This is a genomic window from Ruegeria sp. AN11 (assembly GCF_056536005.1).
In genome coordinates, this window is sequence record NZ_JBQFJD010000001.1 from 1,351,068 (window position 1) to 2,255,796 (window position 904,729).

At 58.1% G+C, this 904,729-nt stretch carries 879 protein-coding genes, 7 tRNA genes, 1 other RNA gene, 6 pseudogenes and 2 riboswitches (2 of these 895 only partly in view); of the genes and pseudogenes, 369 read left to right on the top strand and 524 right to left on the bottom strand.

Annotated elements, in window-relative coordinates; genetic code table 11:
* Positions 1-244, top strand: partial view of a TraR/DksA C4-type zinc finger protein gene (locus ACR3EQ_RS06645; RefSeq protein ID WP_170619146.1) — the 3' portion only. It extends 95 nt beyond the left edge of the window; 244 of the gene's 339 nt are visible here — the last part of the coding sequence; the start codon falls outside the window, past its left edge; the stop codon is at positions 242-244.
* Here ACR3EQ_RS06645 and ACR3EQ_RS06650 read toward each other — a convergent pair.
* The 3 genes and pseudogenes from ACR3EQ_RS06650 to ACR3EQ_RS06660 all read right to left on the bottom strand — a co-directional run bounded on the left by ACR3EQ_RS06650 (position 225) and on the right by ACR3EQ_RS06660 (position 3,088).
* Positions 225-521, bottom strand: coding sequence for a DUF7742 family protein (locus ACR3EQ_RS06650; protein WP_170619145.1), 297 nt, complete (start codon positions 519-521; stop codon positions 225-227). The genes ACR3EQ_RS06645 and ACR3EQ_RS06650 overlap by 20 nt on opposite strands.
* An 8-nt stretch (positions 522-529) precedes the next feature.
* A pseudogene (locus ACR3EQ_RS06655) lies at positions 530-2,137 on the bottom strand (phage tail protein).
* Between the two features lie 492 nt (positions 2,138-2,629).
* On the bottom strand, positions 2,630-3,088 hold the full coding sequence (locus ACR3EQ_RS06660) for an Lrp/AsnC family transcriptional regulator (RefSeq protein ID WP_170610932.1): 459 nt from the start codon (positions 3,086-3,088) through the stop codon (positions 2,630-2,632).
* Positions 3,089-3,203: 115 nt separating this feature from the next.
* On the opposite strand from ACR3EQ_RS06660, the gene phhA reads away from it, so the two are divergent.
* The 3 genes from phhA (at position 3,204) to ACR3EQ_RS06675 (ending at position 5,911) form a co-directional block, all read left to right on the top strand.
* Positions 3,204-4,004, top strand: coding sequence for a phenylalanine 4-monooxygenase (phhA, locus tag ACR3EQ_RS06665; RefSeq protein WP_170610269.1), 801 nt, complete (start codon positions 3,204-3,206; stop codon positions 4,002-4,004).
* 6 nt (positions 4,005-4,010) lie between these two features.
* The gene (locus tag ACR3EQ_RS06670) at positions 4,011-4,349 is read left to right on the top strand and encodes a 4a-hydroxytetrahydrobiopterin dehydratase (RefSeq protein ID WP_170610266.1); all 339 of its coding nucleotides are present in this window, start codon (positions 4,011-4,013) and stop codon (positions 4,347-4,349) included.
* Positions 4,350-4,648: 299 nt separating this feature from the next.
* Positions 4,649-5,911 (top strand): DEAD/DEAH box helicase, encoded by a 1,263-nt coding sequence (locus ACR3EQ_RS06675; protein ID WP_170610928.1) that lies wholly within the window; start codon positions 4,649-4,651, stop codon positions 5,909-5,911.
* Positions 5,912-5,973: 62 nt separating this feature from the next.
* On the opposite strand, the gene mltG is transcribed toward ACR3EQ_RS06675, so the two are convergent.
* From mltG to fabD, 7 genes are all read right to left on the bottom strand, one after another.
* Positions 5,974-7,128, bottom strand: a complete 1,155-nt coding sequence (mltG, locus tag ACR3EQ_RS06680) for an endolytic transglycosylase MltG (RefSeq protein WP_170610263.1) — start codon at positions 7,126-7,128, stop codon at positions 5,974-5,976.
* Positions 7,129-8,394 (bottom strand): beta-ketoacyl-ACP synthase II, encoded by a 1,266-nt coding sequence (gene fabF / locus ACR3EQ_RS06685; protein ID WP_170610261.1) that lies wholly within the window; start codon positions 8,392-8,394, stop codon positions 7,129-7,131.
* A 209-nt stretch (positions 8,395-8,603) separates the two neighbouring features.
* A complete protein-coding gene (locus tag ACR3EQ_RS06690) occupies positions 8,604-9,347 on the bottom strand; it encodes a 1-(5-phosphoribosyl)-5-[(5-phosphoribosylamino)methylideneamino] imidazole-4-carboxamide isomerase (protein ID WP_170610259.1) in 744 nt (247 codons plus the stop codon).
* A 122-nt stretch (positions 9,348-9,469) separates the two neighbouring features.
* Positions 9,470-10,009, bottom strand: coding sequence for a GNAT family N-acetyltransferase (locus tag ACR3EQ_RS06695; protein ID WP_170610257.1), 540 nt, complete (start codon positions 10,007-10,009; stop codon positions 9,470-9,472).
* A 138-nt stretch (positions 10,010-10,147) separates the two neighbouring features.
* Positions 10,148-10,381, bottom strand: a complete 234-nt coding sequence (locus ACR3EQ_RS06700) for an acyl carrier protein (RefSeq protein WP_008756330.1) — start codon at positions 10,379-10,381, stop codon at positions 10,148-10,150.
* A gap of 210 nt (positions 10,382-10,591) precedes the next feature.
* Complete coding sequence (gene fabG / locus ACR3EQ_RS06705; RefSeq protein ID WP_170610255.1) at positions 10,592-11,329, bottom strand: 3-oxoacyl-[acyl-carrier-protein] reductase; 738 nt, start codon at positions 11,327-11,329, stop codon at positions 10,592-10,594.
* Between the two features lie 42 nt (positions 11,330-11,371).
* Entirely contained in the window at positions 11,372-12,310 is a 939-nt protein-coding gene (gene fabD / locus ACR3EQ_RS06710; RefSeq protein ID WP_170610925.1) for an ACP S-malonyltransferase, read from the bottom strand.
* 174 nt (positions 12,311-12,484) lie between these two features.
* On the opposite strand from fabD, the gene ACR3EQ_RS06715 reads away from it, so the two are divergent.
* The gene (locus tag ACR3EQ_RS06715; RefSeq protein WP_170610253.1) at positions 12,485-13,711 is read left to right on the top strand and encodes a cytochrome b/b6 domain-containing protein; all 1,227 of its coding nucleotides are present in this window, start codon (positions 12,485-12,487) and stop codon (positions 13,709-13,711) included.
* 69 nt (positions 13,712-13,780) lie between these two features.
* On the opposite strand, the gene ACR3EQ_RS06720 is transcribed toward ACR3EQ_RS06715, so the two are convergent.
* Together ACR3EQ_RS06720 and ACR3EQ_RS06725 are read right to left on the bottom strand one after the other, a co-directional pair.
* Entirely contained in the window at positions 13,781-14,353 is a 573-nt protein-coding gene (locus ACR3EQ_RS06720) for a YceI family protein (protein ID WP_170610251.1), read from the bottom strand.
* Between the two features lie 126 nt (positions 14,354-14,479).
* Positions 14,480-14,998: a hypothetical protein gene (locus tag ACR3EQ_RS06725; RefSeq protein WP_170610250.1), complete on the bottom strand. Its 519-nt coding sequence runs from the start codon at positions 14,996-14,998 to the stop codon at positions 14,480-14,482.
* A 283-nt stretch (positions 14,999-15,281) separates the two neighbouring features.
* Between ACR3EQ_RS06725 and rpsF the strand changes: the two genes are divergently transcribed.
* The 6 genes from rpsF to ACR3EQ_RS06755 all read left to right on the top strand — a co-directional run bounded on the left by rpsF (position 15,282) and on the right by ACR3EQ_RS06755 (position 19,031).
* Positions 15,282-15,635, top strand: coding sequence for a 30S ribosomal protein S6 (gene rpsF, locus ACR3EQ_RS06730; protein WP_170610248.1), 354 nt, complete (start codon positions 15,282-15,284; stop codon positions 15,633-15,635).
* A gap of 27 nt (positions 15,636-15,662) precedes the next feature.
* Positions 15,663-15,890: a 30S ribosomal protein S18 gene (gene rpsR, locus ACR3EQ_RS06735; RefSeq protein WP_005608650.1), complete on the top strand. Its 228-nt coding sequence runs from the start codon at positions 15,663-15,665 to the stop codon at positions 15,888-15,890.
* Positions 15,891-15,902: 12 nt separating this feature from the next.
* Complete coding sequence (rplI, locus tag ACR3EQ_RS06740) at positions 15,903-16,520, top strand: 50S ribosomal protein L9 (protein ID WP_170610246.1); 618 nt, start codon at positions 15,903-15,905, stop codon at positions 16,518-16,520.
* A 145-nt stretch (positions 16,521-16,665) separates the two neighbouring features.
* Positions 16,666-17,142, top strand: coding sequence for a lytic transglycosylase domain-containing protein (locus tag ACR3EQ_RS06745; RefSeq protein ID WP_170610244.1), 477 nt, complete (start codon positions 16,666-16,668; stop codon positions 17,140-17,142).
* A 226-nt stretch (positions 17,143-17,368) separates the two neighbouring features.
* On the top strand, positions 17,369-18,070 hold the full coding sequence (locus ACR3EQ_RS06750) for a helix-turn-helix transcriptional regulator (protein WP_170610242.1): 702 nt from the start codon (positions 17,369-17,371) through the stop codon (positions 18,068-18,070).
* Positions 18,071-18,167: 97 nt separating this feature from the next.
* A complete protein-coding gene (locus ACR3EQ_RS06755; protein ID WP_480490157.1) occupies positions 18,168-19,031 on the top strand; it encodes an acyl-homoserine-lactone synthase in 864 nt (287 codons plus the stop codon).
* Between the two features lie 102 nt (positions 19,032-19,133).
* On the opposite strand, the gene tig is transcribed toward ACR3EQ_RS06755, so the two are convergent.
* The 3 genes from tig to ACR3EQ_RS06770 form a co-directional block, all read right to left on the bottom strand.
* A complete protein-coding gene (tig, locus tag ACR3EQ_RS06760) occupies positions 19,134-20,465 on the bottom strand; it encodes a trigger factor (protein ID WP_170610238.1) in 1,332 nt (443 codons plus the stop codon).
* 183 nt (positions 20,466-20,648) lie between these two features.
* Complete coding sequence (locus tag ACR3EQ_RS06765; RefSeq protein WP_170610237.1) at positions 20,649-21,773, bottom strand: porin; 1,125 nt, start codon at positions 21,771-21,773, stop codon at positions 20,649-20,651.
* 319 nt (positions 21,774-22,092) lie between these two features.
* The gene (locus ACR3EQ_RS06770; protein ID WP_480490160.1) at positions 22,093-23,628 is read right to left on the bottom strand and encodes an NAD(P)H-hydrate dehydratase; all 1,536 of its coding nucleotides are present in this window, start codon (positions 23,626-23,628) and stop codon (positions 22,093-22,095) included.
* Between the two features lie 167 nt (positions 23,629-23,795).
* Between ACR3EQ_RS06770 and ACR3EQ_RS06775 the strand changes: the two genes are divergently transcribed.
* From ACR3EQ_RS06775 to ACR3EQ_RS06795, 5 genes are all read left to right on the top strand, one after another.
* Entirely contained in the window at positions 23,796-24,134 is a 339-nt protein-coding gene (locus ACR3EQ_RS06775) for a P-II family nitrogen regulator (RefSeq protein WP_108800222.1), read from the top strand.
* Positions 24,135-24,177: 43 nt separating this feature from the next.
* Positions 24,178-25,584 (top strand): type I glutamate--ammonia ligase, encoded by a 1,407-nt coding sequence (gene glnA, locus ACR3EQ_RS06780; protein ID WP_170610233.1) that lies wholly within the window; start codon positions 24,178-24,180, stop codon positions 25,582-25,584.
* 132 nt (positions 25,585-25,716) lie between these two features.
* Positions 25,717-26,364: an MSMEG_1061 family FMN-dependent PPOX-type flavoprotein gene (locus tag ACR3EQ_RS06785; protein WP_170610231.1), complete on the top strand. Its 648-nt coding sequence runs from the start codon at positions 25,717-25,719 to the stop codon at positions 26,362-26,364.
* Positions 26,365-26,442: 78 nt separating this feature from the next.
* Positions 26,443-27,237 (top strand): lytic murein transglycosylase, encoded by a 795-nt coding sequence (locus ACR3EQ_RS06790; protein ID WP_170610229.1) that lies wholly within the window; start codon positions 26,443-26,445, stop codon positions 27,235-27,237.
* A gap of 199 nt (positions 27,238-27,436) precedes the next feature.
* The gene (locus ACR3EQ_RS06795; protein WP_480490162.1) at positions 27,437-28,351 is read left to right on the top strand and encodes a hypothetical protein; all 915 of its coding nucleotides are present in this window, start codon (positions 27,437-27,439) and stop codon (positions 28,349-28,351) included.
* A 36-nt stretch (positions 28,352-28,387) separates the two neighbouring features.
* Here the strand turns inward: ACR3EQ_RS06795 and ACR3EQ_RS06800 are convergent, their stop codons facing one another.
* Positions 28,388-29,131: a heme-dependent oxidative N-demethylase family protein gene (locus tag ACR3EQ_RS06800; protein ID WP_170610225.1), complete on the bottom strand. Its 744-nt coding sequence runs from the start codon at positions 29,129-29,131 to the stop codon at positions 28,388-28,390.
* Positions 29,132-29,254: 123 nt separating this feature from the next.
* Here ACR3EQ_RS06800 and dddP point away from each other — a divergent pair, with 123 nt between their 5' ends.
* Positions 29,255-30,598 (top strand): dimethylsulfonioproprionate lyase DddP, encoded by a 1,344-nt coding sequence (gene dddP / locus ACR3EQ_RS06805; RefSeq protein ID WP_170610223.1) that lies wholly within the window; start codon positions 29,255-29,257, stop codon positions 30,596-30,598.
* Between the two features lie 187 nt (positions 30,599-30,785).
* The gene (locus tag ACR3EQ_RS06810) at positions 30,786-32,003 is read left to right on the top strand and encodes a bifunctional alpha/beta hydrolase/OsmC family protein (protein ID WP_170610221.1); all 1,218 of its coding nucleotides are present in this window, start codon (positions 30,786-30,788) and stop codon (positions 32,001-32,003) included.
* 12 nt (positions 32,004-32,015) lie between these two features.
* Here the strand turns inward: ACR3EQ_RS06810 and ACR3EQ_RS06815 are convergent, their stop codons facing one another.
* From ACR3EQ_RS06815 to ACR3EQ_RS06825, 3 genes are all read right to left on the bottom strand, one after another.
* Positions 32,016-32,339 carry a hypothetical protein gene (locus tag ACR3EQ_RS06815; RefSeq protein WP_170610219.1) on the bottom strand — a complete coding sequence of 108 codons (324 nt, stop codon included), beginning with the start codon at positions 32,337-32,339 and terminating at the stop codon, positions 32,016-32,018.
* 10 nt (positions 32,340-32,349) lie between these two features.
* Entirely contained in the window at positions 32,350-32,910 is a 561-nt protein-coding gene (locus ACR3EQ_RS06820) for a hypothetical protein (protein ID WP_170610217.1), read from the bottom strand.
* A 144-nt stretch (positions 32,911-33,054) separates the two neighbouring features.
* Positions 33,055-33,387 (bottom strand): hypothetical protein, encoded by a 333-nt coding sequence (locus ACR3EQ_RS06825; RefSeq protein WP_170610215.1) that lies wholly within the window; start codon positions 33,385-33,387, stop codon positions 33,055-33,057.
* Positions 33,388-33,474: 87 nt separating this feature from the next.
* Here ACR3EQ_RS06825 and purB point away from each other — a divergent pair, with 87 nt between their 5' ends.
* The 5 genes and pseudogenes from purB to ACR3EQ_RS06850 all read left to right on the top strand — a co-directional run bounded on the left by purB (position 33,475) and on the right by ACR3EQ_RS06850 (position 37,874).
* Complete coding sequence (purB, locus tag ACR3EQ_RS06830; protein ID WP_480490164.1) at positions 33,475-34,779, top strand: adenylosuccinate lyase; 1,305 nt, start codon at positions 33,475-33,477, stop codon at positions 34,777-34,779.
* A 117-nt stretch (positions 34,780-34,896) separates the two neighbouring features.
* Positions 34,897-35,049: a chitin-binding domain-containing protein gene (locus ACR3EQ_RS06835; protein ID WP_170610212.1), complete on the top strand. Its 153-nt coding sequence runs from the start codon at positions 34,897-34,899 to the stop codon at positions 35,047-35,049.
* A gap of 102 nt (positions 35,050-35,151) precedes the next feature.
* The gene (locus ACR3EQ_RS06840; protein WP_170610210.1) at positions 35,152-35,694 is read left to right on the top strand and encodes a hypothetical protein; all 543 of its coding nucleotides are present in this window, start codon (positions 35,152-35,154) and stop codon (positions 35,692-35,694) included.
* Positions 35,695-35,762: 68 nt separating this feature from the next.
* A pseudogene (locus ACR3EQ_RS06845) lies at positions 35,763-36,837 on the top strand (flagellar motor switch protein FliG).
* A gap of 113 nt (positions 36,838-36,950) precedes the next feature.
* Positions 36,951-37,874, top strand: a complete 924-nt coding sequence (locus tag ACR3EQ_RS06850) for a lysophospholipid acyltransferase family protein (RefSeq protein WP_170610208.1) — start codon at positions 36,951-36,953, stop codon at positions 37,872-37,874.
* 1 nt (position 37,875) lies between these two features.
* On the opposite strand, the gene ACR3EQ_RS06855 is transcribed toward ACR3EQ_RS06850, so the two are convergent.
* The gene (locus ACR3EQ_RS06855) at positions 37,876-38,577 is read right to left on the bottom strand and encodes a DUF1223 domain-containing protein (RefSeq protein ID WP_170610207.1); all 702 of its coding nucleotides are present in this window, start codon (positions 38,575-38,577) and stop codon (positions 37,876-37,878) included.
* A 226-nt stretch (positions 38,578-38,803) separates the two neighbouring features.
* On the opposite strand from ACR3EQ_RS06855, the gene acnA reads away from it, so the two are divergent.
* Together acnA and ACR3EQ_RS06865 are read left to right on the top strand one after the other, a co-directional pair.
* Positions 38,804-41,494 carry an aconitate hydratase AcnA gene (gene acnA / locus ACR3EQ_RS06860; protein ID WP_480490166.1) on the top strand — a complete coding sequence of 897 codons (2,691 nt, stop codon included), beginning with the start codon at positions 38,804-38,806 and terminating at the stop codon, positions 41,492-41,494.
* A gap of 143 nt (positions 41,495-41,637) precedes the next feature.
* Positions 41,638-42,339 carry an SDR family NAD(P)-dependent oxidoreductase gene (locus tag ACR3EQ_RS06865; RefSeq protein ID WP_480490168.1) on the top strand — a complete coding sequence of 234 codons (702 nt, stop codon included), beginning with the start codon at positions 41,638-41,640 and terminating at the stop codon, positions 42,337-42,339.
* A gap of 25 nt (positions 42,340-42,364) precedes the next feature.
* Here the strand turns inward: ACR3EQ_RS06865 and ACR3EQ_RS06870 are convergent, their stop codons facing one another.
* The 10 genes from ACR3EQ_RS06870 to yajC all read right to left on the bottom strand — a co-directional run bounded on the left by ACR3EQ_RS06870 (position 42,365) and on the right by yajC (position 49,356).
* Entirely contained in the window at positions 42,365-42,904 is a 540-nt protein-coding gene (locus ACR3EQ_RS06870; protein ID WP_170610201.1) for a DsbE family thiol:disulfide interchange protein, read from the bottom strand.
* Entirely contained in the window at positions 42,897-43,055 is a 159-nt protein-coding gene (gene ccmD / locus ACR3EQ_RS06875; protein ID WP_170610199.1) for a heme exporter protein CcmD, read from the bottom strand. The genes ACR3EQ_RS06870 and ccmD overlap by 8 nt, the downstream gene beginning before the upstream one ends.
* On the bottom strand, positions 43,052-43,825 hold the full coding sequence (locus ACR3EQ_RS06880; protein WP_170610197.1) for a heme ABC transporter permease: 774 nt from the start codon (positions 43,823-43,825) through the stop codon (positions 43,052-43,054). Before ACR3EQ_RS06880 ends, ccmD begins: the two co-directional genes overlap by 4 nt.
* A gap of 61 nt (positions 43,826-43,886) precedes the next feature.
* Positions 43,887-44,543 carry a heme exporter protein CcmB gene (gene ccmB, locus ACR3EQ_RS06885; protein ID WP_170610195.1) on the bottom strand — a complete coding sequence of 219 codons (657 nt, stop codon included), beginning with the start codon at positions 44,541-44,543 and terminating at the stop codon, positions 43,887-43,889.
* Positions 44,540-45,154 (bottom strand): heme ABC exporter ATP-binding protein CcmA, encoded by a 615-nt coding sequence (ccmA, locus tag ACR3EQ_RS06890; protein ID WP_480490171.1) that lies wholly within the window; start codon positions 45,152-45,154, stop codon positions 44,540-44,542. The genes ccmB and ccmA overlap by 4 nt, the downstream gene beginning before the upstream one ends.
* A 147-nt stretch (positions 45,155-45,301) precedes the next feature.
* Complete coding sequence (locus ACR3EQ_RS06895; RefSeq protein ID WP_170610191.1) at positions 45,302-45,655, bottom strand: Mth938-like domain-containing protein; 354 nt, start codon at positions 45,653-45,655, stop codon at positions 45,302-45,304.
* Between the two features lie 9 nt (positions 45,656-45,664).
* The gene (locus tag ACR3EQ_RS06900) at positions 45,665-46,411 is read right to left on the bottom strand and encodes a sulfite exporter TauE/SafE family protein (protein ID WP_170610189.1); all 747 of its coding nucleotides are present in this window, start codon (positions 46,409-46,411) and stop codon (positions 45,665-45,667) included.
* Positions 46,404-47,372, bottom strand: coding sequence for a protein translocase subunit SecF (gene secF, locus ACR3EQ_RS06905; RefSeq protein WP_170610187.1), 969 nt, complete (start codon positions 47,370-47,372; stop codon positions 46,404-46,406). Before secF ends, ACR3EQ_RS06900 begins: the two co-directional genes overlap by 8 nt.
* A gap of 1 nt (position 47,373) precedes the next feature.
* The gene (secD, locus tag ACR3EQ_RS06910) at positions 47,374-49,035 is read right to left on the bottom strand and encodes a protein translocase subunit SecD (RefSeq protein ID WP_170619143.1); all 1,662 of its coding nucleotides are present in this window, start codon (positions 49,033-49,035) and stop codon (positions 47,374-47,376) included.
* 33 nt (positions 49,036-49,068) lie between these two features.
* On the bottom strand, positions 49,069-49,356 hold the full coding sequence (gene yajC / locus ACR3EQ_RS06915; protein WP_170610183.1) for a preprotein translocase subunit YajC: 288 nt from the start codon (positions 49,354-49,356) through the stop codon (positions 49,069-49,071).
* Between the two features lie 201 nt (positions 49,357-49,557).
* On the opposite strand from yajC, the gene ACR3EQ_RS06920 reads away from it, so the two are divergent.
* Both ACR3EQ_RS06920 and serS read left to right on the top strand, forming a co-directional pair.
* A complete protein-coding gene (locus tag ACR3EQ_RS06920) occupies positions 49,558-51,219 on the top strand; it encodes a mechanosensitive ion channel family protein (RefSeq protein WP_480490173.1) in 1,662 nt (553 codons plus the stop codon).
* An 85-nt stretch (positions 51,220-51,304) separates the two neighbouring features.
* Entirely contained in the window at positions 51,305-52,597 is a 1,293-nt protein-coding gene (gene serS, locus ACR3EQ_RS06925) for a serine--tRNA ligase (RefSeq protein ID WP_480490175.1), read from the top strand.
* A 64-nt stretch (positions 52,598-52,661) separates the two neighbouring features.
* Here serS and ACR3EQ_RS06930 read toward each other — a convergent pair whose 3' ends face one another.
* The 5 genes from ACR3EQ_RS06930 to ACR3EQ_RS06950 all read right to left on the bottom strand — a co-directional run bounded on the left by ACR3EQ_RS06930 (position 52,662) and on the right by ACR3EQ_RS06950 (position 58,310).
* Complete coding sequence (locus ACR3EQ_RS06930; RefSeq protein ID WP_170610178.1) at positions 52,662-53,246, bottom strand: helix-hairpin-helix domain-containing protein; 585 nt, start codon at positions 53,244-53,246, stop codon at positions 52,662-52,664.
* Positions 53,247-53,337: 91 nt separating this feature from the next.
* A complete protein-coding gene (locus ACR3EQ_RS06935; RefSeq protein WP_170816605.1) occupies positions 53,338-54,324 on the bottom strand; it encodes a fatty acid desaturase in 987 nt (328 codons plus the stop codon).
* A 433-nt stretch (positions 54,325-54,757) separates the two neighbouring features.
* Complete coding sequence (der, locus tag ACR3EQ_RS06940; protein WP_170610174.1) at positions 54,758-56,221, bottom strand: ribosome biogenesis GTPase Der; 1,464 nt, start codon at positions 56,219-56,221, stop codon at positions 54,758-54,760.
* Positions 56,222-56,270: 49 nt separating this feature from the next.
* The gene (locus tag ACR3EQ_RS06945) at positions 56,271-57,593 is read right to left on the bottom strand and encodes a PQQ-like beta-propeller repeat protein (protein WP_170610172.1); all 1,323 of its coding nucleotides are present in this window, start codon (positions 57,591-57,593) and stop codon (positions 56,271-56,273) included.
* 45 nt (positions 57,594-57,638) lie between these two features.
* Positions 57,639-58,310 carry a hypothetical protein gene (locus ACR3EQ_RS06950; RefSeq protein ID WP_170610170.1) on the bottom strand — a complete coding sequence of 224 codons (672 nt, stop codon included), beginning with the start codon at positions 58,308-58,310 and terminating at the stop codon, positions 57,639-57,641.
* A 226-nt stretch (positions 58,311-58,536) separates the two neighbouring features.
* On the opposite strand from ACR3EQ_RS06950, the gene ACR3EQ_RS06955 reads away from it, so the two are divergent.
* The gene (locus ACR3EQ_RS06955; protein WP_170610168.1) at positions 58,537-59,769 is read left to right on the top strand and encodes an efflux RND transporter periplasmic adaptor subunit; all 1,233 of its coding nucleotides are present in this window, start codon (positions 58,537-58,539) and stop codon (positions 59,767-59,769) included.
* Positions 59,766-63,563 carry an efflux RND transporter permease subunit gene (locus ACR3EQ_RS06960; RefSeq protein WP_170619141.1) on the top strand — a complete coding sequence of 1,266 codons (3,798 nt, stop codon included), beginning with the start codon at positions 59,766-59,768 and terminating at the stop codon, positions 63,561-63,563. Before ACR3EQ_RS06955 ends, ACR3EQ_RS06960 begins: the two co-directional genes overlap by 4 nt.
* 30 nt (positions 63,564-63,593) lie before the next feature.
* On the opposite strand, the gene ACR3EQ_RS06965 is transcribed toward ACR3EQ_RS06960, so the two are convergent.
* The 3 genes from ACR3EQ_RS06965 to ACR3EQ_RS06975 all read right to left on the bottom strand — a co-directional run bounded on the left by ACR3EQ_RS06965 (position 63,594) and on the right by ACR3EQ_RS06975 (position 67,429).
* Entirely contained in the window at positions 63,594-64,004 is a 411-nt protein-coding gene (locus tag ACR3EQ_RS06965) for a DUF2147 domain-containing protein (protein WP_170610164.1), read from the bottom strand.
* A 64-nt stretch (positions 64,005-64,068) separates the two neighbouring features.
* A complete protein-coding gene (locus tag ACR3EQ_RS06970; RefSeq protein WP_170610162.1) occupies positions 64,069-65,874 on the bottom strand; it encodes an ABCB family ABC transporter ATP-binding protein/permease in 1,806 nt (601 codons plus the stop codon).
* A gap of 79 nt (positions 65,875-65,953) precedes the next feature.
* Positions 65,954-67,429: a LysM peptidoglycan-binding domain-containing protein gene (locus tag ACR3EQ_RS06975; protein ID WP_480490178.1), complete on the bottom strand. Its 1,476-nt coding sequence runs from the start codon at positions 67,427-67,429 to the stop codon at positions 65,954-65,956.
* A 126-nt stretch (positions 67,430-67,555) separates the two neighbouring features.
* Here ACR3EQ_RS06975 and ACR3EQ_RS06980 point away from each other — a divergent pair, with 126 nt between their 5' ends.
* Positions 67,556-68,107 carry a TIGR00730 family Rossman fold protein gene (locus ACR3EQ_RS06980; protein WP_170610158.1) on the top strand — a complete coding sequence of 184 codons (552 nt, stop codon included), beginning with the start codon at positions 67,556-67,558 and terminating at the stop codon, positions 68,105-68,107.
* Positions 68,108-68,160: 53 nt separating this feature from the next.
* On the opposite strand, the gene ACR3EQ_RS06985 is transcribed toward ACR3EQ_RS06980, so the two are convergent.
* The 3 genes from ACR3EQ_RS06985 to ACR3EQ_RS06995 all read right to left on the bottom strand — a co-directional run bounded on the left by ACR3EQ_RS06985 (position 68,161) and on the right by ACR3EQ_RS06995 (position 70,325).
* A complete protein-coding gene (locus tag ACR3EQ_RS06985) occupies positions 68,161-68,619 on the bottom strand; it encodes a host attachment family protein (protein ID WP_170610156.1) in 459 nt (152 codons plus the stop codon).
* A gap of 221 nt (positions 68,620-68,840) precedes the next feature.
* A complete protein-coding gene (locus ACR3EQ_RS06990; RefSeq protein WP_170610154.1) occupies positions 68,841-69,722 on the bottom strand; it encodes a metallophosphoesterase in 882 nt (293 codons plus the stop codon).
* Between the two features lie 3 nt (positions 69,723-69,725).
* On the bottom strand, positions 69,726-70,325 hold the full coding sequence (locus ACR3EQ_RS06995) for a superoxide dismutase (protein ID WP_170325347.1): 600 nt from the start codon (positions 70,323-70,325) through the stop codon (positions 69,726-69,728).
* 101 nt (positions 70,326-70,426) lie between these two features.
* Here ACR3EQ_RS06995 and ACR3EQ_RS07000 point away from each other — a divergent pair, with 101 nt between their 5' ends.
* Together ACR3EQ_RS07000 and ACR3EQ_RS07005 are read left to right on the top strand one after the other, a co-directional pair.
* Positions 70,427-71,188 (top strand): FkbM family methyltransferase, encoded by a 762-nt coding sequence (locus tag ACR3EQ_RS07000; protein ID WP_170610152.1) that lies wholly within the window; start codon positions 70,427-70,429, stop codon positions 71,186-71,188.
* A gap of 102 nt (positions 71,189-71,290) precedes the next feature.
* Entirely contained in the window at positions 71,291-71,677 is a 387-nt protein-coding gene (locus ACR3EQ_RS07005) for a hypothetical protein (protein ID WP_170610151.1), read from the top strand.
* Positions 71,678-71,728: 51 nt separating this feature from the next.
* Here ACR3EQ_RS07005 and ACR3EQ_RS07010 read toward each other — a convergent pair whose 3' ends face one another.
* The 4 genes from ACR3EQ_RS07010 to ACR3EQ_RS07025 form a co-directional block, all read right to left on the bottom strand.
* A complete protein-coding gene (locus tag ACR3EQ_RS07010; RefSeq protein WP_170610149.1) occupies positions 71,729-72,295 on the bottom strand; it encodes a sarcosine oxidase subunit gamma in 567 nt (188 codons plus the stop codon).
* The gene (locus ACR3EQ_RS07015) at positions 72,288-75,302 is read right to left on the bottom strand and encodes a sarcosine oxidase subunit alpha family protein (RefSeq protein ID WP_480490181.1); all 3,015 of its coding nucleotides are present in this window, start codon (positions 75,300-75,302) and stop codon (positions 72,288-72,290) included. Before ACR3EQ_RS07015 ends, ACR3EQ_RS07010 begins: the two co-directional genes overlap by 8 nt.
* A gap of 67 nt (positions 75,303-75,369) precedes the next feature.
* Positions 75,370-75,699 carry a sarcosine oxidase subunit delta gene (locus ACR3EQ_RS07020; RefSeq protein ID WP_170610145.1) on the bottom strand — a complete coding sequence of 110 codons (330 nt, stop codon included), beginning with the start codon at positions 75,697-75,699 and terminating at the stop codon, positions 75,370-75,372.
* Positions 75,700-75,788: 89 nt separating this feature from the next.
* On the bottom strand, positions 75,789-77,033 hold the full coding sequence (locus ACR3EQ_RS07025) for a sarcosine oxidase subunit beta family protein (RefSeq protein ID WP_170610143.1): 1,245 nt from the start codon (positions 77,031-77,033) through the stop codon (positions 75,789-75,791).
* A gap of 176 nt (positions 77,034-77,209) precedes the next feature.
* Here ACR3EQ_RS07025 and ccmI point away from each other — a divergent pair, with 176 nt between their 5' ends.
* The 3 genes from ccmI to ACR3EQ_RS07040 are packed head-to-tail and all read left to right on the top strand — an operon-like array spanning position 77,210 to position 79,151.
* On the top strand, positions 77,210-78,439 hold the full coding sequence (gene ccmI / locus ACR3EQ_RS07030; RefSeq protein WP_480490183.1) for a c-type cytochrome biogenesis protein CcmI: 1,230 nt from the start codon (positions 77,210-77,212) through the stop codon (positions 78,437-78,439).
* Positions 78,436-78,900 carry a Holliday junction resolvase RuvX gene (ruvX, locus tag ACR3EQ_RS07035; protein ID WP_170610139.1) on the top strand — a complete coding sequence of 155 codons (465 nt, stop codon included), beginning with the start codon at positions 78,436-78,438 and terminating at the stop codon, positions 78,898-78,900. Before ccmI ends, ruvX begins: the two co-directional genes overlap by 4 nt.
* Positions 78,901-78,917: 17 nt before the next feature.
* Positions 78,918-79,151: a DUF1289 domain-containing protein gene (locus tag ACR3EQ_RS07040; protein ID WP_170610137.1), complete on the top strand. Its 234-nt coding sequence runs from the start codon at positions 78,918-78,920 to the stop codon at positions 79,149-79,151.
* 138 nt (positions 79,152-79,289) lie between these two features.
* On the opposite strand, the gene ACR3EQ_RS07045 is transcribed toward ACR3EQ_RS07040, so the two are convergent.
* The 7 genes from ACR3EQ_RS07045 to ACR3EQ_RS07075 all read right to left on the bottom strand — a co-directional run bounded on the left by ACR3EQ_RS07045 (position 79,290) and on the right by ACR3EQ_RS07075 (position 84,301).
* A complete protein-coding gene (locus ACR3EQ_RS07045) occupies positions 79,290-80,018 on the bottom strand; it encodes a SpoIIAA family protein (protein WP_480490184.1) in 729 nt (242 codons plus the stop codon).
* 36 nt (positions 80,019-80,054) lie between these two features.
* Positions 80,055-80,840 (bottom strand): hypothetical protein, encoded by a 786-nt coding sequence (locus tag ACR3EQ_RS07050; RefSeq protein ID WP_480490186.1) that lies wholly within the window; start codon positions 80,838-80,840, stop codon positions 80,055-80,057.
* Entirely contained in the window at positions 80,834-81,658 is an 825-nt protein-coding gene (locus ACR3EQ_RS07055) for a sulfite exporter TauE/SafE family protein (RefSeq protein ID WP_480490188.1), read from the bottom strand. The genes ACR3EQ_RS07050 and ACR3EQ_RS07055 overlap by 7 nt, the downstream gene beginning before the upstream one ends.
* Before the next feature lie 34 nt (positions 81,659-81,692).
* On the bottom strand, positions 81,693-82,688 hold the full coding sequence (gene dusA / locus ACR3EQ_RS07060; RefSeq protein ID WP_480490190.1) for a tRNA dihydrouridine(20/20a) synthase DusA: 996 nt from the start codon (positions 82,686-82,688) through the stop codon (positions 81,693-81,695).
* A 390-nt stretch (positions 82,689-83,078) separates the two neighbouring features.
* A complete protein-coding gene (locus tag ACR3EQ_RS07065) occupies positions 83,079-83,576 on the bottom strand; it encodes a winged helix DNA-binding protein (RefSeq protein ID WP_170805411.1) in 498 nt (165 codons plus the stop codon).
* A gap of 78 nt (positions 83,577-83,654) precedes the next feature.
* Complete coding sequence (locus ACR3EQ_RS07070; RefSeq protein ID WP_480490192.1) at positions 83,655-83,912, bottom strand: succinate dehydrogenase assembly factor 2; 258 nt, start codon at positions 83,910-83,912, stop codon at positions 83,655-83,657.
* Positions 83,909-84,301 carry a helix-turn-helix domain-containing protein gene (locus tag ACR3EQ_RS07075; RefSeq protein ID WP_170676314.1) on the bottom strand — a complete coding sequence of 131 codons (393 nt, stop codon included), beginning with the start codon at positions 84,299-84,301 and terminating at the stop codon, positions 83,909-83,911. The genes ACR3EQ_RS07070 and ACR3EQ_RS07075 overlap by 4 nt, the downstream gene beginning before the upstream one ends.
* A gap of 91 nt (positions 84,302-84,392) precedes the next feature.
* On the opposite strand from ACR3EQ_RS07075, the gene ACR3EQ_RS07080 reads away from it, so the two are divergent.
* Together ACR3EQ_RS07080 and ACR3EQ_RS07085 are read left to right on the top strand one after the other, a co-directional pair.
* Positions 84,393-85,595: a pyridoxal phosphate-dependent aminotransferase gene (locus ACR3EQ_RS07080; protein ID WP_480490194.1), complete on the top strand. Its 1,203-nt coding sequence runs from the start codon at positions 84,393-84,395 to the stop codon at positions 85,593-85,595.
* Between the two features lie 13 nt (positions 85,596-85,608).
* Positions 85,609-86,010 (top strand): hypothetical protein, encoded by a 402-nt coding sequence (locus ACR3EQ_RS07085; RefSeq protein WP_480490196.1) that lies wholly within the window; start codon positions 85,609-85,611, stop codon positions 86,008-86,010.
* Here ACR3EQ_RS07085 and ACR3EQ_RS07090 read toward each other — a convergent pair whose 3' ends face one another.
* The 4 genes from ACR3EQ_RS07090 to ACR3EQ_RS07105 form a co-directional block, all read right to left on the bottom strand.
* A complete protein-coding gene (locus tag ACR3EQ_RS07090; protein ID WP_480490198.1) occupies positions 86,011-87,375 on the bottom strand; it encodes an MATE family efflux transporter in 1,365 nt (454 codons plus the stop codon). It abuts the gene before it with no gap.
* Positions 87,376-87,479: 104 nt separating this feature from the next.
* The gene (gene ppk2, locus ACR3EQ_RS07095) at positions 87,480-88,406 is read right to left on the bottom strand and encodes a polyphosphate kinase 2 (RefSeq protein ID WP_480490199.1); all 927 of its coding nucleotides are present in this window, start codon (positions 88,404-88,406) and stop codon (positions 87,480-87,482) included.
* Between the two features lie 117 nt (positions 88,407-88,523).
* Positions 88,524-89,132: a carboxymuconolactone decarboxylase family protein gene (locus tag ACR3EQ_RS07100; RefSeq protein ID WP_480490201.1), complete on the bottom strand. Its 609-nt coding sequence runs from the start codon at positions 89,130-89,132 to the stop codon at positions 88,524-88,526.
* A gap of 128 nt (positions 89,133-89,260) precedes the next feature.
* On the bottom strand, positions 89,261-90,079 hold the full coding sequence (locus tag ACR3EQ_RS07105; protein ID WP_480490203.1) for a class I SAM-dependent methyltransferase: 819 nt from the start codon (positions 90,077-90,079) through the stop codon (positions 89,261-89,263).
* Between the two features lie 171 nt (positions 90,080-90,250).
* On the opposite strand from ACR3EQ_RS07105, the gene parE reads away from it, so the two are divergent.
* The gene (parE, locus tag ACR3EQ_RS07110; protein ID WP_480490204.1) at positions 90,251-92,209 is read left to right on the top strand and encodes a DNA topoisomerase IV subunit B; all 1,959 of its coding nucleotides are present in this window, start codon (positions 90,251-90,253) and stop codon (positions 92,207-92,209) included.
* Between the two features lie 2 nt (positions 92,210-92,211).
* On the opposite strand, the gene ACR3EQ_RS07115 is transcribed toward parE, so the two are convergent.
* Positions 92,212-93,366 carry a DUF3644 domain-containing protein gene (locus ACR3EQ_RS07115; RefSeq protein ID WP_480490206.1) on the bottom strand — a complete coding sequence of 385 codons (1,155 nt, stop codon included), beginning with the start codon at positions 93,364-93,366 and terminating at the stop codon, positions 92,212-92,214.
* 300 nt (positions 93,367-93,666) lie between these two features.
* Here ACR3EQ_RS07115 and ACR3EQ_RS07120 point away from each other — a divergent pair, with 300 nt between their 5' ends.
* Entirely contained in the window at positions 93,667-93,948 is a 282-nt protein-coding gene (locus ACR3EQ_RS07120; protein WP_170610108.1) for a hypothetical protein, read from the top strand.
* Between the two features lie 16 nt (positions 93,949-93,964).
* Here the strand turns inward: ACR3EQ_RS07120 and ACR3EQ_RS07125 are convergent, their stop codons facing one another.
* The 9 genes from ACR3EQ_RS07125 to ACR3EQ_RS07165 all read right to left on the bottom strand — a co-directional run bounded on the left by ACR3EQ_RS07125 (position 93,965) and on the right by ACR3EQ_RS07165 (position 103,589).
* Positions 93,965-94,735 carry an alpha/beta hydrolase gene (locus ACR3EQ_RS07125; RefSeq protein ID WP_480490208.1) on the bottom strand — a complete coding sequence of 257 codons (771 nt, stop codon included), beginning with the start codon at positions 94,733-94,735 and terminating at the stop codon, positions 93,965-93,967.
* Between the two features lie 73 nt (positions 94,736-94,808).
* Positions 94,809-95,648: an EamA family transporter gene (locus ACR3EQ_RS07130; protein WP_480490210.1), complete on the bottom strand. Its 840-nt coding sequence runs from the start codon at positions 95,646-95,648 to the stop codon at positions 94,809-94,811.
* Between the two features lie 72 nt (positions 95,649-95,720).
* Entirely contained in the window at positions 95,721-96,866 is a 1,146-nt protein-coding gene (locus ACR3EQ_RS07135) for an iron-containing alcohol dehydrogenase (protein WP_170676291.1), read from the bottom strand.
* A 65-nt stretch (positions 96,867-96,931) separates the two neighbouring features.
* Positions 96,932-98,314, bottom strand: a complete 1,383-nt coding sequence (locus ACR3EQ_RS07140; RefSeq protein ID WP_480490211.1) for an aldehyde dehydrogenase family protein — start codon at positions 98,312-98,314, stop codon at positions 96,932-96,934.
* Positions 98,315-98,413: 99 nt separating this feature from the next.
* Positions 98,414-99,775: a glutamine synthetase family protein gene (locus tag ACR3EQ_RS07145; protein WP_480490213.1), complete on the bottom strand. Its 1,362-nt coding sequence runs from the start codon at positions 99,773-99,775 to the stop codon at positions 98,414-98,416.
* Between the two features lie 57 nt (positions 99,776-99,832).
* Positions 99,833-100,870 (bottom strand): TRAP transporter substrate-binding protein, encoded by a 1,038-nt coding sequence (locus ACR3EQ_RS07150; protein WP_170610097.1) that lies wholly within the window; start codon positions 100,868-100,870, stop codon positions 99,833-99,835.
* 57 nt (positions 100,871-100,927) lie between these two features.
* Positions 100,928-102,253, bottom strand: a complete 1,326-nt coding sequence (locus tag ACR3EQ_RS07155) for a TRAP transporter large permease (protein WP_170610096.1) — start codon at positions 102,251-102,253, stop codon at positions 100,928-100,930.
* A complete protein-coding gene (locus tag ACR3EQ_RS07160) occupies positions 102,253-102,777 on the bottom strand; it encodes a TRAP transporter small permease subunit (RefSeq protein ID WP_480440450.1) in 525 nt (174 codons plus the stop codon). The genes ACR3EQ_RS07155 and ACR3EQ_RS07160 overlap by 1 nt, the downstream gene beginning before the upstream one ends.
* A 2-nt stretch (positions 102,778-102,779) precedes the next feature.
* Positions 102,780-103,589, bottom strand: coding sequence for an N-formylglutamate amidohydrolase (locus tag ACR3EQ_RS07165; protein ID WP_480490215.1), 810 nt, complete (start codon positions 103,587-103,589; stop codon positions 102,780-102,782).
* 107 nt (positions 103,590-103,696) lie between these two features.
* On the opposite strand from ACR3EQ_RS07165, the gene ACR3EQ_RS07170 reads away from it, so the two are divergent.
* A complete protein-coding gene (locus ACR3EQ_RS07170; protein WP_170816616.1) occupies positions 103,697-104,566 on the top strand; it encodes a MurR/RpiR family transcriptional regulator in 870 nt (289 codons plus the stop codon).
* 851 nt (positions 104,567-105,417) lie between these two features.
* On the opposite strand, the gene ACR3EQ_RS07175 is transcribed toward ACR3EQ_RS07170, so the two are convergent.
* Complete coding sequence (locus ACR3EQ_RS07175) at positions 105,418-106,092, bottom strand: TIGR04283 family arsenosugar biosynthesis glycosyltransferase (RefSeq protein WP_170816617.1); 675 nt, start codon at positions 106,090-106,092, stop codon at positions 105,418-105,420.
* Between the two features lie 73 nt (positions 106,093-106,165).
* On the opposite strand from ACR3EQ_RS07175, the gene ygfZ reads away from it, so the two are divergent.
* Positions 106,166-106,903, top strand: a complete 738-nt coding sequence (gene ygfZ / locus ACR3EQ_RS07180; protein ID WP_170816618.1) for a CAF17-like 4Fe-4S cluster assembly/insertion protein YgfZ — start codon at positions 106,166-106,168, stop codon at positions 106,901-106,903.
* 106 nt (positions 106,904-107,009) lie between these two features.
* On the top strand, positions 107,010-107,954 hold the full coding sequence (locus ACR3EQ_RS07185; RefSeq protein WP_170816619.1) for an ABC transporter transmembrane domain-containing protein: 945 nt from the start codon (positions 107,010-107,012) through the stop codon (positions 107,952-107,954).
* A gap of 56 nt (positions 107,955-108,010) precedes the next feature.
* Here the strand turns inward: ACR3EQ_RS07185 and efp are convergent, their stop codons facing one another.
* Positions 108,011-108,574: an elongation factor P gene (gene efp, locus ACR3EQ_RS07190; RefSeq protein WP_170610085.1), complete on the bottom strand. Its 564-nt coding sequence runs from the start codon at positions 108,572-108,574 to the stop codon at positions 108,011-108,013.
* Between the two features lie 219 nt (positions 108,575-108,793).
* On the opposite strand from efp, the gene ACR3EQ_RS07195 reads away from it, so the two are divergent.
* On the top strand, positions 108,794-109,114 hold the full coding sequence (locus ACR3EQ_RS07195) for a DUF6280 family protein (protein ID WP_037310273.1): 321 nt from the start codon (positions 108,794-108,796) through the stop codon (positions 109,112-109,114).
* Positions 109,115-109,178: 64 nt separating this feature from the next.
* Here ACR3EQ_RS07195 and ACR3EQ_RS07200 read toward each other — a convergent pair whose 3' ends face one another.
* Positions 109,179-109,748 carry a cobalamin biosynthesis protein CobQ gene (locus ACR3EQ_RS07200; RefSeq protein WP_170610083.1) on the bottom strand — a complete coding sequence of 190 codons (570 nt, stop codon included), beginning with the start codon at positions 109,746-109,748 and terminating at the stop codon, positions 109,179-109,181.
* 60 nt (positions 109,749-109,808) lie between these two features.
* On the opposite strand from ACR3EQ_RS07200, the gene ACR3EQ_RS07205 reads away from it, so the two are divergent.
* Positions 109,809-111,266, top strand: a complete 1,458-nt coding sequence (locus tag ACR3EQ_RS07205) for a cobyric acid synthase (protein ID WP_170619116.1) — start codon at positions 109,809-109,811, stop codon at positions 111,264-111,266.
* 4 nt (positions 111,267-111,270) lie between these two features.
* Here ACR3EQ_RS07205 and ACR3EQ_RS07210 read toward each other — a convergent pair whose 3' ends face one another.
* The 3 genes from ACR3EQ_RS07210 to ACR3EQ_RS07220 form a co-directional block, all read right to left on the bottom strand.
* Positions 111,271-112,035, bottom strand: a complete 765-nt coding sequence (locus tag ACR3EQ_RS07210) for a hypothetical protein (RefSeq protein ID WP_170610079.1) — start codon at positions 112,033-112,035, stop codon at positions 111,271-111,273.
* Between the two features lie 74 nt (positions 112,036-112,109).
* Positions 112,110-113,528 (bottom strand): TolC family outer membrane protein, encoded by a 1,419-nt coding sequence (locus tag ACR3EQ_RS07215; RefSeq protein WP_170610077.1) that lies wholly within the window; start codon positions 113,526-113,528, stop codon positions 112,110-112,112.
* A 95-nt stretch (positions 113,529-113,623) separates the two neighbouring features.
* Entirely contained in the window at positions 113,624-114,277 is a 654-nt protein-coding gene (locus ACR3EQ_RS07220) for a protein-L-isoaspartate O-methyltransferase family protein (protein WP_170610075.1), read from the bottom strand.
* A 225-nt stretch (positions 114,278-114,502) separates the two neighbouring features.
* On the opposite strand from ACR3EQ_RS07220, the gene ACR3EQ_RS07225 reads away from it, so the two are divergent.
* Positions 114,503-114,576: transfer RNA gene (locus ACR3EQ_RS07225), tRNA-Cys, on the top strand.
* Positions 114,577-114,657: 81 nt separating this feature from the next.
* Here ACR3EQ_RS07225 and ACR3EQ_RS07230 read toward each other — a convergent pair.
* The 5 genes from ACR3EQ_RS07230 to ACR3EQ_RS07250 all read right to left on the bottom strand — a co-directional run bounded on the left by ACR3EQ_RS07230 (position 114,658) and on the right by ACR3EQ_RS07250 (position 120,096).
* The gene (locus ACR3EQ_RS07230) at positions 114,658-115,179 is read right to left on the bottom strand and encodes a DUF2478 domain-containing protein (protein ID WP_170609989.1); all 522 of its coding nucleotides are present in this window, start codon (positions 115,177-115,179) and stop codon (positions 114,658-114,660) included.
* A gap of 72 nt (positions 115,180-115,251) precedes the next feature.
* On the bottom strand, positions 115,252-115,917 hold the full coding sequence (locus ACR3EQ_RS07235) for an NnrU family protein (RefSeq protein WP_170609987.1): 666 nt from the start codon (positions 115,915-115,917) through the stop codon (positions 115,252-115,254).
* 106 nt (positions 115,918-116,023) lie between these two features.
* Complete coding sequence (locus ACR3EQ_RS07240) at positions 116,024-118,087, bottom strand: ABC transporter permease subunit (protein ID WP_170609985.1); 2,064 nt, start codon at positions 118,085-118,087, stop codon at positions 116,024-116,026.
* Positions 118,084-119,136, bottom strand: a complete 1,053-nt coding sequence (locus tag ACR3EQ_RS07245; RefSeq protein ID WP_170609983.1) for a betaine/proline/choline family ABC transporter ATP-binding protein — start codon at positions 119,134-119,136, stop codon at positions 118,084-118,086. Before ACR3EQ_RS07245 ends, ACR3EQ_RS07240 begins: the two co-directional genes overlap by 4 nt.
* Before the next feature lie 9 nt (positions 119,137-119,145).
* Entirely contained in the window at positions 119,146-120,096 is a 951-nt protein-coding gene (locus ACR3EQ_RS07250) for an ABC transporter substrate-binding protein (protein ID WP_170609981.1), read from the bottom strand.
* Between the two features lie 414 nt (positions 120,097-120,510).
* Between ACR3EQ_RS07250 and ACR3EQ_RS07255 the strand changes: the two genes are divergently transcribed.
* Positions 120,511-121,173 carry a DNA-3-methyladenine glycosylase I gene (locus ACR3EQ_RS07255; protein ID WP_170610910.1) on the top strand — a complete coding sequence of 221 codons (663 nt, stop codon included), beginning with the start codon at positions 120,511-120,513 and terminating at the stop codon, positions 121,171-121,173.
* Between the two features lie 42 nt (positions 121,174-121,215).
* Positions 121,216-121,902, top strand: a complete 687-nt coding sequence (locus ACR3EQ_RS07260; RefSeq protein WP_170609979.1) for a hypothetical protein — start codon at positions 121,216-121,218, stop codon at positions 121,900-121,902.
* Between the two features lie 6 nt (positions 121,903-121,908).
* Here ACR3EQ_RS07260 and ACR3EQ_RS07265 read toward each other — a convergent pair whose 3' ends face one another.
* Positions 121,909-122,310, bottom strand: coding sequence for a c-type cytochrome (locus ACR3EQ_RS07265; protein WP_170609977.1), 402 nt, complete (start codon positions 122,308-122,310; stop codon positions 121,909-121,911).
* Positions 122,311-122,406: 96 nt separating this feature from the next.
* Between ACR3EQ_RS07265 and ACR3EQ_RS07270 the strand changes: the two genes are divergently transcribed.
* Positions 122,407-122,844: a DMT family transporter gene (locus ACR3EQ_RS07270; RefSeq protein ID WP_170609975.1), complete on the top strand. Its 438-nt coding sequence runs from the start codon at positions 122,407-122,409 to the stop codon at positions 122,842-122,844.
* Here ACR3EQ_RS07270 and ACR3EQ_RS07275 read toward each other — a convergent pair.
* From ACR3EQ_RS07275 to ACR3EQ_RS07285, 3 genes are all read right to left on the bottom strand, one after another.
* Positions 122,828-123,514, bottom strand: a complete 687-nt coding sequence (locus tag ACR3EQ_RS07275; RefSeq protein ID WP_170609973.1) for an ABC transporter ATP-binding protein — start codon at positions 123,512-123,514, stop codon at positions 122,828-122,830. The two genes, ACR3EQ_RS07270 and ACR3EQ_RS07275, sit on opposite strands and share 17 nt — an antisense overlap.
* A complete protein-coding gene (locus tag ACR3EQ_RS07280) occupies positions 123,507-124,802 on the bottom strand; it encodes a lipoprotein-releasing ABC transporter permease subunit (RefSeq protein ID WP_170609971.1) in 1,296 nt (431 codons plus the stop codon). The genes ACR3EQ_RS07275 and ACR3EQ_RS07280 overlap by 8 nt, the downstream gene beginning before the upstream one ends.
* Before the next feature lie 83 nt (positions 124,803-124,885).
* Positions 124,886-125,872 carry a DUF6492 family protein gene (locus tag ACR3EQ_RS07285; protein ID WP_170609969.1) on the bottom strand — a complete coding sequence of 329 codons (987 nt, stop codon included), beginning with the start codon at positions 125,870-125,872 and terminating at the stop codon, positions 124,886-124,888.
* A gap of 357 nt (positions 125,873-126,229) precedes the next feature.
* On the opposite strand from ACR3EQ_RS07285, the gene ACR3EQ_RS07290 reads away from it, so the two are divergent.
* Positions 126,230-126,565, top strand: a complete 336-nt coding sequence (locus ACR3EQ_RS07290; RefSeq protein ID WP_321252154.1) for a hypothetical protein — start codon at positions 126,230-126,232, stop codon at positions 126,563-126,565.
* Between the two features lie 9 nt (positions 126,566-126,574).
* Here the strand turns inward: ACR3EQ_RS07290 and ACR3EQ_RS07295 are convergent, their stop codons facing one another.
* Together ACR3EQ_RS07295 and proS are read right to left on the bottom strand one after the other, a co-directional pair.
* A complete protein-coding gene (locus ACR3EQ_RS07295; RefSeq protein WP_170816648.1) occupies positions 126,575-127,468 on the bottom strand; it encodes a glycosyltransferase family 2 protein in 894 nt (297 codons plus the stop codon).
* The gene (gene proS, locus ACR3EQ_RS07300; protein ID WP_170816649.1) at positions 127,452-128,792 is read right to left on the bottom strand and encodes a proline--tRNA ligase; all 1,341 of its coding nucleotides are present in this window, start codon (positions 128,790-128,792) and stop codon (positions 127,452-127,454) included. Before proS ends, ACR3EQ_RS07295 begins: the two co-directional genes overlap by 17 nt.
* Before the next feature lie 168 nt (positions 128,793-128,960).
* Between proS and ACR3EQ_RS07305 the strand changes: the two genes are divergently transcribed.
* The 5 genes from ACR3EQ_RS07305 to ACR3EQ_RS07325 all read left to right on the top strand — a co-directional run bounded on the left by ACR3EQ_RS07305 (position 128,961) and on the right by ACR3EQ_RS07325 (position 134,747).
* Positions 128,961-130,325 (top strand): FAD-dependent oxidoreductase, encoded by a 1,365-nt coding sequence (locus ACR3EQ_RS07305; RefSeq protein ID WP_480440466.1) that lies wholly within the window; start codon positions 128,961-128,963, stop codon positions 130,323-130,325.
* Positions 130,325-131,299 (top strand): isopenicillin N synthase family dioxygenase, encoded by a 975-nt coding sequence (locus tag ACR3EQ_RS07310; RefSeq protein WP_480490219.1) that lies wholly within the window; start codon positions 130,325-130,327, stop codon positions 131,297-131,299. Before ACR3EQ_RS07305 ends, ACR3EQ_RS07310 begins: the two co-directional genes overlap by 1 nt.
* Positions 131,300-131,389: 90 nt before the next feature.
* A complete protein-coding gene (locus ACR3EQ_RS07315; protein WP_170609960.1) occupies positions 131,390-132,463 on the top strand; it encodes an AI-2E family transporter in 1,074 nt (357 codons plus the stop codon).
* On the top strand, positions 132,464-133,144 hold the full coding sequence (locus ACR3EQ_RS07320) for a GTPase domain-containing protein (RefSeq protein ID WP_170609959.1): 681 nt from the start codon (positions 132,464-132,466) through the stop codon (positions 133,142-133,144). It begins immediately after the preceding gene.
* Positions 133,145-133,202: 58 nt separating this feature from the next.
* Positions 133,203-134,747 carry a Ppx/GppA family phosphatase gene (locus tag ACR3EQ_RS07325; RefSeq protein WP_170609957.1) on the top strand — a complete coding sequence of 515 codons (1,545 nt, stop codon included), beginning with the start codon at positions 133,203-133,205 and terminating at the stop codon, positions 134,745-134,747.
* 14 nt (positions 134,748-134,761) lie between these two features.
* On the opposite strand, the gene ACR3EQ_RS07330 is transcribed toward ACR3EQ_RS07325, so the two are convergent.
* From ACR3EQ_RS07330 to scpA, 6 genes are all read right to left on the bottom strand, one after another.
* Positions 134,762-135,136: a hypothetical protein gene (locus ACR3EQ_RS07330; RefSeq protein ID WP_170609955.1), complete on the bottom strand. Its 375-nt coding sequence runs from the start codon at positions 135,134-135,136 to the stop codon at positions 134,762-134,764.
* Between the two features lie 38 nt (positions 135,137-135,174).
* Positions 135,175-136,188 (bottom strand): endonuclease/exonuclease/phosphatase family protein, encoded by a 1,014-nt coding sequence (locus ACR3EQ_RS07335; RefSeq protein WP_170619111.1) that lies wholly within the window; start codon positions 136,186-136,188, stop codon positions 135,175-135,177.
* A 4-nt stretch (positions 136,189-136,192) separates the two neighbouring features.
* Positions 136,193-136,873 carry a molecular chaperone DjiA gene (locus ACR3EQ_RS07340; RefSeq protein WP_170609951.1) on the bottom strand — a complete coding sequence of 227 codons (681 nt, stop codon included), beginning with the start codon at positions 136,871-136,873 and terminating at the stop codon, positions 136,193-136,195.
* 45 nt (positions 136,874-136,918) lie between these two features.
* Positions 136,919-137,407 (bottom strand): GNAT family N-acetyltransferase, encoded by a 489-nt coding sequence (locus ACR3EQ_RS07345; protein WP_170681991.1) that lies wholly within the window; start codon positions 137,405-137,407, stop codon positions 136,919-136,921.
* Positions 137,404-138,000 (bottom strand): VOC family protein, encoded by a 597-nt coding sequence (locus ACR3EQ_RS07350; protein WP_480490221.1) that lies wholly within the window; start codon positions 137,998-138,000, stop codon positions 137,404-137,406. Before ACR3EQ_RS07350 ends, ACR3EQ_RS07345 begins: the two co-directional genes overlap by 4 nt.
* A 108-nt stretch (positions 138,001-138,108) precedes the next feature.
* Positions 138,109-140,235, bottom strand: coding sequence for a methylmalonyl-CoA mutase (gene scpA, locus ACR3EQ_RS07355; RefSeq protein WP_170609945.1), 2,127 nt, complete (start codon positions 140,233-140,235; stop codon positions 138,109-138,111).
* Positions 140,236-140,400: 165 nt separating this feature from the next.
* Between scpA and ACR3EQ_RS07360 the strand changes: the two genes are divergently transcribed.
* Positions 140,401-140,847, top strand: a complete 447-nt coding sequence (locus ACR3EQ_RS07360) for a DUF4174 domain-containing protein (RefSeq protein ID WP_170609943.1) — start codon at positions 140,401-140,403, stop codon at positions 140,845-140,847.
* A 76-nt stretch (positions 140,848-140,923) separates the two neighbouring features.
* Here ACR3EQ_RS07360 and ACR3EQ_RS07365 read toward each other — a convergent pair whose 3' ends face one another.
* Positions 140,924-142,969 (bottom strand): acetyl-CoA carboxylase biotin carboxylase subunit, encoded by a 2,046-nt coding sequence (locus tag ACR3EQ_RS07365; RefSeq protein WP_170609941.1) that lies wholly within the window; start codon positions 142,967-142,969, stop codon positions 140,924-140,926.
* 117 nt (positions 142,970-143,086) lie between these two features.
* Positions 143,087-143,290 carry a hypothetical protein gene (locus ACR3EQ_RS07370; protein ID WP_170609939.1) on the bottom strand — a complete coding sequence of 68 codons (204 nt, stop codon included), beginning with the start codon at positions 143,288-143,290 and terminating at the stop codon, positions 143,087-143,089.
* A 650-nt stretch (positions 143,291-143,940) separates the two neighbouring features.
* Here ACR3EQ_RS07370 and ACR3EQ_RS07375 point away from each other — a divergent pair.
* On the top strand, positions 143,941-145,092 hold the full coding sequence (locus tag ACR3EQ_RS07375) for a DcaP family trimeric outer membrane transporter (RefSeq protein WP_480490224.1): 1,152 nt from the start codon (positions 143,941-143,943) through the stop codon (positions 145,090-145,092).
* Positions 145,093-145,166: 74 nt separating this feature from the next.
* On the opposite strand, the gene ACR3EQ_RS07380 is transcribed toward ACR3EQ_RS07375, so the two are convergent.
* The 3 genes from ACR3EQ_RS07380 to ACR3EQ_RS07390 all read right to left on the bottom strand — a co-directional run bounded on the left by ACR3EQ_RS07380 (position 145,167) and on the right by ACR3EQ_RS07390 (position 147,779).
* Positions 145,167-145,520, bottom strand: coding sequence for a hypothetical protein (locus ACR3EQ_RS07380; RefSeq protein ID WP_170609935.1), 354 nt, complete (start codon positions 145,518-145,520; stop codon positions 145,167-145,169).
* Positions 145,521-145,656: 136 nt separating this feature from the next.
* The gene (locus ACR3EQ_RS07385; RefSeq protein ID WP_480490226.1) at positions 145,657-146,025 is read right to left on the bottom strand and encodes a DUF6497 family protein; all 369 of its coding nucleotides are present in this window, start codon (positions 146,023-146,025) and stop codon (positions 145,657-145,659) included.
* Between the two features lie 221 nt (positions 146,026-146,246).
* Positions 146,247-147,779: an acyl-CoA carboxylase subunit beta gene (locus tag ACR3EQ_RS07390; protein WP_170609933.1), complete on the bottom strand. Its 1,533-nt coding sequence runs from the start codon at positions 147,777-147,779 to the stop codon at positions 146,247-146,249.
* Between the two features lie 182 nt (positions 147,780-147,961).
* On the opposite strand from ACR3EQ_RS07390, the gene ACR3EQ_RS07395 reads away from it, so the two are divergent.
* Both ACR3EQ_RS07395 and ACR3EQ_RS07400 read left to right on the top strand, forming a co-directional pair.
* Complete coding sequence (locus tag ACR3EQ_RS07395; RefSeq protein ID WP_480490229.1) at positions 147,962-149,167, top strand: multidrug effflux MFS transporter; 1,206 nt, start codon at positions 147,962-147,964, stop codon at positions 149,165-149,167.
* 65 nt (positions 149,168-149,232) lie between these two features.
* On the top strand, positions 149,233-150,633 hold the full coding sequence (locus ACR3EQ_RS07400; RefSeq protein ID WP_170609929.1) for a helix-turn-helix domain-containing protein: 1,401 nt from the start codon (positions 149,233-149,235) through the stop codon (positions 150,631-150,633).
* Positions 150,634-150,717: 84 nt separating this feature from the next.
* On the opposite strand, the gene ACR3EQ_RS07405 is transcribed toward ACR3EQ_RS07400, so the two are convergent.
* From ACR3EQ_RS07405 to ACR3EQ_RS07435, 7 genes are all read right to left on the bottom strand, one after another.
* On the bottom strand, positions 150,718-150,957 hold the full coding sequence (locus tag ACR3EQ_RS07405) for a DUF465 domain-containing protein (RefSeq protein WP_170609927.1): 240 nt from the start codon (positions 150,955-150,957) through the stop codon (positions 150,718-150,720).
* 99 nt (positions 150,958-151,056) lie between these two features.
* Entirely contained in the window at positions 151,057-151,707 is a 651-nt protein-coding gene (locus ACR3EQ_RS07410; RefSeq protein ID WP_480490231.1) for a thermonuclease family protein, read from the bottom strand.
* 54 nt (positions 151,708-151,761) lie between these two features.
* Positions 151,762-153,420 carry a choline dehydrogenase gene (gene betA, locus ACR3EQ_RS07415; protein WP_170609923.1) on the bottom strand — a complete coding sequence of 553 codons (1,659 nt, stop codon included), beginning with the start codon at positions 153,418-153,420 and terminating at the stop codon, positions 151,762-151,764.
* 89 nt (positions 153,421-153,509) lie between these two features.
* Positions 153,510-155,018 (bottom strand): choline-sulfatase, encoded by a 1,509-nt coding sequence (gene betC / locus ACR3EQ_RS07420; RefSeq protein ID WP_170609921.1) that lies wholly within the window; start codon positions 155,016-155,018, stop codon positions 153,510-153,512.
* On the bottom strand, positions 155,015-155,587 hold the full coding sequence (gene betI, locus ACR3EQ_RS07425) for a choline-binding transcriptional repressor BetI (protein ID WP_170609919.1): 573 nt from the start codon (positions 155,585-155,587) through the stop codon (positions 155,015-155,017). Before betI ends, betC begins: the two co-directional genes overlap by 4 nt.
* Before the next feature lie 87 nt (positions 155,588-155,674).
* Entirely contained in the window at positions 155,675-156,583 is a 909-nt protein-coding gene (locus ACR3EQ_RS07430) for a DMT family transporter (RefSeq protein WP_480490234.1), read from the bottom strand.
* A gap of 40 nt (positions 156,584-156,623) precedes the next feature.
* A complete protein-coding gene (locus ACR3EQ_RS07435; RefSeq protein WP_170816658.1) occupies positions 156,624-157,223 on the bottom strand; it encodes a LysE/ArgO family amino acid transporter in 600 nt (199 codons plus the stop codon).
* Positions 157,224-157,308: 85 nt separating this feature from the next.
* Here ACR3EQ_RS07435 and ACR3EQ_RS07440 point away from each other — a divergent pair, with 85 nt between their 5' ends.
* Both ACR3EQ_RS07440 and ACR3EQ_RS07445 read left to right on the top strand, forming a co-directional pair.
* The gene (locus tag ACR3EQ_RS07440; RefSeq protein WP_170609913.1) at positions 157,309-158,193 is read left to right on the top strand and encodes a LysR family transcriptional regulator ArgP; all 885 of its coding nucleotides are present in this window, start codon (positions 157,309-157,311) and stop codon (positions 158,191-158,193) included.
* A 37-nt stretch (positions 158,194-158,230) separates the two neighbouring features.
* Positions 158,231-158,920 (top strand): nitroreductase family protein, encoded by a 690-nt coding sequence (locus ACR3EQ_RS07445; protein ID WP_170816659.1) that lies wholly within the window; start codon positions 158,231-158,233, stop codon positions 158,918-158,920.
* A 72-nt stretch (positions 158,921-158,992) separates the two neighbouring features.
* On the opposite strand, the gene ACR3EQ_RS07450 is transcribed toward ACR3EQ_RS07445, so the two are convergent.
* Positions 158,993-159,733: a YebC/PmpR family DNA-binding transcriptional regulator gene (locus ACR3EQ_RS07450; protein ID WP_170609910.1), complete on the bottom strand. Its 741-nt coding sequence runs from the start codon at positions 159,731-159,733 to the stop codon at positions 158,993-158,995.
* Positions 159,734-159,843: 110 nt separating this feature from the next.
* Between ACR3EQ_RS07450 and ACR3EQ_RS07455 the strand changes: the two genes are divergently transcribed.
* From ACR3EQ_RS07455 to ACR3EQ_RS07470, 4 genes are all read left to right on the top strand, one after another.
* Complete coding sequence (locus ACR3EQ_RS07455; RefSeq protein WP_170609908.1) at positions 159,844-161,616, top strand: SLC13 family permease; 1,773 nt, start codon at positions 159,844-159,846, stop codon at positions 161,614-161,616.
* A gap of 16 nt (positions 161,617-161,632) precedes the next feature.
* Complete coding sequence (locus ACR3EQ_RS07460; protein ID WP_170609906.1) at positions 161,633-162,367, top strand: glutamine amidotransferase; 735 nt, start codon at positions 161,633-161,635, stop codon at positions 162,365-162,367.
* A gap of 72 nt (positions 162,368-162,439) precedes the next feature.
* The gene (locus ACR3EQ_RS07465) at positions 162,440-163,297 is read left to right on the top strand and encodes a bile acid:sodium symporter family protein (protein WP_170609904.1); all 858 of its coding nucleotides are present in this window, start codon (positions 162,440-162,442) and stop codon (positions 163,295-163,297) included.
* Positions 163,298-163,308: 11 nt separating this feature from the next.
* Entirely contained in the window at positions 163,309-164,970 is a 1,662-nt protein-coding gene (locus ACR3EQ_RS07470; protein ID WP_480490237.1) for an FAD-binding dehydrogenase, read from the top strand.
* 4 nt (positions 164,971-164,974) lie between these two features.
* On the opposite strand, the gene ACR3EQ_RS07475 is transcribed toward ACR3EQ_RS07470, so the two are convergent.
* From ACR3EQ_RS07475 to ACR3EQ_RS07485, 3 genes are all read right to left on the bottom strand, one after another.
* A complete protein-coding gene (locus tag ACR3EQ_RS07475; protein ID WP_170609901.1) occupies positions 164,975-165,721 on the bottom strand; it encodes a YbaY family lipoprotein in 747 nt (248 codons plus the stop codon).
* A gap of 97 nt (positions 165,722-165,818) precedes the next feature.
* Entirely contained in the window at positions 165,819-167,597 is a 1,779-nt protein-coding gene (locus tag ACR3EQ_RS07480; protein WP_170609899.1) for an SLC13 family permease, read from the bottom strand.
* A gap of 82 nt (positions 167,598-167,679) precedes the next feature.
* On the bottom strand, positions 167,680-168,501 hold the full coding sequence (locus ACR3EQ_RS07485; RefSeq protein WP_170682012.1) for a TIGR00282 family metallophosphoesterase: 822 nt from the start codon (positions 168,499-168,501) through the stop codon (positions 167,680-167,682).
* An 89-nt stretch (positions 168,502-168,590) separates the two neighbouring features.
* On the opposite strand from ACR3EQ_RS07485, the gene ACR3EQ_RS07490 reads away from it, so the two are divergent.
* Positions 168,591-168,824: a DUF333 domain-containing protein gene (locus ACR3EQ_RS07490; RefSeq protein WP_170609895.1), complete on the top strand. Its 234-nt coding sequence runs from the start codon at positions 168,591-168,593 to the stop codon at positions 168,822-168,824.
* A gap of 3 nt (positions 168,825-168,827) precedes the next feature.
* Here ACR3EQ_RS07490 and ACR3EQ_RS07495 read toward each other — a convergent pair whose 3' ends face one another.
* Both ACR3EQ_RS07495 and mgtE read right to left on the bottom strand, forming a co-directional pair.
* On the bottom strand, positions 168,828-169,400 hold the full coding sequence (locus ACR3EQ_RS07495; protein WP_170609893.1) for a 5-formyltetrahydrofolate cyclo-ligase: 573 nt from the start codon (positions 169,398-169,400) through the stop codon (positions 168,828-168,830).
* Complete coding sequence (gene mgtE / locus ACR3EQ_RS07500) at positions 169,397-170,791, bottom strand: magnesium transporter (protein WP_170609891.1); 1,395 nt, start codon at positions 170,789-170,791, stop codon at positions 169,397-169,399. The genes ACR3EQ_RS07495 and mgtE overlap by 4 nt, the downstream gene beginning before the upstream one ends.
* 138 nt (positions 170,792-170,929) lie before the next feature.
* On the opposite strand from mgtE, the gene guaD reads away from it, so the two are divergent.
* Positions 170,930-172,219 carry a guanine deaminase gene (gene guaD / locus ACR3EQ_RS07505; RefSeq protein WP_480490240.1) on the top strand — a complete coding sequence of 430 codons (1,290 nt, stop codon included), beginning with the start codon at positions 170,930-170,932 and terminating at the stop codon, positions 172,217-172,219.
* Positions 172,220-172,284: 65 nt separating this feature from the next.
* Here the strand turns inward: guaD and ACR3EQ_RS07510 are convergent, their stop codons facing one another.
* From ACR3EQ_RS07510 to ACR3EQ_RS07520, 3 genes are all read right to left on the bottom strand, one after another.
* Positions 172,285-173,619, bottom strand: coding sequence for an 8-oxoguanine deaminase (locus tag ACR3EQ_RS07510; RefSeq protein ID WP_480490242.1), 1,335 nt, complete (start codon positions 173,617-173,619; stop codon positions 172,285-172,287).
* A 116-nt stretch (positions 173,620-173,735) separates the two neighbouring features.
* Positions 173,736-174,527: a histidinol-phosphatase gene (gene hisN, locus ACR3EQ_RS07515; RefSeq protein ID WP_480490243.1), complete on the bottom strand. Its 792-nt coding sequence runs from the start codon at positions 174,525-174,527 to the stop codon at positions 173,736-173,738.
* Positions 174,528-174,571: 44 nt separating this feature from the next.
* Positions 174,572-174,943: a helix-turn-helix domain-containing protein gene (locus ACR3EQ_RS07520; RefSeq protein WP_170609884.1), complete on the bottom strand. Its 372-nt coding sequence runs from the start codon at positions 174,941-174,943 to the stop codon at positions 174,572-174,574.
* Between the two features lie 344 nt (positions 174,944-175,287).
* On the opposite strand from ACR3EQ_RS07520, the gene ACR3EQ_RS07525 reads away from it, so the two are divergent.
* Positions 175,288-176,244, top strand: a complete 957-nt coding sequence (locus ACR3EQ_RS07525; protein ID WP_480490245.1) for an NADPH:quinone oxidoreductase family protein — start codon at positions 175,288-175,290, stop codon at positions 176,242-176,244.
* Positions 176,245-176,250: 6 nt separating this feature from the next.
* On the opposite strand, the gene ACR3EQ_RS07530 is transcribed toward ACR3EQ_RS07525, so the two are convergent.
* Entirely contained in the window at positions 176,251-177,132 is an 882-nt protein-coding gene (locus ACR3EQ_RS07530) for a LysR family transcriptional regulator (protein WP_170609881.1), read from the bottom strand.
* 126 nt (positions 177,133-177,258) lie between these two features.
* On the opposite strand from ACR3EQ_RS07530, the gene ACR3EQ_RS07535 reads away from it, so the two are divergent.
* The 3 genes from ACR3EQ_RS07535 (at position 177,259) to ACR3EQ_RS07545 (ending at position 178,980) form a co-directional block, all read left to right on the top strand.
* On the top strand, positions 177,259-177,477 hold the full coding sequence (locus ACR3EQ_RS07535; protein ID WP_170609879.1) for a DUF1127 domain-containing protein: 219 nt from the start codon (positions 177,259-177,261) through the stop codon (positions 177,475-177,477).
* Positions 177,478-177,649: 172 nt separating this feature from the next.
* Positions 177,650-178,426: a Bax inhibitor-1/YccA family protein gene (locus ACR3EQ_RS07540; protein WP_170609877.1), complete on the top strand. Its 777-nt coding sequence runs from the start codon at positions 177,650-177,652 to the stop codon at positions 178,424-178,426.
* Positions 178,427-178,497: 71 nt separating this feature from the next.
* Positions 178,498-178,980, top strand: coding sequence for a GNAT family N-acetyltransferase (locus tag ACR3EQ_RS07545; RefSeq protein ID WP_170609876.1), 483 nt, complete (start codon positions 178,498-178,500; stop codon positions 178,978-178,980).
* Positions 178,981-179,033: 53 nt separating this feature from the next.
* Here ACR3EQ_RS07545 and ACR3EQ_RS07550 read toward each other — a convergent pair whose 3' ends face one another.
* The 3 genes from ACR3EQ_RS07550 to ACR3EQ_RS07560 all read right to left on the bottom strand — a co-directional run bounded on the left by ACR3EQ_RS07550 (position 179,034) and on the right by ACR3EQ_RS07560 (position 180,755).
* A complete protein-coding gene (locus ACR3EQ_RS07550) occupies positions 179,034-179,540 on the bottom strand; it encodes a hypothetical protein (protein ID WP_170609874.1) in 507 nt (168 codons plus the stop codon).
* A 214-nt stretch (positions 179,541-179,754) separates the two neighbouring features.
* Entirely contained in the window at positions 179,755-179,922 is a 168-nt protein-coding gene (gene rpmG / locus ACR3EQ_RS07555; protein ID WP_010441901.1) for a 50S ribosomal protein L33, read from the bottom strand.
* 128 nt (positions 179,923-180,050) lie between these two features.
* On the bottom strand, positions 180,051-180,755 hold the full coding sequence (locus ACR3EQ_RS07560; RefSeq protein WP_170609872.1) for a DUF533 domain-containing protein: 705 nt from the start codon (positions 180,753-180,755) through the stop codon (positions 180,051-180,053).
* A 348-nt stretch (positions 180,756-181,103) separates the two neighbouring features.
* On the opposite strand from ACR3EQ_RS07560, the gene ACR3EQ_RS07565 reads away from it, so the two are divergent.
* From ACR3EQ_RS07565 to ACR3EQ_RS07575, 3 genes are all read left to right on the top strand, one after another.
* Positions 181,104-181,739 (top strand): DUF1326 domain-containing protein, encoded by a 636-nt coding sequence (locus ACR3EQ_RS07565; RefSeq protein ID WP_170609870.1) that lies wholly within the window; start codon positions 181,104-181,106, stop codon positions 181,737-181,739.
* A 12-nt stretch (positions 181,740-181,751) separates the two neighbouring features.
* Positions 181,752-182,594 (top strand): DUF2182 domain-containing protein, encoded by an 843-nt coding sequence (locus tag ACR3EQ_RS07570; RefSeq protein ID WP_480490248.1) that lies wholly within the window; start codon positions 181,752-181,754, stop codon positions 182,592-182,594.
* A gap of 65 nt (positions 182,595-182,659) precedes the next feature.
* Positions 182,660-182,992, top strand: a complete 333-nt coding sequence (locus ACR3EQ_RS07575; protein WP_170609866.1) for a GYD domain-containing protein — start codon at positions 182,660-182,662, stop codon at positions 182,990-182,992.
* Positions 182,993-182,998: 6 nt separating this feature from the next.
* Here ACR3EQ_RS07575 and rnpB read toward each other — a convergent pair.
* From rnpB to gatC, 5 genes are all read right to left on the bottom strand, one after another.
* Positions 182,999-183,390: RNase P RNA component class A (gene rnpB / locus ACR3EQ_RS07580), an RNA gene on the bottom strand.
* A 139-nt stretch (positions 183,391-183,529) separates the two neighbouring features.
* Positions 183,530-184,231 carry an N-acetylmuramoyl-L-alanine amidase gene (locus ACR3EQ_RS07585; protein ID WP_480490249.1) on the bottom strand — a complete coding sequence of 234 codons (702 nt, stop codon included), beginning with the start codon at positions 184,229-184,231 and terminating at the stop codon, positions 183,530-183,532.
* Complete coding sequence (locus ACR3EQ_RS07590) at positions 184,182-184,883, bottom strand: hypothetical protein (protein WP_480490251.1); 702 nt, start codon at positions 184,881-184,883, stop codon at positions 184,182-184,184. The genes ACR3EQ_RS07585 and ACR3EQ_RS07590 overlap by 50 nt, the downstream gene beginning before the upstream one ends.
* A 38-nt stretch (positions 184,884-184,921) precedes the next feature.
* A complete protein-coding gene (gene gatA, locus ACR3EQ_RS07595) occupies positions 184,922-186,409 on the bottom strand; it encodes an Asp-tRNA(Asn)/Glu-tRNA(Gln) amidotransferase subunit GatA (RefSeq protein ID WP_170609860.1) in 1,488 nt (495 codons plus the stop codon).
* A 3-nt stretch (positions 186,410-186,412) separates the two neighbouring features.
* Positions 186,413-186,700, bottom strand: a complete 288-nt coding sequence (gatC, locus tag ACR3EQ_RS07600; protein WP_170325838.1) for an Asp-tRNA(Asn)/Glu-tRNA(Gln) amidotransferase subunit GatC — start codon at positions 186,698-186,700, stop codon at positions 186,413-186,415.
* A gap of 233 nt (positions 186,701-186,933) precedes the next feature.
* Here gatC and ACR3EQ_RS07605 point away from each other — a divergent pair, with 233 nt between their 5' ends.
* Together ACR3EQ_RS07605 and ACR3EQ_RS07610 are read left to right on the top strand one after the other, a co-directional pair.
* Positions 186,934-187,092: a hypothetical protein gene (locus tag ACR3EQ_RS07605; RefSeq protein WP_170609858.1), complete on the top strand. Its 159-nt coding sequence runs from the start codon at positions 186,934-186,936 to the stop codon at positions 187,090-187,092.
* Between the two features lie 151 nt (positions 187,093-187,243).
* Entirely contained in the window at positions 187,244-187,816 is a 573-nt protein-coding gene (locus ACR3EQ_RS07610) for a DUF4202 domain-containing protein (RefSeq protein WP_170609856.1), read from the top strand.
* On the opposite strand, the gene ACR3EQ_RS07615 is transcribed toward ACR3EQ_RS07610, so the two are convergent.
* Positions 187,807-188,460, bottom strand: coding sequence for a ceramidase domain-containing protein (locus ACR3EQ_RS07615; protein WP_170609854.1), 654 nt, complete (start codon positions 188,458-188,460; stop codon positions 187,807-187,809). The two genes, ACR3EQ_RS07610 and ACR3EQ_RS07615, sit on opposite strands and share 10 nt — an antisense overlap.
* Before the next feature lie 57 nt (positions 188,461-188,517).
* Here ACR3EQ_RS07615 and ACR3EQ_RS07620 point away from each other — a divergent pair, with 57 nt between their 5' ends.
* Entirely contained in the window at positions 188,518-189,210 is a 693-nt protein-coding gene (locus ACR3EQ_RS07620; protein WP_170609852.1) for a metal-dependent hydrolase, read from the top strand.
* Between the two features lie 49 nt (positions 189,211-189,259).
* On the top strand, positions 189,260-190,189 hold the full coding sequence (locus ACR3EQ_RS07625) for an adenylate/guanylate cyclase domain-containing protein (RefSeq protein ID WP_480491746.1): 930 nt from the start codon (positions 189,260-189,262) through the stop codon (positions 190,187-190,189).
* Positions 190,190-190,216: 27 nt separating this feature from the next.
* Here the strand turns inward: ACR3EQ_RS07625 and ACR3EQ_RS07630 are convergent, their stop codons facing one another.
* Positions 190,217-190,675 (bottom strand): nucleoside deaminase, encoded by a 459-nt coding sequence (locus tag ACR3EQ_RS07630; RefSeq protein ID WP_170609848.1) that lies wholly within the window; start codon positions 190,673-190,675, stop codon positions 190,217-190,219.
* Between the two features lie 62 nt (positions 190,676-190,737).
* Between ACR3EQ_RS07630 and ACR3EQ_RS07635 the strand changes: the two genes are divergently transcribed.
* The 15 genes from ACR3EQ_RS07635 to ACR3EQ_RS07705 all read left to right on the top strand — a co-directional run bounded on the left by ACR3EQ_RS07635 (position 190,738) and on the right by ACR3EQ_RS07705 (position 206,309).
* Positions 190,738-191,553, top strand: a complete 816-nt coding sequence (locus tag ACR3EQ_RS07635) for a pseudouridine synthase (RefSeq protein WP_170609846.1) — start codon at positions 190,738-190,740, stop codon at positions 191,551-191,553.
* A gap of 177 nt (positions 191,554-191,730) precedes the next feature.
* The gene (locus tag ACR3EQ_RS07640) at positions 191,731-192,645 is read left to right on the top strand and encodes a 5-bromo-4-chloroindolyl phosphate hydrolysis family protein (RefSeq protein ID WP_480490254.1); all 915 of its coding nucleotides are present in this window, start codon (positions 191,731-191,733) and stop codon (positions 192,643-192,645) included.
* 30 nt (positions 192,646-192,675) lie between these two features.
* A complete protein-coding gene (locus ACR3EQ_RS07645; RefSeq protein ID WP_170609842.1) occupies positions 192,676-193,866 on the top strand; it encodes a toxic anion resistance protein in 1,191 nt (396 codons plus the stop codon).
* Positions 193,841-194,830, top strand: coding sequence for a DUF2927 domain-containing protein (locus tag ACR3EQ_RS07650; RefSeq protein WP_170609840.1), 990 nt, complete (start codon positions 193,841-193,843; stop codon positions 194,828-194,830). The genes ACR3EQ_RS07645 and ACR3EQ_RS07650 overlap by 26 nt, the downstream gene beginning before the upstream one ends.
* A gap of 28 nt (positions 194,831-194,858) precedes the next feature.
* On the top strand, positions 194,859-196,007 hold the full coding sequence (locus tag ACR3EQ_RS07655) for an SPFH domain-containing protein (protein ID WP_170609838.1): 1,149 nt from the start codon (positions 194,859-194,861) through the stop codon (positions 196,005-196,007).
* Positions 196,008-196,011: 4 nt separating this feature from the next.
* Positions 196,012-196,458 carry a hypothetical protein gene (locus tag ACR3EQ_RS07660; RefSeq protein ID WP_170609836.1) on the top strand — a complete coding sequence of 149 codons (447 nt, stop codon included), beginning with the start codon at positions 196,012-196,014 and terminating at the stop codon, positions 196,456-196,458.
* 35 nt (positions 196,459-196,493) lie between these two features.
* Positions 196,494-197,618 carry a TFIIB-type zinc finger domain-containing protein gene (locus tag ACR3EQ_RS07665; protein ID WP_480490256.1) on the top strand — a complete coding sequence of 375 codons (1,125 nt, stop codon included), beginning with the start codon at positions 196,494-196,496 and terminating at the stop codon, positions 197,616-197,618.
* An 82-nt stretch (positions 197,619-197,700) separates the two neighbouring features.
* The gene (locus ACR3EQ_RS07670; protein WP_170609832.1) at positions 197,701-198,369 is read left to right on the top strand and encodes a nitroreductase; all 669 of its coding nucleotides are present in this window, start codon (positions 197,701-197,703) and stop codon (positions 198,367-198,369) included.
* Between the two features lie 39 nt (positions 198,370-198,408).
* Positions 198,409-198,846 (top strand): D-aminoacyl-tRNA deacylase, encoded by a 438-nt coding sequence (dtd, locus tag ACR3EQ_RS07675; protein ID WP_170609830.1) that lies wholly within the window; start codon positions 198,409-198,411, stop codon positions 198,844-198,846.
* Entirely contained in the window at positions 198,846-199,949 is a 1,104-nt protein-coding gene (locus ACR3EQ_RS07680; RefSeq protein WP_480490258.1) for a glycerate kinase type-2 family protein, read from the top strand. The genes dtd and ACR3EQ_RS07680 overlap by 1 nt, the downstream gene beginning before the upstream one ends.
* 357 nt (positions 199,950-200,306) lie before the next feature.
* On the top strand, positions 200,307-201,893 hold the full coding sequence (locus tag ACR3EQ_RS07685; protein WP_170609826.1) for an ABC transporter substrate-binding protein: 1,587 nt from the start codon (positions 200,307-200,309) through the stop codon (positions 201,891-201,893).
* 15 nt (positions 201,894-201,908) lie between these two features.
* Positions 201,909-202,865, top strand: coding sequence for an ABC transporter permease (locus tag ACR3EQ_RS07690; protein WP_170609824.1), 957 nt, complete (start codon positions 201,909-201,911; stop codon positions 202,863-202,865).
* Complete coding sequence (locus tag ACR3EQ_RS07695; protein ID WP_170610901.1) at positions 202,865-203,680, top strand: ABC transporter permease; 816 nt, start codon at positions 202,865-202,867, stop codon at positions 203,678-203,680. Before ACR3EQ_RS07690 ends, ACR3EQ_RS07695 begins: the two co-directional genes overlap by 1 nt.
* On the top strand, positions 203,677-205,314 hold the full coding sequence (locus ACR3EQ_RS07700) for an ABC transporter ATP-binding protein (protein ID WP_170609822.1): 1,638 nt from the start codon (positions 203,677-203,679) through the stop codon (positions 205,312-205,314). Before ACR3EQ_RS07695 ends, ACR3EQ_RS07700 begins: the two co-directional genes overlap by 4 nt.
* A gap of 158 nt (positions 205,315-205,472) precedes the next feature.
* Positions 205,473-206,309, top strand: a complete 837-nt coding sequence (locus tag ACR3EQ_RS07705; RefSeq protein WP_170609820.1) for an alkaline phosphatase family protein — start codon at positions 205,473-205,475, stop codon at positions 206,307-206,309.
* A gap of 9 nt (positions 206,310-206,318) precedes the next feature.
* Here the strand turns inward: ACR3EQ_RS07705 and ACR3EQ_RS07710 are convergent, their stop codons facing one another.
* The 4 genes from ACR3EQ_RS07710 to ACR3EQ_RS07725 all read right to left on the bottom strand — a co-directional run bounded on the left by ACR3EQ_RS07710 (position 206,319) and on the right by ACR3EQ_RS07725 (position 211,463).
* Positions 206,319-207,242, bottom strand: a complete 924-nt coding sequence (locus ACR3EQ_RS07710; RefSeq protein ID WP_170609818.1) for an alpha/beta hydrolase — start codon at positions 207,240-207,242, stop codon at positions 206,319-206,321.
* Positions 207,243-207,255: 13 nt separating this feature from the next.
* Entirely contained in the window at positions 207,256-209,145 is a 1,890-nt protein-coding gene (locus ACR3EQ_RS07715) for an acyl-CoA synthetase (RefSeq protein ID WP_480490261.1), read from the bottom strand.
* A gap of 156 nt (positions 209,146-209,301) precedes the next feature.
* Complete coding sequence (locus ACR3EQ_RS07720) at positions 209,302-211,122, bottom strand: ABC transporter transmembrane domain-containing protein (protein ID WP_480490262.1); 1,821 nt, start codon at positions 211,120-211,122, stop codon at positions 209,302-209,304.
* Positions 211,123-211,388: 266 nt separating this feature from the next.
* A tRNA-Gly gene (locus ACR3EQ_RS07725) sits at positions 211,389-211,463 on the bottom strand.
* Positions 211,464-211,787: 324 nt separating this feature from the next.
* Here ACR3EQ_RS07725 and ACR3EQ_RS07730 point away from each other — a divergent pair.
* From ACR3EQ_RS07730 to ACR3EQ_RS07740, 3 genes are all read left to right on the top strand, one after another.
* Positions 211,788-212,318 (top strand): GNAT family N-acetyltransferase, encoded by a 531-nt coding sequence (locus ACR3EQ_RS07730; protein WP_170815974.1) that lies wholly within the window; start codon positions 211,788-211,790, stop codon positions 212,316-212,318.
* Between the two features lie 206 nt (positions 212,319-212,524).
* A complete protein-coding gene (locus ACR3EQ_RS07735; RefSeq protein WP_480490264.1) occupies positions 212,525-213,202 on the top strand; it encodes an ankyrin repeat domain-containing protein in 678 nt (225 codons plus the stop codon).
* Positions 213,203-213,339: 137 nt separating this feature from the next.
* On the top strand, positions 213,340-213,849 hold the full coding sequence (locus ACR3EQ_RS07740) for a nucleoside deaminase (RefSeq protein WP_480490266.1): 510 nt from the start codon (positions 213,340-213,342) through the stop codon (positions 213,847-213,849).
* 282 nt (positions 213,850-214,131) lie between these two features.
* On the opposite strand, the gene ACR3EQ_RS07745 is transcribed toward ACR3EQ_RS07740, so the two are convergent.
* Positions 214,132-214,629 carry a GNAT family N-acetyltransferase gene (locus tag ACR3EQ_RS07745; protein ID WP_170612178.1) on the bottom strand — a complete coding sequence of 166 codons (498 nt, stop codon included), beginning with the start codon at positions 214,627-214,629 and terminating at the stop codon, positions 214,132-214,134.
* A 339-nt stretch (positions 214,630-214,968) separates the two neighbouring features.
* On the opposite strand from ACR3EQ_RS07745, the gene ACR3EQ_RS07750 reads away from it, so the two are divergent.
* Positions 214,969-215,613 (top strand): HupE/UreJ family protein, encoded by a 645-nt coding sequence (locus ACR3EQ_RS07750; RefSeq protein ID WP_170612367.1) that lies wholly within the window; start codon positions 214,969-214,971, stop codon positions 215,611-215,613.
* A gap of 4 nt (positions 215,614-215,617) precedes the next feature.
* Complete coding sequence (locus ACR3EQ_RS07755; RefSeq protein ID WP_170612369.1) at positions 215,618-216,226, top strand: HupE/UreJ family protein; 609 nt, start codon at positions 215,618-215,620, stop codon at positions 216,224-216,226.
* A gap of 357 nt (positions 216,227-216,583) precedes the next feature.
* On the opposite strand, the gene ACR3EQ_RS07760 is transcribed toward ACR3EQ_RS07755, so the two are convergent.
* The 3 genes from ACR3EQ_RS07760 to ACR3EQ_RS07770 all read right to left on the bottom strand — a co-directional run bounded on the left by ACR3EQ_RS07760 (position 216,584) and on the right by ACR3EQ_RS07770 (position 218,908).
* Positions 216,584-217,528 carry an aldo/keto reductase gene (locus tag ACR3EQ_RS07760; RefSeq protein WP_170617431.1) on the bottom strand — a complete coding sequence of 315 codons (945 nt, stop codon included), beginning with the start codon at positions 217,526-217,528 and terminating at the stop codon, positions 216,584-216,586.
* A 167-nt stretch (positions 217,529-217,695) separates the two neighbouring features.
* Positions 217,696-218,319, bottom strand: a complete 624-nt coding sequence (locus tag ACR3EQ_RS07765) for a hypothetical protein (RefSeq protein WP_480490269.1) — start codon at positions 218,317-218,319, stop codon at positions 217,696-217,698.
* A gap of 73 nt (positions 218,320-218,392) precedes the next feature.
* Positions 218,393-218,908 (bottom strand): DUF805 domain-containing protein, encoded by a 516-nt coding sequence (locus tag ACR3EQ_RS07770; RefSeq protein WP_170617433.1) that lies wholly within the window; start codon positions 218,906-218,908, stop codon positions 218,393-218,395.
* A gap of 571 nt (positions 218,909-219,479) precedes the next feature.
* Between ACR3EQ_RS07770 and ACR3EQ_RS07775 the strand changes: the two genes are divergently transcribed.
* The gene (locus ACR3EQ_RS07775) at positions 219,480-219,779 is read left to right on the top strand and encodes a hypothetical protein (RefSeq protein ID WP_170617435.1); all 300 of its coding nucleotides are present in this window, start codon (positions 219,480-219,482) and stop codon (positions 219,777-219,779) included.
* A 220-nt stretch (positions 219,780-219,999) separates the two neighbouring features.
* Here the strand turns inward: ACR3EQ_RS07775 and ACR3EQ_RS07780 are convergent, their stop codons facing one another.
* Positions 220,000-220,863, bottom strand: a complete 864-nt coding sequence (locus ACR3EQ_RS07780) for an alpha/beta fold hydrolase (protein ID WP_170617437.1) — start codon at positions 220,861-220,863, stop codon at positions 220,000-220,002.
* Positions 220,864-221,071: 208 nt separating this feature from the next.
* On the opposite strand from ACR3EQ_RS07780, the gene ACR3EQ_RS07785 reads away from it, so the two are divergent.
* Entirely contained in the window at positions 221,072-222,031 is a 960-nt protein-coding gene (locus tag ACR3EQ_RS07785) for an alpha/beta fold hydrolase (RefSeq protein WP_170617439.1), read from the top strand.
* 227 nt (positions 222,032-222,258) lie between these two features.
* Here ACR3EQ_RS07785 and ACR3EQ_RS07790 read toward each other — a convergent pair whose 3' ends face one another.
* Positions 222,259-223,983, bottom strand: a complete 1,725-nt coding sequence (locus ACR3EQ_RS07790) for an adenylate/guanylate cyclase domain-containing protein (RefSeq protein ID WP_170617441.1) — start codon at positions 223,981-223,983, stop codon at positions 222,259-222,261.
* Positions 223,984-224,441: 458 nt separating this feature from the next.
* On the opposite strand from ACR3EQ_RS07790, the gene ACR3EQ_RS07795 reads away from it, so the two are divergent.
* The 3 genes from ACR3EQ_RS07795 (at position 224,442) to ACR3EQ_RS07805 (ending at position 226,746) form a co-directional block, all read left to right on the top strand.
* On the top strand, positions 224,442-225,269 hold the full coding sequence (locus ACR3EQ_RS07795; protein WP_170619947.1) for a sulfotransferase domain-containing protein: 828 nt from the start codon (positions 224,442-224,444) through the stop codon (positions 225,267-225,269).
* Between the two features lie 266 nt (positions 225,270-225,535).
* Complete coding sequence (locus ACR3EQ_RS07800; RefSeq protein ID WP_480490272.1) at positions 225,536-226,024, top strand: RidA family protein; 489 nt, start codon at positions 225,536-225,538, stop codon at positions 226,022-226,024.
* Positions 226,025-226,137: 113 nt separating this feature from the next.
* Positions 226,138-226,746, top strand: coding sequence for a Spy/CpxP family protein refolding chaperone (locus tag ACR3EQ_RS07805; protein WP_480490273.1), 609 nt, complete (start codon positions 226,138-226,140; stop codon positions 226,744-226,746).
* A gap of 72 nt (positions 226,747-226,818) precedes the next feature.
* On the opposite strand, the gene ACR3EQ_RS07810 is transcribed toward ACR3EQ_RS07805, so the two are convergent.
* Positions 226,819-227,145, bottom strand: coding sequence for a DUF411 domain-containing protein (locus ACR3EQ_RS07810; RefSeq protein WP_480490275.1), 327 nt, complete (start codon positions 227,143-227,145; stop codon positions 226,819-226,821).
* Between the two features lie 145 nt (positions 227,146-227,290).
* On the bottom strand, positions 227,291-228,304 hold the full coding sequence (locus tag ACR3EQ_RS07815) for a GlxA family transcriptional regulator (RefSeq protein WP_480490276.1): 1,014 nt from the start codon (positions 228,302-228,304) through the stop codon (positions 227,291-227,293).
* 642 nt (positions 228,305-228,946) lie between these two features.
* On the opposite strand from ACR3EQ_RS07815, the gene ACR3EQ_RS07820 reads away from it, so the two are divergent.
* The 6 genes from ACR3EQ_RS07820 to ACR3EQ_RS07845 all read left to right on the top strand — a co-directional run bounded on the left by ACR3EQ_RS07820 (position 228,947) and on the right by ACR3EQ_RS07845 (position 233,574).
* On the top strand, positions 228,947-229,618 hold the full coding sequence (locus ACR3EQ_RS07820) for a Crp/Fnr family transcriptional regulator (protein ID WP_170612194.1): 672 nt from the start codon (positions 228,947-228,949) through the stop codon (positions 229,616-229,618).
* A gap of 84 nt (positions 229,619-229,702) precedes the next feature.
* Positions 229,703-230,134 carry a YeeE/YedE family protein gene (locus ACR3EQ_RS07825; RefSeq protein WP_170514316.1) on the top strand — a complete coding sequence of 144 codons (432 nt, stop codon included), beginning with the start codon at positions 229,703-229,705 and terminating at the stop codon, positions 230,132-230,134.
* 4 nt (positions 230,135-230,138) lie between these two features.
* Positions 230,139-230,567, top strand: a complete 429-nt coding sequence (locus ACR3EQ_RS07830; protein ID WP_170612192.1) for a DUF6691 family protein — start codon at positions 230,139-230,141, stop codon at positions 230,565-230,567.
* A 36-nt stretch (positions 230,568-230,603) separates the two neighbouring features.
* On the top strand, positions 230,604-231,485 hold the full coding sequence (locus ACR3EQ_RS07835; RefSeq protein WP_171237114.1) for an MBL fold metallo-hydrolase: 882 nt from the start codon (positions 230,604-230,606) through the stop codon (positions 231,483-231,485).
* A 19-nt stretch (positions 231,486-231,504) separates the two neighbouring features.
* A complete protein-coding gene (locus ACR3EQ_RS07840; RefSeq protein ID WP_170612187.1) occupies positions 231,505-231,843 on the top strand; it encodes a protein tyrosine phosphatase family protein in 339 nt (112 codons plus the stop codon).
* 12 nt (positions 231,844-231,855) lie between these two features.
* Positions 231,856-233,574: a SulP family inorganic anion transporter gene (locus ACR3EQ_RS07845; protein WP_170612185.1), complete on the top strand. Its 1,719-nt coding sequence runs from the start codon at positions 231,856-231,858 to the stop codon at positions 233,572-233,574.
* A 222-nt stretch (positions 233,575-233,796) separates the two neighbouring features.
* Here the strand turns inward: ACR3EQ_RS07845 and ACR3EQ_RS07850 are convergent, their stop codons facing one another.
* Complete coding sequence (locus ACR3EQ_RS07850; protein ID WP_480490280.1) at positions 233,797-235,182, bottom strand: mechanosensitive ion channel family protein; 1,386 nt, start codon at positions 235,180-235,182, stop codon at positions 233,797-233,799.
* Positions 235,183-235,302: 120 nt separating this feature from the next.
* Complete coding sequence (locus ACR3EQ_RS07855; RefSeq protein WP_170619463.1) at positions 235,303-235,584, bottom strand: glycine zipper domain-containing protein; 282 nt, start codon at positions 235,582-235,584, stop codon at positions 235,303-235,305.
* Between the two features lie 301 nt (positions 235,585-235,885).
* Here ACR3EQ_RS07855 and ACR3EQ_RS07860 point away from each other — a divergent pair, with 301 nt between their 5' ends.
* Both ACR3EQ_RS07860 and ACR3EQ_RS07865 read left to right on the top strand, forming a co-directional pair.
* A complete protein-coding gene (locus ACR3EQ_RS07860) occupies positions 235,886-236,884 on the top strand; it encodes a lipoprotein N-acyltransferase Lnb domain-containing protein (RefSeq protein ID WP_170609791.1) in 999 nt (332 codons plus the stop codon).
* A gap of 60 nt (positions 236,885-236,944) precedes the next feature.
* The gene (locus ACR3EQ_RS07865; RefSeq protein ID WP_170609789.1) at positions 236,945-238,063 is read left to right on the top strand and encodes an alpha/beta hydrolase; all 1,119 of its coding nucleotides are present in this window, start codon (positions 236,945-236,947) and stop codon (positions 238,061-238,063) included.
* Between the two features lie 260 nt (positions 238,064-238,323).
* On the opposite strand, the gene ACR3EQ_RS07870 is transcribed toward ACR3EQ_RS07865, so the two are convergent.
* On the bottom strand, positions 238,324-238,683 hold the full coding sequence (locus ACR3EQ_RS07870; RefSeq protein ID WP_170609787.1) for a hypothetical protein: 360 nt from the start codon (positions 238,681-238,683) through the stop codon (positions 238,324-238,326).
* A gap of 223 nt (positions 238,684-238,906) precedes the next feature.
* On the opposite strand from ACR3EQ_RS07870, the gene ACR3EQ_RS07875 reads away from it, so the two are divergent.
* Entirely contained in the window at positions 238,907-239,986 is a 1,080-nt protein-coding gene (locus ACR3EQ_RS07875; RefSeq protein ID WP_170619466.1) for a DUF2652 domain-containing protein, read from the top strand.
* 214 nt (positions 239,987-240,200) lie between these two features.
* On the opposite strand, the gene ACR3EQ_RS07880 is transcribed toward ACR3EQ_RS07875, so the two are convergent.
* On the bottom strand, positions 240,201-240,563 hold the full coding sequence (locus ACR3EQ_RS07880) for a nuclear transport factor 2 family protein (RefSeq protein WP_170471409.1): 363 nt from the start codon (positions 240,561-240,563) through the stop codon (positions 240,201-240,203).
* Positions 240,564-240,952: 389 nt separating this feature from the next.
* Here ACR3EQ_RS07880 and ACR3EQ_RS07885 point away from each other — a divergent pair, with 389 nt between their 5' ends.
* Positions 240,953-242,305: a leishmanolysin-related zinc metalloendopeptidase gene (locus tag ACR3EQ_RS07885; protein WP_480490282.1), complete on the top strand. Its 1,353-nt coding sequence runs from the start codon at positions 240,953-240,955 to the stop codon at positions 242,303-242,305.
* A gap of 410 nt (positions 242,306-242,715) precedes the next feature.
* Here the strand turns inward: ACR3EQ_RS07885 and ACR3EQ_RS07890 are convergent, their stop codons facing one another.
* Entirely contained in the window at positions 242,716-244,476 is a 1,761-nt protein-coding gene (locus ACR3EQ_RS07890) for an adenylate/guanylate cyclase domain-containing protein (protein ID WP_170619468.1), read from the bottom strand.
* 302 nt (positions 244,477-244,778) lie between these two features.
* Here ACR3EQ_RS07890 and ACR3EQ_RS07895 point away from each other — a divergent pair, with 302 nt between their 5' ends.
* Positions 244,779-246,149 (top strand): FAD-binding oxidoreductase, encoded by a 1,371-nt coding sequence (locus ACR3EQ_RS07895; protein ID WP_170609777.1) that lies wholly within the window; start codon positions 244,779-244,781, stop codon positions 246,147-246,149.
* A 97-nt stretch (positions 246,150-246,246) separates the two neighbouring features.
* Complete coding sequence (locus tag ACR3EQ_RS07900) at positions 246,247-246,561, top strand: hypothetical protein (protein ID WP_170609775.1); 315 nt, start codon at positions 246,247-246,249, stop codon at positions 246,559-246,561.
* A 216-nt stretch (positions 246,562-246,777) separates the two neighbouring features.
* Here the strand turns inward: ACR3EQ_RS07900 and ACR3EQ_RS07905 are convergent, their stop codons facing one another.
* The 11 genes from ACR3EQ_RS07905 to ACR3EQ_RS07955 form a co-directional block, all read right to left on the bottom strand.
* Positions 246,778-247,926 carry a hypothetical protein gene (locus ACR3EQ_RS07905; RefSeq protein ID WP_170815583.1) on the bottom strand — a complete coding sequence of 383 codons (1,149 nt, stop codon included), beginning with the start codon at positions 247,924-247,926 and terminating at the stop codon, positions 246,778-246,780.
* 857 nt (positions 247,927-248,783) lie between these two features.
* Positions 248,784-248,993, bottom strand: coding sequence for a hypothetical protein (locus tag ACR3EQ_RS07910; protein ID WP_170609771.1), 210 nt, complete (start codon positions 248,991-248,993; stop codon positions 248,784-248,786).
* A gap of 43 nt (positions 248,994-249,036) precedes the next feature.
* Positions 249,037-249,867, bottom strand: a complete 831-nt coding sequence (locus tag ACR3EQ_RS07915; RefSeq protein ID WP_170609769.1) for a class I SAM-dependent methyltransferase — start codon at positions 249,865-249,867, stop codon at positions 249,037-249,039.
* A gap of 271 nt (positions 249,868-250,138) precedes the next feature.
* Complete coding sequence (locus ACR3EQ_RS07920) at positions 250,139-250,807, bottom strand: helix-turn-helix domain-containing protein (RefSeq protein ID WP_170619471.1); 669 nt, start codon at positions 250,805-250,807, stop codon at positions 250,139-250,141.
* Complete coding sequence (locus tag ACR3EQ_RS07925; RefSeq protein WP_170609766.1) at positions 250,807-251,010, bottom strand: helix-turn-helix domain-containing protein; 204 nt, start codon at positions 251,008-251,010, stop codon at positions 250,807-250,809. The genes ACR3EQ_RS07920 and ACR3EQ_RS07925 overlap by 1 nt, the downstream gene beginning before the upstream one ends.
* Before the next feature lie 84 nt (positions 251,011-251,094).
* Positions 251,095-251,823 carry a hypothetical protein gene (locus tag ACR3EQ_RS07930; protein ID WP_170619472.1) on the bottom strand — a complete coding sequence of 243 codons (729 nt, stop codon included), beginning with the start codon at positions 251,821-251,823 and terminating at the stop codon, positions 251,095-251,097.
* A complete protein-coding gene (locus tag ACR3EQ_RS07935; protein ID WP_480491748.1) occupies positions 251,816-252,940 on the bottom strand; it encodes a tyrosine-type recombinase/integrase in 1,125 nt (374 codons plus the stop codon). The genes ACR3EQ_RS07930 and ACR3EQ_RS07935 overlap by 8 nt, the downstream gene beginning before the upstream one ends.
* Positions 252,941-253,155: 215 nt before the next feature.
* Positions 253,156-254,298, bottom strand: a complete 1,143-nt coding sequence (nagA, locus tag ACR3EQ_RS07940) for an N-acetylglucosamine-6-phosphate deacetylase (protein ID WP_170815579.1) — start codon at positions 254,296-254,298, stop codon at positions 253,156-253,158.
* Complete coding sequence (locus ACR3EQ_RS07945) at positions 254,295-255,323, bottom strand: SIS domain-containing protein (RefSeq protein WP_170609759.1); 1,029 nt, start codon at positions 255,321-255,323, stop codon at positions 254,295-254,297. The genes nagA and ACR3EQ_RS07945 overlap by 4 nt, the downstream gene beginning before the upstream one ends.
* A gap of 21 nt (positions 255,324-255,344) precedes the next feature.
* Positions 255,345-256,094 carry a GntR family transcriptional regulator gene (locus tag ACR3EQ_RS07950; RefSeq protein ID WP_170609757.1) on the bottom strand — a complete coding sequence of 250 codons (750 nt, stop codon included), beginning with the start codon at positions 256,092-256,094 and terminating at the stop codon, positions 255,345-255,347.
* Positions 256,081-256,956: a glucosamine kinase nucleotide-binding domain-containing protein gene (locus ACR3EQ_RS07955; protein ID WP_480490285.1), complete on the bottom strand. Its 876-nt coding sequence runs from the start codon at positions 256,954-256,956 to the stop codon at positions 256,081-256,083. The genes ACR3EQ_RS07950 and ACR3EQ_RS07955 overlap by 14 nt, the downstream gene beginning before the upstream one ends.
* Positions 256,957-257,123: 167 nt before the next feature.
* Between ACR3EQ_RS07955 and ACR3EQ_RS07960 the strand changes: the two genes are divergently transcribed.
* The 6 genes from ACR3EQ_RS07960 to ACR3EQ_RS07985 all read left to right on the top strand — a co-directional run bounded on the left by ACR3EQ_RS07960 (position 257,124) and on the right by ACR3EQ_RS07985 (position 263,148).
* Positions 257,124-258,011: an N-acetylmuramic acid 6-phosphate etherase gene (locus ACR3EQ_RS07960; RefSeq protein ID WP_480490287.1), complete on the top strand. Its 888-nt coding sequence runs from the start codon at positions 257,124-257,126 to the stop codon at positions 258,009-258,011.
* Positions 258,012-258,035: 24 nt separating this feature from the next.
* On the top strand, positions 258,036-259,289 hold the full coding sequence (locus tag ACR3EQ_RS07965; RefSeq protein WP_480490289.1) for an ABC transporter substrate-binding protein: 1,254 nt from the start codon (positions 258,036-258,038) through the stop codon (positions 259,287-259,289).
* Between the two features lie 71 nt (positions 259,290-259,360).
* Positions 259,361-260,275, top strand: coding sequence for a carbohydrate ABC transporter permease (locus tag ACR3EQ_RS07970; protein WP_170609749.1), 915 nt, complete (start codon positions 259,361-259,363; stop codon positions 260,273-260,275).
* Between the two features lie 10 nt (positions 260,276-260,285).
* Positions 260,286-261,125, top strand: a complete 840-nt coding sequence (locus ACR3EQ_RS07975) for a carbohydrate ABC transporter permease (protein ID WP_170609747.1) — start codon at positions 260,286-260,288, stop codon at positions 261,123-261,125.
* Complete coding sequence (locus tag ACR3EQ_RS07980) at positions 261,122-262,156, top strand: Gfo/Idh/MocA family protein (RefSeq protein WP_170609745.1); 1,035 nt, start codon at positions 261,122-261,124, stop codon at positions 262,154-262,156. The genes ACR3EQ_RS07975 and ACR3EQ_RS07980 overlap by 4 nt, the downstream gene beginning before the upstream one ends.
* Positions 262,153-263,148: an ABC transporter ATP-binding protein gene (locus tag ACR3EQ_RS07985; RefSeq protein WP_170609743.1), complete on the top strand. Its 996-nt coding sequence runs from the start codon at positions 262,153-262,155 to the stop codon at positions 263,146-263,148. Before ACR3EQ_RS07980 ends, ACR3EQ_RS07985 begins: the two co-directional genes overlap by 4 nt.
* 146 nt (positions 263,149-263,294) lie before the next feature.
* On the opposite strand, the gene ACR3EQ_RS07990 is transcribed toward ACR3EQ_RS07985, so the two are convergent.
* Together ACR3EQ_RS07990 and ACR3EQ_RS07995 are read right to left on the bottom strand one after the other, a co-directional pair.
* On the bottom strand, positions 263,295-263,876 hold the full coding sequence (locus ACR3EQ_RS07990) for a tetratricopeptide repeat protein (protein WP_480490291.1): 582 nt from the start codon (positions 263,874-263,876) through the stop codon (positions 263,295-263,297).
* A gap of 12 nt (positions 263,877-263,888) precedes the next feature.
* Positions 263,889-264,377 (bottom strand): Lrp/AsnC family transcriptional regulator, encoded by a 489-nt coding sequence (locus tag ACR3EQ_RS07995; RefSeq protein WP_170609741.1) that lies wholly within the window; start codon positions 264,375-264,377, stop codon positions 263,889-263,891.
* A gap of 102 nt (positions 264,378-264,479) precedes the next feature.
* Between ACR3EQ_RS07995 and putA the strand changes: the two genes are divergently transcribed.
* The 3 genes from putA to ACR3EQ_RS08010 are packed head-to-tail and all read left to right on the top strand — an operon-like array spanning position 264,480 to position 269,035.
* On the top strand, positions 264,480-267,881 hold the full coding sequence (gene putA / locus ACR3EQ_RS08000) for a bifunctional proline dehydrogenase/L-glutamate gamma-semialdehyde dehydrogenase PutA (protein ID WP_170619475.1): 3,402 nt from the start codon (positions 264,480-264,482) through the stop codon (positions 267,879-267,881).
* Positions 267,882-267,923: 42 nt separating this feature from the next.
* Positions 267,924-268,667 carry a rhomboid family intramembrane serine protease gene (locus ACR3EQ_RS08005; RefSeq protein ID WP_170609737.1) on the top strand — a complete coding sequence of 248 codons (744 nt, stop codon included), beginning with the start codon at positions 267,924-267,926 and terminating at the stop codon, positions 268,665-268,667.
* Positions 268,664-269,035, top strand: a complete 372-nt coding sequence (locus ACR3EQ_RS08010) for a GFA family protein (RefSeq protein WP_170609735.1) — start codon at positions 268,664-268,666, stop codon at positions 269,033-269,035. Before ACR3EQ_RS08005 ends, ACR3EQ_RS08010 begins: the two co-directional genes overlap by 4 nt.
* Here the strand turns inward: ACR3EQ_RS08010 and ACR3EQ_RS08015 are convergent.
* Positions 269,011-269,850: an IclR family transcriptional regulator gene (locus ACR3EQ_RS08015; RefSeq protein ID WP_170609733.1), complete on the bottom strand. Its 840-nt coding sequence runs from the start codon at positions 269,848-269,850 to the stop codon at positions 269,011-269,013. The two genes, ACR3EQ_RS08010 and ACR3EQ_RS08015, sit on opposite strands and share 25 nt — an antisense overlap.
* Before the next feature lie 199 nt (positions 269,851-270,049).
* Between ACR3EQ_RS08015 and bhcA the strand changes: the two genes are divergently transcribed.
* The 4 genes from bhcA to bhcD all read left to right on the top strand — a co-directional run bounded on the left by bhcA (position 270,050) and on the right by bhcD (position 274,447).
* On the top strand, positions 270,050-271,240 hold the full coding sequence (bhcA, locus tag ACR3EQ_RS08020) for an L-aspartate--glyoxylate aminotransferase BhcA (RefSeq protein ID WP_480490294.1): 1,191 nt from the start codon (positions 270,050-270,052) through the stop codon (positions 271,238-271,240).
* Positions 271,241-271,249: 9 nt separating this feature from the next.
* On the top strand, positions 271,250-272,221 hold the full coding sequence (bhcB, locus tag ACR3EQ_RS08025) for a beta-hydroxyaspartate dehydratase BhcB (protein WP_170609729.1): 972 nt from the start codon (positions 271,250-271,252) through the stop codon (positions 272,219-272,221).
* A gap of 11 nt (positions 272,222-272,232) precedes the next feature.
* On the top strand, positions 272,233-273,396 hold the full coding sequence (bhcC, locus tag ACR3EQ_RS08030; RefSeq protein ID WP_170609719.1) for a 3-hydroxy-D-aspartate aldolase BhcC: 1,164 nt from the start codon (positions 272,233-272,235) through the stop codon (positions 273,394-273,396).
* An 85-nt stretch (positions 273,397-273,481) separates the two neighbouring features.
* Positions 273,482-274,447, top strand: a complete 966-nt coding sequence (gene bhcD / locus ACR3EQ_RS08035; RefSeq protein ID WP_170609717.1) for an iminosuccinate reductase BhcD — start codon at positions 273,482-273,484, stop codon at positions 274,445-274,447.
* A gap of 63 nt (positions 274,448-274,510) precedes the next feature.
* Here bhcD and ACR3EQ_RS08040 read toward each other — a convergent pair whose 3' ends face one another.
* Together ACR3EQ_RS08040 and ACR3EQ_RS08045 are read right to left on the bottom strand one after the other, a co-directional pair.
* Positions 274,511-275,296, bottom strand: coding sequence for an inositol monophosphatase family protein (locus ACR3EQ_RS08040; RefSeq protein WP_170609715.1), 786 nt, complete (start codon positions 275,294-275,296; stop codon positions 274,511-274,513).
* A gap of 108 nt (positions 275,297-275,404) precedes the next feature.
* On the bottom strand, positions 275,405-276,310 hold the full coding sequence (locus ACR3EQ_RS08045; protein WP_170609713.1) for a LysR family transcriptional regulator: 906 nt from the start codon (positions 276,308-276,310) through the stop codon (positions 275,405-275,407).
* A gap of 94 nt (positions 276,311-276,404) precedes the next feature.
* Here ACR3EQ_RS08045 and metF point away from each other — a divergent pair, with 94 nt between their 5' ends.
* The gene (metF, locus tag ACR3EQ_RS08050) at positions 276,405-277,271 is read left to right on the top strand and encodes a methylenetetrahydrofolate reductase [NAD(P)H] (protein WP_480490296.1); all 867 of its coding nucleotides are present in this window, start codon (positions 276,405-276,407) and stop codon (positions 277,269-277,271) included.
* Positions 277,272-277,485: 214 nt separating this feature from the next.
* Entirely contained in the window at positions 277,486-278,172 is a 687-nt protein-coding gene (locus ACR3EQ_RS08055; RefSeq protein ID WP_480441832.1) for a J domain-containing protein, read from the top strand.
* A gap of 69 nt (positions 278,173-278,241) precedes the next feature.
* Here ACR3EQ_RS08055 and ACR3EQ_RS08060 read toward each other — a convergent pair whose 3' ends face one another.
* A complete protein-coding gene (locus tag ACR3EQ_RS08060) occupies positions 278,242-278,760 on the bottom strand; it encodes a YHS domain-containing (seleno)protein (protein WP_170609709.1) in 519 nt (172 codons plus the stop codon).
* 251 nt (positions 278,761-279,011) lie between these two features.
* Here ACR3EQ_RS08060 and yghU point away from each other — a divergent pair, with 251 nt between their 5' ends.
* Positions 279,012-279,890, top strand: coding sequence for a glutathione-dependent disulfide-bond oxidoreductase (yghU, locus tag ACR3EQ_RS08065; RefSeq protein WP_480490298.1), 879 nt, complete (start codon positions 279,012-279,014; stop codon positions 279,888-279,890).
* 45 nt (positions 279,891-279,935) lie between these two features.
* Here the strand turns inward: yghU and ACR3EQ_RS08070 are convergent, their stop codons facing one another.
* Both ACR3EQ_RS08070 and ACR3EQ_RS08075 read right to left on the bottom strand, forming a co-directional pair.
* Positions 279,936-280,724 carry an SseB family protein gene (locus tag ACR3EQ_RS08070; protein WP_480490300.1) on the bottom strand — a complete coding sequence of 263 codons (789 nt, stop codon included), beginning with the start codon at positions 280,722-280,724 and terminating at the stop codon, positions 279,936-279,938.
* Positions 280,717-281,304: a uracil-DNA glycosylase family protein gene (locus ACR3EQ_RS08075; RefSeq protein ID WP_170609703.1), complete on the bottom strand. Its 588-nt coding sequence runs from the start codon at positions 281,302-281,304 to the stop codon at positions 280,717-280,719. Before ACR3EQ_RS08075 ends, ACR3EQ_RS08070 begins: the two co-directional genes overlap by 8 nt.
* A 225-nt stretch (positions 281,305-281,529) precedes the next feature.
* Between ACR3EQ_RS08075 and ACR3EQ_RS08080 the strand changes: the two genes are divergently transcribed.
* From ACR3EQ_RS08080 to ACR3EQ_RS08095, 4 genes are read left to right on the top strand one after another with little or no spacing between them, the layout of a single operon-like run.
* On the top strand, positions 281,530-282,189 hold the full coding sequence (locus ACR3EQ_RS08080; RefSeq protein WP_170609701.1) for an ABC transporter ATP-binding protein: 660 nt from the start codon (positions 281,530-281,532) through the stop codon (positions 282,187-282,189).
* Positions 282,167-283,750, top strand: a complete 1,584-nt coding sequence (locus ACR3EQ_RS08085) for a KpsE/RkpR family capsule polysaccharide export protein (RefSeq protein WP_480490302.1) — start codon at positions 282,167-282,169, stop codon at positions 283,748-283,750. Before ACR3EQ_RS08080 ends, ACR3EQ_RS08085 begins: the two co-directional genes overlap by 23 nt.
* 5 nt (positions 283,751-283,755) lie before the next feature.
* The gene (gene kdsA, locus ACR3EQ_RS08090) at positions 283,756-284,589 is read left to right on the top strand and encodes a 3-deoxy-8-phosphooctulonate synthase (protein ID WP_170619476.1); all 834 of its coding nucleotides are present in this window, start codon (positions 283,756-283,758) and stop codon (positions 284,587-284,589) included.
* 15 nt (positions 284,590-284,604) lie between these two features.
* Positions 284,605-286,101: a phosphomannomutase/phosphoglucomutase gene (locus ACR3EQ_RS08095; protein ID WP_480490304.1), complete on the top strand. Its 1,497-nt coding sequence runs from the start codon at positions 284,605-284,607 to the stop codon at positions 286,099-286,101.
* Between the two features lie 54 nt (positions 286,102-286,155).
* On the opposite strand, the gene ACR3EQ_RS08100 is transcribed toward ACR3EQ_RS08095, so the two are convergent.
* A complete protein-coding gene (locus ACR3EQ_RS08100) occupies positions 286,156-288,111 on the bottom strand; it encodes an AsmA family protein (protein WP_480490306.1) in 1,956 nt (651 codons plus the stop codon).
* 98 nt (positions 288,112-288,209) lie between these two features.
* Here ACR3EQ_RS08100 and rimO point away from each other — a divergent pair, with 98 nt between their 5' ends.
* On the top strand, positions 288,210-289,598 hold the full coding sequence (gene rimO, locus ACR3EQ_RS08105; protein WP_170816735.1) for a 30S ribosomal protein S12 methylthiotransferase RimO: 1,389 nt from the start codon (positions 288,210-288,212) through the stop codon (positions 289,596-289,598).
* Positions 289,599-289,695: 97 nt separating this feature from the next.
* Here the strand turns inward: rimO and ACR3EQ_RS08110 are convergent, their stop codons facing one another.
* On the bottom strand, positions 289,696-289,884 hold the full coding sequence (locus ACR3EQ_RS08110) for a hypothetical protein (protein ID WP_170609689.1): 189 nt from the start codon (positions 289,882-289,884) through the stop codon (positions 289,696-289,698).
* 228 nt (positions 289,885-290,112) lie between these two features.
* Between ACR3EQ_RS08110 and ACR3EQ_RS08115 the strand changes: the two genes are divergently transcribed.
* On the top strand, positions 290,113-290,355 hold the full coding sequence (locus ACR3EQ_RS08115) for a CDGSH iron-sulfur domain-containing protein (protein WP_170609687.1): 243 nt from the start codon (positions 290,113-290,115) through the stop codon (positions 290,353-290,355).
* Here ACR3EQ_RS08115 and ACR3EQ_RS08120 read toward each other — a convergent pair.
* The 5 genes from ACR3EQ_RS08120 to ACR3EQ_RS08140 all read right to left on the bottom strand — a co-directional run bounded on the left by ACR3EQ_RS08120 (position 290,338) and on the right by ACR3EQ_RS08140 (position 292,294).
* A complete protein-coding gene (locus tag ACR3EQ_RS08120) occupies positions 290,338-290,616 on the bottom strand; it encodes a DUF6455 family protein (RefSeq protein ID WP_170609685.1) in 279 nt (92 codons plus the stop codon). The genes ACR3EQ_RS08115 and ACR3EQ_RS08120 overlap by 18 nt on opposite strands.
* Positions 290,616-290,885, bottom strand: a complete 270-nt coding sequence (locus tag ACR3EQ_RS08125) for a DUF6455 family protein (protein ID WP_170609683.1) — start codon at positions 290,883-290,885, stop codon at positions 290,616-290,618. Before ACR3EQ_RS08125 ends, ACR3EQ_RS08120 begins: the two co-directional genes overlap by 1 nt.
* A 15-nt stretch (positions 290,886-290,900) precedes the next feature.
* Positions 290,901-291,152, bottom strand: a complete 252-nt coding sequence (locus ACR3EQ_RS08130) for a DUF6455 family protein (protein WP_170609681.1) — start codon at positions 291,150-291,152, stop codon at positions 290,901-290,903.
* A 69-nt stretch (positions 291,153-291,221) separates the two neighbouring features.
* Positions 291,222-291,590, bottom strand: coding sequence for a YigZ family protein (locus ACR3EQ_RS08135; protein ID WP_170609679.1), 369 nt, complete (start codon positions 291,588-291,590; stop codon positions 291,222-291,224).
* Positions 291,587-292,294 (bottom strand): M48 family metalloprotease, encoded by a 708-nt coding sequence (locus ACR3EQ_RS08140; RefSeq protein WP_170805241.1) that lies wholly within the window; start codon positions 292,292-292,294, stop codon positions 291,587-291,589. The genes ACR3EQ_RS08135 and ACR3EQ_RS08140 overlap by 4 nt, the downstream gene beginning before the upstream one ends.
* A 120-nt stretch (positions 292,295-292,414) precedes the next feature.
* Between ACR3EQ_RS08140 and ACR3EQ_RS08145 the strand changes: the two genes are divergently transcribed.
* Positions 292,415-292,663 carry a hypothetical protein gene (locus ACR3EQ_RS08145; RefSeq protein ID WP_170609675.1) on the top strand — a complete coding sequence of 83 codons (249 nt, stop codon included), beginning with the start codon at positions 292,415-292,417 and terminating at the stop codon, positions 292,661-292,663.
* Here ACR3EQ_RS08145 and ACR3EQ_RS08150 read toward each other — a convergent pair.
* A complete protein-coding gene (locus tag ACR3EQ_RS08150; protein WP_170609673.1) occupies positions 292,651-292,926 on the bottom strand; it encodes a DUF167 domain-containing protein in 276 nt (91 codons plus the stop codon). The genes ACR3EQ_RS08145 and ACR3EQ_RS08150 overlap by 13 nt on opposite strands.
* A gap of 134 nt (positions 292,927-293,060) precedes the next feature.
* Between ACR3EQ_RS08150 and ACR3EQ_RS08155 the strand changes: the two genes are divergently transcribed.
* Together ACR3EQ_RS08155 and ACR3EQ_RS08160 are read left to right on the top strand one after the other, a co-directional pair.
* The gene (locus tag ACR3EQ_RS08155; RefSeq protein ID WP_170609672.1) at positions 293,061-293,639 is read left to right on the top strand and encodes a nitroreductase family protein; all 579 of its coding nucleotides are present in this window, start codon (positions 293,061-293,063) and stop codon (positions 293,637-293,639) included.
* Positions 293,636-294,334: an EI24 domain-containing protein gene (locus tag ACR3EQ_RS08160; RefSeq protein WP_170609670.1), complete on the top strand. Its 699-nt coding sequence runs from the start codon at positions 293,636-293,638 to the stop codon at positions 294,332-294,334. Before ACR3EQ_RS08155 ends, ACR3EQ_RS08160 begins: the two co-directional genes overlap by 4 nt.
* Before the next feature lie 3 nt (positions 294,335-294,337).
* On the opposite strand, the gene ACR3EQ_RS08165 is transcribed toward ACR3EQ_RS08160, so the two are convergent.
* From ACR3EQ_RS08165 to ACR3EQ_RS08180, 4 genes are all read right to left on the bottom strand, one after another.
* Positions 294,338-294,613: a DUF1467 family protein gene (locus tag ACR3EQ_RS08165; RefSeq protein WP_170609668.1), complete on the bottom strand. Its 276-nt coding sequence runs from the start codon at positions 294,611-294,613 to the stop codon at positions 294,338-294,340.
* A gap of 22 nt (positions 294,614-294,635) precedes the next feature.
* A complete protein-coding gene (mce, locus tag ACR3EQ_RS08170; RefSeq protein ID WP_170609666.1) occupies positions 294,636-295,040 on the bottom strand; it encodes a methylmalonyl-CoA epimerase in 405 nt (134 codons plus the stop codon).
* Between the two features lie 96 nt (positions 295,041-295,136).
* Positions 295,137-296,063, bottom strand: a complete 927-nt coding sequence (gene argF, locus ACR3EQ_RS08175; protein WP_480490310.1) for an ornithine carbamoyltransferase — start codon at positions 296,061-296,063, stop codon at positions 295,137-295,139.
* 74 nt (positions 296,064-296,137) lie between these two features.
* Complete coding sequence (locus ACR3EQ_RS08180) at positions 296,138-297,325, bottom strand: aspartate aminotransferase family protein (RefSeq protein WP_170609662.1); 1,188 nt, start codon at positions 297,323-297,325, stop codon at positions 296,138-296,140.
* Between the two features lie 293 nt (positions 297,326-297,618).
* On the opposite strand from ACR3EQ_RS08180, the gene ACR3EQ_RS08185 reads away from it, so the two are divergent.
* Positions 297,619-298,497 (top strand): DMT family transporter, encoded by an 879-nt coding sequence (locus ACR3EQ_RS08185; RefSeq protein WP_170609660.1) that lies wholly within the window; start codon positions 297,619-297,621, stop codon positions 298,495-298,497.
* A gap of 122 nt (positions 298,498-298,619) precedes the next feature.
* Positions 298,620-299,855 (top strand): MFS transporter, encoded by a 1,236-nt coding sequence (locus ACR3EQ_RS08190; protein ID WP_170619478.1) that lies wholly within the window; start codon positions 298,620-298,622, stop codon positions 299,853-299,855.
* Here ACR3EQ_RS08190 and ACR3EQ_RS08195 read toward each other — a convergent pair.
* Positions 299,852-300,655: an ABC transporter permease gene (locus tag ACR3EQ_RS08195; RefSeq protein WP_480441854.1), complete on the bottom strand. Its 804-nt coding sequence runs from the start codon at positions 300,653-300,655 to the stop codon at positions 299,852-299,854. The two genes, ACR3EQ_RS08190 and ACR3EQ_RS08195, sit on opposite strands and share 4 nt — an antisense overlap.
* Before the next feature lie 126 nt (positions 300,656-300,781).
* On the opposite strand from ACR3EQ_RS08195, the gene ACR3EQ_RS08200 reads away from it, so the two are divergent.
* Positions 300,782-301,357, top strand: a complete 576-nt coding sequence (locus ACR3EQ_RS08200; RefSeq protein ID WP_170610884.1) for a GcrA family cell cycle regulator — start codon at positions 300,782-300,784, stop codon at positions 301,355-301,357.
* A gap of 5 nt (positions 301,358-301,362) precedes the next feature.
* Positions 301,363-302,007 carry an NUDIX hydrolase gene (locus ACR3EQ_RS08205; RefSeq protein WP_480490312.1) on the top strand — a complete coding sequence of 215 codons (645 nt, stop codon included), beginning with the start codon at positions 301,363-301,365 and terminating at the stop codon, positions 302,005-302,007.
* A gap of 19 nt (positions 302,008-302,026) precedes the next feature.
* On the opposite strand, the gene ACR3EQ_RS08210 is transcribed toward ACR3EQ_RS08205, so the two are convergent.
* From ACR3EQ_RS08210 to ACR3EQ_RS08240, 7 genes are all read right to left on the bottom strand, one after another.
* Complete coding sequence (locus ACR3EQ_RS08210; RefSeq protein ID WP_170609654.1) at positions 302,027-303,157, bottom strand: TonB family protein; 1,131 nt, start codon at positions 303,155-303,157, stop codon at positions 302,027-302,029.
* Positions 303,154-303,531, bottom strand: a complete 378-nt coding sequence (locus ACR3EQ_RS08215) for an ExbD/TolR family protein (protein WP_170609652.1) — start codon at positions 303,529-303,531, stop codon at positions 303,154-303,156. Before ACR3EQ_RS08215 ends, ACR3EQ_RS08210 begins: the two co-directional genes overlap by 4 nt.
* 4 nt (positions 303,532-303,535) lie before the next feature.
* The gene (locus tag ACR3EQ_RS08220) at positions 303,536-303,901 is read right to left on the bottom strand and encodes an ExbD/TolR family protein (RefSeq protein ID WP_480490314.1); all 366 of its coding nucleotides are present in this window, start codon (positions 303,899-303,901) and stop codon (positions 303,536-303,538) included.
* Positions 303,894-304,559 (bottom strand): MotA/TolQ/ExbB proton channel family protein, encoded by a 666-nt coding sequence (locus tag ACR3EQ_RS08225; RefSeq protein ID WP_170609650.1) that lies wholly within the window; start codon positions 304,557-304,559, stop codon positions 303,894-303,896. The genes ACR3EQ_RS08220 and ACR3EQ_RS08225 overlap by 8 nt, the downstream gene beginning before the upstream one ends.
* Complete coding sequence (locus ACR3EQ_RS08230) at positions 304,556-304,990, bottom strand: hypothetical protein (protein ID WP_170609648.1); 435 nt, start codon at positions 304,988-304,990, stop codon at positions 304,556-304,558. Before ACR3EQ_RS08230 ends, ACR3EQ_RS08225 begins: the two co-directional genes overlap by 4 nt.
* Positions 304,991-305,188: 198 nt before the next feature.
* Positions 305,189-305,767, bottom strand: coding sequence for a PA14 domain-containing protein (locus ACR3EQ_RS08235; RefSeq protein WP_170609646.1), 579 nt, complete (start codon positions 305,765-305,767; stop codon positions 305,189-305,191).
* Between the two features lie 116 nt (positions 305,768-305,883).
* The gene (locus ACR3EQ_RS08240; protein WP_170609644.1) at positions 305,884-306,336 is read right to left on the bottom strand and encodes an Lrp/AsnC family transcriptional regulator; all 453 of its coding nucleotides are present in this window, start codon (positions 306,334-306,336) and stop codon (positions 305,884-305,886) included.
* 73 nt (positions 306,337-306,409) lie between these two features.
* On the opposite strand from ACR3EQ_RS08240, the gene ACR3EQ_RS08245 reads away from it, so the two are divergent.
* Positions 306,410-307,006 carry a LysE family translocator gene (locus ACR3EQ_RS08245; protein ID WP_170609642.1) on the top strand — a complete coding sequence of 199 codons (597 nt, stop codon included), beginning with the start codon at positions 306,410-306,412 and terminating at the stop codon, positions 307,004-307,006.
* A 1-nt stretch (position 307,007) separates the two neighbouring features.
* On the opposite strand, the gene ACR3EQ_RS08250 is transcribed toward ACR3EQ_RS08245, so the two are convergent.
* Entirely contained in the window at positions 307,008-307,841 is an 834-nt protein-coding gene (locus ACR3EQ_RS08250; protein ID WP_170619479.1) for an AraC family transcriptional regulator, read from the bottom strand.
* Positions 307,842-308,446: 605 nt separating this feature from the next.
* On the opposite strand from ACR3EQ_RS08250, the gene ACR3EQ_RS08255 reads away from it, so the two are divergent.
* On the top strand, positions 308,447-309,409 hold the full coding sequence (locus ACR3EQ_RS08255) for an acetyl-CoA carboxylase carboxyltransferase subunit alpha (RefSeq protein WP_480490316.1): 963 nt from the start codon (positions 308,447-308,449) through the stop codon (positions 309,407-309,409).
* Between the two features lie 4 nt (positions 309,410-309,413).
* On the opposite strand, the gene ACR3EQ_RS08260 is transcribed toward ACR3EQ_RS08255, so the two are convergent.
* From ACR3EQ_RS08260 to ACR3EQ_RS08270, 3 genes are all read right to left on the bottom strand, one after another.
* Positions 309,414-310,544 carry a lytic murein transglycosylase gene (locus ACR3EQ_RS08260; RefSeq protein ID WP_170816733.1) on the bottom strand — a complete coding sequence of 377 codons (1,131 nt, stop codon included), beginning with the start codon at positions 310,542-310,544 and terminating at the stop codon, positions 309,414-309,416.
* Positions 310,545-310,668: 124 nt separating this feature from the next.
* Positions 310,669-311,316 (bottom strand): GntR family transcriptional regulator, encoded by a 648-nt coding sequence (locus ACR3EQ_RS08265; protein WP_170609635.1) that lies wholly within the window; start codon positions 311,314-311,316, stop codon positions 310,669-310,671.
* Between the two features lie 30 nt (positions 311,317-311,346).
* Positions 311,347-312,042, bottom strand: a complete 696-nt coding sequence (locus ACR3EQ_RS08270; RefSeq protein ID WP_170609633.1) for a YgjP family zinc-dependent metalloprotease — start codon at positions 312,040-312,042, stop codon at positions 311,347-311,349.
* Between the two features lie 100 nt (positions 312,043-312,142).
* Here ACR3EQ_RS08270 and ACR3EQ_RS08275 point away from each other — a divergent pair, with 100 nt between their 5' ends.
* Both ACR3EQ_RS08275 and ACR3EQ_RS08280 read left to right on the top strand, forming a co-directional pair.
* Positions 312,143-312,460 (top strand): TIGR02300 family protein, encoded by a 318-nt coding sequence (locus ACR3EQ_RS08275; RefSeq protein WP_170609631.1) that lies wholly within the window; start codon positions 312,143-312,145, stop codon positions 312,458-312,460.
* A 146-nt stretch (positions 312,461-312,606) separates the two neighbouring features.
* A tRNA-Ala gene (locus ACR3EQ_RS08280) sits at positions 312,607-312,682 on the top strand.
* Positions 312,683-312,824: 142 nt separating this feature from the next.
* On the opposite strand, the gene ACR3EQ_RS08285 is transcribed toward ACR3EQ_RS08280, so the two are convergent.
* The 4 genes from ACR3EQ_RS08285 to ACR3EQ_RS08300 all read right to left on the bottom strand — a co-directional run bounded on the left by ACR3EQ_RS08285 (position 312,825) and on the right by ACR3EQ_RS08300 (position 316,552).
* Positions 312,825-313,445: a thermonuclease family protein gene (locus ACR3EQ_RS08285; protein ID WP_170609629.1), complete on the bottom strand. Its 621-nt coding sequence runs from the start codon at positions 313,443-313,445 to the stop codon at positions 312,825-312,827.
* A gap of 486 nt (positions 313,446-313,931) precedes the next feature.
* On the bottom strand, positions 313,932-315,158 hold the full coding sequence (locus ACR3EQ_RS08290) for an HlyD family secretion protein (RefSeq protein ID WP_170808276.1): 1,227 nt from the start codon (positions 315,156-315,158) through the stop codon (positions 313,932-313,934).
* Entirely contained in the window at positions 315,151-315,489 is a 339-nt protein-coding gene (locus tag ACR3EQ_RS08295) for a hypothetical protein (RefSeq protein WP_170808275.1), read from the bottom strand. The genes ACR3EQ_RS08290 and ACR3EQ_RS08295 overlap by 8 nt, the downstream gene beginning before the upstream one ends.
* Before the next feature lie 163 nt (positions 315,490-315,652).
* Complete coding sequence (locus tag ACR3EQ_RS08300) at positions 315,653-316,552, bottom strand: LysR family transcriptional regulator (protein ID WP_480490319.1); 900 nt, start codon at positions 316,550-316,552, stop codon at positions 315,653-315,655.
* 244 nt (positions 316,553-316,796) lie between these two features.
* Between ACR3EQ_RS08300 and ACR3EQ_RS08305 the strand changes: the two genes are divergently transcribed.
* Positions 316,797-317,303, top strand: coding sequence for a YybH family protein (locus tag ACR3EQ_RS08305; protein WP_480490321.1), 507 nt, complete (start codon positions 316,797-316,799; stop codon positions 317,301-317,303).
* Positions 317,304-317,474: 171 nt separating this feature from the next.
* Here ACR3EQ_RS08305 and ACR3EQ_RS08310 read toward each other — a convergent pair whose 3' ends face one another.
* Positions 317,475-317,810 carry a hypothetical protein gene (locus ACR3EQ_RS08310; RefSeq protein ID WP_480490323.1) on the bottom strand — a complete coding sequence of 112 codons (336 nt, stop codon included), beginning with the start codon at positions 317,808-317,810 and terminating at the stop codon, positions 317,475-317,477.
* A 485-nt stretch (positions 317,811-318,295) separates the two neighbouring features.
* Positions 318,296-318,503, top strand: a riboswitch (cobalamin riboswitch).
* 94 nt (positions 318,504-318,597) lie between these two features.
* Between ACR3EQ_RS08310 and ACR3EQ_RS08315 the strand changes: the two genes are divergently transcribed.
* The 7 genes from ACR3EQ_RS08315 to cobJ are packed head-to-tail and all read left to right on the top strand — an operon-like array spanning position 318,598 to position 326,566.
* Positions 318,598-318,978 (top strand): DUF1636 domain-containing protein, encoded by a 381-nt coding sequence (locus ACR3EQ_RS08315; RefSeq protein WP_170609617.1) that lies wholly within the window; start codon positions 318,598-318,600, stop codon positions 318,976-318,978.
* On the top strand, positions 318,975-320,030 hold the full coding sequence (gene cobW / locus ACR3EQ_RS08320) for a cobalamin biosynthesis protein CobW (protein WP_170609615.1): 1,056 nt from the start codon (positions 318,975-318,977) through the stop codon (positions 320,028-320,030). Before ACR3EQ_RS08315 ends, cobW begins: the two co-directional genes overlap by 4 nt.
* 3 nt (positions 320,031-320,033) lie before the next feature.
* Positions 320,034-323,327 carry a cobaltochelatase subunit CobN gene (gene cobN, locus ACR3EQ_RS08325; protein WP_480490325.1) on the top strand — a complete coding sequence of 1,098 codons (3,294 nt, stop codon included), beginning with the start codon at positions 320,034-320,036 and terminating at the stop codon, positions 323,325-323,327.
* Entirely contained in the window at positions 323,324-324,451 is a 1,128-nt protein-coding gene (cobG, locus tag ACR3EQ_RS08330) for a precorrin-3B synthase (RefSeq protein ID WP_170816730.1), read from the top strand. Before cobN ends, cobG begins: the two co-directional genes overlap by 4 nt.
* On the top strand, positions 324,451-325,080 hold the full coding sequence (locus ACR3EQ_RS08335; RefSeq protein ID WP_170609609.1) for a precorrin-8X methylmutase: 630 nt from the start codon (positions 324,451-324,453) through the stop codon (positions 325,078-325,080). Before cobG ends, ACR3EQ_RS08335 begins: the two co-directional genes overlap by 1 nt.
* Entirely contained in the window at positions 325,077-325,805 is a 729-nt protein-coding gene (locus ACR3EQ_RS08340; protein ID WP_170808268.1) for a precorrin-2 C(20)-methyltransferase, read from the top strand. The genes ACR3EQ_RS08335 and ACR3EQ_RS08340 overlap by 4 nt, the downstream gene beginning before the upstream one ends.
* Positions 325,802-326,566, top strand: coding sequence for a precorrin-3B C(17)-methyltransferase (cobJ, locus tag ACR3EQ_RS08345; protein ID WP_480490327.1), 765 nt, complete (start codon positions 325,802-325,804; stop codon positions 326,564-326,566). Before ACR3EQ_RS08340 ends, cobJ begins: the two co-directional genes overlap by 4 nt.
* Here the strand turns inward: cobJ and ACR3EQ_RS08350 are convergent.
* Complete coding sequence (locus ACR3EQ_RS08350; protein WP_480490329.1) at positions 326,557-327,288, bottom strand: cobalt-precorrin-6A reductase; 732 nt, start codon at positions 327,286-327,288, stop codon at positions 326,557-326,559. The genes cobJ and ACR3EQ_RS08350 overlap by 10 nt on opposite strands.
* On the opposite strand from ACR3EQ_RS08350, the gene cbiE reads away from it, so the two are divergent.
* From cbiE to mdoH, 13 genes are all read left to right on the top strand, one after another.
* Positions 327,287-328,486 (top strand): precorrin-6y C5,15-methyltransferase (decarboxylating) subunit CbiE, encoded by a 1,200-nt coding sequence (gene cbiE / locus ACR3EQ_RS08355; protein WP_170816728.1) that lies wholly within the window; start codon positions 327,287-327,289, stop codon positions 328,484-328,486. The two genes, ACR3EQ_RS08350 and cbiE, sit on opposite strands and share 2 nt — an antisense overlap.
* Positions 328,483-328,851, top strand: coding sequence for a cobalamin biosynthesis protein (locus ACR3EQ_RS08360; protein WP_170808278.1), 369 nt, complete (start codon positions 328,483-328,485; stop codon positions 328,849-328,851). Before cbiE ends, ACR3EQ_RS08360 begins: the two co-directional genes overlap by 4 nt.
* The gene (cobM, locus tag ACR3EQ_RS08365; RefSeq protein ID WP_480490331.1) at positions 328,848-329,642 is read left to right on the top strand and encodes a precorrin-4 C(11)-methyltransferase; all 795 of its coding nucleotides are present in this window, start codon (positions 328,848-328,850) and stop codon (positions 329,640-329,642) included. Before ACR3EQ_RS08360 ends, cobM begins: the two co-directional genes overlap by 4 nt.
* On the top strand, positions 329,635-330,951 hold the full coding sequence (locus ACR3EQ_RS08370) for a cobyrinic acid a,c-diamide synthase CobB (protein ID WP_170808264.1): 1,317 nt from the start codon (positions 329,635-329,637) through the stop codon (positions 330,949-330,951). Before cobM ends, ACR3EQ_RS08370 begins: the two co-directional genes overlap by 8 nt.
* Entirely contained in the window at positions 330,948-331,676 is a 729-nt protein-coding gene (gene cobA / locus ACR3EQ_RS08375; protein WP_170816726.1) for a uroporphyrinogen-III C-methyltransferase, read from the top strand. The genes ACR3EQ_RS08370 and cobA overlap by 4 nt, the downstream gene beginning before the upstream one ends.
* Positions 331,669-332,412: a precorrin-6A synthase (deacetylating) gene (gene cobF / locus ACR3EQ_RS08380; protein WP_170609598.1), complete on the top strand. Its 744-nt coding sequence runs from the start codon at positions 331,669-331,671 to the stop codon at positions 332,410-332,412. Before cobA ends, cobF begins: the two co-directional genes overlap by 8 nt.
* A 186-nt stretch (positions 332,413-332,598) precedes the next feature.
* Positions 332,599-333,063, top strand: a complete 465-nt coding sequence (locus tag ACR3EQ_RS08385; protein WP_170609597.1) for a DUF302 domain-containing protein — start codon at positions 332,599-332,601, stop codon at positions 333,061-333,063.
* Between the two features lie 79 nt (positions 333,064-333,142).
* Entirely contained in the window at positions 333,143-334,762 is a 1,620-nt protein-coding gene (locus ACR3EQ_RS08390) for a thiamine pyrophosphate-binding protein (RefSeq protein ID WP_480490333.1), read from the top strand.
* The gene (locus tag ACR3EQ_RS08395; protein WP_170609594.1) at positions 334,749-335,933 is read left to right on the top strand and encodes a CoA transferase; all 1,185 of its coding nucleotides are present in this window, start codon (positions 334,749-334,751) and stop codon (positions 335,931-335,933) included. Before ACR3EQ_RS08390 ends, ACR3EQ_RS08395 begins: the two co-directional genes overlap by 14 nt.
* Positions 335,934-336,113: 180 nt before the next feature.
* Complete coding sequence (locus ACR3EQ_RS08400) at positions 336,114-337,484, top strand: tetratricopeptide repeat protein (RefSeq protein WP_170609592.1); 1,371 nt, start codon at positions 336,114-336,116, stop codon at positions 337,482-337,484.
* A gap of 31 nt (positions 337,485-337,515) precedes the next feature.
* On the top strand, positions 337,516-338,733 hold the full coding sequence (locus ACR3EQ_RS08405) for an OpgC family protein (protein WP_480490335.1): 1,218 nt from the start codon (positions 337,516-337,518) through the stop codon (positions 338,731-338,733).
* On the top strand, positions 338,730-340,229 hold the full coding sequence (locus ACR3EQ_RS08410) for a glucan biosynthesis protein G (RefSeq protein ID WP_170609588.1): 1,500 nt from the start codon (positions 338,730-338,732) through the stop codon (positions 340,227-340,229). Before ACR3EQ_RS08405 ends, ACR3EQ_RS08410 begins: the two co-directional genes overlap by 4 nt.
* A complete protein-coding gene (gene mdoH / locus ACR3EQ_RS08415) occupies positions 340,226-342,097 on the top strand; it encodes a glucans biosynthesis glucosyltransferase MdoH (protein WP_170682412.1) in 1,872 nt (623 codons plus the stop codon). Before ACR3EQ_RS08410 ends, mdoH begins: the two co-directional genes overlap by 4 nt.
* Here the strand turns inward: mdoH and ACR3EQ_RS08420 are convergent, their stop codons facing one another.
* Both ACR3EQ_RS08420 and ACR3EQ_RS08425 read right to left on the bottom strand, forming a co-directional pair.
* On the bottom strand, positions 342,098-342,913 hold the full coding sequence (locus tag ACR3EQ_RS08420) for an alpha/beta fold hydrolase (RefSeq protein WP_170609584.1): 816 nt from the start codon (positions 342,911-342,913) through the stop codon (positions 342,098-342,100).
* The gene (locus ACR3EQ_RS08425; protein WP_170609582.1) at positions 342,913-343,383 is read right to left on the bottom strand and encodes a rhodanese-like domain-containing protein; all 471 of its coding nucleotides are present in this window, start codon (positions 343,381-343,383) and stop codon (positions 342,913-342,915) included. Before ACR3EQ_RS08425 ends, ACR3EQ_RS08420 begins: the two co-directional genes overlap by 1 nt.
* Before the next feature lie 222 nt (positions 343,384-343,605).
* On the opposite strand from ACR3EQ_RS08425, the gene ACR3EQ_RS08430 reads away from it, so the two are divergent.
* Genes ACR3EQ_RS08430 through selD form a run of 7 tightly spaced genes read left to right on the top strand, consistent with a single transcriptional unit; the run spans position 343,606 to position 351,701 of the window.
* Positions 343,606-346,476, top strand: coding sequence for a monovalent cation/H+ antiporter subunit A (locus ACR3EQ_RS08430; protein WP_170609580.1), 2,871 nt, complete (start codon positions 343,606-343,608; stop codon positions 346,474-346,476).
* On the top strand, positions 346,476-346,835 hold the full coding sequence (locus ACR3EQ_RS08435) for a Na+/H+ antiporter subunit C (RefSeq protein WP_170609578.1): 360 nt from the start codon (positions 346,476-346,478) through the stop codon (positions 346,833-346,835). The genes ACR3EQ_RS08430 and ACR3EQ_RS08435 overlap by 1 nt, the downstream gene beginning before the upstream one ends.
* Positions 346,832-348,385 (top strand): monovalent cation/H+ antiporter subunit D, encoded by a 1,554-nt coding sequence (locus ACR3EQ_RS08440; RefSeq protein ID WP_170619489.1) that lies wholly within the window; start codon positions 346,832-346,834, stop codon positions 348,383-348,385. The genes ACR3EQ_RS08435 and ACR3EQ_RS08440 overlap by 4 nt, the downstream gene beginning before the upstream one ends.
* Positions 348,385-348,882, top strand: a complete 498-nt coding sequence (locus tag ACR3EQ_RS08445; RefSeq protein ID WP_170610870.1) for a Na+/H+ antiporter subunit E — start codon at positions 348,385-348,387, stop codon at positions 348,880-348,882. Before ACR3EQ_RS08440 ends, ACR3EQ_RS08445 begins: the two co-directional genes overlap by 1 nt.
* Positions 348,879-349,148: a K+/H+ antiporter subunit F gene (locus ACR3EQ_RS08450; protein ID WP_170609575.1), complete on the top strand. Its 270-nt coding sequence runs from the start codon at positions 348,879-348,881 to the stop codon at positions 349,146-349,148. The genes ACR3EQ_RS08445 and ACR3EQ_RS08450 overlap by 4 nt, the downstream gene beginning before the upstream one ends.
* Before the next feature lie 7 nt (positions 349,149-349,155).
* Positions 349,156-349,542 carry a Na+/H+ antiporter subunit G gene (locus tag ACR3EQ_RS08455; RefSeq protein ID WP_170609573.1) on the top strand — a complete coding sequence of 129 codons (387 nt, stop codon included), beginning with the start codon at positions 349,156-349,158 and terminating at the stop codon, positions 349,540-349,542.
* 5 nt (positions 349,543-349,547) lie between these two features.
* Entirely contained in the window at positions 349,548-351,701 is a 2,154-nt protein-coding gene (gene selD, locus ACR3EQ_RS08460) for a selenide, water dikinase SelD (protein ID WP_480490337.1), read from the top strand.
* On the opposite strand, the gene mnmH is transcribed toward selD, so the two are convergent.
* Together mnmH and ACR3EQ_RS08470 are read right to left on the bottom strand one after the other, a co-directional pair.
* Positions 351,698-352,750 (bottom strand): tRNA 2-selenouridine(34) synthase MnmH, encoded by a 1,053-nt coding sequence (gene mnmH, locus ACR3EQ_RS08465; RefSeq protein ID WP_480490339.1) that lies wholly within the window; start codon positions 352,748-352,750, stop codon positions 351,698-351,700. The genes selD and mnmH overlap by 4 nt on opposite strands.
* Positions 352,751-352,791: 41 nt before the next feature.
* A complete protein-coding gene (locus ACR3EQ_RS08470) occupies positions 352,792-353,457 on the bottom strand; it encodes an SOS response-associated peptidase (protein WP_480490341.1) in 666 nt (221 codons plus the stop codon).
* A 54-nt stretch (positions 353,458-353,511) separates the two neighbouring features.
* Here ACR3EQ_RS08470 and ACR3EQ_RS08475 point away from each other — a divergent pair, with 54 nt between their 5' ends.
* Positions 353,512-355,164: a tetratricopeptide repeat-containing sulfotransferase family protein gene (locus ACR3EQ_RS08475; protein WP_170609567.1), complete on the top strand. Its 1,653-nt coding sequence runs from the start codon at positions 353,512-353,514 to the stop codon at positions 355,162-355,164.
* A gap of 66 nt (positions 355,165-355,230) precedes the next feature.
* Here the strand turns inward: ACR3EQ_RS08475 and ACR3EQ_RS08480 are convergent, their stop codons facing one another.
* A complete protein-coding gene (locus tag ACR3EQ_RS08480) occupies positions 355,231-356,808 on the bottom strand; it encodes a bifunctional metallophosphatase/5'-nucleotidase (protein WP_170609566.1) in 1,578 nt (525 codons plus the stop codon).
* A 109-nt stretch (positions 356,809-356,917) separates the two neighbouring features.
* Between ACR3EQ_RS08480 and ACR3EQ_RS08485 the strand changes: the two genes are divergently transcribed.
* The 4 genes from ACR3EQ_RS08485 to arsC are packed head-to-tail and all read left to right on the top strand — an operon-like array spanning position 356,918 to position 359,077.
* Positions 356,918-357,256 (top strand): DUF952 domain-containing protein, encoded by a 339-nt coding sequence (locus tag ACR3EQ_RS08485; RefSeq protein WP_480490343.1) that lies wholly within the window; start codon positions 356,918-356,920, stop codon positions 357,254-357,256.
* Positions 357,253-357,684 carry a DUF1330 domain-containing protein gene (locus tag ACR3EQ_RS08490; RefSeq protein ID WP_170609564.1) on the top strand — a complete coding sequence of 144 codons (432 nt, stop codon included), beginning with the start codon at positions 357,253-357,255 and terminating at the stop codon, positions 357,682-357,684. The genes ACR3EQ_RS08485 and ACR3EQ_RS08490 overlap by 4 nt, the downstream gene beginning before the upstream one ends.
* A complete protein-coding gene (locus ACR3EQ_RS08495; protein WP_170609563.1) occupies positions 357,681-358,739 on the top strand; it encodes a quinone-dependent dihydroorotate dehydrogenase in 1,059 nt (352 codons plus the stop codon). Before ACR3EQ_RS08490 ends, ACR3EQ_RS08495 begins: the two co-directional genes overlap by 4 nt.
* Positions 358,736-359,077 (top strand): arsenate reductase (glutaredoxin), encoded by a 342-nt coding sequence (gene arsC, locus ACR3EQ_RS08500; RefSeq protein WP_170609562.1) that lies wholly within the window; start codon positions 358,736-358,738, stop codon positions 359,075-359,077. The genes ACR3EQ_RS08495 and arsC overlap by 4 nt, the downstream gene beginning before the upstream one ends.
* On the opposite strand, the gene ACR3EQ_RS08505 is transcribed toward arsC, so the two are convergent.
* The 3 genes from ACR3EQ_RS08505 to ACR3EQ_RS08515 are packed head-to-tail and all read right to left on the bottom strand — an operon-like array spanning position 359,074 to position 361,335.
* Positions 359,074-360,390 (bottom strand): MATE family efflux transporter, encoded by a 1,317-nt coding sequence (locus tag ACR3EQ_RS08505; protein ID WP_170609561.1) that lies wholly within the window; start codon positions 360,388-360,390, stop codon positions 359,074-359,076. The two genes, arsC and ACR3EQ_RS08505, sit on opposite strands and share 4 nt — an antisense overlap.
* A 6-nt stretch (positions 360,391-360,396) precedes the next feature.
* The gene (locus ACR3EQ_RS08510; RefSeq protein ID WP_170609560.1) at positions 360,397-360,915 is read right to left on the bottom strand and encodes a PaaI family thioesterase; all 519 of its coding nucleotides are present in this window, start codon (positions 360,913-360,915) and stop codon (positions 360,397-360,399) included.
* On the bottom strand, positions 360,916-361,335 hold the full coding sequence (locus ACR3EQ_RS08515; protein ID WP_170609559.1) for a PaaI family thioesterase: 420 nt from the start codon (positions 361,333-361,335) through the stop codon (positions 360,916-360,918).
* 112 nt (positions 361,336-361,447) lie between these two features.
* On the opposite strand from ACR3EQ_RS08515, the gene ACR3EQ_RS08520 reads away from it, so the two are divergent.
* The 8 genes from ACR3EQ_RS08520 to ACR3EQ_RS08555 all read left to right on the top strand — a co-directional run bounded on the left by ACR3EQ_RS08520 (position 361,448) and on the right by ACR3EQ_RS08555 (position 369,403).
* A complete protein-coding gene (locus ACR3EQ_RS08520) occupies positions 361,448-361,816 on the top strand; it encodes a MerR family transcriptional regulator (protein WP_170619491.1) in 369 nt (122 codons plus the stop codon).
* Positions 361,817-362,093: 277 nt separating this feature from the next.
* Complete coding sequence (locus ACR3EQ_RS08525) at positions 362,094-362,495, top strand: MerR family transcriptional regulator (protein WP_170609557.1); 402 nt, start codon at positions 362,094-362,096, stop codon at positions 362,493-362,495.
* Between the two features lie 40 nt (positions 362,496-362,535).
* Positions 362,536-364,317, top strand: a complete 1,782-nt coding sequence (locus ACR3EQ_RS08530; protein WP_170609556.1) for an acyl-CoA dehydrogenase C-terminal domain-containing protein — start codon at positions 362,536-362,538, stop codon at positions 364,315-364,317.
* 55 nt (positions 364,318-364,372) lie between these two features.
* Entirely contained in the window at positions 364,373-364,585 is a 213-nt protein-coding gene (locus tag ACR3EQ_RS08535; RefSeq protein WP_170609554.1) for a hypothetical protein, read from the top strand.
* A 276-nt stretch (positions 364,586-364,861) separates the two neighbouring features.
* The gene (locus ACR3EQ_RS08540; protein ID WP_170619492.1) at positions 364,862-365,500 is read left to right on the top strand and encodes a glutathione S-transferase; all 639 of its coding nucleotides are present in this window, start codon (positions 364,862-364,864) and stop codon (positions 365,498-365,500) included.
* A gap of 11 nt (positions 365,501-365,511) precedes the next feature.
* Positions 365,512-366,723, top strand: a complete 1,212-nt coding sequence (locus ACR3EQ_RS08545; RefSeq protein WP_480490346.1) for an acetyl-CoA C-acetyltransferase — start codon at positions 365,512-365,514, stop codon at positions 366,721-366,723.
* Positions 366,723-367,208, top strand: coding sequence for a cupin domain-containing protein (locus ACR3EQ_RS08550; RefSeq protein WP_170609548.1), 486 nt, complete (start codon positions 366,723-366,725; stop codon positions 367,206-367,208). The genes ACR3EQ_RS08545 and ACR3EQ_RS08550 overlap by 1 nt, the downstream gene beginning before the upstream one ends.
* Entirely contained in the window at positions 367,205-369,403 is a 2,199-nt protein-coding gene (locus ACR3EQ_RS08555) for a 3-hydroxyacyl-CoA dehydrogenase NAD-binding domain-containing protein (protein WP_480490348.1), read from the top strand. The genes ACR3EQ_RS08550 and ACR3EQ_RS08555 overlap by 4 nt, the downstream gene beginning before the upstream one ends.
* A 52-nt stretch (positions 369,404-369,455) precedes the next feature.
* Here the strand turns inward: ACR3EQ_RS08555 and ACR3EQ_RS08560 are convergent, their stop codons facing one another.
* The 3 genes from ACR3EQ_RS08560 to ACR3EQ_RS08570 form a co-directional block, all read right to left on the bottom strand.
* Positions 369,456-370,181: a Hint domain-containing protein gene (locus ACR3EQ_RS08560; protein WP_480490350.1), complete on the bottom strand. Its 726-nt coding sequence runs from the start codon at positions 370,179-370,181 to the stop codon at positions 369,456-369,458.
* A gap of 231 nt (positions 370,182-370,412) precedes the next feature.
* Positions 370,413-371,063, bottom strand: coding sequence for a sulfotransferase family 2 domain-containing protein (locus ACR3EQ_RS08565; RefSeq protein ID WP_170609543.1), 651 nt, complete (start codon positions 371,061-371,063; stop codon positions 370,413-370,415).
* Positions 371,060-371,995 (bottom strand): DMT family transporter, encoded by a 936-nt coding sequence (locus ACR3EQ_RS08570; RefSeq protein WP_170609541.1) that lies wholly within the window; start codon positions 371,993-371,995, stop codon positions 371,060-371,062. The genes ACR3EQ_RS08565 and ACR3EQ_RS08570 overlap by 4 nt, the downstream gene beginning before the upstream one ends.
* A gap of 151 nt (positions 371,996-372,146) precedes the next feature.
* Between ACR3EQ_RS08570 and ACR3EQ_RS08575 the strand changes: the two genes are divergently transcribed.
* Positions 372,147-373,160, top strand: a complete 1,014-nt coding sequence (locus tag ACR3EQ_RS08575) for a hypothetical protein (protein WP_170609539.1) — start codon at positions 372,147-372,149, stop codon at positions 373,158-373,160.
* Positions 373,161-373,267: 107 nt separating this feature from the next.
* Here ACR3EQ_RS08575 and upp read toward each other — a convergent pair whose 3' ends face one another.
* The 7 genes from upp to ACR3EQ_RS08610 form a co-directional block, all read right to left on the bottom strand.
* Entirely contained in the window at positions 373,268-373,900 is a 633-nt protein-coding gene (gene upp, locus ACR3EQ_RS08580) for a uracil phosphoribosyltransferase (protein WP_170609538.1), read from the bottom strand.
* Positions 373,897-374,883, bottom strand: a complete 987-nt coding sequence (locus ACR3EQ_RS08585) for an adenosine deaminase (RefSeq protein ID WP_170609536.1) — start codon at positions 374,881-374,883, stop codon at positions 373,897-373,899. The genes upp and ACR3EQ_RS08585 overlap by 4 nt, the downstream gene beginning before the upstream one ends.
* Positions 374,880-376,091, bottom strand: a complete 1,212-nt coding sequence (locus ACR3EQ_RS08590; RefSeq protein WP_480490353.1) for a phosphopentomutase — start codon at positions 376,089-376,091, stop codon at positions 374,880-374,882. The genes ACR3EQ_RS08585 and ACR3EQ_RS08590 overlap by 4 nt, the downstream gene beginning before the upstream one ends.
* Complete coding sequence (locus tag ACR3EQ_RS08595) at positions 376,088-377,395, bottom strand: thymidine phosphorylase (protein WP_480490354.1); 1,308 nt, start codon at positions 377,393-377,395, stop codon at positions 376,088-376,090. Before ACR3EQ_RS08595 ends, ACR3EQ_RS08590 begins: the two co-directional genes overlap by 4 nt.
* Before the next feature lie 4 nt (positions 377,396-377,399).
* On the bottom strand, positions 377,400-377,792 hold the full coding sequence (locus tag ACR3EQ_RS08600) for a cytidine deaminase (protein ID WP_480490356.1): 393 nt from the start codon (positions 377,790-377,792) through the stop codon (positions 377,400-377,402).
* Between the two features lie 103 nt (positions 377,793-377,895).
* Complete coding sequence (locus ACR3EQ_RS08605) at positions 377,896-378,993, bottom strand: cupin domain-containing protein (RefSeq protein WP_480490358.1); 1,098 nt, start codon at positions 378,991-378,993, stop codon at positions 377,896-377,898.
* Positions 378,962-379,660, bottom strand: coding sequence for a hypothetical protein (locus ACR3EQ_RS08610; RefSeq protein WP_170609526.1), 699 nt, complete (start codon positions 379,658-379,660; stop codon positions 378,962-378,964). The genes ACR3EQ_RS08605 and ACR3EQ_RS08610 overlap by 32 nt, the downstream gene beginning before the upstream one ends.
* 173 nt (positions 379,661-379,833) lie before the next feature.
* On the opposite strand from ACR3EQ_RS08610, the gene ACR3EQ_RS08615 reads away from it, so the two are divergent.
* The 4 genes from ACR3EQ_RS08615 to ACR3EQ_RS08630 all read left to right on the top strand — a co-directional run bounded on the left by ACR3EQ_RS08615 (position 379,834) and on the right by ACR3EQ_RS08630 (position 386,199).
* The gene (locus ACR3EQ_RS08615) at positions 379,834-382,107 is read left to right on the top strand and encodes an NADP-dependent malic enzyme (protein WP_170609524.1); all 2,274 of its coding nucleotides are present in this window, start codon (positions 379,834-379,836) and stop codon (positions 382,105-382,107) included.
* 44 nt (positions 382,108-382,151) lie between these two features.
* The gene (locus tag ACR3EQ_RS08620) at positions 382,152-382,541 is read left to right on the top strand and encodes a GFA family protein (RefSeq protein WP_480490360.1); all 390 of its coding nucleotides are present in this window, start codon (positions 382,152-382,154) and stop codon (positions 382,539-382,541) included.
* 231 nt (positions 382,542-382,772) lie between these two features.
* Positions 382,773-384,662 (top strand): propionate-CoA ligase PrpE, encoded by a 1,890-nt coding sequence (gene prpE, locus ACR3EQ_RS08625; protein ID WP_480491750.1) that lies wholly within the window; start codon positions 382,773-382,775, stop codon positions 384,660-384,662.
* A 94-nt stretch (positions 384,663-384,756) separates the two neighbouring features.
* On the top strand, positions 384,757-386,199 hold the full coding sequence (locus ACR3EQ_RS08630; protein WP_170609521.1) for an amidase family protein: 1,443 nt from the start codon (positions 384,757-384,759) through the stop codon (positions 386,197-386,199).
* 277 nt (positions 386,200-386,476) lie between these two features.
* On the opposite strand, the gene ACR3EQ_RS08635 is transcribed toward ACR3EQ_RS08630, so the two are convergent.
* Positions 386,477-387,238: an NAD kinase gene (locus ACR3EQ_RS08635; protein ID WP_170609519.1), complete on the bottom strand. Its 762-nt coding sequence runs from the start codon at positions 387,236-387,238 to the stop codon at positions 386,477-386,479.
* A gap of 167 nt (positions 387,239-387,405) precedes the next feature.
* Between ACR3EQ_RS08635 and glyA the strand changes: the two genes are divergently transcribed.
* The gene (glyA, locus tag ACR3EQ_RS08640; protein WP_480490362.1) at positions 387,406-388,701 is read left to right on the top strand and encodes a serine hydroxymethyltransferase; all 1,296 of its coding nucleotides are present in this window, start codon (positions 387,406-387,408) and stop codon (positions 388,699-388,701) included.
* A gap of 123 nt (positions 388,702-388,824) precedes the next feature.
* Here the strand turns inward: glyA and ACR3EQ_RS08645 are convergent, their stop codons facing one another.
* Positions 388,825-389,199: a hypothetical protein gene (locus ACR3EQ_RS08645; protein WP_480490364.1), complete on the bottom strand. Its 375-nt coding sequence runs from the start codon at positions 389,197-389,199 to the stop codon at positions 388,825-388,827.
* 47 nt (positions 389,200-389,246) lie between these two features.
* Here ACR3EQ_RS08645 and ACR3EQ_RS08650 point away from each other — a divergent pair, with 47 nt between their 5' ends.
* Entirely contained in the window at positions 389,247-390,047 is an 801-nt protein-coding gene (locus ACR3EQ_RS08650; protein ID WP_480442407.1) for an alpha/beta fold hydrolase, read from the top strand.
* Here ACR3EQ_RS08650 and ACR3EQ_RS08655 read toward each other — a convergent pair whose 3' ends face one another.
* Complete coding sequence (locus tag ACR3EQ_RS08655; RefSeq protein ID WP_170682516.1) at positions 390,048-390,236, bottom strand: hypothetical protein; 189 nt, start codon at positions 390,234-390,236, stop codon at positions 390,048-390,050.
* Between the two features lie 69 nt (positions 390,237-390,305).
* Positions 390,306-390,701, bottom strand: coding sequence for a rhodanese-like domain-containing protein (locus ACR3EQ_RS08660; protein ID WP_170617528.1), 396 nt, complete (start codon positions 390,699-390,701; stop codon positions 390,306-390,308).
* Positions 390,702-391,120: 419 nt separating this feature from the next.
* Between ACR3EQ_RS08660 and ACR3EQ_RS08665 the strand changes: the two genes are divergently transcribed.
* Positions 391,121-391,206: transfer RNA gene (locus tag ACR3EQ_RS08665), tRNA-Leu, on the top strand.
* Between the two features lie 673 nt (positions 391,207-391,879).
* On the opposite strand, the gene ACR3EQ_RS08670 is transcribed toward ACR3EQ_RS08665, so the two are convergent.
* The 11 genes from ACR3EQ_RS08670 to ACR3EQ_RS08720 all read right to left on the bottom strand — a co-directional run bounded on the left by ACR3EQ_RS08670 (position 391,880) and on the right by ACR3EQ_RS08720 (position 407,414).
* Positions 391,880-392,989 carry an SAVED domain-containing protein gene (locus tag ACR3EQ_RS08670; protein ID WP_480490366.1) on the bottom strand — a complete coding sequence of 370 codons (1,110 nt, stop codon included), beginning with the start codon at positions 392,987-392,989 and terminating at the stop codon, positions 391,880-391,882.
* A gap of 162 nt (positions 392,990-393,151) precedes the next feature.
* A complete protein-coding gene (locus tag ACR3EQ_RS08675; RefSeq protein ID WP_480490368.1) occupies positions 393,152-393,676 on the bottom strand; it encodes a Mov34/MPN/PAD-1 family protein in 525 nt (174 codons plus the stop codon).
* Complete coding sequence (locus ACR3EQ_RS08680) at positions 393,666-395,378, bottom strand: ThiF family adenylyltransferase (RefSeq protein ID WP_480490370.1); 1,713 nt, start codon at positions 395,376-395,378, stop codon at positions 393,666-393,668. Before ACR3EQ_RS08680 ends, ACR3EQ_RS08675 begins: the two co-directional genes overlap by 11 nt.
* A gap of 14 nt (positions 395,379-395,392) precedes the next feature.
* Positions 395,393-396,634 carry a nucleotidyltransferase domain-containing protein gene (locus ACR3EQ_RS08685; RefSeq protein ID WP_480490372.1) on the bottom strand — a complete coding sequence of 414 codons (1,242 nt, stop codon included), beginning with the start codon at positions 396,632-396,634 and terminating at the stop codon, positions 395,393-395,395.
* 459 nt (positions 396,635-397,093) lie between these two features.
* Positions 397,094-397,777, bottom strand: coding sequence for a hypothetical protein (locus ACR3EQ_RS08690; protein ID WP_480490373.1), 684 nt, complete (start codon positions 397,775-397,777; stop codon positions 397,094-397,096).
* Positions 397,778-398,244: 467 nt separating this feature from the next.
* On the bottom strand, positions 398,245-399,135 hold the full coding sequence (locus ACR3EQ_RS08695) for a DUF6339 family protein (RefSeq protein WP_480490374.1): 891 nt from the start codon (positions 399,133-399,135) through the stop codon (positions 398,245-398,247).
* 1 nt (position 399,136) lies between these two features.
* Complete coding sequence (locus ACR3EQ_RS08700) at positions 399,137-400,027, bottom strand: hypothetical protein (RefSeq protein ID WP_480490376.1); 891 nt, start codon at positions 400,025-400,027, stop codon at positions 399,137-399,139.
* Complete coding sequence (locus tag ACR3EQ_RS08705) at positions 400,024-401,895, bottom strand: hypothetical protein (RefSeq protein WP_480490378.1); 1,872 nt, start codon at positions 401,893-401,895, stop codon at positions 400,024-400,026. The genes ACR3EQ_RS08700 and ACR3EQ_RS08705 overlap by 4 nt, the downstream gene beginning before the upstream one ends.
* Positions 401,892-402,911 (bottom strand): PD-(D/E)XK motif protein, encoded by a 1,020-nt coding sequence (locus tag ACR3EQ_RS08710; protein ID WP_480490380.1) that lies wholly within the window; start codon positions 402,909-402,911, stop codon positions 401,892-401,894. Before ACR3EQ_RS08710 ends, ACR3EQ_RS08705 begins: the two co-directional genes overlap by 4 nt.
* A complete protein-coding gene (locus ACR3EQ_RS08715; RefSeq protein ID WP_480490382.1) occupies positions 402,901-405,552 on the bottom strand; it encodes a Z1 domain-containing protein in 2,652 nt (883 codons plus the stop codon). Before ACR3EQ_RS08715 ends, ACR3EQ_RS08710 begins: the two co-directional genes overlap by 11 nt.
* A gap of 305 nt (positions 405,553-405,857) precedes the next feature.
* A complete protein-coding gene (locus ACR3EQ_RS08720; RefSeq protein WP_480490384.1) occupies positions 405,858-407,414 on the bottom strand; it encodes a DNA cytosine methyltransferase in 1,557 nt (518 codons plus the stop codon).
* 113 nt (positions 407,415-407,527) lie between these two features.
* Between ACR3EQ_RS08720 and ACR3EQ_RS08725 the strand changes: the two genes are divergently transcribed.
* Positions 407,528-407,953 carry a very short patch repair endonuclease gene (locus tag ACR3EQ_RS08725; protein WP_480491752.1) on the top strand — a complete coding sequence of 142 codons (426 nt, stop codon included), beginning with the start codon at positions 407,528-407,530 and terminating at the stop codon, positions 407,951-407,953.
* A 367-nt stretch (positions 407,954-408,320) separates the two neighbouring features.
* Here ACR3EQ_RS08725 and ACR3EQ_RS08730 read toward each other — a convergent pair whose 3' ends face one another.
* Positions 408,321-408,974 carry a DNA primase family protein gene (locus ACR3EQ_RS08730; protein ID WP_480491754.1) on the bottom strand — a complete coding sequence of 218 codons (654 nt, stop codon included), beginning with the start codon at positions 408,972-408,974 and terminating at the stop codon, positions 408,321-408,323.
* A 65-nt stretch (positions 408,975-409,039) separates the two neighbouring features.
* On the opposite strand from ACR3EQ_RS08730, the gene ACR3EQ_RS08735 reads away from it, so the two are divergent.
* On the top strand, positions 409,040-409,327 hold the full coding sequence (locus ACR3EQ_RS08735; protein WP_170548140.1) for a transposase: 288 nt from the start codon (positions 409,040-409,042) through the stop codon (positions 409,325-409,327).
* A 23-nt stretch (positions 409,328-409,350) separates the two neighbouring features.
* A complete protein-coding gene (locus tag ACR3EQ_RS08740) occupies positions 409,351-410,181 on the top strand; it encodes an IS3 family transposase (RefSeq protein WP_170612379.1) in 831 nt (276 codons plus the stop codon).
* A gap of 501 nt (positions 410,182-410,682) precedes the next feature.
* On the opposite strand, the gene ACR3EQ_RS08745 is transcribed toward ACR3EQ_RS08740, so the two are convergent.
* Both ACR3EQ_RS08745 and ACR3EQ_RS08750 read right to left on the bottom strand, forming a co-directional pair.
* A complete protein-coding gene (locus ACR3EQ_RS08745) occupies positions 410,683-412,593 on the bottom strand; it encodes a mechanosensitive ion channel family protein (protein ID WP_480490386.1) in 1,911 nt (636 codons plus the stop codon).
* Positions 412,594-413,164: 571 nt separating this feature from the next.
* The gene (locus ACR3EQ_RS08750; RefSeq protein ID WP_480490388.1) at positions 413,165-413,704 is read right to left on the bottom strand and encodes a hypothetical protein; all 540 of its coding nucleotides are present in this window, start codon (positions 413,702-413,704) and stop codon (positions 413,165-413,167) included.
* Between the two features lie 414 nt (positions 413,705-414,118).
* Here ACR3EQ_RS08750 and ACR3EQ_RS08755 point away from each other — a divergent pair, with 414 nt between their 5' ends.
* A complete protein-coding gene (locus ACR3EQ_RS08755; RefSeq protein WP_170473712.1) occupies positions 414,119-415,099 on the top strand; it encodes a nuclear transport factor 2 family protein in 981 nt (326 codons plus the stop codon).
* Between the two features lie 143 nt (positions 415,100-415,242).
* Positions 415,243-416,196: an ornithine cyclodeaminase family protein gene (locus ACR3EQ_RS08760; protein WP_170619945.1), complete on the top strand. Its 954-nt coding sequence runs from the start codon at positions 415,243-415,245 to the stop codon at positions 416,194-416,196.
* Positions 416,197-416,302: 106 nt separating this feature from the next.
* On the opposite strand, the gene ACR3EQ_RS08765 is transcribed toward ACR3EQ_RS08760, so the two are convergent.
* The gene (locus tag ACR3EQ_RS08765; protein ID WP_170612355.1) at positions 416,303-418,228 is read right to left on the bottom strand and encodes a DUF3604 domain-containing protein; all 1,926 of its coding nucleotides are present in this window, start codon (positions 418,226-418,228) and stop codon (positions 416,303-416,305) included.
* Positions 418,229-418,688: 460 nt separating this feature from the next.
* On the opposite strand from ACR3EQ_RS08765, the gene ACR3EQ_RS08770 reads away from it, so the two are divergent.
* Positions 418,689-420,215, top strand: coding sequence for an alpha/beta hydrolase (locus ACR3EQ_RS08770; protein WP_480490389.1), 1,527 nt, complete (start codon positions 418,689-418,691; stop codon positions 420,213-420,215).
* A gap of 372 nt (positions 420,216-420,587) precedes the next feature.
* On the opposite strand, the gene ACR3EQ_RS08775 is transcribed toward ACR3EQ_RS08770, so the two are convergent.
* The 3 genes from ACR3EQ_RS08775 to ACR3EQ_RS08785 are packed head-to-tail and all read right to left on the bottom strand — an operon-like array spanning position 420,588 to position 424,890.
* Positions 420,588-421,808: a permuted SH3 domain-containing protein gene (locus ACR3EQ_RS08775; RefSeq protein WP_170613815.1), complete on the bottom strand. Its 1,221-nt coding sequence runs from the start codon at positions 421,806-421,808 to the stop codon at positions 420,588-420,590.
* A 5-nt stretch (positions 421,809-421,813) separates the two neighbouring features.
* The gene (locus ACR3EQ_RS08780; RefSeq protein WP_170613817.1) at positions 421,814-424,177 is read right to left on the bottom strand and encodes an FtsX-like permease family protein; all 2,364 of its coding nucleotides are present in this window, start codon (positions 424,175-424,177) and stop codon (positions 421,814-421,816) included.
* Positions 424,174-424,890 (bottom strand): ABC transporter ATP-binding protein, encoded by a 717-nt coding sequence (locus ACR3EQ_RS08785; protein ID WP_170613819.1) that lies wholly within the window; start codon positions 424,888-424,890, stop codon positions 424,174-424,176. Before ACR3EQ_RS08785 ends, ACR3EQ_RS08780 begins: the two co-directional genes overlap by 4 nt.
* 390 nt (positions 424,891-425,280) lie before the next feature.
* Here ACR3EQ_RS08785 and ACR3EQ_RS08790 point away from each other — a divergent pair, with 390 nt between their 5' ends.
* The 5 genes from ACR3EQ_RS08790 to ACR3EQ_RS08810 all read left to right on the top strand — a co-directional run bounded on the left by ACR3EQ_RS08790 (position 425,281) and on the right by ACR3EQ_RS08810 (position 431,178).
* On the top strand, positions 425,281-426,678 hold the full coding sequence (locus ACR3EQ_RS08790; RefSeq protein ID WP_480490391.1) for a phenylacetate--CoA ligase family protein: 1,398 nt from the start codon (positions 425,281-425,283) through the stop codon (positions 426,676-426,678).
* 911 nt (positions 426,679-427,589) lie between these two features.
* Positions 427,590-427,859 carry a potassium channel family protein gene (locus ACR3EQ_RS08795; protein WP_321250731.1) on the top strand — a complete coding sequence of 90 codons (270 nt, stop codon included), beginning with the start codon at positions 427,590-427,592 and terminating at the stop codon, positions 427,857-427,859.
* A 166-nt stretch (positions 427,860-428,025) separates the two neighbouring features.
* Positions 428,026-429,105, top strand: a complete 1,080-nt coding sequence (locus tag ACR3EQ_RS08800; protein ID WP_170612210.1) for an AI-2E family transporter — start codon at positions 428,026-428,028, stop codon at positions 429,103-429,105.
* The gene (locus tag ACR3EQ_RS08805; protein ID WP_170612212.1) at positions 429,102-430,166 is read left to right on the top strand and encodes an HlyD family secretion protein; all 1,065 of its coding nucleotides are present in this window, start codon (positions 429,102-429,104) and stop codon (positions 430,164-430,166) included. Before ACR3EQ_RS08800 ends, ACR3EQ_RS08805 begins: the two co-directional genes overlap by 4 nt.
* The gene (locus tag ACR3EQ_RS08810; protein WP_170612214.1) at positions 430,156-431,178 is read left to right on the top strand and encodes a DUF2955 domain-containing protein; all 1,023 of its coding nucleotides are present in this window, start codon (positions 430,156-430,158) and stop codon (positions 431,176-431,178) included. Before ACR3EQ_RS08805 ends, ACR3EQ_RS08810 begins: the two co-directional genes overlap by 11 nt.
* A gap of 272 nt (positions 431,179-431,450) precedes the next feature.
* On the opposite strand, the gene ACR3EQ_RS08815 is transcribed toward ACR3EQ_RS08810, so the two are convergent.
* Positions 431,451-432,935, bottom strand: coding sequence for a BCCT family transporter (locus ACR3EQ_RS08815; protein WP_170612216.1), 1,485 nt, complete (start codon positions 432,933-432,935; stop codon positions 431,451-431,453).
* A 304-nt stretch (positions 432,936-433,239) separates the two neighbouring features.
* On the opposite strand from ACR3EQ_RS08815, the gene ACR3EQ_RS08820 reads away from it, so the two are divergent.
* Positions 433,240-434,091 carry a Hint domain-containing protein gene (locus tag ACR3EQ_RS08820; protein WP_170612218.1) on the top strand — a complete coding sequence of 284 codons (852 nt, stop codon included), beginning with the start codon at positions 433,240-433,242 and terminating at the stop codon, positions 434,089-434,091.
* Positions 434,092-434,275: 184 nt separating this feature from the next.
* On the opposite strand, the gene ACR3EQ_RS08825 is transcribed toward ACR3EQ_RS08820, so the two are convergent.
* The 7 genes from ACR3EQ_RS08825 to ACR3EQ_RS08855 form a co-directional block, all read right to left on the bottom strand.
* Positions 434,276-435,265 (bottom strand): HupE/UreJ family protein, encoded by a 990-nt coding sequence (locus ACR3EQ_RS08825; protein WP_170612220.1) that lies wholly within the window; start codon positions 435,263-435,265, stop codon positions 434,276-434,278.
* The gene (locus ACR3EQ_RS08830; RefSeq protein ID WP_170817306.1) at positions 435,262-436,092 is read right to left on the bottom strand and encodes a peptidyl-prolyl cis-trans isomerase; all 831 of its coding nucleotides are present in this window, start codon (positions 436,090-436,092) and stop codon (positions 435,262-435,264) included. The genes ACR3EQ_RS08825 and ACR3EQ_RS08830 overlap by 4 nt, the downstream gene beginning before the upstream one ends.
* Positions 436,093-436,254: 162 nt before the next feature.
* Positions 436,255-438,177: a DUF3604 domain-containing protein gene (locus ACR3EQ_RS08835; protein WP_170612224.1), complete on the bottom strand. Its 1,923-nt coding sequence runs from the start codon at positions 438,175-438,177 to the stop codon at positions 436,255-436,257.
* A 228-nt stretch (positions 438,178-438,405) separates the two neighbouring features.
* On the bottom strand, positions 438,406-440,814 hold the full coding sequence (locus ACR3EQ_RS08840; RefSeq protein ID WP_480490394.1) for a GcvT family protein: 2,409 nt from the start codon (positions 440,812-440,814) through the stop codon (positions 438,406-438,408).
* Complete coding sequence (locus ACR3EQ_RS08845; protein WP_480490396.1) at positions 440,815-441,519, bottom strand: maleate cis-trans isomerase family protein; 705 nt, start codon at positions 441,517-441,519, stop codon at positions 440,815-440,817. It abuts the gene before it with no gap.
* The gene (locus ACR3EQ_RS08850; protein WP_170612230.1) at positions 441,512-441,955 is read right to left on the bottom strand and encodes an SRPBCC family protein; all 444 of its coding nucleotides are present in this window, start codon (positions 441,953-441,955) and stop codon (positions 441,512-441,514) included. The genes ACR3EQ_RS08845 and ACR3EQ_RS08850 overlap by 8 nt, the downstream gene beginning before the upstream one ends.
* Before the next feature lie 339 nt (positions 441,956-442,294).
* A complete protein-coding gene (locus ACR3EQ_RS08855) occupies positions 442,295-444,763 on the bottom strand; it encodes a CoA transferase (protein ID WP_480490398.1) in 2,469 nt (822 codons plus the stop codon).
* A gap of 117 nt (positions 444,764-444,880) precedes the next feature.
* On the opposite strand from ACR3EQ_RS08855, the gene ACR3EQ_RS08860 reads away from it, so the two are divergent.
* Positions 444,881-445,819, top strand: a complete 939-nt coding sequence (locus ACR3EQ_RS08860) for a GlxA family transcriptional regulator (protein WP_480490399.1) — start codon at positions 444,881-444,883, stop codon at positions 445,817-445,819.
* A 19-nt stretch (positions 445,820-445,838) separates the two neighbouring features.
* Here the strand turns inward: ACR3EQ_RS08860 and ACR3EQ_RS08865 are convergent, their stop codons facing one another.
* The 3 genes from ACR3EQ_RS08865 to ACR3EQ_RS08875 all read right to left on the bottom strand — a co-directional run bounded on the left by ACR3EQ_RS08865 (position 445,839) and on the right by ACR3EQ_RS08875 (position 447,959).
* Positions 445,839-447,140: an aspartate aminotransferase family protein gene (locus tag ACR3EQ_RS08865; protein ID WP_480490400.1), complete on the bottom strand. Its 1,302-nt coding sequence runs from the start codon at positions 447,138-447,140 to the stop codon at positions 445,839-445,841.
* A 16-nt stretch (positions 447,141-447,156) separates the two neighbouring features.
* The gene (locus ACR3EQ_RS08870; protein WP_170612238.1) at positions 447,157-447,309 is read right to left on the bottom strand and encodes a hypothetical protein; all 153 of its coding nucleotides are present in this window, start codon (positions 447,307-447,309) and stop codon (positions 447,157-447,159) included.
* A 194-nt stretch (positions 447,310-447,503) separates the two neighbouring features.
* Positions 447,504-447,959, bottom strand: coding sequence for an Lrp/AsnC family transcriptional regulator (locus ACR3EQ_RS08875; protein ID WP_170612240.1), 456 nt, complete (start codon positions 447,957-447,959; stop codon positions 447,504-447,506).
* Between the two features lie 116 nt (positions 447,960-448,075).
* Between ACR3EQ_RS08875 and ACR3EQ_RS08880 the strand changes: the two genes are divergently transcribed.
* Both ACR3EQ_RS08880 and ACR3EQ_RS08885 read left to right on the top strand, forming a co-directional pair.
* Positions 448,076-449,275, top strand: a complete 1,200-nt coding sequence (locus tag ACR3EQ_RS08880) for a methionine gamma-lyase (protein WP_170612242.1) — start codon at positions 448,076-448,078, stop codon at positions 449,273-449,275.
* Between the two features lie 14 nt (positions 449,276-449,289).
* Positions 449,290-451,683: a 1-deoxy-D-xylulose-5-phosphate synthase N-terminal domain-containing protein gene (locus ACR3EQ_RS08885; RefSeq protein ID WP_170612244.1), complete on the top strand. Its 2,394-nt coding sequence runs from the start codon at positions 449,290-449,292 to the stop codon at positions 451,681-451,683.
* Positions 451,684-451,923: 240 nt separating this feature from the next.
* Here the strand turns inward: ACR3EQ_RS08885 and ACR3EQ_RS08890 are convergent, their stop codons facing one another.
* The gene (locus tag ACR3EQ_RS08890; RefSeq protein ID WP_170612246.1) at positions 451,924-452,829 is read right to left on the bottom strand and encodes a LysR family transcriptional regulator; all 906 of its coding nucleotides are present in this window, start codon (positions 452,827-452,829) and stop codon (positions 451,924-451,926) included.
* A 101-nt stretch (positions 452,830-452,930) separates the two neighbouring features.
* On the opposite strand from ACR3EQ_RS08890, the gene ACR3EQ_RS08895 reads away from it, so the two are divergent.
* Positions 452,931-454,121, top strand: coding sequence for an NADH:flavin oxidoreductase/NADH oxidase family protein (locus tag ACR3EQ_RS08895; protein ID WP_480442095.1), 1,191 nt, complete (start codon positions 452,931-452,933; stop codon positions 454,119-454,121).
* Positions 454,122-454,323: 202 nt separating this feature from the next.
* Here ACR3EQ_RS08895 and ACR3EQ_RS08900 read toward each other — a convergent pair whose 3' ends face one another.
* From ACR3EQ_RS08900 to ACR3EQ_RS08920, 5 genes are all read right to left on the bottom strand, one after another.
* The gene (locus ACR3EQ_RS08900; protein ID WP_170612250.1) at positions 454,324-455,349 is read right to left on the bottom strand and encodes a response regulator; all 1,026 of its coding nucleotides are present in this window, start codon (positions 455,347-455,349) and stop codon (positions 454,324-454,326) included.
* The gene (locus ACR3EQ_RS08905) at positions 455,342-455,683 is read right to left on the bottom strand and encodes an Hpt domain-containing protein (RefSeq protein WP_170612252.1); all 342 of its coding nucleotides are present in this window, start codon (positions 455,681-455,683) and stop codon (positions 455,342-455,344) included. The genes ACR3EQ_RS08900 and ACR3EQ_RS08905 overlap by 8 nt, the downstream gene beginning before the upstream one ends.
* Before the next feature lie 3 nt (positions 455,684-455,686).
* On the bottom strand, positions 455,687-462,157 hold the full coding sequence (locus tag ACR3EQ_RS08910; protein ID WP_480490403.1) for a GAF domain-containing protein: 6,471 nt from the start codon (positions 462,155-462,157) through the stop codon (positions 455,687-455,689).
* Positions 462,158-462,537: 380 nt separating this feature from the next.
* Complete coding sequence (locus ACR3EQ_RS08915; RefSeq protein WP_480490405.1) at positions 462,538-462,939, bottom strand: VOC family protein; 402 nt, start codon at positions 462,937-462,939, stop codon at positions 462,538-462,540.
* A complete protein-coding gene (locus tag ACR3EQ_RS08920; protein ID WP_480442099.1) occupies positions 462,936-463,265 on the bottom strand; it encodes an ArsR/SmtB family transcription factor in 330 nt (109 codons plus the stop codon). The genes ACR3EQ_RS08915 and ACR3EQ_RS08920 overlap by 4 nt, the downstream gene beginning before the upstream one ends.
* Positions 463,266-463,553: 288 nt before the next feature.
* Here ACR3EQ_RS08920 and ACR3EQ_RS08925 point away from each other — a divergent pair, with 288 nt between their 5' ends.
* Positions 463,554-463,811 carry a YjhX family toxin gene (locus ACR3EQ_RS08925; protein ID WP_170612258.1) on the top strand — a complete coding sequence of 86 codons (258 nt, stop codon included), beginning with the start codon at positions 463,554-463,556 and terminating at the stop codon, positions 463,809-463,811.
* 448 nt (positions 463,812-464,259) lie between these two features.
* Entirely contained in the window at positions 464,260-464,820 is a 561-nt protein-coding gene (locus tag ACR3EQ_RS08930; RefSeq protein WP_480490407.1) for a CHAP domain-containing protein, read from the top strand.
* A 498-nt stretch (positions 464,821-465,318) separates the two neighbouring features.
* Here the strand turns inward: ACR3EQ_RS08930 and otnC are convergent, their stop codons facing one another.
* The 7 genes from otnC to ACR3EQ_RS08965 are packed head-to-tail and all read right to left on the bottom strand — an operon-like array spanning position 465,319 to position 471,642.
* Positions 465,319-465,960 carry a 3-oxo-tetronate 4-phosphate decarboxylase gene (gene otnC, locus ACR3EQ_RS08935; RefSeq protein ID WP_170612262.1) on the bottom strand — a complete coding sequence of 214 codons (642 nt, stop codon included), beginning with the start codon at positions 465,958-465,960 and terminating at the stop codon, positions 465,319-465,321.
* Positions 465,957-467,234 carry a 3-oxo-tetronate kinase gene (otnK, locus tag ACR3EQ_RS08940; RefSeq protein ID WP_170612264.1) on the bottom strand — a complete coding sequence of 426 codons (1,278 nt, stop codon included), beginning with the start codon at positions 467,232-467,234 and terminating at the stop codon, positions 465,957-465,959. The genes otnC and otnK overlap by 4 nt, the downstream gene beginning before the upstream one ends.
* On the bottom strand, positions 467,231-468,028 hold the full coding sequence (locus tag ACR3EQ_RS08945; protein ID WP_170612266.1) for an N-acyl homoserine lactonase family protein: 798 nt from the start codon (positions 468,026-468,028) through the stop codon (positions 467,231-467,233). Before ACR3EQ_RS08945 ends, otnK begins: the two co-directional genes overlap by 4 nt.
* A complete protein-coding gene (locus ACR3EQ_RS08950) occupies positions 468,025-468,312 on the bottom strand; it encodes a putative quinol monooxygenase (protein ID WP_170612268.1) in 288 nt (95 codons plus the stop codon). Before ACR3EQ_RS08950 ends, ACR3EQ_RS08945 begins: the two co-directional genes overlap by 4 nt.
* Complete coding sequence (locus ACR3EQ_RS08955; RefSeq protein WP_170612270.1) at positions 468,312-469,823, bottom strand: tripartite tricarboxylate transporter permease; 1,512 nt, start codon at positions 469,821-469,823, stop codon at positions 468,312-468,314. The genes ACR3EQ_RS08950 and ACR3EQ_RS08955 overlap by 1 nt, the downstream gene beginning before the upstream one ends.
* Positions 469,824-469,827: 4 nt before the next feature.
* Positions 469,828-470,577 (bottom strand): hypothetical protein, encoded by a 750-nt coding sequence (locus ACR3EQ_RS08960; RefSeq protein ID WP_170612272.1) that lies wholly within the window; start codon positions 470,575-470,577, stop codon positions 469,828-469,830.
* 57 nt (positions 470,578-470,634) lie between these two features.
* Complete coding sequence (locus ACR3EQ_RS08965; RefSeq protein ID WP_170612274.1) at positions 470,635-471,642, bottom strand: tripartite tricarboxylate transporter substrate binding protein; 1,008 nt, start codon at positions 471,640-471,642, stop codon at positions 470,635-470,637.
* Between the two features lie 135 nt (positions 471,643-471,777).
* On the opposite strand from ACR3EQ_RS08965, the gene ACR3EQ_RS08970 reads away from it, so the two are divergent.
* The 4 genes from ACR3EQ_RS08970 to ACR3EQ_RS08985 all read left to right on the top strand — a co-directional run bounded on the left by ACR3EQ_RS08970 (position 471,778) and on the right by ACR3EQ_RS08985 (position 475,420).
* A complete protein-coding gene (locus ACR3EQ_RS08970) occupies positions 471,778-472,866 on the top strand; it encodes an isocitrate/isopropylmalate dehydrogenase family protein (RefSeq protein WP_480490410.1) in 1,089 nt (362 codons plus the stop codon).
* Positions 472,863-473,894, top strand: a complete 1,032-nt coding sequence (locus tag ACR3EQ_RS08975; RefSeq protein ID WP_170612278.1) for a Gfo/Idh/MocA family protein — start codon at positions 472,863-472,865, stop codon at positions 473,892-473,894. Before ACR3EQ_RS08970 ends, ACR3EQ_RS08975 begins: the two co-directional genes overlap by 4 nt.
* Positions 473,891-474,568 carry a GntR family transcriptional regulator gene (locus tag ACR3EQ_RS08980; RefSeq protein WP_170612280.1) on the top strand — a complete coding sequence of 226 codons (678 nt, stop codon included), beginning with the start codon at positions 473,891-473,893 and terminating at the stop codon, positions 474,566-474,568. Before ACR3EQ_RS08975 ends, ACR3EQ_RS08980 begins: the two co-directional genes overlap by 4 nt.
* A gap of 402 nt (positions 474,569-474,970) precedes the next feature.
* Entirely contained in the window at positions 474,971-475,420 is a 450-nt protein-coding gene (locus tag ACR3EQ_RS08985) for a MarR family winged helix-turn-helix transcriptional regulator (RefSeq protein ID WP_480442107.1), read from the top strand.
* Between the two features lie 37 nt (positions 475,421-475,457).
* Here the strand turns inward: ACR3EQ_RS08985 and ACR3EQ_RS08990 are convergent, their stop codons facing one another.
* From ACR3EQ_RS08990 to ACR3EQ_RS09030, 9 genes are all read right to left on the bottom strand, one after another.
* Positions 475,458-476,225 (bottom strand): hypothetical protein, encoded by a 768-nt coding sequence (locus ACR3EQ_RS08990; RefSeq protein ID WP_480442109.1) that lies wholly within the window; start codon positions 476,223-476,225, stop codon positions 475,458-475,460.
* A gap of 92 nt (positions 476,226-476,317) precedes the next feature.
* Complete coding sequence (locus tag ACR3EQ_RS08995; protein WP_480490412.1) at positions 476,318-477,499, bottom strand: adenylate/guanylate cyclase domain-containing protein; 1,182 nt, start codon at positions 477,497-477,499, stop codon at positions 476,318-476,320.
* A 171-nt stretch (positions 477,500-477,670) separates the two neighbouring features.
* The gene (locus ACR3EQ_RS09000) at positions 477,671-478,171 is read right to left on the bottom strand and encodes a CIA30 family protein (protein ID WP_170815983.1); all 501 of its coding nucleotides are present in this window, start codon (positions 478,169-478,171) and stop codon (positions 477,671-477,673) included.
* Between the two features lie 65 nt (positions 478,172-478,236).
* Complete coding sequence (locus tag ACR3EQ_RS09005) at positions 478,237-478,689, bottom strand: TspO/MBR family protein (protein WP_480490413.1); 453 nt, start codon at positions 478,687-478,689, stop codon at positions 478,237-478,239.
* A 13-nt stretch (positions 478,690-478,702) separates the two neighbouring features.
* Positions 478,703-479,206 carry an aggregation factor core gene (locus ACR3EQ_RS09010; protein WP_170612288.1) on the bottom strand — a complete coding sequence of 168 codons (504 nt, stop codon included), beginning with the start codon at positions 479,204-479,206 and terminating at the stop codon, positions 478,703-478,705.
* A gap of 136 nt (positions 479,207-479,342) precedes the next feature.
* The gene (locus tag ACR3EQ_RS09015) at positions 479,343-479,726 is read right to left on the bottom strand and encodes a nuclear transport factor 2 family protein (RefSeq protein ID WP_170612290.1); all 384 of its coding nucleotides are present in this window, start codon (positions 479,724-479,726) and stop codon (positions 479,343-479,345) included.
* 144 nt (positions 479,727-479,870) lie between these two features.
* A complete protein-coding gene (locus ACR3EQ_RS09020; protein WP_170612292.1) occupies positions 479,871-480,251 on the bottom strand; it encodes a VOC family protein in 381 nt (126 codons plus the stop codon).
* Positions 480,252-481,265 carry a zinc-binding alcohol dehydrogenase family protein gene (locus ACR3EQ_RS09025; protein ID WP_480490415.1) on the bottom strand — a complete coding sequence of 338 codons (1,014 nt, stop codon included), beginning with the start codon at positions 481,263-481,265 and terminating at the stop codon, positions 480,252-480,254. It lies immediately after the preceding gene.
* Positions 481,266-481,291: 26 nt separating this feature from the next.
* The gene (locus tag ACR3EQ_RS09030) at positions 481,292-481,582 is read right to left on the bottom strand and encodes a putative quinol monooxygenase (protein ID WP_170612296.1); all 291 of its coding nucleotides are present in this window, start codon (positions 481,580-481,582) and stop codon (positions 481,292-481,294) included.
* Positions 481,583-481,686: 104 nt separating this feature from the next.
* Here ACR3EQ_RS09030 and ACR3EQ_RS09035 point away from each other — a divergent pair, with 104 nt between their 5' ends.
* Positions 481,687-482,574 (top strand): LysR family transcriptional regulator, encoded by an 888-nt coding sequence (locus ACR3EQ_RS09035; protein ID WP_170612298.1) that lies wholly within the window; start codon positions 481,687-481,689, stop codon positions 482,572-482,574.
* A 32-nt stretch (positions 482,575-482,606) separates the two neighbouring features.
* Here the strand turns inward: ACR3EQ_RS09035 and ACR3EQ_RS09040 are convergent, their stop codons facing one another.
* The 5 genes from ACR3EQ_RS09040 to ACR3EQ_RS09060 all read right to left on the bottom strand — a co-directional run bounded on the left by ACR3EQ_RS09040 (position 482,607) and on the right by ACR3EQ_RS09060 (position 489,135).
* On the bottom strand, positions 482,607-483,512 hold the full coding sequence (locus tag ACR3EQ_RS09040; RefSeq protein ID WP_170612300.1) for a haloalkane dehalogenase: 906 nt from the start codon (positions 483,510-483,512) through the stop codon (positions 482,607-482,609).
* Positions 483,513-483,765: 253 nt separating this feature from the next.
* The gene (locus tag ACR3EQ_RS09045) at positions 483,766-485,655 is read right to left on the bottom strand and encodes an SLC13 family permease (RefSeq protein ID WP_170612302.1); all 1,890 of its coding nucleotides are present in this window, start codon (positions 485,653-485,655) and stop codon (positions 483,766-483,768) included.
* 375 nt (positions 485,656-486,030) lie between these two features.
* On the bottom strand, positions 486,031-487,350 hold the full coding sequence (locus ACR3EQ_RS09050; protein WP_170612304.1) for an ABC1 kinase family protein: 1,320 nt from the start codon (positions 487,348-487,350) through the stop codon (positions 486,031-486,033).
* A 6-nt stretch (positions 487,351-487,356) separates the two neighbouring features.
* Complete coding sequence (locus ACR3EQ_RS09055; protein WP_108862075.1) at positions 487,357-487,830, bottom strand: DUF427 domain-containing protein; 474 nt, start codon at positions 487,828-487,830, stop codon at positions 487,357-487,359.
* Between the two features lie 186 nt (positions 487,831-488,016).
* Positions 488,017-489,135, bottom strand: a complete 1,119-nt coding sequence (locus ACR3EQ_RS09060; protein ID WP_170612305.1) for a pyridoxal phosphate-dependent aminotransferase — start codon at positions 489,133-489,135, stop codon at positions 488,017-488,019.
* 41 nt (positions 489,136-489,176) lie between these two features.
* Here ACR3EQ_RS09060 and ACR3EQ_RS09065 point away from each other — a divergent pair, with 41 nt between their 5' ends.
* Entirely contained in the window at positions 489,177-489,932 is a 756-nt protein-coding gene (locus ACR3EQ_RS09065) for an N-acyl homoserine lactonase family protein (protein WP_480490418.1), read from the top strand.
* 48 nt (positions 489,933-489,980) lie between these two features.
* On the opposite strand, the gene ACR3EQ_RS09070 is transcribed toward ACR3EQ_RS09065, so the two are convergent.
* The 8 genes from ACR3EQ_RS09070 to gntH all read right to left on the bottom strand — a co-directional run bounded on the left by ACR3EQ_RS09070 (position 489,981) and on the right by gntH (position 498,332).
* A complete protein-coding gene (locus tag ACR3EQ_RS09070; RefSeq protein ID WP_170612308.1) occupies positions 489,981-490,709 on the bottom strand; it encodes an SDR family oxidoreductase in 729 nt (242 codons plus the stop codon).
* Between the two features lie 462 nt (positions 490,710-491,171).
* Positions 491,172-491,351 carry a YdeI/OmpD-associated family protein gene (locus ACR3EQ_RS09075; protein WP_480442127.1) on the bottom strand — a complete coding sequence of 60 codons (180 nt, stop codon included), beginning with the start codon at positions 491,349-491,351 and terminating at the stop codon, positions 491,172-491,174.
* A 385-nt stretch (positions 491,352-491,736) separates the two neighbouring features.
* Positions 491,737-493,230, bottom strand: coding sequence for a cryptochrome/photolyase family protein (locus tag ACR3EQ_RS09080; protein WP_170619248.1), 1,494 nt, complete (start codon positions 493,228-493,230; stop codon positions 491,737-491,739).
* Between the two features lie 3 nt (positions 493,231-493,233).
* Positions 493,234-494,478, bottom strand: coding sequence for an FAD-binding domain-containing protein (locus ACR3EQ_RS09085; RefSeq protein ID WP_170612312.1), 1,245 nt, complete (start codon positions 494,476-494,478; stop codon positions 493,234-493,236).
* Positions 494,475-494,606 (bottom strand): DUF2256 domain-containing protein, encoded by a 132-nt coding sequence (locus ACR3EQ_RS09090; protein ID WP_480491756.1) that lies wholly within the window; start codon positions 494,604-494,606, stop codon positions 494,475-494,477. Before ACR3EQ_RS09090 ends, ACR3EQ_RS09085 begins: the two co-directional genes overlap by 4 nt.
* 2 nt (positions 494,607-494,608) lie before the next feature.
* Positions 494,609-495,550: an FAD-binding domain-containing protein gene (locus ACR3EQ_RS09095; protein ID WP_480490420.1), complete on the bottom strand. Its 942-nt coding sequence runs from the start codon at positions 495,548-495,550 to the stop codon at positions 494,609-494,611.
* Positions 495,538-496,122: a deoxyribodipyrimidine photo-lyase gene (locus ACR3EQ_RS09100; protein WP_480490421.1), complete on the bottom strand. Its 585-nt coding sequence runs from the start codon at positions 496,120-496,122 to the stop codon at positions 495,538-495,540. Before ACR3EQ_RS09100 ends, ACR3EQ_RS09095 begins: the two co-directional genes overlap by 13 nt.
* Before the next feature lie 950 nt (positions 496,123-497,072).
* Positions 497,073-498,332, bottom strand: coding sequence for a guanitoxin biosynthesis MBL fold metallo-hydrolase GntH (gene gntH, locus ACR3EQ_RS09105; RefSeq protein ID WP_170617328.1), 1,260 nt, complete (start codon positions 498,330-498,332; stop codon positions 497,073-497,075).
* Positions 498,333-498,734: 402 nt separating this feature from the next.
* On the opposite strand from gntH, the gene ACR3EQ_RS09110 reads away from it, so the two are divergent.
* Complete coding sequence (locus tag ACR3EQ_RS09110) at positions 498,735-499,577, top strand: cation efflux transmembrane domain-containing protein (RefSeq protein WP_480490423.1); 843 nt, start codon at positions 498,735-498,737, stop codon at positions 499,575-499,577.
* A 528-nt stretch (positions 499,578-500,105) separates the two neighbouring features.
* On the opposite strand, the gene ACR3EQ_RS09115 is transcribed toward ACR3EQ_RS09110, so the two are convergent.
* Both ACR3EQ_RS09115 and ACR3EQ_RS09120 read right to left on the bottom strand, forming a co-directional pair.
* Positions 500,106-500,366: a hypothetical protein gene (locus tag ACR3EQ_RS09115; protein ID WP_170615119.1), complete on the bottom strand. Its 261-nt coding sequence runs from the start codon at positions 500,364-500,366 to the stop codon at positions 500,106-500,108.
* 559 nt (positions 500,367-500,925) lie between these two features.
* Entirely contained in the window at positions 500,926-501,222 is a 297-nt protein-coding gene (locus tag ACR3EQ_RS09120; RefSeq protein WP_170615118.1) for a hypothetical protein, read from the bottom strand.
* A gap of 261 nt (positions 501,223-501,483) precedes the next feature.
* Here ACR3EQ_RS09120 and ACR3EQ_RS09125 point away from each other — a divergent pair, with 261 nt between their 5' ends.
* A complete protein-coding gene (locus ACR3EQ_RS09125; protein WP_170617576.1) occupies positions 501,484-501,900 on the top strand; it encodes an Hsp20/alpha crystallin family protein in 417 nt (138 codons plus the stop codon).
* Between the two features lie 116 nt (positions 501,901-502,016).
* On the opposite strand, the gene ACR3EQ_RS09130 is transcribed toward ACR3EQ_RS09125, so the two are convergent.
* The 3 genes from ACR3EQ_RS09130 to ACR3EQ_RS09140 form a co-directional block, all read right to left on the bottom strand.
* Positions 502,017-503,534, bottom strand: a complete 1,518-nt coding sequence (locus ACR3EQ_RS09130) for a bifunctional aminoglycoside phosphotransferase/ATP-binding protein (RefSeq protein ID WP_480490425.1) — start codon at positions 503,532-503,534, stop codon at positions 502,017-502,019.
* Positions 503,535-503,577: 43 nt separating this feature from the next.
* On the bottom strand, positions 503,578-504,159 hold the full coding sequence (locus ACR3EQ_RS09135; protein ID WP_480490427.1) for a c-type cytochrome: 582 nt from the start codon (positions 504,157-504,159) through the stop codon (positions 503,578-503,580).
* Positions 504,160-504,328: 169 nt separating this feature from the next.
* Positions 504,329-506,170: an AMP-dependent synthetase/ligase gene (locus ACR3EQ_RS09140; protein WP_480490428.1), complete on the bottom strand. Its 1,842-nt coding sequence runs from the start codon at positions 506,168-506,170 to the stop codon at positions 504,329-504,331.
* 76 nt (positions 506,171-506,246) lie between these two features.
* Between ACR3EQ_RS09140 and ACR3EQ_RS09145 the strand changes: the two genes are divergently transcribed.
* Positions 506,247-507,512, top strand: coding sequence for an aminotransferase class I/II-fold pyridoxal phosphate-dependent enzyme (locus tag ACR3EQ_RS09145; protein WP_480490430.1), 1,266 nt, complete (start codon positions 506,247-506,249; stop codon positions 507,510-507,512).
* Positions 507,513-507,524: 12 nt separating this feature from the next.
* Positions 507,525-508,307, top strand: coding sequence for an SDR family NAD(P)-dependent oxidoreductase (locus ACR3EQ_RS09150; protein WP_480490432.1), 783 nt, complete (start codon positions 507,525-507,527; stop codon positions 508,305-508,307).
* Between the two features lie 4 nt (positions 508,308-508,311).
* Here ACR3EQ_RS09150 and ACR3EQ_RS09155 read toward each other — a convergent pair whose 3' ends face one another.
* From ACR3EQ_RS09155 to ftsH (ACR3EQ_RS09165), 3 genes are all read right to left on the bottom strand, one after another.
* Entirely contained in the window at positions 508,312-509,370 is a 1,059-nt protein-coding gene (locus tag ACR3EQ_RS09155) for a hypothetical protein (RefSeq protein WP_480490434.1), read from the bottom strand.
* Positions 509,360-510,904, bottom strand: coding sequence for a GH3 family acyl-acid amido synthetase (locus ACR3EQ_RS09160; RefSeq protein ID WP_480490436.1), 1,545 nt, complete (start codon positions 510,902-510,904; stop codon positions 509,360-509,362). Before ACR3EQ_RS09160 ends, ACR3EQ_RS09155 begins: the two co-directional genes overlap by 11 nt.
* A gap of 408 nt (positions 510,905-511,312) precedes the next feature.
* The gene (gene ftsH, locus ACR3EQ_RS09165) at positions 511,313-513,226 is read right to left on the bottom strand and encodes an ATP-dependent zinc metalloprotease FtsH (RefSeq protein ID WP_480490438.1); all 1,914 of its coding nucleotides are present in this window, start codon (positions 513,224-513,226) and stop codon (positions 511,313-511,315) included.
* A gap of 345 nt (positions 513,227-513,571) precedes the next feature.
* Between ftsH (ACR3EQ_RS09165) and ACR3EQ_RS09170 the strand changes: the two genes are divergently transcribed.
* The 4 genes and pseudogenes from ACR3EQ_RS09170 to ACR3EQ_RS09185 all read left to right on the top strand — a co-directional run bounded on the left by ACR3EQ_RS09170 (position 513,572) and on the right by ACR3EQ_RS09185 (position 516,474).
* Positions 513,572-514,099, top strand: a complete 528-nt coding sequence (locus ACR3EQ_RS09170) for a universal stress protein (RefSeq protein WP_170680650.1) — start codon at positions 513,572-513,574, stop codon at positions 514,097-514,099.
* A 58-nt stretch (positions 514,100-514,157) separates the two neighbouring features.
* A complete protein-coding gene (locus ACR3EQ_RS09175) occupies positions 514,158-515,189 on the top strand; it encodes a zinc-dependent alcohol dehydrogenase family protein (protein ID WP_480490440.1) in 1,032 nt (343 codons plus the stop codon).
* A 565-nt stretch (positions 515,190-515,754) separates the two neighbouring features.
* Positions 515,755-515,982: pseudogene (locus ACR3EQ_RS09180) on the top strand (integrase core domain-containing protein); the annotation flags it as partial.
* Between the two features lie 84 nt (positions 515,983-516,066).
* Positions 516,067-516,474, top strand: a complete 408-nt coding sequence (locus ACR3EQ_RS09185) for a c-type cytochrome (protein ID WP_170617554.1) — start codon at positions 516,067-516,069, stop codon at positions 516,472-516,474.
* A 15-nt stretch (positions 516,475-516,489) separates the two neighbouring features.
* Here ACR3EQ_RS09185 and ACR3EQ_RS09190 read toward each other — a convergent pair whose 3' ends face one another.
* Positions 516,490-517,647 (bottom strand): cation:proton antiporter, encoded by a 1,158-nt coding sequence (locus ACR3EQ_RS09190; protein ID WP_170817049.1) that lies wholly within the window; start codon positions 517,645-517,647, stop codon positions 516,490-516,492.
* Positions 517,648-517,847: 200 nt separating this feature from the next.
* Between ACR3EQ_RS09190 and ACR3EQ_RS09195 the strand changes: the two genes are divergently transcribed.
* From ACR3EQ_RS09195 to ACR3EQ_RS09205, 3 genes are all read left to right on the top strand, one after another.
* On the top strand, positions 517,848-518,297 hold the full coding sequence (locus ACR3EQ_RS09195) for a phasin family protein (protein ID WP_480490442.1): 450 nt from the start codon (positions 517,848-517,850) through the stop codon (positions 518,295-518,297).
* Between the two features lie 58 nt (positions 518,298-518,355).
* Positions 518,356-518,763, top strand: a complete 408-nt coding sequence (locus tag ACR3EQ_RS09200) for a universal stress protein (protein ID WP_170617637.1) — start codon at positions 518,356-518,358, stop codon at positions 518,761-518,763.
* 848 nt (positions 518,764-519,611) lie between these two features.
* On the top strand, positions 519,612-519,815 hold the full coding sequence (locus ACR3EQ_RS09205) for an HGGxSTG domain-containing protein (RefSeq protein ID WP_480490444.1): 204 nt from the start codon (positions 519,612-519,614) through the stop codon (positions 519,813-519,815).
* A gap of 292 nt (positions 519,816-520,107) precedes the next feature.
* Here the strand turns inward: ACR3EQ_RS09205 and ACR3EQ_RS09210 are convergent.
* From ACR3EQ_RS09210 to ACR3EQ_RS09285, 16 genes are all read right to left on the bottom strand, one after another.
* Positions 520,108-520,182, bottom strand: a tRNA-Phe gene (locus ACR3EQ_RS09210).
* A gap of 79 nt (positions 520,183-520,261) precedes the next feature.
* Positions 520,262-520,444, bottom strand: a complete 183-nt coding sequence (locus ACR3EQ_RS09215; RefSeq protein WP_170612412.1) for a DNA gyrase inhibitor YacG — start codon at positions 520,442-520,444, stop codon at positions 520,262-520,264.
* Positions 520,441-521,463: a ribonuclease E/G gene (locus ACR3EQ_RS09220; protein WP_170612410.1), complete on the bottom strand. Its 1,023-nt coding sequence runs from the start codon at positions 521,461-521,463 to the stop codon at positions 520,441-520,443. Before ACR3EQ_RS09220 ends, ACR3EQ_RS09215 begins: the two co-directional genes overlap by 4 nt.
* On the bottom strand, positions 521,460-522,038 hold the full coding sequence (locus ACR3EQ_RS09225; RefSeq protein ID WP_170619885.1) for a Maf family protein: 579 nt from the start codon (positions 522,036-522,038) through the stop codon (positions 521,460-521,462). Before ACR3EQ_RS09225 ends, ACR3EQ_RS09220 begins: the two co-directional genes overlap by 4 nt.
* Positions 522,039-522,049: 11 nt before the next feature.
* A complete protein-coding gene (gene infA / locus ACR3EQ_RS09230; RefSeq protein WP_005978431.1) occupies positions 522,050-522,268 on the bottom strand; it encodes a translation initiation factor IF-1 in 219 nt (72 codons plus the stop codon).
* A gap of 91 nt (positions 522,269-522,359) precedes the next feature.
* On the bottom strand, positions 522,360-523,235 hold the full coding sequence (locus tag ACR3EQ_RS09235) for a carbon-nitrogen hydrolase family protein (RefSeq protein WP_170612406.1): 876 nt from the start codon (positions 523,233-523,235) through the stop codon (positions 522,360-522,362).
* 363 nt (positions 523,236-523,598) lie between these two features.
* Complete coding sequence (locus ACR3EQ_RS09240) at positions 523,599-524,192, bottom strand: GNAT family N-acetyltransferase (RefSeq protein ID WP_170612404.1); 594 nt, start codon at positions 524,190-524,192, stop codon at positions 523,599-523,601.
* Positions 524,185-524,583: a ketosteroid isomerase-related protein gene (locus ACR3EQ_RS09245; protein WP_170612402.1), complete on the bottom strand. Its 399-nt coding sequence runs from the start codon at positions 524,581-524,583 to the stop codon at positions 524,185-524,187. Before ACR3EQ_RS09245 ends, ACR3EQ_RS09240 begins: the two co-directional genes overlap by 8 nt.
* Positions 524,580-525,038 (bottom strand): arsenate-mycothiol transferase ArsC, encoded by a 459-nt coding sequence (locus tag ACR3EQ_RS09250; RefSeq protein WP_170619887.1) that lies wholly within the window; start codon positions 525,036-525,038, stop codon positions 524,580-524,582. Before ACR3EQ_RS09250 ends, ACR3EQ_RS09245 begins: the two co-directional genes overlap by 4 nt.
* Positions 525,039-525,041: 3 nt before the next feature.
* Positions 525,042-525,521 (bottom strand): UPF0262 family protein, encoded by a 480-nt coding sequence (locus ACR3EQ_RS09255; protein WP_170612399.1) that lies wholly within the window; start codon positions 525,519-525,521, stop codon positions 525,042-525,044.
* Between the two features lie 86 nt (positions 525,522-525,607).
* The gene (locus ACR3EQ_RS09260; RefSeq protein ID WP_170612397.1) at positions 525,608-526,405 is read right to left on the bottom strand and encodes a hypothetical protein; all 798 of its coding nucleotides are present in this window, start codon (positions 526,403-526,405) and stop codon (positions 525,608-525,610) included.
* A gap of 104 nt (positions 526,406-526,509) precedes the next feature.
* Positions 526,510-527,811, bottom strand: a complete 1,302-nt coding sequence (hisD, locus tag ACR3EQ_RS09265) for a histidinol dehydrogenase (protein WP_170612395.1) — start codon at positions 527,809-527,811, stop codon at positions 526,510-526,512.
* Between the two features lie 60 nt (positions 527,812-527,871).
* Positions 527,872-528,393, bottom strand: coding sequence for a GNAT family N-acetyltransferase (locus ACR3EQ_RS09270; RefSeq protein ID WP_170612393.1), 522 nt, complete (start codon positions 528,391-528,393; stop codon positions 527,872-527,874).
* Positions 528,394-528,870, bottom strand: a complete 477-nt coding sequence (locus ACR3EQ_RS09275) for a DUF2948 family protein (protein WP_170612391.1) — start codon at positions 528,868-528,870, stop codon at positions 528,394-528,396.
* Positions 528,867-530,135, bottom strand: coding sequence for a UDP-N-acetylglucosamine 1-carboxyvinyltransferase (gene murA, locus ACR3EQ_RS09280; protein WP_170612389.1), 1,269 nt, complete (start codon positions 530,133-530,135; stop codon positions 528,867-528,869). The genes ACR3EQ_RS09275 and murA overlap by 4 nt, the downstream gene beginning before the upstream one ends.
* A 6-nt stretch (positions 530,136-530,141) precedes the next feature.
* Positions 530,142-530,297: a hypothetical protein gene (locus tag ACR3EQ_RS09285; RefSeq protein ID WP_170612387.1), complete on the bottom strand. Its 156-nt coding sequence runs from the start codon at positions 530,295-530,297 to the stop codon at positions 530,142-530,144.
* Positions 530,298-530,380: 83 nt separating this feature from the next.
* On the opposite strand from ACR3EQ_RS09285, the gene ACR3EQ_RS09290 reads away from it, so the two are divergent.
* Positions 530,381-530,455, top strand: a tRNA-Thr gene (locus ACR3EQ_RS09290).
* Between the two features lie 479 nt (positions 530,456-530,934).
* On the opposite strand, the gene ACR3EQ_RS09295 is transcribed toward ACR3EQ_RS09290, so the two are convergent.
* The 4 genes from ACR3EQ_RS09295 to ACR3EQ_RS09310 form a co-directional block, all read right to left on the bottom strand.
* A complete protein-coding gene (locus tag ACR3EQ_RS09295; RefSeq protein ID WP_321251590.1) occupies positions 530,935-531,399 on the bottom strand; it encodes a phosphate-starvation-inducible PsiE family protein in 465 nt (154 codons plus the stop codon).
* A 367-nt stretch (positions 531,400-531,766) separates the two neighbouring features.
* On the bottom strand, positions 531,767-533,113 hold the full coding sequence (locus tag ACR3EQ_RS09300) for an amidohydrolase family protein (protein ID WP_170619409.1): 1,347 nt from the start codon (positions 533,111-533,113) through the stop codon (positions 531,767-531,769).
* Between the two features lie 155 nt (positions 533,114-533,268).
* The gene (locus tag ACR3EQ_RS09305) at positions 533,269-533,847 is read right to left on the bottom strand and encodes a hypothetical protein (RefSeq protein WP_170613173.1); all 579 of its coding nucleotides are present in this window, start codon (positions 533,845-533,847) and stop codon (positions 533,269-533,271) included.
* 208 nt (positions 533,848-534,055) lie between these two features.
* The gene (locus ACR3EQ_RS09310) at positions 534,056-534,802 is read right to left on the bottom strand and encodes an outer membrane beta-barrel protein (protein ID WP_480440756.1); all 747 of its coding nucleotides are present in this window, start codon (positions 534,800-534,802) and stop codon (positions 534,056-534,058) included.
* Between the two features lie 563 nt (positions 534,803-535,365).
* Here ACR3EQ_RS09310 and ACR3EQ_RS09315 point away from each other — a divergent pair.
* Both ACR3EQ_RS09315 and ACR3EQ_RS09320 read left to right on the top strand, forming a co-directional pair.
* Positions 535,366-535,533 carry a hypothetical protein gene (locus tag ACR3EQ_RS09315; protein WP_170613177.1) on the top strand — a complete coding sequence of 56 codons (168 nt, stop codon included), beginning with the start codon at positions 535,366-535,368 and terminating at the stop codon, positions 535,531-535,533.
* A 63-nt stretch (positions 535,534-535,596) separates the two neighbouring features.
* On the top strand, positions 535,597-536,277 hold the full coding sequence (locus ACR3EQ_RS09320) for a hypothetical protein (RefSeq protein WP_480490449.1): 681 nt from the start codon (positions 535,597-535,599) through the stop codon (positions 536,275-536,277).
* Between the two features lie 53 nt (positions 536,278-536,330).
* Here the strand turns inward: ACR3EQ_RS09320 and ACR3EQ_RS09325 are convergent, their stop codons facing one another.
* Positions 536,331-537,407 (bottom strand): T6SS phospholipase effector Tle1-like catalytic domain-containing protein, encoded by a 1,077-nt coding sequence (locus tag ACR3EQ_RS09325; RefSeq protein WP_170613181.1) that lies wholly within the window; start codon positions 537,405-537,407, stop codon positions 536,331-536,333.
* The gene (locus ACR3EQ_RS09330) at positions 537,385-539,676 is read right to left on the bottom strand and encodes a xanthine dehydrogenase family protein molybdopterin-binding subunit (RefSeq protein WP_170613183.1); all 2,292 of its coding nucleotides are present in this window, start codon (positions 539,674-539,676) and stop codon (positions 537,385-537,387) included. Before ACR3EQ_RS09330 ends, ACR3EQ_RS09325 begins: the two co-directional genes overlap by 23 nt.
* Positions 539,677-539,791: 115 nt before the next feature.
* On the opposite strand from ACR3EQ_RS09330, the gene ACR3EQ_RS09335 reads away from it, so the two are divergent.
* From ACR3EQ_RS09335 to ACR3EQ_RS09350, 4 genes are all read left to right on the top strand, one after another.
* On the top strand, positions 539,792-540,523 hold the full coding sequence (locus ACR3EQ_RS09335) for a dienelactone hydrolase family protein (RefSeq protein ID WP_170613185.1): 732 nt from the start codon (positions 539,792-539,794) through the stop codon (positions 540,521-540,523).
* Between the two features lie 78 nt (positions 540,524-540,601).
* Positions 540,602-543,763 (top strand): valine--tRNA ligase, encoded by a 3,162-nt coding sequence (locus ACR3EQ_RS09340; RefSeq protein ID WP_170613187.1) that lies wholly within the window; start codon positions 540,602-540,604, stop codon positions 543,761-543,763.
* 137 nt (positions 543,764-543,900) lie between these two features.
* Positions 543,901-545,061, top strand: coding sequence for a benzoate/H(+) symporter BenE family transporter (locus tag ACR3EQ_RS09345; protein ID WP_170613189.1), 1,161 nt, complete (start codon positions 543,901-543,903; stop codon positions 545,059-545,061).
* Positions 545,062-545,100: 39 nt separating this feature from the next.
* Entirely contained in the window at positions 545,101-545,433 is a 333-nt protein-coding gene (locus ACR3EQ_RS09350; protein ID WP_480490451.1) for a DnaJ family domain-containing protein, read from the top strand.
* Here ACR3EQ_RS09350 and ACR3EQ_RS09355 read toward each other — a convergent pair whose 3' ends face one another.
* Positions 545,434-546,216 (bottom strand): crotonase/enoyl-CoA hydratase family protein, encoded by a 783-nt coding sequence (locus ACR3EQ_RS09355; protein ID WP_170613193.1) that lies wholly within the window; start codon positions 546,214-546,216, stop codon positions 545,434-545,436. It abuts the gene before it with no gap.
* 127 nt (positions 546,217-546,343) lie between these two features.
* Here ACR3EQ_RS09355 and ACR3EQ_RS09360 point away from each other — a divergent pair, with 127 nt between their 5' ends.
* Complete coding sequence (locus ACR3EQ_RS09360) at positions 546,344-547,459, top strand: pyridoxal phosphate-dependent aminotransferase (RefSeq protein ID WP_480491758.1); 1,116 nt, start codon at positions 546,344-546,346, stop codon at positions 547,457-547,459.
* A gap of 70 nt (positions 547,460-547,529) precedes the next feature.
* Here the strand turns inward: ACR3EQ_RS09360 and ACR3EQ_RS09365 are convergent, their stop codons facing one another.
* The 6 genes from ACR3EQ_RS09365 to ACR3EQ_RS09390 form a co-directional block, all read right to left on the bottom strand.
* Positions 547,530-548,720 (bottom strand): aminotransferase class V-fold PLP-dependent enzyme, encoded by a 1,191-nt coding sequence (locus ACR3EQ_RS09365; protein WP_170613195.1) that lies wholly within the window; start codon positions 548,718-548,720, stop codon positions 547,530-547,532.
* A gap of 50 nt (positions 548,721-548,770) precedes the next feature.
* Positions 548,771-549,406, bottom strand: a complete 636-nt coding sequence (locus ACR3EQ_RS09370) for a bifunctional 4-hydroxy-2-oxoglutarate aldolase/2-dehydro-3-deoxy-phosphogluconate aldolase (protein ID WP_480490454.1) — start codon at positions 549,404-549,406, stop codon at positions 548,771-548,773.
* Positions 549,407-549,409: 3 nt separating this feature from the next.
* Positions 549,410-551,215, bottom strand: coding sequence for a phosphogluconate dehydratase (edd, locus tag ACR3EQ_RS09375; RefSeq protein WP_480490456.1), 1,806 nt, complete (start codon positions 551,213-551,215; stop codon positions 549,410-549,412).
* A 2-nt stretch (positions 551,216-551,217) separates the two neighbouring features.
* The gene (zwf, locus tag ACR3EQ_RS09380) at positions 551,218-552,663 is read right to left on the bottom strand and encodes a glucose-6-phosphate dehydrogenase (RefSeq protein WP_170613200.1); all 1,446 of its coding nucleotides are present in this window, start codon (positions 552,661-552,663) and stop codon (positions 551,218-551,220) included.
* Between the two features lie 119 nt (positions 552,664-552,782).
* Positions 552,783-555,026, bottom strand: a complete 2,244-nt coding sequence (gene ptsP, locus ACR3EQ_RS09385) for a phosphoenolpyruvate--protein phosphotransferase (protein WP_170613202.1) — start codon at positions 555,024-555,026, stop codon at positions 552,783-552,785.
* Between the two features lie 46 nt (positions 555,027-555,072).
* Complete coding sequence (locus ACR3EQ_RS09390) at positions 555,073-556,311, bottom strand: aspartate kinase (RefSeq protein ID WP_170613204.1); 1,239 nt, start codon at positions 556,309-556,311, stop codon at positions 555,073-555,075.
* 166 nt (positions 556,312-556,477) lie between these two features.
* Here ACR3EQ_RS09390 and ACR3EQ_RS09395 point away from each other — a divergent pair, with 166 nt between their 5' ends.
* A complete protein-coding gene (locus tag ACR3EQ_RS09395; RefSeq protein WP_170613206.1) occupies positions 556,478-556,834 on the top strand; it encodes a hypothetical protein in 357 nt (118 codons plus the stop codon).
* Here ACR3EQ_RS09395 and ACR3EQ_RS09400 read toward each other — a convergent pair.
* The 5 genes from ACR3EQ_RS09400 to ACR3EQ_RS09420 all read right to left on the bottom strand — a co-directional run bounded on the left by ACR3EQ_RS09400 (position 556,828) and on the right by ACR3EQ_RS09420 (position 559,885).
* The gene (locus tag ACR3EQ_RS09400) at positions 556,828-557,466 is read right to left on the bottom strand and encodes an SDR family oxidoreductase (protein ID WP_170613208.1); all 639 of its coding nucleotides are present in this window, start codon (positions 557,464-557,466) and stop codon (positions 556,828-556,830) included. The genes ACR3EQ_RS09395 and ACR3EQ_RS09400 overlap by 7 nt on opposite strands.
* Positions 557,467-557,469: 3 nt before the next feature.
* Positions 557,470-557,925: a DUF1178 family protein gene (locus tag ACR3EQ_RS09405; protein WP_480490458.1), complete on the bottom strand. Its 456-nt coding sequence runs from the start codon at positions 557,923-557,925 to the stop codon at positions 557,470-557,472.
* A gap of 51 nt (positions 557,926-557,976) precedes the next feature.
* Complete coding sequence (locus tag ACR3EQ_RS09410; protein ID WP_170816798.1) at positions 557,977-558,462, bottom strand: NUDIX hydrolase; 486 nt, start codon at positions 558,460-558,462, stop codon at positions 557,977-557,979.
* A 128-nt stretch (positions 558,463-558,590) separates the two neighbouring features.
* Positions 558,591-559,337, bottom strand: a complete 747-nt coding sequence (locus ACR3EQ_RS09415) for an EcsC family protein (RefSeq protein ID WP_170613214.1) — start codon at positions 559,335-559,337, stop codon at positions 558,591-558,593.
* Positions 559,338-559,390: 53 nt separating this feature from the next.
* On the bottom strand, positions 559,391-559,885 hold the full coding sequence (locus ACR3EQ_RS09420) for a GNAT family N-acetyltransferase (RefSeq protein WP_170613216.1): 495 nt from the start codon (positions 559,883-559,885) through the stop codon (positions 559,391-559,393).
* A gap of 73 nt (positions 559,886-559,958) precedes the next feature.
* Here ACR3EQ_RS09420 and ACR3EQ_RS09425 point away from each other — a divergent pair, with 73 nt between their 5' ends.
* Positions 559,959-560,564, top strand: coding sequence for a flavin reductase family protein (locus tag ACR3EQ_RS09425; RefSeq protein WP_170613218.1), 606 nt, complete (start codon positions 559,959-559,961; stop codon positions 560,562-560,564).
* A gap of 139 nt (positions 560,565-560,703) precedes the next feature.
* Here ACR3EQ_RS09425 and ACR3EQ_RS09430 read toward each other — a convergent pair whose 3' ends face one another.
* The gene (locus ACR3EQ_RS09430; RefSeq protein WP_480490460.1) at positions 560,704-562,338 is read right to left on the bottom strand and encodes a SulP family inorganic anion transporter; all 1,635 of its coding nucleotides are present in this window, start codon (positions 562,336-562,338) and stop codon (positions 560,704-560,706) included.
* 220 nt (positions 562,339-562,558) lie between these two features.
* On the opposite strand from ACR3EQ_RS09430, the gene ACR3EQ_RS09435 reads away from it, so the two are divergent.
* Positions 562,559-563,431: an S-methyl-5'-thioadenosine phosphorylase gene (locus tag ACR3EQ_RS09435; protein WP_480490462.1), complete on the top strand. Its 873-nt coding sequence runs from the start codon at positions 562,559-562,561 to the stop codon at positions 563,429-563,431.
* Positions 563,432-563,433: 2 nt separating this feature from the next.
* On the opposite strand, the gene ACR3EQ_RS09440 is transcribed toward ACR3EQ_RS09435, so the two are convergent.
* Positions 563,434-564,294, bottom strand: coding sequence for an alpha/beta hydrolase (locus ACR3EQ_RS09440; RefSeq protein ID WP_170613224.1), 861 nt, complete (start codon positions 564,292-564,294; stop codon positions 563,434-563,436).
* A 222-nt stretch (positions 564,295-564,516) separates the two neighbouring features.
* Here ACR3EQ_RS09440 and ACR3EQ_RS09445 point away from each other — a divergent pair, with 222 nt between their 5' ends.
* Both ACR3EQ_RS09445 and ACR3EQ_RS09450 read left to right on the top strand, forming a co-directional pair.
* On the top strand, positions 564,517-565,533 hold the full coding sequence (locus tag ACR3EQ_RS09445) for a DUF418 domain-containing protein (protein ID WP_170613226.1): 1,017 nt from the start codon (positions 564,517-564,519) through the stop codon (positions 565,531-565,533).
* Between the two features lie 50 nt (positions 565,534-565,583).
* Positions 565,584-566,213, top strand: coding sequence for a LysE family translocator (locus ACR3EQ_RS09450; protein ID WP_170613228.1), 630 nt, complete (start codon positions 565,584-565,586; stop codon positions 566,211-566,213).
* Positions 566,214-566,215: 2 nt separating this feature from the next.
* On the opposite strand, the gene ACR3EQ_RS09455 is transcribed toward ACR3EQ_RS09450, so the two are convergent.
* Positions 566,216-566,389, bottom strand: a complete 174-nt coding sequence (locus ACR3EQ_RS09455) for a hypothetical protein (protein ID WP_170613230.1) — start codon at positions 566,387-566,389, stop codon at positions 566,216-566,218.
* Positions 566,390-566,496: 107 nt separating this feature from the next.
* Here ACR3EQ_RS09455 and ACR3EQ_RS09460 point away from each other — a divergent pair, with 107 nt between their 5' ends.
* The 3 genes from ACR3EQ_RS09460 (at position 566,497) to ACR3EQ_RS09470 (ending at position 567,904) form a co-directional block, all read left to right on the top strand.
* Positions 566,497-566,631: a hypothetical protein gene (locus ACR3EQ_RS09460; RefSeq protein ID WP_480440744.1), complete on the top strand. Its 135-nt coding sequence runs from the start codon at positions 566,497-566,499 to the stop codon at positions 566,629-566,631.
* Between the two features lie 80 nt (positions 566,632-566,711).
* Positions 566,712-567,251, top strand: a complete 540-nt coding sequence (locus ACR3EQ_RS09465; RefSeq protein ID WP_170619414.1) for an adenine phosphoribosyltransferase — start codon at positions 566,712-566,714, stop codon at positions 567,249-567,251.
* A 170-nt stretch (positions 567,252-567,421) separates the two neighbouring features.
* On the top strand, positions 567,422-567,904 hold the full coding sequence (locus tag ACR3EQ_RS09470; protein ID WP_170613234.1) for a fasciclin domain-containing protein: 483 nt from the start codon (positions 567,422-567,424) through the stop codon (positions 567,902-567,904).
* Between the two features lie 34 nt (positions 567,905-567,938).
* Here ACR3EQ_RS09470 and ACR3EQ_RS09475 read toward each other — a convergent pair whose 3' ends face one another.
* The 11 genes from ACR3EQ_RS09475 to coxB all read right to left on the bottom strand — a co-directional run bounded on the left by ACR3EQ_RS09475 (position 567,939) and on the right by coxB (position 577,921).
* The gene (locus ACR3EQ_RS09475; RefSeq protein WP_170619415.1) at positions 567,939-569,354 is read right to left on the bottom strand and encodes an FAD-binding oxidoreductase; all 1,416 of its coding nucleotides are present in this window, start codon (positions 569,352-569,354) and stop codon (positions 567,939-567,941) included.
* Positions 569,355-569,392: 38 nt separating this feature from the next.
* A complete protein-coding gene (locus tag ACR3EQ_RS09480) occupies positions 569,393-570,211 on the bottom strand; it encodes an MBL fold metallo-hydrolase (protein ID WP_170815908.1) in 819 nt (272 codons plus the stop codon).
* A 124-nt stretch (positions 570,212-570,335) separates the two neighbouring features.
* On the bottom strand, positions 570,336-570,920 hold the full coding sequence (locus ACR3EQ_RS09485; protein ID WP_170613774.1) for a GNAT family N-acetyltransferase: 585 nt from the start codon (positions 570,918-570,920) through the stop codon (positions 570,336-570,338).
* Complete coding sequence (locus ACR3EQ_RS09490) at positions 570,920-572,182, bottom strand: M16 family metallopeptidase (protein ID WP_170613240.1); 1,263 nt, start codon at positions 572,180-572,182, stop codon at positions 570,920-570,922. The genes ACR3EQ_RS09485 and ACR3EQ_RS09490 overlap by 1 nt, the downstream gene beginning before the upstream one ends.
* Entirely contained in the window at positions 572,179-573,567 is a 1,389-nt protein-coding gene (thrC, locus tag ACR3EQ_RS09495; protein WP_170613242.1) for a threonine synthase, read from the bottom strand. Before thrC ends, ACR3EQ_RS09490 begins: the two co-directional genes overlap by 4 nt.
* Positions 573,564-574,241, bottom strand: coding sequence for an SURF1 family protein (locus tag ACR3EQ_RS09500; RefSeq protein ID WP_170613244.1), 678 nt, complete (start codon positions 574,239-574,241; stop codon positions 573,564-573,566). The genes thrC and ACR3EQ_RS09500 overlap by 4 nt, the downstream gene beginning before the upstream one ends.
* 156 nt (positions 574,242-574,397) lie before the next feature.
* Complete coding sequence (locus ACR3EQ_RS09505; RefSeq protein ID WP_170613246.1) at positions 574,398-575,213, bottom strand: cytochrome c oxidase subunit 3; 816 nt, start codon at positions 575,211-575,213, stop codon at positions 574,398-574,400.
* 22 nt (positions 575,214-575,235) lie between these two features.
* Positions 575,236-575,811 (bottom strand): cytochrome c oxidase assembly protein, encoded by a 576-nt coding sequence (locus tag ACR3EQ_RS09510; RefSeq protein ID WP_170619417.1) that lies wholly within the window; start codon positions 575,809-575,811, stop codon positions 575,236-575,238.
* On the bottom strand, positions 575,811-575,972 hold the full coding sequence (locus tag ACR3EQ_RS09515; protein ID WP_170613250.1) for a hypothetical protein: 162 nt from the start codon (positions 575,970-575,972) through the stop codon (positions 575,811-575,813). The genes ACR3EQ_RS09510 and ACR3EQ_RS09515 overlap by 1 nt, the downstream gene beginning before the upstream one ends.
* Positions 575,969-576,925 (bottom strand): heme o synthase, encoded by a 957-nt coding sequence (cyoE, locus tag ACR3EQ_RS09520; protein ID WP_170613252.1) that lies wholly within the window; start codon positions 576,923-576,925, stop codon positions 575,969-575,971. The genes ACR3EQ_RS09515 and cyoE overlap by 4 nt, the downstream gene beginning before the upstream one ends.
* An 84-nt stretch (positions 576,926-577,009) precedes the next feature.
* Positions 577,010-577,921 (bottom strand): cytochrome c oxidase subunit II, encoded by a 912-nt coding sequence (coxB, locus tag ACR3EQ_RS09525; RefSeq protein ID WP_170613254.1) that lies wholly within the window; start codon positions 577,919-577,921, stop codon positions 577,010-577,012.
* 176 nt (positions 577,922-578,097) lie between these two features.
* On the opposite strand from coxB, the gene tldD reads away from it, so the two are divergent.
* The 5 genes from tldD to ACR3EQ_RS09550 all read left to right on the top strand — a co-directional run bounded on the left by tldD (position 578,098) and on the right by ACR3EQ_RS09550 (position 585,129).
* Complete coding sequence (tldD, locus tag ACR3EQ_RS09530; RefSeq protein WP_480490466.1) at positions 578,098-579,519, top strand: metalloprotease TldD; 1,422 nt, start codon at positions 578,098-578,100, stop codon at positions 579,517-579,519.
* A 240-nt stretch (positions 579,520-579,759) separates the two neighbouring features.
* Positions 579,760-580,902: a DNA-processing protein DprA gene (dprA, locus tag ACR3EQ_RS09535; protein ID WP_170825134.1), complete on the top strand. Its 1,143-nt coding sequence runs from the start codon at positions 579,760-579,762 to the stop codon at positions 580,900-580,902.
* Positions 580,903-581,074: 172 nt separating this feature from the next.
* Positions 581,075-583,696: a type I DNA topoisomerase gene (topA, locus tag ACR3EQ_RS09540; protein WP_170613260.1), complete on the top strand. Its 2,622-nt coding sequence runs from the start codon at positions 581,075-581,077 to the stop codon at positions 583,694-583,696.
* A 102-nt stretch (positions 583,697-583,798) separates the two neighbouring features.
* Positions 583,799-584,503, top strand: coding sequence for a CoA transferase subunit A (locus ACR3EQ_RS09545; protein WP_480490467.1), 705 nt, complete (start codon positions 583,799-583,801; stop codon positions 584,501-584,503).
* A complete protein-coding gene (locus ACR3EQ_RS09550) occupies positions 584,503-585,129 on the top strand; it encodes a 3-oxoacid CoA-transferase subunit B (RefSeq protein ID WP_170613264.1) in 627 nt (208 codons plus the stop codon). The genes ACR3EQ_RS09545 and ACR3EQ_RS09550 overlap by 1 nt, the downstream gene beginning before the upstream one ends.
* 41 nt (positions 585,130-585,170) lie before the next feature.
* Here the strand turns inward: ACR3EQ_RS09550 and ACR3EQ_RS09555 are convergent, their stop codons facing one another.
* Positions 585,171-586,037 carry a lytic transglycosylase domain-containing protein gene (locus tag ACR3EQ_RS09555; protein WP_170613266.1) on the bottom strand — a complete coding sequence of 289 codons (867 nt, stop codon included), beginning with the start codon at positions 586,035-586,037 and terminating at the stop codon, positions 585,171-585,173.
* A 350-nt stretch (positions 586,038-586,387) separates the two neighbouring features.
* Here ACR3EQ_RS09555 and ACR3EQ_RS09560 point away from each other — a divergent pair, with 350 nt between their 5' ends.
* Positions 586,388-586,621 (top strand): Flp family type IVb pilin, encoded by a 234-nt coding sequence (locus tag ACR3EQ_RS09560; protein WP_480490470.1) that lies wholly within the window; start codon positions 586,388-586,390, stop codon positions 586,619-586,621.
* Positions 586,622-586,692: 71 nt separating this feature from the next.
* Here the strand turns inward: ACR3EQ_RS09560 and ACR3EQ_RS09565 are convergent, their stop codons facing one another.
* Positions 586,693-586,938 (bottom strand): hypothetical protein, encoded by a 246-nt coding sequence (locus tag ACR3EQ_RS09565; protein ID WP_480490471.1) that lies wholly within the window; start codon positions 586,936-586,938, stop codon positions 586,693-586,695.
* Between ACR3EQ_RS09565 and ACR3EQ_RS09570 the strand changes: the two genes are divergently transcribed.
* The 14 genes from ACR3EQ_RS09570 (at position 586,925) to pdeM (ending at position 602,011) form a co-directional block, all read left to right on the top strand.
* Entirely contained in the window at positions 586,925-587,164 is a 240-nt protein-coding gene (locus ACR3EQ_RS09570) for a hypothetical protein (protein ID WP_170678132.1), read from the top strand. The two genes, ACR3EQ_RS09565 and ACR3EQ_RS09570, sit on opposite strands and share 14 nt — an antisense overlap.
* Positions 587,165-587,414: 250 nt before the next feature.
* Positions 587,415-588,296 (top strand): Flp pilus assembly protein CpaB, encoded by an 882-nt coding sequence (gene cpaB, locus ACR3EQ_RS09575; protein ID WP_480490473.1) that lies wholly within the window; start codon positions 587,415-587,417, stop codon positions 588,294-588,296.
* Between the two features lie 192 nt (positions 588,297-588,488).
* Positions 588,489-589,895 carry a type II and III secretion system protein family protein gene (locus tag ACR3EQ_RS09580; RefSeq protein WP_480490474.1) on the top strand — a complete coding sequence of 469 codons (1,407 nt, stop codon included), beginning with the start codon at positions 588,489-588,491 and terminating at the stop codon, positions 589,893-589,895.
* Between the two features lie 17 nt (positions 589,896-589,912).
* Positions 589,913-590,542: an OmpA family protein gene (locus ACR3EQ_RS09585; protein WP_170678138.1), complete on the top strand. Its 630-nt coding sequence runs from the start codon at positions 589,913-589,915 to the stop codon at positions 590,540-590,542.
* A 197-nt stretch (positions 590,543-590,739) separates the two neighbouring features.
* Positions 590,740-591,975 carry a CpaE/TadZ family protein gene (locus ACR3EQ_RS09590; RefSeq protein ID WP_480490475.1) on the top strand — a complete coding sequence of 412 codons (1,236 nt, stop codon included), beginning with the start codon at positions 590,740-590,742 and terminating at the stop codon, positions 591,973-591,975.
* Between the two features lie 24 nt (positions 591,976-591,999).
* Positions 592,000-593,445: a TadA family conjugal transfer-associated ATPase gene (locus tag ACR3EQ_RS09595; RefSeq protein ID WP_170678142.1), complete on the top strand. Its 1,446-nt coding sequence runs from the start codon at positions 592,000-592,002 to the stop codon at positions 593,443-593,445.
* A gap of 12 nt (positions 593,446-593,457) precedes the next feature.
* On the top strand, positions 593,458-594,426 hold the full coding sequence (locus ACR3EQ_RS09600) for a type II secretion system F family protein (protein WP_170678144.1): 969 nt from the start codon (positions 593,458-593,460) through the stop codon (positions 594,424-594,426).
* A gap of 10 nt (positions 594,427-594,436) precedes the next feature.
* A complete protein-coding gene (locus tag ACR3EQ_RS09605; RefSeq protein WP_480490477.1) occupies positions 594,437-595,411 on the top strand; it encodes a type II secretion system F family protein in 975 nt (324 codons plus the stop codon).
* A 7-nt stretch (positions 595,412-595,418) separates the two neighbouring features.
* Positions 595,419-596,000 carry a tetratricopeptide repeat protein gene (locus tag ACR3EQ_RS09610; protein WP_170816791.1) on the top strand — a complete coding sequence of 194 codons (582 nt, stop codon included), beginning with the start codon at positions 595,419-595,421 and terminating at the stop codon, positions 595,998-596,000.
* Positions 596,001-596,030: 30 nt separating this feature from the next.
* Positions 596,031-596,882 carry a tetratricopeptide repeat protein gene (locus ACR3EQ_RS09615; protein ID WP_480490479.1) on the top strand — a complete coding sequence of 284 codons (852 nt, stop codon included), beginning with the start codon at positions 596,031-596,033 and terminating at the stop codon, positions 596,880-596,882.
* A 3-nt stretch (positions 596,883-596,885) separates the two neighbouring features.
* On the top strand, positions 596,886-597,431 hold the full coding sequence (locus tag ACR3EQ_RS09620) for a prepilin peptidase (protein ID WP_480491760.1): 546 nt from the start codon (positions 596,886-596,888) through the stop codon (positions 597,429-597,431).
* Positions 597,432-597,548: 117 nt separating this feature from the next.
* A complete protein-coding gene (locus ACR3EQ_RS09625) occupies positions 597,549-598,856 on the top strand; it encodes an ATPase (RefSeq protein ID WP_170613292.1) in 1,308 nt (435 codons plus the stop codon).
* Positions 598,857-598,896: 40 nt separating this feature from the next.
* Positions 598,897-601,308, top strand: a complete 2,412-nt coding sequence (locus ACR3EQ_RS09630; protein WP_170619419.1) for a ligase-associated DNA damage response DEXH box helicase — start codon at positions 598,897-598,899, stop codon at positions 601,306-601,308.
* A gap of 40 nt (positions 601,309-601,348) precedes the next feature.
* A complete protein-coding gene (pdeM, locus tag ACR3EQ_RS09635; protein ID WP_170613296.1) occupies positions 601,349-602,011 on the top strand; it encodes a ligase-associated DNA damage response endonuclease PdeM in 663 nt (220 codons plus the stop codon).
* Position 602,012: 1 nt separating this feature from the next.
* On the opposite strand, the gene ACR3EQ_RS09640 is transcribed toward pdeM, so the two are convergent.
* The 18 genes from ACR3EQ_RS09640 to ruvC form a co-directional block, all read right to left on the bottom strand.
* Positions 602,013-602,759 (bottom strand): LytTR family DNA-binding domain-containing protein, encoded by a 747-nt coding sequence (locus tag ACR3EQ_RS09640; RefSeq protein WP_170613298.1) that lies wholly within the window; start codon positions 602,757-602,759, stop codon positions 602,013-602,015.
* A 228-nt stretch (positions 602,760-602,987) separates the two neighbouring features.
* Positions 602,988-603,878, bottom strand: a complete 891-nt coding sequence (gene folD / locus ACR3EQ_RS09645) for a bifunctional methylenetetrahydrofolate dehydrogenase/methenyltetrahydrofolate cyclohydrolase FolD (RefSeq protein ID WP_170613300.1) — start codon at positions 603,876-603,878, stop codon at positions 602,988-602,990.
* 52 nt (positions 603,879-603,930) lie between these two features.
* Complete coding sequence (locus ACR3EQ_RS09650) at positions 603,931-604,236, bottom strand: chorismate mutase (RefSeq protein WP_170613302.1); 306 nt, start codon at positions 604,234-604,236, stop codon at positions 603,931-603,933.
* A 57-nt stretch (positions 604,237-604,293) separates the two neighbouring features.
* Entirely contained in the window at positions 604,294-605,970 is a 1,677-nt protein-coding gene (locus ACR3EQ_RS09655; RefSeq protein WP_480490481.1) for a formate--tetrahydrofolate ligase, read from the bottom strand.
* Positions 605,971-606,114: 144 nt separating this feature from the next.
* On the bottom strand, positions 606,115-606,711 hold the full coding sequence (locus ACR3EQ_RS09660; RefSeq protein WP_170613306.1) for an MOSC domain-containing protein: 597 nt from the start codon (positions 606,709-606,711) through the stop codon (positions 606,115-606,117).
* Between the two features lie 98 nt (positions 606,712-606,809).
* Positions 606,810-608,726, bottom strand: coding sequence for an ATP-dependent zinc metalloprotease FtsH (gene ftsH / locus ACR3EQ_RS09665; RefSeq protein ID WP_170613308.1), 1,917 nt, complete (start codon positions 608,724-608,726; stop codon positions 606,810-606,812).
* A gap of 75 nt (positions 608,727-608,801) precedes the next feature.
* The gene (gene tilS, locus ACR3EQ_RS09670; protein ID WP_170613310.1) at positions 608,802-610,055 is read right to left on the bottom strand and encodes a tRNA lysidine(34) synthetase TilS; all 1,254 of its coding nucleotides are present in this window, start codon (positions 610,053-610,055) and stop codon (positions 608,802-608,804) included.
* Complete coding sequence (ybgF, locus tag ACR3EQ_RS09675) at positions 610,052-610,876, bottom strand: tol-pal system protein YbgF (RefSeq protein ID WP_170613778.1); 825 nt, start codon at positions 610,874-610,876, stop codon at positions 610,052-610,054. Before ybgF ends, tilS begins: the two co-directional genes overlap by 4 nt.
* Positions 610,877-610,880: 4 nt before the next feature.
* Positions 610,881-611,384, bottom strand: a complete 504-nt coding sequence (gene pal, locus ACR3EQ_RS09680) for a peptidoglycan-associated lipoprotein Pal (protein ID WP_170613312.1) — start codon at positions 611,382-611,384, stop codon at positions 610,881-610,883.
* An 88-nt stretch (positions 611,385-611,472) separates the two neighbouring features.
* A complete protein-coding gene (gene tolB / locus ACR3EQ_RS09685) occupies positions 611,473-612,792 on the bottom strand; it encodes a Tol-Pal system beta propeller repeat protein TolB (RefSeq protein WP_170613314.1) in 1,320 nt (439 codons plus the stop codon).
* Positions 612,789-613,883 carry an energy transducer TonB family protein gene (locus ACR3EQ_RS09690; protein WP_170613316.1) on the bottom strand — a complete coding sequence of 365 codons (1,095 nt, stop codon included), beginning with the start codon at positions 613,881-613,883 and terminating at the stop codon, positions 612,789-612,791. The genes tolB and ACR3EQ_RS09690 overlap by 4 nt, the downstream gene beginning before the upstream one ends.
* A 9-nt stretch (positions 613,884-613,892) precedes the next feature.
* Entirely contained in the window at positions 613,893-614,369 is a 477-nt protein-coding gene (gene tolR / locus ACR3EQ_RS09695; RefSeq protein ID WP_170613318.1) for a protein TolR, read from the bottom strand.
* A 1-nt stretch (position 614,370) separates the two neighbouring features.
* Positions 614,371-615,066, bottom strand: coding sequence for a protein TolQ (gene tolQ / locus ACR3EQ_RS09700; protein ID WP_170613320.1), 696 nt, complete (start codon positions 615,064-615,066; stop codon positions 614,371-614,373).
* Positions 615,067-615,171: 105 nt separating this feature from the next.
* Positions 615,172-615,555: a tol-pal system-associated acyl-CoA thioesterase gene (ybgC, locus tag ACR3EQ_RS09705; RefSeq protein ID WP_170613322.1), complete on the bottom strand. Its 384-nt coding sequence runs from the start codon at positions 615,553-615,555 to the stop codon at positions 615,172-615,174.
* Complete coding sequence (locus ACR3EQ_RS09710) at positions 615,552-616,175, bottom strand: RNA methyltransferase (protein WP_170613324.1); 624 nt, start codon at positions 616,173-616,175, stop codon at positions 615,552-615,554. Before ACR3EQ_RS09710 ends, ybgC begins: the two co-directional genes overlap by 4 nt.
* Before the next feature lie 63 nt (positions 616,176-616,238).
* Positions 616,239-617,258 (bottom strand): Holliday junction branch migration DNA helicase RuvB, encoded by a 1,020-nt coding sequence (gene ruvB / locus ACR3EQ_RS09715; RefSeq protein WP_480490484.1) that lies wholly within the window; start codon positions 617,256-617,258, stop codon positions 616,239-616,241.
* Between the two features lie 4 nt (positions 617,259-617,262).
* On the bottom strand, positions 617,263-617,940 hold the full coding sequence (gene ruvA, locus ACR3EQ_RS09720; RefSeq protein WP_170613328.1) for a Holliday junction branch migration protein RuvA: 678 nt from the start codon (positions 617,938-617,940) through the stop codon (positions 617,263-617,265).
* Positions 617,937-618,434, bottom strand: coding sequence for a crossover junction endodeoxyribonuclease RuvC (gene ruvC / locus ACR3EQ_RS09725; RefSeq protein ID WP_170613330.1), 498 nt, complete (start codon positions 618,432-618,434; stop codon positions 617,937-617,939). The genes ruvA and ruvC overlap by 4 nt, the downstream gene beginning before the upstream one ends.
* A gap of 333 nt (positions 618,435-618,767) precedes the next feature.
* On the opposite strand from ruvC, the gene ACR3EQ_RS09730 reads away from it, so the two are divergent.
* Positions 618,768-618,980: a DUF1127 domain-containing protein gene (locus ACR3EQ_RS09730; protein ID WP_170613332.1), complete on the top strand. Its 213-nt coding sequence runs from the start codon at positions 618,768-618,770 to the stop codon at positions 618,978-618,980.
* 90 nt (positions 618,981-619,070) lie between these two features.
* On the opposite strand, the gene ACR3EQ_RS09735 is transcribed toward ACR3EQ_RS09730, so the two are convergent.
* The 4 genes from ACR3EQ_RS09735 to ACR3EQ_RS09750 form a co-directional block, all read right to left on the bottom strand.
* Positions 619,071-619,415 (bottom strand): hypothetical protein, encoded by a 345-nt coding sequence (locus ACR3EQ_RS09735; RefSeq protein ID WP_170613334.1) that lies wholly within the window; start codon positions 619,413-619,415, stop codon positions 619,071-619,073.
* Between the two features lie 103 nt (positions 619,416-619,518).
* Positions 619,519-620,391: a 50S ribosomal protein L11 methyltransferase gene (locus tag ACR3EQ_RS09740; RefSeq protein WP_170613336.1), complete on the bottom strand. Its 873-nt coding sequence runs from the start codon at positions 620,389-620,391 to the stop codon at positions 619,519-619,521.
* A 66-nt stretch (positions 620,392-620,457) separates the two neighbouring features.
* Positions 620,458-621,690 (bottom strand): MFS transporter, encoded by a 1,233-nt coding sequence (locus tag ACR3EQ_RS09745; RefSeq protein WP_170678188.1) that lies wholly within the window; start codon positions 621,688-621,690, stop codon positions 620,458-620,460.
* An 80-nt stretch (positions 621,691-621,770) separates the two neighbouring features.
* Positions 621,771-623,966, bottom strand: a complete 2,196-nt coding sequence (locus ACR3EQ_RS09750; RefSeq protein ID WP_480490487.1) for a primosomal protein N' — start codon at positions 623,964-623,966, stop codon at positions 621,771-621,773.
* Between the two features lie 88 nt (positions 623,967-624,054).
* Here ACR3EQ_RS09750 and fsa point away from each other — a divergent pair, with 88 nt between their 5' ends.
* The 4 genes from fsa (at position 624,055) to ACR3EQ_RS09770 (ending at position 627,310) form a co-directional block, all read left to right on the top strand.
* Positions 624,055-624,708 (top strand): fructose-6-phosphate aldolase, encoded by a 654-nt coding sequence (gene fsa / locus ACR3EQ_RS09755; protein ID WP_170613342.1) that lies wholly within the window; start codon positions 624,055-624,057, stop codon positions 624,706-624,708.
* Between the two features lie 194 nt (positions 624,709-624,902).
* Positions 624,903-625,610, top strand: coding sequence for a DUF484 family protein (locus ACR3EQ_RS09760; protein ID WP_170807737.1), 708 nt, complete (start codon positions 624,903-624,905; stop codon positions 625,608-625,610).
* Positions 625,607-626,527: a tyrosine recombinase XerC gene (locus tag ACR3EQ_RS09765; RefSeq protein ID WP_170807736.1), complete on the top strand. Its 921-nt coding sequence runs from the start codon at positions 625,607-625,609 to the stop codon at positions 626,525-626,527. The genes ACR3EQ_RS09760 and ACR3EQ_RS09765 overlap by 4 nt, the downstream gene beginning before the upstream one ends.
* An 87-nt stretch (positions 626,528-626,614) precedes the next feature.
* Complete coding sequence (locus tag ACR3EQ_RS09770; RefSeq protein WP_170613347.1) at positions 626,615-627,310, top strand: CDP-alcohol phosphatidyltransferase family protein; 696 nt, start codon at positions 626,615-626,617, stop codon at positions 627,308-627,310.
* Positions 627,311-627,312: 2 nt separating this feature from the next.
* Here ACR3EQ_RS09770 and ACR3EQ_RS09775 read toward each other — a convergent pair whose 3' ends face one another.
* The 7 genes from ACR3EQ_RS09775 to ACR3EQ_RS09805 form a co-directional block, all read right to left on the bottom strand.
* The gene (locus tag ACR3EQ_RS09775; protein ID WP_170613349.1) at positions 627,313-627,780 is read right to left on the bottom strand and encodes a hypothetical protein; all 468 of its coding nucleotides are present in this window, start codon (positions 627,778-627,780) and stop codon (positions 627,313-627,315) included.
* A gap of 76 nt (positions 627,781-627,856) precedes the next feature.
* Entirely contained in the window at positions 627,857-628,315 is a 459-nt protein-coding gene (locus tag ACR3EQ_RS09780; RefSeq protein WP_170613351.1) for a methylated-DNA--[protein]-cysteine S-methyltransferase, read from the bottom strand.
* Between the two features lie 134 nt (positions 628,316-628,449).
* Complete coding sequence (gene ileS / locus ACR3EQ_RS09785; protein ID WP_480490489.1) at positions 628,450-631,362, bottom strand: isoleucine--tRNA ligase; 2,913 nt, start codon at positions 631,360-631,362, stop codon at positions 628,450-628,452.
* Positions 631,363-631,610: 248 nt separating this feature from the next.
* Positions 631,611-632,321, bottom strand: coding sequence for a VIT1/CCC1 transporter family protein (locus ACR3EQ_RS09790; RefSeq protein ID WP_170613355.1), 711 nt, complete (start codon positions 632,319-632,321; stop codon positions 631,611-631,613).
* Between the two features lie 59 nt (positions 632,322-632,380).
* Positions 632,381-633,370 (bottom strand): YcjF family protein, encoded by a 990-nt coding sequence (locus ACR3EQ_RS09795; protein ID WP_480490491.1) that lies wholly within the window; start codon positions 633,368-633,370, stop codon positions 632,381-632,383.
* The gene (locus ACR3EQ_RS09800; protein WP_170807730.1) at positions 633,363-633,818 is read right to left on the bottom strand and encodes a GNAT family N-acetyltransferase; all 456 of its coding nucleotides are present in this window, start codon (positions 633,816-633,818) and stop codon (positions 633,363-633,365) included. The genes ACR3EQ_RS09795 and ACR3EQ_RS09800 overlap by 8 nt, the downstream gene beginning before the upstream one ends.
* Positions 633,815-635,230: a YcjX family GTP-binding protein gene (locus ACR3EQ_RS09805; protein WP_170613780.1), complete on the bottom strand. Its 1,416-nt coding sequence runs from the start codon at positions 635,228-635,230 to the stop codon at positions 633,815-633,817. Before ACR3EQ_RS09805 ends, ACR3EQ_RS09800 begins: the two co-directional genes overlap by 4 nt.
* 113 nt (positions 635,231-635,343) lie before the next feature.
* On the opposite strand from ACR3EQ_RS09805, the gene truA reads away from it, so the two are divergent.
* Complete coding sequence (gene truA, locus ACR3EQ_RS09810; RefSeq protein ID WP_170613361.1) at positions 635,344-636,111, top strand: tRNA pseudouridine(38-40) synthase TruA; 768 nt, start codon at positions 635,344-635,346, stop codon at positions 636,109-636,111.
* 1 nt (position 636,112) lies between these two features.
* Here truA and ACR3EQ_RS09815 read toward each other — a convergent pair whose 3' ends face one another.
* From ACR3EQ_RS09815 to ACR3EQ_RS09825, 3 genes are all read right to left on the bottom strand, one after another.
* Entirely contained in the window at positions 636,113-637,042 is a 930-nt protein-coding gene (locus ACR3EQ_RS09815; RefSeq protein ID WP_480490493.1) for a nickel/cobalt transporter, read from the bottom strand.
* Positions 637,027-637,674 (bottom strand): DUF1007 family protein, encoded by a 648-nt coding sequence (locus ACR3EQ_RS09820; protein WP_480490495.1) that lies wholly within the window; start codon positions 637,672-637,674, stop codon positions 637,027-637,029. The genes ACR3EQ_RS09815 and ACR3EQ_RS09820 overlap by 16 nt, the downstream gene beginning before the upstream one ends.
* Positions 637,675-637,749: 75 nt before the next feature.
* Positions 637,750-638,550 (bottom strand): thioesterase family protein, encoded by an 801-nt coding sequence (locus ACR3EQ_RS09825; protein ID WP_170613367.1) that lies wholly within the window; start codon positions 638,548-638,550, stop codon positions 637,750-637,752.
* A 158-nt stretch (positions 638,551-638,708) separates the two neighbouring features.
* Here ACR3EQ_RS09825 and ACR3EQ_RS09830 point away from each other — a divergent pair, with 158 nt between their 5' ends.
* Positions 638,709-639,644, top strand: a complete 936-nt coding sequence (locus tag ACR3EQ_RS09830; RefSeq protein ID WP_480490497.1) for a 2-hydroxyacid dehydrogenase — start codon at positions 638,709-638,711, stop codon at positions 639,642-639,644.
* 15 nt (positions 639,645-639,659) lie between these two features.
* On the opposite strand, the gene ACR3EQ_RS09835 is transcribed toward ACR3EQ_RS09830, so the two are convergent.
* Positions 639,660-640,013: a hypothetical protein gene (locus tag ACR3EQ_RS09835; protein ID WP_170613371.1), complete on the bottom strand. Its 354-nt coding sequence runs from the start codon at positions 640,011-640,013 to the stop codon at positions 639,660-639,662.
* 178 nt (positions 640,014-640,191) lie between these two features.
* Between ACR3EQ_RS09835 and ACR3EQ_RS09840 the strand changes: the two genes are divergently transcribed.
* The 3 genes from ACR3EQ_RS09840 (at position 640,192) to ACR3EQ_RS09850 (ending at position 642,481) form a co-directional block, all read left to right on the top strand.
* On the top strand, positions 640,192-641,025 hold the full coding sequence (locus ACR3EQ_RS09840; RefSeq protein ID WP_480490499.1) for a bifunctional allantoicase/(S)-ureidoglycine aminohydrolase: 834 nt from the start codon (positions 640,192-640,194) through the stop codon (positions 641,023-641,025).
* Between the two features lie 91 nt (positions 641,026-641,116).
* Positions 641,117-641,440, top strand: coding sequence for a hypothetical protein (locus ACR3EQ_RS09845; protein WP_480490500.1), 324 nt, complete (start codon positions 641,117-641,119; stop codon positions 641,438-641,440).
* A gap of 54 nt (positions 641,441-641,494) precedes the next feature.
* Complete coding sequence (locus tag ACR3EQ_RS09850; protein ID WP_480490502.1) at positions 641,495-642,481, top strand: type I glyceraldehyde-3-phosphate dehydrogenase; 987 nt, start codon at positions 641,495-641,497, stop codon at positions 642,479-642,481.
* 41 nt (positions 642,482-642,522) lie between these two features.
* On the opposite strand, the gene ACR3EQ_RS09855 is transcribed toward ACR3EQ_RS09850, so the two are convergent.
* The 3 genes from ACR3EQ_RS09855 to puuE all read right to left on the bottom strand — a co-directional run bounded on the left by ACR3EQ_RS09855 (position 642,523) and on the right by puuE (position 645,914).
* Positions 642,523-643,950, bottom strand: a complete 1,428-nt coding sequence (locus ACR3EQ_RS09855; protein WP_480490503.1) for a uracil-xanthine permease family protein — start codon at positions 643,948-643,950, stop codon at positions 642,523-642,525.
* Between the two features lie 63 nt (positions 643,951-644,013).
* Positions 644,014-644,499 (bottom strand): ureidoglycolate lyase, encoded by a 486-nt coding sequence (locus tag ACR3EQ_RS09860; protein ID WP_480490505.1) that lies wholly within the window; start codon positions 644,497-644,499, stop codon positions 644,014-644,016.
* On the bottom strand, positions 644,496-645,914 hold the full coding sequence (gene puuE / locus ACR3EQ_RS09865; RefSeq protein WP_480490506.1) for an allantoinase PuuE: 1,419 nt from the start codon (positions 645,912-645,914) through the stop codon (positions 644,496-644,498). The genes ACR3EQ_RS09860 and puuE overlap by 4 nt, the downstream gene beginning before the upstream one ends.
* A 169-nt stretch (positions 645,915-646,083) precedes the next feature.
* Here puuE and uraH point away from each other — a divergent pair, with 169 nt between their 5' ends.
* Positions 646,084-646,440: a hydroxyisourate hydrolase gene (uraH, locus tag ACR3EQ_RS09870; RefSeq protein ID WP_170678585.1), complete on the top strand. Its 357-nt coding sequence runs from the start codon at positions 646,084-646,086 to the stop codon at positions 646,438-646,440.
* A gap of 172 nt (positions 646,441-646,612) precedes the next feature.
* On the opposite strand, the gene ACR3EQ_RS09875 is transcribed toward uraH, so the two are convergent.
* Entirely contained in the window at positions 646,613-647,533 is a 921-nt protein-coding gene (locus tag ACR3EQ_RS09875) for a LysR family transcriptional regulator (protein ID WP_480490508.1), read from the bottom strand.
* Between the two features lie 96 nt (positions 647,534-647,629).
* On the opposite strand from ACR3EQ_RS09875, the gene ACR3EQ_RS09880 reads away from it, so the two are divergent.
* From ACR3EQ_RS09880 to ACR3EQ_RS09890, 3 genes are all read left to right on the top strand, one after another.
* Positions 647,630-648,853: a urate hydroxylase PuuD gene (locus ACR3EQ_RS09880; RefSeq protein WP_170619422.1), complete on the top strand. Its 1,224-nt coding sequence runs from the start codon at positions 647,630-647,632 to the stop codon at positions 648,851-648,853.
* A 147-nt stretch (positions 648,854-649,000) separates the two neighbouring features.
* Positions 649,001-650,806, top strand: a complete 1,806-nt coding sequence (locus ACR3EQ_RS09885) for a BamA/TamA family outer membrane protein (RefSeq protein WP_170613389.1) — start codon at positions 649,001-649,003, stop codon at positions 650,804-650,806.
* Entirely contained in the window at positions 650,803-654,888 is a 4,086-nt protein-coding gene (locus ACR3EQ_RS09890) for a translocation/assembly module TamB domain-containing protein (protein WP_480490510.1), read from the top strand. The genes ACR3EQ_RS09885 and ACR3EQ_RS09890 overlap by 4 nt, the downstream gene beginning before the upstream one ends.
* A gap of 226 nt (positions 654,889-655,114) precedes the next feature.
* On the opposite strand, the gene fdhF is transcribed toward ACR3EQ_RS09890, so the two are convergent.
* From fdhF to ACR3EQ_RS09905, 3 genes are all read right to left on the bottom strand, one after another.
* Positions 655,115-657,898 (bottom strand): formate dehydrogenase subunit alpha, encoded by a 2,784-nt coding sequence (gene fdhF, locus ACR3EQ_RS09895; RefSeq protein ID WP_170613391.1) that lies wholly within the window; start codon positions 657,896-657,898, stop codon positions 655,115-655,117.
* Between the two features lie 13 nt (positions 657,899-657,911).
* On the bottom strand, positions 657,912-659,615 hold the full coding sequence (locus tag ACR3EQ_RS09900) for an NAD(P)H-dependent oxidoreductase subunit E (RefSeq protein WP_480490512.1): 1,704 nt from the start codon (positions 659,613-659,615) through the stop codon (positions 657,912-657,914).
* A gap of 85 nt (positions 659,616-659,700) precedes the next feature.
* Positions 659,701-660,582, bottom strand: a complete 882-nt coding sequence (locus ACR3EQ_RS09905; protein ID WP_480490514.1) for a LysR family transcriptional regulator — start codon at positions 660,580-660,582, stop codon at positions 659,701-659,703.
* Positions 660,583-660,738: 156 nt separating this feature from the next.
* Here ACR3EQ_RS09905 and ACR3EQ_RS09910 point away from each other — a divergent pair, with 156 nt between their 5' ends.
* Positions 660,739-661,095, top strand: a complete 357-nt coding sequence (locus ACR3EQ_RS09910) for a YybH family protein (RefSeq protein WP_321251398.1) — start codon at positions 660,739-660,741, stop codon at positions 661,093-661,095.
* Between the two features lie 23 nt (positions 661,096-661,118).
* Here the strand turns inward: ACR3EQ_RS09910 and ychF are convergent, their stop codons facing one another.
* Positions 661,119-662,216, bottom strand: a complete 1,098-nt coding sequence (gene ychF / locus ACR3EQ_RS09915) for a redox-regulated ATPase YchF (protein ID WP_170613399.1) — start codon at positions 662,214-662,216, stop codon at positions 661,119-661,121.
* A 198-nt stretch (positions 662,217-662,414) separates the two neighbouring features.
* Between ychF and ACR3EQ_RS09920 the strand changes: the two genes are divergently transcribed.
* The 7 genes from ACR3EQ_RS09920 to ACR3EQ_RS09950 all read left to right on the top strand — a co-directional run bounded on the left by ACR3EQ_RS09920 (position 662,415) and on the right by ACR3EQ_RS09950 (position 668,436).
* Positions 662,415-662,900, top strand: coding sequence for an acyloxyacyl hydrolase (locus ACR3EQ_RS09920; RefSeq protein WP_170613401.1), 486 nt, complete (start codon positions 662,415-662,417; stop codon positions 662,898-662,900).
* 78 nt (positions 662,901-662,978) lie between these two features.
* The gene (trpA, locus tag ACR3EQ_RS09925; protein ID WP_170613403.1) at positions 662,979-663,770 is read left to right on the top strand and encodes a tryptophan synthase subunit alpha; all 792 of its coding nucleotides are present in this window, start codon (positions 662,979-662,981) and stop codon (positions 663,768-663,770) included.
* 138 nt (positions 663,771-663,908) lie between these two features.
* The gene (locus ACR3EQ_RS09930; RefSeq protein ID WP_170613405.1) at positions 663,909-665,075 is read left to right on the top strand and encodes an alpha-hydroxy acid oxidase; all 1,167 of its coding nucleotides are present in this window, start codon (positions 663,909-663,911) and stop codon (positions 665,073-665,075) included.
* A 248-nt stretch (positions 665,076-665,323) separates the two neighbouring features.
* A complete protein-coding gene (locus tag ACR3EQ_RS09935) occupies positions 665,324-665,974 on the top strand; it encodes a 50S ribosomal protein L25/general stress protein Ctc (protein WP_170613407.1) in 651 nt (216 codons plus the stop codon).
* A gap of 151 nt (positions 665,975-666,125) precedes the next feature.
* Positions 666,126-666,809: an aminoacyl-tRNA hydrolase gene (gene pth / locus ACR3EQ_RS09940; protein ID WP_480490517.1), complete on the top strand. Its 684-nt coding sequence runs from the start codon at positions 666,126-666,128 to the stop codon at positions 666,807-666,809.
* A gap of 79 nt (positions 666,810-666,888) precedes the next feature.
* Positions 666,889-668,052: a serine hydrolase domain-containing protein gene (locus tag ACR3EQ_RS09945; protein ID WP_480490518.1), complete on the top strand. Its 1,164-nt coding sequence runs from the start codon at positions 666,889-666,891 to the stop codon at positions 668,050-668,052.
* A gap of 9 nt (positions 668,053-668,061) precedes the next feature.
* Entirely contained in the window at positions 668,062-668,436 is a 375-nt protein-coding gene (locus tag ACR3EQ_RS09950) for a DUF2237 family protein (protein ID WP_480490520.1), read from the top strand.
* A gap of 87 nt (positions 668,437-668,523) precedes the next feature.
* Here the strand turns inward: ACR3EQ_RS09950 and ACR3EQ_RS09955 are convergent, their stop codons facing one another.
* Positions 668,524-670,179 carry an Ig-like domain-containing protein gene (locus tag ACR3EQ_RS09955; RefSeq protein ID WP_480490522.1) on the bottom strand — a complete coding sequence of 552 codons (1,656 nt, stop codon included), beginning with the start codon at positions 670,177-670,179 and terminating at the stop codon, positions 668,524-668,526.
* Positions 670,180-670,283: 104 nt separating this feature from the next.
* Here ACR3EQ_RS09955 and ACR3EQ_RS09960 point away from each other — a divergent pair, with 104 nt between their 5' ends.
* On the top strand, positions 670,284-670,628 hold the full coding sequence (locus ACR3EQ_RS09960) for a hypothetical protein (protein ID WP_170613416.1): 345 nt from the start codon (positions 670,284-670,286) through the stop codon (positions 670,626-670,628).
* A 57-nt stretch (positions 670,629-670,685) separates the two neighbouring features.
* Here ACR3EQ_RS09960 and trpB read toward each other — a convergent pair whose 3' ends face one another.
* The 7 genes from trpB to ACR3EQ_RS09995 all read right to left on the bottom strand — a co-directional run bounded on the left by trpB (position 670,686) and on the right by ACR3EQ_RS09995 (position 676,196).
* Positions 670,686-671,933 (bottom strand): tryptophan synthase subunit beta, encoded by a 1,248-nt coding sequence (gene trpB / locus ACR3EQ_RS09965; RefSeq protein ID WP_170613418.1) that lies wholly within the window; start codon positions 671,931-671,933, stop codon positions 670,686-670,688.
* Between the two features lie 67 nt (positions 671,934-672,000).
* Positions 672,001-672,336, bottom strand: a complete 336-nt coding sequence (locus ACR3EQ_RS09970) for a hypothetical protein (protein ID WP_170613420.1) — start codon at positions 672,334-672,336, stop codon at positions 672,001-672,003.
* A 47-nt stretch (positions 672,337-672,383) separates the two neighbouring features.
* On the bottom strand, positions 672,384-673,028 hold the full coding sequence (locus ACR3EQ_RS09975; protein ID WP_170613421.1) for a phosphoribosylanthranilate isomerase: 645 nt from the start codon (positions 673,026-673,028) through the stop codon (positions 672,384-672,386).
* Positions 673,029-673,033: 5 nt separating this feature from the next.
* Positions 673,034-673,384, bottom strand: coding sequence for a LapA family protein (locus ACR3EQ_RS09980; protein ID WP_170613423.1), 351 nt, complete (start codon positions 673,382-673,384; stop codon positions 673,034-673,036).
* 7 nt (positions 673,385-673,391) lie between these two features.
* Entirely contained in the window at positions 673,392-673,676 is a 285-nt protein-coding gene (gene ihfB, locus ACR3EQ_RS09985; protein WP_037310872.1) for an integration host factor subunit beta, read from the bottom strand.
* Positions 673,677-673,948: 272 nt separating this feature from the next.
* Positions 673,949-675,625, bottom strand: a complete 1,677-nt coding sequence (gene rpsA / locus ACR3EQ_RS09990; RefSeq protein ID WP_170613425.1) for a 30S ribosomal protein S1 — start codon at positions 675,623-675,625, stop codon at positions 673,949-673,951.
* A gap of 244 nt (positions 675,626-675,869) precedes the next feature.
* The gene (locus ACR3EQ_RS09995) at positions 675,870-676,196 is read right to left on the bottom strand and encodes a DUF6525 family protein (RefSeq protein ID WP_480440703.1); all 327 of its coding nucleotides are present in this window, start codon (positions 676,194-676,196) and stop codon (positions 675,870-675,872) included.
* A 160-nt stretch (positions 676,197-676,356) separates the two neighbouring features.
* Between ACR3EQ_RS09995 and ACR3EQ_RS10000 the strand changes: the two genes are divergently transcribed.
* Complete coding sequence (locus tag ACR3EQ_RS10000) at positions 676,357-677,835, top strand: sulfatase-like hydrolase/transferase (protein ID WP_480490524.1); 1,479 nt, start codon at positions 676,357-676,359, stop codon at positions 677,833-677,835.
* A 134-nt stretch (positions 677,836-677,969) separates the two neighbouring features.
* Here ACR3EQ_RS10000 and ACR3EQ_RS10005 read toward each other — a convergent pair whose 3' ends face one another.
* Both ACR3EQ_RS10005 and ACR3EQ_RS10010 read right to left on the bottom strand, forming a co-directional pair.
* Positions 677,970-679,655 (bottom strand): tryptophan halogenase family protein, encoded by a 1,686-nt coding sequence (locus ACR3EQ_RS10005; RefSeq protein WP_170613431.1) that lies wholly within the window; start codon positions 679,653-679,655, stop codon positions 677,970-677,972.
* A gap of 313 nt (positions 679,656-679,968) precedes the next feature.
* Positions 679,969-680,493: a hypothetical protein gene (locus tag ACR3EQ_RS10010; protein ID WP_170613433.1), complete on the bottom strand. Its 525-nt coding sequence runs from the start codon at positions 680,491-680,493 to the stop codon at positions 679,969-679,971.
* A gap of 216 nt (positions 680,494-680,709) precedes the next feature.
* Here ACR3EQ_RS10010 and ACR3EQ_RS10015 point away from each other — a divergent pair, with 216 nt between their 5' ends.
* On the top strand, positions 680,710-681,189 hold the full coding sequence (locus ACR3EQ_RS10015) for a YHS domain-containing (seleno)protein (RefSeq protein ID WP_170613436.1): 480 nt from the start codon (positions 680,710-680,712) through the stop codon (positions 681,187-681,189).
* 17 nt (positions 681,190-681,206) lie between these two features.
* Here ACR3EQ_RS10015 and cmk read toward each other — a convergent pair whose 3' ends face one another.
* Both cmk and aroA read right to left on the bottom strand, forming a co-directional pair.
* Positions 681,207-681,824: a (d)CMP kinase gene (gene cmk / locus ACR3EQ_RS10020; protein ID WP_170613437.1), complete on the bottom strand. Its 618-nt coding sequence runs from the start codon at positions 681,822-681,824 to the stop codon at positions 681,207-681,209.
* On the bottom strand, positions 681,821-683,167 hold the full coding sequence (gene aroA / locus ACR3EQ_RS10025; protein WP_170619425.1) for a 3-phosphoshikimate 1-carboxyvinyltransferase: 1,347 nt from the start codon (positions 683,165-683,167) through the stop codon (positions 681,821-681,823). Before aroA ends, cmk begins: the two co-directional genes overlap by 4 nt.
* Before the next feature lie 178 nt (positions 683,168-683,345).
* Between aroA and ACR3EQ_RS10030 the strand changes: the two genes are divergently transcribed.
* Positions 683,346-684,155, top strand: a complete 810-nt coding sequence (locus ACR3EQ_RS10030; RefSeq protein WP_170613441.1) for a hypothetical protein — start codon at positions 683,346-683,348, stop codon at positions 684,153-684,155.
* Between the two features lie 3 nt (positions 684,156-684,158).
* Here ACR3EQ_RS10030 and trmB read toward each other — a convergent pair whose 3' ends face one another.
* From trmB to miaB, 8 genes are all read right to left on the bottom strand, one after another.
* Complete coding sequence (gene trmB / locus ACR3EQ_RS10035) at positions 684,159-684,866, bottom strand: tRNA (guanine(46)-N(7))-methyltransferase TrmB (RefSeq protein ID WP_170613443.1); 708 nt, start codon at positions 684,864-684,866, stop codon at positions 684,159-684,161.
* 130 nt (positions 684,867-684,996) lie between these two features.
* The gene (gene metK, locus ACR3EQ_RS10040) at positions 684,997-686,178 is read right to left on the bottom strand and encodes a methionine adenosyltransferase (RefSeq protein ID WP_170613445.1); all 1,182 of its coding nucleotides are present in this window, start codon (positions 686,176-686,178) and stop codon (positions 684,997-684,999) included.
* Positions 686,179-686,183: 5 nt separating this feature from the next.
* A riboswitch (SAM-SAH riboswitch) is annotated at positions 686,184-686,232 on the bottom strand.
* A 42-nt stretch (positions 686,233-686,274) separates the two neighbouring features.
* Entirely contained in the window at positions 686,275-687,780 is a 1,506-nt protein-coding gene (lnt, locus tag ACR3EQ_RS10045) for an apolipoprotein N-acyltransferase (RefSeq protein WP_480490527.1), read from the bottom strand.
* Positions 687,777-688,664 (bottom strand): hemolysin family protein, encoded by an 888-nt coding sequence (locus ACR3EQ_RS10050; RefSeq protein WP_170613450.1) that lies wholly within the window; start codon positions 688,662-688,664, stop codon positions 687,777-687,779. The genes lnt and ACR3EQ_RS10050 overlap by 4 nt, the downstream gene beginning before the upstream one ends.
* A gap of 35 nt (positions 688,665-688,699) precedes the next feature.
* Complete coding sequence (ybeY, locus tag ACR3EQ_RS10055) at positions 688,700-689,194, bottom strand: rRNA maturation RNase YbeY (protein WP_170678303.1); 495 nt, start codon at positions 689,192-689,194, stop codon at positions 688,700-688,702.
* A gap of 36 nt (positions 689,195-689,230) precedes the next feature.
* Positions 689,231-690,253 carry a PhoH family protein gene (locus tag ACR3EQ_RS10060; RefSeq protein WP_170619426.1) on the bottom strand — a complete coding sequence of 341 codons (1,023 nt, stop codon included), beginning with the start codon at positions 690,251-690,253 and terminating at the stop codon, positions 689,231-689,233.
* Between the two features lie 148 nt (positions 690,254-690,401).
* Entirely contained in the window at positions 690,402-691,103 is a 702-nt protein-coding gene (locus ACR3EQ_RS10065) for an outer membrane protein (RefSeq protein WP_480490530.1), read from the bottom strand.
* Between the two features lie 244 nt (positions 691,104-691,347).
* Positions 691,348-692,667: a tRNA (N6-isopentenyl adenosine(37)-C2)-methylthiotransferase MiaB gene (gene miaB, locus ACR3EQ_RS10070; RefSeq protein WP_321254901.1), complete on the bottom strand. Its 1,320-nt coding sequence runs from the start codon at positions 692,665-692,667 to the stop codon at positions 691,348-691,350.
* A 120-nt stretch (positions 692,668-692,787) separates the two neighbouring features.
* Between miaB and ACR3EQ_RS10075 the strand changes: the two genes are divergently transcribed.
* Positions 692,788-693,651 carry a glycosyltransferase family protein gene (locus ACR3EQ_RS10075; protein WP_480490532.1) on the top strand — a complete coding sequence of 288 codons (864 nt, stop codon included), beginning with the start codon at positions 692,788-692,790 and terminating at the stop codon, positions 693,649-693,651.
* Between the two features lie 68 nt (positions 693,652-693,719).
* On the opposite strand, the gene ACR3EQ_RS10080 is transcribed toward ACR3EQ_RS10075, so the two are convergent.
* On the bottom strand, positions 693,720-694,517 hold the full coding sequence (locus tag ACR3EQ_RS10080; RefSeq protein WP_170613457.1) for a phytanoyl-CoA dioxygenase family protein: 798 nt from the start codon (positions 694,515-694,517) through the stop codon (positions 693,720-693,722).
* A gap of 85 nt (positions 694,518-694,602) precedes the next feature.
* On the opposite strand from ACR3EQ_RS10080, the gene ACR3EQ_RS10085 reads away from it, so the two are divergent.
* Positions 694,603-695,493 (top strand): LysR family transcriptional regulator, encoded by an 891-nt coding sequence (locus ACR3EQ_RS10085; protein ID WP_170613459.1) that lies wholly within the window; start codon positions 694,603-694,605, stop codon positions 695,491-695,493.
* A 6-nt stretch (positions 695,494-695,499) separates the two neighbouring features.
* On the opposite strand, the gene irrA is transcribed toward ACR3EQ_RS10085, so the two are convergent.
* Positions 695,500-695,919 carry an iron response transcriptional regulator IrrA gene (gene irrA, locus ACR3EQ_RS10090; protein WP_170619440.1) on the bottom strand — a complete coding sequence of 140 codons (420 nt, stop codon included), beginning with the start codon at positions 695,917-695,919 and terminating at the stop codon, positions 695,500-695,502.
* A gap of 191 nt (positions 695,920-696,110) precedes the next feature.
* Here irrA and fabA point away from each other — a divergent pair, with 191 nt between their 5' ends.
* The 4 genes from fabA to ACR3EQ_RS10110 are packed head-to-tail and all read left to right on the top strand — an operon-like array spanning position 696,111 to position 698,946.
* A complete protein-coding gene (fabA, locus tag ACR3EQ_RS10095) occupies positions 696,111-696,620 on the top strand; it encodes a bifunctional 3-hydroxydecanoyl-ACP dehydratase/trans-2-decenoyl-ACP isomerase (RefSeq protein WP_170613463.1) in 510 nt (169 codons plus the stop codon).
* Between the two features lie 48 nt (positions 696,621-696,668).
* Positions 696,669-697,898 carry a beta-ketoacyl-ACP synthase I gene (gene fabB / locus ACR3EQ_RS10100; protein WP_170678313.1) on the top strand — a complete coding sequence of 410 codons (1,230 nt, stop codon included), beginning with the start codon at positions 696,669-696,671 and terminating at the stop codon, positions 697,896-697,898.
* Between the two features lie 5 nt (positions 697,899-697,903).
* On the top strand, positions 697,904-698,695 hold the full coding sequence (locus tag ACR3EQ_RS10105) for an enoyl-ACP reductase FabI (protein WP_170613467.1): 792 nt from the start codon (positions 697,904-697,906) through the stop codon (positions 698,693-698,695).
* 59 nt (positions 698,696-698,754) lie between these two features.
* On the top strand, positions 698,755-698,946 hold the full coding sequence (locus ACR3EQ_RS10110; protein ID WP_170613469.1) for a hypothetical protein: 192 nt from the start codon (positions 698,755-698,757) through the stop codon (positions 698,944-698,946).
* Positions 698,947-698,967: 21 nt separating this feature from the next.
* Here ACR3EQ_RS10110 and ACR3EQ_RS10115 read toward each other — a convergent pair whose 3' ends face one another.
* Positions 698,968-699,396 carry an FKBP-type peptidyl-prolyl cis-trans isomerase gene (locus tag ACR3EQ_RS10115; RefSeq protein WP_170678317.1) on the bottom strand — a complete coding sequence of 143 codons (429 nt, stop codon included), beginning with the start codon at positions 699,394-699,396 and terminating at the stop codon, positions 698,968-698,970.
* Positions 699,397-699,522: 126 nt separating this feature from the next.
* On the opposite strand from ACR3EQ_RS10115, the gene ACR3EQ_RS10120 reads away from it, so the two are divergent.
* From ACR3EQ_RS10120 to ACR3EQ_RS10160, 9 genes are all read left to right on the top strand, one after another.
* Complete coding sequence (locus ACR3EQ_RS10120) at positions 699,523-700,209, top strand: haloacid dehalogenase type II (protein ID WP_480490535.1); 687 nt, start codon at positions 699,523-699,525, stop codon at positions 700,207-700,209.
* The gene (locus ACR3EQ_RS10125) at positions 700,209-701,036 is read left to right on the top strand and encodes an alpha/beta fold hydrolase (protein ID WP_480490537.1); all 828 of its coding nucleotides are present in this window, start codon (positions 700,209-700,211) and stop codon (positions 701,034-701,036) included. The genes ACR3EQ_RS10120 and ACR3EQ_RS10125 overlap by 1 nt, the downstream gene beginning before the upstream one ends.
* Positions 701,033-702,007: a threonine ammonia-lyase gene (locus tag ACR3EQ_RS10130; protein ID WP_480490538.1), complete on the top strand. Its 975-nt coding sequence runs from the start codon at positions 701,033-701,035 to the stop codon at positions 702,005-702,007. Before ACR3EQ_RS10125 ends, ACR3EQ_RS10130 begins: the two co-directional genes overlap by 4 nt.
* A gap of 59 nt (positions 702,008-702,066) precedes the next feature.
* Positions 702,067-702,855, top strand: coding sequence for a 3-oxoadipate enol-lactonase (gene pcaD, locus ACR3EQ_RS10135; RefSeq protein ID WP_480490540.1), 789 nt, complete (start codon positions 702,067-702,069; stop codon positions 702,853-702,855).
* A 13-nt stretch (positions 702,856-702,868) separates the two neighbouring features.
* Positions 702,869-703,582, top strand: coding sequence for an alpha/beta fold hydrolase (locus ACR3EQ_RS10140; RefSeq protein WP_170613481.1), 714 nt, complete (start codon positions 702,869-702,871; stop codon positions 703,580-703,582).
* A 96-nt stretch (positions 703,583-703,678) separates the two neighbouring features.
* Positions 703,679-704,878 (top strand): TCR/Tet family MFS transporter, encoded by a 1,200-nt coding sequence (locus ACR3EQ_RS10145; RefSeq protein WP_170613790.1) that lies wholly within the window; start codon positions 703,679-703,681, stop codon positions 704,876-704,878.
* A gap of 81 nt (positions 704,879-704,959) precedes the next feature.
* Complete coding sequence (locus ACR3EQ_RS10150) at positions 704,960-706,054, top strand: Zn-dependent alcohol dehydrogenase (protein ID WP_480490541.1); 1,095 nt, start codon at positions 704,960-704,962, stop codon at positions 706,052-706,054.
* A 24-nt stretch (positions 706,055-706,078) separates the two neighbouring features.
* Complete coding sequence (locus ACR3EQ_RS10155) at positions 706,079-707,311, top strand: mandelate racemase/muconate lactonizing enzyme family protein (protein WP_170613485.1); 1,233 nt, start codon at positions 706,079-706,081, stop codon at positions 707,309-707,311.
* Positions 707,312-707,423: 112 nt separating this feature from the next.
* Complete coding sequence (locus tag ACR3EQ_RS10160) at positions 707,424-707,717, top strand: metalloregulator ArsR/SmtB family transcription factor (RefSeq protein ID WP_170613792.1); 294 nt, start codon at positions 707,424-707,426, stop codon at positions 707,715-707,717.
* On the opposite strand, the gene ACR3EQ_RS10165 is transcribed toward ACR3EQ_RS10160, so the two are convergent.
* Positions 707,714-710,710 (bottom strand): cyclic nucleotide-binding domain-containing protein, encoded by a 2,997-nt coding sequence (locus tag ACR3EQ_RS10165; RefSeq protein WP_170619461.1) that lies wholly within the window; start codon positions 710,708-710,710, stop codon positions 707,714-707,716. The genes ACR3EQ_RS10160 and ACR3EQ_RS10165 overlap by 4 nt on opposite strands.
* Before the next feature lie 214 nt (positions 710,711-710,924).
* On the opposite strand from ACR3EQ_RS10165, the gene ACR3EQ_RS10170 reads away from it, so the two are divergent.
* The gene (locus tag ACR3EQ_RS10170) at positions 710,925-711,314 is read left to right on the top strand and encodes a DUF3307 domain-containing protein (RefSeq protein ID WP_170816776.1); all 390 of its coding nucleotides are present in this window, start codon (positions 710,925-710,927) and stop codon (positions 711,312-711,314) included.
* A 10-nt stretch (positions 711,315-711,324) separates the two neighbouring features.
* Here ACR3EQ_RS10170 and ACR3EQ_RS10175 read toward each other — a convergent pair whose 3' ends face one another.
* Together ACR3EQ_RS10175 and ACR3EQ_RS10180 are read right to left on the bottom strand one after the other, a co-directional pair.
* Entirely contained in the window at positions 711,325-711,954 is a 630-nt protein-coding gene (locus ACR3EQ_RS10175; protein ID WP_170613489.1) for a glutathione S-transferase, read from the bottom strand.
* A gap of 24 nt (positions 711,955-711,978) precedes the next feature.
* Complete coding sequence (locus tag ACR3EQ_RS10180; RefSeq protein ID WP_170613491.1) at positions 711,979-712,476, bottom strand: class I SAM-dependent methyltransferase; 498 nt, start codon at positions 712,474-712,476, stop codon at positions 711,979-711,981.
* A gap of 233 nt (positions 712,477-712,709) precedes the next feature.
* Here ACR3EQ_RS10180 and ACR3EQ_RS10185 point away from each other — a divergent pair, with 233 nt between their 5' ends.
* Genes ACR3EQ_RS10185 through ACR3EQ_RS10205 form a run of 5 tightly spaced genes read left to right on the top strand, consistent with a single transcriptional unit; the run spans position 712,710 to position 719,933 of the window.
* On the top strand, positions 712,710-714,482 hold the full coding sequence (locus ACR3EQ_RS10185; protein WP_170613493.1) for an ABC transporter ATP-binding protein: 1,773 nt from the start codon (positions 712,710-712,712) through the stop codon (positions 714,480-714,482).
* Positions 714,475-716,388 (top strand): ABC transporter substrate-binding protein, encoded by a 1,914-nt coding sequence (locus tag ACR3EQ_RS10190; RefSeq protein ID WP_170613495.1) that lies wholly within the window; start codon positions 714,475-714,477, stop codon positions 716,386-716,388. The genes ACR3EQ_RS10185 and ACR3EQ_RS10190 overlap by 8 nt, the downstream gene beginning before the upstream one ends.
* A gap of 13 nt (positions 716,389-716,401) precedes the next feature.
* The gene (locus ACR3EQ_RS10195; protein WP_170613497.1) at positions 716,402-717,430 is read left to right on the top strand and encodes an ABC transporter permease; all 1,029 of its coding nucleotides are present in this window, start codon (positions 716,402-716,404) and stop codon (positions 717,428-717,430) included.
* Positions 717,427-718,581, top strand: coding sequence for an ABC transporter permease (locus tag ACR3EQ_RS10200; RefSeq protein ID WP_170613499.1), 1,155 nt, complete (start codon positions 717,427-717,429; stop codon positions 718,579-718,581). The genes ACR3EQ_RS10195 and ACR3EQ_RS10200 overlap by 4 nt, the downstream gene beginning before the upstream one ends.
* The gene (locus ACR3EQ_RS10205; protein WP_480490544.1) at positions 718,578-719,933 is read left to right on the top strand and encodes a CoA transferase; all 1,356 of its coding nucleotides are present in this window, start codon (positions 718,578-718,580) and stop codon (positions 719,931-719,933) included. Before ACR3EQ_RS10200 ends, ACR3EQ_RS10205 begins: the two co-directional genes overlap by 4 nt.
* A gap of 189 nt (positions 719,934-720,122) precedes the next feature.
* Here ACR3EQ_RS10205 and ACR3EQ_RS10210 read toward each other — a convergent pair whose 3' ends face one another.
* Positions 720,123-722,504 carry a mechanosensitive ion channel domain-containing protein gene (locus tag ACR3EQ_RS10210; protein ID WP_480490546.1) on the bottom strand — a complete coding sequence of 794 codons (2,382 nt, stop codon included), beginning with the start codon at positions 722,502-722,504 and terminating at the stop codon, positions 720,123-720,125.
* A gap of 373 nt (positions 722,505-722,877) precedes the next feature.
* On the opposite strand from ACR3EQ_RS10210, the gene ACR3EQ_RS10215 reads away from it, so the two are divergent.
* From ACR3EQ_RS10215 to ACR3EQ_RS10245, 7 genes are read left to right on the top strand one after another with little or no spacing between them, the layout of a single operon-like run.
* Positions 722,878-724,092, top strand: coding sequence for a glycosyltransferase family protein (locus tag ACR3EQ_RS10215; RefSeq protein WP_480490548.1), 1,215 nt, complete (start codon positions 722,878-722,880; stop codon positions 724,090-724,092).
* The gene (locus ACR3EQ_RS10220; protein WP_480490550.1) at positions 724,089-725,336 is read left to right on the top strand and encodes a glycosyltransferase family 4 protein; all 1,248 of its coding nucleotides are present in this window, start codon (positions 724,089-724,091) and stop codon (positions 725,334-725,336) included. The genes ACR3EQ_RS10215 and ACR3EQ_RS10220 overlap by 4 nt, the downstream gene beginning before the upstream one ends.
* Positions 725,336-726,412, top strand: a complete 1,077-nt coding sequence (locus tag ACR3EQ_RS10225; RefSeq protein WP_170619446.1) for a glycosyltransferase family 4 protein — start codon at positions 725,336-725,338, stop codon at positions 726,410-726,412. Before ACR3EQ_RS10220 ends, ACR3EQ_RS10225 begins: the two co-directional genes overlap by 1 nt.
* Positions 726,409-726,993, top strand: a complete 585-nt coding sequence (locus ACR3EQ_RS10230; RefSeq protein WP_170613511.1) for a histidine phosphatase family protein — start codon at positions 726,409-726,411, stop codon at positions 726,991-726,993. Before ACR3EQ_RS10225 ends, ACR3EQ_RS10230 begins: the two co-directional genes overlap by 4 nt.
* Positions 726,990-728,132: a glycosyltransferase gene (locus tag ACR3EQ_RS10235; RefSeq protein ID WP_170613513.1), complete on the top strand. Its 1,143-nt coding sequence runs from the start codon at positions 726,990-726,992 to the stop codon at positions 728,130-728,132. The genes ACR3EQ_RS10230 and ACR3EQ_RS10235 overlap by 4 nt, the downstream gene beginning before the upstream one ends.
* Positions 728,129-728,914: a polysaccharide deacetylase family protein gene (locus ACR3EQ_RS10240; RefSeq protein ID WP_170815897.1), complete on the top strand. Its 786-nt coding sequence runs from the start codon at positions 728,129-728,131 to the stop codon at positions 728,912-728,914. The genes ACR3EQ_RS10235 and ACR3EQ_RS10240 overlap by 4 nt, the downstream gene beginning before the upstream one ends.
* Positions 728,901-729,377, top strand: a complete 477-nt coding sequence (locus tag ACR3EQ_RS10245; RefSeq protein WP_170816773.1) for a class I SAM-dependent methyltransferase — start codon at positions 728,901-728,903, stop codon at positions 729,375-729,377. Before ACR3EQ_RS10240 ends, ACR3EQ_RS10245 begins: the two co-directional genes overlap by 14 nt.
* A gap of 20 nt (positions 729,378-729,397) precedes the next feature.
* Here the strand turns inward: ACR3EQ_RS10245 and ACR3EQ_RS10250 are convergent, their stop codons facing one another.
* Positions 729,398-730,540 carry an alpha-D-ribose 1-methylphosphonate 5-triphosphate diphosphatase gene (locus ACR3EQ_RS10250; RefSeq protein WP_170613519.1) on the bottom strand — a complete coding sequence of 381 codons (1,143 nt, stop codon included), beginning with the start codon at positions 730,538-730,540 and terminating at the stop codon, positions 729,398-729,400.
* A 53-nt stretch (positions 730,541-730,593) separates the two neighbouring features.
* Here ACR3EQ_RS10250 and ACR3EQ_RS10255 point away from each other — a divergent pair, with 53 nt between their 5' ends.
* The gene (locus tag ACR3EQ_RS10255; RefSeq protein ID WP_170613521.1) at positions 730,594-731,277 is read left to right on the top strand and encodes a DUF1045 domain-containing protein; all 684 of its coding nucleotides are present in this window, start codon (positions 730,594-730,596) and stop codon (positions 731,275-731,277) included.
* On the opposite strand, the gene phnN is transcribed toward ACR3EQ_RS10255, so the two are convergent.
* The 8 genes from phnN to phnG all read right to left on the bottom strand — a co-directional run bounded on the left by phnN (position 731,259) and on the right by phnG (position 737,123).
* Entirely contained in the window at positions 731,259-731,807 is a 549-nt protein-coding gene (gene phnN / locus ACR3EQ_RS10260) for a phosphonate metabolism protein/1,5-bisphosphokinase (PRPP-forming) PhnN (RefSeq protein WP_170613523.1), read from the bottom strand. The genes ACR3EQ_RS10255 and phnN overlap by 19 nt on opposite strands.
* Positions 731,804-732,487, bottom strand: a complete 684-nt coding sequence (gene phnL / locus ACR3EQ_RS10265; RefSeq protein ID WP_170613525.1) for a phosphonate C-P lyase system protein PhnL — start codon at positions 732,485-732,487, stop codon at positions 731,804-731,806. Before phnL ends, phnN begins: the two co-directional genes overlap by 4 nt.
* Before the next feature lie 24 nt (positions 732,488-732,511).
* Positions 732,512-733,282: a phosphonate C-P lyase system protein PhnK gene (phnK, locus tag ACR3EQ_RS10270; RefSeq protein ID WP_170613527.1), complete on the bottom strand. Its 771-nt coding sequence runs from the start codon at positions 733,280-733,282 to the stop codon at positions 732,512-732,514.
* Positions 733,279-734,139, bottom strand: a complete 861-nt coding sequence (locus tag ACR3EQ_RS10275; protein WP_480490553.1) for an alpha-D-ribose 1-methylphosphonate 5-phosphate C-P-lyase PhnJ — start codon at positions 734,137-734,139, stop codon at positions 733,279-733,281. The genes phnK and ACR3EQ_RS10275 overlap by 4 nt, the downstream gene beginning before the upstream one ends.
* Before the next feature lie 262 nt (positions 734,140-734,401).
* The gene (locus ACR3EQ_RS10280) at positions 734,402-734,998 is read right to left on the bottom strand and encodes an HAD family hydrolase (RefSeq protein WP_170613529.1); all 597 of its coding nucleotides are present in this window, start codon (positions 734,996-734,998) and stop codon (positions 734,402-734,404) included.
* Positions 734,995-736,086, bottom strand: coding sequence for a carbon-phosphorus lyase complex subunit PhnI (locus tag ACR3EQ_RS10285; protein ID WP_170613531.1), 1,092 nt, complete (start codon positions 736,084-736,086; stop codon positions 734,995-734,997). The genes ACR3EQ_RS10280 and ACR3EQ_RS10285 overlap by 4 nt, the downstream gene beginning before the upstream one ends.
* A 3-nt stretch (positions 736,087-736,089) precedes the next feature.
* A complete protein-coding gene (gene phnH / locus ACR3EQ_RS10290) occupies positions 736,090-736,665 on the bottom strand; it encodes a phosphonate C-P lyase system protein PhnH (protein WP_170613533.1) in 576 nt (191 codons plus the stop codon).
* Positions 736,662-737,123, bottom strand: a complete 462-nt coding sequence (gene phnG, locus ACR3EQ_RS10295) for a phosphonate C-P lyase system protein PhnG (RefSeq protein ID WP_170613535.1) — start codon at positions 737,121-737,123, stop codon at positions 736,662-736,664. Before phnG ends, phnH begins: the two co-directional genes overlap by 4 nt.
* Before the next feature lie 103 nt (positions 737,124-737,226).
* Here phnG and phnF point away from each other — a divergent pair, with 103 nt between their 5' ends.
* Complete coding sequence (phnF, locus tag ACR3EQ_RS10300) at positions 737,227-737,937, top strand: phosphonate metabolism transcriptional regulator PhnF (RefSeq protein ID WP_170613537.1); 711 nt, start codon at positions 737,227-737,229, stop codon at positions 737,935-737,937.
* A 156-nt stretch (positions 737,938-738,093) separates the two neighbouring features.
* Here the strand turns inward: phnF and ACR3EQ_RS10305 are convergent, their stop codons facing one another.
* From ACR3EQ_RS10305 to phnC, 5 genes are all read right to left on the bottom strand, one after another.
* Positions 738,094-738,711: an LbetaH domain-containing protein gene (locus tag ACR3EQ_RS10305; RefSeq protein ID WP_480490557.1), complete on the bottom strand. Its 618-nt coding sequence runs from the start codon at positions 738,709-738,711 to the stop codon at positions 738,094-738,096.
* Positions 738,712-738,735: 24 nt separating this feature from the next.
* Complete coding sequence (gene phnE / locus ACR3EQ_RS10310) at positions 738,736-740,103, bottom strand: phosphonate ABC transporter, permease protein PhnE (RefSeq protein ID WP_170613541.1); 1,368 nt, start codon at positions 740,101-740,103, stop codon at positions 738,736-738,738.
* Positions 740,100-740,981, bottom strand: a complete 882-nt coding sequence (phnE, locus tag ACR3EQ_RS10315) for a phosphonate ABC transporter, permease protein PhnE (RefSeq protein WP_155148826.1) — start codon at positions 740,979-740,981, stop codon at positions 740,100-740,102. Before phnE (ACR3EQ_RS10315) ends, phnE (ACR3EQ_RS10310) begins: the two co-directional genes overlap by 4 nt.
* A gap of 66 nt (positions 740,982-741,047) precedes the next feature.
* Complete coding sequence (gene phnD, locus ACR3EQ_RS10320; RefSeq protein WP_155148824.1) at positions 741,048-741,950, bottom strand: phosphonate ABC transporter substrate-binding protein; 903 nt, start codon at positions 741,948-741,950, stop codon at positions 741,048-741,050.
* 68 nt (positions 741,951-742,018) lie between these two features.
* A complete protein-coding gene (phnC, locus tag ACR3EQ_RS10325) occupies positions 742,019-742,840 on the bottom strand; it encodes a phosphonate ABC transporter ATP-binding protein (protein ID WP_170613543.1) in 822 nt (273 codons plus the stop codon).
* Between the two features lie 207 nt (positions 742,841-743,047).
* Between phnC and rpe the strand changes: the two genes are divergently transcribed.
* The gene (gene rpe / locus ACR3EQ_RS10330; RefSeq protein ID WP_170613545.1) at positions 743,048-743,734 is read left to right on the top strand and encodes a ribulose-phosphate 3-epimerase; all 687 of its coding nucleotides are present in this window, start codon (positions 743,048-743,050) and stop codon (positions 743,732-743,734) included.
* 131 nt (positions 743,735-743,865) lie between these two features.
* On the opposite strand, the gene ACR3EQ_RS10335 is transcribed toward rpe, so the two are convergent.
* Positions 743,866-744,804 carry a transferrin-binding protein-like solute binding protein gene (locus ACR3EQ_RS10335; RefSeq protein ID WP_170815896.1) on the bottom strand — a complete coding sequence of 313 codons (939 nt, stop codon included), beginning with the start codon at positions 744,802-744,804 and terminating at the stop codon, positions 743,866-743,868.
* 237 nt (positions 744,805-745,041) lie between these two features.
* Here ACR3EQ_RS10335 and ACR3EQ_RS10340 point away from each other — a divergent pair, with 237 nt between their 5' ends.
* Positions 745,042-746,298 carry a tetratricopeptide repeat protein gene (locus tag ACR3EQ_RS10340; protein WP_480490559.1) on the top strand — a complete coding sequence of 419 codons (1,257 nt, stop codon included), beginning with the start codon at positions 745,042-745,044 and terminating at the stop codon, positions 746,296-746,298.
* 218 nt (positions 746,299-746,516) lie between these two features.
* Here ACR3EQ_RS10340 and ACR3EQ_RS10345 read toward each other — a convergent pair whose 3' ends face one another.
* From ACR3EQ_RS10345 to rpsL, 5 genes are all read right to left on the bottom strand, one after another.
* Positions 746,517-748,229, bottom strand: a complete 1,713-nt coding sequence (locus ACR3EQ_RS10345; RefSeq protein WP_480440670.1) for an amidohydrolase — start codon at positions 748,227-748,229, stop codon at positions 746,517-746,519.
* A 238-nt stretch (positions 748,230-748,467) separates the two neighbouring features.
* Positions 748,468-749,643 (bottom strand): elongation factor Tu, encoded by a 1,176-nt coding sequence (gene tuf / locus ACR3EQ_RS10350; protein ID WP_170613553.1) that lies wholly within the window; start codon positions 749,641-749,643, stop codon positions 748,468-748,470.
* A gap of 60 nt (positions 749,644-749,703) precedes the next feature.
* Entirely contained in the window at positions 749,704-751,821 is a 2,118-nt protein-coding gene (gene fusA, locus ACR3EQ_RS10355) for an elongation factor G (RefSeq protein WP_170613555.1), read from the bottom strand.
* An 18-nt stretch (positions 751,822-751,839) separates the two neighbouring features.
* Entirely contained in the window at positions 751,840-752,310 is a 471-nt protein-coding gene (gene rpsG / locus ACR3EQ_RS10360; RefSeq protein WP_039529242.1) for a 30S ribosomal protein S7, read from the bottom strand.
* 15 nt (positions 752,311-752,325) lie between these two features.
* Entirely contained in the window at positions 752,326-752,697 is a 372-nt protein-coding gene (gene rpsL, locus ACR3EQ_RS10365) for a 30S ribosomal protein S12 (RefSeq protein WP_005621086.1), read from the bottom strand.
* Between the two features lie 368 nt (positions 752,698-753,065).
* Here rpsL and ACR3EQ_RS10370 point away from each other — a divergent pair, with 368 nt between their 5' ends.
* Positions 753,066-753,872, top strand: a complete 807-nt coding sequence (locus ACR3EQ_RS10370; RefSeq protein WP_480490561.1) for a putative rhamnosyl transferase — start codon at positions 753,066-753,068, stop codon at positions 753,870-753,872.
* On the opposite strand, the gene ACR3EQ_RS10375 is transcribed toward ACR3EQ_RS10370, so the two are convergent.
* The 6 genes from ACR3EQ_RS10375 to rplJ all read right to left on the bottom strand — a co-directional run bounded on the left by ACR3EQ_RS10375 (position 753,857) and on the right by rplJ (position 765,600).
* Complete coding sequence (locus ACR3EQ_RS10375; protein WP_170613559.1) at positions 753,857-754,726, bottom strand: DMT family transporter; 870 nt, start codon at positions 754,724-754,726, stop codon at positions 753,857-753,859. The genes ACR3EQ_RS10370 and ACR3EQ_RS10375 overlap by 16 nt on opposite strands.
* Before the next feature lie 233 nt (positions 754,727-754,959).
* Positions 754,960-755,739 carry a methyltransferase domain-containing protein gene (locus ACR3EQ_RS10380; RefSeq protein WP_170613561.1) on the bottom strand — a complete coding sequence of 260 codons (780 nt, stop codon included), beginning with the start codon at positions 755,737-755,739 and terminating at the stop codon, positions 754,960-754,962.
* 205 nt (positions 755,740-755,944) lie between these two features.
* Positions 755,945-760,186 (bottom strand): DNA-directed RNA polymerase subunit beta', encoded by a 4,242-nt coding sequence (rpoC, locus tag ACR3EQ_RS10385; RefSeq protein ID WP_170613563.1) that lies wholly within the window; start codon positions 760,184-760,186, stop codon positions 755,945-755,947.
* 50 nt (positions 760,187-760,236) lie between these two features.
* Entirely contained in the window at positions 760,237-764,373 is a 4,137-nt protein-coding gene (rpoB, locus tag ACR3EQ_RS10390) for a DNA-directed RNA polymerase subunit beta (protein WP_480490563.1), read from the bottom strand.
* Between the two features lie 250 nt (positions 764,374-764,623).
* A complete protein-coding gene (rplL, locus tag ACR3EQ_RS10395) occupies positions 764,624-765,001 on the bottom strand; it encodes a 50S ribosomal protein L7/L12 (RefSeq protein WP_170613567.1) in 378 nt (125 codons plus the stop codon).
* 80 nt (positions 765,002-765,081) lie between these two features.
* Complete coding sequence (gene rplJ, locus ACR3EQ_RS10400) at positions 765,082-765,600, bottom strand: 50S ribosomal protein L10 (protein ID WP_170613569.1); 519 nt, start codon at positions 765,598-765,600, stop codon at positions 765,082-765,084.
* A 422-nt stretch (positions 765,601-766,022) separates the two neighbouring features.
* On the opposite strand from rplJ, the gene ACR3EQ_RS10405 reads away from it, so the two are divergent.
* Entirely contained in the window at positions 766,023-767,000 is a 978-nt protein-coding gene (locus ACR3EQ_RS10405) for a phosphotransferase family protein (protein WP_480490565.1), read from the top strand.
* Positions 767,001-767,095: 95 nt separating this feature from the next.
* Here the strand turns inward: ACR3EQ_RS10405 and rplA are convergent, their stop codons facing one another.
* On the bottom strand, positions 767,096-767,794 hold the full coding sequence (gene rplA / locus ACR3EQ_RS10410) for a 50S ribosomal protein L1 (protein ID WP_170613573.1): 699 nt from the start codon (positions 767,792-767,794) through the stop codon (positions 767,096-767,098).
* 1 nt (position 767,795) lies between these two features.
* Positions 767,796-768,245, bottom strand: coding sequence for a 50S ribosomal protein L11 (gene rplK, locus ACR3EQ_RS10415; protein ID WP_010440985.1), 450 nt, complete (start codon positions 768,243-768,245; stop codon positions 767,796-767,798).
* Between the two features lie 313 nt (positions 768,246-768,558).
* Between rplK and ACR3EQ_RS10420 the strand changes: the two genes are divergently transcribed.
* Both ACR3EQ_RS10420 and ACR3EQ_RS10425 read left to right on the top strand, forming a co-directional pair.
* Positions 768,559-769,419, top strand: a complete 861-nt coding sequence (locus tag ACR3EQ_RS10420; RefSeq protein WP_170613575.1) for a hypothetical protein — start codon at positions 768,559-768,561, stop codon at positions 769,417-769,419.
* Positions 769,416-770,180: a hypothetical protein gene (locus tag ACR3EQ_RS10425; protein ID WP_480490567.1), complete on the top strand. Its 765-nt coding sequence runs from the start codon at positions 769,416-769,418 to the stop codon at positions 770,178-770,180. The genes ACR3EQ_RS10420 and ACR3EQ_RS10425 overlap by 4 nt, the downstream gene beginning before the upstream one ends.
* A 133-nt stretch (positions 770,181-770,313) precedes the next feature.
* On the opposite strand, the gene nusG is transcribed toward ACR3EQ_RS10425, so the two are convergent.
* The 10 genes from nusG to ccoN all read right to left on the bottom strand — a co-directional run bounded on the left by nusG (position 770,314) and on the right by ccoN (position 779,295).
* Complete coding sequence (gene nusG, locus ACR3EQ_RS10430; protein WP_170407498.1) at positions 770,314-770,847, bottom strand: transcription termination/antitermination protein NusG; 534 nt, start codon at positions 770,845-770,847, stop codon at positions 770,314-770,316.
* 201 nt (positions 770,848-771,048) lie between these two features.
* Positions 771,049-771,246, bottom strand: a complete 198-nt coding sequence (secE, locus tag ACR3EQ_RS10435; RefSeq protein ID WP_050605011.1) for a preprotein translocase subunit SecE — start codon at positions 771,244-771,246, stop codon at positions 771,049-771,051.
* Between the two features lie 67 nt (positions 771,247-771,313).
* Positions 771,314-771,472 (bottom strand): cbb3-type cytochrome oxidase assembly protein CcoS, encoded by a 159-nt coding sequence (ccoS, locus tag ACR3EQ_RS10440; RefSeq protein ID WP_170613579.1) that lies wholly within the window; start codon positions 771,470-771,472, stop codon positions 771,314-771,316.
* 4 nt (positions 771,473-771,476) lie between these two features.
* Complete coding sequence (locus tag ACR3EQ_RS10445) at positions 771,477-773,654, bottom strand: heavy metal translocating P-type ATPase (RefSeq protein WP_480490569.1); 2,178 nt, start codon at positions 773,652-773,654, stop codon at positions 771,477-771,479.
* A 4-nt stretch (positions 773,655-773,658) separates the two neighbouring features.
* Positions 773,659-774,117 (bottom strand): FixH family protein, encoded by a 459-nt coding sequence (locus ACR3EQ_RS10450; protein WP_170613583.1) that lies wholly within the window; start codon positions 774,115-774,117, stop codon positions 773,659-773,661.
* A 2-nt stretch (positions 774,118-774,119) separates the two neighbouring features.
* A complete protein-coding gene (gene ccoG, locus ACR3EQ_RS10455; RefSeq protein ID WP_170613585.1) occupies positions 774,120-775,547 on the bottom strand; it encodes a cytochrome c oxidase accessory protein CcoG in 1,428 nt (475 codons plus the stop codon).
* 339 nt (positions 775,548-775,886) lie between these two features.
* Complete coding sequence (gene ccoP / locus ACR3EQ_RS10460) at positions 775,887-776,750, bottom strand: cytochrome-c oxidase, cbb3-type subunit III (RefSeq protein WP_170613587.1); 864 nt, start codon at positions 776,748-776,750, stop codon at positions 775,887-775,889.
* Entirely contained in the window at positions 776,747-776,932 is a 186-nt protein-coding gene (locus ACR3EQ_RS10465; protein WP_170613588.1) for a cbb3-type cytochrome c oxidase subunit 3, read from the bottom strand. The genes ccoP and ACR3EQ_RS10465 overlap by 4 nt, the downstream gene beginning before the upstream one ends.
* A gap of 12 nt (positions 776,933-776,944) precedes the next feature.
* The gene (ccoO, locus tag ACR3EQ_RS10470) at positions 776,945-777,673 is read right to left on the bottom strand and encodes a cytochrome-c oxidase, cbb3-type subunit II (protein WP_170613590.1); all 729 of its coding nucleotides are present in this window, start codon (positions 777,671-777,673) and stop codon (positions 776,945-776,947) included.
* A 14-nt stretch (positions 777,674-777,687) separates the two neighbouring features.
* The gene (gene ccoN / locus ACR3EQ_RS10475) at positions 777,688-779,295 is read right to left on the bottom strand and encodes a cytochrome-c oxidase, cbb3-type subunit I (protein ID WP_170613592.1); all 1,608 of its coding nucleotides are present in this window, start codon (positions 779,293-779,295) and stop codon (positions 777,688-777,690) included.
* A gap of 197 nt (positions 779,296-779,492) precedes the next feature.
* On the opposite strand from ccoN, the gene ACR3EQ_RS10480 reads away from it, so the two are divergent.
* Positions 779,493-780,332 (top strand): universal stress protein, encoded by an 840-nt coding sequence (locus ACR3EQ_RS10480; RefSeq protein WP_170613594.1) that lies wholly within the window; start codon positions 779,493-779,495, stop codon positions 780,330-780,332.
* 57 nt (positions 780,333-780,389) lie between these two features.
* Here ACR3EQ_RS10480 and ACR3EQ_RS10485 read toward each other — a convergent pair whose 3' ends face one another.
* Both ACR3EQ_RS10485 and fnrL read right to left on the bottom strand, forming a co-directional pair.
* Entirely contained in the window at positions 780,390-780,644 is a 255-nt protein-coding gene (locus tag ACR3EQ_RS10485; RefSeq protein WP_170613596.1) for a GlsB/YeaQ/YmgE family stress response membrane protein, read from the bottom strand.
* A gap of 26 nt (positions 780,645-780,670) precedes the next feature.
* Complete coding sequence (gene fnrL, locus ACR3EQ_RS10490; protein ID WP_170613598.1) at positions 780,671-781,414, bottom strand: transcriptional regulator FnrL; 744 nt, start codon at positions 781,412-781,414, stop codon at positions 780,671-780,673.
* A gap of 61 nt (positions 781,415-781,475) precedes the next feature.
* Between fnrL and hemN the strand changes: the two genes are divergently transcribed.
* Positions 781,476-782,831, top strand: coding sequence for an oxygen-independent coproporphyrinogen III oxidase (gene hemN, locus ACR3EQ_RS10495; RefSeq protein WP_480490573.1), 1,356 nt, complete (start codon positions 781,476-781,478; stop codon positions 782,829-782,831).
* A 181-nt stretch (positions 782,832-783,012) separates the two neighbouring features.
* Positions 783,013-784,941 carry an elongation factor G gene (locus tag ACR3EQ_RS10500; RefSeq protein ID WP_170613602.1) on the top strand — a complete coding sequence of 643 codons (1,929 nt, stop codon included), beginning with the start codon at positions 783,013-783,015 and terminating at the stop codon, positions 784,939-784,941.
* A gap of 20 nt (positions 784,942-784,961) precedes the next feature.
* Here the strand turns inward: ACR3EQ_RS10500 and ACR3EQ_RS10505 are convergent, their stop codons facing one another.
* From ACR3EQ_RS10505 to ACR3EQ_RS10525, 5 genes are all read right to left on the bottom strand, one after another.
* Positions 784,962-786,539: an ABC transporter ATP-binding protein gene (locus ACR3EQ_RS10505; RefSeq protein WP_480490575.1), complete on the bottom strand. Its 1,578-nt coding sequence runs from the start codon at positions 786,537-786,539 to the stop codon at positions 784,962-784,964.
* Positions 786,536-787,642: an ABC transporter permease gene (locus tag ACR3EQ_RS10510; protein ID WP_170613606.1), complete on the bottom strand. Its 1,107-nt coding sequence runs from the start codon at positions 787,640-787,642 to the stop codon at positions 786,536-786,538. The genes ACR3EQ_RS10505 and ACR3EQ_RS10510 overlap by 4 nt, the downstream gene beginning before the upstream one ends.
* Complete coding sequence (locus ACR3EQ_RS10515; protein ID WP_170613608.1) at positions 787,643-788,737, bottom strand: microcin C ABC transporter permease YejB; 1,095 nt, start codon at positions 788,735-788,737, stop codon at positions 787,643-787,645.
* 1 nt (position 788,738) lies between these two features.
* The gene (locus ACR3EQ_RS10520) at positions 788,739-790,649 is read right to left on the bottom strand and encodes an extracellular solute-binding protein (RefSeq protein WP_480490577.1); all 1,911 of its coding nucleotides are present in this window, start codon (positions 790,647-790,649) and stop codon (positions 788,739-788,741) included.
* A gap of 174 nt (positions 790,650-790,823) precedes the next feature.
* Positions 790,824-791,333 (bottom strand): c-type cytochrome, encoded by a 510-nt coding sequence (locus tag ACR3EQ_RS10525; protein WP_170613798.1) that lies wholly within the window; start codon positions 791,331-791,333, stop codon positions 790,824-790,826.
* A 119-nt stretch (positions 791,334-791,452) separates the two neighbouring features.
* Here ACR3EQ_RS10525 and ACR3EQ_RS10530 point away from each other — a divergent pair, with 119 nt between their 5' ends.
* On the top strand, positions 791,453-792,286 hold the full coding sequence (locus ACR3EQ_RS10530) for a prephenate dehydratase (protein WP_480490578.1): 834 nt from the start codon (positions 791,453-791,455) through the stop codon (positions 792,284-792,286).
* An 18-nt stretch (positions 792,287-792,304) separates the two neighbouring features.
* On the opposite strand, the gene ACR3EQ_RS10535 is transcribed toward ACR3EQ_RS10530, so the two are convergent.
* Genes ACR3EQ_RS10535 through ACR3EQ_RS10575 form a run of 9 tightly spaced genes read right to left on the bottom strand, consistent with a single transcriptional unit; the run spans position 792,305 to position 801,698 of the window.
* Positions 792,305-792,685 (bottom strand): phosphotransferase-like protein, encoded by a 381-nt coding sequence (locus ACR3EQ_RS10535; RefSeq protein ID WP_170613614.1) that lies wholly within the window; start codon positions 792,683-792,685, stop codon positions 792,305-792,307.
* A gap of 42 nt (positions 792,686-792,727) precedes the next feature.
* Entirely contained in the window at positions 792,728-793,999 is a 1,272-nt protein-coding gene (locus tag ACR3EQ_RS10540) for an aspartate aminotransferase family protein (RefSeq protein WP_480490579.1), read from the bottom strand.
* Position 794,000: 1 nt separating this feature from the next.
* Positions 794,001-795,104 carry an enolase C-terminal domain-like protein gene (locus tag ACR3EQ_RS10545; RefSeq protein ID WP_170613618.1) on the bottom strand — a complete coding sequence of 368 codons (1,104 nt, stop codon included), beginning with the start codon at positions 795,102-795,104 and terminating at the stop codon, positions 794,001-794,003.
* A complete protein-coding gene (locus ACR3EQ_RS10550) occupies positions 795,101-796,207 on the bottom strand; it encodes a mandelate racemase/muconate lactonizing enzyme family protein (RefSeq protein ID WP_480490582.1) in 1,107 nt (368 codons plus the stop codon). Before ACR3EQ_RS10550 ends, ACR3EQ_RS10545 begins: the two co-directional genes overlap by 4 nt.
* Complete coding sequence (locus ACR3EQ_RS10555; protein WP_170613622.1) at positions 796,204-796,488, bottom strand: cupin domain-containing protein; 285 nt, start codon at positions 796,486-796,488, stop codon at positions 796,204-796,206. Before ACR3EQ_RS10555 ends, ACR3EQ_RS10550 begins: the two co-directional genes overlap by 4 nt.
* Positions 796,485-797,591, bottom strand: coding sequence for a mandelate racemase/muconate lactonizing enzyme family protein (locus ACR3EQ_RS10560; RefSeq protein WP_480490584.1), 1,107 nt, complete (start codon positions 797,589-797,591; stop codon positions 796,485-796,487). Before ACR3EQ_RS10560 ends, ACR3EQ_RS10555 begins: the two co-directional genes overlap by 4 nt.
* Positions 797,588-798,166 (bottom strand): dimethylsulfonioproprionate lyase family protein, encoded by a 579-nt coding sequence (locus ACR3EQ_RS10565; RefSeq protein ID WP_480490585.1) that lies wholly within the window; start codon positions 798,164-798,166, stop codon positions 797,588-797,590. Before ACR3EQ_RS10565 ends, ACR3EQ_RS10560 begins: the two co-directional genes overlap by 4 nt.
* Positions 798,163-799,245: an alcohol dehydrogenase family protein gene (locus ACR3EQ_RS10570; protein WP_480490587.1), complete on the bottom strand. Its 1,083-nt coding sequence runs from the start codon at positions 799,243-799,245 to the stop codon at positions 798,163-798,165. Before ACR3EQ_RS10570 ends, ACR3EQ_RS10565 begins: the two co-directional genes overlap by 4 nt.
* Positions 799,245-801,698: an FAD-dependent oxidoreductase gene (locus ACR3EQ_RS10575; protein WP_480490589.1), complete on the bottom strand. Its 2,454-nt coding sequence runs from the start codon at positions 801,696-801,698 to the stop codon at positions 799,245-799,247. The genes ACR3EQ_RS10570 and ACR3EQ_RS10575 overlap by 1 nt, the downstream gene beginning before the upstream one ends.
* Before the next feature lie 68 nt (positions 801,699-801,766).
* Between ACR3EQ_RS10575 and ACR3EQ_RS10580 the strand changes: the two genes are divergently transcribed.
* The 5 genes from ACR3EQ_RS10580 to ACR3EQ_RS10600 all read left to right on the top strand — a co-directional run bounded on the left by ACR3EQ_RS10580 (position 801,767) and on the right by ACR3EQ_RS10600 (position 805,827).
* Positions 801,767-802,654, top strand: coding sequence for a MurR/RpiR family transcriptional regulator (locus tag ACR3EQ_RS10580; protein WP_170613630.1), 888 nt, complete (start codon positions 801,767-801,769; stop codon positions 802,652-802,654).
* Positions 802,651-803,739 (top strand): aromatic ring-hydroxylating oxygenase subunit alpha, encoded by a 1,089-nt coding sequence (locus tag ACR3EQ_RS10585; protein WP_170613632.1) that lies wholly within the window; start codon positions 802,651-802,653, stop codon positions 803,737-803,739. The genes ACR3EQ_RS10580 and ACR3EQ_RS10585 overlap by 4 nt, the downstream gene beginning before the upstream one ends.
* Before the next feature lie 64 nt (positions 803,740-803,803).
* Positions 803,804-804,622, top strand: a complete 819-nt coding sequence (locus ACR3EQ_RS10590) for an aspartate racemase/maleate isomerase family protein (RefSeq protein WP_170613634.1) — start codon at positions 803,804-803,806, stop codon at positions 804,620-804,622.
* Positions 804,623-804,674: 52 nt separating this feature from the next.
* Entirely contained in the window at positions 804,675-805,415 is a 741-nt protein-coding gene (locus ACR3EQ_RS10595) for a sulfotransferase-like domain-containing protein (RefSeq protein ID WP_170619176.1), read from the top strand.
* A 28-nt stretch (positions 805,416-805,443) separates the two neighbouring features.
* The gene (locus tag ACR3EQ_RS10600; RefSeq protein ID WP_170613638.1) at positions 805,444-805,827 is read left to right on the top strand and encodes a carboxymuconolactone decarboxylase family protein; all 384 of its coding nucleotides are present in this window, start codon (positions 805,444-805,446) and stop codon (positions 805,825-805,827) included.
* 52 nt (positions 805,828-805,879) lie between these two features.
* Here the strand turns inward: ACR3EQ_RS10600 and ACR3EQ_RS10605 are convergent, their stop codons facing one another.
* The 4 genes from ACR3EQ_RS10605 to ACR3EQ_RS10620 form a co-directional block, all read right to left on the bottom strand.
* Positions 805,880-807,526 (bottom strand): hypothetical protein, encoded by a 1,647-nt coding sequence (locus ACR3EQ_RS10605; protein ID WP_480490591.1) that lies wholly within the window; start codon positions 807,524-807,526, stop codon positions 805,880-805,882.
* Positions 807,527-807,603: 77 nt separating this feature from the next.
* Positions 807,604-812,022 (bottom strand): serine/threonine-protein kinase, encoded by a 4,419-nt coding sequence (locus tag ACR3EQ_RS10610; protein WP_480490593.1) that lies wholly within the window; start codon positions 812,020-812,022, stop codon positions 807,604-807,606.
* Between the two features lie 15 nt (positions 812,023-812,037).
* A complete protein-coding gene (locus ACR3EQ_RS10615) occupies positions 812,038-812,502 on the bottom strand; it encodes a hypothetical protein (RefSeq protein WP_170619178.1) in 465 nt (154 codons plus the stop codon).
* Positions 812,503-812,615: 113 nt separating this feature from the next.
* Complete coding sequence (locus ACR3EQ_RS10620; RefSeq protein WP_170619179.1) at positions 812,616-813,551, bottom strand: adenylate/guanylate cyclase domain-containing protein; 936 nt, start codon at positions 813,549-813,551, stop codon at positions 812,616-812,618.
* A gap of 423 nt (positions 813,552-813,974) precedes the next feature.
* Between ACR3EQ_RS10620 and ACR3EQ_RS10625 the strand changes: the two genes are divergently transcribed.
* Positions 813,975-815,798 carry a BCCT family transporter gene (locus tag ACR3EQ_RS10625; RefSeq protein ID WP_480490595.1) on the top strand — a complete coding sequence of 608 codons (1,824 nt, stop codon included), beginning with the start codon at positions 813,975-813,977 and terminating at the stop codon, positions 815,796-815,798.
* 213 nt (positions 815,799-816,011) lie between these two features.
* Here the strand turns inward: ACR3EQ_RS10625 and ACR3EQ_RS10630 are convergent, their stop codons facing one another.
* From ACR3EQ_RS10630 to ACR3EQ_RS10660, 7 genes are all read right to left on the bottom strand, one after another.
* Positions 816,012-817,580 carry a trimethylamine methyltransferase family protein gene (locus ACR3EQ_RS10630; protein WP_480490596.1) on the bottom strand — a complete coding sequence of 523 codons (1,569 nt, stop codon included), beginning with the start codon at positions 817,578-817,580 and terminating at the stop codon, positions 816,012-816,014.
* Between the two features lie 25 nt (positions 817,581-817,605).
* On the bottom strand, positions 817,606-818,805 hold the full coding sequence (locus ACR3EQ_RS10635; protein ID WP_480490598.1) for an aromatic ring-hydroxylating oxygenase subunit alpha: 1,200 nt from the start codon (positions 818,803-818,805) through the stop codon (positions 817,606-817,608).
* An 8-nt stretch (positions 818,806-818,813) separates the two neighbouring features.
* Positions 818,814-820,880: an oxidoreductase gene (locus ACR3EQ_RS10640; protein ID WP_480490599.1), complete on the bottom strand. Its 2,067-nt coding sequence runs from the start codon at positions 820,878-820,880 to the stop codon at positions 818,814-818,816.
* A 91-nt stretch (positions 820,881-820,971) separates the two neighbouring features.
* Positions 820,972-822,027, bottom strand: a complete 1,056-nt coding sequence (locus tag ACR3EQ_RS10645) for an extracellular solute-binding protein (protein WP_170613660.1) — start codon at positions 822,025-822,027, stop codon at positions 820,972-820,974.
* Positions 822,024-823,139: an ABC transporter ATP-binding protein gene (locus tag ACR3EQ_RS10650; protein ID WP_480490601.1), complete on the bottom strand. Its 1,116-nt coding sequence runs from the start codon at positions 823,137-823,139 to the stop codon at positions 822,024-822,026. The genes ACR3EQ_RS10645 and ACR3EQ_RS10650 overlap by 4 nt, the downstream gene beginning before the upstream one ends.
* A 19-nt stretch (positions 823,140-823,158) precedes the next feature.
* On the bottom strand, positions 823,159-823,953 hold the full coding sequence (locus ACR3EQ_RS10655) for an ABC transporter permease (RefSeq protein ID WP_170613663.1): 795 nt from the start codon (positions 823,951-823,953) through the stop codon (positions 823,159-823,161).
* Positions 823,950-824,813 (bottom strand): ABC transporter permease, encoded by an 864-nt coding sequence (locus tag ACR3EQ_RS10660; protein ID WP_170613665.1) that lies wholly within the window; start codon positions 824,811-824,813, stop codon positions 823,950-823,952. Before ACR3EQ_RS10660 ends, ACR3EQ_RS10655 begins: the two co-directional genes overlap by 4 nt.
* A gap of 247 nt (positions 824,814-825,060) precedes the next feature.
* Here ACR3EQ_RS10660 and ACR3EQ_RS10665 point away from each other — a divergent pair, with 247 nt between their 5' ends.
* Positions 825,061-825,645, top strand: a complete 585-nt coding sequence (locus ACR3EQ_RS10665; protein WP_480440642.1) for a TetR family transcriptional regulator C-terminal domain-containing protein — start codon at positions 825,061-825,063, stop codon at positions 825,643-825,645.
* 280 nt (positions 825,646-825,925) lie between these two features.
* Here the strand turns inward: ACR3EQ_RS10665 and ACR3EQ_RS10670 are convergent, their stop codons facing one another.
* Positions 825,926-826,399, bottom strand: coding sequence for a cupin domain-containing protein (locus tag ACR3EQ_RS10670; RefSeq protein ID WP_170613669.1), 474 nt, complete (start codon positions 826,397-826,399; stop codon positions 825,926-825,928).
* Between the two features lie 86 nt (positions 826,400-826,485).
* Here ACR3EQ_RS10670 and ACR3EQ_RS10675 point away from each other — a divergent pair, with 86 nt between their 5' ends.
* Positions 826,486-827,064: a TetR/AcrR family transcriptional regulator gene (locus ACR3EQ_RS10675; RefSeq protein ID WP_170613671.1), complete on the top strand. Its 579-nt coding sequence runs from the start codon at positions 826,486-826,488 to the stop codon at positions 827,062-827,064.
* Between the two features lie 119 nt (positions 827,065-827,183).
* Here ACR3EQ_RS10675 and ACR3EQ_RS10680 read toward each other — a convergent pair whose 3' ends face one another.
* The 5 genes from ACR3EQ_RS10680 to ACR3EQ_RS10700 are packed head-to-tail and all read right to left on the bottom strand — an operon-like array spanning position 827,184 to position 833,508.
* Complete coding sequence (locus tag ACR3EQ_RS10680) at positions 827,184-828,266, bottom strand: sn-glycerol-3-phosphate ABC transporter ATP-binding protein UgpC (protein WP_170613673.1); 1,083 nt, start codon at positions 828,264-828,266, stop codon at positions 827,184-827,186.
* A gap of 3 nt (positions 828,267-828,269) precedes the next feature.
* Positions 828,270-829,925: an alpha-amylase family glycosyl hydrolase gene (locus ACR3EQ_RS10685; RefSeq protein ID WP_480490605.1), complete on the bottom strand. Its 1,656-nt coding sequence runs from the start codon at positions 829,923-829,925 to the stop codon at positions 828,270-828,272.
* Positions 829,926-829,934: 9 nt separating this feature from the next.
* A complete protein-coding gene (locus ACR3EQ_RS10690) occupies positions 829,935-831,083 on the bottom strand; it encodes a carbohydrate ABC transporter permease (RefSeq protein ID WP_170613678.1) in 1,149 nt (382 codons plus the stop codon).
* 3 nt (positions 831,084-831,086) lie between these two features.
* On the bottom strand, positions 831,087-832,094 hold the full coding sequence (locus tag ACR3EQ_RS10695) for a carbohydrate ABC transporter permease (protein ID WP_170613680.1): 1,008 nt from the start codon (positions 832,092-832,094) through the stop codon (positions 831,087-831,089).
* 55 nt (positions 832,095-832,149) lie between these two features.
* A complete protein-coding gene (locus ACR3EQ_RS10700; RefSeq protein ID WP_170619181.1) occupies positions 832,150-833,508 on the bottom strand; it encodes an ABC transporter substrate-binding protein in 1,359 nt (452 codons plus the stop codon).
* A 209-nt stretch (positions 833,509-833,717) separates the two neighbouring features.
* On the opposite strand from ACR3EQ_RS10700, the gene ACR3EQ_RS10705 reads away from it, so the two are divergent.
* Positions 833,718-834,749 carry a substrate-binding domain-containing protein gene (locus ACR3EQ_RS10705; protein ID WP_170613684.1) on the top strand — a complete coding sequence of 344 codons (1,032 nt, stop codon included), beginning with the start codon at positions 833,718-833,720 and terminating at the stop codon, positions 834,747-834,749.
* A 2-nt stretch (positions 834,750-834,751) separates the two neighbouring features.
* Positions 834,752-836,077 (top strand): GH1 family beta-glucosidase, encoded by a 1,326-nt coding sequence (locus ACR3EQ_RS10710; RefSeq protein WP_170613686.1) that lies wholly within the window; start codon positions 834,752-834,754, stop codon positions 836,075-836,077.
* 839 nt (positions 836,078-836,916) lie between these two features.
* Here the strand turns inward: ACR3EQ_RS10710 and ACR3EQ_RS10715 are convergent.
* Together ACR3EQ_RS10715 and ACR3EQ_RS10720 are read right to left on the bottom strand one after the other, a co-directional pair.
* Positions 836,917-837,888: a LysR family transcriptional regulator gene (locus tag ACR3EQ_RS10715; protein WP_170613688.1), complete on the bottom strand. Its 972-nt coding sequence runs from the start codon at positions 837,886-837,888 to the stop codon at positions 836,917-836,919.
* 89 nt (positions 837,889-837,977) lie between these two features.
* The gene (locus ACR3EQ_RS10720) at positions 837,978-840,413 is read right to left on the bottom strand and encodes a GcvT family protein (protein ID WP_170613690.1); all 2,436 of its coding nucleotides are present in this window, start codon (positions 840,411-840,413) and stop codon (positions 837,978-837,980) included.
* 183 nt (positions 840,414-840,596) lie between these two features.
* Between ACR3EQ_RS10720 and ACR3EQ_RS10725 the strand changes: the two genes are divergently transcribed.
* Positions 840,597-842,117 carry a trimethylamine methyltransferase family protein gene (locus ACR3EQ_RS10725; protein ID WP_480490607.1) on the top strand — a complete coding sequence of 507 codons (1,521 nt, stop codon included), beginning with the start codon at positions 840,597-840,599 and terminating at the stop codon, positions 842,115-842,117.
* Between the two features lie 73 nt (positions 842,118-842,190).
* A complete protein-coding gene (locus ACR3EQ_RS10730; RefSeq protein WP_480490609.1) occupies positions 842,191-843,162 on the top strand; it encodes an agmatinase in 972 nt (323 codons plus the stop codon).
* On the opposite strand, the gene ACR3EQ_RS10735 is transcribed toward ACR3EQ_RS10730, so the two are convergent.
* From ACR3EQ_RS10735 to ACR3EQ_RS10755, 5 genes are all read right to left on the bottom strand, one after another.
* Positions 843,159-844,139: an arginase family protein gene (locus ACR3EQ_RS10735; protein ID WP_480490610.1), complete on the bottom strand. Its 981-nt coding sequence runs from the start codon at positions 844,137-844,139 to the stop codon at positions 843,159-843,161. The genes ACR3EQ_RS10730 and ACR3EQ_RS10735 overlap by 4 nt on opposite strands.
* A 54-nt stretch (positions 844,140-844,193) precedes the next feature.
* Positions 844,194-845,783: an ABC transporter permease subunit gene (locus ACR3EQ_RS10740; RefSeq protein WP_170613698.1), complete on the bottom strand. Its 1,590-nt coding sequence runs from the start codon at positions 845,781-845,783 to the stop codon at positions 844,194-844,196.
* The gene (locus ACR3EQ_RS10745) at positions 845,776-846,813 is read right to left on the bottom strand and encodes a quaternary amine ABC transporter ATP-binding protein (protein ID WP_170678494.1); all 1,038 of its coding nucleotides are present in this window, start codon (positions 846,811-846,813) and stop codon (positions 845,776-845,778) included. The genes ACR3EQ_RS10740 and ACR3EQ_RS10745 overlap by 8 nt, the downstream gene beginning before the upstream one ends.
* A gap of 79 nt (positions 846,814-846,892) precedes the next feature.
* Complete coding sequence (locus ACR3EQ_RS10750; protein WP_170613702.1) at positions 846,893-847,843, bottom strand: ABC transporter substrate-binding protein; 951 nt, start codon at positions 847,841-847,843, stop codon at positions 846,893-846,895.
* A gap of 448 nt (positions 847,844-848,291) precedes the next feature.
* Positions 848,292-848,573, bottom strand: coding sequence for a phage integrase central domain-containing protein (locus tag ACR3EQ_RS10755; RefSeq protein WP_480491763.1), 282 nt, complete (start codon positions 848,571-848,573; stop codon positions 848,292-848,294).
* Here ACR3EQ_RS10755 and ACR3EQ_RS10760 point away from each other — a divergent pair.
* Positions 848,493-848,681: a hypothetical protein gene (locus tag ACR3EQ_RS10760; protein ID WP_170613704.1), complete on the top strand. Its 189-nt coding sequence runs from the start codon at positions 848,493-848,495 to the stop codon at positions 848,679-848,681. The genes ACR3EQ_RS10755 and ACR3EQ_RS10760 overlap by 81 nt on opposite strands.
* Positions 848,682-849,011: 330 nt before the next feature.
* On the opposite strand, the gene ACR3EQ_RS10765 is transcribed toward ACR3EQ_RS10760, so the two are convergent.
* The 4 genes from ACR3EQ_RS10765 to ACR3EQ_RS10780 all read right to left on the bottom strand — a co-directional run bounded on the left by ACR3EQ_RS10765 (position 849,012) and on the right by ACR3EQ_RS10780 (position 852,707).
* Positions 849,012-849,088, bottom strand: a tRNA-Arg gene (locus tag ACR3EQ_RS10765).
* 64 nt (positions 849,089-849,152) lie between these two features.
* On the bottom strand, positions 849,153-850,538 hold the full coding sequence (locus ACR3EQ_RS10770) for an ATP-binding protein (protein ID WP_480491765.1): 1,386 nt from the start codon (positions 850,536-850,538) through the stop codon (positions 849,153-849,155).
* Positions 850,539-850,553: 15 nt separating this feature from the next.
* Complete coding sequence (locus tag ACR3EQ_RS10775) at positions 850,554-851,972, bottom strand: FAD-dependent oxidoreductase (RefSeq protein WP_170613706.1); 1,419 nt, start codon at positions 851,970-851,972, stop codon at positions 850,554-850,556.
* 3 nt (positions 851,973-851,975) lie between these two features.
* Positions 851,976-852,707 (bottom strand): TVP38/TMEM64 family protein, encoded by a 732-nt coding sequence (locus ACR3EQ_RS10780; protein WP_170613708.1) that lies wholly within the window; start codon positions 852,705-852,707, stop codon positions 851,976-851,978.
* Positions 852,708-853,003: 296 nt separating this feature from the next.
* Between ACR3EQ_RS10780 and rpmH the strand changes: the two genes are divergently transcribed.
* The 14 genes and pseudogenes from rpmH to ACR3EQ_RS10850 all read left to right on the top strand — a co-directional run bounded on the left by rpmH (position 853,004) and on the right by ACR3EQ_RS10850 (position 864,330).
* On the top strand, positions 853,004-853,138 hold the full coding sequence (gene rpmH, locus ACR3EQ_RS10785; protein ID WP_005980833.1) for a 50S ribosomal protein L34: 135 nt from the start codon (positions 853,004-853,006) through the stop codon (positions 853,136-853,138).
* Positions 853,139-853,164: 26 nt separating this feature from the next.
* Positions 853,165-853,591, top strand: a pseudogene (gene rnpA, locus ACR3EQ_RS10790) (ribonuclease P protein component).
* Positions 853,588-853,833, top strand: coding sequence for a membrane protein insertion efficiency factor YidD (gene yidD / locus ACR3EQ_RS10795; RefSeq protein ID WP_170613710.1), 246 nt, complete (start codon positions 853,588-853,590; stop codon positions 853,831-853,833). The pseudogene rnpA and the gene yidD overlap by 4 nt, the downstream one beginning before the upstream one ends.
* Positions 853,834-853,903: 70 nt before the next feature.
* Complete coding sequence (locus ACR3EQ_RS10800; protein ID WP_480490614.1) at positions 853,904-855,520, top strand: acyl-CoA dehydrogenase family protein; 1,617 nt, start codon at positions 853,904-853,906, stop codon at positions 855,518-855,520.
* Between the two features lie 44 nt (positions 855,521-855,564).
* Positions 855,565-856,458, top strand: a complete 894-nt coding sequence (gene ttcA / locus ACR3EQ_RS10805) for a tRNA 2-thiocytidine(32) synthetase TtcA (RefSeq protein ID WP_170613714.1) — start codon at positions 855,565-855,567, stop codon at positions 856,456-856,458.
* A gap of 70 nt (positions 856,459-856,528) precedes the next feature.
* Positions 856,529-856,951, top strand: a complete 423-nt coding sequence (locus ACR3EQ_RS10810; protein WP_480490616.1) for a hypothetical protein — start codon at positions 856,529-856,531, stop codon at positions 856,949-856,951.
* 6 nt (positions 856,952-856,957) lie between these two features.
* Entirely contained in the window at positions 856,958-858,070 is a 1,113-nt protein-coding gene (locus ACR3EQ_RS10815) for an EAL domain-containing protein (protein WP_480490617.1), read from the top strand.
* A gap of 126 nt (positions 858,071-858,196) precedes the next feature.
* Entirely contained in the window at positions 858,197-860,026 is a 1,830-nt protein-coding gene (gene yidC, locus ACR3EQ_RS10820; protein WP_170613717.1) for a membrane protein insertase YidC, read from the top strand.
* Positions 860,023-860,760 carry an MOSC domain-containing protein gene (locus tag ACR3EQ_RS10825; protein WP_480490619.1) on the top strand — a complete coding sequence of 246 codons (738 nt, stop codon included), beginning with the start codon at positions 860,023-860,025 and terminating at the stop codon, positions 860,758-860,760. Before yidC ends, ACR3EQ_RS10825 begins: the two co-directional genes overlap by 4 nt.
* Positions 860,757-861,410: a ribosome biogenesis GTP-binding protein YihA/YsxC gene (gene yihA / locus ACR3EQ_RS10830; RefSeq protein WP_170619183.1), complete on the top strand. Its 654-nt coding sequence runs from the start codon at positions 860,757-860,759 to the stop codon at positions 861,408-861,410. The genes ACR3EQ_RS10825 and yihA overlap by 4 nt, the downstream gene beginning before the upstream one ends.
* A 60-nt stretch (positions 861,411-861,470) precedes the next feature.
* Positions 861,471-862,334, top strand: coding sequence for an acetylglutamate kinase (argB, locus tag ACR3EQ_RS10835; RefSeq protein WP_170613723.1), 864 nt, complete (start codon positions 861,471-861,473; stop codon positions 862,332-862,334).
* Between the two features lie 57 nt (positions 862,335-862,391).
* Positions 862,392-863,186 (top strand): sterol desaturase family protein, encoded by a 795-nt coding sequence (locus tag ACR3EQ_RS10840; protein WP_170613806.1) that lies wholly within the window; start codon positions 862,392-862,394, stop codon positions 863,184-863,186.
* Positions 863,123-863,836 carry a ferredoxin gene (locus tag ACR3EQ_RS10845; RefSeq protein WP_480440624.1) on the top strand — a complete coding sequence of 238 codons (714 nt, stop codon included), beginning with the start codon at positions 863,123-863,125 and terminating at the stop codon, positions 863,834-863,836. Before ACR3EQ_RS10840 ends, ACR3EQ_RS10845 begins: the two co-directional genes overlap by 64 nt.
* Positions 863,833-864,330: a SixA phosphatase family protein gene (locus tag ACR3EQ_RS10850; protein WP_480490621.1), complete on the top strand. Its 498-nt coding sequence runs from the start codon at positions 863,833-863,835 to the stop codon at positions 864,328-864,330. The genes ACR3EQ_RS10845 and ACR3EQ_RS10850 overlap by 4 nt, the downstream gene beginning before the upstream one ends.
* A 46-nt stretch (positions 864,331-864,376) precedes the next feature.
* Here the strand turns inward: ACR3EQ_RS10850 and ACR3EQ_RS10855 are convergent, their stop codons facing one another.
* The 19 genes from ACR3EQ_RS10855 to ACR3EQ_RS10945 form a co-directional block, all read right to left on the bottom strand.
* Positions 864,377-865,168: an amino acid ABC transporter ATP-binding protein gene (locus ACR3EQ_RS10855; RefSeq protein WP_170613728.1), complete on the bottom strand. Its 792-nt coding sequence runs from the start codon at positions 865,166-865,168 to the stop codon at positions 864,377-864,379.
* Positions 865,169-865,180: 12 nt separating this feature from the next.
* Positions 865,181-866,536 carry an amino acid ABC transporter permease gene (locus ACR3EQ_RS10860; RefSeq protein WP_170613730.1) on the bottom strand — a complete coding sequence of 452 codons (1,356 nt, stop codon included), beginning with the start codon at positions 866,534-866,536 and terminating at the stop codon, positions 865,181-865,183.
* Position 866,537: 1 nt separating this feature from the next.
* Positions 866,538-867,806, bottom strand: coding sequence for an amino acid ABC transporter permease (locus ACR3EQ_RS10865; protein WP_170613732.1), 1,269 nt, complete (start codon positions 867,804-867,806; stop codon positions 866,538-866,540).
* 128 nt (positions 867,807-867,934) lie between these two features.
* Entirely contained in the window at positions 867,935-868,951 is a 1,017-nt protein-coding gene (locus ACR3EQ_RS10870; RefSeq protein WP_170613734.1) for an amino acid ABC transporter substrate-binding protein, read from the bottom strand.
* A 206-nt stretch (positions 868,952-869,157) separates the two neighbouring features.
* A complete protein-coding gene (locus ACR3EQ_RS10875; RefSeq protein WP_170619185.1) occupies positions 869,158-869,865 on the bottom strand; it encodes an ATP12 family protein in 708 nt (235 codons plus the stop codon).
* Between the two features lie 4 nt (positions 869,866-869,869).
* Positions 869,870-870,541, bottom strand: coding sequence for an HAD-IA family hydrolase (locus tag ACR3EQ_RS10880; RefSeq protein ID WP_480490624.1), 672 nt, complete (start codon positions 870,539-870,541; stop codon positions 869,870-869,872).
* Entirely contained in the window at positions 870,538-871,581 is a 1,044-nt protein-coding gene (locus ACR3EQ_RS10885; protein WP_170613740.1) for an RluA family pseudouridine synthase, read from the bottom strand. Before ACR3EQ_RS10885 ends, ACR3EQ_RS10880 begins: the two co-directional genes overlap by 4 nt.
* 109 nt (positions 871,582-871,690) lie before the next feature.
* Positions 871,691-873,004, bottom strand: coding sequence for a replication-associated recombination protein A (locus tag ACR3EQ_RS10890; protein WP_480490625.1), 1,314 nt, complete (start codon positions 873,002-873,004; stop codon positions 871,691-871,693).
* A gap of 3 nt (positions 873,005-873,007) precedes the next feature.
* Positions 873,008-874,396 (bottom strand): trypsin-like peptidase domain-containing protein, encoded by a 1,389-nt coding sequence (locus ACR3EQ_RS10895; RefSeq protein WP_480440768.1) that lies wholly within the window; start codon positions 874,394-874,396, stop codon positions 873,008-873,010.
* Positions 874,397-874,475: 79 nt separating this feature from the next.
* On the bottom strand, positions 874,476-875,534 hold the full coding sequence (locus ACR3EQ_RS10900; RefSeq protein WP_480490627.1) for a TauD/TfdA family dioxygenase: 1,059 nt from the start codon (positions 875,532-875,534) through the stop codon (positions 874,476-874,478).
* Between the two features lie 157 nt (positions 875,535-875,691).
* Positions 875,692-876,114, bottom strand: coding sequence for a 50S ribosomal protein L17 (gene rplQ, locus ACR3EQ_RS10905; RefSeq protein ID WP_170613748.1), 423 nt, complete (start codon positions 876,112-876,114; stop codon positions 875,692-875,694).
* A 180-nt stretch (positions 876,115-876,294) separates the two neighbouring features.
* Positions 876,295-877,311 (bottom strand): DNA-directed RNA polymerase subunit alpha, encoded by a 1,017-nt coding sequence (locus ACR3EQ_RS10910; protein WP_170613750.1) that lies wholly within the window; start codon positions 877,309-877,311, stop codon positions 876,295-876,297.
* Between the two features lie 114 nt (positions 877,312-877,425).
* The gene (rpsK, locus tag ACR3EQ_RS10915; RefSeq protein ID WP_008757289.1) at positions 877,426-877,815 is read right to left on the bottom strand and encodes a 30S ribosomal protein S11; all 390 of its coding nucleotides are present in this window, start codon (positions 877,813-877,815) and stop codon (positions 877,426-877,428) included.
* 15 nt (positions 877,816-877,830) lie between these two features.
* The gene (gene rpsM / locus ACR3EQ_RS10920; protein WP_170613752.1) at positions 877,831-878,199 is read right to left on the bottom strand and encodes a 30S ribosomal protein S13; all 369 of its coding nucleotides are present in this window, start codon (positions 878,197-878,199) and stop codon (positions 877,831-877,833) included.
* Between the two features lie 201 nt (positions 878,200-878,400).
* The gene (locus ACR3EQ_RS10925; protein ID WP_170613754.1) at positions 878,401-879,045 is read right to left on the bottom strand and encodes an adenylate kinase; all 645 of its coding nucleotides are present in this window, start codon (positions 879,043-879,045) and stop codon (positions 878,401-878,403) included.
* Positions 879,042-880,406 carry a preprotein translocase subunit SecY gene (gene secY / locus ACR3EQ_RS10930; protein ID WP_170613756.1) on the bottom strand — a complete coding sequence of 455 codons (1,365 nt, stop codon included), beginning with the start codon at positions 880,404-880,406 and terminating at the stop codon, positions 879,042-879,044. The genes ACR3EQ_RS10925 and secY overlap by 4 nt, the downstream gene beginning before the upstream one ends.
* A gap of 109 nt (positions 880,407-880,515) precedes the next feature.
* On the bottom strand, positions 880,516-880,989 hold the full coding sequence (gene rplO / locus ACR3EQ_RS10935) for a 50S ribosomal protein L15 (protein WP_170613758.1): 474 nt from the start codon (positions 880,987-880,989) through the stop codon (positions 880,516-880,518).
* A gap of 146 nt (positions 880,990-881,135) precedes the next feature.
* On the bottom strand, positions 881,136-881,999 hold the full coding sequence (locus ACR3EQ_RS10940) for a hypothetical protein (RefSeq protein ID WP_170613760.1): 864 nt from the start codon (positions 881,997-881,999) through the stop codon (positions 881,136-881,138).
* A 161-nt stretch (positions 882,000-882,160) separates the two neighbouring features.
* Positions 882,161-882,376 (bottom strand): DUF1127 domain-containing protein, encoded by a 216-nt coding sequence (locus ACR3EQ_RS10945; protein ID WP_170613762.1) that lies wholly within the window; start codon positions 882,374-882,376, stop codon positions 882,161-882,163.
* A 417-nt stretch (positions 882,377-882,793) separates the two neighbouring features.
* Here ACR3EQ_RS10945 and ACR3EQ_RS10950 point away from each other — a divergent pair.
* Positions 882,794-882,994 (top strand): annotated as a pseudogene (locus ACR3EQ_RS10950) (hypothetical protein); the annotation flags it as partial.
* A gap of 400 nt (positions 882,995-883,394) precedes the next feature.
* On the opposite strand, the gene rpmD reads toward ACR3EQ_RS10950, so the two are convergent.
* From rpmD to ACR3EQ_RS11020, 14 genes and pseudogenes are all read right to left on the bottom strand, one after another.
* Positions 883,395-883,583: a 50S ribosomal protein L30 gene (rpmD, locus tag ACR3EQ_RS10955; protein WP_170613764.1), complete on the bottom strand. Its 189-nt coding sequence runs from the start codon at positions 883,581-883,583 to the stop codon at positions 883,395-883,397.
* Positions 883,584-883,595: 12 nt separating this feature from the next.
* Positions 883,596-884,165, bottom strand: a complete 570-nt coding sequence (gene rpsE / locus ACR3EQ_RS10960) for a 30S ribosomal protein S5 (RefSeq protein WP_155148691.1) — start codon at positions 884,163-884,165, stop codon at positions 883,596-883,598.
* Between the two features lie 116 nt (positions 884,166-884,281).
* Positions 884,282-884,641: a 50S ribosomal protein L18 gene (rplR, locus tag ACR3EQ_RS10965; RefSeq protein ID WP_010437103.1), complete on the bottom strand. Its 360-nt coding sequence runs from the start codon at positions 884,639-884,641 to the stop codon at positions 884,282-884,284.
* A gap of 11 nt (positions 884,642-884,652) precedes the next feature.
* Positions 884,653-885,186 carry a 50S ribosomal protein L6 gene (rplF, locus tag ACR3EQ_RS10970; RefSeq protein ID WP_170467582.1) on the bottom strand — a complete coding sequence of 178 codons (534 nt, stop codon included), beginning with the start codon at positions 885,184-885,186 and terminating at the stop codon, positions 884,653-884,655.
* Between the two features lie 11 nt (positions 885,187-885,197).
* Positions 885,198-885,590 (bottom strand): 30S ribosomal protein S8, encoded by a 393-nt coding sequence (gene rpsH, locus ACR3EQ_RS10975; RefSeq protein ID WP_155148687.1) that lies wholly within the window; start codon positions 885,588-885,590, stop codon positions 885,198-885,200.
* A 13-nt stretch (positions 885,591-885,603) separates the two neighbouring features.
* The gene (gene rpsN / locus ACR3EQ_RS10980) at positions 885,604-885,909 is read right to left on the bottom strand and encodes a 30S ribosomal protein S14 (RefSeq protein ID WP_068340744.1); all 306 of its coding nucleotides are present in this window, start codon (positions 885,907-885,909) and stop codon (positions 885,604-885,606) included.
* A 19-nt stretch (positions 885,910-885,928) separates the two neighbouring features.
* Entirely contained in the window at positions 885,929-886,489 is a 561-nt protein-coding gene (gene rplE, locus ACR3EQ_RS10985) for a 50S ribosomal protein L5 (protein ID WP_170613766.1), read from the bottom strand.
* On the bottom strand, positions 886,482-886,793 hold the full coding sequence (gene rplX / locus ACR3EQ_RS10990; protein WP_039523375.1) for a 50S ribosomal protein L24: 312 nt from the start codon (positions 886,791-886,793) through the stop codon (positions 886,482-886,484). The genes rplE and rplX overlap by 8 nt, the downstream gene beginning before the upstream one ends.
* Positions 886,794-886,795: 2 nt before the next feature.
* On the bottom strand, positions 886,796-887,164 hold the full coding sequence (gene rplN / locus ACR3EQ_RS10995) for a 50S ribosomal protein L14 (protein WP_005621870.1): 369 nt from the start codon (positions 887,162-887,164) through the stop codon (positions 886,796-886,798).
* A 76-nt stretch (positions 887,165-887,240) separates the two neighbouring features.
* A complete protein-coding gene (rpsQ, locus tag ACR3EQ_RS11000; protein WP_170613768.1) occupies positions 887,241-887,471 on the bottom strand; it encodes a 30S ribosomal protein S17 in 231 nt (76 codons plus the stop codon).
* Positions 887,472-887,475: 4 nt separating this feature from the next.
* Positions 887,476-887,682, bottom strand: coding sequence for a 50S ribosomal protein L29 (gene rpmC, locus ACR3EQ_RS11005; RefSeq protein WP_037311745.1), 207 nt, complete (start codon positions 887,680-887,682; stop codon positions 887,476-887,478).
* A gap of 306 nt (positions 887,683-887,988) precedes the next feature.
* A pseudogene (gene tuf, locus ACR3EQ_RS11010) lies at positions 887,989-889,163 on the bottom strand (elongation factor Tu).
* Between the two features lie 116 nt (positions 889,164-889,279).
* Positions 889,280-889,870 (bottom strand): hypothetical protein, encoded by a 591-nt coding sequence (locus tag ACR3EQ_RS11015; RefSeq protein ID WP_170611863.1) that lies wholly within the window; start codon positions 889,868-889,870, stop codon positions 889,280-889,282.
* Positions 889,871-889,968: 98 nt separating this feature from the next.
* Positions 889,969-892,317 (bottom strand): DNA topoisomerase IV subunit A, encoded by a 2,349-nt coding sequence (locus ACR3EQ_RS11020; protein WP_170611865.1) that lies wholly within the window; start codon positions 892,315-892,317, stop codon positions 889,969-889,971.
* Between the two features lie 198 nt (positions 892,318-892,515).
* On the opposite strand from ACR3EQ_RS11020, the gene ACR3EQ_RS11025 reads away from it, so the two are divergent.
* The 6 genes from ACR3EQ_RS11025 to ACR3EQ_RS11050 all read left to right on the top strand — a co-directional run bounded on the left by ACR3EQ_RS11025 (position 892,516) and on the right by ACR3EQ_RS11050 (position 896,868).
* Entirely contained in the window at positions 892,516-893,145 is a 630-nt protein-coding gene (locus ACR3EQ_RS11025; protein WP_480490631.1) for an SH3 domain-containing protein, read from the top strand.
* Between the two features lie 69 nt (positions 893,146-893,214).
* Positions 893,215-894,042 (top strand): SDR family NAD(P)-dependent oxidoreductase, encoded by an 828-nt coding sequence (locus ACR3EQ_RS11030; protein WP_170611867.1) that lies wholly within the window; start codon positions 893,215-893,217, stop codon positions 894,040-894,042.
* 75 nt (positions 894,043-894,117) lie between these two features.
* Positions 894,118-894,321 (top strand): twin transmembrane helix small protein, encoded by a 204-nt coding sequence (locus tag ACR3EQ_RS11035; protein ID WP_170611869.1) that lies wholly within the window; start codon positions 894,118-894,120, stop codon positions 894,319-894,321.
* Positions 894,322-894,894, top strand: a complete 573-nt coding sequence (locus ACR3EQ_RS11040; RefSeq protein WP_170611872.1) for a cob(I)yrinic acid a,c-diamide adenosyltransferase — start codon at positions 894,322-894,324, stop codon at positions 894,892-894,894.
* A 286-nt stretch (positions 894,895-895,180) separates the two neighbouring features.
* Entirely contained in the window at positions 895,181-895,939 is a 759-nt protein-coding gene (locus tag ACR3EQ_RS11045) for an electron transfer flavoprotein subunit beta/FixA family protein (RefSeq protein WP_170611874.1), read from the top strand.
* Entirely contained in the window at positions 895,939-896,868 is a 930-nt protein-coding gene (locus tag ACR3EQ_RS11050; RefSeq protein WP_480490633.1) for an electron transfer flavoprotein subunit alpha/FixB family protein, read from the top strand. Before ACR3EQ_RS11045 ends, ACR3EQ_RS11050 begins: the two co-directional genes overlap by 1 nt.
* Here the strand turns inward: ACR3EQ_RS11050 and ACR3EQ_RS11055 are convergent, their stop codons facing one another.
* Entirely contained in the window at positions 896,869-897,741 is an 873-nt protein-coding gene (locus ACR3EQ_RS11055) for a DUF6473 family protein (protein WP_480490634.1), read from the bottom strand.
* 162 nt (positions 897,742-897,903) lie between these two features.
* On the opposite strand from ACR3EQ_RS11055, the gene ACR3EQ_RS11060 reads away from it, so the two are divergent.
* The gene (locus tag ACR3EQ_RS11060; RefSeq protein WP_170611878.1) at positions 897,904-898,779 is read left to right on the top strand and encodes a 3-hydroxybutyryl-CoA dehydrogenase; all 876 of its coding nucleotides are present in this window, start codon (positions 897,904-897,906) and stop codon (positions 898,777-898,779) included.
* A gap of 79 nt (positions 898,780-898,858) precedes the next feature.
* Here the strand turns inward: ACR3EQ_RS11060 and ACR3EQ_RS11065 are convergent, their stop codons facing one another.
* Genes ACR3EQ_RS11065 through ACR3EQ_RS11100 form a run of 8 tightly spaced genes read right to left on the bottom strand, consistent with a single transcriptional unit; the run spans position 898,859 to position 904,551 of the window.
* Positions 898,859-899,758, bottom strand: coding sequence for a lysophospholipid acyltransferase family protein (locus tag ACR3EQ_RS11065; RefSeq protein ID WP_170611880.1), 900 nt, complete (start codon positions 899,756-899,758; stop codon positions 898,859-898,861).
* A gap of 40 nt (positions 899,759-899,798) precedes the next feature.
* Entirely contained in the window at positions 899,799-900,068 is a 270-nt protein-coding gene (locus ACR3EQ_RS11070; protein WP_170611881.1) for an HPr family phosphocarrier protein, read from the bottom strand.
* A gap of 17 nt (positions 900,069-900,085) precedes the next feature.
* Positions 900,086-900,478, bottom strand: coding sequence for a PTS sugar transporter subunit IIA (locus ACR3EQ_RS11075; protein WP_170611883.1), 393 nt, complete (start codon positions 900,476-900,478; stop codon positions 900,086-900,088).
* Positions 900,475-901,368, bottom strand: coding sequence for an RNase adapter RapZ (gene rapZ, locus ACR3EQ_RS11080; RefSeq protein WP_170611885.1), 894 nt, complete (start codon positions 901,366-901,368; stop codon positions 900,475-900,477). The genes ACR3EQ_RS11075 and rapZ overlap by 4 nt, the downstream gene beginning before the upstream one ends.
* The gene (locus ACR3EQ_RS11085) at positions 901,353-901,823 is read right to left on the bottom strand and encodes an HPr kinase/phosphatase C-terminal domain-containing protein (RefSeq protein ID WP_170611887.1); all 471 of its coding nucleotides are present in this window, start codon (positions 901,821-901,823) and stop codon (positions 901,353-901,355) included. The genes rapZ and ACR3EQ_RS11085 overlap by 16 nt, the downstream gene beginning before the upstream one ends.
* Positions 901,824-901,827: 4 nt before the next feature.
* Positions 901,828-903,546 carry a sensor histidine kinase gene (locus ACR3EQ_RS11090; RefSeq protein ID WP_170611889.1) on the bottom strand — a complete coding sequence of 573 codons (1,719 nt, stop codon included), beginning with the start codon at positions 903,544-903,546 and terminating at the stop codon, positions 901,828-901,830.
* A 33-nt stretch (positions 903,547-903,579) separates the two neighbouring features.
* A complete protein-coding gene (locus ACR3EQ_RS11095; protein WP_170611892.1) occupies positions 903,580-904,284 on the bottom strand; it encodes a response regulator in 705 nt (234 codons plus the stop codon).
* A 21-nt stretch (positions 904,285-904,305) separates the two neighbouring features.
* Positions 904,306-904,551 (bottom strand): hypothetical protein, encoded by a 246-nt coding sequence (locus tag ACR3EQ_RS11100; RefSeq protein WP_170611894.1) that lies wholly within the window; start codon positions 904,549-904,551, stop codon positions 904,306-904,308.
* Positions 904,552-904,630: 79 nt separating this feature from the next.
* Between ACR3EQ_RS11100 and ACR3EQ_RS11105 the strand changes: the two genes are divergently transcribed.
* Positions 904,631-904,729, top strand: partial view of a phosphoenolpyruvate carboxykinase gene (locus ACR3EQ_RS11105; RefSeq protein ID WP_480490637.1) — the beginning only. 1,500 nt of this gene lie beyond the right edge of the window; 99 of the gene's 1,599 nt are visible here — the first part of the coding sequence; it begins with the start codon at positions 904,631-904,633; its stop codon lies beyond the right edge, outside the window.

Here is a 904,729-nt window from a genome sequence, read left to right on the forward strand (position 1 = left end):
GATTGTTCAGTTGGATCAACAGGCCGTGGGGCGCCTCAGCCGAATGGATGCGCTGCAAAATCAGGCCATGGCCAAGGCGCAGCAAGCAAACCGGGATCTTGAGGCGCGCCGATTGCAAGCGGCCCTGACACGGATCGGCGATGGTGAGTTCGGATATTGCGAGGATTGCGGCGATGAAATCCCGCGCGGGCGACTGGACCTTGATCCGGCGGCTGGAAAATGTGTCAGCTGTGCGTCCGGCTAACCAGAAAACGGATCAGTTGGCTCAGAACCATCTCAAAGCACTGGCAATATTGAATATCTCCAAAGTCCGATTCATCCGCCAGCCGACGGCTGCGCGCAGCGGCCATCAACGATCCGTTGCCGAATATCGGATGCAGATCGCCGGTTCGCCTGACATGTTGATCGGCCAGCTCAGCCTCAGCAATCAACAGGGCGCATAGTTTCTGACGCTCCCACTGCGGCGCGGCCAACAAGGCCCGCGCCGCAGCACTGACATCTCCATGAAGAACAGGACGCACGGATTTACCTATCCAACCAGAAGCCTGGCAAACAAGCCCGCGCCGAAAACGGCCGAGGCTTGCGCCACCTCGACACTATATGGGCTGCTGACGCCGTCGGTTGATTTCATCGCCGCGGAATAGTGCCACTGCGGAGTGTCGGTCAGGTCTTCCCGCAAGACCGCAGCGCCGGACCGAACCCGAACCAGATAGGATTCGCTTTCCTCACCCAGCGGCACATCCAGCCCTGACCAATCATCGCCATCAATACGTGTGCGCCGCACCCACGAGATCATGTCACCGCCTTGGGATTGGGCTGCTTTGAGATGCGCCGGTGCATATGGCCGCAAGCCGTTTCCGTCGAAAGCCTGAATCTGATGCACAAAAGACGCGTCGTCATGCCCCCGTGTTGCGGGCCCGATGCGATAATGCCTGGCGACCCGGCGCTCTGATCGTGACTGGCTGGTCTGATAAATATGATCGTTCAGCATCACGAACAAAGATCCTTCCGGCCAGGCGTCCGGCATTAGGGCGTCGGTTCCCACCTGCCCACGCAACCGTCCTGAAAGCGCATATGTGTCGACCTCCTGCATTTCTGCCGTCGCGAACTGAAAAACCTCTCAGTTCCCCGGTGTGCCGTCACCAATTGCTGCCAAATTTGCACCGTTGAGCAATGCCTGACGCGGCCGCGATTCCAACACCCCGTCGATCAACTTCACCCGCAGCGGCGCACCCTCGTCCCAGATACCCGGGGTGGCCCGCATCAAAGGGCCCTCGGTCACTCCGATAATCGCCTGCCCCGGGATCAGACCGCTCAATGCGTAACCTTCATCATCCGACGCCGAATAGACCGCTACATTTCCTGGCCACGGTTTCGCAGATACGGCCAGATATGGCGCGTGTGGCACCTCGGATCCTGTAAGCAATGGCAGATCCATAAACACCGGCAGAACCGGTACCGGAGCGACATGGGGTTTTTCAGTTACCTTATCATCAGGCAAATCAGACGGCGTGTAGACGCCCGGTTCGACCCTTACCGCATCCACAATCTGAAGCTCTGCCTGTTCCAGCCGGTCGATCCGGTACAGCGCGCCCTGTCCGTTCGAGGGCAACCGGACGACATCGCCCGCCCCCAGATGCATCATCGAAGGCGGTAGCGCAAAGCGGGCTGTCTCACGCGACACGCGCGCTTCGCTCAGCCATCGTTCGGCGGTCTGGCGTCCCTCGGCCCGCGTCATTGACAGGGGCATCTCGTTGACCGACACGGAATGGGTGCTGTCATCGGGCAGGATCGCCTCCTCGGCGACAACATCGTGATCGGCATCGGATTGCACAAATCGCAATCGGACACGGCCGGTCATTTCAGCCTCGGCTTCGCGGCGATGTTCGATGTCTCCGCTAACCTCTTCACTCTGCGCCAATTGATCAGATGACAGATCAACAGGCCGCCGACCGTCACGCATCCGGAAAACAAGCATGCCGTCACGCTCGATTGCGTCGAAACCGTAGCGTAACATCAGGGGCTGCAACGCGGAACGCGCATCGGAAACATCTTCGACCGCGTAACCGCGCGCGACGCCATATAGCTCGGACACATCGATCTCGCGAACACCGGCTCCATAACAGATCTCTGTCACGACGGATGCAAGTGTATCCTCCTTGGGCAATCCCGGCTTGTCTGTGATGTTGTTCGACAAAGCTTGTCTCCACTTTTTGGCAACTTCGGATCAGCCCCTCTAACTGCCCGAGTTGTTTTGCTGTACCAGCAAGATCTGCATCCTCCCCGGCTCCGATTTGCCTGCGCAGTTCTTCCGCTGCCTGGCGCAAACCGCGCATGGACGTCTCGAGCGACTGCAAAAGTTCAGCCGTTTGGGACATCCGCTCTTCCGGGGTAATCAAAGTCATGTTTGCCTGTGACCTCATGCGAGAGTTTTTCCGCACGAGAGAAACGAAAAACGGCCACCGGGTTGCCCCGGGGCCGTTGCCCACTTCTTCTAGCATGACACAACTTATACGCGATAAAGGCCGCACAGTCAAGGCTTCGCGCAACGTCGGCGCAACAGGCATCGTGACAAAATTATTAATGATTTCTTTCGCCTACCGGGCAACCTTCAACCTTTGTCGAACAATCAACGCAAAGGCAAAGGCGCCCGTGTTTTGTTTTGACGCAGCACGAAATTGCTCCGGGTATCGCGAACCAGCCCGGACTTCAGAAGACGCTGCATGATAAAGCCCTCAAGGTCCTCCGGTGTTCGTGCATACACTTTCAGAATAAAATCATGGTCCCCGGTGATGGACGCGCATTCCACTATCTGCGGTTCAGTCTCCACCAAACGCAGGAATGACTTGATGCTGTCCTCGTGATGATCTCGCAGCGCAACATGGACATAAGCGATCGCATTCAACCCGATTTCCTTGGCCCTGAGCTGCGCCCCATAGCCGGCAATAACGCCCGACGCTTCCAGATCACGCACCCGCCGCCAGCATTGCGAGGCCGACAACCCGGTTCGCTCTGCCAGATCCTGCATCGACAACCGGCCGTTCAGCTGCAATTCCCGCAAAACCGCAATATCCGCATCATGAAGCATATGTTTCACAATTTCCTTTCTGGGCGTCCATACATTTCAAAATAGCAATCCAATTGCCTCTTTCCAGACATTTATTTCAACCTGAAGGGCTACAATTGTTTCAGGAGGATACATCATGCCCAAATCAACCAGCTACGTCGCGAAAATACCCGACAGCCGCGGCCACATAGTCTACACGGATGAAGAGAACGCGGTTTGGGCCGATCTCTATGCCGCGCAAGCGCCAAATGTTCAGCGCTACATGGCGCGCGAATACCTGGACGGGCTGGCACGCCTCGATCTTCCCAAAACAACCGTACCGTCTTGCGCGGACATCTCCGAGCGTCTGCTGGATCTGACCGGCTGGCGGGTACAGCCGGTTCCGGCCCTCATCGGGTTCAAGACTTTCTTCGGCATGCTGGCGGATCGAACTTTCCCTGCGGCATCCTTCATTCGCTCACGTGAAGATTTTGACTATATTGAAGAGCCCGACATTTTTCATGAAATCTTCGGCCATACTCCGTTGCTGAGTGATCCGCGTTTTGCGGCGTTCAGCCATGCTATCGGTAAAGCCGGGCAACAGGCGGGACCGAACGACTACGCCTGGCTGATCCGGCTATACTGGTTCACAATCGAATTTGGGCTGCGTCGCCAGGAAGGTGGTATCAAAGCGCTGGGATCAGGATTGGCTTCCTCGCCCACCGAACTTGTATACGCCGTGAACAGCGACATACCAGATCGGGACCCGTTTGATGCCCTGACGATCCTGCGCACTCCTTATCGGATCGATATGCACCAGATGGGGTATTTTGTGCTAAACGATCCAGAGGACCTGTTCGAAGCGGCCGAGCGCAACCTTCTAGCCGACGTCCACCGCGCCCAGTCTCTCGGTCTGCTGCCGAACAAGTTCCCTGAAAAAACAACCGCTGCCGAGTGATCCACAATGACACAGAAACTAGCAGATCAAACATGCGTCCCTTGTTCCGGCGGCATACCGCCGCTGACCGCGCAAGACGCCAAGTCGCATCTCAAGGCCCTCAGCCCGGACTGGCAGCTTGATTCCGAAACCAAAACACTGACGCGACGCTTTAAGTTCAAGGGATTTGCCAAGGCGACCTATCTGGCCAATCTTTGCGCATGGCTCGCCGATCAGCAGGGGCATCACCCCGATATCAGTTTCGGCTATGGTTACGTAGTGGTCCGGCTCACCACGCATGAGATCGGCGGCCTCAGTGACAATGACTTCATCTGGGCCGCAAAACTGGACGCTCTGACGGCGTAGCACGATAACCACCCCAAACAAGCGCTTGCATTCAGCAACGCTTGACAATTGCGCTTATAACCCTCATGTGCCGCTCAACACAGCGCTGACGCGTGAGCATCGGCAGGCTCGTAGCCTGCCTAAAGCGCTCCTACCCTCCAGTTCCCCTTCACGCAGGGTTCTTGATGCGATGGCCGGATGGCGCAGGACCCGCCTGCCCGTCCTGAGGTCTCGCTAAACCCTGCCGGTCGCGCAAGTTGCGTGGCCAGAATTTCATGTTCGCGGCCAACCCGGCTTTGCGGACCAAAAAGGAATACGATTTGTTCGACTTCGACATGCTGGGTCTTGCACCCGCTCTGAATGACGCCCTGAAAAACGCGCAACTTACCCAACCCACCCCCATCCAGAACCAGGCCATTCCGCTTGCGCTTCAGGGACACGATATTCTAGGTCTGGCCCAGACCGGTACAGGTAAAACGCTGGCCTTCGGCCTGCCGCTGATTGACCACCTTCTGGCCCAGCCAGGCAAGCCGGCCCCCAAAACGGCAAAGGCACTGATCCTGGCCCCTACCCGCGAACTGGTCAATCAGATCGCCGAAAGCCTGCGTAATCTGACCAGAAAAACCAAACTGCGCGTAGCGACCGTTGTTGGTGGCCAGTCCATCAACAAGCAGATCTCGTTCCTGTCGCGCGGCACCGACATACTCGTGGCAACGCCCGGACGCCTGATCGACCTGATGGATCGCGGCGCCGTCGATCTGGGCGCCGTCCGGCATCTTGTGCTGGACGAAGCCGATCAGATGCTGGACATGGGCTTCATCCACGCCCTGCGCCGCATTGCGCCGCATCTGGGCAGCCCGCGCCAGACCATGCTGTTCTCGGCCACGATGCCCAAGCAGATGGAGGAACTCAGCCGCGCCTATCTGACCAACCCGCAAAGGGTGCAGGTTTCGCCACCGGGCAAAGCTGCGGACAAGATCACTCAATCCATCCACTTCATCGACAAGCCCGGAAAGCCCGGCAAACTGCGCGACATCCTTTCAGCCGACCCCGAGGCGCTGACGCTTGTGTTTTCCCGCACCAAACATGGCGCAGAAAAGCTGATGAAGGGGCTGGTCGCAGACGGTTTCAACGCGGCATCAATCCATGGCAACAAAAGCCAGGGACAACGCGACCGCGCCATCAAGGCGTTTCGCACGGGCGAGATCAAGATTCTTGTGGCGACAGACGTGGCCGCACGTGGGATCGACATCCCCGGCGTTGCCTATGTGATCAACTACGACCTGCCCGAGGTGCCCGACAATTATGTCCACCGCATCGGGCGGACGGCCCGTGCCGGGCGCGAAGGTGAAGCCATTGCGTTTTGCGCACCGGAAGAAGTCGATCTGCTGCGGCAAATTCAAAAGCTGATGAAGATTGAAATTCCCGTCGCCAGCGGCGCGTTGCCTGAAGCAGCCGAGCCTCAGAAACCTGCGCGCCGTCAGGGCAATCGTCGCAGAGGTTCCAAACCGCATGCGGGTTCCGGAAACTCGAATTCCGCCCCTTCCAAACGGCGCAGACAGCGCCGACGCCCGGCGGCCTGATCGCACAACAACAATGGCCGGCGGCGATGCGCCCCTGGCCACTTATTCATGTCTCTTGCGGATTAGTTGCCCGAGTTGCGCTCGGCTTCGATTTCACGCCATTTGGCAACATTGCGGTTATGCTCCTGCAAGGTTTCCGCAAAAGCATGACCGCCGGTTCCGTCAGCAACAAAGAAGACATAGTCGGTTTCTTCTGGTGCAACTGCGGCCTCCAGACTTGCCAGTCCCGGATTGGCAATCGGTGTCGGCGGAAGCCCATCGATCAGGTAAGTATTCCAAGGGGTTGCGCGCCGTAGCTCACTCCGCCGCAATCCGCGTCCAAGGACACCCTGACCCTTGGTGATACCGTAGATCACGGTCGGGTCTGTCTGCAGCTTCATACCCTGCTTCAAGCGGTTCACGAATACGCTGGCAACCTGTCCGCGCTCTTCCGGCACGCCCGTTTCCTTTTCGATGATGGACGCGAGGATCAGCATTTCTTCCGGGCTTTCCAGTGGCAACCCGTCCTGACGGCTTTCCCAGACTGCATTGATCCGAAGCCGCTGCTTTTCCTGCATTTTCTGTAAGACAGCATTCCTGTCGTCGCCTGGCTTGATGTCATAGCTGTCAGGCGCCAACTCACCCTCGGCCGGAATTTGGGTTACGTCACCACTCAGCGCATCAAATGACTTCAGCGCGTCGACAACCTGCCACGCGGTCACGCCCTCGGCCACTGACACCCGATAGCGCGTGTCAGCCTCGCCACGTTTTTCTGCGTATTCCGCCGGAGTTTCCTCATCTGATCCAAATGAGGCAACCTCGACAAAGTCCAAAGTCGCAGGATCCAGTTCGCGTACACGGGTCTGCGTGCGGGTTACACCGATACGGTACTCGATCTCCGAACCACAGGTGCTTACACCACTGCTGGTGATCTCGTCGATGATCTGCTGCATCGAGGCGCCTTCGCGCACCAGAAAGCTGCCCGCCTTCAATTTCTGCGCCTGATCCGTGTAGTCGGCGCCCATGCGAAAGATCATGGCATTGCTGATCGCACCCTGATCCTCCAAATCGCGACTAACACGTGTCATGTTCGAACCGCTTTCCACCCGCAGGCAGATCGCGGATTGCAGCGGACCTTCAGCCTTGTATTGCGATTGCCCCCAAATGATCAGACCGCCCATCAGAAACAGGCCGACCACCAGCAAGGTCAGCGCGTTGGACGCTAGGGCCCGCCACATTTAACTGACCTTTCCGAAGATCACGCTTGCGTTTGTGCCGCCAAAGCCGAACGAATTGGAGAGTGCGACGTTGATCTCACGCTCACGCTTTGCGTTCGGTGCCAGATCGATGGGTGTTTCAACCGCCGGATTGTCCAGGTTGATTGTCGGTGGGGCAACCTGATCCCGGATTGCCAGTATCGAGAAAATCGCCTCAATCGCGCCTGCCGCACCCAAAAGGTGGCCTGTGGCCGACTTGGTCGAAGTCATGGTTGCCTTGCTGGCATGATCGCCCAGCAAACGTTCCACCGCACCCAACTCGATCGTATCCGCCATGGTCGAGGTACCATGCGCATTGATATAGTCCAGATCCTTCGGCTCCAGCCCGGCGCTGCGCAACGCGGCTTTCATCGAACGTTCCGCGCCATCACCGTCCTCGGATGGCGCGGTGATGTGATAAGCGTCACCCGACATGCCATAACCCAGAACCTCGGCGTAAATTTTCGCACCGCGCGCCTTTGCGTGTTCGTATTCTTCAAGAACCACGATACCCGCACCTTCACCCATGACGAACCCGTCACGATCGATGTCGTAGGGTCGGCTCGCCTTTTTAGGATCATCCGCGTATTTGGTCGACAGTGCCTTACACGCGTTGAAACCGGCAATACCGATCTCACAGATGCAGCCTTCACCGCCACCGGCCACCATCACGTCAGCGTCGCCGGCGCGGATGATGCGGCTGGCGTCGCCGATCGCATGCGCCCCGGTGGAACAGGCGGTCACGACCGAATGGTTCGGACCCTTGAACCCATGCCGGATCGACACCTGACCCGACGCCAGGTTGATCAGCGCGCCAGGAATAAAGAAAGGCGAAACCCGCCGCGGGCCCTTGTCGCGGATCAGATTGGCAGTTTCCGCGATGGACCCCAGCCCACCGATGCCCGAGCCGATCAGAACACCAGTCCGCAGGCGGCTTTCCTCATCTTCAGGCAACCAGCCGGAATCCTGACAGGCCATGTCCGCAGCAGCAATCGAATACAGAATGAAATCTTCGATCTTGCGCTGCTCTTTCGGCGGCAGCCAGTCGTCAGGGTTGAAAGTCCCGTTCGTGCCGTCTCCACGCGGCACTTCGCAGGCATATGTCGTGGTGACACCACTTGCCTCAGCATCGAAATGGGTAATCGGGCCCGCGCCGGATTCCCCATCCAGCAGCCGCGACCAGGTTTCCTCGACCCCACTGGCCAAAGGAGTGACCAATCCCAGACCGGTTACAACGACTCTGCGCATGAAATGCCTCTTGCCTGCTTCCTGTATGAGAACCGTCCATACCCCGCACCGGGGTGCGGGGGCAAGAGCAAGGGCGCATTCCTTGTTAGCGTCATTTCGCCAATTCCGGTCATATATTGTGGTTCAGCAGGAATGCACCACCGCTCTGCACAAAAAAACCGCCCCTTCCCTGAAACGGAAAAGGGCGGGCTAGATATATCGGGCCGGTCCTATTGGAACTGCGCCACCGGTTCATGGGCAGCGGCCGCAACCTTAAGCGCTTCGGACAGGCTCAGTGTCTTGCGGAACAGCGCACGGCCCACAATCGCGCCCGAGATGTTAGAGATGTAGGCCAGCCGCGAAATATCGTCTGCCGTGCGAACGACGCCGCTGGCGATGACCGGGGTCCGCGAGTGCTTGGCCAGCCCCGAAATCAATCCCAGCTGCGCTTCGACGTCATCCATGTCGCTGTCGATATCAGTGACCAGAATGGCAGCAAAAGGCGTGTCGGCAAAAGCGTCGATGAACGCTTCTGGCGTAAAGGCACTTTGGCTGCGCCAGCCTTCGGTCATAACCTGACCTTGCCAGACATCCACGGCCAGAACGATCTGGTCGGGGTGCAGTTTGGCAAGTTCCTTGACCACGTGGGGATCACGCGCGGCCAGGGTTCCGATCACAACCCGGCCGGCACCTTTGTCGATCCAGTGTTCGACGTGCTCGCGGCTTCGCATACCACCGGCAAGCTGCACAGGCATTTCCGCGCTTCGAATTATTTCTTCAATCAGTTCGGCGTTGGTATTGCGCCCTTCGATTGCGTCGAAATCCGTCAGCTGCATCCATTCGGCCCCGGCCGCGGACCAGCTGCGCGCGGTTGCAACCGGATCGACATGCCAGACCATGGCTTCATCGAGACGGCCTTTGTCCAGCGAGACACACCGTCCGTTCTGCAATTCCATCGTGGGATAAATCCTCATGAGCATGCTCCTTCGCCCAATCGCTGTAAAATCCAGCATAGCATAGACAGCGCCGAAACGGTTGTTTCAAACAGTTTCGGCAAACCACGCTCTGTTTGCGGCATTGCTACAATTACTGTGTTTCAGACGCGTGCCGGTGGGCCATTTCGCCGTAACAGATGGACAGGTGTATCCATGTATTCGCATTCACGCATCAGAACGTAGCCCAGCTTCTGCGCCAGACTTTGCGACGCTTCATTTGTGGCATCCACCATGGCGACCAACGGCCCGGGAATGACCCTGTCGAACCAGTCGTGCGCCGCTTGTGCAGCCTCGTATCCCAGTCCTTTTCCCTGCGCTTCGGGGGCCAGTACCCAGCCTGCCTCGGGGAAACGGCCAAAATCCTCACCCAGACCCCGATCGCCATAGAAAAACCCTGCCTGACCGATCATCTGCCGATTCGATTGCTGGATTACCGCCCATTGTCCGAATCCGGCCATCTGCCAGTGTCCGGCATTACGCAGGAACGCATCCCACGCCTCGCCCCGTGATTTCGGTTTGCCGCCAATATGGCGCACAACACACGGATTTCGCCAGATTTCCGCAAAGCGGTTGAAATCTTCCGGTCGCATCGCACACAGCGTCAGTCGCGCCGTGTTTATCATCGGGGTGGATCTTATCATGCCCTGCCCGCCTGGAATTTTGCCTCAGTGGAAACAGTGCGAAGCAATAAGACGCCGTGCAAGCGGGAAATCGGTCCGGGCACAAAAAAACGGCGCCTCCGTTGCCCGGAAGCGCCGCTCTATCTCGACACGAAACGCTTAGGACGCTTCGCTGATGAATTTGACGGCGTCGCCAAAGGTCTGGATGGTTTCGGCTGCGTCATCGGGAATTTCGATGCCGAACTCTTCTTCGAAGGCCATAACCAGTTCAACAGTGTCCAGGCTGTCCGCGCCCAGATCGTCGATGAAGGACGCGTTTTCCGCGACTTTGTCTTCTTCGACACCCAGGTGCTCAACAACGATCTTTTTAACGCGATCTGCGACGTCGCTCATGTCTTTTCCTCATTCCGTTTCAGGGCGCATTGCCCGGTTCTGCCCTTGCCCGCTCAGGCTGGCTTTGGTTTGCCCGTTCCGGGCGGTTTGAGACCCGGCTGACCGGGCATGGCGAAGGCCAACCTGAATGACCGGCCCCCACATATCTGCGCCGCCTATAGCACAGACAACGCACAAGGCAAACGGTTTCGCGCCTGCCCTGCGCCGCGCTTACAACATGGCCATACCGCCATTCACATGCAAGGTGGTTCCGGTAACATATCCCGCTTCGGGGCTAGCCAGATACAGAACTGCGGCGGCAATCTCCGAAGGGTCGCCCATACGGCCCGCCGGAACCTGCCCCAGAATTCCGCTCTTCTGGTCGTCCGTCAGTTTGTCGGTCATCGCGGTGGTTATAAAGCCCGGAGCCACGGCGTTCGCGGTGATTCCGCGGCTTGCCACTTCGTAGGCCAGCGATTTGGTCACGCCCACCATTCCGGCTTTGGACGCCGCATAGTTCGCCTGCCCCGGATTACCGGTTGCGCCCACCACCGACGAGATATTGATGATACGACCCCAGCGGGCCTTCATCATGCCGCGCAGAACGCCTTTGCACAGTTTGGCGGTCGCGGTCAGGTTCACGTCAATCACGCTCTGCCATTCTTCATCCGACATGCGCATAAAGATGTTGTCGCGCGTGATGCCCGCATTGTTCACCAGAATATCAACGGATCCCATCGCTTCGGCCGCCTGCTTCGGCAGCGCTGCAACCGCTTCGGCGTCGCTCAGGTTGCAGGGCAAAACGTGGGCCCGTTCGCCCAGTTCGTCCGCAAGCGCCTGCAATGGCTCGACCCGTGTGCCGGAAAGCCCAACCGACGCGCCCGCCGCATGCAGGGTACGTGCAATTTCGCCCCCGATGCCGCCCGAAGCCCCAGTGATCAGCGCATTCTTACCTGTCAAATCAAACATTCGGTTTCCCTCTTGGTTCGTCTGTGTCGACGCGTATGGAGATTACGATTCGGCCTGCACCGCATTCTGCACGTCTTCGGGTGTACCGACAGCCTTGCCGCCAATAGCCCGGTCGATTTTTCGGATCATGCCCGACAGCGCCTTTCCCGCGCCAATTTCCCATGTCTCGGTCACACCCTGCGCGGCCATGTACTGCACACTTTCACGCCACCGGACCGAACCCGTCACCTGTTCGACCAGCAACTGGCGGATCAGATCCGGGTCCGTCACGGCCTCGGCACGCACATTCGCCACCAAGGGAACGGCCAGCGCCTTTATTTCGACCGCGGCCAGAGCCTCGGCCATCACATCGGCAGCCGGCTGCATCAAAGCACAGTGGAAAGGCGCGCTGACCGGCAGCATGACCGCCCGCTTGGCACCTTTTTCCTTTGCAATGACTGCGGCACGTTCCACAGCCGCCTTGGAGCCCGATACCACAACCTGTGTCGGATCATTGTCGTTCGCCGCCTGGCAGACCTCGCCCTGCGCGGCCTCTTCCGCAACCGCGCGAACGGCCTCCAGATCCAGCCCCAGCACTGCGGCCATCGCGCCTTCACCTACCGGCACGGCGCTCTGCATAGCCTGACCGCGTGTGCGCAGCAGGCGGGCAGTATCGGCGACCGACAAAGCCCCTGCAGCAGCAAGCGCCGAGTATTCGCCCAGCGAATGCCCCGCGACGTAGGACGCAGTGGTAATCGCAACCCCTTCGGCCTCAAGCGCGCGCATCGCCGCCATCGAGGTCGCCATCAGCGCCGGTTGCGCATTCTGTGTCAGCGTCAGTGTTTCGATCTCGCCATCCCAGATCAGGCTGCTCAGCTTTTCCCCCAGTGCCTCGTCCACTTCGTCAAATACCGCCTGCGCGGCGGGATAGGCTTCGGCCAGTGCTTTGCCCATACCGATAGTCTGGGCGCCCTGCCCCGGGAAAACGAACGCGAGTGTCATTGCAACCTCATGGATGACGTTAGGTTGCGGCGGGGTGTAAACCGACAATTGGCCCGGCACAAGCATTGCCTGCGCTCTGCATTCCGGCACCATCGCTGTGCGCACGGTCATATTGTGTCCTGTTCACACGGATATAGGTTGTGTCCAGACCTTCACCTTCGGAGCATCCGATCAATGCACTCGAAAAATACCTTCTCTACCTACGGAAGTATTGCCAAGACCTTTCACTGGTTGACGGCATTGCTGATTTTCACGGCATTGCCACTGGGCTTTTTTGCCAACAACCTGGCCCAGGCGATCTATGACCCGTCAATTCCGACAACCGAGGACGATATCGCGCAGGCCGCACGGCTGTTTTCACTGCACAAAACTGTTGGCATCACCGTCTTTTTCGTAGCCTTGGCCCGTATCCTCTGGGCGATGACACAAACCAAACCCGGTTTGCTGAACGCAGAAAACAAGCCCGAAGCATTCGCCGCCGAAACAGTGCATTGGCTTTTGTATGGCTCGCTTGTGCTGGTTCCCTTGACCGGCTGGTTGCACCACGCAGCCGCTGAAGGGTTCGCGCCTATCCTGTGGCCCTTTGGCCAGAACCTGCCATTCATTCCCAAGTCGCCCGCTCTGGCTGAACTGACCGCCAGCCTGCATTGGCTGCTCATCATCGTCTTGGCGGGTTCGCTGGTGCTGCACATCGCAGGAGCGCTGAAACACCATGTCATGGATAAAGACAGCACGCTGCGTCGGATGTTGCCGGGCGCAACGGATGCGCCGGAGCCGCCCGCCCAGAAACACTCACTTGTCCCCGCCGCCGCCGCACTAGTTGTCTGGTGTGGTGTTCTGGTCGGCGGCTGGTCCACTGGGGTTTTCACCAACCACTCTGCCGCTTCCACTGACACCGCCGAACTTGCAGAGGTTCAGTCGGACTGGCAGGTGCAGGAAGGAAACCTGTCGATTACGATCAAGCAACTTGGCAGCCCTGTAACCGGCAGTTTCTCTGACTGGACCGCCGCGATCACTTTCGACCAACCGGCAGAACCCGGCCTCGCAGGGTCGGTGGACGTGACCATAGCCATCGGCTCGCTGAGCCTCGGAACCGTAACGGATCAAGCCATGGGCGCGGATTTCTTCGACAGCGGCCAGTTCCCGACCGCCAGCTTCGATGCCGACCTGTTCAAAACCGAATCCGGATACGAGGCGCGTGGCCCCCTGACAATCCGAGACAAGACGCTGGACATCGCTTTGCCCTTCGCTCTGAGTATTCAGGATAATGTCGCAACAATGACCGGGGAAATAACGCTGGACCGGCTGAGTTTCGACATTGGCAAAAAAATGCCCGCTGAAGACTCGCTGGCGTTTGCCGTGACCGTTGCAGTAGAGTTGACCGCGTCGCGGGCCAAGTAACATTGACCGACAAAAAAACCGCCGGTGTTTCAGCACCGGCGGTTTTCGATTCAATAGCTGAAATCTGTCTTATTCAGCCTTTTGCGCTTCGATCGAGATAGAAATTTCCACCTCGTCACTGACGAACGGTGCGAATTGACCCAGGTCGAAGTCGCTGCGCAGCAGAGTTGTGGTCGCATCGAACCCGGCCCACTGCTTTCCAGCCATCGGATGCTCGCCAACCTGATTGAGCGTTGCGTCCAGCACCACGGGCTTGGTGATATCGTTCAGGGTCAGATCGCCGGTGATCTTGGCGGTATTCTCGCCTGTCACTTCAATACCGGTCGAGGTAAAGGTGGCCAAGTCACCCTCGGCCGCAGCAAAGAAATCCTCGGACATAAAATGATCTTCGCGCGGCTTCCAGCCCGTGATCATTTCGACCACCGGCATCGAGACGGTCACGCTCGACGCGGCAGGGTCTGCTTGATTGAACATGATCTCGCCTTCAAAACCCGAGAACATCCCGGTTGTGGTCGAAAATCCGAGGTGATTGTAAGTAAAGACGACCTGGCTGTGGCTTGAGTCCAGAACATATTTCTCGGCAGCAGCAAAAGCCGATGTTGCTGATACGGCCAGTGCGGCGGCCAGGAGGATAGGTTTCATAACAAACTCCGCAGAATTGGTGGTGCAACCCAGAATGGTTGCTCACTAACGTAAATGTGCCGCCCAAGGGCGGCACTCAACCTCTATTCTCTCACAAATTCTGTTCTTTTTTGAACAGAACGGGATTTAGGCGAAGATCGTAACGTTTACGCTAAGTTGCCCCTTGAGCGCCCGGCTTACATCCGCTGATTGCAGCGGCAGCTTCATCAGAAGGCTGCCATCCATGTCGAACAACTCGACCTGATCATCCGCAAAACGTGCACCCCCCAGGGTTTCATAGCTGCGACGCAGAACCGTTTGCGGGCGACCATTTTCGTTTTTCTGCAGCACGCGCACTTCGCGGCGGATCGGATCAAAATATGCGTCCGGCCGGGCATCCATAATCTCGATCGTCAGCAAACTGACCCCGACCAGCAGGAACATCATCGAAGCCGCAAGTTTGATAGGCCACACTTCGGGTCCTGCAACGGATCCGGTCATAAGCCACATGGAAAATGCGGCTACGATCAAAATCAGGCCCAAGGCCCGCGCCAAGATCATTCTCGCTTTCCAGTTCGGTGCGAAGGCCACCATGACAGGCACAGAATGTTCAAATCGCGAACCAGTGGCCGTCTTGTGAATTGCGTTTGTGTTCGTAGCGGTCATTTTCTTTACCCCGTCTCAGGTTGCCGTACTGAATTTGCTCGTTCCGGCTAGTCCCCGGCATACAAAACAACTTTGAGCCGAAAAGCGTCAGGAATTGGGCGCGCCAAAGGAATTAGGGCGACTTCACAAAGGCATATGTGGCGGGGCTTGCCCCTCGCGCTCAAACGTGTATATGGGGCCATCCTTCGCAAGAGTTATGAATCGCGCAGCCTCTCGTGGCAGGGTCGCGAAGGACCAGAAAGCCCCGCCTTTGAAATGCGCCTTGATATAAACAGGAGTGCACATGCCACTGTATGAGCATGTAATGATCGCGCGTCAGGACCTGTCCAACGCGCAGGCGGAAAGCCTCGTCGAACATTTCGGCACCGTTCTGGCTGACAACGGCGGCAAGCTGGTTGATAGCGAGTACTGGGGCGTCAAGACGATGGCCTACAAGATCAACAAGAACCGCAAAGGCCACTATGCCTTCCTGAAGACAGACGCTCCTTCGGGCGCCGTTCAGGAAATGGAACGCCTGATGCGTCTGCACGAAGACGTCATGCGCGTTCTGACCATCAAGGTCGACGGCCACGAAGACGGCCCGTCGGTTCAGATGCAAAAGCGTGACGAGCGTGGCGACCGCCGCGAGCGCCGTTGATCAACGCCTGACGAAAGGACATAAACCATGGCCGCAAAACCATTTTTCCGCCGCCGCAAGGTCTGCCCGTTCTCGGGTGAGAACGCGCCGAAAATCGACTACAAGGACACCCGTCTGCTGCAGCGCTACATCTCTGAGCGTGGCAAGATCGTACCTTCGCGCATCACCGCCGTTTCTGCGAAAAAGCAGCGTGAACTGGCCCGTGCTATCAAGCGCGCGCGCTTCCTCGCCCTGCTGCCCTACGCCGTGAAGTAAGGAGAGACTGACATGCAAGTTATCCTTCTGGAACGCGTTGCGAAACTGGGTCAGATGGGCGACGTCGTTGACGTCAAACCCGGCTACGCCCGCAACTTCCTGCTGCCCCAGGGCAAGGCGCTGAGCGCATCGAGTGCCAACATCGCGTCGTTCGAAGCCCAGAAAGCGCAGCTTGAGGCACGCAACCTGGAAACCAAGAAAGAAGCTGAAGCACTGGCTGAAAAGCTGGACGGTCAGCAGTTCATCGTGATTCGCTCGGCATCGGATGCCGGCGCTCTCTACGGCTCGGTCACTCCGCGTGACGCCGCAGAGGCCGCAACCGAAGCAGGCTTTACTGTCGATAAGAAACAGGTCGTTCTGATTGCTCCGATCAAGGAACTGGGCCTGCACTCGCTCGCAGTCAAACTGCACCCCGAGGTCGAAGTCGAGATCAAGATGAACGTTGCACGTTCGGAAGAAGAAGCCGAACTGCAAGCCTCCGGTAAATCGATCCAGGAACTGGCTGCTGAAGAAGAAGCTGCCGCGGAATTCGAGATTGCCGAACTGTTCGACGACATCGGTTCTGCCGCTTCGGAAGACGAAGATCTGGCACCGGAAGCTTCGGCTGAAGAAGACGAAGCCAAAGCCTGATCCGACAGGAAATGACGAGAAAGAGGCTGCGTGCCATGCGCGGCCTCTTTTTTATTTCAGCAAGTTTTTGCTGCTCCAAAAAACCCAACCTTGCAGTCAGAATTTCGTTTCATATCATCGGCCCCTCCATTGTCGGAGCTATCTTATGACTTTGTTCCTTCGCCGCAGTGTGCTGGCTATTCTGATTGCAACGCCCATCGCCGCCTGTAGCGGCTCCAACCGGCCCTCAGACGAAGCATTTGATCCACCGCTTTATCCGAACGAGACCGCCGAACTGCGCGAATCGATCAACAAGTGGGCCGATCACTACGAACTGCCGCGCGAACTGGTACACAAGCTTGCGATCCGGGAAAGCACACATCGGCCATGGGCGGTCAACCGGCCGTATTACGGGTTGCTGCAAATCCTTCCCGCAACGGCACGCTCGATGGGGTATGACGGGAAAGCGCAAGGCTTGCTGGATGCAGACACCAATCTGGAATTCGCCGGAAAGTACCTAAGGGGGGCATGGTTGTTGTCCGATGGGGATCAGCAACGGGCGATTTTTCTGTACGCAAAGGGCTTCTATCCCGAAGCGAAAGCGCGAAAAATGCTGGTCGAAACGGGCCTGCGATCGGAATAAACCCCCTCAAAACGCCCCGAACTTCGCGTCAACCGGAGGTAATCCGGGATATTAAGTGCCGAAAAGGTATGTTTTTCCCCGTTCTGTTGCTTTAAGTACGCAATAAGCATACGCGGCTTGCACAAATGGCTTGCACAACACCCCAAGGTTGACGCAACGTATACACCGTGAAGGACGAAGACGGCATTTCTTTGGGGCTAGGAGTGTCACTGTAAGGGTTGGACCGGTGAAACTGATAGACTTGGCCGCAATCGACCATGAGGAAAAGTCGGCCTCAGACATCATCAATGCCGTCTGCGATGAGCTCGGCTTTGACTACGCTTCCTATGCAACCATGAACCCCATCAAAGGTGATGTGCAGGGTTATGCGAACTACCCTGACGAGTGGAAGATTCACTATGGCAGCCACGGCTATCACCATTTCGACCCCACGATTTATCAGTCAGTGCTTAGCATCGCGCCCGTTGACTGGGGGCGGTTTAACCATGACGAGAAATTCCATGCTGTCTTCCGCGATGCGAATGATTTCGGGATTACATCGCGCGGGCTGACTGTTCCGATCCGGGGGCCGTACGGCGAATGCGGAATGCTCAGTGTCACAAGGGATTGCTCGGACGCGGAATGGGAAAAGCTGAAGAAGCATGTGATGGGCGATCTTCAGATGGCCGCGGTTCACGCGCATGACACCGTTATGCAATCCGGTCTTTTGGCGAAAGCGTTGTACCTGCCGACCCTTTCGACCCGGGAAAAAGAGATCCTGCAATGGGTCGCCGAGGGTAAATCTCAGCAGGACATTGGCGATATTCTGTCCATTTCACACCGCACGGTAGAAGTGCACATGCGTTCGGGCCGCGAGAAACTCGGCGCGCTCACCACTCCGCAGGCCATCGGACGGGCCATCGGAATGGGCCTAATTGCCCCAGGTTAATCAAAAAAAAGACAAAATTACGGGAAACCCCCAATAGCCTTAAACCGAATCTTGGTTAAATTCTAAGACACGGTAACCAGACTGTAGGGGGATGGAAATGATCATCGTAATTGATGGTATGAACCAGCACAAATTCAAAGATGTATTGGACGACATGTTCCAGCTGCGGGCACGGGTTTTCGGGGATCGCCTTGGCTGGGATGTCAACATCAAGGATGGCCGCGAGCGCGATCACTTTGACGACCTGCATCCTGCACATGTTGTCAACATCAACGACGAAGGGGACGTCGTTGGGTGTATGCGACTGTTGCAGACGACCGGGCCACACATGCTGGCCGACGTCTTCAGCTCTATCCTGGATGGCGAGGCACCCATACGCAGTGCCCAGGTCTGGGAAGCGACGCGCTTCTGCGTCGACACCAAGAAACTTGGACGCGGACGCGGAAAGAACTCTGTATCCTACGTCACCAGCGAAGTCATGATCGGCTCGTTCGAATACGCACAGACAGCCGGAGTTCTGGACTCGATCGCAGTGATCGATCCAGTGATGAACCGGGTCCTGCAACGTTCAGGCAACGCGCCCTATGACTATGTCGGCACAGCCAAGCCCATGGGCAAGGTCGTCGCCATGGCCGCACTCATGGATTGCTCGGATGAACGGATTGCAGGAATTCGCAACTATGCCGGGATTGAGCATGATGTCTTCCTGACCGAGGAAGCGGCTCTGGATCTTTATGCCCATGGCAAGACCGAAGCAGCGCCACAGCAGCCGGTCGCTAACTTCGACCATCAGCCGCTTTCGCAACTGGAACGGTACTTTGTCGAACAGATGAACGCGGCCACGAGCAAGGCCGAAGTCGAAGATGTTCTGAAACTGATCGAAGAGCTTTCGGACCGATTTACGCCAGAGCAAAAGACCGCTCTGCTACGAACCCCCCGTGCTTTTGCTCATGAGGCCTGACCCCCTCACCTCATAAGTACAAAGCCACCCATGCGGAGCCGTCTAATTTCAGACGGCTCCGCTTTTTTGTGCCCCACGTTGCCCGGGGGGGGTGGAAGAGGATTACTCCTCTTCCAGTGCCTCAACGGCTTTTTGCAGATCGTCCTTGCTGACTTCTTTGTCGGCAACCTGCGCCAGTTCAACGATGTAATCGATGACCTTGTCTTCGAAGATCGGCGCGCGTAGCTGCTGCTGCATCTGAGCGTTCTGCTGCACGAACTCAAAGAACTGCCGCTCCTGACCCGGGTATTGGCGGGCCTGGTTCATGATAGCTTGCGTCATTTCTGCGTCGGTGACTTCAACCTCGGCCTTCTGGCCCAGTTCGGCCAGCAGCAGGCCCAGGCGCACGCGGCGTTCCGCCAGTTTGTTGTGCTCGTCAGTGGGCTCAATCTCACCGTGGTCATGGCCTTCCACTTCCGGGTTCTCTTCGTGCCACAGCTGGTGTGCGATCTGCTTGGCTTCAGCCTCAACCAGCGACGGCGGCAGGTCGAACGAGACTTTCTCGTCCAGCACATCAAGCAGAGCACGCTTCATGACAGCGCGCGACGCACCGGCGTATTCGGCTTCCAGACGCTCAGCGATCTGGCCCTTCAATGCGGCCAGGTCTTCGGCACCGAATTTGGTGGCCAGCTCGTCATTGATCTCGGCAGCGACGGGCTCTTTCACCTCTTTCACGGTGCAGGTGAATACAGCGTCTTTACCGGCCAGATGCTCGGCACCGTATTCCGCAGGGAAAGTCACGTTGACGTCTTTTTCTTCCTCGGCCTTCACACCAACCAGCTGCTCTTCGAAGCCGGGGATGAAGCTGTTGGAACCCAGAACCAGCGGATAGTCTTCGGCGGAACCACCTTCGAACTCTTCGCCGTCAACCTTGCCCACAAAGTCGATCACAACCTGATCGCCATCTTTCGCTTTGGAACCCTTGCGGCGCGCTTTGAAGTCCTGCGCAGTTTCGGCCAGGTTGTTCAGCGCTTCTTCGACGGCTGCGTCGTCTGCTTTGACAATCAGCTTATCCAGTTCGACCGATTTCAGGTCTACTTCGGGGATCGCAGGCAGCGCCTCATAGGACATTGCGACCTCGACGTCGTCGCCTTCTTTCCAGTCCTCATTGGTCATTTTGACCTCGGGCTGCAGCGCAGGACGGTCGCCGCTGTCCTCAAAGTGCTTGTTCATCGCACCGTCGATGCTTTCCTGCATCGCTTCGCCCAACAGGCGCTGGCCGAACTGCTTTTTCAGCAGCGCCATCGGTACCTTGCCTTTGCGGAAACCTTTCATTTCGATTTCCGGCTGCGCTTCGGTCAACTTCTCATTGACCTTTTCGTCCAGCTCGGCTGCGGATACGACGATATTGTAGCCGCGTTTTAGACCTTCGTTCAGCGTCTCGGTAACCTGCATTATGGTAGTCCCCATAGGATTCGGGGCGCGCAAAACGGCGCGCCGGGCAAATTTGACGCCTTCTATTTGCCCAGCCGCCCGCGTGCAAGGGGGCAAAGCCCGGATCAGCTTTGTTTTGCCGCTGAATTGAACAAAAAAGCGCCCCGGAACGAACCGGAGCGCATGCTTGTCTCAGAAGCAGGATCAGAACCGCCAGCGCGCGCCCAGAACCCACGCTTCGTTTTTGTCGAAACTGATCGTGTCGTCGAAATCGTGGTTGCGGTACTTCAGATATGCGTCGGTGTTGATGCTGTCGAACCGTTGAACGATGGCAATACCCCAGGACTTGGTGCTTGAACCGCTGTTTTCAAAATCCGACCCGTCGAAATAGTCGATACCGACGCCGGTTTTGCCCCAGGACACCCAGTCTCCTTCATAAGCCAGCTTGGTGTACCAATAGTCCGGATCGCTTGCACCGGATGAGGTGTCATCGCGCGAACCAAGGGCAGCGGTAAAGCTGAACCCGCTGGGCAGCAGAACCGAGGCTGACCCGATCGTGTCTTTTCGCTCACCAGATGAGTTGTCAAAGTCGCGCACGGCGTAGGCGATGCTGGCGGCAAACTCGACGCCGTTGGAGAACGTATTGCTGTAGGAAACCGCGATGTCATAGTAGTCGTCGTCATCGCTGCTGGACAGGATGTTCTGACCATAGGCAATTGCCGCCGAGAACCCGTTGAAATCCGGCGTGTCATAGCGGATGCGCCCGCGACGCGCCCCGTCAAAGTTGCTGGACGAGTCGCCCACTGTAATTGTGCTCAGTGTGCCTGTGGGATCACGATAGAAGAACGCTCCGTTTTCATCGTTGGTGAACGAATACAAAGCGGTCCCGACATAAGACAGATCAACTTCTGCGGCCCCATCTGATGCCATGCTGCCCTGACCAGCCGAGAACTTTCCGTACCCCCCCTTAAGCGAGAAATCGACGTGGCGAATGTCTTCGCGCGACCATCCGTTGTTGTTGGTGCCGAACTGGTTGGCCGTCCCTGTGCTGGGCAAGCCCAGGCCGGTTTCCAACCAGAACATGAACTCGTTGCTGCCATAAGGCTGCATCAACCGCAGACCGACCCGGCTGTTGGACAGGTCGTTGTCCAGAACACGTGTCTCGGTATCCTGGCCGTCGTCCACCGAAACAAGAGCGGGGTGGAACTGTCCGTATAGATGCACATATCCGCCGCTGTTATTTTCATATTTCAACTCAGCAGCAGCTGGTATCGCGCCTGTTGCCGCCAAAATCGCGGCTATTGATGAGTTTCTGAGAATCTTAGTCATATCTGTCACCATGATGGGGTTCTGGTTTCACGTCCCGCCCATTTGTTCACGAAAATCTGAGGTTCCAATAGCCGGCATTTCAGACAGTAGAAGCATTGCATATTAGCCACATCGAGAGCCCAAGGCAGAGATTTATACTCAATAATTTCAACCGCTTAAATCTGACTTTCAGCAGTCAAAGGTAGTCTGCAAGAAAATTCTGCCAATCAGCCATGCAACTGGCAAACACTTGCTGTGCATTTTCGTCAACGCCGCTGGCAAAATTACGCCGATCAGCCAGCTTTTCGGCGACCCACCGCGCGGACAATCAAACATTCAACTATTTCAAAACATTTGGCAACTGCTCGGGCAGGTCCTCGGCAATCAGTCCGGGGCCAAATTGCCGCGCACATTTCACATGCAACCACGCAGCAGCTTCGGCGGCCTGCATCGGCCCAAGCCCTCGCGCCATCAATCCGGTGATGAAGCCTGCAAGAACATCTCCGGCCCCTGCCGTGGCCAGCCATGGCGCCGATCGGTCATAAAACGCCGAGCTTATGGAACACCGCCCGTCCGGCGCCGCAATCACAGTATCCGGCCCCTTGAACAGAACCACGCATCCTGCGCGCTCGGCAGCGGCACGGGTTGCGTCCACCTTGGAGTATGCCGGGCCTTTGTCGGGAACTTCTTCCAACTTCTGTGCAATATCCGGAAACAGCCGGGCAAACTCGCCCCCGTGTGGTGTCAGCACGCAGTTCTCATGTAGATGATCGAACAATGCCTTGGGGTCCTCTGCAAACGCCGTCAACGCATCTGCATCCAGAACGGTTGAGCGCCCTGCCGACAGTGCCGCCGGCACCAAGTCACGAGCGCGATCCAGCCCCATTCCCGGTCCAAGGCACAATGCATTCAGTCGCCCGTCCTTCAGCACCCGAGAAAGCTCGTCGGCCCCTTCAGCCAGTTGCAACATGACAGCGGTGACCTGTGCGGCAACTTCCAACTGCGCGGCCGGGGGCACACCAATTGTCACCAGCCCTGCCCCAATCCGCAACGCGCCCCGCGCGGCCAACCGCGCGGCGCCGGTTTTGCCCGGTCCGCCGGACAGGATCAGGGCATGGCCATAAGAGTATTTGTGATCCTTCGGTTCCTTCGAGACCCGAAAACTCTTTTCCGAAACCAGCTTAACAATTCGATTGTCTTTTTTTCGCTCAAGGCCGATCGACTTTGTCCGAACCACACCGCAATTGGCGGGGCCTTCGCCGATCATGTGACCAACCTTCATGTCGTGAAAAGTTACGGTGAGATCCGCTTGGATCACATTTCCCAGCACGCGCCCACTGTCGGCGCACAAGCCGCTGGGAATATCGATTGCAACCACCCGCAAGCCGCGTCCTGACGACAGGTCCCTTACCCGCTCATTTGCCAACAAGGAGAAGCCGCCCAGAAACGGTCGCGTCAGCCCGGTTCCGAACAATCCATCAATTACCAGGTCTAGGTCTGAAGGGAAATTGAGATTGTCATCTGCAAGCGTATCGATCTTTCGGACACTGACGTCGGACTTGCCTTGGCACCGCTCAAAGTTTCTTCGTGCGTCAGGCGGGAGTTTTGCGGCGTCGCCGTACAGAAACACCTCAACCTCCCAGCCCCACTCATTCAACAACCGGGCAACGACAAACCCGTCACCACCATTGTTTCCCGGCCCGCACAGCACCAATGCGCGACCGGACGTTTTTGCCAGCTCGGGCCATTCCTCAAAAATCGCCTCAACAACGCCCTGCCCGGCGCGTTCCATGAGTTCCAGACCGGTAACCTTGCCCGATTCAATCGCAGCCAGTTCAATCGCCCGCATCTGCGCCGCCGTCAGCAAATCCGTCATCTCATCTCCCGCGCGATTCAATTTCGATTACATTTTGTGCAACTCGATTAAAATTTAACCGCTCGCTGAAATTCTACGCACAAGCAACCGGTCCGTTTCGCAATCAGATTGCCCAGCGATCTTAGACGTGATCACTGCCAACCTGACAAGCAGATTAGGAGGCCGGGATGAAGAAGATCGAAGCGATCATCAAACCGTTCAAACTGGACGAAGTGAAAGAGGCGCTGCAGGACGTTGGCGTCCAGGGCCTCAGTGTCATCGAGGTTAAAGGGTTCGGCCGTCAGAAGGGCCATACCGAACTCTACCGCGGCGCGGAGTATGTGGTCGACTTCCTGCCGAAGGTAAAAGTCGAGGTGGTGTTGGACGACGATCAGGTCGACGCGGCCATCGAAGCCATCGTGGATGCCGCCAAAACCGACAAGATCGGCGACGGCAAGATCTTTGTCTCACCCGTCGAACAAGCCATCCGCATCCGTACCGGCGAGACCGGCTCGGACGCCCTGTAAATCAACCGAATATCCTGACATATCTATCAGAAGGACCAAGGGAATGAGCGCAGAAGCAGTTCTCAAAACTCTCCGCGAAGAAGACGTCGCCTACGTCGACATCCGCTTCACCGACGTGCGGGGCAAGTTGCAGCACGTGACCGTCGATGTGGATCTGGTCGATGAAGACTTCCTGGAAGAAGGCTTTATGTTCGACGGCTCCTCGATTGCTGGCTGGAAGTCGATCGAAAACTCGGACATGAAACTGATCGCCGACACTGAATCGGCCTATATCGATCCGTTCTACGCCGAAAAAACGCTGTGCCTGCACTGCTCGATCGTTGAACCTGACACCGGCGAAGCTTATGGCCGCGACCCGCGCGGCACCGCACAGAAGGCCGAAGCCTATCTGAAAGCCAGCGGCGTTGGTGACGTGGCCTATATGGGCCCCGAAGCCGAATTCTTCCTGTTCGATGATGTCCGTTATTCCAATACAATGAATAAGGTATCGTTCGAAGTTGATGCAACCGACGCGGCCTGGAACACTGATACCGAATACGAAATGGGCAACATGGGCCACCGTCCGGGCGTCAAGGGCGGTTACTTCCCGGTGAACCCGATCGACGAGGCGCAGGACCTGCGTTCGGAAATGCTGTCGACCATGAAGCGTCTGGGCATGAAGGTCGACAAGCACCATCACGAAGTTGCCTCGTGCCAGCACGAACTGGGTCTGATCTTCAACAGCCTGACCAAACAGGCGGACGAGCTGCAGAAGTACAAGTACGTCATTCACAACGTGGCACATGCCTATGGCAAGTCGGCAACTTTCATGCCCAAGCCCATCTATGGCGACAACGGCACCGGCATGCACGTGAACATGTCGATCTGGAAAGAAGGCAAGCCGCTGTTCGCAGGCGACAAATACGCCGACTTGTCAGACGAAGCCCTGTGGTACATCGGCGGTATTCTGAAACACGCCAAGACCCTGAATGCTTTCACCAACCCGTCGACCAACAGCTACAAGCGTCTGATCCCGGGCTTTGAGGCACCTGTTCTGCGCGCCTATTCGGCACGCAACCGTTCGGGTTGCATCCGTATTCCATGGACCGAAAGCCCGAAAGCCAAGCGCGTCGAGGCCCGCTTCCCCGATCCGGCTGCAAACCCCTACCTGGCGTTTGCCGCGCTGCTCATGGCCGGTCTGGACGGCATCAAGAACAAGATCGATCCGGGCGAAGCCATGGACAAGAACCTGTACGATCTGCCTGCCGAAGAACTGGCCGACATCCCGACCGTTTGCGGCTCGCTGCGCGAAGCTCTGGAATCTCTGGCATCCGATCATGACTTCCTGCTGCAGGGCGACGTGTTCACCAAAGACCAAATCGACGGCTACATCGCGCTGAAGATGGAAGAGGTCGAAACCTACGAGCACACGCCGCATCCGGTTGAATACGGCATGTACTACAGCTGCTGATCAGGAACTTTCGACGAAAATTCTCGCAAAGGGGGCGTCCATCGGGCGCCCCTTTTCTTGTCGCCGCACTGGATTTGACGGATTGCGAGTGATCTTTCACACTCGGGCCACAGATCCCAGCGGAGAAATCTCATGCCCGCCAGTGACGCGCCTTTTTCACCTTATTCGCATTTCATTACGTCTGCGGACGAACTGGAACAGATTACCGGTGCGCCCCTGCCGCAGATTGTTGCCAAGGAAATACCGGCATTGGATCAGATGTGCCGCGATTTCATCGGCACCTCACCGTTTTGCCTGATCGCGTCGGCCAATCCCGACGGTCACCTTGATATCTCGCCCCGCGGCGATCCCGCGGGGTTTGTCGAAATCCTGTCTGACACTCTGATCGCTATCCCGGATCGCCCCGGCAACAAGCGGGTGGATACGTTTCATAACATCTTGCAGGACCCACGCGTGAGTGTGATCTTTCTGGTCCCCGGCAAAATGGAAACATTGCGATTGCGCGGCACGGCCCGGCTTTGCGCCGATCCGGATTTGCTGAGCGGTATGACCATGAACGGCAAAGCACCAAAGCTGGCACTACTGATCCATATCCAGACGATTTTTGCCCATTGCCCAAAGTGCATCGTCCGCTCTCACCTTTGGCAACCCGAAGAATGGCCGGATTCATCTCATCTACCCAATATGAACGCGATGATGGTCAAACACGCCAGAATCGACGCCACGCCGGAACAGTGGTTTGAAAGCCTCAAAGAGGCCGGAGAACTGGACCTTTACTGACCTGTCCCGGGAATTCGTTTGCCATTTCCCGCATGGCGCGTACCCTGCCCCAGAGTTTCAAGTTATTGGATAGGTTTCATGCTTCGACTTGCAACGGCGATATTCTGTGCCTTGTCCCTACCGTCCCTGGCATTCTCCGCGCCTTGCGGCAACACCGGCAGCGGGTTTGAGGTATGGAAGGCCGATTTCGCCAAACAGGCGCGGCGCGCGGGAGTAAAGAAGAAAGGGCTGCAGGCACTGGCCCAGACCCAATACGCCACGCGGACAATTTCAGCTGATCGTAACCAGAAAAGTTTCAAATACTCGCTGGACAAGTTCATGCAGGTGCGCGGCGCCGACACGATTGTCGCGCAGGGACGCAAGCGAAAGGCCCGCAACCCGCAGTTTTACGCCGCGCTTGAACGGCAATACGGCGTACCTGCCGGTGTTCTGATCGCCATTCACGGCATGGAAACAGGGTTTGGAAACTTCATGGGCGACAGCCAGGTTGTTTCCGCAATAACGACACTGGCCTATGATTGTCGCCGTTCCGAATTCTTCATTCCGCACGCAATCGGGGCATTGAAACTGGTGGATCAGGGCAGCGTCACGATGGCGACAAAAGGGGCAAAACATGGCGAGCTGGGCCACACACAGTTCCTGCCGGGGAATGCCCTGACCTATGGTGTCGATGCGACGGGTGACGGTCGGGTAGACTTTTACAACATGACCGACGCCCTGGCTTCGACCGCGAATTTTCTTCGCAAGAAAGGGTGGAAACCCGGCCGGGGCTATCAGAAAGGACAGCCCAATTTTGCGGTTATCCAGCAGTGGAATTCCGCCTCGGTCTATCAGCAATCCATAGCAATCATGGGGCAGCGAATCGACCAATAGGCGAAACAAGGTTCCAACACAGGCGATCCCAACTTTGGCCACATTGTCGCCACAGATGCCTGAATTTCCCCCTAGTCTCTTGGTTTCCAAAGCGTAATCAATCCCTCGAAAATTGATTTTTTTTGCATTTTCGTCAAATTCTCCCCCAGATCACCCGCTAGTCTGCGGTCTCAGACAGAAAGCGACAAAGGAATGCGCGGTGAGTCGGAAGCACAGCTATCATGGCGGTCTGCAATTTGACGGTGAGACCAAGGGCGCGATTGAACGCTTTGGCAATATCGTCGCGGCAACGCTAGAAGACTATGGTCATCTGATCGAGCGAAAGTCGCTGCTCAGCGGCACCGAGGCCAGCATCGTCTCAAGCCAGTATCTGGTTCGTCTGACACTGGATACGGAATTGAACGGGGTCGACGACCGTTTCGACCGGCTGGACCGCACTGCTGGCCTAAAAACGATACCCAGACCGCCGGTGACACGACCGAAGAACCGTCTGGTCATTTCGGTCTCACCGGTGTCAGCTTTGTTGGATGACAGCGAAATTTCCGAGCTTATGCTGGTTGTGATCCTGTATCGCATGGTCGACATCTGCTCGACCCAGCGCGTGGAGTGGCTTTCGCCCAACGCGGTACTGACCATCGAACAGTTCATGAGCGCGTTTGATACGCTAATGCCAAGCAAACTCAGGGACAGAAAACAGATATTTCAGTCCGTAACCGGCCCGTTTGCAGGCGTCAGCACCTCGAATACCGCAGATCATTACCAGCCGGAAGCCGCGATACCGAAACCGAACGCAAGGCCGATCCAGTTGTCGGACGATCAATTGCTGAGCATCGCGTTCAGAACAGATCAGACGGATCAACAGGCCCACGCACCGATTGAACCGACCACCGACGAGGATGAAAAGCCCAGCGACATCCTGCGTCTGACAAGTTGGGGCCTGACCGGGGCCGTGGCCAGCATGTCGGCACCGATCGCACTTTCTCTGGCGGCCGTGAACCTGATCCGGGGCGAGGATTTCCGACTCAATACTCAGGTTCTGGCTTTTACGGTCGCGATCGTGACCCTTAATTCCAGTGGCGCATTTGCAGGTGTTGCCGGTGCCCTAGGTCTATAAAGCTTTTCTAGAAGACCCTCCTAGGAGGCCCCGCCATCAGGCGGGGTTTTCCATTTCCAGCACCCTGTCAGCCGCCAGAACATAAGTGTGGATCGAGAAAACAACGGTGCGCGTTTGGGGCAGTCTTAGAATGGTCTGACGCTCGCTGCGCAGAAAAGGCGTGTTTCCCGGATCCCGGATTTTCCGCGGCTCGCTGGTACTGCGGGGCTGAAACAGCTCGGCGTCATCGTACCACAGCGCGTTAAAGCGCCAGAGTGGCCGATCCGGCTGAATCCCGTCAAACAGACGCTGAACCCGCCTGGCGACGTTTTCATCATAACTGTTGACGGTATGATGAATATCGATCAGCGGACGCATGAATTTCTCGGACAGTCGCCAACTGGCCGGGAAACACAGGATCGCACCGGTCAGAACATGTTCGCCGCCCTGTTTCTGCAGAATGCAAAAATCTTCCTGAACAAGCCGACACAGAGTATCCAGGGGCCTTGCGCGGTCAATCAGCACTTCCGCCCCGTCAGACCGGATCACATGATCGGAGGCTGCGGAATAAACCTGCCGCAACACCATATCCAGCAATTCTTGCGCAGCCGGTTCCGCACCGGGATCCAGTGCCAGAACATCATCGCGTCGCTCTGCCAACAAATCCTCGCGCCTGCGCATCTGGGCTGCAAACGCTTCGTCGCGGGTCAACCAGTCTTCAGGGCGTGCGGGTTGAATCCCCGGCAGCGGTTTCGCAGCCAGCGGGTTATAGGGAATGTCTTGTTGCAGTATTTTAGTCATGGCCTAGGGCTATCACCGTATTTTGCTATTGTCGGTCCAAAAGCGACTGAACATGGGTCGCAAACTACTAAGACGGCATGGGACGGTACGACCATCTTTGCCGGGCCAAAAGGGAGCGAAGCCATGAATCAGCATTACCGGGACACCCGCAAGATCGACCCGACCAAGGGGGCAACGCTGGGTGACGGTACGCCAAACGAAAACGACCGCATAGAAATCGGCCCGACCCAATTGGCGTTTGCAGAATGGGAACAAGCGGGTCTGGTTCTTCCCGATCTGGCCCGGATGCGGGAATATCGGTGGAAACGGCTGACCCAATCTATCGTTGATCGCGGATACGGCGGGTTGCTGATGTTCGATCCGCTGAACATCCGATACGCCACCGATAGCACCAACATGCAGCTGTGGAATACACATAACCCCTTTCGCGCGGTTCTCTTATGCGCCGACGGCTATATGGTGATCTGGGACTACAAGAATTCTCCCTTTCTGTCCAAGTTCAATCCACTGGTGCGTGAACAGCGTTCGGGCGCTGATCTGTTTTATTTCGACCGCGGTGACAAGGTGGACGTGGCCGCCGATGTTTTCTCAAACGAGGTGCGCCTTCTGATCGACGAACACAGCGGCGGCAACAAACGACTGGCAGTGGACAAGATCATGCTGCACGGGCTGCGCGCACTTGAGGCGCAGGGATTTGAGATCATGGAAGGCGAAGAGGTCACCGAAAAGACCCGCGCTATCAAAGGTCCCGACGAAATCCTCGCCATGCGCTGCGCCAATCACGCCTGTGAAACCGCTGTTGGCGAGATGGAAAAGTTCGCCCGCGCCAATGTTGGTGACGGCAAGACCTCGGAAGATGATGTCTGGGCTGTCTTGCACGCCGAAAACATCCGGCGCGGCGGCGAATGGATTGAAACGCGCCTGCTTGCCTCGGGCCAGCGAACAAACCCCTGGTTTCAGGAATGTGGCCCCCGAATTACCCGAAAGAACGAAATTATTGCCTTTGACACGGACCTGATCGGTTCCTACGGGATCTGCATCGACATTTCCCGTACCTGGTGGATCGGCGACGAAAAGCCGCGCGCCGACATGATCTATGCCATGCAGCACGCGCATGAGCATATCATGACCAACATGGAAATGCTGAAGCCCGGCGTCACGATCCCCGAATTGACGGCCAATGCTCATAGGCTGGACGACAAGTTCCAGGCCCAGAAATACGGCTGCCTGATGCATGGCGTGGGCCTGTGCGATGAATGGCCTCTGGTTGCCTATCCGGATCAGGCGGTTGCGGGTGCCTACGACTACCCGCTTGAACCGGGCATGGTTCTGTGTGTCGAGGCAGCGGTCGGAGAAGTCGGCGGCGACTTTTCGATCAAGCTTGAGGATCAGGTTCTGATCACCGAGGACGGATATGAGAACCTGACGAAATATCCCTTTGATCCAGCCCTGATGGGTTTGGCTTAGGTCACCTTCCAACCAGATCGCGTCACCTGGCATTCTGCGAGAGGTTCTCCCTCTCGTGCCTTCACGGATGCTTTTGGCATAAGAAGAACTAGGGAATTCCTGTCACCTCCGCGTGAGGCACATGTCAGGCGGGTTGAGATAAGGCGTCGCTGTGCCCACTGTGAAGCCAACGACCAAGGAGTTCCTTATGCCAACCGAACGCATTACATTTTCCGGGCACGATGGCAGCCAACTGGCAGCCCGCCTTGACCTGCCCGACGGGCCGGTTTTGGCAACAGCCCTTTTTGCGCACTGCTTTACCTGTTCCAAAGACATCCCTGCCGCGCGGCGCATTTCTGCGCGCCTGGCGGTCATGGGCATTGCCGTGCTGCGTTTTGATTTTACGGGTCTGGGACATTCTGGAGGCGAGTTTGCAAACACGACTTTTTCGTCAAATGTTGAAGATCTGATCGCGGCGGCGACTTATCTGGAAGGGCGTGACATGGCTCCTGCCCTGCTGATCGGGCATTCGCTGGGCGGGGCCGCTGTTCTGCGGGCACGTGCGGGCATTCCCTCGGTCAAGGCTGTTGTCACTCTTGGCGCACCGGCCGATCCCGGGCACGTGTCCCACCATTTCGAAGCCGCGTTGCCGGAAATCGAACAGGACGGTTCGGCCGAGGTCCTGCTGGGCGGGCGGCCGTTTCGGATCGGAAAAGCCTTTGTGGATGACATATCTGAATCGGCTTTGACCCCGGCCATCGGTGATTTGAAGGCTGCACTTCTGATCCTGCATGCCCCACGTGACGAAACGGTGAGCATCGACAATGCCGGTGCGATTTTCCAGGCCGCCAAACATCCCAAAAGCTTTGTCACCCTCGATGATGCCGATCACCTAATTACGCGGGCCTCCGATGCCGAATACGCCGCCGATGTAATCTCGGCCTGGGTTGGACGTTACGTACCCTTGTGTCCGCCCGCACCGCCGCCCGGCGCGCCGGAAGGTGTGGTGCGGGTGATCGAGGCCGACCCATCCGGCTTCTTGCAGGATATTCAGGCTGGCCCTCGTCACCACGCGGTCGCGGATGAGCCAGCCTCGTACGGGGGTACGGATCGGGGCATGTCGCCCTATGGTTTCGTCTCATCCGGCCTGGGTGCGTGCACGTCCATGACGATCCGCATGTATGCGCGGCGCAAGAACTGGCCGCTGACCCATGTCAGCGTCGATGTCTGCCACGACAAGGTTCATGCGCAGGATGCCGGGCTTGTCACGGAAGGCAAGGTTGACCTGTTCCGCAGAAAAATCCGGCTGGAAGGCCCGCTGACGCAGGACCAACGCACCCGGCTTATGGAAATCGCCGACAAATGCCCCGTGCACAGAACTTTGGAAGCGTCCGTCCACATAACAACCGAATTGCTTCCGACCTGAACGCCCCGTTGATTACCGTCGGCGGGGAGCCGGCCGGTGAATCGGCGGCCGGGCGGCCGGAGGCCGGGTCACCGGCGGCTTCGCCACGGGTGGCCTTGGACGTGTCGGCGGTTGCCCGCCGGGTCGGTTCGGTCGATCAGGTCTGACTGGCCTGTTCACGTCAATATCGACATCCACGTCGTGGTAGTAGTCGTTCCACAGCATCGAGTCGTAAAACGGGTCATATCCATATCCGACCCCGACACCAACCGAGACACCGTCGCATGCCGTCAGCAGAAGGCTGGATGCCCCAAGCCCCAGCGCCAGAACCGAGGGTTTGATAAATCTTCTTGTCATCTGAACCTCCTTACCGCGCAGGCTGGAATGACGCGAAAACGGCATTCAGTGTATCGGCGTAGGCCGGATCCGCTCCGTTGCGCAGGATTGCGACGACGATCGCAACCCGGTCACGCGGCAGATCGATCACAGTGGCGGTAAAGTTCACCCCCCTGCCATCCCTGTTGCCTGTCCCGCGGATCACACGTGCGGGCAAACCGCCGATGCGCCTGTCACTGGTACTTGTGACCGTCGGCTCCTTGACCAGAAACTTGTCGATATCTTCCAGATAACGCAGCCCGTCAGCGATGCTTTTGACACCGTTCGGCGACACAAAACCCATCCAGACATTATCGTCAGTGACTGGACGCATCCCCATGACCCGGGCCACAGCACGCGGATCGCCAAGTTGCGTATCTTCGATTTCCCGAATTCCGCCAGTGCGAAGTGTCCAGAAATCGGGAACGTCAAATCGGAACAGCGCGCGCCCGTCGTCGGTATAGGTGACCGGTGTGTCCGCCGATGCGGGTGGGATGCATGCCAACCACATCCCCGCACAGGTAGCCAGTGCGGAATTCAAAATAATACGCATATCTCAATAACCTGTTGGTTTCACTTCACGCAGCTTGGCCCACCAAAACGGTACTTGTCCAGCATCAGGGCGCGCATGGTTCGGGAAACCGGGCGGCAACGGTCTTCAATATGCAGCGCTCAGTTACTTGACCAACCCATATCTTCAATCAACGTAAGTCCCATCCGTCACGCCGCCATTGTCATCGACAAAACGCACCCTCTGCCCGCTTACCTGAACGTCGTAACACGCCCACAAATCCGAAGGCGGCCAAAGCGAACAGTACCTGTCGTCACGCACATTCCAGCGGCCCGAACTGGGCCTGCCCGAAAAATACTGGGTCAGCATATTGGCGTCGAAACTCTGCCAGGCTCCTTCTCCATAATCGAGCTTCTTGCCGGTCAAGGCGACAAGTATCTCGTTGCCCGACAACTGGCGGAACTCCTCTGCGGCCAGAAATCCGGGCCACAGCATCAAAATCAGGGCAAACCGTCTCATCTCGGCACTCGCACCTTGTTCCCTAATGCATGCACGGCTAAACCCCGCGCAACGCCTCATCCCAAACACAAAAAGGTGCAGCCGCCAATGATTCCCCGTTATTCCCGCCCTGACATGGTTGCCATCTGGTCGCCCGAGACCAAGTTCCGCATCTGGTACGAGATTGAGGCGCATGCCTGTGACGCCATGGCCGATCTGGGGGTGGTCCCGCGCGAAAACGCCGAAGCCGTCTGGAAAGCCAAGGACGTGGAATTCGACGTGGCCCGCATCGACGAGATCGAAGCCGTCACAAAACATGACGTCATCGCCTTTCTGACCCATCTGGCAGAACATGTCGGCAGCGATGAGGCCCGCTTTGTCCATCAGGGCATGACCAGCTCGGACGTGCTGGACACGTGTTTCAACGTGCAACTGACTCGCGCCGCAGATATTCTGGTCGCCGACCTCGAAGGTCTGCTGGCCGCCCTAAAACGTCGCGCAATCGAACACAGGGACACTGTCCGCATCGGTCGCAGCCACGGCATCCACGCCGAGCCGACAACCATGGGCCTGACATTCGCGCGTTTCTACGCCGAGATGGACCGCAACCTGTCCCGGATGCGCGATGCGCGCGCCGAGATTGCCACGGGCGCGATCAGCGGCGCGGTCGGCACCTTCGCCAATATCGACCCGCGCGTCGAGGAGCATGTCTGCGATCAACTGGGTCTGGTCCCCGAGCCAATCAGCACCCAAGTCATCCCCCGCGACCGTCACGCGGCGTTCTTTGCCACCCTGGGCGTCATCGCCAGCAGCATCGAAAATATCGCCATCGAAATCCGCCACATGCAGCGGACCGAGGTGTTGGAGGGGGCTGAGTTCTTCTCGATGGGTCAAAAAGGCTCCTCGGCCATGCCGCACAAGAAGAACCCGGTCCTGACCGAGAACCTGACCGGGCTGGCGCGCATGGTGCGCGCGGCCGTGATCCCGGCTATGGAAAACGTGGCGCTCTGGCACGAGCGGGATATCTCGCATTCTTCGGTCGAACGCATGATCGGACCGGATGCGACAATCACGCTGGACTTTGCGCTGGCACGACTGACAGGCGTGATCGACAAGATGCTGATCTTCCCCGAGAACATGATCGAAAACATGAACAAGTTCCCCGGCCTTGTGATGAGCCAGCGGGTGCTGCTGGCGCTGACACAAGCTGGCGTCAGCCGCGAGGACGCCTATGCCATGGTTCAGCGCAACGCACTGAAAGTCTGGGAACACCGCACCGATTTCAAAGAAGAGCTGCTGGCAGACCCCGACGTCACCGCCGCATTGAGCGTCGAGGAAATCGAAGAGAAATTCGACCTTGGCTATCACACCAAACACGTGGACACGATTTTCGCCCGCGTCTTTGGTGAATAGCGCAGACGTTTGATTTCTTTCAGGACCCGGGTCGCTTCCCCGATCCGGGTCTTGTTTTTTGCCAGATTGACGGAATTGGGTTATCCTGCAGGTGCATTTTCCGGATGGGAGAGTCCAATGTTTCGAACCATTCTCTGCGCGTTGACATTTTCCTGCGTTGCATCGGTCGCACTCGCCTGCAGCAATCATACCAATCAGACCCAGTCCTGCGCACCCGGCACAATCTGGGACACCGAGACACAAAGCTGCACCAAAATCGTCAATAGCTGAAAAATCTTTCCTGCTTGTGAATAAAAGCGATCAGTCAATTGTTAGCTTTTCTGAAGATCACGCTATGCTTTTGACAAGTTCCTTTGAAAACGGAGTAGGAATATGCGCCTCGTACTAGCTTCAGCACTTGCCCTTCAGGCTTTTGTGCTCGCTCCCGCCGCGTTTGCAGCAGGTGGTGGCGACAGCAGCCCCCCAAAGCCGACGAACACGACGAAGAAATGCCTGTTCGGGCGCGTGTATGACGAGACGGCCGGTCGCTGTGTCAAACCGAACAAAACCAATTTCACCGAAGATCAGCTTTATGATGCAGTTCGGGAACTGGCTTACGATGGCCAGTATGAAAACGCCCAGGCGATATTGCGCGTGATGGATCAGAATGACGACCGCGTCATGACCTATTGGGGCTTTACCTATCGCAAGATGGGCGAACTGGAACTGGCCAACGTTTTTTATCAAAACGCTATCTCCGCCAACCCGGACAACATCCTTGCCCGTAGCTATATGGCGCAGGGTTTTGTTGCAGAAGGGAAAACCGATCTAGCCATAGCACAGTGGCGCGAGATCAAGGCACGGGGCGGCGAAGGCACATGGGCCGAGACCTCTCTGCGCGATGCAATCCGCACCGGGCTGACCTACAGCTACTGAGGTTCAGGGTAAATTTACCTGTTGCTTCGTAATCTGCTCGTGAAATCGCAATTTGGGACCGCGGGCAGATGCAAGACGCCAAAGCTCTGGTACATATATCTCCGGCTGCTTCGACGCCGGTGATCGAAGGGGAAGAAGAAGACGCGGCGCGTGTTGTGCCCCGACAGCTCAGCAACCGGCAAAAAGCCGCCGTTATCGTTCGGCTTCTTCTGAACGAGGGCGCCGACATTCCCTTAGAAGAACTCCCGGACGCCTTGCAGGAGAAACTGACCCATCAGCTGGGACAGATGGGTCTGGTGGACCGCGTCACGCTTGATGCGGTCGCTCGGGAATTCACGCGCGCGCTTGAAGGCGTCGGCTTGGCCTTCCCGCACGGGCTGGCAGGCGCTCTGGATGCCGTCAACGGCAAAATTACACCGGCAACGGCAGCGCGATTGCGAAAGGTTGCCGGCGCGCGTCAGATCGGCGACCCGTGGCTGCGCCTTCGTGAAATACCTATCGAAGATCTGGCCAGTATGGCACAGGCGGAAAGCACCGAAATTGCCGCCGTGATGTTGTCCAAGCTTGATAAGCCCAAGGCCGCAGAACTGCTTGGTCACCTTCCAGGCCCCGTGGCCCGCCGCATAACCTATGCCGTATCCAAAACGGCCAACATCACGCCCGAAGCGGTTGAGCGGATTGGATGGTCGCTGGCCGCCCAACTGGATCAGCGCCCTGCACCGGCCTTTGCGGACCACCCCGGCGCCCGCGTCGGTGCAATCCTGAACCAGTCAGCCGCAACAACCCGGGACGGGTTGCTGACCGCGCTGGATGAAGAGGATTCCGACTTTGCCAGTGTGGTACGCCAGTCCATCTTTACCTTTGCTCACATATCAACCCGCATCACTGCGCGGTATCGATCAACCCGTGCTAGTGACCGCTTTGGCGGGCGCAATCGCGGATGAAGACAGGGCTTCGGTCGAATTCCTGCTTTCCAACATTTCTACGCGCATGGCGGAAAATCTGCGCGAGGAAATGGGTGAACGGGGCAAGGTCAGGCAAAAGGATGCGGACGACGCGATGGCGCAGATTGTCGGTGTCATTCGCGCACTGGTGGATGAAGGAGCCATCACCTTGATCGAAGAAGAAGGCGATGGACAATAATGCTACACGCCGGAACGCAATGGTGATCCTTCTGGAATTGCTGAACGCTTGTGGTTGCGGTTTCTGACCTGTATGTCTGAGCCCGCAAATCGAATATCCGGTGAGACACCTACATGCCCGTCGAAAAGTCGGAACTGAGCCGCTTTGAGCTTGGTAAATACTACATCACCAGCCTTTTCCTCAAAGCTGTAATCGGTACGATGCGGCTATTGCCGTACGAGCGGCGCATTGCGGCAATGGGTGCCATTGTGCGCGGCCTGTCGCCGATTGTTGGCTTCACAAACCGCGTGCGCCGCAATCTCAAACTCACATGCCCCGATCTGCCCGATGCCGAGGTTCGCCGCATTTGCAGCGCCGTTCCCGACAATGCGGGCCGGGCGATCATGGAGCATTTTTCACCCGAAGGCTTTTCCGAGCGGCAGAAGGATGCCAAAATTTCGGGTACCGGCATCGCTGCTTTTGATGCCGCCGTGGCCGAAGGCAAACCGGTCATGATGATTACCGCGCATTTCGGACACTACCTCGCGGCCCGGATTGCGCTGCAGAACCGCAGCGGCAAACCCATCGGGTGCCTGTATCGCCGAATGGCCAACCCGTATTTCAATGACATATACGTTGAAGCTTTCTACAAAACCGGTGAGCCCATGTTCGAACAGGGTCGTCGGGGCATGGTCGAAATGGTTCGTTCGCTCAAAAAAGGCGGGATCATCGCCATCGTGTCCGACCTGCACGCCCATGGCGGAGAAGAACTGACTTTTTTCGGCAAACCGGCCGTCACCTCGGTTTTGAATGCGGAACTGGCGATCAAATATGGCGCCGTGCTGATCCCGTGCTATGCAGTGCGCCAGCCGAACGGGATCGATTTCGAGATCATTCTGCATGATCCTGTTCCGCATACTGACGCCAAAACCATGACCCAGTTCACCAATGATGATCTGGAAGCCGTGGTTCGCAAACACATGGGTCAGTGGTTCTGGATTCACCGCCGCTGGAAAACATGGAACGGGTTGGGGGTTCAGCCGGAAGATATGCCCTAATTCATTCTGCCTTAGCTGCAGCAACGATGGGCCCGTGCCCCGTTTTCTGCACCAGCACAACCGCAGGAAGATCCGAGGTCAACACCGTCGAAAACCGCTGTGGCGCGACCCCGTCCCACTGCCCGGCGCTCTGCCAGGATTCGACAACATTGGCGTAGTCCAGTTCGTGTCCCGCCAACTCGCCCCTGCGGATTGAAGCGTGTCGCATCGGAGAATACTGAACGACACGCACGTCATACGTTTCGCCCACCGGTAAATCGACGGGTGTCACATCCACAACGACGTCGTTTCCAGACCGGCTGGTATTGACCGAAGCCTTAGGGGCGGCTTTGAGATGCGCATCAATCAAACGGTTAAGTTCCCGCAATTGCGCGCCAACAATGTCCTGTTGGCCGTTTATCACCATCTGCGGTGTATAGATCATCGACCGCCCGCCCTGACGGGCATAGGCACGTTGGCGCGTGGTATGATCGGGATCGGCGAATTCGTCCTTCCAGCCGATGTAGTCCCAGTAGTCGACGTGTAGCGCCAGCCCGATGACGTCGTCGCGCTTGACCAGATCATGCAGGATTCGATCCGCAGGCGGGCAGGATGAACAGCCTTGAGAGGTGAAAAGTTCTACAACGACGGGATCGTTTTCAGCCAGAACCGGTGCCGCCAGTAGCAATGACGTAAGCGTTGAAAAGATAGTCATTCTGAACATGGCGGCCTCGGTTTGGTCGGTTGCCAGACAGGTTTAGACCGTTCAAAGATCAACCGCCAATCAAGGTTTCTTGAGACCTGTGACACCCAAAATGTAAAAAATGTGTGCAATGGTATACAAAAATTGCCGCACTTGTCGTGTTGGACCTTGAACCAAGGATAAACGTGATGCAGATACCCCTCAGCGAATCCCACAATCCACGTCATTTTGAGAGGGAGGCCATTAGATGCCCATCAAAGTCGGACAGGATACCGCCAAAACACGCCGCAGCCTGAGCGTGAATGGCAAGTCCATTTCCTATTACTCGATCCCCGCCGCGCAAGAGGCCGGTCTGGGCGATTTTTCCAAGCTTCCCGCCGCGCTGAAAGTCGTGCTGGAAAACATGTTGCGGTTCGAAGATGACGGCTTTTCGGTCTCGGTCGACGACATCAAGGCTTTTGCCGAATGGGGCGCCAAGGGCGGCAAGAACCCGCGCGAGATCGCCTATCGTCCGGCGCGCGTCCTGATGCAGGACTTCACCGGCGTTCCTGCCGTAGTCGACCTTGCCGCGATGCGCGACGGAATCAAGGGTCTGGGCGGCGATGCTCAGAAGATCAATCCGCTGAACCCGGTTGATCTGGTCATCGACCACTCGGTGATGATTGACGAATTCGGCAATCCGCGCGCGTTCCAGATGAATGTCGACCGCGAATATGAGCGGAACATGGAGCGTTACCAGTTCTTGAAGTGGGGACAGTCGGCCTTCAACAACTTCCGCGTTGTGCCCCCCGGAACCGGTATCTGCCACCAGGTGAACCTGGAGTATCTGGCGCAGACCGTCTGGACCGACACCGACCAGAATGGGGATGAAGTCGCCTACCCCGACACGCTTGTCGGAACTGACAGCCACACCACAATGGTCAACGGCATGGCCGTTCTGGGTTGGGGCGTCGGCGGGATCGAGGCCGAGGCCGCGATGCTGGGTCAGCCGATCTCGATGCTGATCCCCGAAGTCATCGGCTTTGAACTGACCGGCGATCTGGTCGAAGGCACCACCGGGACCGACCTTGTTCTGAAGGTCGTGGAAATGCTGCGTGAAAAAGGCGTCGTGGGCAAATTCGTCGAGTTCTACGGCGAGGGTCTGGACCGTCTGCCGCTGGCCGACCGTGCGACCATCGCCAACATGGCGCCGGAATACGGCGCGACCTGTGGTTTCTTCCCGATTGACGGTGAAACGCTGCGCTACCTGCGCAACACCGGCCGTGACGAAGATCGCATCGCATTGGTCGAAGCCTACGCCAAAGAAAACGGTTTCTGGCGCGATGAGAACTATGCGCCGATCTACACCGACACCCTGTCGCTGGACATGGGCACCATCGTTCCCGCGATCTCGGGCCCGAAACGCCCGCAGGACTATGTCGCACTGACCAACGCCAAGGCCGCTTTCACCAAGGAAATGGCCGAGACGTTCAAGCGTCCAATGGGCAAGGAAGTCGCCGTCAAAGGCGAAGACTACACCATGGAATCGGGCAAGGTCGTAATCGCCTCGATCACCTCGTGCACCAACACCTCGAACCCATACGTGATGATTGGCGCGGGTCTGGTGGCGCGCAAGGCGGCTGCGCTGGGTCTGGACCGCAAGCCGTGGGTCAAAACCTCGCTGGCACCGGGTTCGCAGGTTGTGTCGGCCTATCTTGAAGCCGCCGGCTTGCAGGAAGATCTGGACCAGATCGGCTTCAACCTTGTCGGTTACGGCTGTACTACCTGTATCGGCAACTCGGGTCCCATACAGAAAGAGCTGTCCGATGCGATTGCCGAGGGCGATTTGGTTGCCACGTCGGTCCTGTCGGGCAACCGCAACTTCGAAGGCCGTATCTCGCCTGACGTACGTGCCAACTATCTGGCCTCACCGCCGCTGGTTGTCGTTTACGCACTGGCCGGCACGATGGATATCGACCTGACGTCCGAGCCGATTGGTCAGGACAAGGACGGCAATGACGTCTTCATGAAAGACATCTGGCCGACCCAGCAGGAAGTTGCGGAACTGGTCGAACAGACCGTGACCCGCGAGGCGTTCCAGTCGAAATACGCCGACGTCTTCAAGGGCGACGAGAAGTGGCAGTCGGTCGAGACCACCGATGCGGAGACCTATGACTGGCCCCCGACCTCGACCTACATTCAGAACCCGCCCTACTTCCAGGGCATGGGGTCCGAGCCTGGCACGATCTCGAATATCGATGGCGCCAAGGTTCTACTGATCCTGGGTGACATGATCACCACCGACCACATCTCGCCTGCAGGTTCCTTTGCGACGACAACTCCGGCCGGCAAGTATCTGACGGACCGTCAGGTTCAGCCGCGCGAGTTCAACTCGTACGGGTCGCGCCGCGGCAACCACGAGGTCATGATGCGCGGCACTTTTGCCAACATCCGCGTCAAAAACGAAATGCTGGACGGCGTCGAAGGCGGCTATACCAAAGGCCCCGATGGCGAACAGACCTCGGTCTACGAGGCGTCGATGGCTTATCAGGAACAGGGCGTTCCGCTTGTCGTCTTTGGCGGCGAGCAGTACGGCGCGGGGTCTTCGCGTGACTGGGCGGCTAAAGGCACGGCCCTACTGGGCGTCAAGGCCGTGATCGCTGAAAGCTTCGAGCGTATTCACCGTTCGAACCTGGTTGGCATGGGCGTTATCCCGTTCGAGTTTACCGGTGGCGATACTCGTAGATCGCTGGGTCTTAAGGGGGATGAAACGGTTTCGATCCACGGTCTGGATACCATCCAGCCGCTGCAAGAGGTTCCCTGTACCATCGTCTATGGTGACGGATCCGAGAAGACCATCACCCTCAAGTGCCGCATCGATACCGCGCCCGAGATCGAATACATCGAGAACGGCGGCGTGCTGCACTATGTGTTGCGGAACCTAGCCAAAGCTGGCTGAGCCGGACCAGATATAGCTTTTTGAGGGGCGCCCTTTCGGGCGCCTTTTTCTTGCGCGGCATTGCCTCGCTCTACAGGGTATTTTCAAACAGAAGAAGTTGCCTTTTGCCCCTAACCCCGTTCTGGTGTGGGCAGGAGAAGCAGATGAAAAAAGTGGCATTGGTTACGGGCGGCGCACGGGGAATTGGGCGGGCGATTGTCGAGGAACTGGAAAAAGATCACCGGGTCGCATTCACATGGCGCTCCACTGAGCCGACGCAGTTGAAAGCGAACCACAACCTGCTGTCAATACGGTCTGACCTGACGCAAAAGGAGCAGCCAGAAGCTGTCATAGCACAAGTTCTGGATCATTTTGGCCAGTTGGATGTGGTCGTGAACAACGCCGGTCTGGTTGCCTCAACTCCGAAAGAGCATTTTGAAGCGGAAGACCATCGGGCGATCCTGGATCTGAACCTTCTGGTTCCGGCCGCATTGCTGGCAGCGGCCCTGCCGCACCTTCATCCGGGGGCGGCCCTCGTCAGCATATCTTCGGTCAATTCGGTACTACCACCACGTGACGCGGTCACCTATGGGGCCAGCAAAGCGGCGCTGAACCTCTGGACCCGCGCCATGGCGAAAGAGCTTGGGCCGGCCGGAGTTCGCGTCAATGCGATCGCGCCGGGTGCGATCAACATCCCCGAGGCACCACGTCCGGATGACCTGACCGAGTTATTCGTCAAGGACACCGCGCTGGGACGCGCCGGAACCCCAAGCGATATTGCCGGGGCCGTGCGATTTCTGTGTTCCGACGCGGCATCCTTCATAACCGGAGAGGTTCTGACGGTCTCAGGCGGGTATCGCCTTTGAATGCAGTCGGCCCAAGCTTACCAGCCTATTGCACTGCCGCCTTCTCCAGTGCAGGGCGGATCGTGCTTGCGATGACACGCTGGGTGATTGGCCCGGCATGGCGCAGAATGATGGTGCCCTCGCCGTCAATCACATAGGTCTCAGGTACGCCGTAGACGCCCCAGTCCAACCCCATACGCCCCTGCTCATCCCGTCCGATCCCAGCGTAGGGATCGCCCAGTTCGGTCAGAAAAGCTTCGGCATTACCCAACGGGTCTTTGTAATTGATGCCGTAGATCGGAATGCCTTCCTGCGCCAGAGCCTCCAGATTCGGGTGTTCGGCCCGGCACGGGGCGCACCAGCTGGCCCAGTAGTTGACCAGCTTGACCTCTCCGTCGCGCAGGGTTGCATCGTCGAAGCCGGATTTGCCGGGGAACTCGGTCATGACGACGGGCGGCGCGGTCTGGCCTTCCCGGGCCGAGGGCAATGCATTGGGGTCGTCGCGGAACATCCCGATTCCCGCCAAAACGGCAAACGCGCCAAAGATCAGCGGCGGCGCGATCATAAGTGGCGAGATCTTAGCCATTGCGCGTCATCCTCTGTTCGATTTTTTCCATTTCGGCGCGCACCTTGCGTCCGCGCAGCACGCTGAACACGACCAGCGCAACCAAAAGGACAATCGAGGCCGCATAGGCCGACAAAACCGTATCCGCATATTTACCAAGATCGGGGATCATCCGCCCACCCTTTCCCGTGCCAGCAGCGCCTTGATCCGGCGCGCCCGGATTTCCGTGCCGGCGCGATACAGCACCAGCGCGATGAACAGAAGGACAAAGCCAACGATGCACAAAAGCAGCGGGTAGAAATAGATGTTGCTGACCTTCTCTTCGGTATCCGCCCCGGTCACAGCTGCAGCGCGCATCACCGATGCACCCTGATGCAGACCCTGATTCCAGAAATTCACCGCATAGCGGCTGAGGATCGCAAAGACCGACCCCACCAGACACAACACCGATGTCAGGTCGGCCGCTGTATCAGGGTCCTCAATCGCCTCCCACAGCGCGACATAGCCCAGATAGAACAGGAACAGGATCAGGAACGAGGTCAGGCGCGGATCCCAGGCCCACCATGTTCCCCACATCGGCTGCCCCCAGATCGCGCCGGTTGCCAGTGCGATCAGTGTCATGACTATTCCGACCGGTGCCGCAGCCCGCGCAGCCAGCGCGCTGACATGATGGCGCCGCACCAGCCAGACCAGCGATGTCGCCAGCATCATCAGCCAGCAATTGATCGCCATCAAAGCGGCGGGCACATGCAGATAGATGATCTTGACGGTCGAGCCCTGTTTGTAGTCGTCAGGGGTAAAGAAAAACCCCCAGATCAGGCCGACGACAATGCAAACCGTCGAGGTGAACCAGAAGAACGGCAGCACACGTTCACTGGTGGCAAGAAACTTGCGCGGGTTGGCATATTCCCAGAGGGCGTTGGCTTTGGCTGCAATCGACATGGGCTCTATCTAGTCCGACTCGGGTCTGTTCTCAATTGACATCAGTCAAAGTTGTGGCGGTTCACCGCAGATTGATCCGCAGCACGGCAGCACTGGCAAAGGGCAGCAGGGCTATGGTTGCCGCCGTGATCCCGGCCAGCATCAACAGGGGCGTTTGTGTTTCCATCCCCGTCGCGCCGCGTCGGGCGACTTCGGCACCGAAAATCAGCGTCGGCACATAAAGCGGAAGAACCAGCAGTGACAGCAGCAGTCCGCCACGTTTGAGCCCCACGGTCAGCGCCGCGCCAAACGTGCCGATGACGCTCATCGCCGGGGTGCCGATCAGAAGCGAGATGACCAACCAGAAAAACCCCGGCGCAGGCAGGTTCAGCAACACGCCCAGAAACGGCGCGGCCAGGACCAACGGCAAGCCGGTGGTCAGCCAATGGGCCAGCGCCTTGATCGTCACGACAGCCTCGAGCGGCAGTGGCGCGGTGGCCAGAAGGTCCAGTGATCCGTCCTCCCAATCCAGTGCCAGAAGACGATCCAGCGACAAGAGGCACGCCAACAGCGCCCCCAGCCACAGGACGCCTGGCGCGATCGTCGAAAGCAGCGAGGATTGCGGGCCCACGGAAAACGGTACCAGAACGGTCACGATCAGAAAAAAGGCCAAACCCAGACCAAAGCCCCCGCCCGCACGGAAGGCCAGCTTCAAGTCGCGCAAAAGAAGGGCGATCACAGGAAACCTCCGTCAAAATCGTCGATGGGTTTTGGTTTGGCCTTGTTGGGACCGACATCCAGAACCTCTCCGTCAAGCCCTAGGTCGATATGGGTGGCGATCAGGGCCGAACCACCCTGCCCCAGATGTGCCCGCACCGCATCGGCGAACATCTGCACGGCATTGCGATCCAGAGACACGGTGGGTTCGTCCAACATCCAGATCGGGCGTCCGGTGACCAGCATTCGGGCCAGACCCAGACGACGTTTCTGACCTGCGGACAGGTTGCCTGCGTGGCGGTCTGCCAGATCATTCAGGTCAAAGGCGTCCAGCGCGGGCTGAATGTCCGGTGTGCCAAAAATCGAAGCCCAGAAAGTCAGGTTTTCTGTCACTGACAGGGTGGGTTTCAACCCATCCGAATGCGCGGCATAGGCGATCCGGTCTTCAGCCCCTTCGATCCGGCCAGCCAAGGGCGGTTGCAACCCGGCCAGCGTTCGCAGCAGGGTTGTTTTTCCAATCCCGTTGGGGCCGCGCAGGATCAGTGCGCGGCCGGGTTCCAGCACAAAGCTCAGTCCTTCGAGAACAGGGATACCGCCCCGGGTGACGGCAAGATCGCTAACGGTCAGTGTCATGAGTTCCGCTTATCTTATTGCTGCCAGACGCAAAAGGCGGGATTTGCCGCAGGAGAACAGCCTTTGCGTTTAAGGAAGGAAGCGGAGCGAGGGGCCAGCCCCTCGCGCTCCCCGGAATACTTTTGGCCAAATGAAGAGCGGATCCGGTCAAACGGGGATCAGGGCCAGCGCCACGCGCCGGCCTTCGGACAGCAGCACGTTATAGGTACGGCAGGCAGCCGGGGAGTTCATGATCTCGACCCCAAGGCCTGCGTCCTCCAATGCGACACGCAAGCCAGCCGGGATGTGAGACAGTTCAGCGCCGGTGCCGATGAAGACCACATCGACATCGTCGGACAACTCCAGCAAAGCCTCCTGATCATCGTAGCCGCCCCAACCGGCGGTGCCGGTCGGACCGGTTAGAACAGCCCCTTCGTAGACCTGCCCTCCGATGCGGAAGAAGCCAGGACCGTAGCCGTCAACCGGCGCAGAGCTGTTATATGTTATCTCGTTCAAGCGCATCGCCCGTGTTTATCCCCAAAGCGGCAAGCCCGACAAGGCCGCAACGGCAATCGCCAGATAGGCGCTTGCCCGGTAGATCCTCTCGCGCTCGGGCCGGAAAAGCCAACCTCCCAGCCAGTTTCCAGCCAGATTCGGAACGGCCAGCGCCAGACCCAGCCCGATCGACGCCAGGGTGACCCGGCCCATTCCTGTCAATATCCCAAGCAACAGGAAATCAAAGGCAAAGAGGAACAACAGAATGGTGGCCCGAACAACTTCAATCGGCAGCGGGCGCGACATGTAGAACAGAATGACAGCAGGACCCGGCAACCCTGCGACACCACCAAGGAAACCAGCGGCGGCTCCGATCCCCGCAACCATGGCGCGGCGCACGCGCCCCCGATAGCGCAGGCCAGAGGCAAGTACGGCGAGCATGAACAGTGAGATCAGACTGACCGCGTACCGGAACACCACGGGTTCCACCTGCGTCAGCAGCCACAACCCGATCGGCAAGGTCACCGCACAACCAAGGACCAGCCGCAGAAGATCCGACCGATCGACGGAGGCCCAGGCCCGGCGCAGATTCGGGACCGGACCGAAAATATCCATGACTGTCAAGGCAATCAGCGCACCGAACGGGCCCAGAAATGGCGCAGACAGGGGCAAAAAGATCAAAGCGGTGCCAAACCCGGAAAAGCCGCGTACGACACCGCCCAGAAAAGCCGCGAACAAAACAATGGCCAGCCCCGCCGGGGACTGGCCCGAAAGCTCAGGCATCGATGTTCGCGAACTGGTTTCCCGCCGTGTTTGACGGCTTGGACCAGTCGCGCTTGACCCCCAGCCACAGCAAGATGGTCGATGCCACGAAGACCGAGGAATAGGTGCCCACGATCACGCCCCAGATCATCGCAAAGACAAAGCCGCGGATCACGTCCCCGCCCAGTACATACAACGAGATCAGCGCCAGCAGAGTGGTGACCGAGGTCATCACCGTCCGGCTGAGTGTTTCGTTGATCGAAAGGTTCAGAACCTCTTTGAGGTCCTTTTTCTTGTACTTGCGCAGGTTCTCGCGCACCCGGTCGAACACAACCACTGTGTCGTTCAGAGAGTAGCCGACAATGGTCAGCAGCGCCGCGATGATGGCCAGGTCGAAGCGGATCTGCAGCTCTGAAAAGATACCGATGGTCAGGATCACGTCATGTACCAGCGCGGCCACTGCGCCTAGGGCAAACTGCCATTCGAACCGCAGCCAGATGTAGACAAGCACCGCAGCGATGGCCAAAGCCACAGCGATAACCGCAGTCTGGATCAGCTCGCCGGACACTTTTGGACCAACGGATTCGACCGAGACGAACTGAATATCCGGCACCGCAGCTTGCAACGCCCCTTCCACTGCTGTCACGGTTGCAGCGGAAACGGCTTCGGCATCGGCTTGCGCCTGAATGCGGATCATTGCGACGTTTTCGTCTTCGCCGAAAGTCGGATCGAAAATCTCGGTGATGGTCACGTCACCCAGTTCGAGCGGCGCGATGGCATCGCGATAGGTGCCCACATCAATTTCCTGCGCGCTTTGCGTCCGGATCGTGGTGCCGCCGCGAAAGTCGATGCCAAAGTTCAGGCCCTGGATCAGGAACGAGGCGAAGCCCACGATCATCAGCAAAGCCGAAATGCCCAGCCAGACTTTCCAGCGGTTGAAGAAATCGAACGAGGTTTCCTTGGGAACAAGTCTCAGTCGCATATCAAACCTCGATCGTTTTGGGGCGGCGGCGTTCGAACCACATGACGATCATCAGGCGCGTCACGAAGATCGCGGTGAAGACCGAGGTCAGAATGCCCAGACCCAGAGTGATGGCAAAGCCGCGCACCGGACCGCTGCCCATGGCGAACAGGATCGTCGCAGTGATAAATGTAGTGACGTTGGCGTCCAGAATGGCCGACAGCGCCTTTTCGTAGCCCAGTTCAATGGCACGTGAGGGCCCTCTGGCGGATTTCAGTTCCTCGCGTATGCGCTCAAAAATCAGCACGTTGGCGTCGACTGCCATACCAACCGTCAGAACGATGCCCGCAATACCCGGCAGGGTCAGCGTTGCACCGATCACCGAAAGAAGGCCGAACAGCAGACCAACGTTGATGATCAGCGCGATATTAGCGAACACTCCGAAAAGGCCATAGCTGAGCGCCATGAAGACCAGCACCGCGGCAAAGGCCACGGTGGTGGCCACCTTCCCCGCATCGATGCTGTCCTGCCCCAGTTCGGGGCCGATGGTACGTTCTTCGAGGAACTCCAGCCCGGCAGGCAGGGCACCGGCGCGCAGCAGCACAGCCAGGTTGGTGCTTTCTTCCACTGTGAAATTGCCGGTGATGATACCGGACCCGCCCGGAATGTGGGATTGGATCACTGGGGCCGAAATCACCTCATCATCCAGCACAATCGCGAACGGTGCGCCGATGTTATCGAGGGTATAGTCGCCGAACTTGCGCGCACCCGAGGTGTTGAACCGGAAGCTGACTGCGGGGCGACCGTTCTGGTCGAAGGACGGTTGCGCATCCACCAGTTCTTCGCCGGTCACGACCGGAGCGGATTCGATGGTGTAGAATACTTCGCTTTCGTCCAGCGAGGGCACGACTTTTTCACCGATACCCGGTACGGCATCCGGGTCGGTCCCACGGCCCACAACCGGATTAAAGGTCAGTTGCGCGGTCGTTCCGATGATCTCTTTCAACTCACCTGCGCTGCCGACGCCCGGGACCTGAATCAGAATACGGTCCGCACCCTGACGCTGAATGGTGGGTTCGCGTGTTCCGACCTCATCGATACGGCGACGGATGATTTCCAGCGCCTGACGCACGGTCCGGTCATCCGATGCCAGTTTCTCGGCTTCGGACAATTGCACGACGATCATGTCACCGTCGGCGCGCGCTTCGATGTCGGTCGCCCCAACACCGGTCAGCGTCTGCACCTGACGCGCAAGACCACGCACAACTTCCAGCCCGCGCGACATGCCCTCGGGCTGGCTGATCCTTACGCGAATCTCATCCGGTGCAGATGGCTGCTTGCGGATGGTGCCTACCGTCCCGCGTTCATCGCGCAGGGCGTCGCGAATTTCCGGCCACATCGCCTCCATTCGGGCTTCGTAGACATCGCTGGTCTGGACTTCGGCCAAGAGATGCGCGCCACCGCGCAAATCGAGGCCCAGGTTGACCAGAGAAGACGGCAGCCAGTTTGGCCACTGGGCGGCCTCGGCCTGCATTTCCGGAGTATCAATGCCAAGTTCAATGGCGGTTTTGGCGTCGTTCGATTGCTCGACACGCGTATAGAACGCATTCGGCAGGGCCATGAGCAGACCGATCACACAGACCGACCAGATCAGAACCCGCTTCCAGGTATCAATGTGCAGCATTACCCTGCCTTTTCAAGGGATTGTCGCGCGAAGTTATTTCGCAGGCTCGGTCTTGTTCAGAACCTGTGCAATGGTCGATTTGACCACACGCACCTTGACGCCTTCAGCGATTTCAACCTCGATCTCGTTTTCGCCTTCCTTGACCTTGGACACTTTGCCGATCATCCCGCCCTGGGTGACGACCTGATCGCCCCGGCGCACGGCGTCGACCATCGCCTGATGTTCCTTCATCTTCTTCTGCTGCGGACGGATCAGCAGGAAATACATGATCGCGAAAATCAGGATCAGCGGGAGAAACTGGGCGATTGCGCCACCTTCCATGGGACATTCCTTTTACTTTGGATCGCGGACAAGCTCCGCAAATTTGGCGGGAACCTATGCTTTGAGGTGTCCGTTTGCAAGCAAAGGCGGCGGTGTAACCCGTCCTGATTGTGTCACCGTGTCGAAAGATGTTTCCAAGCGTTGCAGATATACCCTAGGAACGACGGTCAGGCGGGGTATAGTCAGGCCGTGAGGGTCACAATGAAACAGCTATATAAATACCTGCAAGCATTAAAAGTTTTGCTGATCGCAGCCCTGCTGGCTTTTGCCATGTGCACTGCCGGACAGACACAGGAAGCACCCCCTGAAATTCTGGCCCCCGAGACCGATGACACGGATGTTTTCAAGGCCCCGGTGGTTGTCGACGGCGAAACACTGTTCTTTCTGCGCGGCTCAAGCGCATTGCCGGCATCGGAACGGGCCGAGCAGGTTCAGAAGATTATTGTCGAAGTCGCCGAATCTTCGGAAGACCCCGAAGTCGACATTACTTTCGAAAAAACCGATCTCGGTACACGCATTTTCGCTGATGGCGTCAGAGTTTCGATCGTTACCGTCGCCGATGCGGAACTGGACCAGATGGAACTGGACGTTCTCAGCCTTCTGCATGGCGACGCGATAGAAGAGGCGATTGTCGACTACCGTGCGAACCGGACGGACCAGGCGCGCGTGTCAGGCGCGATCGAGGCATTAGCCTGGACTGTCGGCTTTGCATTGTTTGTCATCATTATCATGTGGCTTCACCGGCGCATCCGGCGACGCACCCTGAAGCTGGTCAAGCGCTATCTCAAGGACGTCGAAACAGCGACCGCCAAAAGCGTTCAGGCCGAAGCGATTGCCGCCCTGATCCGATACGGCCTGAATTTCATCCTGCTGGTCATCTTCTTTCTGGGCTTTTACTACTACCTGTCCTTTGTCCTTCTGGCCTTTGCCGAAACCCGGTATTTCGCGCAACTGCTTCTGACCTATCTGACGGAACCCGTCCTGCTGATCTTCAAGGGCATCCTCAGCTATATCCCGAATCTGATCATGCTGGGCCTGATCGCCTGGATCACCGTCTACATCATCCGCGGCATGAGGGTGTTCTTTGATGCGGTCGAGGCCGGGTCCTTCGAAATGGGCGATTTCGAAAAGCACTGGGTGAATCCGACATTCAACATTGCCCGTGTCATCGTGATCCTGATCGCGCTGGTCTTTGCAGTGCCCTACATTCCGGGCTCGGATTCGGCCGCGTTTCAGGGGCTGACCATTCTGGTCGGCGCCATGCTGTCGCTGGGTGCGAACTCGGTCGTGTCGAACATGCTTGCTGGCCTGTTTGTGATTTATCGCCGTTCAACTTCGATCGGGGATCGCATTCAGATTGGTGACCATATCGGTGACGTGGTGCAGATCAAGTTGATGGAGACGCATCTGAAATCCATCAAGAATGAGCTGATCTCGATCCCGAACGCGCAGTTGATGAACTCGGATGTGGTGAACTTTTCCAAGCAAACAGATGGCACCGGCCTGTTGTTGCACACCACTGTCGGCATCGGCTATGAAGAGCCGCCCGAAAAGGTCGAGGCGATGCTGATCGAGGCGGCCAACCGTACCAAAGGGATCAAGTCCAAGCCCGTCCCCTTTGTACTGTGGACCGCGCTGGCCGATTACGCGATCAACTACCAGATCAACGGGTACACCACACGCGGCAGCATAATCCCGAAAATCCGCTCGGATCTGCATCGCAATATCGTGGCCGTTTTCAACGAAAACAGTGTTCAGATCATGACGCCCTCTTATATGGCCGATCCACCCGAACCCAAGATCCCTGCCGAGGCTTGGGACGGCCATCTGGCGCATGAAGTCACCGAAGAGGAAGAGAAATAGTCCGGGCGTCTTGTCCCGGCTACACCCTCCCCGCGAGATAGTGCATAAGCGGTTCCAGTGATTCACGTATTCAAGGATCTGAACAATGCACGACATCCGCGCCATTCGCGAAAACCCAGCCGCCTTCGACGCCGCCCTTGCGCGCCGTGGGGACGCGCCGATGTCGTCGGACCTGCTCAGGCTGGATGAAAGCCGCCGCGCCAAGATACTTGCCGCCGAGACCGCTCAGGCCGAGCAGAACAAGGCCAGCAAAGAAGTCGGCGCCGCCAAGGCGCGCGGCGACGAAACCGAGTTCGAGCGTCTGCGCGCACTGGTGGCCGAGAAAAAAGCCGAGATCGCCCGGATGCAGACCGAAGCCAAGGATCTGGACGCCCTGCTGACCGACCAGTTGGCGCGCATTGCCAACGTCCCTGCCGACGACGTGCCGCAAGGCGCGGATGAAAACGAAAATGTCGAGGTCAATCGCTGGGGTGCTCCGCGTAATTTCGCATTCGAACCCAAAGAGCACTACGAAATCCCTTCCGTTGCCGCGGCGATGGACTTTGAAACCGCCGCCAAAACCAGCGGCAGCCGGTTCGTGAACCTGTCGAAAGGCGTCGCCCGCATTCATCGCGCACTGGCGCAGTTCATGCTGGACACGCATATCGACAAGAATGGCCTGACGGAAATGCAGACGCCGGTTCTGGTGCGGGACGAGGCGATGTATGGCACCGACAAGCTGCCCAAGTTCGGCGAGGACAGCTATCAGACCACCAATGGCTGGTGGCTTATTCCGACATCCGAGGTTACGCTGACCTATTCCGTCGCCGGTGACATTCTGGAAGAAAGCGCCCTGCCCATCCGCATGACCGCGCACACCGCCTGTTTCCGGTCCGAAGCCGGAAGCGCGGGAAAGGACACGGCAGGCATGCTGCGGCAGCACCAGTTCGAAAAAGTCGAGATGGTCTCGATCACCCATCCCGACAACTCGGATGACGAGCAAAAGCGCATGCTGCGCTGCGCCGAGGATTTGCTGGAGCAATTGGGCATCCCCTATCGCACTGTGGTTCTGTGCACGGGTGACATGGGCTTCGGCGCGCGCCGGACCTACGACATCGAGGCATGGCTGCCCGGGCAGGATGCATACCGCGAGATCAGTTCGGTTTCGACAACAGGGGCCTTTCAGGCCCGCCGCATGAACGCGCGTTTCCGCCCCGAAGGCGGCGGCAAGCCGGAATATGTTCACACCCTGAACGGCTCGGGTCTTGCGGTTGGGCGCTGCCTGATTGCCGTCCTGGAAAACGGTCAGAATGAAGACGGAACCGTCACCATTCCGGATGTCCTGGCCCCCTATCTGGGCGGCAAGCTGACTTTGCAGACGGACGGCACGCTGGCCTGAAACAAAGAACCGGCAACCGTCTGAAACGGTGCCGGTTTTCGAAACAAGTCGAGGCGGAGAGGGACTACTTCTTCGCCTTTTTTTTGTCCTTCTTCTTTTTTCCCTCTTTTTTGCCGGACTTCTTGGCGGCGTCTTTGCCTGACTTCTTGGCAACGTCTTTCTTCGCCTTGTCCTTTTTGGACTTGGCCTTCTGTTTGGCCTTTTTGGACTTGGCCTTCACTTTATCTTTCGCCTCGGAAAAGGCCGCCTCCATCTCGCGCCGCTTCTTGGCGGCTTTTTCGGCTTTGGCCTTGGCTTTGGCCTTTTTCTGGGCTTTGGCTGCTGCCTGTTCCTTCGCAGCTTTTTCTTCGGCCGCCTTGCGCGCCTCTTCTTTTGCCCGCTTTTCAGCGGCAGCCGCAGCTACGGTTTTGCGGGCCGCAGGTTTTCGGGCCGGTGCGCGCCGGGACGTCGGCTTGGTCCCAGTTGGCTTGGCAACAGCTTCCTTGGCGGCTGCGATCAGTGTTTGCGCACGTGATGCACCAATGCGCGGGATTTTGACCAGATCAGCGGCGTTTGCCTTGGCGATGGCTTCCGCAGTTTTGAATCCATTGTCGCTCAACGATTTTGCAAGCGCTTGGCCCGCACCTTTTATGTTGGTCACTGCGGTCATTACTGGTCCTTTCCAATTCGTCGCTCGAATACATATATACGTCGGATGTACATCCCCCCAACCCCCTGATAGCTTGGCTCACCGCATGATGTTAGCCGCTATGAGCCAGATCGCCTGTCGTGGACTTCCTGGGGAACGGAACAAGGCGTTTAGCATCCTCATCCCAGAGCTTCAGGTTCAGTGCTGCCACCGCCTCGCGAAACTTGATCCGCCGCGGGGTGAATTCAGGCGGCAGGTTATAGTGGCAGGCGCGCAGTCGATAGGACGGGATGCGCGCGTTGAAATGGTGGATATCATGCAGCGTGATGCAGGCGACCGCATTGTCGAACCACCAGCCGAAGTCCAGCGCTGAAGAACCCTGCAAAGCGGCAACCTGTGGGTCCAGATCCGGGCGGCGATCCCAGTATGTGTCTTCAAAGTTATGCTGAAGATACACAAGAAACACCCCCAGCATTCCGCCCAACAACGAAAAAACCAACCAGACCAGAATCCCCGTTGTCCCGGCCACATAATAAAGCAAACCCAGAAACACGATGATCGACAGATTGTGCAACAGCACCCCACCTGCCCCAAATCGCACGGTGTTCTTGGGCCAGCGATAGCGAATGAAGTAGGTGAACAGCGCACCAACCGGCACGAGGATGAACGGATTGCGATAAAGCCTGTAGAACAGACGGGATTTCCAGTCTGCGCGCTGCCATTCGCGCAGCGTCATGGTGTGAATTTCACCGGTCTCACGATGTTCCAGATTGCCGATACCGGCGTGGTGCAGATTGTGGTTCTGCTTCATCACCTCGAAAGGTGCAAAGGTGAAGGGTGACAAGCCATGCCCCGCCCATTCGTTCTGTTGACGCGTCTCAAACAGGGAATGATGGCCGCAATCGTGCTGCAACACGTAAAGGCGCACTGCCGAAAATGCGAAAACAATGCCGGCCGGGACCATGACATACCACCGGTCCACGAAGATGATCGCCAAAGCCAGCGATGTGAAATACACCGCAAAAGTCCCAAAATAGCTCAGGCTGGCAAGCCGATTGTCCTGAACCGCATATCGGCGGGTATATTCCCTGAGATCCATAACCGCCCCACTTTCCTCTGTTGGCCGGTGTGAACGTTCATCGTCAGATTATACACGAATAGTCTCAAAGCAAGACCGGCGCGGGTAATTGTTATGCTCCAACAATGGCATAGATAGCATTTTCTTTCAGACATTGTCCAAGTGATCGGGGAAATCCGCTCAAGTCTTTGCCAAGCTGTTCCGTCACCGGCGCCGAGATTGACCCCACGGCACCTTTGTCTCGCATTCTCAAGATCAAAACTGACGGCGCCAGTACGTACAAATATCGCGATATTCTTATCTTTTTTGACTCATGTTCGCGATTGACCGAAAATCGGGGCCGCGTGCTTCGCAATTTTCATGAACCGGCCGAAGCGTACCGAGTCTTTGGAATCGAGCACATATCAAAATCCATGATCGGGTCCGGCTGCGTCAGCCGGACCTGACCCAAAGATCAGCCCCGCCCCTTCAGGTGCTTTGCCAGGGCCCCGGCGTTTTTCTTGCGCCGCCCCTTGTACGGGTTCTTGTCCCCTTGCCCTCGCAGGGTCAGCCGGATCGGTGTGCCGGGCATGTCGAAATCCTCACGCAACCCGTTCACCAGATACCGCGAATAACTGTCCGGCATCTTGTCCGGGTGCGAGCACATGACCACGAACCCAGGCGGGCGGGTCTTGGCCTGGGTCATATAGCGCAGCTTGATCCGACGTCCCTGCGGTGCCGGCGGCGGGTGCTGTTCCAGCATGGCTGCCAGCCAGCGGTTCAGGGCTGCGGTCGGCACACGGCGATTCCAGACGTCATGAGCGCGCAGGATGGCGGCACGAAGACGCTCAAGCCCCCTGCCCGTTTTCGCTGAAACGGTGATCAGCGGGGCACCGCGCAACTGGGGTAACAGCCGTTCAAAGGATTCTTTCAGATCGCGCAGTTTTTCTTGCTTTTCCTCTTCGATGTCCCATTTATTGACCGCGACGACCACGGCACGGCCTTCGCGTTCGGCCAGATCGGCGATGCGCAGGTCTTGTTGTTCAAACGGTATGGCCGCGTCCAGCAGAACCACCACGACCTCGGCAAACTTGACCGCGCGCAGCCCGTCCGAAACGGACAGCTTTTCCAGCTTCTCCTGCACCTTGGCCTTCTTGCGCATGCCGGCGGTGTCGAAAATCCGCATCGGCGTGCTGTTGCCATCGGGATCGGCCCAGTCGATCCGCAAGCTGATGGCATCGCGGGTAATCCCGGCTTCGGGACCTGTCAACAGACGATCTTCGCCCATAATCTTGTTGATCAGGGTGGATTTTCCGGCGTTTGGACGACCGACAACAGCGACCTGAAGCGGTTTCGCGTCGGTGATCAGGCGCGCTTCGCCTTCGCCCTCTTCGTCCAGTTCCACATCTGTCACAGGCGTCTCATCGGCCTGTTGTTCTGCCATCGCGTCCGCCAGAGGCATGAGGTGGGCGTAAAGGTCGGTCATTCCTTCGCCATGCTCGCCCGACAGGCGCACGGGCTCTCCCAAACCCAGATTATAAGCCTCAAGCACGCCGGCATCCGCCGCGTTCCCTTCGGCCTTGTTGGCCGCAAGGATCACATGTTTGGATCGTTTGCGCAGGATTTCCGCGAACATCTCGTCCGTGGGGGTCAGCCCCACACGCGCATCGATCATGAACAGGCAGACATCGGCCATGTCCACCGCGCGCTCGGTCAAGCGGCGCATCCGCCCCTGCAGACTGTCATCCGTTGCATCCTCAAGACCCGCCGTATCGATCACGGTGAATCGCAGATCGCCAAGCCGCCCTTCGCCTTCGCGCAGGTCACGTGTCACGCCGGGCTGATCGTCGACCAGGGCCAGGCGCTTGCCCACAAGGCGGTTGAACAGTGTGGATTTGCCCACATTCGGGCGCCCCACGATAGCGAGGGTCAGCGACATGATACTCAACTTTCAAGACTCAAGATGCGCCCTTTAGCGCATCTTGCCGTCAACGGAAAGCGTGCAGTGCACCTTTGGTGGACACGATATACAACGTGCGCCCCGCAACAACGGGCGACGCGGTCGCCCCGCCGGGGACTTCGATCCGGTGAACCAGGGTTCCGTCAACCGGGCTGTAAAAGCGCACATACCCGTCATTTGAGGCCACAACGATGCGCCCGCCTGCAAGGATCGGACCATAGTGCGCAAAGATCGCCCCGCGCCGTCCGGGCTTGTCCTTGACAAAGCCGGGCAGGTCCTGCGCCCAGATCACCGATCCGTCTGTTGCGTTCAGTCGCACCAACTGGCTGCGGTCGCTGATCAGGAAGACGCTGTTTCCGACCGGCCAGACCGTATCAACCGCACCTTCGTTGGCGGTCCATTTACGTTCTCCGGACCCACCTTCCAGTGCCACGGTCCGGCCCGAGTGGTTGCCAATGTAGATCGTGTCCCCGGTTACCATTGGCCCCCCGGTGACATCAACGATCCTGGCCGCCGCGCGACCACGACGTCCGCCCGCGACGGAAGCGTTCCAGCGGCGGATGCCGCCCCTGCGGAACGTCGCGGCAATATCGCCGGACCCGAAGGCAAAAACCGCGAGGTCCGAAGTCAGCGCGGGCGACGGCGCCCCAAGCACGTTCCCAACGCTGGGTGTTCCTTCGACCTGCCAAGCAATACGACCATCCTTGGTATTCACAGCCCAGCCGGTCTCATCCCCGGCGACGACGTAAAGCAACCCGTCTTTCACCAGCGGCGCACCGCTGCCGGTTGCGTTCAGCCGTTTTTGCCAGCGTTGCGCGCCGGTCTTGGCATCCAGCGCCGTGAGGCGACCAAACCCGGATGAGACGTACAAAACCCCGTCGGCATAGGCCATTCCGCCACCTGTCGCGTCGGAATCGCCGTCGCTTGGAGGGATAAGGTTGGTGCTCCAGGCGACCTGCCCCTGAGGTGTAACGGCCGATACTGTGGCTCCGGAATCAAGGGTATAAATCAGCCCGCCTGCAACAACCGGTTCCGCTGTAATCCGTTTCTTACGGGAATCGCCTTCGCCAATCGAAGTGGACCAGATGCGCTGCGGTGCTGAGCTGAGCGCAGCGTTTGTGGTTCGGAAAGCGGCTGTGCCCGGACTTTGCGCCCAATTGGCGTTCGATGTCTGCCCCGGCAGGCTGATTGGTTTGGACCCACGGGTTTCAACAGTTTCGGTATCGGACGCAGGACGGATGTCTTCGCGCTCACCGGGCAGAATGACTTCGGGTTCCTGACAGGCCGCAAGCGTCGTCAGGGCAATCGCCGCCAATGGCAGTCCAATGCGGGGGAATAGTCTCGTTACCATGATGTTCCGAACTCGCCTGTCGTCATTCTTGTTTCGCTGTCTCAATCAGCCTTGCTGGGCGACCAGTTGTTCCGGTTCGCCCCCCAGTGCCACGATCAGCTGGGTCGCACGCTGTTGCAGATCGACACCAACTTCGGCATCCTGCCGCAGCGCTTGCAGACGATCAATCGCGGCGGCGGTGTTGCCCTCGGCGACATCAATCAGCGCAAGCTGTTCTTCTGCCAACAGGCGCAGCGGCGCACCGGGCGTGGCCAGTGCCTCGAATTGCAGGCGACGCTCGTCCGCCGAAAGGGTCTCGCTTTGCAACAACAACGCCTTGAAGCTCGCGATGGCGCGATAGATTTCGGGCAGATCAGCTTGCGTCGCAACCGCGTTCAGGCTGGTCACGGCATCCTGCGCCGAACCGGCCTCGTTCTGCGATGCGGACAGCAGCATTTTCAGAACTGCGTCCCCACCCGGAGATTGCGTTTGTATCCCGCTTAGACCGGCGGCACGTTCGGCGGAATCATCTTGCGACAGCGCCGCAAGAATTTCATCGCCCAGCGCCTGAGCCTGACTTGTGATGCTGGCTTTACGATATTCGTTGAAAGCGGCCCCGCCTACAATAAGTACAACCGCCGCAATGCCCACCCAGCCCCAGCGGCGCAAAAGCAGATACAGCCGGTCGCGGCGCACCTCTTCTGTCACCTCATCAATGAAACTGTCGACGTCGCTCATCCCTGCCCCCAGGCTTAGTGTCCTGTCATATTAGCGCCATGTCATACCCCGGCACCACGTCCAAGCCAAGGGTCCGATTTCGCACATTTTCACCAGCTTAGTGCGCCCTTGCGAAAAAAACTAAACCGAACTATTCAGTTCAGTATGGAAATGGCCTATGCCGGACCCCATTTTGAGGCATAAGCGCCAGTGAAAATCTGGCAATGAATCCTAGGAGAATTTCTGCATGCGATTGATTTCATTCGCAAACGCGCTTTTGGTAATTGTTGCATTATACTTTTTGGTGTTCGAAAGGGACGCCCTGTTCGCCTTTGCTGGAAAAGATGACGTAACGGAAGCACAAGCCGCTGAAGGTGGTGAGGGCGCGGAAGCTGCCCAAAATCCGGATGCAATCAAGGTCGTCGCCTTGCGGTCATCGGCGCGCGAGATCGACAGCGCAGTGTTGTTGCGTGGCCAGACCAAGGCGAACCGTCAGGTCGAAGTGCTGGCCGAAACGATATCGACCGTAGTGTCGGAACCCAAGCGCAAGGGCACTTTTGTCGAGGCCGGAGATCTTTTGTGCGAACTCGACCCTGGCACCCGCCCGGCCAGCCTGGCCGAAGCGATGGCGGGCAAGCTTGAGGCCGAAAGCCGTATCCCCGAAGCCGAGGCCCGGCTTGCCGAAGCACATGCGCGCGTGGCCGAGGCCGAGATCAACCTGAAAGCGGCGCGTAAGCTGTCTGAAACGGGTTTTGGGTCGGAAACACGTCGGATCTCCAGCGAGGCCGCCATGAGCACCGCTGAAGCAGGTGTGAAATCGGCCGAAGCGGGTCTGGAGGCCACTCGCGCCGGTATCGAAGCTGCCGCGGCCGAGGTGAAAGCGGCCCAGCGCGAGATTGACCGCCTCACCATCGAAGCGCCGTTCCGTGGCCTGCTGGAAAGCGACACGGCGGAATTGGGCAGCCTGATGCAGCCAGGATCGCTTTGTGCAACCGTCATTCAGCTGGATCCGATCAAGCTGGTGGGTTTTGTTCCCGAGACCGAAGTGAACCGGATCATTGTGGGGTCCGAGGCTTCGGCCAAACTGGTGACCGGTCTTGAGGTTACGGGCCGTGTGACGTTCCTCAGCCGTTCCGCCGATGAAACCACCCGGACCTTCGAGGTTGAGATCACCGTTCCGAACTCGGAACTGGCCATCCGCGACGGCCAGACCGCTGACATTCGCATCGCAGCCGAAGGCGCCAAGGCGCACCTGCTGCCGCAATCCGCATTGACGCTGAACAATGAAGGCCAATTGGGGGTTCGCACAATTGCAGCGGGCAATGTAGTCGACTTCATGCCTGTTCATCTGCTGCGTGACACCTCAAGCGGTGTCTGGATCGACGGATTGCCTGAAACGGTGGATATCATTGTCGTCGGGCAGGAATTCGTGACCCAAGGCGTCAGTGTTGCGCCGACCTACCGGGAATTGTCGCAATGACGGGTATTGTCAGTTGGGCCGCCGACAGGGCCCGAATGGTCCTGGCCTTCATCGCGATCTCGTTGATGGTTGGCGGGTTTGCTTATGTCAGCCTGCCAAAAGAAGGCGAGCCGGATATCGAAATCCCGGCCCTGTTCGTCTCGGTTTCGTTTCCCGGCATTTCGGCCGAAGATTCCGAAAACCTGCTGATCAAGCCCATGGAAACCGAACTGGCGGATCTGGACGGTCTGAAGGAAATGACCGCCACCGCCGCAGAAGGCTATGCCGGGATTGCACTTGAATTCGACTTCGGCTGGGACAAGACCGCGATCACTGCCGATGTCCGCGACGCGATGAACAGCGCGCAGGCAGATTTCCCTGAAGGTGCCGAGCAGTATTCGCTGAACGAGATCAACTTCTCCGAATTTCCAATCGTCATCGTCAACCTGACCGGCGCGGTTCCCGAACGCACAATGGCCCGTGTTGCCAAAGACCTGCAGGACGATCTTGAAGCACTGGATTCCGTTCTGGAAGCCGGGATTGCCGGCAATCGGGACGAACTGCTTGAAGTGGTGATCGACCCATTGCGGCTTGAGGCATACAACGTCACCGCCGCAGAACTGATCAACGTTGTGCAGAACAACAACCAGCTGATCGCTGCTGGTGAGGTCGAGACGGCGCAAGGCACATTCTCGGTCAAAATCCCTTCGTCCTTCAAGACGGCGCAGGATGTTTACGGGCTGCCGGTCAAGGTCAATGGCGACCGCGTTGTCACGTTGGGCGAACTGGCGCAGATCAATTACACCTTTGAAGACCGTGAAGGCACTGCCCGGTTCGATGGTGAGGCCACCGTTGCCCTGCAAGTGGTAAAGCGCAAAGGCTTTAACGTCATCGACACGGTCAACGAGGTCAAAAAGGTCGTTGCCGAGGCTCAGAAGATCTGGCCACCGGAACTGGCGGCAGCAGTCGATGTCGGCACGTCGAATGACCAGAGCCGTATCGTCGGCTCGATGGTAAGCCAGCTTGAAGGTTCCGTCCTGACGGCCGTTGCGCTGGTGATGATCGTTGTGCTGGCGTCGCTGGGTACACGTGCCGCGCTGTTGGTGGGTTTTGCGATTCCGACCTCGTTCCTGTTGTGCTTTGCCTTCCTGGCCATGATGGGCGTCAGCATTTCGAACATGGTGATGTTCGGCCTGATCCTTGCGGTCGGGATGCTGGTCGACGGGGCCATCGTGGTGGTCGAATACGCTGACAAGCGCATCAAGGAAGGCGTCGGCCCGATGCACGCCTATGTCGAGGCGGCACAGCGGATGTTCTGGCCCATCGTATCATCGACGGCGACCACGCTTTGTGCGTTTCTGCCCATGCTGTTCTGGCCTGGCGTTCCGGGCGAGTTCATGAAGATGCTGCCGATCACGCTGATCTTCGTTCTGTCATCCTCGCTGATTGTAGCGCTGATCTATCTGCCCGTGATGGGCGGTGTTTCGGGCCGTTTGAGCCGGACTTTTGACCGCACGTCGAACTGGCTGCGCGCGCGAACCCGCTGGTGGGTACGCGCCCTATTGGTTCCGCCATCGCTTTACCTGATTTTCCTGGGTGCGATGCAGGTTCTGAACCCGACCTATCTGTTTCCAATCGGTGGTACAGCAGGCAGTTTGTTCGGCGCGTTTCTGTTTCTGACGGGCGCCTTTGCAGGGTCGGTCACGCTGAGCGCGGCAAAGATCGAACGCCGCGAAGACGACCATGTGCACACGGCCAAGGAACACACGGTCTTTGGCTATATGGTGAAATTCCTCGTTGGAAATCCGATCATGCCGATCGTCTCGATCGCGGTGATCGGCTTTGCCGTTGTATCTGTGATGACGGCCTTTTCGAACAACAACCGCGGCGTCGAGTTTTTTGTTGAGACTGAGCCCGAACAGGCCACCGCCTATGTCCGCGCCCGTGGCAACCTGTCTCTGGCGGAAAAAGACGCAATTGTTCTGGCCGCTGAACAGACCATCAGCGCGCACCCGGCTGTTATCAACGTCTTCGCCTTTGCCGGTGAAGGTGGGCTGAACCAGAACACCGGTGGCGCGCAGGCCCCCGGCGACACCGTTGGCCGTGTGCAATTCGAAATCATCCCGTGGGAAGACCGCCCGAACGTGTCAGAGCCGATCCTTGGCGGGCTGTTTGACCGTCATTTCATCGACCCCAAATACGACGGCGATAGGGTGCTTGAGGAACTGACCGCAAATCTGGCCAAACTGCCCGGCATCATCGTCGAGCTTCAGCCGCTGGATCAGGGTCCGGCCTCGGCCAAACCGGTGCATCTGCGCATCAAGGGCAACAATTGGGAGGAGTTGACCTCAGCAACCCTGTCCGCGCGCGAGGCGTTCGACACCACCCCCGGTCTGGTCAGGATCGAAGACACCCTGCCCCTGCCCGGCATTGACTGGCAGATCGACGTAGACGTGGCCAAGGCGGGCCGCTTCGGGGCCGATGTGGCGACTGTGGGCGCTATGGTGCAACTGGTGACACGCGGTATCCTGCTGGGTGAGATGCGCCCGGACAATACCGATGAAGAGGTCGAGATTCGTGTACGCTTGCCCGAAGAAGACCGCGTTCTTTCCACGCTGGATTCGCTGAAGGTCCGCACTTCGGATGGTCTGGTGCCACTATCGAATTTCGTAACCCGCAAGCCGGTTGAAAAACTGGCCGAGATCAACCGCATCAATCAGGAGCGGTATTACGACATCAAAGCGGACGTAGAACCGGGGCTGAGCAAGGTCGTTATCACCGACGCGGACGGCACAGAACAAAGGCTGGCCGTTGTCCGGGCGGTTGCGGAAGGCGCGGAGCCTAAGGGCGCGACCCTGACCAGCCCCGATGGTGAGGCGTATGAGATTGTCGAGCTGACCGGTAGCCAGAGCGCCGAGGATATCCGGTCTGCGATTAAGGATGGCGACGCGCAGTTCTCGCTGATCAACCCCAATGAACGGATTGCCGTCCTGACGGAGTGGTTGGATACTGGACCTTTCTCGAAAGCGGTCAGCTGGGAATGGACCGGCGACCAGGAGGAACAGGAAGAGTCCGGCGCCTTCCTTGTGAATGCATTCATGGGTGCGCTGGGATTGATGTTCGTGATCCTGCTGGCGCAGTTCAACTCGTTCTACAACTCGGTGCTGGTGCTGCTGGCGGTTGTTCTGTCCACAACCGGGGTGCTGATCGGAATGATGATCATGCAACAGCCGTTCTCGATCATCATGACTGGGACGGGCATCGTGGCGCTGGCCGGGATCGTGGTGAACAACAACATCGTTCTGATCGACACTTATCAGGAATACAGCCGCTACATGCCCCGGATCGAGGCCATCGTCCGCACCGCCGAGGCGCGCATTCGTCCGGTTCTGCTGACCACTTTGACCACGATGGCGGGTCTGACACCGATGATGTTCGGTCTGTCGCTGGACTTCATCAACGGCGGTTATTCCATCGACAGCCCCACCGCCCTGTGGTGGAAACAGCTTGCCACTGCGGTTGTCTTTGGCCTGGGTATCGCGACCGTACTGACACTGATCGTGACACCATCGCTGTTGGCGCTGCGAGTCTGGGTGGCGACCTACACAATCTGGCTGGGCAAGGCACTGGCCCGCGCCTCGGCAGGCCGCGCCAGCCGGCTGGCACAGGATATGGCCATTGGACGGGCGGCGCGAAAAGCGCAGGCGACCGAGGTTATCTGGGAGGACGATGAGGTCACAGACGCTCTGTCCGTGGCCAAACCGGACCAGGCGTCGGATCAACCACCCAATCCGCCTCTGAAAGCAGCAGAATAAAGATCATGGGCCGGCCAACACCGGCCCTTTTCAATTCTGCAATCGTGTCCAGGTCTGATGGCCACAAAGGTGATGTTCACATCCTTTGACCTTGAGCGTGTCGCCCTGCAACGTCATCTGAGGCACCGCCTCGACATCCAGTAGTGGCACCCAGAACTCTCCGCCGCCATATGTGCCCGAACCTTCGCTGGACACATCCCAGAACAGTTTCTTCCCGATATTGGGCGTCTGCACCTCTTTTCCGGATTTGTCATAGGCCGACAAAATCTGACCGCAAAACTTGCCGCCACACGCCGTAATCTTGATGTGCGAGATCAAGTCCTTTCGATCCGGCTCGGTCTTCCAGACGCCTTCGATCGGATCAGCTGCGGCCAGTGTGGGAAGGTTGATTGCCACGGCAAGTATGCCCGCAATTGTGCCTTTTCGAACAAATCGACGCATCGGAAATCTCCTGTAAGAACAGGCTTATTTTATCACAAAATCATCCTGCCGGACACAACGCGCGTCAGGCAGCCTGCGTGTCCGATTGCTGCCGGTTCCATAGCTGCGCATAGCGCCCGGCTCGAGAGAGCAACTCGTCATGCGTGCCCTGTTCCAGGATCTCGCCCCGTTCCAGCACAACGATGCGATCCGCTTCGGCAATCGTGCTCAGGCGGTGAGCGATGGTCAGCACAGTCCGCCCCTCTCCCGCCCGCGCCAGGGCGTCCTTGATGTCCTGTTCGGTGTCGGTATCCAGCGCCGAGGTCGCCTCATCCAACAACAAAATCGGCGGATTCTTCAGCAAGGTGCGCGCTATACCAACGCGCTGCTTCTCACCGCCTGACAGTTTCAGCCCCCGCTCGCCAACCTTTGTGTCATAGCCGTCAGGCAGGCTGGCGATGAAGTCGTGTATCTGAGCAGCTTTCGCGGCCTCTTCCACGTCGGACTGGCTGGCCCCTTCGCGGCCATAAGCAATATTGTAGCGGATCGTGTCATTGAACAGCACGGTGTCTTGCGGCACGACACCGATGGCCGCGTGCAGACTGGTCTGACTGACATCGCGGACATCCTGTCCGTCGATTTTCAGCGCGCCACCGGTGACATCGTAGAACCGGAACAAAAGCCGCCCGATGGTCGACTTGCCGGACCCAGTCGCCCCGACGATTGCAACGGTTTGCCCTGCCGGTACGGTCAGGGATACCCCTTTGAGGATTTCCCGGTCGGCCTCATACCCGAACCGCACATCTTCCAACGTCACCTCGCCGCCATTCACCTTCAAATTGGGTGCACAAGGCTTGTCGGTTACCTCGGCGGGCTGTTCGAGCAGATCGAACATCTGCCCCATATCCACCAGAGACTGGCGGATTTCGCGATAGACCGTGCCCAGGAAATTCAGCGGCACGGTGATCTGGATCATGTAGGCGTTCACCATCACGAAATCGCCCACCGTCAGGCCTCCGTTCTGCACGCCGATGGCCGCAAGAACCATGACACCGATCAGCCCGCAGGTGATCAGGAAGGACTGTCCAAAATTCAGAAAGGCCAGCGAATAAGCGGTCTTGAGCGCGGCCTTTGCATAAGCCTTCATCGAAACGTCATACCGTTCGGATTCGCGCATCTCCGCATTGAAATACTTGACGGTTTCGAAGTTCAGCAGGCTGTCGATAGCGCGCTGATTGGCTTCGGTGTCCTGATCATTCATCTCGCGGCGCAGCTTGACCCGCCATTCCGTCACCGCGAACGTGAACCAAATGTAAAGTGTGATGGTGACGGCGACGACAACCAGGTACCACACGTCGAACAGCCACATCAGGATGATCGCAACCAGCAGCAGTTCCAGGATCAGCGGCCCAATCGAAAACAACAGGAACCGCAGCAGGAACTCTACCCCTTTGACGCCCCGCTCGATAATCCGGCTCAGGCCGCCTGTTCGGCGTGTCACGTGATAGCGCATGGACAATTGGTGGATATGCTGGAAGGTTTCCAGCGCAAGCGCACGCAAAGCACGCTGTCCAACCGGTGCAAAAGCCGCATCGCGCAATTGCTGGAACCCAACGGTCATCATCCGCGCGACGCCATAGGCCACCGTCAGCCCGACAGCACCAAGCGCTATGGGCGGCACACCTTCGCCCGCCAACGCATCGACCGCGCCCTTGTACAGAATCGGCGTATATACCGCGATCAGCTTGGCCACGACCAGCATCGTCAGCGCCAGAACAACGCGGCGCTTTACCCACGGCTCGTCATCGGGCCACAGGTAAGGTGAAACCTTTCGGATCGTGCGCCAGCCAGAGCGCCGTTCGTCAGGTTCTGACCCGTTATCAGATTGCATTTGGGCTGTCCGTCGCTTCACGTGTCTGTCCTGAGATCAGAAATAGTCCCCCGCCCCCAAAAGGGCCAGAGCCGGGTGGTCATTCGGGAATGGTAAAGATCTGACCCGGATAAATCAGGTCCGGATCACGGATCGAGTCGCGGTTGGCCTCGAAAAGTTTGACGTAGAGAATACCGTCACCAAAACGTTCCCGCGAAATCGCCCAGAGTGTGTCGCCTTTCTGAACCGTGACCGACCGGATTGCGGCGGTTTGGCTCTCGGCATCCGCTTCATCCAACTGATCAGCGGCTTGCAGCGTCTCGATTGGCTCTCGCTTGAATGGGGTTTCCAGTCGACTGACGACAGTTCCGTCGGGGGCTACCTCATCCACCCGCAATGTATAGATACCTGGGTCGATACCCTCGATCTCGCCCCGCCATTTTCCGTCTTCCGCAGACGGAAGATCGCCGACAAGGCGGTTGTCCAGATAAAGGCGCACAGCCGATCCGCCCTGCGCACGCCCCGTCAGCTCGACTTCGCCGGTTTCCGAATAGCCGATTGTATCCAAAGCAATCTGATCCGGCTGCTGAGTTTGCGTCGCCGGAGGCTGCACCAGTTCGACACCTTCTTCACCAGACCGCAATACGGCGACCTGCTGATCCTGAGAAGCCTCGGCTGCCGGTTCAGATACGGTAGGTTTAGTTTCTGCCTGTTCAGTTTCTGCGGTGTCGGTTTCGGCGGTTTCAGTATCTGCCGTTTCGGATTCGGGCTGGGGCTGATCCTCAGAAGATGCCTCAGCCGTCTGCTCCTCTTGCGAAATCACAGGCTGTTGGTCTGTTCCCGTGTCTTCCGCTGCTGCGGTCTCGGTCGGTTCGGGTTCCGTGACTTCCACTTCGGATGCACCGGGCACAACCGTTTGCGCTCCGGCTTCCTCTGACGGCTCGGCCGAAGCCACCTCGGTCTGTTGCGGCTCGGGCGCGGGCAGCGCCGCTATCAGGTAATCATCCGAACGCGACGCCGTGGCTCCGTCGGATGTCTCAAGCACCAAGCCCCTTGCGATATCGGAGAACGGGATCACCAGAAACTCGGCAAATTGCCCGCTGGCATCGACCGTGAAGCTGTGCACAGGCTCTCCATCCAGCAACACGCGGATTTCGGAACCCGGTTCGGCGGTGCCGGACAACAGGGCGTTCCCGTCCGTTTCTATGAAAACCTGATCCAGAGCAGGCGCGATGACCGGCGTGGGCGCAGGTTCAACTGCCTCCCCGGTCTCAGCCTTTTCCTCGCCCGCTGGTTCCGGTTGGCTATCGCCTTGCCCGGCCTGATCTACAGACTGCTCAGGCTCCGCCGTTTCCGCAGGCTGCACAGACTTTTCAGCGGTTTCTTCTGCTTCGGTGGTGACATCTTCCTGTGGCGCTTCGGCAGCGAGTTCGGTCTGCTGAGGCACCGGAGTGTCCTGTTCATCGCCAAAAATGCCGGACAGATACAAACCTCCCGCTCCGATCAGAGCTGCAATTCCAGCGATCAATCCCCAGAGGAAGTTTCCAGAGCTTCCGCTTCCCGACTTGGCGTCCATTCTTTTCCTTTCACTCCGCAGCGCAAATGCTTTGACTTTCACACATTCTGCCTGACGGTTGAGGCAACCTATCAATCCCGCTATCAGGGGTCAAAACCTCAGACACAAGCCCGGAGAACCCATCTGATGTCTCAGAAATCAGTCTGTGTGTATTGCGGGTCACGCAATGGCACAAATCCCACCTATGCCGCAGCCGCCGAAGCGTTCGGCACATTGCTGGCAAATGAAGGCTGGCGTCTGGTTTATGGTGCCGGAGATGTCGGGCTGATGGGCGAGGTCGCGCGCGCGGCGCAGTCCGCCGGAGGGGAAACTTTCGGTGTCATCCCGGTGCATCTGGTCCGGCGCGAGGTCGGCAAGACCGACCTGACCCATTTCGTGATCACCGAGACCATGCACGAGCGCAAGAAGGTCATGATCATGAATGCAGACGCGGTTGTCGTTCTGCCGGGTGGCCCCGGGTCGCTGGACGAACTGTTCGAAGCCCTGACATGGCGGCAGCTAGGCCTGCACGACAAACCCATCCTGATCCTGAATGTTGATGGATACTGGGACAAGCTGCGCGAACTGGTCGCGCAGGTCATGGATCAGGAATTTGCCGATCCATCGCTAGGCGAGTTCCTGACCTGGGTGGACTCCCCAACAGGGGCCATTGAGGGCCTGCGTTCGCTTCTGACTTAACTTAGGATGTTCGGAACCCCGGGGGACCGTTTGGCCTCCCGGGGAAAAAATAGTCAGGAAACCGCAGGCTTTGCCAATCGCTGACGCAAAACCTGTTCGACCTTGTGCAACGGGTGGTTTGTCAGGGTCTTGTCGACCTCGGCGACCACTTTGGCCAGCACTTCGCTGTGCAGGCGGCGGCGCAACAGGCCCAGAACATGAGGGCTGGCGACAAGAACAAGCCGCTTGAACGCACCTTTCAACCCCTTTCGATTCAGCAAATCCGCCACATCCTGAACGAACAAGGATTTGGCGTGGGCTTTCCAGTTCGTCTCTTCCATGGCCGACTTCTGGTTCGGCCCGGAATCGAACCGGCGTCCTGCCCTGTCCTTGGGTTTGTTGTCCGCTGTGTCCTGCTCTTCAACCGAGACGACGACAAGATTGGGATCTTCGGCGTCTGTGATGTTTTCCATCACCAGCGCCTTTTCCCCGTCTGCGATGATAACCCATGTTCCCTGTTCAATTGCGACCATAGTGATCTCCTGTATCGGCCGTTGAGGTCGCCCCCCGCCCTTTGGGCACAAGTCTTTTGTAGCGTGCCAACAGTGGATTGGCGCGCTTACTGTCGCTTGTCTATTTGATTTGCAGCTCTCTCCTGCCGCCTACTTTACGTAGGGTCTGCGGGGCGCGATACAATCCCGGCGAAGGCAAAAGTCGACGTATCGGCAGGTTTTCACCAGCGCTAAGAAAAGGATCAGGCCGACATTTCGATCACTGTAATCTCAGGCGTGACCCCCAGCCGCACGGGCAGGATTGAACAGCCAATACCGCCTGAAACCACCAGATCCCGCCCGTTTTCCTGCACGTGCCCATAGGCGTACCGATTGCCATAGCGGGATGGTACCACGGGCGACCAGCCAAACAGGCGCACCTGTCCGCCATGAGTATGCCCGGACAGGGTAAGCGCAACTTCCTTTGGTACTTTTGGAAAAATATCCGGTTCGTGCGCCATCATCACGACCGGCGCATCGTCCGTTACCTGACTCAAGGTGCCCGGCAGATCATCCAGCCCCTGATACCCGCCGCCTTTGCGCCGGATAGCCCACTGATCCTCAAGCCCGGCCAGCCAGAATCCTAACGCCTCAAGCTTGATCGCAGTGTTCGACAGAACCGTGATGCCTTTGCGTCCCAGCGCCTCGGCGTAGATATTCGGCCCACCACCCCTTAACTGAGCCTGCCGGTCATCCCACCAGTCGTGGTTGCCCAACACCGAAAACACCCCGTGCGGCGCATCAAGATCAGAAAGAACGTCGGCCAGATCGTCCGGCCTGACCGGCTGCATGAAGGTTTTCAGGTCTGCCGAGTAATCCCCAAGCAGCAATATGAGATCCGGCGCCAATGCGTTGGTGCGCCGCACGATCTGGCGAATGCGGTCAAGCCCGATCATCGGCTCTCCGACATGCAGATCAGCCAGAACCGCAATACGAACCGGGGGCGCAGTCCAGTCGGTTCGTTTTAGGCGCCATTTACGTACGCGCAGCCGCAAGGCCGGCTCGATGAAAAAGCCATAAGCCGCAGTAAAAAGGCCTGCCAGCGTAACCGCCAGCAGACCCCGTATGAACCCTCGTCGGGTCAATGATTACATCCGCGATGCAACGTTTTCCCAGTTCACCAGATTGTCGAGGAAGTTCGAAAGGTAAGCCGGACGCTTGTTGCGGAAGTCGATGTAGTAGGAGTGCTCCCACACATCGCAACCCAGCAGTGCGGTTTGGTTAAAGCACAGCGGGTTCACGCCGTTTTCGGTCTTGGTCACGGCCAGCGAACCGTCCGCGTTCTTGACCAGCCACGCCCAGCCCGAGCCGAACTGACCTGCTCCAGCGGCGCTGAACTGCGACTTGAATTCGTCAACCGAGCCGAAGCTTTCGGTCAGCGCCTTCTCCAGTTCACCGGGCATAGCGTTGCCGCCGGGGCCCATCATTTCCCAGAACTGGTTGTGGTTCCACAGTTGGCTGATGTTATTGAAGATACCGTTCTGTGCGACTGCGTTTGCGTCGTAGGTGCCAACGATGATCTCTTCCAGCGACTTTCCGTCCCACTCTGTCCCGGCGATCAGCTTGTTGCCGTTGTCGACATAGGCCTTGTGGTGCAGGTCGTGGTGATATTCCAGTGTTTCCGCGGACATACCCTTGGCTGCCAGCGCGTCATGTGCATAAGGAAGATCAGGAAGTTCAAAAGCCATATCGGCCCCCTGTTTAAAATGTAAGTTGCGGTTCCCAAGGTTAAATGCTTTGGCAGCCGCCGCAGGTCAAGAGCCGAGACAAGAAAACCCGGAGGCAGACGATGCTGACACAGGCCCGCAAGATGTTCTACCGCGCCCGCGGATACTATGCGGGCAACCTGAACGGCGAGCCGTTCCGTCTGGACCCCTATCATTCGAAATTCTGGCGCAAGGCGTCTGCGGGTGACTGGGAACCCGAGACCTTCGCCGTCCTTGATGAGTACCTGACGCCGGGCAGCGATTACCTTGACATCGGTGCGTGGATTGGCCCCACCGTCCTTTATGGCGCACGCAAGGCGCGGCATGTCTGGTGTTTCGAGCCGGACCCGACGGCCTACCGACATCTGGCGTGGAATCTGGACCTGAACGACATCCACAACGTGTCGGCCTTTGGTGTGGCGCTGTCAGACCAGTTCGGTGTGGCCCGCATGGCATCCCTGCGCGGAGAGCCCGGCGATTCCACCAGTTCATTGCTTCATGACGGCGCACATGGCAGCGATGCGCTGACCATTGCCTGGGATCAGTTCGAGGCGGTTAATGATCTGTCTGGCGTGTCACTGGTCAAAATGGATATCGAAGGGGCCGAGTTCTTCGTACTGCCAACCCTGTTGTCATGGTTGGAAAAGGTGCGGCCTGCACTGTATCTCTCTCTCCACTCCCCCCTGTTGGCCGACGAAGATCGCCTGACCCGCACATCCGAGCTGCTGGAAAGCCTTTCCTTTTACTCCAATGCTTGTGACGAAAGCGGGCAACCGGCAGACGTTCAGACAATGCTCAAACCCGAAGAATTGACACGCTATCGCGCGATTGTTCTGCACGGGTAGAATGCGACAATCCACCTTCTCATTTTACGTGCGGTTCTGCTCGTTTCCCCGAGCCAAACCCGTTCCCTTCCGCCATTAACTTATTGATGAATAAGATAAGAAATGAAACGACTATTTGGATTTATCGTTGCGGCTTTTGCCGCTCAGACGGCAGCGGCTGAAGATTTGACATATCATTGCAAGGTCAAGGGTCGGGAAGGCTGGATCGCACCGGAATACTACTTTCGCATTGATCCAGAAGCCAACAAAGCGAAGGTCGTCAGTAACTACCACGACTGGATGGACGCAAACCTGAATACCCGCAGAAACGACATTTACCAGATGAGCTGGAAGGTCACATTGCCGAGTTCGGACGGTCAGGCGGTGCGCATGCGGTATCAGGCAAACCTCGATCAAGCCAAAAACAAGATCAAAGTCCGCGGCAGCTTTGGCAACGTAAGTGCATCAAACAAACCTTACGGGACCGGAAACTGCGCGTTGGTCAAATAAAAAAGCCCCGGATGACCCGGGGCTTCTATTTCAACTGCACTTAGGCAGAGGTCAGTAAACCCCAACTTCACTGCCCGGCTGCGCCGCGACTTTCAGCAGTTTGAACACATAATCTGCGGCGGACCGGAAACAAACCACCCGGAAGGTTTCGGTGTCATCCATCCAGAACGCACCTGCCACCTGTGCCAGACGCGAGCGCCGAATTTGGCCGGGCTGGAATGCCTCTTCCGAGAACTCGACCGGAGCCAGCTTGCCCAGTACCTCGCGAGCGCTGCCGCCCGAGATGCGGAACACTGCGCGGGCATCCGAGACGTTGACGGCCAGGGCGTGTGTGCCGCTCAGGGCATTGGTCATCGCGGCCAGCTTGGCTTCGACCTCGGCGTAGGGCACCAGCACCAGCAATTCGTCGGTCGACATCCAGCAAACGCCGGTATCGCCGTTCACCAAAGCCTCGCGCTGGCCAGGAACCTTTTGGCCCGTGGCGTCTTTGACCGCCTTGGCAAGCACCTTGTCGGACAGGTCGCCGCGCAGAGTGATCATACCCTGCAGACCGCATTCCTCGACCTTGGCAATGCCGTCGAAGCTTGCGTGATTCAGTGCGCTGATGGGTTCAGACATTCTGCTTCTCCCCGTCCTTGTCGTAGAAGATCGGATCCACGATCTTGGCTTTGTAGACTTTGTCATCCGTTCCCGGGAACTCGACAATCTCGCCTATCCGGTCAGGCCCGTGTTTGATCAGACCCATGGCGATGCCCTTGTCCAGGTTGGCCGAGTAATAGGTCGAGGTCACGCGTCCGATCATATTGCGCTGACCGTTGGCGTTGACGCCCTCACCCACTGCGTAGGCACCATCCGGCAGAACCGATCCATCCACAGTCTCAAGCCCGACCAGTTTCCAACGTTCAGGATCGGCCATGTGGCTTCGCGAATGGGCGCGTTTGCCCAGATAGTCCTCTTTCTTTTTCGACAGCGCCCAGTGCAGCCCCAGATCCTGCGGGATCACGGTGCCGTCGGTCTCGTCGCCGATCATGATAAAGCCTTTCTCGGCCCGCAGGATGTGCAGACATTCGGTGCCGTAAGGCATCACGCCGAACTCTTTACCTGCCTCCATCAGCGCGTCCCAGAAAGCCTGCCCCTGAGAGGCCCGTACCGCGATTTCATAGGACAGCTCACCCGAGAACGAAATGCGGTAGGCGCGGCAGTTGAAGTCACCGATCTTGCCATCACGCCATTCCATGAACGGCAGCGCTTCTTTGCTGACGTCCATGCCGCCCAGCTTCTCAAGCACTTTGCGGGCGTTGGGGCCGACCACGGCGACCTGCGCGTATTGCTCGGTCACGTTGGCCACGAAGACTTTCCAGTCCCACCATTCGGTCTGCAGCCACTCTTCCATGTGCCCATGGATACGCTCGGCCCCGCCGGTGGTGGTGTGGCACAGCCATGTGTCCTCGTCGACGCGGGCAACAACGCCGTCGTCGATCAGGAAACCGTTTTCCGAGCACATCAGGCCATAGCGGCATTTGCCGACCTTCAGCGTGGACATCATGTTGGTGTACATCATGTCGAGGAACTTGCCGGCATCCGGGCCTTTGACAATCAGTTTGCCCAGCGTCGATGCATCAAGCAGGCCAAGGTTTTCGCGGGTGTTCTTGACCTCGCGATTGACCGCGTCATGCACGGACTCTCCGGGACGCACGTAGGCGTAGGTCCGGCGCCAGTGGCCGACCGGCTCCCAGTCGGCGCCGTTCTTGTCATGCCAGTTGTGCATCGGTGTTTGGCGGATCGGCTGGAACACTTCACCACGCGCTTCGCCGCCGATCGCGCCCATCGAAATGGGGGTATAGGGCGGGCGGAAGGTTGTGGTGCCGACCTTCGGAATTTCGGATTCCAGCGCATCAGCCAGGATTGCCAAACCGTTGATATTGCTCAGCTTTCCTTGATCGGTCGCCATGCCCAGCGTGGTGTAACGCTTGGTGTGTTCAACGCTTTCGTACCCTTCACGCGCAGCCAGCTGGACGTCGGAAACTTTGACGTCATTCTGGAAGTCGAGCCAGGATTTCATACGCAGCTGGATTTCGGCATTGGCAGGCATCAGCCAGACAGCTTCCATCGCCGCTTCGCCGGTAGCTTCCCCAGCAGGGGCCTTGGTGTTCTTCGGTTTGAACCCGGCCGCCTTGGCCGCCGCTTTGCCAGCGGCATGGGCATCGGACAGCACCTCGCCCAGCGCCAGAGGACCGTTCGAGGAACCCGCGGCAAGAACGAAACCTTCACCGTTTGCACCCAGAGGCGGGCGCGCCGGATCGGGACGGAAATGGGCTTGCGCCTCATCCCAGATCAGCTTGCCCCCACAATGCGACCACATGTGAACCACCGGAGACCAGCCCCCCGACATGGCAACCGCATCGCACTCAACTTCTTCGCGAGCGCCGCCGATGCCTTCCTGATTGCAGATCGCAACTTTCTTGACACGTTTGCCGCCTTTGACTTTGGCGATGGCCTTGCCCGGATCGACACGGATGCCAAGCTGACGCGCCTCTTCGGCCAACGGCCCGGCAGATGTACGTGCATCGACAACGCGCAGGACGTCGACACCCGCCTGTTTCATCAGGATCGCCGTGCGATAAGCATCGTCATTGTTGGTGGCGACGATGACACGCTCGCCGGGGGTCACACCCCAATTGATCACATAGTCGCGCATGGCCGAAGCCAACATCACACCCGGCACGTCATTACCGGCAAAGGACAGCGGACGCTCGATCGCGCCTGTTGCAGTCACGATCTGTTTGGCCCGGATCCGCCACAAGCGATGGCGCGGGCCTTGCGTGCCCGGTTTGTGATCGTTCAGACGCTCGTAACCCAATGCGTAACCATGGTCATAAACCCCTGCGCCCATGCAACGGGACCGCATGGTAACGTTGCTCATTGTTTCGAGTTCGGAAACCAATTGTTCCACGAACTTATCCACAGGCTCACCATTGACGGTTCCGCCGTCAACCGGAGCGCGACCGCCCCAATGTGCAGTCTGCTCGATCAGCAGAACCTTGGCACCGGATTGCGCCGCTGCTTTGGCCGCCTGAAGACCGGCCACGCCGCCGCCGATCACCAGAACATCGTTGAAGGCGTAGAAGTGTTCATAGGTGTCCGCGTCCTTGGTTTCCTTGTCCGGCGCTTTGCCCAGACCGGCGGACTGGCGGATGAACGGTTCGTAGACATGCTTCCAGAACGGCTTGGGATGGATGAACATCTTGTAGTAGAAGCCGGCCGGCAGGAACCGCGACAGGTGAGTGTTGACGGCACCGATGTCGAATTCCAGGTTCGGCCAGTGGTTTTGCGAGATCGCGGTCAGGCCGTTGAACAGCTCGGTCGTGGTGGCACGCTGGTTCGGCTCGAAGCGGCCGCCCTGCCCGAGACCGACCAGAGCGTTCGGTTCCTCGGCCCCGCTGGCGACGACGCCACGCGGACGGTGATATTTGAACGACCGGCCCATCATCATCTGATCATTAGCCAGAAGGGCCGAGGCAAGCGTATCGCCTTCGTAGCCCTGCATCGCGGTGCCGTTGAAAGTAAAGGTGACCTGTTTCGACCGGTTAATCAGTCGGCCTAGTTTTGCGAGACGGGTGCTCATTTTGCGGACCTTTCGCAGGTGGAGGTTTCGGAGCCTCCGGCGGGAGTATTTTTAAAAAGGCGAAGCATCAGGAGAACTCTCTCCACGTCCAGCCGGGCCGTTTTGCGGTGATGGCGTCCTTGATGTCTTGCGGCGGCTCGGAGGTCTGAGCGGTGTAGGTGCCGAACACTTCGAGCGTTTGCGTACAACGCGCGGCGTGGAACCACTTGCCGCAGCCATTGGCGTGCCGCCAGCGTTCGAAATGCACGCCTTTGGGGTTTTCACGCATGAACAGATAGTCGTGGAACTCGTCATCCGACGAGCCGGGGCCAAAGCGCTTCAGATGAGCCTCGCCACCAGCGGCCAGTTCGGTTTCTTCGGCGTCAACGCCGCAATAGGGGCAATTCAGGATCAGCATTTTGTCATCCTTTCAGCAGCAAGCCGTCGTTTGACGTCCGCGCAATTCGTAGTCAGGGGCAGAGACGATTTTTCGGCGAAAAATCTCCATCAATGCGCCACCCCGGCGGCGACGCTTTCGTCGATGAAGCGGCCCTCTTTGAAGCGGTCCAGCGAGAAGGCTTCGGTCAGCGGCGAATGACCGGTGGCCATCAGCTGTGCCATGCCCCAGCCCGAACCCGGGATCGCCTTGAAGCCGCCCGTGCCCCAGCCGCCGTTGATAAAGCAGCCCTGCAGCGGTGTTTTCGACAGAATGGGCGAGCGGTCGCCGGTCATATCCACGATCCCGCCCCATTGGCGCAGCATCTTGAGACGCGAGATCATCGGGAAGGTCTCGACCAGCGCGCGCACCGTTTCCTCGATATGGTGGAACGATCCACGCTGGGTGAAGTTGTTGAACCCGTCGGTTCCGCCGCCGATCACCATCTCGCCCTTGTCGGACTGAGACATGTAGCCGTGCACGGTGTTGGCCATTACGACAACGTCCATGCAGGGTTTGATCGGCTCTGACACCAGCGCCTGCAGCGCGATGGCTTCCAGCGGCAGGCGGAAGCCTGCCATCTCGGCCAGTTGCCCCGAGTGCCCGGCAACAACGATGCCCAGCTTGTCACAGTCAATGGCGCCCTTGGTGGTATCGACACCAACCACGCGGCCATTGTCCGAACGGACGCCCGTGACTTCGCACTGCTGAATGATGTCCATGCCCATCGCGGAACAGGCGCGGGCATAGCCCCACGCCACCGCGTCATGGCGTGCGGTACCGCCGCGTTCCTGCCAAAGCGCGCCCAGAACCGGATAGCGCGGGCCGTCCAGATTGATGATCGGCACCAATTCCTTGACACGTTCAGGCGTAATCCACTCGGTCTTGACGCCCTGCAAGGCGTTGGCGTGTGCTGTGCGCTGATAGCCGCGGATCTCGTGCTGTGTCTGCGCCAGCATCATCACGCCGCGCGGGCTGAACATGATGTTATAGTTAAGGTCCTGGCTCAAATCCTCATAGAGGCTGCGCGCCTTTTCGTAGATCGCCGCCGACGGGTCCTGCAGATAGTTCGAGCGGATGATCGTCGTGTTCCGGCCGGTGTTACCACCGCCCAGCCAGCCTTTTTCAATTACGGCCACGTTCTGGATGCCATAGTTCTTACCCAGATAGTATGCAGTGGCCAGACCATGCCCCCCTGCGCCAACGATTATTACGTCGTAGCGTTTCTTGGGTTCGGGTGACCGCCAGGCGCGTTCCCATCCTGTGTGGTAACGAAGCGCTTCGCGCGCAACGGCAAAGGCTGAATAGTGTTTCATAAGCGAATCCATCCGGTTCGGTGATTGGGCGCAGATATGACCTGTGGCGACAGTTTACCCCTGCCGCACAACGCCGCAATATCGCACTATTGCGACATGTACGCCATTCGCGGCCATTTGTCCCTTTTGTCGGGCGGCCAGCGGGTCTAAGTCAGGGCAAGCGTTTCGGAGATACTATGACGTTCTGGGTCCTGATCTTACTGACTGCACTGCTGATTGCCGTGTTTTTGGGATATTCCATGCTGCGCAACAGGAAAAACCGCGAACCTGCCGCGGCCTACGACCTGCGCGTCTACCGTGAACAGTTGGCGGGCGTGGACCGGGACCTGGCCCGGGGTGTAATCCCAGCAGCGGATGCCGACAGGGTACGCACCGAAATCTCTCGTCGCATTCTGGCTGCGGATGCGCAGATGCAGCAGTCTGCAGCGGGCAACGGCCCGTCGCGTGCCGTTACGGTCGGATCACTTGTTGTCGTGGCGCTTGTGCTGGTGGGTGGTGCAATGGGGCTTTATCGTCAACTCGGTGCCAACGGGTTGCCGGATCAACCACTGGAAATGCGACTGGAAATGGCCAAGAGCCTGCGCGCCGATCGTCCGGATCAGGCCGAATTTGAAGCGTCGACACCACACGCGCCGGCGCCTCAGCTGGAAGAAAGCTATGTCGAACTGCTGGGCCAGTTGCGCGAAACCGTTGCTAGCCGGCCCGACGACTTGCAGGGTCATATTCTGCTGGCCCAACATGAGGCCAACGCAGGCAATTTTCAGGCTGCTTACAAGGCGCAGCAACGCGTGATCGAACTTTCGGGTGATGCAGCGCCAGCGGATGCTTATTCCCACCTGGCCGAGATGATGATTCTGGCGGCGGGCGGATATGTTTCGCCCGAGGCTGAGGACGCGCTGAAACAGGCGCTGGATCGCGACCCGCATCATGGACCTGCTCGGTACTATTGGGGGCAGATGCTTGTGCAGACCGGACGACCCGACCTGGCCTACCGGCTTTGGGCCGATGCACTGGCCCAAGCGCCCGCCGGCGCACCCTGGGCAGATGCGATCCGCGCCCAAATTGACGAACTGGCCTTCAGGGCGGGCGTTTTCAATGCTCCGGAAATCCCGGCACCTTCCACCGCGCCAGGCCCTGATCAGGCCGCTGTCGACGCAGCAGCGGAACTGACGCCGGAAGAACGTCAGGACATGATCCGCGGAATGGTCAACCAGTTGTCGGACCGGCTGGCAACCGAAGGCGGATCGCCCGAAGAATGGGCCCGCCTGATTGCAGCACTGGGCGTTCTTGGCGAAGCGGAACGGGCAAGCGGAATATACGACGAAGCGCAATCTGTTTTCGCCGGCAATGCCGATGCGCTGGACATGCTGGCCGCGGCCGCCCGAAGGGCAGGTCTGGAACCATGATCCACGATCAGTTCGAAGATTTCGCCGCCGCGCTGGCCCCGATGACGGCGCTCATGGGGTTGGACCTTGGCGAGAAGACGATCGGCGTGGCGGTTTCGGACCGGATGCGCGGGGTGGCCAGCCCGCTCGAGACGGTCCGGCGCAAGAAATTCACGCTCGATTCCGCGCGGCTTCTGGAAATTGTTGCTGACCGCGAAATCGGAGGAATACTTCTGGGCCTGCCCAAAAACATGGACGGAACTGAAGGCCCCCGATGCCAGTCAACCCGCGCTTTTGCCCGGAATCTGTCGCGCCTGACGGACCTCCCCATCGGTTTTTGGGACGAGAGATTAAGCACAGTTGCGGCAGAAAAGGCACTGCTTGAGGCGGATACGACACGAAAACGTCGCGGACAGGTTATTGATCACGTCGCTGCTGGTTATATTTTGCAAGGAGCGCTCGACAGGTTGCGCTTTCTTTAAAAAGGCGGGTTGGCGCGATGACAAACATGGTTTGGAAAAGGAATGAGGTGGAAAGCCCCTGCGTCCAGATCTGTGTTGTGCACCCGACGGAACGTATCTGCACAGGATGCTACCGCACCCTTGACGAGATTTCGCGCTGGTCCAAGATGGAAAGCAGCGAGCGGGCGGAAATCATGACAGACCTGCCGGCTCGTAAACCGCGTCTCGCGAAACGGCGTGGTGGCCGCGCTGCCCGCCTGAACAAAGGCTGACACTTCAATTCCAGAATAGACCTGTCTGAAGCTGCGCCGCTGCGGGCCGAGTGAACTCCGAGGGGGTTGAGTTCGCGGATCGTGAGTGAGTGGCCAGCACAGCGGCGCGATCAGTTCAGTTGTCTCTCCGCGAAGGGATCAGCCAGCCGTAAGCCAGGATTTTGCGTTTTCGATTTCGTCCGATGGGAAATACTGCGTTCGCGCTCCCAACACGTGGCTTGCCACTTTTTGCGCAATCCTCTGCCAGCCCTTGTCGCCAACAATTGCTGCGCGATCAAGCATCCCGATATGCCCCTGCGCCAGACGGAAATGTGCAGCCAGTGCCGTCAGCCCCTGCCAGCCATCAAATTCCCGCAGATCAATCAGTAACCTGAACCCGTCCCGCTCGCTAAGCAAGCTGTCCAGATCGGTCTCGGCCTGCTTGTATTCATCGGGGTCCAACTTGCCCATCAAGGAAATCTGAATACACGGGCCGCCCAGATCTGTGACATGAATGGCCCCGAGGGATTCGCGCATCCAGCGCCGGGCGGCTTCCAACTCGGTCATCTCGAATACCTGCACCGGGCACGGCAGGATCGGAGCTGCCAGCCGGATGCTAGTCTGAACCCAGCCCTGATCGGCCACCACTGCGATCCGGTCGAAGCCGCGCCAATGGCTCAGACCAAGTTTGGTGTCAGACCACGCGGCTCCAAGGTCGTAACCTTTGAACTCCGGATGCACGATCGCCAGAAGGCGAACCGCGTCATGCTCGGTCAAAGCAGCTTCGATGGCCGGAACAAGGGTCGAAGCATAGTCGTCGGCAGTGATCTGGCCAGACAGTTCAACTTCAATCTGTGCACCATCAGAATTCGTGTGGACGGTCATCATACCGAAAATCCTCCAAAGCTAAACAATGGCAGGACGTTACGGAGTTTCGAGCCACTCGGCTACACCCCCGGCACATTCAGGGCGGAAATAGGCGATCATCCGTCCGTCGGGCCCACAACTTGCGGTCTCAGCCCACGGGGCGACCCCATGCAGACAGTGTCGATGCAAAAGATATGCCTCGCCCGGCGCGGCCGGCAGTTCGATTCGAGGACACGTGTCGAAGACCTCTCGTCGTGCCGTCTGGTAGATTTCGGTTACGTCGATCTGATGCAGTGCCTCATCCGGGTGTCCGGCCATGGCGTTCCGAAAGGCAGCCCCCATGATCTTGTGGCTCCCCTCCCACAGAACCATCGGCGAAGCATCGGCGCTGGCTTTGTTCAGGGGAATTCCCAAAATCCACGCGTGCGGCTCATCCACATGTCGGCGGCGGCCAGTGCCAGAGGGGCGCAGTCCGTCCACATGGGCGGCATCCTTGTTTCGCCTGTACCGTGCGGCCGCCTCGCTTTCGCCACGTCGGGGGCGCGGGTAGCCGGGGTAGATGACCGAGACCTGCCCTTTGTGCAGCGGCAGAACACCGTACTGCCCAGTGATGAAGTCCATCGCATGCCCGGCCAGCGGCAGCGAACGCCCCACCCGGCCCTGGCGATCATTGGTCAGAGCATCGACACCGATGAACCACGTCCCCTCGCAATCGAGCCACGGAGCGTGCGCCGGGTCCGAGACCGAGCTTCGGGCGGCAGGCAAAGCCTTTTCAACCCATTCGGCCAGAACCGGATCATAAGGAAACGAGATCCAGCCCTTATCTTGAAAATGGTCTACCATCCCACCGCCTTGCGAAGCATGTTGAGGGCGACCAGTGTCAGAAACACGGCAAAAACCCGTTTTAGGGGTTTCGGATCCATCGCGTGGGCCAGTTTCACCCCCCAGGGCGCCGTAATCATCGTCATTGCGACCACCACGCCAAACGCAACCAGATTAACCGCCCCGATTGTCAGAGGCGGACGATGCTCGACCGGGATTTCCACAAACAGAAAGCCCAGGACCGATGGCACTGCGATAATCACGCCGAACCCGGCGGCAGTGGCCACGGCGCGGTGAATGGGAGTGTTGAAAAGGCTCATCAAAGGCACACCGAAACTGCCACCGCCAATCCCCATCAGCACGGACAAAAAGCCGACCGATGGCGAAAGAACCGCACGGCGCATCCCTATCGGCATGGCGTCACCCAGCCGCCATTCTGACCGGCCCAACCCCAGATAGGCCCCGATGACCATGCCGAGTATCCCAAACAGGGCCTGCAGCGCCTCTGTTCGCAAGGCCGAAGCCACCAGAACACCCAGAACGGCACCTATGGCAATACCAACGCCCCATCCGCGCAGGATATTCCAGTCCACCGCGCCTTTTTTGTTGTGCGCAAGCACGGACCGGACGGACGTGACGATGATCGTGGCCAGAGATGTCGCCAGACACAGCTGCATCAGTTGCGGCCCGCCATATCCAAGAGTCTGAAACGCATAGAAAAACGCAGGTACCAGAACAATTCCGCCCCCGACGCCCAGCAACCCGGCCAGCACTCCGGCCAGGGCCCCGATCGCGAGCAAAAGGCCCAGCATTTGGGCCAGCAACATCGTCTCGGGCATTGTCCCCCCAAACCGGTGTCAAACCGGATATTGTCTAAACCTCAGCCAGTGGCGCAACCTGTTCCAGCGCCTGCAGCATCACCTCGGGCCCGGCCCCGGAATGTACTGCCCCCTCGGACAGTGCGCGTCGCCATGCCCGCGCACCGGGTCGTCCGGCGAACAGGCCCAGCATGTGACGCGTGATCTGGTGCAGTCGCCCACCGTCGGCAAGGTGTATTTCGACATAAGGCACCATTTCATGGACAACTTCAAACGGGTCAGTGGCAAGTCCTGTTTGAAAGATCAGCGGGTCAGCATCGCAAAGAATGTCGGCGGGCTGATGATAGGCCGAACGTCCGATCATCACACCATCCAGCCCGGCGTCCAGATGCTCCCTCGCTTGTTTCAGCGAGGTGATACCGCCGTTGATCGAGACATGCAGATCAGGAAAAGCCGCTTTCATCCGATGCACCAGACCGTAGTCCAGCGGCGGAATATCGCGGTTTTCCTTTGGGCTGAGCCCTTGAAGCCAGGCCTTGCGCGCGTGGATCGTAACGCGACCGCAGCCTGCCGCGCGGATTGCCTCCAGAAATGCAGGCAGCACTTCTTCGGCTTCCTGATCATCGACGCCAAGGCGGCATTTGACGGTAACTTCGATATCGACAGCATCAATCATCGCCGCCACGCATTCGGCGACGCGAGAGGGGTCCTTCATCAACACCGCCCCAAACGTGCCCGACTGAACCCGATCGGAAGGGCAGCCGCAATTCAGGTTAACCTCATCATACCCGGCTTCTGCGCCCAAGCGCACTGCTTGTGCCAATTCTTCAGGATCCGACCCGCCCAGTTGCAGGGCAACTGGGTGCTCCTGCGGGCTGTAGTCCAGCAAATGAAGTGCCCCACCCCGGACCAATGCCGGGGCGGTCACCATTTCCGTATAAAGCAGGGTTTGACGACTGAGCAACCGATGAAAAAACCGACAATGCCGGTCTGTCCAGTCCATCATGGGGGCCACGCTCAGACGCGCTGCTTTCTGTGCGTTTTTCGTCAAAGCGCTGGCTCCGTGTTCCTGCAAGTGAAAGCGCCACGAGGTTTGGCCGGGCTGTATTGCCGGTTTTGGGGCACTGGGGTTTCTGATTCGAGCGTGCCACGGTGTAGCATATTCGGCGAGAGCGAACAGCGACTTGAACGCGATGTGATCCGGCACCCATCACGCTCAAGATTTTTACCCAAACTTTGCCCGAAAGCCGGCGATCAAACCACGGAAGGAAGATGCCCAGTTAGCGTACTGGGCTTTTTGTTGAGAGGGCTCGAAGTTGTCCGGCCCTCGACCCTCAGTCGCTTTTTGCCGTGAATACGACGTTCCGGTCAGCACCCGTAGAGCTTGAATTGCAATCCGGTACCTGGCGGTCACATTTTGCCAAGCGACGTGCCCGAAAGCTCAGTAAATGTAGCGGATCTGATCGGTCCAGTATCGCTCGACCCGGCGCAAAGACGTGGTGATATGTTCGATCCCGTCAAATTCCAGAACACCACGACTCTGCAAGCCTTCGGCATGGCGCGAGAACAGCTCGGCCACGATGTCGCGAATCTCTCGGCCGCGTGGGGTCAGGCGCACCCGGACGGACCGCCGGTCAATCTCGCATCTCTGGTGATGCATGTAACCCATTTCGACCAGTTTCTTCAGGTTGTAGCTGACATTGCTGCCCTGATAGTAACCCCGGCTTTTCAATTCGCCCGCCGTCACCTCGTGATCGCCGATATTGAACAGAAGAAGCGCCTGCACCGCATTGATTTCCAGCACACCGACACGTTCGAATTCATCCTTGATGACATCCAGCAGCAACCGATGCAGCCGTTCGACAAGGGCCAGCGCCTCAAGATAGCTGGTCATGAACCCTTTGGTTCCCGGCGCGGAAACCTGCAATTCCATACTCATCCGACCCTCCGATTCAGTCGCGCAGTTTCTGACACGATGAACCGAATTTCCGAAAAATCGGTTAAGTGGGATTTTCCGTTACTTTTGAAAGGTCTGCGCGATATCCGCGATCAGGTCCGCAAAGTTTTCAGGAGGCCTGGCCTGCCCAGTCACCCATTGATAAAGGTCCTGATCGTTTTCGTGCAGCAGCGCATCGTAGGCATCCAGACCGACCGTATCCATGCCCGCAAGGTTGCGGTCGGCATAGGCCGAAAGGATCAAATCCATCTCTTTGATCCCGCGCCGCATCGAGCGCATTTTCATACGCTTGATCCGAACATCGCGTGTTTCCGTCACTGTTGAGGCTCCAACATCAGGCGGATCTTTTTCTCAAGACGCGCCGCGCGTTCGGCGCTGGCGCGCATTTCGCCACGAATTGCGCGCAACTCGGCGGCGACGCCTGCCAACTCCAGACTTTCGGCATCCTCCTCCAAGGGGGCGCCCATCCCCTCACCTTCTCCGGTCAGCAACCACATGATCGAGACATTCACCATGCCCGCCATAATCGACAGACGGTTCGCGCGCGGCTCGGACAGATCGTTCTCCCACGCGACAATGGTCGCCTTTTTTACACCCAGCCTGCGGGCCATCTCAGACTGTGACATCCCGGCCGCTTCTCGCGCGCCAGCCAGACGATCCCCAAATGTTGCTGCATCCGGTCCGAACCAGTCGTATTCATCAGTCATCTGGGGCTCCAAATCTATTTTTCATAGCGCTTGATCGTCATTCGGGCGCACCCTATGACAGACAGACAAAACATACAAACCGAGGCCACTCATGAGTTTCCTGTCTGCGACACTGTCACGCGTAAAACCTTCGCCCACAATCGCGATGACGGCAAAGGCGGCTGAAATGAAGGCCGCCGGACGCGACGTCATTGGCCTCAGCGCGGGCGAACCGGATTTCGACACCCCGCAGAACATCAAGGACGCGGCGGTCGCTGCCATTGCCGCCGGCAAGACCAAGTATACCGCCCCCGACGGTATCCCCGAACTCAAGCAGGCGGCCTGCGCCAAGATGAAGCGCGATCACGGGCTGGATTACACGCCGGCCCAGATTTCGGTCGGAACGGGCGGAAAGCAGACGCTGTACAACGCGCTGATGGCGACGATGAATCCGGGCGACGAAGTTGTCATCCCCGCGCCATACTGGGTCAGCTACCCGGACATGGTGCTTTTGGCCGGGGGCACGCCGGTTGTGGTCGAAGCCAAACTCGAAAACAATTTCAAGCTGACCGCCGAACAGCTTGAGGCCGCGATCACGCCGAAGACAAAGTGGTTCATCTTCAACTCTCCATCGAACCCAACCGGGGCCGGATATAGCCGGGAAGAACTGAAGGCGTTGACCGATGTGCTGATGCGCCACCCGCATGTCTGGATCATGTCCGACGATATGTATGAGCACCTGGCTTATGACGGGTTCGAGTTCTGCACCCCTGCTGAGGTTGAGCCGGGACTGTATGACCGTACGCTCACCTGCAACGGCGTATCCAAAGCCTATGCCATGACCGGCTGGCGGATCGGTTACGCCGCGGGCCCGGTCGAGATCATTGCGGCCATGCGTAAAATCCAGTCGCAATCCACCTCTAACCCGTGTTCAGTCAGCCAATGGGCCGCGGTTGAGGCACTGAACGGCACCCAGGCGTTTCTGGCCCCCAACAACGAGACCTTCAAACGGCGCCGCGATCTGGTTGTCGAGATGCTGAATGAAATCGACGGCATTTCCTGCCCCACGCCCGAAGGCGCGTTCTATGTGTACCCGTCCATCGCAGGTCTGATCGGAAAGACCAGCCCTGCAGGCACCCTTATTGACAGTGACGAAGCCTTTGCCACCGCATTGCTGGAGGAAGCGGACGTTGCCGTTGTCTTTGGTGCGGCCTTTGGGCTGTCGCCGAATTTCCGGATCAGCTACGCGACTTCGGACGCGGCCCTGAAAGAGGCGTGTACCCGCATTCAACGGTTTTGCGCCGCACTGATCTGATCGGAGAAAAATCTTGTCGACAGACCTGCCGGAATACTATTTCCGTGTCCGCGAAAACGGAGCGGTCGTGTTCAAAATCGATACGGCAAATCGACATCGCCGGATCGAAATGGATCAGATCGCCGTTATCAACATTCGAAATGACGACGTCAAAGCTCATGGGCAGCACACGCTTTCCGATGCTGACAAGGCCGAGATCCAACGCTGGATGACAGAACGTAAAGCCCTGTTGGCGAAACGTGACATTGACGACATTCACCGCGCGGTCGACTACCTGAACCTGACGACACAGTGGGCCCAGTCCAAGGCCACGGAAGAACAGCTTGAAGATGTCAGCGACCGGTTGCTGATGGCGATGCACGACCTCCGGACTGTGCTTGTACGCAAGAAGGCCGATCGCCTGAACAAAAACTGATCAGGCCGCCGGTCTTTCGACAGGCAACCCGACCTCTCGCACGGACCTGTACCAGAAACGGGCCATCAGCATCACCGCAGCGCAGGCCAGCCCAATGACAAGGCCAAGCCAAACTCCGATACCCTCCATACCCCGCATGAAGCCAAAGTAGTAAGACGCCGGAATACCGATCACCCAATAGCTGAGCGCGGCCATCACCATTGGGATCTTGGCGTCCTGCACACCGCGCAACAAGCCCAGCGCGATGACCTGAGCGCCATCAACCAGCTGGAACAGGGCTGCCATGGCCAGAAGCCCGGTGCCGATCGCCAGAATCTCCGGACGCTCGGGGTTGTCCGCTTCCATAAACAGGGAAATCAACGGTTCGGCGCAAGTCAGAAACAGGATGATCGTCAGCACTGACACAACCAGCGACATCCCGGTTACGGCAATCGCGCCTTTTTCCAGGTGCGCTCGATCCTTCCGGCCCAGCGCGTTGCCTGCCCTTATGGTGGCGGCGTTTGAAAGGCCCAGGTGAACCATGAACGTTGCCGAGGCGAGGTTCAGCGCAATACCGTGCGCGGCCAACGGTACCTGCCCGATCCATCCCATCATCAGGGCCGAAGTGGCAAACAGGGAAACCTCGGCCAGCATGGTCAGGCCGATAGGAACGCCCAACCGCAGAACACTGCCGAACATTTCCCAATCCGGCCGCCAGAAACGCTGAAACAGGCTGTGTTCAGGCAAAACGCGCACGGCATAGTAGATGACGCAAATCAACGAAACGATCTGCGTCACAACCGATGCGATGGCGGCCCCCATGACACCAAGTTCCGGAGCCCCCCAATTGCCAAAGATCAGCGCGTAGTTCGTCACCGCGTTCACCAGGGCAGCGGCAACGGTAATCCACAAGACGATCTGTGTACGCTCCAACGCAGCCAGATAAGACTTCAGCACCATGACCAATAGCGCCGGGATGATCCCCCACCCTGCGACACGCAAGTACTCCGACGCTGTTTGAGCAACCTCCGGCTCCTGCTTCAGGGCGATCAGTATGGGATAGGAGCACCAAAGCAGCGGCATGATCAGGGCCGAGTAAATCAGCGACAGCCACAACCCCATGCGGGTTGATCTTCGGATGCTGGTTTCGTTCTCCTCCGCCGCGGCCGTTGCGACCATGGGCATGACCGCCAAGCCGAATCCTGCGCCGAAAAGGAACAGAACAAAGTAGTAACTGCTGGCCAGCGTCACCGCAGCCAGCGCTTCGACCCCGTACCATCCCAACATGATGGTATCGGTCAGGCCAATCGCATACTGCGCAAGATGCCCGCCAATCAGGGGCAGACCGAGAACGGCAATCGCGCGAAAATGGCCGGGATATGACATGACTTTGCTCATCGCAACAGCCATAGGCCCGGCCATCGTCAGGGACAAGAGCCGATCAGCGAATTTTCAAACTGAGACTCCGAATTCCCCAAAGGCCAGATTGTTCATAAACGCGCTTCGGGATGCAGCGACGTACCCAGCACGTGATCCGAACGATGTATGACGTGATGCGCCTGCCCGACGATCAGCGGATCGGGCTCGTCAACCAATTCGTGATCCTTGTCCGGGTAATCCAGCGTCGACAAGAAATGCCGCATACAGTTCAGCCGTGCGCGTTTCTTGTCATTCGATTTGACAATGGTCCAGGGCGCATCGGCGGTGTCGGTGTAAAAGAACATCGCCTCCTTCGCCTCGGTATAATCATCCCATTTGTCCAGACTGGCCTTGTCGATTGGCGACAGCTTCCACTGCTTCAGCGGATCGGTTTCGCGGCTCTTGAACCTGCGTTGCTGTTCGGGCTGCGTGACCGAGAACCAGTACTTGTATAACTGGATACCCGATCGCACCAGCATCCGTTCCAGTTCGGGCGTCTGCCGCATGAACTCAAGGTATTCGTTTGGCGAACAGAACCCCATCACGCGCTCGACACCTGCCCGGTTGTACCAGGACCGGTCGTAGAACACCATTTCACCCACCGTCGGCAGTTCCTGCACATACCGCTGATAGTACCACTGCCCCTTCTCTTCCCACGTCGGCTTGTTCAGGGCCACCACGCGGGCCTGACGGGGGTTCAGGTGCTCCATGAACCGCTTGATCGTGCCGCCTTTGCCCGCCGCGTCGCGCCCTTCAAACAGCAGAACAAACCGCTGGCCCGTCTCCTGCGCCCAAAGCTGCACCTTGAGCAATTCAGCCTGAAGCTTCGCCTTTTCCGCCTCGTAGGTTTTGCGCGCCATCTTGTGGCCGTAAGGGTACTTGCCGCTCTCGAAAGCGTGCCGGATTTTCTCGGCGCATGGCTGCGCGGCATCCTGAACTTCAGCCTGTACAGTATTGATCTCAGTGGGTTTCAAGTCGGTCTGGACGATTGCCGCCATGCATATGCTCCTGGGTTTCAATGTTTCCCGGAACGCCTAGCAGAAACTCATAAAATTCGCTTTGATCGGCATCAAACTCCGACAGGCGCAACAGCCTGCCCACGCCCGCTTGCGCCCTTACCGATGGCCCCAATCGTCGGGGTTGTCGGAGTTGTTTGGCGACAGTCCCAAAACATCCCCCTTGGTCGAACACCCCAATCCCAAAACTGTCCGGTTGGCATAGGAAAAATAGGAACAGACCTGATTGATCTCGAGGATCTCTCCGTCGTCCCACCCCGCACCTCGCAAAGCGATCACATCGGCCTCGGTCAGTTCGGCCGGCGCTTCGGTCAGCTTGCGGGCATATCCCATCGCTGCCACCTGTGCTGCATCCAGCGGCGCCGTTTCCGGCTGTCGCGCCTCAATCGCTGCGCGTATGGCATCACCTCGCAAAGTATCACCCAGCAACCGCTGCAACCCGTTGAAGTGATGTTCCACACAATAGCCGCACCGATTCAGCGAGCTGACCCAGACACCCAGGACTTCGAGAAACCATTTGGGAATCTGGTTGCCTGAATGGTGCAGCACGTTCTTGTAGATCGCCATGTGGCCTTCCATCGAATGCGGGCGCAGGCTGTGCGCCATCATGATGTTGTCCACGTTGTTGTCCGGGCCGGTCACTCGCTCATACAGCTTTCGCAACTTACCTTTCGCCTCGTCAAACGGAATGGTTTTGATCCAGCTCATTCGCAATCCTCTCTATGGGCCAAACGCCCTTGGCCGTGAACCCTCAGCGCTCTGTCGGGATATTGATGCCAAAGGAATAGGCGGAACAAAAGTCCTGAAAACAGCAGACTAAGAAAAGCCCGGATCTGTCACGCTTGGGTCTTGCGGCAAACAAATGTCGTAGCCGACAACGGCATCGTCATTTCGCTTGGGCCAAAAGTGCGGTGCAGAGCAGACGCCATTTCCCTGGCAACGTCATCCGAAGAAACTCCGCCTCGGGATCTGATTTCATCAATCAATGGATTCCCGAAAACCAAAGCTTTCGCAAATGTCTCGGGCGCCTCAATGCGTTTGCTCAGTCGAATGGTCTCGTACCTGATGTCACCCCATCCTGCCTCGGCAAGGTCCGCCTTGACCAACTGTGGATCACCGTAGTGAAAGGGAACCTTATAAAACCCGGGCGGATCATCCGGAAAAAACTGTCGGGCCACTTCGTGAGCCATCTGCGAAAACGGGTTCTCGGACATTGCGCTCCACACGTTGAAAACGTAACGGCCGCCGGGCTTGATAACTCGGGCTGCCTCGCGGAATGAGGCAACTTTGTCGGGAAAGAACATCACTCCAAACTGGCAAACCATAAGATCGAAACGGGCTTCCTCAAATGGTAGATCCATTGCATCCGCGACTGAGAACCGGAGATTATCGCCCTCTTCGAGTTTCTTTTTTGCCACCTCCAGCATCGGCCCGTTCAGATCCGTCACCAGCAAACTGGCGTCCTTCGGTAATCTGTCGCGCAGCTTGCCACTGACAATTCCGGTGCCAGCCGCCAGTTCGATTACATTTGCCACGGGCTCTGCACAGCATTCGTCGACAAGCCGGTCTGCATAGTCGACAAAAATATTGGGCCCTAGCCCCTTGTCGTAATGCTCAGGAATCTCTCCAACAAAACCGGACGCGCTCGTGTTCATCAACCCACTCCTTTGCAATAAGGCCGTTGCTCGAACCCAGACTAGCAAATTACCGTCGATCAGGCGAAAACTCAGCCGCCAGCACATCTATCCACAACACCTCGCGCCCCTCTTCCCCCCGCACACATCACCTGCCATAATGGAGTAAACCCAAAAACAAGAGCAGCACCCATGCCCGACGATCTGTTGACGCCCAGCGCCACCGCCGCCTATGACGCCTCCTCGATTGAGGTGCTTGAAGGGCTGGAACCGGTCCGCAAACGCCCCGGCATGTATATCGGCGGCACGGACGAACGCGCTTTGCACCACATGGTTGCCGAAATCCTCGACAACTCGATGGACGAGGCCGTGGCCGGACATGCGAACCGGATCGAGGTCGAACTGCACTCGGATTACGCTTTGACGGTGCGCGACAATGGGCGCGGTATACCGATCGATCCGCACCCAAAGTTCCCGGACAAATCGGCGCTGGAGGTCATTCTTTGCACCCTGCACGCGGGCGGTAAATTCTCGGGCAAGGCCTACCAGACCTCGGGCGGTTTGCACGGCGTGGGTGCGTCCGTTGTCAACGCTTTGTCGGATTCGATGGTCGTGCAGGTGGCGCGCGACAAACAACTGTTCGAACAGCGGTTCTCGCGCGGTATCCCGCTGGGCCCAGTCGAGAAAATCGGTGCGGCCCCCAACCGGCGCGGCACCACCGTCACCTTCCACGCGGATGAGGAAATATTCGGCCATCACCGGTTCAAGCCCGCCCGCCTGTTCAAGTCGATCCGATCCAAAGCCTACCTTTTCTCGGGCGTCGAAATCCGCTGGAAATCCGCCATCGATGATGGTGAAACCCCGACCGAGGCGAGTTTTCACTTTCCCGGCGGTCTGTCGGACTATCTGAAAGAGACCATGAACGGCTCGTCCACCTATGCCGAGCAGCCCTTTGCCGGCACCGTTGACTTTAACGAGAAATTCGGCGCCCCCGGCAAGGTCGAATGGGCGATCAACTGGACGCCCTCGCGCGACGGTTTCATCCAATCCTACTGTAACACCGTTCCCACGCCCGAAGGCGGCACTCATGTGGCCGGGTTCTGGGCCGCAGTTCTCAAAGGGATCAAGGCCTACGGGGAACTGATCAACAACAAAAAGGCCGGTCAGATCACCCGCGACGACCTGATCACAGGCGGCTGCGCCCTGGTGTCGTGTTTCATCAGTGAGCCGGAATTCGTCGGCCAGACCAAGGACCGGCTGGCCACGGTCGAGGCACAACGGCTGGTCGAAAACTCGGTCCGCGACCATTTCGACAACTGGCTGGCCGCAGACACGAAATCCGCCGGGGCGATCCTCGACTTCCTCATCCTGAGGGCCGAGGAACGCCTGCGCCGACGGGCCGAGAAGGAAACACAACGCAAGTCCGCCACTAAGAAACTTCGTCTTCCCGGCAAGCTGGTGGACTGTTCCAGTTCAACACGCGATGGCACGGAATTATTCATCGTCGAGGGCGATTCTGCGGGCGGTTCGGCCAAGATGGGCCGCGACCGCAAAACGCAGGCCCTGCTGCCCCTGCGCGGCAAGATTCTGAACGTGCTGGGCGCTGCCAGTTCGAAACTGGGTACCAATGCCGAAATCAACGACCTGACGCAGGCGCTGGGTGTCGGCCTTGGCACCAGGTTCAATGTCGATGACCTGCGCTATGACAAGATCATCATCATGACCGACGCGGATGTGGACGGGGCGCATATCGCCTCGCTGCTGATGACATTCTTCTTCACCCAGATGCGCCCGATGATCGACGCGGGCCACCTGTACCTCGCCTGCCCGCCCCTCTACCGCCTGACCCAAGGCGCCAAGCGCGTCTATTGCCTGGACGAGGCCGAGCGCGACGAGTGGCTTGAGAAAGGTCTGGGCGGCAAGGGCAAGATCGACGTCTCGCGCTTTAAGGGTCTGGGCGAAATGGACGCAAAAGACCTGAAAGAGACCACGATGGACCCGGCATCCCGCAAACTGATCCGCGTCACGATTGACGAGGACGAACCCGGCGAAACCGGAGACCTTGTCGAGCGCCTGATGGGCAAAAAACCCGAACTGCGGTTCCAATATATTCAGGAGAACGCGCGGTTTGTGGAGGAGTTGGATGTTTGAATTTACGCTAGCTCGCTCAGTATCTTATCAACCCACGCGTCATTGTAGGTGTGAGATTTAAACGTCGGATTGTAGTAGCAGTAGTCTAAGTTAGTATTTTCTGGCTTGTTGGATTTGCCATCGGGCCGAACTCCGAATTTTTTCCACATCTGCGTATGCTGGTGCTGGTTAAAGTGCTTTCCGGACTTTTGTTTGACCTTCTGAATAACCTGATCCGGCTTATATGGGTGTGTAATCGCTGACGGTTTATGTTTTACGAGGACATTAGCGATCTCTTTGCCTTCTTTTGTTTTTGGAGAAACAAACTGAAACGCTGCTTTCGACTTGGAACTTTCTACCGTTGTATAAACAACAGAAAACTGAAACTCTAAATCATCTTTTTGCTCTTCGGACATGCCACTAAAAATTTCAGAGTTTATAGACTTTATTTTAGCTGGAAGTTCCGACTGGGCTAACTGGCTAACCTGACCGATTGACAAGCCGGAAAACTGTAGCGCAAAAGATATCTCGCTAGACAGGGATAGCCGTTCACCGAATATAGTTGAAATTTGCTGTTCATAATTCATGCAGTTAGCTTGAAAGATACCTATCCAACTTTCGTCATACGGACCTAAAATAGTGTGCTCAGTAGCGTCTCGAATCTTTATTAGAGCGCTTATGTTTTTTTTGACGCCATCCGTGAACGGGCAGCCCTTGCTCTTAACAAAATCGCTTAAGGAAACAGCCTTTCCGTCCTTCCTAGTTAATGGCAACCCATTTCTTTCGGAATACTCGAGTATTAAGTATGTCCAAGCAATGTTTGCTAAAATGGAAAAATTTTCTGCTCTAAATTGAAAAGATGGGTTGTTAAATACACTGACCGCGAGCTTCATAGCTTCCCTGGACTTAATGAGCCTTTCATCAACAAATGGGTTCAGTCCAGTTTTTAGATCAAATGACCTTTTAAACCGTTGGAACTCATCAAACTCGCCCTTTGAGCAAGGGTAAATACTAGGATCATTTTTAACGGCGGAGATCCGTGCAAAGTTGATTGTCGCAGGTCGTTCTAGGTTTATGAGTGCTTGAATATCTTGGTTGCTCCAGCCTTCTGAAAGTAAGTATTTTACAATCCTTTTTTCCTCTTCGTTGAGACCACCAGTAGTTCCTTGTTGAAACATTCCTTCCTCTCTCTTCTAAAATAGGGAAAATATCGTTCCACCCCAGCTGGTTATCAAGCGATTTTTTGCTGGCACCCTGCGACTATGTGACAGGTCAATGGCCATGAAATCAGTACGCGCCAACGAACTCGCATTCCTCATATTAAAGTTCCGTCTTTATCTGTCCCTTTGAACACCCCCCTTGCCTAACCCGTTGACCCCGTTCACACTTGCGCGCAATTGTCATCAAAGAACAGATTTTGAGGTTCCGAGCGTCCAAGACCCAATTTCAACCAACAAAATTTCGAACGGGAGGACGACATGAAATCATTAACCCTCGGGCTGGCCTTTGCCGTGCTGGCCAGCCAGGCAAACGCGCAGCAGGCTCTGCTCACCGCGTCACCGATTCCGGTCGGGGCAGAGTTGCGGTTCTGCTACTATCAGGGCATGGCCTATTCACTGGATTCCTTCGTCGTGATCTCGGGCGACAACACCGTCACCACTACCTCAACATCGCGAGAGGAACATCTGCTCCGCTGTGTCAAACGGGATGATGGCACGATGAGCTGGCGGCCACAAAGCAGCTTTCAGACCAGCCGGTGATGCAATGGCGGGCCTGCTAGCCCACCTTTCCATCCAACCAATCGGCAATCTGCCCGGCGGGTTTTTCCCAGCCGGGTTCCATGAACAGAAAATGCGCGTGATCCTTTACGGGCATAAAGGTCGCGCGGTCTCCGTATAGTTCCGCCAAAGCGCGGCAGGTGTCAGGGTTTACCGCCCGATCCTCGGTGCCTGAAACGATCAGCACCGGGCAGTCGACCTTGTCGATGTCGACCTTCATCGCGTGGTGGTCGTCGAACATCCAGAAGAACATCTCGAACATGACCCGGCCGCTTTCGGCGCCCAACTGGTCAAACACCGCATGTTGTTGCGCCTCGGGCATCTTGTTCAGCGCGAAGGGCGCCATCAGGTCGAACTCGACTCGCATGGGTTGCTTCCAGAACGCCCCGCCCTCCATCAGCGCGCGGGGGATGGCCCGTTCGTCGTCGGTCTCGGGCAAGGTGCCCCACGCTGCGTTCGGGTTGATAAGGACGATGGCGCTTGCCAACCCGCGCGAGGCCACCTGCTGGGCCACCACGCCCGCAATCGCATGGCCAAGGAGAACCGGCTTGCTGTCCAGTCCTTTCACAAATTCCGCGATGTCGTCCGCATAATCCATCACGCTGGTATCGGTCAGGCCCTGATCAGGCTCGGCCTTCGGATCTCCGCCGTGATGTCGCAATGCGGGTGTGTGGACGGTCCAGCCCCTGTCGCGGAAGAAACCCGCGTAATCCTGCATGCACCACGGCCCGGCAAAGGCCCCGTGGATCAGAACAATCTCTTTGGTCATGAAAACGCTCCCTCATCACTCCGACTCAATATGAGAGATCGGGGGCGCACTCAGCAAGATGGTCTTGGGGGGATTAAACGGCCAGCCCGATCAGCGCCACGCCCACGGCCATCAGAACCGCGGCCCCCAGCCGCCGCATCCAGTTGCCTTCTTTCAGGAAAATGAACCCGATCAGTGCCGCGAAGATGACCGAGGTTTCGCGCAGCGCCGAAACCGCGCCCAGTGGGGCAAAGTTCTTGGCGTAAAGCACCAACCCATAGGCCGCCATCGACACCAGGCCGCCCAACAGGCCAACAACCCACACGTCCAAGGGATAATCCGCCAGTTTCTTTCGCCTGCGGATGCCGACGAATCCAGCAATAAACAGGTGCAGAAAAGCCCCCCAGGCCCAGTAGCTGAGCGTGTTTCCCGACAAGCGCACCCCGATCCCGTCGAACACCGAATAGATCGAGATACACACCCCTGTGCCTATCGCGAACAACAGGGTCGAGCGCCCGAGCCCCGAACGCAATGCCCTCCAGTTGCTGAGATGGATACCAACCGCAATCAGAGCAATCCCGGCCCACGCCTGCAGGGGCAGCATTTCGCCCACCAACAGCATCGCCCAGAGGGACACCAGCGCGGGTACGATCCCACGGGCGATGGGATAGACGACGCTCAGGTCACCATGCTGATACGCCTTGCCCAGCATGAAATAGTACCCGAAATGCACGAAGGTCGAGATCAGGATGTAAGGGAAGCTCTCGGCACTCGGCATAGGCAGCGCGATAACCATGATCGCACCGGGAATAGCCTGCCCAAGAGCCACCAACCCCATCGTCGTGGTTCGGTCGGCCGCAGATTTGACTATTGCGTTCCAAACTGCATGCAGCATTGCAGCCGCCAAAGTGATGGCGATGACAAACGGGGTCACGTCCGAACCTTTCGTGAAACAAAACCGGCCCGCAAAACGGGCCGGTGTCCTATTGTCACAAAGAGAGGTGGATCACAACGCGGTGTTGAAGAGGTTTGTGAGGTTCTCTTGGGTAAGTTCGACTGGGTTTCCGCCGCAGGAGGGGTCGATGAGGGCGCCCTGGACGAGGTCTGGGATAGCGGCTTCGGTGACGCCCAGTTCGGAGAGCTTGCGCGGGATGCCGAGGCTGTCGTTGAAGTCCTGCACAAAGGCACGGAAGCCGTCAAAGCCGCCATCGATGCCCAGGTAAGCCGCGGCCAACGCGAACCGGTCGGCGATGGCCGGGGCGTTGAAGTCCAGCACGGCGGGCATGCAGACCGCGTTGGTGGTGCCGTGGTGGGTGTTGAAGTGCGCGCCGACGGGGTGGCTCATGGCGTGGATCGCGCCCAGGCCCTTCTGGAAGGCGGTGGCGCCCATGGCGGCGGCGCTCATCATCTGGGCGCGGGCCTCGATGTCGGTGCCATCGGCATAGGCGCGCGGCAGGTAATCCTTGACCAGGCGCATCCCTTCCAAAGCGATGCCCTGGCTCATCGGATGGTAGTGCGGGCTGGAATAGGCCTCGACACAATGGGCAAAGGCATCCAGCCCGGTGCCTGCGGTGATGAACCTGGGCATGCCCACGGTCAGCTCCGGGTCACAGAGCACGACCGTTGGCAGCACTTTCGGGTGAAAGATGATCTTCTTGGCATGGGTTTCGGAGTTGGTGATGACGCTGGCGCGACCCACCTCCGATCCGGTGCCCGCGGTCGTCGGCACGGCGATGATCGGCGCGATGGCATCTGCGTCGGCGCGGGTCCACCAGTCGCCAATGTCTTCAAAATCCCAGACTGGCCGCGTCTGACCCGCCATGAAGGCCACCATCTTGCCCAGATCCAGACCCGAGCCGCCGCCAAACGCGATCACCCCGTCATGGCCACCCGCTTTATAGGCCGCGACACCGGCCTCAAGGTTCTTCTCATTCGGGTTCGGGTCCACGTCGTTGAACAGGCCGCGCCCCAGACCGGCGGCCTCCATGATATCCAGCGTTGCCTTGGTGATCGGCAGATCGGCCAGCCCCTTGTCGGTGACCAGCAGCGGGCGTTTCATCCCGGCGGCTGCGCAGGCCTCGGGCAGTTCCCGGATTCGGCCTGCGCCGAATTTGATCGCGGTCGGATAAGACCAGTTTCCTTGAAGGTTCATGTCCTGTTTTCTCTCAATGTTCGGGCCCGTCCCGCAGAGGGGGAGAACGGGACGAGCGGGTATCCTCAGCCAGTCACCTTTTTCAGGTGATACGACTTTGGACGGGTCAGGTTGTGATAGCCGATCACGGACAGTCCGCCGCCACGACCGGTATTCTTGCAGCCGGTCCAGCACAGGCCCGGGTCCAGATAGTCGGCCCGGTTCATGAACACGGTGCCGGTCTCGATCCGGTCCCCGACCCGCGCGGCGCGGTCCACATCGCGGGTCCAGAGCGACGCGGTCAGGCCAAATTCGCTGTCATTCATCAGCGCGATGGCTTCTTCGTCCGAGGACACTTTCATTATGCCAACGACGGGGCCAAAGCTTTCGTCCCGCATCACCCGCATGTCATGGGTGACGCCTGTAAGAATCTGCGGCGTCAGATAAGCACCGCCATCATCCTCAGGGAAGGTGTCGATATGGGCCACCGCGCCAGCCGCAACCGCCTCGGCAATCTGCGCCCGCACCTCGTCGGCAAAGCGCACATTCGCCATCGGACCAATTGTCGTCCCGGTATCCAGCGGGTTGCCCAGCTTATAACCTTTCACAACCTCAACCGCCTTGGCAACGAAGTCATCATACAGGCTATCATGGACGTAAATCCGCTCAATCCCGCAGCAGCACTGGCCCGAATTGAACATCGCCCCGTCGATCAGCGTATCAACTGCCGCGTCCAGATCGGCATCCTCCATGACATAGCCCGGATCCTTGCCGCCCAGTTCCGTGCCGACACCGGTGAATGTCCCTGCCGCCGCGCGTTCCATCGCCCGACCGCCCCCGACCGAGCCGGTGAAGTTCACGAAGTCGAACGCATTGCCAGCGATCAGATCATTGGTCACGTCATGGCTCAGAAAAACATTCTGGAACACATCCTCGGGCACACCTGCCGAATGGAAGGCCTGCGCCATACGCTCCCCCACCAGCAGGGTCTGCGTGGCATGTTTCAGGATCACAGTGTTGCCCGCGATCAGCGCCGGTGCCACCGTGTTGATTGCGGTCATGTAGGGGTAGTTCCATGGTGCCACCACAAACACGACCCCGTGCGGGATGCGCTTGATATAGCGCCTGAACGTCTCATCCTCGCCCACCGCGATAACGGCCAGAGAGGTTGCGGCAATCTCGGCCATGTAACTGGCGCGCTCATTGAAGCCGCCGAACTCACCGCCATAGCGCACCGGGCGACCCATCATATGGGCCAATTCCGGCACGATCTCGTCATTCATCGCGCCAACGGCGGCTACGCCCGCCATTAAAAGATCAATCCGCTCCTGCAACGGCCGCGCCGCCCAGCCCGCCTGCGCCGCGCGGACCTTTGCGGCCAGCTCAAACGCAGCTTCGCGCGACAGCACTTCCCGCTCGGCAAAAACCGATCCATCGACCGGAGAGATACACTTCAGTGTCTGGGCCATCCCAACCTCTTGACTGTTCGCAGGGCGCGCCCTGCTTCATCTTTTTCCAAATACTCTCGCCGAAGGCACCCGGGCGCGCAGCGCCCGCTCTCCCCTAGCCTACGCCCGCTCGAAGCCCCGGGCCACTTCCCAATCCGTCACCACGCGCTCGAATTCCTCAATCTCGACCTCGGCCGCGCGGGTATAGTGATCCACCACATCATCCCCCATAGCCCCGCGCAACATCGCCGAGCCATGCAGCGCGTTGCGCGCATCCTTCAAAGTGCCGGGGATCATGCCCGTGTCGCCCTGATAGACATCGCCCCTTGCAGGCGGTTGTAGCTCCAGCCCCTCTTCGATACCCGCAATCCCGGCCGCCAACATTCCGGCCATCGCCAGATAGGGGTTCATGTCCGACCCAGGGATCCGGCACTCCACCCGAACTGCCCTAGTGCCATCCCCGCACAGGCGGAACCCGGCGGTGCGATTGTCAACCGACCAGATGATCCGCGTCGGCGCAAAGGTGCCCTTCATGAACCGCTTGTAGCTGTTGATGTAAGGCGCCATGAAGTATGTGTAATCGGCAGCGTATTTCAGCAGACCGGCCATGTAGCTTTTCATCAGCGCCGACATGCCCAGCTCATCTTCCGCGTCATAGAAGGCAGGCTTGCCATCGGCCCAAAGCGACTGGTGCACGTGGGACGAACTGCCCACCTTGTCGTGATGCCATTTCGGCAGAAACGTCGCCGCATGGCCATGCTGCCAGGCGATCTCTTTCACCGCGTTCTTGGCAATCGAGTGATATTCAGCCGTATCCATCGCCGGCGCGTATTTGATGTTCAGCTCTTCTTGCCCGGTCTCGGCCTCACCCTTCGAGTTTTCGACCGGAATGCCGGCATTCCAAAGATGGTTGCGGATCGGCCGCATCACATGCTCTTCCTTGGTGGTCTGCAGGATGTGATAATCCTCGTTATAGCCCGAGATCGGTTGCAGATCGCGGAACCCCTCCTTGCGGATCGCATCAAAGCTCTTTTCGAACAGGAAAAACTCCAGCTCGGTGGCGCACATCGCCTCATAGCCCATCGCCTTCAGGCGGTTCACCTGCTTCTTCAGGATCGAACGCGGCGCATGCGGCACCTCTTCATGCGTGTGATGATCCAGCACATCACACATCACCATCACCGTCCCCTCAAGCCACGGCACCGGCCGCAGCGTGTCCAGATCCGGCTTCATGACGTAGTCGCCGTATCCCCGCTCCCAGCTGGTCGAGGCATACCCGTCCGGCGTCCCCATCTCGAGGTCCGTTGCCAGCAGATAGTTGCAGCAATGCGTCTCTTCCCACGCACCCGCAACAAAATGACCCCCATGAAACCGCTTCCCCATCAAACGGCCCTGCATGTCAACAAAACAAACCAAGACTGTATCAATGTCACCGGATGCGACCTGGGATTTCAGGGTTTCGAATGTCAAAGTTGCGGTCATGAAACAAACCTCTAGCTGCTGACGGGGGCACCAAACGCGGTGCCCCCGAGTTTGGTATCAATCGAAGGTATAGGGAGCACCGGCCTGGTTGATGACCGAGTTGTACTCGCGGAAGATGCCAACAATCTTCTGGTGAATCTCGCCTTCCTGCGCGACCTCATCCCAGAATTCGATAGCTGCGTTTTCAACCTCTTTCCATTCCGAGGCCGGGACTTGCCGCAGTTCCAGCTTGTCGCCGTTGGCACGCAACGCCGCTTCGCCACCCCAGTACCACTGGTTGCGATAGGTGTGGCCCGCCTCGATCCCGGCCATGACAACCGATTTCAGGTGATCGGGCAGTTCGGCCCAGCGTTCCTGATTTGCGAACCACGAACCGATCCAGGCACCCGAGATGTTGTTGGTCAGGAAGTAGTCGGTCACATCGGCCCAGCCCACGGTGTAATCTTCGGTGATGCCCGACCATGCCATACCGTCCAGCTCTCCGGTCTGAACCGCCACTTCGGCATCCTCGTAAGGAATGTTCACCGGCACGACGCCAAACTTGGCCAGGAAGCGACCCGCCGTCGGGAAGGTGTACAGCTTCAGCCCGTCCAGATCGCCGAGCGTCTTGATTTCCTTCTTGGTGTTGAAGTTGCACGGGTCCTGACCCGCAGCAGACAACCACGCCACACCGACCTTTTCGTATTCCGACCGCCAGATATCGGCCAGACCGTACTGATTGAACAGCACTGGCACATCAAGGATATGTTTGGTCGCAAAGGGGAAGTAGCCGCCGAACTGGCGCAGCGGCGTCGGCGACGCCATCGAGTCGTCGTCTGAATGCACCCCGTCGATGGTACCGCGCTGCAGCGCCTGGAACAGTTCGCCGGTGGGAACGATCTGATCGGCAAAATACAGCTCGATCTCAAGTTCGCCGTTTGCGTTGGCGTTGATGTAGTCGATGGCAGGCTTGGTCACGTGCTCGCCCAATGCGCTGCCGGCGTAGGTCTGGAACCGCCACTTGATGGCCGACTGTGCTTTGACGATTGCAGGGCTTGCCAGAGTGGCCGCCCCGGCCAGCCCCGCCGACCTTAGAAATCTGCGTCTTGTTGTCATTATCCTTCTCCTCTGTTTAGTCGAACTGAGTTTCGCCCCTTTGCGGGGTCTTCTGACTTATTTTCCATAGACATAATTCGGCAGCCAAAGCGCGATTTCGGGGAAGATGATGATCGTGGCCAAAGCGCAGGCCATCACCAGAACAAAAGGAATGATCGAGCCATAGATGTCGCGCAGCGTAATTTCCGGCGGGGCCATCGCCCGCATCAGGAATAGGTTATAGCCAAACGGCGGCGTCATATAGGCGATCTGCGTGGTGATGGTGTAGAGAACGCCGTACCAGATCAGATCAAAGCCCAGTTCTCCGACCAGCGGCACATATAGCGGGGCCACAATCACCAGCATCGCGGTGTCGTCCAGGAACGTGCCCATCAGGATAAAGCTGAGCTGCATCAGGACAAGGATCATCCAAGGGGAAAGCCCCAGCTTTTCAGTGAACAGGCTTTCGATGGCCTTAACCGCGCCCAGCCCGTCGAACACGGCACCAAATGCCAATGCCGCCAGAATGATCCACATGAACATGCAGGATATTCCCAGCGTATGCCGCATCGAGTTTTCAAACACTTCGCGGGTCAGGCGCCCTTTCAGCGCTGCCGCCAGCAGCGCCGTGATCGCACCAATGGCCGAAGATTCAACCAGCGAAGTCCAGCCGTTCACGAAGGGGACCATCATCACCATGAAAATCCCGACCGGCAGTAATCCGGCCTGCAGAAGGCGCAGCTTCTCTCTCAGCGGAATATCGCGTTCTTCGGCTGGCAGAACCGGGCCCAGCGACGGGGTGATCCGGCACCGGATGATGATATAGATGATGAACATGGCGGCCATCATCAGGCCGGGAAGAACCCCGGCCAGCCAAAGCTGACCAACCGGCTGACGGGCGATCATGGCATAGAGAACCAGAACCACAGATGGCGGCACCAGAATTCCTAATGATGACCCTGCCTGGATCACCCCGGTGACCATGCGTTTGTCGTAGTTCCGCCGCAGCAGTTCCGGCAGAGCAATCGTGGCCCCGATGGCCATGCCCGCTACGGACAGCCCGTTCATCGCCGAAATCAGCACCATCAGCCCGATGGTTCCGACCGCCAGCCCGCCCGACAGTCCGCCCATCCAGACATGGAACATCTTGTACAGATCATCCGCGATCCGGCTTTCGGACAGGATGTATCCCATAAAAATGAACATCGGCAGTGTCAGCAGCGGATACCACTTCATAACCTTGATCGCAGCCGCGAATCCAAGATCATAGCCGCCGCGATCCCCCCACAGGAACAAGGCCGACACCACCGCGACAAAGCCGATCGCACCAAACACCCGCTGACCTGTCAGCAGCATCAACATCATTGATGCGAACATCAGCAAGGCAATCATCTCGTAGGACATCAGATTACCTCTCGGGGGATGTCGTGGCCGCAAAGGCGCAGGATGTCTTTGAAGAACTCGGAAATGGCCTGCAAAAGCATCAGGAAGATGCCGACAACCATGATCAGTTTGACCGGCCACAGATACGGCCGCCAGATGGTTGCGCTGCGCTCTCCTCCGTATTGGAACGAGTACATCAGGCTGTCCCAGCCGCCCCACAACAGGATGATCAGATAGACAATAAGGAACATGACGGTAAATGCGTCAGTCCACGCTTTACGCCGATGGGACCATTCTCCGTACAGCAGATCCATCCGCACATTCGACCCCATCTGGATCGAGTACGGCCCGCCAAGCATGTAGTAGGCAACCATCGCGAACTGCGCCATTTCCAGGGTCCAGAGCGACGGAACAAAAAAGGTTTTCGAGATTGAAGACCAAAGCAGGATCGCCATCATGGCGAACAGCCCCCACATCATCACGCGGCCAACCTTGTGATTGACCGCGTCGATGACCCGCACATATATCTCCATCGCCCGGATCACATTTACGTCCTTTCCCCGAAATCGTTCAACGTACGGCTGATCCATGGCACAAGACACGCCGCCATCGCCTTTTGCTGATCCTCCGTTCGGATCAGATCATTCCGGATCTCGATCATCACATTCAAAAGCCCATTGGGCTTCGCCTGCGCATCCAGCGTATGCGCTACGCCGTCCGCGGCCGAGTAAGGCTCGTTCAGGCGGGTTTCAAACTTCAGATCAACAGGTGCCGACGCCATCATGGCCTGCGCAAACCGATCATCTTCGCCATGCAGCAACCCCAGCTCTACCGATCGGGGCTTGCCGTGATAGACCGGCGTGAAACTGTGGACTGTCACCATCAGCCGCAATGTCTTGCGATGCGATTGAATCTGATTGGATAAGCCGGCGCAAAAGGGCCTGTAAACACTGTCTATTCTGTCCTGCCGCTGCTGCGGGGTCAGATCGACGTTAGCAGGGATTCGGATATCTTCGCTTTTCACCACCATTGCCCCGATCGCTTCGGGTGGGCGGTTGCAATCATAGACAAGCCGAGACACTCCGCCATGAACCAATACCGCAGACATGTCCGCCGCGATCAGCCGGGCTACCGCCAACGCACCAGGATCCCACGCGATGTGGCTTTCCAGCGCCGCAGCGGGCAACCCCAGATCGCCAAGCGCTTCGGGAACACGGTTCGACGCATGCTCGCACACCACAACCACGGCGGGAGCATCGTTTTTCGCTTCGATATGAACGACCGGTCCGTAGTCCAATGTGCAATCCCGTGATTCCAGAAAGCGCCCCAGATTGGGCGTGTGGAAAAAATTCCACATCGGACATTCACCTGTCAATATTTTTCCTGTACAAATTTCCCCAACCTTGATTGCAGTGAAAAAATATTCACATCACAGTCGACGTCATCAAACAGGAGGGTCCAACCGTGCGGGTAACGGACAGGCTGCTGACACACCGGGACAAGCTGACCCCATCTGAAAGGCAACTGGTCAGCGTGTTGCTGGATGACTATCCGATGGCCGGTTTGGGCAGCATAACAGAACTGGCCAGCACAGCGGGGGTTTCCACCACGACAGTCGCGCGCATGTTGCAGAAAACCGGGTTTGACGGTTACCCGCAGTTTCAGGCAGCGCTGCGCCACGAGGTTAAAGAGATGATCTCGGGGCCCGAGGCCAAGCGCGATCTCTGGCAGAACGATCTGCCCGAGGAACACATCCTGAATCGCTACTCCGGGCGAACGCTGGAAAACCAGAAACGCACGATCGATGAAGTGGATCCGGCGGAATTTGACAGTTTCTGCCGGTTGCTGTGCGACCCGGACCGGCGCATTTTCCTAACCGGAGGAAGAATAACCGGCACTCTGGCGCAGTATCTCTACCTGCACCTGCAAATGATCCGGCCGGATGTCAGATTGTTGCCTGTAGCCGCCTCGTGGACACATGACTTGCTGGACGTGCGAAAAGGGGATGTCCTGATCGCGCTGGATGTCCGGCGGTATGAAAACTCGACCTTGCTGATCGGGCAGCTCTGCCATGAGCGTGAGGCGGAAATTGTGCTGTTCACTGACCAATGGCGCTCACCTATTCACAGGCTGGCCAAGCACACGTTCAGCGCACGCATCTCGGTACCGTCAGCGTGGGACTCGATGGCCGCCATTCTGGTTTTGATGGAGTGCGCCATTGCCGAAGTACAGGAACGTCTGTGGGATTCGGTGAAAGCGCGGACCGACGAGCTGGAACAGGCCTTCGACCGCACGAAACTCTTTCGGAAATTCGGGCAGAGTTCAGGGTCTTAACATCTGCCGAATGGCGACCCATCCCAATCGGTACAACTGCCCGTGAACACTGTTGCCAGCCGGACGGCAGTCCGTACACTTTGAACCCATGACGTTCATTACGGAAAACCAGCTGCCACTGCTGATCCTGTTCTTTCTCGTGGGTTCGGTCGGAACGGCATTCTTGTTTCGCAAGCCGGCCGGGCACCGAGCCTGGAAACTTGCGGACTTGGTCTGGGTCGTGCTGGGCGGCATCGGCGCGCTGGTGGCGGTGCTGGCGGGCCTTTATACCTCGGACAGTTCGCGGCTGGACCGGCAGATCGACGTGGCCTATGCAGCAACGCTGGCCTTTGACCGCGACGCCGCGCGGTTCCGGCTGCGGTTCTGCGACCCGGCCTATGACCCGGATACAGCAGTTTTGTGCGACAAGGTCGAGTTCCTGTCGGCCTCAACCGCCAGCAATGCCGATCTACCCCTGTTCATTGCCGTCACGAACGAGGTAGCGCCGCTACAAGGTCTGCATTTTCTGTTCGGAACCGGGGCCAAGGACGACATGGACGAAATGCGCGACATGGCCGCCACGGCCGACGCTTTCAACATCGACCAGTTTCTTGTCTTCACCTCGTTGGATGAAAAAACCCAGACCGCAATCGACAACATGCGTCGCAAAGTGCCTGCAATCGCCGGGGACTATCTAATTCTGGCGCAAAGCTATGATGACCTGATCGAACAGGTCGGCAAGCTGAAGGATGAATGGGAATACCTGCAGGCCAACGCGCATATTCTGGGTCTGCAGATCGTCGCTTTGTGCCTGGTCAGTTTCGCCGCTCCGTTCCGGCTGGGCAAATCGCTGGTCGAACTGCGCACCGCATTCAACGCCGATACTGCTGTGCCAGTTGTTCCGGATCGGCCCCCAGAAAATAGCGAAACACCAGCCACAGGTTCCGCCCTCCCCGACGCAGCCAGCCCAAACGCTCATAGCGCTCCGCGCTCGTAACGGCACGCACGGGCAGGATGCGCACGCGCGGCAGCGCCCGGACCAACGCGACATCCTCCATCAAAGGCTGCTCCTTATAGCCGCCAGCAGCAAGATAGGTTTTGCGCGGCACCAGCAACCCCTGATCGCCATAGGGTAAGCCAAACAGGCGGCTGCGCAGATTGGCCCAGCCGGCGACCCATCGGGGCGCAAATCCCCGGGCCTGAAACTGCAACAGAAACGCAGCCGGTGCACCGGTTTCCAGATGTGAGGCCACCGCGTCGCTCCACCCATTTTGCAGGACCGTATCCGCGTGCAAAATCATCAACCACTCAGCCGAAGCCGTTTGGCATCCGCGCCGCAATTGTCCACCGCGCGAAGGCGCGCCTTCAACGATCCTGGCTCCGGCCTCGTCCGCCATGGCCAACGTCTCATCCGTTGACCCTCCATCGGTGATCACTAACTCGCGGATAAGACCCGCCTGCACCCCCTCCATCAGCGACTGCAAGGTTCCGGGCAGCGAGCCAGCAGCGTTCAGGGTCGGGATCACGATGCTGATTGGCGCGGGCACGTCCGTTAACCTCTGGTCATGGTCACGGAAACTCCTATATCACGGAGCCCAAGGAAATGACGAGGACCACCCCATGCCCAATCGCCGCATTTTGCGCCTTTCCGGTAAGGACACTGACAGCTTTTTGCAGGGGCTGGTCACGAATGACGTCAACAAGCTGGCCCATGGCCTCGTCTACGCTGCATTGCTGACGCCGCAGGGCAAATATCTGGCCGATTTCTTTCTGAAACGGGACGGGGATGCCATTTTGCTGGACGTTGCCGAAGAATTGGCGGACGGGGTGGCCAAACGGCTGGGCATGTACAAACTGCGCGCCGATGTGACCATCGAAAACAGTGATTTGAACGTACAACGCGGAACCGGGCCTGCACCCGAAGGCGCCCTGCCCGACCCGCGCCATCCCGAACTGGGCTGGCGTGCCTATACATCGGCGGCGGACGGCGATGATGGCACCGACTGGGACGCGATAAGGGTACGGCGCTGCATTCCGGAAACCGGGGTCGAACTGACACCCGACACCTTTATCCTTGAAGCCGGGTTCGAAGCGCTGAACGGCGTGGATTTCAAGAAAGGCTGCTATGTTGGGCAGGAAGTCACGGCCCGCATGAAGCACAAGACCGAACTGCGCAAGGGTCTGCGCGGGGTGAGCGTTGATGGCATTGCGGCGGTCGGAACCCCGATTACCTCAGGCGGAAAACCTGCCGGGACCCTTTTCACCCAGTCCAATGGCCTAGGGATCGCCTACCTGCGCCTGGACCGCGTCGGGGACGACATGACAGCCGAAGACGCGAAGGTTACATTGGCCCCTTAACATGTTGCCAAAGCGGCACGACTGCGCCCAGGAACTCTGCCCTGCCCTTTGAACATGGCCACCCGCGCTGTCACACTGGTTTGAGTTCAGCAAACCGGATGCTTCAATGTTTCAGCTATACAGAGCGATCTGGCGTGCCAGCGCCGGGCGGCAGATCTTCCTAATCGTTTTGTCCATTGCAATCGCAGGTCTGGCGGCCGTTCCGCTGGAATTTCAGCGCGATATCATCAACCACCTCACCTCGGACGATGTCACGACGGAAAAGCTGATTTATCTGGGCACGGGAATGATGTCCGTCATTCTGCTCAGCCTCGCGCTGAAATGGCTTTTGGGGTTTCGCGCCGGAACACTGGGCGAGGACATGATCCGCATGATCCGCCAGCGATTGCTGGTGCGGGCCTCGGATGTAAAGGCGTCAGGCGAGGCTGTTCGCAAGGGAACCATGACCACCGCCATTTCGGCCGAAGCCGAAGAATTGGGTAAGTTTGCGGGCGGCGCATTTTCAGACCCCGTGGTTCAGATCGGAACTCTGATCAGCGTGATCGGCTATATCTCTTCGACCCAACCGGGTCTGGGCATGATCGCCTTTTCGATGATCGTCCCGCAAATCGTCATCGTGCTGATCTCGCAGCGTAAGGTGAACGTCTTTGTCGCCGAGCGTGTTCATATCCTGCGGGGCGCAACCGACAAGCTGACCATCGAGGAGATCGACGCAGTCTCGAAAGAGGTCGACGCCTTGTTCGATGATATTTATGAGACCCGGCGAAAAATGTTCCTCTGGAAGCTGTCCGCCAAGTTTCTGCTTAGCGTAATCAATGGGGCCGGAACTGTCGGCGTGCTGATGCTGGGCGGCTATCTGGTGCTGAACGGCAAAACGGATGTCGGGACGGTCGTCGCAGCCACGAGCGGGCTTGGCCGAATTCAGGGCCCCACCGCGTTCCTGATCGCGTTCTACCGGCAGGTCAGCGCAAACCGCATCAAATACGAACTCATGCTCGAGCTTTTCGGCCCCCACCCCGAGCGCTATCGGCAGATCGAAAGAAGTAGGTAAGAAAAACCGCGCGGCACGGAACCGCGCGGTTTTTCACTTTTCAAACAAGGGGCGCGTTATGCGCGCTCGGAATATTCCATGGTTTCGGTGTTCACGACGATCATTTCGTCCTGCCCGATGAAGGGCGGCACCATGACCTTGACACCGTTGTCCAGAATGGCCGGCTTGAACGAATTCGCGGCGGTCTGGCCTTTGACGACCGGCTCGGTCTCGACAATTTTGCAGGTCACTTTTTGCGGCAGCGTGGCGTTCAATGCTTCGCTTTCATAAAATTCGACAACAATTGTCATGCCGTCCTGCAGAAACGGGCGGCGCTCGCCCAGCAGATCGGCAGGCAGTTCGATCTGCTCATAGGTTTCGGAATCCATGAACACCAGCATGCCATCGGATTCGTACAGGAACTGCTGATCTTTCTGCTCAAGGCGGACGCGTTCGACCTTGTCCGCCGAGCGGAATCGCTCGTTCAACTTCGAGCCGTTGCGCAGGTTACGCAGTTCGACTTGGGCAAAAGCACCACCTTTACCGGGCTTTACGTGGTCAACTTTGACCGCGGCCCAAAGCCCGTCGTTATGCTCAAGCACATTGCCGGGGCGAATTTCGTTCCCATTTATCTTGGGCATTACATAAATCCTTCACAAACGGTTGATGCGTCAGTTCCCGTCCCTATATCTGGCGTGACCACACCTGACAAGACAACGACACCTAGTGCTGCACTTGCAGCAAGCCATGCACATGACGCAACGCAACTATGCATTTTAAGTGTATCCGAATCGCACCTAATAGGTCATAAGAGCCGCCACGCCGAAAATGCAAGAGCAAGAACAACAAGGATTGACGAGATGAGAGATTTCGTTGACGGCACTGCCTTTAACAACGAGCAAGGCAATCGTGCTCGCAAACTTTTTGCAGCCGTTGTTTTGGCTGCTTTGGACGATGCCATTGCCGATGACAAGAAATACGGCAACGGCCCGGAACAAATCGCCCGCTGGGCCCGTTCGCGCGATGGTCGCGAGGTGCTGTCCTGCGCGGGTATCGACCCCAACGAGCGGGTCGTCAGCGGACTGATGGAGTTCGTTGGCCGTGGCGTGCGCACTTCGGTCGCGCTGTCGCGTGAAGAAAGCGAGCGTCGCAACGCCGCACAGCAAGCTGAAGCCGCCTGATCAACGGCGTCTTCCGGTGAAAAAACGCGCCCCCAACTACGGGCGCGTTTTTCTTTTGAACGCTTCAGAAGAACAAAAGCCACTGGCGCGCGACCCAGATCTCGGCTGCCAGCATTGCCGCAAAGAACAGCTTGGCTGAAACCGACAACCCTCTTTGCCACAACAGCAGGTATGAACCTGCACAGACCGCGACGGACACAGGCGCGACCCATAGGGCGTGATGTGTGCTGTCCCAATAGCTGACCGGGCTATCAAACACCCAGTCCGTCAGGGGCCAGAGGTGCGGGCGACCATCCCCTGCGTGCAGCAGGAAATCCATTGTCACATGCAATAGCGCGGCCAGGGTGGCGACGATCAGTAAGGGCCAGCCGCGCCAGATACCGATCAGCAACATCGCCCCCCACAGAAAGAAGGAATTGTCGATGGCAAAGACCGTTTGCCATGATTTCGAATAGTAGAGCTGGCCGAAAACCACCTGTTCGGGAATGCCCAGAACTAACAGCGACACGCCAGCCATAAGATAGAGCGACAAATCCGGCAGCAGAGACCCCAGCAACGCCGCCGACAAGGTTCGGCCCCGGGCTGGTCGCGCAAATGCGGCCGCACCGATCAAAAGATGCGCGGGCGTGTTCATCCGGGCTTTCCCTTTGGCCTCAAATCAGGTCATCTGCGCCTCAACGTATAGGAGACGCCCATGGTTCGCGCCATCATGATTCAGGGAACCGGCAGCAATGTTGGCAAGTCGGTTCTGGTCGCCGGTCTGGCGCGGGCCTTCACAAAGCGCGGGCTGAAGGTTGCTCCGTTCAAGCCGCAGAACATGTCAAACAATGCGGCCGTGACCGAGAACGGTGGCGAGATCGGGCGCGCTCAAGCGTTGCAGGCCATGGCTGCGAAACGACCGACGCATACGGATATGAACCCGATCCTGCTGAAGCCGGAAACGGATACCGGGGCGCAAATTATCGTGCAGGGCAAACGCGCGGGAACGATGAAGGCTGGCGACTATCGCAAGGATAAATCCAAACTACTGGGCGCCGCGCTGCAAAGCTTTGACCGGTTATGCAGCGACGCCGATCTGGTGCTTATCGAAGGTGCGGGCAGCCCGGCCGAAACCAATCTGAGAAAGGGCGAAATTGCCAACATGGGGTTTGCCTGCGCAACGGGGGTGCCGGTGGTGCTGGTCGGCGACATCCATCGCGGTGGCGTGATCGCGCAGATCGTCGGAACGCAGGCCGTTCTGGAAGATCGCGATCTTGCAATGATCAAAGGGTTCGCCGTCAACCGGTTCAAGGGCGATGTTTCACTGTTCGATGAAGGGCGCGATGACATTGCCGCCCGGACCGGCTGGCCCTGTCTGGGCGTGGTTCCGTGGTTTCACGACGCCTGGAAACTGCCTGCTGAAGACATGATGGACATCCGCTCTCATGGTGGCGGGGCGTGCAAGGTAGTTGTCCCGCAGCTGGAGCGCATGGCGAATTTTGACGATCTGGATCCTTTGTCGGCCGAACCCGGCGTGACGGTCGAGATCGTACCCGCCGGGCGGGCCCTGCCCGGTGATGCCGATCTTGTGTTGCTGCCCGGCAGCAAGTCCACCATCGGCGACCTGGCTTATTTCCGGGCACAGGGTTGGGATGTGGACCTTATGGCGCATGTCCGCCGCGGCGGCCACGTTCTGGGCCTGTGCGGCGGCTATCAGATGCTGGGCAAAACCATTTCTGACCCGGACGGCGTCGATGGACGTCCGGGCAAAGTCGACGGGTTGGGCCTGCTGGACGTCGAAACTGTCATGGCCGGGGACAAGCACGTCAGACTGCGCACTGCAAAGGCACTGACAGGCGGAGAAACCGTCACCGGCTATGAGATACATATGGGACGCACCGACGGAGCCGATTGTGACCATGCCTGGCTGGAGATTGACGGCCGCCCGGAAGGCGCTGCCAGTCGAAATGGCCGTATCCGTGGCAGCTATCTGCACGGCATCTTTTCGTCAGACACTTTCCGCGCCAGTTATCTGGCGCAGTTCGGTGTGGCTTCAGACCTCAGCTACGATGACGGTGTGGAACAGACGCTGGATGATCTGGCGGATCATCTGGAACAGCACATGGATTTGGACCTGTTGCTGTCACTGGCCGCACCGCCGACCCGCCAGTAACAGTTTATTCGAGGTTCTGAGCAGACAATGCGCGGTGGATCTCCCGCCGCACCAGTTTGCGCAGATTTCGCGTGATACGTTCCCCAAGAACACCCTGCAATTCCTGCCGGACCACATCGGCCACCAGTTCCCGCAATGCATCCTCGTCCAATGTGGGAACATCCAAATCGTCTAGATCATCGGCTTCAGGCTCTGCCCGTTCAGAATATGACGCCTGCGAAGATCGTACAAATGTCGCCGAGAAGCTTTCGTCTTCAGTTTCGCCAATCTGGTCGTCAAGTTGCTCGGATCCAGCCACGAACCCGCCTGCCCCATCCCAGCTCAGTGGGTTGACCTGCGTCCCCGAATAAGCGTCATCGCTGTTCCCGTCAGGCTCCCACTGGTCCTCGGTCCGGGCTATGGCGGCCTCAAGCGCCTCGATCTTTGCGCTCAGACTGCCCGCCAGATCGTCCGCGGCCTCTGCTTTGGGCCCGTCTTCCAACACTGATGTATTGGCAGGCTCACGCTCACCGTTTTTGATGATGTCGCTGGCGCTCAGCACCAGAGGTTTTGCGGTGCGTTCTGCTTCGCACCCGGGAACACCTTCCGGCGCTTCCTGCTTTCTTTCAACCCTGACGGGATCATCGACCCGTAGGGAATCGGTCAGAACCAGCCGGCTTGGCTTGCGTTTGGACGCCAGATCGGGAACCTTGCGGCTTTCTTCGCTGACCAGACGTTTGACCGAGGACAGGACGTCCTCGATCCCTGCTTTTACGACATTATCCGTCATTGTTCTCTACCGCTCTATCCTTACGGATAAGTGTAGCCAAACAATTCGAACCTCACAACCGATAGTATTGCCCGTCAGTCACGACGCAACGCTTTGAGGACGCGATCCAGGTCACGGCTTTGCTTGCTGACCTGTGCCGGAGCCTTTTTGACGAGGTTATAGTACAGCGTCGGATCATAAATCTGCACGGCCAGACCAAGGCGTTCTGCGGTCAGAAGGCCCTGGGCCTGCAACAAATCATAGGCTGCGCGGGTTCGCTCTGTGCGCGATCTGACTTCGGCGAGTTGCGCATCCAGTAGATCCTGCTGAGCGTTCAGAACATCCAACGTTGTCCGGGCCCCCAAGGTCGCTTCCTCACGGATACCATCGAAAGCAACCTGCGACGCACGAACCCGTTCGGTTGATGCTCTCAAGCTTGCGCTGGCCGCCTGAAAAGCCGCGTACTGGTTCGTTACGCCTTGCGTAATGTTCTTTTGAACATTCAGCAGATTGGCGCGCGACCCATCGCGTTGCGCCATGGCCCGACGGACGTTAGCTGCCAGTCGGCCACCGGCATAGATCGGCTGCCTGAAAGTTAGCGAGACACTGGCATCGTTGATGTAATCGCTGTTGTCATAGCGTTCTGTAACACCGGCGTCAGCATCTAGGGAAACGTTTGGGCCCAAGTTTGCCCGTTGTTGCTGCACGATGAGATCCAGCGCTCGCACCTGATGCTGCGCCGACAGAATCGCTGGATGGTTACGTTGCGCCAGGCTGATCGCTTCCGCTTCGGAGCGAGGCAGACTGGGCAAACTTGGCTGACCGGCTGTTCGTCCGGGAGCATTACCGACCGCATTTACATATTCAGCTTGCGCGATATCCAGATCGCCACGTGCAACGGCCAGATCGGCCTGTGAGCCAGCCAATTGAGCCTCGGACAGTGCCACGTCAGTCCGGGTGACTTCACCAACCTCGAAGCGATCATTTGATGCGCGAAGTTCCTCTGCCGAAACCTCGACGTTGTTCTGGCGAATGGCCACAGTTTCTTCCTGCAGCAACACATCCAGATAGGCACTTGCCGCCCGGCTCAGAACCCCCTGCTCGATATCAATCAGGCTCTGTCGGGTCGCCAGCACAGTTTCTTGAGCCGATTGTTTCCCTAAGATCGATGCACCGCCATCATACACGAGTTGGTTAAGCGTCAGCCCCGTGAAAAACCGAGAAGGTTCGTTGGTCGTGACCACATTATTGGTCCGTGCACGGGTGTAGTCCTGGCTTACCTGGACGGCCCAGTTGATGATCGGCCGCAGCGCTGACAGCGCAATGGCGACATCTTCGTCCGCCGCACGCAACAACGCCCTGTTCTGCTCAAGCAAACCGCTTGTATTGTACGCGCCGATGAACGCATCGGTCAGATTATCGGCCCAGACCGCGCGGCCGGGTATTGCGCTCAAGGCAATGGCGGTGGTCAAGGCCGCTGCCCTGACCAGTCTACCAGTTGGCGTACCACGCATAACCAAGTCCTCTCAAATCAAAATAACACTGCTCGTTGGGCAGTTTGCGCCTTTGTTTTCAACTAATCAAGGCAGCGAAATAATCTGCTTTCGGACTATAGCGAAAATGCACTTTCGGCCGAAAATGCCTTCAGAACCGGCGCGCTGGCATTGAACGCATGGCGCCAGGTGACACGTCCGCCGGATTTATAACCGATGCGCACCGCCCCCAGTTCACCCTCCATGAACAGGCAGGCAATCCGACCGTGATCCTTGAGTTGCGCCAGCAAGTCCTGCGGAACCTGTTCGACACCACCCTGCACCATGATCACGTCATACGGCCCATGTTCACCAGCCCCCTGTTCCAGAGGGCCGACATGCACGATGGCATTGTCGGCGTCAGCTTCCATCAAAAGCGTCTGCGCTTCGCCGGCCAGGCTTTCCTCTTCCTCGACAGCGACGACCAGTTGCGCCATGCGCGCGGCAACCGCAGTCGAATACCCAAGCGCCGGAGCGATGTCCATCACCACCTCGTTGTTGGAAATGTTGAGCACATCCAGCATCTTGGCCAGCGTCCGCGGTTCGGTCATGTACCGCCCGTCGCCCAGATCGATCAGATCTTCGACATATGCGGCTTCGCGCTGTGCGTGCGGCACAAAATTCTCGCGTTTGACGCTGAGCATCGCATCGATGATAGGGAACTTGGTGACATCGGAAGGCCGGACCTGAGTATCGACCATCGTTTGGCGACGTTTTGCGAAGTCTGTCATTGGATCGCTCACTTGCTCTCTTGATTGTTTGGCTTGTGCCACATCCCTTGCCAGCCAGCAACGGCTCATGCACTGAATCTTGCCGATGATGCCCGGTTTGCACACAATGCGGGACTGCATTTCCAAAGCCTGATGCCAAAATTGCAATCAATCCTCTGGACGCCCCAGACGAAAGCTGTTAAAACGCCTCTCACACCACAGCAAGTAATTGATTTTACTTAAAAAGGCGAGTTGGCGGAGTGGTGACGCAGCGGATTGCAAATCCGTGTACACCGGTTCGATTCCGGTACTCGCCTCCATATCTCCCTGCCAACAACCGATAATTCTGACTGAGCGCGTTGTCACGAAGGTTCAATGCCGTTGCAGCGAGAATGGCTGGCTCAGGCCGCCGTCGCGCGTTGCGCCGTTACCCGATTGAACCAGCTGACGATCTCTTGCAGGTCAGGTGTGATTTCCTCAGCGGCGCCTCCTGTGAACTCCTGAAATTTCTCGTTGTTCAGGCCGTTGACACCGACCAGAACGGGAATATCCCGCGCCAGGGCTTCAGCGATGACAGGGCGGAAGCCGCGGCCGTCCGCCTCGTGTTTGCCGAACTTATTGATAATCAGAAGCTGCGGATTGTCGTCCAAAGAAGCAGTTACATATCCGACGGCCTGCTCCAGCGCGGCCGGGTCAAGACGGCAACCGCGCGACTGGGTGCCCAGAGACTGGGAAATCCGAATGGTCTCACCCTCGGGCAACACCCGGACGTCCATGTCGCATTTGCTGCTGTCCGCGCATTCGGTGTTGGTCTGAACCACACCAGCCAGCCGCGCGTCAGCGTTCAGAAGATGCTCGGCCACAGCGCTCAGCAGGCGGTCGGTTGCGCCGCGATCGGTGGTGGTGACATAGGCCAGGTACATTCAGAGACCCTCTTCGTACAAATACATGACATTCCAGATAGCACGCATGTCTGTGCTCGGCCACACCTCGCGTCAAGGCAGAGGGGAAAGGCCAATCACAGGTGTGTGCAGGTGAAGCAGAACCGCAAATACGGCAAGCGCGACAAGACCGGACCATTTGCCCGGCCATGGGCGCGGTGCGCGTAGCGAGAAGCGCGCGGTATTGCGCGACAGACGCGTCCATTCGATACCCATCGCCCGCGCCTTGCGGCGGTCGATCAGCGCCATACCCATTACAGCGAAACCCGCGAATAGCCCGAAAAGGATGACATGGGACAGGCTGCCATTGGCCAGTAGGTGCGCGCCGGCCCACAACATCAACGCTGCCAAAACCGGATGGCGCGTTGTGCGCAGGATGCCCGGGTTCTCGGGGTCAAAGGCGCGGTGTCCCATCCCTCCGAACGAAAACGGGTTCTGGATCGACAGCCCCACTATGGCCAGCCAGCAGGCTATCGGCATGATCAGCAAAGGTATCCAGCGAAAAAGCGCAAAAGGCGGTATGACTTCAACATACGGCGCCCGCGCGGCCGCGACGACAAGCCAGCCCAGCACCAGCAGGGACAAGGCGGAATAGGTCGCGAAATACCGCCTGCGCCCCATCGTTTCGATCAACCTGCCACGCACGGCGGGACGAGCCGGGACAACGTGAGTCAGAAGGAAGGTGATCAGCGCTGCAAGGAAGAGGGCCCAACCGGTCATGATAAACTCCGAACATATTGCGCCCGGTTTTAGGCTGCGGCGCGGGGGTGGTCCTTGTCCGAAATCAAGTCGGGCGCAGGGGCAGATACGCTGCCCCTGCCCTTGTTCACAAGCCCAGTGCCTTGCGCCGTTCTTCGGCAAAGCCCTGCACCATGCGGTCGGCAATCAGCGCCAGGATGGCCATCGCGGCACCAGCCGAGATACCAAGCCCCACATCGGCCTGCCCCAGCGCCAGATAGATCGACTGGCCCAGACCGGTTGTCCCGATCAGCGCCGCAATCACCAGCATGGCAAATGCATAAAGGATGGTCTGGTTCAACCCCAGCAGGATGGTCGGCGCCGCGTAAGGCGCACGCACGTCACGCATGATCTGCCACTCGGTCGCGCCGCTTGAAATGGCGGCCTCCATCATCTCTTCCGGTGTATTGACCAGTCCGTGCCGCGTGTAACGGATCATCGGGACGATGGCATAGGCGCAGATCGCCAGAAAGGCAGAGAACTCGCCAATCTGAAACACCATCAGCACCGGGATCAGGAACACGAACAGCGGAATCGTCTGCAGCATGTCACAGATCGGGCGGACGATTTTCCACACCGGCTCCCATACCGCGCTGGCCAGACCGATCAGCCCGCCAACTACGGCGCAGGAAAACACCGCAGCACCGCTGAGGTAGAGCGACAGCAGCGCCCTTTCCCACAGGCCCGAGACGAGGATGGTGCAGAGCAGCCCCACCGACAGCGCTGCCAGACGCCAGCCGCCCGCAACCCAGCCAAGGGCGGCGGTTCCGGTCAGGACAAACGGCCAAGGCAGGTTGGCAATTCCGGTTTCCAGCATGCCAATCAGGATCAACACGACCAGTCCACCGGTCAGGTGCCCGCGCCACGCCATCAGCAGGGTGATACCAGCACCGGCGGCGAACAGGCCGTAACTCATCCCGGGTGTCCACTGGAACCCCCAGGTAAACGGCAGAACCGCCTGATCAAGACCGATCCGCAACGGCAACAGAACATAGAACAGCGAGTTGTTCTTGAGCGCATCCAGCCACGGTCCGTTCGCCTGCGTGAACGCCGTCAGACCACTGTCGACCGCTTCGGCCATGGGGTCCAGAAGCGTCAGTTCGGACGGGTTCGGCAGCCATGCCCAAAAGGCGGCCGTGAACAGCACGGTAAAGCCCAGGACAGCCCAAACGACGCGTTGGTCATAACGCTTGCGCTCGGTCGCCAGAGTGCCGCTCATCCGGTCGATCACCACGGCGAAAACCACAATCACCAGACCGGCCAGCAGGGATTCACCGAACTGCGCCTTGCGCATGGTCAGCAGAACCTCCCAGCCGATATCGTTGAATCCGCCGATGACTGCGGCGATGATCACCATCGACAGCGCCGCCATCAGACATTGGTTGACACCAACCATGATCTGCGTCGCGGCGGCGGGGATTTCCACCTGAAACAGTTGCTGAGACCGGGTGCCGCCGGACATAATGGCAGCCTCTTTGATTTCGGGCTCGACCCTTTCGAGGCCCAGCATCACGTTTCGCGCCATCGGCGGCGCGGCGTAGATTGCCGAGGCGATCAGACCAACAACGGGGCCGAAACCAAAGAGCAGCAGCAGCGGCGTCAGATAGGCAAAAGTCGGCACAGTCTGCATCACGTCCAGCACCGCCTGCACAAAGGATTTTACCTTTGGCACCTCATTCGCGAGGATACCGATCGCTCCGCCAACGATCAGCGCGACCGGCACCGAGACAGCGACCAGCGCCAGGGTGTTCATGCTCTCGGCCCAGTAGCCTGAGGCCAGCACGAAGGTGAGGCCGAAGAACCCCAACGCCGCCATCGGCAAGCCGCCGAGATACCAGCCCAATGCCGTGACAAGACCGATGAGGATCGGCCACGGGGTATTGGCAAGCACATAGTTGGCCGCATTCATAGGATAGGTCATCAGATCGGAAAACAACCGCATGGCGGGTTTGATACCGTTCAGGAACCAGTCCAGGAACGCGCCCACCCATTGGGTCGCAGGCAGTTCCCACGCGGTGGGCCATTTCACCAGCCACGGGGCGACGCCTTCCAGTGCAAGACACACGGCACCGACGATCACGGTGATCAGGGCCGCCTGCGCGCCTGCAGTCAGCCGCGCCCGATGCGCAGAAATATCCGTAGCTGCGGTCATGTGTCATCCACCTGAAGCGCGGCAGCCAGATCCGACGGGTGGACACTACCGACGATGTTGCCTGCCTCGTCACGCACAGGCACCGGTTCGTACAGTTCCATGCAATGTGCAAGGGCGGCGTCCAGCGTCATCGCCGTGGTCAGTCCCGGATCATCCGGCCCACACTCACTTTCGCCTCCGCGCATGACCGAGGCGACCTTGGCGTGCTGGCCCTTGGCCACATCTTTCGAGAATTCGCGCACGTAGTCGTCGACCGGGCGCAGCACGATATCCGTGGGCGTTCCGATCTGAACGATCTTGCCGTCGCGCATGATCGCTATCCGGTCGGCCAGCTTCAGCGCCTCTTGAATGTCGTGCGTGATGAAGACGATGGATTTCTTCAGCGTCGCCTGAATGCGCAGGAACTCATCCTGCAACTGGCGGCGGATAAGGGGGTCGAGGGCCGAAAACGGCTCGTCCAGAAACCAGATATCGGGATTCACGGCCAATGACCGTGCGATGCCAACACGCTGGCGCTGACCGCCCGAAAGCTGGCGTGGGAAACTGTCTTCGCGGCCTTCCAATCCGACCAGCGATATTACTTCCTGCGCGCGGGCCAGACGTTCCTTTTTGCCAACGCCCTGAACACGCAACGGGTAGGCCACATTTTCGGCAACAGTCATGTGCGGGAACAGACCAAAATGCTGGAACACCATGCCCAGCTTCTTGCGGCGCAACTCGGTCAGCGTCTTCTTTGATGCGCCAATGACATTTTCGCCGTCCACATGGATTTCTCCGCCCGTTCCGGGCAGCAACTGCGAGATACACCGGATCAACGTGGACTTGCCCGACCCCGAGAGCCCCATGATAACGAAAAGCTCGCCCTCCTGGACTTCGAAATTCGCGTCCTGAACGGCCGGAATTAACCCGTTTTCGCGCAGATCGGCGGCGGCTTTTTCAGAGTCGTTCCCTGACCGAGACAGCGCGTCGGTCAGGGCTTTTTCAGCACCAGGGCCAAAGACCTGCCAGAGATTCCGGCAGGCGATGGCTGGCGTGTTTGCGTCAGTCACTTATGCGGCTCACTTGGTTGCCGCGTCGACGACCGGACGCCATTTGCCTTCGTTCTCGGCCATCCAAGCAGCGACAACTTCTTCGACCGAGCCGCCATCAACGTCGATTGCACCCATCATCGGCTGCTGGTCTTCGACCGCCAGTTGGTAGTTGGTCAGGATCTCGTATGCGGCCGGCCATTTCTCCTCCATGCCGCTCCAACCGGCTTTGAAGATGCGCGAAGGCGAGAAGTCGCAGTCATTCACCGCGTTCGGGTTCGGACCCCAGGCCGGATCGTTGAAGCAAGCCTCTTCTCCCGCAGGCAGGTCAACGAATTGCACGTCATAGGCCGACATCGCCCAGTGCGGCTGCCAAAATGTGATCAGCAGCGGCGACTTGCGTTCAGTCGAAGCGCGCAGTTCCGCGATCAGAGCACCTTCCGAGCCCGCAGGAACCGCTTTGAAAGGCAGCTCAAGACCCGTCATACGATCGGCGCCGGGTGTACCCCAGTCTGCAGGATAGTCGACCAGACGCCCGCCGGGCAGTGTCTCGGCCGTGGCAAAGACCTGCGCGCAGTCTTTCAGCGCTTCCCAAGCAGGCAGGCCGGGGCACAGATCGGCCACATGGGCCGGGTATGCGATACCTTCTTTGGCATCCAGCCCAAGATCGCCGATTTCGACCACGGTGCCTTCGTCGATTTTCTTGGCATATTCGTCCGACACGTTAGACGACCAGATTTCCAGCGTTGCGTCGATGTCGCCATCGGCCAGCGCCTGGAACTGGTTCATCATGCCCGCTGTGACGTATTCAACGTTATATCCTGCGGCCTTCAGCATCTCGCCCGCGACATGCGTTGTAACGTGCTGACCGGTCCATTCGTTGATTGCCAGCTTGATCGGCTCGTCCACGGCGCCCATATCCGCCGCCTGTGCCGATCCCGCGACCGCAAGGGCCAAAAGGCTTACACTCAGTTTTTTCATGATTTTTCTCCCTGTCTTCTTTGTTTTGCCCACCCCGACGCGTTTTTACGCCGGCTGACTTGTCTGGTGACAATACCATGTCGCAACATGCACAAATTTAGCCGGAAAAGGAAAGTGAACACTGACACCAGAGCTAAGCTAATTTCACTTTTTTGGCGCGATTTCCCCCACCCGCTTTGCAACGCAACTGCACCGTCCTGGCTTGTTGCTGAGGTTTGCCAGGGCACCGGACATTGATTGACGAGTCAATCACAAACCCGAATCCCCTGTTTTGTCGAGCATTTCTTTGCAAAACCGTCTAAATTTCTGCATTTCGCAATAGTCGCGATCTATTGAATCCGGCCAACCGGGCGCAACTTGCCCCCTTGCCAGAAAGGAACAAAAAGGAAACACTAGCGCCGGAGGAACCGAATGATGCGCCATTTTGACGAAATCTACAGCATTGCCGCCGGCCGGCATGGCGGCCCTGACAGGCTGGAGGAAAAGCTGAGCAAACCCAAAAGCACCGCTGAGCTGGCCGCCATGCCGGACGACCGCTGGTTGTCGACAATAACAAAAACCATTTTTCAGGCGGGATTCAGCTGGAAAGTCATCGAATCCAAGTGGGATGGGTTCGAAACGGCATTTGACGGATTTGATGTCGGGCGGTGCGCCTTCATGGACGACGAAAAGTTCGACAGCCTGCTGCAGGACACGCGTATCGTGCGCAACGGAACAAAGATCGCCGCCGTTCGGGACAACGCCGCGTTTCTGCTGGGACTGCGTGAAGAAGGCGGAGCGGGTCAGGTTCTGGGCGGCTGGCCTTCGCACGACTACATTGGCCTGCTGGCCATGCTGGCCAAACGCGGGGCGCGCCTTGGAGGGGCTTCGGCTCAATATGCAATGCGGTTTGCCGGGCGTGACAGTTTTATATTGTCACAGGACGTCACCGCGCGGCTGATCGCCGAGGGCATCATTGATAGGCCCGCTACGTCGAAAAAGGCAATGGCCGCAGTACAGCAGGCTTTCAACACATGGATGGAGCAATCCGGCCGATCGTTGACAGAAATCAGCCGTGTTCTGGCGATGAGCCTCTAAAATCACCTTGCAGGCGGAATGCGTCGTACTAGGCTGCAAGGCATGATCACTCGCGTTATGCTAGTCGCCCTGTTTCTGCTTGCGTCCTGCAGCCGCCCGCTGACAGAGACCGAACGCGCGTTCACCGACACCATTCAGGGCAAAAGCCTGAACATTGATCGCGTCAGACTTGTCGATGGCGCGCCCGTGCTGCCCATTACATACTACCGCGAGGCGCGACCGCGTCTGGCCTGCCGGGATCGCATTCTGCCACCAGCCGAAGAGGGGCTTGTCACCAGCACCCCTGCCGCAGTGGCCCTGTTCAACCGGGTCTATTTCTCGCGTGACTGGTATCTTGAGAATTACATGTCCGGATTTCCGGACGAAATGAACCTGATAGCCGCAATGCTGCTGGCGCATGAACTGACCCATGTCTGGCAGTGGCAGAACCGCGAAACCACCGGGTATCATCCATTACGCGCAGCGGCAGAACATGGCGGACGCAAGGATCCCTATTTGTTCGACCTCGAAACTTCGCCTGACTTCCTTTCTTACGGGTTCGAACAACAGGGCGCGATCGTCGAGGAATATGTGTGCTGCCGGGCGCTGGATCCCCAGGCGGCCCGCACGCAGCGTCTGCACGACATGCTGGGTGTGCACTTCGACCTGTCACCGCTGCCCGAGAAGGGGCGCGAGCGCGACGTCGCCCTGCCGTGGCGGGGCGCGGAAATCAACGGCATTTGCAGCTGATCACCATCACTTTTGCAGCGTTTCCAGATAGGCGACCAGATCGACAATTGGCTGGCTCGTCAGAATCGGCTGGCCATCATGCGTTTTGATCGCCGTGTCCTGCCCTTCGAAGAACGGCCCATACACAGGCATCGGGCTGCCGTGCGAGACCAGAGGATCGCGTCCGTCGATCCGTGCCACAACTCTTGCCCGTGGAAACACCCCATTTGCATCCGCCAATTTGGTCAGGTCAGTGGGCTGAATAACCAAGACACCGGCCATCGGACCCTGACCCGTTGCTTCGATCCCGTGACAGGTGGCGCAGTGGCGCAGGTACAAATGGCCACCATTTTCGGCATCCTGTGCTGGCGCTTGTGATGCCAGAAAGACGGCTGTCAGAAATGTGACCCGGGCGGCGGACATTTTCATCGTAATCTCCTGTCAGGATTGGCAATTGCAGGCTTGCCCGTTCTGCGGCTAGGGGCAATGATCCAGATCAACGCAACAAGGGCAAAGGATCGGGCAATGACACAATACGCAGCCATCATGCTGGCAGCCGGAGTCGGCGTGCCTCTGCTGGCGGGTCTGAATGCGGCCTTGGGTAAACTGATCGGGTCGCCGACCACGGCGGCAGTGGTTCTGTTCGCCGTTGCCCTGACCGCTTCGGCGCTGGTCATGTTGGTGTTTCCCGGCTTCGACGCGCTTTCAAAAATTTCAGAAGCCCCGAAACACCTGTTCCTCGGCGGCGTTCTGGTCGCCTTTTATGTGTTGTCCATCACCCACGTGGCCCCGCATTTTGGCGTCGGTAACGCAGTGTTCTTTGTCCTGCTGGGCCAGTTGATCAGTGCAGCCGCCATTGACCATTTTGGTCTGTTTGGCGCCCAGATCACACCCCTAACCTGGATGCGGGCGGGCGGGATTGCTGTTATGGCAGTTGGCGTCGCCATCACTCAACTGGCTTGAGAACACCGCCGTCCAACCGCACGATCCGGTCCATCCGCGCGGCCAGATCCGGGTTGTGAGTGGCGATCAACGCCGAAAGCCCCTCACCCCGCACAAGTGACATCAGCGCATCGAAAACCTGATCCGAGGTCTCAGGGTCCAGATTGCCGGTCGGTTCATCCGCCAGCAAAACGCGCGGCGCATTGGCCAGCGCCCGGCAGAATGCAACGCGCTGTTGCTCTCCTCCTGACAGGGCCGCCGGGCGATGATCGGCGCGGGACGCAACCCCAACCCGCCCCAGCAGTGACATAGCCCGTTCACGGGCAGCTTTTTCGGATACGCCATTGGCCAGTTGCGGAAGGGTTATATTCTCAAGCGCCGTGAATTCCGGCAGCAGATGGTGGAACTGATAGACAAATCCCACATCGCGCCGCCGCAATGCTGTGCGGGTACGGTCGCCTTTGCCCGAGGCATCCTGACCCGCAATTTCAACCGATCCGGCATCGGGGGCATCAAGAAGCCCGGCAATGTGCAGAAGCGTCGACTTTCCGGCACCCGACGGTGCCACCAGCGCCACAGCCTCACCCGCGCGAAGTTCCAGATCTGCACCGCGCAGAACCTGAACCTCGCCCGGAGTGCCCCTCAGATAGGTCTTGGTCAGACCGTTCAGCCGCATCGTCACATCATTCATAGCGCAGCGCCTCAACCGGGTTCAGCCGCGCCGCACGACGAGCAGGGAAATAGGTGACAAGAAAGGACAGACCCAACGAAAGCGCGACTGCCTTGAGCACATCGGTCAGGTGCAATTCGGCGGGCAAAGCGTAGATGCCGCGAATGGACGGATCCCAGACACCGCCTCCCATGACGTAGTTCACGAAGGAAAAGATCGGATCGATATAGATGGCGAACAGGCACCCAAGGACCACGCCCATCACCGTTCCGATGATGCCGGTAAATGCGCCGCAAATGAAAAACACCCGCAGAACGGACCCTTCACTCAGACCGATGGTGCGCAGGATGCCGATGTCCCGCCCCTTGTTCTTGACCAGCATGATCAGGCCGGAGACGATATTCATCGCCGCGATCAGCACCAGGATCGACAGGATGATGAACATCACGTTGTCCTCTACCTCGAGCGCGCGCAAGAACCCGCCCGAAGCGTCCTGCCATGTCCAGATCTGGCTGCGTTCGCCTGCGGCTTCGAGTATCGGTATCAGGATCGGGTTGAGAGTCTCGGGCTGCGTTACCATTACCTCGATCTCGTCCGCGACACCTTCGCGGTTGAAAAAGCTCTGCGCCCTGTCAAACGGCATGTAGACCCTGGTCCGGTCAATATCGTAGCGGCCGGCCGAAAAGACATAGACCACGCGGTAAGCATTCACCCGCGGCGACGTGCCAAAGGCGGTTTTGACCCCGTTGGGCGAGGTCAGCTTGATCGTATCGCCGACTGTCGCCCCGATGCTGCGGGCAACACCCGAACCCAGGGCAACTACTTCTTCACCGTCCTGAAACCCGGACAGATCACCAATGGCTTGTTCACTTTCAGCAATACCCGGCAAATCCCGCAGGTCGTCGGGGCGAATGCCAAAGACCTCGACCCCGCTGCTGCGGTCGCGGTTGGTGATCAGCACTTGTCCCTTGACCAACGGCGCGGCCCGCTCGACCCCGTCAACCTGCGCGATACGCGCGGCCATGCGGTCAAAGTCCGCAATCGTCCTGTCCACGCTGCCCTGCTGACCCACCTGGCCAGCCGAATAGACGGTGACATGCGCGTTGGCTCCCAAAATGGTACCGACAAACTCGGACCGGAACCCGGACCGCACCGCCAGGGTCGCGATCAGGGCAAACACGGCCAGGGTGATCCCGATCAGGGAAATCCAGGTCATCACGCTGACGCCGCCTTCGGCGCGACGAGCGCGCAGATAACGCCAGGCGATTTTCCATTCAAAAGGGGCAAAGGGCGGGGGTGTGGTGGCCATGCCTGCTCCGGTTTTTCTGTTTGCGGCGACCCTTTCGGCATTTGCCCGGATGGTCAAGCGACTTGTCACCGCCAGTGTCTTTGCTAGCCGGAAAGGGCCGAAGTTTGATCCAATACAGCCTTTGTTCTGGCCGGGTCGCTGATGCCGCGGCTTTCCAATGCCTTGAATACCCGTTCGCGCAGATCTTCGGGCAGTTTCGAAACCGCCCGATTGTGCAATCCAAGGCTGAGTGACTGCGGATAGTCCAGTCGTGACACCTGCGCGCTCAGAACGTCCTGCGAATAGGTGGGCCACATACCGACGCTGTTGTTTTCAATCGGCTGAAACCAAGGTACGTAACCTTCAGGTGAGCCCATACAAAACGCGTTAAGTAGCATGAACTCGGAAGGCCGCCGCCGCGACGCAAAGAGAGCCTGCACCGAACCGTAACGCGCATTGATTTCGTCCAGCAGCGCCAAAACAAGCGATCTTCGGACCGGGAACGGTGTCGCAAAGTTCGTTGTTTCAAGATCGGTAGTACCGGGTTTGTTAACCCCAAGCGCCTCCAAACTCTCAGACAACCAATTGCGGTGAAAATCGCTTTGAACCGGAATGAACGGGATTTGGGCGGCGCCATCCTGTGAAAAGAACTCAGATTGCTCGAAAGCGCGCAAAAACAGGTTCTTGGTATCCAGGATAACGATATTCTCGGCATCTACCACGCGTGCGGCACCCAGTTTCAGCACCTGCTGAGCGCGATACCCGTTGTTGCCCCGCCACCCGCCTTTTCGGGCGAACGGAATCCGGAAACGGTTCTCGATCAGGACCCGGTCACGCCAGGGCCGTTCTGAACAATGCCCGGTGCCCAGCAATACGTCGTCGCCGCTTAGCACCTTAACCTTGGGCAGCAACGGACCATAAGACGGCAGGATTGGATCGATCTTCTGTCTGAGCGACGCCTCGTCAATGTCGTTCATGATAACATGGATCGATGCGACACTTCGGGGGTCAACGAACCGGGCAAATGACAGCGCCTGCAATTCCAGCAAGGGATAGTCCTTGGAATACACAACCGTTGCAAAACTCAGCACGTCCGTATCCCCCGTCTGAACCAGACTGATTTACCACTCTGATATCTTGTGTCCAGCCCGGCAATTGCAATGCCGGAACGAATCAAACGCGGTCGGTCCGTCTGGAAGGGCTCGGGCTTAAGGCGACAGAGTAACAAGCGGGCTATACCAATAGTTGTGACATCCTTCACAGACAGCGCTGAATTGTTTCACCTATGATATCAATGCGGGCATTGCGTGAATTATTGAACTCAAAATGCAACATTTTCAGAGTAATTTTATTTCAAATTTTGATTATTCTGAGAAATTTTGACACCCTGTAATGGGGAACACATTTCAGAGCGGGGGTCGCTCATGTTAATTAAGCGGAAGACTGAGGTGTCGGGTTCTATTGTGGCCCGAACGGCATCCACAGAACTCGATTGCGAAACAGCGGCTCTGCTGCGCGCAGCAATCCGCCCGTTATTCGCCAGCGCGGCAAGCTGGGGTAGCCTGGCTGACATCCTGAAAGACAAGGGATACAGGCTGGCATTCCGAAAGGGCCGCCTGTGCATCACCGACAGAACATCCGGCGAGCGGGTCTGTGGACTGCGTTTTCTTGGGTTCGAATTCAAGGATCTGGTGCGTAAGCTTGGGCGTCCGATTGTCGTCGCCCATGGCGGGCAGGCAGATGGAGAAGTTCTTGCGGCACGCCCATCCCGGAACGGCACTTGAATTAAGAAACTAGAACTTTCGCCAAAACTGCACCGAACGGCGCAGGGTCTTAAACAGGCAATGGCGCGCGGCCAGTTTGATCGCCTCGGGCGTATCAGGTCGACGCAGAACTTCAAGCATCAGGTTGGCCGGCATGTGTCCGCGCCGATAGTATCCAAAGAAATCCTGCTGCGTCAGCCCATGGGCCGTCTTGAAATCCGCGTAGTATTGCATCCAGACACGGGTATAGTCCTGCCCTGTTGCCTCATCGTCGCTGGTCACACCTCTTTCCCAGAACAACGAGACCGGATCATCCATCCGCTCACCCTGATAGCCGCCACCGACCAGGCGCAGCATCAGGTCGTAATCGGCGGCAACGCGAAACTGCGTGTCATGTCCGCCCAGTGCAAGAAAGACATCCCGTTTTATGAAAACCGAGTTATGGCAGAACGGCATCCGCTGCAGGACCGCCGTAAGTGACATCCGTTTCTCCCGGCTTTCCGATCCGTCCGCGTGTTTGCGCAGTGTCGACCCGAACAGGAAATCGGGCGCGGTTGCCTCAAGCCGATCCGCCGCCATGTTAAGCACATCATCTGACGCCAGGGCGTCGTCCGAGTTCAGGAACAGCAGATACGTTCCGCGCGCGGCCTGTGCCCCCTTGTTCATCGCATCGTACAGACCGGCATCCGGTGCACTGATCACGCGTGTACGCAGGGCGTCTGCCGTCGCCTCATTCAAAAACGCAGTGGTTCCATCCGACGAAGCGCCATCCTGAATGACGTGCTCGGCCCGAACGCAGTTCTGCCGCGCCATGCATTCGATGACGCCCAGAAAACTGTCCTGCCGCCCTTGGGACAGCAGGTTGTAAGTCGCCGTGATCACCGAGATCAGCGGCGTGTCGGTCTGCTCAGGCGATCTGCTCATAAATCCCGGCGATCTTGGTGACCGCGGCCTCGGGGCTCAGTTCCTCACTTTCGCCGGTGCGACGGCTGGTCAGTTCGACCACACCGTTCTTCAGGCCGCGCGGACCGACAGTGATGCGCCACGGCAGGCCGATCAGGTCCATGGTTGCGAATTTGCCCCCTGCCCGCTCGTTGCGGTCATCATAAAGCGGCTCAAGCCCCAGCGCGGTCAGTGCCTTGTAGATCCTTTCGCAAGCCGTATCCGCTTCTTCATCACCCTGTTTCAGGTTGACGATACCGCAATGGAACGGGGTCACGCCCTCCGGCCAGATGATGCCCTTGTCGTCATGGCTGGCTTCGATGATCGCGCCGATCAGGCGGCTGACACCGATGCCGTGGCTGCCCATGTGGACCGGAACCGGCTTACCGTCGGGGCCTTGCACGGTTGCACCCAGCGGTTCGGAATACTTGGTGCCGAAATAGAAGATCTGGCCGACCTCGATTCCGCGCGCGACGCGGCGGCGCTCTTCCGGGATCTGGTTGAACAGCGCCTCGTCATGGGTTTCGTCGGTGCGCGCGTATTTCGAGGTGAACTCCTCGAGGATCGCCTGACACTGCTCGCGGTTGTCATAATCGATCACGCGGTCGCCAAAGGTCAGATCGGTGACGGCGCTGTCATAGAAGACCTCGGATTCGCCGGTATCGGCCAGAACAAGGAACTCATGCGTGTCGTCACCACCGATGGGGCCGGAATCGGCACGCATTGGGATGGCTTGCAGCCCCATACGCTCGTAAGTGCGCAGGTAGCTGACCAGATGGCGGTTATATGCGTGCAGCGCGTCTTCCTTGTTCAGGTCGAAATTGTAGCCGTCCTTCATATAGAATTCACGACCACGCATCACGCCGAAACGGGGGCGGATTTCATCGCGGAATTTCCACTGAATCTGATAGAGGGTCAGCGGCAGATCCTTGTAGCTGCTGACATGGCCACGGAAGATGTCGGTCACCAGTTCCTCAGCCGTCGGCGTATACAACATGTCGCGCCCGTGACGGTCCTGCATTCGCAGCATTTCCTGACCGTAATCGTCGTAACGTCCGGATTCGCGCCACAGGTCCGCGGATTGCAAAATAGGCATCTGGATGGCGATGTGACCCGCCCGCGCCTGTTCCTCGTGCACGATGTTTTCCAACTTGCGCAGAACTTTGAAACCCAACGGCAGCCACGAATAAATCCCGGCCGCGGCCTGTTTGATCATCCCGGCGCGCAGCATCAGCCGGTGGCTGACGATCTGGGCCTCCGAGGGGGTTTCCTTGAGAACGGGCAGAAAGTAACGGCTGAGGCGCATTGTATGACCTTCAAAGGTGAGAATTCGACTTCAAAGCTGCTTATTGCAAAGCCCCGCCGGGGGCAATCGGCCATTGGCGATTTTGCGACCTCGGAGCAGTCGGTTTTTTGATTGACCCGCCAGTCAGCATTCAAGATGGTAGCGGGAACATTTTCTCAGGAGGTCCCCGTGCAAACCATTCAGGAACCCGCCCGCCAGATCCCCGTAGTTCATCAGACCGACGTTCTAGTTGTAGGTTCCGGCCCCGCCGGCCTTGCCGCCGCACTGGCAGCGGCACGGGCGGGGGCGGAAGTGTCCTTGGTCGACCGCTTCGGTTGCATGGGGGGGAACATCACCGCTGTCGGGGTCGAAGGTTTCGCCTGGTATCGCCACGAACAGACGGTCGAAGCTGGCGGCATCGGCATGGAGTTCGAAACCCGTGCCAAGGAGATGGGCGCTGCGGTGCCGGAAAGCCAGTCGCTTAGCTATGAGCTCGACAGCGAGGGCTTCAAACTGGTGGCAGACAAGCTGGTCGAAGAAGCTGGCGTGCATCCGATGCTGCACCGTCAGTTTGTTGCGCCGATCATGGAAGGCAACAGGATCACCGGGATCATAACCGAATCCAAGGCAGGGCGCGAGGCGATACTGGCCAAGGTGGTGATTGATGCCACCGGGGACGCTGATGTGGCTCACCGTGCAGGCGCACCGACCCACAAGACCCCACGCGAAGACATGATGGCGGCCTCGGTCATGTTCCATCTGGCCGGCGTCGACAAACGCGCATTCATGGAAGGTGTCAAGTCCGACCCGCAAACCTATAAGGACTGGGGCGGCGGCGGTGAGTGGAATATCGAGACGAGCGGCAAAGAAGACGACATGTTCTCACCCTTCGTGCACAAACCGTTCCAACAAGCCATTGATGAGGGGCTGATCCCGCCGCATCTGAACACCATCGCCGGTACATGGGGTGCAATGCATGACACGGGTGAGCTGACCTACATGAACCTCATCCATCTGGCCGAGATAGACGGCACCGACCCCGACAGCCTGACGCGGGGCGAGATCGAAGGCCGACGTCAGTCGATGCTGGCCATCGAGGCGCTGCGCCGGTTCATGCCCGGTTGTGAAAACGCCCGTCTGCGGAACTTTGGAATGACTATCGGCATCCGCGACACCCGTAAGATCGACGCGATCTATAACATGACCGAGGATGACGCCCGCCATCAGGGTCGGTTCGAAGACACGATCGGCATCTACCCCGAGTTCATCGACGGCTATGGCATCCTGATCTTGCCGACCACAGGCCGATACATGCAGGTCCCTTACCGATCCATGCTGCCAAAAGGTGTGCAGGGCCTGCTGGTGGCGGGGCGTTCGCACGGCGCAGACCGCGTCGCCCATGCCGCGACCCGAAACATGGCCTGTTGTGCTGTCATGGGTCAGGGCGCCGGAATTGCAGCGGCGTTGTCCCTCAAAAGCAATCAGGACGTGCACGAATTGAACCTGAGCCCGGTTCACGCCGAACTTGAACGCCAAGGGGTGAGGATCAACTGATGGACCATATACCTACAATCGACATTGCCCCCCTGAACGACAAGGCTCATCCGGGCTTTGACACCACCGTTCAGCAAATCCTGAACGCTTGCACCAGCATCGGCTTCCTATCGATTACAGGCACCGGCGTTCCCCCGGATATGGTCGAGCAGGTTCGGGACTGCGTTCGTGAGATCTTCGGCGTCGATGACAGCAGCAAATGGGATCAGGCCATCACCCGTGACAATTATCGCGGCTATATTCCCATGGGATTTTTTACCCCGAACGACGGATCGGGGACCGCCGACAAATACGAAGGCTACAAGTTGCACTTCGAAACCTCATCGGATGCGCGTATCCGTCAGGACTGCGCGCTTTATGGGCCAAATCTCTGGCCACGCGAAGTCTCGGGCGCTCGGGACGTCATCCTGAATTACTGGGCTGAACTGGATCGCGTAACAGACCATTTGCTTGGGGCGCTGGAAGTCGGGTTGAAGCTTGAGCCGGATAGTCTGCGCGACGCTTTCCGCGATCCGATGACCAATATGACTTTGCTGCATTACCCACCTCAGGCCGCCGAGGAAGCGGGCTATGGCATTCATCCGCACAAAGATACCGACGCACTGACCATCATCGCGCCCGATCCCGTCGGCGGGCTTGAGGTTCAGACGCGGGCCGGAGACTGGATTACTCCGGATTGCCCGCCCGGAGGCTTTGTCGTCAATATCGGCGACATGCTGGAGCTTTGGTCGGGGGGACGGTTGAAATCAACTCCGCACCGGGTCGTCAACCGCTCGGGGCGGGAACGGTATTCCTTTCCGTATTTCGCCGTGCCGCGTCATGATGTTGTCATCCAACCCCAATTGCCACCCCTACCCGGCTTTGACCGGCCCGCAGTCCATTGCGGGCACTGGTCGGCAGAGATATGGCGCACAAACTGGTCAGATGAAACGGCGGATGAGGAAACCCCCGAACTGGGAACATTGCACAGCTGACACCCCAAAATCTCAGCGGGCATGAACCACTTGCATCGCGGGCGCGCATGGGCCAAGAACACGTGCAAGAGCCAAACTCAGGGGACCGATATGGCCTTGCCCGTTAAGGATCAGCTCAGATACTGGGGCATCGCCGCAGTGGTGATTGCCCTTCTTTTGTGGGCTCTTGGGGACGTGCTTCTGCCCTTCGTCATCGGTGGTGCGATTGCATATTTTCTGGATCCGGTCGCGGATCGGCTTGAAAATTTGGGTCTCTCGCGCATGGCGGCGACGGGCATCATAACCGTCGTTGGTGTGCTGGGTTTCGTCCTGGCCATCCTGATGGTAGTTCCCGCATTGATCACTCAGCTGATCGATCTGGTCGAGATCATGCCCAGCCTGTTCAAGGAACTGCGCGGGTTTATCGAACGACAATTCCCGTCCCTGCTGGACCGTCAGTCCAACTCGCATCAGTTTCTGGTTTCTCTTGGCGAGACCCTGAAGTCGAAGACCGGCGATGTCCTGCAAACGGTCGTCGCCTCGTTGGGGTCGGCAATAAACGTGGTCGTTTTGCTGGTCATCGTGCCGGTGGTTACCGTTTACCTGCTGCTGGACTGGGACCGCATGATTGCTCGAATAGCCGAGCTTTTGCCGCGTGACCATGCGCCGACAATCAAGAAACTGGCCGGGGAAATCGATGATGTCCTGGCCTCGTTCGTACGGGGCATGGGAACGGTCTGTCTGATCCTGGGCACGTACTATGCCATCGCGCTGATGCTTGTCGGCCTGCAGTTCGGGCTGATTGTCGGGTTCATTGCCGGACTCGTCACCTTCATCCCGTATCTGGGGGCGCTGATCGGCGGCACGCTGGCGATCGGGCTGGCGCTGTTTCAGTTCTGGGGTGACTGGGCCCATATCGGGCTGGTCGCTGGTGTATTCGCACTTGGGCAAGTGACCGAAGGCAATTTCCTGACACCCAAACTTGTCGGCAATTCGGTCGGCCTGCATCCGGTCTGGCTGCTGCTGGCGCTGTCCGTGTTTGGGGCACTGTTCGGTTTTGTGGGCATGTTGGTGGCTGTTCCGGTCGCCGCAGCACTCGGCGTACTGGCCCGGTTTGCCACTTCGAAATATCTGGAAAGCCGCCTGTATACCGGGCTGGAAGGGCTGGATCAGGAAGACAAGTGAATGGCACGCCAGCTCAGCTTTGACCTTCCGGCGAAAACCGCGCTGGGACGCGAGGATTTTTTTGTTTCCCCCGCCAACGCTCTGGCGGTGGCAATGATTTCCGCCTCGTCCTGGCCAGGCAACAAACTGGTGCTCAGCGGACCGGCAGGTTCGGGGAAAACACATCTGTCGCATGTATGGGCGGCGGAAACCGGCGGACGGATCATTTCGGCCACCGATCTGAAGCACGGCGAGGTGCCCGAGTTGGCCCAGACTTCGGTCGCGGTCGAAGATGTACCCATGATCGCAGCCGACGCTGAAAAACAGAAAACGCTGTTTCATCTGCACAATCTTGTTCTGGCCGAAGGCCACGCGCTGTTGATGACCGGACGGCTGGCGCCGAAGCTTTGGCAGCTGCCTCTGGCCGATTTGCAAAGCCGTATCGAAGGCGCCCATCAGGTCGCCCTGGACCCGCCCGATGACGCCCTTCTGGGGGCCGTGCTGGCCAAGCTGTTCGTGGACCGGCAGCTCAACCCCGGACCCGAGGTGATTTCCTATCTGGTCAAGCACATGGACCGGCGTTTCGAAACGGCGGCAGAGGTCGTGGCCCAACTGGACAAGCTCGCACTGTCGGAAAGACGCGACATCACTCGGGCGCTGGCGATCCGGGTTCTGAAACACCATGCCGGCGACGGCCATTGAAGAGATTGACCCGAATCCGGTGATTTCGCATCCTGAGACAGGAATATCTGGGAAAGACATGGATCAGACTATCGATACCACCATCCCCGACTGGGGACCTTTCGGAAGACCGCTATTTTCTGATCCCCGCGTCAGGGACTTGTCCCGGGTCGGTGTTGTCGATGTCGGGTCGAACTCGGTCCGTATGGTCATATTTGACGGGGCGGCCCGCTCACCCGCGTATTTCTACAACGAAAAGGTGATGTGCGAACTGGGCGCGGGTCTGTCGGAGACCGGGCACCTGAACCCCAGAGGGCGTGTTCGCGCCTTGGATGCCCTGCGCCGGTTCCAGCATCTGGCCGACAACCTTGATCTGCCCGGTCTGCACGTTGTCGCAACCGCCGCAGTACGCGAAGCCAAGGACGGGCAGGAGTTTTGCGACGAGGTCAAAGCCGAAACCGGCCTACACGTTTCGATCATTGATGGTCTGGAAGAGGCCCGTTTCTCCGCTCAAGGCGTGCTTCTGGGATGGCCGGGTGCATACGGTCTGATCTGCGATATTGGCGGTTCATCCATGGAACTGGCCGAGATCGGCGAAGGCCAGACCGGTCGCCGCGTGACATCCGCGCTGGGTCCGTTGAAATTGCGGGACATTAAAGGCGGGCGTCGTGCCCGCAAGGCGCACATCAAATCCACCATGGAAGAACTGCGCGATCAGTTGGGCCCCCAGCGGGATCGCCTGTTCCTGGTGGGCGGCAGCTGGCGCGCCTTTGCACGGCTGGACATGCTGCGGCGGGGTTATCCGCTGAACGTTCTGCATGAATACAGGATGACCCACAAGCAGGTGCACGAAACCATCCGGTTCATCGAAAAGGGCGACCCCGAGAAACTGCGCAGCCGGGCTGGTGTGTCCAGCTCGCGCATGGCGCTTATCCCTTATGCGATGGATGTGCTGTCCCGACTGATCCGCACTTTCAAACCCAAGGACATCGCCATTTCAAGCTATGGAATCCGCGAAGGGCTTCTGTACGAACAGATGCCGCAAAGCCTGCGCGATTGCGACCCGCTGATCGAGGCCAGCCGCTTTTCGGAAGCCAAGGACGCCCGTCTGCCCGGTTTTGGAAAACATCTGTTCGATTTCGTCATGCCGCTGTTCAAATCGGCCCCGTCAACCCGCGTCCGGCTGGTCAAGGCCGCTTGCCTTCTGCACGATGTCAGTTGGCGCGCTCATCCCGATTATCGGGCAGAGGTCTGTTTCGACTACGTGACCCGCGCCAACCTGGGTGGGCTGAAGCATTCGGAACGGGTGTTCATTGGTCTGGCGTTGCAGCACCGCTACCGCAACAAACGCGAAGGCAACCGGTTCGCGCCACAATATGAACTGCTGGATGAAGAGGGTCAGAAGCAGGCCGAGATTCTGGGCAAGGCAATGCGTTTTGGCGCAATGCTGTGGATGAAGAATGACGCCACGATGGGCAAACTTCGTTATTTCCCAAAGAAACGCCAGTTGGATCTGATTTTGCCAAAAGCCGCCGAACCGCTGTTCAACGAAACCGCCGAAGCACGCTTCGGCTCTCTGGCTCAGGCATTGAAGTCCGAGACCAAGGTTATCATCAAGGGGTAATCCCCTGTAAACGCTCAGATATCCGTTACACCTTCGTCCGGCTCTGGTTTTTCCTCAAGAGTTTGCGGGGTGTCGTCCTGCGGTTTCCGGCGGATGATGATATCGCCATTGGGCAGGATCTCCGGTGCCTCATAAACGCTCCAATCCTGTATCTCCTTGGTCATTTCTGCCAGTGCCGGTCCCATTTCCTCAAAAAAGGACAGCATGGCAGGACCAAACTGTTCAGCCAGGTCGCGCAAATCATCGAGCGTGGGCTCCATTTCCTTGCGCAGGCCTTCGAAGAAAAGCTCGGCGCCGCGCTCCATCAGGGACTTGCCGGTATCTTCCTGCGCGCTGGCTGGGAACGCAGTGGACGTCACGATCAGACTTATCAAAAGAACTCGTTTCATGCGGCCAAACATAAGCACTGCGGGAAGGCGTTGAAAGATCACAGGTCAATATCCAGAGTTACGGGAAAATGGTCCGAGGCCGTCAGCAGTGCGTCCCGCAATTCCGCGTTCGAACGGATCGCGTCGTCCCGCAAAGGATGCCAGATTCGCCAGACCGGATTTCGCTGGCGCAGCGGATCGCTGATCATGATGTAATCCAGCAATGCCTCAAGAAAATCTCCCTTGTCCCGGCGCACAAACCGGGCCGTCGAAGGTGTTTCCCCGCCGACAGAGCCGTAGGCGGTTGCGGCATTGGGATCAAACAAACCGGACTGCAACAAAATCTCGACGGATGAGCGCCCGAACAGGTTCTCGAACTCGTCCAGGCCCGGGCCGTCATTCAGATCACCCAGCAAAATCACCGGTTCGTCCTCGGCAATGTGCTGTTCGACGCGCCGGGCCAGCCAGATCGCCTGAGCCAGTTGTTTGCGCCGGTTGGAAATTGAAATCCGGATCGCCTCGTCCCGGCTTTCCGCGCCGTGCGGCGCTTTGGATTTCAGATGTGCCCCAATCAGGCGAAATTTCGCACCCGACTTTGTTTCCACCGCCAATTCCATCGGTGGCTTTGAAAAAAGCACAACATCCTCGGTTGCGTCGATATCCAGATCAATCCGAAATTCGGTGTCAAACCGGGGTGCTGTCTGATGGTCGAATGGCTGCGCAGACCGCGTCTTTGGATCATGGCGCACCATCAGCAACTGAGGATCAAACAAAAGTGCCAGTTCCTGATGGGTTTCATTAGCGAAGCCCATGACCGCATGAGTGGTGCGCAAATCGAATGCTTCCGCAAAACCCTGCAACGCGCGGACGGTGTTCTGCGTTTTGCCGGTGTTTGGGGCCTCAACGATCAGAATGGCATCTGCGTCGATAGCCGTCAGAACCTTGGCGATCGCCTCGACCTGCTGGGCCCGGGTGACATCATAGCGGCCGGACCAGCCGTCATCGACGATCAGACGATCCTGGCGATCAAACAAGTTGGCGAACCATTCGATATTGTAGGTCGCCAAACGCATCCGTTCAGACCTTTGCACCGTTTATTTCGTCCCAGGCGCGGTTGATGTCGATCATCTTTTTCTCGGCCAGCCGGATTGCCTCCTCGGGCACGCCGCGCGCCATCATGGCGTCAGGATGGGTTTCGCGCACTAGCTTGCGCCAGATGTTGCGAATTTCGGTCAACGGCATGTCCCTTGTCACGCCCAGAACGGTATACGGATCGTTTGGGGCATCCGGCACGAACCGGGCGCGCAGCGCCAGAAACTGAGCGTCGGTTTGCCCGAATATCCGGCTGACTTCTTCCAGAAACTCGTTTTCGTTCGGGTGATAAAACCCGTCGGCCATGGCGATGTGAAACAGGCCTTCCATCAGGTCGCACAACGTCGTGCTGTCTTCGTCGAACATCCGGGCGATCTTGCGGGCATAGTCCTGATAGCCGGCCACGTCGGTTCGGGCCATGTTGAACACCCGCGCCGCGCCTTCTTCGTCTTCGCGGGCAATCTGGAACACATCGCGAAAGGCCGTAACCTCGTCCCGCGTCACCTGCCCGTCTGCCTTGGCCATCTTGGCGCCCAGCGCGATCACAGCGATTGTAAAGGCCACCGACCTTTCGGGCGGTGAGCGCAGTTTCTCAAAAACGGCAGTCAGGCTTTCACCTTGTGCCAGTGCGCTCAGCGCATCGGATATACGGGTCCAGATCGACATGGCCGCACCCTAGCGCCACAAATCGCGCGTGTCAGGTGCGACAGATCAGTCCTGACCAATAATTTTCTGCATCAGTACCAGATCCAACCTGCGGCCCCATTTGCAGCCCACTTGGGGCATTCGTCCGACTTCGGCAAAACCGACGCGAGCGTGAAAGGCGATGGCAGCCGGATTTTCCGAGGATATTCCCGCCACAAGCACGTGGACGCTGTCGGCCCGGGCCACCTCTTCCAACCGGCTCATCAACGCGCGGCCGATCCCCTTGCCACGTGCTGATGGAGCTAGTTGAATCGAGTGCTCGCGGCATTCGGCATACCCCGGCCCGGATCGGAACCGAGTATACGAAGCGAAACCGACAACCTCGCTATCCAGTTCTGCCACCAAAAACCCCGTGCCGCGGGCTTCGATGTCGGCTGCAATTCCGGCGGTAGACCGCTCCTCGGTTGTGAACGTAACCAGGGTATCCCTGATGATCGCGTTGGTAATTTTAGCAATCGCCGGTGCATCCGCAATCTGTGCCTGCCGAACCCTCATTCCAGAACGCGACGTCCGTTTGGTGTCTCGAATTCAGCGCGCAGACCCGGCGGGCCCTGGTGAAACTCAACACCCTCAACCGGCCCGGTGCTTTGGGCAAGTTTCGCGGCTTCGGGATGGGACACCAGCAATCTCAGCAACCGGCAACCACTGGCCTGCAACATTCCCGCGGGGTGCAGATCGCCCTGCCACTGTATGAGTGCGGGATAGAGGTTGTCATAAGGCAGGCGCCCGGACGATGGCACGATCATGCGCCAGCGCAGTGCGCCGCGCTCCAAATCTGTCGGGTCGAACGGGCCACCCGGCACGGTGGCCGCCTCGATATCCTTCACACGGCAGATCCAGTTGGACAGGCGCGGTGCACCCTGAAACCGGTCCAGATCGAACCACCGGGTGCGCTCAGGTTGCGCAGCATTCGGGTCAACGGCAATCGCTTCCAGATACAAGCCATCTTCAAGTCCGAGCAGCTTGTTATAAGTACCGAATTTCTCATGCTTGCCGCCTGTCTCAAGCCTGACCCCCAAGGCGTCCTCGACATGCGCGGCGGCAGCCTCCAGCGTTTCCCCTGCGACGGCCAGATGATCCAGTTCCATTTCCACTCCACCAAAAAAGGCAGCGCAGAAACGCGCTGCCTTTCCCAGTAAAGCTGTCCTCGGACATCTGCGCCACAAGATTCTTCGTTGAAAAATCTTGTCTGGGCCTTAACCCTTGGCTTCGCCGATCAGGCGCAGAATATCCTGTGCCGCTTCGGGGATATTGGTGCCCGGACCAAAGATCGCTTTGACGCCGTGGTCGTAGAGGAACTGATAATCCTGCTGTGGGATCACCCCGCCGCAGATCACGATGATATCCTCGGCACCGGCTTTCTTGAGTTCCTCGACCAGTTGCGGGGCCAGTGTCTTGTGGCCTGCCGCCTGAGACGAGATGCCGACCACGTGGACGTCATTGTCGACGGCATCCTGGGCTGCCTCGGCCGGTGTCTGGAACAGAGGCCCAACGTCGACGTCAAACCCGATATCTGCAAAGGCGGTCGCGATCACCTTGGCACCCCGGTCATGACCATCCTGGCCCATCTTTACGACCAGCAAGCGGGGGCGGCGGCCTTCAGCCTCGGCGAAATCTTCGATGGATTTCTGGATCGCGGCAAAACCTTCGTCACCCTCATAGGCCGCTCCATAGACACCGGCCAGCGTTTTCACTTCGGCGCGGTGGCGGCCGAATTCCTTCTCCATTGCCATGCTGATCTCTCCTACGGATGCGCGGGCGCGGGCGGCCTCGACCGCAGCAGCCAGCAGGTTTCCGCCCTCTTGGGCAGTCTTCGTCAACGCGTCCAGTGCCTGTTGGCAGGCGGCCTCATCGCGGGTAGCACGGATGCGCTCCAGACGGGCAACCTGTGCCTCGCGCACGGCGACGTTGTCGACGTCGAGAATGTCGATCGGGTCTTCCTGTTCCTTGCGGTACTTGTTGACGCCGACGATCACCTCGTCACCCCGGTCGATCATGGCCTGACGACGCGCGGCACTTTCTTCGATCCGAAGCTTGGGCATGCCGCTGGCCACGGCCTTGGTCATGCCGCCCATCTCCTCGACCTCTTCCATCAGGGCCCAGGCTTTGTCGATCAGCTCGTTGGTCAGGCTTTCGACGTAGTAGGAACCCGCCAGCGGATCGACCACATCCGTCACGCCGGTTTCCTCCTGCAGGATCAATTGCGTGTTCCGCGCGATACGGGCCGAGAAATCGGTCGGCAACGCAATCGCTTCGTCCAAAGCATTTGTGTGCAGCGACTGGGTGCCGCCCAAAACCGCGCTCATCGCCTCATAGGCGGTACGGATCACATTGTTATAGGGGTCCTGTTCCTGCAGCGACACGCCGGAAGTCTGGCAATGGGTGCGCAACATCTTGGACCGTTCGGACTTTGCCCCGAACTCGGTCATCACGCGGTGCCACAGGGTCCGCGCGGCACGCAGTTTGGCAGCCTCCATAAAGAAATTCATGCCGATCGCAAAGAAGAACGACAGGCGACCTGCGAACTTGTCCACGTCCATCCCGGCTTGCGTCGCGGCACGAACATATTCGCGCCCGTCAGCCAGCGTATAGGCCAGTTCCTGCACCAGGTTCGCTCCGGCCTCTTGCATGTGATAGCCCGAAATTGAGATCGAGTTGAACTTGGGCATCTCGTTCGACGTGTAATCGATAATGTCCGAGATGATCTTCATCGACGGTTCAGGCGGATAAATATAGGTGTTGCGCACCATGAACTCTTTCAGAATGTCGTTCTGAATGGTGCCGGACAGGACGGACTTGTCGTGGCCCTGTTCTTCGCCCGCAACGATGAAGCTCGCCAGAATCGGAATCACCGCGCCGTTCATCGTCATCGAGACCGAGACCTTGTCCAGCGGGATGCCGTCGAACAGAATCTTCATGTCCTCAACGCTATCAATGGCCACACCGGCTTTACCCACGTCTCCGACAACGCGCGGGTGGTCACTGTCATAGCCCCGGTGTGTCGCCAGATCGAAGGCCACCGACACGCCCTGCTGACCGGCCGCCAGGTTGCGACGATAGAAAGCGTTCGATTCCTCGGCGGTGGAAAAGCCCGCATATTGGCGGATGGTCCACGGACGGCCTGCGTACATCGTCGCCTTCACACCGCGTGTAAACGGCCCGAAACCCGGCAAAGACCCCATATGCGGCAGTTCCGCCGTGTCCGCAGGCGTATACAGCGGTTTGACGTCGATGCCTTCCAGCGTTTCTTTGGTCAGATCATCCAACGGACGACCGCGCAGCTCTTTCTCGGCAAGCGCTTTCCAGTCCTTCGTGTCGGTCATTTCGATTTCCTCTTATCAATTCGGTGCGCGGCCGGTTTGCGACAGCACGCGTATGTTCAATCCCGCCCTTCAATCCGGCCCGGGCGCGGAAAATTGAGCGTTGAGTGCAAATCGCTGGTCGCAATCGCCTGCACAGTGGCTATATTCATTGGAACAGGAGGCCATATGACACGCACGCTTGCCCTTGTTTTCTCGGCACTATTCCCGCTGGCCGCGCTGGCCGCCGATGGCACAGCACCAGCAGATGACAGTTTTGTCCGACCCGCTGGCGACAGCGAACTGGACGAATTCCTATGGGTCAGCCGACCCATCGTTGTCTTTGCCGATACACCTGCCGATCCACGGTTCCAGCAACAGATCGACATGCTGCTGGAAGGTGAAGACGCCATGCGCGACCGCGACGTTATCGTGCTGACGGATACCGATCCCAAGGCGCGGTCGCCCATTCGGTCACAACTGCGCCCGCGTGGATTCCAGATGGTGTTTGTCGACAAGGACGGGGTCGTGAAACTGCGCAAACCCAGCCCGTGGAGCGTGCGCGAGATTGGCCGGTCCATCGACAAGACCCCCTTGCGCGAACGCGAGATTCGCGAGCGGCGCGAGGGCGGCTGAGAACTTTCGCCAAGCCCATTGGCCCCGGCGATGATCGCCGGTGGCCCTTGGAGATATGACAAAAGCGCAGCCATGGTCACTCGAATTCCATGATCACGTCGTCCACGGCGAGACTGTCGCCGGGACCTGCGTTGATCTTCGAGACCACGCCTTTTTTCTCGGCGCGAAGGATGTTCTCCATCTTCATCGCCTCGACGGTGCACAGCGCCTGACCTTCCTGAACTTCCTGCCCCACTTCGACGTCGATCTTCACGATCAGGCCGGGCATCGGGCACAGCAGCATTTTCGAAGTATCCGGCGGCAGTTTTTCCGGCATCAGCCTGGCCAGTTTGGCCTGACGCGGCGTGCGCACGTGCACCTTGATATCCGCGCCCCGGTTTCGGATGCGGAACCCGCCCGAAACCTTGCCCACCTTCAGCACCAATGGATTGCCATCCACATCCAGTACTGCCAGTTGATCACCAGGCGTCCAGTCTGAGGACACACGGTGCACGGTGCCATCCGCGAAGCTCACCGTTGAACCTCCGGGGTCGGCGGCAATCGTTGTGTCAAACTCCTGCCCCTGCAACGTCACCGTCCATTCGGTGCCAACCTTGCGTTCGTGGTTGTCCATCCGGCCCGATACGCGGGTACGGCGAATTTCGGCAACCCGGTGCATGGCAGAACACGAGGCCGCGATCCGCCGCAACTCGACCTCGGGCAGTTGAACCCCATCGAAGCCGTCTGGATATTCTTCAGCAATAAACGCTGTGGTCATGTCGCCGCTGACGAATTTCGGGTGATCCATGACAGCAGACAGGAACGGCAGGTTGTGGCCGATGCCTTCAACCTCGAAACTGTCCAGCGCCACGCGCATCGCCTCAATCGCCTGCTCACGGGTTGGTGCCCAGGTGCAGAGCTTTGCGATCATCGGGTCGTAATACATGCTGATCTCGCCGCCCTCATAGACGCCGGTATCATTGCGCACTGCAGCCTCGCCCGAGGGGGCCTCACCCTGCCATTTGTCATTGACCAGCAACGGACCGGCTGCGACTTCCTGCGGCGGACGATAGCGAGTCAGACGGCCAATCGACGGCAGGAAGTTGCGATACGGATCCTCGGCATAAAGACGGTTTTCGATCGCCCAGCCTGTCAGGGTCACGTCATCCTGCGTAATCGATAGCGTCTCACCTGCGGCCACGCGGATCATCTGTTCCACCAGATCGACGCCGGTAATCAGTTCCGTCACCGGGTGTTCCACCTGCAAACGGGTGTTCATTTCGAGGAAGTAGAAATTCTTTTCCCCATCGACGATGAATTCCACAGTGCCCGCACTGGCGTAGTTCACGGCCTTTGCCAGCGCGACCGCCTGTTCCCCCATCGCCTTGCGTGTTTCGGGATCAAGGAACGGCGACGGTGCCTCTTCCACCACTTTCTGGTTCCGGCGCTGGATCGAACATTCGCGTTCGCCCAGATAGATGCCGTTACCATGGCTGTCGCAAAGAACCTGAATTTCGATGTGCCGCGGCTGGGTCACGAATTTCTCGATGAAAATTCGGTCGTCGCCGAAGGAATTGGCCGCTTCGTTCTTGGACGACTGGAAACCCTCGCGCGCTTCTTCGTCATTCCATGCAATCCGCATCCCTTTGCCGCCACCACCGGCACTGGCTTTGATCATGACGGGATAGCCGATGTCGTTCGAGATCTTGACCGCCTCGTCGGCATCTTCGATCAGCCCCATGTAACCGGGAACCGTCGAAACACCGGCGTCCTGCGCGATCTTCTTCGAGGTGATCTTGTCACCCATGCTTTCGATGGCACCCACCGGGGGGCCGACAAAAGCGACGCCTTCGGCCTCAAGCGCTTCGGCGAATTTCGAGTTCTCGGACAAGAAGCCATAGCCGGGATGGACCGCCTGTGCACCGCTTTGACGGATGGCATCCATCACCTTGTCGATCACGATGTAGGACTGGTTCGCCGGTGGCGGTCCGATATGCACCGCCTCATCAGCCATCGAAACGTGCAACGCGTTCTTGTCGGCGTCAGAATAAATGGCGACCGTACCGATACCCATCTTGCGAGCGGTCTTGATGACCCGGCAGGCGATCTCGCCCCGGTTGGCGATCAGGATCTTGTTGAACATGAGACGTCCTTTGGCTTGGTGTTCTGAAAATGCAAAACGCCGCCGCAGGGGACTCCCCCCGCGACGGCGTTCTGCATGATGGCGGACGGGGCGGAACGCGCCCCGAAAAGCTTTGAGTTAGTCGCAGGTACCCTGCGACTTGCAATACAGTACGTTGCCCGCGGCACCGACCGCAGCGCCGACGACCGGGTTTGCGTCCAGAACGACCGCGCCCAGGGCGCCCGCTCCGCCGCCGATGACCGCTTGTTCGCCGGTGGTTTCGCCACAGGCCGCAAGGCCTGCGCAGGCCGCGACCACAAGGAAGATGCGTGAGGTTTGCATGGTTTCTGCCCCTTCAGATTTCTTGGTTTCCTTGCGGCCAGATGCCGGAAGCCCGCATTGTTATGCAATAACAACGGCGGCAACCAAACTTTTTGCGCAGTTTTTTGCCGCTTGTTGCCTACTGTCTGAGAAAAGAAAAACGCGGGCAGGATATTGTGGGGAACACAAGCCTGCCCGCGATAGGAAGGGGTACGGAATAGTAGGTGCTTGTGCGACGCAGGCAAAGTAGAGCCGCACGGCCCTTCCACCATGCACGGCACAATCCCGGCGGCAAACAAAGTATTGTTTCCACCCCGAATACCGGCTGGATTTTGCCCATCCTGCGTAATGCCGCGCAATTTCGCGCCGACAAGACCTTTGCCGTATCCATATTCCAGCACACCAGAAGGTGTCACATTCCTGTGACAGACCTGGCTTCCAAGTGCGATTTGGGCAAAAGGCAAATCACGAACGCCTTGGAATTCGAAAGCCAAATTTTCTCTCGATTTCCGTGCGTTACGACCCTCTTTCACCCACACGTGAAGGTGCTTGGGATTTCCCGCACGATTGCTTGAGAAATCGGGCCCATTTTGTCCCGTTGTCGTGATTTCCATCGGATTTTGGGACGTGGAACTGTGCTTGTGCACACTCGCATACAAGGAAATACCCAAATGATAATAAAGAGAAAAACGGCCCTTCTGCTCGCCGTCTCGGCGCTCGGATTCAGCGGATTGAAGGCCAACGCCCAGGATGCTCAGACCCAGGCCGAACTGGATGCCCTGCGCGCCCGTGTCGAAGCGCTGGAGGCCGCCAAATCCGGTGCCGGGACCGGCGATCTGAGGATCGGCAACACCACTCTGGACGTCTACGGATATATCAAGGCCGATTTCTTCTACGACTTCGACTACGACCAGGGTGACACCGCCTTCGTAAACAACATCGGTGAGCCTGCAAACGAGACCAGTGGCACATTCGGCGCGACTGTTCGTCAGTCCCGAATCGGGCTGCGTACCAGCACGCCTTCCGGTATCGGCGAAATCGGAGGTCAGCTGGAACTGGATCTGTTCGCCTCGGGCGGAGCGGCTGAACTGCGCCTGCGCCATGCCAATATCACGATCGGAGATAGCTGGCTGATCGGTCAGTACTGGACCAATTTCCAGCCGCTGGACACCTATCCGACCTCGGTTGAATTCAACGGTCCTGTCGGTATCCCATTCGCTCGTGTGCCACAGGTGCGCTACTCCAATACCCTTGGGTCCAACACCACATTCTCGGCTTCGATAGAAGAGAACGTCAGCGCGTCCAATTCGAGAAATCCTGTTTTCACCGGTGCCATCGAGTACGACGACGGCACATATATTGCCCGCGCATCCGCCCTCTATGGCAAGGCCGAATCCGGCACGGTCGAAGTCGATCAGACAGGCTTTACCCTCTCGGGCTCGGTCCGGCCGTGGCAGGGGGGGCTGTTTCAGGTCAACTACGTAGACGGTGAGGCGCTTGGCCCCTACCTGATCGGCCTGGGTGATGCCATCGTCAACGGCCGGGCAAATGACGTCGACGGCTATACCATCGAGTTCCGCCAGCACATTGGTACGAAATGGAATGTCGGTATCGCCTACGGTCGCGAAGATTACGATCTGCCCACCTCGACCGGCACGTTGTCCTTCACCGAGCTTGAGACGATCCATGTGAACGCCTTTTACCAGGCAACCGACAACCTGACATTCAGCGCCGAATACTTCTTTGGCGAACGGAACGATGCCCCCACTGGCCGGACGTTTGACGGCGACCGGGTCCAACTGGCGGCGCAGTTGAACTTCTGACATCCCATACCGGCCCTGCCCGGCTTCGGGCAGGGTTTTCCCTTGGCGGATATGGGACATGGCGGCAAACACGATCAGCGCACCCCGTCGAAGATTTCAGGAAAGGAATGGCGCGCGACGTCCAGATCAATCACCAGCAACGCGTCGTAGCTGGCAGGGTCGAACGGGTCTTCTGCCGCAATTACTTCGCGCCCGAACAGCCAGCTCAGCCGCCCTGCGTCCAAATTGCCACGCTCAAACGGCTGGTCACCGAAATGTTCCCACAACGCTTCCATGAACGCCGCGTCCGCGCGCCGGTCCGCTGGTTTGCGATCCCGGAAACGCTCGCGCCGGGTCAGAGGCGTTACACCTTTGGGGTTGGCGCGCCGGATGACGAACTGGAAATCGGTGCCGGACAGACGGCCGGGGAAACCACGATGTTTCAGCATACCTGAACCTCGGCCATCAACATGTTGAAAAAGACACAGGACTTACATCCAACCAGAGCTGGTTTCATTGCGCGCACCTCCACGGTCGCCGGTTTTTTCTGAAACGCACTGATGTCATGAAAATCACCGATCACGATCAGAGCCCTTCCCAGATACACCGGGAATCCTCCAACCGGTAGGCCTCGAAAAACTGCGTTGCGTCGGGCGCGGCATTACCGAATTCGGTGGCGCGGTCGGAAAAGGAAATCACGACGAGGGCCGGCTCAAGTTCATGCTTCGCCACATAGGGAACCGCCAGGATTTCACAAAGATGCGCCATATCGGCCGACGCCACATCATAACCGATCCGCCCAACTGTCGAACCGATCTTGGGCGCGATGAAGCGAAACCTCAGCCACAATTCACCTGGGTTATTGTCCAGCAGAACATCGCTCAGCTCGACCGGCTGACCTGACGGGACAGGCAGAAGGCTTTGGGCCAAAACTTCCGCAGGGGATGCAAGCAATGCGCCAGCTAAAACAAATGCGCGACCCCAGCCCTGCCAGTGGCAGGCTCCTCTCTCCGGGGTCGCGGGCGCAGCGTTGACACGCCGCGCTAATCTGTTTTTGGCTGGTTGTTCCATAAACCTGTTTCGGCCTCAAAGTCGGATTTTCAGCTTCGCAATCGTTCCGCCATCAAATTCGGCAGACCGGCGCCAATTCGAGGTGGGCCGCCCCACCCCGGCCATCAAAGCGGGATATTGTCGTGCTTTTTCCACGGGTTCTTCAGCTTCTTGTTCCGCAAACTCGCAAATGCCCGCGAGACACGGCGACGCGTAGAGTGTGGCATGATCACTTCGTCAATAAATCCGCGCTCGGCCGCGACGAACGGATTGGCAAAGCGATCCTCGTAATCCTGCGTATGCTGCGCGATCTTGTCCGCGTCGCCCAGATCAGCGCGGTGAATGATTTCGGTCGCGCCCTTGGCGCCCATCACTGCGATCTCGGCTGTCGGCCAGGCGTAATTGAAATCGCCACGCAAGTGCTTCGACGCCATCACGTCATAGGCTCCGCCGTAAGCCTTGCGCGTGATGACGGTTACTTTCGGAACCGTTGCCTCGCCATAGGCGAACAGAAGCTTTGCGCCGTGTTTGATCACGCCGCCATATTCCTGGCTGGTGCCGGGCAGGAAACCGGGAACGTCGACAAGTGTCAGGATCGGAATTTCAAAACAATCACAGAAGCGCACGAACCGTGCGGCCTTGCGCGAGCTGTCAATGTCCAGACATCCGGCCAGAACCATCGGCTGGTTGGCCACGACGCCAACGGTCTGCCCCTCAAGCCGGATGAAACCGGTGATGATATTCTTCGCGAAATCCTCCTGGATTTCGTAGAAATCACCCTCATCCGCGACCTTCGCGATCAGTTCCTTCATGTCGTAGGGCGTGTTCGGGTTGTCCGGAACCAACGTATCCAGCGAAGATTCAATGCGATCGGGTTCGTCAAAGAACGGACGCACGGGCGGCTTTTCGCGGTTGTTGAGCGGCAGGAAATCAACCAGACGGCGCACTTCGGCCAGCGCCTCGACATCGTTTTCAAATGCACCGTCGGCAACCGAAGACTTCTTTGTATGAGTAGACGCACCACCCAACTCTTCCGCCGTCACGACCTCGTTCGTTACGGTTTTTACTACGTCGGGACCGGTTACGAACATGTAGGAAGTGTCTTTGACCATGAAGATAAAGTCGGTCATCGCCGGGCTATAGACCGCGCCGCCCGCACAGGGCCCCATGATTACGCTGATCTGCGGCACGACACCTGAGGCCATAATGTTACGCTGGAACACTTCGGCGTAACCCGCCAGTGACGCAACACCTTCTTGAATACGCGCTCCACCCGAGTCGTTGATACCGATCACCGGGGCTCCGTTCTGCACTGCCATATCCATGATCTTGCAGATCTTCTGTGCGTGGGTTTCAGACAGCGAGCCGCCAAAAACCGTGAAGTCCTGACTGAACACATAGACCATGCGACCGTTGATTGTGCCCCATCCGGTCACAACACCGTCACCCGCAGGTTTCTGATTTTCCATCCCGAAATCAGTGCAACGATGGCTGACGAACATATCGAATTCTTCAAAGCTGTCTTCGTCCAGTAGCAACTCGATCCGCTCGCGTGCCGTCAGTTTGCCCCGCGCATGCTGCGCATCGATCCGCTTTTGCCCACCGCCCAGCCGCGCATCGTTACGGCGATCTTCAAGCTCGGAAAGGATGTCTTTCATGACGATAACCCCTGTAAAATTTCGCCGGACCTTATACGGAGTCATGCAAGGACCAAAGCAACTTTCGGCAAATTTGCAAACTATTGGCAATCAAGTCATTGAATAGTGTAAATTTGCTAATTTTTCGATTGGCGCTGCGAGGCCGATGGTAATCTCATCTGCGCCCCCTATACATGCACATCATGCAATTCAGCTCGACCTCGGTGCGCAGATCGCCGCCTTCAATCACAACACTGGTCATCCTATCGGGGCTTTCGGCCCTGAGCATGAATCTGTTTCTGCCCAGCCTGCCCAACATGGCAGAGTATTTTGAGACGGAATACCGGGTGATGCAGTTGTCGATTGCCCTGTATCTGCTGATAAATGCGGTGCTGCAGATACTGATTGGCCCAATAGCGGACAAGTCCGGGCGCAGGCCCGTTATGCTGTGGGGGCTCGGGCTTTTTTTGCTGGCGACTTTAGGCTGCATCTATGCCCCGAATGTCGAGATTTTCCTGGCGTTTCGAATGTCTCAGGCCGTTGTCGTGGTCGGGATGGTCCTCAGCCGAGCCGCCGTTCGCGACCTTTACGAACAGGACAAAGCCGCCTCGATGATTGGATATGTCACCATGGGCATGGCGGTCGTTCCGATGATCGGTCCAGCAATTGGCGGCATCCTGGAAGAGGTCTTTGGCTGGAAAGCCAACTTCTGGTTTCCTTTTCTGGTGGGCGCTCTTGCGATCTGGCTGACCTATTCGGATTTCGGTGAAACCAGCATCAAAAGCGGCAAGACACTGTTGCAGCAGTTTCGGGAATACCCGGAACTTCTCACGTCTCCGCGGTTCTGGGGATACTCTCTGTCCTCCGCGTTTTCGTCTGGCGCGTTCTTTGCTTATCTCGGCGGCGCCCCCTTCATCGGAACCGAGGTCTTTGGCATGACCGCGGCAGAAATCGGCATCTATTTCGGCGCGCCAGCACTTGGCTATTTCTTCGGCAACTTCCTGAGCGGGCGCTACTCGGTTCGCTTTGGCATCAACAAGATGGTTTTGTGGGGAAGCTGGCTGAACGCGCTTGGTGTATTCCTGTCTGCTCTACTGTTCCTGGCCGGCTTGGGAACCGCCATCAGTTTCTTCGGGTTTATGACATTTGTTGGCGTCGGCAACGGCATGGCGATCCCCAATGCAACATCCGGCTCGCTGTCCGTTCGCCCCCATCTGGCCGCAACAGCATCCGGTCTGAGCGGAGCGATCATGCTTGGCGGCGGCGCAGCGCTGAGCGCACTTGCGGGCGCGCTTCTGACACAGGAAACCGGCGCAATGCCGTTGCTTTGGCTAATGCTCACAACCGCGGTTCTGGCCATCGCAGCCATCAGCCTTGTCATTTGGCGGGAACGACAGCTGGGTCTTTGAACTTTCTTGCACGCAGCGGTTTGCAAAGTTAGCCTGCGCTGAAAGAAAAGTTGCAAAGACACGCCATGGCCACTCAAAAGCTCTATGCCGGCGCAAAGCTGCGCGAAATGCGCACGCGCCTGACCCTGACGCAAAAGGAATTCGCAACCAAGCTTGGCGTTTCCCTGCCCTATCTAAACCAGATGGAGAACAACAACCGACCGATCTCGACAACGGTTGTTCTGGCTCTGGCGCAAGAATTCGGGATGGATGTCACCGAGCTCAGCACCGGTGACAGCGAACGGCTGGTGTCGGATATGCGCGAAGCGCTCGCCGACCCGGTCTTCGACGACGCAATGCCCCCTCTTGCCGACTTGCGACTGACTGCATCGAACGCGCCGGCGCTGGCACGTGCCTTCATTGCATTGCACCGCACGTATCGCCAGACGCACGAACGGCTGGCCTCGCTGGACGAGGCCCTGGGGCGCGAGGATTCCCGAATTCAGGCCAGCCCCTGGGAAGAGGTGCGCGATTTCTTCCACTATTGCGACAACTATATCGACGCTGTTGACCGGGCCGCCGAACGGTTTTCAACACGCGCGGAAGAAGCCGGAGGCATACGCGCCGCAGCCCTCAACAGCCTGTCCGAGCGGGGCATCCGTGTCGAGTTCACGGACATCTCGGAAACGCGCAAATATGACATAGCAAGCAAAACGCTTTCTCTGTCTTCACGCGCCGCGCCGCAAACGCAGGTCTTTCAGTTGCTGCTGCAGGTTGCGCTGATTTCTCAGGACAAACTACTTGAAGCAACCCTGGATTTCGCCCGCTTCCAAAGTGACGAAGCCCGCGCCATCGCCAAAATCGGGCTTGCGAACTACTTTGCCGGGGCTTCCCTGATGCCCTACGGTGCCTTCTTGGCCGCCGCGCAAGAGGATCGCCACGATCTGGAATTGCTCAGCATCAGATTCGGCGCATCGATCGAACAGGTTGCCCACCGCCTGTCCACTTTGCAACGGCCCGGAGCCAAAGGCATCCCCTTCTTTTTTGTTCGCGTGGATCAGGCCGGAACGATCACCAAACGCCATTCAGCCACACGACTGCAATTTGCGCGCTTCGGCGGCGCCTGCCCGCTGTGGAATGTCCACCGCGCATTCGAAACGCCAGGTCATTTCCTTCTTCAACTTGCCGAAACGCCGGACGGAGTGCGTTATATCTCCCTGGCACGCGACGTATCGAAATCCGGCGGTTCATTCGGGGCCCCGGTGCGCCGCTACGCCATTGCACTGGGGTGCGAAGTGCGTCACGCGCAGGCTCTGGTCTATGCCGACAACCTGGATATCAGCAATGCCAGCGCCTATGAACCGATCGGGATTTCCTGCCGGATTTGCGAACGTCAAACCTGTCACCAAAGGTCCGTTCCCCCGCTGGAACGCAGGCTGACAATCGACGCCCATACCCGAGGAACGCTGCCCTACGAAGTCACCTGAAACTTTCCCCGGGATCTTCATCTGGCAAAAAATATCCCGGGGGAGTCGCGGCCTGCCGCGACGGGGGCAGAGCCCCCGATTGGGTCAGTTTTTCGAAAGGATCGCCCAGATTTCATCCTTCAAGGCCGCGCGCTTCTTGCGCAACTCAACTTCAGCCAGTTCCTCCATCGGCTCGACATTGGTCTCGGCCCGATGCACGGTCCGGTTGATCTCATGATATTCGTCCGACAGCCGGGCAAAATGCGCGTCGGACTGCTTGAGTTGGCTCATCACTTCGACCTTTTCCGGAAACTCTTCGGCCAGTTCATGTGGTGTGTGAGACATTCGTGTAAGCTCCTCGAAATGTTGTTGTCCCCACGGATAAACATGTTCCGGCGATACCGCTTTGACCCGGATCAAATTGGCGACATCAAAAGGCTGGATTCACCGCTTTGCAGGTCGCCAACTCGCCAAACGCGCCGCCCTGGCGTCACAGAACCAACGCTCGCCCTTTGCCTTGTTGATCTTTGTCGCCGTATAGAAAGCCTGCCCGGACACGTGGTAAATCTTTTCTCCACTAGGCGAGATATTTCCCTTGATCTGGCACGTTTCCTGCCGGGGCAAACCTGCGGTCCCGGCGCGGTGCACCCAGGGCACCGGAATCACTGTTGCGTGCAGACCCTTCTTTTCCTTCGCGGCCCTCTGTTCAATCGGCACATATTCGCGGGAGTATTTGCGATACGCAAAGGCCAGCCCATCCTCGACCAGCGTAAGCGCTGCATCGCTCCCCGCTACATAACAACGAGCAACCACACGGCCATACCTGTCCCGATCCACCGGTTCACAGAAGGCCGGTCGCCCATCGAACCTTTGTCGTGCAACCTGCGTTGCCCACGCGCCACAGCGCCATTCGACACCTTGCGCGTCACGACATGTCGGATCCAATTCGGGGGCGTCAATTCCAGACAGACGAATCCTGACCCCACCGACATCCCACGTATCCGCGTCCACGACCCGCACAGTCCCGGTTGGCCGGTCAGCGGCCAGAACCATCTGCGGCAGCATCAGAACAAAACACAAACAAAGTCTTAACATACCCCCGATATGCCCCTGACCAGCGACGCATTCAACGGGGTATGTTAAGAAACGTTAACGCTGAGCGGTCTCCCACTCGGGATGGACCCATGGCCGGTCATTCGAACTAGGCAACGCATCCTTGCCCAGCAGGTGATCCGACATTTTCTCGCCCACCATGATCGATGGCGCATTCAGGTTTCCGTTGGTGATTTGCGGGAAAATCGAACTGTCCGCGACCCGCAGACCATCTACACCAATCACACGCCCCTGCGGGTCGACGACAGCGTTCTTGTCGTCTGCCCGCCCCATACGGCATGTCCCGCAAGGGTGATACGCACTTTCGGCATGTTCGGCGATGAATTCGTTCAATTCCTCGTCGGACTGAACGCTGGCTCCGGGCTGGATCTCTTTGCCCGCATAGGGTTTGAAAGCGTCCTGACCGAAGATCTCGCGGGTCAGGCGGATGCAGGTGCGGAAGTCCGCCCAATCCTCTTCGTGGCTCATGTAATTGAAGCGAATGACCGGCGCGTCCTCGGCACGGGCCGAGCGCAGCGTTATCGCCCCGCGCGAAGGTGAGCGCATGGGACCGACATGCGCTTGGAAACCATGCCCCTCGGCCGCGGTCTGCCCGTCGTAGCGCACGGCGATCGGCAGGAAATGATACTGGATATCCGGATACCGCACACCGGGTTTCGAGCGAATGAACGCAGCACTTTCAAACTGGTTCGAGGCACCCAGACCCGTTTTAGTAAACAGCCACTGGGCACCGATCAGCCCTTTGCTGAACAGGTTCCAGTGCTTGTACAGCGTGATCGGCTGCAGCGATGCCTGCTGGATATACAGTTCCAGATGATCCTGCAGGTTAGCCCCAACCCCGGGGCGATCCGCGACTACGCCGATCCCATGTTCAGCCAGATGTGCCGCGGGTCCGATACCGGACAACATCAGCAGCTTGGGCGAGTTTATCGAAGATGCGGCCAGAACCACCTCACGCCGGGCACGAATGATCTCCTTTTTGCCGCGTCGGACCAATTCGACGCCCATGGCGCGGCCGTTTTCCATTACGACACGTGTCGCAAGGCCACGCAGGATGTCGCAGTTATCCCGTTTGAGAGCTGGCTTCAGATAGGCATTCGCAGCAGACCAGCGCCGTCCTTTCCAGACGGTCTGCTCCATCGGGCCGAACCCTTCCTGTTTTTCACCGTTATAGTCGCCGGTAACCTGGTATCCCGCCTGTTGCCCGGCATCGACAAAGGCCTGGAACAGTGGATTTTCGCGCGGGCCACGCGACACGTGCAGCGGCCCGTCAGTGCCGCGCCACGTCGGATCGCCCCCATGCCCGCCATCGTGCCAGGATTCCATTCGTTTGAAATACGGCAGGACATCCGCATAGGACCACCCATCAGCGCCCATTTCCGACCAGGTGTCGTAGTCATGGGCATGACCGCGTACATAGACCATACCGTTGATCGACGACGATCCGCCAATCACCTTGCCGCGCGGACAGGCCAGCCGGCGGTTGTTCAGATGCGGCTCGGGTTCGGAACTGTAGCCCCAGTCATAGCGCGACATGTTCATCGGATAGCTGAGTGCGGCGGGCATCTGGATGAACGGTCCCGCATCGGTGCCACCATGCTCGATCACCAGGACCGAAGCCCCGGCCTCGCTGAGGCGATAGGCCATCGCGCACCCTGCGGATCCTGCACCCACAATGACAAAATCTGCTTCCATTTTCAGGTCTCCTGTTCCCGCCGGGCCAAGGTTTTTCGTTGAAAAACCCAATTGCCTCCGGCGGGAGTATTTTCAAAAAGATGAAGAGGTTATTCGCCGCGCGGGAAGCGGGCGTTTTCCTCGACGATATTCAGATCCATGTGATTGCGCATGTAACGCTCCGATGCTTTTTGCAGCGGCTGGTAATCCCACGGATAATATCCCCCCTGCCGCAACGCCTCGTACACGACCCAGCGGCGCGCCTGACTGGCTCGCACGTCTGCGTCGAAACGATCCAGATCCCAGCGCGCCTCGGATTTCGCGCGCAGGGTTTGCAGTGTGCCAGCGTGTTCGGGGTTCAAGGCAAGGTTGGTCAGTTCGTGCGGATCGGCCTCAAGGTCGAACAGTTGATCCGGGTCCAGTGTGCAGCGGTTGTATTTCCACTTGCCGTAGCGCAATGAGACAAGCGGCGCATATGATGCTTCGGCCGCGTATTCCATGGCCACGGGCGCGGTGCGCTCGCCGCCCTGAGCCAAGGGAACAAGGTTCTCGCCGTCGGTCCAGGGCGCGATCTCATCCATGTCGACGCCAGCCAGAGCGCCCAGCGTCGGTGTCACGTCGATGGTCGATACCGGGGCGTCGATACGCCCTGTTGGAAGATCAGGGGCCGAGATCATCAGCGGCACCCGTGCCGAGCCTTCGTAGAAGTTCATTTTGAACCACAGGCCCCGCTCGCCCAGCATGTCGCCGTGGTCTGAGACGAACATGATGATCGCCTCTTGCCGCGTCGTTTCCAGCACCTCGATGATCTCGCCGATCTTGTCGTCAAGATAGGTGATGTTGGCGAAATAGGCGCGTCGGGATTTGCGGATGTCTTCTTCGGTAATGTCGAAACTGCGCCAGTCATTGGCATCGAAGATCCGTTTTGCGTGCGGATCCTGATTGTCGTAGCCGATATCGGCGATCTCTGGCAGAAGATGCTCGCAATCCTCGTAGAGATCCCAGTACTTGCGCCGGGCAACATAGGGGTCGTGCGGGTGGGTGAAGCTGACGGTCACGCACCAGGGGCGGTCGTCTTTGCCGCGCGCCAGATCGTAAAGCTTGGCTTTGGCGTTGTAGGCAACCTCGTCATCATACTCCATCTGGTTCGATATTTCGGCCACGCCTGCGCCAGTCACCGAACCCATGTTGTGATACCACCAGTCTATTCGCTCGCCGGGTTTGCGATAGTCCGGTGTCCAGCCGAAATCGGCCGGGTAGATGTCAGTGGTCAGGCGATCCTCAAACCCATGCATTTGGTCGGGACCGACGAAGTGCATCTTGCCGGACAGGCAGGTGTAGTAACCTGCGCGACGAAGGTGATGCGCGTAGGTGGGAATATCGCTACGGAACTCGGCCGCGTTATCGTAAACACCGGTGCGCGAAGGCAACTGGCCGGACATGAAACTGGCCCGACCGGGCGCACAAAGGGGCGACGCGGTATAGGCATTTGCAAAACGGGTCGAACGCGCGGCCAGTTTCTTGAGGTTGGGCGCATGCAGCCAGTCCGCGGGACCATCGGGAAAGAGGGTTCCGTTCAGCTGATCCACCATCAGGATCAGAATGTTCGGCTTTGTCATTTTTCAGCCTCGAGCAAAGTGTTGAGGACACGCATTGCGTGGTTAACGGCCAGTTGCGGCTCTTCCGGTGCGCTCAGCGCCGCGCGGATATACAGCCCGTCGATCAGGGCAATCATGTTCTCGGCAGCTTCAACCGGGTCACTCATCAGCGGTCGCAGGCTGTCGATCAGATTGGATCTGATCCGCGACTGGTAGATTTGCCAGAGACGCAACGCATCGTCATTGGTTTGCGCCAGAACATAAAAGGTCATCCAGGCAGCGATCACATCAGGTGTGAAACACGAGGGTGCAAAGCATGCCCGGATAATGGCCTGCGGTCTTTCCCCTGCTTCCGCGCCTTTCAGTTGCTCGCGGGCTTCGGCACCGAAATCGGATAGAATGCGGCGCATGGCGGCCAGAAATATCTGATCCTTGCCGCCGAAATAGTGATGCGCCAACGCGCTGGACATGCCCGCCCGTTTGGCGATCTGGCTGACGGTCACGTCGAGGGACTTTTTCAGACCAAGCTCGGCAATCGTCGCGCGGACGATTGCATCCCGACGGATCGGTTCCATTCCGAGTTTTGGCATGCCTACCTCTCAGCAGCTGGGTTTACCAAACGCTAAGGGGGTTTTATTGACTCGTCAATCAATAACGTTCAGGCCGAGCGAGCGGCGTCAGTATTTCGGGCCGACACCCGGTGGCGTTACGGCACTGCGGTTCAGGACCGCTTCGCGCCATGAGATGAAACTGACGGCAGCGAGGATCAGCGTTCCGCCAGCAACCACCCAGACATCAACCCGTTCATGAAATACCAGTGCGCCCATCAAAGTTGCCCAGATCAGTTGCAGGAACGTGACCGGCTGGGTTACCGCAACAGGTGCCGCCTGCAGGGCCAGCGTCATGAAGTATTGACCGGCTGTCGCAAAACAGGCGATCAGAAACAATACACCCAAATCGTGCAGGCTGGGCGGGGTCCAGACGGCATAGGCAAACGGGATCAGGGCGATTGTAACCCAGATTGACAAGTGCGCGACCACGACCGAAGGCGGGATATCCCGGACCAGAAGCTTGGCCAACAGGTAAGACCCGCCAAGAGTCAGCGCCGTTCCCAACATAGCGACATGGCCTGGCGAAACCTCTCGAAACCCGGGGCGCAGAATGATCAGAACCCCCATCAGGGCAACCAAAATTGCGGCAATCCTGCGAAATGCCAGCTTTTCCCCCAGAAACAGCGCGGCGCCCAGCGTGACGTAAATCGGTGTCATGTAGTTCATCGCCGTCACTTCGGCTAAAGGGATCTGGGTCATGGCAAAGAACCAAAGCATGACCGCCACGGCGTGGATAATCCCCCGCAGCCCGAACAAAGTCAGGTCTCTTTTGGTCAGATGCGTTGCCATGATCGTTCGCAAGGCAGGCAGCAGAAACACCAAACCAAGCGCATACCTCAGAAAGGCCGCCTGTATCGGATCCATGGACGAGCCAAGGGTCTTCACCAGGGCCGTCATCATGACAAAGGACAGCCCGGCGGAGAACATCCAGAACATACCTGCGATCGGGCGGATGGATACTGCTGCTGTTGTCATGTCAGTGGTTGAACACCGAAACCGGCGGCGGGACAACCCTTCACATCGCAACAAGTTTCAGTGCAATGGCCAACATGATGATCCCGATCACCACATCAAGAATTTGCCATGCCCGGGGGCGGGTGAAAATGGGCGACAAGATCCGCGCGCCATATCCCAGTGAAAAGAAGAAAACAAAGCTGGAAAGCATGGCTCCGACCGCAAATCCCAGTCGGTCGTCATACTGCGCCGATATCGACCCGATCAGAACAACCGTATCCAGATATACATGCGGGTTGAGCCATGTGAAGGCCAGAACGGCCAGCAAAGCCGCCCGCAGGCTGGTACGGTGCCCATTTCCCACCTCCATCACTGCGCCGCCACGCCAGGCCGACAGCAGGCTGCGCAGGCCGTACCATGTCAGGAAGGTGGCTCCACCATACCGCATTACCGGCTCGAACCAGGGCGCGGCCTGCGCCAGCGAGCCAAACCCGGCGACACCGGCGGCGATCAGTACGGCGTCCGAGACGGCGCAGGTCAGACAAAGGGTGAAGACATGTTCGCGACGCAAACCCTGCCGCAGGACAAAGGCGTTTTGGGCGCCAATGGCCAGGATCAGGCTAAAGCCCAAGGCAAAACCGGCGATCAGAGATGTGGACATGAAACCTCCTGCGTTCCGACCGTTGACTAAAACCAACAAGGCGATCTATCAAATTAAAGATGTTGATCCAGATTAAGCGCAGCTAATGCTGCTGGACCCCAACCACCTGTCCGCCCTGTCGGCAATTCTGCGTCACGGCAGTTTCGAAGCGGCTGCTTCCGAGCTGGCCGTTACGCCCTCGGCCATTTCACAACGGATCAAAGCGCTGGAAGACCGCGTCGGTGCCGCTTTGATCAACCGCGGCACGCCCTGCTCGGGTACGCCTGCAGGTATTCGCATCGCCCGGCACGCTGAGGACATCAGCCTTCTTGAGGCGCAGTTGTCCCGCGAACTGACCCTTAAGCAGGGTCCGGAACCAGCAAGAGTACGCATCGCCATTCCGGCGGACACTCTTGCGACATGGTTCATTGATGCGATGGCGCAGACGCGGGGTATTTTGTTTGATCTGGTCGTGGATGATCAGGACCATTCGGCAGAATGGCTCAGGCGCGGCGAGGTCAGTGCGGCGATCACCGTGGGCGGACAGCCCGTGACCGGATGCGATACCACACCGCTAGGCGTCTTGCGCTATCTGCCGACAGCCAGTCCCGCTTTCATGGCGAAGTGGTTTCCGAATGGTGTCGACGCGACGTCACTGGCGCGGGCCACGTGTCTGACGTTCAACAGAAAGGACAATTTGCAGAAGATTTGGATTGCCCGCCAATTCAGCGGTCGGATTTCACCGCCGTCGCACTATCTGCCGTCCTCGCACGGGTTTGTCGACGCAGCCTTGGCCGGGTTGGGTTGGGGCATGAACCCTGAGACGCTGGTCCGTCCGGCGATTGCCGCAGGGCGGTTGCAGGAAGTCATTCCAGACACGCCTTTGGACATCCCGCTCAGCTGGCAGGTGGGCCGTGTACTGGCGCCAGCCTTGAAACCCTTAACCAAAGCGGTCAGACAAGCCGCCGCCCAGTGGTTGATCCCGGAATAACCACGTCAAACAAAGATTAAATACCCCGAGGAATACTATGTTTTCACGTGATAGACTCAACTACACCCCACTACCGCTGCCGGACCGCAGCGATATGACAGACGCTGAAATGGCAACGGCAGCCGAAAGCTTTTATGACGTCATGCGCAAGCGCCACACGGTCCGCGACTATTGCGATCGAACGGTTCCGCGCGCGGTGATTGAAAGTTGCATCCGCACTGCGGGAACGGCCCCGTCCGGCGCCAACCATCAGCCATGGCATTTCGTGGCCGTATCTGACCCGGGGCTCAAACAGCGCATCCGGGAGGAGGCCGAGGAGGAGGAACGCCGGTTCTATGCAGGCGGTGCTGGTGATGAGTGGATCAAGGCGCTGGAGCCGATCGGGACAAACGATGTCAAGGAACACCTCACCGTCGCCCCCTGGCTGATTGTCGTCTTCGCCCAGCGTTGGGGGCAGTTCGATGACGGTACCCGGTACAAGAATTACTACGTCCCAGAAAGCGTCAACATCGCCACCGGGTTTCTGCTGGCGGCGCTGCACCACGCCGGGCTCAGCACTTTAACACACACCCCTAACCCCATGCGTTTTCTCAATGATGCACTGAACCGACCTGCTTCCGAAAAACCGACAATGATCATCGCAGTGGGCCATCCCGCTGCAGACGCGACCGTCCCGTCCGTTGCAAAACTAAAGAAACCGCTGGAAGACATCTCGTCATTCTTCTGACAACCCGTCAGACCGAGGGCACAAAAAAACCCGGCCTGACGGGCCGGGTTTTTCAATCAGTCATACGACGCCTTACAGCTGCGCCATGACCTCGTCCGAGGCCTCGAAATTGGTGGTGACGCGTTGCACGTCATCGTCATCTTCCAGCGCATCAACCAGTTTCATCAGCTTTTGCATGTCCTCAAGGCCCAACTCGGTCGTTGTTGTGGGCTTCCAGACCAGCTTGGTCGACTCGGTCTCGCCCAGCGCGGCCTCAAGCGCGTTGGACACGTCGTTCAGATCGGTATCCGCGCACCAGATGATGTGCCCGTCGTCCGAGCTTTCGACGTCTTCGGCACCCGCCTCGATGGCCGCTTCAAAGATGGTGTCCGCGTCACCTGCCGAGGCCGGGTAGACCACTTCGCCCTTGCGGTCGAACATGAAGCCGACCGACCCGGTCTCGCCCAGGTTTCCACCGTTCTTCGAAAAGGTCGAGCGGACGGTCGATGCGGTCCGGTTGCGGTTGTCGGTCATCGTTTCAACGATGACGGCCACGCCGTTGGGGCCATAACCTTCATACCGGATTTCTTCGTAATCGTCGCCCTCGCCCGCCTGCGATTTCTTGATGGCGCGGTCGATCACATCCTTGGGAACCGAGTTCGACTTGGCCTCTTTCACCGCCAGACGCAGGCGCGGGTTCTTGTCAGGGTCGGGATCGCCCATCTTGGCGGCAACGGTGATTTCTTTCGACAGCTTGGAAAACAGTTTGGACCGCGCGGCGTCCTGACGCCCCTTGCGGTGCTGGATGTTGGCCCATTTGGAATGGCCTGCCATGTTGCGTCCTCGTGATAGTGATTGCGTATTCGGCGCTCATATAGACGGTTGCAGGGCCTAGGATCAAGAGAGCGGCTTGTCCAACCCGTAAGCGTGGGTATGGTGGCCTCATGACGACTGACCAGATCATTCTATTCGCACTTTTCATAACCGTATTTGCACTGCTTCTGTGGGGCAGGTTCCGATACGATCTGGTCGCGTTCTCGGCGCTTCTGATCGGTGTTGTGCTGGGCGTTGTGCCCGTTGACAATGCCTTTTCAGGCTTCGGCCATCCGGCCACGATCATCGTTGCGCTGGTCCTTGTGGTCTCAGCCGGGTTGGTGCGGTCTGGCGCGGTGTTCCTGATCACCCGCACCCTGGTCGATGCTTCGCGCGGACTTGGCGCCCATATCGCGCTGATGGGCGGGATCGGGGCCGTGCTGTCTGCCTTTATGAACAACGTCGCGGCGCTGGCGCTGCTGATGCCGGTGGATATTCAGACCGCCCGCAAGGCGGGCCGATCGGTCGGGCTAAGCCTGATGCCGCTAAGTTTTGCCACGATTCTGGGCGGCATGGCCACGCTGATCGGCACCCCGCCCAACATCATCATTGCATCGATCCGGGCTGAAACACTTGGCGAGCCGTTCCACATGTTCGATTTCGCCCCCGTTGGCGGGTTGGCCGCGATTGCCGGGCTGGCCTTTGTTGCGCTGATCGGATGGCGACTGATCCCGGACCGGGGGCCGCAGACGGATACCTCCGAAGCGTTGGCCGAGTACATCGCCGAACTCACTGTTCCGCCCGAGTCCCCTCAAATCGGCAAACGGGTCAGTGAGCTTTACGAGGTGGCGGAAAAATCGGACGTCGCCATCATCGGGCTGATCCGGGATGGCAAACGCCGTTATGGCCGATCCACCCATGCCACGCTGCACGAGGGCGACGCGCTGGTACTTGAGGCGCGACCTGAGGCGTTGGATGAGTTCCGCACGGCGCTCAACCTGGATTTCTCGGACACGCGGCGACAGGAGTTGCTGACCGCCGAAGGCGACGGGTTGGAAGTGATCGAAGTCGTCGCCCCCGAAAGCGCCCGCATCACGGGCCGTACAGCGCAAGGGCTGGGCCTTGCCTGGCGGCAGAGTACCGTACTGATGGGCATTTCGCGTCAAGGCCGCAACATCACCGAACAGGTCCGGAAGACCCAGGTTGAAGCGGGTGACATCCTGCTTCTGCTTTGCCCACGGGATCGGGGGGCGGACGTTACTGAATGGCTCGGCTGTCTTCCGCTGGCCACGCGCGGGCTGAATGTCACGGCAAACGACAAAGCGTGGCTTGCCATCGGACTTTTCGCCGCCGCCGTACTGGCTGCCAGCGTCGGTCTGATCTACCTGCCGATTGCCCTGGGACTGGTCGTCGTCGCCTATGTATTGACCAAAATCATGCCGATTGCCGATATCTACAACCATATTGAATGGCCGGTCGTTGTCCTGCTGGGTTCCATGATCCCGTTGGGCAGTGCGTTGGAATCTTCAGGCGGCACCGAATTGATCGCAAACGCGCTTATACAACTGACAAACGGCTTGCCGGCCTGGGCCATTCTGACCGTGCTGATGATCGTCACAATGACCCTTTCGGATGTTCTGAACAACACGGCAACAGCCATCGTTGCGGCCCCTGTCGGCATCCAGATGGCCCGAACGCTTGAAGTGTCGCCGGATCCGTTCCTGATGACAGTCGCAGTTGCCGCCTCGGCTGCGTTCCTGACGCCCATCGGGCATAAGAACAACACACTGGTTCTTGGGCCGGGCGGATATCGTTTCGGCGACTATTGGCGCATGGGCCTGCCGCTGGAGATCCTGATTATCGCGGTTTCGGTTCCAGCCATACTTGTGTTCTGGCCGCTTTGACGGGTAAGGGCAGAACATGAAACGCTTTTTGATCCTGCAACTGCGCCCTGAAACTGATGCATCGGACGCCGAGTACGCCTCGATTCTCGACAAAACCGGGCTTCACGCGGACCAGACCCATCGCATCCGGCTGGATTGCGAGACTTTGCCCGAGGGGCTTAGTGTTTCGGACTACGCGGGCATTATCGTGGGGGGAGGTCCTGGCTGCGTCAGTGACGATCCGGCTTCGAAATCGCCGCTGGATGCTCGTATCGAAAACACCATCATGGGATTGATGCCGCAGATCACCGCGTTGGATCATCCCTTTATGGGCTGTTGTTACGGGTTGGGCATTCTGGCCGCACATCTGGGGGGCGACGTCAGCAAGAACCGCTTTGGCGAGCCGGTCGGCCCTTCGATCTGCCGCCTGACCGAGGCCGGCGCGGCCGACCCGCTGACCGCAGGTCTGCAATCAGAATTCGAAGCCTTTGTTGGCCACAAGGAAGCCGTCCAGAACCTGCCGGATGGTTGCGTGCATCTGGTGGCTTCGGACCCCTGCCCGTTCCAGATGATCCGATGGGGGCAAAACGTTTATGCCACGCAGTTCCACCCCGAGGCGGATGCAGGGGACTTTGAACAGCGCATCAACATCTACAAAGACCACGGTTATTTCCCGCCAGAAGATGCGCAAACGCTGATCGATCTGTGCCACGCCGCCGACGTTACCCAACCCGGCGAAATCCTGCGGCGGTTCGCTCAGCGCTATGGCTGACCCAACGACGTGGTTGCCTGATCCGTCGCCCCTCGCATAGGTTGATCCGAACAGCTTTGGGAGGAGTTGTTCTTGGATCTGCTCATCAATGTCGGCCTGCCCGTTTCGTTGGCCATCATCATGCTGTCTCTTGGTATCGGACTGGAGGCGGCCGATTTCCGTCGCGTGCTAAGCCGACGGTATCCGTTCGCGATCGGTGCCTTGTCTCAGGTAGTTTTGCTGCCCGTCACCGCTTTTGCCGTCGTCAAGCTGTTCGCCTTGCCGCCCGCAATCGCAGTCGGTTTCATGTTGCTGAGCTTTTGTCCCGGCGGCGTGACCAGCAACATCCTGTCCCGGCTTGCCAGGGGCGATGTCGCGCTATCCGTCAGTCTGACCGCCGTAATCAGCCTGTTGTCCATCGTGACCGTGCCCGTACTGGCCGCATGGTCAATTAGCCATTTCATGGCCGAGGATGCGCCCGAGGTGTCGATCAGCGGACTGGCCATCGCCATGTTTCTGATCACCACCCTGCCCGTGGCAATTGGTGTCGGCCTGCGCCATTTTGCAACCGGGTTTGCCGACTGGGTCGAACCTGCGCTGGCCAAAACCGCTACTATCCTATTCATCCTGATCGTCATCGCCGCCCTTGCCGGAAACTGGCAGTTGTTCATCGACAACCTCGGCATCATGGGTGCGGGGCTAGTCACACTGAACCTGGCGCTGCTGCTGATCGGACTGGGGCTGGCGCGTGCGGCCAATCTGTCGTGGAATGAAAGCAAGACGATTTCCATCGAAACCGGCATTCAGAACTCGACACTGGGTATCACGCTGGCGGCCTTGATCACTGGAACAGAAAGCGGGTTCAGCCCGCTGGCCCTGCCCTCGGCCGTTTATGGCATCACAATGTATTTCGTGGCTCTTCCGTTTCTCGTCTGGTTCCGCAACCGCTGAAAGGACATTTCATGACCAACAATACTGCAGATGCAATTGTCGTTGGCGGCGGTCTTGCCGGTCTGGCAGCGGCGGCGGAACTTGGCGACCGCGGCAAGAAAGTGATCATCGTTGATCAGGAACCTGAACACTTTCTGGGCGGTCAGGCGTTCTGGAGCCTTGGCGGATTGTTCATGGTCGACACGCCCGAGCAACGCCGCATGGGCATCCGCGACTGTCAGGATCTTGCCCTGCGCGATTGGATGGGCAGTGCGCAGTTTGACCGTGACGATGACCTCTGGCCCCGCAAATGGGCAGAAGCCTATGTCGAGTTTGCCGCTGGCGAGATGCGCCCGTGGTTGCATCATATGGGCCTGCGCTGGTTTCCGGTGGTGGGCTGGGCCGAACGCGGCGGATCTTTCGCGGATGGACATGGAAATTCGGTCCCGCGCTTTCACATTACATGGGGCACCGGACCGGGCGTGCTGGAACACTTCATCCGCCGGGTGCATGAACATGTCAGCGCCGGGTTGATCCGGTTGGAATTCCGCCATCAGGTCAGCCACATCATCATGCAGTACGGCGCGGCCAAAGGCGTTTCGGGCGAGGTTCTGGCCGACGACGACGCCCAGCGCGGTGGTAAGACCAACCGTGACGAGGTTGGCGAGTTCGAGTTCTATGCGCCATCAATCATCGTCACGTCCGGCGGCATTGGCGGCAACTTCGAAATGGTGCGCAAAAGCTGGCCGCGCGAGCGTCTGGGCGCCCCGCCGCAGGACATGGTTGCGGGCGTTCCCTTTCACGTCGATGGCCGGATGATCCCGATCAGCGAAAAGGCGGGCGGGCATGTCATCAACGGCGACCGGATGTGGCACTACACCGAGGGCGTGCGGAACTGGGATCCGATCTGGCCAGCCCACGGAATCCGCATTCTGCCCGGCCCCAGCTCAATGTGGTTCGATGCCAAGGGCAACCGGATGGAACCGCCCTGCCTGCCGGGTTTCGACACTCTGGGCACGCTGCGCGAAATCCTGAAAACTGGGTACGAATACAGCTGGTTTGTCCTGACCCAGAAAGTGATCAAGAAGGAATTTGCCCTTTCGGGGTCCGAGCAGAACCCGGACTTCACCTCGGGCAGTTGGAAAGAGGTGATCCGTCAACGTGTCCTGTCCGGCTCAAAAGCCACCGGGCCGGTCGAGGCGTTCAAGGAAAAGGGCGAGGATTTCGTCGTTGCCAACACCCTGACCGAACTGGTGCGGGGCATGAACCATCTGGGCGATGACCTGATTGACGAAGCTCACTTGCGCGCCCAGATCGAAGCGCGGGATTCGCAGGTCGACAACCCGTTCTCGAAGGATGCACAGATGATGGCGATCCTGGCGGCGCGCAACTATCGCGGCGACCGGCTGATCCGCACGGCCAAGCCGCACAAGTTCCTTGATCCTTCAAACGGGCCACTGGTCGCCGTCAAACTGCATGTTCTGACACGCAAGACGCTGGGCGGTCTGCAAACCAATCTGGACAGCCAGATGATCGGCGCAGACGGGCAGACCGTGCCCGGCCTTTTCGCCGCCGGCGAGGTCGCGGGATTTGGCGGCGGCGGCTATCACGGATACAACGCGCTGGAAGGCACGTTTCTGGGTGGTTGCATTTTCTCAGGCCGCAACGCAGGACGGTCCCGGGCCGTGGCCTGAGGATCTATTTTGCGCGGTTTAGCTGCACGACCGGTTCGCCGGCACTGTTCAGAAAATTCAGCGTGTCGCCTTTGAACGCAAAGGTGGTCACGTCCTGCAGTGCCTGGAAGAACTCCCGCTCGACCTCATCCTGTGGCGGTGGGCAAGCCCGCAGTGTGGCCGCCATGTTGTCAGGAAAAGCGATATCGGTGCCGGCTATCTCTGCCTGACCGGAAAAGCGATTGCATCCGCCGCTGCCAGAAAAACTGCCATCTTCAGCAAATGTTATTTCGGGGAATTTGTCCGTTTCCAGAACCGCACCGTTCAGACCCATCGCCACCCAGGTCGACCCTTGCAAAGCTTCCGCGCCCTGTGGGCGGGCCTGCACCAGCAAAAGGTCTGCGGTGTTACCAGCGTCTCCGGTCAACACGGGATAAGCGGTATCGGTGGTGAACAATAACTTGTCGCCCAGAAAAATCGATCCACGGACGACATAGCGCATTTCATCACGGATCAGCGCGTCATCGTAAGCCAGTTCGTATGTCGCCGGTACACCATCAAGGGCAAAACGCTGAGAGGCGAGCGTAAGCGCCGGGGCATCCGCACGCGAAACATCCTGCAATTGCACATAGAGGGTCGCATTGGGCGGAACCGCTATCCGTTCGCGATATGTGGCGGTTCCGGTCAGAGTTCCGGCGGAACTCTGACTGCCAAGCAGGGTCAAAAATACTGCGCAGGCGACGATGACCTGCCCGATCCTGGGAAAAGGCATTGTTCTGTCCTTGCTTTGATACTCTAAGCAGAAAAGATTGTGCCCGGATCGGCATTTACAAGAGCAGCCCGCCAATTTCGGCGGTTCCACGCCGGTGTTACAATGGCCAGATCAGCGGGATCAGAAGCGAGGCCAGTAAACCAACTGTCAGGTTCAGCGGAACGCCGACCTTCAGGAAGTCGGTAAACCGATACCCGCCGGGGCCATAGACCATCATATTGGTCTGATACCCGATCGGGGTCGCAAAAGACGCGGACGCCGCCACCATGACCGCCACCACCAACGGGCGCGGATCGATGCCGACCGCTTGTGCAAGTCCGATAGCGATAGGCGTCACCACAACTGCCACCGCATTGTTCGAGACCAGCTCGGTCAGAACGGATGTCAGCAGATAGACTGCCCAGATAATCAGGAACGGCGGAAGGGCACTCAGGCCCGGCGCGATCGCCTCGACAATCAGGGACACGGCGCCGGATTTGTCCAGGGCCGCTCCGATTGCCAGCATCGAAAAGATCAGGGCCAGCAGCCGGCCTTCGATAAAGGAAAACGCCTCATCCGCGTCGATGCATCGGGTGATCAGAACGACGGCAACCGCAAGGATCGACAACAGCAATATCGGTGCCACACCAAGGGCCGCCAGAGCGACGATGCCCACCAGAGCGCCGATGGCAATTGGCGCGTGACTGCGCCGGAACGCCCGCGCCGAAGGTTGGGAAACATCGACCATATCCATATCCGCCGCCAATCTCTGAATGTCCGCGGGCGCGCCCTCCAGCAGCAGAGTGTCGCCCACGCGCACGATCAGATCATCCAGCTGACGTCCGATATTCTGGTTCCGGCGGTGCACGGCCAGCACGTAAACGCCATAACGGCGGCGCAGGCGCAGCGCACCAAGGGTTCGGCCAACCATGCGGCAGCCCGGTGTGATCAGAACCTCGACCGTCTTGGTTTCGACAGCGGAAACCTGATCGACCCGCTTGAGTTCCTTGTTGCGCTGAAGGCTGAGCAACTCGGTCATCTCGGTCCGCAGAACAACGCGATCCCCGACTTTCAGGTTCACGTCCTTCAGATTTCGCCGCAGCGACTCGTCCCCCCGGATCACGTCGATCAGGCGCACTCCGGGGCGTTTGAACAGTTGCACGCCCATCACTTCTCGGTCGATCAGGTTGCTGTCAGGCGGCACCACCGCTTCGGTGAAGAACTTCATCTTCGAACGGTCGCTGAGCATCGTGGCCATACTGTCGCGTGCAGGCAGCAGGCGCGGCGCGATGAAGCGCAGGTAGATCATTCCGTAAATCACCAGAGCGATCCCCAACGGGGTCACTTCGAAGATGGTAAAGGGGGTCATTCCCTGCGCCCGGGCAACGCCGTCGACCAAAAGATTGGTCGAGGTGCCGATCAGCGTCAAGGTTCCGCCCAGAATGGCAGCATAGCTCAGCGGAATCAGCAACTTCGAGGCGGGCATGTTCAGCGTTCGTGCGATCTGTACGAACACCGGGATCATCACAACAACCACCGGTGTGTTGGACACGACGGCCGAGGCCAGAATGACGAACCCCATCAACAGGCCAATTGCTATTCGTGGATTGACCTGCGCCTGTTTCTGCGCCGTCGATGTAAAGGCGTCCAACGCCCCTGTCCGGACCAGAGCGCCCATGATGATAAACATCGCGGCGATGGTCCACGGGGCCGGGTTGGACAAGACCGCAAGCGCGCTTTGGTAGGGCAGAATGCCGGTTACCAGCATCAGTGCGACCCCACCGATGGCAACGACCTCGGTCGGATAGATTTCGCGCAGGAACATGACGAACATGCCCGCGACAATCGCAAGCGCCAGTATCGCGCTGCCGGTGTCTGTCAATTGAAGGAATTGCATTCGTGGTATTCTGTCCGAACCCTAACCCGGCCTGAGCGCCTGACATGCAGTTTCACGCATTGCTCGGGGTTGAGCAAGCCTGTCATGCACCCGGCGGGCCTGCTTGTTGCAGTCGGCCGCCCACCCGCACCATGTGAATCGACTTGGCCTGACCGTCGCGATCATCGGTTTCGACAAAAACTCCGCTTAGAGTGGCTTCGCCATTCGCAGGTGTGAACCGGGCCTTGGGCATTCCGGTGATAAACCGCCTCATCGGCTCCTGCTTGTCCATGCCGATGACCGAATCGTAGTCTCCGCACATCCCGGCATCCGTCAGATAAGCCGTGCCGCCCGGCAATATCTGCGCATCTGCCGTCGGCACATGCGTGTGCGTGCCGATCACAAGGCTGGCACGCCTGTCGCAATAGTGACCCATGGCCATTTTTTCGGACGTTGCCTCGCAATGCATGTCGACAATGATGGCCTGCGCCTGCCCGCCACGCGGATGCGACTTGAGAATCGGCTCGATGGCCGAGAACGGATCGTCAAAGGGCCGCTTCATGAACACCTGCCCCAAAACCTGCACAACCAGCACCTTGCGCCCACCCGGCGCGTTGAACAGACGATGCCCCCGACCGGGCGCACCCTTGGCGAAATTCACCGGTCGCACGATGCGCGATTCTTTCTCGATGAATTGCAGCATGTCTTTCTGGTCGAACGCATGATCGCCCAGTGTCAGGCAATCGGCCCCCGCATCCAGCAACAGCTTTGCGTGATCACCTGTCAGCCCCATCCCGTTCGAGGCGTTTTCACCGTTGACCACAACGAAATCCAGCCGCCATTCGTCGCGCAGACGCGGCAGATGCTGTTGTATGGCCGCGCGTCCCGCACGGCCCATGACGTCACCCAGAAAAAGTATCCTCATTCAAACCGTCCTAAGTGTGGCATCAGGCAAGCACAAGCGGTTAAACTGTCTGCACAAACCGTCAATACAACCAACACAGGAGAATTTGTATGTTCCGCATCTTTGTGGCGATTGTTGGTCTGGCTCCGCTGGCAGCATGTGATCAGCCTTCTTCCGGCGAGTCTTCCACTCAGCTGGCCAACCCGGCCGCGACCTTTTGCGTGGAAAGCGGCGCACGGTATGAGATCCGGGACGGTGCCAACGGCCAGTTCGGCGTCTGCATTCTGGAAGACGGGCGCGAAGTCGACGCCTGGGAATATTTCCGCGAAAACAACCCGGCCTGACGATCAATCGGAAAAGGTCAGAACGCGGCTTTCAGTGATCACCATGTCCAGCGGCTGATCTGTCGCTTCCAGAGGCAACCCCTCGGCCTGCTGCGCATCAAATGCAAACCCGATGGCCAACGTCGGGCGTTTGGCGCGCAGCCCCTCCAGCGTGCGATCATAGAACCCGCCGCCATAACCCAGCCTGCCGCCCTGCGCGTCAAAGGCAACCAATGGCACGATCAGGATCTCGGGGTCGAAGTAATCGTCGACCTCGGGCACTTTGGCGCCAAACGGCCCATCTTTCAAAACACCATCGGGGGTCCAACGGGAAAACCTCAGTGGTTGCCCCGCGGCCTGAATCACCGGAACGCCGACTGGCCCGTAGGCCGACGCCTCGGCCATTGCCGCCAGCGGGTCGATCTCGGTGCGGATCGGCATGTAGCCCGACAGCGGCACCCCGCGATACCCGGCCAGCACCTCTGACAACCGCCCTGCCGCGCCGGGCATGCGCGTGTCAAACGCCGCCTTGCGGCGGGCGAAAGCGGCCCTTCGGGCGGCAGCCTTGATTTCTGTCAGATCGGTCGTTTCGGTCACAATAGCACCACGCTGGCAAGCCCCAGAAAGATGAAGAACCCCATCACATCCGTGGTTGTCGTCACAAAGGTTCCAGATGCCAGCGCCGGGTCAACACCCATACGGTCCAGCAAGACCGGTACTACCGTACCTGCAAAGCCCGCGATGATCATGTTCACGACCAGCGCGGACCCGATCACGACACCCAATAGCGGCGAATCGAACCACAACATGCCAACCGTGCCCAGAACGACCGCAAAACACAGACCGTTGAGCATCCCAACCAGCAACTCCCGCCGGATCACGCGCCTAACGTTCGAACCCGTCAGGTCGCGTGTTGCCAGTGCCCGCACGGCAACCGTCAGCGACTGAGTGCCCGCATTGCCGCCCATCGATGCAACGATCGGCATCAGAATCGCCAGAGCTACCAGTTGGTCGATGGCCGCTTCGAACTGCGAAATCACCAGCGAGGCACAGATGGCGGTACACAGGTTCACCGCCAGCCACGGCAGTCGGCGCCTGCTGGTTGCAGCCACGCTGTCGGACAGCGAGCTTTCGTCGCTGACCCCGGCCAGACGCAGGATGTCTTCCTCGTGTTCTTCGTCCAGAACAACCATCGCATCGTCGATGGTGATTACACCCACCAGCCGCCCATCGTCATCCATGACCGGAGCCGAGATCAGGTGGTACTGGTTGAAGGCATAGGCCACATCCTCTTCGTCCTGATCGACGGGGATGGTATAGAATTCCTCTTCTGCGATGTCGCGCAGCGGAACTTCGCGCCGGGTTGCCATCAGTTTTCCCAAGGCGACCTGCGCCACCGGTTTCAGGCGTGGATCGATAAGAATGACGTGATAGAATTGCTCGGGCAGGTCGTCATTGGCGCGCATGAAATCAATGGCCTGACCCACTGTCCAATGCTCGGGTGCCATGACCACTTCGCGCTGCATGAGGCGACCGGCGGAATTTTCCGGGTAAGACAGCGCCTGCAGGGCCGCGATCCGCTCGGCATGCTCCAGCGCGCCCAGGATGGCTTCCTGCTGAGGTTCCTCAAGGTCTTCCAGCAGGTCGACGACATCGTCGCTTTCCATATCGCGGACAGCATCGGCCAGAACATCCGGGCGCAGAACGCCAATCACCTCTTCCCGAACCACTTCATCCAGTTCGGAAAGAATGTCGCCGTCGAACTCCTTGTCATACAGCCGGATCAGCCGGGCACGATCGAACGGATTGATCTGCTCCAGAAGATCGGCGATGTCAGCCGCGTGCAGCGGCTCCATCAATTCGACGAGTTTGTCGCGATCTTCTACATCGACGGCATAAAGGATGGCTGCCACAGTCCGGCGGTCCAGCGCGTAGACATCTTCGTCCTCGGCGGACTCGGTTACGGGTTCATCAAAGCCTGTTGTCATATGCTGCCCCCGCGAATTTCCATTTGCCCCTAATTAGAAGAAGCAGCTACCGGAAAACAATGACAATGCGCCAATTTACCGGCATCTTCCGCGCGCTTATGGTGTTTCGCGGTCTCAGCCGGGCGGAGGAAAGCGGAAATGGCGCAAAAAACACTGTTGAAGGGGCGTGTCCTGAGCTTTTCGGGCTCACCTTTCGAAGGTGAACCGACAGATGCCGTCACCATCAGCGAGGCGGTCGTCATCGATGACGGCCATATCGCGGCCGTAGGTGACACCCGGACCCTGACAGATGCGCATCCGGATGCCGCAATCGTCGATCACGGACAGCACCTGATCATGGCAGGGTTCGTTGACGCGCATGTGCACTATCCGCAGACAGCCATGATTGCCAGCTGGGGCAAGCGGCTGATCGATTGGCTGAACTCCTATACATTCCCCGAAGAGATGAAGTTTGGTGAAATCACCTATGCCAGCGAGATCGCCAACCGGTATCTGGACCTGACGACGGCGCATGGGACAACAACGATGTGCAGTTTCTGCACCATCCACCCGGAAAGCGTCGACGCCTTTTTCACTGCGGCGCAGCAGCGTGGACAGCGGGTCGTGGCCGGCAAGACCTGTATGGATCGCAATGCACCCGAGGGTCTGCGCGACACGGCGCAGACGGCCTATGATCAGTCCGAAGCACTGCTGGAGAAGTGGCACGGCATCGACCGGCTGTCCTATGCCATTACGCCCCGTTTTTCACCAACTTCGACCCCGGAACAGCTTGAAGCTATGGGGGCATTGTGGGCCGAGCACCCACATTGCCTGATGCAGACGCACCTGAGCGAACAGACAGATGAGATCGAATGGGTCCGGTCGCTGTTTCCCGACGCGCGCGATTACCTGGACACCTACGAAAAGTTCGGCCTGCTGGCCAGCCATGGCCTGTATGGTCACGCCATTCATCTTGAGCCACGGGAACGCGACCGGTTGCGCGAACTGGATGCGGCCCTGATTCACTGCCCGACCTCGAACACGTTCATAGGCTCGGGCCTGTTCGACATGGCCGGGCTGATGAAGGACGGTCACCGGGTCGGGCTGGCGACGGATACCGGCGGAGGTTCGAGTTTCTCGATGTTGCGGACAATGGCCGCAGCTTACGAGATCGGCCAGTTGCGCGGATCGCCGTTACATGCGGCACAATTGTTGTGGCTGGCCACCGTCGGATCGGCCCGGTCGCTGCGAATGGAAAATTGTATCGGCAATATTGCCCCGGGGATGGAGGCGGATCTGGTGGTTATCGACCTGGCCTCGACCCCGGCCATTGCCCAGCGCGAAGCCTGCGCAGAAGACCTGTGGGAAGCCGTTTTCCCAACCATCATGATGGGGGATGACCGGGCCATTGCCGAGGTCCGGATTGCAGGCAAACCAGTCACGGTTTGAAGGAATACGCCTGACGGCGCATTCCACCGGCAACGGAATTTCTGAACAGTTGACGAGATCGCCGCTTATCCGACAAGCGCCCGCGCAAGTTCATTCTGGCGTTCGATCACGCGGGGCATGTCCAGCGTGGTTATGTGCCCATCCCGCACGATTTGTCTGCCTTCGACGAACAGATGTTTGACCCGAACCGGCCCCGCAAGCAGCAAGGCGGCCGGATCCCAGCTTCCCGCGCTTTCGATGCCGGATACATCCCAGATCGCGATATCGGCACGTTTGCCGGGCATAAGCCGCCCGCAATCGGGGCGATTGAGCACGTCCGCACCGCCACGGGTGGCAATCTCGAGCGCTTCGCGGGCCGACATGGCGTCGGCCCCGTTCGCCACCCGCTGCAACAGCATCGCCTGCCGGGCCTCGGCCACCAGATTGCCGCTGTCATTGCTGGCCGACCCGTCAACGCCCAACGCAACCGGAACGCCCGCGTCGCGCATTGCGCGGACCGGCGCGATGCCTGACCCCAGCCGGCAGTTTGAACACGGGCAATGCGCAACACCGGTGCGGGTTCGGGCAAACAGGTCGATTTCGGCACTGTCCAGCTTGACGCAATGGGCGTGCCAGACGTCCGAACCGGTCCACCCCAAATCCTGCGCGTACTGGCCCGGGCGGCATCCGAATTGTGACTGGGAATAGGCAATGTCTTCTTCGTTTTCAGCCAGATGCGTGTGCAGCATCACGCGCTTGTCCCGTGCCAGCACCGCCGTGTCGCGCATCAGTTCACGACTGACCGAGAATGGTGAGCACGGGGCCAGACCGACGCGGCACATCGACCCTTCGGATGGATCGTGGAATTTGTCCACAACCCGGATCATGTCAGACAGAATATCCTGCTCTGCCTCGACCAACATGTCCGGCGGCAGGCCACCATCGCTCTCACCGATACTCATCGCACCACGTGTCGGATGAAAGCGCAGGCCCAGTTCGGCGGCGGCGGCGATGGTGTCGTCCAGTCGCGCGCCATTGGGATAAAGATACAGATGATCGGAACTGAGCGTACATCCCGAAAGCGCCAGTTCTGCCAATCCGATCTGAGCAGAAACGAACATCTCTTCCGGGCCAAAGCGGGACCAGATCGGGTAGAGTGTTTGCAGCCAGCCAAACAACAGCGCATCCTGACCTCCGGGAACCGCCCGGGTCAGAGTTTGGTAAAGGTGGTGGTGCGTATTCACCAGGCCGGGGGTCACGACGCAGCCCTTGGCGTCGTGCACGTCACCGGTTGTGGTAAGCCCCTGCCCCAATTCAGCAATAACGCCGTCCCGGATCAGGATGTCCGCGCCATTTAGTTCCTGCCGATCGTCATTCATCGTCAGAATGAAATCGGCATTCTTTATTAGAGTATCAGTCAATTTGTGCCCTCCTGCATCAGTCCGTCTCGTGCAAGAAGTGCATGGGCTGGCGGAAAACGGACACAAGAACCAGCCATCGGCACTGTACCGGCGGCTGCGGGTGCCATCAACAGGTTTCAGAAATTGCGAAGAATCTCTAGCGCAGAGGCGTGGATGTCCGGGTTGGCAGCCGCCAGTGCGCGGCCTCCATTGTGGGCCGGTCTGCCCTGCCAATCTGTCACGATACCACCTGCCGCCTGAATGACGGCGATCGGCGCCTGAATGTCATAAGCGTTCAGTCCGGCCTCGATCACCAGATCAACCTGCCCTGCCGCCAGAAGGGCGTAGGCGTAACAGTCCATTCCATAACGGGTCAGTCTGGCTTGCTGAGACACCGCCTCAAACCCGGCCCGGTCTTCAGGCGTTCCAACTTCGGGAAAGGTTGTGAACACCATCGCCTGATCCAGCGATTGCGTAGACCGGGTCCTGAGCTGTCGGGTACCTGTCGGGCCTGTGACCTGTGCCGCGTGTGCGGACCCCACGAACCGCTCACCAATATAAGGCTGGTCAATCACACCCAGGATCGGCCCGTCCTGCGTGCTCAAAGCAATCAAAACGCCCCATGTCGGGGTACCGCTGATGAACCCTCGCGTACCATCGATCGGATCAAGAACCCAGGTCCGCCCGCTGGTGCCGTCGGCACGGCCGAATTCCTCGCCGAAAATACCATCCTGCGGGCAGCGCCGCGCCAGAACGGCCCGCATCGCCTTTTCCGCCTCGCGGTCAGCGACGGTTACGGGGTCAAACCCATCAGCCAGTTTGTTGGACGTTTCAAGATCGGACTGCCGGAAGTAAGGAAGTATGGCCGCGCGCGCCGCATCGGCCATTTCCCCGGCGATTTCCAGATCGGTTGCTGAACTTTGATACATGCGCAACCCGTGCGGTCAGCGCGTTCCGAAGTCAAGCCTGCTGATCAGGCGACGTCACTGAGAACACGCGCCAGTTCGAACAGACGCCGGCGCTGGTTTTCCGGGATCGCGTAGTACGAGCGAACCAGATCCAAAGCTTCCTTATCTCCCATCAGATCGGCAGGCACCGATTTCTTCCCGGCATCTTCTTTCTGGGTTTCTTCCAGACCCTCAAAGAAAAAGCTGACCGGCACATCCAATGCTTCGGCGATGTCCCAAAGGCGCGAAGCGCTGATCCGGTTGGCCCCGGTTTCGTATTTCTGGATTTGCTGAAACTTGATACCAACCTGCTCGGCCAGCTGCTGCTGGGTCATGCCAATCAGCCAGCGGCGATGCCTTACGCGTTTGCCCACATGGACATCGACGTGATGAGTCATTGGTATTCTCCTCTACTACACACACAACTGCCGGGGGTTACGCAAAAAAACAAACGTGTTCGCCAACCTAGCGAGCCGCTGTTAACTATTCCCTAATTCAGGAATGTGCTCCCCCGAAACAGCACCAGATTTCAATATCACCTCTTTTGTCTTTTTTTTCAAGAAGGTTGAATCAGTAACATCGTATAATGGTTTGTGGTTGTACAACCGCCGGTTTTGAGCGTTCTGTTTCCCGAACAGACACAATCCACGAAGCCCTATTATACATCATTCACGCGCCCTCTGGTAATTGATTGACATTCCCCCCGCATCGCTGACCTATGCGAAAAACAAGGAGCGCGACGATGCTGGCCTTTCGCCTTCAATCCGGAGAATCAACAGCCCGGCTCTGCAACATCGACGTCCCAAAGCCGGGGCGGGATCAGGTTCGGGTCGCTATTAAAGCGTGCGGATTGAATTTTGCGGATCTGCTTTTGCAGAACGGCACCTATCAGGACACCCCGGATACTCCGTTTACGTTGGGCATGGAGATCGCGGGTATTGTTGATGAAATTGGAAACAATGTCTCTCATCTGAAGCCCGGGGACCGTGTTGCGGTCTATTCAGGTCAGGGTGGATTGGCCGAGTTTGGCGTATTCGATGCCGAAAGGGCGATTCTCCTGCCCGATCAGATCAACTTCGAGGACGCTGCCGCCATTCAGATTGCATACGGCACCAGCCATATCGCGCTGGATCATCGTGCGCGCCTGCAACCCGGCGAAACCCTTTTGGTCACCGGCGCGGCGGGCGGCGTCGGCCTGACTGCCGTTGAAATCGGCAAACTGATGGGCGCGACAGTGATTGCGCAGGCCCGTGGTTCTAAAAAGCTTGCGGTGGCCCGCGCGGCAGGTGCGGATCATCTCGTGGATGCCTCCGAAGACCTCCGCGCCCGCGTCAGGGAACTGGGTGGGGCGGACGTGGTTTATGATGCGATTGGCGGCGACGTGTTCAAAGCCGCCTTTCGTGCCACAAACCCCGAAGGCCGACTGCTACCGATCGGCTTTGCGGGTGGAGAGGTTCCGCAAATTCCGGCCAACCATCTTCTGGTCAAGAACCTGACCGTAATCGGGCTTTATATCGGTGGGTATCTGAAATTCAGGCCGCAGATCGTGCGCGACAGCTTTGACACGCTGTTCCGTTGGCGCGCCGAAGGCCGGATCAAACCGCATATCAGCCACACCCTGCCACTGGAGGACGTGGAACAGGGCATGCGTTTGCTGAAAGAACGGAAATCAACCGGCAAGATCGTCATCACGATCTGAGGCCTGTCACCCGACCACAGCCTTCAATGGTGTGCCGCCCACCATGCGGAAATTCTGACGAACCAGCGACGCCAGCTCCTCGATCACCGCGCCGCGACCGGGATCCCCTCCGTAAAGGTTGATCATGTGGGCAGGCAGCTCTGGCAATGCTCCACCCGAGTCGATTTGCTGCAGATGCGCGGCCTCCGTTCCATCCAGCATTGCGTGAACGGCAAGATCTGCGCTGACGGTCGCTTCGATTGTACGGTCGTTTTCTGTTTCGACAGACAATTCCCAGGGGATACCCGCCGCGTCCAGCGCCGCAATGACCTGAGGCCGGAACAAACAGCGCCGACCAAGCGCCAAAGGCAATGGGCGCTTGCGCCACGCCGACCCGCCAGAAGCTCCAATCCAGCGCAACGGCAACTCGGCCACGGTTTCCGCACCTTCGGCCGCCGAGGCCTCGGTCGTCAGTATCAGATCACATTCGCCGCGCTTGTACATGTCCTTGAGTTGCAGCGAATAGGACGAAACCAGCTGGACGCGGACACGCGGAAAATCTGCGTTGAAACGCTGTAGCACGCGCGGGATGGCCGGATAAACAATGTCATGCGGCACGCCCAGCACGACTTCGCCTTCGAAAGCCTGATCGGTGAGTTTCGAGATCACTTCGTCGTTCAGGGCGATCATGCGGCGCGCGTAGGCCAGCAATTGTTCGCCCGACGCCGTCAACGCGATGGTTCTGCCGCTGCGATCCAGTAGCTCAAGGCCCAGAAGCTCCTCCAAACGCTTGAGCTGCATCGAAACCGCAGATTGCGTCAGGTGCAGAAAACCGGCGGCGCGTGTGACGCCGCCCTGATCGGCCACGGCAACGAAGGACCGCAAAGTGGTGATGTCCAAATTTCTCATTTCAATAATCCTGATGGTTCACGTCAAAAACATTCATTTTTAAAATGTGCCACAGTGATCCATATAAATCAAGGAAGTTGATGCAAACCGCATTAATCATCACCGAGCAAGGAAAGGACAATCGTTATGACCCAAATTGCAGCATCACACGAGCACGTATGCAAACAGCCATCGAAAGGCTTCAAATTGCGGGATCTTCTTGGCCTTGCCCGGCAGCGTCGTGACCTTGCCAAGCTGGATGGCAACGCACTGAAAGACATCGGCGTGACACACACCGAGGCCAGTCGCGAAGCAGCCCGCCCGTTCTGGGATGCTCCCGAAAACTGGCACAAACGTCTGTATTGACCGGCCAAGCATCGCGATCTGGCGGCAACTGAAACAATGCCGTCAGATTTGTCGAGTATTTTAGCAGGTTTTGGGCGTAAAACTCTTGAAACATGTGCCTCACTCTCCGATATTTGCAGGGAAATCGGTCTGCAACTGCGGGCTGAACCAGAATTGCGAAGGGAGACCCTTAATGGCACAATTTGACACGATCCGGACGGCGACCGGTGCGCGCGCCGCCCAGATTGACGAGGGCCTGCGGGCCCACATGAACAAAGTCTACGGCACCATGTCCGTGGGCATGCTGATCACTTTCCTGGCTGCATGGGCCATCGCCGGCCTTGCGACCACAACTGATCCGTCTGCCGCGGCAGCTCAGCTGAGCGAGACCAAGTATCTGACGTCGCTCGGATACGCACTGTTCGCTTCGCCGCTTAAATGGGTGATCATGTTCGCTCCGCTGGCCTTCATCTTTGGCTTCAGCGCCGGGATCAATCGCCTGTCCGCAGCCGGCGCACAGACGGTGTTCTACCTGTTTGCCGCTGTCATGGGTGTATCGATCAGCTGGATCTTCCTGGTCTTCACCGGCCAGTCGATCATTCAGGTGTTCCTGATCACCGCGATCGCCTTCGCGGGCCTGTCGCTGTATGGTTACACCACCAAAAAAGACCTTTCGGCGATGGGTACGTTCCTGATCATGGGCGTGATCGGCCTGATCGTGGCGTCGATCGTCAACATCTTCATCGCCTCGTCTGCCATGGCTTTCGCCATTTCGGTCATCGGCGTTCTGATCTTTGCCGGTCTGACCGCGTATGACACGCAGAACATCAAGGCCACATACCTGCAAATGGCCCACTCGGGTGATCAGGAATGGCTGGGCAAAGCCGCCATCATGGGCGCGCTGAGCCTGTATCTGGACTTCATCAACATGTTCATGTTCCTGCTCCAGCTGTTTGGCAACCGCGAATAACGCGGCGCACAATCCAATACGAAAGGGCGGGTCCGAAAGACCCGCCCTTTTCTTTTGCGGAAAGAAAACCAATGACGATCCAGGATATCCGGCCAGATCAGGCCCATCTGATTTTACCCCTGCTGCACCAGGTTCATGACCTCCATTTGGAACATCAGCCTGAAAGATACGCAGCGCTGCCGCCGGATGCCGAGCTGGCCGATTACCTGCAATCCTGGCTCATGCAACCCAACCTGTTCGCTGTCGGTTTTTTCGAACGCGACAAGCTGCTGGGTTACGCAATTTTCGAGATTTCCCGGCGTCCCGCGTCACCCTTTCACTCGGTTGATACCCGCGCTGTTCTCCACCAGATCAGCGTCGACAGGGCCGCGCGCCGCCGTGGCATCGGCACAGCGCTGCTGGAAACCGTCAAATCGCGGCTGAGGCAGGTGGGCCGAAGCGTTCTTACGGCCTCGGTCGCCAGTTTCAACGCACCGTCCCAGGCCCTTATGGCCCATTCCGGGCTGAACCATTCTCTGACCATAATGGAATGGCGTGACCCTAGCCCTCAATGAAAAAGCCCCACCGAAAAGGTGGGGCCCAATCAAATTCGTTGTCAGTCCGAGTATCAGCTACAGTTCAGCGGCACCGCAAAACCGGAGCTGCGACTGTCAGACCCTTTCCGGTAAACTTCGCCAGCTGGCAGGCACCCGGTGAACCGTTCCGTGTTGGCGCCAAACGCCGCTCCGGTGGAACTGTCCACTTTTCCACCGTTGCTGGCGGTGCGCAGAACCCCGAAAAGCGTGCCGTTTACGCTGACAGTGCTCAGGTACAGGTTGTTGCCCTGGGTAGACAATTGAACCGCGCTGACATCGGATTGCCCGCCATTGGCAATCGCCACACCGGCGATTTTTGACAATTCAGTCTCATCCGAGACGACCGAAACGGTCGGAATTTTCGCAAGTTCCGCAGGTACATTGGTCGCTGGCGGTGCAAATGCAACTGCGCCTTCGACTTCCGAGACCGTGCGCGGTTCACCATCAATGCCGGTAAAACCAACGCCCTGGCGGTTGAACGGGTCCTCACAGGCCGACAGGCTCAGAACGAGGGTCGAAGATAACAAGATTTTTTTCATGGCGCTCAACGTTTTGTGGCGGTTTGCTCAACCGTAGCGGCAGGTCGCCACGAAAAGCAAGACGCCGGCGATGCGATTGGGCCATATGCTGATGCTCTGCTGCAACGGCCATGGACGTGCATAGGAAAGCACAAACGCGCTTGTGAAACGTTGAAAAACAAAAAAGGGTCCTGCTTCGCAGAACCCTTTAACTGTGTCCGGATGGACAGGCAGATTACTTGATCTTGCCTTCCTTGTACTCGACATGCTTGCGAGCGACCGGGTCGTATTTACGAATGGTCATCTTCTCGGTCATGGTGCGAGCGTTTTTCTTGGTCACGTAGAAGTGGCCCGTGCCCGCGGTCGAGTTCAGACGGATCTTGATTGTCGTCGGCTTCGCCATGGTTATCTCCTGCGTCCGAAAAGGCAGGGGCCTTTCGGTTGAATTCCTATGAGCGTGCGCTTTTACGCGCTGCACAGCCCATGTCAAGGGCTATCGCGCGCATCGAGGCAGCAGAAGGTGGGATGGCCTTATGCAGGAAGTGTCGGTGCCCCCATATAGGTATGAATCTGATTACATTCCGCGTCCGACAGCCCCAATGCGGTTGCCAGCTGACGCAGGTATGACGCCTCACGCGCGTTATCCAGGCGAATCGCAGCCAGAGACGTGGCGTATATCTGTGTTTTCAAAGGTCCGCCCGCAGCGGCCGCCAAGCCCATGACATCAATCGGCGCGTTCAGTTGTTCTTGAACGAAGGCTCGCTCCTCATCGCTGACGTCGTCGCCCAACTCTCCCAGAATTGTTTCTTTCTCATGGGTGTCCAGTTCACCATCCGCCTTGGCCGCCTGAATCATCGCCCGCAGCATCAGCTTGGCCTGCTCCTCCATGACGGCGCCACCGGGTGTTCCCCGGAACACGGTATCCATCATGTCCGCCGTTTGCTGGCTGCCCGACCTTGCCGCGCCCTGCATGGCGTTCATCAGACCGCCCAGCCCGGCGGCACCAGCCGGGTTGACCATACCCAGCTTGCCGATCATCTCCTGAAGTCCAGCGGCCCCGCCAGGCATGCCGAACTGCTCGGCCATCTTGCCAAGCTGGTCCATGCCAAATCCGCCCCCCGCACCCTGCATTGCATCCTGCAGGCCAGCCATGCCGCCCATCTGCTTGTATTTCTCCAGTCCTTTCGCGGCAGCAAACCCTACGGCCACCGAGGCAAGTGCTTTCATGAAACTCATAATCGTCCTCCCGATTCAAAAATTACTCCTCACCGCACCTACTCAGACGTCCTTGAACCCGGCTTTCGAAATTCGTCGGACAACGGCTGGACTGTTGCGGACTGAAAACTCAGCAGACACAAGACTATACGAAAACGAAAAACCATGTACGCACTCGCGCATTTCCATCAGAAAATTGGCGCTTTCCCGCACATGCGGAGCTTCAATTGCCCGGATCACAAATTCGTGATACCGTGCCGCCAGTTCACAGACCCAAGAAGCCATCTAAGCGCTTAACGCTTGAGGCACCGAAAACAGGCGAAACCTCTGTCAGCAGAGTTTTTAGGCATGTTTTTCTGGGGGGCTATCATGACAGAATGGACTATTCAGGGGGAAGAGCTGGCCAATTGTAACTGCAATTTCGGTTGTCCTTGCCAGTTCAGCGTACTTCCCACACATGGGAATTGCGAAGCGGTTGTCGTCTTTGACATTGAAGCTGGCAAATATGGCGATACCGATCTGGCGGGCTTACGCGCTGCCGGCGTCTATTACTGGCCCGGACCGATCCACGAAGGCGGCGGTCAGATGCAGCTTATCATCGACGAAAGCGCCAGTCCCGATCAGCGGGCGGCCCTGCAAGCGATCATGACCGGCGAGGACACCGATGAAATGGCCACCATGTGGTACGTCTACAGCGCCATGGCCCCGCAGAAACACGAAACTCTGTACCTTCCGATCGAGCTGGACTGGGATCGCGAGGAACGCAAGGGGTTCGCGAAAGTCCACGGTATCTTCGACGTCGAGGTCAACCCGATCCCGCATATCGTATCCGGAGCGCCGCACCGCGCATCCATCCAGCTGCCGAACGGGTTCGAGTACCGCCACGCGGAATCCGCCGCAGGTACGACGAGAACATCCGGGGGTGCCATAAGCCTGACATTTGATGCCACCCACGCGCACTTGGCGCATCTCAACATTTCCGGCCACGGTGTTTTGGGCGCTTAACAGGGGCGTCGCATGACACGAAACTCTGACGCACCGCCCGTGGCGGTCGCTGAGCGGTTGCTGCGACAGGACAGGCTGATCGTTCTGGTCAGTGTCTTGGTCATCGTTCTCGGGGCCTCATGGTACACGATTGCCGGGATCGGCATGAACATGTCTGCCGTCGAAATGACAAGGATGGCCCGGCCAATCGGTGAGCCCATGCAGATGCCGGTCGACCGGCCATGGAGCCTGCCCTACGCGCTGCTCATCTTTTTGATGTGGTGGGTCATGATGATCGCCATGATGACCCCCAGCGCGGCCCCTGTTGTCCTGTTGTTTCTGGCCCTCAAACGTGTCGGCGCTGACAAGGCCAATGCGGCCCGCCTCAGCTTGCTGTTCCTCGCAGGATACCTAATCGCCTGGGGGGGCTTCAGCCTGCTTGCGACACTGGCGCAATGGGGTCTTGAGCATGTCGGCCTGTCTGATGGCCCCATGATGACCGTCCGGTCAAAGGCATTTGCAGGCTGTGTCCTGATTGCGGCGGGCCTCTATCAGCTTTCATCGCTCAAATCCGCTTGTCTGCGACATTGCGAAAGCCCCGCCCGGTTTCTTGCCGAACACAATCGGCCCGGCGCATCGGGTGCGTTCAGCATGGGCGTCATTCACGGGACATTTTGTCTGGGCTGCTGCTGGGCCCTGATGCTCTTGCTGTTCGTCGGCGGCATCATGAACCTCTACTGGATTGTCGCCATCGCAATTTACGTTGCGCTGGAAAAACTTCTGCCCCGAGCCCGTTGGCTGATCCCGGCGACGGGCATCGGTTTGATTGCAACAGGTGCCTGGGTGCTGGCAAGCGCGATATCTTCCGGCACCTAGGCGCTCAAACGGCCAGGGAACCGGCCGAATTCAGGGTTCCGTCACATTGATCCCAGGAGGAGAAAATGCCTTTATTCATAACGTACGCCACCTATTCCCAATCCGGCATCAAAGGAATGCTGCAAAAGCCATCGGACCGCACCGCGCCGGTCAAAGCCCTGCTTGACAAGGTGGGCGGCAAGCTGCTGGCATTCTATATGACCACCGGATCGAACGATGTGGTTGTGATCAGTGAGGCACCTGACGGCACCGACGCAGTTGCGGTCGGAATGGCCGTCGGCGCATCGGGCGCCGTCGACAAGATAGAGACGGTCCGCGCGTGGACGGCAGAGGATTTTGTTGCCATCACGGAAAAAGCGGCAGCCCTGACCGGTGCCTACACACCGCCCGGAGGGTAAGAGGATACGCGCGGAGGGCCTGTAAGCCGGATCTTGTTCCGGGGTTGCCCCCTTCGATGACCATTCCTCTAGGCCGCACATTGCTGCGCGGCTCAAGCTGCCAACCCGGTCCCTCTCGGCCAAGACGCGCATAGCGGCGGTATCGGCTTGCGCCGACCGGCCCGCGCTGGGACCCTATTTGGCATTGCTCCCGGTGGGGCTTGCCGTGCCGCCGCTGTTGCCAGCGGCGCGGTGGGCTCTTACCCCACCGTTTCATCCTTACCTTGCAAGCAAGGCGGTTTGTTTTCTGTGGCGCTTTCCGTCGGGTTGCCCCGCCCGGGCGTTACCCGGCACCGTTGTCTTGTGGAGTCCGGACTTTCCTCTCGGGCTTGCACCCCAGCGGCCATCCGGCCCTCCGCGCTGGCGTTGGGTATGCCTTGGGGGCGGTGGCGTCAAGAGTGGACAGGGTGCGAAGGGGCCAGCCCCTTCTTGGCCTGCGGCCAATTCAACCCCGGGATACTTATAGCCAGATAAAGCCCGGATTTGTTTGGGGGATGCTCAGCTGATCGGCGCAAGGTCAGCGGGTGTGAGCGGACCTTTAGCCCAGGGGCGGTATCTGAGCCGAACGGTGGTGAGGAGTGTTTCGTCATCCGTGTCAGCGGTATAGCCTGCCAAGCGGGCCTTGGTGCGGAACTCGTGTTTCAACGCGTTCAGAGGGCAGCTTCCCTGCCCTCGCCGCGCCGCAAGCCCCTGACGTTCAAGCCGAGGCCAGTCAAAGCGGGGGCCGGGGTCTGATTTGCGGCCCGGTGCCATGTCGGAATGCCCGATCACGCCTTGCGGCGGGATCGACCAGCGCGTCATGATTTGGGGTAACAGGTGTTCCAGCACATTCATCTGAAGGTGCGAAAAGGGATGAAAGCCTGTATTGTCCAGCTCGATCCCGATCGAGCGCGAGTTGATATCGCTTTGACCGAGCCACTCCCCTGCCCCGGCATGCCATGCGCGGTCTTCCTCGGGCACCATTTGCCAGAGGGTGCCATCATTTCCGATCAGGTAATGTGCGGAGACTTCGGCCTGCGGATCGCACAGACGTTCCAAGGCCGCCTGCGCGCTGTCCATCGCTGTGTAGTGGAGTACAACCAAAGACGGCTTCAACCCGTCGCGGCGCGGTCCGAAATTTGGCGACGGGTGCCAGATCGGCGTCAGGGTATCAGTTGCTGACGGCACTGCGGAACGGGCTTGGGTCCCAGTTGCAAGCATAGCCGTCACCGTCCGGGTCAAGCCCCTGACGATCCCGCTGCGGGCCGCCATTTGACAGAAAATCGATCTGTGCCTGATCCGGGGAAGGATATTTCGCGCAGTTGCGCTGCGCCTTAGCCTGCAGGTTGAACCCGGCGCGGCTGTAAAGCTGGGTCCCCACGGGGTTCGACGTGTTCAGAGCATATTGAACGATGTTGGGCTGTCCGTCCGACCCGCGCTGCGGTACGGCGGTTGGTGCGACCACCTCGTATGTCTGGCGGTTCTGTTCGATCAGGGCGGCGTCGGATTCGATGCTGCGGCGGTTGGATACGGCCGCAAAATCCTGTTCGTCGGAAATTCCCTGTGCATTGGACACCGGGATCGGAGTGGATGCGCCCTGCGGAGAAGTGCTGGCCAAGGCGGCGGCTGTCTGAGAAGCGATGTCCGCATTGGCCCCGGTCGCCACGGGTGTCACCGCACCCGGAGCGCCAAGCGGTTGTGCGGACACTTCCACCGGGCCAAGCAACGGATTACCGCCCAGTCCCTGCCCGGCCAGTTCAGCCTCGCGTTGCGCCTGGTAATCAGGCGTGTTGAATCCCGTGTTGGCCACTGGTGCCACGTCGGTGCAAGCCGCCACCACGCCGATGGCGGGGATCAGAAGCAAAAAGCGCATGTGACTGCTCCGTGTCTGCTGCTCTGGTTGCCAGAGGCTTACCACCATTTCCCCGGCTTGGCCACGAAACCGGCCGCGTTTTCCAGCGCATAGGCGGTGTTGAGCAGATCGCCTTCGTCCCACGGACGTCCGATCAGTTGCAGGCCAAGGGGCAGACCTTGTGAATCCAGACCCGCAGGCACCGAAATACCGGGCAGACCGGCCAGATTCACCGTCACTGTGAACACGTCGTTCAAATACATTTGAACAGGGTCGGCTTCGGTCATCTCGCCCAGACCAAAGGAGGCCGACGGTGTCGCAGGTGTCAGAATCGCATCGATTCCGGCGGCAAACGCGTCCTCGAAATCTTTCTTGATCAGGGTCCGAACGCGGCGAGCGCGGTTGTAGTAGGCGTCATAGAAACCGGCTGACAGCACATAAGTACCAATCATGACACGGCGCTGCACCTCATGTCCGAAACCCTCGGCGCGGGTCTTTTCGTACATCTCGGTGATGCCGTCACCCTGCGCCAGTTGCGCGCGGCGGCCATAACGCACACCGTCATAACGCGCAAGGTTCGAGGACGCCTCGGCCGGTGCGATCACGTAATACGCGGGCAACGCGTATTTAGTATGCGGCAGCGAAATATCGACAATCTCGGCACCCGCTGCTTTCAGCATCTCGGCCCCTTCGGCCCAGAGCTTTTCAATCTCAGCAGGCATTCCATCCATGCGGTATTCTTTGGGGATACCGATTTTTTTGCCCTTGATGTCGCCGGTCAGCATCGCCTCAAAGTTCGGCACCGCCAGTTCGGCACTGGTCGAGTCCTTGGGATCGTGACCGCACATCGCCTCGAGCATGATCGCAGCATCGCGCACGTTCTTGGTCATCGGACCAGCCTGATCCAACGAAGAGGCAAAGGCGACGATACCCCAGCGCGAGCAACGACCATAGGTCGGCTTGATGCCGGTGATGCCGGTGAAGGCGGCAGGCTGACGGATCGAACCGCCGGTATCGGTACCGGTTGCCGCTAGGCAAAGGTCGGCAGACACGGCCGAAGCCGACCCACCGGATGAACCGCCTGGTGTCAGTTGCGCGTCGTCATTGCCACGGCGCCAGGGGCTGACCGCGTTGCCATATACAGAAGTTTCGTTACTGCTGCCCATGGCGAACTCGTCCATGTTCAGCTTGCCCAGCATAACCGCGCCCGCATCGGCCAGTTGCTGCGAAACGGTGGATTCGTATTCCGGCTTGAAACCTTCCAGAATCTTCGAGGCCGCCTGCGAGGGCACGCCTTTGGTGCAGAACAGATCCTTGATGCCGATTGGCAAGCCACACATCGACGGTGCGTCGCCGCCCTTGATCCGCTCATCAGCCGCCTTGGCGCGCTCCAGTGCAATCTCGGGCGTCTTGTGGACAAAAGCATTCAAAGCATCTGCTTGATCGATTGCTTTCAGGCAGGCTTCGGTCAGCTCGACTGAGGTCACATCACCCTTGCGCAGCGCGTCTCGGGCTTCGGCCAGGCCCAGTTTGTTCAGATCGCTCATGTCTTACTCCACCACTTTGGGGACTGCGAAAAAGCCTTCGCGGGCGTCGGGGGCATTGGCTAGAACCTTGTCCTGCTGGTTTCCGTCAGTGACCACATCCTCGCGACGTTTCAGGCGCATCGGCTCGACCGAGACCATCGGCTCGACGCCTTCGACATCCACTTCGTTGAGTTGCTCGATGAACCCAAGAATGGTGTTGAACTCGGACGCCAGCGCCGGCAGCGCGTCGTCCTCGACCTTGATCCGGGCCAGTTTGGCCACCTTGGCGGCGGTGCTTTGGTCAATCGACATCGGAAAACCTCATATGCGTTAGGGGGCATTTACCCGTCTGCCGCACCGGTCGCAAGACCAACAGACTCGGCGGATGATCGAAGGTGATCATGGCAGGTCCGCAGCACCCCATTCAATTTTGAATATCTCATATGCAAAAAAGTGAACTATACGGTTCACTTTGCGCCTTGAAAAACTGAACTGCGCTGTTCACTTTCTAACATGTGCAACAGCACAAAACCCGGAGAAAGATCATGAAAACCTTCATCACCGCCTTCGTTTTGTCCGCAACTGCCGCCATTGCGCCAGCAATGGCTTCGGGCTTTGATTTCACCCCGTTGACCCGCACCTTGACCTTCCCCGAACCGGTTACCCAGCCGGTCACCAAGGACACCACAATTCGCGGAAACTAAATAGAAGAAAACGCCGGATCAGATATGGCGCGACTGATCCGGCGTTGCTGCAATTGCATGCTGCGGACCCTGCGACAAGCCGCTACCATAGGGCGAAATGACTCGCCGGGAGATCCGGCAGGCGCAGACTTGCCAGACTATGGAGCCATACATGAGCGCACAAAAACAAGCCGTCCTGGACGCAATCGACGCAGTCAACATACAAGATCCCAACCAGGATGGCGGAGAGCCGGAGGCCCTGCTCTATGGCAAGCGGATGAGCGAGGAGCTTGCGCGGCTGTTCCCCGACGCCTCTGACGCGCTGCAGATTGCGGCACGCGGTCAGCACGTGGAACGCTGGAAACTGGCGCGCAGCGAATACCCCGAAGGGCGGACCGGTTATCTGGCTTGGCGCAAGGCGCAGGGCGTTCACCATGCCGAAGTCGTCATGGGCCTGATGAAAAAGGAAGGCTACGGCACCGATCAGATCGATGCCGCGGGCCGGATGCTGCGCAAGCAAGGCATCAAACGCGATGCCGAAGTTCAGGCCCTGGAAGACGTGATCTGTTTCGTCTTTCTCAAATGGTACTTCCAGCCCTTTGCTGCAAAACATTCGGCCGAGAAGATTCAAAGTATCGTCGAGAAAACGGCCCGAAAGATGTCTGGCGAAGGGCGCGCGCGGGTGTTGCGGGAATTCGACCTGCCCGATCATCTGGCCGATGCTTTTCGCGCCGATCAGACCTGATTTTCGGCCAGGTCCTTTCTGTAGACTTCGATCATCCAACCCAGCATCGTTGCGTTCAACAGATGCCACATAAAGTGTGTGCCCATCGGGAATTGGGCACACAGGGCCGGATCAAGCGCGCGGAACGTGATGGACAGGATCAGCAGTACTGCCCCGGCGGCCATGCCGCGCGCCAGAACAGGTTTTTTTGACCGCAACAATGCAGCATAGATCAGGATCAGCAACGGGACCGGCGCGTAGGCAGCGGACCCGCCAAGACCCGGCACAAACCGAAACAGCGGGATTGTCGCAGCCGCATAAGGGATGAACAGCGCGGTGCCGGCCAGCGCCCATCCCGGAGACATCCGCCAGATGTCGCGGTTTACCGCATAGATGTAGATCAGAATGAACAGAAGGATGGGCGTTGTGTCGGCAATAGCCGCCCAAACCTGTGCATGAGTGTGAAACAGAAAACTGCCCAATCCGATCAGGGCGAGCACTGCGACCAGCACCATCGCCAAGGGCAAACCCTGCCCTCGCACCCGGCGCCACATTACCCATGCTGCAACCAGGAAGGCGGCATTGGTCAGCGCATTGACCGGTTCAGCCCAATAGGCGGGCGACAGTCGTTCGCAATAGCCATCGATTTCCTGCATCCAGTCCATGGATTTTTACATAGCCGATGCTAGGCTGAGGCCAACAGTCTGAATGGGAGGATTTTCATGAATATCATCTGGTTGGGTCACGGCAGTTTCCGCATCGAAACCAGCGGTCAGGTCTTGCTGATCGATCCCTGGCTGAGCGGTAACCCCGTCCTGCCCGAAACTCAGCATGACGCGGCGGTCGAAGGGGCCACGCATATTCTGCTGACTCATACCCATTTCGACCATGTGGTCGATATCCTTCCCTTGGCGAAGCGCCTGGGCGTGCCGGTTGTCGGCCAATACGACCTGATGGGTTTTTGGGGCGAAACTGAAGGCATTGAAACGGTCGGGTTCAACAAAGGCGGCACGGTCGACCTGAACGGCATCAAGGTTTCGATGGTACCTGCGTCGCACAGTTCAACCTTTTCGACGCCGGAGGGGCTGCGCACCGGCGGCACCGAGGTCGGGTTCATGATCGTCACCGAGGGCAAAACGCTGTATATCTCTGGTGACACCGATATCATGGCCGACATGAACTGGATGGGCGACTATTACAAACCGGATATCGGCATTCTGTCCGCGGGCGGCCATTTCACCATGGACATGAAAGGCGCGGCTTATGCGTCCAAGCGCTATTTCAATTTTCGGACCGTGATACCCTGCCACTACAAAACCTTCCCGATCCTTGAGCAATCTGCGCAGGATCTGAAAGACGGCCTGCCCGGCGTCGATGTGATCGAGCCTGAAGTGATGCAGGCGATTAAACTATAGGTCCGATGTGAGCGGCGAGGTTTCTCCTTCACCGGAATTGATCGCGGTTGTGCGGCGATGGAACAAGGCCGTGCAAGACAGGGACCGCGCGGTTTTGGAGAACATGCTCTCAACTTCGGAACACCTGCGTTATCAGGGATCGGCGGATGAAGAATCCTGGTCCGGGCAGGTGTTCCGACAGGGTTTCGTCGATCATACGAAAGAAATTCCCGACTATGCCTGGCAGGAACATTCGCTGGAAGCCTTCGAGTGCGGAAACGCCGGTTGGGCACATTGTGAAGCGACGATGACCTTTGCCACGAACGGCAAAGCCGCGTTGCACCGATTTACCTTTGTTCTCCATCTGGAAAACGGCGTCTGGAAAATAATGCAGATGCATGTCTCCAATCCGACCTCTAACATGGAAAAGATCGGGATCGAACATGAGGCCCTGAATGCGCTGATCGAAGCGGCACGGCGCGAGTTCACGCAGGAGCAGAGCGAGGGCACCGCCTCGGTCATGTTCACAGACATTGCCGGATCATCCGAAATCACACGGCGACTGGGCGATCAGGAGTGGATCAAAATCATATCGGATCACTTTGATCTGGCAGAGAAAGTGATCCATGCGCATCAGGGGCGTCTGGTCAAATCGCTCGGCGACGGCACCATGTCGATTTTTCCGTCCGTCCATGACGCAGTTCAGGCGGCCGTCAATTTCCAACGGGAAAACAGGTCGGCCACAGTCGACACGGCGCTTGGCCTTCGGATTGGGATTCATACCGGCGACGTCATCCACAAAGACGAAGATTTCTTTGGGTCCGTCGTCAACAAGGCGGCGCGGGTTACGAATGTCAGCGGGCCATACGAAATCCACGTGACTGAAGTGACAAGGCTGCTGGTGGGCAACACCGCCGGATTGAAGTTCAGTGCCCCAAAACCAGTTCAGCTGAAAGGGTTCGGCGGGCACCAGACAGTTTACCTTTTGGACTGGACCTAGACCCTTTCAAACCACGTCAGGGTAAGATCACTTGCCGGCCCGCTTATCGGCAAAGAACTCAAGCAGCAGGGTTTCGCATTCTTTGGCTGCGATACCATCATAAACATCCGGCTTGTGATGCGTCTGCGGGTGGGTAAAGACCCGTGCGCCATGTGCCACACCGCCCGATTTCGGATCGGCAGCCCCGAAATAAACACGCCGGATGCGCGCGGCGGCCAAAGCGGCAGCGCACATCGCGCACGGCTCCAGCGTGACATAAAGGTCATGATCCGGAAGTCGCTCGGACGCGGCATCGGCGCAGGCAGCGCGTAGGGCCAGAATCTCGGCATGGGCGGTCGGATCATTCAACTCGCGCGTCCGGTTGCCTGCGGTCGCAACAATCCGACCGTCGGGCGCGATGATAACCGCACCGACCGGAACCTCTCCGCGTTCGCCTGCCAATCTGGCCTGTTCCAGCGCCGCGCTCATATGCGATCTGAATTCCATATCTCTGACTGCATCAGAAACCTGCCTTTCGCAAGCGGGCAGGATAGGTTATGGCCGGGTCCATGAGCAACACCCCTCCTCCCGGCGACCGGATCGCCAAGGTCCTTGCCCGCGCGGGCGTCGCCTCGCGCCGCGAGGCTGAACGCATGATCGAAGCAGGTCGCGTGGCCGTGAATGGCAAGGTGATCGACAGCCCGGCGCTGAATGTCACCTCGAAAGACAGAATTGTGGTCGATGGCAAACCGGTATCCGAACCCGAGCCCTCGCGCCTTTGGCTGTATCACAAACCTTCTGGGCTGGTGACAACCACACGCGACGAAAAGGGCCGCGCGACGATTTTTGACAAACTGCCCGAGGACATGCCCCGGGTCATGAGCGTCGGGCGGCTTGACCTCAATTCCGAGGGGTTGCTGCTGCTGACGAATGACGGTGGCATCAAGCGCAAGCTGGAACTACCTTCGACCGGTTGGCTGCGCAAATACCGCGTCCGGGTGAACGGCCGGCCGAAGGATGAAGATTTCGAACCGCTGCGCAAGGGTTTGGTGATCGACGGGGAACGGTTTCAGCCGATGACCGTTTCCCTGGACCGCCAACAAGGGGCGAACGCCTGGCTGACGATCGGCCTGCGCGAAGGCAAGAACCGCGAGATTCGCCGCGCAATCGAGGATATCGGGTATGCGGTGAACCGCCTGCTCCGGGTCTCGTATGGACCATTCCAGTTGGGCGACCTGAAGCCCGGCGAGGTCGAGGAAGTGCGCCGCCGCGTGATGCGGGATCAGCTGGGGCTGGAAGGCGGCGAAAAATCCGATGGCACCGCTAAACGGACCACGCGCCCACAACGAAAACGTCCCCCGGTCGGCAAGAAACCTCGCAAGTGACGCCTGTCGGACAACCTTCCCCCTAGCGCCAAGCCCGCGCATACACTAAATTTTCTGTGAACGCGGAAGTCCTTGGGGGTGCCATGTCCGGAAGCGGAGTGCAAAAACTGGCCTACGCGGCACTGCTGGTGCTGTTGTTTGGAGTATGCACCGGCCTGCTGGGAGGGCTATAGGCGCATGGCCAAAAAGTACGGCGGAAAATACAGCCCCCAGGGTGATACGACACCTTCGGATCAGCCCAAGCGCGGACAATTTGACAGTGCGCGGGTCGAACCTGCGGGCGCACGGGCGAATGTTCTTTTCGTTCCGGCAATCCCCCTGGTGTTCCTGTCTCTGAACGACGGTGCCATCGGCATGACCATGGGTCTTGTGGCTGCCGGTTTGCTGACGGCTGCTGCGTTTCTGCTGCGCGAAGGCCTGCGCGCCGAAGGGGCCTATAACGCCCGTCGCACAGCCCGCCGCCCCGCCTTTCCACGCAAGATTTTCGCCAGCATTCTGACCGGGTTGGGTGTGGCGCTTGCTTCGTTCCGGACCGAGTATCTGGATGCCGAGGCGGTATCGCAGGTCAGCCTGCTGGCGCCTGTTCTGTTTGGCGCAGCGGCGGCGGTTCTGCACTCGGTCTCGTTTGGCCTTGATCCGATGAAAGACAAGGGCATGGAAGGTATAGACACCTTTCAACAGGATCGCGTCGCACGTGTAGTGGAAGACGCCGAAGCCCATCTTTCCGAAATGACCGAAGCGATCAAACGTGCGGGGGACCGTACTGTCGAAGCCCGGGTTGAACGGTTTCAGGACACCGCCCGCGATCTTTTCCGCACAGTCGAGGAAGACCCGCGAGATCTGGCCGGTGCCCGCAAATACCTGACGGTTTATCTGCAGGGTGCCCGCGATGCGACGATCAAGTTTGCAGATGTCTACGCGCGCACCCGCGATGCGCAAGCCTTGTCAGATTATTCATCTTTGCTGGATGATCTGGAACAGAATTTCGCCGCGCGCACCCGCAAGATGCTATTGGATGACCGAAGTGATCTGACGGTTGAAATTGAAGTGCTGCGCGAAAGGCTGCAGCGCGAAGGCGTCCGGTTGGACTGACCGGCCATTATTTGAGCGAGGAATATCCCCATGTCCGATGAGATCAAGAAAAAGGCCGTTGAAGCTGAAACGATTGTGCAGGAAGTGACTGCCGTGGCCCTGCCCGAGCCCAAGGCCGATATTGTTCCGCTGGAAGAGGCCGATGAACCTGTCGGCGCCGAAATTCGCAAGCGGATGGAAGAGATCGACATGGGCAATACCAATTCGATCGTGTCCTTTGGTTCGTCGGCACAGGCCGAGTTGCAAGAGATCAGCCAGGCCATGCTTGCGGACGTACGCAACAAGGATGTTGGCCCCGCTGGCGACAGCCTGCGCGATATCGTGACCACGATCCGCGGGTTCTCGGTCAGTGAGCTGGACGTACGCCGCGAACGTAGCTGGTGGGAGAAATTGCTGGGTAAGGCCGCGCCCTTTGCCAAATTCACAGCGCAGTTCGAAGATGTGCAAGGCCAGATCGACAAGATTACCGACGATCTTCTGGGGCATGAACACACCCTGCTCAAGGACATCAAGTCGCTGGATTTGCTATACGAAAAGACGCTGGGCTTTTATGACGAACTGGCGCTTTACATCGCGGCGGGCGAGGAAAAGCTGACCGAGCTGGACAGCCACGACATCCCGGAAAAAGAGGCCGAGGTTCAGGCCGCCGCTGAGGGCGAACAGGTAATGGAAGCGCAGGAGCTGCGCGATCTGCGCGCCGCGCGCGATGATCTGGAGCGCCGCGTTCACGACCTGAAGCTGACCCGACAGGTGACAATGCAGTCGCTGCCATCGATCCGTCTGGTTCAGGAAAATGACAAGTCGCTGGTGACCAAGATCAACTCGACCTTGGTCAACACAGTCCCTCTGTGGGAGACGCAGCTTGCGCAGGCCGTCACAATCCAGCGCAGCGCCGAGGCTGCCTCGGCCGTGCGCGAAGCCAACGACCTGACCAACGAATTGCTGACCTCGAACGCGGCCAATCTGCGCCAGTCCAACAAGATGATCCGCGAGGAAATGGAACGCGGTGTCTTTGACATTGAGGCCGTCAAAAAGGCCAATGCAGACCTGATCGGCACGATCAACGAAAGCCTTGCCATCGCCGATGAGGGCAAAGCCAAACGCGCCGCCGCCGAAGAAGAGCTGAAAAAGATGGAGGCTGAACTGCGTGACACTCTGGCGGCGGCCAAAGCCCGAAAGGATGGCATTGGCGACAATGCCGGAACCGCTGTATCGGGCTGAGGCGGGCCGGGGCGTGCGTCCGTTGAAATGTCTCAAGGTCCTGCTGGGACTTGTTTCGCTGTTGGCTCTGGCCAATTGCGACGAAGCGCTGACGACGTCAATTGTTCCCGAGGCTCGCCCGGCCGAACCGGCGCCGCAGCCCAATGCCTATGTTCCCCCGTCTGCGGCAAGTCAGGATCTGGCGCGTTTCTATCAGCGGGTCGAGCGCGATCTGCTGACACGCGGATTGCTTCGTGTGGACGGTGGCGGCCCGGATACGCCCTATGATGCCGACGATCTGGCTCGCAATTTCGAAGCCATCGCGTTTTACAGTGAATACCCTGATCACGCCGTGGCGATTGGTTCAGGACAGACCGATGGGCAGCTCAGTCGCTGGTCGGGGCCGGTGCGCATCCAGACCGAGTTTGGGCCGTCAGTTCTGCCCGAAACACGCAAGCGGGATTCGGAACTTGTCCAAGGCTACACCGAACGTCTGGCGAAACTGACGGGGCACCCTGTGTCGGTCGTCAGTCGCAAGGCCAATTTTCACGTCTTCTTTGCCGGCAAGGACGACAGCGCCTACGTCGTCGCCCGCGTGAAACAGCTGATACCGAATATCAGTCAGGCCTCGCTGGATCTGATCGCCAATCCCCGCGCCAGCTTCGACTGTTTCGTGCTGGCCTCGGCCACAAGAACGTCACCGTATAAATACGTACGTGCTGTCACGCTGATCCGTTCCGAATTGCCTGATCTGGTGCGGCGCAGCTGCATTCACGAGGAAATCGCCCAAGGCCTGGGTCTGTCCAACGACAGCCCCACAGCGCGACCGTCGATTTTCAACGACGATGACGAGTTTGCGCTTCTGACCAGCCATGACGAGAAATTGCTGACTATTCTTTACGATCCGCGTCTGCAGCCTGGCGTCTCTGTTGAAGATGCCCGGCCCGTGGTGCGTATCATTTCACGCGAGTTGATGGGTCAGTAGCTCTGACCTCAAGGACGGGAGAACCCAGATGGGAATTTTCGATTTTCTGACCGGCGAATTCATTGACGTCATTCATTGGGTGGATGACACCCGGGATACGATGGTCTGGCGGTTCGAACGCGAAGGACACGAGATCAAGTATGGCGCCAAGCTGACGGTGCGCGAAGGTCAGGCGGCGGTGTTTGTGCACGAGGGTCAACTGGCGGATGTGTTTACGCCGGGCCTTTACATGCTTGAGACCAACAACATGCCGATCCTGACGACGCTACAGCATTGGGACCACGGCTTTCAGTCTCCGTTCAAATCCGAGATCTATTTCGTCAACACGACCCGGTTCAATGACCTGAAATGGGGCACCAAGAACCCGATCATGTTGCGCGATCCCGAATTTGGCCCGACCCGGATCAGGGCCTATGGCACCTACACGATCCGCGTGAAGGACCCCGCGAAGTTCCTGGTCGAAATCGTCGGAACCGATGGCGAATTCACCATGGACGAGATCAGTTTTCAGATCCGCAACATCATCGTGCAGGAGTTCAGCCGGGTGATCGCCGGGTCGGGCATTCCGGTTCTGGACATGGCGGCCAATACCGCCGATCTGGGCAAGCTGATCGCGGCAGAGGTGTCGCCGGTGCTGGATGGCTACGGGCTGGAAATGCCCGAGTTCTATATCGAAAACATCTCGCTGCCTCCGGCGGTCGAGGCTGCGCTGGACAAACGCACCTCTATGGGACTGGCGGGTGATCTTGGCAAGTTCACCCAGTATTCTGCGGCAGAGGCAATGACCGCCGCCGCCAACAACCCCGGTCAGGGTGGCGGTATGGGCGCAGGTCTTGGTATGGGAATGGGCATGGCGATGGCGCAGCAGATGTCGAACATGGCAGCAGGTCAGCCGAGCGGCCCCTGGGGCGCGTCCGCCCCCGCTGCTCCGCAAACGACGGCGCGTGTGGCTCCACCGCCCCCGCCGCCCGTGGAACATGTCTGGCACATCGCGGTGGACGGACAGGTTAGTGGGCCGTTTTCTAAAGCCAAAATGGGCCGTATGGCCGCGGATGGCGAAATCACCCGCGACACGCATGTCTGGACGGCCGGACAGGACGGCTGGAAAAAGGCTGGTGATGTGCAGGAACTGGCGCAACTTTTCACCATTCTCCCGCCGCCGCCGCCGGGTGCGTGACCCGATGGGAAGGTCTGTTGCGCCAGTCTTCATCGCCGTCGCTTTGCTGAGCGGATGTGCGGGACCGGGCCGCGAACCGGCCACGCCCTCTCTTCCTCCGCTCGTGGTGGACGCCGCGCGGCAGAGTTTTTTCAAGGCTCATCCGGGGGCTGCCGCCGATTTGTTCGATACCAAAGGCGACGGTTTCCGGATATTCCAGAATGGCCGGGCTGAATACCGGTCATTTGGGGCGCTATCCGATCTTCGCACGTCCACCTATGTGTCGGAGATGTCAGGCAACCGGATATGTCTGGCTGCGGCTGATCAGTGGTCAGGCGCGTGCCTTGACCTATTCGGCAATCCCGAAGGCACAATTCTGATTCAAGTCGAGTTCGGCAATGGCGCCAGACGCAGCTACCAATCGCAGGTCGTTCCGGCATCTGATTTCTATGACCATTTGGAAAGCAACTGAACACGCGCCTGTAAGAGGCAGTAAACCCTGGTGAAATGGCAATGACCGATCCTGAGCAACTCACTGTTACACGAACAGACGAACACCGCTTTCCATGCAACCAGTGTGGCGCTGATTACCGGTTCAATCCCGGCGACGGCACGTTGACCTGCGATCACTGTGGGCACTCGGTGTCGATTGGTGCGGGTCCGTGGGGTGGTGCAAGCCTGCGTGAGCTGGATTTTGACGCGGCAGTTGCAGATCGACTGCCAGACAGCGAGATTGAGGAAACCCGAGTTCTGTCCTGCCCGAACTGTGCCGCACAGGTCGAATTCGACCCCGCCACGCACGCGGCGGAATGCCCGTTCTGCGCCACGCCAGTAGTCACGGATTCGGGCGTGAACCGTCACATCAAACCCAAAGGGGTATTGCCGTTTGCGCTGGATGAACGTTCGGCCCACAAGGCCATGGGTGATTGGCTCGGCCGGCTGTGGTTCGCCCCGAATGGCCTGAAAGAATACGCCCGCAAGGGGCGGAAGATGCAGGGTATCTACGTGCCCTACTGGACGTTCGATGCCGATACCAAATCCCGATATCGCGGTGAGCGGGGTGTGATCTACTATGAAACCATAACGGTCATGCGCGATGGGAAGCGGGTTCAGCAACAGGTCGCAAAGGTGCGATGGTCTCCCAAATCGGGCCGCGTGGCGCGGTTTTTTGATGATGTTCTTGTGCTCGCGTCTCGCTCATTGCCGAAACGTTACACCGATGCACTGGAACCCTGGGACCTGCCCGCGCTGGAGCCTTATCAGCCCGAGTACCTGGCAGGCTTTCGGGCCGAAGCCTATACGGTCGAGTTGAAGGACGGGTATGCCGAGGCACGGGCGCATATGGCGCGCGTCATAGAACGGGATGTACGCTTTGACATCGGGGGCGACCGTCAGCGCGTGCATGCGGTCGAAACCGATGTGCGGGATGTTACCTTCAAACATATCCTGCTGCCGGTCTGGATGGCGGCCTACAAATATCGCGGTCAGACCTATCGATTCGTAGTGAATGGGCGAACCGGCCGGGTTCAGGGGGAACGGCCCTGGTCGGCCATCAAGATCACGATCGCTGTGGTGCTTGGACTTCTGGTCGCGGCCGGGGTTGGCTACCTGGCGGCGACGGGCCAGCAATAGACTTACAATCCGTCGTCCGGACCCTTGATCTTCGCCCAACCCGCAGCCATCCTGCGCGGCGTTGGGGCGAAGGAGATATCGGGTGACGCTATCGGCATTGAACGGCTTGCTGGAGGATCGACACTCCTGCCGCGCCTTTTTGTCAGATCCGGTACCGCGGGGTGATATCCGGAAAATCCTGACCAGCGCGTCCCGTGTGCCAAGTTGGTGTAATGCACAGCCCTGGCAGGTCGTTATCACCAGCGGCGCGGAAACCGAGCGCTTCCGGCAGGCCATGATGCATGAAGCCGCGACCGGCACCCCTGCCCCGGACCTGCCCTTTCCCAGCTCATATTCAGGTACCTATCAGGAACGCCGCCGTGCCTGTGGATGGGCATTGTACGAATCGGTCGGTATCGAGCGCGGCGACCGCGCGGCGTCGGCGCGGCAAATGAGCGAGAATTTTGCCCTTTTCGGTGCGCCCCATTGCGCCATTATTTCCAGCCCGGCCGAGCTAGGCCCTTACGGTGCGATGGATTGCGGTGGTTTTGTCACGGCGTTTACGCTGGCGGCGCAGGCTCTGGGCGTGGCCACCATTCCCCAGGCGGCGCTGGCGGCTTACAGCCCATTTCTGCACCGTTTTTTTCAGATCCCGGATGATCGCCTGATCCTGTGTGCGATATCTTTCGGGTACCCGGACAGGGACCACCCTGCGAACAGTTTCCGAACAAACCGCGCAGGCGTGGATGAAATCGTGGACTGGCGGGGCTGACGCCGGTGTTCCTGAAAAGAATGGACTAGGAGAGAAGACATGCGGGCCCTTCTGCAACGCGTGACGCGCGCATCCGTATCGGTCGGCGGAACAATGATCGGTCAGTCCGGCACCGGTCTGCTGATCCTTGTCTGTGCTATGCGGGGTGACGACGAACAGCAGGCGGACAAGCTGGCGCAGAAGATTGCCAAAATGCGTATCTTTCAGGACGACGCCGGAAAGATGAATCGGTCGCTGCTAGATATCGGCGGATCGGCCCTCGTGGTCAGTCAGTTCACACTGGCCGCCGATACGTCTCGCGGCACCCGACCAGGATTTTCTGAGGCTGCGCCTCCGGAACAGGGCAAACAGCTTTATGAAACGTTTGCAGACAAACTGGCGGCTCAGGGTGTTGCCGTCGAAACAGGAGAATTCGGCGCGACAATGGCCGTCGAACTGGTCAACGATGGACCGGTCACAATCTGGGTGGAAAACTGATGTCCCAAGCGGAAAAAGCACAGCGGATCTGGCAGGCCGGCGTTTCGGCGGTGGATGGATACACGTCTGTTAGACAGGCGTTGAGCGATATCCCGACGCCCGATCGCATCCTTGCCGTGGGCAAACCGGCAGCGGCCATGGCGCGGGCGGCGCTGGAGCATTTTGGAGCATTGCCGACACTTGTCGTAACCAAGGACGATCACGGCCGCGACCTGCCTCCGCATGTTGAGGTGATCGAGGCCTCGCACCCTGTTCCAGACCACCGCAGTCTTGCGGGCGGCAAAGCCCTGCGTGAAGCCGTCGAGAACATGGCGGACGGATCACATCTTCTGTTGCTGGTATCCGGCGGCGCCTCGTCGCTGGCCGAGGATCTGGTGCCGGGCAAAACTCTGTCCGATCTGGAACAGTTGAACAAAAGACTGTTGTCCGAGGGGCTGGATATTACCGCCATGAACGCCGAACGGCGCAAGCTGTCGCGGATCAAGGGCGGCGGTCTGTTGGCTGGTTTTTCGGGCGCGCGCGTGACCGTTCTGGCCATATCCGATGTGCCCGGTGATGACCTCGACGTCATCGGTTCGGGCATCGGCGCACTGCCCGATGATCACGCCTACCAGGCTACGGCCCGGATCGTAGCGTCGAATGCACATGCACGGGGCGCAGCAGCGGAATTGGCGGCGAACACCGGATACACGGTGCTGGCCAACGAGGAGTGTCTGCACGACGATTATCTGGAAATTGCCCGGACGCTGGGGCCGCGGTTGCGGTCCATGTCGACGGGCGCCATGGTTTTTGGTGGTGAACCAACAGTTGTACTACCGCAAAACCCTGGCCGCGGGGGGCGGAATCAGGCGCTCGCGCTGGCTCTGGCACGGGAAATCGCCGGGACCGAGGGGCTGACACTGGTGGTCGGCGGGACCGATGGAACCGATGGACCCACACTGGCTGCGGGTGCAATTATCGACGGATCAACCTGGGGCGAGGGCGCAGAGCAGGCATTGCAGCGGGCCGACAGCGGGAGCTTTCTGGACAAAGCAGGCGCATTGCTGGTCACCGGCCCAACCGGAACGAACGTTATGGACCTGCTTGTCGTGGTGCGCGGGTGAACGGGAATGATCTGGTCCCGAAGTCGCACGATGTTGGTTTTTTCGAACAGAGATCGGTCCGCAAAACCAGAAAAAACTGACGTATTTTGCGCCCGCACATCGACAGTTATCAAACCTTTCGTGAAGAAAGTTTCACTGATGAGATACGCCTGGATCGCGATATAGTATTGAAGGACAAGTAATCTGGTCGCGTTCCCTCTGGATGAGCGACCTTCGAGACACAACATTTTTAGGCTGGGACGGCATTTCTTGAAATTTTAGTTCTTGTCGCCTGCTCTAAAATGCGCGAACTTTGACTCGTGCGTCAATAAAAAGCCCAGAAAGGGCCTGCAACTCTACCAACCGGGAGATTCTTGAATGAACGAACAACTCACTCACATGACCAAACAGGTTACAGCCGGCAAGCTGACCCGTCGCGAATTCATGGGGAAAGCAGCGGCATTGGGTGTAACTGCGGCAATGGCCAGCACCATGTTTGCAGATGCCGCGCGTGCGGCAGGCCCGAAAAAGGGCGGTGATCTGAAGTTCGGCCTGCAGGGCGGCGAATCCACGAACTCGCTTGACCCGGCAACCTATGCAAGTTCGGTTCCGTTCCAGAACGGCAAGCAATTCGGAGACCAGCTGGTCGAAGTCGCGCCGGACGGCACGATCGAACCGCGTCTGGCCGAAAGCGTTGAAGGCAGCGCAGATGCCAAGGTCTGGACTTTCAAGCTGCGTCAGGGTGTCGAATTCCACAACGGCAAGACAATGACCAGCGAAGACGTGCTGAAGACCATGCAGCGTCATTCGAACGAAGATTCGAAGTCGGGTGCTCTGGGCATCATGAAAGGCATCGAGTCGATGAAGGCCGATGGCGACAACTTCCAGGTCACGTTGAGCGAGCCGAATGCGGACCTGCCCTATCTGATGGCCGACTACCATCTGATCATTCAGCCGGATGGCGGCATGGACAACCCTGGTGCGGGTATCGGTACCGGCCCTTACAAGCTGGAAGTGGACGAACCGGGTGTCCGTCACCTGTTCACCAAAAATGAAAACCACTGGAACAGCGATTTCGGCAACTTTGACAGCGTCGAAGTCGTTGTTATCAACGATGCAACCGCACGGACGGCTGCGCTGCAATCCGGCCAGGTCCATGCGGTCAACCGTGTTGAACCCAAAGTTGCCGACCTTCTGGGCCGCGCACCGAACCTGACGGTGCACTCGACTGCTGGTCGCGGACATTATGTCTTCATCATGCATTGCGACACTGCGCCGTTTGACAACAACGAACTGCGCACCGCGCTGAAATACGCCATCAACCGCGAGGAACTGGTGGACAAAGTGCTGCGCGGCTATGGCTCGATCGGAAATGACATGCCGATCAACGCAGCCTACCCCCTGTTTGATGAGACCATCGAACAGCGCGAATTCAGTGTTGAAAAAGCTGCTGAGCACTACAAGAAGTCCGGCCATGACGGCTCGCCGATCGTTCTGCGTGTCGCCGACGGTGCCTTCCCGGGTGCTGTGGACGCCGCTGCGCTGTTCCAGCAAACCGCTTCGCAGGCGGGTATTCCGCTGGAAATCAAGCGTGAACCCAACGATGGATACTGGTCCGAGGTTTGGAACGTTCAGCCGTTCTGTGCGTCGTACTGGGGTGGCCGTCCGGTTCAGGATCAGATGTACTCGACCGCATATCTGTCCAGCGCCGACTGGAACGACACGCGGTTCAAGGTTCAGGCGTTCGACGATCTGCTGTTCGCCGCGCGCGCGGAGTTGGACGCCGAGAAGCGCAAGGGCATCTATAGCCAGATGGGTCAAATGGTCCGCAACGAAGGCGGCCTGATCTGTCCGATGTTCAACGACTTTGTCGAAGGCGTGAGCAACCAGCTGGACGGCTGGGAATCTGACCCGACTCAGGAGATGATGAACGGCAACATGTCCCGCAAAATGTGGTTCGTCTGATACGGGCTACGGATAATGCACCCCATCATCAAACTGGTTTCCCAGCGCCTTGCGCTGGGAATCCTTTTGCTGTTCGGCGCTTCGGCCCTGATTTTCGGCCTAACCGAAGCCCTTCCCGGAGACGCCGCGCAAGCCGTCCTGGGGCAGTCCGCAACGCCTGAAGCCCTGGCCAACCTGCGAGAGGAGATGGGCCTGAACCGCCCTGCCCTGACACGCTATTTCGAATGGCTGGGAGGTATCGTTCAGGGTGATCTTGGCCAGTCACTCACCAACAAGCTCGATATTGCCGAGAGCATTGGAAAACGACTTGGGAACACTCTGTTTCTGGCGTGTGTTGCCGCAATCGTGTCCGTCCCGCTTGCGATCTTTCTGGGGCTGCTTGCCGTCCGGTACCGTAACCGTTGGCCGGATAAACTGATTTCCGCGGTGACCCTGACGACAGTTTCCATCCCGGAGTTCCTGATCGGCTACGTTGTCATCTACTATATTTCGGTCAAGCTGGGATGGTTTTCATCACTAGCGATGATCAATGATTCCATGTCCTTCGGGCAAAAGCTGAACGCAATTGCGCTGCCGGCCTTCGTTCTGACGCTAGTGGTATTGGCGCAAATGATGCGCATGACGCGTGCGGCCATTCTGAACCTGATGCAGTCGGCCTATATCGAAACAGCAGAACTGAAGGGGTTGAGCACGTTTCAAGTCATTGCCCGACACGCTTTTCCCAACGCGATTTCGCCGATTGTTAACGTGGTTATGCTGAACCTCGCCTATCTGGTTGTGGGTGTCGTCGTCGTCGAGGTTGTGTTCGTCTATCCCGGCATGGGGCAGTATCTTGTGGACGCCGTGACCAAGCGTGACGTGCCCGTTGTTCTGGCCTGCGGCGTGGTGTTCGCGGCGGTCTATATCGGCCTGAACATGGTTGCGGATATCGTGTCGATCCTTGCCAACCCAAGACTGAGGCATCCGAAATGATAAAGAACATTCCTCTTTCGGCATTGATCGGCCTTATGTTCACCGGCGCGTATTTCTTTGTGGCCATTGCCGCCCCATTGATTGCGCCTTACGGAATGGCTGAAGTCGTCGGCGACGTTTGGGAGCCCGCCAGCGCCGAGCATCTGCTGGGCACCGACAATATTGGACGCGACCTGCTGACCCGGATGATCTATGGCGGTCGGACAACGATCTTCATCGCCGCCGCTGCGACACTGCTCAGCTTCATTACCGGCACGTCTTTGGGACTGTTGGCTGCGGTTCTGGGCGGATGGGCCGATCAGGCGCTCAGCCGGACGGTTGATCTGGTCATGTCTATCCCCACCCTGATCCTGGCGCTGGTCATTCTGGCAATCGTTCCGGTAACCGTCCCGATCCTGATCCTTGTGATGGGCCTGCTGGACGCCACGCGCCCCTATCGCCTGTCACGCTCTGTCGCCGTGGACATCAACGTCATGGACTATGTCGAGGCCGCCAAGCTGCGCGGCGAAGGCCGGGGCTGGATCATCTTTCGGGAAATCCTGCCGAACGCTCTGTCGCCTTTGGTGGCCGAGTTCGGTTTGCGTTTCATCTTTATGGTTCTGTTCATCTCGACCCTTTCGTTCCTGGGTCTTGGCGTCCAGCCGCCGCTGGCGGACTGGGGCGGCATCGTGAAAGAGAACAAGGATGGCATCGTCTATGGCATTGGCGCAGCGCTCTACCCCGCTGTGGCCATCGCAACACTGGCCATCTCGGTCAACCTTGTGGCTGACTGGATTCTGAACCGTACCACATCGCTGAAAGGAGGCCGGGGATGAGTGATACCCTTCTCAAGGTCCGCGACCTCAAAATCGGCGCGACTGTCTACCCGCCGGGCGAAAAGCCTCATGACATCGAAATCGTGCACGGGGTCAGCTTTGACCTCGCGCCCGGCAAGGTGCTGGGCCTGATCGGTGAATCCGGCGCCGGTAAATCCACCATCGGACTGGCGTCGATGGCCTATGGCCGGGGCGGTGTGAAAATCACCGGTGGTGAAGTCTGGGTAAACGGACGAGACATTCTGAAAGCGTCGCATGGCGACATACGCAAGTTGCGGGGGGGTGAGGTCACCTATGTGTCCCAGTCCGCCGCAGCCTCGTTCAACCCGGCCAAGAAGATCATGGATCAGGTGATTGAGGCCGCAGTCGAACAGAAAAAGTTCTCGCGGAAAGTGGCCGAAGGCCGCGCACGGGAGCTGTTTGCCAAGCTGGGTCTGCCTGACCCGGACAATATCGGCGAACGCTACCCGCACCAGGTCTCGGGCGGTCAGTTGCAGCGCTGCATGACAGCCCTGGCGTTGTGTCCCGAGCCTGATCTGGTGGTGTTCGACGAACCCACCACGGCGCTGGACGTTACCACGCAGATCGATGTTCTGATGGCCATCAAGGAAGCCATTGCCGATACCGGCGTTGCCGCGCTCTACATTACGCACGACCTTGCTGTTGTTGCGCAGGTGAGCGACGACATCATGGTTTTGCGAATGGGCAACACTGTCGAATACGGCAATACCGATCAGATCATCAACAACCCGCAAGAGGAATACACCAAGGCGCTGGTCTCGGTCCGCTCCATCGAACACGAAGAAAAGAAGCCCACACCCGAAGCGGTGCTGAGCGTCGACGGCATCACCGCGCGCTACAAGGGTCTGAATTTCGACGTGCTGCACAACGTCAACGTCGAGCTTCATCCGGGGCAGACCTTGGCGGTCGTGGGGGAATCCGGTTCGGGTAAATCGACGCTTGCACGGGTGATCACTGGCCTGCTGCCGCCGCGCGACGGAGAGATCACCTTTGCCGGTCGCAAGCTGTCGCCCGACTTAAAGGGGCGTTCCCGCGAGGACCTGCGCGAGTTGCAGATGATCTATCAGATGGCCGACGTGGCGATGAACCCCCGTCAAACGGTTGGCACGATCATCGGCCGCCCGCTGGAGTTCTACTTCAACATGCGCGGCGCGGAAAAGCGCAAGCGGATCATCGAATTGCTGGATGAGATCGAACTGGGCGAAAAGTTCATCGACCGCTACCCGGCGGAACTGTCCGGTGGTCAGAAACAGCGTGTATGTATCGCGCGCTCGCTGGCGGCCAAGCCCAAGATGATCATCTGTGACGAGGTGACCTCGGCACTCGACCCGCTGGTTGCGGACGGGATCCTGAAGCTGCTGCTGGACCTGCAGAAGATCGAGGACGTAGCCTATCTGTTCATCACCCACGATCTGGCGACAGTGCGAGCGATCTCGGATTCGATTGCCGTAATGTACCAGGGCCGCGTGGTCCGGTACGGTCCGAAATCCGAGGTTCTGAGCCCGCCGTTCGACGACTATACCGACCTGCTGCTCAGCTCGGTCCCCGAGATGCATCTGGGCTGGCTGGAAGAGGTCGTCGCCCACCGCAAGATGGAAAGTGCCGGGAACTGATCCCTGCCCTTTCCGTGACTTTTCGGTGAAAATCTGAAATCCCGGCACCTTGTTCGATGGCAGGTGTCGGGATTTTGCCATTGGGGGCGCGAACGGGCAGAACCCTGACCGCGAATCCCCTAGGGTCGCCTGAAATATTCAATCAAAAGGCCAATGACATGGACCGCAAACTACTCCTCATCATTCTGGACGGTGTTCCGTGGCGCAATTTCCGGCGACTGTTCGGCAACCTTGAAGGCTGGGTCGAAAACGGCGAGGCACGGGTTTGGAAACTGCGCGCGGTTCTGCCATCCACATCGGCCAGTTGCTATGCGTCGATCCATACCGGAGTGACACCGCAGGAGCACGGCTGCACGGGCAACGGAAACGTGTTCCGGCTAAGCCACAAGGACGTCTTCAGCCAGGTCCGTGAGGCGGGTGGCGTGACCGGCGCCGTGACCCACAGCTATTGGTCGCAATTCTTCAATCGGCATCCGTTCGATTACGTCCGCGACATCGAATATGATGAGCCTGAGAGCAAGACGATCAACCACGGCCGGTTCCACACCATGACCGGCTACGGCAAAGCCAATCAGATGACGCCGTCCGACGTAGACCTATATGCCACTCTGACCAGCCTCTGCCTGCGTCACGGGCTGGATTACGGGCTGCTTCACGCCTGTACACTGGACAGCATGGGACACCGCTTCTACCACGATTGCGAAGAGATGGATCACGCCTGTTTCGTCGCGGACGAAATGCTGGCCCCGTTCATCCCACGTTGGCGGCAACTGGGCTACGAGGTCATCGTGACTGCCGATCACGGTCAGGACGAACGCGGCCACCACGGCGGGCGCAGCCCGCTGCAACAGGAAACGGCGCTGTATTACTTTGGGGACGCAAAGGGACCTGAAGCCGATCAGGTGATCGACCAGCTACAGCTTGCCCCGACAATCCTTTCCCGTTTGGGCGCCCCCATCGCCGACACAATGAAGGCTAAGGCGTTTCTGAAATAAGGCAGGGGATCAGTCGTAAGACCAGATGCCCTGCCCCAGCGCCTCGATGGCGACGGAAATGCGTTCAAAGCTGGCTGCTGCGCGCGTGACAGATGTTCGGGCGCGCAGATAGCCGTGAACCAGACCAGGTTCGTTGATCCAACAAGCCTGCCCGCCAGCGGCGATGATCCTTTCACAATATTCTGACCCGTCATCCCGCAAGGGGTCGCAATCAGCGGTTACGACAACGGTTGGTGGGAGCCCGGAAAAGTCAGAATCGTGCAAAGGCGCAAAAGTCGGATCATGATCCGGCAAGGAACCGCCGCAGCGGACTTTTTCATAGAACGTCACTTCTTCCTGCGTCAAAAGCGGAGCATGCGCATGCTCGACATAGGACCCCTTTGAGATGTCCCCACCAAGAGCCGGATAAATCAGGACCTGCCCCAGAACGTCGTCCAGTCGCCCGCGCGCATAGTGTGCAACCGCTGCCGCCAGATTACCCCCGGCGCTGTCGCCGGCCAGTACCATGGGATCGCCGAACTCCTGCGCGGCCCAGGTGACCGCAGTCCAGCTGTCCTGAAACTGCGCCGGGTGCACATGTTCGGGGCAAAGCCGATAGTCGACGGCGACAACGTGGTATCCGGTTTGCGCGCAGATTTCGGCACAGACGTCATCGTGGCTTTCCAGGCCCCCCACGACAAACCCGCCGCCGTGAAAATAAACCACGGTGCGGGTGGGATCTCCGGCTGTATAGACCCGGACAGGTACACCGTTGGCGGACCTGTCCTGCGTGTTTACGCCCGGCGGCCGGGGTTGGCGAAAGTCCTGACACATCGCGTCATAGACGCGGCGCTGATCGTCAATCGACAACTCGACGGCATCTTCGGGATAGCTTTCAGCCGTTCGTCTTATGAACGCCCAGGTTTCTTCATCGATCAGACGTTCATAATCCATTGTCCCTCCGCGGTCAGGCAGCCCATTCCCATGGCCGGGTGAACGATCCCAGCACTTTGGAAACATCCTCCTCGGATGAGCCGTTCGCGTCAAGCTGTGCGACGAGCCCGCGCTTTTTGTCGTCGATCACGGAAACCACGCGCGCGTCGACGCCCGCCTTCTCAAGCGCACCATTGTAGATGCGGGTAATCGCCTGTTTTCGAAGTTCGGGCTTAAAGACCTTGCCCACCGCCGTTTTTGGCAATTCGTCCAGAATTGTCATATGCTTGGGCTGCGCTGCACGCTCGTGAACGTGAACCTTGCAGTATTCCAACAGTTCTTCTTCGGTCACGCTGGCCCCGTCGACCAGTTCCACGAAAGCGCACGGCACCTCGCCCGAATGCGCGTCCGGCTGTCCGATTGCGCCCGCAAAGGCGACCGCCTCGTGCCCCAGCAGTGCTTCTTCGATCTCGGCCGGATCGATGTTGTGGCCGCCGCGGATAATCAGGTCCTTGGCACGACCGGTGATCCACAGATACCCGTCCTCGTCAAACCGCCCCAGGTCACCCGTCCGAAGATACTTGTCGAAATGATAGAGGTTAACGTTCTTGTCCACTTCGGTATAGGTATTGCCCGCGTAGACACCGGGGTTCGAAACACAGATTTCCCCAATCTCGTCTACGTTGCATTCCGTCGGGCCATCCGCCCCGTCGCGCAGAATTTTGACGTCGGTGTATGGGAACGGAATACCGATCGAGCCGATCTTCTTCTCGCCATCCACCGGATTGCACGAAACAAGGCAGGTTGCTTCGGTCAGGCCATAACCTTCGACAATTGTAACGCCGGTCGCTTCCTCGAACCGGCGGAACAGCTCCACCGGCAACGGGGCCGAACCCGAAAAGGCGGTTTTAACGCTTGAGATATCAGCATCCAGGGGACGCTGCATCTTGGCGGAAATCGCGGTAGGAACGGTGATGATAAAGGTAACTTTCCAGCGTTCGATCAGTTTCCAGAAATTGTCGAACACTCCGTCGCCCCGATACCCTGCAGGCGTCGGGAAAATCACATGTGCGCCAGAGGACACCGCCGCCATCATGATCACATGCACAGCAAAGACATGGAACATGGGCAACGGGCACATGATGACGTCGTGTTCATCGAACAACAGCGTGTTGCCCAGCCAGCCATTGTAAATCAGACCGGAATATTTGTGCTGCGCGACCTTTGGCATACCGGTTGTCCCTCCGGTATGGAAGAAACAGGCGACGCGGTCTTCCTTGCTGTCTTCAAAGGTCAGTGTTGTCGGCTGTTTGGCCAGCTCTTGTCCGAAATCCTTGTAGTCCGCATGGGCAAGATGCTCCTTGTCACCCATTTTGGGACGCAGGAACGGCACTAGCCACGATTTCGGAGGCGTGAGATAGCGGTTCAGATCAATTTCGAGAATGGTGTTGACGCTTGGCGCGTGCCGTACGGCTTCTTCCACTTTCTGCGCGACATCCGCCTTGGGGAATGACTTCAACGTGACGACAACCTTCGCACCTGTCTCCCGCAGGATGGCCGCGATCTGCTCCGGCTCCAGCAACGGGTTGATCGGATTCACGATACCCGCGACCGCCCCACCCATCAGAGTGACCAGCGTTTCGTTACAGTTGGGCAGCACATAGGCCACCACGTCCTTTTCCCCGATGCCAAGCGAACGGAACAGATTGGCCGCCTGATTAACCTTGCCCAGCAGTTCTGACCAGGTCAGGGTCTCCGCCTTGTCCTTCGGGCCAGACAACAACTGAAAGCTGATTGCCTTGTGGTTGGGAAAACGCCCGGCCGTACGCGACAGCAACTGATGGAAGGTAACCGGAACGTCGCGGTCCTCCCACGGCATCTCCTGCTCCATTCTCGCCTTGTCTTCCAATCCCACAAAGGCCATGTGGCTCCTCCCTTATCTCTCCCACGTCACGCGCGGGTTTGCTTTGCATGCAAGGATGCGGCCAAAACCGAGCGTTATCAAGCAACGGCTTATCGAGAGATACAGAAGATTTGTAGAATTACGCCACGGCGAAATCGGAATTGCCCATACGTCAGGCTATTCCGCAGCGACGCCATCCGTGAATTGCAGGCGCGCCAAACGTGCATAGAGGCCATCCTGCGCCACCAGATCCTCATGTGTGCCCTGCGCCACGATCCGGCCGCTTTCGAGCACAACGATGCGATCGGCCTTTTTAACTGTGGCCAGACGGTGCGCAACGATCAGCGTGGTCCGCCCTGCGCGCATCTGATCCACCGCGCCCTGCACCGCCCGTTCGCTTTCGGCATCCAGTGCCGAGGTCGCCTCGTCCAGCAGCAGAACCGGCGCGTCCCGCAGGATTGCGCGAGCGATCGCGATACGCTGTTTCTGTCCGCCAGACAGCATGACGCCTCGCTCGCCGACAAAGCTGTCATAGCCTTCCGGCAGCGCCAAGATGAAGTCATGTGCGGCGGCGGCACGTGCAGCGGCCTCAACCTCGGCATCGGTTGCGTCAAGACGGCCAAAACGGATGTTTTCCCGCGCAGAGGCCGCAAAGATCACCGGATCCTGAGGCACCAACGCCATGTGCTGGCGGAAATCGGCACGGCTCAGATCGCGCAGGTTCACCCCGTCGAGGCTGACATAACCTCCGTCAGGGTCATAGAACCGCTGGATCATCTGGATCACGGTTGTCTTGCCTGCCCCGGACGGACCAACGAAAGCAACCGTTTCGCCCGGTTTGACCTGCAACGTCAGGTGGTCCAGCGCCACGATGTCCGGACGCGCCGGATAGCGGAAAGTCACGTCTTCGAATCGGATTTCGCCCCGTACAGGCTGTGGCAGTGTATGGCCCTGCGCCGGATCGATCACGGTGTCTTCGGCGTTCAGCAGTTCAACCAGCCGTTCGGTTGCCCCTGCGGCGCGCTGAAGCTCGCTCCAGATTTCCGACAGCGCGGCGACCGAGCCTGCCATGATGATCGAATAGATCACGAACTGGATCAGAACGCCTTCGGTCATGACCCCGTTCCGCACATCATTCGCGCCCATCCACAACACGCCGACGATGCCGGAAAACACTAGGAAAATAACGATTACAGTCAACACCGCACGGGTCTGAATTCGGCGCAGCGAAACCACGTACGAAGTCTCGGTCATGTCACCGAACTGCTTGCGGCTGGCGTCTTCGTGGGTAAAGGCCTGCACGGTCTGAACGGCGCCCAGCGCCTCACCCGCGTTGCCTGACGAAGCGGCGATCCAGTCCTGGTTCTCGCGGCTGATCACGCGCAGGCGGCGGCCCAGAACGAGGATCGGAACGACCACGATCGGGATCAGCAGCAAAACCATGCTGGTCAGCTTGGCCGAGGTCAGCAGCATCAGCACCAGACCACCGAAAAACAGCAGCATGTTGCGCAGCGCAATCGAGACCGACGACCCCAACACAGATTGAATCAAGGTTGTGTCTGTGGTGATGCGGCTCAGAACTTCGCCGGTCATGATGCGTTCATAAAATTCCGGGCTCATGCCGATCACACGGTCAAACACCGCCTTGCGGATATCGGCAACCACACGCTCACCCAGCCGCGTCACCAGAGCGTAACGAACCCCGGTTCCGACCGCCAACACCGCCGCGATGCCCAGTGCGGCCAGAAAATACCAATCGAGCAGCTCACCGTCTTCGATGCGGAAATTGTCCACCACCCGACGCACCGCCAGCGGCAGTGTCAGCGTCATGCTCGCGGTCAGCACCAACGCCAGACTGGCCCCGATCATCAGCAACCGATACGGCTTCATGAACGGCCAGAGAGACGTCAGTACCCCAACCTTTCTCGATCCCTTACGCTCTTCGCTGGCACCGGGGGCCGGTGTTGTTGCTGGACTGGCGGTCGTGCTTCTTGCCATGTCTGGCCCTTGTGTCTTGATCGGTTTTGAGTGACCGCTTTCTTGACGGCAGTGACCGGCAGGGTCAAGCCGCATGGAAAAATCAGCGGTCCACATGGGCCATTTGACGCAGAGTTTTCGGGGCTGATCTGGAGCGGGCGGCGGGAATCGAACCCGCTTCATCAGCTTGGAAGGCAAGCGTCTTTATCACTACTTTCACAAATATTTCAATGCACTATTAAAATACATATAGTCATTTTGCAGGCTATATGTCGGAAATAAATTCTTGGAGCGGGCGGCGGGAATCGAACCCGCTTCATCAGCTTGGAAGGCTGAGGTAATAGCCAGTATACGACGCCCGCTCAGCTCGAGCGGGTGTATTTCATCCCAAATTTACGGTCAATAGAGGATTTGTTTTTTTTCAGGCAACTGATCTTTGTTGAACAAAAAATCTGCAGCTGAATCGCAGGCAAGTAATGGAGTTTGGCCGAAAAGTAAGCTGTCAATTTTCAAATAGAAGCACTGAACAATCAAAGTGTCCCTGTTCCAATCGGAACTGTTCGAATGTCCCCATTGCTGAAAGAACGGGCATTCGTCTTATTGGCGGCAATGACTGCACCGAGCCCTTCGCAGTCATAGCGTGACGTTCAGATTGAGGCTAAATTGTATTCAGTAATAGAGAAGACATGACACCGCACCTCGTAGATATCCCAATGCTAGAGACACGGCGCCTACGCCGTCGCGCACCGCTGGCGTCTGATTTCGAGCCATTTGTCGAGTTCCGGATGTCGGAACGGTCGTTGACCGTCGGGGGGCCGTTCTCTCGCTCGGAGGCCTATACTCAATTCGGTGAACTTTTTGGTCATTGGGTTTTGCGAGGATTTGGTCGTTGGATCGTGGCCGACCGCGTCTCTGATGAGCCTTTCGGGGTTGTAGTATTGTGGTTTCCCGAGGGTTGGCCTGAACCAGAAATAGCTTGGTCTGTTTTCGAAGGCGGTGAAGGTAAGGGCATCGCTTTCGAAGCCTCGTTTGCAGCTCGTGAGTTTGCGTATTCAGCTCTCGGCTGGACGACAGCAATCAGCTTGATCGTGGAAGACAATCTACGATCATTTGCTCTGGCTCGACGCTTGGGTGCTGAGTTCGAGGCACCTTTTCAACATCCTGTATTGGGTTCGATGCAAATCTGGCGTCATCCCGGGCCAGATAATTTAGCCTAGCTAACTCTCAATGGTCTTGTCCGGCTAACTTGGGTTGAGGTGGACAAGGGCCTTCGTACTCACTTTCGCAATTGGCCCATTCCTGACGTTCAGTCGCTTTTGACTATGCTGCCCTGAGCAGTCGTTGGTGCTCGTTGCAGCTATTTCTTGATAGAAGGTCTGCGAGCTTGGAGACTTTCACCAGTATTTGAGTAAAAGGATTGGCCATGTTTCGTCTTTTTCTATTTGCGTTTGTGATGGTTCTCGCCGTCAACGCGGGCACGGCGCAGACACCACCTTCGGTTGGTGAAGTCGAGAATTACGACGGTCTCTTCGCAGCCGCTCACACCGGCAACCAAGAAATGATCCGGCAGCTCGTTGCGGCGGGGGCAAATGTCAACGCGAGGGACTCGCGAGGCCGCACACCAGCCCATGTGGCAGCCTTTGCTTCAGAGGACGAGGCATTGCGTGCACTCGCTGAGGCCGGTGCCGACATGAATGCGTTTGACGGTCAGGCCTACGACATGGTCACTATTGCGGCCGTTGCAAACGATCCAGAATTGATGACGCTCGCCATCGAGTTAGGCAACGATCCCGGCCTAACAACCAGCCCTTATGACGGAACGGCTCTCATAGCGGCCGCACATCTCGGTCATGTAGAGATTGTCCGACGGCTAATCGCCGCTGGCGCGCCTCTGGACCATGTGAACAATCTGCACTGGACTGCAGTTATGGAAGCCGTTGTGCTTGGTGACGGCGGCCCGGATCATCTTAAAGTTCTGGATGCATTATTAGCGGCGGGTGCTGACAGAACGCTTGCCGATCGAGACGGAACGACCCCACTCGAACAGGCCGAACAGCGCGGATTTGCTGAGATGGCGGAGCGGCTAAGAAATGAGGACTGAGACCAGTCCAGCAGTCTGAAGTAGCGAGTTTCACGTGAAAGGCGCCTATAGCAGCTTGGATGGGACCGACCTCATTTCATAGTCCCTTAATGGTGGTGTGGTGACGAAGACGCATGCATCTGAAGGATATTGGCAAAATGGACCAGATTAGAAAACGTGAGAAAGGCCGGCATAGCGCACCCGTTTTCGCGAGGCGTGGTTTTCTTGCAGCGTCAAGCTTTGGCGCACTTACAGTCGGATTGAGTAGCTCAGTCGTGGGGCAAACTTCTACGAGTGCGGGCGAAGGAATACCTCAACCAAGCGATCCCAATGATGCCACATTTATGGAACGTGCTTTCGAGATGCGTCAGTACGCAATTGACCATGGAGATCAGTGGTATGGTGCTGTTGTGGTACGGGACAACGTTATTATTGGCCAATCTTGGAGCAGGGTCATCTTGGATCAAGACCCCTCCGGCCACGCTGAAATAGCGGCTATCAGGGACGCGGCGCGCCGTCTCAATGATCGAGATTTGACCAGATCGGTCATGTACTCATCTTCCAAGCCCTGTTCCATGTGTGAAGCAGCGGCTTTTTGGGCTGGGGTTCGTCACATGTTCTTTGGCCGGGAAATCAGGAGCGCGGGATCACCGAAGCTTTGCGGTTAGATAGGTTCTCAGTCACCAGCAAAGTTTACTGTTGCTTTCGCATCCGGCGATGGGAATTGGCCCAGTGAGGGCAATTGTGAAAGCCGCAACGAATGGCTGTGTGAGCCCGTTGTTGCTTTCGATTTTCATCAAGTTGCAGTCGCACGAAGGTGTGACCGTCAACCCAGCCCGCCAAGTGAGTGAAATTAGGAAGATAGACTAGCTATGCAAAAGGAGCCTTGTCCGTTGATAGCCCATGGCAGAATGGTTCAAAGCCGCAGGATTGGCCTGACTACGGCAAATTCACGCGATGCCTAGCTCGAAATAATCGTGGGCTTCGTGTGGGTTGGCATCCCAGGAAGTGACCATCTTGAAACCAAGCCTTTCGTACAGCCGCCTGGCAGTAACCTGACGTTCGCCCGTCATCAGCCTGACGGTGTGATACCCTTGCTCTCTAGCCAACCCAATCACACGTTTGCAAAGAGCCGATGCCACTCCTTTGCTTCGGCAATCATTTGCGACGAACATCGACTTTAGTTCGCAATGATCCCGATCCATTCGACGGACAGCGACGGTTCCAACGGGCCGACCACCCAGATAGGCAATAAGAACATCGCCGTGCGGCGGTCGGTACTCGGTTGGGATTTTTGGTGAGCGATCAAAAAACCACGAACCTCGATAATACTCTTCAATGCGTTGAAGATCATCATGGTTGAGAGACCTGACTGCTTCGTACAAACCTCGCATGAGAGTTGCGGCTTCGTCTATCTCGGCCTGCGACCGGACTTCGAGAATTTTCATAGGCCAAGCTCCAATAGTCATCCGAATGATTCGATCTTAGCATGATCACATGGCACTATTGCCGCCGCGCTCGGACGGCCGGTTTGTCCCGCACTTCGGTCGTTCAGAAGATTTCAGCGAACGTCCGCTGCCACTCAATGCAGACCTTCAGGCGAAAGGCCTCGGAATGACCACCAACAATGACCGCTATCCGTTCCCGTCCAATTGGCATGGGCGACTGCGCGAAATAATTGGCTCATCGAAGGTCAGTATTTAGGCTGCAATCAGCCGATCCGCACACCGCAGAGAGTGATTACTTCAAGCCGAAACTTACCATTGACGTCATGTTGAGTTATTCGAATGCGTGACTTAACAATTGCAGTAGATTGTTTGAATGAGGAGTTCGTTTTGCCAACTCGTTTAGCTTACTGTTTTCTCACTATATCTTTGATTTACTTTTTCACTGCTTTTGCCGCGCAAGCCCACTCTGGCGAGGGGTATGGTGGAGGCTTTGTCGCAGGATTTACGCATCCAATCCTCGGTTGGGATCATGTGGCTGCAATGGTCGCAGTTGGTATCTGGGGTGCGTTTCTTGGTGCGCCAGCAATCTGGATCTTGCCGGTTGTTTTTCCTTTGGTCATGGCCTTCGGGGCGATAGCAGGAATTATCGGTATTCCAATCCCTGCTATAGAAACAGGCATTGCTCTTTCCGCTGTTGTACTGGGAATAATGATCGTTTTTGCTGTCAAGCCGCCGATTTGGATATGTGCGGTTATTGTGGGGTCTTTTGCAATTTTTCATGGTTACGCGCACGGCACCGAACTTCCGGCCACGGTAAACGCATTTGCATATGCAGTCGGCTTTGTAATCTCGACAGGGTTGCTTCACCTTACTGGGATCGCATTCGGACTGCTTGTTCGCTGGCCTGCAGGTAGAGTTGCTGTGAGGGGTGCCGGTGGCTTGATCGCTTTTGCCGGGATCGCGTTTCTTACCGGTGTAGCCTAAGAGAATGAAAAAGTGCAGACTAATCTGCTATCCACTTGCGATTTTGGTCGCGGGGCCTGCCTCGGCCCATAGTGCCTTTCCCGGTATTGAGGGCTTTTATGTCGGGCTGATCCACCCCTTTTCGACACCGCCGCAGGCGCTTCTCATTATGGGCCTTGCTTTGCTTGGTGGTGGGTTCAAACCGGAACAGGTGCAATGGCTGCTTCCCAGCTTTTTTGTGGCGAATATTGCGGGCCTCGTTTTAGCTTTCGGATTTGAAGAACTCGACGCAAAAATGTTTGCAATCGCCTTTGCCGCGTGTTCGACGGCCGCGCTTCTTCCCCAAAAACTGTTGCCGTTTGCAATCGCACTGGTCTGCGTCGGAGCATTTCTGATAGGAGACGCGTCTGTCCCGGAGCCAGGGCCGTTAAGAGACAGATTGTTCACAATGTCCGGCTCCTTAGTCGGGGCCAATGTTGGTCTTTTGTATCTATTGGGGGGGTCCTTGTGGGTCAGAGAACGCTTTAAGAAACCTTGGGTTGGAATTGCTTTCCGCGTTGCTGCAGCTTGGCTTGGAGCCGTGTCATCTCTGATGCTGGCACTCGGCTTCGCAGGTGCAAATCTCTCTACGTGAACTGACTAACGCCTACCGTGTAGGCTCAGACAACCCAGCATGGGAAGGAGGCAATTGGCAGCTCGGGCAGTTTGCATAACCAAGTGGGGCTTGAATAGATGACCGCTTTCCTCCGTAAAGCCACATTGGCAAAGTCTTGTTTTGAATGTCCGGTTTGGGCTTAGAGCGGTAGTTGGCTTATGCTGAGCGGATGGCGGCTCTGTTCGCCAAGCAGACACTCTGAAGGTCTTTGAACCCTGCAGTGCGGCTAACGGCGGCTTTGTCCGCACAGCGGTCACTGATGCTCTGCGCAGCGAAGGTCCAGATAGAGCCCAAAGCGGTCAATTGGCAGAACAGTATCCTATCCAAAAATCGACTCTAAGCTTCTGGGTTGCTCGAAGTTTTTTCGAGCTCAGCGAGATCCTCCCAAACGCCCTCAGGGATGGACCACTCTGCCCATTCCATTGCCTGTTGAACATGCTGAGGCCATGTCACTCCGCAAATCGTCGAAGTGATGTCGTCGTTTTTCAACGAGTATTGCAACGCGACCGCCCCAACTGGGACATCGTAGTGCCCGCATATCTCTTCAACAGCACGTATTGGCGCAAGTACTTCATCATCTGCAGGTCGATAGACATAAAAGCGATGGATCGCGCTGCCTCGGGCAAGCGCACCCCCGGAATATGGTGCCGCGTTCAATATCGAAACCCCTCGTGACTTCGCGAGTTCTATCAGAGGTGCCGCGTTGTCGTTTACCAGCGTATGCCGGTTGTGTGTCAGGACTACGTCAAAATCCCAACCCTCCAAAATTTGCATCATCAAGTCGATACGTCCCGCTGCGATTCCGACCGCCTTTGCCAGACCTTCCTCCTTGATGCGGAATAACTCTTCAATGGCGCCACCCCGTCTTTTGACCTCAGATAGATCATTTGCATATTCGACATCATGGACGTGGAGTATATCAACGCTGTCGACGCTGAGGGCCGCAAGACTTTCCTCGAATGATCTACGTGCCTGAGAAGCATCAAAAGCACCAGTTTCCATATCCCGGTCGATTTTGGTGGAAAGCACCCGCCCGGCCGGCCAACCACCAAGCTCACGAATGACTTTACCTATGCGCTCTTCACTTCGTCCCATGGCATAGCAACGGGATGTGTCCAGGAACGCATTTGGCTGCGAAAGAATTGCCCGAATTGTATCAATCGCGCGCTCTTCCTCAACCTCATACCCGTAGATTTCCGGGATACTTCCCAACCCCGTCGATCCAAACCCGATGCGGGGAACCCTAATCCCTGTCTTACCAATTTCGCGTAGCTCCGCCATGCCAACCTCCCAATTGGTTCCGGACATTCACAGATGTTGCGCGAGTAATTTATTGAAAACAAGTCAGACTTGTCGCTGGAGTTACTCTCTGGCCTCAACGCAATTGTTCAAACCGCAAATTCACCAAGCTTTTTCACGAATTGTGGAAGTGTCCACAATGCAGACATTCACTGAATTCTGCTTAACAGCCAGCTGAGCGCGGCACTGCGAAGCGTCTCCCCCTCTGGATTGTCCAAAATTACGGGTTCGATCACGCGCTCTATCGCCCCGCCACCACAATAGACAATGCCTTCGGGCGCTTCGTAGGAGGCCCCCTGATTAATATCTGACTCGCAGGCGGAACGAAGGGACCGGATTGCCGCGCTGGAACCCTTCAAGTCAAAGATTCCGTAGCTGACATCTTGATCAATCATCGACAGGTTAACCGATGCATTGGCCGCAAGCTGGTCCAGTACAAAACCATAGTCCTCTTGACTATTGAAACTGACCTCGACAGGAAAATTGTCGACGATCTGCAAAGCCGCGTTTTCTGCGCCAACTTGAAATGCCCCAACTTCGGTGGTGCCGTTCTTCAAAAATCGAATGGAAAGCCCCTGCTTCTCCACAATGTCCTGGCTGTCCTCATATCCAGCCGGTGCAAAGCGGATACGGTTACACTGAAGTTCCAGCGTCATGTTTCCAGATTGAATAAATGCATTGGGATTGGGCCCGGAACTAAACGACCACTCCGCTGATGCTGTAGTCGCCATAACCACCATCAGCGTCCCAGTGGAAATCGTTTTGAAACTCATTTTTTCTCTCCATGGAGTTACGGTTCGCGCTGTCGTTCAGCAGAGATTCCAGCCAATTGCCCGGGCAGCCAGGTCAAGAAACAGGTTCGCCGTATTCGTTTGCGCCTTCTTGGGAAGGTCGCGTCAGCCACCAGATCATCAGGATGGACAGAACCAATTGAAGAATTGAGACAACAACGATACCGGTCACACCCAGGACGGCCGCAGGTCCTCGCAATGCATCGGGATTTTCGGTCCCTTGCTCCAATACCGAAAAAAACGCTACCCCACCCAACATAACAAAAAGCGTTGTAATGCTGAGCGCCATCGGTAGCAGCAAATACCAGCCAGGTCGTCCTGTATCGTGCAGCCTCCGCCAACCGGCGGCCAGCATAGGTATGAGAACAGTCAGTTGGAAAACAGAGGACAGGACCCGAGATCCTTGCCCTGTTTCAGGGTCAGTCCCAAATATGATTGTATCCAGCACAGCTAAAGCGGCACTCACGAGAACTACAAACAAGAAGAACCACCAGTATTCTGAACGTTTCGCCCGCCCGGAAAACTGGAAGTATTTCGAGAAACACGTCTTAACGGATTCACCAAATCCCATCTTTCAATCCCTTCATTGTTTCTGTGCGGCCTCAGAACGCCTCGCCGAGCCAAAAGATCACATTCGCCCTTATGGACGCTCCCACTTACCTTTTTGTTTGAAAGCAGAAGCCTATCGCACGAGAGCGTAGAGAAATTTACGCGCGGAAAAAATATTGATTTATTAGAAATTAGATTCAAACATGCGAATTCGACACAACTTTATTTTACCTCCGTTGTTGTCGTTGCTGCTCGCTGTGCCGAGCCCTTCCGACTGCTGGAGTGAGTGCTGGCGGTTGGAAAGCACTTTACAATGATTGAGCGCTGGGAGGACGCGATGATCAGACTAAACGTACTCGCCCTCTTTCCAGAGTTTGCTCTAGCATTTGCCAGTGACGTCATTCGGCCTTCACACGTTATTGTCGGCCCCGATAGTCAACGAAATATCGTCCCGCCGACCAAGCCCCCCGCGACAAGTTGTTGGGAAGGGAAATCACAGGGTCGAAGTATGTTCCATAGCCTGCTCTGACGCGAGAACTTCAAACAAGCCCATCCAATTTCAATAATTTCATGGGAACAAGAGGGAGAAGAAAATGTCCAACAAGATGGTGATGATTGCAGGCGCAACTTGTTTCGCATTGCTTGCAGCCTGCGACGAGACGAGTACATCCAGTGCGTCCGCCGAACTCACGCCGGCTCAGCAGGCGTGTTTGCGAGATGTAGCCAGCACAACGAACAATTCACAAGTCGTGGTGCTCTCATCCGCGTTTAGCGAGGCGGGAACACAGGTCACAGTCGGCGTTGGCGAGGATCGTGCTCCTTGGAATTGCATTGCTTACAGTGATGGCGCGACAGCTGGTATCGAGTTCCTGGGCGACGAAGGCGCACTGTGAGCAGTCTGCTGCGTAGCTGAAAACGGCTGCGCAGCACTGGCTTGATCTGCTGAGGCTCGACTTAGTTTGTAGAACAACCACCATCGTATTCGCGGTCCTGTACCTGTTGGCGTTGGTTGCATTCTTGACGGGCACATTTGGCTGGTTGGGACCGGAACGAGATCCTTTGTCCGGAGTGTTCCTGCTGCCGTTGGGACTATCTTGGATACTTGTAGCGGATTTAATTTCGGAGTCCGCCAAGCCGTGGTTTGCGGCGATTGCACCGATGCTCAACAGTTCTAATATGCGACAGCACCTCCATCTCGAAACTTTCCTTGAAGGTAAAGGGACCCAAATGGCCAGCACCTTTCAGAACCTTTAGTTCAACAAGCTTGCCTTGGGATGCCAGAAGTTCAGCGATGCGCTTTGTGTGCACATGCGTCTGCGATCCGCGAATGATCGTAGAGGGAACTCCCTCAGAAAGAATGTATTCTGGGTCAGGTTCTTTCAGAAGCGCATCGAAATCGCTTGGGGCTTTGTGAACCCAATCAATCATAGCGCACCTGCGTTTACGACTCAGGGCTTGCCAAGAGCCAAGTCCTCCCCAAAAATCAGTGAAAACCTGTGCGCTAAACTCTTCGCATCCCTCTTCTATGCCCGTTCGTATTGCGTTTGTGAGGCTAACAATCTCGGAATACAATAAACCGTCAGTCAACTCTCCGGCTTTCAGTAGGCTGAACAGAGTTGGTTCATAGAGACAAAGTGATCGAACAAGGTCGGGTCGAGCTCTGGCGATATGCAAAGCCAGCGCTCCTCCATACGAGTGTCCAATCAAGTGAGCGGGCCTGCCAAGCTTCTCTATCTCAGTGATAATCGAAGCAGCTTCGTTTTCCAATGTGAACGGCCCGTCCGGGATTTTATGACCCCTAGACAGGGTTCCTATTAGGTCGGGTGCTAATGTTTTGGTTTCTTCGCTCATCCGGGCAAACAGATTGCGCCACTGGCTTCCGTCAGCGCCGGAACAATGTAGCCCTACGCAGGGAGCAGGCGAAATTTGGGACCAACACGGCGATGCGTGTAGTGAAGCGTCAAATTGCTTATTCATGTGATGACCTCCAAACTGAGTTTCACAATGGTGTCACTCATCTGGCCTTCAACCTATCGGACACATGTCCCGGCTAGACTCAAACCGACGGGAAATTGATGGGACATTTGCCCCAAATCGACTAAAAAAAGACATGCGAACCGTTAGATACACTTCTTCAAGCGATGGTACGTCGCTGGCGTGGAGCAAATCCGGAAACGGCCTACCAATGGTAAAGGCGGCTAACTGGCTCACGCATCTCAGTTATGATCTAGACAGTCCAATTTGGTCTCACTGGATCGAATTGCTAGAAAGTCAATTCACCCTTGTTCGATATGATGAGCGAGGCTGCGGATTATCTGACAAACGAGTTGAGAATCTGGGTATTGATTACTGGGTTGATGATCTCGAAGCTGTAATCGACGCCGCTGAAATAGATGAACCAATTTATCTTCTGGGTATTTCTCAGGGCGCTGCGACTTCTATCGCGTATTCGCTGAGGCATCCCGGCAGAGTCGCCGGGATGATACTCGTTGGAGGCTATGCAAGGGGCAGCAACCACCGCGGATCGGTCGCCGCCAAAAACTACAAGACTGTTATCGATGTATTTCGCCTGGGTTGGGAGAATGACAACCCAGCGTTTCAAGATGTATTTACATCAAGATTTCTTCCTGGTGCGCCGCCCGAACAACGCTCTTGGTTTACAGAACTTTGCCAAAAGACCGTTTTGCCTGAGACAGGGGCCGACCTGCTTATGGCGCGCGCTGACGTTAATGTTGAAAGTCTATTGCCAAAGGTTTCAATTCCAACACTGGTGATCCATTCAAGGAACGATCAGGTTATTCCGTTTGAAGAAGGACAACATCTCGCTCAGAAAATTCCCAGAGCGACAATGTCTGCTTTAGAGGGAAAAAATCACATTATTCAACGCGATGAACCTGCCTGGCGCGCTTTTTCCAAGAGCTTGCTTGAATTTACATCTTCCGGTCAAACGACGGACTTTAACGATTTGACAAAGCGCGAGCAGGACGTGCTGAGACTCATCTGCCAAGCAATGAGTGGTAAAGAAATTGCTAGAAGTCTTCAAATGAGTGAAAAAACTGTTCGAAACCACACAAGTAAAATCTACGCCAAACTTGAACTGCAAAACAGACAGCATGCAATTCGCACGTATGGGCATCTGTTCTGATTAGAACATGAAACTGCAAACCTATTAATCTGATCTAACGTGGCAATGGCAGCTTTGTCCGCAGAGCAATCGTTCACGCCGAGCGCCGCGAAAGTTCGATTGCCGCTCGCCGCTATTCACTTCAACGACTGTTCGCAGACCAAATTGGGCATTCTTCCAGCGGCAAAAATATGTTTCCACATGTTGCATGCTTGCTATGACTTGCCGCTGGTCTACAACTGGTGTCGTCAATCAGGAATTCCTGCGGCTGCCAGCATTTCATAGTAGGCGTCATAGATTTCTGGTTTTGCGATAGAGATACGAGCGCGCATATGCCGGAACATTGAAACGCTAAAATCGGGTTCCCGCGACATGTGAATACGTGCGAGTTCTCTAGCTCGGCTCTCATTGCCGTGAGCCATTTCCGCCACAAGTTCGTTCAGGCGAAAGACAGTCACAGTATTATGAAATGCACGCATTTTTTGGGCGGTTTCTCTTAGATCGCGCCAGTTCCCTTCCGCGATTTGCGACAGGCTGATACCCATGTGGACACGGTAGTTTAGTGGGTCATTCGGGTTAAGTCGGAGCGCCTCCCTGGCATGTGCCTGTGCCGTCTGTGCTTGGCCCATCAGGCCACGCAGTACGCAACTGGATCCCCAGGCTGAAACGCAATTTGGGCTTCTCTCGACGACTTGATCCACAAGTGACAAACCATACTCTGTATCCTCCGACAGAAACGCGAGTACGTAACCGGCATATGCTTGCGCCTCTAGGTCAAGATGTGATGCCGCCAGAGCCTCATGTGCCAGCTGAATTGCGTAGTCAAATCGGGCCTCGTTTGGACGCGTATCCGGGTTCCATAGCAAAGTGCGGATCCAGCCTCGAAGAGCGCTTGCCAATGGGTACTCACTTGAGAGTGAAAGAGCTTTTGACAAATGGTCGTCTGCTTCAGTGAATTTGAACCTGTAGATCAAGGACTGCGCACGTAGGAAGTGATCATAGGCTCCAAGGGTGTCAGGGCGCTTGTGAGCAGCACGGTCTATTTCAGCTTGTCGGATACCTGGCGCAATCGAAGCAACGACAGCCTCGGTAATCTGGTCCTGAAGCTCGAAAACATCATCGAGCTTGCCATCGTATCGATCCGCCCAAACATGAGACCCGGTTTCCGCATCAATCAGCTGACCCGTGACACGCAACCGGTCACCAGCGCCGCGAACGGACCCTTCCAATATATAGCGGACACCAAGCTCTCGGCCGATACGACGCACATCAACCGAAAGCCCTTTGTAAGAAAAAGAAGAGTTTCGGGCGACCACGAATATCCAGGGCACTCTGGATAAGCTGGTGATGATGTCTTCGGTAATACCTTCCGCAAAGTAATCCTGTTCAGCGTCAGGCGACAGATTGTCAAAAGCCAACACCGCCACTGAAGGCCTGTCAGGACGGGATTGAGTTAACGGGGATTCAGTGGCAAATGCTGTTTGTACCAAGTAAGCAGTTACAGGGCGTGTGATATTCTTCAGATATTGCGGCCCCAATTCGGTGAACGATACATCCACCTTACCCACAAGATCTTCGTAAACCCGACCTGAAACGATGATCCCTCCGGGAGGAGCAAGACCTTCCAGCCGGGCCGCGATGTTGACGCCGTCACCAAGAACATCACCGTCGTCATCAAAAACATCGCCCGCGTGAATTCCCATACGGAATTGCATTTCCGGACTTTGCCCGCGCGCCCCGTTCCGCTCAGCCATCTGACGTTGCATCGTTTCCGCACATGCCAGCGCATCTACAACCGAGGAAAACTCTGCAAGAAAACCGTCACCAGTTCTTTTGAACAGGCGTCCGCCATTCAGGCCGACATGCGGCTCCAGCGCCCTAAAGTGGCCCCTATATGTGTGCAATGCGGCTTCCTCGTTAGCACTGACAAGCGCGCTATAGCCAACAACATCAGCCACGAGTATGGCAGCCAAGTACCGCTCCAAACAAAATCCTCCCGCGTATCCATTGTGAAGGAGTGTCAAAGGGATATTAGGGGTTTCGCGCATAAATCGCGATCAATATTCAATGAACATCAGTGACCGAATAACGACACGCAAGCTTTTTGCTTTTGGGTAAATTAGGCAGAAGCGGACCTCGAAAAACCGAACTTTGTAATTTCGACTTTACACCGCAGCACAGGCATTGGAGCAAGGTGCCGCGTATGACTGCCTTGAGGGCAAAACGAGCTTCTAGCCGCGAATGCAAGGTTTTCGCTTGGCACTTTGAAAGGCCTTCCTACTCGGGTGCCATCAAAATTCTAGGTTCAGCGCCGCATGCTTGCTATCGTTTCATTAAGGGTCCATTGGCGGAAATCAGAATGACGATACGGGCGTCTTCAAGGAAGGCATTCGAGTACAGAACACGTCTCACCGACAATCGGATTTGGGACATGTTCGCGCTGCGCCAAGGAGATGTGATTGTTGCAACACCGCCAAAGTGCGGAACAACATGGACGCAAGCCCTTGTGCTGTCGCTCTTGTTTGAAAAGCCAGGTATGGACAAGGTCATGGATGACCTGTCGGTTTGGCTCGACCCTGCGTTTCGAGATCAACTCCCCATAGCTCGAATGTTCGAAGCTCAAAGCCACAGAAGATGCATCAAGACCCATACGCCTTTTGACGGCATTCCTTTCGATCCAGATTGCACCTACATCGCGGTGTTCAGACACCCAATCGACGCACATTTTTCGATGCGCCGACATGTGGCAAACCTGAAGGAAGACCTGATCCAAGACAGGTTCCCGGATGAGCCGACAGCTTCATTCGCCCTTTTTCTTGGTGAGACCGTTCGAGAGGAGATGGCCGATGGGATCACCCTTGAGGCCATCGTTCATCACTTCAAGTCCTTCAAGTCAAACATCCAACATCCCAACATACACATTTTCCATTACGCCGATATGCGGCGCGATTTGCTCTCTCATACTAGAAAGCTCGCTTCCGTACTTGGTTTGAAAATTGGCGATGAAATGCTGGCCGCAATTGCGGAAAGTATGCAGTTCGAGAACATGCAAGCCAATGCACGCGCGAGTGCTAAGGAAGAAACACAACGGTCCACAACCTTTAAAGACCCGTCAGCCTTCTTCGATAGCGCAAGCAGTCGCAAGTGGGAGGGCAAGCTTTCAGACGAAGACCTTCTTGCGTTTCACAAACGTCTTGCAGAGTTGCTTCCGGAAGCCGACGCGCGATGGCTTCAGTCTGGCGGAGAGCTTCCTGCTTAGGACCTCGCTTTCTTAGTAAAGATTGCCGCTTCGGGACCGTCTCGGCCATCTGAGACTTTTTGCCGGATGACCCGTAACCACGATGAGCGGTCATTCATGCCCGCGAACGCGGCCAGGGTTTGCCCTAACCAACAACAGCCGTTCGCCGCGGTTTCGCCAGATGACTCAAATGTGGACGAAGCGGACCTTGCAAAGTTTGGTGGTCGAGACCGACTTTGGGCATGGTTTATGGTAAGATCCATGCAAGTGCTGCGAGGGAGAGTACCATGATCGACGCTGAACAGCGATTGGTAGACCACAACATCATTTTACCTGCGCCGCTAAAATTGCCTGTTGGTATGGTGTTGCCATTTCCGTGGATTAACGTTCGGGGCGACCGGGCGTTCGTATCTGGTCATGGACCACAAGAAACAGACGGTACTCCGGCCGCGCCATTTGGAGCAGTCGGAGAAAATGTGTCTGTGGAAGAGGGCTACGCCTCAGCACGCAAAGTCGGGCTTTCTATTCTCGGCAGTCTAAAGCGCGAACTTGGCAGTCTAAACCGAATAACGGGGTGGTGCCGAGTTCATGGGATGATAAATTGCAAATCTGGCTTCAGCGATACGCCTGCGGTTCTCAACGGTTTCACGGATTTGATCATTGACGTCTTTGGAGAAGAGATTGGCCGCCATTCACGTACGGCGGTCGGGGTGGCAGGCCTACCAATCAACTTCCCAATTGAAATCGAAGCAGAGGTTATTGTCTCAACGGCCTAGAATACACGTGAATCCGGAACGACGTACTGGTCAAAGAGGAGCAGGAATGTCGCTGCGCCGGGCAGAAGTACTGTATGGAAGAAAGCATTTGGGTGAGCCAGAAAGGAGACTCCATGATTAAGTTTATGCCTAAGTTTCTGATTGTAACGGCGCTCTGTACGATCCAATACTCTCAAGTAGCACTCGCGCAAAGTCACACTCACGACGCTGAAGTCACGCCATACGCCGGACTGCAATCCAGGACCATCAAAAGCTTATCTGACACCGATTTAGAAGAGTTGCGGCGCGGCGGAGGTTGGGGTTTTGCTTTACCAGCGGAGCTGAATGGCAAACCAGGCCCAGCACACTTGCTCGAATTGAAAGATGAACTTGGACTCTCGAAGGATCAGCTGAGAAAAATTGAGGCGATCCATTCTGAAATGCGCGAACAGGCAATCGTCGCAGGCGAGCGGTTTATTGAGGCCGAGGCGGCGTTGAGTGAAGCGTTTGCCGGTGACCAGCTTGAATTGGCCGAGCTAAACAAACTTGTTGAAGCGGCCGAAACTGCCAGGGCCGAGTTGCGACTGGTTCATCTGTCCCGGCACCTGCAAACAACACCACTGTTGAGCGCAGATCAAATCCAACAGTACAGCATTCTAAGAGGGTATGCGAACGACCCGTGCTCCAATGTGCCCGAAGGCCACGACCCAGCCATGTGGAAAAAACACAACGATTGCAGCTGAATCCTTTTGAAATCAGCGCAAACTAATGTTGGACATGGAGCTGGGAAATCTGATTGCCCTTCATCCAATCTCTCAGCTGTGTCGAGCAAACACACTCGTCGTCCCATCCAGACCAACGAGCAAGGTTTCATAAGGTTCTCGTTCGTCTGAAAAATCCATGCCGGGTGAACCCATCGGCATGCCTGGAACTGTCAGGCCGAGGCCTTCAGGATGTTCGGACAAAAGTCGATTTATGTCTTCTGCCGGAACATGACCTTCGACAAAAAAGTCCCCAACAATTGCAGTGTGGCAACTGGAAAGCACATCTGAGATTTTCATTTGTTCTTTAAGCGACCACAGCTGCTCCTGTTCCACGTTCAGTGTATCGGCGCGAAATCCTGCGGAAATCAGGTGATCCACCCATGCGGCACAACAGCCGCAGGTTGGCGTCTTGTAGACTTTGATGAGTGGGGCTTGTTGTCCGGTAGTCACCGATGTGTAAGGCAGTGAAAGGCGACACCGAGCCCTATGCGGTCAATAGTATGCCAATCTTGAACACCGTCCATCAGGAGTAGCTAGAAAACCGAGACAGACCGAACATTTTGCGATGTTCGCTAGGTGTCATTCCTGTCTTTCTCTTGAACAATCTCCTAAACGAAGGCGCGTCGGCATAGCCGACTGCTTCTCCAACCTCCGCGACGGGGCAGGCGGTAGTTTCAAGCAACTGTCGGGCCTCTTCAATTCGCAGCGCCAAAACGTAATCTTGCGGTGACTTGCTCGTGGCTTGGCGGAAGCGTCGTGCAAACGTAGTTGGCGGCAACCCGGAACGTTTAGCCATTTCTGCGACTGGGTTGTCGATGACGTAATTGTCGGAAATCCACAACTGAGCCCGTGAGATAATGGCGTCAGCATGAGGTGCCGTAGTGATCATTGAACTAAATGGTGACTGAAGTTCTCCGCGGTTGGCCATAAGCCAAACTTTTGCTGCCCGCACCGCCCTTTGCGTGCCGCCGTAATGCGCGATCAGGAACGTAGCGAGTTCCTGCCATCCGGTTGTCCCACCCGACGTTACGGGTCCGCGAGACGCATCAGCAAAGCAAAGGCCGCGGTCGATGCGAAGCCGTACATTCGGATAAAACCTCCGAAAAAGGCCTTCCCAAGCCCAATGTGTGGTCGCTTCAACCCCATCCAAAATACCTATTTCCGCCAAATAGACCGCCCCTGTACAGGCTGACACTATGCGTGTCTTGGCCAAGTCGCGCTTGGCAAGCCACCCCAAGCAAGGATGTTGTTTGGGGTCGAGCCGGTCGTGGGGAGAAAGTGTCAGTCCAGGTACGACCACAATATCAGCGTCGTCTGCGTTGTTAAATGTCTGGTCTGGAGCGATCCATACGCCACTTCCGCAACGAAATCCCTTGGTGTCTGGGCCAACGAGGCTAACGTCAAACACCGGCACTGGCTCCTCGCCGCTCACCAGATGTTCCCAGTCCCGCCCTGCGGCCACCAAAGTGTCATACAGGCCAAACACGCTGGAGGCGCTGGTTTCTGGGGTGGCAATGATCTGAACCGAAAATGGCATAGGCAAAATTCCCAAAATGGTGAATTTACCCCTTTTTTAGCTGTTCCACCACTCACGCCCAACGAAAAATGTCGCGCAATCTTCAAAGGCACGCAGCCCTCTGGAGGTATTAGTGAAGATGAACGCAGTTTGGGATTTATTTTTCGACACTAAAATGCTGATTTTTCCGAAGAGATCCGCCTCAGTAGGACTCAGCCCAACAGACGACCAAGAAAGAGGAACCGGCAACTACAAAGTTACAGAAGAGATGTGGAATTCGGTGATCTATATTGGACCAGGCTGTTCACTGGTGAGAGACCGTTAGTTTGAGCAATTTCGATGTCCGCTTTTCCGCATCTCGGAAACTGCAAAGACTAGTTTTGGATGTCCGCTATGGGCTGACTGCGGTCCTTTGGAGTAAAAATGCGGATGGCAGCAATGTCCGCATAGCGGTCGCTCGCGATACTCAGGCGAACGTCTGCACCGAGCCCGAAGCGGCCAAAGAGCTGAGCCGCGCATTAATAGCCAGTCGGGCTGGCCAATGTTGGGCGATGCTCGGATCTAGCTCGTCTGAAAAGCGAAGAGAGCCATTGATCCAGATTGCGTGCCACCGCATCTTTGTATGGAACCAGTGAACCGAACGCACAGGGCATAGGACAAAAATTGAAGACAACTGTCGGAGATTGGACCGAAAGCTTTCTTGGCACGAGAAATCTACCTCGGCGGGTCAGGGATAAACTTCTACATGAAGCACGCGTGGTTTCATACAAGCAGGGCCAGCAAGTTTTTGGACCCGACAACATCCCGGACAGTCTGATGTTTTTGCATGCCGGCCGTATACGCGTTTCCCAAAGCTCTGATGCCGGGCGAGAAATCGTGCTGTATCGTGTTGAAGCTGGAGAGAGCTGTGTGCTGACCACCGCCTGCATGCTGTCCGAGGAAGCTTATAATGCTGAGGGTATTGCCGAGACCGACGTTACGGCAATCACATTGCCAAAAACCTCTTTTGATAGACTGGCTGCTGAAGAAGACAGTTTTCGCGGCTTCGTTTTCTCGGCCTATTCTCGTCGGTTGATTGATCTTCTGCGCGTGGTCGACGATGTCGCCTTTGGCAGAATGGACGTTCGACTGGCAGAGCGCCTTTTGGCGCTGGGAGAAGGTCATTCTGAAATCCAGGCGACGCATCAGGCTTTGGCCAACGAATTAGGGACAGCGCGTGAGGTCGTTTCACGCATACTGAACGATTTTCAAAAGCGCGGACTTATCCTTCAGACGAGAGGGCGGATTACCCTCCAGAACAAACCTCAATTAGAGCGTTTGGCGGACAGCGCATGAATTTTTGCGTTGGGTGACATTGTCACTGAAGAGCAAGGCACCGGTCGGTAATCAGGTTGCAACACGAACAACCGGAGACGCCTGATGGAAACCGCGTTTACGCCGATCGCCTCATTTGGAGGTGGGCTAGCAATTGGACTTGGATCCGTGCTTTTGATGCTCGGACTTGGACGCATCATGGGTGCGACGGGCATTTTGTCCGGCTTGGCATTCCCAGAAAACCGTGAGGAATTCGCCTGGCGAACAGCTTTGGTTGTGGGAATGATCCTCGCACCGGGCCTGATCTATGCTGCAACCGGTGCGATGCCTGAACTTACGGTACCTGTCAGCCCAACTATGATCGTGATCGGCGGCGTGATCGTAGGCCTGGGCGCCAGTCTCGGGTCTGGCTGCACTTCAGGGCATGGTGTTTGCGGACTATCTCGGCTGTCTTTTCGCTCCTTGGTGGCAGTGCCGACCTTCATGGTCACAGCTGCAATCACAGTCTTCCTGATCCGTCATGTCTTTGGAGTTTAATGCAATGAAGCTTGTTTTTGCTTTGTTTACTGGCCTGATCTTTGGCATTGGCATCGCTGTGTCGGGCATGATGGACCCGGCCAAAGTTCTGAATTTCTTCGATATTGCCGGGACGTGGGATCCTAGCCTCGCCTTTGTTATGGGTGGTGCGCTCCTGGTCACTTTCTTCGGCTACAGACTTGCCTGGCGGCAAACAACGCCGCTCTTTGGCGGGCGTTTTCAGATTCCAAGCGCGACGGCCGTAGACAAGCGACTGGTTGGTGGTTCGGCTCTCTTTGGCGTCGGTTGGGGAATTGCAGGCTTCTGCCCCGGCGCTGCTATTCCGGCACTTGGCACCGGGCGTTGGGAAGTCGCTCTCTTTCTGGTTGCCGTTCTTGCCGGGTTTGTACTGCGCAGGCTCCTTTTCGCGCGACCTGTTAAGTCGGCGGCGTAATCACCCATTGCCTCAAACTCTCAGGAGTAAAGTTAGATGACGTATCACTCGAACATAAACATCAAGCCGGACGTTCAGGCCTTCTTCGATGAGGCAACGAACACCATCAGCTATATTGTAAAGGATCCAACCTCGAACTCATGTGCCATTGTCGACAGCGTAATGGACATTGATTACGCTGCCGGGCGCATCACTTACGATCACGCAGACGAACTCATCCGCCAGATCGTAAGCCAAGATCTGAATTTGGAATGGATCATTGAGACCCATGTTCACGCCGATCATTTGAGTGCGGCGCCGTATATCCAAGAAAAGCTTGGGGGAAAAATCGGCATTGGTTCAAAAATCATGATCGTGCAGGACACGTTTGGAAAGGTCTTCAACGAAGGTACCGAGTTCCAGCGTGATGGCAGCCAGTTCGATCAGCTTTTCGAAGACGGCGATGCGTACATGGTTGGCAATATGCAGGTGTTCACAATGTACACCCCCGGCCATACGCCGGCTTGCATGGTACATGTTGCAGGGGATGCGGCTTTTGTGGGCGATACTTTGTTCATGCCGGATGGGGGATCGGCGCGCGCAGATTTTCCAGGCGGCGATGCAGCAACGCTTTACGATAGCATTCAAAAAGTCCTGAGCTTGCCGGACGAAACACGACTTTTCATGTGTCATGACTACGGACCAAACGGGCGGGACATTGCCTGGGAAACAACTGTCGGCGATGAGAAAGCCCACAACATCCACGTTGGCGGTGGCAAATCAAAAGAAGAGTTCGTCAAGTTCCGCACAGAACGAGATGCTCAGCTGGCAATGCCGAAGCTGATCATCCCATCACTTCAGGTAAATATGCGTGCGGGTGAGGTGCCAACGGACGTGGACGGCAACCCCATGCTCAAGATTCCGGTCAACAAACTCTGATTTTGAAAGGATGAGAGCGATGGAAATCACCCAAATTTCCGACGACTTCAGTACTTGCGGCCAATTAGAGGCCGATGACTTTGCGGAAGTCAAAACGCTTGGATTTCGGTCGTTAATCTGTGTCCGTCCTGACGGCGAAGAAAAGGGTCAGCCTACCTTTGGCGAGATCCAAGACTGCGCCAAGGCTCAAGGTCTTCAAGCTCGCTATGTGCCGGTCAAACACTCCGGCGCAACAGAAGCGAACCACATTGAATTTTCTAAGGCGTTGGCAGAGCTGCCTGAGCCTGTCCTTGGCTACTGCCGAAGCGGTCAGCGCGCTGCAGCGCTGTGGCGCGCACTACGAGGCACTGCGGCGTAGCGGGAGGTAACGATGCGGGCGAATCAATATCTGCCGGTTCTGAGTTGGGCTCGCAGCTATGGACGGGCGGAGCTCTCTAACGATCTGATGGCGGCGGTGATCGTCACCATCATGCTGATACCCCAATCCTTGGCCTACGCGCTCTTGGCTGGGTTGCCACCGGAAGCGGGGCTGTACGCATCCATCGCGCCAATTCTGCTTTACGCAATATTTGGAACCAGTCGCGCCTTAGCCGTTGGCCCGGTTGCCGTTGTCTCACTGTTAACAGCGTCAGCGGTCGGTCAGGTTGCTGAACAAGGCACGGCAGGCTACGCGGTTGCGGCACTAACCCTCGCATTTCTTTCTGGCGGTTTCCTGTTGCTTTTGGGGTTCTTGCGGCTAGGCTTCCTGGCTAATTTTTTGAGCCACCCGGTGATTGCGGGTTTTATCACAGCATCCGGGATCTTGATCGCCGCCAGCCAACTCAAGCACATTTTGGGTGTCAATGCTCACGGACATACAGTGTTCGAGATACTCGCATCGATTGCTGCGCATTTGCACGAGGTGAATTGGGTTACGCTTGTTATCGGTCTCAGTGCGACGGCCTTCCTTTTTGGGGCCCGCCGTTGGTTAAAACCCGGACTATTGAGGCTAGGCGCCCCGGCGGCGCTTGCCGATATTCTGACGAAGGCGGGACCTGTTGCCGCCGTAGTTGCTACTACGGTTGCGGTTTGGGCATTAGATCTTGTCGAAATGGGTGTGGAAATCGTTGGGGAAGTCCCGCAAAGCCTGCCGCCGCTTACTTTGCCAGGATTTGCGCCCGATTTGCTTGCAGCGCTGTTGGTTCCGGCGATTCTGATTTCAGTGATTGGCTTTGTCGAATCCGTCTCAGTCGCGCAAACTTTGGCTGCCAAGAAACGTCAACGGATCGATCCGGACCAGGAACTCATTGGACTGGGCGCAGCCAATATCGGCGCAGCGTTCACAGGAGGCTACCCGGTCACGGGGGGATTTGCGCGATCAGTCGTCAATTTCGATGCCGGCGCTGAAACTCCTGCTGCTGGCGCCTATACTGCGCTTGGCCTCGCGATCGCCGCCTTGGCGTTGACACCATTGGTGTACTTCCTGCCAAACGCTACGTTGGCCGCCACAATCATTGTGGCGGTTCTGAGCCTTGTGGATTTTTCAATATTGCGCAGAACATGGGACTTTTCCCGTGCGGACTTCATCGCAGTATCTGCAACGGTTTTGCTGACGCTCAGTCTGGGTGTTGAAGTCGGCGTCGCGTCTGGAGTTGCTATTTCAATACTTTTGCATTTGTACAAGACGTCTCGACCGCATGTTGCGGAAGTGGGCCGCGTGCCCGGGACAGAGCACTTTCGAAATGTCCTGCGCCACGATGTCGAAACCGCACCTACGGTGTTGACGTTGCGCATCGACGAGAGCCTTTACTTTGTAAACGCCGGCTTTCTGGAAGAACTGATCTTCAGTCGCCTTGCCGAGCGGACGAAGGTCAAACATGTTGTTTTGATGTTCTCTGCCGTTAACGAAGTGGACTACTCAGCGCTGGAAACTCTCGAGGCGATCAATCACCGCCTTAAGGAGCTTGGCGTCGGCCTACATCTGTCCGAAGTTAAGGGTCCTGTTATGGACAGACTCAAGCGGTCTCATATTGTCGACGGTCTGAACGGCAGGGTTTTCTTGTCCCAGCACGATGCGTGGACAACGCTCATTGCAGAAGCGAGCGAGTGACCAAGATCAGCTTGGTTTGTTAACGTGATATGAACGAGCGCTTTGTCCGCAAAGCAGACATTGAACTGATTTGATCGAACATCCGCTTCGAGCCCAAAGCAGGCACTCATTTTAGGTTTTTAGCGGTTCTCGTACTCCGCAAAGCAGTCCTTGGCGCCTGATTTGACCACGTCTGCTGCATGCACCCGAGGTTAATTCTGGTTCCGTTATAAATGCCTGCACTCAGCCTGCTTCAAGCACATCGCGAATTGCATGAAATGTTGGCCGATGCGTTTTTTGAATCTCTACAGTATGTGGATAGGGAATGGAAACATCGTTTGCATCAAAGGCCAACTTGACGGCTTTAGTGATTGCGAATTTCAGTTCCCAGTAGTCATCGGATTTCCACCAAAGCCGCGCGGTAAGATCCACAGAGCTTTCGCCTAGGTTTGTCACGCGCACCCACGGCTGCTCCGGGTCATCCAAAACGCGTCCGTCTGCATTTGCTACTTGGAGAATAATCTCAGCTGCCTTATCAGGGTCATCCCCGTAATCGATACCAAAAACCAAATCGACCCGACGTTTATCAGAGGCCGTGGAGTTCAATATCACGTCACCCCAAATCATGGAATTCGGTATTACAATGACCTGATTGTCTGGCGTCAGGACAGTGGTTGAAACAATAGAAACGGACTTGACCGTTCCGGAAGTGTTTCCAGCTGTAATGTAGTCACCTTCATCGAACGGATTGTTAATCATTAGCATTACACCAGCTGCAAGGTTCCCAAGCGTTTCTTGCATTGCAAAGGCGAGGACAAACGAGCCACCTCCGACGATTGCGAATAACGCCGTAATGTCGACACCCAATGAAGAAAGTACCACGAGGAATCCAATTCCCATCGTAAGCCAATAGATTACCCTTGCTAAAAACGCGGGCATCAGCTTCGGCATGCCCCGCATCCGCCTAAACACACGCAACGAGAAGGTCGACACAGCTTTGGCCACGACAAAAAGTGCAAATAACGACGCGGAAAGCGAGATCATGCTGATCGCAAACTTGCCGCCACCATCAGTTGATCTTACCCACGTGAGAGCTTTTCTACTCAGGTCTTCCCAACTGGAACTCTGCGTTTCATCTGCGATTATGGCACTTCGGTAAGCGCGGTATGTGCCCACTTCCATCTCATCACCGTTCTTCTTGTCCAGACCCCCGACTACCGCCGAAAACCGCTTGAAAGCCTCATTGCGATCTTCAGTAAGGCGTAGGATGCGGTCAAAGTCGGCTTCTGATGTGCCATCACCCTCGTTTGCTGCCGCGATAGTCGCCTCGACCACGGCTTTGGTTTTCTCGCGCGCGATTTCTTGCCAGCGCACAGCAAGAGAAGATAATTCATCTTTTGTCAGTGGTATTAATTGAAGCTCAAACTCCTCCAATTCGACTCGGGGATCGTCGAACCCCGCAGGATACGGCACTTCTGCCTTCTCAATTTCTGAGGTTGGACTTGCTTCCGGTACTGATTGCTCGTTCGCAAAAATAGGCGTTGGCAATCCTGCGGCCAGAGTCAGCAGAAAAGGTGCAAGAAAGCACAAGGCTAATCTTGAACAAATTGATGTACCGGAAGACTTCATTAGTACTTATCCATATTCGAGTGTTTTTTCTAGTCGCGAAACAATGGCCTGCAGCGGCGCGACACCAGATACCGCCAGTAAAGCAGTCTTTGGTCCGCCGTGACGGGCATAAGTTTTTTCCTAGTCGTTGTGACTATTTCGGTCGTCGCGGCGCTCCTCTGCGCGGTCCTGCGCGTCTTCTAAATTGTCCTTCTTGATCGCGCCGCTCACGGCGCCAATTGCCGCGCCGGCAGCAGCCCCGCCAACGACGTTCTCGCCAGCAATGGCAGCGACAGTGGCGCCAACGACCGCGCCTTTGAAGGCTTGGTCCGCGACGTAGTCAGCCTGAGCCGTCGCTGCCATTGTAATCAGAATTGCCCCTGAGATCGGAGCAATAACGAACTTCTTTGTAGAGTTTTTCATTGGCTATATCCTTGTTCTACCCAAGCAACCACTGCGGTTGCCTTGTGTTATCGAACTAGGTGGGACCACCGTCTGCTGTCTTTTGCCACCGGGACAAGGTTTTGCGGATACTGGACACCTTCTGCGTTTAGGGATCTGCAGCTTTATCCATCAAAATGATATTTCCACTTGAGCGATTTCATTTCTTACAACTGCTCTTTTCTTACAACTGCTCGTTCAAGAAACTGACGATTTGACATCGCGTGGTGCGTTAGTCGTGCTAGCTAAAGATTGCTCACATCATTTGGAGGAGCATTCTAGAATGCGAGTTGTCTTTACGGTTCTAAGTGTTTCAGTGCTTCTTCCTGCCCTGGCTTATTCCGTAATTTGGGGAACTCTCGCTGTATGGTTCAAACTTCCCGGACCTGAGTGGCTAAAGTGGGTCGTTTGCGGTGGTTTCGCAGTCTTCGGCATGGGCACGCTAGTCGCAATGTTTACACGGGCGCGGTGGCGCTGGCTCGTTGTTTTCGCAACAGCTCTTGTTGCACTGAATTTGTGGTGGAACACGCTGGTCCCGCCGTCCGATGGGGATTGGTCTCCTGAGGTCGCGCAACAGGTTACTGGGTCAATTGAAGGGGATATCTTAACCCTAGAGAATGTGCGGAACTTCGATTGGCGAAGCGAAACCGACGTAACGGAGACATGGGAAACACGCAGTTACGATCTTTCGAAGATTGAGACAGTGGATCTTTTTATGTCTTATTGGGGTGGACCATCAATGGCTCATTTGATCTTGAGCTTCGGTTTCGCAGATGGGCAGTACCTTGCGTGGTCGAATGAGGTGCGTCGAGAGAAGGGAGTTTCTTTTTCGCCGGTTGCGGATTTTTTCAAAGCGCACTCGATTGCAGTCGTGGCAAGTGAAGAAAAGGATGTTGTGGGTTTGCGTTCTAACATTCAGAACGCTCGGGTTCACATTTTCAGACTTAGTTCAGTGCCCGGAAATCGCAGGAAGCTTATCGAAGGATATGTTGCTGCGGCGAACGGGGTCGCGGAAAAACCACATTGGTTTCATTCGGTGTTTACCAACTGCTCGCGTTCTGTGGTCCAGCTCGCGCGGTATATTGGAATCAAAATACCTATGGATTGGAGAATTATTGTTAACGGGTATTTTCCTTATTTTCTTTATGATAATGGCGCCATGAATACTGACCTACCGATCGAAGAGATATTTCGATTGGGTGATGTCACTAAAAAAGCTCAGGCCTTCGGCCTGGCGGACGGCTTTTCGGAAGCCATCAGAGAAGGTGTTCCGAGGCCTTAGGACGTGATACTTCTAAATGCGATAACAATCACCCTGGACCAGTCAAATAGGGCTGCTCGTATGACCAAATACAACCAATTGCTCAAGCTCACTCTGCTGATCTTGGGGCTAACGGTTCTGATTAGTGCTTGTTCACGACCTCCTGAATTGGTCGGGATAAAGAATCCAGAGGTCAGCATTGAAGAACAAGTTGGAGTGAAGAAGCAAAAGGTATTCATGGCGACGACCAGGGCAGCAACAGGCGTGCAGGGTGTTTTTTTCTCAGGAGACAGAGCAAAAGAAGTCGGCTTGGCGTCGGTCGATGTTACAATTCCCCCCACGCATAAGATTGGTGAATTGAAACGACCCAGGAAGTTGCCCCCTGATCCCAGCAAGGAGTTCACAATAATCGACCCTATTGTCTATTCGAGCGATGCGGGGTTTGTTTCCGCAGTAAACAAGGAATTGAACTCTCGCCCACCTTCTAAACGCACCATCCTTTTCTTTGTGCACGGCTATAATAACACTACCACTGATGCACTTTTGAGGCTTGCGCAGTTCGTTGAGGACTCTGGATACGAAGGAGTGCCAGTTTTAATGTCTTGGGCGTCTTCTGCTCAGACAACTGGGTATGTCTACGACTTAAACAGCACGCTGATTGCACGCAGTAAACTTCCTGAAATTGCAAGTGTTCTTCAACAGACCAACGCTACAAGTGTCAATATCTTCGCTCATTCGATGGGTTGCCTTTTAACTATGGAAGGTATTGTCAACTCCGTCGAGACTGGTCGCGCGCGAGGCATCACGAAAGTTGAAAACATCATGCTTGCTTCACCAGATATCGATATCGACTTATTCAGAAGCCACATGGAGGCGATCCCACAGTCGATCACCGAGAGAATCTTCATTTTGACGTCAGAAGATGACAGTGCTTTGAACTTCTCACGCCGATTGGCAGGTGGCATCCCTAGGGTTGGAGCATCTGATGCGGAGGAACTTGAAAAAGAATTCGGAGTTCTTGTCATAGACCTATCCGACATTGAGAACTCCGATTCTGGAAGCCACAGCAAGTTCACTGGGTCGCCGGAGGTCGTGCAGTTGATTGGGTTGGGTCTAAATTCAGCGAGCAGATTTGGAACCAGTTCAGCGCCTCCAATCGAACGGATTATGGCGAACTCACCCATTAGAGTGTTTGACTGACGCTAAAATACTATTTGTTCGTCGATGTGGCGACCTGTGATCAGGTATCTATAGACTTCTTGCAAAGTTGCTCGATCGAGTCGTCCGTTGGCCTGAAGCAATTTGCGAAGCCTGTCGCCTTCGATCAATGAGGCGTGCACGACAATACGGAAGAACTGGCAAAACTAAGGACCAACGGGCAGGTCTCTGACAGTCTGCTTTGTCCGCAAGTTTAACGTTAGGCTCTAGTGCTGAAAGTATCCTTAGTTTTTTAGGCCCTCTTATTTGGCGAGGTCTCCGACGATGCCAACTGCGTCGACGACCGTTGACAGGTCATCAGTAACTTCCAAAATCTCATCGTTGACGCGTATGTAACGATTGCCTTTTCCCGGAGGCTTTAATTTCCAGTCTGCAAGGTCTCCAATGTCCGTGTAGTCCAAGTCGCTGGGAAGCTTGGCGCCCCGTGTATATCTCTTTACTTGTCCTGGAGGCACAGCTTTCTGGCCCTTGCCTGGTTTGCGGTCCAGCTGAACTTTCTTGTCTTTTGAGTTTCCGCCTTTCTCTTTGGCGGATGCCAAATCAACGCCTCCAAATGTCAAGCTAAGAGCAAGCAACCAAACGAATACGGAATAGATCTTCACGCGATGTCCCTTCAATTTCACAGAGCTCTTACTAACAATGCACAAGCCACAATTGCTTTGGAAGCATCAAATTATGCAGCAATGATCGATGGTGTTCCAAACCATTGCGCTTGTCGGTCTGACTTTGAAAACGCCTGGACAGTCTGGCCATGATTGATGTGTGCGTGTATTTTTTTGAGCGAGCGCACATATCCGTGCCGAGTACTCTTTGGGGAGAGAGTATATGACGACAACACACACAGGTTATCTGCTTATTGCTGATATTACCGGCTACACACAATTTCTGACTTCTTCAGAAATGGATCATGCCAATCCGATCCTACAATCTCTTCTGGGAGTTTTGCTCGAGCAAGTTGGAGACCCGCTGCATTTCTGGAAAACCGAAGGCGATGCCGTTTTGGCGTATTCGACAAGGCAGGATTTTCCAGCGGGTGAGACGTTTCTGACCATTTGCGAAAATCTCTATAACGCGTTTGCGCTACGACGCCAGGATATAATCGCGAACACAACGTGCAACTGTAATGCTTGCGCAAATGTCAGCACATTGGACCTCAAAATCATCGCCCACCATGGCCAATTCGACGAAATGCAAATGGGTCCTACCAAGGACATATCCGGTGCCGATGTCATTCTAGTCCACAGATTGACCAAGACAGATGTTGCAGAACGTACGGGCATTCGCAGCTATGCCCTCTTCAGCGAAGCAGCCGCAGAGGCCATGGATATCAGTGAAATAATGGAGCCATTTTCGCAGGATATTGAACACTTTGGTGAAGTCCGCATGAAGGTCTATGATCTGGCTAAATCGTGGGAGCGCCTGCGCGCCAACCGCCAACGCCATTATCTCGCCGAAGAGGATGGCGTTTGGACTTTCCGACACCATTTCAACGCGCCTATCGGCGTGGTTTGGGAATTTCTGGTAGCTCCTGAGCTCAAACAGAACTGGATGGACCGCATCAAGACGGTCACGGTGGAAAATCCGCAAGGACGTCTTGCCCCCGGATCTAACTATCATTGCGCTCATGAGCTGGCAGACTTTTATTATCGCGTCACTGATTGGGAGCCGTTTGAGTACTTTTCGACGCGGATCCAAGATCCCGCCCGTCCGCACATCAGTCTGCCGGAAACCTATCATCTGACGGAAATCAATGGTGGCACTGATTTGCGCTACACATTCGGCGAAGCAACTGATGTAGCTGGAAACCGTTCAGAAATCTCGGAACAAGAGGCGGCGGCATTTCTGGCGGAATTTTGGGCTGCGTCCTTTGCGAAAATGGACAAAAAACTCGACCAATCCAATTAATGGCATATGGTGTAATGCCCAGCCTAAGGTCGAATTACCGGTGGATACTAGACCTGTCTTATCCTTAAGGTGGGCGATGGCGTCATAATCCAGCAGCTGTGCCCTCATAGATAATGGTCACGTCACCGCGCTACGTAAGTCACTTTTTAGTAGCGAAACCTTTTAAAGCAAAGCAGTTAGATCGACCCTTAGGCTGTTCCGCACACTCTCAGCATCATGCGTCGAAGTTCCAAATGTCGCGCTGAACCTTCCAGCCGTCGTTGCCTTTTCGAAAGTAAAGAACGTACTTTCCAGCAAGTTCTTGCCCACCCATTGAGCCTGTCAGCGTCCCCATCGTAACTGCAATGTCTCCACTGACATGAGCTGCGGTCGGATTGGCCAAAACGTTCTCCAGGCCACCATCAATTGCCGCCTGCCAATACTCTCGGATGGCAGCGTGGCCAGACATTGTAGGAGCACCAGGTGGCATGAGGGCTCCATCTTCGGCATAAGCGGCTGTTGCCATACCCGCATCCTTAGCATTGATCCCTTCAATGATGGACGCGTCGAGCGCCTTTACACTTTCAACATCTGACATCTTTTCCCCCTAAGTTTACCAGCTGGTGTCATCAGACTATCACAAAAGCCTGTTTCGATGCTCGTCTTCGTATGCCACGTGAGAAATACTTAAATTTGGGAAAGCGAGTTGTCGCGGCTTGGGCCGTCTTGACGCTGCACGTAAGGCGCATGATGGATAGCAGCTTTGTCCGCACAGCCGGTATTCGCTCCTTGTCGTGAACTTCGAATGTCCGCACCGAGCCCATTTTATACCTTTACAGGGGTAGGATTGTGCGACGGCTTGGTTAAAGAACTACCGCTCAATACATAAACTAGACGTTAACGGCATATTCCACGCACATTAAAGCACGTTATTTTATTCTAATAGTCAGATGTATTGGTGGGGGCTTCAATTCGGAGATAGCCAATATGCACGCAAAACGTTTTGATCGAATTCTGTTTGACGACTTCTTTAATGCCATTGATCAATTTATCTTGGAGCAGGCTCACGCTCCCGACGGACCCGAGCCGGTTACGCCGGCAGACGGCCAGATGTTGCGCGCACTCCTTCAGCCCACCACCGCTGAAAATCATGCTAGTGAGAGCTCCATCGATGACAACCAAGTGTTCGACACGGGCAATCCATTCGGCAGCTCTGATGTTGAAGGCAGAGATGGCCTGGGTATCTTTGAGCAGGCTCACGCTCCCACCGGGCTTGAACCGGTTACGCCGGCAGATGGCCAGGCGTTGCGCGCACTCCTTCAGCCCTCTGCCTTCGAAAACCAAACCAGTGTAGGCTCCGACGCAACCTTCGTTGACTACCAAGAGTTCAACATGGGCAATCCCTTCGGCGGTGGTGGCAGCGGCGGTGGCGGTGGTGGTCGACCGGGCGGCGGCGGTGGCGATGATGGCGGTGGTGATGGAGGCGGCGGTGGCAGCACTGTGGAAGCTACCTACACTTCGGGCACTCTCGATACCGGGTTCGACGATACTATCAACGTAGATACCAATCGCGGCACTAGTGATCCGTTTAATTTTCAGATCGAATTTGTAGGAAACGGGTCAGACTGGAACACTTCGATCGCGACAACCATACAAGGCTATGTCGAAGCGGCAGCGGAATTTCTTTCTTCGGTCATTGCATATGGCTTTACGGACGATGACAACGGCTTGAAATCAGATGGTACGGAGTTTGTGCTTGATGACCTCTATGTCGAAGTCAAACTTGAAACCGGTGCGCTGGGTGGAGAGGTTGCATCGGCAAATATTTACGCAGCAAACGACTGGGACGGCAACGGCACGGCTGAAACACCGGCTGGCGCCACCCTTACCATCGACCTTGCCGATGCGGCCTCTCTCGATGCACTCGGCGTGCTTGATGACACGATACTTCACGAGATGATCCACGCGCTGGGATTTGGTACCCTTTGGGATGTTGCGGGCAACGATTTGACAACTAAGTCGAAGGGCAATCTTGTATACACTGGGACAGAAGCTACGACTTTGTATGGAGATAATATTCCGGCGGAAGGCGGTGGCGGGCGCGGCACTTCCGGAGGTCATTGGGACGAGGCAGCCCTGGATGCCGAGCTAATGACCGGGATCGTTGAACAGACCGACACCATGTACCTGGCAGACTTTTCGCTCGCGTCTCTAGAAGACCTTGGGATCTATGAACTCGCTGTCGGATGGGAAGGCGAACTGGATGCTCTGAATGGCTCAAACGCTACGGGCGACGGAATCGATCTGATGGCCTGGTACGACGGTTTTCTTACAGCTTGAACTGCATCAAGTTAATTCACAGCGGTGCCAGTTAGTTCTGGCGCTTCTGTTTTCTTGGAAGCAAAGTTCGCAGCACATTGTGATAGCCAAAGCTGGTTAGTATACAACCCCTTATCCGTTTAGCTGCGTAAATGTTACTAATGGTTGCTTTGTCCGCAAGGCAGAAATTCTTTGCGGTTAGCGACTTGAACAGGTCTGGTTGTTCCCAAGCTAAACTGTGGCCTGCGCAATCAAGTACGGCCAGCGTTGTACGAGGGTATGTATCGCGCAGCGAACGACCGAATCGAGCCCAAAGCAGGCATCAATTGAAGGAAGATTTTGAGTGCCGAAACACCAGCTGAGCAAACGACTGCTTCAAGTCCGGAGCAGACACTCATTTGCTTGATTTTTTGGGTTTATGCGCCGTTTTTCTAGCGCTTCCGGTCGGCTTTCCGCAGACCATCGATTAACAATGCATTGTGTTGGGGAAGGCGATAGAGGACCAAGTCGCCGGACAGGATACTCCCGAGAAAGGCTGGAGCGAAATCTGCGAGCGCCTGTTCGTGTTGTCGACCGATTTCAGGTCGACCGAGATGCGCGGCACTGGCGATCATCACTGCGCGGCGGATCGGAGCGCGGGGCGTCATCTGGATGGCTCGCTCGCTCCATAGCATGGCGTCCTCGAAATCCGCGTCAGCGAAGGCTGCCTGAGCAAGCGACAAGTAAGCGTCGCCGACCCACAGATCCGTGTCACGTGGTGAGAGTTGGAGTGCGAGTTGGGCGTGCTCACGCGCTTCAATGGTTCGACCCACCAAAGACTCGTGCCATGCCAGAAAGAAGATGTTGCGGGCGAAGTTCGGGTTTAGTTGGAAACCCAAGTTAAAGTCGGCCTCGGCACCATCGAAATCGCCGCGGAAGTGACGAACCATGCCGCGGACGGAAAGGGCGCGTGGGTCAAGCTGACCGCCCCGGAATAGGGGCTCAACGCTCTTCTCCGCCATATTCAGTGTTTCAGTTGGGTCCTCATCGAACTGATATAAGTATCGCATTAGGTAGGCATATGCCTTGATCCAATGGGCCTGGACGTTGCGCGGATCGAGATCGATAGCGCGATTGGAGGTTAAAATGACTTCGTCGAATTTCTCCTGGGAGTGGAAGCCACCCGCGTAAAATATTGCCATTGCCTGAAGTGAGAGGTCATACGAGTTGAAGTCGATGCTATGTGCATTGGAAACTCGGCCGATTTCAGCCATAGAGATCTGAGGGGCGATGGCACCGACGACGTTGCGTGTAATTTCGTCCTGCAGCGCGAAAATGTCTTCAAGTGTGCGGTCGTAGCGTTCGGCCCAGACATGTGCTCCATTTGTGCAGTCAATTAGCTGAGCTGTAATACGAACACGGTTGGCGGAGCGCCGAATGCTGCCCTCGAGCATGTAGCGTACACCTAGTTCACGAGAGACCTGGTGATGAGTGACCGGGCGGCCTTTGAACGAGAACGAAGAGTTGCGGGCGATAACGAAAAGCTCTGGGAAGCGCGATAATTCCGTGATGATGTCTTCCGAGACGCCATCGCAGAAATATTCCTGCTCCAGGTCATTAGACATGTTCTGGAATGGAAGGACAGCGACGGAGGGTTTGTGGGCAGGTTGCAACGACATAATCGTATCGTCAGGTTTGTCTTCCATTTCCATTTTGTAAGCGCGCATGGGCACAGGAATGTTTTTTAGTGCGAGGTCGCCGAGGTCGACGAAGGAAATCTTAGTTTTGCCCCGAACTTGCCGGTAGGCGTCGTCAGATATTAGAACGCCGCCCGGCTTGGCCATGCTTTCCAGTCGGGCCGCAAGGTTGACCCCTTCGCCGTAGATATCGCCCTCGTCCAAAATCACGTCGCCAAGATGTAATCCGATGCGGAAGCTGATCCGGCGATTTGCTGGGTTCGCAGCTTCTGCTGCGGAGAGTGCTTTCTGGAGGGCGGCCGCGGCCTCAACGGCAGCAACGACAGAACTAAATAGTGCGAGCAGGCCATCTCCGGTAAGTTTAACGATCTGGCCATTGGCCCCTTGGATGCTTGGGTCGATAATATCCCGACGCAGGTCTTTGAGCCGAGAAAGCGTACCCTCCTCATCGGCCGCCATGAGCCGGGAGTAACCGACCATGTCGGCGACAAGTATAGCGGCAAGTCGGCGGGTCATATGCAATTCCTGTCGGTGATCACCCGTTGAAGCTATCAAGATTGGCAATTGCCTGCCAATAATCGCGATTGAATGTATCGAGCCCGTTGCGGTTGTCCATTGAGTGAGCAGTTTTCCGAGCCCAATGCATGACAGATTAGGCTTATTTCTTATGCTATGTTAGCCTGCCGAAAGATCGCAGTTCATAAGCCGACCAGTGCTTTCTTTGCGATCGGCCTTTATTTTGTGCACCCAGGTCCACTGATCGGCTCTTAGGGAAACCGTCTATTAGGCGGGTGAACTTGAAACGACGGGGGAAGATTATGACAGCCAAGACATTAAGTGAACTCCGTGACTTTTTACGCGGGGAAGTCATAACTGAGGATGACGCCAACTATGAAGACGCGCGTAAGGTCCACAACGGGATGATCGACAAAAAGCCCGCTGTGATCGTGCGGGCCGCCAATGCTGGAGACGTGATGACGGTCGTCAACTACGCGCGCGACAATGGGCACGACCTGTCGGTTCGTGGCGGCGGGCATAGTGGCCCAGGCTTTGGCACAAATGACGGAGGGGTCGTCATCGACCTGTCGCACATGCGCAGCATCCGTGTTGATCCTGGCGCAAAGACAGTTCGCGCCGAGGGTGGCGCAACGTGGGGCGATTTTAACTCTGCTACCAGTGCGTTTGGCCTTGCCACGACGGGCGGCGTAATATCGACGACGGGCATCGCCGGGCTCACGCTTGGTGGCGGGATCGGTTACCTGTCGCGCGGGCATGGTCTCTCTCTTGATAACCTGATTTCGGCGGACGTAGTGACAGCGGATGGCAAGATGCTGATCGCCAGCGAAGACGAAAACGCCGATCTTTTTTGGGCGATCCGTGGTGGCGGCGGCAATTTCGGTGTCTGCACCTCACTCCAGTACAAGCTTCAGCCGGTGGACACAGTTTACTGGGGTCCGATGTTCTTTGAGATCGAAGAGACTGAGACGATCTTCAAGTTCTACCGAGATTACATAAAGACGGCACCGCGCGAGATGGGAGCCTTTCCAGCCTTCCAGATAGCTCCGCCGCTGCCTTTTATCCCAGAAGATCGCCACGGCGACATGTTTTGCGCCATCGTCGCCTGCTGGTCAGGCGATCCGGCAGAAGGAGAAAAGCAGTTCAAGGCATTCCACGAAGTCGCCGAGGTCAAGGCTGAACATGTCGGTCCTGTGCCTTATCCAGCTATCAACGCGGCCTTCGATGGCCTATTTCCAAAGGGCATCCGGCAGTACTGGAAGGGCAATTTCGTCAAGGAACTTACCGATGAGGCAATCGCCGCCCACGTCAAGCACGGGCCCAACGCGCCGACGGTCAGCTCCACCATGCATCTTTACCCGATCGACGGCGCCTGTCACGACGTGGACGCGGACGCAACGGCGTTCGGGCATCGGGATGCCAATTTTTCGATGGTTGTTCTGGCCGCATCTGACGATCCGGCCGACGATGCAGCGCATACCAAGTGGGTGCGTGATTACTCAGATGCGATAGCGCCTTACTCCGAGCCTGGCGGGTATATCAATTTCATGGATGATGATGATGCTGGGCGCGCGCAGGAGAATTTTGGCGGCAACTATGAGCGGCTTCTCAAACTGAAGCGTCAGTACGATCCGGACAACCTGTTTCGCATCAACCAGAACATTGCTCCTTAGATCGAAGGTACTGAATTAGATATGGCCTGCCTTGTCATCTTGGTTGTTGCTGACGGGGCAGGTCAGAACATTTTACACTTATAGAAGGGAACACCTCATGATGATCGCGCGATGGACCTGCGAGGCCAAGTTCGGAATGAAATCAGAGACGTTGGCGCTTCACAAAGAATGGGCCGAGCAGATCGGCTCGCAGACAGATATCGATATGTCGAAAAGCCGGATCTTTACCGGTTCGGTTGGCGCTAAGGAAGCAATCATTCAAGACGAATTCGAGATCGAAAATCTCGCCGAACTGGATGCGTTTTTCAATAAAATCGCTTCGATCAAGATGCATGCCGAATGGGGGAAAAAGATGGGGGAAGTGATAGTTTCCGGCTCAACATATTGGGAGGTTTTTCGCGTCGTGGAGTAAAAGACCTGGATCGCCCAGAACGTCATCCTAGCGGCCGGCTGAGAATAGCTGCTTTGAGCCCAGAGCGGACCAAATAGTTTCGCCTAAGTTTTGTTTTAGGTGGCCCCAAATTGGTGAAAGTGCCATCTAACTAATGGGCCAGTTTCAATCCAACGGGAGGCCGGTACTTTCGAAAATTGCGTCTAAATCCTTACTCTAGCGCCTCTAACTTTACGGTCAGCCGTTACTTGCAAGTTCGTCTTCCGCCTCTCCATCCGGGGTTTGAACTATTCCCTCCGGTTCTCCATCAGCATCATCGTCCTCCTGGCCGTCGGCATAAATGCTTCCGTCGTCCGAAGTGCCAAGTGTGGCTTTTACCGATTCTTCATCGGGATTGGAGGCGCGGACGGCGCCAAGGACGCGGTCTTGCTGTTCCTCCGCGATGATTGTGTCGTCAGAAAAGTCGCCTTTGTAGTGCCCCAACAGGCTGGCTTCCGCGTCATGCACCGCCTCCGCGGCCGCCAACTGATCGTCGGTCGGCTGCCCTATCTTATTTCCGTCTTCATCTGTTGTTACGTCGTGCGCATTTTTCACCGCTTGTGCGGTTTCCAAGTCTTCGGGCGCAATCGTACCGGGGGTGGCCGCCTCATCGGCAAGAACCTGTTCAGCTTCCTCCAGCGTCATCGGAGCCGTGTCCAAATAGTCATACGCCGCAGCAATTTCCTTCACTTCTTCAGGGCTCAAGTCGTAATCTTCACCCATGACATGATTGAAATTTGCGTCGGCTACGGCGAGGCCAGCGGCCAGGCTCACCGGCCCTGTACCTTTCGCATACTGTCCGTTCGCGATATGCGCGAGTTTTGCATTTACACTGGAGTTAATGGCACCATTCAATTTGCCGAGGTTACGCGGGGCAAGCGTGCCATCATCAAGGAGTTTTGCTTTTCTGCTTGGTGGTCTCGGGGATTGCGCGACACTCGCATTACTTGTTCGTGTTGTGGTGGTCCGTGCCTTGTTCCCTTTGAATAGACCTTTGACACCGTTTTGCTTCAGGTTACGGCCCAAGGCCTGAAAGTCTTCCTTCACAGCCCGACCCAAACGACTGCCGCTCTTTGATTTATGACTTTTGCTGGCAGACTTCGTTCTTGTCCCGTTTAGCGTTTTGTCGGAACCCCATCCCTTTTTGGCACCTTTTTCACCGCTGTTGCCGCCCTTTCCGCCACCGTTGCCACCTCCATTATCCCCTTTTCCGCCGCCGTTGCCCCCACCTTTTCCGTTACCATTTTTTGCATATGCGTAATCGGTGGCGAAAACGGTCACGATTGGCGCGACTACAAATGCAGACAGCACGAGTGCGGAGACACTCACTTTAAGGAAGTTCAACACGTAAGAAATCCTTTTTACTTAGCGAAATACAGATTAGCGGCGACGTGCAAATGCCACACTTAAGAGTGTTGTCAAAACGGGGCCAGAATGTGGCAACGATCCGACATTTCGGAGTGGATATTTTTAATTTAACATTAACAGCTTAGCCGTTACTCCCAAAAGAATCACCTGGGAACATAAGACTGTTGACAATGGCGGTAATTTTAAAGTTTTTGTCTCCAAAAGAGATCAAAAAAAAATCGCTAAAACGGAAATAATAGGGGCGTTAACACTCGGTTAATGTGAGGTCTGAAAAAGAATAAATAGTTTTTACGAGTTGACTATGGTTAAGCAAAGCAAAAGGGAGCTATTCCCACCTTTAAACGACGACGAGGTCGAAACGTTTGGGCCGAACAAGAATAGCTCCCTAAAACTTATGATAAGAAAAGCTATATTTGCGGCCCCAATATTGTTGTTTTTTCTTCTACTGGCCTTTTTTCTAAATAGAGCGTCCGTCGCAAGCTATGTATCGATCCTGTAGTAGAAGAAGGCTTTTGCCCTGAGATAGACAATGAGAATCCGCGCTTTTAGACCAAACAGCGAAAGATAGCTCTGTTCGTTCACTCCGTCTGCTGAGCAATCATTCAATTGAATCCGGAGCTCTGCGCCGCAGCAAACGGCCTCTGCGTCTGCACTGCCGTCTTTGGTTCAGCCCTCGACGAATCTCCTCTCTCGTTTCGGCGACGAAAAGATGCGCTTCTTGTGGAACGCGCAATACTCCGGACTTGTCGTACTGGGCCAGCTCAGCGGCCACTTCTGCCACAACCGCTTCAGCAATATCGTCACTCGCCTTTCTGAGGTCCACCTCCCGCAGGTCTTCAAAAACGGCGTTCAAGCACAAAGGCGTCATGACGGCTGATTTGGAAGCCTGCGTCCGTCAGAAGGTTCGAAATTAAGTCTCCATCGCGGAACGAAATCGGCGCCTTCTCCATTGTCGCTTGCGCCAGTGGTCCAAACATAGCCGGCACAATATGGCTGTCACATTTGAGAGTAGCTTCTTTGGTCAGTCGGAAATTGTCTGCTGCCATCAACCTACCTTTCTGGCATTCGCCGATAGTATAGAGTGGTTTATTACTCTGGGAGGCGAGAGTGGATTTCAATCGGAGCAATCAATCCACCGGCGATGTTCCGAACCATGTGTTGAACCTTAAGCGCGGTATCATCGCCCATGATAAGATGAAGACCCAGTGGTGGAGGGCCATCTGCACGGCTTTGCGCGGCAGCCAGATCGGCGAAGAACTGTTTGGCAAATTCAGTGCGGTCGATCCGGTCACTCACCTCGAAACCAACGGACTTCAAAGCAGCCTCATACGTCTCTGGTGATGCAAGTGAGCTTTGATCTGAAGAAAAAGCCCAAGGCGCCGGATAGTCCATTTGTCCCTCTCCGACTAGCATCACATCGTAAATTGCAAAGATTCCTCCTGGCTTGAGGACCCGTTTCGCCTCGCGCGCTATGCCTAGTTTGTCCGCGATGTTCATGCCAACGTGGATCATATAAGCGGCGTCCATGGAACCAGCTTCTATCGGCAAATCGAGCACGCTGCCTTCGATAAGTTGAACCCGATCCGATAACCCTGTCCATTCTGTGAGTGTCCGTCCGGTTTCCACAAACTCAGCGGTCAAATCAACGCCGGTTACGTGCGCTCCGGTAGCTGCCGCGACATAGCGTGCCGGACCGCCGAGACCGCATCCAAAATCGATAACCCGGCTTTCGGGCGTAAGGCCAAGAGCCTTCACAAACGGTTCGGTTGCGAGGCGCCCACCAACGTGAAACTCGTCAACTGGAGCCAAGGCGTCTTGAGAAAATGGTGGGGTTAGGTTCAGCGCAGCGCAACCATCAGAAATCTGCTGGAGCAGGTGTCCGGAATGGTAATGGTGCGCGACTTCATTCGGATTAGTCATTACACAGCCTCTCTAATCGATGCAGTTAGGGTACACGCGGTTATCCGAAATGTCTGCCTTGTCCGCGGTGCGGATGTTCAGCGATAGTTTGATGTCTGTTCTGCTCCTCTTTTCGGAGTTCCATGAACGGTGTAGAAAAAGTCTGTTTACAGCCCTAAGTGCACAATTCGTGGGACCCCCCCCTTAAAAGTTTCACGCGAAAAAATCTGACTACCCCCACCGGTCCCTAGCTTTTAGCCCTAAGACTTTTGATGCCCCCCCAAGGAGACCTTCATCGAGTTGGCGACGGTGCAGTACCAATGCTCTGTCCTTTGCTGAGAATGACTTCGCCAAAGAACCGAACATACCGATCTGCTTCTTCAGATTTTGGGAAACGTGCCGGCAAAGCAATAGAACCATCCTTTCTCAGCAATTGCACCAACGCCTCAAAATTGAAGGCGGTCTTGGCAGTTACGAACGCTTCCCATTCACGAAGAGCAGATGCGTCTCTTTCGTCGAACCAATGATACGCACCACCACATGTCGCACCGAGCTTGATTTCTATGTTCTTTCCTATGTTCTTATTTTGCGCGACAACGTTGTCGCCTTTCCGGTACAGGTCTGTCGCCCTTTTGCGTATTTCAATGTCGTGTTCAGTGTCGCGTTCGGCATCTCGCGGCACGCTGATCTGAAATGTGCGACGAACGCCGCGTCGACGAACACGCGTGATCCAACCGCACACTTCGAGTTCCCGAAGATAACGCTGGATGCTGCGCTCATGAACGCCAAACGCGCTGGCGAGCGTTGTATTTCTGGCCCAGAAGCAACCATTCGCTTTTGACACAAACTGATCGCAGACGAACATTGCAAAGTGCTTGGTTCGTGGTGCCAGATGAGCTGAACTTTGAATTCGCCTCTTCCAATGGTAGCGAAGTTTCGTAAATGGAGCCGTTCGAGCCATTAGCCCTCTCCCCCGACACCTTCGCTTCGCGAAATCATCCACGCATCGAGATCAGAGCGCTTGTAGCGGATGGATCGTAAACCGATCCGAATAAACCTCGGTCCCGTAACGCTACCGATACCCATGCGCAGTTTTGCGAGATAGCTTTGGCTTATTCCGGTGTATTGAGCAGCTTCTTGTGTTGTCAGATAGTGCGCCTGCATGGCCTTGCTCCTTTGAGTATGTCTAGGAACAAAAAAGGCGTAGGTGGCATTTTCGTCATGGGTCGTCAGAAAGAAAGAATCCTTCTAACGACCCACATGTTTTTTCCAGCCTCTAAATGCCGACGTTGGAAGCTCTTCAATACCAAACACCTCGAACATATCGCACAGGAATCGATAGAATGGACCACCTTCATTCATCGCTTTAGGAACTCGGATTGTGTCTGGGTGGCGCTCACAAAGCCTGACACAAGCCGAGACTAAGCGCCAAGCTTCAATTGCCTTCTTCCCGACCGGCTTGCCCTGAGCAGCAGCAGTTTCAGCATCTTTAATCAATTCAATATAGTAGCGAAGTCTCTTGAAGAACTCTACTTCGGCCATCATCGCCTTCCAATGTGGTGTTTCTTCAATTGCATCGTTTAACCAGACGTTACGAACATCAGCCACTTTGTTTTGATTTCGCAAACCACTCCGATTCAATGCGCCGATGCGAAACGCATCACTGACGGGCGTAGGAAGCCGATCCAAGATTTCTCCTGCTTCGTTTAGGCGTGTTCTGAGCCTAGCGAGGTCTTCCAGAGCCTCTTTAGATGACCAGAACTCGTCTAGTTCATGAGCTTGGTCGAAATTTAGGTAATGGGCCATCCAGCCATAGCTTTCGTTATCAAAGCGTTCGTACTTATCAAAGTGCTTTCTCAGGAGGCGAATTAACTCCGTATTGAATTCGCTGGGCTCACTACTAAACTCCGCTGGATATGGCATATCCAATTCAGGTAAGTCGGAATCGACAGGCCAAATCCAATCCCGCTTAGACATTACAATCCACCGCGTTCCTCCTTGTCCTGCGGGTCAATTCCCGACACACAGAATCCATCGCTGGTGTGAGGGCGTCTAGCGACGGCTTCACGTAGCGCTGACCGGTGATTGATAGCGGCGTGTGATTGAGAAGGCGTCCTACAATCTCTTCCAATATTCCAGCCTCCATGGCGACCGTCGCGAATGTCCGACGATGGGAATGAATGGACCATTGCATACGCTGGAGCCCTTTCAAATGGCCACTCGGTGACTTCGGAGAGGGAAAGACCCATTGGTGATGAAGGCCCCGTAAAGGAGCAAGTATCTCGTGATGCACTTGCGATATGGGGAGATCAAAACTGCGCCCGTTCTTGGTCATCGGCAAATGTATGTGATCTTTCTGCACGTTCTTCCATTCGAGCGTCAGTGCCTCGGTTTTGCGAAGCCCTGTGAACAAGAGCAATTCGTAGAATACCCTGTGGATCGGGTTGTAGAGCTCATCAACGGCCTCGCGCCACGCGTTCAAATCCTCAATTATCGAGCCATTTGGTTGTTCCTCATACCACTCTATGGCCATCGTTGGGCTTTCCGGCAGATCATGCACCCGCCGCGCGTGATTCCAGACTGTCCGAAAGTACTTCAAAGTGTGATTTGCGGAGGACGGTGTCGCGGCCATCGACCTATGGCGCTCAACCACCATGGATTTTGTGATCTCATTCAGCGGCAGGCGTAGCCAATCTTTCAAATGAAGCTCGAACTGCTGCCGCAACCCGGACCGGTGGGCCTCAGACCGAAGCTTTGGACGTGCCAGATAAGTTTCCATAGCTGTCTCAAGAGTGGGTGCTCCAATCTGCAGTTGCCTGCCTGCTCCCCTGCCCCAGTCCAACGCAAAACCCAATGCAGTTTGTCGTGCGACGTCCGCAGAGATCAGAGGGTGCCGGCCGATTAAAACCCGCCGGGTTTGCCCTCCGACATCTTTCTGGAAGTACCAGGTTTTGGACTGCTTGCCGACGAATAGAACGAGCCCTTTGACCTCGCTATCCCAGTGCTTGGCAGTGCCCTTTTTTGTCTGTGGAACCTTGCGGGCGAAGGTCTCTGTGAGCTTTGGCGTTTTGTCAGTTTTTTGTCGGAAGTGAATTGAAACTCAAGGAAACTCGAGGAACGAGTATCAATCAAATAAATACATAATATGAATGGCTTGGCAACTGCAGGAATGCCTGGGAAACTCATAACGCTTGCTTGGAAGGCTGAGGTAATAGCCAGTATACGACGCCCGCTCAGCAGGTGGCGGTTTAAGCGATGCATCTGACCGCGTCAAGCGCAGTTCGCCGGGTGGAAATCAAAAAACCTGCCTCAGGCAGAGGGCAGGCTTTTGGACAACCACGTACAGGATTTCAGGTCAGAAGATATCCGGATCATTGTGTCCGCCTGCAAGGGCGCAGGCGGCAACCCGATTTTCCGTGCAGGTGTTGTAGTCGCGGCCACAAGAGCGTCCTGCAAGGGCACACCGACCTGTTCAACCAGGGTTCTGACAGCGGTCGTCAAATCCAGATCGGCGCCAGCCAAAGTTCCATCGCCAAGGGTCAGCCGCCCATCTGTGCGCGTAATGCGACGCCCCTCCAGTTTGAACTCGGTTTGATCCGTTCCAGCCACAGCCATTGCATCACTGACAAGAAAGATCCGGCCGGGTCCGGTTTTGGCAGCCCAGGCGGTCCGCATCACTTCGGGATGCACGTGGATACCGTCGGCGATCAGACCTGCAGACAAACCCCCATTGGCCAAAGCTGTGCCAACAAGGCCAGGCTCGCGATTGCCCATCTGGCTCATCGCGTTGAACAGATGAGTGACGCAAGATGCCCCAGCTTTGGCATAGCGCTGGCAGGTTTCGAAATCCGCATCGCTATGGCCCAGCGACACCAATGCGCCGACCTGCTTAAGTTCCATGACCTGTTCCAGTGTCACTGCCTCGGGGGCGAGCGTCACTTTCAGGCATGGCAGCAACTCGGCCGCCCTGATCAGCGCATCAAGGTCCGCATCCCCCATGGACCGGATCAAAGAAGCGTCATGCGCCCCTTTTCGGGCAACCGACAGGTGCGGCCCTTCCAGATGAAGGCCGGCAATGCCGGGAACCCCTGCCCGGATCGCCTGAACAGCGGCCTCGATGGCAGCCGCCGTCTTCTCTGCCGTGTCGGTGATCAGCGTCGGCAACAGATGCGACACACCAAGCCGCTTGTGTGCCGCAGCTATCCGGCCAAGAGTTTCGACGGAGGGGTCGTCATTGAACATCACCCCGTCCCCGCCGTTGACCTGAAGGTCGACATATCCGGGGCTCAGGATATCTCCGCCCAGATTAACGATGACCCCTTCGCCCGATGCATCCGGTTCGCGTCCAAGAATAGTCAGGTTCCCACCGACGAGCCGCACCGGCCGATCACTCAGCAACTGCGCACCGTCAAATATTTTTCCGTTTCTGAATGTTATCGCGCTGGCGCTCATACCGTCTCGGTCACTTTCTTCAGGTGTCGCGGGGTATCGGGATCAATTCCGCGATTGTCAGCTACGGCTTCGACCATGCCATAAAAGGCCGTGATCGCCGTTATCGGATCTGTCAGCCAGTGATCGGTGCGCACAACCGGCAAAGGTTCGGCCCGTTTGACCTTGTCCGTCGCTGCAAACACGGTCGCACCTTTTTCTGCCAGCGCATCGGCCGCTTCAGCCGCATTTTGCTCGGCGGCGTCGCGGGCGGCAAACACAATCGTTGGAAACCCCTCGTCGACAATGGAGACAGGTCCATGCAGCACTTCGGCGGCCGAGTAGCTTTCGGCGTGGATTTGGCAAGTTTCCTTGATCTTGAGGGCGGCTTCGTTGGAGATCGCCAGCGAGGGTCCGCGGCCAAGAGTAAACAGCGACCGCCCGTCGATGGCCGCGGCTGCGGCAGACCAGTCACATCGCGCGGCGGCGGCCAGATGATCTGGCAGCGCGTGAATGGCGCGCAACAGCGCACCATCGCCCTTGATCTCGGCCAGCAGCCACAGCCCGGCAACAAGCGATGTTACAAATGTCTTGGTGGCCGCCACGCTCAGCTCGGGGCCCGCGTGGATCGGCAACACCGCGTCCGCCACCTCGGCCAGGCGCGATTCTGTGTTGTTGGTGATCGCCATTGTAAGCGCGCCTGACGCCTTGAGCGATCGGGTCATTCCGACGATATCCGGGCTTTGACCTGACTGGGAAACCGACAGGCACAGTGTTCCGTCTGCTTTCAGATCAACGCCATAAATTGAGCTGACGGAAGGCCCGACCGAGGCCACCGGCAAACCCAGCAGTAGCTCGCTGGCGTATTTCAGATAAGTGCAGACATGATCGGACGAACCGCGCGCCACTGACACCAGAAAACGCGGATCGGCATCGCGCGCCAGTTGGGCCGCCGTCTGGATCTGGGCCGCGCCCTGAGACAGCAGCCGTTCGACCGCGTCGGGAATTTCCAGAATCTCCCGGCGCATTTTTGTGGTTTCTGCGGACATAAGAGTACCGGCCTTTCCGTGTTACAACCGCAATTCGGCTACGAAATCGTAGGCGTCACCGCGATAGAGGGATCGGGTCAGTTCCGCGACCCGTCCGTTTTTCAGAAATGATATGCGTTCTATGTTCAGCCCTGCTGCGCCTTCGGGAACAGCCAGCAAATCCGCTTCGCGCGCCGCCAGGTTAAGGGCTGAAATCTTCTGCACCGCACGAACCGGGCGATGCCCCAGATCGTCGAGCACTTCATACAGGGATGTGGTCACTTCGATCGGGTTGGGCAGGATGTCCAGCGGCAAGGCTGCCCGTTCCAACGCCAGCGGTCGGCCATCGGCCTCGCGCAGGCGATAGATACGGGAAATCTGCTCGCCCTCGGACAGGTTCAGGGCGTTCACTTCCTCGGCAGACGGCTCGAACACTCCGCGCTCCAGCCATTTCGAGGTGGTTTGCATGCCCCGGCTGGCCATATCCTCAGTGAAAGATGTCAGGTGCGTCAGCGACTGCTCGACACGGGGCAATCGCTGGCGAATGAACGAACCCGAGCCCTGCCTTTGCTCGATGACGCCTTCCTGCACCAGCTCCTGAATGGCCTTTCGGATGGTCACGCGCGAAAGATCTGTTATTTCAACCAGTTCCCGCTCGGAAGGCAGCGAAGAGCCCGGCGGCAGCACGCCCGTATCGACACCTTCCTGCAATCTGCGTCGCAGTTGCACATAACGGGGACCGTTGTCGCGGCCCAGCCACGCATCGGGGCGCAGGAAATCAGTTATACTCATGCTGAACCTCCCTCGCCAGTTCCAGTGCCCCTGCCATAGGCTCTCCCAATGGCGGGCGAATGCAGGATTGCATGTCCGGCGGCAGATAATCGGCATAGTGCTTTGCAATACCGCCGGTCAGGCAAATCGTGACGCCGCTTTGCCAGCCCAATTGACCAGCGGTTTCCACGACATAATCCGCCCCTGCCCGCATGATCCGCACGGCGGCGACGTCGCCGTTTCCGGCAGCTTTCGTGACTTGGGGCGCGAGTTCGCCGAACTGAAATGGTGTGGCCCTGCCGGCAAACTGCACGATACCGGGCGCGCCCCCAAGATCGGACAACAGGCTTCGCGTCAGGTCGGACCGGGTATGAACGCCATCAAGTGCGCTCAGCGTTCGGGACAATGCTTGCCGGCCAACCCATTGCGCCGATGCCTCGTCACCAAGAACGGGGCCCCAGCCACCCGCGAACCGCATGACGCGGTTCCGCTGCGACGCCAGGAACGAACCGGTTCCGCAATGGACCACGACGCCATCCTGCGCGCCCAGCGCGCCCCGAACCGCAGCAGGCCTGTCGTCTTCGACACGCGCGCAGGCAAACCCCACCGCATCTCTAAGTCTTTGTGCCAAAGCGGCATCTGTCACACCGGCGAGACCGACAAACGCAGGCAGGCCGATCAACGAACGGGGATCAACGCCAAGCTTTCCCGCCAACGCGTCAAGCCCGGCCCGAATCTGACCCACGGCACCATTAAAATCCGTCGAAACATTCGCAGAGCCAGCTTCAACCTGACAGACACTTCCCGCAATGGCGCAGGCAACGCGGCATCGCGTTCCACCACCATCCACGGCCAAAACAGCATCTGCAAGGGACTCAGTCATGACAATACCATTATAATACCTTTAAGCTTTTTGAAAGACTGAATTAGACCGAAATCAACAAGAAACTGCCAATTATCGCGCCAAGCGCCGGCAAATCATGAAAAAAATAAAGTCTTGGACAATTGGTATTAAATAGGTATTGTAAACCGATCAACAGGGGGAATCCTTTGACGCTGCCATCAACAGAACAAGTGCACAGCGCTGCCGCCAACCTGGATTCGGGCGACCTTTCCGCCTCGGCATTGCTGCTGGCCGAGGGCCAGATAGCGGCGGCGCAATCCGTACGTGACGCGGCCGATGCGATCGCAAAGGGTGCGCACGCAATGGCACGGACGATTCAGGCAGGCGGAGTTCTGCATTACACTGCCGCCGGATCTTCCGGCCTGATGGCCGCAGCAGACGCGCAGGAACTGGGCGGAACCTTTTCGATACCGTCCAACCAACTGCGCATTCATATGGCCGGTGGCCTTCCAACCGGGGTGGAAATGCCCGGTGACGCCGAGGATCTGCAGGACGGGCTTGACCAGGCTTTCAGCGCGTTAGGCAAGCGTGACACGGTCATCGCGGTCTCAGCCAGCGGCTCAACCGCCTATACGGTGGCAGCCATCGAGATTGCCCGTGCGCGCGGCGCCTGCGTGATCGGTATTGCCAACAATACCGGCAGCCCACTTTTGCAGAAGGCCGACATTCCGATCCTGCTGGCAACACCGCCCGAACTGGTTTCGGGTTCGACCCGCATGGGGGCCGGAACCGCGCAGAAGATCGCCCTGAACATGCTGTCCACGCTGATGGCGCTGGAACTGGGTCATGTTCACGACGGCATGATGGTCAACTTGCACGCCGACAATGACAAGCTGCGCGCCCGGGCCACCGGCATCGTTTGCCGCATCGCCCGCGTCCACAGCGAAACGGCCAACCGGGCGCTGGCGATTGCAAAAGGCGAGGTAAAACCCGCCATTCTGATCGCGGCGCTTGACCTGACATTACTCGAAGCAACCGCGCGACTGCGCAATGCAAATGGAAACCTGAGCGCCGCACTGGCGCAGGACACATGACTGCTAACCAACTGGGAGAGAGAAATGACATATAGAAGTCTGAAACTGGCCTTGCTCGGCTTGACGCTGGCCGCGACCGGCGCCATGGCCGAGGATGTGACGCTGACCATCGAAAGCTGGCGCAATGACGACCTGACTTTGTGGCAAGAGCAGATCATTCCGGCGTTCGAGGCCGCAAACCCGGGCATCAAACTGCAATTCACCCCGTCGGCCCCGGCAGAATACAACGCGGTTCTGAACTCGAAGCTCGATGCAGGTTCGGCCGGAGATCTGATCACCTGCCGTCCTTTTGACGCTTCTCTGGCCCTGTACGAAGCTGGTCACCTGACCGATCTGTCCTCGGTCGAGGCGATGAGCAACTTCTCGGACGTGGCCAAGTCCGCGTGGCAGACGGATGACGGCTCGGCCAGCTTCTGCGTTCCGATGGCGTCGGTGATCCATGGTTTCATCTACAACAAGGATGCGTTTGCCGAACTGGGTATTGAAGTCCCAACCACAGAAGATGAATTCTTTGCCGCGCTCGACAAGATCAAGGAAGACGGCAGCTACATCCCGATGGCGATGGGCACCAACGACCAGTGGGAAGCCGCCACGATGGGCTATAACAACATCGGTCCGAACTATTGGAAAGGCGAAGAAGGTCGGCAGGCCCTGATCGCGGGCGAGCAGAAACTGACCGATGAGCCGTGGACAGCCCCCTACGCCACTCTGGCACGTTGGAGCCAATATCTGGGCGACGGGTACGAGGCGCAGACCTATCCTGACAGCCAGAATATCTTCACGCTGGGCCGCGCTGCGATCTACCCTGCCGGTTCATGGGAGATTGCCGGTTTCAACTCGCAGGCGGATTTCGAAATGGGCGCGTTCAAGCCCCCGGTCCAAAATGCGGGCGATACCTGCTACATCTCGGACCACACCGATATCGGCATTGGCATGAATGCTGCCACCGAGCATCCCGAAGCGGCAGAAACCTTCCTGGCCTGGGTCGCAAGCCCCGAGTTCGCCGAGATTTTCGGCAACGCCGTGCCCGGCTTCTTCCCGCTGTCAAACACTCCGGTAGAACTGCAGGACCCGCTGGCCAAGGAATTCGTCGGCTGGCGCGACGAGTGTGAATCGACCATCCGCTCGACCTATCAAATCCTGTCGCGCGGCACGCCGAACCTTGAAAACGAAACCTGGGGCGCATCGGTCGCCGCCATCAAAGGCGCCAGCACCCCCGAGGAACTGGGCGCAGAACTGCAGGAGGGTCTGTCCTCCTGGTACGCGCCGCACCAGTAAGTCTGGCCTCAACCTTACCCGGGCGGCGATGATCGCCCGGGTATACCCGACACTCCATTGAAAGCAGTCCGATGAACCGCCCCCGCTTCCGCTGGCATATCGTTGTTTTTCTGGCACCCGCAGTGCTGGTTTACACCGCAGTGATGATCTTTCCGCTGTTCAACACGCTGCGTCTGGCGCTTTACACCGAAATCGATCAGAGCCGCGTCTTCGTTGGATTGCAGAATTTCCAAACGCTGTTTTTCGACCCCATATGGTCTGAACAGTTCTGGAACGCATTGGGCAATAATTTCTGGTTCTTCCTGATCCACATGCTGGTGCAGAACCCCATCGGGATCGCGCTGGCCGCCCTGCTCAGCCACCCGCGCCTGAGATTTGCAGCATTGTACCGGTCGGCCATCTTCATCCCCACGATCCTGAGCTTCGTGATCGTCGGGTTCGCTTGGAAGCTTATCCTGTCACCGATCTGGGGCATCGCGCCGTCCATGTTGGACGCCATCGGCCTCAAGTCTCTTTACGCACCGTGGCTGGGGAAAGAGGAATACGCGTTGACCACGCTGGCGCTGATCTCGGTCTGGCAATTCGTGGGCATCCCGATGATGCTGATCTACGCCGCCCTACTGACCATTCCGGAAGAAATTCTCGAGGCCGGAGAGATCGATGGCATCACCGGTGCCGCCGCATTCTGGAAAATCAAACTGCCGCTGATTCTGCCGTCTATCGGCATCATCTCGATCCTGACATTCGTTGGTAATTTCAACGCGTTCGACCTGATCTATGCGGCCCAAGGCGCACTGGCGGGGCCTGATTTCTCGACCGACATTCTGGGCACTTTCATGTACCGCACCTTCTTCGGCTTCCAATTGCAATTGGGCGATCCGCATATGGGGTCCGCAATAGCCGGTGCGATGTTCGCCATCATCCTCGTCGGTGTCTGCATCTACCTGTTCGGCATCCAGACCCGGATGCGCCGGTATCAACTGTGAGGGGCAAGCGATGAACAAGGCACGTCATAACCCCCTCAATATGTTCGCGATGCACGGCGCGCTGATCCTCTACACGTTGATTGCACTGTTCCCGGTCTTCGTGATCCTGATCAACAGCTTCAAATCCCGCCGCGCCATCTTTCGCGAACCGCTGGCTTTGCCGAATTCGGAAAGCTTTTCGATGATCGGCTATGAGACGGTGATGAAGCAGGGGGATTTCTTCCTTTATTTCCAGAATTCGATGATCGTCACCGTGGCATCGCTGTTCTTCATCCTGCTGTTCGGCGCCATGGCGGCCTATGCGCTGTCCGAATACCAGTTCAAGGGCAACCTGGTGATGGGCCTGTACCTGGCGCTTGGGATCATGATCCCGATCCGCATCGGCACTGTCGCAATCCTTGAGATGATGGTGGCAACAGGGCTGGTGAACAGCCTCTGGGCGCTAATACTGGTCTATACAGCGCAAGGTTTGCCGTTGGCGGTGTTTATCCTGTCCGAGTTCATGCGACAGGTCAGCGATGACCTGAAGAATGCCGGCCGCATCGACGGGCTGTCGGAATACACGATCTTCTTCCGGCTGGTGCTGCCCCTCGTCCGCCCTGCCATGGCAACCGTGGCCGTGTTCAACATGATCCCGATCTGGAACGACCTCTGGTTCCCGCTGATCCTTGCCCCGGCTGAAGAAACAAAAACGCTGACGCTGGGCAGCCAGGTCTTCATCGGTCAGTTTGTGACCGATTGGAACGCGGTTCTGTCAGCGCTGTCCATGGCGATCCTGCCGGTGCTGATCCTGTACGTCATCTTCTCGCGCCAGTTGATCCGCGGCATCACTTCAGGAGCTGTCAAATGACCCGAGTTCTGATTGCAGGCCTTGGCAATATGGGGCTGAGCCACGCGCTGGCTCACCACCACCACCCCGACGCCCAGATCGTCGGGGTGGTGAACCGGTCCGGCCGTGTAGATCACCCCGAGCTTGCCGGTTATCCGGCTTATTCGGACTTCGCAGCGGCGCTGGCCGAAACAAAACCAGATCTGGTGGTGGTCGCCACCTACTCGGACAGTCACGCCGACTACGCCTGCGCGGCGATGGAAGCCGGTGCGCATGTGTTCGTTGAAAAGCCTCTTGCCACCAACGTCGCTGACGCACAGCGCGTGGTTGAAACCGCCACTCGACTGAACCGCAAACTGGTCGTCGGGTATATCCTGCGCCACCACCCTTCATGGATGCGGCTGATTGCCGAGGCGCGTGATCTGGGCGGGCCTTATGTGTTCCGCCTAAACCTGAACCAGCAATCTTCGGGCGCAGAATGGGAGACTCACAAGGCGTTGATGCAGACCACCTCGCCCATCGTTGACTGCGGCGTGCACTATGTCGACGTGATGTGCCAGATCACTGACGCGCGCCCTGTCCGCGTGCATGGCATGGGCTTGCGCCTGTCCGATGAGATCGCGCCTGACATGTACAATTACGGTCAGTTTCAGGTGATCTTCGACGATGGATCGGTCGGCTGGTACGAAGCGGGCTGGGGCCCGATGATGTCCGAAACCGCGTTCTTTGTGAAAGATATCGTTTCCCCCAAAGGGTCCGTTTCGATCACGGACGGCAACAAGGGCGCTTCCGCCGATATCGATGGCCATACGAAAGTCGGCGGGCTGCTGGTCCACACGCCGGAGGGAGACCGCACAATCGAAATGCCCGATGAACCCGGCCATCAGGAGCTTTGTGACGCTGAACAGGCCTATATGCTGCGCGCTATTGCCGAAGACATCGACCTGACCCGCCATATGACCGACGCCGTACAGTCGCTCGCCATCTGTCTGGCCGCGGATGAAAGCATCCGGACCGGCCAACCCGTTTCCCTTGAGGAGCCCGCACAATGACCGCTCTGACCCTGACCAATGTAAACAAATCATTTGGCAATGTGCATGTCCTGAAAGACATCACGCTTGAAGTTGAAGAAGGTGAATTTGTCGTCTTCGTCGGCCCATCAGGTTGTGGCAAATCAACCTTGCTGCGTGTGATCGCTGGGCTCGAGGATGCATCCTCGGGCCAGATCAGCATCGGCGGCCAGGAGGTCAACCTTGTTCCGCCCTCCAAACGCGGGATCGCTATGGTGTTCCAGAGCTATGCGCTCTACCCTCACCTCAGCGTGCGCGGAAACATGACGCTGGCGCTGAAACAGGAAAAACAGCCCAAAGCGGTGATCGAAGAACGCGTCGCCAATGCCAGCCGGATGCTGAACCTTGAGCCGTATCTGGATCGTTTTCCGTCTGAACTGTCAGGTGGCCAACGGCAGCGTGTCGCCATCGGCCGGGCGATCGTCCGCGAACCCAAGCTGTTTCTGTTTGACGAACCGCTTTCGAACCTGGACGCCGCGCTTCGCATGAACACAAGGATCGAGATCGCCAACCTGCATCGCGCTCTGGATGCATCGATGATCTACGTGACCCATGATCAGACCGAGGCCATGACGCTGGCCGACAAGATCGTCGTTCTGCGCGACGGTCGGGTCGAACAGATCGGCAGCCCGATGGAATTGTACAATAACCCGGCCAACCAGTTCGTTGCTGGCTTTCTGGGCTCACCCTCGATGAATTTCCTGCCGGAAGATCTGGTCCATGGCGAAGGGCAGAACACCATCGGCATCCGTCCCGAAGACCTGTTCCTGTCCGATGGCGGCCCCTTGGCCGCACGCGTGAGCCACGTGGAAAAGTTGGGCGGCGATACGAATGTCATTGCAAAAGTGCATGAGCATTCGGTGACAGCCCGGTTGTTCGGCCAACATGCTATTTCGGAAGGCGAAGAACTGCACCTGTCGTTCTCTCCGGAAAAAGCCTATCGGTTTGACAGCGACGGAATGCGCCTTCGGTGACGCGGTGCCAACAACGTGTTCGTATAACTGCCGAAGATAGCAATCGGTACCATTCGAAAAAGCCTTCTGCCAAACGCATCGAAGAAGGTTTCCAGGGCATTCAGTTTTTCAAGCCGCCCCGGATATTTTCACTGGATGACCAAATATCAGATATCCTCGCCCGGAGGTTCCAGCGGTCCGCCCGGCCCGGCCAGATGACGCTCGGCCAGCCACGGATTTAGAACCAGCGCTTCATCAAGCGCTTCACGCGCCTGATCTATTCTGTGTAACCCAAGCAGTGTCAGCGCCCGGCCGCTGATCGCCGCGACATGGTTGGGCGAAAGCTCGATTGCCCGGTCAAGGTCAACCAGGGCCGCCTTGAAATTGGAACGCAGATAATTTGCGAAAGCCCGTTGATTGTAGCCTTCGGCGTAGGATGGGCAATAATCAATCAACCGATCAAATTCCTGTATCGCGCCTGACAGATCGCGACGTTGGATGCGCGCCATGCCGCTGTCCAGCATGGCTTGTGCATCTTCATCGGGCGCATCCCGCCACAACTCCCACATCAGGCTAGAAATCTCACGCGCGGCCTGTTCGCTTGGTGCCTGTTGAACCTGCGAGATCAGCAGGTCGACGTCTTCGACATGGTCGGGCGCTGGCGGACATTCTTCAGCGTTGGCAACCGAAGCGGCCAGTACGGCAATCAGAGGCAGGGCATGAAGTTTCATCTGCCAATGATGGTGCATCCCGCGGTTTCGTCAACCGATCCTTTCGATGGCCCCGGACAATCCGGTTTCCTTCACGGCCTCCATCGCGACAAAAGTCGATGTATTCGCCACATGTGGCAGGGACGAGATCTTTTCCGCAAGGACCGCCCGGTATTCAGACATGGACCCTGTGCGGACTTTGAGAAGGTAGTCGAAGTTCGAGGCGATCATATGCGCCTGCTCGATCTCGGCCACCCGGCGCACCGCCGCGTTGAACTCGGCCAATGCCTTTTCTCGCGTGTCGGACATGCGTACCTCGACGAACGCGACATGATCCAGTCCAAGGCGGATAGGATCAAGCAAGGCGCGATAGCCCGTGATGATGCCTTCAGCCTCAAGCCGTTTCAGCCGCGCCTGTGTCGGCGATTTCGACAATCCGATCCGCCGAGCCAGATCCGCGACGGATACCCGTCCGTCCTCTGCCAGAATCGTCAGAATTGACTGATCGAACCGATCAATATCCAAAAAGTCTTTTTGCATCGCACTTACCCGAAAATACGGTCCATTTACCCAAGTATTGCCAAAAATCAGGCGATTGTCCCGAAATTTCGACGGTATACTCATCAAAAGCCCGGAGGAAAGATGTCACACAACCTGCGCTCTGTCATCGACAGCCAAACTTATGCCGATCAGAACACCGTACTGGAACGCCTGACCGAACAGGCAAACCTGACGGTTGCCGACCGAAACGCCATATGCGCGGCGGCGGCGCAACTGGTGCGTGATATCCGATCCAGCACATCGCCGGGCATGATGGAGGTGTTTCTGGCCGAATACGGCCTGTCCACTGATGAGGGCATCGCGCTTATGTGTCTGGCCGAAGCCCTGTTACGCGTCCCGGATGCCGACACGATCGATGCGCTGATCGAAGACAAGATCGCACCGTCGGACTGGGGCAAGCATCTGGGCCACTCCTCGTCCTCGCTGGTCAATGCGTCGACCTGGGCGCTGATGCTGACGGGCAAAGTGCTGGATGAAGACAAGGCCTCGCCCGTGGGTGTGCTGCGCAGTGCAATCAAGCGGCTGGGTGAACCGGTGATCCGAACAGCAGTCGGACGGGCGATGAAAGAAATGGGGCGCCAGTTCGTTCTGGGCGAAACCATTCAGTCGGCCATGTCGCGCGCCAAAGGGATGGAGACGAAGGGCTACACATATTCCTATGACATGCTTGGCGAAGCCGCCCGGACCGAGGCGGATGCGGCGCGTTATCACCTGTCCTATTCCCGCGCCATCACCGCGATTTCCGATGCCTGCACCCATGACGATATCCGTGCCAACCCCGGCATTTCAGTGAAACTGTCCGCTCTGCATCCGCGCTATGAGCTGGCGCAGGAACAGCGGGTGATGGATGAACTCGTTCCCCGCTTGCGCGCGCTGGCATTGCTGGCTAAAGCCGCGGGGATGGGTCTGAACGTGGACGCGGAAGAAGCAGACCGCCTGTCCTTGTCGCTGCAAGTGATTGAGGCTGTCATGTCTGAACCCGCATTGGCGGGTTGGGACGGCTTCGGCATCGTTGTTCAGGCCTACGGCCCCCGCGCCGGGCTGGTTCTGGATACGCTTTATGAAATGGCCGAACGTCACGACCGCAAACTGATGGTGCGGCTGGTAAAAGGCGCCTATTGGGATACCGAGATCAAGCGGGCTCAGGTCGAGGGCATGAACGGGTTCCCCGTCTTTACTCGCAAAGCCGCAACCGACGTCTCGTACATTGCCAACGCCCGGAAGCTTCTCGGCATGACGGACAGGATTTATCCGCAGTTTGCCACGCATAATGCCCACACCGTCAGCGCGATTCTGCATATGGCCGACGACCAGCCGTACGAGTTCCAGCGCCTGCACGGCATGGGCGAAACCCTGCACCGGATCGTCAAGGACAAAAGCAACACGCGCTGCCGTATCTACGCCCCGGTTGGCGCGCATCGCGATCTGTTGGCCTATCTGGTGCGGCGGTTGCTGGAGAACGGTGCGAACTCGTCCTTCGTGAACCAGATTGTGGATGAGGACGTCCCCCCGGAAGAAGTTGCGGCCGACCCGTTCGTATCCATTGAACACGCTGTCACGCCGCTGACCACCGGTCCCGATCTGTTCCAGCCCGAGCGAAAAAACTCGGTTGGGTTCGACCTGCATCACACGCCCACGCTGGACAGGATCGACGCCGCAAGGGACAAGTTCCGGGCCCATCACTGGTACGCACGACCCCTGCTGTCCGACAACGCTGCGCCCGAAGTGGATGAGCCGGTCATTAACCCGGCGCAACCGATGGACCGGCCCGGAGCGGTTGCCCCCGCCAGCGCAGACGATGTCGAACTGGCCCTTGCCTCAGCGGCGCCGTGGCAGGCCCCTGCTTCCGAGCGCCAGGAAACCCTGAACAGGGCTGCAGATCTTTATGAACAAAACTTCGGGGAACTGTTTGCCCTGCTGGCACGGGAAGCCGGTAAGACCCTGCCCGACGCGGTAGCGGAGCTGCGCGAAGCTGTCGATTTCCTGCGCTATTATGCGGCCAACATTCCCGATGCCAAACCGGCAGGAACCTTTACCTGCATCAGTCCGTGGAATTTTCCGCTGGCGATTTTCTCGGGTCAGATTTCGGCGGCACTGGCGACCGGCAACGCCGTTCTGGCCAAACCCGCTCCGCAAACGCCGCTGATCGCCCATCGGGCCGTGCAATTGCTGCACGAGGCCGGTGTGCCCCGCGATGCCCTGCAATTGCTGCCGGGTGGGCCGTCGGTTGGCACAGCTCTCACCTCTGACCCGCGGGTATCCGGAGTGGCCTTTACTGGCTCGACTGCGACGGCACTGAAAATCCGCGCCGCCATGGCAGAAAACCTGCGCCCGGGCACGCCGCTGATTGCGGAAACCGGCGGTTTGAATGCGATGATCGTCGACAGCACCGCGCTTCCGGAACAGGCCGTACAATCCATCATTGAAAGCGCGTTTCAGTCCGCTGGCCAGAGGTGCTCGGCCTTGCGCTGTCTCTATGTGCAGGAAGATATCGCCGACGACCTTCTGAAAATGCTCAAGGGTGCCATGAATGCCCTGCAATTGGACGATCCGTGGCTGATTTCGACTGACAGCGGCCCGGTGATCGATGAAACCGCGCGGCAGGGCATTGCCGACCATGTGGCCCGCGCCCGCGCCGACGGCCGCGTATTGAAAGAAATGCCCCTTCCGCCCGAAGGCACATTTGTTGCTCCGACCCTGATCGAAGTGTCAGGCATAGCCGCACTGGAGCGCGAGATCTTTGGACCCGTTCTGCACGTCGCCCGCTTTAAGGCCGCCGAAATCGATCAGGTGATCGCGGATATCAACGCGACCGGCTATGGCCTGACATTTGGCCTGCACACCCGGATTGACGACCGTGTTCAACACGTGACCGAGGCGGTGCATGCCGGAAACATCTACGTCAATCGCAACCAGATCGGCGCGATTGTCGGCTCGCAACCATTTGGAGGAGAAGGGCTATCCGGCACCGGCCCAAAGGCGGGCGGGCCAAACTACATGGCGCGATTCTGCGCGCCGGACAGACAGAAAAGCCCGGGTCAATGGGACTCAATCATGACAACGCTGCCCAAACCCGAAGGACAAGCCGCGCCAACTCGGACGCGCTCCCTGCCCGGCCCGACCGGCGAATCCAACCGCCTGAGCGAAACACCCCGCGCGCCCCTGCTGTGCATGGGACCCGATGAAGACGCCACTCGGGCACAGGCGGAGGCTGTAAAGGCCCTTGGCGGCACCGCCATCTGCGCAACCGGCAACCTGGACCTGCACCGGATCGAAAACCTGACCGGGATTTCGGGCGTGTTGTGGTGGGGTGACGAAGAAACCGCCCGGCAAATCGAACGCCTTCTGGCGCGACGGGACGGTCCGATCCTGCCCCTGATCCCGGGCTTGCCCGACCGCGCCCGCGTGTTGGGAGAGCGCCACGTCTGCGTCGATACAACCGCCGCCGGAGGAAACGCGGCCCTTTTGGGGGGTGCGGCGTAAGCATGTCTTGACGCTGGGCCGGGAAAAGCCCAGCGTCGCCCCATGTTTCCGATCCGAGATCATAACCCTTCGGGGCGCACGCCGTATGTCGTCTATATTCTGATGGCGGCCAATATCCTGATTTTCCTCAGCTATGTCGGCGTTATGGACAACGCGCGACTGATCAACCAGCTTTACTACGACTATGCAGTCATCCCCGCGCGCATCACGGACGGGTTCAGCTTTGAAACCCTGGTGACCTCGATGTTCTTGCATGGCGGCTGGATGCATCTGGCGGGGAACATGCTGTTTCTGTGGATCTTCGGCGACAATCTGGAAGACGAGATGGGCCACCTGCCCTTTCTGCTATTCTATGTACTGTCGGGCATCGGAGCAGGCCTGATTCATGTCCTGACCGCGCCAGACTCCATCGTGCCGACCATCGGAGCCTCTGGCGCCATTGCCGGTGTCATGGGCGGTTACCTCTTGCTGTTCCCCAAAGCGCGGGTCGATGTTCTTCTGATCCTGATCATCTATTTCCGTGTCTTCACCATTCCTGCCTTTATCATGCTGGGCATCTGGCTTGGGATGCAGTTTTTGGGTAGCCTGGCCAGCAATCCTGATGAGGGTGGTGTCGCCTACTGGGCGCATACCGGCGGCTTTGTGGTCGGATTGGTGCTGTGCATTCCGGTTTGGCTGCGCCGGGGCGGACCCGGTTTCTGGAACCGGACCCATGGCCACCCGCCCCACCCCGAACACAAGTACAAGCTGACCCAATCCCGCATTCCGAAAGTGCCTCGCAGATGACCAGAATGACAGCCACCTGCCATTGCGGCGCAGTCGAAATCGAGGCCGAGTTTCCTGAAGGCCTGTCCTCGGCCGCCCGTTGTGATTGCTCATTCTGCCTGCGGCGCGGTGCAGCGGCGGTCACTGCGACCACCGAAAGTCTGCGCGTATTAAAGGGTGCTGGGAACCTCAGCCTGTACACCTGGGGCACGCACACGGCCAAGCATCACTTCTGCAAGACCTGCGGCATCTACGTGTATCACCAGCGCCGGTCCGACCCCGCCGAATGCGGCGTCAATCTGGGTTGTATCGAAGGCGGCAATCCCCGCGCGCATGGGCCAATACCTTGGAACGACGGCGTCAATCACCCGTCTGACAGATCGGAGTGATCCGGTGTGCGCCCCCCGCTCAGGAACGTGATTTCAGCAGCGGCCTTTTTCACAAGGTCTGCAAGTTCCGGCGCACGTGTTTCGTCAAACCGCACCGACGGGCCAGAGACAGATATTCCCGCGCAGGGTTCACCCCGGTCATTGTAGATCGCGGCACCGATGCAGGACATGCCCTCATACCGTTCTTCCCTGTCCAGCGACCAGCCACGCCTGCGCGTTTTGGCCAAATCCAGCAACAACTGCGGTTCGGGCACCTGCGTATGCTGGGTGAAGGCGGTCAGTTCCGTGCCGCGCAGGACTTTTTGCAGGGAAGCTTCCTTCATGGCTGCCAGTATGGCTTTGCCAGTTCCTGACGCATACATAGGTGTTCGCGCCCCTGGCGGAAAGAACGCGCGGATCGGGTTCGATGTTTCAACCTGCCCGACAAAGACCACCTCGGCGCCATCCGGTACCGCCAGATTGGCCGTTTCCCCACTGTCCTGCATGAGACGGCGCAAAATCGGGCGGCCGATCTCCAAAACACTGTTGCGCCGCAAAAAGGATGCGCCGGTCCGGTAGGCTTCGATCCCGATCATCCATTCCTGCCGTTCATCGTCAAAAGTCACATAGCCGTGCTTTTGCAGGGTCGTCAGAATCCTGTGTGTCGTGGCCGTGGGCACATCGATTTCACGGGCCAGATCGCTGAGGGCCGCGCGTTCGAAACGGGCAACCGCGCTCAGAACGCCCAGCGCGCGGTCCAGCGATTGCATGGTCCCGGCAGAACTTTCCTTGAACAGGGATTTTGGTCTGCCGCGTGGCCGTTTTTGACTGTTCATTTCTGTTTCCTGTTCGCAGTTTCGCCTGGCCATAGATTGGAAATTTTCAGGCCATATTCCGGCTTACAAATTTGAGAAACTAAAAAACTCATAATTTCAGGGCATTACATATTTAATTGCAAAAATGAAAATATTTTTCAAGAAAATTGCAAGCTAACGCCTGCGCAGTCACAATTCTGACAAAGCGGAGGACTCAGTCATGTCAAACCAGAATCCGGTCTTCATACCCGGCCCGACCAACATCCCCGATCGTCTGCGTCTGGCCATGCATGTTCAGACACAGGATCACCGTGCGCCGGATTTCGTCGAAACCTTTGCCCCCGTGCTGGAGGACACAAAGAAGGTGTTCGGCACCACCGATGGCAAGATCATCACATTCCCGGCCAGCGGAACCGGAGGGTGGGAAGCGTCGATAACCAACACGCTCAGCCCCGGCGACAAGGTTCTGGTCGCGCGCTATGGCGTTTTCAGCCACCGCTGGATCGACATGTGCGAGCGGCACGGGCTGGACGTACAGGTCATTGAATGCGCCTGGGGCAGCGGCGCGCCGGCGGATCAGTTCCAAGCCGCCCTGGCTGCAGACACGAACCACCAAATCCGCGCTGTACTAGTCACTCACAACGAAACGGCGACCGGTGTGCGCTCGGACATCGCAGCGGTTCGCAATGCCATGGAGGCGGCCGGCCATCCGGCGCTTTTGATGGTCGATTGCGTCAGCTCGCTTGCCTCGATGCCGTTCGAATTTGATCAATGGGGAGTCGATATCGCCGTGTCGGGCTCGCAAAAGGGGTTCATGCTGGCAACCGGAATGGCGATCCTGTGCGTCAGCCCCAAGGCGTTGGAAGCGATGCAATCCGCGAAACTCCCGCGCACCTTTTTTGACTTCCGCGACATGCTTGCGGCCAACGCATCCGGCGGCTTTCCATATACCCCGCCCCTGCAACTGATCTACGGTATGCGGGAAAGCCTGAAAATGTTGTTCGAAGAAGGGCTCGAAAATGTCTACGCCCGCCATTTCCGTCTGGCCGAGGGCGTTCGCCGGGCCGTGGATGCGTGGGGGCTGAAGCTGGTGGCGCAAAGCCCGGATCTGTTTTCGGATACCGTCAGCGCGGTTTATGTTCCCGATGGGTTCGACAGTAACGCCCTGACCGACCACGCCTTCAACGCCTATGGTGTCTCGTTCGGAGTTGGTCTGGGGCAACTAAACGGCAAGGCGTTCCGTATCGGGCATCTGGGATCGCTGACCGACGTTATGGTTCTGTCTGGCCTTGCCACGATCGAGATGGCCATGGCCGATCTGAACTACCCCATCAAACTGGGCAGCGGTGTTGCCGAGGCACAGGATTACTATCGCAGTGGTCCGTCCGGCCATGCTCAGGCTGCAGCGTAGGAGGCGAAGATGCTGGATCAAGTCACCGCAGCCGATCTGACCATCGCCGACATGCGCGCGGCGCATGAGCGGATCAAACCCCATATCCGCCGCACTCCGGTCATGCGTTCGGAATATCTGGATGACCTCACCGGTGCGCAGTTGTACTTCAAATGCGAGAACTTTCAGGAAGCCGGCGCCTTCAAGGTACGCGGTGCGTGCAACGCCGTATTCGGGCTGAGCGAAGAGAAGTCCGCCAAGGGCGTCTGCACGCATTCCAGTGGCAACCACGCCCTGTCCCTGTCCTATGCGGCGGGCCGGCGAGGCATTCCGTGCAACGTGGTCATGCCCCGCACTGCACCGCAGGCCAAAAAGGACGCGGTGCGCCGCTATGGCGGTACGATCACCGAATGCGAGCCGTCGACTTCGTCCCGCGAAGCAACGTTTGCCGAAGTACAGGCCCGAACCGGTGGCGAGTTCGTGCATCCCTATAACGACCCTCGCGTCATCGCGGGTCAAGCGACATGTTCGGCGGAATTGCTGGAACAGACGGATGGCGTGGATGCCGTCATTGCCCCGATCGGCGGGGGCGGCATGGTGTCGGGGACTTGCCTGACCGTCTCCAACCTGGCCCCGGAAACCGCGATTTACGCGGCTGAACCGGAACAGGCTGATGACGCATATCGCTCGTTCAAAGCCGGTCGGATCATTGCAGATGACGCGCCCAAGACGGTGGCCGACGGCCTGCTGGTGCCCCTCAAAGAAAACACATGGCATTTCGTTTCAAACCACGTGACCGACATTTTCACCGCGACCGAGGATGAGATCATCGATGCGATGAAACTGACATGGAAGTACCTGCGCGTGGTGATGGAACCTTCGTCGGCGGTGCCGCTGGCGACCATTCTCAAAAACCCCGAAGTGTTCCGGGGCAAACGCGTCGGGGTGATCATTACCGGCGGAAATGTGGATCTGGACAAGCTTCCCTGGCTGGCAGGGTAAGGAGGATGACAATGAACAAACCTTTGAACATGGACGAACTGGAAGTCGGCTTTGACGTCCCCGCCGCCATTGGCATGGATGAAAGCGAAATCCAGACCCCCTGCCTGATCCTGGACCTTGACGCGCTGGAGCGGAACATCCGCAAGATGGGCGACTATGCCAAGGCACACGGGATGCGCCACCGGGTGCATGGCAAGATGCACAAATCGGTGGACGTTGCCAAACTGCAGGAAGAGCTCGGCGGCGCGGTTGGCGTGTGCTGCCAGAAAGTGTCCGAGGCCGAGGTGTTTGCCCGCGGCGGCATCAAGGACATTCTGGTGTCAAATCAGGTGCGCGACCCGGCCAAGATCGACAGGCTGGCGCGACTGCCAAAATATGACGCCCACGTCATCGTCTGTGTGGATGACATCGACAACGTCGCCGATCTGTCCGCCGCGGCAGTGCGGCACGGAACGGAACTGAGTGTTTTTGTCGAAATCGACTGCGGTGCGGGGCGCTGCGGTGTGACGACAACAGCGGATGTGGTTGCGATTGCGCAAGCCGTTGATGCCGCTGACAACCTTAAGTTTCTGGGCATTCAGGCCTATCAGGGCGCAATGCAGCACATGGACAGTTTTGACGATCGCAAAGCCAAGCTCGATGTTGCAATCGCCATGGTGGCGGATGCGGTGCAGGGGCTGAAGGCCGTCGGACTGGAACCTGAACTGGTTTCGGGCGGTGGCACGGGGTCTTACTACTTCGAATCCAATTCTGGCGTTTACAATGAACTTCAGTGTGGGTCCTACGCCTTCATGGATGCCGACTATGGCCGGATCCTCGACAAGGACGGCAATCGGATCGATCAGGGGGAATGGGAGAACGCATTCTTCATCCTGACCAGCGTGATGAGCCATGCCAAAGCCGACAAGGCGATCTGCGATGCAGGTCTCAAGGCCCAGTCAGTCGATAGCGGGCTGCCCTTTATCTATGGGCGCGACGATGTGGAATACATCAAATGCTCGGATGAACACGGGGTGATTTCCGATCCCGACGGAGCGCTGAAGGTGAATGACAAACTGCGGCTGGTGCCTGGCCATTGCGACCCGACGGCCAACGTCCATGACTGGTATGTTGGTGTGCGCGACGGCAAGGTTGAAACGCTGTGGCCGGTTTCTGCCCGTGGCAAAGCCTACTGACCGGTATCCAATCTGACGGACGGGGCAGTTTACAATCTGCCCCGTTTGCTACGTTCTTCGCCAACACTCAGGAAAGGCGCAAACGATGTACATCGTTCCCGAAAAGGAAATCGGAGCCCTGATGGGCCGAAAGGAAAGCTATGCGGCTGTCGAACAGGTATTTGCCGCGATGGCGTCAGGGGATGCATACAACTTTCCGGTTGTGCGCGAAGCCATTGGCCATGCGGATGCGCTATACGGGTTCAAAGGCGGATTTGACCGGGCAAGTATGACATTGGGCCTGAAGGCCGGGGGATACTGGCCCAACAATCTGGAAACGCACGGTGTGATCAACCATCAGTCCACCGTTTTCCTGTTTGACCCGGATACCGGACGGGCAAAGGCAATGGTTGGTGGCAATCTGCTGACCGCCCTCAGAACCGCAGCGGCCTCGTCCGTGTCGATCAACCATCTGGCCCGGAAGGATGCCAAGGTGATTGGCATGGTTGGCGCAGGGCATCAGGCTGCCTTTCAACTGCGGGCGGCGCTGGAACAGCGCAAGTTTGAAAAGGTCATCGGCTGGAACCTGCATCCGGAAATGCTGCCCAATCTCGCAAAGGTTGCCGAAGACGCGGGATTGCCGTTCGAGGCCGTGGACCTGCCGGGTCTGGCCGAAGCGGATGTGATCATCACCATCACGTCGTCCTTCGCGCCTTCACTACTGTCGCAACATGTGTCGGATGGCACGCATGTCGCGTGCATGGGCACCGACACGGTTGGGAAACAGGAAGTGGAAACGGATCTGATCATTCGCGCCAGTGTCTTCACGGACGAAGTCGCGCAGGCGGTGACGCTGGGTGAGTGCCAGCACGCGGTCGCGGCTGGGGCAAAATCCGAAAAAGACATTCGTCAGATCGGCGAGGTCATCAACGGCACGCATCCGGGCCGCACCTCGGCAGAGGAGGTCACGTTATTCGATGGTACAGGTGTGGGACTGCAGGATTTGGCCGTCGCCAGCGCGGTGGTCGATCTTGCGATCGAAAACGGCGTCGCCATCGAAGTCGACTTCTGAAACGAGAAACGCGCCCTGATTGGGGCGCGTCATCGAAAATTTCGCTGTGGCGGGAATGTTCCGTTATCCCCGGATCACCTTGGCGAAACTGTCAAAGATCGGCTCGTTGGCGCAGATGACTTCGCCATCGGACAGAATTTCGCCCTCAGGGTCCAGCGCCTGAACCAGCCCACCCGCTTCTTTCACGATGATGATGCCTGCGGCCAAATCCCAGGCGTTCAGGCGGCGTTCCCAAAACCCTTCGTACCGGCCAGCCGCGACATAGGCCATGTCCAGCGCAGCGGCACCCCAGCGGCGTACGCCGGCGCACACCGGCATCAGCCGGGCCAAATCCTGCAACGTCGCGGGCAAATCCGACCGCCCGCCAAACGGCAGACCCGTAGAAAACACGGATTCGATCATGCGGTGCCGGCCCGAAACCCGGATACGGTGGTCATTCATCCATGCGCCTTCGCCCTTTTCGGCAAAGAACATCTCGTCCTTGGCCGCATCGTAGATCACACCGGCGACGATCTTGCCCTTGTGTTCCAGCGCGATGGAAATCGCCCAGTGCGGAAGGCCGTGGAGAAAGTTGGTTGTGCCGTCCAGTGGGTCCACAATCCAACGACGGGTCGGATCTTCGCCGTCGATCGAACCGCCCTCTTCGGCCAGCCAGCCATAGGTCGGACGCGCGCCGAGCAGTTCCTCTTTCAGGATCGCCTCGGCTGCAATATCGGCCTTGGAAACAAAATCTCCGGCACCCTTCATCGACACCTGCAGGTTTTCGACTTCACGAAAATCCTTGACCAAAGAACGCCCCGCCTTACGCGCGGCCTTGATCATGATGTTGAGATTTGCACTGCCAACCATTGTGTATGGGCTCCTGTCCGGTCAAACCGCGCGTATACTGATGCATTGCGCCGTTGCCAAGAGGGTTGATGCGCATAGCAGCCCCACAGCTTGCGCCGTGGCTTGGACCTATTGCGCCTGAAGCCTGCGTGCCTCGGTCCGGGCCAGATTGACCAGTTCCTGCACAAACGGTTTTTCCAGATCTTCTGACCGGACCGCCGCGTACAATCTGCGCGTGATCCCTTCGCTGGTCAGGGGCCGGGTGACGTAGTCCGAGTTGTACTTGACCTCGCGCACAACCCAGTCCGGCAGAACCGAAATACCGCGGTTTGAGGCCACCAGCAGCAGGATGACGGCTGTCAGTTCCACCTGCCGGATCGATGCAGGCTCCACACGGGCGGGTATCAGCAACTGGCTGAACACGTCCAGCCGCGTGCGTTCGACCGGATATGTGATCAGGGTCTGACCGCGAAAATCCTCGGCCTCGATAAATTCCTTTTGCGCCAACGGATGGGCCGAGGCAGCGACGAAAACTGCGTTGTAGTCGAACAGTTCCACGAACTCGACACCCGGCAGGTCCTCGGGGTCGGAAGAAACAACCAGGTCGACCTCTTCTTTCTGCAAAGCCGGAAGCGCGTCAAAGGCCAGGCCCGGGCGAATGTCCACGTCGACATCTGCCCAGGATTTCCGGAATGATTCCAGCACCGGAAACAGCCATTCGAAACAGGCGTGGCATTCGATTGCGATATGCATGCGCCCGGTTCGCCCGTCCCGAAGCGATGAAAACTCGTGCTGGGCTGCCTCAACCTGCGGCAGGATCTGTTCGGCCAGACGCAACAGGCGCACACCCGCCGCCGAAAGCTTCATCGGTTTCGAGCGGCGCAGGAACAGTTCAACACCGGCCTGATCCTCTAACCCCTTGATCTGATGGCTTAACGCAGACTGGGTAATGTTCAATTGATCTGCAGCCCGCGCCAGTCCACCGCAATCATGGATCGCCTTGATCGTACGAAGGTGTCGGAATTCAATGTGCATTGCTGTTCGACTCATGTTGTTCTTGAATTATATGAGTTTGTCTCACATAGCGGGACGTGGCACAAGGGATCCAGGTTGTTAAGACGAGGCCACGATGACCAAGCCAGATATCTCATTCGAGTTCTTTCCGCCGCAGACGCTCGAAGCTTCCTTTCGGTTGTGGGACACGGTTCACATTCTAGCACCGCTGGCACCACGATTTGTCTCTGTCACCTATGGTGCAGGCGGCACCACACGCGAACTGACACGCGATGCCGTGGCGACCCTGCACAAGTCGCTGGATCTTCCGGTGGCCGCGCACCTGACCTGCGTCGATGCCTCGCGTCAGGAAACCCTGGAGATCGCCGACACGTTTGCCCGCGCGGGCGTTCAGGACATCGTTGCCCTGCGCGGTGATCCGCCCAAGGGTCAGGATCAGTTCGTTCCGCACCCGGACGGGTTCGCAAGCTCGGTCGAGCTGATTTCCGCGCTGGCCGAAACCGAGATGTTCTCGATCCGTGTCGGCGCCTATCCAGATATCCACCCAGAAGCCTCCAACGCGCAGGCGGATATCGATTGGCTCAAGGCCAAACTGGACGCAGGCGCGGAAGAGGCCCTGACACAATTCTTCTTTGAGGCCGAAACCTATTTCCGGTTCCGCGACGCGTGCGAAAAGGCCGGCATCGACAAACCCATCGTGCCCGGCATCCTGCCCATCGAGAACTGGAAGGGCGTACGGAATTTTGCCCGCCGCTGCGGAACGCGCATTCCGGCCTGGGTCGAAAACGCTTTCGAAAAGGCCGTGCGTGATGATCGCGAAGACCTGCTGGCGACGGCAATGTGCACAGAATTGTGCTCGGACTTGCTGGAGGGCGGCGTGGACAAACTGCATTTCTACACGCTGAACCGCCCCGAGCTGACCCGTGATGTCTGCTTTGCGCTGGGAATTACGCCGAAAACTGAATTGCAGAACGTCGCCTGACCCGGTTGGCACGTTCCATTCTGCCCCTGTTTGGCCACCGCCAGACAGGGGCTTTTTTCGAAGGCTCCTTTATTTCAGACGGGATGCCCCTTCCGGGTGCGCCTGACGGACAATCCAAGATGGAATTGCCGCATTGTTCCCGCAACGCCTTAAATTTACCTGAAAATTTGACAAAGCCATGAAGCTGCTCAATGTGGTTTCAGTGTAGTGTTTAATGAGTGATTTGAGTATGGAGCCTGCTGACAAGATCAGGGCGCGCCAGGATGCTTTGGCACATCTCGGCCTGGACCCGTCTGCTAATTCCGATGACATCCGCGAGGCATGGAGACATATCGCGTTTCATGCCCATCCGGACCACACCGAAGGTGACAGTTCCGGCTTTGCCAATGCCAAGGCGGCCTATGATCTGCTACGCCGAGAGGGCATGGTTGCAAAAGGGACTGCCGGGTCAGCCGCCCGAAAGCCGCGCCGCCCGAAAATTCGCAAACGGGTCATCGAACTGGATGCAACCGCAATCGACGCCTGCCGGGATATGCTGCGCAACGTCCTGTCGCAATCGAAGGAATCAGATGCTGATCCGGTTTCCTCCGGGAAAGGTGCCCAATCTGCATTGTCCGACCACATCCCCGAGGCTGTCGGGTGCAATGGTCGGCATCTGACTTATTTTGTGACCTCCTCAGTTTGCGAAGGGGCAAACCGCGTGGCCCTGCCAACAACGGTCCTGGCCGGTTGCCGGCACGCCGAAACCGAGGTTTTGAGTTTTCAGTCGAAAGAGTCAGGCGCAGGAGAGGTTGTGGTTCCTGACGCAATCATGGCCCGCAAGTTCCCCGGCGCCAAAAGTGTCAGGATCCGGTTCGAATCCGATCAGCGCACACGCGACGACTATTGCATGGCAAGTTGAGCCCTTGCCGCAAAGCCAAAGCCCGGCATCGGTGGGGAGCCGGGCTTTGGTGTTTTAAACAGGTAAGGCTCAGTTTGTTACAGGGCCTTCCGAAGTGAACTTTGGGATTACACTGGTCGAGGCGGCGTCGGGTTCGATACCCGGCCAATTGCCTTCGGCCAGATTGATGTTGCCAGGCACGTCCTCTTCCCAGAACCCGACCACAACATCGGTGATGTTGAGGTACAGCTTGTCATCCACGATGCGCCACAGGTTCGGATTGCCCGGAACCTTGCCGCCTTTGGAAACGCCATAGGCGCAATGTCCGTCATATTGCGGAGCGTAATAGGCAGGATTTTCAAGGAACTTGTCGCGGTTTTCTGCGGTTGAAAAGGCCCACGTGGCACCATTGTAACCTGCCGTGAAGTTTGCATTGCCGCGAACGGCTTCGGGCTGAGACTGCCCGACCGGAACCTGATCCAGGCCGCGATAAGCGACAACGTCGTAGCCAGAGACGGCAAATCCGGTTCCGTCAATATACTGATCGCCGGCAAAGGCGGGCACGGCCAGGGTCAGCGCGGTGGCAAGGGACAAGGCAAAGCGTTTCATGTCATAAATCCTATTGGGTCCGGGGTTAGCAGGATCGCCCGTTTTGCGGGTCTGGTCAGAGAATAGGCAATACACGGTCAAAACATAGCCCCGCTCGCGCCGCTGTGAGGTTGAATGAGATTTCGTGACGGGTTTTGCAGCCATTGTTACAAAACAGACCTGTTGACCGGGGTTGGACTCTGCCGACTGCAATATTAGCTGTTGGGATGTCGGACAATTCCTCCCACTTTGCTGAGAAAGGCAAGATAGAGATGAGCGAGCAACCCACCTATAAACCCCCGAAGGTCTGGACATGGGACAGCCAAAGCGGCGGACAATTCGCCAATATCAATCGCCCGATCGCAGGCGCGACCCATGACAAGGACCTTCCGGTCGGACAGCATCCCCTGCAGCTTTATTCGCTGGCCACGCCCAACGGGGTCAAGGTCACTGTCATGCTGGAAGAACTGCTGGCGCTGGGGCACAAGGGTGCCGAATACAATGCGTGGCTGATCAATATCGGTGAAGGGGATCAGTTCAGTTCAGGATTTGTCGAGGCCAACCCGAACTCGAAGATCCCGGCCCTGTGGGACCGGTCGGGTGACAAGCCGGTGCGCGTGTTCGAAAGTGCCTCGATCCTGTTCCATCTGGCCGAGAAATTCGATGCGTTTCTGCCCAAGGAAGGGCCTGAACGCACGGAAGTCATGAGCTGGGTGTTCTGGCAGATGGGAAGCGCGCCCTATCTAGGCGGCGGGTTCGGCCATTTCTATGCATACGCGCCAGAGAAATGGGAATATCCGATCAATCGGTTTGCAATGGAAACCAAGCGGCAATTGGACGTGTTGGACCGGGAACTGGCCAACAAGACCTTTATCGCGGGCGAAGACTATACCATTGCCGATATGGCAATCTGGCCGTGGTACGGGCAACTGGTTCTGGGCCGCCTTTACAGCGCAGCCAAGTTCCTGGACGTTGAGTCCTACAAGAACCTGATGCGTTGGGCCAAGGCGGTCGATGCGCGGCCCGCGGTACAGCGAGGCCGTATGGTCAACCGGGCCTTTGGCGAGCCGCACACGCAGTTGCACGAGCGTCACGACGCCAGCGATTTCGAAACCCGGACGCAGGACAAACTGGAACCTGCCGCCGAATAGTCTTGCCGCCCTGCCCGTCACGGTAGGGAGCATCCGGCTAGCGAATTACTTCTGAATTGGCGGCCGTTCGGGATCACTACCGGGCGCAGAGCGCCCGACATCACGCTTTTCGGGCTGCGGCAGGTCAAACCGCAGCCCGACTTTTTCCAACCTTAACGTGACTTGGTCCCCGGGCGCGAAAAAGCCGACATCCATCGCGCCAGCTTCGATTCCGGAAAATGTCAGCGCTTCGGACGCGGCTTTGGCAAGGGCCGGTTCTGCGCCCTCGACCGCCCCGACAAAACCCAGCAAATGACCAGATGCTCCGCTGGCCGATCTGGTTCCGGCCAGGAAAGCAGCCTGCGCCAACCCCACCGCCGTCGCCAGTTTGGTATCAAGGGCAGTCAGCAGTTCATCCGTTAGACCCGCCGGGGGAAGGAACTCGGCGAGTTGTTCCTGAACCTCTTGCGGGGAATGCTGAAGGGTCTCCGTCAGCCATCCCAAAGCCTCTGGCGGGATCAGCATCGAGGACGGAGCGACCTCGAGGTTGAGCCCCAGACCAATTCGCTGCCCTGCCAGCAGCGATGACAGAACCCGTCCGGACAGGGCGACATAAGGAACGGGACGATCTGCAAACCGGGCAAGCCGGTCTTCGCGATCAAACGCCAGCACAAAACGTCCGTCCGCCACATCGAAAACCTCGGGCGAGACGTTATCGTCCCGCGCTTCTTCCGTCAGCAGCAGGAACAGTTCAGCGTCTGCCAGCCGTTCAAAGAACTTCAGCCGGGCTGCGTCATCCTGTGGGGCAGCCTCCATCGCGGAATGGGCGGCATCCAAGGCCGTTGTCTCAGTCATTCAGAACCTCTTGCACCCTGGCGCGCAGAACCGGCAGCAGGTCTGCCTCGAACCAGGGGTTCTTTTTCAGCCATGCCGTATTGCGCCAGGACGGATGAGGCAAGGCAAAGACCTGCGGCGCGTGGTCTCGCCAGTTCCGAACCGTCTCTGTCACGGACGTACGCGTGCCCAGATGGTAGGTATGGGCATGGGCACCGACCAGAACGGTCAGCGGAACCGCTCCCAATGCCTGCATGACTCTGTCATGCCAAGTCTCGCCACAGATTGCGGGCGGCGGCAGATCGGCCTTGCGCGCATCATAGCCGGGGAAACAGAAAGCCATCGGAACGATTGAAACACGGGATCGGTCATAAAACACGCTCTCATCAATCCCCAACCAGTCGCGCAATCGGTCGCCCGAAGGGTCTGTGAAGGGACGACCTGAGTCATGCACCCGCGCGCCCGGTGCCTGTCCTGCAACAAGGATCGGCGTTCCAGGACGGAACCAGACTACCGGGCGTGGCTCATGCGCGGTCTGCGTCGCGGCAAAACGCGCTTCGCAGATCCGGCAGGACCGGATTTCCTGGGCAAGAGTGGTCATCTGGTGGCAGCACTTCCTGAGACAGGTTTCCAAACGGGCTTCGCTGAAAGATAGAGACCGCGCGCGCCTGCGCCAACTGCCGTTATATCACAAAAGCCACAGCACCTTGTGGGGCGCATTGATCATTTGTTTCACAATTCGACATAATGTAGCCAACAAGAACTCGTAAACGATGCGTTCTTTCATTGAGGAAAGACCACAACTCCGAAGCGAAACAGGCCAGCAATGCTTGAATTCGAAAATGTCAGCAAGTCCTTCTGGACCGGCACCCGGCGCAAGGTGATCCTTGATCGTGTTTCCTTTCGGATCGAACTTGGCCGCTCGGTTGGGATACTTGCACCCAACGGAACCGGAAAAACCACACTGATCAACATGATGGCCGGTCTGGAAAAACCCGACGAGGGGGTGATCCGCCGCGAATGCAAGGTGTCCTTCCCAATGGGGTTTACCGGAGGGGTTTCCGGCAAGATGTCGGCGCTGGAAAACTCGCGCTATATCGCAAAGATCTACGGCATGGACCCCGACTATATCGAGGCATATTGCCAATGGCTGTGCGGTCTGGGCGAATATTTCAACCAACCGCTTGCGACCTATTCATCCGGCATGCGGGCCCGGTTCACGTTTGCGCTGATGCTGGCGCTGGACTTCGACATGTACCTGATAGATGAGGGCATGCCCGCCACAACCGATGTCGAATTCAACAAGAAAGCGGGCTCGATCCTGAAAGAGAGATTGCGCACCACAACGCTTGTGATTGTGTCGCATTCTCCAACCACTCTGGAAAAATTTGCGCGTCAGGCAGCGGTTCTAGTGGACGGGCAGCTTTACATGTTTGAAACCTTGGAAGAGGCAAAACAGTTATATGACTACCAAACCCAAGGCTAGAAAATACAACTGGCGCCGAAAACGCCAAGGCGAAGGTACACCAGATGCGCGCGCAGATGCGATTTCGCGTATTCGAAGTGCGACTCAACCACCCGAAGCGGCCAACAGTAAACAGCCCGGAACTGAACTGGACGAAATCAAGCGCGAGGGGCTGACCGGGCGCCAGTTGCGCATGGCACGACGGCTGGCACAGAAGAACGGGCTGGCGGCCACGTCGGATTATGACGCGGTTCGCCTGTTGCGCAAAAAGGGGATCGACCCTTTTCAGGGCAACAACCTGCTGGATCTGGCGGCTGCGGGTAACAAGGACGAGCAGGGCACGGCTCAGGTCGAGGACAAGGTAACGGTCCACCTGCCGCAAACTGTCGGAGATAAATCCCATCCCCTGCCCGGCCCGGAGTGGAGCCCGACCGAACGGCGCAACTATGAGATCAGCCAGATCCAGAAAGAGGTCGCCCGGCGTCGCAAACGGAAATTGTTTACCCTGTTTGCCCGCCTGGCTGCGTTTGTGCTGCTGCCCACATTTGTTGTGGGGAATTATTTTTACCGCGTAGCGACGCCGATGTATGCCAGCGACTCGGCGTTTTCGATCCTGCAGGCAGATGGTGGCGGCGGTTCGATTGGGGGCCTGCTTTCCGGAACGCAGTTTGCGACAGCACAGGACTCGGTCGCGACGCAGGAGTTTCTGGAATCCAAGGATGCCCTGCAACGTCTTGAACGCGATACCGGCTTTGCTGAAATCTTTAAGCAGGACTGGATCGACCCGGTGCAGCGGCTGTCCCCCGACGCCAGCCTGGAAGAGACGTACAAACTGTACAAGCGCATGGTGACAATCGGCTACGACCCCACGGATGGAATCGTCCGGATGGAGGTCGCGGCCCCGGATCCGGATATCGCCGTTGATCTGTCGAACCGGCTGATTTCCTATGCCGAAGATACAATCAACGGCCTGACCGAACTGAAACGCGAAGACCAGATGCGGGACGCTATGAGGGGGTTTGAAACCGCCCAGGAAGAGCGGCGCAAGGCGCAGGAAAAGCTGATCGAACTGCAGCTGGAAGGCGCGGTGCTTGATCCCGAAAACGTTCTGGCGGGACTACGCGGCCGGATCAACGAGATCGAGATCTTGTTGCAGGACAAGGAACTGCAACTGGCCGCCCTTCTGGACAACCTGCGGCCCAACAAGGCCAAGGTCGATGGCGTTACTGCCGATATCGAACGGCTTGAAGTCGTGCTGGAGGAACTGAATGCCGAGATGCTGGATGCCTCGGCAGGCGAAAAATCGCTGGCGCGGCTGAGTGTCAGGATTCAGATGGCGCAGGCCGATCTGGCGGCGCGGGACATGATGCTTCAAACAGCCATGCAGCAAGTGGAAACAACGCGCACCGAAGCCAACCGTAAAGTTCGGTACCTGACAGTCTCGGTCAACCCCGTCCCCAGCCAGGAACCCAGCTATCCGCGCAAGTTCGAAAATACGATTTTGGCTTTCCTGTTGTTTGCTGGTATCTACCTGTTGATCTCGCTTACCGCGTCGGTCCTTCGTGAACAGGTATCCTCGTAAGACATATGAAACATGTAAAAATCTCCGACCTAACGGTTGGCAACGATCTTCCGCTGACCGTCATCGCCGGCCCCTGCCAGCTTGAAACCGCCGATCATGCCCAGATGATCGCACGCACCATGAAAGAAGCCTGCGATGCCGCAGGCGCGCAGTACATTTTCAAGGCCTCCTATGACAAGGCGAACCGCACCTCATTGTCTGGCAAGCGCGGCATGGGCATCGATGCCGGGCTGAAGGTGCTGGACGACATCCGCAGCTCGATGGGCATACCGGTACTGACGGATGTCCACACCGAGGCCCAGTGCGCAGTCGCGGCCGAGGCGGTGGATATTCTGCAAATCCCCGCCTTCTTGTGCCGACAGACCGACATGTTGCTGGCCGCTGGTGAAACCGGCAAGGCCGTCAATGTCAAAAAGGGTCAGTTCCTGGCGCCGTGGGAGATGGGTAATATCGTCGACAAGATCGAAAGCACCGGCAACCAGAACATTCTGCTGACCGAGCGCGGCACATCCTTTGGCTACAATACATTGGTGGCCGACATGCGATCACTGCCGCAAATGGCCAAAACCGGCTATCCGGTCGTGATGGATGCCACACATTCGGTTCAACAACCCGGCGGCAAGGGCGGCTCGTCCGGCGGGCAAAGGGAATTCGCGCCGGTGATGGCCCGTGCGGCGGTTTCGCTGGGCGTCGGCGCCGTGTTCATCGAAACCCACCAGGACCCGGATACCGCGCCGTCCGACGGCCCCAACATGATTCCGCTGGACCAGATGGGACAGCTGATTGCCACATTGATGCGTTTTGATGCGCTGGCCAAAGAAAACCCGATTCAGATTTAACGATTGAGAAGAGTTATGACCAAACCCACGCCTGAGGTGACCCCTAACACCTGGAGCTTTCTGCGCGATGCGATGATCAAACCCACCGGGTTTCGCGAATATGACGCCCGCTGGAAATACCCCGAGGAAATCAACCTGCCCGGCATGACCGCGCTTGGTCTGGGGCTAGGCACGCAGATGCGCAGACGCGGGATTGAACCGGTGATTGCAGTGGGCAACGATTACCGCGACTATTCTCTGGCGATCAAGAACGCGCTGATCCTGGGGCTGATGCAGGCGGGTATTCAGGTCAAGGATATCGGCCCGGCCCTTAGCCCGATGGCCTATTTCGCGCAGTTTCATCTGGACGTGCCTGCCGTGGCGATGGTCACGGCCAGCCACAACCCGAACGGCTGGACCGGCGTCAAGATGGGCTTTGACCGCCCCCTGACCCATGGTCCGGATGAGATGTCCGAGCTGCGCGATATCGTCCTGAATGGCGAAGGTATCCCGCATGAAGGCGGATCTTATGAATTCGTCGATGGCGTGAAAGAGGCGTATATCGACGATCTGGTTGGCGATTTCAGAATATCCCGCCCGCTGAAAGTTGTGTGTGCCACAGGAAACGGGACGGCATCGGCCTTTGCCCCTGAAATATTCGAGCGGATGGGCGTCGAGGTCGTGCCTAGCCACAACCGGCTGGATTACACCTTCCCGAACTACAACCCCAATCCCGAAGCCATGGAGATGTTGCACGACATGTCCGACACTGTGAAATCCAGCGGCGCCGATCTGGCGCTTGGGTTTGACGGGGATGGCGATCGATGCGGTGTGGTCGATGACGAGGGTGAGGAGATTTTCGCCGACAAGGTCGGCGTCATCATGGCCCGCGATCTGGCCAAGCTTTATCCCAATTCGACCTTCGTGGCCGACGTGAAGTCCACGGGTCTGTTCGCCAGTGATCCAGAGCTTCGGGCGTATGGCGTAAAGGCGGATTACTGGAAGACCGGCCACAGCCACATGAAGCGCCGCGTGAAAGAGATCAACGCCCTGGCCGGGTTCGAGAAATCGGGCCATTACTTTCTGGCTGAACCAATTGGTCGCGGCTACGACTGCGGCATGCGCGTGGCGGTCGAGATCTGTAAACTGATGGACCGCAATCCTGATCAAAGCATGTCTGACCTGCGCAAGGCGCTGCCAAAAACGTGGTCGACGCCGACCATGTCACCCTATGCAGCAGACACCGAGAAGTACGATATCCTGAACCGCCTGGTCGACAAACTGGTCGCCAAGGCCGACGCTGGCGAAAGTTTTGCCGGACGTGCGATCAAAGAGGTGGTTACCGTCAACGGTGCCCGTGTCATTCTGGACAACGGCAGCTGGGGTCTGGTACGCGCCTCTTCGAACACGCCCAACCTTGTTGTGGTTTGCGAAAGCAGCGAGAGCGAAGGCGAGATGCGCGCCATATTTTCGGATATCGACGCGGTCATCCGTACTGAACCGGGCGTCGGCGATTACGATCAGACCATCTGATGTAACAACCGGGGCGCGGGTCGCGCCCCGGGTATTTCTGACCGGGCCGTCATTTCAGTCCGCGCCCAGCAGTTTCAGAAGACCTTTTTTGGCCTCTTCCTCAAGCTTGTTCTTGATGGCATCTTCGATTTGGCCACTGTCCGTGATCGTTGTGTCCAGTTCGCCGCCGACTTTTTCAAAGACCTTCTGCTTGGCGTCATCTTCAAGCTTCTTGAGTTCTGCATCAGCCGCGGCCTCGATCACCTTGCTCAGGTCCGGCCGGATTGAGGGGTTGCTCCATGGCCCCTGTATCCGCACCGGCACGGCAATGCCCTGACCCGAATTTGCCCGCAATGCGACCGGGGTGAACAGGTAATCGATGTCCCGGGTACCCAGCCCGACGCGACCTTTTCCATCCGCCCGGTAGTTATCCAACAGCATCAGCAGATCGTTATTGGTCAGCGTGCCTTGATCCATGGTGAACATGGCCGACAAGCTGTTGAAAACCGTTGTGCCGCCCGTGCCCTGCCCCCGGCCCATCAGACGGTCGAGATCGATACCCGCGATAACCCCTTTGCCAACATTGACGCCCCCTTTCCCGCTGAGGGATCGCATGATCTGGTCTTCGGTTTGCCCGACGCCCAGAAACTCGAGCGTTCCCGATCCGGTGCCCGAAAGCCGTTCGATCCCGGCCAGCGTTGAGAGCATCTGCTTCAGGTCAATCCCGTCAGCCCTAAGGTTGCCGCCCACCGACAGCCCGTTCCGGTTGTTGACCACCATCTGCCCGTTCAACTGTCCTGAGAACAAGGTGGCCGGGTGCATTTGAAACACAGCCCGCGCGCGATCAAGGCTCATGGTCAGATCGCTTTGGCCGAATGTCATTCCAGGAACCGCAATCGAGGTGGCCGTCAGGCGGATATTGCCGTTGGCCAAAGCCAGGGCTGATGCATCAATCGGGTCTTTGGACCAACCCGTGTCAGGCGCAGATGCACTGGTTGCTCCACCACCGGTGGAGGCATCGGTGCCAGTAATCTGAGACAGATCCAGATCACCCGCGCTCAGCCGGGCCGTGATCTGAGGCGGATCGGAAATGACAATGTCCGCCTCGCCAGTCAGGCGGTTGTTGTCCAGAATTGCGGTCATATCCCGCAAGGCGACCCGGCCGTCGCTGGTATAGGTCATCTGACCGGATACATTCGCCACGCGCCCCAGCCCCTGCGGCACATAAGTTCCGGCCCGCCCGAAGGCCGCCAGCATTTTCTCGGTGCTTGACGACTGGACCTCAAGCTGGCCGTCCATTTCCCCGGCCAGGTTGACCCGTCCGTCAAACCCGATCTGACCACCCGGCGCCGCAAGCAGCAATTCCAACGCGGTCACGTCTCCAGACGAAAATGCGGGTAGGTCGGGTATTTTCAGATCGACCTTCACGGTGCCGCCGGGCACCGCCATGCTGGCCTCCATCACCATTGGAGCGGTGACTTCGGGCCAACTGGCCGACAAATCGACATTCGCGAAATCCATCGTTGTGACACCGTTTTCGACGTAGATCAGCCGCACACGGGTCAGTTCCAGAAACTCCAGCGTGACCGTGCCAGCTTCGGCATCCGGCGCAGATCCCCCGGGATCGCCACCCAAAGTGGCAGCCGTCGCTGTGCCAAGTTCCCAGTTTGCGCGCCCATCCGACACTTCCAGTCGAAGAACCGGGTTTTCTGCCACGACCCGTTTGATCCTGATGTCACCGGACAACAACGCCGCTGCATCGACACCGAACATCAGGCGTTCCGCGCTCAGCATTGGTTCTGGTCCGGCCCATGCAACGTTACCAAAGGTGACGGGCCCGGTTTCCATTCCGAGAACCGGCCAGAAGGACAGGTTCACGTCTCCGGACAGGTTCAGGTCGCGACCTGTCTGCGCCCGAACCTGCTCGGCCAGAATCGACCCCAGTTTTTCGCCCGGCATCAGCAGCAACGCGCCAATCACCAGCCCGATTACGGCAACGAATACGAACAGGATCCGCAACAACCACTTCATCTTTCTGCTCTCCGCCTTTTTGGCTTTTCTTTGCTTGGGATCATTCAAATCAAAAGCGGGATTTGCAAGGGGAAGCGTTCCCCACTATATGCCGCGCCATGAGCACGAACCCGCCAAACCTCCGCCCCGACCTGGCGCCTGCCGCCCGGATCACCGATACGCCCCGTCCGAACCAGCCGACCATCGGTATGGTGTCCTTGGGCTGCCCCAAGGCTTTGGTCGATAGCGAGCGTATCCTGACCCGTCTGCGTGCCGAAGGGTACGGCATTTCGCCCGATTATTCAGGGGCCGATGCCGTCATCGTGAACACATGCGGGTTCCTGGACAGCGCCAAGGCAGAATCGCTGGATGCAATCGGCGAAGCGTTGGTGGAAAACGGCAAGGTCATCGTGACGGGCTGTCTAGGCGCGGAACCGGACTACATCCGCGAGCATCACCCGCGGATCATGGCCGTCACCGGCCCACATCAATACGAACAGGTGCTGGATGCCGTGCATTCCGCTGTTCCGCCCGATCCGGACCCGTTCGTCGACCTGATGCCCGCCTCGGGCGTCAAACTGACACCACGCCACTACAGCTATCTGAAGATTTCGGAAGGCTGTAACCACAAATGCAAATTCTGCATCATCCCTGACATGCGCGGGAAACTGGCCAGCCGCCCCGCCCATGCGGTGCTGCGCGAGGCGGAAAAGCTGGTTGAAAGCGGTGTGCGCGAGTTGCTGGTAATCTCGCAGGACACCTCGGCCTATGGGCTGGATCGCAAATACGACGTCAACCCGTGGAAAGACCGCGAGGTACGCAGCCACATCACCGATCTGGCGCGCGAGCTGGGACAGCTGGAAGCCTGGGTGCGGCTGCATTACGTCTATCCCTACCCGCATGTGCGCGAACTGATCCCGTTGATGGCGGATGCTGGTTGCAATGTATTGCCCTATCTGGACATCCCCTTTCAGCACGCCCATCCGGATGTTCTGAAACGCATGGCCCGCCCGGCCGCCGCGGCCAAAACACTGGAAGAAATCGCCGCATGGCGCGCGACCTGCCCCGACATCACCCTGCGTTCGACCTTTATCGTGGGTTATCCGGGCGAGACAGATGCCGAATTCCAGACCCTGCTGGACTGGATGGACGAAGCCCAACTGGATCGCGTTGGCTGCTTTCAATACGAAAACGTAGACGGTGCCCGGTCCAACGACCTGCCGGATCACGTTCCTGCTGACGTCAAACAGGACCGTTGGGAGCGATTCATGGAAAAGGCACAGGCAATTTCAGAGGCCAAGCTGGCGGCCAAGGTTGGTCAGACGATTGAGGTCATCGTCGACGAAATCGACGAAGACGCCGCCACATGCCGCACGAAGGCAGACGCGCCCGAGATCGACGGCAACCTGTTCATTGACGAAAACTTCGAAACCCTGAAACCGGGCGACATCGTTTCTGTCGAGGTCGACGAGGCCGGAGAGTATGATTTGTGGGGAAAACTGGCCTGACCAAAAGACGTCAATCGCCGTGACGACCGGCAAATGGTACATTCAGATCAGGGCACGGATTTGCAGGCGGCCCTGAAAAGGACCGCCTGCGAAAGGCTTATTGGGAAACTGGATTACAGACAGTCTGACCCGCTTCGGTTGTGGCCAGTTCATAACCTGCCGGACAGCTCGGAGAACCGTATTTGTCATAGTCAGGCTGGATATAGACCGGGGCCGGCTCTTCCTGCTGAGAGCAGGCGGTCAGAATAAGGGCAAACGCACCTACGGCTGCGAGTTTCAGTTTCATGTCCGTCAATCCTCTATTACTTTTCTGATATTGCCCGGTTTTTCGGGCCAATCTCAGAATAAGAGTTGGCGGGCGTTCTGGCAACTAAACAGATCACAAATTCGTTATTTCGGGCAGAGTTACGCTGGTAAAGACGACCACGAGCGCTGAAAATTCCACAACCGCTACCCTTTTCAGGCCTATGTTCTAAACTATTGAAATGACATCAGCCAACAACGGAGCAGCCAAATGTCCGACAGCCCGATCATTGCCCAGAAAGGCCCTTATCCGGTCGAAGTGACCGAAGGTAAAAGCTATTTCTGGTGCGCCTGCGGTACGTCCAAGAAACAACCTTTATGCGACGGATCTCACAAAGGAACCGGGCTGGAGCCGGTGAAATACACTGCCGAAGCAACAAAGAAGGTTTTCTTCTGCGGCTGCAAGCAGACATCGAAACCGCCATTGTGCGACGGCTCACATTCGCGTCTGTGAAGACTTTCTAAGCGCCTCAAGAGCAGAGGCGTTTGCGCAGAAATCAGGCGCCTTTTCCGGTGTGGACTGCTGCGTTGCCAGCCATAACTCACATTTGCTGCTGCAATCCGCTGCCCGGCACCGAGTAACGATTTCGGCAAATCCGTGGGGCGACAGTTTCCCTTCGGCCATCGCATCCGAGAACGAAACCCCGATGATCCGTGCGGTCGATCGGGTAAGCCAGAAGTGCTTGTCGATATCTCCAAGTCTGTCCGAAGCCATCACTTGCATCCTTTTTGCCGGGCTTTCAGCACCGCAAACTGAGCCTTGTTCATACAGATTTCAGGGGCGTTGGACGCGTCTTCGCAACGGTCCAGCCATTCAGGACAAGCACTGGCCCAGCTACAGCCCCGGCATCGCTGCACCATGTTGCTCCAGTCCCGCTGGGTCAGGTGCCCGCCCTTATGCGCTGCGGCGATGTCTACGCCGGTCGCCTGTCCCATGCGCAGGACCAGTCGAAGATGGGTCATGATGTGTCCCAGTGGTGACATGGTACATCCGGCCGCTCAGGGTTTCAGTTTGTTCAGCAATTCCTGATTTCGGCAGTATTCCGGCGTCTGGCTTGTGGCTACCGCTTTGGTCAGGAAGTTCTCGCAATGGCCGGGATTGGGGCAATCGGTGCAGCGCAGAACGGCATCGGAAATCGCGTCGATCGAAACCTGGCCAGCGATGGCGGCTTCTTCCAGATCAACTCCGACAGTTGTGGCCATCTGGTCCAGAAGACCGGCATGGCGTCGCAATGTGTTACGGCTGAGCATTACGCATCCTTTCCCGTTCGCGTTACAAGAAAGGATATCGCACCCGTTCGCGTCAGCCTTTGACCCAGGTCAAGGTGCTGGCGCCTGATGATCCAGATAGGCGCGCGTCGCATCCTGCACGCGCCGGAAGCGGTCGCCCCCCAGTTTTTTCCCGCCGTACCAGCGCGTTACTACGATCAGATGGCTGTCCAGACCTGCCCGCTCCATCATTCGCAGTATCACCATTCCGGCCCCGCTTTCGCCGTCATCCGCTTTGAGCGCACCGGTCGGCAGTACCGCAGCCCAGGTATTGTGCGTGGCTTTTGCATAGCTCTTGTCAGATTTCAGCTCACTCAAAACCGCATCGATTTCATCCCGGGTCTTAACTGGCGCACCGGATACCGCATATTTCGAACCGCGATCTGTCAGGATAACGCCCATCCGGACAAGCGATGTCATGGGGTCAGCCCCAGTTGCCGGGCGGTTTCCTGAACTATCTGCACACGCTGCGCGTTAGGTGGATGGGTGCCAAGAAACTTGTCACCCGGATCAGGAATGCGATTGAAATACACTGCCCCTACCAAGGGGTTGTATCCCGCCCTATAGGTAATGACGGTGCCCAGTTGATCGGCCTCAAGCTCGAAATCCTTAACATAGGCCTGCACACCGACCTGTGCCCCCAGTTTCTGCCAAGCTTCAACATCAGCGTCATCTCCTCCGTCGAGGCGCGCGAGGTCACCGAAAATCACCGCGCTCTCCTGCGAATTGTTCGACTGCCTGGCAAGGTGACCCAAAACGTGATGCGCGGCCTCGTGCCCCATGACAAACGCCAGTTCGTCGGCGTTCTTTGCTGAATTGATCATGGTCTGTGTGAAAATGATCACCGGTTGCCCGTCATCATCCAATGTCTGAAACGCGTTTTCTGGGGCCCGTGGGTTCAGATCAACCATGATCGTAAAGTCGCAGTTCCGGTTGCCCGACTGTCGCAAGCATTCAGTGCGCGCCGCTTTGCCGACTGCTCGGCTGATTTCGCGGAACTCTGCGGACGAGACCTGAGAACCCGGGCTTTCGCTGTCCCAATCCTCGGCAGGCAAAACGCGCAAAGTACCGCCTTCGCAGGCCGCCAGCAGAACAGAAACCAGCAAAAATATCAGGCGGCGCATCAGTAATCCTTTGGACCGGTCATACCGTATCGCAACCATAGCGTGCCATGCCGGGAACGGCCACGTCTGATTGGCAGTCAATGGGTTGCATTACCTGCGTCGGCCCTGCACTTTGCCTTTATGTTTTCGATTGAGCATGAATTCGACTCGACGGTCATTACCCTGGTGGACGAAGGCGAAAAGCCTTTGAACGAAGATGTCGTCATCAACAGTTTCGCAGAATGTGTGACGCTTGAACAATTGGATCCGCGCACGGACCAGGTTCAGAAAATTACCCTGTCACCCGAACAGGTGCGCGACTTGGCGGCGGCGCTAGACCTGCCTGAGGGGGTCTATCAGATACGCGAAACGCCACCTCAGGGATCATAGACAAAGGTTTTGTCACGAGCGGTCTGACCGTGCTTCAGGATCAAGGCAGACGCCGAAATCCCCATGGAGCGTGCCAAAAGATTACGAACCGCCTTGTTTGCCCTTCCGTCTTCAGGTGCGGCGGTGACACGGACACGCAGAGTGGTGCCGTCCACCGCAATGCTGTCACGCGCTGCTTTTGGAGTAACCCTGACCGAAATCTGTTTGCCCGGCACGGCAAGTGCGCTCAGATCCGGTAAATTTCGTAGTTTTGCTTTGGCCATCCTGCTTCCCTGTTCGCAACACCCTTGCATGAACGGGGACAGAGTGAAATTGATCTGACACCAAAACAGCTTGCCCTTGAATCAGAGGCAGTGCCACCCAAGATACAAACTGCCTATGTAAAGGAATTTAACATATGCCTCTCAAGAATCAGGCTGCTCTGGAGTTTCTGCAAATCCGCCGCTCACGTCCGGCCAAAACGCTGATTGCACCGGCCCCGACGCGGGAAGAGCTGATGCCTCTGCTTACGGCCGCGGCTCGCAGTCCGGATCATGGCAAGCTCGAGCCCTGGCGTTTTCTTGTGTTGGAAAAAGGGGCGATGGCCCGTCTTTCGGAGCTGACCGGGGACTGCGGCGCTCGACTGGGGAAATCGCCTGAAGATATTTCCAAGGCCCGCAGCCAGTTCGACATGGGTCATCTGGCCGTCGCTGTGATCGAGGTTCAGAAACCATCGGAAAAAATTCCCGCCATCGAGCAGACCTACTCCGCCGGAGCGGTCTGTCTGGCGCTTTTGAACGCGGCGCTGGCCGCCGGCTGGGGCGCGAACTGGCTGTCAGGCTGGCAAGTCCATGACCGCAAGTTCTGCAAGGACGCTCTGGGCCTGGCCGATCACGAGCGTGTAGCGGGCCTGATTCACATCGCGACAGAAGGAGCGGAACCACCGGAGCGCCCGCGCCCGGATGTGATGGCACTGACGCAATGGGTTGTTGAATGATTATTTTTCAGTCGTTCTTTCTGGCGCTCGGCCAGATCGGAGATCCGAGATTCCGCAAGGTCCTGCTGCTGGGCGTCGGCTTGACTTTCGCATTGCTGGTCGTGGCTTATGCCGGTTTCCTGTGGCTTATCAATGCGCTTGTCGGCGACCAGGCCACTTTACCCTTGCTGGGAGAGGTCACGTGGCTGAACGATCTGCTCAGTGTCTCCTCGCTGCTGTTGATGATGGTACTGTCCGTGTTTCTGATGGTGCCCGTCGCCTCGGCCATCACGTCGATGTTTCTGGATGAGGTCGCGCAGGCCGTCGAGGACAGGCACTATCCCAATCTGCCACCGGTTGCAGGAATTCCGGTAGCCGAGGCGTTGAAGGATACAGTGAACTTTTTGGGCGTTCTGATCGCGGCCAACCTGCTGGCGCTGGTTCTATACGTGATCTTCACGCCGCTTGCCCCGTTTATCTTCTGGGCGCTGAACGGATTCCTGTTGGGGCGTGAATACTTCACTCTGGCAGCGATGCGCAGGCTGGGCCGCGATGGCGCGCGCAAGCTGCGCGCCAAGCATTCCGCAACCATCTGGATAGCCGGCACGTTGATGGCAATTCCGCTGTCAGTGCCGCTTGTAAACCTGCTGATCCCCATTATCGGAGCAGCCACGTTCACGCATATCTACCATCAACTGTCAGCCACGGACTTGTAAGGGCTATCCCTGGCGGTCAAGCTGGTTCAGCCAGTCGAAATCCTGCACCGAGATCACGCCGGACACGATGATACCGGCGATGATGGCCCACAGGACGGCCGAAATCCCGGTGGTGATCCACATCTTTTTCTTCATGTGATGCACTTCCGGAGCACCCGCATGGGTGCCCGGAACGATCTCGCCCAGATCGCCCTGCGTTTTGATCCGGATGGGCAACACCACCAGCAAGGTCATGAACCAGATGACCGCAAACAAAACAATCGCTGCCGTGATCGTCATATCAGATCCTTTGAGGCTGTGGTCAGACCTGCTCGAGTTCGACCAGACATCCGTTGAAATCCTTGGGGTGCAGGAACAGAACAGGTTTGCCGTGGGCACCGATCTTGGGCTCTCCCGACCCCAGAACACGGGCACCGGTTTCCTTCAGGTGGTCACGAGCGGCAATGATATCTTCGACCTCGTAACACACATGGTGAATGCCGCCCGCAGGGTTCTTTTCCAGAAACCCGTTGATCGGGCTGTTGTCGCCCAGCGGATAGAGCAGTTCGATCTTGGTGTTCGGCAACTCGATGAAAACGACGGTTACACCGTGGTCCGGCTCATCCTGAGGCGCGCCAACCTTTGCGCCCAGCGCGTTGCTGTATTGCGCGGATGCGGCTTCGAGGTCCGGAACGGCGATGGCGACGTGGTTCAAACGTCCGATCATTGTGCTCTCCTGTCGTTTCTGCGTTGCAGCGTTTATGGGCGCAGACGATCAAAAGGGCAAGGCGCGACGGCCCTGCCCCGGTATTGCCCTCCGGCGTCAAACACCCAGACACCAGCGCATGACCGCCTTTTGCGCGTGAAGACGGTTTTCGGCCTCATCAAAAATGACCGAGTTCGGGCCATCCATAACCTCGGACGTGGCTTCCTCTTCCCGGTGCGCCGGCAGGCAGTGCATGAACAGCGCGTCGGGTTTGGCGTGGGCCATCAGTTCGGCATTGACCTGATAGGGGCGCAGCAGGTTGTGACGGCGTTCCTTGGCAGACTGGGAATCGTGCATCGAGACCCAGGTGTCGGCGACCACCAGATCGGCACCTTCAACCGCTTTGTAGGGATCACGTTCGACCACGATATTCGAGCCCTTTTGGCGGGCAAAGCCCATGAACTCTTCTTCCGGATCGAATTGAGCGGGTCCCGTAAACGTCAGATCAAACCCGAACTGACCCGCCGCATGCAGGAACGAGGCGCAGACGTTGTTGCCGTCACCGGTCCAGACAACCTTTTTGCCGGCGATGGGGCCGCGGTGTTCTTCGAAGGTCAGCACATCGGCCATGATCTGGCAGGGGTGGGTACGATCGGTCAGGCCGTTGATCACCGGCACGTCGGAATATTCGGCCATCTCGGTCAGGATCGTTTCATCAAAGGTCCGGATCATGATCATGTCGACATAGCGCGACAGAACACGCGCGGTGTCGGCGATGGTCTCGCCATGGCCCAGCTGCATGTCCTTGCCGGACAGCACCATGGTCTGCCCGCCCATCTGGCGCACGCCCACATCAAACGACACGCGGGTCCGGGTCGAAGGTTTTTCGAAGATCAGCGCGACCATGCGATCCTTGAGAGGCTGTTCATCGTCATGAGCCGCCTTGGGGCGGCCGAGGCGCGCCTTTTTCATGGCGTCGGCTTGGTCGATCATGCTGCGCAGGGCTGCTGCATCGGTTTTGTGGATGTCGAGAAAATGGTTCATTTCATTTCGCTTTTGGCTGTCGGACGCCGGGGGCCAGCCCCCGGACCCCCGGAGTATTTGGGAAAAGATGAAGATCAGGCGGTTGCGAGACTGGCTTCGACCTGTCGGGCGGCTTTTTCCAGGCGGATCATGGCCTGCGCGATATCGTCCTCGGTCAGCGTGAGCGGTGGCAGGAGCCGAATGACGTTATCCGCGGCAGGGACGGTGATGACCCCGTTGTCATAGCCGGCATTCACCACGTCTATGTTTGTCGGCTTGCATTTGAGGCCCAGCATCAGACCGGCGCCGCGCACTTCTTCGAACACGTCAGGATGATTGGCGATCAGGCTTTCGAGTTTCTGGCGCAGCAGGCCGGCCTTGCGGTTCACGCCTTCGAGGAAGGCCGGTGCGGCGACCTGATCGATCACTGCACAGCCTACCGCGCAACCCAGCGGGTTGCCGCCATAGGTGGACCCATGTGTGCCCGCTGTCATGCCGTTCGCCGCATCCTCGGTTGCCAGCACGGCACCCAGCGGGAAGCCCCCTCCTATACCCTTGGCAACCAACATGATATCAGGCGTAATACCCGCCCATTCATGAGCAAAGAGCTTTCCGGTACGGCCGACACCGCATTGCACTTCGTCCAGGATCAGCAGGATTCCGTTATCGTTGCAGATCTGGCGCAGCGCCTTGAGTTCCGCATCCGGAACCGGGCGAATGCCCCCTTCGCCCTGAACGGGTTCGATCATGATCGCGGCTGTATGTTCAGTGATGGCGTTTGTGACACCGTCAAGATCGCCGAAGGCTACATGAACAAAACCGGGTAGCAGCGGACCGAAGCCCTTGATCATCTTCTCGGACCCGGCGGCGGCGATACCTGCCGAGGAACGCCCGTGAAAAGATCCCTCGAAGGTAATGATCTCGATCCGCTCCGGCTGATCTTTGTCATAGAAGTGCTTCCGAGCCATCTTGACGGCCAGTTCACAGGCTTCGGTACCGGAATTGGTGAAGAATACGGTATCCGCGAATGTGTGTTCGACCAGTTTGTCGGCCAGCGCCTGCTGTTGAGGGATCTGGTACAGGTTCGAAACATGCCACAACGCGTGCGCCTGATCCGTCAGAGCCGCAACCAGTGCCGGATGCGCGTGACCCAGCGCGTTCACCGCGATCCCGGCGCCGAGGTCCAGAAAACGTCGGCCGTCCGCCTCGGTCAGCCAGGCACCTTCGCCTTTCACGAATGAAAGCGGTGCGCGATTGTAGGTCGGCAGAACGGACGGGATCATCGGATCATCCTTTTCAGATTGGTTAAGCCCCGTGAGTGATACACGAAGCCCGGTTTCGTCAACTGATTTGGTGGAGATTGCGCTGATTTGAACAGCACAAAGGATCAACTGGGCCGGTTACGCGGTCAGGCGTCGGCGTCGGAGGCGCAGGATATGTGCGTGTTTGATCATGCGGGCCGTATAGCGGGACCTTCGGTTTCTGAAAACCCCGAAATTGAGTGGATCGCATAATTTCACTCTGACACAAGCATTTGGCACTTGTCATTTCGCCCTGCGTCGCGCACCGCTGAACCATGACCCCGGCGCGCCAGAACCCTGCCCTTGCGGCTATTCTCATCTTTGTTGCAAGCGCGCTGATCGCGGGCACAACACTGCTGGCCAAGGCGCTGGGCACCGATACGCTTGGTCCGGCGCTGCATCCGATACAGATCAGCCATGGGCGGTTTCTGTTTGCCTTTGTCGTGATCATCAGCGCGGTCTTCGCGCTGCGTCCGAACCTGCGGCGACCTCATTGGGGGCTGCATGTCGGGCGGACCAGCTTTGGCTGGTTGGGGGTCACGCTGATGTTTGCCTCGGTCGCGTATATTCCAATAGCGGATGCGACTGCGATTTCCTTCCTGAACCCCGTCTTTGCGATGATGCTTGCTATCCCACTTCTGAAAGAGGGGGTCGGTCCCTGGCGCTGGCTGGCGGCAGCGGTGGCCCTGACAGGCGCGCTGATCCTGTTGCGCCCCACGCCGGCCAGTTTTCAGTCCGCAGCGCTTTTGGCGCTGACGGCGGCTGCGGTGATCGGGATGGAGCTGATATTTATCAAGAAACTCTCGGGTCGTGAAATTCCGATCCAGATTCTGCTGGTGAACAACTCTATGGGGCTGGGCATCGCAACGGTCGCGGTAATTGCGGTTTGGCAGCCGCCCACCGCAGCACAATGGGTCGCTCTGGCGGGGATCGGTGGGCTGATGGCCTGTGCGCAAGCCTGTTTTGTCAACGGTATGGCCAGGGCTGACGCCTCATTCGTGGCGCCGATCAGCTACGCGACCCTGATCTTTGCCGCCCTGTACGATTTTGCTGTTTTTGGCGTAATTCCGGATGCGGTCAGCTTGGCAGGCTCGGCCATCATCCTGACCGGCGCCCTGATTCTGGTCTGGCGCGAGGCCCGCGCGCGGCAATAAAAATATCCGGAAACTTCCAACGCTTTGGCCCGAGGGCGACCTCGGTGTCGCAAATCTTCACGACACCTGATCCGAGACCCGCATTCTGGTCGAAGTTGTTTGTTGTTTAGAGAGATTACGCGATGCACGAACGCCGAATCCCGGAATGGGTCCGCCATGCTCCTGCCCCGTCGGTTCGCGAGTTTGGACTGCTTGCGGGTTTTGAGGCGATTGTTCGGGGCATTTTGATTTCGGTCTTTCCGCTGGTGATGTATCGCGCGCTGGGCGACGCGTCTTCGGTTTCCTTTGTGTATTTTCTGGTGGGGATCGTGTCACTGACGGCCGGTCTGATGGTGCCATTCATCATTCGCTTCATTCCGCGGCGCTGGGCGTACACCATCGGCTGCGTGATGTTCATGGTCAGCGCTGTGCTGGCCATCGAGGGCAGCCCGACCGCCGTGGTGACTGCCTTGGCCATAAACACGGTGGCGACAGTTGTGACATTTGTCTGCTTCAACGCTTACGTGCTGGATTACATCAGCAAAATCGAACTTGGACGCTGCGAAACCAGCCGCATGTTTTACAGCGCGCTGGGCTGGACTGGCGGACCGATGGCCGGCGTATTGCTGATGGAACTATGGGCACCAGCGCCTTTCGTGATCAGCGCGGTCGCCTCTTTTGGCATGCTGATCCTGTTCTGGAGCATGCGCCTGGGCAATGGCAAACTGATCACCAAAGCACGCGGACCGGCAACGAATCCACTGGCGTTTCTGCCTCGTTTCTTCTCCCAGCCCCGGCTGGTGGCCGGATATCTGTTTGCGATGATCCGCTCGTGCGGCTGGTGGATCTATGTGGTCTACCTGCCAATCTTTGCCATTCAGAACGGGCTGGGTGAGCAGCTTGGCGGCATTCTGCTGTCGGGAACCAATGCAATGCTGTTTGTCGCCCCATTGATTCTGCGCTGGGTCCAGGCGCGGTCTTTGCGGGCTGCGGTTCGGACGGGTTTTGCCGCCTGTGGGGTCTGTTTCGTCGTCGCCGGGGCGGTGGCGGGATGGCCCACCGCGTCGGTTGCGGCGCTGGTTTTGGGGTCGGTCTGGCTGATCGTGCTGGATATCTGCGCCGGGTTGCCATTTCTGATGGCCGTGAAACCGTCGGAGCGGACCGAGATGTCAGCTATCTATTCCAGCTATCGGGACGTATCGGGCATTCTGACGCCGGGCGTGGCCTCACTGGTCCTTCTGGCTACGCCGGTTGCAGGCGTGTTTGCGGCCGGCGGCGTTGCCCTGTTTGGGGCATGGGCGGTAGCTGCACGGTTGCACCCCAGGCTGGGACGACCCCGGGTCCCGTTGCAGCCGGGTGCGCTGGCCGAAGCCGCCTAGGCCTTTAGCCGATACCCTGTGCGCAGCATCTGCCACGTCAGCGCGCCTATCAGGCCCGTTGCGCCTGCGCAGACGGCCATGCCCAGCCACGGCGAACTGTCGGACACGCCGATCATCCCGTAACGCAACCCGTCAATCAGATAAAAGACGGGATTCAGATGGCTCAGGCGGTTTAGCACCGGTGGCAAGGCTTCGACCGAGTAGAAGGTGCCCGACAAAAAGGCCAACGGTGTGACAATGAAATTGGTGATCGCCGCCATCTGGTCGAATTTGTTGGCGAAAATTCCGGCAAGCAGCCCGAGTGCCCCCATGAAAGCGCCGCCAAGCAGCACAAAAATCAGCGCTGTCAGCGGGTGTTGCGGCACCAGCCCCAGAACCACTGCCAGCGCGATGGCGACAACGCAGGCTATCAATACGCCACGTGCGATGCCGCCGGCCAGATAGCCCAGCAAAATCTCCAGCGGCGAAAGCGGAGGCATCAGAGTGTCGACAATGTTTCCCTGCACCTTGGCGATCACCATCGATGATGATGTGTTGGCAAAGGCGTTCTGAATGACTGTCATCATCATGATGCCCGGGGCCAGGAAGATCAGGAACGGCACACCCATCACGTCCGGCCTGCCGGGGCCGATAGCGATATTGAAGATCAGCAGGAACAACCCCGCGGTCACCAGCGGGGCCAGCAAAGTCTGCGTCCACACCGCCAGAAAGCGCAGGGTCTCGCGCTGCGCCAGCGTGTAAAGGCCCATCCAGTTCACTACTCCGAAATGGCGCGTATTCTGATCTGCGGGAATTTGCATCATCTGACCTCAACCTGATTCGAAGACAGCTTGTAACTCGGGCTGCAGTGATTAAAATAGGTGGCTGATACGAATTCCCAAGGCGGCCCGAATCCGGGGCCGCTTTCCGCTTTTGAAAGGCAAATGATGTCCTGGACTGACGAGCGTGTAGAACTACTGAAGAAGATGTGGGGCGAGGGCCAGTCGGCCAGCCAGATCGCCAAGGAACTGGGTGGTGTGACCCGCAACGCCGTGATCGGCAAGGTGCACCGTCTGGGCCTGTCGAACCGGACCACGGGCGCGGCACCGGCCAAGGCTGAACCCAAGGAAAAACCAGCCCCCGAACCAAAGGCGGAAGCCAAGCAAAAACCTGCACCTAAGACTGAACCGGCACGCCCGGCCCCTGCCCCGGCAGCCGAAGCCAAGCCCGCCATTCCGGCCCGTCGTCAGATCATCCCGGCCGGTCAGCCCTTGCCGCCGCAACCCTCGGCCAACGAGATCAGCCCCGAAGCGCTGGCCAAGGTCAACGAGGTCGAAAAGAAGGCCAAAAAGCTGACTTTGATGGAACTGACCGAGAAAACCTGCAAATGGCCGGTCGGCGACCCCGCAACCGAAGATTTCTGGTTCTGCGGTCTGCCGGTTGAACAGGGCAAACCCTATTGCGAGGCGCATGTGGGCGTGGCCTTTCAACCCATGAGCGCCCGCCGCGACCGCCGTCGCTGACCGGGATGCGCCAGGATCCGACCGCGCTGGAGGATACCTGGCTTGCGCGGGCGAAACGTCTGCTGGCGCTGTCCGAGACCGGGCAGCACTTTACCACGGACGGTTTTGACCGCGAACGCTATGACGAGATCGCCGCTTTGGCGCGCGCCATGCTGGCTGATCTTGGCCACGTCCCGCTGTCACGGATCGAAGGGCTGATATCCGACCATACCGGCGGTTACGCAACGCCCAGCATTGATATTCGCGGCGCAATTATTCGCGACGGCCGAATCCTTCTGGTCCGTGAACGCAGCGACGGACGATGGGCGATGCCGGGCGGTTTTGCCGATATCGGCAGTTCCCCGGCGGAAAACATTGAACGCGAAGTCTGGGAAGAGGCCGGACTGCGGGTCCGCGCACGTCAGCTTTACGCGCTGCGACACAAGGCACGCCACCCGTATCCGGCGGACATACGGGATTTCTACAAACTGTTCTTTCTGTGCGAGGAAAGCAGCGTCACAGCACCAGAACCCGGCATGGAAACAAGTGAGGTCGCGTTTTTTGCGCCCCAGGATCTTCCGGAGCTGTCTTTGGTTCGGAATCTGCGGTCAGATATCGAAGCCGCATTTACGGCACTCACGAACGGGTCGACTGTCACCCTGTTCGATTGACATCAACTTCCCGCCGTAATCAGTTGTTCTGGTAGAAGAATGACAGCTTGCGGCTGGTTCCGCTGGGCGGGCGTGGGAACGGCGCTGCGCGCCTGACCTGTTCGCGGGCCGCCCGTTCAACTTCGAGCGAGCCGGAACTGTCCACGATTTCGACCCAGGCCAGTGAACCGTCGGGATCGATCTGGAAAAACACCTGCGCAAAACCTCGGGCCGAAACAAACACAACCGGTGCACGATTCAGATGTACCAGAACCTGCCCGGCATAGTTGGTTACATCGGAGTTCCCAGGCCCGCGCCCGCCCGAGCGCGATCCCCCGCTGCCCTGCCTGAACCTATCGATGCCTTCGCGGCGATATACGGTCAAAGGCGAATCGACTACCTGATCAGGAAAGCGCAAGTCGCTGAAATCCCTCGATCCCTTCAATACACCTTGCCGTGCCGTTGTTGGTCGCCGGTCCGGAAGGCGTGGCCTGATTGAGGTGGTCACGGCGAGCTCTGAATCTTCAGATTCTTCCACTGTTTCCGCCGCTTCCGGTATCGGTGACAGAGCGGCGATCTCCGGTTCCACCGCTTCCTGCACGGGTGGAACGATGGCCGTGACCGGCGGGGTGGCGGCTGCTTCGGGTACGACAGGCAGAGCGGCAAGCTGTTCGGGTTCTGCCGCTGCCTCGATTGCATCAGGATCGCCCTGAGGCGCTTTGGCCGCGGTTTCCGCCTCAATGGGGTCGGAGTTGGCTTCATCGGCACTGGGTTTGTCGTCACCATCGGCTTCTTCGGCTGTAACTGAAGGCTGGACCGGCTCTGCAATCTCTGGCTGAACGATTTCGGCTTCGCCGGTATCAGGGGACGGCACCGGTTTTGGGTCGTTTGAGGCGACCAGCGCCTCGGTGATCGGAACCGGTTCCGTCCGTTCGGGTTCGGGCGGCGTTTCCTCTGGCGGCTCGGGCGTTTCAGCAGGCTCGGGTTCGACGGGTTCCGCCACGGGCTCGACCAGGTCCTCGAAGGCATTGCCCATTGCCACCCTGTCAGGCCGGGTATCCGGTGTCTCAGATCCGGGCAGCGCCGGTGTCGTCAGGGTAAGCCCCATCAAGTGAACCATCACCGAAATCGCGATCGCCACGGCGGCAATCAGGGCAGACCCGCGGATCATTCGAGCGCCTGTTCGGTCACGACAAAGACCGATGTTGCCCCCAGACGGCGCAAGGAAGTGGTGATTTCGATCAGGCGCTGACCCTGCGCGTTGCGGTCCGGAACGATCCGTACCGGACCTGCATCATGTGTTTGCATATAGGCCTCGGCGCTGGATGGAGCACCGCGAAAACTAAGTGTTCCATCGCTGTGCAGCACCAGCGCGTCGGGTGGTTCGCGCCCGGCCAGATCGGACGTGTTCACCAGTTCAAGGTCCCCGTCCATTGGTGGTGCCAGCGTGCCCGTGATCAGAAAGAAAATCAGCATCAGGAAGATGACATTGATCAGCGCGATGGTGGAATCACGTTTACGGCTGGGGCGGGTACGGCGGATCATGGCCTTACTCCAGCACCAGAACGCTGAGGTCTTCACGGCCGCGCAGCAGAGCCAGAATATCAACCAGATGCTGTGCTGTGGCGTCGTTGTCCATGCTGATCAGAACCTGACCCGCTTCGACCCGGACCGCCAGTTCCTCGGGCGTGACCGGCGCGCCGTTCAGTACCAGCCGGGTCGCCCCCAATTGCACGAAAGCGCGTTCCGACGGCGCATCCGAGGCCGCCCCACCGCTGGTTGCGCTGCTTAGTTCGATCTCGCCAAAGCGGGAAAAGGTCGAGGACAGCATGAAGAACAACAAAAGCAGGAAAATGACGTCAATGAGTGGCGTCATCGACAATGGGCGGCGAACGAAGGGTGCGGTATTACGCATGTTCGGGCGCGACCGGGGTATGCGCTCTGCCCGTCGCGGCCTGAATGCCCTGCCCCGGAACCAGCACGGTCCGCAGTGCCTTGTCAGCGAACACACGCTCGCGTGCCGTCCGGCTTTCGAACCACGACAACACCATCGAGGTTGGCATAGCGACCGCCAGCCCGACTGCCGTGGTGATCAGCGCAACCCAGATACCGCCAGCCAAAAGCGAGGGATCGACCGAAGCCCCGGCGGATTGCAGGCTCTGGAACGCTTCGATCATACCCAGAACAGTTCCGAACAGCCCCAGCAGCGGCGCGAGTTGCGCAACGGTATCAAGCAGGCGAAAACCCCGCTCTAACCCCGCCAGCGCCAGCCCGGCCTCGGCATCCAGCCGCTCGGACAGGCCCGGTGCATCCGGTGCGTCCATCGCCGCATTCACGAGCGGAGCAAGGTAGCTGTGGCTTTGTGTCAGACGGTCACGCGCAAGCTGCCGATCACCCGCATCCCAGGCCGCCAGCGCCTGAGACAGCACCCGATGCCGACCCACGCCGCACGCGGCAAACTGCCAGAGCTTGTACAGCGTGACGGCGAGCGTCAGCACCGACATCACGATCAGGATCGCAACCACCGGCCCACCCAGGGCCACGATCTCGCGCAGCGCAACCAGCGGGCTCATCCCAGTAGCTCCACGTCGACACGGCTGCCAAGCGTCAGCGTTTCCCGGCATATGTCGCTTTCTGCCCCGTTGACCTGACAGGAATTCGTACCATTAAAAAGAACCTGACCGATCTTCTCGCAGGACAATCCGGAAAGGTTGAACTGGCGCACGCGCATACGGCCCTCGGGAAGGTCCCTCAGAAGCAGAAGCGTCAGGCGATCCACGCCTCCGGAGGTGTCGAAAATCACGGCTTCAAACGAAACAGCGTCAACACCTTGCCCCGTGTCATTTCTCACCACGAAAGTCATCTGGCAGGCGTCATCAATATCCTGAAGTGTGTTGAGTTCGACAAACAGTTCCGCCGCAGAGTTTTCATCAGATTGCGCCAGCGCCATGGCGGGCAACATTCCCAGAAAGAGCCCGGCTAGCGCGAGACGTCGAATTAACATGTGCGGGCTCCCGAAGGTTCAGCAGTTACTTTGTTGACCCCGGGGATCGCACCCGGGGTGTGGTTTTCATACCCAAGATAGGTGCGATGAAAAAGACTTGCAGGCGGCCTTGTGAAAATTCGTGCATTTTTTGGGAAAAGCCCGACATGCCCGATCAAACAGACCTGTTGGGCCAACCGACTGTTGCCCCGCTTGGCGTCAGCGCCCGAATGCGCTGTTCGGGGTCCATTTCATTTTTTCACCCGCTTTGCCCCATTTCATCATCAGGCAGGATGTTCCGTATTTCTGGAAATACTTAATATTCAGCGGGTACCACCCGGCCTTTGGCACTTCGACCTCGGTGCGCTGGTTGGCTTCGCAGCCCTGGCGTCCGTTGACATACCCGATCTGTTGACCGCCGACATAAGCGTCAATTCCATCGTTGGACCAGGTTTCCAGCTCATAGATACCGGGGGAGTCAAAACGGATAAACCCGGTAACCTCCGCCGCCACATTATAGGCTTCGTTGAAAGTCATGACAGGATCACCATCCGATGTGTCACGGTAATCCAGTCCCCTCAAAGGCGGACCCGCCTTGGCCTTTTTCAACAGGAAATCAACTTTGGCGAGGTTCTGAATCTTGCGCGGTGGATTCCCCTCCCATGCGTATTTCACATTCAGTCCCGCCTTCGCGTTGGGCTGCGGGTTTGCGGGTTGCAGTTTCAATGGCGCGGACATGGCCGTGCTGCCGATTACTGCCGCGACTGCGGCCAGCGCACCGATCCGAAAGAGTTTCATGGTCTTCTCCCTGAGTGTGGTCCTTTGGGGTTGCTCCCCTTTCGACCTGGTTCTTGAGAAGACACTAGGACGTGAAAATTCACCTCGCAAGTCGGTTGAAGTTCACAATCTCAACGTCAGGCCCTTACGTCCTTTGGTGAATCCATTACAACATAGGACGTAATTGAGGTCACATGCGGCAGGGTTCCCAGCACCTCGGTATGAAAAGTCTTGTAGGACGGCAGGTCGGCACACTCCACCCGCAGCAGATACTCGATTGTTCCGGTAATATTGTGGCATTCAACCACTTCCGGCGCACGCTGCAATGCGCGCTCGAACCCTTCCTGCGCGGCTTTGGTGTGCTCGCCCAACCCTACGCCGATATAGGCCACAAACCCCACTCCCAGGGCTGCGGGGTTTAGAACCGCGCGATAACCCGTGATGACGCCAGCACGTTCCAGCTCCTGCACGCGGCGCAGACAAGCAGATGGCGACAGACCAACACGGTCAGCAAGGTCCAGGTTGCTGATACGACCGTCCCGGGACAGTTCTCGCAATATTTGGCGGTTTATTTCGTCAATCTTGGTCATTGGTTGCAAAACTAAGGGAAACACGCATCAAAACGCAATTTCATTTGCCGGTTTTGCCGCAATTATTCGCTTCATGACCTATGAACTTCTACTCGCCCTGATCGCTTTTGCATTCGTTTCCTCGATCACGCCGGGGCCGAACAACCTGATGTTGATGGCGTCGGGTGCCAATTTCGGGTTCCGGCGCACCGTCCCGCACATGTTGGGGGTCGGGCTGGGCTTTACCTTCATGGTTCTGCTGGTGGGAACCGGGCTGGTTCAGGCCTTCGACCGTTATCCGGTCAGCTATACGATACTCAAAATAGCCTCTGTGATTTATCTGCTGTATCTGGCGTGGAAGATTGCCAATGCCGCGCCGACGCAGGGTCAGGCCGCGAAGGGTACACCAATGACGTTTCTTCAGGCCGCCTCGTTTCAATGGGTCAACCCCAAGGCGTGGGCCATGGCCCTGACAGCAACTGCCGCTTATACGCCGGATCAGACGCTGGGTGCGATCATGGTGGTTGCGCTGGTTTTCGGAGCGGTCAACCTTCCCTCGGTCAGCGTCTGGACCGTACTTGGGCAACAGATGGCGCGCGTTTTAACAAACCCGCGCCGATTGCTGGCCTTCAACTGGACCATGGCGGTGCTGCTGGTGGCCTCGCTTTATCCGGTGCTGTGGCCGAGTTGAGCTATTTCAGTGGCAGACAGATTTCAGTCAGCAGGTCTTCTGGCGCGGTATCGCGCGGATCGTTGAGGTAAATTTCATAGCAAGGCCGATCCGCCGGTTCCTCGCCGGATTCAGGCAGCCAGTTGCCGAACAGGCTGTGATAGGCAGCGTGAATACCTGAATACGGGCCCTTGTAGGTCAGCACAGCGGTATTGCCGCCGGGGATTTCCAGCGCTTCCATACCATCGGGGGTCGCACCACCCCGATGTTCGGCACCGGCATAGCTGCGCAGTTGATCTTCGGGCACGTCATCGGGACTGTCGAGGTAGACCCCGATAACAGGACCCATCTGCGGCCACAGTTGGCGGGATTCGCACAAGGCACCAAAGGCTTCAAAGCTTTTGCCGATCTCGGCATACGCGCCTTTGTGAGGCAGCGCGACGACACGGCGGGCGGGTTCGGTTCGTTTCGTAACAGGGTGCATTGGATATTCTCCGGTTCTGAAATGTGGGTTGGCTGGCAGGCATTGCCCGGCCTTGCGAAAACCGGCGGGGCTGCTGCCATAGGCCTCGGAAAAGGCCCGCGCAAAGGATTTCAGGTTGTGATAGCCGATATCAGTGGCCACCTGCGCAACCGGCTTGTCGGATTGCACCAGCCAGCACGCCGCCCGATGCAACCTGATCCGGCGCACGGCCTGCGCACAGGTCTCGCCCGTGATGGCGCGAAACACACGATGCCAGTGAAACCGCGACATGGCGGCGACGTCGGCCAGCGTGTCCAGTGACAGATCGCCTGCCGGGTGGTCATGAATGTAGGCCAAAACACGCAGGATACGATCTTCGTAACTGGCTGTCATCGGTTCCCTTCCTTCTTCCTGCCGCACCGGGATCGCATATTCCGCGACCACAAATCTTGCTGAATTCTCACCAACCAACACCCCACCCACTGAAACGCTACGATCTTCGCTTGGACCAATCCTGAGCCCGAACGATGGCCCAAAACAATGGACTTGCATGACATGTCTCACTCACTAGTTTGGCCGCGGTTTGGCTGCTTCCGCATTTTTTGACTACTTGCAGAGAAGCCAAAAACACTCTTCTGCCGACGCAGGGCATGATCGCCGGGCATTTGGCTCAGAACGATCCCAGGTCTGAAACCCTAATTGAAGATCAGCCAAGCCTTGGTCGGAAACTGATCAGCGATCCGTTCGGCGACATTACGGATGCGGTTCATCAACATCTGGGATCCGTCGATGCCACGAGCGATAGTCAGATCTGTCGAGCCAAAAACACGGGATGAAAGCGAGAAAGGTGTCTAAATGCTGAAGGCGGGCGCCAATGGCCTTGCGCCTGAGAAACAGCCATACCCGTTACGGATCAGGTTCAGGACCCCGCTTGCCTTGTGTTGCATTCCTCTGGCGGCAAGTTCATATAGCGGGGAACTTCCGCGTTGAGAGGCGTCATGACCCAGTATCTGGATTTCGAAAAACCCCTGGCCGAGATCGAAGGCAAGGCCGAGGAACTGCGCGCGCTGGCCCGTGCCAACGAAGAGATGGACGTGGCCGAAGAAGCTGCTGCGCTGGACGCCAAGGCGGCCAAACTTCTGGATGAACTGTACGGCGATCTGACCCCGTGGCGGAAATGTCAGGTGGCGCGCCACCCGGAACGCCCCCATTGCAACGATTATGTCGACGCGCTGTTTACCGAGTTCACGCCCCTGGCCGGTGACCGGAGCTTTGCTGACGACCTGGCCGTGATTGGCGGTCTGGCGCGGTTCGAAGACCAGCCGGTGATGGTGATCGGGCACGAGAAAGGCTCGGACACCAAGTCGCGGATTGAACGCAATTTCGGCATGGCCCGCCCTGAAGGCTACCGCAAGGCCGTACGTCTGATGGAGATGGCTGGCCGTTTTGGCCTGCCGGTGATCACGCTGATCGACACCGCAGGCGCCTATCCCGGCAAAGGCGCCGAAGAACGCGGCCAGTCCGAAGCAATCGCCCGGTCGACCGAGATGTGTCTGAAAATCGGTGTACCACTGGTCTCGGTCATCATCGGCGAAGGCGGTTCGGGCGGTGCGGTTGCGTTCGCTACGGCAAACCGTGTCGCGATGCTGGAGCATTCGGTCTATTCGGTGATCTCACCCGAAGGCTGCGCCTCGATCCTGTGGAAGGACTCCGAGAAAATGCGCGAAGCGGCCGAGGCCCTGCGCCTGACCGCGCAGGATCTGCACAAGTTGGGCGTCTGTGACCACATCATCGCCGAGCCCAAGGGCGGTGCCCATCGTGATCGTCCGGCGACAGTTGAGGCAGTGCGTGCATCAATCACGGCCATGCTGGCCGAATTGGAAGGCAAAGACGCAGCGGCCCTGATTAAGGACCGCCGCCAGAAATTCCTCGACATCGGATCGAAAGGGTTGGCGGCCTGAGCCGTCAGCCCCCAAGCCTGCGCAGCAAGTCTGCCGAAGGTGTCCCAGTTACCGCCAGACCACTGGCCCGCTGGTAGTCGCTGATGGCGGCTTCGGACTTCTTGCCGATCACACCATCCGCCCCTTCCGTATCATACCCGGCCGACGTCAAACGACGCTGCAACTCCTTGCGGTCCTCGAGGGTCAGGCCGTTCTCGTCCGGACCGAATGAGGCCTGAAACGGCGCGCCGCCGGCGATCCGGTCGGCCAGATGCCCGACACCGATCGCGTAGCTGTCCGAGTTGTTGTAGCGCTTGATCACCTGAAAATTGCGGAACACCGCGATGCGCGGTCCGGGCGTCTGCGGCTGCAGCACTGCGACAGGTGTGCCTGACACCGTTCCGACCTCGCCACCCCACTTCTGGCCCCGCACCCAACCGGCGCGCGCCAGATAGGCTGCGGTCGAGGCCAGTGAGTCGGTCGGATCGTCCGACCAGATATCCCGTCGCCCGTCACCGGTGAAATCCACCGCGTAGGCCAGATACGACGTCGGAATGAATTGGGTATGCCCCATCGCCCCGGCCCAGCTGCCGGTCATTTTGTCGGGCGTCGTATCGCCGTTCTGCAGGATCTTCATCGCTGCGATCAACTGCTTTTCAAAGAACTCCCCGCGCCGTCCGTCGTAGGCCAGCGTCGACAGAGCCGAGATCACCGGCACATCGCCCCGACGCGCGCCATAGCGACTTTCCAGCCCCCAGACCGCCACCACGATTTCACGGTCGACGCCGTATTGGGCTTCAATTTGCGACAAGGTTGCGCCATGGCGCTGCAGGATCTGTTTGCCGGTGCTGATCCGCTCGTCCGAGGCCGCAATGGCCAGATAATCCTCGAGCGAGCGCTTGAACTCGACCTGGTTGCGGTCGCGTTCGATCACGCCGGGCAAATATCCAGCCCCCTGAAACGCACGATTGATTGTGGTCTGCGAAATACCCTGAGACGCCGCGCGTCCCTTGAACCCGGCAACCCAGGCCTCCCAGCCTGCATTGGGCACAGCCTGCATCCGTGTAGCCGGCGCGCGCGCAGGTGAACTGATATCGGAACAGGCGGCCAGCAGCGCCGACCCAAGCCCCATAGAAAAGGTCCGTCGATTGATCATTTCTGAAATCTGCTCTTGTTGTGGTTTTGGCCAGAGTAACGCAGACCGCGCTTTTGAGCCAGAACGTCGCTGGCCTGCGCCTGTCGCGAATGGGGCAACCGGGGTATCGTCGGCAATAAGCCGCCTAGCTGACCAGCAACCGCAAGCCCTGCGTCACATCGGACCGTACCGCCAGCCGTAATCCTGGCTCATCACCAGCCTTGAGCGCAGCTATGATCAGCTTGTGGTAGTGCGGCGGCTCTGTGCGCCTGAGCCGCCCATAGAGCGCGCGCATCGTCGGACCCAGTTGCAACCAAACGGTTTCCGCAATTGCCAGCATCGCCGGCGCCTGCGCCCGAAGGTACAAAGTGCGGTGGAACTCAAGATTGGCGCGGATATACCCGACCGCATCCCGTTTGGTTACCATTTCCGCAACCGTCATGTTGATGCTCTGCAGCCGGTCAATCAGCGCCATGTGCGCCCGCGGCAGTGCCCGGCTTGCCAGTTCAACCTCAAGCAGGGCGCGCAAGGCCGCCAGTTCCTCGATCCGGTCATTGCCAAGTTCCGGGGTCGACACGCGACCTGACGACGACAGGGTCAGGGCCCCTTCGGCCGCCAAACGGCGCACCGCCTCGCGGGCCGGTGTCATAGATACGCCAAACTCTTTGCCGATCCCGCGCAGGGTCAACGCCTGCCCCGGGGCAATATCCCCATGCATGATACGCGACCTGAGCGTCCGGTAGACGCGGTCGTGCGTTGCGGTCTGGGACTCGGTGGAACGTGTGCTCAACATGCGCCCATGTGATCACAAATATCAGCCGGGTCAACTCGTCCCGGCTTCAAATCGGTATTGATGCAGCCGCGCACCGTTGTCGCGCAACCACCGCCGCTGATCCTTGCAGGGTCCGAAAATCCGCTCGACCTGCGCCCAGAAGGCCGGAGAGTGGTTCATCTCAACCAGATGAGCCACCTCGTGGGCCGCGACATAATGCAAAATTTCTGAGGGTGCCAGAATCAGGCGCCACGAGAACATCAGCGCACCGGCGGAACTGCACGATCCCCAGCGCGACCGCGTATCCCGAAGGGTCAGGCTTTTGTACGGACGGCCCAACATGGCGGCATAGTCATCGCAAGCTTCTGTCAACCGGTCGCGCGCGAGTTCCTTGAGGAATCGCGCCAGTCGTCGCCCCTCGGCCCCCGAAGGAACCGCGATCTGGTCGTCATGCATCTGGATCCTTCGCCCCGTCGCGGCAACGATTTTTCGCTCGGACCCTTCGATTGGAAGGAAACCGCCGATTTCCACCGGCGTCCGGCCGGGCTGGTTCTGCAGATGCTGCCGGATCCAGTTTTCTTTTGTGCGGGCGAAACTCAGCGCTTCGGCCTCGGGCACGCCTTGCGGGAAGGTCAGCGTGACCCGCCCGTCCAGTTGGGAAATCCGCAGACTGATCCGCCGTGCCCGCGCCGACTTGCGCAATGTCAAAGGCACCGGAGGCGTCCCGGGCAATGCATGTTTCCCCATATCCCAACTTCTCCTGCGCAAAGGCTTTGACAGTGCCCGCCGCATGTGGCACGTGACCTGAATCGTTGATACGACTCACCTGATATCAAGGGGATTTGACATGCCCAAGGAAGAATGGGGCGTAAAGCGCGTTTGCCCGACCACTGGCAAGCGGTTTTATGACCTGAACAAGGACCCGATCGTAAGCCCCTACACCGGCGAGATCGTGGTTATGGAAACCGGCAAAAGCCGGATGATCGCCGCCGACGCCGAGGATGCTGCATCCGCCAAGGCGCGTGAATCGCAGTCTGACGATGACATCGCTCTGGACGATGACGTCGATGTCGATCTGGACGATGATCTGCTGGATGATGACGATGACAATGACAACGTGTCGCTGGACGACATCACTGACATGTCATCGGAAGACGAAAACTGAATTCGTCCCGAGGCGGCCCCCGGCCGCCTCGTTTCATTTTTGCGGATCAGCAAGACGGCAAAAATTTTGCAAAACCGATTTTTTGGACTTGCACTATCCGGCACCGTCTCATAAACGTCCGTCCACCGCACGGGCGGTACCTGCATGGGGCCTTAGCTCAGTTGGGAGAGCGCTTGCATGGCATGCAAGAGGTCAGGGGTTCGACTCCCCTAGGCTCCACCAAACCTTCTTGAAGACACTCCGGTTTTCCCCCGTCTCACCCCCCCAGACCCGCACAGAAGTAGGACGCTGATGGCGCTCAATTTGCGGCGCGTACCGGTGGCCGTGCAAATTCGGGGCGCATGGGCGATGCATTCTATTACAGCTAGTTGTTCAGTTTCCGGGCAGCCTGCTTTGCTTCATATCGCTCCCATAGCCCCATATGTCCATTTTGCCGCGCGTTTGCGAGCCAGAGCTTTTTTCGAGCATCAGGCATTTCCAAAGATCGATATTTCCCGCCCGAGTACTTTCCCCAGTCTATCGCAAGCCCAAGTTTGACCATTTCTGCCGATAAATCACGACCATCCTCCAAAAAGCATCTGGCGACAGTTCGCCCGTGGGTGTCCTGCTCGGTTACTTCCGCCCTGATTTTTTGTCCTTTGCAGAGGGACACCAGCGCCCACTTCGCTTTCTTTCCATATGGGTGGCTCATCTCTGGTGCATCTACACCAAACAAACGGATCTGGGTTTTTTTGATCACCAGAGTGTCGCCATCAACTACATACGCGGAACCAGTCAATACCGATACCTCTGGACGCGGGACCGTATGGCTTGGGTCGAAACGCGGCAGCTGCGAAGAGCTTTGCTGCGGGCCGGTGGTTATCTTGGGCTTTTCGCCCACTCGAGGCTGCCAGGGTCGCGCAATCGTGTTGTCAGGTTTGTTGCTGCGAAGCGCCAAAAAAACCGCACCTGCCAGAACCACGCCCAATACTATCAAGATTTCCACGAAACAGGTCTCCCATAGTTTGTCAGAAACAATGGCTTTACTAGAACTGGATCAACTCAAGAACACGCCAAGGTTGAATTTCTAGAGCATATCATATTCACCCAATGAGATGTGACATCATTGCCTCTCCAAAAAGGTCACTGGGTGCGCTTTGCGACGGTTCATCTCCGCTTCTTCATAAGGCCAAATAACTTGCCGGATTTCAGTTAGTTCCTGATTTCCACGTCTTCTAGGGCGCTAAAACAAGATGGCAGGAAATCCAAAAAGAATGGCGACTTCGCGTAAGCAGTCGCTTCGATGCGGTTCGATGTGCGTTCCGGCGTGAAGAATTCAGCGGATTTATTAGTAGCAAAGGGTCGCGTTATGAGTGTGGAGCCAAAGTTAAGATGACAGATATATCAGGCCCCCAAAAAGCCTGACAGAAACAGGATATTGTTGCTGACCTTGCCGTTTACGGCAAAGCCCTCCCTCTCAACGAGTTGGGCCTCAATTGAAGACCAACGCCTTGACGGGCAGCAAAATTGTCTGTGCGCGCAAAACGATCGCGTTTGCGATACCCATCCCGTCCACAATCCGTGCAAGAAAAGCCGAAAAACCCGTTATTTCACCGGCATCAATTTCCTTCGCCCGGCTTGTATAGGCAACGCCGACGCATGAACTTCCCGGGGGGATATCTTCCAGATGTTTCGGGAAGATTGGCGCAAGAAAGGCTGTCACAGTGCCGGGTCGCGCCCGATCCTGCTGATCCAGCAGCGCATCACCTGGTCGGAATTGCCCCGCAGCAATCGCGTCTTGCACCTCGTCCACGACCATCGGGATTATAGTCAAGGGTTTGGATGCGCAGGTGATTTCCACCAGCATGCCGGGCTTGAGCACGCTGGCTGAAATCTGACCGAAAGCCGCTATGAAACGCCCTTGTCCTGAGACGTCTGGCACCAGAATACCAGCGGGACGCAGAATTGGGTTAACGATGTCGCCCGGCTTCAGGAGGAATTGGGTCACAACCCCGTCCACCTCAGCGAATACGGTTGATTTCGATATCTCGTTTTCGGCCTCCCGAAGCACGGCGCGCGCGCTTTCAAGCTGCGCAGGAAGAAGTGAGGTTTGGCGAAGCTTGGCACCATCGAGTGCCGCGAGTGCGGCTGCGCGACGGCTCTCCGCCCCGGACACTGCCGTCTGCAACCGCTCCAGCTCCTGCTCGCTCACAACAGTATCGTTTCGCTCGGCAAGCTCTAGGCGTCGATCCAGATCGCTTGTGGCCTGCGTAAGATCTGATTCTGCCGCCTCAACACCAGCAGCGGCTGCCGCGATTTCTGTTGCGGTCAGGCCCAATGCGGCCTCGATCTCTTCTATGCGGCGTTGAGCGGTATCTGCTGCTGCTTCCTGTCGGGTCGTGTCCAACCGGAAAATGGCGTCACCGGCACTAACCGCATCATTGTTGGCGACATAGACCTCTGAGACGCGGCCACCGCGATCTGACAGTATGGTAACCGTGCGAAATGCGGCGGACACGTTCCGCGTTGAGGGGTGAAAATAGAAGATCACTGTGATCAGCGTAACGGCCAGTATTGCGCAGGCGGTCAAACCCCACCGCAATTCATACCAGACGTTGAACAGGGTTATTTCATGGCCCCATCTCTTGCCCTGCTTGTAGCGACGGTACAGGTAATCCGGGACAATCGTGATCAATGCAGAGAATACCAACTCAAGCATCGTGGTTCTCCGAAAGGTCCACTTCGGTCCTGAGCGGGAATATCTCGTGCAGAGGCACAGCGGCAATCAGAATGGCGGCGATCCAGAAGGCATTGTTCAGTGTGAACAGCGAGATCAACCCAAGCACACCAACCAGTTGCATTTGAACCTTGTGCGCGCCTGCCGCCATGCGGTCGGGGATAGCCTGCACGGTAAAATACAATGCGCCGAAGCCCAGCAGGACAACGACAAGAAGAAACCCAACAACGATCAAAAAGCCGTCTGTTTCCCCCGGAGGTGTCACCCAAAACGGGAGCCGCGCCATCGCCTCATCAGAGATAGAGCTGTTCACGTGAACCTCCTGTTTCCAAATGATCCCCGGCAAGGATAAGCGATTGAAATCAAAAAAACCAATCCTGCACGAGGCAACTCTGATCAGCCCCCGGCCCGATAGCGTGAACATAATGACGGGCCAGTGCCCGATATGACGTTGGACGGAATCCAGTTCGAGGTTCTCAAGCCTCCTGAGAAAGTGGTGCGCACGTCACTTCAAGCCATTTCAAGAAAGCACCTACCTGATCGGAAATGCGCCCCTTTCGGTAGACCGCAAAGTAGCAGGCCACCCATTTCGGCGGCACGTCGATAGCTTCCAGTCTGCCTTTATCCAGGTACTTTTTGGCGGTCACTAGAGGGCTTAGATGCAATCCGTAGCCTTGCAAGGCGGCGTCCAGCTCGAACTTCGATCCCCCCGGATCAACAAGCTGAAGGTCGTCGACGCGCAGGCCGAAGTCCCGGACGACACCTTCAAAGACTTGGGAACCGATGCTCTTGTCCTGTATCCACGGCACATCGGTCAGGTTTTTCGCACCCAACCTGACAAGCTCTGGTGTGCCGCATAATACGAACGGCGACTTTAGAAGCAGTTTCTGGGCCGCGCCGCTCCAAACATGGTTTGGCGGGCCTCCGCGTATCGCAATGTCAAAGGCTTCGAGATCGACGTCCCACGAGTTTCCTTCCGCAGCGAAGGACACCTGGATGCCGGGGTGTTCCGCCCAGAAGCCGCCAAGACGTGGCATGATGACCGCGTCGACAAATCGGACAGTGGTAGACACACTCACACCGCGAGCGGCCTCCTGAGCCGTCACATCATCAATGCCTTTTGCGATCTGTTCGAATGCGTCGTTGAGCGTGCTGGCCAGCGTCCGACCGGCCTCGGTCAAAGCAAGTCCGCGGCCCTCTCGGCGCACAAGTGGAATCCCCAGATCAGCCTCAAGCTTTCGCACCTGTTGGGCAATTGCGGCCGTGGTTACGTTCAGTGAACGCGCCGCAGCAGAATAGCCGCCTAAACGGCCGGTCGCCTCGAACGCCCTGAGGGTCGTAAGCGGCGGCAACTTATGCCAGTCAATAAGGATCATTCAGTAGACATACTTAATGATTGCAATTTTTTCCTGCCTCGCAAGGTACACCAAACGTAACTATTGTCGAGAAATACACCCGATGCAAAACGAGCAATCAGTGGTGTAGCTATCTGAAATTGCGATTGCCCTAAAAGCCTGTCGAATTGCGTTGCAATACGATCGTCCTGCAATGCGTTTTGCGTTGATAGGCGGGTTTGAACAACCGGCAAGGTCCAATCGCCGCAAATGCTTGGAGGCCGATATGACTATCAGGATAACCATGCTTTTTACTGGAATAGGGTTGGCTATCGCGACACCGGCGCTGCCCGACACCAAAGCCGAGACTCCGCAAGCCGCACACGTAGCGTATCTTGCAGCGATCAACTCGAACAAACTGGATCAATTCCTTGAGACGGTCACTGATGACGTGGTCTTCATCGCACCCGGCGCGCCTGTTATGGAAGGCAAAGCCAAGGTCGGGCCTTGGGTGCGCGGGTATTTCGACGCCGTTCACACCCGTTGGAAAAAGCAATCAGTGGAGTTTGTTGTGGCGGCGAGCTGGGCGTTTGAGCGTTATGAGTTTACCGCCACCGATGTTCCGCGTGACCCGGGCCCTGCCACTGTTTCCACCGGCCATGGCATCAATATCTACCATCTCGAAGATGACGGAACATGGCGCGTGGCGCGGGATATCTGGTCCAACGCGAATACCTTCAGCGCCGGCAGATCAATCGCGCCCGCGTGTTCGGGGCGTGCCGAACCTTGCTGATCAAAAGCTTTGATTGGTTGGCACGCCGCCCAGATGGCCTGGACACATACTGGATCGGCCGCTTTTAACCGGGTTCCGTCCACGGCCAACTACATTGGCCTCAGGACGGAACCAGGCAAGTACTTTTCTCGGCAACCGAAAGGCCCAACCCGCAGACCGGGCATTAGCGAATTACTGGGCCACAACTTCCTTGCAGCTGCCTTTGCCCCATCCGGATTTGCTGCCCGAAGCCGAATAGTCAAACGTGCCAGTCTTGAGATTCACGTTGTAATTCAGGGTAAAGCCGTCACCGATATACAGGTAAGTCAGGGTGTCGAGGCCGGGATACACCTCAGCCTTATTGTCGATATCACCAATGGTAATATGCCCTTTGTTCTGGCCCTCGTATTTGACCAGCGTGGCCGCCATTTCCGGATATTTTGCATCCGCCGCTTCACACTCGAACACCCGGTCTTCCGCAACTGCAACGACGGGTAAGTACACAAGAAAAGCTGCTAACTTTTTCATTTTTTGTTTCCTGGCATATTCTGTTCGCCGACGCCCGCTAAGGGCAGTTTGAGGCATAATTTTGCAAAAAATCTGGCTACTCTGTGCACGGCAAGACGGCCATCAGATTTGATCTCGAAGCGGTCGTTTTTGCCGGGTCTTGCGCGAATACTAAAATGGAGTACCCCGAGCCGGTCGGAACGGCGGTTACTTAATCAACGAAACCCCAATCCCTCAGTTTAGCGATGCCCGAAATGACAGGCGGTTGGTCGCCGCAACGTCCACACGCGGCCTGCCCCAGTGGTTCTGAAGCCGAATCCGCCCCGCCCGTCCGGTTCCCGCCGACCCCTTCCAAAATCAGCGAACATCACACGGAACACCTCAATCACGCAGGTTTTCGGGCGCCGTGAACGCCCGGCGATGCCGCTGAGTGACCACCTCAGGTCGCTTTTTCCTTCCGGCGGCGAAACCGCGCATCCTGAAGCTTGACAAGTCCCCCGCCTGTGCCGCATGTCCGACCCGTTGGTGTCCATCCCTGGATGGATGAAAAGGGAATGCGTCAGCGGTTTTTCCGTCAAACGCAGCCGCCCCCGCGACCGTGACCGGAGAGGGTGCCCATAGCCACTGGCCGAAAGGCCGGGAAGGCGGGACATCTGCCAGAGCAAGTCTCTGACATCCGCAAGCCGGGAGACCTGCCAGCACCCGAAGAAGAAACCGGGCGGGGTGTTCCGGTGTCGGGTCCATGTGCAGACGCGTGGCCCGCATGAAACCCCGTCCCCCGCGAAGAGGATTTGGGGGGATGAGAGACATGACCGAGACCGCACCAGTCGAGTTGCTGGTCTGTACCACGTGCCGCCGTGGACTGCCCGTCGAGGATGATGAAAAACGCCCCGGCACATTGCTGCACAAAGCGCTGCAACAGGCCGACCTGCCCGAAGGCATCACGCTGAAACCCGTCGAATGCCTGTCGAACTGCGATCAGGGCTGCTCGATCGTGCTGCGCGGTGGACCGGGTCGCTGGACCTTTGTCTATGAGAACCTGAACGAAGCCGAACACGTTGACGCCATTGTCGACGGTGCGACCAAATATCTGGCGACCGAGGACGGCTTGGTCAAATGGCGTGAGCGCCCCGAACATTTCCGCAAAAACTGCGCCTCCCGCATTCCCCCGATTGGAGCCCTGAAATGAGCACTCTTGAGAAATTACCCGTCACTGTGATCACCGGCTTTCTGGGCTCGGGGAAGACAACGCTGGTCAAGCACCTGATGCAGAACCCGCAGGGCAAACGTCTGGCGGTCGTGGTCAATGAATTCGGCGACGTGGGCGTCGATGGCGATATTCTGAAATCCTGCGCCATTCCCGATTGTCCGGCAGAGAACATCATGGAACTGGCAAACGGCTGCATCTGCTGCACCGTGGCCGATGATTTCATTCCGACCATCGAAGCGCTGATGGCGCTGGACCCGCGCCCCGATCACATTCTGATCGAAACCTCCGGCCTCGCCCTGCCCAAGCCGCTGCTGAAAGCCTTTGACTGGCCCGATATCCGCTCGAAAATCACTGTGGATGGCGTGATCGCTCTGGCCGATGCCGAGGCGGTCGCGGCAGGTCGCTTCGCTCCGAATGTCGAGGCGGTGGATGCCCAGCGCCTGGCCGATGACTCGATCGACCACGAAACGCCTCTTTCCGAGGTGTTCGAGGATCAGATATCCTGCGCCGATATCATCCTGCTGACCAAGCCCGATCTGGCCGGGCCAGAGGGTGTTGCCAAAGCCAAAGAGATCATCGCAGCCGAGGCCCCGCGCCCGCTGCCCGTCGTAGAGGTTGCCGAAGGCGTCGTAGACGTCCGCGTCGTGCTCGGTCTGGAAGCCGCAGCCGAGGATGACATGGACGCGCGTCCGTCGCATCACGACGGTCACCACGACCACGAACATGACGATTTCGAAAGCATCATCGTCGAACTGCCGGAGCAAAGTGACCCACTCGATCTGGTTGCCAAGATCGAACGTCTGGCCAGGGAACTGAACATCCTGCGCGTCAAGGGGTATGCGGCAGTTGCCGGCAAACCGATGCGTCTGCTGGTTCAGGCTGTCGGTGCCCGGGTGCGTCATCAGTACGACCGCCCCTGGGAACCCGGCGAGGAGCGCCGCTCGCGTCTTGTGGTCATTGCCGAGCACGACGACATCAAAGAGGCCGAAATCCGGGATATCCTCGTGGGTGTGACCGAGGCCGCCGAGTAAGCCATGCACGTCGTCTTCCGCGAAAGCCACGGGCTTGAAGAAACCGAGCCCCCGACCGATCTGGGCCAGAGCCCGGCGGATCTGGTGATGTTGTCCTTTTCGGACAGCGATCTCGGTGCTTTCGCGGCAGGCTGGCATCGCGGCGGTGGGCCGGAAGGGCGAATGCCGACGATGCGGTTGGCCAATCTGACGGCGCTGAAACACCCTCTGTCCGTTGACACATATGTGGAACAAACGCTTGACGGCGCAAAAGGTATCCTGATCCGCCTGATTGGTGGGGTACCTTACTGGTCATACGGGCTGCAGCAGGTTCTTGCTCTGGCGCAGGCCAAAGGCATCGCGCTGGCGGTTCTGCCCGCCGACGGGCGTGAGGATACCCGGCTGGACGACTATTCCACCCTGCCCGTCTCGACCCTGCGGCGGCTGGCGCATCTCTGCGACACCGGCGGCGAGGTCGCGGCGCAGGCCGCTTTGGCGCAGATGGCATTGGCGGCAGGTCTTTATGCCGGACCGGTGTTGGGGGCCAAAACCCTTCCGGAATGCGGTGTATGGTGCCCTGACCGCGGCGTAACCCCGGTCGAAGCCGCATTTACGAACGATGCGAAACGCATCATTGTCACTTTCTATCGCGCCTACCTGACCTCCGCCGACACCGCCCCGGTCGCCGCGCTGATCCACAGCCTGCGTACGCGAGGGTTCGAGGCAATGGGCATGTTTGCCCCTTCCCTCAAAGTGCCTGTTGCCGCCGACTGGATGCGCCGAAACATTGTTGCACTGGAACCTTCGGCGATCATAAATGCCACCTCCTTCTCGGGCAAAGGCGCGTCGGGAACCTCTCCGCTTGACGCGGCTGGTGTGCCGGTTTTCCAGGTCGCTCTGGCAACTTCACGCCGCAAAGCGTGGGCCGCGGCCGAACGCGGTCTTTCGCCCGCCGACCTTGCCATGCACGTCGTGCTGCCCGAAGTGGATGGGCGGATCTCGGCGGGCATCGCTTCATTCAAGGAACCGGGCAAACGCGATCCGCACCTGGAGTATTCCCGCTTTGCCCACCGCGCTGAACCTGAACGGATCGAAGCGATCATTGATCGTGTAACCGGTTGGCTGAACCTGAACGACCGGCCCAAAGCGGAACAGGTGCCGGTTCTGGTCCTGTCCACCTATCCCGGCAAGGACTGGCAGATGGCCCATGCGGTGGGCCTTGATGCGCTGGCGTCAGCCGAAGCGATGCTGTCAGATTTGCAATGCGCCGGGTATGACACAGCCCCTGCCGAACCGATCGCCGACACATTGCTGGGCGCCCGGATTTCCTGGTCGCTCGAAGATTATCAGGCCGCGCTTGCAATGTTGCCGGATCAACTTAATACGGACCTGCAAACAGTCTGGGGCAAGCCCGAGGATGATCCGACCTTTGTTGATGGCGCGTTCCATTTCACCGCGCTTCACCGGGGCAAGGCGCTGGTCGCGCTGCAACCCGAACGTGGCACGCCTGAACTGCGCGATGACGACTATCACGACCTTTCGCGCACACCGCGTCACAGCTATGTCGCGTTTTACCTTTGGCTGCGCAAAAGCCTGCACGCCGACGCACTGATCCATATTGGCGCCCATGGCACTCTGGAATGGCTGCCGGGAAAATCCGTTGCCCTGTCCGCCGAGTGCTGGCCCGAGGCGCTGATCCGTGATTTGCCGGTGATCTACCCCTTCATTGTCAACGACCCAGGCGAAGCCGCACAGGCCAAGCGCCGGATCGGAGCCGTCACGCTGGGTCACATCCCGCCCCCGATGAAGGAGAGCGGCACGCCGGACAGAATGGTTCGGCTTGAATCGCTGCTGGACGAATTCTCGAACGCAGACGGGCTTGACCCCAAACGACGCGACCGCTTGCAGGAAGATATCCGGCAGGAAGCGCAGGCCATCGGTCTGGAAAGCGATCTTGGTCTTGACCAGGCCACCTGTATCGCCGAGGCAATCACTTGCATCGACCGCTTTGTCTGCGACATCAAGGAAAGCCAGTTTGGCGACGGGCTGCATATTTTTGGCCGCGTGCCTGAAATGACCGGCAATTTCGACCCCGCGCCATCTGCACACGCCGAACGCACCGCGTTGCTGGACGCGCTGGCCGGAAAGCGAATTGAGGCTGGCCCGTCGGGTTCGCCCTATCGGGGACGATCGGATGTGCTGCCCACTGGGCGGAACCTCTACACTACCGATCCCCGGTCGGTCCCGACCCGCGCGGCTTATACACAAGGCGTGAAACTGGCCGAGGAACTGGTTCGGCGGCACCTGCAGGAGGAAGGCGATTATCCGAAAGGGCTGATCGTCGATCTGTGGGGGTCTGCCACCATGCGCACGGCGGGCGAGGAATTCGCGATGGCGCTGCACCTGCTGGGCGTGAAACCGGTCTGGGACAAGGGATCAGAGCGGGTATCAGGCATCGAAGTGCTTCCAATTACCGACCTCAGCCGTCCGCGTCTGGACGTGACCCTGCGTGTTTCGGGCCTGTTCCGGGATGTATTCCCGACGCTCTCCGCTTTATTTGGCCAGGCCGTTCGGGCTCTGTCCCAACGGGACGAAGCACCGGACTGGAATCCCTTCGCGGGGCAGACCCCGAACCCGCGGGTCTTTGGCCCGGCTCCGGGCAGTTATGGCCTGAATATGACACACTTGTCGGAAACCTACACCGACGAGGCCCGCACGCAGGCGGGTGAGGCCTGGCTACAGGCCAGTTCATTCGCACTGGAAGGCGAACACGTCGCACAGGATATCGACGGCATTACCCGACAAGTCGCCAATGCGGACAGCTTCGTGCACCTTCAGGACCTGACCGAAACCGACCTGCTGCTGGCCAACGACTATGCCACGCATGAGGCCGGTTTCGCGGCGGCCAAGAAGATTACCGGCGGCGAGGTCCAACTTTACCATCTCGACAACACCAATCCGGATAAACCCCGCGCCCGCACCCTGCCGGAAGAGATCAGCCGCGTCGTCCATGCCCGGGCCGCCAATCCCGCCTGGATCGCGGGGATGCAGCGCCACGGTTTCCGCGGGGCGGCCGAGATCGCGGCGACGCTGGATCACATGGCTTCTTTTGCCCACCTGTCCGGTACGGTCGCGCCACATCTTTTTGACCTCTACCATGACGCGACGCTGGGCGATGTCGAGGTGGACGCGTTCCTGCAACAGGCCAACCCGCAAGCGCATCAGGCCATGCAGGACCGGTTCCGCGCGCTGCTGGAGGCCGGGCTTTGGAACACGCGCCGGAACTCGATCCGGGCCGATCTGGAGGGTCTGAGATGAGCGCACCGATCGTACAAGGCTGGTGCCCCGGCGCGCATCGACCGATGATGTCCGGCGACGGGCTGGTCGTTCGTGTGCGCCCTCGGCTGGCGCGGCTGGATGCCAAACAGGCATTGGGCCTGTGCGAGCTGGCAGGGCAATTCGGCAACGGCACCATCGATCTGACCAACCGGGCCAACCTGCAATTGCGCGGCGTGAGCGAAGCTGATCACCAGCCTCTGCTTCAAAAACTCTCTGCACTGGACTTGCTGGATGCAGAGCCCGGCATTGAAGTGCGGCGCAACATACTCGTCTCGCCGCTGTATCAAACCGGCGATCTGACCAGCCGTCTGACTACGGAGTTGACTGACCGGCTGGGTGAATTGCCCGACTTGCCCGCCAAGTTCGGCTTTGCCATCGACACCGGCCCGAACCGTCTGCTTGCAGCGGATTCAGCGGATATTCGGCTGGAGACCGGTCCTGACGGCCTGATCCTGCGCGCGGACGGGTCTGACACCGGGCGACGTGTCACCGAGGCCAAGGCGATCGACCAATTGATCGCGTTGGCACAATGGTTCTCAAGGAACTTCACCCCGGAAAATCGCCGCATGGCGCGGGTCGTGGCAGCACTAGGCCTGCCGCAGGAGTGGCAGGGCAGCAACTCTGCCGCGACTGGCGATCCGCTTCAGCCTGGCACTCACGATCTGGGTACATTCTATGGCGCGGCGTTCGGGCAACTGCCCGCCCAGCCACTTGCCGAACTGATCGCGGTGACCGGCGCGACTGCTCTGCGTGTCACTCCCTGGCGGCTGATCCTGCTGGAAGGCGGGGCGTCGATACCTGCTGCAGACTTTGTCACCGATGACGCCGACCCACTCATGACCACAGATGCCTGCCCCGGTGCGCCATTCTGCCCTCAGGCGCAGGCAGAAACCCGCGACATTGCCCGTGCCCTGGCCCCGCGCGTGGCCGGCACACTGCACGTGTCCGGTTGCTCCAAGGGATGTGCCCGAATGGGCCCGGCCGACGTCACTTTGATTGGCCGGAACGGCCGATTTGATCTTGTAAATCAGGGCCGCGCGGGGGATGAGCCCAGCCAGCGCGGGCTGAGCCCCGAAACACTCATGACTATGGACCTGACCTGATGCCCTATGAATACGAAACCGATGGTGCCGCGATCTACAAGGAAAGCTTTGCCACCATCCGCTCTGAGGCAGATCTGGCCCGGTTCGACGCCGACGAGGAACAGGTCGCCGTTCGCATGATCCATGCCGCCGGAATGGTGGGGCTGGAAGAGTTCGTGCATTTCTCGCCGGGATTTGTGACCGCGGCCCGCACGGCGCTGGAAAGCGGCGCCCCAATCCTGTGTGACGCGCGCATGGTCAGCGAAGGCGTGACCCGTTTTCGCCTGCCCGCCGACAACCAGGTGATCTGCACCCTGCATGACGAACGCGTGCGCCCGCTGGCCGCCGAGATGAGCAACACCCGGTCCGCCGCCGCGCTGGAATTGTGGCGCCCCCATCTGGAAGGCGCTCTGGTCGCCATCGGCAACGCGCCTACCGCCCTTTTTCATCTGCTCAACATGCTGGAAGACCCCGGCTGCCCCCGTCCCGCCGCCATCATCGGCTGCCCCGTGGGGTTCGTCGGCGCGATGGAATCCAAGGACGCCTTATGGGAAGCGCAGCCCGTGCCGTCCTGCATCGTCAAAGGCAGGCTGGGCGGCAGCGCCATTACCGTGGCAGCGATCAACGCCATCGCAAGCCGGGCGGAATGAAGATGGGCACAATATACGGTGTGGGCCTTGGCCCCGGCGATCCCGACCTGATGAGCGTTCGGGCGGATCGCCTGCTGCGCAACGCAAAACACGTCGCCTTTTTCCGCAAGCCGGGCCGCAGCGGTCAGGCCCGCAAGATCGTAAACGGGATGATCCCGGAAGGGGCAGTTGAATTCCCGATGGAATACCCCGTCACCACGGAAATTCCCGTCACGGACCCGCGCTACAACGAATTGCTGTCTGAGTTCTACGAAGACTGCACCGCGCATCTAAAGGCGCTGTCTGAAAACGGCGAAGACGTGGTGGTTCTGTGCGAAGGTGACCCGTTCTTTTACGGCTCGTTCATGCATCTATACAGCCGGTTGCGCGACAACGCTCCGGTCGAGGTGGTGCCCGCCATCACCGGCATGTCGGGCGCGTGGACCGCAACCGGCGATCCGATAACCTGGGGCGATGACGTGCTGACAGTACTGGTCGGCACCCTGCCCGAGGACGATCTGGCCCAGCGCATGGCCCAGACGGATGCGCTGGTGGTGATGAAAATCGGCCGCAATATCGACAAGGTCAAACGCGCATTGCAGACAGCCGGGCTTTATGACCGTGCCTGGATCGTTGAATACGCGCAAATGCCGAACCAAACAGTGACGAAGCTGTCCGAGGCGTGCGGCAAGATCACGCCCTATTTCTCGATCATCGTTGTCCATGGCCAGGGTCGTCGTCCATGAGCGGCTGGGTCAAAATCGCGGGGCTAGGCCCCGGCAATGAGGATCTGGTCACTCCCGAGGTTTCGGCTGCATTGGCCGAAGCGACCGACGTTGTCGGATACATTCCCTACGTCGCCCGGGTGGCAGAGCGCACCGGCCTGACGCTGCACGCAAGCGACAACCGAGTCGAGATCGACCGGTCGCAGTACGCGTTGCAGATGGCGTCAGAGGGCAAGCGCGTGGTGGTTGTGTCTTCGGGCGATCCGGGTGTCTTTGCCATGGCCGCCGCCGTGTTCGAGGCATTGGAAAACGGCCCCTCGGAATGGCGTGAAATTCCGATTGACGTGCTGCCCGGGATTACGGCGATGCTGGCCGCTTCGGCCCGCGCCGGTGCGCCGCTGGGTCATGATTTCTGTGCCATCAACCTCAGCGACAATCTCAAGCCGTGGTCTTTGATTGAAAAACGTCTGCGTCTGGCCGCGCAGGGGGACTTCGCGATGGCATTCTATAACCCTCGCTCCAAGTCCCGTCCAGAAGGCTTTGTAAAGACACTGGAAATCCTGCGCGAGGAATGTGAGCCAGAGCGTCTGATGCTGTTCGCCCGAGCGGTTACGCGGCCCGACGAGGCCATTCGCATCTCGACCCTTGCCGAGGCGACACCTGACATGGCCGACATGCAGACCGTGGTGATTGTCGGATCTTCACTGACCCGTGTGATAGACAGGGACCGCGGGCCAATTGTCTACACGCCAAGGTTTACTCAGGCCAGGGATCAGGAATGACCCAGCCAGTCCAGAACGTCTGCAACATTCGACAACTCGGCTCGCTGCGGCAGGACCGGACGATCGATCATCAGCACCGGCAAGCCCATCGCCCGCGCTGCGTCCAGTTTGGCCCGTGCGCCGGTTCCGCCCGCGTTCTTGGACACCACCAGTTCTGTGCCGTGCTGCGCCATCAGCGCCCTGTCGTCCTCCACCGTAAACGGTCCGCGGGAAACGACGACGTCGCAATCCGGCAGCGGCAAGGATTCGGGCTTATCCACCAGCCGCAACAGGTAGTGATGCTGGGGCTGGGCGGCGAAATCCCCGAGATGCATCCGGCCTACCGCAAGAAAAACGCGCTGAGACGCCCCGGACAGGGCATCCACCGCCGCGGCGATGTCCGCCACGTGTGTCCAGCAATCTCCGTTCTGCGGGGTCCAGGCTGGCCTGGTCAGCGCGGCCAGCGGAATACCTGTTTCATCACATGCCTGAACCGCATTCCGGCTCATCTGCGCGGCAAAGGGATGGGTGGCATCAACCACATGGCTGACACCGTGATCACGAATGTAACGCGCCAGCCCTTCCGCCCCGCCAAACCCGCCCACCCGGACCGGCAATGGCTGCGGTCGCGGATTGTCCACCCGGCCTGCGTAGGAGTAGTTTGCAGCTATGCCCCGGTCGGCAACCGCCTTGGCCAACGCGTTGGCCTCGGTCGTGCCGCCAAGGATCAGGAGGTGGGACATGCATGAAGCTCCGTGGCTGACCGTTCTTGGACTGGGCGAAGATGGACTGGATGGCCTGTCGCCGGCAAGCCGTCAAGTGCTGGACCGCGCAGAAGTCGTCATGGGGCCACCGCGCCATCTGGCGCTGGTTCCCGAAAACGGGGCCGAGCGGATCGCGTGGCCAGTGCCATTTGCCGATGGGTTGCCCATTCTGACCGGGCTGCGCGGTCGCGCCACTGTGGTACTGGCCTCGGGTGATCCGTTCTGGTTCGGTGCCGGGTCGGTGATCGCGCGCAATTTCGATCCCGGTGAGTGGTTGGCCCTGCCGGGTCAGTCGACCTTTTCCCTGGCTGCCGCGCGGCTGGGCTGGCCCTTGGAAAGCACTTTGACCTTCGGGTTGCATGCCGCCCCTCTGACCCGGCTGCGCCCACATCTGTCCCCGGGATTGCGTGCAATCCTGCTGCTGCGCAATGGCGCGGCGGTGGCCGAATTGGCCAATTACCTGACCGAGACCGGCTTTGCCGACACGCAACTTCACGTGATGGAGGCGCTTGGCGGCCCGCGTGAGCGGGCCCGCAGTGTCTCGCTCACCGAGGCGCTTCTGGGAACCTTCGAGCACCCGGTTTGCGTCGGGCTTGACGTCGCGGGTGCGGGCCGCGCCCTGCCCAAAGCCTCGGGCAAGCCGGATGAGATATTCGAAACCGACGGGCAGATCACCAAGCGCCCCATCCGCGCGCTGACCCTGTCTGCGCTGGCGCCACAACGCGGCGAACATCTGTGGGATATCGGAGGCGGCACGGGCTCGATCAGTATCGAGTGGCTGATGTGCGACCCGAGCCTGACGGCGACCACGATCGAGCCTCGCGCCGACCGGGCCGAGCGTATCCGCCGGAATGCCGATACACTGGGGCAGGATCGACTGAAAGTGGTGCATGGCACGGCCCCCGGGGCGCTGGATGGCTTGACCCCGCCTGACGTTGTTTTCATTGGCGGCGGGCTGAGTGTTGACCTGCTGGAATGGCTGCAGAGCAATTTGCCCCAAGGTACGCGATTGGTGGCCAACGCCGTCACGCTGGAAAGCGAGGCATTGCTGGCCCAATGGCACGAGGAACGCGGCGGCGACCTGTTGCGCATTGACCTGTCTCATGCGGCACCGCTTGGCCCGCGTCGCGGCTGGAAGGCCGCTTATCCGGTGGTGCAATGGAGCGTGACACTATGATCGTCGCGGGCCTTGGCTTTTCGTCATCCGCCACGGCGGACAGTTTGCAGGCGGCATTCAAGGCGGCCGCATCCGGGCATCGTGTGGATGCGCTGGCCACTGTTGCCGACAAGCAAGGCCACACTGCCCTGACTGATTTTGCCCAAAAGCTGGCCTTGCCTCTGCATTTCATCGCGCCCGCCGATCTGGCCGGGCAGCGGACCCTCACCTGCTCGAACCGCAGCCGGGCCACTTATGGCACCGGCAGCGTGGCCGAAGCATCCGCCCTTGCCGCCGCCGGTTCCGGGGCGCGGCTTCTCTCACCCAGACTGATTTCGGACGACCGGCTTGCGACCTGCGCCGTCGCCATCGGAGGACAAACATGACCGTTCATTTCATTGGCGCCGGACCGGGCGCCGCCGACCTGTTGACGCTGCGCGGGCGCGATATCATCGCGTCCTGCCCGGTATGCCTGTACGCCGGATCACTGGTGCCCGAAGAAATTCTGGATCATTGCCCCGAAGGCGCGAAGATCGTGAACACCGCACCGATGGATCTGGATCAGATCATGGCGGAGATCGAGACCGCGCATCAGGTTGGTCACGACGTGGCGCGGCTGCATTCCGGCGACCTGTCGGTCTGGTCGGCAATGGGCGAACAGATCCGGCGCCTGAAACAGATGGGCATCCCGGTCAGCGTCACCCCCGGCGTTCCGTCCTTCGCCGCGGCCGCCGCGGCGCTTGGCACGGAACTGACCCTGCCCGGACTGGCACAATCTGTTGTTTTGACCCGTACGCCGGGCCGCGCATCGTCCATGCCCGAAGGCGAGACGCTGGAAAACTTTGCCCGCACCGGCGCAACACTTGCCATCCACCTGTCGATTGGCAATCTGGACAAGGTGATCGCCGACCTTACACCGGCCTATGGCGCGAATTGTCCTGTCGCCGTCGTGTATAGGGCAAGCTGGCCGGATGAGAGGATCATCCGCGCGACGCTGAACACATTGAAAGAGTCGCTGGACGAGAGCATTTCGCGTACCGCGCTGATCCTTGTCGGTCCTGCATTGGCGGGTGAAGGGTTTGACGAAAGTTGCCTGTATTCAAAGACCTATGATCGTCGCTACCGCCCGCAAAGTGCGGAAAGCCCCTGGTCGAGCTGGAGCCACGGCGATGACTAACCCCCCGGGATTGCTGATTTCCGCCCCTTCTTCGGGAACCGGCAAGACAACAGTCATGCTGGGCCTTTTGCGTGCGCTGGCCGAAGATGGTTTGTCAGTTCAGCCGTTCAAAAGCGGGCCGGATTATATCGACCCGGCGTTTCATCGGGCGGCAGCCGGGCGGGCCTCGTTCAATCTGGACAGTTGGGCGATGGGCGACCCCTTGCTGAACGCGATCTCAGCCCAGGCCGAAGGCGCGGATATCGTTGTGGCCGAAGGCTCGATGGGCCTGTTCGATGGCGTCGCCAAACCAGGAGAACTCGGGCACGGGTCCAGCGCTGAGACAGCGCAGCGCATGGGCTGGCCCGTTGTACTGGTGCTGGATGTAGGCGGTCAGGCGCAATCTGCGGCGGCGACGGCACTTGGGTTCCGAATGTACAATCCGGACCTGCCCTTTGCCGGAGTAATCCTGAACCGCTGTGCCAGCCCACGGCATGAACGCCTGACCCGTCTGGGGATGGAACGCGCGGGTCTGCCGGTGCTGGGCGTCCTGCCGCGGCGCGGTGATCTTACCTTGCCTGAACGCCATCTTGGCCTGATTCAGGCGGTCGAACACCCGGATCTGGAAAGCGCCATTGCCGGGTATGCAGCATTCCTGCGCGAACATGTGGACCTTGAAGCGATCAAGGCTGCAGCTTCCTCAGGCCCGAAAGGGCCATCGTCAGCCGCGCTGCCGCGCCCTCCGGCGCAACGGATCGCATTGGCACAGGATGCGGCGTTTTCGTTCACCTACCCGCATCTGCTGGAAGGGTGGCGCGCAGCAGGGGCTGAAGTTCTGCCATTTTCGCCACTGGCGAACGAAGCTCCGGCCGCGGATGCTGATCTTGTGTGGCTGCCCGGCGGGTATCCGGAACTGCACGCCGGAACGCTGGCGGCGGCTGATACGTTCCTGTCCGGGCTGCGCAAACATGCCGATACAAAGCCCGTTCACGGGGAATGTGGGGGCTACATGGCCTTGGGCGAGGGGTTGATCGACAAGGACGGCACCCGGCACCGGATGGCCGGATTGCTGGGTCTGGTGACATCTTACGAAAAACGCAAATTCAATCTGGGCTATCGTCGGGCGGAATTGCTGTCGCCGATGCCGGGACTTGCCGCCGGTACGGCATTGCGTGGGCATGAGTTTCATTATTCGTCGATTGTCGAACAGCCAGACCCCCCTTTGGCGCGCGTGTTTGACGCAGAAGGCACCGAAGGACCGCAGACCGGATCGGTACGCGGACACGTGACAGGCACCTTCTTTCATCTGATAGCCGAGGCCTCGGCATGAGCGGTTTTGTTTCCTTCATCGGCTCTGGCCCTGGCGATCCCGAGTTGATGACGCTCAAGGCGGTGAATCGGTTGCAAAAGGCGGACGCGGTGCTGTTTGACGATCTCAGCAGTGGCCCAATCCTGTCCCATGCGCGCGATGATGCCGATCTGGTCGGGGTAGGCAAACGGGCCGGCCGCCCGTCGCCGAAACAGGATCATGTCAGCCGATTGCTGGTGGACTATGCCCGTACTGGCCAGCATGTCGTGCGCCTGAAATCCGGTGATGGCGGCTTGTTCGGTCGTCTGGAAGAAGAGCTTGTCGCGTTGCGGGATGCTGGTATCGACTATGAAATCATTCCCGGCATTCCGTCAGCCGTTGCGGCCGCGGCGGCAGCGGGCATCCCGTTGACCCGTCGTCTGACTGCCCGCCGCGTGCAATTTGTGACCGGACACGATGTCAGCGGCCAGTTACCGGAAGATCTGAATCTGCCCGCACTGGCGGACCCTTCCGCGACAACAGTGGTTTTCATGGGCAAACGCACCTTCCCCTTGCTAGTCGAGGCACTTCACTCCCATGGCTTGCCGCTGGATACTCCGGCATTGATGGCCGAGTCCGTCTCGACCCCCGACCAGAAGCTTCGCCGTGCCACCATCGGCGCTTTGGCGGAACAGTTGCAATCCGAAATCGGCACAGCCCCGGCCCTGATCCTGTATGGCCCGCTGGCGGAGTTTGACAATGTATGAGCTGTCCCTGATCGGCATTGGCACGGGCAACCCGGATCACGTGACTTTTCAGGGGGCAAAGGCAATCCGTGAGGCCGATCTGATCCTGATCCCGCGCAAGGGCGAGAACAAGGCCGATCTGGCAGGACTGCGTGAAGAGATCATCGCGCAGGTGACAGATACCCCGCCCCGGATCGCTTATTTCGACATTCCTGAACGCCGGGCCGAGGACGGCTATCTGCGCGGTGTTGATGAGTGGCACGACGCCATCGCCCTGCGTTGGCAGGAGGCGATGGAGGCTGATCCAGAGACCCGGAATGTGGCGCTATTGATCTGGGGTGATCCGTCGCTTTACGACAGTTCTTTGCGAATTGCCGCGCGACTGACCCCCCAGCCACAGAAAAGGGTAATCCCCGGCATCACCGCGTTGCAAGCTCTGACCGCAGCGCACGGAATTCCGGTCAACGATATTGGCGCGCCTTATGTTGTCACGACTGGCCGAAGGCTTCGCGAACAGGGCTGGCCCGAAGCCGCGACCAAGGTGGCGGTCATGCTGGATGGTGAATGCTCGTTCCAGTCTCTGGAGATGAAGGATTATGACATCTGGTGGGGCGCGTTCGTCGGCATGAAGGAAGAGCTGCTGATCCATGGCCAACTTTCCGAGGTGGCGCAGGAGATTCTGGAGACCCGCGCCCGCGCACGAGCCGAGCATGGCTGGATCATGGATATCTATCTGCTGAAAAGGCGCGCGGTCTGACGCAAAGTGGCATAGCAGGTGAGTTTGTTGATCAGGCGGGACGCTTCGATGCGAAAAGCCTCATGGCTCCAATCGAACGTCTGATGGACGGTGCACTCCTCCGACGGGCCACCCCACAAGAATGTGAATGCGCCAGTACTGAATTTCTGGCATCACAGGGTCAGTCACACCAAATGAGGCAATGTGATGAGATTGCTCCGGGTCCTGTTCTGTCTGCTGGCCTATCCCGTTTGGGCTGATGATCCCGACATCCCCGAAGGCTGGGCGGTTTACGTGACCGACAAGTCATATGAGGACCTGGTGGACGCCACCAAAACAGCGGTAAAGGCAAACGGGCTGATCGTGGTGACGCAAGCCGGGCCAACAAAGGCCGCCGCTGCGCGCGGGATCACCATTCCCGGCAACCAGGTGATCGGCGCATTCAACAACGATTATGCGGTGCGCGTGCTGGAAACATCGACCAACGCGATGATCGAGGCGCCGATCAGGTTTTACGTGACCGAAAACGAAGACGGAACTGCCACCCTGTCCTATAAAACGCCCGGATTTGTGTTTGCTCCCTATGCCTCAGAAGGTGGCGCAAAGCTGAGCGAAATTGCCCGGGAACTGGACGAAAAGTTTCAGGCCGTGGCCGAAGCGGCAGTCAAATAGTCACACTGCCGTGATCTGCCTTGCGTCCGACGGCGTCCTCCGCAATCTGCTGTGCAACTTGTGTATCGGAGCATGACGGATGCAGGACCTTTCACCCCGCGCGGCGGATATTCTGGCCCAACGCCTGTACGAGACCGGTTGTCGCCATGCTTTCGGTATGCCCGGAGGAGAAGTTCTGACACTGGTCGACGCGCTTGAGAAGGCTGGTATAACCTTTCATCTGGCCAAACACGAAAACTCGGCCGGTTTTATGGCCGAGGCGGTACATCATCGCGATGGTGCGCCTGCGATTCTGGTGGCGACATTGGGCCCCGGTGCGATGAACGGGATCAACGTGGTGGCGAACGCACTGCAGGACCGGGTTCCCATGATCGTGCTGACCGGCTGCGTCGACGCGGACGAAGCGCTGACCTATACGCATCAGGTTATGGACCACTCCCGGGTCTACCGCTCGATCACGAAGGGCACGTTTGTAATGACCGCCGAGGGCGCGGATATCGTCGCAGACAAGGCCGTGTCGCTCGCCAATCAGCCACGTCCTGGCCCCGTGCATATCGACGTGCCGATCTCGGTTGCCGATACGCGTGTCAGCAACACGAAACGGCGCCGGCTGACCAAGCCCGCCGCCGTTGCCCCCGAAGGGAACTGCCTTGAAAAGGCCCGGCGCTGGGTCGCCGACGCCGAGCGTCCGCTGGCCATCATCGGGCTTGATGTCCTCTATGACGACTCGCGCTGTGTAGTGCGGGCCTTTCTTGAGCACTTCCGAATTCCTTTTGTAACCACCTACAAGGCCAAGGGTGTGGTGCCCGAGGATCATCCCCTGTGTCTGGGCGCTGCAGGGCTGTCCCCGCTGGCGGACAAGCATCTGGTGCCATTGGTGGAGCAGGCCGATCTGGTCCTGTGCCTGGGTTATGACCCAATCGAAATGCGCCCCGGCTGGCGCGAGATCTGGGACCCCGAGGAAAAGCGCGTGATCGACATCTCGGCGGTCGTCAACGATCACTACATGCATCAGGCCGGGCTCAATCTGGTTGCCGACACAGCGGCCACGCTGGAGGCCATCGCCAAGGGCAATCCCGCGCGCGCGACGTGGCCTGGTGGTGAGCCCGAACAAGTGAAAGCGGCACTGGCGCAAGCGTTCCCGATGGATGACGACTGGGGACCCGCCGCAGTGATCGCGGAATCCCGCGCAGCGCTTCCACCTGAAACCCTGGCGACGGCCGACAGCGGCGCGCATCGCATCCTGCTCAGCCAGATGTGGGAATGTTCTGAGCCGCGCGGGCTGATACAATCCTCGGCCCTGTGCACCATGGGCTGCGCCGTGCCGATGGCCATAGGCCTGAAACTGGCAGAACCGGACCATCCCGTGATCAGCTTTTCCGGCGACGCCGGTTTCCTGATGGTCGCCGGTGAGCTTTCGACGGCTGCTGAAATGGGTGGCAATCCGATCTTTCTGGTCTTTGTCGATGCCAGCCTTGCGCTGATTGAGCTAAAGCAGCGCCAGCGTCAGATGGGCAACCGGGGCGTTGACTTCGACCGCCACGATTTTGCCGCCATGGGGCGCGCCTTTGGCGGCAATGGCCACACTGTTCGCAATCGCGCCGAATTGCGCGCTGCACTGGATGCCGCCGTAAAAGCCGACACATTCACGCTCATCGCCGCTGAGATTGAGCGCGGAGGTTACGATGGCCGCATCTGAAGGGCCGCTGAAAGGCGTCAAGGTTCTGGATCTCAGCCGTATTCTGGCCGGGCCGACCTGCACGCAATTGCTGGGCGACTTGGGCGCCAGTGTCATCAAGATCGAAAACCCGGCAACGGGTGGCGACGACACACGGCAGTGGGGCCCGCCATATGTCGAGGATGCGGACGGAAACCGCTCGGACCTGAGTGCTTATTTCATGGCAGCCAACCGCAACAAGAAATCAGTGGCGATCGATATCACGACCGCCAAGGGTCAGGCCGAAATCAAGCGACTGGCTTCGTACGCGGATATTTTGATCGAGAACTTCAAACCCGGCGGGCTGGCCAAATACGGGCTGGACTATGTATCTCTGTCACAGGAGCTTCCGGGGCTCGTGTACTGCTCGATCTCGGGCTATGGGCAAACCGGACCTAATGCGAGCAAACCCGGCTATGATCTGATGGCGCAGGGCTATGGCGGGATCATGTCGCTGACCGGCGACCCCGAAGGCGCGCCGATGAAAGTTGGTGTCGGCATTGCCGACGTGATGTGCGGCATGTACGCCACCGTCGGCATACTGGCGGCTTTACGGCACCGCGACCAGACCGGCGAAGGACAGCAGATCGATCTGGCGCTGGTCGACGCGCAGATCGCATGGCTGATCAACGAAGGTGTGAACTACCTAACATCCGGCAACGTTCCGCAACGGCGAGGCAACGGGCATCCCAATATCGTGCCCTACGACGTCTATGAAACGTCAGACGGCCACGTCATTCTGGCGGTTGGCAATGACTCACAGTTTCAAAGGTTCTGCCGTTTCATCAACCGCGAAGACCTTGCCGACGATCCCCGTTTTTCAACAAACCCGGTCCGCCTTGAAAACCGCGATGCCCTGAACGCAGTGCTGCGGCCTGCCCTGCAAGGCATGGACACCGCAACGGTGATCGCGGGTCTGGAAAACCTGAAAGTTCCCGTTGGTCCGGTACAAACATTGGATCAGGTTTTTGCCACCGATCAGGCGGCGGCCCGCAACATGCAGATCGCCATGCAAGCGCAACCCGGACCGGTGCAACTGATCGGAAATCCGCTCAATTTATCGCGCACGCCGGTCACCTATCGTGCGGCTCCGCCAGTATTTGGCGCCGATACCCAGGCCGTTCTGAGCGCCAAAAATCCCTTCGACGATTGAAACACAGTGCCCGTTTCGGCGGCATGTTGCTGAAACATGCCCTTGAATCGGCGGTTTTTTTCGCGTTTTACACACACAGCCTTTCACCAATTCGAGAGCAGGGTCGATACTGTTACGTCCCGTCGGCACACTCTGATAAATCGAACAGTGTCAAATATCGCAATCAGATTGGACCCAAGTATGAAACAAGACGTTTTTGGACAAATGAACACTTTGACCCAGCCGGCAAGCGTCGAAGCGTGGAATGGTGTTCTGCTTGGGTTCATGGCGCATTCAGCGGTCACGCCCCAGCACTTGGGCAAAGTGCTGGAGCTTGAGCCGGATTTTGCGCTGGGTCATGCCATCAAAGGATTGTTCATGGCATTGCTGGGCCGGCGTGAAATGATGCCTGTCGCAGTCGAAGCGCTGACGGCTGCAAATGCCGCAATGGCGCGGCAGCCGATCTCGGCCCGCGAACGTCTTTATGTCGATGCACTGGCGCTTTATCTGGCCGGTCAGTTAGAGCAGGCGGTTCAGAAGTTCGAAGCGGTGCTGCGCGACCATCCGCAGGATACGCTGGCCATGAAACTCAGCCACGCAACCCGATTTGTGCTGGGCGATTCCCCGGGCATGCGCCGGTCGATCGAACGCATCCTGCCGGCTTATGCGCCAGATCATCCGGGGCGCGGATACCTGCTGGGCTGCCACTCGTTCGCGCTTGAGGAAACCGGTGCCTATGAAAAGGCCGAAATCGCGGGCCGTCAGGCACTGTGGATGGTCTCGGACGACGCATGGGGTCTGCATGCGGTCGCGCATGTGCATGAGATGACCGGTAACGCGCAGTTGGGTCTGGACTGGCTGGCCGGTCGCGAAAACGCCTGGTCGCACTGCAACAACTTCCGCTATCACGTGTGGTGGCACAAGGCGCTGATGCATCTTGATCTGGGTCAGATCGATCAGGTGATGGAGCTGTATGATCACCACATCCGCCAAGACAAGACCGACGATTACCGAGACATCTCGAACGGAACCTCGTTGCTGATGCGGTTGGAACTTGAGGGTGTAAATGTCGGAAATCGTTGGGAAGAACTGGCCGATTTGTCCGCCGCGCGAACCGAAGATGGCTGTTTGATTTTCGCGGACCTGCATTACCTGCTGGCGCTGACCGGCGACAATCGCGCAGACGCCACGGCAAAAATGTTGAACCGCATCCAGCAAGACGCAAAACGCGCCAAGGATGACACTACCCGCCGCATGGCCGATCCCGGCGTAGCCGCGGCACTTGGTCTTGAGGCATTTGCCGAAGGACAGCATGGCACCGCCTTTGACCATCTGTGTGCCGCGCGCGGATCAATGCAACTGGCAGGTGGCAGCCATGCGCAACGTGATGTTTTTGAACGTATTACAATCGATTCCGGCCTGCGCGCCGGACGTCTGGATGAGGTTGAGCACATTCTTGACGACCGTCGTGCCAAGCGGGCCGGAGGCGAGGACAACTATGCCCTCGCGCGTCGGGCACTGATCGCAGCGGCACGCGACAGCGGTGACATGCAAAGCGTGCCCGCCGAATAACAACAAAAAGACCAGGAAGGACAGAGAACGTATGGCGACTGTTTCGCCCGCTACTGATTTTGCATCGGTTGCAGCTTCGGCTGCGACCCCTGCCAGCACGCGCGATCCGCGGCTGGATTTCTATCGCGGCATCGCGATGTTCATCATTCTGATCGCGCATATCCCGAACGATCCGTGGGCCAAATGGATTCCGGCACGCTTCGGCTTCTCGGATGCGACAGAGATTTTTGTGTTCTGTTCCGGCATGGCCTCGGCGATTGCCTTTGGCGGGGCCTTTCTGCGCAAAGGCTGGTGGCTGGGCACCGCCCGGGTCGCCTTCCGCATCTGGCAGGTCTATTGGGCACATATCGGCCTGTTTTTCTTTGTCGCCATGACCATGGCCGCACTGGACCAAACCGGCACGCTCGAGAAAACCTATGTCTCGTCTCTGAACCTGCAGCATTTCTTCAACGATCCTGCGCCGCAGATGGTCGGGATTTTCACACTCACCTATGTACCGAACTATTTCGACATCCTGCCGATGTATCTGGTGGTTCTTGCGATGATGCCCTTGTTCATGGGCCTGTCCCGGATCGGTTTCTGGGCGGTTGCGGCAACCTCGATCACGATCTGGCTTGTCGCCCAGTTCGGAGTGCTGGCCCTGCCCGCCGAGCCGTGGTCGGACCGCCAGTGGTTCTTCAACCCATTTGGCTGGCAATTGCTGTTCTTTACCGGTTTTGCATTCATGCGCGGCTGGATTCCCGCGCCGCCTGTGTCGAAAACACTGATCTGGATCGCGGCGCTGTTCCTGATCTTGTCCGCGCCCTTCGGCTCGTGGAAGGTGTTCCTTTGGGTGAATTCCGCAGCACCGGAACTGGGCGCGCTGATCCGCAAGGCCTGGCCCCTGACCGAGGAATTGCGGAGCAAAACCGAATTCGGACTGTTCCGTTATCTCCATTTCCTGTCACTGGCCTATCTGGGCTGGGTCGCCGCCGGGGAACACGGGCATCGCCTGATCGCCTCGGGTCACGGCGTGGCGGCGCGGATCTGGCAATGGCTGCTGACCGTCATCACCAAGGTGGGTCAGCAATCGCTGGCAGTCTTCGTATTTTCGATGGCAGCGGCACGACTTATCGGCGTCGGGCTGGACCAGACCGGGCGGGATTCCGCCGCTGTCTTTGCCGCCAACATAATTGGCTTTGCCATGATCATCGGTGTGGCCTATCTGGCCGCATGGTTCAAATCGCAACCATGGAAATCTAAGAAATGATTCTTACACGCCGCGCATTTCTGACCTTATCGACGGCACTGGCATTTGCCCCATCCGCGTTTGCGACTGGCGGTGAGGTTCCGTTTGACCGCAATGATGTGATTAAGCTTGCCCGCGATCTGGCCAGCCGCCCCTATGCGGAACGCGAGATGGTGCCGCAGGAATGGCAGGACCTGACATATCAGCAGTATCGCTCGATCCGGTTCCGGCTGGACCGGGCGCTGTGGTACGAGACCGAGACACCCTTCAACGTCGATTTCTTTACCCCGGGCCTTTATTTTCCGCGTACTGTTCAGGTCTCGACCGTTGAAAACGGCATGACGACGCCGGTCGCGTTCGATCTGGCGATGTTCGACAAATCCGAAGACGTGCCACACCTGCCCGTGGACGACACTCTGGGCTTCTCCGGTCTGCGCTTGCGCACCGAGATGCACCGCCCCGGTAAAACCGATGAGTTCTGCGTTTGGCAAGGTGCCAGCTATTTCCGCGCCATTGGCCTGCATGAGGTTTATGGGTTATCGGCGCGGGGGCTGGCGCTGAAGACCGGCGACCCGGATGGCGAGGAATTCCCCGAATTCATCCGTTTCTGGCTGGAGCGCCCCGCGCCGGGCCAACGCAACATAATCGTCCATGCGCTGATGGACAGCCCCAGCGTGACAGGCGCGTACCGCTTTGATGTCACCGCAGGCGCGGATTGCGTGATGGAGGTCGAGGCGACCCTCTTCCCGCGCGAGGACCTGACCCATGTGGGCATCGCGCCCGGAACCTCGATGTTCCTGTTCGATCAGACCAATCACAGCCGCTTCGACGATTTCCGGCCCGCCGTGCATGACAGCGACGGGCTGCTGGTGCGCAACGGCGCGGGTGAAGTGCTGTGGCGGCCGCTGGCGAACCCGACGCGGTTGCAGATTTCCTCCTTCGTCGACACCAACCCGGTCGGCTTTGGCCTGATGCAACGGAAGCGTGAGTTCTCGGATTACGCTGATCTTGAAGCGAACTATCACAAACGCCCCGGCCTGTGGGTCGAACCCAAAGGCGACTGGGGCAAAGGCTCGGTTACGCTGGTCGAAATTCCTGCCGATCAGGAGATCTACGACAACATCGTTGCCTATTGGCGACCGGCTGCCCCGTATGCTGCGGGCAGCCAGATCGATACATCCTACCGCCTGATCTGGGGCGACAATCCACAGCGTACGCCGATGGCCCGGGTAATCAACACGGCGATGGGCGAAAATACGTTCGGCGAAGGACGTCTGGCCGTCATCGACTTTGAGGCCAGCGACTTGTTCGACGACCCCGAGGCGATTTCGATCTTTGTGGATTCGCCTCATGCCGAAACCTCGGACGGTGTGTTGCAACGCAACCCCGATACCGGCGGGATGCGGTTGGCATTTTCATTTGAACCCGCCGAACGGGATCATGTCGAACTGCGCGCGCAGTTGCTTGTCGGAAAACAACCGGCCTCCGAGGTCTGGCTGTACAGATGGACCACATGAACCGCGATCTGCATATCATGCCCCTCGAGGCGCCTCTGGCCATGCCGGCGCAGGATTTTAGCGCCGGGTTCCGTGACGCACAGGTTCCGTCCCGGACGGACAATCCGTCTGCCGGGTTCTGGCGCGCCTTGGCTTTTTCACCCGCGATGGCCGCAACGCTGGGCCTGTTGTGGGTGATGTCCGACTGGTTCGGGGCCGAAGGGATCAACCTGATCGAGGGCATTCTGCTGACGCTGATCTCGTTCAATTTCTTCTGGATCTCGTTCACGGTCTGCACAGTTCTTCTGGGCATGGCGTCGCTTGCGCGACAGGAGCAGCCCAAACACCAGACCCGCCCGACCCCGCTGCGCGTCGCGTTGTTGATGCCGGTCTATAACGAAGTGCCGTGGTTCGTTCTGGGCAATGCCCGGACCATGCTGGAAGAATTGCGGGCGCGCGGCGGCCAGCATCACTATGCCATGTTCATCCTGTCCGACACGCGCGACCCCGAGATTGCCGCGCAGGAACAGGCCAGCGTCGAGGCGCTGCGAACCTCGCTCGCACCCGGGCTGGAGTTGTATTACCGCCGCCGCGAACAGAACACCGACCGCAAGGTCGGCAACATCGCCGACTGGGTTAGCCGTTGGGGCGCGGACTGGGATGCGATGCTGGTGCTGGATGCCGACAGCCTGATGACCGGCCGCGCCATCGCCCGCCTGACGGATTCTCTGGCGCGTGATCCGGGCGCGGGCCTGATCCAGAGTTATCCGCAACTGATCGGTGCGCAGTCGGTCTTTGCCCGGATGCAGCAATTCGCCAACGGAGTTTATGGCATTGCCTTTGCCGAAGGACTGGCCCGCTGGTGCGGGCAGGAAGGCAACTACTGGGGCCACAATGCCATCATTCGAACCCGTGCCTTTGCCTGCTGCGCCGGGCTGCCCAAACTGCGATCTTTCAGTGGGCAGGACCAACTGATCATGAGCCACGACTTTGTCGAGGCCGGGTTGCTGCGCCGCGCCGGCTGGGGTGTGCGTTTCCTGCCGCGTATTCGCGGATCGTATGAAGAGACACCGCCCACCCTGATTGACCACGCCATGCGCGACCGCCGCTGGTGTCAGGGCAACCTGCAGCACCTGAAACTGCTGGGCTCTGCCGGATTCCGCGCGGTGTCCCGCTTCCACATGTTTCATGGTGCGGTCGGCTATCTGATGTCACCGCTGTGGTTCGCGCTGCTGGTCATGTGGGCGCTGATCGGTCAGGGCGAGGATGCGTCGGTTCTACATTATTTCAGCCCAGACAACCCGCTATTTCCGCAATGGCCGGAAATGACTGAAACCCGCCACGTGCTGATCATTCTGGTCATGTATGCAATGTTGCTGGCGCCCAAGGTACTGGGCGTCGTGGCCCTGCCCCTTAGCGGTGTTCGCTATTCCGATTTCGGTGGCGGGCGGCGGTTTTTCATCTCGTTTCTGTCCGAGGTGATCCTGTCGATCCTCTATGCCCCGATCCTGATGGTACAACAGATGATCGCAGTCTTCCGAACAGCGTTGGGCATCCAAAAAGGTTGGTCCCCGCAAGCCCGCGACGGCGGTAGCTATAGCCTGCGCACCCTTGTTCTGTGCCACGCTCTGGAAACGATCAGCGGGATCGCACTGAGCGTTGGGATTCTGGCCGGGCTGGTATCGGTCTGGCTGGCCCCGATCGCCATCAGCCTGGCCCTGGCTATACCGCTGTCCGCGCTTAGCGGCGTGTCCGCAGGAACGGCCCGGCGCATGGTCGGTATGCGCGAGGACTTCGCCGAACCCGCAATCACCCGTTCGGCCCGCCGCCACCGTGACGAACTGAAACGCCTAATCGAGGGCAAGGGGACGATGACCCCGGCGGAATGATCAGCTTCCGGGCAGGCCTTCGTACCAGTCCACCATCATGTCCGCCCACCCTTTGGGAACACCGTGACCACCAGGAAACAGCGCAAACTCCAGCGCGCTGTTTTCGGCGCAGCCTGTCCAGTTTCGGCGCATGAAATTGCCCGTGATCGAAAACCCGGATGGTTTGGTATCCGGGCATTCATTGGCTTCCCGCCAGATTTCAAACCCTGCAAAGATATCCCCCTGATGGAACCGGCCCCCACCCAGTATGCGCCCCTCCAACGGGACTACATTGTCTGCCCAGCCATGGGTGTGAAACAGCTTGACCGGCCCTGCGCAGCTTTCGGGATTTGGCCGCCAAAAGCCTCCTGACACGGGCACATAGGCCGAAAACGTCTCTGGCGCATCGCAGGCCAGATAGTTCACCATGAACCCGCCTGCGGAAAACCCGCCCAGCACAACCCGGTCGCTGTCGATGCCAAATCGGTCGGCTGCGTCCTGCACCACTTCGGTCAGAAAGGCGGTATCGTCCCGCCCCTCCCAGCCGGGATAGAAGTTCCAGCTTTTGCGCCCGTTGCTGATTGCCCCTTCGGGTGCCATCACCGCATAGCCACGCGCGAGCAGCGGATCGACCATATTGCGGTTCTTCATCGTACCGCTGCCGCTGCCGCCATAGCCATGCAGGAACACGACCAGCGGCGGGTTTTCGGCCTTTGGCAATTCGATGTGGTATTCGCCGGACGGGGTCTCGCACGTACCTTCAGATTCGGCACAAGTGGCCAAAGCCGTTTGTCCGGCGAATGAAAGGCTCAGCGCCAGCCAGAATTTCGCTTTCATCAAATGTCCTCTTTGTAAGCTTCGACCGGCAGCCCTGCGCGCAGCCAACCCGGTCCGGCGGCCGAGCCCAGCATGCCTTCGGGGACGTCGACAATATTGGTAAAACCGGCAGCCGTCAGTTGATTGCTCAGCCGCGCCGACCGGACGCCGCGGGCGCAGATCAGCGCAACAGGCGCAGACCGATCGCCATCTGCAAGCTGCGTGAGCGCCTGCACGAAGTCCTCGCGGCGCATATCAAGCGGATGCGCGCCCCTGCCAATCCCGGTTGCGCGCCATTCCCGGGGGGTACGGATATCCACCAGCAGGATGTCCCCCGAAACTGCCTGTTGATACGCGCCGGCGACCTGAACCCGTCCACCGGAATAATCCTGTGGAATCAGACGGTACTGCCGTATCGCAAAGCCGGCAGCGATGGCGGCACCAACACCCAAAACTACCCGCCTTCGCGTTAGGTTCACTTTTTCTGCCACGCCGCGCTCCCATGCCGACAAATCGGTTTTATCACAGGGCGAAGCACATTGCCGCGTCGAATTGGCATCGGCCGGATCAAGTTCGCGTCATTTTCGCCCCAAAGGAAAATCCGCGCGCCCTTCACGCCGAAACGGGCGCATAATCTTGCAATCGCTGGACAGTCAGAGAATTATCCTTACAAAATCAATACCACTTTGACCGCCCAGACCGGAGTATCGCACTTGTCCCTATTCCTTATCGCGGCCCTTCCCTTCCTCGGAGCTGTGTTCCCAGCCCTTCTGATCCGGGCGGGACGAAACGCGGCGGCCTCGGCTGCCGGACTGACCACATTTCTGGCACTGATGGGGCTGCTGATCCACATTCCGTCCGTCATGCGCGGCGAGGTGGTGACGGCCAGGTTCGACTGGATACCGGGGCTGGGACTGAACGCGAATTTCATGCTGGACGGGCTGGGGTTTCTGTTTGCCCTGCTGATCCTGGGGATCGGTTTGCTGATCATCCTCTATGCGCGGTTCTACCTGTCCCGCGAAGACCCGATGGGGCAGTTCTATACCTATCTTCTTCTGTTCCAGGGCGCGATGGTGGGCATCGTTCTGTCCGACAACATTCTGCTTTTGTTGATTTTCTGGGAACTCACGTCGCTCAGTTCCTTCCTGCTGATCGGATACTGGCGGCACCTGCCCGAGGGGCGTCAGGGCGCGCGCATGGCGCTGGCTGTCACCGGATCAGGCGGGCTGGCGATGATCGCCGGGATGCTGATCCTTGGTAATATCGTGGGGTCCTACGACCTGAGCGTTATCCTCCAGAACAAGGAGCTGATCCAGTCGTCGCCCTACTACATGCCCGCGCTGATCCTGATCCTGCTGGGTTGTTTCACCAAGTCAGCGCAGTTCCCGTTCCATTTCTGGCTGCCGCACGCGATGGCCGCACCAACACCGGTTTCGGCCTACCTGCACTCGGCCACGATGGTAAAGGCCGGGCTGTTCCTGATGGCGCGGATGTGGCCGGTTCTGGCCGGGACCGAGGCCTGGTTCTACATCGTGGCAACAACCGGTCTGGTAACGATGTTGATCGGTGCCTGCATTGCGCTGTTCAAGGATGACCTCAAGGCCTTGCTGGCGTTTTCGACCGTGTCGCATCTGGGTCTTGTGACCATGCTGCTGGGCTTTGGCACCAAGATTGCCGCCGTGGCCGCCATCTTCCACATCATCAACCATGCAACTTTCAAGGCCGCCCTGTTCATGACCGCAGGGATCGTCGACCACGAGACCGGAACCCGTGACGTCAAACGGCTGGGCGGGTTGCGGCACCTGATGCCGATCACCTTCACCATCGGGACGATTGCAGCCCTGTCGATGGCTGGCCTGCCACCGCTGAACGGGTTCCTTTCCAAGGAAATGATGCTTGAGGAAACAGTCCATACAACATGGCTGAACTCGCATTATCTGGTGCCCGGTCTGGCCCTGTTGGCGGCGCTTTTCTCAGCGGCCTATTCCTTCCGCTTTGTGGGCCACGTTTTTCTTGGCCCCGAGCGGGACGATTACCCGGCACATCCGCATGATCCGCCCGTAGGGCTGTGGTTGGCCCCCGCATTTCTTGTGGTTCTGGTTGTGCTGATCGGTCTGTATTCCGCCGCCATCGTTGGCCCGCTGGTCGCCGTTGTCTCCAGCGCGGTGATCGGCGGAGAGAAGCTGCCCTACTATTCGCTCAAACTGTGGCATGGCTTTACTCCGGCGCTTTACATGTCCATCGTGGCAACGCTGGGAGGTTTTTTCCTGGTGTCGCTGCACAAGCGCGGAGAACAGGTCTGGAATGCGCTGCCCCGGCCCGAGGCAAAAGACATCTTCGACGCAGTGATAGGCGCGCTGACAAAACTCAGCCAGTGGGTCACGGACGAACTGCACAATGGCGTCATCTCGCGCTATGCCATCATCATGATCGCCTTTACCGTGGGGATGGGTTTTTACGCCTATTCGACCGGCACAATCGGGCTTGAGACCCGGGTGCCGCTGCCCGCACCAATCATACCGATTATCGGCTGGATCTGTCTGGTGGGAGCAACGCTCGCGATCATGTGGTTCCACCGCAACCGCCTGTTGTCACTGGTGCTGATCGGTGTTGTGGGTCTGATCGTGTCAATGGCGTTCAACTACCTGTCCGCTCCGGATCTGGCGCTGACGCAGATTTCGGTCGAAGTGGTCACGATGATCCTGCTGTTGCTGTCGCTGAACTTTCTGCCAACCGAAACCCCACGGGACAGCAGCGCCCAGCGCCGCTGGCGGGATGCGGCGATCTCTGTCGTGGCGGGGATCGGCAGCGGCGCCTTGATCTATGCGCTGATGCTGCGCGATTTCGCTTTTCCGACGATATCGGATTTCCATCTGGCGAACTCGTACAAGGGCGGCGGCGGCACCAACGTGGTCAACGTCATTCTCGTCGACTTCCGGGGCTTTGATACTTTTGGCGAGATCATCGTTCTGGGCATTGCCGCGCTGATCATCTTTGCCCTGACCGAGGCGGTTCTGAGCACGAATGTCCGGGCCTATCTTCTGAACCGCAAACCGCACTGGCCGCAATCGGGCGACTCGCACCCGCTTATGATGGTGGTTGCAACCCGCGTGATGATGCCGATTGCCCTGATGGTGGGCGCCTACATCTTTTTCCGCGGCCACAACCAGCCCGGCGGCGGCTTTATCGCGGGTCTGATCGTCGCGATCGCCTACCTGATGCAATACATGGCCAGCGGATACACCTGGGCCATTGAACGGCAGAGGTTCTTTTACCACGGAACAATCGGCTGGGGCGTTCTGATAGCCGCTGCGACCGGACTGGGCGCGTGGTTCAATGAAAGGCCGTTCCTGACCAGCGATTTCGGCTACATTCACTGGCCGCCGCTGGAAGAGTTCGAATGGGCCACTGCCATCCTGTTCGACACCGGCGTATTCCTCGCCGTTCTGGGTGCTGTCATGCTGGCGCTGGACAGCCTGTCACGGTTTGCATGGCAACCGGGCATGGCGCAGGAGTTCCCGATGGATATCAACCCGCTTCGGGATGATCCGCCAGAAGAAGACCAAGAGAAGGAGCAGGCCTGATGGAAGCGCTCGTAGCCTCTGCCGTAGGCGTCATGACCGCAGCCGGGATCTTCCTGATCCTTCGTCGCAGGACTTTCCCCGTCATTCTGGGCCTGTCTTTGCTGACCTATGCAGTCAATGTGTTCCTGTTTGCCACCGGGCGGCTGGCGCTGAATGCGCCGGCGGTTCTGAACAAGTACAAGGACGTGCCCTACACCGATCCGCTGCCGCAGGCACTCGTGCTGACGGCCATCGTGATCTCGTTCGGTATGACGGCGGTGATCGTGATGATCGCCCTGTCCGCCTATCTGTCGTCCATGGATGACCACATCGACATGAGCGCGCAGGACAGCGTGGACGGCGCAGGAGAAGACGCATGAATCACTGGATCGTTGCGCCGATCGTCCTGCCCGCGATCCTGGCCCCCTTCATCATCATGGTACTGCGATTCCATCTGGACCTGCAGCGCATCTTTTCGGTCGCCGGTGTCGTAGGCCTGCTGGGTATCGCCCTGACCATCACCGCAAAAGCGTCGGGCGGCGACATTCAGGTCTATGAACTGGGCAACTGGCCCGCGCCATTCGGGATCGTGCTGGTGCTGGACAAACTGTCGGCCATGATGGTGCTGCTGACGGCATTGCTGGCCCTTCCCATCGTTCTGTATTCCATTGCCTCCGGCTGGGACGACAGGGGAAAGCACTTTCACGCCCTGTTCCACTTCCAGCTTATGGGTGTTTGTGGCGCCTTTCTGACCGGAGACGCGTTCAACCTGTTCGTTTTCTTCGAAGTTCTGCTGATCGCCTCTTACGGCCTGATGACGCACGGAGGTGGTTCTGTACGGCTGAAAGCCGGGGTTCAGTACGTCACCTACAACCTGCTTGGCTCGACCCTGTTCCTGTTTGCACTTGGCACCATCTATTCCGTGACCGGCACTTTGAACATGGCCGATCTGGCGCTGCGCGTGGCCGAAATTCCACCTGAAGATACAGCTTTGCTACGGGTCGGCGCGGTACTGCTGCTGCTGGTCTTCTGCATCAAGGCCGCCGTTCTGCCGCTGCATTTCTGGCTGCCCGCCAGCTATGCCAACGCGCCTTTGCCTGTGGCCGCGCTATTTGCGATCATGACCAAGGTGGGCGCATACTCGATCCTGCGGGTCTATACCCTGGATTTTGGTCCCGACGTCGCAGTGACAGAAGGTCTGGTCGGAGCTTGGCTGCAACCAGCTGCATTGGTCACTCTGGCGGTTGGAGCAATCGGCATTCTGGGAGCACAGCACATCGCGCGCCTGGTCGCATTCTGCGCGATTGCGTCGATGGGCACTTTGCTGATTGCAATTTCGCTGTTCTCGCCCGGCGCAACCGCTGCCGCGCTGTATTACATTTTCCACTCGACACTGGCGACGGCGCTTTTGTTCCTTGTGGCCGACCTTGTGATGCAGCGGCGCGGCGGCGCCATTGAGCCCGGTAATCCGATGCCGCAAAGCGGATTGATTTCGGCGCTGTTCTTCGTGGGCGCAATTGCGCTGGCCGGTATGCCGCCACTGTCCGGTTTTGTCGGTAAACTGCTGGTACTGGACGCCGCGCGGGATGCCCCGGACGCCAACGCAATCTGGGCGGTGATCCTGATCGGGTCTTTTGTGACCATCGTCGGACTGGCCCGGGCCGGGTCGCTGATCTTCTGGAAAAGCCACGACGCACAGCACAACACAGCAGAGTCCGAAAATGAAGATGAAGATGAAGATGAAGACGTCGTTCTGCCTGCGCCCGAACCTCAACCGGCGCTGGCATTCACGGCGGTATTCGGATTGGTCCTTGGCCTGATGCTGTTGACCTTGTTCGCTGGCCCGGCGCTGACCTACGCTGAAGGCACGGCAGGACAATTGTTCTCGCCCGAAAATTACATCTCGGCCGTCATGGGAGGTGAAGAATGATCAAACTGCTACACCGGATATTTCCGCACCCGCATCTGACCATTCTGCTGACGTTTGTGTGGATGTTGCTTGCCAACCAACCCTCGCTGAATTCGCTGGTGTTTGGTCTGATTCTGGGGATCATCATCCCGTTCATCACGCAGCCCTACTGGCCGGACCGTCCCATACTGCGCAACTGGCCGATGATCGTGGAATACATGCTTGTCGTTCTATGGGACATTGTGATGGCCAATATCGCGGTCGCCCGGATCATCCTGTTCAAGCGCGACAGTGATCGGCAACCAAACTGGGTCTGTATTCCGCTTGAACTGCGCACACCCGAGGCGATTACCGTGCTGGCCGGAACGATCACCATGACGCCGGGCACCGTCAGCTGCGATCTGTCTGCGCAGGGGCACAACCTTTTGGTCCATTGCCTTGACGCCCCGAACACTGACGAGGTTCGGGACCAGATCAAGCAACGCTATGAACGTCGCCTCAAGGAGATTTTCGAATGATCACCTATGCCATCTACTTTACTTTTGCCTGTTTTGGCGCGGCGATCATGATGTGTCTGTGGCGGATCGTAACGGCCGACGGTGTCGGCACGCGGGTACTGGCGCTGGATACCATGGTCATCAACACCATCGCGTTGATGATCCTTTACGGTCTCAGGCTGGGAACCGAGATCTTCTTTGAATCCGCCATGATCATCGCCATGCTGGGCTTTGTTTCAACGGTGGCTTACGCACGCTTCATGCTGCGTGGCAACATTATCGAGTGAGGGCGACATGGGTTTCATTTTCGAATTTCTCATCGCTTTCTTCCTGATCGTCTCGGGCATATTTGGTTTCGTGGGATCGTTTGGCATGATCAAGCTGAAGGATCCGATGTCCCGGCTGCACGCGCCGACAAAGGCCACAACTCTGGGCGTTGGGGGCGTTCTGCTGGCGTCGATCTTTCATTCCGTCCTACTGGAGGATCACGCGTCGCTGCACGAGCTGCTGATAACGCTGTTTTTGTTCCTGACCGCGCCGATCACGGCCCTGTTCATTGCCAAATGGCACATTCATCGCCATGAATCGCCCGGCGATCTGCCGGATGCAGGCGAGGATGAGCTTTGGGCCACCCACGCGGTCGAGCAGGTCGAAGACGTCCCGGATCACACAGCGAACTGACCCTGATGCATACACCTTCGTTGCCGCTGACCCGCGATCTGGTTCTGATCGGCGGGGGCCACACGCACGCGCTTGTGCTGCGCAAGTGGGGAATGAACCCCTTGCCCGGCGCGCGACTGACCATCATCAATCCCGGCCCGACCGCGCCTTACTCCGGCATGTTGCCGGGTTATGTGGCCGGGCATTACAGGCGGGACGAGCTGGACATCGATCTGGTAAAGCTGGCGCGATTTGCCGGGGCGCGCATCATTCTGGGCGCGGTAAACGGCCTGGATCCAGCAAGACGGGTTGTTCACGTTTCAGGGCACCTGCCTGTTTCGTTTGATGTCGCATCGGTCAATGTGGGCATAACTTCTGACATGCCCGCCTTGCCCGGATTTGCGGAACATGCGGTGCCGGCGAAGCCTCTGGGCCTATTTGCGGCACGTTGGGCCGACTACCTGAAGACGCCCGGGCCCGCGTCAGTCGCGGTCATTGGCGGCGGTGTTGCCGGGGTCGAACTGGTCATGGCGATGGCGCATGCGTTGCGGGCGCAGGGCCGCGACGCCCGGGTCGCGTTGATCGACAACGCCACGGCTTTGACGGCCACAGGCCCCAAGGCCGGGGAAACCATCCGACAGGCGATGGAAAGCCTGGGGATCGCGATCTTCGAAAACGCTTCCATTCGCCAGATCGGCAAGGATTATGTTGAACTGGAGGATGGCCGCCACATCCCAGCCGCGTTCGTGACCGGAGCCGCTGGTGCGCGACCCTATGACTGGATCGCTGAAACAGGGTTAGAGATGCAGGGTGGCTACATCCGTGTCGACGCGCATCTGCAGTCCAGCCACCCCTTGATCTTTGCCGCCGGCGATTGCGCGCACCTGTCCGACAACCCGCGCCCCAAGGCCGGCGTCTATGCGGTCCGTGAAGCGCCGGTTTTGTTTGACAATCTGCGCGCGGCATTGGGAGCGGGACGGATGCGGCGGTACGTGCCGCAGAAAGATTATCTGAAACTGATTTCGCTGGGCAGGAAGTCCGCCCTTGCGGAAAAGTTGGGAACGTCATTCAGCGGTCCGTTGATGTGGAAATGGAAAAACCACATCGACCAGAAATTCATGAACAGATTTCGTGACCTGCCGCAGATGGCAATACCGAAACTGCCCGGGCATCATGCGGACGGTTTGCGCGAAGCATTGGGTGACAAACCGATGTGCGGCGGTTGCGGTGCCAAAGTTGGGCGTGGTGCCTTGCAGCAAGCCTTGCAGACGTTGCCTGCGCCCGAACGCTCGGATGTCACCCCCCTGCCCGGCGATGATGCGGCCCTGCTGACAACGGGTGGGGCGCGTCAGGTCATCACGTCGGATCACTTGCGCAGCTTCGCCGCAGACCCCGTGTTGATGACGCGCATCGCGGCCGTGCACGCGCTTGGTGATATCTGGGCGATGGGTGCGGCGCCGCAGGCGGCGACTGCAACTGTGATCCTGCCCCGCATGTCCGCCACGTTGCAGCACCGCACGATGACGGAAATCATGACAACCGCCAGCGACGTTCTGCGGCAGGCTGGTGCCGAGATTGTTGGCGGCCACAGCTCTATGGGCGATGAGATGACCATCGGTTTCACCATCATCGGTCTTTGCGCCCAGGAACCTATTACTCTGGCCGGTGGTCTGCCGGGGGATGCACTGATCCTGACCAAACCCATTGGCAGCGGTGTTTTGATGGCCGCTGAAATGGCTGGTCAGGCCGATGGCGCGTGGGTCGCGGCCGCATTTCGCCACATGACCCACCCACAGGGCACAGCCGCCGAAATCCTCAGGCGCGCGCATGCGATGACGGATGTCACGGGTTTTGGTCTGGCCGGCCACCTGAAGGGAATGTGCGAGGCTTCGGGTTGCGGTGCAGCACTGGATCTTGAGGCCGTGCCTGTAATGGTCGGCGCTGAAGAGTTGTATTCGAACGGCATCCGGTCGAGCATTTTCGCTGACAACAGGGCAATTGCTCCGGAACTGCCCGCGGAAGGTAAAGCAGGCTTGCTATTCGACCCCCAAACCGCCGGAGGATTGCTGGCTGCGGTCGCCCCGGACCAGGCTCAGGACCTGTGCGCGGTACTTCGTGATGCGGGATATCCGGCAGCTATTGTCGGTCGGTTAACCAAGGCTCTGGGCTTGCGTCTTTAAAGCCGGGCCAGAACCTGTTCGATCCGGGCAGCGACATCGGCAAGACTGTCGGTATCCAGCCGGTCGGCCTGAAGCTCCGCAATGACCTGAGCACCCCTACCTTTCTGCGACTTGGCGTAGGCCGGATCATAGTGCTGATCCATCAGCGCCCGCGTCAGACCACGTTTATCTCCGGCCTCCATCAGGGACAGCCAGTTATCGACGACGTCATGGCCGCGATGAAAGCGCAGCGGTGACAGCCGGTCACGCATCCGCTCGTGATCTGAAAGAATGTCATCATAGGCAGCGACCAGATAATCTGCCCGCGCCGCAAGCGGGGCATCAATTCGGACACGAGGAGCCGCTCGCAGCCCGTTCCAAAGGCTGGGCGGCAGGATCAGACTTCCGATTTTGGAAGACTCGGCCTCGACGACCACTGGCCGACTGGCGTCCATCCGACAAAGCACGGCGGACAATGCGGATTCAAACCCTTTCTGGCTGGGTTGTCCTCCGGGCATTTCACCCAGCAACGAGCCGCGATGATTGGCCAGCGCCTCAAGGTCCAGAACCTGCACGCCTCGCTTTGCGAGATGCGCGAGCAATTCGGTTTTTGCCGTTCCTGTATATCCGTCCAGCGCCACAAAGCGGTGCGGCAGGACGTCATCGTACAGATAGCGGTTCACCAGCTGGCGGTAGGTGCGGTAGCCACCTTCAACTACGTCGGCACGCCACCCGATTTGCTGCAGCATCCAAGTAAACGACCCTGACCGCTGCCCTCCGCGCCAGCAGTAGACCAGAGGCCGCCATCCTCCCTCGTGATGGCTGAGGCTGTTTTCGATATGCGCGGCAGCATTGCGAAACACCAGAGCCGCGCCCAGCTTGCGGGCCAGAAACGGGCTTTCCTGAACGTAGATCGTGCCGACTTTCGCCCGTTCTTCATTGTCCAGAACCGGCAGATTGATGGCACCCGGCAAATGATCCTCGGCGTATTCCGCAGGGCTTCGCACATCGATCACGGTATCGAAGTCGTGTGTGTAGAGGTCAGGCAGGGTGGTGAATTTCAGAACCATATCTGCGGTCTATCTTGGGCTTGGCTGAAAGAAAAGCCAGCTCACTCCTCGACTGGTTCGATCAGTTCTGCGCCGCTGGCCCGGTTCGAGTTCACCGCAGGATCAACCCGATGATAGGTCAACACATCTTCCGCACCGGGACGCATCAGCCGGGCCGCCCCTTTACCCGCTTCACCCAGCCAAAGCGCCCAGTCGTCGGGTTCAAGGATCAATGGCATCCGATGATGGATTTTGCCCAGATTTCCGTTGGCCGCAGTGGTGACGATGGCGCAGGTGCTTTGGCGTTCACCGTCAGGACCCCAGTCCTGCCAGACACCGCCGAAGGCAATCGGTTCGTTGTTGCGGCGCGAGATATACCAGGGCAACCTCTGTCCTTGGTCGGATTTGGTCCATTCATAAAAACCTGTCGCCAAAATCAGGCAACGCCGCTCGCGGCAGGCCGCGCGGAACGCGGGTTTCTGGGCCAGTGTTTCAGCGCGGGCATTGATCAGCAAAGGGCCATCATTTTGCGCCTTGTACCAATGCGGCAGAAACCCCCAACGCATCGGATCAAGCTGGCGGCCTCCTTCACCGGTCCGCACGACATGCACCTGATTGGTCGGGCACACATTGAAATTGGGAACGCCCGGAAGGCTGTTCGCCGGGCGCGCAGAAAACAGCTGCGCCATTGCGTCGTTGGGAAGAGTTATTGCAAACCGTCCGCACATAGGTAATGAACCACTGACATTTTTTTCTCCAGGCTCAGGTTCACACGAGGTCACATGGCAAATCAAACAGCTAAATCCCTAAAGGGCAAAGCGCTTGGTGATCTCGAGGCAGGTAAGTTGCCGCAGGCACTTAAAAAAGCGCAGTTGGGGATCAAGAAGTTTCCAAAGGATACGGACTTTCAAGCCATTGCGGGTTTTGTTTTCACCGAATTGAAACAGTACAAGAAGTCCATTCCCCATTTCGTCGAAGCCGCGCGTCGCAAACCCGATGACCCTCAGTTTGCTGAAAACCTTGCAAACGCTCTGATGCAGACGGGCCAGATCCCGCGCGCGCTGGCTTATGCCGAGAAAATGCTGGAGCAGTTTCCCAATAACGCAGAGCTTGTTCGCGTTGTGGATGAGATCCAACTCAAAGGATCCAACTGGCGCGAGATTGTTGAGCATGCGACCGAAAAACTCAAAAAATCTCCGGACGATGTCACGCTGTTGACGACCCGAGCCCGCGCTTACGACAGAATTGGGTTCAGCGACAATTGCAGGCAGGACGCCTATCGCGCTTATGAACTGGCGCCAGACGACAACGCAGTCGCATTCCAAAAAGCATCGATTCTTCATCAGGAAGGCAAGAAAAAGGATGCCGCCGAGATTCTCGACCGGATCATCACCAATGATCCCGCTCATGTGGCGTCACTATTGCAGTTGTCCAACATGGCCGACGAGGACCGCGCGCGCGACCTGGAACCGCTTGTAGCTGCTGCCATCGACAACAGCGATCATCCTATCTCGCAGCTTGAGTTCGCCAAGGCGCAAATCACATCCGTTCTGCATGGGCTGACTGCCGCAATGCCCGGGTTTGCGCGGGCCAACGAATTGCAACACGAGTTGAATCCGTACAAATTCGGCGACGAAAGCCAGAAACTTCGACGCATTGTGCAGTTGTTCCCCGAAATTGACACTCCGATCTCCTCCGAGGTGGTCGATGGGCCGACCCCGATTTTTGTCATCGGCCAACCTCGCTCCGGGACGACGCTCATGGAAATGATGCTGAGTTCGATTCCGGATGTCGCAGGGTGTGGGGAACTGACTGTAGGGCCGGACTTGTCCTACGACTTTATCCATGAAGGCAAAGCCTATGACGCGAAAGACGCGGAGGAGTTTGCCCGAGATTTCCGCCGCCTGATGCCACCGGTCCCGGAGACATCAATCGCGTTTGTCGACAAGTTGCCTCATAACTACCAGCAGGTAGGCTTCTTACTTTCCGCATTCCCGAATGCGAAAGTTATCAACATGATGCGCGATCCGCGCGATGTCGGTTTGTCGAAATGGATCAGGCGCTTCCCGGCACCGGGTATGAGATATGCGTCCAATCTGGAAGCAATCGGGCATTCCGCGAATATGTACCGCAAGTACATCGCCCATTGGGAAACCATTTTCGGCGACCGGATTCTGACCGTGCCGTATGAAAAGCTCGTCGCTGACCCCGAAACCTATAGCCGGCAGGTTGCGGACTTCCTTGGCCTCGAATGGCACGAGACGATGATGCACCCGGAAAAGAACAAAAAGCAGGTGCGCACAGCCAGCATCGATCAGGTTCGAAAGAAGATTTCGACCAAATCAATCGGCGGCTGGAATCAGGTCGCAGACCACATCCAGCCGATGCTGAACGGCTTCGATCCCGAGCTTTGGCCGGAATACGACCTTAGCTGACACAAAACACACCGAACAGAAAAGGCCGCATCAGGGATGCGGCCTTTGTCATTGGTGCCGGGATGCTTACTTCTGCTTGATGCGTCCGTCCAGATAAGGCTTATAAGGCGCGTTCGCGGCCAGATATTCAGCGGTGACATCCGCCAGATCCGGCCCGAAGTCATATGCTTTCTTGTCGTCGCCTTCGAACATGGAATAGCCGTCACCGCCGTTACGGACATAGTTGTTGGTCACGACCAGATATGTCGCCGCCGGGTCAATCGGCACGAATCCATCGCCCTCGGCCACCATCACCTCGGTTACGCGTCCCTCGTTCGGGGCAACCGACGGATCCCATGTGAAGGCCAGACCGGCCACTTGTGGGAAGCGGCCTTTGACTTCTTCAACCTGGCTCACGCCGTTTTCCAGGGCGTCGATGACCCCCTGACCGCTGATCTGGAAGGTCGACAATGTGTTCTGGAACGGCAGCACCGTCAGAACCTCGCCCATGGTCACTTCGCCAGGATCGATCGAGGCCCGCAAACCACCGGAATTGGCGATGGCGATCTGAACGCCCTGATCCGCCACACGGGCCAGCATTGCATCGGCAACCAGATTGCCCATCTGGCATTCCTGCACGCGGCAGATCGCGCGGTCGCCTTCAATCGCATCGGCAGCATTGGCCACAACCTTGTTGCGGATTTCATCCAGAGGAACCGCCAATTCGGCGATCCGGTCCAGCGCGGACTGATCCTCGGTCACGGTGTTGTCCATGATCAGCGGTTCACCAACGGCCTCGATCACATTTCCGTCGTCGTCGAATGTCACATTCAACTCGCCCAGGAATTTACCATAGGCGTAGGCCTGAACAATCTGAACGTCATTCACGACGGTCGGGTAAGGCCCGACGGCCCTGTCGGACACGTTCGACAGGTACGTGTTGGAATGCCCCCCTACGATCACGTCAACGCCGGTGGTTTCCTGCGCCACGCGCTGGTCCACACCATAGCCCGAGTGACTTAGAACAACGATCTTGTTGACGCCTTCGCCGGTCAGCTTGTCCACTTCTCCCTGCACGGCCGGAACCGGGTCGGAAAATGTAACGTTTGGCCCGGGTGAGGCCAGTTCGTCCGTATCCTGAGGCGTCAGGCCGATCAGGCCGATCTTTTCACCGCCAACCTCGATAACCGTCGACTTCGCGATCTTGTCGGTCAGCAGTTCTTCGTCAGCAATGTTCGCGTTGGACATCAGAACCGGAAAATCGACGGAGTCGACGAAACCGCGCAGCACTTCAGGGCCGTCGTCAAATTCGTGGTTGCCCACGGTCATCGCGTCATAACCCAGCCGGTTCATGAACTCGGCCGCGACTTTGCCCTTGTAGTAGGTATAAAACAACGAACCCTGAAACTGATCTCCGCCATCCACCAGAATCGAATTCTCAGCGCGGCCGCGGGCTTCTTCCACTGCGGTCACAAGGCGCGCAGAACCGCCGAAACACTTGCCTTCGGCATTGTCTTCGGCGTCGCAGCCGCTGTCATATTTGTTGATCGGCTCAAACCGGGAATGGAAGTCATTGGTGTGCAGAATGGTCAGTTTGTAGTCGGCGGCCGCAACACCTGCGGTCAGGCCCACAATGGCAGTAGATGCCAGAAAACGGATCAACATTAATGAAACTCCCTGTCGTTGATTGCAGGGATCGTGCGCCGACTGAAACAAAGAGTCAAAGGGGGAAATCCGCCTTGATTCCCCACGCCGTGCAAGGCATCACCACCTCATGCTGATTTACAAGATTTTCAGGTCCGATGAATGGACCACGCTGCAGGATCAGGGCGCGTCAGACGGCGCGCCGATTGACGTTACCGACGGATTTGTCCATTTCTCGACGGCCCAACAGGCCGCCGAAACCGCCGCCAAGCATTTTGCCGGAGTTGATGGCCTTGTCCTCTTGGCCTGCGACGCCGACGCCATGGGCGATGATCTGAGATGGGAAGTTTCGCGCGGGGGTGCCTTGTTTCCCCACCTTTACCGGCAGATCCGGATGACCGATGTGATCTGGACCCGCGCCCTGCCCTTTGACGGAACGCTACACCAGTTCCCCAAGGAGATGGTATGACCGGCTTCATCGATCCTGATCGTGAGCAGTTCGAAGCGTTCAAGGCACTGGATCGCGATCAGCCGATCGAGATGCTCAACCTGGTCAGGTTTCGCGCGCAGGCTGAATACCCTTCCGGACACGCGCTGGCATATGCCGGCCTGACCGGCGCTGAGGCCTACCAGAACTACGGATCGGAAACCGCGCCCATTGTTGCCCGCATCGGAGCGTCCATTTTGTGGCGCGGTGGATTTGAAACCACTTTGATAGGCCCCGCCGACGAAATCTGGGATGCTGTGTTCATCGCCCGATATCCCAGCGCGCACGCCTTCCTTGAGATGGTAACCGACCCCGTTTATCGCACCGCCGTGGTGCATCGTCAGGCGGCTGTTTCGACCTCGCGGCTGATCCGTTGTTCGCCAGCACAGGTCGGAGGGACCTTCGGATGAAACTGATCGAAAAGCTTGGGCTGTCAGCCCTGCACCGGCTGGACCCCGAAACTGCCCATAGGATGTCGATCCGGGCTTTGAAAGCCGGATTGGTCCCGGCTGCCGGCCCTGTCACCTCACAACGCCTGCGCACGCAAGTCGCCGGTCTGACGCTGGCCAATCCGGTCGGCCTGGCCGCTGGATTCGACAAGAATGGCGAGGTTCTGGGCCCTTTATCGCGGGCCGGGTTCGGATTTATTGAAGTCGGTGCGGTGACACCGCGTCCACAACCGGGCAACCCGAAACCGCGCCTGTTTCGCCTGACCGAAGACAAGGCGGCCATCAACCGTTTCGGCTTCAACAACGAAGGAATGGACGTCATGGCTCGCCGTCTCGCGAGCCGTCCCCGCGATGCGGTCATCGGATTGAACCTTGGCGCCAACAAGGACAGCGACGACCGCCCCGGTGATTTTGCCAAAGTACTGGCCCATTGTGCCGCCCATCTGGATTTTGCCACGGTCAACGTGTCGTCCCCCAACACCGAGAAACTGCGAGACTTGCAGGGTAAGGCCGCGCTTGGCGCGTTGCTGGCGGGTGTTGTCAAAACGCGAGACGCGCTGCCGGCACCGATTCCCGTATTCCTGAAAATTGCTCCGGACCTGACGGCACCAGAGATACAAGATATCGCCGATATCGCGCTGGAAACCGGAATTGACGCGGTCATTGCCACGAATACCACCCTGTCTCGCGACGGGCTGAGAAGCGCACACAAGGATGAGGCTGGTGGCCTGTCTGGCGCGCCTTTGTTCGAAAAATCGACCCGCGTTCTTGCGCAGCTCAGCCAACTGACCGAAGGACGCATTCCCTTGATCGGCGTGGGTGGCATCAGCAGCGCGGAACAGGCCTATGCAAAGATTTGCGCCGGTGCCTCGGCCGTCCAGTTCTATACGGCCATGGTTTACGGCGGCATGTCGCTGGCATCGGAAATCGCCCGGGGTCTGGACGAACTTCTGGCCCGGGACGGGTTTGAAAATGTCGCACAGGCGGTTGGCAGCAAACGAGAGGATTGGCTGTGATGGAATACTGGCACAACCCGCGGTGTTCGAAATCGCGTTCGGGGCTTGCACTGCTTGAAGAAAACGGCGCAGAACCCCGTGTCCGAAAGTATCTGGAGGACGCACCGTCAGAAGACGAATTGCGGGCCGTGCAGGCGAAACTGGGCATTGCTGCAATCGACATGATGCGCACAGGTGAAAAGCGCTTCAGGGAACTGGGGCTGAACAAAGCGACGCCGGACGATACCTTGATCCGTGCCATGGCCGAAAACCCGATCCTGATCGAACGCCCCATTGCCATTCGCGGTGACAAGGCCGCAATCGGGCGTCCGCCCGAAAACCTGCTGACCCTGCTTTAAGCGACTTGCGCCTCTAGCTTCGGATAGCGCCATCCCAGCGTGACGCCACGCGCGATGTTCAGAACCATCAACGCGGCCCACAGCCCGTGATTGCCAAATGCAGGCACCAGAATGAACAGGGACAGGACGTAGATCCCTACCGAGTGGATCATCGCCTGGCGCATGTCCCGGGTCCAGGTCGCGCCGATGTAGATACCGTCGAACATCCAGCTGGCCACGCCGATCACCGGGGCAATCGCAGCCCAGATCAAAAACTCGCGCGCGGCCTCACGTACCTCGGGCGAGGTGGACATCACATCAATCAGCGCGGGTCCTGCCAGATAGAAAACCAGACCCAGCGCGAAAGCGCCGCCTACGCCCCATTGTGACGCCATCACGGACGCACGCCGAACCTGAAAGCGGTCCTTTGCCCCGATCGCCCCGCCAACCAGCGCCTCGGCCGAAAAGGCGAAACCGTCCAGCGCAAAGGCTGTGATTTCCAGAAACTGCAGCAGAACCTGATTGGCAGCCAGATTGACGTCGCCTAGGTCCGACCCGACAAAAAGAAAAGTGGTGAACGATCCGGTCAAAAGGACGGACCGCACCATGATGTCGCCGTTCACCTGCATCATCCGCCGCAGCCGTGCGCCGTCGAAAATGCGCGGCCAGTCTCTCCACTGATTGCCGGCAAATGCCTGACGGCAGAGCCATAGCCCCAGTGCCAACCCGGTCCATTCGGCGATCAGTGTCGCCAGCGCGACGCCCTCGACGCCCCAGCCCAGCCCAAGCACGAACCACAGATCCAGCAGGATATTCAGGCCATTCATCCAGATCTGCAGCACAAACACGCCCCGCGTCCGCTCGATCGCGATCAACCAGCCTGTAACGGCATAAAGCGCAATTGTCGCCGGCGCCCCCCAGATCCGGATTTCCAGGTATTGCCGGGTCAGGGCTTCGACTTCGGGGCTTGCGGGGGACAGGGCAAATGCCCCCCACAGCACCCAGACCTGCGTCAGAATGAAAAACAGCCCCGCAGCGCCGCCCAACAGCAAACCGCGCATCAGAAGCGCGCCGGTTTCCGCCGTGTCTCCGGCCCCGCGCGCCTGTGCAGCCAATCCCGTGGTGCCCATCCGCAAAAAGCCGAATATCCAGTAGATGGCCGACAGGATGACCGCGCCCATTCCGACAGCGCCGATCGGGGCGGCCAGCCCCATCTGCCCGACAACACCAGTATCAACCGCCCCCAGTATCGGGACAGTGGCATTGGACAGAACGATAGGTGCTGCGATCTTCAGCACCCGTCTGTGCGTGATGGGTGCCGAGGCATCCCGCATCCAAGGCTATCCTTCGTCCGAATCCGATTGCGGCATCAGGAAATGCCCCGAAGCCTGCGCGAACAGGCGCGCATGGTTGTCCTGCCACGCCTCAACTCGGACCGAAGCATAACGCCGCCCGGAACGGCTGATGTAAGCGCGGGCATAGGCGTCGCGCGGCAAGCCCGAACGCAGGTAGTCGACCGTGAAATCGATGGTTTTCGGGTATCGGAGCAAACTGGCATCCCGAATGTCTTCGGCACTCATCTCTCCGCTTTCGATGCGGGGAAACACGGTCTCCCAGCACAGGGTGATCACGCCGGTCACTTCCAAAAACGCGGCAGTGACCCCACCGTGCAGCGCGGGCAGCAGCGGATTGCCAATCAGTTTTTCGTCAAAATTCAGAACACCCGTCAGTTCATCCCCACGCCGGTCGAAGGTGATGTTGAGAAACCGGATATACGGCACCCCATCGACCATGGCGTTCAGTGCGGCGTCCCGGCGGTTCTTGACCACCTGCATCGGCTCCGGTCGATTGCGCGCCATTTACCTGCCCTCCACGGTGAAAGACCCCGATGCGGTTGCGACAGGATGTTCCTGATCGTCATCCGTTGCGGTCGCACGCACGAAGGCCACATTGCGCGTGATGTGATAGCATTTGGCGCGCGTTGTAATGTTCTGCCCCGGCGTAGCCGCCCGCATGTAGTCTATGCGCAGGTCAATTGTCGCCGTGGCACCCGGCGCGGACGGATGGCTCATGACAGCCGCACCGCTACAAGTGTCCAGCAAAGCGAACACCGCCCCACCATGAATGACGCCGGTGCGCGGATCCCCGACAAGTTCCGCGTTGTACGGCATGGTGATCTCGGCTTCTCCGGCACCGATATACGTCAGCTCCATGCCCAATGCCCTGGCATGTGGAATCGCCTCGATGAACTGGCGCGCGAAACCCAATTTTTCTACCATTCGGTATTTTCCTTCTTCCGCGCCCTTTATGATCGTCAGTTCAGCGAAAGGGCAAGCCCGACTGTTGCGCTTGCCGCTACGACTCCATAGGTTGCAGGCAAGGAGATGAGGAATGTCCGACACCCGTTTGTCATTCAAAGAAATGTGCGCCGAGTTCGACGTAACGCCCCGTACCCTGCGCTACTACGAATATATCGAGTTGCTGCAACCTGACCGCGAAGGCCGCTCCAGGTATTACGGCCCCCGTGAGCGCGCGCGCATGACGCTGATCATGCGCGGACGCAAGTTTGGGTTCCCGCTGGAAGAGATCCGGCAGTGGCTGCTGATCTATGAACATCAGGGCAACCAGGCTCAGATGGCAACTTTTGTGGAAATGGCTGACCGGCAAATGGAGGAGTTGCGCCAGCAAAGGCAGCAACTGGACGAAGCCATGGACGCCCTCAAGCAACTGCGCGACCAGACGGCCAATTCTCTGGGCTGACAACCTTTCAAGCGTCATTTCGGTCGAAACTGAAGCTCCCGTGGTCCCGCTGCGGGATTTTTCTTGTGGAGAACGTCGATACACGCAGCGTGGAATCGCGAGATTTCCCCTTACCCAGGGGAAAGAAGATTACCGAAACGCGGATTTACGCGAACGGATGTTACGTCAACTTTTTTGTGACGTAGCGTTCGCATTACGTAAACGTCATCTGCATGTTGTAAGAGGCCCATCAACTGCGCAAATCTTTTTCACGACGCCAGTGATGAGAGTTTGAACCATGACCGAAGACCTGATGACCATCCGCGAAATGTGCGAGACCTATGATGTCACACCACGTACCTTGCGGTTTTACGAGGCCAAGGAACTTTTGTTTCCTATCCGTGAAGGCCAGAAACGTCTGTTCACCAAACGCGATCGTGCCCGTCTGAAACTGATCCTGCGTGGCAAGCGCTTTGGCTTCAGCCTGGAAGAAATCCGGCAGCTTCTGGACCTGTATCACGTCGGTGATCAGCAACTGACACAGATGTCCCGCACCTATGAGATCGCGTGCGAACGTCTGGCAGACATGGAAGCACGCCGCGAAGAACTGACACAGGCCATCGACGATCTGAAAGAGCAGTTGCGCTGGGGCGAAAAGGTCATCGTCTCGATGAAACAGGAAAAGAAGGCGGCCGAATAATCTCGCCCGCCCCCGGACATCTGAATTAAGGGAGCTTCACATGCCCGTCTACAACGCGCCAATCAAAGACGCACAGTTCATTTTGCACGATGTACTGAAAGTCTCGACCTCGGACATTCCGGGATATTCCGATCTGGAGGCCGAGTTCACCGGCGCCGTGCTGGAGGAAGCGGGCAAGATCGCCACAAATGTTCTGCACCCGCTGAACGTGGTTGGCGATACCGAAGGATGTCGGCTGGAAAACGGTATCGTCTATACGCCATCCGGGTTCAAAGATGCCTTCGAGCAGATGAAGGAAGGCGGTTGGACGGGCCTCGACATGCCGGAAGAATATGGCGGTCAGAACATGCCCTATGTTCTCGGAACTGCCGTGGGCGAGATGTTCTCGGGCTCCAACCAGGCATTCACCATGTATCAGGGCCTGACGCACGGCGCGGCGTCTGCGATCTTGGCGCACGGAACCGACGAGCAGAAGAACATGTACCTGCCCAACATGGTCAGCTGTGAATGGACTGGCACCATGAACCTGACGGAACCGCATTGCGGCACCGATCTGGGTCTGATGCGCACCAAAGCAGAACCGCAGGGCGACGGCAGCTATAAAATCTCGGGTCAGAAGATCTTTATCTCGGCCGGCGATCACGACATGGCCGACAACATCATCCACCTGGTGCTGGCAAAAATCCCCGGCGGCCCCGAAGGGATCAAGGGCGTGTCGCTTTTCGTCGTGCCCAAGTTCATCGTCAACGAAGACGGCAGCCTGGGCGAACGCAACGGCGTTTCGGTCGGCAAGATCGAAGAGAAGATGGGCATCCACGGCAACTCAACCTGCGTCATGAACTATGACGAGGCGACCGGCTGGCTGCTGGGAGAAGAACACAAAGGCATGCGCGCCATGTTCACCATGATGAACGAAGCGCGTCTGGGTGTGGGCATGCAAGGCCTGTCTCAGGCCGAAGCTGCGTATCAGAACGCTGTCGAATATGCCAAAGACCGCCTGCAGGGCCGCGACGTAACAGGTGTGAAGAACCCGGACGGCCTCGCCGATCCGCTGATCGTTCACCCCGACATCCGCCGTAACCTGATGGATCAGAAAAGCTTCACCGAGGGTGCACGTGCGTTCATCCTCTGGGGCGCGACCATGATCGACAAGGCGCACCGCTCGGGTGATAAGGACGCGGACGGGCTGATCTCGCTGCTGACACCGGTCATCAAAGGCTTCCTGACGGATGAAGGCTATGACATGACCGTTCAGGCCCAACAGGTCTATGGTGGCCACGGCTACATCGAGGAATGGGGCATGTCGCAATACACACGCGACGCCCGGATCGCGATGATCTACGAAGGTGCGAATGGCGTTCAGGCGCTGGACCTTGTGGGCCGTAAGCTGGCACAGGATGGCGGCAAGCATGTCATGGCCTTCTTTGAAATGGTCAAATCTTTCTGCAAGGAAAACGGTGGCAAGGACGAAGCTTATGACAAAGCCTTCATCGAACCGCTGAAAGCTGCGTCGAAAGACCTGCAAGCCGCTGGCATGTACTTCATGCAGGAGGGCATGAAGAATCCGAACAACGCGCTGTCCGGGTCATATGACTTCATGCACATGTTCGGCCATGTCTGCCTGGGCCTGATGTGGGCGAAAATGGCAAAGGTTGCACGGGAAGCCCTAGACAGTGGCGCATCGGACAAGAACTTCTACGAGACAAAGATCAACACCGGTCGCTTCTATATGGCGCGCCGTCTGCGTGCCACATCCATGCATCTGGCCCGGATACAAACCGGCGCGGATACTGTAATGGCGCTGGACGCGGCAAATTTCTGAACTCAGTCTGGTTCCGGGTACTTTCGCCCGGAACCAGGTCCCCGGAGGACAAGACATGCCGAAACGCTTTCGCTTAACCCGCCGCTTTCCGGTTGCAATGACCGAAGACGGGTATCGCCGTCTCAAGGGTTTCGCCCGCGAAGCGGGGCTGGACGAGGGTGAAGCGCTGTCTTTTCTGTTCGAGAATTTCAACAGTGTCATTGACGAGGAGAACCTGACTCACCGGCTGCGCATATTCAATTCCGAACTGGAAGCGCGAAAGCGGTGAGGCAATACGCCAATTCTTCGCCTGCGATCGCATCGAGGCCGGACGCCTCCGGCGGGAGTATTTTTGAAAAGATGAAGGCCTGATGCGCCCCTGCCACCGGGCGCACTCGCCATCAGGACAGGGACGACTTCACCTTTTGCGGTCATCGGCTCTCCAGCCTGTACCGCTCGTTGATTGAAACAGACCAAGGTTGATCAAAGGTAAATGTCGGCTCTTCATCTTTTCCAAAATACTCAATTCCAACCTGACCACATGCGCCTTGGGAGGGGTAATCGCATGACTATCAAACTGCATTGTTTCGGAGAAAGCGGGAACTCTTACAAAGCGGCGCTGGCCTTGGAGATGTCGGGGCTGGAGTGGGAGCCGGTCTTTGTCGATTTCTTCAATGGCGAGACCCGCACGCGTGAATTTCGCGCGGAGGCCAACGAAATGGGCGAAGCGCCCTTTCTGATTGATCGTGATTTCCGCACCAGTCAGTCCGGCGCCATTCAGGCATATGTGACTGAGAAATCAGGGAAGTTCGGCGGCAGGAACCGGGAAGAGAACTACGAGATTTTCCGTTGGGTGTTGTGGGATAATCACAAACTAAGTTCAATGGCTGGCCTCACTCGTTTTCTGATCAATTTCCTGCCGGAAAAGCACCGCAACCCGGATGTGATCGCGTTCAATCAAGGTCGGCTTAAGGCGGCATACGAGATTCTGAACCAGCATCTGGCCGGTCGTGACTGGATCGTCGGGGACGGTGTGACAAATGCAGATCTCAGTTGCTGCGGCTACCTGTATTATCCGGAACCATTCGGTTTCGACCGCGCCGACTGGCCAAATATCGACGCCTGGCTGACACGCCTCAGCGAGCAGCCCGGCTGGAAACACCCCTATGACCTGATGCCCGGCAACCCGTCGGATCGAGCTTGAGGAGAAGACCCATGACCGAAGCCTATATCTATGACGCTCTGCGCACCCCGCGCGGCAAGGGCCGCAAGGATGGCAGCCTGCACGAGGTAACCTCGGTGCGCTTGTCCGCCCTGACCCTGACCGCGATGAAAGATCGCAACAACCTCGAAGGCCACGCCGTAGAGGACGTGATCTGGGGCAATGTCACGCAGGTGATGGAACAGGGCGGCTGTCTGGCACGCTCGGCCGTGCTGGCGTCCGATCTGGACCAGTCGATCCCCGGCCTGGCGATCAACCGTTTCTGCGCCTCTGGCATGGAAGCGGTGAACCTGGCTGCGAACCAGGTGAAAGGCGGTGCTGGCGACGCTTACATCGCTGGCGGTGTCGAAATGATGGGCCGCGTGCCCATGGGCAGCGATGGTGCCGCCATCGCCGTTGATCCGTCTCTGGCGATGAGCACGTATTTCGTCCCGCAGGGTATTTCGGCCGACATCATCGCGACGGAATATGGCTTCAGCCGGGATGACGCCGACGCCCTGGCGGTTGAATCCCAAAAGCGCGCAGCAGAAGCATGGGCAGACAACCGGTTCGAAAAGTCGGTTATCACCGTAAAGGACCAGAACGGGCTGACCATTCTGGACCGCGACGAATATATGCGCCCCGGCACGGACATGCAGAGCCTTGGCGCGCTGAACCCCTCATTTGCGATGATGGGTGAGCAGATGCCCGGCTTCGACAAGGTGGCCATGCTGAAATACCCGCATCTGGAAAAAATCAACCACATCCACCACGCAGGAAACAGCTCGGGCATCGTGGACGGTGCAGCGGCTGTTCTGATCGGGAACAAGGAGTTCGGTGAGAAGTACGGCCTCAAGCCGCGCGCGCGCATCAAGGCAACTGCCAAGATCGGTACCGACCCGACCATCATGCTGACCGGCCCGGTTCCTGTGACCGAGAAAATTCTGGCCGACAACGGCATGAAGATCAGCGATCTGGACCTGTTCGAAGTGAACGAAGCCTTTGCCTCAGTCGTGCTGCGCTTCCAGCAGGCATTCGACGTCGACCCGGCGTTGGTCAACGTCAACGGCGGCTCGATCGCGATGGGTCACCCACTGGGTGCAACCGGCGCAATGATCATCGGCACGCTTCTGGATGAGTTGGAGCGTCAGGACAAGGAAACCGGTCTGGCCACGCTCTGCATTGCGTCCGGCATGGGTGCCGCAACCATTATCGAGCGAGTCTGATGCCCAAGCTGAATCTCTCTCAAATCCCTTTCCGGGGCGGTTCGGGTTACCCCGGCAAGCTGGCCAAAGCTGGCAATGGCCGCTTTGTTCAGCCTGTGGGGGATGCAGGCGGGCTGACACAGTACGGCGTCAACATCGTGCGGCTGGAACCCGATGGCATGTCTTCGCTGCGCCATTACCATATGGAGCAGGACGAGTTTGCGATCATGCTCAGCGGCACCTGTGTGCTGATAGATGACGATGGCGAGCATGAGATGCAGCCCGGCGATTGCGCCGCCTGGCCCGCAGGTGAGGCCAATGGCCATCACCTTGTAAACAAAACCGATGCGCCCGCGACCTTTCTGGTGGTGGGCACACGGACGCCGGCCGAGACCGGATATTACAGCGACATAGACATGATGGTGAAGTTCGATGCCCACGGCTTTCGCTTCACCCGCAAAGACGGCAGCCCGCTGACGGCTGACCAGATCGGAGACGAGACATGACTGATTTCACCATGAAAGTGGACGCCGACGGCGTTGCCATCATCACCTGGGACGTGCCCGAGAAAAGCATGAACATCCTGCGCGTCGAGGCGCTGGCCCTGATCGAAGAGATGATCGATCAGGTTCTGTCAGATGACAACATCAAGGGTGCGGTTATCACCTCGGCCAAGGACAGCTTTGCCGCCGGTATGGACCTGAACGTGCTGGGATCGATCCGCGAGAAGTCGGGCGATGAACCAGCGCAGGCCATGTTCGATTTCACAATGAACGGGCATCGCATTCTACGTAAGATCGAACTGGCGGGAATGGACCCGAAGACCAAAAAGGGCGGCAAACCGATTGCCGCCGCCCTGCCCGGCACCGCGCTGGGGATCGGGCTTGAGGTGCCACTGGCCTGTCATCGCATTTTCTGCGCCGACAACCCGAAGGCCAAGATCGGCCTGCCCGAAATCATGATCGGCATCTTCCCGGGCATGGGCGGAACCACCCGCATGGTCCGCAAGCTGGGTGCCGTTGGTGCGGCTCCGCTATTGCTGGAAGGCAAAACACTGGAGCCGAACAAGGCCAAGGGTGCGGGAATGGTCGATGAGGTCGTCGAAGACCCGCTGGCCGCCGCGAAGGAATGGGTGCTGAACGCCAGCGATGCGGATCTGGTCAAGCCTTGGGATGCAAAGGGGTACAAGATGCCCGGTGGTGCGCCGTACCATCCGGCTGGCTTCATGAACTACGTTGGCGCTTCGGCGATGGTCAACGGCAAGACACAAGGCGCGTTCCCGGCCGCTCAGGCCCTGCTGAGCGCGGTCTACGAGGGTGTTCTGGTCGATTTCGACACAGCCCTGAGGATCGAGGCGCGCTGGTTCACTTCGATCCTGATGAACCCGTCCTCGTCAGCGATGATCCGCAGCCTGTTCCTGAACAAGGAAGCGCTGGAGAAAGGCGCAGTGCGACCTCAGGGTGTGCCGGACCAGTCGGTTAAGAAGATCGGTGTTCTGGGCGCGGGCATGATGGGCGCGGGCATCGCGCTGGTGTCCGCTCAGGCCGGGATGGAAGTCGTTCTCATCGACCGCGATCAGGAGGCCGCCAACAAGGGTAAGGCCTATACCGAAGCGTACCTGGACAAAGGTATCAAGCGCGGCAAGGTCACGGCTGAAAAGAAAGAAGCCATGCTGGCCCGCATCACCGCGACGCCCGATCTGGAGCATCTGAAAGGCTGCGACCTGATTATTGAAGCGGTATTCGAAGACCCCGCAGTCAAGGCCGACATGACCAAAAAGGTCGAAGCGATCATTCCCGAAGATTGCATCTTTGCCTCCAACACCTCGACCCTGCCGATCACCGATCTGGCCAAGGCCAGCGTGAGGCCGGATCAGTTCATCGGCATCCATTTCTTTTCGCCGGTCGAGAAGATGTTCCTTGTCGAGATCATCAAAGGCAAGGAAACCGGGGATCGTGCGGTTGCCAAGGCGCTGGATTACGTGCGTCAGATTCGGAAGACACCGATCGTCGTCAACGACGCGCGGTTCTTCTACTGCAACCGCTGCATCATCCCGTACATCAACGAAGGTGCGCGCATGATTACCGAGGGCGTCAGCCCTGCATTGGTTGACAACGCCGCACGTCAACTGGGTTTCCCGGTCGGGCCGGTACAGCTGACCGATGAGACCTCGATTGATCTGGGCGCCAAGATTGCCCGCGCAACCAAGGCGGCGATGGGCGATGCCTATCCCGAAAGCCCCTCGGACGATCTGATCTTCTGGATGGAAGAACAGGGACGTCTGGGCCGCAAGGCAAATGCAGGCTTCTTCGACTATGACGAAAAGGGCAAGCGCGTCGGGTATTGGAAAGGTCTGCAAGACAAATACCCGCTGGCCGAAGATCAGCCCGACCTGATCGAAGTGCAAGAACGCCTGATGTTCGCACAGGTTCTGGAAGCGGTCCGCGCGCTGGAAGAAGGTGTTCTGGAGGATATCCGCGAAGGTGACGTGGGTGCCATTCTGGCCTGGGGTTTTGCCCCGTGGTCCGGTGGCCCACTAAGCTGGCTGGACATCATTGGCGCACCTTACGCCGCCGAACGCTGCGACCAGCTGGCAGCGCAATACGGCGAACGGTTCGCCTGCCCGCCGCTGCTGCGTGAGATGGCCGATAAGGGCCAGACGTTCTATGGCCGCTTCGCGCCCGAGGCCAAGGCCGCCTGAACAAGTGATGCAGGCGCGTAATACGCGCCTGCATCGTTTTCTTAGTGTTTGGTTAGGTCTGCCATTCAGGCCGCAAGAACAGGGCTGGCACATTCGGCCTGCCGGGTCTTCCCGGGCGGCGCACTCCCAACTGTGGCCTGACGGGAAAAATCGGTTCTTGCGGGATGGGCGCGGGCAGCGCACCCAACGGGTTTGCAAGGGCTGATAGTTCGCCCTTGTATGCGATCAGATCGACAAGGTGGTCGGCGTCCTGCGCCTCGGCGATCTGGTATGAAGGCTGATCCGGGGACCCGCGCGATCCAAAGCGACTTGCCGGGCAATAGGCCTGCAACCCGCCTTCAAGGAAGACCACCTCGTCACAATCGAAAAAAAACGTGCTGACATCGAAGGTTGTGGACGGTGCTTGCGAGGTCATCCGGCACATTCCGCTGAGCATCCGGGCCGGGATCACAGACACGCCTTCGGTGCCCGGTTCAATCCGGCTTATGTCCAGCGCCACCCCCTGTTCTGGCATCAGCCAGACAGGACGCCCATTATACGCCGCACGCGACGGCACGTAGACGGGCAGATATTCTGCGCGCGTTTCGCCCGTTGCGATGCTCACCCTGTCAGTCGCAATTCGGCGTACTTCCTTGAAACCATGGTCCAATGTTCGGACAAGATCACCTGCCGCAATGCGTTCCACCGGCTTCCAGCCTCGGGTCGTTGCAATCTTGGTGCCTTGGACAAACCCGCCCCGGCGCGACAACGTTGCATTGCGCGACAGGACGTCGTCCATCTTCCGCGCATGATCTGATAAATCAGTAACACTCACTACTTCAAACACGTGCCCAGCCCCCCTTGGCACAGATAAACATTGAAACGTGGGTATCATGTGATCAGGCGCGCTGTCTTAGTTTTGACATATTTTAGCCCGAATTGAGCCTGTTCCGGCCCAATTGACCCACAATCAGCAAACAATGCGATTGTTTTTCACAGGCTTGCCGGAAATTCGGAAACGGTGACGGGATCAGGAGTGGAACCGGTAGTCGAATCTTCCGATATCTTCCGCGCAGGCATCCGACACCGCATTTCGGGTTCGCGTGGAATAGTACTGCCGATAATCCACCTCTCTTTCGGACCCGTTGAGATGCGGAAGGGTCAGCCTGAAACCGAGATGCTCGAACAACGGTTCAGCATCCTCCTCGAACTTCTCAAGCCGAATAAAGGCTCGGCACTGCTCGTGCCCATCTGCCCGCGTCATGTAGCGCCGCGCGGGATGCGCCTGAATTGACCTAAGCGTGGCCGGTTTCAGCAAAAATTCTTCAAAAGACGACACCTTTGCCAGCGACACTGCGGGGTGGTCAAATTTCTGGTCCCGCAGCCAATGGTAGTAACTGACAAACCGATCCCATGGGTTGCGGACCAGCGTGAAAGTGAACATGCGCTCCAACACCTCGGGCGGGACAAGCCCGTCGATATCCGCCAGCGTGGAGTGTTTCCACAACCGCCCCCTGGCCTGTAAGCCCTTTTGCCGTCGATGACGGTTCCGCGCCTTGGGCGTGTCTCCGATCAGGATGTCATCCTTCGTCGCCCTCTGTTCCAGCGCCGATGCAAGCGACGTGCCGCCCGTTTTGGGGATGTGAACAAACACATACGACCTGCGCCGGGAAACGATCACGCCACGGCCTGTTCCGCCGACGCGCGCATCGAACGCCAGCCCAGCAGGGCTCCGGTCAGCACGATCAGCCCGATGCCGACGATCTGGATGCCATCGATTGATTGGCCGAAGGCCGCCCACGCAAACGCAGGACCGAAGATCATCACCGAGTATTCGAAGATTGCGACATAGGATGGCTCACCAACCTGATACGCCTTGATCAGCATGAAAACGGCTATGGTTGACCCTACGGCCTGGACCACCACCCAAAGAAGCGAGGGTTGTATCTGCCAGACCACGCCACGGGTCACGAACCCTTCCGGGCCCGGTTCCGCACCGACCGGAAAGATCGAGAACCCCGTCAGCCCCAGCGCGCCAGCAATACCAAGTGTAATTACCATCCCCCCAAGCATGACGACCGTACTTTCCTGCGCGCAGTGGGACCGTGTCAGGATCGCCCCAAGCGCATAGAAAAACCCGCCTGCAACCGGCAACAGGGTTCTGGCATCGAAATCCGCCGGATTGAGTTGCAGAACCAGAAGTAATCCTAGAAACCCGAGCAGCGCAGCCAGAATTCGCCAGGGCCCGATTTTCTGCCGCAGACCAAGGGCCGAAATCAGCAACACGAAAATCGGGGACGTAAACAACCCCGCCAACGCCTGAGCAACCGGCATCAAAGCAAGCGACGAGAAGTAAAACAGCATGGCCAGCGTCATCAGGACGCTTCGCAAAAGAACAATGCCCGGGCGGATCGGGCGCAATCCGCCCAACCCAAGCAGTGACAACAGAAGCACCAGCGGCAGCATCAATATTGCGCGGCTCAGGTGGAATTGCCACAGACCGATCGTTTCGGCCACCAGAACCACGACATTGTCGATCACCCCGATGATGGCCATTGCGCCGATCATGAGGCCAGAGGCCAAAACGGGTGAAGATGGGTTGCCTGTCTGCATTCTGTTCAATTTTCGCCTTCGCTGCCGGACCCGCGTATTTCCCCGCATCCGGATACCGGGCGCAAGTGCCAAATACGGTTCAACAGGTTTGCGCCGCGTAAATTTATCATGCTAAGCTGGATCAAAATAATTTTGAGCAGACCTCGCCCCGATGACGGCCCTAAAACAGTACCAGCGGATCGAAGCCACCGGTCTGTGGCGGCCCTCGCCCGATATGCAGCGGCGCGAGGTGGTCGTGTCAATTGGCGAGGCCACGCTGACGATATCGGATTTCAATGACCGTGCGCTGACCCACTGGTCCCTGGCCGCGCTGGAGCGACAAAATCCGGGCGGCTACCCGGCCATTTTCAACCCTGACGGCGACCCGGATGAAACGCTGGAACTGGCCGAATCCGAAACCACGATGATCGAAGCGATCGACAGGCTGCAACGTGCAATCGACCGGTCACGTCCGCACCCTGGCCGACTGCGCTGGCTGAGTGTCGGCGGGGTAGTCGCCGCCGTGGCGGCCCTGCTGTTGCTCTGGCTGCCGGTTGCCTTGCAAAGCCACGTTGTTTCAGTCGTTCCCAAGATCAAGCGGCAGGACATCGGCGATACCATCCTGCAACGCATCGAAAGGGTCTCCGGGCGCGCCTGTGTATCGGAAGATGCCAAGGCCGCGCTGGATATGCTGGCAAAAAGGACCGGTGTACGGCAGATCGTGATCCTGCCTGCCGGGGTGCAGAACAGCCTTAGCCTGCCCGGCGGCACGGTGCTGCTGAGCCGAACGCTGGTCGAGGATCATGAAGACCCGGCGGTGGCGGCAGGATATGTCATCGCCGAACGCGCTCGGGCCGAGGCACATGACCCGCTTGATGACCTGCTGGACCGCACCGGCCCGACAACCGCATTCCGGTTGCTGACGACCGGTGAACTGACACCGCAGATCATCGACAGTTACACCGAGCAGGTCCTTTCGGAACCGCGCCCATCCCTGCCCGATCAGGAATTGCTGGCCGTGTTTGCTCAGGCAGCCCTGCCCTCGACACCTTACGCCTACGCGCGTGATATCACCGGCGAAACGGTTCTGGGCCTGATCGAGGCCGACCCGATGGTGGGCCGATCCCAGGAGCAGGTCCTGCCTGACCGCGACTGGGTCCGGCTGCAAAACATCTGTGGTGAATAAAGCGTTCGGGATTTACCTGAACACTCTCCGACACGAATACCCCGAATACGCCGTAGGCGGGGCAGGGATTTCGTGCCTCACCTTACACCCGAAACGCCGCAGACAGCTTACTTGGTACCGAACATCCGGTCGCCGGCGTCGCCCAATCCGGGCATGATATAGCCCTTGGAATTCAGTTCGCGATCCAGCGCGGCCGTCACGATATGCACATCCGGATGGGCCTCTTTCATCCGCGCGACCCCTTCGGGCGCGGCCAGCAGACAGAGGAAACGGATATCGGTCGCGCCTGCCTCTTTCAGCAGATCAATCGCAGCGGCTGAACTGTTGCCTGTGGCCAGCATCGGATCCACAGCAATGACCAGGCGGTCTTTCAGTCCTTCGGGCGCTTTGAAGTAATACTGGACAGGTTTCAGCGTCTTTTCATCGCGATACAATCCGACAAAGCCCACCCGCGCCGACGGGATCAATTCCAGCACACCGTCCAGCATCCCGTTGCCAGCGCGCAGAATCGACACCAATGCCAGTTTCTTACCGGCCAGAATGGGGGCGTCCATCTCCTCCATCGGGGTTTCGATGTTGCGGGTCGTCAGCTTTAGTTCTCGCGTGACCTCATAGGCCAGCAACAGGGTGATTTCCCGCAGCAACTGCCGGAAAACGGCGGTCGATGTACCCTTGTCCCGCATGAGCGTCAATTTGTGCTGCACCAGCGGATGATCAACGACGGTCAGATGTTCGCTCATGTTTTCTCCAGTCTTTTTTGGACCCGCGCACGGGTGTCTTCATCACAGAAGGCCGCATTGAGGGCCGTATCATTCATTGCGCTGAAATCCTCGGCCTCCCAGCCGAAAGCTGCGTTCAGCATCTCATATTCACGTCGCATGGTGGTATGGAAAAAAGGCGGATCGTCGGTTGAGACGGTGACCTTGACGCCCGCATCGCGCAACTTTGCGATCGGATGGGCGCTGAAATCCGGATACAGGCCCAGCGCCACATTGGACCCCGGACAAACCTCAAGCGTGATGTCCCGGTCGACCAGTTCATACATCAGGTCGGGGTCTTCGATAGCGCGCACACCATGTCCGATCCTCTCGACCCCCAGGGCGCGCACCGCATCGCGCACACTGTCCGGTCCGCCAAATTCACCCGCATGGGTGGTCAGCCGCAATCCTGCCTCGCGGGCGCAATCAAACGCCCACTTGAAATCGCCCTGCGCGCCGACCCCTTCGTTGCCGCCCATGCCAAAGCCCGTGATCCAGTCGCCTGAGGTTTCGGCCGCGCAACGGGCGCTGAGTTTCGCCTTGTCCGGGCCAAAATGGCGAACACACGTGACGACGCCGCGCAGGGTGATGTCGAACTTGCGCTCAGCCTCATCCGCGGCGTCCTGAATGGCATTCAGGTAATCGCGCCAGGCGTGCACATCGCCACCGCCGCAGAAATCGGGGCTCAGGAAGGTTTCCGAATACACCACACCATTGGCAGCGCTTTCTTCCAGAATAGCCAGGGTCAGTCGGCGGAAATCCTCGGGCGATTTCAGTACTTCGCAGGCAGCCTCATAAACGCTCAGGAAATGGGCGAAATCGCGGAAGTCATAGGAGCCGTCGGGCTTGAAAATACCGCTCAGATCAATGCGTTTTTCATGCGCAAGTTGGCGAATGAAGGCGGGCGGAGCCGCGCCTTCGTGATGCAGATGCAACTCGATCTTGGGCAGGTCTGCGACAGTCATAGAAAACTCCGTCCCGGTCCATGTGCCGGAATGTTCAGGTGATGCGCGATGCTGGCGGCGACATCGGCGAAATTGACCGCACCGATCTGCCCTGCGCCCCGCCCTGCGATCAGCACCGGCACCTTTTCGCGTGTGTGGTCTGTGCCGGTCCAGCTAGGATCATTTCCATGATCGGCGGTCAGCACCATAAGGTCACCCGGGCGCAGTTTTATCAGGATCGCGCCGATTTCGCGGTCGAACCATTCCAGCGCGCGGGCATAGCCGCTGATGTCGCGGCGATGTCCATAGAGACTGTCAAACTCGACAAAATTGGCAAAGGTCAGACTGCCGTCTTCAGCTTCGTCCACCAGATCAGACAGGTGCCCCATCAGTTCGGCGTCCGAGCCCTTGCGCAAAGTATCAATCCCCTGCATCGAGAAAATGTCGCCGATCTTGCCCACAGCGTGAACGCGGCGGCCGGCATCCTGAGCCCAGTTGGTCAAAACCGGCGCGGGCGGCAGAATGGCAAAATCTTTGCGGTTGGTGGTTCGGGTGAACCCGCCCTCGGGCGAGCCGATAAACGGGCGCGCGATAACGCGGCCGATCTTCATGTCATGCAGCATCGGGGCCAGCGTCCGGCACATCTGCAGCAGACGGTCGAGGCCAAAGCTTTCCTCATGCGCGGCAATCTGGAACACGCTGTCGGCCGAGGTGTAGCAGATCGGCCAGCCCGTCCGCATGTGTTCGGCTCCTAGTTCGGCAATGATTTTCGTGCCCGAGGCGTGGCAATCGCCCAGTATCCCGTCTGTTCCGGCTGCCTCTGCCGCCGCGCGGCTCAGATCAGCGGGGAATGCGGGCGTGGTGTCCGGGAAATAGTGCCAGTCCCACGGCACCGGCAGTCCGGCCAGTTCCCAGTGGCCCGAAGGCGTGTCCTTGCCCAGCGAATTTTCGTGCGCGCAGCCCCAGAGGCCGGTTGGTTCGACCTCGAGCCCCGGTGTTTCATCGCCTGAGGCCAGACGCACAGACGCTCCCAACCCCAGCGCGTCGAGGTTGGGCAGGTGCAGCGGACCCGATCGGCCATCTTCGGCCCGCCCTTCCGCGCAGGCCTGCGCGATATGGGCCACGGTGTTGGCACCCGTATCAGGGACCTCGCCGTTAAAAAACTGATCCGCATCCGTTGCGCCGCCAATACCGACAGAGTCCATGACGACAAGGAAAGCCCGTCTCATGCGGTAATCCTTTCATGGACGAGATCGGGGATCGGTGCGGGCGTTTCGCTGATCGTGATGGCCTGCAAAATCGCCTCTGCGGCTTGCCGGGCCGCGTCTTCGCGTGCGGCGTGCACCACGGCCAGTGGCTCGCGCTGTGATACCTGCTGCCCCAATCGCACGATGTCAGAAATGCCCACTGCCGGGTCAATGACGTCGGCTTCGACCTGCCGCCCGCCACCCAGCGCGACGACAGCCAGACCCAGCGCCTCGCCGTCTATGCTTGTGATATAGCCGCTGTGTTGGGCCGCAACTTCCTGAATGACATTCGCTTCGGGCAGAAAGCGTTCCCAGTTTTCGACAAGATGGACCGGACCGCCCACCGCCGCCATCATGCGGCCAAATCGGTCCGCCGCCCGACCATCCCTGATCACATCGGCGATTTGCCTGCGCCCCTCGTCAATCGAGGCATACATTCCCGCATCTTTAAGCAACACACCACCCAATTCGGAGGAAAGCTCGGCAAGAGGCGTCGGTTGGCCGCTGGTCATCGTTTTCATCACCTCGGCTATTTCCAGCGCATTGCCCAGCGCCGAGGCCAGAGGCTGGTTCATATCGGTGATCACTGCCGAAGTGCGACAACCGGCGGCGTTTGCTGTTTCGGTCAAGGCCCGCGCCAGATTTCGAGCATCATCCAGCGTTTTCATGAACGCACCGGAACCGACCTTCACGTCCAGCACCAACGCATCCGGGCCCGCTGCCAGCTTTTTCGACAGGATCGACGCCGTGATCAGATCCAGGCTTTCAACTGTCGCCGTCACGTCGCGCACCGCGTAAAGGCGTTTGTCCGCAGGCGCAATCTGGCCGGTTGCGCCGACGATGGCCGCACCGGTTTCGCGCAATATCTGCTCCAACCGGTCCTGACTGATTTGGGTGCTGACCCCTGGAATGGCCTCAAGCTTGTCCAGTGTCCCGCCGGTATGGCCAAGGCCACGCCCCGAGATCATCGGAACATAGGCCCCGCATTCGGCCAGCGCCGGCGCCAGCACAAGGCTGACACAATCCCCGACCCCACCGGTCGAGTGCTTGTCGATCACCGGACCGTCCAGATCCCAGCTCAGCACCTCTCCACTGTCCCGCATCGCGACGGTCAGATCGGCGCGGCCCTGTGCGCCCAGACTGCCCATGCAAACTGCCATGGCAAACGCCCCGGCCTGCGCGTCACTGACGGCACCATCGGCCAAACCCTGGGCGAACCAGTTCAGCTCTGCACTGGTCGGAACGTCACCCCGGCGCAGTTTTGCGATGATCGAACGGGCGTCCATAGGTTCAGACATCCTCCATATGAGAGGCGTCGAACGCGCCGGGCAGAAGCTGTCCGATGGTTGTCTCAAGCTCAGTTCCGGTTGCTGTCGCAAGCGTCACTTTGACGTCCGGCTTGCCGAATTCCGCCAGCTTCTGACGGCATCCGCCACAAGGCGGTACCGGTTGCGGGCTTGAGGCGACAACATAAACCTCGGCCAGTTCCTGCTCACCCGCGGCCACCATCGCGGCAATCGCACCCGCTTCGGCACAGGTGCCTTCCGGGTAGGCGACATTTTCCACGTTGCAGCCGGAAAAGATCACTCCGGACTTCGACCGGATCGCCGCGCCCACTTTGAACTTCGAATACGGCGCGTAAGCGTTTTCCCGGACGGACAGGGCGGCGTCTTTCAAAGGCATGGTGATTCCCAATTTTTGATCATCTGGTCAGAATGCCATACCCTAATGGAAAGAGCCGGGGGATTTGAAGCCCCCGGCGCATGTTTCCTGATCCGATCTTGGCTTAACCCAGCGTTGTATTGAAGGTCCCGGGCAATGTGACCTCCAGCAGCTCGACATCATCGGACGGGTCCGCAAGGCGCGTGCGCATCCCCGGCGGGATCACAAAGGCGTCGCCCTGTTCCAGCCGATAGGGATCACGTCCTTCCCCTTCCAGCGTCACCTGACCGTTCATCACGAAGGTGAAATGGATATCGGTATCATGACTGGCCCAGACCGGTTCGCCCTGCCCCCGTTTTACCACCTGAACCCCGGCAACGCCCTTAGTGTTTTCCGCAATCGTGGTGTCCCGGCAGATATATCCCGGCAAGCGGAACTCCCCCCACTCGGCATCTTTGGCCTGATTGTACACAAACCGCTGCCCCTGCCATTCCCGCGTGGGCCGGAAATGAGGGGTGGGCAGATCCATGTCATGATCGATTTCCGTGACATGTTCCGCGGGTACACCGATCTCAATCACCTGCACATTGTCCGAGGCCTCGAGCACGCGGTGACGGATTTCCGGAGGCTGGATAAAGCAATCGCCCGCCGTCAGGCGCATCTTTTCGCCCTGATCCTCGTACACAACATCGACCCAGCCGTGGATACAGAAGATCAGCTGAAACCCGACCTTGTGAAAGTGCACCATGTCGGGCACCGGGCCGCCATCGGGGATACGGATGTGGCTGGCGATGATCGACCCGCCCAGCCGATCAGGCACCAGATCGCGATAGTGCATACCCGCCCGTCCAATGATCCACGGCGCCTGGTCCTTTAGCCTGCGCACGACAAAGGAATGCACCGTTTCCGGCATCACCAGCGGCGGGTTGCGGTCGTCAATTTCTATGCGAGTTCCATTGGGGGCGACCAGCACACGCTCGCCATCGGCAAACCGATCCGGATCCTCGGTCAGGATTCGCAAGGTCCCGGGCGCCTCGGGCGCGTCCTTTTCGATGCGCAATCGCAAGCCATGGCCCGAAAACACCGCAACACGGGGGTCATCGGCGGGATAGATCATATCCATCCGCATCCCCAGCGTTCTGGTATAAAACGGGATGTCGTCGCGCAGTTCGTTCGTGGGCAGACGGAATTCAGCGAGTGTCGGACTTTTGCTGCTGGTCATCAGGCTTCTCTTCAATATTCGATTTGGGCCATCCGATCAGAACAGAGGCCAAAATGCCAATCGAAAAGAACATCTCGAGCGTTTCTTCCAGCGCAAACAGACGGATCGCCATAATCGGGGACAGCGTCTCGTCAAAAAGTCCCGAGACCTCTTCCAGAAGCTGGGCCACCACAGCCGACAGCCCGGCAAGAACGAAGATCAGCAAAAACGGCGCGCGCTGTTTCAGCGCAAGCCGTGCGTTGGGCACCCCGTGCCAAATGGCACCGCCCAGTATGATGACCGCAAGCACGACCCGGATCAGCGTCATGTCCAGAATGTCATCCAGGCCGCTCAGTATCATAAACGGCACGGTTCCTTCGGAATAAATGTCTGCTTCCAGCTCTCGCTCGGCCAGAAGCAGGCAGGTCACACCGATGTACAGACGTTTCAATCCGGGAAACCGCACCAGTGCCGCCAGCCCGGCAGCAAGCAGCGCGGCGGCCGAAATCGTTTCGAACGGCCCCCCTTCCTGGTTGAGCTGCTCGGCCTGCAGGGGCCAAATCACAACGGCGCACAGGATCAGGGCCATCAGCGCGATTGCCACGCGGAATCCGGACTTTTCCATTCCAAATGAAGATTGGTTGCCTGAAACGGCCTTCTCCGGCCGCGTGTTGTCTTTTATGCTCATGCCTGATTTTGCGCTTCGCTGCAGTGAAAGTCCACTCCGTGTAAAAGAACCACGAACAATTTCAACCAGCCTGTCACTCTCGGCCAATTCCGGCCTACGCATTAGACCGCATAGCCAAGTCAGAAAATATAGTTTAACACTAAACCAAATTCCGGGAAGGAGCTTGTTCACCGATGTCCGACACACCCAGCCTGCGGCAGGCCGCGCTTGACTATCACGCCCACCCGAAGCCCGGAAAACTTGAGATAAAAGCGACCAAACCGCTGGCCAATGGCCGCGATCTGGCGCGTGCCTATTCGCCCGGTGTGGCCGAGGCCAGCCTTGAGATCAAATCGGATGCCGCCAATGCCGAGCTTTATACGTCGCGCGGGAACCTGGTGGGTGTCGTGTCAAACGGCACCGCGGTTCTGGGGCTTGGCAATATTGGCGCGCTGGCCTCGAAACCGGTGATGGAAGGCAAGGCGGTTCTGTTCAAGAAATTCGCTGGTATCGACTGTTTCGATATCGAAGTGGACCAGCCCGACCCGGAAAAGCTGGCGGATATCGTCTGCGCGCTGGAACCGACCTTCGGCGCTATCAATCTGGAGGACATTAAAGCACCGGATTGCTTTGTCGTCGAAAAACTGTGCCGCGAGCGGATGAACATCCCGGTATTTCACGATGACCAACACGGAACGGCCATTGTCGTTGGCGCCGCGGCCAAGAACGCCCTGCACGTTGCCGGCAAGAAGTTCGGAGACATCAAGGTGGTGTCAACTGGCGGCGGTGCGGCGGGCATTGCCTGTCTGATGATGCTGGTCAAACTGGGGGTCAAGCGCGAGAACATCTGGCTGTGCGATATTCACGGGCTGGTCTACGAAGGCCGGGCCGAAGATATGAACCCACACAAAGATCAGTTCGCGCAGAAATCAGACCTGCGCACACTGGATGATGTAATTGGCGATGCAGATCTGTTTCTGGGACTCAGCGGCCCGAATGTCCTGAAGCCCGAGATGGTCGGAAAGATGGCAAATCGCCCGATCATCTTTGCCCTGGCCAATCCGACCCCTGAGATACTGCCGGATGCCGCCCGAGAGGTTGCTCCGGACGCGATCATCGCAACGGGCCGCAGCGATTTTCCCAATCAGGTCAACAACGTGCTGTGCTTTCCCTTCATCTTTCGCGGTGCCCTGGATATCGGCGCGACCGAGATCAACGATGACATGCAGATTGCCTGCGTCGATGGCATCGCCGAACTGGCCCGCGCCACCACCAGCGCGGAAGCCGCTGCCGCCTATCAGGGAGAACAACTGACGTTCGGGCCGGATTATCTGATTCCGAAACCGTTCGATCCGCGTCTGGTGGGCGTTGTATCGTCATCGGTTGCCAAGGCGGCAATGGCCAGTGGCGTGGCCAAACGGCCGATCTCGGATATCGAGGCTTATAAGGAAAGCCTGAACCAGACTGTTTTCAAATCGGCCCTGCTGATGCGTCCGGTGTTCGAGGCCGCAGCCGCAGCGTCGCGCAGAATTGTCTTTGCCGAAGGCGAAGACGAACGGGTTCTGCGCGCGGCACAGGCGATCCTGGAAGAAACTACGGAAACACCGATCTTGATTGGCCGACCCGAGGTGATCGATGCACGCTGCGAAAAGCTGGGCCTGACTGTCCGGCCGGGGCAGGATTTTCAGATCGTGAACCCGGAAAACGACCCGCGTTACTACGACTACTGGAACTCTTACCATCAGGTCATGCAACGCAGGGGCGTCACACCGGATCTGGCCAAGGCGATCATGCGGACCAACACGACCGCGATTGCCGCGATCATGGTCCAGCGTGAAGAAGCCGACAGCATGATCTGTGGCACATTTGGCGAATACCGCTGGCATCTGAACTATGTCGAACAGGTTCTGGACGACGGAGATCTTCGTGCGCAGGGCGCGCTGTCCCTGATGATTCTGGAAGACGGTCCCCTTTTCATTGCCGACACACATGTCCGGCAACTGCCCACACCTGAAGAACTTGCCGAAACGACAATCGGGGCGGCCCGCCACGTGCGTCGTTTCGGACTTGAGCCCAAAATCGCATTCTGCTCGCAATCGCAATTCGGCAATCAGGCCGAAGGTTCTGGCAAACGTCTGCGCGCCGCGCTGGATATTCTGGACTCCAAACCTCGGGACTTCACCTATGAAGGTGAAATGAACCTGGATGTTGCGCTGGACCCCGAGCTTCGCTCGCGTATCTTCCCAAATTCGCGCCTTCAGGGCGCCGCCAACGTATTGATCTTTGCCCACGCGGATGCCGCCAGCGGGGTGCGAAACATTCTGAAGATGAAAGCGGACGGAATCGAGGTCGGCCCCATTCTGATGGGCATGGGCAACAAGGCGCATATCGTGACGCCCTCGATCACGGCGCGCGGCTTGTTGAACATGGCGGCCATTGCCGGAACCCCGGTCGCGCATTACGGTTAATGGGGTGGCTCTGACATAGGCCGCCGTTTTCGGGAGGGGGCACCATGAAGGGGCATTGTCACTGCAAGGCCGTTCGTTGGGAAAGTGACGGCAACATAGCGTGGAGTTGCTATTGCCACTGCACAGATTGCCGCCGCAACTGCGCCGCCCCTGTTACCGCATTTTTCGGATTGCCGCATGAATCGGTGACCTGGTCTGGCGATCCACCTGCGGTCTATCGCTCATCTCCGGATGTCGAGCGGCTGTTCTGCGCGGCCTGTGGAACTCAGATGGCGTACCGCAATGCAGGGGACACGGTGCACATCCACCTTTACATCGCGACGCTGGAAAACCCGGAAACAGTTTCGCCCCGGTTTCACGTGTTCCATACAGATCACCTGCCGTGGCTGGATATTCAGGACAGCTTGCCCCGATACGCCAAGACCGGAAACTGAACGCTCCGTGATTCCGCGGCCATTTGCAACTAATAATTTGCAGTTTTGCAAAACAAAGGCTTTGTTGCGAATTCACCTTGATCGGGAAGGCGATTTGCAAAACTTTGCAGCCCATTTTCCCGGTATCTGCAAATAATTCGCGGTAAACTGACGCGTCGTCATTTCAGCCGCTTGTCCGACAGGCGGCAGATGCCTAACACACTGGCAAGGGATTTTGAGGAGGACGATGCCGTGGCTTATCAGGACATCTATGAGAGTTGGAAATCCGATCCGGAGGCGTTCTGGATGGACGCCGCCAAGGGGATCGACTGGGTACAGCCGCCAAGCAAAGCGCTGTTTGACGACAATGCCCCGCTCTATGAATGGTTCTGTGACGCCAAGGTCAACACCTGCTGGAATGCGGTGGACCGGCATGTCGAAAACGGTCGGGGTGAGCAGACGGCCATAATCTACGACAGCCCGATCACCCATACGAAACGCGAAATCTCATATGTCGAACTGCGCAACCGCGTTGCAACGCTGGCCGGGGCGCTGCGGGCCAAGGGGATCGAGAAAGGCGACCGGGTCATCATTTACATGCCCATGATCCCCGAAGCGCTTGAGGCGATGCTGGCCTGCGCGCGGTTGGGGGCTGTTCACTCGGTCGTGTTTGGCGGTTTTGCCAGCAATGAACTGGCCGTTCGGATCGACGACGCGAAACCAAAGGCGATCATTGCGGCGTCTTGCGGGCTGGAACCCGGTCGGGTGGTGCACTACAAGCCGCTACTGGACGGCGCCATCGAGATGGCGAGTCACAAGCCCGAATTCTGCGTCATCTTCCAGCGCGAACAGGAAGTGGCACAGCTGATCGAAGGGCGCGATTTCAACTGGCATGGTTTCCAATACGGCGTTGAACCGGCGGAATGTGTGCCGGTTGATGGCAACGATCCAGCCTATATCCTTTATACGTCGGGAACGACCGGCGCGCCCAAAGGTGTTGTGCGCCCTACCGCAGGGCACCTTGTAGCGCTGAACTGGTCGATGAAGAACATCTACAACGTCGATCCGGGCGATGTGTTCTGGGCCGCCTCGGACGTGGGCTGGGTCGTCGGTCATTCTTATATCTGTTACGCGCCGCTGATCCACGGCAACACGACGATCGTGTTCGAAGGTAAACCGGTCGGCACCCCGGATGCGGGCACTTTCTGGCGGGTGATTTCTGAACACAACGTGCGCAGCTTCTTCACCGCCCCGACAGCCATCCGCGCTGTTAAGCGCGAAGACCCTTCCGGCGACACGCTTAAGAATTACGACCTGACCTGCCTGAGGGCACTGTTCCTGGCAGGTGAACGTGCAGACCCGGACACGATCACATGGGCGCAGAACGCACTGAAAGTTCCGGTGATCGACCATTGGTGGCAGACCGAAACGGGCTGGACCATTGCCGGCAACCCGCTGGGGATCGAGGAACTGCCGGTCAAGCTGGGATCACCCGCCAAGCCGATGCCAGGATATGACGTGCAGATTCTGGATGAGGCAGGCCACCCGGTTCAGGCGGGCGAGCTTGGGGCCATCGCGGTCAAACTCCCCCTGCCGCCCGGCACTCTGCCGACCCTTTGGAACGCCGAGGACCGGTTCCGCAAATCCTATTTGGATCAGTTCCCCGGTTATTACGAAACCGGTGACGCGGGGATGATCGACGAGGACGGCTATCTCTATATCATGGCGCGCACCGACGACGTGATCAACGTGGCCGGCCACCGCCTGTCCACAGGTGGGATGGAAGAGGTCCTGGCCGCCCATCCCGACGTCGCCGAATGCGCGGTCATCGGCGTCTCGGACCAGCTGAAAGGGCAGATGCCAGTTGGCTTTTTGTGCCTGAACGCCGGCTGCGATAAAGATCACGCCGAGGTCGTGCAGGATGTCGTCAAAATGGTGCGCGAAAAGATCGGGCCTGTTGCGGCGTTCAAGCTTGCTGTCGTGGTCGACCGCTTGCCCAAGACGCGGTCGGGCAAGATCCTTAGGGGTACCATGGTCTCGATTGCAGATGGCAAGGACTACAAGATGCCCGCAACCATCGACGATCCGGCCATTCTGGATGAGATCGCCGAAGCCCTGAAAACCATCGGTTACGCTCAGTAACCCAGAAACGGGCGACAAACCGTCGCCCGCTTTTCGCCTTTCGCTTGCAACCTGTTACCGGCCCCCTACTGTCACTCTGAGACAGAGAGGGCCCATGACAGATCAAGAACTCTGGCGACTAACCGCCACCGAATTGTCCAGCCAAACCCGCAGCGGCGCACTGAGCGCCGAGGCCGCTGTGCAAGGCGCGCTGGACCGGATGCACGAGATCAACCCGGACCTGAATGCGGTCGTAGACGACCTGAGTGTGCAAGCCCTTAAACGCGCACGAGAACTGGACAAGGCGCGCGCCAAAGGCGCGTCTGCAGGCCCGCTGCACGGTGTTCCCGTCACCATCAAGGTCAATGTGGACCAGAAGGACCACGCGACAACAAATGGCGTTTCTGCCCTGAAGGATGTCATCGCACCCGACGACGCCCCGGTGGTTGCCAATCTGTTGAAGGCAGGCGCGGTCGTGATCGGCCGGACGAATACACCTGAATTCTCGTTCCGCGCGGACACCGACAATCCGCTTTATGGTCGCACGCACAACCCCTGGGGCAGGCACATCTCGCCCGGCGGGTCGTCTGGCGGTGCAGGCGCTGCAGTGATGGCCGGCATCGGCGCACTGGGCCATGGCAACGACATCGGTGGCAGTCTGAGATTTCCGGCAGCTGCCAACGGCGCGGTGACGGTCAAACCCGGTCTGGGCAGGGTACCAGCCTGGAACCCCAGCCAACAGGCCGAACGCGGGTTACTGGCACAGTCCATGTCGGTGCAGGGGCTGATCGCACGTTCTGCTGCCGACCTGCACCTGTCCATGCCTTGTCTGATTACCCCTGACCCGCGGGATCCGTTCCACGTTCCCCTGCCCTGGCGGACCGAGAACCCGGATACCCCGATCAGGGTTGCATTTACGAAGAACACATACGGCTACGACCTGCACCCCGAAGTTGAAAAGGCGCTGGAAACCGCACGCGATGCGCTGACGGACGCGGGCTATCAGGTAGACGAAGTCGAAACGCCGGATGTGTTCGACTGCGGACGCAATGGGTATCGCGCACTGATGGGCGAGGTTCTGACCCTGATGAAAAGCGACATCGAAGCGGTCGGGTCGCAGACCATCCGGGATGTCTTTGAAGTGTATTTCCAGGAATTTCCGCCGATCGTGGGAACCGAGTTGATCCGCATGCTGGCGGAACGCAGCCACTATGCAAGGCAATGGTCACTGTTCATGGAGGACTACGCGCTGGTTCTGTCCCCATTTCTGCCGCAACCCTTCTTTGGACCCGATCGTGACACAGAGGGGGCCGAAGGTGTTCACGAGGTTCTCGGCTGCGCCGTCTACTCGTACGCGATGAACTTTCTGGGTCTGCCGGCCGCATGCGTTCCCGCCCGGCTTGCCAGCCTGCCTAAAGGCCCTCAGCCGATCAATGTGCAGATCGCTGCGCGGCGGTGGCGTGAAGACCTGGCGGTTGATGCCGCGGCCGCGATCGAAGCCCGCGTCGGGCAGATGTGTTTTCCGCTGTGGGACAGAATGGAATCAGGGGCACGCTGAGCCTCGGCCTAAACCCTGACAACGCAGCTGACAAAAATAGACCCCGGGTTTTTGTGCCCGGGGTCCGCATACTAAAATATGCCCGAATTTCTGATGACGAGCGTAGCACCACCCACCCTCGCCAGCGCGAAAACTGCGCAATCATTTCGAATACGCTGTTGGCGGCCACTCACTCCCGCCTTAGCGTGTTCTCCGGGCAAGTTCAGATTAACGAATGATAAAGCACTTTCCTGTGAACTGGTTCACACAAACCGAAAAAATGTTCAAACTGGACAGTTTAGGTAAACTGCTCCGAAATCAGACGCTCCTCAAGACCATGGCCGGGATCGAACAGAATTCGGTGTGTGATTGACGGCTCGGACCGGATTTCAACCCAATCTATGTCTGGGAATGAGTTCGAATCCGCATCCGCCATGACCGGGCGTTTATCCGCTTCGATCACATCAAACCTGACATGCGCGATCTTGGGCAACAGAGCGCCGCGCCAGCGGCGCGGGCGAAATGCGGCAATCGCGGTCAGCGCCAGAACATCCGACCCGATCGGCAGAATCGGGCCGTGGGCCGAGTAGTTGTAGGCAGTGGATCCGGCAGGCGTGGACAACAAAGCCCCGTCGCACATGAGTTCAGCCATGCGAACCCTGCCATCCACGCTGATTTTCAGCCGCGCGGCCTGCGGTCCAGCGCGCAGCAACGACACTTCGTTGATTGCAAGCGCTTCGTGCATCTTGCCGGACTGATCCATGGCGCGCATGGCCAGCGGGTTGATGACCTCCTCCTCGGCGGCGGCCAGCCGCTCCATCAGGTCACCTTCACTGAACTCGTTCATCAGAAAGCCGATGGTTCCGCGGTTCATGCCATAAACCGGCGTATCCAGATGTTGCATGTTGTGCAGGGTGTGCAACATGAACCCGTCGCCCCCAAGCGCGACCACAACATCTGCGTCCCGAGGCGCGGCATTGCCGTATCGGGCGACCAGCGCATCCCGCGCAATCTGGGCCACCTTGGCGTCGCTGGCAAGAAAGGCGATTCTCTGAATCATGTAAACGGGTTTCCGGTGCTGCACATTTGGTTCCGAAACAAACATACCTTTCCCCGATAGGCCAGACTTGACGCCATAACGGGCCAATTCGTCGCTTTACGACTTTTGCATGTATGTCGTTTCCGATAGGAAATCCGCAAGATTATTCCCAGCCATGTGGAGCCCCCATGAACGCCAATCTTCGTGACACCGGTTTTTTCACCCAGTCTCTTTCGGATCGTGATCCTGAGCTTTTCGGCTCGATCCGGTCCGAGTTGGGGCGCCAGCGCGATGAAATCGAGCTGATTGCGTCCGAAAACATCGTCAGCGCCGCAGTGATGGAGGCGCAGGGCTCGGTGATGACCAACAAATACGCCGAAGGCTATCCCGGGCGGCGCTATTATGGCGGCTGCCAGTTCGTGGACATTGCCGAGAACCTGGCCATCGACCGCGCCAAGCAGCTGTTTGGCTGCGGTTTCGCCAACGTGCAGCCGAACTCGGGCTCTCAGGCCAACCAGGGCGTGTTCCAGGCGCTGATCAAACCCGGTGACACCATTCTGGGGATGAGCCTGGATGCCGGTGGTCACCTGACCCATGGCGCGCGCCCGAACCAGTCGGGCAAGTGGTTCCACGCGGTGCAGTACGGCGTCCGCAAGGAAGACAACATGCTGGACTACGATCAGGTCGAGGCGCTGGCGAAAGAGCACCAGCCCAAGCTGATCATCGCCGGCGGCTCGGCCATCCCGCGCCAGATCGACTTTGCCCGCATGCGCGAGATCGCCGACATGGTCGGCGCCTATCTGCATGTCGACATGGCGCATTTCGCCGGTCTGGTCGCCGCAGGTGAACACCCCAGCCCCTTCCCGCATGCGCATGTGGCCACGACCACGACGCACAAGACCCTGCGCGGCCCGCGTGGCGGCATGATCCTGACCAATGATGAAGATATCGCAAAGAAAGTGAACTCGGCCATCTTCCCCGGCATTCAGGGCGGCCCGCTGATGCACGTGATCGCGGCCAAGGCCGTGGCCTTCGGCGAGGCGCTGCAACCGGCCTTCAAGGACTACATCAAGCAGGTTGTCGTCAATTCGCAGGCCCTGTCGGATCAGCTGATCAAGGGCGGTCTGGACACGGTGACCCATGGCACCGACACCCATGTGGTGCTGGTCGACCTGCGCCCCAAGGGCGTCAAGGGCAACGCCACCGAAAAGGCTCTGGGCCGCGCGCATATCACCTGCAACAAGAACGGCGTACCGTTTGACCCGGAAAAGCCGACCATCACGTCGGGCATCCGTCTGGGCAGCCCCGCCGGCACCACCCGCGGCTTTGGCGAGGTCGAATTCCGCCAGATCGCGGACTGGATCATCGAGGTCGTCGACGGTCTGGCCGCCAATGGCGAAGACGGCAACAGCGCGGTCGAGGCCAAGGTCAAAGCCGAAGTCGCAGACCTCTGCGCACGATTCCCGATCTACCCGAACCTGTGATCGGCTCGGAACAATCAAGACAGCGGCGCCCCGGTGGCGCCGCATCTGTTTTGGGCGCATTGTCATTTCACACCAAAGACTTAGTTCAACATTGGCAAGGTAATCCTGCCTCAGAACCTACCTTCAGATCAGGCCGCGCCACCACAGAAACAGCAGCAGCAGCGCGCTCAGCGCCAGAATGTTGAACGCCAGTCCGCCCAGCATCCCCAGAAACCAGCCCCATCTTCTGTCCGCCAGATCAATACTGCCGAGATACGCCTGCACCTCGTCGGACGCGCTGACAAGTTTTGGAGTGTCCAGAACCCGCCGCAACCTAGGATGCGCCGCCATCTGTTCCGCATTCGCCAGCAGAAGCGCCTGTTTGTAGATCCGGCGAGGCAGTAGGCGTTTGGCTCTTTTGACCGAGGCCAACAGGGTTTTGTCCCGCACACCCAGCTTTTCGCGCAGCAACGCAATCGTGCCTGCAATCCGGGTCTGAATATCAGTGTCCTGCGACATTGGTGCCTCCTGACCGGGAAATGTAGCGCGGCCAGAGGCAGGCTACAATGGGACTGGTCGTTTCATTCACTGCCGGGTATCACGCACTCATGTTGAACACGATCGTACATGGCGAACCGACCGCGAACCCTCCTCTTCTGATCGCGCACGGGCTTTATGGCTCGGCCCGTAATTGGGGCGTCATTGCGCGGCGGCTTTCGGACGAAAGACAGGTCATTGCAGTGGACATGCGCAACCATGCCTACAGCAAGTGGGACGCCTCGCATGGTTATCCGGACCTGGCCGATGATCTGGCCGAGGTCATTGCGCAGGTCGGCGGTCCCGTGGACGTTGTCGGCCACTCCATGGGCGGCAAGGCAGCAATGACCCTGGCGCTGATGCATGGTGCCCAAGTGCGTAAACTGGTAGTGGCCGACATTGCGCCGGTGACCTACAGCCACAGTCAGATTCAGTTCATCGAAGCCATGCGTGCGGTCGATCTGTCCTGCGTGACCCGGCGCTCGGATGCCGAGCAGCAACTGGCAGAACTGGGTGTCGAAAAAGCGTTGCAGAGCTTCTTCACTCAGTCACTGGATGTCAGCGGGCAGCGGTGGCTGTTGAACCTGGACGGTCTGGCAAACGAGATGGCAAAAATCATGGGGTTTCCGGTACTCGATGCCACTTGGAACGGGCCCGCCCTGTTTTTGTCCGGTGGCGCCTCGGACTATGTTCTGCCGCAGCACCGCGACAAGATACGCGCCCTTTTCCCCGCCGCGAAATTCGCAAAGATTCCGGGCGCAGGCCACTGGCTGCACGCCGAAAAACCGCGCGAATTTGAAGCGGCCGTCAGAACCTTTTTGAACGCCTGATCAGATCGAACCCTGATACAACCGTTTGGCGACAAGCCATGAAACCGGTATGGCGGCAACAAATCCTGCGCCAGCGGCCCCCAGAATAGCGCCCGTGGTAACCAGGCCAGCAGACAATACAGCTATGACGGCCGAGCCAGCCAGGGCAGTTCCAATCAGTGAATACAACATCGAAGCAAGACGCATCATTGGGTGTGGTCCTATTTTGGAATCTGACCACATATTGGTTTCTCAGGATGTGTATGGCTTTGATTCAGGTCAGGTCATTCCAGGGTCAACAGGCTCGACTGTCTGGCCGCCCCCTTCGACCCAATCAGTAAGGCCCCCAAGGTTGTAAACCCGGGAATAGCCCATGTCCTTCAACAATTTGCCTGCCAGCGCCGCGCGCCCGCCCGACGCACAGTGCAGGACGATTGGCCGGTCGATGCGCAATTCAGGATCATGAGTTGGCAGCCCGCTATCGGCCCTAAACTCCAGCATCCCGCGTGGAATGTGATGAGACCCGACCGCCCGGCCCGCCCTCTCCAGTTCCGGCGTATCCCGAACGTCCAGCAGCAACCCGCCCTCGCGCAGCAGTTCCGAAGCTTGGGCAAAATCGATACGCGCGACCACAGCGTTGGCGGCCTCCATCATGTCCCTGACTGTCAGTGGCATTCCGGTTCTCCTGTCCTTGGAACTCCAGCATTTAACATGCAAAATAAGGAATACGTTTTCTGTGTAAAGGTACAATAGCGGTAAATCGCGAGCGGGGATATTACCCCGTTCTAACTGTGACTTCGAATGGCAGCAATTTTGTTCGCCTTGCTGCATCTACAAACACGAAAAGAGGAAGTCCGGGCCACCCCAATCATCAGGACCGGACACTTTTACACTTGAGCTGCAAGCAGCATCCACCCTAACTGCATGCTTGGCGAATTGGCGGGTGTTGTTCCAATCACACGACTAGCTCCGGCAACTTGGGCTTGAGGGCGTGCTGGATTTGACCAAGGCACAATTTGAGGCGGAAGCGCATTGTATTCATGGCCTTGTGGCCGTATTGAGATTTTCAGGCCCGAATTAGGCTCGACACGCATGCCCGCGTGGTGGAATGGTAGACACAAGAGACTTAAAATCTCTGGGCCGGAAGGCCGTGCCGGTTCGAGTCCGGCCGCGGGTACCAGTTTGTACGAAATTCGAAGCTTGCGCACGCTAACAGGCGCGATGCTTGTTGGGACAAACATATCAAATGACTTAGGAAGTCATCGTCTGCGTCTCGGCATGGAAAGGACCGCAATGTGACCTGATACAAGGTATTATCGCTCCGGTGCTTGCAAATGCTTCGCGGAACTTGAAACCTTTATCCCGGATGATCGCGGGACAACGATTCACTAACATCCAAAATGGACCAGTCAGATGGGTTTGCTTAGGAAATAAAATGGTGCCGGGGGCGGCTTCATACTGATCCAGCAAGCAATTGTTATCATTATGAATTCTCAAAACACCTGCCTTCTTTGCACCCCCACTTGCACCCCCATTGGGGTATCCATTTGTTACCAAACACTTGAAAGGCCAGTATGATTCCACGTCGAGGAATCGAATTGAGCATCCATTATAGGCCAAATTCGTACGGTATTAATCAAAATACTCTATAGTGTTTTCTTGCTCAATAGAGGTCACAAAGGGATCTAACAAACATACCCGACACTCCAGGGCCAACATGAATTTCGAGGATCGCCTCATTGTAGTATTCACCCTCCGAAGATAGGTGGTAGCAGTCATTCGCTGCCAAGGTAAGATTGAACGCGGAATCCTCTCTCCGCAGGCTCTCAATCCGCAGAGCGCCAATATTTTTGCTAGGGGTTAGCCTTACCCGTCGTGTACATCACTTTTGCACGCTCTTCTCCGGCGACAGGCATCAAAATGCCCCAAGGGTAGGCGGGGTTCTCGCCGCGCTGATATTGGTAGACTACTATTTCAGGGAGGTTTCGCTTGTCATAGCGCCTGCCGAATGTGAAAACGACACTGTTGGGGGCTGCCAACACTAGATTGATACGCCGCACTCCTTTCTCGCTCAGTTGCTTGGCAACCTCGAGGAAGTCCTGCGCAAGCCGGTTCTGTTTCTTTTGCGACCAATGCGAGTCTGACGACATACCATCAAGCGTCAATCTGATCGTTGGTAGTGCAAAGGTCGTTGCCAAATCCTCATCATTGACTGGATAGGAAAAGGTGATCGCCAAAATGACTTCCGACGCATCCGAAATCGCTTCGAGCCCTTCCACGAGGAAGTGGGCACCATCGTCTTCACCTTCGATCTTGCGCCACGCTTCCTGAGAACGATCCCAGTCATAGGTGACGATGGAACTCTCGTCATCGAGCAGAACTCCAGTCAGAAATGTGTAAGGGACCGGCGTCAATCCACCATAGAATGTCGTCACATCCGCCCTGTCACCTTCCTTGCGGTATTGTTGAAAAGACCGATACATCGCCATGATGTCGTCCAAGGCCCTTTCTGGAGCGATCACTCTACCATCGAGCCTGTTGCGCAAATCCAGCAAAACTGGTGTCACAGCCCCGCCGTGACACTTCGCAATCGTGTCGGCCAATGCATTGCCATCATCATCCCGCAGGCCGCGCGCTTCGATCACAACGTTACGCTTCTTGGATCGCACTCGGGCTTCGCCTACGAATCTTGCGACCGCAATTACAAGGCCGGCGATAATAAGGAGGAGTGCGATGCCTAAAATGACGACATCGACGGTCTTGATCGCCGCACCTACCTTCTCGGCACCTGCTGGCACCGCCCCCAGTACAAAACGCAACAGCTCAATTATCAAGGGAACGCCGCCAAAAACAGCAATCAAAAGTGTGAGGCCCGCTCCGATCAAGTAACGCTCGATCGTTGCAACTCGAAACCACCAATCAATGAGTTTCGTAAGAAAGTTGTCAAAATGTCGTTTCAGCATTTTAGATCGTTTCTTTCGCGTTGTCCGTTGTCAAAGACATTGGGTCATTTGGCAGCTTGGACTAAGGGAGGATCTTGCAAGTTCTTCAAACGGCACTGGCCAGTGCGCTGTTCCAGATTTGAAGTTTTGTGACTTTGCGCGGTTGCTTTCCATACTTCGAGATCAACTCTTACCCTTTTTCGGGTTCACAATTTCTATCTCAGGAAATCTCTTAGTGCGCTGGTTGTGCTCGGTTATCAATCGACCTTGCTCGGGCGGTGAACCACGTTGAAAAGTTGTTATGGTCGCTTCGAGCAATTCTTCACTCAGCATCCGAACAATTAGCAACGTGGCAAAAGACGGCCCGCTGTGTTCGACCATCTTAGTCATTGCAGCTACATCGATATCGCTCGGGATCGGCGGGAATGTAGGATGAGAATGCCACTCGCCCAAATAGTCCACTCGTCCTGTTCGATCTGCGTTCTCAAGTAGTATCTTATCGAGTTGCTCACCATGCGTCATAGGAAGACTGGCGAAGCGATTGTGTGTCCCGACTTCAAGGTCAACCGTGAAACCTACCAGCTCAAATTCTCCAGGCCCAAGCTGTTCTGCAGCCAGCCATCCGCCAATCTCTCGTCTACCACCTTTCTGCAAGCACGCTCGCATGGCATTCCGGTGGGTTAGGGGAAACCGGAGACTAAGTGTCATACTCTATCCCTAGGTGTTCCATAACTTGAACAATTGCGGTTCCGCTTTCCTCAGCATCCTCGTCGCCCCATCCGCCATTAGAACTGTAGATAACGGGATGAGTGTCAAACGGATGGTCAAAAATCCATGCTCTCCGAAGACCAATAAAGTATGCTGGCTCCGGATGGACTCTCATCTCTGGGGTAGAAAGCACATCCAGGGCATGTCGAGATGTTCGGTTGGCAATTACGCCGACATCGCCATCAGAAGCGAATAATGGTTCGTCTTGGTCGTCACCCTGCACCCCATAGTTACGTTGAAATCCTTCTGGGGGCGATTTGTCTTTTGCATCACACCAGGCACGCAATTGATCAGCTGCAAGGATAGGGGCCGGATCCTCAGCCGGAACGCTCCGAGCTACCAGCCCACCAATCCCACCGGCATAAACCCGCGCCCAAACAAGCGGCCTCTTCTTTTGAGTACATATAGCTGCAGCCATGCGAAACACAGCGCTATCGGCTGTCGTTTCGATGACAAGATCACAGGAACTAATGATCTCGCCCAGTTTTGCAATATTCTGAACAGTCGATTGTGACGTCAGACTCATTCCTAAAGCGGATACCCGCACCTTTGGATTTATTCGGCGTAACCTTTGCTCCAGTGAAATCGCCTTGTGATGGCCTACGTCCATTTCATCAAGTTCGTTGCGTACCAAGTTGTCGGACCAAAGGACATCGTTGTCTAGCAACATGAAGTGCCCAACACCTTCGCGAGCCAGACCAGCGGCAACCTTGGAACCAAGCGAGCCAGCACCAATAATGCAGACGCTGGATTTTCGATATATTTGGCCGTGCGACCTGCGCTCTTTAGCTCGAGGTGGCTCGAACGTATAGAAAAGATTTATTTGCCTGTTTGCTCCGCTATTTCGAACGAGGAACAAAACCTCATCCTTTCCATTCGACAAGACAACCGGCATTTCTTCAAATCTTGAAATCCACTCTCGCAACCAGCGCGGCAGAAGCAAGTACAACAGCTTGGTTACATTTTCTTGTGTGAGATCCGGTAGCTTCTGAATTCCAGGTAGCCGATACAACACTCCATGAACGACTTTACCACCAAAACCCGGGCCATCATTTGGAACACTCAAATTGGTTTCGTAGCCAATCGACGCTACTCGAGCGACAAGAGCTGCTTGAGTGCCGGTTGATGCAAGCCGCTGCTCAAGGGTTAAGCGAAGATCGGTTGCGCGTCCAGCCAGGCGTTTTCTCAGTAGGCTCGCTGTTTCGGACGGCAACATGAACCGTCTTTCATAACCCACAAGCAATGACGGCAGATCGGATGGATGGTCACTTTCGACTACAGAAACAGAGGCGTTCGCAGGGGTCGCCTCAAGAAGCGCTTTCGCACTCCGAACCACATCTATGCTTTTGCAATCTGGATGCCAATTGTCGGGTCGATATTGGAGGCAAAGCTCACCACCTTCGCCATACTGGTGCTGAGAAAGCCTCACTGTTTCATCTGCGGGAAGCACGAAGGGTGGTAACTCTGGAAAGAGGGCGGGAAAAACCAGGCGTAGTGGTATTTGTCTATCCTCTATCAACAACGTGAATGACCACGACAACAGACCACTGCTGTTTTGACTGAATCCAGCTCCTTGGATCCAATCAAAGTTCTCTTCCAACTCGGACAGTTCTTCGCACTCTTGTATCAGCCGCCCAATCATGGGCGCGTCAGGCATCAGCCGAAACCCTTTGGCTCTGTGGGTCTACGCTGTTCATCACCAAATACTAAGCCGGGCGATGAAGCCCCAGCTGCAGCGGCGGGGGCAACAGTTGCAGCTCGCGATCCAGCACTAGTTGCAACACGCAACCGAGCGGCGGCAGCGAGGGGGTCACCAAGGCTACGCGAAAGTTCATTCAGCACAATATTTGCATCACTAAACCCTCGAACCGCACCAAAATGCTCTCGGGCAGCCTCCAGCCACTCGAAAAAAGCTTCCGCCCGCTCCGGGTGAGTTTTCCAGCGATCAGCAAAATTCTCTGAAGGGTCTGTCGGATTACCGATCCAATAAAATCCATCTCGATCCTCAATATGTCGCGGCATATCCCCTAGGATCTTTTCGATTGCCTCGGACACTCGTGTCTCGCCGGCATACGCATGTGTTGAAAGTGTTGTCAGAATGATACTGATCACCTTTAGATCTTGATCATCTTGCTCGGCGAACCACTCGTCCCGATGCCGCTTCAAAATCATAATGGCCGACTGCAGAGGGGTACGAACTCGGAACACAGGGACATCTTCCACACTGGCCGTTACTCTGCCCCGCTCATCTAGGAAAGCTCGACGACGTTCGTTTAACTGTTCAAGCTGTCTGGACTTAAACCAAGTGGCAAAGCCACGAGGATTACTTCCCGGCCAATCGTCCGTGATGATATGATATGTCTCGGTTTTTTCCCTATCCGTAATTGCGATTGCACCTTCTGCCATCGCCTCATCCGTTCGGTATGATGAGAGAACAGCACGCATCTTATCCTCGTTTGGAACCGCCGGTAAGACATCCATATGAAATTGCGCTCCGTCAGCATAAACGAGAGTACAACACCTCCGGGACTCATCGACTTCACTTTGAATGCCACGAGCTTTGCGATAGGCCTTCAACTCATCTTTCAGCAGATGACGCAGCTCAGCCTGACTAATTTTCTCTTTGGAGAGACCCTTAAAGGCTACCACGATATCGAGGTCATAGTCCTCATCCGTTGACGCGGGCTTGATCGGTGTCCCCAGAGCAAAGGAACCCTGTACATAAACATCAGGAGCAAAATCACGGACTTTGGACTCATCGCGATGCAAAAAATCCGCGATATCCTTGTATCGCTTCTCTACCTGTTCAAAACGATCTTGCGGAACTGAGAGTTCTTCGGCCAGTTTTTCTACTGCTACGTTAAAGCCATATCCGATACCCGAACCTGTGTTACTCATTTCACTATCACCTCAAATCTATTCAACTCTTGATGTATTACTTGTTGTGTGATTTCAACCTATAATTCTCCCGTCCTGTGCATTCTGTTTGGTCAGTTTCCCATCGCGCACAAGCTTGATAATGCACCACAATCCTTGAGCAACGCGCTGTCGTCGCAGTCGCTGCAAATGGCCGGATCGACAAAGCTGCCTCTCGACGTGGGTTGACACAATGAATAACTGGTTCGAGCTGTCACATTTGGCTGAGTTCCGTTCCGTCGCCAAATGCTGCACCTATTCTGGGGTCGGCTTCTAGCCCAAATCGTCCAATGCAGCAGCACACCTGACCAAAACGCAAGCGCATTCAACTTTCGGCAGCCCTAACCGCTTTGGCTCTGCGAAACCCCATATCGACAAAAGTAAGGTTAAAAGTGGGGTTTTGAAAATCGCTGAGAAGGCAGAAGCAAACGTTCTTTGATGTCATGCAGGCGTGTGCAGTTCAACCAACTGATGCTGACATTGTTTTAGTCCAACTATGACATGGGCTCTCTCAAATCCAATACCGACAAAAAACTCTATTATCGCTTCAGACCTGTCTTGCGAGTCTTTCGATTTTGGAGACAGAGGCGACATTATTGACGCCAGCTTAGCAGCGACTACCCAATTCATTAAAGCCGGTCGATGTTGGCTACCCTTCCTTGCCTGGGTAATTTGGGAGTTGGCATTGTTTCTCTCTACTCCACCACCATGTGAGCGATTGATACGTCTAGGAATTGCTTCTAACCGCACCCAAGTCGAGTCGGGTGCATTCGAGGCGGCCAACAAATGATCAATATCAAAGTCCTTAGGCACATCGTTTTCACGAAAGTTTTGCTGATACACCAAATTCACAAAATCGACGTACTCTCTCTTGTAGCGAGAGAAATCCGGCTTCACCATTGTGAAGGACTTATTACGGTTTGTATTACTAACGAAGCGAATTACCGAACCGTCGTGTAACATCTCAAAAATGCCGTCGTACTCTTTCTCGATTGCCCCAAGGAAGCTAGGAGAAACAGACATGACCGGAAACGGACGATCTCGGAAATGGGTTAATATTGCTTCGTTCCGCTGAAGAATTAAATCTCTAAAAGTCAATGTATTGGCCTCGTTCTTACGCGACATCAGGTTCAAACCGCAGTATTGTTTAAGGGTTCACTGCTCGGATAGCGTTCGTTTCTCAAATTGTATAGCCATTTGGTATTTGGTTCTGCCGTTGATCTTCGATAGCGCTAGTTTGGATACGTAATGAAACGCTCGAATTGCGAGTTTAACCCCGTTCTGTCCCTTGAACTTGCTTCGCGACGGGAGCAAATCCCGGCCGGTCAAATCTGAAAGATGAACAGTGGATTGGTCTCGCATTGCGTGAGGCAAGGCCTCTGAACTTCGCGGTTGCAACGAATGGTAGCAAAGCGGTTTGCGAACACAGAATTTCTATCCCGTGACAGGTGAATACTGAAAATAGCGAAAACCGATATGATTTGCCCAAGCGATAAAAAAACGCAGTTTACGTTTGCCGTCAAACTAATGGTGCATTTGAGCAATAGATTTGGCCACGCATCTTGATAAACCCGACGGACTAGGCTGAAATTCTAATTGGATTCTTTCCCCCAATGTAGCGGGTTCCAGAATGGCGGTTTTCTCTTTTGGGGCTTTGTGTATTTAGGAAGCGATCCCATCCGTGCGGAAGCCGTAAAGGATTTCGAATTGTGCTTGCCTTGTACATGCACCTTGGCGACCGAAAAGGCTTCACTCACTAAAACCTGCAATTCATCGTCAGAGAGCATGCTCAAAACGCGAACTTCCGCCATCGCTCGAAGACGCTTGGTCACAATACGCATGACGTCTTCCATCTCGTTAACGGTCCTCGAAGCTTCTACCCAGCCTTTCCCGATTGCAGTGGAGAGCCTACGGTCGGCGGCAATTGATGGCCGCTCGATAATTTGAACTACAGCGTCCTCTGTAAGCTGATCAACGAGACTCCAACGACTGTCACATTCAATAGAATCTAGGCCAAGTGAGTTGGTACGAAGCCAAAGCCTGCGGAGGAAGTTCCTTTCGCGGCCGAGTAACCTATGTACAGAGATAGTCTTGCCTTCTTTACCATGCCGCCAAACGGCGAGATCTGGAACGTCGAAACAAACTAGGCCAGCCCAACAGTTCGGGCGCATGGTTTCGCCGAAGGCAGCGCCTAGCATTGGATCCTCGGCCAGTATCCTGCAGGCAGCGCGGTCGAACGCCTGCTGACCATTAAGTTTTGGTGGCTGCGGAAATCCAAAATCCTGCGCAAGTTGTCGTAGCCTTGAAGCCAGCAGATCACGTTGCTCCGGACTTGCAGGCATACCACCAGAACGATTCCAGTGTGGTCGAAGACCGAGCTCTTCTGCAATTCCAGCCACTTGGCCGGGCTTTGCATCGCGGCGTCTCAATTCTTCGATTAGTAGGTCTACCTCATGTCGCTCAATGCGCGGAAGTAACAACATTCTACTCATCCCCCACGGCAGCTAACGCATTCAGACGTGCATGAAAGCGCCCGGAGTCAGCTTCGAGATCTCGACGTGCAGCGTCGGCAGAGCCAAATGCTGTGACTAGCCAATGGAGTGAAACACCCGCAAGAGAGCTCTCAGAAATGTCTCCGATCAAGAAATCCTGATCGCCGCCTTGTCGCAGGTAATCCCTTGATATCTGAGCGATGACGTCCGCCATAACCGTTTGAAGCGTCTCGTGATCGCCCTTCCGGAACCGCTCGGAGAAGGCCTTGTTTTGCGAATTTACGTGCAGTCGAACTGCTGTGTCGAAATCTGCTGCGGGATCACTCCAATCCACCTGCAGTCGCCACAACGCATCCCGCCATTCCTCGCCGAGCAGTCTGGAGAGATCGGTCTCGCTAACCGGAAATCTCGATACGTTGCCTTCAAGGCGGATACGTCGTCGTTCTCGCCAGACAATGTCACCTGCTCTGGCCGGAGCTATAGATGAGGTTCTCTTGCTTGGGGCCGTTGAAAGGCCGATGATTACGTCAAGAAAGAGATTTTCTGCCATACGACTACCAGCAATCTCAAACTGGATCGAAATAGGGGACGCACTCTTTACAGGGCCCCGGAATGCCAGCCACCGTTCGGATGGAAGAGTTCCTGCGCCAGTGCCTGCGAAAACGAGCATTTCGAGCTCTGGATTGGGGATGTCAAGGCTGCTTGCCGCGGAGGAAGGATCAAGGCTGAATTCACGACTGACGAGAAGGTTTGTAGCATTGTCCCAGTTGGGGACAAACTCGGGGTCTTCAAGTATTTCCCCTGTCGAAAGACCTATTTTCCACGGCGTAATCTGAACGAGGTCTTCCGGGATCGTGAGAAATGGGAGAATCGCGCTGGTCAATCGACTACACTCCTCGGTTCGCGAATACGAAGACCGACGGCCACATCGCCCGGTATGGTAACCCGTACAAGCCATCGTCCTTCCTGATGCGCTACAATACCGAGACCGCTCGAGCTAGATCCGTCTGGCGCCAGCCACTCTCGTACTTGCGGGTATCCTGTTGCCTCGTCAGGATCTTGCGCGCTCCCATCTATGACTACCTTGGGAACGGCTTCAAGGTTCCTAAATCTTCCATCTGCATGGAGGTCGAACTCGAACTCCGCTAAAGACTGCCCATCTAGATCTGCGAATAGACGGACCGGGCGAGGTTGAGAGAAAGGACGCCTGCTTCCACCAATACCACCACTACCGCCGCGGCCGCTTGAACCGCGCCCGCCACCGTCGCCCTGGGCGCCGGGCAACAAACGACCCATTGCGGTTGCTGGGATCGCAAGCGGAACTTCTTCCGCGGGAGCCGTTTCAGTGGTGTCGCCCTCACCTGCAATCGCATCGCGAATGCGCTTTAGAGCTAGGTTCACGAAGCGACGCTCGTAAGATTTCGCGGGAAGGCTGTCGGGCTGCCAGTCATCATGCGCGGGTGGTTCCGACCGCGCAAACGCCCCTTCAATGTCAATATCCTCGGAGCACATGAACACTCCGCCCCACTCCTGTGAATAATCTGCGAGTTCCTTTCCCACCTCGTAGCGCACCACAAGCTGGGCAGGACGCATAAGAGCAACGTGGCGCAGGCGCGTGGGTATGATGCTTTGTAGTTGTTCTTCTCCTTCATTGTCGCCGTCGGACCTTGGCGGAAGGAGCCACTTCCTCATTGCAGCTCTACCGCTCGAGATCGCAAGCGTTCCGAGAACGCGAGCCGGTCGGAAGGAACGTATCGATTTCTTTTTTGTGGAAACGTCAGATTCGTCTGTTTCGGTGCCCCTGGTCGCGTTCATCGCATGGCAGAGAAGGTCCAGTGGCGCGAACTCCTCGGGGTTAGGAACAGACTTCCAAGTTTCTCCGTCGCGCGCAACGTGGGCGCTGAGTTTCTTTCCAGCGGGAGTGGTCTGCATCATCCGAGGCCAGAAGTTCCAAAGCAGGTATTCGGTCAATGCTCCTACAACCATATCCCCGTCCGCTGGGAGATGCGGCGCGAGGATCATTACGGTCGTACCCAGCCCGGTCGAGTTATCAGGGCGTTCCGGCATACCAAGTTCTTTCGCACATTCCGATGCCGCTTCGCCAGTCAAGGGCTCAACCGTAAGCCCGTCGTTTGCTCCTATGCCCCACCAGTGGCGCCCGGTTGTCCGCCCAGGAACTGCCCTCCCCATCTGTGCAGCCATGAACCGCCTTGTTGGCGTCCCGGCATCGGTCGTGCTGGTGTCTACCAGGATCGTATGCGCACTGCTGGCACGATAAAGCGTCGCCTTTCCATATCCATAGGTGCCGCCTCCACCCTCTACGTCTCTTGCCGCGCCGATGTTGCGAAAGAAGTTGACGAAGTCTGGGTTTTCGTTATCCGCGAGAGGCACGTCCGCTCTAGTAGGGCCGGCAAGGCCGGTGGTTCCATAGTCGGCGATCTCCAGAACCTTGAGATCGTCTCCTCCCAACACGACATCAGAGAGGTTCTGCCGTGCCGTATCCTCATCCGGAAGATGCTGAAAGACTCTCTCCTTCAGGTAAAGGCGTTGTTCCGAAGTGAGACTGCGGATCCTTATGCGTACTTCTGCTTTTTTGGCATCAGACCTCGTCGCGTCGCATGAGTTCTGCACTGCCTCCCTGACAAGGATTGCAAGAAGATCGAGCGAGGGCGTCCCCAGAAGGTTCTCGAAGCCTTCAGCGGACAGATTTCCATCAGGGCTGAAAGGTTCCGAATGAAGCAGGAGGCTCATGATGACTCTCCCCCTGTCTCGCCAATGACGGAAATCAACTGCCTCGGATCTACGACGCTTGCTCCGGCCACTTCAAGAGAAACAGTGTAACGTACATCGGTGACTCCCTGTTGAAGGGAGCCGGCCTGAAACGACCCTGGAACGAGCCGCGGAAAACCTTCATCAACTCTCCATACTTCGACTGGCGCCTGAGCGAACCCACGGCGGTTCCATGGCTCAGTAATCGGGACAGGGCAGCCGGCACTTTGGATTGCTGCCTCTAGATCGTCTACACTTTCGTGTGGTAGGAGGGTCACCAGTCTCTCAAGGATCGTGCCAATAGTTTCTCGCCCGGGAGCAAGTCGCACACCAGCAAGAAAGAGGTTACCACCCATCGGCTCCTCCAGCTGATGGATATTTGAGATACGGCACTTGCGCTCACCCGATGCGGGTAATGCCTTAACCTCTACGTGCAGATTTCCAAAAGCAAAATCGTGTGTTTCTCCATAAGGACCGCGCCAGGCACGGACCGCATTGGTTCCATTCTCGACAAGCCATTCAAGAACAAAAAGTTCCGCGACAAGTCCAGCAATGCGCTCGCCGTCTATTGCTGAGTCTACCTGTTCGAACAACCGTCGGAACCGTGAGAGCGCTCTACCAATAGCAAGCGGTGTTGGGGCATTCCTTGCAATCTCTGCGAGAACGGATTCACAGAAACGTAGGAAAACGGTTTCTAGATCGCGATCAAGACATATTATCCTGACCCACGCATGACCATCTCGGAAATCCTCCTGAATCAGTAGGCGCCGTGATCCCGTCGGAACATCGTCCAATTCCTCTCGCGCTGAGGGCAGGAGTATTCCCGCGTAGTCCTCAGGCGTTAGTACCCACTCAGGCCTTCTTCGATCCGAAGTGAAGGGCTCGATCGGTTGCACTCGCAATCCCGAACCGGGTTCAAGCCGGGAGTGAAGTCGCAAGTCCTGCCACGGTGATCCTGCGAGCCACGTTGGACTAGGACCGCTATTTTCAGCTGGCATCCTGTTCTCCCCCCGCCTCTTCGCCGTCCTCGTCGGCAAAACTGCTTCGACCAAGATCAACTTGTATGTACTTCGTGGGCCGTCTGTCGGCGTCGATACCAAGCTGCGGAAAAACGATACCCAGGCCTAGAACATCGTGGACTGCGTCAAGCGGCTCCCGCTTGCTTGTTCCGTCCTTCTTGGGCAGCGGCACCGAATTCCTATCGATGGGATAAAGGAGTAACAGGGGCCGTTGTCCCAGCTGGTCTTCCCGCCATTTCTTCAATCGGGCCCACTCCCAACCCCGCCAGCCGGCAATATCGGGAAGCTGCTCCTTGGGAACGTCCATCATGACATCTGGACGGGACATCAAGGCCTTGATGTCGGCAACTTCATGATCGCGGGTCTTCTCAAGCCTTGATCGTCGCGCGAGATTTGGCACCACGTTGCCGAGGGGCTGTCTCGCCTTCCCCACTGCCCGGTCACCCGGCTCAAAGATGCCCACAGACCATTCTCCGAGTATGTTTGCATTCACACGAACGTACTCCTCTAGCCAGCCGGAACTGAGATCACGATGTGAGGTGTGGACGGAATAATCCCTTAGAAACTCAAGAATTCCAGCCGATTCTATCCGACCCAGCTTCCCTGAAGCTTCGATTCCGGATTGCTTGACAAGGCGTGCGCCCGCTGCCCAGTTTCGTTTCAGTGTATCTCCATCAACACGTGGGAAGCGGATGGTCTGAACATGCAGGCCGCGGTAGTCTATGTTTGCGGTTCGTGCATGACGGCTCTTATTGCGAGCGGTCACCTGCAATCCAGGAAGGGTTCGAATCCGGACAGCAAAGTCTATGGGACGAGCGCCCCTTGCCGCATACTCCGAGATCTCCTCGCGAAGCTCATATTCCACGAGGGCTAGCTGCCGGAACGCGTTGGACACTTCCTCGGGCATCCAGAGCCGCACAAGGTCTTCGTAACCTGCCCGGTAGCCGAACCAGCGTCCCATCTGGAGCAGTGTGTCGTATTGCTTCGGGCGGCGAGCAAAGTAGGTCACGGTAAGGCCCTCGAGGGTCAGACCGCGCGACAGGATATTGCCTCCAATCGCGATCACCGCCGTCGGTGGACCTTCATAGGAGAGTCGATCCTCGCTTTTGGAGTTCTCGACGGCTATTTGCAGGCGCGCCGCCGCCACTGGCAGTTGAACTGCAATTTGATCGAAGCCCACCTTTTCGTTTTCGAAAAGAGTAGGATTAACCTTGGCTGACTCCCGATCCCAGAGTTCCTCAAGTTCTTTCAGTAGTGCCATGTCGTGGGGCGACGCAGTAAGCCGTTCGAACTCTGGTTGAATCAGCTTTTCAAGATCTGAGTGATCATCCGTACGGTGCGATGTGTGTATGAGCATGGAGGCATGGGCGGCGTCATGTCCTCTCGCAAGCCGGGCTGCAACCGCTATCAGGAACCAGCGCACTGCATCCCGTAGGCTCTCCACATCCTCCAGATGAGGGGTCTCGTCGACAGAGGTCAGGAGTCGCACCTCTTTTGCCCCTGCAAATCGAATGACGTCGAGACCATCCGAACCGTCATCCTCGGCATCGACCGGATCGCGTCCGAAGATCTGTTCCGCCCCGAAGTAGCCTCTTGGTCGCGGCAGCGAGATCAGGAAGTCCCTCGGATAAAGGTCTTCAAGCGACTGCTCATCCTCCGTCGTGACTCCAACAGGAAACGGGTTGATCAACACGTTCGCAAATGGCGTGGCAGTGTAGCCCACATAGGAAACCGTGGGCAGCGTGGCGAGAAGTTCTCTGATCCTTCGATTAGTCTTGGTTGGGTCATTGTCAGTTTTCGAAGCGTTGGGACTTGCCTGATCCGCCTCGTCATCTATGACAAGCATGCGCCAACGGTTTTTCATGAGCCCTGGGCTTTTCCGTATGTCACTTGTGAGGCGTTCAAGCTGCGCCGGAAGTTTCTTCATCACCGCTATCATTGCCACGTCCTGCGCAACGTTCGGGAGTTGATTGGCTGTTTGGCTCTGGTAGTCGCCGCTTTCGAGAAGCTGCCCGTCAGTGTCATATTCGTTACGACTGGTCAGCGGCTGCCAATTGTAGAGGTTGCGTTTGATCAGATCGTCTTCCAGACGTGCCTGCGTCTGATGTCGCAATTTGTCCGTGGTTCCTGCGAGTACGACAACTAGGTTGTATCCTGCATCAACCGCACGAGCGATAACACCCGTCATGTTTGCCGTCTTTCCAGATTGGACGTAACCAACAACAAGCCCACGGACATCAAACTCCGCCTCTGCCGGATCTCCAAGCTCCGCAACCACCTTAGCGGAAGACCGGGAGACGGAACGGACAACCTCCTCGCCCCAACCCTTCTCGCTCTCAAGATACCCTGCGAGGGCAGACCAGTGAACGCCTCTGTGCTTCTGCTCGTCGTACCAGTGAGGTCTGGACTTTGAGAGTGTGTAGGGGTCCTGAATCCGCCTTATCCTCTCGAGCAACTCGCTTGCGATCTCTTCCTTGACCCGCCCCAGTAATTCATCGTCTACACCAAATGGACTGAAAAACTCACGCGCCTTATCTGTCGCGACCTCGAGGTCCGGGTCCGCCAGCTCTCTTAAGTATTCCTCGATACGCTCACGGTACCGGTCTGCTATGCTGCTCATGCTGTCCTTAGACAATTCCGTTTTCTCTCAATAACATGAAACTCACAGGATTTCGCGTCCGAATTCAACCGCTCTGCACAACTTGAAGTTGCGACAGTCTGACGCGAATCCTAGCAAGGATCTCTCGAATTCACTGAACACAAGCAACTCGAAAACACCTCCTAGGATGGCGGTACTCCAGTCTGCTCCCTATGGGTGTGCCTTACTTCACTACGGCAACTACACCCGCTGATCGGAGTTGGAGATTGCCCGCTTGAGGATGTCATTTTGGTGACTCTGGCGATCCGACGCTTGGCACCCGTTTCCTAGGGTAGGATCCGCAACAGAGCCTCTGCAATCTGCGCGGCAAGGAATGGGGGTACGGCGTTACCCACCTGAGTGTACTGCTGCGTTCGATTTCCAAGGAAAAGATAGTTGTCTGGAAACGTCTGAAGTCGAGCCGCTTCCCGAACCGTCAGGCTTCGGCACTGTGTAGGATCAGGATGAATGAAATAGTGACCGTCTTTCGAGATATGGCTTGTCACCGTTGTTGACGCCCTTTCCCACATCTGGACTCTAAAACGATCCGCAAATTTCCCACTATTCCAGCTACGGTGATCCGGTGCCAACTGTACCGGAAAATCAGCCGATTTTGCGGTTCGTCCATGTACCTCGGCGAAAACTGAGCAGAACAGGTACCGCGCCAGATCCGATTTCATATGCCCCCTAGTTTCATGCTGCGCCAGCGACATGAGCCGATCATCCGCAAGAAAGTCCTGCAGTGGCCCCGAGTGTCCGTTGGCAATCTTGCCCAGGCTGTAATCTCTGGCACTTCTGCCGAGCTTCCTGTTCGCCTTTGAAACCTGAGCCTTGATTGCTCTCAGCGATGGTCGCAGTGACCTGAGCGTTGCATCCTGACCTCTCTGGCCGGCGAGCTGAATCAACTCAGAGGCGGCACTGGAAACTGTATGTCGCCAGGCTTTCTCATCATCCTCTCGACTCATTCCGCTCCGGACTTCTGGCATGCCCCCGAGAACATCCCTCACTGTCACGGGCTTGCTTGGGCTAAGCAAAGGTGCGTCAACTGGCACCCGCGTTTCTGCCGCTATGTCGGATCGCAGGCCGACGACAAAAACGCGGTGCCTCGCCTGCGGTACTCCGAACTCCTCCGCGCGGACAACAAAGTCACGCGCTGAAGGTGGCTGTAGCGTTTCAAGAGATGGGCCCGATGGTGCAGCAAGAGCGACCAGCTTGTAGCCACCTTGCTCGTGCCCAACCTTTCCTAGATCTTCAAGAATGCGCTCGAAGATCTGAGCTCCTGCAACAGATGACGAGAGAATACCCTTAACGTTTTCCATTACGAATGCTGCGGGCCGGAGACGATCAAGAATTTGGATGTATTCCCTGTAAAGAAAATGCCGTCCATCGTCCTCGGGTACGTAGTCTTGGTTTCCAGCGTTTCTCGATCGCCCAACCAGTGAGTAGGCCTGACAGGGCGGCCCCCCAATTAGTATCGTTCGCCCACCTGAATCGTTACGGATCCGGTCGATGCGCGGAGTGAGGATTTTCTTTGCCTCTACACTGCCTAGCTCAAGTCTCAGGGCTTCGGAGCGTGCATCATTCCAGTATTGCGGATACGCCTTCTCAAGATCTTCCAACGTCCGCTCGCCCGATAGAAACTGATAGTAGAGTTCTGGAAGCTCACCGCGCGGAAATCGTCGCGTGAATGCCCTGAGTGTCAGCGTGCGATGAGCGGAAGCTTCCATCTCAACAGAAAGCGTGACCTCGAAAGGTCGACCGTTTTCACTCGGAACCGAGGAAAACCCTTCCGCCAGTCCACCGGGACCAGCAAACAAATCTACTACCTGATAGGGTTCCTTCATTGTCCGGGAATTGCTCCTGTTTTTGATGGAACTCTTCTACCAGGATGATAGGCAATGGCCAGAGACAATATGACATGAACGATCCCTTGACGCCCGAGCAGCGCCGCAAGGTCATGCAGGGCAATCGCGGTAAGAACACGAAACTCGAACTCGCCGTCAGGCGGGGCCTACACGCCCGTGGCCTGCGCTACCGCTTGCACGGGTCAAAGTCGATCGGCTCGCCCGATATCGTTTTCCCGAGGTATGGAGCAGTCGTGTTCGTGCATGGATGCTTCTGGCATCAGCATTCGGGCTGCAGACTGGCAGCCAGTGTGCGGGGCAGAACTCACGACAGATGGGAATCCAAGTTCCTAGCAAACATCGAAAGGGACGCTCGAAACATCCGGGCCGCGAGGGAGGCGGGCTATCGCGTGGCTGTTGTCTGGGAGTGTGCGGTAGAGCACCGGAAAAAGATGAGCGCTCTACGCAATGGAAGCCTAGAGCAACTCGAACAGTGGCTTCGCGATGGCGCATCTGAACAGATAATCGAGATTGGATGAAACCTAGGCATCCAGGATTTGACCATTGAACAAAACAGCTGCAAAACACGGGCCAAGTTTCAAAGGTCTCTTTAGAAGCCATTCCTCTCTCGCACCTGAGGTTGACCTTTCCGACTGCAGCCGGAACCGGAACAGACGTCTAAAACACCCCTTGGATTGGCGCTTTGGGTCCTTCCCCGAGGATTGGCTCTACCACGGGGGGCGTTGAGCCCGGGGTTCGAAAATATTTGGAAAGTCTCTGGAGACACCCGTTCAGAAAAGCGTATGAAGCGCATTTCGGTGGATCTCCCTTAAGGACAAAAAGGCGCTTAAGACAATCGGTGTGGGAAAAGCGCAAAAATACGCTTTATCCGCTCCACCCCGATCTTCAATCAGAAAAGTCATTAACAGCCTCCAACAACTCGATGCCCACGATCCGCCTGATAGAGGTACCCGGCGCTCTCTTGAGACCACGCTGCGTCATGAGCCGCGAAAACTGATTCTTTGACATCGGGGACAATCCGTCTTCCATGCAAAAAAACCGATAGCTGGCGTAAAGATCCCCGACCCCGGTGACAGCGGACGCTACGCGCCTACAGTGTTGCGCCTCCCATTGGCCGATGACGTCGGTTTCGTTTCGGTACAGATTGCTAAAAGCCTTGATACTTGCCGGGATCTTCAGACCTTTGTGCTGCCACGCAATGCATCCATCAATGGCCCAATTCAAAACGCCGGGTAATTCCTCACCGATTATTTGAGAATCCAAATCCGGAACGCGCTCTTCTTCCGGTATTTGAACCCCGAACTCGACAGGGACCAATCGTCGCCAAAACCCGTCGCCGGCATCGTGCGCTCCGGGCAGGTAGTTGCCTCGAATGAGCAACTTGTGCGTCGGAAAGAACTCGAACGCTTCGTGGTGCAGAAAACGGGCGGACACTCGCTCTCGAGAAGCCAACTCTTTTAGTCGCTGATCGTCCCAAATGTCGCCCTGCCCTAATTCGTTGATCTGAGCCAACCTCGCTCCCGGCAAGCGCGCTTTCAGCCGTTCAGCTTGTCTTAGCCCCGTAAAACTGTGCCACTATTTTGGTGTCACGGAAGGGATGATGGATGGCTCGGAAGCGGTATTCGGATGAAGATGCGTTGAAGCTTTTGCGCGAGATCGACGTGCATTTGCATGATGGTTTGGATGTTGTGAGCGCTTGTCGGAAGGCGGGGATTTCAGACAAGACGTATTACTACTGGCGCAAGAAGTTTGGCGGCATGGGGCGGCCGCAGTTGTCAGAGATGCGAGCGCTTCAGAAAGAGAATGAGCGGCTTAAGAAGATCGTGGCTGATCTTCAGCTCGACAAGCTGATCCTGAAGGAGAGCCTGGATCATTTAAAGCCCAAGGCCTGACGGTTGATGGGTTGCGTCAGGCCGTGATCCACACCCGCCAAAAGCTGGATACATCGGAACGTCGAACCTGCGCAGTGTTGGGTGTGGCGCGGTCCAGTCATCGCTATCGGTCCAAGGCTACTAGTGATGATGCGCTGCGCCTGGCGATGATCCGGCTGGCCAAGCAATACGGACGATATGGTTATCGGAAAGTGACAGCGCTTTTGCGGATAGAGGGCTGGCAGGTCAATCACAAGAAGATCGAACGATTATGGGGCGAAGAAGGCTTGCAGCTGCCACATCGGCATAAGAAACGAAGGCGGCTCTATCACAAGGGCAGCTCTGTCATCCGGCTCAGGCCCACGCATCCCAACCATGTCTGGGCGATTGATTTTGTCCATGACAAGCTGAGCAGTGGGCGGAGCTACAAGATGCTGACTGTGCTTGATGAGTACACCCGTGAGGCGCTCTGCGTGGCAGTGCGACCCAGAATGAATGCAGCTGACGTTCTGGACGTTCTGCACCGGCTGCTGATGAAACACGGTAAGCCCGAGTTTATTCGTTCAGACAACGGCCCGGAGTTCATCGCTGCACCGCTTCAGGAGTGGCTCCGACGGGTCGGTATCCAACCGATCCAGATCTACCCAGGGTCACCGTGGGAAAATGGCTACAACGAACGCTTCAACGGAACACTCCGTCGCGAAGTCCTCAACGCCGAATGGTTCCACACAACCAAACAAGCTCAGGTCGCCATCAATGTCTGGCTCAGACAATACAACCAGATCCGGCCACATCATGCTCTGAACATGCGCCCACCTGTGCCTGAAACCTTATTAGAGAAACCTCAATTTAGTGGTGCCGAACGAGGGGGCTAGACACCACAACATCGCTTACAATGGCCACAGGGAGAAATTTCCCCCGTATGATCCGATTGGATCATGCTGTGCACAAGATACCCCCAATAGCCGAAATTCAGGGCGAAACTTCCAGAATCCGGCGGTGAACAGCCGCTTCTCCATCAAGTGCAAACGCTGGCGGAACATGAGCCTATGACCGCTACGCTATGCCATCAGCATTGCCCCACTCGTCATTTACTGGCTACTGGTAGTGGTTGGCCGACTATGTCGTCAACCGAAGACCACCCTCGTAGACAGAACCCACGGCGGCCCTTAGCGGGTTTCCGGGGGATCACTTTGCTTTCTTTTTTCGCAAAGCGGGCGTTGGTTGAAGGCCGGCTAAATGACTGTTCTGCGGACAAATTAGCCGTTCGCTACCGCGCGGCACTGGGCAGTAATACTGTAAGACTAAATGAAAACCGCTTCGCCGTTTGCACTAGTGACTTTTCTACGATGCGTAGTTGGTATGTAACTCACAGGTCAGGTCTTTTGTGAAGAGCTAGAAGCGTTGGTACAAGGCTCTTCTTCGGGATCAGCTGCCGAAAGCCTCTCACCACCACTAGCGAGTTCTTCGTTCGTTGCGGCATAGTCGGGTGACCCAATTGGTGGATAGGAGAGCCGATCCTCCATTTTAGCTTCGTCCGGACTGGAAAAGCTAGGGAAAGGCAGGCGGTTACTTCGCCGCCACTTGTCAACTTCATCGCCGGCCTTTGTGCTTTTTTCAGTATCGAGCCCGGCATCGCGGCTTAGATAGAGTGTGCTAGAAGGAAAAGCGAAACTTGTACCGGAATCTTCCACGATGTCCTTTATGCGTAGCATCACATCCTCACGGACAGCGTAAAAATCATTCCATTCCCGCGTGCGTGCGTAGATCCGGATATGGATGTCTAGCGAACTTGCACCGTAGCCGTAGAACCGCACGCGGATCGTATCGTTGTCGATCCTTGGGTGCCCGAGGAACATTTCGCGGATCTTAGCTAGGACATAGCGCAGCTGGTCAGCGCCAGTCTCGTAGCGCAAGCCGATCACGTGATCGATCATCATTTGGTCACATTCGGCCCAGTTTATCAGCTCCATGTCAGCAAATTGAGCATTTGGGATTGTGATAAGTGTCCTATCTAGCGCACGAATCTGCGTCGAGCGTACACCAATCGTCTCGACTGTTCCGCTCCTATCACCGAATGAGCAAAAATCACCAACGCGGATTGGCCGGTCTATGTAAAGAATGAAACCACCAATCAGGTTCTCAAGTGTCGGACGTACTGCCAACGCGACTGCGATTCCGCCGATGCCCAAACCGGCCATGACACTTAGTACTGGAAGCCCGAGAGCGTCAGCTCCGAAAGCGAGGACGATGATCGCAGCGACTGCGCCAATAACTCGACCGATCAGTCGAAGCATGTTTCTGTCTATGCTTTCTTGTTCGCTATTTACACGCTGCATGAACCCTTGCGTCGCAGCAATAACTAAAAGCCAGACGATGTATGCTAGCGCAACGTAGGTGACAAAGGTTTGAACTAAACTAACAAGCGACGATAGGCGCCCGACTACCAACAATTGGTTCTCAAAAAATCGAGCTAGAGAACTGGCCGCAATTATCACTACGACTGGAGATAGAATTTGCAGCAGGGTATCGGAGAACACGCTTTTGGTGGAATAATTACGTGTCACCTTATGCCAGAGTATCAGTGCAGATGAGACTAACAGTATGGCAATCAGACCGATCAATACCTTCCAATATGGTGTATCTAAAATACTTTTAGTAAGTGCTGAAGGGACGTTTCTCTGCAACCAGCCAGGTATCATCGGTCCCGTGCCCTGCAATAATTCCCTGCGCCAGTCGTTTATGCGGACTTCTGGCTTTGTTGGAAAATGAATTACTGAGCTGTGGATCCGAGGCGCAACCTGCACCGTGTCCGGGCTAAATAGAAACTCGAGTTCACGCGGCCCATCCATCATTTGAACAATTTTCAAAGGAGTGCCCGGAATTCGATAGATCCCTCGACCGTTGCTGTCAAAGGAGTCAACACCAGGCACATCCGATAACTCCGGCAGCGGCACTCGAGCAATAATGTTCAATAGATAACTGACGGTCTCGATACTGGTAATTTGCTGTGCTGCGGGCGGAACTTTGGAAAGGTCGACTAACGAAGACAGGTCGCTTACCAATTCCCTAACACGTTTTCCGTTCGCTCGATTTCGTTGATTTCGATAGACTTCGACGGCTTCCTCGAGGGAAGTTCGCAGCGTTAGTAGCTTTCTGAGTGTGGCGCGTGGGCTCTCGTTGTTAAGAGCAGCCAGACTCAACGCTGCCGATTCATCTAATTGCTCCTGAGCAATCACTCTAGAATTTGAGATAAATGCCAAAACTACCGACAGCGCAATCAGCATAAGCCAAAAGCGTCTTGCATGCATTGTTGCGCTTATGTAGCTCCTAATAGCAGTCCCCTTGTTTGTACCCTGAGGTAAGCTCGCCTTTAATCACTGTATAGCGCGATATCTCAGATCCGACGCAAAGGTAGTTCGGATCGGCCTTTTGTCCATCAGGACAGTTGAAAGGGTAACTGTTGTACAAGTTGGAAGCTGTCTTAATTCAGCTAGAAAAATCTGAACTAGATCGGTGCTGGTTTTTTTCCGACTTTCAATCACAGCCAGAAGTTAGTGACTTTGAAATTCCAAGACGCTCACGATCTGGCCAAGTTGCATGGTCTCCCAAAGAACGCGTATCTCATCGTCGAGAAATTCCGAGACGAGACGTTGGCTAAAATCGGTCTGGAGCCCGAATTTATAGCGGTCACCAACTTAATTATTTGAATTGCGGCTTTGGGCTCTTACCACCTGTCTGAACCCACTGCAGAGAATGGCTGCTCCGAGACCGCACCGATTACTCCTGAGCAGCTTGGAGCCTGAGGATAAATCTGGCAGATCGCAGGAAATTTTCTTCGACGCGACATACAATGTTTTATCTAGTCAGCATCTTGGCTGTTACAGCGGCAATGCTATTGTCGTAACCGCCTTTAGCAATTCGCAATAGACGATCTTTCAGCCATGCTTGGTCCCATAGTAGCCAACCCATTTCATCAAAGTGCGTTCGGAGAGAATCGCGGGATGGACCCGCTACATTACCAGCTGCCAAGACCAATTTGATTTTGGGATTTTCCTGTATCAATCCGAGCTTTCCGAGTTGCTTGATCAGTCTATTGCTAACTACGGATAGTGTTTTTGGTTCATTGAATAACTTATACCGCTTTGCATCCCTCTCATTTTGGCCATCGAATGCCGAGACTTTAACGCCGCTGCTGTCCAGATAGGACTTGCACTCGACCATCAAGAGTTCGTTGTCCCGGCCATTGTAAGCTATGACGTCAAGCTCCCAGCGCGGACTAGTTGGCCGCCCGATTTCAACCTTATCTTGTTTGGTCAGCTCGACCTTAAAAGATGGTCGCGTCCAGTAACCCTCTGCCCAGAGAATCTCGCTAATGACATGTTCAAAGGCATCCAATGCTCAGCAACTCCGTCGACCGTTTTCCTAAAGATTTATGGTATCCCATGTCTTGCACAATGGAATGCAGGCATAGCAGAATTTCTGCAAGGTCCACTCATCCGCCTTTTACAATCCAGTCCTGAATTTCTGGTATATGCGGTTCGCGTAATACTGCACATGCGAAAGACTGAAGTGTGATCGACGGAAGGTATGGGCTCGATGCTGTCATTCACGAAATCGCAACCGACGTCCGCTCTGCGGACAAAGCTGACTATGTCTTTATAGCCGCTCCGGCTTGGCCTACACTGACAGGACCTCAGAAATGGAGATCTCGGGAAAAGGTTATGCCATGACACGCTTCAAAAGGAACTGGACGTGCGAAGGTCATGTTTTTCGAAGTAGTTTTCTGGCCGTCGACGCGACGGTTTTGGCATGAGAGATACGATCAGCCCCTCTTCGGAACTCGCCGCTATAGTGGCACGATGGATCAACGCCTACGGTCGGGGCGATGGAGAGACGGTGGCACATCTTTTTTCTGATGACGCTGCCCTGTCATACTTTGGCTCAGCACACGGCGAGGCTTGGAAAGGCGATGCGCTGCGTCGCGGTATGGAGCAATACATCGGTGAGGTTCCACGGTTCAAGTGGCACCCAAAAGACCTGAGAGGATTTGAATGCGGATCACTCGGTTGGGTCGAATGGGAAGCAAGCATTGAGGGTATTGAAACAGGACAGATCGCGCACCTACGTTCTACGGTCATTCTGAAACTCGACAAAGGATCCTGGAAGATTGTGCACGTTCACAATTCCCTACCGGTCAACAACGTAGAGGGATTTGGGTATGAGGCCAGAGGCTTTGAGGAACTGCTTGATGCCGCCCTCTCTACACCCCATGAACTCGGCCAAAGTGGTATAGCGACCATCATGTTCACCGATATCGCGGACAGCACAAAAATCGCTGAGGCTATAGGTGATACGCTTTGGAGCGACGCCCTCGGAAGACATCTGCGACTTGTCGAAACGCAGATCGTCGGGAGTGGTGGACGTACGGTGAAATCACTGGGAGACGGGGTGATGTCGTCTTTTGCTTCCGCAAGGGCAGCATTGCTGGCAGCTCAAAATATTCAACAGGCGAACGCGGCGGAAACAAACGAGCCAAAGTTGCGGGTTCGCATCGGCTTGCATACCGGCGAAGTGATAACTTCTGATGCTGATCACTTCGGGACTGTTGTCAACAAAGCAGCACGTATAGCCGCCCTGGCAGCACCAAGTGACATTCGCGTCTCGGATGCCACACGGATCATGGTGGGCGGATCACAGGAGTTTCAATTTGCCGAGCAAATGACTGTTCCGCTTAAAGGTCTCGAAGGAGAGCATACAATTTTCAAACTCAACTGGCTTGAGACAACTTGAGACCGTAAGCATGAAAACAGAAATCCCAATGCAACGAATAATGTACTCGAGTGAAGTCCCAATCTAGACACCCAAAGCTTATGTTAACACGCAACTTAATAGCCTAATCGGGAAGCCGGGTTGTAAAGCGGTGCGGCGCCAACATGACTTCTGAAAGCAAAATAACTTATCTTTCTGACAAAGACTTGGAAGGTTTAGGTATCCAACCTTCGGAAGTTGCCGACGCGATTGAATCTGCGCTGATAGCCAAGGCAAGTAAGCAGCTTCATACGTCCCCCAAGATAGCCATTTTGCCCGGGGATGGACGGTACGCAATGTCGACCTTGGCAGTAGGAGATGATGGGTTCATCGTGACCAAACAGGTAACGGTGTGTCCGAACAATCCGGCAAAGGGGCTCCCTGCGATTAACGGCGCTATCATGGTAATGGACGGGCAAACCGGGGTTCTCCGGGCAGTCTTAGGGGCAAATTGGGTAACGGCTGTTAGAACAGCGGCACTGTCAGTCGTCGCCGCGCGTCGACTTGCTGATCCAAATGCTGAGACAGTGGCTTTTGTTGGGGCCGGCGTGCAAGCTCACTCCCATTTGGTTGCGTTTTCCGAGGTTTTCCCCTTGAAAAGCATTCGTGTGTTCGGACGTGGCAAAGCGAATGTCGACAAGCTTTGTCGTCGGGCTCGGGACATGGACCTCGACGCCCAAACAGCCACCAGTGCCAAGGACGCCTTGCGTGATGCCGATCTGGTAGTGACATCAATAACTTTGGACTATTCCATCGAACCTTTTCTGGATGCCCGATGGCTAAAGCCGACTGCCTTCGCCGCCATTACAGATGCCTGCATTCCGTGGCTTCCAGGGGGTATGACCGCTTTCAAAACTGTTATTGTTGACGACCGAAAACAGGAATCTGAAAGCGACAAACCAATGCTGCCATATCAGCGAGTAACAGGGGACTTGACGGAAATTGTCTCGGGAGCAGTCGATACCACTTTAAGCGAGAAACCGGCTGCATTCGCTTTCAGAGGGATTTCTTTGGGAGATTACGCAACAGCGGTACTCGCAGTTCGTCGGGCCGCCGAGGTACGAGCTCGGCAAAAGTAGGAATCTTTAGGCTTTCGGCTCAGCGCTGCCATTTTCTGCGATGAGCATGATTGAACGCTCGCAGCCCAAAGCGGTCAGTCAAAAAGCAAGGAAAATGGGCATTATCTTAATTATTCGGTGAATACCAGATCGGTGACGTATACGCGCGCTCTTGTCCGATCAATGTCGCTTCTTCAGGAATGTCAGCGCCTAGACGCACTTTGTCGTAAACGACCCAGCGTGGCGTCGGGATTTCAATGACCCGCGCGTAGTAAAACGCGTGTTCGACGGCATCAAAATCTGGGTCCACCCAGACCGTTCCCAGCTCTGAAGCGCCGATGGTGTTGACATAGTTTGCCGCTTCCAGGTCGACCGTATTGCCCACTGCTGGCAGTTTCCCGTCAGCATCCAGTTCACGGTCACCCGACCACGCCACATCATAGACTTTTTCCGACAAGTTCCCGTCGCTGTCCATCCAGCCTTTGACGATCTGGATGCGATCAAGATTGGCCCCGATGGGATCGCGTAGTGCATAGACCATGAAAGTTGGCGCATCGGACGTTGCCACTCGCAAATCACCACCCATCGGAACACCCTTTTCGTATCCAACAAAGGCTGGAGCGCGAGACCTCATGTCATCCTCGTCGAACTCCCATCCCCCAAAGAACCGCACAGCCATGCGCGGACCTGTTGTGGCATAGACCTCGCGGCGCACCATGGCATCCCATAGACTAGCGCGCGTGTTCTCTTCGGCCCAGACACCTGTGTACCCTGACGCCACCAATGACCAACCGGGGAAAATTCCATTTTCTGTTTCGGTGAACGGATGCGACGCACGTGTCAATGAAGGTTCGGCATTTGTTGCTTTACCAAAGTAATTGTCGCTGTCAGCGGTTGCCAGAGATGTATGGCTGTCCGTCGCGCCGGACAAGCCAAATTTGTATGGGTTTACACCCGTGCGCGCCTCGATAGCGAACCCCTGCTTTAGCGCCTCGCGCGCATATTCGCCTGACAGCATATCTGGCGTTTTGGCTTCAGTTAGATCGAGATTCCCCGCATCCCAAGTCTCGTAATTCGCAAACTCGTCATCCGGACTAAGTGCGGGGTGCGCTTCGCCGTCTCCCTTGATCTGGGTGATTTCGTATAGCGGTTCCCATCTCATCCGCGCCATTGCATAGGCTTCGTCCACAGGTTCGCCATTGTAACGTGTTTCAGATGGGAACATGATGCCGTTTGACAGGTTTCCATTGTGCGCGAGTGCAAAAGCCTGTCCGCCGGTATCGGCCTCATAAGCCTCCAACCATTTGTACAAGTCCATCGGGTCTGTAGAACCAATGGGGGCTTGCGTTGTCATAGGTTGGACCTGTTTGACCCGATCTGCATTGTCACGAAAAATGATATTGCGGTGCATGTTGTTGCCCCGGATCAGCGACGTCCACTCAAAGCCGTGGAAAGCCGTGAAGTCTCCCGGATCGTTGAACGATTCCACGGTTGCGATCATGTCTTCCCAGACCGAGGCATAGATAGGCGATCCAGGAGAATAATCTGCGATCAAGTCTGGATCCATGTTCCCTTGAGAGAACGTAGTGATCAGGTCCAGAGCTGCTGCAGCAGACGCCTCACCGCCGTCTTGCAGACCTTTTGCCCAGCGGGAGCCCTGTTCTGATTCCATAATGTTGGGAGATCCTTTGGCCAAATCGGTGATCATGCCCATTCCATCCGAGTGTTCCGTTGTCACGATCCAGTCTAACGGTCGCGCCAATTTAACACGCTGCCCCGTGGCAGAGACGACCTCTTCGCCTCGCGCAAACCGAAGCATTGTGTCCAGATCGGTCGTGTTCCCGAAAAGACCGGCATCCATTGAAAGACCGGTGTGAATATGAGTGTCGCCCCAAAATACGCGCGATGGAAAGCTGCGCTGAGCATAGGGTGAATAGGCTTTGCCGGGGTAAAGGTTTTGAAGGGACTCTTCAGAGGGTACAAACTGTGCGTCGGCTGCGCCCGAAATTAAAAATATGGAAGAGAACAAAGCGGAATTTAGGTGCCTGAGCATAATAAACCTCCCAAAACTTGCTGAAATCAAAACGCGTTATTTTACGAATGCCGCACATTCAGACCCGATGATAATACGTCATTCTTACCATGTCTTCGAATTTCCGCTTTGTCCGCAACGCGGTCATTGATTGGCTGCATAGCGAACGACCGCTCCGAGCCAAAGCGGACATGTCCGTTCCACATATTATGTGCGTCCTCAGGGAGAGGGACCGCAAAAGCTTCGGTGCTTGCGATACCCCGGAACTCACACAATAAACATGGCCCATCGCGCTGCGTTTCACTAAGCTGGCTGAGTTGTCCTGGATCGTGGAGGAACGATTGTGTGGTGGATAAGACCACTGATTGCCGGAGTATCCCTCCCGTGCCTGCTTTTAGGTCTTCTGTTCTTTGCAGCCTCGCTGACCCCCTCCCTCATTCCACGCGAGCCAATGGTTCAGGGATTATTAGGCGGGATCTTGGTGGCGCTTGGCTACCTACTGGGACGTGTGCTCGAATTGATTTGGCAGGCCGCCGATCTGCCTCGCATGCGCGGACGTCTAGCGCTTGTTGGCAACATTGTCTTTGCAGCTCTTGTTGCCGGATTTTCAATATGGACGCTGACTTTCAGCTTTGAATGGCAGAATGAGCTACGCGCAAAAATGGGGATGGAGCTTGCAGATGCAAAGCACCTGGCGCAGATCCTCTTGGCAGGGACCGGAACCTTTGCGCTTTTTTTTCTGATCGGCGCGTTCGTGGCGGCCCTGTTCCGATGGGTCAGGGACCGCTTCTATCGCTTCATGCCGCCGCGCCGGGCCAACGTTCTGGGCGTTGTGACGGTCGCCCTACTGCTCTTCGTCGTCACCCGCGACGGCATTTTCGACTGGTTGGTCACAGGCCTGGATGAAAGCTTCGAGGCCGCTCAGATGCTGTTTGATATCGCGCCTGACCTGCCCGAAAGACCGGATCAGGCTGGTTCCGAAGCGTCTCTGATTGACTGGGCGGCGATGGGTCAACCTGGTCGAGATTTCGTCCTGGATGGCCCGGACGCCGAAGCGATTTCCGCCTTCACAGGCAAACCCGCGCTGGACCCTATTCGGGTTTATGTCGGCCGGGCGAACGGCGAGTCACCGCAAGAGCGGGCCGAACTGGCACTTGCCGAGCTAAAACGGCTGAGGGCTTTTGATCGGGAAGTTCTGATCGTTACTAGCCCCACAGGAACCGGTTGGATGGACCCGGGTTCTCACGATCCGGTGGAATACATGCACAATGGCGATATCGCGACGGTTAGCGCCCAGTATTCCTACCTACAATCGCCTCTGGCACTGGTTCTAGAAACCCGGACCGGACTCGATCAGGCGACCGCGCTTCTCGACGTGGTGCACTCCTATTGGCGGACGCTGCCAAAGGATCGCCGCCCAAGATTTTACGTGCATGGTCTGAGCCTTGGTGCCTGGTCGTCGATGTACGCCACCAACCTCTTCCGCCTTGCCGACGACCCGATCGATGGAGCCTTCTGGGCCGGCCCGCCGTTTCCGTCACGGTTCTGGCAGCAAGCGCAAAACGCGCGCGATCCTGGCAGTCCATGGGTGCTCCCCATCATTGGGAACGGATCGTTCGTCCGATTTGCGTCTCACTTCTCGGATGCCTCTCAAGCCATCGCTGACTGGGGGGAGATGCGGATCGTATTCCTGCAGTATTCCAGCGATCCGATCGTTTTCTACGATCCGAGTTCCCTTTGGCGGGCACCGCCCTGGATGAACGAACCTCCAGCCGAAGATGTTTCAAAGCAACTCGTCTTCATCCCGGTAGTCACGCAGTTTCAGTTGGCCCTCGATATGGCGTTATCTTTTGGTACGCCACCAGGACATGGACACGCCTATTTTGCGCAGGATTACATCTCGCCCTGGGTCGAGGTCACGGCCCCTGCGGACTGGACTGCTACAGACACCAAACGGCTGAAAGCGCATTGCGATATCGGGTACCAGCTTGGATGCCGGAACCGGTGAACCAGTGTCGACGTTCCTTAATCTGTCTTGCGAGCTCGGCACACGCCGTCGATAGAAGTTGAGAGATTATTCCACATTCCTGAGAAGCGGCGTGCAAGGCGAACGACCGCTATGCGGACAAACCAACCGTTCGACAACAAACTCCCAATCTTTGGATTTGCGCGTCATTCATAGAGCGCTCAACACCTCCAGACCCCTTGTGGACAGGAGACAATCTGAGCCATTCACTGCTTACCACAAGAAACGCCCAACTCAAACTTTCTTCATGCCAAGGCAGTAGATTCCCAATAATGTTCAAAGACCTGTGAACCTCAATTTGGTGACATGATCATCGTCTTTACATAAGCTGAGTGGGTTGGGTTAGTGACATGTCTACCGTTTTGTGATCCGCGTTCCGTCAACCAATCCTGAAGATGGGTAGAGAACAATTAAATCATCCGCGTTCAAACCACTGGCGACGCTGGCGTGCACGCCATTGGTCGCGGCGACTTCGATTGGTTGTTCGAAGATTTTTCCATCCTCGACCAGAAACACAAACAAGCCTTGCTGCGCCCGGAACATTGCACTAGCAGGAATAATCAACGCTTCCGGATCTTCCTGAATGACGATCCGTACTTCTACCCGGTACCCGTGGCCCAATCGGCCGGTGGATACATCGGGTGTTTCCATTGAAATCACAACGTTTACGCGCTGTTCCTCGACCCCCAAGGCCGAGAACTTTGTAAATCCAAGCGGATCGATGCGCTCTACCGCTCCGTTAATCGGCTTCCCCCCGCCCCATTCGTCAATAATAACACGATCGCCCACGGACACCTGAACAGCGTCAGAAGACAAAAGTTCGGCAACAACCTCAAGGTCTCCGTCGATGTCGCCGATTTCCAGGATGGGAGCCCCCGCAGGCAGCGTAATTTCGTTTTGCTGTATCACTTGCAGAACCCGCCCAGTTGCAGGCGCCAGCAGCGGGATCACTTCGTCCGAGTGTGATGTAAGTGCCGATGCAATGCCACGGTCATCAAATCCGATCAGCTGAGCACGCGCATTCGCCAGTTCTGCGGTTCGAACCGAAATAGCAGCCTCGGCACTGTCGACTACGGCCTGGGCGACTCGGCCTTCGCGCTCGGCGCGGGCCAACGCCGCCTCACTGATGCGGCCGTTCTTCATCAGCGACTCCGCGCGTTCCAGATCTTCTTCCGCCAGCGCCAGATCTGCGACCGCTTTGTTTAGATCGGCGCGGGCCACGCGGAGAGCAGCTTCTGCAGCAGTGACCGCCGCGCGGGCCTGTTCGCGCGTCCGTACATCAAGCATGGAGGGATTGGTGGGCAACATGCGTGCGATGACCGTTTGATCCGCAACAACCGGATCACCCGGCTCCACACCAACGCGGAGCAGTCGTCCGGCAACTGGTGTCGCCACAACATATGAATCGTGCACACGCGTGCGCCCCTCTTCATCAACCGTGACGATTAGGTCCCCAACTTCAACCTGAGCCAGATCCACCGCCACCGCTCGAGGCCAGAACGCTACAAGCAACACGATCGCAATTATCACAATGGTGACAATCGAAAGCACCCACCGTGATTTTTTTTGCGCCATCAGGACTACTCCTTAATTTTCAACGCTTCGACCAGGTCAACCCGGTCCACATCTCGCTTTACAATCCAGCCAGAAACTATTGAAGCAGCCAGAACCACCAGCACCGCAGTGCCATACCCGCTGGGATTAAACACGCTTGGGACCTGATAAATGTCGGTGCTAAAACCTGCCGATATCGCAAACGACAAAAAGTAGCCCATGAGTGCTCCGAGAGGCAAAGCAACGAGTACGACAACCGCCAACTCCCCCAAAAGCACATAAGATGCTTCGCCCTTCGTGAACCCGATGACGCGCAGGCTTGCCAGATCACGCATGCTTTCAGAAAATGAAATGCGCGCGGTGTTATAGATGATCCCAAAGGTGATCACAGCCGCGATGAGCGCCATCAAATAACGGGTGGACCCTGCGCCTTCGTTCATGATCTTTTGCATCGCTTGCTCCGCATCACGCTTGACCGAGATCCCGGCCACCCGCGGCAGTTCTGCAAAGTAAAGCTGCAAGGCCTCAAGCCGATCGGATTCCGCCGACAGGTAGACTGCCGAGACACGCCCCGGTTCTTTGAGTATGCGGTTAAGCCCGTCGAGGGACATATACGCAGGAGATCCAAGCAAAGTTTCCGCCACACCTGTAACTTGTACAGTCAATTTCGGACGCCGCCCCTCCAGCACGTCAATTTCAATGGTATTTCCGATTTCCGCACTCAAAACTTTTGCCAAAGCAGTCGAAAGCACAATGCCATTCGTGTGAAGTTCTACCGGTTCCAAGTCTGACTTCAAAGCGCGGTTCAGACGCGCGTCTTGTTGCAGCCCGTTTACCGCACCACGATACTGGCGCAGTCCATGCCGAAACAACACAGGCACCACACGAACGGGCTCAACGGTATGAACGCCGTCGAGCGATGCAAGCTCATACTGAACCGTATCGGACAGCGGATGTGTAAAACTGACCATGGCATCACTGCGGTCAATGACGGAAAACGTCATATCAATGGTCTTGTCGAAGCCGGCCAGAATGCTAACCATACCAACAGTCAGTGCCATCCCGCAGGCAATCCCGACAATCGCGCCGAGGATACGGCCGGGTTGCCTCACAATGCGACGCATCACCATTCGGGTTGGCTGGTCCAAAAGCCTTTTTATGCGCGGACCGAAGGCCCCAGTCCTGCTATAATCTACCGGCGCGGGAGGTCGCATAGCGATCGCGGGTGTCAGACTGAATACCGATCTCAGAACGAGAATTGCGCCTGCGGATGCCGCCAAGACACTGACTGAGACTCCAAGAGCAAAGGCACCTGCACTGATCTGGAAAACGAGGAACGGAAACTTGTAGTACGTCTGGTAAACACCCGACAAGAGGCGCCCCAACAGAATCCCAAGCGCCCCGCCGAAAACGGCACCGCACAATGCGATCACCAAAACAAGCTTGAAATAGTGAACACCTATTTCAAGGCTGGTGTACCCGAAGGCTTTTAGTATTCCTATTTGTTCTCGTTCGGATTGGATCATTCGGGCAATCACGATATTGAGCAGGAACGCCGCGATAGCCAGAAAGATCGGCGGCACCACCCCTACTGTTGCGCGAAGACCAGCGATTTCTTCTGTCACGAACCTGTTGGACGCTTGATCTTCCAAACCGTAAGCGCCCAAACCTCCATATTTGTCGAGTAGGCGGTTTGCCCCGGCGATCACCTCCTGCGTATTGGCATTTCTTGAGAGCAAGAGCAGCGCTTCGTTGAAAGCCCCCTTCATGTCGAAGGCTGCTGCCATGGCATCCTCCAACATCCACAAAACGGCAAAGCGTGTGTCGTCCGGCACAATTTCTCCCGGAGCAGCGATGTAGATGAACTCCGGGCTTTGCGCCAATCCGACAACAACAAAGGTTCTTCGAGCGCCGTTCATCGTCGCAGACAGACTATCACCAGGTGCCAGACCAACGGCGTCGGCAAAGCTCTGCAATAGCAAGACTTCGTCATTGCGCCCGACACGGGGCGCGCGACCGCTTGTAAGCATGTAGTTGTTGATGAGCGGACGAGCATCCCGCGGTATTGAAAGTGCCGTGGCGCGCACGGGTCTGCCAGCCTCTTCCAGCGTAATCAGAGCCCCGCCAGTCACCCGCCCTTCAACCGCCGTAACGCCGGGCAGATTGGCCAAATGCTGAAGCACCGTTTGCGGCGCGCGCGCGGCTGGAGCAAAGACATCCGCAAGGCGGTAGCGTTCGTAATACGTACTGCGTGTCTCGGAAAGCGTACCAACCAAACCGGTCATCATCACGAGGGTCATTACACCCAATGCGATAACACTGGCTATCGCGACGGCTTGCCCTTTCAAGCGGCGCAAAGTCCGAACTATTTTCTTGTCAAGCGGACTCACCAGTTGATCTCGTCAGGTGTGAGCTTTTCGGAATTGGCCTGAACATCTTGGATCATGCCGTCTGCAAACTTTATTACCCGGTCAGCCATATCTGCTGTTGCAGCCGCATGTGTTACAATGAGAACAGTGGTGTTCAGTCGTTCATTGACGTCTTTCAGCACCCGAAGCACGGCCCGACCTGTCTGGCTGTCGAGCGCTCCGGTCGGCTCGTCGCAGAACAAAACAGTGGGTGTTTTCGCAATGGCACGCGCGATGGCTACGCGTTGCTGCTCACCCCCTGAAAGCTGCGCTGGAAAGTGATCTTTCCTTGCGTCCAGCCCGACAAGGTCCAGTGCGTCCGCGGGTCGCATCGGGTTCTGTGCAATTTCGGTGACCAATTCCACATTCTCTTCGGCTGTAAGGCTGGGCATGAGATTGTAGAACTGAAACACGAACCCGACATGATGGCGCCGGTATAGCGTCAAGTCGCGATCCGAAAGGCTTGTCAGCTCTGTACCTCCAAACCACGCTTGCCCGCCCGATGCGCGATCGAGGCCTCCGAGTATATTTAGTAAAGTGGACTTCCCGCTGCCTGATGCACCGAGCAGTACGACCATCTCACCTTTCGGGATTTCAAGGTCGACGCCCCGCAGAGCGTGGACGGCGGCTTCCCCTTCCCCGTACACCTTGGATAGAGCTTCCGTACGAAAGGTATAACCAGGCAGGTGTTTCATGACGACACACTGTAATAGCGGGGGCGGCGGGTCAACACATTGGCAAATACGGCAACTTGTCCTTTGGTCCATGCTTTCTATTTATGTCGAACGCAAAATGCCGGGCCTTAACCCAACTTTATCTTTGAGCTGTGCTATGCATCGCCCGTTGGCGACTGGGATTGATAGTACGCATTGGGACTCAGAGCAGTCTTTCGCTGCAGCGGGAACCAATGACAGCAACGCGGACGGAGCTGCCGTTTGGTGTTGGTGACCTCATGTCCGCTTTCGCGGTATCTCAGGTGACTATGATCCTGCGCGACTGTCAGATTTGACATTGGTCAATGCAGCGCAGCTCTTTGCTATAGTTAAGAATTAGCGACTTTTCCGACGCGGGATACAAAACGAGAAATGCCGGAGAACATGCATCTTAGTCTTCATAAAGCATTAGGGTATTTGATTGGTGGACTCTGGACAGGTTGGGGCGGACGTACGCGAATAGAAGCCAAGCAACTCCGCAACCTGCGGCGCCTCGTGGATAAGGCGCGTGGTGACTCACCTCTGTTTCGCCGACTATACGCAGCGCTGCCACCAACTGCCGAGATCGAACTTTACGACTTACCGGTGACCCTTAAGCCCGAACTCATGGCAGAGTTCGACGACTGGCTGACAATCCGCTCTCTTCCACTCGACAAGGCCCGCGAACATCTGCGGGACCTGCGCAAGGTTGGTGTGCCTATCGACGATGTCGCCGTTTTTCAGACCTCCGGGACTTCGGGCGAACCTGCCGTCATCGTCTTGTCTGAATCGTTCGTGGAATATGCCTATGGCATCATGCTGGCACGCTTCGAACGATATCATCGGAAGCTTGTGCGAGACGTCCGAAAACTTGGCGACAGGGTGACGATTACAGGCGGGAACGGCCATTTTGCCGGAAACGGTTTCAACAAACTAGTGCAACGTTTGAACCCCCGGCTTGCCAAGGGCTTTGGTGTCACCTTTGTCGAGGCTGAACAGCCAATTGGTCAGCTTGTCAAAAGACTGAATGCGATTGGGAACATCGCTTGGATCGTGACGTACCCCAGCATGCTGGCCATTCTAGTCCAGGAAAAAGAGGCCAGGCGGCTGCGGATCGAACCGGCGTTCATTACCACAGGAGGCGAGACACTCACCGACGATCTCCGCGAACGAGTCGGGCGAGCCTTTCCGTCGCTGAAATACGGCATTGCCGATCCCTATGGGTGCACCGAGTGCTTGGCGCTTTCGTTCGAGTGTAGCCACGGGAGGAAACACGTGAATGAAGATTGGGTTATCCTCGAAGCGGTCGACGAAGCAATGCAACCCGTTCCCGACGGAACGTTGTCTGCGACCGCTCTGCTGACCGTGCTCGCTAACGACGTTCAGCCCTTCATCCGCTATGATTTGGGTGACTGTATTCGGTTTGACCAGCATGCTTGCCCCTGTGGATCGCCGTTTCGTAGTTTGCAGGTCGAGGGACGCCAAGCGACGTTGGTTCGCGTAGGCGAGGTGACCCTGTCGCCACTGATTTTCGATTTTGAGCACGACCAAGCCCAGCGCATCCAGTTGATCCAGACTGGCGAATTCGATTTCGAGCTGCGCGTGCAACTGGCAACGGGTGCGGCGGCGGGGCTTGTTCTAGAGGACGTCATCGGGTCGGTGAAGAAAGTATTTCGCGACAACGGTCTAGATGACGTCACAGTTCGAGCAAGCAAAAGACCTCCCGAATTCACCGCAAGCGGCAAATTCCACGAAGTTGTGCCTTTGCGAAACTCTAGCTCACCTTCATGACATAAACCGGCAGTCGCCAGTAGATCTCTGAGAAAGTGTGTTCTTGGCTTTCCTCTTCCAACTACGCGGGGTTCTTCCCTTCGTCAAAGCCGACATTCGCCGCGACGCAAAAGACAAGTAAATTGGGCTCAAAGCAGTCGTTTGCTGCAATCTGTGTGAGTGTCTGCTAATTTTGTTTTACCAACATTCTGTCATATGACACCTTGCGCTGTGCCTCGCTTGAAATCGATCGTTGTGTGGTATCTATCGTGGTAACTATTAAATTTAGCTAAATTTATTATATACTTAACATAGGACTACAGAATTAGTTATACTGACTTCGTCCCCGCCATACAGCATTGAAACCAGATGATGTTTCGGGGTTTAGTCGACCGAACCCGCGACAATGGACGCTAGTGATCGAAGTTCGACGCGCCGGATGATTCAGCTAACCTTAGCCGTTTACGGCTACCCACCTTAGGCTTCGGATCGCACTGTCGGATTCCTTCGGTTGGGAATCTTCCCTCGCTCGAGCTTCTTTTGTGCCAACCCCCAACCGGAGCGGTAACAAGACGAACGCTTCTCGGTTTGCGTCCGACTTGAAGTTTGAAGCAAGCGACCTGACTGCGTGTCGGCAATAGAGACGCGCGGCAGAAACTTCTGGAGCGAGCAACAGCAGCGCTGGCTCCGCCACCGGACAGGTCGGCCAAAACCCGACGAACACCGATCCGATCCCAATGCGAAGGTTTCCTGCGCGGCGTGTTCGCGAAGAACCTGAACGCAAGTTTTGAGCCGTCGCAGGATCGGTCTCATCAAAATTTTGTATTTCATTCCAATACTGTTATGTATGAATTTATTTTACGGGCGGGGGCGTAATGAACTCACTAACCAGAATAACACGCGGGATAGGCGTCGCCTTGAAAGACGGCAGGGTGAAGAGTCTTTTGGCCTTCACCATAGGCATGATCCTTTGGGCGTCTGTTTTTTATCACTATGTAGAAGGCTGGAGTTGGCTGGATTCCATCTATTTTTCCGTAGTGACGATTTCGACTGTGGGGTTCGGTGATTTCTCACCCGAGACCGCGTTAGGTAAGATTTTTACCATGGTCTATATCATTGTCGGACTGGGTGTCTTTGTGACTGCGGCAACCACGATTGCGGACACGATCCTGTCTCAGGATGACAAAAAAGCAGACGAGTAAAACGACCGTAGCCCTGACGCTGCGCTCAAAAACAACTGCAGTGCTGAAGCCGCAGTTCGTTTTTTCGACGCTTCATCAAACCCATACCAAGCGACGATGTTTGAAAAAATGTACATATCACGTTTTTTGAGTGTAAGGTTTGGAAAACGAATAATGGAGGGACGGTATGGAAAAGACACAAGACGCAAGAATTGTGGATCTGGCAATTCGCTTGCTTTTTCTTGGGTTATTCCTTTACAGCGCATTGGTCATGATCGCGCCGCTGGCAAGCGTGGTGATCTGGGCTACGATACTCTGCGTCGCGCTTTATCCGGTTTTTGATTGGCTTCAGTCCAAGTTGGGCGGACGCAAGTCGCTGGCCGCAACCATTCTGGTTTTGCTGGGTCTAGTTCTGACATTGGGGCCCGTCGCAACTGCAGTATCGGGCGCAGCAGAGCTTGGAGGCGAGTTTGCGGAACAGGCGGACAGCGGTGAATTGAAAGTCCCACCGGCGCCGGAAGGTCTCAAGGAGCTGCCCCTGGTCGGGAACAAGATCGCCGAAGTCTGGGGGATGTTCGAAAGGAACCTGGACGGCGCGCTGGCGAAATATGGCACACAAATCCTGGAAGTGACCAAATCCCTCTTTGGTAAGGTTCTGGGTATCGGGATCGGGCTTTTGGGACTGGCCCTTTCGGTTTTGATCATGGGAGCCCTGTTCAGCCCCGGCCCGAACCTGGTTCAGGGTCTGCAGCGATTTGCCAACCGCGTGTTTGCGCCACGCGGGGGTGAGTTCGTGACTTTGGCGGGTGCAACAATCCGAAATGTCACAAAGGGCGTCATCGGAGTGGCGGCAATTCAAGCTGTCGTCGTGTGGTTGCTGTTGGTTCTGTTTGGCATTGGTTCCGCGGCGACGCTGGCGTTTATCTGCCTGATCCTGTCCATCATTCAGATCGGGCCCGGTCTGGTGCTATTGCCCGTGGTTATTTACGCATGGAGCTCGATGTCCGGTGGTGCGGCTTTGGTGTTCACCATATTGGCCATCCCTGTCGCCATCATGGACAGCTTCCTGCGTCCGGTATTCATCTCAAAAGGTCTTGAGACACCAATGCTGGTGATCCTGATTGGGGTTCTCGGTGGCATGATGGCCTACGGCTTGATCGGCATTTTCATGGGACCGGTTCTGTTCGCTGTCTTCTACGAGCTGTTCAAGGTCTGGATCGACGCCTCACCCGAAACGGAAGACGCTGCTGAAGGAGCAGCAAAATGAGAAAAACAATATGGACGACACTTGCCGTCATTCTTGTTTTTCTTGTGTGGTATCTGGTTGCCGACCGGAAAACTCCGTTTACGGGAAATGCCAGAGTCAAGGCCGTGGCAACGCAGATCGTGCCGCAGGTCACTGGCACGGTGACCGAAGTTCTGGTCGAAAACGGTCAGGTCGTCTCAGCTGGTGACGTGCTGGTTCGGATTGACGCCAGACCATATGAAATCGATCGCGCAAAGGCAGAAGCGGATCTGGAAGCTGCAACACAGGAAGTGGGCGCTTCCTCGGCCGAGGTAAGTGCGGCGCAGGCCAAACTGGCTAGGGCGCAAAGTGACCTCGACACGATGCGCATACAGACAGAGCGGGTTTTTGCACTTGAAAAGAAAGGACTGATCGCGGTTTCAAAGGCGGATGACGCGCGAGGGCAACTGGCAGAGTCAGAGGCGAATTTCGAGAACGCCAAAGCGGATCTGGAGAAAGCCAAGCAGAGGCTAGGCAGCGAGGGAGTGGAAAACCCCAAAATTCAGCGCGCACTGGCAGCACTGGCGGATGCAGAGCTTAATCTTGAATGGACCGAGTTGCGCGCGCCGGCAACAGGTGTGATTTCCAACTTACTGATCGCGCCCGGAACATATGCGCGCTCCGGGCAGGACCTGCTGACCTTTCTGGATGCGACCGACGTCTGGATCGAAGCCTATTTTACCGAAAACAACCTTGGCAGAGCATCTGTAGGCTCGCCCGTCGACGTGGTGCTGGACATGCACCCCGGCAAGATTGTCCCGGGTGTAATCGAAAGCTTCAGCGCAGCTGTTTCCCTGAGCGGTGGAGATGAGCCCGGCCAATTGGCAAGCCCGCCAAGCACCAAGGGTTTTCTGCGCGAGCCGGAACGGTTCCCGGTTCGGATCGTGTTGCCCGGGTATGAGGCTGGAAGCGCCGAGGACGACCTGCGTTTTCAACTCAACGGGCAGGCGGACGTGATCATGTATCTCAGCGAAAACTCGCTACTGAACGTGGTTGGCCGCACCTACATTCGTTTGGTTTCGATCCTGTCTTATGCGTACTGAGGACAGAAACTCGGTCATCCGGCTTGCATTGGGGGTAACAGGGGTCTTCTCGTTGGGCCTGTTCCTGGGTTGGCCCCTTGCGGTTGTTGGTGCCGTGTTCACGGCCTTGTTTCTTCAGGCACCGGCCGCGTTGCCTTTGACGGCGTTTGCAAAGCTGTTTGTCTTCTCGATCGGGTTGATGTTTCTTTCGTTTCTGCTGTCATCGGTATTCGCACCATATCCCGTCGTATTTCTGATTCTGGTTGCGATCGGAATAATCCTGTCGTTCATATGGTCGGTGTCAGGCGCAGGAGTATTGCCCGGGGTCATTGCCCTAATGGGGGCATTGATGATCCCGAACCTTGTGCTGCAATCGCAGGATTTGGCCTTGGTGCTGGTGTTCTGGATCCCACTGAACCTTCTGTTTGCGGGGTTCGTATCCACACTGATGTTTGTTCTGATCCCCGCTGAACCCCCAACGCCTGCTGAAAAAAAAGCAGCGTCATCGCCTGAATTTGACCCGCATCGTCGGATCGTCAGGATGTCGCTTGTCACGGTTCCGTTTGCTTTGGCGTTTTTCGTGTCCGGCGCGTCGGCGTTGTTGGTGTTGTTCTTTGTGGCGCTTCTCAGTCAGCAACTGGCTGCGATGCCCGCAGCGGGGAAGACCGTTGCCAAGGCTATGCTGACAGCAAACCTGCTTGGAGCGGCGGTGTCGATCATCTGCTATGAAATCAACGTGATCGCCCCGGTCATTCTGACGCCTATACTGCTCTGTCTGTTCTTTTGTCTGACGCTTGGGGCGCTCGGCAAATCTCAGGTTCCACTGGCTGCCGCTGCCGGGTCTGCAATAACAACAGCATTGATTGTGTATGGCGGGTCGATTGCACCGTTTTCCGACGAGGCCGACGTCAAAAGCATCACGCGTGTTCTGCAAGTCGCCAGCGCTGCGTTCTTTGTGATCATAGCCTACGTCGTGGTCGACGAATTCTGGCCGGAAAAGCAACGCCAGACCAGTCAGAACAACGCGGCCTGACGGGAACAGACGTCGCGGCCAATAACAGGCCAGCGCATGGTCACATATGTGGTCTGCCCAAAACTCTGAATGTCGGTAATGCCCGCAAAACACCCAGATAGCAATTCAGCGGATACCGAAACTCGGCCTATGTCGAACGCACCCCAATCCGCTTAACCGACACTGTTTTCTTACCTCCGCACCGCGCTAAACGCGGTACAGGGCAAGCCAAATCAAAAAACCGATATAGGCGAAAACTGTTACATTCAGCACCGTATCGACGATTGATCCCGTCATTTCGTGACCTCCTTCATCAGCGACTTGAGAAGGCAAATAACAAGGACAGGCACAATAAAGACAAACGCGATGGCTGACAGTGCGATAATGGATCGAACGAGCGCCACGTCGTTCACAAAAATCATCGCCAGCCCCAGGCCGCCCAGTACCACGCCCCAGATGGTACGCACACCAGGGGAAGGGTTTTCATCTCCGCCCGTTCCAATCATTGCTAGCGTGAATCCGGCGCTGACAACACTGGTGACCACAAACAGGAACGCGGCCGCGATTGTTGCGATCTGTGTCACGTATTGCAGAGGAAACTCTTGCAACAAAGCAAATGTCGTCGCATCGAGGCTTTCGGCGTTCACCTCCAGAAGATGGCCGCTTCCATCCAGAACGTCAAAGATACCAATCCCGCCGAAAACGCCAAACCAGAAGATCGAGAACAAAGTCGGCGCGATGATGACGCCGGTCAGAAACTCGCGGATCGTGCGGCCGCGCGAAATTCTTGCAATGAAAATCCCGACGAACGGGGACCATGCAAGCCACCAGATCATGTAGTTCAGCGTCCAGTCCTGAAACCATGTGGAAACGGTTTCGTCGAAAAACTCGGTTGTCGAAAACCCGGCGGGTATGACGTGGAAAACGTACCGGCCAAAACCGGAAACGATGGAATTCATCGCGAAGGACGTGGGACCAACAAGCAGCAAATAAACCAGCAGGGCAATTGCGATACTCATGGCCAGATTGGACAGCCTGGACATCCCCTCACCCAGATCGCGCCGAAGTGGGATAAGAAATGCAATGCACATGACGACAAAGATAATCGCGGTCAGCGAATACGAGTTTGGTATTCCCAGGACCCCTGCCAATCCCGTTTGAATCTGGAACACCCCCATCGCCAATGAGCCTGCCAGCCCGACGGCGATGGCAACAACCGACAAGAAATCGAAAACCCACGCCAACGCTCGGGTCCAGGCTTTGTCCCCGTAAACGTCCAGCAACGGTGCGCTCAACAGCAAGGAGCGCTCTCTCCGAAATGCAAAATACGCAATAATCAGCCCGACGACGCCATAGATCGCCCAGGCATGAAAGCCCCAGTTCAAATAGGTGACAAATATGGCCAGGCTGGCCGCTTCCGGGTCGGCGCTGAAGTTGCGAATAACCGAAAAGTGCGTGAGAGGCTCTGACGCGCCAAAGAACAGCAGTCCAACGCCCATACCCGCCGCAAACAGCATTGCTATCCAGGCGACAGTGGAAAACTCGGGCTCTGATCCTTCGGGACCAATTCGTATCGAACCGAACCTGGACAGCGCGAGATAGATCGACAGCAACAAAAGTGCACTGGCTTCCAGCATAATGAACCAGCCCCGGCTTTCGAATTGAATCGAAACAACTGTGGAAGAAACGGATCCCAGGCCCTGTGGATCGACAATGCCCCAGATGGCAATGCCGCTGCTGACCAGAAGTGCCGATACCAATAGCGCGTTAACTTTCATTGCTTGCCAATCTGAAGAAGTGCGTCTGCCTTGGCACCGTAATCACAAAATACCGTCACACAAAGTCGCAAACGTGGGATGCCACGAGAAGCCGATGCTTATCCTGCCTTCGCAGTGGCCGTTTTCGTCCGCCCCCTGCCGCATCGTGGCAGATCACGGCTTGGTCCGCACAGAAAACGATCAAAGAGCTGATGGACGGCCGTGTCGAACCCAAATTGCACAAACAATACTTTTCAAAAAATCACTATAAGTGAATATAATGCCCTAATATAGCATTGAACGGCGTGAACGGGGGAAGTCGGCGGTGTTTGATATATTGGCGCATACTGTCAATGAGACAGGCCAAGGTGATCTGATTGTTCAAAACACCACGATGCCTGCGATAATCAGCGGCTCGACAATTTCTTTCGACGGTGGGCAAACATTCCAAGCCTACACGTATCTCGGTCAGGGCAACTATCGCGGCACCGGTGAGTCCGGCGAATTCATCAGAGTTGGCGGACAGGTCTATGCCTATAACACCACGAATCCCACCGGCCCGATGCAGACGGGCAACTGGAAAATTACGGAAGGGGACCTCGATCCCAGCAATCCTCCCTGCTTTGTTGGCGGCACGTTGATCCAGACACCACAAGGCGAAGTCCTGGTTGAACACCTGCAAGCGGGAGACTTGGTTACAACGGCATCAGGCGGACACATGCCAATTCTTTGGATCGGCGGCCGACAGGTCATGCCCTCGATGCTGCTTCGCAATCCGTCATTGCAACCGTTGAGAATAGACACAGGCGTCCTTGGGAACGACCGGCCCCTGGTGATTTCCCAGCAACACAGATTGCTGGTATCGGGCTACAAAGCGGAACTGCTTTTTGGTGAGCGAGAGGTCCTGATGCCCGCCAAGGCGCTTATTGGATTTCCGGGTGTCACATTGGATTACTCCCGTACAACGTTCACCTACTACCATCTGTTGCTGGAAACACACGAGGTGGTCTTCGCAAATGGAGTTCCATCGGAAAGCCTGTTTCTTGGTGACCAGCTTGGGCGCACTGAAACCGATGAAATCAAACTCCTGTTTCCGGATTTGTTCTGCGAGTTAAGAACTGTCAGAGCAGCAAAGCCCATGGTTTCTCGTCGCGAAGCAATGGTGATGTTTGCCTGACCCGTTTTGCGCTAGTAGGAAAGACTGGCTTTGCTCTACCCCTGGTCCTGCTGACTTCGTATTGTTGGCGAAGCAGTTTTCGCCGCGACTGAATGAAGAACTACGATGAGCCCAAATCAGGCTTCATTTCCAAAGGTGGATGCAACGCGCGTGATAGCCTGCCCACGCACCGCAGCCAACATGTTCAGAAGCCACTTACGCGTTCTATTAGCCAATACATCGACACTGAGCCAATGCCATAAGCGGTAACAGTTGTCGCCGTTTGACCAATCGGAACCGCTATGAATCGCCCCGCCGCTATGAGAAGAGCCAAAGCGCCAATGAAACTGAGCTGGCCTGCCTCGACGCCGACATTGAAGGCAAGCAAAGCCGCCGGAATATCGCTTGAGGGCAGTCCGATCTCGGCCAATGCTCCCGCAAAGCCAAGGCCATGCAAAAGCCCAAATCCGAAACATACGATCCAGGGTTGCTGTTTTGACAACCGGAACCGACCTTCGCCGCCCTTCACAATCTCCATAGCGAGGAAAACGATGGAAAGCGCGATTACAGCCTCGACCGGTGGACCGGGAACATTCAGGACACCGAAAGTTGCAAGCGCCAGAGTTATGGAGTGCGCAACTGTAAAAGCCGTTACAGCGCCAACCAGCCTCCATGGGTCACGAACCAGAATGAACAGCGCGAAGACAAACAGCAGGTGATCCCAACCTTCCAGTATGTGTTCAAACCCCAACAGGAAATACGCGGAAAAGACTGACCACGTCGTCTGCTCAGTAGGTATTTTCTGGATGGCGGCATCAGGAGTGAAACGAAGGGTCGTCGGCTCGGCTTGCAGAGGGTGCAAACGCACCAATACGTCGTTCTTTTGAGTCTCTAGCCCCTCAATCGCAATGGGTTGGCCAGTGATACCTGCGCCGCACTCGACAACCCATGAAGATACCCAGGCTCTGCCGTCTGAAACCGGGTCCGGGCCCCGCGCCGGGGCGCAGCCATCCGGTAGGACAGCATCAATCGCCATCGGTCGACCGTTCACATCCGGCTTTCGCCAATGAACGCTCCACGTGTCTGAAGCGATTTGGCGAATTTCCAGATAACCCGGATCAAGCGCATGTGCAGTAGCCTTACCTGCCGACAAGGTAAACAGCAGAGCAAAAACAAGACAGACAACTGCTCTCATTTGGCCGGGCCTGCAAGATCGGGAGCTACAATTTCGTAGTTTCGGGCAAGAGCCTCATATTGCGCCTGCGCCAGATCTTCGCTCGCAGCGCGACGCCAATCCCGCAGTACCACACCGTGGATTTCTGCCAACGAAGGCAGTTGGCTGGGTTCGATGGCGACAACCTTGACCAGATGCACCCCATATCCCGACCGGATCGGTCCGGTCCATTCACCCACATCCAGCGTTGTCAGACCTTCGGAAAACCCATTTCCAAACACCGAGTCGATGACTCTTGTCGCGGTCATGGGCATTGAAGCGGGCAGCAATGTCGAGCCTCCAAGGCCATCAGGCTCCCGCTCGGCCCGCAGCGCGGTCAGAGCCTGCTCGATTTCTGCGTCGCCAGGCTTTTCACCCAGAAAAACCTGAGTGAAGGCCACTTTGGCAGATGTTGCGTAGCGTTCAGAGTTCTCCTGCAGAAAAGCCTCCAATTCTTCGTCATCCGGAACAACTGATGTGGCGATCGCTTCAGACAGAAAATCCATCTTTTGGCTCAGCCGGGACCTGATGACGGTATCGCCGCGATCAAGGCCAAGCTTTCTCGCTTCTCTGACCAGCACCTCTTCGCGAATGGATGCATCGACCAAGGCTTGCAACTCTGCTTCTCTTGGCCTGCGTTTCCACCTAGCTTCAAACTGTGCTGACAGCAGCGCAACATCGTTTTCGTCGATTGCTATCGTATCAATGTCTTCAACACCCTCGGCTTCCGGCGCAACCAAATGGAACCAAACGAAAATCGCCGCTCCAATCAAGAAGAAATGGAACAGAGGTTCTTTCAACAATCGCATGAAGGCTCCTGCAAGAAAAACACGATCCGGTTCTATGTATCGATGCTGGCATCACCCGGTTGGGTTTTGCAAGAAACGAACACCCTGTGTGTTTCAGAAAGTTGGTGACAGCACCGGGGCAGAGGTACCTTCCCCGGCTTCCAATTCCGTCCCCAGATTGGATCACTCTTCCGGCGTGTACCAGATCGGAGAGGAATACGCGCGCTCCTGATGCGTCAGAACCGCGTCTTCCGGCAATTCGGCACCGAACCTCAGCTTGTCGTACAGCACCCAGCGTGGTGTGGGGATTTCGATGGCGCGCACGTAGTAAAAGGCCCGCGCATTCGGATCGAAATCAGGATCAGACCAAACCGTAACCAGTTCGGCGGTTCCGATTGTGTTGGTCCAGCTTGCGGTGTCTACATCCACGGTGTTTCCAACCGCGGGAACCTTGCCGTTTTCATCAGCAACACGATCACCCGACCACGCCACATCGTAGACCTTTTCCTGCAAAGCTCCGTCGGAATCGAGCCATCCCTTGACCACTTGCACGCGGTCCAGATTGGCACCAACCGGGTCGCGCAGAGCAGCGATCAGGAATCCGGGCGCACCATCACCTTCGCGGGGGCGCAGGTCCGAACCCATCGGGACCCCTTTGGTATAGCCGACATCTGCAAGGAAACGGGTTTCAACGTCCGCGTCATTGAAATCCCATCCGCCAAAGAACCGCAGGCCGATCCGGGGGCCGGTTGTTGCATAAGTCTCGCGCCGCTTGAACGCATCAAAGATCGCAGCGCGTGTGTTTTCGGTCGCCCAAACGGCCGTGTAGCCGGAAGCGACCAGAAGATCGCCGGGAATTTCACCCAGATCATTGGCAATGAAAGGATGTTTGATCCGCGTGGCCGAAGGTTCAACACTGACAGATTTTCCAAAGAAGTTGTCTTCTTCGGCAGTGGCCAGAGACGTATGGCTGTCCGTCGCGCCGCCCATACCGAACTTATAGGGGTTAACGCCGAACTTTTCTTCCAGCAACAGACCGCGCTTCAGTGCTTCTCGGGCGTATTCACCGGCCAGCATGTCATCGGTCTTCAGCTCGGTGATATCCAGATTGCCTACATCCCAGTTTTCGTAGTCTGCAAATTCGTCATCCGGGCTCAGGAACGGATGCGCTTCGCCGTCACCCTTGATCTGCGTGACTTCGTAGTGGGGTTCCCATTTCGCACGGGCCGCCACGTATTCCTCATCGACCTTACCGCCGTGATATGTATCTTCGGTCGGGAACATCCACCCGTTTGACAGGTTGCCGTTATGGGCAAAGGCAACTGCACGCCCCCCGGTTTTTTCCTGATACTCTTCAAGCCACGCGTAAAGCGCCTTTGGATCCGTATCGCCGTAAGGCGGCTGCGTCACCGGGGGCACCATCTGAAGCGCTCTGATCGGCCCATCGCGCAGCATGACGTTTCGATGCAAATTGAAACCCTTCGGCACCGAGGTCCACTCGAACCCGATGAACGCGGTAAAGTCGCCAGGGTCGTTATGCCGCTCGGCCGCCAGAACAATATTCTCCCATGTGAAGGCGAAAGCGTCGGCACCCGGGCTGTAGGACTCGAGAAGAACTTCCGGCAACGTCATTTGCGAGAAGTTGGTAATAATGTCGAACGCCGTTTTCCCGGCCTCTTCACCGCCGGCTTTGTAGCCCTCGTACCATTCCAGACCTTTTGGATCGGCAAGAACACCGGGCTTGCCAGCTTGCAGATCCGGGGCAAATCCCATCAGGTCCGTGTGATCCGTCAGAACCATCCAATCCAACGGCCGGGCCAGCCGGACAGGTTGACCGGTGGACGAAATGACCTGCTCACCCTTTGCGAAACGCCATGCGTCGTCCGGCAGCAGGGTGTTCCCGAAAGCGCCCGCATCCAAGGAAAGCCCCGTGTGAAGGTGCGTGTCCCCCCAAAGCGGGCGTTCGGGAAAAGTCCGGTTGGCATATGGAGAAAACGGTCGGTCCGAGAACAAGTCTTCGGCCGCTTCTTTGCTTGGTACGGCGTCAGAAAGAGCAATTGTCGGCGCAAACACCAATGAGAAAAAACACGCGGATATCCGAAACATAGTGACCTCCCAAATCAACTATACCAACAGAATGGAGGAACTTTTCGCAGCCCCTTAATATTCGATTTTGTTTATATCACAGTGCGTCGATTTCCGTGAGGAATTTTCCGGACCACGGTTTTCGTGGTGCTGGAAAGGCAACCGATCCGTTTCCAATTCGAAGTTTCCACCTGCGAACGTTTTACGATTTCGCCCATGCTCGTGACCAGGAACCAGTGCTTGCGGAACTCAGGCGCGCAACCGCTTGTTCTCTGGGTCATAGACGTGGTGGTTGTGACGAACGGCAGATCGAAGTGCGCCAAAGGCTTGAACGTGGCAGCTTTGGCCAATGTCCAGAGTTCCCGTTTCCACATAACCCAGCGCGATAAGACGACCGCTTCGGAACCCCATCGACACGGATGATAGGTAACCGATTGCTCGATCGCCCAGGATAATGGGATCAGACGGCAACGGATCTGGGCCAGGGTCCGTAATTTCAAGTCCGATGAATTGCCAGGCTGGCACCTCGCGCTTTTGCTGCATGACAGCTTCGCGCCCTGTGAACTGCCCCTTTCTCAGGTTGGCAAAGCTCGCCAGCCCCGCGTCAAAGAGTGTGTATTCCGTGCCAAAATCAGCAGCCCAGCCGTGATATCCCTTTTCAACCCGCATTGCGTTCAGCGCGTAGGAGCCGAAATTTCGAATACCGTGGTTTTGCCCGGCCTCCCAAATGGCCTGGTAAAGCTTTGTCAGGTGCTCGGAAGAGACATGAAGCTCCCAACCCAATTCACCCACGTAACTCACCCTGAGGGCGGTGACTGGTACGTCGGCGATCGTCGTCTCGGTAACGCTCATCCAAGGCCGGGTCAGGTCGCCGTTTGTCAAAGGCTCAAGAAGCGCACGGGATTTCGGCCCCATGACCAGAAGTGCGCCATCTCGTTCGTGCTGCCGGGTGAGCGTGGCATCGGCGTCGCCTATCTGTCCCGCGATCCAGTCGTAGTCACGGTCCACGGCAAGTGTCGGACCGCAGAGCAGAAAGCGGTCATCGGCCAGCCGGGCGATCGTTGCCTCGGACCAGATCTTTCCGTTTGGTGTCAGCATGTAAGACAGGCGCACCCGTCGAACGTCCGGCAGGGAACTACAGAAGACCCTGTTCAAAACCGCGGCCGCATCCGGACCTTCGAGCGTGAATTTGGTAAAGCCGCCATGATCCATGATACCGACCGCATCCCGAACGGCCTCGCATTCCTTGCGGACCGGCTCATTCCATGCTTCTTCGCCAAAGCTTAGATCATGAGCCTCTGAACCAGGTGCCGGATCAAACCAGAAGGCACGTTCCCAACCGCCGATCTGCCCCATGACCGCGCCCTGTGAAACCAGATGGTCGTAAAGCGGAGACTGCCTGACGGGTCGCCCGGAGGTCAGAATGCGGTGGGGGTAAGGGATCGCATATTGCAGATCGTAATGCTCCGACGCCCGGCGCGCCGCATAATCCCCGCATGCCCAGTCGCCAAAGCGTCGCGGATCCCAAGCGCTCAGATCCCATTCGGTTTCGCCTGCGGTCAACCATTCGGCCATTGCCTTGCCAATCGCGGCTGAATGCGTGATTCCGATCTGAACACCGGTCGCGTGGAAGAAATTTCGTACGCCACTAGCCGGACCGACAAGCGGCAGAGCATCCGGCGCATAAGGAATGGGGCCATTCACGAAACGTTGTGCACCGGCTTGTTCCAGCAGCGGAACATGGCTGCATGCAGCCTCGAACACCGCCATCATCCCGTCGACATCGTCGGCAAAAAGCTGATGGTCAAAATCCCCGGGAACACCATCCATCCAGACAGGTCGACCTTCATGCGCGTAAGACCCCAGCAGGAACGCGTTCCGTTCCCGGCGCAGGTAGAACCTTAGATCCGGGTCCCGGATCAGCGGGAAAAGATCACTGTCCGCGTCCAGCTCAGGCAAGGCGCTTGTAACCATGTATTGGTGTTCCAGGGTCACGACAGGCAGGTTCATTCCGGCAAGCGCGGCGATCTGCGCGCCGCTAGATCCCGCCGCATTGATTACGGTTTCCGCAATCAGGCTGCCAGCCGATGTTTCGACCTCCCAGTCTCCGCTGCTGCGCTGTCTGAGGCCGGTGACTTTGGTATAGCGGCGCACCTCGGCCCCCATGTCCCGCGCGTGTTTGGCCAAGGCCTGCGTCAACTGGCTGGGATCAATATCACCTTCATAGGGGTCCAGAATGCCGCCCAGAACGTCATTCCCCGCCTTCCAGTAAGGGTGCATCTTCTCAATGTCCGACGGTTCCAGCATCGAAAGCTCGAACCCCGCGGATCGCGACCCGCCACACAAATGCTGAAACAGCTGCATCCGCTCTGGCGTGTGTGCGGGCCAGATTGCCTTGGTGTGGCGGTAGGTAATCGGTGCATCCGGGTGGGTGGCAAGTTCCTTGTAAAGACGCCAGGCGTAGTTGCCCGCGCGCATCCCCAGCCACGAGTTGGCGTAAGTGGGAATGTTGCCTGCCGCATGCCAGGTCGAGCCAGCCGTCAGCTCATTTTTCTCGAGCAGCAGCGCATCGGCAATGCCCGCCTTGGCAAGATGGTAAAGGATAGCCGCCCCTACGGCGCCGCCACCGATGACGGCGACCTGCACGTGGTCCTGCATTCAGTGTTTCTCCAGCAATGTGCCGTAGCCCGGGATCGCATCCTTGATGCCGATGGCGCGAAGCGCTTGCCAATACACGGCCGCATTGCATGCAACGATTGGTTTTTTATAGCGCGCTTCCAATTCGGCGATCAGTGAGACCACGGGCAACGCGGTACCGACCTGAAGGATGACATCGCAGTCCGATGCAGCCACCTGAGAGAAGACGGCGCGAATATCGTCAAGCGGTGTTTCGCAAATCTCGGGGAGTGTCGGCGCCGCCGTTCCTTTGATCGCGGCAACCTCAAATCCGGCGGCCTCGGTATTGGCTTCTACAACCGCATCCACTTCTGCGCTGAACGGGGTGACAACTCCGACCCGCACCGCCCCAAGTGCGCGAAGCGCCGCGTAGTTGGCCTGCGAAGCGCCCAGCAAACGCACGCCCACCTGGTCAGAGACTTCCGAGCACCGGGCCGCCAGCTTGTCCGGCCCGCCCGCCCCTGCATCCGTTGTCAGCCCCACGGCAATTACCCCGGGGTTACAATCCATCAGCTTGGCCGCTTCGTCAGGCAGATCATCCGACACAGTGTCCCCACCAAGGCGAAAGCGCTGCATCTGGTTGGTCACACCGTTCGGTCGCAAAAGCTCCAGCTCCGGCTGCACGACGGTATTCATCGCCGGTGTCATCACGCCGACAATGGCGCGGGGCGCGAGCGTGTCAGTCATGCTGGTTCTCCCTGAGATATCGGTTCAAACCTTCCATGCCACCAATGTAGATTGCGTCACCCACGATACTGTCCATCTCGTTTGCGACATCAGGCGCACAGTTAAATCGGCTTTCCCAAATGCCCAGGGTCTGATCTGTATGTGATATCGGGATAAATCGATGCGTCGAAACGTATCCTTCGACGGGAAGCGGACTTTCGAGAATGTCGTAGGTATAGAAGTGGTCGATGTCGGAATGCGCAAGCAGGGTCTCGCGAAACACCGTCCCGTCGCGAATCTGCAGGCTGCGAATTGACCCGGTCGCGGTCGGCGCTCCATTTTCCAATGTGGCCTTATCCACTCCGGGGTTCCAGGCTGCTAACCCGTCAAAGTTTCGGACGGCCCGCCAGACCCGGTCGATATTTGCATCTATGATCATACTGCGAAAAACGTGCATCTTTTCCCTTTCAGTGACCCAAGCGAGTGGTAAATCGCGTGAATATCCTTTGTGTCGTTCAACGGGGATGTGAGAGCGCGATCCCATATTGATTGTGCACCAACTTCGCGCCAATCGTCCACGCTCGGGCGGTCTGCGAGTCAACGATAACAGTCGTGGAACTGGACACTCATGGGCCTTACGGTTTCGCGCGAGGATCGTGTGACACTTTCCATGGTCGACAGATTGCTAGTCCGAAAGCGCTGCGTCGAGCGCGCATCGGACCGATGTCCAACCGATGGGTCTAACAGCCCACTCCGCTTGCCCAAGATCAGCCCGAGCACTCCGGACCCACTGCCCTTATTCGGGAAGGTATTTGTCGGACCACTGCATTGCCGCTGCCCCGGTCTTGATCATGTGATCAATTGCATCTTCGGCCAACCCGATCCGCGCCAGGATTTCGCGCGTGTGGGCCCCATATTTTGGCATGTGCGAAGGCACTGTGATACGGCCCTTTTTCGGGCGCACGGCATTTGGCGCCACCAGATCAGTCCAGCGGCCCATCGGATGCCGGTCATGGCGGATCGCGCGGAATGTCGCCTGTGACAGATCAACCGCTCCACCGCTTTCCGGTTGCAGGGCGGCATCGCGGGTTTCGTGCAGCGACCCTAATGGAACAACGGCGCTGGACGAAGCGGCGAATGCTGCTTTCCAAAAGGCCACGGGACGTTCGCGGAAGCGCGATGCCAGGTCGGCCTGCACTTCAAACTCCGATAGATTGGCAAGTTCGGCAAGTTCGGGGATATTCGCCAAAGCCTTCTCTCGCTCGGTTGGGGCGGCGAAGAATATCCAGCCGTCCGCCGCTTTATAGCAATGATAGAACGGCCCCCAGCCCAGCGCCTGACGCCCCGAAGGTTCGTCAAACGACGCCCGCCCGTCATAATCATACATGAACTGGGCCTGAATCAGGTTGCCCGCAGCCGCCAGCGAGGCGCGCGCAATACCGCCCTCTCCTGTCTGGTCCAGCCGCATCAGCGCCCCACCAAGCGCCACGCAGGCACAGTACCCGGTCAAAACGTCGATCGTGCCAAAATGCGCGTGCTCTTCCGGCGTTTCCATGCCGCCGCCAAAACGCACCATGACACCGGTGGCCGCCTGGGCCAGATCGTCATAGCCAAGGTGGTTGGACTTCGGCCCGATCTTCGGCCCGCCAAATGCGTCTAGCTGAACCAGGATCAGCTTCGGATTGATGCTTTTTAACCGGTCCGGCGACAACCCCAGCGCATCGCGCTGCGCATCGGTGCCGTTCATGGTGATGACGTCGGATTCAGCGATCAGGCGCGCCAGTGCCTCTTGCCCTTCGTTGCTGCGCAGGTTCAAAAGGATGCTCTTCTTGCCGCGATGCGCGTGCATGCCAAAGACAACGGCATTCCAAGGGTCTACCGAAGGGTCGACCGGTTGTACCAAAGTGACTTCGGCTCCGAACCGTGCAAGGGTCGAGCTGATGGTGGGGCCGGCGATGACATTCGTCAGGTCCAGAACCTTCAGCCCGTCCAGCCAACCCTGTCCGGCGGTATCAAAGACCGCCGAGACCCGGGGCGCTTCGGCCAGAAGCGCGGCAAGATCGGCGGGCTTGGCCGCATGCTTGACCGGAGCCTCGGCATCTTCTGCCAGCCACGCGACATTGCCCATCTGGCGCATCCTGCCGTGCACGGGATGTTCGACCTCCAACACAAGACCCGAAGCCAGCGCGTGCGGATCATTCAGCCATTCCTGTGAGGATCGCTGGGCCGTTGCCGGTGCTTTCGATGCCCCGAACAGCGCCTCCCACTCGTGGGCCGGGCGGGTCAGAAAGGCCTCTTTCATCGCGGTGGATACGCGGGCGCGGTCCGAAACGCCGACCGGATAGTTGCGTATAGACCATTCCGCGGGCCAGTCTTTCTGATCCAGATAGGCGTCAAAATCTGGCAGGCTTTCAACCATATCGCCAAGCCCAAGCGTTCGAAGCGCGCGTTCAGGATGACCCTTGATGCTGCATGCCACAACATAAAAACCCCGGCCATCTGCGCAGGGGTAGGTCCGGTAGAACGGGTCGAGGAATTCAGACAATTCCGAAAACTCCAGATTCAGCGGCAGACCTTCTGCCGCGCGCCGTTCCAGTTCAACTTCTCGCGGGGATTTGTAGCGGTCCGGATAGTCCTCGATTTGCTGACAATTGTAGACCAGCCCCTCCAGGAGGGCCGAGGCCAGCGGAACCTCAATATGATCCCCGCCATTTCTGCCCCGCGCGCGAAGTGCAAACAGCACCGACATGGCGCCAAACGTTGCCCCGTAGGCCGAAGCCAGCCCCAGCGGAGTGAAGGATGGGTTGATCCCCATAAGCCGGCGGTTCAGGCCCATATCCGTGAACTGCCCTGTGCGCGCAGCGATCACTGCCTCCCACGCTGCAATATCGGCCAGCTCCGGATCGGTCGAGGCAAAGCCGGGCATCGATAGTGAAACAATGGCGGGATTTGCCTGCCGCAAGGCGTCCGGTCCCAGACCAAGACGTTTCATCACACCCGGCCGGAAATTGTCGATGACAACATCGGCGCGCTGAACAAGTTGCAGGGCTGTCTGAAGACCGCCTGGCGATTTAAGGTCCAATTCCAGGTTGGATTTTCCACGTGACAGCATATCCGATGCGGGTGACTTCAGGCGCGGTCCGCCCGGAGGATTGATGCGGATCACATCCGCCCCCATATCGGCCAACATCATCCCTACCAGCGGCCCGGCCAGATATTGGCCGAAATCAAGAACCCGAATGTTCGAAAGCGGTCGGTTGCGCATGGTGGTCAGGCCCTTTTGCCGGTGTGGTTGGTTCGACTGCAAATTGGGTAAAGCGTAGTCTTGAATTTTCTGCGGGCGTTGTCCTAATTTGCCAAAAAACATCCCAAATCGGACGAGATGCTGGCGCTCAAAATCAACGTCCTTCTGTTTGACAAATTTTCCAACATGCTGCTGGCCTGCCTGTTGGAGCCGCTGCGCGTTGTTCGGGATCAGACCGGCGCCGACATCCACTGGTCTATTGTGACGCCTGACGACGATGCAGTTCGCAGCTCCAGTGGTCTGCGTCTTTCGCCGGACGTCACCCTGGTTGACGCGGGCGCCTGCGATCTGTTGATGGTGGTCGGCGGAGACGAGTTTAGGCAGAACGCCTCGAAACCGGCCAGCAGAAAATGCGTCGCGCTGACCAGACAGGCGGAGACGGTCATCGGGGCGGATACCGGGGCGTGGTTTCTTGCTTCCTGGGGATTGCTGGACGGGCGTCGGGCAACCCTGCACTGGCAAACGCTGACTGAGTTTTCGGAGGCGTTTCCCAATGTCGAGACCCTGCCGGACAGATTTGTCCGCGACGGTCCGATCTGGACCTGCGGCGGCGCCTCGACGGCCATGGATTTGATGATCGCCCTGATTTCGGAACGATACGGTGACGCGCTGGCGCATGATGCGGCCAGCATGTTCCTGCATGACGGTGCGCGGTTCGATGGGCTTGGACACAGCGCCATGCAACCCAAAGGGTCGGAAAAACTGCGGCGCTGCATTTCCATAATGGCAGAAAATGTCGAGGCTCCGATGCAAATCGTGGACCTCGCGCGGCGGGCCAACCTTTCGGTTCGGTCCATCTCGCGCATCTTTGTCAAAGAGCTTGGGATGCCGCCCCAACGCTATTACCAGTTGATGCGCCTGTCGCGCGCCCGCGACCTGGTTGCACACACGAACCTTGTTCTGGAAGAGGTTGCGATGCGCTGTGGCTATTCCTCCGCACAGTCTTTGTCCAAGGCGTTTTCGCGGCAGTTCGGCGTCAGCATCGGATCGACGCGCAAACACAAGCAGATGTGGTGAAATGCCCGGTACTGTGACGCTACTGCGTCTCGTTGAGAACCGGCTTGATCTCTTCCAGTGCCCGGTCGAACGCATTCAGTGCATCCGAAACATCATCGTCACTATGCGCAGCCGATGTTACGGCGCTCATTGCGGACATCAGGTCAACCCCGTTGCGGTTCAGAGCATCCTGTAGCCCCGCGACCAGCTTGGGTGCGGGTCCGCGAATGGTCGCGGCGGGTATCCCGTCCATCGACCCTTCGTGCGGCCCGAACCAGAGGTGGAGCGTCGAGCTTTCGCCATAGCACAACCCTTCGATGCCGTGTTTGGAGAACAGCGCGTTCACGCCACTCCGAATATCCGCCGCGATCCTGTCCGCATGGGCCTGGGCCGAACCATCCGCCAAAAGGTCCATCATCACCGATCCGGTTGCGGCAACGATGGGCGCCCCGTTGAAGGTTCCCTGGTGCAGCACAGCCGGGGTATGTCCCCGGGTCGTGACGGACGGGTCGAGCATCGCCATGACCTCGGCTGTGCCGCCGACGGCACCTCCCGGCATACCGCCGGTGACGATCTTGGCCATGGTCGTCAGGTCGGGCGTGGTACCGGCCAGGGCCTGACGCCCACCGGGAGACCAGCGGAAACCAGTGATGATCTCATCCAGGATCAGCAGGCCGCCATTTCGATGCGCGGCGGATTGGGCGGCTCCCAGAACCGCCTGCGCCATCGGCACTGCACCGTAATTGGCGCCTGAGGCTTCGACAATCACCGCAGCATAGTCCTTGGTGGCGAGCATCCTGTTCAACATGTCCGCATCAGGCGGGCAGATGTCGGTCAGCGCTGCGACGGCTGCGGGAACGCCCAGTGACGGTGGCACATCCGATCCCGGTTTGGACCCCTTCAGAACGTGATCATGCCAGCCATGGTAATGCCCGTCCACGCGAAGGATCTTGTCACGGCCAGTGAAGGCGCGGGCGATGCGCAGGGCCAGCATCGTTGCCTCGGTTCCGGACGCGGTGAAGCGGACCCGCTCTACCGACGGAACCAGATCGCAGATCTTGCGTGACCAGTCGACCTCGATCGGGTTGCAGTCAGCCGCAAAGATCGCTTCCGCCGCTTGCGCCTGCAGGGCTTTGACAATTTCGGGGTGGCAATGGCCCATCATCTGGCTGGCCGCACCCATCTTGAAATCGATATATCGATTGCCATCAGCGTCCCACTTATGCGCGCCCAGCGCACGGGTGATATAGATCGGGTTCGGCAAGCGCCAGCGATAGCGGTGTGAGATGCCCCCGGGCATCGATTGTCGGGCTTGCTGAAACAGGTCGCTGGATTTGGTCATCTGTCCTTCTTGCCCTTCACCAAATTTGCCCGCCGCGGGCCGAGTGGCCCCGGCTGTCAGCACGTTTCTTTCCAGCAGCGTCGGCCCGCGCGGCCTCAGCCAGATGCCGCGATGTCGAACAATCGACTGCGCCCGCACCAAAGATCGCATCGCGCATGTGACCAGCCACGCCACCCTCCTGCTTTTCAGCCACTCTGGCGACAAGGAAACAATCGGGCAAGACGACTTTTCGGTAACGGGTTCTCCGGCCTTCCGGTGCTGCAGAACGGACCAGGCAGGCTTGGCTTACAAAGCCCTTGGCCACAGAGCTCGATGTGAGGCGCGTGCATCTACGTGGGCGCGAAACGGACAGAGCGTCGCCGATCAGGTGGATGGGAAAACGGCTGTTTTCTTTACCGTTCCGTAGACAAAGCTGGTATCGATGGAGGCGATACCGCCAATCGGGTGAATGCGATTGCGGATAAAGTCTTCGTAAGCCTCGAGATCCGAAACAAGAACGCGCAACTGATAGTCCATGGCACCGGTCAACACATGGCATTCGAGAACTTCCTCGATCATCCGAATCCGCCCTTCAAAATTCTGTACATCCGTTTCGTTGTGCCGCTCCAGCCGGATACGCACAAAGACGGTAATAGCCATCCCGTATGCGGTGGCGTCCACATCGGCGCTGTATCCCTTGATGATCCCACTGGCCTCAAGGTTCTTGACCCGGCGCAGGCAGGGCGACGGAGAGAGGCTGACCGCATCCGCAAGATCCTGATTGGTCATGCGCCCATCCCGTTGGAGGGCACGGATGATCTGTCTGTCCTTGGCGTCCATTTTCCTTCCCACGATTGGCAGATCCTGCCAATTTCGACCTCAATGTTAGTATAATTCGCAACCCATCACCCAATGTAAAGGTGCAAACTGGCTCCAACTGGAATCAGGAGTTTGTCATGACCCGCTCAACCGGCTTTGCTACCCGCGCCATCCACCATGCTTACAACCCGTTGGAAAATGACGGCGCGCTGACCCCGCCGCTGCATTTGACCTCCACCTTTTCCTTCGAAACGGCCGAGGCCGGCGGCGAGATGTTCGCAGGTGAACGCGAAGGCCATATCTACAGCCGTATTTCGAACCCCACGTGCGATCTTCTGGAACGCCGGATTGCGGTGCTCGAAGGGGCTGAGGCCGGGCTGGCCCTTTCCAGCGGCATGGGTGCCATTACCGCAGTGCTTTGGACCCTGCTGTCGCCAGGCGACGAAGTTATCGTCGACAAGACACTCTATGGCTGCACCTTTGCGTTCATGCGCCACGGGTTGGCGAAATGGGGTGTCACGATCACGCATGTCGATATGACGGACCCTGAAAACCTGCGTGCCGCTGTGTCGGACAAAACGCGTGTGGTCTATTTCGAAACGCCGGCAAACCCGAATATGCGGCTTGTGGACATTGCCGCCCATGCAAAGATCGCGCACACGGTCGGCGCAAAGGTCGTGGTCGACAACACTTATGCCAGCCCATATCTGACCCGACCGATTGAACACGGTGCCGACATCGTTCTGCATTCCGCCACAAAATACCTTGGCGGGCACGGAGACGTGGTTGCTGGCCTGGTTGTGGGCTCGGCGGAACAGATTGCCGAGATCCGCCTGGTCGGGATGAAGGACATGACCGGCGCGGTGATGGCGCCCTTCAACGCGATGCTGATCCTGCGAGGGCTGAAGACCCTGAATTTGCGGATCGACCGCCACTGCGCATCGGCTGAAGTTGTCGCTGAATATCTCGAGGCCCACCCCGCTGTCGGTGACGTATCTTTCCCTGGTCTCAAGAGTTTTGCCCAACATGATGTTGCGCAGCGCCAGATGTCGCAGCCCGGAGCCATGATTGCGTTTGAAATCAAATCCGGCCTGTCCGGCGGGATCGAATTCATGAACCGACTGACCATGATCCAACGCGCAGTCTCGCTGGGCGATGCGGAAACCCTGATCCAGCACCCGGCCTCGATGACCCATTCGACATACACCCCGGAAGAGCGGGCCGAGCATGGAATCAGCGATGGCCTGATCCGCCTGTCAGTCGGGCTTGAAGACGTCGAAGACATCCTTGCAGACCTGGAGCAGGCTTTGCCCTACCCTGCCCGCAGCGCCGCCTGAACCCGGAGACCGCCATGCACATTGATCCCACCCAGTTGAAAATCGTTGAACAACGCCTGCTGTGGTTGTCGCATTGGATGATCCACCATGCCAATCATGTCCGGCCCAAGGTGGATGGGATCAAGATCGGTGGTCATCAGGCTTCGTCCGCCTCGATGGTATCGATCATGACGGCGCTCTATTTCTCGGCCCTGCGGCCGGAGGACAGGGTCGCCGTCAAACCCCACGCGTCGCCGGTCTTTCACGCGATGCAGTACCTCATGGGCAACCAGACCCGCGAGAAAATGGAAAACTTCCGCGGATTTGGCGGTGTTCAGAGCTACCCCAGCCGAACCAAGGATATCGATGACGTAGACTTCTCGACCGGGTCAGTGGGCCTGGGTGTCGCAATCACCTCGTTTGCCTCGATCATTCAGGATTACATCAAGGCCAAAAGCTGGGGTGCAGACGCCCCATTGGGTCGCATGGTTGCACTGGTCGGCGATGCCGAATTGGACGAAGGCAATATCTACGAGGCGTTGCAGGAAGGGTGGAAGAACGACCTGCGCAACACTTGGTGGATCATCGACTACAACCGCCAGTCACTGGATGGGATCGTACGCGAAGGGCTGTTCGCGCGGATCGAGAAGATCTTTGATGCTTTTGGCTGGGATGTCGTACGCGTGAAATACGGCGTCCTGCAACGCGCTGCATTCGAAGAGCCCGGAGGGGACCGGTTGCGGAACTGGATCGACGCCTGCCCCAATCAGGACTATTCGGCCCTAACGTTCATGGGAGGTGCGGTGTGGCGCCAGCGCCTGATGGACGATCTGGGCGATCAGGGAGACGTCACGGCGCTTATCGAACGGCGCACGGACGCGGAACTGGCGGCCTTGATGGAAAACCTCGGTGGCAACTGCGTCGAGACCATGTCCCGGACATTTGCCGCGATCGACCATGATCGCCCGACTTGCTTTCTAGCCTATACGGTAAAGGGCTGGGGCACGCCCATTGCCGGTCACAAGGACAACCACGGCGGGTTGATGAACAACAGTCAGTTTGCCGCGTGGCAGGCCCATATGGGCGTGCTTGAGGGTGAGGAATGGAATCCGCTCGCTGCAGTTGAGGACCCTGAAGCCCTGAAAGACTTCCTGTCCAAAGCGCCATTCTTTGCCAAAGGTCCTCGGCGCTATCTTGATGACAAGCTGGATGTGCCGCCAATAGGGATCGACACCAGCCGTGAGATTTCAACCCAGATGGCTTTCGGCAAGATTCTGGACGCCTTGTCCAAGGGCGACAGCCAACTGGCCGAACGCATTGTGACAACGTCGCCTGACGTAACCGGCACCACCAATCTTGGGCCATGGGTGAACCGTCGCAAGCTTTTCGCGCGTTCCGAACAGACCGACGCCTTTGTCGAACATCGTATCCCCTCGACGGCCAAATGGGAGTTCACGCCGGAAGGGCAGCATATCGAACTCGGGATCGCTGAAATGAATCTGATGCTGTTGCTGGGCGCGGCGGGTCTTTCGCATTCCCTGTTTGGAAAGCGGCTGATCCCGATTGGAACGGTTTATGACCCCTTTGTCTGCCGCGGACTCGATGCATTGAACTATGCCTGCTACCAGGACGCGCGCTTCATACTGGTGGGCACGCCGTCGGGGGTTACACTGGCTCCGGAAGGTGGGGCGCACCAGTCCGTCGGCACCCCCCTGATCGGGATGAGCCAGGATGGGCTGGCCGCATTTGAACCTGCCTTTGCCGACGAGTTGGCGGTGATCATGGAATGGGCCTTCGACTACATCCAGCGCGACGGCGAGGGACAACCGGACGAGCGCACCTGGCTGCGTGATGAAACCGGAGGGTCGATCTACCTGCGCCTGACGACCAACCCGATCGAACAGCCCGGCAAACGCGTGGACGACGAATTCCGTCAGGGTGCGATCGATGGGGCCTATTGGCTACGCAAACCTGGGCCCAATTGCGAGGTCGTAATCGCCTATCAAGGGGCAATTGCACCAGAGGCGATCAAAGCCGCAGGAGCAATTGGTGAAGGCCGTCGGGACATCGGTGTTCTGGCCGTCACGTCCGCCGATCGGTTGAATGCCGGATGGACCGCCGCCCAACGGGCACGGTCACGCGGAAACAAGGCGGCGCTGTCCCACATCGAAGCCCTGATGTCTGACCTTCCGCGTCACTGCAAACTGATCACGGTGATCGACGGGCATCCTGCGACCCTGTCCTGGCTGGGGTCCGTGCATGGACATCCGACGATTCCAATGGGTGTCGAGCACTTCGGTCAGACCGGCACGATCGGCGACCTCTATCGTCACCACTGCATTGACGCCGATGCCATCATCGAAAAGGTGAGCGGATTGACAGATGGGAAACCAATGCAACAACCGAGCATCGGCCTTGTTAGGGACTGACACCCTCTGATCGCAGCGTTTTGCAGGGTGAGGCCCCTTGGTCAAAGACGTCTCACCTCGGCGTGAAATTGCGACCCAAGTAATGCCGGTTTGATTTCGACCAGCTTGCGCCGATCCTTGCAATTCGGACCGGAACTATGGGTCTTCTTCTTGATCCCGGATTCCATCTCCAATCCGACGGCAACCGGGCTGTGGCTGTTCGGAAATCAATTTGAAAAGGCCAGCCAAATTTTCAGCCTGCTATCCGTGACCGAATACCTTGTCCGCGAAACCATCCACGAGGAAGTCAATCAGGGCCCGAACGCGCCGTGGCAGGAAGGGCATTTCCGGTCGCAGTACGAAGACCCCACCGCCGGCGCTAGGCTCCGCGCGATCCGACAGAACCGGACACAGGCGACCTGTGCGCAAGTCGTCGGATATCAGAAACTCCGGCAACCACGCTATGCCGCGTCCCGCACAGCACGCCGAACGGAGCGCTTCCAGACTATTGCAGGAAAACCCCGACCCGAGCCGCGACATGCCGCCACCCGTTCGTTTGAAGCCCCAATCCGACAGATATTTTTCCGGCCCGAGGCGCAGGCATCTGTGCGCAGTCAGGTCCTCGGGTTCCAGTGGAACTCCGCTCCGCTCAAGATAACCGGGCGCGGCACATGGGATCCGCTGATTGTCCATCAGTTTCCGTGACACGAGGGACGAGTCCGGCAAGATGCCGCTGCGGATTGCGAGATCGAAGCCATCGCCCACCAGATCAATGATCTTGTCCGTCAGCAACAGCTCGATTTCGACTTCGGGATTAAGCTCCATGAATTCGACCACCAGAGGGACAACATGTAACTGGCCAAGAGCCGCCGAGCTTGTCACACGGATCACACCGCGCAGGTTGCCGGCATCATCGGCAATGTCCTCTTCCAGGGCTGTCAGGCGGGCAAGAAGATCCCTCGCTTCCTCTACATATCGTTGTCCGGCCTCCGTCAATGCCATGCGCCGGGTCGAGCGGACAAGAAGCGGCACCCGCAACCTCTGCTCCAACAGGTGCACCCGTTTGCCCACCGCAGACGGGGTGTACCCCAACACGCGGGCCGCGGCCGAAAAACTGCCGTGGTCAACCACGGCCAGAAGGATTTCCAGTTCCGTTTTTTGCGACATTTATTCCAAAAACTATTAAAAGTTGATCCAAGATACCGGATTGTCGGCGCAAACTTTCCAAATTATCTATGGTGGAGGCCAATAAACCAAGGAGAAATACCTTGCCCATCGCTTCGAACACCTCCCTTTTTAGCCCGTTCACCCTGCCGAACGGGCGTGTTTTGAAGAACCGGATCGTCAAATCGGCCATGTCGGATTCGCTGGCGGATGGCCGGGGCAACCCGACCGCCGCCCAGATGCGTCTCTATGAACGCTGGGCCGAGGGTGGTTTGGCGGCGTCGATCATCGGTGAAGTGCAGGGGGATCCGCGTTACCCCGAAAAACCGGGTAATCTCGTGCTCGACGAGGCGGCCGATATGGCGGCTTTCCGGGATCTGGCCCGCCGTGGCTCGGTCAACGGGGCGCAGCTTTGGCTGCAACTTGGCCACGCCGGGGCGCTCGCGCATCGACCGATCGGTCATCCCAAAGGCCCAAGCGCTATCGATTTCCCTGATTTCAGCAGTGAAGCCATGTCGCTTGCCGAGATCAGGACCATTCCAGAAAAATTTGCCCGCACAGCCCGTCGGTCTGCCGATCTGGGGTTTGGCGGTGTCCAGATCCATGCAGCGCACGGATTTTTGTTGAGCCAGTTCCTCTCCCCCCTCTTCAACCGTCGAACGGATGCCTATGGTGGCCCGATCCACGCGCGGATGCGGTTGCTGATCGAAACCGTTGAGTCTGTGCGCTCTGCGGTGCCGTCTGATTTCACAGTCGCGGTCAAACTGAGCGCCACTGACCAGCTTGACGGCGGACTGACGGAACAAGACGCGCTCAGGGTGGTTGCCGGGTTGGACGGCAAAGGCGTCGATCTGCTGGACATCAGCGGCGGGACCTATTTTCCCGGCGCGCCATCTAGTTCCGAACGGTCAACCAAAGGTCCCTACTTCCTCGACTTCGCGCGCGCCGCACGGCGGTTGATCAAGACCCCACTCATGGTGACCGGAGGGTTCAAGCATCGCGCGGAAGCAGACGCGGCAGTCAAATCAGGGGATGTGGATGCGGTCGGCATAGCACGCGGTTTCATCCTGGACCCTGATTTGCCCAGCACTTGGCAGGCTGCGAAGAGTGACCCAGTCTTCCCTCGCTTCGCCACTTTGCCACCGGGCGGGATGACCGCATGGTTCACAATGCGAATGACGGACTATGGAGAAGATCGGGAGGGGCCGGTGGATCGGGATATTTTTCAGGCTATCGCGGAATATGAAAACCGCGACCATCAGCGTGTAGGGATTTGGAACGAGAAGTTTGTTTGAAAACGCCCCTGCCTCCGAACACGCCAAACATAATCGACGAGGGCGTAGATACTGTCGTGGCTTCTACGCCGATCTATTCCGAAAAGCGCCAACATCGCAAACCACCGTCTATCCAACAGATGTTTTGGGAACGTCCACAATGTTGGCTTCACACCTCTGAAACCAATCAAAAAAAGCATTGGCCCCAGGTTTGCACGGATGGTCATAGCGCGTGAATGTCGAACGTATCAGAGAAACCTTTTATCTTCGTTGCGCCGAATGTCTTTTCCACATGGGCACCTTCCAACAGCGCCAGTGTTTCCTGATCTATCAAAATTCGGCTACCGGTTCGCTGGGTTTCCGCTTCAAGACGGGCCGCAAGGTTTACGGTCGATCCGATGCAAGTATACGTCGCCCGGTTGTCCGTGCCGGCATATCCGGCAACAACCTCGCCGGTTGCGATTCCGATGCCGATCTTCAAGGCATCTTTCCCTTCCGCGCGCCGTTCGAGATTTAAAATTTCGATCATGTTGTGCATCTCATGTCCCGCCGCCACCGCACTTTGCGCAGAGTTGGGCAGGGGTTGCGGAACCCCAAAAAGCGCCATCAAACCGTCGCCCAGCATCAGGCTGACAATGCCGCCATTGCTGGTCACAGCCTCGAACATCAAAGTGTAGAAGATATTGAGCAGATCAATGGTTTCTTCCGGCGCGAGGTTTTCCGACAACGTCGTGAAGCCCCGGATATCGCAAAACAAAACCGACGCGTTGGCACGTTTGCCGCCGATGGCGAAGCCGGACGCTTGCAGGTCCTGGGCTACTTCGGTGGTTGCAAAGCGTTCAAGCAGACGCTTCTGTTCGTCCCGCAGTCTTTTCTTTTCGAGGCCACTGGAAACGCGTGCACTGAGAAGCGTCTTGTTGACCGGTTTCGGCAAGTAGTCTTCGGCCCCCAATTCAATGCAGCGCACCACATTGTCGAGCCCTTCGACAGATGAGGTCACAATCACCGGCAAATCGCGCAGGTCGGTGTCCGACTTGATCGCCTCAAGAACCTGGAATCCGTCCATTTCCGGCATTTCAATATCGAGAAGAAGCAGGTCGAAAGGCTGACTGGACAGCATCTCCATCGCAACCCGACCGTTTTCCGCCACCGAAGCCTGGTGACCCAAAAGCTCGACATTCCGGGACAACAGCAGGCGATTGACCTTGTTGTCGTCGACAATGAGCAGATGTCCGGGGGCGTCAGTCATCAATCAAGCTCCGAAGCGCCGCTGCTGCGGAGTTAAGGGCCGCCTCCAACGCGTTCGCATCCGTAAGATCACCGGCCACGGGCGGCTTTCCAAGCTCGACTTTCCTGGCCAGTTCGGCAAGCGCCGTTGCACCAAATGTGCTTGCATTGGATTTGATGGAATGTGCGGCCCGACGGTATCTGTCGGCATCGGCCGCGCCCGCGGCTGCCTTCAATTCGCTTATCATTCCGGGGGCTTCGTCGAGAAAGGTGTTCACAAGCTCGGCAGCAAAGTCTTCGCCTGTCGCGTCTTTGAGTTCCATGAAGATTTCATGATCAATTGGGCTATCTGTCATGGATCACCTTCTTGTTCGGGGGGAGTTCAAAAGGGCTTCAATTAAAACGGGGACTCGGATCGGTTTGGTGATGTAATCATCCATACCGGCGTCCAGGCACATCTCGCGATCGCCCTGCATCGCGTTCGCAGTCATGGCAATTATGCGAGGACGGCTGCCATCGGGGAACGCCTTGTTGATCCGGCGGGACGCCTCCAACCCGTCCATTTCGGGCATCTGCACATCCATGAACACGACGTCGTATGTTTGTCGGTTTACGCTTTCAACGGCCTCAGCGCCGTTGCTGGCCAAATCCGCGCGATACCCCATCTGCTCCAACAAGCGGAGGGCGAGTTTCTGGTTCACCAAATTGTCTTCCGCCAGCAATATGCGCAGTGGGTAGCGCTTTGCCATATCGGGGTCTGTTTGGGGTTTGTCCGGTGGTTTGGCCACTTTCAATTGCACCTTTTGGGTCGCAAACAATGTGACCAACGTATCAAATAGCTGCGATTGACGTAACGGTTTGGCAAGGTTGGCGGCAAACAACCCGTCCTCAAGATCCACGTCGCGCTGGCCGAGTGAACTGAATAGGATCATCGGCAGTGCCGGCCGCTTTGTGCGGATCTTTCCTGCAAGTTCCTCTCCATCCATTTCCGGCATATGCATGTCGAGGATGGCAAGATCGAACCGGTCGGCCTTTCCCAGCAGGCCCAGCGCTTCGGACGGGGTTTCACACGTCGTGGTTTGGGTGCCCCACTTCTCGGTTTGGAGAGCCAGGATTTTGCGATTGGTGGCGTTGTCGTCCACCATCAGAATACGCTTGCCCTCAAGCTCGGGCTGAACGCCAACCAGATTGCGAGACGATGACTTCACTGGTTTCGCCGCTTTGGCCCGGATCTTGAACAAAAAGGTAGAACCACGCCCTTCGCCTTCGCTTTCCGCCCACATTGTCCCACCCATAAGCTCTGCAAGACGCTTGGAGATCGCAAGACCCAGACCAGTGCCACCATATTTGCGGGTCGTTGAACTGTCTGCCTGGCTGAAAGATTGAAACAGACGGCGCATGCCCTTGTCAGACAGGCCAATTCCGGTGTCGCGAACTTTGAACGTGAGTTCCAACGCGCCCTGCTCCTTGGCTGATCGTTCAACGGACAGAACCACTTCGCCGCTTTCGGTGAACTTCACGGCGTTAGACAGAAGGTTCAGCAGAATTTGCCGCAATCGGGTCAAGTCGGCGCTGATCGCCGGGGGCAGGGCATCGTCGAACTCATAGGCCAAATCGAGCTGTTTTTCGGCAGCTTTGCCGCTGATCAAATCCAGCGCGCTTTCTATGCATTCACGCAAGTCGAACGGATGGTTCTCGATATCCATTTGCCCGGCCTCGATTTTTGAGAAATCGAGAATCTCGTTGATGATACCCAATAGCGCATCGCCACTGTCGCGGATCGTATTGGCATAATCGCTCTGCTCCGCATCCAACTCGGTGTCCATCAAAAGCCCGCTCATTCCGATCACGGCGTTCATCGGGGTTCTGATTTCGTGGGACATGGTGGCCAGAAAAGCGCTTTTGGCTTCGTTGGCCTCTTCCGCGGCCTTGCGCGCTTCTTCGGCCTCTCGGAATAGGCGCACATTCTCAATTGCTATGACGGCCTGGTCGGCAAAAGATTCCGCCATGGCAATATCGTCATCCGAAAATGGCTTTTTCGTTTTCCTGATGAACACAAGGCCACCCAGGCAGGTGCCGCCACGCATCAACGGAACACCCAGGTAAGCCTCGGTTCCGTTTTCCTTATGCAGTTTTTTCGCCAATCTCGGCAGTTCATGTGATGAAAAGTCGGAAACATGCCGTGTTCTTCCCGACATTAGTACCGATGACTGGAAATTGTCTTGTGGATCAAGCGGGTGACGGGACTGTCCGAAGTCGCGTATCAACCCGTGCGGTGAAGCCACGGCCACTTGCCACCAGGATGACTCATCGGCCAAGGTTGCTATCGCCATATCACACGAAACAAGCCGGGTCGCGGACTCTACGATCATCTCAAAAACAGGCGTTGTATCCGTAGGCGATTGGCTGATCACCCGTAGTACATCAGCACTCGCCGTTTGACGCGCGAGCGCAGTTTGCGTGTCATTGAACAATTGAGAATTCTGGATCGCGATAATCGCCTGCGACGCGAATGTCTCCATTTGCTTGATTTGCTTTTCGTCAAAAGCAGCAGCCGTTCGGCTGCCCATGCTGATGACACCAATTGTGGCGCCGTTACGTATCAGAGGCACGGAAAGAACGGATCGATACCCTTCGAGGTTCGACTTCAGAACCGGATCATAAAGAGGGTCTGCCTGCGTATCCTCGACATAGTCGGCCTGTCCACGAAGAAGTGCACGCGCGGTCGCCGATGAGTTCCCCGGTTCAAATGGGTGCGCCTTCAGAAACTCGGTAAATCCGTCTGACAGGTTGTGCCCCGCAAAGAAATGATACTTCCCATCCTCTGGTTTCTTCAAGGCGACGAAGGCATCCTGAAGACGGCAGATACGGGACGAAACCGCCAGCAACGCTTCCAGCACGGGTTCCAATGCGTCAGGAGATCGGGAAATCACCTCGAGAACTTCAGTCGTGGCAGTTTGGTACTGCAAGGCCTCTTCGACTTCTGCGGTGCGTGCCTGCACTTCTTCGAAAAGCTGCGTGTTGTTGATGGCGATCAGTGCCTGAGACGCAAAGGTTTCCAAAAGGCTGATCTGTTTGTCGTTAAACGCCGAAGCCTGCCGGTGCGCCATGACGATGACCCCAAGCGTCAGACCATTTTTGACAAGCGGAACGCCCAAAGTGGTCAGGTAATCGCCCATCTCGGCCGCTTGTTTCCATGTGTAAGTCGGATCGTTGCGCGTATCCTCGATGTAGACTGTTTTTCCATGCAACGCCGTTCGCCCGATGCACGAGCCTTCTTCGGGAGCTATGGGGTTGTCTGACAGGAACGTCAGAAACGCATCGCTCACGTTGTGGGACATGACCACCCGGTACAGCCCGTCGTCTGGGTCCCGCATCGCGAAGAATGCATATTCCGGTGAACATATGCGCGAAGAAACCTCGAGGATGGCATCCAGCACCGGCGGCAGATCGTTGGGCGAGCGGGAGATGACATCCAGCACTTCTGACGTGGCTGTCTGGTACTTCAGTGTCTCTTCCACTTCGGCCGTACGTGCCTGAACTTCTTCGAACAACTGGGTATTGTTGATCGCAATCACGGCCTGGGCCGCAAAAGTCTCTAATAGAGAGATCTGCTTTGAATTGAATGGCGCGACCTTGTCGTGGCAGAGCACGATCACACCGACCACCACTTTTCCCTTGATTAGCGGGACACCTAGCAGCGAACGGTACTTTCCGATGCGAGCTGCCTCTTTCCATGCGTATTCGTCAGCTTCCGTGTCCTTGTAATAGACTGTTTCCCCTCGAGCTGCTGTTTGGCCAATTCCGCTCCCGTGACCGGCCGGAACAGGGTTGGCCTTCATGAACTTCATGAAAACACTGTCAAAATCGAGCATGATGTCCGTGTGGTAAAGGTTATCTTCCGGATTGAGGATCGAAATCGCTGCGTATTTTGGTTCGCAGATCCGGCTTGCGACCTTCAGGATTTCCTCAAGTACCGGCTCCAACTCGTTCGGAGAGCGCGATATGACCGACAACACGTCTGACGTGGCGGTCTGGTATTCCAGCGCTTGCTCTACTTCCGCAGTGCGTTTCTCAACCTCGCGGAATAGGTTCGCGTTTGTGATGGCGATAATGGCCTGGTCTGCGAAAGTTTGAAGCAACTGAATCTGTTTCTTGGAAAACCCGGAAACTTCCGGCGACCCGAGCGATAACACGCCCACGACCTTGCTGTTCTTGACCAACGGCACCCCAAGCAGTGATTTGTATTCACCGACGCCGCTTTCTTCCATCCATGTGTAGGACGGGTCCGCTTCGACATCTTCGATATAGATTGTGCGCTTGGACAGAATGGCCCGCCCGCTTACACCGCTCTCACTGGGCGAAATAGGGTGTGATTTGACGTAGTCCGCAAAAGCCGTGTCCTGAGTGAGCGTCGAGTGAACGTGAAATAGTCCGTCGTCCGGATTCAACATCGCAACATAGGCATCCTGCAACTCGCAGATACGCGACGCCTCTTTGAGGATGGCATCGAGAACGGGCGACAACTCATTTGGTGACGCCGAAATAACCCGCAGCACTTCAGATGTGGACGTCTGGTATTCCAGCGCTTGCGTAACTTCCGCCGTGCGGTCCTGGACCTCCCGAAACTGGCGAACATTCTCCATTGCTATCACGGCCTGGGCCGCAAAGGTCTGGACCAGAGCGACGTCGTCATCTGAGAACGGTGCAACTTCACGGCGATAGAGCACGATCACCCCAAGTCCGGTGCCGCCTTTCATCAACGGAACCGCAAGAACCGAGCGTGCTCCTTCGATCTCGACCATCTGAACCCGTTTCGGGTCGCGGTCCCGGTAATAAAGCGGATCATCGGCGATGTTGTCCCGACGAATGACCTGCCCATCGACCATGGGCCTGATTGCGATCAGTTCCGTACGTGTCAAAGGCTCGGTGAATTCCCTGAGCGCTTCATCAAAATCGGTTCTCGCGCCAATATTGGCCGGGATCGTTGCAAGACCGCGTTCGTGATCAGCGACACACAAGAAGGCCAGCGGTGCCTTGCACAAACGGCTGGCATTTTCGAGAATGCTGTGGAAGACCGGCTTGTCGTCGTCGCGGCTGCGGCTGATGACTTCAAGGATTTCTCGCGACGCTTTCTCCCGCTCAAGCCGTTCCTGAACTTCGCGAAACTGGCGCGTGTTCTCGATGGCAATCACCGCGTGTCTGGCGAATTCATCGATTAGCTGCACATCAGGGTCGGCGAATGGACGCACCTCGCGGCGGCTGACCGCGATGGCCCCGATGGCCTGCCCCCCCTGCATCAACGGAACTGCGACGCGGGACCGAATGCCTTCTACCTCAACCATCGCAACCGCCGTTGGATTGCCCGAGCGATAGTAATCTGTGTCAGCTATATCGTCGACGCGAACTACCTGACCTGTTCGTATTGCGATAGCGGCTGTAAACGAACCTTCGAGAGGCCACTCCGTTCCTATTTCAGCCCCTTCTTTTTGGTGACCCCAAGCCGCCACGAGCCTTCCGCAGGTTCCAGCAGAGTTTACCAGAATGAGTGCGGCCTGATCCGCACCACAAACCTGAGTGGCCTGCTGAAGAACCACCTCAAAGACCCGCGCATCGTCGTCCCGGCTTTTGCTGATCACTGTCAGAACTTCCCGCGTCGCCGTTTTGCGTTCCAACTGAGTGTGCAGCTCTGTCATTTGGCGTGTATTGTCGATGGCGATGACAGCCTGAGCTGCAAAGCTCTCGACCAAAGCAATCTCGTCATCGGTGAAAGGGCGTACTTCGCGCCGATAAATCCCGATGACGCCAACCGGGTCGCCGTCCACTGAAATCAGAGGGACTGTCAGAAACGAGCGGACACCTTCTTCATCAACCAACTGACGGCGCCAAGGGTCCCCGTTAATGTAATGGTCTGTCAGGCGTAAATCGACGTTGTGAATAACCCGCGCTTCCCGCACAGACTCGGCAATCTGAAGATTTGAGTCCAACGACCAGCGATCAACACCGACCTCGTACGTGGCCAATTGATCGCCGTAATGGGCGGCGTATTCTAGATGCGTTCCCGCTTCATTCAAAAGGCTCAGCGTCGCGACATCGGTTTCACACAGCCGGGCGGTGTTTTCGAGGATCGTTTTAAAGACCGGAGCTTCATCCTCCCGAGAACGGCTAATTACCTCAAGCACTTCGCGCGTGGCGCCCTCGCGCGCCAGGCGGGTCTGCAATTCGCGGAATTGGCGAACATTCTCGATTGCGATCACGGCTTGCGCGGCGAATGTTTCCACCAGCCGAACCTGATCATCGGTGTATGGGCGCACTTCGTTGCGCGCCAACATCAAACACCCGATTGCCGAGCCATCCAGTTTCAATGGAACAAACAGATTGCTGCGGCATCCATGTGTGTCGACAATCAGCTTGAAACGCTCATCACCGGACTTGTGAAAATCGGTATCTCCCATATCGACAACGCGTTTGGTCTCGCCGCTGAGAATGGTATCGGTCACAAGGGAATTGCCCGGCTCCATGGTGTACTTACCGTCGAGCCAGAGCTGTTGAATGTCCGGGTGCAGATTAACGCTGGCCACCAGTTGCTGAAGGGCACCCCCTTCTCGCCCCAGAACCAGACCGGCGAAGAAAGCGTCGCAGAGATCTTTTGCCAGCGTTACAATCAGATCGCAGACCGGTTGCACGTCATCCTTGGTCTCGGAGATTGCCTGCATAACCCGCGCAGTCGCTTCGAACCGCGCCTGCTGATCAGCGACGCTGAACCCCTCAATTTGCGCGGATGACGACGCAGGACCTGCCGTCTCTCCTGATGGTCTTTTTTCACCCACGTGAGGTTAAGCTCCCCAGTCAACTCATGAAAAGTACCAGGTTCGAGTTTAGAGAGCATGAGATAGAAGTCACTGAGTTTTCTTCGCGGGTCCCGGAATCAGCGTTGCCCCGCAAACAGCCCAAGGGCACATGATCCGATCATTTCAGATGAGCCGTGCCAAAACACACATGACGAAGCGAGCTGCCGTCGGCACCTTTTTCAGGTGTTCTGTTAGCACTTCATTGAAAAATCTGGATTCAACAAAGAAAGCGTTTGGGACTTGTCGATGCGTGTGCTCGACATGCGCGCGTTGAATTGTGTTGGCAACAGCGATCCCATCATCTTCGGGAGAAAGGTATTCCGTCGTTCGCGCCTATCGCAAACTGATCCGCACGAGCCTCAGGCGGGGGCGACGTCCTTCATTTGGATGAGCTGAATGAGATTTCCGCACGTGTCATCAAAAACAGCCATGTGAACTGCCCCCGCATCCATCGGTTCGGTGACGAAATCCACGCCCAGATTTTTCAGCCTCTTGTACTCAGCATCAAGGTCCCGGACCTGAAATGAATGTGCGGCGATGCCGTCTGCAACAAGGGCTGCTTTGTAAGGCCCCACCGCCGGGTGGTCGCTTGGTTCAAGCAGCAACTCAGTCCCTTCGGGATCTTCCTTTGATACGACCGTCACCCAACGGTTTTCGCCCAATGAGATATTGTGCTTGACCTTGAACCCCAGGGTTTCAGTGTAAAACTTCTCAGCTTTGTCTTGGTCATCAACAAATATGCTGGTTACATAGATTTTCATGTCTTGGATCCGTTTGGTTTGTAATTTGTGAGCCATGATGCAGCCGCGATGTGCTCATCGCTCACGCGCAAGGAGTGCGTTTTTGTCCGACCCTTCCATTCAACTTCGATCAAGCCTGCCTTCTCCAACACCGCCAGATGCTGGGAAACCGTCTGCCGGGACAACGCAACACCATCCTCCGCAACCGATGCGGCGCAAACTTCGAACAGCGACTGGGCAGGTTGCCTGCTCAGACGGTCGATGATGCGGCGGCGGGTGCTGTCGGAAAGTGCCTTGAAGATTAGGTCGAGCTGATCATCTTTCATGGCTTCAATATGCAGCAACATTACTGCATGTTTCTTGCGCCGGAAGAGACGTTCACGAGTCCTGCGAAGATGCCAGAAATGGGCGCACCAGGACTATTTTTCATACGACTTGACACATGACGGGCGGATGACTAAGTCGACAACCGCCTGAGGCATACCGCTTCGTGCAACGGAGATTTTATGAAAGAGACCCGGGCCTAACGCCCGTTCCTGGCGACCCAAATTCAGGAACACAAACATTGATAGGCACACTCACGCGCGATGCTGAGTGAACCTGTTTCTGTGATTTCGTAAGATCGAGACATCCCAATGAATATCTCAAAGCACGAGCAACGTGTTTTGCACGAACTCGCCCTTGGCGGGGCGATCCACTTCGAACGCCTAGAAAACGGCAAAATCCACGACGTCACTTGTTACACGCGCGACGGTCATGTCCTGACCGACTGCAGCCTTGGCGTCTTCAAGCGCCTTTTGAAGCGCCGTTTCATTCGTTCGAAAAACGGCAGTCCTTACCGCGCATCCGCGTTGGGGATCAAATCTGTGCGTGCGCAAATGAACCAAAGATAGGAAAGAAAAATGAACCATATGAAAATCGAGGTCATCGGGCTTTTTACCCAAGTTCAAGTTAGTTCCGACAAACAAGCAGACACCGCACCCCTGAGCTTTTGACCCTGTCGCAATTCTGGATGCAGCTTGAGTTGAGGCCCGGAATCGCAAAGCCGCTCGATGGTAAGGCGATTGCGGTCGCACTGATCATGCAGCCGGAGATGACAAAGTAATCTTTGGTTAGGCTCCGTAGTCTGCACATACCCTTCGCCATCCAATTGGCGGAGGGTTCTTTCGGCTACACAGTGCTCAATCTTCTTTTGGGAAATACGTCTTCCACCTCGGCTCTTGGCCTAAACTCGGTGCAGGGAACTGGCAAAATCTTGCCGGGGAATTGGCAACCCTCTTTTCATTTCAGATTGGATTACCGTAAAAGCCTCGAAAGTCTTCGAACAGGCAAAGAAGCGACTTGCACACCAGCGCCCGCAAAACGAATACAAACCTGCCGATTTTGCTCGGCACTGCCCGAACCGCGATTGCGTTGGGGCTTTTCATTCTTGTTTCTGCCTGTGCCCAAAACCCATCCGAAAGGGAACTCAATCCGGAACGTCAGTCAATGGCGTTGCGCGAGGTTTCACAAAAGCAGGCCCGGGGGCAAAGGGTGTGGTGCGTACCCTATGCACGAAGCCTCAGCGGCATCGAAATTCGCGGCAACGCCAAGGACTGGTGGAGCAAGGCGCACAATATTTTTCAGCGGGGCAATGAACCGGTTGTCGGTGCGGTGATGTCGTTTCGGGCTACCCGAGGGATGCCGTTGGGCCATGTGGCTGTCGTGTCCGACATTGTCACCGAGCGGGAAGTTATCGTGAACCACGCGAACTGGCACCGCAATAAGGTATCATTGAAAATGGGCGTCAGGGACGTATCCAAAAACAATGACTGGACGCTGGTCCGGGTCGAAAGTCAGCCGGGCCGGTATGGCAGTTTCTACCCGGTGAACGGATTCATATATCCGATCGCTACCAAGTAGCCCAAACTAATTTCTCTTCTCGTTCGCCGTAGACCCGTAGAATACCCCGCGCGCAATTCTCATCCCGGTCGTTAAGCACGGTCACTGACCGTCCTCGCACAGAAGACGAACAGTGGCGTCGCTCGACATCTCAAAAAATTCAAAGCTTGATTTGTAACACCCGTTTCGGTCCGGCAATAGCAATTGGTAAGTTTTCACCCGAACGGCGTTACCAGAAGGCAACCAGACAAAACTTCGCCGACATTTATTGAGCTTCGATCTCCGACAATGGGAGGTTACCGTGGCCAAAGCTTTGCGCCAAAGATGCAAATCTTTGGGCGAAATGCAAAGCTTTGGGAGCACCTACAACCTGTTGTGGGTTTGCGCATATCGCCGCGCCTATGCTATTGATTTAATTCATGAAATTCAAGTGAGCTCGCCCACAACTTTGCGCGACGTTTGCGCAAAAATTTGCGCGATTTGCCCAAAAGCTTGCTCACTCACCATTTTGGTGTCGGCTTAAATCCTTCCGAAAGTCTCTTTTAGTTCTACGACTTGAGCTACATCCAACATTCGGGTTGGCATACCTCGCAGTGCCAAGAGTAACTTGGCTGTTTCTTCCAGCTCTTCTGCTGCACAGACCGCTGAGAACAGATCCTTTCCTGAAACGACGGGGCCGTGATTAGCCAACAGAACCGCACTATACTTGCCGCCCAATTCGCGGATCAAATCACCGGATTTCGGATCACCCGGCTTGACGTATGGAACCAGTTTGACCGTGCCGACGCGCATGACCACGTATGGTGTAAGCGGTGGAATACAGTCATTGGGATCGGTGTCTTCCAGGCAGGACAGAGCAGTGGCCCAGGTCGAATGCAGATGAACCACGGCGCCCGCTTCTGGCCGCGTCTCATAGAAGGCTTGGTGCAGAAAAACTTCCTTGGTCGGCTTGTCGCCGGAGACGTGGTGCCCATCCAAATCAATCTTGGCGATGCGCTCGGGATCGATATTCCCCAAGGTGGAGTTGGTTGGTGTCATGAGGATCCCGTCATCAAGACGTGCCGAGACATTGCCCGCAGTGCCGACGGAAAATCCACGCTCAAACAGCGAGGCGCATAGCTCTGACATCTGCTGCCGCAAAGCCGATTCATCCGAACTCATTTGCCTGCCTCCATCATTCTGAGCGCCTTCGCGAAAAAGTCCGGAGCGCCAAAGTTTCCAGATTTTAGAGCCAGCGCAATGGTTTCAGTTTTTCCGACGCTCAGGACAGGTACGCCCGGGTCGATCTCTGGACCAATTGACATGGCAGGAGACCCCAGTGCCTCAGATACGACCTTGGCGACAGCTCCCGACGTCTCCCCTCCGGCAACGACAAGGCGCTTATAGCCCGTTTGGACAAGTTCCCGGGTAGTTTCAGCAAAGAGATTGTCCAGCTTTTCCGCCACAGTTTCCTGTCCGAATTGACTTTGGATCGCGCGCACCTCTTCCGGGCTTCCTGATGAGTAAGCGAGGGGGGCCTCACCTGAATGCTTTTCAAAGAAATCCAGAAGCGTTTGCTTAGTCACATCCCCGGACATGACACCCGGAACATTGATGGCGAACGTCGGATTGGATTCCGCATGAACATCGATCTGTCCGCGGGTCGCACCTGAACATGATCCTGCAAGGATGGCGGCGGGTCCAGCGATACCTGTGAACACACTACCACCTCTTTTGGACGACGCTCTTCTGACGAAGTTTCTGGGTAGACCCAATGCTATCCCGGATCCCCCGGTAATGAGCTGGGCATCCTTCAGAGCCTCACCCCAGGCCAGCAAATCCTCGTCCGAGATCGCATCACCGATTACAAAGCGTTCGTTTGCGTTCTGCAAAGCATCAGCAATCGCCTCTAGCCCTTGCTTCACGGTGTCAACTGGCACTAACCCAACCGCTTCTTCGGTCTGATGCTGCAACCAACGCCTGATGTTGGCATCCGTCATCGGAGTAAGAGGGTGATTTTCCATCCCAGACTCGTTCAACGGCTTGCCAAGCACAAAAAGATGGCCCTGATAAACCGTACGCCCCGTGGTGGGAAAGGCCGGACAGAAAACCACCTTTTGCGCACTCAGTTCATTAGCCAACGCTTCCGCAACGGGGCCGATGTTTCCTTCTTTAGTGGAATCGAATGTGGAGCAATACTTAAAGATGAACTGCTCGCATCCTTGATCTTTAAGCCACCGCAGAGCGCGCAAGCTGTCCGCTACCGCTTCCTCAGTCGGTGCGGTGCGGCTCTTGAGTGAGATCACACCCGCTTCGATCTCCTCGTCGGCTGGGGTCGTTGGAATACCCGGGAACTGAGCCGTTCGTAATCCACCTTCCGGCTCAACGCCCTTGGCCAAGGTGTTCGCAATATCACTCGCACCAGTGAAGTCGTCTGCAATGACACCGATTTTCATAATTCAATGTCCCTCGTCGGTCCTGGATCCAACCTATGGATATGTGGTGCCGCACCGACGGGAAAAATCTCACGCACAAGTGGATCATGGCCGGGCACGATAAGTCGAGGATGCGAGGCCAACCTCTCCAGGGTCTTGAAACCATCCATCATTTCCTGCAAATCGACGACGATGGGAAAGGCTTTGCGTGCCATGAAATTCTCGTAGTAATGCGAGGCATCAGAGGCGAGCACCATCCACCCGGCTGCCGTTCTTACGCGAACACATTGCAACCCGCGCGAATGCCCACCGATGCAGTGTACCGTAACCCCATCTGCAATCTCGGCTTCTCCGTCGTAGAATATGACCTGGCCTGAATAGAGACGCTTTACGACCTCGCAGACATGGTCAGCCGTGAAAGGCGCACGCAGGTGATCATGGCACATGCAGGGACCTGTAGCGAAGGCCATTTCCGCCGACTGCATGTGCAACTTCGCGTTAGGGAACATATGCACCCCCCCTGCGTGGTCATAATGAAGGTGGGTCACGATGACCTCAGTCACCGCTTCCGGCGCGATGCCTAGAGGCCGCAAAGCCTCGCGAGGGTCCATCGCGATGGGACGACCACGGGCGGCAGCCTCATCGGAGTCGTAGCCAGTATCGACCAGAATGACTTTTTTGCCGCGTTTGAGCACCCAAACGAAGTAATCCATCGCATGAGGCGCGTTGTGATTGTCATCGATGATGAAACTATCAGCTCGCGTCCGGGCATTTCGATCCGCGTATTTCACGGCGTGAATTTCCCAATCGTTCATCGGATGACCTCGGAATACTGGTGAACTACCTTGGTGGCGATCATATAAGCCACTGCCGCATCAAAGGATTGAAAATGCGCGCTTTCTAGGTGGGCAGAGAACGCCACGCTGTCATCATAAACCTCATAGAGAAAAACTGTCTCGGGATCGTCGCCGAGGCAAACGTCAAACTGATGGCATCCGGGTTCTTCACGCAAAGAAATTGAAGCGTTTTCGACCATCAGCGGCAAGAAAGCTGCTCTCGTACCGGGTTTGAGAGTGAAGGTGACAGTAACCGCAAACATCAGACAGAAATTCCTTTTAGGCGTGAGTAAGCGCGCTTTGCGACGGGCAGTTGGCTGAGGATCAGACCAATGTTGAGCACCAGCAGAATGGCCGCACCGGGTCGTGAAAAGAAGACCGAAAGATCCCCGTCCGACAAGAACAGCGACCGGCGGAAGGTTTCATCGAACAGACTGCCCAGAATAACCCCGATAACCAAAGGCGCGATTGGGTATTTCATCAGGTTCATGAAATAGGCAACTGCGCCGACGCCAAGCATCAGATAAAGATCATTGATGCCCCCACCAACGCTGAAAGACCCAATTGTTGTCAGAACCATAACGACGGGCAAAAAGATGGTCTGCGGGATGGCAAGTATTTTGATAAATACCCGAGCGGTGAAAAGCCCCATCAGGAACATCGTCAGCGAGGCCAACACCAGGATTGCAACCACGCGCAGAATGATTTCGGGGTCTATCGTCGGGCCCGGGATCACGTTGTTGATCTTGAAGGCCCCCATCAAAGCGGCGGCGGGTGGTGAACCGGGAATGCCCAACACCAACAGCGGGATCAGCGCGCCGCCAATACAGGCGTTGTTTGCAGTCTCAGAGCACAACAGACCTTCCAAGGAGCCTTTTCCGTACTTGTCGCCCTCGGTAGATAAGGTCTTGCCAACACCGTAGCTGACCCAACCGGCTACATCTTCGCCTACTCCGGGAAGTGCTCCGACCCCTGTCCCAATCACGCCTGACCGGCCAATGGTGGGCAGGTAGCGTCGAATTGAGCGAAGGTTCGGAAGGATACGACCTTTCAGGGCCAGAACTTTCCCGGCCTCAACGTGCGTCAAACCGTCAATGATTTGGGGGATCGCAAAGGCCCCCATCAAAACCGGCACGACCTGAAACCCGCTCAACAGGTAAGACCAGCCGAAAGTATAGCGCGGTTCAGACAACAAAGGGTCGAGTCCCACCATGGACATCGCAAGCCCGATCAGACCGGCGATCCATCCCTTAATCACCAGGTCTTCGCTCATCAAAGTGCCAGAAAGCAGAATGCCGAAGAGGGCCAGCAATGCTTTCTCCGGGCTTGCGATGTTCTTTGAAACCAAAAGCAGCGCCCAGACGAAAATCAAAAGTGTGATGGTCCCGATAACTGTGCCAATGAAACTGGCCGTCGTGGTCAGCCCAAGTGCTTCGCCCCCTCGGCCCGCTTTGGCCAGAGGGTAACCATCCATGGCTGTTGCCGCGCTGGCTGCCGTGCCCGGAATGTTCAGCAAAATAGACGGGTAAGAGCCGCCGTAAATCGCGCCGACATAGGCCCCGAGCAAAGCGATGAGCGAATAGTCGAGCGGGATTTTGTTGCCGAAGAAGCCCGTCAGGATCGTCACGGCCAGGGTTGCCGTAAGGCCGGGCAATGCGCCGAACGTGATGCCCAGGAATACGGATGCAATCAAATACAGATAGGTCAGCGGGTCCACTGCCAGGCCCACGAATGCAGTCCCAAATCCAGCCAGTTGCGAAAGAATAAAGTCCATCCGGTCAGTCTTTCCATGGCGGACGAAGCGTCACGTAGTAGTGGTATTCGATTTGCTTGAAGATCAGCCCGCCGCGCGCGGGCACGTTCTGCCGGAAAATAAAGGCCATCGCACATACGAGGATGAGCGGGGCAAGTATTGCCACCAATGGAACGAACCGCAAAACCCGTTCGGAAGTCGCTTTGGTCAACACCACTAGTGTTAACGCGACCCACAAGGCCAGAGTGAACCAATCATCACCGTGTGCATTCCAATCCGCCTGAGCAGGAAACACGGCGAACGCAAACAAACCGGTGACGACAACTGCGACACAGGCCACCAAAGCACGCCGCGCATGACCTCCGTAGTAGCCGTAAGTCAAAGCTGTAATCAGCAACCCAGAACACAGAATGAAGTCCACTCTGGGGACTAGTCCGACGACATATGCAAGAAGGATCAGGCCGATTGTTGATGCTCGATAGGCTTCCGACTTATCCCATCCGATCCCCAAAGCACTGAGCGCGTTTTGGGCTCCACCTGAACGGATCGAAATAGCCAGCAAGACGAGGGACAAAACAAGTAATCCACCGAAGATGAACAGCGGTACAATTGCAGCCGAGTTGTACCAATCAGATCCACTTACACCTGCGCGGTTTTCACCCCAAAGCGGGATGTCCGACGTCTTCCAAAGGAAAAAGGTGGAAATTGCTATCAGACCAATCGATGCCCAGAAATCGCGCGCCCGCATGATCAGTGTATCGTCAGGTTTGTCCATTGCCTGCCTCTTGTCGGAAAGGGCGCGATCAGGCGCGCCCTTTCAAAAGTGATCGGATTATGGCTTCTCGATACCCAGCGACGCCGGATCGACGGTCGCTGCGCCCAGATCTTGCAAGGTATAGGCAAAGGTAGCTTCGAGGTTCGCAAACAGCTCTTGAGCTTCTTCGCCGTGTTGACCACCGACATCATAATTGTTTGCAGAGGCCCATTCAGCCACGGTGTCGGAGGCAATCGCTTGCTCGAAGGCATCACCAAGCGCGGCCTTTACGTCGTCCCCGGCTGAACTGTGAACTGCAAACCCGATGGCCTGTTTGAGCGGCAAATACTGATCGAGACCGTCATAAATACCAAAGGCAGAAGGCACTGTTGCCCCTGCAATCTGCGCATCTTCGGGCGTCAACATCGCAAGCGGTTTAAGTTGACCGCCTTCGATCAACGGGGCCTGTTCAGCTAGAGAAGTCACAACCAACGCAACTTCACCCGCTATCGCTGCTTCCTGCCCTGGCGCTGAGCCTTTGTATGGAACAAACTTGAATTCTGCACCGGACCCTTTTTCGATGGCCAGAAGGTTCAAGTGGTGGATCGAACCTGCGCCGGAAGCCGCCGCTGGAATAGTGCCAGGAGCGGCTTTCGCAGCGTCGACCAGTTCTTCCAGAGTATTGTAAGGACTGTCCGCCGGAACCGAGATCAGATCAGGTGATCCGCCAACAATGAACGGATACCAGAAGTCAAATTTCTTATCCCAACCACCCTGCACAGCAGCGGTGACGTTCGATTCAGACAAACCGACGAGTGTATAGCCATCGTCTGGTTGGTTCATCACGTAGACCATCCCGTTGGAGCCTGCGACACCACCTGTTTGGTTGATCACATTGATCGAGACCGGAAGGTGTTTTTCCATCTCGGCCATGATCATTCGGTTGATCGTGTCCGTTCCGCCACCGGCCCCCCAGACCACGGCTGTGGTGATATCTCGATAGGGGTAATCCTGCGCAGCAGCTGCGCCTGCAATACCGGTCGCCATCACAGCCGCGGCCGCCAACTGCCCTAGCTTTAGTTTCATTTCCAAGTCCTCCCAAACATCTTTGCGTTTATTATTGCATTTATTTGCGTATACATTAAAGAATGCGTTGTCAACGGACTGTAGTGAGATCTGCAATCGCGCTATGAATACGAAACGGGAAGGAAGCGGGCTAAGATGAAAAAGAATTATGATGTGGCAGTGTTCCACGGCGACGGAATCGGCCCTGAAATTATGGCCCCTACTCTTGAAATTCTGCGCCGGCTCTCAAGCAACAATCCCAGCTACGAATTGGTGTTTACGGACGCGCCGGCAGGCGCATCCCACTACGCAAAAACTGGAGAATCGTTTCCTACCGGGTCACTCGAAACTGCACGCAACGCCGACGCGATTCTGCTCTCTGCAATGGGTTTGCCGGATGTTCGCTACCCTGACGGAACCGAGATTTCACCGCAGATCGATCTGCGAAAGCAACTGGGACTTTTTGCAGGTGTGCGACCGGTGAAGGTATGCAGCGGACAAATGACCCCCTTGGCGCTGCCCCCCGGAAAAGAGATCGACTTTGTCTTGATACGCGAAAGCACAGAAGGACTGTTCTTCACCCAAGGCGCTGGCGAAGTTACTGAACACGAAGCACGTGAAACTTTGCTGATCACTCGTGAGGTGTCCGAAAAACTGTTCCGTTTCGCGTTTGAACTCGCCCAGAACCGCAAAAGAACCGGGCGCGGCCGGGGTCGAGTTACATGTGTCGACAAAGCCAATGTATTCCGCGCCTTTGCATTCTTCAGATCGATGTTTGATGCAGAAGCCGCCCACCATCCCGATTTGCAGGCAGACCATGCTTATGTTGATGCCACCGCACTGTGGATGGTCCAAAAACCTTGGGAGTTCGATGTCTTGGTGACCGAGAACATGTTCGGAGACATCCTCTCCGACCTTGGTGCAGGTCTTATGGGCGGTCTTGGACTGGCTCCATCAGCGGATATCGGGTTGAATCACGCTGTATTCCAACCCTGCCATGGTTCCGCTCCAGACATCGCAGGACAGGGTATTGCCAACCCTTTTGCGATGATCCTGTCCGCAGCAATGATGCTTGAATGGTTGGGTTTGACCCATGATCACCCAGGCCTGTCCAATGACGGCGAACGATTGCGTGAAGCCGTGGAAAAGGTGATTGCGAACGGAAAGAACCTAACGCGTGACCTAGGTGGCTCCGCCGGAACGCAGGATGCAGCCGCGTCGGTATTGGAAGCATTGTGGGCATGAACACTCGACAAACCATCAGAGTCGCGTGTGTGGGTGCGGGGTATTTCAGCAGGTTCCACTACGAAAGCTGGTCCCGAATGCCCGGAGCGGTTCCGGTTGCATCCTGCAACCGTGATATAGGCAAAGCGAAAGAAACAGGACTGGCCGCTTACGATGATCTGTCAAAAATGCTGGAGGCGGAAAAACCAGATCTCGTGGACATCATTCTTCCACCTGTGGCGCAAGCCGACGCCATTCGAACTGCGCTGCATTCGGGCATAATGTGGCTGATCTGCCAAAAACCTTTCTGCATGTCATTGGATGAAGCTAAGAAGATCGTCTCAGAGGCTGAAGTGGTTGGTGCAACTATTGTTGTACACGAGAACTTTCGCTTTCAGCCTTGGTATCGTGCAATCAAGGTGGCTATGACCGAGGGTCGAATTGGCACACCTCTACAAGCGACTTTCCGGCTTCGGCCCGGCGACGGCCAGGGACCGCGCGCCTACCTTGACCGGCAGCCGTACTTTCAGGACATGCCACGTTTTCTGGTACATGAAACTGCTGTTCACTGGGTAGACACATTCCGATTTTTGTTCGATGCGCCCAGCGCAGTTTATGCAGACTTGCGCCAAGTTAACCCCGTTATCTCGGGCGAGGATGCAGGTTACATCCTGTTTGACCACCCCAACGGTTTGAAAGCTCTGTTCGATGGCAACAGATGCCTTGACCACCGCGCCAAAAACCCGCGTCAGACCATGGGCGAAGCTCTCATCGAAGGAACAGAAGGATCACTGGTTCTTTACGGCGACGGTTCAGTAGAATTCCGCGGTTTTGGAAAACAGGAGCGACAGCAGATTTTGCCTCCAAGCGATCATGATGGATTTGGAGGAGACTGCGTCCACGCCTTGCAAACTCACGTCATTTCGGGCCTTCTACGGGGCACGCCGCTGGAAAACACGGCCCGAGATTATTTGGATGTGATCCGCATTGAAGATAATATCTATCTCTCAGCTGCGGAGGGACGAAAGATCAACCTGGAGACGCCGTGAAGGATCAGGACGCAAAAACTCTTTCCAATACACAACGCGCTGTTAGGGATTTGCGGCGGATGATCCTGTCTGGCGAACTTGCGGCCGGAACTGACCATCTGGAGTCAGAACTCGCCGAGACCCTTGGCATGTCCCGCACCCCGATACGGGAAGCTGCGCTGATGTTGGAAAGCAAGGGATTGCTGGAAATGCGACCCCGCAAGGGCGTGCGGATACTGCCCGTTTCATCAGATGATATGCGTGAAATTTACGACATATTGACGGAACTCGAGAGCCTCGCAGCACAGCGCGCTGCCGAAGCGGGTTATTCAGAAGATGAACTGACAGTACTTGCCGGATCAATTGCAAAGATGGACCAAGCCATCGAGGCCGAAGACCTTGAAGCCTGGGCCGAGGCCGACGAGTTGTTTCATCAGGAGCTTGTTAGGTTGGGCGGCAACAAACGGGTCGAAGCGATTGTCGCCATGATGAGCGACCAGGTACGCCGCGCGCGCGCAACGACGTTGTTCATCAGGCCCCTGCCCGTCAAATCCAATGAAGATCACCGGGTTGTTTTTCAAGCGATTAGTGAAGGTCGTCCAGATACCGCCCGTGAACGTCATCGAGAACACAGGCTGCAAGCACAGGCTATGCTTTGCGGGATACTTGAAAAGCATCGGCTTAACAGCCTCTGATCTTCTCACATCCGGTCATAAATCAACTAAAATAGATGCTTGTTTTAGGCACCGAAGGCGCTCCGAATACCTGCCTAACACGGCAGTCCATCGTTAAGTCCGGCAGTTCTGACTTACTTTTTTCAGGTCACTCAACCAATCACTGCATCGACGGGGTTGCAATAGTACGATTTCGGATTAATTTAGTTCGATATCGTACTATTGGAGAGTCAAGATGCCAAATCGAAGACGTTTTCTAAAGATTCTAGGCGGAGGCACAATACTGGCGGCAACCGGCGCGGTTGCGTTTCTCGCTACACGCACGCCGCATGACGCGCTGGCTCCGTGGACGCCAAAACCGTATGGGGTATGGGCCTGAACCAATTGCCACGCCCCGCTGGACTCTAGAGACACGAATTCTGAATGAAGCCTGAAGATGAGACCAACGAAGTCTACCGGTTCTTCACCGAGGTCGGGATCATCAATCAGTTGATCTCGACCAAGCTAGAAGCGTTCTTACCTGGCAGAATGACCGCAACCCAATTTGGCATATTGGGCCACCTGGTCCGGCGCCCCGACGGAGAAACTCCGCTACAGCTATCGAACGCGTTTCAAGTGCCCAAGACGTCGATGACGCACATGCTCTCCAGCCTTGAAAATCATGCCCTAATTACCCTTGAAGCCAACCCCAATGACAAGCGTTCGAAAATTGCCCGGTCCACGCCGCAAGGCGCGGAGTTTTTGAGTGCTTGTATGGAACAGATGTCAAAAGCGCTTGGTCCAGTATTGTCCGAACTCGGGTTCGATCCATTTCACAATTCGCTGCCGAATCTGACGCTCATACGCAAAGTTTTGGACAGCGAACGGGACTAAGAAATACCAACGCCAACCAGAATACGAAGCCAAATTGTTAGAACATCATGCAATCTCCGCCCGGGGGAAGCGGCGGTGATCCTTCAGGCAAGGTGGGCGTGTAGTCAAATGTCACAATCTTTGCGCCACCGTCGAATGCCACGAACAATTGGTTTGATCCTGGCCTGATGGCGATGCCTTCCGGGTCGGTTCCAAACTCCAACAAGCTTTGCTGGGCGAGTAGTTGGCCGTCTGCCGTGAACTCATACAAGCTGTTTGACCCTTCCCAATCATCAACAATCAACATGTGACCGGTACGCGGATCAATCGCGATTCCTTGCGCCTCACTCAACGGAGGAGAAAGCTTCATGGTATCCAACCTTGCCGTCAAAGCACCCTCTGAAGTGAACCAAGATAATCGTTCAGGGTCATCTTCCACGGTCACAATCTGCCCTTTGGCATTGATCGCGATCCCTTCAGTATCCGCAAACCCACCTTCAAGTTCAAAGGGTGTTCCTAAAGCGGTTCCTTCCTTGGTGACACGTTGGAGTCTTCCAAGACCGTCGCCAACCAACAAGTGATCCCCTTCGATAGCAATTGCTTTGATCCGGAAGAGATCACTGGATATTCGGCGCAATTGATCCCCTTGCAACGTAACGAGAATTGCCTCGGGTCCCTCGTTCGCAATCCACAGCCCGCAAAACGTTGGATCGTAGTCAAGACTTGCGGGTTGATTGAGCTCGTAGTGCCCTGTTTCGCGAAGATGCAATGCTGTGGCCGGGGTAGACACAGCAAAGATCAACAAGGCTATGGTTCTTGCAATCAATCTAGATGCTCCTAGAAACTGCAATGCAAAGGTGTATCGGTGTCGCGAAGATTCAATGCAAAGAACGCGTGATCTCCTAACGACAATGCGCATCAATTTGCCTGATCAGAGAGACTGAGAACACGAAAAATCTGCACGGGGTTACCGATCCCCTTCAGCTCTCTTTCTTCCAGTTCTTCTGTCTCCACATAATCTTCTATGTCTAATAGCGCCCGTTGGTTCAAAAGGATCTGCCCGTCGCTGGCAAAATCGCAAAGCCTCGATGCAGTGATCACCACGCCGCCGATAGCGGTATAGTCGGCCCGACCATGAAACCCGATAAGCCCAAGGGTTGCGTAACCGCTGCTGATCCCGATACCCAAACCCATCGCATGCCCAAGCCTCAGCCAGGGTGCTCGAATTCTGTCAAAGGCTTCGCTTATTGCTTTAGCCAACCGCACGGCTTGCAGGACGGGTTGCTCGCAGGGAACCGGATCATTGAAGAAGACCATCAAACCATCTCCAGCTCGGTATCCAATCGTCCCCTTGTGTTGGGCAACTAACTGACCGACGTCATCGTGGAATTGCTGGAGAAGGGTAATGACATCTTCCGGCTCAATCGCCTCGGAAATGGCGGTGAAATTCCGGATGTCGCAGAATAGGCAAGAGATGTATTGACGATGGGTCCTAAGAAGCTCGTCAGAGTTTTCTTCTACGACAAGCTCCGCCACCTGAGGAGCAAGGAATTGTTTAAGTCGCCCTAGCCTGTCAATCTCGCCTTCCTGGCGCTTCACCTTCTCTGTCAGCCTTTCGTTCAAAGCCTCTATTTCACGCGTCTGGTTACGAACCGTGTGGTTTAACGCGTCGAGAATGAAGTTTTGGTTTAGCAAAGCCGCAATCACCAAAAGCACATAGGCGAGCGCTTCTACGCGTTCGTCATAGCCAAAATACAGTGTGATAATCAGTATAGCGGCAGCAATTCCACCAAGGACGAGTGGAAGCTCTTTGGCATGCCGTTTCCGGTCTCTCCACAAGAAACTGACCGCCAACAAAGCAAACACCCACATGAGCACGGCTTGCGCATGTGGATTTATTGAAAGCGCTTCATAGCCAACCAAATAAGTCAACAGAATTCCAGAATAGCATGTGGCCAAAGAGGCAAGTGCAGCCAAAACTGCTCCGATCCCTATTGGCATCGAAATTCTGAATTCCTCCGTTGCCACGCCGATACCATCGGCTACAGCACGCGACGAATGTTCCGCGGCGGAGTCACTTCTGTTCTCGGGATCAGACATGGTCCTCGTTTGCGCTTGGCCGCTGCCAGAGTACGTTTGAAATGATGTTGCGTCAAAACCGCCAGCCCCTAATTGGACGGTCGAGGTTTTTTGCGAAATCATCACCCTCAGACAAGACAACCTCAAGTTTCACATTGGCTGGCAACAGAGGTAAAATTAGGAACCTGACCTTCAGTAGAAACCAATCTCGCTTACATCTACGCGGGCCTCGTGATCGCGCCCGAAGGCTACAACTCCAACTGAAGTGATTGCGTCTGCAACGGGAATAGCGCGTAACATGGCACCTGATGCCTTGAAGCCTGACAGAGGTAAAGAGACTTCGGTCCATTCGTCAGAAGTTGCGAACTCGGCCTGATAGTATTGCCACGGAAGCACCGTGCCACGTGTTCTGAGGTGAACAAAGTACAGCTCGCCGTTCCCCCGTACCAACAGCCTGACGCCTGATACACTTGCATCTGGCCTGTCAGTCAACTTGCGTCGGAACTGGATGAAGCCGCCGTTGTTTTCTGTACTGACGGTTCCGGTCAACCGTGCGAATGCAACATCACCTTCCGAACTAAACTGCACCTGACCTGAAGAAACTCCTCCCATGACGGTGTCGGCAACGAAGTCCCAACGCTTCTCCGGAGACTTAGAGAAGTCTTCGGCAAGATTTCCATCAGCCTGTGCCATTGTAAATCCGATGATAACAAGACCTGAAACGAGCCCAGCGAAGTTTCCACGCATATCGTTCTTTCTCAGTTCAGTATTGTAATAGAAAGGTTCAAGACAGTGGCAAATGCGACCCATGCAAAGTACGGCAGGAAGGCTAGTGCAGAAATCCGATCCGAATTCCTGACCTTAACGATGAACACAACGATGACAGCCAACAACGCGACAATGACCAAAAAGGCAAACCACGGCAGTTGCAGTACGAAAAAGGTCGGGGACCACAAAAAGTTCAGACCCATCTGTGCCCACCACAGCTTCATGGCGGTCGAGCTTCGGTCTGTTTCAAACTGGCGCCAACCCGCCATAGCGATCAAGACATAAAGCACCGTCCAAACCGGCCCAAAAATCCAATTTGGTGGATTGAAAGCCGGTTTAGAAAGCTGTGCATACCAATCGCCGGGTGCAGTCAGTGTCCCGATCAGGATGCCGCCTCCCACCATCAGCGCAAGGAATGCTATGCGGATCAACCAATTCGACATTGTTGGATAGCTTTTAGCAGTCCTTGGTCGTCACGTTCACAAGTGCTTCGGAAGAGAAGGTCGCAGTATTAGTCTCATCCGCATCGGTATATGACACCGTGGCGCCTGCGATCTCCGACCCTGTTACGGTGATTTCGCGTTGCCCGATAGTGTCATCGACATCGATGGTAAAGGCGAGATTGTCCCCGACTCCGAGGGAGGCGATCTCAAGCTCAATTGTATCTTGCCCATCCACGACCGCTGGAATTTGACGCAGAGCATCCGCACCCTCAACGAATTCGAGAGGTTGGAATACCTCCACGCCCGCACCCTTTTGGGTAACGTCGAAAATCAGACGCCCGGCAGATTGCGACAAGTCAATTTTGACGGTCGAGGCTTCTACTTCGCAAGCTCCGACATTTTTCAAAACAAAACGGTCTTTGGGTGCGCCTTCTATAAAGCGAATTTGTACACCAGCCTGAAGCGAAGTAGCTGCAAATAATCCAAGGGTCGCCGCAAGAATACTCTTCGGGAGCATATTTATCTCCTTCCTTATTGGTTCTTGATAGATACGCTTCGGCGGATTTCTTGGATCAGACTTATGCCCCTTGACTATGGTGGTTTGGCCGACAGGGCCTTTCGAAGTTCCATGCACCGCTGTCAGAATGGATAAGTCAAAACATGCCGTTTTCGTTCTCGCTGTTTGCCGGAACCTCCTGAAGAACGTCCCAGTGCTCGACAACCTTCCCATCGACATCCAGGCGAAAAATATCGATCCCTGCGTACTCGAGACCATCGGGCCAGATTTGGTGGCAATGCAGAATAACGTGGTCGTCTTCAGCAAAGGCACGTTTGATATCCACACGCTTTCCCGGGTATTCAGCAGCCATGCGCTCGAAGTACTCGACAAAGGCTTGCTTGCCGTCGCCAACATGCGGGTTGTGCTGCGTATAGGTATCACCAACAAAGGTTGCTATGGCCTCGGCAGGTCGACACTCGTTGAACATCATTTCGTAGAAAGCAATGACGTTTTTTTTGTTTGTTCCGAGGTCCGGCATGCTGATCTCCAAATCGACGTTTGTACCGCCCAAAAACGTTGGTCCGCATAATTCTTGGAAACAACCTGGCAAAGATCTCGACCACTAACTGGCAAGAAGCTACGCGCTTGATTTTGCGTTCCGACTATTTCGAGGGTTTGTCCCTTACTCGATTTCTTCGAAGTCTATATGAATATGATTTCCATCAGGATCGGCCACATGGATTTGGACCATTCGAGCGCCCGGGACGTCAGTTTTGCGGTACTTGATCTGACTCGAGCTCAGTTTTTCTTCGAATGCGCTCAAGCCCGTGGCTGAGAGCGCAAAATGCTCGAGCTTGAGCTTCACTTCGGAGCCGACGTTAGGTGTTCCTTCGTGACCCACAAGGTGGACCACGGCGTCATCACCCGCATACAACCAAGCTCCGGGAAACGGAAAATCAGGGCGGGCCCCGAGTTTTAAACCCAGGACCTCTTCATACCAAGTAACCATCTCAGGCAACCTTGTGGTCACGATATTCACATGATCCAGTCGCTCAATTCTCATCTAAAAACCCTCAAGCACGAGCTTTCCTTTGGCCTTGCCGCTTTCGAGGATAGCATGCGCTTTTATTAAGTTTGTAGCATTGATCCTACCAAGTGTTTCGGTCGCTGTAGATCTGATCCCTCCATCATCTATCAACGCGGCGACCTGATTCAGGATTTCGCTTTGACGGTTCATTTCGCCAGTCCCAAAAAGCGACCGAGTGTACATGAACTCCCAATGCAATGAGATCGATTTGGGTTTGAACGGCGCGATGTCGAAGGTTTCAGGATCATCAATCAACCCAAAGCGACCTTGAGGTGTCATCACCTCTCCAGCTTGAGACGCATAAAGCTGGGAATGGTTTGTTGAATAGACGAAATCCACATTTTCGATACCCAGAGCCTCGAGTTGTGTGCCAAAATGTTCTGCGTGGTTGATGACGTGGTGTGCGCCCAGCCCTCGAACCCAGTCTTGTGTCTCGGGTCGGGACGCCGTCGCTATCACTGTCAAGTCAGTGAGAGCCCGCGCCAATTGAATGGTGATTGACCCGACACCGCCTGCGCCACCAATAACCAGCAACGTATTGGTTCCGCCGGAAACGGCATCTTGGACTCGCAAGCGGTCGAACAGCATCTCAAAGGCAGTAAGCGTCGTTAGCGGCATCGCCGCAGCCGCTTTCGCCGGTATGGATTTTGGCGCGGCTCCGACAATACGTTCATCCACCAGATGAAACTCGGCATTGGTTCCCGGTCGGTCTATTGCCCCGGCATACCAAACTGCATCTCCCGGACGGAAAGTCTCAACCGTTTCGCCAACTGCTTCGACGATGCCTACTGCGTCCCACCCCAAAATATCAGGTGCTGGACCTACAGGAGCACGTTTTTGCCGAATTTTCGTATCGACCGGGTTCACTGAAACGGCCTGCACTTTCACCAACAAGTCATGCCCCTTCGGCGTCGGTTTGTCGGCCTCGAAGTCGATTAAGGCGTCCGCCCGATCAATCGACCCTGTCTCACGGTATCCCACGGCTTTCATAAAGTGCTCCTTTGTTCGGTTTTGTATCAACCGATGACTGTCATTTCATTCAACGTGAATTCTGCAACGGCACCCTCTGTTGCTTCCAGGTAAGCCGCAAGGTGCTGAGCACCCATGTGGGTTTGCCAAAGCTCCCGGCTTTGCCAGTTTTCGTAGAATACGAAATGGGCCGGGTTGCCGTTGTCCTGATGCAGGTCGTAGTTAATGCAACCCTCTTCGGCACGGGTTATGTCGATGAGCTTGATCAACTCACCCTTTACAAGGTCGATCTTGTCGGGGTTGGCTTTGATGTTGGCGACAATTGTCAGCTTGGCCATTGGAATAGGTCCCTTGTGTTCTTGAGCGATGCGCTAGATTTACGCCGCAGTCTTTTCGGGATAAACAGGGCGAGATCGAACATATAATCCGGAAATTCCGTTTAATGCTTTTAGACAATCTTCGCTTGTTTCTGACTATAGCCGAGAAAGGCAGTCTTGTGGCCGCAGCGCGCGCAACAGGGATGTCGAGCACGACAGTGTCCGAGCGACTCGCGGCTCTGGAGGCACACTACGGAGTGGTTTTGTTCAACCGCACCACTCGTTCTATTAGCCTGACCGAAGAAGGCCGTACACTAGCCGATGGAGCAAGAAACGTACTCAGTGAGGTTGCGGACCTGGATACGCTTGTTCGGCACGGCGCCGAAACTTTGTCTGGTCCAATTCGCATAAGCGCGCCTATCGATTTGGGGCGGAGCTTTGTTTCCGAGGTTATTGCCGAATTCACCGAAGAGAACCCTGCCGTCTCAATCGAACTGTCCCTCTCGGACGGCTACGTCGACCTTGTAGGCCGGGGTTTTGACCTCGCCGTTCGCTTCGGCAACATCACAGACAGCTCGCTCAGATTACGAAATTTAGGAAGCTACCAACGTTTCGTATGTGCCTCCCCAAGTTACCTAGCCTTATTCGGAACGCCTGAAAAACCAGAAGATCTATTGAACCACAACTGCTTGGTTATGAGGTTTGGCGACATAATCGACAACGTTTGGGAGTTTGGATCAGGACCAAATGCCCAGCGCGTATCGGTAAAAGGAAATCGAATAGTCAATGATGGTTCACTCATCCGCGAATGGGCGATTGCAGGTCATGGGGTCGTCTTGAAGTCGGAGCTGGATGTCGGCGAAGATGTTCGATCTGGCAAACTTGTTTCTGTCTTGCGCGACTTCCTCCCACCGCCGAAACCTTTGCAAATGATGTTTCCGCCGAGCCGAGCCCAACCACGTCGCATAACGGCCTTAGCTGAGCATTTGCGTCGCAAATTTGGCGTGAGTTGAGGCCGCAGGGGAAGTCACTAATCTGACAGCCGTTATGTTTGCTCAATGAATTTCAAAGTCGCGTTTGCTAGCTCTGCCCCAGCATCTTCTTGAATGAAATGCCCCGCTTTAGGCAAAACAGTATGATTTTGACCAACTGCCCCAGGGATCGACTTTTGGAACAGTTTGTCTACCCCCGCCATGACCCTGTCGTCTTCTCCAAAAACAGTCAGAAACGGGGTGTTTAGGGTCTTGAGGGTTTCCCATGCGGCTCGGTTGGCTTCAGAAGCTGGATTGTCAGGCGAGTCGGGCACCAACACTGGAAACTCGCGAGCGCCTGCCAGATAGCGCGAATCCGGAAACGGTGCGTTATAGGCTGCAACCTCTTCATCTGAAATCTTCGATGTTGTGCCGCCAAATACGATACGGCCCGAATTAAATTCAGGCACAGATTGTGAATATTCCCGCCATGAAAGAAATGCCTCACCCAAGGGCACGTCACCGGTAGGTAGGGCCGTGTTCGCCACAACCACACGAGAGAAACGCTCGGGCATACTCGCAACCAGCCGCAAGCCAATGAGTCCGCCCCAGTCCTGACACACCAATGTGATGCCAGTCAGGTCAACTTTCCGCAACCACTCGGACATCCAGTCTACATGGCGTTGGTAGGTGTAGTCGGATCGCTCGGTGGGCTTGTCCGACCGTCCAAACCCAATCAAATCAGGAGACAGTACTCGATGGCCCGCATCTTTGAATAACGGAATCATGTGCCGATACAGGAAGCACCAGGTTGGCTCTCCGTGCATCAACAATACGGGCGGTGCCTGTTCCGGTCCCTCGTCCAAATAGTGCATTCGGAGACGACCGCCTTCGGTATTATCCACATCAAGATAATTCGGGCCGAATGCGAAATCTGGCAACCCGTCAAACCGATGGTCAGGTGTTCGAAGGAACTTCATTGTGAACTCTCCAATATGCCGACGGTATTGGCCAAGCAACAGTGATCGATAAAACAAAGACGGTCCAGTACCAGCGTATGTCGACGTCAGGTTTGCATTTGTTCGCCGCCCTTCTTCTCTTTCTCGCAGCGAAAGTCCATTTGTATAGATCTCGGATTTTCTGCTCCAACAAAAGGATTGGCCTCCAAGACCTCATCTTGCCAGTTCTTCTGAGCTGAAGCAGAGTTCATTGTACGGGTCGCCGAGAAGCGGCTCAGAAGAAAAGCGCAAGTCCGGTCATTGAAACAACCAAGAAAAGGAGAGTCATGATTCCGCCCGAGCGAACGAAATCGACCACCCGATAGCCTGCTGGGCCCATGATCAACGCATTCACCTGGTGTGTGGGGATCAAAAATGAGTTGGACGTTGAAATTGCCACGGTGAGAGCAAATACGGCCGGGTTACCACCCGCCGATACGGCAATAGAAACCGCCAGCGGCACCAGCAGAACAGTTGCACCTACGTTGGACATGACCAGCGTGAACGCCGTTGCCAAAACGGCGATCCCTGCTTGCAAAGACCAGATCGGCCACCCCTTCAGGAGGGCTAACACATGCGCGGCAATCCAATCCGCAGTGCCAGTGTTCTGAACTGCTTGGCCCAACGGGATCAGCGAAGCCAGTAGAAAGACTGTGCTCCAACTTATCGACTCGTAGGCTTCGTCAATCGAGAGCACCCGGCTCAACACCATCCCAATAGCGCCGATCAACAGGCATAATGACAAGCGCAGATCAGAAAACAGAATTAAGCTCAACGCTATTAGGAAGAAAGCAAGCGCCCATCCGACCTTGTGTGGGCGTAACTCTTCTTGGGGAAAGTCCGAAGTTACGACGACAAAATCCCTGTCTGACTTCAGTCGTGTCAGACGGTCCCATTGCACGTGCACGACACACGTATCACCCGCCTGCAAAGGGACTTGCCCGATATGCGTGGCTGAATGATCTTCCGTTTCTACATGGCTCAGTGTTTCTTCGCCGCGCTGAATGGCCAACAGAGACAAACCATGTGTCTGACGGAGACGCAAATCAATCGGAGTCTGGCCGATCACTGAAGAACCGGGCGGAATAACAACCTCTGCCACCCCTGATTGGGTCGCGGCGAAATCATCTGCAAAGACATCCAGTTGGGGCAGAATCTCTAAGCCATAAGGCTCAGCGAACTGATGCTCAACCACACGGCGCAGGCCAAGCACTGCAAGCCGCGCTGGCGCTTCGATCTTGGTATCAGCCATCGGCGCGATGACCTTGTGGCCGCGATAGGATGTGCCGAGAATGTATAAATTATGGGCGACCATGACATCCGCGAGCGTTTGTCCAATCAAGATCGAACCTTCTGGAACACGTATCTCGAACATATCAGCCCTAAGCCCATAGGTGTTTTCGACGTAGGTCTGCATGGACCGGGCTGAGCTTGCGTCTTCTCCACGCTCTCGCTGCGCTGGAAGAACCCAACGACCAAAGAGCACAAAGTAAAGCACCCCTGTCAGCACCAGCATCACACCGATAGGCGTGACTGAAAACAACCCAAATGTCTCCATTTGTTGGTTAGCCGGAAGAGATGAGTTTGCCGAAACAATCAGGTCGTTCAAAAGGATGAGAGGCGACGACCCGACCAATGTGATCGTACCACCCAGAATCGCGCAAAACCCCATGGGCATAAGCAACCGACTCATCGGTATTTCTGTACGCGCTGAGATGCGGCTCACAACGGGCAGAAAAAGCGCAGCAGCTCCCACGTTCTGCATGAAAGAGCTGATCACACCAACCGTAGTTGAAATTATCGGGATTATCCGAGCCTCTGTCGTGCCTCCATTCTTGAGGATCAGGGCCGCAACCTTTGACATAAGCCCCGTCTTATCAAGCCCAGCCCCGATTACCATAACTGCGATGATGGACATCACTGCGTTCGAGGAAAAACCTTCAAAGAGCTTTGATATATTGGCAAGATTACCCAGCCCCGGGAGATAGCTCAGTGCACCAAGCAGCACCATTACAAGAATTGCTGCGACATCGATCCGTATAATCTCGGTAACAAAAAGTAAGACGGTAAAAGACAATAGACTCAGTACGGCTATCATTTCGTATGTCAGTGTCGGTAATTCCATATCGCACTCCCAACCTAACGTTACCTGACTACCAGCAAATACGAAGAACCAACTCTGCGCGTCAGATAAGGCCAAGATCCATCAGGCCGACTCACGCAGCTTGTTTTCTCGGACGTGATATCTGCTGAAACCTGGATTTCGCCAACCCAAAGAGACGCTGGTGACAAACTCCCAAGCCTCTCTTAACCATCGTAATGCAAAATGAATTTTCACTATTTCTCGAGTACAAACACTTACATATTCCGTATCGTCATTATTCATATGGACTCGGCGCGGACCTTCGCTGCACTTACTGCCAGCAACAGCTTTGCGGGCTATGCTGCCCTAGGCGCGAGTATATGCTGGTCATTCCTGTCTGTCGTCGGAAGTTTTGGGTTAGTTGACGTACTTTGCAAGAAGTGTCTTCACAGGCAACGAGGCATTCAATCGAGTGGCCAATAAGAACATCCCTCCAATCTTTCGCTGAAGGTAAAGAACATCCATTGGAAGCTGGTGTGGGAAATACCCGGCCTCAGCCAAAGCCATGCCTTCTTTGTTCAAGTGGTTGGAGAGCGCTCGGTCGGAGAAATCAAATTCATCCGCAGATAGGATTGCGTCAAAAACGCTGCGGATCATTCCGAGGATGCGGTCGTCGTATGGGCCGTCGTCTGCAATAAGCTTCATTTGGATCGCAGCCCTACGAAGATCTGCATCATCCTCTAGTAACCCTGCGCGTAACAGATGCGCGTAACTATCGATTGCATATGGTTGCAGCGCACGTGACGCGCCAAAATCCAAGAGACTAATCTTCCCATTATCTGGGTTGTATCGGTAATTGGCAAAGTTTGGATCGCTTTGAATGATGCCGAAGTCAAAAATCTCGCGTAGCGTGAGATCGACCAGTGCCTCGGATACTTGATTGCGTTCCAATTTGGTCGCATCACTCACTGCTTCGATTGGGCGACCTTCCAGAAAGGACATCGTCAGAACTTCTGAATTGCTCCAATCCGGATAGAACTCTGGGACTTCGAAAGCTTCATCTGCCTGTAACAGTTCAGCAAAATAGCGCAGGTGTTGCCCCTCGCGTTCATAATCCGCTTCTTCATGTAATTGTCTGCGCGCCTCTTGGATATACGGACCCAGATCAAACCTTTTGGGGAGCAGACCCGACATCCGAACCAAAGCAGCCACGTTGGCAACATCGCTGTCGATACTGCGCGCGATACCGGGATATTGCACTTTGATCGCCACGTCGCGCCCGTCTTTCAATGTCGCACGATGTACTTGCCCAATGCTCGCTGCCGCTATGGGCCTAACGTTAAAATCTTTGAAGGATTTTCGCCAATCTGCACCCCAAGCTCGGTTCAGGACGTCGCGCAATTGTTTCGGTGGCATGAAATGCGCCTGATCTCGTAAACGCGCCATGATGTCAGCCAGTTCAGGCGGCAAGACCTCACCTGCATCCATCGAAATCAACTGACCCACCTTCATCGCGGCGCCTCGCATGCGAGCGAGTTGATCCGCGACTCGTGTCACGTTGCCGGGTGTCATCAACAATCCACGCATATCGGGTCGCGCGCCGCGACCGATCTCTCTTAGGGCGCGTGCTGCCATGTTCCCCGCAATGCCTGCCGTCATGCTGCTTAAACCGGCAACACGGACCAAACGGCTTGTAGGAACTGCCAAAGGGGTTGGTGAGGATTTAGGGTCGGTCATCAGTACTCACCAAAATTCCGTGCCCGGAGCGCCTTTTATGCGACCCTTCAAGTTTTCGGTGACCCAACCTCCATAGAAGTCCCCGGGTTGCGGGATCACCCGGTACTCACCAACAAAACAAGCGTCCATAAGTCCGGCGTAAAAGGCGAGATAGCCCTTAATCCGTTCAAATTTGATGGTTGGTGCAGCATAACTCCACGCAGCTTTCTTAGCCGCAGCTGCCCCGCTCTGAACGTCCCAGTAGCTCGCAACACCCTTCCACTCGCAGAATGATCTACCCGAGGCCTTTGTCAGAACGGCATCAATGTCTTGCGGCGGAATATAATACGTGGGGGCGTGGTGGGTTTCGAGAACCTGAAACGCCTGATCGGTTTCCACGATTGTTTGACCGCCGAGCTCGATCCGCACTCGATGAGGCACTGCCCGCAGCGCAGGTGGTCGCGGATAGTCTTGGACGTTTTCAGTTGTCCAACCTGTCATTTCGAACCTTGGTTATGAATCGGTTACTCCACGTGAACTAGCGCGCAACCAGCGCTATTCTAGCGAGAAAGCTTTCAGCGTATGGCAGGTTAACTTGCACCAAAATTGGGCTTAGTGTCAGCTTGGGACGGGCAACGTTATTTGACCGACTTTGCAGCCCGAACCGTCGAAATGAGTGTCCTAAATCTACCAGTTTGCCAATAGTTCGCCCATGCGCTCTAGGCCAAGGTCGAGGTTGGCAGCAGCACCTCCCCCCACACCCAGTCGGATGTGGTTCTGCATCCCGTAAGACGAACCCGGTAGTAGAAATGTCCGATAGGGATCGGCGAGCAAGCGTTTGGCGAACACGTCGCCATCAATCCCATCGAGCCGTGCCAAACCAATTAATCCAGCCTGAGGTTTGACCCAATCGAGGTTGGGCTGATCGGCAACAAACCTATCCAGGCGTTCCAGCGTTTTCATCCCAGCTGCCCGTGCAATTTTCAAAGCCTGATTATATTGGTCAGACCTCAAGGCGATTTCGGCAATGACTTCGCCAAGAATATTCATAATTTCGCTCGAGTTTTCCCGCAGAATAATAGCGTCCCAAATGAGATCTGAATCACGGCATATCATCCAGCCGGTGCGTAGCCCCTGGAGCCCCAGTGCCTTGGAAACGCTGCCCGTCGTGATACCCCTTGGATACAAACCAGCAATCGAAGGGGCACGGGACCCGTCCCACTCCAATCCCGCGTAAACCTCGTCAACAACCAGCCATGCACCTACGCGATCTGCGATTTGGACAAGCCTTTCCAGCTCTGCTTGTGTCATCAACTGCCCGGTGGGGTTATTGGGGTTGGTCATAAAGATGAGCCGCGTGCGCGCTGTTACTGCGGCCTCAACTTTGTCGAGCGGCAATACCCAACCAGCCCTCTCTTCGCGGTCGACAACTTTTAGCGTCGCGCCAACTGCCTCTGCCAATACGCCCGCTTGTGGCCAGCCCGGGCGTTCCGTTACGACTTCGTCGCCCGGTTGGACCAATTGCATGAATGCAAGATAATTGGCTTCCGCGGCGCCGGCGGTGATCAGAACGTCGTCTGGCTTGCAAACATCATACAAGCCAGCGCGGTCCAAAACATGCCGTCGTAAAGCAGGCAGACCCCGAAAGCTCTTTTGGTTCCAATCCAACGGCAGCGCTGGATCCAGCGCATCCATGAACTCACCCAAACGCGGCGACTCGGACAAGGAAAACCCAACGAAAGCTTCTGGATCCGCTTCCGTGGTATCCAGTAGGTATTGAAAAAGTGTGTGTATCTTGACTTTCATGCTCTACTCAAAATCTTTGTAGTCAATCAGGGAGAGAGTCTTTGCAAGCAGAGGGATTTGTCAAAGGGCGACCGATTGACCTTGTGGTTTTGGACTACGGGCTGTTCAAGGTCCATTCCACTGGCCGCATCATAGGTATCTGCGGGTTTCTGATCCGAACAGATTTGGGAGAAGCAATACTCATCGACACTGGATTTCCTGAAAAATACGCCATTGATACCGACGCCGCGGTCAAAGAAGATCGATTGTTCGAGTTTGGCGAGGTTCTGAAGTGCGAACCAGATAATCTGCCACGCGCACAGCTGGCAAAACTCGGGCTTATTCCGTCAGACATTGCATTACAGATTTGTACGCACTCCCATATCGACCATATCGGTGCATTGGGCGACTTTCCAAACAGTCCCATTCTCATCTCCTCTGCCGAGCGAGCCTTACCTCGCCCCTTGTATTGGGGCGATATGCGGCCGATGGAATGGCCCGAGCAGGATTACCTGGTTATTGATGACGACGTAGAGATTGGGCCAGGTATCTTCGTTTTGATGGCACCCGGTCATGCGCCTGGCCAGATCGCGGTAATGGTCGATCTTCCGTCGAGGGCGATTTTATTGACCAGTGATGCGATTTCCCGACCAGCAGAAATCGACGAGAAGTTTGCCGGGTCTTGGGACGAAGATGCAGCAATTGCCAGCGCAGACAGGTTGATGCGTCTGGCATCCGAGCGAGATGCCTTTGTAATCTATGGGCATTGTCCAAAGCAGTGGGCTGTTCTGAAGAAAGCACCAGAAGTCTACAGCTGATCCCACCCCTTGGACCATTTTTCCGGAAAGTGATGTCGCACCAAAGAATTATCTGACGTCGCGCCCTTGGTTCAGAATAATCACATTCCCACTGGAAACATCCCCTGCCGGTGAAATGAGAAAACCAACCCAAGAGGCGATTTGCTCAGGTAGCATCGCATGACCATGTGGCATGGCACTAACGGCTTTCTTCAAGACTTCCTCGGTCAAGACATTGAACAACGGTGTCTCAGTCATGGCAGGTGCCAGAGAATTTACACAGATTTTATCCTTTGCGTATCGACGGGCGAGGTCTTTTGTTAGAGTATCCATCGCAGCCTTTGACGCACGGTAGTGCGGAGGGTCAAAAACATCGAAATTGTAAGCTCCGTTCGATGAGATATTGACAATCTTTTTGCTTCCTTCGCGTTCCAACATCAATTGGACCGCCTGCTGGCAGCAATAGAAAGCAGAATTAAAATTGATTGCCATCTGCTTTTCGAGTTCCTCGGGCGGAATGTGCGGGAAGTCGGACATGAAGCAGGTGCCTGCATTGTTTACCAAAGCATCCAGACCGCCATGCGTTGTCTTAATGCCATCAAACGCCTGAGCGATAGCCGAATGATCAGTTAAGTCAACGCAGATTGGCGTGAAATTCGAACCTAATTCTGTCGCCAGTTCACCTAAACCCTCCTCATTGAGGTCCAGTCCAACAACGTGGAAACCGACTGCCGGCAATTGGCGGCAGATGGCTTGCCCCATCCCTCCCGCGGCGCCGGTCACAACAGCTGTTTTCATAGTAACTCCTCTGACCTCGGCCTCGTATGAGGCACAATAGAGTATAGTATGAACCTGGCATCCCTTTTACATGAAATTGGCACGGTTCAATTGGGCTTGAAATCACCGCTCGTCCGCTTTGGGCTCAGTTTGGTCATTCGCAGCTGTCTGCTAGGTAACTGCTCTGCGAAAATTTCCAACATTGGACTTTCGAAAATCGCTGATGCAGCGTGGCCTTTTAGGCGCGTCAAAGGCTGCGCGGCATTGCATCGGGTTTCCCGTTTGCAGCCTCTCAACGAGGCGGAATTGGCGCGAACTTAAGTCTGAGCACTTGGACCGTAGTGCCACAAACGCGAAAATTCATTGCTTAAGCGGACGGCGACCTCCGTGGCGGCTACTCCAAACCAAAATTTTGGCTGCGTTGCTCTAACGCGATACGAAAGTTCAAGTTCCAACTAGGGACTAAGAACAAACCTGACGGCGCTACATTTGCTGCATTCTTTCGCCGGTGTGCGTGGTTACGACCGTGTTATCGATCCGCCGTTGGCGCGTTGTCGGGTACTTGGCGACCTTAATCCAGCGCAGGACATTGCGTCGGTAAGACGGGGGCAATCGCTCCCATTTGTCCAGGTTCAATACAACGGATAAATCGTCTGGGACGATAAGAGCATCGACATCGTCAAAAGTTCCAAAGCCCTGAAGCTTTACCGGCTTGTATGGAAGCCTCTCCGGCGGGGTGCACTATGCCTTCTTGCCCAAGGCGCTCCGCCCTATCTTTGTAGCTTTTGGACCAAGCTTGCTGCTTTCGCGGGCTGATCAGTTGCGCCGTCCGGTCTTCATCGATTGTAAATCGTCTTCCATCAATCCAACCATGCGCGATCAGCGCATCCAGCACCTCGTCCCGACTGACATATTTCTGCGGATGTGCCGCCTTCCACGTGATCAGGCGGACGCTATCACGTTGGGCAAAATGCGTGCTCAGCCAGTCCCAAAGCTGATCACGGGATGTGACCTCAATATCTGTGATGCGCCACCATAGTGTTCATGCTTATGTCATCCGTCGCAAAAAAGCTTCAGCCATCTTCAAGTGGTTGCTTTTGACCTCTGGTGACATTCGCCCAGCCGTACGGCACATCATCGCCCATCGGGGATTGCCAGTCAGTCTATCGCTGTGTTTCAGAATAAAGCGCCAATAAAGCCCGTCCCAAATGTCGGACCAAGGCCCCTTTCCCCAATGGCTCATTTTGCGAACATAGTTTGAACCCGAAAAGTACGGTTTGGTGGTGATCAACCCGCCATCGGCATGCTGGCTCATCGCGTAGGCATTAGGAACCATAACCCAATCATAGCTGTCGACGAACATTTCCATGAACCAGCGATAGACATGATCCGGATCAATTTCGCACAGAAACATAAATCCACCCAAAACCATGAGGCGTTCAATATGATGACAATACCCTGTCTTGAGCACCCTTTTGATCGTGTCGTCCAGCGGATCAATACCAGTGGTTCCGTCGTAGAAAGCGCAGGGCATTGGGCGGTGATGGCCCCAATGATTTGTAGTGCGCATCGGCACACCCAGGCTCTCATAAGTCGCGCGCATAAACTCGCGCCAGCCAATGATCTGGCGGATAAAACCTTCTACCGAATTCAAGGGAATGCCCTTGCGATCCGCATGCGCCAGGGCAGCGTCCAAAACTTGTTTTGGCGCCAACAATCCTATGTTCAATGCTGGCGTGAGAACGGCGTGCCATAGCCAGTTTTCGCCCTCAACAATGGCATCTTCATAGTCGCCAAAACGTTCGAACCGCCGTTCCAGAAACTGCGCCAGCCAGTCGGACGCAGCTTTGTGTGATGTCGGATAATACAACGTATCCAGGCTGCCCAATGCTTCTGGAAAATCAGCAAGAACGCTTGCTTTTGCGGCTTCATCAACTGCGTCATGGGAAGGCCAATCGATCCAAGGCAGGCTGCCTAACAGCGCCTTGGGCACTTTCTTGCGGTTTTCCTCGTCAAAGCTCCACTGTCCCCCCGTCGGTTGACCGCTGTCCATCAAAACGTTCAAGCGTCGGCGTTGGCTTTTGTAGAACTCAGCCATGAGCCAACGTTTTCGACCGAGAGACCAATCCAGATTGTCGGCCCGCGTATTCAGAAAGCCAGGCGATGGCTTGATGTCGAGCGTGATGCCGGTATTGCTAGCCGCCGCCCGCAAACGTCTTTCCGCAATGAAGTCTACCGGATCAGCTATCATCATTTGGCTGACACCGCGATCACGTAGGTTTTGAAAAAGTCGCAGGCACGCGCCCGACTGCCGCTCAAAGGGCCAGATCGCGGCATCAATGCCCTTAGCGACCAAGCCATCGCGATAGCGCGCCATAGAGGCGCGGTGCAGCCAAAGCTTTTGTTTATGCATCGTGGCTGGGTAATGCGCATCGCCAAAGAACAGCGGGTCTTCGAAAAGCACAACAGTGTCTGGCCCGGCGGACAGACCCGGGTGTTGGGCAAACAATTGGTTGGGGAGTAGAAGGACTGCAGAGGACACGAGCTATTCTCTTTGTTGGGTGGCTAGGTTCAATTGGCCTAAGAGCGACGGGATCTTCTTTCGAAGGCTGAAGAATCCGGCCCTTGCATGAGGCCATGTCATAGCGTCGTACGGCAGCATTATCCTATTCAATGATAGGCCTGCGTCTCTCAATAAAGGCTCCGCACGATCCAGCCATGACCGAGTGGGGCCGACAGGCACATAGGCTGTTGCAATGGTCGTGACGCCGGCATTCCGTGCTGCCTCGATCAACGGACCACACCAATCCTCAGCTGATTTCGCGTGTTTTCCATGGGGTTCCAGGGCGCTGTTCATCGCGCCCTTGGCAAAATCCTTTGCGGCGTCCCCCATCGGGTTTGGAGACCGACCATGCGTCGCCAAAAGTCCAATCGCGGCAGCAGGCGATGTCCGCACTAAGCAGTCACTTGACAGATCATCCTCTGTCAACAGCAACAGATAAGGGCTGTCTGCGGGAATGAGCGGGATAGAAAGTGGAATGAGCGGGTGATCTACCGGCTCGGTCAACGGTTCTGCAAATTTGGCGAGGCCTTTTGGTTGAAACCGTCCTTGCGTGTATTTGGCAATATTATCGGGTCGCGCGAGGTAGGTTTTGCCTTTCGTGTGCAATCCGCCGACCCACCGCCAGCTCAGCGTGTTTGACGCGGGATCGCCATCCAGCAAATGCCGCAAAAAGAAGTCCGCGCCAAGATGCCAGGGTATGTGGAGCGTGAAAATCCAAATTGATGCAAACCACATGCGCGCATGGTTGTGGAGGTAACCGGTCGTCACCAGTTCCCGCGCCCAATGATCGAAACAGTCGATGCCGGTATTGCCGTTCACTGCATCGTTGAAACGGATCTCTAAGCCCTGATCGAATTTTAGTCGCTCTAAAGCGCTCAACAGATCCCGTTGATAATGTGCCCAGACGCTGGGCCTCTGTTCCAGCCAGCCCTTGAAGTAAGTGCGCCAGAACACTTCTTGAACGAACTTCTCCGCCGCGTCGGGATTATGTGACGCTAGTACAGTTGCCAGTACCTCTTGTTCCGTTATCAAACGGTGGCGCACCCAAGGTGACAAACCCGATACATTGCTGCGTTGATCGGTCCCAAAATCGTAGTTCCGCTTACCTGCGTAATGCCGACCGGCGCGTCCTACGAACTGCTTCAGCCTTTTAAGGCCATTGGTTCGTGTGGGCTTGAAACTGATCGTCTCTTTCGCTTCCCCAAGTTCTGGAAAAATCTCGGTCATGCGGCCGACCTGCATTTTTTCGAGCAGTAATTCACTTCATCCCAAACTTTTCCCCATTTCTTGCGCCAAGTGAAAGGGCGCTGACAGACCGGGCAGATTTTCTGGGGTAAATCGGCTCTCTTTCGCATCTTCACCAATGGTCCCCCAAAGGCAGGCCGAGTTGCATTTGATCTTGAGAAGCCCGCGCGACTTTGCGAGCACTCCGCCTGGTCTTTCGGCTCGCGTGTTTTGTCACGATGGCTCGCGCTTCGGAGCGAAACTCCGCGCTTCGGCGGACGCTCCAAACCCGCTCGCGCGCGGCCTTAGCCGCTGCGAGATGGTCAAAAACACGCGCTGGATAAAGCGTTCCAATGATTTGTTTCGCGCCGTGAGCTTTCCAAGGTTCATGGATATGCTGATCAGTGATGTGGGACAATTCCGGCAACCATGTCCGAATGAACAATCCTTCTGGATCCTGATCATAGCCCTGCTTAACCGGATTATAGATGCGAACAGTATTGATGCCGGTGGTGCCTGATTGCATCTGCACCTGGTTCCAGTGAATGCCCGGCTCGTAGTCAGTAAACATGCGCGCCAAATGCTCACCCGGGGCCCGCCAATCCAGCCAGAGGTGATAACTCGCCGCGGCCATCACCATCGCGCGCATCCGAAAGTTGAGCCACCCCGTTGCTTGCAACGACCGCATACATGCGTCCAAGAAAGGATAGCCCGTTTCGCCGTTGGACCATGCAGCCAAGAGTTCGGCATCTGGCGCTTTCGGTCGAAGATCGTCGTAGAGCAGATGCAGATTTTCAAACTCAATCCGAGGTTCATCCTCAAGTTTTTGAATAAAATGGCAATGCCAATGCAATCGGCCCGAGAAAGAGCGAAGCGATTTGCGCCAGTCCTTTGCTTGCGGCGGCAATCTTCGTCTCTGCTTTTCAGTCGCTTGCGACACCTCGCGCATCGAAAGCGCACCCCAAGCCAGGTGGGGCGATAGCCGCGAACACGCAACAACCCCCTGCAAGGGGCTGGACATTTCGCGTTGGTATCTTTTGCCACGGCGGGTCAGAAAGCTGTTCAGACGTTCCAAACCCGCAGCTCGTCCACCTGCTGACGACCAACGCATAGATCATCCCGCAAGCCGAGGTCGTGCCCCGTGGGAATGTATCCTGGTTCTACGCCGATATGCTCTAGCGCAACTGGTGAAGAAACGGGCAGAGCCATAAACCTATCCCAACTTTCCGCCCAGCCGTCGCGAGACTTGAGCCTCCGAAAAACGCCATGGTTTTGTACTTCGCGCCACCGCACGCCATGCTCCCTGCACCACGCAGCGACCTGACGGTCCCGCTGATACGTCCAATTATTTCCAGTTTCCTCATGTGACCAGAGCTCGTCGATAAGACCACGATCTTTTAACTGGGAAAGGACCTCCACAATTTGCCCGATGCGCACAATGAGCGGCTGGCCCAGTTTCCCAAGGTCTTTTCGTAACCCAGCGATTGTCTCAGCAACAAAGTTCCACTGCCGTGTTGACGCGTCGGGTTGCTGCCAAAGCTCAGTTTCAACCACATAGAGTGGCAGAACTGGCCCGACCTCAGACGCTTGCGCTAGTGCCGGATGATCCGTTACCCGCAAATCTCGTTTGAACCAAACGACCTGCACGACACCTCCATTGTTCAAGTAGTGTACGAATGGCCACTAAAAATGGATCTTTGTTAAAGTCGTCTCCGCAATTCGCTGCTGACGTGGCTTTTGCACAAAAGCCATTGGCCTTCGGTACTTGAATGTTGGAAGTTTCTGCGAGCGAGACTGACACCTGCGAGGAGGGGTCATAGGAGTGCTGTGTGCGCCCGAACTCGACCTTTTTCTAAGAGGACCATTCAGCAAAAAAAATTGCCTCCCGGCGACGCCACTCACTTTCGTCTCCAGGAGGCTAACCAGACAGATCTGGCTACTACGTGAGCAAAATTGACAATACAAACTTGCTACACACGCCGATACTTGAATCTAAAAAAACAACAATTCAACATTTTTTACGCGCGATAAAGTAATTTTTCCCGCGTGTTACATGTTTGCTTGTGTATCAGATCTTGCCGTCACGCCTCTGAAGACAGGGTCCCATTGTGCGAGTAGTTGGTCACTAGGTGGGACAACACTGTCGTAAATGAGTAGCCAAGCCATTCTGGTTAACTACGCATGTCCAATTTCGCATTCCAAATAGTCTGGGCAGTCCCATGACCAGACTATGGCCCGGGCTGTCTGTCATCCCAGATCAAGACGGCGCGGGCATTTGGATCACTGCTGCGTTCTTGCACTGCCTGTAGCAAGCGACTGCTTGGGGCTCAAAGCGGTCATACGCTGCACTTGTCATGAATGACTGCTATGCGGACAAACCCGCCTGATGCTAATGCAGCAAACTTGGTGGCCGCACGTCCATCAAATCAAGGTCTACGTCGCGGCAGTGCGGCGCAAATTCCCGAAAGCGGACGTTCAAGTGTGCCAAATCGGCGCAATTCAAAACCGGTCGTTCCCTGCGCGGGTGTCGAGCGTCTGAGTTGCGGACAAAGCCGACCTCGGTACTTCCAATTCTTTGGGGTGCTCGGACGCCTTATTCACTCTTGGAAGGGAATGCTGGTATAGGCTCCGACTTCGTCATTTCCTGTGCGTTCGTTGAATGCTCTGATCATTTCGTTTGTAGCTTTGGCCGCTTCGCGGTCCATGCTCTCGAGATCAAATTCGGAGAACGGGAACTCTGCAGCTGAGTCAGGCGGTTGCTTGGGCATTTGCACTGGTGCCGGGAAAGACTCTTCGTTGGGCACTCCTTGGCGAGTACGAATACTATCTTTGGTTACGTTCCAGGTCATGAAGTCCGCCGCCAAGTCCAATGGCCCATCATATGTCTCTCGTATTGCTGAATAGACAGCCAGCGCAATGTCATGATCGTTTTGGAAGTGGTAACAAACCGCCAATCTTGGTTCAGTTTCAGACATGATCTTACCGAATGCTTGTGCGGAAGTGTGCCCCTGAGAGCCCACAAAAATTGCTTCGGAAGGCGCAAACCCATATTTCTCGATCATGAATTCGGGAGGGGTGAAGCACTCATGGATTGCAAGGTCCGCACCCGCCGCATGCTCTCTCCACCATCGTGTTGGAAGCGTATCAGACGAAAAAGCAAATTTTAGTCCGTTCCATTCAAGCAGAAAACTCACTGCTTGTTCACCATGTATGGCCGGCAGGGTTCTGACCTGAACACCGTTTTCGTCAAAAATGACGTTATTTACGATTTTCCAATCGAATTCGTTGACCTCAAGTTGTAACCCACGGGGATCGACCGCCGCCCCACGAGTCGCTTCTTCCCATGCCCACATTTTCTTCATGTGATCTGCCCAAGACTTTGTTCCCCACTCAGGTTTGATGCCTTCGGGTCCCCAAAGACGAACAGGCGTTAGGCGGTTGTTTACGGGGCCGGTGAAGTAAAAGGCCGGAAAATCACCAGCGTGATCTAGGTGCAGGTGGCCCAAGAAGACTTTATCCAGCTGATCCAGTGGAATCCCAAGCGCCATGATCCGTTCATAGGATCCCTCTCCCATGTCGAAGATGAACTTTTCGCCATTACCCAATTCAACTAAGAAACATGCCGCAGCTTGCTTTAGGCGCGGCTGAGGCATACCGGTTCCACAGGCAACAACTCGCATTTCGTCAGGACCAAGAGACTCGGTTCCCGGATAATAAACAGTTTGGTTAGGAAACGGCTCGGTCCTCGACCATTGGGATGGATCATTGCTCTGCGCGACCACAGTGTTTGCCGAAGCCAAAAAAACCGTAGATATGAACGCCAAAATACAGTTTTTATTTTGCGCGGAAAAAGCCATTGCAATTGCCTCCGATCAGGGTCAACTGGAATTTTAAACAGTCTGAAGCCGATTCATAATAGGATCGCAGATTTTGAATGCGTCTGGCAAGGTTTCAAGAAATTGCCGGATTTGCGGCATGGTTTTCTTTTGATTTTAGTTGCTGCTTTGGGCTCTGAGCAGTAAGTCAGCCCGGATTATGCGAAAGACAGCTTCCGAAAATCGAATGTCGGCTCACAGGGACAAGCTGGTGCAAACGCAGGATCATCTCAATTCTCGTAATGACCGCTTTCGGGACTGGGTTTGAATGCGACCTGCTGCGGCGCCGCAAGTCCGCTTCGAGCCCATTTTGCCAATGCTGCGCTCGCGACCAATGGCCGCTCACGGGTTGGCTGTGATACCCGCCGCCTCTACTGTAGCACTATGACGGGTGCCCTGATTTCTGAAGCCTTACCAATTCGCTACCGTGTCTCGGGCATGGACTGCGCCAAGGATGCAGCGCAGATCGAACGCGCGGCACAGACCGCGGGCATTGCGCCGGACGCAGTTAAGGTGTCGGCAGCCACACATATCATGACCCTCACAGTCCCTGAGGCGCGTTTGCCCGAGATTGAAGAAGCGGTCGCGACAACAGGCTACGGATTTGATCGTATCAAGGATGGCGAGGACGCTCAGCCCGGGGCGGTGCATCAAGACCCGGCATACCGTCGGGCGCTCTGGATCGTCGTGTTGCTAAATGTCGGCTACGGCGTGATTGAAATGATCGGTGGGTTTATTGCGGGGTCGCAGGCAGTCAAAGCCGATGCGCTCGACTTCATTGGCGACGGTCTCATCACGTTTCTTGGCCTGCTTGCAATTGGCTGGAGCCTTGTCTGGCGGGCGCGCTCAGCTTTGATCCAAGGCGTTTTCCTCGGCACGCTCGGATTGGGTGTGCTCGCAACAACGGTTTGGCGCGTGTTCACCCAGACCATGCCAGACCCGACCCTGATGGGGGTATTCGGTATCGTTGCTCTGGTCGTGAACATTCTCGCGGTACTGCCGCTCATGAAGTTCCGCAAAGGCGATGCTAATATGCGGGCCGTTTGGCTGTTTTCACGCAATGACGCTATCGGCAATGCTGCGGTCGTTGTGGCAGCGGTTTTTGTCGCGTGGCTCGGCAATGGTTGGCCGGATTTGCTCGTAGCCTTTGGGATTGCCGGACTGTTTCTACACTCATCTTGGTCGATCATACGTGACGCTAGGGCCGACATGGCGACTGCCGGTTAAACACACCAAAACGGACCACCAGTACGTATCGGCCAAAGGCGGCTAAGTCCGCAAGTCGGACCTTGGTACTTCAAAATTCGCCGCGCTTTGCATGAACGGCCGCTTTTATTTCTGCTCCGCAGTTGAATACCTCGGCTGGCATCGTTGCTGCACCCGCGAACGTTTTACCCGGATCACTTCCGGTATGGGCTCTGAGCAGCTATTCGCTGCAATCGGCCTGAACGACTGCTTTGCGGACGAAGCCGCCATTAGCTGCACTGCGGCGCCCGAAGGCCTTGTGAGGGTTTGCTTTCTGTTCGAAACTGGTTTGCATAGTAGTTGTACAATGTGACTGGAAGGTCCGCTTTTGGACCTGAACTGTAAGCTGAAACAGCAGCAGGAATGTTGTTCCAAGCCCAGTTTGCAGGATCAGAGCGCGACAGTGCCTGAGCGGTTGGGTGCGTATGTTGTGGAAGCGCCTGCGCATCCATCGCCTGGGGGAACGGAACTCGTAGGTCCACCCGGTCAACTATAGGAGCCACGAACTTTCTAGTCGTCTAAGTCTGTCGCTTCAGCCTTTCGGAATACTATCAACGTCACAAACAGCCCACCAATGAGCAACATGTGAGCCGCTGCGGTAACGCCGAAAACGAAGTAGCTTCCAACTATGAGCGAGAAAATCGCACTCCACATCCAAGCCAACATTTGCATCAAAAAATGTGCAGTAGACAAAGATTGGTTCTTAAGTGGGTTTTTGGTTTCATCCATTACCGAAGCCCATGCCGATTTTATGTTGAAACTACTATCCATGGTTTTTCTCCCAGATCTAACTGAAACCAAACCCACAGACCCGAAAAAATAAACTTAGTAGGCGCTCCGCCATTTGGCAAAACGATAAGGCGAAACGCCGGTCGTCCGTGGTTGGTAGTAATTAAAATACGTACACATTGCTCCACTGGACCAAAAAAACCCGCGCTGCCAGTTCTAGAGGGCACGAGGCAACACGGCTGTGTGCGGTAGTAAACAAATACGTAGGTTCCCTGGGCCAGAAAAAAACCTGCGCTACCGAGGGGGTCATCAGAAGTGGAATTTCCTAATTTTACCCGTGAAAACAAAAAGGCCCACGTTCCGTAAACAATCAATTTTTTTTGTTCCTTAAATGGAAGCAAAATCAGTTGGAACCGGTCTTTAAGTACATTTGGTCCTATCAACGTCATACCCAGCGGTGGGAGTGCTGGGCTGTATCAGGAAATGGGCACTTCTAATCAGAGATTAAATTCGGTTGAGTGATAGTCTGCCAGCGATCGCGGAGACTATCACAACAGCTTTGTATGACCCGGGATAAAAATCGCGCAGGTCCCACATCCTATTACCGACCGCGATCGCCACCACGATTGGAGACTTGGCCGTCAGCAAGACCAACGGCACTAGCGCTGCCTTCATTGCCCCAGCCGCCGGTTCCACCACCGCTTACAACGGAGGCTGTACCTCTGCCTTTACCGCCAAGGTCCCGGCCCAATGTTGCACCACCACCCGACACTGCTGCTGCCATCGACTGCGCGAGATCACTATTTCCGTTTCCAGTATTTCCCTGCCCTGGCCCAGCGAATGCAACAGGCGCAGTCAGCAGCATCGAGACAGTTGCACCGACAAAAAACTTAGTCATGTTACTCACTCCCTTTATACTTGAGTAATAATGTTACGTGAGTGCTTGGCGATCAGATCAATCCTTGTCCTTATGACCTCGCCTTGCGCGCGCATTATTGTCCAAAAGTCAAAGTCCGCTTTCTCAAAGCGGACGCTCGGCAAATTTGACTGATCGTCTGCTCTGCGGACTTTGCAGCCATTCCCTTTTGATCCGCATCAAGGACGTGGAACGGCGACCAGCTCAATATCTCTCCAACCTATCAGAGAGGAGAACATGGAAATGGTTGAGAAATCTCACACCAGCGGCTTCTGGCCTTCGCTTTATGAACCCCTTCGGCAGGTGGGGACGCGAGTATCCGAATGGTTGGCCCCTGCATCGGAGGCGTCAGGTTCGGATAACACTTACCGTATCAGCGTCGAACTGCCAGGGGTGGCTGAAGAAGACATCGACTTGAGTGTTCATGAAGGTGTTGTAACGCTGAAGGGCGAAAAGCAAACCAAGCGCGAAGAGAAAGGTGAGACATGGTTCTTCTCCGAGAGGCAGTATGGCTCTTTCAGCCGGTCTTTTCGGCTGCCGCCGGACGCGGATGCCGACAGTGTCGATGCACTCCTGAAGGATGGAGTGCTGACCATCAATATTCCTAAGGTCACACTGGCAAAGTCGGAAGATACCAAGGTGCAGATCCGCAGATCCTAGGGCCAGCCGAATGATCTCGGGGCTGGTTTTGTAGTACTTTAATGGCGATCTTTTATTCATAAGCTGAGGCTACGAAAGCCCCCTGCTCCGCCTCTAGCCAAGTTCTTCTGACAATTTCAGGCCAACGTTTTCAAAATCTTCAACCGCGTTTCTTCTATCGTACAAGAGGTCTTAATATGGTTCCAATCAATCGGACCCAAGTGCTTTTGCAACTGCCTTTCAAGCACTCTCGGAGTCGCATCAGAAGCTGATTGAGGCCGTGTTTGAACGCGTCGTTTGAGTTCTCCCGGCGCCGCGGTTAACCAGATGCCGTCGAAGCGAACACAAGCTTCCCGCGCGACCTGTTCGACTTCCTCCCTTCGGCCTGGGCGATCGTAAACGGCGTCGACCACCACCGCGCTCCCACCGCTCAAAAGTGAGCCGGCTCTCTGCGCCATTGAACCATAAACTCTATCCGAAACCTCAGGCTCATAGGCATGATCCGGTAACTTGGTGTGTGGATCGCACCCGAACATTGCTTTGCGGGTCTTGTCACTTTCTATCACTCTTGCGCCCGGTGCAGATCCGATGGCAGGAGCAATTGCAATCGACATAGTCGACTTGCCGCTACCACTAAACCCGCCGATCGCGACCAAGCGCGGCTTTGAGGCACAAAAGAGAGACATTGCCAGCTCGTAGTAACTGCGGGCTTCTTGCCGCTTGGCGTTTGCGTCTTCGATGTGTGGGTCTTCGGATTGGGTCGCAAGGACATGCGCTCGGACCGCTGCTCGAAGAGCAATAAAAAACGGCAAACAAGGGTAACCGTCTTCTTCCTCTGTAATATCTAGATAGTGATTTACGACGAGGTTCGCGAACTGTCGTAAATCCCTGTGCCAAAGGTCCATAGCTAGGAAGGCGAGATCGTAAAGAACGTCAACAGTCGCCAGTTGGTCATTGAAATCGATACAGTCGAAGAGTCTCGGGCGACCGCCGAAGAGGCAAATGTTTCGAAGATGAAGGTCGCCATGGCACAGTCTAACGCAACCACGCGCGGCGCGTTTGTCGAGGATAGGTGCCCTCTGCTTCAAGTCCGCGTGAAAAGCCCCGTCAATTAGGTCAACTTCAGCCTTGGAAAACACCGAACTTTGCTGAAACCCCGCATGATTAATTTCCAGGACGGCTTCGATATTTTCACGCCCATTGGCTTGGACTTTTTTTGCCAACTGATGAGCTTTGGCGATCGTCTTGGCCAGGACACTCATTACGTTGGAGGTCAACTCTCCCCGCACAGCCATTTTGTCCAGAATTGCATCTTGATCGAAGCGTACCATCTCAACAACTGCGTCAACAAACTCGCCCTGCCCGTCCAAATTCAACACTGAACCGCTTCGAGTAATGTGCCGTACGCCGAGATAGATTTCAGGCGAAGTGATTTTGTTAAGTTGCAACTCCTTTGCGCATGCCTCTGACCGAATTTCAGAAGTTGAGAAGTCTGCATAAGGCAAATAGACCGCCTTCTTGAGCTTGTATGCTCGATCTCCGGCGAGAAATACGATTGATATATGTGTTTCGATAACGTCGATTTTCTCATTGATGCCGTACGTGGCTGGGTCCGAAAGGAAAGCCACCACTTCGCTTTGGTCTTCAACAATCATCTTTGCCTCCGGCGACCTAGAAAAGTCTTTTTCGGCTAGGTGTTCACGGCACGTACCTAAGCGGCTTGGGAGATTGAATGCTCTCCAGGTACTCGGTCAACGCGATGAGTTTGGCAGGAACTTCTGCAACCAAGCCATTTCCCGTATCAAATTCGACCGTGGAGCCTTCGCTTAGCTCGGCGATAACGGGCATGTCCTCACGTGGGGTCGTTGTTTTTAGATAGCCATCCAAGATTGACATCACTTCTAGCATAGGCCAAACACCGCTTCTTCGGTCGGCAATCTTGGTCAAATCCGGAGGTTGTGTTTTCACGGCCGTCGCCGCAGGCCCATTTCCCTGTGCATCAACCCCATGGCATTTGGCGCAGTGTGCGATGAATAGATCTTCGCCTTGTGTCGGAACTGTTTCCGCCAAACTCTGAAACGAATAAAACACGGAGCCAACCAGGATTACTGCCGTAAGTTTTTTCATAGTCTCAAGCCCACTAAAATTGAGTCTTTTGCCCTTTAAGATTTGAAACAAGGCGGTGTCCTTATGGGTACTAACTCCGCTTTTTTCACCGACTTCGAAAACGGCTATTGGAGCGGGCAGCAAAAAGCGAAAAACAGCTTCGCTACTTAACATTCCAATCTTAGCATTCGAGTCCCGTCCGACTCCTTGATGTGGGTCAGATGAAGATGGACAAGATTCGTATGAAAGTTCACACCGTTTTCTTATTTGCCACCCGATTTTAGACAAAAAGAACCTGCATTGCGCGCGCCAAAGGTGGTTAGGCGCAACAAGAAATTTGTACTCAGCGGTAAAGATCTGAGAGTGCTTTCTCATACCTTGCTAGAACTCTAGCTCGCTTAGGCTTTAGTGTCGGCGTGATTAGACCGTTTTCTAGACCCCAGGGTTCAGTCTCGATGACAATGTCGCGGATGCGGGCAAAGGGCGGGGTATCTTCCAATCTATTTGTTAGATATTCAACCAAATTCCGTCGAACTTCTTCGGACATTGGGTTAGCTAAGGAAACATCCGTCTTTTCGCACCAAGCTTGGAATTTCGGTGCATTTACAACGACAACCGCCGAGCACCATGGCTTGCTATCACCCAACACACAGACCTGTTCGATCAGAGGATCGGCAGCCAGAGCTGCTTCTATAGGCGTTGGATTGACGTTTTCCCCGGTCGATAGCACGAGGATGTCCTTTATTCTTCCCCTTATATAAACACGCTCATCGATTATCTCGGCCGCATCGCCTGTACGAAGCCAATGATCTTGATCGAAGGCATCGTTTGTCGCGTCTGGGTTATTCCAGTAGCCGATCATAGCGCTCGGTGAGTGGATCAACAGTTCTTGCCGATCACCTATTTTTAGTTCGCTGCCCGGAAGCGTGAAGCCGACGCTGTCACAGCGACGATCATCAATTGTCGACCCGGTTACTGCAGGTCCAGCCTCTGTGAGTCCGTACCCCTGAAGCAGCGGGATTTCCATTGCTGCGAAAAACCGAGACGTATCTGCGGACAAAGGCGCACCACCGCAAACCAGCATTCTAATATGCCCCCCGAAAGCTTCGTGCACACGCCTGCTGACACGTCTACCGATCAGGGTCCAATAAAGGTTAGCCACAATAGAAGGAGGCGGCAGTTTATTTTCAACGACTTGCCGACGGCGCCAGCCGATTGCCTCTGTCCAAGCTAACAGCCTGCTGGCTATTACCGAACCTTCTGCTTCCGAAATCACTTTGTCATGGACTCTCTCGAAGAGTCTCGGCACCGCAAGCATGACGGTCGGATGCAGAGCCCGCATGTCTTCAGCCAAGTCTTGAATGGAGCGCGCGAAAGCCACCGGGCTGTTCGCAAGCATGGGACAGATATAGCCTAGGGTTCTCTCGAATGCGTGGGCCAAAGGAAGGACAGATAGGAATAAGTCCTTTTCGGAAATTGGATTGATTTCGCCCACAGTCGCCGCGTTCCAGAGGAGCGCTTTGTAAGTTAGCATCACACCCTTAGGAGGCCCCGTAGTGCCGGAGGTGTAAATAAGTGTCGCCAAATCATCTGGCGAACCAAATTCACCTCGATCTTCTTTGTAACTTCCGATCTCTATGTCGGGGCAAACCATCGCTCGACCTTTATTCGGCCCTTCCCCACTGACCAGCCAGACTTGTTTCAATACGGTCAAGGACTTACGTTCAGACCCCAAATCTTCCCATCTATCGATACTGTCGGTCACACATAAAACTGCACCGCTGTCGCGCAGAACGTGGCAAATATTGGCAACACTATCCCGCGTGTAGACCGGAACAGTTACCAACCCCTCGCACATGGCCGCCAGATCAGTGACTATCCAATCGACACAGTTCGGTAAGAAAATCCCGATCCGATCCCCGGCGCGCAAATCAGCTTGCGCGAAGGCTGCACGGCGTTTGACAACCCGTTCATTCACCATGCGCCAAGTCAGTGTCTGCCAGGCACCGTTCACGAACTGAATATAGGCGGGGCTATCGGGCGTATCGTTGACCCTTGCTTCGAATGCTTCGGGAATCGTCTGGCACAGCGCTACATCCACCCCGCTGGTTGGCGACTTCTCAAACATGTTCCATCTTCTGAGATCGCGTTCAAAACCTCCATGATTCAAATCAATTTCAATCAACGTTGGGCGGGTTAACCTGTCGGAGTGCGTCTTGAGTTGCTCAACAATTCGAGGCTTGGAAAGAAAGGTTCGACTGATGGCAGGAACTGCTTCTTCACCAGCCGCACGAATAAAGTCTTTGACGAAACTCGTGCAAAACTCAGGGCTGTACCCAAACAACCCTATCGTAAACAGCGCGACGACCGAGCCTGTGATATGGGTCGACGGTCGAGATCATCTGCTGTTTTGCTCCAACAACCTTCTTGGCCTTTCGAACCACCCAGATGTCAAAGCAACTGCCCAGAAAGCGCTGGAGCGCTATGGGCTGGGTTCCGGTGGATCACGACAGATGGCAGCGAACATCGATGTTCATAGAGCGCTTGAGCAGCGTATAGCCGAATTCGTTGGCCAAGCAGACGCTATTTGTTTTGCGGCAGGGTACATGGCTAACGTCGGGGTGATCCCAGCGCTTATGAAAGTAGACTTTCTCCAGTCTTTGGCCGAGACCCATCTTGGCCATCCCGGCCAAGAAAAACTTGGAGAAAATGACGCCGTTGGTTGGGAGGTATTTAGTGAAGAACTGAACCACGCAAGCGTCGTAGACGGTGTCCGCCTCGCAAAGGCGAAGATCAGCAGGTTCCCACACAAGAATATGAAACACCTCGCTGAGGCAATTGGCGAGTCGAAAATGCCATCCAAATTTATCGTAAGCGACGGTGTGTTTAGCATGGATGGAGACATAGCACCAATCCCGACGATGGCTGATTTGGCTCGCGAGCACAACGCCATGCTGATGATCGATGACGCACACGGGGTCGGCATGCTCGGGGCTAATGGTCGGGGTAGCCTAGAACACCACGGGGTCGCTTCAACCGACGTGGACTTGCAAATGGGTACATTTACAAAGGCTTTTGGAGGCGTTGGTGGATATGTTTCCGGGGATCAGGAAGTAATCGACTTTTTGCGTATTTCTGCACGGACATACATCTTCTCCGCACCATTGCCGCCAGCCATCGCAGCCGGGGTAACCGAAGCTATCGACCTTGCTGAACGCGAGCCCTGGAGACGCGAAAAAGCGCTTGAGAATGCATTTTACTTCAGACGTGAAGTGGAATCCCGTGGGTATGAAACTCTTGGCAGCGAAGCACACATTGTCCCAACCTTGATTGGCGACGAACTAAAAGCGGCCGAGGTTACCCGCCTGCTTAGACATCGCGGTATCGTCGCACCACATGCTCGTTACCCCGCTGTTGCGCTCGGCCAGGCTCGCATCAGGTTTGTAATGACCTGTCAACACGAACGCGAGCAGATTGACTTCCTGCTGGGTTGTCTTGCCGAAATGCGTGAGATCCTGAACCTTTAGGAGCGCGTGACGTTGGAACCGCTAGACAACAGAACGGCGCTCATTACAGGAGCATCTTCGGGGATTGGGCGGGCATTTGCGGAAGAATACGCATCCGAAGGCGTCAATTTACTCATCGTCGCACGTCGGAATGATCCCCTACAATTGTTGGCGTCACAACTGCGATCAAAATACGGAATAGACGTCCAAGTTTGGGTTGGAGACCTTGCTATCCCTGAGACGCCTCAAAGTTTGTTCGATTATCTGATTGAGCAAAACATCCAAGTGGACATCCTTGTGAACAATGCCGGGTTCGGCGTTCCTGGAAATCTGTGTGAGGTGGAATGGGACAGGCATCGAGAAACCATCGAAGTCATGGGCGCGGCTCCAGTGCGACTATGCTATCTTATTGCTCCCGCAATGCAGGAAAAAAGATCAGGGCGGATCATAAACGTATCCTCGCTGGCGGCATTTGTTCCACCTCACGCAGGAGGAACACTGTACTACCCTTTGAAATCGTACCTTGCTCAGTTCTCAATCGCATTGCGGGCGGAAATGAAACCAAGCGGCGTGCACGTTACCGCTGTGTGCCCCGGCTTCACACACACGGGATTTCAGGCCGCAGCAGGTGGAACAGTAGAATCCGTCAAGATCCCAAAGTGGATGTGGAGCGAGCCGAATGATGTCGCGGTTACCGCGATACGCGCCGTAGAAAAAAACCAACCAATCTGTATCCCGGGTTTTTTCAATAAGGCTGTGGCATTGTTCTTCAAGATCATACCCGGTTCGCTGGGACGCAAGATAGTTGGCGAGTGACCAATCAGAAGACGTCACCAGCACTCACCATTACAGGACCGTTTCGCAACTTCGCGATCATATCCTCGCCCATTCCGACTACGTCGATCCTCAATTTGGCTGAGCCTGACATGGCATGAGATAAGAGGCCCATTTTTCCACATTCTTGAATGCGACGTAAAACGCCGCTTCGTTCATCAAGCATTATCAGGCCAATCTTGGCTTGGTAATGATGCAAGCAGGCTTCCAATAGCTTAAAGAACACCGCTTCCTGTCCCTCTTTCACGACCAGATTTCCAAATCTGACGACCCTAAGATCCTGCAAACAGAAAACGCTACTTAGCCCAGGCAAATATGGGAGAATCCTAAGCAAAAATGCCCCTTGGATTCCGGGCATCGAGACGATCGACCACCTCAACAGTTCTGCCTGAGCAAGCGCTATTATCGCGTCTCCTTCTCTTACAGCAAAACACTCATCCGATTTGAATGAAGAGCGGAAGTCGGTCAATTCGTGGTCTTGATAAGCCTGCTCCAACTCGGCCAAAACCTGTTCCGCTTCCTCGGGACGGACCATGCCCACTTTTGGATCCTTGCGCGGAAAAAACCGCGAAAAAAGAGCCAGAGGTATGTTGGCCTCAACCGCATGACCAATCTGATCCGATAGGTGGAGCGAGTATTCAGTCGTTTCTTCGACATAGGCAAATCCAAACCCCGGTGTCCCGACGGTCGAGGTGCAATAATTCCGAACATGCTCAATCAGCTGCCCTGCAAGTCCCTCGTGCTGTCTATCAGGCCTAGTCGAGGCCATTACAAAGTGGAAACCATGGCACCTTTTCCCCGCTAACAATTTCAGACACTTATCCAGAACGAAAACGCAAAGCTCTTGCCCGGCATCAGACAAAACGAAAAAACTTGGGTCACGCAACCGAGCCAACTTATTTGGGACATCAATAATGCGGTATTTCGTGGATCGGCTCCCCCAGACTGTATGTCCGAGCAATTCAACGGTTGCCGCCGAAGGTTCATCCGATCGCGTGATCAGTCTGGGTAAGCTGGGGTCTTGCCAAATCACCTCAACCGTCATGAGTTTGACCTTCGTTTGACTGGCTCAAAATCGCCTTGCGCATGTCATCGAACAAACTGGCATCTGTCACGATCCTGGGAACCTTATATTGACCGCCCAAGCCACGACGAGATTTCATCCATCTGAGGAACCCTCCCGAGGAAACGAAATTCACCACTGGTGCTGTAAGAGCGAGACCTCTTGCACGTAACTCGGAATAATCTTCATTTCGGCTGCACAAGACTTTGTCGACTTTTGAAGCGAACGTTTCCGCAGCATTCGGATGAGGTTCTCCCTCTACTTCGACGAGATAGAGATGGCGATTGCGCTGATCTTCGCAGACTGCGCCCACGCTATAGTCGACAACGGAGAGTCCTGTGTTCGATGCGGCCACAGCTACTGCCTCCGCGATTTCCGCTTCAATCAGATGTTCACCGAAGACGGACAACCCGTTTTCCACTCGCCCGACCACCAACAAGCGCGGTGGCGAGAGATCCAAGAAGCGCACAATATCCCCTACAATATACGACCACAGTCCGGCGGCTGTCGAAATTGCCAAGGCGTAATCAACTCCGGTTTCAATGTTTCCAACCCAGTACCGTTCGGGATTTTTGGAATGGAGCTGTTCCGCCGGAATAAACTCAAAAAACACATGACCATTCAGGTGCAGGCGCATACCCTCCCCGTCGCCTCGGTCGGCGTAGGCAAATACGCCCTCGCTGGCAGAGTACATCTCTCGTGTTTCTGCGTGGCCTCCCTGCATCAGCGCCACAAACCGCTGCCGGTACGGAGCGAAATTTACGCCACCGTGTACGATAAGCTCTAGGTTTGGATACCAATCGACTAGTTTTACTCCCGAAGTGTCCCGATCTTTTGCGAGTTCGTCCAAAAAGATAAGCAACCAGTTTGGTGAACCCCCCAAAAAACGCACGTCTCTCTGCAAAGATAGGGGTGCCAGACGGCGGATCTTTTCCTCCCAATCTGCGATCCCGGCAATATCGGGGGTTGGCAACACTCGACCCTCAAACCAGTTTGGCATTGCACCTGCAGTGATGGCACTGACGGAACCCACATCCACCTCTGGAGTGGCGTGCTGCAAGTCAGTTGGGCCGGTCAAACCAAGTACAGAGCCCCCCAGCACCCTGCTGCCCGGTCGATTAACAAAGTGGTGACACAGAAGATCTAGAAATCCGCGCGCCGCAGAACGCCGCATCTCGGTCGAATATGGAATGTATTTGGAGCGACCCGTTGTTGTCCCCGAGGTCATTGCAAAATGCGGAATTCGCCCCGGCCAAGTTTGGTCGATGAGATCGGGGTATCTTGCCTGCCACCACTCCTGCCAGAACTCGACGTATTGGCGGATAGGCACTCGCTGCTGGTAGTCTCTGAGTTTGGAGATTTGGTCAAAGCCATGGGCTTGTCCGAACTTCGTTTTAGACGCGCGGCGAACAAGCCTAGTCAACAGCGTCGATTGAACAACAGAGGGGTTCTGTCGATTCAAACTCCAAACCCTAGCCTTCGCGTACCGACGAGCCAATGGGCTGAAGTCGATCATGCGACTGGATCGGCTAATTGCTCGTGTCGGTTGAGGTTTGTTCATCGCCTAGGCTGCCCAGTTCACAAGGTTAATTTGCGAAAACGATTACTTCTCCAGTGTTTCACACTTGCCATTGACTGTCGGCTAGACTCTCCGTTGTAAAATTCGCATAGCGCGGCGCCTTGTACAGCAAAATGTCCGTTTTCCACGAATACGTTGGTCTCGGCCTGCGCTACCGCTGACAGATTTCGGCATATTCTATCGAAATCTTTTTGGCCTCCCAACTTGAGAACCGTAGCTGTTCAACTGGCGCGCCACATTGATTTGGCTCAAGCACCGTTGGCCTGACTTTGCTGTCTGCACTGAACCAAAGAAGTTGAACATTTGTTGCGTGGCCAGCGAACACAGTAGTTGATAATCTTGGTATCAGTTCTGCGGAACCGCCGGTATTTTGGTCACCGAACTCCGAGTTTGCTGCGGCTGCTCAATTGTACGTTCTGGATCCAGGCAGGCCTGAATTTCAGAGAAGTCCAGAGTTTCATTTTTTTCAAGCGCTGCAATCAACGTCTCGACCTCGGGCTTGTGCTCTTCGAGAGTGGAAATTGCTCTGGCTTCGGCGTCAATGAGCATTTTCATAACTGCCCGGTCTACTTGTGCTGCCGTTGTATCAGCTATGTTCGTCGGCTGCGCGATTGTACGTCCCAGAAATGGGTGGTCGTCGCTTTGCCTCAGGTCGATTGGGCCGAGTTCTTCGGTCATCCCCCACCTTGTCACCATACTTCTGGCGGTTTCGGTAGCCCGTCGGATGTCGTCGTCAGCGCCGGAACTGACCGTTCCCAGGAACAGTTGCTCTGCCGCTCGCCCCGCAAGCAAAGCAACAATCTGATCTCTGAGAAACGTTTCACTAAGGGTATGACGCTCTGCTTCCGGCAATGAGTGTGTCCCCCCAAGCGCGTGACCTCGCGGAATAATCGTCACTTTGTACAAGGGGTCAGCTTCTGGCGTGAAATAGCAAACGGCGGTGTGGCCAGCCTCGTGCACGGCAAGACGGTGCCTTTCTTCGGGTCGTATCGCAAGAGTGCGGACAGTCCCCATCATCACTTTGTCACGCGCTTCATCAAGGTCGTTGCGAGAAATCAGATCAGCTCTTCGCCGCGCTGCTCCGATTGCGGCCTCATTAAGCAAGTTTTTCAGGTCAGCCCCCGAGAACCCCGGCGTTCCTGCCGCGATCCAACCCAGGTCGCCAGTATCTTCAAGCGGCAGTTTTCTTGCATGTATGTCAAGAATAGCCCGCCGGGCATCTTTCTCAGGCAAGTTCAGTGTTACATGGCGGTCGAAACGGCCAGGCCGGAGTAAGGCTGGGTCCAGCACATCTGGCCGATTGGTCGCCGCCAGCACAACAACAGATTCTCGGCCACTAAATCCATCAAGCTCGGCAAGTATCTGGTTCAGTGTCTGCTCCCGTTCATCATGACCACCGCCAAGCCCTGTTCCACGAGTACGTCCGACGCTGTCCAACTCATCGATAAAAATAATAGAGGGAGCGGCCTTACGCGCCTCTTCAAAGAGTTTACGCACCCTTCCTGCGCCAACGCCGACGAAAATCTCAATAAACTCGGAACCAGATGTCGAAAAGAATGGTACGTCGGCCTCGCCGGCAAGGGCTTTGGCCAGAAGCGTTTTGCCCGTCCCCGGGGGGCCAACAAGCAAAACCCCATGTGGGACCTCAGCGCCGACACGGGCAAAACGCTCTGGGTCGCGTAAAAACTCTACTAACTCTATTACTTCGCGCTTAGCCTGATCCTGCCCCGCGACATCTTCGAAGGTTACCTTTCTTCCAGCTTCGTTTGGTTTTGAGAAACGACCGCTTAGTAGACCACCAGAAATACCTCCCGGACCGCCGGCTATCCCGCCCGTCATTCGTCTTTGAAACCAGAAATACAGGGCCAGGATAAATATCCACGGAATAAGATAGACGAAGACCGAGGTTCCAGATGGTTCAATCGCAGTAACATCAACACCGTTATCTTCCAGCAGCGCCAACAAATCCGGGTCGCTCTGGCTTGGCACAACGGCCCGGAAAGCTTGCTCATCATCCCCGTTTGCAGAGGTAGCGCGAACCGTTATGCTGTGATCACTTAATTCTGCTGAACGAACCCGTCCCGCACGAATGATCTCTTTCACGCCGCTATATGAAATCGTCGTAGCGGTCAGTTCGGTAGGCGGCGCAAAGAAACTTGCGACAATTAAAGTTCCCATCGTGGCAACAAGCGCAACATAATAAATCCACTCTGGCCATTTTGGCCCATTGCCGGGATCTTTAGTTGGCTCTTGTGGCATAAGCGAAATCTTTCAAACAGACTGGTACTTGCGTCCGAAGACAGCACAACCTCAGACCCGCTACCAACCACACAGACTATGCATCCTAGATCAAGGCCCAATCAAATAATAGTCAACTTTGCATTATCTTAGCAAAACCAATTGCAGATTTAGCTGAAGTTACATGCGTTTGAACAAACCGCTTTTCACGGCAAACCTCCAGGCTTCAACACCACTCGAACCTCGATCAAAAGGTTGGCAACGGCGGAAATCGCAAGTTTCGAGTTCACTGAGTCTATTGACCTGCATCAATGCATCTTCCTCTGATACCCGTCAGTCTTGGCCTTTCAAAACGGAGGGGAAACCATGATTTCGAATATCTTGGTCGCAACTGACGGCTCTGAAACAGCTGATCGTGCCGTTGAATTCGCTACAGACCTAGCGCTCAGACTGGATGTGCCAATGACTATCGGCCATGTTCTTCAACATGGCGCTCGCATTGAAGAATTGGGCCGCATGACTGAGGTCGAGCACTTGGTTCAGCAAGTCAAAAGCGATGTGAAGCTTCATTTGGGCGACATTCCATCCAATATTGACGCGGTATTTTCGGGCCCCCTGTCACGCGCAGACAGAGAGCGTATCATCACAGTGATTGGCGAGAAAATCGTTGATGGAGCGGCGCGACGCGCGAAGGATGCAGGCGCGAAGAGCGTTTCGACACGGGTAAACAATGGGGATTACGATGAAGGCATCCTAAAAATGGCCAGTGAAATCGGTGCAGACACAATAGTTATAGGCCACCGCGGCTTGGGCCGGGTTCAACGGATCTTTCAAGGCAGCGTTTCGCAAAAAGTCAATCAGCGTGCAGACTGCACGGTGATTACCGTACGCTAAAATAAAGCAAACGGACCGGATACTATTCTGTGGTACCGACGCATTCAGAATTTCTGCAATGCGCAGCGTCAATGTCAGCAACAAAGGAGATCCAGAGGAAAAAAGTATGCGAGCAATGGTTTTTGGCAATGCCGTCTCAAGACTGGAACTCAGAAATGTTCCGACCCCGAAACCCGCCGCCAACCAGGTGCTTATCAAAGTTCTGGCATGTGGCGTGTGTCGAACCGACTTGCACGTTATTGACGGCGATCTTTCTGAACCAAAGCTCCCGCTTATCCCTGGGCACGAGATCGTTGGCTGCATCGAAAGATTGGGGACCAATGTCGAAGGGTACCAAGAAGGGCAGCGCGTTGGTGTGCCCTGGCTCGGGCGTACGTGTGGGAATTGCTCTTATTGCCACGAAGGACGGGAAAATCTGTGCGATCACCCTGGGTTTACTGGCTATACGATCAATGGAGGATACGCCGAGTACTGTGTCGCTGATGCCAAGTTTGTTTTCCCATTGTCCGAAAAAGCTGACCCCGTTTCCCTGGCACCTCTTTTATGTGCGGGCTTAATCGGCTACCGAAGTTTAAAACTCGCAGGCAAGGTCCAGACACTGGGCATCTATGGTTTCGGCGCCGCCGCACACATTCTTTGCCAGATTGCGAAACATCAGGGTATTGAAGTTTTCGCCTTTACTCGAGATAGCGATATAGCCGCGCAAAATTTTGCGCGAAACCTTGGTGCAAGTTGGGCAGGAGGCTCTTCGGAGACGTCACCATCACAATTGGATGCCGCAATAGTTTTCGCTCCAGTCGGAGCTTTGGTGCCTGCTTCGTTAAAGTCTGTGCGCAAGGGAGGCCGTGTTATTTGTGGGGGAATCCACATGAGCGATATTCCAAGTTTCCCGTACGCCGATCTTTGGGAAGAGCGATCAATAGCCTCCGTCGCAAACCTTACGCGTCAGGATGGCAGAGAATTTTTTACTCTTGCTGAAGCTGCAAGTGTTCGGACGGAAGTAATTCCTTATCCTCTTGAGAAAGCAAACGACGCGCTTGATCACCTTCGGGAAGGCAAGCTGCAAGGAGCAGCGGTGCTTGTACCTTAGACGTTCTGCCTGCATTTGTGCGATGTGAATGGGCGTCGCTTTTCTGTTGATACCTTTGCAAAGCTCACAAACCCATTCAGCGGTTCCATCAATCGCTCGACCTGAACCCTTTAGGTCGTGGTGGGAAACAATCCGCTGTTCGCGGCAGAAAGGACAAGTTGCAATCGCATGAAAATCGGGAACATGGACGGCTTTTCAGCCTCAACCGCTGGTGCTAGTGGGCGCGAGATTGCCCTCTCAGAACGCAACCAACCTAAGAGTGTTCCTGAGCGAATTTTTGACCCAACAATATGTATTGGTCGGTCCACGGGAGAGGCTGAGCGCGAGTGAAATCTGCCAATGCTTCAGCGTGCCGGCTCGCCTCTGTGGGGTCGCGTCCGGCTATGGCAACTTCGATCGCAAGGCGTCTGAACCAGAAATGATTGCGGCTCATCGAGCCAAGCTCTAACACATGCTCACCTTCCTGCAATAACTTCAGCTGGACATCGCGATCGCGCTCAAGTCGTGCCATTTCCGCGAGTACCATTGGCCCACAATAACTCATTCCCGCACGTCGGCATGTCGAGAGAACCGTATCTTGCTGGAAAACTACTACCTGCCCGGTGATCTCAGGCAGCAGATCGATGCTTTCGTCGATCACTACAACCACCGGCGCAATCATGAGAGCCTGCAAAACCTCACCCCGGCCGATGTCTACTTCGAGCGCGGCCACACCATTCTGAAACAACGAGAAAGGATCAAACGGAAGACAATCGAAACCCAGCGCTTGCTTCACCGCAAATCCGCCGCATAATCAAACCAAACAGATGCGCCAGATCCTCTCTTAGCTCAGCCGGCCATCTGTCCCAAAATCCCTGACGACGGACAGGAGGAGAATATGCAGGTTTATCGAGGGATTTTACTGGCACTGTTAGTCACGGGGCCTGCACTAGCGCAGGAGGTCCGCCTCAGTGAGGGAAGTGATTTGTACCGGACGTATTGCTGGCAATGTCACGGTTTCGAAGCGACCGGAGACGGGCCAATGGCCGAAATGTTGGCTATTCGAACACCCGACCTTACCAAATTGGCGGGCGAAAACGACGGTGTGTTTCCGATAGTTCGCATAGCTGAACAGATTGATGGTCGTTCACAATTGCTCGCTCATGGGGGCGAAATGCCAATCTTTGGCGCGGTGTTCGAGACAGACCAGCAAATCGCGGTGGCTTTGCCCAATGGGCAATCTATGATGGTTGGCCTGCCGTTGGCGAATTTGCTCGCTTTTCTTGAATCGATCCAGTCTGAATAGGCGCTGACCAATCCGCTAGTCGGTATCCGCCGTGCGTCTGATCGACATGAGAGTCAACGGCGGCCCCAACACCTCGAAGGCCACAGTACTGGCCAGAGTAATGGCCATGATCGACGCGGCCCAATGCGGAAATTGCTCTCCAGCTACAAGGGCCATTCCGACCGCAACACCGGCCTGTGGCAACAAAGCGGGACCGTACCAGCGGGTCTCACGGCGAGGCAGGCCGCCAAGTCTTGCTCCGCAGTAACCTCCGACCAGGCGGGCCACGGCGCGCAAAAACAGAAAAAGTGCACCAGCCCAGCCCATCAAGCCGAAGGCTTCAATGTCCAACGTGGCGCCAGCCAGCAGAAAGAACAGAATCATGAACGGCCACTGAATGTGCTCGATCTCATGAAAAGCACGGTCGTGATGGCGCGCAAGATTTCCGATAACCGCGCCCGCAACCATGCCTGCTACCAAGAATGAAACCTCCAGCCAAAGCGCGAGGCCCGCTGTCAGAAAGACTATGCCCACTGCTTCTGCCTGCATGGGTTCTCCGGGTTTCAAGCGGCCTGTCAGGTAAGCGGATGGCACGCCCAGTGCGGTACCCAATAGTATCGCCCCTCCGAAATCCCACATCGCTGTGGTCGTGACGGTGGCCCAACCATCCGAATGACCGGCCAGAACCAAGGCGATGCTGAAAACGATCAGACCCCAAGCGTCATCAATTGCGACTACGCCCTTTAATGTTTCGGTAAAGCTGTTGGACACCCCAGATTGTTTGATCACGTCTGCAATGGCGGCCGGAGCTGTAGCCGTGCCAATTGCCGCCAGCACCAACGCCAACCCGAACGGTACGCCAATCGCGGTCAGTCCAACCGACACAATAACAAGGGTTGCAACCACGATTGAAATCGAAATCGTCAGAATGGCTCGGCCATGCCGAACCAGGTTTTTGCGGGTCAAAGATCCTCCAAGAAGAAACGCGACCATCGTCAAGGCAACAATGGAGATCTCATCGAACCACTTGGCAACGTCGACCGGGATCACCCCGAATCCTGCGTTCCCGGCAATCAGGCCGAGGAACAGTAAGGTTGTAACACGAGGAAGATGCGTGGCCCGGCCAAGTTGATCGGCCGCCAATCCGGCAAGGAAAAGGACACCAAGGGTAATCAGAAAGCCGGCAATGTGCATAGAAAACCAAGCGTTAAGTTCTTGTCTAGACTACTCTAACTCCAACCCGGCCTGCTAGGAACCGATGTCGGAGAGATTGCGACTGTCCCGTCGCAGCTTTAGCCGAAGGTCCTAAAAATAAGGGATATTGATCTGTATTAAGGCGAAAGCGCGCCGCAGGTGGCAAAAGAGCTCATTCAGAAAATGCGGAGGAATTTTCGATGCCGACAAAGAAATCCAACACAAATAGCCCGACCTCACTTTTGGATGTTTTCAAGCAAATGCAGCCGCCCATTTCTGGCAATCCGGCCTTCGGTGCCCAGATCGAACAATTTTGGGACGCGCAAGAGAAATTGCTCGAAGAAACCGAGGCCTTTGCACAGCATTGGTTCGAACGGCGTCATGAGGCGGTCCGGACGGCTCTAAAAGCTGCACGCAATGTGTCTTCCGCGAACCCGTCCGATCCTTCTAAAGCCCTTCAGAGTATGGCGGAATGGCAGCGCCACTCGACGGAGCGATTGGTTGCTGACGCGCAGGAATGGTTCGAAACCGTGGCCCGTTGTGCAGCATATGTCGCTGAAACCGAGGCTGAAGCTGTTGAGCAAACAGTTGATGATGTTGCAGCCGCTACAAAGAGCGCAGGGAAATCTTCAAAGTCTGAGCCGGTTTAGATTTCCTACTGCCGACTAAACCAGATTGAAATCATCAGAGAAGTAGATAGGAGGTCAAATGTACAAGAACATCCTGATCCCGGTTGCTCTGGACCAAGAATACGACACACAAGCGTCGTTTGAAGCCGCGCGCCAATTGGCTGATGCGGACGCTGTATTCACTGTGATACACGTCCAAGAGCCAATTCCGGCGTATGTAGGGTCTCAGATTCCCAGCGAAGTACTTGCCAATACGCGGCATGAAATCCTGGAAAACCTGCATCAAACAGCTTCTGAAATTCCAGGCGCGGAAACTCGGCTTATCTCTGGGCATGCGGGCAGGGCTATTGTCGACTTCGCAAATGAGAGCGACGCGGATTGCATCGTCTTGGCCTCGCACAAGCCTGGTTTTGAGGACATATTTCTAGGTTCCACTGCGAACAGAGTCGTGCATCACGCCAGGTGCTCGGTTCACGTAATTCGCTGAACCAAACCTTGCGGTGCGAGATCTTGATCGAATGGCCTCTTTCTTCGTTAGTGTTGATTGTCACTGAGCGGCAATTGAGGAGACGAATTCCCGATACAACTACTGGCACTTTGGAAAGCACTGTTTTCCGGGGCGCTTAAATGCGGGCTCGTTTGCCGCAAGTTGGCAGGGAAAATGGGGCGTGTATGTAGCTTACGACATCTGCGCAAGCGACATACAAAATGGTCGACTTGATGCCGCTGTGGCACAAGCTGTCTTTAGGTAAGGGTTTCTATTCGTAGACGCCCAAGCCGACTGCCAGCGTATCAAGAAAATAATCGAGACTTGGCTGAAATCCGGGGCGTTGGTCACAGGGCAGAAAACAGGTGCTCAACGCAAGCCTGTCCCAACTGTGGAGGTAGGCGAATGGGCAACGGTATGATGTGCGCCACCACCCAAAAATCATGGGTGGCGCAAGGTGACGCTAACACCCCCAAAAACAGTTGCGCTACCACCACCTCCCCTAAAAGGGGCGGGGGTGGTGGTGGCGCTGCGCCACCTGTCCGCTCGCGGGGTGGTCCAAAACAAAGTTGCAAACGCGACGGCGAGATGTCGGCAGGGACCTTGCGAAGACCACGGACGAACAATTTTCACGCGTCATGGGGTTTGCAGACTATGTTAATAAATGCTGTTGTTTATTGATGGGGAGACCGACAAAGCTGGAAGTCAAAATACGTTCGCTCTTTCAAGGCGATCCCATTGATTGGTGTGAAATTTGGTCACGTTGGCGACCGTGCCCAGCAGAGGCGCACAAGCACCCAAACTATCGGAGGGATTGCTCACAGTGCCACGGCGTAAATTGCAAACGGATGGCTGAGCTGGGCTTGAATGAAAACGGTGACCCGCTGCCCAAGTCAGAACGCCCGACGTGCGGAGCAAAAACCCGTACCGGCGGCCAATGTCAGGCCCGAGTGATACCAGGTAAACGACGCTGCCGGTTGCATGGCGGTCTTAGCACCGGGCCAAAGAAAAAGGTCAAACAGGGACCCTCATCGCTTTCACAGAAGAATTAATTTGATGTAATCTGAAAGTTGGCCGTTTTCTGGCAGCGTCTATCAGGTCGCATCTGAACCACTGCAGTATAGAAGCAGTCACTCGATTGGGTCTCTGGGCGGATCGGCTAGACCGGTGTATTTGTGGGCTTCACTGTAACCTTCTGCCGTAGGCCTCCCTCAGCAGGGGATCGACTGTGGAACCGAACGAAGAATTGTGAGCACCCGGGGCCGATTGGGTGGATACTTAGGTGGACAAAATCCACCTTCCACATGGATTTCTTATAAACATCATACAGATGATGAAGATTAGTGGTGCCCGGGGGCGGAATCGAACCACCGACACGAGGATTTTCAATCCACTGCTCTACCCCTGAGCTACCCGGGCACGGGAACGACTTTCGTCGTTGGGTGGAGGCCTTCTATGACTTGCACCACGCAGTGTCCAGAGGCTTTTTGAGATTTTTTCAATGCGGCCTTGGCGGCTCGGAATTCTCCCCGGAGACATCTGCCTCTTCGTCCTCTTCCCGCTGGGAAGCGACCGCATAGGAGCCGTTCAGCCACTTGGCCAGATCGATGTCGGCACAGCGCTTTGAACAGAAGGGACGGAACCTGGTCACGGTGTCTTCACCACAGATCGGACAGCTCATTTCAGCACCTCGGACAGGGGAATGCGTCCGCGTTTGCGTTGCAACTCATAGTGGCCCAGAGGCGTCCAGCCCGCCAGAGTGGTCTCGATGCCGTCGGCTTTGAATGCAGCGCGCAGAGCCCCTTCGAAGCCTCTGCGATCCTTCTTGGGCATGGGGGCGAGATCCAGCGTGATCTGCCCACCCAGACCGCGCACGCGCAATGCGCGCGCCAGTGTCTTGGCACAGGCGAAATTGGCTTTTGTTCCGGCTGCAAGCGACGTGTCGGCCCCGGTATTCACATCCACCGCCACCAACGCGCGTGTCGGTTGAATGTAAAGATGACCACCACCGGGAAGTGGTTCGGAAATACCGCGCGCTACATCCAGCGCGTCAAGCACACCATGGGTTTCGAAGCTTCCGGACTGGGTTACAACCTCGGCCGGATCAGTCCAGTCGCGCCATGCCAGAACGTGTGGGCTGTCGCCTTCCAGCAGCAACTCCGGCTCGGTCCCGGGGTCGTTCATGACCTGGTCGGCATTGGCCAGCATGGCGCTGATGTCTGCGGCGATTTCGTTGGCGTTCTCGCCCTGGCAACACGAGCGCAGGATGAGGCCGTAGTCACTGCCGTCCATGCTTTCATGCGCGATCTCCAGAAGCCGATCGCGCTCATCCTCGTCCCGGATCGAGCGCGAGATGTTCAAGCCCGGCGCATCGGGCGTGATGATCGCATAGCGGCTTTTGAACAGGACGCGGTCCGTAACCGGCAGCGCCTTACCCGGTTCCGCATACCCTGTGACCTGCACCAGCATCGATGTGCCGGGGGCCAGACCTTTGACCTGACGCAGAAACGCGGGGCCGTCGGGCGTGGTCAGGAACATTCCGCCCTGCCCTTTGACCGGGCGGTCGGCACGTGCGCGGTAAATCGTACCCGGCACGGGGGCGTCTGCGGCAATCAGGAAATCGTCCAGCTTGCCGTCTACCATCAGTGCGGCAGCCTCGCGGTCGTCGATGTGATCCAGAACGATGGTACGACCCTTCATGATACCTCACGATACAGGGGATAGCCGATGCCTTGCAAAAGAGCGGCGGTTTCGGAAAGGGGCAGGCCGACGATACCGGTGAAAGAGCCGGAAATCCACGGGATGAACGCCCCGGCAGGACCCTGAATGGCGTAAGCGCCAGCTTTGCCCTTCCAGTCTCCGGTCGCCAGATAGGCGTTGATTTCAATGTCAGACAAACGCTTGACCTTGACTTGGGAAACCACGTCACGCTGCAGGATCCGCTCTCCGCGCCGCACGGCGACCGAGGTGATCACGCGATGGCGCCGACCGGACAGGGCGTGCAGAAATTCAGCCGCCTGCCCCACATCCTCGGGTTTGCCCAGAATGCGGCGGCCCAGCGCCACGGTGGTGTCCGCGCACAGGGTGACGTCATCGCTATCCGATTGAACTGCCTGCACTTTTGCGCGAGTGATGCGGCTGCAATAGGGAATCGGCAATTCGCCCTTCAGGGGCGTTTCGTCGATATCGGGCGCGCGGATGGCATCGGGCTGCACGCCAAGCTGGGCCAACAGGTCCAGCCGTCTTGGGCTGCCCGATCCGAGAATAAACGCCATTGCGGCAGGCGTTATTTGAAGCGGTAGTTGATCCGACCCTTGGTCAGATCATAAGGGGTCATCTCGACCTGAACCTTGTCGCCGGCTAGAACACGGATGCGGTTCTTGCGCATCTTCCCTGCCGTATGTGCGATGATTTCATGGCCGTTTTCCAGCTCGACCCGAAACGTCGCATTAGGCAGGAGTTCCTTCACGACACCGGGAAATTCGAGCGTATCTTCCTTGGCCATGTTGTCTCCATCATTACGTTGCACCTGCAGAATCTACAGGGATGTGCGCTTAAATGAGCCTATTTCGGCCTTATTTCAAGGGCGGAATCATCTAAAGGCTGGATATTGTGACCGATTCGGCGCGGGGTGGCTGTTCGTCCCAGTGGGTTCTGTTCAGAACATGGCCATCGGCGCGAACCTCGGCAATGGCGGACAGATCGATATCCGCATAGGTCCAACCCGGTTGGTTCAGGGTGCCTTCGGCCAGCACTCCGGTCTGGGGAAAGCCCTTGTCGGGCGGGCCGAATATGCCACCTGTGCCGGTGTTCATGTCTACCGCCTCGGACCAATCGTTACGCCCAACCAGCGACGACATAACCGTAACACATTGATTTTCCAACGCTCTTGACATCGCACCGATGCGAACGCGCCAATATCCTGACAACGCCTCGGTGCAGGATGGCACCAGGATAAGATCGGCTTCGTTCAGGGCGCGACCCAGCAGGGGAAACTCGCTGTCATAGCAAATGAGGATACCGATTTTGCCAAGTGCGGTGTCGAAAAGCCTGAGCGGACCACCGGGGGCAATGTCCCAGATCTCACGCTCGAACCGGGTCATGATTTGCTTGTCCTGATGCGCGACACCACCGTCCGGCGCATAGAAAACGGCCCGGTTCACGGGGCGGCCCGAACCGTCAATCACCGGGGCCGATGCACCCAGAATGTATGTTTTGTACGTCTGCGCGAGGCGGGTGTGCAGGTTTTGTACGTCTTCCATCCGCCCGGACACCGCCTGGATCGAGCGTTCCAGATCACCGGCCACCCCGGCCCCGTCCAGCGTCGACAATTCCATCGCGCCGTATTCGGGAAAGACCAGCAGGTCGGCGCCCTGCCCAGTGGCCTCGGCGACCCAGCGGTCCAGCTTGTCCTCGTACTGGCTCCAACTGGCGAGCCAGTCGAGATCGTATGCGGCAGTTGCGACTTTCATCGATGTGTCCCCGGTTCAAAGTTGCTGGGACATTAGATGCGGAGGTGGCGGACTGTACAGCGCAATTCCTTCGAATTGTCGAACTACGCAACCACTTAGAGCCGAGACAGGAAGGCAACGATTAGCGGTCAGATCACCCGACCCCGCCATAGCGCGCTGTACTTAGGTGTCGGCCATCCCGAAAAGAACCCACTGGATGCCGGGTTCGGCCTCATGAGCTGGCGCGGCGTGGCAAATGAGACACTGGCTGCCTTCCTCGAAGGCATAGCGGCGATTTGGACGAGTAAGCTCAGCCTGAACAACTGCTCACTCACCGCGTTGACACGATGAATGGCTGTTTTGTCGGCAAGCGACCAAAACGGCCTACAAATCCCTGATCCAGAATTGCAAAGGCTTCTGGGTCTCGCCCTTTTCCCCGATATCCTTCCACGAAAACTGCGCGATGACGCCGGGAAGCGGTGCGTATCCGCGCGCGTGCCAGAAGGCGTCGAGCGGCCGGTATGTTTCGGGGCGCATCGGGTGGTCGGCAGGACGCTGGACGCCGCAGAACGCGCATTTAGAAAACCCGTGGCTGCGGGCGTGGGCTTCGCGCAGGTCGAAGAACTTGTGGCCAACGCCCTGCCCGCGATAGTCGGGTAACAACACGGATTCCGCACAATAGAAGATGTCACCCAGATCCAGCCCGGTTCCGTCGAACGCCGCCGCGAAATCGTCGGCGTGGTCGGTCAGCGGTGCGCCGGTCGATGCGCCGATCAGGCGGTCGCCGTCGAAGGCGCCGACCATTATGGCGCGGTCGCTGTCGCGGTAGGATTGCAGATACTTTCGTTCGTAATCCAGATCACCGTCATAGAGATAGGGCCAGGCGCGGAACACCTGGATCCGAAGGCGCGCCACATCATCCAGCGCGGCCTCCAGTGCCGCGCCGGTCAGGGTGCGGACCTCGCTCACCTCAGGCATTTGCGACCTGACGGGTCCAGTCGGCAAGATTGTAGAAGGTGGTAACCCGGGTGATTTTGCCGTCCTTGAGGTCAAAGAAGGACCCTGCGGGCAGGCGGTAGGTCTGGCCGTTGGCTCGCGGCAACCCTTCATCCGTTTCCAGATAGGTGCCGTTGACGATGAACTCGGCGGCGGCGCGGGTGCCACCCTCGGCCTCGAAAACCACGATATCGGTCAGGTTCTCGCGGTAGCAGCGGTTCATATGAGCACAGAAGGCTGCAAATTTTTCCTTGCCGACACGGATCTGGCCTTCGTTCACGTGATGGGCCACATCATCGGACAAACAGGCCAGCATGCCGTCCACGTCACCGGCGTTGAAGGCTTCGAAATAGGTTTTGACGGTCGCGTTCATGATCTCTCCGTTGGTTCGCCCCAGCGATCTTTCAGATGCTGAATGATCTGATCGCGGGTCTGACGGTAGTGATGTAGCTTTTGTTCGCGTGTCTCGCCCAGTCCGGTAGGGTCCATTATTGGCCAATAATCGACATCGAGGTGAAAAACACGGGTCAGTTCCAGCGCCTTGCGTTGACTGGCAGGCGACAACGCCACCACCAGATCGAAGGAACTGAGGTCATCGCCCCATTCTTCCATCTCGTCGAACGACCGAGAGCGGTGGCGCGACAGTTCGACATCGATCTCCTGACAGGCGGCAATGCAGAACCCGTCGATTTCCAGATCGTTATGCACGCCGGCAGACTGAACATAGGTGCCGGTGCCATAGAACTTTTTCATGATCCCTTCGGCCATGGGAGACCGGACCGCGTTGTGGTCGCAACAAAACAGGACCGACTGCGGCAACGGCTTCACGCGTCAGCCTCCGAAATGCAACACGCAGATCAGCGTGAACAGGCGGCGGGCGGTATCGGTATCGATGTCGGCCTTCCCTTCCAGCCGTTCCTGCAGCACGCGGCTGCCTTCGTTGTGGATACCGCGCCGGGCCATGTCGATGGTTTCGATCTGGCTGGGCGGCAGGGTCTTCACGGCATCGAAATAGCTTTCGCAGATCTGGAAGTAATCCTTGACCACTTGCCGGAACGGACCCAGCGACAGGTGAAACTCGGCCGCCTTTTCGCTGGTCTCGGTTTCGATGTCGAAGACCAGCCGTTTGTCGCGGATCGACAATTGCAGGTGATACGGGCCGTCAGGCACGGTGCGACCGTCGCGCTGGGGCAGCGTGAAGGTGTTCTCTTCAAGCAGATCATAGATCGCGACCTTACGCTCCTGCTCGATCTCGGGGGTCGGCGGAGGCAGGTTTCGGTCGTCCAGTTCGATATGCGAAATACGGGTCATTGATCATTTGGTCCGTTCAGGTCTGGCCAGACTTATCGTAAGAGTTCTGAATGGGCAATGCGTGGGTTCGGATGCCGCGGGCCCTGTCACAAAGGGTGGTCCGAGGGGTCGATTCCGTGCTTGCGCAGCAGCGTGTCGACCAGTGATCCCGGATTGATCGGGCGCCCCGAGAAGATCCTGCGGAACCACGACCCAAAGAAATGGACCGACATCTGCTGCTGCCAGTTCAGGGTGTCCAGTTTGGACAGGTCCGGCTCATTCCACAGCGACCGGTGGCGCAGCGGGATCGGGTAGAGCAGCGTACGGGGAACGCTCATCTCGTGTTCGGGTGTTTGGAAGATGTAGTGGAACAGCATGGGCGGGCCGAAGCTGAAGATGGGCAGGCTCCAATGCGTGGATTTGCCGTAGAGTTCCAGGTAGTTGGTCTTTTTCTGATCGCTCCACCAGGGCGGAACCAGATCGCTGTCGAAAGCGAAATCGCACATGTTCCGCAAGGCCGGGCTGTCGCCGGGCAAGGCCAGCACGCCATTCATGATGCGGCGGGTTTTGCGGTTGGCCTTGGGGAACAGGTAGCCGTTTTCGGTTTCAAACGGGCGCAGGGCGTAGGCGTCGGTGTCAGCCCAGATGTAATCTGTCTGCTCCAGCAGTTTCAGTCGGAACAGATCGGCATGCACGGCCGCCGACCGGGTGACAGGGTCGCGGATAATCTCGGGAGTGTCGAATATCTCACGCGCGTCGCGGGCTTCAATATAGTCCGGAATGTCCCGCAGATCGCCGTAATGGTAGACGATCGGCGTCTGATCCACGTCGGCGAAGGATTTCAGGCACAAATGTTCCAGAAAGCTGAACCGTTCTCCGATCCACAGGGTCGCCACACGTTCCAATAGACTGATCCTTGCTGGTCGGTGAACGGTTTAGCGGTCAATCGAGCGCCCCGAAACCCGTCCCCGGCCAGGGTCGGGTCGGCTGTGGCCCGCAGGCCATAGCTTTACCCGTTCAGCCGCCTGAGGCGGGCCGTGACGGACAGCCCGTGCGCCTCAAGGCTTTCCGATGTGGCCAATTGCTCGGCGGCGGGTCCGATCGCGCGCAGGGCTTCGGGCGTCATGTGGCTGAGCGTGGTGCGCTTGAGGAAATCCATCACACTGAGACCCGAGGAAAACCGGGCGGAACGCGCAGTCGGCAGCACGTGGTTGGGGCCGCCGACATAATCGCCTATGGCCTCGGGCGTGTATTGGCCAAGGAAAATGGCACCCGCGTGAACGGTTTTGGCGCTCAGCGCCACCGGGTCGGCCACGCAAAGCTCAAGATGTTCGGGTGCGATGCGATTTGACAGCGCGGCGGCCTGTTCCAGATCGCGGACGGTAATGACGGCACCGAAATCGCGCCAACTGGCCCCGGCAATCGCGCGGCGCTGCAAGGTCTGGAGGCGCTTTTCGACCGCCTGCGCGACCGCCTGCCCGAATGCGGCGTCGTCAGTGATAAGGATCGACTGCGCGCTTTCGTCATGTTCGGCCTGGCTGAGGAGGTCCAGCGCGATCCAGTCGGGGTCATTGTCCTTGTCGGCGATCACCAGAATCTCGGACGGGCCCGCGATCATGTCGATGCCGACCTTGCCAAAGACCCGGCGCTTGGCCGCCGCGACAAAAGCATTGCCCGGACCGGTGATCTTGTCCACGGGCGCGATGGTCTTTGTCCCGTAGGCCAACGCGGCAATCGCCTGTGCACCGCCGATGCGATACACCTCGTCCACACCGGATAGTTGTGCGGCCAGCAGGACCAGCGGGTTCACCTGCCCGTCCGGTGTCGGCACCACGATGGCCAGACGTTCAACCCCGGCGACCTTGGCGGGGATGGCGTTCATCAGAACGGAAGAGGGATAGGACGCAAGCCCGCCCGGCACATAGAGCCCTGCTGCCGAAACCGCTGTCCAGCGCCAGCCCAGCGTCGCCCCGGCCTCATCAGTCCAATTTTCGTCCTGCGGCAGCTGTTTTTCGTGATAGGCACGGATGCGATCCGCCGCCAGTTCCAGCGCCGCGCGGTCGTCGGCCGAAACCTGTGCAACCGCTGCTGAGATTTCAGCCGCAGAAAAGGCCATGGTTTCCGGTGTCAGGTCCAGCCGGTCAAACCTTGAGGTCAGCTCGATCACCGCCGCATCGCCCCGGGTGCGCACATCGTCGATGATCTGCGCAACCACCGCATCCACATCCGGACTGTCCTCGCGTTTGGCGGACAACAGTGTCTGAAAGGCGCTTTCGAAGTCGGGCGCGGTCGTATCGAGGAAAACGGGCATGATCTGGCACTCCGGACGTTTGACGCGGGACATATCGCCGGGAGGGGCGGGCCTCAACCCTCAGTCGCCTGGGTGCAGCGATTTGCGCATGGCAAAGCAGGACAGATCCATGCGGTCGCAACACTGCCCGGTGGCCTGCCAGCCGCGGCGCAGATAGAAATCTTGCGCGGTTTGCGTTGCCTCAAGTCGGGCATCGGAACATCCCGCAGCGATCAGTTCCTGTTCCATGCGGTTCAACAATGCCGAACCAAGACCACAGCCGGTATGATCCGGATCGATGTAAAGCAGAGTGATCTCTCCGGTTTCAAACAAACCGCCGACAGCAGCCAACTGCCCGGCCCGCTCGGCCAGCCAGATCTGCGAACCGGGTTTGATCCAGCCCCGGATCGTGGCCGGGTCCTTGTTTTCCGTCCATTGCGCGATGGCCCGGGGGTCGTTCTGATGATCTGCCGTGCAAAGCTGGGTGATCGACCGGATCAGAACCCGGCTGATGTCGAACACGTCGAAAACGGTAGCGCGGCGCAGAATGACACCTTCAGGCGCGGCGGAAAACGCCTGAGATATGCCGCGCTTGTTCTGCATCTATTCGGGATGGTGCGGGGCATGCCCGGACGGGGCCCGGTAAGGGCGCGTGACGTCCTTGAGCGTGGCATCCAGCGCCTCGACCGTCAGCCGAATCGCACCGTCCCCGGCCAGCGTCAGCAACACCTGACCCGCGCCTTCTTCGCCCGGTTCAAAATCGACCGACAGCAGTGACATCACCGTATCCTTTTCGCTGCGGTCGACACCCTGGCTGGCAACAGACAGGACCGAGTCGAACACCAGCACGGATTGCACGCGCTCAAACGGGCGGCCCCGGCGGTCGGCTGCGTCCTTGTCTTCCCAGCGGAAGCGGTTGAGCAGCAGGCCAAAGCGGCGCTGCGAAGGTTGCCATTTCATCTCGGTCGCAGGGAAAACCGCGTCCTGTGCAAGGGTCGAGATCACCTGCAAGTCATCGCCGTCCTCGGCCCCCAGATTCAGCGGCGCCTCGCGCCCGTCTTCGAAACTTGCGTCTGTCATTCGCCCTTGATCCGTTCAATCTTTGCGCCCACGCCTTCCAGCTTGCGCACCACATGTTCATATCCGCGGTCCAGATGATAGACCCGGCTGACCGTTGTTTCGCCTTCCGCCGCCATTCCGGCAAGGATCAGCGACACCGAGGCCCGCAGGTCCGTCGCCATGACCGGCGCCCCTTTGAGCTTTTCAACACCAGTGACGGTCGCCGTGCCGCCATGCACCTCGATATGCGCGCCCATGCGGACCAGTTCGGGGGCGTGCATGAAACGGTTCTCGAAAATCCGCTCTTCCAGGACAGAGGTACCTTCGGCCGTGCACATCAGCGCCATCATCTGCGCCTGCAGGTCGGTGGGAAAGCCCGGGAAAGGTTCCGTGACAACGTCCACGGCGCTGACGCGGCCATTCTTGCGCGCGACCTTCAAGCCCTTTTCGGTCTCACTCACGTTGATGCCGGCCGCATCCAGCTTGGCCGCGAAGGATTCGACCAGAGACATCCGGCCGCCCAGCAACTCAACCTCGCCACCGCAGATCGCGGGGGCCAACATGTAGGTGCCCAGTTCAATCCGGTCGGTCACCACCTGATGCGTCGCGCCATGCAGCCGGTCGACACCCTGAATTTCGATGGTCGACGTGCCCTCACCCGAGATTTGCGCGCCCATCTTGCGCAGGCATTCGACCAGATCGACGATTTCAGGCTCTCGGGCTGCGTTTTTCAGGACCGTGGTGCCCTTGGCCAGCGTCGCGGCCATGACGATGTTTTCAGTCGCCCCGACCGAGGCGAAGCGCATCTCGTGCACGGCGCCCTTCAGGCCGCCCGGCGCGCTGGCGTGCAGGTAACCGTCTTTCAGCGCGATCTCGGCGCCCAGCGCTTCTAGCCCTTCAACGTGCAGATCCATGGGCCGCGCACCGATCGCGCAGCCGCCGGGCAGCGACACGACCGCCTCGCCAAAGCGGGCCAGCAACGGGCCAAGCACTAGGTTCGAGGCGCGCATCTTACGCACGATATCGTAGTCGGCGACATGACTGGTCAGGGTGTGACTGGACATCGCGATCACCTGACCGTCCTGCAGCGCGGACACCTCGGCCCCCAGCGACTGCAGCAGCGTGGTCATGGTCTTGATGTCGCTCAACCGCGGTGCGTTGGTCAGCGTAAGCGGTTCTTCGCTCAGCAAGGTTGCGGGCATCAGCGTCAGACACGCGTTTTTGGCCCCCGCAATCGGTATCTGACCATTGAGAGGGCCGTTGCCCGTCACCAGAATCGAATCCATCTGCTCTTATCCCTCTTCCTTATCGGCCTTGTCATCGGATGCCGCACGCGCCTTGGCCTGCGCCTTGCGCCGCGCCATATTCGCCTTGAGCGCCGCTTTCAGTCGCTCTTCCCGCGCGTCCCCGGAATTGCCGCGTTTTTTGGGTGATTTGTTGTCTGCCATGACCTTTCTCTACAGGAGGCGAAAAAAACCGTCCAGACACCCTTGCGTAGCGTTTCGTTTGAGTCTAATCACCCGCCCACAGCGCTGCTGTAGCTCAGAGGTAGAGCACTCCCTTGGTAAGGGAGAGGTCGAGAGTTCAATTCTCTCCAGCAGCACCATAACTTCCTGATAATAATTAAAAATTAGGCTTCTCCCAAACAGTCAAACCGCAAGAAAGCACTGCAAAGTGCTGCATTCGCCGGCAAGATTGTTTCTGCAACGTGCAAAATGCGTGCAAATGCGGTGCAGCCAATAAGCGTCATTTCGAGAGGGGAATCCGTAATTTGCGGCGCTTCCAGAAAATGGAGAGTGCTCAAGATAGCAGAAATCCTTCTAGCGGGCGTTTCGTTTACCGCTTTGCTTCAAACGGCGTGCGGGCTCTGGACCCATGAAACGATCAGAATAAGCCACCCGCCAATGGTGCTGCAACAACCAAGCTGACCTTCTTTGCTTCCGGCATTAGGGTTTATGTCGGCAAAGTCCGGTTAATCCACGGATTAGTCGGGGGTTAATCAGGAACGCATGGGCTGACGAGGTTTCTATTTCATGTTCAGGAAACAGCTTCACAGAAGCGATGGCAACAAAAGATCCGAGTGACTCATGGTTTTCTGGCTATAAGCCAGTAGGTTACGCCCAGCGCAAGACCGATTGCTGCGTAACCAAGAAAGTACTGAGGTTCCAAATTTTTGTCGTCTAGCGTGATGATTTTTCGAGCTACAGCCATCAAGGCTGTTGCGACAACAAGCTTGATGTGGATGACGTCGGCGGTCAAATATAGTGTAATATTTGTATAGATTTCTATCGCAATGAGAACGACCAGCACGGCGCTGAAAACCGTGAGAAGGTCACTGACTTCCAAGATGTAGACAGGCGGTTCCAGCAACTTTTGGTAGGTTGTGAAACCGGCGTCAATAATTGCCATCAGAATGATTCCGAGCATCAGCACCGACAATGCCCTGACACCGTGGCGGATCATGCGGTTGCACCACCGAACAATGGCATCTTCGTGATCGGGATCTAGTTCCACATGTGCTGGGATGGGTTTGTTCTCTTCACCACTCACTGTAATCTCCAATTCCGACTTCATTCGCAAGCGTGAGAAATTTCATGGTGTTGCATCGCTCACTTCGGCTTGGACCGAGTTTTCCCATGAAACGCGTGTAGTCTTCCAGACCGATCTTTAGGTCTTCAAAGAACTCTGTTGGGCTCTGTGAGTTCATTTTCTAATCGGGGCAAATGCCTCTTTTCGGGATAAGCGGTCGACGAGCCTCGGTTCATTGACGGCGGTTCTCCATTGTCACCGCGTCTGGTTGGATTTTTGAGCCCTCTCACTGCTATTCACTGCCAAACTTTCGAACTGAGTGTGTACACCTACCACGGACTTGACTGAATCTTGCGTTCAAATCGCACATTGCGCCTGAGCGGCCGCTTCACTCAAGACTGTTTTTGTAGATCACACCATCCTTCATGATAACCGAGAAGTTGGCCTCTGGATCGACCATCAGATTGATATCCTCCACCGGGTTGCCATCCACCAGCACAAGATCGGCATAAGCCCCGGGTTCAATAACTCCGAGTTTGCCTTCGTGGTAAGGGTTTCGTGGCCCGGAGAGGGCAAGGAGTTCAGCGGTATTGAATGTCGCTTGCTGCAAAACTTTCGCTCCTGACCACCATCTTCCGCGACGCTCGAACTCCAGATTCTGCATAGCAAGAAGCGCCGGTGAGCCAAATAGGTCGACCCCAAAGGCAATCGGCAGGTCGTACTTCTGGATGAGCGAGACGAAGGTCTCCACATTGTCTCGGACTGGTGCGCCCTTGGCGATGGTGTCCGGGTCTCCTCCTGCCAGCATCTCATCGTCTGGTGTGAAGATCAGGAACTGTGGATTGAGGATAGCGCCCGCATCTCGAATTGCCGCGATGGTCGCTTCTTCCTTGATCAAATTGCCATGATCAATGCTTTTTACACCGCCGGCCAGCGCTCGCATAACCGACTCGTCTGAATATGCGTGCACCAGAACATAGGTATTCCAATCCTCGGCCGCATCCACCGCAGCACGGATCTCCTCGACTGAGTAATGCGTGGTATCAAGTGGGTCATAGGGGCTGGAGTTGCCACCTCCCAGGCTTAGTTTGATTTGGGTCGCCCCTAGCCGCAACGCCTCGCGGGTCATGGCACGAACTTCCGGCACACCGTCTGCGATGAATGACCACTGCGTCTCGAAAAAACTACGCTCGCCACGCTGCCTCGGGTGGGTTTCGTTGTACAAACGAAAGTCAAAATGCCCGGACGTCTGCCCTATGAAATGCCCGGAACAAAATATGCGCGGCCCAGGTATGATGCCTTCATCAATGGCCTGAGCAATACCGTAGCAAGGCCCTCCGGCGTCCCGCAGGGTCGTGAAGCCGCGCATCAGCATGGCCTCAGCCTCCCGCGTCGCCAACGCGCCGACATAGGTCCAATGCAGATTGTAGGCGAGTGCAATGGGACTGGCACCCAGCATGATGTGATTGTGCCCATCGATCAGACCGGGAACGAGCATGCGCCCGCCACCGTCAATTACAGTTGCGGCTTCGGGTGGCAACTCAGTGGTCGAAACCTCGGCGATAAAGTTGCCCGTGACCCGGACGTTAGCATTTTCGATCACAGTTGCATTTCGACTGTCAAAAACATCGACGTTTAAAAAAAGAGTCGAAGACTGAGGGGTTTGCCCGATCGCAGGCGAAAAAGCTGTCACCGCGGTAAGTAGGCTCAATACATTTGTAAGCTTAATCAGCATTATTTCCCTATTTTCCAGTTCACAGAGCGCGAATGTCTCCGTTCGCACACCATGATACACAGTTTTTCGATGAGCATTCAAAACTGGCCAGAAGTGCATCCGAAGAGGTGCTCCGCTTTCGTCAAAGTTTCAGACCTGATCCTCCTTATTGTTGATCAGCGTTTGTGGGATTGTTCATCAGCTCGGCGCAGTGCAACCTTTTCTGCTTTGCGGCGGTGAATATTCTCTAACTCGGCCCTGATCCATTCTTCGGCGCCCCACAAACTCTGGGCAGGAATATCCCGGCCAAAGAAATTGAACTTAAAGGCCAAATCTTCTTGCTCGTCCGAATTTTCCTTAGCCGATATAGCTGCAGTTGCCAGGCCTGTCAGAAATCTTGGTGGCAGGTTCCAATTCTCTCCCACTGGAAGCCGCTCATAACCACCCTCAAAACTAATGCGCTTACTGAACTCACCTTCGTGCACGATGGGGTTTCTAACCAATTTCCACATCGCTTCCGGCATCGTAAGGCCTTCAAATTTCGTGCCTATTACTCTGACACTGAAGGCAATCTCCCAAACGATTTCCTCTTGGTCTTCCAGCAGCTTTTTGAACCTATGACCTGATCCTTTTGACGGGTATCGCTTTTTCCCCGTCGCATCAAAAGCCTGGAAGATTGCTGTCACCGCGTTCTCGTAATCGCCAACGGCGATGTCCCTAACTGCTCTTTTCAAACGCCTACCAATTCCACTCATGATATATCCCTACTTCGGCCGTCGCGCGCTCGACCCGTTCGCCTTGATAACCTGATCGCCAACCAATGATCGGGCACCTCAGTGCCACGACTTCACGCACTTGCACCACAAAAGAGCTGCGCTTCGTTTCGGGAGATGGCCACAGCGAAACAATTGAAGCGACCTGCTGAAATCAAAAGCGAAATTTATCCGCCACACACAGGAACACCTAATTGAAAGCGTATGTCGCGCCGATCAGCAGGCCGGACTGGCTGAAGTCAAAGTCGTTACCATTCACTTCGTGATCAAACGAAATATGGCGGTATCCGCCTCTGATCATCCATCGGTCGTTTATGGCATAATCCGCCGTCAGCAAAATTTGCCAGGTCTCGCTGCCACTTCGGAACCCTCCGTAGTCCAGAAAGGCCGTACCGGACCAGCGATCAGAAATCGCATAGCGGGCGCGGAGACCTATGACAGGGTCTGTCCAACTGGCGTCTACGGTACTGGTCGTCCCAGGCAATGCCCCCGGGGACAGCGTGAATTCGGTTTCCGTGTTGAACCACCTGAACCCTCCTGCCAGATCCAGTTTCAAAGTTGGGTCTTCGTAGACGCGGTAACCAACGTAGCCGCTCAGGAACTGCGTCTTGAGGGACGTTTCCACGCCGGAGAACGCAGGCCCGGACAGGTCGTTGTCAATGGAAAGCTTGGTGTAGTTGTAATCAGTCAACAGACTCCACCGGCCGTTACTGGCCGCGAAGGCACCCATGAAGGCGAGGTCCAACTTGCTGAGCGCGTCCGAAAAACTCAGCGTTGCATCGATGTTGCCGTTCGGCGAATCCAGTGACGTTTTTGTCTCTGGCATGAACAGATAAATCGTGGCTTCGTAATTCCAGTCGCTCGACTGGGCTGCAACAGGCAGCGCTGGAACTGCCCAAGTGGCGAGAGCAGCTGTCCATGTGGGTAATCTTTTCATAAATTCCTCCTATCACATGCCGACTGCATGAACTTTCACAGCAGGGAGGGGCCAAAATCGCATTCTGGTATTCTTGTGTGAATGATGGCGATGGCGGTGATCCGAGTCAAAAGGATTATCTGATCGGGCTTCGTTCAATCAGCATTTCAACCAATGGCTTATCTGGCGGGCTACTCTTGAACCTACATATCTGAGCGGACCCACGGTTGTGCTGAAGAAACGGAGAACCAAGAGGGACGTCTATTGCCCGGAAAGATTCTCTCTGAGCGCTGAGGTTGAAGCTTCGAAAGTGTCCAGGATGTTTCGATCGGGCGCAACCTGCAACCGGATGTCCGATGCCTGTCATATACACTTTGGTTTTGGGAAAGGGTTGAGGGGCTGGCATGAGTGAGGGGGTCTATTCGGCCAGCCCCCCGTGTAGTGTTGGACGGAGGTGTGTGTGTGGTTGCTCCGTTATCTGATAACTAACAAATCGAGCGGGGCTGCGGTATTGGGGGTTCCCCGTAGTTAGGCAAATTAATCCTCCCGACATAATTCAGACAGAGCGCGGGGCTAATCGGCAGATGTGGCGCGTTCTGGTGTGTTCTGCGATTGCTGATGGGTACGAGTTTGGCGCGTCACACCACAGCACCCAGGGCGACATGACACTGCGTGGCAAATTCGCGCGGAAGCCGGAACAGGTCAGCTCTTGGGCGGCGTTGGGCGGGTCGATGCAGGTTGTGGTATTCTGAAGGCATCCACCGGCGGCATTGTATTGAAACCGCTTGGGGTCCGTTCTTGTTTCGGAGTGTCCTATGAAATTTATCAATTCTTCCACACTCATCCTTTGCGCCGCCGTATTGCCGACATCTTGCAGCACCATTTTTCACGCGGATTTCGAGAGCGGGACGCCCGGACAGTCGCCACTGTCCAACCCGCCAGGGCCACCCGCCGGCGACAGTATCAGTGTCGGATCAGAAGAGTTCTTCTTCGTATCCGCCGAAGACGCCATTGCCGGCGATCTTTCCCTGAGTATCCGTGAGCGGCCACCTGCAACAGAGACGTCCGGCGACCATATCACTTTCCGGACGTCACCGATCAGCGACGAAACCGCGCCGATCTACATCACGTGGCAGGGGCAGATTCTGGATGATGGCGGAATGATCGTAGATAGCGGTGTCGTGGGGCGGTATTTCGGCCGGGTCGTTTTCAACAATGGCCAGATTTCCATGTTTGATACACCGGTGGGCAGCTACAGCATCGGCGACAGGCACACGGTTCTGATCTCGATGTTTCCGGACGACATGGTTTATCGCCTCGCAGTCTTGGGTGACGCTTCATTAGAGGCGCCATTTGCCGAGGCGAACCTGCGCGACCTTGACGGCACTCCTGACAATGAAGGGTTCGTTGATGTTTCCGTCAGCGCCTCGGCAGATCAGAACAGGTTCTATGTCATGGATGACGTGACAGTGTCGCTGCGTGATCCAGGCGATTGATTGGGGGCATTCAACATTTTGCAGCGCCGGCGGCGGTGGATGGCCGGTCGCGGTTATTGCGCCGGATGAGAGGACAAGTTGGGCATGGGCACCCACCCCGGCAGATCATCCGGTGAAACCGACACGTGCAGATGTTCCGAGCGGTCCCGACCGACCTTGCGATGCTTGCGCAGAAGGAAGATCTTGCCCCAGCCCCTCCATGTCCCGACTGATCTGGCGGACGCATCGACCGGGAAACGCTCGCGCCAACCGTCCGGCAAGGGCAGACCATGCAGTTCTGCCTTGTCCAGCATCCAGATCAGGGAGATGTTGCTGAGTGGGCGCGCCTCTTCAAAGCCGTTCAGTTGCCCGCCGACATCGCCATGGGTGCCGCGGAACCAGACCTGTTCGACATGGCCGCGGAACTCGGGCGTACATTTCCACAGGACCGGTTCGAACACTTCGCGCGTCTCATCCAGCGCCAGAGCGTGATAGCCGTGGCGGGTCGAGGGACCAAGCTTGTGGTGGTGAAACGCGTGCCGATCCTCGGCCCAGCGCCACAGCATGGGCAGGCGCAGGCCCAGCGCCTTGACCGTATCCCAGACGCCAACCATTTCTATCGCAATTTCGTCATGGCAGAACTTGCGCCGGAAATCACCTGCCGCGGCTCCACCTGGATTGCATTCATAATGGCGATAAGCCTGTTTGATGTTGCGTTCGGTGGCATGCTCGGCCTTGAGCAGGCCAATCATGTCGATGACACCGGCAAGACTGCGCACACCGTACGCGCCACGGGAATATCCGATGAAGTAGATCCGGTCGCCGGGCTTGTACCGCGAGGCAAGATAGCCGTAGGCACGCCTGATCTGGCGATTGATGCCGCGCCCCATCATCACATCCAGCGAGGACTTCCAGCTTTCCCATTGCACACCGGATTCGTAAAAGACCGAGACTTGGCTGCCCATTTCCCGACACAGGCGATAGGTCTGACCGGCATGTGTCTCAAGGCCCGGCTCCAGCGTGGACATGGTGCCGTCCAGAATGATGACATGGCTGATTGGCTCGCGGTGCAGCGCCTCGGCCGAGTGCTCGGAGCGAAGCGGCCGTCCTAGCCATCCCAGAACCTTTCTACTCAGCCGCGACAGAACCATGTGTCAGCATCTCCCATACTCTGTGAGGTGTGAAAGGCATGTCCGCCTGCCGTACCCCATGATCCCAGAGCGCATCCTGAACCGCGTTTGCAACAGCGGCCAGCGCGCCCACGGTCCCGGCCTCACCGCATCCTTTCATCCCCATCGGGTTGGAAGTTGACGGAACCGGCGCCGAGGTAAACTTAATCATGGGTATCCCGGCGGCACGGGGCAAGGCGTAATCCATCAACGAAGCCGTGAGCAGTTGCCCCTGCGCATCATGCACCACTCGTTCGTTCAGTGCCTGGCCAATGCCCTGCACCACTCCGCCATGCACCTGCCCCTCGGCCAGCATCGGATTGATAAGGTTTCCGAAATCATCAACCACTGTATAGCGGTCGACCCAGGTTTCCCCGGTGAAAGAATCGATCACGACTTCGGCAACATGTGCGCCGTTGGGATAGCTGCGCGCCTCCAGATCGGCGCGTGCCGTGTGTTGCAACAGGTCGGTACGGCCATCGGCGCGGGCCATCTCGGCGGCCTCGGTCAGGGTGGGTGTCAGGTTGGACCCCGGCGCCCGAAAGGTTTCGTGGTCAAAAATCACTTGGTTTTCCTCGACCCCCATCTTACCGGCCAGATAAGGCGTGAATGCGGCGATCATGACGTCGATTGTGGCCAGCGTTGCCGTGTTTTGCACCGTCACCGAGCGGGATCCGCCCGTCCCACCGCCATGCGCCAGACGGTCGGTATCGCCCTGGACCACCACGATCCGGTCCATTGGTATCCCGGCCTGATCCGACAGGAAGTGAGTGTAGGCCGTCTCGTGTCCCTGCCCATTCGATTGAGTGCCAACGCACATGTTCACCATTCCATCCTCGCGGAACTCGATCTTCGCGTTTTCGGAAGGGTCGCCCAGAATGCTTTCGATATAGTAACAAAGCCCCTGCCCCCGGATCAGGCCGCGTTCAGCATCGGCGGCCTTTCGGGCGGCAAAGCCTCGGGTCTGCTCGCCAGCGCGGCTGAGAACCATGTCGAAATCGCCGACGTCATAGGTTTCCCCTGTTGCGGTTTTGTAGGGGAAGTCCGCAGGTTTGATGAAGTTCCTGCGCCGCAGTTCCCACGGATCGACACCCAGTTCGCGCGCGGCGCGGTCCATGACCCGTTCGAGGACATAGATCGCCTCGGGCCGGCCCGCGCCGCGATAGGCGTCGACCTGCGTGGTGTTGGTGTAGAACCCTTCGACCCGCAGATATGTGGTCTGAACATCATAGACACCCATCAGCACCTTGCTGAACAGGCTGGTCTGGATGGCCTGCCCGAAATGACTGTTATGGGCGCCAAGGTTAACCTTGCTGTGGACCCGGTAAGCCGTGATCCTGAGATTGTCGTCGAAAGCCAGTTCGGCCAAAGACGTCAGATCGCGACCATGATGATCGGACAGCATCGCTTCGGACCGGTCGGACATCCAGTGCACGGGTTGCCCCAGTTTCATGGCGGCAACGCAGACACAGAAATATTCGGGATAGGGCATCACCTTCATGCCAAACCCGCCACCCACATCCGGCGTGGTGACACGGATCGCCTCGGTTTCAAGCTTCAGTTTCTGCGCCAGTTGCCCCCGCATCGCCCAGACACCCTGACCGCCGTAGGCGAAGTGCAGCCGGCCGTCCGACCATCTGGCCTGACAGCCGCGCGGCTCGATCGAGTTGATGATGACCCGGTTGTCCGCCACATTCAGCGCCACGGTATGGGCGGCGGACTGAAAGGCGGCTTCGGTCGCGGTTTCATCGCCAAGCCCCCAGTCAAAGGCGCGGTTATCCGGGGCTTCGGGATGCAGCGGCTCTCCGCCCGCATCCACATCCAGCTTGGCGGGCAGGTCATCGGTCTCCATCAAGATCAGCTCGACCGCGTCCTGCGCCTGAAGCTGCGTCTCGGCAATCACTGCAACGACGGGCTCACCCACAAAGCGCACACGGTCTTTGGCAAGCATTTGCCGCTGTGGCGCCGCGCCTTGCGAGCCATCCCGGTTGGGCATGATCGCCGCGTTCATTACAGTGTCGATCCCGGTCGCGGCCAGATCGTCCAGCGTCATGACCAGGCGGACCCCATCCACCTGCCGCGCAGCATCCAGATCCAGCGCTATGATCCGCGCATGCGCAACCGGGCTGCGGAAGAAGGCCGCATACAGGGCATTGTCCGGCACGGCATCGTCCATGTAGCGCCCCTGCCCGGTCAGAAAGCGGTGATCTTCGGTCCGTTTGACCGGCTGGCTTTTGCCGAACTTTTCCATTGCTGTCCCTTTCAGGCTGCTGTGGCTGCGAGGTTAGCCCCCGCATATGCGATGTCCAGTCGATCGCGAAGAAATTCGATTTCCAGCAGCATCCCAATGGTATAGCGTCGGCGCCATGACCTGGACACATGACGCCGTATTCCCGTTCACCGCCCCTATCAGCACCGGCACAGAAGCCACGCATGACGTTTACGTCGGGGGCGAAGGTCCACCGATCATGATCCTGCAGGAACTGCCGGGGATCGGGCCGGAAACGCTGGAACTGGCGCAGCGGCTGAACAACTCGGGGTTCCGGGTGTATCTTCCGCACCTGTTCGGTACGTTCGGCAAAACTCAGACGGGCAGGAATTTTGCCCGGCTGTTCTGCGTCCGGCGCGAGATCAACATGTTCGCGAAAGGCCGCCAAAGCCCGGTTGCGGGCTGGATGCGGGCGCTGGCGGGTCATATCCGGGATCAGGAAGGCAGCGCGGGCGTTGGTGTCATCGGCATGTGCCTGACCGGCAGCTTTGCTCTGACCTTGATGGCCGACGACGCGGTTCTTGGCGGCGTGGCCAGCCAACCCGCATTGCCGATCTTTGGCGGCGACAAGCTGCATATGAGCTCGCAGGATATCCTAGACGCGCGCGCGGGCATGGCACAAAAAGGCCCCGGTCTGGCGATGCGGTACGCCAAAGACAACCTGTCGCCCCAAAAACTGATGCGGTCGCTGGAAAGCGCCTTTGGCGAGAACCTCGAAACGATTGAGTATGCGGGCAAGGACCATTCGCTGCTGACGCTGGATTTCCACGATCCAGCCTATCAGCGCGTTGATACCTATTTCAAAGACCGATTTGGGATGGCCGGTTAGCACAGACGCCCTTCCCCTTCCTGCGTGCATTCGCTATTGCAAGCGCTGACCCGATTTTGTTGACGCAGGACGCATCCCATGGCGATGGAAAAGACATTCAACGCGGCCGAGGCCGAGGCCCGCATCTACAAGGCCTGGGAACAGGCCGGAGCCTTCAAGGCAGGCGCTAACCGCTCGCGCGACGAAAGCTTTACCATCATGATCCCGCCGCCCAATGTCACCGGCGCGCTGCATGTGGGCCATGCGTTCAACAACACCCTTCAAGATATTCTGACCCGCTGGCACCGGATGCGTGGCTTTGACACGCTGTGGCAGCCCGGTCAGGACCACGCCGGCATCGCCACGCAGATGCAGGTGGAAAAGATGCTGGCCGCCACCCAGCAGCCGGGGCGCCGCGAGCTGGGGCGTGAAGCATTTCTGGACAAGGTCTGGGAATGGAAGGGCGAATACGGGGGCACGATCATCGAGCAGCTAAAGCGCCTGGGATCATCCTGCGACTGGTCGCGCAATGCCTTCACCATGGCAGGCGCGCCGCGCGACCCGCGCACGGGGCACGAAAACTCTGCGAATTTTCACGACGCGGTGATCAAAGTCTTTGTCGACATGTACGAAAAGGGCCTGATCTATCGCGGCAAGCGGCTGGTCAACTGGGACCCGCATTTCGAGACCGCGATCTCGGACCTTGAGGTCGAGAACATCGAGGTCGCGGGTCATATGTGGCACTTCAAATACCCGCTCGCCGGTGGCGAGACATATGAGTATTTGGAAAAAGATGAAGATGGGAATGTGATCCTCCGGGAGGAGCGGGATTACATTTCAATCGCGACAACCCGGCCCGAGACTATGCTGGGCGATGGTGCGGTTGCGGTTCACCCCTCGGACGAGCGGTATGCACCCATCGTTGGCAAGCTCTGCGAAATCCCGGTTGGCCCGAAAGAGCACCGCCGCCAGATTCCGATCATCACCGATGACTACCCGGACCCCGGTTTTGGCTCGGGAGCGGTGAAGATCACCGGCGCGCATGACTTCAACGACAACATGGTCGCTAAGCGCGGCGGCATTCCGATGTATCGCCTGATGGGCACCAAAGGCGCGATGCGGGCCGATGGGGCTCCTTACGCCGAAGAGGCCGACAAGGCGCAGGAATACGCACGCGGGCGTGAGTTTACCGAGAACGAGATCGACGCGATCAACCTGATCCCCGATCACCTGCGCGGGCTCGACCGGTTCGAGGCGCGCGCCAAGGTGGTGGAAGAGATCACCAACGACGGTCTGGCCGTCATGTGCCGCGCAGATGACCCGCGTTTGGGCTCGACCGCTTTGAAACCGGAGCACGAAGGCGCGGACAAGCTGGTGCCGCTGGTCGAGCGCAAACCGATTATGCAGCCCTTCGGCGACCGCTCGAAAGTGGTCATCGAGCCGATGTTCACCGACCAGTGGTTCGTCGACGCCGCCAAGGTCGTTGGCCCCGCGCTGGATGCGGTCAAGGACGGCACGGTCAAGATCATCCCCGAGTCTGGCGAGAAGACCTATTACCACTGGCTGGAAAACATCGAGCCTTGGTGCATCTCGCGCCAGCTGTGGTGGGGGCATCAGATTCCGGTTTGGTATGGTCTCGACCTGTCTGCCGAAGACTTCATTGACGACGAAAACGACGGCAATCTTGATCTGGTCGAGATGGGCCGTTTGCTGAACGAAGGCGGCATGCTGCACCGTGGCAACGTTATGGAATGTGCATCCAGCCTTGAAGCGGTAACCGAGAAATTCTTGGACGACAATGCTAACATCCCCAGCCCTCTGAGCCACGCGACAGTTATTGAAGTCGCCGACAAGCAGGAGGCGATTCATCAATTCGCCGAAAGCCTTGCACAATATGCAATCGAACAGGACCCGACCAAGCTGGTTTACCCGGTCTGGCGCGACCCTGACGTCCTGGACACCTGGTTCTCCTCCGGCCTCTGGCCCATCGGCACTCTGGGCTGGCCCGAGCAGACCGAGGAACTGGAACGCTACTTCCCCACGGACGTTCTGATCACCGGCTTCGACATCCTGTTCTTCTGGGTCGCCCGGATGATGATGATGCAACTGGCCGTGGTCGATCAGATCCCGTTCCACACCGTCTACCTGCACCAACTCGTCCGCGACGAGAAGGGCAAGAAAATGTCCAAGACCACCGGCAACGTCATCGACCCGCTGGAGATCGTGGACGAATTCGGCGCCGACGCGCTGCGGTTCACCAACGCCTCGATGGCAGCGATTGGCGGCGTGCTGAAACTGTCCAAGGAACGCATCACCGGCTATCGCAATTTCGGCACCAAACTTTGGAACGCCGTCCGTTTTGCCGAGATGAACGAGGTCTTCACCGACGCCGTGCCGCAACTGGACGTGGCCGACCTGAAACCCAAGGCCGCCGTAAACCGCTGGATCATCGGCGAAACCGCCCGCGTGCGCGAAGAGGTTGACGCGGCGCTGGAAAGCTACCGCTTCAACGACGCGGCCAACGGGCTTTATGCCTTTGTCTGGGGCAAGGTCTGCGACTGGTATGTGGAACTATCCAAACCGTTGCTGCAGGGTGATGATGCTGCGGCTCAGGCTGAAACCCGCACCACCATGCGCTGGGTTCTGGATCAGTGCATGGTTCTGCTGCACCCGATCATGCCCTTTATCACCGAGGAACTCTGGGGCCTGACAGGCAACCGCGCCAAGATGGTGGTCCACGCCGACTGGCCGACCTATTCTGCGGCCGACCTGATCGACGCGGATGCGGATCGTGAGATGAACTGGGTGATCTCGGTGATCGAAAACACCCGCTCAGCCCGTGCTCAGATGCGGGTGCCTGCTGGTCTGTACGTGCCGATGCTGGTGACCGAGATCGACGCCAACGGCCAGGCCGCATGGGACCGCAACGAGGCGCTGATCAAGCGCCTTGCGCGGATCGACAGCCTGACCAACGCAGAAGATCTACCCAAAGGCACAATCTCGATTGCCGCACCCGGCGCGTCCTTCGGCCTGCCGCTGGCGGATATCATAGATATCGGCGCGGAAAAGGAACGACTTGAGAAAGCCAAGGCCAAGCTGGCCAAAGAACTGGGCGGCCTGCGTGGGCGCCTGAACAACCCCAAATTCGTGGCTTCGGCCCCGGAAGAAGTGGTTGAGGAAGCCAAAGCCAACCTCGCCGCCCGCGAAGAAGAAGAAGCAAAGCTGAACGAGGCCCTTGCCCGTTTGGCAGAAATCGCCTGATCTTCATCTTTTCCCAAATACTCAAATCCCGAACCCCGCCACCTGTCGGCGGGGTTTTCTTTTGGTGACACGGCTTTCCCCTTGTTCCCGACTGCTTGCAATTGTTAGCAATTTGCCCAAACAACCCCGAGGCAGAAATGGCGCATTCCCATCCCCCCGTGCAGACGATTTCGACCGGCCTGGTGGTGGCGGTGGTTGGGTTTTTCAGCTCATTCCCGATTGTTTTACAGGGCCTTGCCGCCATGGGTGCCTCGGCAACTGAGGCTGCGTCCGGCCTGATGATGGCTGCGGTTGCAATGGGGCTGGCAGCCATAGTCCTCAGCCTCTGGTATCGGCAGCCGATAAGCGTGGCCTGGTCAACACCCGGCGCTGCTTTGCTGGCGGTTTCTGCCACCCCTGCCGCCGGTTTTTCAGGGGCTGTCGGCGCGTTTCTGTGCGCCGGAGCGCTGACCGTTCTGGCAGGCCTGTGGCGTCCTTTGGGGCGGTTGGCGGCTGCGATCCCGACAACGCTGGCTCAGGCCATGCTGGGCGGGGTTCTGCTGCCGCTGTGTATTGTGCCATTCAAGGCGGCGGTTGAGCTGCCCTGGCAGGCATTGCCGGTCATCGTAACGTGGTTTGTCGCCGGCCGGATCAATCGGTTGATCGCGGTGCCGGCCGCGGTTGCGGCGGCGGCCCTCGTCGTCCTGAATGCCGGAGACAGCCCGGTTCGACCTGAACATCTGGTCGCCGCGCCGGTCTGGACAATGCCGACATTCTCGGTGGCCTCTGCCATAGGCATCGGGCTTCCGCTGTTCATCGTGACCATGGCCACGCAGAATATCCCCGGCATCGCGGTGATGCGCAGTTTTGGTTATGCACCCGAAGCTAGCAGGCTGTTCTCGGCCGTCGGCGGGGCCAGCATTCTGTCCGCGCCATTCGGAGCCCCTGCCACCTGTCTGGCCGCCATCACCGCCGCCATGTGTTCGAACGAGGACAGCCATCCAGACCGGGACCTGCGCTACTGGTCCGCGGTCATGGCAGGCTTATTCTACTGTCTGTTCGGCATTTTTGCCGTGGCGATCACCGGGTTTGCCGCCCATGCCGACCCGTTGCTGATGGGAACATTGACCGGGATAGCGTTGATCGGTGTCATGGCAAACGCGACCTCTGCGGCGCTGGAAGTTCCTGCCGAACGGGAAGCGGCGATCCTGACATTTGCAATCACTGCTTCCGGTATCACCGTGTTCGGCTTGGGCGCGGCGGTCTGGGGACTGGCGGCAGGCGGCATTGCTTATCTGGTTACGAAACGGACCCGGTGAACGCTTTCGTCTGCATCAATGGTCGCGTATAATCCTGCGATGCTTGGATCACTTGGAAAACTGGTGGAACGCCAGATCAAAAAGGCGCAGGCGGAAGGTCAGCTAGAGGGGCTGAACGGCGAAGGTCAGCCCTTGCCCGATCGTTCGACCGAGGCCCAGAGCGATCCGGCCATTGCGGCCGGGCACCGGATCATGGCGCAGGCCGGTGTGCTGCCCGAAGAATTCAGCCTCAGGAATGAACTGGACGCGGCCCGACAGGTCTATGCCGGTCTGACCGATGCCGCAGACCGAAAAGCGGCCATGGCGCGCATCGCCGATCTTGAGATGCGTTACAACATGGCCCGTGATGCGCGCCGGGCGTTCATGCGGTGATCACTTGAACTCGGGCTTGCGGCCCTGCATCTGGGCCGAGATGACCTCGATCTGATCCGGTTTGCCGATCAGTTCCACCTGTTCCGCCGATTCCTCCATCAGCACCTCTGCGCGGGCCTTGCATTCGGCCACTTCGATCAGTCGCTTGGCGGCACGGATGGCCGAGGGGCTTTTGCCCGCGATATTTTCGGCCAGAGCCAGCGCCTCGGTCATTGGATCATCCGACAGTCTGGTAACAAGCCCCCAATCGGCGGCTTGCTGGGCGCCGATGGGGCGGGCTGTATAGGTCAGCAGGCGCAACACGTCCGAGCGGACAAGTTGCGGCAACAGGACCATCCCGCCCATGTCGGGGATAATGCCCCATTTCATCTCCATCACGGCCAGCTTGCTTTCGGGATGGGCGATACGGATATCCGCGCCCAGAGCGATTTGCAGACCGCCGCCATAGGCCACGCCCTGAATGGCGCAGATCACCGGCACCGGCACCCGCCGCCAGATCAGCGCAAGCTCCTGCATCTCGTTGGCGTCATGGTGGCTGCGCGTCATCAGCCATTCGGTCGGGTCCATATGGGCCATCTTGGCAAAGCTTGCCATGTCGAGACCTGCACAGAAGCTTTTGCCTTCGCCCGACAGAACAACGGCCCTTGCGTCCGAGGCCGCGACTTCCTGACCGGCGGCCAGGATGGCTTTAATCATCGCATCGTCCAGCGCGTTCATCTTGTCGCCCCGGGTCAGCGTGACGTGGGCAATGTGGTCTTTATATTCGACGGATACGCGCGCCATGCGAGGCCTCCCAGATCCTGTTTCGCCGATCATGCCCTGAAAGGCATGGCCAGTTCCACCACGACGTGAGGGCAGATCATCTGACCTGATGCTTGCCCAACCCGCCGCCCTGCGCTTATCTGCGCATATGACTGATCCGCGCTACACCCCGCTTGCCCGATCCCTGCCCGCCACCGTCCCGTTTGTCGGGCCCGAAACGCAGGAGCGTGACCGCGGTGCGCCGTTCGTGGCCCGACTGGGCGCGAATGAGAGCGTGTTTGGTCCCTCGCCCTGCGCCATTGAGGCGATGCAACGCGCCGCGAGCGAGATCTGGATGTATGGCGATCCCGAAAACCACGATCTGCGCCATGCCCTCGCCGATCATCATGCCGTGTCCGTGAAGAATGTCGTGGTGGGTGAAGGGATCGACGGGCTATTGGGCTATCTGGTTCGGCTGCTTGTCGAGCCCGGGGATGCGGTTGTGACCTCGGACGGGGCCTATCCGACCTTCAATTACCATGTCGCAGGCTTTGGCGGCGTGCTTCACAAGGTGCCTTATGCAAAGGATCAAGAAGATCCGGTGGCGCTGTTTGCCAAGGCGGCAGAAGTGGATGCCAAGCTGGTCTACCTGGCCAATCCCGACAATCCGATGGGAAGCTGGCATGCGGGTGCCGATATCGTGACCGCGCTGGACGAATTGCCCAATGGCTGCCTGCTGGTGCTTGACGAGGCCTATGTCGAATGCGCACCGGAAGCAACGGCAGCGCCGGTCGCGGCGGATGATCCGCGCGTGATCCGGATGCGGACTTTTTCCAAGGGGTATGGAATGGCCGGGGCACGGGTCGGGTACGCCATTGCAGCACCAGGGCTGATTGCAGCCTTCAACAAGGTGCGCAATCATTTCGGAATGAACCGGGCGGCGCAAGCCGGGGCGCTGGCGGCGTTGCGGGACGACGCATGGCTGTTCAACGTTCAGGGGCGGATTGCCGAGGCGCGCGACAGGATTGGCGCGATCGCGCGGGAGAACGGGTTGGTGCCCCTGCCATCGGCCACCAATTTTGTTGCCATCGATTGCGGGCGGGATGGGGTTTTTGCCAAAGCGGTTCTGGATGCGCTGGTGGCGCAGGGTATCTTTGTGCGGATGCCCTTTGCCGCACCACAGAACCGTTGCATTCGCATTAGTTGCGGTGCGAAGGCCGATCTGGACGCCTTTGCGGCCGCGCTGCCCGGGGCGCTTGCAGCGGCAAGGGCGGAACCCGGCTGAAACGCTGTGCCCGGGGCGCGATTCCCCCCGGGGATATTGTCAGCCAATTGAAAAGACGGTTCTTTTCGGACTAGCCCGCCAGCGTTGCTGCCGCAGCTTCGAGCGCCCCTTTGCCGCGCGGGATATTCAGGGCGGCCATGGCGGTTTCCATTCCGCCCAGCATCGCCATAACCATCTGAGCGTTCACATGGCCCATGTGGCCAAGCCGGAAACAGCCGTCCCAGTCCTCCATCCCCAGACCGATTCCCAAGGTCAAACCCAGCTCTCGCTCGGTAAAGCTGCGCAGCGTCGTGCCCTGACCGTCGGTCAGGCGCAGGGCCGTGACGGCGTGGCTGCGAAAGGCGCGGTCGGCGACATTGAGCTGCAGCGCACCGCCCTGCGCCCAAATCTCACAAGCGCTCCAGATCGCCTGTGAAAGGCGTTCGTGGCGGACCCACACCTGGTCGAGCCCTTCGGCATGGATCAGGTCCAGCGCGGCGCGCAGGCCGTAAAGGTGATGCGTCGGCGCAGTGCCGTTGAAATACTGGTAGAACAGGTCGGGATTGGCGCGCGGCTGCCAGTCCCAGTATTGCGACACGCGAGGCATGGCTGCGCGTTTGGCCTGTGCTTTGTCATTGAAGAAAACAAAGCCCGTACCGGCGGGGGTCATCAGGCCCTTCTGGCAGGCCGTGACCATGACATCGACCCCCCAGTGATCCATCTCGAACCGTTCGCAGCCCAGCGAGGCGATGCAATCGGCCATAAGCAGCGCGGGGTGGTCAAGTTCGTCCAGCAGAGCGCGAAGGGCCGGGATGTCGTTGCGCACCGAACTGGAGGTATCGACATGAACCGCCAGCACCGCCTTGTAGCGGTGTTCTTTATCGGCGTGTAGAGCTTCGGCGATGCGGTCAAAATCCCACGACGAGGCGGTTCCGAAATCGATCAGGTCGACCTGCGCTCCGATGCCCTCGGCCATTTCGGCCCAGCCATGGGTAAACCGGCCCGACGCAGGGGCCAGAACGGTTTCTCCCGGTGCGATCACATTGGACAGTGCGGCCTCCCACGTGCCGTGGCCGTTGGCGATATAGATGGCCACGTCATGCTGCGTGCGCGCGACGCGGCGCAGGTCGGCGGTCAGCGCCGGCATCATGTCGATCAGTTCGCCGTCGTAGATATTGGGCGATGGGCGATGCATGGCCTGCAGCACCGCATCGGGCATGACCGAGGGGCCGGGGATGGCCAGATATTCGCGCCCCCGCGCGAGGGAAACTTGCTGTGTCATGGGTCGCCTTGCCTGAATTGGCGCCTAACCTAACGCAGGTTGCGGCCGCGTCAATCCACCAGTTGCGAGGCCTCGCGCGCAAGTGACTCGATGCCGGGCCAGTCGCCATTCAGCACCATTTGCTTTGGCGCAACCCAACTGCCGCCAGCGCAGACAACGTTGGACAGCGACAGGTAATCGCGCGCATTCGCGGGCGAGACGCCACCGGTCGGGCAGAAGCTGATCTGCGGCAGGGGCGCACCGATGGCCTTCAGCGCAGGCGCGCCGCCCGAGGCCTCGGCCGGGAAGAATTTCAGCATGTCATAGCCCTGTTCCAGCAGGCGCATCGCTTCGCTGGCAGTGGCCGCGCCGGGCAGCAGGGGCAGGCCCTCGGCCTCGCAGGCGGCAATCAGGGCGTCGGTTGCACCGGGCGAGACGCCGAACTGCGCGCCCGCTTCTTTCGCCGCACGAACGTCATCGGGTGTGACCAGCGTACCCGCGCCAACAACACCGCCGGGCACCTGCGCCATGGCGCGGATGGCGTCCAACGCGGCAGGCGTACGCAAGGTAACCTCGAGCGCGGGCAGACCACCGGCCACGAGCGCTTCGGCCAGCGGGCGGGCCTGTGCCGCATCGTCGATCACAAGTACCGGGATAATGGGTGCCAGGGCGCAGATTTCGCGGGTACGTTGGGTTTTGGATGTCATGGCTCAGGCTCCGAAAATACTGGCGCCAGCATCGGCTGAGCCGACGTTGCCGCGGAACGCCGTAAACAGGTCCCGCCCGGTGCCGTGTTGGTTGGCCGAAAGGTCCGCGGTGACTGGTGTGCGGTCCAGAACGCCGGGCGTCAGAATCTCCAACTCCCCCTTCACTGCGTCGACGCGCAGCAGGTCGCCGTCCTGCAGATACGCGATGGCACCGCCATCCAGCGCCTCGGGGCAGACATGGATCGCAGCGGGGACTTTGCCGGACGCACCGGACATGCGGCCATCGGTGACCAGCGCCACCTTTTGTCCCCTGCCCTGCAGGATCGACAGGATCGGCGTCAGCGAGTGCAGTTCGGGCATGCCGTTGGCCTTTGGACCCTGAAAGCGGACGACGACAATGACGTCACCGGTGAATTCTCCGGCCTTGAAGGCGGCTTTGACCTCGTCCTGATCGTGGAACACGCGGACCGGAGCCTCGACCACCTGATGTTCGGGGGCGACGGCGGAGACCTTCATGACGGCAGTACCCAGATTGCCGGTCAGGCGGGACAGGCCGCCAGTGGGCTGGAACGGGTCTTTGGCCGGGCGCACGATCTTTTCGTTCAGGCTGTGGCCCGCGCCGTCTTCCCAGATCAGTTCGCCACCGACCAGCTTGGGTTCTTTCGTGTAGTTGTGCAGGCCCTGCCCCGCAACGGTCAGCGTATCGGGATGCAGCAGGCCGTCTTCCAACAGGGTTCCGATGCAATAGCCCAGACCGCCTGCGGCGTGGAAATGGTTCACGTCGGCCAGACCGTTTGGATAGACCCGCGCAACCAGGGGAACGACGGCGGAAATGTCGGAAAAATCCTGCCAATCCAAAACGATACCGCCTGCCCGCGCCATCGCGATCAGATGGATCAGCAGGTTGGTCGAGCCGCCGGTGGCCATCAACCCGACGATGCCGTTCACAAAGGCGCGCTCGTCCAGGATCTGATAGACCGGCGTGTAGTTGTTGCCCAACGCACTCAGCGACAGGGCGCGACGGGCGCCTTCTTCGGTCAGGGCGTCGCGCAAGGGTGTGTTGGGATTGACGAAGCTGGAGCCCGGCAGATGCAGGCCCATGAACTCCATCAGCATCTGGTTGGTGTTGGCGGTGCCATAGAAGGTGCAGGTGCCGGGGCCGTGATAGGCGGCGATCTCAGCGGCCATGAGCGCATCGCGCCCGACCTCGCCGGCGGCGAATTGTTGGCGGACCTTGGCTTTTTCGTCGTTGGGCAACCCGCTGGTCATGGGACCGGCTGGCAGGAAGACCGCCGGCAGGTGGCCGAATGACTGCGCACCGATCACCAGACCGGGGACGATCTTGTCACAAACACCCAGAAAGACGGCTGCGTCAAACGTGTTGTGGCTGAGGGCCACACCTGTGGCCAGCGCGATGACATCGCGGGAAAATAGCGACAGCTCCATTCCGGCCTCGCCCTGCGTGACGCCGTCGCACATGGCCGGTACACCGCCCGCGACCTGCGCCGTGCCACCCGCTGCGCGGATCGCGTCGCGGATCAGGGCCGGGTAGCGTTCGAACGGCTGATGGGCGGAAAGCATGTCGTTATAGGCGGTAACGATCCCCAAATTTCCAGCGGTTCCGGTGACCATGGCCTGTTGATCCGGTCCCGCGCCCGCATAGGCGTGGGCCTGACCGCTGCAGGACAGATGTGCGCGGGCCGGGCCCTTTGATCTTGCCTGCTCCATCCGATCCAGATGCGGGCCGCGCAAGGGGGCGCTGCGGTCAATGATCCGTTGGGTGACATCGGTGATGACAGAGTTAACCATGTTTAACCTCCGATCTGACGCCAGCGGCGGCCATCGCGATGCATCAGCATCAATGCTTCCTCGGGGCCAGAGCTGCCCTGATCGTAACGCGCCGGGCGGTCACCGCGGTTTTCCCAGCCCTGAATGATCGGGTCGACCCAGGCCCAGGCGGCCTCGGCTTCGTCCCCGCGCATGAACAGGGTCTGGTCGCCTCGGATGACGTCCATCACCAGACGCTCGTACGCGTCCGGCGCTTGTGCTTCGGCGCCCAGGGCGTCAGCAAAGCTCATGTCCAGCGCCACATCCGACAGGCGGAAACCGCCCGGACCGGGATCCTTGATGGTGGTACGCAGGGTGATACCTTCGTCCGGTTGCAGGCGGATCACCAATACGTTGCCGCGCAAGTGACCGACATTGGGGAAAATCGTGTGTGGCGGGTCACGGAAAAATACCGCGATCTCGGATTCACGGGCGCGCAGGCGTTTCCCGGTGCGCAGATAGAACGGCACGCCCGCCCAGCGCCAGTTGCCCAGATGGACCTTCAGCGCGATGAAGCTTTCGGTGCGGCTGGCGGGGTTGCCGACATGATCGACATAGCCGCCTTTGCCATGAACCGCCCGGTATTGACCGCGGGCAATGTCGGCCGGTGCGACGGGTTCCAGCGCCTCGATCACCTTGACCTTTTCGTCACGTACCGAATTGGGTGAGAATTTCGAAGGCGGCTCCATCGCCGTCAGGCACAGAAGCTGGACCAGGTGGTTCTGGATCATGTCACGCATGGCGCCGGACTGATCGTAGTACGCACCGCGCCCCTCGACCCCTACCGTTTCGGCCACGGTGATCTGAACGTGATCTATATGGGTAGAGTTCCAAAGCGGCTCGAACAGGGAATTGGCAAAGCGCAGAGCCATCAGGTTCTGCACGGTTTCCTTGCCCAGATAATGGTCGATCCGATAGATCTGATGTTCCTCGAAACAGGCGCGCAGCCCCTCATTCAGGGCGCGGGCCGAGGCCAGATCGTGGCCAAAGGGTTTTTCCACCACGATACGGCTGTCCGGTGTGGCCAGGCCGTTATCCTGCAGCCGCTGCGCAATCCCGGCAAACAGGCTGGGGCCCACCGACAGATAGAACGCCCGGACAACATCGTCGCGCAGGACCTTGCCCAGCTTGTCCCAGCCCTTTTCGCCCAGCGCGTCGACTGGCACGTATTCCACCCGCTCGAGGAAACGATCCAGCGTTTCTGCTTTGAACTCCGGCGCGAATTCCTGCATCGATGCGCGCACCTGATCGCGGAAACCGTCGCTGTCCATTTCCGTGCGGGCGGTGCCGATGATCCGCGCCTCGTCCGGCATCTGCCCGACTTCGAAACGGTGATACAGGCCCGGAAGGATCTTGCGCTGCGCCAGATCGCCTGATGCACCAAACAGCACAAGGTCGAACGGGTTGACGGGAATTACGCGTGAAACCATGACCGGGCTCCTTCAGAACACATTCGGATCACCTTAGCACCAGATCGCTGCAATACCGGTATCGTAGGTTATGTTATCGCTAACACTCGTGAGGTGAATAGGCAAAGCAGGCGCAAAGATCAACCCTGATTTCGCAACCATTCCATAACCGAGGGCCGCACCGACTGTTCGCCGCGATGCCGGGCATCGGCGATGATTTTGCGCACTTCCTGCAGGTTTGCCCGCAGCAGAACGCTTTTGACCGGGCCGATCGAGGCCGGACGCATCGACAGCGACCGGATGCCCATGGCCGCAAGGCACAGCGCCTCGACCGGGCGCCCGGCGTCCTCACCGCAGAAACTGAGCGGTGTGTTCGAGATGTTGCAACGCTCGACAATACGTTCGATGAAGCTGAGGAAGCTGACGTTCAGCGTGTCATAACGGCGGCGCACCAGTTCGTTTTCGCGGTCGGCCGCAAAGAAGAACTGTTTCAGGTCGTTGCCGCCGATCGAAATGAAATCGACCTCGTCAAAGAATTTTTGCGGGGCGAAGGCCAGCGACGGCGTTTCAAGCATCGCGCCCACTTCAAGCGTCTCAGGCAGGACATGGCCCAGACGTTTTTCCCGCTCGATGGTCTTGTTGACCTCCCAGCGGGCTTCGCGGAATTCGTCGGCCTGCGCCACGAACGGGAACATGATGGTCAGCGGGCGGCCGTTGGCGGCGCGCAGCAGCGCCTGCAGCTGCATGCGCATCACGCCGCGCTTGTCCAGACCCACGCGGATCGCACGCCAACCCAAAGCCGGGTTCGGTTCGGCCACGTGCTTCATGTAAGGCAGAACCTTGTCGGACCCGATATCCAGCGTGCGGAACACAACGCGCTTTTCCCCCGCCGCATCCAGCACACGCTGATATTGCGTCACCAGCTCCGATCGTTTGGGCATCTGGTTGCGGATCAGGAATTGCAGCTCGGTCCGGAACAGGCCCACGCCTTCGGCCCCGGAATTACCCAGCGACGGCAGGTCGGCCATCAGGCCCGCGTTCATCACCAGATGGATCCGCTCTCCATCGCGGGTAACGGTCGGGGTATCGCGAATCGAGGCATAGCGTTCCTGCGCCTTGGCCTGCATGGCGATCTTGTCGCGGAAGGCGCTGACTACTGTGTCTTCGGGGCGCAGATGCACGACGCCGTTGTCGCCGTCGACCAGAATGTGGTCTCCGTTCAGGGCCTCGGTCGTGATGCGACCAACATGCACCACAAGCGGAATCGCCAGTGCCCGGGCGACGATGGTGGCGTGGCTGCCGACGGAGCCTTCCTCGAGAACGATGCCTTTCAGCGACCGCCCGTATTCCAGAAGATCGCCTGGACCGATATTGCGGGCAATCAGGATCGGATCGGGCGGCAGGTCCGCCCCGTTGGTGTTGCCCTGCCCGGTCAGAATGCGCAGCAGCCGATTGCTGAGATCGTCAAGGTCCGCCAGCCGTTCGCGCAGGTACGGGTCTGTCACCTGCTCCATCCGCGCGCGGGCCTGAGACTGTTCCTTTTCTACCGCAGCTTCGGCGCTGAGACCGCGGGCGATGTCTTCCTCCATCCGACGCATCCAGCCCTTGGAGTTGGCAAACATGCGATAGGCTTCCAAAACCTGCAACTGTTCCTTGTCGCCGCCCTGCGAGATTTCGAGCATCTTGTCGACGCCCACCCGCAATTCATCGACCGCTTCGGTCAGGCGCTCGCGTTCGCGGTGGGGGTCGTCCGCGATCGGGTTTGTCACGACAACGCGCGGTTCATGCAGCCAGACATGGCCTTCGGCCGATCCTTCCTGCGCCGGACCACCGGTCAGCTGGACCGATTGCTGGTGCAGCGGCGACAGGGCCGCGCCCTCGCCGACAAAGGCGCCAAGCTCGGCCATCTCGGCCAGAACCATTGCGACCACTTCCAGCGCATAAATCTCGTCGGCGGAAAACTCGCGCGCCTCGCGTGATTGTACGACCAGCACGCCCAGTTTTTCGCCAAGCCTTTGCACCGGAACGCCCAGGAAGGACGAAAACCGCTCTTCACCCGTTTCTGGCATGTAGCGGAAGCCCTTCGCCGAAGGGGCGTTTGCAGTGTTGACCACCTTGCCCGACTTCGCCACCCGGCCCACCAGACCTTCGCCCATGCGCATGCGGGTCTTGTGTACCGCCTCGGGCGACAACCCTTCGGTGGCGCACAGCTCCAGCGTTTCCTGATCGCGGAACAGGTAGATCGAGCAGACCTCGGCACGGATACTGTCGGCGATCAGATGCGTGATCCGGTCAAGACGTTCCTGACCGGCGGCCTCGCTCGCCATTTCTTCGCGCAGCCGCCCCAGCAGCTTGCGGGATTCAGTTTCGGTGCCGTCCGCCATGGCCAAACCAATTTACGGTGTCAGGCAAAACCCTTGGCTGAAATGCTCAGGCCGCCTTGTCCAGTTCAAAGGCATCATGCAGTGCCTGAACAGCAAGTTCCATGTATTTCCGGTCGACCAGAACAGAAATCTTGATCTCGGAGGTTGTAATGACCTTAATGTTGATCCCCTCATCCGAGAGTACCTTGAACATTTTCGCTGCCACACCCGATTGCGAACGCATACCGATACCGACAACCGATACCTTGCAGACGTCATTGTCGGTGACCAGCTCGGCGTAGTTCAGCTCGCCCTTTTCCTTGATGGCATGCAATGCCTTTTCGGCGCGGGCAACCTGGTCGGTCGGGCAAGAGAACGTCATGTCGGTCCGGCCTTCGTCCGAAATGTTCTGAACGATCATGTCGACATTCACGCCTTCGTCGCTGAGCGCGGTGAAGATGGTCGTGGCGATGCCGGGGCGGTCGGCCACGGACACCACGGTCATTTTGGCTTCGTCGCGGGAATAGGCCACACCGGCCACAACATTGGATTCCATGATATCCTCCTCGTCGCAGACCAGAGTGCCGGCCTCGTCGGATTGTTCTTCGAAACTTGAAAGAACGCGCAGTTTCACCTTGTAACGCATGGCCAGTTCGACCGAACGGGTCTGCAAGACCTTCGCCCCCAGCGAGGCAAGTTCCAGCATCTCTTCGAACGCGATCCGGTCCAGCTTGCGCGCTTTTTCACAGATGCGCGGATCCGTGGTGTAAACCCCGTCCACGTCCGTATAAATGTCGCAGCGTTCGGCATCGAAGGCTGCGGCAAAGGCCACTGCCGTGGTGTCCGAACCACCCCGGCCCAGCGTGGTGATCCGACCCTCGGGGCTGATGCCCTGAAAGCCCGCGACCACGGCAACTTTCATGCCTTCGGCGAATTTCTGGTTGATGTTGCCGGTCGGAATGTCTTCGATCCGGGCCTGGCTGTGTGCGCTTGTGGTCAGCAGCGGAACCTGCCAGCCCTGCCAGCTGCGCGCGGGCACGTCCATTTCCTGCAGTGTCAGCGCCATAAGGCCAGCAGTAACGTTTTCCCCTGAAGATACGACCGCATCATATTCGCGCGCGTCGTACAACGGCGATGTTTCGTCGACCCAGCCCACCAGTTCGTTGGTCTTGCCCGACATGGCCGAGACAATGACGATCACGTCATAGCCCTTTGCTACTTCAACGCCCACGCGCTTGGCCGCGCGGCGGATGCGGTCGAGATTGGCAACCGAAGTGCCACCGAATTTCATCACGAGTACGGGCATGGGGGCAGGTGTCTCCGCGCCTTTTATTTCTGGTCCCGAGCCTCATAAGCGAGGGGGGGCGCAAGGGCAAGGGCGCAAAGATGTCCTGATTGGCGCGCAGGCCGACTTTACAATGGGTTCCTGCGGTGCCAGCCTGCGTCTGACACATCCTTCACGAGGTTTTTTCATGTACCGTCTTGCTGCTGCCTTTGCCCTTTTGTCCTCGTCCGCTCTTGCACAATCCGCGACACTGGCCGGAACCGATGGCAAGAACGCATTGGGCACCGTTCCCTGCGCCGCCATTGCCGGTGAACCTCTGCGCTCGTGCAACGCCGAGCTGCGTCGCCGCGACGATGGAACCGCGACACTGGCCGTTCAACTGAGCACCGGCGAAGTGCGGCAAATCTATTTCACCAATGGCGAGCCGGAATCCAGCAGCTCGACATCGAAAATAACCTCCGAAACGCGTGGCGACATGATGGTGATCTTCATCGATCCCGGCGAGGTTTACGAGATTCCCAAGGCGGCACTGGCCACTCAGTAAGGGTGCGCCTGACCGTCATAGGTTTCAAAACACCCTGAACTGTCCAGGTTCAGCGTGTCGAAACGTTCGATCAGGCCCTCAACGGCCTGATCCACGGTGATGGCGGCCGCCGAGCCACCCATATCGGTCTGCACCCAGCCGGGGTGATAGATGCCGACGGCAATGCCCTCACCCTGCAGATCTGCCGCCAGATTCCGCCCCAAATTCAGCGCAGCGGCCTTGGATGCACGATAGATATAGCTGCCACCGGGCGCGCGCGTGTGCGAAGCCATTTGCGAGGACAGAATTGCGATCCTGCCTTTGGCCGCACGCAGGTTCGGCAACAGGGACTGGACCGTCAGAAAGACGCCGGTGACATTGGTCGCGAATGTCTGCGCCCACATGTCTGCCGGGTATTCTTCGATGCCGTGTCCTTTGTCGAGATAGACGCCTGCATTGCAGATCAGCAGATCAACAGGTTGACCAATCAGCCGTTCAGCCATGGCAGCGTGGTGAGCGGGTTCTGCGACGTCCAGCTTAATCTGCGCACTGTCATCGCGCGCGGTTCCGATGACGTCATCACCCCTGTTCCGGTACCTGTCGGCCAGAGCCTTTCCAATACCGCGGTTGGCCCCGGTGATAACAACCCGCACGGGTCAGTTCGTCTTTCGGCTGGGAACAAATGGCAGCGGGGCGACCGGAACACCGTCTTCGATCAGGGCTTTGGCCTCTTCCGCCTTGGCCTCGCCATAAATGGCACGGTCGGGCGCTTCGCCCAGGTGAATCTTGCGGGCCTCGGATGCGAAATCCTTACCGACGTAATCCGAATTCTCTTCCACCTGGCGGCGCAGTTGCGTCAGGATCTTTTCGATCTCAAGCGATGGTTTTGCAACATTGATCGGCGCGGGCTCGGCCGGCGCGGATTCCGGGCGCGCCACGGCATTGCGGGCGGGCCGGACACGGGGGGTCATGATCGCCTTTTCCACCTGCACACACCCGCAAACCGCGCATGTCACCATGCCCGCAGCTGCAAGTTTGTCGTAGGCGGCGGCCGATTGAAACCAACTTTCAAATGTATGGCCGTTGTTGCATTTCAATGCGTACTGAATCATGTTTCGCCCAAAATACGTGTTACAAAATAGATACCGACCAATACCGTAATATCAAGCCCTTCCGGCCAGAAGTTGGCAGGGATATTGCCCAAAATCTCGCAACAATACGGAAAGTTCCGGCGAATTGACCCTTAAAGCTGCCTTTTCCGGAACGCACCATTCCCGCTTACGCTCGTCGCTTTCCGGGAAATCCGAAGCCAGTGAGCTTACCAGCATCGCGAACACATCAACTTCGCACAAAAGTGTCCGTTTCTTGGAACGGTGCTTGATGTAAGTATACCGCCCCATCGCCTTTTTGTCGCACCGACCGACAGCGCCCGCTTCTTCCCACGCCTCCCGCTCGGCGGTTTCTGACGGGCTGAGCCCCAGGATTGGCCAGCCTCTGGGTATGATCCAGCGCCCGGAGCGGCGGGTGGTGATTAAAAGGATCTCGGGCCGGTTTTGATGGATCCGGTAGCACAGTGCTGCCGCCTGTGAATGGACAGGACAAGCCCCGGCCTTGCGCCGAGAAGTTGGCGAATGCTTCGCGTTGTTCACGCTACCGCCTTTCAAATGGTATTAACGCCTGTTTTTCAGACCGAATTTCTGCTCTTATTTTGGGTCTGCTGAGGGTAAACATACCACATGATGCGGTACTTACCAAGCGGGGCTGCAAAAGTCGGGCGTTATTTCATTCGCGAAGCCAAGCGGCGCACAAGTTCGTCATGCGGGATGTCAGCATCCACCGCCAGTCGGCGCAATCCGAAATGGACACGGGCAATCTGTTGATAGTAACGGGAATAGACATAGTTCGTGCTGCCTCCGGCCAAAGCACCCAGAACCGGAATGGACTGGGCCGCCAGTTTCTGGCCCAGAACCACCGACAGGCGCGGTGCAACCGCCGCGATCAGGCGCTGCATGGCCGGTCCGGTCAACGTCAAGCGCACGGAATAGAACCCCAGATCAGCCCCGTCATCATCTGAAAGGGGCCCTGCGGCAGACAGGACCCGGACGCAATCGAATTTCACACCTTCCTCGGACGGATCAAATCCTTCGCGGGCAGCGGCCCCCTGAATGGCGCGCAGCAGCATGGCCGTTGTTGCGGGCAACTCCATCAGGGCCGTCGACAGACCGCCCATACCACCTGCCGCTCCCATGGCCGTGCTGACGACGGTATTCACCCAAGGTTGCTGGTCGGGTATCGCCCGGCGCGATCCTTCTGCGGCATGCATGGCAATCCAAAGCGCCTGCTCCGTCGCGCCGGTCAGACCCAGACGCACGGGCTCAGGCAACTGATCCAGCAGAGATTCTGCTGATCCGCCAAGCGCATTAAGCAGTTTCACCCCCGCGCCACCGGCGGACCGGTAATGCCCTGCAAGCCGATCCAGTTCAGCGTCGGCATCCAGTTCTTCAACAAGAACCACGTTCTGCATCTGCCTCCTCCTCAGTCAGAAAGATCGGCATTCAGCAGGGCCGTTTCAATAGTTCAGCGGGTCCAGCGTGATACGAGGCCCTGCACCCCGCCCCATTTTCCGGGCACAAGTTCCAGCCCCAAAACACGGTCAGGATTTGTTGGCGGCGGCATTTCCACATGCTTCAGCAGCGAAAAACCAAACCGCGAGTAATAGGGCGCGTCCCCCACCAGCATGACCCGCGCCCAGCCTTTCTCGCGCCCGGCCTGCAACCCCTGGTGGATCAGGAAACCGCCAAGACCCTCGCCCTGATGGGTCGGGTGAACCGCCACTGGACCCAGCAACAATGCATCATGATCGCCGACATGGACCGGCCAGAACCGGATCGCACCGGCCAGAATACCCTGCCCGTCGCGGGCAACAAGCGACAGGCCCGCCACCGGTGGCACATCATCGCGCAGACGATAGGAAGACAGAGCCTCACGACCGGGTGCAAAGCACAGGTCATAAAGCGCCTCGACCTCCCACCAGTCATCCGGCTGTTCCGGCCTGATCTTGAATTGCTGCACGCGCGCCCTCTTTTCCTTGCTGGAATTCGCCCTAGCACTTCGATACGCCTTGGGCAAACGCTTGGAGACCTTGATGTTCTATCGCCCCGAAGACGGCCACGGCCTGCCGCACAACCCCTTCAACGCCATCATCACCCCCCGCCCGATCGGCTGGATTTCGACGCGCGATGCGGATGGGATCAACAATCTAGCGCCCTATTCCTTCTTCAACGGGGTCGCGTACACGCCGCCTCAGGTAATGTTTGCCACTACCGGCACCAAGCACGATCAGGACGGCGGCAAGGACAGTATTGCCAATATCGAGGCCACCGGCGTTTTCTGCGTGAACGTTGTGGCGCATGCCGATCAGGATGCCATGAATGCCAGTTCGGCAGGTCTGCCGAAGGAAATTGACGAATTCGCCCATGCCGGGCTGACACCGATCGAGTGTGAAACCATCCCCTGCGCCCGGATCAAGGGCGCGCCTGCGGCTCTGGAATGCCGATTGACAAAGATCGTGACCCTGCCCGGAGAGGCCAACCGGGTGGTGTTCGGAGAAGTCATCGGTGTTCATCTCGATGACGCGCATATCCGCGACGGGCGATTTGACGTCACCTCGTTCAAACCGCTGGCCCGTCTTGGTTATCGGGACTACTCGGTTGTTACTGAGCTGTTCGCGCTCGAACGCCCGGACGATTGAGGCCGCACACAAAGGGGGGCGCTGCCCCCGCCGCGGCAAGCCGCGACTCCCCCGGGATATTTTCGGCCAGGTGAAGAAACGGATCCTTCATTCATCTGGCCCCAAATATCCCGGAGCGCGAGGCAGAGCCTCGCAAAAATCAGTGGCCGCCCAATATACCGGTACGAACCGAATAGTCGACCGCCAGTTCGTAATCCGGGTCGTCGTCGCTATCGACCATCAGATGTCCGGCTTTGTTGAGCAGTTTGTGGCAATCCCGGCTCAGGTGGCGCAGCATGACCCGCTTGTCTGCCGCCTCGTATTTGGCCGCGATATTCTCGATGGCCTGCAAGGCGGACTGATCCACAACCCGGCTGGCGGCGAAATCGATAATCACGGTTTCGGGGTCGTTCTGCACGTCGAAGATTTCAAGGAAGCCTTCCGACGACCCAAAGAAAAGCGGCCCCTGAATTTCATAGACCTTGGCGCCTTTTTCAGTCTCGGAATCGCGGGTGACCGCATGGATGCGTTTGGCGTTGTTCCAGGCATAGGCCAGCGCCGAGACAATCACGCCGACGACAACGGCGACCGCAAGGTCCTCCATCACTGTCACGACAGTAACCAGTACGATCACAAACGCGTCTGTCAGAGGCACTTTGCGCATGATGTTGAACGAGTTCCACGCAAAGGTGCCGATCACGACCATGAACATCACACCCACCAGTGCCGCCAGCGGGATCTGTTCGATCAGGGGGGCGGCAAACAGAATGAACACCAGCAGGAACAGGGCGGCCGCGATCCCCGCGACACGTGTGCGCCCTCCGGATTTCACGTTGATCATCGACTGGCCGATCATTGCACAGCCGCCCATGCCGCCGAAGAAACCGGTCACGACATTGGCTGCGCCCTGCGCGATACATTCCTGCGAGGCGCCGCCGCGCTTGCCGGTTATCTCGCCCACGAGGTTCAGGGTCAGAAGAGATTCGATCAATCCGATCGCCGCCAGAATGACTGCATAAGGCAGAATGATCTCGAAGGTTTCCCAGTTCAACGGCACCATCGGGATGTGGAAGGCGGGCAAGCTGCCTTCAATCGAGGCCAGATCGCCGACGCGCGGCACGTCCAGCCCAAAGCCGATCACCAGCGCGGCGACAACCACGATGCCAGCCAGCGGGGCCGGCACAATACGCGTGATACGTGGCATTACCCAGATGACCGCCATGGTCAAAACAACAAGACCCAGCATGGTATAAAGTTGCATGCCCGACAGCCATTCACCGCCGCCCATGCCGTGACCGGTGTTTTCCATGGTTCCCGGCACCTTGAACTGCCCCATCTGGGCCAGAAAAATCACAATCGCCAGTCCGTTCACGAAGCCCAGCATCACCGGATGCGGCACCAGCCGGATAAACCGCCCCCAATGCATCGCCCCCGCAATGACCTGCAGGATACCCATCAGAACAACTGTGGCGAACAGGTACTCGACCCCGTGCTCCGCCACCAGCGCGACCATGACCACGGCCAGAGCGCCGGTTGCACCCGAGATCATGCCGGGGCGGCCGCCGATCAGAGCGGTGATCAGACCGACAAGGAACGCGGCGTACAATCCGACCAGGGGGTGTACGCCAGCAACGAAGGCAAAAGCCACGGCCTCGGGCACCAGTGCCAGGGCGACGGTCAGCCCCGAAAGCAGCTCGATCCGGATACGCGACAGGGTGAAGCCTTCGTCCGGCATCCAGCGCAGATCGGGTATGGCAAGGCGATTGGCAAAACTTGCCAGCAAGGCTCGGGGCATTGGACGGTCCTGTCGGTTTTGATTGGCTCGCGCGAAGCGCGCCTTTGTACCCGCCATTTCCCCCGCGAGGTACAGCATCTGGCGGGAACCTGCCATGCGCTGAGCACATAGCGAGATCACGGTCCACAGGGTCAGGCGCACAATCGGTTGAAACCACTTGTCAAATGGCCGCTGGCGCCTCAGAAATTTCAGGAAAGAAATTTTGGATCGGAGAAACGACGTGACCCAGACAAAGATTGCCGTCATTGGCGGATCGGGCATTTATGACATTGACGGGCTGGAAAATGCACAATGGGTCAGTGTCGAAACGCCATGGGGGGCACCGTCGGACCAGATTCTGACCGGATCTCTTGAGGGGATCAAGATGGCGTTCCTGCCCCGGCACGGACGGGGGCATGTGCATTCGCCGACCGAGGTGCCCTATCGCGCCAATATCGACGCGCTCAAGCGGCTGGGTGTGACGGATGTGATCTCGGTTTCGGCCTGCGGTTCGTTTCGCGAACACATGGCACCCGGCGATTTTGTTATTGTAGATCAGTTCATTGACCGAACTTTTGCGCGCGAGAAGAGCTTTTTCGGAACCGGCTGCGTGGCCCATGTCAGCGTTGCCCATCCCACCTGCCCGCGTCTGGGCGATGCGTGCGAGACCGCAGGCAAATCGGCTGGCATCACCGTGCATCGCGGCGGCACCTATCTGGCGATGGAGGGGCCGCAGTTCTCCTCGCTGGCGGAATCGAAGATGTATCGCAAGCACTGGGGCTGTGATGTCATCGGCATGACCAACATGCCCGAGGCCAAACTGGCCCGCGAGGCCGAGCTTTGTTACGCATCCGTTGCCATGGTCACGGACTACGACAGCTGGCATCCCGATCACGGCGAGGTTGACGTGACCACGATTATCGCCACCCTGACCGGCAATGCCGAAAAGGGCCGCGCGCTGGTCAAGGGGTTGCCGGCCTTGCTAGGGGCCGAGCGTGCGCCCTGCCCGCATGGCTGCGACCGGGCGCTGGAGTTTGCGATTCTGACCGCACCGGAAAAGCGCGACCCTGTGTTGCTTGCCAAACTGGATGCGGTCGCCGGGCGGGTCCTCTGACGTCAGTTTTTTGTCAGGCTCTGTTCGACCACGTCCCAAAGGCCGCGCGACCAGAGATCGTTATGCGTACCGTCGGGGATCACATGAAGCTGCGCCGTATCCCCGGCCAGAGCCGCCAATGCTTCAGCATGATGCAGCGGGATGGTTTCGTCCATCGTGCCGTGGAAGATCAGGGTCGGCACGGCAACATCGTCGATGATGTCCCGCGTCGCGAATTGATCTTTCATCAGGGTTGAGACCGGCAACCAGGGATACCGCTCGGCCGCGACGTCGACCGTTGCGGTAAACGGCGCCTCAAGCACGAGCAGTCTGGCATCCGGGCGCTGTTCGGCCACCGCGGCCGCGACCCCGGTTCCAAGGCTTTGGCCGTGCAGGACAACGGTCTCGCCAGCGCTGCTCAGCCTGTCGAACAGGTGCACCCCGTCGGAAATCAGCACCTGTTCGGATGGCTCGCCCCCGCTTCCGGGAAACCCGCGATAGCTGGGCGCAAGCAGCCCGTATCCGCTGTTCAGGATTTCGCGAAACCGTTCGGACCGGTCACCAAGATTCCCGGACTGACCATGAAAGAACAAAACGGTCGGCGCGTCGTCTATGGCCGAAGGCGCGGACCAGGCCGTCAATACCGTGCCGTAGGACATCGGCAGCGAGATCACATCGACATCCGCCAGCCCGATCGCAGCAGGTTCGGGCAGTTCGCCCTCGGGCTTGAACAGCAGTGACTTCTGGTTGAGGTACATGTAGCTGACCGCGCCGATATACAGAACGGCCCCGGCCAGAACGAGCCCGGTCAATGCGCGCCGGATCCGGGCGATACCCGGTACAGCAGCTTTTGCATCCGGTTTTGCGTGTTGCGTCTGTACCATTGGCCCCTCCGACACTCAGGCTTGCATGACAGGTCTGACGCTTTGAGCCGTATTTCAAGGCTCGGGTACAGTGCTTTATTGAATCTTAATCTGTTGCCACGAAGCCAGCCAGCGCAGGTTTCGCACTTTACATGGTTGAAACGCGCGGCGACCTCTCCATGTTGACGAAGATTATCGTGTGGCGGCAAATATTTAGCCGGCCACCGCCAAATGTGAGGACCGATGACACGTCTCAAGGCGCTGGATGCCGCCCGCTACTTGGCCTTTTGCGGCATGGTGCTGGTCAATTTCCGAATTGCAGCCGGCGTGGAACCGGGCCGTGACTGGGCCTCGGCTCTGGTCGATGCGCTGGAGGGGCGCGCGGCTGCGCTGTTTGTGGTGCTGGCTGGGGTTGGCATCGGGTTGTCGCAAATTTCTGCCAGTCTGCTGTTGCGCCGCGCCGCATTTCTATTCGGGCTGGGCCTGATCAACATGACCGTGTTCGACGCGGACATCCTGCATTTCTACGCGCTGTATTTTGTTGCCGGCGCGGCGTTCCTGACCGCCACGACGCGCGGCTTGTGGCTGGGCGCGTTTGGGATTGTCGCACTGTCGGTGCTTGCGATGCTCAGTTTCGACTATGACCGGGGCTGGGACCGGACCTCCCTGACCTACACCGACCTGTGGACCTTGCCCGGGTTCCTACGCAACGCACTGTTTAATGGCTGGCATCCGGTCCTGCCCTGGACCGCGTTCTTGTTGATCGGGATGGCGATCGGGAGGACACAGTTGCAAACTCTGTGCATTCAACACCGCCTGATCATCTGGGGTTTCGCCGCCGCCGTTCTGGCGCAATTTCCGCAAATGCTGATCCACGACCCCGAACTGAAGGCCTGGCTGGGCACTGAATCCATCCCGCCCGGTCCGTTCTATGTCATGGCGGGCGCGGGGACGGCATGTCTGATTATCGGGCTGTCACTCAAACTATGGCCAGTGATCGAGCGGGCAAAACTGGCCCCTGCCCTGGTGGCGCCGGGCAGGCAGAGCCTGACCCTGTACATGGCACATATCCTGATCGGGATGGGCATTCTTGATGAGGCCGGATTGCTGGACGGTTCCCTGACCGCGCCGCAGATCGTGGGGTACGCACTGCTGTTCTGCGCTGCATCGACACTTTTTGCACTGATGTGGTTCCGCCGCTTCAAGCGGGGCCCGCTTGAGGCGCTGATGCGATGGGCAACCGAACCACGTAAGGCTTGACGGCAACCGCGCGGCAAGTCTTTCTGTGAGACGAAATTACAGGATGCCTCATGTCGACAGATCTATGGCTGGCCTTTGTCGCCGCTTCCACCGCCCTGCTGCTGATCCCCGGGCCGACGGTTTTGCTGATACTCAGCTACGCCTTGTCGAAAGGGCGCAGTGTCGCCGTCGCCTCGGCCACCGGCGTGGCGCTTGGCGATCTGCTGGCGATGACGGCATCCCTGCTGGGACTTGGGGCGCTGGTTCTTGCCTCGGCCACCTTGTTTTCCGTTCTGAAATGGGTCGGGGCGGCCTATCTGGTCTGGCTGGGTATCAAACTTCTGCGCAGCGCCCCGTCTGGCGGGCTGAGCACCGTCCGCACAGAACGCGAGGTGACGGCGCGCGGCGTTTTTGGCCATGCGGCGGCCGTGACGGCGCTGAACCCCAAGTCCATCGCCTTTTTCATCGCTTTTGTGCCGCAGTTCCTGCGCCCGGATGACCCGCTGGGCCCGCAGTTCACGATCCTGATAGCTACATTTGTCGGGCTGGCCTGGCTGAACGCGCTGGCCTATGCGCTGCTGGCCGACCGACTGCGCCTGATGATCGGACGTGCCAATGTCATCACCGCAATGACCCGGTTCGGCGGATTGGCGTTGATCGGAATGGGATTTGCAACCGCCATTCTGCGCCGCCCCGCCTGACGCTACCCCTCGGCGTGTTCCTTCATGAACCCACGAATGAAGCGTCGGATTTCGCGCGCCGCCGAGGTGTCCAGCTCTTTACATAACTCGACAAAAGCGTCACGCTCATCTCTGTCCAGCCGCAGAACCAACTGACTGTTTTTCCTGGTAGAACCTTTACCGATTTTCTGTGTCACGCCTCTGGACCCTGTCAAATTCTCGATTCCTTTAGCTGCGCATTGTATATACATTGCATAGAGAATGTAGATATCGTGTGCATAACAATAAAACAGGACTTGTAGCAATGAACCTTAACGTCGCTCAGGCGTTTCTCCTGAAAGATCAGCCCAACTGGCGCAAGCCGCATCTGTCGTGGCTGCCTGTGGGACGTTACTGCTACTACGGCCTTCCCATGGCGCTGCCAAAGCGCCGCAGGTGAGCCCGAAAAGCCAAACTTTGCTTGCGTGAAAGGCACGGATAGGCCAAACACCCCGCGTAGCACGAGGCAAGGGGTCGCGCATGCCCAAACACACTACGGTCAAGGATTATATCCGCACCATCGTTGATTTCCCCCATGAAGGGATCATGTTCCGGGACGTCACCACGCTGTTTGCAGACCCGCGTGGGTTTCGCATGGCCATCGACCAGATGCTGCACCCTTATGCGGGCGAGCAGATCGACAAGGTCGTGGGACTTGAGGCGCGCGGATTCATCCTGGGCGGAGCGATAGCGCATCAGCTGAGCGTCGGATTTGTCCCGATCCGCAAGAAAGGCAAGCTGCCCGGTACCACGATCAGCCAGGACTACAAACTGGAATACGGCGAGGCGATCGTCGAAATCCATGACGACGCCATTCAGCCCGGTGAAAAGATCCTTGTCGTCGATGACCTGCTGGCCACCGGCGGCACCGCCGCTGCCGGCATCAAGCTGATCGAACGGCTGGGCGGCGAGATCGTGTCATGCTCATTCATCATCGACCTGCCCGATCTGGGCGGCCGCAAGGTGCTGGAAGGCATGGGCATGGATGTCCACGTCCTGTGTGAATTCGAGGGGCTGTGAGCCTCGATTCAATCACAAAACCGTGAATGGAAATATGCGACCGCGCCGGCTTAGCGCGGTTCACATTGTGTTCAACCCAAACTTATCGACATATTCAGTGATCTCTTCTTGAGAGCGGCGCGTAGCCCAGAGGATGCCAACAACGGCATTCCATCAAGGGATTACAGACCATGTTTCGCAAACTCGCAATCGCCGGTGCAGCAAGCCTTTTCGTCGGAACAGCTGCTTACGCTGACGGCCATTCCAAGGACATCGTTGACACAGCGGTCGGCGCCGGAAGCTTTGAAACCCTCGTTGCAGCCGTTCAGGCCGCCGAGCTTGTCGACACGTTGAAAGGTGAAGGGCCGTTCACCGTTTTCGCCCCCACAGACGAGGCCTTTGCCGCCCTGCCCGAAGGCACGGTTGAGACCCTGCTGAAACCCGAGAACAAGGACCAGCTTGTCGCCGTTCTGACCTACCACGTGGTGCCCGGCAAGGTGATGTCCGGCGACCTGTCCGACGACATGAAAGCCGCAACCGTTCAGGGTGGCGAGGTCACGATCGATCTGGACAATGGCGTGATGATCAACGACGCGAATGTTGTTCAGGCCGATATCGAGACGTCCAATGGCGTCATCCACGTTATCGACAAGGTGATCCTGCCTGACTCTTAAGTGCAGTGCGCGGCCCGTATCACACGGGCCGCAGCTATGCCTTCAGGACAGCACCCGGGTTCATGATCCCATTGGGGTCAAGTGCCGCCTTGATCGCCCGCATTACTGACAGCTTGGCGGGCTCTCCATAGCGCTGAAGATCATCTGTTTTCAGCCGCCCGACCCCGTGTTCAGCGCTGACGGACCCTTCGAATTCGTGCACTAGCTCATGCACCGCATGCTTGACCTCGGCCCGTTGCGCATCGAATTCGGATCTGTCGCGGCCCTTTGGCGGGAACACGTTATAGTGCAGGTTCCCGTCCCCGAGATGTCCAAAACAATTGATCCGGTACGGCCCAAGCCCGGCCACAATCTCCGCGCCGCGCCGAATGAACTCGGGGACACGCGAAATCGGGATCGAGATATCGTGGCTGGAGACCGAGCCGATCATCCGGTTCGCCTCGGGGATGTCTTCGCGCACTGACCACAACTCGTGACGCTGTGTTTCGTTCTGGGCAATCACACCATCGCTGACCAAGCCGCGCTGACTTGCCTGTTCAAAAAGGTCCGCAAGCGTGTCTGTCGGAGAAAGCCCGCGCGACAAGCCCAGTTCGATCAGCACACACCATTCCGGCGGCACCGCAAAGGGTTGCCGGATGGCGGGCAGAACTTCGGACAGAAACTCCAGCCCCTGCCGGTGGATCAGTTCGAACGTCGATACCGCTTCGCCGAACTGGTCCCGCGCAAGCGCCAGAAGATCGATGGCGGCCTGCGCAGACGTCACCTGAAACATCGCGGTTCCAATACCGGCCGGGCGCGGAAACAGCTTCAGTGCGGCCGCCGTGATGATCCCCAGCGTCCCTTCCGACCCGATCAACAGGTTGCGCAGATCATAGCCGGTGTTGTCCTTGCGCAACCGGCTGAGCCCGTTCCAGATGTCGCCATTCGGCAGCACCGCCTCAAGACCCAGGCACAGATCACGCGCATTACCGTAGCGCAGCACGTTCACCCCACCTGCATTGGTCGCGAGATTCCCGCCGATGCGACAAGACCCCTGCGCGGCAAGGGACAGAGGGAACAGGCGGTCGGCGCTTTCGGCAGCTGCCTGGACATCGGCAAGAATCGCCCCAGCCTCGGCCACCAGCACGTTCTCGGACGGATAGACCGCCCGGATGGCCGTCATCCGCTCAAGCGATATTAGCAGCGGCGGCGGTCCGTCCGGCATCACTTGCCCGCCGACCAGTCCCGTTCCGCCGCCATAAGGAACAACCGACACCCGTGCGTCGGATGCGATGCGGATCAGGCCCGCCACCTCGTGAACCGTGCGCGGCGCGGCCAGCAGGCCGACATGCCCGGCAAACCGGCGGCGCGGTTCTTCCAGATATCGCGCCGCGACAGGGCGCAGGATCGCGTCACCCAGTTCAGCCTCGATCCTTCGGGCAAGGGTTTCATCGGCGGGATTAAATATCATGCCCCTTCCTTGCCCAACTCACGCGGCTGCAACAAGTCTTATTCCAGATCAATCAGGTACTGCGGCTCCAGCACCACGACGGTTGGCCGGTCGGGGAGCGTTTTGAGCGACACCGTGATCTCGGAAACCCCGTCACGCTCCACCGGGAATGTATCCCGGATGTCAATCAGGAACCGATCCAGCGAAAACCCCGAGAACCAGTGCATCGGTATGATAACCGAGCTTTTGAGGCGCTTGAGGACAGTGATCATCTCGGGCAGGGGCATGGTCGTGCCTCCATCCACGGCCGCCATCACCACATCCAAACGTCCCAACGCGGCAAACTGCTCGTCCGAAGGGACATGGTGCAGATGCCCCAGATGGCCGATGCACAGGCCTTCGACCTCGAATACGAAAATAGAATTGCCCTTGGTCTCGACCCCACCCAGGGTCGATCGGATATCGGTCGACACGTTGCGCACCACCAATTCACCAAGATCAAGATAGTGTTCGATCCCCTGCCCGAATTCGCCCCAACCCGGCAGGACATGGGGGATGGCAGGATCCGGATGCGCCGTCCAGTGCGTATTGTGGGCGTGGTTCATCGTAACCACGTCGGGGATCAGATCGGCGCTGCCGATGAAACCGGTGAAATCGGTGACCGAGTTCAAGCCACCCCGTGTCTGTATCAGAAACGATGCGTGGGCAATGTAACTGATGCGCACCGAAAACTCGGGCACCGGGTCGGTCCACGCAGCCTTATGCAGATACTCAATGCCCGGTGCCGCGTCTGCAATGGCAATACAATGGCTCGGTCGCCGCTCCTGCGCCGACACCGCTCCCGAGATTACCATCAATGCCAGAACCACCCAGCGCATGAGGAGAGTGTAGCGCAGAACGCGACCAAGTCATGCCCCTTGTTCATCTGGCCAAGAATATCCCGGGGGAGACGCGGCTTGCCGCGGCCGGGGGCAGAGCCCCCGATGGCCCCTTTGGGGCCACCTACCCGGCGTCGGTCTTGCCGCGCCGGTCCGAACGCAGGCTGGCATAAAGAACATGCGTCCGCCAGCGCCCGTTGATCTGCAGATATGACTGCGCCACGCCTTCGTATTTGAACCCCGAGCTTTCCAGCAACCCGCGCGAGGCATTGTTTTCAGGAAGGCAGGCAGCCTCGATCCGGCTCAGGTCAAGGCGTGTAAAGGCGTGGTGCACAACCGCGCCGATGGCCTCGCGCATATACCCCTGCCGGGCAAACGCCTGACCCGTCCAATAGCCAAGCGTTCCGGCCTGCGCCGGGCCACGCCGGATGTTGTCCAGCGTGATCGCCCCCAGCAGTACGTTGTCGCTGCGGCGAAACAGGAACAACGGGATCGCGGTACTGCTGCCGACCGAGCGCTGCGCCCAGTAGACCCGGTTGGTGAAGGATTTGCGGCTCAGGTGATCCTGGGCCCAGATCGGCTCCCACGGGGTCAGATAATCTCGCGACGCCCGCCGCAACGCGGCCCAGTCATTGAAATCGGAATGCACAGGCGGACGCAGGCTCAGCCGCTCGGTTTCGAGTTTCAGCTTGCGTCTGCCCAACAGCATCACGCCGCACGCCTCTCCTGCAATTGCGCCAGCGTAGGCGCGCCCGAGACCGGACCATAGAGCGCCAGCGCTGCCGGGGCCTGTACGGCCATCTGTTCGGCGAAGACGCGGACGTCCTCGGTGCTGACGGCGTCGATCTTGGCGACGGTATCTTCGAGCGAGGGCACCCTGCCCCAGATCTGCACCAGCCGCGCCAGACGTTCGGCGCGGTTCGAGGGGCTTTCCAGCCCCATCAGCATCCCCGCCTTCATCTGCGCACGGGCACGGGCGACCTCTTCCTCGCTCATATCTTCGGCGGCGCGCTTCATCTCGTCGATGGTGATCGTTGCCAGTTCGCCAACCTGATCGGCCGATGTTCCGGCATAGATCGTGGTTGTCCCGGTATCGGCATAGGCACCTGTCTGCGCGAAAATCGTGTAGCAAAGCCCGCGCGTCTCGCGCACTTCCTGAAACAGACGCGAGGACATGCCGCCACCCAGTGCGGTCGAGTAGATCTGTGCGGTATAGATCGCATCGTCACGATAGCCGGGGCTTTCCAGCGCCAGTGCGAAATGGGCCTGTTCCAGCGCTTTTTCCTGCCGCGCCTCACCGCCGGTGAACCGCGCAGGCTCGGCGATCAGGCCGGTTCTGGGTGTCAGATGGCCAAACATCTCCTCGGCCAGTTTCTTCAGCGCATCGTGATCCACAGCGCCGGCGGCGGACAGGATCATCTGATCCGGGCCGTAATGCTCTGCCACGAAGCCCGACAGATCCTCGCGCGAGAACGAACTGACCCTTTCGGTTGGGCCGAGAATGGTCCGGCCAAGGGGCTGGTCGTGATAGCTCTGCTCCTGCAACCAGTCAAAGATCACGTCGTCGGGCGTGTCATAGGCCTGACCGATCTCCTGCAGGATGACGCCGCGCTCGACTTCGATCTCGCGCGGGTCGAAAACCGGATTCAGGACAATGTCGCCGATGACATCCATGGCCAGCGCCACGTCGTCTTTCAGGACACGTGCGTAATAAGCCGTTACTTCGCGCGAGGTGTAGGCATTGATATAGCCGCCCACATCTTCGATCGCCTCGGCGATCTGCAGTGCGGAACGCCGCTTGGTTCCCTTGAACGCCATGTGTTCAAGGAAATGGGCGATGCCGTTCTGCTCGATCCGCTCGTGCCGCCCGCCGGCGGTTACCCAGATACCGATGGCCGCCGATTGCAGCCCCGGCATATGTTCACTGACGATACGAAACCCGTTCTTCAGTTGGTCCTGTCTGACAGTCACTCAGCAATATGCCTTCTGATATGATCCTCGAGGGCACCCAGATCGTTGGCAATGCGGGTCACCCGTTCCGGACGTTCATACAGATCAGACATGCGGGATGGAAGAGGCGGATGCACGCCGCTCGCCTTCTCGACCGCAGCCGGGAATTTCGCCGGGTGCGCGGTGGCCAGTGTGATCATCGGCACGTCCGCCGTGCGGTGCGCTTCGGCGACCCTGACACCGACGGCGGTATGCGGGCAAACCAGCTCGGCGCTGTGGGCGAGCGTGTTCTTGATCGTCGCAAGCGTTTCGTCTTCGGACACGCGACCGGAGTCGAAGCTTTCACGCAAGGCCTCCATCGCGCCCTGGCTGACGTTGAAGCCGCCCGTCTTTAGTTCGTCCATCAATTGGGCCACTGCGGCGCCGTCTTCGCCATAGGCATAATACAACGCGCGTTCGAAGTTCGAGCTGACCTGAATATCCATCGACGGGCTGATCGAAGGGATGGTTTCGCCCTTGAAATACCCCTCGCCCGACAGGCAACGGTGCAGGATGTCGTTCTGGTTCGTGGCCACGACCAGACGGTCGATTGGAAGCCCCATGCGTTTGGCCAGATAGCCCGCGAAGATGTCACCGAAATTGCCGGTGGGGACGGTAAAGCTGACCTTGCGGTGCGGGGCTCCGAGGCTGACAGCCGCCGAAAAGTAATAGACGATCTGCGCCAGAACACGGGCAAAGTTGATCGAGTTCACGCCCGCCAGTTTCACACCATCGCGGAAGTCGAAATCGTTGAACATATCCTTCAGCGCGGCCTGGCAATCGTCGAAATCCCCATCCACGGCAAGCGCATGCACGTTGCCATCGGCGGGTGTGGTCATCTGACGGCGCTGCACCTCGGACACGCGGCCATGCGGATACAAGATGAATACGTCCACGGCATCCAGACCCCGGAACGCCTCGATGGCCGCCGATCCGGTGTCGCCGCTGGTCGCGCCGACGATGGTCACCCGATCGCCCCGCCGTTTCAGAGCGACCTGGAACAGCTGACCGATCAACTGCATCGCGAAATCCTTGAATGCCAGCGTCGGGCCGTGGAACAATTCCAGCAGGAAATGGTTTTCGTTTAGCTGCTTCAATGGTGCCCGGGCATCATGGCCGAAACCTTCGTAAGCACGGGCGATGATTTCCTTGAACTCATCTTCGGCAAACGAGCCGCTGACATAGGGCCACATCACGCGGAACGCGATTTCTTCATAGGACAGACCGGCCAGAGCGGCGATCTCGTCCTGTGACATTACCGGAATTTCGGCAGGCAGGTACAGGCCGCCATCGCGGGCCAGTCCGGTCAGCATCGCCTCTTCAAAGGTCAGTTCGGGCGCCTGCCCACGGGTCGAGATGTATTTCATGTCGCGTCACTCTCAGTATTGGCACGGCTGCGCCACAGGAAGTACCCGGTCATCGCGGCCCAGACCAGAGCCAGACCAAACCAGGTGATTGCATATTGCAAATGATCGTTCGGGATACCCGCCGCATCCACTGGCAAAGGCGTTACATTCGGGTCGGTTTTCGTGCGGGCAATCAACAGCACCGGCTCCGCTCCCAGCGCCGCGGCCAGATTTGGCACATCCCGGGCAAACCAGATGTTGTCATCGATGTCCGGATCGGGCGTATAGCTGTCGATCTCATCGGGCCAGTGCAGATTGCCGGTGATCTCCATAGGCCCGGTCGAACGCTCCGCCTGCTTGGCAGTGGTCCGGACGAAACCCCGGTCCACCAGAATTGTCCGATCCGCGGTACTGAAGGACTGGATGATGCGATACCCGGCCCCAACCTGCTTGACCGAAACCAGAACATGGATTTCGCCCGGTTCCATTTCGCCAGAGACAGTGACCGGCAGATACTTGTCGGCATCCTCCGAAACCTGCGGAGGCAAAGCAACGGGCTCGGCTGAGATCCGGCTTTCGATCTCGGCCAGGATCCCCTGTTTCCACGCAAGTCTCTGCACCTGCCAGACGCCCAGCGACACCAGCACGCCCAGACCGGCAAGGCCGAAGATCAGCAGAAACAGAAAGCGGCGCATGGCTTGGGCAAACCTCATTGCAGGAACCGGCGTCTTGTTAAGGGGCGTGCGACCCGAATTGCAACCAAGCAATTGTATGGGGCGCAATCTTGCGCCCCGGATAGAGAAAAAGCCGCCCCAAAGGGCGGCTTTTGCAATTGGATCACCAAAGCGGAGTTACATCAGCGGGGCCTGACCCCAGATGTAGACGGCAAAGAACAGGAACAGCCAGACAACGTCCACGAAGTGCCAATACCAGGCGGCCGCTTCGAAACCGACGTGTTTCTCGGGCGTGAAATCGCCTTTCAGTGCGCGGATCAGACAGACCGTCAGGAAGATGGTGCCGATGATCACGTGTGCGCCATGGAACCCGGTTGCCATGAAGAAGTTCGAATAGAACTGATCGCCGCCGAATTCCCAACCACCGTGGGCCAGCAGTTCGTAATATTCGAAACCCTGCAGGAAGGTAAACGCAATACCCAGCGCGATACCGATTGCCAGACCCTGCACCAGTGCCTTTCGGTCATTGCCGTGCACAAGCGCGTGGTGCGCCCAGGTGATCGCGCAGCCCGACAACAGCAGAACCAGCGTGTTGATCAGCGGCAGGTGGAACGGGTCAACCGCGTGGATGTCCGGCTGGATGTATTCGGTGCCGGCATAGTCGTACATCGGGTACATCCGATGTTTGAAGAACGACCAGAACCAGGCAAAGAAGAACATCACCTCGGACATCACGAACAGAATGAAGCCATAGCGCAGACCGATACGGACAACTGGCGTGTGGTCGCCCTGACGGCTTTCAACCACCACTTCGGACCACCAGGCGAACATGGTGTAGAGAACGGCCACCAGACCGGCCCAGAATATCCACGGAGTGATTCCGTGCATCCACAGGACGGCTCCAAACAGCATCACAAAACCACCGACGGCGCCAACAAGCGGCCAGATCGAGGGGTTCAGAATGTGGTAGTCATGGTCTTTAGCGTGTGCCATCAGTGTCCCTCACCTTAAGGCGTTAGTTCGTATTTGTGTCTGCCTGCACGTCAAGGGCGGCATAGCCCTCGGGCAGGTCGATTTCGTAGAATGTATACGACAGAGTGATCGTATGAACATACTGTGCTTCGGGGTCTTCGACGATTTCGGGGTCGACAAAGAAGGTTACGGGCATCTCGACCCGCTCACCCGGCTGCAATACCTGCTCGTCAAAGCAGAAGCAGGCGATCTTCTGGAAATACCCGCCTGCCGAATACGGCGTCACGTTATAGGACGCCTGCCCGGCAATGGGTTTGTCGGTCGGATTGTAGGCCTCGTAAAAGGCCAGCCCGGTTTCCCCGATGCGGACCTTCATCTCGCGTTCGACGGGCTTGAACTCCCACGGCATGCCCTTGGCCTTGGAGCCGTCGAAACGGATCGTGACCATGCGGTCGAGAATATCATCAGGGGCTTGCTGCGCGACGCCGGTGGTGCCGCCAAAGCCCGTAACCCTGCAGAACCAGTTGTAAAACGGCACCGCAGCCCAGGCCAAACCGCCCATCAGGACGACCACACCGACCAGTTGCACAACCGTTTTTTGAGGACCCGACATCGCCATCAGTTCTGCACCTCGACAGCGGGACCCGTGAAGGAACTGCTGGAAACCTTGGCGATGGTCAGGCCGAAGATGATCACGATGAATGCGGCGAGGGTCAGCCCCACGCCCAGATTGCGGCTGAAACGGCGGTGGTGCAACTCGTGGCTCTTGCGCAGGCTCATGACCAGCCTCCCAGCCCATAGGGCTTCAGCAGCGCTTCCACGAGAATGGCGCCGAAATGCAGGAACAGATACAACAGCGACAGTTTGAAAAAGCCACGCTCGACCTTGAAATTGTCCGCCTCGGCATCGTCTTCGGTGCGGCGGGAAATCCGCCATGCGCCGCGCAGGAACAGCGCATTCAGAACAAGGGCGACGGTCAGATAGACCGGGCCGCCAATGCCCGAGAAGGCCGTGCCAACCGCTAGAATGGCCAGCAGCGCAGTATAGATCAGGATATGCACACGGGTCGCGCGTCGCCCATGAGTGACCGTCAGCATCGGAACACCGGCATCGTCGTAATCCGTGCGCATGAACAAGGCCAGCGCCCAGAAATGCGGCGGCGTCCACATGAAGGTCAGAGCGAACATCAGCCACGGCTCAAGCGTCATGGAGCCTGTGGCGGCAACCCAGCCGATCACCGGCGGGAACGCTCCGGCCGCGCCGCCGATCACGATGTTCTGCGGCGTCAGGCGCTTTAGCCACATCGTGTAGATCACGACATAGAAAAAGATAGTAAAGGCAAGAAACGCACCGGCAAAGATGTTCGTAGCCAGCGCCAGCATGATGACCGACATGCCCGACAACGCGAGGCCTAGCGCCATCGCCTCACCCGGTTCAACCTTGCCGGACGGGATGGGACGACCCTTGGTGCGTTTCATCACCTTGTCGATGTCCGCATCCCACCACATGTTCAGCGCGCCGGACGCACCGCCACCTATGGCAATGAACAGAATGGCGCAAAAACCGACCACGGGATTCACGGAAACCGGAGCCGCCAGCAGACCGACCAGCGCGGTGAACACGACCAGAGACATCACACGCGGCTTCAGCAGGGCGAAATAATCGCCAAAGCTGGCCTCGTCCGCGTATCCCTTCGCGGTCACGGTGCTGGCATTGAAGCTTGCGTCGCTCATTTCCGGTCCTTTGTGGGCGAAAGCTGCGCGATTACCGCGCAGCCTGCATGTTGTTTCAGGCGGGGCCAGCCCGCCCTGTCGCGTTTACTTGGCAGCAATCTGATAGGATTGCGGCAGGCCTGCGTATTCGTCGATCGCACTCTTCAGCCATTCATCATAGGCTTCCTGGCTGACGACCTTGACGGTGATCGGCATATAGGCGTGGTCTTTGCCGCACAGTTCCGAACACTGGCCGAAATAGATGCCTTCCTTGTCGGCCTCGAACCACAGCTCGGCCAGACGACCGGGTACACCGTCCTGCTTCACGCCGAAGGACGGGATCGTCCACGAGTGGATCACATCGGATGCGGTCACCTGCATGACGACGACCTTGTTCACCGGAACGACAACCGCAGTGTCGGTGGCCAACAGCCATTCATCGTCGCTGTATCCGGAATCGGCCAGCTTGGCGCGCATCGCGTCGTCCAAAACAAACGGCGTCACGTCAGCGTCAGCTGGGCGGGCACCTTCGTCCAGGGTGGCCGGGTGGCCCAGCAGGTAGCTGTCGAACGCAAAGTCGTGATCGACGTATTCATAGGTCCAGTACCACTGGTTGCCGACAACCTTGATCACCACGTCGCCTTCGGGAATTTCCTGCTGCTTGAACAGAACCGGCAGCGAGAAGGCGCCAATGAAGACCAGAATCAGGATCGGGCCAAGCGTCCAGGCGATCTCGACCGGGGTGTAGTGAGAGAAACCGGCTGGCTTCGGGTTAACGCGCTGATTGTAGCGCACGATGCAGTAAAGCAGCAGGCCACCAACCAGCAAGCAAACGGCGGTGATGATGACCAGAATCATCCCATCCAGATCCCGAATGCCTTCGGCCAGGCTGGTGGCGGCGGGCTGGAAACCCATGCCGCCATCGGTCGGCTTGCCGATAATCTCAAGCTCCTGAGCCATGGCGGGAAGGCTGGAGAGGGCTGTCATAAACCCCGAAAGCATCAAAGCATTCTTCATTTTCTGTCCTGATCGTTTGATCTTTGCGTCCCTGGCGAAAAGGTGTGAATCGGCCACACCTCTCCCGTTGTCTTTGGCCGCGTTAAAAACCATATTCCTGCGGGTAGATAAAGCAAAATGCTTGCGTCAAACAGACGCTATTTTTGATCTGGATCAAACCGGAAAGGCCCCAAGCCATGTCAAACGACCCGTTTCGCCCCTTTGAAACCGCAATTCCGCATGATGAAGCGCTTGCGGTGCTGCAATCGGCAACGGCGGGGGCCGAGGATGGCGAGCTGTTCGTGGAACGCCGCAAATCCGAATCTCTGGTCTTTGATGACGGTCGCCTGCGCACCGCGTCTTATGATGCGTCCGAAGGATTCGGACTGCGCGCCGTGCAGGGCGAAGTTGCCGGATATGCGCATTCCACGGACGTTTCGATCCCCGCGCTGAAACGGGCGGCCGAGACCGCGCAGCTGGCGGTCGGGGATGGCGGTGGCACGCTGGCCGAGGCACCGCGGGCGACCAACAAGCGGCTTTACACAGATGAGGATCCGATCGAAACCGCCAGCTTTCCGGTCAAAATCGAGACGCTGCGCGAGATTGATGCGTTTTCCCGCGATCTCGACCCCCGGGTGGTTCAGGTCAGCGCAACCATCGCAGCCGCAGTACAGGAGGTTGAGATTCTGCGCCCTGATGGCGTTCTGGTGCGCGACGTGCGCCCGATGACCCGTCTGAACATCTCGGTCATCGTGGAGCAGAACGGACGCCGCGAAAGCGGTTCGGCAGGCGGCGGTGGCCGTGTCGGTCTGGATGGGCTGATCGATCCGGCGGACTGGCAGGACAAGGCGCGCGAGGCATTGCGCATCGCTCTGGTCAACCTGGACGCAGTCCCTGCCCCGGCCGGTGTGATGGAAGTGGCCCTCGGCCCCGGCTGGCCCGGTATCCTGCTGCACGAGGCGATTGGGCACGGGCTTGAAGGGGATTTCAATCGCAAGGGCAGTTCAGCCTTTGCCGGGCTGATGGGGCAACCGATCGCGTCCAGGGGTGTGACTGTCGTCGATGACGGCACCATCGCGGACCGGCGTGGCTCGATCACGGTGGACGACGAAGGCACGCCCAGTTCCCGCACGGTTCTGATCGAAGACGGAATACTGACGGGGTATATGCAGGACCGCCAGAACGCACGGCTGATGAATGTCGCGCCCACCGGCAACGGGCGGCGGCAAAGCTATGCGCACAAGCCAATGCCACGCATGACCAACACGATCATGCTGGGAGGCGATGCGGACCCTGCCGCCCTGGTTGCGGACATCAAGGACGGTATCTGGGCCGTGGGCTTCGGCGGTGGCCAGGTGGATATCACCAACGGCAAGTTCGTTTTCTCCTGCACCGAGGCGTATCGGGTCGAGAACGGCAAGATCGGTGCGCCAGTCAAGGGCGCGACGCTGATCGGGGATGGCCCTTCCGCCCTGAAGCGCATTCGCGGGCTTGGGAATGACATGGAGCTGGACCCGGGCATGGGCACCTGCGGCAAGGACGGGCAATGGGTGCCCGTAGGGGTCGGCCAACCAACCGTTCTGATGGATGGCCTGACAGTGGGCGGATCGGCCGCCTGAGCGGGAATCAATTGGAGACTCAAGGGCGCAGGGTTAACACTGCGCCTGATTTTTTGATTTCTGCATTGGAATGACCGCGAACTGCGCAAGGAAAGCTATCGCGGTTTTTCTTTTTACTTTCCGATGGTTATCCTGCAACCAAAGTACACCACCTGTGCAAATAGCATATAATTTTCAACGATTTACAGGCTGTTAACCCCGCATCCCGTAAACCAGTTCTGCAATCAGGCGGAGCAACGGATGACTGAAGAGCAGCTTTCTTCCTATCACCCCCCACTCCCACCCACCACGGAAGAGGACCGGTTTTCCTGGCTCCGTCTGTTGCGCTCACGCAAGGTTGGCCCGGCAACATTCCGGCGACTGTTGCGCGAACATGGCTCGGCGCAGAATGCGCTGGCCGCGTTGCCGGAAATGGCACGCGCCGCCGGGATCGAAGACTATGAAATATGCCCACCCGGCGTGATTGAGGCGGAACTCAGGGCTGCAAAAGCCGCAAAAGCGCGGCTTCTGTGCCTTGGGGCCGCTGACTTCCCCGCTTCCCTGTCGACCCTGTCTGATGCACCCCCGATGCTGTGGGCCATCGGTGACATCAGCGTACTGGCAAAACCCGCAATTGCTTTGGTCGGCGCGCGCAACTGCTCGTCCCTCGGGGGGCGTATGGCCCGGAACCTGGCGAAAGAGCTTGGGGCGTGCGGTTATACGGTCGTCTCAGGCATGGCGCGCGGCATCGACACATCCGCGCACATCGCGTCGCTGGACACCGGGACGGTGGCTGTTCTGGCAGGCGGGGTCGACGTTGTTTATCCGGCGGAAAATACCGATCTTGCGAACGATATTGCACGCAAGGGCCTGCGATTGTCCGAACAGCCGATGGGGGTGACGCCGCAGGCACGGCATTTCCCGCGGCGCAACCGCATCATCTCGGGCCTCGCGCAGGCGGTTGTGGTGGTCGAGGCGGCGGCAAAATCCGGCAGTCTGATCACGGCGCGGGACGCGCTGGATCAGGGGCGCGAGGTTCTGGCCGTACCCGGCCACCCGTTCGATGCCCGCGCCGCCGGGTGCAATCTGCTGATCCGCGATGGCGCAACGCTGGTCCGTTCCGCGCAAGACGTGATTGACGCGCTGCCGCCGCAACAATCTGTGGCAGAGGCGCCGGAACTTCCGCTAAGCCTTCAACCTTCGTCTGACGCCCCTGCAATGCCAGAGGCGTCAGTCTTGCAGGCCGAAATTCTGGCGCGGCTGGGTCCTTCGCCAGTGGCCGAAGACCAGTTGATCCGGGACATTGCCGCCTCGGCCGAGGCCATCGCCCCGGCCTTGCTGGATCTGGAACTGGACGGACGAATCCAGCGGCAGGCGGGCGGCCTGCTTTCGCGAGTAGCCTGATCACCGGCTTTTGCTTGGCCCCGTCTGTTTGAAGAAATTTGGCCCGGCCAGAGCCCTGAAATTGCGGGAAAAACTGGATGCGGCAAGGTACGCATTGACAATTCGATCTTGCCGCACACATTTTGCACCGCCATACAAAGCGCAAAGCCTGTCGAGCAAGGATTCATCTTAAATGCCTGTAGTTGTTGTAGAATCTCCGGCCAAAGCAAAAACGATCAACAAATATCTGGGCCCCGACTACACCGTTCTGGCCTCGTACGGCCATGTACGCGACTTGCCGCCGAAGGATGGATCGGTTGATCCAGAGCATGAATTCTCGATGAAATGGGAAGTCGGCAATGACAGCCGCAAGCACGTCAAGGCCATCGCCGACGCACTTAAGGACGACAATGCGCTGATCCTGGCCACTGACCCCGATCGCGAGGGCGAAGCAATCAGCTGGCACCTGCAGGAAGCGCTGACCAAGCGGCGCTCGATCAAGAAAGACACACCGGTCAGCCGGGTTACATTCAACGCCATCACCAAAGAGGCTGTGACGCAGGCGATGCAGAACCCGCGTCAGGTGGACATGCCGCTGGTCGAGGCTTATCTGGCCCGCCGTGCGCTGGATTACCTGGTGGGGTTCAACCTGTCACCCGTTCTGTGGCGCAAGCTGCCCGGCGCGCGGTCGGCTGGCCGGGTGCAGTCGGTCTGTCTGCGGTTGATCGTCGAGCGCGAGATGGAGATCGAGGCGTTCAAGCCGGTCGAATACTGGTCGGTGCGGGCCTTGTTCGAAACGCCCCGCGGCCAGACCTACGAGGCCCGGCTGGTCACGCTGGCCGGAAAAAAGCTGGACAAGCACGACCTGACCAATTCGACACAAGCCGAATTGGCAGTTCAGGCCATCACCAGCCGCGCGTTGAGCGTGACATCAGTCGAGGCCAAGCCTGCCGCCCGCAACCCAAGCGCGCCGTTCATGACATCCACGCTGCAGCAGGAAGCCAGCCGCAAGTTCGGCATGGGAGCCCGCCACGCGATGCAGGTGGCGCAGCGGCTGTATGAGGCGGGTTACATTACATATATGCGGACTGACGGCATCGACATGGCACCCGAAGCTGTGACTGCCACCCGCGACGCCATCGCCGACCGATATGGCGCAGAATACGTGCCAGACAGCCCGCGCATGTATAAGAACAAGGCCAAGAACGCTCAGGAAGCGCATGAATGTATCCGCCCGACGGATATGACCCGCGATGCCAAGGCGCTGAAGGTCACGGATGAGGATCAGCGCAAGCTTTATGATCTGATCTGGAAACGTACAATCGCCTGCCAGATGGCCGCCGCCCGGCTGGAGCGGACCACGGTCGAGATTGGCAGCGCCGACGGTCAGGTCGGTCTGCGCGCCACCGGGCAGGTGGTTTTGTTCGACGGGTTCATGCGCGTCTATGAAGAGGGCCGCGATGACGTCACGGATGACGACGAAAAACGCCTGCCTCAGATCATGAAGGGGGACCCTGCCCCGTTTGCCAAGACCTCATTGCGGGATCAGCACACAAAGGCCACGAACGATGACAAGGCCGCCATCCTGTCCGAGAATGAAGCCGTTCTGGCCCTGCAACATCACACCCAACCGCCCCCGCGTTACACCGAGGCCACTTTGGTCAAACGGATGGAGGAATTGGGGATCGGTCGCCCTTCGACCTATGCCTCGATCGTGACGACGATCCAGGACCGGGAATATGTGCGCAAGGACAAAAACCGGCTGATCCCTGAAGAAAAGGGCCGCATCGTCACCATCTTCCTGCTGAATTTCTTCCGTCAGTACGTGGGCTATGAGTTCACCGCCAATCTGGAAGAACAGCTGGACGACGTCAGCGCCGGGGATCGCGACTACAAGGATCTGTTGGGCAAGTTCTGGCGCGAGTTTTCGGCTGCAATTGGCGAGACCTCGGAGCTGCGCATTTCGGAAGTGCTGGACAAGCTGGACGAAGCGCTGGCACCGCAGCTTTATCCGCCGCGCGAGGACGGGTCGGATCCGCGTATCTGCCCGAAATGCGGCGTGGGGCAATTGCACCTGAAGACGTCGCGCACCGGCGGATTCGTCGGGTGCGGCAACTACCCGGAATGCACGTATACCCGTCCGATCGCCGGTGAAGGCGCGGAAGGCGACGAACGTCTTCTGGGCGAGGATGCGGGTGATGAGATCTGGCTGAAATCCGGCCGCTTTGGTCCTTATGTCCAGCGTGGCGAGCCGACGCCGGAGAACAAAAAACCACCCCGTGCGTCGCTGCCGCGTGGCTGGAGCAAGGATGACATGGATTTGGACAAGGCGCTGACCCTTCTCAGCCTGCCCCGCCAGATCGGCGAACACCCCGAAGGCGGAATGATCAGCGCGAATTTCGGTCGCTTCGGGCCTTACCTGATGCATCAACTGGCCGATGAAGCCAAACCGGTTTACGCCAACCTCAAAGACCCTAATGACGTGTTCGAGATCGGGATGAACCGGGCCGTGGAACTGCTGGCCGAAAAACGGGCCAACCCCGGTCGGGGCCGTAGTGCGGCGGCCAAACCGCTGAAGGAACTGGGCGAGCATCCCGATGGCGGCGCGATGCAGGTTCTGGACGGGCGCTACGGGCCGTATGTGAAATGGGAGAAAGTCAACGCGACCATTCCCAAGGACGTAAAACCCGAAGACGTGACGCAGGAAATGGCCGTTGAACTGGTCAACGAGCGTGCGGCCAAGAAGGGCACCAAGAAAAAAGCTGCGCCAAAGAAGAAGGCCGCTGCCAAGAAGACAGCCAAGAAGGCGGGCTGAGACGGGGCTAGGTAGAAATACCATTGCCCTCTGGTTTCATTGACTTCCCCGTGACGTGGCGGCACAACCTGCCGCATCACCATGTCATTGGGGGAGTTTTCCATGAAGAAAATCTATGCCAATGCCACTGACGCGCTCGATGGGGTGCTGTCGGATGGCATGCTGATTGCGGCGGGCGGTTTCGGCCTGTGCGGTATTCCCGAACTGCTGCTTGAGGCGATCCGGGAATCGGGCGCCAAGGATCTGACTTTTGCCAGCAACAACGCCGGGGTCGACGATTTCGGTATCGGCATCCTGCTGCAGACGAAGCAGGTCAAAAAGATGATCAGCTCGTATGTCGGTGAAAACGCCGAATTCATGCGCCAGTACCTGAGCGGCGAGTTGGAGCTGGAGTTCAACCCGCAAGGCACTCTGGCCGAGCGTATGCGCGCAGGCGGCGCGGGCATCCCCGGCTTTTACACCAAGACCGGCGTGGGTACCGTGATTGCCGACGGCAAGGAACACAAGGACTTCAACGGCGAGACCTACATCATGGAGGAAGGCATTTTTGCCGATCTCGCCATCGTCAAAGCCTGGAAGGCCGATGACACCGGCAACCTGATTTTCCGCAAGACTGCACGCAACTTCAATGTACCTGCCGCGACCTGCGGCAAGATCTGCATCGCCGAGGTTGAAGAGATCGTGCCGCGCGGCTCGCTCGACCCGGATGGGATCCATCTGCCCGGCATCTACGTGCACCGCATCATTCAGGGGAGCCACGAAAAGCGCATCGAACAGCGCACCACCCGCAAGAAGGAGGACGCATAATGCCCTGGGACCGCAATCAGATGGCCGCACGCGCGGCGGAAGAGCTGGAAGACGGCATGTATGTGAACCTCGGCATCGGCATTCCGACGCTGGTGGCAAACTATGTGGGGGACAAGGACATCACTCTGCAATCCGAGAACGGCATGCTGGGCATGGGTCCATTCCCGTTCGAGGGTGAAGAAGACCCCGACCTGATCAACGCGGGCAAGCAGACGATCACCGAACTGTCCCGCACGTCCTACTTCGACAGCGCCACGTCCTTTGCCATGATCCGGGGCGGCAAGATCGCTGCGGCGATTCTGGGTGCCATGGAAGTGGACGAAAAGGGCGATCTGGCCAACTGGATGATCCCCGGCAAGCTGGTCAAGGGTATGGGCGGCGCGATGGATCTGGTCGCCGGCGTCGGTCGTGTGATCGTGGTCATGGATCACACCAACAAACATGGCGATTCAAAAGTGCTTAAGGAATGCACCTTGCCGCTGACAGGTAAGGGCGTCGTTGATCGCATCATCACCAATCTGGGCGTGCTGGATGTGGTTGAAGGCGGCCTGAAGATTGTCGAACTGGCCGACGGTGTCAGTGAAGACGATATGCGGGCCTCGACCCAGGCCACGATCGTCGGCTGATTGACCTGATATTGAATGGCCCGCCGACTCGCGGGCCATTTTCAGTTTAGCGTCTGAAATACGCAGCCATCCGAGATCAGTTCCGGCGGGGTCGAGCACAACGCGCGCGCCACCTGAAACGCCGCAAGCACTTTTGGCACGTAATCGCGGGTTTCCGCATAAGGCGGCACACCACTGTGTTTGCGAACGGCTCCTTCGCCCGCATTATATCCGGCCAGCACCAAAATCGGGTCGTTTTTGAATTCCCCCATCAGCCAGTTCAGGTATTTCACACCGCCCGCGATATTCTGCGAGGGCTGAAAACTGTCCTCAACACCGAACCTTTCGGCCGTGGCGGGCATCAGTTGCATCAGTCCTTGCGCACCGGCTGAACTGACAGCATCCGCCCGGCCGGCCGATTCCACGGAAATCACCGCAAGGACAAGCGCCGGGGAAACCTTGGTTCCCACTGTCGAGCGCAGAATGTCGATCCCCTGCAGCTGTGCGATATTTTGAAGGGTCTGCAAACGTGGTGAAGCAACATTTGTGGATGAAAGCGCATTGATCGCCATATCCAGCCGCCCTGCCCCGGCCTCAGCCAGTTCCGGCGAGATCTTGTCCCAGAAGGCGGTGTAGGAGCCGACAGGTTTTTCAGGGCTGTTCGACCCCGGCAGGTTCTCGGGCGGAAGCGCGGTGCGCTTGACCACTTCAGGCGTTTCAAGCTCGGCCCCGGTGCTGGGGGCAAAAGGCTGGGATGCATGTTCTTCAGCCGTGATCTGAACGGTGATACGCGGGCGCGCGCCGGGCTTTGGCGCCTTGATCCTTTTATAGACGCCTCTCGGCTCGATATCGGCGGCGATCACCGGAACCGTGCCCGATATCAGAAATGCCGACACGCCGGCGCATGTGATTGCGTACCGGAGATTCATTTTTTGCCTGCCTCTTGTTTTCTTTTTATGAATTTGAACCTCGAATCCGGCCGCAAGGCCAGAAAAACAAAGCGAATTGGGGCAATTTCGCCTCATTTGGCGCAATTTTGCATCTCTTGCGAAGGTCAATACCGTCACGTTGAAAATTTTTTTTGTTCTTTTTCAATTAGATATCGAATTCGTGACCAAAAAGTTAAGACGAAGCGCAAAAAAACTGTGTTTGGCCCAATTCCTGCCACGCACAACAGTCAAACATATATCCATACCGAGACGGTCATGAGCGGACTGAGAGAGAAAGCTCTGAAAGACGCCAAGGTTAATTGACTTAGATCCTTTAGGAGGGACGTAACATGATCAAGTTCATCAAGAACTTCCGCAAAGACGAAGACGGCGCCGTGACAGTTGACTGGGTCGTTCTGACCGCAGCAGTCATCGGCCTGGGCACCGTGGCCTACCAGCAGATCGCCAACGGCGCACAGGGCATGGCAACCGACGTGAACGCCGCGCTGAGCAGCGCAACCATTAACACCGGCACCAGCGATGGTACCGTTTCAGGTGGTATCACCGGTTCGGGCACCAACTAAGCCAGACAATTCCCAGAACTGGAAACAGGCCGCGCCAACACTGGCGCGGCTTTTCTTTTGGAACCGTGAACTCAAGAACCGGCCAGGCAAGGCATCGGCGATTTGGCAACCGAGCGAAAATCAGGCGCGGTCACGGCCATGCGCACCTCAAAGAAATCCAAATACGTCATATTATTCAATGTTTTGCCCAATTCACGCCATTCCGGCAAAGCAAAACATAATGTGTGCATCAGCAAAGGTTGTACATGAACAGATTCTATTGGTCGGTTCTGCCCCGACCCTGCTTTACTGGAGCGACCCGCAATGATCAGGTTCACGAAAACCTTTATCACCTCTGAAGACGGTGCTGTCACCGTCGACTGGGTCGTTCTGACTGCCATAATCATTGCGCTTGCGACACTGATTTACTTCGGTATCCAGACAGCAACCATCAGCCTGAGCGGGAACACCAGCTCGGCGATGTCCAGCGCGACCATCAGTACCGGATCCAACAACGCGCCTGGCGGGATCGTTGTTTCAGGGACCGCGGGCGGCGGTAGCTGAGCTACTGCCTAAGGTTTCCAAGCATAGTTCAGCCAACTCTGGGCTCTTCACGCTGGACGTTTGAAACGTAGCCCCCCGGGGCCTGCGCTTGACCTGAGTGTGTTGCCAACTCGCCCTACAATCGTGGAACAGTGATAGAAATGTCTTCTTTGTCCTACATTTCGACACAATTCCTGTTTAGGAAATAAGCTGTTTCAAAGTTTCCCACTGGCCGAAATGACTCTGGCCATCGAAAATATGAGGTGCGCGCATGCGAGCTGTGTTTGGTCTTGTTCTGATCGTCGGGGTGGCTCTGGCCGGCGGCGCGGTTTACATGGCGCGCAACTATATCGCCGCCTATCAGGATGCTCTCGCACGCGAGCGTTTGGCAGCCCAGGAAGCTTTGGCAAACGCGAACGTCAATGTAATTCCGACCGTCAGCGTCATCGTGTCCAACCGTTCGCTAAAGTATGGCGAACGCGTAAAGGAAGAAGATGTGCGTATCGTCGATTGGCCCGAAAACGCGATCCCCGAGGGCACATTCACGGAAATGACCGTCCTGTTCCCCGAGACCGGAGACAATGAGCGTTATGTCATGAGGGCCATGGAAAAAGACGAAGCGATCATGGAGGTCAAGATTACCCGGCCGGGCGAAGCCGCGGGTCTGACCTCGCGCCTGGAAAAAGGCAAGCGGGCCTTTGCCATCAGCGTTGATGTTGCGTCCGGCGTATCCGGATTTCTGCGCCCAGGAGACGACGTCGACATTATCTGGACCGGCTCGTTGCGAGGCACGGTCGAGGGTGCCAGCGGTGAACTCACACGTTTGATCCTTCCTAGTATCAGACTGGTTGCTATTGATCAGTCCGCAGGCTCGGACGTCACGGGCACAACGATTGCACGTACGGTCACGGTGGCCGTTACACCGGAACAGGCCATCTCGCTGGCCCAGGCCCAGAGTACCGGCCGCCTGTCCCTTGCCTTGGTTGGGGTCCAGGACGAGGCCATCACCGCGGCAATCGAAGTCGACCAGCGAAAACTGTTGGGTATTAAAGAGGCGGCGCCTGCTCCGAAAAAAGCCCAGGAAAGAGTGTGTACGATCCGGACTCGCCGCGGCGGAGAGATCGTCGAAACCCCAATTCCCTGCACAAACTGACGTTAAATCAGAGCGTTACGGACTTGAGTCGCGCAATCTGCGCGGCTCTTTCTATTTTGATTGTTGCCCATTCCCCACATAAGGAACAATCCAGAAACCATTGATTATTGCAATAAATTCTGAATTCGCGCAGTGTTTCGTATTAGAGGGCGATAGACCCAAAAACGAGGCGTGATCGGAGAGGCAGGTCACATGACAATACGTTCCTGGATCAGCGCAACCCTGCTGGGGTTGGCGCTTGTTGTGAGCCCGGTCGGCGATGCCGCCTGGGCACAAAATATTCGCGTGGTTAAAAAAGGCACAGCGGAAACGCTGGATGTCCCTATGAATCGCGCAATTGTTGTTGAGAGTGAAGAGCCGTTCGCAGAACTGAGCATCGCCAACGCGGGTATCGCCGACATCTCGTCGCTTTCGGACCGCACGATCTATGTTCTTGGTAAGGCTCCTGGCATCACAACGCTGACGTTGTTCGATGGCGTCGGCAATCTGATCACGAACGTTCGCGTTCGTGTGGCACCGGATGTGACCGAATTCAAGGAAAGGCTGCGCCAGATCCTGCCCGATGAGCGGGTCGAGGTGCGTACGGCAAATGACGGCATCGTGCTGTCCGGCACCGTGTCCAGCTCGGCAAAGCTGGCCCGCGCGCTGGAACTGGCGGAGCGTTATGCCCCGGAACGCGTTTCGAACCTTATGAGCGTTGGCGGCGTGCAGCAGGTCATGCTGAAAGTCCGGTTTGCAGAGATGAACCGCTCGGTCGCCAAGAGCCTGTCAGCATCGCTGGGCTTCGGTGGCGGCGATGTGACCGGCGGTATCAACACGCTGAACAACTCGCTGGCATTGCAGAACGCACTGAGCAACAACATTCCCGCCGTGCAGTCCAACACAGGTGCGATCCTGTTTGGATTTGGCGCAGGTTCGACCCAGGTTCGCCTGTTGCTGGAGGCCCTTGAGGCCAAAGGCCTGGCCCGCAGCCTGGCTGAACCCAACCTGTCAGCACTGTCCGGGCAAGAAGCGACATTCCTGGCCGGCGGCGAAGTACCCATCCCGGTTCCGCAGGACGATGGTGTCGTTACCATTGAATACAAGGCCTTCGGTGTCGAAATAGACTTCATCCCACGTGTTGTCGACGGCGATCTGATCAATCTGGAGATGGCCGCGTCTGTCTCGGCGATCGATAACAGCTCGAACTTCACGATCAATGGCGACAACGTTCCAAGCTTTATCACACGCCAGACCAGCACGACGGTTGAACTGCGCGACGGTGAGAGCTTTGCTATCGCCGGGCTGATCCAGGACAACTTTGCCGACCTGAACAACCAGATCCCGTGGCTTGGCGATGTGCCTGTCCTGGGTGCCCTGTTCCGGAGCGCCGAATACCAGCGCGAGCAAAGCGAACTGGTTATTATCATCACCGCACATCTTGTGTCGCCGACGCGGGGTGAGGCCCTAGCTCTGCCCACCGATCGGGTCAAACCGCCCAGCGAATTCGATCTGTTCGTGAATGGCAAGACCGCCCGGACAACACGTGCCGGTGCAGGCGCCGCAACAGAAGTGGCCAAACAGGGCTATGGCAGCTCTTACGGCTACGTCCTGGATTGATGAGGAGGATAGGACCCATGCAAAAGTGGATGATGACACTATGTCTGTCGGTCGCTGTCGCAGGCTGTACACGGGAAGCGGGCTACGAAATCGATTCGGGCGCTTTCGGCAACGCAACTCTCAACAATATCCAGGTGATGAATGGTGAGTTGTCCTATGCCCAGATCCTGGCTCAGCGGTTTGCGGCCGAGGTTCCAACCCAGATCAATTTTGCCTTCAACAGTTCGCAACTGGATGCTTCGGCACAGCGGATCCTGGCGCAGCAGGCGGATTGGATCAAGCAATTCCCTGAGGCTCGGTTCCGCGTGTACGGCCACACGGATGCTGTCGGCTCAACGGCCTATAACAAGGCTTTGGGTCAACGGCGCGCCAATGCTGCGGTTGCCTTCCTGATTCAGCAGGGCATCTCGCGATCGCGCCTAGAGGCCGTTGTGTCCTTTGGCAAAGCGCGCCCGCTGATCGACACGCCAAACCGGGATCGGCGCAACCGCCGTACCGTGACCGAGGTGTCGGGCTTCTTGGATCGCGATCCGCTGATTCTGGACGGCAAGTACGCCCAGGTCGTCTATCGCGAGTATGTTGCGAGCGCGACTTACGCAACACAACTGAGCAGCGCAACAAACCTTGGCGTTACATCCGAACAATAAACTGGTTTTGGGCGACATCGTCGCCCAATTCCCTACAATTTGTTCTTTTACGCCCAATTCTCGCCCAACTTCCAAGAGACGTTGTCAACAATTGGGTGACCTGCGGCCAGATTTGACCGCATCGGGGCGACAGCCAATCCGACCAGACCGCTTGTGTTTGTAAGATTTGCCAAGCCCTCACTACGAGGATTGTGTTAATGACAAGCGCCACGCAGCAAGACGAAAATAACGCCATTCTGGCCTGCACAATCAGCCGTGATGTCCAGAACTTCGATCTGTTGATCGAAGACATGGAAGTTGCGCTGGGTGAACGCTGGGGCGATCTTGGATTTGCTGAGGCACTGGCTTTTTTCGGCCAGCCCGAGGCAGATTCTCTTGAATTTGTGGCACTTGCAATCGACGGGGAAGACGAAGACAACCTGACGCTGATGGGTGAAATCATCACCCGCGCCAAGGACAAGAAAATCAAAGTTGTTCTGATCGCCGAAGATGTCACACCTGCGTCGCTGCATCAGCTGCTGCGCAAAGGTGCCGATGAATTTGTCCCGTACCCGCTGCCCGAAGGCGAGTTGCAGGAAGCCATCGAGCGCATGAAACAGCCCGATCCGGTTGCCGCGCCCCAGGCGGCGGCAGTTCCGCTGACCCAGGGCGAATCAAAAGAAGGCGCGCTGTTTGTGGTGCACGGCCTGGCCGGAGGCATAGGTTCGACCACTCTGGCGGTCAATCTTGCCTGGGAACTGGCTACGGTTTCGGACAAAGAAGCACCGACCGTCTGCCTGATTGACCTGGATCTGCAATTTGGCACAGTTTCCACCTATCTGGACCTGCCGCGTCGCGAGACAGTGTTTGAAATGCTGTCGGACACGGCGTCCATGGACGACGATGTTTTTTCCCAGGCGCTGCAGACATATGAAGAAAAACTGCAGGTTCTGACCTCGCCTTCCGACATTGTGCCGCTGGACCTGATTACGCCGGAGGATATTCAGCGCGTCATCGACACCGCACGCAAGCATTTCGACTATGTGGTCGTGGATATGCCAAAAACGCTGGTGCACTGGTCCGAAACGGTGCTGGCGGCGGCGCATGTCTATTTTGCACTGATCGAGCTGGATATGCGGTCCGCCCAGAACGCGCTGCGCCTGAAGCGTGCCTTGCAGGCCGAGGAGCTGCCCTTCAACAAGCTGCGCTTTGCATTGAACCGGGCGCCAAAATTCACGGATCTGAACGGCAAGGGCCGGGTCAAGCGCATGGGCGAAAGCCTGGGAATCTCCATCGATCTGCAACTGCCCGAAGGTGGCAAACCTGTTCTGCAAGCCGGCGATCACGGCCTGCCGCTTGCAAAATCTGCCGCCAAGAACCCACTGCGGCGGGAAATCGCCAAACTGGCCAAGTCGCTTCACAGCCTGGGCTCGAGCAACGCGGAAGCCGCGTAACAACTTCTCAAGGGGACAGCCGTCATGTTTTCGAGATACAAGAAGCAGCCTGATGCGCAGCCGGTCAAGACTGCGGCCAAAGCCCCAGAGGCCACCCCGGCCGCGGCAAACGCTCCTGCCTCTGCCACAACGGCGGTTGTCCGCAAACCGGTGCAAAAAAAGGCCGCCGAGGCCTCATCTTCCGACCGTGACCGCAAGCGCAAGGAACGCTTGAGTGAAATCAAGATCGATCTGCATCGCGAATTGCTTGAAAACCTGAACCTCTCGGCGCTGGAATCAGCCGCCGAGGCTGAGCTTCGGGCCGAAATCAGCGCCATTGCCAGCGAAGTTCTCGAATCGCGCAACATCGTTCTGAACCGCGAAGACCGTTCACAGCTCAACAAGGAACTTTATGACGAGGTCACCGGGCTTGGGCCTTTGGAAACCTTGCTGCAGGATGACACGGTCAACGATATTCTGGTGAACGGACCGCAGCAGATCTTCGTGGAACGCGATGGCAAGCTTCAACTCAGCGACATCACCTTCAAGGACGAAAAGCACCTGATGCGGATCATCGACAAGATCGTGTCCGCCGTGGGTCGCCGGGTCGATGAATCCAACCCTTATGTTGACGCCCGTCTTGCTGACGGATCGCGTTTCAACGCCATGGTGCCGCCGATTGCGGTGGACGGATCTCTGGTATCCATTCGTAAGTTCAAAAAGGACAAGCTGGGCATCGATGATCTGGTCAATTTCGGTGCGTTCAGCGAAGAAATGGCTGCCTATCTTCAAGCTGCGGTGTCTACGCGCCTGAACGTTATCGTATCGGGTGGTACAGGTTCTGGTAAAACGACCACATTGAACGCCTTGTCCAGCTTCATTGACGACGCCGAACGCATCCTGACGATCGAGGATACAGCCGAACTTCAGCTGCAGCAGACCCATGTGGGCCGGATGGAAAGTCGCCCGCCCAACGTAGAAGGCAAAGGTGAGGTCAGCCCGCGAGACTGTCTCAAAAACGCCCTGCGGATGCGCCCCGACCGTATCATCGTGGGTGAGACGCGCGGTGCCGAGGTGATCGACATGTTGCAGGCCATGAACACCGGCCACGACGGGTCAATGACCACGATCCACGCCAACTCGGCCCGCGACGGGATCTCGCGTCTGGAAAACATGATCGCGATGGCCGGGATCGAGATGCCGATCAAGGCCGTGCGCAGCCAGATTGCCAGCGCTGTGAACCTGATCGTACAGGCCAGCCGCTTGCAGGACGGTTCGCGCCGCATGACATCGATCACCGAGATCACCGGGATGGAAGGCGATGTGATTTCCATGCAGGAAATCTTTCGTTTTCAACGTGTTGGCCTGACACCTGACAACAAGATTATCGGTCACTTCACCGCAACCGGCGTGCGCAGCCACTACTCCGAGCGCTTCCGTCTGTGGGGCTTTGACCTGCCCGCGTCCATTTACGACCCAACCACAATGTAGGAGATCAAGGATATGCAACTGCCTATGGAGGCATTGATCTATGTCGCGATCTTCGTGGGCGTTCTGGCCCTGGTCGAAGGTATCTACCTGGTCGCGTTCGGCAAATCCATCAGCCTTAACAGCCGGGTAAACCGCCGCCTCGACATGCTCGACAAAGGTGTCGGGCGTGAACAGGTTCTGGAACAGCTGCGCAAGGAAATGCAGCAGCATATGAAATCGCAGAGCATCCCGCTCTATTCCCTTCTGGCCGACAAGGCGCAGAAGGCGGCGATTGCGTTTTCGCCCCGTCAATTGATCATGATCATGTGCCTTGTATCCGGGGTCGCGTTCATGGGGCTTAGCATCGGCACAGCCACCGATACCGCCTTACGGGCGGCCATTTCCGTCGCAATCGGTGTTGGCAGCGTTTATGCGTGGGTGAACCAAAAGGCCAAGAAACGCATGGGCATGATCGAAGAACAATTGCCCGAAGCCGTGGAACTGATGGTTCGCTCGCTGCGTGTCGGCAACCCCTTCGTCTCAACGATTCAGGTTGTTGCCACCGAGGTTCAGGACCCGCTGGGAACCGAGTTTGGCGTCATCGCCGATGAATGCGCCTATGGCCGCGACGTTGGCGAAGCCTTGAAAGACATGGCCGAACGTCTGGACATGCAGGATTTGCGGTTTTTGGCGGTTGCCGTGGGCATCCAGCAGCAATCCGGCGGTAACCTCGCAGAGATTCTGGCCGGTCTTGCACAGGTTATCCGTGCCCGATTCCGCCTGTTTCGCCGCGTCAAGGCGATCACGGCCGAGGCACAGTGGTCCGGTAAATTCCTGTCGGCCTTCCCGCTGGGCTGTCTGGCTTTCATACTGGTCAAGGATCCCGGTTATTACGACGGCGTTCTCGACCATCCATGGTTCATTCCGATGTGTTTCTTTGTTGGCATCACGCTGACGCTGAACCTGATCGTCATGAAAATCATCACCAACATCAAGGTTTGAGGGCACGGCAATGGAATTCCTGACCCGCATCAATGACTTGCTGACCGAGCATCTGGGCGAGTTCGGACCACTGATCGTGGTCGGTGTTCTGGGGTTGTTCATGATCCTGGTCACTATCCCTCTGATGCTGAACCAGCCCGAGGATCCGCTCAAGAAGTTGCAGCGTTCGAATGCCGCGCCCAAGAAGGGAAAAAAGGCCAAGAAAGACCAGTTGCGGAACGCCGGTCGGAACGAGCAGCTTGAAAAATTCGCGACCTTTCTGGAACCGAAAGATCAGGAAGAGCTGTCGGCAATGCAGCTCAAGCTGCGGCAGGCAGGGTACCAGACCAAGGATGCGGTGCGGTTTTTCCACTTTGCACAGTTCTCCCTTGGGATCATCGGCATCATTGTCGGCGTTCTGCTGGTAACGGTGTTCGCGGGAACGCAGGAATTCACCGCCCAGCAAATTCTGGTGCGCGTGCTGGTGCCCGGCGGTGTCGGCTACATGATCCCCAAATACTGGATCACGCGCCGCATCGAAGAGCGGAAAGAGAAGATTACGCAAGCCTTTCCCGACACGCTTGACCTGATGCTGGTCTGTGTGGAGGCTGGTCAGTCCCTCGATCAAGCCATAGTCCGGGTGTCCAACGAAATGAAAGCCTCGTACCCCGACATTTCGCAGGAGTTCGAGATCGTCGCTTACGAAATGAAAGCGGGTAAGGACAAGGATACCGTCCTGCGTGACTTTGGCACCCGTTGTGGCGTGCAGGACGTCAACTCGTTCGTCACGGTGATGATCCAGTCGGCGACTTTTGGTACATCAATTGCAGAAGCCCTGCGGGTGTATGCGGGCGAGATGCGCGACAAGCGCGTCATGCGCGCGGAAGAGGCTGCGAACAAGCTGCCAACCAAAATGACGCTTGTCACAATGGGACTGACAGTTCCGCCTTTGCTGGTTATTCTTGTCGGGCCTTCGGCAAACGTTATTTCGACTTTCGGCCGGTAGTAACCTGATGAACCCATTTCGATGCTGCGCCCGGACCGGGCTCCGCCGCATCTTTCAGGTCACCCTGGTTTTCGCCATGGTGGCCTCTTGCACAGAGACCGATCGTTCCGGCGATCTGGAGGCTCCGGGCATTGACCGCGGGGGACAGGCCGAAGACGAAATTGAGGTTGGAAACCGCTTGATGGCCGCCGGCGAGTACGAACTGGCGCTCAAGTCCTTTACCCGCGCCGCTCTGGAACAGGGGATGACGCCGCAAATCCTGACATCGATGGGCACGGCAAATCTGGGCCTGAAGCGCCTTGGCCAAGCCGAAACCCTGCTGAGACGGGCCGTCAAGGATGATACCGATTGGCCGGTGGCGTGGAATAATCTGGGCGTTCTGCTGATGGAAACCGGGCAATATCCCGAAGCGGCCCAGGTGTTTCAGCGCGCTTATGCGCTGGACAATGGCGAAAGTGACGCAATCCGCGACAATCTGCGGTTAGCACTCGCAAAAATGGAAAATCCTGATAATAATACCTCACAAGAACAAGAATATACGCTGGAGCAGCAAGGCGACGGGCAATTTACGCTTCGCAAGCTCCCGTAACCAGAGGCAAGAGCAGTAAAGGACGCAAAAATGCGCCAACAATTCTTGATTCCGTCGATCGTCATATGCGGATTGATTGTATCGGCATGCGCCAAAGAGACCGAAGAAGAAAAGGTCGAGCGTACATTTCAGGAAGTAAACGTCATTGATGAAACCAATCTGAATGACGTGTTGCTGAGTGCGGCCGACCCGAACGAGGCGGTCACATATTTCCACAATGCGGCCACCAAAAACCCTGATCGCATCGACCTGCAGCGGGGTCTGGCGATATCTCTGTCACGCGCCAAACGCACAACCGAAGCTTCTGCCGCATGGAAGAAGGTCACAGGCATGAAAGGCTCGACCAACGCGGACAAGGTCGAGTATGCCGACGCGCTGGTTCGCGGCGGCAACTGGAAAGAGGCCGAGGCTGTGCTGGATTCAGTCCCACCCACATTTGAGACATTCAAGCGCTATCGTCTCGAGGCGTTGGTGGCGGATTCGCAGGAAAGCTGGAAGCGGGCGGATCATTTCTACGAAACCGCCGTGGGCCTGACGACGCGCCCGGGCAGTGTGATGAACAACTGGGGTTATTCCAAGCTGACACGCGGCCAGTATGCCGAGGCCGAACGCCTGTTTACTGAAGCGATCCGGCACGACAAATCCCTGTTCACCGCCAAGAACAACCTTGTTCTGGCCAGATCGGCCCAGAGAAACTACACCATGCCGGTCATTCCAATGACCCAGATCGAGCGCGCCCAGTTGCTGAATACGATGGGGATCTCGGCGGTCAAGCAAGGGGATGTGAACACGGCCAAGAACCTGTTCCGCGAAGCCATTGCCACCCACCCGCAACATTTCGACGAAGCCGTCCGTTCGCTGCGTGCGCTCGAGGAAGCCTGATTGATGCATATCCCTGCGGTTGCAGCTGCGTGGTTCCTGCCATTTGTGCTGCCAATCTGCTTTTACGTCGCTTTCACTGATATGCGTGAAATGCGGATCAAGAATCACGCGGTTCTGGCGCTGGCGATAGTATATGCCGTCATCGGCCTGTTTGTCATGCCGCCGTGGTCGCAGGAGTGGTTAAGCGGGAGTATTGGCCCCTTACCCGTCACTTTGCCCCTCTATCTGTGGCAACTGCTGCATATTGTCATTGTTCTGCTTGTTGGCATCGTCCTGAACGCGGCAGGGGTCATGGGTGCGGGAGACGCCAAGTTCCTTGCTGCAGCCTCTCCTTTCGTCTGGTTTGCCGACGCTTTTATCCTGTTGGCCGTTCTGACAGCGACCCTTCTGGCCGCCGTGGCAACCCATCGCCTGGCCAAGAACACCCGTCTGCGCAGTATTGCACCGCATTGGGAAAGCTGGGACCGTGGCCGGCAATTTCCAATGGGTTTGGCCCTAGCAGGCGCTTTGGCCATGTATCTGATTTTGGGAACTGTTTACGGTTCGTGAACTATCATCAGCGCGCCTTGCCCCCGCCTTGGTCCTGCCACAAAGGCGGGCCAAATTTTCCGCAAGCGGCCCGTTCAGGGCCGGTTGACGTGAAACCGGGATAGACGAGCCACGCTCATGAATATGCAGACCACTTCCGTTATGGCCCCCCCTGCCCCAAAGGGGCTGGGTGAAATGCAGCTTCCGTTAGTGATGATGCGGGACATTTTGCTCAAGACGATCTTTCGCAAGAACGTCGACACCGTGTCCGAGATCGCCGCAGCCATCTGTCTTCCGGGTTCCGTTACGCAGGAACTGGTCGATATCACCCGCGATCAGAAACTGCTTGAGGCGACCGGCACCCTGAACGCCAACAGCGGCAACGAAATGGGGTACCAACTGACCGATGCGGGGAAGGCACGTGCGTTGGACGCGTTGAGCCAGTCGGAGTATTTCGGCGCCATGCCAGTACCGCTGGACGTGTATCGCGAGCAGGTCAAGCGCCAGTCGATTCGCAACATTCAGGTTACGCGTGAGCAACTGACCGGTGCGATGGGTCATCTGGTTCTGCCCGACAGCCTGCTTGACCATTTGGGCCCGGCGGTCAGCGCCGGCCGGTCGATCCTGATGTATGGCCCGCCGGGCAATGGTAAATCCTCGATCTCGAACGGTATCCGCGACGCGCTGGGGGACAATGTCTATGTGCCCTGGGCCATCGAATACGCCGGGCAGGTGATCACCGTCTATGACCCGATCGTGCATACCGCGATCGAACAGGAACCCGATGACCCCAACAGCCTGCGCCGCCGCAAACGGTTCGACTCGCGCTATGTTCAGTGCGAGCGCCCGACGGTTGTGACCGGGGGCGAACTGTCTCTCAGCATGCTTGATCTGGTCTACAATCCGACCGCGCGCACCTATCAGGCGCCGCTGCAGTTGAAATCGACGGGCGGGATCTTCATTGTCGACGACCTTGGCCGTCAGGCGGAACCGCCTCAGGCGCTGGTCAACCGCTGGATCGTTCCGCTGGAAGAAAACAAGGACATCCTTGGCCTTCAATCGGGTGAAAAGTTTGAAGTTCCCTTTGACACACTGGTCATCTTCTCGACCAACTTCCACCCGAACGAGATCTTTGACCAGGCCGCCCTGCGCCGGATCTTCTTCAAGATCAAGATCGACGGTCCGAACCAGGAAAACTTCCTGAAAATCTTCGCCATGGTCGCCCGCAAACGCGGCATGCCGCTGGACGAGGCCGCGCTGGTGCATCTGTTGAAAGTCAAATACCCGACGATCAACAACATCTATGCGAACTATCAGCCGATCTTCCTGATCGATCAGATGATCGCAATCTGCGAATTCGAAGGTATTCCTTATCAGATGAGCCCCGACCTGATCGACCGGGCCTGGGCAAACATGTTCGTCAAAGACGAGAAAATCGTCAAATAACGCCGTGCCAATCAGGCGCGAGGGCGGTTAATCTGCGCAAATGACGCAGATTCCCGCCCGGATCACCGACTGGTTTTCAGCCAAAGGCTGGTCCATCCACCCGCATCAGCAGGACATGTTCGACCGGGCACAAGACCCGGCGACATTGCTGATCGCACCCACAGGTGGCGGCAAGACCATGGCCGGCTTCCTGCCGACGCTGGCGGAACTGGCCGATGGCACGCATGAGGGCCTGCACACACTCTATGTCTCGCCGCTCAAGGCGCTGGCTGCGGATATCCGGCGCAATCTGCGTGGCCCGGCGGACGAAATCGGCCTGCCGATCCGGATCGAAGACCGGACCGGCGACACCTCGGCCACGCAAAAGAAACGCCAGCGCGTGGATCCGCCGCATATCCTGCTGACGACGCCCGAAAGTTTGGCGCTGCTAACCTCGTACGAGGACGCGCCGCGCATGTTCAAAGGCGTGCAGCGGGTGATCGTTGACGAGATCCACGCCCTTTCCGAAAGCAAACGCGGCGATCAGTTGATGCTGGCACTGGCGCGCCTGCAAAGCCTGTGCCCTGCCCTGCGTCGTGTGGGCCTGTCGGCAACTGTCGAAGACCCCGATGCCATCGCCCGGTTTCTTGCCCGCCACCCTGACACCTGCCGGATCATTCAGGCCGACCCCGGCCCTGACCCGGATATCTCGATGCTGGAAACGACCGAGATGCCACCATGGTCCGGCGGCGGCGCGGCCTATGCCATTCCGGCCGTGCTGGAGCAGGTCCGGCAACACAAGACGACATTGATCTTTCATAACACCCGCGCACAGGCCGAGATCTTTTTTCACAACCTGTGGCTCGCAAATGACGAAGGTCTGCCCATCGGCATTCATCATGGCAGTCTGGACCGGCAGCAACGCGAAAGGGTTGAAGCCGCAATGGTGCGCGGAGAGTTGCGCGCCATTGTCTGCACTGGCAGCCTGGATCTGGGCATCGACTGGGGTGATGTGGATCTGGTGATCCAGATCGGCGCGCCCAAGAACGTCAAGCGACTGGTGCAACGCATTGGTCGCGCCAATCATCGATACAACGCCCCCTCCAAGGCTTTGCTGGTGCCTGCCAACCGGTTCGAGGTTGTCGAATGCGTCGCAGCGCTTGAAGCCGTCCAGGCGCATGATCTGGATGGCGAACCGCGCGGGCGCGGCCCAAGGGACGTGTTGTGCCAGCACATTCTGATTGCCGCCGCCGCAGGGCCGTTCGATGCGGACGACCTTTATGCGGAAATGACGATGGCAGGGCCTTTTGCCCAACTGTCGCGTCCTGAGTTCGACGCCTGTCTGGAGTTCTGTGCCACTGGGGGATACGCCCTGCGCGCCTATGACCGCTGGCAACGACTGCAGCAGCGCCCCGATGGCCGTTGGCAACTGCGCGACCCGCGCGCGGCGCAGCGCATCCGTATGAATCTGGGCACGATTCAGGATACCGACACCCTGAAAGTGCGCCTGAAACGCAACCGGGGCGGCAAACCCCTGGGTGAGGTCGAAGAGGGCTTTGCCGCTTCGCTGACGCAGGGTGATACCTTTCTGATCGGCGGGCAGATCGTCCGCTATGAAGGCCTCCGCGAGATGGTTGTCGAGGTCAGTCGCCGCGCTGATCGCAAACCCAAGATCGCAACGTTTTCCGGCACGAAGTTTGCCACTTCCACGCAGTTAAGCGACCGCATCCTGCGGATGTTTGCCCAGGACAACTGGCCGCAATTGCCGCCGCACACCGCCGAGTGGCTGGCCCTGCAACGCAACATGTCCCGTCTGCCCCAACGCGACCGGCTGCTGATCGAAAGTTTTCCCAATGACAGGCGCGAAAACCTGTGTGTCTACGGATTTGCCGGGCGAAACGCCCAGCAAACGCTGGGCCTGCTGCTGACCAAACGGATGGAGGAAACCGGGCTGGCACCATTGGGCTTTGTCGCCACCGACTATGCCACGCTGATCTGGGGACTGGATGCGGTGACCGATCCGCGCCCCCTGTTCGAACACAGAGCATTGCGGGCGGGGCTCGAGACATGGCTGGCGGGCAACGCGGTGATGAAGCGTACCTTTCGCGCCTCGGCGACAATCGCGGGGCTGATCGAACGGAACACCGGCGGCCAGCGCAAGAGCGGGCGGCAGGCAACGTTCTCGTCTGACATACTGTATGACACGCTGCTGAAATATGACCCGGACCACCTGTTGATGCAGATCACACGCGAAGAGGCCATGCGTGGTCTGGTAGATTTCGGACGGATCGAGGAAATGATTGCGCGCATCGGCGACCGCATCGATCTTCTTCGGCTGGACAGAGTTTCCCCCCTGGCCGCGCCGCTGTTTCTTGAGGTCGGCAAAGTGCCCGTCAAAGGGGCCGCCGAAGAACGGCTATTGGCCGAGGAAAGCGCGCGGCTTTTGCAGGCTGCGGGATTAGAGAGCGGTTAATCCGCTTGCCTTGGGTCGGGAAAAAGGCAAAGAACGGATCATGAACAGCCTGTTGTTTACCTTTGCCGGTCTATCCCTGCACGCTTTGGGGTCCGGGGCGTTGTGGTGGCCCGATCGGAAATTGCTGTGCGTGTCCGACCTGCATCTGGGCAAGTCCGAGCGGATGGCCCGGCGCGGCGGGGCCGCGCTGCCGCCCTATGACACACAGGACACGCTGACGCGGCTGGCGGCGGACCTGCACCACACCCGCGCCGAGACGGTCATTTGCCTGGGTGACAGCTTCGACGATCTGGACGCCGCACAGTCATTGATCCCGGACCATCAATTGCAGATCGTCACCCTGCAGGCCGGCCGGGACTGGATCTGGATCGAAGGCAACCACGATCCCGGACCTGTCGAACTGGGCGGAACGCATTTGTCCGAGTGCTCCTTTGGACCGTTGGTATTCCGCCACATCGCCGAACCCTCTGGCCGGGCCGAGGTTTCGGGCCACTACCACCCCAAGGCGAGCTTACGCGTGCGTGGCCGGTCCATCACCCGGCCGGCGTTCCTGCTGGATCAGGCGCGTTTGATAATGCCGGCCTACGGTACGTTTACGGGCGGTCTGCGCAGTACCGACGCGGCCTTGGCCGGCTTGATGGACAAACAGGCCAAAGCCATTCTGACCGGGCCACAGCCACAGATCATTCCCATGCCGCGCTAGTTCAGATCAGCCCGTCCTGTTCCAACATGGGTCTGTATTTTCGGCTGACCGGCACAAGGTCGCCGTTACGCAGCCGGACGAAAGTCTTTCCGTCGGTCCGTTCGGTGCTGACAATTGCATCATCAGTCACCCAATGGGATCGGTGTGTGCAATGACCGGGGATCGGCTCCATCTCGTCGATCGCATCCGTAAAACGCGATCGAATGGTAAACGTACCCTCAGAGGTGACGACATCCACATTGTGATCCCGAACCGTCAGACGATAGATCCGGCCCTGAAAACCCGCCGGAAGACGTCTGACCAGACGCGGCATCTGCTCTGGCACTCCGGTCGGCTTTGGATGTCCGGGTTCCGTCCGGCCGACCAGAATCAGGCCGGTCGAGAACAGCACCCCGTAAGGTAAGACCGCCAGCGCACCTGGGGCTTCCTGTCCGCCAATCGTGAACAGCAGCCAGGCCAAAAGCCACAATGCCGGTGTAAACAGGATCAGGATGACGGCAGAGAAGACAACGTCTCGGGCCGAAAGATAGTCCTGAGACAGATGTTCATAGATGAACTTTCTGGAAAGCCATGTCGCGGCGATTGCCAGTGCCATGACACCGGCCCAGAATGTCAATCGCATGCCGAACGGCAATGCGACGTCCAAAAAAGGTGGAAAAGTGTAAGCCAGCAGCGGAACGAAAACCAATCCAGCCACCACGCGTTGAAGGGTGCAAGCGGCTATGATCAGGTTCAGTTTTGACTTCATATTGTTCCGACGGGCAATCCGCTGAGGTCCGTTACAATCACTTCGAGCGGCATGCATTTCGCATTTAACCAACTGGATTTAATAACTTATCACCGATTTGATCACATTCAAACCCGTTTATTCAAAATTAATGTTGTCTCTCAATGAGGAAACGGCCGGGAAGGTTTCCCCTGCCCGGCCGTTCCAAAGCATCGGTTGCGCGCTTAAATTGCGCGGAATCTTTCGCGATCAGGCGGTCAGACCCTCGGGTTCAGGTAAACCGTTCGCGCGGCAGCACGCTGTCAGCGTGTTGGCCAGCAAGCAAGCGATGGTCATCGGGCCAACGCCGCCCGGAACCGGCGTGATCGCACCGGCGCGTTCGGCCGCACTGGCATAGTCGACGTCTCCGACCAGCTTGTTCTTGCCGTCGCGCTCGATCCGGTTGATGCCCACATCGATCACGGTCGCCCCTTCCTTGATCCAGTCGCCCGGCACCATCTCGGGGCGGCCCACGGCGGCAACCACGATATCGGCGCGGCGCACGACGTCCGGCAGGTCCTTGGTGCGCGAATGCGCGATGGTCACGGTGCAGCTGTCACCCAGCAACAGTTGCGCCATCGGCTTGCCGACGATGTTCGACCGGCCGATCACAACAGCATCCATACCCGACAGTGACCCATGGTGGTCGCGCAGCATCATCAGGCAACCCAGCGGGGTGCAGGGCACCATCGACTTCTGACCGGTACCCAACAGGCCCACATTCGAGATATGGAACCCATCCACGTCCTTGGCCGGGTCGATCGAGTTGATCACCAGATCCTCGTTCAGATGCTTGGGCAGCGGAAGCTGAACCAGAATCCCGTGCACGGCGGGATCGTTGTTCAGCTTGTCGATCAACGCCAGCAGGTCTGCCTCCGAGGTCTCGGCATCCAGCTTGTGCTCGTACGAGTTCATGCCGACCTCGACGGTCATTTTGCCCTTTGAACGGACATAGACCTGGCTTGCCGGGTCCTCGCCCACCAGAACCACGGCCAGGCCGGGCGTGATGCCGTTTTCCTCTTTCAGCTTTGCAACCTGATCGGCCACCTGCGCGCGGACTTTGGCCGCAAAGGCCTTGCCGTCGATGACTTGAGCTACCATCCTTTGATCCCTTCTTTCAAAAGCGGATCGGGCGCCAGAAGCGCCCGGTCATTCAGTCAGGGCCGAGCACACTTTCTTCGCGTGCAATCGACCAATCAATCAAGATACGCCACAGATTTTCGGCAAGATCAGGGTCCATACCCAGTCTGTCCGAGCTCACACGTACCTTTTGCACCACATCTTCAACTCGATCAGGAATTCGGGCCGGAAGACCCTCGCCCGGTTTCAGCTCGGACGCGCGGTCAATGTAAGTTGCGCGCGTCACCAACATCTCAATCAGTTGGCGGTCTAGCTTGTCGATCTGAACCCGCAATTCCTGCATGGAAAGACAGTCTTGCGGCAGTGTCAGAGTGGGCATCGCAATCTCCTCATGGCCCGGGGATTCCCCGGACCACGAGATGTCTCATTCAGCGGCTTAGAACAAGCCCTCGATCTCACCTGCGTCATTGAGGCAGATGGTTTCCGCGGCGGGATTGCGCGGCAGACCGGGCATGGTCATGATCTCACCACAGACAACCACGATGAAACCGGCACCCGCGGACAGGCGAACCTCGCGCACCGGAACCGAGTGGCCGGTGGGCGCGCCACGCAGGGACGGATCGGTCGAGAACGAATACTGGGTTTTTGCCATGCAGACCGGCAAGTTGCCGTAACCGGCGGCTTCCCATTCCTTCAGCTGGTTGCGGATCTTGGAATCCGCCAGCACCTCGTCAGCGCGGTAGATGCGCTTGGCGATGGTCTCGACTTTTTCGAACAGCGGCATGTCGTCCGGATAGATCGGCGAGAAGTTCGCAGTACCGGCATCGGCGATTTCCACAACCTTTTTGGCCAGATCCTCGGATCCCTCCGAGCCCAGTTCCCAGTGACGGGACAAAACCGCCTCAACCCCGTGCTCGGCACAATAGTCCTTGACGGCCTGCACTTCGGCGTCGGTGTCGGTGACGAAGTGGTTGATCGCGACGACGACCGGCACACCGAAGGACTTCACGTTCTCGATATGGCGGCCCAGGTTGGCACAGCCCGACTTCACGGCATCAACATTCTCGGCACCCAGATCGGCCTTGGCAACGCCGCCGTTCATCTTCATCGCGCGCACGGTGGCAACCAGCACGACAGCAGACGGAGCGATGCCCGCCTTGCGGCATTTGATGTTCATGAACTTTTCGGCACCCAGATCGGCACCAAAGCCCGCTTCGGTCACGACATAGTCGGCGACTTTCAGAGCGGTCTTTGTGGCGATGACCGAGTTACAGCCGTGCGCGATGTTCGCGAAAGGACCGCCGTGAACGAAGGCCGGGTTGTTTTCCAGCGTCTGCACCAGGTTCGGCTGCATGGCGTCCTTCAGCAGAACGGTCATTGCGCCCTCAGCCTTGATGTCGCGGCAGTAGACCGGCGTCTTGTCGCGGCGGTAAGCGACGATGATGTCGCCCAGGCGTTTCTCCAGGTCATTCAGATCGTTTGCCAGGCACAGGATCGCCATGACTTCAGATGCCACGGTGATGTCATAGCCTGCTTCACGCGGGAAACCGTTCGAGACACCGCCCAGCGAGCAGGTGATCTGACGCAGGGCACGGTCGTTCATGTCGACCACGCGGCGCCACACGACGCGGCGCATGTCAATGGCCTGCTCGTTGCCCCAGTAGATGTGGTTGTCGATCATGGCCGACAGCAGCGAGTGAGCCGAGGTGATGGCGTGGAAGTCACCGGTGAAGTGAAGGTTCATTTCCTCCATCGGAACAATCTGCGCGTAACCGCCACCTGCAGCGCCGCCCTTCATCCCGAAGTTCGGGCCCAGCGAGGCTTCGCGGATACAGATCATCGCATTCTTGCCGATGCGGTTCAGGCCGTCGCCCAGACCAACGGTGGTAGTGGTTTTGCCTTCACCTGCCGGGGTTGGGTTGATCGCGGTCACCAGGATCAGCTTGCCATCTTCACGGTCCTGCACCGAGTTGATGAAGTCCTGGCTGACCTTTGCTTTGTCGTGACCGTATGGCAGCAGGTCTGCGGACTCGATGCCGATTTTAGCGCCGATTTCCTGAATCGGCTTTTTGTTCGCTTCGCGGGCGATTTCGATGTCGGATTTGTAGCTCATTGGGCAGGGTCCCTGGTTGAATGCCGTGCAAAACCGACGCTGAGCGTCGGCGCTGTGCAATCCATACCGTCGTGTACAAAACGGATGGCTATGGATTCCGACATAATTGTGCCGCGAAACGGCGTCGGGGTGTTTACCGCGTTTCTAATCGGAAACGCCGGTACCGGAAGGTGCCCAGGCCCGCTGATCCGGCACGAACAGTTTCATGCTGTCACCCAGCTTCAATTGACCCGGGCGTTCGACCCAGGCGGTCACGCCCCTGCGCCCCTGTGCCGCCGGTTTGAAGGCAGGGCCATGTCCCGGCAGGTCGGCTTCCACCTCGCGTCCCGGAATGATGCAGGGACGGTTTTCCATATCGATCGTTAGCGTCAGGCCATTTACGGCCTGCAGACGGGAACTTGGCGGCACATGGGTGAAATCGGGAATTCCGCGCAACACAAGGCTGGCGCCCAGATAGGACGGGTCCAGCCGGGTGAGGCTCATCTCGGCGGCAATCTCGTCCAGTTGCTCGGCTGACAATACCGACAACTGCCGGACATTTCGAATTTCTGTTCCCTTCGGATACAGGTTTGTCATGCGAACGCAGGAGGCCCGGTTCACACCTTCGTGCCGCGCGCCGGGATCACCCGCGAAATCCAGATCCAGCGTCTGGACCGACTTGGCCCGAATGCTATTGCCAGCAGGAACGTGCCCCAGCCAGGTCACTTCGGCGGTGTATTCGGTTTGGCGCAATACGGGCATGTCACCCCTTTCAGGCTGTGTGCGATAACGCGGCACAGAAACCCAGTTTCAGGTGATTGGAAAGAAAAAAGACCCGGGACATTGCCCGGGTCCGTTTGTTATGCCGAGGGTTCCGGCTCCATCCCGCCTTCGGGCGGAGACTTCTTGACCTTGGTTTTCGGGATCGCGGTGACACTGGGCGCGCTACCCTCGTCGGTGTTGTCGCCTTCGTCATCCCCCTCGCCGGGCGATTCGCCGTTCATGACGCGCTTTATCTCGTCACCTGTCAGCGTTTCGTATTCCAGCAAGCCCTGTGCCAGGCGTTCCCAGCTTTCACCGTTCTCGTGCAGGATTTCGAGCGCGCGCTCATAACCCTGCTGAATCAGGCGCTTCACCTCTTCCTCGATCAGTTCCTTGGTGTGGGCGGAAACCGAGAATCCGGCCGTGTTGCCTGAATACCCCTCATGCGCCTCGGCATAGTCGATATTGCCGACCTTGTCGGACATGCCCCAGCGCATCACCATGGCGCGCGCCAGCTGGCTGGCCTGCATGATGTCACCGGCCGGACCGTTCGACACATGGTCTTCACCGTATTTGATCACCTCGGCGGCTTTGCCCGCCATGGTCATGGCCAGCTTCTGCTCACACTCATCGCGGTGATAGTTCAGGCGGTCCATTTCCGGCAGCGAAACCACCATACCCAGCGCACCACCGCGCGGGATGATCGTCGCCTTGTAGACCGGATCGCACAGCGGCAGGGTCAGGCCGACCACGGCGTGACCGGCCTCGTGATAAGCGGTCTTTTCCTTCTGGTCCTGTGTCAGAACCATCGAGCGGCGCTCGGCCCCCATCATCACCTTGTCTTTCGCATTCTCGAAATCTTCCATGGTGACAAAGCGGCGGCCCACACGGGCGGCCATCAGTGCGGCCTCGTTCACGAGGTTCGCCAGATCAGCACCCGAGAAACCCGGCGTACCGCGTGCAATGATACGCAGGTCGACATCGGGGCCCAGAGGCGTCTTGCGGGCGTGGACACCCAGGATCTTCTCACGGCCTTTGATGTCCGGATTACCCACAGTGACCTGACGGTCGAAACGGCCCGGACGCAGCAGCGCGGGGTCCAGAACGTCTTTACGGTTGGTGGCCGCAAGAATGATCACGCCTTCGTTGGCCTCGAACCCGTCCATCTCGACCAGCAACTGGTTGAGGGTTTGTTCGCGTTCGTCGTTACCACCGCCATAACCGGCGCCACGATGGCGACCCACGGCGTCGATTTCGTCAATGAAGACGATACAGGGCGCGTTTTTCTTGGCCTGCTCGAACATGTCGCGCACACGGGACGCGCCGACACCCACGAACATTTCAACGAAGTCTGAACCCGAGATGGTGAAGAACGGCACGCCCGCCTCACCCGCAATCGCGCGGGCCAGCAGCGTTTTACCGGTACCCGGAGGGCCAACCAGCAGCGCGCCTTTCGGGATCTTGCCGCCAAGACGTGAGAATTTCTGCGGGTTGCGCAGAAACTCGACAATCTCTTCCAGTTCTTCCTTCGCCTCGTCGATCCCCGCCACGTCGTCAAATGTCACGCGGCCATGCTTTTCTGTCAGCATCTTGGCCTTCGACTTGCCAAAGCCCATCGCGCCGCCTTTGCCGCCGCCCTGCATCCGGTTCATGAAATAGACCCAGACACCGATCAGCAGCAGGAAGGGCAGCAGTGTGATCAGGAACGACTGGAAACCCGACTGTTGCTGCTTTTCAGCGCGCACGGGGATGTTCTTGTCGATCAGCAGTTTGGTGACTTCGGCATCGCCGGGCTTGATGGTGACATAGCTGGCACCACTTTGCGTGGTATAGCGAATCTGCTCGCCGTCCAGTGTCACATTCTTGACTTCGCCACCCTCAACAGCGCTGACAAAGTCGGAATAGGTTCTTTCGTTATTCTGAAGCGAACCGCCCGGTCCGCTGAACAGATTAAACAATGCCAGGATCAGCAGAAAAAGAACGACCCAGAAAGCGATATTACGAGCGTTGCCCAAGAAAAATCTCCCAACAGATTTCGGCAGGTGAGGATCCGCCGCTTGCTCCTTAAAATAGAGAGGATTGTGGCAGGTTCAATGCGATAAAATCATAGCATAAAACTCGGGCCAATTTGGCATCATTTCGGCATGCCAGCCATTTGGAGATCCGGAAAGCGGGGCAGACACGACCGTATCGCCTGTCCAGACCGCAGGCGTGGACATCAGTGCGCGCCGGGGCAAGCGTGCTTCACGCCAATCCAGCAGTTGTTTCAGCCCGTCCTCGCCCAGCGCGCGGATTTCGGCATCTGGAATTGTGGGGCCGGACACCACCCAGCGTCGGTCCCAAGGCTGGTTACACGCGGCCGTTACACCCTGAAGCGCCTTTAGTTCCCTGCAAATCCACGCATTATCGCGTTCTGTGAAGACCAGACAGCCTCCGATGGTGCTGGTCCGGCGATTCAATAATGCTTCCAGCGCCTGATCCACATTTGACTGGCGCGGCGGATACCCCTCTCCCGCGATCCAGTTGATGGTTGCGACCAGAAGGCGGCGCTGGATCTCGCGCGGCAACGCCGCAAAGCCTGCGGGATCAATGCAGACAGCGCCGTCTTTCACTTCGGTGATCTTGCGCGCGGATTCCTGCGTATACCGCGCCAAAGCATCACGGGCTTGTGCAAGATTTTCAGCCACCCGGGCCAGAGACTGCGCGGTGATGCCAATTGGTTCAAGGCTTGCCAGAGCCTGCCGCACCTTGATCCGGTCAAATCGGGTATCGTGATTCGACGGGTCCTCGATCCAATCAGCGCCGATCTCGCGTAGATAAGTGCGCAGTTCCTGACGCGAGATATCCAGCATCGGTCGAAGCAGCAAAACCCCGTCTCGTGCGCGAACAGACGGCATCGATGACAGGCCGGTGACGCCGGCCGCGCGCGCCAGCCTCATCAGAACGGTTTCGGCCTGATCGTCTGCCGTGTGCCCAAGGGCAATGGCCTCCACCCCATTGCGACCGGCCCATTCCGTCAGCAACGCGTAACGCGCCTGACGGGCCTGATCCTGCAGGTTTCCGCTGCCACCCCACCCTTGCCAGACCAGAGTATCATGCGACAGCCCAAGGCTTCCTGCCTGCGCGGCCACCGTTTCTGCCTCGGCCGCTGCTTCAGGCCGCAGGCCATGATTCACGGTTGCTGCCAGAACTGTCACCCCTTCAGCCTGTGCTATGCCATGCAGAAGATGCATCAGCGCAACCGAGTCGCCGCCGCCCGAAACCGCCACACCGATACGGCGCGGCAGTGTTTTCGGCAGTCGCTCGCGGATCTGAGCTGTCAGAGAAGCTGCACTTCGGGTCAAGAACAACCCAGAGACGCCATTTCCTGCGTGGCGTCCGAGACCGTGCTGGAGGATGGGAAACGCACCCCAACCTCGCCCAACGTGATACAGGCCTGATCGGTTTGTCCCAATCGCCCCAGCGCGGCCCCCAGTTCAAACAGCGCTTCGGGGGCAAAGGCCCCTTCGGAATCACCGGTAAAGCTCGCCAGGAATGCCCGGGCGGCTTCCCGGGTATCGCCCAGACCTTCCAGCGCCTGGCCACGTTTCAGATGCGCCTCGGGTGCAAGCGGACTGCCGGGATACGAGGTGTCGAATTGCGCGAATCCATCTGCGGCAGACTGAAAGTCACCATCAGCCAGCGCCTGCGACGCTGCATCAAAATCAGCGCGTTCACCCACGGCAAGTTCACCCTGACCCGAGTTGGTCGGCTCAATCGGCGTAGGAGCGACGGCGACATCGGTCGCGGTTTCCCCACCTAGGGTCGACGTTTCGCCCAACGTGCTGAGATCGCCCCCTTCCAGTTCGACCAGTCGGAATTCCAGATCGCCAATTCGATTGGTGCCATCGGTCACAACGCTCTGGATACGTTGGTTCAGCTGTTCAGTCTGCCGGGTCAGGCGCTGTAACTCGGCCTCGATGGCGTCAACGCGTTCCAGTACGGAACTGCCGGACAGGTTCGGAGCCGGGGAGCCGGTGGTCGAAAACTCGCGCTTTAGGCGCTGGATTTCCACGTGCAGCACTGTCAGTTCCTGCCGGATATCCGCCAGCGTCTGCTGATCCTGCGCCTTTGCCACGCCGGCGCTCAGCACGACCGCCGCCAGAACCCATCCTGCAATTCGCATCATCTTACCCCAGTGTTGAGCCGGTCAGCACCGTCACCGCGCGGCGATTCTTGGAATAGCAATCCTCGGTGCTGCAAATCTCGATCGGGCGTTCCTTGCCATAGCTGACCGTGGTCAGACGGCTACCCGCCACCCCCCGCGAGATCAGATATTCACGCGCGGCGTTCGCCCGGCGCGCGCCCAGCGCAAGGTTGTATTCGCGTGTGCCCTGTTCGTCGGCGTGACCTTCGATCATCGCCACAAAATCCGGGTTTGCCATCAGCCAGTCGGCCTGCCCCTGCAGAACGGTCTGCGCCTGGGCGGTCAGGGTGGATTGGTCGACCTCGAACAGCACCCGGTCCCCGACCGTTTGCTGGAAATAGGCAGGCGAGCGTGGGTCGCTTGGCGATCCCGGCAGGATCGAACCGCTGCCGCCTGCGCCGCCGCCCAGTGCCGATGGATCATTGTTGGTACAGGCCGCGATCACGCTCAGCGCGCCCAAGGCCAGGATTTTGCCCAATACGTTCATTTCAGGTGCCTCGTGGATTTGTTTGTTTATTGCCGTCTCTTTAGCACAGCCAGAGTTTCATGTGAACTTTGCCGATCCGCTGACCCGATCAATTCTGCAAAGGCCCCCAGGACGGGTCGCTGCCGCCATCCGGCGTGCGGACCGGGCGCAGGTTCCGGCCCGAAATATCCACCGAATACAGCGTCGCCCGTCCGCTTGCGCCCTGGGTCTCGCGGGTGAACATGATCACGCGACCATTGGGCGACCATGTGGGGCCTTCGTCCAGGAAGGACGAGGTCAGCAAGCGTTCTTCACTGCCGTCCGTACGCATGACACCGATGTGGAAACGGCCCTTGTTCTGCTTGGTGAAGGCGATCAGGTCACCACGCGGCGACCAGACCGGCGTGCCATACCGGCCCTGCCCAAAACTGATGCGCGTCGGCTCACCCCCGCCGGCGGGCATGATGTAGAGTTGCGGCGTGCCCGAGCGGTCGCTTTCGAACACGATCTGCGAACCGTCCGGCGAATAGCTGGGGGCGGTTTCGATTGCGGGCGTGTTCGTCAGGCGGACGCTTTGGCCCGACGCAAGGTCCATCTTCCAAAGGTCGGTATTACCGCCCTGAATCAGCGAATAGACGATCGAGCGCCCATCCGGCGAGAAGCGCGGCGAGAAACTCATCGTGCCGTCCTGCGTCTTGAGTTCACGCCGTTTGACCCGGCCCACGTCCAGAACGTAAATCCGGGGGCTGCCGCTTTCGTAACTTGTGTAAAGCAACTGCTCGCCGGTAGGGGAAAAGCGCGGGGCCAGAACGATGGCAGAGCTGTCGGTCAGATACTGAACATTGGCTCCGTCGTAATCCATGATCGCCAGCCGTTTCAGGCGCTGGTCCTTGGGGCCGCTTTCCGACACAAACGCAACCCGGCTGTCGAAATATCCGCCCTCGCCTGTCACCCGGCTATAAACCTGATCGGCCACTTTATGCGCCATGCGCCGCCAGCCATCCGTGGTGCCTGCAAACTGCAACCCGCTGCCCAGTTCCTGACCCGAGAAAACATCCCAGACCCGGAAACGGACGGTCAGCTTTTTGCCTGACACGTTGACCGCGCCCGTCACCAACGCTTCGGCATTGATGGCCTTCCAGTCCGCAAACTGAAGCGGGGCCTCGAAGCTTGTCACCTGACTGATGAACGCATCCGATGAGATTTCGCGAAACAGCCCGGTGCCAGTCAGATCCGCCGCAACAACGCGCGAGATGTCCTGCGCGTATTGCGCCGCGGTAGGACTGTCCGGTACGAAATTTGGAACGGCAAAGGGCAAGGGTTCGATAATACCCTGATCCAATTCCAACCGCAGCGGCCCGCTTTGTGCAAAAACCGGCGCCGACAGAAGCGTCAGGCCAATAAAGAGGCTGGTCAGAAGTTTCATCATTTGATCCGCATCCTCTCGGGATTGAATGTAATCTCAATATCCTGCCACTGCGCGTATTTGTCAGCAGGCAGGTCGTATCCTTTGGCTCCGCAACGCAAAATAGCGCGCCGAGCGGCCTCGTAGGCCTGTTTTGCAGCCCCTGAAGAGCCGCCTGAGCTGTCGAGCAACTGCAAGCTGCCGCCAACAACCTTACCATCCGGGGTCAGAGAAAAGCCGACCACAACGACTGTCTGCAAGGCGTCCGTCGACAACGATCCGACATTCCAGCATTTCGATACCGCCAGCCGCATCGCGTCCTTTTCACCACTGGTCAGCGGTGGCCCCGATGGTTCGTCATTCTGTCCCAACGCATCGGCCAGCGCATCCTCGATGGCCTGCTGGTCACTTTGCGCCGGTTCTTCGGGGGCTTCCGGGGCTTCGGCCACCACGGGTTCGGCCGGAGGTTGCGGGCGGCTGGGACGCGTTCGGGGGCGCGGGGAAGTCTGGGGCGACAATTCCTGCGTCTCTTCCGCCTCGGTCACGATCTGATCCGTGGCTTCCTCGGGCGCGGTCTGATCCTGTTGCTCCTGCTGGGTCTCGGCCCCTTCATCCAGGGATACGGCGGGGGTTTCGATGTCATCCGGTTTTGCCTCGGGCGGCGGCGGGGCCACCGGCTCGGGCGCAACCTTGTCAGCGGAATTGGGCAGGGATTCCGGACCCGGCGTCGGCAACGCAGCGACTTCCGGATCAGGTTGGTCCAGCGTCGGGGGTTGTTCGATCACTTCCGGCTCGGGCGGGGCTTCCACCGGCTCGGGCAAAGGATCAGGCTCGGGCTCGGACGCGACAATCGGCTCGGGTTCTGGTTGTTCTTCGGGTGTCGGTTCAGGGGCGTTGGCCACTTCGGGCTCTTCAGGCGGCTGCAATTCAGCGGGCGGCGACGGAACCTGGGGCGCGTCACGTTGCGCAGTCATCGCAGCAAACTGTTCAGCCGTGACCACAGATACCTCCTGAACTGCCATAGGCAAAGGTTCGGACCGGAACGTGCCGCCAAACAGCGCCCATCCGATCAGACCTACGTGGGCAATCGCCGAGATCTTGGTGCCGGTATCCACCGCGCGGCCTCACTCTCCACCTTCGTCAAATGTCGGCCCGCCGGAATCGGTCACAAGGCCCACATTCGAAAACCCGCCGGCATTCAGCGCCCCCATCACCTGCATCACCTGCGCGTAGGGAATTGCGCCGTCCGCCCGCAAGAACACCCGGTCACTGGTTCGCTCAACCGCAATGGCCCTGAGTTTTCCGATCAGATCGGCACGCGCGACGTCCGTGGTCTGGATCTGCACCCGCCCGTCTGCTGTCAGTGTTACGGTCAGCGGTTCCTCATTGTCACCCGGCAGGGCACTGGCCGCCGTCTTGGGCAGGTCCACGGGCACCCCCACGGTCAACAGCGGGGCCGCCACCATGAAGATGATGAGCAGCACAAGCATGACATCTACAAATGGCGTCACGTTGATCTCGGCCATCGGCTGGGCGCGACCACGCCGCCGCCCCCGCCTGCGGCCGTTTCCGCCCGAGGGTTGCTGAACCGCCGCACCCATCTCAGCTGTCCAACTGCCGCGACAGGATGGTGGCGAATTCGTCGGCAAAGGCTTCATACCCGCCAACGATCCGATCACTGTCCGCGCTGAGCTTGTTGTAGAAAATCACCGCCGGGATCGCGGCCAGCAGGCCCAGACCGGTGGCCAGAAGCGCTTCGGCAATACCGGGCGCGACAACGGCAAGGTTGGTGTTCTGCTGCTCGGCGATCTCAATAAAGGCGTTCATGATGCCCCATACGGTGCCGAACAAACCGATAAATGGCGCGGTCGAGCCGACCGTGGCCAATATGGGCAGACCTTTTTGCAGTGTTTCCGCCTCTTTTGCGATGGCCACATCCATCGACCGGTCAATCCGTGCCGTCGCGCCGGCAATCAAGCCGCCGTCGGTCCGGTGTGACCTGCGCCACTCGATCATGCCGGCGGCGAATATCTTCTCGGAACTGCCGTCCGGTCGCGTCCCGATCTGTTCAAACAGCTCATCCAGCGGATTGCCGGACCAGAAGGATTCATCAAAAACCTGCGCTTCGCGTCGCGCTGCGCGGTAATTGATCAGTTTTTGAATGATGATCGCCCAGGACCAGAACGATGCAACGACCAGTATCAGCATCACCAGTTTGACGATAAATGTCGCGCGGGCAAACAGCCCCCACATGGAGAAGTCGATCTCCTGCGCCAGCGCCAGCGTTTCAGCTTCCATGAACCTGCTCTTTGTTTTGCCTGACAGCCATTTGGCCTTGTTTTGCCAAACGCTAACGCAGTTGGTATCGAAAAGCCAACAGAACCACCCCGGCTGAGTAAATTGTTACATCAATGCGCGAATCTCTGCCGGAAGACGGATCGGCTTGCCCTCGCTATTGATGCAAACAGCGGTCACGGTGGCGCGGAAAATCTCGGTTTGGCCGCGCCGAACAAGCTGCGCCATGGTCAGGCGCACTCCTGAAATCGAAATCATCTCGGTCTCGACGATCAGTTCATCATCAAATTTGGCCGGCGACAGATAATCCGCCTCGATCCGGCGCACGACCCAGACAATCCCCTGATCCCGCATCGCGTTCTGGTCATTGCCGAGGTTGCGCACCCAGTCCGACCGTGCCCGTTCAATAAAACGCAGGTAATTCGCATGATAGACAACACCACCCATGTCGGTGTCTTCGTAATAGACACGAATGGGAAAGACGTGCTTCATTGTGGCTGCTCCAGACGCGCAAACAATCGCAATGCGTGGGACGCATCCTGCGCCATTCCCGGCAAAATCGGATCATAGGCGGCCCGGATCAGCGCAGCGATTTCAGGGCGCAGAATTGTCGTCTCGCCAGCCACGGCCAGCGGAGACTGCGACCGGAACGCAGCATCGGACCACAACAAAACGGTCTGTACCACCTGCCCCAGCGCAAGCGTTTCGGCAGGAATTTTGGACAATTCGCCATCCATCTTCAAAAACACGAACGCCGCCCGGATGGTCCCGTCCTCCTCGAACCGGAATATACGGTACTGGTTGGCATCCGCCTCCATCAGCCGCCCGACCAGAGGGGTCAGATCAGGGATCAGACGGTCCAGATCGGGCACCTCCTGCAATTCCTGCCAGTCGCGAAAAAAGAAGACCATGCAGTTCGCGCCCAGTTCCGGATCGGTCTCGGCCATCTTGTGGCCAGCCAGCGCGACAACCGCCTCGAACGCACCCTTGATCACTGAAAGCGTATCATCTTCGACGCCAAAGACGATCGGCACGATCGGTCGCCCCCAACGCGCGAACAGGAACTCGCCGTTTTCACGCGTAAAAAGTGCTTTGATTTCTTCCGGTGTCACGGCCGACCCTTCATCTTTTCAAAAATACTCTCGCCGAAGGCATAAAACCCATGGCGCACCGCATCAACCAAACAGATCTCTCTGCCCACGGGGCGCGGCCATTCCCAAATGGGTCCATGCCTTCTGCGCCAGCATCCGTCCACGCGGAGTGCGCTGTATCAGTCCCTGCTGCAACAAATAGGGCTCAATCACTTCTTCAAGCGAATCCCGGCTTTCTGACAGCGCCGCCGACAAGGTTTCGATTCCCACAGGGCCGCCCGTGTAATTCTCGGCGATCAGCTTCAGATAACGCCGGTCCGCGCCATCCAGCCCCAGGTTGTCCACACCCAGACGCGTCAGGGCACCATCGGCCAGATCACGTGTAATCCGTCCATCGCCCTCGACAATGGCAAAATCGACCACGCGCCGCAGCAGCCGCCCGGCGATCCGGGGGGTTCCACGCGAACGCCGGGCGATCTCGCGCGCGCCTTCATCATCAGCCGGAGCACCCAGCTTGCGCGCGTTGCGGGTGACGATCTCGTGCAGTTCGTCGACCGTGTAGAACTGCAACCGCGTTGGAATACCAAACCGGTCGCGCAAAGGCGTGGTCAGCAGCCCCATGCGGGTCGTAGCGCCCACCAGAGTGAAGGGCTGCAATTCGATCCGCACGGTGCGCGCTGCAGGACCTTCACCGATCACCAGATCCAGCTCGAAATCCTCCATCGCCGGATACAGCACCTCTTCAACAGCCGGGTTCAGACGGTGGATTTCGTCGATGAATAATACGTCCCGAGATTCCAGATTGGTCAGGATCGCCGCCAGATCGCCCGCCTTGGCCAGCACGGGGCCCGAAGTCATGCGGAAATTCACCCCCAGCTCGCGCGCCATGATCTGCGCCAGCGTGGTTTTCCCAAGCCCCGGCGGGCCATGGAACAACGTGTGATCCATCGCCTCGCCCCGCTGGCGGGCTGACTGGATGAAGATGCGCAGATTGGCTCTTGCCTCGGCCTGACCGACAAATTCGTCCAGCCCCTGCGGACGCAGCGCACGGTCATTGTCTTCCGGCAACGGGTCAGGGCGCAGGGCGGGATCGGCGTCTACCATTCATTCACCCTTTCGGAGCAAGCAGTTTCAAAGCGGCCCGGATCAGTTCCGCCTCATCCGCGTCGGGCAGGTTGGCTGCGGCTTCGGCCACGGCCGATGCTGCCTCGGACGGTCCATACCCCAAGTTGGACAGGGCCGACAAAGCCCCCGCAGTAGCAGCCGCCGAACCCGAGACTGGCCTGACCGTCGGTTTGGCGACTGGTGCAGGTTCGGACGATTCGACCACTTCCAGTTCGGGACCGTTCATCGCCTCTGTCACCGTGCCGCCCATTGCCATCACGCCCGGAGCCTTGTCCTTGAGGTCCAGCACAATTCGCTGCGCCGTCTTAGGTCCGACACCCTTGGCCGCCTTGACCGCACCCCAGTCACCCAACGCAATGGCGCGGCTGACCCCGTCCGGTCCCAGTGCGGACAGAATGGCTAGCGAGACCTTGGCCCCAACGCCCTGCACCGAACACAGCAAGCGATGCCATTCCTTTTCGACCAGCGACAGAAACCCGTAAAGCTGCATGAGGTCCTCACGCACGACCATCTCGGTGTAGATCGAGACGCCCTCACCCACACCCGGTAGTGCCGCCATGGTCCGGTCCGAACAGTAGACGATATAGCCGACCCCGCGCACATCAATCAGCACGTGGTCTGCCGCGCGATAATCCAGCCGCCCGGTCAATTTTCCGATCATGCCCGCACCTCTTTCATCCGCGCCTGAGGCGCCGCGCCGTAATAGGAATGACAGATAGCAATCGCCAGCGCATCCGCCGCGTCCGCCCCTTTGGGCTGACACCCCGGCAGTTGCAGCTTGACCATATGCAGCACCTGCTCTTTTTCGGCGTGACCCACACCGACCACGGTTTTCTTGACCCGGTTGGGCGCATATTCCCCGACCGTCAAACCGGCCTTCGCCAGCGTCAGCAACGCCACGCCGCGCGCCTGACCCAGTTTCAGCGTTCCGGCCCCGTCCTTGTTGACGAATGTCTGCTCGATCGCGGCCTGATCCGGTCGATACTCGGCTATGACCTCGACGATCTGGTTGTGCAGGGACAAAAGGCGTTCACCCAGATCGTCCCCGTCCGACTTGCACAACCCGTTGGCGACATGGCTCAGACGGCTGCCATGTGATTCGATGATGCCCCATCCCAGGGTTCTCAGCCCCGGATCAATGCCTAGAATTCGCATGTTGTGCCTTTGGCCTGCTCGGGTTCGTGTGATTTTTTTATCAACTAGCACGAAGCAAGAACATTTTCCAAGCGAATTGACCCAAAGGCCAAAAACGACAGACCTGTCTCAACGGCGACGGATGGACCCTTTTTGCGACCCGGAATGTCCTGTTTCCGCCACCTAATGAAAGGGAAATTCATCAATGATTTAAGGGAATTTAATGAAACTCGAGCTCTGCAGAAATTGCATAGGACACATGCAAATTCCGCTCTTGTGCCGGCGATATGACATCACTAGATGCCCGGCAGATCGCAAGATCAGACAGTAACACAAACCAGAAGGAAACAGGATATGGCTGCACTGGACACAACCCGCACCGCCACTGGCTCGTTCGGCCTCGTTGGCCGTATCGGTGAAACTTTCGCAGCGGTCGTCAACGCCGTTGTCGAATGGAATGACGCCCGCGTTACCCGCAACGCGCTGAGCGGTCTGACCGACCGTGAACTGGAAGATATCGGCCTGTGCCGTGGCGACATCGACGTCGTTGCCGAAGGCCGCCGCTAAGACGGCAAACGCCCACTCACAGCTCCTTTACGGAGCAAAAAAAACACCGCGCAGCCAGAAGCAGCGCGGTGTTTTTTGATTCAGGCCAAGTCAGTAGAGGACTTTGTTAAGCTGAACCGAGAGAAACTCTGTCATCGGGTCCACCTGCATGATCCAGGCTCCCGCCTGCTCAACCGAGGTGCCCTGGCTTAGGGTGTCAATGCGGTGGTCATAACCGTTCGGACCAAGGCTGGACAGCAGAAACGCCTTGAAGGCAAAGAACCCGCAGATGCAGAACAGCAGAACCTTTGCAGGGATCGCCGATCTGACGCGTTGTGGTTTCATCACCACCAGACCATCCTTGCGCATCGTCGCACGATAGCCGTGGCTCATCTTGCTGTGCTTCTTGTTCAGGCGATTGACGCGCTGATCGAACTCCAGTTGTTTTACCGTCATGGCAGCCTCCTAAAACCGCCCCCCGCTGACTTGAATGACGGTAGAAACAGATTGCGACAAAAAAGAGGCAAAAAACCACAAAACTCCTGCAAATGGCCCTGAATTAGCCCTGTTTGCTTAAGATCAGCGTCGTCCAGTCACCAATCTGGCCGCGATGATGGGTATTGAACCCATTTTGTAAATAAACGGAAACGACGTCATCGGCCTGTTCGTTCAGAATCCCTGACAGAATCGCGTAGCCTCCAGAGCGCAGATTCGCTGAAATTTCCGGTGCCAGAGCCACCAGCGGACCTTTCAGAATATTCGCAAAGATCAGGTCATAGGGCGCATGCGATTGCAGTTCGGGGTGATCGAAGCCCGCCGCCTCGATACAGAGCACCTGACCGGACATCCCGTTTGCCTTCAGGTTGGCCTCGGCCACGTCAACCGCGACCTGGTCAATATCGCTGGCCAGAAACTGCCCGTTCCAGACCCGCGCGGCGGCCATTGCCAGAACAGCGGTGCCACAGCCGATATCTGCCACTTTCGCCGCCGAGAACCCTTCGTCAAGCAACCGATCCAACGCCTTGAGGCATCCAAGGGTCGTGCCATGGTGCCCCGTGCCAAACGCCATCGCGGCCTCGATCAGCAGAGGGATACGGCCTTCGGGCAGCTTGTCCGCATCATGGCTGCCATAGACAAAGAACCGCCCCGCCTCGACCGGTGCCAGTTCCCGGCGGACATGCGCGACCCAGTCGGTTTCGGGCAGTTCCGAAACGACAAAGGGCTTCGCCCCGAACGCAGCGGCCAGAACGGCCAGCGCGGTTTCATCGGGGGCTTCGGTGAAGTAACCGCCAACCTCCCACAGGCCCGAGTCGTCTTCGACCTCGAACACGCCCACGCCAGTTGGTTCCGGGTCCAGACGCTCCATCGCTTCGCCCAGGCTTTCGGCGGCTTTCTTCCCGTTCAGTGTCGTGAGCGCAGTGAATGTGGGCATCGAGGCCTCCTGTCCAATCTCGCACTTCGCCTAGGGCCACCGGCCGCCAAGGTCAAGCGCTGGCGCCTATTCGGCGGGGGCGGGGGCGTATTTCGACAGGATGGTTTCGTTGCCCGGTTCCGGGTGACGCGGGATCAGCAGGGACAGACCCAGCGAGACCAGCGCCATGGCAGCAGCCAGCCCGAAAACGGCGCCGGGCGAGACAACCCACAGGAGCCCCAGCAATGCAGGCAGGAACACAGCCGCGATATGGTTGATCGTGAAAGCCACCGCCGCCGTGGGCGCAATATCCGCCGGGTCGGCGATCTTCTGGAAATAGGTCTTCAACGCCAATGCCAGCGCGAACAGTACGTGGTCGATCACGTATAGGATTGCGGCCAGCAGCACGCCCCAGCCAAACCAGTAGATACCGCCATAGGCCGCGAACACGATCGCCAGACCGGTATACTCAAAAATCAGCGTGCGGCGTTCGCCGAACATCGCCACCGCTTTGCCCAACATGGGCGCAGCGGTCATGTTGATCAGCAGATTGATCAGATACAGCCCTGTCAGTTCGTGCACGTCAAAACCGAACTTCTCGACCATCATGAAACCGGCGAAAACAATGAAAATCTGCCGCCGGGCCCCGGCCATGAATTGCAGCGCATAGTACAGCCAATACCGGCGGCGGAGTATGATCTTCTTTGTCTGCGGCGTCGGCGCATCGAATTGCGGGTAAGCGACCAGGCACAACAAGCCGAGCAGCGCCGTCAGCCCCCCGGCCGCCATGAATACCGTGTTGTAGGACAGATCGAACCGGTCCCATGTCAGAACGATCAGGCCGTAGACCACCAGAGTCGAGGCAGACCCCATCGCCACCAGCCATCCCAGCACTTGCGGCGCGCGGTCTTTGGGCAACCATTGCAGTTGCAGCGACTGGTTTACCGTTTCGTAGTAGTGAAAGCCGATCGAACTGAACAGCGTCACAAACAGCAACCCGCCAAGGCTGGGAAACCAAGCGGTGACGGCCGTTGCAACACCCAGCAGCATCAGGGAGATCATCGCCAGCACCTGTTCGCGAATGAACAGGATCACGGCAATCACGCCGACGGCGAGAAAGCCCGGAATTTCCCGCACCGTATGCAGCAAACCGATATCCGCACCGTCAAAATTCGCCACCTCGATGACAAAGTTGTTCAACAGCGCGCTCCACGCGTTGAACGCGATGGGCATGGTCAATGCCATCACGAAAAGGAGCGTGACCGGACGGCGCCAGAACGGAAGGCTCTGCGCCTCAGAAAGCGGCATGGGTTTCAGCATGGGACTCCCTCTACGCCCATTTGAACAGTTTGGCGAGAGGGAAGCGGCATGCGCACAGCAGGCCTGCGCAGATGCAGACGTCAGTAGAAGCTTTGCGGGTCGATATCCACGGAAAGTCGGATATCGCCTTTCAGGCGCAAAGGCGCGATCCAGCGCGCGATGGCGTCCTGAATGGGCGCGCCCTTCGGCGCTTTGACCAGCAGCCGCACCCTGTGGCGGCCACGGATGCGGGCGATGGGCGCCGGGGCCGGACCAAACACCTGCGCGCCCACGTCACGCAGCGGCGCGTCATTGCGGGCCATGGCATTGCCGATGTCGAAAACCGGGCCGACCTCTGGGCCCGACAGAACAATTCCAGCCATGCGGCCATAAGGCGGCACGCCTGCCGCCTGCCGCCCGGCGGCCTCGGCCTTCCAGAAACCTTCTTCATCGCCGGACAGAATGGCGCGGATGACAGGATGTTCCGGTTGAAAGGTCTGCAACAGCGCCTGCCCGGGCTTGTCGGCCCGACCGGCCCGACCCGCAACCTGCCGCATCAACTGGAAGGTCCGCTCGGCAGCCCGCAGGTCTGCGCCATGCAGGCTGAGATCCGCGTCGATAACTCCGACCAGCGTCAGCTTTGGAAAGTTGTGCCCTTTGGCCACCAGCTGTGTCCCGATGATAAGATCCGCGTCGCCTTCGGCAATCTCTGCAATCTTGGCCTTCAGCGCCCGCGCCGAGCCGAACAGGTCGGAACTGAGCATCGCGATCTTCGCCTCGGGAAAGGTCGCTTCGGCCTCTTCCGCCAGCCGCTCGATTCCCGGCCCGACCGGGGCCAGTTTGCCTTCGACCCCGCAGGACGGACAGGTCTCGGGCATCGGTTTGGTTTCGCCGCATTGATGGCACATAAGGCGTTTCAAAAAGCGATGCTCGACCATCCGCGCGTCACAGTGATCACAGGCAATCTGTTCACCGCAAGCGCGGCAGAGCGTCACCGGCGCGTAGCCACGGCGGTTGATGAACAGCAGCGATTGTTCACCCTTCTCGATCCGCTGCCGCACGGCCTGCCGCAGGGACGGGGAAATCCACGTCCCTGCCTGCATCTGTTCGGCGCGCATGTCGATGGGCTTCATCTCGGGCAGGACTGCCGCCCCGAACCGCGACGTCAGATCGAGACGCTCGTATTTCCCGGCCTCGGCGTTGGCCCAGCTTTCCAATGAGGGCGTGGCACTGGCCAGAATCACCCGCGCGCCACAGATCGCCGCGCGCAGGACCGCCATGTCGCGGGCGCTGTAATGCACGCCATCCTCTTGCTTGTAAGAGGTATCATGTTCCTCATCGACGACAACCAGGCCCAGATTGCGAAACGGCAGGAACAGCGCCGACCGGGCGCCGACCACCAGTTGCGCATCCCCCTGCCCGACCATCCGCCAGACCCGGCGGCGTTCGGTCATGGTCGCGCCCGAGTGCCATTCGGCCGGCCGCGCGCCAAACCTTGCCTCGACCCGGGTCAGAAACTCGGCAGTCAGGGCAATCTCTGGCAGCAAGACCAGCGCCTGCCGCCCTTGCCGCAAAGTCTCGGCCACCGCTTCCAGATACACCTCGGTCTTGCCGGACCCGGTCACGCCCTTCAGTAACGTCGTGCCATAATTCCCCGTCCGCTGCCCGGCTTGCAGCCGCGCGACCGCCTCTGCCTGATCATCTGTCAGCTCCTTTCCAGGTAAATCCGGGTCCAGACGCGGATAGGGCAGATCTCGCGGGCTGTCCTCTTCCCGAACCGCGCCTTGCTTGACCAAGCCCTTGACGACCGAGGACGTCACCCCCGCCTGTTCAGCCAGCTCCTTCAGCGTAAAGGCCAGCCCTCCATAGTCGCGCAACACTTCCAGCACGCGGGTACGTGCATCCGTCATCCGGTCAGATTGACCTTCGCCAAGGCGATATATCTTGCGCATAGACGGCGGATCACCCAGCCCCGGCGCGCGGGTCGCCAGACGCAGCATCGCGGGCATCGGCGTCAGCGTGTAATCGGCCACCCGCCCCAGAAACACGCGCATCTCCTCTCGCATCGGCGCAACCTCGAGCACACGTATGACCGACCGCGCCTTGGCAAGGTCAAAGCCCCCCTGCCCCGGCCCCCAGACCACGCCAAGAACCTTGCGCGGCCCCAATGGTACTTCGACAAACGCCCCCAGAAAGCACCCACCCTCGGGCACCTTATAGTCCAACGTCCGGTCCAGCGGCTGCGTCGTCAGCACCGCAACCAGGTCTCCTTCGTCGAAAAATCCGTTAGCGCTCACGGCATATCCTTCGCAGGGGGTTCCAGCATGGGTCTCTTTGAGGTAAAGCCATCCGCAACCAAGGCCAACCCATCAAAGGACTGCCCTCATGAAATTCTTTGTAGACACCGCCGAGATCGATGCCATCGCCGAACTGAACGATCTGGGCATGGTGGACGGCGTAACCACCAACCCGTCGCTGATCCTGAAGTCGGGCCGCGACATTCTGGAAGTGACCAAGGAAATCTGCGATCTGGTCGACGGGCCTGTGTCTGCCGAAGTGGTCGCAACCGAAGCCGACGACATGATCGCCGAAGGCCGCAAGCTGGCCAAGATCGCCCCCAACATCGCTGTAAAAGTGCCGCTGACATGGGCTGGTCTGAAAACATGCAAAACGCTGACCGACGAAGGCCAGATGGTCAACGTGACTCTCTGCTTCTCCACCAACCAGGCCATTCTGGCAGCCAAGGCTGGTGCGACCTTCATCTCGCCCTTCATCGGACGTCTGGACGACATCAACCTCGATGGCATGGATCTGATCGCCGACATCCGTCAGGTTTATGACAATTACGGGTTCGAAACTGAAATTCTGGCCGCCTCGATCCGCACCGTGAACCATGTGACCGACAGCGCGCGCATCGGTGCCGACGTGATCACAGCACCGCCCGCCGTCATCAAGAAACTGGCCGATCACCCGCTGACCGACAAGGGTCTCGAGACCTTCCTGGCCGACTGGGCCAAGACCGGCCAGAAAATCCTCTGATCCATTGCACAACCGCGCGGCGCCGTCTGGCGGCGCGCCCGGCCCAACGGCCGAGGCCTGATCCCCGATCAGGCGCAGGCAGGCGGGAGCCCCCGCATCAGACCTGAGAAAACCCGTCAAAGCTGCATTTTTTCCAAGGCAATCGCGGCAAGCCATGTTATAGTCCGGCACAACAAAAAAAGACCGGACGGGATATGAGCAGTAACCCCAAACTCGAGGATAGCCTTCGCGCCGCGATTCTGGCTGAACCAGACGCTGTGCTGGATGACAAGGACCTGATGCAGGCCCTGGTGGCCGCGAACGAACAGGCGCGTGGCGAAAATGTCATCGACCTGCGCGGCATCGCCATGCAGCGGCTTGAAGCGCGGCTGGACCGGCTGGAAGACACCCACCGCTCGGTCATCGCGGCGGCTTACGAGAACCTTGCGGGCACAAATCAAGTACACCGCGCCATTTTGCGCCTGCTGGAGCCCGTCGAGTTCGAAGAATTCCTGCGCGCCCTGGGCAGTGACGTGGCCGATATTTTGCGCGTGGACCAGATCACTCTGGTTCTGGAAACCACAATCGAACAAAACGATCCCGCCATCGAAAAGCTGGGGGGCGTTCTGGCTGTGGTCGAGCCCGGCTTTGTCGACGCGTACCTCAACAGTGATCGCAGCAGATCCGCGCGGGATGTCATCTTGCGCGAAACCCGTCAACACAGCCGCAGGATCTATGGTGCGCAGGCGGGGCATTTGCGGTCCGAAGCCTGCCTGCGGCTGAACCTGGGCACTGGTCGCCTGCCGGGCATGATCGTTATGGGCGCCCGGGATCCACGACATTTCACTCCACAACTGGGCACCGACCTTCTGACCTTTTTCGCAGGCGTATTTGAACGCTCCATGCGCCACTGGCTGTCGTGAGCCTGATTTCTCCGGCCTGCCGCGATGCGCTGCAGCACTGGCTTGACGGGCTTGCCGCGCTGGCCGGACGGTCGGAGAACACGCAATCCGCCTATCGCGGCGATGTCACCGACTTTTTGTCCTTCATGACCCTGCACCATAACGGGCAGCAGGGGCTGGCCGCGCTTGAACGGATCACGGTTTCGGACATGCGGGCCTGGATGGCGGATCAGCGCGGTAGCGGCGTGGGGGCACGGTCGCTGGCACGCAAACTGTCCGCCGTCAAAAGCTTTTATCGCTGGCTGGCCGAGCGCGAAGGCTTTGAACCCACCGCCGTTCTGTCGACCCGCGCGCCCAAATACACCCAAAAACTGCCCCGTCCGCTTGCCGAAGATGCGGCGCGCGCGATGATTGATACGGTCGAACTGCAATCCAGCTCGGATTGGGTCGCGGCCCGGGACATGGCGGTGGTCACACTGCTTTACGGGTGCGGATTGCGGATATCCGAAGCCCTGTCCCTGACGGGTAGGGATGTGCCTCTGCCAGCAACACTGCGGATTCTGGGCAAGGGCGGGAAGGAGAGGATCGTGCCGGTTCTGCCAGTCGCCCGGCAGGCCGTGGAACGGTACACGTCGCTTTGTCCTCATTCCCTGGTGCCCTCAGAAGCTTTGTTTCGCGGTGTGCGAGGCGGGCCGCTGAACCCACGCGCAATCCAGGGCGTCATGGCGAAGGCACGGATGCAGCTGGGCCTGCCTGCCACAGCCACCCCACATGCACTTAGGCACAGCTTTGCTACGCATCTTCTGTCGGCGGGTGGTGATCTGCGCGCAATTCAGGAATTGCTGGGGCATGCGTCGCTTTCGACCACGCAGACCTACACGGCAGTCGACAGCGCGCGCCTGATGGAAGTCTACAACCGGGCTCATCCCAAGGCCTGAACCGGATCACCACAGCCATTCGCCGGCGTTTGGTCATTGGAGACTTTTTGCTTTGCATCTCGTGGCCGCATCGTCCATGACACCCCCATGACATTGAGATTCAAAGCCCTTAGCGTTCATCTGTTCACCGCCACCGGTGCCGTTTTTGCAATGCTTGCCATGCTGGCCGCCGTCGAAGAAAAATGGAGCCTGATGTATCTCTGGCTTGTGGTCTCGTTCATCGTGGACGGTATCGACGGCCCGCTGGCCCGCCACTATCACGTCAAGAAAAACGCGCCCGAGTTCGATGGCGTCCTGCTGGACCTGATCATCGACTACCTGACTTACGTGTTCATCCCCGCCTTTGCACTGTTCAAATCGGGTCTGATGGACGGCTGGACCGGCTGGTTCGCCATCATCGTTATCACTTTTGCCAGTGCCATGTATTTCGCGGATACGCGAATGAAGACCAAGGACAACTCGTTTTCGGGTTTCCCCGGCTGCTGGAACATGTTCGTCATCGTGATCTTCGCACTCGAACCGAATTTCTGGGTGATCCTGCTGCTGGTCACGCTGCTATCATTGGCAATGTTCCTGCCGCTAAAATTCGTTCATCCGGTCCGGACCGAACGCTGGCGCAATCTGACGTTGCCAATGGCCCTGGCCTGGACGTTCTTTGCAGGATGGGCGGCTTGGGTCGATTTCCATCCCGAAAGCTGGGCCCACTGGGGGCTGGTCATCACCAGCCTGTACCTGACCTTCGCGGGCATCGCTCAGCAGATGGTACCCGCGCGCGATAGCTGAAATTACAGGACCTCCTGCACTTCGAATTCGGTGCCATTATGGGTGAACACATCACCCTCCTGCAGGCCCGCCATGGCCAGATAGATCGGGCTTTGCATGGAAATGCCCATATAGGTGTTGCCGTCGACGTCAAACCGCGTCGTTGAAACACACACAACAAACCGCCGGTTGTTGAATTTGATCACCGCGCCGGGCTGCACCGTGTCGGTCAGGCTGAAATCAGTGTTTTCGATCACGTCGATCTTGGCATGATGGGCATGGACCGGCGCGTCGAAAGCTGCCGCCAGATCTGCATTCTCGCGCGAGGCAGCGATGTCGTCCTTGTCATGTCCTTCACGGTCATCCAGCTGCGAATCTTTCAGAAACGCATCATAATGCGCCTGCGCCGTGGCAAGCTCCTGCGCTTCAAGCGACATCAGCCGGTCGATAATTGCCTTTTTGCGGGCTGCAAGGTCTGCTTCAGTGGTCATTCAATGCGGTCCTTCAAATTCAGTATCGAATATAAGTTGGGCCGCAATCCGGGCGATTGCAACAGGTTTCCACTGTTCAGATAAGCAGGCTGGCAGCTCCTTCGTGGCGCAACAGGGCAACCTTGGTCTCGACACCCCCGCACCCGGAAAACCCGACCATCCTTCCATTTGCCCCCAAAACGCGGTGGCATGGGATGATCACCGGGATCGGATTCCCGCCACAGCCGCGCCCCACCGCCTGCGCCGAATAGCCCAGCTCCGCCGCCAACTCGCCATAAGTCCGGGTCTCACCCAGCGGGATCGCGAACATTGCGTCGCAGACCCGGCGCTGAAACTCTGATCCCTTTACGTGATAGGGCAGATCGAACCTTTGCAGGCGCTTCTGGTCGTAGGCCCGCATCTGCGCCGCCGCCTCGCGGAGCAACGGCGTATCAGGGGCATCGTCGGACCCGTCCCAAATCAGCCCCGTGATTGCCTCGTCTTCCTCGACGATGCCGAGGCGCCCAAACCGTGTGTCTACCGCAATCGTTCCCATGCGGTCATGCTGACAGACAGGTCACAGCCACCGCAACCCGATTCCGGACAATTCGCCCGTCTTTTGTTCAATATACCTTTCGGAGAAAGGCAGAGCCTCACTAAAGGCCCTGCCCCATAGCCGCCGGTAACGGATCAGCCCAGCGCTTCGTCGCAGCGCCCGCAAACGTCGTCATGCGCGTGGCGGCCCACGTCAGGCAGGATCTTCCAGCACCGTTGGCACTTCGCGCCTTCCGCCTTTTCGAACACCACTCCGACGCCTTCGATCTCGGGCACGCGAAACGCCTCGGCCGGGGCCGGATCGCCGGTCACCGACAGACCAGAGGTGATGCACATGTCATCCACATCAAACGTTGCCAGCAGATCGCGGGTTTCGGAGTCTTCGATATATACGATCGGCGCCGCCTCCAGGCTGGAGCCGATGACCTTGTCCTGGCGCTGCACTTCCAGCGCAGCGGTCACAGCACGGCGCACCCGGCGGATCTTGGCCATGGCTGTCTCAAGCTCGGCGTTGCGCCAGTCGGCAGGCGTCTCGGGGAAGTCCACCAGATGGACTGAACTGTCGTCGCCCGGGAACCGTTCCAGCCAGACTTCCTCCATGGTGAAGACCAGGACCGGCGCCAGCCAGGTGGTCAGGCGGTGGAACAGGGTATCCAGCACGGTGCGCGCGGACCGGCGGCGCAGCGTGTCGCCATCGCAATACAGCGCATCCTTGCGAATATCGAAATAGAACGATGACAGATCGACGGTCGCAAAGGTGAATACGGCACTGAACACGCCCTGGAAGTCGAACGCGGCGTAGCCCTTGCGTACTTGCTCATCCAGATCGGCCAGACGGCTGAGAACCCAACGCTCCAGTCGCGGCATATCCTCGGGCGCGACGCGATCCGCCTCGGAGAAGTCAGCCAGCGAACCCAGCATGAACCGCATGGTGTTGCGCAGGCGGCGATAGCTGTCGGCGGTGCCTTTGAGGATTTCCGGCCCGATCCGCTGGTCGGCGGTATAGTCGGTCTGAGCCACCCAAAGGCGCAGGATATCGGCACCATATTGCTTGATGACCTCTTCCGGCACGATGGTGTTGCCCAGCGATTTGGACATCTTGTTGCCCTTGGCATCCAGCGTGAAGCCGTGGGTCACAACGTTGCGATAAGGCGCCCGGCCTTTGGTGCCGCAGGCCTGCAGCATGGACGAATGGAACCAACCACGATGCTGGTCGGTCCCTTCCATGTAGACATCGGCGATGCCGTCTTCGGTGCCGTCCTCGCGGTCGCGCAGAACAAAAGCGTGGGTCGAGCCCGAGTCGAACCACACGTCCAGCACGTCGAACACCTGATCGTAGTCGTCCGGGTTGGCAATGCCGTCCAGCACCTGCTCTTTGAACCCGTCAGTGTACCAGATATCCGCGCCATCCTTCTCGAACGCCGCTTTGATACGCGCGTTCAGGTCTGCGTTGCGCAGCAGATAATCTGCGTCGGTCGGCAGAGCACCCTTTTTGGTGAAGCAGGTCAGCGGCACGCCCCAGGCGCGCTGGCGGGACAGAACCCAGTCCGGGCGCGCTTCGATCATCGAATACAGGCGGTTGCGACCGGTCTGCGGGGTCCACTTCACCAGCTCGTCGATGGAGCGCAGGGCCCGTTCGCGGATGGTGTCGCCCATCTCGCCCATACCGTCATCCAGCTTGCGGTCGACCGAGGCAAACCACTGCGGCGTGTTGCGATAGATGATCGGAGCCTTCGAGCGCCACGAATGCGGGTAGCTGTGTTTGATCTTGCCCCGCGCCAGCAGTCCACCAACCTCGACCAGCTTGTCGATCACGGCTTTGTTCGCATCACCCTCACCGCCCTTGCGGGACAGGATGAATTTGCCTCCAAAGAACGGCAGATCAGCACGGAATGAGCCATCGTCCATCACGTTGTAGGTGATGACCTGTTCCAGCATCCCCAGATCGCGGTACAGCTCGAATTCTTCCATCCCGTGGGACGGTGCACAGTGAACGAAACCTGTGCCTTCGGTGTCGGTTACGAACTCAGCGGCGCGGAAGTCACGGATGTCGTCCCATTCACCATTGCCACCCTCGTCGCCGGCCAGCGGGTGGGTCAGCTGGACACCTTCCAGTTCATCGGCAGTCACATCGCGGACGCGGGTCCATTGGTCGTCGTTCAGGCGGGCGCGGCCAAGCACATCGGCGGCCAGATTGTCGGCCAGCAGGAATTTGTCGCCCACATTGGCCCAACATTCCTCCGGCGCTCCGGTGACTTCATAAAGGCCATAAGAGATGTCCTTGCCGTACACGACCGCTTTGTTCGACGGCATGGTCCAAGGCGTCGTGGTCCAGATCACCACAAAAGCGTCATCCAGATCGCCCGCATTCACGACCTTAAACTTCACCCAGATGGTGAAGCTTTCCTTGTCGTGATATTCGACCTCAGCCTCGGCCAGCGCAGTTTTCTCGATGGGCGACCACATGACGGGCTTCGAGCCCTGATAGAGCGTGCCGTTCATCAGGAACTTCATGAACTCGTCGGCGATCACGGCCTCGGCATGATAGTCCATGGTGATATAGGGATCGGGCCAGTTGCCTGTGATACCCAGACGCTTGAACTCTTCGCGCTGGACGTCGATCCAGCCCTCGGCAAACTTGCGGCATTCCTGACGGAAGTCGACGATGTTCACCTCATCCTTGTTTTTGCCCTTCTTGCGATACTGCTCCTCGATTTTCCATTCGATGGGCAGGCCGTGACAGTCCCAGCCGGGCACGTAACGCGCGTCGAAACCCATCATCTGATGGGATCGCACGATCATGTCCTTGATGGTTTTGTTCAGCGCGTGACCGATATGCAGGTGACCGTTCGCGTAAGGAGGGCCATCATGCAGCGTAAAGGGCGTGCGGCCCTCTTTTTCACGCAAGCGGTCATAGACGCCGATGGATTCCCACCGCTCCAGCCATGCGGGCTCGCGCTTGGGCAGGCCAGCGCGCATCGGGAACTCGGTTTTGGGCAGGTTCAGCGTGTCTTTGTAGTCAGGTGTCTGGATCGTGTCGGCGCACATTTGGGGCGTCCCTTGGATGATCTGGTCTTACTAGGATCGAAGCGTTCGGTGCGAAGTCTCAAACACCTTTGCCCGGCGTCTCAGAGGGTCAGAGCGCCGGGAATATAATTCGAATAATGATGGCCAGACGGTCATGCATGGCAGGCTTATAAGACGCCTTCCCGCAATGGTCCAGAGGTTCTGCCGCCCGGTGTGAAGAGCGGTGAACAAGTCATTTTCACACCAATTCCCCACGGCCAACCGGGCCGTCAGGGGTGAAACAGGGACCCGACAAGGTAGGCAATCAACGCCGCCGTTCCGCCGATCAACAAGGTCTCAAACCCCGACCGCCACCAAGGTGCCAGCGACCACCGGCTTTTCATCGCACCGATGGCGAAGAAAACCGCAAGGGTCAGTGAGACCGAGACCGCAAAGGCATTCTGGACGGACACCAGGAACGGAACCAGCGGAACCATCCCGGCTACCAGAAACGCGAGGAACGTCGCCATTGCAGCCTTGAGCGGATGAGGCTCGACACTGCCCAGACCGTATTCGCCTTCGATCATCAGGTTGATCCAGTTTTCCCGATTATCGGTGATGGCATCCGTCGCCTCGTTCAGAACGCGGCCCGAAAGTCCTTTCTGAGCCAGAATCTCGCGCACTTCGCCGCGCTCGCCTTCGGGATAAAGGTCGATATGGCGTTCCTCGACCGCGCGAATGCGGCGGATATTGTCCAGTTCGGCCTTGGTGCCCGAATAGTTCCCCGCCGCCATCGAAAACCCGTCGGCCAGTACGTTCGCAAGGCCAAGCGCCACGATGACAAAGGGCGACAGACCCGCCCCGGCGACACCGGACACAATGGCAAAGGTCGTGACCGACCCGTCCAGCCCGCCATAGACAAGATCCCGCAGGACGCCGCGACCGGGCGGGGCATTGATCCGGGCGGAAATCTCTTTCTGGCTGTGACCGTGGTCGATCATGGCTGGCCCTCCGTCGCCATTAGCTTGGCGGAAGGATAGCACTATGGCCTTGCGTCAGATCAATCTTTCGAGAACAGGCCGCTCAGTGCACGCCGGATCATGCCGCGGGTCGACGGCTTGTGCCGTTTGGAAAAGGGCAACGGACGGCAGACTTCCATCGCGGCCACGCCAACACGGGCGCTCAGCGCGCCGTTTACCAGACCCTCACCAAAACGGCGGGACAGTTTGCTGAGGACTGAGCCGCCCAGAACCGGCTCCAGCAGATCATCACCCACAGCGACGGCACCCGTGGCGACCAGATGCACAAAGACTGCCCGCGTCAAACGCCATCCGCCAAAAAAACCGGCGCGGCCTCCGTAGATTTCGGCAATGCGCCGGATCATCCGCAGGGACGCCAGCATCGCCGTTGCGACATCCGCCAGCGCCAGCGGTACAAGCGCGGTCACGGTGGCCACCTGCCTGGCCGCGGCTTCGACCTCACGGCTGGCGGCAGCGTCGAGCGGGGCAAGCAATTCGTCCTCGGCAAGGGACAGCAGACCGCTGGCATCGAATTGCTCACTCATGCGCTCGGCCAGCCTGTCGCGGCCCCATCTCGTGTCTTCGCGGCCCTTGTAGAACGCGACCAGCCTGTTCGTGACCGACCGCGCCTGCGCCAGATCAGCTTCGGCCAGCGCGGCATCGGCGGCGCGGCGCATTCCATCCACGCGCGACAACCGTCCAATAGCCGCCAGTTCACGGATCACGATGATCAGCGTCACCAATACCAGCGCCGCAATCAGCCCGGTGACGATCCACCCCAGAACAGGCGAACGCGCCACCAGCGACGTTGCAAAATCCCACGCTGCAATCGAAACCGCCGCGCCCACAACGGCCAGCGCCAGCCCCCAGAACCACCGGGACAGGGCAGAATGCTTTCGGGCCGCAAGCCGGGCCGCGGCCTGCATTGCCTGACCTTGCGGCTGCGCAACATCGGGAACGGGCGGCGCCTGTGCTACGTCGGCAGCGGGTTCATCCGCTTCCAGATCGATCAGAACCGGGCCTTTAGCCATTGTTGCCGTCCTCCGCATTCCAGACAAACCTGATATCCGGCAGGTTTTCGTCGTTGTCCGATCCGTCGCCGCGCGCGACCTCGACAAATCCGTGACGCTCATAAAACCTGAGCGCGGGCCTGTTTGCCTCAAATGCGTACAGCGACAGCTGAGATCGTTCGATTTTAGCCCGGTCCAGCAATTTCCGCCCAATCCCCTGCCCCCGCGCCGCAGCAGCAAGATAGAGGGAGTGAACCTCGTCACCATGACGCGCCAGAAAACCCACGACGCCCTTGTCCGTCTCGGCAACTGTGACCCAACCCTGATCGATCATCCTGCCGCAAAACGCGATGGTTTCAGCGCAGGAATGCAGCTCGGGCATCCAGTCGTTTTCGCGCGCGAATCCATGCAGGATTTCACCGGTTGTGCCGGCATCCGTACTGCGGGCGGGGCGGAGTTTTACGGTCACAGGCGGTCTCCGATCAAAAACTGGGCGGCCCGGTCCAGCCGGATGTGCGGCGGCCCGTCCCCGGGGCGAAGGGTCAGATGCGCCGGGGCAAATGTCATGAAACCGAAATCATCGTTCAGCCAGTTCTCAGCCCCGTCGCGGGCCGGGCCCAGCAGATGAGCGGGATCCGACGGCAGATCCCCGGCATAAAAGGCAGCCTGGTTCCCGGTATCCAACAGAGTGCCACGCACGCAGGGCAGTTCCGACCCGTTGTGATTGCGCATTTCTTCCGTCGTGGCACGCAGCGACGCCAGCGACAGGGCGGCGGTCTCGGCTCCGGCGAATTTGGCCCTGTCCTGCGCTTCGCGCGTCAGCGCCTCCATGATCGCGGTCAGGCGTGGGTGTTGCAAGTGGTGCAGATGATCGGCCTTGGTGGCAGCAAAGAGAATACGCTCGACCCGTTTGCCCAGCAGCAGCTGGCTGAGCCACGCATTTCGGCCGGGACGGAAAGCCGACAGGATATCTGCCATCGCGCGGCGCATGTCCTCGACCGCCTTCGGGCCCTTGTGAATTGCGCCCAGCGCGTCGACCAACACAACCTGCCGGTCGATGCGCGAGAAATGATCACGGAAGAACGGTTTGACCACCTGCGACTTGTACGCCTCGAACCGCCGTTCCATCTCGCGGTGCAGCGAGCGCCTGCGCGACGGGCCGTCAACCGGCAACGGCGCAAAGGTCAGAACCGGTGATCCGGCCAGGTCGCCCGGCAGCAGGAACCGCCCCGGTGTGCAGTCGTAATACCCGCTGTCCCGCGCCCTGTTCAGATAATCCGTGAACGCCGCCGACAGTGCCTGAGCCGTCGGCTCATCGTGGTTCTCAGTGTGATCGGTTGCCCCGATCTGTGACAGGAAAACCGCTGCTTCGGACCGGTCTTCGATGCGAGTCAGCGTGTCCTGCGACCATTCCGCATAGGATTTCTCCAACAGGGCCAGATCCAGCAGCCATTCCCCCGGATAGTCCACGATATCAAGATGAACGGTGCGCGGTCCCTGCAACCCGGCCAGCAAACCGGCGGGGCGCGCCTTGAATGACAGGCGCAGTTCGGACACCGCGCGCGTGCTCTCGGGCCAGTGCGGCGCGGGGCCGGTCAGGTCGGACAGATGAGATTCAAAGTCGAACCGGGGCACCGTGTCATCAGGCTGTGGTTGCAGATAGGCGGCGTTGATCCGCCCCTCCTGCTGGGCGACAAGCCCCGTCATGCGGCCCCGATCCAGAAGATTGGCCACAAGCGAGGTGATAAACACCGTTTTGCCGGACCGCGCCAGCCCGGTGACGCCCAGACGTATGACAGGCTCGAACAGGGTTTCAGACACGCGGTCGCCCACGGATTCGACACCGCGAACAAGACTGTCTGCCAGTGATGAGATGACCAATCCGCCGCCCCGCATGGTTGTTTTGCTCAAGATAGGTAGCAAGCCCCGAGGTTGCCAGAGCTTTTCCCAATCCGGCTCTTGCCCGGACCGGCGCGGCGCGATACCAGCGCCACATGCCAAGATACGCGCTGAAAGTCGAATATCAGGGGGAACCGTTTGCCGGATGGCAGCGGCAAAAGGACCTGCCGTCCGTGCAGGGCGCAATCGAGACCGCGCTGTCGCGTATCCAGCCGGGCGAGCACACAATTGCCGCCGCCGGGCGGACAGACGCGGGCGTTCATGCTTTGGGACAGGTGGCGCATTGCGACCTGGTGAAAGACTGGGATCCGTATCGCCTGTCCGAGGCGCTGAACTATCACCTCAAGCCTCAACCCGTGGCCATCGTGAAGGCTGCGCGGGTGGATGACGACTGGCATGCCCGGTTTTCAGCACTCGAACGGCAATACCTGTTCCGCATCCTGATGCGCCGCGCCCCCGCTACCCATGACAGCGGGCAGGTCTGGCAGATCAACCACCAACTGGATGTCGACGCGATGCAGGCGGGTGCGGACATGCTGGTCGGGCGGCATGACTTCACGACCTTCCGCTCGTCGATCTGTCAGGCGGCCAGCCCGGTCAAATCTCTGGATGAGTTGCGGGTTGAACGGGTTCAGGGCTTTTCAGGGCCCGAAGTGCACTTCCACGTGCGCGCGCGGTCGTTCCTGCACAATCAGGTGCGCAGCTTTGTCGGCACGCTGGAACGGGTCGGCGCGGGATCGTGGACACCAGAAGATGTGCGCGATGCTCTGCAGGCCGTTGACCGTGCTGCCTGTGGCCCGGTCTGCCCGCCGCAAGGGCTTTATCTGGCGCGGGTCGGATACCCTGAACCGGTGTTCGACTGACCTATAGCGCGCGCATCAGCAACCCGCTTGCGATCACTGCAATAATCAGACCCGCCACCAGTTCGATGGTCGGGGCCAGCACGGAAACGAACCGCGTGGCCGAGGCCGAAGCCAGAAGCCCCCCGCGCAAGCCGAAGGATGTCCAGCCCACAAGGGTTGTGACCGTCGCAGTGCCCAGCGCCATGGCAAATGCCCCGGCGATGCCGACCATTGCGATACCCATCTGCCAAGTCACGATCAGTACGAACAGCGCGCCGGTGCAGGGACGCGCAGCAATCCCCGCGATCAGCACCAACGCCTCGCGCAGGCTGCCGACATTCGCCACTTCTTCGGGGCTTGGGCCATGGCGGTGACCGCACTCGGAACACTCCCCGTGATCGTGGTGGTGGTGATCATGGTGGTCATGATGACGGTGCGCGGAGGACTGTGAGTTTCGATGCTGTCGGGCGAAACTGCGAACCGCACGCAGGACAAGCCACATCCCGATCGCCGCAATGGCCCCATAACTGATCGGAGCCATCACCTGTTCTGTTGTCCCGATCAGAGACTCACGTGACATCTGAAACACCAGCACCCCGGCATAGACCAGAACGATCGCCGTTACCGCCTGCCCCAAACTGGACAGAACACTGATTGCGGACAATCGCCAGAAAGCGACCTGACGGCCCAGCCCGTAGCCGCCGATCAGAACCTTGCCGTGTCCCGGGCCGATCGCGTGGAAAAACCCATAGGCGAAACAAACCGTCAGCAGGGTTGCGACCGCTTCCGGCTGTTCCGCGCGCGCGGCGCGCAGGGAACGCGCGATCTGGTTCTGGAAAACCCGTTGTTCACCGGCCGCCCAGGCAGCAAGATGGTCGAACCCGCCGCTGCCCCAGAACCACAACAGCAAGGCACAGGCCAGCGCGACCGGAATGATCAGGAATTTGGACATGAAACGCGGATCTCGGTCGCAAAGCTTTCCCCGACAAGGGGGATATCATTTTCTTCAAGGTCGACATCTGCATCCAATGTCAGCAGAAAGGCCTGCATCTGCGCCAGTTGTCCATCGATATCGGGTTCCCGGCGATCGATCTGGCAGCCATCCGGCCCGGAAATCGTCACCGGGCGCGTGACCTCGTAAGCCGTGTAGAAGGTTTCATCGAAAGGTTTGGCGGACAGGTCAGCCGCCGATACGCCGCCAGATTCGACCTCGCGCAAATGAGTTGTCACGATACGCCCGTCTTCGGTGGTCGCGGACGGCTCTGACGGCCCCGTCAATGAAACCGGCGTTCCACCTGCGGTGACGACAAGATCGCCGTTGTAGCCTGCGACCCATTGCATGTCGAAACCGGTCAGAACTTTCTGCTCGGCCTCGGACAGCACGCCGTCTGCATCCTGATCGAGTTTCAGGTCTTCCAGAACCAGAAGGGAATAGAATTCGTCATAGACCCAGGTCACGCGGACATGAGTCAATTGGCCTGTCTCATCGACAATGAACTCCAGCCCGGTATCGATATAGACATGCGGGTGCGGAATTGCCGAAACCGGCAGGCAACAGGTTAAAAATGTAATCAGCCAGCGCATGGCCAGAACATAGGGGCCGAAGGCCGCTGCGGCAATGCACTTCCAACACGGATCGAAACATCCGAAGGGTATGCGCTAGCGCGGTGGAAGCAGAACGAGTGTCTGCAACGCCGTACCCACTGGCCCCTGCGTGTCATACAGGATCGCTTGCGACATTCCGATTCCGTTCGGCTTCCAGTGCGAGACCGACTCGGCCGCCAACCAGTCCGAAACAGGTTCGCGGTGGATGTGCAGCGTCAGGTCCGTGTTCATAAACCCCATGCCCGAAGGTTGCACGTTGCACGAGATACCGTTGCCGCAATCGGCCAGCGGACACAGCGACTGAACAGGCGAAGGCTGTTCAGTGCCAAGCAAATGCGGCGTTCGCAACCAGATCGTCTTGGGACCAAGGCCCTGATTGCCGCCTTTTGGATAGGCCACGTCCACGGCCTGCGCAAAACAGTGCAGGTCATGCCGCAACTCCATCAAGGGAAAATCCCCGGTCACGAGATCATGAAATGCAGGTGCGTGAACCTCAGCCGTGGGAACCTCGCCCAGATCCTTGCGCACAAGATGCATTGTTGTTGCCGTTGCGCACAGCGTGTTGTCCAGATCGTGCACCGTGACCCGTGTTGTCGCCAATGTGCGTGTGTGCCGGGTGGTCTCGGCGGCAACCCGCAATCCCGCCAGCGGCAATGGCCGGATCAGGTCCACCGTCAGCCGGGTCAGCATCTTTTCGGGGCCTGTTTCAGCCTCGGCCGCGCGGACGATCAGGCCGGCAACGGGGCCGGCATGACAATGATCGGCGGACCACGGTCCGCGCGCCGGGTCGTTGCCGACAAACACGCCATCCGGGTCAAGGTCAAAGAAAGCCTTTTGGCTGGGCATGGCAGTCATCGGTGTCGGATCCCACGGGTCATTTGTTGATCATGTTTCCGCGATCCGACGACGGACCGGGCTTTACCTTTGGACCGAGAATGACTTAGCTGCCCGAAAGATGTCCAGTTGGGTGACGGAACGTCATTCGTTCAAATCGAAACACATGGGGGTGCGAAATGGCATTGTTGGTTGAAACCGGATTGTCCGACTGGATCAGCGATGATGATATTGCGCGCGAAATCCGGCGACACCATCCGGACGCGGACGTGCGCACCCCGGATACGATTGGCGATGCCGCAGACATCACGATGATCGCGCTTGTCGGCCTGCACCAGGATCAGCCGAAGCGCTATCCGAATTTGAAACTCGTGCAGAAACTCGGCGCCGGGGTTGAGACAATCGTCAGCAATCTTGGCCTGCCCGATCATGTCCGCATCACCCGCCTGAAACCGGATGCACCGGCGCAGGGCATAGCCGAATGGTTTCTGGCGTATGTGTTGCGCCGGCAGCGGCACATGGCAATCTATGAAGCCGCCCAGCGCCGAGCCGAATGGACGCCGCGCGCGCCCGGCTTCAGCCCTGATACGGTGGTCGGGGTATTGGGGCTGGGCCATATCGGTGCGCGAACCGCCCGGATGCTGCGCGATGTCGGGTTCCAGGTCATGGGATGGAGCCGTTCGCCCAAGCAGATTGAGGGCGTGACCTGCCTGCACGGCGAGAACACGCTGCCCGACCTGCTGGGCCAGTGCGATCATGTCTGTGCCATTCTGCCATCGACACCTCAGACAATCGGATTGTTCGATGCCGCGCTTCTGGATGCGATGAAGCCCGGAAGCCAGTTGCTGAATGCCGGGCGCGGTGATCTCATCGACGAAGCCGCGCTGATGGCGGCGCTGGATCGCGGTACACCGGGTCATGCAGTTCTGGACGTCACCTCGCAAGAACCCCTGCCTTCGGACAACCCGTTATGGCGGCATCCCCAAGTGACGATCACCCCGCATGTGTCGGGCTGGCATCTGGGCAACGCATTGTCCGATGTGGCCGAGAATTTCCGGCGCCTGACCAGCGGTCAGCCTCTGCTGCACGAAGTCGACAGGGCGCGCGGTTACTGATCTGCCGCAAAATGGTCAGGGCGTCAGAATCCAGTTGCCGCTGGCGTCCTTGCATCTGCGTGTTCTGACCTCGCGGGAACTCTCCGCGCCTTCGGGCTGAATGAAATGCTGCAGATGAACGCAGTTGCCGCGAACATCCCGGACCCGGATCGTTCCCTTTGATCCCGTGGCGTCATTGACCCAGCTGCGTTCATCTCCGGCCCGCGCGCTGCCGGTCAGCAACTGGTCCGCCGTGGCATTTACCACTTCAAAATCCGCAGGGGTCAGCCCCATCTCCGATATGATGCGGGACAGCGGTTTGGCGTCTGCGGCAACGCCCAGACCAAAACTCATGACCGCTGCGAAGGTTGCCAATTTCCAGGGCTTCATATTCGCCTCACCGTTCTGAAATAGATTTAGTCCCAAGACTATACTCGCGCTGGTCCGTGGCCAAGCCCCCCACGGCGCGCACCTTCAAATTATCCCGAACAAACCTATCGCAACACAGGCGCTAGGACCGCCGGATTATTGCCAGCATAGTGCGACCGATACGAACCAGAGGCATTCGATGGCACACCCGACTTATTACGCCCCATCCGGCGGGCATCCCGGCCAGGACCAGATTCTGACAGACCGCGCCATGTTCACCGACGCATACGCGGTGATCCCCAAAGGCACCATGCGCGACATCGTCACCAGTTACCTGCCATTCTGGGAGGGCACGCGTCTGTGGGTGCTCTCGCGCCCGCTGAGCGGATTTGCCGAGACCTTTTCGCAGTACATTATGGAGGTTCAGCCCGGCGGCGGATCAGATCGCCCAGAAACCGACGCGCAGGCCCAGGGAGTGATCTTTGTGGTCGAGGGCACGGTCACACTGACCCTTGGCGGCGAAGTTCATGTCCTTGAAACCGGTGGCTACGCCTACATCCCGCCGGGTTCGGACTGGACGCTGCACAACCGCGCAGATGAAGTGACAAGATTCCACTGGGTCCGCAAGGCTTACGAGGCCGTCCCCGGCCTGCCCGTGCCCGATCCAATCATCACCAATGAACGCGACGTGGTCCCCATCGAAATGCCCGGCACCGAAGGGCGCTGGTCGACGACCCGCTTTGCCGATCCGCAGGATGTGCGTCACGACATGCATGTCAACATCGTCAACTTCAAACCCGGCGGCGTGATCCCCTTTGCCGAAACCCACGTGATGGAGCACGGGCTTTACGTGTTGGAGGGCAAGGCCGTCTACAGGCTCAACCAGGACTGGGTCGAGGTCGAGGCCGGAGATTACATGTGGCTGCGCGCCTTCTGCCCGCAAGCCTGTTACGCAGGCGGCCCGGGGCGGTTCCGCTATCTGCTTTACAAGGACGTAAACCGTCACATGCCGCTGAACCTGTCGCGGCGTTAAACGGGTAGAATGGTCATTTACCTGTCAGGGGTTCACAGAAGCGTCTGAATCTGGTGAAATATCCTCGGGTTATAGTACTGGAGATTGCACCATGTTATTTCGCGGAACGATGTTTGCGCTTGCGGCCGTTATCGGCCTGACGGCGTTCGATGCCGCACCTGTTGCGGCCAGGGAAGAAACCAAATCCGTATTTGTCATGAGCCGTACATGGGCTGTGACGCAGGTTTCAGACGCTCCGGTCATTTACCGCGCCACACGGGACGACAACAATCTGAACCCCTTTGGTCCGCCGCCGCGCCTGCGGACGATACAAGCCATAGCGGCGATCCAGCAGGCAACGGGTTGCAAGGTTATCCGCTCAAGCATGTATCAGAACATCTCGGGCCAGTTTTTCTCGCAGGTCTCCTGCGGTTAGAACGGTATCGAAACGGGCATTGAGATCGCCCGGTCAGCCTGCCATAGCTTGCCCATGAAACTCGCGATCAACGGATTCGGCCGTATCGGCCGCACAATTCTGCGGCAGGTTCTGGCCCTGCCGGAAGACAGCAATGTCGAGCTGGTGCTGATCAACGATATCGCCCCGCTTGAGACCTGCGCCTATCTGTTCAAATACGACAGCACCTTTGGCGCTTACGCCGGAACGGTCCTGGCTGAGGGTGACACCCTGATCGTGGACGGGCACCGGGTTCCGATGACCCACAGCGAGGATCTGACCCGTGTGGATCTATCCGGGGTCGATGTCCTGCTGGACTGCACAGGTATCGCACGCACGTCCGATGTGGCCAGCCGAGGATTGACTGCCGGTGCCAGCAAGGTGCTGATCTCGGGCCCCTCGCCTGCGACCGAAGTCACCATCGTACTGGGCGCAAACGAAGACCAGCTGGGCAATGCCCGGATCGTTTCGAACGCATCCTGTACCACCAACGGGTTGGCTCCGCTGGTGCGGGTATTGGACGGGATCGGCGGCATCACCGCGGCCCATATGACAACGATCCATTGCTACACAAACAGCCAGCCGATGGTGGACGCGCCGCGCGGCGATCTTGCGCGCTCGCGTGCGGGTGCGCTGTCCATGGTTCCAACCACAACCAGTGCCACGCATCTGATTGACGAAGTCATGCCTCATCTGGCCGGTCGCATCTCGGGCGCCGCGGTGCGCGTACCCACCGCCAGCGTTTCGGCCGTAGACCTGATCGTGACCCTGGAAAACGAGATGAGCCCCGAGGTGTTTGACGCAAAGCTGCGCGCAGCGGCCGAAAACTCGCCTGTTCTGGGCTGGACGGACCTGCCTCTGGTCTCATCCGATCTGCGCACGCGACCCGAGTCGCTTGTGATCGCGGGCCCCGAAACTCACATGGTGGGAAACAGGCAGGTCAGGGTGTTTGGCTGGTATGACAATGAATGGGGCTTTTCGGCCCGAATGCTGGATGTCGCGCGCCTGATGGCGGCAAGCTGAAGTCGACGCAGCCCGCCAAACGGCGGGCTGCGATTCACGGATCAGTCGTGGGGCAAGCTGCCCGAGCCATGCCCGGCCATTCCGCCTGACACTTCTTCGGTGGCCTCATCCGCCAGTTCTTCGGGCAGGATCAGATTCAGCACAATTGCGATGACCGCAGCAGGCAAAAGCCCACTTTTCATCAAGATGCCCAAAGTTTCCGGCAAGTGCTGGACCGCATCCGGTTCCAGTTGCAGCCCAAACCCGATGGACAACGAGATGGCAAAGATCACCATATTGCGCCGGTTCCAGTCGACATCGGACAACATGGATATACCGGCGGCGACAACCATCCCGAACATGACGATCACACCGCCGCCCAGCACTTCGATCGGAACGGTGCGGATGATGGCCCCGACTTTGGGGACCAGCCCGCACAGGATCAGAAACAGCGCACCAATGGTCACGACATTGCGGCTCATGACACCGGTCATGGCGATCAGGCCGACATTCTGGCTGAACGACGTGTTGGGCAACCCGCCGAACACACCGGCAACCGCCGAGCCAAAACCATCCGCATAGGTTGCACCGGCAATCTCCTTGTCGGTGGCTTCACGTCCGGCACCGCCCTTGGTCACACCGGACACATCGCCCACGGTTTCGATGGCCGAAACAAAGGCCATCAGACAGAACCCGATCACGGCAGCGAACGAAAACTCGAACCCGTATTTGAACGGCATCGGCAATGCGAAGGCCGAGGCGCGGCTCCAGCTTGAACCGATTGCCTCAAATGTCACCATGCCAACCATCAGCGCGTATACGTAGCCGGCAGCCAGACCGATCAGCACCGCCGAAACCGACAGCATCCCGAGTGTAAAGAACTTGAGCGCAAGGGTCACGAAGATCACGACCAGAGCCGCCGACCAGTTCAGGGCCGAGCCGTACTCCGGCGTGCCAATCGCCGGAACGCCGCCAGCCGCGTATTGAATACCTACCTTGACCAGCGCCAGACCTATCATGGTTACGACCAGCCCGGTCACCAGAGGCGGCAGCGCAAACCGGATCTTACCGATCACCGCCCCGAGGCTGGCGTGAAACAGGCCACCGATCAGAACGCCGCCGAACAGGGCAGCCAGCCCATCGACGCCCTTACCGGCCACAAGCGGGATCATGATGGGCAGAAAGGCAAAGCTTGTTCCCTGAACGATGGGCAAGGCCGCCCCGACCGGACCAAGTGTCACCGTCTGCAGCAGGGTAGCGACCCCGGCAAACAGCATGGACATCTGGATCAGATAAAGTAGCTCCGGGAAATCGGGCGAATTTGATCCAAATCCGAATCCCGCCGCGCCCGCGACGATGATCGCGGGCGTCACATTGGACACGAACATCGCCAGAACGTGCTGTATCCCAAGGGGAACCGCCTTGTGTAATGCGGGTGTATAGTTCGGATCCCGAAGCTGTTCGGGCGTACCGATCGAAGTGTCGGCCATGAGTACTGTCCTCCCTGTCAGATTTCATGGGGGTCTTACCGCTTATCCTGCGGCTTCAACTGGCTACGGCACGACCTGATAGGGCGTGTCGAACCAGAATTCTTCAAGATTTGCGCCTGCGCCGATCCTGTCGACGACGGCAAACAGGCCGGGGGCGTGGAGCGGCGTCAGGACCCCGTGCCAGGTGCCGCGATGGTAATTCACCGCCTGCCCCGGCCGGGTCACAAAAGCCAGCGGTCGCCCGGGCTTGCCATCGGCGTACGGCGCGACGATCACTAGAAAGGGCTGGTGGGTCATCGGGATAAAGGCCTGGCTGCCCTCGGGGTGCCGTTCGACCATGTCGAGCTTATAGGGCAGTGCCCGTGGGTTGGCGTTGAACAGGCTGATCCCGGCGCGCCCGTCGGCAAAATCCAGAGCCGCCCGGTCGTGATACCGGCCGCATTGGCCCTGATTTATGATCTTGTCCGGCTCACCCGCAACGTCGATCACATCGCCGTATGGGGCAAACGCATCAGCGGTCAGCGGCTGAAGGCCGATCCGATTGCTCATGACGGCAACACATCCCGCAGGCGGAATTCGGCGATCCGTTCGACTTGTCGACAGGCTTCCGCAAATTCAGTGTCCCGGTCCTGCCCGATCCGCCGTTTGAACGCTTCCAGAATCGATGCCTTGTCGTGATCCCGAACCGCGATGATGAACGGAAATCCGAATTTGTCCGTGTAGGTCTGATTCAGATCCGTGAAAGTCGCGCGTTCATCGTTGGTCAACGCATCCAGCCCGGCCGAGGCCTGCTCGGACGTGCTTTCCTGGGTCAGACGTTTAGCCTGCGCAAGCTTGCCCGCGAGATCGGGATGCGCTGTCAGCACGCCAAGCCTTTCCGTTTCAGTGGCCGAGCGAAACATGCGGGCCAGGGCATTGTGCAGGCCGCCCGCCGTGTCATGCGCCGGACCCAGTTCCAGATCAAAGGCGCGCTCGGCGATCCAGGCTGAGTGTTCGAAAATGCCGCCATAGCTGGCCACAAAGTCCTCCCGGCTCAACTCGGTCGGCCTTGCGCGCGGTATGGGTGGGTAATGCGCGGCCCAGTGTTCTGCGATCTGCAGGCGCGTGGCGAACCACACATCCGAAAACCCGCGCGCGTAATCCAGGAACCGTTTAAGGGCCATCACCCGACCCGGACGCCCGATCAACCGGCAATGCAGGCCAATCGACAGCATTTTTGGCACCCCGGCCCCGCCTTCGGCATAAAGCGCATCAAAGCTGTCCTTGAGGTAGGAGAAGAACTGATCGCCTGAATTGAACCCTTGCGGCGTTGCAAAGCGCATATCGTTGCAGTCCAGAGTGTAAGGCACGATCAACTGATGCCGATCACCGAACCGAACCCAGTACGGCAGGTCATCGGCATAGGTATCCGCGACATAGGCCATCCCGCCTTCTTCTGCCGCCAGCCTTACTGTGTTTTCCGAGCACCGACCGGTGTACCAGCCGCGCGGGCGCTCACCCACGACTTCGGTATGCAGGCGCACGGCTTCGGCAATCTGGGCCCGTTCCTCGGCCTCGGGCATGTCCTTGTGTTCCACCCACTTCAATCCGTGGCTCGCAATCTCCCACCCTGCCGACTTCATCGCGGCCACCTGATCGGGTGAGCGGGCCAGTGCGGTAGCGACCCCATAAACCGTGATCGGCAAATCTTTCATCAATCGGTGCAGGCGCCAGAACCCGGCCCGTGATCCGTATTCATAGATCGATTCCATGTTCCAGTGACGCTGCCCTGGCCATTGCGCAGCGCCGACGATTTCGGACAGGAAGGCCTCGGACGCGCTGTCGCCGTGCAATACGCAGTTCTCGCCGCCCTCTTCGTAGTTGAGCACGATCTGCACCGCGATCCTTGCACCACCGGGCCAATTGGCATTGGGCGGGGTGGCTCCGTATCCGATCATATCGCGGGGGTAACGAGGGGGCTGCATGTCGTCTTCCGTTCCGGGTTTAACTTCCTGATTAATGCAATAGCCTAAAAATTCGTATCCGATTATCAAATCAATCCGAACGCTGTTTCCGGTTGTTTCGGCATTTCCACCATTTTGATGTTTGCGCCACACTGTGGCAAACCCGATGAAACAGTCAAAGGAGATCACTGTGGCAGGCTACCTGACAACCCATGTTCTGGACACGGCGCGCGGGTGCCCGGCGGAAGGTCTGAAAATCGCACTGTATCAGGTGTCGGGAAACTCCCATCGCAAACTGGTCGAGATGGAGACAAATTCCGACGGGCGCACCAACAGCCCCATCCTGCCGCAGGAAGACTTTGAAACCGGAACTTACGAGCTGATCTTTTTTGCCGGTGACTACCTGCGCGCAACCGGGCAGGCAGCAGAGGATCCGCTGTTTCTGGATCAGGTTCCCATTCGGTTCGGCATGTCCGATGCCGAGGCACATTATCACGTACCGCTGCTGCTTTCTCCTTACGGGTATTCGACCTACCGGGGCAGCTGACGGCTTTCCGCACGCCTCCTGCCGGTCGCCGACCCTTTCAGTGTCCTCTTCGGTTGGGCTGGGCACTGTTCCCGCCTTGATAAAGGTTGCAACCGCGCCGCGGCCTTGCCGCGGCGCCGGGCACAACGCTGTGCCGCGCCTGCAAGGCGCAAACGGCGGCGGGAGCTTCGGCTCAACCCTTCGCTTGCGAGCTGCGCACGACCTTACCGATACGTGAAATCATGAAATCCATGAACAACCGCGCCTTGGGGTCCTGATGGCGGCGATGGGTATAGAGGCATGCCATCTGCACAGGCACCGGCGGCGTCTGCGTTGCAACGGCCACCAAACGGCCCGCTTTCAAATGCTCCGCCACTTCAAAGGCGGGTTTCATCGCAATCCCCTGCCCGGACAACGCCCAATCGGTCAAAACATCGCCGTCATCGCATTCGAAGCGACCTGATACAGCGTATCGCTTCGGGCCCTCGGGTGTTTCCAGCAGCCATTGGAACTCTGTCGCGCCGGGGAAACGAAGGTTCAGACATTCATGCTTGTCCGAAACCAGATCCGCACCGGTCTGCGGCATGCCCCTGCGTTCCACGTAATCCGGCGCGGCGCATAGTACCCGCTGGCAATCCGCGATCTTTCTGATCCGCAGGGTGCTGTCCTCGGGCTGGCCAATGAAAAATGCCAGATCCAGGCCTTCGGTGGTCAGATCAACCGATCTGTCCGTCAGCCGCAGGCGCACGTCAATCTCAGGGTACTCCAACAGAAAATCAGGCACATGCGGGGCCAGCAACCGGCGGCCAACCCCCAACGGCGCCGCAACGAATAGCGATCCCCTTGGCGCTTCGGTCAGATGGACAACCTGCGCCTCGGCCTCATCCACCGCATCCAGAACCGCGACCGCACCGGGATAAAAGGCGCGACCCTGTTCGGTCGGACTGAGGTTTCGCGTGGTGCGTTGAAACAGACGCACGCCCAGATGATCCTCAAGCTGGGAAATCCGGGCCGAGGTTACGGCAGGGGAGATCCGCAGGTCTCGACCCGCAGCGGACATGCTGCCCAGATCATAGACACGGACAAAGGTACGGATGTTCTCGAGATAAGACATCTTATCGATTTTTTTGATACAGTTTGACAATATACGGGAATACCGAAGAAAATCCCTTTTGCCTAGTGTGACGGCAAGCAATCGGAGACTTCTTGCATGTATGACCTCGCCGTGTTCTGGGACTGGATAGCCTTTGCTGTGCGCTGGCTGCACGTGATCACTGCCATCGCGTGGATCGGATCATCCTTTTATTTCATAGCGTTGGATCTTGGGCTGAACCGCGACATCCCCGGCCCCGCCGATGGCGAGGAATGGCAGGTGCATGGCGGTGGCTTCTACCACATTCAGAAATACCTGGTCGCGCCCGAGCGGATGCCGGACCACCTGACCTGGTTCAAATGGGAAAGCTATGCGACCTGGCTCAGCGGGGCGGCGCTTCTGATGATCGTCTATTGGGTCGGCGGCGAGCTGTATCTGATCGACGCGCAAAAGGCCGATCTGGCGCTGTGGCAGGGGATTCTGATCTCGGCCGCCTCGCTGACCGTGGGCTGGCTGGCCTATGACTACCTGTGCAAATCCGGTCTTGGCGAACGCCCCACCCTTTTGATGGTGCTGCTGTTCGTGCTGCTGGTGGCAATGGGTTGGGGGTACAACCAGATCTTCACCGGCCGTGCAATGATGCTGCATCTGGGGGCCTTCACAGCCACTATCATGACGGCGAACGTGTTCTTCATAATCATGCCCAACCAGCGCATCGTAGTGGATGACCTGAAGAACGGGCGCACACCGGACCCGAAATACGGCAAAATCGCCAAGCTGCGGTCCACGCACAACAACTACCTGACGCTGCCGGTCGTGTTCCTGATGCTGTCGAACCACTATCCACTGGCCTTTGCGACCGAATACAACTGGATCATCGCGGCGCTGGTCTTCCTGATGGGTGTCACCATCCGGCACTATTTCAACACCCGCCATGCCCGCGCCGGCAACCCGACATGGACCTGGCTGGTCACCGCCTTGCTGTTCATCGCTATCATGTGGCTGTCCACCGCGCCGATGTACAAACCGCTGGAAGAGGCCGAAGCGCAGCCGCTGACGCCTTATGAACAAAAATTCGCCGCGGCAGACGGGTTCGAAGAGGCGCATGACATCGTGCTGGGCCGCTGCTCCATGTGCCACGCTCGCGAACCGGTCTGGGAGGGTATCCTGTGGGCACCCAAGGGCGTGCTATTGGAAACCGAAGGCGACATCGCAAGAAACGCAAAGCAGATCTATCTGCAGGCAGGCGTCAGTCATGCGATGCCGCCTGCAAATGTCACCTTCATGGAGCCCGAGGACCGCGACGCCCTGATCCGCTGGTTCCGGAATGCGGGTATTTGACCGCACAAAAGATTGCCTCAAATCGCAATTCGCACGTCATTTCCCTTTTCCTGCACCCCATCAGATGGTCTAACATGAAGTTGAACAGCCGCCGAACCGTACAAGGCGGCCAAAGTGATTTCGAGTTGGGGCAGTTGGAGCCATTTGATGCAGGGAAGAAGGCCGCGCGCCATTCTTAAGTGCTGGCTGTTTGGCGTTGTCGTGGCCATCGCGCCGACCACATTGGCGGCGCTGGAAACCACGTTGACGGCGCCCGGAGCGCCGAAAGAAGTGGTGGACCGCCTCAAGGAAAACTCTTCGGTAACAACAGCCAAATCGCGCGGGCTGGACACTCCGCTGGAAATACTGTCCGCCGCGCTTTCGGATTACCGCACCATCGTCCAGATCCTGTATGACGAAGGGTATTTCAGCCCGGTCGTCAGCATCAAACTAGATGGACAGGAAGCGGCCGATCTCAGTTCGCTGAGCGTTCCAAGCCAGATCAAGCGCGCTGTCATCACTGTGAACACGGGCCCGGTCTTTACCTTCGGAACAGCGCTTGTACAGCCGTTGGCCCCGCTGACCGTATTGCCCCAGGAATTTTCTACCGGCAAACGTGCGACAACGGGCGCGATCCAGCAGGCCACGTCCGCAGGTGTTCAGGCATGGAAAGACGCTGGGCACGCAAAGGCGGACGTTGCAGGGCAAAAGGTCGTCGCCCGGCACAAACAATCCAAGCTGGATGCCGAGATCGATCTGGCGCCCGGCCCGCGTCTGACATTCGGAAGGATGTTCATTGATGGCGACACCACCGTGCGGCACAGATCGATCGAAAAGATCGCGGGTTTTCCCACGGGCGAAGTCTACTCCCCCCAAAAAGTCCAGAAAGTCGGAACCCGTCTGCGCCGCACCGGGACGTTCAATGTTGTCTCGATCAAGGAGCGAGAAGAACCCAACCCTGATGGCTCGCTTGATTTTGATGCCACGTTCGAGGACCTGCCCCCGCGTCGTATAACACTCGGGGGCGAGCTTGCCTCACGCGATGGTCTTGATCTGACCGCGACCTGGACCCATCGAAATGTGTTCAGGCGCGCGCAGCGGCTGAGGTTCGAGGCCGCGATCCGCAACATTGGCGGGGCCGAAAATATCGATGGGCGGATTGGCCTGCGACTGGATCAGCCAGACAGGCTGGGCCCCGACGACAGCACCTTTTGGAGCGCCCTGCTGGAGCGGCGCGACACCGAAAACTACAACGTTACCGTGGCCTCAGTGGCATATGGTGCGCGGCGCACCTTCTCGGACCAGCTTTATGCCGAGGCGTCGGCGGGGTTCCAGTATTCGGATGCGGATGATGCGTACGGCTCAGGGCGCAAGTTCAGATATTTCATCCTCCCCTTCCGGTCGGAATGGGACCAGCGCGACAGCAAGGTCAGCGCCACTCGGGGGTTCTATCTGGATGCGAATGCCATGCCTTTTGCGGGTCTGTCAGAAACCGAGTCCGGCCTGCGCATTTTTCTGGACGGGCGCGGCTATACCAGTTTCGGAACCGGCGGCAGGCTGGTGCTGGCCGGCCGTGTGCAGCTGGGGTCGGTTCTGGGGCCGTCTCCGGACGGGGTGACACCGGATTTTCTGTTCTTCTCGGGCGGCGCGGGAACCGTGCGCGGGCAACCTTTTGAAAGCCTCGGCATCCCGGTGGGAACCGGTGTGGCGGGCGGCAAGTCCTTTCTCGGCCTGTCCGGAGAGGTGCGTGGCAAGGTCACCGACTCACTGTCTCTGGTCGGGTTCTACGACTACGGCACGGTCGACACGTCATCCTTCATCGGCAGCGGTGCCGAGTATCATGCCGGTGCCGGTATCGGTGCCAGATACGATCTGGGTGGGTTCGGCCCGTTGCGCGTTGATCTGGCATGGCCGGTTCAGGGCGACACCGGCAGCGGGCTGCAGTTCTATATCGGGATTGGACAGGCATTTTGATCCGGCGGCTTTCATATCCCGTTCTGATCGGCGCGGTGCTGATCACATCGCCCGTGACCGCGCAGGAAGATAGCGGCGGCAGCATGCTGGAGAATTTCCTGCAGGACACCCTGTCCGGCGACGACCAGAACGTCCGGGTCAAGGGCCTTCAGGGCGCGCTAAGTTCGCGGGCGACCATCGAAGAAATCACCGTGGCCGATGACGAAGGCGTCTGGCTGACCATCAAGGATGCAGTGCTGGACTGGAACCGGCTTGCATTGATCCGCGGCCGTTTTTCGGTCAACGCTTTGACTGCGCAGGAAATCGACATCGCCCGCGCGCCCGGGGCAACCACCAAGGACACCCCCGCGCCTTCGGCTGAAACCAAGCCGTTTCAGCTGCCTGAATTGCCCGTTGCCATCCAAATCAGTGAAATCCGGGTAGACGAGCTGTCGCTGGGCCAACCACTGATCGGGGTCGCGGCCGAGCTTGCCGTGAACGGAAATCTGTCGCTGGCAGACGGCACGCTGGATACCAAACTGGATGTCACGCGACTGGACCGGGCCGGCGACCAGATCAGCCTGTCCGCCGGGTTTGAGAACGCGAGCAGTGAAATCCGTCTGGACCTGAAAGTGGTCGAGGATTCGGGCGGGCTGATCTCGACGGCGCTGAAGATACCCGACAGCCCACCGATCGGTCTGACCGCCACCGGGTCAGGTCCCCTTACAGATTTCACAGCGGATATCGGCCTGAGCAGTGACAACCAGCAGCGTGTCGCAGGACAGGTCCGGTTGCGGTCGGCCACGGAGGCGGGTGGCGCGTCAAGTGACGGCATCGCCTTTACGACCGATCTGAAAGGCGACCTGACGCCATTTCTGGCGCAAAACATGGACACGTTCTTTGGCCCTGACACGCGTCTGTTTGTCGATGGCCGGACGCAGCCGGACGGCGCGCTGGACATTTCCGATCTCGAGTTTTCCTCGCAGGCGCTGAAGCTGAAGGGAGAGCTGCAGCTTGCCCCTGGCGGTGTACTGCAACTGGCGGCCCTTCAAGGGCGGATAACTCCACCGGATGGCGAAACTGTCGTGCTGCCAGTCTCAGGCGGTCAAACATCTATCGAAGCGGCTCAGATTTCAGCGCTTTTCGATCAGAAGAACGGCAACCTGTGGGATTTGAGCCTGACAACAAACGCTTTCAAATCGCCGCAAATCGGGTTGCAGCGGGCGCAGATCACCGGCCAGGGAACACTGGAACAAGGTGCATCCTTACAATTCGAAGGTGACATTCAGGCCGCGCTGGACGGGATCGATCTGGCGGATGCCGGGCTGAACACGGCACTCGGCGATCGCATCACACTGGACGGATTGTTCAGCTACGGTAGTGATCAGTCATTGACCCTGTCAGGGGTGGAACTGGTGGGTTCGGAATATACGCTTGGGGCGGACGCATTGATCAGCGGTTTGGCCAGCGGTCTGACGATTGACGGAACGGCGACCCTGGACGCAACGGACCTGTCCCGGTTCTCGGAACTGGCCAAGCTTGATCTGGGCGGACAGGTCTCGGCCCGGGTCGAGGTAAACGGATCACCGCTGGAAGGCAGCTTTGACGGTAAGCTGAGCGTCGAGGCCCGCGATCTGTTGACCGGCCGGGACGATATCGATCCGGTGATTGCCGGCGAAACGAGCATTGTGGTGGATGCAAAGCGCGACACGGACGGCGTCACCATCCGTGACCTTACAGTTAACGGCGAAACCTTGCAGGCGGCTGCCAGCGGTGAGGTCACGACACCGGACGGGAACCTGACCATCGACGGTCAGGCCAGCGTCAACGCGCAGGATCTTTCCGTCTTTTCGGGTCTGGCAAAGCGCGAACTGAGCGGCGCAGTTCAGGCCACCCTCGACGGGCAGGGAACCGTGCAAACGCTGGAGTTTGACGGAACAGCCAGCGTAATCGGACAAGACATCACAACAGGGCTTTCGGACATCGATCCGCTTTTGACCGGTCGGACCACTATCGAGTGGGATGGCGCCCGGACCGCCGACAAAATTGATATCCGTAACGCCACGGTAAACGGCACCGCACTGAACGCGCAAGTCTCGGCGATTGTGCAGGATCCGACAGGGGATCTGTCCGTTGACGGACAGGCGCAGTTGAACGCGCCGGATCTGTCGCTGTTCTCCGGCCTAGCCAAACGCGATCTGGCGGGTTCGGTGCAGGCCGACGCCAATGGGACCGCCGCGCTGGCCAACCGGACTTTTGACATCAAGGGCGATCTGGATGCGCGCGACATCCAGACCGGTATCGAAGCGCTGGACAAACTGATTCAGGGCCGCACGACTTTGACGGTGGACGCCGAGAAAACCGAGGAAACCGTCGATATCCGGGCATTCCGTCTGCAGGGAACGGCCTTATCTGCGGAAGCATCCGGTGAACTAAACCGCGAAAACGGGGGATTGACCTTCAACGTCAGACTGGATGACCTGGCCAGGTTGGCAAGCACCCTCTCCGGTCCTTTGACCCTGACCGGAAATGTGGCACCCGACGGTTCAGGGCTGGAAGGCACCGTTAGCCTGCGAGGCCCTGACAGCTCCTATGCCAGTCTGGACGGCAATGTTGGACTGGACGGAAACGCCGATCTGGAATTTGACGCCCGGTTCAACAAAATCGAACGTTTCGTACCCGAGTTCCCGGGGACTATAGCGGCCAAGGGTACGGCAAAACGTGACAACGGCGTCTGGACCATCAGCGCCAAGGCCGATGGACCAGCCGAAATCAGCGGCGATGTCTCGGGGACATTTAGCGAGACCACCGGTCAGGCCGACCTGGCCGCGCAAGGTGGTTTGAACCTTGGCGTCGCCAATGTGTTTATCACACCCAACAAGATCGATGGTCAGGCGCGGTTTGATCTTGCTTTGAACGGCGCTCCGTCACTGGCGGCTTTAAGCGGAACGGTTACAACCTCCGGTACAGCTCTGGCCATTCCCGCGGCTGGACAGACCGTGACGGGGATCAGCGGTTCGGTCGACCTGGCGCAAAGCCGCGCTACCGTCGCGCTGAACGGCGGGATGCAGGCTGGCGGGGCCTTTACGGTCAACGGCCCAATAGACCTGACGCCACCCTTCAATGCCAACATCACGACCGTTCTCAACAGCCTAGTGCTGACTGACAGGCTGCTATATGAAACGACGCTGAACGGCCAGGTCGCCATGACCGGCGCTTTGGCGGGCAACAGCTCGGTCGCCGGGCAGATCACATTCGACGAGACCAACATCAATCTCGCTGCAGCCTCCGGCGCGGTGGGCGCGGCACCCATCCCCAACATTACGCATGTCAACGAAAGCGCGGCTGGCTTCCTGACCCGGGAACGCGCGCAGCTGGTCGTGACCGGCGACAAAGCCAAAAGCGATTCGCGGATTGCGCTGGACGTCAGCCTGCTGGCCCCCAAAGCCGTGTTTGTGCGGGGCCGCGGTGTGAACGCTGAACTTGGGGGCAGAATCAACATCGGTGGAACCACGGCATCCATCGTGCCGTCCGGTCAGATTGAGCTGATCCGTGGCAACTTCGACATTCTGGGGCGCAGGCTGGCGCTGACCAAGGGTGTCGTGACACTTCAGGGCGATCTGACACCCTATATCGAGTTCGAATCCTCAACCAGCACGTCGGACGGCACCGCCACGATTGAAATTGCGGGGCCATTGGATGCGCCTCAGGTCGACATATTTTCCGACCCTGAACGCCCTGCGGAAGAGGCCCTGGCGATATTGTTGTTCGGCAATCGCTTTTCCGAACTTTCGCCCTTTGTGATCGCGCAAATGGCGGCGTCGCTGGCGCAACTCAGTGGTGCAGGCGGGGACGCAACCAAAGGGCTGCGGGATGCGACGGGCGTGGATACGGTCGACATTGGTGCTTCGGAAGGCGGTGCGGGCCGTCTGGGCGCAGGCGCTTATCTGAGCGACAACCTCTACACTGATTTCACGGTCAACACCGAAGGCGACACCGAAGTGAACCTGAATCTGGATGTCACCGACAGTTTCACCGTGCGTGGTACGGTCGACGGGCGTGGTGAAACAGGTTTGGGCGTCTTTTTCGAACGCGACTACTAGGGCCAGGTGCGGTTCCAGAACCATCTGGACAAGTGTGTAAGTTTGTTTTGTCCTGTGCCAAAGCGCTTTTTTTCGCCTTCCTGCCTTGCTCCTTGGCGACTGCGGCGCGTTGAGGCGCAACTGACGTTGCACAGTTTTGGACAGGCATGACCGGCACAGGATGGTGTGAAACACGAAAGGGCGGCTCTGATCAGAACCGCCCTTGAATTCTTACCGCTCGCAGCGCTTATTCCGCCGCGATGGCATCCCCGATCTTTTCAACGCGAATGGCCGAGAATTTGAACTCGGGGATTTTCCCGTATGGATCAATGGCCGAGTTGGTGAGAATGTTCGCCGCCGCTTCGACATAGGCAAACGGGATGAAGACCATGTCTTCGGCGATCGCCCGGTCCGCCCGAACCATGATGTCAATCGTCCCGCGCCGGGTGGTCAGCCGGATCATTTCACCCGGTTCGATCCCCATCAGCTTGAGCGTGCGAGGGTTCATCGAACAGTTCGCTTCCGGCTCAACAGCGTCGAGAACATTAGAACGGCGGGTCATCGACCCGGTGTGCCAGTGTTCCAACTGACGGCCGGTGGTGGCGATCATCGGGTACTCGTCATCCGGCGCTTCATCCGGCGGGATGACGCTAGCCGGGGTAAACCGGGCCCGGCCATCTGCGCGCGGGAATCCGTCACCGAATACAATCGCCTGCCCCGGATCGGTCTCGCTGAGCGACGGGTAGGTGATGGTTTCGGTCTCAAGCCTATCCCACGTGATGTTGTCAAGCGACGCCATGGTCAGCTTCATTTCATTGAAGACCTGAGACACGTCCGTATAGTCCCAGTTCAGCCCGATCCGCTGCGCCAGATCGACAGTGATCTTCCAGTCTTCGCGCGCCTCACCCGGAGGTGTCACGGCAGGCCGCACCCGCTGCACCTGACGGTTGGTGTTCGACACAGTGCCGTTCTTTTCATACAGCGCCGAGGCGGGCAGGATGATGTCGGCATAGTTCGCCGTCTCGGTCAGGAAGATGTCCTGCACGATCATCAAGTCCAGCTTGGCCAGCGCGTCACGCGCGTGATTCACATCCGGGTCGGACATGGCCGGGTTTTCGCCCAGAATATACATGCCCTTGATGTTGCGCGCATAAATCTGGTCGATGATCTCGGTCACGGTCAGGCCCTTCTCGTTCGAGAAGTCGTCCGAGTTCCAGACCTCGTTGAACTTGGCGCGAATGCCATCGTCCGTCACGGTCTGGTAATCCGGCAGGAACATCGGGATCAGGCCCGCATCGGATGCACCCTGCACGTTGTTCTGACCGCGCAGCGGGTGCAGACCCGCGCCGGGTTTACCGACGTTGCCGGTCATCAGAGCCAACGAGATCAGGCAGCGAGAGTTGTCTGTGCCGTGGATGTGCTGGCTGACGCCCATGCCCCAGAAGATCAGGCCGGCCTTGGCCTGCGCAAAGGTGCGCGCGACACGGCGCAGCTGATCCGGTTCGATGCCGCAGATCGGCGACATCGCCTCGGGCGTGAACTGGCGCAGATGCTCTTTCTCGGCTTCCCAGTTCTCGGTCCAGCGGTGGATGTACTGGCTGTCATACAGCTCTTCCTCGACGATCACGTTCATGATCGCGTTCAGCATCGAGACATCAGCACCCGGACGGAACTGCAGCATTTCGTCGGCAAACTTGCGCATACCGACGCCGCGCGGGTCCATCACGATCAGCTTGCCGCCGCGCTTGGCGAACTGCTTGAAGTAAGTCGCCGCAACCGGGTGGTTTTCGATCGGGTTCGAACCGATGATGATCGCCACATCCGCGTTTTCGATCTCGTTGAAGGTCGCGGTCACTGCCCCGGAACCGACGTTCTCAATCAGAGCAGCAACTGACGACGCGTGACACAGACGTGTGCAGTGGTCGACGTTGTTGTGCTTGAAACCCTGACGGATGAACTTCTGGAACAGATAGGCTTCTTCGTTGGTGCATTTGGCCGAACCAAAGCCTGCAACGCTGCGCGGGTCTTCGTCGCGAAGCACCTTCAACTTGGTGGCGGCAAGATCCATCGCCTCTTCCCAAGTCGCTTCGCGGAAATGGGTACTTAGATCGCCGGGATCGACGTTCAGGCCCTTCTCGGGGGCGTCTTCGCGGCGGATCAGCGGCTTGGTCAGACGGTGCGGGTGGTGGATGTAGTCAAAGCCGAACCGCCCTTTGACGCACAAACGGCCTTCGTTTGCCGGGCCGTTGATGCCCTCGACATACTTGACCTTACCGTCCTTGACCTTCAGCGAAACCTTGCAGCCCACGCCGCAGAACGGGCAGACGCTTTCGGTTTCGCTATCGTAGTCCTTACTGTCGCCGTGCTGGTGATCGTCCAGCACGGTCGCGGGCATCAGCGCCCCGGTTGGGCAGGCCTGAACGCATTCGCCACACGCCACACAGGTCGACGCGCCCATCGGATCGTTCTGGTCGAACACGACCTGCGCCGTATGGCCACGACCGGCCATGCCGATCACGTCATTGACCTGCACTTCGCGACAGGCCCGGACGCAGAGGTTGCAGTTGATGCAGGCATCCAGATTGACGCGCATCGCAACGTGGCTGTCATCCAGCAGCGGGATTTTATCGGCCTCTTTCGCCGGGAAACGGCTGTCGCTGACATCGGTCAGCTTGGCCATGTCCCAGAAGTGGCTCGAGGTGTCGTGTGCCTCCTCGGGCTGGTCGGCAACCAGCAGCTCCACAACCATGGCGCGCGATTTCTCGGCACGCTCCGAGTCGGTCTTAACGACCATCCCGTCCGCCGCCGGACGGATGCACGAGGCGACCAGCGTGCGCTCGCCTTCCACCTCGACCATACAGGCGCGGCAGTTGCCGTCCGGGCGATAGCCCGGCTGCGGCTTGTGGCACAGGTGCGGGATAGTGAACCCCTGCCCCTTGGCGGCTTCCCAGATGGTCCAGCCCTCGGGGACGGTGACGTCTTCGCCGTTCAGGTTGAAGGTGACGGTCTTAGTTGGGCTTGCATCAAGCATGGCTCTGTCTCCCTCAGATTTCGTCAGCGAAATGCTTCATGACAAGGCGGATCGGGTTCGGGGCCGCTTGCCCCAAGCCGCAGATGGACGCGTCGCCCATGACCTGGCACAGATCTTTGAGCAAGTCCTGATCCCACTTGTCGGCCTGCATCAGCTTCACCGCCTTTTCGCAGCCCGCCCGGCAGGGCGTGCACTGACCACAGCTTTCATCCTCGAAGAACCGCAGCATGTTCAGCGCCGCATCGCGGGCCGTGTCCTGATCGGACAGAACCACCACAGCGGCAGACCCGATGAAGGTGCCCAACGGCTGCAGGGTGTCAAAGTCGAGCGGGACGTCGTCGATACTGGAGGGGAGAAGACCTGACGACGGCCCGCCCGGTTGATACGCCTTGAACGCATGACCTTCGGCCATGCCGCCGGCGGCATCAATCACGTCAAGAATGGTCGAACCCGCAGGCAGCAGGTAAACACCGGGGTTGGTTACTCGGCCCGAGACAGAGTAGCTCCGCAAGCCCTTGCGACCATTCTTTTCAACTGAATTCAGAATCTGCGGCCCCTCACGGCAGATCTTCGAGACCCAATACAGCGTCTCGACATTGTGCACCAAGGTCGGACGGTTGAAGACCCCTACCTGCGCCACAAATGGAGGACGGTGACGCGGCAGGCCCTTTTTGCCTTCGATCGACTCGATCATCGCGGATTCTTCACCGCAAATGTATGCGCCAGCACCGCGACGCAGGTCGATGTAACCTTTTTCGACGATCCCGGCCTGTTCCAGCGCGGCAATCTCACGGGCCAGGATTTCCAGTACCGCCGGATACTCGTCGCGCATGTAGATGAAGCAGGTCTCGGCCTCGACCGCCCAGGCGGCAATCAGCATGCCCTCAAGGAAGACATGCGGCGTGCGTTCCAGATAGTAGCGGTCTTTGAACGTGCCAGGCTCGCCCTCGTCCCCGTTCACGGCCAGATAGCGTGTGCCCTCGTTCATTCGAACAAAGCCCCACTTCTTGCCGGATGGGAAGCCGGCGCCGCCAAGACCGCGCAGGCCCGAGGACAGGATGTCTTCCTGCACTTTCTCCCAGTCACCACCGTCGCGCAGCTCTTTCAGCTTGGCGTAACCGCCGTTTGCCTCATAAGCAGCGAAGGCTTCGTAGCCGGGCAGATGGGCGTGAGTGTCGCCCGCAGCAATCGCAGCCTGCACCTTTTCGGGGGTCGCATGGTCGATATGGTTGTGACCGATTTCGAGCACCGGCGCGGTATCACAACGGCCCATGCACGGCGCGCGCACCACACGCACCTCTGCCGGGTCCAGACCGTCTTCCAGCGCCTTCTGCAGCTGCTGGGCACCGGCCATTTCACAGGACAGGGAATCACAGACACGGATCGTCAGCGCAGGCGGAGGGGTCTCGCCTTCTTTCACAACATCGAAATGGGCGTAGAAGGTCGCAGTCTCATAAATCTCGGCCTGTCCGATCCGCATCTCAACCGCAAGCGCGGCGATGTGGTCGGCGCTGATATGGCCGTGTTCGTCCTGAATCAAATGCAGGAATTCGATCAGCAGGTCGCGGCGGCGCGGGCGATCGCCCAGCAGGCGATGAATCTCCGCCTGCGCCTCATCCGTGAACTGACGGCCTTTGGGCGTGTGCCGCCCTTTGCCTTTACCTGACTTCCAGACGCCCTTGGGTGCGCCTGATGGCTTGGTGTCTAATGGTGCCATGATGCCCTCCGATTGAGGCTCCGTGTCTCATCAGAATAGCATATCGTCAAATCGCCAAATTCAATCGCACGATAACGACAGTTTATCACCGTAAAGACGTCACCACGGCACGCAAAGCCTCGACCGTTGGCAATTCCGGGTCACGACTGAGGGTCGCCAGACAAATCGGTTTGCTGACAATCGGGTCGACCAAGGGCAGCACTTTGGTTCCCTTCAGATCACCCAACGCCCGAACCAGAACGCGAGGCACAACCGTAGCTGCCAGCCCCTCGCGCGCCATCACCATCGATGCGGTAAAGCCACTGGTTTCGGCGACGACGTGGGGATGCAGGCCCTGTTCGGCGAAAATCCGATCCAGAATGCGTCGGTTCTGCATCTGCGGCTCCAGGAGGCTGATCGGAAATTCAGCCACCCGAGCCCACGGAATAGGGCCGGTTTCCTCGGTCATGTGGGACGGGACCAGCAGCACATAGGTTTCTTCATACAGCGGCTGGACCTGCCGCAAGTCGGTGCCGATACTGTCGCCGTAGGTGATGCCCGCATCCAGACTGCCTTCGTCCAGCCGGTGCTGAATGGCCGAGGCCGACATGGTTTCGATCCGCGACAAAATGCGTGGATGAGCTTGCTGAAGGCGTTTGATGAGGCGTCCGGTAAAGGCAATCGCGGTAGGGATCACGCCCAGAATCAACGTGCCCGTAATCTCACCCCGCGCGGCCAGCACCTGCTGTTCCAGCGCCTTTGCGTCATCGAGGATACGCCGCGCACGGCGGACGATCATCTCGCCCTCTTCGGTCAGGCCCTGAAACCGGTTGGCCCGGCGGACAATTGAAACTCCCAGCCGATCTTCGAGATTGCGGATGCGCATGGAAAACGCGGGTTGTGAAATCCCGCATTCCTCGGCCGCCTTGGCGAAATGGCGTTGCCGCGCCAAGGCGCTGAGGAGTTGAAGGTCGCGGATTTCGATCATGCTTTAGCATTCCAACGTCGGGCAAAATGACACTCTAACCGCATTTTTCCAAAGGAAAAGCGCCGTCTCTGCCTGCGACCCGGCAATACAGAGTTCTTGCCTCGCTTGGTCAACTTACCTCTAATGAAACGAGCGTACGAACGCACGGAGCGCATAGTGACGGCAAAGGACGTTTTTCAAGAATTGTATGACGGATACGTCGATAGGTATCGATCAAATGATGCCGCCGGATGCGCGTCGTACTTTGCAGAAAACGCAGAGTTGTTTTCACCCTATGGCCCTGCAGCGATCGGGCGACAAGCCATAGAAGATATCCATTCGGAGTGGGTTGAGGAAGGCGGCGAAGACAAAGTCATCGAAATTGTGCACGCTGATATCAATGACAATGTCGGTTGGTGCCTCGCTCGTTACAGCGAAGGTACGACCGGCCAGGGTACCTCTTTGAATATCCTATATAAGCAGGCTGACGGCAGGTGGCTGATCACCCAGTGCAGCTTAAACGAAGCGCTCTGAAAACTTGCCGCAGCCTGATTGATTTACGTGTTGAACAAGAAGTGCATCACATCGCCGTCCTTGACGATGTAGCCCTTGCCCTCGGCCCGCATCTTGCCTGCTTCTTTCGCACCCTGTTCGCCATTGGCAGCGATGTAGTCGTCATAGGCGATGGTCTCGGCACGGATGAAGCCTTTTTCGAAATCCCCATGGATCACGCCAGCGGCCTGCGGCGCGGCGGTGCCGGTGCGGATGGTCCAGGCGCGGGCCTCTTTCGGGCCGACGGTGAAATAGGTTTCCAGTTTCAGCAGGTCGTAACCTGCTCGGATCAGACGATCGAGACCGGGTTCTTCCAGGCCCATTTCCTCAAGGAACATCTGGGCTTCGTCCGCTTCCAGCAGGCTGATCTCTTCTTCGATCTTGGCGCTGATGATAACGTGAGCATTACCCTGAGCAGCGGCCATTTCGGCCACCTTCGCCGAGTACTCATTACCTTCGGCAGCTTCTTCTTCGGACACGTTGCAAACATAGAGCACCGGCTTGGTGGTCAGCAGTTGCAGCATCTTCCAGGCCTTGGCATCTTCGCCTGACACTTCAACCAGACGCGCGGGCTTGCCGCTTTCCAGCATCGCTTGCGCTTGGGCCAGCAAGCGGTCCTGTTGCTGTGCCTCTTTGTCACTGCCTTTCAGCTTGCGCACCAGATTGGCGCGGCGCTTTTCGATGCTTTCCAGATCGGCCAGCATCAGCTCGGTCTCAATCGTGTCCGCATCAGCTACCGGATCGACACGGCCATCCACATGGGTCACATCTCCGTCTTCGAAACAGCGCAGCACATGGGCAATGGCGTCGGTTTCCCGAATGTTGGCCAGAAACTGGTTTCCAAGCCCCTCGCCTTTCGAGGCACCTTTAACCAGACCGGCGATATCAACGAACGTCATCCGCGTCGGGATGATCTGTTTCGAGCTTGCAATCGCGGCGAGCTTGTCCAGCCGATCATCGGGCACGGCCACATCGCCCACATTGGGTTCGATCGTGCAGAACGGGAAATTCGCAGCCTGTGCAGCCGCGGTTTTGGTCAGCGCGTTGAAGAGGGTCGACTTACCCACATTCGGCAAACCCACGATTCCCATTTTAAAGCCCATGACGGTCTCCTAATGCCATTCGAGGGGTGCTTCTATGCAGGTCCGGGTCAATGCGCAAGCCAGAGCGAAAGATGGCGGCCTGATCCAAAATGCAACATCACGAAATCGTTCGACATCCGTGATCTTGCCCGCATTGAATCCTGCGCTCTAAGCTCACCATGTAAGACGTTGCAAACAACCAGATAGTGATCAACCGTTATGAAGAGTTTTGTTGCAGCCCTTGTGCTGATAATGGCCGCTCCGGCAGCGTACGCTCAAACCATCATCTTTGGCGCTGGGTATTCGGATTTCTCCGACAGCGACGCAGACGATGAAGCCGCTTTCTCGCTCGAGTACCAACACCGCCCCTTTTACGAAGCCACCCGCGTGTCCGCGACCTGGGGCAGCGCCCTGACGGTGGATACCGCTGGTGATGTTCATATCGGGATCGGGTTGATCGGGTTCTACACCTTCGCTGACCGATGGTTCGTTGAAGGCAGCGTCATGCCAGGGTACTTTTCCGAAGGCGACTCGTTGAACGATCTGGGCGGAGAGTTCCAGATCCGCAGCCTTGTTGGCCTTGGATATACGTTGAACAATGGCAACAAGCTGTCCTTCGCGATTACCCACAAATCCAACGCCAGCACCCAGGACGACAACCCGGGTGTCAACTCGGCCCTGGTCAGATATCATTACGCGTTCTGAACCATTCAGCCTTGACGGGATTGATTTCCGGGCAAAGTTTCTGCACATCAGGTTCAAACCTGAATGCAAGGACAGAAGATGACCCGTATCGACGCCAAGTTCGCCGCCCTCAAGGCCGAAGGCAGGAAGGCCTTTGTTTCCTACGTCATGGCCGGGGATCCCGATTTCGACACCTCGCTTGAGATCGTGAAAGGTCTGCCGGGCGCCGGTGTCGATGTGATCGAACTGGGCCTGCCCTTCACGGACCCGATGGCTGATGGCCCTACGATTCAGGCTGCAGGCCAGCGCGCGCTGGACGGGGGAATGACCCTGCAGCGCACTCTGGATCTGGCGCGGGCTTTCCGTGAAACAGATGATACGACCCCGATTGTCCTGATGGGATACTACAACCCGATCTACAGCCGAGGTGTCGACGACTTTCTGGCCGAGGCTAAATCCGCCGGAATCGATGGCCTGATCGTTGTAGACCTGCCCCCGGAAGAGGATGCCGAACTGTGCCTGCCCGCGCAGGCCGCCGGCCTGAACTTTATCCGGCTTGCAACGCCCACAACCGACGACAAGCGCCTGCCCCGCGTCCTTCAGAATACATCGGGCTTTGTGTATTACGTCTCGATCACCGGCATCACCGGCGCTGCCGAGGCGCAGGCCACCAATGTCGGTCCTGAGGTGGCTCGGATCAAATCGGAGACAGATCTGCCGGTTATTGTGGGCTTTGGCATCAATACACCCGAAAAGTCGAAGGCAATCGCAAGCATAGCTGATGGCGCCGTGGTCGGTTCAGCCATTGTCAGCCAGATTGCCGAGGGAAAGCCGGTCGACCAGATCCTAAGCTTCGTCCGGTCACTGGCGGACGGTGCACATTCGGCCTGATCCGCCGACAAAACTCGTCTCATGCGTCAACCGCAGCCCGCCTTTGCGAGCTGCGGTTTTTTTGCTGCCAGAGATACGTTGCAGAGCGCAAGAGAAATTGGTAAAGAAAATTAACCAAAGCTACCGGGGCCCGGAATCATGCCAGTCATTACAACGATTGAAGACCTCAGACGCATCTATGAACGCCGCGTGCCACGGATGTTCTACGACTACGCTGAAAGCGGCAGCTGGACCGAGCAGACCTTTCGCGAAAACACCTCGGATTTCGAGGACATCCGCCTGCGCCAACGGGTTGCAGTAGACATGTCCGGGCGTTCGACCGCGTCGCAGATGATCGGGCAAGACGTAGCGATGCCGGTCGCGCTGGCGCCCGTGGGGCTGACCGGCATGCAACACGCAGATGGCGAAATAAAAGCGGCCAAGGCAGCGGAAGATTTCGGCGTACCCTTCACCCTATCGACAATGTCAATCAATTCTATCGAGGATGTGGCCGAGAACACGGGCAAGCCGTTCTGGTTCCAGCTTTATACGATGAAGGATCAGGACTACATTAATCGCCTGATCCAGCGGGCCAAGGACGCCAAATGCTCGGCATTGGTGATCACACTCGACCTGCAAATCCTCGGCCAGCGGCACAAGGACCTCAAGAACGGTTTGTCCGCCCCGCCGAAATTGACGGCCAAAACAATCGCCAACCTGATGACGAAGTGGGCCTGGGGAATCGAGATGCTGGGCGCCAGCCGACGCGAGTTCGGCAATATCGTCGGACATGCGCATGGCGTTTCTGACGCATCCTCGCTGGGGGCCTGGACTGCCGAACAATTCGACCCAAGCCTAGATTGGGGCAAGGTCGAAAAGCTGATGGAGCAATGGGGCGGGAAGGTTATCCTGAAAGGTATTCTGGATGCCGAAGATGCGAAGATGGCCGCAAAGCTCGGGGCGGATGCCATTGTGGTCTCGAACCACGGCGGTCGCCAGTTGGATGGTGCGCTCAGTTCCATCCGAATGCTGCCGCAGATCATGGACGCCGTTGGCGGAGACATCGAAGTGCATATGGACAGTGGCATCCGTTCGGGTCAGGACGTTCTGAAGGCACTGGCGCTGGGGGCCAAGGGTACATATATCGGCCGCGCCTTTGTCTATGGCCTTGGGGCGATGGGTCAGAAAGGCGTAACCACGGCGCTGGACGTCATCCACAAGGAACTGGACACCACCATGGCGCTGTGCGGCGAACGCAATGTTAGCAATCTGGGGCGCCACAACCTGCTGATCCCAGAAGACTTCGGTGGTCGCTGGCAGAACTGAGAGGGCCGCTGTTGTCAGGGGCTCTGCCCCCGCCGCCCTACGGGCGTCTCCCCCGGGATATTTTTAGCCAGATGAAGACCGGATCCGTTTTTCATCTGGCCCCAAATATCCCGGAGCGCGAGGCAGAGCCTCGCAAAATGACAATCCGTCAAAAACCCCTTTCCAAACCCAATGAATCAAGCTAAGGACGCGGCTTCACGCGGGCATACAGCCTTGGAGGATGCCCGCCCTAACATTGGAGAATTATCATGGCTGGAGAGATTCCTGATCTCGTAGCTCTGGAACGGACGGGGACAGGCAAGGGCGCCGCTCGTCAGGCACGCCGCGACGGCATGGTTCCGGGCATTGTTTTTGGTGGCGACAAAGAGCCGCTGCCGATCCAGATCCCGTTCAACGTCCTGTTCAAGCGTCTGAAAGCCGGCCGGTTCAAGTCGACCCTGTGGAACCTGAAGGTTGAAGGCCACGAAGACGTCCGCGTCATCTGCCGCGACGTTCAGCGTGACGTCGTCAAAGACCTGCCGACCCACCTGGACCTGATGCGCCTGCGCCGGACCACCAAGATCGCTCTGTTCATTCCGGTTGAGTTCATCAACGAAGAAGAAGCGCCCGGCATCAAGAAGGGCGGCGTTCTGACCGTTGTTCGTCCGGAAGTCGAACTGATGTGCACCGCCGGTGAAATTCCTGAAAAGATCACCGTCGATCTGACCGGTCTGAACATCAACGACGTTGTGACGATTTCGTCGGTTGACCTGCCGGCCGGCACCAAGCCGACCATCGACCGTGACTTCGTGATCGCGAACATTTCGGCTCCGACCGGTCTGACGTCCAGCGACGATGAAGACGGCGAAGAGGGCGAAGTTGCAGCCGACGAAGTCGAAGTAATCGGCGCTGAAGAATAATTTCGGAACCTTTTGGTTCTGGATATGAAACGGGGTTCTTTCAGAGCCCCGTTTTTCTTTTGGCCGGGCGGGACTGGAAAGGCGGTGGCGAACCGTGCGATGAACCTGATACGTATTCAGGTATTGGCCCGCGACATGTAAGGACGAAATGATGAAGCTGTTTGTCGGCCTGGGGAATCCCGGTTCAAAATACTCTGGAAACCGTCACAACATCGGCTTCATGGCACTGGACCGCATCGCCGAGGATCACGGGTTTGGTCCCTGGCGTTCAAAGTTTCAGGCCGAGGTCTGCGAAGGTCGTCTCGGCACGGACAAAATTCTGCTGCTGAAACCGCAAACCTTCATGAACCGATCCGGCCAGTCCGTTGGTGAAGCGATGCGGTTTTACAAGCTCGAGTCGGTTGACGTGACCGTCTTTCATGATGAACTGGACCTGGCCCCCGGAAAGGTGCGGGTCAAGGCCGGCGGTGGTCACGCGGGGCATAACGGGCTGCGATCCATCCACGAACACATCAGTCCTGCCTATGACCGGGTACGGCTAGGGATTGGCCATCCGGGGCGCAAGGAAATGGTCTCGGCCTATGTGCTAAGCGATTTTGCCAAGGCTGACGCCAACTGGCTGGAAGACGTCCTGCGGGGCGTTTCGGACGGGGCCCAATATCTTGCCGAAGGGGAAAGCGGGAAATTCATGAATGCCGTGGCTTTGCGGACGGCGCCTGCGCGGTCGTCAAAGACACCGGAAAAGCCCACACCAAAAGCCGCGACCGACCCTGAGCCTATTCCGGCTCCGGATGACCGGTCACCGATGCAAAAGCTGTTGGACAAGTTTCGGTAAATCACCTGCTGCCGCAACGTTCGGATTGCGAAAGGTCCCGGACCTCTTTTCTATTGTGTTGATCAGGTGGAGGGGACGAATGAGAACTGTATTCAGATGGCTGTTGCGCATTGTTCTGGCGCTGGTTTTGGCGGCCGTCGTCGTTGGCCTGTGGAAACGGGAAGAGATCGAGCGGCTTCTGGCGGTCAATTCCCTGTTCTCGGAAGAGCGGATCGTTCACAATTTCTCGCACATGAGCGACGCCTTTCTGACGGTCGATCTGCCGCGCGGGAGCGGCCCGACATGGGAACTGCCCTATGGACCGGGCTTTGATCTGCCTGAGGGAACCGATCAATGGATCGGGGAGCGCGCTGTGACATCCCTGCTGGTGATGCAGAAAGGCCAGATCCGGTTCGAAGAATACTATCTGGACACCGGCCCGGACGATCGGCGGATATCGTGGTCCGTCGCCAAAAGCTATCTGTCCGCCCTGTTCGGCCTTCTGTTGGCCGAGGGGGCAATCGACTCGCTGGACGATCCTGTGGTGAAATATGCGCCCAAACTGGCCGGCAGCGCTTATGACGGCGCCACGATCCGCAATGTCCTGAACATGGCCAGCGGCGTGACATTTGACGAGGACTATCTGGATTACAACTCGGACATCAATCGGATGGGCCGTGTCGTGGCGCTGGGCGGGGAGTTGGACGACTTCGCCGCGTCCCTGAAGGACAGCTTTGCCGCGCCGGGTGACACCTGGCAATATGTATCAATCGACACGCATGTGATCGGTATGGTCATTCGCGGCGCGACCGGGCGCAGTGTTACCGAGCTGTTGACCGAAAGGATCATTCAGCCTTTGGGGCTGGAACGCGATGGGTACTACATCACGGATGGGGCCGGTGTCGCGTTTGTTCTTGGCGGGTTGAACTTTACAACACGCGACTTTGCCCGGTTCGGACAGATGATACTGCAAGACGGTTCCCGAAGCGGCGAGCAGATTGTTCCCGCCGACTGGATTACCGAGTCGACATGGCCAAGTGCCCCAACCGAAACCGGCAAGATCGGCTATGGATATCAATGGTGGATCCCCAAAAACGCGCATGAGGGCGAATTTCTGGCGCGCGGCGTCTATGGGCAATACATCTATTTCGATCGGCCGCGGGATGTCCTGATTGTCACCACCGGAGCCGATCGCAAATTCCGCGAACCCGGTGTCAGCGATCAGAATATAGAAATGTTCCGCAAGATCGCCCAAACCCTGTAGGATGCCTCTATGCAAAAACAGGACAGCATCAATGTGCTGGGGGGTGTCCTTGCCCCCTGTTCGCGTGATCCGCTGACCGGATTCTTCCGGGACGGGGCCTGCAATACCTGCCCCGAAGACCAGGGCAGCCATACGGTTTGTGCTGTTATGACAGCCGAATTCCTCGCCTATTCCAAATATGTCGGAAATGACCTGAGCACCCCACGCCCCGAATTCGATTTCGCGGGCCTCAAGCCCGGCGATACCTGGTGTCTGTGTGCGGGTCGGTTCCTGCAGGCCCATGACGAGGGCTGCGCCCCGAGGGTTCATCTTGAGGCCACGCATCAGCGCGCATTGGACATTGTGCCGCTGGACATCCTTCAACAGCACAAAGCCGGGTCCTGACCCTTCGTCGGTCTTTAGAATCCGTTTCGGCTTATTTTTTAGAAAAAGAAGTCCCGGACGGATCCGGGACTTCAAGGATTCAATCGGTCAGAAGTTGATCTGCCACGTCAGATCGACGCTGTAGCTTTCAAATCCGCTTTCGCCGATGCCGTCGTAAAACACACCTGCCGCAAGCAGGCTGTTGTTCTGCAACCTGTAATCAAGACCCAGATCGACCCTGCCGCGTGTGGTGTCCCCGATCGGGGCGACGCCCGGCACGGTGCCGGTGCCTGATGTGCTGCTCCAGACGCCGGACAGACCGCCCGTCAGAATCATGCTGCCACGTGCGACGGAGATCGGGTGGCTGAAATCCATTCCCAACTGAACGGTCGTCAGGCTGAAATCCTGGGCCGAAATCGGATTGCCCAGACTGTCCGCATAGGCCTCGGCATCATCGCTGACATAGCTCAGATCCAGAAGCGGCATCAGGGTCAGCGCCCCGCGCTGGATTTCGCCTGTGACCCGCGACTGCACCAGCCAGCGGTCACTGTCGAATTTGTCCGAGTATGTGCCCAGAGGCGATACCTCATTGTCAGCTTTCCCGTAAAGCGCACGTCCTTCGAAATAGATCGGATGCTCGGGCAGTTTCGCCACGACATACGGACCAACAAACCACCCGGTGCCGTCAATCTCGGACGCGCCGTTTTCGGTTTCGGCATAGTCCAACTGCAGCATCGCACCGACCAACAGGTTCTGATTAACCTGATGGTGCGCCCCGAGAACCGCCAAAGCATAGCTGCTGTCAAAGTCGTCCTGCGAACTCCAGTTGCCTGTGACATTCAGCCAGATGGGCAAGGTCGGATCGCTGGCAAAGTTCAGAAACCCGGCGCCCTGAGATACGGACGCATCGAACGCTCCCGCGCCGGACTGTTGCAGAAACCGCGTCAGGTTGGGCTGGTTGGAAACCAGGCTGTTCGCGCGGGCATTCTGAAAGGCCTGAATCAAACGCTGCGTGTTTGTTGCGGCCTGCACGGTTGTAACAGTGTTCGACGCCAGATTAAGATTGCCTGCGGCGTCGGTGAAAACTCCGGCCGGAACCGAAAGCTCGATCGTACCATTGTTCTGCGGTGTCAGTGTGGCAACGTAATCGACACCCGAACCGGTCATGGTCGCGGTTGCGTTCACCACCAAAAGATCACTGGCAACAAAGTCGGTGCTGGGTTCGCTGAGGGTGATTGTCGCGGTAAAGGTGCCGTTTCCTGTCGCAGTCAGCGCCCCGACCGAAGCCGTGGGCTGGGTCGTATCCACCAGCGTCCGGGTGCTGATGATCTGCGTGTTCGTCACACCCGACAGGGCCAGTTCGTATCTGTAAAGCGGCCCACCCGGGGTTTCCTGAGCCGTGAAAATGATCCCCATGTAACCGTCGGCGGCATATGTACTGTCTGCGCCGTCCTGGCTGAGAATGGTTGGGTTCAGCCAACCGAGGTTGGTCAATCCGGCCGGAGTGATGATCGGAGACGGCGTGATCCCGCCACCAAAGTAAATCGCACCGCCCGGTGCCTGGCCGCTGCCGCTGAGGGCGACAAATGCAGTCGTTGCGCCGGGGATGTTGGTAAATTGGACGGAACCGCCATTGGGTGACGCAATGGGTGTATTGAAGAAGGTAGCCCCACCAAAGGCCGCGCCTTCCTTGCTGCTGCCGAACAGAACGACTGAAACCAAACAGACAAGGCCAAGCAGCCTACTAAAAAAGGAGTTAACCATCCCAACCTCCAACAAACCCGATAGGGGCATAACACAAGGATATGCGCCTTATGACATGCCATTCCGAACGCGCAACTGAGTTCTGACACCGTCCGGGGCACATTATGATTAGCAACCAGAAGTTGCGAAGTGCCAGTGAGTTTATTCAAATTCAAAACGCTGTACAGATTCACCACATCTCAATTATTTCGCGTGTATCGAATTTGCCAGATGCGCCGAATCTGGCGCTTGCGGCAGGGATTATCCCGGCGCCTATTTGGCAAATAATGCTGAGGGTTGGCGGAAAAATCCTGGTAAAACACAGCAGCTTTCTAACCAGACCTTACAGGAGGGCTGTTTCGGCACTGCAAGCTAACCCGGCAAAAGCCAGACAATCCGCGCCAAAGCGCTTCATTTTCCGCAATTGCGAGACAGTGAAAGCAGTATGGCGACCGGGGCAGGTCCAATGATTCTCGGACCCACCGCCGTGCAACATCTGTCTGGCTTACGCTGACGAAATCAGAGGCTTAGATTGCCTCGCGGCCTTCGGTATCGGACATGTCAAAGTTCAGGTATTTCGCAACCGTCTGAACATCCTTGTCGCCGCGTCCGCACATGTTCATGCAGATCAGGTGATCGTTAGGCAGTTCCGGGGCAATCTTCATCACATGGGCCAGTGCGTGGCTGGGTTCGAGTGCCGGGATGATGCCTTCGGTTGCGCAGCACAGCTGGAACGCTTCCAGCGCCTCTTTGTCCGTGATCGAGACATATTGCGCACGCCCTACCTCGTGCAGCCATGAATGTTCTGGCCCGATGCCTGGGTAGTCCAGACCAGCGGAAATGGAATAGCCTTCAAGAATCTGGCCGTCGTCATCCTGCAGCAGATAGGTTCGGTTGCCATGCAAAACGCCCGGACGACCACCGGTCAGAGAAGCGCAATGCTCCATCTTTTCGTTCACGCCTTTACCGCCCGCCTCGACGCCGATGATATTCACGGACTTGTCGTCGAGAAATGGGTAGAACAGGCCCATCGCGTTCGACCCACCACCGATGGCGGCGATGATCGTATCGGGCAGACGGCCTTCGGCCTTCATCATCTGTTCCTTGGCTTCCTTGCCGATGATCGACTGAAAATCGCGCACCATCGCCGGATACGGGTGCGGACCAGCAACCGTTCCAATGCAGTAGAACGTATCGCGCACGTTGGTCACCCAGTCGCGCAGCGCGTCGTTCATTGCATCTTTCAGTGTCCCGCGACCGGAAGTCACAGGGATCACCTCGGCCCCCAGCAGGCGCATGCGGAACACGTTCGGAGCCTGACGCTGCACGTCATGGGCCCCCATGTAGACCACGCACTTCAATCCGAACTTGGCGCAGACGGTGGCGGTGGCTACGCCGTGCTGCCCTGCCCCGGTTTCAGCGATGATCCGGGTCTTGCCCATGCGCCGCGCCAGAATGATCTGGCCCAGCACGTTGTTGATCTTATGCGCGCCGGTGTGGTTCAGCTCGTCACGCTTCAGGTAAATCTTTGCACCACCCAGATGTTCGGTCAGGCGTTCCGCGAAGTACAGCGGCGACGGGCGGCCAACATAGTTGGCCCACAGATCGTCCATCTCGGCCCAGAAGGTCGCATCGTCCTTGGCCTTCTCATATTCCTCTTCCAGCGACAGGATCAGGGGCATCAGCGTTTCGCTGACGAACCGTCCGCCGAAGATGCCGAAACGGCCCTGTTCGTCGGGCCCGGACATGAAGGAATTGAAAAGATCGTTGGCCATGGGTGTCTCCCTCGTCGTACCCGTTGTTCATAGGAGGTGGCGGCGGGATTTGCCATGGCAAAACGTATCATTCAGCCGCATGAACATGCTGAGACCAAACCCGCAGCGCCTGGTCTCTGCTTGGCACGGCAATACAGTTGAAATGATGGAACTCATGCACCTCCGCCAACCGGGAGGCCGCCTGCACAACGCGCCGATGCGGGCCGGACTGGGCGAATGTCAGCATGGCCTCGGCGTCGTGCCAGACGCTCAGCGAAAAATACAGGCCCTGATGTGGGAACAGTTCCACCCGCAGGCACAGCGGATCGTCACGGGCCTGCAAATAAGCCTGGCGCGCGCGCCAGAAGAACTCGGGCGCGTGATACCAGTTTTTCAGGGCAACTCCACCGATTGCGGCCAGCATCCATTCATACTCCTTGACAGGAGATACGCGATGGCGGCCCGATCAGATCACCGGGTGGCTTCGATAAAGGCGTTGATCAGGCCCGAATCCTTGATCCCCGGAGCACTTTCAACACCTGAGGCGACATCTACCTGCCGTGCTCCCGTCATCCGAATGGCCTCGGCCACGTTTTCCGGGTTCAAACCGCCGGCCAGCATCCATGGCTTACGCCAGTATTTGCGCCCAGCCAGCAACCGCCAGTCAAACGCCAGCCCGTTACCGCCCGGCAAGACCGCGTTCTTGGGGGCTTTGGCATCAATCAGAAGCTGGTCCGCGACGTCGCTGTAGATATCGATTGCGGCCAGATCTTCGGCATCTGCCACACCGATGACCTTCATCACCGGCAAGCCGTAACGTTCCTTGACCTCGCGCACACGCTCAGCACTTTCGCTGCCGTGCAATTGCAACATATCGAAGGGCGCCGCCTGAGTGATACTGTCCAGCAGATCGTCCGAGGGGTTCACGACCAGGGCCACCTTGGCCACGCCAACCGGCACGTCAGCCATCAACGCAGCCGCCTGTTCGGGCGTGACATACCGGGGCGACTTGGGAAAGAAGTTGAATCCCAGGTATCGTGCACCAGCATCTACGGCCGCGCGCACCTGAGCCGGGGCGGTCAGGCCGCAGATTTTCACACTAATTTCAGTAGACATGCCGCTTAGCTGGCCTCGTCCAGCAGAGCCAGAACCTCATCCTGACCTTGATTCTGCTTTTTCTTGAGCTTCTTGACCTCACGCTCAAGTTTGCGCACTTCGCCTTTGCTGGCCGTCGCGTCGCGGCGGTGCTTGTGTTCGCGCAGCCACTCCCAAAGAAAGCCTATGACCAGCCCGGCAACCACGCCCCCAAGAACAACTAGGAACAGCGGCAACGAGGTGCTGAGGTTGAAGCCAGCCAGCTCGGACAAGGCATCCGGCATAAGCTTGAGTTCAACCATTTCGCGATTGGCCAGCGAAATCGAGATCAGGGTGATCCCGAGGACCGCAAGAAAAGCATATCGAATGTAGCGCATCATAAGGTCAGGCTTTACCGTTCAAACGGTCCCTTAGCAACTTGCCTGTCTTGAAAAACGGTACACATTTTTCCTCGACCTGCACGGTCTCACCGGTTCTGGGATTGCGGCCGACGCGCGCGTCCCGCTGTTTGACAGAAAAAGCGCCAAATCCGCGCAGTTCGACCCGGTCGCCACGGGCCATAGCATCGGTCACTTCCTCGAAAACGGTATTCACGATCCGTTCAACGTCACGCTGATAAAGATGCGGGTTCTCGTCGGCGATTTTCTGAATCAATTCTGAACGGATCATAGGCATTACCCTCCCAGGCGACCGGATTACCATGTCTATTGTTTTGGACAGTATAAGAAAAAACGCTGAACGGGGGAACGCAAACTCCGCGTGCCGAGGCATCATTTTGCCATATTCTCACGCAATTTTTTGCCTGCGAGCCTGATTCCGGGCTCCAAGGAACGCCTGTTGCCCGAGTTGGGCCTGGAAATCAGAACATGTTGATTCGCAACAAAAACGGCCCCGCACTGACGTGCGGGGCCGAAATTCGACTGCTTCGAACAGCCTGAGGTTTAGTCGCCGGATTTCAGCGCCGCACCCAGGATATCGCCCAGCGATGCGCCCGAGTCGGAGGAACCGTACTGTTCCACGGCCTCTTTCTCTTCGGCAATCTCGCGTGCTTTGATCGACAGGCCCAGACGGCGAGTCTTGCTGTCGACGTTGGTGACGCGGACGTCGACCTTGTCACCGGTCGAGAAACGCTCGGGGCGCTGCTCGGCACGGTCACGCGACAGATCCGAACGGCGGATGAAGGACTTCATGCCCTCATATTCCACCTCGATGCCGCCATCTTCGATCGCGGTGACTTCAACGGTGATGACCGAGCCACGCTTCACACCGCCCACGGCTTCGGCGAACTTGTCACCGCCCAGGGCTTTGATCGACAGCGAGATACGCTCTTTTTCCACGTCAACTTCCGAAACGACGGCCGAAACCATGTCGCCTTTGCGGTAGTTCTGGATCGCATCCTCGCCACGCTCGTCCCAGGACAGGTCGCTGAGGTGAACCATGCCGTCGATGTCGCCTTCGAGGCCAATGAACAGACCGAATTCGGTGATGTTCTTGACTTCGCCTTCGACCTCGGTGCCCTCGGGGTGTGTTTCTGCAAACACTTCCCATGGGTTGCGCTGAGTCTGCTTCAGGCCCAGAGACACGCGACGCTTGGCGCCGTCGATTTCCAGAACCATGACGTCGACTTCCTGGCTGGTCGAAACGATCTTGCCGGGGTGGACGTTTTTCTTGGTCCAGGACATCTCGGACACGTGCACCAGACCTTCGACACCAGCTTCCAGCTCGACGAACGCGCCGTAGTCGGTGATGTTGGTGACGCGACCCTGATGGACCGAGCCCAGCGGGTACTTGGCAGCAACCAGATCCCACGGATCTTCCTGCAGCTGCTTCATGCCCAGGCTGATGCGGTGGGTCTCTTTGTTGATCTTGATGACCTGAACCTTGATGGTTTCGCCGATCGTCAGGATCTCGGACGGGTGGTTCACACGGCGCCATGCCATGTCGGTGACGTGCAGCAGGCCGTCAACGCCGCCCAGGTCAACAAATGCACCGTATTCGGTGATGTTCTTGACGACACCCTCGACGGTCTGACCTTCGGACAGGTTGCCGATAACCTCGGCGCGCTGTTCGGCACGCGATTCTTCCAGGATAGCGCGGCGCGAAACAACGATGTTGCCACGGCGGCGGTCCATTTTCAGAATCTGGAACGGCTGCTTCAGACCCATCAGCGGGCCAGCGTCGCGCACGGGGCGGACGTCAACCTGCGAGCCGGGCAGGAACGCAACTGCGCCACCCAGATCGACGGTGAAGCCACCTTTGACGCGACCGAAGATTGCACCTTCGACGCGCTGGTCGTCTGCATATGCTTTTTCCAGACGGTCCCATGCCTCTTCACGGCGGGCCATCTCGCGCGAGATGACGGCTTCGCCACGGGCGTTTTCTGCGGCACGCAGGTATACTTCGACCTCGTCACCAACAGCGATTTCAGGAGCTTCGCCGGGATTTGCGAATTCTTTCAGATCAACGCGGCCTTCCATTTTGTAGCCGACGTCGATGATGGCCTGACCGGCTTCAATCGCCAGAATCTTGCCTTTGACAACAGAACCCTCTTCGGGTGTGTCCATTTCGAAGCTTTCATTAAGGAGGGCTTCGAATTCCTCCATGGATGCGTTAGCCATGTGGCGTTGTTTTCCTTTACATACGTTTTTACTGGCCGAGCGGTTGTCTCCGCCGGTCTTGTTTCATGACGTCTTCGGACGTGATCCGGGGCGCATCCGATTACACAAACACAAAGGGCCGAGGTGACCCGGCCCTGCTCAGATACGTCATCCGGACGTTGACCGCCCTTGTACAGACAGCGCGCGTATAGGCGGATTTGCTGACCGGCGCAAGTGGAAAGCCCATATTTCCAAGGTAAATGGCCTATTGGGCGCGATCCTGCCGCCCCGGCTGATCGAATTTTGGCTTCCAGATCCGGGCGTCCCGCTTCAGCATTGCCCTTTCAATTGCATCCAGCCGGGTTTTCGCCGCTTCCGGATTATGGGTTCCGCCTGCACGAATCCAGATCCGCTTTGCGGAAGCCGGGCTCCACGGAAGGCAGGCGGCTGCAAGCCACTGACGCAATTCAGGCGGCAGCGCGTCATAAGCCCGCATTGGTGAACCGCCTCTTATCCTGCGATGGAGACTGGTGTTTTGATTTCGCCGCCTGTGCCTGCCCCGGCTGACACCCCCAGAGGAAGTCGCGCCCATATTTCCGCCTTTGCTTAAAAACAAATCGATATGTTATGACATTACATTTCGTGCAGAAGGACGCAACTGCGCAAATGGCCCCAAATCACTTTCCCGGAATGTCGCAATCAAACCTGCGACCAGGCCCGACCCGACGGTATGAAGTGAGGCGGAGGACCCCATGACTCAGCAAAATACGAATTTTCTTGTCATCATTTCGGACGAACATCGCAAGGATGCCATGGGTTGCGCAGGGCACCCGATCGTAAAAACTCCGCATCTGGATGCGCTGGCCGCACGGGGCACGATGTTCCGGGCCGCCTACACGCCGTCGCCAATGTGTGTCCCGACCCGCGCAGCGCTGGCCACAGGTGAATGGGTGCACCGCACCGGCAATTGGGACAGCGCCTCGCCCTACGCCGGAGACCCCCGCAGCTGGATGCGGCAGCTGCGCGACGCCGGGCGCGAAGTGGTTTCCATCGGCAAACTTCATTTTCGGTCGGCCGACGATGACAACGGGTTTTCGGAAGAAATCATTCCAATGCACGTGGTCGGCGGCGTCGGATGGCCCGTCGGTCTGCTACGGGAAAACCCACCGCCTTACGATTCAGCCGCTGAACTGGCAGGCGACGTAGGTGCCGGCAGCAGCACCTATACCGAATACGACAGGGGCGTCACAAACGCCGCCGAGGCTTGGCTGGCGGATCCCAAGCGCCGCGAGCAGCCCTGGGCCGCCTTTGTTTCGCTGGTCAGCCCGCATTACCCGCTGACCTGCCCTGAGGAATGGTACAACCTTTACGACCCCGCCGACATGGACCTGCCGGTCGGTTACGGCGAAGGCCTGCCTGACCATGAAGAGCTGCGCAATATCGCCGCCTTCTTCAACTACGAGGACTATTTTGATGAACAGAAGATGCGCGAAGCAAAGGTTGCCTATTACGGCCTGACCTCGTTCATGGATCACTGCGTCGGCCGCGTGGTTGCCGCGCTGGATTCCAGCGGACAATTGGACAATACCGTTATCCTATATGTGTCGGACCATGGCGACATGATGGGGGATCAGGGTTTCTGGACCAAGATGGTCATGTACGAAGCCAGCGCCGGTGTGCCTATGATCGCTGCCGGTCCCGGTATTCCCGCAGGCCGCACCGCTTCGACCTGCACAAACCTGACCGATATAGCCGCCACCGCCCGCGAGGTCTGTGGTGTTGCCGATGACGAAGGGAACGCCGGCCAGCCCGGCCTGTCGCTGCGTACCATCGCCAATGCGCCTGACGACCCGAACCGTACCGGTTTCAGTGAGTACCATGATGGCGGTTCAAAAACCGGCAGTTTCATGGTGCGCTGGGGCCGCTGGAAATATGTCCACTACGTTGGTCAACCACCGCAGTTATTCGATCTGGAAACCGACCCGCACGAACTGGTGAACCGCGCGGTGGATCGGGTAAACGACCCCGACGTTGCCGCCGCGCTGGCTGAGGGTGCGCGCCGCTTGCACGAAATCTGCGATCCGGAGGAGATCAACGCCCGCGCTTTTGCCGACCAGCGCCGCAAGATCGAAGCGCTGGGAGGGGAAGACGCTTGCCGCACGGCCTTCGTGTTCAACCATACGCCGACGCCGACCGAACAGGACGAGATGCGCGAGGGATCCGCGCTATAGCGTCAGATCACTTCGCTCGGCGGCTCCGATAATGGCGGTCCTCATAACACCCGAGTGAACGCAACAGGGGCAGAGTTTCGAAGCTCTGCCCCTCATAAGTCCTTCCAACCCCTCTTTCTGAGAGGCGGGGAATTTTAGAACAGCTGCAAATCCTTCGCGCCGCTTTGGATTTCGGCAAAATTGGGCATGTTGTGGATCACCGCCGGAGCAGGGACCGCACCCGGCATGGCCACTGTAGGTTTCACTGCAGCTGCCTTTCCAAAGGCTGGTCTCTCCAGTTCTCCCCGGATATCGCGCAGCAGCGTTTTGTGATCCGGCATCGTTTTGAGGATCTGTGCAAGGTGCCCCTTCGCGCCCTTCCACCACTGGAACCAAATCGGTCGGTTCAACGGTCGCAGCCGATCACGGATGCCTTCACCATAGCCCGTATCATAGACCTGCTTGCCCAAAAGAACCGTCTGATAGACCCGGTGGTCAAACAGCGTTGCAAACTCGACATCGTGCTGCATCGGAAGCCGGTGCTGCCACAATTTCAGGTTTTCGGCCAACCGATCCGGTACTTTCATCTCGGTGCGTGCATCGATCCAGTATTGGTCGTCCGTGCGGTTGCCCAGTTGGTAATGCAGACAGATGAATTCCAGAACTTCGCCATAAAGCTTGTCCATCTGCCGATTATACCTGGCGCGCAAGGACGGCTCCATGTCGCGTGTGGGCAGGTGTTCGGCGAACCAGCGTACTGCATGATCAATCATATGGATCGCGGTACTTTCCAATGGCTCAATAAAACCACCGGAAAGACCGATCGCCACACAGTTTTTGACCCAGGCGTTGCGGACGCGACCGATACGCATCGGGATCACACGTGGCGTCGCCCCCTTGCCGCTGTCCCCCAGCCATTCGAGGTATTCATCCGCCGCCTGATCATCCGTGCGGTGTGCCGACGAGAACACATAACCGGTGCCCACACGGTTATAAAGCGGCACCCGCCATGTCCACCCTGCGCCCAGTGCGGTAGACCGCGTAACGCTTTCGATCTTTTCCGGGTTGGGATGCTCGATCTGCAACGCCATGGCGCGGTCGTTTGGCAGATAATCCGAATAATCCATAAACGGCTCGCCAAGTGCCTTGTTGATGATCAACCCGCGAAAACCGGTACAATCGACGACCATCTCGACGTCATGGCGGCCTTTGCGGTCCAACATCAGGTGGCTGACATTGCCCTTTTCATCCAGCTCTACTGACTGCACTTCATCCTGTATATGCTCCACACCACGCTTGGTGCAGACCTTGGTCAGCATGCCTGCGAACTTTACGGCATCCAGATGATACGCATAGCCAAAGCGCTGCTCAAATTCCGGCTGACCCAGTTGCCGTGCGCCTTTACACAATCGGGCCAGATCATCGTGTGGCGAGATTGATTGCGTAAAGTCCCGATCCCCATTGCCAAAGCGCAGGAAATATTCGGCGGCCTCCAACCCCTCCAGCATCTGACCATGGGCAAAAGGGTTCACGTAGTCGATGCGATTGCCCTTGGTGTCCTTGTTCCAGTTGCAGAATTTCACACCCAGCTTGAACGATGCGTTGGTCTCGCGGAAAAAATCCCGCTCTGAAATGCCCGCCTGGCGGAGCGTGACGGGCATGCGCGGAACCGTGGCTTCGCCAACACCAACGGTGGCGATATTCGGGCTTTCGATCAGGCAGATACGCGGGCGATCCTTGGGTGCTGACGTGCGTGAAAGCACCATTTCCAGGATCAAGGCGGTCATCCAACCAGCCGTACCACCACCTACGATGGTGATTTTACTTAAACGATTATTCATGTATTTCTGTCCCTGTTGGCTTGGGGGATTTTTTGGCTGCCTGCCCTTTTTTGTTTTTGGGCTTGTGTGGCAGCCTTCCCTTTTCGCTGCGGGAAACTATAGCAGTTTTCCTGCTTTCAGCTAGAGCCTATGAAAATATGGCATTCAGACCCGTCCATGCGTCCGAAATCGCAACGGAAAACACTCATCGTTTTGCTCCCGGCACCACATGAAACCATGGCGCGCCAGTCGCCACGGTGCTGTACATCGTCTTCAGAACGTGGGTCCCTGCGAAACAGGGCAGTATCAGGAAAAAACCCATTTCGGGCGCGGATCAGATTTCCTCGCCCTTCTTCAAAAGCTCTTCGATCAGGGCGCGCTGCAGGTCGGTACTGTCGCCGCCTCCGAACTCTGCCGCACCACCGGTATAAAGGGTGCCGTAGGTCGCGGCGATGTTCACAGTCTGGGCCAGCCCCGAGATCAACTGGTCTTTTCTCAGTGAAGACAACGGGTGGATGAACGCAGCCCACAAAGTGCCATTGGCGATCGCGTAACGCGCATCCAGCGTACTGTCGAAATTGGCCTGCATCATGCGCCGCAGATCATCATCCGACAGCCCCTCGGCACTGCGGATCGGGACCATGGCGCGCATCCGATCGGCATGAATGTCTGTCACCACCAACATCGGATAATCCGCAACCGTCATCTGAAATCCGGGGCCCTGCGGTTGCGCTTCTGGGTCAATCGCAAAGATGATCTTGCCCAGACGCTCGTAATCCATTGCCGGCTCGGGTGCCTGCCTGTCCTGAGCCGCCAGTCCTCCGGCCAGAAAAATCAGCAATACGGCTAGTCGGATCATGGCACTTCTCCTGCAGGCTATTCCTTCACAATAGAAAGCCACCTTTTCACTGGCCAAACAAAGCTTGGTGAAGAGTATTCCCGGCAAGCCCTATCTTTGAACGATCTGCAAAATCTGACGGCCTTACTGCGATAGTTCGTACAAGAACAGCCGCCTATCTTTGTTTCAGCGGTTGGCGCACCAGCCAGCCCGAACCTGAACACGAAAGGAAATGCAATGAAAAATCTGGTCCTGACCACCCTGATCGCAACCCTGCCGCTGATCGCTGCCCCGGCCTTTGCCGCCGATGAAATCAACGTTTCGAACGGCATCTCGGCAGCGGGCGCACCTTTGGCGGCCCATGGCGTCGATCTGGTCGCGCTGGTCAATGACGGCAACCCGGTAGAGGGTTTTGCAACCCATTCCGCCACCTACGACGGAGCGTCGTACTACTTCACCAGCGCCGCGAACCGCGAAGCGTTCGAGGCCAACCCGGCCGCCTATCTTCCGCAGCATGGCGGATTCTGCTCGTATGGCGTGTCCGTGGGCAAGAAGTTCGACGGCGACCCGGATCAGTATCTGGTGGCTGATGGAAAACTGTACCTGTTCCTGAACGCCGATACCCGCGCTGCGTTCCTGAAGGACGTCACCGCCACGGCAAAAACAGCTGACGACCAGTGGGCAAGCATCAAAAGCATCGCCGTCGGCGAACTGTAATCAGGCAGCCCGCGGCACTACGGTGTCGCGGGTCGCCTTTGTTTGATGACCTCTATGGCCTGTTCCAATGCAGCTTCGATACTCAGATCAGAGGTATCGAGCAGAACCGCGTCATCTGCGGGCCTCATCGGCGCCGCGCTGCGTTCCGCATCCCGCGCGTCACGCTCCCGTACATCCGCCAGGACCTGATCGCGTGTGACATCAGCCCCTTTTGCGCTGAGTTCAAGATAGCGACGCTCTGCTCGCACCTCGGCACTGGCGGTGACGAACAGTTTCACTTCCGCCGCCGGACATATCACGGTTCCGATATCGCGGCCGTCCAGCACGGCCCCTCCCGCCCGGCGGGCAAAGGTGCGCTGGAAATCCACCAACGCGGCGCGCACTTCGGGGATCACCGCAACTTTCGAGGCCGCCTGTGCAATCTCGGCCGTTCGCAGATCACCCTGAGCCAGTTCTTCAGCGGTCAACGCAAGCGCCGCCGCAACCGGGTCCACACCAACCAGCGTGTGCCTGCCCACGGCACGATACAGCAGCCCCGTGTCCAGATGCGCAAAGCCAAAATGTTCAGCGACACCTTTGGAAATCGTGCCCTTACCCGCCGCCGCAGGACCGTCTATGGCGACCGTAAAACTCATGTACGCTCGACCTTCGCCCCCAAGGCCGCCATAAGTGGTTCGAAAATCGGGAATGAGGTCGCGATTGGGCCGCCGTCATCGACAGATACCGGAGATTTCGCACCCATGCCCATGACCATAAAGGACATGGCAATGCGGTGGTCGAGAAAGCTCTCACATGTGCCGCCGCCTGGGACGTTACCGATGCCGAGGCCCTCGACCGACCACCAGTCGTCGCCCTCGTCCACTGTCACGCCATTGGCGCGCAGCCCGCGCGCCATGGCGTCGATGCGATCGCTTTCCTTGACGCGCAGTTCCTTGACGCCGCCCATCATCATGGTGCCGGTGGCATTGGCCGCTACCACAGACAGCACCGGGTATTCGTCGATCATCGAGGCCGCGCGTTCCGGTGGCACGTTGATGCCCTTCATGTTGGGTGAATATTTGGCGCGCAGATCGGCGACTGGTTCGCCGCCCTCTTCGCGCTCATTCTCATATGTCAGGTCTGCGCCCATCTCGCGCAAAGTCGTGAACAGCCCCGCACGGGTCGGGTTCAGACCGATACCCGGAACCAGTACGTCAGAACCGGGCGTGATCAGCGCCGCGCAAACCGGGAAGGCCGCGCTGGACGGATCCCGCGGAACGGCAATAACCTGCGGCTTCAACTCGGGGCGACCGGTCAGCGTGATCACGCGACCCTCGTCCGTGTCCTCAACCGTAATCTCCGCTCCGAAACCGGCCAGCATCCGTTCGGAATGGTCGCGGGTGGCTTCTTTTTCGATCACCACGGTCTTGCCCGGTGCGTTCAGACCGGCCAGCAGGACGGCCGACTTGACCTGAGCCGAGGGGACGGGAACTTCGTAGCGAACCGGCACTGGCTCGGCCGCGCCCACGATTGTCATCGGCAGACGCCCGCCGGAACGACCGACAGATTGCGTGCCAAACAGCGCCAGCGGATCGGTGACCCGCGCCATGGGACGCTTGTTCAGGCTGGCGTCGCCGGTAAAGGTCGCGGTGATAGGCGACGTCGCCATCGCCCCCATGATCAGGCGCACTCCGGTGCCCGAGTTGCCGCAGTCGATAACCTGATCGGGCTCGGCAAAGCCGCCAACCCCGACGCCATGCACGGTCCATTCGCCGCCGCCGTGATCCGTGACTTCGGCCCCAAAGGCCCGCATGGCCTTGGCGGTGTCCAGAACATCCTCGCCCTCCAGCAAACCCGAAATTCTTGTTTCGCCAACCGCCATCGCGCCCAGAATCAGCGACCGATGCGAGATCGACTTGTCGCCGGGCACCTCTGCCGTGCCGGTCAGCGGGCCGCAGGGATGCGACGTCATCGGGATGGGCGTTCCGTGTCCGGACATGGGGTCTCCTTTTGCGCTATCAGTGCTCAAGCCGATTAGCGAATTGGGGCCGGTTGGTCCAGCGGCAATGCGACCGCAAGATTGAACAGAATTTGGGGCATCAGCAAGTTTCAGGCTATTGTGGCGACATTTAGGACGCATTCGTTTTGATTCACACAAATCACTCCGAGGTCTAATCATGTCACAGCTTCGATCCATGCTTTCCAAGGGAACCGAAACCTACTTTCAGCCCGAAGACCCCTTGAAGACTGACAGTGTTCTGCAGATGCGCCTGGCCTTTCTGGTCGGGTTGGTCGCCTTCGGCCTGCCAATAATTCTTGCCAGTGGCGCAATATTTGGCGGCAGCTGTTTTCGTGACAGCATCAGCCACTTTTATTACGCCCAGTTTCTGGGGGCGATTTTTGTCGGATTACTGATATTCATCGGTGGTTTTCTGATCGCTTATACCGGTGACCACTGGCTTGAGGATCTTGGGTCCTTTATTGCCGGATTAGGTGCCTGCTTTGTTGCGGTATTCCCGACAAGCGGGTCTGGCTGCGAAGAACCGGTCAGCTTCCAGTCGCGTATTTTTGCCGATGTGAACCAAACACCGCCACCGGTCTTGTCTGACCCCGATCCCGAAGCATTTTTCACGCTGTTTTCCGGTGCCCCGCATTTGCATGCCTGGTCTGCCGGTATCTTGTTTATCTATCTGGGCCTTTATTGTCTGTTTGTTCTGCGCCGCGTGGTTCCCGAGCGTCACATCAAAAACGGTCAATTGATCGAGACAAAAAGACGGCGCAACACGTTGTATACGTTGTGCGGCATCACGATCCTGCTGTGTGTTCTGGTGCTGGGAATTATCGCGTTTTCCGGCGAAGGCGCCCAGAGAGGGTGGAAGTCCCACAATCTGACCTTCTTTGTGGAAACCATCGCGCTTTGGGCGTTCGGGCTGGCGTGGTTTGCCAAAGGCAGGGCCTTTCCCAACCTGCGGGACCCCGCGCCTTAGCGCTCAGGTTTTGCGGAACGTCAGGTAATGCGGTGTACGCCCCTCCCGCAGGGCTTTTTGTTCATACCGGGTGGAAATCCAGTCGTCCCATGGCGTACGCCAGTCCTGCGGGCGTTCCGCCAACCATTCGAAACCGGCGCGCGGAACTTCCTCGAGTGTCTGCCGCACAAAGTCCGGAATGTCGGTCGCCACGCGAAAAATCGACCCCGGCTTGAGGGTGCGCGCCAAGGGTTCCAGATGTTCAGGCGTGACGAAGCGGCGGCGGTGGTGCCGGGTTTTCGGCCACGGGTCCGGGTAAAGCAGAAAGGCGCGCGAGATGCTTGCCTCGGGCAGCACGTCGAACAAATCACGCGCATCGCCGGGATGGATGGCGAGATTCTCAACCTCGGCCCGGCGAATTTTCCCCAGCAGCATGGCAACGCCGTTAATGTAGGGCTCGGCCCCGATGATGCCGACACCGGGGTTGTTTTGGGCCTGATGAACCAGGTGTTCACCGCCGCCAAACCCGACTTCAAGCCAGACGTCCCGGCCGCCAAACAGCGCCTGCAAGTCCAGAGGGTTCCGTTCGGGGTTGGTGTCCCAGTCAACCGCACCAGGTGACAATGCTGCGAGGTCTTCATTCAGATAGGTCTTTTGGCTGGGCTTCAGGGTCTTGCCCTTGAAGCGGCCATAGAAGTTTCTGCGCGGGCGTTGCGGGGTCTCGGTGCTCATGGCGGTGCCCATACTGCCCGCGCCCGGGCATTGCAAGGGTCAGAGGGCGAAGGCCAGACCCTACACCCCCGAGGTGTCTTCAAACAAAAAAGAACGCGCCCTGATGGGCGCGTCCCCCGTTAATTTCCGGTCAGACCGCGGCTTTCAGCGCATCCACCAAGTCGGTGCGCTCCCAACTGAAACCGCCATCCGCCTCCGGCTCGCGCCCGAAATGGCCGTAGGCTGCGGTGCGTTGGTAGATCGGTTTGTTCAGTTCCAGATGCGTCCGGATACCGCGTGGCGTCAGGTCCATGACCTGCCCGACGGCATTTTCTATCGCTGCATCCTCGATCTCGCCAGTGCCGTGAGTATCGGCATAGATAGACAGGGGTTTTGAAACACCGATCGCATAGCTCAACTGGATTGTGCAGCGCTCGGCCATTCCGGCGGCAACGACGTTTTTGGCCAGATAGCGCGCGGCATAGGCTGCCGAGCGGTCGACCTTGGTCGGATCCTTGCCCGAAAACGCCCCGCCCCCATGCGGCGCGGCGCCGCCATAGGTGTCCACAATAATCTTGCGACCCGTCAGCCCCGCATCACCGTCCGGTCCGCCAATGACGAATTTACCCGTGGGGTTAACGTGCCATTCTGTGTCAGCCGACAACCAGCCTTCGGGCAGGGTTTCCCGGATGTAAGGTTCGACAATGGCGCGGATGTCGTTCGAAGACAGCGCCTCGTCCAGGTGCTGTGTCGACAATACGATGGAACTGACGCCGACCGGCTGGCCGTCGCGATAAATCACCGACAGTTGTGATTTTGCATCCGGCCCAAGCGCAGGCTCGGTGCCATTTTTGCGAACCTCCGCAAGACGACGCAGGATCGCGTGCGAGTACTGGATCGGTGCAGGCATCAGCGCAGGCGTTTCCGTGGTGGCATAACCGAACATGATCCCCTGATCACCGGCGCCTTCATCCTTGTTGCCCGACGCATCCACGCCTTGCGCGATATGCGCGGATTGTTCGTGCAGCAGGTTGGTGACTTCGACCGTTTCGTGGTGAAACTTGTCCTGCTCGTACCCGATATCCTTTACGCAGGCGCGCGCGATCTCGTCGATACGGCCCATATATTCGTGCAAACGGTCCTGATCTGAAAGACCGACCTCGCCTCCGATTACAACTCGATTGGTCGTCGCGAATGTCTCGCAGGCGACACGCGCTTCGGGTTCTTCGTTCAGAAATGCATCAAGCACAGCATCGGAGATGCGGTCGCAGACCTTGTCCGGGTGCCCTTCGGAAACAGACTCCGAAGTAAAGGTATAGTTTTGTCGGGACATGAAAGTGCTCCATTAAGATTTCCCCATCACGCCAGGAAGCCGTTGTGACAGGCATCAGGATGCATAAATCGCCCGGCCAGAAGGGTCAATCCGCATTTATGATCCGGCCCGCCTGGCAAGCAGCCAGGACACCGAAAACATGGCCAATAAAGCCAAAAGCACCGGACTATCCCCAATGCGCGAATAAAAAGTTTCCGTCAGGGGGGCCGGTAGCCGTGCATCCACGTAGCCTGCCTTCCCCAGGGGCAATGCGCTTGTGATGCGTCCCAGCGGGTCAATCATGGCCGATACTCCGGTGTTGGCTGACCGCATCATCGGCAGGCCCGTCTCAATCGCGCGCATCTGGGCCTGCGCCAGATGCTGGTAAGGGCCGGATCGTGTTCCGAACCACGCGTCGTTGGTGATTTGCAGCAGGTAATCCGCGCGCCCCGGGGCCGACAGGACGTCCTGAGTAAACACCGCCTCGTAACAGATAAGCGGCAACGCCCGGCCGAGCATGCCCGTATCCAACAGGGCTGGCCCGGGTCCGGAACTGAAACCGTTGCCCGTAGTCGTGGCCATGCCGTGAATTCCGAAACGAGCCATCAGATTCCCGAAAGGCACATATTCCCCGAATGGCGCAAGGTGATGCTTGTCATACAGCCCCTGCTGCTGGCCATCCTGATCCAGCAAGATCATGGAATTGTAGATACGGGCGCCATCACTGCGCTGGATACCCAGAACAACCGGGACACCCTGGGCGGCATCTGCGACGGCGTTCAGATAAGGTTGCGCCCCGCTCAGCCACGCCGGTACGGATGTTTCGGGCCAGACAATCAGATCGGGGCGCGGTTCAGCGGCAGTAAATTCTACCTGCCGCGCAAAAAACAGCGGCGTGAAATCCGGATCCCATTTCTGGTGTTGCGGTGCATTGGGCTGCACCAAACGCACGACGTGATCGGTGTCAGTCACATTGGGCCTGCTGAGCGCATATACCCCGGCCAGAATCGCAAGCCCAGCCGTCATCGCAATTGGCACTGCCGGGTCCCGAGTGTCTTCGCGCTTGGTCAGGCCCGCGCCCAAAGGCAGGGTGGCAAAAAGAGTCATCGCGCCCAAGCCGTAAGGCCCGATCAGCGACAGCAGTTGCGCCACAGGTGTACCGACCCATATCTGCGCCAGCCCTGCCCAGGGAAAACCTGTGAGCACATATCCGCGTGCCAGTTCCACCAATGAAATTGCGGTCGCCAGCAAACACGCCTGCAAAATCGCCGGAGCGCCGGGGTGCCGCGAGACACGAAACGCCAAAGCCCAGAACAACGCCAGCCCGCCGGCCAGGAATACCAGCGCAAAGGGCGCCATCCAGGCGTGGCGCGCGGCGTCAACCTGAAACGGCTCGACAATCCAGGACAGCGCGTGCGCGAAATAGCCGGTGCCAAAGGCCCATCCCATCCAACAGGCGCGCGCCTTTGTTTCTGTTGTCAGAAACAAAAGCGCGATCAATATCAGGGCAACCAGAGTTGCCAACCAATATCCGAACGGCGCCAGGCCAAACGCGGCCAGCGCCCCAAGCAACCCGGCCAGCGCCACCCTCAAAAGGAAGGGCCAGCCTTTGGCAGGGTTCATGCAACCTGATCCGGCAACATGACACGCAATCGCTTGATGCGCCGGGGATCGGCGTCGATGACTTCGAATTCGGGGCCTTCGGGGTGCAGTACGACCTCTCCCCTGGTCGGGACGCGCCCGGACAACATGAAGACCAGACCACCCAGCGTATCGATCTCTTCTTCATCGACATCTTCGTGGCTGGTCAGCGAACGTCCGATTTCGGCCTCGAAATCCTCAAGCGGGACCTTCGCCTGAACGACATAGCACCCGGGCTTCTCCTGAACCCACAACTGACTTTCATCGGCATCATGTTCGTCGGCGATCTCACCCACAACCTGTTCGATCAGGTCTTCGATGGTCAGCAGGCCATCAACCCCACCGTATTCGTCGATCACCAGCGCCATATGGCGGCGCTCCGTCTGCATCTTTGTCAGCAGAACCCCGATCGGCATCGATGGCGGCACAAAAAGAAGCGTGCGCAGCATCGACACAAGGTCAAATTCAGCCGACCCGCCGTTGAACCCGTGGGTCAGAGCAAAATCCTTGAGGTGCACAAACCCCAAGGGCGTGTCCAGGGTCCCGTCGTAAACCGGTATCCGTGACAATCCGCTGTCACGAAACAGCTGCGCCAGTTCATCCTTGCTGATCGTTGACGGGACCGCGACGATATCCGCAGACGGGATTGCAACATCCTCGACCCGCATACGGCGAAGGTTGATCATGCCGCGGGGCTGAATCATGTCGGTGTCATGTCCGTTGGCCACGCTAGCGGTGTCGTCACTCTGCGATGTAAATGCATCCACGATCCGGGAAAAAAGTCCGGATTTATCTTTACTTTCAATGTTGCCATCCTCTGGTTGCGCGCTTTGCGCCGCCATAGAACTGCCGTCTGTATCGCCCATTATCCTGTTCCAACTGTGCGGGCCCGAGGCCCCATTCATACATTATATGGGTCATCAATACCCATTTTGCCAAGTATCTCGACCTCGACCGCCTCCATCAAAGTGGCGTCAGGGTCACGAATGTGATCATACCCCAGCAAATGCAACACACCGTGAACGATCAGATGTGTCACGTGATCGCCCATGGATTTGCCCGCCTCTGCGGCCTCGCGCTCGCAGGTCTCGAAGGCTATGGCGATATCCCCCAGCACGATCTCACCCGTGAAGTCCGGACTTGGTTGTGCGGGGATTCCGCCTGGGTCCGCCGGTGAAAGATCCTCGGCGGGCCAGCTCAGCACGTTTGTCGGCACCGGCTTTCCCCGAAATTCCGAATTCAGATCGGCAATTCGGGCGTCATCACATCCCAGCAGGCTGATTTCACACTCATCGGACTCAAGCCCGCAATGGGTCAGAGCACCAATGATCGCCCTTTGGGCCAAAGGCTCCAGCCCTGACCAGCGTGCGTCTTCGACCGTTATTTCCAGGTTCATGCCTTTCACCCAATGCCTGTGCAGCGGGCGCCTTGGTCACTCTGTGTCCCGGCCCGCGTCGGCCTCATACGCTTCGATGATGGCGGCGACAAGCGGGTGGCGGACAACGTCCTTGGAAGTGAAATAGTTGAAACTGATGTTGGGAATCGACTTGAGCAGCCGTTCCGCATCCCGCAAACCCGACTGAACACCGCGCGGCAGGTCCACCTGAGACCGGTCCCCGGTGATGACCATGCGGCTGCCTTCGCCCAGTCGGGTCAAAAACATCTTCATCTGCATGGTGGTCGCGTTTTGCGCCTCGTCCAGCACCACAAAGGCATTGGCCAATGTGCGACCCCGCATGAACGCCAGCGGCGCGATTTCGATTCGCTTTTCCTCGATCAGCTTGGCCAGTTGCTTGCCGGGCAGGAAATCATTCAGCGCGTCGTACAGAGGCTGCATGTAAGGATCTACCTTGTCCTTCATGTCGCCCGGCAGATAGCCCAGCTTTTCACCGGCCTCGACTGCGGGTCGGCTGAGGATGATCCGGTCGACCTGCCCGCCGATGAACATCGACACCCCGGCGGCGACAGCAAGGTATGTCTTGCCGGTTCCCGCAGGCCCGATTCCAAAGGCCAATTCGTTGTTGAACAACGAGCGGACATAGGCTTTTTGGGCATCAGTGCGCGGTTCGACCAGCTTTTTGCGCGTCTTGATCTCGACAGTGCCGCCTTTGAACATTTCAAGCTGATCGCCGTCGCGCGTTCCGGTCTCGGCCTCGGAATTGCCCATCCGCAGTTCCCTGTCGACATCGGCCGGCATGACCTCGCGCCCGCCTTCCAGCCGGGTGTACAGGGCCTGCAGCACCTCCAGGGCTTGCTTTTGCGCATCTTCATCGCCCATTACGACCAATTGATTTCCCCGGCGCACGATCTGAACAGAAAGCTTCTGTTCGATATCGGCCAGATTGCGGTCATATTCGCCGCATAGATCAATCAACAGTCGGTTGTCGGGAAATTCAACAAGCGCCTCGTTACGGGGCATGTCATTTTGCGGTGGGGTCAGGGCACCGATGGCCAATCCGTTCTCCTGTCTTGGCGTTTCAAAATCAGCGTAGACAACAATTCTTGTCGGGCGCAAGACAGAGTTTCAAATTTTCCCCGACGCATTGCAAAAGCGCCGCCGACCGTCCCCTTGCGCCTTGGGTCGCGTTTGGTGGAATGCGCCCTCAGAACCGGTAATTCAGACCGAACCGAAGCCCCTGGTACTTGGGCGTGGATTTTGTGGAAAAGCCCGAGTCGAACGTCACGTCTTTCGACTGGAACTGAACAAATTCATATTCACCGGTAATCGACCAGTTATCGGACAGGAAGTGCTCTGCCCCGACACTGACCGAGAACCCGCCGCGCTGGTCGCTTTCCTCAAAGGACTGAATGCGGGATACGGGGCCAAAGCTGTTGGAGGTGGTCACATCGCCCTGCACGTACCCGAGTGACACGAAATACAGAATATTTCCGCCCCGGTTTGTCACGCCATTACGAAACCGGACTGACAGGATATCGGAAATTTCGGAGCTGCCCGTGACGGCAACGGACCCAACTTGAGTGGAAACACTGTCTTCCAATGATCCGAAATCGTACCCGAGCTCTAACCCGTAGACATAGTTGCGCCGGCCGCTGATAGGCAGGCTGCCGCGCCACCCGCCTCGAATTCCGCCATAAGAACCGCTCAGGGTGAGATCGCCGACAGTCGTGGTGCCGGCAGGAGTTCTGAGGCCAAACCTGTCATCCCCCTCGCCCCCGTATCCGGCACTGAGCCCGAGGTAGAACGCGCTGACATCATCGCCGTACCGTTTTGCGCTGATCACTTCAGCATCAGCAACATCGCCGTTGCGATCGCTGGCGGGGCTGGAACCGGCTTGAAACACCATCAAAAGGGCCAAAGGCAATGCTGCCCAAAACCTGGGTGAAACCGAATGTGCTCGCTTTTTCCCTCGTACCCTCCTTTGCGCCGAACGGACCATCGGACCAACGCATATCCGCTCCAAAAAGGCGCGTGGGAACCGCCCCAAGGAAAGACTGGGTTTCCTCGACCATAGTTCGCAACGATAAATCAAGGGTAAATTTTGGAAACAAACACCAGTTATGGTGTCTGCGCCATGGATAACAACAACCTCAGATCACTTCGCCCGCAAGCGAGTTTGCACCGGATTCGGTGATCAGCACGTCCCTCAGATCGCCCGCCATAATATCGGTGCCCGTAACGTGAACCGAATGCAGATACTCGGATTTTCCGACCATCTGGCCCGGCAAACGCCCTGGTTTTTCAAACAAAACCCGTACTTTTCTGCCGACCATGTCATCCTGGATCTCGCGCTGATGGCGGGTGATCAGCGCCTGCAGACGCTGCAGACGATCATCCGCCGCTTGCGGGTCGACCTGTTGCCGCTCGGCGGCCGGTGTGCCGGGGCGCGTCGAATACTTGAAAGAATAGGCATATCCATACCGGACCTGCTCGACCAGTTCTATGGTCTCCTGGAAATCCTGTTCGGTTTCCTCCGGAAAGCCCACGATGAAATCGCCGGACATGACGATATCCGGCCGCGCAGCGCGGATACGTTCGATCAGGCGCAGATAGCTTTCGGCGGTATGGCTGCGGTTCATGCGCTTGAGGATCCTGTCCGATCCCGACTGCACTGGCAGGTGCAGATACGGCATCAGTTTTTCGCAGGTTCCATGCGCCTCGATCAGGTCATCCGCCATGTCATTGGGGTGCGATGTGGTAAAGCGAATACGCTCCAGCCCGTCGACCTTGTTCAACTCCCAGATCAGGTCGGCAAGCGACACATCCCCGTTCGGGCCCGCACCGTGATAGGCATTGACGTTCTGTCCCAGCAGGGTGATTTCGCGCACGCCGCGGTCAACCAGATCCTGCGCCTCGCGGATGATACGGTCCGCAGGCCGGCTGACTTCGGCCCCCCGCGTGTAGGGAACAACGCAGAAGGCACAGAACTTGTCACAACCTTCCTGAACGGTCAGAAATGCAGTTGGCCCACGGCTGGCCTTTGGACGGTTCTTGAGCTTCTCGAACTTGTCCTCTTCCGGAAAATCCGTATCCAACGCCTTTTCGCCCGCGCGGGTCTTCGCCTCCATCTCGGGCAGGCGGTGATAGCTTTGCGGCCCCACAACCAGATCGACCAGAGGCTGGCGGCGCATGATCTCTTCACCCTCGGCCTGGGCCACACAGCCCGCAACGCCAATCTTGAGATCGGGTTTTTCGGCCTTCAACCCCTTGAACCGGCCCAATTCGGAATAGACCTTTTCGGCGGCTTTTTCCCGGATATGGCAGGTGTTCAGCAGGATCATATCCGCGTCATCCGGACTTTTGGTTTCGACATAGCCCTTCCCGCCCAGAGTTTCGGCCATACGCTCGCTGTCGTAGACGTTCATCTGGCAACCATAGGTCTTGATGTACAGCTTCTTGGGTTCTGACATGAAAACGGCCTTTGCATTCGCGGGATCGGCGTCGTCTATACCCATAGAACGCCGCTTGCAATGCCGACGCGATTAACCGATTTTGGCCGGCAATTCCAGCACGGCGGATCAAGACAGGCGATGCACTACAAGACCCTCGACACTTTTATGCAGTCCGGCAGCGCCGCCCTCGCCAAGGGACCCATTGCCCTGATCATCGCCGAGGACGACGTCGAACTTGACGGAACCATCCGCCACCATCTGAACCTTGGCTTCAAATCCCTGATCGCTTTGATGCCGCCGGAGTTTCAACTGGACCCGGAACTGTCCGAACGCATTCACCGGGTAGATCAGACCTGCGCGCCAAGAACCGTTGTCTTTGACGCCCTCAATCGGATCATCCAGGCCGCGCCGGGGTTGTGGCTGTACTACTGCTACAACGCCGAGTACCTGTTCTTTCCGTTTTGCGAGACCCGAAGCATCGGCGAAATGCTGACGTTCCACACCGAAGAGCGCCGCAATGCGATGCTGTGCCACGTGATCGACCTTTATGCCGAGGACCTGACCGTATATCCCAACGGTGTCGCCCCCGATCACGCCATGCTGGACCGAACCGGATACTACGCGCACGCCCGCCACGATGCTGACGGACATCCGCTTGAACGCCAACTGGACATGTCAGGTGGCCTGCGGTGGCGGTTCGAGGATCACATCCCCTACGAACGCCGCCGCATTGACAGGATTTCCTTGTTCATGGCGAAAAAGACCCTGACGCTTCTGCCGGACCACAGCTTTAACGAGGCGGAATACAACACGTATTCGTGCCCCTGGCATCATAACCTGACGGCCGCGATTTGTTCCTTCCGCGCCGCCAAGGCCCTTAAAAGCAATGCCGGTTCCACATTCGATATCCCGACCTTCCGCTGGCAGAATTCAGTGCCGTTTGAATGGACCTCGCAGCAATTGCTCGATCTGGGCCTGATGGAATCGGGACAATGGTTCTGACAAGCTTTTCGTCTGTTTGAAAATGCCGCAGTGGAAGCGCGGCATTGTGGCGATGGGGGCAGAGTCCCCTACCGCTGCAACAAGACCGGAAACCAGTCTTCGCGCAGACGTTGCCCCGGCTGCATGTCATGCCCCGGAAACGGGGGCGAAGTCCGGCCCGGGCGCTCGACATAGCGTGCGTCGTCACCGACCAGCCGCAACGAAAACGCCCGGCGGCGGCTGTCCGACTGATTGCCCCGCGCTCCATGCAGTGTGCGGTAATTGAAGGCGACCGCATCTCCCGGCTCCATCTCGAACTCGACGATCCGCATGCCTTCGGCATCCGGATCGGGCACGGGGATGTACTGGCCTTCATCCGCAAAGAACCCTTCCTCGGAAACCCATCGTGTCGGCAGGACTTCTTTTTCCCACCGGTGCGACCCGGCAACGCAGCGCAAGGTTGCCTGCTTGACCGGATCAAGTGGCGACCAGAAGCTGATCGTTTGCTGGCCATCAACAAAGTAATAGGGACCATCCTGGTGCCATGGGGTCGCCATCGAGGTGCCTGGTTCCTTGACCAGCACGTGATCATGAAACATCTGAACACTGCGCGACTGCATCAAGTCTGCAGCCACCTCGGCAGCCGGCGAGTTGCGGATCACGTCTTCAAACTGTCCGATTCGCGACCAGTTGCAGTAATCGTCAAAAAACAGTCCGGTCTCGCCCCGTTTATGGTTGTCGGACGCATACGGTCCAGGCTTGGCCATGTTTGCTGCCACCCCGTCGCGCAGAGCCTCTACGTGATCGGCAAATAGGCCTTTGATCAGGACCACGCCGTCTTCCTGAAAGGTGTCAATCATTTCCTGTGTAACAAGGGGGTGTGTCATCTCGGTCTCCGTGCGTTCCCTGCCCGATCTGCACATGAAAATTAATTCTGTTCAAATAATATCTTTCGAACTTAGAATTAAGGGTATGTTATACGTTACGCTCCGACATTATGAATATATCTGCGCAATCGGCCGCTACGGCAGCCTGTCTGCGGCGGCTCAGCAGCTCAATGTCTCGCAACCCGCGCTGTCCACCGCTCTGACGCGGGTCGAGTCGCAATTGGGGTATCCGCTTTTTGCCCGCAAGCGAGGCGCCGCGATGGCCGTCACGCCACAGGGCCGCCGGTTTATCGGCGAGGCTGAGGCGCTGCTGGACCGTGCCGCGCGGCTGGAATCGTCGGACCAGACCAACACCGGCGCGGCGACGCTGCGGATCGGGTGTTTCGTGGACCTGGCCCCTTTCCTGATGGCTCCGGCTTTGCACCTTCTTCGGAATGCCCTGCCTGACGTCGCGATCACTTATCAGGTGGACGGATTCGAGGGACTGATTTCGGGAATGATAGATGGGCGCATTGACATTGCTCTGACCTATGGGCTGAGCATGGATGCCGGTTTCTCGCGGCGCATCCTGTTCGACAACATCCCCCACGCGGTGATGCCGCCCGAGCATATTCTGACGGGCAACGACACAATTTCACTGAAGGAATTGGAATCGCACCCCCTAATCCTGTCTCAGGAGGGTTTGTCGGCGCAGCATGTTCTGGGCCTGTTCCGGCAAAACGGGTTGTCGCCCACCGTCGCGCACCGCGCGGCCTCGCTGGAAATCCAGCGCAGCCTTGCCGCCCACGGCGAGGGAATCGCAATCAGCTACGCCATCCCGCACAGCCATTTCAGCTATGACGGGCGACCGCTGACCAGCAAGCCGATATCCAACCCGGAAGCGGCAGAACCCGTGGTTCTGGCACGTCACGGAATCGGTCCGGCGGACAGCAATGTTCAAAAGGCGGAACAGGCTCTGACTGAACTCGGCGGTTGAGAGGTGTTACTGTGTTTTGCGAAGGCGGATAACAACGTCGACCGACGCGATCTCGACCCCTTCAGGCGCTTCGGGAAGACGCTGGATCACCAACTGATCCGAGGGCGCATCGCTCAGCCGGCCTTCGTCTTCCCAGAAGAAGTGCGGGTGGTCGTGCGTGTTGGTGTCAAAATAGCTTTTTGACCCGTCCACGGTGATTTCCTGCAGAACACCGGCGTCGCAAAAGGCGCGCAGCGTGTTGTACACGGTCGCCAGCGATACGGCGTCGCCATTTTTCTTCGCCGCATCAAACAGGCTTTCGGCGGTGACGTGACGGTGTTTTCCGTCGCCGACAAGCAGTTCAGCCAAAGCAACACGCTGGCGCGTCGGGCGCAATCCGGCGTCTACAAGCCAAGTCGTGGCTCTGTTCTGGCTTTGAGGTGTCATGATTTCCGATACCCGCAATTCTGGCTGACTTACATATAAGTGCTTCGCCCCCACAATTTCAAATGAAATTCATTCGCAAAGAATGGGCTGAGCGCGACATGATATGGACCACAACTCTTGCAGGCCCTTGCAAACGGGTGCTAGACGAGGCCAGATATAACGAACGGACCCCTGGCAGGAGAGGCGGCAGAATGGCCCAATTCCCGAGCAGTTTTGACAAGGATGATCTGCTGAAATGCGCCCGTGGCGAATTATTCGGCCCCGGGAACGCGCAATTACCTGCCCCACCGATGCTGATGATGGACCGGATCACCGACATTTCCGGCGATGGCGGCGCACATGGCAAAGGCCATGTGGTGGCAGAATTCGACATCAATCCTGACCTGTGGTTCTTTGACTGCCATTTCCCCGGCAACCCGATCATGCCAGGCTGCCTGGGTCTGGACGGGCTATGGCAGCTGACCGGCTTCAATTTGGGCTGGCGCGGCTGGCAGGGTCGCGGATACGCATTGGGCGTGGGTGAGGTCAAGCTGACCGGAATGGTGCGCCCCGACCGCAAGATGCTGACATATTATGTGGATTTCACCAAAGCCGTACAAACCCGCCGTCTGACCATGGGTGTGGCGGATGGCCGGGTCGAAGCCGACGGCGAAGTGATTTATCAGGTCAAGGACATGAAAGTTGCGCTGTCCGAAAGCTGAACCCGGCTGACGGACTGGTAACAAGGAACGGAATACAGGAGTACGCTTATGCGTCGCGTCGTCGTCACCGGTCTGGGGGTCGTTTCCTCGATCGGCAACAATGCCGAAGAGGTTCTCGCCTCGCTCAAGGCAGGTAAATCCGGGATCGAAGCCAACGAACAGATGGTCGAACACGGATTTCGCAGCCAGATCGCCGGAACGCTCAAGATCGACGTGGCCGAGCATGTGGACAAGCGCACCCTTCGTTTCATGGGCCCTGGTGCCGCATACGCGCACATCGCCATGAGCCAGGCGATTGAAGACGCCGGCCTGACCGAAGACCAGGTCGTCAACCCGCGCACGGGTCTTGTCGCCGGCTCCGGTGGACCATCGACCAGCGCCATGCTGACAGCGCATCAGACTGTGCTGAAAAACGGTGCCACAAAGCGGATCGGCCCCTTTGCGGTGCCGAAATGCATGTGCTCGACAATTTCGGCGAACCTTGCGACAGCGTTCAAGATCAAGGGTATCAACTATTCCATCACGTCGGCCTGCTCGACGTCGCTGCATTGTATCGGCAACGCGGCGGAACAGATCATGCTGGGCAAGCAGGATGTGATGTTTGCAGGCGGCGGCGAGGAACTGGACTGGACCCTGTCCTGTCTGTTCGACGCGATGGGTGCGATGTCCTCCAAATACAACGACACCCCCGAAAAAGCCTCGCGTGCATTCGATCAGAACCGTGACGGTTTCGTGATTTCCGGCGGCGGCGGCATCGTCGTTCTGGAAGACCTGGAACATGCACTGGCACGCGGCGCGAAGATCTATGCCGAGGTCACGGGTTATGCCGCGACATCCGACGGACATGACATGGTTGCACCGTCCGGTGAAGGCGGCGAGCGTGCGATGCGCCTGGCCCTGTCCACCCTGCCCGAAGGCCGTAAGGTCGATTACATCAACGCCCACGGCACCTCGACCCCGGTCGGCGATGTGGGCGAGGTTGAGGCCGTTCGCCGTATCTTCGGTGAGGGCAGCGTACCGCCGATTTCGTCGACCAAATCGATGACGGGCCATGCGCAAGGCGCAGCCGGCGCGCTTGAGGCGATTTTCTGCCTTTTGATGCTGGACAATGACTTCATTACTCCGTCGATCAATGTCGACACACTTTCCGACGGCATCCTGCCCGGTGAAATTGCAACTCAGGTGGTTGAAAACGCAGGCCTGGACAGCGTGATGACCAACAGCTTCGGCTTTGGTGGCACCAACGGCTCCATGATCCTGTCCAGGTATAACGGGTGACTATTATGTCGGATCTTCTCAAAGGCAAACGCGGCCTGATCATGGGCGTGGCGAATGACCGCTCGATTGCGTGGGGCATTGCCAAGGCGATGCATGAGGCCGGTGCCGAACTGGCGTTCACCTATCAAGGTGAGGCGTTCGGAAAGCGTCTGGAGCCGCTGGCACAAAGCCTCGGCAGCGATTTCATGGTAGATGCGGACGTCACCGACGACGCCTCGCTGGACCGCGCTTTTGGCGAACTTGGCGAGCGGTGGCCGACCATCGATTTCGTCGTGCACGCCATCGCCTATTCCGACAAGAACGAACTGACCGGCCGGTTTCTGAACACGACCCGCGCGAACTTCAAACACTCGCTGGATGTCTCGGCCTATTCATTTATCGAGGTCGCGCGCCGGGCATATCCGCTTATGAAGGACAATGGTGGCACCTTGCTGACCCTGACCTATCAGGGGTCCAACAAGGTTGTTCCCAACTACAACGTAATGGGTGTGGCCAAGGCGGCACTGGAATCGGCGACCCGCTACCTGGCCAACGATCTCGGCCCCGACGGTATTCGCGTCAACGCAATCTCTCCCGGGCCGATGAAAACGCTGGCCGGGGCCGCAATTGGCGGCGCTCGCAAGACCTACAAGTTCTGCGATCAAAACGCGCCGATGCGATCGAACGCGACGCTTGAGGCTGTGGGCGGCACTGCGGTCTATCTGGCGTCGGACGCCGGGTCCTGCACATCAGGCGAAATCATCCGTGTTGATGGCGGTTTCCATATCCTTGGAATGCCGCAGCCCGAGGCGATGTGACCATATCTTTCCCTGCCGACGCCTAGATTTGACCATCTTTCGGCGGCAGGGATTGGCTTATGAGCAAGCTAGACCAGATCATTGCAAACAACGCGCGCGGACCTCAGGTCCGGCGCAAGTCGGGACTCCTGACCAATCGGGGTCGTGTCATGTTACTGACGCTGACATCCCTTCTGGTGCTGTTTGTCTTTTTGACTCAGCCACCGGTGCGTGAAGCTGTGGATCGCCTTATCGGCATGATTGCAGGCTGACGGTCTTTTCGCCTTTTCCGGTCAGTTTACCGAAACCACCTCAATCTCAAAGATCAGGTCTTGTCCCGCCAGGGGATGGTTCCCGTCAAGGGTAACTGTGGCCTCGTCCGCATCGACAACGGTAACAGGTAAAGCTTGCCCGTCAGGTGTCTGCATCTGCAGCTGAGTACCAGGTTCCAGCGGAATATCATCCGGGATGCCTTCGCGCGGGATGGCCTGACGCATCGCCGGGTTGATCGGCCCATAGGCTTCCACACAGGCGATTTCGACCCGTTTTTTGTCGCCTGCCGCCAGACCCGGCATGGCCGTGTCGAGGCCGGGAATGATCTGGCCCGAGCCAACGACGAACTCCAGCGGATCGCGCCCCTCGGAACTGTCGAAGACGGATCCGTCCAGCAAGGTGCCGGTATAATGGATGCGCACTGTGTCGCCTTGTTTGATTTCAGTCATATTGAACTCCGACCGGGTAAGGAATGAACCGGTCAACCTAGGGTATGACACGATAATGTAAACCCTTGCCCCTTTAACCCACGAAACTCCTGTGCCAACCTGCCGCCGAATGGCAGTGAGGGTCCGATGGCAATTTCCACCTGTGTTTTTGATGCCTATGGTACGTTGTTCGATGTCACCGCCGCCGCAAGGCAGGCCGCAGGTGAACCGGAGTTCGAGGCGCTACAGCAGAAATGGCCCGAGCTGGCCAATTTCTGGCGCCTGAAACAGCTGCAATATACCTGGTTGCGGGCGATAACAGACGCGCATGCCGATTTTTGGGACGTGACGCAGGACGGGCTTGATTGGGCATTGGAAGCCACGGGGCTGAATGGCAATGCCGCCCTGCGACAGAGGCTACTGGATTTGTACTGGCAACTGCAGTCCTATCCGGAAGTGCCCAAGATGCTGAAGGCATTGAAAGCGGGTGGTTTACAGACCGCCATCCTGTCCAACGGATCTCCGCCGATGCTGGAAGGTGCCGTGCAGTCGGCCGGCGTCGGCGATCTGCTGGACGACGTGCTGTCGGTCGAAACCGTTGGTGTCTTCAAACCAAATGCGAAAGTCTACGATCTTGTGCAGCAACGCTTTGGCTGTGAACGGGATGAGGTCCTGTTCGTCAGCTCCAATGGCTGGGACGCCGCCGGAGCCAGCGGATACGGGTTCGTGACTGCCTGGGTCAACCGCGCAGGCGAACCCCAGGACCGATTGCCGTGGGCTCCTGCTCATATTCTGTCCGACTTGACTTCGATCCCAAAGCTGGCCGGTCTTTGATGCCGTTTTTCACGACCTCGGACAACAGGCACATCTATTATGAGGACAATGGCACAGGCGCTCCGGTCCTGTGTCTGGCAGGATTGACGCGCAATGGTCGGGATTTTTCTTTCCTTGCGCCCCACATGGCCGATTACCGCATGATCACAATGGATTATCGCGGGCGAGGTCAATCCGATCATGACCCGGACCACGCGAACTACAACATCCAGCGCGAGGCGCTGGACGCAATCGAATTGCTGGATCATCTGGCCCTCGACCGGGTGGTCATTCTGGGGACGTCCCGCGGCGGGCTGATCGCGATGGCGCTGGCAATCAGCCATCGCCACAGGTTGGCCGGCGTTATCCTGAACGATGTCGGCCCGGTCATTGAACCTGCAGGCATTGCCAAGATCATGGAATACGTCGGCAAACCGCCGGTTTCCAGAACACTGGATCAGGCGGCACGGCAACTGAAACAGGCTATGGACCCTCATTTCCCCGGTGTCCCTCTGAGCATCTGGCGACGGCAGGCCGAGTTTCAGTACGAAGATCAGGGCGGGCATCTGTCGTTGCGCTACGACCCCGCCTTGCGGACCGCGCTGATCGAACAAGCCGCTGCCGGTGTGGTGCCGGATTTGTGGCCGTTGTTCGAGGCCTTGCGCGATTTGCCGGTTGGTGTCATCCGTGGCGCAAACTCGGACATTCTGGGAAGGGAAACACTTGCCCAAATGCAAACTCGTCACCCCGGGCTTATCGTGGCTGAGGTGCCGGATCGCGGGCATGTTCCCTTTCTGGACGAGCCCCCTTCGCTGACCGTCATTCGCAAAGTACTGGACGCCGCATGAGCACCATTGATCTGATCGAAGCCGCCGCCACCCGACTGCGGGGACATGTGCGGGAAACACCGATCCTGACCTCGCCCTTTCTGGACGAAATCGCAGGCCGGCGGGTGCTGGTGAAACCCGAATGCCTGCAACATACCGGCAGTTTCAAGTTTCGCGGCGCGTGGTCGGCAATCTCGGCGCTGGAAGAAAGTGACCGGCAGCGCGGCGTCATTGCCTATTCCTCGGGCAACCATGCGCAGGGGGTTGCGCTGGCCGCGTCCCGGCACGGGATATCATCGGTCATCATCATGCCCTCAGACGCGCCACGGCTGAAGATCGAAAACACCCGCGCATTGGGGGCCGAGGTTGTTCTCTACGACCGCACAACAGAAAGTCGCGAGGAGATCGGAGAAAGTCTGGCGCAGGAACGTGGGCTGACGCTGATCCGGCCCTACGACGAACCGCAAGTAATCGCCGGACAGGGCACCACGGGGCTTGAGATTGCTCGTCAGGCAGCCGAAGCCGGGGTTGCCAATGCGGACGTTCTGGTGTGTTGCGGCGGCGGCGGCCTGTCATCGGGCATTGCCTTGGCTTTGGAAAAACACGCGCCTGACCTGCGGGTTCGCCCGTGCGAGCCGGAAGGCTTTGATGATGTCAAACGATCGTTGGAAAGCGGCCGCATCGAAAAGAACACGGCGGCAGCGGGCAATCTGTGCGATGCAATCCTGACCCCCCAACCCGGCCGGATCACCTTCCCGATCCTTCAGCGTTTGTGCGGTCCCGGGCTGGCGGTATCCGAGGAAGAAGCCCTGCGGGCAATGGCGCAGGCTTTTTTGCGCCTCAAGATCGCGCTGGAACCGGGCGGGGCCGTGTCATTGGCGGCAGCCTTGTTCCGAAAGGACGAGATTCAGGGCGACGCGGTCATTGTAGTGGCATCCGGCGGAAATGCCGATCCGCAAGTTTTTGGCCAGGCGTTGGAATTCCTGACCTGACAGCAGGCGGCAATCCGTGCAAGTTGACCCCGAACTCTGAATCGACAGGGACCGAAATCATGCAAATCGCCGATCTTGGTGACGTGCAACTGCATTACCAAACGGACGGCAACCCGGACGGGGCACCGATCGTGTTTGCCAATTCCCTTGGGACCGATCTGCGCCTTTGGGACAGCGTCCTGCCGCATCTGCCGGATGGCCTGCGGATCATCCGTTTCGACAAGCGTGGTCACGGATTGTCTTCGCAGCCTCCCGGCCCGTATTCGATGGGCGCCTTGATAAGGGATACCGAGGCCCTTCTGGACCATCTTGGTGTCCGGAATTGCGTGTTCGTCGGCCTGTCCATCGGCGGCATGATCGCCCAAGGCCTGGCCGTCAAAAGGATGGATCAAATCCGCGCGCTGGTTCTATCAAACACCGCCGCCAAAATCGCGACCCTGGCCATCTGGCAGGATCGCATGGCCGCGGTGCGAGCTGGCGGGATCGAAGCGCTGGCCGATGCAACGATGGAACGGTGGTTTTCGAAGGCTTATCGCACATCGGCGGATCATCTGCTGTGGCGCAACATGATGGTTCGCCAACCGGTCGAAGGTTATCTGGGGTGCTGCGCTGCCATATCGGGCACCGATTTCTATACGCCGACCAGCGGATTGCGCCTGCCCACATTGGGCATCGCCGGCAGCGAGGACGGCTCGACCCCGCCCGATCTGGTCAGAGAAACAGTCGACCTGATCCCCGGCTCCCGGTTTGAACTGATGCGCAAGGCGGGACATCTGCCCTGTGTCGAACACCCCAAGCAATACGCCGCCTTGTTGCGACGCTTCCTGTCCGATGTCGGACATGTCTGAAGGAGAGACGACTGTGGCGGATTTTTTGCTGATCCACGGGTCCTGTCATGGCGCATGGTGCTGGCGCGATCTTATCCCCGCACTTGAACGTCTGGGGCATTCCGCCCATGCCATCGATCTGCCCAGCCACGGTTCCGACCCGACCCGCATCTGCGACGTTACGCTGGACGGGTGTCGGGACGCTGTTCTGGCGGCCACAACACCGGAAACACTCATCGTCGGGCATTCCTGGGGCGGATATCCGATCAGCGCCGCCGCCGAGGCTCAGCCAAACGCGATGCGGGGCCTGATCTATCTTTGCGCGTATGTGCCGCATGACGGCTTGTCGATGGTCGAGATGCGAAAACGCGCGCCCCGGCAACTGATTGTTGACGCCGTGGACAAATCTGCCGACGGCCTGTCCTACACCGTTCATCCAGACCGGGTGCAGGATCTGTTTTATCACGACTGCCCGACCGGCACGACCCAATATGCGCTGGCACGAATGTGCCCTCAGCCAATCCGGCCTCAGGACACCCCTTTGCCGCTGTCCGAAAGATACGCCGGCGTCAAAAAGGCATATATCCGTACAACCGACGATCATACGATACCGACCGAATACCAGGAAACGATGAGCCACTGCGCGCCGCCGAACCTGCGTCACACCATCGACAGTTCGCATTCACCGTTTTTCGCGCAGCCGGAAAAGCTGGCCAAACTGCTGAGCGAGATCGAGCATGGACTCTGAACCCGGCTGACCGCACGTCACGACACGGTACAGGGATGTTCCCTTCCCTGCGGCCGGTCGCTAGGGTCCGCGCAGAAACCAATGAAACCGGTACTCATGCGTCTGCCATTTCTGTTTGTTCTCAGCATCGTGATGATCGACGCCATGGGCATCGGTCTGGTGATGCCCATCATGCCCGAACTGATCCTCGAGGTTCAGGCAGGAACGCTGGCCAGTGCTGCGATCTGGGGCGGGATTCTCAGCACCGCATTCGCTGCAATGCAGTTTGTGTTCAGCCCCATTTTGGGAAATCTTTCTGATGCTTATGGTCGGCGCACGGTTCTTCTGGTGTCGCTGTTTGTCATGGCGTTGGACTACGTGGTCATGGCGGTTGCAGGCAGTATCTGGCTGCTTCTTGCCGGGCGCATCATTGGCGGCATCACCGCCGCCACCCACGCAACCGCGGCGGCTTTCATGGCGGACGTGTCAAAGCCACACGAGAAAGCCGCCAATTTCGGACTGATCGGGGCCGCCTTTGGCGTTGGCTTCGTGCTTGGGCCGGTTCTGGGCGGTGTGCTGAGTGAATACGGAACCCGCGCGCCGTTCTGGGCGGCGGCGGGATTGTCTGCGCTGACCTTCGTCGTCGGTCTGTTCGTGATGCCGGAAACGATCACGGACAAGACCCGGCGCGCATTCAGCTGGCGACGTGCCAATACCGCAAATTCGTTGCGCGCCATCGCCGGACTGCCGGGAATTCGACCGTTGTTGTGGGTCTATTTCCTGTATTCGGTGTCAATCTATGTCTACCCCGCAATCTGGTCGTATTTCACGACTGAGCGCTTTGGCTGGTCACCGCAGATGATCGGGGTGTCGCTTGGGGTCTACGGCATGGCCATGGCGGCCGTGCAGGGCGGTCTGATCCGCCCGGCCACGCGATATCTGGGCGAGCGGGCAACCATCATCTACGGCATGGGATTCGAGATAATCAGTTTCTTGCTGTTGGCGTTTCTGACCAACGGAACTGTCGCCCTGATCCTGATCCCGATCACGGCCTTTGGCGCCGTGATCACCCCGGCCCTGCAGGCCATGATGTCGCGGGCCACTCCGGATTCCCAACAGGGCGAACTGCAGGGCGTTCTGACCTCACTCCATGCTCTGTCGATGATTATCTCTCCGTTGCTGATGACCGGCGTATTCGCGCATTTCGTGCGACCGGACACAGCTATCTATTTGCCCGGGGCGCCGTTTCTTCTTGCCCTAGTCCTGATGATTGCAGGTTTCGTGTTGTTTTCCCGGGCGCGCCCGCTTGTGGCGTAACAACGACATCGCGATGACGGATTCCGCCTTGCAGCCTGCGCGCCATAACGCCACCGTGTGCGAAAGGGAGAGTTAACAACAATGCAAACCATCAAAGCCGCTGTATGCCATGCGTTCGGGGAACCGCTTGTTATTGAAGGTGTCCGGATTTCGGCTCCGGGCAATGGCGAGGTCGAAGTGACCCTGCACGCCGTCGCGATCTGTCATTCCGACATAACATACGCCAGTGGCGCGTGGGGCGGGTTTCTGCCTGCCGTTTACGGGCACGAGGCGGCTGGCATCATATCGGCGGTGGGCAAGGACGCAGGCGGATTCCAGGTGGGCGACCCGGTCGTTGTCACGCTGATCCGGGCCTGCGGGTCCTGCCCGTCCTGCGCCGGCGGCAAACCCACGATCTGTGAAACCCCTTACGACACGGTCAAGGGACCGCTGCGTACAGCCGACAACGGTCCGCTTGAACAGGCCATGGCCTGCGGCGCTTTCGCGGAAAAGGTGGTCGTCAGCCACAGGCAGATCGTCAAAATCCCGGAATCGCTGCCCAAGGACGTTGCCAGCCTGTTGTCCTGCGGCGTGATCACGGGCGTTGGCGCAGCCGTCAACGCGGCCGGTTTGCGCCCGGGTCAGGACGTGGTCGTGATAGGCGCCGGGGGCGTAGGCCTGAACGCGATACAGGGCGCACGGCTTGCCGGGGCGCGGCGCATCGTGGCTGTGGACATGACCAAAGAGAAACTGGAAATCGCCAAAGAGTTTGGCGCGACTCATGGCGTGCTGGGCAGCCTGGCCGAACCCTGGAAGGCTGCATACAAGGCTTTGGGCGGGCGCGGGGCGGATGCTGTTCTGATTACCGTCGGCGCGATACCGGCCTATGATCAGGCCCCGCGTTACCTTGGGCGCGGCGGCAAAGCCGTCATGATCGGCATGCCACATTCCGGCGATCAGTCCACCTACGAGCCCGTCATCCTTGCCGCATTGGGACAGGGCCTGGTCGGATCGAAAATGGGCGATGTGGTCATTCAGCGCGACATCCCCTGGATGATCGACCTGTACGAACAGGGGCGGCTGAAGCTGGATGAACTGATCTCGGGGCGCTGGACCCTGGACCAGATCAACGAGGCGATTGCCGACACGAAGACCGGCTCGGCCAAACGCAACGTCATTATCTTCGACCAGAACTAACGCGACCCGGCAGGAGGGCAGCTGATGAAACTGCAGGATCTCGATATTATCGTCACGGCACCTCCGGCCCCAGGTTGGGGCGGACGTTACTGGATACTGGTCAAGGTCACGACCGATACCGGGATCATCGGCTGGGGGGAATGTTACGCCTCGTCGGTTGGCCCGGAGGCCATGAAACATGTCATCCGGGACGTGTTCGAACGGCACATGCTGGGCGAGAGCCCGGAGAACATCGAGCTGATGTTCCGCCGCGCCTATTCAAGCGGCTTCACCCAGCGTCCGGACCTGACGGTCATGGGCGCGTTCTCCGGGCTTGAAATCGCGTGCTGGGACATCTTGGGCAAGGACCGGGACCGCCCGGTTTACGCCCTGCTAGGCGGGCTGATGAATGAACGCATTCGCGCCTATACATATCTGTACCCCCTGCCCCGGCACAATCTGACCGATTTCTGGACGTCACCCGATCAGGCGGCGGAAAGCGCGGCCGAAATGGTCCGGCGCGGCTTCACCGCGGTTAAGTTCGACCCGGCTGGTCCTTACACGATGCGCGGAGGCCATATGCCGGCGATGTCCGATATCTCGATGTCGGTGGCGTTCTGTAAAGCCATACGCGAGGCGGTCGGGGACAAGGCCGACCTGCTGTTCGGAACCCACGGCCAGTTCAACACAGCGGGGGCCATCCGACTGGGTCAGGCGCTCGAGCCGTACTTGCCGCTCTGGTTCGAAGAACCCACACCGCCGGACATGATCGAAGACATGGCGCGCGTTGCCCGCAACGTCCGCATTCCGGTGGCAACAGGCGAGCGGATGACCACAAAGGCCGAGTTCGGGGCGGTTCTGCGGGCTGGCGCGGCAGAAATCCTGCAACCCGCGCTGGGACGCGCAGGTGGGATATGGGAGATGAAGAAAGTCGCCGCCATGGCCGAGATCTTCAACGCACAGATGGCACCTCACCTATACGCGGGGCCTGTGGAATGGGCCGCGAATATCCATCTGGCCGCATCCATACCCAACTTGTTGCTGCTGGAAACCATTGAAACCCCGTTCCACAACCAGTTGATCAACGGCAGTTTGCAGGTGGACAATGGATTCGTGATCCCGCCCACTGCTGCCGGCCTCGGGATCGACGTCAATGAAGAACTGGCCCGCGCGCACCCCTATACCGGGGATGGCCTGCACCTGCAGATGCAGGAGGCACCTTGTGACTACGTCAACGGCAACGCATTTCAGGGCGGCGCACCGGCTGTCGAGGGGTGACAATCACGACTGTAATCAGGCATAATGCTGACAATACAGACTAGTAGACAGGTCGCGCGTGACGTTCAAGGAAGTGCAGTCCCAACAACTGAGCCCTGAAAAACCTGCGGATATGAGCGAAAGCGCCGCCCGCGCGGCCGCATTTCTCAAGACGCTGGCCCATGAAGGCCGTTTGATGATCCTGTGCCATCTGGGCGATGGCGAAAAATCTGTAGGGCAACTGGAGGAGCTGTTGCAGCTAAGGCAAGCGGCAGTCAGCCAGATGCTTGCCCGCTTGCGCGAGGAAAACCTGGTCTCGACCCGGCGGGATGGCAAGACAATCTACTACACGCTGAAAGACGGCAATACCGCACAGGTCATCACATTGCTCTATGACCTGTTCTGCAACCCCGAGGGCGGCATCTAGTTCGAAACGTAACCGGCAATAACCTGCAACAGCTTGAACGCGGTTGCGGCATCGTTTTCGACGACGGCAAGGAATTCTTCTTCACCGATACGCAGGCAGGACAGATCGGTTTCGGCAATCATGCTCAGCGCGCGCGGCTCTTTGCGGATCAGGCCAAGTTCGCCAACCAGCGCGCCGGGTCCGACCTTGGTGATCAACTGATCCGGTTCGTCCTGTTGCGGCAGGTACAAACCCGCCTCGCCCTCAAGAACAACGTAGGCCCCATCCGTCGGCTGGTCGTCTTTCAGAAAGATCACCTCGCCTTTCGCGGCCTCGAACCAGCGCGCACCAAATGCAAGCAGGCGCAGCTGTCTGCGGTTCAGACCCGAGAACAATGGCGTCTGCTCCAATGCCCGCAGTTTGCGTGCAAGGTCGGCTGAGGCGGCGCTGTCTTCCTCCACGTCGATCGGTCCCTCCCCTGAAACGACACGACCTTGCCTGATTTCCACATGCATGTCGAATGCATCCGGATTCTGGAACTGATCATTCAAGTAGACAACCGTGGTGTCCGGCAGCAACTCGCGCAGGTTCTTGTAAACCGCCACTTTGGTTTTCATGTCATAACTGGCCAGCGCGTTCTCAAGGACCAGAACGTCCGGCTTCTTGATCGTTGCACGGGTAAAGGCCAATGGTTCGGCAAAAACGGCCGGAAGGTTTTGCCCGCCGAGCGCAACCGGAACGTTGTAGATCAGTTCGATCACCAGTGGACGCGCGCCTTTTTCGGACAGCACATCGACAATCACCTTGCGCAACTCGTCGGACCGGGCCCCTCCAACCTGGCTGACCTTGCCAAAAAGGGCGTTCTCCATCACGGTCAGCCCCGGTGCAAACTCGCCCTCATCCAGCGGCACGAAGACGTCATGCAATGTCTCAAGCAGTTTGTCAGAATGGCTGTGACGCAACTCGAGAATCCGGTCCTTCAGTTCATTGGTAAAGGCCGGCCCGATCTGTTCGGCCGAGATCACCAACGGCACCGCCAGCAGGTTTGCCAGCTGTTCATCGTTCAGCCCTGTCGCGCCTTCGTCCCGGGTGCGGTCTATCAGCTCGACCGCGGCCTCATAGGTCTGGGCTTCAAGGCCAAGTTTGCGGAACAGAGGGTGATCGGTTCCATCCAGCCCAAAGATCTGGCGCAGCATGTCGATCACGTCCCGGGTCAGGCTGACCAGCGTTTCATCCAGTCCGAGTTCGCGTAATTGCCCAAGAAACACGGATTGGCGCGCCAGAAGATCCTGCGTGACCCGGACGCGCGGGGTGGCAAACAGCAGGTTTTCGGCCACAGGCAAAGCCGGGTTATAGATATCTCGACCGAAAATCAGCGCCTGCTGTTCCAACCCATTCTGCCGAACGGCCTGCTGCACCACCGGGCGCAGTTCGACCAGTTTTGCCGCCAGCTCGGGGTGCTCGGCTGCATCGAATGTCTGCTCGCTGCCCCGCTGGAACAGGGCCGCGCCAGAGCCCATACCCTCGACCAGTTGCAGCCACCACGCACGCAGTGCCTGCGCATTGTCCAGACCGGCCAGTGAGGGATCCAGCCAATCTGCCCGGAACGGATCGGGGCTGTTTCCGGCACGCTGGGTTTCGGCAAATCCGGGATCGGCCGGCCCGTCCGACAATGGCTTGAACCGCATCGGCATCATGACGTTGTCGCCCAGCGTTCCCTGAAACATCACGGGCCGCGACGTGGCATACCCGATCCGAGCCGCCACAACCCCCTGATGCATGTCGGCCAGGTTCTGCCCCCCGATTTCAACGCGCCCGGCACTTGGCAGGATTTCCCGTGTCAGCAGTTCCGCCAATGCACGCCGGTCTTCCTCGCTGGGGGCGGAAATACCAACCGTCTTTCCACCCGGAAACGTAAGATTCAGATCGTCCAGCACCTGATTTCCATCCATATCGCGCACCGAGACATGGTTCAGATGGATATCACCGTTCAGATGCGGGCGTGTTTCAGGTTCGCCGTCGAATAGTCTTTCATCCAGCATTCCCGAAGGCGCAAAGCGTTCGACCACCACGTCCCAGCGCAGGGACATGTCCTGTGTCTGGTTGTAATAGGTCAGCAGTTCCTTCCACGGGGAACTCAGGTCCTTGTAGGCAGCCAAGGCCGCGACCAGCGCCCCCAGCGAGACCGCCCCCTGAAGCACCAGAAGCCCGCCAACCAGATAGAACATGAACGGCGTCAGCTGCGAGATGAAGTTGTTTATGAATTTCATAAAAAACTTCTTTTGGTAGATCTCGAACCGGATGCCGAACAGCCGCCCCAGCTGATCCGAGACCATCGCGCGACGATACCGCCAGCCGCCGTTTGACCGCAAAGTCGATGCGCCCGCCGCGTTTTCACCAATCTGGGCCGCAAGCACGCGCACTTCCTGAATGCGTTTCTTGTTCAGCAGGTTGATCTGCTGTTGCAGGCGCGGGATAAGCCAGGCCTGCAAGGGGATCAGCGCCACTGCTGCCAATCCGAACCAGACGCTTTGCAGAAACAGGAACGACAGGATCGTGATCATCTGTCCGGCCTGCAACACCGGCTGGCTGATCGCATCGCCCATCAACCCGCCCATCGGCTCGCTTTCGGCTGTGACCATCGAGACCAGTTCACCCTGGCTGACCCGCTCGAAATAAGGTTGCGGAAAACGCAGCGCGCTGTTGATCAGCTGATAGCGGAACCGGCGCAACATCCGTTCGCTAAGGATCCCCTTCATCGTGTTGATGCGCATCTTCATCAAACCATGCGCCAGAACCGAGGCCAGAAATGCAAAGCACAGGATGATCAGGAAATTGGTCTGCGTCAGGCTGTAGCCCCAGACCTCGACCACGCTGCTGGTTGCGCCGATGGCGTCATTGATGATGCGCTTGGGCAGTTCCAGCGTCAGGTAAAGCAATGGAAACAGTGTCGCCGTCACGGCCAGCAGCACCAGCTGATCGCGTTTGGAGTACTTCCAAATAAACCGGAAAATCGTTCTTTCTATTGAACCCGCCCCTACTTCAGGTCATCGACCCGTACGTCATGGTAATCTTTAAATTCAGCAGTACGAATTTACCGCAATCCCAACAAAAGACGCAAATAGTTTCCAATTGATCGAAAATTCCCACCTTGTGTGAACTAGTTCATTTGCGCGAGCCCAATTTAGCACCTAGAGTTTGAGACAGACTGATATGGGGAAGGCGATTTTGACTGCTACACTTGGCGCGGTGTTGCTGATGATTTGCTTATTGCAGGTCAAACATATGTTCGCGGATTTTTATCTCCAGACAGCAAAAATGCTGTCGGGCCGCGGGGAATATATGCATTTGGGACGCGCGCAGCATGCAGCGGTGCATGCGGCGGGGTCTGCTATTGTGTTTCTGCTGTTCGGGACCGCGATAGCTTTCATCCTTGTTATCGCCGTTCTGGAATGGTTCGTGCATTTCAACATAGACTTTGCCAAGGCCCGGTACTCGGACAAGCGGCAACTGCAGCCCAATCAGGCGGCATTCTGGCGGGCTGCCGGGCTGGATCAGTTCATGCACAACCTGACTTACGTCGCCATGGTCTGGGCCTGGGTGGTCTACGCTTCCTGAAACCTTGGCTTCAAAGGTTGGCGCTGGGTCGTTCCTTGATCCCCTCGAACCATGCCAGCGTCGCCGTGTTTTCCTGAGGTATGCGCGTTCTGATGACCCGCGCAAAATCTACAAAAACAAAAGCCGAAATATCCGCCAGTGAAAACTCTGCCCCGGCCAAGAATGCGCTGTTTCGCAAGCGCTGCTCCAGAAGATCGAAAAACTGTGCTACACGGTCGGTGCCGCGCTGCGCCAGTTTGGGGATCTGCGCGTAGTTGACCGGTCCTGGGATCGCCCGGTCCCGAAAGAAGGGATTGGTGTTGCGCAGCACTTCGGCAATCGGGGCGCCGCCCTGTTGCTCGACAATACTGTTCCACATCAGAACAAGGCCCTTATCGTCCGGACCACGGCCCAACAAAGGCGGATTGGGAAAGCGCGCTTCAAGATAGGCAGCGATTCCAAGGTTTTCGGTCAGGACTGTGCCGCCATCCGTCACCAGAACCGGCACCGTTGCCCTTGGATTTACCGCTTTGAAATCGTCGCTCAACTGCTCTCGATCAGCGATCGAGATGTGCCGGGTTTCAATATCAAGCCCTTTTTCAGCGATGAACATGCGAGCCCGGCGCGGGTTGGGGGCGGTTGAGCAGTCATAAAACAGCATTGGCGCTCTTTCCTGTGGCCCGGATCAGCGGCGATAAATGAAACAGCGGCCTTCCACAGCACCTGCCGGCAGCGGCACTTCGGTTAGGGCCTGGAAATACATGCGATCACTGGACACCATCAATCCGCCCTCGGCCAGAAGCGGCTCGATCAGCGGCGATACAAATCGTGCGAACGCATCGTTCTTGGCCCTGTTATGCCCGCCCAGATCCGCATGTATCAAGCTGGCCGATGCGCCAAAACGGTCGACCGACGCGGGCAGAGTTTCCCGCACGTCGCCAAGGATCACCCGATCGTCGGGCGGTGTGGACTCCGGGTGCGACGCAACCGCCCGTTCAAAAACATAAACCGGGCGATCCTGAATACGACCGATCATGTGATGATAGGTTCGCCCGTTGCCCAGCCCGAGCTCAAACACGGGACCCGGCATGCTGCGGGTTTGCGCAATGGCAAAATCCAGGCAGGCGCGCTGTGACACCATGCGGTCGATGAACAGATCCAGACGGCTTTGATTGTCGGACACGGGGCAAGTCTCTCCTTGATGGCAGTCGACAGACAAGATGTGGCCGACACTGCCCTAGATGACAAGAACTCAAGACTTTGTGTAGATAAATTGCCCCCGGTTTCACGTTTCCGCGACGTTTGGGCCCAAGAACGGTTTGACTATGCGGCACTAACCGCGCGAAACTGAGCCAAAAAACACAGGGAGTCGAACAAGCCGATGCCGACCTACGGTCAAACAGGTGGTAAACCTGCATGAATGCTTTGTTGTCTGTCCAAGACCTCAGCATTGGCTTTGGCAGTGCGGAATCTGTTGTCAAAGGCGTGAATTTTGACGTCGAGGCGGGGCAAACGCTTGCTTTGGTCGGAGAATCCGGATCGGGCAAAACCATTTCCTGCCGGGCAGCGTTGCGCATTCTACCGCGCACGGCCCAGATTCGCAGCGGAACAATTACCTTGAATGATTCCAAGGGTCTGGTGGACCTGACCCGAATCAACGAACGCCAGATGCGCGATATTCGCGGCAATCGCGTTTCGATGATATTTCAGGAGCCGATGCGATCCCTCTCTCCATTGCACAAGATCGGCAATCAGGTCAGCGAGGTTCTCTGGCTGCATCGCGGTGCGTCCGAGGCGCAGGCTCGCAAAGAGGTTCTGACCCAGTTCGAGCGCGTCGGGTTTCCCGACCCTCAGCGGGCATATGATTCTTACCCTTTCGAATTGTCCGGCGGCATGCGGCAGCGGGCGATGATCGCCATGGCGATGGTCTCGAAACCCGAATTGCTGATCGCAGATGAACCGACCACCGCGCTGGACGTGACGACGCAGGCGCAGGTTCTGGGGCTGATCAAGGAGCTACAAAAAGAAACCGGCATGGCGCTGATCCTGGTCACGCATGACTTGGGCGTTGTCGCCAACATGGCCGAGCAGGTTGTCGTCATGCACAAGGGTCGCGTGATGGAGGCCGGTCCGGCCGAGCCGATGCTGAATGCGCCCGCGCACCCATACACGCGGCAACTGTTTGATGCCGCACCGGAAATCCCGGACAAGGATGCCGTCGGCCTGCCGATGCCGCAGGATGATCTGATCCTGCAGATGAAGGACGTCAGCAAGACTTACACCATGCGTTCAAGCAAGGGTTGGCAGGACGACAAGAAAATCTTCGCCTGTCAGGGTGTCGATCTGCAGCTGGCCCGGGGCAAAACGCTGGCCGTTGTAGGCGAAAGCGGGTCAGGCAAGACCACCGCCGCCCGCATCGCCTTGGGCGCCGAGCTACCTGATCCGGGCGGCGAAGTGCTGTTCCGCACTTCGGCTGATGCCGATCCGATCACGGTCCACAAGATGACACGCGCACAGCGCACCGCGTTTCAACGCAATGCGCAGATGGTGTTTCAGGATCCCTACAGTTCGCTTAGCCCGCGCATGCGCATTCAGGACGCCATGACCGAGCCGTTGGAAATCCACCGCATCGGGTCTGTTTCCGAACAGCGGGACAAGGCGGCCGAGATGCTGCAACGGGTCGGTTTGAACGCGGACATGCTCAAACGCTACCCGCATGCGTTTTCCGGTGGTCAGCGCCAGCGCCTGTCGATTGCCCGCGCCATGATGCTGGACCCGTTGCTGATCGTCTGTGACGAGCCGACCTCAGCACTGGACGTGTCGGTGCAGGAACAGATCCTGACATTGCTGGAGAATCTACAGGACAGTCTGAACCTGTCCTATTTCTTCATCTCCCACGACCTTGCCGTCGTGGCGCGCATCGCTGATGAGGTCGCCGTGATGCGACGGGGACTGATCGTCGAACAAGCCCCGCCTGAGACCCTGTTTTACAATCCCCGCCACCCTTACACCAAAGCGCTGATTGCCGCTCAACCGGAACCTGACATCAACCGCCCCATCGACCTGAAACTGGTCGCTTTGGGCGCGGGGGCACCGAGCAGCTGGGAAGAAGCCTTTCGTTTCTCTGACACCGTGGTACCCTCATTGATAGAGCTGGAGCCCGGCCATAAGGTACGTTGCCATGTTTAAAACCACTCGTCCCCTGTTTCTGGCCGCGTCGCTGGCCCTGACCTGGATGCTGCCCGCCACGGCAGAGACCGTTCCGACACCACAGGAAAGCGAATTCTGGGCCACTGAAGTCAACGCAGGCAACCTGCCCCCGGTTCAGGAGCGTTTGCCGAAGGACCCCCTGATCGTTGATCTGGCCGCAAAGGGGCGTGAATTCGGCACGCCCGGCGGAACTTTGCGCACGATGGTGACGCGATCCAAGGACATCCGCCAGATGGTCGTCTATGGGTATGCCCGCCTGGTCGGTTTCGACCAGAATTATGAAATTGTCCCGGACCTGCTGGCCTCATTCGACAACGAAGACAACCGCAAGTTCACGCTGCATCTGCGCGAAGGGCACAAATGGTCCGACGGCTCTCCCTTCACCTCGGAAGATTTTCGCTACTGGTGGGAGGATGTGGCCAACAATGAACTCCTCAGCCCCTCCGGTCCGCCGGATTTCCTGCAAGTCGAAGGCAAGTTGCCGACCGTGACATTCCCGGACGAACGGACAATCATGTACGAATGGGACGATCCGAACCCGAATTTCCTTCAATCTTTGGCGCAGGCCCGCCCCCCCTTCATTTACCGCCCGTCCGCCTTCCTCAAGCAATATCATGAGAAGTTTGCAGATGCCGAAGATCTGGCCTTTCAGGTTGACGATGCAAGGGTCAAAAGCTGGGCCGCGCTGCACAACAAGCTGGATAACCTCTATAAATTCGACAATCACGAACTGCCAACCCTGCAACCCTGGCTGAACGCGAGCTCGGGCAAGAAGATCCGGCACAACTTTGTCCGCAACCCTTACTATCACCGCATCGACTCCAAGGGCGTGCAACTGCCCTATATCGACGTGGTCGAGATGGAGATCGTCGCCCCCGGCCTTGTCGCAGCCAAGACCAACGCGGGTGAGACCGATTTGCAGGGGCGCGGGCTGGCTTTCCGTGACGCATCAATCCTGAAAAAGGGTGAGGAGAAGGGAAACTACAAGACACTGCTTTGGAAAACCGGGGTGGCGTCACAGATCGCAATCTACCCGAACTTGAATTACTCGGATGATGGCTGGCGCGAAGTGTTGCGCGATGTGCGCGTGCGCCGCGCCCTTTCACTCGCAATTGACCGCCAGACGATCAACCAGGCGCTTTACTTCAAGCTGGCCCAGCCCGGTGCGATGTCGGTGCTGCCTGCCTCACCTTTCTACAACGAAGAAAATGCACAGGCCTGGGCGCAGTTCGACATCGAGCAGGCCAATGCCCTTCTGGACGAGGCCGGGCTGGACAAGCGGGATAACAATGGAATCCGATTGCTGCCTGACGGACGTCCGATGGAACTGGTGATCGAAACCGCTGGCGAACGGCAAGAAGTTGAAAACGCATTGCAGATCGTCACCGACACCTGGCGCGAAGTTGGCGTCAAGCTGGTCATGCGCCCGCTGGACCGGGACATCCTGCGCAACCGCGTCTTCTCGGGTAATACGATGGCATCCGTCTGGTTTGGCTGGGATGACGGTATCCCGCAAAATCACACTTCCCCCGCCTATCTGGCCCCGACCGATCAGGTGTTTCTGGCGTGGCCGAAATGGGGGCAGTATCATCAGACAGGTGGCGAAGCGGGCGAGTCACCAGACATGCCTGAGGCAGAGCGGTTAATGGAACTGGCCCACAAATGGGAAATCGCCACAACCGACGAAGAGCGTCAGGCGGTCTGGACCGAAATGCTGAAAATTCATGCCGATCAGCTTTACGCCATCGGTATTCTGAACGGTGCACCGCAACCGATCGTGGTTTCGAACCGTCTGCGCAATGTACCTCAGCAAGCCATGTGGGCGTGGGAACCCGGTGCGCATTTCGGCGTCCACCGGCCAGACGAGTTCTTTTTCGCCGACTGACAGGAGCAGCTAAATGATCATGCTGCGCTACGCGGTGTACCGCTTTTTCACGATGCTGCTGACACTGCTGGTGGTGTCGGTTTTGATCTTCGTGATCATCAACCTTCCGCCCGGCGACTATCTCAGCAACCAGATTGCTGAATTGCAGGCCTCGGGCCAGTCGGCCGGCGTGGCCAAGGCCGAGTTTCTGCGCAAGGAATACGCGCTGGACCGGTCGATGCCGGAGCAATACCTGATCTGGATGGGGTTCTGGCCCGGTCCCCACGGGTTCGAAGGATTGTTGCAGGGCAATTACGGCTGGTCCTTTGAATTCGACCGCCCCGTGTCCGAAATCGTGGGTGACACGCTGTGGCTGACGGTCGTGGTCAACCTGGCCGCGATCCTTTTCGTCTATGCAGTGGCCCTGCCGCTGGGTGTTTTGGCTGCTGCAAAGTCGCGGACCTGGATCGACTACACCTCGGCCTTTGTTGGCTATCTTGGTCTCGCCACGCCAAACTTTCTTCTGGCGCTGATCCTGTTCTATTACGGCCACCGCTATTTCAACCTGCCCATCGGCGGGCTGATGGACCCATCCTTCGAAGGCCAGCCGATGAGTTGGGACAAGCTGAAGTCCATTCTTGTCCACCTGATTGTTCCGACCTTTGTCATCGGCACCTCAGGCGCATCCGCGATGATGCAGCGTTTGCGGGCCAATATGCTGGACGAGTTGGGCAAGCCATATGTCGAAACCGCCATCGCCAAGGGCATGGCCCCGTCGCGGATGCTGACGAAATACCCGTTACGCGTTGCCTTCAACCCGTTTGTGGCGGACATCGGCAACCTGCTGCCCTCGATGGTGTCGGGATCGGTACTTGTGTCGGTCGTTCTGGGCCTGCAAACCATCGGCCCGACCCTGCTGACCGCGCTTAAGACACAGGATCAGTTCCTGTCGGCCTTCATCCTGATGTTCGTCGCCCTGCTGACCCTGATCGGGACGATGATCTCCGACATCCTGCTGGTCATGCTGGACCCGCGCATCCGATACGAGGGCCGTGAAGCATGAGCAAACTTCCTGACGGCCGCTATGTCGACGACGCCCCGTTCGATCCCGAAGCCTCGATCCAACAACTCGAACGCGCGGATTTGGACGCGCCGAACTGGGTTCTGGTCTGGCGCAAGTTCCGGACCCATAAGCTGGGCCTGATTTCGGGTATCTTCCTGCTGCTATGCTATCTGATGCTGCCCTTCGCCGGCTTCATTGCGCCTTACGGGCCGAACGACCGCAATGGCGAACACCTCTATGCCCCGCCCCAAAGCGTCAACTGGTTCCACGAAGGTGAATTTGTCGGGCCTTACGTCTATCCCATTGTAGCCGAAGCTGATCTTGAGACCTTTCAGTGGAAATTCGTCCCCGACACCGAAGACCCACGCCCGATCCGGTTCTTCTGTGAAGGGTCCGAATACAAGCTGGCAGGACTGATCAAAACAAACAGGCACCTGTTCTGCGCCCCCGAGGGCGCCACGCTGTTCCTTTGGGGCTCGGATCGGCTGGGCCGGGACGTGTTCAGCCGCATCCTTTACGGCGCGCAACTGTCGCTGACCGTGGGCCTCATCGGTATTTCGGTGTCGTTCTTTCTGGGTATCCTGTTCGGGTCGATGGCGGGATATTTCGGCGGCAGGATCGACTGGACCATCAACCGGGTGATCGAAATCCTGCGCTCGCTGCCGGAGCTGCCTCTGTGGCTGGCCTTGTCCGCTGCGGTCCCGTCGAACTGGAGCCCGGTGGCGGTGTTCTTCATCATCTCGATCATTCTCGGCATTCTCGACTGGCCCGGTCTCGCCCGATCCGTTCGCGCCAAGTTCCTGTCCCTGCGCGAAGAGGAATACGTACGCGCGGCGGAAATGATGGGCGCAAGCTCGGGGCGGGTGATCCGCAAGCACCTTTTGCCGAACTTCATGTCACACTTGATCGCCTCGGCCACATTGTCGATCCCGGCAATGATCCTCGGGGAAACGGCGCTCAGTTTCCTCGGCCTTGGCCTGCGGGCTCCGGCGGTCAGTTGGGGCGTGATGTTGAACGACGCACAGAACCTCGCCTCGATCGAGATCTACCCATGGACAGCCATCCCGATGCTGCCGATCATCGTCGTGGTGCTGGCCTTCAACTTCCTTGGCGACGGGCTTCGCGACAGTCTGGACCCCTATCAGCAATGAGCCTTCTGTCGTCCCTTCCCGCCGCAGACAGCTATCGGACTACCGGGAACGGCGCACTTTCAAGCGTGTTTGCGGTGTCAGAGCTTGCCACGGCCAGCTTTGCCGCAATCGGGCAAGAGCTTGCTTCATTGACTTCAGCCCTGAACCTGTCCGCGAAGCCACCGGAAATCACCGTCGATCACCGCCTGGCATCGCTCTGGTTCGGGTTTTCGTTCAAACCCGATGGCTGGCAGATGCCGGACCTGTGGGATGCGGTTGCCGGCAACTACAGGGCATCGGACGGTTGGATCCGGTTGCACACCAACCTGCCGCACCACCGCAGCGCGGCCCTCAAGGTTCTGGATACACCCGCAGATCGGGAAGCCGTATCCCAGGCGGTCAGGCAGTGGGCGATTTCGGAACTTGAAAGCGCAATTGTTGCCGAAGGCGGTGTTGCCGCTGCCATGCGCAGCCGGGTGGAATGGCTTGAACATCCTCAGGGCCGTGCCGTGTCGCGCGACCCGCTGATTACCTGGGAAACCCCGCGAATAGTCACCCTGCGCGACCGGCCAAATGCCACAGCAGAACGGCCACTCGCTGGCTTGCGGGTCCTTGATCTGACCCGCGTTCTGGCTGGCCCGGTTTCCACCCGAACCCTCGCCGGATTCGGCGCTGAAGTGCTGCGGATCGATCCCCCCGGTTGGGACGAGCCCGGGGTCATTCCCGACATCTCGCTGGGCAAACGATGCACCTATCTGAACTTGAAATCTCCTGCCGGGGTTCAAAAGTTGCATGACCTACTGGCCGAGGCGGACGTCTTTGTTCACGGCTATCGTCCCGGCGCACTGGACGCGCTTGGATTGACCAAAACCAAACGGGAGGAACTGGCCCCGAACCGGGTTGAGGTGACACTGGACGCCTATGGGTGGCAAGGCCCCTGGTCGACCCGACGCGGGTTTGACAGCCTTGTCCAGATGAGCGCCGGGATCGCCGATGCCGGGCGCATCTGGGCGCAGGCGGACAAGCCTACCCCCCTGCCCGTGCAGGCGCTGGATCACGCCACCGGTTACCTGATGGCCGCATCAATCCTGTCGGCGCTTGCTCAGGCCGCGCGGGGGAACCCGGTGATGCACGCCAAACTGTCACTTGCACGCACCGCAGAGTTGCTGGTGGCACTCAGCAAATCCGACCCCGAGGTCGAGATGCAGGGTGCCACCCCGCAGGACTATGCCCAGGCTACCGAGGTTTCGGGTTGGGGGCCTGGCCACCGCCTGAAATCCGCGCTGAGCGTCGGGACTGCCAGGATGCACTGGCCGCTGCCCGCATCAAGGCTTGGCACCTCCCCGCCGCAGTGGGCTGGTCTGTCTGCCTGACGCTTTTCCGACAGACCCTCGCTCGCAAAAACCCCAACCGCTCTGCACGTTCTCGGCCCGCCGTGGCTCAAAGGCGTGTCAGTTTATCCCACTCATCCAAAGAGCCACCGCTGCGCGGGACGCGCGTCCCAGCCCAACTCTTTGCTGGCGTCTCGTCAGAGACGCCGGTCAAAGGGGCGGGAGGATGCGCTATCTGTCATCGCCGCCGCCCGGGCCAATATCGTCAAGATAGTCTTCATCAATCGCCGCCTGCACTGCGCCTGTTACGGCCTCGCGCTGCTTGGGCGTCAGGTCCTCGGCATTCTTGTCATCGGCCAGACGCACGGTGACCTCGCGGTGGGCGAAACGAATGCCCTCGCGCGCGAACAGCTCGCGAATTTCCTGATAGACCTTCTTGCGCACCAACCACTGGTCGCCCGGCTTGGTCATGAACTTGACCCGGATGATCATCGCTGAATCCTGCATCTCGATCACGCCTTGCGATTTCAATGGCTGAATGAAGTTCTCGCCGATCACCGGATCGCTCAGCAACTGCTGGCCCAGCTTCTTGATTAGCTTGCGCACTTGCTCGACATCGGTGTCATAGGTCACACGCAGCGGCAGCTTCATGATCACCCAGTCGCGTGAGTAGTTGGTCAGCACCTTGATCTCGCCAAACGGAATGGTGTTGAGCGCCCCAAGATGGTGGCGCAGCTGGAAGGACCGGACCGAGATTTTCTCAACTGTCCCCTTCACGTCGCCGATATCGATATATTCGCCTTTACGGAAGGCATCATCCATCAGGAAAAACGCGCCCGAGAAGATGTCCCGCACCAGCGTTTGCGAGCCGAACCCGACGGCCAGACCAACAACACCGGCACCCGCGAACAGCGGACTGACGTTGATGCCCAGCTCCATCAGCACAATCAGAACTATGGTCACGACGACAACTGCAAGGATCGCACCGCGGAACAGCGGCAGCAGGGTGGCCAGACGGCTTTGCCCCCCTTCGCCGCCTTCATCGCCCAGTTCCGCTTCGCCGACATCGACCTCTTCTTCGGCGATTTTGGAATCGATCCAGATGCGGAAGAAATGGAACAGGATATAGCCCATGAAGATGATTACCATCACATCGAGCACCCGCTCGATCGGAAGATCCTCGCTCCAGTTGGCGTCCGGGTTCCAGATCACCACCAGTGCGTAGGCACCAACCACAAAGGCCAGAATGCCCGCAACGCGCCGGGCCAGATCCTCGTAGGTCAGGATGGTGTGCTTTCTCTGCTCAGCTTCAGGTGTTTCCGCTGCGCCTTGCCCCTCTTCGGTTTCGGCCTCTTCCGCGCGGGCGTTCATTTCCTCGATCTGACGGTTACGGTCGAAATACCGCTCCAACAGATAGTTCATGGCGCCGTAAGCAATCACGACGGACATGAAAATGAGATAGCTGCTGGCGACAATCGGTATTGAGTTCTGATTTTCCAGCAACAGATCCACGGCCAGTTTCAGCCAGCTGAACACCAGATACACGATCAGCACAGGAGCCCAGGCGAACGAGATGAACCGCAATATCCACGACACCTGATCCGGCGCGCGTCCGCCGCGAATGGCGTTCGAGATAGCACGGGCATTGAATAGGATCATGAAGACATTGGCGACAGCGCCCAGCATCGTCAGACTTCCGTAGACCATCGCGTAGACGTTGTAGTTCAGCCCGAAATCGGCAACCCAGGTGGAAAACAGAACGACCGAAATGTCATAGGTCGCGATGGCCGAAGCCCAGATGTACAACCGCTTTGCGTCCCTGTCGGAAAAGGGTGGCAGTCGGTATTGGCTCAGGTAGGGCGACAGGACCATCCGCCACAGATCCGACACTGTCCGCGACAGGAAGAACGCCGTGAAGATGGCTGTGACCGTGAACTGGATCGAGATGTCCTCGGCCTCGCCAAGAAACAGATACCCCACGATCAGCGCCAGCAACATGGCAAACACGGTGGCCCCGATCCCCATCAGGAAACGGAACACCAGGAACGGCATCTTCTCACGGTACCCCTGGGGGTTGTCCTTGGATCGCGCCACCACGATACGCCGCGCGATACGCTTGCCGTAAATCTCGATGGACAGCCACCGTCCCAGCAGCAGGAACAGGACATTCCAGGCCAGAACCTCGACATAGGTCATGATCCGCCCGTCCGGGCTGGTCTGGCGCAGAATGTACTGCACTTCGAAGATCGAATAGGGTAACGCCTCCAGCCGCGACTGAACCGACTCCCGGAAAGTCCTGAACCTCTCCTGCGCCTTCATCAGTTGCGAGCCTTCACCCATCGGGTCGTTCTCAGCACCCGCAGCCGCACCGGCGGCTCCGGTGGTTCCGGCAGTTGCGACCTGCCCGGCGCTGTCGATCACGATCACGCTTGCGCCAGCTTCGGTCGCGGCGCGGATGGCTGCGGCTATGTCTCCGTCGGCGCTCGTCTCGGCACTGGTGTCGCCAGCAGTCGGGTATCCCGGAATCAAAGATGTCTGAGCGACGGCCCCCGTTCCGGTAGCAAGCACTGCCCAGAAAGTGAAAACCAGCGCGGCAAACAGTTTGAAGTGCATGGGTTTAGGTCCAGTTCGCATGTTGCCGCACAGAATACTCAAGCGTTTACAGGTGTTCAAATTATCCAACCTTCCCATCTCGATAAAGTGTCCAGCCGTGTTCCTGGCGCACAGTTTTGGACAAGGCTGTTTTCAACCTGACAAAAACTGAATATGACCAATCCTGTAACAAGTGAACACCGTCAGACCGGTTTGGGCGGGACAATCCGGTGCCACGCGCCTGTTCTGCTCTGGAATTGATGTTGCCAAATCGCAATGCATGGCGCATTTGCAGGTCGGGCAGCGCTCGTTTGGCGGGCAGAGACTGAAATAATAAGATACGGGTGCATTTGCGCGGATACTGCACCGAAATGACAAAAAAACGGGCGAAGGCATGAGCCTAGAACGACATAGTGAGATATCCGGCCGCGCGCCGCGCATTTTGTTTTACAGCCACGATACGTTCGGGTTGGGCCATTTGCGCCGTTCCCGTGCGCTGGCCGCCGCAATCACCCAGGCAGATCCGACGGCCTCCGCGCTGATCCTGACGGGCTCGCCCGTGGCGGGGCGGTTTACGTTTCCACGCCGCGTCGACCATGTGCGCCTGCCCGGCGTCACCAAGCGGGCCGACGGTTCATATGCCTCGCAGACCATTGGCATGGGCATCGAAGAAGTCACAGAGCTGCGCGCGCGCCTGATTCAGACCGCGGTCGAGCAGTACGATCCCGACGTCTTTATCGTGGACAAAGAGCCGACAGGGTTTCGGGGCGAGTTGCTGCGCACATTGGAAACCCTTGAACGTTCGCGCCGGACACGGCTTGTCTTGGGTCTGCGGGATGTTCTGGACGAGCCCGAGGTTCTGGCCGCCGAGTGGGCCAGAAAGGACGCAGTGGCCGCGACGGAGCGGTTTTACGACGAAATCTGGGTATACGGCTTGCGATCGGTCTACGATCCGACCAAGGGGCTGCCGCTCAGCCCGGCGGCGCAGTCCCGTATTCACTGGACAGGTTATCTTAGGCGCGATCTTGGCCCCGTTGGCGACCCACCCAAGCAGCCTTACGTGCTGATCACGCCCGGCGGCGGCGGAGACGGCAAGGCGCTCGTCAATCTGGTGCTGTCCGCTTACGAAAGCGACCCCGACCTGTCGCCAAGGGCGGTGCTGGTCTACGGACCGTTCCTGTCGGGCGAATTGCGGGAAGAGTTCGAAACGCGCGTTGCCGCGCTTGATGGGCGTGTTACCGCGGTAGGATTTGAATCGCAGATTGAAACCCTGTTTGCCGGCGCCACCGGAGTTGTCTGCATGGGCGGGTACAACACCTTTTGCGAGGTTCTGTCCTTTGACAAACGTGCGGTCATCGTACCGCGCACGACACCGCGCCTGGAACAGTGGATCCGGGCTTCCCGGGCCGAAAACCTGGGCCTGATCCGCATGCTGGACGAACGCCGGGAAGGGTTGACAACCGAGGCAATGATCCAGGCCATTCGCAATATTCCGCACCAGCCGCTGCCGTCAGAAGCCATCCGGGGCGGATTGTTGGGCGGGCTGGATTACGTGACCGATCGCATTGAGGTTCTGCTGGGCCGCAAACGGGATCGGGCCACCGGATGACCGCAGACCTGCCGAAACTGGCGGTGCTGGTCAAAGGTTGGCCGCGCCTGTCCGAGACGTTCATCGCCCAGGAACTGGTGGCCCTGCAAGAGGCTGGCCACCGCTTTGAGATTTGGTCCCTGCGCCGCCCAACGGATGTCAAGCGCCACCCTCTGCACGACCGATTTCAGGGTCGTGTCCATTACCTGCCCGAGTACTTGTACGAAGAACCCGGCCGTGTCTGGGCTGCCCGTCTTGTGGCGCGGGCTTTGCCTGGCTACAGCCAGGCATACCGCGTCTGGCGCGATGATCTGCGCCGCGACCCTAGTCACAATCGCATCCGGCGCTTCGGGCAGGCCTGCGTTCTGGCCGCCGAACTGCCGGAGCAAACGCTGGCGCTTTATGCGCATTTCATGCACACGCCCTCCTCGGTCGCGCGATATGCCGCGATCATGCGGGGATTGCCGTGGAGCTTTTCCGCCCACGCCAAGGACATCTGGACCTCACCAGAATGGGAGAAGCGGGAAAAACTGCGGTCCGACACGTTTGGTGCCACCTTCGGGGCCACTTGCACCGCAATTGGCGCAAAACACCTGCGTGGGCTTTCTGATGATCCCGCGCGGATTGAACTGATCTATCACGGGCTGGATCTGTCGCGCTTTCCGTCCCCTCCCAACCGTATGATCCGGGCCGCAAACGACCCGTTTCACATGCTGTCCGTCGGCCGGTTGGTCGAAAAAAAAGGGTTTGACCGACTGATCGACGCATTCGCCCTGTTACCGGATGCACTGGACTGGCACTGGACCCATATCGGGGGCGGTTCATTGAACAAACAGCTGCAGGAACGGGCCGTCGCTGCGGGTTTGGCGGACCGGATCAGCTGGAAAGGTGCCTGCGATCAGCCCGAAGTGATCGAGGCGATGCGGCGTGCCGACCTGTTTGTTCTTCCCAGCCGGATTGCGGTGGACGGCGACCGTGATGGTTTGCCCAACGTGTTGATGGAAGCGGCCTCTCAGCAGTTGCCAATCCTGTCCACCCCGGTTTCCGCCATTCCCGAGTTCATCGAGACCGGCGTGCACGGTGTTCTGGCGGACGATGATCCCGCAGCGCTGGCATCCGCAATGTCCGGTGTTGCCGCCGATCCGGAAGAGGCGGCCAGAATGGCTGCGGCGGCTTACAAGCGCCTGATCACCGAATTCCAAATGGATCCCGGCATTGCCCGGCTGTCCGCCCGCCTGAACGCCTTGTGTCTGGAACCTGCCTGATGGCACGGGTTGCCTTTTACGCCCCCATGAAATCTCCGGACAGCCCGGTTCCCTCGGGCGACCGCGAAATGGCGCGCAATCTAATGAAGGCGATCGGCGCGCAGGGGGACAAGGTCGACCTCGTTTCCACGCTCCGCATCTATGACAAGACCGGAGATACCGGAATCCAGCAGGCGCTGCATGCCGCGGCACGGGTCGAAGTGGAACGCGTTCTGGACACGATGCCAGCCGAAACGGCTCTGTGGGTGACCTATCATAATTATTACAAGGCCCCTGATCTGCTGGGGCCACAGGTCTGCAAGGCCCGGGGTATTCCGTATGTGCAACTAGAAAGCACCCGCGCCTCCAGCCGGCTGAACGGCCCATGGGCCGATTTTGCCAGCGCTGCGCACCGGGCCTGCGATGCGGCGCGGGTGATCTACTATCACACCGCCAACGACCTGATCACGCTGGAACGGGACCGATTTGGCGATCAAATCCTGGCCGAGTTGCCGCCGTTTCTGCCCATTGCAGATCTGCCCGCCGTTTCGGAACGCAACGGGCCCATGCTGGCGGTCGGCATGATGCGGCATGGCGACAAGCTGACCTCGTACCGGGTTCTTGCCGACGCACTGGCCCAGCTTGACGGGGAATGGGCCTTAAATATCGTTGGCGATGGGCCCGCCCGACCCGAAGTCGAAGCACTGATGGCCCGGTTTAACGGGAAGGTGCGTATTCTGGGTCTGCTGGACCGGGCCGGGGTCCAAACTGCCTACCTAAAGTCGTCCTTTCTTGTCTGGCCCGGCGTGAACGAAGCCTATGGCATGATCTATCTTGAGGCTCAGGCCTGTGGCCTTCCGGTTGTTGCGCAGGACAGACCCGGTGTTTGCGATGTTCTGGCCCCCTCGGACCATCCGACTGTCGAAGCGGGCGCTCAAGGCCTGGCCGACCGGATGCAGCTGTTGCTGAATGACTCGGTCCTGCGCCGCGCGCTGGGAGAAAACGCGCGCGCGCATGTGGCAGCGCGCAACCTGATGCCCGAAGCCACCAGGCGCTTCTGGCAACACGCCCGCCCGCTATTGGGGGTGCCTACATGACCCGGCTTGCCCTTCTTCGCCATGGCCACACGCATTGGAACCGTGCGGGGCGCATTCAGGGGCGCAGCGATATTGCACTGGATGACGACGCGCAAGCCGAGCTTTCGGGTTCCGCCCTCCCTTCCCCGTGGGACACGGCCGAGCTGTGGTCCAGCCCTCTGACGCGTGCAAGCGAAACGGCGCGACTGGTGTCCGGACGCGCGCCGCAGACATCAGACGCCCTGATCGAAATGAACTGGGGGGCCTGGGAGGGTAAGCGTGGCGTTGACCTGATCGCAGATGCCAGCAGCGGTTACCGCCATATCGAGGACTGGGGATGGGATTTCCGCCCCCCAAACGGAGAAAGCCCGTCCGACGTCCGAGCCCGTCTGGCCCCTTGGCTGTCAGGCCTGCAAAGGGACACACTTGCCGTCTGCCATATCGGTATCATGCGGGTCATTCTGGCGCAGGCCTGGGGGTGGGACTTTAACGGCCCCGCACCCTTCAAAATCAAGCGCAACCGGCTGTATATCGTCGACATGAGAAACATGCACCCTGATCCCGAACCAGTTCGCCTGCTGCGCCCGAAGGGCAGTTCATGAAGGTTCTGATCGTAGTCACGCACCTGTTGGGCACTGGTCATCTCAGCCGTGCCCTGACACTTGGGCGCGCCTATGCGCGGGACGGGGCTGAGGTGTTGGTCGTATCTGGCGGGATGCCCGCACCGCAACTGAACAGTGCGGGGCTGACGCTTTTCGGGCTGCCTCCCCTGCGGTCGGATGGAACGGACTTCACGCGACTTCTGACCGAAACAGGCTCTGTTGCGGACGACATATATCTGTCAGCCCGGATCGTCGCGCTGACGCAGGCCGTTCGGCGTTTTCAGCCGGATGTTCTGATCACCGAACTGTTTCCGTTTGGTCGGCGCTCGCTGGCCCGAGAGTTCACGGCTGCCCTTGAAGCAGCACATGGCCTGCCGCGCCGCCCGCTGATTCTGGGGTCGATCCGCGACATCCTTGCGCCGCCCTCCAAACCAGAGAAAGCTCATCGCGCACTTGCGATGGTGATGCGGTACTATGACGGCATCCTTGTCCACTCGGACCCAAAATTCACGAAACTGGATGTCAGTTGGCCTGTCACGGCTGAGCTGTCCGAGCGGTTGCACTACACCGGTTTTGTTGCCCCACCGGCACCGCAACCGCACGCGGACGGCGTCGGCCGGGACGAGGTCATCGTCAGCGCCGGTGGCGGATCGGTGGGCCAGCCGATCTTTCGCGCGGCCATCGAGGCCGCCCAAAAGATGCCAGACAGGCGCTGGCGCCTGCTGGTCGGCGGACGAGACGCAAGCGCGCGCATCGCCGATCTGTCGAAACAGGCCGAAGGCACCAACATCACGCTGGAACCGGTCCGGCCGGATTTTCGTGAAATGCTTCCAATTGCCGCCGCTTCGGTCAGCATGTGCGGTTACAACACTGCGCTGGATATTCTGCAAAGCGGAACGCCGGCGGTTTTCATACCCTTTGACGACGGCAATGAGGTCGAACAGGGTTTGCGCGCTCAAAGCCTTGCAGATCTTCTGGGCATCGGGGTGCTGCCCAGCGCCCGGTTAAGCGGCACTGCTCTGGCCGAGGCTGTCGGCACAGTCTTGTCAGACGGTGCACGCGTGGTTCCGACACAAGGGTTCGATGGCGCACGGAAAGCCGTCGAGATCACGAAAACGCTGCTGGAGCGGTGCCGATGACCGCAAACTGGAACCCTCTGACACACGAACTGAAACTCTGGTCGGATGCAGAGTTGACCCTGCCGCTTTGGTGGCGGGACGACGATGCGGTAACCGTGACGCCGCAGCTTGAAACCCTGTCGGCTCTGTCTTGCCGCATCGGCCTGCCCGTACATCTTGCCGTAATCCCCCGCGACGCAGACCAAGCCCTGGTCGATTATGTCGCGCAGCATTCCGAACTGGTCCCGGTGGTGCACGGGTGGTCCCATCAAAACCATGCGCCGACCACCGAGAAAAAAGCTGAATTCCGCCTGCATCGTCCAATGGCGCAAATTGCGCAGGACGCGGGGGCTGGGTTTTCGACTCTGCACAAACTGTTCGGCGACCGGCTCAGGCGTGTTTTCGTTCCGCCATGGAACCGCATCACCCCCGAAGTGGCGCAGGTTTTGCCCGATCTCGGCTATCGCATTCTGTCAACGGCAACGCCGCGTGCGTCAAGGCTGGCCGCGCCTGGTCTGGAACAGGTGAATACCCATCTGGACCCGATCGACTGGCGTGGGACACGGGGACTTGTTGATCCGGACATACTGATCACCCGAACCGCAGGCTTCCTGCGCGACCGGCGCGAAGGTCGCGCGGACAATGCCGAACCGTTTGGCGTGCTGACCCACCACCTGGTGCACGATCCAGACATCTGGCGATTTACCGAAACCCTGCTGGCCAGATTGCTGGACGGACCCACAGAAATCTGGGTCGCCCCCCCCATCCGATACACCCACGGAGTACCCGATGAGCCGACTTGATTCCATGCTGCGCCGCCTGACCGCGCAACGCGACGGTCTGAACTGGGCTGCAGCCCGGATCGCCGAAACACCTGGGGATATTCTGGATATGGGACTTGGCAATGGCCGGACCTATGACCATTTGCGGGAGATCCTGCCCGACCGGCGCATCTGGGTCATGGATCGCGTGTTGCAATGCCATCCCTCCAGCACACCCCCGGCCGAAGATTTTCTGCAGGGCGAGGCAGAACCGATGCTGGAAAAGCTGGCAGAAAACGGCCCCTGCATCGCCATGGCCCACTATGATTTCGGACGCGGCATCAAGGAAGAGGATGTTGCCGAGGCCACCCGCCTCAGCCCGCTGATCGCGCGGGTCATGCTGCCGGGCGGATTGCTGATCTCCGGCCAGCCCCTGGTGGGATTCAAGCAATTTGCCGGACCCGAGACCATAGCCCCGGACCGCTATCTGTTCTACAGGACCTGAGCGGCCTTTACCCTGCCGCTCTAAGCGACGCGGCGCCCTCGCGACCAAGCCGCGCTCAGCGCCGGAATACCATCGCGCAGGCGAAAGCGGATCAGATCGGCACGCAAACCCGCGCGCAGTTCACCCCGATCGGCCAGACCGGCGGCCTGCGCGGGGGTCTGTGTCACTGTCTTCAGGCCCTGCGCCATGTTGCCCCACAGCTCACCCAGCATCGTGGCGGACAGCAGCAGCGCCGACGGCACGTAGTCCGAAGACAGAATATCCAGATGTCCAAGTTCGGCCAGATCACGGGCGGCCACATTGCCCGAATGCGAACCACCCCGGATCACGTTCGGCGCGCCCATCATAACCTTGATGTCATGCGCATGGCAGGCCTGCGCCGCCTCGACCGTTGTGGGAAACTCGGCCAGACGAATGCCGTGACCGGCTGAGATACGAACCTGATCTGCTGTGGTGTCGTCATGGCTGGCAAGAACCGCACCGAACCTACGGGCGGCCTTGACCGCCTCGGTTTCGTGTTTGTCACCATTGCGTTCCCGCAGCCCCCTGAGCTGGGCCACGTGCCGCGTGAACATCGCGTCATCCATCGCGTATTTGCCCTTCAGATAGGCTTCAAGCTTGTTCATGTCCCGGAACTGCCGCTGCCCCGGCGTATGATCCATCAGCGAGACCAGCCCGACACGATCTTCGGGGCCGAATTCGGCCAACTCCTCGATCAGCGTTTCCGAACAGACCTCGGCCCGCAAATGCAGAAAATGGCTGATCTTCAATGCGTCCTGCTCGCGCAACTGCCACAGCTCGCGCGACAAACCCCGGGCATATTTTCCGTAACGCCCCGCGCCCGAAGGTATGGAACCCACGCGCATGGCATCAAAGACGGTCGTAATGCCGGTGCTAGCAAGTTCCGCATCATGGGCAATGATGGCCGCGGCGTGCGGCCAGTGTACGTTTGGACGCGGCTGAATGTGACGCTCCAGATTGTCGGTATGCAATTCGACAAGACCGGGGCTGACGTAATCGCCTTCGCAATCCGCCGCCCCCTTGGGGACTGCCACCCCAGTATCGACCTGAGCAATGGTTTCGCCGAGGATGCGAATGCTGCCCGTAACCGTTTCATCGGGCAAAACAAGCGTCGCATTGGCAAGGATCAATTCTTCTGTCATCTGAACTTCACGCAGTTTGGGCTATGGATCGGCCACACAGGTAGGAGGCCAATGTGACATTCACGCGATACGCGATCTATTTTGCGCCACCCGGCGACGCGGACTGGACAAGGTTCGCAACAAGCTGGTTGGGTTGGAACATGGAAACGGGCTCCGTGGCAGCGCATCCGTCCGTGGACGGCGTTGACGTAGCCACCGTCACCGAGGTTCCGCGCAAATACGGCCTGCATGCGACGATGAAACCGCCCTTCCGCCTGCACAAAACCCGAACAGCCGCAGAACTGCAGGACGCCTGCATACGACTGGCGGCATCCTACGCTCCGGTCAAGTTGGAGGGTCTGGAGATTGCGCGGCTCGGCCGCTTCCTCGCCCTGTGCCCCTTGGGAGACACCGCGAAACTTGGCGAACTGGCCGCCGCTTGTGTTCGCGATCTTGATACGTTCCGCGCCCCTGCGACCGACGCGGATCTGGCCCGCCGTCGTGGCAACGGCCTGACACCGGAACAGGACGCCAATCTGGTCAACTGGGGCTACCCTTACGTGTTGGATTCGTTCCGATTTCACATCACGCTTAGCGGCAAACTGGACAAACCCACCCTTCGCAGCGTTCAGGCAGCGCTTGCAACACACCTTGAACCGATGCTGCCAAACCCGTTTCGGATCGACGACTTGGCATTGGTGGGCGAGGCTGAAGACGGTCGGTTCCATCTGATCCATCGCTACGCTCTTTCCGGCTGAAGCCGGGACAGGATCTCATCCACTGTGGCATCAAGGGGCCCTGAGTTGTCGATTTCGATCACCCGGTTCAAACCTTCGGGCAGCGGAGCCTCCGCCCGACCCAGACGACGCGCTTGTTCCGCTGCACTTTCACGTCCGCGCGCCGACAGGCGTTGTGCCAGAACGTCCGGATCTGCGGTCAGCGTCACGACAATCAGCTCACCAAACACATCCTGCGCCTGCAACAGGACCGCACGCGACAGGTTGACCAGCAACGCCTCGGCCCTGCGGCGCTGATCCGCGACCCCGCCCGGAATTCCGTACTGCAACCCATGGGCGCACCAATGCAGCGCAAACGCGCCATCCTGTGCCATTAGTCGGAACATCTCGACCGGAACACGTTCGAAATCTTCACCGCCTTCGCCTTCGGGTCGCGTGATCACCCGCCGCACCCGCTGAATGCCGTCCACCCGCGCCTCCAACGCCTCCATCACACTGTCCTTGCCCACACCCGAAGGGCCAACAATCGCTATGACGGGGGCCAAGGTCATGCAGCCACCCCCGGCGTGAAATCCGAGACGTTGACCTCGCGATCGCACACCCGCTCCCGCGCCGCGACATCGTGGAAAATCCCGACAATCGCAGCGCCGCGCTCCTTCGCCTCCTGGATCAGCGACAGGACGGTTTCACGATTTTGCGCATCCAGACTGGCTGTAGGCTCGTCCAGCAGCATGGCAGGATATTCATGCGCAAGACCACGCGCGATGTTCACCCGCTGCTGTTCGCCGCCCGAAAATGTCGTCGGGCTGAGTGTCCAAAGGCGTTCGGGAATACTCAGACGCCGCAGCAACCCGGCCGCGCGGTCCAAGGCCGCCTGCCTGTCGCAGCCAACCGCCAACAACGGCTCGGCCACTACCTCAAGCGTCGGCACCCGGGGCACCACGCGCAGGAACTGGCTGACATAGCCCAACGTCTCTCGCCGTAACGCCAAAATCTCGCGCGGTTCAGCCCGCGCCACATCCACCCCGCCGACCCGCACCTGACCCGAGGCGGCCAGATAATTTCCGTAGATCAGCCGCATCAGGGTCGACTTGCCCGCTCCGGAGGCTCCGGTCAGGGCCACGCATTCACCCGGTCCGACTTGCAGACAGGCACCTTCCATCACCGGGATCACCGCGCCGCCCTGATTGTGCAGGGTGAAGCTCTTGCTCACGTTGACTAACTCAATCATCGCACTTCATCTTTTCCCAAATAGTCAAACCTGCAGAACGCTCGACACAAGCAGCTGCGTATAGGCGTGTTGCGGGTCGTCCAGCACCTGATCCGTCAACCCAGCTTCGACCACGCGACCATCCTTCATCACTATCAGCCGGTCTGCCAGCAGGCGCACCACGGCCAGATCATGGGTGACAATAATGGCGCTCAGCCCCATTTCACGCACAAGCCCACGCAGCAGATCCAGCAGACGCGCCTGAACCGAGACATCCAGTCCGCCGGTTGGCTCATCCATGAACACCAGCCGCGGTCCGGTCACCAGATTCCGCGCGATCTGCAACCGCTGCTGCATCCCGCCCGAAAACGCGGTCGGGCGGTCATCGACACGCTCTGCCTCGATTTCGACCCGGCCCAGCCAGTCGATGGCCTTGTGGCGGATATTGCCGTAGTGACGATCGCCGACCGCCATCAGCCGCTCGCCGATATTGCCGCCGGCACTGACCGACATGCGCAAACCATCCCGCGCATGCTGATGCACAAAAGCCCAGTCGGTACGGCCAAGCATCCGACGTTCGGGTTCCGACATGGTAACGGTGTCAACCGGTCCATTCGCCCGAGTTTCAAAGATCACCTGACCCGCATCCGGTTCCAGATGCCCCGCCAGGCAGTTCAGAAGGGTCGACTTGCCTGACCCGCTTTCGCCCACGATCCCCATCACCTCGCCAGGGTAGAGGTCGAAGCTTACATCCATGCACCCGATCCGTGCACCATAGCGTTTCCGGATGCCTTTGACCTGCAACAAAGGGGTCATGCCGCGCTCTCCTCAGCAAATCGGCCCACATGGCCTGCCTCACGGCGTGACCGGCAATAGTCAGTGTCAGAACAAACAAACATCCGGTTGCCCGCATCATCCATGATCACCTCGTCCAGATAGCTGTCCTCGGCCCCGCACAGATTGCACGGATGGTCGGCCTTCGTCGCTTCAAACGGATGGTCTTCGAAATCGAGGCTCACGACTTTGGTGTGCGGCGGGACCGCGTAAATCCGCTGCTCCCGGCCCGCGCCAAACAGCTGGATCGCATCCATTTCAAGCTTGGGGTTGTCGAATTTCGGGATCGGCGACGGGTCCATGACATAGCGGCCCGACACCTTGACCGGATAGGCATACGCGGTCGAAATCGCGCCGTGCTGGCTGATATCCTCATACAGCTTCACATGCATAAGCCCGTATTCCTCAAGGCTGTGCATCTTGCGCGTCTCTGTCTCGCGCGGCTCCAGAAAACGCAGCGGCTCCGGGATCGGCACCTGATAGACAAGTATCTGATCTTTGGTCAGCTTCGCCTCGGGGATGCGGTGGCGGGTCTGAATGACTGTGGCCTTGGCCGTCTCTTCGGTTGTCGCGACGCCCGCCGTATTCTCGAAGAACTTGCGGATCGACACCGCATTCGTCGTGTCATCCGCGCCCTGATCGATCACTTTGAACGTGTCATCAGGCGTCAACGTCGCCGCTGAAACCTGCACACCCCCGGTGCCCCAGCCGTAAGGCATCGGCATTTCACGGCTGGCAAACGGCACCTGATAGCCCGGAATGGCAAGGCCTTTGAGGATGGCCCGGCGTATCATTCGCTTGGTTTGTTCGTCCAGATATGCGAAGTTATACTCAGTCATTTGGCGTATCGTTTTGTTTTTTGGTGTTTTTGTGGACGTAATGTTAATTGGTTCGTTCTTATTGATCGTTTTCTTCTATTTGCTTTGGCACACCCGCCATGCAAAACGGCGACGTGAGGCGCAACAACGCGACCCAACAGACGAATGGAGCGCGATCGGCGCTCCGACGCAGACCTCTCTCGGCAAAAATCCGCCAGCCCGCGCGGATACACCGGAGCGTTCCCCAGCTCACTTCGCCCCGGACGGACAATCCTGAACCCCGTCACAGGAAACCCCTTTCGGTCAGTTCTGCCTCCAGCGCCCGCGGCGTCGTAAAGTGAATACCATCCATGCCAACCGCACGCGCGCCTTCGACATTGTGCAGACCGTCATCGATGAACACACACTCCTCGGGCGCAATACCGGCACGAGCGCAAAGCAGTTCGAAAATTCGCGCGTCGGGCTTCATCACGCCCTCCTGCCCCGAAACGACCAATGTTCCGAACACCTCGCCCAGACGCGGGTGCACCTTCAGTCCTTCTGGCCAGGTTTCGGCTGACCAGTTGGTGATGGCATGAACTGGAGTACCCTGCGCCCTGAGCCGGTCCAGAACATCCCAGGTTCCATGGATCGCGTTTTCAACGGTACGCGTGTACAATCCTACATATGCCGCAAAAAGGCGCTGGTCCTGCGGATCGTCAAGTTCCTGTGCCAGATCGGCAAAACGCTCGCCATTGTCTCCGCGCGCATTGCGCGCCAGGAAGTCCGTACGTTCGATAAACGCATGTGCGGCGTCTTCCGACCCAAGCGCCTCGGCCCAGGCCAGATGCGGTTTCCAGTCGACCAGTACACCGCCAATATCAAAAACAACCGCCTTCATTCTGCTGCCTCCTTCCCTGTAATCCGTTCTTCGGCTTCCCGGCGCAGTTTTCGCACCAATTCCAGTTCAGACTGGAAATCCACGTAGTGCGGCAACTTGATATGCTCGAGAAAGCCCGTGGCCTGAATGTTGTCCGCGTGGCTCAGAACAAACTCCTCGTCCTGGGCCGGGGCGCCCAGATCGTCCTCGCCCAGTTCTTTCCAGCGCAGGGCACGGTCAACCAGAGCCATTGCGATGGACTTTCGCTCGGACTGGCCGAAGACCAGACCATAGCCGCGCGTAAACTGCGGCGGTTCGGTTTTGGACCCTTTGAACTGGTTCACCGTTTCGCATTCGGTCAGTTCGACCTCGCCAATCTCGATGGAAAAGCCCAACTCTGGGATGTCCATCTCGACCGCGACCTTGCCAATCCGCAACTCTCCCACGAACGCATGATTGCGGGCATAGCCGCGCTGGGTCGAGTAAGCCATGCCCAGCACAAACCCCTCATCCCCGCGCGTTAGGGATTGCAGGCGCAGTGGCCGGTTAGACGGGAACTCCATCGGCTCGCGTGTCAGGTCTCCCGGTGTCTCGTCGCTGGGCGGTTCATCCTGAATGATATCCTCACCCTTCAGGAATTCGGTGATATGCGGTGTTGGTTCCTGCCTGGCAGACCCTTCGGGCGCAGCAGCCACCTCTCCGTCAGCGGCCAGTTTGAAATCCAGCAGACGGTGCGTGTAATCAAAAGTCGGCCCAAGAACTTGTCCACCCGGCGCATCCTTGAAGGTGGCCGAGATGCGGCGATCACATGCCATGCCACCCGTCTCAACCGGACTGGAATAACCAAACCGCGGCAGTGTCGTGCGATAGGCCCGGATCAGGAAAATCGCCTCGATCAGATCACCGCGCGCCTGTTTGATCGCCAGCGCCGCAAGATCTGGATCGAACAGGGACCCTTCGGCCATCACGCGGTTCACGGCGAGGCTCAGTTGTTCCCGGATCTGCGCAAGGCTCAGCTCGGTAACATCCGTTGATCCGCGCCGTTCCTCGGCCAACCAGGCATGGGCGTTTTCGATGGCTTTCTCGCCACCTTTGACAGCAACATACATCGCTTAACCCTCTGCCCTGATCTGCGTGCTGCGCGGCAATGCCGCGACCTGGGTGCCACAGGTGAAAAAGAAGTCACATCCCAGCGGGTAGAGCGCCGCATTGCCTTGCAAAGCCGAGACGTCCGGCAGCGACAGATGCGCCACCTCCTTGATGCCCGGCCCGCTGAGTGCCGCGCCCTGCTGTTCGAGCGCGTCGCATTCCACGATCAGCGTGGCAGACCGGTCGGGATATTCCGGCGTGCCAATCCGGTAGGAGTTCAGCGGCATGAGATCTTCCCAGCGGCCAACCGAGAAATCGGCCTCGGCCGCGGGAACAATCGGCGCTCCGGTATGGAAGGTCAGCCATTTCCGCACCGCTTCGGTATCAGCCTCCCCAGCAAGGTGAACGCGGGTTTCAGGATCACATAGGGTCAACAGCAACGTACCCGCCGCTATGGACAAAGGTGCAGGGGGTTCAGCACCAGTCAGGTCACGCACCTCTCCGGGTCGCGCCATGACGGTCATTGCCGCACGAAAGGCATGTGCGGCATCAATCGGCGCATTTAGGAACCCACCCGAGAATTGGGTTTGCGCGCTCATTGATTTTCTCCGCGTACCATGGTGAAGAACTCGACTTTGGTGGCCGCTGCCTTGGCCGCACGTGCCGTCTTGGTGGCCTGCATCTCCCGTGCGAGCGGATCAATCACTTTTGCCCGGACCATGTCGGCAGACCCGGTCTGCATCAGCGCATCGACCAGAGCCGCCGTTCGGGCCTTATCCCGGGATCGGCCCTGAACATAGCCGTGCCCGACCGTGCCATCCTCCAGCACCAGTGAGCATCGCGTCACTGTCATCTCACCCAGATTAAACGGGGCACCCGTGCCACCCGTGCGACCGCGCACCATGACGCCACCGATTTCGGGCGCACGCAGCCATTCATATGTCGGGTTCAGCTGCAGGCCGTCCCATAGCGCCATCAGGGCATCCTGCGGCGCCCGGGCCAGCACACCCATCCATGCCTGCCTGGTTTCGGCTGATTTATCTGTCTGTTCCACCATCAAAGCCTCTTGGCCAGGTTGTCTATTTTTACTATACAACTAGACAAATATTACACCTGTTGATCTCGAGTCGCAATCTCCGCAGCCGTGAAGTTTTTATGACATGAGCAAAACACCGATCTGGAAAAGCATCGCCCTGACCCTGACCTCGGACATAGCCGAGGGCCGCTACAACACCGGCGACCGCCTGCCGACCGAAGCGCAATTGGCCGCAACCCATGGCGTAAACCGGCATACCGTTCGACGGGCTTTGTCCGATCTGGCCGAGCATGGGTTGGTCCACGCCCGGCGCGGTGCAGGCGTGTTTGTTTCGGCCCGCCCCACCGACTACCCGATTGGCAAACGTGTCAGATATCACAAGAACATCTCGGCCAGCGGCAAGATCCCGGGCAAACGGGTACTGGCCCTGACGACCCGCACATCTGATGAGGCCGAAGCGGAAGCGCTCGGCCTGCAAACAGGTGACCCGGTTCATGTCTATGACGGCTTGTCTCTGGCTGACGGGCAACCTGTGGGTCTGTTTCAGAGCGTCTTTCCGGCAGAGCGATTTCCCGACCTACTGGACGCCCTGTCCGAAAACGCATCGGTGACAAAGGCCCTGCAAACCTGCGGTGTACCGGATTACACCCGTATTTCGACCCGCCTGACCGCGCGGTCCGCCAGCGCAACGCAGGCACTGCATTTGCATTTGACCGAAGGTGCCCCCGTGCTGCATTCGCTGGGGATAAACGCTGATCCTGACGGACAGCCCGTTGAATATGGCAAGACCGTATTCGCGGGTGAGCGCGTAACACTAACCCTAAGCGAAGAATAAAACGGGATTGCTCCCGCCCGTCTTCAACCTCCTGACGGAGGCCTCATCCCGTTGGGCATAGCGCCGCGCAATGCGCGGCGCCGGGCCCAAGGCCGCCAAGGGGCGTCGGCGCAGCCGATGTCCCCGCAGGCGCGGGAGCCGTCTTGGCTGACTTGATCACGCCTCGTGTTTTTCCAGAAATGCTTCGGCAGACATGGCACGGAAATCTGGCAGGGCAATACGAAGCCTGCTGTTGTCCCAATCCCACCAGGCCAGTGCCATCATGCGATCTGCAATATCCTCGGGAAAGCGACGACACACTGGTTGTGCAGTCACACCAGCAACAATCGTGTATGGCGCTACATCCTTGGTGACAACCGCACCAGAGGCGACGACCGCGCCATGGCCGATGGTAACCTCGGGCTTGATGATCGCGGCATGACCAATCCACGTGTCATGGCCGATAAACGCTGTGCGACCCGCGCGATGGGCAAACCAGTCGGCATCGTCCTCGGCATCGTCCCAATAGTCAGCTGACCGATAGTGGAAATGATGCAGCGAGGCTTTCTCCATCGGATGATCGGTCGCCCCGATCCGAGTGAAGCTGGCGATGTTCGCAAACTTGCCGATCCGGGCATTGGCGATGTCGCAGGTCCGGTCGCAATAGGAGTAATCGCCGAACTCGGAATTCGCCACGCGGGTACCGGCACCGATCTCGACAAACTCGCCAAAGGTGCTGCCGGCAATCTGGCAATCGGGATGGATGAACGGCTGGTCGGAACGCAGTCGCGCCATGGTCTTTTTGTCCTTGTTCTTAGGTCACGGCAATAGGAACGGCTTGCCCTTGCGATCCCGCGGTTTGCGCGTCTTTCCGGTTTCACCCTGGATCAGACGTCGGCGCAGCCAGCCCGAGAACCAATCCATCAACATCACCATCAGGATGATCAGGACGATGTAATAGGCGACCTCTTCCCAGTCTTTTTGCGTGATGATGGCCTGCGTCAGCAGCAGGCCGATCCCGCCGCCGGTGATCGCACCGATCACGGTAGCGCTGCGGGTGTTGGATTCGAGGAAGTAAAGCAACTGGCTCAACAACACCGGAGTGATCTGCGGGATCACCCCAAAGCGATAGCGCTGTGGCGCGTTCGCTCCGGTGGATTGCACGCCTTCGATCTGCTTCTGATCCACATTTTCCAACGCCTCCGAGAAAATCTTGCCGAATGTGCCTGTGTCCGTCACCAGAATGGCCAGTGCCCCCGTCAACGGGCCGGGACCAAAGGCCCGGGCCAGAACAACCGTCCAGATCAATGCGTCCACGCCACGGACAAAATCGAACACCCGGCGCGTGATAAAGCGTACCGACCGCAACGGATTGAAATTGCGCGTCGCCATGAAGGCCAGCGGCAATGCGATCAGGCCAGCCCCAAGGGTTCCCAGAAAGGCCATCAGAATGGTCTCAAAGATCGCCCAGGCCACATCCTGATGCCGCCACATCTTGTTGGTCCAGAAGTCATTGAAGATCGCACCGGCTTCACCTGATGCGGCACGCCCCATCAACTCCGAGAAGGATTTTCCGTAATACGGGCTATCCAGCGTGAACCAGAACAGCTCCCAACCAGTGAAATAGCGGAATACTTCTGATCGGTTGCGGGTAACCGTCAGACGGCCCGCATCCGTCGTGATCGCCAAACGGTTCTTGGAGACATTGATCCATTCAGGCACATCCTCTGACGGCAATTCCGCCTGCACGCCAGCGGATCGGCTGGGTGTCGCGCGTACCCTACCATAACCCGGGATGTCGTACTCGACCGTCTCAGGACCAAAGCGCACAACGTGTCCGTCTTCCAGATCGATTACGGTCGTCTCACCCAACGCGACCCAATCCGGCGCGGTCCCCTCGGGATAGGCACCCTTGCGCTCACCCTCGATGGCAACCGAAACTTCACCATTGCGGTTGTCGCGCTCGACATGGGTTTTGTAGCTGTAGCTATCCGAAACCAGCGTCTTGCCGTTTTCCCAATTGGCGCGTTCGGCCAGCCCTGGCACGTCAAAGGCAAAGAAGACATAGATCAGGTACAGGACAACCAATCCCGGCAATCCAAAGTTCACGATACGCTTGCGGCTGAACAGGCGGTCGGCCTCGGCCTTGAGGTCATCTATCGACAGGTCGGTGGCAAAGGTACTCATGCCGTAGCTCCTTTTTCCGACCCGTGGGTCAGGCGGTCGCGCAGCAGCCCGGACAGCTGATCCACGATAACGATGGTGACGAAAAGCAGGATGAAGATGGCCGCGGCCTCATCGTAACGCCCCTGCCCCCAGGACATGGCGTTGCGCAACTCGTAGCCCAGACCACCCGCACCGACGAAGCCCAGAATGGCCGAGGCGCGAATGTTGATCTCAAAACGCAGCAGGGCGTAGCTGACATAATTCGGACCGACTTGCGGGATCACGCCCAGATACATGCGTTGTGACCAGTTGGCTCCGACCGACTGCAATCCTTCCACCGGTTTGAGCGAGGCGTTTTCATTGACCTCCGAGAACAGCTTGCCCAGCGCACCCGCCGTGTGAATGGCAATGGCGATCATCGCCGGGATCGGGCCACCACCCAGAATGAAGATCAGAACCAGTGCAATCACGATCTCGGGAATGGCGCGGAAGATATCCGAGATCCGGCGGAAGACCGGGATCAGGGATGGCCAAAGCGCCATGCCCCGCGTCGACATCAGCGCCAGAAACGTTCCGCCGATGGTCCCAACCAAAGTTGCCGCCGCCGCGATGTTCAGTGTCTCGATCAATGCGGGAAAAAACTCGACAAGGTTCGCCGGCATAGCGCCGATCTTTTCCCAGGCTTCCGACAACACCTCGGCCGGATAGTCCAGAATGCGATGCCAGCCGTCGGTGAAGCTCCCCGCATTGCGGCTGTCGGCAGTGCGGAATCCCGCAGCCATCAAAGCCACGAACAAGATCAGAAGGATACCACCATAGACCCTCTTGCGTCGCGTCATCGCTGTATATTCGTCGCGGATCTGATCGACGCTTTGGGACCCTGCAGTCAGGTCTGTCATGGAATGCTCCTGAGGGGAAAACGGGGTCCGGTATCGAACCAGACCCCGATCATTGGATAGGCAGGCTTAGTTGGACTTAAGCTTGCGTGCTTCGATGATGATTTCGTAGGCGTCATGCGTGATCGGCTCGAACGCTTTTGCCTCACCCGCGGCAACACCGTAGAAGCATTCGCGGTCTTTCTCATGCAGGCCAGCCATCAGGGCAGTCATCTTTTCTTTGACATCCGCAGGCAGCGCGGTGCGCAGAACTACCGGACCTTCCGGGATCGGCTTGGATTTCCAGATTTCGACCATGTCGTTCATGTCGACCAGACCGGCATCAACAGCGCGGCGCAGGGCACCCGAGTTGTAGCCGTCTTCCCAGTTGCCCAGACCGTCAGCCCAGGTAACGCCACCGTCAACGTCGCCATTGTTGACTGCAACGATGGTCTGCTCGTGACCGCCGGTGAACTTCACTTCACCAAAGTAGTCGCCCGAATCCATGGTCGCACCAGTGGCCTGCGGGATTTCGATCGACGGGATCAGATAGCCCGAGGTCGAGTTCGGGTCACCAAAACCAAAGGTCTTGCCCTTCATGTCATCCAGCGAGGTGATGCCGCTGTCCTTGCGTGCAAACCCGATCGAATAGTAGCCGTAGCCGCCGTCGACATTCACTTTGACCAGAACCGGCTCAACCGCCTCAGGATCGCTCAGATAGGTTTTTGCGTAGCCCGACGCGCCCAACCATGCCATGTCGATGGTGCCGCCCAGCAGACCCTGAATAACGCCGTTATAGTCGGCAGGGGCAAACAGCTTGGTCTCAACGCCCAGCGCTTCTTCGGTGTATTCCCGCAGGCACTCGTTGTTGTTCAGACGGTCCTGAGCGTTTTCGCCGCCCAGAATACCGATGCGGAATTCGCTGATGTCCTGAGCCATTGCAGGTGCGGCCATGGCAGTGGTCGCAACAAGGGCAGCCATTAGTTTTTTCATCTGTCTCTCTCCAGTTTGATTGCCCCGACCTCTCATCGGGCCGGGCGATGAAAGGTCGTGGGGGTGGCTCAGATGGTGGCCTCGGCTTCCATCAGGGCCTTCTGGGTGGCGCCGAGCGTTTCGATCTCGGTCGATGTCGCCTCTTCCGAGAAGCTGGCGTCGGCGCCATAGATTTCGCGGGCAACCCCGGTGGTCAGCTGCTCGGGCAACCCGTCAAACACGATGCGCCCGTCACGCATGCCAACCACGCGGTCGCAATAGCGGCGCGCGGTGTCCAGCGTGTGAAGGTTTGCGATGACGGTGCGGCCGTCCTCTTCGTGGATACGGCGCAGGGCCTGCATCACGACCTGCGCATTCATCGGGTCCAGCGAGGCGATAGGTTCGTCGGCCAGAATAATCCTGGGATCCTGCATCAGGGCACGTGCGATGGCGACGCGTTGCTGCTGCCCCCCCGACAGGGCCTCAGCCCGCTTTGGCGCATGTTCGGCAATGCCAAGACGATCCATTATGTCGATGGCGCGATGGATATCCTCCATCGGGAACAGGTTGAATATCGTCGCCAGTGTCGAGTGTCGGTTCAGCGTCCCGTGCAGCACGTTCGACACGACATCCATGCGCGGCACCAGATTGAACTGCTGGAAAATCATCGCGCACTCGGCCTGCCAGGACCGTTTTTCCCGGCCTTTCAGTCGGGTAACATCGCGGCCTTCGTACAGAATGCGGCCATTGCTGGAATCGGTTAACCGGTTGAGCATTCGCAACAGCGTCGATTTACCCGCCCCGGACCGGCCGATGATCCCGATCATGCAAGGTTTGTCCACATCCAGCGTTGCCGCATCGACAGCAACGTTGTCACCAAATCGCTTGGTCAGTTTTTCGATACGCAGCACGTGCCACCCCCAAATCGTGTTGGTGGCCAGCTACAGACGGCACTCAACGGGGATGTGTCGGTTCGATGAAAGTTTTGTAACTGCGATCCGTGCTGCAAGTATCGGCCACCCGGCTCCAAGCCCCGCAAACGCGGGATTGGGCCTACCCTTTGGCATCAATCGCGGCTATATGCGCGGGCAACAAGTTACCTGCGCACGAGGCCAGCCATGAGCTTTGACCGTTCCATCAAGATTGCCCCATCCATCCTGTCCGCCGATTTCGCCAATTTCGGACAAGAAATTCAGGCGATCGAGGCCCAGGGCGCCGACTGGGTGCATGTCGATGTGATGGACGGTCATTTTGTGCCGAACCTGACCTTTGGTCCGCCTGCGGTAACGGCATTCCGCCCGCATGTGAAGACAGTGATGGACGTGCATCTGATGATCACGCCGGTCGACCCCTACATTCAGGCTTATGCCGATGCGGGTGCCGACATCCTGACCGCCCATGTCGAGGCAGGCCCACATACGCACCGCACCTTACAGGCGATCCGAGCCGCCGGGATGAAAGCGGGCGTTGCGCTGAACCCGGGAACTCCTGCCGAGGCGGTCGAGCATCTGCTGGACCTGACGGACCTCGTTTGCGTCATGACGGTGAACCCTGGATTTGGTGGCCAGAAATTCATCGATATGACCGCAAAGATCCGCCGCCTGCGGCAGATGATCGGTGATCGCCCGGTTCACATCGAGATTGATGGCGGCGTTGATCCCCAGACGGCACCGTTGGTCGCAGCCGCCGGGGCGGACGTACTGGTCGCCGGTTCCGCCGTATTCAAGGGCGGCTCGGTCTCCCGACCCGAAGTATACGGTGCAAACATTCAGGCAGTCCGGGCGGCCGCAAACTCCGCACTCTAGGCGTCATCGCGGCCAGAGAACCCTGGGGAACTCTTGGCAACGAAACCCAAGCCCGCATGTAACAGGCTTGGGACACCGGCATTCAGCCCTGATAGCAAGAGCCTTTACACAGGAAGGCTCTTGCAGGGTGATCAATCTGCGCCGAACGCTCCGATATAAGACACACCGTTCGCGCCAGTGGTCTGGAATGTTCCGCCAACTTCTTCCGCATTGGGGCCGTAGAAAACACCATGGGCCTGACCGCTGGTTCCCGAACCGGCGACATTCGCCACGAACCCCGAGTTCGAAACGCTGCCGGTACCTGCGAAATCCAGCTCTGGGGCGAGACCGGTGCCCCCTCCGACCAGCAGGCTGTCTGCCACGGTATTGGTGCTGCTCATCGAAACGGTGGAGAAATCTGTCGACACATTGACTTCGGAAACCGTCTGATAGTGGGTTCCATCGGCGCGCCGTGCAATCCCGGTGCTGGCACCCTGATAGCTGGCGGTCTGCCCGCGCGGCATGTCGGCGGTCGGCGTAACCGAGCCATAGGACCCGGCGCCCGCAGTACCGGACGGCTGGTTCCGGTCATGCAACCACGCGCCAAAGGTCTGATACTCGAACCGTGTCCGGGTTGGGTCCAGAATGGTTGCACCGGAATTCAAATCCGGAGAGTTGAAGGTGACCGCTGCCGTACCCTGATCAATCCTGTCACCATTGCGGCTGTCCAGATTGAAACTGGATCCCCCCGAAACAGCCGTCGCCGCAACGATGTTTCCGCCGCTTGTAATCAGCGTCAGATCCGATGGAATCGGGCCAGTCTGGTTTTGAACGATGACTTGACCATTCACCTGATTTGACGAATACGCCTGCACGACTGCCCTGCCATTCAAGGTTGCAGTGCCATCCTGCGGCAGATTGATTTTCTGCGCCAGCGTTGTTGAAATCGGCCCTTCGGCAGAATTTCCACCACCAGAGGACGAATCACCACCGCCGCCGCCATCAAAATCAAGACCGGCGGCTCCGCCGCATGCGCCAAGGAATAATACGGGGATGAATGCTGCAATCAGGCAACGTGTTTGGGAATTCATAACTGCTCCATAGTCAAATCTGAAACGGCACATTAGTTACTCACCCATACGGCGCAAGTGATGCCGCCCGTGCAATCTATAGGATATGTTTTTGTTGTTGAAAATGCGACAGGCACCGTGGGCCGAATTGACGCAAAATTTTGTTTTCACGGCAAAAATGGTTTCCCGCAACAACAATAATAGACCGCGCCGCTCAATTTCGTTCTGGCGCCGGATGACGTCCAAAAAGGCTTGTTCTTGACCCGTATTCTGCTTACCGCCCTCAGCTTTCTGTTTGTCCTGTTACCCAATACCGAGGTCCGCGCCCAGTCAGAAAACAAAGTTCCAGTCGCTGCGTTTGTCGACGAAACGGAAATCGAAGCTTTGTTTCTAAGTGGCCTTGCGGATCTGCAACGCGGACAACCGCAAGCTGCAATCGAAAAGTTCTCCTCGATACTGGCGGCCAATCCGAATCTCGTGCGGGTCAGGCTGGAACTTGCCCGCGCATTCTTTCTGGCCCATCAGTGGGACCGGGCACGAAACGAGTTCTTTGTCGTTCTTTCCGGCGATCTGCCGGACCCTGTGCGCGCCCGTGTTCTCAGCTACATCCGGCAGATCGACGCCCGCCGGGGGTTCGACTGGGATCTCAGCCTCGGCCTGACCACCGTCGGCAATCCGCGCAAATACGACACGGACCAGATCACACTGAACCTGTTCGGGCTGAAGCTGCCGTTCACGTTGGACCGCGACACCTCGACCGAGCTCGGCCTGCGCGTCACCGGAGCTGCGAATTTCCGCAAACCGGTCGACCTGTCCTTTTCCACCCTCGATACCGTTGCATTTGCATCATTGGCGTTTGACGTGACCGAGGCGCGAACCTCGAACTACGATGACTACATTTTTGTCGGAAGGTTCGGTCTGCGCACCCTCGCCTCGTTGACCACCGTGTCTTTCGGGCCGGCCCTCTCGACCCGACTTGTCGGCGGCAATGTGTTCGAAAACCGCATCGCTCTGGAAACTGCGTTCGAACGCAGAAACCTGCTCGGGGGATCTGTCTTTGGCCTTGTATCCGCGTCGCGCCTGCACAACCCGACAAACAGCGCGCTGGACGGTCATGAGTTTCAGGCCGAACTTGGTGTCCGCCGGTCCATCGGCGGGCGGGGATCCATCGGGTTGAGCGCGCTGATCCAGGACAAGTCAGTCGAAGGCGATCTGGACAATTACTTGCGCAAGCGATTGACCCTGTTTGGTCAGGTCGACACACGCGGCGGCTTCACGTTTCGTCCGTCCGTCTATCTTGAAAACAGGATATTCCAATCACCCAGCCCGATCCTCACCGCCTCGCCGGACGAGAAGTCGTGGGGTACGGCAGTCAGGGTCGAAAAAAACGATCTGTTTTTTGGCAACGGCTTCTCGCCGTTCATGCAACTGGAATACAACCGAACTCAGTCTGATATCAGGGCCTACAGCTATATGGAAACCGAGTTTGAGCTGGGCTTCGAGCGGCGTTTCTGAAAACGGGCGGTCCGGTCCGCAGGGCAAACCGCTTGCAGGAGTGGAACGGCCTTATGTTCAGCAGAGTCCGCACCCCGAGTTCATTCGCGAAGAAGTCTCGGCCGTGTACGAAGCAAAAAAGGGCGTCCCGCAGGGCGCCCTTTCCGTAGCATTTCGCAGATGCGATTTACTCGATGATCTTCGACAAAAAGCCTCAGCTTTCCGCGAAAAAACTCATGTTAATTCCGCACGAGCCATGGGGTTTCGACCTTCATCCCTTGATAAACCGCATGCAGAAAAAGGTGCGCGATTACTGGATCATTCGAAAACGGCGAGAATTGCAGATTGCCTTCCCTGATACCGTCTTCGGCCTCATAGACAACTTCGTCCCCCTTTATGGTCACAAGTACTTCAAGTTCGGCCAGCTTCTCGGGATCAACAGCAGTTGGATCGTCGGACAAAATGACGAAATCGGCGACTTTTCCAACTTCGATTGAGCCCTTCTGATCTTCTTCGAAATGTTGCCAGGCGGGCCAAATTGTCATGGCTTTCAACGCAGTCATCACATCAACCCTCTGGTGCGGCCCAAGAATGTCACCAGACCGTGTTCGACGTGTAACCGTCGCCGCAAGGACACGCATACTGTCCGGAAAGGCGACCGGGGCATCGTGATGCGTGCCGAACATCATGTCCCGCTCACGCAGCCACCCTGTTGGAGAGATATTGTCGGCATTCACTGGACCGACTGTGTGTTCCCGGTGCCAATCACCCCAGTAAAATGTGTGCATAGGGAAAAGCGTCGGGAACACTCCCAACCGTTTTATGCTGGCAACCTGGTCCTCTCGCAGAAACTGACCGTGAACCAGAACAGGGCGGTTGCCCGGATCCCCATACTTTATCTGCGCCTCTTCGAGGGCCGCAATCAGCATGTCAGATGCCCCTTCACCGTTGGAATGCACGAGGATCTGGAAACCGTTCTCGAAACACCAGTTCACGGCATCCTGGAGTTGCTCCATCGTGATGGCGGAGTATCCTGCATACCCAGCTGCATAGTTGCCAACCGGATCGTAATAGGGTCGATCCCGCAAAGCCGTGAAGCCCTGCGGCGATCCGTCAATTGTCAGCTTGCAGCCACCTACCCGAACCCTGTTGTCATAATCCGCCGAGGTGTTTGCGCCAATATACTCCCTCGACTCAAGAACATCTGGAAACGCGACAACGTCGATAGGAAGTCCTTCTTCGGCGGCAACTTTCTTGAGAGCTTCGACGATTTCACCCGATGACCGGCCTTCTTGCCCGGTCGTATACCCAAACTTTGCCCAAAGTTTGGTTCCGGCTCGGGCAAATGCTGCCAGACCTTCCTCGCCCAGACTCCCCAATATCGGCACCAGAACCGAAAAGAACGCGTATTCTTCCAGAACACCATTTGGTTCCCCGGCCTCATCGCGTTGAATGACACCGCCCGGAGGAGCCTCTGAGGCCGCTGTGATACCTGCCAACTCCAGGGCTTTCGAGTTTGCCACACCCAGGTGCCCAGACTGATGAATAATGACAACGGGCAGGTCCTCGGACACCACGTCCAACTCTTGTCGTGTTGGGTGACGCAGTTCCTTTAGTTGCGCATTGTCGTAACCGAAGCCGATAATCATTTTGACCTTTTCAACGGCCTGCGCATTCTCCTCGGCCCAGTCAGTCAGTGTGGATTGCAGACTGGCGATATCAGTGACCTCCCCGTCCGGTGGCGCAAGAAGGTTAGCGGACAAAGCCTGCACCCCGCCCAAAACGACATGCCCGTGGCTATCGACGAAACCTGGAAGCATCGCGCGCCCTTCCAGATCATAGGTTTCGGTTTCTTCACCCTGATGCGCCGACAAGTCAGACAGCGACCCAACGGCAAGAATGCGCCCATCTTTAACTGCGACGGCTTCGGCGGAAGGGGCCGCGTCGTTCATCGTAACGATTGGCCCGCCGAGATAAATCCTGTCCGCGATTTGTTGTGAGGACGCCGAGGTAGCTGAGAGAGCAACTGCTGCGACAAGACAAACTGAACGCGCCGAAAAGTGCATCTTAGGACCTCTTTCTAATTGCAATGTCTCAATACGAAAGAAGTTAGCATTACAGAAGGCTCTGGAAAAACACAAAAAGGGCGCCCCGAAGGACGCCCTTTCCGTAGCTTTTCGCAGATGCGAATTACTCGATGATCTTCGACACAACGCCGGCGCCGACGGTGCGGCCGCCTTCGCGGATGGCGAAACGCAGACCGTTCTCCATCGCGATCGGTGCGATCAGCTCAACGCCGAACGACACGTTGTCGCCGGGCATGACCATCTCGGTGCCTTCGGCCAGGGTCACGGTGCCGGTCACGTCCGTCGTACGGAAGTAGAACTGCGGACGGTAGTTCGCGAAGAACGGGGTGTGACGGCCGCCTTCTTCCTTGGTCAGGATGTAGGCTTCGGCTTCGAACTTGGTGTGCGGTGTCACCGAACCCGGCTTACACAGAACCTGGCCACGCTCAACACCGTCACGGTCAACACCGCGCAGCAGGGCGCCGATGTTGTCGCCGGCTTCACCACGGTCCAGCAGCTTGCGGAACATTTCCACACCGGTGCAGGTGGTTTTCGCGGTGTCGCGGATACCAACGATTTCGATCTCGTCGCCAACGTTGATCACGCCACGCTCAACACGACCGGTCACAACGGTACCACGGCCCGAGATCGAGAACACGTCTTCGATCGGCATCAGGAACGGCTGATCAACAGCGCGCTCGGGGGTGTCGATATACTCATCAACAGCCGCCATCAGTTCGCGGATCTTCGCTTCGCCGATTTCCGGGTTGTTGCCTTCCATCGCCGCCAGAGCTGAACCTGCGATGATCGGAATATCGTCGCCGGGGTAGTCGTAGCTGGACAGCAGTTCGCGAACTTCCATCTCAACCAGTTCCAGCAGCTCTTCGTCGTCGACCTGGTCAACCTTGTTCATGAACACGACCATCTTCGGGATGCCAACCTGGCGGCCCAGCAGGATGTGCTCGCGGGTCTGCGGCATCGGGCCGTCAGCGGCGTTCACAACCAGGATCGCGCCGTCCATCTGGGCAGCACCGGTGATCATGTTCTTGACGTAGTCGGCGTGGCCGGGGCAGTCAACGTGCGCATAGTGGCGCGCATCGGTCTCGTATTCCACGTGGGCGGTCGAGATGGTGATGCCGCGCGCTTTCTCTTCCGGCGCACCGTCAATCTGGTCATACGCTTTGAAGTCACCGAAATACTTGGTGATTGCCGCCGTCAGCGTGGTCTTACCATGGTCAACGTGGCCAATCGTGCCGATGTTGACGTGCGGTTTTGTACGCTCAAACTTTTCCTTTGCCATGATGGCCTCCTTTTTCGGTAATGAAGGGAGCCCGTTACCCGAGCTCCCTCAAATCTTCGCTTATGCGTATTTCGCCTGGATCTCGTCCGAGATGTTTTGCGGAACCGGATCGTAGTGGTCGAACTGCATGGTGAACTGGGCACGGCCCGACGACATCGAACGCAGGGTGTTGATGTAGCCGAACATGTTCGCCAGCGGAACAAACGCGTCGATCGCGATTGCGTTGCCGCGCGGCTCTTGTCCAGACACCTGGCCACGACGCGAGGTCAGGTCACCGATGATACCGCCGGTGTATTCTTCCGGGGTGATCACTTCGACCTTCATGATCGGTTCCAGCAGTTTCGCGCCGGCTTTGCGCATGCCTTCACGCATACACATCCGCGATGCGATTTCGAACGCCAGAACGCTCGAGTCAACGTCGTGGAACTTACCGTCCAGCAGGGCAACCTTGAAGTCGATCACGGGGAAGCCAGCCAGCGGGCCGCTGTCCATGACCGAGTTGATGCCTTTTTCAACGCCGGGGATGTATTCCTTCGGAACGGCACCACCAACGATGCGGCTTTCGAACGAATAGCCTTCGCCCGCCTCAGTGGGTTGGATCTCCAGCTTGACTTCCGCGAACTGACCCGAACCACCCGACTGTTTCTTGTGGGTGTAGGTGTGCTCGACAGGCATCGAGATGGTTTCACGGTAGGCCACCTGCGGTGCACCAATGTTCGCTTCAACCTTGAACTCACGCTTCAGACGGTCGACCAGGATATCCAGGTGAAGTTCGCCCATGCCCTTCATGATGGTCTGACCCGATTCCAGGTCGGTTTCCACGCGGAAGGACGGGTCTTCGGCGGCCAGACGGGCCAGACCCTGGGACATCTTCTCCTGGTCGCCCTTGGTTTTGGGCTCGACCGCGATCTCGATTACCGGATCGGGGAAGGTCATGGTTTCCAGAACCACCGGATCCTTCGCGTCACACAGGGTGTCACCGGTGGTGGTGTCTTTCAGACCCGCCAGCGCGATGATGTCGCCTGCAAACGCTTCTTCGATCTCTTCCCGGTTGTTCGAGTGCATCATCATCATACGACCGATGCGCTCTTTTTTGCCTTTGGTCGAGTTCAGGATCGAGTCGCCCTTGTTCATGACACCCGAATAGATCCGGGTGAAGGTCAGCGAACCGACGAAGGGGTCGTTCATGATTTTGAACGCCAGGCCCGAGAAGGCCATGTTGTCGTCGGCACGACGTGCGATGTTACGAACTTCTTCCTCGTCACCGGGTTTGAAGCCCATGTAATCGACAACGTCCAGCGGGCTGGGCAGATAATCGATCACAGCGTTGAGCAGCGGCTGAACACCTTTGTTCTTGAACGCCGAACCACCCAGAACCGGAACGAAGTGCAGCGCCAGCGTGCCCTTGCGCAGAAGATTGCGCAGGGTCGGAACATCGGGCTCTTCGCCTTCCAGGTAGGCCATCATCGCGTCGTCGTCTTCTTCGACGGCCGCTTCGATCATCTTGCCGCGCCATTCGTCAGCCATGTCTTTCAGGCTGTCACGGATCGGGGCCTTGACCCAGCTTGCGCCAAGGTCTTCACCCTGCCACAGCCACTCTTCCATGGTGACCAGGTCGATCAGGCCTTCCAGTTCGGACTCGGCGCCGATCGGAATACCAACCGGAACAGCGCGTGCGCCGGTGCGGTCTTCGATCATGCGAACGCAGTTGAAGAAGTCTGCGCCGATCTTGTCCATCTTGTTGACGAAAACCATACGCGGAACCTTGTAGCGGTCAGCCTGACGCCACACGGTTTCGGTCTGGGGCTCAACACCGGCGTTTGCGTCCAGAACGCAGACGGCACCGTCGAGAACCGCCAGCGAACGCTCAACTTCAATGGTGAAGTCAACGTGGCCGGGGGTGTCGATGATGTTCAGGCGGTGCTTTGGGGTATCGGCGGTCTGACCGTCCTCGGTGCGCTCCCAGAAGGTGGTGGTCGCAGCCGAAGTGATGGTGATGCCGCGTTCCTGCTCCTGCTCCATCCAGTCCATGGTGGCTGCACCATCGTGCACCTCACCGATGTTGTGGGATTTACCAGTGTAATACAGGATACGCTCCGAGCAGGTGGTCTTACCTGCGTCGATGTGCGCCATGATACCGAAGTTGCGGTATAGTTCGAGCGGATATTCGCGTGCCATTTGGATAAGCCTCTGGGATTACCAACGGTAATGGCTGAAGGCTTTGTTCGCCTCGGCCATCTTGTGGGTGTCTTCGCGTTTCTTGACGGCGGTACCGCGGGACTGAACGGCGTCCAACAGTTCGCCTGCAAGGCGCTCTTCCATGGTGTTTTCATTGCGGCCACGGGCGGCGGTGATCAGCCAGCGGATGGCCAGAGCTTCGCGGCGCTCGGGGCGCACTTCGACCGGAACCTGATAGGTTGCACCACCAACCCGGCGCGAGCGAACCTCGACCGACGGTTTGATGTTGTCGAGCGCTTCGTGAAACACTTCGACCGGGGCGCGCTTGATCTTGTTCTCAACGCGGTCAAACGCGTTGTAGACGATGCGCTCTGCGACCGACTTCTTGCCGTCGATCATCAGGTTGTTCATGAATTTGGTCAGCACCTTGTCGCCAAATTTGGCGTCAGGCAGGACTTCGCGTTTTTCGGCGGCGTGTCGACGTGACATATCAGCCTCTCCTTCTTACTTGGGACGCTTCGCGCCGTATTTCGAACGGCGTTGCTTACGATCTTTGACGCCCTGAGTATCCAGAACACCGCGCAGGATGTGGTAACGCACACCGGGAAGGTCTTTCACACGGCCGCCACGGATCAGAACAACCGAGTGCTCCTGCAGGTTGTGGCTTTCACCCGGGATGTACGAGATGACTTCGAACCCGTTGGTCAGGCGCACCTTGGCAACCTTACGCATAGCCGAGTTCGGCTTCTTCGGTGTGGTGGTGTAAACACGTGTGCAGACACCGCGTTTCTGCGGGCACTGCTCCAGGTGCATGGACTTCGAGCGTTTTACTTTCGGCTGCCGCGGCTTGCGGATCAGCTGTTGAATAGTTGGCATTCCGGTTTCTTCCCCGTTTTGCAACACACATGACATGCACGCGCGTTGCGTGCGGTTAAACTTGCTGCACTCATGCGTCCACAAGCGCAAAACCCGCGAGCGTTCCCATTCCGAGGTGAACGTCGCGGTTTGTTATCAGAGGGCGCGAACTGCAAAATTGTCCGGGCCTTGACCAGTTCATTACTGAAATCGGTTATGGGGCGGCCCCCGGTACCGAGATGACGCGCGTAATAGGGGGAGTCGGCCCAAGTGTCAACAGTGCCCTGTCAAACCGGCTTTCGCGGCCGCGACAAAGGAGCGGTCTGCCGCTTGCGATGCACCTAATGCAGGGGCATAGTCCCGGCAAGACCCTAGCTTCCGGACATCCAATGCAAGTCATCGGCCTGTGCCGCTTTTCCTATCCTGCCCTCGGCGGTTTTCAGATCGAACACAAGACCCCGGAGGACAGGCGGCGTTATCTTTACAGTCCCAGGCGGCTGGAAGAACGGTTCAGGCTGTTCGAATCCAGCACCCTGCCCTGTTTTCGGGAACAGACCGATGAAGATTTCCAGCTTCTGATCGTTATCGGGGACTGCATGCCCACACAGGACCGTGACCGGCTGCAAGACCTGACGGCCAACATTCGTCAGGTCCGGATCATCGAAAGAAAGCCTGCCCGACATCGCAGGGTCATGCAGGATATCCTGAACGCTGCACGTCAGGACCCGGACCAACCCTGCCTACAGTTTCCCCATGATGACGATGACGCCGTTTCCGTCGACTTCGTCGAACGGCTTCGTCTTGCGGCGCAGGATTGCCGGGTACTTTTTGAAAACAACCCTGCGGTCGGCATTGATTTCAACAACGGATTTCTGGCCCGCATGGACGCGATAGGTATTCGGGCGTTGAATGTATACAGCGATCTCGTCACCGCCGGATTGGGAATGCACGTTCAGGGCGGTTGCCCGCTGACGATCATGAATTTCGCCCACAACAAGATCGCTCGGCGCATGCCCGTTGTCAGCTATCCGGACGCGCCCATGTGGGTGCGTTCACTGAATCAGTTCAACGACTCGCCCCAGACCCGCAACAGCAAGGCCGGTCTGTCAGACCTCAGCCCCGAACAGGAAGGCGAGTTCATTGCGCGCTTTGCCATTGACCAAAACGTCGTTCGGAGGGTTCATTCCGCCGGTTGATGCGACCGCTCGCGGAACAGTGTAAACAGGCCCGCGCCCACGACCAAAGCCGCGCCAAGCATTGTCACGGCATCCGGCCAGTCGCCGAAAACGGTCCAGCCTAACCCCAGCGCCCAGATCAGGCTGGAATACCGGAAGGGCGCAACAAATCCGACCTCACCAACCCGCATCACCATGACGCTCAACAAATACCCCATCAGAACAAACACCGCGGCCGATGCAACCAGCAGGCCAGAGCCGGCCGTGACTGGCACCCATCCTTCAACGACCGAAGCAACCGCGGCCGCGGTCGTGATCGAAAACGATGTCGCCAATGTCACAACCATCGATGGCACATCCGCCGACATACGCCGCGTGATCAGATCGCGCGCCGTGACCGAAGCAACAGCGATCAGCGCATAAAGCGCATAGATACTGAACCCGTCCGGGCCGGGACGGACGATCAGCAACATTCCGGCAAAGCCCATGGCAATCGCGGTAATACGCCGCCAACCGATATGTTCGGAAAAGAAAAGCGCGGCACCCAGGGTGACCGTCAGCGGAAGCGCCTGCAGCACGGCAGTGACATTCGCCAGCGGCATATGCTTCAGCGCGGTCAGGAAAAAGAACGTTGCCGACAATTCGCTGAGACAGCGCAGCGCGACCAGCCACTTGTCATGGTGCGAGAAATTCAGGTGCAACGCCCCAAGATGCCGGGCGAGAATGAACACCAGACACGAGGCCAGCAACCCGCGCAACGCAACCAGTTGAAACAGCGGCAAATCATCAAGCGCCACCTTCACCAGCGTGTCATTCACGGTAAACGCGGCCATGCTGCCCATCATCAGCAAGGCGCCTTTTAGGTTTGGGGTCATTTCAATCAGGCCCGGTCTCAAATCAATCGAGGCATTGGCGCTTTTGGGACCAGTTTTGTCAACTCATACCAGCGACGCCGAAAGGTCATCGGGCTGCGTTGGCAACCAGGGTTCAGCATTCCCCTGCGGAGGCTTTAAAAACACACCAATTGATTGCAGCCCAAAGTTGGCGGCCGCTTATCGAAGTTCATGTTCATGCGACGACCGCGCGCGCTCGCACTCAATTTCACGGTTCAGCTTGATTTCCGCGCCACGACAACAAACTGCGAAACCGAAAAGAAAAAGCGACCCTGCTCCGCAAGTCTGACTTGTTCGTCGAACCAAGCTTGTGCGACAGCTGACTCAATTTTTGCACTGTTCACTACAAATTGCTTCATGAGATGCATCATCATGATAGCAATCCCATCCGGCTTTAACTGATGATCCGTCATCGTGATCGATACGACATCCTCCACACTATGCCCGCTTTCCCTGATTAGGGCTGGCAGTCGTTCCGGAACTGTTCCACTGGCGAAGTGTTCGTTCCAGATGGAAAGCACAAGCTGCATTCTTTCCGGTTCATCGCTGAACCAAATGAGACTGCCGAAATGAAGATCGCTGATCACAAACCGCCCTGCAGGTTTGAGGCAACGCATCGCCTCGCCGAAGGCCGCCCCTATATCTTCAACATACTCAAATACTTGAACAGAAACAGCTTTATCAGCGATTTCATCCGCTAGTGGCAGATTACCGGCAACACCTTCAAGAAACTCAACGCAGGAGTAATCCAGGCATCTGTTCTTTCCGACCGCCAGCATATCTTTACTTGGATCCACGCCCACGATCCGACCCGACGGGCCAACTGCGCGCGCGAGCTCTGCGGTCAGCAGACCATTTCCGCAACCAATATCCAAGATGGTCTCGCCCGGACTTGGATTGAGAGCATCAAAAGAAGCGCGTCTTCTTCGAATAATGTCGGCACCCTGATAGGCAACGTCCAATATCTTGGCGGTTTCCCGGTCAAACTTGAGCATTTTCGCCCCCAGCATCAAGTCTTAAGCTTACCACATTGCAGCGCGGCCTTATTGAATATCTGCAAGACCACCCAAAACTTAGGAAAATTTTGCCAGCGCCAAAGCCCGACGCGTTCTTGAGACTTAAGAAAAATGGCGGTGGTGGCCTCACAAAGAAAAAGGCCCCGCGATTTCGCGGGGCCTGATCTTCAGCATTTTATGGCGCTCACTCGCGGCTTTCCGGTGTTTCCACCAGCACGTCCAGCTCGTCGCCAACCATGTCGTCGTCGATCATCGGCGCTGCCAGGGCAGCGGCCGCTTCGGCCTCTTCCCGGCGGGCTTCGATCACGACATTGTCGCGCGACTGGGCAACCTGACGCACTGCCTGGGTGGCACCACCGGTACCGGCCGGGATCAGGCGGCCGACGATGACGTTCTCTTTCAGGCCAACCAGCTTGTCCTTCTTGCCCTGAACCGAGGCTTCGGTCAGCACGCGGGTGGTTTCCTGGAACGACGCCGCCGAGATGAACGAACGCGTCTGCAGCGAGGCCTTGGTGATCCCCAAGAGGATCGGCTCGCCCTGTGCCGGACGACCACCGCGGGCGATGGTCTTCTCGTTCGCCGCGTCGAACTCCTGCTTGTCGACATGCTCGCCCTTCAGCAGGGTGGTGTCGCCTGAATCCAGGATCTCCCACTTCTGCAGCATCTGGCGCACGATAACCTCGATGTGCTTGTCGTTGATCTTCACGCCCTGCAGACGATAAACGTCCTGCACTTCGTCGATCATGTAGTTCGCCAGAGCCTCGACACCCATAATGGACAGGATGTCATGAGGTGCCGGGTTGCCGTCCATGATGTAGTCACCCTTCTGGACGAAGTCACCTTCCACAACCGGGATGTGCTTGCCCTTGGGCACCATGTACTCGATCGGCTCCAGTGACTCATCAGCCGGTTCGATGCTGATGCGGCGCTTGTTCTTGTAGTCGCGTCCAAAGCGCACGTAACCATCGGCTTCTGCGATGATCGCGTGATCTTTCGGACGACGGGCTTCGAACAGTTCGGCCACACGCGGCAGACCACCGGTGATGTCCTTGGTCTTGGCGCCTTCACGCGGGATACGCGCAACGACGTCACCGGCTTCGATCTTCTGACCATCTTCGACCGACAGGATCGCATCCACCGACATCGGATAGTGAACCGGGTTGCCCGCATCGTTGCGGACCGGCTCGCCATCTTCACCGACCAGAATGATCTCGGGCTTGAGGTCGCTGCCTTTGGGGGCCGCGCGCCAGTCGATCACGATCTTCTGGGTCATGCCGGTTGCTTCGTCGGTCTCGTCGCGGACGGCAAGGCCCGAAACCAGATCGACGTATTTTGCAGTACCGGCTTTCTCGGCGATGATCGGCAGGGTGTACGGATCCCACTCGAACAGCTTGTCGCCACGAGCCACCTTGGTGCCGTCCTTGACGAACAGCTTCGAGCCGTAGCCCAGTTTGAAGCTGGCACGCTCTTCGCCATGTTCGTCGTTGATCACCAGCTTCATGTTCCGGCCCATGACCAGGCTTTCACCTGCGGCATTGATCAGAATCTGCGGGTTCTCAAATGTGACAACACCTTCCTGGTTGGCTTCCTGGAACGACTGCTGGCCACCTTGCGCAACACCACCGATGTGGAAGGTCCGCATCGTCAGCTGCGTACCGGGTTCACCGATGGACTGGGCTGCGATGATGCCGACAGCTTCGCCAGTGTTCACCATCGTACCGCGCGCCAGGTCACGACCATAGCAGGTGGCACAAACGCCTTCCTCGGACTCACAGGTCAGAGGCGAGCGGATGCGGGTCGACTGAACACCGGCCTCATCAATGGTGTCGGCCATACGCTCGTCGATCAGCTGACCAGCAGCCACGATCACCTCTTCCGTACCCGGACGCAGGATATCGTCAGCGGCCACACGGCCCAGAATACGCTCGGCCAGCGAGGCGACGACCTCACCATCGTTGACGGCCGCTTCGGCAGTGATCGCACGGTCGGTGCCGCAATCGATCTCGCGCACGATGCAGTCCTGCGCCACGTCCACCAGACGACGGGTCAGGTAACCCGAGTTCGCCGTCTTCAGAGCGGTATCCGACAGACCCTTACGGGCACCATGGGTCGAGTTGAAGTATTCAAGAACGGTCAGACCTTCCTTGAAGTTCGAGATGATAGGCGTCTCGATGATGTCACCGTTCGGCTTGGCCATCAGGCCGCGCATACCGCCCAGCTGTTTCATCTGAGTGACCGAGCCACGCGCGCCCGAGTGGGCCATCATGTAGACCGAGTTCGGCTCCATGTCCGACCCGTCTTCGGCCTTGGCGACGTCCGAGATGGTGCTCATCATTGCCTCAGTCACGCGGTCGTTACACTTCGACCAGGCATCGACAACCTTGTTGTACTTTTCGCCCTGAGTGATCAGGCCGTCCATGTACTGCTGTTCAAAGTCTTTCACCTGGTTGCGGGTGTCATCAACGATGCCCCACTTGTCGTTCGGGATGACCATGTCGTCCTTACCGAACGAGATGCCCGCCTTGAACGCTTCCTTGAAGCCCATCGACATGATCTGGTCACAAAAAATGACCGACTCTTTCTGACCGCAGTAACGGTAGACGGTGTCGATCACCTGCTGCACTTCTTTCTTCCGCAGCAGGCGGTTGACCAGCTCGAACGGCGCCTTGTTGTTCATCGGCAGCAACGCACCCAGACGCAGACGGCCCGGAGTGGTTTCATAGCGCTTCTGAACTTCGTTGCCTTCGTCGTCGATCTGCGTGATCCGCGCGGTGATTTTCGAGTGCAGGTGCACTTCACCCGCGTCCAGCGCATGCTGAACCTCGTCGATCGAACCAAAGACCTTGCCTTCGCCCGGCATGCCTTCGCGTTCCAGGGTCACATAGTACAGACCCAAGATCATGTCCTGCGACGGAACGATGATCGGTGCGCCGTTTGCAGGCGACAGAACGTTGTTCGTCGACATCATCAAAACACGGGCTTCCAGCTGGGCCTCAAGGCTAAGCGGGACGTGAACGGCCATCTGGTCCCCGTCAAAGTCGGCGTTAAAGGCCGAACAGACCAGCGGGTGAAGCTGGATGGCTTTACCTTCGATCAGGACCGGCTCGAACGCCTGAATGCCAAGACGGTGCAGCGTCGGCGCACGGTTCAGCATGACAGGGTGTTCGCGGATCACCTCGTCGAGGATATCCCACACTTCGGGACGCTCTTTCTCGACCAGTTTCTTCGCCTGTTTCACGGTCGAAGACAGACCCTTGGCTTCAAGGCGCGAGTAGATGAACGGCTTGAACAGTTCCAGCGCCATCTTCTTGGGCAGACCACACTGGTGCAGCTTGAGTTCCGGACCGGTCACGATGACCGAACGGCCCGAGAAGTCGACGCGTTTACCCAGAAGGTTCTGACGGAAGCGGCCCTGTTTCCCTTTCAGCATGTCCGACAGCGATTTCAGCGGGCGCTTGTTGGCGCCGGTGATCACGCGGCCACGACGGCCGTTGTCGAACAGAGCATCCACGGATTCCTGCAGCATCCGCTTTTCGTTGCGGACGATGATGTCAGGTGCACGCAGTTCGATCAGACGCTTCAGACGGTTGTTCCGGTTGATGACGCGGCGATACAGATCGTTCAGATCCGAGGTCGCGAAACGGCCACCATCCAGCGGAACCAGCGGACGCAGTTCCGGCGGGATAACCGGGATCACGGTCATCACCATCCACTCGGGACGGTTGCCCGACTCGAGGAAGGATTCAACAACCTTCAGACGCTTGATGATTTTCTTGGGCTTCAGCTCGCCGGTTGCTTCGGCCAGATCAGCACGCAGCTGCTCGGCTTCGGCTTCCAGATCGATCTGGGCCAGCATCTCGCGGATGGCTTCAGCACCGATATTCGCGGTGAACGCATCCATGCCATAAGCATCCTGCGCATCCATGTACTCTTCTTCGGTCAGCATCTGGCCGTAGGTCAGGTCGGTCAGACCGGGCTCGATGACGACATAGTTTTCAAAGTACAGAACGCGTTCCAGATCGCGCAGAGTCATGTCCAGCATCAGACCGATGCGGGACGGCAGCGACTTCAGGAACCAGATGTGTGCAACAGGCGCGGCCAGTTCGATGTGGCCCATACGCTCACGGCGGACTTTCTGCAGGGTGACTTCCACACCGCATTTCTCGCAGACAACGCCGCGATACTTCATCCGCTTATATTTGCCGCAAAGACATTCGTAATCTTTGATCGGGCCAAAGATACGCGCACAGAACAGGCCGTCACGCTCGGGCTTGAACGTCCGGTAGTTGATGGTTTCGGGTTTCTTGATCTCGCCATAGGACCAAGACAGGATCCGCTCGGGCGACGCCAACGAGACCTTGATCTCGTCGAAGACTTTCGGGGGCGTCAGCGGGTTGAACGGGTTGTTGGTGATTTCCTGGTTCATTTGTTACCTCAAATCTTGCGGAAGGGGGGACGGGAGAAAGGGCAGCGCCCTTACTCCTCAACCTCCGCATCCAGGAGTTCCATATTCAGGCCGAGGCCACGGACTTCTTTAACCAGAACGTTGAACGATTCCGGTACGCCCGCTTCAAAGTTATCCTCGCCCTTGACGATCGACTCATAGACCTTGGTCCGGCCGGCGACGTCATCCGATTTCACGGTGAGCATCTCCTGCAGGGTGTAGGCGGCGCCGTAAGCTTCCAGAGCCCAAACCTCCATCTCACCAAAGCGCTGACCACCGAACTGCGCCTTACCACCCAGCGGCTGCTGGGTAACCAGGCTGTACGGCCCGGTTGAACGCGCGTGGATCTTGTCATCCACCAGGTGGTGCAGTTTCAGCAGGTACTTGATGCCCACGGTCACCGGACGTGCAAATTGCTCACCGGTGCGACCGTCGAACAGAACCGACTGACCGCTTTCCGAGAAGCCCGCACGCACCAGCGCGTCGTTGACGTCAGCCTCTTTGGCACCGTCGAAGACCGGGGTTGCGATCGGAACACCGCGGGTCACGTTGCCCGCAGCCTCAATCAGGCCATCCTCGTCCAGACCGGTGATGCCTTCTTCGTAGACATCTTCGCCATAGGCCAGCTTCATCGCTTCGCGAACCGGGGTCAGATCGCCGGACCGACGGTATTCACCCAGAGCATCATCGATGTTCAGACCCAGACCGCGCGCGGCCCAACCCATGTGGGTTTCAAGGATCTGACCAACGTTCATACGCGAAGGCACGCCCAGCGGGTTCAGACAGAAGTCAACCGGCGTACCATCGGCCAGGAACGGCATGTCTTCCATCGGTACAACCTTGGAAATCACACCTTTGTTCCCGTGACGACCGGCCATCTTGTCGCCCGGCTGCAGCTTACGCTTCACGGCGATGAAGACCTTGACCATCTTCATCACACCCGGCGGCAGGTCGTCGCCACGACGGACTTTCTCGACCTTGTCCTCGAAACGGGCGTCCAGAGCACGCTTTTGCACTTCGTACTGCTCGTTCAGAGCTTCAACGATCTGTGCGTCCTGCTCACCTTCCAGTGCCAGCTGCCACCACTGACCACGGGTCAGGGTTTCCAGCAGGTCCTCGGTGATCACCGACCCTGCCTTGACGCCTTTCGGGCCTTTGACAGCGGTTTTACCCAGGATCAGACCCTGCAGACGCGCATAGATGTTGCGGTCAAGGATCGCCAGCTCGTCGTCCCGGTCGCGGGCCAGACGTTCGACTTCCTCACGCTCGATCTGCAGCGCACGCTCGTCTTTCTCGACGCCGTGACGGTTGAAGACGCGAACCTCAACGACCGTACCGTAATCGCCCGGCTTCACGCGCAGCGAGGTGTCGCGCACGTCAGATGCTTTTTCACCAAAGATGGCGCGCAGCAGCTTTTCTTCCGGGGTCATCGGGCTTTCGCCCTTCGGAGTGATCTTGCCGACCAGAATATCGCCCGGCTCAACATCCGCACCGATGTAAACGATGCCCGCCTCGTCGAGGTTGCGCAGCGCTTCTTCACCGACGTTCGGGATGTCGCGGGTGATCTCTTCCGGGCCCAGCTTCGTGTCACGGGCAGCGACTTCAAACTCCTCGATATGGACCGAGGTAAAGACGTCATCACGCGCGATACGTTCCGAGATCAGGATCGAGTCTTCGTAGTTGTAACCGTTCCACGGCATGAACGCGACGACCACGTTTTTACCAAGGGCCAGTTCACCCATATCGGTCGACGGACCATCGGCAATGACCTCGCCCTTCTGGACGGTGTCACCCACCTTGATCAGCGGACGCTGGTTGATGCAGGTGTTCTGGTTCGAACGCTGGAATTTGCGCAGACGATAGATGTCAACGCCAGCGTCGCCCAGTTCCAGATCCTCGGTGGCACGGATAACGATACGCTGGGCATCGACCTGGTCGATGATACCGGCGCGCTTCGCCTGGATCGCAGCACCCGAGTCAATCGCAACCTTTTCCTCGATACCGGTACCGACCAGCGGCGCCTCAGCGCGCAGCAGCGGAACCGCCTGACGTTGCATGTTCGAGCCCATCAGAGCGCGGTTGGCGTCGTCATTTTCAAGGAACGGGATCAGCGATGCAGCGACCGAGACCAGCTGCTTCGGCGACACGTCGATCAGGTCCACATTCTCGCGCGGGGCGAGGGTGTAGTCACCGGCCTGACGGGTCGAAACCAGATCGTTGATGAACTTGCCGTTCTCATCCAGCGTCGCGTTCGCCTGCGCCACGGTGTGGCGCATTTCCTCGGTCGCGGACATGTAGTGAACCTCATCGGTCACTTCGGCGTCTTTGACGACGCGGTACGGTGTTTCGATGAAGCCATACTTGTTCACGCGGGCAAAGGTAGCCAACGAGTTGATCAGACCAATGTTCGGACCTTCCGGCGTTTCAATCGGGCACATCCGGCCATAGTGGGTCGGGTGTACGTCACGAACCTCAAAGCCTGCACGCTCACGCGTCAGACCACCGGGGCCAAGCGCCGAGAGACGGCGTTTGTGGGTGACTTCCGACAGCGGGTTGGTCTGGTCCATGAACTGCGACAGCTGCGACGAGCCGAAGAATTCACGAACAGCAGCCGCAGCCGGTTTCGCGTTGATCAGGTCTTGCGGCATGACGGTGTCAATCTCGACCGACGACATACGCTCTTTGATCGCGCGCTCCATACGCAGCAGACCGACGCGGTACTGGTTTTCCATCAGTTCGCCGACCGAACGCACACGACGGTTGCCGAGGTGGTCGATATCGTCCACGTCGCCCTTGCCGTCACGCAGTTCAACCAGCGCCTTGATGCAGGCCACGATGTCTTCGCGGCGCAGGGTGCGCAGGGTGTCCGGCGCGTCCAGTGCCAGACGCATGTTCATCTTCACACGGCCGACGGCGGACAGGTCATAACGCTCGCTGTCGAAGAAAAGGGTGTCGAACAGGGCCGACGCAGCCTCGACGGTGGGCGGCTCGCCCGGACGCATGACGCGGTAGATGTCCATCAGCGCGCTTTCGCGGCCCATGTTCTTGTCCTGCGCCATGGTGTTGCGCATGTAGGGGCCGACGTTGACGTTGTCGATGTCCAGAACCGGGATGTCTTTGAAGCCCGCATCCAGCAGTTCCTTGACGGTACCGCCGATCAGGTCGCCGTCCTTGTCATATTCCAGGGTCAGTTCATCACCGGCTTCGACATAGATCGCACCGGTTTCTTCGTTGATGATGTCCTTGGCGACGAACTTGCCAACGATATGATCGAACGGAACGAGCAGGTCGGTGACGGCGCCCTCGTCAATCAGTTTCTTGACCGCGCGCGGCGTGACTTTCTTGCCCGCTTCGGCAATCACTTCACCGGATTTCGCGTCGATCAGGTCATAGGTCGGACGGGTACCGCGTACACGCTCGGGAAAGAACGGCGCGATCCAGCCCTTTTTCTTGTCCAGCTTATAGGACACGGTGTTGTAATACGCGTCCATGATCGCTTCCTGATCCAGACCCAGCGCATACAGCAGGGTTGTCACAGGCAGTTTGCGGCGACGGTCGATACGGGCGAACACGATGTCCTTGGCGTCGAACTCGAAGTCCAGCCAGCTGCCGCGATACGGGATGATGCGGCAGGCAAACAGCAGCTTGCCCGAGGAATGGGTCTTGCCCTTGTCGTGGTCAAAGAAAACACCGGGCGAACGGTGCATCTGGGACACGATCACACGCTCGGTACCGTTCACGATGAACGTTCCGTTCGGCGTCATCAGGGGCATGTCGCCCATGAACACGTCCTGTTCCTTGATGTCCTTGACCGACTTGGCGCCAGTGTCCTCGTCGACATCAAACACGATCAGGCGCAGGGTTACCTTCAGCGGAGCGCTGTAGGTCATGTCGCGCTGCATGCACTCTTCGACGTCGTATTTGGGTTTTTCCAAATCGTATTTCACGAACTCCAGAACGGAGGTTTCGTTGAAATCCTTGATCGGGAAAACCGACTGGAACACACCTTTGATGCCTTCGCCGTCTGTGGGCTGTTCTGCATCGCCGGAGCGCAGGAAAAGATCATAAGAAGATTTCTGGACCTCAATGAGGTTCGGCATCTCCAGCACTTCGCGGATTTTGCCGTAATATTTACGAAGACGTTTCTGGCCAAGGAACGTTTGAGCCATGTCAGATGTCACCTTTCGATGTTCTCAGCGGGCAAAGACACCGTCGGGCCCCGGCATCTTGCACATTCGAGACGACACGTCCGGATCAATTCATGGCCACCGTCCCGAAGGCGGCCTCCCGATCCGACAACCGTGTCTTAGAAAACGCCCCAACCCATGAGGCCCTTTCTAAGACAGGTTCGGCTGGACCCGGATTTCTCCGGACCCAGCCAAATTTTCAGGCGCATCAGCGACGCACCAGACAAAGGGCTTAGGCCAGTTCGACCTCTGCGCCAGCTGCTTCCAGCTTGCCTTTGACTTCTTCGGCTTCGTCTTTCGACACGCCTTCTTTGATCTTGCCGCCGGCTTCGACCAGTTCCTTGGCTTCTTTCAGGCCCAGACCGGTGATGCCGCGAACTTCTTTGATCACGTTGATTTTCGAAGCGCCGGCGTTCTTCAGAACGACGTCGAATTCGGTTTTTTCTTCCTCAGCTGCGCCACCGGCGGCGTCGCCACCAGCTGCCATGACAACTGCGCCGCCTGCTGCGGGCTCGATGCCGTACTCGTCTTTGAGGATGGTTTTCAGTTCTTGTGCTTCCAGCAGGGTCAGACCCACGATGCTTTCTGCGAGTGCTTTCAGATCAGCCATTGTATTAGCTCTTTCCGTTTTACAGTGTGTGTTCCAACGTCAGGGCAAATGCCCCACGCAGATCATTCAGTGCCAACCGCTTACGCAGCTTCCGCCTTCTCTTCGATGGTGGAAAGGATGCTTGCGATGTTGCTTGCAGGTGCGCCAATCGCGCCGGCGATGTTCGAAGCAGGTGCGCCAATGCAGCCCACGATCGAAGCAATAAGCTCCTCACGCGACGGCATTTTCGAAACGGCTTCAACGCCTTTGCGGTCCAGAGCGTTCTCGCCCATTGCACCGCCGAGGATTTCAAAATTCTTGTTATCCTTGGCGAAGTCCTCGGCCACCTTGGCTGCTGCCACGGGGTCCTCGGAATAGGTCAGAACGGTCATCCCTGTCAGCAGGTCGGCCATGCTTGCACACGGCTTACCCTCAAGGGCGATTTTGGCGAGCCTGTTCTTGGCAACACGCACGGAGCCACCCGCGTCACGAGCACGTGCGCGAAGGTCCTGCATCTCGGCAACTGTCAGACCGGCGTAGTGCGAAACCACTACGACGCCAGAGCTTTCGAAGATTTGGCCGAGTTCCTCGACCACTTTCTCTTTCTGGGCTCTATCCACAGTTCTCTCCAAGTTAGGGATGTCAGACATCCCGGCTCATATTTGCCGCGGCTTGCGCCCCGGCGTTCAGGTCCGTTGTTACGGGATTGGCCAAAACTCGCCCGAGGGTGGGACCCTCAGAATTCTTTGGTCTTACCCGTCTCAGGCAGGGAATTAAGGAACCGTATGGCCCCACCCACCGTCTTGGACGAAACAAAATAAAGCGCACGACGAATCGCACGCTTTACTTCGTAGTCCTACTTAGGGCAGACACGCTCGGTTTCCAAGAGGTAAATTGCACGAAAAACGGGTTTCCCGGGCGTGTCTGCACCGGTTCTAACAAGGATAAATCGCGCCAACCGCACATTGACACCAAGGACGCACTGCGGTCCTGTCAAAGTCTATAACCCCGATCCCGATCCGAACTGGCGCGCGTCCTTAAAATGCTGATCCTTTCTCAACAAGAGCGCGACCGGACATCCCAATATCTGGATCAGCTTTCCCGAAGTGGCAAGATCGACCCCATCCGCGAACATTCCTGTATCTACCGGTCTCACGATTTCCCCGAAACACGGCTTGTTCTTAAGCTTGAAACCCAAGGGGCGATGTACGCGCTGAAGGCCGACACCCAAGCCCCCATAACCGACCGGCTACGCAAGGAGTATAATTTGCTCTGTCAGCTTGCCGAATACTTCGACGACAAGAAGACGTCGCAGGTTGTGCGTCCGATCTACCTCTCCTCCGCAGGTGACTTCATGGTCACCGAATACATCAAACGCCCCACCGCCGTCGATCTGATCTACAACAGCCCCGACAACGATCAGGTCGCCCAGGTCTATCGCCGCGCCGGAGCATGGCTGAACGATCTGCACGGGTTTCGCCCGCCAAAAGACTATGGGTTCCGGCCCAAATGGATGACCGACAGCATCCGGGACCTGTCGGAAAACCTGCCCGCCAATCTTGCCGGCACAAGTCAGCGAATGATCAACACGATGCTGGCCGAGGCCGCGCGCCTGAAAGGGACGCCGGATATTCAGGTGTTCGCGCATGGCGATTTTCACGGTCTCAACCTGATCATGGGGCAAGGGAAAACCATCGGGCTGGATTTCACCGAGGCACGCGAAAAGCTGGCCGTATACGACATCGTCGACTTCCTGAAGGCCGACATACTCCGCGACAGTCAGCCGTCAGATGTGGATCGCAGCGGCATCCTGAAACGAAACAAGGACATGTTCTTCCGCCAGTACCGCCATCCAATCAATATGGACATTCTGGATTTCTGCATTCGCGGACGCCTGCTCAAGGACTGGCTGTTTCTTAGCCAGCCAAGCCATGTTTGCAGCGAATTCGAAGACCACCGGCGCACCCGGCTGGTGATACGGCTGAAACAGGCATTCAACCTGCCCCGAAGTTCAGGTTGATCCGGCATCTACTGGAATTCAAGCGACCCAAAAACGAAAGAACCCGGATGGCTGGCACCACCCGGGTTATTTCGTGTTTTTGCAGAGGCTGAGGCTTATTCGCCCGAAGCCTGCGCAACATCAACAGTCACGCCCGGGCCCATGGTCGAACTCAGCGCGATTTTCTTCATGTAGGTGCCTTTGGCGCCCGACGGCTTGGCTTTGGCAACAGCCGAGACAAATGCGCGGACGTTTTCGACCAGCTTGGCTTCGTCGAACGAAGCTTTGCCAACACCGGCGTGCACAACGCCGCCTTTTTCCGCCTTGAACTGAACTTCACCGCCCTTGGCTGCTTCCACGGCCGCTTTCACGTCCATGGTCACGGTGCCGACCTTCGGGTTCGGCATCAGGTTGCGAGGACCCAGAACCTTACCCAGACGGCCAACGATCGGCATCATGTCCGGGGTTGCGATGCAGCGGTCGAATTCGATGGTGCCGCCCTGAATGGTTTCCATCAGGTCTTCTGCACCGACGATATCTGCGCCTGCTTCTTTCGCTTCGTCAGCCTTGGGGCCACGAGCGAAAACAGCAACGCGCATGTCTTTGCCGGTGCCGTTCGGCAGGCCGACAACGCCGCGCACCATCTGGTCTGCGTGACGGGTGTCAACGCCCAGGTTCAGAGCGATTTCGATGGTCTCGTCGAATTTCGAGGTTGCATTGCCTTTGACCAGGGCAACGGCTTCTTCGACCGACAGGTTTTCCTTGCCGGCGACAGCTTCGCGCGCAGCGCGGGTACGTTTACCGAGTTTTGCCATCTTATTTCACCTCGATGCCCATGGAGCGGGCCGAGCCCAGGATAATCTGCATTGCGCCTTCGACATCGTTGGCGTTCAGATCTTTCATTTTGGCTTCGGCGATTTCACGAACCTGCTTCGAGGTCACGGTTGCCACGGTCTCACGACCTGGGTTTTCCGCGCCGCGGGGACGGTTACGCTTGCCAACCGGCTTAAGGCCAGCCGCTTTTTTCAGGTAGTAAGACGCAGGCGGCGTCTTGATGTCCATGGTGAAGGACTTGTCCTGATAGTAGGTGATCACGGTCGGGCACGGAGCGCCGGGCTCCATGTCTGCGGTCTTGGCGTTGAACGCCTTGCAGAATTCCATGATGTTGATGCCGCGCTGACCCAGCGCCGGACCAACTGGCGGCGACGGGTTCGCCTGACCTGCAGGAACCTGCAGCTTCATTGTACCAGCAAGCTTCTTGGCCATTTGGTTTTCCTTTCAACTTAGGTGAAACGCGTCTCACCCAGATTATGTTGCGTGGTCCGATCCGGGATCGCGATCCCTGCAATCTCCCACGAGAGAATCTCGCCCGAAGACGATAGAGGCGGCATGTACAGCGGAACGGAGGGGTTGGCAAGTGGCTGGCACCCTATTCCCAAGTGACCCATTTGTATACCAGTCGGGCTTCGGTGAGGCCAGGGAACTGACGGAACAAAATGATTTTGTTGAATACATAAGTTGCGTCGGAGACGCAGGTGGGTATCTTGGTGAAACTTGGACACAAAAGAGGTGGTCAGGGATGGGATCATCTCGGCTGAACAAGGGATTACTGATCTGCGTTCTTTTTGCCATGCTGCCGGGCTGTGGCAGCAGGGCTCAGGATCAGGGCGAAGGGTCTGGATCGGCAACCCAAACCGACGGCATCAACAGCACGGCGTCCTCCGGCGCAACAGGGATCGACCCCGCCAGTTACGCCGGTCGGTTTCAGATCAAGTTCACCAAGGAAGTCCCCGTTCGCGACATTCCGGTGCCTTTCACGGTCTACAGCGGCCTAGAAGAAGCCAGCCCTACCCGCTTGCGGTTGAGGGCGTTCATGGACTTGCGCGGCTTGCAGGAAAAGGCCCCCCAGATACTGACGGGTCCGCTTGAAGAAAGCTGCAAACGCCAAATCTACCTCGAGATCCGGGATGTCACTGCCAAGGATGACACCGTCAGGGTCGAAGGCTCGGCCCGTGCACGATTTACAACCTGCAACCGGCGCCAGGAACCGGGCTTTCGTTATTTCGGGGGAACCGTGGACGCGGTTGCCGTCGCCAAGGCAGAGGTGAAAGGCCAGTGCCTTACATTCAGTATCGAAGACGTTGATCTGAACCCGCGCGGGTTCATCGGCGCTGTCTCCAACCTCTTCGGCCTGACCAGCCGCATTAATGAAGCTGTCCTTGAAAAGGGTGGCGAGTTTTTGGCTGCCAACCCGGTCTGTCCGCCCTTGCCCGAGGAATTCACGGTTCTCGACCCGAATTATGAATCCGGAGGCACGCGCGAGATTGCGCCCGGCGGGCTGGGCGCAGCCATCACCGGATCGGCTGATGTCAGCGCAGAGACCATCGTCAAAGTCCTTGGTGGGCTGCAGGACCTCGGCGTATTGGAGTTTGCCAAATGAGACGTTGGTTGGTTTTCCCGGCCCTGATGGCCGCAGCGCTGGGTGCCCATTCGTCCGGCGCACAAGAAGTGACTTTTGTCATCGATGCAACCCAGCAGGTCCGGGAAACGGAACTGCCATACAAGCTTGATCTGAGCCTGACCGCAGTTGCGCCCACTCGGATCGGGGTGGGCGCCCTTCTCGATCTGCGCGAAATCCAGAAAACGGTGCCCGAGCGATTGGCGGACAATGCCATAATCGACAACTGTGGCCTGCAAGTGCGCCTGGACGATTTGAGCCTGCAAGCTCTGGACGATGCGATCGATCTGGATGGCGACGTGACCATCACGATTTTCGAATGCAGCCGGACCAGTGAACGCGACTTTCAGCGGGGTGAACAGAAAAGGGCAATCCTGGCGAACATGTCCACCGAAGCGACCGTCGAACTGCGTGACAATTGTGCCTACTTCAAACTCATCGACCTGACGCTTGCGGCCCCGGAAGAACAGCGCGAACAGCTTCTGGAGGATGACACGCTCGAGTCGGCAAAGGAACTTATGCTGGCCGCTGTTGACCTTGTATTGAACGAAACCCCCTTGTGCCCGGAATTACCCCCCGAACTCGCGTCCCTTGACCCCACTTACGACAATGGCGGTCCAAAGGAGATCGGAGAGGGCGGGCTTGGTGTTTTTTTGGAAGGATCGGTGGATGTCAGCCCTTCGACCATTCTCGACATTCTGACGGTTCTTCAAAAACAACAACTGATCCCCGGCCGACCATAACCGTAAAGCACCTTCCTTGCTGGGGAAGTAACCTGCAGTTTTTGCCTGGGCCTGATTCACTGGCCCGGCACAACAAAAAAAGCGCCACGTTGCCCAAGGCATCGCGGCGCTTCGAAACGCGTTGGCGAGCTTGTCAGCTCTGCTTGGTCACCTGCGTGAAGTCCAGCTCGACCGGGGTTTCCCGGCCAAAGATCGAGACCGAGACCTTCAGCTTCTGGTTCTCGTCGTCCACGCCTTCGACCATGCCGTCGAAATCCTCGAACGGGCCATCGTTGACCTTAACCTTTTCGCCGATCTCGAAAGTGATCATCAGCTTGGGCGCTTCTTCACCTTCCTGAACACGGTTCAGAATCTGGTTCACCTCTGCGTCGCGCATCGGCATCGGGCGGCCCTGCGGACCCAGGAAACCGGTGACGCGGTTGATCGAGTTGACCAGGTGATAGCCCTGATCGGACATTTCCATATGCACCAGCACATAGCCGGGCATGAAGCGGCGCTCGGTCGTAACCTTCTTGCCCCGGCGCACTTCGATCACCTCTTCGGTGGGCACCAGAACTTCGTCGATATCGTCCTCAAGGCCCTGCTCGGCCACCGACGTGCGGATCTGCTCTGCGATCTTCTTTTCGAAATTCGAAAGAACGCTGACCGAGTACCACCGTTTCGCCATGAACCTGCCGTCCTTGTTTGCCTTAGGTCGCATCCGCACATCCGGATGTACCGTCATTGAAATTCTGTCACGAGACCCGGAACAAAAAGCGGCGCGCAGCCCGAATCGCCGCACGCCCATTCCGGATAGTTCCGCGTGAACTACTCTGACATTGCGCGCGGCGCAAGGGGGCAGCCGCGTTTCCGCACTGCCGGTCCCGTCTTAGCTGAACGCGCCCAGAATCAGCTGCAGCCCGCCGCGAATGCCCAGATCCACCAGCGCAAAGAACACGGCCGTCAGCGCCGCCATGATGAACACCATGACCGTGGTCAACAGCACCTCGCGCCGGGTCGGCCAGACGACCTTGGATACTTCGGCACGGACCTGCTGGATGAACTGGATCGGGTTTGTGGTGGCCATGAGGCTTTGTCTCTCTGCTAGCGGATGCGCCCGACATAGCCGGGCATTGCGGCAATTTCAAGGGCGGTTAGGGCTTGGGCTTGTCGTCCCATTCGTCGCTCAGAATCCGCCGGGCATCGCCTTCGGGATCGTCGTACTGGTTCGACCGCACGGTATAGACAAAGGCTACAAGACCGACACCGCCCAAAAGCAGCGAAATCGGAATGAGATAGGCCAGAACTTCCATCAGATCACCTCAGCCGCAAGGCGTTCAGGGACACGGTGATGGACGAGGTCGACATCGCCAGCGCCGCGATCAGCGGCGTTGCAAGCCCGGCCACCGCCAGGGGCACCGCGATGACATTATACACGGTTGCGATCTGGAAGTTTTCACGAATCCGTCTGGTCGCTTTTGTGGCCGTGTCGCAGGCATCGGCGATGGGCGACAGGTCGTTGCCCAACAGCACGATATCCGAGGCAACCCGCGCCGCATCCAGCGCCGAGGCGGGCGAGATCGACACATGCGCCACCGCAAGGGCGGCGGTATCGTTCAGGCCATCCCCCACCATCAGAACCTTTTTCCCGTTGTCGCGCAGGTCCTGAACACGCTGCGCCTTGTCCTGTGGCAGCGCTTCGGCCACCCAGTTTGCGATACCCAGATTTCCAGCCAGCTTTTCCACTGCAGCCCGTGTATCGCCTGAAATCAGGATCACATCCTTGCCCGCTTTCCTGAACGCCTCAACCGCGCTGGCCGCGCCCGGTCGCAGAGCGTCCGCGAACACGAACGGCACGGGTTTACAGCTCCCGACCGCAAGCCATGCTGACGTCTGGGTGCCGGATTCGGCTCCGACCCAATTCGCCCGGCCCAGCCGAACGCGCTGTCCTTTGTGTTCGCCTTCGGTGCCAAAACCTGGCACTTCGACCACAGCGTCAAGGCAGGCCGGCCTGATACCCGCGTCACGCGCCGCTTTGGCCAACGCGACGGAAAGCGGATGCGCCGACGCCTCGGCCAGCGCCAGCGCAACTTCCAGATCGGAACGGGAATGATCCGCCAGATTGGTCAGTTCGGGCGCACCCGATGTCAGCGTGCCGGTCTTGTCGAAGACAACAGTATCCACCTCGGCCAGACGCTCCAGCGCTGTAGCGTGTTTGATCAACATACCCTTACGGAACAGCCGCCCCGATGCCGCCGTCGTCACCGCAGGCACCGCCAGCCCCAGCGCACAGGGGCAGGTGATGATCAGAACCGCCGCCGCAATGTTCAGCGCCGTGCGGATATCGCCGGAATAGATGTACCAGCCCACAAAACTGAGCGCCGATAGGACGTGCACCCCGGGCGCATACAGCTTGGCCGCCTTGTCAGCCAGCGAGGTATACCGCGACCGGCCCGATTCAGCGATGGCCACCAGATCGGCCATCCGGTGCAGCGAGGTGTCCTCGCCCACCGCTGTCGCCCGGATCGTCAGCGGACCGGTCAGATTGACCTCGCCCGCGCTGACTGTCAGCCCAGCTTCGGCAAAAACCGGCAGGGTTTCCCCGGTCAGCAACGAGCGGTCAAGTTCCGACCGGCCCGAAACGATCTCTCCGTCCACGGGCATACGGCCACCGGGCCGAACGAGGATCAGGTCACCGACGGCCAGCGTCGCGACGGCCACCTCCTCTTCCGTGCCGTCGACCAGCCGGATGGCGCGCGGCACTTCAAGCGCCGTCAGTTCCTCGGCCGCGGACCGGGCAGCGGCGCGCGTGCGATAATCCAGATACCGTCCGGCCAGCAGGAAGAATGTCAGCGTCAGCGCAGCGTCGAAATAGGCATGTTTGCCGCTCAGCGCAGTTTCCCAAAGCGAGGTGATCAACGCCAGCAGGATGGCCAGCACGATCGGCACATCCATGTTCAGACGGCGCACGCGCAGGGCGCTCCAGGCATTGGCGAAGAACGGCTGCGCTGAAAAGGCGATGGCAGGCAACGCAATGGCCGCCGAAATCCAGTGGAACATGTCGCGCGTCGCGTCCGTGGCCCCGGACCAGACCGACACCGACAGCAGCATCACGTTCATCGACGCAAACCCGGCCACCGCCAGCCGCATCAGCAAATCCCGGCCCGCCTTGTCCGTCTGCGTGGCCGACAGCGCACCGGTATCCAGTTCATGCGCCTCAAACCCCGCCTGTTTCAGCACCGGGATCAGATCGGCGGCGCGGATCTCAGGCGCGGCCTTAATCATCGCCCGTTTCAGGGTCAGGTTGACCCGCGCATCCTCGACGCCCGGAAGCGCGTTCAGTTCCCGCTCGATCGTCGAGATGCAGGCCGAACAGTGAATGCCAGGCAGGGACAGGGCGATCTGGACATCCTCGGGAACCGTACGCCCAGGCTCGGCCGGGGCCGCGACGCAGCCGGGACAGGCCATGGTTCCGGGTGAGGGTTGCGCCGTCATCAGCCTAGCCTTTGACGTAAAGCGGAATACGCTGCGAGAAGGTCGCCCCTTCGCCATCCTTGGCGACAAGCCGGATGTTCCAGTTGCCCTCTCCAAGGGTCGCCGGGGTGGAATATGCGGTTCCGTCAAACACAAAGTCGGGGGTGAAATCCTCGCGCACATGGGTCGCCCGCCCCACAACGGCCTGCAATTGATCGACCCTGACCGGCTCGCCTTGCGCGTCGTTGATGTGCAGGATCAGCAAGCCGCCCTTGGTCTCGGCCCGCACGTCCCAACCCAGCGCCTGCTGTTCCTGCAGACGCTCGTTGAACTCCTGGCTGGCGACATACGAGTTTTTGACCTCGAGCCCGGGAAAGGTTTTGACCGCACTGTAGGCCAGTACAAGATTAACACCGATGATCACGCCGAAGGCGGCGACAAACACGGCCAGCGCGTGCTTTCCGGTAAACTGTCGTTCTGCCATTCTCAGTTCCCTCGTCCGTTGAACGTGGTGTCCTTGTACGCGCGTTCACCGCTGATCAGATCCTCGACCCAGATACGAACCGGCGTCGCGTCGGTGTTGGCTGGGTCGGTGTCCTTCAGGGCGGTTATGTAAACGCGGCTCAATTGTGCCGTATCCGCGCTGACATTCACAGTGTCTATGATCGTTCCTTCAATCTCCAGCCGCATGGCCGGGTCTCCGGTCAGGGACAGTTTAAACAACCGATCCTCGCCATGTTTGTTGCGCAGACGCACGTCGTAGGTATTGCGGATCGTGCCGTCTGACAGGGTGACAAAGGTCGGATTGCGTACCGGCGCCACGGTCAGGTCGATGTCGGAACGGATGAACAGGGCAAACAACAGGCCTAACCCAACCAGCGCCCACAGCGCGGTGTACATGATCGTGCGCGGGCGCAGAATGTGCTTCCAAACATTCTTGGCCGGCTGCCCCGAGCGTTCATGCGCCTCGTCGCTCAGCGCCATATAATCGATCAGGCCGCGCGGCTTGCCGATTTTGGCCATCATGTCATCACAGGCATCAATGCAGAGCGCGCAGGTGATGCACTCCAATTGCTGACCGTCGCGGATGTCGATGCCAACCGGGCAGACATTCACGCAAGCCATGCAGTCGATACAATCGCCCAATTCCGTGTCAGCGGTCCGCTTGCCCTTGCCGCGCGGCTCGCCCCGCCATTCGCGGTAGCCGACGACCAGCGTGTCTTCATCCATCATTGCCGCCTGAATACGGGGCCAGGGGCAGGCGTAAATGCAGATCTGTTCACGGGCAAACCCGCCGAACAGAAAAGTCGTACCTGTCAGGATCAACATGGTTGTGTAGGCGATCGGATGCGCGTTGCCCGTCACCAGATCCCGCGCCAGTGTCGGTGCATCCGCGAAGTAAAAGATCCAGGCCCCGCCGGTGGCCAGTCCGATCAGAAACCACGCCCCCCATTTCGTCGCCCGCAGGCGGGCCTTGCGGAAATCCAGTTTCTTCTGCCGATGCAGCCGCAAACGTGCGTTCCGGTCGCCCTCGATCCAGCGCTCGACCAGAATGAACAGGTCGGTCCACACCGTCTGCGGGCAGGCATATCCGCACCAGACCCGGCCCAGGGCCGAGGTGAACAGGAACAGTCCAAGCCCCGCCATGATCAGCAAGCCGGCGACAAAATAGAACTCGTGCGGCCAGATTTCGATCCAGAAGAAATAGAATCGCCGGTTCGCAAGATCCAGCAACACGGCCTGATCCGGCAGGCTGGGACCCCGGTCCCATCTGAACCATGGGGTGATGTAATAAATCCCCAGGGTCACAGCCATGATGATCCATTTCAGGTTACGGAATGGACCCGACACGCGCCGCGGGAAAATCGGCTCACGTGCTGCATAAAGGCTGGGGGCAGGGTCGGAATCGCTCACGGGCTGGCTCCACGTCTGGCTTTGATCAGGCGTCTTTTCCCAGATCATGCGCTGACCAACTTTGACATGTGTCAAATGCGCATCGGGCAGACACCTTTTGTCACACCTAGCACATTTTCGGTCGGTTTCAGCGAAGAAAGGATAGGCCGCAAACCGGAAAACCGGCAGGTTAATCGGTGACATCCGACGAAGATGGCCACACCGGAAACTGGACCCGGGCAAGTCCTGGTTCTATTCTCGGGAAAGTCGGCACCGGCTGTTCAGGAAACGCGCGAACAGATGGAACAGCCGGTGCCTAAGCCTTCGGGCGGCGAACCGCCCGAAGGTGTTCACTTATCTTTATTGACCGCCACCCAGCTGGTGGACGTAAGCCGAAACGGCGCGGATCTGTGCCTCGGTCAGGCGGTTTTCCCACGCGGGCATGACCCCGAAGCGGCTGTACGTAACCGTCTCGGTCAGCGCCTCTTCCGAGCCGCCGAACAGCCAGATCGCGTCGGTCAGGTTCGGTGCACCTTGCGTGACGTCGCCGGTCCCGTCCTCGCCATGGCAGGACGCGCAGTTGTCCTCGAACACGACCTTGCCAGCCTGTGCCGAAGCATCGTCGGTCTGGGCGTTGGTCAGGGACATGACATACTGAACCACCTGCGTGATCTCTTCCGCTTCGAGGATTTCACCAAAGGCAGGCATTTCGGAATAGCGCGCATCGTCGCTTTCTTCGTTTCGAATGCCATAAGCCACAGTGTACTCGATATCCTCGAGCGAACCGCCCCACAACCAGGCGTCATCCAACAGGTTCGGGAAGCCCGGCGCACCCTGCGCACCCGAGCCGTGGCACTGTGCGCACCACGTGCGGAACACGGCGCCACCCGAGTTGACGGCGTATTGCTGCAATTCGGCATCCTTGGCGATGTCTTCCAGCGGCGTTTCCACCAGCTTGGCGTTCCAAGGCGCATTTGCTTCTTCGAATGCAACCATCTCCTGCTGCACCAGCGCCCGAGAAGACCAGCCCATGACACCGGCGGTTGCCGACTGTACCAGAGGCCATGCCGGATACATGATCGTGTAAATCACACCCCAGACGATGGTGGCGTAGAAGGTCCACAGCCACCAGCGCGGCATCGGATTGTCGAATTCCTCAATCCCGTCCCAGCTGTGGCCGGTGGTGTTCGGATCACCCGGCTGTTTTTCAGGTGTCTTGCTCATTGCCGCGCCTCCTTGGATGTGGCGGGTTTGTCTTGATGCCGGAAGGGGATGTTGGCGGTGTCATTGTATTCCTTGCTGGCACCGGGGCGGAAAACCCAGATGATGATGCCCACAAAGAAGACAAACAGCACAAGCAGCATCCAGCTGTCCGCGAACTGCCTGAGAAGGGTGTACTCTTCCATCACGATCCTCCCTTAGCGGCTTGCGTCCGGGGTGAAGGTCGAGAAATCGACCAGCGTTCCCAGCATCTGCAGATAGGCGACCAGCGCATCGGCTTCGGTCAGTTCGGGCTGACCGTCGAAGTTGCGCACGTTGACCTTGTCGCCATAGCGTTCCAGCAGCCCGTCATAGTCGCTGTCCGGATCGGCCTGAGCGCGGAAGTCCGCCACGGCGTTTTCCAACATCTCGTCGGTGTAGGGCGTGCCGACCATCGCGTTCGCTTTCATGATGTCGCCAATGTATTTGCCATCGATCTTGCGATGCTCGAGGAAGCCGTATTTCGGCATCACCGATTCCGGCACCACCGACTGCGGATCACGCAGGTGGTCCACCTGCCACTGATCCGAATACCGGCCGCCGACGCGGGCCAGATCGGGCCCGGTGCGTTTCGACCCCCACTGGAACGGGTGGTCATACATCGATTCAGCCGCCAGCGAGTAGTGGCCATAGCGTTCGACCTCGTCCCGCATCGGACGGATCATCTGGCTGTGGCAGGTATAGCAGCCTTCGCGGATGTAGATCTCACGCCCCGCCATCTCGAGAGGGGTGTAAGGACGCATGCCCTCCACCTTCTCGATGGTGTTCTCAAGGTAGAACAGGGGCGCGATCTGCACGATGCCGCCGATGGTCACGACCAGAAAGCTGAAGATCAGCAGGAGGGTCGCGTTGGTCTCGAGGATCTTGTGTTTGTCGAGAATTGCCATAGCTCCGGCCCTCCTTATTCAGCCGGGACCGAGACGGTCAGGCTGGCCTCTTTGGCCGGCGCTTTCCGCACAGTCATCCACAGGTTGTAGCACATGATCACAGCGCCAGCGACGAACAGAACGCCACCCAGAGCACGAACCACATACATCGGGAACTTGGCGGCCACGGTGTCGGCGAACGAGTTCACCAGGAAGCCGTTGGCATCCACTTCACGCCACATCAGGCCTTCCATGATACCGGTCACCCACATCGACGCGGCGTAGAGCACGATGCCGATAGTCGCGAGCCAGAAGTGCCAGCTGACCATCTGCAGCGAGTACAGGCGTTCCCGCTTCCACAGAACAGGCACCAGGAAGTACAGCGCACCAAAGGTGATCATGCCGTTCCAACCCAGCGCACCCGAGTGCACGTGACCAATGGTCCAGTCGGTATAGTGAGACAGGCTGTTCACGGCGCGGATCGACATCATCGGGCCTTCAAAGGTGGACATGCCGTAGAAACCGACCGAGATCACCATCATGCGGATCACCGGGTCTGTACGCAACTTGTCCCATGCACCCGACAGGGTCATCAGACCGTTGATCATGCCACCCCAGGACGGCATCCACAGGATCACCGAGAACACCATACCCAGCGTCGACGCCCAGTCAGGCAGCGCCGTATAGTGCAGGTGGTGCGGACCGGCCCAGATATACAGGAAGATCAGCGCCCAGAAGTGGATGATCGACAGCTTGTACGAGAACACGGGGCGCTCGGCCTGTTTCGGGATGAAGTAGTACATCATGCCCAGGAAGCCCGCAGTCAGGAAGAAGCCCACGGCGTTGTGGCCATACCACCACTGGATCATGGCGTCCTGAACACCCGACCAGACGATGACCGATTTCGAACCCCAGATGCTGACAGGGATGGTCATGTTGTTCACCAGGTGCAGCATTGCGACAGTGACGATGAACGCCAGATAGAACCAGTTGGCCACGTAGATATGGGGCTCTTTCCGCTTGATGATCGTGCCCAGATAAACGGCCAGATAGGCGACCCAGACAATTGTCAGCCACAGGTCAACATACCACTCGGGTTCGGCGTATTCCTTGGATTGCGTACCGCCAAGGACATAGCCGGTTGCCGCCAGCACGATGAACAGCTGATAGCCCCAGAAGACGAACCACGCCAGATTGCCACCCCACAGGCGCGCGGCGCTGGTGCGCTGCACAACATAGAACGAGGTTGCGATCAAGGCGTTGCCACCAAAGGCAAAAATCACCGCCGATGTGTGCAGCGGACGCAAACGGCCGAAGTTCAGATATCCTTGGGCCCATTCGAAATTCAGTGCCGGAAAGGCCAACTGAAACGCAATGAAAGTTCCTGCAATAAACCCGACCACGCCCCAGAAGGCAGTTGCGATCACGCCATAGCGGATCACGTCATCCATGTACTCGGCCGAGCGGTCTACGAGAATATCTGGCTCATCTGTGTTTCGAAGCGTCCAGATGAACAATCCAACGGCGATCAGCATCACCAGAATCGCGTGCACCTGATACGCCAAATCCCGTGCATAGTTGGACCCGATCGCGGCAAAAATCACGATCAGACCAAGCACGATCAGCTTGATGTAATTTGACATATTGCGTCCCTTTGCATGCCCCGTGCGATTCTTGACGCCGCACGAAACCCATTTGACTGGCCGCTGTTCTGTCTGACAAGGGCCATAGCTGCTTTGATCTGTGTCAAGACAATAGCCTGTTTTCCGTGGCAGTGATAAACAATTGAGTGGGTTAACTGGTCGCAGCTTGCCCCCCGCGCACATCGAGTGAGGTCAAAATGGCTTACAAATCCCTTCTAACAGTCATGACAGAGACAAAGCAGGCGAACGCGGCACTGGCCCAGCTTGTAGCTCTGGCAAACGCGCAGGACGCGCATGTCGAAGCGCTGTGTCTCGGCGTTGATCGTAGCCAGACCGGCTACTATTACGCTGGCGCAAACGCCTTGATCCTTCAGGAGACGCTCAGCCGCGCCAATGCCGATTCCGACGCTGTTCTGGAGTATGCAAAGAACTACCTGGGCAAAACCGGGATCCGCTGGTCCGCGGAAAACGGCGTGGCCCAGATTGCCGATATCGGCCGCCACGTGGCCCATCGCGCACGGTTTTCCGATCTGGTTGTGCTGCCGCAGCCTTATGGCGAAGATCGCGCGGCCGAGGCCGAGCCCATCATAGAAGCCGCCATGTTCGAAGGCCACGCACCGGTTCTGGTTGTGCCCGATGATGTGACGCCGTTCGAGAAACCCAAAACCGTTCTGATCGGATGGAATGAAAGCGTCGAGGCCATGCGGGCCATCCGCCGCGCCCTGCCCTTCCTGAAACAGGCGGACCTGGTGCGCATCGTCGTCATCGATCCGCCGCGCCACGGACCAGACCGCTCGGACCCGGGCGGATTGTTGTCACAAATGCTGGCCCGGCACGGGGTGAAATGCGAAATTGACGTGCTGAGCAAAACCATGACCCGCGTCTCGGACATCCTCAACCGCCATGCTGGCGATACCGAGGCTGACCTGATCGTCATGGGCGCTTATGGCCATTCGCGGTTCCGCGAGGCCATTTTGGGCGGTGCCACCCGCAACATGCTGGAACAATCCGTTGTGCCGGTCTTTTTGGCCCATTGATCCGAAGGGACGTGCGGCTTGCAGATACTGCCCCTTTCATTGGGGCAGTATTCTAAACTAGTTGCGCCGGATCAGGCCGATCACGAACAGCAGGATCACCGCACCGATGGTTGCGAAAAAGATCGACGAGAATAGCCCACCGCCAACCGAAAAGCCCAAGGCCGGGAAAATCGCGCCCGCAAGAAACGCGCCGACGATCCCGATGATGATATTGCCGAACAGGCCAAAACCCCGGCCTTCCATGATCTTGCCTGAAAGCCATCCGGCGATTGCGCCGATGAACAACATTGCAAGCAGGCTGGTGAACTCCATCCGAATCTCCTTTTGCGTATCGGGTGTCAGACCAGAAAACCGCCGTCCGCATCATCGCCGGCCTCATCCATGAGGCGCGCCATGTCCGGAATGGTCACGTGGCGTTTTCCGTCCAGTGTAATGACGCCGTCTTTTTTCAGCGCCGACATCTGACGGCTGACCGTTTCCAGTGTAAGCCCCAGATAGTCCGCCATCGCCTCACGCGTGAGCGGCAGATCAAACACCATTGGACCGGAGTTGCTTTTCTGGGCCACCGAAGCATCGCGCCGCGCGATGATCGACAACAGGCTGGCAATCTTCTCGCGCGCGGTTTTGCGCCCAAGGACAAGCATCCACTCGCGGGCCGCGTCCAGCTCATCCAGCGTCATCTGCAGCAGCCGGTGCGCGATATGCGGGGTTGTGCTCATCAATTCTTCGAACGGTTTCTTGCGGAAACAGCACATCACCAGATCAGTTGTGGCCTGAACGTCATAGGGCGCAGTTTCGCGTCCCGGACGGCCCACAAAGTCGCTGGGCAGCAACAGGCCCACCATCTGGGTCCGGCCATCTTCCATCGTCTGCGTCAGCGAGGCGATGCCCGAAACCACGGAGCCGACAAAATTCATCTGATCGCCGGACCAGATGATTGTCTGCCCGGCCTCGAAACTGCGGTAGAACTTGATCTCTTCCAGTTCCACAAGCTCGTCGGGTTCGCAATGGGCACACACGGCACGGTGCCGGATCGGGCAGTCCGCACAATTCGAGTGGTCAAATTGGGAATTCAGGTTCATTCGCGTTTCCACTTGATCTCAGTCAAGGTCTTGTTGAAGGCCGTCCCTTAACGGTATCGCCATGATAGTGAAACCACAATTAGCACAGCTTGGACTATTTGACGCTAAAGTTCCGCGTTACACAAGCTACCCGACAGCGCCCCACTTCAGCAACGATGTGGGATCAGGCATGTTTGGCGACTGGATTTCGGGCATTCAGCCCGGAAGCGCCGTGTCCCTTTACATCCATGTCCCCTTTTGCCGCAGACTGTGCTGGTTCTGCGCCTGCCGAACCCAGGGAACACAGACCGACAACCCCGTCATCGCTTATGTTGACGTTCTGAAGGCCGAGCTTGATCTGCTGGCCGCGCGCCTGCCCGAGGGCGTCACCCTGTCGCGGCTGCACTGGGGCGGCGGCACGCCAACCCTGCTGAACGCCGATTTGATGCGCGATCTGGCAGCGCGGATTCTGGACATCGTGCCGCTGGGCCCGGACGCCGAGTACTCGGTCGAGATCGACCCGAACGAAATCGACGAAGCACGGCTGGACGCCCTGGCCGAGGCCGGCATGAATCGCGCCTCGATCGGGGTGCAGGATTTCGACGACGAAATCCAGAAAACCATCGGCCGCATCCAAAGCTATGACACCACGCGCAAGGCAATCGACATGATCCGCGCACGCGGCATCACCAGCCTGAACGCCGATATCCTGTATGGGCTGCCGCATCAGACCAAGACCCGGATGACCGAAAGCGTACAAAAGCTGCTGTCGCTCAGCCCGGACCGCGTGGCGCTCTATGGCTATGCCCATGTGCCTTGGATGGCCAAACGCCAGCAGCTTATCCCCTCGGACGCGCTGCCGACGCCGGAACAGCGGCTTGACCTGTTCGATACCGCGCGCCGCCTGTTCATGTGGGACGATTACGCCGAGATTGGTATCGACCATTTCGCGACGCAGGATGACGGGCTGACCCGTGCACTGCAGACCGGAAAGCTCAAACGGAACTTTCAAGGCTATACCGACGATCAGGCCGAGGTTCTGATCGGCGTTGGTGCCAGCTCGATCTCAAAGTTTCCGCAAGGGTACGCCCAGAACGCGCCAGCGACGTCAGCGCATACCAAGGCCATCCGGAACGGCCAGTTCTCGACCTCGCGCGGGCACCTGTTCAAGGGGCAGGACATCCTGCGCGCCCGCCTGATCGAGGCGCTGATGTGTGATTTCCGGATCGATTCGTCTGAAATCCTGCGTGACCACGACATCTCGGTCGGGGAACTGCAGGGCATGTTCAACACGGCCAACGATGCGTTCGACGGGTTGCTGCAGGTGACCGGGGACGGTCTTTTCATCCCGCCCGAGGCCCGTGCCCTGACCCGGATGATCGCCCGCAGCTTTGACGCCTATGACCTCAGCAAGGCAGGCCACAGTTCGGCCATCTGATTGACTTCGGACAGAGGGGGGGTTGACGCAGACAGGGGGTATTCCGCAAACTTAAGAACGCGGGCGGCAAGCCGCCCCAACCCCGAGGCAGATCCGTTTTCAGGCAATTGACCCCTGCGCGTCAGCGCAAGGCAGCCGATATCGCGCAGTCGTTCTTAAACCTGAAAGAGGGACAGCACTCATGCGCGTTTTCACCGTCCTCGGCCCCAGTCAATCGGGCAAATCCACCCTGGTCGAGGCCATCAGCCGCCTTGATGGTCGGCCAACGACATTCGACGTATCCGGAACCGTGCATCTGCACGGTTTTTCTTATTTGGACGAGCCGTGGTGCGCCATCGACGTGGATGGCGGCGGGGATTCCCTGGCCTATGTCGGTCCTGCCATGGCAATCTCGGACGCGGCGGTTGTGGTGGTTCCGCCTGACCCGGACGCCGCGGTGCTGTGCGCCCCCTATCTCAGACTGGTCGAAGAAGCAGGGATTCCCTGCTTCCTGTTCATCAACCGGATGGACAACCCCAACGGCCGCATCCGCGATATCATCGCGGCCCTGCAAACCTATTGCACCCATCATATCGCGCTACGGCAGGTGCCCATTCGCGACGGCGAGGCCATCATCGGCGCGGTTGATCTGATATCCGAGCGGGCGTGGAAATATCAGGAAGGCCAGCCCTCGGCCCTGATCGAACTGCCTCAATCGGTCGAGGACCGCGAACAGGAAGCGCGCACGGAATTGCTAGAAACCCTGTCCGACTTCGACGACAAGCTGCTGGAACAGCTGATTGAGGACAAGCAGCCCCCCAACGAAGAGGTTTTTGAACTGGCCGCACAGGTTCTGCAGAACCACCAGCTGATCCCCGCTTGCCTGGGCGCCGCCAGCCACGGCAACGGCCTGACCCGCCTGATGAAAGCCCTGCGCCACGAAGCGCCCGAGTTCGACATCGCCGCCGGGCGGGATGAGGCCGCAGACAATGCCCGCGCCATTGCCGGGTTCGCCGACGTGAAAAAACACATTGGCAAGATCATCGTGCTGCGCGGCCTTGGCGAAGGCGTCACCGCGCATGAGGCGTTGGGCGGCGAAACCGTCGGCAACCTGACCACGCTGGACGCCAAGACCCAGATCGGCGCGCTTGAGGCCGGTCAGATCGGTCTCGCCGTCAAGTCCGATCACCTCAATCCGGGCAACATTTACGACAGTTCCTCCGCCACGCCTCTGCCGGACTGGGCCACCTCGCGTCCCGCGGCGCATCGGCAGATCGTCTCACCGGCGCATGAACGGGACGACGTACGCCTGTCCAACGCGCTGAGCCGCCTGGTCGAAATCGACCCCGGCCTGACCCTCGAACAGGACGAACTGAGCGGTCACGCGATTCTAGGCTCGCAGGGCCCTCAGCATATGCGGCGCGTCACCGCCAAGCTGGCAGAAGACTTCGGGATCGAAATCGAGGCGGATCAGGTCGAAACTGCCTATCGCGAAACCATCCGGACACCGGTTGAACATCGTCACAGACACCGCAAGCAATCGGGCGGTGCCGGTCAGTTCGCTGACGTCGTGATCACGGTCGCGCCCATGCCGCGCGGATCGGGCTTTCAGTTCGAAGAGGTTGTCAAAGGCGGCGCGGTCCCAAAGAACTACATTCCGTCGGTTGAACACGGCGCGAAGGACGCGCTGGTTGAAGGCCCCGAAGGCTTTCCCGTTGTCGATGTCAAAGTCACGCTGAGCGATGGCAAGCACCACAACGTGGACAGTTCGGACTATGCCTTCCGCACTGCGGGAAAGAATGCCGTGCGCGAGGCACTGCCGCAGGGCAAACCCGTTGTCCTGCAACCGATCCTGAACGCCGAGATCCACCTGCCGTCGGATTTTGTGGGCGACCTGGTGCCGACGATCAGCTCGCTCCAGGGGCAGGTTCTGGGTTTCGAAGGCAACCCAAATGCCTCGGGCTGGGAGATCTTCAACGCCCAGCTTCCCGCCGTGGCCGAGGATGAGCTGCACCGCACCCTTGCCAGTGCCACGCGCGGTACCGGCTGGGTCAAACTCAGCTTCGATCACTATCAGGAACTGCGCGGACCGGTGCCGAAATCGGCATCGCGTGAAACGGCCAACGCCTGACGCACCTTTGCGGGCTGCTCTCAGCCCGCCGCCGCGATCAGTTCTCGGGTGTAATCGGTCTGGGCATTCTCGAACAGGTCCTCGGCCCGGCCCATCTCGACCACGTCGCCATTTCGCATAACGATAACGTTGTGCGACATGGCGCGCACCACCTTCAGGTCGTGACTGATGAACAGATAGGCCAGCCCGTATTTCTTTTGCAGATCGCGCAGCAGATCGACGATCTGCACCTGCACCGTCATGTCCAGCGCGCTGGTCGGCTCATCCAGCACCAGCAGTTTGGGCCGCAGCACCATGGCCCGCGCGATGGCGATGCGCTGACGCTGACCGCCGGAAAACTCGTGCGGATACCGGTCCATCGCCGCCGGGTCCAGACCGACTTCGGTCATCACTTCGGCCACCAGTTCGCGCGGCGCGCGGTGCGGGTCAACGTTGTGGATCGCCAAGCCCTCGGCAATGATCTGCTGGCAGGTCATGCGGGGGCTGAGGCTGCCGAACGGGTCCTGAAACACGATCTGCATATCCTTGCGCAGACGGCGCAATTCACGCGTGGACCAGCGGCGCACGTCCTGATCGCGGAATGTAATCCCGCCTTCAGAGGCAATCAGCCGCATGATCGCCAGTGCCAGCGTGGTCTTGCCCGACCCGCTTTCGCCCACGATCCCCAGCGTCTCACCCGCGCGCACCGACAGCGTCGCATCGTTGACGGCCTTCACATGGCCCACCGTCCGCTTGAAGAACCCGCGCTGAATCGGAAACCACACTTTCAGGTGGTTCGTCCGCGCCACTTCCTCGGCATCGGCGGCCACCGGATCGGGTTCGCCCGACGGTTCCGCCGCCAGCAGCTTGCGCGTGTAGGGGTGCTGCGGGTTGTCGAAGATTTCGGCGGTCACGCCGGTTTCGACAATCTCGCCGTCCTTCATCACGCACACCCGGTCGGCGATCCGCCGCACGATACCCAGATCGTGGGTGATGAACAGCATCCCCATGTTTTCGGACTTCTGCAGGTCAGCCAGCAACTCCAGGATCTGCGCCTGAATTGTGACATCCAGCGCGGTTGTCGGCTCATCCGCAATCAGGATGTCCGGCTTGTTGGCCAGCGCCATCGCGATCATCACCCGCTGGCGCTGTCCGCCGGACAACTGGTGCGGATAACTGTCCAGCCGATCCCTCGGGTCGCGGATGCCAACCTTGATCAGCAGTTCCACAATCCGTTCGCGCGCTTCGTCGCCGGTTACACCCTGATGCAGGGCCAGCGACTCGGCCATCTGCTTCTGGATCGTGTGCAGCGGGTTGAGCGAGGTCATCGGCTCCTGAAAGATGAAACTGATATCGTTGCCGCGCAAATCCATCAGCCTGTCCTCGGACGCGCCGATCATTTCCTGACCTTCATACGTGACCGAACCTTCGACAATCGCGCTGTCACCCAAAAGTGAAACCGTGCTCAGCGCCGTTACAGACTTGCCCGACCCCGATTCCCCAACCAGCGCGACCGTTTCGCCCCGGTCGACGGTGAAGGACACACCCCTGACCGCCGCGGAAACCTGCCCGTCCTGCCGGAACGAGACCCTGAGGTTATTCACATCCAACAAGCTCATGAAAACGTCTTTCTGGGGTCAAACGCATCCCGCACGCCTTCAAAGATGAAAACCAGCAGCGACAGCATGATGGCAAAGGTGAAGAACGCGGTGAAGGCCAGCCACGGCGCCTGCAGGTTCTGTTTTGCCTGCAAGGTCAGTTCGCCCAGTGACGGGGCCGAGGACGGCAGGCCGAAACCCAGAAAATCAAGGCTGGCCAGCCCCGCGATGGTGCCGGTCACGATAAATGGCATGAAGGTCAGCATGGCCACCATCGCGTTGGGCAACATGTGCCGGAACATGATCGTCATGTTGCCGACGCCGAGCGCCTTGGCCGCGCGGACATATTCAAGGTTGCGCGCACGCAGGAATTCCGCCCGCACAACCCCGACCAGCCCGGTCCAGCTGAACAGGATCATCAGGATGACCAGCAACCAGAAACTTCGCCCCAGAACCGCAAACATGATTATGATGACATAGAGCGACGGTGTCGCGGACCAGATTTCGATGATCCGCTGAAAGATCAGATCCAGCCAGCCGCCGAAATAGCCCTGGATGGCCCCTGCAAACACCCCGATCAGGCTGGCCGCGCCGGTGACGACCAGCGTGAACAGGATAGACAGCCGGAACCCGTAGATTACGCGCGCCAGAACATCACGTTTGGTGTCGTCGGTGCCCAGCAGATTCTGCCCGTTCGGCGGCAGCGGTGCCGCACCCGGCCGGTCGACACTGGTATTGTAGGAGTACGGAATTGGCGGCCAGATCGCCCAGCCCCGCTCGAACCCGTCCGCCTGAAAAGTGCCGGCATCGATTTCTTCGATGATCCGCTCGGGATCGTCAAAACACTGATCAAGACCACCGCTGTCGATCAGGCATCTCACCTCGGGGTCGCGATAAATGGCTTCGGTCTGGAAATCCCCGCCAAATTCGGTTTCGGCGTAGAAATTGAACACCGGCGTGAAGAACTCGCCCCGGTATTTCACCAGAATCGGTTTGTCGTTGGCGATGAACTCGGCGAACAGCGACAGGCCGAACAGAACCGAGAAGATGATCAGCGACCAGAACGCGCGACCATTGCGCCGGAAGTTGCGCCAGCGGCGCTGGTTGAGTGGGGACAGCGCCATTTACCCCTCCCGCTTTTCGAAATCGATGCGCGGGTCGACCACCACGTACATCAGATCGCTGATGATGCCGACCACCAGCCCCATCAGACCAAAGATGAACAGCGTGCCGAATATTACCGGGTAATCACGCGCCACCGCGGCCTCGAACCCCAACCGTCCCAGCCCGTCCAGCGAGAATATGGTCTCAATGATGATCGAGCCGCCAAAGAACACCCCGATGAACACCGCCGGAAAGCCCGCAATCACGATAAGCATCGCATTGCGGAACACATGACCGTACAGAACCTTGCGCTCGCTCAGGCCCTTGGCGCGGGCGGTCATCACATATTGCTTCTTGATTTCATCCAGGAACGAGTTCTTGGTCAGCAGCGTCAGCGTTGCAAACGCCGAAATCGTCAGCGCAATGATCGGCAGGGCAATGTGCCAGAAATAGTCCGCAATCTTGCCAATCAGGCTGAGGCTGTCCCAATTGTCCGATGTCAGCCCCCGCAGCGGGAAAATCTGCCAGTAGGATCCGCCCGCAAACAGCACCAGCAGCAGGATGGCGAACAGGAAACCGGGAATGGCGTAGGCCACAATGATGGTTCCGCTGGTCCAGGTATCAAAGGTCGATCCGTCCTTGATGGCTTTGCGGATGCCCAGCGGGATCGACACCAGATAGGCGATCAGGGTCGACCAAAGACCCAGCGAGATCGAAACCGGCATCTTTTCCAGCACCAGATCGATGACGCTGATGGACCGGAAATAGCTCTCGCCGAAATCCAGCGTCAGGTAGTTGCCCATCATGCTCAGAAAGCGCTGGAGCGGAGGCTTGTCGAAGCCGAACTCTTTCTCCAGTTCGGCAATGAATTCAGGCGGCAGCCCCCGCGCGCCGACATATTTGTCGTCAAAGGCGCCCCCGGCAGGTTCCGAGGCCGCCCCGGAATCGCCACCGCCTGCAAATCCGGCAAACACATCGCCCTGCCCTTCGATCTGGGCGATGATCTGTTCAACCGGCCCGCCCGGCACGAACTGCACCAGCGTGAAGTTAACAATCATGATGCCCAGAAGGGTCGGAATGACCAGCAACAGGCGTCTTAGAATATACGCGCCCATGTTATCGCAGCGCGCCTTTCGCTTTCAGAGCCGCCTCTTTTTCCGGATTGATCCACCACAAATCCAGATAACCAAGGCTGAACGGAGGCAGGTTTTCCGGGTATTCATACATGTCGTAGTAAGCCGTCCAATAGTCCGCAACGTATCCATCCGGGATCACGAAAAACTCATACCGCAACACGCGGTCAAGCGCCATCAACGCCGCGTCCTGTTCTGCCTGATTCGTGGTATCGAACGAGGCTTCGATCACCGCATCCACCAATGGGCTGGCCAGACCGGCCGGATTGAAAAGGCTGAACGCAGCCTCTTTCGAGCCGTACATCTGGCTGAGCCCGCCACCCGTGGACAGGAATGCCCCGTACTGGGTGGAATGGATCATGTCATAGTCCCGCTCGCGCCGGCGCAGCGTGTATTGCGACGGATCCACCTTTTCCGCCGTTGCATCCACACCAATGGCCTGCAGGTTCTGAACAAAGGTCTCGATCATCGTCGCGGTCGAGGTCGGAATGCTGGAAGAATAAGGAATGTTCACCTTCAGCGTCTGACCCTGTTCGTTTCGGCGCAGATTGCCATCTCCAACCGGCCAGCCAGCCTCATCCAGCAGCTTCGAGGCCGCCCGCAAGTTTCGCCGATCGTTCAGGCGCGCCGAACTGGACTCGTGCATTACCAGGGCCGGTTCGCTCAGAACCTCATCCGGCACGATATCGCCAAGGTTTTCCAGAAAGGCCAGTTCAGCCCCCTCCGGCGGCCCCTTGGCCTCAATATGGGTGTCCTGAACAAAGGAATTGCGCGGTGCGTTCAAGCCGAACATCAGCGATTCATTGGCCCATTCAAAGTTAAAGGCCAGCGCCAGCGCCTGCCGCACCTTTTTGTCTTCGAATTGCGGTTTACCCAGATTGAACACAAACCCGGAAGGCGTCGGAGGGCTGCCATCCGCAATCTCATCGCGGACGACCGTTCCTTGGGTCAGCTTCGGAAAATCATAGCTCGAGGCCCAAAGCTTGGGGTCACTTTCGATCCGCATGGTGTATTCACCAGCCTTGAACCCCTCGAACGCGGCAGTCTGATCGGCGAAATACTCGATACGAATGGTGTCGTAGTTGTTGCGGCCAACGTTGATCGGCAGATCCTTGCCCCAGTAATCGTCCCGGCGTTTGTAGACGATGCGCCGGTTGATGTCGTAACTGTCCAGCTTGTAAGGCCCGGACCCCACGGCAACCTCAAGCCGGGGCTCGTCCAGACGGCGGGATTCGTCAGCCTCGAACCAGGCTTTCGAGAATACCGGCGTCGACCCGACCGTTTCGATCAGCCCGCGGCGCGTCACTTCCGGGCTAAAGGAAAATTTCACCGTGTAATCGTCCAGCGCTTCGGCCCCTGTCACCATGCGACCGACGGCCTGCGCATAAGATGGCAACCCCTGCTCGATGAACAGGCGATGGCTGTAGACCACATCCTCGGCTGTCACCGGTGTTCCATCCCAAAACGTCGCCTCCGGTCGCATGTGGAAAATCACGTAATTGCGCCCTTCATCATACTCCATGCTGTGTGCAAGCAGACCGTAATACTGCCCCACACTGTCTGACGCGCTGTCGATCAGCGCATCATACTGGATCGACGTCAGCGCCCCGGCGCGGCCCTTGCGCGAATAAGGATTAAGCGAGTCGAAGGTGCCAGACCCCGCCAGCGACAGCTCGCCCCCCTTGGGGGCTTCGGGATTGACATAGTTCAGATGCGGATAATCGGGCGGGTAGTCGAGATTGCCAAAATAGGAATACCCGTGGCTGCGCGTCACGCCCTCCTCAACGGCCCCGGCCAGATTCGCGGCCCCCACGACCAGAGCGGCAGAAACCCCCACAACGGCAGCCCAGGACCGGGCGTGCAATTTGAGATTACTGGACAGAAGGGATTTCATGGTGCTCATCCTCTTGGTCGTTTCCGTCTTCATTGTTGTGACCGACAGCTAAAAGGCCAGAACTGTAAGTTGCAAGTTTAGAACGCGTGAACGGATTGTGAAGTTGTCCTTAGACAAAAAATAAAGCCGCTGCACGGGGCAGCGGCTTTGAATTCGGTTCATCCGATCGGCCGATCAGTTGCCGATGGTCTGCAGATAGGCAATCAGGTCGGCACGTTCCTGCGGCTTCTTCAGGCCGGCAAAGCTCATCGAGGTGCCGGAAATGTAGCTGCTGGGTCTTGTCAGGAAGGCATCCAGCGCCTCTGGCGTCCAGTTGCCGCCATGGGCCTGCATGGATGCGGAATAGCCGGTAAAGCCCTTGGCGGACGCAACCGGACGATCCACAATCGCGTACAGATATGGGCCAGTGCCGTTGGCGCCGTCTTCCAGCTTGTGGCAGGCGGTGCACTTGCGGAATACCTTCGCACCCTTTTCAGGATCGGCCGCTGCCAGCATGTCCTCGAATACCACTTCTTCGCCGTCGGCGCTTTCGCCCGAGCTTTCGGTTTCGATGACATAGGCGGCTTCGGCGCCATGGGCATCTACACTATAGAGAACATCTGCCCCCCATTTGGCCAGAAGAAGCACCAGGAAGGTGCCGAACAGGCCTGCGGCGGCCTTGGTAACTGTCATCGTGTCGAACATTGATCGCGAGTCCATTTCAGCTGTCTGCGGGGTGTCTAAGGCTTCCCCTTGCAAGAGGCAAGGTATAGACACCGCGACTAAACGCCCAAATCAAGAACTTGTTGCACGGAATCGACCAAATGACCAATCGCATCGCATTTCAGGGTGAGCCCGGCGCCTACAGCCACGAAGCTTGCCGCAACGCGCGCCCCGATATGGAGGCCCTGCCTTGCCGCACTTTCGAGGATGTGATCGAATCGGTTCGCGCCGGTGACGCGGATCTGGCGATGTTGCCGGTCGAGAACACGACCTATGGCCGGGTGGCCGACATTCACCGGCTGCTGCCGCACAGCGGGCTGCACATCATCGATGAGGCCTTCGTGCGCGTCCACATCAACCTTTTGGGCGTTCCGGGCGCAAAGCTTGAAGACATCACCGAGGCGCATTCGCATCTGGTGCTGCTTCCGCAATGCGCGGGATTTCTGAAGGAACATGGCATTCGCGGCCGCGTCAGCCCCGACAACGCCCGTGCCGCGCGCGAGGTTTCAGAACAGGCCGAGCTGCATTCGGCGGCCCTTGCCAGCGAGCTTGCGGCAGAAATCTACCGCCTGAACGTGCTGGCCCGCCATATCGAGGACCGCGACAACAACACCACCCGGTTTCTGGTCATGTCTCGGCAGTCCGACCTGACGCCACGCGGGGATCACGGCATGATCACCAGCTTCGTGTTTCAGGTGCGCAACATCCCGGCCGCCCTTTACAAGGCGATGGGCGGTTTTGCGACAAACGGCATCAACATGACCAAGCTGGAAAGCTATATGATCGACGGCTCGTTCACCGCGACCCAGTTCTACGCCGACATCGTTGGGCACCCCGAGGACCGCAACGTGCAATTGGCCATGGACGAGCTGGAACACTTCACGACCAACGTTGAAATTCTGGGCGTCTACCCGGCGGCACAGCCGCGCGGCTAAACGTCAAGCCCCCCAACGCTAGATCGCGAATTCTGATTTGCGCGTGCCGCTGCGCCACGCCGCAAGGATCGCGTCCACGTTGGCATCCACCCCGTCCATCGCGTCGACCTCCAGATCGTATTGCCGGCCTTTGTGAATTGTCCGCTGGTCCTGTTCCGCGCTGCCGGGCGGACGGTCACCGCGGGCTGCCTCTCTGCGGATCAGCTCAGGCACCGGGCAGTGCACGCCGACAAACAGCATGTCATGGTGTCTCAGCCCCTGTTTCATGGCTTCGGCCCAGTCCGGCGGGTGCAGAATATGATCTGCGACATTTCTGGGGACCAAGCTTGTTGGGTTCGATCCTGAAGAGCGGTATCCCGGGACACCACTCAGATGCGACTTGCGCAGAACACCGGCCATTGCGCAAGCCCGGGCAAACCTGATCGCAGGGCGCCAAAACCCTTAGACGATGGCCGCAACCGCCTTTGCCACCGCCGCACGTGTGTGTTCCAGATCAGCCTCGGTCACGGCCAGCGACGGGTACAGCTTGCCCGGCGCCTTGAAGATACCCGCCTCGCGCAAGGCGGCGTTGTAGACGACGTTGCGCTGGGGATCATCATGTTTCGCGCTGCGGTAGTCCCGGCAAGTGTTGGCGGTGAAATAGATGTCGAACAGTGTCTCATCGCCGCAAATCCGGTGTGGGATACCGGCGGCGCTCAGCGCTTCAGACTGCATGGTCTGTAGCGCCTTTCCGGTTGCGCGCAGCTTGTCATAGACACCGTCGCGGCGCAGAACCTCCATGGTTTTCAAACCGGCCACGGACGCGATCGGATTGCCGGACAGCGTGCCCAACTGCATGAGCCAGCCCTCTTCGCCCACCTTCGCCTTGTCGAAATGCTTCATGATCTCGGCGCTGGCACCAAGAGCCGCCAGGGGAAAACCGCCACCGGTGATCTTGCCCAGCGTGCAGATATCGGGCGTCACACCGTATTTCTCCTGCGCACCGCCATAGGCCAGACGAAACCCGGTCACGATCTCATCGAAGATCAGCAGAACACTGTGCTTGTCGCACAGATCGCGCAGCCCCTGCAGATATCCCGGTTCAGGCGGGATGATCCGCTGCAGCGGCTCGACCATGATGGCCGCAATGTCGCCATGTTCATTCAACAGGTTCGACACCGCCTCCAGATCATTGAAAGGCGCGATCAGCATCTGGTCGGCCACGCCCTGCGGGATACCGGCGCTGTCGGGCACGGCCTGTGGGAAGTTGACCTCGCGGCTGGGGGCCAGGCTCATCTGCGCCTCGGCGCTCATACCGTGATAACCGCCTTCGAATTTCAGGATCTTGTCGCGACCGGTATAGGCGCGGGCCAGCCGGATCGCATACATATCCGCCTCACCGCCCGAGGCGACAAAGCGGATCTGCTCGCAACACGGCACCGCATCGACAATCGCTTCGGCCAGCTCGACACCCTTTGCATTGTTGGCAAAAAAGGTCATACCCTTGGGCAATTGCTCCAGCACCGCCTCCATCACCTCGGGGTGGCCATGGCCCAGCAGCATCGGCCCCGAGCCGATCAGGTAATCGACATATTCCTTGCCATCCTCATCCCAGACGCGGCTGCCTTCGCCGCGGGCGATGATGATACCCGGATCGAAATTGCCAAACCCGCCGGCGGGAAGAACCTCGTTCGCGCGGGCGATCCATTCGGATTGCGTATTGATTTTCAGCATCTCAAACGATCTCCAATATTGGGGAGCCAAGAACCTCCGGGTCCGGTGTAACACCTAACCCCGGACCCTCAGGCGGGGCAATCCGGCCATTTTCACGGTTTGGTGCGTCCGGGCAGACGCGCGGGGAGACATAGGAAGACAGGTCGCAGGTATTCATCAGCGACGCAGCCGGTGTCGACGCCGCGAAATGCAGCGCTGCCGCCGTCACGATATCCGACCCCCAGGTGCATTCGGCGCAAATCTCGGCCCCCAGATGCACGGTCAGATCCCGCGCCCGGCGCATGGCCGACAGCCCGCCGAATTTCGAGATTTTCAAAGCGACGGCATCCATGCAGCCCAGCGCATGCGCCTGCAACAGCGAGGCCAGATCATGAGCGTTTTCGTCGATCTTCATCGGCAGGCCGGTGGCCTGGCGCACCGCCGCGCAGTCCTCTAGCGTTTTGCAGGGCTGTTCCAGCATCACATCCAGATGCGCCACCGCCCGGCCCGTGCGCGTCGCCTGCAGCCGCGATGCCCCGCAATTCCAGTCGCCATAAACCAGCGGTCCCGACCCCACGGCCTCGCGCACCTTGATCAGCCGCTCGGCGTCAGCCTGCCAGTCGCCTTCGACGCCCAGCTTGACCTGAAACTGGCGAATGCCGGTCTGGTATGCGGTCTTGGCGATCCGCGCCATGTCATCTGGCGCGATGCAGGTAATCGAGTGGTACAGCGGCATATCCGCCTGTGTCCGCCCGCCCAGCAGCGCATAGACCGGCTGACCCGAGGCCTTGCCAAACAGGTCCCACAGCGCCAGATCCACGATGGATTTGGCATAGAGATGCCCCTGCAGAAACCCATCCAGCTTGCGCATGGGCGCATCGACACCGAAAGGAGACATGCCAAGAATTTCCGACCCCATCTCGGCCACAGCTGCGGGAACCCCATCGGCATAGGCGGGAAGGTAATGCGGGATCGGGCAGACCTCGCCCCAGCCTTTCAAGCCGGTATCCGTTTCCAGACACAGGATATGACTTTTGACTGTCGCGCAGGTCTTGCCCTCGGCCATGTGATAGGTTTCGTGACTTGTCAGGTCGACAGACCAGAGCGTTATCTTGGTGATCCTCATTGGTAGGCTCCGACCGGATCGCCTAGCGCATCCTCGTCCGGCGAAACACCAAGGCCGGGCGTTTCGGGCAGATGCAGGTAGCCATCAATGTTACGCGGACCGCGCCCGCCAGCGATGTCGAGGGTGATCATATCCTGACAGGCCCAGACCGCGTGGCAGTTGTCATCCGGGATGGTCGCGGCCAGATGCAGCGCTTCGGTGTCCGCCAGAACCGACCCGCCCGTGGCCATCACGAACATGTCGATACCATGGGCCAGCGCGATATCACGAATCCGCGCCGCCTTGGTCAGGCCGCCGACACGGTTCAGCTTGATCCCGAACACCTCGGCCAGGCCATCGCGGGCAATGCGGGCGGCGTCCTGCAGGGTGACGAGGCTTTCGTCGACTGACACGGGCGAGGCATGACGGCCCGAGATAGCGGCGATATCATCCAGCGTCTCGCCGGGTTGTTCGAACGTGACGTTCAGGTCCTCGCAGGCACTCATCACCCGCAGCGCCTGTTGCCGGGTCCAACCCCGGTTGACGTCATAAAGGATGATCTCACCCGGTCGCCGGATGCTTTCGACATCGCGAACACGGGCAATGTCGCGTTCGACATCTCCACCAATTTTCACCGAATGGGCGATGTAGCCCCGGCTGCGATAGCACTCGATCACCGCGCGGGTTTCCTCCACGGTCTTCGCACCCACGGACGAAGCAATCGGACGCGGTGTTCGTGATCCGCCGCCCATAAGGTCGGCAATGGGCAGGCCCGCCGCCTGACCGGCGATGTCCCAGCAGGCCATGTCGATCGGGCTTTTTGCATAGAGATGTCCGGGTAAGGCAAGATCCATGGCACGTTCCACATCCAACACTTTGCGCGGATCCAGGCCCAGAACGAAGGGCGCCATCGTCTCGATTCCCGCGCGGATACCCGGCCCGTGCGCGGGCACGTACGTGTGGCCCCAGGGCGTGCCCTCGCCCCAGCCGGTCAGGCCCTCATCCGTTTCGACTTTGACCAGCGTTGCATCCAGCACCTCGAACTTGAGCCGCCCGCCGGACAACCAATAGGGATGCTCCAACGGCAGATCGACGTGATAGACCGATATCCGGGTGATCTTCATTTCAGTTCCACTTCGACAAAGGACATGGGGCTGTCCCCGATATTGATAACGTTATGCTCGACCCCTTCATCGCGCCGATACGCGGATCCGGCCGGGACCGTCACGTCATTGACCGAGCCATCGGGCAATTCCAGCCGCATGTGGCAATCGGAGATGGCGGTGATGACATAATCCATCTCGTGCCGATGCCATCCGGTTTCCCCACCGGGCGCAAAGTCAAATCGCGTCACCCGAACACGGGCGTCGTCAATCATTTGAGTAGCCGTTGCTTGTGGTCTCATAGGCGGAACTCCTCTATCGGCGCGCCGAGGCTTTCGAAATCAGGGGTTACGCCCAGTCCTGGCGTATCAGAGGCGTAAAGCTTGCCATCCCGCGACGCCGGACCGCCGATTCCGGTCGACCTGGTGTTGTAATTCATCAGATCGGTGGTGTTCTGCAGATACTCTGCCGGGGTCGAGGCCGCGAAATGCGCCAGGACCGAGGATGTGATCTCGCCACCCCAGGTCTCCTCACTGACCACCGGAATTCGGTTATCGACCAGATAATCCCGCACGCGCCGCGCCTTGCTGAGCCCCCCGAGGTTCGAGATCTTCAGACAGCAGATCTCGGCCCCGCGATCCGCCACGATCCGCTGCGCCATGTGGATGCCGGTCAGACATTCGTCCAGCTTCATCGGCTGTTCGGCGACACGGCGCACCTGCTGGCATTCTTCATAGGTGCGGCAGGGCTGTTCCAGAATGAAATCCAGATCACGCGTGGCACGCGCCACCCGGATCGCATTGTCCACGCGCCAGCCTTGGTTGGCATCGGCCATGGCCTTTTCGCCCGGTTTCAGCAAAGGCACTGTACTGCGTATGCGGTCGATGTCGCTGGCCCAATCGCCCCCGACTTTGACCTGAAACTGGCGATAGCCCTGATCCCGGTAGCGAGCCATCTCGGCCACGGTCTCGTCCACCGCCTTTTGTGGGGCCACCCGGTACATCGGCGCACCGTCGGTTAGCTTACCGCCCAGCAGCATCCACACCGGTTGATCACAGGCCTGCCCCAGAATATCCCAGCATGCGGCATCGAACGGGGCCTTGGCATAGCCGTGCCCCTGCACCAGATGATCCAGAAGCCGTTCGATCCGCCCGACCTGACGCGGGTCTTCCCCCAGCAGCTTTGGTGCCACCAGACGTGCGAGTGCAGGAACACCTTCGGAATGCGCCACCATGTAGTTCTCGCCACAGGGCGTGAACTCCCCACAGCCCTGCAATCCGGCATCGGTGTCGATCACGACCACCGACGCAATAGCGGTTTCAATCGCGTTGCCCGCACCCCAGACATACGTGCCACCTACATAGGGCAGCCCGGTCTGGAAGACGCGGATACGGTTGATCTTCATGCAGCGTCCATTCTGGGCAGATCGCCCATCCCGTCGCCGCGCCACAGGACAAAGGTCAGGATCGGCTGTTCTGTCGTGGTCATGGCGTGGCTTTGCCAGCTTTCGTGATGCCGCGTTTCGTTAGAGCCGACGAAGGCCTCGTTTCCGTCGACCCGGAACACCGCCCCGCCCGCCAGGGTCAGATACAGCTCCTCAGCCTGATGGCTATGCCAATCATAGTTCAGGCCGGCACCCCAATACGCGACGTAGCCCCGCAGCTGAGTCGAGTGGAAATGCCCTGTCGGACCAAAGAGTTCGTAGTACCCAAAGCGGTTCAGGAAATCCGCGCCGACCTCCTCTTCGGTATAGGTCAGCTTCCACTGCGCCAGATGCGCCGTCGCCTTGATCGCCGCGACCAGATCGCGGGTCGGCTCCCCGCCGTCCTCGGCAAAGTCACGCACCAGATCGGTCGCCGGTATCGGCGCAGGCTGCAGACCTGTGGGGGTCAGATCATCGGGCCAGGCCCCGAAAGCGGCAAGATCAGGATGCGCCTGATGCACCAACCGGGCCGCTTCCAGTACGTCATCAAGCGTCATGGGATCACCACAATATTGCCGGTGTGTTGTTTGGCGATGAAGGCGGCCTGCGCCTCGCGTAACTTTTCCAGCGGAAAGGTCGCGGCCAGCGCGGGCCTGATCTCTCCGGCTTCGATATACTTCACGAGGTTCCGCATCACCTGCGGGTCGATCACGGTCGAGCCGGTAAAGGTCAGGTCGCGCAGATAGAAAGTCCGCAGGTCAAACTCGACTATCGGGCCCGCAATAGCGCCGGAACAGGTATACCGACCACCTCGTTCCAGAATGTCGATCAGGGTCGGCCAGTAGGGGCCACCCACCACATCGGCAACCACGGTGATCTTCTCGTCGCCCAGCGCTGCCCGCAGGTTTTCCGGTCCGCGGGGCAGGATCACGTTAGGGCCAAGTTCCGCCACATCGGCATGCTTCGCCTCGGTCGCCAGCGCGATCACGCGCGCACCGCGGCGCTTGGCCAACTGAACCAGAGCGCCCCCAACACCGCCGGACGCGCCCGGCACCAGCACCGTGTCCCTGTCGGTCACGTTGGCCCGGGTCAGCATCCCTTCGGCCGTCGAGTAAGAGCATGAAAACGTTGCCAGTTCTGCATCCGAAAGATCCGAAGTGATCGGCACCGCGTTCACGGCCAGTGTCGTGGCATATTCCGCAAAACCGCCATCCCGCTCGGATCCGAAATACCCGGTCTTGTCCATATTGCCCGGGTCCGCCGGGTCGCGCAGCCATCCATCGGTAATGACGCGTTCGCCGATCAGCCTGGGGTCGACACCTTCGCCCACGGCCACGATGTGTCCGCAGATATCCGCGCCCTGAATACGGGGGAAAGTGATGGGATTGCCACCCCATGTGGGATCCTCTTCGCCAACCTCTTCGAAGGCGCCGCCGGTTGTCGCATCAGTCACGGTCTTGGAATACCAGCCGGATCGCGTGTTCACGTCAGTGTTGTTCAGACCGCAGGCGGCGACCTTGATCAGAACTTCTCCGGCGGCGGGATTGGGGCGCGGCCAGTCCGTGTGCAGCACCATCTGCTCCAGCCCGCCGTGACCCATCGTGACCATGGCTTTCATCGTATCGGGCAGGCTCATCACGCGGTCTCCATTATTGCGTCTGTGCGGGGCAACAGGCTTTCGGGGTCATAGGCCGGCTGACCAAGAATACGGCCCGCGCGGGGCTTGCCGTGGATCACGACCTCTACTGCGGTTCCGGGCACGGCCGCGTCGGGTTTGACATAGGCAAAGGCCAGGATCTTGCCGACTGTGTGACCATAGACCACCGAAGCGGTCGACCCCACGACACGCCCGTCCAGCATCACGGCTTCTCCACCATGGCCATCCGCAACACCATCCGGCTCGATTTCGAGATATGCACACACCCAGGGCAGGTCAGTGTTCAGGGTCTTGTCCTTACCCAGGTAGTCCTTGTCCGTCCGGGCAAAGCGCAGCACGCCTGCCTCGGCCAACGTGACCTCGTTGGTCAGTTCACCCGCGCCCTTGAAGGCCTTCTCCATCCGCATCACGTTCATGGCAAAGCTGCCATAATCGGTGATGCCATGGGCCTCGCCTGCCACCCACAACGCGTTGTAGACATCCAGGCAGGCCGCGTTGGGCATGTGCAGTTCCCAGCCCAGCTCTCCGGCATAGGACATGCGGAAGGCCCAGACCTTGTGGCCCGCGATGGCGATCTCCTGCGCTGAAAGCCAGCGGAACCCGGCATTGGTCAGATCGGCGTCGGTGCAACGCGCCAACACGTCCCGCGAGCGGGGACCGTTCAGCGACAGGGCCGACCAGTCTGCGGACAATGCGGTGATCTGAACATCCTCACCTGCGCGCTGTTGCGCCAGATGATCCAGCAGGCGCTGTTCGAAGAACGCCGCACAGACCAGATAGAACCGATCCTCGGCCGTGCGGACAATTGTCGTCTCCAACTCGATCCGCCCACGCCGGTTCAGCATGTGGGTCAGCGTGATCGAGCCGACCTTCTGCGGCATCCGGTTGGCGGTCAGCCGGTCCAGCAGGGCATAGGCATCCGGCCCCGAGACCTCGACCTTGGTAAAGGCGGTGACATCCATGATACCCACGCGTTCGCGCACCGCTTTGACTTCAGCCGCGACCATGTCATCGGCAGGTGTACGGCGGAAGGAATAGTGATCGCGCTGCTCCACGCCGTCCCGCGCGAACCAGCGGGGGCGTTCGAAACCATAGACCTCCTCGTGCACCGCGCCTTTGGATTTCAGCAACTCATACAGAGGGGACGGCTTGATCGGGCGCCCCGCCAGACGGTTGAAATGCGGGAAGGGGATTTCGTGGCGCAGACAGTAGTCTTCCTCGGCCTTGATCACCTGCCAGTCCTTGGTCGCATAGCTGCCAAACCGGCGCGGGTCATACTCGCGCATCGAAATATCAGCAGCGCCATGCACCATCCAGCGCGCCAGTTCGCGGGTCAGCCCCGGCCCCCAGCCGATCCCGATCTGGGTCCCGCAGCAACACCAGTAGTTCTGAACACCGGGCGCGGGCCCGATCAGAGGGTTGCCATCCGGAGGGTGTGAGATTGCCCCATGCACATCGCGCTGAATGCCCAGCTCGGCAAAGATCGGCATCCGGTTCAGGCTTTCCTCTAGCCACGGCATCACCCGGTCGTAATCCGCGTCGAACAGCCAGTTCTCGTATTCCCACGGGCAATGATCGTGCCAGACCGAGTTCGGGTTTTCCTTCTCATAAATCCCGATCAGCCCGCGCTGCTGCTCCATCCGGATATAGCCTGAGACTTTGCGGTCATCGCGGATCACCGGCAGCTCCTTATCCAGGTTCTGGAACTCCGGCACCGGCTCGGTCACGAAGTAATGGTGGGTCATCGAAGTCATCGGCAGTTGCAAACCGGACCATTCACCCATCTGCCGGGCATAGGTGCCGCCCGCGTTCACCACATGCTCGCAGGTGATGGTGCCCAACTCGGTCTCGACCACCCACTGGCCATTTTCGGCCTGCGTGATGTTGGTGGCGCGGCAATTGCGGAAGATTCGCACGCCTTTCTGACGCGCGCCGGTCGCCATCGCCATTGTTACATTGGTCGGATCCACATGCCCGTCATCTGGCGTATAGAGCGCACCCAGAACGCCCTCGAGATTATAGAACGGATGCAGCTCGGCGACCTTCTCGGGGCCGACCAGCTCGATGTTGAACCCCAGCGACCGGCCCACCGACAGCGTATGCCGCAGCCAGTCCATCTCGTCCTCGGTATAGGCCAGCCGGAACGAGCCGCAGCCATGCCATGTGACGGGTTGGCCGGTCTCAGCCTCCAGCTGGCCGGAATACAGGCCGATGTTGTAGTCCACGCATTTGCCCAGCCCAAAGCTCGAGGTCGAATGCGTGATCTGGCCCGCCGCATGCCAGGTGCTGCCGCTGGTCAGTTCAGCCTTCTCCAGCAGGACGGTATCACCGCCCCACCCTTCATGCGCCAGATGATAGGCCAGACCGACCCCCATAACACCGCCTCCGACGATGACCACACGGGCCTGTGACGGCAATTCGTTCCCGGACATGATTTTTCCTCTTCCCGAGTCGCGTTTCTGCTCGACAGGCTAATTCCACAAATGTACCATCGTCAATCATGAATGACACAAATGTATCATCAATCGTTCTGAACCGCCTGAGTCAGGAGTGGGACGCCCTCACCCCTGAGGCGCAGAAAGCCGCGCGTTATGTGCTGGAAAACCCAAGCGACGTTGGAGTCTCGACCGTGCGCGAGATTGCCGAAGCGGCAAAAGTGAAGCCCAACACCTTTGTCCGCATGGCGCGTCAGGTCGGCTTCGATGGGTACGAGGATTTCCGCGCGCCCTTCCGCGAAGCGATTCGCAAGGGCAGCGTGTCGTTTCCCGACCGTGCCCGCTGGTTGCAGGACATTGGCAAGTCGGGCGAACTGGGCGGGCTTTACGCCGATATGGTCGGCGCCGCGATTCGCAACATCGAAGAAACCTTTGCCGGTATCGACGCCACAAAGCTGAAAGCTGCCGCAGAAGACATCTGGAACAGCCGCCAGATCTTCACGCTGGGCGTCGGCGTCAACAACTCGAACGCGCGCAATTTCACCTATCTGGCCTCGACAGGGATGAAACAGTTCCACGCCATCCCGCGACCCGGCTCGACCCCGGTGGATGATCTGGCCTGGGCCGATGAACAGGACGTTTTGATCGCGATCACCTGCCGCCCCTACCGGACCGAGGTGATCGAAGCGATCAAGCTGGCCCGCCAGCAAGGCCTGACCGTCGTTGGCATCTCGGACAGCCCGGCCAGCCCGGTGATCCTGAACGCACATCACGGTTTTGTCGTCGCCGCCGACACACCGCAGTTCTTCCCGTCCTCCGTTTCAACCATCGCGCTTCTGGAAACGCTGCTGTCCTTCGTGATCGCGGTGTCCAGCGATGAGATCGTTGAACGGGTGGAACGGTTTCACCAACGCAGACACCAACTTGGCCTCTACGCGGAGGAGCCCGAATGAACGCCCCCCTGACCCATTCCCTTGACGCCCGATACTATACCGATCCCGCCATATTCGGGCAGGAGTTGCAGGGTCTGCTGGCCCGAACGTGGCAGTTCGCGGGCCACATCGCGCAGGTCCGCGAGACCGGGGATTACTTCGCCTTCGAGATCGCCGGGCAAAACCTGTTCTGCATCCGCGGCCGCGATGGCGAAATCCGCACCTTTTACAACGTCTGCCAGCATCGTGCGCACGAGATGGTCACCGGAGCGGGCAACACCCGCGTCGTTGTCTGCCCCTATCACGCCTGGACCTATGAGCTGTCCGGCCAGTTGCGCGCGGGCCCCAACATCAAATCCGTCCCCGGCTTTGACCGCAGCGCCATCTGCCTGACCTCTGTCCGGACCGAGGTGTTTAACGGTTTCATCTTCGTCAACCTCGATGATGACGCCGCGCCTATGGATGAATGGTATCCCGGTGTGCGCGAAGAAATCCGCGCCTTTGTTCCGAACATCGACAATCTGGAACCGCTGGAATGGGTGGAAATTCCGGAAAACTGCAACTGGAAGGTCAGCATCGAAAACTACTCGGAATGCTATCACTGCCCGACCAATCACCCGACCTTTGCGGAAGGCGTGGTCAAGCCCGAGACCTATGACATCCAGCCCGACGCAAGCGACGGCTATGTGCTGCGTCACACGACCGAATGTCAGAGCCTGGAAAAGATGACCTACCCTATTGACCTGTCAGTACCGCATGCGGGCGATTACCAGTCATGGTTTCTGTGGCCGATGTTCTCGTTCCAGTGCTACCCGGGCAACGTGCTGAACACCTATCACTGGCGCGCCAACGATGCCGATCACTGCACCGTCTGGCGGGGCTGGTATACCGAGGGCGGTTCGGAAAGCGCAGTGATCCGACAACTGGCCGTACAGGACCGGGAAACTACGGTCGAGGAAGACATCCGCCTTGTCGAATCCGTGCACCGCGGGCTCAAGTCGCGCGGCTATCGTCCCGGCCCGCTGGTGCTGGACCCGGGTTGCGGCGTGATGTCGGAACATTCGATCGCCAAATTGCAACAATGGATGCGCGAGGCCGTCGAATGACGCCGGTGCCTCTGTCCCAGGGAAGGCGTCAAATTTTCTCAGTCTTCGAAAGGAAAGGCCGATTATGCTGATGCCCGGAGAATGGCGGCCTGAACACAAGCTTTTTCCTTATCAGGTCGGCTTCACCTCTCCGCCGTTCGATTTCGATGCCGCGCCATCGGACTTCCTGCGCATGTGCCCCGAAACCGTCGGCGTTCATGGCTGGATGCTGCATGTCCCGGATTACGTCCACGGGCTGGATCAGCGGAAAAAGAACTTCGGCATGCTCGAAGATTTCGTGCATTGCATGTCACGCAATGGCGTGGATGTCTGCGGTCAGGTCGGGTCGAACTGGGTCCATGCCTGCGGGCTGGGCGCCGACGGGGTGCGGCAGCACTGTGCTGATTTGTCCGACAAACACGGCACGGAGTTTCACATGGCAGGCTATGCCATGGTCGAAGCGCTTCGGGACATGAACATCGAGAAGGTCGCCCTTAACGCGGCCTATCACTGGCCCGAATGGTGGCAGGGCACTGTCGGCTTCCTGCGCGAGGCCGGGTTTGACGTGGTCTGGGCCGGCAATTTTCACGATCAGGGTTGGTTTTCCAGCCAGGAAGAGGTCAACAGCCATCGCTGGGTGTTCGACGGCGATCTGGCCCGCCGCAGTTTCGAATATGTTGCCGACAAAGCCCCGAAGGCCGACGCGATCCTGATCAACGGCATGTGCAATTTCCGAACCGGTCCGGGCGGTCTTCCGCAACGTCCCTTGCATCTGGCCGATGATCTCGAGGCCGCAATCGGCAAGCCCGTGATCGGCCACGACATCGCGCTGTACTGGCGCATCTTCAAATCGCTTGGCATCGCACCCCAAACACCTCACGGGCAGCTTCTGCGGCGTCTGTAGCCGGGACTTTGCCTTGTACAAAGACAAGAATGGCAGTCGAAAGGTCGTTCAAATGCACCAAATCTTCGCGCTCTGGGCTGTACCCCGGTCAACCTCGACGGCCTTCGAGTGGATGATGCGCCAGCGCGGCGATCTTGATTGCCTGCACGAACCCTTCGGTGAAGCGTGGTATCAGGGCGAAGAACCGCTTTGGCATCGCTTTCGGCCGGGCGAAAAGACCACGCCGGGCCTGACCCTTGAAAGTGTCTGGGAAGTCATCCAGACGCGCGCGCGCAAGGGGCCGGTGTTCCTCAAGGATTTTCCGCATTATATCAACCACATGTGGGATGCTGAGCTGCTGTCTCATTTCACTCACGCTTTCCTGATCCGCGATCCTGCCAAAACGATCACTTCCATGTACCGGCAATGGCCAGACTTTGCCGAAGGCGAAGTCGGCTTCCCCGAACAACGCGCCCTTTTTGATCTGCTGACAGCGCTGAACGGCACCCCGCCGCCCGTGATCGACAGCGACGACTTGCTGGAAGATCCGCATAGCATGACGCAAAAGTTTTGCGATTCCATAGGCATACCATTCATTGAAGACGCTCTGACCTGGGAAGCTGGCGGCGATCCGTCTGCCCACAGCTGGTGGGATGGCGGATCGTTTCACGCCAATCTGGCCAACTCCACCGGCCTTGCGCCACAGCCACGCAAGCACATCTCGATCGAAGATGCACCCGAAAGGGTCCGGCAGGTTCATCGCCGGATGAAGCCGCATTATGATCACCTGTACAGGCATCGCTTGAAGCCCTGAATTCACCCAAACCAACCGGAGGTTCCGAATGGCGAACATCTTTGACGAAGACCTTTTTCTGATAGGATTGGAACAGCGAAAAGCAACGCTGGGCGCTGAATATGTCGAGAAAAATCTGGCAGCCGCCGACGATTTCACCCGCCCTTTTCAGGAAGCCATGACCGCGTGGTGCTGGGGGTTTGGTTGGGGCGATGACGTCATCGACGCAAAGACGCGTTCGATGATGAACCTGTCAATGATCGGCGCGCTCGGCAAGATGCATGAATGGGAAATCCACTGCCGGGGCGCCATCAACAACGGAGTCACCACCGAAGAAATCCGGGCAATCATTCACGTGATCGGCATCTATTGCGGCGTACCGCAGGCGCTGGAGTGTTTCCGGGTGGCCCGCAAAGTCATTGAACAAGGCTAAGGCCGTCAACGGTGTGGGGCCGGTTTGCCCCGCGCCTTCGACACTGGGGCATTTACGCTGCGGCCAGGTTTTTCTGACGACAGTAGCAGGACGCGCGGATCGGAACGTCCGCACGCGCAACCGCCTTGTCGAGTTGCAGCTTGATATGCGCTGCCTCCACCGTTTCACCACGCCGCGTCAAACATTCATGCAAACCATGCAGGCTCCAGACATTGCCCGGATGCTGACAGGCCCGGCTGAGCGTTGCATCAAGCCCCAAATCGGCACGATAAACCGCCTCGGCTTCTTCGACCTGCCCCTGTTCAAGTAACAGCGCGCCCAGCGCATGGCGGGTCGGCTGCATCCAGCCCCACGGCTCGTCGTATGGCAGGTTATCGTCGATCCCGACCGATTTGCGCAGGTGTTCAAAGGCCGTTTCAAACTGACCCTGATGATAGGCCAACTCGCCCAGCATCATCTGTTCGGCCACCTTCAGGATATCGCGGCAGGTGTTGTTGAACAGCATCCGGCTGTCCGGCACCCGATGCAGCGCCTGATAGAACAGATCGCGTTCGGTCTCTGCTTCGTCCAGACGCTGAGTATTGGCCAGCGCCACCGTTCGCGCGTACCGCATCATAGCGCGCGTGACGCTGTACAGCTCTTCATCGTCGGGCAAAGACTGATCCAGAATATCCTGCCATCGCCCGAACCGGATCAACACGTGCTGTTTCATCGGGATGAAACCCTCGAACCAGTCTGCCATCGGGCGCAGCGTTTCTGACGGCAGGGTCGCGATCAGTTCATCGGCCGCTTCCAGCGCGGCAGAGGGCTGACCCAGAAACATCGCGCCGTAGATTTTAAAATGGTAGTTGTGACACCGGTAGACCGAATAGAAATTGTCCGCTCCTTCGCGTTTCAGAAACTTCCGGTCCGCCACAATTGCCGCTTCGTTGCGCAGCACCACATTCATGTAATCCCCGCAAAGCACGTCCACGTGGGTCGGCATATGCAGCAGATGGCCCGCATCAGGCACCAAAGTGCTCAGCACATCGCCATGGCGCAATGCCCGCTCGGGGTGCGGGGACATCTCCATAAGGTGAATATACATGTGCAACAGCCCGGCATGTGCCCAGGCACCCGGAAGCGTTTCGAATGCCTTGTCGAGAACGGCGATGGCCTCTTCGGTGTCTGCACCCTCGGCCGGTTGTCCTGTCGGCAAATCCCAAAGCTGCCAGGGTGTGCGGTTCATGATCGCCTCGGCAAAAATCGCGCAGATATCCGGATCGTTTGGGTGTTTTGCATGGACCTCGCGCATGGCATTGGCAAAGGCGTCATTCCAAGGCGCAAAGTCCGCAATCTCTGCCGTCTCGGGATAGCGCACCGACAACGCTTCGATCAGGGCACGTTCGGCCGGAGTAACGTCATCCAGCAACGCCAAGGCGGTCTTGACCGAGGCACCGGCCACATCGATGCAGTCAGGCTTTTCCTCTTCCTCGAAAGCCTCCCAGGGTTTGTTGTAGTTGGGGCCGATACAATAGGCGATGCCCCAATGGGCCATGGCGCAACCGGGATCAGCGCCCACGGCTTTACGAAAACACGCGATTGCTTCTTCGTGATTGTAGGCATACGTCCAGGCCAGGCCCCGGTCGAACCAAAGTTGCGCCTCGTTTGACGTGGTCGAAACCGGCCGGGAGTAGTTTCCAAGGTCGTAGTAGTCCATTGCAGCGGCCTCCTTCTTCCCATTGGCGCAGACTACTACATCGGGCGTTTTGAAGAAAGTGAGCCGCCAGACGCGCGCTAACGCTCCGGTCGATCGCAACTTGTCGATGGTTCCGCGCTGCCCAGATACTGTCCCCTGCGCCTCTTGTCGAAAGTCGGGCCGCCCAGCGCACAGGCAATCTCCAGGCTCAGCCTGTCCCAGATACGGACGGTTCCCTCTTCACCCGATGTCGCAAAGGTCTGGCCGCCGGGCGCCAGAGCGATACGCCAGCTTGGTCCCTTATGTACCCTTTGGACAGGCATGAGCCGCCAATTGGCAACCGTATCCCACCAATGAAGCTCACCGGATCTGTCGATGGCGACCAATGTTGCGCCATCCGCCAGAAAGGCAAGATCGGTCGCGCCGCCCTTATGGCCACCAAATGATGCCAGTTCAGCGCCGGTTTGCACGTCCCAGATCTTGACCACCTCGTCGCTCGAGGCGGATGCGATCCGCGCGCTGTCGGCACTGAAAGCAACGCTCCACACGGTATTATCGTCCGCTTCGATAACCCGTTCCAACTGATTACTGGCCGTTATCCAGATGTAGAGTTTTCCGTCCGGTGACGCGGCAGCAACGCGGGTTTCGTCGGGCGAAACCGCGACGCGGTTCAGGGCGATTTCGCCCGGTTCAACCGGGTTGACGGCGATGCTCTCAGACACATCCAAGCGAAACAGTCCGGACCCAGTTGCCGCGAAGAACGCAGAAGGTCCCGCAGCCGCTACCGACCAGACCGGCGTCTTGCCCAGATTAAAACGCTGCTTTGACTGCATGGTCGCAGTGTCCCAGACACGAATGTCGCCGTCTCTGTCACCTGTCACAAGCATTTGGCCATCAGCTGAAAACGCCGCGGCCCAGACCTGATTGCCGTGCTCCCTTAGCAACATGGGTTTCATCGCCGACCCGACATGCCAGATCCAGACTTTGCCGTTGTCGTCGCCCACGGCAATCGACGTGCCATTCGGGCTGTACGCTACCCCCAGCGCTTTCGTCCCGTCCGGCAAGGCCAGCATATCGCCATCGCCCGGTTCCGGGTTGACCCGCCACAGACGAACCTGCTGATCCCGGCCTAGTGTCGCCAACACCGGCATTTCGCGCGCCACTCCGATATCCAAGATACTCTGACTGTGCGCCTGCACCACGTCACCCAATGGCGACAGGGCCGCACTTTCCATGCGCAGGGTTCCATCGGCACTGGCGCCAATCAAAACGTTTTCAGGACCCGAGAAAGTGGCTGCAACTATGGGTCCCGCATCTGGGAACCGTTCGATGATCGGCGCGCCTTGCGGAAACCCGATTGTCGAAACCTTGCCGTTGGTGTGTGATACGGCGAAGGAACTTCCGGTGCTGTCAAAGGACAGATGATCCGGATCAGGTCCAAGCGGGCCGCCCGGGATGGGCAGAAACGCCGGGGCACCTTCCTGGTCCACCCAGCCGAAAATGGCACCATCCACATTACCCGCGACCAACCCGTCGGACACAGGCGAAAACGCCACCCTTTTGAACCCCAGCGGCATTTTTGCCAGCGGTGCGCCGATCTGCATCCCCGTCAAGACATCCCACAGCCGGACAGTGCCGTCGCCGGTGGCCGAGGCGACCCGTTGGCCGCTTGCATCGAAAGCCACGCCAAATGCCACGTCATCGCCGGAAAACAGTGTCGTGACCGGGCCGGTCCGGGATGGGGTGACATTCCACAGGCGGACATCCCCATCGGTCGCCGCAGAAACAAGCAACGTTCCGTCGGGTGAAAAGGCGAGGTCTCTGATTCCACCCGAATGCCCCACAAGTTCCGCCAGAACACCCTCGTCTGCGCTGGAACTGTGGAGAACGATACGCCCGTCGCGCAGCCCCACGGCAACTCTCAGGCCCGAAGGGTCAAAGGCCATGGTCTGAGCATCGCCAACTGTCAGCGGGCTGCCCAACGGGATCAGGCCGGGTCTTTCAAGTTGCTGCCGCGCCATCAGCATTGCGGTCCGCGCCTCGGACGTGGAACCGGCGGATTTGGCGCGGGCGATGGCCTCGGCGCTTAGGGAAAGGGCAAGCAGCGGATCGGTTTGCGACAAGCCGTTCGCGGCCGCACCCAACGCGCGGGCAAACCGCTCGTTGGCTTCGGCGGTGGCTGCAACGGCCATCTCACGATTGCTTTCTGCAAGCTGCGAGGCGCGAAGCGCCAGAAAAGAAGCTGCCGTCGCGCCTGCGGCGAGCAAGGCAAGAGCGCCCACCGCAATCTGGTTGATACGCCGCCGCCGCATCCTGCGCTGGTTGGAGACGGCCAGAGCCCGTTCGCGCGCCTCCCGCGCCGCGTCCAGAAAATCGCGTTCCTGACCGCCCAGCACGTTTTCATGGCTTTCGGACCATTCCAGCGAAGCCAGCAACCGGGTTCCGCGATACAGCAGATCCGGTTCTCGGTCTTCCGCCTGCCACTCTGCCGCGTCGTGCTGAATCCTTTGGCGCATGCGCAGATCGTCGCGGCTGTCCTCGATCCACGACTCCAATCGTGGCCAGGTTCGAAGCAGCGCTTCATGCGCGATCTGCACGGACTTTTCATCCACCGTCAAAAGCCGTGCATCCGTCAAAGCCTCGACAACCCGCCGCGTCGTGTCCGGATCAATGTCACGCTCGACATCGTCTATCGGCAGCAACCGGCGCGTATCGGGTGTGCCTTCGCCCGGAGTGACCAAACGCAGAAACAGCCGTTGCGTTGCCGCCTGCTGTTTCTTGTCAAAACTGTTCGAATAAAGCGTCTCGGCCGTCTGGCTGATCGCGCCCGTGACCCCGCCAGACTGCCGATAGCCGTCCAGTGACATAACCGCGCCTTTGCGCCTGCTCCACGTTTCATAGAGGGAATGCGCCACCAGTGGCAGCGAACCGGCCTCTCGCCCGGCCTCATCAACAATGGCGTCGATCAGAGATCTGTCCATATGCAACCCGGCCGCGCGCGCAGGTTCGCTGATCGCCCTGCGCAACTCGGGGCGCGTCATGGGGCCGACCAGCAACTGGTTGTCGGAAATGCGATCAGCAAGCCAGGGGATTTCAGCGCAGGACGCATAGAAGTCCGCCCGGATTGTCAGCACGATGCGCACGCGGCTGTCGGCTGGATCGGTCATCACCGACAGGGCTTCGATGAACTTGCCTCTGCGCTCTTGCGTGACCAGCGTGAACAGTTCTTCAAACTGGTCGATACAAATCAGTAGCTCGCCCTTGTTGGCGGTTGCCAGACGGCGCGCGGCGCTGGGATAGGCGACAAAATCGTTCAGGGAAATCTGGGCCGTCAGATGCGAATTGTCCCCGATCAGCTGAAAATACAGATCAGTCATCGGATCCCGACCTGGCGTAAAGATGCAAACCCGCCAGTTTTCACTGCCCGGCATCGCATTTGCAGCAACCGCCGGCAGCAGACCAGCCCGCAGGACCGAGGATTTGCCACTGCCCGACGAACCGCCCAACACCAGAATGCGACTTTTTTGAAGCCGACTGACGAGGTCCTCGACCAGATCCTCTCGCCCGAAGAAGTAACCTGAATCTTCGGGCTGAAAGGCAGCAAGCCCTTTATAGGGGCATTCCACCCGGCTTTCCGAAATCTGGGTCACAGCTTCGGATGCGGCCTCGCGCCGGTCGCGATCCAGCGCATCGTTCATTGCACTGCGCCAGGATAACATTTCCTGAAACCGGGCTTCGGGGTCCATCGCCATGCCGTGTTCAATGCAGTCGCGCCACATGTCCGGCAGCCCGGAAATGTGTTCAGAAACACGATGGAACGGCGGCGGCGGCCTGCCGGTCAAGACATGCCACATCAACGCGCTGGCGGAATAGATATCCGTCATCGGCGTGACAGGATGCCCATGTTCAGCCTGTTCCGGGGCCTGATACAACGGGGTGCCGGCCATCATGGTCGCGCCGGTCACATCGATCGCAAGATCCTTGGCGATGCCGAGATCGGCTAAAAAGACGCGTTCGTCCGGCTCTACCAGTGCTTCAAACGAGGCTGAGTTGCCGTTGTCCCTGCTGCGTTTGACCCTTTGCAGCAAAACATTCGCGGGTTTGACATCACGATGAACGACATTCGCCTCGTGAACCGCCGATAAGCCATCCGCCAGTGCATCGATCAGAGTGCCCAGACCCTCGCGCCTTGCCAGCACGGCGGGGTCCAATTGCTTAAGCCGCTCGGCCAGAGTCCCACGGTCCGCATAATCCATAACAAAATAAGGACGACCGTCTTCCAGCCGCCCTACGTCATGAACCGACACGACACGCGGTGACCGGATGCGCCGCAGCAAGCGCGCCTCCTCAAGAAAATGCGCTATGACGCTTTCATTGGCGGCCAGATTCGAATGGAGGATCTTGAGGGTTACAGGAACCTCCAGCTCCTCGTCCCGCGCCAGGACAACTGCCGCAAAACCTCCGCTGGCTATTTCCCTTTCGACGGCATATCGGCCAATGAACGCAGGAAAACTCATGTTGCGGTCTGCGTCTTAGAGATGCTCTTTCACGTCAACGCAATGGAACTTGGTCGCATCCAGGATATTGTGGTCCCGATCGGCGGCAGTCACGCACATCATCGTGCCTCCGTCGCGCGCTGCCGTGGAAGCCGCCTCTTTGGTGACATAGCTCGGGTATTCGTCATGCCGGTGCCAGCGGCCCTGTTCAACTTTGAAATCGCTCTGGGCATTGCGGCCAACCTGTTCGACCGAATAGCTGTCACCCCACCAGGCGTGAAAGTGGTTCTTTGACACATCAGGCGTGAAATTCGCCTCGTAGGTAACCACCAGTTCTTCACCGTTTTTTTCGACCGAAACAATCTGAACCTCGCACCCGTCCACCGGGCAGGCGTTGGGCATCGTGGACTGCGCATAGGCGGTCATGCTGCCGAACAAGGTGATCGCCCCAAAGATAAGACAGCCCCGGCGCACTTGGTTTCCAGAAGAATTCAAATACATCTTTCCCTCCTGAAGTTTGCTGAGAACAACCTTTCGCGCCGATCCTAACATAAATGCAGGTTTCCTTCTGAGACTTTCGCCACACAAGCGGGAATACGGTACACAGATCATATTCAGCGGCGGACGATTTCAAACTCCAACGGGCGCGCATCGGTGTGCAGGACAGGTAGCGCCGGCGATATCAGCCCGCTGTCAGCCAGCATGACGGTCTCTCGCTTCAGCTGGATTTCCCTTGCGTTTTCGATCTGAACAAAGGTTCCGGACGAACTTCGGTCGGTCAGCGTAAGCTTGCCGCTTTTGACGCTGAATACGGCATGCAGCCGCGAAACCCAGGGCTGAGGCAATATCACGTCGCACTGGTTGGACCTTCCGATGCTAAGCTCTTCGCCCTCCCTGCACCTCCAGGACTGGTCGTCGTGATACAGCACAAGCGTGAAACTCTCGCCCTGTTGTCCCAGCGGAACATCGCCGGATCGGGTTGGCGAATGCATGACCGTACTCAGGCCGTCTGTAGCTGCAACCAGGGAATAAGCCCTGACCGGATCGCTGACGCCTTTCAGGCGCAGCGCTCCAATCGGGATCAACTGCTTTCGGATGTTCGATCGCAATCCGGTCACAACGGTTTCGCTCAGACAGGCTTCGCCCGGGTTGGCCGCCGCCGCCAGCCGCGCCGTCAGGTTTACGGTTTCGCCGAATATATCATTCTCGGCAATGACGATGGGGCCCTTGTGGACCCCTGCATGAACGGACAGCACCGTTCCCGGGGGCTTGCTGACCATCTCAAGCGCCGCGTGAACGGCAGCGTCGTGATCGAAGAAGTAGCAAAGGACGTCATCCCCTTTCTGCCCCACGTCAATTCCGCCAAATTTTCTTGTCACATCGCGCAGCCTGTCGATCTCGAATTGAATCAGCTTCCGCGCCTGATCATCCTCCATCGACTCATAGAACGGAGTGCTGTCCGAGATATCGGCGATAATCGTAGTGGCGAGCTTGGTATCCAATGTGTTGATCGCATCTGAGTGACTGTGGTCCGAGATATTATGGCACATGGCGGCCTGAACCGAGCGGGTTTGTTACGCACCCGATCGATTTGATTATGAGGCGTACACGTTCCGCCTTCCCATGGCGTTTGATTTGATCCCCAATGGTCATTTCAGATTGGAGTTTGGCCGCGTGTGTTCACACACGCCAAGCTGACAACGGCACGCTGCGTGCAACTGATGAACCAACACAAAAAACTGCGCCACCCGGAACCTGCCACGATCAACACCAGGATGTTTGGCACAATACCCAACCAACAGAATTACCGAGACTTTCTGTGAGACATCTGACCAACCAGAAAACGTGAAGGTGGAAACCAGTTGTTGTTCGGGTCTATTCTTTGGTTGTCGAAAGCGTCGCGCGTTCTTGCAAAGGGATTAGCGCTGCGGCGCCATAAGTGAAACAGTCAACCTATGTGAGACCGTTAGAATATGGCGCTTGAGGACCCCTTCACAGACCTCAAAATAGAAACGCAGCGGACCGGGTTTTACAAAGGATATAACCTGCCGATTGCGCTGTTCAGCAAATTCTCGGTTTCGCTGCTGGTCCTGTGGGCGTTGGTTTGGCCGCTATCTGCAAACGACACGTTGCGTTCTTGGAAGTCAGGGTTGCTGGCCGAATTCAACGCCTTTTACAACATTTCGGTCGGTCTGTTTGTATTCTTCCTTTTTCTTGTTGCGCTTGTTCCGGCGACCGGGCGAATGCGGCTTGGGGCAGAAGTTGAGACGCCGGAATTTTCAAACTTTTCATGGTTTTCGATGATGTTTGGCGCGGGTCTCGGCGTGGGTCTTATGGTCTACGCAACCGCTGAACCACTGGGTTTGTGGGAGACAAATCCACTGACCGTTTCCGGGCAAGTTGCTCCAAAAAGTGAGGAGGCAATTGAAGGCGCTTACCGCTATACGTTTTTGCACACCGGCTTTCACGCTTGGGCAATTTACGTGGTCACCGGCCTGAGCCTTGCTTACTACGCCAATACCCGGGGCATGCCGCTGACAATTCGGACGGCGCTGACACCGTTGCTCGGAGAATACTCCAACGGAATTGCAGGCCATGTGATCGATATACTCGGCGTCGTGGCGACGATACTCGGCGTGGCTGTGACGATCGGTTATGGCGTTTCTCAACTGGTCGATGGCGCGTTTCTGATTACCGGCGCGAATTGGCTTGTGGAAAGTGCGCCGACCGCAATGAAGCCGTCGACCGCCGGACTGATCACGGCGCTGGTTCTGGTCATGATGATGTCGACACTCTCGGCCGTTTCTGGTGTGGGGCGCGGCGTCAAATACCTGTCGAACATCAACCTGCTGTTGTCCCTGGTATTGCTGGCAGTGTTCATTGTTTTTGGCTCGTTTGCGTTTGCCGCAACGACTTATGCAACGGCGCTGGTCGACTACGTCAAGAACTTCATCTCGCTGAGTTTTCAGGCTTATCGCCCAATATCGGAGATCGAGTACGCGTCCGTACTGCCGGCCGAGGCGGCTCCCTTTGTCGAAGAGCTGTTTGCGGGCGCAACAGATGCCTGGGGTACAAAAGCTGCCTTCCTGGAAGGGTTGAGAAACGATACCGCCAATCTTTCCGACGCAACCAAGACTGCGGCTTATGACGCGGGCACACAGGGGCGCTTGTTTGAATGGCAGGCCGGATGGACGACCTTCTATTGGGCGTGGTGGATCGCGTTCTCGCCTTTCGTGGGTCTTTTTCTGGCGCGTATCTCGAAGGGGCGCACGGTGCGCGAATTCATCCTTGGCGCGGTTATTGCTCCGTCCCTTGTGTGCTTCGCCTGGATGGCCATTCTGGGTGGGGCCGCTATCGATATGGAGCTGAATGGGGACGCCAACGGGTCAATCCTTGCCGCATCAACAACAGCGACACTGTTTGTCACCTTGGGGGAAATGATTTCGGGCGACTTCCTCATCATCATGAGCGTCATGTGTGTGGTGTTGACCATGACCTTCCTCGTCACGTCCGCCGACTCCGGCATTCTCGTGATGAACACGATCATGTCCGGTGGGTCTGAAGACACCGGTTTGCTTCATCGCGTTATCTGGGGCGCGCTGCTGACGCTTGTCATTGGAACCTTGCTGATTGCCGGTGGCGGCGGGTTAGAGGCTTTGACCAATTCGATGATCATTGGCGCGCTACCGTTCAGCGTAGTGTTGCTGCTCATGTGCATCTCGCTGGCCAAAGCAATGATAAACGACCTGCGCCGCTTGAACCACGAGACGCAAGCGGAGGGGCCGGCGGGTTCATGATTGCCTTGCCTAGCGGTTTCAGAACCCGAAGAAGGGTGGTTGGATTTGGCAAGTCAGTAGGCGAGTTGAACCAGGCGTTCGGCCTTCTTGAAATTGGAGGCCGTCTGGCAATCAAAGACCTGACGCACAAGGGCGCGTTTTGGACTTAGGCACTACAACAGCGCGGCATCGCAATCCTGCACGTTGCGATGCCTTTGCTGTTAACCGCAGATTTCACCCCGCCCGCATCGCCTCGGGCGGCAGTTTGATCGGGAACCTCGAACGCACTTCCGCATCGGCCTTGCTGCCAAAGTAGTTCGGGTAGTGATTGGACAGAATGTCATCCACCACCGAGCGGCTGCGTTCAAACATGTCCTGACGCCCGGCTTTTTCCCATGTGTCGGTCAGTTCCCGGTCTAACAGGGTCGGATAGACATATTCGGTCTCCATGTATTGCAAGGTCTGCGCGTTGCCGAGGAAGTGGCCGGGGTCAATCGCGCATTCATGGATGACGTCGACGGAAAGCGTCTCGTCGCTCACTTCAATTCCACGGAGCGTTCGCGAGATCATTCCGGCGGCCTCATTGTCGATGACCATGGACTCGAAGCTGCACCCCATCAGGCTGCCGACCATCCCGCCAAATTCGCAGAGCCGGTTGGCCCCGGCATGGGCCGCCAAGGCGAAGGTCAGCGCCTTTTCCAGACCATATTGCGCGTCGGGGATCTTGGAATCCGTCATGCCACATCCGACGCTGGTCGGCAGGTTGTAAAAATTGCCCATCTGAATGGCTGCGGCCGAAATCAGCGCCTGTTCACCGCTGCCGCCCGTGAACGACCCGGTGCGCAGGTCGGTGATGAAGGGCCAGGCCGCGAAGACGACCGGTGTGCCCGGGTTGAGCAGGTTGGCAATGGCGACGCATGACAGGGTCTCGGCCACCGCCTGCGCCAAGGTCCCCGCCAGCGGCGCGGGTGATGTCGCCCCGGCTTGCGGCGGAACTGCAAGATCGCAAACGAGACCCATTTTCGCGGTATCGATCAGGATCTCCAGATTATCCCGCCCAAAGCGAAGGGGAGAAACGATTGGGCAGCCACCAAAGATGACTGAGGGCTTTTCAAGGAACTTGCCCTCCCCGCCCGAAGCCAGATCGAACAGATGGATCGCGTCCTGAATATGCTCGCGCGTGCGGAAGGTCAGGCAGGACGGTTTTTCGCTACCCGCCAGGATGGCATAGAGCATGCTCATGTCATGCTCGTAATCCTGCGGAACATCCGTTGCCAGAACCGTGTCGCCGGTCATGTGAATATTGTCGAGCCGATCCACCAGACGGGTGAAATCATAAATATCCTTGAGGGTTGATGGCCGGTAGCTGCGCGTTTCGGCGTCAAACGTTGTCACAGCGGTGCCGGAGTTTGCGTAGTACACCTTGTCCTTGGTGCAATGCATGTCGTCCTTGCCGGCCCGCGATCCGCGTGCGTGGACATAGAATTCACTGGCGGCCTTGGCCAACAGGTCCTCTATCAGGGCGCGCGGAAAGCACAGCCTGCCGTGCTCGTTCACTGTCGCCCCCTTGGGCAGCACAAGATCAAGGACTTCCTGCGTGGGATCGCCGACGCCTGTGCGTTCCAGAATGCCGAGCGCGGCTTCGTGGATTCGTGCCATATCGGCGTCTGACAGCGGCTTGTATCGGCCACCGGGGATGCCGGGCCAGATTGCCTGCGAGGCGGTATTGCTGGTCCGTACGGCCGCGCGTGCTTCACGCCCGCCCCCGCGCCGTCGTGATCTGCGCTGCGTAATTTCTGTCATCGTTCTTCTCCGAATTTTGCGCGTCTCAGATCATGCTGAAGTAGTTGCGATAGAAGCCGGGAATGCTCCATTCCATCTCGGACAGCGGCCCCGGGACGAAATGGTGTGAATTCACGCCTTCCTGATTGTGGCGGATGATCCGTTCGTCATCGAGCGACGTGACATGCCAAAGCCATGTCAGTGCATCCTTGTCATAGTCGCGACCTTCTTCAGCGTCGCCGCGCACGTACCAGACGATCTGAATGTCCGTTTCCTGAAGGGCGCGTGGGACGAACCGATAACCAACTACGTGATCTGCGTAGACGAGGAAGTAGTTGAGCATCCCAACCCCCAGATCGGTGGCGCCGCCATCGTGAGTTTTCAGATCACCCAAGGGTGGCGCCAGAGGCGCGCCATCCTTGCTGCCCGTCATGTAGCCGGGGAACAGCGGGTAGCGCCGCCAATAGACATCTGCGCCGGGCGCAACTGCATTTTCCCCGGTGAGGTCCAGTTGTTCAGCGGGAATTCCGGCTTCTTCCATCCGCTCGTGAAGTGCCCCGCTGAATTCCAGAACTTGCGCCGGGTCTTTCAGGGAATGGCTGCGGGAATAATCCTGGTGGGATGGTGCGCAGTGATAGCATTCCAGATAGTTCTCCAAGGCCAGCTTCCAATTTGCCGGAACCGGATATGAGGCTTCATGCGCGACCTTCAGGTTCTCTAGGTCGAATGGCTTTGAAAGCGGGGCCAGCCTTTCCAGCGCTGCATCCAAAGGCGGGGCGTCTTCAGCGACACAGACAAAAATCAGGCCCTGGAAAATCTTCACCTGAACCGGGAACAACCCGTACTGGCCGGGATCAAAGTCCGGGCCCATTGATCGCCCGTTTCGCAGCTTGCCGTTCAGGTCGAAGGTCCACGCGTGATAGGGGCAAATGAAACTGCGCGCCTTGCCTTTCTGTTCAATGCAAACCCGCGATCCCCGGTGACGGCAGACATTCAGATGCGCGCGCACCTCGCCCTCGCGATCCCGAACGATGATCACGGACTCGGGGCCGTAATCGAACAGGAAATAGTCACCCGGTTCAGCGATCTGGCTGACATGCCCGACCCAGATCCAGTTGCGGTTCCAGAACGTACTGATGTCGTTGTCATAAACCGCCTGAGAGGTATAGAAATGGCGCGGCAAGGCGAACCCTTCCCGCTGCGCCTCCATCAGTTCGCGCATTACTTGCAAGTCATCTTTTGGCATGGCGCACCTCATTCAGCTTCAAGGGAAACGATTTCCCGGCGGAAATACTCGCGGTCGATGTCGCCCGCGTCGCGTTCGAAATTCCTGGCAGCCATGTGACCCGAGAATACAGCGTCCGCGATCAAACCGGGGTTTGCCGCGTCGCCGATCAGTTCCAGCTTTTTCATCGGGCTGTCGGTCAAACCACGAAGTTCATCATAGAGGCCGGTTTCTCGCGTTCGCTGCGTGATCAAAACCACAGAACTGCATTCGATGGATTGTTCTCGGCCGGTATAGGCGCATTGTACTTTTGCCTGACCGGGCGCGATGCTGGCCAAGGTCTTGGACAGAACCAATCGAACGCCCTTTTCCAACAGACTGCGCTGAACTTTGATCTGTTCCAACGTCAATTCGGTAAATGGCGAAACCATCGAGGCCGGGGTCACAAAGACAACCTCACGCCCGGCCTGAGCCAGATGATCCGCCAGCACGCCACCAAGATAGGCCTGATCATCGTCATAGATCAGAACAGGACCGCCCTGCGGCACCTGCCCTGACATGATGTCGTCCGGAGTGAAAACCCGGGTGCCAGCCTCTATTGCTATGCCGCGAAATGCGGATTTCCCGCGACCATCCCGCCGCCAAGTTGAACCGGTTGCCAGAAAGACGTTGGGAATGCCTAGCTCAACAACCTCATTCGCCGACAAGCGGCTGTCGGTGAACAGTTGAACGTTCCCGCGTTGTTGCAGGTCGTAGATCCTGTGATCTGCCACGCGTTTCCAGGCAGACAGGCCGGTCAGGCCGGACTCCTGCAATACGCGGCCGCCAAGCTCTTGCTTTGCTTCGGCCAGAGTTACGTCGTAGCCACGACGCGCCAGTTGCATGGCGCATTCCAGCCCGGCTGGCCCGCTGCCAACAACAAGCGCGGCTTCCTCTTTTCCCCGGCGCTCAATGATTTCAGGATGCCAACCGCGCCGCCACTCTTCGCCCATAGTCGGGTTCTGAGTACACCGGATGGGCACTCCCAAGGAATCCGCTGAAACGCAGATATTGCATCCAATGCACTCGCGGATTTCTTCGATGCGACCTTCCTTGATTTTGTTGGGAAGAAACGGATCGGCAATGGACGGTCGTGCCGCCCCGATGAAATCAAGGATACCTTTCTTGACCAGCGACACCATCAGGTCCGGAGACGTAAAGCGCCCGACACCAACAACCGGCTTGGACGTGACCTGTTTGACGAACTCGATATACGAGGTTTGAAAACCGTCGCGGGGTTCAAAACGGGTTGTCGCAGAGTCATTGCTCCAATTCGCGACGTTGACGTCCCAGAGATCCGGCAGTTCTGCCAGCAGTTCAACAACGGCCCGGCCTTCTTCCTGCGCCTGCATCCCGTCGGGCCCCAGCATTTCGTCGACCGCGAACCGAAGGGCGATGGCACAATCATCGCCGACCTCTTCTTTGGTTTCTTCCAGTAGCTCTCGGGTCAGGCGCACCCGGTTTTCCAACGAACCGCCATATTCATCGGTCCGGTCGTTGAACTGCGGCAACAGAAAGTGATGCGGCAGGGTCATGTGATGACCGGCATAGATATAAACAATATCGAAACCCGCCTCACGCGAGCGTCGCGCCGCCGCACGGTGCCACCGGCGAAACTCGCGAATGTCAGACTTATCCATCGCGCGGGCCTGCTTGGGATACGCGGTCTGCAGGGCGAGCTCTGATGGGGCCAGCAAGGGCGCGCGGCTCAGGTGGTTTTGCGCATGGTGGCCGTTGTGCGCCAGTTCGATGGCCGCCAGCGAGCCCTTCTCGTGCACCGCCTCGGTCATCAGGCGCAGGGCGGGAATATCCCGCTCATCCCAGAGCCGGTTTTCGGCGAAAGGCGACAGGTCGGACGTCGGATGGATTTCCGTCTCTTGATTGGACACGACAGCCCAACCACCCTCGGCCTTCATCGCCCGCATGGCAGCCTCGGCCTGAGGTCTGAGATGCCCCATGCCGTTGCAGTGGGGCACCTGGTAGAACCGGTTTCGGGCCGTCACTGGCCCGATCCGAACCGGTTCGAAAAGAACAGAATATCCGTCAGCGCCTGACATTGCCGCGCTTCCTCCAGAAAATTGGAAATGTTGTCGTGGGAATGGAGGGACCGTCTGTCCCGCCATTCCCGGTTGTGTTGTTAAGGTCTGCTTAGAAGCCTGCTTTGATGCGCTCGAACTCTTTCAGCATCTTGGCTTCCAGCTCGGGGTTGACCGCGTCGAAGAACAGGCTGCCCTCAAAGAAGCTGTCCACGTCCGAGAAACCATAGGTTTCGATCAGCTCCGGGTCTGCTTGTGCAAACGCGTCTTCGTTGGCATGGGCATACCCCCAGCTTTCGATGATGTACTTGCCGCTGGCGGCAGAGCTGAGCGCGTTCAGCATGTCATAGACCTGCTCATCCGACTGCTTGGCGGATTTCAGATGCACATAGCCGCAGACCCAGGTGGCGATACCCTTGTCCACATCACGCATCATGACGGCCGGGGTTTCGTTCCAGATCAGGTTCAGTTCCGACTGGTTCCAGCCCCAACCCAGTGTCACCTCGCCACTGGCAATCGCCTGGTCCAATTGTCCCGCATCGGACCAGTAGAAGCGCACATTGGGATGAATCGCGCGCAGGTAATCCGCCGCCTTCTGGAATTCCTCGTCGCTCATATCTGTATAGCTGGAGGCCCCTGTTGCCAACGCGGCCATGGCAAATGCGCTGGAGGCAGCATCCGGAATGGCAACCTTGCCCTGATAGGCAGGATCCGCGAGCAATTGCAGCGACACATCATCCGCCGAAATCATGTCGGTGCGATAAATCAGGCCGGTGTTGCCCCATTCGAACGGCACCATATAGGTCTGCCCGTCGATCGTGATGCCATCGACTTCCTTGATCTTGGGCATCAGCTTGTCCCAGTTTTCAAGTTTGCTCGTGTCGATCGGCTTTAGCATATCCGCCGCGACCCATTTCCTCAGCGCATCCGTGCAGGGATGGGCCAGATCGGCTTCAAACCCGGACTGAAGCTTGGTGAACGCTTCTTCCACGCTGCCGAAATAGGTATAGCTGGGCGCGCCGCCGTACTTTTCGACATAGTCGCCGTAGAACCCCTGATCCTCGTATCCGGACCAGTCGAAGACGGTCAGGTCCGCCGCGTTAGCCAGCGCTTGGCTTGCGGTAAAAGTGGCAACCACGGCTGCCGCGATTGATGCTGCTTTACTCATTTCTCTCCTCCCAAAGATTCACGTTTGCCCAAGTCGATCACTGAGGCGCATTGAACGCCAAGCCAGACAGTATCGCCCCGGTTGTGATCGACTGTGTGAAAGTAGTTTGGCACTGCAACGGCGATGCTTTCCGGCAACCCGTCGACGCGCACATAATAGTGGACGCTTTCGCCATAGAAGGCGACGTCCGACACCTTGCCCTGAACATTCGCGTCATATCCATCCGGTTTTTCCGCGCTGATTTTCAACTGCTCAGGCCGAACGCCGACCAGCAGATCTTTGTCATGCACCTGAACATTCGGGTTCACCCCAATTGTCATCGAGCCAAACCCTTGAACATTCACGTCCAGCGTGTCGGCGTTTTCAGCAGTCACGTCAGCATTCAGGAAATTCATGCCGCCGATGAAAGCGGCCACTTCCCGGTTGCATGGCTGCGAGTACAGCACCTCGGGCCTGTCGACCTGTTTGAGTTGACCGGCGAACATCACACCGATGCGGTCGGACATGGTCATCGCTTCGTATTGATCATGCGTCACCATCACGAAGGTAATGCCAAGCTTCTGCTGCAGGCGGCGCATTTCCAACTGCATCGCTTCGCGCAGGTTTTTGTCCAGCGCGGACAGTGGTTCATCCAGCAACAACACCTTTGGCCGCATGACCAGCGCCCGTGCAAGCGCCACACGTTGACGCTGACCGCCCGACAACTCATTGGCCTTGCGGTCCTGCAAGCCGCCAAGTTCCACCATCTCAAGCGCTTCGGCAACGCGTTCCTTGATTTCCTTCCGCGACAGCTTTGTCTTGCGCAAACCGAACCCGACATTGTCGCCCACATTCAGATGCGGAAAGATCGCATAGCTTTGGAACACCATATTTGTCGGGCGTTTGTTTGCGGGCACCTCGCCCATGGTGCGTCCATCGATCCGGACTTCACCTTCTTCGTGATCCTGAAATCCCGCGATAATGCGTAAAGCCGTCGTCTTTCCGCAACCCGATGGCCCCAGCAGCGAAAAGAACTCACCCTCTTTCAAAGTCAGGTTCAGATCGGACACCGCCACAAAGGACCCAAAGCGTTTTTCGACGCCCTTAATCTCGATGATGTTCTGTTCGCTCATCTTGTTTGTTCCTTTGGCTTCAATCCGAAGATTGCGTGGATCGGCGGCGGAAGTATTCGGCAATCAGCAGCAGCAGGACCGACGAGAGCAAAAGCAGCGATCCCAGGGCCAGCGTGTTGGGCAGCTTTGCGGGGAACCGGATCTGGCTCCAGATATAGACCGGCAGTGTCGGGCTGTTGCCGGACAGGAAGAAGGCCAGCACGAATTCGTCAAAGGACACGGTGAACGTAACCAGCAAGCTGGCGATGATGCCCGGAGCAACAATTGGCAGAGTGACGCGCCGAAACGTCCCTACAACGCTTTCGCCAAGGTCGAAGGCGGCCTCCTCCAAAGACTGGTCGAAATCGTCGAAGGCGGATTTCATGATCGACACTGCGAAGGGCAGAGCCACGAAAACATGGCCAAGAATTACGGTCGTCAGCGATGGTTTCAGCCCGATGCTGATGAACAGAACCAGCATCGAACTGGCAACGATGATGCCGGGGATGACCAAAGGAAGCATGACCAATCCCTCGGACAACTCCCGCCCCGTGAAGCGATACCGGACATAAGCGCGCGCGGCGAACAGGCCCAGCGACGTTGCCAGCAGGGCGGTCACGCTGCCCACGATCAGCGAGTTCACCATCGCCTGCAACAGCGTGTCCTGCTGACCCAACTGCGCGTACCACTTCAACGTGAAGCCCTTTAGCGGGAAGGCCACGATGGTTCCGTCATTGAACGAAAACAGCGGCAAAAGCAGAACCGGCAGGTAGAGAAATACCAGGTAGGCGATGGCATAGACAAGCAACCACGGGATACGAAATGCCTTGGTCATCGAATCCTCCGCCCCAAGGCGGTGACGACCACCACGAACAGGATCGCGACGCAGCCGACCGAAAGCATGGCCAGCAGAGACAGGGTTGCGCCCAATGGCCAGTTATTGGCGGCGCCAAACTGTACCTGGATCAGGTTCGCCACCATTTTGCCCTGCGATCCACCGACCAGAGCCGGGGTGACATAGTCGCCCACAGTCGGGATGAAAATGATCAGGCAAGCCGCGATGATCCCCGGCACCGTCAGGGGCAGTGTCACGCGAACAAACCTTTCAAGTTTGCTGCAACCCAGGTCGGTCGCGGCCTCCAACAGGCTGCGGTCGATCTTTTGGAGCGACACATAAATCGGCAGGATCGCAAACGGCGCCCAGGCATGCGCAAGCGTGAGCACAACGGCAAACTCGTTGTAGAGCAGGAATGTCAGCGGTTCCTCTATCAACCCCAGCGAAATCAAGGCGGAGTTCATCACGCCGTTAAAACCAAGGACCAGTTTCCAGCTGAACACCCGCAGCAGGTAACTGCTCCAAAAGGGGATGGTGATCAGCAATAGCCACAGGGTCTTCTTCTGCGTCCGAAACGCGATGAAATAGGCGATGGGATAGGCCAAACACACCGTCGCCAGCGTCACCGCCCCCGCTATTGCAACCGACCGGATCATCAGGTGCCGCACCAAGGGGTCGGTGAACGCCTCTTGGTAGTTCGCCCAAGTCAGGGTGCGGTCAATCTCGACATAGGTCTGGGCCCAAAAGCTGTAGGCCACCAGAATGCAAAGAGGCACAGCGACAAGCAGGCCGACATAGAGCGTCGCAGGCGCGCTCAGTGCCAGGCCCTTGCCCGTTTCGCTTCTTATGACTCCAGACATGCTTCCCTGCTGAGTTTTGCTTGCGGTGGTGCGACGACATACATCACAAAATGGACAATCGTCCATTTAAATCTGGAATTTTCAGGCCAGCTGTGTCAACAGATAATTTCACAACTAGGGCTGGCCAAATTCACAATGGCCGCTAAAAGGCACCGCAATAGGCTGAAAACAAACAGAACCGCCTGACCAAATGACCGGAAGACGACAAGAAATACGCGAACGAAATCGCCTGTCCCTGATCGAAGCGGTGCTCGACTCGGTCGCAGAGAAGGGTATTTCAGAGACATCCGTAAGCGAAATCATCCAGCGCGCCGAGCTGTCCCGCGGCATGATTCACCTTCATTTCGGCGGCAAGGACAACCTGGTTAACGAAGCCGCCCGTTATTCGTCCGAGCAATACTACAATGGCATTTATGCCTTGCTGGAAACGACCGGGCAAACTGGCCAGGAGCATATCGAGATGATTGTTCGGGGTGATTTGGGTGAAACCATCCTCAACAAAAAAAGCGTTTCAATTTGGTACGCGTTTCGCGGTGAAGCCAGAAACCGAGCGGCAATAGCCGCCTTCTCCGACACGCGCGACGCGAAGCTACGGAACCTTGTTTTCAACGCGTTCGCCCGGATTGCAAAGGAAGCTGAAATCGAACACCCCAATCAGGTTGCACGTGACGCAACTCATGGCACGCTTGCTATGCTGGAAGGGATGTGGACCGATTACCTGCTGCACCCGGATTCTTTTGACCGAACCGAGGCAATAAGGATCATCTTCCGCTTCTTGAGCTCAATGTTTCCAAACCACTTCGACCTTGGCGGCGCATTGTCGCCAAAATGACTGTTGCGACCAAATGTGTCAGCTTGCAGTCGATAGGAATAGTCCCCGACTGGCAAGTCAGAGCGTGAACCGGGTGCAGAAGGTCAATCTAAGCAAAATTGGATTCAACTTTGGCTCATCTAACGACGACCTTTCCCCTTGAGAAATGACCCTCCGCAAGGCAATGCGTAGCAGAAGCTCACGCATGGCGAGGCGAGCGAGCAACTAGAGACCAATGCATGCGCGAGTTTGGACCCGGAAGCATCTGATAAGCTCCTTCCAGGTCCAAACTGAAATTCTGTTAGCTGGGGACTTCGGTGGGCACCAGAATCGTCATTCCAACCCTGTCGGCTACGGCCATGATTGCGGGAATATCCGGTGGTCCATCCGGGGCAGGAATGTCTGTTGTTCCGTCGGGCATGGCTTCACCAGCTTCAGTGAAGAACGTGTCATGCATAGCGCCAGGCGCATTAATGCAGAGCAATCGACCGGGCCTCGCTCCGGTACATGTAAAGGCGTGAACGGCCCCGTCCGGCACTTTTACAAAATCACCACTTACTACACTGTGGGTTTCGCCGTTCACAAGAAACTCGAATTCCCCATCAAGCACATAAAAGCTTTCATCTTCACCAGCATGATGGTTGGGCGGTGCGCCGGCCCCCGGCGCCGTTTTGATCTCGACAATTGTACATCGATTTCCTGTTTCGCTGGGAAAAGCATGGAATGTCAGAAGATTTCCAAGAAGATGATAAACCCGAGGGCGAGGTTCAGTCATTGCAGCTACTCCCTTTACTCGAAAGTTAATACCATTATGATACATAAATCCACTTATGAGACAAGTGTATTATAAAAGGAGTTAACTTGGCGCGCCGAACAAACCAAATTAAACGAACTCGTGATGCGCTTCTTTCGGCCGCCCGTGAACTGATGTCGGAGGGACAGGAAGTGACGCTGGCAAAAGTGGCTGAACATGCCAAAATCAGTCGTGCGACGGTCTACCGATACTTTTCCGATCCGGGCGTATTGGCTTTGGATGCGACTCTGGACATTGAAGTCAAACCAACGTCTGAGCTGCTTCAGGGGGTTCATGATGTCCGGGTTCGAGTACACGCAGTCGCGCGTTACTATCTGGACTTCTCACGCGAACATGAAGCTTATTTCCGGCAGTTTCTTGCAGAGTCTCTGAAAGCATCGCTTGAGCAGGGTACGACCAAAATGCGGGGCGCGAGACGGGTTGCTGCTTTTGCTGAGGCACTTGAACCAGCGCAAAAATCTATGAAACCCAAGGAAATTAAAGACTTGGCGATGCGGTTGTCCATGACGACTGGCATGGAGCAATTTATAATCATTGAAGACATTCTGCGTGTTGACCAGGCGACAGGCTACCGCCTTCAAGAAGGGCTGGTAGATGCTCTGCTTGAACGATATTTGCCAGACTAGAAAATTCTCGACTTTTCTCTGTGCTTTGATGATGGATGCATTGGCCAAGCCAAGTGGGCAAAGTCAGGCCCAGATGAATTGCGCTCCCATTCTCACAACATTGATTGGGTGGCCGATCATTATTTCCGCAAAGATAAGCCATTGTGAAATAGATGCACCTTGCCCGGATCAGCGTTCAGTTTGACATTTTGTCCACGCAGACTTCGTTCGACACCCGGAAACTTGGCGACGATGCCTTCGGCCCCTGCCCTGCTGGCCAAATACAGCAGGGTGACTTCTCCCAAGGCTTCGATGAAACCGACATTGCCGTCCAGAAACCCAGAGGCATCGTCGGCGAAAAAGTCTTCGGGGCGTACGCCAACGTTTACCGGCAGACCCATTTGATCGGGATTGGTTGGAATGGATGAAACTGCCGTGCCGCCCGCATCAAGTTTGACCGATGTCTGTGCCCCGGTCCCGGATATTTTGCCGGGCATCAAGTTCATGGACGGCGAGCCGATAAACTGCGCCACGAATTCGTTGTCCGGTGTTTCGTACAGTTCCAGCGGTGTGCCCACCTGCGCAATGCCCTTGTTGGCCAGAACCACGATCCGACTGGCCAGGGTCATCGCTTCGACCTGATCATGGGTCACGTAGATCATGGTGCTGTCGGGCATTGCCTCTTTCAGCCGCGCGATCTCGATACGGGTTGCAACGCGCAACGCAGCGTCAAGATTTGAGAGCGGCTCGTCGAACAGATAGACCTTGGGGTCCCGTACAATGGCCCGCCCGATGGCGACACGCTGGCGTTGACCTCCCGACAGGGCCTTGGGCAGTCGATCCAGAAGCGGATCCAGCTGAAGGGTCTGTGCGGCGCGTTCGACGGCGGCATCGATCTCGGCGGCGGGCATCTTGGCGATCTTGAGCGCAAACGCCATGTTCTCGCGCACGGTCAAATGTGGATAGAGCGCGTAGGACTGAAACACCATCGCTATGCCTCGCTGGGCGGGCGGCACATCGTTCATGACCTGCCCTTCGATTTCCAGCGTTCCTCCAGTAATCTTTTCCAACCCGGCAATCATCCGCAACAAGGTAGATTTGCCGCACCCCGAAGGGCCGACGAAGACGATCAACTCGCCTTTCTCGATGTCCAGATCGATATGCTTCAGTACATCGACCGGACCATAGGACTTCGCCACATCTGTAAGCTTGAGTTCCGACATGGTTTACCCCTTGTCCTTAACCATCAGGCAGAATTGCGAAGGTTGCAGCGTCACGACGCGTTCGCCATCAACACCGCCCAGGTCTTGCCCGATGACCCGCCAGTTGCCTTCTGGCAGTTCGATCTGTCTTGCTTCTGTTCCAAGGTTGAACGCGCAATACACCGTTTCAGAAGCGTCTTCGCGGTAGAACGTCAGGGCCGGACCGACCTGGTTCATATCGGATTGCGTGCCCGAGGCGAGCGCAGGATGAGCATGGCGCAACGCAATTGCGCGGCGATAGTGGTGGAGCATCGATTGATCGTCCACCTCCAGCCGGTCCACGGCCCGTTCGGATTGCATGGGACTGACCGGTAGCCACGGCTCACCCGTACTAAAGCCCGAATGTTCGTCTTGCGCCGTCCAGACCATCGGCGTACGGCAGCCATCCCGGCCCTTGAATTCGGGCCAGAACTCAATGCCGTAAGGGTCTTGCAGTTTTTCAAACGGAACATCGGCCTCGTGCAGGCCCAGCTCCTCGCCCTGATACAGACAGGCGGAACCGCGCAGGCACATCATCAAGACTGCGTGCTGTCGAATGGCCGCATCGTCCAGGCCCCAGCGCGAGGCGTGGCGTGGCACGTCGTGGTTCGAGAACGCCCAGCACGGCCACGCATCCCCGGCTTTGGCCTGAAGCTGATCAAAAACCTGTTTCGCATAATCAGCCGACAGTGCGCGTTTTTCGAGAAACTCGAAGGCGTAGCACATGTGCATCCGCTTGTCGCCGGACGTGTACTCACCCATGATTTCCAACCCACGCTGCGCATCGCCAACCTCGCCCAGGCAGGCGCGACCATCATATTCGTCTGTCAGCGCCCGCAAGCGTTCAAGGAAGGCAATGTTTTCAGGCCGACTTTTGGAATACAGGTGGTTTTGGTGGTTATAGGGGTTCACCGCTGGCGCGATTGACGCGTTGCGCTCTTCGATCGAAAGCGCCGGGTTGTCGCGCAACTGTTTGTCGTGGAAATAGAAATTGATCGTGTCCAGACGAAACCCGTCCACGCCCATCTCAAGCCAGAACCGGGCAACATCCAGCAAGGCGTCCTGAACGTGTGCATTGTGGAAGTTCAGGTCCGGCTGCGACGTGAGGAAATTGTGAAAATAGTATTGCAGGCGGCGCGGGTCCCACTGCCACGCAGAACCGCCAAAGATCGACAACCAGTTGTTGGGCGGTGTGCCATCCGGCCTCGGATCGGCCCAAACATACCAGTCGGATTTCGGGTTTTCCCGGCTGGCACGGCTTTCGATGAACCACGGGTGCTGGTCTGATGTGTGTGAAAGCACCAGATCGATCATCACTTTAAGCCCCTTGGCATGGGCCTGATCGAGCAGTTCGCGAAAATCCTGCAATGACCCGAACATCGGATCAACGTCGCGGTAATCGCTGACGTCATAGCCGAAATCCTTCATCGGAGATTTGAAGAAGGGCGAAATCCAGATCGCGTCAACACCTAGCGAAGCGATGTAATCCAGACGCCGGGTGATACCTTTCAGGTCTCCGATGCCGTCGCCATTGCTGTCCTGAAAACTGCGCGGATAGATCTGATAGATCACTCCGCCGCGCCACCAGTCTGACGTGGCCTTTGTTGATTTGGAAAGTTCCACAGTGTTCTGCACGTTCATCAGACGCCTCTATTTAACGGACCCGGCCAGCAGGCCCCGGACCAGGTATTTTTGCATTGCGAAGAAAACGACCAATGGCACAAAGATCGACACAAAGGCTGCGGTCGCCAGAATTTCCCAGTTGCCGCCACGGGTGCCCAAAAGCTCTACAATGCGGTTGGTCATCACCGTGGTCTGGCCGGTTGCGTCGATCAGGAAGACCTTGGCCACCAGAAGATCGTTCCACGTCCACAAGAACTGGAAGATTGCGAAGGACGCGAGCGCCGGGAAGCTAAGCGGCAGGATCAGCTTGGTGAAGATCTGGAACTCGGTCGCCCCGTCGACCCGCGCATTCTCGATCAGATCACGTGGCAATCCAGCCATGTAGTTGCGCAGTAGGTAGATCGCCAGCGGCATGCCAAAGCCCGTATGCGCCAACCAAACGCCCAGATAACCTTTCCCAACCCCGATACTCAGGTGGAATTTCAACAGCGGAATCAACGCCAGTTGCAACGGAACCACCAACAGGCCAACCACAGCGGCGATCAGCAAAGCCCGGCCCGGAAACTCCATCCACGCCAGGGCATAAGCTGCAAAGGCTGCAACAAGGATTGGAATGATCGTCGCGGGAATTGTGACTGTCAGCGTGTTGAAGAACGCCTTTGCCATACTGTCCGTACTGCTTTGGTCCAACAGAACTTTTTTGTAGTTGTCCAATGTAAACTCAGGCGGCAATTCAGCCGTCACAAATACACGCGCGCCGCGCTTGCCGCTGAATTCTTCGGTATTCTCCATCCGATAGTTGCCGTCTGCATCGACTGTGATTGTGCCGCCTCCGCGCAGCTCGGCGGTTTCACCGGGGGCGAAGGCGTCAATTTCGCGAGCGCTGATGCCCCAGCCTGAAATCCTGATTTGCTCTTCATCGCCAAACAGCTGCCCCTGGATTACGTAAAGCTCATTCTCCAACACCTGCGTTTCGGGTGCCGCGCTGCGCAGTGTCAGATTCTGCTCGGACGGAAAGAGAGACCGCCACCAACCGCTGCTGGAAATCTGGTCCGCCGTCCGGAAGGATGAGATCAGCAGACCAAGCGTCGGAATGATCCACAGGACCACCAGAAAGACGACCGAGGCATGAACGACCCAGCGCAGCGCCGGTCTGGTTCCCGCAATATCGTTCATGGCCTACTCCATCTCCTTGCGCGCATTGCGCACATTCCAGATCAGGATCGGTGTGACCAGCAACATGATCACCATGGCCGAGGCCGAGCCCACCCCCCAGTCGTTGGCGCGAAACAGCTTGTCATACATGTAGTTGGCCAGAACCTGTGTCTCCCACTGGCCGTTGGTCATGGCAAAGACGATGTCGAAGACTTTCAGCACGGTAATGGTGATCGTCGTCCAGACGACCAGAATCGTGGTTTTGATCTGCGGCACCTTGATCTTGAAAAAAATCTGAAACGGGTTCGCGCCATCCAGGATGGCGGCCTCGACAGTTTCTTCGGGGATGCCGCGAAGGGCGGCCGACAGGATCACCATGGCAAACCCGGTCTGAATCCAAACCAGAACAATCATCAGGAAGAAACTGTTCCAGAACGGAACCGTCAGCCATGTCTGCGGTTCGGTGCCGCCAAAGAAGATATAAAGCGCGTTCAGGATGCCGATCTGGTCCTGTTCCGCCGGGCGCGCGTCATAGACGAGTTTCCAGATCACCGAAGCGCCGACGAATGAAATCGCCATTGGCATAAAGATCAGCGATTTGGCAAAATTACCCCATCGGATGCGGTCGGTCAGTTGTGCAACCAGCAGGCCGAAAGCGGTGGACATGGCCGGCACAACGATCAGCCAGAACATGTTGTTGCGCATGGCCTCCCAGAATTTCGGCTCTTTGGCCATCTGGGTGTAGTTATCAAGGCCTACCCATCTGTACCCACCGCCGGGCACGCGTTCAGTGAGCGACAGGCGCAGCGTCTCGACCACCGGGTATGCCAGGTACAAGCCCAGCGCAGCAAGTGCCGGGAACAGGAACAACCAGGGCCGGATCATGTTCGCCCGGTTGATGTTGCGCCCTGCGTTGGGCCCGCGCGGCGGGAACAGGACTTTGTCCAGAAACTGGTTGGAGAGGTAGAAGTAACCCACGCAACCCGACACACCGATGGCGATGGTCAGCAGGCCCTGAAGTGCCGGTGTCATGATGCCCTCGTTGGTTTGGAAATTGGGGCGGCGTCAGGGCCGCCCCAGCCGTCACTTACTTCGCAGCATCCCACGAAGACTGGATTTCTCCGGCAATTGTGGCTGCGTCCTTCGCACCCGAGGAATAGTCGACCATACCGGTCCAGAACGTACCCGCGCCGACCGCGCCCGGCATCAGGTCCGACCCGTCAAAGCGGAACGTGGTTGCGTTGGTCAGGATTTCACCCTGTCCCCGCTGGGTATCATTGGCGTAATTCTCGGGATTTGCCCCCAGATGCGGCGTCAGGAATCCGTCCTGAGACATCATGATCTCATGCGCGAAGGGCGTTTTGAGGAACTCCATGAACACCTCGGCCGCCGGGTTCGGGTTCGTGATCGTGAACAACGTGCCCGCACCCAGAACCGGAGTTCCCAGATCTTTCTCGGCATAGGCCGGGAAGTAGAAGAAATCGGCATCTACACCCAATTCGGTCCCTTCCGGGAAATAGGCGGGAATGAACGACGCCTGACGGTGCATCATGCAGGCAGGCGGGCTGTCGAACAGACCCTTGGGGCTGTCGCGGAAGTCAATCGCGGCGGTGTCGTCGGCGTTGCCCACGACATAGTCGTCGTTGCGGGTAAAGCTGCCGTATTCCTCAATCGCCGCGATCACGCGCGGATCATCGAACTTCATCTCATTCGAGACCCACTGGTCGTAGACTTCGGGCGGCTGTGTACGCAACATCAGGTCCTCGACCCAGTCGGTCGCGGGCCACCCGGTCGCACCGCCGGATGCAAGCCCCACGCAAAGCGGCGTCTCGCCATCCTCGACCATCTGATCCATCAGCGCCTTGAACTCTTCCATGGTCTGCGGGACGTCGTACCCGAAGTCTTCGAAGTTTTCCGGGATGTACCAGACCAGCGACTTCACGTTGACGTTGAAGAAAAAGCCGTAGAAATCTTTGGCGCCATCGGCGTTTTCAAAGGTTCCCAAATCGACCCAGGACTGGCCGGCAGCGAAATTGTCCTTGATCCAGTCCGCCGACCCTTCGGCAAGCGGCGTCAGGTATCCGTTCTTGGCCATGTTCGCGGCGAGACCCGGCTGCGGGAAAACCGTCAAGTTCGGAGCGGAGCCAGCGGCCGCATCAATCAGGATCTGCTGCTCCAGCGAGTCCGATCCGACATAGCTGGAATTCGCTCCGGTGGCCTCATCAAAATAGGCGACCAGATTTTCGAATGACTTCCCTTCGCCCGCAAGCCACGGCCCGAAAATGGTAAGGTCCTGACCGGCCAGGTCATGGGCGTCCGCAAAGGCCTGAAAGCCGTCCCAGTCAAAGCCGCCCTCGCCCACGGCGTGGATCATCTCGCCCTGCGCCTGGACGCCTCCGGACAGCAAAGCAAATGTGGCCACACCTGCATAAAGCGCGTTTCTCATGAATTTTCCTCCCAACAGTTCCTTGCGCCACAGAGACTCAGCATCCAAAGCGCTTTGGATATGCAGTTTATCCGCTAACATTTCCCGCCTGTCAATATTCGCGTTGCAAAACGCTAATAATCAAAAGGCTGATTGAAACGGGTTGACGGAACGAGCATTTGACCACACAACAGGTAACAGCCAAAACTTGAAGGCGCTTTGAAACAATCATGAACCTGAAGCAGCTCTCGGAAATTCTTGCCCTTTCGCAAACGACGGTCAGCCGCGCTCTGAACGGCTACCCCGAAGTGAGCGAGGAAACCCGGATGCGCGTTCAGGCTGCTGCTGCCAAACATGGCTATCGCCCGAACATCCGCGCCAAGGGGCTGGCGACCGGCAAATCCATGGTGATCGGGCATGTCATCCCCAGTTCGTCCCAGCACGAGATGGTGAACCCAATCTTCGGTGACTTTGTTGCTGGTGCCGCTCGGACATACGCGGCGCATGGCTATGACATGATGTTCACCACCGCCGATGATACGTCGATCGAAGGGGCCTATCGCAGTTTGTTTCAGCGCGGTGCCGTGGATGGCGTCGTTTTGCAGGGCCCCAAAGTCAACGAACACCGAATTGATCTGCTGTCGCGGATGGCGGTACCGTTCATCGTGCATGGGCGTTCGACGGGGGCGGATGTGCAATATGACTGGATTGACGTAAACAACAAAAGCTCGTTCCTGCGCGCCACACAGTTCCTGATCGATTTAGGGCATCGCCGGATCGCCCTGATCAACGGGCTTGAAGATATGGATTTCGCGCAACGACGCCGTACAGGGTACCAGCAGGCCCTGGAACAGGCAGGCTTGACCTCGGACCCGCAACTGATGCGAAGCGCCGAGATGACCGAAGTCTACGGCCACCGCGAAACCCACGACATGCTGCAATTGGATGAACCGCCGACTGCCATTCTGGCGTCCTCGATGATTTCAGCGATCGGAGTACGGCGGGCGCTGGACGAGGCGGGCCTCCGGATCGGTCGGGATGTCTCGGTCATCGCTCATGACGATGACCTTTCTTACCTAAAGAACGGGCAGGACGTCCCCATTTTCACAGCCACGCGCTCTTCAGTGCGACACGCAGGAGAACTGGCCGCCGAGATGCTTATCGAGCGGATCAAATCGCCTGAGGACCCGGTCAAAACCAGATTGCTTGAGGCGGAGCTGGTTGTCGGCAAGTCAACCGGCCCTGCACCCGACAGGTTCTGAAGATGAACTTTACGCGAAACGATTTTCCGTCTGATTTCCTGTTTGGGGTCGCCACGTCGGCCTATCAAATCGAAGGTCACGCCCAAGGCGGTGCAGGGTCCACCCATTGGGATACGTTTGCCGCGACGCCCGGCAACGTCGTGCGGGGGGAAAATGGGAATCTGGCCTGCGATCACCTGAACCGGTTTGAACAGGATTTCGATCTTGTGCGCAACGCAGGTTTTGATTGCTATCGCTTCTCGACCAGCTGGGCACGCGTGATGCCCGAGGGGCGCGGACCGATCAATCAGGAAGGTTTGGACTATTACGACCGGCTGACTGATGCGGCGCTGGAGCGTGGCATCCGCCCGTGCGCGACGCTTTATCACTGGGAACTGCCGTCGGCTCTGGCTGACCTGGGCGGTTGGCGCAACCGGGACATCGCCAGTTGGTTTGCCGATTTCACCGAGGTCATCATGGGACGGATTGGCGACCGAATGTACAGCGTTGCCCCTATCAATGAGCCTTGGTGCGTCAGCTGGCTGAGTCATTTCGAAGGACATCACGCCCCGGGATTGCGGGACATTCGGGCCACAGCTCGAGCCATGCATCACGTCCTGCTGGCCCATGGCCACGCGATTCAGGCAATGCGCAGTCTGGGCATGTCCAATCTGGGCGGTGTGTTCAATCTTGAATGGGCCGAACCCGCCGATGACAGTCCGCAAGCGCGGCAGGCCGCTGATCTCTATGATGGAATCTATAACCGGTTCTTCCTGAGTGGCGTGTTCAACAAGACCTATCCTCAAAATGTGCTGGAAGGGTTGGAACCCCACCTTCCGCCCGGCTGGCAGGATGATTTCGACATCATCGGCGCTCCTGTCGACTGGTGTGGATTGAACTACTACACCCGCAAACTGATCGCCCCTGCGGACACCGCCTGGCCCAGTCTGACCGAAATCCCCGGGCCCTTGCCCAAGACCCAAATGGGATGGGAAATCGACCCAGCCGCGCTGAGCCGGTTCCTGATCCGAACAGCGCAAGAATACACTGGCGACCTTCCGATCTATGTGACCGAAAACGGCATGGCCAGCCCCGAGCGCCAACAAGACGATGATCGTATCAGCTATCTGGATCAGCACTTTGCCGCCGTTCAGGAGGCTCTCGATCAGGGCGTTTCCGTCAAGGGGTACTTTGTTTGGTCTCTGCTGGACAATTACGAATGGGCCTTGGGGTACGAAAAACGCTTCGGTCTGGTTGATGTGGATTTCGATACGATGAAACGTACTCCGAAAGCCTCATACTTCGCCTTGAAGAAGATGCTGTCCACTTACAATACCGCTGCCAGATGACTGTGTTCTGGTGCTTTGGGGCTATTTTGTTGATGGTAGCTCTCCACCAAATGCGACGTTCGCACAGGTCAACTTGCCGTGCATTGATTGCCGCCGAGCACTTCTGACGAGCCAAGTTCTGGATTTCTTTATTAGGATGAATCGGTGCCAGCCTGATCCGCATGTCGGCCCTGATTTTGCTACTAGGAAGTCAGGATCTATGAATTCGGTTTTTGGACGCTGGATGAAAGGAATGAGGTGAAAACGGCGAGGCTTTGTCGCTGGCGCCAGAACCATGTGTGCCTTACAGAATACCAAGTGGCGGACCGAGGAGGAGCCTAAATTTTCCGCTATACATATATCTATTGGATGAATTTCTGAAAAATTTTCTTGCCATACTACCAAAAGTACCACGTCATGTTGGACTTGGGCGGCCCATTGACACAAGTAACTTTTATATCGGCTTGGCATCAGCACCCAGAAACAAACCCAATTCTCGACTGTAGCTTCGATATCATTGAGAAAACGTTCGACAATTCCACAGAAACCACCGAGTCGCGAACAGAGCGGACATTCATAGTTAAGCTTGGTCCCGGTCCTGTGCTGAATTGCAAATTGTCCGATGGCGGCAGCAGCGCGCGGTATTCTAGGATGCCTGCCTAACGTAGCAGGGAGTGGTAATTTTTAGTGTTCCGTTTCAGAACCGAAGGACCGACGGGAAATCGATCTGACGGGTTCTGGTTTGGACCCATGGGAAGTTTTTGGGTTCTCAAACGGAACCACAGAAGATGCCGACGGGCCGGTATCAGAACCGCGTTTTGTTTTTTTGGAATGCCAGAACTGCCAGTCATTGATGGTGGCTAGGCAATGTCCATTTCCATGGTGCGGAATTCGTTTTTCAGCCAGGTGTGCCTGGCGCACATCGGTCTTGTAAAATGCTGCCGGATCAGTTTTCCCATGGCCTTCTGGATCAGCAGTGATGTAGTCGCCGGGTACACTTCGGTCGTAAAAAGTGACACTGTCCGCACAAAGTTCCTGCCAGGAAACGGCATGGCTTTGACACTGTTGTGAAACCGCTGCGTTCGGTGAAAACACGCCGCCGTTGTGATAGCCCATCCGCTGCCCTGTGCAACCAGGCCGATGATGGACTGATTACATTCAAGTTCAAACCGGTTGGGCAGGCTGAACTTGCTTCGGGCCAACTGAATTTCGATTTGTTTGCCAATCACGTAGTCACGCGAATACCTTAACAAAGGCAATTCCGCCTCTGGTGTAAACAACTCTTCGGGCGAACCTTCAAACTTGTTGGGAAGAACGACGATGAAAGGATCGCGCATCAAAGGGTATTCGATCAGCCCCTCAGTGCGTCCCGGCGGCCTTGTGGCAACACCAACGTCCAATTTATGCTCTTGTAGTTTGGCGAGAATCTCGTGACTGGGGCGTGTGAAGTGCCGGAAATTGCAGCGCGGAAGAGCCTGAGCCAAAAACCGAACGAGATCGGGCGCGATCTGGTTGTCGAAATCGTCAATCAAAGCCAATCGCAGGTCCGTCGCGTGCTGCCAGTTGCCCGTACGGATCTCGGCTTCGCCACGTTTCAATACGGTCAGGCCTTCACGGACGTAGCGGGCAAACACTTCTCCTGCTGGCGTTAGCCCCATTGGACGGCGTCCATGGTCGACCAATTCGATGCCCAGCGCGTTTTCAAGGCTGCGCAGATGGTTGGATACTGTACTGATCGACAAATCCGTTTCGGATGCAACCTTCTGAATCGATCCGGACTTGGCGATCAACTGAAAAACTTCCAGCCACCTAAGGCTCAGCGATTTGGACACGGCAACTGACCATTGTTTCGATTTGTTCGAAACTAGCGAAGCAAAGATTCGCCCTTGCGGCAACAATGAAGTTGGCTGAGATGTCGTTTCTAAGCTTTCATACGGGCAAAATCCGGATCGTACGGGCTGGACGTTATGACAGTCGCGCCAAAACGCTGCCCGCAACTATCCAGCTCCATTTCGCTGCCAACCTCAGAGATGAACGGATCAACAAATACATGCGCCAGGTTCAATCCTGTACGATGACCCCATTCCCCAGAGGTAACAGTCCCCACGACCTTATCGCCCAGCATGACAGACGCGCCGGGATGCGCCGGACCACGCGTTGCATCAATGCGCAGGGGAACCAGCTTGCGGCGAAGCCCTTCTGACTGCCGCTTCAACAGCGCCTCACGCCCAATAAATTCGCCCTTGTCCAGACGCACAAACCTGTCCAGCCCCGTTTCCCAAGGATCAAATTCGGTGATCAAATCGGCTTTCCAGTGCAGGAAGCTTTTTTCCATGCGCATCGAGTCAACCGCTCTGGCACCAAACAGGTTCAGCCCGTACCCTTCGCCCGCCTCCCGCAGCGCAAGATAGGCCGCATAGAGAGAGGCGTTTGGGACATGGATCTCATAGGCCAACTCTCCCGAGAAACTAAGGTTCATGACCGTGGCAGGAGCGATGCCGACAAAGCACTCTCGTACGCTGAGCCAGGGGAATGCGTCCGCAGACCAATCACCTCTGGCACAGTCAGAAAGCACAGTGCGCGACTTGGGGCCAGCCAAAACCAGAATGGTTTGGTCATTCGTCAAGCTGCGCATCTGAACGTCTTCATCGTTGCGCAGATGCTTCTGTAGCCAGTCCATATCGTGATACTCGCTCGCTGCGGCAGAGCCATACCAAACCCGTGCTGGACCGCGATCACTGGCAGGGAGATTGGCAACAGTTGCTTCCGCCTTGACCATACCGTGATGGTTCAGCAGATAGCCCAACCCAACACGCCCTTCGCGCTTACCCACAACTCCGCAAAACATCCGATCCAGAAACGCGTGCCTGTCCACTCCGGTGATCTCAATCCGGTTGAACCCGTTTACTTCCGCCAACCCGACACCAGTGCGAACGTTATCGACTTCGGCAGCAACCAGATCGAAGGTTTCGTCAAAATCGAAACTGAGTGACGGCGCGAAATCAGGGTGAGGTTTGATGTAATCCACCCTTTCCCATCCATTGACTACCGTGAACTCCGCCCCTTCGGATGCGAGAACAGGCGTCAGAGGCGTCGTTTTGGCGGGACGGCCGGCTGGGCGGTGTTCATGTGGAAAGTGGAACCTGAATTCGTTCTGATAATCCTCAATCGCCTTCAGAGCAGTGAGTTCTACGTTCGCGTGCCCTGTAAACCTCCTCGGGTCGAGGCACCAAGTGTCATAACATGCCTCACCATGCACGATCTGCTGTGCCAACAGCCACCCGTGCCCGCCGCCTTCGCCCAACCCGGCTCGCAGACCAATGATGCAGTACGCATTGCGCTTGCCCGGGATCGGCCCAACCAACGGGGCACCATCAATTGAATAAGTGATCGGCCCGTTTACGACCGTGTGAATGCCCACCTCCATCAAGGCAGGCATCCGCGCAAATGCACCCTCGAGCACATCAGTTACACGGTCCAGATCATCCGGACAAAGTGCGTTCACGAAGTTTGGATCGATCCCGTCCATTCCCCATGTTTTGCACCCCTGCTCGTAGAACCCGAGCAAGAGACCGTTCTTTTCCTGTCGGCAATAGTAGTCGCTGATTGGGCAGCGCAGCAGCGGCATCCGGTGCCCGGCATCCCGGATGGCCTCGATCTCTTCGGTCAGAAAATACTGATGTTCCATGGAGGACACGGGATGATGAACTCCCATCATGGTGCCAACCTCGTTGACCCGGTAACCACAGGCGTTGACGATTATGTCGCAGTCGATGTCTCCGTGCTCGGTATGCACGGTCCAGGTATCGTCGTTGTGCTGCGTCAAAGCTGTTACAGGCGTGTTTCTGTACACTTCCGCACCGGCTTTGCGCGCCCGTCGCGCGAGGGCCTGACACAGTTGGGCCGGGTCGATGTCACCGTCCAACGGATCCCATAGCCCACCGATCAGGTTGTCGGTCGAAATCAACGGGTGGCGGCGGGCGCATTCATCCGCATCGATCACCTCGAAATGTACATCCATGCCCCGCGCCATGGATGCGAAGTGACGGTAGCCCTGCATCTGCGCTTCTATATTCGCCAGACGTATTCCGCCGTCTCCGTGATGGTAATTGATCGGGTAATCCGGATCGTCGGCCAGTTCCTTGTACAGGCGGATCGAATGAGACTTCAGACCCACCATGGTCTGGTTCATCCCGAAATTTGTGACCTGTGCGGCCGAATGCCAGGTCGTGCCCGAGGTCAGTTCGTTCCGTTCAACCAAAACCACATCTGTCCAACCCTCTTGGGTCAGGTGGTACAGCGTCGAACATCCAGCGATCCCGCCTCCGATCACAACGACTCTGGTACGCGACTTCATGGTCTTTGCTCCCTCGGTTTCGGCACAAGTCTTGCTGAATAACGGGTTGGGCAGACAACAGGGCAGTCGCCGGTACTGTAAAATCGAAACCGCAATTTCGGATTCTGAAATCGGCAATTCTCCTTTGATGCCCGTGTGTTTTGCGCCTTACGGTGCAACGAAGACGCAAAGAGATTGGGATACATGTCATCGGAGGGCTCAAAACGCAGCGGTCGGAAAGCGCGGCACGCACAGCGTGCAGCCAAGCCAGCATTCGATCCCTGCCCACCCGGTCAGACAGGTGGTTCGTACAAACCTTTGAACCACGTGGAAATAGAACAGGTATTTGATACCGCCCTGCGGCTCCTGGAAGAGCTGGGCATGGGCAATGTACCAGATAGGCTTGCCGCCGACCTAAGGGCCGCAGGGGCACGGGACCGGGAACCGGGGCGGCTGGTTTTCCCACGTTCAATGGTCCAGCAAGCCATTAATTTCGCTGCCAAAAGTTTCATGTTCCATGGCCGGGATGAAAGCCGGTCTATCGATGTGGGCGGGGATCGTGTGTACTTTGGCACTGGCGGCGCGGCTGTTCAGACGCTCGACATTGACAGTGGGCTTTATCGTCCCTCTACATTGGTTGATCTGCATGACTTCACCCGACTACAGGACACACTGGCCAATGTCAGTTGGTTCACCCGGTGCTGCGTGGCAACGGATGTCCCGGACGTGTTTGATCTGGACGTCAATACGGTTTACGCCTTGGTGCGGAATACGACCAAACCGGTCGCCACCTCTTTCACGCTGGCCAAACATGTCCGCCCCATTGTCGAGATGCTGGACATCGTCGCCGGAGGGGTCGGTGAGTTCGCCAAACGTCCTTTCCTGAAAGCGCACATCAGCCCGGTTATTTCACCGATGCGATATGGCGAAGACGCGGTGGACGTCGTTTATGAGTGCATCGCCCATAACATACCAATGTCCTGCATCACGGCTGCGCAAGCGGGCGCAACCGCTCCGGCGACCCTGGCCGGATTTCTGGCGCAGTCACTGGCCGAAACGCTTGCCAGTCTCGTGATGGTCAACACGATCAAACCCGGCTTTCCGATGGTTTTTTCCAATTGGCCCTTCATCGTAGACCTCAGAACCGGTTCATTTGCAGGCGGCAGCGGCGAGACAGCGATCCTGAATGCCGCCTCGGCGCAGATCACGAACTGGCTAGGACTGCCTTCGGGCGTGGCCGCTTCGATGGCAGATGCCAAGGCCATTGATGCCCAGTACGGGGCTGAAAAAGGCATCACGTCGCTTGCAGCCGCATTGGCCGGTGGCAACCTGATTTATGAAAGTTCAGGCATGACTGCGTCCCTGTTGGGTGCAAGTTTCGAGGCCTTTGTGCTGGACAACGAAATGCACTCTCACACCTATCGGGTCTTGCGCGGGATCGAGGTCACCGAAGCGAATCTCGGCTTTGACGCCATTTGCAAATCGGTTTTGGGTGACGGGCACTTTCTGGGCAGCGCACATACATATGAAGCAATGGAGAGAGATTACTTTTATCCTCAGCTCGCTGATCGCCAGGAGCCGCGCACATGGGAAACCGAAGGTGCGAGGGACGCATGGTCATCCGCCCGGCAAGTCGCCAGAGAGGTTTTGAGCTCGCATCACCCCGAGTATCTCACCCCCGAGCAGGACGCCGAAATTCGCCGACGTTTTCGAATCCTGACCTGAAGTCTTACAGGCATTCCCAGCCCGTTGCTGAACCGCTAGGGTCACTGAAGAAACTTGCAGAGGATGGGAAGCCATGGCCGATTCATTTTTTCAACCGGATTCAGCCATGGAGCTTGCCAGGTTTGCGGGCATACCGTCATTCATGCGCCTGCCCGTTCTGGATATGGACCACGAACGCATCTCGGACGTCGAATTGGGCCTTGTCGGCATCCCTTGGGACGGCGGTACCACCAATCGGCCGGGCGCACGGCATGGCCCGCGGCAACTGCGCGATTACTCCACGATGATCAGGGCGATGAACCCGGTCACGGGCGTCGTGCCGTTCTCGCAGGTGAATTGCGCGGACCTAGGAGATGTCGCCCCCAATCCGGTCGACATAGAAGACACGCTGGATCGGGTCACGAGCTTCTACTCGAAGCTGAAAGCGCGCAAAATCACGCCATTGACCGCCGGAGGGGATCACTTGACCACCCTGCCCGTCCTGCGTGCCCTGGCCGCCTCGGGCCCGGTTGGTCTCATCCAGTTCGACAGTCACACGGATTTGTTCGACACCTATTTCGGCGGCCACAAATTCACGCACGGCACCCCCTTCCGCCGCGCTGTTGAGGAAGGGTTGGTGGACCCCAAACGCTTTGTTCAGGTCGGAATCCGCGGCACGGCATACAACACCGAAGACATCGAATGGGGTGAAGCGCAGGGCATCCGTATCATCCGCATCGAAGAACTGTTCGACCGGGGCATCGACGATGTGATGAATGAAGTGCGCAGCATTGTCGGAACGGAGCCGACCTACTGCACCTATGACATCGACTTCGTGGACCCGACCTATGCGCCCGGCACCGGAACACCCGAAATTGGCGGGCCCAACAGTTTTCAGGCCCAGCAGGTCATTCGCAAGATGGCTGGCCTGAACCTTGTCGGTGCCGATCTTGTCGAAGTGTCGCCACCCTTCGATCCTGAGGGTGGGACAGCGTGGCTGGGTATCTCGCTGATGTTCGAATTGCTTTGTGTTCTGGCCCAAGCTGTCGAGGCGCGCCGCAGTTAATCCTCGGCAACATTCTCGGCAATCATCGAAATCATCTCGAACATCACTGCTGCGGCGGTCAGGGCAGTGATGTTGTTGGGGCTGTCTTTTGTGGGCATCATGCAAACCACATCACCGCCCACGATGTTCAGCCCGCGCGCCGCCCTCAGGATTCCAACCGCCTCATCGATGTCAAACCCCTTTTCACCCGGCTCAAGGTTAGAGACTGCGGGCGCAACGGTTGGATCAAGGCAATCCAGATCGAAGGTGATGTAAACCGGCCGGTCGCCCAGCACCTCTTTGGTTTGGGCTACAACGTCCTCCAGCCCACGCTGACGAAATTCGCGCATTGTGACGATGTTGTAGCCATAGTCGTAAGAAGGCTGCAGCCAGTCCAGACTGCGTGGATGGCCCCGCAAGCCGATCTGCATCGAACGGGTCGGATCCACCTGCCCCTGATCGGCCAGATAAGCCCCCCAGTGTGCCGCTGATTTCTTGGCCCCCAGGAAGTGGTCAACCTTGGTAAAAACATCCGTGTGGGCGTCCAGATGCAGGAAACTGACAGGTTCTCCGCCTGCCAGTTTTCCACATCCCAAAGCCTGTACTATCCCACCAGTGATGGAGTGATCTCCGCCGACAGAAACCGGGCGTGCACCGGCCGCGTCGATGTCCTTGTAGAATTCGGTGATCCGTTCAATGCAATCCTCATTGTCGTTCGCCTTCGGGAACGGCACATCCCCCACATCGGCAATCCGCGCGCTGTTCCATGGGTCGATCTCGAAAACTGAATGCACCCTGCGCTGAACGGCCGAGACGTGCCGCAAGGCGCGTGGGCCCAAATGCTGGTCCCTCTCGGTCGTGCCGTTTCCGGTTGAGTGCGGCACGCCTGCCAATGCAATGTCCTGCCCCTTGGGCCCGACATTGGGGCAACGAAACAGAGTAGGCACGCCCCACCAATACAGATTGTCCATCATGGACTGTTCGTAGCGATCGGCCATTGTTTTCTCCGGTCAATGAAAAACGCCCCCGGAAAGAACCGGGGGCGCAGATGGTTAGATTTTCTCGTCTTCTCGCCGGAATGCGCCTTGCACGATCCTGTCCATGACCATGGCGAGGAACAGAATTGCGAAGCCGCCCAGCAGGCCCGGCCCCTTGGCGGCATATTGCAGTGCCTCCAGGATTTCTTTGCCCAAGCCGCCACCACCTATCAGCGAGATGATTACGACCATGGACAGACACATCAGAATTGTCTGGTTCACACCTGTCATGATCGATGGCAATGCCAGCGGGATTTCAACATCTTTCAGCAACTGCCATTTCGAGGCCCCAAAGGCGACGGCGGCTTCCTTGATGCTCTCCGGAACCCCACGCATGCCCAGTGCCGTCAGTCGAATAACCGGCGGCATTCCGAAGATGATCGTGGCCAGAATGCCCGGCGGGTTGCCGGTGCCAAAGAAGGCAATGATCGGGATAAGGTAAACGAAGGCCGGAAGGGTCTGCATCAAGTCCAGCACCGGTTCCGCCGCGCGATAAGCGCGCTTAGACTTGCCAAACCAGATACCCAGCGGAATGCCGAAGACAACGCAGAGCAACACCGCCGCACCCACCAGCGCAACGGTTTCCATCGCTACGTCCCAATATCCCAGCAAAGCGATATAGGCCAACGAAGCTGCGGTGAAGATGGCAACCCTTGGTCCCGCCGCGCGCCATGCGGTCACACAGATGACCAGCATGACAACTGGCCAAGGTGAGCCGATAAGTGCCACTGTCAACGCATCAAGAACAGAACGCACACCGGCTACTATCCCGTCGAAGACGTCGCCCCCTGCTGCAGCGGCCGCGTCTATCTTTTCTTCCATCCAGCCAGCCAGGTTTGAGAACAACGTGCCGTTGCCCTCTCCCAATATCATCGCGGATACCTGCTGCTCGGGGAAAGCATCCAGCAAAGGAAGCGACGCGTTTACGGTGAACTTGTAAACGATCAAGGGACCAATGGCGGCGACAAGGATTGCGCCCAAAACCGTGTTTCGGGTCGAGCGTCCGCTTTCCGTGCTGCCCGGGTCGATACGCCAGTTTGAATACTGTTTTTCGTAGACTCGGTCGGCATACAAACCCTGAACCACCTTGAAAACCAGCAACATCAGCAACCCGGTGATAAGAATACCCGTGGCCTCGGACTGGGCAGCAGCGGCCCTTTCCAAGCTGGTATCAGCCGCTTTCTGAATGTTCTCAGCCAGCTTGGTGAACCGATCGATATCCGCCTTTTCAGTTGCGTCCGCCGCTCGGGCCAGCAGTTCGGCTGCGCGCTCTTGCTGACGGGCGGCACGCTCTGCAAAGTCTGCACCCGGATTGCCCCACGCGCCTCTGCCGATTTGGACCCACGCGATGATCTCGAGGATCAGAAACGTCCAGAACATGCCCCAAATGGCCCGTGACGCGGACCAGAACGGCCCCAGCACCGCCGCCCACGTGTTGAACGTGTTGGGAATTGCACTGGTAGCGTCGTGGATTTTGTGAAAGGCGTTGACGTAATAGGCTCCGTTCGGACCAGCGAACTTCTTGATGGAAATATCAAGAGCCTCGCGATCAACCTCGATGTCAGAGGCGGCCGTTACTTTAAGCTCAGAAGTTGCGTCAGTCATTTTTGCCCCCCTGAATACCACGCAACAGGCGTGGCTTGGTCACGACACCCACGTCACTGCCCGCATCCGTTATGACGACCGGCAATTCCGAATTCACGGCCAGATCGATCAGTTGGTCCAGATCCGCGCCTTCGTCCGCCCTGGGCGCACCGTCGAGTGGCCCTGAATAGCTGTCCATCGGTTCCATGATGGAATGCGCTTTGACCAGTTTGAGCTTGGAGATGCCCTGAACAAATTCGCGCACGTAATCGTCGGATGGGTTCATGACGATATCCTCCGGCGTGCCGATCTGTACGATCACCCCATCTTTCATGATCGCAATTCGGTGACCTATGCGAATGGCTTCATCCAGATCATGAGTGATGAACAGCGTGGTCTTTTTTAGCTGCGCTACAAGCGCCTTGAACTGGTCCTGCAACTGCAGGCGGATCAAAGGGTCAAGGGCGGAAAAGGGTTCATCCATCAACAGGATTTCGGGGTCCGACGCCAGCGCCCGCGCGATCCCCACGCGTTGCTGCATCCCGCCGGAAAGCTCCTTGGGCAGGCGGTCCTCATAACCCGTTAGGTTTACCAGGCTCAAAGCGTGATCCGAAACAGCCCAACGTTTGGATTTCGGGACCTTTCTGATCTCCAGGGGGTAAGCCACGTTATCGCGGACGGAACGATGAGGCATAAGCGCCATATGTTGAAAGACCATGCCGATTTGCTGGGCGCGAATGCGGCGCAATTCGGATTCCGATAGTTTCGATACATCGTGACCCAGGATTTCGATCCGGCCGGCCGTCGGCTCGATCAATCTGTTCACGTGTCGTACCAACGTGGACTTGCCCGAACCGGACAACCCCATGATGCAGAAGATTTCGCCACGCGGCACTTCGAATGTGGCACCCTGAACACCGACAACGCAGTTGAACCGTTCCAAAACTTCCGGCTTGCCGATTCCTTCGTCTCGGACAGCTTGCATTGCCTCTTCAGCACGTGCGCCGAAGATCTTCCAAACGTTTTCCAGTTTTACGACAGGTTCGTCCATTTATCCCCCACAGGGCATAGCCCTGCCCAACAGAAAAAAGGCCGCCGCGATTTTCCGCGACGGCCTGCAAGGTCGTAGTTTAGTTGGTTAGCCAGCCGATCACGGTATCTTCGTTCTCTGCCACCCACTGCTTGGCAAAATCCGCGGCTTCGACGTTGTCTACAGCCAGAGCCTTGCCCATCGCGCTCAGATCATCTCCTGACATCTGATAGTTGCTGAACAGAGCGGCCACTTCAGGATAACTCTCTTCCAGCTCTTTCGCGTAGTGCAGGTGAAGAGTTGCGCCGTTCCAGGCCGTGGACGCTTCGGATTTCGACAGCCAATCCGGGTCATCGGTGGGCTGAACAATTGTCCAGGTGGCAGGGTCATGAGCCGGCTCTTCAAGAACCGTCAGGTCTTGGGTCACGAAGATATAGTGGGGGCTGTAGCAGAACCCGATCCACGGATCGCCCGCCTTGGTCGCGTTTGCCAGGTTGGCATAGGCGATGGTTTCCTCGTATTCCGTCAGGTCGAATATCTGATCATAGCCATAAGATTTGGCCCGAATCTTCTCGACAACGGTCGAAGCCCAGCCCGGAGCACCGATCCAGACCTCAGGCGTACCATTCCCGTCTGTATCGAAGATCGCCATCTTGTCCGGGTCACTCAGGTCGTCAATTGACTTGATGTCATGCTGTTCAGCGATGTAGGTCGGGACACACATGCCCTGCTCGGCCTGAACCGGGTTTTGGTTCATGACAACCGTGCCATTTTCTTTGACATATGTGTCATGCAGGTTTTGCTGGTTGGGCATCCACACTTCTGGGTGGACGTGCATCGAGCCGCTGTCCATGGCTTCGAAGACAATCGGATTCGTGCCGTTTTGCAGTTCCACGTCCAGACCAAGGTTTTCTTCGATCACCACCTCAAGAATATGTGCCGTGGCATTCACCGAGGCCCAGTTCGGCACACCGATCACGATATCTGCGGCCATAGCCGGGCCGGCAATCGCGACCGAAGCACTTCCTAGTAGCGTTGCAATTCTTTTCATCTGGTATCTCCATATTGGGAAACTTCCGCGCTTGTTTTTCTCACCCTTTCGGACGGTGGTGCGCTTGGAATTTTTTTCGGGAAGGTCGCGCCTTCCGGTCCTTTTTGGCCAGCGAAACTTGAGGCTGACATAGCCACAAAAGTGAAGCACGCGAGCGCGCTGCCCATCAAGAGATACGTTATTCTAGTTCCTGTATTGGAAATTATCGCAAAATAGTTTCGACTATTTAGGATTCGCAAGTAATGTTACGAGTAACCCGAAGCCGGCTTTTGTATGTCACACAGAACACATCGAACGCTGTTTTAAGGCAAATATGAGCGCCTTGGCAGCCACAGCAGAGCGGGTCTGCAACTCGGTTTAGAACGCGGGCACCTCTCGCCACGCATCGCGTCATGGTGCTGGACCTTGGCTTTGACGTTGGGCAGCATCTTACCTTCGCGGATTGCGGTCACCGGGTTCTCGCCGGGGCGAATGCCGTTGGACTTCGCCACGTCGAGTACCGTCCTTTTCCGCAGCGACAGTCGCTTGCGGTTTCGTGTTTCTCGGTCCAGATGGGCGACAGGCACATCAGCACTTCGGGCTGATCAATGCTGCCCACAGGCATGCGTCCGATTTTGGGGACCGCATAATAGCGCAAAGTGTTGAGCCATTGCTGGCCATGCTTGGCATTCTTCCATGTTGGCAGGCGGCCAACGTGAACCAGCCGGCTGAGTTCTTCAAAAGTTGGAATTTCGCGCTTGGCGTTGAAGCGCGGGATCCACCGCGCTTTCGCTATTCGCCGCAATTCGATGGCTCGTTCTCGAGCCTGTTTCAGTGCGACGACATCCGCGCCGCCTAAACCTAAGTCCGTTCGAAGCGGCGCGCCCGTGCGGTTCTATGCCCTTTGACCGAAACACGTACGATCCAACACCGTGCGCCCGATGGATCTACAACAAGATACAAGCCAGAACCGTCACCGTGTCGTCCCGGACCAAGATTATCTACCAGCTTCTTTGCCAGTATTCCGCTGAGCGCCGACATGAAACTACGACAAAAAATACCACTTAATGAAAGTATACTGGTGTCATTGGCGAAAATTCAATGAAACCCGCTAGCGCGGATACAATCATATAACGCAAAGGTTCTAGCGACCTAGTGTTGTTCAACAAAATTCAGGGAAATCACCAAGTGGCGGACCGAGGAGGATTCGAACCCCCGACCCCTTGATTCGTAGTCAAGTACTCTATCCAGCTGAGCTATCGGTCCGCGTTGGTGAGGCGGTATTTAGACCCAGGTCCGGGGACGTGCAAGTCGATTCTCAAAAAAACTTTCAAAAAGTCCGGTCGCCGCGTGGCAGGCTTATTTCAAAGGTGGTTCCGTCAGGACCTGTGTGCTTCAGCACCAGATCCCCGCCATGTCCGCGCACCAGTTCCTGCGATATCGCGAGGCCCAAGCCCGAACCTCCTTTGCGGACGCCGCCCTGAAACGGGGTAAACAGGTTTTCCCGCGCTTTCGGGGGCAGGCCCGGACCGTTGTCGCGGATTTCAACGCACCAGCTGTCGTCGTCTTCACGGCCTTCTACCGTGATCTTCCCGGGTTTGCCCGAGGCGACAAGCGCCTGACGGGCGTTGCGGACAAGATTCATCATGACCCGGAACATCTGCTCGGGGTCGGCGCGGGCGATCAGGTCCTGCGGCAGGTTATTGACAATTTCCACGCAAGAATCGGCAACCGCCAGCCTTTCACTGGCCACAACATCTTCACCGACATCGCGCAACCGGACCATGGTCAATGTGGGTGCCGGTTCCTCGGCGCGGCCAAATGCCAGCGTGCTTTCACATAAGGACACCGCACGGGTGATCGAATTCACCAGCTTGGGGGCCAGACGCCGAACCACCGGATCGTCACTGGCTTCGATGCGGTCCGTGAACAATTGTGCCGAGGTCAGGATGTTGCGCAAATCGTGACTGACCTTGGCCACGGCCCCACCCAACTGAGCCAAGCGTTCACGCTGTTTCAGGGCCTGCGTCAGTTCCTTCTGCAACATTTGCAGGGCCTCCTCGGCTTCCCTGAGTTCCGTCACCCGGGAATCCGGCGAGATGATGCCGCGCGCATCCTCAGGTGCGCTGGCATAGCGCTGCATGTATCCGACCACGCTTTTGATCGGGCGCACCAGAACGACACGCACCGCAAGAAACAGAAAAAAAGCGGTGATGATAGAGATCACGAAGGACAGCCCCAGAATTCGCAGGCCGTAGTCCGTCATCGCCATGCGCAGCGGCGCGCTGTCGATCGTCACTTCGATCAGCAGCCCGGCACCCTTGACCGGCTCGCCTATCACTCGGATGACTTCGTTTTCCGGAGTGAACAGCCGGGCCATCGCGTCCCGGATCAGAACCCAAGGGCTCGCGTCGCGCAGATCGTACGTCTTGGTGATCGGCTCGGGGATCGGTGAGGACAGCATCAGCTGACGCACCTCGTCACGCCGCAACACCACATTGTAGACGCCCGCATTGGCCAGAAGTTCGGCCTCCAGATCTTCGGCCAGCATGTCATCAGCCAGCAACGCCAGCGAGGCGATCTGGGCCCGTTCAAGCCGGTTCAGCAGGAAATCTTCGCGGAACCGCGCAATCGATGGCACAAAGATCAGCACCTCGGCCAACATCACGAAGACCGTCGTCAGGATCAGAAATCGGCCCGACAGCGAGTTCAATATGCGCTCCTTTCCCGGTCAGGGGATCCAGCGCTGGACGAACCTGACCACTCGTTTAACTGCCTGATTCTCAAACAGCCTTGGCGAGAAATAAGCGCCCGCCGCGCGTTTGTTAAGCTCTCCGATCGTCGGATAGGGGGACACCATCGCGGCGACCTGACCCATCTTCAGATTATTGGCCAGGGCCAGCGACCACAAGTTGATCAGTTCGCCCGCCTGATGACCCACGATTGTAACACCCACGGGCCGGCCTTTTACGACCATGACCTTAATGAAGCCTTTCGTTTTCCGCTGGGAAATCGCCCTGTCATTGTGATGATAGTCAAAACGGGCGACCTCGACCTTGTCACCATGGTGTGCATGCGCCTGCGCTTCGGTCAGGCCAACCTGCGCCAGTTCCGGATCAGTATAGGTGGCCCACGGGATATGCGCCGTCTTCGCCTTGGACGGCAGGCCGAACAGCGCCGAGCGGATGACAATCCCTGCCTGATACCCGGCTACATGGGTGAATTGCAGCCCACCGGCGACGTCACCGATGGCATAGACCTTGCGATTGGTGGTCCGCAACGCCTCGTTAACCTTGACCCCGGTAGGGGACAGTTCGATCCCGGCGGCTTCAAGGTTCAGGCGGTCTGTGTTTGCCTTGCGCCCCGCCGCCAGCAACAGATGCGAGCCCGAGAAGACGTCACCATTCTCGGTCACTACCTCAATCGTGCCAGCGTTGCCCCTGATCTGCGCGACCAATGCCGTTTCGTGAATCACCACGCCTTCCGCCCGCAAAGTCTCCAAAACAACCTCGGCCGCTTCAGGGTCATCCTTGCCCAGTGCTGTCATCCCTTCGATCACAGTGACTTTGCATCCCAGCCGAATATGGGCCTGCGCCATTTCCATGCCGATGGGCCCGCCGCCGATGATCAGAAGGTGATCGGGCTTGTCGCGCAGGTCAAAGATGGTCTCGTTGGTGAAATACGGCACCTGATCCAACCCGGGGATCGGCGGCACCAGGGGGGAAGAACCCGTTGCGATCACCACACGCCGCGCAGTGATCAGGTGACCACCCGCCTGCACATGGGTCGGAGAAACAAAACTGCCATATTCGCGGATAACTTTGACGCCAAAGCCCTCGAACCGCTCCTGGCTGTCCATCGGTTCGATCTGGGCGATAACGTCCCGGACGTGATCCTTGGCCGCAGCATAATCCACCTGCGGAGCCACATCCGCCACGCCCAGCACCGAGGCATGGGCCTGCGCATGGGCTGCGTTGGCGCTGGCAATCAGGGCTTTGGACGGAACACATCCGAAGTTCAGGCAATCGCCGCCCATCTTGTGGCCTTCCAGCAGGATGACGTTTGCCCCCATCTGGCTGGCCCCTGCGGCCAAGGACAACCCCCCTGACCCGGCTCCGATCACCAGGATATCGGCATTCAGATCTTGCATGAATCAGGCGTCCTTTCGGCCTCGAACGGATTTGATGACAATCGGCAAAGCGGCCAGCACACACAAGCCGATGATGGGACCTATGACAAAGGGTTCCCACAGCAGCGAAACGTCAGGCGTCTCGCCCCGGTCGAACACACCGCCCAGCCCCACGCCGATCCAGGTGTACACAATCCCTCCGGGGATAATGCCCAGCGCCGTAGTGATCAGAAAATTGCGGAATTTCACGCCCACCAGAGCGGGCACAAGGTTGGCCACGAAAAACGGCACGACGGGTACAAGGCGCAGCAGAAAAAGCACCGGAATTTCATTCTCGCGCAAATTGTCCTTGAGCTTTTTGATGCTGCCCTCCGAAGATTCGAGGCGGGCCGTCAGGGCTTCGCCCAACCCCCAGCGCGCGGCCAGAAAGATCACCGATGCACCGACCGTGGCCGCAAATACGTTAAAGACGGTTCCGGCGATTAGTCCGAACAGGAACCCGCCCGTCATCGAGGCCACCGCCGCACCCGGCAAAGAAAATGCCACGATGACGATGTAAATCGTCACGAAAGCACCGGCCATTGCCCAGTAATTGGCGTCACGCCACGCCAAAAGCGCCTCGCGGTTGTCGCGCAGAGTTTCGAACGTCAGATAGTCGCCCAGTGTGAAAAACCCCACCGCTGCAACGGTAAGAATCACCAGCAACGGAATATGTCGCGCAAGCCCTCTGCGCGGGGCCTGAGTTGCATCACTCATGTGGCTGTCCGGTTTCGTGTGTTTCATTCTGCAAACAACATGCGCCGCATGGCGCCTCGGCAACAGGGGCCTCACGCTGCCTTGATGTTTTTGTCCGGGAATGTGAGGGTTTGGGGCCGCTGACCTGTCTTTTTGAAACCTTTTCACGGGCTGGGTTACAGAATTGTTGCAAAAGCCGCCAAAACCCCCACCTTGGGGTTTGACTTACCCCCCGCTACCCAGTAGAGGACGGGCTTCGAACACCACGGGCAGGCGAATCCGCGCCGCACCCGACCGCATAGATTGGAGACGGAGCGATGAAACGCACCTATCAGCCTTCGAACCTGGTTCGCAAACGCCGCCACGGTTTCCGCGCGCGCATGGCCACAAAGGCCGGCCGCAAGATCCTGAATGCGCGCCGCGCACGTGGCCGCAAGTCGCTGAGCGCGTAAACCGCTCGACCTGTCAGGTTATGAACATGACGCCGCCGGAGGCCCCTCGTGGATGGTAAGGACCAGCCCGGGGAAACGCCCCCGGCGGCGTCCGTTTGCGCGCCTGAAACTCTGACCATTCTCAGGAAACGATCCGATTTCCTGAAAGCCGCGCGCGCGCGCAGGCAGGGCACATCCTCGATGATGGTGCAGGGCCGCAAACGCGCGCCTGACGAAGCGACCGGAATTCGCGTCGGGTTCACCTGTTCAAAGAAGGTCGGCAATGCCGTTGCCCGCAATCGCGCCAAGCGGCGTTTGCGCGAGGCCGCCCGCGCTGTGCTGCCCGTCAGTGGGCTTGATGGGTGGGACTATGTACTGGTCGGTCGCGCCGAAGTGACCGCCGCGCGCCCGTTTGACGCCCTTCTGGATGACCTCCGCTATGCGCTGCGCAAAATCCACGGCGGGCGGAAATGACCCTGTTCTCTCATATCCTTGCCCTGCCTGTCAGGGCTTATCGGCTGGTTTTCAGCCCCTGGGTCGGGTTCAACTGCCGCTATCAGCCCACGTGTTCGGCCTATGCGCTTGAAGCATTGGAAAAACACGGTGCGATCAAGGGCGCGTGGCTGGCCGCCCGACGGATTGGCCGATGCCACCCTTGGGGCGGTGACGGCTACGATCCCGTGCCGGAACGCCCTGACGAGCAGAGCAGAACTTAATGACCCCCGGTCAGACTTGACCCGGTTGAACCTGCGCTCAACATTCGGATCAGTCCAACCCGAGGTTCTGATGCCACCAGACGCACGCCGCACTCTGCCCACGCACACCGTCCACAACCAACCGCAAATTCGTGGTGACATTGACCTGTGGGCCTGCGACCCGGTGCTTCTAGACACGGTGGACATGTCCGGCGCGCGCGCAGTGCCTTTGGCGGCTTTCGGCGAAACACTTGGACGTGCCGAAACACGAGAGTTGGGGCGCGAAGCCAACCGACAGCCGCCCGAACTCCGGGTATTCGATCAGGGCGGTCGGCGTCTGGACGAGGTGCGGTTTCACCCCGCTTACCACCAGATGATGCAGATCAGCCAGTCCGCCGGTTACGCCGCAATGGCCTGGGACGGTCAGCCGGGTGGGCACGCCACCCACGCAGCCATGGTCTACTTGGCGGGACAGGTCGAGCCGGGTCATTGTTGCCCGATGACCATGACCTATGCGGCAATCCCGGCGCTTGAGGTCAATCAGCAGATCGCCTCGGTCTGGCGCCCAAAACTCATGGCCCACAGCTATGATCCGTCGACGCGTCCGATCGACCAAAAAGCCTGCGCCACGTTGGGTATGGCTATGACTGAGAAACAGGGTGGCTCGGACGTACGCACCAATACCACCATTGCCACCCGCGATGGCCATCACTGGCGTCTGCGCGGTCACAAATGGTTCTGCTCGGCCCCGATGTCGGATGGCTTCCTGACGCTGGCGCAGACGCCGGGTGGGCTGACCTGTTTCCTTGTTCCCCGCTGGTTGGAGGGCGAGCGCAACGCGATCCATCTGATGCGTCTGAAGGATAAGCTGGGCAACAGATCCAACGCCTCTGCCGAAATCGAATACCACGACGCGCTGGCCTATCAGCTGGGCGACGTAGGCGCTGGCGTGCAGACCATCATCGAAATGGTGCACCACACCCGGCTGGGCACTGCCATGGCTCCGGCCGGACTGATGCGTGCCGCCCTGTCCGAGGCACATCATTGGGTCAGCCACCGAACCGCGTTTCAGCGCCGTCTGATCGACCAGCCCCTGATGCGCGCCGTGCTGGCCGACCTGGCACTGGATTGGGAGAGCGCTCTGACGTTGGGGATGCGGGTTGCGAAGGCATTCGAAGGCAGGTCGCCCGAAGACAGGTCCTTTGCCCGCATCAGCGTCGCACTGGCCAAATTCCTGAACAACAAGCGCTGTCCGGTTGTCGTGGTCGAGGCGATGGAGGTGCTGGGCGGCACGGGCTATGTCGAGGATACCCCTCTGCCCCTGCTCTATCGGGAAGCCCCGCTAAACAGCATTTGGGAGGGGTCAGGCAACGTGATCTGCCTCGACATTCTGCGCACCCTGATCAGAGAACCGCTGGCCGCAGAGGTACTGCAAGCCGAGTTGGACGCCGCAAGAGGTGCAGACCGGGGCTATGACGCAGCGTTGAAGGCGCATCGCGACCGTTGGCCCGACCTGCCACCCGAGGCAGAGGCACGGTGGTTCGCCGAGCGTACAGCACTTTTGTTGGCGGCGGCGCAGTTGGTGCGACATGCCCCTGGCGCGGTTGCCGACGGGTTTATTGCCACGCGCCTGTCAGGTGAAAGCGGTCGCATCCCGGGATCGGTCACAGGACTGGACACCGACGCCCTGCTGGCGCGTCTGGGCTGACCCGCCCACTTGCCCGGTTGCCGCAACTGCTGTAGGGGCAGCCCATGTTTGACGAAGCTGACGATATCCACCCGCTTTTTGCTGGTGCGCCCTCGACGACCGAGTTCAAAAAGCTGCGCAAGCGCATCGTGCGCCAGACCCGTGAGGCCATTGAGCATTACGGGATGGTGGACCCGTCCGCCCATGACAAGGATGGCAAACCGCCCCGCTGGCTGATTTGCCTGTCAGGCGGCAAGGACAGCTATACCCTTCTTGCGGTTCTCCACGAGTTGAAATGGCGCGGACTGCTGCCGGTCGACCTTCTGGCCTGCAATCTGGATCAGGGTCAGCCGGGTTTTCCCGCCACCGTTCTACCCGAGTTTCTCGAACGAATGGGTGTTCCGCACCGCATCGAATATCAGGACACCTATTCCGTCGTGATGGACAAGGTTCCGCAGGGCCGCACCTATTGCGCACTGTGTTCACGCCTGCGCCGTGGAAACCTGTATCGCATCGCCCGGGAAGAGGGCTGCTCGGCCGTGGTACTGGGTCATCACCGTGACGACATCCTCGAAACCTTCTTCATGAACCTCTTCCACGGCGGGCGTCTGGCCACCATGCCGCCTAAACTTGTGAATGAAGAGGGCGACCTGTTCGTTTTCCGCCCCCTCGCCCATGTGGCCGAGGCCGATTGCGCGAAATTCGCAACCGCCATGAACTATCCCATCATCCCCTGTGACCTCTGCGGCAGTCAGGACGGCTTGCAGCGCCAACAGGTGAAACAGATTCTCGATCAGTGGGAAAAGAACAGCCCCGGCCGGCGTCAGGTGATGTTCCGGGCCCTGACAAACGCGCGGCCCTCGCATCTGCTGGACCCGAAATTGTTCGATTTCGCGAATCTTTCGCTTGATCCGGGTCAAAAAAACGAAAAATCGGACGAAATTCCGCGTCTGCGTTAACGACTGACTCAGTTTGGTTTCCTACGGTTGGGCTTGCGCGCTGAGTCCAAGCTGAAGGCCGTTAGAACCAATGCGGAACCGATTAATCTTTAAACGAGTCCTCAACACGATTGTCGCGGGCCTGAACGGCCCTTCCGCACTGGCCTTCATACCGGCACTCAGCCTTGCAGCCTTCTGGATCGGCGGAGAGCAAGTGCTGTTGATCGTCGCATTGGGCTTGCCCCTGATCCATGCCGGAGCGAGCGCTGCAAATATCTGGCCTGCAATTGGGAATTCACTTCGCGACAACTCTGGCGGGATGATGCCGGAACAGGTGTTTCGTACCAGGTTGGGGAACCTGCTGGATGGCGCGAGGAAAAATATGGAAAGCTCGGCCTGTTTCGTGATTTCACTGGATGACTATGGGTCGCTGCTAGACCTGCACGGGCAGGCGGCGGCCGCCCATATCGCCGAACTGGCCTGCAGCCGGACCTTGTCCACGATCCGGTCCTAGGACATCGTGACCCGGGACGGCAGAGACAAAATCGCTTTGGGTCTTGGGGCATCTCCGCATCTTGACCTGGAATCCTGCATTCAGATGTCCGGCCGCATCCAAACTGCTATCGAAGAACCGATCATGCTGAATGGTGCCGGGCTTTGCGTCTCGTGCTCGATCGGGTTTTGCCTGATGCCTCATGACTTCGACGGTGACGCAACCGACGGGATCGAGGCGGCGAACGCCGCACTTGCCGAAGCACAAAGAAACGGCCCTTCGACCATTCGGGCCTATTCCGTCGAAACGCGCCGCCGGTCCCGGATCCGCACAAACCTGCGCAAGGATTTCGAGGCAGCGTTGGACAATGGTGAAATTCGCCCCTGGTTTCAGCCTCAAATCTCGACAGACACAGGGCGCGTCACAGGTTTTGAGGCACTGGCCCGGTGGGAGCATCCGCAAAAAGGTGTGTTGGGCCCGCAGGTGTTTCTACCCTTCGCCCAGCAGGCGGAACTGATGGAACGGCTGGGCCATGCGATGTGCCACCATGCGTTTACTGCCATGCAGGCCTGGGACCGGGCTGGCGTTGTGGTTCCTCGGATCGGTATCAATTTCTCGTCCGATGAACTCCGCGACCCGGGGCTCATGGATCGCCTGAAATGGGAACTGGACCAGTTTGACCTGACACCGGACAGGCTTGCGGTCGAAATCCTCGAAACGGTATTTGCCAAACGCCCCGATGACGTCATCACCCGCAATGTGACCGGAATGGCCGCGCTGGGATGCTGTATCGATCTGGATGATTTCGGCACCGGTCATGCCTCGATCGCGTCCATTAAGCGCTTTGATGTTTCGCGGATCAAGATCGACCGGTCCTTTGTGACAAAATCCGATCGGGATCCCGGTCAGCAACAATTGGCCAGTGCCATCCTGACGATGGCGGAACGGCTTAACCTGGAAACACTGGCCGAAGGGGTGGAAACCCCGGGCGAGCATGCCCTGATGGCGCAGCTTGGCTGCAATCATGTGCAGGGGTTCGGAATTGGCAAACCGATGCCACTCGAGCAGACGCTCGACTGGATCGCTTCGCACCGCGCAAAAGTGAACAAGGTTCCCGGGATTGGACGGCAAACCGGATGAAATCCGGGATTTTGCAAGGCGCAATCCCTTCCGGTGGCAAATTGACGGGCGATTCCACTTGACCTTTGGGGCTGCACTCTGTTGAACACCTCCGGTGTGTTTCCCAGCTCAAGGTGGCTGTCCCAGATGGACGATCAGAACAAGAATCTCATCCTCGCAACCGCGCTCAGCTTTCTGGTGATCCTCGTCTGGTTCGTCCTTTTCCCACCCCCGGAACAGGCACCGACACCGGATCAGGTGGAAGTCAGCGCCTCCGAGGGCAGTGAGCTTCAGACTCCGAGCGCAGCGGGTGACACAGCCGTCGGCGATGCATCTGCTGTCACAGAAGAAGCACAAGCCGAAGCCGAGGCCCCGCGCATTCAGATCGACACGCCTCGCCTGTCTGGCAGCATGTCCCTGGCCGGCGGGCGCATCGATGAGCTGTTTCTGAAAGACTACAAGGTCTCGATCGAAGCAGGCGCCCCGATCGTCGAGCTGCTTTCGCCCGTCGGGTCCGATTCTGCCTATTACGCCTTGTATGGCTGGGCGCCCGGGGCGGGCGTTGCCGGCGCGGATGTCCCTGGGCCGAACACGCTCTGGTCGACTGAACAAGGCGACACGCTTACCGTCGACAGCCCGGTCACACTGGTCTGGGACAACGGTAAGGGCCTGATCTTCCGACGCACCGTGTCGGTTGATGAAGACTACATGTTCTCGGTCACGCAATCGGTCGAGAATACCACGCAGTCCGAAGTTGGCATGGCGCCCTATGGCATTTTGGCGCGCCACGGGATGGGTGAGGATGGTGACCTGCCGGGCCTGAAGAACTTCTTTATCCTGCACGAAGGCGTCATGGTCATGGCGGACGGCGTTCTGGACGAGATCGATTATGGCGATGTCCGCGACTTCGACATTGATCCGAATGAACGCGCGCAAGCCGAAGTCTTTCAGATCAAGGAAGGTGGCTGGGTCGGCTTTACGGATCACTACTGGATGACCACCCTGATCCCGGCTGAAGGTTCGGCCTTCAAGGCGGCGGCAAAATACGACGCGCGCCGCAAGATTTATCAAACCGAAACCGTGCTGCCGACCCTGTCCGTTGCGCCCGGCGCGACCGAGGAAGTCACCACCCGCCTGTTTGCAGGCGCCAAGGAATGGGAAACCATCCGCGAGTATCAGGCGGAAGGTGTGCAGAAGTTCGTGGACAGCATCGATTGGGGCTGGTTCTACTTCCTGACCAAGCCGATCTTCTGGCTGCTGCACAATATCAATGTGCTGATCGGCAATATGGGCTGGTCGATCATCGGCCTGACCCTGATCATCAAGGCGATCCTGTTCCCGCTGGCGTTCAAGTCCTACGTCTCGATGGCCAAGATGAAGGAACTTCAGCCGCAGATGGAGGCCCTGAAAGAGGCTGCCGGCGACGATCGTCAGAAGATGCAGCAGGGCATGATGGAGCTGTACAAAAAGGAAAAGGTGAACCCGGCCGCTGGCTGTTTGCCGATCCTGATGCAGATCCCGATCTTCTTCTCGCTGTATAAAGTGATCTTTGTCACCATTGAACTGCGTCAGGCCCCCTGGTTTGGCCCATTCCAGGACCTCAGCGCGCCGGACCCGACCTCGATCTTCAACTTCTTTGGCTGGCTGCCCTGGGCCGGACCGCAGCCTGATACGCTGATGGCGCTGATTTTCATCGGTATCTTGCCACTGCTGCTGGGTATCTCGATGTGGCTGCAGCAGAAACTGAACCCGGCACCAACGGATGCGACACAGGCGATGATCTTTGCCTGGATGCCGTGGGTCTTCATGTTCATGCTGGGCGGGTTTGCCAGCGGCCTGGTGGTTTACTGGATTGCGAACAACACGATCACGTTCACGCAGCAGTACCTGATCATGCGCAGCCAGGGCTACACGCCGGACGTGTTCGGCAACATCAAGTCCGGGTTCAAGCGGACCCCGAAGACGGATGACAAATGAGCGGGTCTGTCACCAGCCTCTGGCGGCATCCAATCAAAAGTCACGGGCGGGAAAGCCTGAGTGATGTAACCGTGACCCCCGGGCAGACAATGCCCGGGGATCGCGTTTGGGCCGTCGCACACGAGGCGTCAAAAGCCGATGGTTCGGAATGGGCGCCCTGTGCCAATTTCAGCCGCTGCTCCAAAGCCCCGCAACTGGCGGCCATATCGGCCCGGATGAACGGCGGCACCGTGACGCTCAACCACCCGCGGCGCCCCGAGATCAGCTTCGATCCCGACACGCAGCAGGATGATTTTCTGGACTGGGTCAAACCGCTGATGCCCGTCGACAGGGCTGCGTCGGCACGGATTATCCGGGTTCCGGGACGGGGAATGACCGACAGTGACTTCCCCTCGATCAGCCTGTGCAATATGGCCTCGCACCGGGCGGTCGAGCAGAAGCTGGGGCAGGATCTATCCCTTGTCCGCTGGCGCGGCAACATCTGGTTCGACGGGCTGCCCCTGTGGGAAGAGTTTGACTGGCTGAACCGCGACATTCGCATCGGTCAGGGCGTTCTGCGCGTTCGGGAACGTATCACGCGCTGTCTGGCCACGACCGCCAACCCGGAAACCGGCACGCGGGATGCAGACACGCTGGGCGCCCTGAACGCTTGGGATCATCAGGATTTTGGCGTCTACGCCGAAGTTATCCAGGGCGGAGATATCCGTGTCGGCGACAAGGTAGAACCGGTATGAGCACGCTTCCTTTTCCAATGGCGGACGCGCCGGATGCGATTGCGCAGGAAACCGGGCGCAAGCTGTTTGCTGGCCCGTCCGAATTCGTCAAAGGCGTGGTTGCCATGGACGGCCTGCCCGCCCCCGACCGGCTTGAGGTGTGTTTTGCGGGCCGCTCGAACGTGGGGAAATCCAGCCTGATCAACGCGCTGACCGGGACCAAGGGATTGGCGCGCGCATCGAATACGCCCGGCCGCACGCAGGAGATCAACTTTTTCACGCAAGGGCCCGACCTCTATCTGGTTGACCTGCCCGGTTACGGTTATGCCAACGCGCCGGTCAAAGTAGTCGAGAAATGGCAGCGACTGCTGAAACAGTACCTCAGCGGACGTCAAACCCTGCGCCGCGCTTTTGTATTGATCGACTCGCGCCATGGAGTAAAACCTGTGGACGACGAGATCATGAAGCTGCTGGATACCAGCGCCGTGACCTTTCAATGCGTCATGACCAAGGCCGACAAGGTCAAGGCCAAGGAGCGTGAGAAGGTGCTGGATCAGGTCCGCACCGCGCTGTCTAAACACCCTGCCGCCTACCCCGAGATTGTGCTGACCTCCTCCGAGAAAGGGGACGGAATACCGACCCTGCGCTCGATCATTGCACATCTTGAGTAGCTTCGCCCTTGGCAGCACCGTCCAAAGGCCCTAACACGGTTCGCCAGAAGGACCTAAGCCATGAAGACACGAGACATGAACCGGGACTGGATTGCCACCGCCGCCACTCTGAATAGCGCACTGCCCTACCTGCAGCGGTATGACGGCGCGATCGTCGTGATCAAACTGGGCGGTCACGCCATGGGCAGCGACGAGGCGATGGAAAGCTTTGCCCGCGATGTCGTGCTAATGCGGCAGGTCGGGGTAAACCCGGTCATCGTGCATGGTGGCGGACCCATGATCAACGCGATGCTTGATCAGTTGGACATCCAGTCGGATTTCGTGAATGGCAAGCGGGTCACCGATAAGGCCACGGTCGAAGTCGTCGAGATGGTGCTGTCTGGCCTTGTCAACAAACGGATCGTGCAGGCCATCAACCGTCAGGGCGGAACGGCGGTCGGGCTGTCCGGCAAGGACGCCAATCTGATGGTTTGCGAGCAGACGGATTCCTCGTTGGGCTTCGTCGGCACACCATCCGAGATGAATCCCAAACTGCTGCATGATCTTTTCTCGCATGATGTAATCCCCGTGATTGCGCCGCTCGGAGCAGGCAAAGACGGTGAAACCTTCAACGTGAACGGCGATACCGCTGCCGGAGCCATCGCGTCGGCCCTGAAGGCGGATCGACTGTTGCTGCTGACCGATGTATCCGGCGTCAAGAATGCAGCCGGAGAGGTGGTAACCGAACTCAAAGCCGGACAGATCCGCGAGATGACCCGCGAAGGCACGATTGCCGGCGGCATGATCCCAAAAACGGAAACCGCTCTGGACGCGCTGCACAGTGGCGTTCGGGCGGTTGTCATCCTGGATGGCCGTGCCCCAAATGCCGTATTGCTGGAATTGTTCACCGAACACGGTGCGGGCTCTCTGATCCGGCCGGACTGACGCCTATGTGAATTTCCCGGTCTTGTCTCGGGCTTTAATATGCCTGAATGTGAATATATGGAGCACGAATCCATTATTCGGCTGGGAATTTTCCTTGGGCTTTTTGCGGTTTTCGCAATTGCCGAGACATTTGCACCCAGACGTTTGCTAGATTGCTCGAAACGACGGCGCTGGCAAACCAATCTTGCCATAACGCTTCTCAACACCCTGACGCTGAGGGTTATGGCAATCTGGGTCCCGTTGCTGGCCGTAGGGGCGGCGGTGGACGCCGGACATCACGGGATTGGGCTTTTTAACAGGACCGACTGGCCCGGATGGCTTGAAATTCTTCTGAGCGTGCTGATTCTGGACTATGCGATCTGGCTGCAGCATCTGGTGACACACAAGGTGCCGATCCTCTGGCGGCTGCACAGGGTGCATCACGCGGACAGGGACATGGATGTAACAACCGCCGTGCGATTTCATCCCATCGAAATCGCACTGTCCATGATACTGAAAATAGCGCTGGTTTATGCATTGGGTCCCAGTGCACTTGCCGTTGTTCTGTTCGAGGTTCTGTTGAACGGAACCGCGCTGTTCAATCACTCCAACATCAAACTCCCCCTTGCCGTGGACGCGGTGTTGCGTAGGGTTCTTGTGACGCCTGACATGCACCGGGTTCACCATTCGGTGCACAGGGAAGAACATGACAGCAATTACGGCTTTGCGCTGTCGGTCTGGGATCGATTGATGGGCACCTATGTGGCGCAGCCAGGTGACGGGCATGACAGGATGAAGGTGGGACTGCAATGGCGGGACGAACAACCAACCCGGCTGGGATGGAGCTTGACGCTGCCGTTTCGGCGCAAGTGACATACTCCGACGTGAGAGCAGCCGCTGATCGGTCGGGCCTGGTCGTGATGGGTGCGCAGCACCCCCGGCATAGCGGCGCCAAGCAGCTGGATGGCGGCACCCTGATCCTGCTGGGCGCGGCGCAGACATTCTGGCCGGTTTTGAAGGCGTCGCCCGAATGGGCGGATGGGCAGGCGGACCCGGTCGACAGATGGTCCTTGCGGGTTGTCGGCGCGATGGCTGGCGCGCTGGGTGCCACGCCGTACTATCCGTTCAGCGGGCCGCCCTACACACCGTTCATCGACTGGGCCTTGAAGTCCGGGCGCACGTTTCAAAGTCCGGTTGGCGCATTGGTGCATGACGCCGTCGGCATGATGATCTCGTTCCGCGGTGCGCTGCATTTTGTCGATGAGTTCCCGATACCTGCCGCCGAAGGGCCAAGCCCCTGCGCCACCTGCCATGCCCCCTGCACGTCGGCTTGCCCGGTTGGCGCTTTGTCCACCCACAGCTTCTACGACGTCAACACCTGCCATGCACACCTGACTACGCCAGAAGGCCAGACCTGCATGGCTGGCGGTTGTCTCGCGCGACTTGCCTGCCCGCTAAGTGCGGGTGCCGGGCGGCTGGCAGAACAATCTGCGCATCATATGAAGGCCTTTCACCCATCATGACCCGCACCCTGATCCTGACCCGTCACGCCAAGTCCAGTTGGGACAATCCGCTGAGCAACGACCATGATCGCCCGCTGAACAAGCGAGGGCGCAAATCAGCCCCGGTCGTCGGGAAATGGCTGTCACGAAACGCCTGGCTTCCGGATGAAGTTCTGAGTTCTTCGGCCACTCGGACCCGCGAAACCTGGGACAGGATGGGGCTGACTGCTGCCAGGACCAACTTCACCCGCGACCTGTATCTGGCCGATCCCGCTGAAATGATGAAGGTATTGCAACAGGCGACCGGACGCACCGTACTGTTGCTGGGTCATAATCCCGGTATTGCCGCCTTTGCGGATCAGATTGTGAAATACCCACCGGACCATGTGCGGTTCTACGACTATCCCACCTGCGCGACGACGGTTATTCGATTTGACATCAACACCTGGAGAGGCTTGCAGCGGCACAGCGGCAAGGTCCTGGGCTTCGCAATCCCGCGCGAACTTTTGAACTGAAAAAGGCGGGGCCAGACCCCGCCTTTTTCCGGATTTAATTGCAGGTTCAGTGCCCCAGAATCTGGCTGAGGAACAGCTTGGTCCGCTCGCTTTTGGGGTTATTGAAGAACTCTTCCGGTTCGTTCTGTTCCACGATCTGGCCGGCATCCATAAAGATCACGCGGTTGGCGACCTGACGGGCAAAGCCCATCTCGTGGGTCACACACAGCATGGTCATGCCTTCTTCGGCCAGCTCGATCATGGTGTCGAGCACCTCTTTGATCATCTCGGGGTCCAGCGCCGATGTCGGTTCATCGAACAACATGATCCGAGGCATCATGCACAGCGAGCGGGCAATCGCCACACGCTGCTGCTGACCACCGGACAGCTGGCCGGGATACTTGTCGGCCTGTTCCGGAATCTTGACCTTTTCCAGGAAATGCATCGCGCGCTCTTCGGCCTCTTTCTTGGGCGTCTTGCGCACCCAGATCGGGGCCAGCGTGCAGTTTTCCAGAATGGTCAGGTGCGGGAACAGGTTGAAGTGCTGGAACACCATGCCAACCTCGGACCGGATCTTGTCGATGTTCTTGAGGTCATTCGACAGAACGGTTCCATCCACAACGATCTTGCCCTGCTGGTGTTCCTCCAGCGCGTTCAGGCAGCGGATCAGGGTGGATTTGCCTGACCCCGAAGGCCCCGCGATCACGATCCGCTCGCCCTGATTGACGGTCAGATTGATGTCGCGCAGCACGTGGAAGGCCCCGTACCATTTGTTCATGTTGGTGATTTCGATGGCGACCTCGTCGCTCACCTGCATTTTCGATCGATCGATTTCACGGTCAATTGCAAGTTCAGACATGTGTTGAACTCCTTAACGATGGCCAGTCTGAAGCTTGCGCTCCAGATACATGGAATAACGGGACATGGAGAAGCAGACGACGAAGAACAAAACGCCGATAAAGGCAAACAGTTCCCAGTAGACGCCGTTCCACGCGGTATCGGCGCGGATGCCGTTGGTCAGGCCGATCACGTCGAACAGACCGATGATCGAAACCAGTGTCGTATCCTTGAAGATACCGATGAACGTGCTCACGATGCCCGGGATCGAGATTTTCAGCGCCTGCGGCATGATGATCAGCCGCTGCGCCTGCCAGTAGTTCAGCCCAAGACTGTCAGCCCCTTCGTACTGACCCCGCGGCAGCGCCGCCAGACCACCCCGGATCACCTCGGCCATATAAGCGGCCGAGAACAGAGTCATCATGATCATCACCCTCAGGATGATGTCAAAGTTGGTCCCCGGCGGCAGGAACAGGTTCAGCAGCAGCGAGGCCACGAACAGCAGGGTGATCAGCGGCACGCCCCGAATGAACTCGATAAAGCCCACGCAGAGGTATTTGACGATCATCAGATCAGACTGACGACCGAGCGCCAGCACGATGCCGATGGGAAGCGAGACGCCAATGGCCACAACACCCAGCAGGATCGCCAGCATGAAACCGCCAAAGTCGCGGCTTTCGACAGTCGCTATACCAATTGGAATGACAGAGTCGACCGCGTCAGCAACTGCGCCAGCAGCAAACAACCACCACAGAATGGGCAGCGCGACTGCAAGGATTAACGCCGTCAGGGACCCCGCCATTGGAAGCACAACCTTGTAGGCGAAATAACCGATTGCGAACCCGGCAGCGACCATCAGCGGTCCCCAGATCGACCCGCCCCACATCAGCCAAGGCAGCAGGAACGGATAAGCCGCCGTCACGATCAACAGCTTGCGCGGCACTTTGGTGAACAACACCGGCGCAATCGCAACCAACAACAGGATGAATGTCAGGTTCGGCCGGAAATAGGCCGGCCAGCTGCCCGATTCAGGCGGATTAGACCACGTTGCGTCCGGATGCGCCGGATAAGGTGGATAAAACCCGTACAGCAACTGCAGCCACCGGTCCTTGATCACGCCCCAGCAGGCATGGCCATGAGTATCGCCCCAGGTCGCCATCATGATCTCACGACATTCCGACAGGGAATTGGCGTTCCAAACGGATTCGAACGTCCAGGACAGAATGTTGGAGAGCACATAGTAGATGAAATACAGCGAGATGAGCGTCAGGATTGAGTTCAGCCAGCTTGAGAACAGGTTATGCCTAATCCATCCCAGCACACCGACCTCGGATGCAGGTGGTGTCTGTTCCGGCAACATTTCCGTGCGGACAAATGAAACATCACTCATATTACCGCTCCACCAGTTTGACACGGTTGTTGTACCAGTTCATCACCGCCGAAATGCTCAGCGAGATGGTCAGGTAGACCAGCATCAGCAGCAGAACGCATTCCAGCTCGCGGCCGGTCTGGTTCATGGTGATACCGCCCAGCGTCCCCGTGATGTCCATATATCCGACCGCGATCGCCAGCGACGAGTTCTTGGTCAGGTTCAGATAGTTCGAGATCATCGGCGGGATGATCACTCGCAACGCCTGCGGCAGGATCACCAGACGCATGGTCCGGCCCGGGCGCAGACCCAGTGCGGATGCGGCCTCGGTCTGACCCTTCGAGATGGCCAGAATACCGGCGCGAACGATCTCGGCGATGAAAGCCGCCGTGTACAGCGACAGGGCCAGCCACAGGGCGATCAGCGAGTTCCGTAGGTGGGTGCCGCCGGTGAAGTTAAAGCCCTTCAGCTCGGGATAGCCCAGGTGGAAGCCCAGCGCGCCCAGCAGGATGGCCGATGGCACGAACAGCAGGCCCAATTGGATGTACCAGATGGTCGGACGGTCACCGGTCTTTTCCTGCGTGGCATTGGCCCAGGCCGACACTTTGCGCATGGCAAAGATGCTGCCGCCAAGCACGATCAGGAAAGCGATCAGGTCCAGCGAGACGTCAAAACGCAGACTTGATGTCCCGAACAGGTGGATGTCGCCCAGGCTGCGCGAGAACAGAAACTCGGGGATGTAGACCCCGCGGTTGGTCACAGCAACAGTGCCGAATAGATCCATCGTGGCTTCTGGATTTTCACCCCGGAATGCGCGCGGCGCAGGCAGGCTTTCAATCAGGATCGCCATAGCGAACACGATCCAAAGCAGGACCGGAACGTTGCGGAACATTTCGACATAAACCGTCATAATCCGCGCGATCAGCCAGTTGTTCGACAGACGCAGAACACCAACCATGACACCGATGATTGTTGCCGTGATACAGCCCAGAACTGCAACAACCAGCGTGTTCAGCAGCCCGATAAAGGCCGCGCGCAGATGGGTATCCTGCGAGTCATATTCCAGCAGGCGCTGGTTGATGTCATAGCTGGCTGGTTCGGCGAAAAAGTCGAACCCGACTGTTCTGCCCAGCGTTTCGAGGTTCTGAATGGTGTTGTTAATAATCCAGGCTGCCAGAAGCATGAAACCGATCATAGCAATGACCTGAATGGTCGCAGATCGGTACCGCGTATCGTAAAGGAGCATGGACAGCCGGAACTGCTCCTTCGGCGGGTCAGTGAGAGTCGTCATGACCTATGTTTATCCCCGTGCATCCCGGTCTTTTGTCGGCAGAGTTGATCTCTGCTCGGACGTTTCCGGGCGTGTTTCTTATTGATTGAAAAAGGGCGCAGGTTGCCCTGCGCCCTTTTCCGTGGATTTTAGCGGAAAGGCGGTGCGTACAGCAGGCCACCTTCGATCCATTGTGCGTTCAGACCGCGTGCCAGGCCAATCGGGGTTTCCTCACCGATGTTCTTGGCAAAGATTTCGCCGTAGTTGCCGCCGACCTTGATGGCGCGACGGGCCCATTCAGCGTCCAGACCCAGCATTTCACCCAGAGTGCCTTCGCTGCCCAGCAGACGGTTCACTTCCGGATTGTCGGTTCCAGCGGACATTTCATCGATATTGGCCGATGTCACGCCCATTTCCTCGGCTGCGATCAGCGCGTTCAGAGTCCAGCGGACAACATCGCCCCACTCGTGGTCGCCATGACGAACCAGCGGACCCAGCGGCTCTTTCGAGATGATTTCCGGCAGGATCACGTGATCACCGGCATTCTCGAATGTGGCGCGGGTGGCAGCCAGACCCGATGCGTCGGTGGTGTAGACGTCACAGGCACCAGCCAGATACTGCTGCTGCGCTTCGGCGTTGGTTTCGATCGGAACCGGCTCGTAGCTCATGTTGTTGATGCGGAAGAAATCCGCCAGGTTGAGCTCGGTTGTGGTGCCGGTCTGAATGCAGACGGTCGCACCGTCCAGTTCCTTGGCCGAGCTTACGCCCAGTGCCTTGGGAACCATGAAACCCTGACCGTCATAGTAGTTGACGCCGACGAATTCGAATTTCAGGTCAACGTCGCGGCTGAAGGTCCAGGTGGTGTTCCGGGCCAGCATGTCGATCTCACCCGAAGCCAGCGCGGTAAAGCGTGTCTTGCCGGTGGTCGGAATGAACTCAACTGCAGTCGGATCGTTCAGAACGGCGGCTGCTACGGCGCGGCACACGGCCACATCAAAGCCTTGCCATTCACCATTGGCGTCCGGGCTGGCGAAACCGGGTACACCGGTGGCCACGCCACAGTTCAGTTTGCCGCGTGCCTTGACGTCATCTGCGGTTCCTGCCGCGGCGGCGCCAGCAGCCAGGCCAGCAATCGTCGCCACGCCCAAGATTACGGATTTTTTCATTTTTACCTCTTCCTGATTGTCCGCCCCACTCGGGGGCGGTTCTGTCCGGCAGCATTTTGCCGGAAAGGTTACCCCAAAGGTGTCTCCCCTTTAGTGGCCACGAGTTTGGTCGCATTCATAAACAAACGTCAAGGGTTGGATCAGCGAAAACGATATCAGACGCCGCGCGGCCGCGCGCGACGCACTAAAATACTGTCTTTGAAGGATCAAACCGATAGATCGAAAAAGCGTTTGGCGTGTAAAAAGGCGGATTTCTTGACCTCCGAGGCTTCATGCGCCTCGTCGTCATGACCCCATTGCTCGATCTGCCAGATTTCGTCCAATCGCGAAATGCGCCATATCTCGTCCGGTTTGCGCCAATTCCGCGCTGCGGCAAAACCCAGAATCAAGGACCCGGACAGGCTCACAAGGTCGTGAAACCCGGCAAGCTGAAACTCACCAAGCTCATGAACTTGCCGCCGCAGAGTCGCCAGCGCATCGTCGGATTGCGGTTGATGCAGAACACCCTCGAAGGATACAAGCCGCGCGGACAAGGTCTTTTCCGCCCAGTCCAGCGCCGGATCCCATTGCCCCGCCTGCCGCTGCTGCAACTCCAGCGGGTGCGTGGCACGGTAACACAACAAGTCCGAATCGCCGTAGTCCGCCAGCATGTCGGCCACTTCGGCATGCTGATGGCGGACCTTGTCGATTGCCGCATTTGCCGATCGGGTAAACGGCATGGAGGTCGGATCAACCTCTTTTTCCTGCGCGTCCCATTCCGTAGCCACAGCGGTTGCCATTGCGTGCGTCGGCAGAACCAGCGCCGCCTTGGCCGGGGTTCTGACCTGACGCCCGTCCAGTTCGACGGTGAAGCCTTCTTCGGTTTCAGCCACCGCGCTTTCGGTCCAGAACCGTTTCGGTTTCCAGTCGCTCATACCGTCATCCCCAAATACTGTGCAGCGCCGGCGGCAGCTGATCAAATGTTTCGATCACCTGCGCAGCGTGTTCCAGTTCTGCGGTGTCGTGGTATCCCCAGGCCACACCGATACCTGTCACGCCAGCCGCGCTGGCCATATCCATGTCAAAGCGGGTATCGCCAATCATGGCCGTATTTCGCCGGTCGACACCGGTTTCCGCGCGCGCTGTATCGATCATCGACGGATGCGGTTTCGAAGGGTGATGATCTGCCACCTGACGGGTGACAAAGAACCGCTCCAAACCGTGCGCCTCGATCAACGCATCCAGCCCGCGTTGCGACTTTCCGGTGGCGACCCCCAGCAAGACCTCGGGTATTCCGTGCAGCACCTCCAGCACCTCCCGGGCACCGGGATAGAGGGGCGAGTTTGCAGCACCCTGCCTCAGACGCTGGTCGTGATAGGCTTCCTTGTATCCATCCACCAGTTTTTCCTGAACCGAAACCGGGTGATCATGCGCCAGACGGGACAGAGCGACCGGCAGCGACAACCCGACAATCGACAGGATCGCGGAACGATCCGGCACAGTCAGGCCCAAAGCGTCAAAACTGGCGGTCATGGCCGAGACGATACTGGCCTGACTGTCGACAAGCGTACCATCGACGTCGAAAAGGACCAGCCGCAATGGTGAGGTCATTGCAAATCCTCAAACGGATCGTCCGAGGCCAGATCCTCGGTCCAGCCGAAAGTATCCCAGCTGTGTTTCATATGATCCGGCAACGGGGCCTTGACGGTGATAGTCTTGCGCGTCACCGGATGTTCAAACGACGCCTGCCGGGCATGCAGGTGCAGCTTTTTGCTGATAATCCCGCCCAATTGCGCACCCCAGCCATCGCCAAGGTTTTCCTGACCCGAACCGCCATATTTGCCATCGCCAATGATCGGATGCCCGATGGCGGCCATATGCGCGCGCAGCTGATGGGTGCGGCCTGTAACGGGTTCCATGGCAACCCACGCAGCGCGCCCGGCAACCCGGTACAGCGTCGCGTACAGGGTATGCGCCCGCTTCGCGCCCGGTGTACCGTCAAGGTCGTTCAGGTGAACGGCGATCATCTTCTCGCCTTCACCTTTCTTGCCGTGGCCCGGGGCTTTTACCAGACCAGTTTTGATCTCCCCCAGATACGGAGTCGGCACCCCGGCGACCAGGCCCCAGTAAATCTTGCGCGTGTCGCGGTGTCGGAACGCGGCTGTCAGACCCTTGGCCGCTTCGCGCGTTCTTGCCAAAAGCAAAACGCCCGAGGTGTCCTTGTCCAGACGGTGTACCAGACGGGGGTTTTCCTCATAACCGAACCGCAGCGCCTCGGACAGGCTGTCGACATGGCGGGTCTGACCACTGCCGCCCTGCACCGGCAGTCCATGGGGTTTGTTCAGGGCCAGAACGTGATCGTCGCGGTAGATCACGCAGGATTGGATCATCTTTGCATCCGCATCCGAGATCCGGCGTTTGACCTCAACCGGCTTGTGATTAGCGTCCGGCAAGGGCGGAACCCGCACGACCTGCCCGGCCTCAAGCCGGGTCGAGGCCTTGGCCCGACCGCCGTCAATCCGCAGCTCGCCCTTGCGGCACATCTTTTCGATACGGCCCTGCCCGACATGCGGGAACATGCGGCGCAACCAACGGTCCAGCCGCTGGTCGCTGTCGTCCTCTGCGACGGTGATCATCTGTACGCCACTCATGCCATTGCCCCTTGCACCGCGCGACTGGCCCGCCCGGATTTCACCGATGTCAGTGTGTTAGAAAACATGCGCGTCTGTCGCGCGCAAAGCAGCAAGAGTCAAGCCAGCCCTAGTTCTCGTTCCGCTGCGCGCGCAGCTTTGCGAAATAGTCCAGCCGCTTTTTCAGTTCCCGCTCGAATCCCCGCTCGACCGGCTGGTACAGCATCGGCCGCTTCATCGTTTCCGGAAAGTAGTTCTGGCCCGAGAATCCATCCTCGGCATCATGGTCATAGGCATAGCCAGCCCCATAGCCCTGATCCTTCATCAGTGTCGTGGGCGCATTCAGGATGTGCTTTGGCGGCGGCTCGCTGCCGGATTGTTTGGCCAGACGCATCGCCGCCTTGTAGCCGACATAGGCGCCGTTCGATTTTGGCGCCAGCGCCAGATAGACCAGCGCCTGCGCCAGGGCCAATTCTCCTTCCGGAGAGCCCAGCCGCTCGTATACCTCCCACGCATGCAGGCAGATCGACTGCGCCTGCGGGTCGGCCAGTCCGATATCCTCAACCGCCATCCGGGTAATCCGGCGGGCCAGATACCTTGGATCCTCGCCCCCCGTCAGCATACGTGCAAACCAATACAGCGCCGCATCCGGATCCGAACCGCGAACTGATTTGTGCAGGGCCGAGATCAGGTTGTAATGCTCGTCCCCCGATTTGTCGTATTTCGCGGCACGCCGCATCAACCGCGTGGACAGCGCCTCCGGGTCAAGCGGTGCGTCGACCTTCCACGCCGCAACCTGCTCAATCAGGTTCAGCAACGCGCGACCGTCTCCGTCCGCCATCTCCTGCAAGGCATCCCGGGCGGCAGGCGTCAGGGGCAAGGCGCGGCCAAGATCTTTTTCGGCCCGCCTCGTCAGACGTTCCAGATCGGCAAGGCTCAGCCGTTCGAGCACCAGCACCTGTGCACGGCTGAGAACAGCCGCATTCAGTTCGAACGAAGGGTTTTCCGTGGTCGCCCCCACCAGCAGGATCGTGCCATCCTCCATATGCGGAAGAAACCCGTCCTGCTGGGCCTTGTTGAACCGATGGATTTCATCAACGAACAAAAGGGTGCCCTGCCCGTTCTGACGCCGTATCCTTGCTGCCTCGAACACTTTTTTCAGGTCCGGAACACCGGTGAAAATCGCGCTGATCTGGACAAAATGCAGATCAGTCTCTTGTGCCAGCAACCGCGCAATCGTGGTCTTGCCTACCCCCGGTGGCCCCCAGAACACCAAACTCGACAGGCTACCAGCGGCCAGCATGACGCCCAGGGGTGCGTCCGGGCCAAGCACCGGCTCTTGTCCGATCACCTCACCCAGCGTCTTGGGACGCAGCCGGTCCGCCAAGGGGCGATGCGGCGCGGTTGCGGGCTCGGGTGCCCCGGTATCGAACAGATCACTCACGGGTCAGAGCCGAAACCGCAACGAAACCGCGCGTCCACCGCGCTGAACGTTCATTTGCACCCGGCGCCCGGGGTCAGTCAGCGCCTCGACGACATCGCCGGGCTGCTCAATCTCAGTGTCATTGATGCTGCTCAGGACGTCTCCGGGCCTCAGACCGGCGCGTGCTCCCAATGAGCCCGGATCAACCACAACAATGCCGGTCTGTGACAGAACCAATCCCAACTGCGAGATCAGTGCGGGATTGATCCGGGCGACGGTCAGGTTGGGCAGAACGGTTTTGTCATCCAATGTGGTCTCATCGGCGGGCGGACTGTCCGGAGCGCGGACCAAATCCACTATCACATCCGCGCTTTTGTCTCCGCGCAGACGGGTCAGAACCGAGGTTCCCCCGACACCGGCAACCGACATCCGGAATTTCATCTCGGCAGGCGAATTTACCTCATCCCCGTCAACATGGGTGACAACATCGCCAACCCGCAACCCGGCCGCAGCCAGCGGGCTGAGGTCATGCAGGTCCGAGATCACCACGCCCAGTGGAATGGCCAGACCCAGCGATTCGGCGATATCGGCGCTCATATGCTGGCCCGCCATCCCGGCCCAGGGGCTGACAAAGCTCTCGTTGCCGGACTTCGCCTGCCGCAGGAATTCGGCAACCAGATTTGCCGGAATGGCAAAGCCAATGCCGTTGGATCCGCCCGACCGGGTCAGGATCGAGGTGTTGATCCCGATCAGATCACCGTTCACGTCAATCAGCGCCCCACCGGAGTTACCCGGATTGATCGCCGCATCTGTCTGGATAAAGTACCCGCGCGCATTTCCCGTTGCTGTTCCGGTTCGTGCCAGCCCGGAAATTATGCCGGACGATACGGTTTGACCCACTCCAAACGGATTGCCGATGGCCAGCGCCAGTTCGCCCACCTCGACCTGATCGGAATCGCGAAAGTTCAGATGCGGCAGTTCAGCGGCCTCTTCCAGCCGAAGAATGGCAATGTCGCTTTCCTGATCGCCCAGAACCACTTGCGCTGAATACTCGCGCCGGTCCGTTGTCACCACACGGATTTCCGTCGCCATGCCGACAACATGGTAATTTGACACAACATAGCCGTCCGCAGACAGAATGACGCCGGACCCCAGCGAGTTCTGAACCCGCGGCTGCGGTTCGGCAAATCCTCTGCCGAAGAACTCCTGAAAGAACGGGTCCGAGAAAAACGGATTGGCCCGGCCTTGCGTTACGATCTTGGCGTAGATGTTGACGACGGCCGGAGCAGCCTGTTTGACCACCGGGGCAAATCCCAGGCTTATTTCGGCCTGCGATGTCGGCACTTTTGTTTCGGCATTAGCTGACACGGCTAGCGTCGCCAGCATCAGAGAACAGAGAACTTTCCGCATGATCCATCCGTCGATTAATGGTCCATCGGATATGCGTCTACACGGGCAGTAATGCAAGCTTCCGCGCAGCACCTGTGGGCGGTCAGTCCAACGGCGCGTGCAGCCGCGTTCCTTCCGTGATGATCCCGCCGCGTTGTCCGACCGCAATTGTTCCGTACCGCTGCCTGAATACATCGGGTAACTCACGGTCTCCCTCGGGCGACAGCCACAGTCTCAACAAGTGCCGCCGTTCAGATGGGTTAGGCCAATCCACAAAGCCAGTGCGGTCATGCAGTTGCGAGTGGTTGTACACGAACTGCATGTCCCCAGGCTGTAACCGCATGGTCAGGCAAAGGTCGGGGTCATTCGCCAGCGCATCAAAGCGATCCAGCGCCTCAACGTGATCCGGTGTAAGCCGCATCGCGTCCGGAAAACGCTGAGCACTGTCGATATACTGCCTTTGATAAAACACTGTCAGCTTGCCGTCGTGCCAGGAAAATGGTGGAATCGTCATGTAGGGCTTCATGCCGTCCGGCACCTCCCCTCTTCTGTCGGTCGCAAGGGGTTCAAACAACAGTTCCAGCAATTCCGGGCATTCGGATCGCATCCTGTTATAGATCGTTTCAGCACTCACCAGCAGCGAGTCTCCGCCCTCTTTGGCCTCACGCAGACAAAGCAGGCCAACAATATCTGCGCTGTCGGTGTGAAATGTCTGGCGTTCATGCGTTTGATAGATCCGGGTATTGGGATCGTTCGCATCCGCACCGATATCGCGGACGTGGCCCAGAATGTGCCCCTGAGCATTCTGCGAACGGGCCGAGCCCAAATGGGCACCAACACCGCAGAAAATCGTAGCTGCCATCTTTTGCGTATAGTCCTGCACCGGAAGGCCGCGGATCACTTCGAACCCGATCCCGTTGATCAGCTTCTCTCTTAGCAGCGCCAGATGTCGGTCAAATCTTTGCAAAGGGAAAGTGGCCTTCGTGATCTCACCAATATCACTTCCCAGGCTCAAATAGTGATTAGCGGCCTGCTCAAGATCCTCAATGTCGTCGGCCGACAGATCGATGATCCATTCGCGCTGTCGCGTGCGCATGGCCTGACCGGTCCAGACAGACGGGCCCGTGAGTTCGCTTGGTATTTCATCAGGGATTGCCATCATCCGTCCTCCTCACTCACCTTGAAGCGTGACCTTAAAGGTTCAGGGTTTCATAAACGGATTTCACCGCAAATGTGTTCTTTGCGACAGTTAGGGGGCAAAAAATGAAAAAACCCCCGCGTCCGGGACACGGGGGTTCAGATCAGAAAGCCAGGCTTTCTTATTCTTCGTCAGCAGCCTCTTCGGCGGCAACGCGGGCTTTGTCAGCCGCGCCTTTGGCATCAACGTCACGATCAACGAATTCGATGATCGCCATCGGTGCCATGTCGCCATAGCGGAAGCCAGCTTTCAGGATGCGGACATACCCGCCCTGACGCTCGGCATAGCGGGGGCCCAGAACTTCGAACAGCTTTGCGACGTCTTTGTCTTCTTTCAGCTGCGAAGCTGCCTGACGGCGGGCGTGCAGGTCGCCGCGCTTGCCCAACGTGACCAGCTTTTCGATGATCGGGCGCAGTTCTTTTGCCTTCGGCAGAGTCGTTTTGATTTGCTCATGCTCGATGAGCGAGCCAGCCATGTTCGCAAACAGCGCCTTGCGGTGCTCATGAGTACGGTTCAGGCGGCGGTAACCACGTGCGTGACGCATTTTCTTGTTCCTTCTTTCGCGTTTTGCTTTGTCTGGCCGGCGATGCGTGTCACCGGCTCTCCTTGGAGCGGAAGTGCCCTTGTTGTCCCCGGTCGTCCGGGCATTTGTCTTTCGCGTGGCGGGCTGAAGCCCGCCCTACGATGTAGTCTGAAGTAGGCCGGGCTTCAGCCCGGCACCGCCTTAAAAGGCGTCTTCGAATTTCTTCGCCAGATCTTCGATGTTGTCGGGCGGCCAGTCCTCGACATCCATGCCGAGGTGCAGACCCATGCCGGACAGCACTTCTTTGATCTCGTTCAGCGACTTGCGGCCGAAGTTCGGGGTGCGCAGCATCTCGGCTTCGGTCTTCTGGATCAGGTCGCCGATATAGACGATGTTGTCATTCTTCAGGCAGTTTGCCGAACGGACCGACAGCTCCAGCTCGTCCACTTTCTTCAGCAGCAGCGGGTTGAATTCCAGACCATCGTCTTCGTCCTGGCGGCCAGCCGATTCCGGCTCGTCAAAGTTGACGAAGATCGACAGCTGGTCCTGCAGGATACGCGCGGCAAAGGCCAGCGCATCATCCGGAGTGATCGATCCGTCGGTTTCGATCTTCATGGTCAGCTTGTCGTAGTCCAGAACCTGACCTTCACGAGTCGGCTGAACGTCGTAAGCAACCTTTTTGACCGGCGAATAGATCGCGTCGATCGGGATCAGGCCGATGGGTGCGTCTTCCGGCTTGTTCTTTTCAGCCGAGACGTAGCCCTTGCCGGTGTTGACGGTCAGTTCCATGAACAGGTCGGCGCCATCGTCCAGGTGGCAGATGACGTGATCGCGGTTCAGAACCTCAATGCCGGCGCTTTCGCTGATGTCGCCAGCGGTGACGACAGCGGGGCCTTTGGCATTGATCGACAGGCGCTTGGGGCCTTCGACTTCCATGCGCAGGGCGACCTGCTTGAGGTTCAGGATAATGTCGGTGACGTCTTCACGAACGCCCGCCACGGACGAGAACTCGTGCAATACGTTGTCGATCTGGACGCTGGTGATGGCCGCACCTTGAAGCGAGCTCATCAGGACGCGGCGCAGGGCGTTGCCCAGGGTCAGACCAAAGCCACGCTCCAGCGGTTCAGCAACCAGGGTCGCCTGACGCGCAGGGTCGTTGCCCGGCTTGCCTTCCAGCTGGGTCGGCTTGATCAATTCTGCCCAATTCTTGTGGATCATGTAATCCCTCCATTCCTGTCCGCGCCCCATGACCAACAAGGTGCAGACGCCCGAGGTTCAAAATGACGTGCTGGGGCCGTGCAGAAACACAGCCCCAGCCAAATTCGAAATCGCTTAGACGCGGCGGCGCTTCGGCGGGCGGCAACCGTTGTGAGCGATCGGTGTCACGTCGCGGATCGACGTGATGTTGAAGCCCACTGCAGCCAGTGCGCGCAGAGCCGATTCACGACCCGAACCGGGGCCCTGAACTTCGACTTCGAGCGTCTTGACGCCGTGTTCCTGCGCCTTCTTGCCTGCGTCTTCTGCAGCCATCTGAGCGGCGTATGGCGTCGATTTCCGCGATCCCTTGAAGCCCATGGTACCGGCAGACGACCACGAGATGGCGTTGCCTTGTACGTCCGAGATCAGGATCTTGGTGTTGTTGAAGGTCGAGTTCACATGGGCAACGCCCGATGCGATGTTCTTACGCTCTTTGCGCTTAACGCGAGTCTTGTCACGTGCCATCAGTCAGACCCTCCCTTATTTCTTCTTACCAGCGATGGCCTTTGCGGGGCCTTTGCGGGTACGAGCATTTGTGTGGGTACGCTGACCGCGAACCGGCAGGTTGCGGCGGTGACGCAGACCGCGGTAGCACCCCAGGTCCATCAGGCGCTTGACGTTCATCTGAACTTCACGACGCAGGTCACCTTCGACGGTGTAGTTGGCGTCGATGTGTTCACGGATGGCCAGAACTTCGGCGTCGGACAGTTCATTGACGCGACGGTGCGCTTCGATGCCCACGGCTTCGCAGATGGCCTGCGCCGAGGTGTTTCCGATACCGGTGATATATGTGAGGGCGATTGGTACCCGCTTTGCAGTCGGGATGTTTACGCCGGCAATACGTGCCACGTGTCACTTTCCTTTTCGTTGCGGTTCCGTAACTCCAGAACCTTTTTTCACAACGCTTGACCGTGGCAGTGCCGCCAGAGGGTCCAGCATTATTTGAGGTGGTCGGGGCAAACGGAACGAATCCCGTCTACGGTCTTGATTCCCTATAGGGATGGGGGTCGATATGGGCTTTTGAAGGGGCCGTCAAGCCCCAACCTGAAATCAGCCCAGGATGGCCTCGATCGAGGCTGTCACTTCTTTGATTTCAGCCAGGCCATTGACCGGCCGCAGATCACCCTTGGCATAGTAATAGCCAATCAGCGGCGAGGTCTTTTTGTAGTATTCCATCAGGCGCGTGCGCAGGCTGTCTTCGTTGTCATCCGCGCGACGCTGGAAATCATTTTCCTTGCCGCAATTGGTGCACTTTCCATCCGCCGGGATCGGTTTGGTGATGTCGTTATAGACTTCGCCACACCCACCGCAGGTCGAGCGTGCCGTGATCCGGGATACCAACGCTTCGTCATCGACGCGCATCTCAATTACGGTGTGCAGCGACTGGCCCAGTTTGGCCAGCAATGCCGACAGCGCATCGGCTTGCGCCAGCGTGCGGGGGAACCCGTCGAAGATGAAACCGGCCCCTGTTTCGGTAGTCAGTTTCTCTTCGATCAGGCCGATCACGATCTCATCGGTGACAAGTTTGCCGGCGTCCATGATCGCGGCAACTTTCTTACCCATCTCGGTGCCCGAGGTTTTCGCTTCGCGCAGCATGTCGCCGGTGCTCAGCTGCACCATGCCGCGTGTCTCGACCAGGTGACGCGCCTGCGTCCCTTTACCTGCCCCGGGGGGGCCAAGAAGAATAATGTTCATCGACGAGACGGTCCCTTCCTGCCGCGTTTCTTGCCTTTGCCGCGCAGTTGGGACTTTTCGATAAGCCCTTCGTATTGGTGCGCCAGCAAGTGGCTCTGGACCTGTTGGATCGTGTCCATGGTCACAGAGACGATAATCAGAACCGAGGTGCCGCCAAAATAGAACGGAATGGCGAACTGGCCCCGCAGAATTTCAGGCAGCAGACAGACCGCCGCCAGATAGCCCGAACCCAGTACCAGAACGCGGTTGACCACGTATTCCAGATACTCTGCCGTTTTCTTGCCCGGACGGATGCCAGGAACAAAGCCGTTCTGCTTTTTCAGGTTGTCCGCCACATCGTCCGGTTTGAACGACACGTTGAACGTGTAGAAATATGCGAAGAACACGATCATCGATGCAAAGAACAGCAGGTAGAGCGGTTGCCCGGGGCCAAAATTCGCCAGCAACCACGACATCACAGGACCGCTGGCCGCACCCGACGAGAAGGTCGAGATCGTCACCGGCAGAAGCAGCAGCGAACTTGCGAAGATTGCCGGGATAACGCCGGCCGGGTTCACCTTGACCGGAAGATGGCTGGAACCGCCTTCATAGATCTTCATGCCAGCCTGACGGCGCGGATACTGGATGTGGATCTTGCGCAGGGCCCGCTCCATGAACACCACAAAGGTGATCACGGCGATGACCATTACGATTACACCAATGATCACGGCGGGGCTGATCGCACCGCTGCGTCCGCTGGCAAAGAACTGCGCCAGCGCGGCCGGAACTTCGGCGATGATGCCGACAAAGATGATCAGAGAGATACCGTTGCCGATGCCGCGCGCGGTGATCTGTTCACCCAGCCACATCAGGAACATGGTGCCGCCAACCAGCGTGATCATGGTCGACATGCGGAAATAGAGCCCCGGATCGGTCGCCAGATCCCCCGATTCCAGCGAAACAGCCAGGCCATAGGCCTGAACCGTGGCCAGCGCCACGGTGCCGAAACGGGTATACTGGTTGATTTTCTTGCGCCCCTGCTCGCCCTCTTTCTTGAGCTGTTCGAGCGCGGGAACCATCGATGTCAGCAGCTGCACGATGATCGAGGCCGAGATGTAGGGCATGATGCCGAGGGCAAAGATGCCCATCCGCCCAAGCGCCCCGCCGGTGAACATCGAAACCATGCCGCCAATGCCTTGCCCCGCCTGCTCCATGAACTCACGCAGCGCTTGACCGTCGATCCCCGGCACCGGAATGAAGGTGCCCAGGCGATAGACGATCAGCAAACCCAGCGTGAACAGGATGCGGTTGCGCAGATCGGTGGCTTTGCCAAGGGCAGCCCAGCTTGTGTTGGCTGCCATTTGTTCTGCTGCTGATACCATAAATCGGTCTCTCTTATGAAAACACCGCCCGGAACCGTTTTCCGGCTCGGGCGGCGTCTTGGAAAACTCTGAGGTCTATGTAAGCGGGTCTTTGCCCGCTCACAAGCGCTTACTCTGCCGCAGCGGCTTTTGTGACCGTCAGTGAACCGCCCGCTTTTTCAACTGCCTCAACGGCAGCTTTCGAAGCACCGGTGACTTCCAGGTTCACTTTGGCGCTGATTTCGCCCTTGGCCAGAACACGGATGCCGTCCAGCTTGCGGCGCACCAGACCGGAAGCAACCAGTGCGTCCTCGGTGATCGCAGCCTTGGCGTCCAGTTTGCCGGCTTCGACGAACTTCTGGATCAGGCCCAGGTTGATAACGGCGAATTCCTTGCGGTTCGGCTTGCTGAAGCCGCGCTTGGGTAGGCGCTGGTACAGCGGCATCTGGCCGCCTTCGTAGCCATTGATGGCCACACCCGAACGGGATTTCTGGCCTTTGATACCACGGCCACCCATTTTACCTTTGCCGGAACCCGGACCACGGCCAACGCGGGTGCGTTTCGGTGTGGCGCCAGGATTGTCGCGCAATTCGTGCAGTTTCATTTCGCTTCTCCTAAGCCGGATGTGGCCCCCGAAGCGTGATGGGCCAAACACGGCATTTCTTGGTTTTTGATTCGTATGGCGCAAGGCCACCGCAGGCGTATAGGCCCGTTAATGCCAGTTGGCAAGCCTGCGGGACGGGTCAGATGTTATTCGTCACCCTCAGCCATTTCGTCTTCGATAACGCCCTTCGGCCGGAGCGGCGCCGCATGTGGATCGATGCCATGCTTTTTCACAAGCTGACCCACCAGGCTTTCGGGGTGCGGAATGCCGGAAAACCTGTTGAAGATGAATGACCGCATGCGACGGCCGTAGAAATGGATCGACATCGTCTCATCTGTGATGAATCGCTCGGCACCGCCATTGGCCCGGCTCATGACGCGCCGTTCCTTGTAAGACACCGGATAAAGGACTTGGGTAGGAAACGAGAAACGATCCTCACCATTCTGCTGCAACAGCCAGGTCAGTGCTCGGGGGCCCCAAACGCCCCAGGGCATTTCACCGGCATGTTTGGGGTTGCCGTCCAGGGCATCGCGTATCAGCTCGGCCCGCAGCTTCGACGGCAGCCACGGCGGAATACGATAAGGGTTTTCAGTGTAGTCGATCAGATCATAGAGTGTCGGGCTGTCCGGCGGCAACCTAAGAACACCATTGTTGATCTCATGCGCAGCGAGGCGGCCGTGGAAGTGGCCGTTTTCCGTGGTGAACGGCTTGACACAATACGCATCAGTATCCGCCCAGATCAGATCTTGATGCTGCGCCAGCATGCGATAACGAAACCTGTCCGCGTGTACTGCGGGGCTGCCGGTTCGCTTATGCGTGATGATGTTTTCGTCGGGCATGACCTCCCGCGCATCGCGCCGTTCGGCTCCGTCGGGAATGTTGGGCACATCGCCGTATGTATAAAGGCGCACGTGCTGGCCAGCATCCAGAAACGATTTGATGCAGAGCTGCTCCAGAAAGCTCAGCGGGCCATCGACCCATAGCATCCCGATCTGAAATTCCCGCGCCATGCCCGGCCTTTCCGTCAAACTGAAACGACCCTTTCAGCACTTGACCTATCCCGCGCGCTTTCGCAACGGGGTTCAGGAAATAACCTGCTCCTGTGGCATACGCGGCTCCCAAAACAAAAGAGGCGCCATAGCGGCGCCTCTGGATCGGGTGGTGCGTGGTCTTACACGCAGTAGGCGTGCTTGTGCGCGATGTCCGCAATGTCGCAACGGCGAATGCCGATATCGTCCAGCTCGCGGTTGGTCAGGCGCTGAAGTTCGGCATAGGTCCGGTTGTATTCGGCCGCCTGCGCGCGGGCTGCCTTCACGCGTTCAACGAAGTTTGCGAAGCGGGTGGAGAAGTTGAAACCGTTATGAGTCAGTGTTGCGGTATGTGCCATTTCTGAGTTCCTTTCTGACCGGGGCGTATTCCCCGGAGTTGCTTGTCTTGTTCCTTTTGGGACAAGGCTCAGATAGGCGCAGAGGATAACGCTAACAACGCAAGTTTCGGTCTAGCCGGTATGCGTTTTTGGAATAACCCCCATCGTCACAGAGAACGAGGCGCAAGGTCTCATAGTTCAAAGTATTTGCTGTAGAAAATCAGCCCCGCGAACGGCAATGTCCAGCAAACTCTAATCAAGGAATTTGACCGAATGAACAGCAAAGGATTGCTACACCGGCACTTTTAGAACAACGGTGAACAGCGCCTGCACAAGTGGCTGCACTATTTTGACATCTATGAGCGCAATTTCGACCGGTTTCGCGATCGACCTATTAAGATTCTGGAAATTGGGGTTCACGGAGGCGGCTCGCTGCGTATGTGGCGCGAGTGTTTTCACAGGAGTTCGCAAGTTGTCGGGATAGACATTAACCCCGAATGCGAAAAACACGCTGGTGAGAACTTCAATGTACGTATCGGCAGCCAGGACAACGAGAAATTCCTGGCTGATGTTGTTGACCAATATGAGGGCTTTGACATCGTCATAGACGACGGAAGTCACGTGAATTCTCACGTCATCAAGACATTTGACACGTTGTATGAGCGTGTTTCCTCCAATGGTGTCTATTTGGTGGAGGACATGCACACCTCTTACTGGCCCAAATTTGGCGGAGGTCTTCGGCGCGAGGGCACATTTATCGAGTTTGCCAAAACGAAAATTGACGAATTGAACGCTCAACATGTCCGAGAGGATTATGAGGTGACCAACATAACCAGGACTACAGACAGTATAACTTTCTACGACAGCGTGGTCGTCTTTGAACGCCGCCCACAGGGCAGACGGCAAGCGTTCATTACGCGGTCTGTATGGCGCGAGCCGGATCCAGATCTATTTGCGGATGTAACCGCAAACCAAAGGTGCAAAAAAAACGCCCCAAACCGAGGACAGGGGCGTTTCAATTCATTCGAAGGTATCGCGCTTAGCCGCGCTCTTCGACGATCTCTACCAGATGCGGGATCTTGCGGATCATGCCGCGAACTGAAGGGGTATCTTCCAGCTCACGGGTCTTGTGCATCTTGTTCAGGCCCAGACCGATCAGGGTCGCGCGCTGTTCGGCGGGGCGGCGGATCGGGGAACCGACCTGCTTGACGACGATGGTTTTTGCCATGGTTCGCTCTCCTTACGCTTCTGCTTCAGCAGCAGCCGGTGCTTCGTCCCGCTTGGGCAGGATGTCGGCGACTTTTTTACCACGACGTGCGGCAACCGAACGCGGGCTCTGCTCTTTCTGCAGGCCGTTGATGGTGGCGCGGATCATGTTGTACGGGTTCTGCGAGCCCAGCGACTTGGACACAACGTCCTTGACGCCCAGCATTTCGAACACGGCACGCATCGGACCACCGGCGATGATACCAGTACCTTCAGGTGCGGTGCGCATAACCACTTTACCGGCGCCGTGACGGCCTTCGATGTCGTGGTGCAGGGTACGACCTTCGCGCAGCTGCACGCGGATCATCTGGCGCTTGGCTTGTTCAGTCGCCTTACGGATGGCCTCAGGTACTTCTTTTGCTTTACCTTTGCCAAAGCCGACGCGGCCTTTCTGATCGCCGACAACCACCAGAGCGGCGAAGCCAAAGCGCTTACCACCTTTTACGGTTTTCGACACGCGGTTGATTGCGACCAGACGATCTGCAAATTCCGGTGCTTCTTCACGGTCGCGACCACGGCCCCGACGGTTTTCACGTTCTGCCATTTGGCATCCCTTTTCTCATGTGGCGCTTATGGCGCCGTTTAGTTCAATCCAAGTGAGCCCCGACTAACGTCAGGGCTCCCGGATCATCGGGGCGGATCGAAACCCGCCCGCAAGTCTTAGATCTTCAGACCACCTTCACGCGCGGCGTCGGCTACTGCCTTCACCTTGCCATGGAACAGGAAGCCACCACGATCGAAATAGGCCTCTTCGACGCCTGCCTTCTTGGCACGCTCGGCGATGGCCGCGCCCACTTTGGTGGCCGCTTCGACGTTGTTCTTGCCAACAACACCCAGGTCTTTTTCCAGGGTCGAGGCCGAAGCCAGGGTCACGCCACGTACGTCGTCGATCAGCTGAACGCTGATGTTCTTGTTCGAACGGTGTACGGACAGACGCGGACGACCCGCGTTGACCTTGCGAAGTTTGTTCCGAACGCGCAGGCGGCGCTTCAGAAACAGGGTTCTTTTGCTGTTTGCCATTGTCTGCGTCCTTACTTCTTCTTGCCTTCCTTGCGGAAGATGAACTCGCCCTTGTAGCGGATGCCCTTGCCTTTGTACGGCTCGGGACGGCGCCACTCGCGGATTTTGGCCGCGGTTTCGCCCACCAGCTGCTGGTCGATACCTTCCACAACGATCTCGGTCTGCTTCGGCGCGGTGATGGTGACACCTTCCGGAGCAGTGAAATCAACATCGTGGCTGTAGCCCAGGTTCAGCTTCAGGGTGTTGCCCTGCATCTGAGCCCGGTAACCAACACCCTGGATCTCCAGCTCTTTTTTGAAGCCAGTCGTCACACCGGTTACCAGGTTGGCAACCATTGTGCGGCTCATGCCCCACTGCTGACGGGCACGCTTGGACATGCCACGGGGGTCGATCTTGACCACGTTGTCTTCAACCGACAGCGTCACGTCGTCGGTGGCGGTGAAGCTGCGGGTGCCTTTCGGACCTTTCACTTCGATGGTCTGGCCAGACACAGAGGCGGTAACGCCGCTGGGCAGCTCGACCGGCTTTTTACCAATACGAGACATTGCAGACCTCCTTAGAAGACGGTGCAGAGCACTTCGCCACCAACATTGTTGGAGCGAGCGTTTGCGTCCGACATCACACCTTTCGGAGTGCTGACAATCGACACGCCCAGACCCTGACGGACCTGCGGAATGTCATTGACGCCCATGTATACGCGGCGGCCGGGCTTCGAGACCCGCTTCAGTTCGCGAATGACAGGGGTGCCTTCGTAGTACTTCAGGCTGATTTCGATGGCCGGGTGACCGTTTTCACCGGTCGTGTTTTCGTAGCCACGGATGTAACCTTCGTCCGCCAGCACGTCCAGAACCCAACCGCGCAGCTTGGAAGCCGGGGTGGAAACGGTGGACTTGCCGCGCATTTGCGCGTTGCGGATACGGGTGAGCATATCGCCGATAGGATCATTCATATCTATGTCTCCCTTACCAGCTCGATTTCACCATGCCGGGGATCTGACCAGCAGAACCCAGCTCGCGCAGCGCGATACGGCTGACCTTCAGCTTACGGTAGTAAGCGTGGGGACGGCCGGTCAGCTGACAGCGGTTGTGCAGACGGGTCGCCGAGCTGTTGCGCGGCAGTTTCGCCAGTTTCAGACGCGCTTTGAAACGCTCCTCCATCGGGCGGCTCTCGTCATTTGCGATTTCTTTCAGCTCGGCACGCTTTGCGGCATATTTGGCCACCAGGCGTTCGCGCTTTTTCTCGCGTTCGATCATTGCTTTTTTAGCCATGTCTCAATCCTCCCGGCGCTTACGCGTTGAACGGCATGTTGAATGCTTTCAACAGGCTCTTCGCTTCAGCGTCGGTTTTCGCTGTGGTGGCAATTACGATATCCAGGCCCCAGACCTCGTCGACTTTGTCGAAGTCGATTTCCGGGAACACGATGTGCTCTTTCATGCCCATGGCAAAGTTGCCACGACCGTCGAAAGAAGGCTTAACACCGCGGAAGTCACGAACGCGAGGCATCGCGATGGTGATCAGACGATCCAGGAATTCGTACATCCGATCACCGCGCAGGGTCACTTTCGCGCCCAGCGGCATGTCTTCACGGACGCGGAAACCCGCGATCGACTTCTTCGCCTTGGTTGCAACGGCCTGTTGACCAGCAATTGCAGTCAAATCCTCGACAGCAGCTTTCGCTTTCTTCGAGTCTTTGACGGCCTCAGCACCACAACCGATGTTCAGAACGATCTTTTCCAGCTTGGGCAGCTGCATGTCGTTCTTGTAGCCAAACTCTTCTTTCAGAGCGGCACGGATGGTTTCAGCATACTGAGCTTTCAGACGCGGGGTGTATTTTGCGGAATCAAGCATCGATCACGTCTCCCGTGGTCTTGGCGAAGCGCACCTTCTTGTCGCCTTCCATGCGGAAGCCAACGCGGGTTGCTTTACCGTTCTTGTCCAGCAGAGCCAGGTTCGACAGGTCGATCGGGTTTGCCTGGGGCAGACGACCACCTTGCGAGGTTTGCGACTGGCGGGTGTGGCGGATGGCGATGTTGATGCCATCTACAACTGCTTTGCCGGCTTTGGGGTCAACCGAGGAAATGGTTCCCTCTTTGCCCTTGTCCTTGCCGGCCAGCACGACGACCTTGTCGCCTTTGCGGAGTTTGGCAGCCATGATTACAGCACCTCCGGAGCGAGCGAGATGATTTTCATGAAGTTCTTCGCGCGCAGTTCACGAACAACCGGGCCAAAGATACGGGTACCTACGGGCTCGTTGTTGTTGTTCAGGATGACGGCGGCGTTGCGATCAAAGCGGATCGCGGTACCGTCTTCGCGACGGACTTCCTTGGCGGTGCGTACGACGACGGCCTTGCGGACGTCACCTTTCTTTACGCGACCGCGCGGGATGGCTTCCTTCACCGAGACGACAATGATGTCGCCGACGGAGGCGTATTTACGCTTGGAACCACCCAGGACCTTGATGCACTGAACTCGGCGTGCGCCGGAGTTGTCAGCGACATCCAGATTGGTCTGCATCTGGATCATGTGGTTTCTCCCGACCTGTGGGGGCTGGTCTTGTTAAATCCCCCAGGGTTTCGACAAATGGAAAAATCCCGGAAGCTTACGCTTCCAGAACTTCCCAACGTTTCGTCTTCGATTTCGGCGCGCATTCGATGATGCGGACTGTATCGCCGACCTTGAAGGCGTTCTTTTCGTCATGAGCCCGGTATTTCTTGGACTTACGGACGGTTTTGTGCAGCAGCGGGTGCTTGAAGCGGCGCTCGACAGATACGGTTACTGTCTGTTCGTTGGCGTCGCTGGTCACGGTGCCTTGCAGGATACGCTTGGGCATCTGATTACTCCTCGGATGCCGCGGCAGCGGCCTTTTCGTTCAGAATGGTTTTGACGCGGGCAGCGTTGCGGCGGGCCGCTTTGATGCCGGCAGTGCTTTCCAGCTGACCGGTTGCCTGTTGAAAGCGCAGGTTAAAGCTCTCTTTCTTCAGGTTGGCCAGTTCCTCGCGGAGCTGGTCCGGGGTCTTGTCACGCAGTTCTTGGGCGTTCATCGCCTTTTTCCTTTGCTCAAAACACCAGAAGGCCCCGTAAACGGGTCACCTTGGACCTGGTGGATGAATTACAGACATGCGAATCCCCCGACTCAGCCGGGGGACTTGCAGGATGCCGCGTATAAGGGTTTGGGGGGTGGGTGGCAAGGGAAAGTTTTGACCAATGCGTGCATGCAGATCGTAAGCTTCAAGCCTGGCGCCAAAACCGATGCTTCCCGAGATTGTTCCCCGAACAATCTCGGTGGGGCACTTAGCAAAAAGGGCGTCCCGTGGGACGCCCTTTCCGTAGCTTTTCGCAGATGCGAATTACTCGATGATCTTCGACACAACGCCGGCGCCGACGGTGCGGCCGCCTTCGCGGATGGCGAAACGCAGACCGTTCTCCATCGCGATCGGTGCGATCAGCTCAACGCCGAACGACACGTTGTCGCCGGGCATGACCATCTCGGTGCCTTCGGCCAGGGTCACGGTGCCGGTCACGTCCGTCGTACGGAAGTAGAACTGCGGACGGTAGTTCGCGAAGAACGGGGTGTGACGGCCGCCTTCTTCCTTGGTCAGGATGTAGGCTTCGGCTTCGAACTTGGTGTGCGGTGTCACCGAACCCGGCTTACACAGAACCTGGCCACGCTCAACACCGTCACGGTCAACACCGCGCAGCAGGGCGCCGATGTTGTCGCCGGCTTCACCACGGTCCAGCAGCTTGCGGAACATTTCCACACCGGTGCAGGTGGTTTTCGCGGTGTCGCGGATACCAACGATTTCGATCTCGTCGCCAACGTTGATCACGCCACGCTCAACACGACCGGTCACAACGGTACCACGGCCCGAGATCGAGAACACGTCTTCGATCGGCATCAGGAACGGCTGATCAACAGCGCGCTCGGGGTGTCGATATACTCATCAACAGCCGCCATCAGTTCGCGGATCTTCGCTTCGCCGATTTCCGGGTTGTTGCCTTCCATCGCCGCCAGAGCTGAACCTGCGATGATCGGAATATCGTCGCCGGGGTAGTCGTAGCTGGACAGCAGTTCGCGAACTTCCATCTCAACCAGTTCCAGCAGCTCTTCGTCGTCGACCTGGTCAACCTTGTTCATGAACACGACCATCTTCGGGATGCCAACCTGGCGGCCCAGCAGGATGTGCTCGCGGGTCTGCGGCATCGGGCCGTCAGCGGCGTTCACAACCAGGATCGCGCCGTCCATCTGGGCAGCACCGGTGATCATGTTCTTGACGTAGTCGGCGTGGCCGGGGCAGTCAACGTGCGCATAGTGGCGCGCATCGGTCTCGTATTCCACGTGGGCGGTCGAGATGGTGATGCCGCGCGCTTTCTCTTCCGGCGCACCGTCAATCTGGTCATACGCTTTGAAGTCACCGAAATACTTGGTGATTGCCGCCGTCAGCGTGGTCTTACCATGGTCAACGTGGCCAATCGTGCCGATGTTGACGTGCGGTTTTGTACGCTCAAATTTTTCCTTTGCCATTCCTCAGGCGCCCTTTTGCGATTTGGGGGACCCTTGGTCCCGTGGTTACATCTGCGCGCGCGAGATATTTGGTTCAAAGGGGAAAATCAAGCACATCCTGAGGGAAAAGCGGCCCCTTATGCCGGATTTTGCGTAACATCCCCGGATTCGAGCGGCCGGATCAGATCGGGCCGCCGATCAAACCAGCCATTGTCCTTGTGTTCCTCGGCCAGCCACTCCTCAACCCGGTCGGCGACTTTCAGGGCAAGCCCGCTCATCTGCTCTTCTTTGGTCCGCTCGTGCCCCGAGCCTTTCAGGGCACTTCCGCCGGTCGTGTCCTCAAGAACCTGAAACTGTTTGCCCTTGGCCAGAAACTCTTTCTTGTTCACATCGTACACGTTTACCAGAACAATCGCCGTGCTTTTGGGATTGTAGATTACCGGAATGCCCGGAGGCGCCAGCATATAGCCTTCCAGACTGATACCGATGTCATATTCCTGTGCGCCAGAGTAGCGACCCAGGCGAATGTCGACCGCGTTCTGGATCGCCTCGGTCCATTCATCAGGCGTCGCATCCCGCGACACTGGGCCTTGCACCGCCTTTTCGGCAAAAGCATAGTTGACCCGCAGCTTGAATTCGCCCAGCGATTCTGGCTCTTCATAAACCTGCGTCTGGGTGCAGGCGGCCATCAGGGCCAATCCGGTGATCAGGGTCAGAATGCGCAACATGTTCTCGTCTCGATAGGCCTGTTTTTCTTTGATCTAGCGCACCGATACGGCCTGTGCCAAGTCGTATCGGCAGAAATCCACCCGTAAGCGCGCCCTGATCACGAGAATTTATAGTCGCGCGGGAAGCCATAGGGAGGTTTTTTACCAACGCTGGCACGTTTGGCCAGCCACTGGGACATATCGGCCTCGTGCCGGGTCTTGTCACCACCCATCGACCACTTCAGGCCCTCTTCCCAGTTGAAAGTGGTGATGTCGGACAACCCGCCATCCAGCTCCAGCGTGCCCTGGCGGCCGCGTGCCATGTTATATTTCTGAAGGCGCACGCCCTTGCCGCGTGTCATCTCGGGCAGGTCTTCAGTCGGGAACACAAGGAACTTGCCGTTCTGAGACACAACGGCCACGTGATCCCCATCCACCGGCTTACAGATCATCGCGGTTTCGTCGCCTTTGACGTTCAGCACCTGTTTGCCGTTGCGGGTCTGGGCCAGCACATCATCCTCGGGCACCATAAAGCCGTTGCCCGCATCCGATGCGACAAGCAGCCTTCGGCCTGGCTTGTGAATGAAAATGTCGATGATCTGCGCCTCATTCGGCAGGTCAACCATCAGGCGCAGCGGCTCGCCCATGCCCCGCCCGCCGGGCAGGTTGGCGGCGCTGACCGTGTAGAACCGCCCGTTCGAGGCAAACACCAGCAGGCGATCAGTCGTTTCGGCGTGGAAAATGAATCGTGGGCCGTCGCCATCCTTGAACTTCAGTTCACGCTTCAGGTCGATATGGCCGGTCATGGCGCGAATCCACCCCATCTGAGAGCAGACGACCGTAATCGGCTCGCGGTCGATCATCGCCTCTAGCGGCACTTCCTCGACCTGCCCCGCTTCGGCGAACCGCGTCCGGCGCGCGCCGCCTTCGTAGTCTTTGCCGAATGTCTTCTTGGTCTCTTTCAGCTGCTCGGCGATTTTGGCCCATTGCAGGCCCTCATCGGCCAGCAGGTCTTCAAGGTTGGCGCGCTCCAGCATCAATTCGTCACGTTCGCGAACCAGCTCCATCTCTTCCAGACGGCGCAGGCTGCGCAGGCGCATGTTGAGGATCGCGTCGACCTGAACCTCGGACAGTTCGCCCTCGCCCGGCTTGGGCGAGACATAGTCGGCCTCGTTGGTCGCGCGGACATGATCTATGCCCCAATCTTCGCGCATCAGCGCGGCTTTGGGGTCATCATCATAGCGGATGATGTCGATCACCCGGTCGAGGTTGAGGAACGCGACGATAAAGCCCTCCAACACCTCCAACCGATGGTCGATCTTGCCCAGACGGTGACGCGAGCGGCGGATCAGCACCTCTTGCCGGTGATCAAGGAAAGCGCGCAGCACTTCCTTCATCGAGCAAACCTTGGGTGTCACCCCGTCGATCAGCACGTTCATGTTCAGGCTGAACCGCACCTCAAGATCCGAGTTGCGGTAGAGCATGCCCATCAGCACCTCGGGATCCACGTTCTTGGAGCGTGGTTCCAGGATCAGGCGAATGTCATCGGCAGATTCGTCGCGCACATCCGCGAGGATCGGGATTTTCTTGGTCTGGATCAGTTCGGCGATCTTTTCGATCAGTTTCGATTTCTGAACCTGATAGGGGATCTCGGTAACAACGATCTGCCACTGACCTCGCCCCAGATCCTCGACCTCGAACTTGCAGCGCAGACGAAACGAACCGCGCCCGGTCCGATACGCCTGTGCGATATTCTCTGGCGGCTCGACAATCACGCCGCCGGTCGGGAAGTCCGGGCCGGGAACATAGTTCAACAACGTGTCGTCGCGGGCGTCGGGTGTCCTGATCAGATGCAGACAGGCGTCGCAGAGTTCCGAGATGTTGTGCGGCGGGATGTTCGTGGCCATCCCCACCGCGATACCACTGGCCCCGTTGGCCAAAAGGTTCGGGAACTGCGCGGGGAGCACGACCGGCTCAGTCAGGGTGCCATCATAGTTGTCGCGGAAATCGACGGCGTCTTCGTTCAGCCCCTCAAGCAGCGCCTCGGCCACGATGGTCATCCGCGCCTCGGTATATCGCGAGGCCGCCGGGTTGTCGCCGTCGATATTGCCGAAATTCCCCTGCCCGTCGACCAGCGGGTAACGGACGTTGAAGTCCTGCGCCAGACGCGCCATCGCGTCGTAAATCGCGGCGTCCCCGTGCGGGTGATAGTTGCCCATCACATCGCCGGAAATCTTGGCCGACTTCCTGAATCCTCCGGTTGCGCTGAGTCGCAGCTCTCTCATCGCATAGAGGATTCGCCGGTGGACCGGTTTCAACCCATCCCGCGCATCGGGCAAGGCCCGATGCATAATGGTGGACAGCGCATAGGTCAGATAGCGTTCGCCAATCGCGCGGCGCAGCGGTTCGGCTACCTCACCCCCGTTGCCGGGGGTCTCCATGTTGGGGTCGTCGATCGTGTCGTTCATATATGATGTGATACGACGCAAGCGCGGCGTGGTAAAGCAAGCAGCGCGCAATTTACTGGGGACAAGTCGCGCTTTTTGCAACACGGGGAGGCAAGCCCCGGATTTCCCCCATCTTTCGACTCAATCCCCAAGCTATGCTAAACTTTCATCAATTGAATGCTGCCTGTTTGTTGTTGCGATTACCCGGGGGATTGCGTCATGACGCGCCTTATACTAGTTACCTTTGCTCTGCTCGGATGGAGCTTCTACGTGATGAGCGGCGGCCCCAATTTCGAGCCGCGCGGCCCGCGCGCGGAAAAACCTGTGCAAGTGGCGTCAGTTCCCAAACCCGCACCAAAGCCGATTGCTCCGGCCCCGGCGGAAGACCTTGTGAAAAAAGCCGCTATTAAGCCGGTCGAACCCGAGAAGCCAAAGCCGGAACCTGAACCGGCGCCTGTTCAGGTCGATACTCAGGCGCAGCTGACGCAGGTTGCTGTTGGGCTGAGTTCAGACCTGTTCCTGTTTGGCGATCAGGCCGCGACATTCTCTCTGGCGTCTCTGGATCAGGGTGCGGCAGCGCTGCGTCAGATCACACCTGAGGTGCCCGACGGGGTTTCGCAGACCGTTGCCCCCACCGAGCCCGCAAAAGACATCCGCGAAGTTACGGGCACCCGCGTCAACATGCGCGATGGGCCCGGCACGATCTATCCGGTCGTTGGCAAGGTTTCGATCGGACAGAAGGTCGAAGTGATTGGCGATTCGGGAACCGGCTGGCTGCGGCTGCGCGTGTTGCCCGGGCAACAGATCGGATGGATTTCCGCCTCACTGATCCGAAAAACAGAATACTGACACAGCGATGTCATTGTCCTGACCGGGACCGCGCCATAGCTTTTGGCAAAAGAACATCTCGGGGATGACATGCAGAAATCCATTCTGATCACAGGCTGCTCTTCCGGTATTGGCCTGGATGCGGCTCATGGGATGCGCGCCCGCGGCTGGCGAGTCTTCGCGGCCTGCCGCCAACAGCGCGACTGCGACAGGCTGAGGGCACAGGGCTTTGACAGTCCGCGAATCGATTATGCAGATGCGGATAGTATCCGAACAGGCCTGGCACAGGTGCTTGAGTCGACCGGCGGCACGCTGGATGCACTGTTCAACAATGGTGCACATGGATTGCCCGGTGCGATAGAAGACGTGCCGACGGATGGGTTGCGCGTCATATTCGAATCCAATGTATTTGGCTGGCACGAACTGACCCGGCAGGTCATCCCGGTGATGCGGCGTCAGGGTCACGGTCGTATAGTACAATGCTCATCGGTGCTTGGACTGGTCGCGTTCCCCTGGCGCGGTGCGTATGTCGCGACGAAATACGCGATCGAGGGTCTGACCGACACCCTGCGGCTGGAGCTCAGGGATACCGATATTAAGGTCGTCCTGATCGAACCCGGGCCGATCACTTCGAAGATTCGGGAAAACTCGATCCCGGTGTTTGAACGGTTCATCGACTGGGAAAACTCGGCATTGCGGGAAAAATACGAAACTTCGCTGCTGACACGACTCTACGAATCTTCTGGCCCCGACCGGTTTGAACTGCCCGCATCAGCCGTGACCGACAAACTCGCGATTGCCGTGAGCGCGAAAAGACCGCGCGCGCGCTATTACGTCACCACGCCCACCTACATCGCCGGGTATCTGCGCCGGGTTTTGTCCACAAAAACCATAGATCGCATTCTGTCATTGGGCTGAGACACAAAAACCCATTCGCTTTTGCCGCTGCGCCCGCTAGATGGAGGCGTGAAAACAAACGCGGACGAGGGCTCCATGGACCTGATCATGCTGGTCTTGCTTTTGGCCATGGCGGCAGTTGTCGTCGTTTTGGCTTTGGGCATTGCAAACTTTGGCAAAGGTGGGACCGAAGCGGCCCACAAAAGCAACAAGATGATGCGCCTGCGCATCCTGTTTCAGTTCATTGCCGTGGTGCTGATTGTGCTCTACGTCTATCTGCGCGGACAGGGAGGGCAATAAATGGTTGTTCTGAACAAAATCTACACGCGCACAGGCGACGATGGCAAAACCGCGCTTGGCAATGGCGAACGGGTCGCCAAATACTCGGGCCGTGTGGCTGGCTATGGCACGGTGGACGAACTGAACGCCTTTGTCGGCGTCGCCCGCGCGGAAGCCGATGGCGATGTCGAAGCAGCGCTGGCGCGCATCCAGAACGATCTGTTCGATCTGGGCGCTGATCTGTGCCGTCCAGATATGGAAAAGGATGCCGAGGCGGATTACCCGCCATTGCGGATCGCTCCGGCACAGATCGACCGGCTGGAAGCCGAGATCGACTCCATGAACGAACGGCTGGAGCCGCTGCGCAGTTTCATCCTGCCGGGCGGCACCCGGCTGGCGGCGCAATTGCATGTATGTCGCACGGTGTCGCGGCGTGCCGAGCGTCTGGTGGTCGAACTGTCCAATATGGAGCCCGTCAACGTAGTCGCCGTGAAATATTTGAACCGGCTGAGCGATTGGTTCTTCGTCGCCGCCCGCTGCGCCAACAACGACGGCCAGGCTGACGTTTTGTGGGTTCCGGGCGCGAACCGCTGAAAGCGGCACGGTGTCCTGTAGACCCGGTGGCGACCGGAAGGGTGAGGCCTCGGCCCGACAATCACAGTAAAGCGTCTGTTCCGGTCCGCCACTCGTCCCGTCGCGCACTAACCCGTTCCCACTGCGACACTACCGTTACGTAAAAAAATCATGAAACGCGACGTCTCAAGCTTACGACGTGACGATTTTGCTCTGTTGTCGCGCGGATTGAGACGCTATCTACACCCCGAGAGCATTGGTGGAGTCGCGACGCGGCTTGCCGTTTTTGTAAGGAGCGTACGCAAAAATGAAGGTACTTGTGCCTGTCAAGCGCGTGATTGACTACAACGTGAAGGTTCGCGTGAAGGCGGACGGGAGCGGTGTTGATCTCGCCAATGTAAAGATGTCGATGAACCCGTTCGACGAGATTGCAGTGGAAGAGGCGATCCGCCTGAAAGAGGCTGGCAAAGCTGAGGAAGTCGTGGCCGTCTCGATCGGCGTGAAGCAGGCGCAGGAGACGCTGCGGACCGCTCTGGCCATGGGCGCGGACCGCGCCATTCTGGTCGTTGCTGCCGATGACGTGCATCAGGACATCGAACCGCTGGCCGTTGCCAAGATCCTTGCCAAAGTGGTCGAGGAAGAACAGCCGGGCATCGTTCTGGCGGGTAAGCAGGCGATCGACAACGACATGAACGCCACTGGCCAGATGCTGTCGGCCCTGCTGGGCTGGAGCCAGGGCACCTTCGCGTCCGAGCTGGACATTGAAGGCGACACCGCCAAGATCACCCGCGAGGTGGACGGCGGCCTGCAGACCATCAGCGTCAAGATGCCGACCATCGTGACCGTTGATCTGCGTCTGAACGAGCCGCGCTATGCGTCGCTGCCCAACATCATGAAGGCGAAGAAAAAGCCGCTGGACGAGAAAACCGCCGCCGATTACGGCGTCGACGTCACTCCGCGTCTGGAAATCGTCAAGACCGAAGAGCCGCCGGCACGCGCTGCGGGCATCATCGTGGGCTCGGTCGACGAGCTGGTCGAGAAACTCAAAGAAGCGGGGGCTGTGTAATGGCTGTTCTTCTTCTCGCTGAAGTCAACAATGGTGAGCTGTCGCTGGACGCCACCGCCAAGGCCGTCAATGCCGCGAAAGTTCTGGGCGATGTAACCGTTCTGGCCGCTGGCGGTTCCGCCGCTGCCGCTGGTGAAGCTGCTGCCAAGATCGACGGCGTTTCCAAGGTTCTGGTTGCCGAAGACGCTTCGCTGGGCCACCGCCTGGCGGAATCGACCGCAGCGCTGATGGTGGGTCTGGCCGACGGGTACGAGCACATCGTGGCACCCGCCACCACCGACGCAAAGAACGTGATGCCGCGCGTTGCAGCGCTGCTGGACGTGATGGTGATCTCGGATGCATCTGGCGTTGTCGACGGCTCGACCTTCGAACGCCCGATCTATGCAGGCAACGCGATCCAGACCGTGAAATCGAACGACGCCAAAAAGGTCGTCACCCTGCGGACCGCCAGCTTTGACGCGGCGGGCGAAGGTGGTTCGGCCCCGGTCGAGACCATCTCGGTCGGCGAAAATCCGGGCCTGTCGTCCTGGGTCGAGGACAAGGTTGCGGCCAGCGACCGCCCCGAGCTGACCTCGGCTGGCGTTGTTGTTTCAGGTGGCCGCGGTGTTGGCTCCGAAGAAGACTTCAAACTGATTGAAGCTCTGGCTGACAAGCTGGGTGCTGCTGTTGGCGCATCGCGCGCGGCGGTCGACTCGGGTTACGCTCCGAACGACTGGCAGGTGGGTCAGACCGGTAAGGTCGTGGCTCCGGACCTGTACGTTGCCGTCGGCATCTCGGGCGCGATCCAGCACCTGGCTGGGATGAAGGACTCGAAGGTCATCGTCGCAATCAACAAGGATGAAGAAGCGCCGATCTTCCAGGTCGCCGACTTCGGACTGGTTGCCGACCTGTTCCAGGCCGTTCCGGAACTGACCGAAAAGCTTGGCTGATCAAGAACACAATTTTCTCGACGAGAAATCTTCAAGGCCCGCCGCAAGGCGGGCCTTTTTCAGTTCAGATCTTGAATAACCGGCACCAGAGCATCCGCGATGGCCCCTGTGTGCGGCCGGGCCGATCATGTGCTCTGCCATGGGCTGCTGCAATGTTCCGAACAGCACGTCCTCAAGTTCGTCTGAAGCGCCGGCAACGCAGACCGACAACTCGACGATACCCGCGCAATGCGATCGGAATTGCTCGACCATTGGCCTGTCGACCAGCAATTGCCCGCCAACATCGCATGGCGATTGCCTGTGCACGCGCAGCCACAGCAAGATCACTGGCGGTCCAACACGCTCGAGAAAGGACTGCAGGCTTTGGCACCACTGATCCTGCAAACCCTGGGCTAACAACGCAAACCGGGCGGCCCCAAGGTCCAATAGCCGCGTCAAAAGATGCTTCACAAAGTGAAATTCTGTGAAATCAACTTCAGGATAAAGATCTACGAGCCTACGCGTCGGCTCAAGAAACCTATCATTTCGGCGGGGATGCACCCGATAAAATGGGTTCGACTGACCGGCAAGCCCGGGGATCTGCAACACGCACAGCCCGGAACCATTCACCAGGTTCAGTATCCCTTGATCTCGCACCAACGCCTCGGCCCCGGCAAACAGGCTGCCCAGATTGACACAACACTTTCCCACACGCCCTTCCAACACTGAAGGGAACGGCTGATCCACGAACCGCCCGAATGTTTCGTCGCCGCCAACACAAACCACTGAGGACTTGTCCGGTCGCTTCTCAGGCCCGCGAAACCAGAGCCTGGATTGTTCATATTGGCAAACGGCAACATCGACCCGGCCCGAGCCGACCTGAAGATAGCTCATAACACCCACCTGTTTTTCACCCGGGTGCCATCTTGCGGCCGCAGGAATTGATAAAACCCTAATGTGCGCATTTGAAGCAAATTCAGCCTGATCCAACCCCTTGCCGCCCGCCCCGATCTGCCGATAGTGTCGGATCAACCTATGGGACAAAGGCACCTGAACATGGATGTAAAATCAGTCGGAGTGATCGGCGCGGGCCAGATGGGCAATGGCATCGCCCATGTTTTGGCGCTGGCGGAATATGACGTCCTTTTGACCGACGTCAGCCAGGAGGCGCTGGACAATGCTCTGGCGACGATCGAAGGCAATCTTGCCCGGCAGGTGTCCCGCGGAAAGATCACCGACGAGGCCATGCAGGCCGCCCTTTTGCGCATCGATACCACGCTTGAATTGCCTAAACTGGGTCAAACCGATCTTGTGATCGAGGCCGCGACCGAACGCGAAACGATCAAGCAGGCCATTTTCGAGGACCTTCAACCGCATCTGCAGCCCCATACGATCCTGACCTCGAATACCTCTTCCATTTCGATCACGCGTCTTGCCAGCCGAACCGACCGTCCGGAACGGTTCATGGGCTTTCACTTCATGAACCCTGTACCAGTGATGCAGCTGGTCGAGTTGATCCGCGGCATCGCAACGGATGAAGCGACCTACAAAGCCTGCAAAGCTGTTGTGGACCGGTTGGGCAAGACCGCGGCCAGCGCCGAAGATTTTCCGGCCTTCATCGTGAACCGGATCCTGATGCCGATGATCAACGAGGCGGTTTATACATTGTATGAGGGTGTCGGTAGCGTTCAGTCCATCGACCAGTCAATGAAGCTGGGCGCCAATCATCCGATGGGGCCGCTGGAGCTGGCGGATTTCATCGGCCTGGACACATGCCTGGCGATCATGAATGTGTTGCATGAGGGTCTGGCCGACACAAAGTACCGTCCGTGTCCACTGCTGACAAAGTATGTCGAGGCCGGCTGGCTGGGGCGAAAGACCGAGCGCGGGTTTTATGACTATCGTGGCGAAGTCCCAATACCAACGCGCTGACGCACAGGGGGCCAGCCCCCTCGCCCGGATTTCATCCGGGCTCACCCCCGGGATATTTTCAGCCAGATGAAGACGCGGATCAGGCCCTGGTCCCACCACCCAGAGCCAAGGTGTGCTTTCTAAGCCATGCCATGAACCCGCGCGGGTCTTTTTCGAGCAGCTGCATGTCGTCCTGCGAAATCGGATCACCGATGACCGGAGACTGCGGTTTGTTGCAGGACCTTACGATCTCGTGCAGCAGCAGCCCCTGACGCAGGATCGGGGAAACACGGTTTGCGATCTGATACCAGCGCGAGTTGCAACCAGGAAAAAAGATCGGCACGACCTGAGCACCGGACCGGCGGATCATCTTGGCCGTAAAAACGTTCCACTCCCGTTCCTGTGCGGGACCGAACCAACTGTCCGAAGACATCACCACGCCCGAAGGGAACAAGGCTACCACGCCGCCATTCTTGAGGTGTTCCATCGCCTTGCCGCGCATTTCCAGCATCTTGGCCTGGGCTTCGGGATCGTGCGGAAACGGAACCGCGATCATGAACGATGTCGCAGCTTCATCCAGGCCGGTCAGAACCGAGCGGGTCAGGATGCGATAATCGCTGCGCACGCGGCCGATCAGTTCGGCAAAAATCATGCCGTCAACCATGCCATGGGGGTGGTTGGCGACCACAACGACCGGGCCTTCCTTGGGAATGCGATCGATCTGTTCCTGCGGCGTGGTCAGTTTGATGCCCATCACCTCGAGCGCGCCGCCCCAAAAACGCTGGCCGCGGTACAACTCGTTCTTTTTTTCGAATTTATTGACCATTCGCAAAATGGTCAGTTTTCCGGTGCACCATTCGATGACCCGAATGGCAGCCGAAGTCCAGGCATCGTCAAACGAGTTGGCGTAGGTCAGCGTTCTGCGATCATAGATTTCGCCTTGTTCACCGGCCCCATCTACCACCGGGTTCGTCTTGGTCTCGTGCGTTGTTTCCGCCAATTCCTGGTTTTCCCGTTCTTCCTGTCCTGGCAGGACCGGCTCAGAATCCCTCTCCGAACTTGTCGTTCACCAAAGTTTCCAAGGCTTCCGCCAACGCCTCAGCATCCGGTCCGGACGTCTCGACGTCAATAGTGGTTCCGCGCGATGCTGCCAACATCAAAAGGCCCATAATACTGTCACCGGATGCAGAAAGTCCGTCCCGCGAAACCTCGGCACTGGCATCAAATCCCTCGACCACCTCGACCAGCTTGGCTGAGGCACGGGCGTGTAGGCCCTTTTCGTTAATAATTTTCAAGCTTCGGGTGGTCATGGTCAATTAATCCGATTTTAGTCCAACGTGACATTCTGCGCATTGATATATTTTCGTCCAGCCTCAATCGCTTGCCGGACGGCATCGCCGACGGGCAAGTGGCGGCTTTTGGCCAGTTTGATCAACATGGGAAGGTTTGCGCCGTAAAGTATGCGACGATCCTGCGGGGCGCAGGCCCGCATGCTCAGATTCGACGGGCTGCCGCCAAACAGGTCAGTCACGACAACGACACCATCGCCAGCGTCGACCTGATCCGCGGCACGGCATATTTCGCTTTGTTTGGCGTCGCGATCATGATCGGCCTCGATCGGTATCGCGACAAGACCCGGCTGTGTCCCGACCACGTGCTGCATCGCGGCCAGGTACTCTTCGGCCAGCCTGCCATGCGCTACAATTACGATCCCGATCAATCCGGCCTCACATTCAACGAACGTCGTTCCATTTCGCGGTGTCTGATTGCCACCTGCTGGCTCTCTTCCGCAAGGGCCTTTGCGACCGCTTCGGCCATCGCGACCGAACGATGTTGCCCACCTGTGCAGCCAAACGCAACCGAAAGATGCGCCTTGCCCTCGGCCCGGAAGGCCGGCAGCAAAAGCCTGAGCAGATCGACGACCTTGTCGAAGAACGGTCCGTAGTTCATATCCGACTGAACATAGCTTGCAACATCCGGGTTTCTACCATCGGCCGCGCGCAATTCAGGGCGCCAGTACGGATTGGCCAGAAACCGGCAGTCAAACACCATGTCCAGTCCCCTTGGCAGGCCGCGCTTGTACGAAAAGGATTCAATCGACACCGCCAGATGTCGGCCGCCCTGAGGTGCGAACCATCGCTCGACCTCATCGCGCAACTGATGGACATTCAGTGCTGTCGAGTCGATCAGCGTATCGGCAATTTCGCAGATCGGGGCCAGCAGCTCCTTTTCCTGGCGTACGCCGGATTCGGGGCTGGAATCCCTTGCCACCGGGTGCCGCCGGCGGGTTTCGGAAAAGCGTCGCAGCAGCACGTCATCGCTGCAATCCAGATAAAGGGTGGTCAGATCGACCTGTTCCATCCGGCTGAGTTTCGCCACCAGTTCAATGAATCCGATGGTTGAAAAATCGCGGTTGCGCGCGTCGATCCCAAGCGCCATGGGCCGGTCGCTTTCCGGGCCATCCAGAAGGCGTGTCAACAGCCCCATGGGCAGGTTGTCGATGGCTTCAAAGCCCAGATCTTCGAGAACATGGATTGCGGTCGAACGTCCGGCACCCGAAGGCCCGGTGACCAGAACGATACGCCGCTGTGCTGTCAGTTCCCGGGCCATTCCGGATCCATTCGTCCCATTTTCATAAATTGTACCAATGCTGCGGCCAAATTGGGGACTTCACCGCCCCAAAGCAAGGGAACAGGATGCCCCAGCAGAACCACCATCCGTGGCTCGGGCAGACGTGCGGGTTCGCTCTGGTCCAGATCCACAACGAGGCTGACAGGAACCGGACCCTTAGAGTCTGCGCGCAACAGGCCGATACCACGCGCCTCGATCACGCCCCGCAGCTCCGGAACGGCGTCGGCGATCACATGGCCATCCCGTACATGCAGATTGACCCGGTCGTCCGCAACAAGCCGTGCCCCGAGCGCCATCATCTGCAGCGCCAGTGACGACTTGCCCGCGCCAGAACGCCCCACGATCAGAAGGCCGTGCCCTTCGATGCTGACGCAAGCGGCATGGATACAAGCTGTGTTCTGTTGTTCGATGGCAGAAAGGGTCGGGCTGGACATATGCCTACAAAGGAAGCCCGACAACAAACCGGGCGCCCAAAGGATCCGAAGTTATGTCCGCTTCGGTCGGACGGATGTTCTCCGCCCAGATCACACCGCCGTGGGCCTCGACAATCTGTTTTGAAATCGCAAGTCCCAAGCCCGAGTTGTTCCCAAAATGCTCGACCGGGCGCTGCGAGTAGAAGCGTTTGAACACTTTGGTCAGCGCCTGATCGGGTATGCCCGGACCGGTATCTTCCACCACCACCAGAACCCGGTTCTCGCGCTGTCGTACCCAGACCCGAATGGCATCGCTTTCCTCACAGAAGGAAATCGCATTGGTGATCAGATTGACGAAAACCTGTGCCAGTCGCGCCTCAAGCCCGTTGATCACAATCGGGTCGGGCGGCAGATCGGTGATGTAGTCGATCCCTTTCGACCGCGCGTCTTCGCCCAGATACTGCCCAAGATTGCCCAGCAGCTTGAGCAGATCAAAGGGCTGCTCCTCTTCCTTGACCAGTTCGGCATCCAGTCGGGATGCGTTGGAAATATCACTGACCAACCGGTCCAGGCGCCGCACGTCATGTTCGATCACGCCCAAAAGTTTCTCGCGCTGGTCGTCGCGTTTGACCATGCGAAGCGTCCCGACTGCCGATTGCAGGCTTGCAAGCGGGTTCTTGATTTCATGCGCCACGTCCGCCGCAAACTGCTCGTTCGCATCGATCCGGTTGTAAAGCGCGGTCACCATCCCTCGCAGCGCTCCGCTGAGCTGCCCGATTTCATCGGGGCGGGCGCTGAGGTCGGGAATTCGAATGCGGCCCGGATTGACACCAGCCCCCCTGTCCCTGCCCATCTCGGCAGCCGCCGCCAGATCCGCAAGCGGGTTGGCGATGGTTGATGCAAGAACAAGGCTCAGGCCGACAGACACCAGCAGGGCCACCACGAACATCTGCAGAATGCGCTCCTGCTCCTGCCGGGCAAGCGCATCAATCTCACCGGCCGGACCGGCCATGGCAACGGCACCGACCGGGCTTCCGTCAAACAGAATGGGCGCAGCCGCCACGATTGCGGTTTCCCCTGCATCATCCTGAACCGCCTGCATTTGAACATTGCCCAGCAATGCCTGCGGGATGATTTCCTGTACGCGTTGTGCAAGCGTCGGTGGATCGGTTTCCTGCGGTTTCGTGAATACTGTCGTCAGACCCATCCAGACGGCATTGAGACCGTCACTGATAACTGTACTGCCGGTTGGCGCATCGGCCCCTGACTCCAACCCGAGAGGCATTTGCGCCGGCAGCGAAGCGCCTCGGGTCCAGCCGATCAGGGTGCCCTGGGCATCATAAATGAAGACCTCGCCGCCATCGGGCAGTGTAAGTCCGGACAACGTGTCCCTGACATCCAGATCAGCAGCGTCCCGGGGGCCGTCGGAATCCGCCTGACGCAGCTGGGTTTCGAACACGTTGCTGACCAGCTGGGCATCACCCACCAGATTGCGCGCCGTCTGCTGGACCCGCTCCTTGCGTGAATCGTCCAGATACAGCAACCCGGTCACAAGAATGACCAGGGCGATCAGGTTGAACGTGATGATCTTGCGCGCCAGAGGAGAGCCGCGCAGAGAAAACAGATTGCGTCGCGACCGCGTTGCCCTGAGTTCATGGGACTCGGGATCATGCGGGATGACCCAGTCATCCCCCAGAACGACATCTCCGTCGCGCAGCGCATTAGCTTGTTCGGTATCGCGCACGAGACCCGGCTACCCCTTATCAGAAGGCTATTCTTATTCTTCGTTGTATCTGTACCCGATGCCGTACAGGGTTTCGATGGCCGAAAACTCAGGATCTGCCGCGCGCATTTTCTTGCGCAGCCGCTTGATGTGGCTGTCGATGGTGCGGTCGTCGACATAAACCTGATCGTCATAGGCCACATCCATCAACTGATCGCGGCTTTTGACGAACCCCGGTCTCTGCGCCAGCGCCTGCAACAACAGGAACTCGGTCACTGTCAGCGAAACATCGGTGCCCTTCCAGCTTACGGCGTGGCGCAGCGGATCCATCCGAAGTTCACCCCGCTCCATGACCTTGGCATCACCCGAGGCGGCAGCGGACACATCGCCCTCGGTCGCTTCCTGCCGGCGCAGCAACGCGCGGATACGTTCAACCAGAAGACGCTGTGAAAAAGGCTTTTTGACATAGTCATCCGCGCCCATGCGAAGGCCCAGAACCTCGTCGATCTCGTCATCCTTGGATGTCAGGAAGATCACCGGCATCTGAGTTTTCTGGCGCAGCCTTTGCAACAGGTCCATGCCGTCCATGCGGGGCATCTTGATGTCCAGCACGGCCATGTCCGGCAATTTCTTGTTGAATGCATCCAGGGCAGCCTGCCCGTCATTATATGTTTCGACCTCAAAACCCTCGGCTTCGAGCGTCATGGATACCGACGTCAGAATGTTCCTGTCGTCATCCACCAGTGCAATCTTTGACATCGGGTTCATCCCTATTCCTGCTCACTCTTGCAATAATTGGCTTATTTGTAAGGCATTGTTGGCGTTTTTAGGACGCCGAATCAATCCGTAACTGCGAATCGTGCCTTTCTTGGGGCAAGCTTGCGGCAAATTTGCCTTGCTGCCCGCAAATTGCCGCCCAGATTTTTGGCGGAAAATTCTTGGTGGCGCTAAACTTGTACTTGGTTGCGCTAACTGCGCCAAACCGTCCTGTTCATGCCCTAAATGACCGTGATAAGACCCGCCCATCCGCCGGTTTTTCCCGGCATACTGCCCCAAGAGCGCATAAGGCCAAACAGCCTTCGCGCCGCCACAGGAGAAGACACACATGACATCTGGACGGGTTAACCCGCAATTCCGCCTCGAGGATCAGGGCATCGAGGGTCTGGGCAATGTCTATTACAACTTCATGGAACCTGCGCTGATC

What these genes read in the sequence shown, in the direction of transcription:
- ACR3EQ_RS10640 (WP_480490599.1), bottom strand. Translation starts at nt 820,880, where the DNA reads ATGTCAGGCGCTGACGGATATTCTGTTCTTTTCGAACCGGTTCGGATC.
- mnmH (WP_480490339.1), bottom strand. Translation starts at nt 352,750, where the DNA reads ATGGTTCTGAAATTCACCACCCTGCCTGACCTCTACACACACGACTTC.
- bhcB (WP_170609729.1), top strand. Translation starts at nt 271,250, where the DNA reads ATGCTGGATCAAGTCACCGCAGCCGATCTGACCATCGCCGACATGCGC.
- ACR3EQ_RS09605 (WP_480490477.1), top strand. Translation starts at nt 594,437, where the DNA reads ATGGAATTCCTGACCCGCATCAATGACTTGCTGACCGAGCATCTGGGC.
- ACR3EQ_RS06935 (WP_170816605.1), bottom strand. Translation starts at nt 54,324, where the DNA reads ATGGATCTCAGGGAATATACCCGCCGATATGCGGTTCAGGACAATCGG.
- fusA (WP_170613555.1), bottom strand. Translation starts at nt 751,821, where the DNA reads ATGGCACGCGAATATCCGCTCGAACTATACCGCAACTTCGGTATCATG.
- ACR3EQ_RS09320 (WP_480490449.1), top strand. Translation starts at nt 535,597, where the DNA reads ATGAAATTTATCAATTCTTCCACACTCATCCTTTGCGCCGCCGTATTG.
- ACR3EQ_RS10775 (WP_170613706.1), bottom strand. Translation starts at nt 851,972, where the DNA reads ATGCAAGATCTGAATGCCGATATCCTGGTGATCGGAGCCGGGTCAGGG.
- rpsQ (WP_170613768.1), bottom strand. Translation starts at nt 887,471, where the DNA reads ATGCCCAAGCGTATCCTGCAAGGCACCGTGACCAGCGACGCCAACGAA.
- ACR3EQ_RS09545 (WP_480490467.1), top strand. Translation starts at nt 583,799, where the DNA reads ATGAAGAAAATCTATGCCAATGCCACTGACGCGCTCGATGGGGTGCTG.
- ACR3EQ_RS06900 (WP_170610189.1), bottom strand. Translation starts at nt 46,411, where the DNA reads ATGCCTGAGCTTTCGGGCCAGTCCCCGGCGGGGCTGGCCATTGTTTTG.
- ACR3EQ_RS08790 (WP_480490391.1), top strand. Translation starts at nt 425,281, where the DNA reads ATGCCGGAGAACATGCATCTTAGTCTTCATAAAGCATTAGGGTATTTG.
- ACR3EQ_RS09780 (WP_170613351.1), bottom strand. Translation starts at nt 628,315, where the DNA reads ATGGGAACGATTGCGGTAGACACACGGTTTGGGCGCCTCGGCATCGTC.
- ACR3EQ_RS07445 (WP_170816659.1), top strand. Translation starts at nt 158,231, where the DNA reads ATGTTTTCACGTGATAGACTCAACTACACCCCACTACCGCTGCCGGAC.
- ACR3EQ_RS07835 (WP_171237114.1), top strand. Translation starts at nt 230,604, where the DNA reads ATGACGTATCACTCGAACATAAACATCAAGCCGGACGTTCAGGCCTTC.
- ACR3EQ_RS08475 (WP_170609567.1), top strand. Translation starts at nt 353,512, where the DNA reads ATGGCAAATCAAACAGCTAAATCCCTAAAGGGCAAAGCGCTTGGTGAT.
- ACR3EQ_RS07525 (WP_480490245.1), top strand. Translation starts at nt 175,288, where the DNA reads ATGCTGGCCTTTCGCCTTCAATCCGGAGAATCAACAGCCCGGCTCTGC.
- ACR3EQ_RS09175 (WP_480490440.1), top strand. Translation starts at nt 514,158, where the DNA reads ATGCGCAGCGTCAATGTCAGCAACAAAGGAGATCCAGAGGAAAAAAGT.
- ACR3EQ_RS07860 (WP_170609791.1), top strand. Translation starts at nt 235,886, where the DNA reads ATGCGAGTTGTCTTTACGGTTCTAAGTGTTTCAGTGCTTCTTCCTGCC.
- argB (WP_170613723.1), top strand. Translation starts at nt 861,471, where the DNA reads ATGAAGACACGAGACATGAACCGGGACTGGATTGCCACCGCCGCCACT.
- ACR3EQ_RS08570 (WP_170609541.1), bottom strand. Translation starts at nt 371,995, where the DNA reads ATGCAGACAGGCAACCCATCTTCACCCGTTTTGGCCTCTGGCCTCATG.
- ACR3EQ_RS09335 (WP_170613185.1), top strand. Translation starts at nt 539,792, where the DNA reads ATGACCTGGACACATGACGCCGTATTCCCGTTCACCGCCCCTATCAGC.
- ACR3EQ_RS07850 (WP_480490280.1), bottom strand. Translation starts at nt 235,182, where the DNA reads ATGAAGTCTTCCGGTACATCAATTTGTTCAAGATTAGCCTTGTGCTTT.
- ACR3EQ_RS09855 (WP_480490503.1), bottom strand. Translation starts at nt 643,950, where the DNA reads ATGGCCGACACTTCGATCGGTACGCCCGAACAGCTTCGGGATCCGAAC.
- ACR3EQ_RS07330 (WP_170609955.1), bottom strand. Translation starts at nt 135,136, where the DNA reads ATGAAACGAGTTCTTTTGATAAGTCTGATCGTGACGTCCACTGCGTTC.
- ACR3EQ_RS09360 (WP_480491758.1), top strand. Translation starts at nt 546,344, where the DNA reads ATGACTGATCCGCGCTACACCCCGCTTGCCCGATCCCTGCCCGCCACC.
- ACR3EQ_RS08860 (WP_480490399.1), top strand. Translation starts at nt 444,881, where the DNA reads ATGCTGGCGCTCAAAATCAACGTCCTTCTGTTTGACAAATTTTCCAAC.
- ACR3EQ_RS08400 (WP_170609592.1), top strand. Translation starts at nt 336,114, where the DNA reads ATGAAACAAGACGTTTTTGGACAAATGAACACTTTGACCCAGCCGGCA.
- ACR3EQ_RS10240 (WP_170815897.1), top strand. Translation starts at nt 728,129, where the DNA reads ATGACCGCAAACTGGAACCCTCTGACACACGAACTGAAACTCTGGTCG.
- ACR3EQ_RS07040 (WP_170610137.1), top strand. Translation starts at nt 78,918, where the DNA reads ATGACAAACATGGTTTGGAAAAGGAATGAGGTGGAAAGCCCCTGCGTC.
- ACR3EQ_RS08195 (WP_480441854.1), bottom strand. Translation starts at nt 300,655, where the DNA reads ATGCAAATTCCCGCAGATCAGAATACGCGCCATTTCGGAGTAGTGAAC.
- rpoC (WP_170613563.1), bottom strand. Translation starts at nt 760,186, where the DNA reads ATGAACCAGGAAATCACCAACAACCCGTTCAACCCGCTGACGCCCCCG.
- ACR3EQ_RS07195 (WP_037310273.1), top strand. Translation starts at nt 108,794, where the DNA reads ATGAGAGATTTCGTTGACGGCACTGCCTTTAACAACGAGCAAGGCAAT.
- ACR3EQ_RS10480 (WP_170613594.1), top strand. Translation starts at nt 779,493, where the DNA reads ATGGCTTACAAATCCCTTCTAACAGTCATGACAGAGACAAAGCAGGCG.
- ACR3EQ_RS09860 (WP_480490505.1), bottom strand. Translation starts at nt 644,499, where the DNA reads ATGAGCAATCGGATCGGCCTTCAGCCGCTGACCGCTGATGCGTTTGCC.
- ACR3EQ_RS07575 (WP_170609866.1), top strand. Translation starts at nt 182,660, where the DNA reads ATGCCTTTATTCATAACGTACGCCACCTATTCCCAATCCGGCATCAAA.
- ACR3EQ_RS07020 (WP_170610145.1), bottom strand. Translation starts at nt 75,699, where the DNA reads ATGCTGATCCTGAATTGCCCCTATTGCGGCGTTGACGCCGAAGAAACC.
- coxB (WP_170613254.1), bottom strand. Translation starts at nt 577,921, where the DNA reads ATGAAGAATGCTTTGATGCTTTCGGGGTTTATGACAGCCCTCTCCAGC.
- ruvC (WP_170613330.1), bottom strand. Translation starts at nt 618,434, where the DNA reads ATGCGAATTCTAGGCATTGATCCGGGGCTGAGAACCCTGGGATGGGGC.
- ACR3EQ_RS08185 (WP_170609660.1), top strand. Translation starts at nt 297,619, where the DNA reads ATGACCCCGGCGCGCCAGAACCCTGCCCTTGCGGCTATTCTCATCTTT.
- ACR3EQ_RS09930 (WP_170613405.1), top strand. Translation starts at nt 663,909, where the DNA reads ATGCCAGTCATTACAACGATTGAAGACCTCAGACGCATCTATGAACGC.
- ACR3EQ_RS10250 (WP_170613519.1), bottom strand. Translation starts at nt 730,540, where the DNA reads ATGACAGAAGAATTGATCCTTGCCAATGCGACGCTTGTTTTGCCCGAT.
- ACR3EQ_RS07150 (WP_170610097.1), bottom strand. Translation starts at nt 100,870, where the DNA reads ATGACAACAAGACGCAGATTTCTAAGGTCGGCGGGGCTGGCCGGGGCG.
- der (WP_170610174.1), bottom strand. Translation starts at nt 56,221, where the DNA reads ATGTCGCTGACCCTCGCTATCGTGGGGCGCCCGAATGTGGGCAAATCC.
- ACR3EQ_RS08560 (WP_480490350.1), bottom strand. Translation starts at nt 370,181, where the DNA reads ATGGACGACGTCCTGTCGCGCAATGCAACGTTGTCGCGCCGGGGCGGG.
- ACR3EQ_RS10555 (WP_170613622.1), bottom strand. Translation starts at nt 796,488, where the DNA reads ATGAGACCACAAGCAACGGCTACTCAAATGATTGACGACGCCCGTGTT.
- ACR3EQ_RS09795 (WP_480490491.1), bottom strand. Translation starts at nt 633,370, where the DNA reads ATGGCTAAAGGCCCGGTTCTGATCGATCTGGAAGCGGATGAACCCGCT.
- ACR3EQ_RS08440 (WP_170619489.1), top strand. Translation starts at nt 346,832, where the DNA reads ATGAATCACTGGATCGTTGCGCCGATCGTCCTGCCCGCGATCCTGGCC.
- ACR3EQ_RS08915 (WP_480490405.1), bottom strand. Translation starts at nt 462,939, where the DNA reads ATGAAAATCTATGTAACCAGCATATTTGTTGATGACCAAGACAAAGCT.
- ACR3EQ_RS07120 (WP_170610108.1), top strand. Translation starts at nt 93,667, where the DNA reads ATGAAATCATTAACCCTCGGGCTGGCCTTTGCCGTGCTGGCCAGCCAG.
- ccoN (WP_170613592.1), bottom strand. Translation starts at nt 779,295, where the DNA reads ATGTCAAATTACATCAAGCTGATCGTGCTTGGTCTGATCGTGATTTTT.
- ACR3EQ_RS09145 (WP_480490430.1), top strand. Translation starts at nt 506,247, where the DNA reads ATGGCAGGAACTGCTTCTTCACCAGCCGCACGAATAAAGTCTTTGACG.
- ACR3EQ_RS11020 (WP_170611865.1), bottom strand. Translation starts at nt 892,317, where the DNA reads ATGAACGACACGATCGACGACCCCAACATGGAGACCCCCGGCAACGGG.
- tldD (WP_480490466.1), top strand. Translation starts at nt 578,098, where the DNA reads ATGTCAAACGACCCGTTTCGCCCCTTTGAAACCGCAATTCCGCATGAT.
- ACR3EQ_RS08555 (WP_480490348.1), top strand. Translation starts at nt 367,205, where the DNA reads ATGACTGATTTCACCATGAAAGTGGACGCCGACGGCGTTGCCATCATC.
- ACR3EQ_RS07680 (WP_480490258.1), top strand. Translation starts at nt 198,846, where the DNA reads ATGTCCCAAGCGGAAAAAGCACAGCGGATCTGGCAGGCCGGCGTTTCG.
- ACR3EQ_RS08005 (WP_170609737.1), top strand. Translation starts at nt 267,924, where the DNA reads ATGTTTCCGATCCGAGATCATAACCCTTCGGGGCGCACGCCGTATGTC.
- ACR3EQ_RS10050 (WP_170613450.1), bottom strand. Translation starts at nt 688,664, where the DNA reads ATGGGCGATACAGACGGCAGTTCTATGGCGGCGCAAAGCGCGCAACCA.
- ACR3EQ_RS07215 (WP_170610077.1), bottom strand. Translation starts at nt 113,528, where the DNA reads ATGCGTGGTACGCCAACTGGTAGACTGGTCAGGGCAGCGGCCTTGACC.
- ACR3EQ_RS10725 (WP_480490607.1), top strand. Translation starts at nt 840,597, where the DNA reads ATGTCATCGGAGGGCTCAAAACGCAGCGGTCGGAAAGCGCGGCACGCA.
- kdsA (WP_170619476.1), top strand. Translation starts at nt 283,756, where the DNA reads ATGAAACATGTAAAAATCTCCGACCTAACGGTTGGCAACGATCTTCCG.
- ACR3EQ_RS07610 (WP_170609856.1), top strand. Translation starts at nt 187,244, where the DNA reads ATGAGCGCACAAAAACAAGCCGTCCTGGACGCAATCGACGCAGTCAAC.
- ACR3EQ_RS07930 (WP_170619472.1), bottom strand. Translation starts at nt 251,823, where the DNA reads ATGTCTAAGCGGGATTGGATTTGGCCTGTCGATTCCGACTTACCTGAA.
- ACR3EQ_RS09595 (WP_170678142.1), top strand. Translation starts at nt 592,000, where the DNA reads ATGTTTTCGAGATACAAGAAGCAGCCTGATGCGCAGCCGGTCAAGACT.
- ACR3EQ_RS10550 (WP_480490582.1), bottom strand. Translation starts at nt 796,207, where the DNA reads ATGAAGATCACCCGGATATCGGTCTATCACGTCGATCTGCCGTTGGAG.
- ACR3EQ_RS08495 (WP_170609563.1), top strand. Translation starts at nt 357,681, where the DNA reads ATGAAACTGATCGAAAAGCTTGGGCTGTCAGCCCTGCACCGGCTGGAC.
- ACR3EQ_RS08135 (WP_170609679.1), bottom strand. Translation starts at nt 291,590, where the DNA reads ATGACATCGCTTGTCCGGATGGGCGTTATCCTGACAGATCGCGGTTCG.
- ihfB (WP_037310872.1), bottom strand. Translation starts at nt 673,676, where the DNA reads ATGATCCGTTCAGAATTGATTCAGAAAATCGCCGACGAGAACCCGCAT.
- ACR3EQ_RS07955 (WP_480490285.1), bottom strand. Translation starts at nt 256,956, where the DNA reads ATGACTGAGTCCCTTGCAGATGCTGTTTTGGCCGTGGATGGTGGTGGA.
- ruvA (WP_170613328.1), bottom strand. Translation starts at nt 617,940, where the DNA reads ATGATCGGAAAATTGACCGGGCGGCTGGATTATCGCGCGGCAGACCAC.
- ACR3EQ_RS10700 (WP_170619181.1), bottom strand. Translation starts at nt 833,508, where the DNA reads ATGAGAAACGCGCTTTATGCAGGTGTGGCCACATTTGCTTTGCTGTCC.
- ACR3EQ_RS08885 (WP_170612244.1), top strand. Translation starts at nt 449,290, where the DNA reads ATGCACATTGATCCCACCCAGTTGAAAATCGTTGAACAACGCCTGCTG.
- ACR3EQ_RS09445 (WP_170613226.1), top strand. Translation starts at nt 564,517, where the DNA reads ATGACACGTCTCAAGGCGCTGGATGCCGCCCGCTACTTGGCCTTTTGC.
- phnD (WP_155148824.1), bottom strand. Translation starts at nt 741,950, where the DNA reads ATGAAAAAACTAATGGCTGCCCTTGTTGCGACCACTGCCATGGCCGCA.
- ACR3EQ_RS09370 (WP_480490454.1), bottom strand. Translation starts at nt 549,406, where the DNA reads ATGACATCCAAAACCCAACGTACCCGCGAAATCTGCGCCCTGGCACCC.
- betC (WP_170609921.1), bottom strand. Translation starts at nt 155,018, where the DNA reads ATGACAAAGCCGAACATTCTGATCCTGATGGTGGATCAGCTGAACGGA.
- serS (WP_480490175.1), top strand. Translation starts at nt 51,305, where the DNA reads ATGCACGACATCCGCGCCATTCGCGAAAACCCAGCCGCCTTCGACGCC.
- ACR3EQ_RS09090 (WP_480491756.1), bottom strand. Translation starts at nt 494,606, where the DNA reads ATGCGAAAGAGAGCCGATTTACCCCAGAAAATCTGCCCGGTCTGTCAG.
- secF (WP_170610187.1), bottom strand. Translation starts at nt 47,372, where the DNA reads ATGCGACTGAGACTTGTTCCCAAGGAAACCTCGTTCGATTTCTTCAAC.
- rplO (WP_170613758.1), bottom strand. Translation starts at nt 880,989, where the DNA reads ATGAAACTGCACGAATTGCGCGACAATCCTGGCGCCACACCGAAACGC.
- ychF (WP_170613399.1), bottom strand. Translation starts at nt 662,216, where the DNA reads ATGGGCTTTAAAATGGGAATCGTGGGTTTGCCGAATGTGGGTAAGTCG.
- ybgC (WP_170613322.1), bottom strand. Translation starts at nt 615,555, where the DNA reads ATGAAGCACGTCTTTCCCATTCGTGTCTATTACGAAGACACCGACATG.
- ccmI (WP_480490183.1), top strand. Translation starts at nt 77,210, where the DNA reads ATGACGTTCTGGGTCCTGATCTTACTGACTGCACTGCTGATTGCCGTG.
- ACR3EQ_RS09465 (WP_170619414.1), top strand. Translation starts at nt 566,712, where the DNA reads ATGCCCAAACACACTACGGTCAAGGATTATATCCGCACCATCGTTGAT.
- mce (WP_170609666.1), bottom strand. Translation starts at nt 295,040, where the DNA reads ATGATCGGACGTTTGAACCACGTCGCCATCGCCGTTCCGGACCTCGAA.
- ACR3EQ_RS09340 (WP_170613187.1), top strand. Translation starts at nt 540,602, where the DNA reads ATGGCGATGGAAAAGACATTCAACGCGGCCGAGGCCGAGGCCCGCATC.
- ACR3EQ_RS08970 (WP_480490410.1), top strand. Translation starts at nt 471,778, where the DNA reads ATGAAAAAGAATTATGATGTGGCAGTGTTCCACGGCGACGGAATCGGC.
- ACR3EQ_RS10810 (WP_480490616.1), top strand. Translation starts at nt 856,529, where the DNA reads ATGCGGAACCGATTAATCTTTAAACGAGTCCTCAACACGATTGTCGCG.
- ACR3EQ_RS10530 (WP_480490578.1), top strand. Translation starts at nt 791,453, where the DNA reads ATGACCAATCGCATCGCATTTCAGGGTGAGCCCGGCGCCTACAGCCAC.
- ACR3EQ_RS07340 (WP_170609951.1), bottom strand. Translation starts at nt 136,873, where the DNA reads ATGTCGATCTGGACCCGTATATCCGATGCGCTGAGCGCACTGGCACAA.
- ACR3EQ_RS07585 (WP_480490249.1), bottom strand. Translation starts at nt 184,231, where the DNA reads ATGCTTGCAACTGGGACCCAAGCCCGTTCCGCAGTGCCGTCAGCAACT.
- ACR3EQ_RS08180 (WP_170609662.1), bottom strand. Translation starts at nt 297,325, where the DNA reads ATGATCCCGTCCGTTCTGCCGACCTACAATCGCGCACCGCTTTCATTC.
- secD (WP_170619143.1), bottom strand. Translation starts at nt 49,035, where the DNA reads ATGCTGCACATTGATACCTGGAAGCGGGTTCTGATCTGGTCGGTCTGT.
- ACR3EQ_RS10590 (WP_170613634.1), top strand. Translation starts at nt 803,804, where the DNA reads ATGCTGATGCCCGGAGAATGGCGGCCTGAACACAAGCTTTTTCCTTAT.
- ACR3EQ_RS09500 (WP_170613244.1), bottom strand. Translation starts at nt 574,241, where the DNA reads ATGCGCCGCTTTCTGTTTCTGCTGATCTTCGGCCTTGCCGGTCTGGGC.
- ACR3EQ_RS09200 (WP_170617637.1), top strand. Translation starts at nt 518,356, where the DNA reads ATGTACAAGAACATCCTGATCCCGGTTGCTCTGGACCAAGAATACGAC.
- ACR3EQ_RS09760 (WP_170807737.1), top strand. Translation starts at nt 624,903, where the DNA reads ATGAGCAGTAACCCCAAACTCGAGGATAGCCTTCGCGCCGCGATTCTG.
- ACR3EQ_RS09000 (WP_170815983.1), bottom strand. Translation starts at nt 478,171, where the DNA reads ATGGCACAGGCTGATGGAAATCTTGCCGAAGACTTCTCTAAGTCTCCG.
- ACR3EQ_RS08165 (WP_170609668.1), bottom strand. Translation starts at nt 294,613, where the DNA reads ATGACGATCACGGCAGCGATTGTTTTGTTTGCGGTCATCTGGTTCATG.
- ACR3EQ_RS07965 (WP_480490289.1), top strand. Translation starts at nt 258,036, where the DNA reads ATGACATATAGAAGTCTGAAACTGGCCTTGCTCGGCTTGACGCTGGCC.
- ACR3EQ_RS07210 (WP_170610079.1), bottom strand. Translation starts at nt 112,035, where the DNA reads ATGACGGATAATGTCGTAAAAGCAGGGATCGAGGACGTCCTGTCCTCG.
- ACR3EQ_RS07945 (WP_170609759.1), bottom strand. Translation starts at nt 255,323, where the DNA reads ATGTCCGCAGAAACCACAAAAATGCGCCGGGAGATTCTGGAAATTCCC.
- proS (WP_170816649.1), bottom strand. Translation starts at nt 128,792, where the DNA reads ATGCGCCTCAGCCGTTACTTTCTGCCCGTTCTCAAGGAAACCCCCTCG.
- ACR3EQ_RS10655 (WP_170613663.1), bottom strand. Translation starts at nt 823,953, where the DNA reads ATGACCAAGGCATTTCGTATCCCGTGGTTGCTTGTCTATGCCATCGCC.
- glyA (WP_480490362.1), top strand. Translation starts at nt 387,406, where the DNA reads ATGAACGCCAATCTTCGTGACACCGGTTTTTTCACCCAGTCTCTTTCG.
- ACR3EQ_RS10525 (WP_170613798.1), bottom strand. Translation starts at nt 791,333, where the DNA reads ATGTTCGACACGATGACAGTTACCAAGGCCGCCGCAGGCCTGTTCGGC.
- ACR3EQ_RS06955 (WP_170610168.1), top strand. Translation starts at nt 58,537, where the DNA reads ATGCGATTGATTTCATTCGCAAACGCGCTTTTGGTAATTGTTGCATTA.
- ACR3EQ_RS08115 (WP_170609687.1), top strand. Translation starts at nt 290,113, where the DNA reads ATGTCCGACAGCCCGATCATTGCCCAGAAAGGCCCTTATCCGGTCGAA.
- ACR3EQ_RS08260 (WP_170816733.1), bottom strand. Translation starts at nt 310,544, where the DNA reads ATGATCAATCGACGGACCTTTTCTATGGGGCTTGGGTCGGCGCTGCTG.
- ACR3EQ_RS08315 (WP_170609617.1), top strand. Translation starts at nt 318,598, where the DNA reads ATGACCGAGACCGCACCAGTCGAGTTGCTGGTCTGTACCACGTGCCGC.
- ACR3EQ_RS08695 (WP_480490374.1), bottom strand. Translation starts at nt 399,135, where the DNA reads ATGTTGTTACTTCCGCGCATTGAGCGACATGAGGTAGACCTACTAATC.
- rpe (WP_170613545.1), top strand. Translation starts at nt 743,048, where the DNA reads ATGAGCTTTGACCGTTCCATCAAGATTGCCCCATCCATCCTGTCCGCC.
- ACR3EQ_RS09935 (WP_170613407.1), top strand. Translation starts at nt 665,324, where the DNA reads ATGGCTGGAGAGATTCCTGATCTCGTAGCTCTGGAACGGACGGGGACA.
- ACR3EQ_RS07380 (WP_170609935.1), bottom strand. Translation starts at nt 145,520, where the DNA reads ATGCTGAAACATCGTGGTTTCCCCGGCCGTCTGTCCGGCACCGATTTC.
- ACR3EQ_RS09900 (WP_480490512.1), bottom strand. Translation starts at nt 659,615, where the DNA reads ATGGCACCATTAGACACCAAGCCATCAGGCGCACCCAAGGGCGTCTGG.
- ACR3EQ_RS09005 (WP_480490413.1), bottom strand. Translation starts at nt 478,689, where the DNA reads ATGTCGAATTGGTTGATCCGCATAGCATTCCTTGCGCTGATGGTGGGA.
- ACR3EQ_RS10520 (WP_480490577.1), bottom strand. Translation starts at nt 790,649, where the DNA reads ATGAAATCCCTTCTGTCCAGTAATCTCAAATTGCACGCCCGGTCCTGG.
- scpA (WP_170609945.1), bottom strand. Translation starts at nt 140,235, where the DNA reads ATGACCGACACGAAGGACTGGAAAGCGCTTGCCGAGAAAGAGCTGCGC.
- ACR3EQ_RS10115 (WP_170678317.1), bottom strand. Translation starts at nt 699,396, where the DNA reads ATGACTGAAATCAAACAAGGCGACACAGTGCGCATCCATTATACCGGC.
- cobJ (WP_480490327.1), top strand. Translation starts at nt 325,802, where the DNA reads ATGAGCGGCTGGGTCAAAATCGCGGGGCTAGGCCCCGGCAATGAGGAT.
- ACR3EQ_RS09050 (WP_170612304.1), bottom strand. Translation starts at nt 487,350, where the DNA reads ATGACCGACCCTAAATCCTCACCAACCCCTTTGGCAGTTCCTACAAGC.
- ACR3EQ_RS06895 (WP_170610191.1), bottom strand. Translation starts at nt 45,655, where the DNA reads ATGCGCTTGAACGAGATAACATATAACAGCTCTGCGCCGGTTGACGGC.
- ACR3EQ_RS10030 (WP_170613441.1), top strand. Translation starts at nt 683,346, where the DNA reads ATGTCACAGCTTCGATCCATGCTTTCCAAGGGAACCGAAACCTACTTT.
- ACR3EQ_RS08855 (WP_480490398.1), bottom strand. Translation starts at nt 444,763, where the DNA reads ATGCGCAACCGACCGCTTTCGAACATTCGGGTTCTTGATTTCGGCCAA.
- ACR3EQ_RS10420 (WP_170613575.1), top strand. Translation starts at nt 768,559, where the DNA reads ATGGGATCATCTCGGCTGAACAAGGGATTACTGATCTGCGTTCTTTTT.
- edd (WP_480490456.1), bottom strand. Translation starts at nt 551,215, where the DNA reads ATGGTTAACTCTGTCATCACCGATGTCACCCAACGGATCATTGACCGC.
- ACR3EQ_RS07825 (WP_170514316.1), top strand. Translation starts at nt 229,703, where the DNA reads ATGGAAACCGCGTTTACGCCGATCGCCTCATTTGGAGGTGGGCTAGCA.
- ACR3EQ_RS09040 (WP_170612300.1), bottom strand. Translation starts at nt 483,512, where the DNA reads ATGAAGTTCCTTCGAACACCTGACCATCGGTTTGACGGGTTGCCAGAT.
- ybeY (WP_170678303.1), bottom strand. Translation starts at nt 689,194, where the DNA reads ATGAACCTGGAAATAACGGTCGAAGACGCACGCTGGTCAGGGCTGGAG.
- ACR3EQ_RS08745 (WP_480490386.1), bottom strand. Translation starts at nt 412,593, where the DNA reads ATGCTGATTGCGCTGTCGGTAGTTTTGGCATTTATCTCAAATTCTAGA.
- ACR3EQ_RS07485 (WP_170682012.1), bottom strand. Translation starts at nt 168,501, where the DNA reads ATGAGGATACTTTTTCTGGGTGACGTCATGGGCCGTGCGGGACGCGCG.
- selD (WP_480490337.1), top strand. Translation starts at nt 349,548, where the DNA reads ATGCATACACCTTCGTTGCCGCTGACCCGCGATCTGGTTCTGATCGGC.
- rpsN (WP_068340744.1), bottom strand. Translation starts at nt 885,909, where the DNA reads ATGGCTAAAAAAGCAATGATCGAACGCGAGAAAAAGCGCGAACGCCTG.
- ACR3EQ_RS07910 (WP_170609771.1), bottom strand. Translation starts at nt 248,993, where the DNA reads ATGGCAGCAGACAATTTCCGACTGACCAAAGAAGCTACTCTCAAATGT.
- ACR3EQ_RS08575 (WP_170609539.1), top strand. Translation starts at nt 372,147, where the DNA reads ATGACGGCCCTAAAACAGTACCAGCGGATCGAAGCCACCGGTCTGTGG.
- ACR3EQ_RS09835 (WP_170613371.1), bottom strand. Translation starts at nt 640,013, where the DNA reads ATGAAGCCCTGGAAATTGGCAACCTTCGCAGCGGTCATGAGTTTTGGT.
- ACR3EQ_RS07155 (WP_170610096.1), bottom strand. Translation starts at nt 102,253, where the DNA reads ATGTCCTACGAGATGATTGCCTTGCTGATGTTCGCATCAATGATGTTG.
- ACR3EQ_RS06945 (WP_170610172.1), bottom strand. Translation starts at nt 57,593, where the DNA reads ATGGTAACGAGACTATTCCCCCGCATTGGACTGCCATTGGCGGCGATT.
- ACR3EQ_RS07335 (WP_170619111.1), bottom strand. Translation starts at nt 136,188, where the DNA reads ATGCGTTTGGCGACCTACAATATCGAATGGTTCGCCAACTTGTTTGAT.
- ACR3EQ_RS07220 (WP_170610075.1), bottom strand. Translation starts at nt 114,277, where the DNA reads ATGACAGACTTCGCAAAACGTCGCCAAACGATGGTCGATACTCAGGTC.
- ACR3EQ_RS08920 (WP_480442099.1), bottom strand. Translation starts at nt 463,265, where the DNA reads ATGTTGCTGCATATTGAAGCCATGAAAGATGATCAGCTCGACCTAATC.
- ACR3EQ_RS10875 (WP_170619185.1), bottom strand. Translation starts at nt 869,865, where the DNA reads ATGAGCGACTGGAAACCGAAACGGTTCTGGACCGAAAGCGCGGTGGCT.
- ACR3EQ_RS09515 (WP_170613250.1), bottom strand. Translation starts at nt 575,972, where the DNA reads ATGAGCCTGCGCAAGAGCCACGAGTTGCACCACCGCCGTTTCAGCCGC.
- ACR3EQ_RS09120 (WP_170615118.1), bottom strand. Translation starts at nt 501,222, where the DNA reads ATGACTAAGTTTTTTGTCGGTGCAACTGTCTCGATGCTGCTGACTGCG.
- ACR3EQ_RS09905 (WP_480490514.1), bottom strand. Translation starts at nt 660,582, where the DNA reads ATGATCGAAATCCGCGACCTTCAACTCCTCAGCGCCTTGGCGCGGCAA.
- rpmC (WP_037311745.1), bottom strand. Translation starts at nt 887,682, where the DNA reads ATGAACGCCCAAGAACTGCGTGACAAGACCCCGGACCAGCTCCGCGAG.
- ACR3EQ_RS10545 (WP_170613618.1), bottom strand. Translation starts at nt 795,104, where the DNA reads ATGAGGATCACCAAGATAACGCTCTGGTCTGTCGACCTGACAAGTCAC.
- bhcD (WP_170609717.1), top strand. Translation starts at nt 273,482, where the DNA reads ATGTACATCGTTCCCGAAAAGGAAATCGGAGCCCTGATGGGCCGAAAG.
- ACR3EQ_RS07255 (WP_170610910.1), top strand. Translation starts at nt 120,511, where the DNA reads ATGCGCCATTTTGACGAAATCTACAGCATTGCCGCCGGCCGGCATGGC.
- phnE (WP_155148826.1), bottom strand. Translation starts at nt 740,981, where the DNA reads ATGACAGACCTGACTGCAGGGTCCCAAAGCGTCGATCAGATCCGCGAC.
- ACR3EQ_RS07405 (WP_170609927.1), bottom strand. Translation starts at nt 150,957, where the DNA reads ATGTCTCACACACCACATGAACTGGCCGAAGAGTTTCCGGAAAAGGTC.
- ACR3EQ_RS10425 (WP_480490567.1), top strand. Translation starts at nt 769,416, where the DNA reads ATGAGACGTTGGTTGGTTTTCCCGGCCCTGATGGCCGCAGCGCTGGGT.
- trmB (WP_170613443.1), bottom strand. Translation starts at nt 684,866, where the DNA reads ATGAGCACCGAGACCCCGCAACGCCCGCGCAGAAACTTCTATGGCCGC.
- ACR3EQ_RS10720 (WP_170613690.1), bottom strand. Translation starts at nt 840,413, where the DNA reads ATGAAGTCGCGTACCAGAGTCGTTGTGATCGGAGGCGGGATCGCTGGA.
- ACR3EQ_RS08010 (WP_170609735.1), top strand. Translation starts at nt 268,664, where the DNA reads ATGACCAGAATGACAGCCACCTGCCATTGCGGCGCAGTCGAAATCGAG.
- ACR3EQ_RS10870 (WP_170613734.1), bottom strand. Translation starts at nt 868,951, where the DNA reads ATGAAAAAATCCGTAATCTTGGGCGTGGCGACGATTGCTGGCCTGGCT.
- ACR3EQ_RS10210 (WP_480490546.1), bottom strand. Translation starts at nt 722,504, where the DNA reads ATGCACTTCAAACTGTTTGCCGCGCTGGTTTTCACTTTCTGGGCAGTG.
- ACR3EQ_RS11015 (WP_170611863.1), bottom strand. Translation starts at nt 889,870, where the DNA reads ATGTTGCGCATTCTGACCCTGATCACCGGATTGGCCCTGATGGCCGCC.
- ACR3EQ_RS08585 (WP_170609536.1), bottom strand. Translation starts at nt 374,883, where the DNA reads ATGACTGTCGCAGACCTGCCCAAGATCGAGTTGCATCTGCATCACGAA.
- ACR3EQ_RS09840 (WP_480490499.1), top strand. Translation starts at nt 640,192, where the DNA reads ATGGCACACCCGACTTATTACGCCCCATCCGGCGGGCATCCCGGCCAG.
- ybgF (WP_170613778.1), bottom strand. Translation starts at nt 610,876, where the DNA reads ATGCGAATTGCAGGATGGGTTCTGGCGGCGGTCGTGCTGAGCGCCGGC.
- ACR3EQ_RS09020 (WP_170612292.1), bottom strand. Translation starts at nt 480,251, where the DNA reads ATGAGAATTGAGCGACTGGATCATGTGAATATCGTGACCACAAGGTTG.
- ccoO (WP_170613590.1), bottom strand. Translation starts at nt 777,673, where the DNA reads ATGGCAATTCTCGACAAACACAAGATCCTCGAGACCAACGCGACCCTC.
- ACR3EQ_RS09205 (WP_480490444.1), top strand. Translation starts at nt 519,612, where the DNA reads ATGGCTGAGCTGGGCTTGAATGAAAACGGTGACCCGCTGCCCAAGTCA.
- ACR3EQ_RS07770 (WP_170617433.1), bottom strand. Translation starts at nt 218,908, where the DNA reads ATGGGATTTGGTGAATCCGTTAAGACGTGTTTCTCGAAATACTTCCAG.
- rplL (WP_170613567.1), bottom strand. Translation starts at nt 765,001, where the DNA reads ATGGCTGATCTGAAAGCACTCGCAGAAAGCATCGTGGGTCTGACCCTG.
- ACR3EQ_RS08340 (WP_170808268.1), top strand. Translation starts at nt 325,077, where the DNA reads ATGAAGATGGGCACAATATACGGTGTGGGCCTTGGCCCCGGCGATCCC.
- ACR3EQ_RS07045 (WP_480490184.1), bottom strand. Translation starts at nt 80,018, where the DNA reads ATGATGACCGTCCACACGAATTCTGATGGTGCACAGATTGAAGTTGAA.
- pal (WP_170613312.1), bottom strand. Translation starts at nt 611,384, where the DNA reads ATGAACGTATTGGGCAAAATCCTGGCCTTGGGCGCGCTGAGCGTGATC.
- ACR3EQ_RS08255 (WP_480490316.1), top strand. Translation starts at nt 308,447, where the DNA reads ATGACCCAGTATCTGGATTTCGAAAAACCCCTGGCCGAGATCGAAGGC.
- ACR3EQ_RS07440 (WP_170609913.1), top strand. Translation starts at nt 157,309, where the DNA reads ATGCTGCTGGACCCCAACCACCTGTCCGCCCTGTCGGCAATTCTGCGT.
- ACR3EQ_RS07325 (WP_170609957.1), top strand. Translation starts at nt 133,203, where the DNA reads ATGGATCAGACTATCGATACCACCATCCCCGACTGGGGACCTTTCGGA.
- ccmD (WP_170610199.1), bottom strand. Translation starts at nt 43,055, where the DNA reads ATGATCCCCGATCTTGGTAAATATGCGGATACGGTTTTGTCGGCCTAT.
- ACR3EQ_RS06930 (WP_170610178.1), bottom strand. Translation starts at nt 53,246, where the DNA reads ATGACCGCAGTGACCAACATAAAAGGTGCGGGCCAAGCGCTTGCAAAA.
- mltG (WP_170610263.1), bottom strand. Translation starts at nt 7,128, where the DNA reads ATGTGGCGGGCCCTAGCGTCCAACGCGCTGACCTTGCTGGTGGTCGGC.
- ACR3EQ_RS10620 (WP_170619179.1), bottom strand. Translation starts at nt 813,551, where the DNA reads ATGTGCCATAATATCTCGGACCACAGTCACTCAGATGCGATCAACACA.
- ACR3EQ_RS08435 (WP_170609578.1), top strand. Translation starts at nt 346,476, where the DNA reads ATGGAAGCGCTCGTAGCCTCTGCCGTAGGCGTCATGACCGCAGCCGGG.
- fabA (WP_170613463.1), top strand. Translation starts at nt 696,111, where the DNA reads ATGGCCCAATTCCCGAGCAGTTTTGACAAGGATGATCTGCTGAAATGC.
- ACR3EQ_RS07090 (WP_480490198.1), bottom strand. Translation starts at nt 87,375, where the DNA reads ATGTCATATCCCGGCCATTTTCGCGCGATTGCCGTTCTCGGTCTGCCC.
- ACR3EQ_RS10220 (WP_480490550.1), top strand. Translation starts at nt 724,089, where the DNA reads ATGACCGCAGACCTGCCGAAACTGGCGGTGCTGGTCAAAGGTTGGCCG.
- ACR3EQ_RS07310 (WP_480490219.1), top strand. Translation starts at nt 130,325, where the DNA reads ATGGACCATATACCTACAATCGACATTGCCCCCCTGAACGACAAGGCT.
- ACR3EQ_RS07370 (WP_170609939.1), bottom strand. Translation starts at nt 143,290, where the DNA reads ATGCAAACCTCACGCATCTTCCTTGTGGTCGCGGCCTGCGCAGGCCTT.
- ACR3EQ_RS08410 (WP_170609588.1), top strand. Translation starts at nt 338,730, where the DNA reads ATGATTCTTACACGCCGCGCATTTCTGACCTTATCGACGGCACTGGCA.
- ACR3EQ_RS06865 (WP_480490168.1), top strand. Translation starts at nt 41,638, where the DNA reads ATGAAAAAAGTGGCATTGGTTACGGGCGGCGCACGGGGAATTGGGCGG.
- ACR3EQ_RS08450 (WP_170609575.1), top strand. Translation starts at nt 348,879, where the DNA reads ATGATCACCTATGCCATCTACTTTACTTTTGCCTGTTTTGGCGCGGCG.
- ACR3EQ_RS09945 (WP_480490518.1), top strand. Translation starts at nt 666,889, where the DNA reads ATGAGAACTGTATTCAGATGGCTGTTGCGCATTGTTCTGGCGCTGGTT.
- ACR3EQ_RS08230 (WP_170609648.1), bottom strand. Translation starts at nt 304,990, where the DNA reads ATGTTAATTCGACGTCTCGCGCTAGCCGGGCTCTTTCTGGGAATGTTG.
- ACR3EQ_RS11040 (WP_170611872.1), top strand. Translation starts at nt 894,322, where the DNA reads ATGGTTGTTCTGAACAAAATCTACACGCGCACAGGCGACGATGGCAAA.
- ACR3EQ_RS07765 (WP_480490269.1), bottom strand. Translation starts at nt 218,319, where the DNA reads ATGAGTTTCAAAACGATTTCCACTGGGACGCTGATGGTGGTTATGGCG.
- nagA (WP_170815579.1), bottom strand. Translation starts at nt 254,298, where the DNA reads ATGAGCGCCAGCGCGATAACATTCAGAAACGGAAAAATATTTGACGGT.
- ACR3EQ_RS10595 (WP_170619176.1), top strand. Translation starts at nt 804,675, where the DNA reads ATGCACCAAATCTTCGCGCTCTGGGCTGTACCCCGGTCAACCTCGACG.
- ACR3EQ_RS07365 (WP_170609941.1), bottom strand. Translation starts at nt 142,969, where the DNA reads ATGTTCAACAAGATCCTGATCGCCAACCGGGGCGAGATCGCCTGCCGG.
- betA (WP_170609923.1), bottom strand. Translation starts at nt 153,420, where the DNA reads ATGGAAGCAGATTTTGTCATTGTGGGTGCAGGATCCGCAGGGTGCGCG.
- tig (WP_170610238.1), bottom strand. Translation starts at nt 20,465, where the DNA reads ATGCAGGTTACCGAGACGCTGAACGAAGGTCTAAAACGCGGCTACAAT.
- ACR3EQ_RS07740 (WP_480490266.1), top strand. Translation starts at nt 213,340, where the DNA reads ATGGACCAGATTAGAAAACGTGAGAAAGGCCGGCATAGCGCACCCGTT.
- ACR3EQ_RS09790 (WP_170613355.1), bottom strand. Translation starts at nt 632,321, where the DNA reads ATGATCGACCACGGTCACAGCCAGAAAGAGATTTCCGCCCGGATCAAT.
- ACR3EQ_RS11060 (WP_170611878.1), top strand. Translation starts at nt 897,904, where the DNA reads ATGGATGTAAAATCAGTCGGAGTGATCGGCGCGGGCCAGATGGGCAAT.
- ACR3EQ_RS07000 (WP_170610152.1), top strand. Translation starts at nt 70,427, where the DNA reads ATGCTGACACAGGCCCGCAAGATGTTCTACCGCGCCCGCGGATACTAT.
- ACR3EQ_RS08725 (WP_480491752.1), top strand. Translation starts at nt 407,528, where the DNA reads ATGCAGGGCAATCGCGGTAAGAACACGAAACTCGAACTCGCCGTCAGG.
- ACR3EQ_RS11100 (WP_170611894.1), bottom strand. Translation starts at nt 904,551, where the DNA reads ATGGGCGGGTCTTATCACGGTCATTTAGGGCATGAACAGGACGGTTTG.
- otnK (WP_170612264.1), bottom strand. Translation starts at nt 467,234, where the DNA reads ATGAAAATCGGTGTCATTGCAGACGACTTCACTGGTGCGAGTGATATT.
- ACR3EQ_RS07235 (WP_170609987.1), bottom strand. Translation starts at nt 115,917, where the DNA reads ATGACCGGTTGGGCCCTCTTCCTTGCAGCGCTGATCACCTTCCTTCTG.
- ACR3EQ_RS10570 (WP_480490587.1), bottom strand. Translation starts at nt 799,245, where the DNA reads ATGAGCCTGCCCGATACGATGAAAGCCATGGTCACGATGGGTCACGGC.
- secY (WP_170613756.1), bottom strand. Translation starts at nt 880,406, where the DNA reads ATGGTATCAGCAGCAGAACAAATGGCAGCCAACACAAGCTGGGCTGCC.
- ACR3EQ_RS09415 (WP_170613214.1), bottom strand. Translation starts at nt 559,337, where the DNA reads ATGCAGAACGTGGTTCTTGTTGAAGAACTGGATGCCGACGCTGAACTG.
- ACR3EQ_RS07360 (WP_170609943.1), top strand. Translation starts at nt 140,401, where the DNA reads ATGACACGCACGCTTGCCCTTGTTTTCTCGGCACTATTCCCGCTGGCC.
- ACR3EQ_RS07705 (WP_170609820.1), top strand. Translation starts at nt 205,473, where the DNA reads ATGGACCGCAAACTACTCCTCATCATTCTGGACGGTGTTCCGTGGCGC.
- ACR3EQ_RS09475 (WP_170619415.1), bottom strand. Translation starts at nt 569,354, where the DNA reads ATGATATTTAATCCCGCCGATGAAACCCTTGCCCGAAGGATCGAGGCT.
- rpsR (WP_005608650.1), top strand. Translation starts at nt 15,663, where the DNA reads ATGGCCGCAAAACCATTTTTCCGCCGCCGCAAGGTCTGCCCGTTCTCG.
- ACR3EQ_RS06725 (WP_170610250.1), bottom strand. Translation starts at nt 14,998, where the DNA reads ATGACCGCTACGAACACAAACGCAATTCACAAGACGGCCACTGGTTCG.
- ACR3EQ_RS07280 (WP_170609971.1), bottom strand. Translation starts at nt 124,802, where the DNA reads ATGGCCACCACACCCCCGCCCTTTGCCCCTTTTGAATGGAAAATCGCC.
- phnN (WP_170613523.1), bottom strand. Translation starts at nt 731,807, where the DNA reads ATGACCTTGGCCCCCGTCATAGCGATTGTTGGCCCTTCGGGTGTGGGC.
- ACR3EQ_RS07240 (WP_170609985.1), bottom strand. Translation starts at nt 118,087, where the DNA reads ATGACCGCAGCTACGGATATTTCTGCGCATCGGGCGCGGCTGACTGCA.
- ACR3EQ_RS07620 (WP_170609852.1), top strand. Translation starts at nt 188,518, where the DNA reads ATGAATATCATCTGGTTGGGTCACGGCAGTTTCCGCATCGAAACCAGC.
- ACR3EQ_RS09130 (WP_480490425.1), bottom strand. Translation starts at nt 503,534, where the DNA reads ATGATTGTTGAAGACCAAAGCGAAGTGGTGGCTTTCCTTTCGGACCCA.
- ACR3EQ_RS07635 (WP_170609846.1), top strand. Translation starts at nt 190,738, where the DNA reads ATGAGCAACACCCCTCCTCCCGGCGACCGGATCGCCAAGGTCCTTGCC.
- ACR3EQ_RS09325 (WP_170613181.1), bottom strand. Translation starts at nt 537,407, where the DNA reads ATGGTTCTGTCGCGGCTGAGTAGAAAGGTTCTGGGATGGCTAGGACGG.
- ftsH (WP_480490438.1), bottom strand. Translation starts at nt 513,226, where the DNA reads ATGCCACAAGAGCCAACTAAAGATCCCGGCAATGGGCCAAAATGGCCA.
- ACR3EQ_RS09025 (WP_480490415.1), bottom strand. Translation starts at nt 481,265, where the DNA reads ATGAAAGCCGTGGGATACCGTGAGACAGGGTCGATTGATCGGGCGGAC.
- ACR3EQ_RS07655 (WP_170609838.1), top strand. Translation starts at nt 194,859, where the DNA reads ATGGGAATTTTCGATTTTCTGACCGGCGAATTCATTGACGTCATTCAT.
- ACR3EQ_RS07755 (WP_170612369.1), top strand. Translation starts at nt 215,618, where the DNA reads ATGAAAAAGTGCAGACTAATCTGCTATCCACTTGCGATTTTGGTCGCG.
- ACR3EQ_RS09650 (WP_170613302.1), bottom strand. Translation starts at nt 604,236, where the DNA reads ATGCCCACTCTGACACTGCCGCAAGACTGTCTTTCCATGCAGGAATTG.
- ACR3EQ_RS06835 (WP_170610212.1), top strand. Translation starts at nt 34,897, where the DNA reads ATGTTTCGAACCATTCTCTGCGCGTTGACATTTTCCTGCGTTGCATCG.
- ACR3EQ_RS08685 (WP_480490372.1), bottom strand. Translation starts at nt 396,634, where the DNA reads ATGAGTAACACAGGTTCGGGTATCGGATATGGCTTTAACGTAGCAGTA.
- ACR3EQ_RS07530 (WP_170609881.1), bottom strand. Translation starts at nt 177,132, where the DNA reads ATGAGAAATTTGGACATCACCACTTTGCGGTCCTTCGTTGCCGTGGCC.
- ACR3EQ_RS10600 (WP_170613638.1), top strand. Translation starts at nt 805,444, where the DNA reads ATGGCGAACATCTTTGACGAAGACCTTTTTCTGATAGGATTGGAACAG.
- ACR3EQ_RS11070 (WP_170611881.1), bottom strand. Translation starts at nt 900,068, where the DNA reads ATGACCACCCGAAGCTTGAAAATTATTAACGAAAAGGGCCTACACGCC.
- ACR3EQ_RS08840 (WP_480490394.1), bottom strand. Translation starts at nt 440,814, where the DNA reads ATGCAGGACCACGTGCAGGTCGCCGTCATCGGTGGCGGCGCCGTAGGG.
- ACR3EQ_RS10610 (WP_480490593.1), bottom strand. Translation starts at nt 812,022, where the DNA reads ATGAGTTTTCCTGCGTTCATTGGCCGATATGCCGTCGAAAGGGAAATA.
- ACR3EQ_RS10690 (WP_170613678.1), bottom strand. Translation starts at nt 831,083, where the DNA reads ATGAACGATATTGCGGGAACCAGACCGGCGCTGCGCTGGGTCGTTCAT.
- ACR3EQ_RS07270 (WP_170609975.1), top strand. Translation starts at nt 122,407, where the DNA reads ATGACACAATACGCAGCCATCATGCTGGCAGCCGGAGTCGGCGTGCCT.
- ACR3EQ_RS08865 (WP_480490400.1), bottom strand. Translation starts at nt 447,140, where the DNA reads ATGACCAAATCCAGCGACCTGTTTCAGCAAGCCCGACAATCGATGCCC.
- ACR3EQ_RS07375 (WP_480490224.1), top strand. Translation starts at nt 143,941, where the DNA reads ATGATAATAAAGAGAAAAACGGCCCTTCTGCTCGCCGTCTCGGCGCTC.
- ACR3EQ_RS09775 (WP_170613349.1), bottom strand. Translation starts at nt 627,780, where the DNA reads ATGACCACTGAAGCAGACCTTGCAGCCCGCAAAAAGGCAATTATCGAC.
- ACR3EQ_RS08650 (WP_480442407.1), top strand. Translation starts at nt 389,247, where the DNA reads ATGGGACTGGTCGTTTCATTCACTGCCGGGTATCACGCACTCATGTTG.
- ACR3EQ_RS08965 (WP_170612274.1), bottom strand. Translation starts at nt 471,642, where the DNA reads ATGAAACTAAAGCTAGGGCAGTTGGCGGCCGCGGCTGTGATGGCGACC.
- ACR3EQ_RS07885 (WP_480490282.1), top strand. Translation starts at nt 240,953, where the DNA reads ATGCACGCAAAACGTTTTGATCGAATTCTGTTTGACGACTTCTTTAAT.
- rplA (WP_170613573.1), bottom strand. Translation starts at nt 767,794, where the DNA reads ATGGCAAAACTCGGTAAACGTACCCGCGCTGCGCGCGAAGCTGTCGCC.
- ACR3EQ_RS11035 (WP_170611869.1), top strand. Translation starts at nt 894,118, where the DNA reads ATGGACCTGATCATGCTGGTCTTGCTTTTGGCCATGGCGGCAGTTGTC.
- ACR3EQ_RS10940 (WP_170613760.1), bottom strand. Translation starts at nt 881,999, where the DNA reads ATGGCGCGGGAATTTCAGATCGGGATGCTATGGGTCGATGGCCCGCTG.
- cobW (WP_170609615.1), top strand. Translation starts at nt 318,975, where the DNA reads ATGAGCACTCTTGAGAAATTACCCGTCACTGTGATCACCGGCTTTCTG.
- ACR3EQ_RS10510 (WP_170613606.1), bottom strand. Translation starts at nt 787,642, where the DNA reads ATGGCGCTGTCCCCACTCAACCAGCGCCGCTGGCGCAACTTCCGGCGC.
- ACR3EQ_RS07890 (WP_170619468.1), bottom strand. Translation starts at nt 244,476, where the DNA reads ATGACCCGCCGACTTGCCGCTATACTTGTCGCCGACATGGTCGGTTAC.
- ACR3EQ_RS06815 (WP_170610219.1), bottom strand. Translation starts at nt 32,339, where the DNA reads ATGACAAGAAGATTTATCAAACCCTCGGTTCTGGCGCTGGGGCTTGGG.
- ACR3EQ_RS10195 (WP_170613497.1), top strand. Translation starts at nt 716,402, where the DNA reads ATGATCATGCTGCGCTACGCGGTGTACCGCTTTTTCACGATGCTGCTG.
- ACR3EQ_RS10625 (WP_480490595.1), top strand. Translation starts at nt 813,975, where the DNA reads ATGGCGCTTGAGGACCCCTTCACAGACCTCAAAATAGAAACGCAGCGG.
- ACR3EQ_RS08220 (WP_480490314.1), bottom strand. Translation starts at nt 303,901, where the DNA reads ATGCGTAATACCGCACCCTTCGTTCGCCGCCCATTGTCGATGACGCCA.
- ACR3EQ_RS07535 (WP_170609879.1), top strand. Translation starts at nt 177,259, where the DNA reads ATGACCCAAATTGCAGCATCACACGAGCACGTATGCAAACAGCCATCG.
- ACR3EQ_RS10825 (WP_480490619.1), top strand. Translation starts at nt 860,023, where the DNA reads ATGAGCGGGTCTGTCACCAGCCTCTGGCGGCATCCAATCAAAAGTCAC.
- ACR3EQ_RS07435 (WP_170816658.1), bottom strand. Translation starts at nt 157,223, where the DNA reads ATGTCCACATCTCTGATCGCCGGTTTTGCCTTGGGCTTTAGCCTGATC.
- ACR3EQ_RS10155 (WP_170613485.1), top strand. Translation starts at nt 706,079, where the DNA reads ATGAAACTGCAGGATCTCGATATTATCGTCACGGCACCTCCGGCCCCA.
- ACR3EQ_RS08975 (WP_170612278.1), top strand. Translation starts at nt 472,863, where the DNA reads ATGAACACTCGACAAACCATCAGAGTCGCGTGTGTGGGTGCGGGGTAT.
- puuE (WP_480490506.1), bottom strand. Translation starts at nt 645,914, where the DNA reads ATGCAGCCCCCTCGTTACCCCCGCGATATGATCGGATACGGAGCCACC.
- pcaD (WP_480490540.1), top strand. Translation starts at nt 702,067, where the DNA reads ATGCAAATCGCCGATCTTGGTGACGTGCAACTGCATTACCAAACGGAC.
- ACR3EQ_RS10735 (WP_480490610.1), bottom strand. Translation starts at nt 844,139, where the DNA reads ATGGCCGATCGCTACGAACAGTCCATGATGGACAATCTGTATTGGTGG.
- ACR3EQ_RS11050 (WP_480490633.1), top strand. Translation starts at nt 895,939, where the DNA reads ATGGCTGTTCTTCTTCTCGCTGAAGTCAACAATGGTGAGCTGTCGCTG.
- ACR3EQ_RS10695 (WP_170613680.1), bottom strand. Translation starts at nt 832,094, where the DNA reads ATGACACCGGCACTTCAGGGCCTGCTGACCATCGCCATCGGTGTGTCG.
- ACR3EQ_RS09190 (WP_170817049.1), bottom strand. Translation starts at nt 517,647, where the DNA reads ATGCACATTGCCGGCTTTCTGATTACCCTTGGTGTCCTTTTCCTTGCC.
- ACR3EQ_RS09285 (WP_170612387.1), bottom strand. Translation starts at nt 530,297, where the DNA reads ATGGCAGACAACAAATCACCCAAAAAACGCGGCAATTCCGGGGACGCG.
- ACR3EQ_RS06825 (WP_170610215.1), bottom strand. Translation starts at nt 33,387, where the DNA reads ATGAGACGGTTTGCCCTGATTTTGATGCTGTGGCCCGGATTTCTGGCC.
- ACR3EQ_RS09450 (WP_170613228.1), top strand. Translation starts at nt 565,584, where the DNA reads ATGTCGACAGATCTATGGCTGGCCTTTGTCGCCGCTTCCACCGCCCTG.
- ACR3EQ_RS09880 (WP_170619422.1), top strand. Translation starts at nt 647,630, where the DNA reads ATGTATGACCTCGCCGTGTTCTGGGACTGGATAGCCTTTGCTGTGCGC.
- ACR3EQ_RS09815 (WP_480490493.1), bottom strand. Translation starts at nt 637,042, where the DNA reads ATGTCCAAATTCCTGATCATTCCGGTCGCGCTGGCCTGTGCCTTGCTG.
- ACR3EQ_RS09215 (WP_170612412.1), bottom strand. Translation starts at nt 520,444, where the DNA reads ATGAGCTGTCCGATCTGTGGTGAAGACACCGTGACCAGGTTCCGTCCC.
- ACR3EQ_RS10225 (WP_170619446.1), top strand. Translation starts at nt 725,336, where the DNA reads ATGGCACGGGTTGCCTTTTACGCCCCCATGAAATCTCCGGACAGCCCG.
- ACR3EQ_RS07115 (WP_480490206.1), bottom strand. Translation starts at nt 93,366, where the DNA reads ATGTTTCAACAAGGAACTACTGGTGGTCTCAACGAAGAGGAAAAAAGG.
- ACR3EQ_RS08190 (WP_170619478.1), top strand. Translation starts at nt 298,620, where the DNA reads ATGCACGAACGCCGAATCCCGGAATGGGTCCGCCATGCTCCTGCCCCG.
- ACR3EQ_RS10910 (WP_170613750.1), bottom strand. Translation starts at nt 877,311, where the DNA reads ATGATCCACAAGAATTGGGCAGAATTGATCAAGCCGACCCAGCTGGAA.
- ACR3EQ_RS10285 (WP_170613531.1), bottom strand. Translation starts at nt 736,086, where the DNA reads ATGTATGTTGCTGTCAAAGGTGGCGAGAAAGCCATCGAAAACGCCCAT.
- ACR3EQ_RS09430 (WP_480490460.1), bottom strand. Translation starts at nt 562,338, where the DNA reads ATGCCCCGAGCCTTGCTGGCAAGTTTTGCCAATCGCCTTGCCATACCC.
- ACR3EQ_RS10560 (WP_480490584.1), bottom strand. Translation starts at nt 797,591, where the DNA reads ATGAAGATCAACCGTATCCGCGTCTTCCAGACCGGGCTGCCCTATGTA.
- ACR3EQ_RS08710 (WP_480490380.1), bottom strand. Translation starts at nt 402,911, where the DNA reads ATGCCAGCTGAAAATAGCGGTCCTAGTCCAACGTGGCTCGCAGGATCA.
- ACR3EQ_RS08890 (WP_170612246.1), bottom strand. Translation starts at nt 452,829, where the DNA reads ATGTCGCAAAAAACGGAACTGGAAATCCTTCTGGCCGTGGTTGACCAC.
- rpsF (WP_170610248.1), top strand. Translation starts at nt 15,282, where the DNA reads ATGCCACTGTATGAGCATGTAATGATCGCGCGTCAGGACCTGTCCAAC.
- ACR3EQ_RS10925 (WP_170613754.1), bottom strand. Translation starts at nt 879,045, where the DNA reads ATGAACATTATTCTTCTTGGCCCCCCCGGGGCAGGTAAAGGGACGCAG.
- rpoB (WP_480490563.1), bottom strand. Translation starts at nt 764,373, where the DNA reads ATGGCTCAAACGTTCCTTGGCCAGAAACGTCTTCGTAAATATTACGGC.
- ACR3EQ_RS08590 (WP_480490353.1), bottom strand. Translation starts at nt 376,091, where the DNA reads ATGAGACGGGCTTTCCTTGTCGTCATGGACTCTGTCGGTATTGGCGGC.
- ACR3EQ_RS07350 (WP_480490221.1), bottom strand. Translation starts at nt 138,000, where the DNA reads ATGGAACTGGATCATCTGGCCGTCGCAGGGGAAACGCTGGAGGCTGCC.
- ACR3EQ_RS07540 (WP_170609877.1), top strand. Translation starts at nt 177,650, where the DNA reads ATGGCACAATTTGACACGATCCGGACGGCGACCGGTGCGCGCGCCGCC.
- ACR3EQ_RS06715 (WP_170610253.1), top strand. Translation starts at nt 12,485, where the DNA reads ATGCACTCGAAAAATACCTTCTCTACCTACGGAAGTATTGCCAAGACC.
- ACR3EQ_RS10160 (WP_170613792.1), top strand. Translation starts at nt 707,424, where the DNA reads ATGAGCGAAAGCGCCGCCCGCGCGGCCGCATTTCTCAAGACGCTGGCC.
- ACR3EQ_RS08085 (WP_480490302.1), top strand. Translation starts at nt 282,167, where the DNA reads ATGACTACCAAACCCAAGGCTAGAAAATACAACTGGCGCCGAAAACGC.
- ACR3EQ_RS07855 (WP_170619463.1), bottom strand. Translation starts at nt 235,584, where the DNA reads ATGAAAAACTCTACAAAGAAGTTCGTTATTGCTCCGATCTCAGGGGCA.
- ACR3EQ_RS07630 (WP_170609848.1), bottom strand. Translation starts at nt 190,675, where the DNA reads ATGGAATTCAGATCGCATATGAGCGCGGCGCTGGAACAGGCCAGATTG.
- ACR3EQ_RS06820 (WP_170610217.1), bottom strand. Translation starts at nt 32,910, where the DNA reads ATGCGTATTATTTTGAATTCCGCACTGGCTACCTGTGCGGGGATGTGG.
- ACR3EQ_RS09745 (WP_170678188.1), bottom strand. Translation starts at nt 621,690, where the DNA reads ATGCTGAAACCCATGCCGCTTTCTGAGGCGCAGAGCCTTCCGTTCTGG.
- ACR3EQ_RS10145 (WP_170613790.1), top strand. Translation starts at nt 703,679, where the DNA reads ATGCGTCTGCCATTTCTGTTTGTTCTCAGCATCGTGATGATCGACGCC.
- ACR3EQ_RS09160 (WP_480490436.1), bottom strand. Translation starts at nt 510,904, where the DNA reads ATGATCGACTTCAGCCCATTGGCTCGTCGGTACGCGAAGGCTAGGGTT.
- rpmD (WP_170613764.1), bottom strand. Translation starts at nt 883,583, where the DNA reads ATGGCAAAAACCATCGTCGTCAAGCAGGTCGGTTCCCCGATCCGCCGC.
- ACR3EQ_RS08785 (WP_170613819.1), bottom strand. Translation starts at nt 424,890, where the DNA reads ATGAAACACCTGCCTGGTTATACCTTTCGTACGGAAGCTCTATCCAAG.
- ACR3EQ_RS08715 (WP_480490382.1), bottom strand. Translation starts at nt 405,552, where the DNA reads ATGAGCAGCATAGCAGACCGGTACCGTGAGCGTATCGAGGAATACTTA.
- ACR3EQ_RS08545 (WP_480490346.1), top strand. Translation starts at nt 365,512, where the DNA reads ATGACCGAAGCCTATATCTATGACGCTCTGCGCACCCCGCGCGGCAAG.
- ACR3EQ_RS07400 (WP_170609929.1), top strand. Translation starts at nt 149,233, where the DNA reads ATGGCCACTCAAAAGCTCTATGCCGGCGCAAAGCTGCGCGAAATGCGC.
- ACR3EQ_RS08270 (WP_170609633.1), bottom strand. Translation starts at nt 312,042, where the DNA reads ATGGGGAAACATGCATTGCCCGGGACGCCTCCGGTGCCTTTGACATTG.
- ACR3EQ_RS08290 (WP_170808276.1), bottom strand. Translation starts at nt 315,158, where the DNA reads ATGCTTGAGTTGGTATTCTCTGCATTGATCACGATTGTCCCGGATTAC.
- ACR3EQ_RS06765 (WP_170610237.1), bottom strand. Translation starts at nt 21,773, where the DNA reads ATGACTAAGATTCTCAGAAACTCATCAATAGCCGCGATTTTGGCGGCA.
- ACR3EQ_RS07970 (WP_170609749.1), top strand. Translation starts at nt 259,361, where the DNA reads ATGAACCGCCCCCGCTTCCGCTGGCATATCGTTGTTTTTCTGGCACCC.
- ACR3EQ_RS07745 (WP_170612178.1), bottom strand. Translation starts at nt 214,629, where the DNA reads ATGAAAATTCTCGAAGTCCGGTCGCAGGCCGAGATAGACGAAGCCGCA.
- ACR3EQ_RS08765 (WP_170612355.1), bottom strand. Translation starts at nt 418,228, where the DNA reads ATGCTCAGGCACCTAAATTCCGCTTTGTTCTCTTCCATATTTTTAATT.
- ACR3EQ_RS09055 (WP_108862075.1), bottom strand. Translation starts at nt 487,830, where the DNA reads ATGACAGGTTGGACAACTGAAAACGTCCAAGACTATCCGCGACCACCT.
- ACR3EQ_RS09125 (WP_170617576.1), top strand. Translation starts at nt 501,484, where the DNA reads ATGGTTGAGAAATCTCACACCAGCGGCTTCTGGCCTTCGCTTTATGAA.
- ACR3EQ_RS10730 (WP_480490609.1), top strand. Translation starts at nt 842,191, where the DNA reads ATGGCCGATTCATTTTTTCAACCGGATTCAGCCATGGAGCTTGCCAGG.
- ACR3EQ_RS10485 (WP_170613596.1), bottom strand. Translation starts at nt 780,644, where the DNA reads ATGGAGTTCACCAGCCTGCTTGCAATGTTGTTCATCGGCGCAATCGCC.
- fnrL (WP_170613598.1), bottom strand. Translation starts at nt 781,414, where the DNA reads ATGAACCTGAATTCCCAATTTGACCACTCGAATTGTGCGGACTGCCCG.
- hisD (WP_170612395.1), bottom strand. Translation starts at nt 527,811, where the DNA reads ATGCCCGTTTTCCTCGATACGACCGCGCCCGACTTCGAAAGCGCCTTT.
- ACR3EQ_RS09740 (WP_170613336.1), bottom strand. Translation starts at nt 620,391, where the DNA reads ATGCCCACATTCACTGCGCTCACGACACTGAACGGGAAGAAAGCCGCC.
- ACR3EQ_RS08095 (WP_480490304.1), top strand. Translation starts at nt 284,605, where the DNA reads ATGACCAAACCCACGCCTGAGGTGACCCCTAACACCTGGAGCTTTCTG.
- ACR3EQ_RS10865 (WP_170613732.1), bottom strand. Translation starts at nt 867,806, where the DNA reads ATGACGACTCTCACTGACCCGCCGAAGGAGCAGTTCCGGCTGTCCATG.
- ACR3EQ_RS07775 (WP_170617435.1), top strand. Translation starts at nt 219,480, where the DNA reads ATGTCCAACAAGATGGTGATGATTGCAGGCGCAACTTGTTTCGCATTG.
- secE (WP_050605011.1), bottom strand. Translation starts at nt 771,246, where the DNA reads ATGGCCACCACAAACCCGATCCAGTTCATCCAGCAGGTCCGTGCCGAA.
- ACR3EQ_RS06755 (WP_480490157.1), top strand. Translation starts at nt 18,168, where the DNA reads ATGATCATCGTAATTGATGGTATGAACCAGCACAAATTCAAAGATGTA.
- ACR3EQ_RS10190 (WP_170613495.1), top strand. Translation starts at nt 714,475, where the DNA reads ATGTTTAAAACCACTCGTCCCCTGTTTCTGGCCGCGTCGCTGGCCCTG.
- ACR3EQ_RS09955 (WP_480490522.1), bottom strand. Translation starts at nt 670,179, where the DNA reads ATGGTTAACTCCTTTTTTAGTAGGCTGCTTGGCCTTGTCTGTTTGGTT.
- argF (WP_480490310.1), bottom strand. Translation starts at nt 296,063, where the DNA reads ATGAACCATTTTCTCGACATCCACAAAACCGATGCAGCAGCCCTGCGC.
- ACR3EQ_RS08360 (WP_170808278.1), top strand. Translation starts at nt 328,483, where the DNA reads ATGATCGTCGCGGGCCTTGGCTTTTCGTCATCCGCCACGGCGGACAGT.
- ACR3EQ_RS07920 (WP_170619471.1), bottom strand. Translation starts at nt 250,807, where the DNA reads ATGGCTCGAACGGCTCCATTTACGAAACTTCGCTACCATTGGAAGAGG.
- ACR3EQ_RS07645 (WP_170609842.1), top strand. Translation starts at nt 192,676, where the DNA reads ATGTCCGATGAGATCAAGAAAAAGGCCGTTGAAGCTGAAACGATTGTG.
- ACR3EQ_RS07710 (WP_170609818.1), bottom strand. Translation starts at nt 207,242, where the DNA reads ATGGATTATGAACGTCTGATCGATGAAGAAACCTGGGCGTTCATAAGA.
- ACR3EQ_RS08140 (WP_170805241.1), bottom strand. Translation starts at nt 292,294, where the DNA reads ATGCGCCGCCTGATATTTTTGCTGGTTTCTGTTCTGCTGGCGGCCTGC.
- ACR3EQ_RS07780 (WP_170617437.1), bottom strand. Translation starts at nt 220,863, where the DNA reads ATGAATAAGCAATTTGACGCTTCACTACACGCATCGCCGTGTTGGTCC.
- ACR3EQ_RS09570 (WP_170678132.1), top strand. Translation starts at nt 586,925, where the DNA reads ATGATCAGGTTCACGAAAACCTTTATCACCTCTGAAGACGGTGCTGTC.
- ACR3EQ_RS07700 (WP_170609822.1), top strand. Translation starts at nt 203,677, where the DNA reads ATGAGTGATACCCTTCTCAAGGTCCGCGACCTCAAAATCGGCGCGACT.
- ACR3EQ_RS10345 (WP_480440670.1), bottom strand. Translation starts at nt 748,229, where the DNA reads ATGAACGACGCGGCCCCTTCCGCCGAAGCCGTCGCAGTTAAAGATGGG.
- ACR3EQ_RS07125 (WP_480490208.1), bottom strand. Translation starts at nt 94,735, where the DNA reads ATGACCAAAGAGATTGTTCTGATCCACGGGGCCTTTGCCGGGCCGTGG.
- ACR3EQ_RS07565 (WP_170609870.1), top strand. Translation starts at nt 181,104, where the DNA reads ATGACAGAATGGACTATTCAGGGGGAAGAGCTGGCCAATTGTAACTGC.
- ruvX (WP_170610139.1), top strand. Translation starts at nt 78,436, where the DNA reads ATGATCCACGATCAGTTCGAAGATTTCGCCGCCGCGCTGGCCCCGATG.
- phnF (WP_170613537.1), top strand. Translation starts at nt 737,227, where the DNA reads ATGAGCAAAACACCGATCTGGAAAAGCATCGCCCTGACCCTGACCTCG.
- ACR3EQ_RS08310 (WP_480490323.1), bottom strand. Translation starts at nt 317,810, where the DNA reads ATGAAAAAGTTAGCAGCTTTTCTTGTGTACTTACCCGTCGTTGCAGTT.
- ACR3EQ_RS07395 (WP_480490229.1), top strand. Translation starts at nt 147,962, where the DNA reads ATGCAATTCAGCTCGACCTCGGTGCGCAGATCGCCGCCTTCAATCACA.
- ACR3EQ_RS09035 (WP_170612298.1), top strand. Translation starts at nt 481,687, where the DNA reads ATGCTTTTAGACAATCTTCGCTTGTTTCTGACTATAGCCGAGAAAGGC.
- ACR3EQ_RS09030 (WP_170612296.1), bottom strand. Translation starts at nt 481,582, where the DNA reads ATGGCCAAGCTGACAATTGTCGCCAACATCAAAGCCAACCCCGACAAG.
- ACR3EQ_RS08250 (WP_170619479.1), bottom strand. Translation starts at nt 307,841, where the DNA reads ATGACAGCCAGTTACGAAGATCGTATCCTGCGTGTTTTGGCCTACATT.
- ACR3EQ_RS10000 (WP_480490524.1), top strand. Translation starts at nt 676,357, where the DNA reads ATGACTCAGCAAAATACGAATTTTCTTGTCATCATTTCGGACGAACAT.
- cobA (WP_170816726.1), top strand. Translation starts at nt 330,948, where the DNA reads ATGAGCGGTTTTGTTTCCTTCATCGGCTCTGGCCCTGGCGATCCCGAG.
- trpA (WP_170613403.1), top strand. Translation starts at nt 662,979, where the DNA reads ATGACCCGTATCGACGCCAAGTTCGCCGCCCTCAAGGCCGAAGGCAGG.
- ACR3EQ_RS09975 (WP_170613421.1), bottom strand. Translation starts at nt 673,028, where the DNA reads ATGTCTACTGAAATTAGTGTGAAAATCTGCGGCCTGACCGCCCCGGCT.
- ACR3EQ_RS08225 (WP_170609650.1), bottom strand. Translation starts at nt 304,559, where the DNA reads ATGAGCCCGCTGGTTGCGCTGCGCGAGATCGTGGCCCTGGGTGGGCCG.
- fabG (WP_170610255.1), bottom strand. Translation starts at nt 11,329, where the DNA reads ATGTTTGATTTGACAGGTAAGAATGCGCTGATCACTGGGGCTTCGGGC.
- ACR3EQ_RS08620 (WP_480490360.1), top strand. Translation starts at nt 382,152, where the DNA reads ATGAAGGGGCATTGTCACTGCAAGGCCGTTCGTTGGGAAAGTGACGGC.
- ACR3EQ_RS09195 (WP_480490442.1), top strand. Translation starts at nt 517,848, where the DNA reads ATGCCGACAAAGAAATCCAACACAAATAGCCCGACCTCACTTTTGGAT.
- ACR3EQ_RS09060 (WP_170612305.1), bottom strand. Translation starts at nt 489,135, where the DNA reads ATGAAAGTCAAGATACACACACTTTTTCAATACCTACTGGATACCACG.
- ACR3EQ_RS09560 (WP_480490470.1), top strand. Translation starts at nt 586,388, where the DNA reads ATGATCAAGTTCATCAAGAACTTCCGCAAAGACGAAGACGGCGCCGTG.
- ACR3EQ_RS08045 (WP_170609713.1), bottom strand. Translation starts at nt 276,310, where the DNA reads ATGCACATTGAATTCCGACACCTTCGTACGATCAAGGCGATCCATGAT.
- ACR3EQ_RS10305 (WP_480490557.1), bottom strand. Translation starts at nt 738,711, where the DNA reads ATGGCGCGACTGCGTTCCGACCAGCCGTTCATCCATCCCGATTGCCAG.
- ACR3EQ_RS10585 (WP_170613632.1), top strand. Translation starts at nt 802,651, where the DNA reads ATGAACGCCCCCCTGACCCATTCCCTTGACGCCCGATACTATACCGAT.
- ACR3EQ_RS07730 (WP_170815974.1), top strand. Translation starts at nt 211,788, where the DNA reads ATGACACCGCACCTCGTAGATATCCCAATGCTAGAGACACGGCGCCTA.
- ACR3EQ_RS07950 (WP_170609757.1), bottom strand. Translation starts at nt 256,094, where the DNA reads ATGAGTATAACTGATTTCCTGCGCCCCGATGCGTGGCTGGGCCGCGAC.
- ACR3EQ_RS09185 (WP_170617554.1), top strand. Translation starts at nt 516,067, where the DNA reads ATGCAGGTTTATCGAGGGATTTTACTGGCACTGTTAGTCACGGGGCCT.
- ACR3EQ_RS09425 (WP_170613218.1), top strand. Translation starts at nt 559,959, where the DNA reads ATGTTCTATCGCCCCGAAGACGGCCACGGCCTGCCGCACAACCCCTTC.
- ACR3EQ_RS10780 (WP_170613708.1), bottom strand. Translation starts at nt 852,707, where the DNA reads ATGAGTGATGCAACTCAGGCCCCGCGCAGAGGGCTTGCGCGACATATT.
- ACR3EQ_RS08305 (WP_480490321.1), top strand. Translation starts at nt 316,797, where the DNA reads ATGACTATCAGGATAACCATGCTTTTTACTGGAATAGGGTTGGCTATC.
- ACR3EQ_RS08125 (WP_170609683.1), bottom strand. Translation starts at nt 290,885, where the DNA reads ATGTCACCACTGGGACACATCATGACCCATCTTCGACTGGTCCTGCGC.
- ACR3EQ_RS07475 (WP_170609901.1), bottom strand. Translation starts at nt 165,721, where the DNA reads ATGCCTTTTCCCAGGATCGGGCAGGTCATCGTCGCCTGCGCAGTATTT.
- ACR3EQ_RS10015 (WP_170613436.1), top strand. Translation starts at nt 680,710, where the DNA reads ATGAAAAATCTGGTCCTGACCACCCTGATCGCAACCCTGCCGCTGATC.
- ACR3EQ_RS07230 (WP_170609989.1), bottom strand. Translation starts at nt 115,179, where the DNA reads ATGTACCTGGCCTATGTCACCACCACCGATCGCGGCGCAACCGACCGC.
- ACR3EQ_RS07685 (WP_170609826.1), top strand. Translation starts at nt 200,307, where the DNA reads ATGAACGAACAACTCACTCACATGACCAAACAGGTTACAGCCGGCAAG.
- ACR3EQ_RS10450 (WP_170613583.1), bottom strand. Translation starts at nt 774,117, where the DNA reads ATGGCAGAACGACAGTTTACCGGAAAGCACGCGCTGGCCGTGTTTGTC.
- ACR3EQ_RS06850 (WP_170610208.1), top strand. Translation starts at nt 36,951, where the DNA reads ATGCCCGTCGAAAAGTCGGAACTGAGCCGCTTTGAGCTTGGTAAATAC.
- ACR3EQ_RS08755 (WP_170473712.1), top strand. Translation starts at nt 414,119, where the DNA reads ATGAGAGATACGATCAGCCCCTCTTCGGAACTCGCCGCTATAGTGGCA.
- ACR3EQ_RS08150 (WP_170609673.1), bottom strand. Translation starts at nt 292,926, where the DNA reads ATGGCCAAAGCAAAACTACGAAATTTACCGGATCTGAGCGCACTTGCC.
- ACR3EQ_RS08370 (WP_170808264.1), top strand. Translation starts at nt 329,635, where the DNA reads ATGACTAACCCCCCGGGATTGCTGATTTCCGCCCCTTCTTCGGGAACC.
- rplN (WP_005621870.1), bottom strand. Translation starts at nt 887,164, where the DNA reads ATGATCCAGATGCAGACCAATCTGGATGTCGCTGACAACTCCGGCGCA.
- ACR3EQ_RS10750 (WP_170613702.1), bottom strand. Translation starts at nt 847,843, where the DNA reads ATGAAAAGAATTGCAACGCTACTAGGAAGTGCTTCGGTCGCGATTGCC.
- ACR3EQ_RS10945 (WP_170613762.1), bottom strand. Translation starts at nt 882,376, where the DNA reads ATGGCACATACCGCAACACTGACTCATAACGGTTTCAACTTCTCCACC.
- ACR3EQ_RS08720 (WP_480490384.1), bottom strand. Translation starts at nt 407,414, where the DNA reads ATGAAGGAACCCTATCAGGTAGTAGATTTGTTTGCTGGTCCCGGTGGA.
- ACR3EQ_RS10375 (WP_170613559.1), bottom strand. Translation starts at nt 754,726, where the DNA reads ATGACCCCAAACCTAAAAGGCGCCTTGCTGATGATGGGCAGCATGGCC.
- ACR3EQ_RS07845 (WP_170612185.1), top strand. Translation starts at nt 231,856, where the DNA reads ATGCGGGCGAATCAATATCTGCCGGTTCTGAGTTGGGCTCGCAGCTAT.
- ACR3EQ_RS10335 (WP_170815896.1), bottom strand. Translation starts at nt 744,804, where the DNA reads ATGAATTCCCAAACACGTTGCCTGATTGCAGCATTCATCCCCGTATTA.
- ACR3EQ_RS08680 (WP_480490370.1), bottom strand. Translation starts at nt 395,378, where the DNA reads ATGATTGGGCGGCTGATACAAGAGTGCGAAGAACTGTCCGAGTTGGAA.
- ACR3EQ_RS10230 (WP_170613511.1), top strand. Translation starts at nt 726,409, where the DNA reads ATGACCCGGCTTGCCCTTCTTCGCCATGGCCACACGCATTGGAACCGT.
- ACR3EQ_RS07265 (WP_170609977.1), bottom strand. Translation starts at nt 122,310, where the DNA reads ATGAAAATGTCCGCCGCCCGGGTCACATTTCTGACAGCCGTCTTTCTG.
- aroA (WP_170619425.1), bottom strand. Translation starts at nt 683,167, where the DNA reads ATGTCCGGACACGGAACGCCCATCCCGATGACGTCGCATCCCTGCGGC.
- ACR3EQ_RS08530 (WP_170609556.1), top strand. Translation starts at nt 362,536, where the DNA reads ATGCCCGTCTACAACGCGCCAATCAAAGACGCACAGTTCATTTTGCAC.
- ACR3EQ_RS08605 (WP_480490358.1), bottom strand. Translation starts at nt 378,993, where the DNA reads ATGACCAGCAGCAAAAGTCCGACACTCGCTGAATTCCGTCTGCCCACG.
- ACR3EQ_RS07295 (WP_170816648.1), bottom strand. Translation starts at nt 127,468, where the DNA reads ATGAGCAGATCGCCTGAGCAGACCGACACGCCGCTGATCTCGGTGATC.
- ACR3EQ_RS07135 (WP_170676291.1), bottom strand. Translation starts at nt 96,866, where the DNA reads ATGAACCTTCAAGGAAACTGGTCTTATCCGACCGCGATCAAATTCGGC.
- ACR3EQ_RS07830 (WP_170612192.1), top strand. Translation starts at nt 230,139, where the DNA reads ATGAAGCTTGTTTTTGCTTTGTTTACTGGCCTGATCTTTGGCATTGGC.
- pth (WP_480490517.1), top strand. Translation starts at nt 666,126, where the DNA reads ATGAAGCTGTTTGTCGGCCTGGGGAATCCCGGTTCAAAATACTCTGGA.
- topA (WP_170613260.1), top strand. Translation starts at nt 581,075, where the DNA reads ATGCCTGTAGTTGTTGTAGAATCTCCGGCCAAAGCAAAAACGATCAAC.
- ACR3EQ_RS09625 (WP_170613292.1), top strand. Translation starts at nt 597,549, where the DNA reads ATGAATATGCAGACCACTTCCGTTATGGCCCCCCCTGCCCCAAAGGGG.
- ACR3EQ_RS08145 (WP_170609675.1), top strand. Translation starts at nt 292,415, where the DNA reads ATGTTTTCGATTGAGCATGAATTCGACTCGACGGTCATTACCCTGGTG.
- ACR3EQ_RS09070 (WP_170612308.1), bottom strand. Translation starts at nt 490,709, where the DNA reads ATGAAAACAGCTGTTGTGACCGGCGCCGCGGGAGGGATGGGGCAAGCC.
- ACR3EQ_RS07925 (WP_170609766.1), bottom strand. Translation starts at nt 251,010, where the DNA reads ATGCAGGCGCACTATCTGACAACACAAGAAGCTGCTCAATACACCGGA.
- guaD (WP_480490240.1), top strand. Translation starts at nt 170,930, where the DNA reads ATGGCGCAAAAAACACTGTTGAAGGGGCGTGTCCTGAGCTTTTCGGGC.
- ACR3EQ_RS08420 (WP_170609584.1), bottom strand. Translation starts at nt 342,913, where the DNA reads ATGAAAGCGAAATTCTGGCTGGCGCTGAGCCTTTCATTCGCCGGACAA.
- ACR3EQ_RS09655 (WP_480490481.1), bottom strand. Translation starts at nt 605,970, where the DNA reads ATGAGCTACAAATCCGACATCGAAATCGCCCGCGAAGCGAACAAAAAG.
- ACR3EQ_RS11055 (WP_480490634.1), bottom strand. Translation starts at nt 897,741, where the DNA reads ATGAGCTATCTTCAGGTCGGCTCGGGCCGGGTCGATGTTGCCGTTTGC.
- ACR3EQ_RS10110 (WP_170613469.1), top strand. Translation starts at nt 698,755, where the DNA reads ATGAGCAAGCTAGACCAGATCATTGCAAACAACGCGCGCGGACCTCAG.
- ACR3EQ_RS07065 (WP_170805411.1), bottom strand. Translation starts at nt 83,576, where the DNA reads ATGAGTATGGAATTGCAGGTTTCCGCGCCGGGAACCAAAGGGTTCATG.
- ACR3EQ_RS08470 (WP_480490341.1), bottom strand. Translation starts at nt 353,457, where the DNA reads ATGTGCGGACGGTTTGCAATAACTCTTCCCAACGACGCAATGGCGCAG.
- ACR3EQ_RS09300 (WP_170619409.1), bottom strand. Translation starts at nt 533,113, where the DNA reads ATGCTGATTAAGCTTACAAATGTATTGAGCCTACTTACCGCGGTGACA.
- ACR3EQ_RS10645 (WP_170613660.1), bottom strand. Translation starts at nt 822,027, where the DNA reads ATGAGTAAAGCAGCATCAATCGCGGCAGCCGTGGTTGCCACTTTTACC.
- ACR3EQ_RS09110 (WP_480490423.1), top strand. Translation starts at nt 498,735, where the DNA reads ATGACGGGTGCCCTGATTTCTGAAGCCTTACCAATTCGCTACCGTGTC.
- ACR3EQ_RS06960 (WP_170619141.1), top strand. Translation starts at nt 59,766, where the DNA reads ATGACGGGTATTGTCAGTTGGGCCGCCGACAGGGCCCGAATGGTCCTG.
- ACR3EQ_RS07315 (WP_170609960.1), top strand. Translation starts at nt 131,390, where the DNA reads ATGGCCTTGCCCGTTAAGGATCAGCTCAGATACTGGGGCATCGCCGCA.
- ACR3EQ_RS09735 (WP_170613334.1), bottom strand. Translation starts at nt 619,415, where the DNA reads ATGACGGTAAAACAACTGGAGTTCGATCAGCGCGTCAATCGCCTGAAC.
- ACR3EQ_RS07025 (WP_170610143.1), bottom strand. Translation starts at nt 77,033, where the DNA reads ATGAAACACTATTCAGCCTTTGCCGTTGCGCGCGAAGCGCTTCGTTAC.
- ACR3EQ_RS09045 (WP_170612302.1), bottom strand. Translation starts at nt 485,655, where the DNA reads ATGGAATTACCGACACTGACATACGAAATGATAGCCGTACTGAGTCTA.
- ACR3EQ_RS07250 (WP_170609981.1), bottom strand. Translation starts at nt 120,096, where the DNA reads ATGAAAAAACTGAGTGTAAGCCTTTTGGCCCTTGCGGTCGCGGGATCG.
- ACR3EQ_RS08835 (WP_170612224.1), bottom strand. Translation starts at nt 438,177, where the DNA reads ATGTTTCGGATATCCGCGTGTTTTTTCTCATTGGTGTTTGCGCCGACA.
- ACR3EQ_RS08880 (WP_170612242.1), top strand. Translation starts at nt 448,076, where the DNA reads ATGACCCGCTCAACCGGCTTTGCTACCCGCGCCATCCACCATGCTTAC.
- ACR3EQ_RS08630 (WP_170609521.1), top strand. Translation starts at nt 384,757, where the DNA reads ATGACAGATCAAGAACTCTGGCGACTAACCGCCACCGAATTGTCCAGC.
- ACR3EQ_RS08240 (WP_170609644.1), bottom strand. Translation starts at nt 306,336, where the DNA reads ATGACCAAGATTGACGAAATAAACCGCCAAATATTGCGAGAACTGTCC.
- ACR3EQ_RS09010 (WP_170612288.1), bottom strand. Translation starts at nt 479,206, where the DNA reads ATGCTCCCGAAGAGTATTCTTGCGGCGACCCTTGGATTATTTGCAGCT.
- ACR3EQ_RS06965 (WP_170610164.1), bottom strand. Translation starts at nt 64,004, where the DNA reads ATGCGTCGATTTGTTCGAAAAGGCACAATTGCGGGCATACTTGCCGTG.
- fabF (WP_170610261.1), bottom strand. Translation starts at nt 8,394, where the DNA reads ATGCGCAGAGTCGTTGTAACCGGTCTGGGATTGGTCACTCCTTTGGCC.
- ACR3EQ_RS10740 (WP_170613698.1), bottom strand. Translation starts at nt 845,783, where the DNA reads ATGACTGACGCAACTTCTGAGCTTAAAGTAACGGCCGCCTCTGACATC.
- ACR3EQ_RS09885 (WP_170613389.1), top strand. Translation starts at nt 649,001, where the DNA reads ATGCAGGGAAGAAGGCCGCGCGCCATTCTTAAGTGCTGGCTGTTTGGC.
- ACR3EQ_RS10850 (WP_480490621.1), top strand. Translation starts at nt 863,833, where the DNA reads ATGACCCGCACCCTGATCCTGACCCGTCACGCCAAGTCCAGTTGGGAC.
- ACR3EQ_RS09350 (WP_480490451.1), top strand. Translation starts at nt 545,101, where the DNA reads ATGCTTGGATCACTTGGAAAACTGGTGGAACGCCAGATCAAAAAGGCG.
- ACR3EQ_RS09015 (WP_170612290.1), bottom strand. Translation starts at nt 479,726, where the DNA reads ATGCCGGACCTCGGAACAAACAAAAAAAACGTCATTGCTTTCTACGAA.
- phnH (WP_170613533.1), bottom strand. Translation starts at nt 736,665, where the DNA reads ATGAGCGCGCAAACCCAATTCTCGGGTGGGTTCCTAAATGCGCCGATT.
- ACR3EQ_RS11025 (WP_480490631.1), top strand. Translation starts at nt 892,516, where the DNA reads ATGACGCGCCTTATACTAGTTACCTTTGCTCTGCTCGGATGGAGCTTC.
- ACR3EQ_RS10380 (WP_170613561.1), bottom strand. Translation starts at nt 755,739, where the DNA reads ATGCTCAAGTTTGACCGGGAAACCGCCAAGATATTGGACGTTGCCTAT.
- ACR3EQ_RS10405 (WP_480490565.1), top strand. Translation starts at nt 766,023, where the DNA reads ATGCTGATCCTTTCTCAACAAGAGCGCGACCGGACATCCCAATATCTG.
- ACR3EQ_RS07715 (WP_480490261.1), bottom strand. Translation starts at nt 209,145, where the DNA reads ATGGCCTTTGTGGGATTGGAAGACAAGGCGAGAATGGAGCAGGAGATG.
- ACR3EQ_RS08775 (WP_170613815.1), bottom strand. Translation starts at nt 421,808, where the DNA reads ATGGCGCAAAAAAAATCACGGTGGGTGCTTTCGATTGTCACCATTGTG.
- ACR3EQ_RS08235 (WP_170609646.1), bottom strand. Translation starts at nt 305,767, where the DNA reads ATGAAACTCTTTCGGATCGGTGCGCTGGCCGCAGTCGCGGCAGTAATC.
- ACR3EQ_RS10800 (WP_480490614.1), top strand. Translation starts at nt 853,904, where the DNA reads ATGCCACCAGACGCACGCCGCACTCTGCCCACGCACACCGTCCACAAC.
- ACR3EQ_RS11030 (WP_170611867.1), top strand. Translation starts at nt 893,215, where the DNA reads ATGCAGAAATCCATTCTGATCACAGGCTGCTCTTCCGGTATTGGCCTG.
- ACR3EQ_RS07720 (WP_480490262.1), bottom strand. Translation starts at nt 211,122, where the DNA reads ATGGCAAGAAGCACGACCGCCAGTCCAGCAACAACACCGGCCCCCGGT.
- ACR3EQ_RS10085 (WP_170613459.1), top strand. Translation starts at nt 694,603, where the DNA reads ATGTTATACGTTACGCTCCGACATTATGAATATATCTGCGCAATCGGC.
- zwf (WP_170613200.1), bottom strand. Translation starts at nt 552,663, where the DNA reads ATGGTTTCACGCGTAATTCCCGTCAACCCGTTCGACCTTGTGCTGTTT.
- metF (WP_480490296.1), top strand. Translation starts at nt 276,405, where the DNA reads ATGACCAAGCCAGATATCTCATTCGAGTTCTTTCCGCCGCAGACGCTC.
- ACR3EQ_RS06690 (WP_170610259.1), bottom strand. Translation starts at nt 9,347, where the DNA reads ATGAGGATTTATCCCACGATGGAATTGCAGAACGGACGGTGTGTCTCG.
- ACR3EQ_RS07140 (WP_480490211.1), bottom strand. Translation starts at nt 98,314, where the DNA reads ATGGCCCAGACACTGAAGTGTATCTCTCCGGTCGATGGATCGGTTTTT.
- bhcA (WP_480490294.1), top strand. Translation starts at nt 270,050, where the DNA reads ATGTCAAACCAGAATCCGGTCTTCATACCCGGCCCGACCAACATCCCC.
- glnA (WP_170610233.1), top strand. Translation starts at nt 24,178, where the DNA reads ATGAGCGCAGAAGCAGTTCTCAAAACTCTCCGCGAAGAAGACGTCGCC.
- ppk2 (WP_480490199.1), bottom strand. Translation starts at nt 88,406, where the DNA reads ATGGCGGCAATCGTCCAGACCGACTTGAAACCCACTGAGATCAATACT.
- ACR3EQ_RS07165 (WP_480490215.1), bottom strand. Translation starts at nt 103,589, where the DNA reads ATGTGGAATTTTTTCCACACGCCCAATCTGGGGCGCTTTCTGGAATCA.
- fsa (WP_170613342.1), top strand. Translation starts at nt 624,055, where the DNA reads ATGAAATTCTTTGTAGACACCGCCGAGATCGATGCCATCGCCGAACTG.
- dddP (WP_170610223.1), top strand. Translation starts at nt 29,255, where the DNA reads ATGAATCAGCATTACCGGGACACCCGCAAGATCGACCCGACCAAGGGG.
- ACR3EQ_RS10370 (WP_480490561.1), top strand. Translation starts at nt 753,066, where the DNA reads ATGCAAGTCATCGGCCTGTGCCGCTTTTCCTATCCTGCCCTCGGCGGT.
- truA (WP_170613361.1), top strand. Translation starts at nt 635,344, where the DNA reads ATGCCAAGATACGCGCTGAAAGTCGAATATCAGGGGGAACCGTTTGCC.
- ACR3EQ_RS09920 (WP_170613401.1), top strand. Translation starts at nt 662,415, where the DNA reads ATGAAGAGTTTTGTTGCAGCCCTTGTGCTGATAATGGCCGCTCCGGCA.
- hemN (WP_480490573.1), top strand. Translation starts at nt 781,476, where the DNA reads ATGATAGTGAAACCACAATTAGCACAGCTTGGACTATTTGACGCTAAA.
- dprA (WP_170825134.1), top strand. Translation starts at nt 579,760, where the DNA reads ATGACTGAAGAGCAGCTTTCTTCCTATCACCCCCCACTCCCACCCACC.
- ACR3EQ_RS11085 (WP_170611887.1), bottom strand. Translation starts at nt 901,823, where the DNA reads ATGTCCAGCCCGACCCTTTCTGCCATCGAACAACAGAACACAGCTTGT.
- ACR3EQ_RS10075 (WP_480490532.1), top strand. Translation starts at nt 692,788, where the DNA reads ATGCACTACAAGACCCTCGACACTTTTATGCAGTCCGGCAGCGCCGCC.
- ACR3EQ_RS10615 (WP_170619178.1), bottom strand. Translation starts at nt 812,502, where the DNA reads ATGTATTTGAATTCTTCTGGAAACCAAGTGCGCCGGGGCTGTCTTATC.
- ACR3EQ_RS08160 (WP_170609670.1), top strand. Translation starts at nt 293,636, where the DNA reads ATGATTATTTTTCAGTCGTTCTTTCTGGCGCTCGGCCAGATCGGAGAT.
- ACR3EQ_RS09730 (WP_170613332.1), top strand. Translation starts at nt 618,768, where the DNA reads ATGGCTGCACTGGACACAACCCGCACCGCCACTGGCTCGTTCGGCCTC.
- ACR3EQ_RS07185 (WP_170816619.1), top strand. Translation starts at nt 107,010, where the DNA reads ATGTTTCAGCTATACAGAGCGATCTGGCGTGCCAGCGCCGGGCGGCAG.
- ACR3EQ_RS10125 (WP_480490537.1), top strand. Translation starts at nt 700,209, where the DNA reads ATGCCGTTTTTCACGACCTCGGACAACAGGCACATCTATTATGAGGAC.
- ACR3EQ_RS10575 (WP_480490589.1), bottom strand. Translation starts at nt 801,698, where the DNA reads ATGTCCGGGAACGAATTGCCGTCACAGGCCCGTGTGGTCATCGTCGGA.
- ACR3EQ_RS08510 (WP_170609560.1), bottom strand. Translation starts at nt 360,915, where the DNA reads ATGGCGCGCAATCGACCGGAGCCGATGCAGGTGGTCAAGAACCGCCGG.
- yghU (WP_480490298.1), top strand. Translation starts at nt 279,012, where the DNA reads ATGAGCGAGCAACCCACCTATAAACCCCCGAAGGTCTGGACATGGGAC.
- ACR3EQ_RS10120 (WP_480490535.1), top strand. Translation starts at nt 699,523, where the DNA reads ATGGCAATTTCCACCTGTGTTTTTGATGCCTATGGTACGTTGTTCGAT.
- ACR3EQ_RS09640 (WP_170613298.1), bottom strand. Translation starts at nt 602,759, where the DNA reads ATGAAGTCAAAACTGAACCTGATCATAGCCGCTTGCACCCTTCAACGC.
- ACR3EQ_RS07275 (WP_170609973.1), bottom strand. Translation starts at nt 123,514, where the DNA reads ATGAATGATGTGACGATGCGGCTGAACGGTCTGACCAAGACCTATCTG.
- ACR3EQ_RS11095 (WP_170611892.1), bottom strand. Translation starts at nt 904,284, where the DNA reads ATGTCAAAGATTGCACTGGTGGATGACGACAGGAACATTCTGACGTCG.
- ACR3EQ_RS06995 (WP_170325347.1), bottom strand. Translation starts at nt 70,325, where the DNA reads ATGGCTTTTGAACTTCCTGATCTTCCTTATGCACATGACGCGCTGGCA.
- ACR3EQ_RS10660 (WP_170613665.1), bottom strand. Translation starts at nt 824,813, where the DNA reads ATGTCTGGAGTCATAAGAAGCGAAACGGGCAAGGGCCTGGCACTGAGC.
- ACR3EQ_RS10215 (WP_480490548.1), top strand. Translation starts at nt 722,878, where the DNA reads ATGAGCCTAGAACGACATAGTGAGATATCCGGCCGCGCGCCGCGCATT.
- ACR3EQ_RS10685 (WP_480490605.1), bottom strand. Translation starts at nt 829,925, where the DNA reads ATGAACGTGCAGAACACTGTGGAACTTTCCAAATCAACAAAGGCCACG.
- ACR3EQ_RS06660 (WP_170610932.1), bottom strand. Translation starts at nt 3,088, where the DNA reads ATGCTTCATGATGCGGATATTGCGGTTTTGCGGGAATTGCAGCTGAAC.
- ACR3EQ_RS06950 (WP_170610170.1), bottom strand. Translation starts at nt 58,310, where the DNA reads ATGAGCGACGTCGACAGTTTCATTGATGAGGTGACAGAAGAGGTGCGC.
- ACR3EQ_RS07750 (WP_170612367.1), top strand. Translation starts at nt 214,969, where the DNA reads ATGCGTGACTTAACAATTGCAGTAGATTGTTTGAATGAGGAGTTCGTT.
- ACR3EQ_RS08490 (WP_170609564.1), top strand. Translation starts at nt 357,253, where the DNA reads ATGACCGGCTTCATCGATCCTGATCGTGAGCAGTTCGAAGCGTTCAAG.
- lnt (WP_480490527.1), bottom strand. Translation starts at nt 687,780, where the DNA reads ATGAACCCTGCCAAAGGCTGGCCCTTCCTTTTGAGGGTGGCGCTGGCC.
- ACR3EQ_RS07570 (WP_480490248.1), top strand. Translation starts at nt 181,752, where the DNA reads ATGACACGAAACTCTGACGCACCGCCCGTGGCGGTCGCTGAGCGGTTG.
- ACR3EQ_RS09980 (WP_170613423.1), bottom strand. Translation starts at nt 673,384, where the DNA reads ATGCGCTACATTCGATATGCTTTTCTTGCGGTCCTCGGGATCACCCTG.
- ACR3EQ_RS09220 (WP_170612410.1), bottom strand. Translation starts at nt 521,463, where the DNA reads ATGAAGGGTCGTACCATCGTTCTGGATCACATCGACGACCGCGAGGCT.
- ACR3EQ_RS10010 (WP_170613433.1), bottom strand. Translation starts at nt 680,493, where the DNA reads ATGATCCGACTAGCCGTATTGCTGATTTTTCTGGCCGGAGGACTGGCG.
- ACR3EQ_RS07605 (WP_170609858.1), top strand. Translation starts at nt 186,934, where the DNA reads ATGAAAACCTTCATCACCGCCTTCGTTTTGTCCGCAACTGCCGCCATT.
- ACR3EQ_RS07590 (WP_480490251.1), bottom strand. Translation starts at nt 184,883, where the DNA reads ATGCGCTTTTTGCTTCTGATCCCCGCCATCGGCGTGGTGGCGGCTTGC.
- rplX (WP_039523375.1), bottom strand. Translation starts at nt 886,793, where the DNA reads ATGGCTGCCAAACTCCGCAAAGGCGACAAGGTCGTCGTGCTGGCCGGC.
- ACR3EQ_RS06785 (WP_170610231.1), top strand. Translation starts at nt 25,717, where the DNA reads ATGCCCGCCAGTGACGCGCCTTTTTCACCTTATTCGCATTTCATTACG.
- ACR3EQ_RS06920 (WP_480490173.1), top strand. Translation starts at nt 49,558, where the DNA reads ATGAAACAGCTATATAAATACCTGCAAGCATTAAAAGTTTTGCTGATC.
- ACR3EQ_RS10845 (WP_480440624.1), top strand. Translation starts at nt 863,123, where the DNA reads ATGGCGGGACGAACAACCAACCCGGCTGGGATGGAGCTTGACGCTGCC.
- ACR3EQ_RS10705 (WP_170613684.1), top strand. Translation starts at nt 833,718, where the DNA reads ATGAACCTGAAGCAGCTCTCGGAAATTCTTGCCCTTTCGCAAACGACG.
- ACR3EQ_RS08525 (WP_170609557.1), top strand. Translation starts at nt 362,094, where the DNA reads ATGACCGAAGACCTGATGACCATCCGCGAAATGTGCGAGACCTATGAT.
- ACR3EQ_RS08950 (WP_170612268.1), bottom strand. Translation starts at nt 468,312, where the DNA reads ATGTTTGCGGTTACTGTCACCTTCACTCTCAAACCCGGTACGAGAGCA.
- rpsL (WP_005621086.1), bottom strand. Translation starts at nt 752,697, where the DNA reads ATGCCAACTATTCAACAGCTGATCCGCAAGCCGCGGCAGCCGAAAGTA.
- ACR3EQ_RS10710 (WP_170613686.1), top strand. Translation starts at nt 834,752, where the DNA reads ATGAACTTTACGCGAAACGATTTTCCGTCTGATTTCCTGTTTGGGGTC.
- rpmH (WP_005980833.1), top strand. Translation starts at nt 853,004, where the DNA reads ATGAAACGCACCTATCAGCCTTCGAACCTGGTTCGCAAACGCCGCCAC.
- ACR3EQ_RS10130 (WP_480490538.1), top strand. Translation starts at nt 701,033, where the DNA reads ATGAGCACCATTGATCTGATCGAAGCCGCCGCCACCCGACTGCGGGGA.
- ACR3EQ_RS09585 (WP_170678138.1), top strand. Translation starts at nt 589,913, where the DNA reads ATGCAAAAGTGGATGATGACACTATGTCTGTCGGTCGCTGTCGCAGGC.
- ACR3EQ_RS09240 (WP_170612404.1), bottom strand. Translation starts at nt 524,192, where the DNA reads ATGCCTGAGGTGAGCGAGGTCCGCACCCTGACCGGCGCGGCACTGGAG.
- ACR3EQ_RS07640 (WP_480490254.1), top strand. Translation starts at nt 191,731, where the DNA reads ATGGCCAAAAAGTACGGCGGAAAATACAGCCCCCAGGGTGATACGACA.
- ACR3EQ_RS09270 (WP_170612393.1), bottom strand. Translation starts at nt 528,393, where the DNA reads ATGCAGAACAAGCGCGGCATATCTCAGGCGTTTTCCGCCGCGCCTGAA.
- ACR3EQ_RS08955 (WP_170612270.1), bottom strand. Translation starts at nt 469,823, where the DNA reads ATGGACTTTATTCTTTCGCAACTGGCTGGATTTGGGACTGCATTCGTG.
- yidC (WP_170613717.1), top strand. Translation starts at nt 858,197, where the DNA reads ATGGACGATCAGAACAAGAATCTCATCCTCGCAACCGCGCTCAGCTTT.
- ACR3EQ_RS08335 (WP_170609609.1), top strand. Translation starts at nt 324,451, where the DNA reads ATGCCCTATGAATACGAAACCGATGGTGCCGCGATCTACAAGGAAAGC.
- ACR3EQ_RS07480 (WP_170609899.1), bottom strand. Translation starts at nt 167,597, where the DNA reads ATGCAATTCCTTCAATTGACAGACACCGGCAGCGCGATACTGGCGCTT.
- ACR3EQ_RS07100 (WP_480490201.1), bottom strand. Translation starts at nt 89,132, where the DNA reads ATGAGCTGGATCAAAACCATTCCGTTTGACGAGGCGAAAGGTAAGTTG.
- ACR3EQ_RS08660 (WP_170617528.1), bottom strand. Translation starts at nt 390,701, where the DNA reads ATGCCACTGACAGTCAGGGACATGATGGAGGCCGCCAACGCTGTGGTC.
- upp (WP_170609538.1), bottom strand. Translation starts at nt 373,900, where the DNA reads ATGAGCGAACATCTGACCGTCGTTGATCATCCGCTGGTGCAGCACAAA.
- cobG (WP_170816730.1), top strand. Translation starts at nt 323,324, where the DNA reads ATGAGCGCACCGATCGTACAAGGCTGGTGCCCCGGCGCGCATCGACCG.
- ACR3EQ_RS07390 (WP_170609933.1), bottom strand. Translation starts at nt 147,779, where the DNA reads ATGAAAGACATCCTTTCCGAGCTTGAAGATCGCCGTAACGATGCGCGG.
- ccoP (WP_170613587.1), bottom strand. Translation starts at nt 776,750, where the DNA reads ATGAGCAAGACACCTGAAAAACAGCCGGGTGATCCGAACACCACCGGC.
- ACR3EQ_RS07050 (WP_480490186.1), bottom strand. Translation starts at nt 80,840, where the DNA reads ATGGTAGACCATTTTCAAGATAAGGGCTGGATCTCGTTTCCTTATGAT.
- ACR3EQ_RS07055 (WP_480490188.1), bottom strand. Translation starts at nt 81,658, where the DNA reads ATGCCCGAGACGATGTTGCTGGCCCAAATGCTGGGCCTTTTGCTCGCG.
- ACR3EQ_RS07520 (WP_170609884.1), bottom strand. Translation starts at nt 174,943, where the DNA reads ATGACTCATCACGTCGATGTCCATGTGGGCAAACGCGTAAGGCATCGC.
- ACR3EQ_RS09305 (WP_170613173.1), bottom strand. Translation starts at nt 533,847, where the DNA reads ATGAGTGGAATTGGTAGGCGTTTGAAAAGAGCAGTTAGGGACATCGCC.
- ACR3EQ_RS08875 (WP_170612240.1), bottom strand. Translation starts at nt 447,959, where the DNA reads ATGGACGCCAAGGACAGACAGATCATCCGTGCCCTCCAACGGGATGGG.
- ACR3EQ_RS08945 (WP_170612266.1), bottom strand. Translation starts at nt 468,028, where the DNA reads ATGAACGATTGGGAAATTCACGCCGTGAAATACGCGGATCGAAATGCC.
- ACR3EQ_RS08960 (WP_170612272.1), bottom strand. Translation starts at nt 470,577, where the DNA reads ATGGACAAACCTGACGATACACTGATCATGCGGGCGCGCGATTTCTGG.
- tolB (WP_170613314.1), bottom strand. Translation starts at nt 612,792, where the DNA reads ATGATGAAACTTCTGACCAGCCTCTTTATTGGCCTGACGCTTCTGTCG.
- ACR3EQ_RS07975 (WP_170609747.1), top strand. Translation starts at nt 260,286, where the DNA reads ATGAACAAGGCACGTCATAACCCCCTCAATATGTTCGCGATGCACGGC.
- ACR3EQ_RS10885 (WP_170613740.1), bottom strand. Translation starts at nt 871,581, where the DNA reads ATGAGTGGCGTACAGATGATCACCGTCGCAGAGGACGACAGCGACCAG.
- ACR3EQ_RS07460 (WP_170609906.1), top strand. Translation starts at nt 161,633, where the DNA reads ATGAAACGCTTTTTGATCCTGCAACTGCGCCCTGAAACTGATGCATCG.
- cbiE (WP_170816728.1), top strand. Translation starts at nt 327,287, where the DNA reads ATGCATGAAGCTCCGTGGCTGACCGTTCTTGGACTGGGCGAAGATGGA.
- ACR3EQ_RS06985 (WP_170610156.1), bottom strand. Translation starts at nt 68,619, where the DNA reads ATGGTCGCAATTGAACAGGGAACATGGGTTATCATCGCAGACGGGGAA.
- ACR3EQ_RS10150 (WP_480490541.1), top strand. Translation starts at nt 704,960, where the DNA reads ATGCAAACCATCAAAGCCGCTGTATGCCATGCGTTCGGGGAACCGCTT.
- trpB (WP_170613418.1), bottom strand. Translation starts at nt 671,933, where the DNA reads ATGGCCAACGATCTTTTCAATTCCTTCATGTCCGGGCCCGACGAACAG.
- ACR3EQ_RS09170 (WP_170680650.1), top strand. Translation starts at nt 513,572, where the DNA reads ATGATTTCGAATATCTTGGTCGCAACTGACGGCTCTGAAACAGCTGAT.
- rplF (WP_170467582.1), bottom strand. Translation starts at nt 885,186, where the DNA reads ATGTCTCGTATTGGTAAAAAGCCGGTCGAGCTGCCCAGCGGCGTTACC.
- ACR3EQ_RS09365 (WP_170613195.1), bottom strand. Translation starts at nt 548,720, where the DNA reads ATGACACAGCAAGTTTCCCTCGCGCGGGGGCGCGAATATCTGGCCATC.
- ACR3EQ_RS07490 (WP_170609895.1), top strand. Translation starts at nt 168,591, where the DNA reads ATGTTCCGCATCTTTGTGGCGATTGTTGGTCTGGCTCCGCTGGCAGCA.
- ACR3EQ_RS07200 (WP_170610083.1), bottom strand. Translation starts at nt 109,748, where the DNA reads ATGAACACGCCCGCGCATCTTTTGATCGGTGCGGCCGCATTTGCGCGA.
- ACR3EQ_RS07560 (WP_170609872.1), bottom strand. Translation starts at nt 180,755, where the DNA reads ATGAGTTTCATGAAAGCACTTGCCTCGGTGGCCGTAGGGTTTGCTGCC.
- cmk (WP_170613437.1), bottom strand. Translation starts at nt 681,824, where the DNA reads ATGAGTTTTACGGTCGCCATAGACGGTCCTGCGGCGGCGGGTAAGGGC.
- ACR3EQ_RS09115 (WP_170615119.1), bottom strand. Translation starts at nt 500,366, where the DNA reads ATGGATAGTAGTTTCAACATAAAATCGGCATGGGCTTCGGTAATGGAT.
- ACR3EQ_RS08210 (WP_170609654.1), bottom strand. Translation starts at nt 303,157, where the DNA reads ATGATCCGCGGGTCTGCCCTGATTGCCGCCGTGGCGATCGCGATTTCG.
- ACR3EQ_RS10680 (WP_170613673.1), bottom strand. Translation starts at nt 828,266, where the DNA reads ATGTCGGAACTCAAGCTTACAGATGTGGCGAAGTCCTATGGTCCGGTC.
- ACR3EQ_RS10900 (WP_480490627.1), bottom strand. Translation starts at nt 875,534, where the DNA reads ATGATGGCAATCCCTGATGAAATACCAAGCGAACTCACGGGCCCGTCT.
- ACR3EQ_RS08800 (WP_170612210.1), top strand. Translation starts at nt 428,026, where the DNA reads ATGGAAAAGACACAAGACGCAAGAATTGTGGATCTGGCAATTCGCTTG.
- ACR3EQ_RS09995 (WP_480440703.1), bottom strand. Translation starts at nt 676,196, where the DNA reads ATGGGCGCGACTTCCTCTGGGGGTGTCAGCCGGGGCAGGCACAGGCGG.
- ACR3EQ_RS07735 (WP_480490264.1), top strand. Translation starts at nt 212,525, where the DNA reads ATGTTTCGTCTTTTTCTATTTGCGTTTGTGATGGTTCTCGCCGTCAAC.
- phhA (WP_170610269.1), top strand. Translation starts at nt 3,204, where the DNA reads ATGCCCAAATCAACCAGCTACGTCGCGAAAATACCCGACAGCCGCGGC.
- ACR3EQ_RS09225 (WP_170619885.1), bottom strand. Translation starts at nt 522,038, where the DNA reads ATGGCGTTTATTCTCGGATCGGGCAGCCCAAGACGGCTGGACCTGTTG.
- ACR3EQ_RS08245 (WP_170609642.1), top strand. Translation starts at nt 306,410, where the DNA reads ATGACCTATGAACTTCTACTCGCCCTGATCGCTTTTGCATTCGTTTCC.
- tolR (WP_170613318.1), bottom strand. Translation starts at nt 614,369, where the DNA reads ATGGGTGCGGCGGTTCAGCAACCCTCGGGCGGAAACGGCCGCAGGCGG.
- ACR3EQ_RS09470 (WP_170613234.1), top strand. Translation starts at nt 567,422, where the DNA reads ATGTTTCGCAAACTCGCAATCGCCGGTGCAGCAAGCCTTTTCGTCGGA.
- ACR3EQ_RS10445 (WP_480490569.1), bottom strand. Translation starts at nt 773,654, where the DNA reads ATGACGGCGCAACCCTCACCCGGAACCATGGCCTGTCCCGGCTGCGTC.
- ACR3EQ_RS07650 (WP_170609840.1), top strand. Translation starts at nt 193,841, where the DNA reads ATGCCGGAACCGCTGTATCGGGCTGAGGCGGGCCGGGGCGTGCGTCCG.
- ccmA (WP_480490171.1), bottom strand. Translation starts at nt 45,154, where the DNA reads ATGACACTGACCGTTAGCGATCTTGCCGTCACCCGGGGCGGTATCCCT.
- ACR3EQ_RS08055 (WP_480441832.1), top strand. Translation starts at nt 277,486, where the DNA reads ATGAGTGATTTGAGTATGGAGCCTGCTGACAAGATCAGGGCGCGCCAG.
- irrA (WP_170619440.1), bottom strand. Translation starts at nt 695,919, where the DNA reads ATGACACCTCAAAGCCAGAACAGAGCCACGACTTGGCTTGTAGACGCC.
- ACR3EQ_RS08845 (WP_480490396.1), bottom strand. Translation starts at nt 441,519, where the DNA reads ATGACTGACACGCTCGCGCCCCGCGCCATTGTCGGCGTGATGACACCG.
- ACR3EQ_RS08520 (WP_170619491.1), top strand. Translation starts at nt 361,448, where the DNA reads ATGTCCGACACCCGTTTGTCATTCAAAGAAATGTGCGCCGAGTTCGAC.
- ACR3EQ_RS06700 (WP_008756330.1), bottom strand. Translation starts at nt 10,381, where the DNA reads ATGAGCGACGTCGCAGATCGCGTTAAAAAGATCGTTGTTGAGCACCTG.
- otnC (WP_170612262.1), bottom strand. Translation starts at nt 465,960, where the DNA reads ATGAGTTCGGATGAATCGGCTTTGCGGCAGCAGATGTCAGAGCTATGC.
- ACR3EQ_RS08760 (WP_170619945.1), top strand. Translation starts at nt 415,243, where the DNA reads ATGACTTCTGAAAGCAAAATAACTTATCTTTCTGACAAAGACTTGGAA.
- rpsH (WP_155148687.1), bottom strand. Translation starts at nt 885,590, where the DNA reads ATGAATGATCCTATCGGCGATATGCTCACCCGTATCCGCAACGCGCAA.
- ACR3EQ_RS06800 (WP_170610225.1), bottom strand. Translation starts at nt 29,131, where the DNA reads ATGACTAAAATACTGCAACAAGACATTCCCTATAACCCGCTGGCTGCG.
- ACR3EQ_RS07900 (WP_170609775.1), top strand. Translation starts at nt 246,247, where the DNA reads ATGATGATCGCGCGATGGACCTGCGAGGCCAAGTTCGGAATGAAATCA.
- ACR3EQ_RS08985 (WP_480442107.1), top strand. Translation starts at nt 474,971, where the DNA reads ATGAAGCCTGAAGATGAGACCAACGAAGTCTACCGGTTCTTCACCGAG.
- ACR3EQ_RS10105 (WP_170613467.1), top strand. Translation starts at nt 697,904, where the DNA reads ATGTCGGATCTTCTCAAAGGCAAACGCGGCCTGATCATGGGCGTGGCG.
- ACR3EQ_RS08100 (WP_480490306.1), bottom strand. Translation starts at nt 288,111, where the DNA reads ATGAAGTGGTTGTTGCGGATCCTGTTCGTATTCGTTGCCGTAATCGGG.
- ACR3EQ_RS07760 (WP_170617431.1), bottom strand. Translation starts at nt 217,528, where the DNA reads ATGGCGGAGCTACGCGAAATTGGTAAGACAGGGATTAGGGTTCCCCGC.
- murA (WP_170612389.1), bottom strand. Translation starts at nt 530,135, where the DNA reads ATGGATTCGATTCTGGTGACGGGCAACGGCCCTCTCAATGGTCAGATA.
- ACR3EQ_RS10275 (WP_480490553.1), bottom strand. Translation starts at nt 734,139, where the DNA reads ATGACTGAGTATAACTTCGCATATCTGGACGAACAAACCAAGCGAATG.
- fabB (WP_170678313.1), top strand. Translation starts at nt 696,669, where the DNA reads ATGCGTCGCGTCGTCGTCACCGGTCTGGGGGTCGTTTCCTCGATCGGC.
- ACR3EQ_RS10635 (WP_480490598.1), bottom strand. Translation starts at nt 818,805, where the DNA reads ATGCCAAAAGATGACTTGCAAGTAATGCGCGAACTGATGGAGGCGCAG.
- rapZ (WP_170611885.1), bottom strand. Translation starts at nt 901,368, where the DNA reads ATGGCCCGGGAACTGACAGCACAGCGGCGTATCGTTCTGGTCACCGGG.
- ACR3EQ_RS07550 (WP_170609874.1), bottom strand. Translation starts at nt 179,540, where the DNA reads ATGAAAAAAATCTTGTTATCTTCGACCCTCGTTCTGAGCCTGTCGGCC.
- ACR3EQ_RS08850 (WP_170612230.1), bottom strand. Translation starts at nt 441,955, where the DNA reads ATGCACGTTTTTCGCAGTATGATCATAGATGCAAATATCGACCGGGTC.
- ACR3EQ_RS09085 (WP_170612312.1), bottom strand. Translation starts at nt 494,478, where the DNA reads ATGACCGAGATTTTTCCAGAACTTGGGGAAGCGAAAGAGACGATCAGT.
- rpmG (WP_010441901.1), bottom strand. Translation starts at nt 179,922, where the DNA reads ATGGCGAAGCCGACGACAATCAAGATCCGTCTGAACTCGACCGCGGGC.
- ACR3EQ_RS07145 (WP_480490213.1), bottom strand. Translation starts at nt 99,775, where the DNA reads ATGACCGCAACTTTGACATTCGAAACCCTGAAATCCCAGGTCGCATCC.
- ACR3EQ_RS09480 (WP_170815908.1), bottom strand. Translation starts at nt 570,211, where the DNA reads ATGCGCTGGGTGGTTCTGGCATTGATGGTAATCTCGGGAGCGGTGTCG.
- hisN (WP_480490243.1), bottom strand. Translation starts at nt 174,527, where the DNA reads ATGTATCAAAGTTCAGCAACCGATCTGGAAATCGCCGGGGAAATGGCC.
- ACR3EQ_RS09830 (WP_480490497.1), top strand. Translation starts at nt 638,709, where the DNA reads ATGGCATTGTTGGTTGAAACCGGATTGTCCGACTGGATCAGCGATGAT.
- ACR3EQ_RS07985 (WP_170609743.1), top strand. Translation starts at nt 262,153, where the DNA reads ATGACCGCTCTGACCCTGACCAATGTAAACAAATCATTTGGCAATGTG.
- ACR3EQ_RS08815 (WP_170612216.1), bottom strand. Translation starts at nt 432,935, where the DNA reads ATGAAAGTTAACGCGCTATTGGTATCGGCACTTCTGGTCAGCAGCGGC.
- ACR3EQ_RS09245 (WP_170612402.1), bottom strand. Translation starts at nt 524,583, where the DNA reads ATGAACGCGACCGTCAAAACCTATTTCGAAGCCTTCAACGCCGGTGAC.
- ACR3EQ_RS08735 (WP_170548140.1), top strand. Translation starts at nt 409,040, where the DNA reads ATGGCTCGGAAGCGGTATTCGGATGAAGATGCGTTGAAGCTTTTGCGC.
- efp (WP_170610085.1), bottom strand. Translation starts at nt 108,574, where the DNA reads ATGCCCAAGATAAATGGGAACGAAATTCGCCCCGGCAATGTGCTTGAG.
- ACR3EQ_RS08600 (WP_480490356.1), bottom strand. Translation starts at nt 377,792, where the DNA reads ATGCCTTTGAAAGACGCCGCCCTGTCCGTCCGGGAAAACGCTTACGCG.
- ACR3EQ_RS07410 (WP_480490231.1), bottom strand. Translation starts at nt 151,707, where the DNA reads ATGTTAAGACTTTGTTTGTGTTTTGTTCTGATGCTGCCGCAGATGGTT.
- ACR3EQ_RS09155 (WP_480490434.1), bottom strand. Translation starts at nt 509,370, where the DNA reads ATGACGGTTGAGGTGATTTGGCAAGACCCCAGCTTACCCAGACTGATC.
- ACR3EQ_RS08805 (WP_170612212.1), top strand. Translation starts at nt 429,102, where the DNA reads ATGAGAAAAACAATATGGACGACACTTGCCGTCATTCTTGTTTTTCTT.
- ACR3EQ_RS09960 (WP_170613416.1), top strand. Translation starts at nt 670,284, where the DNA reads ATGATTAGCAACCAGAAGTTGCGAAGTGCCAGTGAGTTTATTCAAATT.
- ACR3EQ_RS09395 (WP_170613206.1), top strand. Translation starts at nt 556,478, where the DNA reads ATGTACCGTCTTGCTGCTGCCTTTGCCCTTTTGTCCTCGTCCGCTCTT.
- ACR3EQ_RS10580 (WP_170613630.1), top strand. Translation starts at nt 801,767, where the DNA reads ATGAATGACACAAATGTATCATCAATCGTTCTGAACCGCCTGAGTCAG.
- ACR3EQ_RS09820 (WP_480490495.1), bottom strand. Translation starts at nt 637,674, where the DNA reads ATGCGCTGGCTGATTACATTTTTAACCTGTTGCCTGCCGGTTTCGGCA.
- ACR3EQ_RS08200 (WP_170610884.1), top strand. Translation starts at nt 300,782, where the DNA reads ATGTCCTGGACTGACGAGCGTGTAGAACTACTGAAGAAGATGTGGGGC.
- ACR3EQ_RS08995 (WP_480490412.1), bottom strand. Translation starts at nt 477,499, where the DNA reads ATGTCTGATCCCGAGAACAGAAGTGACTCCGCCGCGGAACATTCGTCG.
- ACR3EQ_RS08900 (WP_170612250.1), bottom strand. Translation starts at nt 455,349, where the DNA reads ATGACTGACGCCCCCGGACATCTGCTCATTGTCGACGACAACAAGGTC.
- rplI (WP_170610246.1), top strand. Translation starts at nt 15,903, where the DNA reads ATGCAAGTTATCCTTCTGGAACGCGTTGCGAAACTGGGTCAGATGGGC.
- putA (WP_170619475.1), top strand. Translation starts at nt 264,480, where the DNA reads ATGTCACACAACCTGCGCTCTGTCATCGACAGCCAAACTTATGCCGAT.
- ACR3EQ_RS07430 (WP_480490234.1), bottom strand. Translation starts at nt 156,583, where the DNA reads ATGACAACAGCAGCAGTATCCATCCGCCCGATCGCAGGTATGTTCTGG.
- ACR3EQ_RS10840 (WP_170613806.1), top strand. Translation starts at nt 862,392, where the DNA reads ATGGAGCACGAATCCATTATTCGGCTGGGAATTTTCCTTGGGCTTTTT.
- ACR3EQ_RS06745 (WP_170610244.1), top strand. Translation starts at nt 16,666, where the DNA reads ATGACTTTGTTCCTTCGCCGCAGTGTGCTGGCTATTCTGATTGCAACG.
- ACR3EQ_RS06840 (WP_170610210.1), top strand. Translation starts at nt 35,152, where the DNA reads ATGCGCCTCGTACTAGCTTCAGCACTTGCCCTTCAGGCTTTTGTGCTC.
- ACR3EQ_RS07450 (WP_170609910.1), bottom strand. Translation starts at nt 159,733, where the DNA reads ATGGCAGGCCATTCCAAATGGGCCAACATCCAGCACCGCAAGGGGCGT.
- ACR3EQ_RS10860 (WP_170613730.1), bottom strand. Translation starts at nt 866,536, where the DNA reads ATGAGTGATGTTTCATTTGTCCGCACGGAAATGTTGCCGGAACAGACA.
- ACR3EQ_RS09630 (WP_170619419.1), top strand. Translation starts at nt 598,897, where the DNA reads ATGACGCAGATTCCCGCCCGGATCACCGACTGGTTTTCAGCCAAAGGC.
- ACR3EQ_RS09330 (WP_170613183.1), bottom strand. Translation starts at nt 539,676, where the DNA reads ATGGAAAAGTTCGGCAAAAGCCAGCCGGTCAAACGGACCGAAGATCAC.
- ACR3EQ_RS08405 (WP_480490335.1), top strand. Translation starts at nt 337,516, where the DNA reads ATGGCGACTGTTTCGCCCGCTACTGATTTTGCATCGGTTGCAGCTTCG.
- ACR3EQ_RS07840 (WP_170612187.1), top strand. Translation starts at nt 231,505, where the DNA reads ATGGAAATCACCCAAATTTCCGACGACTTCAGTACTTGCGGCCAATTA.
- ACR3EQ_RS07875 (WP_170619466.1), top strand. Translation starts at nt 238,907, where the DNA reads ATGACGACAACACACACAGGTTATCTGCTTATTGCTGATATTACCGGC.
- ACR3EQ_RS06790 (WP_170610229.1), top strand. Translation starts at nt 26,443, where the DNA reads ATGCTTCGACTTGCAACGGCGATATTCTGTGCCTTGTCCCTACCGTCC.
- parE (WP_480490204.1), top strand. Translation starts at nt 90,251, where the DNA reads ATGCCCGACGATCTGTTGACGCCCAGCGCCACCGCCGCCTATGACGCC.
- ACR3EQ_RS08485 (WP_480490343.1), top strand. Translation starts at nt 356,918, where the DNA reads ATGCTGATTTACAAGATTTTCAGGTCCGATGAATGGACCACGCTGCAG.
- ACR3EQ_RS06970 (WP_170610162.1), bottom strand. Translation starts at nt 65,874, where the DNA reads ATGCAATCTGATAACGGGTCAGAACCTGACGAACGGCGCTCTGGCTGG.
- ACR3EQ_RS08675 (WP_480490368.1), bottom strand. Translation starts at nt 393,676, where the DNA reads ATGACACTTAGTCTCCGGTTTCCCCTAACCCACCGGAATGCCATGCGA.
- ACR3EQ_RS10515 (WP_170613608.1), bottom strand. Translation starts at nt 788,737, where the DNA reads ATGGGCGCGTATATTCTAAGACGCCTGTTGCTGGTCATTCCGACCCTT.
- ACR3EQ_RS06770 (WP_480490160.1), bottom strand. Translation starts at nt 23,628, where the DNA reads ATGACGGATTTGCTGACGGCGGCGCAGATGCGGGCGATTGAACTGGCT.
- yajC (WP_170610183.1), bottom strand. Translation starts at nt 49,356, where the DNA reads ATGGAAGGTGGCGCAATCGCCCAGTTTCTCCCGCTGATCCTGATTTTC.
- ACR3EQ_RS07665 (WP_480490256.1), top strand. Translation starts at nt 196,494, where the DNA reads ATGGCAATGACCGATCCTGAGCAACTCACTGTTACACGAACAGACGAA.
- infA (WP_005978431.1), bottom strand. Translation starts at nt 522,268, where the DNA reads ATGGCCAAGGAAGATACGCTCGAATTTCCCGGTGTCGTGAAGGAACTC.
- ACR3EQ_RS07005 (WP_170610151.1), top strand. Translation starts at nt 71,291, where the DNA reads ATGAAACGACTATTTGGATTTATCGTTGCGGCTTTTGCCGCTCAGACG.
- ACR3EQ_RS08810 (WP_170612214.1), top strand. Translation starts at nt 430,156, where the DNA reads ATGCGTACTGAGGACAGAAACTCGGTCATCCGGCTTGCATTGGGGGTA.
- phnK (WP_170613527.1), bottom strand. Translation starts at nt 733,282, where the DNA reads ATGACCCCTTTGTTGCAGGTCAAAGGCATCCGGAAACGCTATGGTGCA.
- ACR3EQ_RS09390 (WP_170613204.1), bottom strand. Translation starts at nt 556,311, where the DNA reads ATGCCCGTACTCGTGATGAAATTCGGTGGCACTTCGGTTGCCAATCTC.
- yihA (WP_170619183.1), top strand. Translation starts at nt 860,757, where the DNA reads ATGAGCACGCTTCCTTTTCCAATGGCGGACGCGCCGGATGCGATTGCG.
- ACR3EQ_RS07690 (WP_170609824.1), top strand. Translation starts at nt 201,909, where the DNA reads ATGCACCCCATCATCAAACTGGTTTCCCAGCGCCTTGCGCTGGGAATC.
- ACR3EQ_RS07805 (WP_480490273.1), top strand. Translation starts at nt 226,138, where the DNA reads ATGATTAAGTTTATGCCTAAGTTTCTGATTGTAACGGCGCTCTGTACG.
- ACR3EQ_RS08455 (WP_170609573.1), top strand. Translation starts at nt 349,156, where the DNA reads ATGGGTTTCATTTTCGAATTTCTCATCGCTTTCTTCCTGATCGTCTCG.
- ACR3EQ_RS09610 (WP_170816791.1), top strand. Translation starts at nt 595,419, where the DNA reads ATGAACCCATTTCGATGCTGCGCCCGGACCGGGCTCCGCCGCATCTTT.
- ACR3EQ_RS08480 (WP_170609566.1), bottom strand. Translation starts at nt 356,808, where the DNA reads ATGTTGATCCGTTTTCTGGCATCTACTGCCATTGTGGGCCTGACCGCA.
- ACR3EQ_RS09875 (WP_480490508.1), bottom strand. Translation starts at nt 647,533, where the DNA reads ATGTCTTATCTCGAGAACATCCGTACCTTTGTCCGTGTCTATGATCTG.
- ACR3EQ_RS07080 (WP_480490194.1), top strand. Translation starts at nt 84,393, where the DNA reads ATGAGTTTCCTGTCTGCGACACTGTCACGCGTAAAACCTTCGCCCACA.
- ACR3EQ_RS08550 (WP_170609548.1), top strand. Translation starts at nt 366,723, where the DNA reads ATGCCCAAGCTGAATCTCTCTCAAATCCCTTTCCGGGGCGGTTCGGGT.
- ACR3EQ_RS06775 (WP_108800222.1), top strand. Translation starts at nt 23,796, where the DNA reads ATGAAGAAGATCGAAGCGATCATCAAACCGTTCAAACTGGACGAAGTG.
- cobM (WP_480490331.1), top strand. Translation starts at nt 328,848, where the DNA reads ATGACCGTTCATTTCATTGGCGCCGGACCGGGCGCCGCCGACCTGTTG.
- rplQ (WP_170613748.1), bottom strand. Translation starts at nt 876,114, where the DNA reads ATGCGTCACGCACGTGGTTACCGCCGCCTGAACCGTACTCATGAGCAC.
- ACR3EQ_RS07660 (WP_170609836.1), top strand. Translation starts at nt 196,012, where the DNA reads ATGGGAAGGTCTGTTGCGCCAGTCTTCATCGCCGTCGCTTTGCTGAGC.
- ACR3EQ_RS09615 (WP_480490479.1), top strand. Translation starts at nt 596,031, where the DNA reads ATGCGCCAACAATTCTTGATTCCGTCGATCGTCATATGCGGATTGATT.
- ACR3EQ_RS07105 (WP_480490203.1), bottom strand. Translation starts at nt 90,079, where the DNA reads ATGAACACGAGCGCGTCCGGTTTTGTTGGAGAGATTCCTGAGCATTAC.
- ccoS (WP_170613579.1), bottom strand. Translation starts at nt 771,472, where the DNA reads ATGGAAGTTCTGGCCTATCTCATTCCGATTTCGCTGCTTTTGGGCGGT.
- ACR3EQ_RS06975 (WP_480490178.1), bottom strand. Translation starts at nt 67,429, where the DNA reads ATGGACGCCAAGTCGGGAAGCGGAAGCTCTGGAAACTTCCTCTGGGGA.
- ACR3EQ_RS08070 (WP_480490300.1), bottom strand. Translation starts at nt 280,724, where the DNA reads ATGACTGAGACAACGGCCTTGGATGCCGCCCATTCCGCGATGGAGGCT.
- ACR3EQ_RS06980 (WP_170610158.1), top strand. Translation starts at nt 67,556, where the DNA reads ATGTCTCAGAAATCAGTCTGTGTGTATTGCGGGTCACGCAATGGCACA.
- ACR3EQ_RS08825 (WP_170612220.1), bottom strand. Translation starts at nt 435,265, where the DNA reads ATGAGAGCAGTTGTCTGTCTTGTTTTTGCTCTGCTGTTTACCTTGTCG.
- ACR3EQ_RS08385 (WP_170609597.1), top strand. Translation starts at nt 332,599, where the DNA reads ATGAGATTGCTCCGGGTCCTGTTCTGTCTGCTGGCCTATCCCGTTTGG.
- ygfZ (WP_170816618.1), top strand. Translation starts at nt 106,166, where the DNA reads ATGCCCAATCGCCGCATTTTGCGCCTTTCCGGTAAGGACACTGACAGC.
- ACR3EQ_RS09600 (WP_170678144.1), top strand. Translation starts at nt 593,458, where the DNA reads ATGCAACTGCCTATGGAGGCATTGATCTATGTCGCGATCTTCGTGGGC.
- ACR3EQ_RS10465 (WP_170613588.1), bottom strand. Translation starts at nt 776,932, where the DNA reads ATGGAAGAGTACACCCTTCTCAGGCAGTTCGCGGACAGCTGGATGCTG.
- ACR3EQ_RS10005 (WP_170613431.1), bottom strand. Translation starts at nt 679,655, where the DNA reads ATGAATAATCGTTTAAGTAAAATCACCATCGTAGGTGGTGGTACGGCT.
- ACR3EQ_RS08535 (WP_170609554.1), top strand. Translation starts at nt 364,373, where the DNA reads ATGCCGAAACGCTTTCGCTTAACCCGCCGCTTTCCGGTTGCAATGACC.
- ACR3EQ_RS07260 (WP_170609979.1), top strand. Translation starts at nt 121,216, where the DNA reads ATGATCACTCGCGTTATGCTAGTCGCCCTGTTTCTGCTTGCGTCCTGC.
- mgtE (WP_170609891.1), bottom strand. Translation starts at nt 170,791, where the DNA reads ATGACAACAGGCTTTGATGAACCCGTAACCGAGTCCGCCGAGGACGAA.
- ACR3EQ_RS06670 (WP_170610266.1), top strand. Translation starts at nt 4,011, where the DNA reads ATGACACAGAAACTAGCAGATCAAACATGCGTCCCTTGTTCCGGCGGC.
- gntH (WP_170617328.1), bottom strand. Translation starts at nt 498,332, where the DNA reads ATGGCTTTTTCCGCGCAAAATAAAAACTGTATTTTGGCGTTCATATCT.
- rplK (WP_010440985.1), bottom strand. Translation starts at nt 768,245, where the DNA reads ATGGCCAAGAAGCTTGCTGGTACAATGAAGCTGCAGGTTCCTGCAGGT.
- ACR3EQ_RS10540 (WP_480490579.1), bottom strand. Translation starts at nt 793,999, where the DNA reads ATGCTGAAAATCAATACGCAATCCGAATGGATCGCCCGCGCGAACGAG.
- rplR (WP_010437103.1), bottom strand. Translation starts at nt 884,641, where the DNA reads ATGGCAAACAGCAAAAGAACCCTGTTTCTGAAGCGCCGCCTGCGCGTT.
- ACR3EQ_RS10080 (WP_170613457.1), bottom strand. Translation starts at nt 694,517, where the DNA reads ATGACACACCCCCTTGTTACACAGGAAATGATTGACACCTTTCAGGAA.
- cpaB (WP_480490473.1), top strand. Translation starts at nt 587,415, where the DNA reads ATGCGAGCTGTGTTTGGTCTTGTTCTGATCGTCGGGGTGGCTCTGGCC.
- ACR3EQ_RS10505 (WP_480490575.1), bottom strand. Translation starts at nt 786,539, where the DNA reads ATGAGCTTGTTGGATGTGAATAACCTCAGGGTCTCGTTCCGGCAGGAC.
- ACR3EQ_RS09770 (WP_170613347.1), top strand. Translation starts at nt 626,615, where the DNA reads ATGACATTGAGATTCAAAGCCCTTAGCGTTCATCTGTTCACCGCCACC.
- ACR3EQ_RS07015 (WP_480490181.1), bottom strand. Translation starts at nt 75,302, where the DNA reads ATGAGCACCCGTCTCGCAAAACTAGGCCGACTGATTAACCGGTCGAAA.
- cobF (WP_170609598.1), top strand. Translation starts at nt 331,669, where the DNA reads ATGTATGAGCTGTCCCTGATCGGCATTGGCACGGGCAACCCGGATCAC.
- ACR3EQ_RS08505 (WP_170609561.1), bottom strand. Translation starts at nt 360,390, where the DNA reads ATGCGGGATGCCTCGGCACCCATCACGCACAGACGGGTGCTGAAGATC.
- ACR3EQ_RS08395 (WP_170609594.1), top strand. Translation starts at nt 334,749, where the DNA reads ATGGCCGCATCTGAAGGGCCGCTGAAAGGCGTCAAGGTTCTGGATCTC.
- ACR3EQ_RS08830 (WP_170817306.1), bottom strand. Translation starts at nt 436,092, where the DNA reads ATGCGATTGTTGAAAGAACCTCTGTTCCATTTCTTCTTGATTGGAGCG.
- ACR3EQ_RS06880 (WP_170610197.1), bottom strand. Translation starts at nt 43,825, where the DNA reads ATGTCGATTGCAGCCAAAGCCAACGCCCTCTGGGAATATGCCAACCCG.
- ACR3EQ_RS09510 (WP_170619417.1), bottom strand. Translation starts at nt 575,811, where the DNA reads ATGGCGATGTCGGGTCCTCAAAAAACGGTTGTGCAACTGGTCGGTGTG.
- ACR3EQ_RS08015 (WP_170609733.1), bottom strand. Translation starts at nt 269,850, where the DNA reads ATGAACAGTCAAAAACGGCCACGCGGCAGACCAAAATCCCTGTTCAAG.
- rpsA (WP_170613425.1), bottom strand. Translation starts at nt 675,625, where the DNA reads ATGGCTAACGCATCCATGGAGGAATTCGAAGCCCTCCTTAATGAAAGC.
- ACR3EQ_RS08265 (WP_170609635.1), bottom strand. Translation starts at nt 311,316, where the DNA reads ATGTTGAGCACACGTTCCACCGAGTCCCAGACCGCAACGCACGACCGC.
- tuf (WP_170613553.1), bottom strand. Translation starts at nt 749,643, where the DNA reads ATGGCAAAGGAAAAGTTTGAGCGTACAAAACCGCACGTCAACATCGGC.
- ACR3EQ_RS07895 (WP_170609777.1), top strand. Translation starts at nt 244,779, where the DNA reads ATGACAGCCAAGACATTAAGTGAACTCCGTGACTTTTTACGCGGGGAA.
- ACR3EQ_RS10065 (WP_480490530.1), bottom strand. Translation starts at nt 691,103, where the DNA reads ATGGTGTTTCAAGCCGGTTCCAGCCCCGCCAGCGATCGCAACGGCGAT.
- ACR3EQ_RS07865 (WP_170609789.1), top strand. Translation starts at nt 236,945, where the DNA reads ATGACCAAATACAACCAATTGCTCAAGCTCACTCTGCTGATCTTGGGG.
- rpsE (WP_155148691.1), bottom strand. Translation starts at nt 884,165, where the DNA reads ATGGCAGAACGTGAAAACCGTCGGGGCCGTGGTCGCGACCGTGAAGAA.
- ACR3EQ_RS06720 (WP_170610251.1), bottom strand. Translation starts at nt 14,353, where the DNA reads ATGAAACCTATCCTCCTGGCCGCCGCACTGGCCGTATCAGCAACATCG.
- ACR3EQ_RS09550 (WP_170613264.1), top strand. Translation starts at nt 584,503, where the DNA reads ATGCCCTGGGACCGCAATCAGATGGCCGCACGCGCGGCGGAAGAGCTG.
- ACR3EQ_RS08205 (WP_480490312.1), top strand. Translation starts at nt 301,363, where the DNA reads ATGCGCCAGGATCCGACCGCGCTGGAGGATACCTGGCTTGCGCGGGCG.
- ACR3EQ_RS07455 (WP_170609908.1), top strand. Translation starts at nt 159,844, where the DNA reads ATGACGACTGACCAGATCATTCTATTCGCACTTTTCATAACCGTATTT.
- ACR3EQ_RS07815 (WP_480490276.1), bottom strand. Translation starts at nt 228,304, where the DNA reads ATGCCATTTTCGGTTCAGATCATTGCCACCCCAGAAACCAGCGCCTCC.
- ACR3EQ_RS07785 (WP_170617439.1), top strand. Translation starts at nt 221,072, where the DNA reads ATGGTAAAGGCGGCTAACTGGCTCACGCATCTCAGTTATGATCTAGAC.
- ACR3EQ_RS06810 (WP_170610221.1), top strand. Translation starts at nt 30,786, where the DNA reads ATGCCAACCGAACGCATTACATTTTCCGGGCACGATGGCAGCCAACTG.
- ACR3EQ_RS09845 (WP_480490500.1), top strand. Translation starts at nt 641,117, where the DNA reads ATGTTATTTCGCGGAACGATGTTTGCGCTTGCGGCCGTTATCGGCCTG.
- gatC (WP_170325838.1), bottom strand. Translation starts at nt 186,700, where the DNA reads ATGTCGATTGACCAAAGCACCGCCGCCAAGGTGGCCAAACTGGCCCGG.
- phnG (WP_170613535.1), bottom strand. Translation starts at nt 737,123, where the DNA reads ATGGTGGAACAGACAGATAAATCAGCCGAAACCAGGCAGGCATGGATG.
- ACR3EQ_RS08390 (WP_480490333.1), top strand. Translation starts at nt 333,143, where the DNA reads ATGCAGGACCTTTCACCCCGCGCGGCGGATATTCTGGCCCAACGCCTG.
- ruvB (WP_480490484.1), bottom strand. Translation starts at nt 617,258, where the DNA reads ATGGTAGACGCCGATCCCGCCCTGCGCCCTGACCCGTTGCCGGAAGAC.
- ACR3EQ_RS08275 (WP_170609631.1), top strand. Translation starts at nt 312,143, where the DNA reads ATGCCCAAGGAAGAATGGGGCGTAAAGCGCGTTTGCCCGACCACTGGC.
- ACR3EQ_RS07995 (WP_170609741.1), bottom strand. Translation starts at nt 264,377, where the DNA reads ATGCAAAAAGACTTTTTGGATATTGATCGGTTCGATCAGTCAATTCTG.
- ACR3EQ_RS08645 (WP_480490364.1), bottom strand. Translation starts at nt 389,199, where the DNA reads ATGTCGCAGGACACTGATATTCAGACCCGGATTGCAGGCACGATTGCG.
- ACR3EQ_RS09235 (WP_170612406.1), bottom strand. Translation starts at nt 523,235, where the DNA reads ATGAAAGTCGCAACTGCCGCATACGATCTCGACTGGCTCGCCAGTTGG.
- ACR3EQ_RS08155 (WP_170609672.1), top strand. Translation starts at nt 293,061, where the DNA reads ATGCCTCTCAAGAATCAGGCTGCTCTGGAGTTTCTGCAAATCCGCCGC.
- ACR3EQ_RS08075 (WP_170609703.1), bottom strand. Translation starts at nt 281,304, where the DNA reads ATGACCACTCTTGCCCAGGAAATCCGGTCCTGCCGGATCTGCGAAGCG.
- fdhF (WP_170613391.1), bottom strand. Translation starts at nt 657,898, where the DNA reads ATGCTTGATGCAAGCCCAACTAAGACCGTCACCTTCAACCTGAACGGC.
- phnE (WP_170613541.1), bottom strand. Translation starts at nt 740,103, where the DNA reads ATGAGTACCTTTGCCACCGACCTGTCGATAGATGACCTCAAGGCCGAG.
- dtd (WP_170609830.1), top strand. Translation starts at nt 198,409, where the DNA reads ATGCGGGCCCTTCTGCAACGCGTGACGCGCGCATCCGTATCGGTCGGC.
- mdoH (WP_170682412.1), top strand. Translation starts at nt 340,226, where the DNA reads ATGAACCGCGATCTGCATATCATGCCCCTCGAGGCGCCTCTGGCCATG.
- ACR3EQ_RS07545 (WP_170609876.1), top strand. Translation starts at nt 178,498, where the DNA reads ATGACGATCCAGGATATCCGGCCAGATCAGGCCCATCTGATTTTACCC.
- ACR3EQ_RS07795 (WP_170619947.1), top strand. Translation starts at nt 224,442, where the DNA reads ATGTTCGCGCTGCGCCAAGGAGATGTGATTGTTGCAACACCGCCAAAG.
- ACR3EQ_RS09255 (WP_170612399.1), bottom strand. Translation starts at nt 525,521, where the DNA reads ATGACCCGTATTTCGCATATCGAACTGGACGACCGAAACCTGCCTCCG.
- nusG (WP_170407498.1), bottom strand. Translation starts at nt 770,847, where the DNA reads ATGGCGAAACGGTGGTACTCGGTCAGCGTTCTTTCGAATTTCGAAAAG.
- ACR3EQ_RS10670 (WP_170613669.1), bottom strand. Translation starts at nt 826,399, where the DNA reads ATGACTGAACCTCGCCCTCGGGTTTATCATCTTCTTGGAAATCTTCTG.
- cyoE (WP_170613252.1), bottom strand. Translation starts at nt 576,925, where the DNA reads ATGAGCGACGCAAGCTTCAATGCCAGCACCGTGACCGCGAAGGGATAC.
- ACR3EQ_RS08515 (WP_170609559.1), bottom strand. Translation starts at nt 361,335, where the DNA reads ATGGTAGAAAAATTGGGTTTCGCGCGCCAGTTCATCGAGGCGATTCCA.
- ACR3EQ_RS09850 (WP_480490502.1), top strand. Translation starts at nt 641,495, where the DNA reads ATGAAACTCGCGATCAACGGATTCGGCCGTATCGGCCGCACAATTCTG.
- ACR3EQ_RS08120 (WP_170609685.1), bottom strand. Translation starts at nt 290,616, where the DNA reads ATGGCTTCGGACAGACTTGGAGATATCGACAAGCACTTCTGGCTTACC.
- ACR3EQ_RS07800 (WP_480490272.1), top strand. Translation starts at nt 225,536, where the DNA reads ATGATCGACGCTGAACAGCGATTGGTAGACCACAACATCATTTTACCT.
- ACR3EQ_RS10565 (WP_480490585.1), bottom strand. Translation starts at nt 798,166, where the DNA reads ATGACGCTTGATGACGTACTGGAAGCGGCCCGGTTGGTGCATCAGGCG.
- bhcC (WP_170609719.1), top strand. Translation starts at nt 272,233, where the DNA reads ATGAACAAACCTTTGAACATGGACGAACTGGAAGTCGGCTTTGACGTC.
- ACR3EQ_RS09590 (WP_480490475.1), top strand. Translation starts at nt 590,740, where the DNA reads ATGACAAGCGCCACGCAGCAAGACGAAAATAACGCCATTCTGGCCTGC.
- rpsK (WP_008757289.1), bottom strand. Translation starts at nt 877,815, where the DNA reads ATGGCACGTGACAAGACTCGCGTTAAGCGCAAAGAGCGTAAGAACATC.
- ACR3EQ_RS09505 (WP_170613246.1), bottom strand. Translation starts at nt 575,213, where the DNA reads ATGGCACACGCTAAAGACCATGACTACCACATTCTGAACCCCTCGATC.
- fabD (WP_170610925.1), bottom strand. Translation starts at nt 12,310, where the DNA reads ATGACACTCGCGTTCGTTTTCCCGGGGCAGGGCGCCCAGACTATCGGT.
- ACR3EQ_RS08060 (WP_170609709.1), bottom strand. Translation starts at nt 278,760, where the DNA reads ATGAAACGCTTTGCCTTGTCCCTTGCCACCGCGCTGACCCTGGCCGTG.
- ptsP (WP_170613202.1), bottom strand. Translation starts at nt 555,026, where the DNA reads ATGGCGGACGGCACCGAAACTGAATCCCGCAAGCTGCTGGGGCGGCTG.
- ACR3EQ_RS07470 (WP_480490237.1), top strand. Translation starts at nt 163,309, where the DNA reads ATGACCAACAATACTGCAGATGCAATTGTCGTTGGCGGCGGTCTTGCC.
- ACR3EQ_RS08110 (WP_170609689.1), bottom strand. Translation starts at nt 289,884, where the DNA reads ATGAAACTGAAACTCGCAGCCGTAGGTGCGTTTGCCCTTATTCTGACC.
- ACR3EQ_RS07075 (WP_170676314.1), bottom strand. Translation starts at nt 84,301, where the DNA reads ATGACTGATGAATACGACTGGTTCGGACCGGATGCAGCAACATTTGGG.
- ileS (WP_480490489.1), bottom strand. Translation starts at nt 631,362, where the DNA reads ATGTGCGCCGACACGATCCAGACACCTGACTACAAAGACACGCTGAAC.
- ACR3EQ_RS10235 (WP_170613513.1), top strand. Translation starts at nt 726,990, where the DNA reads ATGAAGGTTCTGATCGTAGTCACGCACCTGTTGGGCACTGGTCATCTC.
- rimO (WP_170816735.1), top strand. Translation starts at nt 288,210, where the DNA reads ATGAGCACGAACCCGCCAAACCTCCGCCCCGACCTGGCGCCTGCCGCC.
- ACR3EQ_RS09345 (WP_170613189.1), top strand. Translation starts at nt 543,901, where the DNA reads ATGGCGCATTCCCATCCCCCCGTGCAGACGATTTCGACCGGCCTGGTG.
- ACR3EQ_RS10185 (WP_170613493.1), top strand. Translation starts at nt 712,710, where the DNA reads ATGAATGCTTTGTTGTCTGTCCAAGACCTCAGCATTGGCTTTGGCAGT.
- ACR3EQ_RS08925 (WP_170612258.1), top strand. Translation starts at nt 463,554, where the DNA reads ATGAATATCTCAAAGCACGAGCAACGTGTTTTGCACGAACTCGCCCTT.
- ACR3EQ_RS07320 (WP_170609959.1), top strand. Translation starts at nt 132,464, where the DNA reads ATGGCACGCCAGCTCAGCTTTGACCTTCCGGCGAAAACCGCGCTGGGA.
- acnA (WP_480490166.1), top strand. Translation starts at nt 38,804, where the DNA reads ATGCCCATCAAAGTCGGACAGGATACCGCCAAAACACGCCGCAGCCTG.
- ACR3EQ_RS08130 (WP_170609681.1), bottom strand. Translation starts at nt 291,152, where the DNA reads ATGCTCAGCCGTAACACATTGCGACGCCATGCCGGTCTTCTGGACCAG.
- ACR3EQ_RS07205 (WP_170619116.1), top strand. Translation starts at nt 109,809, where the DNA reads ATGGTTCGCGCCATCATGATTCAGGGAACCGGCAGCAATGTTGGCAAG.
- ACR3EQ_RS10650 (WP_480490601.1), bottom strand. Translation starts at nt 823,139, where the DNA reads ATGAGCGAACAGAACATCATCGAGATTAAGGGCGTCGAAAAACGCTTT.
- ACR3EQ_RS09485 (WP_170613774.1), bottom strand. Translation starts at nt 570,920, where the DNA reads ATGCTGTTGGGCAGACGCAAGCTGAAACTCGAAACCGAGCGGCTGAGC.
- betI (WP_170609919.1), bottom strand. Translation starts at nt 155,587, where the DNA reads ATGCCAAAACTCGGAATGGAACCGATCCGTCGGGATGCAATCGTCCGC.
- ACR3EQ_RS08300 (WP_480490319.1), bottom strand. Translation starts at nt 316,552, where the DNA reads ATGATCCTTATTGACTGGCATAAGTTGCCGCCGCTTACGACCCTCAGG.
- rplE (WP_170613766.1), bottom strand. Translation starts at nt 886,489, where the DNA reads ATGCTTGATTCCGCAAAATACACCCCGCGTCTGAAAGCTCAGTATGCT.
- miaB (WP_321254901.1), bottom strand. Translation starts at nt 692,667, where the DNA reads ATGTCAGAACCCAAGAAGCTGTACATCAAGACCTATGGTTGCCAGATG.
- ACR3EQ_RS09970 (WP_170613420.1), bottom strand. Translation starts at nt 672,336, where the DNA reads ATGCTGGCCGCAATCGGTGGAGTTGCCCTGAAAAACTGGTATCACGCG.
- ACR3EQ_RS09580 (WP_480490474.1), top strand. Translation starts at nt 588,489, where the DNA reads ATGACAATACGTTCCTGGATCAGCGCAACCCTGCTGGGGTTGGCGCTT.
- ACR3EQ_RS09355 (WP_170613193.1), bottom strand. Translation starts at nt 546,216, where the DNA reads ATGGCGCGCGTATCCGTCGAATATAAAGACCACATTGCCCACGTCACG.
- folD (WP_170613300.1), bottom strand. Translation starts at nt 603,878, where the DNA reads ATGGTAGCTCAAGTCATCGACGGCAAGGCCTTTGCGGCCAAAGTCCGC.
- ACR3EQ_RS09950 (WP_480490520.1), top strand. Translation starts at nt 668,062, where the DNA reads ATGCAAAAACAGGACAGCATCAATGTGCTGGGGGGTGTCCTTGCCCCC.
- ACR3EQ_RS06695 (WP_170610257.1), bottom strand. Translation starts at nt 10,009, where the DNA reads ATGATAAGATCCACCCCGATGATAAACACGGCGCGACTGACGCTGTGT.
- ACR3EQ_RS08905 (WP_170612252.1), bottom strand. Translation starts at nt 455,683, where the DNA reads ATGACAGATAGCCCAATTGATCATGAAATCTTCATGGAACTCAAAGAC.
- ACR3EQ_RS09555 (WP_170613266.1), bottom strand. Translation starts at nt 586,037, where the DNA reads ATGAATCTCCGGTACGCAATCACATGCGCCGGCGTGTCGGCATTTCTG.
- ACR3EQ_RS10200 (WP_170613499.1), top strand. Translation starts at nt 717,427, where the DNA reads ATGAGCAAACTTCCTGACGGCCGCTATGTCGACGACGCCCCGTTCGAT.
- ACR3EQ_RS07345 (WP_170681991.1), bottom strand. Translation starts at nt 137,407, where the DNA reads ATGAGGGTTCGGCAGGCACAGATTGCGGATGCACCGGCGATTGCTAAA.
- ACR3EQ_RS08610 (WP_170609526.1), bottom strand. Translation starts at nt 379,660, where the DNA reads ATGAGCATAAAAGACAACACGCGGCCGGAGAAGGCCGTTTCAGGCAAC.
- phnL (WP_170613525.1), bottom strand. Translation starts at nt 732,487, where the DNA reads ATGATTGAGTTAGTCAACGTGAGCAAGAGCTTCACCCTGCACAATCAG.
- ACR3EQ_RS08705 (WP_480490378.1), bottom strand. Translation starts at nt 401,895, where the DNA reads ATGAGCCTCCTGCTTCATTCGGAACCTTTCAGCCCTGATGGAAATCTG.
- ACR3EQ_RS08350 (WP_480490329.1), bottom strand. Translation starts at nt 327,288, where the DNA reads ATGTCCCACCTCCTGATCCTTGGCGGCACGACCGAGGCCAACGCGTTG.
- gatA (WP_170609860.1), bottom strand. Translation starts at nt 186,409, where the DNA reads ATGAGCGATCTGAACAAACTGGGCCTGGCCGAAGCCCGAGACGCGCTG.
- ACR3EQ_RS09275 (WP_170612391.1), bottom strand. Translation starts at nt 528,870, where the DNA reads ATGACAGACGCAAGTTTCGAAGACGGGCGCGAGGCGCCGCTGAATCTG.
- ACR3EQ_RS10500 (WP_170613602.1), top strand. Translation starts at nt 783,013, where the DNA reads ATGCGCGTTTTCACCGTCCTCGGCCCCAGTCAATCGGGCAAATCCACC.
- ACR3EQ_RS09135 (WP_480490427.1), bottom strand. Translation starts at nt 504,159, where the DNA reads ATGTTAAGTAGCGAAGCTGTTTTTCGCTTTTTGCTGCCCGCTCCAATA.
- ACR3EQ_RS08595 (WP_480490354.1), bottom strand. Translation starts at nt 377,395, where the DNA reads ATGGACGCCCGTTCGATCATCGCAAAACTGCGCCGGGGTGACGTTCCG.
- ACR3EQ_RS09825 (WP_170613367.1), bottom strand. Translation starts at nt 638,550, where the DNA reads ATGACTGCCATGCCCAGCCAAAAGGCTTTCTTTGACCTTGACCCGGAT.
- ACR3EQ_RS08540 (WP_170619492.1), top strand. Translation starts at nt 364,862, where the DNA reads ATGACTATCAAACTGCATTGTTTCGGAGAAAGCGGGAACTCTTACAAA.
- ACR3EQ_RS07615 (WP_170609854.1), bottom strand. Translation starts at nt 188,460, where the DNA reads ATGGACTGGATGCAGGAAATCGATGGCTATTGCGAACGACTGTCGCCC.
- ACR3EQ_RS10280 (WP_170613529.1), bottom strand. Translation starts at nt 734,998, where the DNA reads ATGAAGGCGGTTGTTTTTGATATTGGCGGTGTACTGGTCGACTGGAAA.
- thrC (WP_170613242.1), bottom strand. Translation starts at nt 573,567, where the DNA reads ATGAAATACATCTCGACCCGTGGGCAGGCGCCCGAACTGACCTTTGAA.
- ACR3EQ_RS10245 (WP_170816773.1), top strand. Translation starts at nt 728,901, where the DNA reads ATGAGCCGACTTGATTCCATGCTGCGCCGCCTGACCGCGCAACGCGAC.
- ACR3EQ_RS09440 (WP_170613224.1), bottom strand. Translation starts at nt 564,294, where the DNA reads ATGGTACAGACGCAACACGCAAAACCGGATGCAAAAGCTGCTGTACCG.
- ACR3EQ_RS09405 (WP_480490458.1), bottom strand. Translation starts at nt 557,925, where the DNA reads ATGATTCAGTACGCATTGAAATGCAACAACGGCCATACATTTGAAAGT.
- ACR3EQ_RS11045 (WP_170611874.1), top strand. Translation starts at nt 895,181, where the DNA reads ATGAAGGTACTTGTGCCTGTCAAGCGCGTGATTGACTACAACGTGAAG.
- rpsG (WP_039529242.1), bottom strand. Translation starts at nt 752,310, where the DNA reads ATGTCACGTCGACACGCCGCCGAAAAACGCGAAGTCCTGCCTGACGCC.
- ACR3EQ_RS08655 (WP_170682516.1), bottom strand. Translation starts at nt 390,236, where the DNA reads ATGATGCGTCTTGCTTCGATGTTGTATTCACTGATTGGAACTGCCCTG.
- ACR3EQ_RS09620 (WP_480491760.1), top strand. Translation starts at nt 596,886, where the DNA reads ATGCATATCCCTGCGGTTGCAGCTGCGTGGTTCCTGCCATTTGTGCTG.
- ACR3EQ_RS10880 (WP_480490624.1), bottom strand. Translation starts at nt 870,541, where the DNA reads ATGACCTCACCATTGCGGCTGGTCCTTTTCGACGTCGATGGTACGCTT.
- ACR3EQ_RS09460 (WP_480440744.1), top strand. Translation starts at nt 566,497, where the DNA reads ATGAACCTTAACGTCGCTCAGGCGTTTCTCCTGAAAGATCAGCCCAAC.
- ACR3EQ_RS10535 (WP_170613614.1), bottom strand. Translation starts at nt 792,685, where the DNA reads ATGGCCGGTGTTCTGCGCAAGTCGCATCTGAGTGGTGTCCCGGGATAC.
- tolQ (WP_170613320.1), bottom strand. Translation starts at nt 615,066, where the DNA reads ATGGAAGCTGAAACGCTGGCGCTGGCGCAGGAGATCGACTTCTCCATG.
- ttcA (WP_170613714.1), top strand. Translation starts at nt 855,565, where the DNA reads ATGTTTGACGAAGCTGACGATATCCACCCGCTTTTTGCTGGTGCGCCC.
- ACR3EQ_RS09310 (WP_480440756.1), bottom strand. Translation starts at nt 534,802, where the DNA reads ATGAAAAGATTACCCACATGGACAGCTGCTCTCGCCACTTGGGCAGTT.
- ACR3EQ_RS08215 (WP_170609652.1), bottom strand. Translation starts at nt 303,531, where the DNA reads ATGATCCGCCGTACCCGCCCCAGCCGTAAACGTGATTCCACCATCGCG.
- yidD (WP_170613710.1), top strand. Translation starts at nt 853,588, where the DNA reads ATGACCCTGTTCTCTCATATCCTTGCCCTGCCTGTCAGGGCTTATCGG.
- ACR3EQ_RS09315 (WP_170613177.1), top strand. Translation starts at nt 535,366, where the DNA reads ATGTGGCGCGTTCTGGTGTGTTCTGCGATTGCTGATGGGTACGAGTTT.
- ACR3EQ_RS07990 (WP_480490291.1), bottom strand. Translation starts at nt 263,876, where the DNA reads ATGCACCATCATTGGCAGATGAAACTTCATGCCCTGCCTCTGATTGCC.
- ACR3EQ_RS06870 (WP_170610201.1), bottom strand. Translation starts at nt 42,904, where the DNA reads ATGGCTAAGATCTCGCCACTTATGATCGCGCCGCCGCTGATCTTTGGC.
- ACR3EQ_RS10855 (WP_170613728.1), bottom strand. Translation starts at nt 865,168, where the DNA reads ATGTCTGAACTTGCAATTGACCGTGAAATCGATCGATCGAAAATGCAG.
- ACR3EQ_RS10745 (WP_170678494.1), bottom strand. Translation starts at nt 846,813, where the DNA reads ATGGACGAACCTGTCGTAAAACTGGAAAACGTTTGGAAGATCTTCGGC.
- ACR3EQ_RS08080 (WP_170609701.1), top strand. Translation starts at nt 281,530, where the DNA reads ATGCTTGAATTCGAAAATGTCAGCAAGTCCTTCTGGACCGGCACCCGG.
- cobN (WP_480490325.1), top strand. Translation starts at nt 320,034, where the DNA reads ATGCACGTCGTCTTCCGCGAAAGCCACGGGCTTGAAGAAACCGAGCCC.
- ACR3EQ_RS08615 (WP_170609524.1), top strand. Translation starts at nt 379,834, where the DNA reads ATGTCCGACACACCCAGCCTGCGGCAGGCCGCGCTTGACTATCACGCC.
- ACR3EQ_RS06855 (WP_170610207.1), bottom strand. Translation starts at nt 38,577, where the DNA reads ATGTTCAGAATGACTATCTTTTCAACGCTTACGTCATTGCTACTGGCG.
- ACR3EQ_RS08635 (WP_170609519.1), bottom strand. Translation starts at nt 387,238, where the DNA reads ATGATTCAGAGAATCGCCTTTCTTGCCAGCGACGCCAAGGTGGCCCAG.
- ACR3EQ_RS10205 (WP_480490544.1), top strand. Translation starts at nt 718,578, where the DNA reads ATGAGCCTTCTGTCGTCCCTTCCCGCCGCAGACAGCTATCGGACTACC.
- ACR3EQ_RS07980 (WP_170609745.1), top strand. Translation starts at nt 261,122, where the DNA reads ATGACCCGAGTTCTGATTGCAGGCCTTGGCAATATGGGGCTGAGCCAC.
- ACR3EQ_RS07880 (WP_170471409.1), bottom strand. Translation starts at nt 240,563, where the DNA reads ATGTCAGATGTTGAAAGTGTAAAGGCGCTCGACGCGTCCATCATTGAA.
- purB (WP_480490164.1), top strand. Translation starts at nt 33,475, where the DNA reads ATGATTCCCCGTTATTCCCGCCCTGACATGGTTGCCATCTGGTCGCCC.
- ACR3EQ_RS08690 (WP_480490373.1), bottom strand. Translation starts at nt 397,777, where the DNA reads ATGTCGCGTAAGAACGAGGCCAATACATTGACTTTTAGAGATTTAATT.
- ACR3EQ_RS10175 (WP_170613489.1), bottom strand. Translation starts at nt 711,954, where the DNA reads ATGCTGTTTTATGACTGCTCAACCGCCCCCAACCCGCGCCGGGCTCGC.
- ACR3EQ_RS10605 (WP_480490591.1), bottom strand. Translation starts at nt 807,526, where the DNA reads ATGGACTACTACGACCTTGGAAACTACTCCCGGCCGGTTTCGACCACG.
- ACR3EQ_RS07915 (WP_170609769.1), bottom strand. Translation starts at nt 249,867, where the DNA reads ATGACTAATCCGAATGAAGTCGCGCACCATTACCATTCCGGACACCTG.
- ACR3EQ_RS07010 (WP_170610149.1), bottom strand. Translation starts at nt 72,295, where the DNA reads ATGTCTGAACCCATCAGCGCACTGAATCACGCAAGCTTCGACGGCATT.
- ACR3EQ_RS09660 (WP_170613306.1), bottom strand. Translation starts at nt 606,711, where the DNA reads ATGCCCGTATTGCGCCAAACCGAATACACCGCCGAAGTGACCTGGCTG.
- ACR3EQ_RS10630 (WP_480490596.1), bottom strand. Translation starts at nt 817,580, where the DNA reads ATGACAGAAATTACGCAGCGCAGATCACGACGGCGCGGGGGCGGGCGT.
- pdeM (WP_170613296.1), top strand. Translation starts at nt 601,349, where the DNA reads ATGAACAGCCTGTTGTTTACCTTTGCCGGTCTATCCCTGCACGCTTTG.
- metK (WP_170613445.1), bottom strand. Translation starts at nt 686,178, where the DNA reads ATGTCCCGACAAAACTATACCTTTACTTCGGAGTCTGTTTCCGAAGGG.
- ACR3EQ_RS08040 (WP_170609715.1), bottom strand. Translation starts at nt 275,296, where the DNA reads ATGGTTGGCAGTGCAAATCTCAACATCATGATCAAGGCCGCGCGTAAG.
- ACR3EQ_RS08670 (WP_480490366.1), bottom strand. Translation starts at nt 392,989, where the DNA reads ATGCTGAAACGACATTTTGACAACTTTCTTACGAAACTCATTGATTGG.